The following is a 922,746-nucleotide window of genomic DNA, read 5'->3' as shown; positions in this document are numbered from 1 at the left end:
AAAACAAGAATTAGTAGAAGTTGTTGAATTCCTAAAAGATCCAAAACGATTTACCAAACTTGGTGCGCGTATTCCTGCAGGTGTTCTTTTAGAGGGACCTCCGGGAACAGGTAAGACCTTACTTGCTAAGGCGGTTGCCGGAGAAGCAGGCGTTCCATTCTTTAGTATTTCAGGTTCTGATTTTGTAGAAATGTTTGTCGGAGTTGGTGCAAGTCGCGTTCGTTCTCTTTTTGAGGATGCAAAAAAAGCAGCGCCGGCCATCATCTTTATCGATGAAATTGATGCTGTTGGTCGCCAACGTGGTGTCGGCCTTGGTGGAGGAAATGATGAACGTGAACAAACCTTGAACCAACTCTTGATTGAGATGGATGGTTTTGAGGGAAATGAAGGGATCATTGTTATCGCTGCGACGAACCGTTCAGATGTTCTAGATCCAGCTCTTCTCCGTCCAGGACGTTTTGATAGAAAAGTCTTAGTTGGTCGCCCTGATGTTAAAGGTCGTGAAGCAATCTTGAAAGTTCACGCTAAAAATAAACCTCTGGCAGACGATGTTGATTTGAAACTAGTTGCCCAACAAACACCAGGTTTTGTGGGAGCCGACTTAGAAAATGTTCTAAACGAAGCAGCCTTAGTTGCTGCTCGTCGCAACAAATCAATCATTGATGCTTCAGATATTGATGAGGCAGAGGACAGAGTGATTGCTGGACCATCTAAGAAAGATAAAACAGTATCACAAAGAGAACGTGAATTAGTTGCTTATCACGAGGCTGGACATACCATTGTTGGTTTAGTACTGTCAAATGCCCGTGTTGTTCATAAAGTTACCATTGTACCACGTGGACGTGCAGGTGGTTACATGATTGCACTTCCTAAAGAGGATCAAATGCTTCTATCTAAAGAAGACATGAAAGAGCAATTGGCAGGTTTGATGGGTGGTCGTGTAGCTGAAGAGATTATCTTTAATGTCCAAACGACAGGAGCTTCAAATGACTTTGAACAAGCCACACAGATGGCCCGTGCAATGGTCACTGAATACGGTATGAGTGAAAAACTTGGCCCAGTTCAATACGAAGGTAATCATGCTATGTTTGGTGCACAAAGTCATCAGAAATCAATTTCAGAACAAACAGCCTATGAGATTGATGAGGAAGTTCGTTCATTATTAAATGAGGCACGAAACAAAGCTGCTGAAATTATCCAATCAAATCGTGAAACCCACAAACTGATTGCAGAAGCATTGTTGAAATACGAAACATTGGATAGTACTCAAATTAAATCTCTTTACGAAACAGGTAAAATGCCTGAGACCGTAGAAGAGGAATCCCATGCACTATCTTATGATGAAGTAAAATCAAAAATGAGTGAAGAAAAATAAATTTAGAGAGGTTCAACCTCTCTTTTTATGTTCTAATGTGACGGCTACCGAGCAGATGCCCTGATAGTCGACCCTCCTCGTACAGGCTTAGATGATAAGCTACTGGAAACCATACTGACCTATGTTCCAGAAAAAATGGTCTATGTATCCTGCAATGTTTCAACCTTGGCACGAGATTTAGTTAAACTAGTAAAAGTCTATGATCTCCAGTATATCCAGTCGGTAGATATGTTTCCTCACACTGCACGAACAGAAGCAGTAGTTAAGTTAGTGAAGAAAAGAAAAAATTAACTTCACTGAAAAAAGTCCTTGACAAAGGTAAAAAAGTAGGTATAATAGAAAGAGTTGAAAAGCTCAAGGTCCGTTGGTCAAGGGGTTAAGACACCGCCTTTTCACGGCGGTAACACGGGTTCGAATCCCGTACGGACTATGGGTGTATTGTGGTTAAAAAAACTTGAAAAAAGTTTAAAAAATCTGTTGACAGAGACAGATGGCTGTGATATACTAATATAGTTGTCGCTTGAGAGAGAATGAGTGACAAAGACCTTTGAAAACTGAACAAGACGAACCAATGTGCAGGGCACTATAACTGATGTTATAGTACTGAACAATGAAAAACAATAAATCTGTCAGTGACAGAAATGAGTGAGAACTCAAACTTTTAATGAGAGTTTGATCCTGGCTCAGGACGAACGCTGGCGGCGTGCCTAATACATGCAAGTAGAACGCTGAAGCTTGGTGCTTGCACCGAGCGGATGAGTTGCGAACGGGTGAGTAACGCGTAGGTAACCTGCCTGGTAGCGGGGGATAACTATTGGAAACGATAGCTAATACCGCATAAGAGTAGATGTTGCATGACATTTACTTAAAAGGTGCAATTGCATCACTACCAGATGGACCTGCGTTGTATTAGCTAGTTGGTGAGGTAACGGCTCACCAAGGCAACGATACATAGCCGACCTGAGAGGGTGATCGGCCACACTGGGACTGAGACACGGCCCAGACTCCTACGGGAGGCAGCAGTAGGGAATCTTCGGCAATGGACGGAAGTCTGACCGAGCAACGCCGCGTGAGTGAAGAAGGTTTTCGGATCGTAAAGCTCTGTTGTAAGAGAAGAACGAGTGTGAGAGTGGAAAGTTCACACTGTGACGGTATCTTACCAGAAAGGGACGGCTAACTACGTGCCAGCAGCCGCGGTAATACGTAGGTCCCGAGCGTTGTCCGGATTTATTGGGCGTAAAGCGAGCGCAGGCGGTTAGATAAGTCTGAAGTTAAAGGCTGTGGCTTAACCATAGTACGCTTTGGAAACTGTTTAACTTGAGTGCAAGAGGGGAGAGTGGAATTCCATGTGTAGCGGTGAAATGCGTAGATATATGGAGGAACACCGGTGGCGAAAGCGGCTCTCTGGCTTGTAACTGACGCTGAGGCTCGAAAGCGTGGGGAGCAAACAGGATTAGATACCCTGGTAGTCCACGCCGTAAACGATGAGTGCTAGGTGTTAGACCCTTTCCGGGGTTTAGTGCCGCAGCTAACGCATTAAGCACTCCGCCTGGGGAGTACGACCGCAAGGTTGAAACTCAAAGGAATTGACGGGGGCCCGCACAAGCGGTGGAGCATGTGGTTTAATTCGAAGCAACGCGAAGAACCTTACCAGGTCTTGACATCCCTCTGACCGCTCTAGAGATAGAGTTTTCCTTCGGGACAGAGGTGACAGGTGGTGCATGGTTGTCGTCAGCTCGTGTCGTGAGATGTTGGGTTAAGTCCCGCAACGAGCGCAACCCCTATTGTTAGTTGCCATCATTCAGTTGGGCACTCTAGCGAGACTGCCGGTAATAAACCGGAGGAAGGTGGGGATGACGTCAAATCATCATGCCCCTTATGACCTGGGCTACACACGTGCTACAATGGCTGGTACAACGAGTCGCAAGCCGGTGACGGCAAGCTAATCTCTTAAAGCCAGTCTCAGTTCGGATTGTAGGCTGCAACTCGCCTACATGAAGTCGGAATCGCTAGTAATCGCGGATCAGCACGCCGCGGTGAATACGTTCCCGGGCCTTGTACACACCGCCCGTCACACCACGAGAGTTTGTAACACCCGAAGTCGGTGAGGTAACCATTTGGAGCCAGCCGCCTAAGGTGGGATAGATGATTGGGGTGAAGTCGTAACAAGGTAGCCGTATCGGAAGGTGCGGCTGGATCACCTCCTTTCTAAGGATAAGGAACTGCACATTGGTCTTGTTTAGTCTTGAGAGGTCTTGTGGGGCCTTAGCTCAGCTGGGAGAGCGCCTGCTTTGCACGCAGGAGGTCAGCGGTTCGATCCCGCTAGGCTCCATTGGTGAGAGATCACCAAGTAATGCACATTGAAAATTGAATATCTATATCAAATAGTAACAAGAAAATAAACCGAAACGCTGTAGTATTAAAAGAGTTTATGACTGAAAGGTCAAAAAATAAGGTTAAGTTAATAAGGGCGCACGGTGGATGCCTTGGCACTAGGAGCCGAAGAAGGACGTGACAAACGACGATATGCCTTGGGTAGCTGTAAGTAAGCGATGATCCAGGGATTTCCGAATGGGGGAACCCAACAGGTACTACCTGTTACCCGCATCTGTTAAGGATGTGAGGAGGAAGACGCAGTGAACTGAAACATCTAAGTAGCTGCAGGAAGAGAAAGCAAAAGCGATTGCCTTAGTAGCGGCGAGCGAAACGGCAGGAGGGCAAACCGAAGAGTTTACTCTTCGGGGTTGTAGGACTGCAATATGGACTCAAAGATTATAGAAGAATGATTTGGGAAGATCAGCCAAAGAGAGTAATAGCCTCGTATTTAAAATAGTCTTTGTACCTAGCAGTATCCTGAGTACGGCGGGACACGAGAAATCCCGTCGGAATCTGGGAGGACCATCTCCCAACCCTAAATACTCCCTAGTGACCGATAGTGAACCAGTACCGTGAGGGAAAGGTGAAAAGCACCCCGGGAGGGGAGTGAAATAGAACCTGAAACCGTGTGCCTACAACAAGTTCGAGCCCGTTAATGGGTGAGAGCGTGCCTTTTGTAGAATGAACCGGCGAGTTACGATATGATGCGAGGTTAAGTTGAAGAGACGGAGCCGCAGGGAAACCGAGTCTGAATAGGGCGCCTTAGTATCATGTCGTAGACCCGAAACCATGTGACCTACCCATGAGCAGGTTGAAGGTGCGGTAAGACGCACTGGAGGACCGAACCAGGGCACGTTGAAAAGTGCTTGGATGACTTGTGGGTAGCGGAGAAATTCCAAACGAACTTGGAGATAGCTGGTTCTCTCCGAAATAGCTTTAGGGCTAGCGTCGACATCAAGATTCTTGGAGGTAGAGCACTGTTTGGGTGAGGGGTCCATCCCGGATTACCAATCTCAGATAAACTCCGAATGCCAATGAATTATGGTCGGCAGTCAGACTGCGAGTGCTAAGATCCGTAGTCGAAAGGGAAACAGCCCAGACCACCAGCTAAGGTCCCAAAATAATTGTTAAGTGGAAAAGGATGTGGGGTTGCACAGACAACTAGGATGTTAGCTTAGAAGCAGCTATTCATTCAAAGAGTGCGTAATAGCTCACTAGTCGAGTGACCCTGCGCCGAAAATGTACCGGGGCTAAAACAATTTACCGAAGCTGTGGATACCTTTATAGGTATGGTAGGAGAGCGTTCTATGTGTGAAGAAGGTATACCGTGAGGAGTGCTGGAACGCATAGAAGTGAGAATGCCGGTATGAGTAGCGAAAGACAGGTGAGAATCCTGTCCACCGTAAGACTAAGGTTTCCAGGGGAAGGCTCGTCCGCCCTGGGTTAGTCGGGACCTAAGGAGAGACCGAAAGGTGTATCCGATGGACAACAGGTTGATATTCCTGTACTAGAGTATGTAGTGATGGAGGGACGCAGTAGGCTAACTAAAGCAGACGAATGGAAGTGTCTGTCTAAGCAGTGAGGTGTGATATGAGTCAAATGCTTATATCTATAACATTGAGCTGTGATGGGGAGCGAAGTTTAGTAGCGAAGTTAGTGACGTCACACTGCCAAGAAAAGCTTCTAGCGTTTAAACATACTCTACCCGTACCGCAAACCGACACAGGTAGTCGAGGCGAGTAGCCTCAGGTGAGCGAGAGAACTCTCGTTAAGGAACTCGGCAAAATGACCCCGTAACTTCGGGAGAAGGGGTGCTGACTTTAGGTCAGCCGCAGTGAATAGGCCCAAGCAACTGTTTATCAAAAACACAGCTCTCTGCTAAATCGTAAGATGATGTATAGGGGGTGACGCCTGCCCGGTGCTGGAAGGTTAAGAGGAGTGCTTAGGAGTAATCCGAAGGTATGAATTGAAGCCCCAGTAAACGGCGGCCGTAACTATAACGGTCCTAAGGTAGCGAAATTCCTTGTCGGGTAAGTTCCGACCCGCACGAAAGGCGTAATGATTTGGGCACTGTCTCAACGAGAGACTCGGTGAAATTTTAGTACCTGTGAAGATGCAGGTTACCCGCGACAGGACGGAAAGACCCCATGGAGCTTTACTGCAGTTTGATATTGAGTGTCTGTACCACATGTACAGGATAGGTAGGAGTCTATGAGATCGGGACGCCAGTTTCGAAGGAGACGTTGTTGGGATACTACCCTTGTGTTATGGCCACTCTAACCCGGATAGGTTATCCCTATCGGAGACAGTGTCTGACGGGCAGTTTGACTGGGGCGGTCGCCTCCTAAAAGGTAACGGAGGCGCCCAAAGGTTCCCTCAGAATGGTTGGAAATCATTCGCAGAGTGTAAAGGTATAAGGGAGCTTGACTGCGAGAGCTACAACTCGAGCAGGGACGAAAGTCGGGCTTAGTGATCCGGTGGTTCCGTATGGAAGGGCCATCGCTCAACGGATAAAAGCTACCCTGGGGATAACAGGCTTATCTCCCCCAAGAGTTCACATCGACGGGGAGGTTTGGCACCTCGATGTCGGCTCGTCGCATCCTGGGGCTGTAGTCGGTCCCAAGGGTTGGGCTGTTCGCCCATTAAAGCGGCACGCGAGCTGGGTTCAGAACGTCGTGAGACAGTTCGGTCCCTATCCGTCGCGGGCGTAGGAAATTTGAGAGGATCTGCTCCTAGTACGAGAGGACCAGAGTGGACTTACCGCTGGTGTACCAGTTGTCTTGCCAAAGGCATCGCTGGGTAGCTATGTAGGGAAGGGATAAACGCTGAAAGCATCTAAGTGTGAAACCCACCTCAAGATGAGATTTCCCATGATTTTATATCAGTAAGAGCCCTGAGAGATGATCAGGTAGATAGGTTAGAAGTGGAAGTGTGGCGACACATGTAGCGGACTAATACTAATAGCTCGAGGACTTATCCAAAGTAACTGAGAATACGAAGTGTGAGGTTTTCTTGAGATTTGATAGATATTCAATTTTGAGTAGGTATTACTCAGAGTTAAGTGACGATAGCCTAGGAGATACACCTGTACCCATGCCGAACACAGTAGTTAAGCCCTAGAACGCCGGAAGTAGTTGGGGGTTGCCCCCTGTGAGATATGGAAGTCGCTTAGCTTTTATCCGCCATAGCTCAGTTGGTAGTAGCGCATGACTGTTAATCATGATGTCGTAGGTTCGAGTCCTACTGGCGGAGTATAAATCGAAACGTTCAACTGAGCGTTTTTTTATTTATAAATATAGTGGACTGTTGAAATTTCAAATTTTAATTTTTAAATCTGTAATTACCTCTTTATTTTATTTATAGTTCGTTTAGCTTTAAATTCTTCTTTTATAGGATTTGAAGCTTTTTTAGTTCCTTTTTTTGTTAGACTAGTGTTACTAATAAGAAAGGGAATTTGTATATGCTTCAGAAATTTTATGATCGAGCATTTGTCTTTTTGAAACTAGTTGAACAAGAATATGCCTCTTTAGGCCAGAGTTGTTCAGAGTGGGAATCACTTCATCTCCGTTTTTTACTATATTACTTAATCCGATTTAAAATTAAAAGTGATAGGGACTTTTCTCTATATCACTTTAGAACAGCTTATCGTCTATATCTAGAGAAATTACTGCAAGGTGGTACAACTCTCATCCAATAGGAAGTATCTATATCATAATTACGAACGATTGTTGTGGATATGTTTTAAAAAATATAGAATTAGCTTATAATCAAAGGTTTTTATATTTAGAAATGAAAGAATTTCCAAATCTTTTCTACTGTTTCTTCTTGATAAAATAGTGTTTTTTTCTTATAATAAATTGTAAGATATAATTGTGGGTGAAATTCCTGCCATGTATATGAGAAAGGACGAGCTCCTAGTAGCTCAGACGAATTTTATTATGACTTCAGTTGTTGTTGTAGGTACCCAGTGGGGTGATGAAGGTAAAGGGAAAATTACAGATTTTCTTTCTGCTAATGCAGAGGTAATTGCTCGTTATCAAGGTGGTGATAATGCTGGTCACACGATTGTGATCGATGGTAAGAAATTTAAGTTGCACTTGATTCCATCTGGAATTTTCTTTCCTGAAAAAATCTCTGTTATTGGGAATGGGATGGTCGTGAATCCAAAATCCCTTGTGAAAGAGTTGACTTATCTTCATGAGGAAGGTGTGACAACTGATAACTTGCGTATTTCTGATCGTGCGCATGTTATTTTGCCTTATCACATTGAGTTGGATCGCTTGCAGGAAGAAGCTAAGGGTGACAATAAGATTGGTACTACAATCAAGGGAATCGGTCCAGCATATATGGACAAGGCTGCTCGTGTTGGAATTCGTATTGCAGATCTTTTGGATAAGGATATTTTCCGTGAACGTTTGGAACGCAATCTTGCGGAGAAGAATCGTTTGTTTGAAAAATTATATGATAGTACCCCTATTTCAGTTGACGATATTTTTGAAGAATACTATGAGTATGGTCAACAAATCAAGCAATACGTGACAGATACATCCGTTATCTTGAATGATGCGCTTGATAATGGCAAACGTGTGCTGTTTGAAGGTGCGCAAGGTGTTATGCTAGATATTGACCAAGGTACGTATCCATTTGTTACATCGTCAAACCCTGTCGCTGGTGGTGTGACAATTGGGTCTGGTGTTGGTCCAAGTAAGATTGACAAGGTTGTAGGTGTCTGTAAAGCTTACACAAGTCGTGTAGGAGACGGACCTTTCCCAACTGAATTATTTGATGAAGTGGGAAATCGCATCCGTGAAGTAGGTCATGAATACGGTACAACAACTGGCCGTCCACGTCGTGTGGGTTGGTTTGACTCAGTTGTGATGCGTCACAGCCGCCGTGTATCTGGGATTACCAATCTTTCATTGAACTCTATAGATGTTTTGAGTGGTTTGGATACTGTGAAAATCTGTGTCGCCTATGATCTTGATGGTCAACGTATTGATTACTATCCTGCTAGTCTTGAGCAGTTGAAACGTTGTAAGCCAATCTACGAGGAATTGCCAGGTTGGTCAGAAGACATCACTGGAGTCCGTAATTTGGAAGACCTTCCTGAGAATGCACGTAACTATGTTCGTCGTGTAAGCGAGTTGGTTGGTGTTCGTATCTCAACTTTCTCAGTAGGACCTGGTCGTGAACAAACTAATATTTTAGAAAGTGTTTGGTCATAGGAGATTTTTAAGATTAGTTTAAGACAGGTTGGGTATACTATAGACAGTTACAAGAAGACCTCCTAACTTGTTGTAACAAATATCCTAAACTTTTCTTTTTCATAATAATCTCCCTATTAAGTCACCGCATTCGGTGGCTTTTTTTGTGTTGAGAATCATGATATAATAATAAAATCGATAAGTAGGAAAAGAGAAGAACGATGAATTATACAGTTGAAGAAAAAGAAGCCTTTATGAGAGAGGCTTTGAGAGAGGCTGAGATTGCCTTAGAACACGATGAAATTCCAATTGGTTGTGTGATTGTCAAGGATGGAGAAATCATTGGTAGGGGGCATAATGCGCGCGAGGAGTTGCAACGGGCGGTCATGCATGCAGAAATCATGGCTATAGAGAATGCGAATGTGAGTGAAGAGAGTTGGCGACTGCTTGATTGTACGCTTTTTGTGACCATTGAGCCTTGTGTTATGTGTAGTGGTGCGATTGGGCTTGCCCGTATTCCAAACGTAGTTTACGGGGCTAAAAACCAGAAATTTGGTGCAGCTGGGAGCTTGTACGACATTTTGACAGATGAGCGTCTCAATCATCGTGTAGAGGTGGAAACGGGAATTTTGGAAGATGATTGTGCAGCGATTATGCAGGACTTTTTCCGAAATCGACGGAAAAAATAATTTCTCTTTAAAAACAGAGGGGAATGTGGTATAATGAATAGTGGAGCAACAGTTCTGCGTGAAGCGGGTCAGGGGAGGAATCCAGCAGCCCTAAGCGATGTGAATTGTGTGCTCTTTTTTCGTGCTTTTTTCGAATAAATAAGATAAAATAGCCTAGAATAAATGATTATAGAAAAGAGAAAAATATGAAAATTCGTGGTTTTGAATTGGTTTCGAGTTTTACAGACGAAAATTTGTTACCGAAGCGAGAGACAGCTCACGCAGCTGGTTACGACTTAAAGGTTGCGGAACGCACTGTGATTGCTCCAGGAGAGATTGTCTTGGTTCCGACAGGGGTTAAGGCTTATATGCAGCCGACAGAAGTGCTCTATCTCTATGACCGTTCATCAAACCCTCGCAAGAAGGGCTTGGTCTTGATTAACTCAGTTGGGGTCATTGATGGGGATTATTATGGAAATCCTGGGAACGAAGGCCATATCTTTGCGCAGATGAAAAACATTACTGAACAGGAAGTCGTCCTCGAAGTTGGAGAACGTGTGGTCCAGGCTGTCTTTGCACCATTTTTAATCGTAGATGGAGATGAGGCAGACGGCGTGCGAACTGGTGGATTTGGGTCAACTGGGAAATAGAGGAATAAAATGGCAGACTATTTATTAGTTGTAGACATGCAGTCAGATTACGTTGCTGTAGGAAAAGCATATCATGAAGAACTGACTGCAGCTGTAAATGACAAAATTGCTGCTTATCCCAGTGACCGAGTTATCTATATTCTCAATCGTTTTTTCTGGGAGAGAAAAGATAGAAAGAAGAAATTTGCGACCGGCTTGCTGCTTGTATCTTCTCGTATCTTTGAGAAGCGTCGGGCTTCTTGCTTTACTAATCCAGATTTAAAAGATTTTTTAGAGGGAAACGGTGCTAAAAGCATAGAGTTTATAGGGGTAGATGGCAATGGCTGTGTCAAGGCTTCCGTTTTGGCAGCTGTCAAGGAGAATTATCAGGTTTCCGTCGATTTGTCTGCTGTCGGAGTTGTCAACCAGAAGAAATTTCAAAATACATTGTATAAGTGGCGCTCTATAGGAGTCGCAGTAGAAGGAGAATCATCATAGCTAAAAAAAAATCAACTTTTATTTGTCAAAATTGTGCTTATAACTCACCCAAATATCTAGGGCGTTGTCCAAACTGTGGGTCTTGGTCTTCTTTTGTCGAGGAAGTTGAGGTTGCTGAGGTCAAGAATGCGCGTGTGTCCTTGACAGGTGAAAAAACCAAGCCTATGAAACTGGCTGAGGTGACTTCCATCAATGTCAATCGAACCAAGACGGAGATGGAGGAATTCAACCGTGTGCTTGGAGGCGGAGTGGTACCAGGGAGTCTCGTCCTTATCGGTGGGGATCCAGGAATCGGGAAATCAACCCTTCTCCTACAAGTTTCAACCCAGCTGTCTCAAGTGGGTACGGTTCTCTATGTCAGTGGGGAGGAGTCTGCCCAGCAGATTAAGTTACGGGCAGAGCGCTTGGGTGATATTGATAGTGAGTTTTATCTCTATGCAGAGACCAATATGCAGAGTGTTCGATCTGAGGTGGAGCGCATCCAACCAGATTTTCTCATCATCGACTCTATCCAGACGATTATGTCTCCTGAGATTTCAGGGGTGCAGGGGTCTGTGTCTCAGGTGCGTGAAGTAACGGCTGAACTCATGCAGCTGGCGAAGACTAATAACATTGCCATCTTTATCGTAGGGCATGTGACCAAGGAAGGGACCTTGGCGGGTCCGCGTATGTTGGAGCATATGGTAGATACAGTGCTTTACTTTGAAGGGGAACGTCACCATACCTTTCGTATCTTGAGAGCAGTCAAAAACCGTTTTGGTTCCACTAATGAGATTGGCATCTTTGAGATGCAGTCGGGTGGATTGGTTGAGGTGCTCAATCCGAGTCAAGTTTTCCTAGAGGAGCGTTTGGATGGAGCGACTGGCTCATCAATTGTGGTGACCATGGAAGGGACCCGTCCGATTTTGGCGGAGGTTCAGGCTTTGGTAACACCAACCATGTTTGGAAATGCTAAACGTACGACGACTGGACTTGATTTCAATCGTGCAAGTCTGATTATGGCTGTTTTGGAAAAACGAGCAGGGCTTCTCTTGCAAAACCAGGATGCCTATCTCAAATCTGCTGGTGGTGTAAAATTGGATGAGCCTGCCATTGACTTGGCTGTTGCAGTGGCTATTGCCTCTAGTTACAAGGACAAGCCTACCAATCCTCAGGAATGTTTTGTGGGTGAACTGGGCTTGACCGGAGAAATTCGGCGCGTGAATCGCATCGAACAACGCATCAATGAAGCGGAAAAATTGGGCTTTACCAAGATTTATGTACCCAAGAATTCCTTGACAGGAATCACTCCACCCAAGGAAATTGAAGTCATTGGTGTGACGACTATTCAGGAAGTTTTGAAAAAGGTCTTTGCATAATCCGTGACAAATCCTCTTAAAAATGATAAGATAGGAGAAATATTTGATTATCAAATTTTTGAGGAGGGAATCGTGTCGTATTTTGAACAGTTTATGCAAGCCAATCAGGCTTATGTTGCCCTACATGGGCAGTTAAATCTGCCACTTAAACCCAAAACCAGAGTAGCTATCGTGACCTGTATGGACTCACGTCTACACGTTGCGCAAGCTCTAGGTTTGGCCCTTGGGGATGCTCATATCTTGCGGAATGCGGGTGGTCGAGTAACTGAGGACATGATTCGTTCACTGGTGATTTCCCAGCAACAAATGGGGACAAGAGAAATCGTGGTGCTTCACCATACAGACTGTGGAGCTCAAACCTTTCAAAATGAAAGTTTTCATGAACATTTGAAACACGAGCTCGGAGTTGATGTGTCTGGTCAAGACTTTTTACCATTTCAGGATGTGGAAGAGAGCGTGAGAGAGGATATGCAATTGCTTCGAGAATCTCCACTGATTCCTGATGATGTGGTTATTTCAGGTGCTGTCTATGATGTGGATACAGGAAGTATGAGAGAAGTATACTAACTTTATCTCGAAAAAATCTCATCCTAGCATAAAATCGATTGTTAAAATGTAGGATTTTTAGTTTTAATATAGCTAATATAAAATAGTAAAAAACAAGGGTATAAATGTTTGCCCTTGTTTTATTTTTGATTGAAAAATAAAGGAAAAAGCGCTACAATGGTAAATGGAAAATGTTGTGTGAAAAACAAGTGATACATAAATACCGGAGGAAATCATGTCTTTTTCTGATTTAAAGCTGTTTGCCCTTTCTTCAAATAGAGAATTGGCAGAGCGTGTGGCGCAAGAGATTGGGATAGAGTTGGGGAAATCGACTGTTCGTCAATTTTCAGATGGGGAGATTCAGGTCAATATCGAAGAATCAATCCGTGGAAAACACGTCTTTATCCTACAATCAACGAGCTCACCTGTAAATGACAATCTGCTCGAAATTTTGATCATGGTAGATGCCTTGAAGCGGGCTAGTGCAGAATCCGTCAACGTTGTTATGCCTTACTATGGTTACGCACGTCAGGATAGAAAAGCGAGAGCGCGTGAGCCAATCACTGCAAAACTTGTGGCAAATATGCTAGAAGTGGCTGGTGTGGATCGTTTGTTGACGATTGACTTGCACGCTGCGCAGATTCAGGGATTCTTTGATATTCCTGTGGATCACTTGATGGGCGCTCCATTGATTGCGGACTACTTTGAACGTCGTGGAATGGTTGGGCAAGACTATGTTGTTGTCAGTCCAGACCATGGTGGTGTGACTCGTGCTCGTAAATTGGCAGAGTTTTTGAAAACTCCGATTGCAATTATTGACAAACGTCGTAGCGTGGACAAGATGAATACCAGTGAAGTGATGAACATCATCGGTAAGGTAGAAGGCAAGACTTGTATCTTGATTGACGATATGATTGATACCGCTGGAACAATCTGCCATGCGGCGGATGCACTTGCTGAAGCAGGCGCAGTTGCGGTCTATGCAAGCTGTACACACCCAGTTCTTTCGGGGCCAGCTATGGACAATATCCAAAAATCAGCTATTGAAAAATTGGTTGTTTTGGATACCATCTACTTGCCAGAAGATCGTTTGATTGATAAGATTGAGCAAATTTCGATTGCTCATCTCTTAGGTGATGCTATTATCCGTATCCACGAAAAACGTCCTCTTTCTCCATTATTTAGTATCGAGAAAAAAATCTAAACTTTCACTTGAATAAACGAATTTCCTGGCAAGCTTTTTCTCTTGCTAGGAATTTTTTTGTAGTCAAAATCTGCAAGCCTTTTCAAAATATGCTATACTGAGAAAAAAGGAGGATTTCTATGAGCCAAGAATTTATCAATCCAAGTGATGGTGTGGTACGTCAGTATCTTGCAACCAGTAAAACGTTAGCGGTAGTAGGCTTGTCCGATCGTGAAGAAACAACTAGCAATCGAGTGACTAAGGAAATGCAGGCTCGAGGCTATAAAATCATTCCAGTTAATCCCAAGGTTGCAGGTGGTGAAATTTTGGGAGAAAAGGCTTATGCAAGCCTAGCTGAGATTCCTTTTCCTGTCGATATTGTCAATGTTTACCGTCGTAGTGAGTTTTTGCCCGATGTGGCGCGTGATTTTCTCAAAGCTGATGCTAAGATTTTCTGGGCACAACTGGGACTTGAAAGCCTAGAAGCAGAAGAAATCTTGCGTGCTGGAGGATGCGACGACATCGTAATGAATCGCTGTATCAAGAGAGAGCACACACGCTTAATTCTTGAACAATAAAAGGTAGCCATGGGCTACCTTTTGTCTTAGAAAATACCAATCAATGCCTGCATGCCTAGGCTGGTTAAGATGATGGCAATCCAGCAAAGGGCACCAAGAAGAATGGACTTGCCGCTGGATTTGATCAATCCAATGAGATTGGTTTTGAGACCGATAGCGCTCATGGCCATGACGATAAGGAATTTGGAGAGTTGCTTAAGAGGGGTAAAGATACTACCGGACACACCGAGAGAGGTAAGGAGAGTCGTTAAGAGAGAAGCCAAGATAAAGTAAAGGATAAAAAGTGGGAAGACTTTTTTTAGTTGGAAACCCTGGCTATTTTTTTGTTGGCGACTTTGCCAGAAGGAGAGAAAGAGCGTGATAGGAATAATGGCAAGGGTGCGTGTGAGTTTAACAATAGTTGCAGACTCAAGGGTATTGGTCTGATAAAGACTGTCCCATGCGCTGGCTGTGGCCGTTACAGAAGAAGTATCATTGACCGCAGTTCCTGCAAAGAGGGCGAAGCCTTCATTTGATAGATGAAGCCAGGTTCCTAGAGTTGGAAAGATGAGTGCCGCTAAGACATTGAAGAAAAAGATAACGGAAATGGCTTGGGCAACTTCTTTTTCCTTGGCATGGATAACGGGTGCTGTCGCAGCAATGGCAGAACCTCCACAGATCGAAGAACCCACTCCAATCAAGGTAGCCAGTTTAGTATTCAAAGCAAAAAAGCGCTGGAAGAGGTAGGCTACAATCAAGGAAATCGAAATGGTGGAGAGGATAACAGGGAGCGAAGATTGCCCGACTGCGAATACTTGCGAGATATTGAGACCAAAACCGAGCAAAATAACGGCATATTGAAGTAATTTCTTGGAACTAAATGTCAAGCCGGCATCCAGTTGTTTATAGGCTGATAGAAAAGGGTGAAGGAGCATCCCCGCAAAAATCGCAAAGACAGGTGCTCCCACGACAGGAAAGAATCCTCCTAGGTACCAGGATATGAAAGAAATGAGAAGGCAGGCCAAGATTCCTGCCCCATTTTTTGATAAAAATGACATATAAACCTCCGAAAATAAGCACTTTTTATTATAAGCTTATCCATCAGAAAAGTAAAATAGAAAACAGAAAGGATTAACTCAAAATGTAATTTTGCGGTCAGGGAGCTTTTGTAGTATAATAGTACTATGTTCTGTAAGTAAGGGGGTATCTATGGACTTAACCAAGCGCTTTAATAAACAATTAGATAAGATTCAAGTGTCCTTGATTCGTCAGTTTGATCAGGCCATTTCAGAGATCCCTGGAGTTCTGCGTTTGACCTTGGGAGAGCCTGACTTTACAACGCCAGATCATGTCAAGGAGGCGGCCAAGCGAGCGATTGACCAGAACCAGTCCTACTATACAGGGATGAGCGGTTTACTGACCTTGCGCCAGGCAGCTAGTGATTTTGTAAAAGAAAAATACCAGTTGGACTACAATCCTGAAAATGAAATCTTGGTTACTATCGGAGCGACAGAGGCTTTATCTGCTACTTTGACAGCTATCTTAGAAGAAGGAGACAAGGTACTCTTGCCAGCTCCTGCCTATCCAGGCTATGAGCCGATTGTCAACCTAGTTGGGGCAGAGATTGTCGAGATTGATACAACTGAAAATGGTTTTGTCTTGACTCCTGAAATGTTGGAAAAGGCAATTTTGGAGCAGGGAGATAAGCTTAAGGCAGTCATTCTCAACTATCCAGCCAATCCAACTGGAATTACCTATAGTCGAGAGCAGTTGGAAGCCTTGGCAGACGTTTTAGGCAAGTATGAAATTTTCGTTGTTTGTGATGAGGTCTATTCAGAATTGACCTATACAGGGGAAAATCATGTATCATTGGGAACTATGCTGAGAGATCAAGCTATTATTATCAATGGCTTATCTAAGTCCCATGCCATGACTGGTTGGCGTTTAGGCTTTATCTTTGCTCCTGCAGCTTTCACAGCTCAGTTAATCAAGAGTCACCAATATTTGGTTACTGCGGCAAACACCATGGCCCAACATGCTGCAGTAGAAGCCTTGACCGCTGGTAAAAACGACGCAGAGCCTATGAAGAAGGAATACATCCAGCGTCGAGATTATATCATCGAAAAGATGACTGCTCTTGGTTTTGAGATTATCAAACCAGACGGTGCCTTCTATATCTTTGCTAAGATTCCAGCAGGTTACAATCAAGACTCCTTTGCTTTTCTCAAGGATTTTGCCCAGAAGAAGGCTGTTGCCTTTATCCCTGGTGCTGCCTTTGGGCGTTACGGAGAAGGCTATGTTCGCATTTCTTATGCAGCCAGCATGGAAACAATCAGGGAGGCCATGAAACGACTTGAGGAGTACATGAGAGAAGCATGATCCAGTCTATAACGAGTCAAGGTCTCGTACTCTACAATCGTAACTTTCGGGAGGATGATAAGCTCGTCAAAATCTTCACCGAGCAGGCTGGGAAGCGCATGTTTTTCGTCAAACACGCTGGCCAGTCCAAACTAGCTCCTGTTATTCAGCCCTTGGTGTTGGCACGATTTCTCTTGCGAATCAATGATGACGGCCTTAGCTACATCGAGGACTACCATGAGGTGATGACCTTTCCCAAGATTAATAGTGATCTCTTTGTCATGGCCTATGCAACCTATGTGGCTGCCCTTGCAGATGCTAGTTTGCAGGATAATCAGCAGGATGCTCCCTTGTTTGCTTTCTTGAGGAAGACTCTGGAGTTGATGGAAGCAGGGATAGATTATCAGGTTTTAACCAATATTTTTGAAATTCAAATCTTGACTCGATTTGGAATCAGCCTTAATTTTAATGAGTGTGTCTTTTGCCATCGGGTCGGTCAGGCCTTTGACTTTTCTTTCAAATATGGAGCCTGCCTCTGCCCAGAGCATTATCATGAGGATGAGAGACGTTGTCATCTAAATCCCAATATCCCTTATCTGCTCAATCAATTTCAAGCCATTGATTTTGAAACCTTGGAGACCATTTCGCTTAAGGCCGAAATCAAGCAAGAGTTACGCCAATTTATGGATCAACTCTACGAAGAGTACGTTGGGATTCACCTAAAATCAAAGAAATTTATTGATTCCCTAGCGGACTGGGGACAATTACTAAAAGAGGAAGATAAATGAAAAAAATTGCAGTAGATGCTATGGGGGGCGATTACGCACCTCAAGCCATCGTTGAGGGTGTCAACCAAGCCCTTGCTGACTTTTCAGATATTGAGATTCAACTCTACGGAGATGAAAGCAAGATCAAGCAATATCTAACGGCGACAGAGCGTGTCAGCATTATCCATACGGATGAGAAAATTAACTCAGACGATGAGCCGACAAAAGCTATCCGTAAGAAGAAAAATGCCAGCATGGTATTGGCAGCTAAGGCTGTTAAAGAGGGAGAAGCAGACGCTGTCCTCTCTGCTGGTAACACAGGTGCCTTGTTGGCTGCAGGATTCTTCATTGTGGGTCGTATCAAAAATATCGATCGTCCAGGACTCATGTCTACCTTACCGACCATTGATGGAAAAGGGTTTGATATGCTAGATCTCGGTGCCAATGCGGAAAATACAGCCCATCATCTGCACCAATACGCTGTCCTAGGTTCCTTCTATGCGAAAAATGTTCGTGGAATTTCGAAACCACGTATTGGTTTGCTCAACAATGGAACAGAAAGCAGCAAGGGAGATCCGCTTCGAAAGGAAACATACGACTTGTTAGTAGCTGATGAAAGTTTGAACTTTGTCGGAAATGTGGAAGCGCGTGATCTGATGAATGGCGTTGTGGATGTTGTCGTAACTGATGGTTTCACGGGAAACGCTGTTCTAAAATCCATCGAAGGTACAGCTTTGGGAATCATGGGCTTACTTAAAAATGCTATTACGGGTGGTGGCCTTCGAGCGAAGCTAGGTGCTCTACTTCTTAAGGATAGTCTTAAGGGGTTGAAGACACAGCTCAACTATTCAGATGTTGGAGGAGCAGTCTTGTTTGGTGTCAAGGCGCCAGTTGTAAAAACTCATGGCTCAAGTGATGCCAATGCTGTGTACAGTACGATTCGTCAGATTCGTACCATGCTAGAAACAGACGTAGTTGCTCAAACTGCGCGTGAATTTTCAGGAGAATAAAAAAGATGACAGAAAAAGAAATTTTTGACCGTATTGTAACCATTATCCAAGAGAGACAGGGAGAAGACTTTGCCGTAACAGAAGCCTTAAGTTTGAAAGACGATCTAGATGCGGACTCAGTGGATTTGATGGAGTTTGTCTTGACACTAGAAGACGAATTTGGTATCGAAATCACTGATGAGGAAATCGATCAACTTCAAAGTGTAGCGGATGTAGTAGCGATTATTAAAGATAAAAAATAGCCAAAAGCAACATGCAAGTCATGTTGTTTTTTTATTTGCAGAAAAAGGGAAACTTTTAGTAGAAATTGCGAATAAAGAGATGAGAAAGAAAAAGGAGGAACGTTTATGTATGTGACCGGTTTTTATCCGTGGTTCATTAAGTGGTTTTTAAAATAAAAATGAATGAATTGTTCGTTTTCTAATTGTTTTTCGAATAAATAGGTAAGGAAAAAGGAAGGAGAGAAGAAAATGATTTCAGTAATTTACCCAATCTGGTTTTTAAAATGGTTTAAAGCCTAGAAACCGTAAACTAAAAATAAAGGAGAAAACAAATGACAAACTTTGACAACATGGAACAGAACTTTGTAGCTCTTACGGAAGAAGAGTTGACGGATGTGAATGGGGGAGCATGGCCGATTGTAGCTTGGGTGATTGCTAATCCTGTGACAGCAGCTAAAATTGCTGGTGGAATTACTGCAGCAGGAATTGCAGGTTATAATTATGTGACGGGTAGATGGTAATAGAAGGAGGAGATGATATGGAAAAATCTATTTTAAAATTTGAAACAATGATTGATACGGACTTGCAGGAAATTCAAGGGGGAGCCTTTCCCCTTCTTATCCCTGTGGCAGTTGGTTTTGTAAAAGGTTTTGTATATACAGGTGGAGCTATTTTAACAACTCGAGCACTCTTTTCAGGTAAATAGGAGTCTGCTATGAAAAAAATCTTATTAGGATTTGCTGAGGGGTATTTTGTCGTATCGATTATTCTTTATATCGCAACGTATTTGATTATGAAAAATCCGATCAATACTCTGTTTTATCCAGAAACCTATCCAATTCTGCTTGGTCTGTTTTATCTAGGATACAAGTACAAAACAAAAGAAAGTACGAGTGGGAATTGATGGACCATCAGATTGGAGTTTGAGATGAAAGTTGTTCAATTACTAGGAAAAGCTTGGCTAGAGACCACTGTATTATTTAGCTCGATAGCTTATCTAATTATTAGAATCGTAGCTGATGTAAACAAAATAAATCTACCTACATGGTTTGAATCTTTTGATATACCTACGATCTCCTTGTTTTTAGTGGTATTTATTTTACTGTATCGGGGCCAAGGAGAAAGAAAAGGAGAATAGAATGATTAGGATTGTAAAATATTTTCTACTATATTATTTTCCTATTTTTAATGAATATTTTCATCTTTACGATTCTAGCAACTCTTGGATTTCAGCTAACAATGAGTGAAAGTAGTTATCTGGTGCCACCCGCGTTTGCGTTTATCGTTTTATACGCCATTCACAAAAGAAGTGGGAAAGGCAAGAAATCTGTGTAATTGAATATTCTAGGCAGGACTCTTGTTCTGCCTATTTTCTTTGGTAAAAGTGCTGTTCAGGTGAGGATATTGTTTTTTCAGAAATAATTCCCTTATTTCGTCCTTGTTTGGTTAAAATAATCTTATAAATTTTTAAAGAGATTATTAGAAAAAGGAGAAGGATATGAAATTTAGGAAAAGGCACTATCGTCCCCAGGTGGATCAGATGGATTGTGGCGTGGCTTCCTTGGCTATGATCTTTGGTTACTACGGTAGTTATTACTCCTTGGCTCATCTAAGAGAACTAGCTAAGACGACCATGGATGGGACGACGGCTTTGGGCTTGGTCAAGGTGGCACAGGAAATTGGTTTTGAAACGCGAGCTATCAAGGCGGATATGACGCTCTTTGATCTGCCAGATTTGACCTTTCCTTTTGTGGCTCATGTGCTCAAGGAAGGGAAATTGCTCCACTATTATGTGGTGATAGGTCAGGATAAAAAGCACATTCATATCGCTGATCCGGATCCTGGTGTCAAGCTGACTAAGATTTCCCGTGAGCGATTTGCGCAAGAATGGACAGGAGTCAGTCTCTTTATGGCTCCGTCTCCAAACTATAAACCCCACAGGGAGAAAAAACAAGGACTCTTATCCTTCTTGCCAATCTTGTTCAAACAGCGGGGCTTGATTGCTAATATCGTTTTGGCAACACTTTTGGTAACCCTGATCAATATCGTGGGCTCCTACTATCTGCAGTCCATCATTGATAGTTACGTACCAGACCAGATGCGTTCGACCTTGGGCATCATCTCAATAGGACTAGTCATCGTCTATATTCTCCAGCAGATTTTGTCTTATGCGCAGGAATACCTCTTACTTGTTCTGGGTCAACGGTTGTCCATCGATGTGATTTTGTCCTACATCAAGCATGTTTTTCATCTGCCGATGTCCTTTTTCGCGACACGCAGGACAGGAGAAATCGTGTCTCGTTTCACGGATGCTAACAGTATCATTGACGCGCTAGCTTCGACCATTCTGTCGATTTTCCTAGATGTGTCGACGATTTTGATTATCTCGCTTGTCTTGTTTTCACAAAATATGACGCTCTTTTTCATTAGTCTACTTGCGCTTCCTATCTATACAGTGATTATCTTTGCCTTTATGAAGCCGTTTGAAAAGATGAATCGGGATACCATGGAAGCTAATGCGGTTCTGTCTTCTTCTATTATCGAGGACATCAACGGTATTGAGACTGTTAAATCTTTGACCAGTGAAAGTCAGCGTTACCAAAAGATTGACAAGGAATTTGTAGCTTATCTGAAAAAATCCTTTGCCTATAGTCGGGCAGAAAGTCAGCAAAAGGCTCTGAAAAAAGTTGCCCAGCTCCTGCTCAATGTTGCCGTTCTCTGGCTGGGAGCTATTCTTGTCATGGATGGAAAAATGAGTTTGGGCCAGCTGATTACCTATAATACTTTGCTTGTTTACTTTACCAATCCTTTGGAAAATATCATTAACCTACAAACCAAACTTCAGACAGCGCAGGTTGCCAATAATCGTCTGAACGAGGTTTATCTAGTAGCTTCGGAGTTTGAGGAGAAGAAAACGGTAGAAGATTTGAGCATGATGAAGGGAGAGATGACCTTCAAGCAGGTTCACTACAAGTATGGCTATGGTCGTGACGTCTTGTCGGATATCAATTTGACCATTCCACAAGGGTCTAAGATAGCTTTTGTGGGGATTTCAGGTTCGGGTAAGACCACCTTAGCCAAAATGATGGTTAATTTTTACGACCCAAGTCAGGGAGAGATTAGTCTGGGTGGTGTCAATCTTAATCAGATTGACAAAAAGGCTTTGCGTCAGTATATCAACTACCTGCCTCAACAGCCCTATGTCTTTAACGGAACGATTTTGGAGAATCTTCTCCTTGGAGCCAAGGAGGGGACGACTCAGGAAGATATCTTACGAGCAGTCGAGTTGGCAGAGATTCGGGAGGATATTGAGCGCATGCCTCTGAATTATCAGACAGAATTGACTTCGGATGGGGCTGGAATTTCAGGTGGGCAACGGCAGAGAATCGCTCTGGCGCGTGCTCTCTTGACGGATGCACCTGTCTTGATCTTGGACGAGGCGACCAGCAGTCTGGATATCTTGACAGAGAAGCGGATCGTGGATAATCTCATGACACTAGACAAGACCCTTATTTTCATCGCCCACCGCTTGACCATCGCTGAGCGGACAGAGAAGGTTGTTGTCTTGGATCAGGGCAAGATTGTCGAAGAAGGCACCCCTGCAGACTTGCTTGCACAGGATGGCTTTTATGCCCATTTGGTGAATAGCTAGAAAGAGGAGAAGATGAAATCAGAATTTTTAGAAAGTGCGGAGTTTTATAATCGTCGTTACCATAATTTTTCCAGTCGGGTGATTTTACCTATGTCACTTCTGCTCATGTTTTTACTGGGATTTGCAGTTTTTGCAGAGAAAGAGATTAGTTTGTCTACCAGAGCGACTGTCGAACCTAGTCGGATCATTGCCAATATCCAGTCGACTAGCAATCAACGCATTGTGGCAAATTATCTGGAAGAAAACAAACTAGTCAAGCAGGGGGAACTCCTCGTTCAGTACCAGCAAGGTGCGGAAGCTGTCCAGGTTGAGGCATATGCCAGTCAATTGGAGATGTTAAAGGATCAAAAAAAGCAGTTGGGGTATTTGCAATCCAGTTTGAAAGAGGGGAGTGATCAATTTCCAGAGGCGGATAAGTTTGGTTATCAGGAGATGTTTCGAGACTATCTCAGCCAAGCTAGTAGTCTTAGGAGTAATGTTTCTCAGCAAAATGCCAGCATCTCCTCTCAAAATGCGGCAGCAAGTCAGAGCCAGGCCGAGATTGGCAATCTTATCAGTCAAACAGAGGATAAAATTCGAGACTATAAAACAGCAAAGTCAGCGATTGAAAAGGGAGATCAACTGGATAGTCAGAATCCAGCCTACTCTTTTTATCAGACCTATAAAAATCAAGGTGAAGAAGATCCGCAAGCTAAATCGCAGGTTATTGCGCAAGTGGATGCACAAATTGCTCAGCTAGAGTCCAGTCTAGCTACGTATCGTGTACAGTATGCGGGTTCTGGAGCTCAACAGGCTCATGCAACGGGACTGGATAGTCAACTGGAATCGCTCAAATCTCAGCACTTAGTCAAAGTCGGTCAGGAATTAACTCTTTTGGATCAGAAAATTTTGGAGGCGGAATCGGGTAAGAAGGTACAGGGAGGTCTCCTAGATAAAGGGAAGATTACAGCAAGTGAGGATGGGGTGCTTCACCTCAATCCTGAGACTAGTGATTCTACCATGGTCGCAGAAGGAACCCTGCTAGCCCAACTCTACCCATCCTTGGAAAAAGAAGGGAAAACCAAACTCACAGCTTATCTCAGTTCAAAAGATGTTGCTAGAGTCAAGATTGGGGACTCTGTTCGTTATACTACGACTAATGATGCGAAGAATCAAATTTTCCTGGATTCTACGATTACAAGTATCGATGCGACAGCTACAAAGACTGAAAAAGGGAATTTCTTTAAAATTGAGGCGGAGACCCATCTGACTTCTGAGCAGGCTGAAAAACTTCGCTATGGTTTAGAAGGCCGCCTGCAGATGATTACGGGAAAGAAAAGCTATCTCCGTTATTTTTGGGATCAATTTTTGAATAAAGGGTAATATTCGTGTTTTTCAGAGGATAAATGATTTTAAAACTGTAAGAAGAGCTTATCTTGCAGTTTTTCTTTACGCTTAAAATAGGAAAACGTTATTTATTCGTAAAAACCTTGAATTTTCCATGCTTTTGTGGTAGAATGTGCTCAAGTAAAACGAAAGGCGAACTTTAAAATGTCAAAACAACTGATCTATTCGGGAAAAGCCAAGGATATCTATACAACTGAGGATGAAAATCTCATTATTTCAACTTACAAGGACCAAGCAACTGCCTTCAACGGTGTCAAGAAGGAGCAGATTGCGGGCAAGGGAGTGTTAAATAATCAGATTTCATCTTTTATTTTTGAGAAATTAAATGCGGCTGGTGTAGCGACTCATTTTGTGGAGAAACTTTCAGACACGGAACAACTCAATAAAAAGGTGGAGATTATTCCTTTGGAAGTTGTGCTCCGCAACTACACGGCTGGTTCCTTTTCAAAACGTTTTGGCGTAGAAGAAGGTATCGCATTTGAGACTCCAATTGTCGAATTTTACTATAAAAATGACGATTTGGATGATCCTTTTATCAATGATGAGCATGTGAAATTCCTAAAAATTGCGGATGACCAGCAGATTGCTTACTTGAAGGAAGAGACGCGTCGTATCAATGAGCTTTTGAAAGCTTGGTTTGCTGAGATTGGCCTTAAATTGATTGACTTTAAGCTAGAGTTCGGTTTTGACAAGGATGGCAAGATTATCTTGGCAGACGAGTTTTCACCAGATAACTGCCGTTTGTGGGATGCAGATGGCAACCACATGGACAAGGATGTTTTTCGTAGGGGATTGGGAGAACTAACCGACGTTTATGAGATTGTCTGGGAGAAATTGCAGGAATTGAAATAATCTGTTTGCAAGACTCTCAAGTTCGTTTGGTAATATTGCAAGAGCTGAAATAAAGGAATAAGAATTGATGGATAAACGTATTTTTGTTGAGAAAAAGGCTGATTTTCAGGTTAAATCAGAGAGTTTGGTAAGGGAGCTCCAGCACAACTTGGGACTGTCAACTTTGAAAAGTATTCGCATTGTGCAAGTTTATGATGTCTTAGATTTGGCAGAGGACTTGTTTGCACCTGCGGAAAAACACATCTTCTCTGAGCAGGTAACAGACCATGTCTTGGATGAATCAGCCGTGCAGGCGGACCTTGCTAACTATGCTTTCTTTGCCATTGAAAGCCTGCCAGGACAGTTTGACCAGCGTGCAGCTTCTTCACAGGAAGCCTTGCTTTTACTGGGAAGTTCAAGTGATGTAACAGTCAACACAGCCCAGCTTTACTTGGTCAATAAGGATATTGATGCGACTGAGTTGGAAGCAGTCAAGAACTACTTGCTCAACCCAGTTGATTCTCGTTTCAAGGACATCACGACAGGGATTGCCAAGCAGGAATTTTCAGAGTCGGACAAGACCATTCCTAAATTGACTTTCTTTGAAAGTTATACGGCAGAAGACTTTGCTCGCTACAAGGCCGAGCAAGGGATGGCAATGGAAGTGGATGATTTGCTCTTTATCCAAGACTATTTCAAGTCAATCGGGCGCGTGCCAACTGAGACAGAGCTCAAGGTTTTGGACACTTACTGGTCTGACCACTGCCGTCACACGACTTTTGAGACAGAGTTGAAACAGATTGATTTCTCAGCTTCTAAATTCCAAAAGCAATTGCAAGCGACTTATGACAAGTATATTGCCATGCGTGAGGAACTAGGTCGGTCTGAAAAGCCACAAACCTTGATGGATATGGCGACTATTTTCGGTCGTTATGAGCGTGCTAATGGTCGTTTGGACGATATGGAAGTGTCTGACGAAATCAATGCCTGCTCGGTTGAAATCGAAGTGGATGTTGATGGTGTCAAGGAACCTTGGCTCCTTATGTTCAAAAACGAAACCCACAACCACCCAACGGAAATTGAACCATTTGGTGGCGCGGCTACTTGTATCGGTGGCGCCATTCGTGACCCGTTGTCAGGGCGTTCCTACGTTTACCAAGCTATGCGTATCTCAGGTGCTGGTGACATTACAGCGCCGATTTCAGAAACGCGCGCTGGGAAATTGCCACAACAAGTCATTTCGAAAACAGCGGCTCATGGTTATTCTTCGTATGGTAACCAAATTGGTCTGGCGACGACTTACGTTCGTGAATACTTCCACCCAGGTTTTGTAGCCAAACGCATGGAGCTTGGTGCCGTTGTTGGTGCTGCTCCTAAGGGCAATGTAGTCCGTGAGAAACCGGAAGCGGGAGATGTCATTATCCTGCTCGGTGGCAAGACTGGACGTGATGGTGTCGGTGGTGCGACAGGTTCTTCTAAGGTTCAAACAGTTGAGTCTGTAGAGACTGCTGGAGCTGAGGTTCAAAAAGGGAATGCCATCGAAGAACGCAAGATCCAACGCCTTTTCCGTAATGGCGATGTCACTCGTCTCATCAAGAAGTCCAATGACTTTGGAGCAGGTGGTGTCTGTGTGGCTATCGGTGAATTGGCAGATGGTCTTGAAATTGACCTTAACAAGGTTCCTCTTAAATACCAAGGTTTGAACGGTACAGAAATTGCCATTTCTGAATCTCAAGAACGGATGGCAGTTGTGGTGCGTCCTCAAGACGTAGCTGCCTTCGTTGCGGAATGTAATAAAGAAAATATTGATGCTGTTGTTGTGGCAACAGTGACTGAAAAACCAAATCTTGTCATGCACTGGAATGGTGAAACGATTGTCGACTTGGAACGCCGTTTCCTTGATACAAACGGTGTGCGTGTAGTCGTTGATGCCAAGGTTGTGGACAAGGATGTCAAACTCCCAGAAGAACGCACAACAAGTGCTGACACACTTGAAGCAGATACCCTTGCGGTTCTGTCTGATCTCAACCATGCGAGTCAAAAAGGTTTACAAACTATCTTTGACTGCTCGGTCGGTCGTTCAACGGTCAATCACCCACTTGGTGGTCGCTACCAACTCACACCAACTGAGGCATCTGTGCAGAAATTGCCAGTTCAACACGGTGTGACTCACACTGCGTCTGTCATGGCGCAAGGATTCAATCCATACGTGGCAGAATGGTCTCCATATCATGGCGCTGTCTATGCGGTTATCGAAGCGACTGCTCGTCTGGTTGCTGCTGGTGCAAACTGGTCTAAGGCTCGCTTCTCTTACCAAGAGTATTTCGAGCGGATGGACAAACAAGCTGAGCGTTTCGGTCAGCCAGTAGCAGCTCTCCTAGGCTCTATCGAAGCACAAATCCAGCTTGGTTTGCCATCTATCGGTGGTAAGGACTCCATGTCTGGTACTTTTGAAGAATTGACTGTACCGCCAACCTTGGTTGCCTTTGGAGTGACAACAGCAGATAGCCGTAAGGTGCTCTCTCCTGAGTTCAAGACTGCTGGTGAAAATATCTACTACATCCCAGGTCAAGCTCTTTCTGCAGAGATTGATTTTGACTTGATTAAGTCTAATTTTGCCAAGTTTGAAGGCATTCAAAAGGCTCACAAAGTAACATCTGCATCAGCTGTTAAATACGGAGGTGTCCTTGAAAGCTTGGCACTTGCTACCTTTGGGAACCATATTGGTGCAGAGGTGACCTTGCCTGAACTTGAAATAGCCTTGACAGCTCAATTAGGCGGATTTGTCTTCACATCTCCTGAAGAAATCGCTGGAGTGAAGAAAATCGGTCAAACAAGCGCAGACTTTACACTCGTTGTCAACGGTGTGAAGTTAGATGGACAGAAACTTGACAGTGCCTTCCAAGGGAAACTGGAAGAAGTTTACCCCACTGAATTTGCCCAAGCTAAAGAATTGGAAGAAGTGCCAGCTGTCGCTTCTGACGCAGTCATCAAAGCCAAGGAAACTATTGAAAAACCGGTGGTTTACATCCCAGTATTCCCAGGAACCAACTCAGAATATGACTCAGTTAAGGCCTTTGAAAAAGAAGGTGCAGAGGTTAACTTGGTGCCATTCGTGACCTTGAATGAAGAGGCTATTGTCAAGTCAGTTGAAACTATGGTTGACAATATCGGCAAGGCTAATATCCTTTTCTTCGCGGGTGGTTTCTCAGCTGCGGATGAGCCGGATGGATCAGCTAAGTTTATCGTCAACATCCTGCTCAATGAAAAAGTGCGTGTAGCTATTGATAGCTTTATCGCTCGTGGTGGCTTGATTATCGGTATCTGTAATGGGTTCCAGGCCTTGGTCAAATCAGGTCTTCTTCCATACGGGAACTTCGAGGATGCTAACAGTACTAGCCCAACCCTCTTCTACAATGATGCCAACCAGCACGTGGCTAAGATGGTGGAAACTCGAATTGCCAATACCAACTCGCCATGGTTGGCTGGAGTGCAAGTGGGCGATATCCATGCCATCCCAGTATCGCACGGTGAAGGGAAGTTTGTTGTGACGGCCGAGGAATTTGCGGAGCTCCGCGACAATGGCCAAATCTTTAGCCAATACGTTGACTTTGACGGCAAACCAAGTATGGATTCTAAGTACAATCCGAATGGTTCTGTAAATGCCATCGAAGGAATTACCAGCAAGAATGGTCAAATCATCGGTAAGATGGGACACTCAGAACGTTATGAAGACGGTCTTTTCCAAAACATCCCAGGAAATAAAGACCAGCACCTGTTTGCGTCGGCTGTACGTTATTTCACAGGGAAATAAAAGGTATAAAAAATGACATACGAAGTAAAATCTCTTAATGAAGAATGTGGTGTATTTGGTATCTGGGGCCACCCAGATGCTGCCAAATTGACCTATTTTGGACTCCATAGTCTTCAGCACCGTGGTCAGGAGGGGGCAGGAATCCTCTCCAATGACCATGGACAATTGAAGCGTCATCGTGATATGGGGCTTTTATCAGAAGTTTTCAAAAATCCTGCTAATTTGGATAAATTGACAGGGACTGGAGCGATTGGACACGTGCGCTATGCGACTGCGGGAGAAGCTTCTGTAGACAATATCCAACCTTTCCTTTTCCGCTTTCACGATATGCAGTTTGGTTTGGCTCATAATGGGAATCTGACCAATGCTGAATCGCTCAAGCAAGAATTGGAACAAAGAGGGGCAATCTTTAGCTCGACTTCTGATTCAGAAATCTTGGCTCACTTGATTCGCCGTAGCCACAATCCAAACCTGATGGGTAAAATTAAGGAAGCGCTCAGTCTTGTTAAAGGTGGTTTTGCTTATCTCTTGATGTTTGAGGACAAGTTGATTGCTGCGCTTGATCCTAATGGCTTCCGTCCACTTTCTATTGGGAAAATGGCAAACGGAGCGGTGGTGGTTTCGTCAGAAACCTGTGCTTTTGAAGTTATTGGTGCTGAGTGGATTCGCGATGTAAAACCAGGAGAGATTGTAATCTTAGATGACAATGGGATTCAGTACGATAGCTATACGAATGATACCCAGTTGGCGATTTGCTCTATGGAGTATATTTATTTTGCTCGTCCTGACTCTAATATCCATGGTGTCAACGTCCATACGGCTCGCAAACGTATGGGAGCCCAATTAGCGCGTGAATTCAAGCACGAAGCGGATATCGTCGTCGGTGTGCCAAATTCATCACTCAGCGCAGCTATGGGATTTGCAGAAGAATCTGGTCTGCCAAATGAAATGGGTCTCATCAAAAACCAATACACGCAACGCACCTTTATCCAACCGACTCAAGAATTGCGGGAGCAAGGAGTGCGGATGAAACTGTCTGCTGTTTCGGGCGTTGTCAAAGGCAAACGTGTGGTCATGATTGATGATTCCATTGTTCGTGGGACGACCTCTCGCCGTATCGTTCAGCTTTTGAAAGAAGCAGGTGCGTCTGAGGTTCACGTTGCCATTGGTAGTCCAGCGCTGGCTTATCCATGTTTCTACGGGATTGATATCCAGACGCGTCAGGAGTTGATTGCGGCCAATCATACGGTCGAAGAAACTCGCCAAATCATTGGTGCGGATAGCCTGACCTATCTTTCGATTGATGGCTTGATTGATTCGATTGGTATTGAAACAGATGCGCCGAATGGTGGTCTCTGTGTCGCTTACTTTGACGGCGATTATCCAACACCTCTTTATGACTATGAGGAAGACTATCGTAGAAGTTTGGAAGAAAAGACCAGTTTTTACAAATAGGCGGATGAAGGCTCTCCATTAAAGGAAAGGAAGAGGAAAAAAGATGACAAATAAAAATGCTTATGCTCCACGTCTCGCTACTGACTAAAAGCTAAAGCATTTGTCAGTAGACGCTTTGCCCTATGGGACCAAAGCTAGAGCCCTGACTAGTATTTTTAGATAAAATAATTGTTTATCTAAAAATACGTCGCAATCTTCTCAAAGAAAAGGAAAAATAAAATGGCAAATAAAAATGCGTACGCCCAGTCGGGTGTAGATGTTGAAGCGGGTTATGAAGTTGTTGAGCGGATCAAAAAGCACGTGGCTCGCACGGAGCGTGCGGGTGTCATGGGAGCTCTTGGTGGTTTCGGTGGCATGTTTGACCTCTCAAAAACAGGTGTCAAAGAGCCCGTCTTGATCTCAGGGACTGATGGTGTCGGAACCAAGCTCATGCTGGCCATCAAATACGACAAGCACGATACCATCGGTCAGGACTGTGTGGCCATGTGTGTCAATGATATCATCGCTGCAGGTGCGGAGCCTCTTTACTTCCTTGACTATGTGGCGACAGGGAAGAATGAACCAGCTAAACTAGAACAAGTGGTTGCTGGTGTGGCAGAAGGTTGTGTGCAGGCAGGCGCTGCTCTCATCGGTGGGGAAACGGCTGAAATGCCTGGTATGTATGGCGAAGATGACTACGACTTGGCTGGTTTTGCAGTCGGTGTGGCTGAAAAATCTCAAATCATTGACGGTTCAAAAGTGGCAGAAGGTGATGTTCTTCTCGGACTTGCGTCAAGTGGGATTCACTCAAATGGTTACTCACTTGTCCGTCGTGTCTTTGCCGACTATACAGGTGAGGAAGTCTTGCCAGAATTGGAAGGCAAGAAACTCAAGGAGGTCCTTCTTGAGCCGACTCGTATCTATGTCAAGGCTGTCTTGCCACTCATCAAGGAAGAGTTGGTCAATGGAATTGCCCACATCACAGGTGGTGGATTTATCGAAAATGTCCCTCGCATGTTTGCAGCTGACTTGGCTGCAGAGATTGAGGAAAGCAAAGTTCCAGTCCTCCCGATTTTCAAAGCCCTTGAAAAATACGGTGAAATTAAGCATGAAGAAATGTTTGAAATCTTCAATATGGGTGTGGGACTCATGCTGGCAGTTAGCCCTGAAAATGTAGGTCGTGTCAAGGAATTGTTGGATGAACCAGTCTATGAAATTGGTCGCATCGTCAAGAAAGAAAACGAAAGTGTCATCATCAAATGAAAAAAATAGCGGTTTTTGCATCTGGTAATGGCTCAAATTTTCAGGTGATTGCCGAAGAATTTCCGGTGGAGTTTGTCTTTTCAGACCATCGTGATGCCTATGTGCTGGAACGTGCAGACAAGCTCGGCGTCCTGTCCTATGCTTTTGAACTCAAGGAGTTTGAGAACAAGGCGGACTACGAAGCAGCTCTTGTCGAGCTCTTGGAAGAACACCAGATTGACTTGGTTTGTCTCGCAGGCTATATGAAAATCGTTGGGCCAACTTTGCTCGCTGCTTACGAGGGTCGGATCATTAACATTCATCCAGCCTACCTACCAGAATTTCCAGGCGCTCATGGTATTGAGGACGCTTGGAATGCTGGTGTTGCTGAGAGTGGCGTCACCATTCACTGGGTGGACTCAGGTGTGGACACAGGCAAGGTCATCAAACAAGTCCGTGTTCCACGTCTAGCTGATGATACCATCGAAAGCTTTGAAGCTCGGATTCATGAGGCAGAGTACAAGTTGTATCCAGAGGTTATTAGAGAATTGTTGGATAAGTAAATGAAAGGAAATAACATGACTAAACGCGCCTTAATCAGCGTCTCAGACAAAGCGGGCATTGTTGAATTTGCCCAAGAACTCAAAAAACTTGGTTGGGATATCATCTCGACAGGTGGGACAAAGGTTGCCCTTGATAATGCTGGGGTGGAGACCATTGCGATCGACGATGTGACTGGCTTCCCAGAAATGATGGACGGTCGCGTCAAGACTCTTCATCCAAATATCCACGGTGGTCTCCTTGCTCGTCGTGACCTTGATAGCCACCTTGAGGCAGCTAAGGACAACAAAATTGAGTTGATCGACCTTGTCGTAGTCAACCTTTACCCATTCAAGGAAACGATCCTCAAACCAGACGTGACGTACGCTGACGCAGTTGAAAACATCGATATCGGTGGGCCATCTATGCTTCGTTCAGCAGCTAAAAACCATGCCAGCGTGACAGTTGTGGTAGACCCTGCTGATTACGCTATTGTTCTTGAAGAATTATCAGCAAATAGTGAAACTACTTATGAAACTCGCCAACGTTTGGCGGCCAAGGTTTTCCGTCACACAGCAGCTTATGACGCCTTGATTGCAGAGTATTTCACAGCTCAAGTGGGTGAAGCAAAACCAGAAAAGCTCACTTTGACCTATGACCTCAAGCAACCAATGCGTTATGGGGAAAATCCTCAGCAGGATGCGGACTTCTACCAAAAAGTTTTGCCGACAGACTACTCAATTGCATCAGCGAAACAGCTCAACGGTAAGGAATTGTCCTTCAACAATATCCGCGACGCTGATGCGGCCATTCGTATTATTCGTGATTTCAAAGACCGTCCAACCGTTGTGGCTTTGAAACACATGAACCCATGTGGAATTGGTCAAGCTGACGACATTGAGACTGCTTGGGATTATGCTTATGAGTCTGACCCAGTGTCTATCTTTGGTGGAATTGTCGTCCTTAACCGTGAGATGGATGCTGCGACAGCTGAGAAGATGCACGGCATTTTCCTTGAAATCATCATTGCACCGAGCTATACGGATGAAGCGCTAGCCATTTTGACCAACAAAAAGAAAAACTTGCGTATCCTTGCCTTGCCATTTGATGCCCAAGACGCTAGCGAGGTGGAAGCAGAATACACAGGTGTAGTAGGTGGACTTCTGGTGCAAAACCAAGACGTAGTCAAAGAAAGCCCAGCTGACTGGCAAGTGGTGACCAAACGTCAGCCAACTGAGACAGAAGCGACTGCCCTTGAATTTGCTTGGAAAGCTATCAAGTATGTCAAATCAAACGGTATCATCATCACCAACGACCACATGACACTTGGTGTTGGCCCTGGCCAAACCAACCGTGTGGCTTCGGTCCGTATTGCTATTGACCAAGCTAAAGATCGTCTGGACGGTGCTGTTCTTGCTTCAGATGCCTTCTTCCCATTTGCGGATAACGTGGAAGAAATCGCTAAAGCAGGTATCAAAGCCATCATCCAACCAGGTGGATCCGTCCGTGACCAAGAATCTATTGAAGCAGCGGACAAATATGGCTTGACCATGATTTTCACAGGCGTGAGACATTTTAGACATTAAGAACGTAAAGGAAAGAAAACAGTTTCTTTCCTTTTTTGCGTAAAAATGCAGAGCGAAACAAGATTATAACGAACGTTTGTGGTATAATATTAGTAAATAATTCGCAAAAGAGGTTGAGAAATGAAACTGCTTGTTGTCGGTTCGGGTGGTCGTGAACATGCCATTGCTAAGAAGTTGCTGGAGTCTAACGGTGTTGAAAAGGTCTTTGTAGCTCCTGGGAATGACGGGATGACTCTGGATGGTTTGGAATTGGTAAATATCTCTATTTCCGAACATTCTAAATTGATTGAGTTTGCAAAAGCCAACGATATTGCTTGGAGCTTTATCGGGCCAGATGATGCCCTTGCGGCTGGTATCGTGGATGACTTTAATAAAGCTGGTCTCAAAGCTTTTGGTCCGACAAGATTAGCAGCGGAGCTGGAGTGGTCCAAGGATTTTGCTAAGGAAATCATGGTCAAATATGACGTTCCGACAGCAGCCTATGGCACATTCTCAGATTTTGAGGAAGCTAAGGTCTATATCGAAAAGCAGGGTGCGCCTATCGTGGTCAAGGCGGATGGTTTGGCCCTTGGAAAAGGTGTCGTTGTTGCGGAAACGGTTGAGCAAGCGGTCGAAGCCGCTCACGAGATGCTTTTGGACAATAAATTTGGTGACTCAGGTGCGCGTGTGGTCATCGAGGAGTTTCTTGAAGGTGAGGAATTTTCACTCTTTGCCTTTGTTAATGGCGACAAGTTCTACATCATGCCAACAGCCCAGGATCACAAACGTGCCTATGATGGCGACAAGGGGCCTAACACGGGTGGTATGGGTGCCTATGCGCCAGTTCCTCACTTGCCAGAGAGCGTGGTTGCCACAGCGGTTGACACCATTGTAAAGCCAGTCCTCGAAGGGATGATTAAAGAAGGGCGTCCTTATCTGGGAGTTCTTTACGCAGGTCTTATCTTGACAGCTGATGGCCCTAAGGTCATCGAGTTTAACGCTCGCTTCGGAGATCCTGAAACTCAGATTATCCTACCTCGTTTGACATCTGATTTTGCACAAAATATTACGGATATCCTCGATGGCAAGGAGCCAAATATCACATGGACGGACAAGGGTGTGACTCTGGGTGTGGTTGTCGCATCAAACGGCTACCCGCTAGACTATGAAAAAGGTGTTGAATTGCCAGCAAAAACCGAGGGCGACATCATCACTTACTATGCCGGAGCTAAGTTTTCGGAAAATAGTAGAGCACTGCTCTCAAACGGTGGACGTGTCTACATGCTAGTTACCACAGCAGACAATGTCAAAGAAGCCCAAAGTACCATCTACCAAGAGCTCGCCCAACAAAAAACAGAAGGCCTCTTTTACCGAACAGATATCGGAAGCAAGGCAATTAAGTAACGATATAAGAATAACGCGACGAAGTCGCCAAATACGATAATGGTTGCATAACTTGCGAGCATTAGCGAGCAATAAAATAACAATCACCGCCATTGTGAAAGAACAATTGGATTATAAGCTAATCGTTTAGGGAAATCGGAAGACCTTGGGCTTCCGATTTAGGCATGAGACACCTTTGGTGGCCGCTGCCGTCCCTCACAACCTAAGGTGATTGTTGAAAGGAAGACAAAGGAGAAAAAATGAAACCAGTAATTTCCATCATCATGGGCTCAAAATCCGACTGGGCAACCATGCAAAAAACAGCAGAAGTTCTAGACCGCTTCGGTGTAGCTTACGAAAAGAAAGTTGTCTCTGCCCACCGTACACCAGACCTCATGTTCAGACATGCAGAAGAAGCCCGCAGTCGCGGCATAAAGGTCATCATCGCAGGTGCTGGTGGTGCCGCGCATTTGCCAGGAATGGTCGCAGCCAAAACAACCCTTCCTGTCATCGGTGTACCTGTCAAATCGCGCGCTCTTAGTGGCGTGGATTCGCTCTACTCTATCGTACAGATGCCAGGTGGCGTGCCTGTTGCGACGATGGCTATCGGTGAAGCAGGAGCGACAAATGCGGCCCTCTTTGCCCTCCGTCTCCTTTCAGTAGAAGATCAGGCTATCGCAATAGCGTTAGCAGATTATGCAGGAGAGCAAGGAAAAATCGCAGAGGAGTCTACCAATGAGCTCATCTAAAACAATCGGAATTATCGGTGGTGGTCAGCTGGGGCAGATGATGGCCATTTCTGCTATCTACATGGGACACAAGGTTATCGCGCTGGATCCTGTGGCGGATTGCCCAGCCTCTCGCGTGGCGGAGATCATCGTGGCACCTTATAACGATGTGGGCGCCTTGCGTCAGTTGGCTGAGCGATGCGATGTCCTCACCTATGAGTTTGAAAATGTCGATGCTGATGGTTTGGATGCGGTTATCAAGGAAGGTCAGCTCCCTCAAGGGACAGATCTGCTCCGCATTTCCCAAAATCGTATTTTTGAAAAGAACTTCCTCTCAAACAAGGCTCAAGTCACTGTGGCACCTTACAAGGTTGTGACTTCAAGCCAAGACTTGGCAGACATCGACCTATCGAAAAACTATGTCCTCAAGACCGCGACTGGTGGTTACGATGGGCATGGACAAAAGATTATTCGCTCGGAAGCAGATTTGGAAGAAGCCTATGCGCTGGCTGATTCTGCAGACTGTGTCTTGGAAGAATTTGTCAACTTTGACCTTGAGATTTCTGTCATTGTATCAGGGAATGGCAAGGAAGTTACGGTTTTCCCAGTTCAGGAAAATATCCATCGCAACAATATCCTGTCCAAGACCATCGTGCCAGCCCGCATTTCAGAAAGTCTAGCTGAAAAAGCCAAAGCTATGGCTGTGCGAATCGCAGAACAGCTTAATCTGTCTGGAACTCTTTGTGTGGAAATGTTTGCGACAGCTGACGACATCATTGTCAATGAAATTGCCCCACGTCCACACAACTCTGGACATTACTCTATCGAAGCCTGCGACTTTTCTCAGTTTGATACCCATATTCTCGGCGTTTTCGGAGCACCACTGCCAGCTATCAAACTGCATGCTCCAGCTGTTATGCTCAATGTCCTCGGCCAGCATGTCGAGGGTGCTGAAAAGTATGTCGCAGAAAATCCAAGCGCCCACCTCCACCTGTATGGTAAAATAGAAGCGAAGCACAACCGCAAGATGGGGCATGTGACTTTGTTTAGTGATGTGCCGGATAGTGTGGTTGAGTTTGGGGAGGGGATTGATTTTTGAAATGACAGAAGAATTTGATGAATTGCTAGATGATGAAATAACGACCGTAACACTGACTTATACGGACGATTTGGTTGTTCCAGAGATTTCGGATAGAGAGGGGATTCATATTTTAGAGAGAGCTGGCAATCAGCTAGTCTTAGAATATTCTTGTTCCGTGAAGGAAGTTAAGGATTATCTGAGTAGTTACGGCCTGCCTAGACATCCCGAGAGAATTTCATTTGAATTTTCTATACATGAAGACTCAGAAAATGATAATCTTTAAAGTTAAATGGAGACCAGTTTATGATTCAAATCATCGTAAACGCTTTTGTGGAGGAAGGAAAAGAAATCGCCGTTGTGGAAGTGCTCTTTGCCAGTGCCGACCATGAAAAAGTAAAAGCCAATATCAGGAATTAAAGATTCAATATCCAAACAATTATCTGGCTATCTATGATTCGCCATTGGATACAGATCTAAGTAGCTTACCACACTATCCGTCGGTTGTGACAAGCAAGGAGGAGTTTAATTAGTCTATGAAAACCATCGGTCTGATTGGTGGTATGAGTTGGGAAAGCACCACATCTTACTACCAAATCATCAACAAAACCATCAAAAAAGAGCTGGGTGGCTTGCATTCAGCCAAGATTCTACTTTATAGTGTTGATTTTGCAGAGATTGAGCATTATCAGGCAGTTGGAGACTGGGAGAAAAGCGGTCAACTTTTGACAGATATTGCTAAGCGCTTGGAGCAAGCTGGTGCGGATTTCATCGTTATTTGTACCAACACTATGCACAAGGTTGCTCCGCAGATACAAGAAAAGATTACGATTCCAATCTTGCATATTGCGCAGGCAACTGCGCAGGCCTTGTTGGCTGACGGTATTCAAAAAGTCGGCCTCCTAGGGACCAAGTACACCATGACTCAAGATTTTTACAAGGAGAAATTAATAGAGTCTGGGTTAGAAGTGCTGATTCCAGACCAAGCTGGTATTACAGAGGTTAATCGGATTATTTATGATGAGCTCTGCCTAGGGGACATCAAAGAAAGCTCAAAGCAGACTTATCTTACCGTTATAGATGATTTGAAAAAAGCAGGCGCTGAAGCTGTTATCTTGGGGTGTACCGAGATTGGTCTCCTCGTCAAGCAATCCGACACCGACCTGCCTCTCTATGACACAACAGTGATTCATGCAGAGAAAGCGGCGGAGTGGGCGGTTAATAAAAGATTATAGAAGACAAGTGCAATCGTAAGGTAGGGCGTGTGACAGTGTTGAGTTTTGGGAAAGAATTGATTTTTAGGAGTTGAAGTAATAAAAGTGGAGAAAGTTATGGATTTATTATTGATAGATAATTCAAATATTTTTATTGAAGTAAAAAATCTTGTAGGCCAAGATGGAAGATTTGATTATGATAAATTTGTAAGGAATTATACAAACTTTAAAAATCAGAAAAAGATTTTAGTTGGATCTACGCCTCCGAAGAGTGATGAGTTTTGGTCAACTATGAGGAGTAAAGGTTTTGATGTATATACTTATGAGCGTAAACAAAATGGAGAAAAAGCAGTTGATTCAAAAATAATTGCCAAAGGTGTGTCATTTATTGTTCAACAAAACCATTCTGCAACAGTGAATCTTTTAAGTGGAGATTTTGACATGTTTCCTCTTATTGAAGAAGCTTTGGAGAAGAATTGGAGAGTTAATTTATGGTCTTGGAAAGATAGTTTAAGTAATGAGTACTTGGATATTAAGGAAATCGCAATTAAATATCTTGATGATGTAGCAGAAGATTTAATTTATTTTAATCGTGATATTGATGGATATTATGAAAAAGAATATTTAAAAGAAAGAGAGATTCGTCTTGCAAGGGAAAAACAGGAGCGAGAATTTAACCAGACTAAGCAGGACGCTAAAAATCAAATCTCTGGTCTATGTTACGTAGATAAAAATATCTATTTGGAGCGAATTGACACATTAGTTGATTTTGAAAGAATTTCAGAAATTAAGAAGATTGTTTCTGTTGCTCAATCGGAAGATTTAAAACTGAAAAACGAAGCAATCGAAAAAGAAGCTGAACAGAGACGGCAGAAAGAAGAGCAGAAAAAACTTGATAAAGAAGCTAAAAAACAAAAAATTAAAGAATTTATAAAAGAAAATCAGGGCAGGATTGTAACGGGAGTTGTCACATTTGCTGGATTTATTGCCTATACTATTAATAAAATAAAAAAATAATATGTCTTTATATATAACTATATCAGGAGATACAAAGCATATAGAATGAAAAGGTTACTATGATATAACTCATTGTTAATGCATTTGTTGAAAAAGATAAGACTGGGGCAGTCGTCGAAGTATTGTATGCTAGTAGCAATCACGAAAAGGTGAAGCTAAGTATGAAGAGCTAGTTGCACAATATCCTAAAAACTATTTAGCCATCTATGATCTACCGTTAGATACGTATTTGACCACACTAGATCACTACCCATCTGTATGAATTGGAAAAGAAGAATTTGAGGAGAAAACAGATTATGAGACTTAAGCAAATGAAAATTAAAAATTTTCGCGGTTATAAAGATGAAACAATTGTTGATTTTGATAATTTGACAGCTTTTATAGGTAAGAATGATGCAGGGAAATCAACAATTTTAGAAGCATTAGAAATCTTTTTTAATAACAAATTAGTTGTTTGTGAGAGAGATGATTTATCTGTTGGATCGGATTCAGATTCTATTTTTATAACATGTATTTTTGATGAATTACCAGATGAGATAGTAGTTGATGCTTCTTCTAAAACAAGCTTGGAAGATGAAAATCTTTTGAATTCGAATGGTGATTTGGAAATTAAAAAAACTTTCAAATGTTCATCTGCAAAACCAAAACCGGAGACGAAAATTATTTGTAATCATCCTATAGATGATAACTACAATGATCTGTTATTGTTAAAACAAGCTGATCTAAAAAAGCGTGCGGTTGATTTAGGTATTGATGAGGATAAATACGATAAAAGAAGTAATGTCTCTATTCGACAGGCGATTTTATCTTCTAAAAGTGATTTAATAATTAAAGAGGTTGAATTAGAAGTTACAAAAGAGGATGCAAAAAAAGTATATGGAGTAATTGAGACTTTTTTACCAATTTATGCTTTGTTTCAATCAGATCGAAGTAGCTCAGATTCAGATAAAGAAATTGCGGATCCTATGTCTGTTGCGGTATCTCAAGCATTACAAGAGTTGCAAACTGAGATTAATAAAATAAAAAGTGAAGTTCAACGGAAAGCAATTGAAACTGCAGGACGTACATTAGCTAAGTTGCAAGAGATGGATGAGGATTTGGCTGCTTCTCTAATTCCAGAGTTTAAATCAGAGCCTAAGTTTGATTCGCTTTTTAAATTATCAATAAAATCGGATGATGATATATCTATCAATAAAAGAGGAAGTGGAGTTCGTCGTTTAATTCTCCTAAATTTCTTTCGGGCAGAGGCAGAAAGAAAATTATCAGAAGCAGAGAGGAATAAGAGCATAATTTATGCTTTTGAAGAACCAGAGACTTCTCAACACCCATCGCATCAAAAATTACTCATAGAAGCTTTTCTAGAGTTAGCATCCAAGGAAAATACTCAAATAATTTTAACAACCCATACTCCAGCTCTAGGTGGACTATTACCAACTGCTAGTCTTCGATTAGTAGAAAAATCGGATAAGTCACAAGTTAGTAGTGGAGGTGATGAGGTTTTACAAAAAATCACAGAAACTTTAGGTGTTTTACCGGATCCAATTTCAAAAGAAACAAAGGCATTAATTTTAATAGAAGGTAAAACAGATATAATTTTCTTTAATCATTTATGCAAGGTTTTAAAAGAAAGTGGAGAAATAGACAGGACTTTTCAGGAGGCAAATATCGCACTAGTACCTACTGGTGGTTGTGATAATTTAAAATCTTGGATTACAATGAGGACTGTAGATCAGTTTGGTCTTCCTTTTGGAATATTTTTAGATTCAGATAGAATTTCTCCCGCCAATCGAACAAAAAATACTTCTACCGTTGAAAAGAATAGAAAACATGGAAGAACTGCATTTTGTACTCGAAAACGTGAGGCTGAAAATTATCTTCATCCAGATATCTTTGATGGGCACGTAAATATAACTGATTATAACGATGTGAAAGAGGAGGTTAAGAATTTTAATCAAACTAATGAAAATAAGGTTTTACAAAATAACTGGCCAAAGATGACAGTAGACCAAATTCATGAACAAGAAAAATATATAGATGAAGACGGTATAGAACATTTTGAATTAACAGAAATTGTCAAAGAGTTTTTATCTTTAGTTGAGTAATAAGGGGAAAAGGTTATGAATTTATGGTTAATACAGGAAAATCATTAGAGGATTATGCCCAGTATGTATATTCTCGCTTACTAGAATTGAATGATTATGAAAATACATTAGTATCAACAAAAGTAACCATTAAAGGTCAGAGTGGAGCAACTAATGAATTTGATGTTTACTATCAATTCACACATTTAAATATAGAGTGTAGAGTAGCTATAGAATGTAAAGATTGGAAAAATAAAGTGTCAATAAAGGAAATACGTGATTTTTCTACAAAGCTACAAGATGTTGGATTGGGTAATATAATTGGAATAATGATTTCAAAGGTTGGTTTTCAAGAAGGAACAAAAATTTTTGCAGAATCAAACGGTATTAAATTGATGACGGTTGACGAACTGCCGACAATAGTAGACATAGTGTCTAGAACAATTAAAAAAGGATTCTTGCCTGATGAGAAAGTACAGGGGGAACCCTTTTGGATGTTGATGGAACAACGTAATGGAGAAGTTACAGGATCGTTTTATCAATATCCAAATATACAAGATTCACATGTAACATTACCGTTATTTTATTCAAAAAAGATGGCTCAATATTATTATGACAATGTACCTGACAAAGAGAATTATTGTATACGTGGAGTTTCTAATTTCCAATTGAGAAGCCTTATTAGGTTAGCTGAACTACAATCTTTACAATTTATATTATTTCCTTTCCCGTATTCTTTAGATGGTGTAGATTTAAATGAATTCCCTGGAATTATCGTATCTTCTGACGTTATAAAGAATGATTACTTATGATCTTAAATTAAGGAGAAAAACAACATGATCAACCGATACTCTCGCCCTGAGATGGCGAATATTTGGAGTGAAGAAAATAAATACCGTGCTTGGCTTGAGGTGGAAATCTTGGCTGATGAGGCATGGGCTGAGTTGGGAGAAATCCCTAAGGAAGATGTGGCTTTGATTCGCGAAAAAGCGGACTTTGACATTGACCGTATTTTGGAGATTGAGCAGGAGACTCGCCACGATGTGGTGGCTTTCACACGTGCAGTTTCTGAGACGCTTGGTGAAGAGCGCAAGTGGGTCCACTATGGTTTGACCTCTACCGACGTGGTGGATACTGCCTATGGTTACCTTTATAAGCAAGCCAATGACATCATCCGTTGTGACCTTGAAAACTTCACCAATATCATCGCTGACAAGGCTAAGGAACACAAGTTCACCATCATGATGGGGCGTACCCACGGTGTGCACGCTGAGCCGACAACTTTTGGTCTGAAATTGGCAACTTGGTACAGCGAAATGAAACGTAACATTGAGCGTTTCGAACATGCGGCTGCTGGTGTGGAAGCTGGTAAGATTTCTGGTGCGGTTGGTAACTTTGCCAACATTCCACCATTTGTAGAGCAATACGTCTGCGACAAGCTTGGTATCCGTGCTCAAGAAATCTCTACACAGGTCCTTCCTCGTGACCTTCATGCTGAGTACTTTGCAGTTCTTGCTAGCATCGCGACTTCCATCGAGCGCATGGCGACTGAGATCCGTGGTCTGCAAAAATCTGAACAACGTGAAGTAGAAGAATTCTTTGCCAAGGGGCAAAAAGGTTCTTCAGCAATGCCTCACAAACGCAACCCTATCGGTTCTGAAAACATGACAGGTCTTGCGCGTGTTATCCGTGGTCATATGGTGACAGCTTATGAGAATGTTGCTCTCTGGCACGAGCGTGATATTTCCCACTCATCAGCTGAGCGTATCATCACACCAGATACGACCATTTTGATCGACTACATGCTCAACCGTTTTGGAAATATCGTCAAAAACTTGACGGTCTTCCCAGAAAACATGATCCGCAACATGAACTCTACGTTTGGTCTGATCTTTAGCCAACGTGCTATGTTGACCTTGATTGAAAAAGGCATGACGCGTGAACAAGCCTACGACTTGGTGCAACCAAAAACAGCCCACTCTTGGGACAACCAAGTAGACTTCAAACCGCTTCTCGAAGCAGATCCAGAAGTGACATCACGCCTCACTCAAGAGGAGATCGATGAAATCTTCAACCCTGCATACTACACCAAACGAGTGGATGATATCTTTGAACGTATCGGACTTGGTGACTAATCATAAAATAAAAAAGCGAGATTCAATCTCGCTTTTTCGTATTCTCTTAGAAGAATCTTAGTCTTCTTTTCTCTTAGTCAGTCCGTAGGCTGCTAGAGTCGCCATGAGGCCTGCTGCGACCAAGCCTGCAGAATCTTGACTTCCTGTTGCAGGGAGTTGTTTTTCATCTGCTTTGGCAGTAGTTGGTGCAGTTTGCTCAGCTTTCTCAACGGCAGTGCCGACTTCAACAACTTGAGTGACCGTTTCCTGTGTTACCACGCTATTGACAAGCGTTCTTTCTTCTTTTCCATCAGCAGTAGTGCTTACAGAGTAGAAGGCAGTACGGTGGCCGTTAGCCCCTTTAGTAACAACTTGCGTTTGTCCTTTTGGTAATTGAGGATTTTCACGTGTCACAGTAGTGAATGGAATTTCTTCCTCTTGGATATCCAGTCTTGGTTTTGTTTCTGCGGCTGGAGCAAGACCGTGTTCGTCTCCTACATGGGTTACAAGGGTTCCGACTTCAATAACTTGGGTCACTGCTTCTTGAGTCACAAGGCTATCTACAAGAGTTTTCACTTCCTTACCGTCAGCACTAGTGCTCACAGAGTAGTAATGACTGCGACGACCGTTAGCGCCTTTAGTAACGACTTGAGTCTTCCCTTTGAGCAAGAGTGGATTTTCACGTGTTACGGTAGTGAACGGAATCTCTTCCTCTTGGATGTCCAGTCTTGGTTTTGCCTCTACGGCTGGAGCAAGACCGTGTTCATCTCCTTTGTGAGTAATAGGGGCGCCGATTTCAACCACTTGGGTCACAGGTTCTTTGGTTACTTGGCTATCTAGAACCGTTTCTGTTTGTTTCCCATTTTCAGTAAGGACAGAGATGTAATGAGTGCGTTCGCCCTCTACACCTGGTGTGATGATTTTTTCCTGACCAGCTGGGAGATTCGGATTTTCCTTCTTGATAACTTCAAATGGAATCTTTTCTGTTCTTGTGATGAGTTCCGGTTTGGTTTCAACATTGGCAGCTAGTTCATTTTCATCGAGGCTTCCTGAGTGGGTTGCTGCTGGTTTAAGGCCTAGGCGGGCTGCTTTGAGTTTGGCTACGAGAGCGTCTAACTCGGCTTGTTTGTTACGGTTGAGGTTGTAGTTGAGAGCTTCTTTAGCTGCATTTAAGGCGTCCAAGCTTTCCTTGCTGTATCCATCCAAGCTTGCAGGGATTTGAGCAAGTTCCTCACGGAGAGCATTGTAGTCAGCGCGGAAGTAGTCTTTGTTATTGTCTGCAAAGGCAGTCATGAGTTCAAAAATTTCTTCTTCCTTGTACTCAGCACTTGGTCTGTCTGCCCAGATAGCAAGCATGCTTCCGACGGTTGGAAGGTCTACCTCAGGATATTTGGTAGATGCAAGCTGGTTAAATGGTGTTTTTTTAGTATTTTCAATTGCTTTTTTGAGGAAACCACCACCATCTTCAGGTTTCTGGCCGAGAATGTAGTACCAGTCTCCGTTGGTGTTAAGGAATTTGTAGCCTTTGCTTGCCAGGTACTGAGGAGATGCAAGGTTGTAACCCCACCATCCCTTAGACCAGTAAGAGATGATGACATCCTTGTCAAACTCAACATCATCCTTGTCCTCGTAGTAGAAACCATCGTTGAAGGCCATTGGTTGAAGGCCTCTTTCTTTGGCCATGGCAGCAAGGGTGTTAGAGTACTCAGCAAACTTGCCATAGAGTCCATACCATTTGAGGTAATACCAGCCTTGCGCATTGGTAGCATCATTGGCATATTCGTCTGTACCGTAGTTGAAGATCTTAGTTTTGCCTGCAAAGAAGTCCATGTACTTGCCGATGAGGGCTTTGACAAAGTTCATCGCCTCTTCGTTTTCAAGGTCCATGGTTGTTTTAGAAACCTTGTCAAAGTTGGCTTGAGGATTCTTGATTCCAAGTTTTTCCATAGCGACGAGCATGGCATCCATGTGACCTGGGCTGTCGATTGCTGGGATGAGTCCGAGGCCTTTTGATTTTGCGTACTCGATCAATTCAGTGATTTCAGCTTGACTAAGAGTAGTTCCGTTTGGATCATCGTAGTAAGTTTTTGTTCCTTCGATGATGGCCTTCTTGACATCATCGCTTGCATAAGTTTTGCCATTAGCTGTGATGGTCATGTCATCAAGGAGGAAGCGAAGTCCATCGTTTCCTAGGAGAAGATGCACATCAGAGTAGCCGAGCTCGCTCGCTTTGTCTACGATACGTTTGAGTTGGTCGAGCGTGAAGTACTTACGTCCGGCATCGATGGAGATTACCTTGTTCTTGGCAAGTTTTTCAACTTCACGTTTCGCGTCTTCTTCTTTTTGAGCTTCTGGTGTGAAGGTCAAATTGCTTACAGCTTCTTGGAGTTTTGCGATTGCTTGGTCAATGGTATCTTGTTGGGCACGGCTGAGGTTGCTATCAAGTGAGCGAATGGCTTTTTCAGCTTCTTTTACAGCTGCGACACTTTCTGCAGTATAGCGGTTAAGGTCTGTTGGTACTTCTTTCAGAGCTTGCTCAGCAGACTCATAGTCAGCTGCGAAGTATTCAGCATTGGCATTTGCGAAGCTACGCATGAGTTTGAAGAGGCGTGATGGTGAATAGCGTGCAGATGGGGTATCCGCCCAAGCAGCTACCATACCCCCGATGAACGGGATAGTAGCCCCATCAGATTTTGGTACAGAAGTGATTGGAGTGTTCTTGATACCATTGAGTCCTTGGTCGAGGTTGTACCAGCCTTGACCATCGGCATTTCGTCCGAGGACGTAGTACCAAGCATCATTGGTATTAAGGATTTGGTGGCCTTTTTCAACTAAAAGTTTAGAAGAAGCGACGTCGTATCCGCCCCATCCACCAGTCCACATAGAAACGATGATGTCTTTGTCAAAGGTTCCAAAGCTAGTGTCGCTATTATAGTAGATACCATCGTTAAAGGCCATTGGTTTGAGGCCGTGAGATTTGACGATGCGAGCAAGGTCGTTGGCGTAGGCGATAAATTTATCATAACCCTTGTCAGGGAATCCATCTTCTGGATACCATTTATAGGCTTGAAGAACGCTCCAGCCTTTGGCGTTTGTAGCATCATTGGCGTACTCATCCAGTCCGATATTGAAGATGTCAGATTTGCCAGCGAAGTAAGTAGCATACTTTTCGATCAGAGCTTTGGTAAATGCAACCGCTTCTTTGTTATCAAGGTCAACGGTACGAGCAGATTCCTTGCCAAAGTAGTTGAAGTTCGGTTTTTGGATACCTAGTTCTTTCATGGCATGCAAAATCGCATCCATGTGACCAGGGCTGTTTACAGTTGGGATGAGGCCAATACCTTTATTTTTAGCATAGTTGATCAAGTCCGTCATCTGACTTTCTGTCAAATGGTTGCCGTTTGGATCCTTGTAGTAGGCATCGGTTCCGTTTTCAAGTGCACGTTTGACATCGTCGCTTGCATAGGTTTTGCCATTGGCTTTGATCGTCATGTCGTCCAACATAAAACGCATGCCGTCATTTCCAACTAGTAGATGAAGATCAGTATAACCGTAGTGTTTGGCTTTGTCGATGATTTCTTTGAGTTGGTCTGGAGAGAAGTACTTACGTCCAGCGTCGATTGAGATCATTTTTCGTTTTGCCAGTTTTTCATTTACCTGAGCTGCACGTTCCGTGCTAGGAGTGGCTACTGCAGGTGTGACGGCTTCATTTTTCTTTTCTGAAGGAGTACTTTCGGCAGGAGTTTCAGCTGGGGCAGGACTCTCTTTCTCGGCAGTAGGAGTTGGAGTAGCATTTTCTGTCACAACTGGTGCGCTTGACTCTTCTGTTTTTGGAGTAACTGTTCGAGGAACCTCCTGGTCTTCTTTGACCTCCTCTTTTACAGGTTTGTCAGCCTTTTCTTCCAGTTTTTCTGGAACCTTGGAGTCTACAGCTTCTTTGACTGCTTGTGGACTCTCCTGAATCGTTTGGACAGTTTCTTCAGCTGTTGGAGCGGGAGTAATTCCGTCGGCAGATACGACTTGGGCGCTAAAAGCAAATCCTATAAGTACAGAAGCCGCCCCAACCGCGTATTTACGGATGGAGAAGCGCTGTTTCTTTTCTAGTTTCATGACAAAACCTCCTTGTTATTATCATATATGATAGCGTTTACATAAAACCAATTTTATTTTATTATCTAAGGAGTAAAATGTCAAGTGGGTTTATATAAGAACTATAATAAATAGAGGAAATCATAAGATTTAGGAGAAATTTGCTAATGAGGGATAAAACAGAGGAAAAACCAAATGAAAATTTAACTTGTTTTTAGTAAAAATGCTACTAATTAAATAAGAGTCCTTTATAGCGTTTTCACAACTTTTTTCTCGTGCTATAATGAATATAGAAAAAGCCTGAGCTAGGCTCAGGCTTTTTCTTAATGACCTCGGTTACATGAGATGAATTTGATTTTGTAGTAGTCTGCTCGCTTATAAGTTTCACTATAGGCAAGGACTTGGCCAGTGGCCTCAAGTTTTGTAGTCTTTGTTTGGAAGACAGTTGGGAATTGTGTATCGATTCCGAGTACAGAAGCAGCATGCTCTGGTGTTGGGAATGCGATTTCGTTGATTTCCTCAAAATGTTCATCACTCATGTGAATGCGGTAATCCAATTTGAAACGTGTATAGATAGAGCTATAATAATCAAGATTTGGATAGTTGGCATTGATGTATTGCTCAGGAATATAAGATGTGTGGTAGATGTATGTCACGTCGTTTGTCTGACGAATACGTTCAATCTTATAGTAGAATTGATCTCCACGTAGTCCAAGTTTATCTAAATATTCAAGTTTGTTTCCGCGCTCGATAGAAAGGACAGTAACTTTATCGTCTTTTGTTTCAAAGATTTCGACATCTGAAAACTCAACGAGTTTGTGCTTGCGGGCACGTGAAACGAAAGTACCTTTACCTTGTTGGCGGACAATGTAGCCGTCTTTAGCAAGGTCGTTCAAGGCACGAACAACTGTGATTGAACTCACATCGTACATCGCGATCAATTCGGCTTCTGTATAAAATTTATCTCCACTTGCAAATTGACCAGAGATGATTTTATTTTTTAATTCATCTTTAATATATTGGTATTTAGGAATAGCCATAAATTTCACCTCGATTCTCTTTCTCCAATTTTGATTTTACCACAAATATAGAGAAAAGAGTAGTATTAAGGTCAAAAAATTAAAATAATAGACTAAAAATGTTATTTTACATGTAAAAAAATTCATTTGATGTTCTTGTGAATTATCATACATAAAAAGATCGTTTTCATGCTATTTTTAGATAATTTCGGTAAACGGTAAGTAAAAAAATAGAAAAATTTTAAATAATTTTCTAAAACCTATTGACAAATGCAAAAGATTTGATTATAGTTAATATTATAATAAATGAAAGCGCAAACTTAATTCGTCAGAGGTAATAACATGACCAGATTTAAAATTGAGGACGATTTCTATTTAGACGGAAAACCGTTCAAGATTTTGTCCGGCGCCATTCATTATTTTAGGATTCCAGCAGAGGATTGGTATCATTCTCTCTATAACTTAAAGGCGCTTGGCTTTAATACAGTCGAGACCTATGTGGCTTGGAATTTACACGAACCTGTTGAAGGGGAGTTTGATTTTGAAGGTGCCAGAAATTTGGAGAGATTTCTTCAAATTGCACAAGATCTAGGTCTCTATGCCATTGTACGCCCGTCTCCATTTATCTGTGCGGAATGGGAATTTGGTGGCTTGCCGGCTTGGCTCTTGACAAAGGACATGCGAATTCGCTCGTCCGACCCGGCCTACATCGAGGCTGTTGCTCGCTATTATGACCAATTATTGCCAAGGCTTGTGCCTCGCTTGTTGGATAATGGTGGAAACATTCTTATGATGCAAGTCGAAAATGAATATGGCTCTTATGGAGAAGATAAGTCTTATCTACGAGCAATTCGGAAATTGATGGAAGACCGAGGGATTGATTGCCCACTCTTTACTTCAGATGGCCCATGGAGGGCTACTCTGAAAGCCGGAACCTTGATCGAAGACGATCTCTTTGTGACAGGAAACTTCGGTTCTAAAGCTCCGTACAACTTTTCACAGATGCAGGAATTCTTTGATGAGCATGGCAAGAAATGGCCCCTCATGTGTATGGAATTCTGGGATGGTTGGTTCAACCGTTGGAAAGAACCCATCATCACTCGTGATCCTAAAGAATTGGCAGAAGCTGTTCGAGAGGTATTGGAGCAAGGCTCTATCAACCTTTACATGTTCCATGGTGGTACAAACTTTGGTTTCATGAATGGTTGCTCGGCTCGAGGAACTCTGGATTTGCCGCAAGTCACATCTTACGACTATGATGCCCTTCTCGATGAAGAAGGAAATCCAACTGCTAAATACTTAGCAGTCAAGAAGATGATGGCAACCCACTTCCCAGAGTATCCACAGTTGGAACCACTCTATAAGGAAAGCATGGAGATAGGGTCCATTCCATTGGTCGAAAAAGTTTCCTTGTTTGAAACCCTGGATAATCTCTCTAGTCCTACTGAAAGCCTCTATCCAAAAGCGATGGAAGAACTTGGTCAAAGTTATGGCTACCTTCTCTACCGCACTGAGGCAAGTTGGGATGCAGAAGAGGAACGTCTCCGTATCATCGATGGACGTGACCGAGCTCAACTCTTTGTAGATGGTCAATGGATTGCTACTCAATACCAGACAGAGATTGGTGAAGATATCTACTGTCAGGGCAACCGAGAAGGCTTTTCAGAGATTGACATCTTGATTGAAAATATGGGGCGTGTCAACTACGGACATAAGTTCTTGGCAGATACGCAACGTAAAGGAATTCGTACAGGTGTCTGCAAGGATCTACATTTCTTACTGAATTGGAAACAATATCCACTGCCACTGGATAATCCTGAGAAAATTGATTTTTCAAAAGGATGGACAGAAGGACAACCAGCCTTTTACGCTTTCGACTTTACTGTTGAAGAGCCGAAGGATACCTACTTAGACTTGTCTGAGTTTGGTAAGGGAGTTGCCTTTGTCAACGGGCGTCACTTAGGACGTTTCTGGAACGTCGGCCCGACCCTCTCACTTTATATCCCTCATAGTTATCTCAAGGAAGGTGCTAACCGCATCATCATCTTTGAAACTGAGGGCGAATATAAAGAAGAGATTCATTTAACTCGTAAACCTACACTAAAACACATAAAGGGGGAAAACTTATGACAATTGTAGGATGCCGTATTGATGGACGTTTGATCCACGGTCAAGTAGCCAATCTTTGGGCTGGAAAACTAAATGTTTCACGCATTATGGTTGTAGACGACGAAGTTGTTAACAACGATATTGAAAAGAGTGGTTTGAAACTTGCGACACCACCAGGTGTGAAACTCAGTATCTTGCCAGTTGAGAAAGCAGCAGCAAATATCCTTGCTGGTAAATACGATAGCCAACGTCTCTTTATCGTTGCACGTAAACCAGACCGTTTCCTTGGTTTGGTCGAAGCAGGTGTACCGCTTGAAACACTCAACGTCGGCAATATGTCTCAAACACCAGAAACTCGCTCTATCACACGTTCTATCAATGTGGTAGACAAGGATGTGGAAGATTTCCACAAACTAGCAGAAAAAGGTGTGAAACTCACTGCTCAAATGGTTCCAAATGATCCAGTTTCAGACTTTTTGAGCTTATTAAAATAGGAAAAAATTTTTAGGAGGTCATTGTTATGATACAATGGTGGCAAATTTTACTTCTCACTTTGTACTCAGCTTATCAAATCTGTGATGAGTTGACAATCGTTTCATCTGCAGGTTCCCCTGTATTCGCTGGTTTCATTACCGGTTTGATCATGGGAGATGTGACAACTGGTTTGTTTATCGGTGGTAGCTTGCAGTTGTTCGTTCTCGGGGTTGGTACCTTCGGTGGTGCTTCTCGTATCGACGCAACTTCTGGTGCGGTTCTTGCAACAGCATTCTCTATCTCTCAAGGTATTGATACAGATCTTGCGATTACAACAATCGCTGTACCAGTAGCAGCACTTTTGACATACTTCGACGTTCTTGGACGTATGACAACTACTTTCTTTGCACACCGTATTGATGCTGCGATCGAACGCTTTGACTACAAAGGTATCGAACGCAACTACCTACTTGGTGCGCTTCCATGGGCTCTTTCACGTGCCCTTCCAGTATTCTTCGCTCTTGCTTTTGGTGGTGCTTTCGTACAATCAGTAGTAGACCTTGTTAAAGAATACCAATGGGTTGCAGACGGTTTGACACTTGCAGGTCGTATGCTTCCAGGTCTTGGATTCGCTATCTTGCTTCGTTACCTTCCAGTTAAACGTAACCTTCACTACCTTGCTATGGGATTTGGTTTGACAGCTATGTTGACTGTTCTTTACTCAAACGTACAAAGTCTTGGTGGAGCAGTTGCTGGTATCATTAGCACTCTTCCTGCTGAAGTTGCTGAAAAAATTGGCTTTGTTAACAACTTCAAAGGATTGTCTATGATCGGTATCTCTATCGTGGGTATCTTCCTTGCAGTTGTTCACTTCAAGAACAGCCAAAAAGTTGCTGTAGCAGCACCTTCTACACCATCAGAAAGTGGGGAAATTGAAGATGACGAATTCTAATTACAAATTAACAAAAGAAGATTTTAATCAAATTAACAAACGTAGCTTGTTCACTTTCCAATTGGGATGGAACTACGAACGTATGCAAGCATCAGGTTACCTATACATGATCTTGCCACAATTGCGTAAAATGTATGGAGATGGAACTCCTGAGTTGAAAGAAATGATGAAAGTTCATACTCAATTCTTCAACACTTCACCATTCTTCCACACAATCATCGCTGGTTTTGACCTTGCCATGGAAGAAAAAGATGGCGTTGTCTCTAAAGATGCGGTTAACGGTATCAAGACAGGTTTGATGGGACCATTCGCTCCTCTTGGAGATACTATCTTTGGTTCACTTGTACCTGCTATCATGGGATCTATCGCTGCAACAATGGCTATCGCTGGTCAACCTTGGGGTATCTTCCTTTGGATTGCAGTTGCAGTAGCGTATGACATCTTCCGTTGGAAACAGTTGGAATTTGCCTACAAAGAAGGGGTTAACCTTATCAACAACATGCAAAGTACTTTGACAGCTTTGATTGATGCTGCATCTGTACTTGGTGTCTTCATGATGGGTGCTCTTGTAGCGACAATGATCAACTTTGAGATTTCTTACAAATTGCCAATCGGTGAAAAGATGATTGACTTCCAAGACATCTTGAACTCAATCTTCCCACGTTTGCTTCCAGCAATCTTTACTGCCTTTATCTTCTGGTTGCTTGGTAAGAAAGGTATGAACTCTACTAAAGCGATCGGTATCATTATCGTTCTTGCAGTAGGTCTTTCATTCATCGGTAAATTCTTGCTTGGAATGGGCGCATAATTTATGAGTAAATCATTAATTTTGGTGAGTCATGGTCGTTTCTGTGAAGAACTTAAAGGTAGCACAGAAATGATCATGGGTCCACAGGACAACATTCATACAGTGGCCCTTCTTCCAGAAGATGGTCCAGAAGAATTTACTGCAAAATTTGAAGCTGCTATCGAAGGATTGGATGATTTCCTAGTCTTTGCGGACCTTCTCGGTGGTACACCATGTAACGTGGTAAGCCGTTTGATCATGGAAGGTCGCGACATTGAACTCTACGCAGGGATGAATCTTCCAATGGTGATTGAATTTATCAATGCCAGCCTTACAGGTGCAGATGCGGACTACAAGAGCCGTGCTGCAGAAAGCATTGTGAAAGTCAATGATTTGTTAGCGGGCTTTGATGATGACGAAGATGAATAAGATGTGACTTAGGGCATCTTATATAGAATATACATGGGAATGGGAGTCAATCCCATTCCCATATTTTCAATAGGAATGAAACAACAATAGATTAGAGGAACTCTATGCTAAATTACACAAAAGAAGAATTACTTGAACTGGGTGCAGAAATCACGACTCGTGAGATCTACCAACAGCCTGATGTATGGAAAGAAGCTTTTGAAGCCTATCAAGCAAAACGTGAAGAAATTGCAGCCTTCCTACAAGGGATTGCGGATAAACATGACTATATCAAGGTCATCTTGACGGGTGCTGGTACTTCTGCTTATGTGGGAGATACCTTGGTACCATACTTTAAGGAAGTCTATGACGAACGCAAATGGAATTTCAATGCTATTGCGACAACTGATATTGTTGCCAATCCAGAAACTTATTTGAAAAAAGATGTGGCGACTGTCCTTGTTTCCTTTGCTCGTAGTGGGAATTCACCTGAAAGTGTGGCGACGGTTGATTTGGCTAAGGCCTTGGTGGATGACCTCTATCAAGTGACCATTACATGTGCTGCAGAAGGGAAATTGGCACTTCAAGCCCATGGCGATGACCACAATCTCTTACTCTTGCAACCAGCTGCTTCCAATGACGCTGGATTTGCCATGACTTCTAGTTTTACGTCTATGATGCTAACAGCTCTCTTGGTCTTTGATCCTACAGAATTTGCTGTGAAAACTGAACGTTTTGAAGTTGTTTCTAGCCTTGCTCGTAAGATTCTAGACAATGCAGCAGATGTTAAAGAGCTTGTTGACCTCGACTTTAACCGTGTTATCTACCTGGGTGCAGGTCCTTTCTTTGGCCTTGCTCATGAAGCTCAGCTCAAGATTTTGGAATTAACAGCTGGTCAAGTGGCAACTATGTATGAAAGCCCAGTCGGTTTCCGTCACGGTCCAAAATCATTGATCAACGAAGATACCGTTGTTTTGGTCTTTGGTACAACGACAGACTACACTCGCAAGTACGACTTGGACTTGGTTCGTGAAGTTGCTGGTGATCACATTGCTCGTCGTGTTGTGCTTTTGAGTGATCAAGCCTTTGGTCTTGAAAATGTCAAAGAAGTGGCCCTTGGTTGTGGCGGTGTCTTGAACGATATTTACCGTGTCTTCCCTTACATCGTTTATGCCCAACTCTTTGCCCTATTGACTTCACTCAAGGTAGAAAATAAACCAGATACACCATCTCCTACAGGTACCGTAAACCGTGTGGTACAAGGTGTGATCATTCATGACTATCAAAAATAAGGAAGTGTCTATGAGTAAATTACAATTAAGTCCCAATAAAGTAGCTTGCTTGCAAAAACTCTCTGACGAGAACGGCATTATCTCAGCTCTTGCCTTTGACCAACGTGGTGCTTTGAAACGCCTCATGGCTCAATACCAAACAGAAGAACCAACAGTGGCTCAAATGGAAGAACTCAAGGTTTTGGTTGCAGATGAATTGACAAAATACGCATCCTCTATGCTTCTCGACCCTGAGTATGGTCTCCCAGCTACAAAAGCGCTTGCTCCAAATGCTGGTCTTCTCCTTGCTTATGAAAAAACAGGATACGACACAACAAGCACCAAACGCTTGCCAGACTGCTTGGATGTTTGGTCTGCCAAACGCATCAAAGAACAAGGTGCAGATGCTGTCAAATTTTTGCTTTACTATGATGTAGACAGCGCTGACGAACTCAATCAACAAAAACAAGCCTACATCGAACGCATTGGTTCTGAATGCGTGGCAGAAGACATTCCATTCTTCCTTGAAATCCTCGCTTACGATGAAAAAATCGCTGATGCAGGTTCTGCAGAATACGCAAAAGTGAAACCACACAAGGTTATCGGTGCTATGAAGGTCTTCTCAGACCCACGCTTCAACATCGATGTCTTGAAAGTGGAAGTTCCAGTCAACGTCAAATACGTTGAAGGCTTTGGCGATGGTGAAATCGTGCATACTCGTGAAGAAGCAGCAGCCTTCTTCAAAGCACAAGATGAAGCAACAAATCTTCCATACATCTACTTGAGTGCAGGTGTATCAGCTAAACTCTTCCAAGAAACACTTGTCTTTGCCCACGAATCAGGCGCAAACTTCAATGGTGTTCTTTGTGGCCGTGCTACATGGGCTGGATCAGTTGAAGCTTACATCAAAGATGGTGAAACAGCAGCTCGCGAATGGCTTCGCACAACAGGTTTTGAGAACATTGACGAACTCAACAAGGTTCTTCAAACAACAGCGACTTCATGGACTGAACGTGTAGAAGCATAAAACAAGTATAGAAGAACCCCCTTTTGTTAAGAAGATACTTAAGGTTTTCTGACAAAGGATTCTGAAAATAAAAACTACAACCATAGATGGTGCATACACTCTCTATGGTTTGTTTACTTAAGAGAAATGAGTCAAAGGAGAGAAGAATGAAAGCATACACAGAACGTGTATTTGGAAATCATGAGGGCAAGGATGTCTTGGCCTATCGCTTTGAGACTGACAGTGGCTACCAACTAGAAATCATGACCTATGGTGCGACCATCTTGCGCTATGTCACACCTGACAAGGCTGGAAACTTTGCCAATGTGATTTTGGGTTTTGATGATTTTGATAGCTATGTAGGTAATAGTCCCAAGCATGGAGCAAGTGTAGGTCCTGTAGCGGGCCGTATTGCAGGTGCGACATTTGAGCTCAATGGTCAGACCTATAATCTTGAAGTCAACAATGCTAGCAACTGTAACCACAGTGGTTCAACAGGTTGGGATGCGAGCTTGTTTGAATTGGTAGAAGTGAGCGACCATGGCTTGACCCTCTACACAGAGCGTACAGACGGGACAGGAGGATTTCCTGGTAATCTTAAGATTTGGATTAGCTACTACTTGGAAGAAACTGGTGCCTACGAAGTCAGCTACAAGGTAACGACAGATCAAGATACGCTTGTCAATCCAACTAATCACAGCTACTTCAACTTGTCTGGCGATTTCACGCAGACAATTGATCGCCATGTCTTCCAGCTAAATACGGAGGGCATTTACCCAATCGCTCCGGACGGTGTGCCATCAAAGACTCCAGATGCTACTCGTGATGTGGTTAAACACATCTACAATGGAGCTTTGTTGAAGGACATCTTTGCAGAGGAAGATGAGCAAATCCAGTTGGTATCTGGTTTGGATCACCCATTTGCCCTTCCTGTAGGCCATGACAATGCGGGTTTCCTTTATGACCAAAACTCAGGTCGTTTCCTACTTTTCAAGACAGAGGCCCCTTGCTTTGTGGTCTACACAGCAAACTTTGTGGATGAGAGTGTCATCATAGGGGGCCAGCCAATGGTACAGCACAATGGAATTGCCCTTGAAGCGCAAGCTTTACCAGATGCCATTCACAGTGACCTCAAAGACCAAGTCATTCTCAAAGCAGGGGAAACTTTCACCAGCAAAACTCGCTACGAGCTTGTTGTAAAATAAAAAGAAGAGCTGGTTCCCAGCTCTTTTGAGTTGTCTTCGTTGACATTTTATCTCAATAGTGTATAATCGATGTAATTAACAAAGTTACAACAAAAGGAGACACCTTATGACTTATGCATACCAAAGCCACATTTACCTAGCAGAGGCTGTTTTAAATGTCAAGGATTTAACGAATCAAACGGCTTTTTATCACCAGATTATCGGTTTGGAGATTTTGTCTCAAACGGAGACAGAAGCGATTTTGGGACTTGGTCGAAAAGCCTTGGTTCACTTGATTGCGACAGAAAAGGCTGGCGAAGTAAGGGAGCATTATGGACTCTACCATTTGGCGATTTTGTTGCCGACACGAAAAGCCTTGGCAGATGTCTTGAAACACCTAAGTGACTTGCGGATTCCTCTGGTCGGGGGTGCAGATCATGGATACAGTGAGGCTATTTATCTAGAGGATTTGGAAGGAAATGGCATTGAACTTTACCGTGATAAGCCAGTTTCGTCATGGGATATTCGAGAAGACGGCCGCATTATCGGTGTGACTGAGGCTCTTGCGGCACAGGACATTTATGAGCTAGGGGAAAAGGTGGATCCCTTTATCCTAGCTGAAGGGACGAGAATGGGGCATATCCATCTATCGGTGAAGGATAGTCGTGCGGCGAGCCAGTTTTATCAAAAGGTGTTAGGACTAGAGGATAAATTTAGCATTCCTAGTGCTAGTTGGATAGCGGCTGGTCAGTACCATCACCACCTGGCTGTCAACGAATGGGCTGGAAAAGGGCTAGCTCCGCGTGAGCAAGGCTTGCCAGGCTTGGCCTACTACGTCCTTGAGGTCGAAAGCAAGGAAGAACTCCTGAACATCGTTCAGCAAGCACAAGAGCTAGAAGCACCGATCGAATGGCTAAATTCGAGTGAACTGGATCTTGTAGACCCAGATGGGATTGTGACTCGCATTCGCTTGGCACGATGAAACGAGGAAAACACATTATTTATTTTAGAGACATAGGAAAAGGCGGACAAGCTCGCATTCTGTTTTTAGAATGCGGACTTGTCCGCTTTTTTATGAAATGACGAATCCTTTCTTGTCTTTAGCAATGGTATCTGCCGGGGATATTTTCCCTTTTCTGGGGGGTTCATGCTATAATACTAATAAACTTTTCTTTCTCTAGGAAGGAAAATGCTAAAAATCAGCTAGAATGCTGGCAATCGTCGTCACGATGCTTTTAAGAGAAAGTAGAACTTTGTTTGAACATCCGTATTGAGTTTAGGAGACGGGAAATAAGATGGACACAAGTGTAAAAAATTTAATCAGTATGGGCCCTCTGGAGGACTCTTTTATCTATTATGATTTGGGGAATCAAGTATTCTACAGTGCAAAACAAGGCATGAATTATTCAGCTATTGCAGCCCCTATTGCAATCTATTCCTTGCAACGGCTGTCAAAGTTGCTCAACCAAACCTTTGGAGATGTCTCATCCCCTCTTAATCTAATCTTCTTTATCTTGATGTCGCTGTTTTTAGTTTTTGGGACCATTCTCCTTGCCAAGTCTACCCGACGTAACATGAAGACAGATAGATTTAGAAAAGTCCGGCTGACAAAAGCCAATATCAAAACACTTAGGAGAAAATCAAGGGCGTTGACAGTAGTTGGCTACATTTTTGTTTTAATAACGATTTTTTCAGCCTATCGTTATCTGGCTGTTCCTGATTTTCAATTTTTAATTATGTACATGTTAGGGATTGGTATTCTTACATATATAGTTTATGATTTTCGGATGAAAACGCGCAAACGACTGTTCAAGGAGCTGATGGAGACATTACAGGACGGTAGCCGAGGGAAAGAGGGAGAAATGTAAGATGAGAAAAATCATTTATATAGGCCAAGGATGCCAGCAATCCGTCTACTATAACACAAAGACGAGAGAGGCTTTAGCGGCAGAATCTAGCGCCTCGTCAGAAACCGACGGTGCCATCAGTTCAAAGAAATCCAAGTGGCCTTGGGTTGTCTTCTTTATTTTCTTGCTAGTTGCTATCATCAGCATTTGGATTCGTTCCTTGATAGCACCCTTTAGATTGAGTGAGTGGATGGCACCTATCCATCTAGCCGCTATCCTTTTCGTTTTTATCGGAAGTATTTATGGATTTGAAAAACTTTTTTACAGTGGGGCTAAGTCGCTTGTCCCAGCAAGTGAAGAGCAGTTTAAAGAAGCAGTTGAAAGTAGTAAATTTTGGAGGAAGTCACCAGATAAGGAACCAACAGTCGATAAAATCATCTTGTATCTATTTGTTATCCTCGTTCTTCTATTCGTTTTTGTTATTGTTGTGTTCTTTGCCATACCTGGGACCTTCATTCCTTACTATGAGCATGAATGGTTTGAACCGTCCATGTTCATGGTACCCATCGGAGCAACAATCGTCCCAATTAGTGTCGTACTGCTCTTATTCCAAAACAATCCAATCCGCTGGCTCTTAGCTGTACGAAAATACAAGCAGGGGAAAGTGATATTTGGGGAGAAGAAGAACTAGAAACACGAGAGAAACGCTATTACCATTAACAGTGGTTGGTGATGTTTTATCAACAACCTATGATAAAATTGAAGTTTCTGATTATAGTGATTGGTGGAAACCGTGGTGATTTTATATGAGAAAAATAATTTTTATAGGACAGAGCGGTGATAAGGCCGTTTACTATAACACGCGAACAAAAGAGGCTCTCGTAGCCGATAAGAGTGCCCTCTTAAATACAGAAGGAGCTAGGAGATCGAATAGGGGGATTGCTCCTTTAATTGCTATATTCTCTTTGTTAGGTTTACTCGGAGGATTTGTTGCAATACCAATTTTCTCAGGCCTTCGTTATAATAGTGGGATGGTTCCTATTTTTATTCTTTGTCTTTCCTTTATCCTATTTGGATTTATATGGATGATGGAAGTCGCCTTATATAAAGGAGTGAAACGAGTCCAAGGAGCAACAAAGAAAGAGTTTAAAGAAGCAGTTTATTCAAATTTGTTCTGGGAAAATTTTAGTGAGAAAAAAGCGACGTTTGCGAAAATGTTGGCTTTTATGATTGTCATGCTACTAGTTTTTATGACTACTATAGTAATATTTGCTGCTGCAATTCCGGGCACTATTGACTCATTCAATAAGCAAGAGGCATTTGATATACAAATCTTTTTCTCGCCTTTAGCAGGTCTCTTTCCTGCCTTGTTGTACCTTTTCTTATTCCAAAACAACCCTATCCGCTGGTTCTTAGCTGTGCGAAAATATGAACAGGGGAAAGTGATATTTAATGAAGAAATAGAAAAGAGAGGATGATAATGTCACAAGAGAGATATTTGCAGATCAAAAAAGAGCATCAAGTTCGTAAGTTTGTGGGGCGTTTCCTCTTCATTCTTCTCGCTATACTCGATGTTCTACTGGTATCAAGTCATTCCAATTATGTCCCGCTTATAACGGTGGCTATGGTAACGATTGTGCCTTTTAATCATTTTCTACTTGGTCCTCTTAGGAGACAGAAAAAAGCCATAGAAAAAGAGCATCCAGAATGGAAAATACTCAGTACAAAGGGAGTAAAGGTTCCCTCGGCTGAAGCCAATAAAAGAACCTTGGCTGGCATTGGGATCTTGATGGCCTTGCTGCTGTCTTTTGGGCTATTCTATAAACCTGTGAAACAGCCGAACGACCAAGTAAACAAGCCGCCTAAGGTTGATTCTAAAACGCCTGAAACGTCCAAGCCTTCTGAGTCTGAGTCGTCCAGTTCCTCTATGATCAAAGAATCCAGTTCCTCAGAGTCGAAATCCTCGTCTTCGACTGAACAAAGTTCTAAAACCGAAAGTTCAGGAACAAAACCGTCAAAAAGTGAGTCCAATAATCCTTATTACCAGATTCCAGGACTTACTGACGAACAGGTGAGAGATATCATATCGAAATCTGTAAAAGATTTGAGAGAAAAACAGTCAAAAGAAAAATCCGAAGAGTAGACTCGAGAGCTTCAATGTCCTTCTGGACGAGTTCGTTTTGGGATTTTACCGTATTAAATAACAGGAGGAGTTCATATGAATAAAGAAGTGATTGGTTTGATAGTTGGGACAATCGTCATCTTCCTATCTTTTGTATTTGTGTGTGGGACCTTTCTTTTCCTCTATCTTCGGGATCAGAAGTTGGTCCGCCTTGCCAAGTCATCCGTACAGGGAACGGTTATCGGCTATAGCCGTTTTCGTGAGGGGTATCCACCTATCGTCGAATACACGGTGGATGGGATTGCTTATAAGAAAACCTTGCAGTATTTTATGTTCAAAACGGTCACAATTCCGTGGGGGACTACTAAATTTTTAAAGGACTATACAAGAGAAGATATGCTGGCCCCTTCGATCACTCGCTACAGCAACTCCTTTGTTTCCTTCAAACGCTTGATGCAGACCCATTTCCCCCTTCATTCGGAGCTGACAGTCTGGTATGATCCAGACAAGCCGACCAGGGCCTATGTCGAACGTTACAGCGGAATGGACAAGTTTTACAAGTGGTTTGGTATCGGATTTGGGCTGGCTCTAGTTATAGTCTATGGGATAGTGATCCTAGCCTTTTTGTCCAATTTGTCCAAGATATACGCATAAAGGTCAGTTGGTTGAAAGGAAACGTGACTTCCCATCGAGCTTCAAGGAGGACAGAGTTTCTTTTCCATTTCCATGCTTATCAATCTTTTCTATCTGATACAGAGGAGAGGTTGCCTCCTACAAATACAGACAGGAAGTGAATTTTGACAAAGCCCCTTATTCGAGATATAATGAAGAAAAAGTGACCAAGGATAAATTAATGACAAACTCAAAGTATATCACACGCCTGAAACGTTCAGAGGGCCAGTTGCGTGGGATTCAAAAGATGATTGAAGAAGATCGTGACTGCGCAGATATTGTTACGCAGTTGACAGCAGTGAAATCTAGCGTTGAGCGCGTGATTGAGATGATCATTACTGAAAATCTCACTGACTGCATCAACCAACCACTAGACGACCCCGAGGCTCAAAAGGAACGCCTAGAAAAGGCCATCCGATACCTGATTAAACGGAAATAAACTAATTTGCTATTGATAAACAATGCAGACAAAGGTATTTAAGTTTGTTTCGACAAAAAATCATGTCGGACAAATGGATGAGTTCCCCCAATACCAATGAGAAAACCTCTTTTTAGATACCATCAATTTGCTTCGTTTTATAGAAGCGACGGGTTACGAGCCCTATATCAGTGGGTTGCAGAAATGAAAAAACCGATTAAGTTCCTTAGTCGGTTTTTTGCTTATTCTACTTGACCGGGCCAAGCATTCATACCACCTTCTACATTGATAACGGTGATGCCTTGGGCGCTTAGAAATTCACAAGCAGATGCGGAACGGACTCCACCTTGACAGATGACATGATATTCCTGGTCAGGTTTGAGTTCTTTGTAACCTTGCTCCAAGGTACTTAAAGGCAGATTTTTGGCACCTGGTGCATGTCCTGCTTGGAATTCGTGCACTTCACGTACATCGATAAGGTTTAGATTTTCATTTAGGTATTTTTCATAAAAGTCAGCCATGCTGATACTCGTTTCCATATTCGACTCCTTCTGGATTAGCCATTTTATATAGTGAATAAGCGTCGTCAAGGTTTTGGACGGTAAATCCTACCGCTCGAGGCTACGCTCTGTGATATAGCTGCGCAAAACACTGTGGCAGCTAAGGATGTAGGTTTGGTTCTTGTCCGGCTCATCCAAGCTCTCCCCTAGTTCATTTAGGGGTTATGGATGGTATCGACTTTGGGTCGCCCACCTGAAATTCGCCACTTATCCGTACATCTAGGAATTTTTTGCCCTTATTCAGATTGTCTCCGAGCGGACACCATTGGATATTGTCGCTTAGACCTTCGATAAGGTTCAAGGCTGCGCAGCCAATTATTTTATGCTTCTAGATGACCTTACCTGTCCAAGCGCTCATACCGCCTCGGACATTTATGACATCATAGCCTTTTTTCTTAAGCTTTTTCGCAGCTAGTTTGCTTCGCACACCAGAATGACAAATGACATAAAGTGTTTCTTTTGTCGCTGGTGTATAAGATCCGATTTCGGATAGAGGGACATTCTTGGCATTTTTGATATGACCTCTATGGAATTCCGTAGGCGTCCGAACATCCAGTAGCTGAATCGGTTCTCTGAGTTTAGCTTCTAACTCGCTGGTCGAAATACTGTCAATTTTTGTAAATAATAAGTGAAACATAGGCACCTCCAAATATACCCTTACGGGGTATATTAAACCATGAAGTCAAGCTTTTGTCAAGTAAGTTGTTTTGAGTTGGGATGGGGAATGGTTTCGAGAGTCTAGAAAGCAGGCTATTTTTGACCTTTCAAAGGCTTTTTGATATGATGGGTCCAAAGTAAGTATGAGGTGATAAGATGACCAGTGAATACCAGAAAATGATAGCAGGGGAGCCTTACCGTCCGTCGGATCCTGAATTACAGACCTTGGCGCAGGCTTCTCGCCAAAAACAGTCTGCCTTTAACCGAGAAGAAGATCCCTTGAAGGGAGCGGATATTATCAAGACCTGGTTTGGTTCAACCGGGGAAAATCTCTATGTCAATCCACGCTTGGTGGTCGATTATGGAGTCAATATCCATCTAGGGGAAAATTTTTATTCTAATTGGAACTTGACCATGCTGGATGTTTGTCCGATTCGCATCGGGAACAACGCCATGATTGGTCCCAACTGTCAGTTTTTAACCCCACTCCATCCACTGGATCCGGATGAACGCAATTCAGGGGTCGAATACGGCAAGCCCATCACCATCGGAGACAATTTCTGGGCTGGTGGTGGCGTCATTGTCCTTCCTGGAGTGACACTGGGCAATAACGTCGTCGCTGGAGCAGGGGCCGTGATTACCAAGTCCTTTGGAGACAATGTTGTCCTAGCTGGCAATCCTGCGCGTGTTATCAAGGAAATACCAGTAAAAGAAAACTAAAAAGAACAGCTTGGGCTGTTCTTTTTATGAGCTTTAGTCTTATAGATTTTTCTTCTTTTTGGCTTTCTTGGTCAAGGAAACATCGCACTGAGAAATCTTGCTTGTCAGGTAGCTTGTCAGTTGGAAGTCGTCTACTTGAGGATGGAGATCGACTTCGTAGACGGTTTGCAAGGATTCACCAGCATTGCTGGTATCTACTGAAATAAGGTCAGACTCGGTACAAAATTGATCCAGCGCGACCTGGATAGTATCCAGGCGGTCTTCTTTATTGGGAAGTGTGATGGTTAAGAGTCTACGACGTTGGTGATTGCTCTTGCTCTGTTGTTTTTCCAAAAGGAGCCAAATGCCTAGGATAAAGACCGTGAAGAGAACTGCTAAGAGAAGGTAGCCTGTCCCTGCCGCCAGACCGATAATCATGGCTAGAAAGATAGCGATTAGCTCTCGAGAGCCACTCGTGGCAGAACGGAAACGAATGAGACTGAAGGTCCCTGCCACTGCAATCGACGTTCCGAGACTGCCATTGACGAGGAAGATGACCAGCGTCATTAAACAAGGTAAAAGGGTCAAACTGATGACAAATTCCCGTGTGTAAAGAGTCCGTTGCTTGTAGGCCCAGCTGAGTGCTAGTCCTAGAAAAAGGCTGACGACGAGGGCGAGCAGGAGTTGGAGGGGGTCAGCAGTGGCGGTTGCGTCGTTGAAAATAGAGTTAAAAAGGTTAGACATAAGCGTTACCTACACTTTCTCCGATGGGTTGTGGGGCATAGGCCAGTCCTTGTGATTTATGGTAGGCGCAGGAGTATTTTGAGAATCTTTGCTCTACCAGACCATATTTATCAAGGATATCCTGTAGCCATTGCGGTTTGTCACCAGGCGCTTTGATTTCCATGATGATCAGGTCGTCTTCTAAGAGAGGCAGGCCTTCCTTGTCTACAAATAGGCTGACATTTTCATCTCGATAGGTCAGGTTTTGGTCAAGAGTGACACGAATTTTCTGGTAGGGGAATCCTGGTATTTTCTTTTTTTCTTTTAGTGAAAAACGGTCATAAGAGATATAGATACGCGGTTTGAGAGCCTCGCTGTAGCGTTGGCGTAGCTTTTGCACCTCTGCTACCAGAAAGCTATCTTTGATCAGGTCTCCTCCCCAACCCTTGGTGATGAGTTGGGTGATGGTATCTGACTGGGATAGGACGCGGTGCTTGTGACCGATACCGGCTTCGTCTTTGGACTTGATTTCTAGAAAGACGGGGCTGTCAGCGCTTGGCCGTGCGAGATAGGTCCGCATACGGATTTTTTCCTTCTTTTGCTGATCCTGCAAGGAGTCTTGGATGAGCTGAAAATCTTCTGTGTCAAAGTAGATATTGGAAATGGTCGAAGTCGGATAGTCGTCCTCGACGAGGTAGTCTTTCAAATCTTCTATTAAATCCTGTAAGTCTGTTTTAGAAACCATATACTTGGTTTCGATCCGTTCAAAGCTTGTTTCTAGGGGTTTCATAAGCAATTTCTCCTTTAGATAAATCATAGATTAAACAAGGTAAACTTGCTTGGAACAAGTCTAGAGGACATTTCTAAAAGTTTTATTAAGCGAAACTTAACTGAAACTGAATTTAAGGAAACTTTCAGAAAAGTTTTAGTTTTGTTTCAGGAATCTTCTGTAGACTGTCAAGCTATATCATACGAAGGAGAGGAAAAAGTATGAAATCAAAAAAATGGACCCTACTCGCAACGAGTTTAACGGCAATGGTGCTGATGGCAGCATGTTCCCAGTCAACAACTACATCCAATACCAATGCAACGACAAATAGTGCAACAACGACTGCAACAAAGACAAACCAATCATCCTATTTTACAGAGAAGGACAATGATACCTCTTATGATGAAAGTACAGCTTCTAAGATTGAGTTATCTGGCTCATCAGCAAACGTCTCTGGAGATGGGGTGACAGTCTCTGAATCAACCGTGACCATCACAAAATCTGGGACCTATGTGATTTCAGGTCAGTCTGACGGAGTGCAGATCAAGATCGAGGCAGATAAGTCTGCAGATGTTCATCTAGTCCTAAAAGGTGCGACCATGACCAATACCAATGCAGCGATATCTGCGACATCAGCTGGTCATGTCTACTTGACTCTAGCAGAGGGAACTACCAACAGTCTCTCTGACTCAAGCTCTAACAGCGATGAAAAGGCTGACGCAGCTCTCTTTTCTAAGGTGGATTTGACCATTAACGGGAAAGGAACTCTCAATGTAGATGGCAAGAAGAACAATGGTATCAAGGCCAATGACACTCTCCACATCACGGGTGGAATCTATAACATCACAGCAGTTGGCGATGCCTTTAATGTCAATGATGAACTCAACATCACTGGTACGACCATGACTATCGATGCCAAGGAAGATGGCGTAAAGGTGGACAATGACGAGGATACTTCAGTCGGAACCATGTACCTATCCAACAACAACATCACCGTCACAGCAGGAGATGATGGCATCCACGCTTCTGGAGACCTGGTTATCGATAGTGGTACCTACACCGTCAAGAATTCGGCAGAAGGACTTGAAGGTAAGTCAATCACTATCAACGGTGGGGACATTAGCATCTATTCGACAGATGATGGAGTCAACGCAGCTAATAAAAACGCCCAACAGAGTGAAATCTTCTTCACCATGAACGGTGGGAACCTGACAGTAGAAGTCGGTCAAGGAGATACAGATCCAATCGACTCGAACGGCAATATCACAGTCACAGGTGGAAGCATTAAAATGACTGGTCAAACAGGTTTTGACTTTGATGGAACTGCGACCTACACAGGTGGAGATATCTATCTCAACGGTGAAAAACAAACGGAAATTGTCAACTCTATGCCTGGTGGCGGAGGACCAAATGGAGGCCCTCAAGGCGAAGGTCCAGCCCCTGGCGGACAAGGATAAAAAGAATCTCCTTTCTCGAAAGAGAAGGGAGAGTTTTTGTGCTTGAGAGATGGATTGTAGCTAAAATAACTTCCAATCAGGACTTGAGAACTTCTTGGTTCGGGTTATATAAAAATGCGTGAAATGGATTTCCATTGCTAAGGTTATTAGAGTTGCGATAGCAATGACGATGGTTGGATTGGCTGAGAAAAGTAGAGGAAGAATAGGCCTTTAAAAAGTGGGCAGGAAAGACCATTTCGGAGTATAGAGAGGAAGTTCAAAAACATTTTTAGAAATAAGACATGTGCATTATAAACATCAGATACGAATCTGGTGTTTTATTTTTTTAAAGAATTTAACTCTTTCTCTTGACAAGTGAGTGATTACTCACTACAATAGGTTTATATTTAGCAAGTGAGTAATCACTCACCAAGGAGGAAGTAAATGAAAACATTACTACATTTACAAGATTTAGTAAAATCTTTTGACCATCAAATAGTTCTGAATCATGTCAGCTTTGAATTGCAGCCAGGAGAAATTATAGGCTTAATTGGTCCGTCTGGTGCTGGTAAATCAACTATGATTAAGACTACGTTAGGAATGGAAAAGGCTGATGGAGGCGTAGCTTTAGTGTTAAATCACACTATGCCCAATCGCTATATTTTAGGAGATATTGGCTATATGGCCCAATCAGATGCTTTATACGAGACCTTGTCAGGCCAAGAAAATCTGGAATTTTTTGGTCAGCTAAAGGGGCTTTCTAAAAAAGACCTGAAGGCGGAAATTGCTTATATAGCTCAAGTAGTAGATCTGACAGACTACTTAAACAAGGCGGTATCTGGTTATTCTGGAGGAATGAAACGGCGTTTGTCACTGGCTATCGCGCTTTTAGGAAATCCTCAACTCTTGATTTTGGACGAACCGACAGTTGGAATCGACCCTTCTCTTCGAAAGAAAATCTGGAAAGAATTATTCGCGCTTAGAGACAATGGGGTTGGGATATTAGTTACTACCCATGTTATGGATGAAGCAGAGTTGACGGATAAGGTCGGCTTATTATTAGGCGGAAAAATCATTGCTTTTGATACACCGCAACACTTAAAAGAAAGTTATCAAGTTTCAAGTATTGAAGAAGTATTTTTAAAAGCAGAAGGTGAGTAAAATGAGAACAATAGCGATTGCAAAAAAGGTCATCAAAGAATTACTTCGTGACAAACGAACTCTAGCCCTGATGTTTATAGCACCTGTTTTTATCATGTGGTTGATGAACCTCATGTTTTCAGCTAGTACAACCGTGAATGTCAAGTTGGCAACACAGGATCTACCAACTGGTTTGGTAACGAAAATGGATGAGCTCGATCATGTGGACGTCGAGACTTATCAAGACTTAGATCAAGCCAAAGAAGCGCTAGCAAATGAAAAAGTCGATGCTGTGATTTCTTATAAAAACGGTGAGTACCAGGTCGACTACGCAAACACAGACGCCTCCAAAACCTCTATGATACGACAAGTGTTACGAACGAGTATCGCCAGTGAAGGCACCGATCAGTTAGTATCTCGTGTTAAACAAGCTTTTCCACAATTGGACTCGGACGCAAAAACACCAGAAATCAAGGAGTCTTACCAGTATGGAGATGAAAATACAAGCTTCTTTACCAGTATGATTCCGGTTTTGATAGGTTTTGTAGTTTTCTTCTTTGTCTTTTTGATTTCAGGTATGGCGCTTTTGAAAGAGCGCACCAGTGGAACACTAGAACGTTTGTTAGCAACACCAGTGAAACGATCTGAAATTGTCTATGGCTATATGTTGTCTTACGGTATTATTGCGATTTTTCAAACGGCAGTTGTCGTTTTAGCAGCAATTTGGCTACTAGATGTAGAAGTTGTAGGAAGTATTTTAAATGTTATAATAGTTAATGTGGTACTGGCTCTTGTAGCACTAGCTTTTGGAATTCTCTTGTCTACTCTAGCAAAATCAGAATTCCAAATGATGCAATTTATTCCTCTCGTGATTATGCCCCAACTTTTTTTCTCAGGAATTATTCCATTGTCATCCATGGGAGAATGGGCTCCAACTGTGGGGAAATTTTTGCCATTAACCTATTCTGGTGATGCAATAAGCCAGATTATTCTTTACGGGCACAATCTTGGTGATATTTTGTCAAATCTTGGTGTTTTAATGATTTTCTTGATCATTTTAACAATTCTCAATATTGTTGGATTGCGTCGTTATCGTAAAGTTTAGAAATAAACATAAATAATGCTAAAAAGGTGTGAAGATTAGATGGATAAGACTGTTTTTGAATCGTTTGAAGATTACTTAGAAGAAGCGAATTACCCTCAAGGAAAGAAAAAAATCATGCAGGCAGCAGTGGATCTCATATCAACCAGGAGTTACCATGGGACCTCAACTCTTCACATAGCTGAGCGTGCTGGACTAAGCCAGGCAACTTTGTTTAAGTATTTTAAGACGAAGGATGATTTACTGACGGCTATTTTACATCCTGTAGTCCCAGGCATTTTCGGTAGTTTTTTTGAGGAACTCTTAGCTTTTGAAACGACAGAAGAGAGGGTTCGTTATCTCGTCCATGATCGTATGAGCTATCTCAAAAAAAATCGTGCTTTGATGAAAATCATTCTGCAGGAGAGTTTTTCAAATAAAAAACTAAAAAATGAACAGATTTTTATCTGGAATGCTATTCAAGATAAACTGCGAGTACTTCATAAGGAATTGCTAGCAGATCCACGTGTAAATCCAGAGTTAACGAGTCCTCAAATGGTTCGTATTTGTGTTGGCCCGTTGTTGGCTTACTTCGCTCAGCTTTATATCGTTAGTGACAACGGAGAAATAAAGGAAGAAGATCTAGACTTATTAGAAAAACAGATTTTAGGTGGTTTGTGGAAATAGAGTAGGCCTAGACAAATAGAGGCTAGATTCTATTGGTTTGGCTTCTTGTACAAGATAATATAAAAGGGTATACATTACCTGATGCAGATTTGTGCTTTTTTATTATTGAATTTGGTATTTTGGTGATAGTCCTCAATCACTTTGCCAAAACAGAAACCGACTTCTCCAGCGGTGCAACGATTTCTCAGGTGTATGGAAGAGGAGATTTCTGGCTTGCTAAAGACAACTCCTTGACACTCCGTCAGTTTTTGATACAATAGTACAAAATTAGAGGAGGTGGGCGATGATTCAGAAGCATGCGATTCCCATTTTAGAGTTTGATGATAACCCCCAAGCGGTCCTTATGCCAACACATGAGGGGTTAGACTTGAAGTTGCCAAAGAAGTGTATCTATGCATTTTTGGAGGAGGAGATTGACCGCTATGCTCAGGAAGTAGGGGCGGACTGTGTTGGTGAGTTCGTTTCTGCCACCAAAACCTATCCAGTATATGTCATCAACTACAAGGACGAGGAGATCTGTCTAGCCCAGGCGCCCGTGGGCTCTGCCCCAGCGGCCCAGTTTATGGATTGGTTGATTGGCTATGGTGTGGAGCAAATCATTTCCACTGGTACTTGTGGAGTCCTAGCCGATATAGAGGAAAATGCCTTTCTCGTCCCTGTTCGCGCTCTGCGAGATGAGGGGACCAGCTACCACTATGCAGCGCCTTCTCGTTATATGGAGATGCAGCTTGAGGCTATCTCTGCCATTGAGCAAGTCTTGGAACAAAGAGGCATTCCTTACGAGGAGGTCATGACCTGGACGACAGATGGTTTTTATCGAGAGACAGCTGAAAAGGTTGCCTATCGCAAGGAAGAAGGCTGTGCAGTTGTGGAGATGGAGTGCTCGGCTCTTGCGGCAGTAGCCCAACTACGTGGGGTTGTCTGGGGGGAATTGCTCTTTACCGCAGATTCCTTAGCAGATTTAGAGAACTACGACAGTCGCGACTGGGGCTCAGAAGCTTTTGATAAGGCACTCGAACTCTGTCTTGCCATTGTGCACCACATGTGAGTGTTCTGACTGTTTTTATGGTAGAATGTAGTTATGTTATTCAAATCTTTTTTGGAAAAAATCAAGACGATACTGGGACGCTTGTCGCCAGCCCGTCGCATCTTTTTAAGTTTTGCCCTAGTGATCTTCTTAGGTTCGCTTCTTTTAAGTCTCCCCTTTGTGCAAGCAGGAACGTCACAAGCGACCTACTTTGACCATCTCTTTACAACTGTGTCCATGGTCTGTGTGACAGGGCTCTTCACCCAGCCGGTGGCCTCTACTTACAATATCTGGGGCCAGTTGATCTGCATGATCTTGATCCAGATCGGTGGTTTGGGGCTCATGACCTTTATCGGAATCTTTTATATCCAAGGCAAGCAAAAGCTCAGTCTTCGTGGTCGTGAGACCATTCAAGAAAGTTTCAGTTATGGGGAAACTCAGTCTCTAAAGGACTTTATCCGCTCGATCTTTCTGACGACTTTTCTGGTGGAAGGGATTGGTGCCTTTCTCTTGAGTTTCCGCTTTATTCCTGAGTTTGGCTGGGGGCGAGGGATTTTAACCTCTATCTTTTTGGCCATTTCAGCTTTCTGTAATGCTGGATTTGATAATTTTGGAAGTACGAGTTTGCTAGCCTTTCAAACGGACCCCTTGATCAATCTAGTCATTGCAGGTTTGATTATCACGGGTGGGCTAGGATTTATGGTCTGGTTTGATTTAGCGACCCAGTTTGGAAAAAAGAAAAAACGCCACCTGCGTTTCCATACCAAGTTAGTTCTCTTTTTAACGGTAGGAATTTTACTCTTTGGAACCGTATCGACTCTCTTAATTGAGTGGAACAATCCTGGGACGATTGGAAATCTCAGCGCTCCAGAGAAACTACTGGTTAGTTTCTTCCAGACCGTCAGCATGAGAACGGCAGGATTTGCTTCCATTGACTACACCCAGGCTCGACCAGTTACCTTACTGATATACATCTTGCAGATGTTTCTGGGAGGGGCACCTGGAGGGACAGCAGGGGGGCTCAAGATTACGACCTTCTTTGTCTTGTTGGTCTTTGCTCGTAGCGAATTGTTGGGCTTGCCCCATGCCAATGTAGCTCGGAGGACCATTGAACCCCGAACCGTGCAAAAATCTTTCAGTGTCTTTATTATCTTCTTGCTGACCTTCTTGCTGGGCTTGATCTTACTAGGGATAACAGCAGAGGGAAATCCGCGTTTTATTTACCTCATGTTTGAGACCATTTCAGCCCTTGCGACAGTTGGGGTGACGGCAAATTTAACGCCGGAGCTAGGCAAGTTAGCTCTCAGCATCGTGATGTTGCTGATGTTTATCGGCCGTATTGGTCCCTTGACACTACTGGTCAGTGTAGCGGAATACCAGCCAGACAAGAAAGATACGATTCACTATATGAAAGCAGATATCACTATCGGATAAGAAAGGAAGAACGATGTCAGATCGGACAATTGGAATTTTAGGCTTGGGAATTTTTGGGAGCAGTGTTTTGGCTGCCCTAGCCAAGCATGACATGAATATCATTGCTATTGATGACCACGAGGAGCGCATTAATCAATTTGAACCTGTGCTGGCGCGTGGAGTAGTTGGAGATATCACGGATGAAGAACTCCTTCTATCAGCGGGGATTGACACCTGTGATACCGTAGTTGTCGCAACAGGGGAAAATCTGGAGTCCAGTGTTCTAGCGGTTATGCACTGCAAGAGTCTAGGAGTGCCGACCGTCATTGCCAAGGTAAAAAGTCATACAGCTAAAAAGGTTCTAGAAAAAATTGGTGCGGACGCAGTCATCTCGCCAGAGTTTGAAATGGGGCGCTCATTAGCACAGACCATCCTCTTTCATAACAGCGTGGATGTCTTTCAGCTGGACAAGAATGTTTCGATTGTCGAGATGAAAATCCCCCAATCATGGGTAGGTAAAAGCCTCAGTCAGTTGGATTTACGTGGGCGATACAACCTCAATGTACTTGGTTTTCGTTCCTACGAAAATGCTCCTCTGGATGTCCAATTCGGACCCAATGACCTCTTGCAGGCAGATTCCTATATCATGGCAGTCATTAATAACCAACATTTGGACACCCTAGCTGAACTGAGTGAGTAAGAGAGGAAGGGTACTCTCTTTTCCAATAATTAACGAGTCAATATAAGTATTTTATAAGAGGGATTTAAGAAAAATTTTAACTTTTTCTTAATCCTTTTTAATTTTAGGAGATTATACTAGAGTCATCAAAAAAAAGAAAGCTCTAAGGAGAATCCTATGAAATTTAATCCAAATCAGAGATATACTCGTTGGTCTATTCGCCGTCTCAGTGTCGGTGTTGCTTCAGTTGTTGTGGCCAGTGGCTTCTTTGTCCTAGTTGGTCAACCAAGTTCTGCGCGTGCTGATGTCGTCAATCCGACTCCTGCCCAAGTCGTACCAGGCGCTGCTTCGGTGAGTGAAAAGAGCGACTTACCAGCAGAGGTTCTCAAAAAAGCAGTCGATGTAGCTCTTCCTTCAGAACAGTCTATTCCAACACCTAAAGCAAGTGTGGATACGACAAGCTCTTCAGAAAAAGCGGACGAAACTGCTAAAGAGCTAGTAGCAGCACCAAAAGAAGAAGTGCAAGCACAATCTGACTCTAAGAAACAAACAGAAGATGCAGTTAAACCTGTGGAAAGTTCTGAGTCTACAGTTTCTGGACAAGACCGTGAAGCCAGTGAAGCACAACCAGCGACCACTCCAGCTGAAGTGCAAAAAGGTGTGGCTGACAACACCAAAGATACAGTAGACGTCCCAGCTAGCTACCTTGACAAAGCCAATTTCCCAGGACCATTTACAGCCGGTGTTAACCAAGTCATTCCATACGAAGCTTTTGGTGGCGATGGCATGTTGACTCGCCTGATTTTGAAAGCATCAGACAAAGCCCCATGGTCAGACAACGGAACGGCTAAAAATCCAGCTCTCCCACCAGTAGAGAAATTGGGCAAAGGTCTTTACTTCTACGAAGTAGACTTGGCAGGCACCCAAGGAAAATCTGACAAAGACTTGCTTGACCTCTTGAAACAAAATGGTACGCAAAGCTATAAAGCTACTATCAAGGTGTACGGTGCAAAAGACGGCAAGCCTGACTTAACTAATCTGGTAGCGACTAAAGATTTGACTGTTAATTTGAATGGTTTGACCACACCAAATCAGGTTAAAGACTCTGTTGCTAATAACATCAAAAATAGCATTGATGTTCCAGCTAGCTACCTTGAAAAAGCAAATGTTCCAGGTCCATTCTTGGCCGGTGTCAATCAAGTTATTCCATACGAAGCTTTTGGTGGAGATGGCATGTTGACTCGCCTCTTGTTAAAAGCTTCAGACAAAGCCCCATGGTCAGACAACGGAACGGCTAAAAATCCTGCTCTATTGCCGCTTGAAGGCTTGGCTAAAGGCCAATATTTCTACGAAGTGGATTTGAATGGCAATACGGTTGGCAAAGATGGTCAGGCCTTGCTTGAGCAACTTCGAGCTAACGGAACACATACATACCTAGCTACTGTTAAAGTCTATGGTGCTAAAGATGGCAAACCTGATTTGACCAATCTGATTGCTACTCGTCAAGTAACGATTCAGCTTCGTGGAAAAGAAATGGCGACAATACCATCTCAACAAGGTCAGATGAATACGAAACCTTCTGAAACAGGCTCTACAGGTACGACTGAGGGTATGATGGGTACAAATCACCATATGTCAGATATGAAGGTCGATCAACCAGCTTCTAGCCCAATGGCTAATATGATGAAAAAAGATGATAAAGCGATGCTACCAAATACTGGGGAAGCTAAAACAGCTACAGCTGGCCTTGGTATCTTTGGTCTAGCCTTGGCAGGTCTTGTTGGACTTTTAGGTTTGACAACTAAACGAGAAGATTAAGATTCAAATCACTTAAACATTAGAGAAAATAGTGTTATACTAAAGCAAGTATAACACTGTTTTTATCGAAGGAGTGTCAGATGAAAAAGACAATTTTGCTGGTTGATGATGAGATAGATATCCTAGATATTCAAAACCGCTATCTTATACAGGCAGGTTACGACGTTTTGGTCGCCCATGATGGTAAGGAGGGGTTAGAGCTTTTCAGAAAAAAATCTATCGACCTTATTATCACAGATATCATGATGCCCAATATGGATGGGTATGATTTTATTAGTGAAGTTCAGTATATCGCTCCGGATCAACCCTTCCTCTTTACAACTGCTAAGACAAGCGAACAGGATAAGATTTATGGATTAAGTTTGGGGGCAGATGATTTTATAGTCAAACCCTTTAGCCCACGCGAATTGGTTTTAAGAGTGAATAATATCTTGCGTCGCCTTAGCCGTGGAGGAGAGACAGAACAGATCGAGTTTGGTGACTTGGTAATCAACCATGTGACTCATGAAGTTCGCATTGGGGAGCAACCTTTGGAATTGACAGTAAAATCCTTTGAACTTCTATGGATATTGGCCAGCAATCCTGAGAGAGTCTTTTCAAAGACGGAACTTTACGAGAAGGTATGGCAAGAGGACTATGTGGATGATACCAATACACTCAATGTTCATATTCATGCTTTGAGGCAAGAGTTGACTAAGTATACAAATTCAAATGCTCCTGCTATCAAAACTGTCTGGGGTTTGGGCTATAAGATGGAAAAACCAAGAGGTAGAAAATGAAATTAAAAAACTATATTCTAGTGGGGTATCTAGTGTCGACTCTACTAACGATTTTGGTCGTTTTCTGGGCAGTCCAACGAATGTTGATCGAGAAAAGTGAAGTTTACTTTCTAGTTGGAATGACCTTGATTGCTAGTTTCATTGGCGCTGCAGTGAGTATCTTTCTTCTGTCGCCTGTTTTTTCTTCTCTGAAACATTTGAAAAAACAAGCTCAGGATATAGCAAGCAAGGATTTCAGCACAGAAATCGAAACCAAAGGACCATTAGAATTTCAAGAGCTGGGTCAGGCTTTTAATGACATGTCCCACAATTTGCAAGCCACCTTTCAATCACTTGATGAGAGCGAGCAAGAAAAGAGAATGATGATTGCGCAGCTCTCTCACGATATTAAAACTCCCATTACCTCTATTCAGGTTACTGTGGAGGGAATTCTAGATGGGGTGATTAAGGAAGAGGAGCGGCTCCACTACTTAGCCACGATTGGTCGGCAAACTGAGCGTCTAAACAAGCTAGTGGAGGAATTGGATGTTTTGACTCTCAATACACAACCTCAAGACACTGATACTGAAGAAGTCGAAGAGGTCTTTTTAGACCAGCTGCTGATTGAGTCAATGAGTGAATTCCAACTCCAGATTGAACAAGAGGAGCGGGATGTTTACATTCAAGTATCACCTGAGTCAGCGAAAATCAAGAGCCATTCTGACAAACTTTCTCGCATTCTAGTCAATTTGTTAAACAATGCCTTTAAATATTCAGAACCAGGAACCAGAATCGAGGTTCTTGCCCAATTAACAGAACAAGAGCTGACAATCAGTGTGAAAGACGAGGGTCAGGGGATCCTTCCTGAAGATTTGGAAAAGATTTTTAAACGACTTTATCGTGTAGAAACTTCGCGCAATATGAAGACAGGTGGACATGGCTTAGGTCTTGCGATTGCACGAGAACTAGCTCATCAGCTTGGTGGCGAAATCACAGCAGAAAGTCAATATGGCTTAGGAAGCAAGTTTACATTCTGTCTCAATTTGAAATAAAACCGTAAAATCCCTTTACATATCTAGCTTTTCATGGTATAATAGCCTTTGTGTGAAATAGCAGCAGGAAAGCATGAAGCTCGTCAACAGGTGTCTTATGACAAGTAACCTTGGCTGTTTAGGCGAAGGGCATCTGCACGAATCAGGGCTTTCTAAGTGACTATTTCCGCCAAATATTATTTATATCAGGAGGACATACATATGTCACGTTATACAGGACCATCTTGGAAACAAGCTCGTCGCCTTGGCCTTTCACTTACAGGTACAGGTAAAGAATTGGCACGTCGTAACTACGTACCAGGACAACACGGACCAAACAACCGTTCTAAATTGTCAGAATACGGTTTGCAATTGGCTGAAAAACAAAAACTTCGTTTCACTTACGGTGTAGGTGAAAAACAATTCCGTAACTTGTTCGTACAAGCTACAAAAATCAAAGGCGGAATCCTAGGTTTCAACTTCATGCTTCTTTTGGAACGTCGTTTGGATAACGTTGTTTACCGTCTTGGTCTTGCGACTACTCGTCGTCAAGCTCGTCAATTCGTAAACCACGGTCACATCCTTGTTGACGGAAAACGCGTTGATATCCCATCATACCGTGTAACTCCAGGTCAAGTAATCTCAGTTCGTGAAAAATCATTGAAAGTTCCAGCAATCCTTGAAGCAGTAGAAGCTACTCTTGGACGTCCAGCATTCGTATCATTCGATGCTGAAAAATTGGAAGGTTCATTGACTCGCTTGCCAGAACGCGACGAAATCAACCCAGAAATCAACGAAGCACTTGTCGTTGAATTCTACAACAAGATGCTTTAATTTTAAGAAATATCTTACAGAAAGCCTACAACAGTGGGCTTTTTGCTTTGTCTTAAAAGGTTGATTTCTGGGTTTGCTTAGATATTTGCTAGATTGATTTCATTGCTGCTTCAAAGAATGAGACGGCTTTTTTTGCGTTCTCTTTTGAGAGGTAAAAAGAAGCGTGACCCTCCCACAGCTATAGAGCTTTTAGGCGGGAAAACCACACTTCTTTCTTGAATTAATTTTACATCATTTTGACTTAAAAAACAAATAGAGGCGTCCCACCTCCTACCGCAGAAAGATCTGTTTCAAGGGGAGATGGAAAACCTCTATTCGTTAATTTAATTATAGCCTAAAAAACTTTTAAATACAAGGCTATTGAGATAGTAAGGGGGAAAAAAGAAGTAACCATCATTCCGACCACATAGTAGACAGGGGGGAACAAGATTACTTCCTTTATTTACTTAAGTATACAACATTTTTACAAGAAAGCAAAGTAGCAGGTTAGTCTAATGGGGTGCTTGTTGTACTTTAGCAAGTAAGGTGTGCTATAATGCTTTTAACAGGAACTAAAAGCCATTAGTAAATAACTAATATTGGGTCATATTGTTCCGATGTTAGAGAGAAGGAACTTAATGAAATTATGGGAATATGTTGATAAAAATGTTCGCCTTATTTTAGAAGATGGGACCTCCATCAAGGGTAGGGTGGTTGATTGGTTTGACGGTTATGATTTAGATGGTCCTGACGAAATAGTTATAGGTGATCGCTCATATCCTGAAGATATTATCAAGAAAATCAAAATTATTAGTGCTTAGTTCAACCTAGGCGATTTTATCGACTAACTATAAAAAGTATAAGAACTATCGAAAAAATAGCAGAGAGGAAAATAAATGAGTAAACAGCTTTGGAAGTATCTTCGATCAAGGGTTCAGATAGTCACTAATTGCGATAAGATAATCAAGGGACGTGTCATAGACTTTGTTGACGAAATGGACAATGATGAGCAAGATGAAATCACTATTCTCATTGCTAATCCTAGTCCAGATGAAGCTACTGAAATTTCTCTCTTTGAGAGTGAGATTGTCTCGATTAAAACAATCTCATAGGACTTAGAACAATCTAGGTGCTTTTACCTGCCTTATTTGAAAGAAAACACTATGGAAAAGGATTTAGTTTATATGGCAATATTAGATGATTTACAAGAGTTATATGACAATGGTTGGGATGCCTCTTTTGATTATAATGGTCAAGTATGTGGGATTTTTCCTAATTCTGTTCATGATATTGTAGTGGTGATTGGAGATAAGGAATACCAGGTATCATCATTCATTGATCTGATTTCTCTAAAAATTGACGATAACACTTTAGTAGAAATTATGGATGGAATTGAAGTGCAGTATTATTAAAATAAAAATCATCTTTGATGAATGAACTGCACCCCAAAAATTAGATTTTGTCTGTTAAATTTTTGGAACGTAGCTCAATATGCTACAACGTTCTTATTAGGAGGGGAAGGGTAATGGGTTATAGTCAACAAGTATTAGACATGCTCCAGCAAACAGTCAGTGGTCAGATTGATAATTTTTGGGATTTTTCCTTTACGTTTAACGCTCTTTTTGGAGAAGATGCGGAATTTTCCGAGGCTTGGGATAATGAAAACTCTGAAATGTTTGACGCTCTCAATGACTTTGAGTTGATGATATTTTTAGAGGAACATGATCCAAGCGACAAACAAGGTTTTATCGATTTCTTAACACCTTACTACGAAAAAGCAAAGCAATTAGCCAATATTGAAAGGAATATTTAAATGACACTCTGGAAATTTAACCGTACAGATGTAATTATCACGTTAAAAAATGGCGCGGTAGTTAGAGGATTTGTAGAAGACTATTGTGACGCCTCTGACAATGACGAGGAGATTGACTCCTTGCTGGTAGATGTTGATGGAACTCTTTATGAATATTTTGAAGATGAAATCGTCAGCATCATAGAAAGCTAGTAGTGGGAATAGAATCTAAGGAAAAAATCTTGTTTGTTGAGATTGTTTTAGTTGGGATGGTCCTATATGAAAAAGGATGAAATTAAAAAATATTTAGACAAAGATCTTGAATTTAATTATAATAGCCGAGGTGCTTGCTTTTTATCGAGTATATGTGTAGTTGGTTATGATTATGAAGGTCAGCAGTTTGATACAATTGATGAAGCTATGGAAGCTAAAGTATTTGACGGGAAAAGCTTAGTAGATATATGGGATGAAGTTTTTCCACAAGTTTTTTAAAATGAAAAGCACCTTTGATGAACTGCACCCCAAAAGTTAGATTTTTTCTGTCTAACTTTTGGGGTGCAGTTCAAATGTATGAGATATTTTTAGTTTTGATTTAATTTCGATATTTTTCCGGAAAATACTTATTTTTCGGAAAGTCAAGATTTTGTTATTATTTATGATATACTGGTACCGTAATTATATCCTTACAGAGGTTAAGTAAGGGTTTCAGTACACGTCAATAGATGTCAAAATATTGATTTTAAGCGATTTTTGATTTTTGGAAACTCATTATATCGCACTACAAATCAATAAAAACTCTACCTTTTACTCTACCTTTTTTAGATAAATATATCATCTGGATATTGAAGTTAAGCCCTGCTATCATTTCGATGGCAGGGCTTTTTAATGTTTGGGACACTACCTTCTTATCTATATTTTGATGGAGCTGAAGTTGACATCTACAAAGTTTAATGTTAAAATACATTCAAAAATATATTTGAATGAGGTGCTTTATGGTTCAAAATGTTGTTACTTCAATAATCCTGTATTCTGGGACAGCCGTAGACTTACTTATTATCCTAATGTTATTTTTTGCCAAAAGAAAAAGCAGAAAAGACATCATTAACATCTATTTAGGACAATTTCTAGGCTCTGTTAGTCTAATATTGCTAAGTTTACTTTTTGCATTTGTCTTAAATTATATTCCTAGTAAAGAGATTTTAGGTTTGCTCGGTTTGATTCCAATTTTCCTAGGACTCAAAGTTTTGCTTTTAGGAGATTCTGATGGAGAAGCTATTGCAAAAGATGGTTTGCGCAAAGATAATAAAAACCTGATTTTTCTAGTCGCTATGATTACTTTTGCAAGTTGTGGTGCTGACAATATTGGTGTTTTTGTCCCATATTTTATTACCTTAAATTTAGCGAATTTGATAGTGGCTTTACTTACCTTTCTAGTCATGATTTATCTCTTGGTTTTTTCTGCCCAAAAATTGGCACAAGTCCCTTCTGTTGGAGAAACTTTGGAAAAATATAGCAGATGGTTTATTGCCGTTGTTTATTTAGGACTGGGGATGTATATCCTGATTGAAAACAACAGCTTTAACATGCTAAGGACTGTGTTCGGCTAGGAGAAAAAATTATGAAAAAAGATAGTATCTGCCAAGTGAATATTATAAATCAGCAAAATGTTACAACCGCAACGAACTACCTTGAAAAGGAAAAAGTCCAAAAATCACTTCGTATTTTATCAAAGTTTACCGATAATAAACAGATAAATATCATCTTTTATCTCCTTGCTGTTGAAGAACTCTGTGTCTGTGATATAGCCTGTTTACTAAATCTCAGTATGGCATCTGCCTCCCACCATCTTCGTAAACTAGCCAATCAAAACATCTTGGATACTAGAAGAGAGGGGAAAATTATATATTATTTTATAAAAGATGAGGAAATCAAAGACTTTTTTAATCAACTAGGATAACAACTATTTTTACTACTTTATCATGATTATATATAGGACTTATCTATGAAATTTTTTGATAAAAATTACTCACATGAAAGACTACTCGTAGCAAATCTTTAAGAAAAAAGTATAATTTAAAGCAAAGCGACCTAGGTAATGCAGGTCAAGTTAGCCAAGTTTAAAAGGGAGAAATCTGAAAGAAAATGTATCTTTGATAGTAGTCATTTATTGTGAAATATGATATATTTATTGATTAGATGGATGAATATTTCTAAAGTTAAATAAAATATGACAGATACATGCTTTTTAGTGTATCTTGTTTGTACTCAAAATATGAAGTGACTATCCAATATTTAAGATTAATAAATATTATACGATGAGATAGAATACTACAAAATGAAAGGCAACGTAATCTGATGAAGAAAGATAGATTAATTGCATTGACAGATGCTGTTCTAGCAATTATTATGACCATTTTGATTTTAGAGTTAGAAAAACCAACGACACCAAGTCTTCAAGCTTTTTGGGATTTACGGCAAAATTTCTTTGCTTATTTTCTTTCCTTTTTCTGGTTGGGATCGTTATGGATGGCACTAAACACATTATGGGAAAAGGTTGAGAAAATTTCCTCAGAAATTATTTGGTGGAATTTGTTTCTACTCTTGGAGCGGCAGGAGTTCTCTTTGGAGAATTTCATGCCATCCAAGATACCAGTCTGAATGATGTGGTGGACCGGATCTATATAAATGTCAAGGATTTACCGTTTCAGTCCTTGGGAGCTTTAGCTAATATCCTGTCTGATGTTAAGAAGGGACTGATTCAAGACAGTCATATCTGGTCTTTCTTCCAGTCATTTTTCAAACAATATCAGTTGATAATCAGCTTAAATCAGATCTATCAGTTTGTCTATCTTTCTCTGATGGAGATCATGTCCTATCTTCACTTTGATTATTGGAAAAAAACGGCTCGGTCAGGAGCTAGTATGAATAAGGAGAACAAATGAAACGTTTAAAAATGTTATGGCATATTATGCAGGTTACGGGTTTTACTCGGTTTGCTCTGAGTTTTGTGACCTTTGTTTTTGGGTCAGGAGGCGTGCTTTTCCTAGTTGAACCTGCTATCACAAATTACGGAGACGGTCTTTGGTATGCTTTTGTGACTTCGACGACTGTCGGCTACGGGGATCTCCTAGCTGTGACCTTGATTGGAAGGATTACCAGTGTCTTCTTGACGATTTATGGGCTCATATTTTTTGGCTGTTTATCAGCTGTTATTTTTAATTATTATACCAATTTAAATAAGGAAAGAGGAGAGGACAAATGACTGCCAATTATTCAACACGGGAATACCGTGAGAAATTATACGATGACCTTCATGTTCGATTGAGAGATACAGCGATTTTGATGTGTGCAATTTTTATTGCCTCTATCGGACTAAATATGAATTCAACAGCTGTCATTATAGGAGCCATGTTGATTTCACCTCTCATGACACCGATTGTTGGACTGGGATTCGGTTTAGCTATTTTTGATACGCGTTTAATCAAGCAATCTCTAGAGGTTTTATTGACTCAAGTGTTGGTCAGTTTGCTTGTCTCGACTCTGTATTTCTGGATTTCTCCCTTGTCTTATGCAAGTAGCGAGTTGATTGCACGAACCTCTCCAACCATTTGGGATGTCCTCATTGCTATTGCTGGTGGGATTGCTGGTGTGATCGGTTCAAGGAAAAAAGAAGCAAACAATATCGTGCCAGGAGTAGCCATTGCTACAGCTCTGATGCCGCCTATCTGTACTGCTGGCTATGGTTTAGCTAATGGGAATGTACGATTTTTATTGGGGGCTCTCTATCTTTTCTTGATCAACTGTGTCTTTATCATGCTAGCCAACATTGTTGGAACAAGAATTTTGATGAGAAAATCTCCTTTAACTTCATTTAAAGAGCTGAGCATTAAAATGAGAATTGGCTTGATATCTTTGATTGTATTGTTGATTCTTCCAGCTAGCTATTCGGCAGTTACTCTGACAATAGAACAAGCGCGCAAAGAAGGGATCAAACAGTTTGTAGGAAAAGAGTTCGCCAATTATACGGTTATTAATCAAGTCTACAAGTCAAGTAACAATGAATTGGTCTTGACGGTTGTTGGAGATCCGATTTCAGAAGAAGAATTAGAAACACTCCACCAAAAACAAGCCTCTTACGGTATTCAATCTGTTCAATTGAAAGTGAATCAAGTTCAGAACTCGCCAACATTAGATAGTGAAGCGACCAAGGAATTTTATGAAAACATTGACAAGTATATTGATCAAAAACTCTCTGAAAAAGATTCACAAAACGATCTCGTAAAAGAAAATGAAGCAGACAAGGATTGAGGACAATGAACTGAATCGGTTTTTACGCCGTGTTTTTCTTGTATCTTCCTCTTTCTTACTTATAGCAGGTTGTTTTTGCTTGAATAAGAAATAAATTAGAAGTTCTATCATCTAAGAAAAATGATGAAAAAAATCATTTAACTAATGGTGTGAACGTTTAGTGTTTATCAGCTCCATTCTCTGTAATTTTGGGGGTAAAATCCACACCATTTAGATAAAATTAGTTGAATTTGATTGGAAAAACGCTTTTATAAAAGCGGAGAAAAGTCTTGATATTACGCTGTTTTTAGTCCAACTGAAATTCATACTTTCCAAACCAGGTCTTAAGAAAAAAGGTAGAGAAAAAGGTAGAGTTTGGATTGAAATACAGTGCAATATATCGCATTTGGCAAAAAGAAAAAACGCTTTAAATCAGCGTTTTTCTTATGTATTGATTCGTATTGAACCCCTACTTAACTTCTGTAAACACTACGTGCTTGCGAAGTTTTGGTGAGTATTTCTTCAATTGAAGACGGTCTGGAGTGTTACGTTTGTTTTTAGAAGTAAGGTACAAGCGTTCACCAGATTCTTTGTGTTCAAGTGTAATATTTACGCGCATGGTATCTCCCTTCTATTATTCAGCTGATGCAGCTTTAGCGATTTTACGTCCTTTGTAGTATCCTTTAAGTGATACGCGGTGAGAACGTGAGTAATCTCCAGTAGTTTCGTCAAAGTTTACAGATGGAGCTGTTACTTTGTAGTGTGTACGACGTTTGTTTTTCTTCGCTTTTGAGGTGCGACGTGCAGGTACTGCCATTTTCTTTTCTCCTTTAGGTATTTAAATTCGATTCAATCTAGTGATTTTCATCAACCATACTAGGATAACACATTTTTTTTGTAAAGTAAAGTTACTTGACAAAAAAAGATAAAAAAATTAGAAGCTAGTAATCGAAATTTTCTGAAAATTCAAGAATTTTATTCTGTTCTTCATGCGGAAATTGTGCTATAATGGTAAAAACTGAAATGGGAGGGAACAAATGACAGAATTAGATACACGTCACCGCAGTAGCGTTTATGACAGTATGGTGAAATCACCAAACCGTGCCATGCTTCGTGCCACTGGAATGACAGATAAGGACTTTGAAACACCGATTGTGGGAGTGATTTCAACTTGGGCGGAAAATACACCATGTAACATTCACTTGCATGATTTTGGGAAATTGGCTAAAGAAGGTGTCAAATCTGCGGGCGCTTGGCCTGTTCAGTTTGGAACCATTACCGTAGCAGACGGGATCGCCATGGGAACGCCTGGTATGCGTTTCTCTCTAACATCTCGTGACATCATCGCGGACTCTATTGAGGCTGCGATGGGTGGTCACAACGTGGATGCCTTTGTCGCTATCGGTGGCTGTGACAAGAACATGCCTGGTTCTATGATTGCCATTGCCAATATGGATATTCCAGCTATTTTCGCCTATGGTGGTACTATTGCACCGGGAAATCTTGATGGCAAAGACATTGACTTGGTTTCTGTCTTTGAGGGTATCGGAAAATGGAACCATGGTGACATGACAGCTGAGGACGTGAAACGTCTCGAATGTAATGCCTGCCCTGGCCCTGGTGGCTGTGGTGGTATGTATACAGCTAATACCATGGCAACTGCTATCGAAGTTCTCGGTATGAGTTTGCCAGGATCTTCATCTCATCCAGCTGAATCAGCTGACAAGAAAGAAGATATCGAAGCAGCAGGACGTGCTGTTGTCAAGATGCTGGAGCTTGGTCTCAAACCATCAGATATCTTGACTCGTGAAGCTTTTGAAGATGCCATCACTGTAACTATGGCTCTCGGTGGTTCTACAAATGCCACTCTTCACTTGCTTGCCATTGCCCATGCGGCTAATGTTGACTTGTCACTTGAGGACTTCAATACGATCCAAGAGCGCGTGCCTCACTTGGCTGACTTGAAACCATCTGGTCAGTATGTCTTTCAAGACCTCTACGAAGTCGGTGGTGTCCCTGCGGTTATGAAATACCTCTTGGCAAATGGTTTCCTTCATGGCGACCGCATCACATGTACTGGTAAGACAGTCGCTGAAAACTTGGCTGACTTTGCAGACCTTACACCAGGCCAAAAAGTCATTATGCCACTTGAAAATCCAAAACGTGCAGACGGTCCGCTTATCATCTTGAATGGGAACCTTGCCCCTGATGGTGCGGTTGCTAAAGTATCAGGTGTGAAAGTGCGTCGCCACGTTGGACCAGCTAAGGTCTTTGACTCAGAAGAAGATGCTATCCAGGCTGTTCTGACAGATGAAATCGTTGATGGCGATGTAGTTGTTGTCCGTTTCGTTGGGCCTAAGGGTGGTCCTGGTATGCCTGAGATGCTATCCCTTTCATCCATGATCGTTGGTAAAGGTCAAGGAGACAAGGTTGCCCTCTTGACGGATGGACGCTTCTCTGGTGGTACTTATGGTCTGGTTGTCGGACATATCGCTCCTGAAGCTCAGGATGGTGGACCGATTGCTTACCTCCGTACAGGTGATATCGTTACGGTTGACCAAGATACCAAAGAAATTTCCATGGCCGTATCAGAAGAAGAACTTGAAAAACGCAAGGCAGAAACAACATTGCCACCTCTTTACAGCCGTGGTGTTCTCGGTAAATATGCCCATATCGTATCATCTGCTTCACGCGGAGCCGTGACAGACTTCTGGAATATGGACAAGTCAGGTAAAAAGTAAACTCAAAAAGCAAGCCAAAAATGGGATTTTATTCTTTAAAAGAATAACGGCATAATCGGATTGATTTCCGGCTATGCCGTTTTCCCTTTTGTATTAGGTATATGGACTTCCCTAATGTAGTTCAAATGAATAATAGTTTGCTTTTTGTTCTTGTTCCAGGAACCTTTTTTATTTTCATATCCACTATTTTCGCAACGAAAGTGCGGATGATCTCAGTAGTCTGATCCATGATGTCTATGAAGTTATGCACAATATCAAAAATTAATTCACGTTCAACTGTTGCTCTTGGCAGGTAGTGATAAAAGTTTTGAGTTCAGTCTTACGACTTTCAGGTTGATTCGGTTCTTTTTCAGCTAATTTTGTAAGCAACATTATCTATATAGAGTCATTCTATATGAATATCAAGCTTTTAAATTCCTGCATCCATCAACATGAGCTCCTGTGGCAGTTTTTCGTACAGCGTCTATTCCTCCTTTCCGAGGACCATCTTGCTATTTCCCTCTATAAGATGGGCTTGATAAAACAAAAAATCTGACGTTTTTTGAAAAAAGATTTAGAAAATGAGAAATCCTACTGAATACATTTATCAGTAGTTTTTTGTTTTTAGCCATTTTTAGTAGTTATTAGTAATAAAACACTATATATTGTAATAAAGCTAATTGTTTTTTAGACTAATCTATGATAAAATGATTAGAAATTAAGGAGGTACCCGATGAACAACGAAGAAAAATGGGCATCAATGGAGGAACTTTGTAAGCATCTTGGTCTAAGCAGAGATACTGTAAAAAAGATGATTCACACGCAGAATCTTCCTGCCTATAAAATAGAAAGAAAATGGAAATTTAAGATTAGCGAAGTTGATTCGTGGATTCGAAAAAACAATCGAATTACCGATGCAGAATAACGAGGTATTCAATATGATAAAAACAATTGATTTATTTGCAGGTGCAGGAGGATTAAGTCTTGGATTTCTTATGACCGGAAAATATCAGATTGTTGCTGCTGCGGAAATTAATAAAAATGCACGAGAAACTTATAAGACTAACATTACAAAAGATAATGATAACTTTGAATTTATAGAAAATGTTATTGATTATGATTTTTCAACCCTAAACTCAAGATTTGAAAACTCAATTGATGTTGTAATAGGCGGACCTCCTTGTCAAGGATTTTCAAATGCTAATAGGCAAAAAAATCATTTGATTAGCATGAATAACAGCTTAGTTAAAGAATACTTCAGAGCTATCCGACAAATTCGTCCGAAAGCTTTTGTTATGGAAAATGTTAGCATGCTTGAGTCAGAAACCCACAGATTTTATGAATCCCGCAAAGATAACGATGAAATAGACTCACTTATCGCAAATGGATATGATATCCCAAAAAGAATGGATACATTAGTACTATCAAAAGTTTCGTTTGATGGTATAGATATGTGTAGACTACCTGAGTCCGACTTGAGAGAAATATTTATTCCGAAACAGTTAACACATCTTTTATCTGTATTGCAAAAAAATATCAATAATCCAAGAAGACTGCCAAACTTTCTTTTAAAAAATAAAGCTACAATTGAAAAACTAATTAATTCATATATCTGTAGCGAAGATTTTGCTAATTCAACAGCAAAGCAACAAATAATATCAAAATTAGAAACAATAAAATGTGAGTTAGAGAATAGCCGTCCTGAAAAAGCATCTGAGGAATTGGACTACATAGTCGGTTTACAAAAGCTGATAAAGTCCATTTCAGAAATAACCGAAAACGAATTAATTGGGAATTATGAATATTCCGCTGAAGATGGTTTGCGTTTTATAGTTAATTCATATTCTGTTATTGATTATATTAATGCGATTCTTGGAGACGAATATATTCAAAAAGGTAATGTATTTAATGCCAAATGGTTTGGTGTCCCACAGGAACGTCGAAGGTATATAGTTGTAGGAATAAGACGCGATATATACATAGACAAAGATATTGATTTGATTTTGCCAAATGAAACTATAGCCAATAAAATTCCTACTGTAGGTGAGGCAATTTTAGATCTTTCGAATTATGAGGTTGGCTATAAACTACACTATACTCCAATCCCTTATGTAGAAAAAAAAGGTATAAGTAGCTATGCTCGCTCTATGCGCAAGGGTAGTAAGAGTGTTAAAAACCATATAACAACGAAAAGCACAGATAAAGCATTAGAGCGTTTCAAGAAAATTAAACAAGGAAAGAATTTCCACAGTCTTGGTATTGAAGATAAGGATACATATTCAAAACCCGAAAGGACACAGAACACAATATATTTGAGGCTTGACCCAAATAAACCTAGTGGAACAGTGGTAAATGTTCGTAAATCCATGTGGATACATCCAATACTGGATAGAGCAATAACTGTCAGAGAAGCAGCAAGACTTCAGTCTTTCCCTGATTCCTTCGAGTTTATTGGCACTAAAGATTCCCAATATCAGCAAGTTGGAAACGCCGTGCCACCACTATTAGCCAAAGGAATTGCAGATTTAATCTTTAAATATTTACAATAATTAAACAATAATAAAAAATACCGCGATTTTCACTGAATATTTCGTGGTATTTTTTTTATTATTTGCTTTCGTAATAATTATTAATAAATATATTTGTAATATATTTAGAATATATTGCAAATATTGTTGACTATATAAAATATAAATGATATACTTTAGGTAACATACGAAAAATGGAGGTTCCCATTATGGGCAAAAAACAGGAAACTAAACGTGAGAAGTTTATTAGGCTTGCTGAAGCACGTACTAACAAAATAATTGATATGCTACAACTTCTTGGTAACTGCTCGAATTTAAGCACATATGATTACACTCAACAAGATGTTGATAAAATATTTGCTGCAATCGAATCCGAAGTTCGTGAAACTAAGAAAAAATTCAACAAATCAGAGAGCAAAAAAGGTTCTCGTTTTACATTAGATTAAGGAGGAACTTCCATGGTTTTTACTTCAATACCACAAAATTACAGAAATAATGTAGACTGGATCCTAGGCGCATACACTGATGCAGGTGTAACCTTCCCGAATGGTTTTCAAAAGGATGCGATTCAGAATGCTGTTGGTGCAAGACCAACAAAAAATTGGAAAAATTGGAGATGTGATATTTCTTTAATTGAAAATGACCGGGGCAGATATGTTGTCGTCGAGGACTCTGGAACCGTGGGTTTGACTGGAAATAATACTCCCGCTGAACAGATTAATGAACTGATGGCAGAAGGTAAAGTTCTACCTCCAGAGGAACGGCTTTCGCGTTTCACCTCAATGTTTAATTCCGGTGGTAATACTACTGGAGGTGGCCTTTTTGGTGCTGGTAAGAGTGTTTACTCTGTTGCTTCTAAAACCTATACTTATTATTATGATTCACTCCGTGAAGATGGAATGTATGTATCAAATGTCAATAAAGGTGGCCAAGTTAATTCTATCGCTTATGAAGGATCTGAAGCCAAAAAATATATTAAAGAGAACACAGGTTTAGACGAGAAGAAAACCGTTGGTACTCGAATCATAATTGAAAAACCAAAAGACGAATTGGTTGAATCCATAACAAGTGGAGAACTCGTTCCACTTATCCAAGAGTCCTGGTGGTTAATTATTGAGCGTTTGCCAGCAGGCTCTGCTATTACTGTAAATAATGTTCCTATTACAGTTCCTGATGATATTAAAAAAACACGACGAGCGTATGAATTGCAAAAACCAGAAAGTTATTCTCAGGGGTATAAAGTCAAGCACTTCGGATTATATGTCTTCGAAGATGGCGGAAATATATGGTCTGGACTCTCTTATTATCGCAAGGGAATGAAAATTGGCGAGATTGACATCAAGGATATTCCTAAAGATGTTGAAGGAAAATTTTGGGGATATGTAGAGGTAGATGAGCTTTGGGAAGATGAACTCTCTGATATTGAGGATAAGGTTCATTTCGGTGTGAGTAAGGGAAAGAAACATACTAATACTTATCAGAATTTGAAGAACTACTGCAATAATAAATTCCACGAAAACATGGTTAAATGGGGATTCATAAAGGATAATAAGACTGAAGATAAAAAACTTAATGATGAATTGCAATCAATCGCAGAAGAACTTCAAGATCTATTTGATAACCTTGAATTTGAAAATCTTGGCACAGGTCCACAAAAGCCTGATTTTGATGTTCGTTGGCAAGATATTCGCTATCCTGTGGCAGAGACAGAAAAAGTTACATCCGGTGATGAAATTGCTTTTTCTGTTAGAATAAAGAATTCCTATACAACAGACAAGAAATTTGATTATAAAATTTTAGTGGTCGACCCTGAAAACCGTTCGGTTCTACATCAGATTGATGCCGGAGAGATAACAGTAAAAGCAAACACAGTACATCGTATGGATAAAATCCATACGGTTACGAAAAAGAATTCAAAGCAATATGCAGAAAATCGTATTGTTCTATCTGTTAAGGTTATTGGTAGTGGTAAAGAAAAGACAAAAGTTCTTCCGTATTTCTTTGACATAGATAAGCCAGATACCTCTCGTGAAACTGTTGGCTTGACACTGCATGAATGTTTGTTCCCTGTCCAAGGCAGTCGTCGTGTAAATTTTGGTGAAGCTGTTCGTAAAGTATGCTGGAAGATTGAGAATAAGCGAAATCACACATTAAATTATCGTTTGAATGTAAGCATCCACAAAGCAAATGCAAGTGATAAAACATGTCCTAAAATAGTTGACGTACTGTCACTTACAGGTATAATTCCTCCATTCGAAGATCAGATTACCCCTTATTTAGATGAGATTGTCTTTGATAAAGACACATACGAACCTTATCTTTCCGAAGGCACATTGGAACTTCGGGCAAGACTGATAGCAAATGAAGACGATCCAATCTATGAAAAGGGCGATAAAATAACTTCTTATCATTTTAAAATTTTCCTAAATATGGATGAAAAGAATGGAAAGAGAGAGTCGTTTAGGATCGAACTTTCCAAATCAAAAAATAATTTTGAGCGCTCGTGGCGAACTCCGGGAAATGATAGAAAAATCACTATAAATATTGAACATCCAGCATACAATAGTGTGGCTGATTATCCGGATTTTCGACATGATTATCTTCGCGAACAAATGTTGAAACAGTATGTTCTGCTCTATCTAGATGAAGGTAAATATGATATATTTGGAGATGGGTTTATTGGTCTTGAGCCACAAGAAGCTGCTGATAAAGTACTTCAGAAAGTGGAAAGTGTTTATTATGAAAGTCTTAAATAAGGGGAGTTTTTATGAAACACGTGGTATCATTGGATAAAGATGGTAATCTAGTATATAAGGGTCTACTTACCGCAAAAGAAATTGCCACTATAGATGAGATTAAAAATGCACTTGAACAAGAAATCCCTCAAATTGAAGCAGATCTAGAGGAGGTATATGGTAAAAGTGTGTTGTACAAATACAATCTGGGTAAATTTCTGGGAGAATTACTAACTAAATATAATATATCTGCTTCTGAACGCAAACAATTTTGGGATGAAATCAAAACATTTGCTACGAAAGAAAATCGTCGCAGAGATGAAAGTAAGAATGCTGAAACCCGTAGTTTCTATGGTCAGTGCTATAGATTGTCGCAATTTGATCAAGAAGTAGTAGAAAAACTTTCTTGGCGCCAATGGCAAGATATTCTTGATAGAGTTCTCAATAGAGAAGATGAAAGAATATTTGAGTGGATTAGAAATAAAAAAGAGAAAATCCGTGAAGATGACTGGCGTGAATTTGAAAAAGGCTTACACCTATATTTGAAAAGCAAGGATACATCGGTTTTTACGAATGATGAGCTGTTTGAAATATACGAATCGATTCTAAATATGAGTCAATATTGGCGTATTGCTTTTGATAAGTTCAAAAAAGATTTTCCCGACAGTGCAAAAATTAAATCCAAAGGACGTAGATCGAAGAAATATCAATCGACTTGTTTCCAACTTAAACGAGAACTACACAAGCCTCTCGATGACAGTATATTTGAAAAAGCATTTGAATTGGCAATGAGATAAATAACAACACAGACCATGCAGGAGCCAAAACTCTTGCATGGCCTTTACTTTATTACTCTTCGATCGTTAGCAGTGTCCTCGGTAAATACGCCCATATCGTATCATCCGCTTCTCGTGGAGCCGTGACAGACTTCTGGAATATGGACAAGTCAGGTAAAAAATAAACTCAAAAAGCAAGCCATCCTCGGCTTGCTTCTTTTTATCTTCAAAAGTGATTTGCCTCATTAACGAGGTGGCAGTCCAAGGGCAATACGGCCGTAGCGACTGATTCGTGTGATCTTCCAGGCAGGCGACCAGGTAACTTCAACCTTGACGTCCTCGATACCTTCGATTTGTTTTAGACCTGCCACGATTTCGATAGGCAGGCTTTCGGCGCAATCGCAGGCAGTGTCGGTAAAGGTCATGACAATCTTACAGAGACCTGTTTCATCCAGATTGATTTCATAAATCAAGCCCAGATTGTAAACATCCAATTCCACATCTGTATCAAAAACCTTCTCTAGTTTTTCGATAATTTGGTCTTGTAAGGCCAAAGCGCGGTCATTGATTTTGATATCGTCTCTCATAACAGTCCCTCCACGTGATAAATATCCTCTATTTTCTCATAATTCTGACAATTTGGCAAGTTTTTGATGAATTTTCTGAAAAGACTCTCTTGAGATTTTCTACTCTCACTGTTTTAATCCCTTTATTTATGGTAAAATAAGACTATTAAGTTTAAAGAGGATTCCCTATGAAATTACAAAAACCTAAAGGAACGCAGGATATTTTACCTGCTGAGTCTGCCAAGTGGCAGTACGTTGAGGGCTTTGCCCGTGAAATTTTCAAGCGCTATAACTATGCAGAAGTGCGCACGCCTATTTTTGAGCATTACGAGGTCATCAGTCGCTCTGTCGGAGATACGACCGATATCGTAACCAAGGAAATGTATGATTTTTATGACAAGGGTGACCGCCATATTACCCTTCGTCCAGAAGGAACTGCGCCTGTTGTCCGTTCCTATGTGGAAAATAAACTCTTTGCCCCAGAAGTGCAAAAGCCAAGTAAGTTCTACTATATGGGCCCTATGTTCCGTTATGAGCGTCCACAAGCAGGTCGTTTACGCCAGTTCCACCAGATTGGTGTCGAGTGCTTTGGCTCTAGTAATCCAGCTACCGATGTGGAAACCATCGCTATGGCGGCTCATTTCTTGAAAGAAATCGGCATCCAAGGTGTCAAATTGCACCTTAACACTCTCGGAAATCCTGAGAGCCGTGCTGCTTATCGTCAGGCCTTGATCGACTATTTGACACCGATCAAGGAGACCTTGTCTAAGGATAGCCAACGTCGTTTGGAGGAAAATCCTCTCCGTGTCTTGGACTCTAAGGAAAAAGAAGACAAGGTGGCAGTAGAGAATGCGCCGTCTATCTTGGACTTCCTTGATGAAGAAAGCCAAGCCCACTTTGATGCTGTGCGTCAGATGTTGGAAAATCTGGGTGTAGACTATATCATCGATACCAATATGGTGCGTGGTCTGGACTACTACAACCACACCATTTTCGAATTCATCACAGAGATTGAGGGTAATGACTTGACGGTCTGTGCGGGTGGTCGCTACGATGGTTTGGTTGCCTACTTTGGTGGCCCTGAAACTGCTGGATTTGGATTTGGGCTTGGTGTAGAGCGCCTGCTTCTCATCCTTGAAAAGCAAGGTGTGGCCCTCCCTATCGAAAACGCTCTAGATGTTTATATCGCAGTCTTGGGTGAAGGAGCAAATGTTAAGGCCTTGGAATTGGTACAAGCCCTTCGCCAACAAGGATTCAAAGCAGAGCGTGATTACCTTAACCGTAAACTCAAAGCTCAGTTCAAGTCCGCCGATGTCTTTGCGGCTAAGACTCTCATTACTCTAGGCGAGAGTGAAGTTGAAAGCGGACAAGTGACGGTCAAAAACAACCAAACTCGAGAAGAAGTTCAAGTGTCACTTGATGCTATCAATCAAAATTTCTCAGAAATCTTTGAAAAATTAGGCTTTTAATAGTAGAAAAACTGGTCAGGACCTTACTCCTGACTCTCTTTTTCCTAGGATCAACATTGCTTTTGCTTGCTTAAAAATATCTTTATAAAATCATTACTACCGGTTCTATTTTTGCAAGAGGAATTCGCTTATTATCCCTTTTAGTTGCGACTGTATTCCACATTTTTATCAAAATGATGTGAATAACAATGCTAAGTCTTCATTTCAAATAGGAGTCTTTTATGAAATTACTTAAAAATCTTGGCTGGTTTCTTCTAGCTATTCTATCCTTTTTCTTTGGCTATGGTCTGGTTCAGAGTATGGCTTTGTCAGCTCTTGGACTAGGGGCTTCAATCTTTGGAGTCTTACCACTTTATGTCGTCCTATCAGGGGCCTATGTTTATGGAGTTTACAGATGGTATCAGACAGAAAAGGTTAGCATCCAGACGACAGCTTTTAATCGTTATATCTGGTTGCCTACTCTGGTTTTGCTAGTGGCGATTACAGCCCAGTTCTTTTTGCCAGAAGATCCGTCAGTCAATCAACAAATCGTATCACAATTGACAGTTGCTCAGCCTGTATTTGGTTTCTTTATGGTGGTAGTCTTTGCTCCTCTGACGGAAGAACTCATCTTTAGAGGGATGCTGGCGCGCTATCTCTTTCCTAAGCAGAACAACAGCAAACAGACAGCTCTGTTTCTCCTCGTATCAAGTGTGCTTTTTGCCTTGATTCATTTTCCAGGGACTTTGCAACAGTTTTTAGTTTATGCTAGTCTGGGATTAAGTTTGGGTCTGGCTTATGTAAGCCGAAAAGGTCTTCTTTATAGTATTTCTCTCCACGCTTTGAATAATTTAATCGGCTTTTTGATGATACTCATGCTATAATAGAGTCAGGAGGTCACATGAAACGAGTAATTTTATTAGCAGTGATACAGGCGGTCGTTCTCTTCTTTATTATCGGGGGGCTTGCCTATGCCTTTAAAGGCGATTTCTTCTACAACAATCTAGCAGTGATTTTTGCACCTATTGCAGGAATCATGCGCTTTGCGACGGCCTATGCAACAGCGATTGTTCTGCCTAAAAAAGCGGCTGAAATCGCAGAAAAACGCAAAGAAGGTCAAGAATCAAAATAAGAAAATCCGATGGCGTCTTCATCGGATTTTTTGTCTGTTCGTTTTGATTTCTAAAGACAATCAAACTTTTCTGCTGATTTTCATGAAGAGCCTGCGCTTTTATGGTAAAATAGTAACAGAATAAAAGAGGAGAGAAACAATGAAACGTAGTATGTATGCTGGTCGTGTTCGTGAGGAACATATCGGACAAGAAATGACCTTGAAAGGATGGGTTGGCCGTCGTCGTGACTTGGGTGGTTTGATCTTTATCGACCTTCGTGACCGTGAAGGAATCATGCAGTTGGTTATCAACCCTGAAAAAGTCTCTGCAGAGGTCATGGCAACAGCTGAAAGTCTTCGTAGTGAGTTTGTCATCGAGGTGACTGGACAAGTCGCTGCGCGTGAGCAAGCTAATGATAAATTGCCGACTGGTGCAGTTGAGTTGAACGTGACAGCTTTGGCAGTGCTTAATACAGCCAAAACAACACCTTTTGAGATTAAAGATGGGATTGAGGCCAATGACGATACACGTTTGCGTTACCGTTACCTTGACCTTCGTCGTCCAGAAATGCTAGAAAACCTTAAGCTTCGTGCTAAGGTGACCCATTCTATCCGTAACTACTTGGATGAGTTGGAGTTTATTGATGTGGAAACACCATTCCTTTCTAAATCAACGCCAGAAGGGGCGCGTGACTATTTGGTACCATCTCGTGTCAATAAAGGGCATTTTTACGCTCTTCCTCAAAGTCCACAAATCACTAAGCAACTCTTGATGAATGCTGGTTTTGATCGTTACTATCAAATCGTTAAATGTTTCCGTGACGAGGACTTGCGTGGAGACCGCCAGCCTGAGTTTACCCAGGTCGACTTGGAAACGTCTTTCCTTACTGAGCAAGAAATCCAAGATATTACAGAAGGTTTGATTGCGCGCGTGATGAAAGAAACCAAAGGCATCGAAGTGACGCTTCCATTCCCTCGTATGAAATACGATGACGCTATGGCTCTTTACGGTTCTGACAAACCTGACACCCGTTTTGATATGTTGCTTCAGGACTTGACAGAAGTGGTCAAAGGTGTTGATTTCAAAGTCTTCTCAGAAGCACCTGCTGTGAAAGTCATTGTAGTCAAAGGAGCTGCGGACAACTACTCACGTAAAGACATCGACAAGATGACCGAAGTAGCTAAGCAGTATGGTGCTAAAGGTCTTGCTTGGGTCAAGGTGGTTGATGGAGAATTAAATGGACCAGTTGCCAAGTTCTTGACTGGTATCCAAGCAGAATTGACTGCAGCACTTGGTCTTGAAGATAAGGACTTGGTTCTATTTGTGGCAGATACGCTTGAGGTAGCCAATGCAACACTTGGTGCCCTTCGTGGACGTATTGCCAAAGAGCTGGGCTTGATTGATAATGATAAGTTCAACTTCCTTTGGGTGGTTGATTGGCCAATGTTTGAATGGTCTGAAGAAGAAGGTCGTTACATGAGCGCCCACCATCCATTCACTCTTCCACAGGAAGAAACAGCTCACGAATTAGAAGGTGATTTGGCTAAGGTTCGTGCCATTGCTTACGATATCGTCTTGAACGGTTATGAACTTGGTGGTGGTAGTCTTCGTATCAACCAAAAAGACCTTCAAGAACGCATGTTCAAGGCTCTTGGTTTCTCAGCTGAAGAAGCCAATGACCAGTTTGGCTTCCTTCTTGAAGCCATGGACTATGGTTTCCCACCCCACGGTGGCTTGGCTATCGGTCTTGACCGTTTTGTGATGCTCTTAGCAGGAGAAGAAAATATCCGTGAAGTCATTGCCTTTCCTAAGAACAACAAGGCAACCGACCCAATGACACAAGCTCCATCAACAGTCGCTCTCAAACAACTAGAGGAGCTCAGCTTACAAGTAGAAGAAGATGAAACAAGCAAAACGAATTAAGCGGTGGCGCTATTACCTGCGCCGCTTTGCTTATCAGATAAAAATCTTACGAGTTTTACAAAGTATCTCTCGGGAAAAATATGATGAGAAAGTATCGGCTTCTCTGGTTTATGGCTTTCTGTCAGCAGTAGCAGTCAATTTCTTTTTTCAACCAGGACACGTTTACTCCAGTGGCGCGACAGGTCTGGCACAGATTATCTCTGCCTTGAGTAATCACTGGTTTGGTTTTTATATTCCGATATCGCTAACCTTTTATGCTATCAATTTTCCGTTGATGATTTTGGCTTGGTATCAGATTGGGCATAAGTTTACAATCTTTACCTTCATCACAGTATCCATGAGTTCCCTCTTTATCCAGCTTGTGCCAGTTGTGACCTTGACAGAGGATCCCATCATCAATGCCCTTTTTGGGGGTGTTGTCATGGGCTTGGGGATTGGTTTTGCGCTCCGTAACAATATTTCTAGCGGAGGTACGGATATCGTCAGTCTGACCATTCGAAAGAAAACGGGTAAGAATGTCGGTAGTATTTCTTTCCTGGTAAATGGGACCATCATGCTGATAGCAGGTTTGACCTTTGGTTGGAAATACGCCCTCTACTCCATGATTACCATCTTTGTCTCCAGTCGTGTGACAGATGCGGTCTTTACAAAGCAAAAACGCATGCAGGCCATGATTGTGACCAATAATCCTGACAAGGTAATCGCAAAAATCCATAAAAAATTGCACCGCGGAGCAACCATGATCCACGATGCAGAAGGAACCTATAATCATGAGAGAAAAGCAGTCTTGATTACGGTTATCACGCGAGCAGAGTTTAATGATTTTAAACACATCATGAAACAGGTCGATCCGACAGCCTTTGTCTCTGTATCCGAAAATGTCCACATCCTAGGACGATTCGTAGAAACAGACAATTAATAATACTCAAAAGACCAGCCTTGAGGCTGGTCTTTATTTTTCGATAATTTTGTGTCCAATCAACTGGCGGTAACAAATCTGTTTATTGTTTTTGGCATCGTTAATAATCTGGAGAATGGTTTCAAAGGAAACGCGCCCGAGTTCTAAGCTATTGATATCCACATAGGCTGCCAAGTTCAGTTTAGGGTTGACCGAGTCAAAGCTGAGGACAGGGATATCCAGTTGGTGTTTTGCGATGTAATCACAGACCCCTGCAGCAAGAAGGCTATCAATAGTAATAATAGCATCAATATTTGGATCATGCTCGAAGAGAAGTTTACTAAAGCGATAACCATTATCTTCAAGAAATTCGGTCGCAAAGTAGGTCAGATTTGGATCAATAGGAAGTTGGTATCGTTTAAGAGCTAACTCATAACCCATTAGACGATCTTGTGTTACGAAAAGTTTTTTGGTTCCTCCGATAAAAGCAATTCGCTTGCATCCTTTTTTGATGAAATATTCTGTTGCATCAAAACCTGCCTGGACATTGTCATTATCGACGAGCGGAATGAAGGGAGATAGAGATTTACCTAAGATAAGGAAAGGAAATTGCTCATCTGCTACTAGCTTAACCAAAGGATCCTCTTCTTGGGCATAGAGGAAAATCAAACCATCTACACGCTTACCATAGACCATCTGGGAAATAGCTTTGAGCCGCTCTTTTGCATCTTTCCCCGTTGCAATCTGGATAGCATAGTGGTTCTCAGATGCCACTTGGGCGATCCCTCGTAGAACAGATGGGAAGAAAGGATTTTGGTAAAAGGCATCCGAGTCGTCAGGAAGCACCAGGCCGATAACTTGAGTATAGCTACTTACCAAGCTACGAGCATTGAGATTGGGGTGGTAGTTGAGCTCCTTCATCGCCTTGCGAACTCGTTTTTTGGTTTCATCACTAATCGTTGATTTGTTTTGAATAACGCGGGTAACAGTTGAAGGTGAGACACCTGCTGCCTTGGCCACGTCTTTAATCGTAACGGGCATAAAAATCTCCTATTTATGATAATCTGGATCACGGAAGTGTGTCTTGTAAAAAATGGTGACCAGATAAAGAACAAAAAGAATGTTTTGTACAGTGATAAGGGTTGCCATATTTTGGCCAAAAAGCCCCAAAATAAGCGTAATCAGAGTGGGTAATCCTAAACAGTTCAAGATAAAATGGTAGCACTCTTTAAAAGTCCTAAATGAAAAGAGGCGTGATTTTTTTGTGATATAAAGAAGAAGACTAGCTCCAAGAGAGACAATGAAGAAATTCAATCCAAAGAGGAAGCTAGCACCAAGAACGAGAAAGAGACTGATATAGACCCGGTTTTGTTGATACCAGTCTTTAGAAATGGCCTGGGTAAGATCTTCCTTACTCTGGAAACTCTCCGTTTGAATGGCGTGGTAGCGAATGCGGGTCAGTTCCTTGCTTTCTTTGCTGATGATGAGTTCTTCAGTATCAAAATGAAGTTGTAAGTCCTTTGGCAATTCCTTGTTTTGGCTTGGACCAATCAAAAGAGAAGGCTGCTGATTTTTAGTTCCAGAATAGCTCAGTTTCCCATCTACTATCTGCGCATTCTCTGACAAGTCCATGATCGCTTCATCTGTCAGGGGTGTGTAGACATTATCGATAAAGGTATCCAGTGGATAAGTCTCCTGGGAACTGTTTTGAATGGCAATCGGAACCATAGACAAGCTGATGAGGAAAATGCTAGTAAAGAGAAGCTGAAACCAGTTGAGTCCGAAACGTTTTGACAGGGGCTTACGAAATCCCCAGATACTAGTAAAATACGAGAATGGATATGGAAGCATAGGCATCTTTCTAAAAGTGTTTTCTATATGAGTATTATTATATAGAGAAATGTGCTTTATTTCAAGTCTAGGAGACAAATTGCTTGCTTCAAGAATAGTTTTATAGTCACAAGCTCTAATACTCAATGAAAATCAAAGAGCAAACTAGGAAGCTAGCCGCAGGTTGCTCAAAGCACAGCTTTGAGGTTGGAGATAAAGCTGACGTGGTTTGAAGAGATTTTCGAAGAGTATAAAATGAAAAAGGGTGGCGGGGGTATATTACCCCTTGTCGCCACCACTTGTAAGTCCTGAAACAAAGTTCTTTTGTAAGAAGAAGAAGAGAATACAGATTGGAAGGGCGATGAGGATAGCACCTGCTGAGAAGTAGGCAATCTTCAAGTTTTTCACATTGCTGACAAAGGTCTGTAGACCAACGGCAACTGTAAAGTATTCTTTCTCACGAAGCAAGAAACTAGAGAGGATATAGTCTCCGAAAGGTCCCATGAAGGCCCAGAGCGCTTGTACTGCAACCATTGGGCGAACGAGTGGGAGAACAATTTGCCAGAAGCGGCGGAAGTGTCCTGCACCATCTAGTTTTGCTGATTCATCAAGAGACATCGGTACGGTGTCAAAGTAACCTTTCATCAACCAAGCGTTCATTGGGATACCACCACCGACATATAGGAAGATGAGGAACCAGCTATGGTTAAGGGCATTCAACATAAGGGCCATAACGAAGAAGGCTGTCAAAGCGGCCATTGTTGGTACCATTTGGATGATCAAGAAGAAGACCAAACTTTGTTTACGAGCCAAGAAGTTGTAACGGCTGTAGGCATAACCAGCAAGTACGATGATACTTGTTTGAACAGCCATTGTAATCAAGGCGATAATCAAAGTGTTGAGGTACCAAGTGCCGTACAAGGTTTCAGTGAAGAGCCCTTGGAAGTTGGCAAAGCTAAAGTCGACGTTAGCATCTAGTTTAAAAGCTACGACGTTACCAGTCTTGAAGGCTGACATAATAGTAATCAAAAGTGGATAGATAATCACGATTGAAAGACCAATCAAGTAGAGGTAAGTGAGGGTTTGAGTCAGTCTACGTTTGAGTTTGATTGAGTTATTCATCTTAGACGTCCTCCATATCAAATGCGTGTAGTTTCTTGAATGCAATCATAGAGATAGAGATGACAATGATAGAGATGATCAAGGTAACAGCTGCCGCCATAGAGTATTGAGGAGATGTACCTGTTGTCAAACGATAAATCCATGAGATCAAGATATCAGTTGAACCGGCTCCACCACCAACGCTACCAGGACCTCCGCCGTTGAAGAGGTACATGATAGAGAAGTTGTTAAAGTTGAAGGTGTATTGGCTGATCAATGTTGGAGCTGCAACAGCCAAAATCATAGGGAAAGTGATGTTGCGGAATTTTTGCCAAGCATTGGCACCATCGATGTAAGCCGCTTCGTAGAGGTCGTTAGGAATCGACTGCAAGATACCCAAAGTCAAAACGTAGATGTATGGGAATCCTAGCCAACCTTGCATCATAATCAAGGCAATCTTCGTCCAAGTTGGGTCTGTTTTCCAAGGGATAAGAGCACCGTCAAGGAAAGGAAGAACCTTAGCCAAGATAGGCAATACTTGAGTGTTGATCGCTCCGACACTATCGTTAAACATGTTTGAGAATGTCAAGATAGTGATGAAGGCTGGAACAGCCCAAGGAAGAAGGAAAATAACACCAAAGATACGTTTTCCTTTGATAAATGGTTGGTTAGCAATGATAGCTGTGAAGATACCAATCACAATCTGCAAAGTAGAAGCAGACAAGGCCCAGATGATGGTCCAAGAAAGAACCGCACCGAAGGCTGAACGGAAGGTACTTAAGCTCCAGATGTTTGTAAAGTTCGTCAAGCCAACCCAGTCCAACAATTTGTTTGGTGGCAAGTGTTGGAAGTCATAGTTGGTAAAGGCAATCATCAAGGTTACGATAACTGGGAAGATAATCGCAAATGTCATTGCTACATACGATGGGATAATCAAAAGGTATGGGAATCCATTCTCATAAATACCTTTGATCATATCTTTAAAAGTCCGTGGGACAGGAATTCCATTGTTAATACGTTTTGCGATTGTATGTGCATCTTTAATATTTGAGAAATAAAAGAGCACATAAACGACTACAAAGATTAAATGGAAGGCACCACGAATCAGCATAAAGAGGGAATTATCACGACCTGGCTTGTCACCAAGAGTGATCAAATTGTGCAATTCAGGGGCTGCAAGTGCTAGGAAATAAAGAACAAATACGATAGTGACACCAAGGAAGATAAAACCTTTGGCCTTTTGTTTATTGTAAATCTGTCCTAACCCAGGAATCACTGAAAGCAAGGCTGCTTTGCTAGGTTGTTGGTTTTCCATGAATACTCCTTTCATAGGATACGAGATTGAAGTTTGTCTCCAATTACTAGATAGGCAACTGCAATCATTCGTAAATTTATAAAATCAAAGGGGGATCTGTATTCTCCCCCCTTGTAACGAATTCAATTATTCACCAAATTTTTGTTTGATTGTTTCTTTGATCAATGTTACAGCATCGTTAGCAGCTGTCTTAGCATCTTTTTTACCACTTACAGCGTCAAAGAGCATTGTTTTAGCTGGATCCCAAACTGCTGACATTTGAGAAATGTTTGGCATTGGTTGAGCGTTCTTGAACTGTTTGATAACAGCTGTTGTCAACTCATCGTTTTTACCTTCAGCGTATGAACGAGCTTCAGTGTTAGCTGGGATTTCGTTAGTTGCATCGTAGAATGCTTTTTGTTGTTCAGTTGAAACAAGGAAGTCTACAAATTTTTGTGCAGCTTCAAGGTTCTTAGTGCTTGATGGGATGATCCAAGCTTTACCACCACCGAATGGTGTGTATTCTTTACCATTTGGAAGAGTTGGAATAGTAGCAACACCGTAGTTTACTTTAGCATCTTTGAATGCTTGAGCTTTCCAAGGACCGTCGATGATAGCAGCTGTTTTACCTTCTTGGAATTGAGTTTGGATCAAGTTTGCAGCACCTTCAGTATCTTGCATACCTTTAGGCCATTTTTCGTACCAAGATTTAGCGTAGTTGATACCTGTGATAGAACCGTCGTTTGCAAGACCGATGTCTTTAGCGTCTTTACCGTTTTGTCCGAATACGTAACCACCGTTACCAGCAAGGAGTCCGTATGCGTAGTAGAAGTTTGTCCAGTCGGCTAGGAATGCAGTAGTTTTGCCATCTTCACCAGCGAAAGCGTATTTGCTGTCTTTAGCAAGTTCTTCTAATTCAGCAAAAGTTTTTGGAGCTTCTTTTAGCAAGTCTTTGTTGTAGTACATAACAAGTGACTCAATAACGGCAGGAGCACCGTAAACTTTACCGTCAGCAGCTGTTACAAGAGATTTAGTCTTATCATCTGTTTTAGCGCCGTCGCTCAAAGTAACTTCTGAAAGTTGTCCGTCAGTACCAAGGCTACCTACGCGGTCGTATGGTGCCATCATAACGTCAGCAGCTTGACCTGATTGGTTGTCAAGAGAAAGTTTGTCAAGTCCACCAAGTTGGTCACCTGATTTGATGTTAACTTTTGTACCTGATTCTTTTTCATAAGCTGCAGCAACTTTTTCAGCGTAGGCTTTGTATTGGTCTTCAACGTAGAAAGTGATTTCTTTTGCTTCAGATGAGCTAGTATCAGCTGCTTTATCAGCAGTTTTGCTTCCGCAAGCTACCAAAAGTAAGCTAGCAAGAGTAGCAGTTCCGAGCACAGCAGCGCTCTTCATGAATTTAGATGACATAGTGTATTCCTCCTAAAGAATAACAAAAATAATTTAATGAGAAAACGCAAACGTTTTCTTTTACGAACTTAGTATAGCACAAATAGAAAACGGTTGCAAGCGTTTTTAGGAAAATTTTTAAAAAAATTTTAAGGTTTCAAACATTTGTTAAAGCCCATATATAGGAAAGAACTTAAAATATTTGTTTTTTTTGAATTGAAAATATATTAGGAAAACGATTGCGTAAATTCGGCTCGGTTTTTCAGAAAATAGAGCAGATATTGGGAATGAATTATCTTAAATCAGAAAATCTTTAAAATTTTTTCGCTTATTTCATAAAATATCAGTGGCAACAAGTTTTGTTTGATTAAAATAATTCAAAAAAATTTTTTAAAAACGCTTGCATTTGTTTTTGAAATGCGTTATACTTAAATTAACGCAAACGTTTGCGCCTTAATTGCGCAACGTTTTATAACAAACACATGAGGTGCTATTATGAAAAAACGTCAAAGTGGTGTGTTGATGCACATCTCTTCTCTGCCAGGAGCATACGGGATTGGATCATTTGGCCAGACTGCTTATGATTTCGTTGATTTCTTGGTTCGTACGAAGCAACGTTACTGGCAAATCCTCCCTCTTGGGACAACAAGCTATGGAGATTCTCCATACCAATCATTCTCAGCCTTTGCTGGAAATACGCATTTTATCGACCTTGATATCTTGGTAGAGCAAGGCTTGTTGGAAGCTAGCGATCTCGAAGGTGTTGACTTTGGTAGCGATGCATCTGAAGTTGACTATGCGAAGATTTATTATGCACGTCGTCCGCTTTTAGAAAAAGCAGTCAAACGCTTCTTGGAAGTGGGTGATGTCAAAGATTTTGAGAAGTTTGCTAAAGACAACCAATCATGGCTCGAACTCTTCGCTGAGTATATGGCGATCAAAGAGCATTTTGACAATCTTGCTTGGACAGAATGGCCAGATGCAGATGCTCGTGCTCGTAAAGCTTCAGCACTTGAAAGCTACCGTGAGAAATTGGCAGACAAGTTGGTTTACCACCGTGTGACTCAATACTTCTTCTTCCAACAATGGTTGAAATTGAAAGCCTATGCTAACGATAACCACATCGAAATTGTTGGGGACATGCCTATCTACGTAGCGGAAGATTCAAGCGACATGTGGGCAAATCCACATCTCTTTAAGACAGATGCCAATGGTAAAGCAACTTGTATCGCAGGATGCCCACCAGATGAGTTTTCTGCCACTGGTCAGCTTTGGGGGAACCCAATCTATGACTGGGAAGCAATGGACAAAGACGGTTACAAATGGTGGATTGAACGTTTGCGCGAAAGCTTCAAGATCTACGATATCGTTCGTATTGACCACTTCCGCGGGTTCGAATCTTACTGGGAAATTCCTGCTGGTTCCGATACAGCAGCACCTGGTAAATGGGTGAAAGGTCCAGGCTACAAACTCTTCGCAGCCGTTAAGGAAGAGCTTGGTGAGCTAAACATCATCGCAGAAGACCTTGGTTTCATGACAGATGAAGTCATCGAGTTGCGTGAAAGCACTGGCTTCCCAGGGATGAAGATTCTTCAGTTTGCCTTCAACCCAGAAGACGAAAGTATCGATAGCCCACACTTGGCGCCTACCAACTCTGTTATGTACACAGGAACACACGATAATAATACGGTCCTTGGTTGGTATCGTAACGAGATCGATGATGCGACACGTGAGTACATGGCTCGCTACACGAACCGTAAAGAATACGAAACAGTGCCACACGCTATGCTTCGTACAGTCTTTTCATCAGTTAGCTTCATGGCTATTGCAACCATGCAAGACTTGCTAGAACTAGATGAGTCAGCTCGTATGAACTTCCCATCTACCCTTGGTGGAAACTGGTCTTGGCGTATGACTGAAGATCAATTGACACCAGCTGTTGAAGAAACTTTGCTTGACTTGACTACAATTTATCGCCGAATCAATGAAAATTTGGTAGAATTAAAGAAATAAGACATTATCAGGAGACACATAAACATGTTACCATTAAACGAATTTGTACAAAAACGTTACAATAAAACCATTGCAGAATGTAGCAATGAAGAGCTTTACCTTGCTCTTCTTAACTACAGCAAGCTTGCTAGCAGTCAAAAACCAGTCAACACTGGTAAGAAAAAAGTTTACTACATCTCAGCTGAGTTCTTGATTGGTAAACTCTTGTCAAACAACTTGATTAACCTCGGTCTTTATGACGATGTGAAAAAGGAACTTGCAGCTGCAGGTAAAGAGTTGATCGAAATTGAAGAAGTAGAATTGGAACCATCACTTGGTAACGGTGGTTTGGGACGTTTGGCAGCCTGCTTTATCGACTCAATCGCTACACTTGGTTTGAATGGTGACGGCGTTGGTTTGAACTACCACTTCGGTCTTTTCCAACAAGTTCTTAAAAACAACCAACAAGAAACAATTCCTAACGCTTGGTTGACAGAGCAAAACTGGTTGGTTCGCTCAAGCCGTAGCTACCAAGTGCCATTTGCACACTTCACATTGACATCGACTCTTTACGATATTGATGTACCTGGCTACAAGACAGCTACTAAAAACCGCTTGCGTTTGTTTGACTTGGATTCAGTTGATTCTTCTATCATCGAAGATGGTATCAACTTTGACAAGACAGATATCGCTCGCAACTTGACTCTCTTCCTTTACCCAGACGATAGCGACAAGCAAGGTGAATTGCTCCGTATCTTCCAACAATACTTCATGGTTTCAAACGGTGCGCAATTGATCATCGACGAAGCAATCGAAAAAGGAAGCAACTTGCATGACCTTGCAGACTACGCTGTTGTACAAATCAACGATACTCACCCATCAATGGTGATTCCTGAATTGATCCGTCTCTTGACTGCGCGAGGTATCGAGCTTGATGAAGCAATCTCAATCGTACGTAGCATGACTGCCTACACTAACCACACAATCCTTGCTGAAGCCCTTGAAAAATGGCCTCTTGAATTCTTGGAAGAAGTGGTTCCTCACTTGGTACCAATCATCAAAGAATTGGACCGTCGTGTGAAGGCAGAATACAAAGACCCAGCTGTTCAAATCATCGATGAGAGCGGACGTGTTCACATGGCTCACATGGATATCCACTACGGATACAGTGTAAACGGGGTTGCAGCTCTTCACACTGAAATCTTGAAGAACTCAGAGTTGAAAGCTTTCTACGACATCTACCCAGAAAAATTCAACAACAAAACAAACGGTATCACATTCCGTCGTTGGCTCATGCATGCTAACCCAAGCTTGTCTCACTACTTGGATGAGATTCTTGGACATGGTTGGCACCATGAAGCAGATGAGCTTGAAAAACTCTTGTCATACGAAGACAAGGCTGCTGTTAAAGAAAAATTGGAAAGCATCAAGGCTCACAACAAACGTAAATTGGCTCGTCACTTGAAAGAACACCAAGGTGTGGAAATCAATACAAACTCTATCTTTGACATCCAAATCAAACGTCTTCACGAGTACAAACGCCAACAAATGAACGCTTTGTATGTGATCCACAAATACCTTGATATCAAGGCTGGTAACATCCCTGCTCGTCCTATCACAGTATTCTTCGGTGGTAAAGCTGCTCCTGCCTACACAATCGCTCAAGACATCATTCACTTGATCCTTTGCTTGTCAGAAGTGATTGCTAACGACCCAGCTGTAGCTCCACACTTGCAAGTCGTAATGGTTGAAAACTACAACGTTACTGCAGCAAGCTTCTTGATCCCAGCATGTGACATCTCAGAACAAATCTCACTTGCTTCTAAAGAAGCTTCAGGTACTGGTAACATGAAATTCATGTTGAACGGAGCTTTGACTCTTGGTACTATGGACGGAGCTAACGTGGAAATCGCTGAATTGGTTGGCGACGAAAACATCTACATCTTCGGTGAAGATTCAGAAACTGTTATCGACCTTTACGCAAAAGCAGCTTACAAGTCAAGCGAATACTATGCTCGTGAAGCTATCAAACCATTGGTTGACTTCATCGTGAGCGATGCTGTTCTTGCAGTAGGTAAGAAAGAACGCTTGGAACGTCTTTACAACGAATTGATCAACAAAGACTGGTTCATGACTCTCCTTGACTTGGAAGACTACATCAAAGTCAAAGAGCAAATGCTTGCTGACTACGAAGACCGTGACGCATGGTTGGATAAAGTCATCGTTAACATTGCCAAAGCAGGATTCTTCTCATCTGACCGTACAATCGCTCAGTACAACGAAGATATCTGGCACTTGAACTAAGATTCATTACATCAGATTGTAAAACAAAACGCATCTATTTAAGGTGCGTTTTTTCATATTTAAACTAATTTACAGTGCTTTTCCGACCAGAATCTCTGCTTCGATGGTAATCTCGGTCAGTTGGCTCCAGTCAATCTTGGTCTGGTCAACATGAAAGAGAAGGGGCGTCATGCTGAGCAGGGCTTGGCGTTGATCTGCTGTGATGGGCTTGGTCAGGGAGGCTGTTTGGTGAGATTGGATGTTGAAGTGTTCCTGGAAATGTTCCTTGATATCTTGGTTGGAATAATCCTTCTTAGTCAGCTGGTCTTGCACCATTTGGCGGATTTCCTTGAGGTGATTTTCGGTTGGGATGACCTTGATCAAGATGCCGTCTTTTGATAATACTCTTTGAAATTCTCCGTAGTTGGCAGGCGAGAAGATATCAAGCAGGATATCCATGCTAGCATCTTTTATAGGAAGTCGAGCCAGGTCACCGACAAACCAATTGACTGCCCAGTTGGGTTCACTCTTAGCAGCGATTTGGACGGAATCTTTGGAAATATCAAAGGAATAGAAGATTTTATCAGAGTGACTTTCTTGGAGTTTACGAGAGTAGAAACCTTCGCCACAACCGATATCCAAGACTGTTTTTGCGGATGGATTAGTTGTTAGTAAGTCCGAGATACCTTCTAAAATAGCCTGATAAAAACCAGCTTCAAGAATTTGCTGGCGGTTTTGGAAGTTTTCCTTGTCGTAGTTGGCAGATTGCTTGATTTGCGGAGCCAAGTTGACATAGCCGAATTTTGCCAGATCAAAAGAATGGCGGTTGCTACACTTGAGGCTAGACTCTACCAAGGCCAGATTTTCTTGGCAGATAGGGCAGGAAAAGGCAGTCGCAGAAGCAAAACGCTGAAGTTTGGGTTTGAGGTTTGTATTCATAGTTTAAGTGTATCAAAAGAGGCAAATGAAAGCAACTTTAGAAATAAGTAGATGGGAGATTCAGTAGAAATAAAACTAATTCTCCAATTTATAGAATAAAATTGCTTTTATATCTAAATTTCTATATAATAATGATAAGGAGGAAATAAGTATGTTAAAAGAAGTATTAACCGTTGCAAAAGTTGCGAAAAAATCATCACTCTTTTTGGGTGGTGTCGCATTTGGTACCCTTGGTTTGAAAATCTTGGCAAGTAAGGAAGCTAAAAAAGGTTATTCTAAAGCTTTGGCTAAGGCTTACAAGTTGAAAGACGGGCTAGATGCATCTGTTTCTGTTGTGAAACAACATGGAGACGATGTCTTGCAAGATGCCAAATATTTGTACGAGCAAGAGAAAAAAGAAGAGCAATTAGATAGCCTTATAGGAGAATAATATGTCTTTTAAAGTGCTACATAGAGGATACCAACATATCCGACTATCATCTTCTTTTTCACTCACCTTGGATATTCAAGACTATCTTCGTTCCTTGGCGAGAGATGAAAAGGGGATTGAGTCTATCCAGTTTTACATGGATCAACAGCACTTTACTCTACGCATAAAAGAAGGCTTTTCTGTATTAGATAATGCAGAAGCCTTTTTAAAAAGAATTGATAAAGGGAAAGTTTCTGAGTTGATGACTCTTCCCATTCGTAGAGAAGAGAGTGCTTATTCTATTGTTTCAGGTGCAGCGATTAAGCGTGTACTTTTTCGTAGTTTTGTGCCGTATCCTATTCGCTATATATGGACTTGTTATCAGGCTTTGGGTTATATTAGAGAAGCCTATCAAACACTAGCGCGTAAGGAACTAACGATGGAAGTCTTGGACTGTTCGGCGATTTTATTGTCCTTGTTTATGAACCAATCCAAGACAGCTAGCAATATCATGTTTATGCTTGATTTGGGGAATCATTTAGATCAGTGGTCTTTGAAAAAAACTGCAACAGATTTAGAACAAAGCCTTCTTGCAAAAGAGAGCGACGTATTCTTAGTACAGGGCGATACGGTTGTTAGTATCAAGAGTTCCGATGTTCAAATAGGAGATGTCTTGGTCCTATCTCAAGGAAATGAAATTCTGTTTGATGGACAAGTAGTTTCAGGTTTAGGTATGGTCAACGAAAGTTCCTTGACGGGAGAGAGTTTTCCAGTTGAAAAAAGAGAGTCTGATTTGGTTTGTGCAAATACAGTATTAGAAACTGGAGAGTTACGCATTCGTGTAACCGATAATCAGATGAACAGCCGGATTTTACAACTGATTGAGTTAATGAAGAAATCTGAAGAAAACAAGAAAACGAAACAACGCTATTTCATCAAGATGGCGGATAAGGTCGTCAAATATAATTTCTTGGGGGCTGGGCTAACTTACCTATTAACAGGTTCTTTTTCTAAGGCTATTTCTTTCCTATTAGTCGATTTCTCCTGCGCTTTGAAAATCTCTACTCCTGTAGCTTATTTGACAGCTATCAAGGAGGGGTTGAACCGTGAAATGGTGATTAAGGATGGGGATGTTCTGGAGAAATATCTGGAAGTTGATACTTTCTTGTTTGATAAGACGGGAACAATCACAACTAGTTATCCTATAGTTGAAAAGGTGTTACCTTTTGGGGACTATAGTGAGGAAGATATTCTCAGAATCAGTGCCTGTCTTGAGGAACACATTTATCATCCTATTGCTAATGCCATCGTCAAGCAAGCTGAGATAGAGGGAATTGAACATGAGGAAATGCATGGGAAACTCCAATATATTGCAAGCAAGGGGATCAAATCTCATATAGATGGCCAACCAGTTCTTATTGGGAATTATGTCTTGATGCAGGATGAGCAGATTCATATCAGTTCAGAACAAAATGCTTTAATTGAAGAGTACAAGAGTCACTACAATCTCTTATTCTTGGCTTATCAGAATGAATTGATTGGAATGTTCTGCATTCATACTCCTTTGAGAAAAGAAGCAAAAGCAGCCTTGGAGAAACTTAAGGCACAAGGGAAAAAATTGATTCTGGCAACAGGGGACACCTTGGTTAGGACAGAGGAATTAGTCAAAGATTTGCCCTTTGATCAGGTCTATACAGACTTGAAACCTGATGGGAAATTTGAGTTAGTAGAGGAACTGCAGAAAGCAGGTCACACGATTTTGATGGTTGGAGATGGATTGAATGACTCAGCGGCTCTAACCCTATCAGATATCGGTGTGGTGATGAATGAGAGTGCAGATATTTCTAAGCAGATGAGCGATATCTTATTGTTAGATAATCGTTTGGATTTCTTCCAAGAGTTGGATTGGCTATCATCATCTTTGCAAACACTCATCAAGAAGAATATTCAAGATACCGTTGTCGTAAATAGTAGTTTGATTGGCTTTGGCTTGTTTAATTGGCTCAGTCCTTCAAACCTCTCTATCCTACATAATCTAACAACCTTACGCATAGTCCTGCGTAGCCTGTCTATTAAGGGATAGGTGGGGACTATTCACAGCAAAAAGGAGTTACCTTTCTCGAGGGTAACTCCTTTGTTTATAGGTAAATGTTTAACAATTTAGTAAGTCAACACAAAGTATTTCTTCTTCCCGCGGCGGATAACAGTGAGTTCGTTTTCTAACTTATCTGCGTCACTCAAGACATAGTCAAGGTCTTGGATACGGTCGCCGTTGACGTAGATAGCTCCGTTTTGGACGTCTTCACGGGCTTGGCGTTTTGAATTCACCACACCAGATGACACGAGGAGTTCCACGATATTGTGGTTTTCGTCTGCTTTTACTTGGTAGTTTGGCACTCCACGAAGTCCTTGTTTGAGTTCTTTGACAGAAAGGTTTTTGATGTTTCCAGCAAAGAGTTGCTCGGTGATGTTAAGGGCTTCTTTGTAAGCTTCTTCTCCGTGAACAAGAGTCACGACTTCACGAGCGAGGACCTTTTGTGCCAAGCGTTCGTGTGGAGCCGCTTCAAACTCTTTGCGGATGTCTTCAATCTCATCGAGTGACAAGAAGGTAAAGATTTTCAAGAAGCGAACAGCGTCAGCATCCATCACGTTCATCCAGAATTGGTACATTTCGTATGGAGAAGTCTTTTCAGGGTTAAGCCAAACTGCGTTTCCTTCTGACTTACCAAATTTCTTACCAGTTGCGTCTGTGATGAGTGGAACAGTGATCACGTGACCAGTCTTGTCAGCCTTACGACGAAGCAATTCGGTACCAGCTGTCATATTTCCCCACTGGTCAGAACCACCGATTTGCAGAGTAACATTGTAGTCTTGGTTAAGGACATAGAAGTCGTACCCTTGCATGATTTGGTAGGCAAACTCAGTGTAAGAAATCCCTGTCTCGATCCGTTTCTTCACAGATTCCTTACTCATCATGTAGTTGACAGTGAAGTATTTTCCGACGTCACGGAGGAAGTCAATGAAGCTGATACTGCCAAACCAGTCGTAGTTGTTGACCATGACAGCCTTATTTTCACCATTTTCAAAGTCAAGAAAACGAGAAAGTTGCCCTTGGATAGACTTGACCCAGCCCTCTACTGTGTCTTTTGTTTGGAGACTACGCTCAGCATCTTTGAAGGACGGATCTCCGATGAGACCTGTAGCACCGCCAACGAGCGCATATGGTTTATGACCTGCTAACTGCAAGCGACGACTGGTCAAGATTGCGACAAGGTGGCCGAGGTGAAGGCTGTCAGCAGTTGGATCGTAGCCAGTATAATAAGAAACTTGACCTTCTTCTAGGGCTTTACGCAAAGCTTCTTCATCAGTCGTTTGAAAAATCAAACCACGCTCTTTTAGCTCATCAAAAATGTGCATGTGTCTTTTCTCCTTTATAAAATATTGTTTCTACCTATTGTATCACAAACTCGGACAATAGCCTAGTGGAATAGGGAAGAAAGTGGCTATTTTATTGAAAGTTTCCCTTTTATGGTATAATAGAGAAAGCGAGGACATTCATGAAAGAAAGAATTAATGAATTAAAAACAAAAATGCTGCATTTTTTCCAGCAGCTAATGCAACGAATTGCAAAATGGAAGAAAAGACTAGCAAAAAAACTAGCTAATAAGAAAACCGGTAAAAAGGGGACCTCTTCTGACAAAGTTAGAAGGGCAGGGTCTATTTTTGCTAAGGTTTTGAGTGGGTTTAAAATAGTCTTTAATACTCTCTTTATCTTAGGCTTTATCGGTGGACTGTTTGGCGCTGGTGTGGCTATGGGTTATGGAGTCGCTCTATTTGACAAGGCCCAGGTACCTCAAGCAGAAGAGTTGGTCAAGCAAGTGAAGGATATTGCCTCTATTTCAGAAATCACTTATTCTGACGGCAGTACCATTGCCTCGATCGAGGGCGATTTATTGCGCACTTCAGTCGCTTCAGATGCTATCTCAGACAATCTTAAGAAAGCCATTGTTGCGACAGAGGACGAGCATTTCAATGAACACAAGGGAGTTGTGCCTAAGGCCGTTATTCGTGCGACTTTGGGAACCTTTGTCGGTCTGGGCTCGTCTAGTGGTGGTTCGACCTTGACCCAGCAGGTCATCAAGCAGCAAGTGGTGGGGGATGCTCCAACTCTAGCTCGTAAGGCTAAAGAGATTATTGATGCTCTAGCTTTAGAACGGGCCATGGGTAAGGATGAGATCTTGACAACCTACCTTAACATTGCTCCTTTTGGTCGCAATCATAAAGGTCAAAATATTGCAGGTGCCCAGCAGGCTGCAGAAGGAATCTTTGGGGTCAATGCTTCGGATTTAACGGTCCCTCAAGCTGCCTTTATCGCAGGGTTGCCACAGAGTCCAATCAGTTATTCTCCTTATGAATCTGATGGTAGTATGAAGAGTGATGAGGACATGGCTCTGGGAATCAAGCGTGCCAAGGATGTCCTCTACAACATGTACCGGACAGGGGCTCTAAGTCAGGAAGACTACGATAAGTACAAAGATTATGACTTTAAGAAAGATTTCCTACCATCCGGTAGTGTTAGTGGTACTTCGCGTGACTATCTCTACTATGCAACCTTGGCAGAAGCTACTGACCGCATGTACGACTACCTTGTCCAACGAGATAATGTTTCTGCGCAAGAATTAAAGAATGAGTCCATTCAGAAATCCTATCGTGATTTAGCCACTAAGGAAATTGAAAATGGTGGCTATAAGATTACGACAACTATCAATAAAAATGTTCATGCTGCGATGCAAAATGCGGTTGCGACCTACGGTTATCTGCTAGATGATTCGACAGGTCAGCCTGAGGTGGGGAATGTCCTCATGGACAACCAAACGGGAGCTATCCTTGGGTTTGTCGGTGGTCGTAATTATCAAGAAAATCAGAACAATCACGCTATCGATACCAAGCGTTCTCCAGCTTCAACCACAAAACCTATATTGGCCTATGGTATCGCTATTGACCAAGGTTTGATGGGGAGTGCAAGTATCTTATCAAACTATCCTACCAACTTCTCAAACGGGAACCCCATCATGTATGTCAATAGTCCTGGTACGGGAATGATGACATTGGGAGAAGCCCTTAACTACTCATGGAATATCCCAGCCTACTGGACGTATCGTACGCTTCGAGAGAAGGGTGTTGATGTCAAAGGCTATATGGAAAAAATGGGTTACGAAATCCCAGAATATGGGATTGAAAGTTTACCGATGGGTGGGGGGATTGACGTTACAGTTGCCCAGCATACCAACGGGTATCAAACTCTGGCCAACAATGGAGTTTACCATAAGAAACATATGATCGCGAAGATCGAGTCAACGGATGGCCGATTGGTATACGAGCACAAGGATGAGCCTGTCCAAGTTTATTCGAAAGCGACAGCAACCATTATGCAAAGTCTCCTTCGGGATGTTATCTCGTCTCGGATTACTTCAAGTTTCCAGACGGACTTGACGACTATCAATCCATCCCTAGCCCGTGCTGACTGGATCGGAAAAACTGGTACGACCAATGAAGATGAAAATATGTGGCTCATGCTTTCTACACCTCGATTGACTTTGGGTGGCTGGTTAGGTCACGATGACAACAGACCACTAGCCAAAGGAGCAGGCCACTACCGCAATGCCAACTATATGGCCCACTTGGTCAATGCTATCCAACAAGCTGAACCTGGAATATGGGGGAATGAGCGCTTTAATCTGGATCCAAGTGTGACCAAGTCACAAGTTCTTCGTTCTACAGGGCAAAAACCAGGCAAGGTTTCCATCAATGGGAAAGAAATAGAAGTTTCTGGATCAACAGTAACGAGCTACTGGGCGACTAAAGAAGGTGCCCCAGTGACCACCTATCGCTTTGCTATTGGAGGAAGCGATGCAGATTATCTGAACGCATGGAAGAATATTCTAGGAAGCATTCCAGCAGTGACTCCTCCAAGCTCAAGTTCAAGCAGTAGCTCTGGAAGTTCAAGTTCGAGTGGGAATACTCAAAGTGGTTCTACAGGACGTTCACGTCTATTTAATCGCTAAGAAAGAGTAGTAGCAAGGTTAGTAATTTCTCCTTGTTGCTACTTTTTTCTTTGTTGGTTTCGTGTTACAATAATAATATGAATCATTATCAGAAAAAGATTGTTAAGGGAACAGTATACTCGCTACTCTCAGGCCTAATCTGGGGGATTTGTGGGATTTTAGGAGAGTATTTTTTCACTCATTATCCAGTGTCTTCTGGATGGATTACTTCTATGCGGTTGCTTGTGGCGGGGAGTTTGGTTTTAGGTTTATCTGCTTTTCAGTTGCGTAGCCGCTTGTTGGACATCTGGCGTGATAAGAAAAATTATCTACCTTTTTTAGCCTATGCTATTCTAGGTATTTTTTCTGTGCAGTTTTTCTTTTATCTCTGCGTTGAGTATTCCAATGCGACGACGGCGACCATTTTGCAATTTATCAGCCCTGTTTTTATCCTGTTTTACAATCGAATCATTTACCAGAAGAAGGCTTCTATTACAGCTGTGTTCTATGTTTTGATTGCCATGCTAGGTGTTTTTTTGATGGCTACAAAAGGGGATTTGTCCCAGTTATCCATGACACCTTTGGCTCTAGTGACAGGTTTGCTCAGTGCAGTAGGGGTCATGTTTAATGTTATCCTTCCCCAACGCTTTGCACGGCGCTACGGATTTGTTCCGACTGTTGGTTGGGGGATGATTCTGGCAGGTCTCTTTAGTAATTTCCTCTACCCTATTTATCGGATAAGTTTTCAAGTGGATCTGGTAAGTGTGCTGATTTGTCTGACGATTGCCGTGTTTGGTACAGCTTTTGCCTTCTTCCTATCTATGAAGGCTGTGTCACTCGTTTCCCCGCTGGTTGTATCAGTGGTGAGTGCTAGCGAACCGCTCTCTTCAGCTTTATTAAGTGTTCTTTTTCTGGGAATGGTCATGGATGGTTTTTTGGCCTTAGCTATGGTGTTGATTATCGTTCCGATGATTTTTTTATCTGTAGAGGAAGCAAAACAAGCCCAGTAAAGATGATTATTTGATAGTTGAGGCTTCAAATTTGAAGCCTTTTTTGGTAGAATAGGTATCATTATAACGAACCAGGAGGCACCTATGACTGCTACAAAAATGAACGCTCAAGAAATTATCCAATTTATCGCCAATGCTGAAAAGAAAACCAGTGTCAAAGTAACCTTTGAAGGAGAACTTGCAACTGCTGTACCTAGCTCTGTTGTCAAACTAGGAAATGTTTTATTCGGAGACTGGAAGGATGTTGCTCCGCTTCTTGAAGGTTTGGTAGAAAATCAAGATTATGTTGTCGAGCAAGATGCTCGTAATTCTGCAGTTCCTTTGCTAGACAAACGTGCGATCAATGCTCGTATCGAGCCAGGTGCTATTATCCGTGACCAGGTTGAAATTGGTGACAATGCTGTTATCATGATGGGAGCTGTTGTCAATATCGGTGCTGAAATCGGTGCTGGAACCATGATTGACATGGGTGCCATCCTTGGAGGTCGTGCTATCGTTGGGAAAAACAGTCACGTTGGTGCAGGTGCAGTTTTGGCGGGTGTGATTGAGCCAGCTAGCGCTGAACCAGTCCGTGTCGGAGATAATGTTCTTATCGGTGCCAATGCAGTGGTGATCGAAGGGGTCCAAATCGGCAGTGGTTCAGTTGTTGCAGCAGGAGCTATTGTTACCCAAGATGTTCCAGAAAACGTGGTAGTGGCAGGTGTTCCAGCTCGTATCATCAAAGAAATTGATGCCCAAACCCAACAAAAAACAGCGCTAGAGGATGCGCTTCGTACCTTGTAAAAATAAAAAGAGGCGGATACTTCTTCCAGCCTCTTTCTTCTATCAAAAGGAGGATCGATAGATGTTAGATTTGATTCAGACTAGACGAGATTTACACCAGATTCCAGAGATTGGCTTGGAAGAGTTCAAGACTCAGGCTTATTTGCTGGATGTGATTGAGAAATTGACTACGGGCAAGGATTTTGTTCAAATTCGTATTTGGCGAACAGGGGTTTTGGTCTATTTGCAGGGAAGCCAGCCAAAGAAGACTATTGGCTGGCGAACAGATATTGATGGCCTGCCTATCGTCGAACAAACAGGACTGCCTTTCGCCTCTCAGCACCAAGGTCGCATGCATGCTTGTGGCCATGATTTTCATATGACTATTGCCTTAGGCTGTCTCGAACGCGCCCTGGAGGAACAACCCAAGAATAATTTGCTCTTTCTATTTCAGCCTGCTGAAGAAAATGAAGCTGGTGGCATGCTCATGTATGAGGACGGTGCTTTTGGAGACTGGCTACCAGACCAGTTTTATGGACTCCATGTTCGTCCGGATCTAAAGGTTGGACAGATTGCGACCAATACCCATACGCTCTTTGCAGGGACTTGTGAGGTGAAGATTCGTTTCAAAGGAAAAGGGGGACATGCAGCCTTTCCGCATGAAGCCAATGACGCCTTGGTGGCTGCTAGTTACTTTGTAACCCAAGTACAGTCAGTTGTCAGCCGCAATGTCAATCCCATCGAGGGAGCGGTGGTGACCTTTGGCCTTTTCCAAGCTGGAACAACCAATAATGTCATTACAGACACAGCCTTTTTGCATGGAACCATTCGCGCCTTGACTCAGGAAATGAGCCTCTTGGTACAAAAAAGAGTCAAGACAGTCGCAGAAGGGGTTGCAGCAGCCTTTGATATGGAAGTCGAAGTAGAACTCAAGCAAGGAGGCTACCTACCTGTTGAGAACAATCCAGCCTTGGCGCGTGAACTGATGGACTTTTTTGAAGAGAAAGATGGAATCGAGTTGATTGATATCGAGCCTGCTATGACAGGCGAGGACTTTGGTTATCTCCTTTCGAAGGTAGATGGCGTTATGTTCTGGCTAGGTATCGATAGTCCCTACGCTCTTCATCACCCTCAGATGAGTCCTAAGGAAGAAGCCATAGCCATTGGGGTAGATGCAGTCTCTAGTTTCTTAAAAAAGAAGGCAGCAGAGTAGAGGAATTGTCTATGAAAGCAGAACTACGCAAGAAAATTTTGCAAGAAATGAAGGCTTTATCTCAGGAGCAAAAACGGGCTATGGATCGAGCTTTAACCGAGCGTTTCTTACATCATCCCTTTTACCAAGAAGCTAAGAACATCGCAACCTATCTCTCTTTCCCTCATGAATTTCAAACGCAAGAACTGATTGAGCAGGCGCTGAAGGACGGCAAGAAGGTTTTGATACCCAAAACCTATCCCAAGGGGCGCATGGAGTTTGTGGTCTATCATCCGCAGCAGTTGGTAAAAACTTCCTTTGGTTTACTGGAACCGCAAGGAGACTTGGAAGTGGTGGAACTGTCTCAGATTGATTTGATTCATGTTCCAGGGCTAGCTTTTACGACAGAAGGCTATCGAATCGGATATGGTGGAGGATACTACGACCGCTATCTAGAACATTTTACTGGTCATACTTTGAGTACGGTTTATCCTTGTCAAATTCAGGAGTTTAACTTGGAAGACCATGATATTCCCGTCCAGGAGGTGCTAATCTATGAAGGAAATCTTTGATAAACGTTATCCTGTGACTAGTTTCTTCCTCCTAGTAACCGCATTGGTCTTTCTCTTGATGTTGGTTCTTACAGGTTTAAATTTTGAACGAGCAGATACCTTGCTTCAGTTTGGAGCCATGTATGGACCGATCATTCGCCTGTTCCCTGAGCAGATTTGGCGCCTTTTTTCGGCTATATTTGTGCATATTGGATGGGAGCATTTCATTGTCAATATGATTTCGCTCTACTTTCTTGGACGACAGGTTGAGGAGATTTTCGGCTCCAAGCAGTTCTTCCTTCTCTATCTCTTATCAGGAATGATGGGCAATCTCTTTGTGTTTGCATTTACACCGAAAGTTGTCGCAGCTGGAGCATCCACTTCTCTCTACGGGTTATTTGCTGCGATTATCGTCCTGCGTTACGCAACTCGCAACCCCTATATTCAGCAGTTGGGGCAATCCTATCTGACACTTTTCGTGATAAATATCATTGGAAGTGTTCTGATTCCAGGAATCAGCCTAGCAGGCCATATCGGAGGTGCAGTAGGCGGTGCCTTTCTAGCAGTCATCTTTCCAGTCAAATGGGAGAGAAGGATGTACAGTACCAGCCAGCGAATCGGAGCAACTGTACTTTTTATCGCACTAGCCATTTTCCTTTGCTATAAGGGAATGACCTATGTGTAGGGGGGATAGTTAAATGCGAGCACCGATTCGGTTGCTAATAAGTCATCTGCAAAGATGGCTTTTTTGTTGCAATCGTCAACAAAAAACAAAGCCCTTATTTAAGAGCTTTGTTTTTCTTCTATTCCCCCTCAGCTAACTCTTTCCCAAGTTGGATGAGGTAGTCTTTCAAGTCGTCTTTGACTTGTGGGTGTTTGAGAGCGTAGTCGATGGATGTTTTCATAAAGCCAAACTTATCTCCGACATCGTAACGAGCTCCTTTGAACTCACGAGCAAATACACGTTGTGTTTTATTGAGGGTATCGATTGCATCTGTCAGCTGAATTTCATTTCCTGCACCTGGAGCTTGATTTTCGAGGATTTGGAAAATTTCAGGAGTGAGGAGGTAGCGTCCAATAATAGCAAGGTCGCTAGGAGCATCCTCTGGCGCAGGTTTTTCAACGAAGGTTTCAACGCTGTAAAGACCGTCTTTCCCTTCTCCTTGCGGAGCAATAACCCCATAAGCAGATACTTCGTCATGAGGGACTGGCATAACAGCGATAGTGGACGCGTGTGTACGCTCGTAGTCATCCATGAGTTGTTTGGTAAGTGGAACAGCCTTTTCGTCCGTGATATCCATCAAGTCATCACCAAGCATAACGACAAAAGGTTCATTTCCGACGAAAGCTTTGGCTTGCAAGACAGCATCTCCGAGACCACGTGGATGTGTTTGACGGATAAAATGCAGGCGCATGCCGGTTGTCTCATCCACCAGCTTCAAAAGATCTGTTTTCCCTTTTTCTTTGAGGTTGTATTCCAATTCGAAGTTTGAGTCGAAGTGGTCCTCGATAGAACGTTTTGACTTACCAGTAACAACCAAGATATCTTCGATTCCAGACTTGAGGGCTTCTTCAACGATAAACTGGATAGTTGGCTTGTCTACGATTGGCAACATTTCCTTGGCCAAGGCCTTAGTTGCTGGGAGGAAGCGAGTTCCCAATCCAGCGGCTGGGATGACTGCTTTTCTGACTTTTTGTTTCATGATGTTCCTTTCTATAAAGGTCTATGACCATTCGTTTTCTGCTTTAAATTCATTGCTCATGATGTCAGTGATTGCTTCTTTGATATTGACACCTTCGTAGATAACTCGGTAAATAGCCTGTGTGATTGGCATGTAGACACCCAATTCCTTAGCCAGTTCGTAAGCTGCTCGAGTTGTTGAAATGCCTTCGATGACCATGCCCATGTTGGCTTCGATGTCTGCGAGGGATTCTCCACGACCGAGAGCATCACCTGCCCTCCAGTTACGAGAGTGGACAGATGTACCAGTTACAATCAAATCTCCAACTCCAGAAAGCCCGCTATAAGTCAGAGGGTTAGCTCCAAGAGCGACCCCTAGACGGGTGATTTCAGCCAAGCCACGGGCAATGATAGCCGCCTTGGCATTGTCGCCAAATCCTAGACCATGTAGTGCTCCAGCGCCAACTGCGATAATGTTTTTGAGAGCACCAGCGGTTTCAACTCCGATAACATCCGTATTAGTATAGAGACGGAAGTAGTGATTGCTAAAGAGATTTTGGACGTACTGGGCCGTTTCAAGGTCTTTAGAGGCTGCCGTGATCAAGGTAATATCCCGTACAATAGTTTCCTCAGCATGGCTAGGTCCTGAAACAACGACGACTTCACTACGGAGATCGACTGGAATTTCCTCTTCAAGAATAGTTGATAGACGTTTGTGGCTATCTGGTTCCAATCCTTTGGAGGCATGCATGATGACAACCTTGTGATTGAGCACCTTTGCTACTTGTTGGGCAACCAGTCTCGTTACTTTTGTTGGGACTACAAATAAAACAGCATCCACATCCTTTAGTGTTTCTTCTAAATCATGATAGGCTTTGATTTTTTCGTCGAGTAGGATATCTTTGAAGTAGCGTTTGTTTGTATGTTGGTTATTGATTTCATCAATTTGGTCAGAAATATTTCCCCAAATTCGAACCTCGTGTCCATTGTCGTTTAGGACCTGCGAAAGGGCAGTTCCCCAAGAACCAGGACCCAAGACAGCGATGGTTTGTTTCTTCATCTTTTCCTCCTTGTAAGAGTTCTTCCTTTCATTTTACCATAAAAAGCCTTTTCATGCATCACCTGTAGATGAGAGCGCACTAATTTATAATAAGGAGACTTCTTTGACAAGATGTCTCTTTTTTGCTAGAATAGCATCAATATGAACGAATGAGAAGGAGCTGACGCAGGATGTCGCTCCCTTAATCTATTTTATTAGGAGGAAATATGCTCATTAAAAAAATAAAAACCTATAAATGGCAGGCCTTGGCATCCTTAATGATGACAGGCTTGATGGTTGCGAGCTCGCTCTTGCAACCGCGCTATTTGCAAGAGGTGTTAGAGGCTTTGTTGGCCGGTCAACATGAGGCTATTTATAGTATTGGCGCTTGGTTGATAGGGGTAGCCCTAGTTGGTCTGGTTGCAGGTGGGGTCAATGTAACGCTTGCAGCCTATATTGCTCAAGGAGTGTCTTCGGACCTTCGTGAAGACGCTTTTCGCAAGATCCAGACCTTTTCTTATGCCAATATCGAGCAGTTTAATGCCGGCAACCTTGTCGTCCGAATGACCAATGATATCAACCAAATTCAGAATGTGGTGATGATGGCTTTTCAAATTCTCTTCCGTCTCCCTCTTCTCTTTATCGGTTCCTTTATCTTGGCGGTTCACACTCTTCCGTCACTTTGGTGGGTGATTGTCCTCATGGTGCTCCTAATCTTTGCACTAACAGCCATCATGATGGGGATGATGGGGCCACGATTTGCTAAGTTTCAAACCCTTCTTGAACGGATCAATGCTATCGCCAAAGAAAATCTACGTGGAGTGCGCGTGGTCAAATCCTTTGTACAAGAAAAAGCACAATTTGACAAATTTACCGATGTTTCTGATGAACTTCTCGGACAAAATCTTTATATCGGTTATGCCTTTTCAGTTATAGAACCTGTTATGATGCTAGTGGGCTATGGAGCGGTTTTCCTTTCAATCTGGTTAGTGGCCGGAATGGCGCAGTCAGATCCATCTGTAGTGGGTTCGATTGCTTCCTTTATCAATTATCTCAGCCAGATTATCTTTACTATTATCATGGTTGGCTTTTTAGGAAATTCTGTCAGTCGTGCCATGATTTCCTTGCGTCGTATCCGCGAGATTCTAGATACCGAGCCAGCGATGACCTTTAAAGATCTCCCAGACGAAGAGTTAGAAGGAAGTCTCTCTTTTGAAAATGTAACCTTTACCTATCCTAATGATGACGAACCTATGCTGAAGAATGTAACCTTTGATGTTGCGCCTGGTCAGATGGTCGGTGTGGTTGGGGCTACTGGAGCAGGGAAGTCCACCTTGGCTCAGTTAATACCACGACTGTTTGATCCACAAGAGGGATCTATCAAGATTGGTGGCAAGGATATTCGAGACGTCAGCGAGGGAACCTTGCGTAAAACAGTTTCCATCGTCTTGCAACGTGCTATACTCTTTAGTGGAACCATTGCAGATAATCTTCGTCAAGGAAAAGGCAATGCCAGCTTGTCAGAAATGGAACGTGCAGCACGGATTGCCCAGGCCAGCGAATTTATCGGGCGTATGGAAAACAAATTTGAGAGTCAGGTCGAAGAACGTGGCACTAACTTTTCTGGTGGACAAAAGCAGCGGATGTCCATTGCCCGTGGGATTGTCAGCAATCCCCGTATCCTGATTTTTGACGATTCGACTTCAGCCTTGGATGCCAAGTCAGAGAGACTCGTACAGGAAGCTTTGAACAAAGACCTGAAAGGAACGACAACCATTATCATCGCTCAAAAAATCAGTTCAGTCGTCCATGCAGACAAGATTTTAGTCTTGGATCAAGGGCGTTTGATTGGAGAAGGAAGGCATGCGGACTTGGTAGCTAGCAATGCCGTCTACCGCGAAATCTACGAAACACAAAAGGGAAAGGAGGAATAAAATGAAAACCGTTCGATTTTTCTGGAATTATTTTAAAGTTTACAAGTTCTCCTTTGTCATTGTGGTTCTGATGGTTGCAGTTGCGACGATTGCCCAAGCCCTCTTTCCAGTTTTTTCAGGTCAAGCAGTGACGGAGCTCGCTAACCTAGTTCTGGCTTATCAAAATGGAACTTCCGAACTAGCCTGGCAGAGTTTGTCAGCTCTGATGCTGAATCTAGCTCTGGTTGTTCTCGCCCTAGTGGTATCCAGTTTGATTTACATGACCTTGATGACCCGTGTGATTGCTGAGTCAACAAATGAGATGCGTAAGGGCCTCTTTGGCAAACTCTCTCGTTTGACGGTTTCTTTCTTTGACCGCCATCAGGATGGCGACATCCTTTCTCGCTTCACGAGTGACTTGGATAACATCCTTCAAGCCTTCAATGAAAGCCTAGTTCAGGTCATGAGCAATATTGCTCTTTACATCGGTTTGATTTTTGTCATGTTTTCAAGAAATGTGACGCTAGCCCTGATAACAGTAGCCAGCACCCCAGTGGCCTTTCTCATGTTGGTTTTCATCGTGAAGATGGCCCGCAAGTACACCAATCTCCAGCAAAAAGAGGTTGGGAAACTCAACGCCTACATGGATGAGAGTATTTCTGGACAGAAAGCTGTTATCGTACAAGGAATTCAAGACGACATCGTAGCAGGCTTTGTGGAGCAAAATGAGCGCGTGCGCAAGGCAACCTTTAAAGGGAGAATGTTCTCAGGCATCCTCTTTCCTGTTATGAATGGGATGAGCTTGGTCAATACGGCCATCGTTATTTTTGCAGGTTCTGCGGTCTTGCTGAACGATCCAAGTATCGAAACAACGACAGCCCTAGGTTTGATCGTCATGTTTACCCAATTTTCTCAGCAGTACTACCAGCCGATTATCCAGGTGGCTGCGAGTTGGGGGAGCCTCCAGTTGGCCTTTACTGGGGCGGATCGTATCCAAGAAATGTTCGATGCAGAAGAAGAGATTCGTCCGCAAAATGCGCCTGCCTTTACGGAATTGCGAGAAGGCGTTGAAATCAGTCACATTGATTTCTCTTATGTGCCAGACAAGCCGATTTTAAAAGATGTCAGCATTTCAGCTCCTAAGGGGCAGATGATAGCAGTTGTCGGTCCGACTGGTTCGGGAAAAACAACCATCATGAACCTCATCAATCGTTTCTACGATGTGGATGCAGGTAGCATTTCCTTTGATGGAAAAGACATCCGTGACTATGACTTGGATAGCCTGCGGAGCAAGGTCGGGATTGTCTTGCAGGATTCGGTCTTGTTTAGTGGGACAATCCGAGACAATATCCGCTTCGGTGTACCAGATGCCAGTCAGGAAATGGTCGAAGCAGCTGCCAAGGCAACTCATATTCATGACTACATTGAAAGCCTGCCTGATAAGTATGATACCCTTATTGATGATGAGCAGAATATCTTCTCGACTGGGCAGAAACAATTGATTTCCATCGCTCGGACCTTGATGACAGATCCTCAAGTCCTAATCTTAGATGAAGCGACTTCCAATGTCGATACCGTAACAGAAAGCAAGATTCAACATGCCATGGAGGCAGTTGTAGCAGGACGAACCAGTTTTGTCATTGCCCATCGTCTCAAGACCATCCTCAATGCCGATCAGATTATTGTCCTCAAAGATGGAGAGGTCATTGAACGTGGGAATCATCACGAGTTGCTCAAACTCGGCGGTTTCTACTCAGAACTCTATCATAATCAATTTGTATTTGAATAAGAAAAAAGTTGTCCTTTTGGGCAGCTTTTTCTTATCCATAAAAAATACTTATCACGGTCTTTTAAAAAACATATTAGACAGGAAAGGGTTGGAGTGATAAGATAAGACTGTCGCAAGAAAATCGAAAGGAGACACATCATGGCTAGAACGGTTGTAGGAGTTGCTGCAAATCTATGTCCTGTAGATGCAGAAGGGAAAAACATTCATTCATCTGTATCCTGTAAATTTGCAGAGAGCATTCGTCAAGTCGGAGGTCTTCCTTTAGTAATTCCTGTAGGGGATGAGTCCATTGTTCGCGATTATGTGGAAATGATTGACAAACTCATCTTGACAGGTGGGCAAAATGTCCATCCTCAGTTTTATGGAGAGAAAAAGACCATTGAGAGCGATGATTACAACCTTGTACGCGATGAGTTTGAACTAGCTCTCTTGAAAGAAGCCCTTCGTCAGAATAAACCAATTATGGCAATCTGTCGTGGTGTCCAGCTGGTCAATGTTGCTTTTGGCGGCACCCTCCACCAAGAAATTGAAGGTCACTGGCAAGGCTTGCCTTTTGGAACATCTCATTCTATTGAGACAGTAGAAGGAAGCGTGGTGGCTAAGTTGTTTGGCAAAGAAAGTCAAGTAAATTCAGTCCATCGTCAAAGCATCAAAGACCTGGCGCCTAATTTCCGTGTGACTGCTATTGATCCAAGAGATCAGACCATCGAAGCGATCGAGTCTGTCGACGAGCATCGTATCATCGGCTTGCAGTGGCACCCAGAGTTTCTGGTCAATGAAGAAGACGGCAATTTAGAACTCTTTGAGTATTTATTAAATGAATTGTAACGGTTAGAATCTCTAGCCGTTTTTATTCGTCCTTTCAGATTTTTTATATTTTAGCATTTTTACGCAAACGTTTGAATTGTGATAAAATTTGAGGAAATTCAGTATAAAAACTTGAAAAAATTGCTGGTAAGCGTTATGATAGTAAAGAAGAAATTATGGAGGATTATCATGTCACATATTAAATTTGATTATTCAAAAGTTTTAGACAAATTTGTTGCTCCACATGAAGTGGAATACATGCAAGCACAAGTAACAGCTGCAGACGAACTGATTCGTAAAGGAACTGGTGCTGGTAGCGACTTTTTGGGTTGGTTGGACCTTCCTGAAAACTACGACCGCGAAGAATTCGACCGCATCTTGAAAGCTGCTGAGCAAATCAAATCAGACAGCGATGTCTTGGTTGTAATTGGTATCGGTGGATCTTACCTTGGTGCCAAAGCAGCTATCGACTTCTTGAACCACCACTTTGCTAACTTGCAAACAAAAGAAGAACGCAAAGCTCCACAAATCCTTTACGCAGGAAACTCAATCTCATCTACTTACCTTGCTGACTTGGTAGAGTACGTAGCTGACAAAGACTTCTCAGTAAACGTGATTTCTAAATCAGGTACAACAACTGAACCAGCGATCGCTTTCCGTGTCTTCAAAGAACTCTTGGTTAAGAAATACGGACAAGAAGAAGCTAACAAACGTATCTACGCAACAACTGACCGCCAAAAAGGTGCTGTTAAGGTTGAAGCAGATGCCAACGGTTGGGAAACATTTGTGGTTCCAGATGATATCGGTGGACGCTTCTCAGTATTGACAGCAGTTGGATTGCTTCCAATCGCAGCATCAGGTGCAGACATCAAAGCTCTTATGGAAGGTGCGAACGCAGCTCGTAAAGACTATACTTCAGACAAACTTTCAGAAAATGAAGCTTACCAATACGCAGCAGTTCGTAACATCCTTTACCGTAAAGGTTACGCTACTGAAATCTTGGTAAACTACGAGCCATCACTTCAATACTTCTCAGAATGGTGGAAACAATTGGCTGGTGAGTCAGAAGGGAAAGACCAAAAAGGTATTTACCCAACTTCAGCAAACTTCTCAACTGACTTGCACTCATTGGGTCAATTTATCCAAGAAGGAACTCGTATCATGTTTGAAACAGTTGTCCGTGTGGACAAACCACGTAAGAACGTGATCATTCCTACTTTGGAAGAAGACCTTGACGGACTTGGTTACCTTCAAGGAAAAGACGTTGACTTTGTAAACAAAAAAGCAACTGACGGTGTTCTTCTTGCCCACACTGACGGTGATGTACCAAACATGTACGTCACCCTTCCAGAGCAAGATGCCTTCACTCTTGGTTACACGATCTACTTCTTCGAATTGGCAATTGCCCTTTCAGGTTACTTGAATGCCATCAACCCATTTGACCAACCAGGTGTTGAAGCCTACAAACGTAACATGTTTGCCCTTCTTGGAAAACCAGGATTTGAAGAATTGAGCAAAGAGCTTAACGCACGTCTATAATAGAAGAAAAGAGTGGCTTGTCCACTCTTTTTACTCTCTTTATTCGTAGACATTGGACTCAGGCGAGACTTGTGATATAATATAGAAAGCAAAAAGGCAGACGCCTAGAGACTTTATAGGAGAAACTATGTCAAAAGATATCCGCGTACGCTACGCACCAAGTCCAACAGGACTCCTACACATCGGAAATGCCCGTACAGCATTGTTTAACTACCTTTACGCACGCCATCATGGTGGAACTTTTATCATTCGTATCGAAGATACTGACCGTAAACGCCATGTCGAGGATGGTGAACGTTCACAGCTTGAAAATCTTCGCTGGTTGGGAATTGACTGGGATGAAAGTCCAGAAACTCATGAAAACTACCGCCAATCAGAGCGTTTGGAACTCTATCAAAGATACATCGACCAATTGCTAGCTGAAGGAAAAGCCTACAAATCGTACGTTACAGAAGAAGAGTTGGCAGCAGAGCGCGAACGCCAAGAAGAAGCTGGCGAAACACCACGCTACATCAATGAATATCTTGGCATGAGCGAAGAAGAAAAGGCGGCTTACATTGCAGAACGTGAAGCAGCCGGTATCATCCCAACTGTTCGTTTGGCTGTTAATGAATCTGGTATCTACAAATGGCATGATATGGTCAAAGATGATATCGAGTTTGAAGGTGGCAACATCGGCGGTGACTGGGTGATTCAGAAGAAAGATGGCTACCCAACTTACAACTTTGCCGTTGTCATCGATGATCATGACATGCAAATTTCCCATGTTATTCGCGGAGATGACCACATTGCCAACACCCCAAAACAGCTCATGGTTTATGAAGCGCTTGGTTGGGATGCACCTGAGTTCGGTCACATGACCTTGATTATCAACTCTGAAACTGGTAAGAAGTTATCTAAACGCGATACTAATACCCTTCAATTTATCGAAGACTACCGTAAGAAAGGGTACCTTCCAGAAGCAGTCTTTAACTTTATTGCCCTTCTTGGTTGGAATCCTGGTGGGGAAGATGAAATCTTCTCTCGTGAAGAACTCATCAAGCTCTTTGATGAAAATCGCCTCAGCAAGTCTCCAGCAGCCTTCGACCAGAAGAAACTAGACTGGATGAGTAACGACTACATCAAGAGAGCTGACTTAGCAACTATCTTTGAGATGGCAAAACCATTCCTAGAAGAAGCAGGACGTTTGACTGATAAGGCTGAAAAATTGGTGGAACTCTATAAACCACAAATGAAGTCAGTGGACGAAATCGTTCCATTGACAGACCTTTTCTTCTCAGATTTCCCAGAACTGACAGATGCTGAGCGCGAGGTCATGGCAGGAGAAACCGTTCCGGTTGTTCTAGAAGCCTTCAAAGCGAAACTAGAAGCAATGACAGATGAGGAGTTTGTGACAGAAAACATCTTCCCACAAATCAAAGCAGTCCAAAAAGAAACAGGTATTAAAGGTAAGAATCTATTTATGCCAATCCGTATCGCCGTTTCAGGTGAAATGCATGGACCAGAATTACCAGACACCATTTTCTTGCTCGGACGTGAAAAATCAATTCAGCATATTGAAAACATGCTGAAGCAGATTTCTAAATAAGTAGGAAAAATATAGGGATATGAGCTCATCCTTTCTTGGAGAGTAAGAGAAGGCCCTTTGAATTAAAAATCAAAAGAGTCAGATAGTCTGGCTCTTTTTGATTGTCTTCCAAGAATTTGTATAGGATGGAAAAAAGTTCTTGACAAAGGGAGAAAAGAAGGTATAATAGAAAGAGTCGAAAAGCTCAGGTCCGTTGGTCAAGGGGTTAAGACACCGCCTTTTCACGGCGGTAACACGGGTTCGAATCCCGTACGGACTATGGGTGTATTGTGGTTAAAAAAACTTGAAAAAAGTTTAAAAAATCTGTTGACAGAGACAGATGGCTGTGATATACTAATATAGTTGTCGCTTGAGAGAGAATGAGTGACAAAGACCTTTGAAAACTGAACAAGACGAACCAATGTGCAGGGCACTATAACTGATGTTATAGTACTGAACAATGAAAAACAATAAATCTGTCAGTGACAGAAATGAGTGAGAACTCAAACTTTTAATGAGAGTTTGATCCTGGCTCAGGACGAACGCTGGCGGCGTGCCTAATACATGCAAGTAGAACGCTGAAGCTTGGTGCTTGCACCGAGCGGATGAGTTGCGAACGGGTGAGTAACGCGTAGGTAACCTGCCTGGTAGCGGGGGATAACTATTGGAAACGATAGCTAATACCGCATAAGAGTAGATGTTGCATGACATTTACTTAAAAGGTGCAATTGCATCACTACCAGATGGACCTGCGTTGTATTAGCTAGTTGGTGAGGTAACGGCTCACCAAGGCAACGATACATAGCCGACCTGAGAGGGTGATCGGCCACACTGGGACTGAGACACGGCCCAGACTCCTACGGGAGGCAGCAGTAGGGAATCTTCGGCAATGGACGGAAGTCTGACCGAGCAACGCCGCGTGAGTGAAGAAGGTTTTCGGATCGTAAAGCTCTGTTGTAAGAGAAGAACGAGTGTGAGAGTGGAAAGTTCACACTGTGACGGTATCTTACCAGAAAGGGACGGCTAACTACGTGCCAGCAGCCGCGGTAATACGTAGGTCCCGAGCGTTGTCCGGATTTATTGGGCGTAAAGCGAGCGCAGGCGGTTAGATAAGTCTGAAGTTAAAGGCTGTGGCTTAACCATAGTACGCTTTGGAAACTGTTTAACTTGAGTGCAAGAGGGGAGAGTGGAATTCCATGTGTAGCGGTGAAATGCGTAGATATATGGAGGAACACCGGTGGCGAAAGCGGCTCTCTGGCTTGTAACTGACGCTGAGGCTCGAAAGCGTGGGGAGCAAACAGGATTAGATACCCTGGTAGTCCACGCCGTAAACGATGAGTGCTAGGTGTTAGACCCTTTCCGGGGTTTAGTGCCGCAGCTAACGCATTAAGCACTCCGCCTGGGGAGTACGACCGCAAGGTTGAAACTCAAAGGAATTGACGGGGGCCCGCACAAGCGGTGGAGCATGTGGTTTAATTCGAAGCAACGCGAAGAACCTTACCAGGTCTTGACATCCCTCTGACCGCTCTAGAGATAGAGTTTTCCTTCGGGACAGAGGTGACAGGTGGTGCATGGTTGTCGTCAGCTCGTGTCGTGAGATGTTGGGTTAAGTCCCGCAACGAGCGCAACCCCTATTGTTAGTTGCCATCATTCAGTTGGGCACTCTAGCGAGACTGCCGGTAATAAACCGGAGGAAGGTGGGGATGACGTCAAATCATCATGCCCCTTATGACCTGGGCTACACACGTGCTACAATGGCTGGTACAACGAGTCGCAAGCCGGTGACGGCAAGCTAATCTCTTAAAGCCAGTCTCAGTTCGGATTGTAGGCTGCAACTCGCCTACATGAAGTCGGAATCGCTAGTAATCGCGGATCAGCACGCCGCGGTGAATACGTTCCCGGGCCTTGTACACACCGCCCGTCACACCACGAGAGTTTGTAACACCCGAAGTCGGTGAGGTAACCATTTGGAGCCAGCCGCCTAAGGTGGGATAGATGATTGGGGTGAAGTCGTAACAAGGTAGCCGTATCGGAAGGTGCGGCTGGATCACCTCCTTTCTAAGGATAAGGAACTGCACATTGGTCTTGTTTAGTCTTGAGAGGTCTTGTGGGGCCTTAGCTCAGCTGGGAGAGCGCCTGCTTTGCACGCAGGAGGTCAGCGGTTCGATCCCGCTAGGCTCCATTGGTGAGAGATCACCAAGTAATGCACATTGAAAATTGAATATCTATATCAAATAGTAACAAGAAAATAAACCGAAACGCTGTAGTATTAAAAGAGTTTATGACTGAAAGGTCAAAAAATAAGGTTAAGTTAATAAGGGCGCACGGTGGATGCCTTGGCACTAGGAGCCGAAGAAGGACGTGACAAACGACGATATGCCTTGGGTAGCTGTAAGTAAGCGATGATCCAGGGATTTCCGAATGGGGGAACCCAACAGGTACTACCTGTTACCCGCATCTGTTAAGGATGTGAGGAGGAAGACGCAGTGAACTGAAACATCTAAGTAGCTGCAGGAAGAGAAAGCAAAAGCGATTGCCTTAGTAGCGGCGAGCGAAACGGCAGGAGGGCAAACCGAAGAGTTTACTCTTCGGGGTTGTAGGACTGCAATATGGACTCAAAGATTATAGAAGAATGATTTGGGAAGATCAGCCAAAGAGAGTAATAGCCTCGTATTTAAAATAGTCTTTGTACCTAGCAGTATCCTGAGTACGGCGGGACACGAGAAATCCCGTCGGAATCTGGGAGGACCATCTCCCAACCCTAAATACTCCCTAGTGACCGATAGTGAACCAGTACCGTGAGGGAAAGGTGAAAAGCACCCCGGGAGGGGAGTGAAATAGAACCTGAAACCGTGTGCCTACAACAAGTTCGAGCCCGTTAATGGGTGAGAGCGTGCCTTTTGTAGAATGAACCGGCGAGTTACGATATGATGCGAGGTTAAGTTGAAGAGACGGAGCCGCAGGGAAACCGAGTCTGAATAGGGCGCCTTAGTATCATGTCGTAGACCCGAAACCATGTGACCTACCCATGAGCAGGTTGAAGGTGCGGTAAGACGCACTGGAGGACCGAACCAGGGCACGTTGAAAAGTGCTTGGATGACTTGTGGGTAGCGGAGAAATTCCAAACGAACTTGGAGATAGCTGGTTCTCTCCGAAATAGCTTTAGGGCTAGCGTCGACATCAAGATTCTTGGAGGTAGAGCACTGTTTGGGTGAGGGGTCCATCCCGGATTACCAATCTCAGATAAACTCCGAATGCCAATGAATTATGGTCGGCAGTCAGACTGCGAGTGCTAAGATCCGTAGTCGAAAGGGAAACAGCCCAGACCACCAGCTAAGGTCCCAAAATAATTGTTAAGTGGAAAAGGATGTGGGGTTGCACAGACAACTAGGATGTTAGCTTAGAAGCAGCTATTCATTCAAAGAGTGCGTAATAGCTCACTAGTCGAGTGACCCTGCGCCGAAAATGTACCGGGGCTAAAACAATTTACCGAAGCTGTGGATACCTTTATAGGTATGGTAGGAGAGCGTTCTATGTGTGAAGAAGGTATACCGTGAGGAGTGCTGGAACGCATAGAAGTGAGAATGCCGGTATGAGTAGCGAAAGACAGGTGAGAATCCTGTCCACCGTAAGACTAAGGTTTCCAGGGGAAGGCTCGTCCGCCCTGGGTTAGTCGGGACCTAAGGAGAGACCGAAAGGTGTATCCGATGGACAACAGGTTGATATTCCTGTACTAGAGTATGTAGTGATGGAGGGACGCAGTAGGCTAACTAAAGCAGACGAATGGAAGTGTCTGTCTAAGCAGTGAGGTGTGATATGAGTCAAATGCTTATATCTATAACATTGAGCTGTGATGGGGAGCGAAGTTTAGTAGCGAAGTTAGTGACGTCACACTGCCAAGAAAAGCTTCTAGCGTTTAAACATACTCTACCCGTACCGCAAACCGACACAGGTAGTCGAGGCGAGTAGCCTCAGGTGAGCGAGAGAACTCTCGTTAAGGAACTCGGCAAAATGACCCCGTAACTTCGGGAGAAGGGGTGCTGACTTTAGGTCAGCCGCAGTGAATAGGCCCAAGCAACTGTTTATCAAAAACACAGCTCTCTGCTAAATCGTAAGATGATGTATAGGGGGTGACGCCTGCCCGGTGCTGGAAGGTTAAGAGGAGTGCTTAGGAGTAATCCGAAGGTATGAATTGAAGCCCCAGTAAACGGCGGCCGTAACTATAACGGTCCTAAGGTAGCGAAATTCCTTGTCGGGTAAGTTCCGACCCGCACGAAAGGCGTAATGATTTGGGCACTGTCTCAACGAGAGACTCGGTGAAATTTTAGTACCTGTGAAGATGCAGGTTACCCGCGACAGGACGGAAAGACCCCATGGAGCTTTACTGCAGTTTGATATTGAGTGTCTGTACCACATGTACAGGATAGGTAGGAGTCTATGAGATCGGGACGCCAGTTTCGAAGGAGACGTTGTTGGGATACTACCCTTGTGTTATGGCCACTCTAACCCGGATAGGTTATCCCTATCGGAGACAGTGTCTGACGGGCAGTTTGACTGGGGCGGTCGCCTCCTAAAAGGTAACGGAGGCGCCCAAAGGTTCCCTCAGAATGGTTGGAAATCATTCGCAGAGTGTAAAGGTATAAGGGAGCTTGACTGCGAGAGCTACAACTCGAGCAGGGACGAAAGTCGGGCTTAGTGATCCGGTGGTTCCGTATGGAAGGGCCATCGCTCAACGGATAAAAGCTACCCTGGGGATAACAGGCTTATCTCCCCCAAGAGTTCACATCGACGGGGAGGTTTGGCACCTCGATGTCGGCTCGTCGCATCCTGGGGCTGTAGTCGGTCCCAAGGGTTGGGCTGTTCGCCCATTAAAGCGGCACGCGAGCTGGGTTCAGAACGTCGTGAGACAGTTCGGTCCCTATCCGTCGCGGGCGTAGGAAATTTGAGAGGATCTGCTCCTAGTACGAGAGGACCAGAGTGGACTTACCGCTGGTGTACCAGTTGTCTTGCCAAAGGCATCGCTGGGTAGCTATGTAGGGAAGGGATAAACGCTGAAAGCATCTAAGTGTGAAACCCACCTCAAGATGAGATTTCCCATGATTTTATATCAGTAAGAGCCCTGAGAGATGATCAGGTAGATAGGTTAGAAGTGGAAGTGTGGCGACACATGTAGCGGACTAATACTAATAGCTCGAGGACTTATCCAAAGTAACTGAGAATACGAAGTGTGAGGTTTTCTTGGTATTTGATAGATATTCAATTTTGAGTAGGTATTACTCAGAGTTAAGTGACGATAGCCTAGGAGATACACCTGTACCCATGCCGAACACAGTAGTTAAGCCCTAGAACGCCGGAAGTAGTTGGGGGTTGCCCCCTGTGAGATATGGAAGTCGCTTAGCTCGAGGGAGTTTAGCTTAGTTGTAATTGAGAGGAAATCGAAATTACAATCGGCGGATGAGAGAAACAAAGTTTCTTACCGTTGGATGAGCTAGACTCCGCCCTTTGGGAGTTTAGCTCAGCTGGGAGAGCATCTGCCTTACAAGCAGAGGGTCAGCGGTTCGATCCCGTTAACTCCCATTTTAGCGGGTGTAGTTTAGTGGTAAAACTACAGCCTTCCAAGCTGTTGTCGCGAGTTCGATTCTCGTCACCCGCTTTGAACTTTGTTCAATTACCAAGTTTTTTAAACTTGGGCGCGTAGCTCAGGTGGTTAGAGCGCACGCCTGATAAGCGTGAGGTCGGTGGTTCGAGTCCACTCGTGCCCATTTATAAATATGGTCCGTTGGTCAAGGGGTTAAGACACCGCCTTTTCACGGCGGTAACACGGGTTCGAATCCCGTACGGACTATTTATTGGAGGATTACCCAAGTCCGGCTGAAGGGAACGGTCTTGAAAACCGTCAGGCGTGTAAAAGCGTGCGTGGGTTCGAATCCCACATCCTCCTTTTTATATTAACGCGGGATGGAGCAGCTCGGTAGCTCGTCGGGCTCATAACCCGAAGGTCGTAGGTTCAAATCCTGCTCCCGCAATTTGGCTCGGTAGCTCAGTTGGTAGAGCAATGGATTGAAGCTCCATGTGTCGGCGGTTCGATTCCGTCTCGCGCCATATTTTATTTATAACTTGGAAGGGTAGCGAAGAGGCTAAACGCGGCGGACTGTAAATCCGCTCCTTCGGGTTCGGGGGTTCGAATCCCTCCCCTTCCATTACTTTAGTTACGGGCATAGTTTAAAGGTAGAACTAAGGTCTCCAAAACCTTCAGTGTGGGTTCAATTCCTACTGCCCGTGTTAATATGATTATGGCGGGTGTGGTGAAGTGGTTAACACACCAGATTGTGGCTCTGGCATGCGTGGGTTCGATCCCCATCACTCGCCTATTTTATATTATTGGGGTATAGCCAAGCGGTAAGGCAAGGGACTTTGACTCCCTCATGCGTTGGTTCGAATCCAGCTACCCCAGTTACTATTTGCCGGCGTGGCGGAATTGGCAGACGCGCTGGACTCAAAATCCAGTGTCCGCAAGGACGTGCCGGTTCGACCCCGGCCGCCGGTATAGTAATAAAGACAAGGTTTTCGGACCTTGTTTTTTGTTTTGGTAAAGATTTTGATTAAGTACAGATAACTGATGAATCATCTTTTTCTTCTTATTCTAGTCATTTTTAGTGTATTTTTGGTATAATATTACTTATTCACAATTTATTTTGATTATGAAAGAGTTTGGTGATTAATGTCTCGGTCTGTTGAATTACTAAAGAAACGTTACTTAAAGAATATAAAAGAGCACCCAGATTTATTTATTGGGATTGAGTTAGAATATCCTATTGTAAATTTAGAGGGTAAAGCTACAGATGGTGAAGTTGTTAAGGATCTCTTTCGGTATTTACCATCAGTACTGGGCTTTACTATCGAAAAAGTGGATGATTTTGGGAATCCAATTCAGTTGCTTGATCCAGTCAGCCAAGATACGATCTTGTTTGAGGTTGCTTATACGACGATTGAGTTTGCATTCGGAAAGGCCGAATCTATCCAAGAGGTAGAAGAACGCCTTAACTTCTATATGGCTACGATTCAGAATAAATTGGGTGAAGCTAATCATGCTATTGTTGGCTGCGGCATTCATCCCAACTGGGATAAAAATGAGAATTGTTCAGTGGCTTATCCCCGCTATCAGATGTTGATGGCTTACTTGAACTTAAGTAGAAGTAAGACTAGTAGAGGTTTACATGATTTTCCTGAGTATGGTGCCTTTATCTGTGGAAGTCAGGTTCAACTAGACGTTTCAAGGTCCAACTACCTGCGTGTTATTAATGCTTTTACACAAATTGAAGCAGCTAAAGCCTTTTTATTTGCCAATTCTGAGTTTTCAGGTGCAGATTGGGATACCAAAATTTCGAGAGATATTTTTTGGGAAGAATCCATGCATGGTATCTATCCAGAGAATGTAGGTGTCAATACTAGATTATTTAAAGATGAGGATGATTTTTTTGACTATCTAAATCATTCTGCGATTTTTACTGCGGAGCGTGATGGGCAGACCTATTATTTTTATCCGATTCAGGCTAGGGACTATTTGGCTACACCTGAAATCCAAGCATTTACCCTTAATGGGGATGAGGTGTTAATTCACCCTCAGGAGGAAGATTTCCAAACTCATCGTAGTTACCAGTACCAAGACTTAACGACTCGAGGAACAGTTGAGTTTCGTAGTGTGTGTACTCAGCCGCTTGATAGGACCTTTGCTTCTGCTGCTTTTCACTTGGGCTTGTTGGTTCATTTAGACAAGCTTGAAGCTTACTTGCGAACTGCTCCATTTTTTACCACAGCTGGTCGTGATTATAAGCTTTTAAGACGACAATTTTCTAAAAAACAACTCACAGATGAAGAAGAAGCTGCGGTTCTCGAGTTTTCTAAAGATTTACTCACCCTAGCTGAGGAAGGACTGGAGAAAAGAGATAAGCAAGAAATGGTTTATTTAGAGCCTTTGAAGAAAGAATTGGGATTATAATTTCTCTTATAAAGGGAGAATTTTCTGAAAAATCGTGATATAATGGAAGAGACTATAGATAAAGGATAGAGATTCATGACATTAGTTTATCAATCAACGCGTGATGCCAATAATACAGTAACTGCCAGCCAAGCTATTTTGCAAGGATTGGCGACGGATGGTGGTTTGTTTACACCGCTTTCTTATCCAAAGGTTGATTTGGACTTTGACACATTAAAGGATGCTTCTTACCAAGAAGTGGCTAAATTAGTTTTATCAGCATTTTTAGATGACTTTACGGCTGAGGAGTTGGACTACTGTATCAACAATGCCTACGATAGCAAGTTTGATACTCCAGCTATTGCGCCATTGGTGAAACTGGATGGGCAATACAACTTGGAATTGTTCCATGGTTCAACGATTGCCTTTAAAGATATGGCCTTGTCTATCTTGCCGTACTTTATGACGACAGCCGCTAAAAAGCATGGTTTGGAGAACAAGATTGTCATTTTGACAGCGACATCTGGTGATACTGGGAAAGCTGCTATGGCAGGGTTTGCCGATGTGCCTGGAACTGAGATTATCGTCTTTTATCCAAAGGATGGTGTCAGCAAGGTGCAAGAGTTGCAAATGACTACTCAGACTGGCGACAATACTCATGTTATCGCTATTGATGGAAACTTTGATGATGCGCAAACAAATGTGAAGCACATGTTCAACGATGTAGCTCTTCGTGAAAAATTGGCAGCGAACAAGTTGCAATTTTCATCAGCTAACTCTATGAACATTGGTCGTTTGGTGCCACAGATTGTCTACTATGTTTATGCTTATGCTCAGTTGGTCAAGTCTGGTGAGATTGTAGCTGGTGATAAGGTCAACTTCACAGTACCAACAGGAAACTTTGGAAATATTTTGGCTGCCTTTTATGCTAAACAAATCGGTCTTCCAGTTGGCAAATTAATCTGTGCTTCAAATGACAACAATGTTTTGACAGACTTCTTCAAGACACGTGTTTACGATAAGAAACGTGAGTTTAAGGTAACAACTAGCCCATCTATGGATATCTTGGTATCTTCAAACTTGGAGCGTTTGATTTTCCATCTTTTGGGGAATGATGCGGTTAAGACTGCTGAACTCATGAATGCCTTGAGTACACAAGGACAATATGAATTGATAGACTTTGATGCAGCGATTTTGGAACTCTTTGCAGCTGAATATGCGACTGAGGAAGAAACAGCAGCAGAAATTAAACGTGTTTATCAAACAGATGCCTATATTGAGGATCCACATACGGCGGTTGCCTCAGCTGTTTATAGAAAATACCAAGCGGCTACTGGCGATGCGACTAAGACAGTGATTGCTTCAACAGCTAGTCCTTACAAGTTCCCAGTGGTGGCCGTAGAAGCGGTAACAGGAAAAGCAGGCTTGACTGACTTTGAAGCCTTGGCTCAATTGCATGACATTTCAGGAGTGGCAGTGCCACCAGCAGTGGATGGCCTTGAAACAGCTCCAGTTCGTCATAAAACAACAGTGGCAGCTGCTGACATGCAAGCAGCGGTTGAGGCTTATCTAGGACTTTAAGACAGAGGGAGTAAACTCGGTTGGGAAACCAACTGAGTTTCTTTTCATCAGGAGGAGAGATTGTTTAAGAAAAATAAAGTCATTCTTAATATTGCATTGCCAGCTATGGGTGAAAACTTTTTGCAGATGCTTATGGGCATGGTGGATAGTTACTTGGTCGCTCACTTGGGCTTAATCGCTATTTCAGGTGTTTCAGTGGCTGGCAATATTATCACCATTTACCAGGCCATTTTCATCGCTCTGGGAGCTGCTATCTCCAGTGTTATTTCAAAAAGTTTGGGGCAGAAAGATCAGTCCAAGTTGGCTTATCACGTGACAGAGGCTCTCAAGATAACCCTATTGCTGAGTGCACTTTTAGGCGCTTTATCGCTCTTTGCTGGGCAAGAGATGATAGGGCTCTTGGGAACTGAGCAGGATGTGGCCGAGAGTGGTGGACTCTACCTATCTTTGGTGGGTGGATCGATTGTTCTCTTGGGCTTGATGACGAGTTTGGGTGCCTTGATTCGTGCAACGCATAATCCGCGTCTACCCCTCTATGTTAGTTTTTTATCCAATGCCTTAAATATTCTTTTTTCAAGTCTAGCTATTTTTGTCCTTGATATGGGCATAGCGGGTGTTGCTTGGGGGACCATCTTGTCTCGCTTGGTTGGTTTTGTGATTTTGTGGTCGCAATTAAAGCTGCCCTTTGAGAAACCGACTTTTGGACTGGATAAAGACTTACTGACCTTGGCTTTGCCAGCGGCAGGGGAACGTCTCATGATGCGGGCTGGAGACGTCGTCATCATTGCCTTGGTCGTTTCTTTTGGAACGGAGGCAGTAGCGGGGAATGCAGTCGGAGAAGTCTTGACCCAGTTTAACTATATGCCTGCCTTTGGCGTCGCTACGGCAACGGTCATGCTGGTAGCTCGAGCAGTTGGAGAGGATAATTGGGAAAGAGTCGCTAGTTTGAGCAAACAAACCTTTTGGCTTTCCCTGCTTCTCATGTTGCCCTTAACTTTCAGTATCTATGCCTTAGGAACACCACTGACTCATCTCTATACGACCGATCCTGTAGCAGTCGAAGCGAGCGTTTTGGTGGCGCTGTTCTCTCTACTAGGAACCCCCATGGCGACAGGGACAGTTATTTATACGGCAGTTTGGCAGGGTTTGGGAAATGCTCGCCTCCCCTTTTATGCGACAAGTATTGGGATGTGGTGTATCCGTATAGGGACAGCTTATCTGATGGGTATTGTTCTTGGTTGGGGCTTGCCTGGTATTTGGGCAGGGACTCTCTTGGATAATGGTTTCCGTTGGTTATTTCTACGTTACCGTTACCAGCGTTATATGAGCTTGAAAGGATAGGAGATGCAAAAAACAGCTTTTATTTGGGATTTGGACGGGACTTTATTGGACTCATACGAAGCGATTTTGTCAGGGATTGAGGAGACCTTTGCTCAGTTTTCTATTCCTTATGATAAGGAGAAAGTGAGAGAGTTTATCCTCAAGTTTTCTGTGCAGGATTTGCTGGAGCAGGTGGCAGAAGAGAGAAATCTGGATGCGGAAGTGCTCAATCAGGTACGTGCCCAGAGCTTGTCTGAGAAAAATGCCCAGGTAGTTTTGATGCCAGGTGCGCGTGAAGTGCTAGCTTGGGCAGACCAAGCAGGGATTCAGCAGTTTGTCTATACTCATAAGGGGGACAATGCGCTTACCATTCTAAGAGACTTGGGTTTGGAATTTTATTTCACAGAGATTTTAACTAATCAGAGTGGTTTTGCACGCAAGCCCGGTCCAGAGGCGGCGACATATCTGCTAGACAAGTATCAGTTGGATCCTGATAACACCTATTATATAGGGGATCGGACTTTGGATGTGGAATTTGCCCAGAATAGTGGTCTTCAAAGCATTAACTTTTTAGAGTCATTTTATGAAGGGAATCAGAAGATTCAAGCACTAGCAGATATTCCTTATATTTTTGAGGATAAGTAACGAGAAGAGTGTGTCAGTTTTGTGACAGAAACCTAACAAACTATTTCAACTGATCGAGTTTGTTACAAGGAATGGTCAGTTCTGTTAAATAGGCCCGAGAGGGCTTTTTTTCTGCTTTTTTTGTGTTATGATAGACAGGTACTCATTTGAAAGGAATGTGAACGAATGAAGAAAAGAATTATCTTAGCCTCAACAGTAGCCTTGTCTTTTGCGCCAGCATTGGCAACTCAAGCGGAAGAAATTGCATGGACAGCACGTACCGTTGAGCAAATCCAAAATGACGTGACGAAAAACGAGAACAAAAACAGCTATACAGTTCAGTATGGTGATACCCTGAGCACGATTGCAGAAGCTTTGGGAGTTGATGTAACCGTTCTTGCTAATTTGAACAAAATCACCAATATGGACTTGATTTTCCCAGATACTGTCCTCACTACAACTGTCAATGAGGCAGAAGAGGTGACGGAAGTTGAAATCCAGACACCTCAAGCAGATTCTAGTGAAGAAGTGACGACTGCGACAGCTGATTTGACGACCAACCAAGTAACCGTCGATGAACAAACAGTTCAAGTAGAAGACCTTTCTCAACCAATTGAGGAAACTCCAACTGCAACAGAGAATGAAAAACCAGCAGAAGTAGCGCCAAGTTCAGAAGTTTCTGAGACAGGGACAGTTGCTGAAGAGACACCATCTACAGAAACACCTGTAGCTGAAGAAACAGCTGAAACGACTCCAGCGGAAGCACCAGTAGCAGAAACAACTCGCCCAGTTGAAGAAGCTCCACAAGTGGCGACTCCAGCTACCGAAGAAACGGCAGCAACAACTCCAGCAGAAGCACCAGTAGCAGCTGCGCCGGCAACTGAAACGCCTGCTGATACAACAGGAACAAGTGCAACAGAAGAAACAGCAGCATCAACAGCAACTTCTGACACTGCAACTTCGACTTATCAAGCAGAGCAAAGCCAAACTCCTTCAAGAACATATTCAGCTCCAGCAGCTCCTGACTATGCAGGACTTGCTGTAGCTAAGTCTGAGAATGCTGGTCTTCAACCACAAACTGCAGCCTTTAAAGAAGAAGTAGCCAACTTGTTTGGGATTACATCCTTTAGTGGCTACCGTCCTGGTGACAGTGGGGACCATGGTAAAGGTTTGGCCATCGACTTCATGGTTCCAGTGAGTTCAGCACTTGGTGATCAAATCGCGGAATATGCAGTCAAAAATATGGCTAGCCGTGGTATCAACTATATCATCTGGAAACAACGTTTCTACGCTCCATACGATAGTAAATATGGACCAGCCTACACGTGGAATCCAATGCCGGATCGTGGTAGTGTGACCGAAAACCACTATGACCACGTTCACGTATCAATGAACTAATCATTAAAATGGAAGTTGGGAACTAATTGAGTTCCCGCTTCTTTTTTTGTGTGATAGTTTCAGGGGAATGGGAAGATTATTCTGAAGCAAGGTGGGCCTGCTATTTTGACTCTGCTGAGTATGTTACTTTTGAAATAAGAAAACCAGCGTCCTGAACGACGCTGGTTTTTGTAGACTCTTATCCATTTCGACGTTTACGGGCTAGTAGGGCTCTGTAAAAGAAGATATGATTGTTTTGGATATAGGGAAGGATTGAAAAACTAGCAATTCCAAAAGTGAGCCAGTTGAGGAAGTACCAAGGGAGTAGTTGTAGGTCGAGGACAAAGCGCTGGAATTTGTAACCCTTCATCAAGAAACGGCTGGTTTTCAGGATTTGACGGGGTTTAGCCTGTCCTAAATCCAGAGTATCGCAGAGGAGGAATTCTACCTGCGAGTAGGCATAATATTGTGGAACGTAGAGGATGTTCCCTACAATCATCAAGATGAGACTCGCGAAAAAGTAGAGGCCAAAGGTCATAAGGAACTGCTCTGTTTCAAGGGATGAGAGGTCTAATTTTGGAAATTCAGGATGTAGGGCGACAAATCTCCGAGCTAAGAGATTGCTATAAAAGAGAAAATAAACGCCTACTAAGTTTGGAATGCTCCATAAAAAGAGGTAGAAACGTTTGAGGAGCAGAGTGAGGAAGGTTTGCGAGAAGCGCTCTTCAGCAAAGAGGGCCAGGCTTGATTTTACTGAGAGTTCTGTATCAGGATCCTTGAGGAGTCGGAGTGTCGCAAAAGCAGCACCTGCTAGAAAAATTGTGCTCAAAAAAGAAACCACTAGTGGGAAGAGATAGGCTTGGAGCACTTGTGCCAGCATGCTGAAAAAGGATTGCTCTAAAACACTTTCTTGGAGACGAGCCAAGGGGTTGAGAAAGCCTGATAAGATGACCAGTATGCTAGGTAAGAGATAGACGAGAAAGAGGCGGGGATTTTCAGCCTGAAACTGCCTCGTCTGCAGACGAATGGTTTTTAAATCAATTTTTGGGTATTTCATTCTCTCATTATACCATAGTTCGTGACAGTTCCTAGTTTTTTTGATAAAATCATACAGTATGCCTTTGGGCACAAAGTATGAACTGGGACTGTTTTTCCCAGCTTCGGAGGTAAAAAATGTCAGATTCACCAATCAAATACCGTTTGATTAAGAAAGAGAAACACACGGGAGCTCGTCTGGGAGAAATCATCACCCCGCACGGTACCTTCCCGACACCTATGTTTATGCCAGTTGGGACCCAAGCTACTGTCAAGACCCAGTCACCAGAGGAGTTGAAGGAGATGGGATCAGGGATTATCCTCTCTAATACCTATCATCTCTGGCTTCGCCCTGGAGATGAACTCATCGCACGCGCAGGTGGTCTCCACAAATTTATGAACTGGGACCAACCAATTTTGACAGATAGTGGTGGCTTCCAGGTTTATTCCCTAGCAGATAGCCGAAATATCACCGAAGAAGGAGTAACCTTTAAAAACCATCTCAATGGTTCCAAGATGTTCCTATCGCCAGAAAAGGCCATCTCTATTCAGAACAATTTAGGCTCAGACATCATGATGTCTTTTGATGAATGTCCTCAGTTTTACCAACCTTACGACTACGTTAAGAAATCCATCGAGCGTACTAGCCGTTGGGCCGAACGTGGCTTGAAGGCTCACCGTCGTCCACATGACCAAGGTTTGTTTGGAATTGTACAGGGGGCAGGATTTGAAGACCTTCGCCGTCAGTCAGCTCACGACCTTGTTAGCATGGACTTCCCTGGTTACTCTATCGGTGGTTTGGCAGTAGGAGAGACCCATGAAGAAATGAATGCAGTCTTGGACTTTACAACTCAACTGCTGCCTGAAAATAAACCTCGCTATTTGATGGGTGTGGGAGCGCCGGATAGCTTGATTGATGGGGTGATTCGTGGTGTGGATATGTTTGACTGTGTCTTGCCGACTCGTATCGCTCGTAACGGAACTTGTATGACCAGCCAAGGTCGTTTGGTTGTCAAAAATGCACAATTCGCTGAAGACTTTACGCCACTGGATCCTGAGTGTGATTGCTACACATGCAAGAACTACACACGCGCCTACCTTCGTCACCTGCTCAAGGCTGACGAAACCTTTGGTATCCGCTTGACTAGCTACCACAATCTCTACTTCTTGCTCAATCTGATGAAGCAAGTGCGTCAAGCCATCATGGATGATAATCTATTGGAATTCCGTGAGTATTTTGTGGAAAAATATGGCTACAACAAGTCAGGGCGCAATTTCTAAAGTGTAAAATTAGAATGCCAAAATCCTAAGTTTTCTCTTAGGATTTTTCCTATTTTTTTGATAGAATAGGGAGTATAATGGAATGGAAATTAGGCGGTGTTTTGCTTCCTAATTTAATGGAGAATAGACTCGTATGCGTATTAAATGGTTTTCCTTGATTAGGATTACAGGTTTACTTTTGGTGCTTTTGTACCACTTCTTTCAAACGATCTTTCCTGGAGGCTTCTTTGGGGTAGATGTCTTTTTCACTTTTTCAGGATTTTTGATCACCTCCCTCCTTTTAGAAGAATTTGGGAAGGCACGCCAGATTGACTTACTGGGCTTTTTTAAGAGACGGTTTTACCGCATCGTGCCACCTGTGGTGCTGATGGTTTTGGTGACCATGCCTTTTACTTTCTTGGTTCGTCAAGACTATGTTGCTGGAATTGGTGGCCAGATAGCTGGAGTTCTCGGTTTTATGACCAACTTCTACGAAATGTTAACAGGGGGTAGTTATGAATCCCAGTTCATTCCGCATCTCTTTGTTCACAACTGGAGCCTAGCTGTTGAGGTTCACTACTATATCCTTTGGGGCTTAGCGGTTTGGTTCTTATCGAAACGTTCAAAATCTAGTAGTCAATTGAGAGGGATGGTCTTTCTCCTTTCTGCTGGAGCTTTTATCATTAGCTTTTTCTCCATGTTTATTGGTAGTCTAATGGCGAGTTCCTATTCATCTGTCTACTTTTCAAGTTTGACCCATGTCTATCCCTTCTTTTTAGGAAGCATTTTGGCGACGGTTGTGGGGGTTCGTCAGACGAGCGATTTAGTCAAGCAGTTTGATCGGATGTGGGATATTCGTCAGAATCTACTGGTATTTGCTGCAGGTCTCTTGGTGTTAATGCTCTTGACTTTCTTTGTCAAGTTCACCTACCTGTTTGCGTACTTATTTGGTTTCTTGCTAGCAAGTTTAGCGGCAGTGACCATGATTTTTGCTGCGCGTGTCTTGCATGAGAAAACGCCTGAGATACAAGAACCTCGGATCATTACATTTTTAGCGGATACCAGCTATGCGGTTTATCTCTTCCACTGGCCTTTTTATATTATCTTTTCTCACTTGATGAGTAATCTGCCTGCTGTTATTCTGACGATCATCTTTTCTTATTTCTTTGCTATCCTATCCTTCTATATTATTGAGCCGTTGATTGCCGGTAAATCCAATCCTTTAATACGGAAGATTAGTCGATTACCTCATATTAAACCAATTAGTGCTGGTGCTGCTGGCATTCTTACCTTGATTACCTTGATTATCATAGCTGTGGCTCCTCAAGTTGGAGCTTTTGAGACAGACTTGATGGTCAATGGTTTCAAACAAGCCCAGACCAATATAGGACAAACAAAGACTCTTGCTGAACAAGCTGAACTGAGTCGTCTAGGAATTTCTGAGGGAACAAGCCTAATAGGAGATTCGGTAGCCTTGCGTGCCAATACAGCCTTACAAGAGGCACTTCCTGAAGCGAATATCAATGCCCAGGTTAGTCGAACGACCAAGCAAGCCAATGACATCATGCTCAATAACAGTCAGAACAAGGCGCTGCTAAAAACAGTCGTCATTGCAACGGGAGTCAACAATCCTGAAGGTTACAAGAATGATTTGGACAGCATCGTGAACAATCTACCGAAAGGACACCATCTGATACTGGTGACACCTTATGAGGGAGACAAGAGCAAGGACACTTACACATCAGTGGAGCAGTATGCGGCTTATGCACGGGAATTAGCTGAAAAGAATCCTTACGTGAGCATCGCTGACTGGAATAAGGTTGCTAAGGAACATCCTGAAATCTGGGCTGGAACCGACCAAGTCCACTTTGGAAATGATAGCAACATGATTGAAGAAGGTGCTAAACTTTACGCAGAGACGATTGCAGCTGCTGTAAAGGCTGCTCAAGAACTGCCTGTAAAATCAAAATAAAATTAAAGAGTTGGAAAAATCCAGCTCTTTTAAAATATCTCTAGAAAATAGGTCTATACCATTTACAAATGAAAAAGAAAGGTTTATAATGTAATTGACATAATAAATTCTAGAATCAATCTATCAAGGAGGTTATCATTATGCCTAATTATATTAAAGCGGATCAGTTTTTCTACCCACACGGAGTTCGTCGTGGCGGTTACTTGGAACTTGTGGATGGCAAGTTTGGCAAACATGTAGAACAGATTCCTGAAGGAGCTGAGGTGATTGACTATACAGGTTATAGCATTGCCCCAGGACTTGTGGATACCCACATTCATGGATTTGGCGGTGTGGATGTCATGGACAATAACATCGAAGGAACCCTTCATACCATGAGTGAAGGTCTACTTAGCACGGGTGTTACCAGCTTCTTGCCAACGACCTTGACTTCCTCTTACGAGCAGTTGCTTGCGGTAACTGAAAATATCGGCGCTCGTTACCAGGAAGCAAGTGGAGCCAAGATTCGTGGGATCTATTTTGAAGGACCTTATTTCACAGAGAAATACAAGGGAGCCCAAAACCCTGCTTATATGAAAGACCCCCGTATGGATGAGTTTCGTGCTTGGCAAAAAGCAGCAAATGGCCTGCTCAATAAAATTGCCCTTGCGCCAGAACGTGAAGGTGTAGAAGACTTTGTTCGTACAGTTACGGGTGAAGGAGTGACCGTTGCTCTTGGACACTCCAATGCGACTTTTGATGAAGCTAAAAAAGCAGTCGATGCTGGAGCGAGTGTTTGGGTACATGCCTACAATGGGATGCGTGGGTTGACTCACCGTGAGCTCGGTATGGTGGGAGCCATGTATGAATTGCCACATACTTACGCAGAGTTGATCTGTGACGGTCACCACGTAGATCCAAAGGCCTGTGATATTTTGCTCAAGCAAAAAGGAACTGAAAATATCGCCCTTATCACAGACTGTATGACAGCGGGTGGATTGGAAGACGGCGACTACATGTTGGGAGAATTCCCAGTAGTTGTTGCTAATGGAACTGCTCGCCTCAAATCGACAGGCAATTTGGCAGGTTCAATCCTCAAACTCAAAGATGGTTTGAAAAATGTGGTCGAATGGGGCATTGCGAATCCGCATGAAGCAGTCATGATGGCCAGCCTCAACCCAGCAAAATCTGTTCACATCGATGATGTCTGTGGTCAAATCCGTGAAGGTTATGACGCTGACTTTATCGTACTAGATAAAGATTTGGAATTGGTAGCAACCTACCTAGATGGTGTGAAACGTTATCAAGCCTAAGAAGATAAAAAATAGGGGTCAATAAAGGACTCCTATTTTTATTATCAGATGAAAATAATAGGATTAAAGAAATTGCTAATGGGGGAAACAAGCAAAATCCTTTTCTTGTATTAAAAAATTAGATATAATATACGATACAAAGGAAGTAGTAAGAATGTATCGTGTTATAGAAATGTATGGGGATTTTGAACCGTGGTGGTTCATAGAAGGTTGGGAAGAAGATGTCATCATGAGTCAATCTTTTGACAAGTATTATGATGCTCTAAAATATTATAAATCATGCTGGTTTGAGCTGGAAAAGAAGAATCCTCTTTATAAGAGTCGGAGTGATTTGATGACTATCTTTTGGGATCCTGCTGATAAACGCTGGTGTGATGAGTGCGATGAGTATTTGCAGCAGTACCATTCTTTGGCACTTTTACAGGATGAGCAAGTCATCCCCGATGAAAAGCTACGTCCAGGCTACGAAAAACAAACAGGTCAAGAAAAGCATCGTTCTTGCCGCATGAAATGGAGATAAAAAGTAACTTTTAAAAGTTGCTTTTTATTTTTTTCAATTTTTTGCGAATAGTTAGATAAGGAGGGCGGTATGGTACAAGAAATTGCACAGAAAATTATTGCTACTGCGAAAGCAAAGAAGGCTCAGGATATCTATTTCATTCCCAAGGAAAAGTCCTATGAGCTTCACATGCGGGTTGGAGACGCGCGGTGTCTCGTTGACTCCTATGAGTTTGATGTTTTAGCTGCTGTGATTAGTCATTTTAAGTTTGTAGCGGGTATGAATGTAGGGGAGAAGAGACGTAGTCAGCTGGGCTCTTGCGACTATCAGCATGGGGAGAAGGTGTCTTCTCTGCGTTTGTCTACCGTAGGAGATTATCGGGGACATGAGAGTTTGGTCATTCGTTTGTTGCACGACGAAGAGCAGGACCTGCATTTCTGGTTTCAGGATATGAATGAACTGGGTGAGCAGTACCGGCAACGGGGCCTCTACCTTTTTGCGGGTCCAGTTGGAAGTGGCAAGACGACCTTGATGCACGAATTAGCCAAGTCTCTGTTTATGGGGCAACAGGTTATGTCCATCGAAGATCCTGTCGAAATCAAGCAGGAAGACATGCTCCAGTTGCAGTTGAATGAAGCGATTGGCTTGACCTATGAAAATCTGATCAAACTGTCTCTCCGGCATCGTCCGGACCTCTTGATTATCGGTGAAATTCGTGACAGCGAGACAGCGCGTGCAGTGGTCAGAGCCAGTTTGACAGGGGCGACAGTCTTTTCAACCATTCATGCTAAGAGTATCCGAGGTGTTTATGAACGCCTTCTGGAGTTGGGGGTGACGGAGGAGGAATTAGCAGTTGTTCTGCAAGGAGTCTGCTACCAGAGATTAATCGGGGGAGGAGGAATCGTTGACTTTGCAAACAAAGACTATCAAGAACACCAGCCAACCAGGTGGAATGAACAGATTGACCAGCTTCTTAAAGATGGACATATCACAAGTCTTCAGGCCGAAACGGAAAAAATTAGCTACAGCTAAGCAGAAGAAAATCATCACCCTGTTTAACAATCTCTTCTCCAGTGGCTTTCATTTGGTGGATATTATTTCTTTCTTGGGAAGAAGTGCCCTGCTAGAAAAGGACTATGTGGCCCAGATGCACCAAGGCTTGGCTCAGGGGAAATCTTTCTCAGAGATGATGGACAGCTTGGGCTTTTCAAGTGCTATTGTGACCCAATTATCCCTAGCTGAAGTGCATGGAAATCTTCACCTGAGTCTGGGGAAGATAGAAGAATATCTGGATAATTTGTCCAAGGTCAAGAAAAAGTTAATCGAAGTGGCGACCTATCCTCTGATTTTGCTGGGATTTCTCCTGCTAATCATGCTGGGGTTGAGAAACTATCTACTTCCTCAACTGGACAGTAGCAATATCGCCACTCAAATCATCGGCAATCTGCCACAAATATTTCTGGGACTAGTGTTGGTTTGCTCTCTATCTTTGCTTTTAGCTCTCACTTTTTACAAAAGAAGTTCCAAGATGCGGGTCTTCTCGATGTTAGCGCGGATTCCCTTTCTAGGAATCTTTGTCCAGACTTATCTGACAGCTTATTATGCGCGTGAATGGGGCAATATGATTTCGCAGGGGATGGAGCTGATGCAGATTTTTCAGATCATGCAGGAACAAGGCTCACAGCTCTTTAACGAAATCGGTCAAGATTTGGCTCAAGCCCTGCAAAATGGCCGCGAATTTTCTCAAACCATAGCGACCTATCCTTTCTTTAAAAAGGAGTTGAGTCTCATCATCGAGTATGGGGAAGTCAAGTCCAAGCTGGGGAGTGAGTTGGAAATCTATGCTGAAAAAACTTGGGAAGCCTTTTTTACCCGAGTCAACCGCACCATGAATCTGGTGCAGCCACTGGTTTTTATCTTTGTGGCCCTGATTATCGTTTTACTTTATGCGGCAATGCTTATGCCCATGTATCAAAATATGGAGGTAAATTTTTAAAATGAAAAAACTCATGACAAATTTAAAAAAAGCCAAGGTTAAAGCTTTCACTTTGGTAGAAATGTTAGTGGTCTTGCTCATCATCAGCGTTCTTCTCTTGCTCTTTGTACCCAATTTGACCAAGCAAAAGGATGCCGTAGATGATAAAGGAAAAGCTGCTGTTGTCAAGGTCGTGGAAAGCCAGGCAGAACTTTATCGTTTGGATAAAAATGATGATGCCAGCCTCAGCAAATTACAAGCGGACGGTCGTATCACAGCTGAGCAAGCTAAAGCTTACAAAGACTACCATGCAAAACAAAAAACCAGTCAAACTGTTGCAGATTAAGGCCTTTACTATGCTTGAAAGTCTCTTAGTTTTGGGACTTGTGAGTATCCTTGCTTTGGGCTTGTCCGGTTCTGTCCAGTCCACTTTTGCAGCGGTAGAGGAGCAGATTTTCTTTATGGAGTTTGAAGAACTCTATCGGGAAACACAAAAACGCAGTCTAGCCAGTCAGCAAAAGACCAGCTTGAACTTAGATGGACAGACGATCAGTAATGGCAGTCAAAAGTTGACAGTTCCTAAAGGAATTCAGGCACCATCAGGACAAAGCATTATATTTGACCGAGCTGGGGGCAATTCGTCCCTGGCTAAGGTTGAATTTCAGACTAACAAAGGAGCGATTCGCTATCAATTATATCTAGGAAATGGAAAAATTAAACGCATTAAGGAAACTAAAAATTAAGGCAGTGATTTTACTGGAAGCGGTGGTTGCTCTAGCCGTTTTTGCCAGTATTGCGACCCTTCTTTTGGGACAAATTCAGAAAAATAGACAAGAAGAGGCAGAAATCTTGCAAAAGGAAGAAGTCTTGCGTGTGGCGAAGATGGCTCTGCAGACAGGTCAAAATCAGGTAAACATAAACGGAGTGGAGATTCAGGTGTTTTCTAGTGAAAAAGGAGTGGAGGTCTATCATGGTTCAGAGAAGTTACTCGACCTTAAAGAGCAGTAAGGTAAGAGCGTTCACTCTTTTAGAATCTCTGATTGCCCTTATCGTCATTAGCGGAGGCTTGCTCCTCTTCCAGGCTATGAGTCAGCTCCTCATTTCAGAAGTTCGTTACCAGAAGCAAAGCGAGCAAAAGGAGTGGCTCTTGTTTGTGGATCAACTGGAGGTAGAGTTAGAGCGTTCGCAGTTTGAAAAGGTAGAAGGCAATCGCCTCTACATGAAACAAGATGGTAAGGATATCTCTATAGGGAAGTCTAAATCGGATGATTTTCGGAAGACCGATACCAGCGGACGGGGCTACCAACCTATGGTTTATGGACTCAAATCAGCACAGATTACAGAGGAAAATCAATTGGTTCGCTTTCGTTTCCAATTTCAAAAGGGCTTAGAAAGGGAGTTCATCTATCGTGTGGAAAAAGCAAAAAGTTAAGGCAGGCGTTCTCTTATATGCAGTCACCATGGCAGCCATCTTTAGTCTGTTGTTGCAGTTTTATTTAAATCGGCAAGTCGCCCATCACAAAGACTTTGCCCTAAACAAAGAAAAGTTGATCGCTTTTGCCATGGCCAAGCGAAGTAAGGATAAGGCTGAGCAAGAAAGTGGAGAACGAGTCTTTAACTTAGGAAAAGTCAGATATCAAAATACGAAAACAGGTTTTACAACAAGTGTTCGTATGAATAAGGGCAACTATGAATTTCTCTTTCCTCCGATGAAAATCCAAGAAAAGAAAACGGATAAAAAGGAAGAGGTAGCGACTGATTCAAGCAATCAAGCAGGGAAGAAAAAATCAGAAGAAAAGCCTGAAAAGAAAGACAAATCCTAGTCAATTCAACTTCTTTGTGCTAAACTAAAAGCATGAAACACGATTTTAATCACAAAGCAGAAACTTTTGATTCGCCCAAAAATATCTTTCTTGCAAATTTGGTTTGTCAAGTAGTTGAAAAACAGATTGCTCTTCTATCAGACAAGGAAATATTGGACTTTGGTGGTGGGACGGGTCTATTAGCTTTGCCCCTGGCCAAGCAGGCCAAGTCGGTTACCCTTGTGGACATCTCGGAGAAAATGCTGGAGCAAGCCCGTTTGAAAGCAAAGGGACAAGAAATCAGGAATCTTCAACTCTTGGAGCAGGATTTACTGGCAAATCCCTTGGAACAGCAATTTGACATAATTGTTGTCAGTCGAGTTCTTCATCATATGCCTGATCTAGATGCGACTCTTGCCATGTTTCACTATCATCTTAGGGAGAATGGACAAGTTTTCATCGCTGATTTTGTCAAGACAGATACCAACCACCATGGTTTTGATTTAGCTGAACTGGAAACCAAGCTCGCCCAGTTTGGTTTTTCGAGCATTGGCAGTCAGATTCTCTATAGTGCTGAAGGTCTTTTCCTCGGAAATTACGCAGAACTCTTTTTAACTGTAGCCCAAAAATCACTTGCTCACTATGTACTGACCCCTAAAAGTTGGACAAATAATTATTGAAATGATTTAGTTCTGTACCGCACAGGGCTAAGTCCTTTTAGTTTGGCTTTGATTCGTTTGTTGTTGTAGTAATCAATGTAGTCCACAATAGCTTGTTCAAGGTCTTCTAAAGACCTAAATTGCTTCTCATAGCCGTATAACATTTCGGATTTCAAAATACCAAAGAAGGGCTCCATCATCCCATTGTATGGGCTGTTACCCTTGCGCGACATAGATGGCTGAATTCCTTTACTCTCTAGAAACCGATTATAAGAATCGTGTTGGTATTGCCAGCCTTGATTGCTATGGAGAATTGTATTTTCGTAATGCTCCTCTGTGAAGGCCTGTTCCAACATATTTTTCACCACTTGTTCTAAGTTTGGTGAAGTAGAAAGATTATAGGCGATAATTTCGCTGTTAAAGCCATCTAAAACGGGCGATAAATACAATTTCTGTGTGCTATTTGGAATGGCAAACTCTGTCACATCTGTACAGCATTTTTCCATTGGCCTCGATGCTTCAAACTGGCGTTGAATGAGATTCTCTGCTTTCTTGCCAATCTCTCCTTGGTAGGAAGAATACTTTCGTTTTCGACGAATTCGAGTTGCTAAATCAAGGATTTTCATCAGTCGTTGAACCTTCTTATGATTGACCGCATAACCACGATTTCTTAGTTCTAAGTGAATCCGACGATAACCATAATTTCCCTTATGTTCGGTATAAATGACCTGAATTTCGGTTTTAAGTTATTGATCCTTATCAACCCCATCCAGCCGCTTCAAGAAGTAAATCTAGTCGAAATCCTCCTGAAACCATTTCTCTAACTGTCTCTGCCTTTCTCACTCTAAGGCTTCGTCCCTTTCCTCAAACTCTTTTAACTTTTTAGGTAGGCCACCTCAGTCCGTAAGCGTTCATTCTCCTCCTGAAATCGCTCTAATTCTGTCATTTCTTCCCAAGTTTTCTTTCGTTTACGTCCCATTTTAGCTGGTATCCCTCTTGTTTTCTCAACAATAGTATACCCGTTTTTTTGTATTGTGCCAGCCAATTCGAAAGTAATCCACTACTTGGAAGAGCATAATCAAGACTAACACTTCTATGTGAACAACCTTCCAGCAGAACTTTATCTATCATTTCTTGTTTTAGTTCTGGAGAATAATAATGATTCTTCCCTTTTTTGACGATTTCTATTCCGTAACGATCAATCAATCGGACTAAGTGCTTAAGATTTGAAAGGTTCATTCCATATTTATCTGACAGTCGCTTGAAGCTGATTCCTTGTTTTCTTAGTTCATAGATTTGAACTTTATCTTCATAACTTAATTTCATAATAAAACACCCCAAAAGTTAGATTTTTTCTGTCTAACTTTTGGGGTGCAGTTCATACTTTTAGTCCTGCTTTTTATTCTAAATGTTCTACTGCATACTGAGCTTCTTCATCAGTAAATTTTTCAAATTCTGTTAACTGATTTTTTAATGCTTCATTTGATAAGCCAGCAGTTTTTTGATAACTTTTAGCTTTTTCAACTGCTTCTTTTTTCCAGTCAATACCAGCATTTTCAACTGCATATTTAGCTTCTTCTTCAGTAAATTTTTCAAATTCTGTCAACTGATTAACCATACCTTCTTTTGAAAGATGAGCTGTTTTGGAATAAGACTTAGCTTTTTCAACTGCCTCTTTTTTCCAATCAATACCAGCATTTTCAACTGCATATTGAACAGCATCTTCAGGGAATTTTTCAAATTCTGTCAACTGATTAACCATACCTTCTTTTGAAAGATGAGCTGTTTTAGAATAAGACTTAGCTTTCTTTAAAGCAGCCTTAAACTCAGAAGAAACATTTTGGTCTTCTGTAGTAGTTGATGAAGAAGTTTGTTCAGTTTTTGCTTCAGAAGCTTTTGAAGCTTCTTTTTTCTCAGTTTTTGATGAACAAGCAACCAAAGCAATCGAAGCTAAACCAACAAAAAGAATAGTTGTAATTTTTTTCATTTTTCTCTCTCTATCAGCTTTTAACGTGGTTCAGTTTTTTTGCACGTTCCTTTATATTTTAATATATTTTGTTAAAAAATGCAATCCTTAACATGTTCTATCCGCCTCTTTCTTAAATCCAAAAACATCTTTATCAAATTCTAGATCTGCAATTTTTAAAATTTCCCTCTATTTTTTGTATAACTGCCTCCAATTTGCGTTTATTCATACAAAAACACGCATTTTTGATGCTGAATGGAAAAAATAGGGGAATTTTGATAAGATAGGAATATGGATTTTGAAAAAATAGAACAAGCTTATACGTATTTACTAGAGAATGTCCAAATCATCCAAAGTGATTTGGCGACTAACTTTTATGATGCCTTGGTAGAGCAAAACAGCATTTATCTAGATGGCGAGACTGAGCAAAAGCAGGTCAAGGAGAACAATCAAGCCCTTAAGCGCTTAGCACTTCGCAAGGAAGAGTGGCTCAAGACCTACCAGTTTCTCTTGATGAAGGCAGGACAAACGGAGCCTTTACAGGCCAATCACCAGTTTACACCAGATGCCATTGCCCTCCTCTTGGTACTTGTTGTAGAAGAGTTGTTTGAACAAGAGGAAATTAGCATCCTCGAAATAGGTTCTGGTATGGGGATTTTGGGGGCTACTTTCTTGACTTCTCTTGCTAAAAAAGTAGATTACTTGGGAATTGAAGTGGATGACTTGCTGATTGATTTGGCAGCAAGTATGTCAGATGTGATTGGTTTACAGGCTGGTTTTGTTCAAGGAGATGCCGTTCGTCCGCAAATGCTTAAAGAAAGCGACGTGGTCATCAGCGACTTGCCTGTAGGCTATTACCCAGACGATGCCATCGCTTCTCGCTATCAAGTGGCTTCTAGTCAAGAGCATACCTATGCCCACCATTTGCTGATGGAACAAGGCCTCAAGTACCTTAAGTCAAATGGCTATGCTATTTTTCTAGCTCCGAGTGATTTATTGACCAGCCCTCAAAGTGACTTATTAAAAGGGTGGCTCAAAGACGAAGTGAGTCTGGCTGCTATCATCGCTCTGCCAGAGGATATTTTCTCAACTGCAAGCCAAGCTAAAAGTATTTTTGTCTTACAGAAGAAAAGAGACAAGGAAATAGAACCCTTTGTCTACCCTCTTACTAGCTTGCAAGATCCGTCAGTTTTGTTGACCTTTAAAGAAAATTTTCAAAATTGGAGCAAAGGTACTGAAATATAAAAGAGATTTTGTTATAATAGATGAAAACGCTTAAAAAGAGGTATCATCTTATGACAAAAACAATTGCAATCAATGCAGGAAGCTCAAGCTTGAAATGGCAACTTTATCAAATGCCTGAGGAAAAAGTTTTGGCTAAAGGCTTGATTGAACGTATTGGATTGAAAGATTCCATTTCAACAGTAAAATTTGACGGTCGTTCGGAGCAACAAATTCTTGATATTGAAGACCATACACAAGCCGTTAAAATTTTATTGGATGACTTGATTCGTTTTGACATTATCAAAGGGTACGACGAAATTACAGGTGTCGGCCATCGCGTCGTTGCAGGTGGTGAATATTTCAAGGAATCAACAGTTGTTGAGGGAGATGTGTTAGAAAAAGTTGAGGAATTGGGACTCTTGGCTCCCCTTCACAATCCAGCTAACGCAGCTGGAATTCGCGCATTTAAGGAATTGCTGCCAGATATTACCAGTGTTGTCGTATTTGATACCTCATTCCACACAACCATGCCAGAAAAGGCTTATCGCTACCCTCTACCAACTAAATACTACACAGACAACAAGGTTCGTAAATATGGTGCCCACGGGACAAGCCACCAGTTTGTCGCAGGAGAAGCAGCGAAACTTTTGGGCCGTCCTCTAGAAGATTTGAAATTGATTACCTGCCATATTGGTAACGGGGCTTCTATCACAGCTGTTAAGGGCGGGAAGTCTGTAGATACTTCTATGGGATTCACGCCACTTGGAGGAGTGATGATGGGAACTCGTACAGGAGATATTGACCCTGCTATCATCCCTTATCTCATGCAATATACAGAGGATTTCAATACCCCTGACGATATTAGTCGCGTTCTCAATCGTGAATCAGGGCTCATGGGAGTTTCTGGCCAGTCAAGCGATATGCGTGATGTGATTGCTGCCATGGAAGCAGGAGACCATGATGCGACTTTGGCTTATGAAATGTATGTCGATCGTATCCAAAAACATATCGGTCAATACCTTGCAGTCCTAAATGGGGCAGATGCTATTATCTTCACAGCAGGAATCGGTGAAAATGCTGCTTTGGTTCGTGAGGATGTCATTTCAGGTATCTCTTGGTTTGGTTGTGATGTGGATCCAGAAAAGAACGTCTTTGGCGTAACGGGAGACATCTCAACTGACGCAACGAAAATCCGTGTCTTGGTTATTCCAACAGATGAAGAATTGGTGATTGCACGCGATGTTGAGCGCTTGAAAAAATAAGTAAATACACGTAAAATTTGATTGTAAAAAGAAGTTGGGAAAGAGATTTTCCAGCTTTTTTTATGTAGAAAATGTCTAAAACCTTGCTGTTATTGGCTTTTTCAAAAAATATGGTATAATAGTAGTAATTTAATAGATGGAGTTGAGTTTTGAAGAAAAGCTTTCGTGTAAAAAGAGAGAAAGATTTTAAGGCGATTTTCAAGGACGGAACAAGTTTTGCCAATCGAAAATTTGTTGTCTACCAATTGGAAAACCAGCAAAACCATTTTCGAGTAGGACTGTCTGTCAGCAAAAAGCTGGGAAATGCAGTTACCAGAAATCAAATTAAGAGACGAATCCGACATATCATACAAAATGCAAAGGGGAGTCTGGTAGATCATGTCGATTTTGTTGTGATTGCTCGAAAAGGGGTGGAAACCTTGGAATATGTAGAGATGGAGAAAAACCTACTCCACGTATTAAAGTTATCAAAGATTTACCAGGAAGGAAATGGGAGTGAAAAAGAAACTACAGTTGACTAGTTTGTTGGGCTTGTCCTTGTTTATCATGACAGCCTGTGCAACAAATGGTACAGCTAGCGATATAACAGCAGATTCGACAGACTTTTGGAGCAAATTCGTCTATTTTTTTGCTGAAATTATCCGCTTTTTGTCCTTTGACATTAGTATCGGAGTGGGGATTATCCTCTTCACGATTTTGATCCGGACGATTTTATTGCCGGTCTTTCAGACACAGATGGTTGCCTCTAGAAAAATGCAAGAGGCTCAACCGCGCATCAAGGCTTTGCGAGAGCAATATCCGGGTCGTGATATGGAAAGCAGAACCAAGCTAGACCAGGAGATGCGCAAAGTTTATAAAGAGTTAGGAATCAAACATTCATCCTCTCTCTGGCCGATTTTAATACAAATGCCGGTTCTCTTGGCGCTCTTTCAAGCCTTGAGTCGAGTAGACTTTTTGAAAACAGGTCACTTTTTATGGATTAATTTGGGAGGAGTAGATACAAGTTTTGTCCTTCCGATTTTGGCGGCAGTCTTTACCTTCTTGAGTAGCTGGTTATCGAATAAAGCTTTGTCTGAAAAAAGTGGAGCTACGACAGGGATGATGTACGGGATGCCGGTACTGATCTTTATCTTTGCCATCTCTGCGCCTAGTGGAGTCGCCTTGTACTGGGCGGTATCCAATGCTTATCAAGTTTTGCAAACCTATTTCTTGAACAATCCTTTCAAGATTATTGCTGAAAGAGAAGCAGTGGCGCAAGCAGAAAAAGATTTAGAAGGCAAGAAGAGAAGAGCCTTGAAAAAAGCACAGAAAAAGAAAAAATAAGGAGGAATCTGATAATGGTATTATTTACAGGTTCAACGGTTGAAGAAGCAATCCAAAAAGGATTGAAAGAATTAGACATCCCAAGAATGAAGGCCCACATCAAGGTCGTTTCGAAAGAGAAAAAAGGATTCTTAGGCTTGTTTGGTAAGAAGCCGGCTCAAGTTGATATCGAAGCGATTAGTGAAACGACAGTGATCAAAGCCAATCAGCAGGCCATTAAAGGGGTTCCAAAAGAAGTCAATGAAAAAAATGAACCCGTGAAAACAGTAAGTGAAGCAACTGTTGATTTGGGGCATGTAGTTGAAGCAATTAAGAAAATTGAAGAAGAAGGTCAAGGTGTCTCTGAAGAGGTCAAGGCTGAAATCTTGAAAAATGAAAAGCACGCCAGCACGATTTTGGAAGAAACAGGCCATATTTCAATTTTAAATGATTTGGAACCAGAGGATACTACCGAGGAAGTGGACTCTGCTCCAGAAAAAGAAACTGAAACGCAGGAAGCAACAAGCCAATCTTTAGAAGATTTAGGCTTGAAAGTAGAACCAAGTTATGACATCGAACAAGTGGCAACTGAAGTAGCTAACTACGTTCAAACCATTGTAGATGATATGGATGTTGAAGGGACGATTTCAAGTGACTACAATCGCCGCACCATTAATCTTCAAATTGACACCAATGAACCAGGTCGTATTATTGGCTATCACGGAAAAGTTTTGAAGGCTCTTCAACTGTTAGCGCAAAATTACCTTTACAATCGCTATTCGAGAACGTTCTACATCACAATTAATGTAAATGATTATGTTGAACACCGTGCAGAAGTCTTGCAAACCTATGCTCAAAAATTGGCGACTCGCGTTTTAGAAGAAGGACGTAGCCAACAAACAGATCCAATGTCAAATAGCGAACGCAAGATTATCCATCGCATTATTTCGCGCATGGATGGCGTGACGAGTTACTCTGAAGGTGACGAGCCAAATCGCTATGTTGTCGTAGATGCAGAATAAGCAAAGCAAAATCAGGTTCGTCCTGATTTTTTGCTAGGAAAGGAAAGATTCAGATATGCTGAAAGTAGTTAGAGAATACCTATCATTTGCAGGAGTCCAGTACCGTAATCCTGATAAAGCTGGTGATGAAAGAGAAAAGATGTTGGACTTGCGGCAAAAAGGTCAAGAGGCTCGAAAGTCTTTTACAGAACTGGCTAAAACTTTTCAAGCAAGTCATCCAGAATGGAAACTGCAACAGACTAGTCAGTGGATGAACCAAGCACAACGCTTGCGGCCACATTTCTGGGCCTATCTACAGAGAGACGGACAAGTGGCAGAACCTATGTTGGCGCTGCGTTTGTATGGGGAAGGTTCAGATTTTGGGATTTCCTTAGAAGTTAGTTTCATCGAGCGCAAGAAAGATGAACAGACCTTAGACAAGCAAGTCAAGGTTTTAGAGCTTCCAGCGGTAGAAGAAATTTATTATCTAGTCTACTCAAATGGGGAAAGTCATAAGATGGAGGCTAATGAAGAAAATCGTCGTACTTTACGAGAGAAGCTGAGAAATCAGGAAGTTCGTAAAGTCTTAGTCAAGTCAGATGTTTCCTTCATTGAAAATCAGTCAGTAGAAGCGATATTGGAGAAGCTAGAAGACGCTTATACGCGCTTGCTCCCGTACTATGAAGTGACGAGGGGATAGACAAATCAAATGTGTTAGATGAACGCAAATTGTTTTATTGCTATTCTATGCATTTTTTCATATAATAGTAAAATAGGATGTGTGATTCATTAATCACCTCAAAGAGAAAGGAAATTCTATGTCAAATCTATCTGTTAATGCAATTCGTTTTCTAGGTATTGACGCCATCAACAAAGCAAACTCAGGTCACCCAGGGGTGGTTATGGGGGCTGCTCCTATGGCCTATAGCCTCTTTACAAAGCAACTTCGTATCAATCCAGCTCAACCAAACTGGATCAACCGCGATCGCTTTATTCTTTCAGCAGGACATGGTTCAATGCTTCTTTATGCCCTTCTTCACCTTTCTGGTTTTGAAGATGTTAGCATGGATGAAGTCAAGAACTTCCGCCAATGGGGTTCAAAAACACCAGGTCACCCAGAATTTGGCCATACTGCAGGGGTTGACGCTACAACTGGTCCTCTAGGACAAGGGATTTCTACTGCTACTGGTTTTGCCCAAGCAGAACGTTTCCTTGCAGCGAAGTATAACCGCGAAGGCTTCAATATCTTTGACCACTATACTTATGTGATCTGTGGCGACGGAGATTTAATGGAAGGTGTTTCAAGCGAGGCAGCTTCATACGCAGGTTTGCAAAAGCTCGACAAGTTGGTTGTTCTTTATGATTCAAATGACATTAACTTGGATGGTGAGACAAAAGATTCCTTCACAGAAAGTGTTCGTGACCGTTACAATGCCTACGGTTGGCACACAGCCTTGGTTGAAGATGGAACAGACCTTGAGGCTATTCATGCTGCTATCGAAACAGCTAAAGCTTCAGGAAAACCATCTTTGATTGAAGTGAAGACTGTTATTGGATACGGTTCTCCAAACAAACAAGGAACTAATGCTGTACATGGTGCTCCTCTTGGAGCAGATGAAACTGCCGCAACTCGTCAAGCCCTTGGTTGGGACTACGAACCATTTGAAATTCCAGCTGAAGTTTATGCTGATTTCAAAGAAAATGTTGCAGATCGTGGCGCATCAGCTTATCAAGCTTGGACTAAATTAGTTGCTGACTATAAAGAGGCTCATCCAGAACTGGCTGCAGAAGTAGAAGCCATTATTGACGGCCGTGACCCAGTTGAGGTGACTCCAGCAGACTTCCCAGCCTTAGAAAATGGATTTTCTCAAGCAACTCGTAACTCGAGTCAGGATGCCTTGAATGTTGTAGCAGCTAAGCTACCAACCTTCCTAGGTGGATCAGCTGACCTTGCTCACTCAAACATGACTTATATCAAAACGGACGGACTTCAAGACGACGCTAATCGCTTGAACCGCAACATTCAGTTTGGTGTTCGTGAATTTGCAATGGGAACGATCTTGAACGGGATGGCTCTTCATGGTGGACTTCGTGTATACGGTGGTACTTTCTTTGTCTTCTCTGACTATGTGAAAGCAGCTGTCCGTTTGTCAGCCTTGCAAGGACTTCCTGTGACTTATGTCTTTACCCACGATTCGATCGCAGTTGGTGAAGATGGTCCAACTCACGAACCAGTTGAACACTTAGCAGGTCTGCGTGCTATGCCAAATCTCAATGTTTTCCGCCCAGCAGATGCGCGTGAAACTCAAGCGGCTTGGTACCTTGCTGTGACAAGCGAAAAAACACCAACTGCCCTTGTCTTGACACGTCAAAACTTGACTGTTGAAGAGGGAACAGACTTTGACAAAGTTGCGAAAGGTGCCTATGTTGTCTATGAAAATGCAGCTGACTTTGATACGATATTGATTGCAACAGGTTCAGAGGTGAATCTCGCTGTCGCAGCTGCCAAAGAATTGGCTAGTCAAGGCGCAAAAGTCCGTGTAGTCAGCATGCCATCTACAGATGTCTTTGACGCACAAGATGCAGCTTACAAGGAAGAAATCCTTCCAAATGCAGTCCGCCGTCGTGTTGCAGTCGAAATGGGTGCAACTCAAAACTGGTACAAATATGTTGGTCTTGATGGTGCAGTTCTCGGTATTGATACCTTTGGAGCATCTGCCCCAGCACCAAAAGTATTGGCAGAGTACGGATTTACAGTTGAAAATCTAGTCAAAGTCGTTCAAAACTTGAAATAATCGCAGAAAAATCAGAGTAAAAACTCTGATTTTTTTATTGCCATAAAACAAGGCACAACCTTGTAAAAGTAGCTGAAATTTGATATAGTAGTCCTATGTAAAATACAAAGGAGAAAACAATGGATCCAAATATTACTTTTTTAATCATGCTTGTAGGGATGATGGCCTTGATGTTCTTTATGCAACGTTCTCAAAAGAAACAAGCACAAAAGCGTATGGAAAGCTTGAACAAGCTTCAAAAAGGCTATGAAGTCATTACAATTGGTGGACTTTACGGAACAGTGGATGAAGTAGATACTGAAAAAGGAACAATCGTACTGGATGTAGATGGGGTCTACTTGACTTTTGAATTGGCTGCTATCAAGACCGTTTTGCCACTCAAAGAAGCTGTGACACCAGAAGGAACAGTTGTTGACGAAGGCGGAGCAATCGAAGAATAAAACGGGACCTGTCACTCCCGTTTTTCTATGAGATGAGAGGAAAAGGGATGAAAAAAATAGTATTTGTGTGCTTAGGAAATATTTGCCGTAGCCCCATGGCAGAGTTTGTGATGAAGTCCATGACGAGTGATTATCAAGTTGAGAGTCGTGCAACTTCGTCTTGGGAACATGGTAATCCGATTCATAAGGGAACGCAGGCGATTTTCCAGCAGTATCAGATCCCGTATGACAAAGATAAAACATCGCTTCAGATTGGCAGAGAAGACTTTGAATCGTTTGATTACGTTATCGGAATGGATGCTTCAAACGTTTCAGATCTGCGTCACATGTGTCCTCAGGAACTACAGTACAAGATCTACTCTTTTGCGGCTGAAAGTGTCCCAGATCCTTGGTATACAGGAGATTTTGAGGAAACCTATGCTCGTATTACAAGTGGATGTCAACGCTGGCTAGATCGATTAGAAAATGAGACTGACAATGGAAAAGCTTAAACAATTTTATGAGAAGTGTAGAGTTTACCTAACTCGTCCTAGGTTAGAACTCATTGCAGTTGTCGTAATGGTACTCTGTGCTCTTTCGGTATTTCTGCTAAATACGCCTAAAAAGGGTGTCCTGACACTTGATGGTGGAGCTCTTGTTTATGATGGCACCTTGGTACGAGGGAAAATGAATGGTCAAGGGACCCTGACCTTTGAAAACGGAGACCAATATACAGGTGATTTCAATAATGGAGCCTTTAACGGGAAAGGAACTTTCCAATCAAAAGATGGCTGGAAATACGAAGGTGATTTTGTAAACGGTCAGGCTGAAGGTCAAGGGAAGTTGACGACAGAGCAAGAAGTTGTTTATGAAGGAACCTTTAAACAAGGCGTTTTTCAACAAAAACAGTAGTCTCCAAGTTAGGAGACTATTTTCAAAATCTAAAAAGAAAACGCTTTCTACTTTTGAATTCGATAACTAACTCTCAACTAGAAAAACTTTGTGAAATAAAAAAATTTTCTCCATAATTTCACAATCGTCTAAGCAAAACTCTGTTGCGTAGCCATATTGAGAAAAAAATCACAATCTTAGAAAATTTCTTTGTGAAATGCTCATGAAACTGTTTACAAAGCATAAAAAAAGAGTTATAATAAATTTGTGAAAAAATTAACAAAGGATAAAATCCTTAAAGGCTATGGAGGATAATATGGCTGATAAAAAAACAGTAACACCAGAGGAAAAACAACTTGCTGCTGAAAAGCATGTCGATGGTCTCGTGAAAAAAGCCTTGGTTGCGCTTGATGAAATGCGCAAGTTGAACCAAGAGCAAGTTGACTACATCGTGGCAAAAGCTTCGGTTGCAGCACTTGACGCGCACGGTATCCTTGCACAACATGCAGTTGAAGAAACTGGTCGTGGAGTATTTGAAGACAAGGCAACAAAGAATCTATTTGCCTGTGAGCACGTAGTGAACAATATGCGTGGAGTTAAAACAGTTGGAGTTATCGAAGATGATCCAATTACAGGTTTGACAAAGATTGCGGAGCCTGTCGGTGTAATCTGTGGTGTCACTCCGACAACAAACCCAACTTCAACAGCGATTTTCAAATCCTTGATTGCTTTGAAAACACGTAACCCAATCGTTTTTGCCTTCCACCCATCTGCTCAAGAATCATCAGCTCACGCAGCACAAATCGTTCGTGATGCAGCTATTGCGGCTGGAGCACCTGAAAACTGTGTTCAATGGATTACAGAACCATCTATGGAAGCAACTGGAGCGCTTATGAACCACGAAGGTGTTGCAACTATCCTTGCAACTGGTGGTAATGCCATGGTTAAAGCTGCATACTCATGTGGAAAACCAGCTCTTGGGGTAGGTGCCGGAAACGTTCCTGCCTATGTAGAAAAATCTGCTGACCTTCGTCAAGCTGCTCATGATATTGTTATGTCTAAGTCATTTGATAATGGGATGGTCTGTGCATCAGAACAAGCCGTTATCATTGATAAAGAAGTATATGACGAATTTGTAGAAGAATTCAAATCATATCACACTTACTTTGTAAACAAAAAAGAAAAAGCCCTTCTTGAAGAATTCTGTTTCGGTGTAAAAGCTAATAGCAAAAACTGTGCAGGTGCTAAACTAAATGCAAACATCGTTGGTAAACCAGCAGCATGGATTGCTGAACAAGCAGGATTTAGCGTTCCAGAAGGAACAAACATCTTGGCTGCAGAATGTGCAGAAGTAGGACCGAAAGAACCATTGACTCGTGAGAAATTGTCACCAGTTATTGCTGTCCTAAAAGCTGAAGACACAGAAGATGGTCTTACAAAAGCTCGTCAAATGGTTGAGTTTAACGGACTTGGTCACTCAGCAGCTATCCATACAAAAGACGAAGAGCTTGCTAAACGCTTTGGTACAGAAATCAAAGCTATGCGTATTATCTGGAACTCTCCATCTACTTTCGGTGGTATCGGTGACGTATACAATGCCTTCATTCCATCATTGACACTTGGATGTGGTTCATATGGACACAACTCAGTCGGTGATAACGTGAGTGCGATCAACCTTCTAAACATCAAGAAAGTAGGGAAACGTAGAAATAATATGCAGTGGTTTAAAGTTCCTTCAAAAATTTACTTCGAACGCAATTCTATCCAATACCTTCAAACATGTGAAGATATTGAACGCGTTATGATTGTTACAGACAAATCGATCGAAAAACTTGGTTTTGTTCAACGCATTATTGACCAATTGAACAAACGCAGCAACCGTGTAACTGTCCAAGTCTTCTCAGACGTTGAACCAGACCCAGATATCACAACTGTAGAACGTGGTACTGAAGTAATGAGAGCATTTGAACCAGACACAATCATCGCTCTTGGTGGTGGTTCTCCAATGGATGCAGCGAAAGTAATGTGGCTCTTCTACGAACAACCACAAATCGACTTCCGTGACTTGGTTCAAAAATTCATGGACATCCGTAAACGTGCCTTCCGCTTCCCATCACTTGGTAAAAAAGCGAAATACATAGGTATTCCAACAACTTCAGGTACAGGTTCAGAAGTAACACCATTTGCCGTTATCTCTGATAAGAAAAACAATCGTAAATACCCATTGGCTGACTACTCATTGACACCAACTATTGCGATTGTTGACCCTGCTTTGGTTGAGTCAGTTCCAGACTTCATCGCTGCGGATACAGGTATGGACGTCTTGACTCACGCGACTGAAGCATACACTTCAAACTTCGCTAACGACTATACAGACGGTATCGCCCTTCAAACAATCAAACTTGTCTTTGAATGGTTGGAAAAATCTGTTAAGACAGCTGATCCAGAAGCTCGCGAAAAAATGCACAATGCATCTACAATGGCTGGTATGGCCTTTGCCAATGCCTTCCTTGGTATGAGCCACTCAATGGCCCACAAGATCGGTGCGGTTCACCATACTGTTCACGGACGTACAAACGCAATCTTGCTTCCATACGTTATCCGTTACAATGGTACTCGCCCATCTAAGACGACTACATGGCCTAAGTATAACTACTGGAAAGCTGACGAAAAATTCCAAGATATTGCTAGAATGCTTGGATTGCCTCACTCAACTCCAGAAGAAGCGGTTGAAGCTTATGCCAAAGCAGTTTACGATCTTGGTGAAGCAGTTGGAATCACAATGAACTTCAAAGGCTTTGGAATCGATGAAAAAGCTTGGAAAGACAGCTTGCATGAAATTGCCTTACTTGCTTATGAAGACCAATGTTCACCTGCTAACCCTCGCTTGCCAATGGTAGCTGACATGGAAGAAATCATGGCAGATGCTTACTATGGTTATGCAGAACGACCAGGACGTCGTAAATAATCGTTTATCAGCCTAGAGGCAGGAAATATCCTGTCTCTTTTTTGTAAACTCTGAAAGAGTTGAAATTGGAGTTTCACCTTGAAATAAAGAGAATATACAGATATTATAAAAGATTCTAGAGATATGCTTTGAAAATAAAAAAATGGATGAATAAAAAGGGGGAGAAAAAGTAGAAAAGGGGGAGAGAAAATCAACGCCCGTACTTGCAATTAAACTCAAATAGTTATATAATAGGTTTGTTGAAAGGTGATTTGTAGTGATTCAAGTTACTCTTTTCACAATAAAATTTTCATGATTTTCATAAGGAGGAAATCACTAATGGTAGTTAAAGTTGGTATTAACGGTTTCGGCCGTATCGGTCGTCTTGCTTTCCGCCGTATCCAAAACGTAGAAGGTGTTGAAGTTACTCGCATCAACGACCTTACAGATCCAGTTATGCTTGCACACTTGTTGAAATACGACACAACTCAAGGTCGTTTCGACGGTACTGTAGAAGTTAAAGAAGGTGGATTCGAAGTTAACGGTAAATTCGTTAAAGTTTCTGCTGAACGTGATCCAGAACAAATCGACTGGGCTACTGACGGTGTAGAAATCGTTCTTGAAGCAACTGGTTTCTTTGCTAAGAAAGATGCAGCTGAAAAACACCTTAAAGGTGGAGCTAAGAAAGTTGTTATCACTGCTCCTGGTGGAAACGACGTTAAAACAGTTGTATTTAACACTAACCACGATGTTCTTGACGGTACTGAAACAGTTATCTCAGGTGCTTCATGTACTACAAACTGCTTGGCTCCAATGGCTAAAGCTCTTCAAGACAACTTCGGTGTTGTAGAAGGATTGATGACTACTATCCATGCTTACACTGGTGACCAAATGATCCTTGACGGACCACACCGTGGTGGTGACCTTCGCCGTGCTCGCGCTGGTGCTGCAAACATCGTTCCTAACTCAACTGGTGCTGCTAAAGCTATCGGTCTTGTAATCCCAGAATTGAACGGTAAACTTGACGGATCTGCACAACGCGTTCCAACTCCAACTGGATCAGTTACTGAATTGGTAGCAGTTCTTGAAAAGAACGTTACTGTTGATGAAGTAAACGCAGCTATGAAAGCAGCTTCAAACGAATCATACGGTTACACAGAAGATCCAATCGTATCTTCAGATATCGTAGGTATGTCTTACGGTTCATTGTTTGACGCAACTCAAACTAAAGTTCTTGACGTTGATGGTAAACAATTGGTTAAAGTTGTATCATGGTACGACAACGAAATGTCATACACTGCACAACTTGTACGTACTCTTGAATACTTTGCAAAAATCGCTAAATAATTCTTGAGTCGATAAAAGCAAGGCCTTCCGGTCTTGCTTTTTCTATTTTTAGATAAAACAAAATGGATGATAGTGTCATCCATTTTGTTTTAATTCTGTTTCGAAAGTATCCGAGAGGGCAGTAAAACTCAATTGTTCTAAGGTGAGTGGATGGGTAAAGGAAAGTCGAAAGGCGTGGAGCATAAGCCGATTTGTCTTTGATTTACTATTATAGAGAGGATCGCCTAGGATAGGGTGCTTATGGTGAGAAAGGTGAACACGGATTTGATGCGTTCGACCGGTCTTTAGTTTGCAACGGACAAGGGTAGTCTGATTTGGAAATTGCTTTAGTCGGCTTACCTGGGTTTCGGCATGTTGCCCCTTTTTGGGATCTACCACTCGTTTTCTGCGATCGTGTCGATCACGACCAATTTTATCTCGGAAGATAAGTTCTTTGTTCCCCACTTGCCCCTTTACGAGTGCCCAGTACTCGCGAGCAATTTCCTTCTTCTCCAACAAACGATTGAGAATGGGTAGGATAAAAGGATTTTTAGCAAAAAGCACTAAACCGCTTGTTTCCATATCCAGGCGATGAACGACATAGCAGGTTTGACCAATGTAGGCAGAGACATGGTTGAGAAGGGCAATTTCATCAGGTTGATTTCCATGAGTTTTCATTCCCTCTGGCTTGTTAACGATAATGAGATGTTGGTCTTGATAAACCTCTTGAACGAGGTCTGGATTTCCCCAAAGGATTTCTTTTTTGGGATAATCTTCCTCGTCAAAAGTCAACTGGCAAACGTCTCCTGGTTTGACCATCTCGTTCCAGTGAACTTCTTTGTGGTTAATTAAGATGTTCTTTTTTGTTCTCAAGAAATGGCGGATCTTTCTAGGGATGAGGAGTTGTTCCTCTAGGAATTGTTTGACCGTCATTTGAGGCAAGGATTCGGGTAATGTAAATGTGAATTGCATACAGATATTGTAACAAAAAAAGCCCTATTTGGATAGGGAATAGCTAAATTCTTGAGTTCCTATGGTGAAGATGATAAAATAAACGCATGAAATTAGATAAATTATTTGAGAAGTTTCTTTCTCTCTTTAAAAAAGAAACGAGTGAATCAGCAGAGTCTGATTCTACTAGTATGCGTCGTTCTCGGAGCGATAGAAAAAAACTAGGCCATGTAGGTCCGATTCGGAAATTTTGGCGTCGTTACCATCTGACAAAAATCGTCATCATTTTAGGGTTAAGTGCAGGTTTGCTAGTAGGAACCTACCTATTTGCCATAGCCAAATCTACCAATGTTAATGATTTGCAAAATGCCTTGAAAACACGAACTCTGATTTTTGACCGCGAAGAAAAAGAGGCAGGCGCCCTATCAGGTCAAAAGGGAACCTATGTTGAACTGACAGATATCAGTAAAGACTTGCAGAATGCTGTCGTCGCGACAGAGGACCGTTCCTTTTATAAAAATGATGGGATTAACTACGGTCGTTTCTTTCTAGCCATCCTTACAGCGGGTCGTTCTGGAGGGGGGTCTACCATCACTCAACAGTTGGCGAAAAATGCCTATCTTTCTCAGGACCAAACCGTTGAACGGAAGGCCAAGGAGTTTTTCCTTGCCTTAGAGTTGACAAAGAAATACAGCAAGGAGCAAATCCTTACTATGTACCTCAATAACGCCTACTTTGGAAATGGGGTATGGGGTGTTGAAGATGCAAGTAAGAAATATTTCGGTGTATCAGCTTCACAGCTAACGCTTGATCAGGCGGCCACTCTAGCAGGGATGCTCAAGGGACCAGAATTGTATAATCCATTAAATTCTGTTGAAACTTCGACCAACCGTAGGGATACTGTTTTGCAAAATATGGTTGCAGCGGGCTATATTGATAAAAATCAAGAAACCGAAGCGGCTGGAGTAGATATGGCTTCTCAACTGCAAGATAAGTATGAAGGCAAAGTTTCGGATTATCGTTACCCGTCCTATTTTGATGCTGTTGTCAACGAAGCGGTTTCCAAGTACAATCTCACAGAAGAAGAGATTGTCAACAATGGCTATCGAATCTACACAGAGCTTGACCAAAACTACCAAGCAAACATGCAGGTTATTTATGAAAACACTGCGCTATTTCCAATAGCAGAAGACGGAACGCATGCCGAATCAGGTAGTGTTGCTCTAGAGCCTAAAACAGGTGGAGTGCGTGGAGTTGTTGGTCGTGTAGCTGGTGATGACAAACCAGGCTTTCGCAATTTCAACTATGCCACTCAGTCTAAGCGTAGCCCAGGCTCAACCATTAAACCTTTAGTCGTTTATACACCCGCAGTAGAAGCAGGATGGGCCTTGAACAAGCAACTGGATAATCATACGATGCAGTACAACAGTTATCAAGTAGATAACTATGCGGGTATTAAGACATCTCCAGAAGTACCTATGTATCAGGCCTTGGCGGAATCACTCAACCTGCCAGCTGTTGCGACTGTAAATGAATTAGGTATTGACAAAGCTTTTGACGCTGGGGAGAGATTTGGTCTGAATATGGAAAAAGTTGACCGAGTTCTTGGAGTTGCTCTTGGTGGAGGTGTGGAAACGAATCCTCTCCAGATGGCGCAAGCCTATGCAGCCTTTGCTAATGGAGGTTTGATGCCTGAAGCACATTTCATCACTCGTATTGAAAATGCCAGCGGCCAGATCATCAAGAGTCATAAAAACTCCCAAAAACGAGTGATTGATAAGTCGGTAGCCGATAAAATGACCAGCATGATGCTAGGAACATTTACCAATGGTACAGGAATTAGTTCGTCACCGGCAGATTATGTTATGGCTGGTAAAACAGGTACGACTGAAGCTGTTTTCAACCCAGAATATACAAGTGACCAGTGGGTGATCGGCTATACTCCGGATGTGGTAATCAGCCACTGGCTCGGTTTCCCAACAACAGATGAGAACCATTATCTAGCAGGTTCGACCTCCAATGGAGCAGCCCATGTCTTTAGAAGTATGGCTAATACCATTTTACCTTACACTACAGGTAGCACTTTTACAGTTGAGAATGCTTATAAACAAAATGGTATTGAACCAGAAAATACGAAAAAGCAGGTTGTTGAAAATGAGACAAACCAGTCTGAGGACCCAATAGGAGATATTCGTAGTCGTGCACAAAATCTTGTAGATGAAGCAGGTCGTGCGATTTCAGAAGCTAAAATAAAAGAAAAAGCCCAGACAATATGGGACTCAATCCTTAATCTATTTCGTTAAGAGGCTTGTCAAAGCCTAGGTTTCTTGTTATAATAGATAAGATGGAGGCGTTATGGCACTAAAAAAAGCAAGCCTAGCTTGTGCAGTTTGTGGTTCAAGGAATTATTCAATCAAAATTAGTGGGAACCCCAAGCCAACACGACTAGAAGTAAATAAATTTTGTAAACATTGTGGAAAATATACGACACATAGAGAAACGAGATAGGAGAGAACGATGGGCTTTATTAAGGATATTTTTAAACTTCTTAAAGAAACAACTTGGCCAACTCGCAAAGAAAGCTGGAGAGATTTTCGCTCTATTATGGAATACACAGCCTTCTTTGTGGTCATCATTTACATTTTTGACCAGTTGATTGTATCAGGTTTGATTCGATTTATTAACATTTTTTAGAAGAAAAGTGGAGAAGTTCTGCTAACTTTCTTCTATCATATGTATGAAAGGAAATATCATGGATAGTTTTGACAAGGGATGGTTTGTTCTACAAACTTATTCTGGCTATGAAAATAAGGTAAAAGAAAATCTATTGCAACGTGCGCAAACATATAACATGTTGGATAATATTCTACGTGTTGAGATTCCAACACAAACCGTGCAAGTTGAGAAAAATGGAAAGAAAAAGGAAGTTGAAGAGAATCGCTTTCCAGGTTATGTCCTTGTAGAAATGGTCATGACCGATGAAGCATGGTTCGTCGTTCGAAACACACCTAACGTAACAGGATTCGTCGGCTCACACGGTAACAGATCAAAACCAACTCCACTTTTGGAACAAGAAATCCGTGATATTCTGGTTTCAATGGGACAAACTGTTCAAGAGTTCGATATTGATGTTGAAGTTGGCCAGACAGTCCGCATCATTGATGGCGCTTTTGCAGACTACACAGGTAAAATTACTGAAATTGATAACAACAAAGTGAAGATGATTATCTCTATGTTTGGTAATGATACGATTGCAGAAGTGAATCTCAACCAAATTGCAGAATTATAACCCCAGAGAGGCTTTGCCTCTCTTTTTATGTGCCGTTGAGGGAGGAAGAAGTATAAAACAGAGGAAGTAGACCCATGGACTCGCGCATTTTGCTAAACTAAATGCAGAAAGGAGAGGTCTATGAATCTAAAAGACTTATATGAAGAAAGCAAGGGAATCGTCCATAAGTGTCGCAAAGATTATCATTTGCATCTGTGGGAGAAAGAGGACTGGGATCAGGAAGGCATGTTATGTCTGTATGAGCTGGTGAGTTGCAACCCAGAGTTACTAGAGGGGGAGCGCCATCGACTTTATGTCTGCTTTAAAACAAAGTTTAGAAATCGTATCCTAGATTACATCCGTAAACAGGAAAGCCACAAGCGCCGTTTTGACAAAGAACCCTATGAAGAGGTGAGTGAGATTAGCCATCGTCTAGGAGAGAAAGGACTCAGGCTGGACGATTATTATCTCTTTCACGAACTTCTAAAGAATTACAAATCAAAGCAGAGTATGGAAAAACAAGAATTAATAGACCGTCTAATGGGAGGAGAAGTCTTTAGAGGACGTAAAGCTCTCCTGAGAGAACTTTCCCTTATCTTTTCAGAATTTCGATAAAGAGGAAAAAAGTCCTTGACAAAGGCGGAAAAGTAGGTATAATAGAAAGAGTTGAAAAGCTCAAGGTCCGTTGGTCAAGGGGTTAAGACACCGCCTTTTCACGGCGGTAACACGGGTTCGAATCCCGTACGGACTATGGTATATTGTGGTTAGAAAAAACTTAGAAAAAAGTTTAAAAAACTTGTTGACAGAGAGAGCTAGCTGTGATATACTAATATAGTTGTCGCTCATGAGAGAAGTGAGAGACAAAGACCTTTGAAAACTGAACAAGACGAACCAATGTGCAGGGCACTATAACTGATGTTATAGTACTGAACAATGAAAAACAATAAATCTGTCAGTGACAGAAATGAGTGAGAACTCAAACTTTTAATGAGAGTTTGATCCTGGCTCAGGACGAACGCTGGCGGCGTGCCTAATACATGCAAGTAGAACGCTGAAGGAGGAGCTTGCTTCTCTGGATGAGTTGCGAACGGGTGAGTAACGCGTAGGTAACCTGCCTGGTAGCGGGGGATAACTATTGGAAACGATAGCTAATACCGCATAAGAGTAGATGTTGCATGACATTTACTTAAAAGGTGCAATTGCATCACTACCAGATGGACCTGCGTTGTATTAGCTAGTTGGTGAGGTAACGGCTCACCAAGGCAACGATACATAGCCGACCTGAGAGGGTGATCGGCCACACTGGGACTGAGACACGGCCCAGACTCCTACGGGAGGCAGCAGTAGGGAATCTTCGGCAATGGACGGAAGTCTGACCGAGCAACGCCGCGTGAGTGAAGAAGGTTTTCGGATCGTAAAGCTCTGTTGTAAGAGAAGAACGAGTGTGAGAGTGGAAAGTTCACACTGTGACGGTATCTTACCAGAAAGGGACGGCTAACTACGTGCCAGCAGCCGCGGTAATACGTAGGTCCCGAGCGTTGTCCGGATTTATTGGGCGTAAAGCGAGCGCAGGCGGTTAGATAAGTCTGAAGTTAAAGGCTGTGGCTTAACCATAGTACGCTTTGGAAACTGTTTAACTTGAGTGCAAGAGGGGAGAGTGGAATTCCATGTGTAGCGGTGAAATGCGTAGATATATGGAGGAACACCGGTGGCGAAAGCGGCTCTCTGGCTTGTAACTGACGCTGAGGCTCGAAAGCGTGGGGAGCAAACAGGATTAGATACCCTGGTAGTCCACGCCGTAAACGATGAGTGCTAGGTGTTAGACCCTTTCCGGGGTTTAGTGCCGCAGCTAACGCATTAAGCACTCCGCCTGGGGAGTACGACCGCAAGGTTGAAACTCAAAGGAATTGACGGGGGCCCGCACAAGCGGTGGAGCATGTGGTTTAATTCGAAGCAACGCGAAGAACCTTACCAGGTCTTGACATCCCTCTGACCGCTCTAGAGATAGAGTTTTCCTTCGGGACAGAGGTGACAGGTGGTGCATGGTTGTCGTCAGCTCGTGTCGTGAGATGTTGGGTTAAGTCCCGCAACGAGCGCAACCCCTATTGTTAGTTGCCATCATTCAGTTGGGCACTCTAGCGAGACTGCCGGTAATAAACCGGAGGAAGGTGGGGATGACGTCAAATCATCATGCCCCTTATGACCTGGGCTACACACGTGCTACAATGGCTGGTACAACGAGTCGCAAGCCGGTGACGGCAAGCTAATCTCTTAAAGCCAGTCTCAGTTCGGATTGTAGGCTGCAACTCGCCTACATGAAGTCGGAATCGCTAGTAATCGCGGATCAGCACGCCGCGGTGAATACGTTCCCGGGCCTTGTACACACCGCCCGTCACACCACGAGAGTTTGTAACACCCGAAGTCGGTGAGGTAACCATTTGGAGCCAGCCGCCTAAGGTGGGATAGATGATTGGGGTGAAGTCGTAACAAGGTAGCCGTATCGGAAGGTGCGGCTGGATCACCTCCTTTCTAAGGATAAGGAACTGCACATTGGTCTTGTTTAGTCTTGAGAGGTCTTGTGGGGCCTTAGCTCAGCTGGGAGAGCGCCTGCTTTGCACGCAGGAGGTCAGCGGTTCGATCCCGCTAGGCTCCATTGGTGAGAGATCACCAAGTAATGCACATTGAAAATTGAATATCTATATCAAATAGTAACAAGAAAATAAACCGAAACGCTGTAGTATTAAAAGAGTTTATGACTGAAAGGTCAAAAAATAAGGTTAAGTTAATAAGGGCGCACGGTGGATGCCTTGGCACTAGGAGCCGAAGAAGGACGTGACAAACGACGATATGCCTTGGGTAGCTGTAAGTAAGCGATGATCCAGGGATTTCCGAATGGGGGAACCCAACAGGTACTACCTGTTACCCGCATCTGTTAAGGATGTGAGGAGGAAGACGCAGTGAACTGAAACATCTAAGTAGCTGCAGGAAGAGAAAGCAAAAGCGATTGCCTTAGTAGCGGCGAGCGAAACGGCAGGAGGGCAAACCGAAGAGTTTACTCTTCGGGGTTGTAGGACTGCAATATGGACTCAAAGATTATAGAAGAATGATTTGGGAAGATCAGCCAAAGAGAGTAATAGCCTCGTATTTAAAATAGTCTTTGTACCTAGCAGTATCCTGAGTACGGCGGGACACGAGAAATCCCGTCGGAATCTGGGAGGACCATCTCCCAACCCTAAATACTCCCTAGTGACCGATAGTGAACCAGTACCGTGAGGGAAAGGTGAAAAGCACCCCGGGAGGGGAGTGAAATAGAACCTGAAACCGTGTGCCTACAACAAGTTCGAGCCCGTTAATGGGTGAGAGCGTGCCTTTTGTAGAATGAACCGGCGAGTTACGATATGATGCGAGGTTAAGTTGAAGAGACGGAGCCGCAGGGAAACCGAGTCTGAATAGGGCGCCTTAGTATCATGTCGTAGACCCGAAACCATGTGACCTACCCATGAGCAGGTTGAAGGTGCGGTAAGACGCACTGGAGGACCGAACCAGGGCACGTTGAAAAGTGCTTGGATGACTTGTGGGTAGCGGAGAAATTCCAAACGAACTTGGAGATAGCTGGTTCTCTCCGAAATAGCTTTAGGGCTAGCGTCGACATCAAGATTCTTGGAGGTAGAGCACTGTTTGGGTGAGGGGTCCATCCCGGATTACCAATCTCAGATAAACTCCGAATGCCAATGAATTATGGTCGGCAGTCAGACTGCGAGTGCTAAGATCCGTAGTCGAAAGGGAAACAGCCCAGACCACCAGCTAAGGTCCCAAAATAATTGTTAAGTGGAAAAGGATGTGGGGTTGCACAGACAACTAGGATGTTAGCTTAGAAGCAGCTATTCATTCAAAGAGTGCGTAATAGCTCACTAGTCGAGTGACCCTGCGCCGAAAATGTACCGGGGCTAAAACAATTTACCGAAGCTGTGGATACCTTTATAGGTATGGTAGGAGAGCGTTCTATGTGTGAAGAAGGTATACCGTGAGGAGTGCTGGAACGCATAGAAGTGAGAATGCCGGTATGAGTAGCGAAAGACAGGTGAGAATCCTGTCCACCGTAAGACTAAGGTTTCCAGGGGAAGGCTCGTCCGCCCTGGGTTAGTCGGGACCTAAGGAGAGACCGAAAGGTGTATCCGATGGACAACAGGTTGATATTCCTGTACTAGAGTATGTAGTGATGGAGGGACGCAGTAGGCTAACTAAAGCAGACGAATGGAAGTGTCTGTCTAAGCAGTGAGGTGTGATATGAGTCAAATGCTTATATCTATAACATTGAGCTGTGATGGGGAGCGAAGTTTAGTAGCGAAGTTAGTGACGTCACACTGCCAAGAAAAGCTTCTAGCGTTTAAACATACTCTACCCGTACCGCAAACCGACACAGGTAGTCGAGGCGAGTAGCCTCAGGTGAGCGAGAGAACTCTCGTTAAGGAACTCGGCAAAATGACCCCGTAACTTCGGGAGAAGGGGTGCTGACTTTAGGTCAGCCGCAGTGAATAGGCCCAAGCAACTGTTTATCAAAAACACAGCTCTCTGCTAAATCGTAAGATGATGTATAGGGGGTGACGCCTGCCCGGTGCTGGAAGGTTAAGAGGAGTGCTTAGGAGTAATCCGAAGGTATGAATTGAAGCCCCAGTAAACGGCGGCCGTAACTATAACGGTCCTAAGGTAGCGAAATTCCTTGTCGGGTAAGTTCCGACCCGCACGAAAGGCGTAATGATTTGGGCACTGTCTCAACGAGAGACTCGGTGAAATTTTAGTACCTGTGAAGATGCAGGTTACCCGCGACAGGACGGAAAGACCCCATGGAGCTTTACTGCAGTTTGATATTGAGTGTCTGTACCACATGTACAGGATAGGTAGGAGTCTATGAGATCGGGACGCCAGTTTCGAAGGAGACGTTGTTGGGATACTACCCTTGTGTTATGGCCACTCTAACCCGGATAGGTTATCCCTATCGGAGACAGTGTCTGACGGGCAGTTTGACTGGGGCGGTCGCCTCCTAAAAGGTAACGGAGGCGCCCAAAGGTTCCCTCAGAATGGTTGGAAATCATTCGCAGAGTGTAAAGGTATAAGGGAGCTTGACTGCGAGAGCTACAACTCGAGCAGGGACGAAAGTCGGGCTTAGTGATCCGGTGGTTCCGTATGGAAGGGCCATCGCTCAACGGATAAAAGCTACCCTGGGGATAACAGGCTTATCTCCCCCAAGAGTTCACATCGACGGGGAGGTTTGGCACCTCGATGTCGGCTCGTCGCATCCTGGGGCTGTAGTCGGTCCCAAGGGTTGGGCTGTTCGCCCATTAAAGCGGCACGCGAGCTGGGTTCAGAACGTCGTGAGACAGTTCGGTCCCTATCCGTCGCGGGCGTAGGAAATTTGAGAGGATCTGCTCCTAGTACGAGAGGACCAGAGTGGACTTACCGCTGGTGTACCAGTTGTCTTGCCAAAGGCATCGCTGGGTAGCTATGTAGGGAAGGGATAAACGCTGAAAGCATCTAAGTGTGAAACCCACCTCAAGATGAGATTTCCCATGATTTTATATCAGTAAGAGCCCTGAGAGATGATCAGGTAGATAGGTTAGAAGTGGAAGTGTGGCGACACATGTAGCGGACTAATACTAATAGCTCGAGGACTTATCCAAAGTAACTGAGAATACGAAGTGTGAGGTTTTCTTGGTATTTGATAGATATTCAATTTTGAGTAGGTATTACTCAGAGTTAAGTGACGATAGCCTAGGAGATACACCTGTACCCATGCCGAACACAGTAGTTAAGCCCTAGAACGCCGGAAGTAGTTGGGGGTTGCCCCCTGTGAGATATGGAAGTCGCTTAGCTCGAGGGAGTTTAGCTTAGTTGTAATTGAGAGGAAATCGAAATTACAATCGGCGGATGAGAGAAACAAAGTTTCTTACCGTTGGATGAGCTAGACTCCGCCCTTTGGGAGTTTAGCTCAGCTGGGAGAGCATCTGCCTTACAAGCAGAGGGTCAGCGGTTCGATCCCGTTAACTCCCATAGGTCCCGTAGTGTAGCGGTTATCACGTCGCCCTGTCACGGCGAAGATCGCGGGTTCGATTCCCGTCGGGACCGTTTAAGATAACGGAAGTTATTTTAGACTCGTTAGCTCAGTTGGTAGAGCAATTGACTTTTAATCAATGGGTCACTGGTTCGAGCCCAGTACGGGTCATATTTGCGGGTTTGGCGGAATTGGCAGACGCACCAGATTTAGGATCTGGCGCTTAACGGCGTGGGGGTTCAAGTCCCTTAACCCGCATAATAGAAAGTAGCCGGCTTAGCTCAGTTGGTAGAGCATCTGATTTGTAATCAGAGGGTCGCGTGTTCAAGTCATGTAGCCGGCATTTTTTTATATAGAATAAGAGGTCGATGCGAACGTAGTTCAGTGGTAGAACACCACCTTGCCAAGGTGGGGGTCGCGGGTTCGAATCCCGTCGTTCGCTTAGAGAGGCCGGGGTGGCGGAACTGGCAGACGCACAGGACTTAAAATCCTGCGATTGGTAACGATCGTACCGGTTCGATTCCGGTCCTCGGCATATAATGATGAGCACCCTTAGCTCAACTGGATAGAGTACCTGACTACGAATCAGGCGGTTAGAGGTTCGACTCCTCTAGGGTGCATTTTTTTATTTAACGCGGGAAGTAGCTCAGCTTGGTAGAGTACTTGGTTTGGGACCAAGGTGTCGCAGGTTCGAATCCTGTCTTCCCGATTGATTACGAGGATACTTAAAGGTATCTTTTTTTTATTTACGGAACAAATTTGTGTAAACTAGCAGTGCTTAAGGAATGGTACTAGTCATATATTTTCTTTAATTATGGTAAAATAGTAAGAGAATAATGTGAGGAAAATGAATGGCAAGTAAGTTTGAAATTTTAATGAATCAACTAGGAATCTCTGATCAATTGAGACGGGATCCTGCTCTTGTTGATGCCAGAATTGAGCGTGTTGTGGTTCATAAAATTAGTAAGATTTGGGAATTTCATTTTGTATTTTCTAATATTTTACCGATTGAAATCTTTTTGGAGTTAAAGAAAGGGCTTTGTGAAGAATTTTCTAAGACAGGGAATCGAGCTGTTTTTGAAATCAAGACTCTTTCTCAAGAATTCTCTAATGAACTCTTGCATGCCTACTATAGAGAGGCTTTTTCTGAAGGTCCATGTGCAAGTCAGGGGTTTAAATCTCTTTACCAGAATTTAAATGTTCGTGCGGAAGGAAATCAACTCATTATTGAAGGTTCAGAGGCGATTGATAAGGAGCACTTTAAGAAGAATCATCTTCCTAATTTGGCAAAGCAACTCGAAAAGTTTGGTTTTCCAGCTTTTGTATGCCAAATAGAAAAGAATGATGCTCTTACACAAGAGCAGGAGGAAGCCTTCCATACGGAGAATGAACAAATCGTTCAGGCTGCCAATGAGGAAGCGCTTCGAGCTATGGAGCAATTGGAACAAATGGCTCCTCCTCCAGTAGAAGAGAAGCCAGCCTTTGATTTTCAGGCTAAAAAGGCTATGGCCAAGCCTAAACTAGATAAGGCTGAAGTTACCCAGATGATTGACGTGACGACTGAGGAAAATCGTCTGGTCTTTGAAGGGGTCGTTTTTGATGTGGAACATAAAGTGACCAGAACTGGTCGCGTTTTGATCAACTTTAAAATGACAGACTACACTTCAAGTTTTTCAATGCAAAAATGGGTTAAGAATGAAGAAGAAGCTCAGAAGTTTGACATCATTAAGAAGAATTCTTGGCTCCGAGTTCGTGGTAATGTGGAGATGAATAACTTCACACGTGATTTGACCATGAACGTCCAGGATGTGCAGGAAGTTGTTCACTATGAGCGGAAGGATTTGATGCCAGAAGGTGAGCGTCGGGTTGAGTTTCATGCTCATACTAATATGTCGACTATGGATGCTCTACCAGAAGTAGAGGAGATCGTTGCGATAGCTGCTAAGTGGGGACACAAGGCGGTTGCCATCACGGACCATGGAAATGTTCAATCTTTCCCACACGGCTATAAGGCGGCCAAGAAAGCTGGAATCCAGCTGATCTATGGAATGGAAGCCAATATCGTGGAGGATCGTGTTCCAATCGTTTATAACGAAGTGGAGATGGACTTGTCAGAAGCGACCTATGTAGTTTTTGACGTGGAAACGACGGGACTTTCAGCTATCTATAATGATTTGATTCAGGTTGCGGCCTCTAAGATGTACAAGGGGAATGTTATTGCCGAATTTGATGAATTTATCAATCCTGGGCATCCCTTGTCCGCTTTTACTACTGAGTTGACTGGAATTACAGATGACCATGTTAAAAATGCCAAACCACTGGAACAAGTTTTGCAAGAATTCCAAGAATTTTGCAAGGATACAGTCTTAGTCGCCCACAATGCTACCTTTGATGTTGGCTTTATGAATGCTAACTATGATCGTCATGGTCTTCCTAAAATTAGCCAGCCAGTCATCGATACGCTGGAGTTTGCTAGAAATCTCTATCCTGAGTATAAACGTCATGGTTTGGGGCCTTTGACTAAGCGTTTTGGTGTAGCACTTGAACACCACCACATGGCCAACTACGATGCGGAAGCTACGGGTCGTTTGCTTTTCATCTTTATCAAAGAGGTAGCAGAAAAACATGGTGTGACTGATTTGGCTAGACTGAACATTGATTTGATTAGTCCAGACTCTTATAAAAAAGCTCGGATTAAACATGCGACAATTTATGTTAAGAATCAAGTAGGGTTGAAAAATATCTTTAAGTTGGTTTCTTTGTCTAACACCAAGTACTTTGAAGGAGTGCCACGGATTCCGAGAACGGTTCTAGATGCCCATCGGGAGGGCTTGATTTTGGGGTCGGCTTGCTCGGAGGGTGAAGTTTTTGACGCGGTTGTATCCCAAGGTGTGGATGCGGCGGTTGAGGTGGCCAAGTATTATGACTTTATCGAGGTCATGCCACCAGCTATCTATGCGCCATTGATTGCCAAAGAGCAGGTCAAGGATATGGAGGAACTTCAGACCATTATCAAGAGCTTGATAGAGGTTGGAGATCGTCTTGGCAAGCCTGTTCTGGCTACGGGAAATGTCCACTATATCGAACCAGAAGAAGAGATTTACCGTGAAATTATCGTCCGTAGTTTGGGACAAGGGGCTATGATTAACCGAACCATTGGTCATGGGGAACATGCCCAACCAGCTCCTCTTCCAAAGGCTCATTTTCGAACGACCAATGAGATGTTGGATGAATTTGCCTTCTTGGGTGAAGATTTAGCACGCAAACTAGTTATTGAAAACACTAATGTCTTGGCAGAAATCTTTGAACCTGTTGAGGTTGTTAAGGGTGACTTGTACACACCTTTCATTGACAAGGCGGAAGAAACGGTCGCCGAGCTGACCTACAAAAAAGCCTTTGAGATTTATGGAAATCCGCTGCCAGATATCGTTGATTTGCGGATTGAAAAAGAATTAACTTCCATTCTGGGGAATGGATTTGCCGTGATTTATCTGGCTTCGCAGATGCTGGTGCAACGTTCCAATGAACGGGGCTACTTGGTTGGTTCTCGTGGGTCTGTTGGGTCCAGTTTTGTTGCGACTATGATTGGGATTACGGAGGTTAATCCTCTCTCTCCACACTACGTCTGTGGTCAGTGTCAGTACAGCGAGTTTATCACGGATGGTTCTTACGGTTCAGGGTTTGATATGCCTAATAAGGACTGTCCAAAGTGTGGTCATAAACTCAGCAAAAATGGACAGGATATTCCTTTCGAGACCTTCCTTGGTTTTGATGGGGACAAGGTTCCCGATATTGACTTGAACTTCTCGGGAGAAGACCAGCCTAGCGCCCACTTGGATGTACGTGATATCTTTGGTGAAGAATATGCCTTCCGTGCAGGAACGGTTGGTACAGTTGCTGCTAAGACTGCTTATGGATTTGTCAAGGGCTATGAGAGAGACTATGGGAAGTTTTATCGTGATGCAGAGGTGGAACGTCTTGCCCAAGGTGCTGCCGGTGTCAAGCGGACTACAGGACAACACCCAGGAGGAATCGTTGTTATTCCGAACTACATGGATGTCTACGACTTTACGCCTGTTCAGTATCCAGCGGATGACGTGACGGCTGAATGGCAGACGACTCACTTTAACTTCCATGATATCGATGAGAATGTCCTCAAACTCGATGTACTGGGGCATGATGATCCGACCATGATTCGAAAATTGCAGGACTTGTCTGGTATTGACCCTAATGAAATTCCTATGGATGATGAAGGTGTCATGGCCCTCTTTTCTGGAACTGATGTACTAGGGGTAACACCTGAGCAAATCGGAACGCCGACGGGCATGCTGGGAATCCCAGAGTTTGGAACAAACTTTGTACGTGGGATGGTAGACGAAACGCATCCGACGACCTTTGCGGAATTGCTTCAGTTGTCTGGATTATCCCACGGTACCGATGTGTGGTTGGGAAATGCCCAGGATTTGATCAAGCAAGGAATTGCGGACCTATCGACTGTTATCGGTTGTCGGGACGACATCATGGTTTACCTCATGCATGCGGGTCTCGAGCCTAAGATGGCCTTTACCATCATGGAACGGGTACGTAAGGGCTTGTGGTTGAAGATTTCAGAAGAGGAGCGAAATGGCTATATCGAAGCCATGAAGGCCAATAAGGTGCCAGAGTGGTATATCGAGTCCTGTGGAAAAATCAAGTATATGTTCCCTAAAGCCCATGCGGCAGCCTACGTTATGATGGCCTTGCGCGTAGCCTACTTCAAGGTTCACCATCCCATTTATTACTACTGTGCTTACTTTTCAATCCGCGCTAAGGCTTTTGATATCAAGACCATGGGTGCGGGCTTGGACGCCATCAAGCGCAGAATGGAAGAAATCGCTGAAAAACGGAAGAACAATGAAGCCTCTAATGTGGAAATTGACCTCTATACCACTCTTGAGATTGTCAATGAGATGTGGGAACGTGGCTTTAAGTTTGGCAAGTTAGACCTCTATCGTAGTGATGCGACTGAATTCATCATTGACGGAGACACTCTTATCCCACCATTTGTAGCAATGGATGGTCTGGGAGAGAACGTTGCTAAGCAGTTGGTGCGTGCGCGTGAAGAGGGTGAGTTCCTCTCTAAGACAGAACTGCGCAAGCGTGGTGGACTTTCATCAACCTTGGTTGAAAAGATGGATGAAATGGGGATTCTCGGCAATATGCCAGAGGACAACCAGTTGAGTTTGTTTGATGATTTGTTTTAAAAAATTGCTTATTTTGATCAAGTGGACAAAAAATGTCCACTTGATTTGTTATAATTCTCTTAAAAATAAAAGAAAAGAGAGTATAATATGGTGAATCAAGAAATTTTAAATTCTAATGTGTCAATTGAAGAGGAAATTTATAATTTTGAAAAAGGCTTGAAAGATGATGGGAGTGATTGGACCGGATTTCCACAAATAGACTTAAAAGAAGATTCTCAATGTATTTACATTTGCGGTATTTCAGAGACTGACAGATGGCATTTGTTTTATACGTTAACTAAAATAAAACCTGCTACTCCAATAGCATCACTTGCATATTATCGAGTGAGAGATAATTTGATTTTTTCTAAACATAGTCAATGGATAAAAATGCAAATGGAGTATACAGAGTATGATTTGATTTTTCTGGATGGAGTTCAATTCTTGGGAGAGGCTGATCAAAGGGTACAGGAATACTGGATGCAGCAATTCAAAGAGAATAAGAAAAGAAGCAAACTCTTCATTGTATATTCAGACTGCTTACCCGAAGACTTAAAAAATATGGCTGAATCCGTAGTTGAGTTCTTCGAATCTGGCATAGTGGTACAGTTGAAATCATCTAAGGGCTAGTTTATTTTGCTTTAATCGTTTTGAATATAAAGTGCTAGTTAGACTATAGAAGTGATAAAAATGTACTGGAAATAATATTGTTTGAATAATATGTAGAAGGAAATTGCAAATGAATGATCAAGAGAGATTACTAACAATCTTTTTACGCTTACAGTTTGGGACTCCGTTAGGAAAAAAGCAATTAGCCCAGGAATTTGAGGTTAGTGAAAAGACGATACAGAGAGATTTTTCGCTCCTTCGTGATATTTTATCCAGTCATCCCGATTTTAATGGAGACCTGCTTTATAGTCGTAAAACGAATAAGTATAGCCTATCAAGTAAGTCAGTTTTTAATAAAAAGGATATACTTGTTATTTCAAAGATTTTATTGGAAAATCGAGCATTGAATCGGCCAGAAATTGATAGCTTACTAAAAAATTTACTGATTTTAATTCCTCGTGATGACCAGAAAGAAATTGAGCAAATCATTGGTAGTGAAAAGCTTAATTATGCTCCCTTAACGGATCAGCAAGATAGAATAGAGAAAATTTGGAATTTATCGGAGTCTATTCTACATGAACAGGTCTTAGACATTATCTATCAAAAACCTTATTCGGAGTCTTCTAAGAAGCAGACGGTTTTGCCTGTATCTCTTTACTATGATAGTCATTATTTTTATCTGGTTGTTTATCAGTTAAAACACGCTACTTATATTACTTTAAGAGTAGACCGTATCCAATCATGGTCTCTTAGTGGTATAGAGAAACCCTCTATTTCTTATCGAGATAAATTTAGAGATGGTGATATTCGTAACGAGAGAGTTGATGCTTTTATCGGGAAGAAAATCAGTATTGAGATTGGGTATTTGTATGATCCTACTATTGTGATGGATCAATTTCCAAATGCAAAAATAGTTGGGAAAAATGGTTCCTGGACTCATTTTAAGTTTAAAAGTCAGTATACACCGGGTCTTAAACGCTGGTTACTGGGACAAGGGGAAGCAGTTACTGTTTTGTCTCCTCGGATTTTAGTAGAGGATATGAAGCGAACGGTTCAAGAAATGATAGATAAATATAAATGAGGATAAAATGACTATTCAATTTACTTCTAAAAAGGTTGGAGAACTATTGAAAAAAGGGAATTTGCGGATTCCTTCTTATCAAAGACCATATAAATGGAACAGAAAACATATCCGTAATCTTTTTTATGATTTACGAGATGCTATGGGGAAAAAGGAATATCAGATTGGTTCCGTTATCCTGCATAAGAATGATGGACACTTAGATATTGTCGATGGACAGCAACGGCTAATTTCAATTTCTTTGTTTCTTCATTCGTTAGATGACTTAGAGAATTATAAGGGTGCTAATCAACTGTTGAGTGCTGAAGAATTTGGAGAGCTATCTTGCTATCATGCGAGTGAAAATTATAATGAGTGGAAAAATTTAACTCAATTAGTTGGCGAAAATGAGGCAAAAGACATTTGCAACTTTTTATTAGAGAATTGTGCTGTCTCTGTGATTACTATGCCCCAAGAACGATTATCAGAGGCCTTTCAGCTATTTGATTCTCAGAATAATCGTGGAAAATCTTTAGAACCTCATGATTTGCTCAAGGCCTATCATCTTCGCAAGCAAGATTCCGAAGATGAAAGAATTGTTGAAAAGTGGGAGCAATTTGTAGAGGATAAAGAGTTAAGTCTCAAAGAGTTGTTTGATAAACATCTTTTTCGTATGAGACGTTGGTCGCGAGGAGAGACAGGATTAACAAACAAGCGTTATGGCTCTTATCTCCGTTTTACAGAGGATTTTATTGACGACTTTAAAGGCGTTGATTTGAATCAGAACTTTCCATACCTAGAATTGTATCGTCATATTGAAAAACTCCCTATGTCAATTACTATGCCAATAATTGATGGAAGTAAATTTTTTGAGTATATTGAATCTTCTCATGAAACTATTAAAGTTCATAAAAATTTTTTAAATAAAAAGTTTGGAGTCTCTAATGAGTTAGAGGAAGAAGAACAAAATTTAGCTTACCCAGAAGGTATGTTAAACATTTACAATAGCTCAAAGGGTCGCTATCTCAAGTGTCACAATATATTCCTAAATATTTGCTCGCTTTTCGCAGATAGATTTGGAAAAGAGGAGCTATCAAAGGAGATAGTAGAGACCTTGTTTATTTGGTCTTACTACCCTCGAGTTAAATCTAAAGCCATATATGATGCGACGGTTGGGAACTATGCTGCTGGTGGAAGGTTTAGACAAAAAGAGGTTCAAAAGCTATTTCAACTTTTATCTCATGCCGTCACTCCGAATGATTTCATGATAAAGATAGATAGAGAGTTATTTGAAAATTATACTGTGGACAAGATTATAGAAGAGGAAAAAGATAAATGGTAGAAACGCATATAAGCTTATCTGTTAATCGTCTGTTAAATGAAGATACCTATGCTATTCCTCTTTATCAGAGAAATTTTGCCTGGACTTATGATGAAATTGAGCAGTTATTGAACGACGTAGCAGATGCTTTTCAAGAAAATAGAGACAATTACTATATTGGAACATTAGTCGTTAATAAAGAGAATGACATTTTCAAAATCATAGATGGGCAACAACGGACAACAGCCCTTAATTTGATTGCCTTAGCTTTGAAGCATGAGTTTGGTTTTGATCTATTGAAAGCTGTCAATCTTACCTTTCCAGCTAGGAAGAAATCAAATGAGAATATTCAAAAACTATTTACTAAGGAAAAAATCTCTGAGGACGATGAAAATGAATTAACTAGAGGTTACGGACATGCTAAAGACGCATTGAAAAAAGTGCTAGAGGAGCGTCACCTTAATCCTCAGTCTTTCGTTGATTATCTTTTTGATAAAGTTATTATTTTTCGGAGTATACTTTCTGAAGATTTAGACTTAAATCTTTATTTCGAACGTTTCAACTCTCGTGGAGAACAACTAGAGGCTCATGAGATCCTTAAGGCGCAAATGATGGCCAAGTTTGGTGCAGATCAAGAAATGGCACAAAAATTTGCAAGAATTTGGGATGCCTGTGCGGAATTTGATAAGCCGGTATCAAGTCAATTTAAGATGCGACGGAAGAGAGCAGATGATTTTCAAGAACGCGAACGTATTTTTGGATGGCATTTTACAAATTACTCATTTCATAATATTTATGATGATATTGATTTTTATCAAAATGAAAGAAGAAAGTTATCAGATATATTAGGAAAAAAGATAAATGAAAAAAATATAGAAGTAGAAAAAGATTTTGGTGATTATACCCAAGTTATCGATTTTCCAACCTTCCTACTCCATGTATTGGCAATTTGGGAAGGTAAGGATACCAATGAGGTTCAGTTAGACGACAAGAAACTTTTAGCCCTATTTGATATAAAAAATAAAAATAAGACTTGGATTATTGAATTCAGTGAATTTCTTCTTAAAATAAAACATATTTTTGATAATTACATCGTTAGAAATTCAAATATGGATTCTTCAAGCAGAAATAAGGATGAATGGTTTTTGCAGAAGGGAACTTATTATGAATATCAACCTAATGGAAAAGCGAAAGAGCATTACATAGTTGAAGAACGCTTTACTAAGAATACATTTTCAGATTCGGAAATTAACAAAAACATTATCCTCCTTCAATCTATGTTTGCTGTGACCTTTACTGCTAATCGTGATAGTCGTTGGTTATATGAGATTTTTCAATTTCTCTTCAGACATATTGAAGAACTAAATGATCAAGAATTTGGTGCTCATTTTAAAGAATTTCTTGAAAAAATGGCAGTGACGTATGCAGAAGAAAGACTGTTTACTGAGGATAGAAGAATTAAGAAATATGGTGCAATTCCTGTTTATGCTTTTAACTTTGTAGATTATGTTTTATGGAAAAATCGTGAAGAATTAAAGAAAGCATACGATGTTAAGTTTGAAGATTTCAAATTTACATATCGTCGTTCTATAGAGCATTGGTTTCCACAACATCCAAATAGTGATGAAAGAGTTGAAAAAATTGATGATAAATTTTTGCACTCCTTTGGGAATCTCTGTATCATTACAGATAGTCAAAATTCGAAGTTTGGAAATTTAGTTCCAAGTGCAAAATATAAACAGTGGGAAGGAATTTTCAATCGCCAGAGTTTAAAATTACAGATGATGGCAGATGTAACGGTAAAGAATGATAAATGGGGTATTTGTGAGATTCAATTTATGGAAAAAGAAGTGGAAAGATATGTACACGACTTTTGTGATAGTTAAATAAAAACAAGCTTTAATGAGCTTGTTTTTTAAAATGCTAATATATGTGATATACTAGTAATGGGGGACATTTGATGAAACTAAGAATTTTTGCGGAAGATAAACCTGCTGAAAAGATTTTTGACTATCAGCTAGAGCTGGCAGATGAAACAATTATTCTATCGACAGCGCTCTTGTCTGGTGCCATTGCTTTAGCAGGATTATTTTCTGCTTTGAAGGAAAAATAACAAAAGAAAAGGAAGAATAGAATGGTTTTACCAAATTTTAAAGAAAATCTAGAAAAATATGCGAAATTGTTGGTTGCGAATGGAATTAACGTGCAACCTGGTCACACCTTGGCTCTTTCTATCGATGTGGAGCAACGTGAGTTGGCGCATTTGATCGTGAAAGAAGCTTATGCCTTGGGTGCTCATGAGGTTATTGTTCAGTGGACAGATGATATCATCAACCGTGAGAAATTCCTCCACGCGCCGATAGAGCGTCTGAACAATGTGCCAGAATACAAGATTGCTGAGATGAACTACCTCTTGGAAAACAAGGCTAGCCGTCTCGGTGTCCGTTCTTCTGACCCAGGTGCCTTGAACGGAGTGGATGCTGACAAGCTTTCAGCTTCTGCCAAAGCTATGGGACTTGCGATGAAGCCAATGCGTATCGCAACGCAATCCAACAAGGTTAGCTGGACTGTAGCAGCTGCAGCAGGGCTTGAGTGGGCTAAGAAGGTTTTTCCAAATGCTGCGAGCGATGAAGAAGCAGTGGACCTCCTTTGGGATCAGATCTTCAAAACTTGCCGTGTCTACGAAGAAGATCCTGTTAAAGCTTGGGAAGAGCATGCTGCTATCCTTAAGAGCAAGGCAGAAATGCTCAATAAAGAACAATTCTCAGCCCTTCACTACACAGCGCCAGGGACAGATTTGACACTTGGCTTGCCTAAGAATCACGTTTGGGAATCAGCTGGCGCTATCAATGCACAGGGCGAAGAATTCTTACCAAATATGCCGACAGAAGAAGTCTTTACGGCTCCTGACTTCCGTCGTGCAGAGGGCTATGTAACCTCTACAAAACCACTTAGCTACAACGGAAATATCATCGAAGGCATTAAAGTAACTTTCAAGGATGGTCAAATCGTAGACATTACTGCTGAAAAGGGTGATCAGGTCATGAAGGACCTTGTCTTTGAAAATGCGGGTGCGCGTGCCTTGGGTGAATGTGCCTTGGTACCAGATCCAAGTCCAATTTCTCAGTCAGGCATTACCTTCTTTAACACGCTTTTCGATGAGAATGCTTCAAACCACTTGGCTATCGGTGCAGCCTATGCGACCAGCGTTGTTGGTGGAGCGGAGATGAGCGAAGAAGAGCTTGAAGCTGCGGGACTGAACCGTTCAGATGTTCACGTGGACTTTATGATTGGTTCGAATCAAATGGATATCGATGGTATCCGTGAGGATGGAACACGCGTACCACTCTTCCGCAATGGAGACTGGGCAATTTAAGGAGAAGCTATGCTTGGAAGTATGTTTGTTGGTCTCCTAGTAGGACTCTTGGCAGGTGCTTTAACCAATCGCGGAGAAAGCATGGGATGCTTTGGGAAAATGTTTCTCGGCTGGATTGGTGCTTCTTTGGGGCACCTGCTCTTTGGAACTTGGGGTCCAAATCTAGCGGGGATAGCTATTGTTCCAGCTGTTTTAGGTGCTATGGTTGTCTTAGCTATTTTCTGGAGACGAGGAAGTTAATTTCTTAAATCTGATACTCAATGAAAATCAAAGAGTAAACTAGGAAACTAGCCGCAGGCTGCTCAAAGCACTGCTTTGCGGTTATAGATAGAACTGACGAAGTCAGCTCAAAACACTGTTTTGAGGTTGCAGATGGAAGTTGACGCGGTTTGAAGAGATTTTTGAAGAGTATGAAAAGAAAAGGAGGTTGGTCATTGTACCAGCCTCCTTTTGAGTATGATATAATAGTTTTATGAGATTAGATAAATTTTTAGTTGCATGCGCTGTGGGAAGTCGGACGGAGGTCAAAAACTTGCTCAAGGCTGGACGCGTGACGGTCAATGGCAAGAAAGAAAAATCAGCAAAATTGCAAATAAATGAAGAAAAAGACGAAATTCGCTTTGATGGTCAAGTGCTAGAGTACGAGGAGTTTGTCTACTACATGATGAACAAGCCCCAAGGAGTCATTTCAGCGACTGAGGATTCTAAACACAGAACAGTGTTGGACTTGTTGGATGATATTGCTCGGACCAAGGAAGTTTTTCCAGTAGGACGTTTGGATATCGATACGCATGGTCTTTTGCTCTTGACCAATGATGGTCAGCTGGCTCATGCCCTTCTATCGCCCAAGCGTCATGTGGATAAAACTTACTTGGCTCAAGTCAAGGGAATCATGACCCAAGAAGATGTGGAAACATTTGGCAAGGGTATTCCACTTAAGGACTTTACCTGCCAGCCGGCAAAACTGGAGATTTTGTCGGTGGATTCAGATAAGGATGAGAGCCAGGTTCGGGTGACCATTGCTGAAGGGAAGTTTCATCAGGTCAAACGCATGGTAGCCTACTGTGGCAAGGAAGTGGTGGACCTACAACGTTTGACGATGGGAACTTTAGTCTTGGATGAGAACTTAGAACAAGGAGAATGGCGTCGCCTGACCAAGGAGGAGTTAGAGGAGCTCTTTGCTAGTATTGCTTAGTTTGGATTATGTTAGAAAAGGTGAGGAGAATGTCCTTGCCTTTTATGTTTTTCAGTTGCTTCCTTTGTGAAAAGAGTTATAATAGACAGTAGAATAAAAGGAGGAATCTATGAACGCGATTCAAGAATCATTTACGGATAATTTATTTGCTAACTATGAAGCAAATGTAAAATACCAAGCTATCGAAAATGCTGCAAGCCATAACGGAATTTTTGCAGCCCTAGAACGTCGTCAAAGCCATGTTGACAACACACCTGTTTTCTCGCTTGATTTGACCAAGGACAAGGTTACTAACCAAAAAGCCTCTGGTCGTTGCTGGATGTTTGCAGCTCTCAACACCTTCCGCCACAAACTTATCTCTCAATACAAGCTCGAAAACTTTGAACTGTCACAAGCCCACACCTTCTTCTGGGACAAGTATGAGAAATCAAACTGGTTCTTGGAGCAAGTGATTGCGACTGCAGACCAAGAATTGACGAGCCGCAAGGTTAGCTTCCTACTCCAAACACCCCAACAAGACGGCGGTCAGTGGGATATGGTCGTGTCCCTCTTTGAGAAATACGGTGTCGTTCCCAAGTCTATTTATCCTGAGTCTGTTTCATCTAGCAGCAGCCGTGAGCTCAATGCCATCCTTAATAAATTGCTTCGCCAAGATGCCCAAATCTTACGTGACTTGCTCGCTTCTGGTGCAGACCAAGTGACTGTTCAAGCTAAGAAAGAAGACCTCTTGCAAGAAATCTTTAACTTCCTTGCTATGTCACTAGGACTTCCACCACGTAAATTTGACTTTGCTTATCGTGATAAGGATGACAATTACCAAAGTGAAAAAGGAATCACACCACAGGAATTTTACAAGAAATATGTCAATCTTCCTCTAGAAGATTATGTTTCTGTTATCAACGCACCAACTGCTGACAAGCCTTACGGCAAATCTTACACAGTTGAGATGTTGGGGAATGTGGTTGGTAGCCGTGCAGTTCGCTACATCAACGTTCCAATGGAGCGCTTGAAAGAATTGGCGATTGTCCAAATGCAAACAGGAGAAACTGTTTGGTTTGGTTCAGATGTCGGCCAGCTCAGCAACCGCAAAGCTGGAATTCTTGCAACAGATGTTTATGATTTTGAATCAAGCATGGACATTCAACTCACTCAAGACAAAGCTGGACGTTTGGACTACAGCGAAAGCTTGATGACCCACGCCATGGTCTTGACAGGTGTGGACTTGGACGAAAATGGTAAGTCAACCAAGTGGAAGGTTGAAAACTCATGGGGAGACAAGGTCGGTACAGATGGTTACTTCGTCGCCTCAGACGCTTGGATGGATGAATACACCTATCAAATCGTTGTCCGTAAAGAATTGCTGACAGCAGAAGAACAAGCTGCCTATGAAGCAGAACCAATCGTACTTGCACCATGGGATCCAATGGGTGCCTTGGCAGAATAAAGCTATAGAAAAGAGGTTAGGGGAATCCTAGCCTCTTTTTAAGTTCTTCTTAAAGTGGGGATAGATGATGCTTGACAAGTAAGTCTTTCTTAGTTTGAGTCTTTAAGTGACAGAGGAAAGGATATGTGTTATTATAGTAGTACAAAAGGATATCGGAGTAGAAATGAAGTATTTAAGTAGCCAAGACATCAAGGATCGTCAACGAAATATCAGTGACATTAAACCTTATAAAACAACCAAGGAAATCGTCGTTTCAAATATCTTTACCTTCTTTAATGCCATGAACTTGGCTCTGGCAGTTCTGGTAGCCACAACCTTGCGATTTGAAAATATGCTCTTTTTAGGTGTGATTGCTATCAATACAGCCATCGGGATTTTCCAAGAAGTGCGTTCAAAAAATGCCTTAGAAAAGCTAAGTTTGCTTGGTAAAAGTAAGTACAAGGTCAATCGAGATGGTCAAACGATTGAGATTGATCCAGAGGACATCGTTCTGGGTGAGTACCTGTATCTCAATCTGGGTGATCAGGTGCCTGTCGATGCAGAAGTGCTTGAAGGAAATATTGAAGTGGATGAGTCTTTGCTGACTGGTGAGAGTGATTCGGTCTTTAAAACGGTTGGTGACCAGCTGATGAGCGGAAGCAATGTCGTCAGCGGTACTTGTCTGGTTACGGCAACGGCGGTCGGACCCGATAGTTATATCAACAAACTCGCAAAATCCAGCAAGGAATTCAAAAAATACCCTTCTCAACTACGCGATTACATGGATAAGATTTTAAAAATCGTCTCGATCTTGCTGGTGCCAGTTGCCATTCTGCTCTATGTCAGAGGTTTTAGTCTAGGACGGTCTTATGTTGAAATTGTCTTGGGAAGTTCAGGTGCCTTGGTCGGCATGATTCCAGAGGGCTTGATTCTCTTGGTTAGCGTCTCCCTAGCGGTAGCAGCCATGAAGTTGGCTAAAAAGAAGGTTCTGGTGCAGGAACTATACTGTGTAGAGACCTTGGCGCGTGTAGATGTTCTTTGTTTTGATAAGACAGGAACCATCACGACTGGTAGTATGAAGGTCCAAGAAATAGATGATAAGCTAGCGGAGAAACTATCTTCTTATCTAGCTTATTTTGAGGATGAAAATGCAACCTCGCGAGCTCTGAAGACTTACTTAACCTGTGAGAAAAAGTGGGAAGTTCAAGAAGTCGGTGCCTTTTCAAGTAAAAACAAGTATTCCTTTGTCCAAGTAAAAGAGGGTGGGACCTATTTCTTCGGTGCTTATGAATTTCTAGGCTTTACCCAGCCGATGGATGCCTACTATGAGCATCTGAAACAGCAAGGTTTTCGAATCTTGACACTTGCCCATAGTAAGGACCACATCATGAGTCCAGCCAATATGGAACTACTAGGGCACGTCGTTTTGTCAGATGAGATTAAGGACAATACCAAGGAAACCTTTGACTATTTCGAATCTCAAGGTGTTGAAGTGAAGATTATCAGTGGTGATAATCATGTGGCTGTATATGGGGTGGCTCGTAAGGCAGGTTTTAAGGAAGAAGCGCGGGCGATTGACATGACCAAGGTGAGCGATGATGACTTTGAAAGAGTGGTCTTGGAACACGATATCTTTGGTCGGGTGACACCTGAACAGAAGCAAAAGATGGTATCTATTTTGCAAAATGCTGGTAAAACAGTTGCCATGAGCGGTGATGGAGTCAACGATGTTCTAGCTCTCAAAAAAGCAGACATCAGTTTTGCTATGAATGGTGCTACTAGCGCAGCCAAAAGTGTATCCAATATTGTTTTTCTCACAGATGACTTTGCAGTATTTTATGATATCTTGATGGAAGGACGCCGTGTCATCAACAACATCCAAAAGGTAGCCTCTCTTTTTCTAACAAAGACCTTCTTCTCCATCGTTTTTGCCATTTTGAGTGTGATCTTTGGTTTGGAATTTGCCTTTATCCCCATTCAGTTTACAATCATTTCAGCCATTACGATTGGGATTCCATCTTTCTTCCTAACTTTTGAGTCCAATAAAGAAAAGGTCAGCACACATTTTATGCGAGATATTTTGACCAATGCTGCGATTGGTGGTGGCATTCTAGTCGCTAGTGTACTCTTGACGAACTTCCTTATCACTGTCCCAGGTCAGGTCAAATTTATTTGCTTCCTACTTGCTTTGTTCAATGGTCTGTGTCTAGTTGCCAAGGTCAGTCTGCCATTTAATCGATACAAACTAGTCTTGCTCGTACTTTTGAGCCTTGCAGCCCTTGTTGGAGTGCTTGCCAATACCTTTATCCTGCAAGGAGCGTATGTGCCTTTAGAAACCATCCAAGTCGTCTATGTAGCCATCCTAGCAGTGGTGATTGGAGGCTTGCATTATCTGACTAGAAGAAAAAATTGATACACAAAAAGAATCAGGTAATAAACCTGATTCTTTTTTTATCTATATTCTCGATAGCTTGGATTACATGATACCGAAGAAACGAGCTGCGATACCTACTGCAAAGAGAGCAAGGATGATTGCGATTGGTGATACTTTTTTCTTAAGCAACCACATGCAAAGGAAAGTAAGGAGAAGTCCCATCAATCCTGGAATCAATGAGTCCAACTGACCTTGAAGTGTTTGTGGTTGAACGCTATCCAAGCTCATACCACTAAGTGCTTGGCCGAGGATTCCCTTCAATTCTCCACCTGTAACAGCACCTTCTGGGAAGTTGATGTAGGCACCTTCTGACAGTTGTTTACCTGGAAGGTTGATAGTGAAGTTGATGGATACCCAACGTTGTACAAGAACGGCAAGGATGAACATACCAAGGATTGAAGCTCCTTTAGTGATGTCTTTCAAGATACCACCTGACATGTCTTTAGTGATTTCAGATCCAGCCTTGTAACCAAACTCTTGTGTGTACCAAAGGAAAGACATACGGATTGCATTCCATCCAAAGAAGAAGAGAAGTGGTCCAACGATATTACCAGTTGCAGCAAGTGAAGCACCAAGAGCACCAAGGATAGGACGAACTGTAAACCAGAAGACTGGGTCACCGATACCAGCAAGAGGTCCCATCATACCAATCTTAACACCTTGGATAGCAGCGTCATCGATTTCAGTACCGTTAGCGCGTTCTTCTTCAAGTGCAAGAGTAACCCCCATGATTGGAGCAGCTACGTATGGGTGAGTGTTGAAGAATTCAAGGTGACGCTCAAGAGCAGCTGCTTGGTCTTCTTTTTTAGTGTAAAGTTTCTTGATAGCTGGGATCAAAGAGTAAGCCCAACCCAAGTTTTGCATACGTTCGTAGTTCCATGAACCTTGAAGGAATTGTGAACGCCACCAAACTTTTTGGCGATCTGATTTTGATAATTGAATTTTTTCAGCCATGATTGTTCCCCTTTCTAGTAGTCTTCTAGGATATCACCGATTGGATCGTTAGAAGTTGCAGCTCCTCCGCCACCGTTTCCACCTTGTTTAGAAAGGTTGAGGTAGATGAAGGCAAGCGCAACACCGATGACACCAAGGGCAATCAAAGTCAATTGAGAAATTGCTGCAAGAGCAAAACCGATAGCGAAGAATGGCCATACTTCACGAGTTGCCATCATGTTGATAACCATAGCGTAACCAACGGCAACGACCATAGCACCACCGACAGCCATACCACCGTTCAACCAGTCTGGCATCAAACCAAGAGCATCTTGAACGGCAGAAGCAGGGATAGCGATAAGGAAGGCAGCAGGGATTGCAATACGAAGACCTTGAAGAAGAAGTGCAACAAAGTGAGCACGTTCAACAGCCGCAATATTTCCTTCTTTAGCAGCAGCGTCAGCAGTGTGAACCAAGGCAACTGAGATTGTACGAACAATCATAGTCAAGAAAAGTCCAGCTACGGCAAGAGGAATAGCTGTTGCTGTTGCAACGGCGATACCTTCAGTAGTAAAGTTACCACCTTTGATCAAGATGATTGCTGCAGCAACAGATGCAAGAGCAGCGTCAGGAGCTACGGCAGCTCCGATGTTTGCCCAACCAAGGGCGATCATTTGAAGAGATCCACCAAGCATAACACCTGCTTCGAGGTTACCAGTTGCAAGTCCGATAAGGGTACATGCGACGATTGGTTGATGGAATTGGAATTGGTCGAGGATACCTTCAAGACCTGCAAGGAAGGCAACAACTACAACCAAGATAGCAGAAATGATTGAAATATCTGACATGGTTTTATTCCTTTTCTATTTAGTTTTAATAAAGTATTTAATCCTGTTTTCAAAAATGATAGAAACAGATTAACATTATTGAACATTTGCTTTCTTAATCAAGTCAAACAAATCTTTTTTCGTGTCGTTTGGTACTTTACGTACGTCAAATTCAACACCGAGGTCACGCAATTTTTCAAAGGTTACAACGTCTTCTTTGTCCATAGACAAAACGTTGTTAATCATTGTTTTACCTGTTGAGTGAGCCATAGAACCAACGTTAAGGGTCTTGATTGGCACGCCACCTTCGATAGCACGAAGTGCATCTTGTGGAGTTTCAAACAAGATAAGGGCATGAGTTTCTCCGAAACGTGGGTCTTTTGCAACGTCGATCAATTTCTGGATTGGGACAACGTTGGCTTTTACTCCATTAGGAGCTGCTTGTTTGATCAATTCTTTACGCAACTCGTCGTTTGCAACGTTGTCTGAAGCAACGATGATACGATCTGCTTTTGAATCTGGAGTCCAAGCAGTGGCAACCTGACCGTGAAGGAGACGAGTGTCTAGACGAGCAAGGTTGATTTTCAGTTTACCGTCACCGATAACTGTTCCTTCTGGAATAGCAGCTTGTGAAACTGGAGCAGCTGCAGCAGTTGCAACTTCCTCAACTGGGTTAAGCTCTTCTGGAAGAGCCTTGATGCCATCTTTGGCTTCTTTAATGATATTCGCAGCGACTTTATCCACACCTGCATTCGCGTCCATAAGGCGCTCTGTGTAGGCTTGGATCAACATCGGCAAGTTCAGTCCTGTGATGATGGCAAACTTACGTTCTGGATTTTCTCCCATTACGCGGCTAGCTTGGTTGAATGGAGATCCACTCCAAAGGTCAGCCAATACTAGAACCTCATCTTCTGCGTCAAATGCAGCCACAGCGTTGTTGAATTTAGCGTAAAGGTCATCTGGACCTTCATTTGGCATAAAGGTTACAACTTGAACCTTTTCTTGTTCACCAAAGATCATAGATCCTGACTGATGAATACCCGCAGCAAATTCGCCGTGGCTCGCAATAATGATTCCGATACTCATTATTGTCATTCCTCCTTATAAAATGTTTGACTGTATGTTTAAGAAAACTTTAAGCCTAACTTTAAGTATAAACCGTTTTCATATAAAAATCAACTACTTTTTCTAAAAAGATGTAAAAGTTTTCATAGAATGACTTTTTAAAAATATTAATATATCAATAATTTTGAGAGATAAATGAAAATGGTAATAGAAAATTTAATATAAAAATACAGAAAACGAGGTGTTTTTGTGAAAACGGAATGAAAACAAAAAGGAAAGATTGCAGGGTCGCAATCTTTCCTTTTATAAGAATAAATTTTGTAAAGCGTGGGCCACTCCGTCTTCTTCGTTGGACAGAGGAAGTTGTTCGTCTGCATATGGAAGAAGAGCAGGATTGGCGTTTTTCATAGCATATCCCTTGCCTGCAAATGCCAACATTTCAGTGTCATTATGCTCATCACCAAAGGCGATTAAGTCTTTTTTATCACGATTCATCACATTGAGCAAGTACTCTAGAGCAAAGGCCTTGTTTACACCCTTGGGAGTACACTCGAGGATGTTGAGGGGACCGCCCCATGTATTGATAGCTAGTTGGTGCTGATAAAAACGATTCATTTCATTCGCTAAAGCGTATTTGTCTTCAGCCCTTGTTTGCAAGAGAATGCAGTTGGGATCTTTGGTTACTCGTTCGGGTTTGAATTGATTTTCCGGCCGGAAGTTCTCTACGCCAAATAGTTTAGGATCCGCAATCTCTTCATTCGGAGTCGTGATATAGAATTTTTTTCGATATTCTCCTGCAATAAAATCAGCCTGGATGTCCTCCGTGCGCTTGACCATGTCTAGGAGGTATTTTTTGTCCAAGGTCAAGCACTTTTCATGCGCCCAAGCCTGTCCTGGTAGATGGGTAAGGGAGCCGTTAAAGTTAATCATGGGAGTATGCAATTCTAGCTCACGGTAGAAGTCTTTTGCCATACGATACGGACGACCTGTCGTGATGATGACATGGTGTCCTTTTTCTGAAATTTTTTTGATTGTCTCTTTGGTGAAATCGGAGAGCTTGCTTTCACTATTCAGCAGGGTTCCGTCCAAATCGACTGCGATAATTTTTTTAGTCATATAAACCTTCCTAGTCGTTTCCAGATAAGATGTCTTCTATTATATCAAAAAGAAGGAAGAAAAGCAGACAAGAACAAAAACTACAGTTGCTTTGATTTATTAAATAAATCAAACAAACATATTGAAAAGGTGAATGATAAATGATATAATACTGATATTGTTCGTAAAAAACAAAAGGAGATTAAAGATGGACAAACTATTTAAACTAAAAGAGCACGGGACAGATGTCCGTACAGAGGTGCTTGCTGGTTTAACAACATTCTTTGCAATGAGTTATATTCTCTTTGTAAACCCTCAAATGCTTTCCCAAACGGGTATGCCTGTTCAAGGTGTGTTCTTGGCAACGATTATCGGTTCTGTAGTCGGTACCTTGATGATGGCTTTCTATGCTAATTTGCCCTACGCACAAGCACCAGGTATGGGACTAAATGCCTTCTTCACATTTACAGTTGTATTTGGGATGGGCTATACTTGGAAAGAAGCTCTTGGTATGGTCTTCATTTGTGGAATTATTTCACTGATTATTACCCTGACAAATGTTCGTAAAATGATCATCGAATCTATTCCAACAACACTTCGTTCAGCTATTTCGGCTGGTATTGGTGTTTTCCTTGCCTATGTTGGAATTAAGAATGCTGGTCTCTTGAAATTCTCAATCGATCCAGGTACTTATACGGTAGCAGGTGAAGGAGCGGACAAGGCTCAAGCTGCACTTACTGCAAACTCAGCAGCTGTTCCAGGATTGGTAGACTTCAATACTCCAGCAGTATTGGTGGCTCTTGCTGGTTTGGCTATTACCATCTTCTTTGTTGTTAAAGGCATCAAAGGTGGAATTATTCTTTCTATTTTAACAACGACTGTGCTTGCCATTGCTGTTGGTGTTGTCAAATTATCAGGGATTGACTTTGCTAGCAACAATCTTTCAGCAGCGGTTAATGATTTAGGAACTTTGTTTGGTGCTGCTCTTGGTTCAGAAGGTTTAGGATCTTTGATTTCAAACACTTCGCGTTTACCAGAAACCTTGATGGCTATTCTTGCCTTCTCACTAACGGATATTTTTGATACAATCGGTACTCTTATCGGTACTGGTGAAAAAGTTGGTATTGTTGCGACAAGTGGGGAAAACCATGAGTCCGCTAAATTGGACAAGGCTCTATACTCTGACTTGGTGGCAACTTCGGTAGGTGCCATTGCAGGTACTTCAAACGTTACGACCTATGTTGAGTCTGCGGCGGGTATCGGTGCTGGTGGACGTACTGGTTTGACAGCCCTAGTGGTTGCGATCTGTTTTGCTCTATCTAGCTTCTTTAGCCCACTTCTAGCGATTGTTCCGACAGCTGCAACAGCACCAATTTTGATCATCGTCGGAATCATGATGCTTTCTAACTTGAAAAATATCCCTTGGGATGATATGGCTGAAGCGGTTCCTGCCTTCTTCACATCTATCTTTATGGGATTCAGCTACTCTATCACACAAGGGATTGCTGTTGGTTTCTTGACATATACCTTGACAAAAGTTGTCAAAGGTCAAGCCAAGGATGTGCACGTGATGATTTGGATTTTGGATGCCTTGTTTATCCTTAACTATATCAGTATGGCGCTATAAATGGTATAATAGAAAAAGGGGAGTCTCCCCTTTTTCTTATAAGGAGGTACATCATGAAAGATAAGACGATTTGGCAAGAGGTTTTAAACAGAGGGAAATGGGTGATCATCCTTTTGGTAGCTTTTGTTCTATCTCAATTTCCCATAGGACTTGCTTTGTTTTTAGCAAACAAACAGTTTCCGATTTTACAGTCAGGGCTCTTAGTAGGTGCTCTATCCATAGTCGTTTTGATTGTATTCATTATTGGTGCACGAAAAACACAACTTGCTACTTTTAATCTATCCTTTTTTAAGGCAAAAGACTTGGCTCGCTTGGTACTGAGTTATCTGGTGATTTTTGCGACAAATCTCTTGGGTTCACTACTGCTTCGACTAACAAATGAGGCAACAACCAGTAACCAATCAATACTGAATGGTTTGGTTCAGAATAGTTCCTTGATTTCAACTTTCTTCCTACTAGTCTTGATTGCGCCGATTTGTGAAGAAATTTTGTGTCGTGGGATTATTCCAAAAAAGATCTTCCGCGGAAAAGAAAAACTAGGTTTTATTGTTGGTGCAATCGTCTTTGCCTTGCTTCATATGCCAACCAATCTACCTTCTGTGATTATTTATGGAGGAATGTCAACGGTTTTGACTTGGACAGCCTATAAGACTGAGCGTTTGGAGATGTCCATTTTGCTTCATATGATTCTCAATGGTATTGCATTTTGTTTGTTGGCCTTATTGGTATTGATTAGTAGAAATCTAGGTCTATCATTCTAAACCATTAGCCGCTTGGAAAAGATGAATACTAGCGTGTTCATCTTTTTCTTTTTATGGTAAAATAGAAAGATAATATGGTGAAAAACCTTGAGGGAGTGACCGATATGTCAAGTAAAGCTAATCATGCAAAAACAGCTATTTGTGGAATTATCAATGTGACGCCAGATTCCTTTTCAGATGGTGGTCAGTTTTTTGCTCTTGAGCAGGCACTCCAGCAGGCTCGTAAATTGATAGCAGAAGGAGCGAGCATGCTAGATATCGGTGGAGAATCAACTCGGCCGGCAACTCGGCCGGGCAGTAGCTATGTTGGGATAGAAGAGGAAATCCAGCGTGTTGTTCCAGTGATTAAAGCTATCCGTGAGGAAAGTGATGTTCTCATTTCCATCGATACTTGGAAAAGTCAGGTGGCAGAGACTGCTTTGGCTGCTGGTGCCAATCTGGTCAATGATATCACTGGTCTCATGGGAGATGAGAAAATGGCGGATGTGGTTGCTAAGGCTGGAGCGAAAGTGGTTATCATGTTTAATCCAGTCATGGCTCGACCTCAGCACCCTAGTTCGCTCATATTTCCTCATTTTGGTTTTGGGCAAGCTTTTACAGAGGAAGAGTTAGCTGACTTTGAAAAAATGCCAATCGAAGACTTGATGGAGGCTTTCTTTGAACGTGCTCTAGCGAGAGCGAACCAAGCTGGGATAGCAAGAGAAAACATTTTGCTGGATCCAGGAATTGGCTTTGGTCTGACTAAGAAAGAAAATCTGCTTCTTCTACGGGATCTGGATAAACTCCATCAGAAAGGCTATCCGATCTTTCTTGGAGTTTCGCGCAAGCGGTTTGTCATTAATATCCTAGAAGAAAATGGCTTTGAAGTTAATCCTGAGACCGAACTTGGTTTCCGCAATCGGGACACAGCTTCGGCTCATGTAACCAGTATCGCTGCGAGACAGGGTGTGGAAGTGGTGCGCGTGCACGATGTAGCCAGTCACAGGATGGCGGTTGAAATTGCGTCAGCCATTCGTTTGGCAGATGATGCAGAAAATCTAGATTTAAAACAATATAAATAAGATGAACGAAATTCAAAACAATCAGTGGATTGCCCACTACCGGACGGACCAACCGCATTTTGGTTTGGAACGAATGGTGGAACTCCTAGCTCTGCGAGGCAATCCCCATCTCAAACTTAAGGTCATCCATATCGGCGGGACCAATGGTAAGGGGTCTACCATTGCTTTTTTGAAAAAGATGCTGGAAAAGCTAGGTCTAAGAGTTGGTGTGTTCAGCTCGCCCTATCTCATTCATTATACGGATCAGATTAGCATCAATGGGGAATCTATTCCCGAGGCTAGGCTAGAAGCCCTCATGGCAGACTATCAGTCTTTGCTTGAAGGGGAATCTGCTGACAATTTGCAGGGAACAACCGAGTTTGAGATTATCACAGCTCTAGCTTATGATTACTTTGCCTCAGAGCAAGTAGATGTGGCCATCATGGAAGTGGGCATGGGTGGTCTTTTGGATAGTACCAATGTCTGCCAGCCGATTTTAACAGGAATTACGACCATTGGACTGGATCATGTAGCCCTACTTGGTGACACCTTGGAAGCTATAGCAGAGCAGAAGGCTGGTATTATCAAACAAGGTATTCCCTTGGTGACAGGTCATATTGTTCCTGAAGCCTTGACTGTGATAGACTCTATTGCAGAAGCTAAAAATGCGCCTAGACTTGCCTATGGAAAAGATTATCAGGTTCGTCATCAAGAAAGCGTGGTGACAGGCGAAATCTTTGATTATACCAGTTCTGTCAGACAAGGTCGCTTTCAAACAGGTCTGCTTGGTTTACACCAGATAGAGAATGCGGGGATGGCGCTTGCTCTCTTAGACACTTATTGTCAGGAGACTGGGCGAGAATTAGCAAGTAATGACTTGGTTGCTCAAGCTTTGAAAGAGACCAGATGGCCAGGGCGTTTGGAGGTCGTGTCTAGCGACCCCTTGCTGCTTTTGGATGGGGCCCATAATCCCCATGCTATCAAGGCTTTACTAGCAACCTTACAAGAACGCTTTGCGGATTATCATAAGGAAATCCTCTTTACCTGCATCAAAACCAAGGCCTTGGATGATATGCTGGACTTGCTAGGGGAAATGCCAGATACCGAGCTTACCCTGACACATTTTGATGATAGTCGGGCGACGGATGAAAGTGTGCTGAAAGAGACAGCCAAGTCTAGAAATCTCAATTACCAAAGTTGGCAGGATTTTCTAGAGCAGAAATTGACAGATAAAAATGAAGAGAAACAAACAGTTAGGATTGTCACAGGTTCCTTGTATTTCTTGAGCCAAGTGAGAGCCTATCTGATGGAGAGGAAGAACGAGAATGGATACACAAAAGATTGAAACGGCTGTAAAAATGATTATTGAGGCTGTTGGTGAGGACGCTAACCGCGAGGGCTTGCAGGAAACACCTGCTCGTGTAGCCCGTATGTACCAAGAGATTTTTTCAGGTCTTGGCCAAACTGCTGAGGAACACCTGTCAAAATCCTTTGAGATTATTGATGATAATATGGTAGTGGAGAAGGATATCTTTTTCCACACTATGTGTGAGCACCACTTTTTGCCCTTTTATGGGAGGGCGCACATTGCCTATATTCCAGATGGTCGGGTGGCAGGCCTGTCTAAGCTAGCCCGTACGGTTGAAGTTTATTCTAAAAAACCACAGATTCAAGAACGGCTGAATATCGAAGTGGCCGATGCCTTGATGGACTATCTGGGGGCTAAGGGAGCCTTTGTTGTCATTGAGGCCGAGCATATGTGTATGAGCATGCGTGGTGTCAGAAAACCAGGTACTGCGACTTTGACAACAGTCGCTCGTGGTCTATTTGAAACAGATAAAGACCTCCGAGACCAGGCTTATCGTTTAATGGGACTATAATACCCTTCGAAAATCAAATTCAAACCACGTCAGCTTCTATCTGCAACCTCAAAACAGTGTTTTGAGCAGCCTGCGGCTAGCTTCCTAGTTTGCACTTTGATTTTCATTGAGTATAAAAAGAATCCGCTTTGGGCGGATTTTTCTAGAAAGGACTAGTTATGGATCAACTGCAGATTAAAGATTTGGAAATTTTTGCCTATCATGGTCTTTTCCCTAGTGAGAAGGAATTGGGGCAGAAGTTTGTTATTTCCGCAAGCTTATCCTATGATATGACCAAGGCGGCGACAGACTTGGATTTAACAGCTTCTGTCCATTACGGAGAATTGTGTCAGCAGTGGACGACTTGGTTTCAGGAAAGCACTGAGGATTTGATTGAAACGGTAGCCTACAAACTAGTAGAGCGTACCTTTGAGACCTATCCTCTGGTCCAAGAAATTGAACTGGAACTCAAAAAACCTTGGGCTCCAGTCCACTTGCCACTTGATACCTGCTCGGTAACCATCCACCGTCGCAAGCAACGTGCCTTTATCGCCCTAGGAAGCAATATGGGCGATAAGGAAGCCAACTTGGAACAAGCTATCGACAAACTGCGAGCTCGCGGCATCCATATTCTCAAAGAATCCAGTGTTTTGACGACGGAGCCTTGGGGTGGTGTGGAACAAGATAGCTTTGCCAATCAGGTGATTGAAGTAGAAACCTGGCTTCCAGCATCAGTCTTATTAGAGACCTTGTTAGCAATTGAGTCCGAGATGGGACGGGTTCGAGAGGTGCATTGGGGACCGCGTTTGATTGATTTGGACCTGCTTTTTGTGGAGGATCAGGTCATTTATACAGACGACCTCATCTTGCCTCATCCTTATATAGCAGAGCGCCTCTTTGTCCTTGAACCGTTAGCGGAAATAGCTCCCCATTTTATCCATCCAATCTTAAAACAACCAATTCGATACTTGGTTGACCAGTTGGAGCAAGGAAATGCCTAAACTTTCCGAGACCTATAGCAAGTGGAAGAGTATCGGGGAGGGACTACTTGCTATTGTTTTAGGGCTTCTCTTGATTCGATTTGGACAAGTTATTCCGCGAATGGGATACCAGTTGCTGATGGGCTATTTTTCCTTGTCAGCAGTTTGGCACTTGTTGACTCGCTGGTTTCAGGATAAAAAACGTCGGGAAAATATCTTTGTAACCTTGGGCAAGCTGGTGGTTGCGGCTCTTGTATTTGACTCTATCATCTTGCAAGACCTCGCCCTCTATCTCCTGGTTTTTATCATTGCGAGCTATCAGCTGTTTACGGGCATCATTAGCCTTGTGACTTGGTCTCTCTATCAAAAAAATGCCATTCATCCTCGGCTCCATCATCTCTTCGATGCTGTATGGATGATAGGATTCGGTCTTTATAGCATCTCTCCTTTTCACGATGCAGCGAATTTTGAATTGCTCTTGCTTGGGTTTTACTTGCTCATGCTAGGAGCCAGTAGCCTCCGGGACGGTTTCTTTTTTGAAAGGATAGAAAACAATCCCAAGCTAAAACGACGAATGCGAATGACTTTGCCGATCTTTGTGACGGCTTTGATCCCTATCAGCACCTTGCGCAAATTGAATGAGTGGCTGTCAAATCATGAAAGTCAAGAAGGGGAAGTTCATTCAGAAAGAAAAAACGATCAGGTAGTTGATCTAGAAATTTTTATTCATACCTCAGAAACATCCTTCTTCCTCGCTATGGGACATGTGGATATTTGTTATCAAGGGAAGGTTATTTCCTATGGTTCGTATGATCCCCACTCGGAGCGTTTGTTCGGCATGGTTGGAGATGGTGTTTTGTTTAAGGCCAATCGGGAAAAATACATCGAGCTCTGTAAGAGGGAAAGTCAGAAGACCTTGTTTGCTTATGGTCTGAGTTTGACGGACCAACAGAAAGCAGCCATCCAAGCTCGTCTAGAGGAGATAGAAGACCTGTTAATTCCTTGGGAACCAAGTTCACAGTTGATGAAAAGAAGAGAGGGCGAGGTAAAGCATACCTACTCCTACCAACTGAAACAAGAAGCAGATGCGACCCTCTATAAATTCAGTTCATCCGAGTTTAAGACCTACTTTGTTCTCAGTACCAATTGTGTTTTGCTGGCAGACTCTATCGTGGGAAAAGCTGGGACTGATATATTGAGTCCCCAAGGTTTCATTGTGCCAGGGACTTATCAGGATTACCTTGACTTAGAGTATACAAAACCAAATGGTCTAGTTGTCAGTCGCTCTATTTATTAGAAAAAGAAAACTCTAGTTCCTCAGCAGTTTGTGCCAAGAAGCTAGAGTTTTTAAAATAGGTCATTTTCTTCTGGAAGGAGGATGGTTTCTCTGCCGTCCAAGTCTAAAATAAGGACCCTAGGAGGGTAAAGCGGATCGAAAGGATGATTGAAATCAAAATCGATGCTAGTCGGAAGGTGCTGGCTAGAAAAATGGAAGGTGATGGTCCCCTTATTGTTGAGCAGTTGAAACTCAAGCTCTTCTTCTAATTCAAAGACATTTTTTAGGAAATGATCGATAATATACCATAAAGAGTCAATGACATCGTCAGGTAGGCTGGTCACGACACCAAAACTAGCGGAACGTCTCTGTGTATTTGTAAAAGCCATGTTTTCATCCCCCTTTTATTTTCCTTATCATACAGCAAAATGTCTTAAAAATCAAGAAATCGTAATTGCTTTTTCAAAATGGGAATAAACTGTGAAATTTTTTCAAAGTTTCTCTAAAAAATACTTGAAAGTGTTTACAATAAGTGATAAAATGGAGTAAGTAGATGCGTGAAAGCGAAATTTTCATTATAGAAAGGAAACGGAATGAACACAGATGATACAGTAACGATTTATGACGTCGCCCGTGAAGCAGGAGTTTCAATGGCAACAGTTAGCCGTGTCGTTAATGGCAACAAGAATGTTAAAGAGAACACTCGAAAAAAAGTCCTAGAAGTGATTGATCGCTTGGACTATCGTCCAAATGCGGTAGCACGTGGTTTGGCTAGCAAGAAAACAACGACAGTCGGAGTTGTGATTCCTAACATTACCAATGGTTATTTCTCAACACTTGCTAAGGGGATTGACGACATTGCTGAAATGTACAAGTATAACATTGTCCTAGCAAATAGTGATGAGGATGATGAAAAGGAAGTTTCAGTGGTTAACACTCTCTTTTCAAAACAAGTCGATGGGATTATCTTTATGGGCTATCACTTGACTGAAAAGATTCGTTCAGAATTCTCTCGTTCACGGACACCGGTTGTTCTTGCCGGTACTGTGGATGTAGAACACCAACTTCCAAGTGTGAATATTGACTACAAACAAGCAACGATTGATGCCGTGAGCTACCTTCTCAAAGAAAACGAGAAAATTGCTTTTGTGAGTGGACCACTCGTCGATGATATCAATGGCAAGGTTCGTTTGATTGGTTACAAGGAAGCCTTGAAAAAAGCTGGACATTCTTATAGCGAGGGATTGGTCTTTGAATCAAAATACAGCTATGATGATGGTTATGCCTTGGCAGAACGCTTGATTTCATCACAAGCTACAGCCGCAGTTGTAACAGGCGATGAATTGGCAGCAGGTGTCCTAAATGGTTTGGCTGACCACGGTGTGTCTGTACCAGAAGAGTTTGAAATCATTACGACAGATGACTCTCAGATTGCACGATTCACTCGTCCAAACTTGACTACTATTGCCCAACCTCTTTATGACTTAGGTGCTATCAGCATGCGTATGTTGACTAAGATTATGCATAAGGAAGAATTGGAAGAACGTGAAGTTCTCTTACCTCATGGTTTGACAGAACGCCGCTCTACACGAAAACGTAAATAGAAAAAATCAGGAAATCGTGAGATTTCCTGATTTGCTTTCTAGAGAAGAGGATTAGCCTTCCATATAGTCTTTTAAGGCTTGTCCTTTTAATCCAGCATTAAGGGCAATTAATAATTTGAGGCGAGCTTTTTGAGCGTTGAGTTCTTTGACAAAGAGAACGCCAGACTCTTGCAATTGAACCCCCCCACCTTGGTAGGCATAAACAGGTTCAGCAATGCCATTAAAACAACGTGAGACCAAGGCGACTGGGATTCCTTTTTGGAGGAGATTTTCCAACTTTTGAGCTGTTTCTTTGGGAACATTGCCTGCTCCAAAAGCCTGAATGACTAAGCCATCCAGCTGTTCCAAGTCTAACATATCGATCAGCTCGTCTGTCATACCGGCATAGGCTGAGATGATGGGAACTAGACCTTGAATATGCTCAAGATCAAAGCGGACACGAGGTTCAGCCGTTTTAAAGTAGAGGATTTCTTGCTTCATGATGAGGCCAAGTGGTCCATGTGTTGGGGTTTGAAAGGTGCTGACGTTGGTCGTATGAGTTTTGGTAACATACTTTGCTGCATGAATCTCGTCGTTCATGACGACCAGCACACCCTTGTCGGCTGCTTTATCATCGCTGGCAACTCGTAAAGCGCTCAGATAGTTATAAACACCGTCGCTACCAAGTTCGTTTGAACTACGCATGGCCCCGGTTAGAACGATGGGGATGGGCGGGATTTTCATGGTATCAAGGAAGTAGGCTGTTTCTTCTAAGGTATCTGTACCATGTGTGATGACAACTCCATCGTAGTTATCAGCTTCCTCTTTAATCTTATGATAGAGTGCAAGCATATGCTTGGGTTTGATATGAGGGCTTGGCAGATTAAAAAAGTCTAGGGCATGAACCTCAATCCCTTCAAGCGGATTGGAAACATGGTTCATGGGATTGTCCTGGCTAGTTACAACGGCACCAGTGGCATCTGCTTGCATGGAAATAGTCCCACCTGTATGTAAAACAAGGATTTTCTTAGGCATGATTTAGTCACTCTTTCTGAAATGTGGTATAATCATTGTAACACAAAAGGGGAGAATGGGACAGGATGGAAGTCAAGGCTGTTTTTTTTGATATCGATGGAACGCTAGTCAACGATCGCAAGAGTGTTTTGAAATCCACTAAGGACGCGATTAAGATTGTCAAAGAGCAAGGAGTGCTTGTTGGAGTAGCGACAGGACGAGGGCCGTTTTTTGTCAAGGAATTGATGGAAGACTTGGACCTAGACTTTGCGGTGACCTACAATGGCCAATACATTTTTAATAAAGAAAAGGTGCTCTTTGCGAGTCCGATTGCTAAGTCAAGCCTGCGTCAACTGATTGCTTACGCTAAAAAGGAGCGTAAAGAAATCGCTCTTGGAACCGAGCACGCCGTTGTTGGTTCGAAAATTATGTCATTTGGTCTCGGCTCCTTTTCCCAACTGGTTAGTCGTTTTATTCCGACTGTTCTGACAAGAACCGTTAGCCGTTCCTTTAATCGAATGGTTAGCAAGGCAGTTCCTCAAAAGGAAGACGACCTGCTTAACTTGATTAATCAACCCATTTATCAAGTTTTGATGCTGATGACGCCAGAAGAATCTGAGAAGGCAGCAAGTGATTTTGACGACTTGAAATTAACTCGAAGCAATCCTTTTGCAGCAGATATCATCAACCAAGGAAATTCCAAATTAGAAGGCATTCGCCGAGTCGGGAAAGAATATGGCTTTGATCTCAACCAAGTCATGGCCTTTGGTGATTCAGACAACGATCTGGAAATGTTGGCGGGTGTTGGTATGTCGGTTGCTATGGGGAATGGCAGTAGCAGTGTTAAAGAAGTTGCTAAGCATATTACGGCAAGTAATCAACAAGATGGTATCCACAAGGCGCTCGAGCACTTTGGTGTTTTGGCTTCAGAAAAAGTGTTTGTCAGTCGAGACTACCACTTTAATAAGGTCAAGACCTTCCACCACATGATGGATGAACGAACTCAAGAAGAGCCACAGGCATGGGATGCTGAAGGTGCAACCCACCGCGCAGATTTTAAAATTGAAGAATTAGTAGAGTTTGTTCGCGCAGCAAGTTCTTCGGAGGAAGAATTCCAAGACTCCCTTGCAAGCATGCGTGAGGCACTTGATAAGGCGGCAGAGAAAGTGGCGAAAAAGACACCTGCTAAGCAAAATTTGGTCGGTCAAGTGGATGCTTTGATTGACACACTGTATTTTACATACGGTAGTTTTGTTTTGATGGGAGTAGACCCAGAACGCATTTTTGATATTGTCCATGAAGCAAATATGGGGAAGGTTTTCCCTGATGGGAAAGCTCATTTTGATCCAGTTACACACAAGATTTTAAAACCAGAAGACTGGGAAGAAAAATATGCTCCAGAACCTGCCATTCGACAGGAACTACAACGTCAGTTTAAAGCTTATGAGCGACATAAAGAAAGAAAAAATAAAAAATAAGAGAAAATTCTTTTCCCTGGATGAAAAATTCGGGGATTTTTTGAGCTGAAAAACCGAACAATTTTATATATATCACTAATTATTATTAGCATATTTATACTAGAAAAAGAAAAGAAAAAAATGAAAAGATAGTGAAAATAAAGCAACAGGAAATTATATTTCTTACAAAGAATAGTTAAAAAGCTAGATATATTACTGATATATCTAGCTTTTCTTTTAAAAAACATCAAAAAAAGACAAGTCAAATTATTTGATATTTGAAAGTTTATGTGTTAGAATAAATTCAGAAAGCGAATAAATATAAAATCCTCATGCTACTACAATATGCTCTTTTTTAAGGCAGAAAGTCAACTTGTTTATTTCAGGCCTGTTAACAAGTTGATGTGAGGAGTTCACTCTAGCTTTGAGGTTTAGTTATAAAATTGTGCACAATTGCTTTCCAAATTTTTATTATTTTAATTTTCAAGTTTAAAAATTAAAGAATTAAGAGGTTGAAATGAAGAAAAAATATACCTATTTGACAGCTTCTGTTTTAACAGCTGTAACAATGCTTCCAACTTTTGCACCAAGTGAAGCTCACGCTGCTTACAATTGGAATGGAAATAATAGCTACTATACAAGAACTAGCCGTCGTTCAAGCAATCGTACTTCTAACCGTACTACTGCAAATCGTAGCCGTACATCAAACTATACTGTAAGAAGTTACAGCTACAATAGTTATTACCCAAGCTATAACTATGGCTACAATAGCTACTACCCAAGCTATAACTATGGATATGGTAGCTATTACCCAAGTTACAACTACGGTTACAATAATTGGAATAACTACTATGGCTATGGCAACAGTAGCAACTACTATGGTTATAACTATTGGAATAATTACAACAACCTTGCTAGCGATGAAAACTATATTTACTGGAATGGCAATCACTACTACCGTATGAACGATGGTAGCTTCCGTATTTATCGTAACGGTCAGTGGAAACCTTTGACAAACAATAGTAATAACAACTCATCTACTAACAACTTGGAAAACGATCCTCACTATCGTTACGAAAATGGGTACCATTACTATGTATTGGACAATGGTGATTATTACTACTACCAAAATGGTAAGTGGGTATTGGTGAAAGATTCTGCTGATACAACACTAGCACAACCGGCAACACCTGCTGAACCAAAACCAGAACAACCAACAACTCCGGTTGAGCCAGCACAACCAAGTCAACCTGAAGTTCCTGCTCCAACACCAGCAGAACCAGAGACTCCAACACCAGCACCTAGTGATAAACCTGAAGAGCCGACAACACCAACTGAGCCACAACCAGCACAACCAGCACAACCAGCAACTCCAAGTGTTGACCTACCAGAAAATCCACCAATTAATGGTGCTGATAGTGAATTTGATCCATTCAAGCCATCAACAGAAACGCCAGTAGAACCAAAACCAGCAACACCAGCAACTCCAGCTATCCCAACAACGCCAGGTTTAGTAACGACTGATGAACCAAGTGAAAACCAAATCCCTGATTATGTTGAAAAACCAGCTGAAGGATTGGAACACTTGGCTTGGGCACCAAATGGACACACTCCAAAATTGGTTTACCCACCAGGTAAACCAGGTGATGAAGTCCTCAAGAATGATAAAAACTACTACTTCGACGGTAGTGCACATTACTACTATGTACCATCTAACTCAGAGCGTACAGGTTACTCAGCATACTGGAAGTGGCTTGGAGGAAAATGGAAACTTCAAGGGATGACTGATCCAAACGATCCAGCTCGTGATCCAAAACTTCACGAAAACACTGCTGATGACGAGTACATGTACAGTGACAAGAACTCAAGCGTGAAACTTTACTCAACTAACTTGGTAACAACTGCTAAAGCAGGTCAAGCATTGCCATTCAAGAATGTTGAAGAGTTCAAAAACTATGTTATCGAAAAAATGAATCCTAAGTTCCTTGATAACTCTGGTTGGGATGCTAAAGTTGAGTGGGAAATCGAAGATCCAGAAATCTTTGAGAAGACTAAAGAAAACCCATACGCTAAGGACTATGTCTTGATTGCAAATCTCAAGAGTGGTGTCGAAGACAAGAAATACAGTGATGTAGAATTTGGTTATGTGAAGTTTGTTTACCGTGTTGAAGCAACAAACGATACAAACTATGACTATGTTTCAAAAGCGAAAGAAGCTTTCGCTAAAATCAATGAGACTCGTAAAGCTCAAGGATTGAAAGAATTGACTTGGTCTGAAGACATTTATCAAAATCAAGCACTTCCAAAAGTAAATGAAATCTCACGTCAATACGATAGCTCAGGCTTTGTTGGACGTCGTGATGAAGATGCAGCTGTTGTCGTTAAGAAATGGGCAAACAGTGGTTTGAGAGACTTGCTTCTCGATCCAAATGTCACTGAAGGAGCTGTAGCAGCAGTAGTTGATGGAAACGGTGTATACTACTGGGCATACAGTTACAAATAATTCAATCTTTTGAGATTGACTACTTTCTAAATAAGATAGAGGCTTTAAACAATTGTTTAAAGCCTTTTTGTGACCCAATCAGGACAAACAAAAAGGAGCCAGAGGCTCCCTTTTTTAATGATTACAATGTTTTTTCACTTTCTCTCACGACCAGTAAATCGACTTTTGCATGGCGAAGAATATACTCAGATGAAGAGCCAACCAAGAGGCGTTCAAAGGCATTAAGCCCTGTTGCACCAACGAGAATCAGGTCAACATTTTCTGCGTCTGGAATAGTGCGGGCAAGGAGAGTTTTTGGATTTCCCATTTCGATGACGATGTGAATATCGGTCACACCAGCATCTCTTGCGCGCTTTTCGTACTCCTTCATCAGACTTTCAGCATCGACTTGGAGTTCTTCGTAAACTTCAGCATCAAAGGTAGACACGCTTTGAAGAGCGCGTGTGTCGATAACATGGGCAATGGTGAGCTTGGATTCGTTGCGTAGAGCAGTGTAAACACCTTTGACGAAAGCCAAATCCGCTTCTTTAGAACCATCAATTGCGACCATAACATTTTGGTAACGTTGTGCCATAATGAAACCTCCTGAAATTTTCTTACTGTTATTGTAACCCTTTTCACTAAAGAAGTAAAGTAAAAATCATATTTAAATAAATATTATTGGAGATTCAATTTGGTGGAGATATGTTAAAATAAAAGAAAACGAGCTAGTAGGAAAGACAGCGAGGGGATGAGAAAGTATGAAAGATTTTGTTCAAGCTTCTAAAAAAATAAGTTTTTTTATCATGGAATTATCCTTGCGTCACTTGTAGGTGAAGTAGTGATGCTTTGGCAGCTGGAAAGAGTCGTGCCCGTTCTCTATCCAGGATTTGTTGGTTTTCTTCTCGTTCACTTAGTCTACCACATCATTTTATTTGTGATTGCAAAGAGAAGTGGTCGCTTGGACTATCTGGTCACGTGGGGGCTCTTTCTCATGTTTAATCTTTTGTATGATTCCTTTTTAGCGCTGATCTTTCTAGGTATGTCTTTTGGTATGTGAGAAAATACTTCTGTATTCTAGTTGTTTAGATGGTGAGAACTTAGTCGTTGTGAGTTTTTTTCTTTGCTTGCTCATTTCAGGAAACTTGTCGCAATCCCTTTCTAGTGGTATAATGTTACTATCTCGATGAATTGAGGAAACAAGATGAAAGAATATAACAAGTCTAGTAAGTTAGAGCATGTTGCTTATGATATCCGTGGCCCTGTTTTGGAAGAAGCTATGCGGATGCGAGCAAACGGAGAAAAGATTTTACGTCTGAATACAGGGAATCCAGCAGAATTTGGCTTTACAGCGCCAGATGAGGTCATTCATGACTTGATTATGAATGCGCGTGATAGTGAAGGATATTCTGACTCCAAAGGGATTTTCTCAGCCCGCAAGGCCATCATGCAGTATTGCCAACTGAAGAAATTCCCTAATGTAGACATTGATGATATCTACCTTGGAAATGGTGTCAGTGAGCTGATTGTTATGTCCATGCAAGGACTTTTGGATAATGGCGATGAGGTCTTGGTGCCTATGCCAGACTATCCTCTCTGGACAGCCGCTGTCAGCCTAGCTGGGGGAAATGCTGTTCACTATATCTGTGATGAAGCTGCAGAGTGGTACCCTGATATTGACGATATTAAGTCAAAAATTACTTCCAATACCAAGGCAATCGTCCTTATCAATCCGAACAACCCAACTGGAGCCCTTTATCCTAAGGAACTCTTGTTGGAGATTATTGAGATTGCCCGTCAAAACGATTTGATCATTTTTGCGGATGAAATTTATGATCGCATGGTGATGGATGGGCATGTGCATACGCCTGTGGCAAGCTTGGCACCAGATGTTTTCTGTGTCAGCATGAATGGTTTGTCAAAATCTCACCGTATCGCTGGTTTCCGTGTAGGATGGATGGTCTTGTCTGGTCCTAAGCACCATGTCAAGGGCTATATCGAAGGTCTCAATATGCTGTCCAATATGCGTCTTTGCTCTAACGTTTTGGCCCAGCAAGTCGTACAAACTTCACTAGGTGGGCACCAGTCAGTGGATGAATTGCTCCTTCCTGGTGGACGGATCTATGAGCAAAGAAACTTCATTTACAATGCTATTCAAGATATCCCAGGTTTGTCTGCGGTCAAGCCGAAGGCAGGTCTTTATATCTTCCCTAAAATTGACCGCAATATGTACCGCATCGATGATGATGAACAGTTCGTTCTTGATTTCTTGAAGCAGGAAAAGGTTCTCTTGGTTCATGGTCGTGGTTTTAACTGGAAGGAACCAGACCATTTCCGTATCGTTTACCTTCCTCGTGTGGACGAATTGGCGCAAATCCAAGAAAAGATGACACGTTTCTTGAGTCAGTATCGTAGATAAGGCTTTCATAGGGAAAAGCAGGAAACATTTACTTAGAGCTATTGACAAATAGGTAAGAATCAGATAGAATAGTAAAGTATGTTTAGTAACTGATCACTTTATAGCCGGCTAAACGAATACAAAATCTATGAGGAGGTATTCATCGTGAAACGTACTTATCAACCAAGTAAACTTCGTCGTGCGCGCAAACACGGATTCCGTAACCGTATGTCAACTAAAAACGGTCGTCGCGTATTGGCAGCTCGTCGTCGTAAAGGACGCAAAGTTTTGGCTGCTTAATCCAAACGAATTCAACAAAGAAGTCAGTAGGAACTCGAGTCTACTGGCTTTTCTTTTGATTTCAAAGAGTGCATTGTCCACGAAATCGGTCATTTCAGATGAAACTCATGGAGGGCTCATTTAAAGGTCACATACAAAAAAACTCAAAACCAGAAATAAGTTACTGATTTTGAGTTTTTGTTTATTCTTTTAAGTGATAAGAGTAGCTAGCGACAACGACGTCTTCGTGCCATCTGAGAGCGTATTTTAGTTTGAGGCTCATTTGATTGTGCAGGATATTTTGCCAAGGCTTGTTAGGGATAAACTGTGGGACAAGGACTGTAACAGTGTAGTTTTTTTGCTTAGCTTCTTGGGCGATTCGTTTGACATACTTAACGCTAGGGGTGATGATGTCGCGGTAGCTAGTATTGATATTCTTCAGAGTGATATTTGGGAAGTAATCGGCAAATTCCTGAAGAATTTCTTGGTCTTTTTCTGCCGTTTCTTTAGTAGAAATGTGCATGGCTAACACTTCGTCACCGATACTTTGAGCGTAGTTAATGGCTCCGACACTTACTCGAGTAACATTTCCTACTAGGACAAGAACCAGATTGCCATCGTAGGTACGTTTTTCAATTCCTTCGTAGAGTCGTAGCTGTTTTGCCACTTTTTGGTAATGGCTGTGAATGGACAAAAAGAGGAAAGTTAAAACTAGGATAATTGGAAAGAAAGGCCAGATATCACCCAGTCTGAAGAGGAGTAAAATGAGGACAATAGCATAACAAATGATGGCCCCAAGGATATTAGCAAAGGCAGGTTTTAAGAAGTTTGCTCCTTTTTCCTTTTTCCAATGACGAATCATCCCAGTCTGAGAAAGGGCAAAGGGAACGAAGACCCCGATAGTATAAAGAGGAATCAAGCGTTCAGTATTCCCATTAAAAATGAGAAGAAGGATCATAGCTCCAAAGGCCAGAGTTAAGATACCGTTGGAGTAGCCAAGGCGATCCCCTTTTTCCATAAAGAGATGGGGCATGTACTTGTTTTTAGCCATATTGTATGCCAGCATAGGGAAGGCTGAAAAGCCAGTATTTGCAGCTACAGCTAGAATTAAGGCTGTCGAGAACTGGAAGAGATAGTAGCTAGCATGACCAAAGAATGAATCACCAAGAATGCCCTTGGCCATTTGCGAGAGGATGGTTTCTCCATTTTGAGGAGTGATGCCCATCCAGTAGTTTAGGAAGGTAATGCCTGCAAAAAGGAATCCTAAAATGAGGGACATGATGGTCAAGGTCTGAGCAGCATTCTTTTCTTTCGGAGTTTTGAAAAATGGTACCGCATTTGAAATAGCCTCAACCCCTGTCAGAGAGGCAGAGCCACTGGTAAAGGCTCTTAATAGGAGAACGATGGAAAGGCTCGGAACGGTTTGCCCAATGGTTGAAGTCGCCTGATAGTTTAGGGAACCTGTAAATAGTTGAAAGAACCCATAAAGCAAGAGAAAGACGGTACTGAAGATAAAGAGGTAGACGGGAATCATCAGAGAGCTGGCAGATTCTTTCAATCCTCTTAAATTCAAGAGCATGAGCAGGCAGACTAGGAAAATAGAGATATGAAGATTATAGGGATGGAGGGCAGGGATGGCTGCTGTAATAGCATCAGCTCCAGACGCAACGGATACGGCTACTGTCAGCATATAGTCAACAAGGAGACTGCCTCCTGCAATCAAGCCCAGTTCAGGGGAAAGATTTTCCCGAGTGACCATATAAGCTCCTCCACCTTGAGGATAGGCATGAATGATCTGACGATAAGAAATGGTCAAACTAGCGAGCAGTAAGAGGACAAAAATACCAATAGGGAGGCTCCACCAAATAGCGAGAGGAGACAGACTGACTAATACGAGAATGACTTGTTCGGGCCCATAGGCAATAGAAGACAGGGCATCACTGGATAACATTGCAAGTGCCTGCATTTTTCCCAACAATCCCCCTTCGCCGTCTGTGAGAGACTTGAGTGGTCGACCGATAAAGGTATATTTTAATTTTCTAAACATTTTCTTTTCCTTTGCTGAAAATTTCAATAAGTGTTATTATACTGCTTTGAAAAAGAGCAGTCAAGGGAGAATGATTGGTATTAGAATATTTTTACAAGCCGAGGGATGCTATTTTTGGTATAATAATGGAAGAAAATGAGGTTAGAAGAGATGATTTTTGATACGCACACACATTTAAATGTGGAAGAATTTACAGGCCGTGAGGCAGAAGAAATCGCCTTGGCTGCTGAGATGGGTGTGACGCGGATGAATATTGTTGGTTTTGACAAGCCAACCATTGAACGGGCCCTAGAGTTGGCAGATGGGTATGAGCAACTCTACGCAACTATTGGCTGGCATCCGACTGAAGCAGGGACATACACAGATGAGGTCGAAGCTTACTTGCTGGAAAAACTAAAACATCCAAAAGTTGTTGCCTTGGGGGAGATTGGTCTGGACTATCACTGGATGACAGCATCTAAGGAAGTACAGGAGCAGGTTTTTCGCCGTCAGATTCAGCTGTCCAAGGACTTGGATTTACCTTTTGTGGTCCATACCCGCGATGCGCTGGAAGATACTTATAAGATTATCAAGAGTGAGGGCGTCGGCCCTCGTGGTGGCATCATGCATTCATTTTCAGGTTCTCTGGAGTGGGCTGAGAAGTTTGTCGAGCTTGGTATGACGATTTCCTTCTCAGGAGTGGTGACTTTCAAGAAGGCGACAGATGTTCAGGAAGCAGCTAAAGAGTTACCTTTGGATAAGATTTTGGTAGAGACAGATGCCCCTTACTTGGCACCAGTTCCTAAACGTGGCCGTGAAAACAAAACAGCCTATACTCGCTATGTGATAGACTTTATTGCGGATTTGCGTGGGATGACGACTGAGGAGTTAGCCGCAGTAACAACTGCAAATGCAGAGCGTATTTTTGGATTGGAAAAACAATCATGAAAGAAAAAATTTCCCAAGTCATCGTAGTCGAAGGACGGGATGATACGGCCAATCTCAAACGTTACTTTGATGTAGAGACCTATGAAACACGAGGTTCTGCAATAAATGACCAGGATATAGAGCGGATTCAGCGCCTGCATGAACTGCATGGAGTCATTGTCTTTACAGATCCAGATTTTAATGGGGAGCGGATTCGTCGCATGATTATGACGGCCATTCCAACAGTACAGCATGCCTTTCTCAAGCGAGATGAGGCTGTTCCCGAATCTAAGTCCAAGGGACGTTCTCTGGGAATCGAACACGCCAGCTATGAAGATCTAAAAACAGCGCTGACTCAGGTGACAGAGCAATTTGAAAACGAGAACGAGTTTGACATCAGTCGTGGTGACTTGATTCGCCTAGGTTTCTTGGCGGGAGCAGACAGTCGTAGGCGCCGAGAGTATCTAGGCGAACAGCTCCGCATCGGCTATTCCAATGGAAAACAGCTGCTCAAGCGGTTGGAGTTGTTTGGAGTGACCTTGGCAGAAGTGGAAGAGGTGATAGCTAAGTATTCAGTCCAAGGGAGTCAGAAATGAAAAGAGTGATTATTACAGGTGGCAATAGTGGCATTGGTTATCAGGTTGCTAAACAGTTGGCTGAAAAAGGCTGGTCGGTAACTCTCTTTTGTAGACGGGAAGAAGCTGCGGAGCAAGCTTGTGAGGAAATTCGTCGACAGACAGGAAATCCACATGTAGATTATATCTTGGTTGATCTATCTGATATGAAGAGTGTCAGGGAAGCAGCGGAACAGTATATTCAAAAAGAAGACTTTCTAGACGTTCTAATTAACAATGCAGCTGACTTTGATTTGTCAGTTAAAAAGCCCATCCTGACTAAGGATGGTTTAGAAAAGCAATTTGCGACCAATGTTGCCGCCCCTTTCTTGCTTTCTATCTTGTTGAAAGGTTTGTTAGAAAAGTCTGAGAGTGGTCGGATTATTAATATTTCTTCTCAAGGGCTGATACTCTATCCTTTCATGAAACTTGATTTTGAAAATTTATCTGGTCAAAAACATTACAGTCCTGCTAAGACCTATTATCAAAATAAACTGGCCTTGTTGATGTTGTCACTTTATATGCGAGAACATTGGGAAGGTATCAAGGTTCAGGCAATCCGTGTGACCAATGTCAAAGTAGATATGCGTCGCTACAATCACCTCAGCGCTTTTATGAAAAATCTGTATAAAATTAAGTCAAAACTTTCGATTAGTCCTGAAGAAATGGCCAAAGTTTATACAGCTTTATCTACAGAAGATCGCTATGAAGGATTTTTGTATGACGAGAAATGCAAGGAAGTAAAAGCAAATGCACCTGCTTACGAAGAAGAGGAGCAAGAAAAACTCTATTCTTTGCTTGAGCACCTGACTTTCTCAAGAGACAATCCATAAAGGATGAGAAAAATAAATTTCATGGACTGCTTCAATAGTGGAAAGAAATTCAGATATTTAACTCTGTTTGGAGTGACCTTGGCCGAAGTGGAAGAAGTGATGGAAAGTTATGATAATAGCTAAGCACTCCCAAAATACCAGGGGAATGTGTTACAATAGAGGTAGTAACTATAGAAAAGAGAATAGATGAGAATTGCAGATTATAGCGTGACCAAGGCAGTGCTGGAGCGTCACGGTTTTACATTTAAAAAGTCCTTCGGGCAAAATTTCCTGACGGATACCAATATTCTTCAAAAGATCGTGGATACGGCTGAAATTGATAACCAGGTTAATGTCATTGAAATTGGGCCAGGAATTGGTGCTTTGACGGAGTTTTTGGCTGAGCGTGCGGCAGAGATTATGGCCTTTGAGATTGACCACCGTTTGGTACCGATTTTGGCAGATACTTTACGTGATTTTGACAATGTTACCGTAGTCAACGAGGACATTCTCAAAGTTGACTTGGCCCAGCATATCCAGAATTTCAAAAATCCTGACCTGCCCATTAAGGTGGTAGCCAACTTGCCTTACTACATTACGACGCCTATTCTCATGCACTTGATTGAAAGTGGCATTCCTTTTAGCGAGTTTGTGGTTATGATGCAAAAAGAAGTGGCAGATCGCATCTCAGCCCAACCCAACACCAAGGCTTACGGTAGTTTGTCGATTGCTGTCCAGTATTATATGACAGCTAAGGTTGCCTTCATCGTGCCTCGTACGGTCTTTGTGCCAGCCCCAAACGTGGACTCAGCCATTTTAAAAATGGTGCGCCGTCCAGAGCCTGCTGTAGCAGTGGAAGATGAGAACTTCTTCTTTAAGGTTTCCAAGGCTAGTTTCACTCATCGCCGCAAGACCTTGTGGAATAACCTGACAGGCTACTTTGGCAAGACTGATGAAGTCAAGGAAAAGTTGACCAAGGCTTTGGATCAGGCAGGCTTGTCTCCATCTGTGCGTGGGGAAGCACTTAGCTTGGAAGAATTTGCTAGCCTTTCAGATGCGCTTAAAGGACAAGGACTCTAAGATGCAGGGACAAATCATTAAAGCCTTGGCAGGCTTCTATTATGTGGAGAGTGAGGACCAAGTCTATCAGACACGTGCGCGCGGGAATTTTCGTAAAAAAGGCCACACGCCCTATGTTGGGGATTGGGTAGATTTTTCTGCAGAGGAAAATTCCGAAGGTTATATCCTCAAGATTCATGAACGGGAAAACAGTCTCGTCCGTCCGCCTATTGTCAATATTGACCAAGCTGTGGTGATCATGTCCGTCAAGGAACCTGATTTTAACAGCAATTTGCTGGATCGGTTCTTGGTTCTTCTGGAACACAAGGGCATTCATCCCATCGTCTATATTTCCAAAATGGATTTGCTGGAAGATAGCGAAGAATTAAGTTTTTATCAACAAACCTATCGTGCCATTGGTTATGACTTTGTGACCAGTAAGGAGGAACTCCTGCCTTTGTTGACAGGAAAAGTGACGGTCTTTATGGGGCAGACAGGTGTTGGAAAATCAACACTCCTTAATAAAATCGCACCAGACCTCAATCTTGAAACAGGAGAAATCTCAGACAGTCTGGGTCGCGGTCGCCATACTACTCGAGCTGTTAGTTTTTACAATCTCAATGGGGGTAAAATCGCGGACACACCAGGCTTTTCATCACTGGATTATGAAGTGTCAACGGCTGAAGACCTCAATCAGGCCTTTCCAGAGATTGCTAGTGTCAGTCGGGGCTGTAAATTCCGTACTTGTACCCATACCCATGAGCCGTCCTGTGCCGTCAAGCCAGCAGTAGAGGAAGGTATCATTGCCAGCTTCCGTTTTGACAATTACCTGCAATTCCTCAGTGAGATTGAAAATCGCAGAGAAACCTATAAAAAAGTCAGCAAAAAAATTCCAAAATAAGGAGAAACCGATGTCTCAATACAAGATTGCTCCGTCAATTCTGGCAGCAGATTATGCCAACTTTGAACGTGAAATCAAACACCTAGAAGCAACTGGGGCAGAATATGCCCATATCGATATCATGGATGGTCACTTTGTACCTCAGATCAGCTTTGGTGCAGGTGTGGTTGAAGCTCTTCGTCCCCATAGCAAGATGGTCTTTGACTGCCACTTGATGGTGGCTAATCCTGAGCACCATTTAGAGGACTTTGCGCGTGCAGGTGCAGATATCATCAGCATTCATGTCGAAGCAACGCCTCATATCCATGGTGCTCTTCAAAAGATTCGTTCTCTAGGTGTCAAGCCTTCTGTTGTCGTTAACCCTGGTACACCGGTTGAAGCTATCAAACACGTACTTCACCTAGTGGACCAAGTCCTCGTCATGACGGTTAACCCTGGCTTTGGCGGACAAGCTTTTCTGCCTGAAACCATGGATAAGGTTCGTGAGTTAGTTACCCTCCGTGAGGAAAAAGGCTTGAATTTTGAGATCGAAGTCGATGGTGGGATTGATGATCAAACCATTGCTCAAGCTAAAGAAGCTGGTGCGACCGTTTTTGTAGCAGGGTCTTATGTCTTTAAGGGAGATGTCAATGAACGAGTGCAAACGCTCAGAAAACAACTGGACTAGGGTTGCTGTTTTTGCAGGTGGAGACCGTGGCCATTATCGGACGGATTTTGATTGCTTTGTCGGTGTGGATCGCGGCTCGCTCTGGGTCTTGGAAGAAGACTTGCCTCTGGCTCTAGCAGTTGGGGATTTTGATTCGGTGACTGCAGACGAACGTCAGTTGATTCAAAAACGTGCCCAACATTTTGTTCAAGCCCAGCCAGAAAAGGATGATACGGATCTGGAACTAGCACTTTTAACGATTTTTGAAAAAAATCCTCAAGCCCAAGTGACCATTTTTGGGGCTTTGGGTGGTCGGATTGACCATATGCTGGCCAATGTTTTTCTGCCTAGCAATCCCAAGTTGGCACCCTATATGCGCCAGATAGCGATTGAGGATGGGCAAAACTTGCTTAGCTATTGTCCAGAAGGGACCAGTCAGCTTGAACCGCGTTCAGACTATGACTATCTAGCCTTTATGCCCGTGAGGGATAGTCAGTTGGCCATTATCGGTGCCAAGTACGAATTGACTGAGGAAAATTTTTTCTTTAAAAAAGTGTACGCTTCTAACGAATATATAGATAGGGAAGTTTCGGTGACTTGCCCAGATGGCTATGTAGTCGTACTGCATAGCAAGGACAGGAGATAGGATGGAGATTTTACTTGTTATTTTACTAGTTGCTAATCTTCTTGGGCTCTTTCTCATTTGGCAGAGGCAGGATAAGCAAGACAAATATCTAGTCAAGAGTTTGGAGGAACAGGCAGACAATCTTTCAGATCAATTAGATTACCGCTTTGAACAAGCCAGACAGTCTAGTCAGCTTGACCAAAAAAATCTTGAAGTGGCTGTCAGCGACCGCTTGCAGGAAGTACGAATGGAATTGCATCAAGGCTTGACTCAAGTCCGTCAAGAAATGACAGATAATCTCTTGCAAACCAGAGACAAGACTGACCAACGTCTCCAAGCTTTGCAGGAATCAAATGAGCAACGTTTGGAACAAATGCGTCAAACTGTCGAGGAAAAGTTAGAAAAGACCTTGCAGACACGCTTGCAGGCTTCCTTCGAGACAGTTTCCAAACAACTGGAGTCTGTCAATCGTGGCCTGGGAGAAATGCAGACAGTTGCCCGCGATGTTGGCGCACTCAACAAAGTTCTCTCTGGGACCAAGACGCGAGGGATTCTAGGAGAATTGCAACTGGGGCAAATCATCGAAGACATCATGACACCAGCCCAGTACGAACGAGAATTTGCAACGGTTGAGAACTCTAGCGAGCGAGTGGAGTATGCCATCAAGTTACCTGGACAGGGGGACCAGGAATATGTCTATTTACCGATTGACTCCAAGTTTCCACTGGCGGATTATTACCGCTTAGAAGAAGCTTATGAAGCAGGCGATAAGGACGAAATCGAACGTTGTCGTAAGTCACTTTTAGCTAGCGTCAAGCGCTTTGCCAAGGATATCAAGAGCAAGTATCTGGCGCCGCCTCGAACGACCAATTTTGGAGTCTTGTTTGTTCCAACAGAAGGACTTTACTCAGAAATCGTCCGCAATCCTGTCTTCTTTGATGATTTGAGACGGGAGGAGCAGATTATTGTTGCTGGTCCAAGTACCCTATCAGCCCTGCTTAACTCTCTATCAGTTGGCTTCAAAACTCTCAATATCCAAAAGAGTGCAGATCATATCAGCAAGACTCTTGCTAGCGTTAAGACTGAGTTTGGCAAGTTCGGGGGGATTTTGGTTAAGGCACAAAAACATCTTCAACATGCCTCTGGCAATATTGATGAATTATTAAACCGTCGTACCACAGCTATCGAGCGGACGCTCCGTCACATTGAGTTATCAGAAGGTGAGCCTGCGCTTGATCTACTCCATTTCCAAGAAGATGAGGAAGAATATGAAGATTAGTCACATGAAAAAAGATGAGCTGTTTGAAGGTTTTTACCTGATTAAGTCAGCTGACCTAAGACAGACGCGTGCTGGGAAAAACTACCTAGCCTTTACCTTCCAAGACGATAGCGGCGAGATTGAGGGGAAACTATGGGATGCCCAACCTCATAACGTTGAGGCCTTTACCGCTGGGAAGGTGGTCCACATGCAGGGACGTCGAGAAGTGTACAATAATACTCCTCAAGTCAATCAAATTACTCTCCGCTTGCCTCAGCCTGGGGAACCCAATGATCCAGCTGACTTCAAGGTCAAGTCACCAGTTGATGTCAAGGAAATCCGTGACTACATGTCGCAAATGATTTTCAAGATTGAAAATCCTGTCTGGCAGCGTATCGTTCGTAGTCTCTACACCAAGTATGATAAGGAATTCTACTCCTATCCGGCTGCCAAGACCAACCACCACGCCTTTGAAACGGGTTTGGCCTATCATACAGCAACCATGGTGCGCTTAGCAGATGCCATTAGTGAGATCTATCCTCAGCTCAACAAGAGCCTCCTCTATGCCGGGATTATGCTGCATGATTTGGCTAAGGTTATTGAGTTGACGGGACCAGACCAGACGGAGTATACAGTACGAGGCAATCTCCTTGGACATATCGCCCTTATCGATAGCGAAATCACTAAGACAGTCATGGAACTGGGCATCGATGATACTAGAGAAGAAGTGGTGCTACTGCGCCATGTCATTCTCAGTCATCATGGTCTCCTAGAGTATGGTAGTCCTGTCCGTCCACGCATTATGGAGGCAGAGATTATTCATATGATCGATAATCTCGATGCCAGCATGATGATGATGACAACAGCTCTTGCTTTGGTGGATAAAGGAGAAATGACCAACAAAATCTTCGCCATGGACAATCGTTCCTTCTATAAACCAGATTTAGATTAATAAATTAAGAAAAACGAGCATTTTTTACACAATAATGTTCGTTTTTTTATGTGAATATGGTATAATGGATAAAATATCAAAATTAAATGGAATGGTAAATAAAAATGAAATTAAGAAGAAGTGATCGGATGGTTGTCATTTCCAACTATTTGATTAATAATCCATACAAACTAACCAGTCTCAACACCTTTGCAGAAAAGTACGAATCTGCTAAATCCTCTATCTCAGAGGATATCGTGATTATCAAGCGTGCCTTTGAGGAAATCGAAATCGGCCATATTCAGACTGTGACTGGAGCAGGTGGTGGCGTTATCTTTACACCATCAATTTCGAGTCATGAAGCCAAAGAAATGATCGCAGACTTGCGTGACAAACTTTCAGAAAGCGACCGTATCTTGCCAGGTGGCTACATTTACCTGTCTGATTTGCTTAGTACGCCTGCCATTTTGAAAAATATTGGGCGTATCATTGCCAAGAGCTTTATGGACCAAAAAATCGATGCCGTTATGACAGTAGCAACAAAAGGTGTGCCACTCGCAAATGCAGTTGCCAATGTCCTCAACGTTCCATTTGTCATTGTGCGTCGTGACTTGAAAATTACCGAAGGTTCAACGGTCAGCGTCAACTATGTTTCAGGTTCCAGTGGTGACCGCATTGAGAAAATGTTCCTTTCAAAACGCAGTCTCAAGGCAGGCAGTCGTGTCTTGATTGTGGATGACTTCTTGAAAGGCGGCGGAACTGTCAACGGGATGATTAGTCTCTTGCGTGAATTCGATTCTGAACTAGCTGGTGTCGCAGTCTTTGCAGACAATGCCCAAGAAGAACGTGAAAAGCAGTTTGATTACAAGTCACTCTTGAAGGTTACCAATATTGATGTTAAGAACCAATCCATTGATGTTGAGATTGGAAATATCTTTGACGAAGACAAATAAGAGATAGAACTAAAGGTTGGAACGATTGTCCCAGCCTTTCTTTGCAAACAGAATAGAAGGACGCCTATGAAAACACCATTTATCAGCCGTGAAGATTTAGAAACAATTGTTGCAGAGTTCCCGACTCCCTTTCACTTGTATGATGAGAAGGGGATTCGTGAAAAAGCAAGAGCAGTCAACCAGGCCTTTTCCTGGAATAAGGGCTTTAAAGAATATTTTGCCGTCAAGGCCACTCCAACCCCAGCCATCTTGAAAATCCTCCAAGAGGAAGGTTGTGGTGTGGACTGTTCTAGTTACGTGGAGCTCTTGATGAGCCATAAACTGGATTTCCCCGGTTCTGAAATCATGTTCTCTTCTAACAATACCCCAGACCAAGAGTACGCTTATGCGCGTGAATTAGGTGCGACCATTAACTTGGATGCCTTTGAAGATATTGAACATCTGGAGCGAGCGGCAGGCATTCCAGAAATCATCTCTTGTCGTTACAATCCTGGCGGTGTTTTTGAACTGGGAACAGATATTATGGACAATCCTGGAGAAGCCAAGTTTGGCATGACCAAGGATCAGCTTTTTGAAGCCTTTGCGGTTTTGAAGGAAAAAGGAGCCAAGACATTTGGGATTCACTCTTTCCTAGCATCCAATACCGTCACCCATCTCTACTACCCAGAGTTGGCGCGTCAGCTTTTTGAATTAGCCGTTGAAATTAAGGAAAAGTTGGGTATTTCGCTAGACTTTATCAATCTTTCCGGCGGTATTGGTGTCAACTATCACCCAGACCAGGAGCCAAATGACATCGCTGTGATTGGTGAAGGAGTGCGTAAGGTTTATGAAGAAGTTCTTACACCAGCAGGACTTGGTCAGGTTAAGATTTTCACCGAATTGGGCCGCTTTATGTTAGCCCCTCACGGAGCTCTCGTCACAAGAGTCACTCATAAGAAAAAAACCTATCGTACCTATCTGGGTGTGGATGCATCAGCAGTCAACCTCATGCGTCCAGCCATGTATGGAGCCTACCACCATATCACCAATCTGACCCATCCAGATGGACCTATTGAGGTGGTAGATGTGGTTGGTTCACTCTGTGAAAACAATGATAAATTTGCAGTGAATCGCGAGCTACCTCATACAGAAATCGGTGATTTGCTAGTGATTCATGATACAGGTGCACATGGATTCTCCATGGGTTACCAGTACAATGCCAAACTACGCTCGGCAGAAATCCTCTATACCGAAGAAGGAAAAGCCCGCCAAATCCGCCGTGCAGAGCGCCCTGAGGACTATTTTGCAACCTTGTATGGTTTTGATTTTGAATCGGATCATTAAAAGAAATTGAAAATGAAAGTGAAAAACAGATTGCTTTCTAAAAAATAGACAAAAAACCTTGTTTTTCACCTTACTCGTGATATAATAAAACTATAAAACGGTTTCAAGGAAGGTGACGATATGTCTGAAGAAACAATTGACTATGGACAAGTGACAGGAATGGTGCATTCGACAGAGAGTTTTGGGGCGGTAGATGGCCCTGGGATTCGGTTTATTGTCTTTTTGCAGGGCTGTCACATGCGTTGCCAGTACTGTCATAACCCCGACACATGGGCTATGGAGACCAATAAATCACGCGAACGGACAGTAGACGATGTCTTGACAGAAGCCCTTCGATACCGTGGTTTCTGGGGAGACAAGGGAGGAATCACTGTTAGTGGTGGAGAAGCCCTCTTACAGATTGATTTCCTAATTGCCCTCTTTACCAAGGCCAAGGAAAAAGGAATCCACTGTACCTTGGATACCTGTGCCCTTCCGTTCCGTAATAAACCACGTTATCTCGAAAAGTTTAATAAACTCATGGCAGTGACAGACTTGGTTCTCCTGGATATCAAGGAAATCAACGAAGAACAGCATAAGATTGTTACAAGCCAAACTAATAAAAACATCTTGGCCTGTGCCCAGTACCTATCAGATATCGGGAAGCCTGTTTGGATTCGTCACGTGCTGGTTCCGGGATTGACAGACAGAGATGACGACTTGATCGAACTCGGTAAATTCGTTAAAACCCTCAAAAATGTTGACAAGTTTGAAATCTTGCCTTATCACACCATGGGTGAGTTCAAGTGGCGTGAACTTGGAATTCCTTATTCGCTTGAAGGGGTCAAACCTCCAACAGCAGATCGTGTCAAGAATGCCAAGGAATTGATGGATACAGAAAGTTACCAAGACTACATGAAACGTGTTCATGGATAAAAAAAGAAGCCCGATGGAGACATCGGGCTTTTGTGATGCATAAAAAGCCTAGCATTTCAGCTAAGCTTTTTTTCTTATTTTCTAGAATGTTGTTTACCAGCATTGCGTTTTTTATGTTTCTTATTAGTCATAATCGCAGTTGCTTGGTTTGGAGTGACATCTTTGCGTCCGCCTCCAGTTGAAAATGAACTTGCTTTTGGTGGATTTTTGGCAAATTCTTCACGAACTTTTTTGCGAAGTTTTGGACGAACAACATAGTTAACGATGAACTGTTGGAGAATCATCATGAAACCACCGACAACCCAGTAAAGCGTCACACTGGCTGGTGCGAAGAGGGAGAAGACGACAATCATGAGTGGACTCACGTAAATCATTCTTTTTAGTTGATCTCTTTGCATCTCGTCTTCTACTCCATGAAGTGAGAGGAGTGATTGGAGATAGTAGAGGATACCAGCGAAAGCGACAAGGAGCAGACTTGGTGAACCAAGATCGATACCCAAGAAGGTAGAGCTAGCTACTCCATCAGTGTATTGGGCTGCAAAGTAGATAGCAGAGAAGAAAGGCATTTGAATGAGGATAGGGAAACATCCTACACCACCGAACATGCTGATGCCGTGTTCTTTCTGAGCTGCAAAGAGAGCTTGTTGGGCTTCTAATTTTTCTTCTTGAGTTGTTGCCTCTTTAAGGCGTGTTTGATGTGGCTCAAGGACATGTTTGAGGGCATTCATCTTTTCAGAGTGAAGCGTTGCCTTCCATGATTGGTAGATACCAAGTGGCAAGATAATCAAGCGCACGATAATGGTTACGATAATGATAGCCACACCAAAGCCTAGACCTTTATCAGTAGCGAAGTATTTGATGGCTTCAGCCATAGGTGCTCCGATGGTATTCCAAATCAATCCTGTAGGTTGTCCTGTTGCTTTGTCTACTTGGACACAGCCTGTCAAGACGAGTAGCATAGCCACTCCCATAGCAGAGAGGGCAAAACGTTTAATAGATTTCAATGTTTTCATTCCTTCTTTAAAAATTGTACCTTTCTATTCTACTGTTTTTTTGTAAAATATACAATAGTTCTGGAGACCTAATTTGCGACTTTGAAGTCCGAATAGGATGAAAAGTTGCTCATTTGTACATCTAGATAGGTAACTTTTGAAAAAGGTGTCGGACCTTTTCGGATTTCTTGGATAAATTTTGCCATAGTGGCAGAGGAGTCTGCCTGAGCAAGAATTTCCACTGTGCCATCGTCGTTATTCCAGACACGACCAGTGATGCCACCGATTTCAAGAGCTAAAGTAACAACACCCCAACGAAAACCAACACCCTGCACCCTGCCTTGGGCAATCATTCTAACCTTTTGCATACCAAACCCCTTTGATTGTGTTATAATATTTCTATGACTATTATAACCTCAAAAGCCAATTCTGTGGTAAAAAATGCCAAGAAATTACATCAAAAAAAATATCGAAAGTCTGCTTATTTGATTGAAGGCTGGCACTTATTCGAAGAAGCTGTTCAAGCAGGAGTGACGATTGAAAAGGTCTTTGCCCTAGAAAGTTACCGAGATCAGCTAGTTGCTTTTCCTCAAACTATTTGGGTTTCAGAGGAGATTTTGCTAGATTTGGCAGATACGCAAACTCCTCAAGGCATTGTTGCAGTGATTCAAAAAGAAGAAGTGGGACTGCCTGATCTCCATCAGGGCAAGTATCTATTTTTAGAGGATGTTCAAGATCCTGGTAATGTGGGCACCATGATTCGGACGGCGGATGCGGCAGGTTTTACAGGGGTTATTGTTTCAGACAAGTCAGCAGATATATACAGTCTCAAGACCCTGCGTTCCATGCAAGGAAGTCATTTTCATTTGCCTATCTATCGTCTGCCTCTTGCCACCTTTGTAGAGGAGGCAAAGAAGAGCGATTTGCCCATTCTGGCAACGACCTTATCGAGAGAGTCAAAGGATTATCGTGAACTTTCTTCACTAGAGAACTTTGCTTTAGTCATGGGAAATGAAGGACAGGGGATTAGTTCTGTCATGGCTGAGAGTGCTGATCAGCTGGTTCATATTGGCATGAAAGGTCGAGCAGAAAGTCTCAACGTGGCAGTTGCAGCAGGTATATTGATGTTTTATTTCAGCTAATTTATAAAATCTTTGTTATAATCAAGACATATTTATAGAAAAAGGAGAATCAGAATGAATCAAACGATTATTCAAGAACGTTCAGGTCTCAATCAATTTTACGCTAAGGTTTATGCCTTTGTGGGACTTGGGATTGGTCTATCAGCTCTCGTGTCAGCTTTGATGTTGACAGTCTTTCAGTCCCAATTGGTCTACTTTTTAATGCATGGCCGTCTCTGGTTGATGATTGCAACTTTCGCAGAACTTGCTCTAGTCTTTGTTGCAAGTAGCATGGCTGCAAAAAATAGCCCAGCAGCTCTCCCAGTATTTTTAGTTTATTCTGTTTTAAATGGTTTTACCCTTAGCTTTGTCGTAGCTTTCTATACGCCGGGAACAGTTTTGTCAGCCTTTGTATCCAGTGCCCTACTCTTCTTTGTCATGGCGGCAATCGGAATTTTCACCAAGAAAGATTTGAGTGGAATAGGCCGAGCTTTGATGGCAGCGCTTGTTGGTCTCATCATTGCCATGGTTGTGAATCTATTTTTAGCCAATAGTTTCTTTGACTACATGATTAGTATTGCCATGGTCTTGGTTTTCTCAGGTTTGATTGCTTGGGACAACCAAAAGATTCGCTATGTTTATGAGCAGTCACGAGGACAAGTAGCGACAGGATGGGTCATCTCAATGGCGCTCAGCATCTATCTAGACTTTATCAACCTCTTCCTTAGCATCTTACGTATCTTTGGTCGAAACGATTAATGAATGACAGAGTCAGTGTTCAAAAGAGCACTGACTTTTTCTTATTTACTCTTTTCTTTTCTTGGAAATAGGTGTATAATGCTTTTAACTAATTTTTGAGGAGCTGTTTATGAAGAAAAGTTTTATTCATCAACAAGAAGAAATTTCCTTTGTCAAAAACACTTTTACCCAGTATTTGAAAGATAAGTTAGAAGTTGTTGAAGTTCAAGGTCCTATCTTGAGCAAGGTCGGGGATGGGATGCAGGACAACCTGTCAGGTGTCGAAAATCCAGTATCTGTCAAGGTTTTGCAGATTCCAGATGAAACCTATGAAGTCGTTCACTCACTGGCCAAATGGAAACGCCACACCTTAGCCCGTTTTGGTTTCGGTGAAGGTGAAGGTCTGTTTGTTCACATGAAGGCCCTTCGTCCAGACGAAGATTCGCTCGACGCGACCCACTCAGTTTATGTGGACCAGTGGGACTGGGAGAAGGTTATCCCAAATGGTCAACGCAATATCGCCTATCTCAAAGAAACTGTTGAGAAGATTTACAAGGCTATTCGTCTGACAGAGCTAGCCGTAGAAGCCCGCTACGATATCGAATCCATCTTGCCAAAACAAATCACCTTCATTCACACAGAAGAGTTGGTGGAACGCTATCCAGATTTAACACCGAAAGAGCGTGAAAATGCGATCTGTAAAGAGTTTGGTGCAGTCTTCTTGATTGGTATTGGTGGAGAGTTGCCTGACGGAAAACCTCATGACGGCCGTGCACCTGACTACGATGACTGGACTACAGAGTCTGAGAATGGCTACAAGGGACTAAATGGAGATATCCTAGTATGGAACGAATCTCTTGGCTGTGCCTTTGAGCTTTCCTCAATGGGGATTCGGGTAGATGAAGACACCCTTCGTCGCCAAGTGGCCCTTACAGGAGACGAAGATCGTCTGGAGTTGGAATGGCATAAAGCCCTGCTCAACGGCCTTTTCCCATTGACAATCGGTGGAGGGATTGGACAGTCTCGGATGGCCATGTTCCTTCTTCGTAAGAAACACATCGGAGAGGTTCAGACTAGTGTTTGGCCGCAAGAAGTCCGCGACACTTATGAAAATATCTTGTAGAAAATCGAACCGTAAGGTTCGGTTTTCTTTCTCTTTTTTCCCATAATTTGGTATAATAAACGGTATGAAAATCGTATCAGGAATCTATGGAGGGCGTCCTCTCAAGACGCTAGAAGGCAAGACGACGAGGCCGACATCTGATAAGGTGAGAGGAGCTATCTTTAACATGATAGGTCCCTATTTTGAGGGTGGTCGTGTCTTGGATCTCTATGCTGGCAGTGGCGGTCTGTCTATTGAAGCTGTGTCAAGAGGGATGTCCAGTGCTGTCTTAGTGGAACGGGAGCGAAAGGCACAAGCTATCATCGCTGAAAATATCCAGATGACCAAGGAAGTTTCCAAATTTCAGCTCTTAAAGATGGAGGCTGAACGGGCCTTGGAGCAAGTGAATGGTCCCTTTGACCTGGTTTTTTTAGACCCTCCCTATGCCAAGGAACAAATCGTTGCAGATATCGAGAAAATGGCAGAAAGAAACCTTTTCTCCGAAGAGGTCATGGTTGTCTGTGAAACCGATAAGTCTGTAGAACTTCCAGAAGAAATCGCCTGCTTAGGCATCTGGAAGGAAAAAATATATGGGATTAGTAAGGTGACGGTCTATGTCAGATAAAATTGGATTATTTACAGGTTCATTTGATCCGATGACAAATGGACATCTGGATATCATTGAACGTGCCAGCAAACTCTTTGATAAGCTCTATGTCGGGGTGTTCTACAATCCCCACAAACAAGGCTTTCTCCCTGTTGAAAACCGTAAACGAGCAGTCGAAAAAGCGGTGGCGCATTTAGATAATGTAGAGGTGCTGGCTTCTCATGACCAACTAGTCGTCGATGTTGCAAAAAGACTGGGTGCTAAGACCCTTGTCCGTGGCTTGCGAAATACCACCGACTTGCAATATGAGTCTAGTTTTGATTACTACAATCATCAACTGGCTCCAGAAATCGAAACCATTTACCTATATAGCCGCCCAGAGCATCTTTATATCAGCTCTTCGGCCGTGAGAGAACTTCTGAAGTTTGGTCAGGAGATTCAGCAATATGTCCCAAATAGTGTTGTGGAGGAATTAGAACATGAAGAAAAAAACTAGATGGCCCTTATATGTCATCCTAGCACTAATATTGACGTTTTTAGCCTTTGTAGTACCTTTACCATACTACATAGAAGTTCCAGGTGGAGCGGAAGATATTCGTCGCGTTTTGAAAGTCAATGAAACAGAAGACACAGAAGCAGGAGCTTACCAGTTTGTAACAGTCGGTATTCGACACGCAACCCTATCGCATCTTGTCTATGCTTGGTTAACGCCTTTCACAGATATTAGAAGTGCCAAGGAGACTACGGGTGGCTCTACTGATGCAGAGTTTATGCGGATCAATCAGTTCTACATGCAAACTTCTCAAAACATGGCCAAGTATCAAGGATTGAAGACGGCTGGGAAAGATATTGAACTCAAGTATCTGGGAGTTTATGTCTTGACCGTGACGGACAATTCAACTTTTAAGGGCATTCTGAACATTGCAGATACCGTGACGGCTGTTAATGACAAAACATTTGACAGTTCAAAAGACTTGGTCGACTATGTCAACTCTCAACAATTAGGAGATACGGTCAAGGTAACCTATGAAGAAGACGGAAAAGTCAAGTCTGCAGAAGGTAAAATTATCACTCTCGAAAACGGAAAAAACGGGATTGGAATTGGTTTGATTGACCGTACGGAAGTGACCAGTGACGTTCCAATTCGCTTTTCAACAGCTGGTATCGGCGGCCCAAGTGCCGGTCTCATGTTTAGTCTCGCTATTTATACCCAGATAGCAGATCCAGGACTTCGTAATGGCCGCATCGTTGCGGGAACGGGAACTATTGATCGCGATGGAAATGTTGGCGACATCGGTGGAATTGATAAAAAAGTAGTTGCAGCCTCTCGTCAGGGAGCCAACATCTTTTTTGCTCCTGACAATCCAGTCACCGAGGAAGCAAAAAAAGCAGATCCCAATGCGAAAAGCAACTATGAAACAGCCCTAGAAGCTGCTAAAACGATCAAAACAGAGATGAAAATCGTTCCCGTTAAGACTTTGCAGGATGCAATTGATTACCTTAAAAACAATCCCTAATTCGTAGAAAAATTGAAAACTAGCGCGCAAGCGGATAAGATGGTATAATAGTCAAATGGTTCAATTATTATTCACTCTAAGTAGTCATATACTCTTTATTTATTTGAGTTTTTACCTTTTGAAGGATCTTGTGAGATGGGAAAAGGTTTTAAAAGTGACCGGTACTAACACAAAAAAAGTTCGTTTGTTGGTAGGCTTCTTTAGTATTGTGATGGGCTACATCTTGAGTTCATTCTTTATCAGTTTGTACCAACTGTGGCAAGAAGCACTTAGAGGACTATTATAAAATCAAAAGTAAAGGAAACAACTATGGAAAAAATTGTGGTTCAAGGCGGAGATAATCGTCTGGTCGGGAGTGTGACGATCGAGGGAGCAAAGAATGCAGTCTTGCCCTTGTTGGCAGCGACTATTCTAGCAAGCAAGGGTAAGACAGTCTTGCAGAATGTCCCAATCTTGTCAGATGTTTTCACCATGAATCAAGTAGTTCGTGGTTTGAATGCCAAGGTGGACTTTGATGAGGAAGCACATATTGTCGAGGTTGATGCGACTGGTGATATCACGGAGGAAGCTCCATACAAGTATGTCAGCAAGATGCGTGCATCGATCGTCGTCTTGGGACCAATCCTTGCTCGTGTAGGCCATGCCAAGGTATCCATGCCAGGGGGATGTACCATCGGGAGTCGTCCCATCGACCTCCACCTCAAAGGTTTGGAAGCTATGGGAGCTAAGATTACCCAGACAGCTGGTTACATCGAAGCCAAGGCAGAACGCCTGCATGGCGCTCATATCTACATGGACTTTCCAAGTGTCGGTGCAACACAAAACCTGATGATGGCAGCGACTCTAGCTGATGGTGTGACGGTCATTGAAAATGCTGCGCGTGAGCCGGAAATTGTTGACCTCGCTATCCTTCTTAATGAAATGGGAGCCAAGGTCAAGGGAGCTGGTACTGAAACAATCACAGTAACTGGTGTCGAGGAACTCCATGGTACGACTCACAGTGTTGTACAGGATCGTATCGAAGCAGGAACCTTTATGGTAGCGGCAGCTATGACTGGTGGAGATGTCCTCGTTCGTGATGCAGTCTGGGAACACAATCGCCCCTTGATTTCAAAACTCCTTGAAATGGGCGTTGAAGTGACAGAGGAATCAGAAGGCATTCGTATTCGTTCTCAACTTGAAAATCTCAAGGCTGTTCATGTAAAAACCTTACCACATCCAGGATTCCCAACAGATATGCAGGCGCAATTTACAGCTCTGATGACAGTCGCAAAAGGGGAATCCACCATGGTGGAAACAGTGTTTGAGAATCGCTTCCAACACTTAGAGGAAATGCGCCGTATGGGCTTGCACTCAGAGATTATCCGTGACACAGCTCGTATTGTTGGGGGACAGGCTTTACAGGGGGCAGAAGTTCTATCAACGGACCTTCGTGCCAGTGCGGCCTTGATTCTGACAGGTTTAGTAGCGCAAGGGGAGACAGTTGTTGGTAAATTAGTCCACCTTGATAGAGGTTACTACCGTTTCCATGAGAAATTGGCTCAGCTAGGAGCGAAGATTCAGCGAATCGAGGCAAATGATGAAGAAGAATAAAAACTTACGCTATGTACTCCGTCGTTTACTGTTGATTTTTATCGTACTATTGCTAGGCTTTCTGGCTTTAGGAATCGGCTTGATGGTTGGCTATGGTATCCTAGGAAAGGGACAGGATCCATGGGCTATCTTGTCTCCAGCAAAGTGGCAGGAATTGATTAGCAAATTTACAGGAAATTAGGCTGGGAGACCAGTCTTTTTCTAAAGAAATAAGGAGAAAAATGGATAAAAAAACAAGACAAGCTCTGATAGGGTTACTTATATTCTTACTCTTGGCTGCTGGAAGCTACTATATCAAGCAGATGCAGACAGCGCCAAACACCCCTAGAACCAAGGTTAGTCAGAAAAAACAAGCTTCAGAAGCTCCCAGTCAGGAGCTGGCTGAAAGTGTCTTAACTGAGTTAATCAAAAACCAAATCAAGGGGGGGCTTGAGTGGAATGGAGCAGGAGCCTTTATTGTCAATGGCAATAAAACCAATCTAGATGCCAAGGTTTCTAGCAAACCCTATGCGGATAATAAAACAAAGACAGTGGGAAAAGAAACAGTTCCAACGGTTGCCAATGCCATCTTATCCAAAGCGACTCGGCAGTATAAAAATCGTGAAGAGACTGGAAATGGCTCCACCTCTTGGACGCCACCAGGATGGCATCAGGTCAAGAATCTAAAGGGGTCCTATACACATGCAGTTGATAGAGGACACCTGCTGGGTTATGCTTTGATAGGTGGTTTGGATGGTTTTGATGCCTCTACCAGCAATCCCAAGAATATTGCAGTTCAGACAGCTTGGGCTAACCAAGCGCAGGCTGAGGATTCGACAGGTCAGAACTACTATGAGAGTTTGGTCAGAAAAGCCTTGGACCAAAACAAGAGGGTCCGTTATCGCGTGACGCTCCACTATGCGACAAATGAGGACCTAGTTCCATCCGCTTCACAAATCGAAGCCAAGTCTTCAGATGGCGAATTGGAATTCAATGTCCTAATCCCCAATGTTCAAAAGGGAATCCAGCTTGATTACCGAACAGGGCAAGTAACAGTGACGGACTAGAAACAATAGATACTATAAAAACAGCTCCTTTGTCTTTTAGAGGCAGGGGAGCTGTTGTTTAAATGAAAAATAATGTGAATCCTGAGAGATTTTATGATATAATGAAACACAAGATACTATTTTAGGAGAAGGACTATGGAAGACCCGAGCAGTCAGAATTTGTTGCTACAGTTTGTATTGTTATTTATCTTGACCTTGTTAAATGCTTTTTTCTCAGCCACTGAAATGGCAATGGTGTCACTAAACCGTTCCCGAGTTGAGCAAAAAGCAGAAGAGGGAGACAAACGTTACGTCCGTTTGTTAAAGGTACTTGAAAATCCTAACCACTTTTTATCAACCATTCAAGTCGGTATCACCTTGATCACGATCTTGTCAGGGGCAAAATTGGCAGATACACTTGGACAAGTAATTGCCTCTTGGATGGGGAATGGAGAAACAACTTATGCCATTGCAAGTTTCCTCTCTTTGGCATTCTTGACCTACATCTCTATTGTTTTTGGTGAACTCTATCCTAAACGGATTGCCCTTAATCTAAAAGATGCCTTAGCCATTCGCTCTGTTCCGATTATCATTGGGCTTGGGAAGATTGTCAGTCCCTTTGTCTGGTTGTTATCTGCTTCAACCAATCTCTTGAGTCGTTTAACGCCAATGACCTTTGATGATGCGGATGAAAAAATGACTCGAGATGAAATTGAGTACATGTTGACCAAAAGTGAGGAGACTTTGGATGCAGACGAAATCGAGATGTTACAAGGGATCTTCTCTCTAGATGAGCTGATGGCGAGAGAAGTCATGGTTCCTCGGACAGATGCCTTTATGGTGGATATTCAGGATGATAGTCAAACCATTATCCAAAGTATTTTAAAACAAAACTTTTCCCGTATCCCAGTTTATGATGGGGATAAGGACAATGTGATTGGTTTGATTCATACCAAGCGTTTGCTAAACGCTGCCTATGCAGATGGCTTTGAAAATATTGTCTGGAAGAAGATCTTACAAGATCCACTCTTTGTTCCTGAAACCATTTTTGTGGATGACTTGCTAAAAGAATTGCGAAATACCCAAAGACAAATGGCCATTTTGCTCGATGAATATGGTGGTATGGCTGGTTTGGTAACTCTGGAAGATCTTTTAGAAGAGATTGTCGGTGAGATTGATGACGAGACCGATAGGGCAGAAATCGAAGTCCATCAAATCGGTGAGGACACCTATATTGCACAGGGAACCATGAATCTTAACGACTTCAATAACTACTTTGGTGTCGAACTAGAAAGCGATGATGTGGATACCATCGCCGGTTATTATTTGACGGGTGTTGGTACGATTCCAACCACTGAGAAAATCAGTTACCAACTGGTCAGTCAAAACAAGCAAGTCGTCCTGACCAACGATAAGGTGAAAAATGGACGTGTTACCAAGGTAAAAGTTCAAATCACAGAACTAGAACCTGAAGAAGAAACAGAATAAAGCAGTGACTTGAGTCACTGCTTTTTGTAAATCTAGATGGTAGGTTCAGTTATCCCACTTATTAGGAATAATAAAAAAGCCCGGTTTTACGAGCTTTTCATTTGGTTAATTCCTGTTAATTCAGGTACTGAAAGGCGGTAGACGGATTTGAACCGACGATCAAGCTTTTGCAGAGCCGTGCCTTACCACTTGGCTATACCGCCTCAACGTTTATTATTATACCTTGAAAATCATTTCTCGTCAATAGTTTCTTATTCTAAAATCCAATTTAGGAAAACAGATGATGATCGAAGAAGTGAGAAAAAGCTTGTAAAAATCCCGTTCTAAAGAGGGTTGGACTAGAAAGTATTTCTTGCAGAAACAAACAAAGAATGCAAGAATTTTGACAAATAGAAGTTTTTTGAGGAAATGCGCCTAAATATTCTGAAAATTCGTTTACTTTTTAAAAAATATATGTTATAATTTCCAATAAGCCTAAATTTTTCAAGAGGAGTTAAAAACATGAAAAAAAGTAGAGTATTTGTTGCAGCAGGAGTTGCTTTATTAGCAGCAGGAGTACTAGCTGCTTGCGGTTCTTCAAAATCATCTGATTCAACAGCGCCAAAAAATTATGGCTATGTTTATTCAGCTGACCCAGAAACTTTGGATTACCTCATTTCAGGGAAACAAAGTACTAAGATTGCCACTTCAAATGGTATCGATGGACTCTTCACAAACGACAAGTATGGGAATCTAGTCCCTGCAGTTGCAGAAGACTGGTCAGTTTCAAAAGACGGTTTGACTTATACCTACAAGATTCGTAAAGGAGTCAAATGGTTCACATCTGACGGAGAAGAGTATGCTGAAGTGACAGCCAAAGACTTTGTAAATGGTTTGAAACACGCAGCTGATAAAAAATCAGAAGCAATTTACCTAGCAGAAAATTCTGTTAAAGGATTGTCTGATTATTTAGCAGGTAATACAAAAGACTTTTCTTCAGTAGGTGTAAAGGCAGTTGATGATTATACTCTTGAGTATACTTTGAACCAACCAGAACCATACTGGAACTCTAAGATGGCCTACGCAATCTTCTGGCCATTGAACGAAGAATTTGAAAAATCAAAAGGATCTGACTTTGCTAAAGCGACTGACCCTACATCATTGCTTTACAATGGACCATTCTTGCTGAAAGGTTTGACTGCTAAGTCATCTATCGAGTTCGCTAAGAATGAAAACTACTGGGATAAAGATAATGTTCATATTGATAAAGTAACCCTTGCTTACTATGATGGTTCAGACCAAGAGTCAATTGAACGTAACTTTACAAGTGGAGCTTATAGCTATGCCCGTCTTTACCCAACAAGTTCAAACTACTCTAAAGTAGAAGAAACCTACAAGGAAAATATCTTCTACACCCCATCAGGACCTGGTATTGGTGGTTTGGGTGTGAATATTGACCGCCAAGGTTACAAATACACTTCTAAGACAACTGATGAAGAGAAGACTTCTACTAAGAAAGCCCTCCTTAACAAGGACTTCCGTCAAGCCTTGAACTTTGCCTTTGACCGTACGTCTTACTCAGCTCAAGTAAATGGTAAAGAAGGTGCTCCTCGTGCCGTTCGTAACCTCTTTGTAAAACCTGACTTTGTCTCTGCAGGTGAAAAAACTTTCGGTGACTTGGTAACTGAAAAGATGGCTGCTTACGGTGATGAGTGGAAGAATGTAAACTTTGCGGATGGTCAAGATGGACTCTTCAACGCCGATAAAGCCAAAGCTGAATTTGCCAAAGCCAAAACAGCATTGGAAGCAGAAGGTGTAAAATTCCCTATCCATTTGGATGTTCCAGTAGACCAAACAGCTAAAAACTATATCGCACGTATTCAATCCTTCAAACAATCCGTTGAAACAGTGCTTGGAGAAGGCAATGTAGTCATCGATATCCAACAAGTTTCTAAAGATGAGTTTACTAATATTACCTACTATGCGGCGAATGCAGCAGCAGAAGACTGGGATCTCTCAGGTGCCGTTGGATGGAACCCTGACTATGAAGATCCATCAACTTACCTTGATATCTTGAAGACAACGAATGCTGAACAAACAAAAACATACATGGGTTACGAAGGTGCGGATAATGCTGCAGCAGCTCAAGTTGGTTTGAAAGAATACGATAAGCTAGTTGATGAAGCTGCTAAAGAAACAAGCGACTTGAATGTTCGTTATGAAAAATACGCAGCTGCTCAAGCTTGGTTGACAGATAGCTCACTCATCTTGCCAGCTATGTCATCAACTGGTGCTGCACCATTCATTTCTCGTGTTGTGCCATTCTCTGCATCATATAGCCAATCTGGAGACAAAGGCTCAGATGTATACTTCAAGTATATTCAGTTACAAGACAAGGTTGTAACCAAAGCTGACTATGAACAAGCTCGTGAAAAATGGCTCAAAGAGAAAAAAGAATCAAACGAAAAAGTTCAAAAAGAATTGGCTAATCACGTTAAATAAATAACTCTCAAGAGAACTTTCTCTCCATGAGGAGAAGGTTCTTTTGGGATTTTAAAAGGAAACGATATGAAGAAATATATTTTTATGCGTGTATTGCGTTCATTGTTGTCTATTTTCTTGGTGACAACCTTGACCTACACAATTATCTATACGATGGTTCCTCGAAAATTGATTTTCAAGCAGGATACCAACTATAACAAGATTGCAACGACGCCGGACAAGCGGGATAATTATGAAAATACCGTTTATGAACGGATGGGCTATATCGAGTACTACGATACCAAAGAGTTGCAAGAAAGAGCGAGCACGATGGATTCGTCTGTAACAGTGGATGCCAATGATACCAATAAGGCAATCTACGAAAAATACATCAACCAACTAGGAAATGGTTGGACACTCGGTGTGTTCTCAGAAAGTGGTCAATTCTATGCTACGCGTGAAATTCCAATTTTTGAACGTGTTTTCAAATTCTATGCCAACTTGATTGATATTGATCATCCAAACAAGATCCAGGACCCTGAAAATCCAAACTTGGAACGCTATCTTCGTTTTGAAAATGACCCTGCTATCGGTTGGTCATTGGTTGGCTCAGGTACAAAACATAAATACCTTTTGTATTTCAACAATCAATTTCCATTTGTACACCAAAACTTTGTGAACATTAACTTGGGTGACTCTTACCCAACTTATGCAAACACACCAGTGCTTCAAGTTATCACACAAGGTCAGGGACAAACTAAGACATCAGAAGTTCAATTCCCTACAGGTAAAAAGACTTCATCTGTAGATATCTACTCTCGTACCTACAAATCTCCAAGTCAAGCAGATGCGCGTGAGGTAGCCAACTATGGTAAGGATGATCCATATACAGCTACAGAAAGCAATTACCAATACCCATCAATGATTGCAAGCTCAGCGGTTGCTGGTTTGATTGGTTTGATTATTTCGTATGCGATTGCGATTCCACTTGGATCTGCTATGGCTCGCCACAAGAATACTTGGATTGATAGCTTCTCGACAGGTGCTCTAACCTTCTTGCTTGCCCTTCCAACGATTGCCTTGGTTTATATCGTGCGCTTGATTGGATCATCTATCGGTCTGCCAGATTCATTTCCTATCTTGGGAGCAGGGGACTGGCGTTCATATGTCTTGCCAGCAGTCATTCTAGGTTTGCTGGGTGCACCAAGTACAGCTATCTGGATTCGTCGTTACATGATCGACTTGCAATCTCAGGACTTCGTACGTTTTGCTCGTGCCAAAGGTTTGTCTGAAAAAGAAATTTCAAATAAACACATCTTTAAAAATGCCATGGTTCCTTTGGTTTCAGGTATTCCTGGTGCCGTAATCGGAGTTATCGGTGGTGCAACATTGACAGAAACGGTCTTCGCTTTCCCAGGTATGGGTAAAATGTTGATTGACTCTGTTAAGGCATCAAACAACTCAATGGTAGTTGGTCTTGTCTTCATCTTCACATGTATTTCTATCTTCTCACTCTTTGTAGGTGATATCTGGATGACCATGCTTGACCCACGTATTAAATTGACAGAGAAAGGAGGCAAATAATGTCAACAATCGATAAAGAAAAATTTCAGTTCGTAAAACGTGACGATTTTGCCTCTGAAACAATTGATGCTCCTGCCTATTCATACTGGGGTTCTGTATTTAGACAATTTCTAAAGAAAAAATCAACCGTCTTTATGCTAGGAATTTTGGTTGCTATTATCTTGATGAGCTTTATTTACCCAATGTTCTCAGATTTTGACTTCAACGATGTAAGTAAGGTCAATGACTTCTCTGCTCGTTTTATCAAGCCCAATGCTGAACATTGGTTTGGTACAGATAGCAATGGTAAATCCTTGTTTGACGGGGTTTGGTTTGGTGCGCGTAACTCTATCCTCATCTCTGTAATTGCAACTTTTATCAACCTTGTAATTGGGGTTATTGTTGGTGGAATTTGGGGAATTTCAAAATCCGTTGACCGTGTCATGATGGAAGTTTATAACATTATTTCAAACATTCCATCTCTCTTGATTGTCATTGTCTTGACTTACTCAATCGGTGCTGGTTTCTGGAATTTGATTTTTGCAATGAGTGTGACAACTTGGATTGGGATTGCTTATATGATTCGTATCCAAATCATGCGTTACCGTGACTTGGAATACAACCTTGCTTCTCAAACACTTGGAACACCAACCTTTAAAATCATTGTTAAAAACATCATGCCACAATTGGTATCTGTTATTGTTTCTACAATGACCTTGATGTTGCCAAGCTTCATCTCTTATGAAGCCTTCCTTTCCTTCTTTGGATTGGGATTGCCTGTAACAGTGCCAAGTTTGGGACGTTTGATCTCAGATTACTCACAAAACGTTACGACCAACGCTTACTTGTTCTGGATTCCGTTGACAACCTTGATCTTGGTATCCCTATCTCTTTTCGTTGTTGGTCAAAACCTAGCGGATGCTAGTGATCCACGTACACATAGATAGGAGTAGACATGATAAAAGGAAAAGATGTAATTTTGACTGCTCGTGATATTGTCGTGGAATTTGACGTTCGTGACAAAGTTCTAACGGCTATCCGAGGAGTTTCTCTAGACTTGATTGAAGGAGAAGTTCTTGCCTTGGTAGGTGAGTCTGGTTCTGGTAAATCTGTTTTAACAAAAACCTTTACAGGGATGTTAGAAGACAATGGACGTATTGCCCAAGGAAGCATCGACTATCGTGGACAAGACTTGACTGCTCTTACTTCTAACAAGGAATGGGAGAAAATTCGTGGTGCTAAAATTGCGACTATCTTCCAAGACCCTATGACAAGTTTGGACCCAATCAATACAATCGGTAGCCAAATCACTGAAGTTATCGTTAAACACCAAGGGAAAACAGCTAAGGAAGCCAAAGAGATGGCAATCGACTATATGAACAAGGTCGGAATCCCAGATGCTGAAAAACGTTTTGAAGAGTATCCTTTCCAATATTCTGGAGGGATGCGCCAACGTATCGTTATTGCGATTGCCCTTGCCTGTCGTCCAGATATCTTAATCTGTGACGAGCCGACAACGGCCCTTGATGTAACCATTCAAGCCCAAATCATTGATTTGCTTAAAACTTTACAAAATGAGTACCACTTTACCATTATCTTTATCACCCACGACCTTGGTGTGGTAGCAAGTATTGCCGATAAGGTAGCGGTTATGTATGCTGGTGAAATTGTAGAATACGGAACTGTTGAGGAAGTTTTCTACGACCCACGTCATCCATATACTTGGAGTCTCTTGTCTAGCTTGCCTCAGCTTGCTGACGATAAAGGGGAATTGTACTCTATCCCTGGAACACCACCGTCTCTTTATACTGAGTTGAAAGGTGATGCCTTTGCCCTTCGTTCAGATTATGCGATGCAAATTGACTTTGAACAAAAAGCACCTCAGTTTTCAGTTAGTGATACCCACTGGGCTAAGACTTGGTTGCTTCATGAGAATGCTCCTAAAGTTGAAAAACCTGAGGTCATCGCAGACTTGCATGACAAGATACGTGATAAAATGGGCTTTGCTCATCTAGAAGACTAGGAGGAAGGAAATGTCTGAAAAATTAGTAGAAATTAAAGATTTAGAAATTTCCTTCGGTGAAGGAAGTAAGAAGTTTGTTGCGGTTAAAAACGCCAACTTCTTTATCAACAAGGGAGAAACTTTCTCTCTTGTAGGTGAGTCTGGTAGTGGGAAAACAACGATTGGTCGTGCTATTATTGGTCTAAATAATACCAGTAAAGGTGAAATCATCTTTGATGGTCATAAGATCAATGGAAAAAAATCTCATAAGGAATCCTCAGACTTGATCCGTCGTATCCAGATGATTTTCCAAGACCCTGCAGCCAGCTTGAATGAACGTGCGACGGTTGACTATATCATCTCTGAAGGTCTTTACAACTATCACTTGTTTAAAGATGAAGAAGATCGTAAAGAAAAAGTTCAAAAGATGATTCATGAAGTTGGACTTTTGAAAGAACACTTGACCCGTTACCCACACGAGTTTTCTGGTGGGCAACGTCAGCGTATCGGGATTGCCCGTGCTCTTGTGATGGAGCCTGATTTCGTTATTGCGGATGAGCCAATTTCTGCCTTGGACGTATCTGTTCGTGCGCAAGTTTTGAACTTGCTCAAGAAGTTCCAAAAAGAGTTGGGCTTGACTTATCTCTTTATCGCGCATGACTTGTCAGTTGTTCGCTTTATCTCAGATCGTATCGCAGTTATCTATAAGGGAGTTATCGTCGAAGTGGCGGAGACAGAGGAGTTGTTTAACAATCCTGTCCACCCATATACTCAGGCGCTTCTATCTGCGGTACCGATTCCAGATCCAATCTTAGAACGCAAGAAAGTCTTGAAAGTTTACGACCCTGACCAACATGACTATGAGACAGACAAGCCGTCTATGGTGGAAATTCGTCCAGGTCACTATGTTTGGGCTAACCAAGCGGAAGTTGCTCGATACAAAGAAGCTCTTAAAAAATAAACAGACTAGGAGAGGACCGAAAGGTCTTCTCATTTTTAATAGAAAAATTCCCCTTCTACTAGCTTGTAAAAGGGGAAATGTATTATAATTAGCGTTTAGACCAAGTGCGTTTCATAAAGAGTAGCAAAATTGGGTATATCTCTAAGCGACCTGCAATCATTGCAAAGGAGAGGAGGATTTTAGAGATGGGACTAAAGATGGCAAAACTCGAGGTTGTACCTAGAATAGGTCCGATATTGTTAAAACAGCTGAAGACCGCACTGGTCACGACTAGAAAATCATTGCTATCAAGACTGACGATAAAGATGAGAGAGAGAATAATCATCATATAGATAGCAAAATATTTAAGAATTTTGTGCTGGGTATCCTTATCAATCACAGTTTTATTGACGTGTAGAGTCAAAACACGGTGAGGGGATAAAGTGGACAAAATCTGATTTTTTGCGATTTTAGAGAGGATAAGTCCTCTGATCACCTTAAGACCACCTGCAGTTGAGCCAGCTGATCCACCGATTCCCATGAGGAAGAGGAGGATAAATTGGGAGAAGAGGGGCCAGTTGGTAATATCTCCGTAACCAAAACCTGTTGTTGTGATGATATTGGAAACTTGGAAGAAGGCCATTTCAACACTTTTAGAGACCCCTTGGTAGAGGTGGAGTGTATTAAGAGTAATCAAGCCTGTAGAAACTAGGACAATGATGCTATATGCTCGTAGTTCTTCATCTCCAAAGAAAGCCTTAACCCGACGGAGCATGAGGTAGTAGTAGAGATTGAAGTTAACCCCAAAAACCAGAACTCCGATACTAACTAGATAGGTGATGAGTGAGCTACCGTAGTGGGCAATTCCGTCGTTATAGACGGTAAATCCCCCAGTTCCTGCAGTTCCCATAGCGATGACAAAACTATCATAGAGAGGCATGCCTGCTAGATAGTAGATAACCACAAAAAGGGAGAAGAGAGCCAGATAAAGCAGATAGAGGATCTGAGCAGTGTTTTTTAGCTTGGATACGACCTTGCCAAAGACAGGACCAGGGACCTCAGCCTTCATCACCTCCAAGTGACTATTCTTGGCATTGTCCATAATGGCAAGTGCAAAGACGAGTACCCCCATCCCTCCGATCAAGTGGGTGAAACTTCGCCAGAAGAGGAGGGAACGAGTGAGAACGGAAACATCGTTCAGAATAGTAGCACCAGTCGTCGTAAATCCAGAACTGATTTCAAAGAAGGCATCGATGACGCTTGGGATTTGTCCTGAAAAGACAAAGGGGAGGCCGCCAAAGAAAGACCATAGAATCCAACAGAGGGCAACAATTAAGACCCCTTCCTTGGCATAAATCCGTTGGTTTTTCGGTTTCCGTAAAATGCCTAGACCACCGAGAAGGACTAAAATTCCAATCGTAGAAAAGAGAGCGATAAATACTTGACTGGATTCTTGGTAATAGATCGCTACACTAACAGGGACTAGGAGAAGAACAGCCTCAATCAAGAGAAGCTTTGAGAGGAGGTAACGAATCATACTTTTATTCATTTTTTACCTCTCAATCAAATCATAAATTTTGGTGATATTTGGCAATAAGGTCGTCACGAGTAACTTGTCTCCCACCTCAAGCATATCCTCTCCAGTAGGGAAGATTGTTTTTCCTTTTCGGATAATGGCTGCGATGAGAACCCCTTTTTTCAATTTCAACTGTGATAGAGGTTTGGCAGTCATTTTATTAGCTTCCTTGATTTGGAATTGGAGAGTTTCAATTTGACCATTTGCGAGATGGTGCATGGCTTGAAGATCTGAATACTGAGCGTTTACTCGACCACGGATAAAGTGCATAATGGTATCCACTGCGATGCTTTTTGGTGTGATGATACTCGAAAAATCAGGCGCGTGGATAATCTCTAGAAGGCTTGTTCGGTTTACCTTGGTGATATTCTTATGGACGCCAACACGGTCAAGAAACATAGAAGTGATGATATTTTCCTCATCAACTCCAGTCAAGGTCGCGACTGCATCATAGTGGGGAGCACTTTCTTCCAGTAAAATGTCTTTTGCAGTTCCATCTCCTTGGACAATATAGAGATTGGGGAACTTTTCACTGAAGAAACGAGCTCTTTCAGGATTGATTTCGATGACCTTGGTATCAATGCGACTGTCTTTTAAAATGCCGAGTAGATAATAAGCAATCTTTCCAGCTCCGACGATAAGCAAGCTTTTCACTGCACGAGATTTGAAATAGTTATGGAAAAGCATCATATCTACACGATTTCCCGTAACAAAAATCCTATCCTTGTCTTGGATAATAACATCACCGCTTGGAATCATCAGTTGATGATCTCTCTCCATAGCACAGACGATAACATTACCAAACTTTTTACGGAAGTCTGAGATTGGCATTTGACAAAGACCGCTAGAATCCTTGACAACAAACTCCATGAGACTGACCCGCCCTCCAGCAAATCGTTCGACAGAGAGGGCGTTAGGGAAATCAATGATATTTGAGATAGCACGCGCTGCTAGGAGTTCTGGATTAACAATAAGTGAAAATCCAAGAATATTTTTCTCTTTAAAATAGGCATTGGAGTATTCAGGATTTCGTACCCGAACGATGGTTTCTTTAGCGCCCATTTTTTTAGCAAGTACCGCTGAAATCATATTCACTTCATCGTGTTCGGTTAGAGCAATAAAGATATCGCACTCTTGAACACTGGCTTGCTCCAAGATGGCAAAGTCAGCCCCATTTCCAAGGAGACCTATGATATCATAGCGACTGACAATGTGATTGAGGACAGCCTCATCTTGTTCGATGAGGACAACGTCATGGTTTTCTGCAACCAGTGAACGACAGAGGGCGAAACCAACTTTCCCTCCACCAACAAGGACAATTTTCATATAAAAAACCTACTTTTTCATGATGTAACTATCATACCCTTTTTTAGCAAAAAATGCACTTGCTAAGGCGATTTTTAAGGGAAGAAAGACCTTTTCACGTTTTGAAGATACATTTGTTTAACTTCTATGACGATGTTTCCGATTTGAAGTGATTTGGCTCTTTTACTATACCTTTTCAGAAAGGGGATGACCAAACATGAAAATATCATTAAAAAAAGTAAAAAAATCAAGTCGTTTCTATTGACAATGATTCTGAAAGTGTTATACTAAGGAAGTAGTTTCGCTGATTTACTTCAAACCTGTTGTGAGGTAAGTTAACGATGCCTTAACCACGCTGTTTGCTGAGCTTGACTCCGGGCAGTGTGGCTATTTTTTTGCAATGATAAAAGGAAGCCAGTCATGACAAATCACATTGTATTATTTGAACCTCAGATTCCACAAAATACAGGTAACATTGCGCGTACTTGCGCTGCGACCAATTCTCCCCTTCACATCATCAAACCGATGGGATTTCCGATTGATGACCGCAAGATGAAGCGAGCTGGTTTGGATTATTGGGATAAGTTAGAGATTCATTTTTATGATAACTTGGCAGACTTTATGTCTCAGATGAAAGGACAAGTCTATCTGATTTCGAAATTTGCAGAAAAGGTCTATTCTGAGGCGAATTTGGCAAGTGGTGAAGATCAGTATTTTCTCTTCGGACGTGAGGATAAGGGGTTGCCAGAGGACTTTATGCGAGAACATCCTGAGAAAGCCCTCCGTATTCCTATGAATGATGAACATGTCCGTAGCCTCAATGTTTCTAATACCGTCTGCATGATTGTATATGAGGCTCTTCGTCAGCAGAATTTTGCAGGTCTTGAGCTTGTTCACACCTATGAAGCAGATAAATTGAAATAATCAAAATGCTTGCACTTGCAAGCGTTTTTTGTTATGATAAAGGGGTCTTCAGGGCTGGGTGAGATTCCCGACCGGCGGTGACTTTAACTAGCTATTTTGGCTTACTCTTCGTTGTCTTGTCTCGATATACTTAAGTATTATCTTCGACTGCGACGCCTAGATTAATCCAAAAAAATCTTAGTTAAAGAAGTCCGCGAGCGCAAGCTGATGTGGTGCGATTCCACAACCGACAGTATAGTCTGGATGGGAGAAGACGAAAGAATGGCTTTGTCTGTTCGGATGAGTTTATAGATGAATTGCAACCGCTTGCTCAACAGAGTGAGAGGGAACTTTTGGGATATAAAAAGTGAGAATAGATAGAGGAATCCTTTCCAACTTCTTCTGATTTTATAGAAAATTGGAGGAACCTGTTATGACAAACACACGTCGACTTTCGACCATTGCGATTTTATCAGCCATTTCATTTGTGCTGATGTACTTTGACTTTCCGCTCTTGCCAGCGGCGACCTTCCTCAAGATCGAGTTTAGTATCTTGCCAGTCCTTTTGGGTTTGGTGGTGATGGATTTGCCAGCTGCTTTAGGCATTCTCTTGCTTCGCTCACTCTTGAAGTTGCTTCTGAATAGCCAAGGAGTGAATACCTACATTGGCTTGCCAATGAATATCGTAGCCTTGGGAGTTTTTGTTATCGTCTTTGGTTTGATTTGGAAAAAGGAACGCAGCACCCTTCGTTTCCTACTGGCATCTCTGGCGGGAACTATTGGATTGACTGCTGCCATGTTGGTTCTCAACTATGTCTATGCGGTTCCTTTATACGCGCAGTTTGCCAACTTTGATATTAGAGAAATTATAGGACTTTCTAACTACTTGATGACCATGGTTTTACCTTTTAACCTGATTGAAGGTTTAATCTTTGCTGTTTCATTCTGGTTGTTATACGTCCTCTTGAAACCAACCTTAAAACATTATGAGAGATAAACAAACATTTTTAATGAAGGGCAGTTTTGCCCTTTTACTTTTCGTCCTTCTTGGCTATATGGTTAAGTTCTATCCTGAAACGCTGGTCGGTTTTGATCAACCGCTTCAGACTGCCCTTCGTGGGGACTTGCCAGATTATTTAACGGTTCTGTTCCGTGCCCTTACGCATTTGATTGATATCCCAGTGATTATCACCTGGGTTGCCATCGCAGCCTTTATCTTTTATCGTAAGCAGTGGAAGATAGAAAGCTACTTCATGGCGGGTAATCTAGCCTTAGCCGGTCTTTTAATCGTGACCTTTAAAAACATCTATCAGCGCCCACGGCCAGCTATCTTACATCTAGTAGAGGAGAAGGGATTTTCTTTTCCAAGTGGCCATTCTCTGGCAGTGACACTGATGGTAGGTACTCTGATTGTCATTCTCAGTCAACGAATTAAAGATCCAGTCTGGAGAAAAATCGTACAAATCGTGCTAGGTCTCTACCTAGTCAGTGTCCTGGTGTCAAGAGTCTATCTGGGAGTTCACTATCCATCAGATGTCCTTGCCAGTCTCTGTGTAGGCTTGGGATTCCTGTTTATCGAATTTCCCTTCTATGACAAACTTCGCTTCCAATGGCGATTTAAAGGCAAGCAGAAGTGAGTATCAAATTCCTTTGAGGAGAAAGAAATGAAAGTCAGCATAAAAGCTCTCCATCCGACTCAACTATACTTATCAGAAAAGAAACTAGAAGGCATCCAGACACTTTATCAATCGGCAGAAATAATCAATGTTGCTCCAATCAGTATTCTTGCGTTCGGAGATTGCTTGTTGATTACAGATGGGCATCACAGGGCTTATCAGGCTTTATTGCTAGGTCAAGATACGATTTCTGCTGAGTGGGATAGAGATGGTGGCGATGAACTGTATTATCTCTATGCGCAAGCTTGCGAGGAAAGAAAGATTTACTCTGTTCTGGATTTAAAAAATCATATCTTACCTCAAGATGAGTATGAAGCAAAATGGTATAACTGGTGTGATGGTTTTAATCAGGCAGCAACTCTCTTATTTGAAAAGGGAAGCAGATGAAACAGATTTTACAAATAGATAATGCACTGCGTCTTGTTCCTTACTATAAGGTCAATCATTGTGAGGAAGCTTTTGCTTGGTATCAGGATGTGAACTTGGTTTACCTCGTAGATGGTGTGAAGAGTCCTTACAGTCCAGCGACCTTGGAAGCTATGTATTCCTATTTGGATCAGCACGGTGAGCTTTTTTGGATTGAAGTCAAGGAGAAGGGAGAATGGTTTCCAATTGGGGATGTTACACTATCTCAGGATAATCTCCCCATTGTGATTGGGGATTCCGCTTACCAACATCGAGGAGTTGGAAAAAAGATTCTAAGTACTTTGATTGAATTGGCTCGAGTAAAAGGATGGAAAGAATTGAGAGTCAAGGAAATCTACACCTACAATCATGCTTCTAGGAGGTGTTTCAAGTCGCTTGGATTTGTGGAAAATGGAGAAACAGAAAAAGGAACGAGTTTTATATTGAAATTAGTCTAATCTAACTTGTTTTTTAACTAAAAATCTGATAAACTATGTAGTAATCGAATAGAAATCCGCAAGACTAGTAGCCCAAGGGAAGTATATCAGGGAGGAGAGCCGTGACTGCAAGCTCTCTATATGAAAGCTGGGTGAATTCACTTGCGCATGGATTTAGAAATGAAGGTCTGACTTGTCAGATGAAAACGGATGGTACCGCGTGTCAACGCTCCGAGTGGAGTTTTTGGCATGTGGTTTTCTTTTTATCTACGAGCGACTGATGGAGGAATTATGTCAACTATTGAAGAACAATTAAAAGCGCTTCGCGAAGAAACGCTGGCTAGCTTGAAGCAGATTTCTGCTGAAAATGAAAAAGAGATGCAAGACTTGCGTGTCTCTGTCCTCGGCAAAAAGGGTTCGCTTACTGAAATCCTTAAAGGGATGAAAGATGTTTCTGCTGAGATGCGTCCAATCATTGGGAAACACGTCAATGAAGCTCGTGATATCTTGACTGCAGCCTTTGAAGAAACAGCTAAGCTTTTGGAAGAAAAGAAAGTCGCGGCTCAACTTGCTAGCGAGAGCATCGATGTGACACTTCCAGGTCGTCCAGTTGCGACTGGTCACCGTCACGTTTTGACACAAACCAGTGAGGAAATCGAAGATATTTTCATCGGGATGGGTTACCAAGTCGTGGATGGTTTTGAAGTTGAAAAAGACTACTACAACTTTGAGCGTATGAACCTTCCAAAAGACCACCCAGCTCGCGATATGCAGGACACTTTCTATATCACAGAAGAAATCTTGCTCCGTACTCACACGTCTCCAGTTCAGGCGCGTGCTATGGATGCTCATGATTTTTCGAAGGGGCCTTTGAAAATGATCTCACCAGGACGTGTGTTCCGTCGTGACACAGACGATGCGACCCACAGTCACCAATTCCACCAAATCGAAGGCTTGGTTGTTGGGAAAAACATCTCTATGGCAGATCTTCAAGGAACCCTTCAGTTGATTGTGCAAAAAATGTTTGGTGAAGAGCGCCAAATTCGTTTGCGTCCATCGTATTTCCCATTCACAGAGCCATCTGTTGAGGTGGATGTTTCTTGCTTCAAGTGTGGTGGAGAAGGCTGTAACGTATGTAAGAAAACAGGTTGGATTGAGATTATGGGGGCCGGTATGGTTCACCCACGTGTCCTTGAAATGAGTGGAATCGATGCGACTGTTTACTCTGGCTTTGCCTTTGGTCTTGGACAAGAGCGTGTCGCTATGCTCCGTAACGGAATCAACGATATCCGTGGGTTCTACCAAGGAGATGTCCGCTTCTCAGAACAGTTTAAATAAGATTGAAACCTGAAACATAGTCCTATACAGTCGCTCACATTTCAAATAGTAAAAAAAGAAACGACTGACTCGAAGAAAAAGAAAGGAATTGAAAAGGTCCCGCTTGGTGGGATCTTACAATCAGAATTATGCTTGTATCTTATAAATGGTTAAAAGAATTGGTGGACATTGATGTGCCATCACAAGAGTTGGCTGAGAAAATGTCAACTACAGGGATCGAGGTCGAAGGTGTCGAATCACCAGCTGCTGGTCTCTCAAAAATTGTCGTCGGTGAGGTCTTGTCTTGCGAAGATGTGCCAGAAACACACTTGCATGTTTGTCAAGTTAACGTTGGCGAAGAAGAAGCCCGTCAGATCGTTTGTGGTGCCCCAAATGTGCGTGCTGGGATCAAGGTCATGGTAGCTCTTCCAGGAGCTCGTATCGCTGACAACTACAAAATCAAAAAAGGGAAAATCCGTGGCTTGGAGTCACTTGGAATGATCTGTTCACTTGGTGAATTGGGAATTTCTGACTCGGTTGTACCGAAGGAATTCGCAGATGGAATCCAAATCTTGCCAGAAGATGCTATTCCTGGAGATGAAGTTTTCTCTTACCTAGACTTGGATGACGAAATCATCGAACTTTCCATCACGCCAAACCGTGCAGACGCTCTATCTATGCGTGGAGTAGCGCACGAAGTGGCAGCCATCTATGACAAGGCAGTTAGCTTTAAAGAATTCAGTTTAACAGAAACAAATGAAGCTGCAGCAGAGGCCCTCTCTGTAGGCATTGAAACAGATAAGGCGCCTTACTATGCAGCCCGTATCTTGGACAATGTGACCATCGCACCAAGTCCACAATGGTTGCAAAACCTCCTCATGAACGAAGGCATCCGTCCGATTAACAATGTCGTAGACGTAACCAACTACATCCTGCTCTACTTTGGTCAACCGATGCATGCCTTTGACTTGGATACCTTTGAAGGAAGCGAGATTCGTGTGCGTGAAGCGTGTGCTGGTGAAAAATTAGTGACCTTGGACGGTGAAGAACGTGAACTTGCAGAAACTGACTTAGTCATCACTGTCGCAGACAAGCCAGTAGCCCTTGCAGGTGTCATGGGTGGTCAAGAAACCGAAATCTCTGAAAATTCTAATCGTGTTGTCCTTGAAGCTGCTGTTTTCAATGGCAAATCCATCCGCAAGACTAGCGGACGCCTCAACCTTCGTTCTGAGTCGTCTTCTCGCTTTGAAAAAGGCATTAATGTGGCAACTGTTAACGAAGCCCTTGATGCGGCAGCGAGCATGATTGCTGATCTTGCAGGTGCGACGGTGCGTAAGGGCATCGTTTCAGCAGGAGCGCTTGATACTTCTGATGTAGAAGTTTCTTCAACCCTTGCAGACGTTAACCGCGTCCTTGGTACGGAGCTTTCCTATGCTGATGTGGAAGATGTCTTCCGTCGTCTTGGCTTTGGCCTTTCTGGCAATGCAGAATCATTTACAGTCAGCGTACCCCGTCGTCGTTGGGATATCACTATCGAAGCGGACCTCTTTGAAGAAATCGCTCGTATCTATGGTTATGATCGCTTGCCAACCAGTCTTCCAAAAGACGATGGTACAGCTGGTGAATTGACTGCGACACAAAAATTGCGTCGTCAAGTTCGTACGATCGCTGAAGGAGCTGGTTTGACAGAAATCATCACCTACGCTCTGACAACTCCTGAAAAAGCAGTTGAGTTTACAGCTCAACCAAGTAACCTTACAGAACTCATGTGGCCAATGACAGTGGACCGTTCTGTCCTCCGTCAAAATATGGTCTCAGGTATCCTTGATACGGTGGCCTATAACGTGGCTCGTAAGAACAAAAACTTGGCTCTTTACGAGATTGGAAAAGTCTTTGAACAAACAGGCAATCCAAAAGAAGAACTTCCAAACGAAATCAACAGTTTTGCCTTTGCCTTAACCGGCTTGGTTGCAGAAAAAGATTTCCAAACGGCAGCAGTTCCAGTTGATTTCTTCTATGCTAAGGGAATCCTTGAAGCCCTCTTTGCTCGTTTGGGACTTGCAGTGACTTATACAGCAACAGCTGAGATTGCTAGCCTTCACCCAGGACGTACAGCCGTGATTTCGCTCGGTGACCAAGTTCTTGGTTTCCTTGGCCAAGTGCATCCAGTCACTGCTAAGGCTTATGATATTCCAGAAACATATGTAGCGGAGCTCAACCTTTCAGCCATTGAAGCTGCCCTTCAACCAGCTACTCCATTTGTGGAAATCACAAAATTCCCAGCAGTCAGCCGTGACGTGGCCCTACTTCTCAAGGCAGAAGTCACTCACCAAGAAGTTGTAGACGCTATCCAAGCTGCCGGCGTGAAACGATTGACAGATATCAAACTCTTTGACGTCTTCTCAGGTGAAAAACTGGGAGTTGGCATGAAGTCAATGGCCTATAGCTTGACCTTCCAAAATCCAGAAGACAGCTTAACGGACGAAGAAGTCGCACGCTATATGGAAAAAATCCAAGCATCATTGGAAGAAAAAGTGAATGCAGAAGTACGTTAACTCATCAATCCATCCTTCGGGGTGGATTTTTAGTTTCAAAAGGACAGTTCAGAATAGAAAAGCGATAGTTGAGGAGGAAGCCATCTCAGAAAGTCTTTAATGAGTTATACTAAAGCTATCGCTGAAGCACTTAAAATTTATTAGAGATAGGATACTTTTGCTACTTATAATCCGATAAAATGGACATAAATCGTTGTAAAGGCTATCAAAAAGGAGTATAATAAGTGCAACATATCTCGGAGGTGGAAAATGTTAGAAGTAAGAAATCTAGAGAAAAGTTTCGGTCCCAAGCAAGTCTTGTTTGGTGTCGATTTTCAGGCAAGTCCAGGAAGGATTCTGGGCTTGGTCGGGAAGAATGGTGCTGGGAAAACAACGATTTTCCACAGTATGTTGAAATTTTTAGAGTATCAAGGAGAGATTAGTCTGGATGGGCAGGAGATTCGTCAGGAAACCTATGCACGGATTGGTTATCTGCCTGAGGAACGCAGTCTCATGCCCAAGTTGACAGTCCTTGAGCAAGTTCGTTACTTGGCGACTTTAAAAGGCATGGATGCTAAAGAAGTCAAGGAAAAACTCCCTCAATGGATGGAAAAATTGGAAGTGAAGGGGAAATTGACCGACAAAATCAAGAGTCTCTCAAAAGGGAATCAGCAGAAAATCCAACTGATTATTACTCTAATCCATGAACCAGACTTGATTATTCTGGATGAGCCTTTTAGTGGACTGGATCCAGTCAATACTGAGTTGCTCAAGCAGGTCATCTTGAAAGAGAAAGAGCGCGGTGCAATCATTATCTTTTCTGACCATGTCATGACCAACGTTGAGGAACTTTGCGATGATATCCTGATGATTCGTGACGGGCGTGTGGTCTTGCATGGACCAGTTCAGGATGTCCGTAATCAATATGGGAAAACACGTCTCTTTGTTTCAAGTGAACAAAGCAAGGAAGAATTGGAAAAACTTCCTCACGTCAAACAGGTGAGCTTGACCAAGCAAGGCAGTTGGAAATTGATCCTCGATGATGAGAGCGCTGGAAGGGAACTCTTCCCAATCCTCACTCAAGGTCAATATATTGCGACCTTTGACCAACAAGCTCCAACAATCGATGAAATCTTTAAACTAGAATCAGGGGTGAAAGTATGAGAAATATGTGGGTTGTAATGAAGGAAACCTATCTTCGACATGTCAAGTCGTGGAGTTTCTTCTTTATGGTGATTTCGCCGTTCCTCTTTTTAGCCTTATCTGTAGGAATCGGCTTTCTCCAAGGGTCTTCTATGGCCAAGAATAGCAAGATAGCAGTAGTAACAACTGTGCCATCTGTGGAAGAAGGGCTCAAGGGTACCAATGGTATCAACTTTGATTACAAGGATGAAGCCAGTGCCCAGGCTGCTATCAAGGATGAGAAAATCAAGGGTTACCTAACCATTGACCAAGAGGACAGCGTCCTCAAGGCCGTCTATCACGGTGAAACTTCTCTTGAAACAGGCATCAAACTAGCAGTAACCAATAAGCTAAACGAACTGCAATACCAACTCAATCGTTCGGCAGCCAATTTGTCTCAAGAACAGGAAAAACGCCTGAGTCAAACCGTTGACTTTACTGAGAAAATTGATGAATCTAAGGAAAACAAAAAAATTGTTCAAACCATTGCGGCCGCAGGGCTTGGTTTCTTCCTTTATATGATTTTGATTACCTATGCTAGTGTCACTGCTCAGGAAGTAGCTAGCGAGAAAGGAACCAAAATCATGGAGGTGGTCTTCTCTAGTATCCGAGCTAGTCATTATTTCTACGCTCGCATGCTGGCTCTGCTTCTTGTGATTTTGACTCATATTGGCATTTACGTCGTGGGTGGGCTGGCTGCTATTCTGCTCTTTAAAGATATCCCTATCTTGGCACAATCTGGAATTTTAAATCATCTTGGAGAGGCTTTCTCGCTCAATACCTTATTGTTTATCTTGGTTAGTCTCTTTATGTACGTTGTTTTAGCAGCATTTCTAGGCTCTATGGTTTCTCGCCCTGAGGATTCAGGAAAGGCCTTGTCGCCATTGATGATCTTGATTATAGCAGGATTTGTCGGTGTGACCTCTCTGGGTGCTGCTGGGGACAATTTAGTTCTGAAAATTGGTTCCTATATTCCTTTCATCTCGACCTTCTTTATGCCGTTTAGAGCTATAAATGGGTATGCCAGTGGTTTAGAAGCTTGGATTTCGCTTGCCATAACGGTTGTTTTTGCAGTCACTGCAACAGCCTTTATCGGACGCATGTATGCTAGTCTAGTCCTTCAAACAGATGATTTGGGAATCTGGAAAACCTTTAAACGTGCCTTAGCTTACAAATAGCAATAGAAACCTCGTTTTCACGAGGTTTTTGTGATATTTTAAAGGTCAAATTGGGAAAATTATTTTTCATATCTATTGACTTTTAGTAGTGAAATTTGGTATGATAGTAGACGGTATTGTTTACCCCATTTGTAAGGCCCCGGAACCTTTCAAATACCCCGCGGACCGGAACATCCGCCCTGTAAACAAAAACGATATTCATATAGGAGAAATCATGAACAAAACTACATTCATGGCTAAACCAGGCCAAGTAGAACGCAAATGGTACGTTGTTGACGCAACTGATGTACCTCTTGGACGCCTTTCAGCAGTTGTTGCTAGCGTACTTCGCGGAAAAAACAAACCAACATTCACACCACACACTGATACAGGTGACTTCGTAATCGTTATCAATGCTGAAAAAGTTAAATTGACTGGTAAAAAAGCAACTGATAAGATCTACTACACTCACTCAAACCACCCAGGTGGATTGAAACAAATCTCTGCTGGTGAACTTCGTTCTAAAAATGCAGTACGTTTGATCGAAAAATCAGTTAAAGGTATGCTTCCACACAATACTCTTGGCCGCGCTCAAGGTATGAAATTGAAAGTATTCGTTGGAGCTGAGCACACTCACGCTGCACAACAACCAGAAGTTCTTGATATTTCAGGACTTATCTAAGGAAAGGAACAATAAAGTATGTCACAAGCACAATATGCAGGTACTGGACGTCGTAAAAACGCTGTTGCACGCGTTCGCCTTGTTCCAGGAACTGGTAAAATCACTGTTAACAAAAAAGATGTTGAAGAGTACATCCCACACGCTGACCTTCGTCTTGTAATCAACCAACCATTCGCAGTTACTTCAACTGTAGGTTCATACGACGTTTTCGTTAACGTTGTAGGTGGTGGATACGCTGGTCAATCAGGAGCTATCCGTCATGGTATCGCTCGTGCCCTTCTTCAAGTAGACCCAGACTTCCGCGATTCATTGAAACGCGCAGGACTTCTTACACGTGACTCACGTAAAGTTGAACGTAAGAAACCAGGTCTTAAGAAAGCTCGTAAAGCATCACAATTCTCAAAACGTTAATCAATACGATACTATCAACGTTTCAAAGCACTCAAGAGTTTACCTCATGGGTGCTTTTTTTATGTTTTTTGAAAAAGTTCACCTCAAAGTTTACCTTATTTTCACCTTATTGTTTTAGAGACTTTAAGGCAAATTCACCGACTGCCATAGGGACTACATTAGAAGTATTTACATAAATCTGTGTTGTAACTGTGTCACTATGTGTTAGAGCTTCGGAAATAGCTTCTAAACTCATTCCTGCTTGTTTAGCAAGTGTTGCTCCCGTATGCCGTAGTTTGTGTGGCGTAGCGTGTGTAAGCTCTGGGTGTCGCTTTTCGATAGTTTTCATCTTGTTGTTAAGATAGTCAGCATGTAAAGGTTTATTGATATTTCCTCTAGTATCTATATAAGTGAAGATGAATTGTTCTGAATTGCTGATGATACCAAACTTTGCCAGTTCATATTTTTGTTGTTTTTTCCATAAAGTCAGGAGTTGAAGCAAGTCGCTAGAAATAGAAAAGATAGTTTTCTTATTTCCCTTAGTAGATTTTACTTGTCCATATCTATCTAAAGCTTGAATTAGCCGAATCTGTGATTTTGAAAAGTCGATATGTTTCCATTGAAGAGCATAGGTTTCAGATTTTCTATCGCCTAAGAAAAAAGTAAGATAAAATAGGACATAATCTTTAAGGGTTATTTTATCATTGTCTAAATCTTCTTGAAATGCTGAGAACCATTCTTGGAGTTGTTCATGAGTTAGATATAAATCTTCCTCTCTCTTTGACTCTGCAAGTTGAATCTTTTTAGTGGCCTTTATTCTTCTTAATATTTTTGCAACTTTATTAGCTTCTATATATTCAAGTTCTTCTGCCCAGTCAAAAATGGAAATCACATAGCTACGTAAAGATTTGAAGTTCGCATATTCATTAGCCTTAGATGTCATTAGATTTAGGATAACTTGCTTATTTTGATTTAGAAACTGTATCGTATAATTTCCAAGAAGTGGTAGGATATGTTTTTCAAAACAGGTTTTGGTATTTGCAACTGTTGACCTACTTGGTGGTTTAGAAGTAGATGTAGTTTGTCCTTCTTTATAAGATTCCCACCAGATATTGTTATAGAAGTCTGAGAAAAGAATATCTCCTTTTACTAGTCCTGAAAATTCATTATCCTCTATTTGATTTAATTTAGTAAGCAAGTCTATCTCAGCTTGCCTTGCCTCCTTTCTTGTTTTAAATCGCTTATCGTAATAGTTGCTATTAACGATACCAAGTGGCATTCGTGCTTCTATTGGGATATAGATTTTTAAGCGAAAAGTACCGTTCTTTGTCTTACTGATAGGCATGATATCCTCCTTGTGTATCGAACCAGAAAATATCATGACTATTATAAAACAAAAATATAGATATTTCTAGTTTTGTGAGTAAAGCCAAGAATTAATGGCTTCTTTATTAAATCGTATAGTCTTACCTATTTTTATTGCAGGCAGTCCTTTCTTGATCCAACTATCTAGAGTATTGTTTGAGATGCCTAGATAGTGGCAAGCCTGCTGTTTGTTTAAAAAAGGGCTTTCAAGGTTACTATGGTGCAGCTTCTTTTCAATTTCTTTTGTGATAAGTTCAGCAAGTAGGAGCTGAATTTGTTGAACTTGTTCATCTGGTAGAATTACTTGCATCTGTTCCTCCAATGTATGGTATAATAGAGGTATCAAGAGATACCCTACTTACTTTTCTTGATTATCTGCAACCTCGTCCTCGCTCGCTAAAGTTTCGGATGGGGTTTTTATTTTGTTATAATCCCAGTGCTCCCATTTATTATATAGTCCAACTGTAGATACTAACATGGATAGCAATTCTTCTTTACTTGCCGCTTCGTTATCAGGTGTGAAATCGTATGATAGTGATGTCGTTTGGTCAGTGCCTGGAATTTTCACAACTCTGTTTATAGTTCGTTTAGGTTGTGATTCATGGAAAGTAATGTTATCATTATTTCCCCTTAAGGTTACTAGATGAGCGATTCTTCTAATGTATTGTGATAAATCTTCGTTAGTGTTTCCTTTAGCATGGTAGAAGAAAGTCAAAGGATGTTTAGAACTTGTGATTATAATGACTTTAGAAGCACCTAATCTATTTTGATAACGTGCTGAGATAGGACTAATATTATAGGGGTCTAATAGTTTCAGCCAGTCCGAAGCGGTTAAGCTATCTCCTCGAACATCATCAAGTAGTAGGATTTCTTCTCCGTTTACTTCATCAAACATGTTAGTGCCTGCGGTCAAGACTGATTGCCAGTTTTGATCATTCAGTTTTGCTAACTGAATAAGACTTTTAGTCAGTGTTCTTGCAAATTTTGTCTTTCCTAGGCCTGAAAGTCCAAAAATAAAGAAAATTGTCTTCTTGAACTTCTTGTTTTCCAGTTCATGCTGTGTCATAGTTCCTTTAATTTCCCCAATTGTTCGAAAAACCTCGTTTACTTTACTTTTATGAACTGCATAAAGCATGTGATAGTCTTTATTCAGAAGCATTTCCTTTTTGGTGATGTTTCCGTTAAGAATGTTATCGATAAGTAAGTCAATATCTTTGTAGGTTTGTTTTACCTCTTTTTTGGCTTTTCCTTTAAGCCAGCTTAGATGTCTTTCGTGATAAACTTTTAAGTAGTCTTTGCCTGTTAGAGAAATTACTTCATCAGGGCTGTATTGATACTTATCTTTATCTTTGGCATGAATTAAGTAAGCTAACAAGTTATCGTAGCCATACCTTCCAGACTTCGCTTTTTCTAGATATTCAGGTTTTAGTCCGATTTGTACAGCAAAATCAGTTAGTGTTGCACCTTTCTCAAACTTGAGTAAAGCGTGAATATGTGGCTTTTTTAGCTTGGTAGTTGTTGTTCTAGTTACACTGTCAAAACCGATGGAGGTATCCTTGTCGTGTTTTATTGCGTATGCCTCGGAAACAGTTGCTATTTCACCAACTCTTCTGACAATTTCCTCAAGAATTTTTTCAACATTTGCAGATTTAATGAGTTCTTCATCCCAACCATTTTTCCAATATTTAGGATCAAAGTATTGTGTAATTGCTACAGAAGTCAAAAGTGCTTCTTTTTTCTTTGTTGCCATGTATAATTAACCTTTCTTTTTTAACTATTCTTTAATTATTCTTTTAACTATTCTAGTGTTAGACCGTTGACAAGCCCAGTCTAACACGCGTAAAGAATAGTTAGAGTTAAAATCTTAGATGTTTCTTGCCTACCGCAGGTTTGCACCTCAGAGGGTTAGGATTGGTAAAATGAACAAGCACTTCGGCTTGCCAATCCTAACCCTCTGAGGCACTTTCATTTGGTGGCTGATACTGCTCGAGCATCTTCTTAAGTACTTTGTTCATTTTAGTAAAATCACGAACATTCCGAACTTGAACTTTTATAGGTTGACTGCCGTTCATTTCTTGATACCAACCATAACGGTTTGGAAGAGCTTCTAGCTTTTGTCCAGGTTTTATGTCAAAAATACTACTTGAGATTGCTGATCTAGATGCCATATTTCCTAAACCTAGAACAGCTCCAAATTGATTTCTGAGATTTGTATCAATACCGTCTTGTGCTAGTAAATCTTGGGAAACCAAACAACAGAAAATAGAGCGACTTCGGCCACTGAGGATGATAGACTTAAGCATCTTTTGAATTTTACTTTTCTGTTTTCCTTCGAGCGAACTCATGAGTACTGTAACTTCTTCAATAAGTAGGATAAGTGGTGTTCTTTTTCTGGTTTTATTTTCTTGCCGGTACATCATTTCATTATAGGTAAGCTCAATTGCCTTATGAGCTTGCCAGCCTAGAAATACGTTAGGACTATCTTCAAATTCTAGCCAGTCTTCCTGTTTGATTTCAGAAACGACAAGCATTGGTAATGCTCTTTTTTTCTGTGAGCAGTAATAAATACGTCAATGACAACCAACTTGGCGATCACTGATTTTCCCGAACCTACATTACCAAGTATCAAGAAATTAATGATAGAACTAGGAACCTCCCAACCTAGTTTTCCACCACCTACTTTTAATAATGGTCTAGTATCTACCATAAATCTAAGTCCTCATCAAATTTCTCTTCTTGAACAACCTCTGAAGCTCTTGCCATACGATTGTATGTTGCCTCTTCAATTGTTTTGACATCAAATTTAGCAACCCAACCAGCACCAACATTCATTTCTATGTGCATATAGTCAAGAGCAAATTCATTTGTGTATTTAGCCAACACACCCATGAAATACTCTTCAAGCTCTTTTTGAGAGTTTGTGTCAAGATTATTAGCGAGATAGACCCAAACATCTACACCGCTAGTAGTAGCAGGATTTATAGTTTTTAACTGTAAATCTTGAGATAAGTTTTGATTGAGATGATTGACTACGTTTTGTAAGATAGTAGCTTTTCGAGCTTGTAATTGTTCATCAGCTTTCTTCTTCAACAACCAAAGAATGACATCTCGGATCAATGTGGTTATAATCTTAACTTGCTTGCCTGTTAACAAAAGACATTGTTCCCATAGATTTTCATTTTTCTTAACAACCTCATCTGACAAAATGAGAAACTGTCTTTTTAGAGAGATGCACAGAACATTCACACTTTGCCATAGGAACAGTACAATAAAAAGATAGGATAGTATTTTCATTAGCATATGTTTTATCTCCTTTTTATAGTGAGTAGTTATCATCTAAACAATGCAGATGATAACTCACTATTTTTATCACTTATTTTAATGAAATATCAGCAAGCTCAGCTACAAGAGCGATGCCGACTGGCTGTTTCAACTTGTCAAGAACAAATGACAAGTCATACTTGTTAAGTACGATGTCAGCGTTTATCAAACTATCTAGATTCTCGTTTTGATAGTTCTTCAGCTTGACTTTGAATGTTGGACAGTAAGCCTCTTTATTTATGCTAGAGAACTGTTCATAGAGTTCGACATCTACGCATATTAGTGAAGCCCATAGCCGTTGATTTTCTTGACCTTCATTGATGATTCCGTTATTGGTATCAACTACTTTGATTTCTGCTGGGATATCAACAGAAGTTGATAAAGCATCTAAGAATGCTCTTGCGCTATCGTAGTTTCCTAATGTTGATTTATTTGTTTTTGCCATCGTGTTATCCTTTCTGACAAAAAGTGCGTGGTCAGACTTTTTAGAATGCTGACAAGTAATTTTAATCTTTGATGATAACAAGTTATCAAATGTTATCAATTTAACTCAAATAGTACATTTTTCATCACCCCGATCTTTTAATTTCACTTACTATATCGCAAGGGGATTCCTTCAGCTACGTCATTTTAATATTAAAAATTGAATTATCTCAAAAATACGCCATTGTATAAATATTATAGTATAGGTAGTCAAAAATTTACGCCAGTGGATATATATTATAGTATGATGTTGTTCTAAATTTTCGTCAGACTCTTCTTATTTTGCTCAGGTAGTTAGACCTCTTCGCTGGGATACCTATTTTTTAGGTTGTTTTGATTATTCATTTTCGGTAGGGGGGAAAGAATTTACGCGAGGGTCTTAGAAATTTTTAACCATACGAAGAACATTCGGTTTTTATTTACAGGAGAATAAAATAAAACCAAGTCATTTTTTTTGTGACTTGGTTTATGTTTCTATTTCGTCAATAAGCTGTATCATTAGCTTGAGAACTCGTTCTTATTTAATAGGTGTTAGTTCCTTAATTTTATATATTAGCTGATTTATTAAAGGATTGCTTTCTGTTACGGATATATCGAAAAAAGTCTCTATATCTGTATCAAGTGCATCCATAATTTTTTGTAATGTTTTTATTTTTATATTAGGCTCAAGATTTTCTAGTTTGTACGTGTATTTTAATGGTAGGTCCGCCAGCTCCTCTAGTTGCTGTTGAGTCAAATTTTTTTGAAGTCTCAGTAATCGGATTCTCTTACCTAGATAAGATTGTAGATTTGTTTTTGTCATATCAGTATCCCTTAAATCCTATCATACTCAATTTTATAGTCTTAAAAAACTACTATAAAAGAGAAATGCTATATAAAATAGTTTTAAAACACTATAATATGTAATAAAATAGGACTATAAAACTATCAAAAGGAGATTTATACGATGGAATTACAAAAAGATTACGGCAAGAAATTGCGCACAGGCGCAGTTATTTCAACGCTTGCAATCTCGGCTCTAGGGGTATCTACTACTGTATCGGCTAGTGAGACTGAAGTAGCGGTTAATGAGCCAGCAACTAGGGTAGTTGCTCAGGACGAGGTTAAACCTAAAGTTCCTAGTCAAGCGGATGTTGACAAGGCTAAAGCTGAATTGGATAAGGCTAATCAGGATGTAGCTAAGCAAAAAGAAGTAGTTGCATCTACTGAAGCAAACATTGCAGATGCTGAAAAGACTATCGCTGACACTACTAAAAAGGTAGAAGAAGCTAAGACTGTTACACCTGAAAAGGTAGCTGAGGCTAAGGCAGATGCTGACAAGAAAGCCAGTGAGCTTGCGACTGCTGAAAAGGCTGTAGCTGATGCTGATAAGTCTGTATCTGCAACTGCTGAAAAGGTTGAAGACCAAACTAAGGTAGTATCTAATGCTGAAAAGACTGCTACAGATGCTTCTAACAAGGTAGCTGAGGCTCAGAATAAAGTAGATTCTCTTTCATCTACTACTGATATTCGTACACTAGACAGAGAAGCTTATGGTCTTACTGTAAAAGTTAGGGTTGATGAGAGAAAGGTAGATGAGGCTCAGAAAAAACTTGACGAAGGTAAAAAGGCTGTTGCAGACAAAGAACAGGCTATAAAAGACACCCAAGACAAGATATCTTCTGCAGAAAAAGAGTTTAAACAAGCTACTACAAACCTCAATGTTGCTAAGGCTAACCAATCTCAAAAAGAAGAAGCAGTTAAGAAAGCTAAGGCTGAACTTGAAGTTGTAAAACAAGGTACTACTAGAACAAAAACGGTTAGTGATGAAGAGTACCGACTAATTCAAAAAGATGGGGTAACTCCTTATAAAGTAGGTTATGCGCCAGCTCTTTCGCAAGACTATATCGATGCAATTAAGGCTCTTGCAAATGGTACAGGTACTGTAGATGCAGTTCGTAAGGCAGCTCTTAAAACTCCGTATTCAGACGAAGAAACTGGGTTAGGTGCTAGTTCACTTCGTGATTTTAACTCTACAGGTAGCTATTCTACAGACGGAATCAATCAAATTCCTTATGGTTCAGAAGATAAAGACGCAACTGAGATTGTTGACTACCAACATCTAACTAATGAGCAACGAATCCAGTTGGCTTACTATGCAGCTTCAATTATCAATGACTTGCGTGCTAAAGTTGGTACTGAGCCTCTTAAAGTAACTGAAAGTGCACTTAAGTTAGCTGAATCTTTCAATAACTATGCCAATGCTTTCCCAACTAGTAAGGGTGGTGCTTTTACTGAGCACAACACTAAGAGCGTAGCAGAAAAATTGGAGCTTGCTAAAAAAGAAACTGAAGTAGGTACTCCATCTCTTGCAATTCGTTCCACTATGGTACCAGATTTCCTTGGTTTAGGTAAAGACATCACAACTATGGCTCATATCAAGCAGGTTATGTATCAGGGTATCGTCGATGCACTTATGGGAACTACTGAAAACTCTATTGGTAATTCACGTTACAGTAGTGCAATGGCTCTCCTTGGCTTAACTAATGCTGGAAAAACAGCTATTGGTGTAGGTATTGGTCGTACAGGAAGCTACACAACCAAAGGGTATGAAACTTCAATCACCTTATCAGTTCCTCAAGAAACTACCTCAACTACAACCAAAGTAGATGAAAAGGCTCTTGAAAAAGCTCAAAAAGCATACGTCAATGCCTATGCAGAACTCAAAGACGCTGAAAATGGGGTATATCTTGCTAAGACTAGGTATGGTAAAGCTGACGATGAACTTTATTTTGCTCGCAAACACTTGTCCGATATCCAATTGAACAAGATTGACGTTCCAGCTCTTGAAAAGGCTCTTGAAGACGCCAAAACTCAGTTGGCTGAAGACAAAAAAGCCCTAAAAACTGCTGAAGAAGTTCTTGAACTAGCTAAAACAAACGCTATTGACAAGGCTAAGTCTCTTGCAGAGGCTAAAAAGGCTCTTGCAACTGCCAAAGCTGAAAAAGCCTCAGCAGACAAGGCTCTTGAAACTGCCAAAGGTGAATTGGAAGTTCTTACTAAGGCTCATGATGTAGCAGTCTTGGCTCGTAAGTCAGCTGGTGAGGACCTTGCTCGCAAACGTGAAGCGTCTAAAGAGGCTACTGATACCTATACAGTGCTTGAACTTGCCCTTACTAAGCGTGATGAAGTTCTTAAGGCTTTGGACAAAGAGCTTACTGATACTAAATCCAAGCTTGGGGTACTTCGTGCTGAGTTGAAAACTGCTAAGGAAGAGTTGGCTCGTCTTGAGGGTATTGCTGAAGTTAAGGCTCGTGGTTATGAAAACTTTAAGCAACTCAAAGCTGAACACGACGCATACCTTGCAGAACAACAACGCTTGCAAGCTTTGAAAGACAAAGAAGATGCAATCCGTAAAGCAGGTGGTCAACCTAAGGAAGTTACTGACGCAACTGGTAAAGTTGTTGATGTTGTGGATGCGAAGGCTAAGGATAAAGCAGTAGTTGCGACAGTAGGAACTAAAGACGATAAAACATATCAAGCTCCTGCACAAGCTACAAATGCTCAAGCTACAAATGCAAAAGCAGAACCTAAGAAACAACTTCCAAATACAGGAACAAAGGATTCAGGGCTTTTAGCATTGCTTGGAGCAAGTGTTGGACTCCTCGCTTTAGCAGGAAAACGAAAATATAATAGATAAAAAGAAAGAGAGCGGAGGCTCTCTTTTCTATGGTGTTGTTCTAATATGTATAAATTTTATATAAGGGAAACTTTTGATATTCTGGTTCGATTTTATCTTATTTTGAATGAAAATTTACCTTATTTTGATGAAGTTGATTGAAATTAGCTGAAATTTCATCTTTTAAAAACTCGATAAAACGTTGATTTTAAAGCATTTTAAAATTATATGAAATAAGTGATGCCCCAGCCAGGTCTTAAGAAAGCTCGTAAAGCATCACAATTTAGTAAACGTTAATTCGAGAGAATTACTATACTTACAGAGAGCACCTTTCGAGGTGTTCTTTTTTAGATTTTCATACTAAATTGGTGCAATTGACACAGTTGTTGCGACTTTAGTCGCTTACAAATGTGGCTGCAATCTGACAAAGTCAGTTGCCTCAAAACGTTAATCAATACGATACTATCAACGTTTCAAAGCACTTCATGGTTCAAACCATGGGGTGTTTTTTTTGATGATTTTTAGCATAATTCACACTATTGTTTCTTTGCATTCAACTCAAATTCTTCTGGTCAAATTATTAACAAATCTTCAAGATGAGGGATTGGTGAAATAGGCTGTTTGAGGCTTTTATGCTATACTAGTTTTAATGACAATCTTCTATTTCTAAAGCAACAATAGATCCGTAATTTGTTTTTAATTACGGAGTTTTGGATTGTAAGAGGGAGATGATATATCTGAAGGAGCATCAATATGAAAAAACATACCTTGCTTTGGCTAGTTTTAGCTCTTGTAGTATTTGGAGGCGGAGCATGGATGGCGAAAGAAACAAATTTATTTCTGAGCCCGCGAGCTAAGCAGTTGGCATATCTGAAGGAGCATGAAGAGGATATGGCGAACTTTATAAAGTCTAGAAATCCTAAAGTCGAAAGTGTCCAATTTGATTGGGATAGTATGGAAGTCGAAGTTATAGGAAACGGCACCCCTCAAGGCGGAGGATATATTTTAATATTAGATGGTAAAGTAAATAATAATGAAAAGACGGAATTTACAATAGGATTTCCTCTAGAATATAATAGAAATAGTATTCCTAATAGTAAGAAAATTTCTGAAATGCAACCGATAAGAGTTTTGAAAGATAATATATGGGAGATTTTTGACTAACAGTAACCTAAAACCTTTGATAGTTTCTACTCAAATTTAATATCACTCATTCCCCACTGACTTAGAATACTTGCTAAAAGTATTTTTTTTTACATTCATGATATAATATACTTAGATTCCGCTATATAGGAGGAAAGAGATGAAAAAACGTACTTTACTTTGGCTAATTTTAGCACTTGTAATTTTTGGAGGCGGAGCATGGATGGCACAGAAAACAAATTTATTTGGAGGGATAACTCTAAGCCCGCGAGCCAAGCAGTTGGCTTATTTAAAGGAGCATGAAGAGGAGATTAAGGATTTTGTGAAATCTCAAAATCCAAAGATAGAATCTGTTCAGATGGATTGGAATAGTTTAACTGTTGAACAGATAGGGAATGGAACTCCACAGGGGGGAGGTTATAATCTATCAGTGAAGGGTTCTTTTAATCATATAAAGGATTCTGACTTTACAATAGATTTTCGATTAAAAAATAAAAATGATGTGCCTTCAATAGATAGGATTGGTATGTATAATCAGCCTAGAGTGTTAAAAAATGGAGGTTGGGACAAGTATGACGGATAATAATCTAAAACATTATAACAACTTTTATGATAGCTTAATCCCTCCCTCATTCCCCACTGACTCCGAATACTTGCTAAAAGTATTTTTTACATTCATGATATAATATGCTTAGATTCCACTATATAGGAGGAAAGAGATGAAAAAACGTACTTTACTTTGGCTAGTTTTAGCACTTGTAGTATTTGGAGGAGGAGCATGGATGGCACAGAAAACAAATCTATTTGGAGGAGTATTTCTTAGTCCGCGAGCCAAGCAGTTGGCTTATTTAAAGGAGCATGAAGAGGAGATTAAGGATTTTGTAAAATCTCAAAATCCAAAGATAGAATCTGTTCAAATAAATTGGCATGAAACTATGTGGGAAAAAGTTGGAAATGGAACCCCACAAGGTGGAGGGGAAGTTGTGAGTGTATTTGGTGAATTTAACAATCTAAAAGAATCAGACTGGAATGTCCTAATAGAAATTAAAGAAGGAAAAGTTGATTTGGAAAGCATGGGTATCAGCAATGGTATAAGATTAGGAGGTAAACTTCTTGACTAATAGCAACTTAAAAAATTTTGATAATTTTTACTTAAATTTAACAGCACTCATTCCCTATTGACTTACAATGCTTGCTAAAAGTATTTTTTTTTACATTCATGATATAATATACTTAGATTCCGCTATATAGGAGGAGAGAGATGAAAAAACGTACCTTGCTTTGGCTAGTTTTAGCCCTTGTAGTATTTGGAGGAGGCGCATGGATGGCACAGGAAACAAATCTATTTGGAGGAGTATTTCTTAGTCCGCGAGCCAAGCAGTTGGCATATCTGAAGGAGCATGAAGAGGAGATGGCGAACTTCATAAAGTCTAGAAATCCTAAAGTCGAAAGTGTCCAGTTTGATTGGGATAGTATGGAAGTTGGTCAGATAGGAAATGGAACTCCTCAAGGAGGCGGTTATATGCTAACATTTAAAGGGCGTATAAACAATATAAAGGAAAGCAGTTTTACTCTTGGATTTCCTTTGGATAATAACAGGTACTCCTTGCCTAACCTTGAGAGGATTTCTGAAATGCAACCCATAAGAATTTTACGAGATGGTGGATGGTTTATATATGAGTAATAGCAATTTAAAAAATTTTGATAATTTTTATGCAGATTTGGCGCAGTCGGCATATGCTAATCGCCCTAATAATTTTCCGCCTTTAAATAATTCAAAAACTTTTCAAGATTTTAACTTTTCTGAAGATATAGTTTTTGACGGTGAAATCACACCCGGAGGTAAGAACCTTCCTCATAATGGTAGAGTCTACTTGCAACCAGATCCTGAGTTGCGAGATACTTATAAAGTCACATCGATACCAGTTCCTGATGCGAATGGGATGAGGCAGGATGTTCATCACAAACGTTATCAAAAAGGATTGTTAACTGATGATGAAGCTGGTTTCAGTGCCTACTACTTAACGGATACGCCAACCTTGACTAATGATACCAAGAAAACCTATATGGCTATCCGCGGAAGTGATGCCATCAGTAAAGAAAATTGGAACGACTGGGTTGACAACGATGCTAAGTTCGCTCTCAATCATATCCATACGCCGCAAGCCAAGTTAGCGACAGTAGGAATGAAAACGAAGATTGCAGAGATGACTGAAAAAGCTCCGCAAGCTACGATGGACATCACAGGTCACTCCTTAGGAACCATTGTCTCTGCGCAAGGGGTAGCTGGCCTCAGTGATGAAGAACTGGAGAAAATCGGCAAAGTGGTCCTCTTTGACGGCCCGGACACGACAAAGAGTTTAAAGAAAATGGGACTCAGTGATGAGAAAATCAAAAAGATCAGCGAAAAAATCGAGTACTATGTCAATCCATTTGATGTCGTGGGGATGCTCAATCGTGAGCATACCATCACCAAATTACCGGGGGACTCCGATGAACCTCTTAAGAAACCCGTCGGTAAAGTCAATGTCCTCGTCCCCTTGCATTATACCCAGATTACTGATCCGGAAAGTTCCCATGACTTTGGTGTTTTCCAATCGGATGGGAAGGGAAATTTATTGACTGCTTCAGAGGATTTTCACCCAGAATTGCTCAGGGCAGGTGAAAAGCTGGCTCGACTGATAGCGACAACCTTGGATTCCCTCCGGGCTTTAGGAGTCGATGAAAATGTAGCCTCAAATGTTTTAAATTCCATTATGAGAGGTGAGTTTAAAATAAAGGCAGCTATTGGTTATTCAGTTTACGAGAATTTTACAACTGAATATAGCAAGATCGTCGAAGAAGCTCGTAAAGAATCGATAAAATGGGATAGAGAAGCTATTCCTCGTTATCAGGAACAACTGAGAAATGGCAATCTTACAGGAGAAAAGAGGATTTTGGTTCGAGCTCAGTTGCTTCAGACAGCAGCCCAGTTGGCAAATTTTGACATGGAAGACAAAGTTAAATCTGTGAAAACCTTACTTTCAGATGCTAAGGAAGATATTCAAAACATGATAAAAGAAACAAGACAGACAGCCTTTGACATGGTTGGATATTTGTCAAGTTCAGAAGTTACAAATCTACTTTCTGGTTTTGACACAACAAGCTTTTGGGATGAAGGCGTTGCAAGTGACACGAAGACAGCAGCAACATCCTTCCTGACACAAATCGAGCAACTAGGGGAGAGCTTGGTTAAAGCTAGTGGTTCCTTTGAAACCATAGATACAAATAGTGCTGAAGATTTTAACAATCTATTGGCGGATGTAAAACAAACATGGAGGGAAAAAAATGTTAGTCTTAACGGATGAGGATACTTTAATTACAAGAGAGCAACTCGACAGAGGCTTCAAAGAAAGAATGAAGGAACAAGAACGCCAAGCAGTCAGGGCCTTAGTAACTGCAAAAGAACTGTCAATCCTTGCTAAAGGAGTGGAGTTAGCTAAAAAGTTGCAAGAAGCAGCTTCAGATATGCAAGAGTACGCTTCTAAGACTTATGTAAACAATATTAAGGGTGGATTTGAGGGCAAGGCCGCTGATGCTGCCGAAACTTACTTGACCCAGACCATGCAAACCCCTGCTTTACAAAGTCCGATCAAGAACTAGGAGAAAACTTGTGATGGATAAAAAGCAACTTCAGAAACTAGAGGATGAGCATAATCGTAAATTACGAAACTTAGAGCGTTTGGAGATGGATTTGGATGATGATTTCCACAAGTTTAGTAGGGAGACGGATAATCTCCTAGAGGCGCTTTCCTATGCATGCAGAGACAGTAGTTTTGCTGAAATTCAACCATATATCTTGGAGATAGAGAACAATTTGGATAACTATCATCAACTTTACAAGAGTCGTATAGAGAATGTGCTGGAAGCTCGCCATCAAGAGAATAAAAACTTTTATAGAAAGTTAGAAGAAAAGAACGTTTAACAAATATACCTTATCAAAGAAGGATGATATGAGTTTGTTATTATAGATAAAAAAAGAAGTAATTATACAAGAAAAGTAGATAATTTAATCCTTCTTACTAGTTTTTAGATGGAAATAGCTCTTATTTTTTTATAAATAGAATAAAAAATGAATTTTAAACTTGCAATTGAGGCAAATTGTTGATATAATGAGGGAGTAAATTAATATAAAGGAGTTTCACATGGCTTTAATTCAATTAACAACAGAAGAATTGCGCACCTCTGCTCAAAAGTACACTCAAGGTTCTGAGGAAGTAAGACAAGTACTTCGTACATTGACTCAAGAGCAAAATACTATCCGAGACAACTGGAAAGGTGCTGCTTTTGAGAGCTTTGATCGCCAATTCACAGAATTGTCTCCAAAAATTGAAGAATTTGCAACTTTGCTTGATGAAATCAATGCACAGTTGAATAAAGTTGCTGAAATTGTTGAGCAAAACGACCAAGATCTTGCATCACAAATTTAATTTGTTATATAAGTGGCTTTAGGAGGGCGAGAGCCTTCCTATTTTTTATGACGGAGAAGATTTAAAGTAATATGAGGAAGAATAGAATTTTTAAATATATAGGAAGTAGTTTGTTAGCATTAGGATTGCTTGCATTGATTATTTTTTTGAATCTATCTGTTCAAAAAAATACAACGATTAGCAATGAAAATAATGCAAAGGCTAATCAGCAGACAAAATTAAATGTAGCTATCGTAAATGAAGATAAGCCTGTCTACGTAGATACAAAAGAATACAATCTAGGTGCTAGTTATGTAAAAAATATCGAGCGTGATAATTCACAAAATTGGTCTGTTGTCCCTCGTGGAGCAGCTGATTCTGGGTTAGAAAGTGGGAAATACCAACTCGTTTTAACAATTCCTAGTGACTTTTCTGAAAAAATACTCGATATTAACAGCATCAATGTTGATAAGACAACCATCAATTATAAGGTGAATGCGCAAGGAAATTTGCAAGTAGAAAATGATGCAAATAAACTAGCGAAAGATATTGTTTCTGATTTGAATGGTCAGTTAGTTGACATGTATATGGCTAGTATTTTGAACAACCTTTATACAGCACAAAAGAATGTTCAAGCTAGCTCACAGATACAAGCAACCAATATCGGAAACTATCGTACGAATTTATATAATACAGCTATCAACTCTAAAAATCTTTTCCCAACTCTCTATAGTATGTCTAGTTCCTCTGTTGACGCCAACACTGCTTTAAAGACAGGTTTGGAGGGCTACTCACAGATTTTTGGTCGTTTTGATGTTTCGCAGATTGCCTATGGCGAGAAGTTTGGAACTCTACTTAAGAATAGAGTAGATGAGAAGAAAAATCATGCGGATGTTATCACTGGGCTCATTTCTCAGAGTCGGGAAGACGTTAAGGGACAAATTGAAACCTATAAGGAATTAATTAAAGCTCAAGGTAGTCTGACTGCGAATATAGATGGAACACCAGCATCCACTGATGGAACGTCACCAGAAGTTGAGGCTTACTATAAAAAAGTAGCAGAAAGCATCAGCACAGAGATTGGTAGCTTACAGAAAAATCTAACAGATGAAAGAACCAAGTTTGAAAATCATAAAAATGATATTCATAACTTTATTGATGAGAAATTAGCCACTTACTATGGAACAAGTGAGAAGAGCAAAATCACTCTTGATCGATTTTTGGATAAAGCTGCAAACAAGGATTTAGAGAAGGTTGAGGAATCTCTAAAAGAGCAGCTGGCTTCTGCAATCTCAGAATTACCCAAAGAAGACTTTAGTGGAAAAGAATTTAGTGGTTTTGGTATGACACCAATCACAATTCCTTCTGTAAACTATACAGATTTAAAAACGATTAAAGAGCCAAGCGACGAGATTTCTTTGACGGACTTGAAGAATCTGGAACATCTGGCAATCACGAGTACGAGTGCTGTTGGACGAACAGGAACAAAGGCTAAGGTATCATGGAAGGCTGGAACAGGAGTGACGGTTCATTCGGTCACTTATGATGGCACACCAGTTGAGTTTGGTCAAGAAATTGATTTGAAGACGGGTGGGACTTTCAAAGTAGCCTATAGTGTTGCAGAGGCAGCTCCGACTCCAACTACAAGTTCAACGGGGGCTTCAAGCCCAACTCCAAAAGCGGAGCCAAAGACTGTTGATATTTCCTTGAATGATGTTCAAGCAGTCAGTGCTCCGATAGATGTCTTAGCCGTTCAGCAAGCAGCAGTGACTTATGGACAAAAGGTTCAGAAAATAGCTTCTGACTACCAAAAGGTGGAAGCACTCAGACAAGCATACAATACTGTCAAAGAGTTACGAAATAGTGATGTAACAGATGCTTTATCAAATATTTGGCTTGAAGCTATTAGTTCAAACCTGAAGAAGTATGAAGACAGTCTGACTGCACCTGCTAGCGATACAGATACAGAGGGTACTAAAGAGAAAGTAGATAAAGCCTTGTCAAAACTGACTACTCTCAAGCCTGTTCTAGAAAAAAATGTGAAGGATGTTTTGACTACCAACCAAGAATTGAATACAAAAATCAATGAACAGTTAGAGTTGTACAAGAAGTTGGAAGAAAATCTAAAGGATTTGGTTGAGAAGCAAGGGAAAGGCAATGATGCTTTTGAAGAGACTAATAATCAATTGGCTACCCTAAATTCGGATTATGCAGCTCTCTTGTCAGAAACTACGGGTGTGAAGGAATCTTCTCAAAGTAATGTCAAAGCTGCAGAGTCTGTGAATGAGACTTTAGGTAATTTCAATCGTGAATTGTCAAACGCTCAAACAAGTACTGAAAAGTTGTCACAAGATGCTGACTCCTTGATGACGCAGTTTAACGAAGAATTAACTAACAATGGAAACTTTGTAGAATCCTTTGTGAAGGTTCTGAATAATGCCTATCAAAATGGGGTACCAAATGAAGTGTTGTTGAACTTCTTATCCAACCCTGTTACCCAAAATGCTACTTCAGTGAAAGCGACTGTCAATGTTTACCGTCCATTTACATGGATTTTACTATTGGAGATTGTTAGTCTCTTTACAGCCTATCTGTTTGCAACTCAAAACGTTATTCGCAAAGTCAAAGATAAGTTCAAACTTGATAAGTTACATGATACAGACTTGATGACGGTAACCATCCTATCTGCTTTAAGTATCGTTGTCGGATTGGTAGTTGGTGTTGTATCAAGTGTTCAGCTACAGGTTGGTCGTGAATATCAACCATCTTGGGTTCTATTAATTGTTTTAGCCGCATTTGTACTGATTCAAGGACAATATCTATTGCTTAAACATTTCCGAGTGATTGGTATGGGACTCTCCTTCTTTATGATGATTAGCTTTGTCTACCTATCAAATGCTATTGGGACAACAGCAAGTCTAACTGGTTTCCCAGCATTTATCAAAAATCTCAATGCGTTATCAATATTAGAAGGTTTGCTTTCAGGATACTTTGATGGACATCCAGCAGCAATTATCGCTTTTGTTGCAACGATTGTTGTCATAGCTGTTTTACTTGTTATAAATATTTTTATCAGAGAAAGTAGTTTGTGGTTTCAAGCAAACCAAGCTGAGAAAGAATAGAAAATAGAAATATGAAGAAAATCATTCTTTTCCTTCTTACCTTAGTAACATGTGCAGCAGTCTCTGGGGCTGCTGCAGATGATTTGAAGGATAATAGTCTGCAGATTGATGATTCCCGACTTGAAAAGAAAGAGGGATTGAAATTTGGTCTACAGTCTGAACAAACCAAGGAGCTTTTTAATGAAGCAACTCAAAAGAGGTTGCAGGACATGCAACAGCATCAAGAGGAACAGTTGATCACAGAAAGGGGCCAACTGTTTTCTGCTATACAGAGACCAGTGAAAAAATCTTCTGAAGAACAGTTGTTTCAGCCCAATGCTCAAAAAACAATTAAATTTCAAACAAATATAGGCCATGTAGAAAAAGGTGGTCTGAATGACTTTCTTCCAGAGATATTCTATGTGGTGTTGATTTTCTTGCTTTTTGGAGCAACGGCAGTAATGAGTTATCGTGTGATGGTAGAAGGGATGGACTAAGTTTTTAACTAGTCTGTCTAAATAACTTAGAAAAGGATAAACCAGGCATAGGAGGCGTGTAAAAGGTGGAGCAACATATCAATATTACCCTACGTTTGAGAGAAAGAGATGTGGATATTCGCATCCCACGGCGAATTGAAGTGCGCCGGCTGGTGCGAGAAGTGGATACGATTTTTAATCCAGGTATCAAGCGAAAAAAATATCAATTAAGAATTGTCAATAAAGGTTTGTTGATTGATGAAGGGAAACATCTGTCTGATTATCCTATGACGACAGGAGATTTAGTAGAAATTGAGGAGATATAGGTGGCTGAAGAAAAATTTGAATTTGGTGGACAGTCGTTTGTCTATGAAAAAAATGAAACAAACTGGGAATTAAAACTCAAACGTTCAGATGTTGCGAGTCAAGATTTACGGGAACTCTTACTATTGGATTTGCATCATCCATTCTTTTTGGAGCAATCGATGGTGTCTGATGAGGATAGCGTCACCTTCTCCTATCAAGTCGAAGCTCATGGACTGACTTATGAGGAAATAAAGGAACGCACCATTTCGGAAAGAATCCGTTTGGCCCTAAACGTTTTTCGTCTAGAGGGCGCCTTGGAGTTACCTGTGACTTTCCTTTTGCACCCAGTAAATCTCTTTATTACCAAGGATGCTCAGGCTAAGATTGCTTATCGTGGAATTCCTGGTCTGATGGTTCCTCAATCCATATCCTCAGAAGATTTTTTACGCCAGGCCAAATGTTTTACAGTAACACTATTTAGCGATTTGGATTTCATGGATCTTTATAATGGTTCCTTGGAATTAGAGACCTTGCCAGACTTCTTAAATGACCTATGTCAGGCAGATGATATAGAGGCTGCAGTAGCTGTTTTGGAGAAGTACTACACGGAGAAGGCTGCGAAAGAACGGGCAGATTTGGTCTTGGTTCCAAGTAGACGCCATCGTGTCTTTAAATTGGCAACGATTTGGTTAACAGCCAGCGTTGTCTTGTTGATCGTTCCACTGATCTATCTGATTTTTGTGCAAAATCCTTTCAAAGAAAAGATGTTGCAGGCAGATACTGCCTTTATTAAAGTTGATTATAGTGGTGTTATTACAGAATTAGAGAGAATTGATCCAGCTAGCTTGCCGAATACGCAAAAGTATGAGTTGGCTTACTCTTATATTCAGGGGTTGGAATTTTCTTCTGAACAAAAGAAAGTCATCTTGAACAACGTAACACTCAAGTCAGATGAGCTTTATTTGACTTACTGGATCCAGGTTGGGCGCAATCGTTTTGAAGAGGCTCTTGATATTGCGAAACGGATTAACGACAGTGACTTGATTCTCTACGCTTTGACTCAGGAAATTAAGCAGGTTCGAGAAGATGGTAACTTGTCAGGAAAAGACCGTGAAAGTAAGTTGAATACTTTGGAAAGCGAGTATAAGAAATACTGGGATAGTCGAAGTGAGCTACTAACGAGTGAATCGAGCTCCAATGCTTCTACAACTCCTAACCCTCAAGACAAGGCTTCTGAAAGCAAACCGTCATCTGAGAAGAAACCTGTTCCAAGTAGTTCCTCTAGCAATTAAAGTAGACCAAGGAGAGAAATTATGAAAAAACAAATCATTTTCTACAGCCAAGGTCTGCGTTATGAAGTAGAACTGGGTGCAGATAAGACGGTCTTGGTCGGGGCGACTGAAAAGGCCCAAGTCTACCTTTCTCAACAGGAAAGACCGATTCAGATCAAGGTCGATGGTGACGAGGTCTTTTATCAGTACGACGATGAAGCGGGACTTTTGAAAGATGGTCTGCGTTTGGGTGAGGTCGTCTTTTATCTCCGAGAAGGGGAGCCAAGGGTTTATGACCTTTTGGATTTATCAGAGTTTCAGATTGGCTCTCAAAGAGGTGCGTTGATCACCCTAGATGAAGATGTTGAACTCTTACTTCAAAAATCCCAAAATCAATGGAAGCTAACTCGACTAAAAGGCGCATTTTATCGAAACAATCATCTGGAACAAATGGACCAGCAATTGATTGGTTTTGGAGATGAGTTGAGTCTAGGGGCGGTGACGATCAAGTTCTATCCTGATGAAGTATGGGTCCAGGGTCCTGCCCAAGTTGGGCCACAACTGACTCTGAGAGAACCATCTCGATATGGTTTTTATGAAGATTATCCAGATTATCATCGTTCTCCACGGATCATCTATCGTGGTAGCGAGGATAAAATCTTGATCAATCCCCCAGGCCAGGAGCCGGTTAAGCCGAGTGATGAACTGTTAAAGCTGATCGTTCCTCCTTTGATGATGGTCGGAGTAACCGTCTTGATCACCCTGATTCAACCTCGAGGGATCTATATTCTTGCGACAGTAGGGATGTCCATAACCACAATGATTTTTTCTATCCGTGGTTTTATCAAAAATCGTAAAAAGTACAAGGCTGATAAGAAGGAACGGGTCGATCTCTATCGTCTTTACCTGAAAGATAAGGTCAAGGAATTGACTCGTCTGGAACGAGAACAAAAAGAAGGGATGCATTATCATTTTCCAACGATTTTAGAATTGACGGATTTGGTTGAGAGTTACAATCACCGAATTTACGAAAAGACTCCCTTGCATTTTGACTTTTTATACTATCGTTTGGGACTCGGGAAAATGCCGACTAGCTATGACTTGAAATACGGTCAACAGGAGCGTAGCGGTAAGAAGGATGCTCTAGAAGAAGAGGGTTACGCTCTCTATAGTCGTCACAAAAAAATCCCAGATATGCCAATCCCGGCAAACCTCAGCCATGGACCGGTGGGGTATATTGGACCTAGAAATCTCGTCCTAGAGCAACTGCAGCTTTTGGTGATGCAGCTAGCGACTTTCCATTCTTATCATGATGTGCAGTTTATTACAATCTTACCTGAAGAGGAAAAAGAGCAATGGTCTTGGATGCGTTGGCTACCTCATGCTAAACTACAAGAACTCAATGTTCGCGGTTTTGTCTACAATCAACGAACACGGGACCAAGTTCTGAATAGTTTGAACCAAATCTTGAAACTACGCCGTAGTCAAAAGGAAGAAGCATCCCACAAGGAGAGCACCCTCTTCCATCCTCATTACGTGGTTTTGGTGACCGATGAGAAGCTGATTTTGGATCATATCATCATGGAGTTCTTTACCGAAGATCCAACGGAATTAGGCTGTTCTCTCATCTTTGTAGAGGATGTCATGAGTTCCTTGTCTGAGAACATCCAGACAGTGATCAATATCAAGGACCGTAATACCGGCCAACTGGTCATGGAAGAAGGAGTTTTGAAAGAGACGGACTTCCGTTTGGACCATTTCCCAGCTGATTATGACAAGGAGCGGATCGCCCGTACCTTGGCTCCGCTCAATCACCTCCAAAACCTGAAGAGTTCGATCCCAGATTCTGTGACCTTTATGGAAATGTATGGGGCGGAGACCTTTGAGGATTTGCAGGTATCGAGCCGTTGGAAAAAGAACGCACCTTACAAGAGTTTGGCTGTGCCAATTGGTCTGCGCGGTCAGGATGACCTGGTTCAGCTCAATCTGCATGAAAAAGCCCATGGACCTCATGGTTTGATCGCAGGAACGACTGGTTCAGGGAAGTCCGAAACCATCCAATCCTATATCCTATCCCTCGCTGTCAACTTCCACCCTCATGATGTGGCTTTCTTGCTGATTGACTATAAGGGTGGTGGGATGGCCAATCTCTTTAAAAATCTTCCCCATCTCTTGGGGACGATTACCAACTTGGATGGTGCCCAATCTATGCGGGCTCTGGCTTCGATCAATGCGGAGATCCATCGTCGTGAACGACTCTTTGGAGAGTTCGAAGTCAACCATATCAATCAATACCAGAAGAAATTTAAAAACGGAGAAGCGACAGAACCGCTCCCTCACCTCTTTCTCATCTCAGATGAGTTCGCAGAGCTCAAGGTCAACCAGCCAGACTTTATCAAGGAGCTGGTATCCATCGCGCGTGTCGGACGTTCCCTCGGGGTCCACTTGATCCTAGCTACTCAGAAACCATCTGGTGTGGTGGATGACCAGATCTGGTCTAACTCACGCTTCAAGATCGCCCTTAAGGTGGCAGACCGTTCGGACTCCAATGAAATGCTTCATACACCGGACGCGGCCGAGATCACCCAGACAGGACGTGCCTATCTACAGGTCGGGAATAACGAAGTCTATGAGCTCTTCCAGTCAGCCTGGTCAGGGGCAGATTACCAGCCGGACAAGGACGACATGGGGATCGAGGACCATACTATCTACCTGATCAATGAATTGGGACAATATGAGATCTTGAATGAAGACCTCTCTGGCTTAGAAGATGTGGATGAGATCAAGGAAGTTCCGACAGAGTTAGATGCGATAGTGCACCATATCCAGCTCTTGTGTGAAGAACAAGAGATTCCTCCAGTACCACAGCCATGGTTGCCACCGCTCAAAGAGCGAATCACGCTAGAGGAACTGGAAGAAGTGCAACCGACAGTAGCCTGGACACAAGAGAAACCACTCTCTGTCCTCTTGGGGATGGCGGATATCCCGCAGGCCCAGAAGCAGGAAGCTGTCTCTATCAATCTCTCCAAGGATGGTCATATCCTCCTTTACGGAAGTCCGGGTACAGGAAAGACTACCTTCCTTCAGACTGCTGGTATGGACTTGGCTCGCAAATTCAGTCCAAAGGCCCTTACCATGTACTTGATGGACTTTGGTACCAATGGTTTGGCTCCATTGTCCAAGCTTCCACAGGTGGCGGATACCATGCTTCTGGACCAAACAGAGAAGATCTCTAAGTTTGTACGAATCATGGAGAGAGAACTCAACCGTCGTAAGAAACTCCTTGCGGACTATGGTGTTGGGACTCTAGACCTCTACCGTCAAGCCAGTGGTCAGGAAGAGCCGGCTATTGTCATCCTCTTAGATAGCTATGAAGCCTTCAAGGAAGAAGCCTATGAGGCGGAACTCTTCAAGCTCTTGGTGCGCATCTCCCGTGAAGGTCTCAGCATCGGGGTTCACCTCTTGGTGACAGCCGGACGTCAGACCAACCTTCGTGCACAACTTTACTCAAACTTCAAGCACCAGTTGAGCCTGCCACAAAATGAGGCGGGTGAAGTGCGGGCCATCGTGGGCTCTACGCCACTCGCTATGACTATGGAAGACATCAAGGGCCGTGCCCTTATGAAGCGGGAAGAAGTGGATGTGATCCAGCTGGCACTCCCAGTTTATGGAGCTAATGATACCCAAGTCCTCAACAACCTACGTCAGGAAGTGGCTTCCCTCCAAGAAGCCTGGACAGGACAACGCCCAAGTGCCATCCCGATGGTACCAGAGGAGTTGACAGAGAAAGACTTCTATAGCCGAGCAAGCGTGCAGACTGCCTATGAACACGGCCTCGTGCCATTAGGACTTGACTTGGAGACAGTTGAGCCCGTTACTTGGAACCTGGCTAAAGGCAATCTTCTCTACCTAACAGATAAAGAAGAGCAGATGACAGCCTTGGTGAAACACATTGCCAAAGGGAAACAGAAAGTCATCGTCTTGGCACCGAAATTTTCTAAACTCAATCTTGAGAGATTTGGACAAGAAGTCGTTTATGAGAATGAGATACAAAACATCGAAAAAAGGCTAGAGTTTCTTGAATCGGAACTTCATAAGCGAAATCAAGAGGGATTAAAGGAACATGTAGTTACCATCGTTCTTTATAATATCACGGAAATAATTGGGAATTTGACACCTGTGGCACAAAAGAGACTAGAGTTTATCTTTAAACAAGGTTTACTAGCAGGCTTTGCTTCAATTGTTATTACGAACCAAAGTATTTCTCGTAATATTGAGGCTCCGTTGCGCCTAGCAAAAGGTTTTAAACAAGCTTTGATTAGCATGAGGCTCAATGACCAAAACGTTGTACCCGTCGCAAAGAAACCTCTAAGAGAGACTATGTTAGAAAATCAAGTTCATTATTTTGTTTGTGAGAGTACATACATTAAGATCAAGGCATTGATGCGCTAAACGCTTGATAAAAGGCGCAATCACAAATCAATATTGAACATTATAATCGCGGAGTAAAGAAAGATGAAAAAAATAAAAATAATTTTATGGTTAATGATAGGAGGAGTTATACTTATGACAGCATCGTTATTAAATGGATGTAGTTTGGGTGGTGAAACCATTCCCAAAAACAGGACAAAGGAGCAGTACGAATTCGAAAAAACGTTTGAGCCCATGTTTAAGTTTTTAGAACAAGAAAAAAAAGATTTTACTGGACTAAAGTCATACACTAGTGATGTTTATATAAAAAATCAAGCTGAAGTCAAAAAGTACGAAGTGGACTTAGATATTAATCAAGCTGACATTAAAGGTGATTACACAATAACACTTGGCGAGGATAAAGAAACTGTTCCAGTTACTTATTCTAATGGTAAACTAAATTATGAGTCTGAGATAAATCCTTTATTTGATGAGGAAATTTTAAATTTAATGGTTTCAAGAAATTATTTCGCCTCCTTAGATGTGGAAAAAACATTTAAGAGCGCAGAAACTGAATTGAGTGATATTATTTACCAGTCAGAAAATCAATCTGAGTTATATAAAAAAATAGTGGAAAAGTATAATCTTCCTTCTGACACAAAACTTTCAGTTAGTCTTGGATATGCTTACTATGACAGATACGATATCCTACTAAGTTTAGAATCTAAAGAAAAATTGGTTCAAATCAGTGCTGCATTTTATTTAGTGAAAGGAAAGTAAATTTATGAATTCAATCGAGAAAAGTAATAGGCGAGTGGAAGTGTCCGCTAAAATTTCAGATTATGTTTATGAATATGAAAAAGATTATACTTTTCGGAATCCTCAAAATCCACTTAAAACTACTGAAAAGCTCATAGAAGAATCTTATGGAGATTCTGTAAAAATCGTAGACAAAATGTATGATAAAGATTCGGGTGTTGCAGCGATTGCTGTCTATGATGATGTGACAAAGGAGACCTATATCTCATACGCTGGAACCAACATGGAGGCTGATGGTCATAAGGATATAATTGTAGATGCAGCGATTGGATTAAATGATACTTTGTACCTGAAAGAAAAGAATAAACCAGCACTTGATTTCTATGATAGAGTAGAAGCGAGTGGCCGTTATATTAGCACAACTACTGGTCACTCTTACGGAGTGTTTCAGAGCGGGAGAGTGGCATTAGAAAGACAAGTTCCTTATAATATTGGCTATCAAGGAGCACCTCAGTCAGTAAATGGGAAGACTGCCCAAGAGATGGTCATGGATGGCGACTCTACTATACTAAAAGCGTTTAACTTGTTAGATAAATTAATACACTCTGAGGCTGACGGTAATGCGATTATAGGACCATATTGGAAGTATCTCTCTCGTTTAAAGGCTACCTCTCCTGAGGAAGTTAAAGCTGCTAAAGAAGAGGCAAAGCGAATTGAAGAGTTGAAAAAAAATTATAAAGGATCCTCTGTGACATTTTCTACAACTCGAGATTTTTTAACGAATCTTGTCTGGGCTCAAGATGGAAAGGAGATTTCTTTTGGAGGACAGGCGCTGGATAATAGCACATACGAAACACTATTGGATAATAATACTTCAACATTGTTGAATATTTTAGGAATTACAAGGGAAACCAAGTATCCTGAAAATGTTGTTGCAATCGATTTACCAATTGAACACAGCATGACCAAATACAGAGAAAGTGCTGAAGCTATGCAATATACGAAGCAAGTAGTTCTGGAACAGTTATTTGCAGTTGATATAGATGGTGATGGTTCATTAGATTTTGCAGTGACTCCAGAGAATACAACAACTCGAGATTTGTTGAAAAAGTATGGTGACTCAAAAGAAATTCGCTTAGATACAACATCTATGAACATTTTGATTACAAATCTGAAAGCCAGTTTAGGACATGCGGAAGAGTTGTTAGAAGTAGTTAAGCGTACAAGCCAGACAAATGAGAATGTTATGAATAATTTGTCGAGTCGTACAAACAATCTCAAAGAAGCTGTCTTCCAACATTTGCAATCGATTAGTTTGATTGAAGCTATAAAAAAGATAGATAAATCATTCAGTGATTATGATGATATGAAAGGAACTTTTGACACTCTCAAAGCCTATAATCCCTACGACTTCTCTAGAAACTTCGATTGGTTAGGTTTTAGTGGATTAAATGACTATTTTGATAGTGAAGGGAATAGTTTTGATCATGGAGCGATTACATCAAAATTAAATAGTATGAAGTCTAATAGTGATTCAATTCTTCTCGACATTGAAGTACATAAAATGACTTCAAAAGGAAAATCTGAAGGAAATCTATGGGCTAAGTCAAATACATCTACTTACTTGGGTGTAAGAGGTGCAGAACTAGTCAATTCATTCGAGGAAATGATTGAGAAAAGTACGAAAGGTTTAGAGAAGCGTTCGCATTTTGGAGATGGGATTCCACAAGCTGTTAATGAAATTTTAAAAGTGCTGGAACAAAACATTCAGACAATCATTTCTTGCATTTCCTATACTATTTCTGTAGCAGAAATTATTAAAACGGCTTTAGAGGAAACCGATAGGGGACTGGCTAGAAATATTGACAGTCTAGATTTTAGCTCGGTTCCAAATGTCAATACAAGTGTTTCCCAGGATTATAATACCTACTTAGAAGAAAGTGGAATATTTGATGATCGTGATGTCATTAGTGCTTTTGATGATCAGATAGATGTGAGGGCTGAGGATTTAGCTAATAAAATGTCAACGGCATTTAGTAATTACCTAGATAGTGCAAAAGGATATATTGAGCAGACAAATAAAGTTATCAACACTTCAAAGGATAATCTACAAGAACTTATTAATGATTTCCCTACTGAAATTTATTACAAGAATAAATTTGATGATAAGGACGATAAAAAGTTTTATGGAATTGTGGAGACTCAGATTTCAGTATCTGGTACAATTCGAACAGCTGCTTCAGAGATTGATGTTTTGGATATAGATTTGACCACAGCAGCTACAACAATAAATCTAGTTGTGTCAATGTTGGGCGGTTTCAAGCCTGCGTTCAGGAATGGGATGGAGGATGCATTTTATGGAGCAACTGAATTGAAAGGTGTTGTTCGTGCTCAAAAGGCAGTTGGTGCAGTTGTGAAGTCTTTGCAGATTCGGTTTACAAATTTCAAGAGTGATTTAGATAGTCTGGCATCGGGTTCTGCGGTACAGGCGTTGGGATATAAACTTGGAGACATGACAAATCTTATGGGTAATGTTAGTCATGTGATTGATGACTGTTTTGGTGATGATTAAAAGTTAATTTTGATTATATCATCAAACAGGAATGTTATATTTTTCAAAATATTCAACAAAATAAATGGGAAGTGAACCCCACTTCTGCAGGATTTTATTGACCACCTGAATTATTTTCAGGTGGTTTTCTTTCATTATTCCGTACAGTGTTCAGTTTTTCTTATAATATATCTCTTATGGTATAATGAGTTAAAGTCTTTTCCTCATCTCAGATGAGTTCGCAGAGCTCAAGGTTAACCAGCCAGACTTTATCAAGGAGCTGGTATCCATCGCTCGGGTCGGGCGTTCCCTCGGGGTCCACTTGATCCTAGCTACTCAGAAACCATCTGGTGTGGTGGATGACCAGATCTGGTCTAACTCGCGCTTCAAGATCGCCCTTAAGGTGGCGGATCGTTCGGACTCCAATGAAATGCTTCATACACCGGACGCGGCCGAGATCACCCAGACGGGACGTGCCTATCTACAGGTCGGGAATAACGAAGTCTATGAGCTCTTCCAGTCAGCCTGGTCAGGGGCGGATTACCAGCCGGACAAGGATGATATGGGGATCGAGGACCATACTATCTACTTGATCAATGAATTGGGCCAATATGAAATCTTGAATGAAGACCTATCAGGCTTAGAAGATGTGGATGAGATCAAGGAAGTGCCGACAGAGTTGGATGCGATAGTGCACCATATCCAGCTCTTGTGTGAGGAACAAGAGATTCCTCCAGTGCCACAGCCATGGCTGCCACCGCTCAAAGAGCGAATCGCACTAGACGAACTGGAAGAAGTGCAACCGACAGTAGCCTGGGGACAAGAGAAACCACTCTCTGTCCTCTTGGGGATGGCGGATATTCCGCAGGCCCAGAAGCAGGAAGCTGTCTCTATCAATCTTTCAAAGGATGGTCATATCCTCCTCTACGGAAGTCCGGGTACAGGAAAGACAACCTTCCTGCAAACCGCAGCCATGGACTTGGCAAGAAAGTACAGTCCAAAGGCCCTTACCATGTACTTGATGGACTTTGGTACCAATGGCTTGGCTCCATTGTCTAAGCTACCACAGGTGGCGGATACCATGCTTCTGGACCAAACGGAGAAGATCTCTAAGTTTGTACGAATCATGGAGAAAGAACTCAACCGTCGTAAGAAACTCCTTGCGGACTATGGTGTTGGGACTTTAGACCTCTACCGTCAGGCCAGTGGTCAGGAAGAGCCGGCTATTGTCATCCTCTTAGATAGCTATGAGGCCTTCAAGGAAGAAGCCTATGAGGCGGAACTCTTCAAGCTCTTGGTGCGTATCTCTCGTGAAGGTCTCAGTATCGGGGTTCACCTCTTGGTGACAGCTGGTCGCCAGACCAACCTTCGTGCTCAACTCTACTCGAACTTCAAGCACCAGTTGAGCCTACCACAGAATGAGGCAGGTGAAGTGCGAGCTATCGTGGGCTCTACACCACTTGCTATGACTATGGAAGATATCAAGGGACGGGCTCTCATGAAACGTGAAGAAGTGGATGTCATCCAGCTGGCACTCCCGGTTTATGGAGCCAATGACACCCAAGTCCTCAATAACCTGCGCCAAGCAGTCGCTTCCCTCCAAGAAGCCTGGACCGGACAGCGCCCAAGTGCCATCCCGATGGTGCCAGAGGAGTTGACGATGGATGTATTTCTCAATCTGCCTACAACTCAAGAAGCGATTCAAAACCATGAATTACCAATTGGTCTGGAGTTTGAGGAAGTACAAACAACAAGTTTACCGATTGACAGGTTTAAGCACTTACTTGTCTTGTCAGACAAGGATACTGCTATGAACGCTGCGACAAATCATATAATCAAATTGCTTCTACATTTATTTGATAAGGAAGTTATTACGATTTTCGATCCTATTGATGAATATCGTTCAGTTTCAGATAGGGTTGAGCATTACATAGGAAGTGGTATGTCTTACCGATCTATACTTGATTCTTTGAAAGAACAGGTTCTTATTGCTAGAAAACAGCGTAGAATGTTAGAACATTTTGTTGTTATAACAGATGTTGGGCAATTTGTGACGGAAAGTAATATTGAACCAAATGAACTTGCACTGTTGATGGAAGAAGGACAGAGAGTAGGTCTGCATTTAATCTTTGCTACTCACAAATCGTATCTATCGGGTTATACAGACATACCTAAATACATGAAAACTCAATTAGATACTGCTATCATAGCAATGAAGATGTCTGAGCAATCAATCTATACTCGTTCTACTACAGGACGTGAAGAACCGTTGCTAGATGATCAAATTTATCTTCATTATCAAAATGTTCAAACAAAATTGAAAATTACAAAACAATAGGAAAAAGAGGTAATAAGTAGATGACCCAAGAAGAATACCTGCGGATAAAAAAAGAATATAAAATTCGCTTAGGATTAGTGATACTTCTCTTTACTATATTTGCAATACTAGGCATAGTACTCATTTTTAACCTTTCTAGATTTATCCCACTTGCAGCAACAGCTATGGGAACAGTTGTGCCTTTTAATCACTTTCTGCTAGTTCCGCTATGGGAACAAAAAAAAGAGATAGAAAAAGAGCATCCTGAATGGAAAGAGCTTAGCACTAGTGGTGTCAAAATTCCCTCATCAGAATCCAGTAAAAGAACTTTAGCAGCTATTGGAACTATATTGGCCTTATTCTTCTCTTTTGCGATGCTCTACAGACCAGTTAAAGTGAATAAGCCAATACCTAGTGTTGAAGAAATCAATAAGATACCAAAATTGGACCGCAAAACACCTAAAACATCAAGCTCTTCTAGTTCTGAAAGAGCTAACTCCTCAGATTCAGGAGCGTCGTCTTCTACTGAAGAGAGCACTAAGGCAGAAAGTTCAGGAACGGAATCTTCAAAAGAAGAGACACATAACTATGATTTCCATCTTCCCGGAGTTGATGATGAGGAATTGCGTAGAGTCATTGATAGATCCAAAAAAGATTTTAGCGAGAATCATGCTAAGGAACAGTCTACGGAAGATACGGAGGATAAAAATGAGTGATGCGAGTTTAAGAGCGCAAATTGATAGTGATAAAGCCCAAAAAGAAAAGTACAAGAGAGTACGAAATTCTATCCAATCACATGGTTTGGATTCAGATGTTGACCTTAGTCGTTTTGAAGGCTATGTTGAACTTTGTGATAAAACTATTACGAAAATCGATAGTAATGAGGGATATCATTATCTTTCAACCTTAAAGTCAAAATTAGAATCTGATAAAAAGACACTTAAGGAGTACATTGACTTTGTCAAGGATGCGAACTCGTCCTTCAAAGATTTATATGCAACTCTTGGGGAAAAAATATCAGATTTAGATAGTGCCATAGCTAGTAATAGAGCAGCATATAATAAAGGGAAACCATGGTGGGAACAACTTTGGTGGTAAAAGGAGGTGTCTATGGATACAAATATTAATACTATTGATAGTAGTTATGCAAGTGATGTAGTAACATATGATGATAGTCAGATTGACACAGTTATCAATGAATTGAATGAAATCGTGAATCTTCTTTCTAGTATAGATACTGAGATATCTGGTTTGGACTCAAATGATACGGAATGGAAGGGAGAAAGCAAGAATCAATACTTAGACCTAAAGCTATTTCTAAAATCCTATCATTCTGACTATGGAAAGAGTGTAGAAGAACTTAGGAAAGTGGTATCAGGTTTAAAAACATTACTCGGTTCTATCTCCACTTCAAATGTCATAAAGGAGATTGATAACGCATGATATTTACATTAGAAGCCTTATACACACTACATATATTTAATGATTACTCAGATGATTTGGCATTCCTTCCACTTCCAACTGCTATTGAAGGGAATGAAAATAGAAAAGACAACCTTTTGTGGGTCATTGAGAAAGGTTTTGAAGATTTAAAGGAGATGGGGCTTATCGTTGATAATCGGCCTACAGAGGAATGTGTTCAATATGGAGCGTATTTGAAGGAGTATCACGAAGCTAACTATCATTGTCAGATTGATCACCTCCTATCCTATGCGCCTGGAGTGGATGAATTCAAACGAATGGCTGTTATTATCATGGAAGTCGGTGACAATCAATTTCAACTAGACCGAGCAGGTAGTGCTGTTTTCCTAGCCTTTTTGATGGAGATGCACCCTGTCTTACAAGAAGTTGATGATACTATCAAAGATTATATTCATTCGCAATGGGAAGAGGAAGCATTTATGCGCTTGATAGTCCACCATGGGAATGAAGAGGCCCTTCGTATCCGAATCAATGAGTTTTCCAAAGATACACAAGACATTATCTATCTAACAAGTGATCATCATTTATATGAATATGATGTATCGAAGCAAATGCGCCGTTCGATTGATAGTGAACAGCTAAAAACACAACTAATAAAAAAATTGAAAGTGAGGATGTGATATGGGGGTAGATTTCAAACTCGTTTTAAATGATCAAGAACAACTCATTTACCACTGTCTTAATATAGTCACACTTACGAATCAAGTTTCGACCAAGATTCAACATGTCATTTCAACACTTCCCGACCTATCCTCTGAGGGAGCCTATCATGATTTGATCAGTAACAGTAAGACGAATGGGGGTCTAGGTTCGTATTATCTGAAAGCACAGGAGTTTGAGACACTCAGCGAGGTGCTCTATAGACATGCGCAAAATACTTATAATCAAATGGTAAATACAGATAAAGTTTTAGCTACATCGATTGCCAACTTTTTGTTAGAAGAACCAACCACAAGTGCCGAAGATAAAGAAGCCATTAGAAAAGACCCCAAAGGCTCAGTTGAACAAATCATGCGAAACCGTCAAGCAGATGCAAAAGAAAGTGGGGCCCAATGACGAAGTATTATAGTAATAAACCCGACTTTCCCGGTGATCCAGCCTATCCTCTGATTTCGTCCAGTAGTTATTTCAAGTCAATGAGTGATATCATGGATGATATCGAAGCGGCGGGTAAGGTTGTAACAGACGAGGGAGTTGAAGATCTCTATGTTCAAAATGGGGAAGCTTCATTAGGGACGACCAAAGACAGTGCTATTTTCGACAAATCAATGAAGCGTATTTATAGCATGTTAACGAGTGCCAAGAAGATTCATTCAGACATCATGCAGAATATAGATAGCAAGTTCACCAAGGGGATGGATGCGGCCTTCGTGACATTAAATGATGTTAATGGAGCCAATAAACCCTATAAGAGCAAGTATACGAAACAAACAGTGCCAAAGAAAGTCTTAGCCGGATATAAGGCTGACGGTACTTCTGTCTATATTGACACCACCGAACAGAAGTCCTATACTCTGTCAGAAATCCTAGATGGCAAGGCAAGTCCCATTCAAGCCGCTAAGGATGTCTATGATGATCGTATAAAAGCTGTCAAGGAAATGATGGCTAAAAAGGATCAGCTATCCGATGAGCAAATCAAGGCCTTGGAAGGCAAAAGTGCCGAGGAAATTGTAGCTGTTCGCTATCCTGGGCAACTACCAGACTATCAGAGACTCAAAGCCAGTCGCTACTACGAAGAAAATAAGGAAAGTCTTCAGTATGTGGATATGGCCCTCAAAGTTGTAGCCTTTTTAGGTATGGCAGGAGGGGCAATCTTAGCTCCTGCGACAGGAGGGACCTCGCTAACAGTCAGCTATGCTAGTATGGCCTACTTAGCGGCTGATAGTGCTTATTCGGCCTTTAATGGCCATACGATGATTACCGGAAATCAGTTATCGACAGAGGATCGAGTATGGGCTGGTATTGATGCGGCAGTCACTCTTGTGAGTATGGGTTCGGTAGGTTATCTGGCCAAACTGGCTAAGAGTGGGAAGAACGGCTCTACGCTATTGAAAGGTCTAGCAACGGCGGGGAAACATGCGGATGATGTAAACGATGTTTCCAAGGTGATCTACTCCTTTGCGACCGGTCAAGATCCGAACGCAGCGCTTCAGAACTTAGTGCTTGGTCAAGTGATGGGTATGGGGATGCACTCGGCAGGGAATTATATTGGTAAGAAGTTTGGTGCACCGGCCGTAGATCTACCAGGCGCTAAAGCATCTCATCTGGATGTCCCACTTCAAGGCAAGCAAATACCCAAGCTGGACCCAGCTAATGTACGTTTGAGTAGTAGACCAGACCTGCATCTGAAAGCCAGCCCAGCTGATGGGACCCTCGCCAAGCTGAAAACCCATCCAACAGTTAGAGCGGATTTGCCGAAGGTTAAGCAAGTATCAGGCGACAGTGCAACTAAGGCTATTGGCGGAGTCAAGCCAAGTGATGTGGATGTACCGAAGGTGAAGGGAACAGCGAATCCATCACCAAGTCAATCAGAAACTCGAGCAATCATTGATCAAAAATTAAAAGAGTATGGTGTTTCTTGGGATGAGTTTAATAGGCTAAGGAATACTCATGTGACAAAAATGACACAGTCTGAATATGATATGATGATTGATATTCGTAATACAATTCCGTATCCAAAGAATTCAACAGTCATGCAAAAGATTATGCCTATCGATGCTGAAGTATGGCTATTTAATAAGAAGGAAAAAGCAACAGCAGGTGGCTTTGTGGCCAGACGTTCGGATGTGAAAAATATTACTAATATCAGAGAAGCTGTAGAAGGTTTGCGATTGGACTATGAAGGATCTCCATTTGTTGAAACTATGATTGATGCAAATGGTAATAGAGTTGCAGTACGTGATCAGAATGGTAATTTAGTTCTTAAAACCGATGCCTACCTTCGTTTAGAGTACACGACTGATGAGACGGGCTATATTCAAATTCCATATGGAGATATGGATGGGAATTCAATCGATGCCGATGGTAATATTATAATGAATCAATCTACAGGTGAGCCTAATAAAGTAATAGACCCTGCTAGTGGAAATGGCTTCATAAAATCAGATTCAGATGAGTTTTTGGTTCCAGAATATATTCATTCAGATAAAAGTAGACTCAAAGAAGGCTCTAAATTGTATCTAAATGTTGGAGGAGAGGAAGTCTTGGTTGGTAGAGTAAATAAAGATGGTATAATGGAATATGTGGAGGGTTAGTATGCGTAAAGAATATCTAGTTTACCAAAATAAAGTATACTCTAATTTTGTGAATTATATAAATGACTATATCCTTCTTTCAGAAGATCCGGCAATGTTGAAAGAAGGATATTTCCCCTATAGTTCCTATATAGATGGTGAAGGAGAAGGTCTATATGGGAAGCTTGTGCCTTATAGTGAGGTTAGTCAGAGGTATTCGGTTTATGATCGTGTTTTGTATAAAGAACATGAATTTACAATTGCTGGTTACAAGCATGGGGATGATGATTTTACAGCACCCGATTCTTATGTGCGACTATTGGTTTTTGATAAAGAATTTCTAATTGAAAACAATTTATATGATGATGCGGAATTATTGGATGATAAATATGGCCAGACCATGTATGCATCAGGAAAAATCCCTGTCAGCGAAGTAACGATTCTACGTCGTAGAAAGGATTTGCCAGTAGACCGAAGGAGAAAAATATGAAATCAGTTAATTTTACAATAAAAAGCAACCAATCACTAAGAATTGGTGAGGTGCTTCAAGCAGAACTTTTTGAATGTTACAGCGTTTCCGCTAAGGATGCAGGATTAAAGCCATCTGCAGACTCTCTTATTTCGGATTTCCATTCTGTTCAGTTTGGGGTTAAAGAGAAGTCTAGTTTAGGGTTCCGTCTATCTTTTGATCGTCAAGCCTATCAGGTATCTGTCCCAGATTTGGCGACAGCTTCTGATTGGACTGGGGCCTTGATGTTCTTGAAAACCTTGCTCATTCTCTTAGATGTAACTGTATGTGAACATGATGGTGTGGAGTATAATAAAGATTCTATTCTAGAATTTCATTTCACAGATATTTTCTTATCAGCTCTTTCAGAATTGACTAAGGAAGTAAAAGTCCATCCTATAGTAGAAGTTATGGGAGTGAAACGTCCTATTTACATCAATGAACTCTACCTAGGGCAGATTATCCATGTGCCGGACGAGCAACTCTTAAATAGCTATGACCAGCGTTTGCGCTTTACCCAACAGCTAAATGCTTATTACTCTGAGCAGCAAGTTTTTAAAGTAGAGCAAAATGGAGAGGACATCATTATCCCTATCAATTATCTAAATAGTGAAGGACGAACAATCTTACCGGCTCAACCAGAGCTAGAACCTCAATATTTACAAGAGTATCGAGGAAGTAAGGTTGCAGTTGCACGACTATTTATCATGACAGCCGATGGGGAAAAACTAGCCGAGGTTCCTTATCGACAGTTCTTAGAGTCGTTGACTGAGGGCATCTATATGCTAGATGCCAAATACGTTCTTGTAGACCCAATTTCTCCTGAAATGTTGCAGAAGTTATCACAAAACTAACATTCTAAGAAACTGATTCGTCTGTTCAAGATTGAAAAGTTACCATCTGATAGTTTTTTTCAGGTGGTTTTCTCTTTCCTTAAGTTCCCCATTTTATTATTTCTGTATTTATTTTATGCTATAATAAGACAAAGTTTTAATATCATCATTCAACAATAGACTGAGTAAATACCTAGAAATAGGCAGAATAAATCAATGGAGTAACTAAATGCAGACATACAACCTCAAAAATAAAGAAAATTATAAACACTTTGTCAAACATTATCTAGAAGTGATGAGAGAAGGAAAAGAAGCTGAAGCTTTTCTTGGAGAGGACGTTAGGTATCGTTTTCAACAACGAAACTCAATGATAACAGAATACACTGATATTCAGGTGCTGCTGGAATATTGTTTATTCCCTCTATATATAGAAGGTGATAAGGATATAGCGAGAAGAACTTTTGAAATCTTGAAGGATTTTAGCTTATCGATTGACTTAGTCAAATTAGATAAGGTAACGGATTATATTTCTATGCAAGGTAGTCGTTTAAGAAGATATACAAGCCTTCCCTTTGTTATTGAAGCAGATGAATTAGTAAGAAATATTATCGAAAGTACTTCCCACCTATTAGGTGAGCAGAAACGTACTGATGAAAATGGTCTTATTTAGGTTATGTAAATGGCGTAGGTGCAGGAGGAAACTGATTTGATGAAGAATCTATTAACAAAAAAACGTGCTTTTCAATTTGTCTTAGCTAGCCTAATTCTTATCCCATTTATTATAGTAGGTACTGTTGGGTTACAACAATTATTTAAAGAACCTGAAAAAGTCGAATATTCTATTGAAGAATACCATTCTGTAAAGGAAAACGTATATTTTTTCGGGAATCAACGAAAATTCGTCTTATTAAATACCGATTCCAATGTGAGACCTGGGGGTGGTGTCTATCTTTATACAACCGAGCGGAAAGTGATGACAAACAAAGGCGGAGTTGATTTGACCGATAGAAAAAACAGGCCCAAATCAGATTATTGGAAGATTCGTCTTTATGACTATAGAACAGAAGATTTAGCCGATAAAGAAGTGGACCTAAACAAAGTAGTCGCAGACTATGATGCTAGTTTTTTCCCGATTGATTTCAAGATTTTTACCTATCGTGATAATCCTAAAAGCACCATCAATATAGAAGTCAAAGATAATCAAAGTGATATGAAAACCTTAGTTTTAAACATTGATAGTGGAAAAGTAGAAGGAGAGTATCAAGAGCGTTCAGATATCTATGAAGCGGGTCCTTACTATTTTTATACGACACTGGATCAGTATGCAGAAGATAAGGGGTATTTAGTAGGTCGGATCATTAAAAGTTCTTTGCATTTTAAAGAGGAGGGCAAGGTTATTGATACCAACATCAACCTCTTTGAGGAATATCCTGAAATTGAGAAAAAAATAACTGAAGGAGATTGGATTCTTACTCCTCAAGAAGAATACGTGACCCTAGAGGAATGGTATGACAAAGTGTTACACTGGATGGCTCCTAAGGGAGAAGAGAAACTGACGATTTATGGTATAGATACTAAGGGTCAGGTTTCTGATACCCCGCTCCCGACTTATGCAGAATATCAAGCCTGGGTTCAAAAACAACGATCAGAAGGGAATATAAATGAAACGAATTGATCCTGAGAGAATAAAGAGTATAAAAGCGAGTATCAACGCATCTACTAATGAAATACCAGATGACATTCGCTCGCTGATTGATGCGCCAGTGACAGGTAATTTTGAAGACTGTGTTAAGCGAACCAAAACAACAATGGAGAGCTTAGTAACAACGGTTGATTCGCTGGATCAGTATTTAGATAGTGTAGCAGATGCTTTTGCGGCAACAGAAGCTGCTTTAGTTGCCGCAATTGATGGAGGTATCTATATTAAAGCTCCTGAGTCACGAGCGGAGCGTAGAGAACGATATATCCAAGGCGGAAAAGATTCCAAGGAACGTCATAATCGTAGGAAAATGGTTGAAATCGCAGAGAGTCAATACAAAGATTTTCCATAACTATCTGAACTCACCTGAATTTAATTCAGGTGAGTTTTTCTATTATAAGTTTCGTATGATATAATTAAATACGAATAATATTAAGGAGTTAGAAATGAAAATAGGAAAAGGAATTAATTGGATTTTGAATAGAAAGGTGAAAAAATGAAGAAGCTGTTTGTTATAATTTTATTGTTAATACTTGGAGGTTGCTCTAATGGGATTAAAGATAAAGAGGCTAATAAAAATGAGACGATTGTCAAGGAGGAGAAAAAATTAAAATTTGTAGTAGCACCACAATATGAAGGTAAAACGTCGGAATTAATAGAGTTTGGAAAGAAATTAATTGAAGAACATCCTGAGGTAGGTAATCAAGGAGAAGTTACTCTATACTATTCTGGTAGTACATATACATTTAATGAGCAGGAGTATGCAGTATTTATGATATTAAACAAGACGGATACTGACATTAATCATGATGCTAAATTTAAAATTAGTTGGAGTTATGCGGGACAGCAAATCTACCAAAATGAATTAGTTGAATACAAGATTTCTGAAAGCGGGGAGCTGCCTACACAATCTGCAACAATTTTTTTACTTCCTTTAACAACTGAACAGAAATCGATTGCTACAAAGATTGTAGATGAAAGAAAAATGAACCTAAGTATTTCAGATATTCAAATGAAGTAGGAGAACTATATGTCAGATTTAAAGCTTTATTTTTTGTTGCTATTTGGAGTTTTATTACTCTGTTCATCTGTACTTTTCTTTTTCCGTTATTTTTACAAAAGAGAACTAAGAATTAAAAATTTATCTACTGCATGTGTTGAGGGAGTTGTAGTAGGATACAAGTATTCAAAACCAGCAGGTCCTCCAATTGTTGAATATAAAGTTGATGGGCGGACTTATCAAAGAAATCTGGACTACCATAGAGTTATTCTCATATCAGTTCCTTGGAAGAGTGTACAAGCCACTTCTAGGTCGGAGTTATTAGCTCAAAAGATAACAATTTATAGAAATTCTGTCGTTTCTGTTACACGTGTTTTGGAAGATGCTTTTCCAAAGGGCTCAAAGATGACTGTTTGGTATAACCCTGCTTGTCCCAAAGAGTCCTTTGTTGAGAGATACAGTGGTATGGAAGTGGTGTATAAGCGTCAAGTATGGATATGTATGGCAACATTAATTTTAGCACCCATCTTGTTGACAATGGTATTTCTATTGAATGAATTTTATAAATAGTAAATTTAAGAGGAGGAATTATGTCAAACGCTAGTCAACAAGCTGCAATTCAATCGCAGATTAGTTCAGCTCAATCAAAAAAAGAAGGTTACTTAGAAGAGGCAAAAAAAGTCAAGGAAATATATGACGAATTAAGGAAAATTAAAAGTGAATTTGTTAAGCAGAAAAAAGCTGTAGCTTCTAAAAAAGATGAATATGATGAATCTTGGACTGGAAATTTGCATGATACGAAATTTGTTACACCCGCAGGTAATCTGATTTCATATTTTGATTCTAGTATTAAGGCCATGGACGAAAATATTGATGAGTTACTCATAAAAATTAATGAGTATGAGAATAAAGCTTTGGAGATGGATGGACTTATTGGTCAGCTAGGAATATTGTTAAACAATATAAGTGGTTGGATTGAAAGTTTCTTCAACTAACTGCAAAATTTCATTAATCACCTGAATTTATTTCAGGTGGTTTTCTTTTGTATTTCTCATCTTCTCACAGTATGGTTCATGTGGTATAATGAGACAAGGGTTGCTCCTCGTTTCAGACGAGTTTATGGATTTCAGGATAAGTTAGTAGGTGAGAAGAGTATTTCTGTCAGCCTCCTATACACCTGTTAACAGCTATCCACGATAAAAGGAGATTGTAGCTTGGTTTTATTAGTATTAGGGATTTTGGTTTTGCTCATTCTAATCTTAAAAAGGAAACAGAAAACTGCTAAAAAATCTGAAGGAAAGGCCAAGAAAAGAAATTGGCTATTAATAGGTTGCTTATCCATAGTGATTCCAATGGTAATCTTCACAGTGTTCAGTCCTATTCTTTCTCTAATGGATATGTGGGGGCTATTTGCCCATGCAAGTCGAACTGAGATTGAGCAAGCTGTGCATCGTTCTTATCAAAATTACGGTCTTACAGGACAGTTTGAGTTAGAAAAATACGAGAAAAACTATACAAGTGTGGGAGGATTTATAATCCATGGTACCTATAGTGAAAATATAGCTGGAAAAACCTATCAGGTTAAAACTCGATTTAAATACTATACTCGCTTTTCGAAAAGTGAAACATATGGAAAGACAGATGCAGAGGTTGATTACAAAAATGGTAAAAAAATTTATGATGTTTTTCCAGAATTAGCCTATTTAGGGATTGAGGTTAGTCCAGGCACCAGCGAATTTTTAAAAACACTGGACAGTTCAATCAAAGATCCTAAACTGCCTGATTTGAAGTATCAAGGTATTGATTTTGAATTTAATAACCAATCTGATAATATCTATCTTTATAATGAAATATTAGAGGAAAATCAAAGCAAGGGTCAAGCTCTGCAAGGAATGTACCCAATGGATGCTCAATATCTTTTCCAAAAAGAGATTTTTATACCGACATTTGAATTTCAATATTTCGTTTCAAAAGAAAAAAGAGATCTCTTGTATGATGACTATCTTAAAGAGCTTGAAGCGCTCATGAAGGAATTTTTTGCCAACCAACCCCTACCAAGAGGTCTTTATGCTGTAAAGATTGCTAAGTATAAAGAGGATAAACTTGTCAGTGATAGTGGTGTATACTATGTGAGGATAGATAATCGGCAAGTTGTAAAGCTGTTGCAAAAATTAGAGTAGGAGTTGTTAGGGCTAGGTCAGTTTTTTGTTCATAATTTCCAGTTGTGTCTGTTAAAATTTGATTTTCCCAGTGGACAATCGTCCACTTTTTTTATATAATAAAACTAAACCGAATTGGTTGAGTTTTAGAGGTGTAAGCTCAATCGTCGATTTGTTTTTCTAAGAGAGATATTCTCAATAAAACATCACACTAGGGGGTGAATCATGTACCAACCAGAAAAACTCAAGGCTCGGAGAAAAGAGTTAAAATTGACACAGAAGGAAATTGCAGAGGAATTAGGGATTAGTTTTCAGGCTTACTCGGCTTGGGAACGTGGGATTAAGGAACCATCCCAGGAGAAGGTTGCTCAGCTAGAGAACATTTTAAAGGTAGCAAAAGGCTATTTTACTCAGATCGAGATTGTTCGTCTCTACAATAGCCTCTCCAAGCAAGGGAAGGACAAGGTTGTGCTCTATGCTCGCAACTTAGCTCAAGAGGAACAAACTCAGAAGGTGACGACCATGCCAGAGCGCCTCTACGAGTATCGTGTCTATGAACGCATGTCAGCAGGGATCGGGGCTTCGGTCTATGATGACCAGAATTTTGATACGGTTTACTTTAACGAGGAGTTGGCCCATGATTTTGCATCTTGGGTATCTGGGGACTCTATGGAACCTAAATATCAAAATGGTTCGGTGGCTCTGATTCGGGAGACAGGATTTGACTATGATGGGGCAGTTTATGCAGTAGTTTGTAACAACCAGACCTATATTAAACGGGTCTATCGGGAGGAAGATGGCTTGCGTCTGGTATCGATCAATCCAAAATACAAGGACATTTTCATCTCCTATGAGGAAGATCCTCGGATTGTAGGGATTATTGTTGGGAACTTTGTGCCGATGGAGGGTTAGCCTATGGGCTACTTTGATTATTCCAGAGAGCCCAAAAGTGACATTGCCTTTGTCGATATGAAATCTTTTTATGCCAGTGTTGAGTGTGTGAAAAGAGGCTTGCATCCGCTGAAGACCTCGCTTTGTGTCATGAGTCGCGCGGATAATTCTACTGGTCTTATCCTAGCTTCCTCTCCCATGTTCAAGAAGATTTTTGGTAAGTCCAATGTTGGCCGGGCCTATGATCTGCCTTTTGATATCAAAACGCGCAAATTTTCCTATTACAATGCTCGAAAGCAAGGCTTGCCTACTGACTCAGACTATGTTCGCTACATCGAAGATTGGGCTCAAGTGACTTTGATTGTGCCTCCTAGGATGGATGAGTACATAGCGGTCAATATGGAAATCCAGCGAATCTTTCAAAACTATGGTAGCCCGGAGGATATTTATCCCTACTCTATCGATGAGGGCTTTATCGATCTGACTAGTTCGCTCAACTACTTCATCCCAGACAAGAGTCTCTCTCGCAGAGACAAGCTGGATATGCTTTCTGCTCGTATACAGAGGGATATTTGGAGGCAGACAGGGATCTACTCTACAGTGGGTATGTCCAATGCCAATCCCTTACTGGCCAAGTTGGCTCTGGATAATGAGGCCAAGCACACTCCGACCATGAGGGCCAACTGGTCTTACCAGGATGTGGAAGAGAAGGTTTGGGCCATTCCCAAGATGACGGACTTTTGGGGGATTGGCAGGCGGATGGAGAAACGCTTGCATACTCTGGGGATTTTTTCCATCAGAGAATTGGCCACCAGTAATCCAGACCAGCTACAGAAAGCTCTCGGTCAGGCTGGCCTGCGTTTGTGGTTTCATGCTAACGGGATTGATGAGAGCAATGTTCATAAGCCCTATAAAGCCAAGTCTCAAGGGTTGGGGAATTCTCAAATCTTGCCGAGAGATTACGTGAAGCTACGGGATATCGAAATTATTCTCCGAGAAATGGCGGAGCAGGTAGCTATTAGGCTGAGAAGGGCGGGCAAGAAAACAACCCTTGTCTCTATCTATGTCGGTTTCTCTAAACAGGAGGTTAGGCCGTCTATTCATACACAAATGAAGGTCGAACCGACTAATAATACAGCTGTTTTAACAGACCACGTTTTGAAGTTATTTCATAATAAATACACTTCTGGAGCGGTCAGAAGTGTCGGAGTCAACTATTCAGGATTTGTGGACGAGTCCTTTGGCTTGATCTCCCTCTTTGATGATGTTGACAAGTTAGAAAAAGAAGAAAGGCTCCAGACGGCTATTGATGCCATTCGGGAACAATTTGGTTTTACCTCCCTCTTAAAGGCCAATGCACTGGAAGAAGCCTCTAGGAGTCTTGCCAGAAGCAAGCTGATTGGGGGGCATTCTGCTGGAGGATTAGATGGACTAAAATGATTGATCGTTCTTATTTACCCTTTCCATCTGCGCGTGACTATCAAGATCCAGGGATGCAGAAGTGGATGGGCTTTTTCCTCTCAGAGCATACTAGTTCACTTGGTGAAGAAAAAAATCGGGTTGCTTTTTCGACAGATTTGAATTCCGTTGAGAAGTTACTCTTGCTTTCGCAGCTGTATGTCGGGCAACTAAAGGGATACTTTGTGGTCAAGGAAAAGAAGCAGAAAACCACAATCATCGGCGAGGTGAGTGAATTATCACCTCAAACTCTATCTATTAGGACAAGTGAGGGCTACAGGCTGATAGAGATTGTAGATGTCCTCGAAATTCGACTGTGGGAGGAGGGAGTGTATGACTAGAAAAGAGTTGTATGAAAACAAACTGCAGATGGATTATTTTTCAGATAGTTATATCCGCTTTGAAGAGGATTTTCAAAAATACTCTGCTATGAATGTTCCCTTGACTTTTTTGATCGATGACATCCTACGCACTATGGCGATGAATCAGAAGAACTACTTTGTTTTAAACAAGGAAAATGCCAAGGATGGGCGGGAGCATCGCTTTTGTTTTAGGGTGGTGACGGAAAAAGAGTCTCCTAGAAATCGAACCTATGCATACGCTGGACTCAAAAATAGTAGTCAGTGACTAGGTGTGGAAGAAGGAAGTTTGATTTAGGAAAGATGGCTTGTGAGCGTCAGAAAATCTCATGGTATTGGAATTCGAAACACCATCTTTTATCTGTGGAGTTCTTGCAGAAACTTATGATGGTAATTCTGATGAGATAAGAAAAGGGCCACTCTCTTTTTTTGGATGAGCGTTTATTTGAAAACGTGGTTGGATTTGAGAACAGCTATCTTCAATGATCATTTTACTTTATAGAGTCATACCCAAACATCCATGTATATTTGTGGATGTTTTTTAATTTTACAGATAGAAAAAGAGAAGACCAAATGGTCTTCTCAACGGGGGAACTGAGTCATTAGAAAGAATCAATCAAAGAGGGTTATTAGTCTTTGAAATTCTTTTGGAAGATGAGGAGAGACAAGATAGAAGTAATGGCTGCCAAGAAGAGGAAGGCACTTGCTTCTTGTTCCCCAGTTGCAGGGAGTAGTCTTTCCTTGTCTTCTTTGACTGTAGCTGTAACAGGAGCTTTTTCATCTTTTGCTGATGAGTTATCTGTTACGGCTGGCGCAGGTTTTTCAGTCTCTCTTGGTAGAACATACTCAGGAAGAGTCACAACTGGTGGCGCTTCTGTTCCAACTGAGCTTTGTTTGCTACCTACCTCAATCACTCGATCTTGAGCTGGAGTTGCTTCTGTTTGGAGAACCTTGCGATTGTCACCGTCCACTTCAACATACTCGACTAAGAGACCGTCTTTTCCTTCTGATAGAACTTGCTCTTTTCCTTTGTCTAATTGTGGGTTTTCGCGACGAATCGTCTTGAACGGTACGATCTTATTGACGATTTCCAAGCTTGGAAGTGTAAAGACAAGGTCTTTAACCCCTTCTTCAGGACTTGAAGAAGTAATTGGTTTTTCTGGTTGAGCTGGAGTTTCCGGTTGAGTCGGTTTCTCAGGTTGAGCAGGTTTTTCCGGTTGAGTCGGTTTTTCCGGTTGAGCAGGTTTTTCCGGTTGCGCCGGTTTCTCAGGTTGAGTCGGCTTTTCAGGCTGAGCAGGTTTTTCCGGTTGCGCTGGTTTTTCAGGTTGAGCAGGTTTTTCCGGTTGAACTGGATTCTCAGGTTGAGTTGGTTTTTCCGGTTGCGCCGGTTTTTCCGGTTGAACTGGCTTTTCAGGCTGAGCCGGAGTTTCAGGCTGAGCCGGTTGTTCAGGTTGAGCAGGTTTCTCAGGTTGAGCCGGTTTTTCAGGCTGAGCCGGTTTTTCTGGTTGAACTGGATTCTCAGGTTGAGTTGGTTGTTCCGGTTGCGCTGGCTTTTCAGGCTGAGCCGGTTTTTCCGGTTGAACTGGATTCTCAGGTTGAGTCGGCTTTTCAGGCTGAGCTGGAGTTTCCGGTTGAGTCGGTTTCTCAGGCTGAGCCGGAGTTTCCGGTTGAGTTGGTTTTTCAGGCTGAGCTGGTTTCTCAGGTTGAGCAGGTTTCTCAGGCTGAGCCGCTTCGAGTTTGTTGATTTGTTCGAGAGCAGTTTCTAGCGCTTGATTGACTGCTTCCTGAGTTTTAGCTTCTTGGATGGCAGCAATGGCTTGGTCAGCAATTTCTAATAATTTCTTCTTAGCTTCCTTGTTGGATCCAAGCTCAGCGACTTTTTTCTCGATAGCTTTTGTCAAGCTGTCCATAGCCTTATCATACTCAATTTCCGGTTGTTTTGGTTCAGCTGGTTGCTCAGGTTTAGAAGGTTCTTCAGGCTGTTCAGGTTGATCTGGAGTCGGTTCCTCTTGGCCTCTTTGATAGTTCTCGTCCTTGGACAGGATATCTTGTAAGGCGCTGACAGTCAACATGACTTCTTGAACATCCACAGCTTCGGTACTGAGTTGGTTTCTCAATTTTTCTAGATTTGCTTGGAAAGCTTGACGTGCAGTAGCCGTATTTTTCAAACCTGCTGGATCAAAGTTTGACAGATCGTCTTTCCATTTAGAGATAGACTGGATGATATCTGCCTTACTGTAGAGTTCACTGCCTTCGCCACGAGTGATGAATTGGTCTACCTGGATACCAATATTTCGAGACAAATCGTTTCGATCAGGATCGAGTTGAAGAGTGACTGCGTGCAAGTTTTCGTCCAGACCTTTTAGGCTAACCAGAGTTTGATTGCCTTGGCGTTGGGCAGCGTGACCACTAAAGTATTTCTTACCGTCAATAGTTGAAGCATTTCCCATGCCATCTTGGTAAGGAACTTCTTTGCCATCTAGGAAGACTTTGTAGATACCATGATTTGGATCAACATAGCCCTTGATATCAAGTCCAGTACCGTAGAAGTAGGCTGTGACAGTTGTCTTTTTCTTTTGTTCATCAGTTAAGCGACCAAAGGAAGCCCAAGACTCTGTCTTTTGGTATTTATCTGCGGAATTGGTTTCATGGTTCCAGCCAGGACTGTAATCCAACTGACTAGCTTGGTCATCATAGCTTGTTTGATCCTTGATCAGCAATTCGGCTTTCATTACTTGGATGGTTGCATCGGTAGCAAAACCGAGCAAGGCACCATCAGAAACAGAAGTGAGCTTGGCTTTGAAGTCAAAGACAGAGTCGGCCTGTTCTGTAAAGTCAATCGTTGGGATGGTCACAGTCTTTTCTGTTTCTCCATCTTCAAAAGTCACATCTTGAGTTGTATCTTGGTAAACTTTACCGTGAACCCCAGTTCCAGGTTCTGTGATGAAGCGCACAGTAGCAGCCCCCTTGCTTCCACCAACACGTTTAATCTTAACAGTGACGGGTTTTCCTTTTTCGACTTCATAGTTGGTAGACTCAAGTTCAAACATCCCTTTACTATCATTGTTTAGGGTGTAGATTCCTTCTGTAGCAATTGGTTCGCCTGTTTTATTAACAAGGGTAATAGTGTGTTGGCCTGGAGCTAAATCGCCTGTCTCAAAGACTTTTTGGCTGCGTTTACGGCTAGTGTTCTTAGTTTGCACATCCGCAACTTTTTGGCCATCAACGTAGACGGACATTTCTCCATGACCTGGGTCGACTGTAGAGACGACATAGGCCTTGGTTCCTGTGAAGGTATAGCTGACTTTGGCATCTTTTTGATTGGTCCACATAGAAGTGCCACGCACACCTTCAGATTCATTGTACCAAGTTGTTCCGGCTGTATCCGCTGTTGTATTTGAGTGGTATTCAAGTCCAAGAGGGTAGCCATCTGTCTTTTCAATGCTGCTTGGTGTCTTGTAGACTGAGAAGTTGGTTAAGATTGGGGTTGCTTGAGCACCGGTGATGGTTACACGGATTTTTTGTGCTTCTACAGGCTTGCCTTGAATCAAGCGACGGTAACCAACGGTCGAACCTTCACCATATGTCACCCAGCGTCCGTTGATTTCGACTTCAATCTTGAAACCTGAGATACGTTGACCTTTGGCGATATCTTCCTTGAGTTCAACGACGTCAAATCGTCTCTTTTGCCCCAAATCGACTGTAAAGCTACCGGTTGTGGCATCATTTGAGAGCGCCCAGCTGGTGTCATCTGTACCGTCTGTGAGGTGACTTTCCTTGTAAAGGTGGTTTTGACGAGTAGAACTTGCTGTTACAGTCGCACCTTTGGCAAAGTCAGTTGCGTACATTTGGTCTAGGGTTGCTTTGAATTCCTTCAAGCGAGCCACATCCGCATCTGCAAATTTTCCTTCTTTATTTGGTGGAATATTGAGAAGGAGTGGGGTTCCACGACCAACAGACTTGAAGTAGATGTCCATCAATTCTTTGAGTGATTTCGGCTGTTGGTTGTCATGATAGAACCAGCCCGAGCGGATCGAAACATCAGCTTCCCCTACAGAGTACATATCACCATCAGGGTCACCATGGTTGAGGTATTCGTTTTTCACATCGTCTGTGATGTTGGCCCGTTTAACTTTATGCCAGACAGGGTCGCCTGCGATTCCCCGTTCATTTCCGATCCAGCGAACGCTTGTCGGCTGAGCAGAGAAGATGGCGATATCTCCTTCGGCTTCTTTGATGTATTTGAACCATTCATCAAAGGTATAGGTTACTTTTTGGGCACCGCTACCACGTGCACCGTCCATCCAAACTTCGATAAATTTCCCTTTGTTACCGTATTTCGGATTACCAAGGATTTCTTTCAGCTGGTTGAGATAGTATTGGTTGTATTCTTTTTCGGTTGCGACATGGTATTTAGGATGGTTGGCATCCCATGGGGATAGGTAAACACCCATGTTCATGTCGTACTTGCTAGCAGACTTGGAAACTTCTTCGAGAAGGTCACCCTTACCATCTTTCCATGGGCTAGCAGCTACGGTATGGTTGGTGTACTTAGATGGATAAGCAACGAATCCGTCGTGGTGTTTAACAACCATAATGGTTCGTTTGAAGCCCGTTTCCTTCAGAGTGCGAATCCACTGGTCAGTATCCAAGTTGGTTGGATTGAAGTATCGAGGGTCTTCTTTCCCATTTCCCCATTCAGAATTGGTATAAGTGTTCATTCCGTAGTGGATGAAGGCTGCCAATTCTTCCTTGTGGTAATCGAGTTGAGCCTTGCTTGGAAGAGGTCCATGATTGCCAATCTCAGTTTCTTTATCTTCTGGATGAGCAACTGGAGGAGTCGGAGTTGTTGGATTGGCTGTATCAGCGATTGGTTCGTATTCAAAGACGATTTCATTCACCCCTTTTTGCTGGATCCTTGCTTCCAAGCTAGCCTTGACTGGACGGTAGCCAGCAATGTCTTTTGCATGGAAGGTGTTGACAAAGGAAACCTCATACTCTTGACCGTCATTGTTATCAACTGTCGCTTCCGCTAGTTCAGTAGTGGTTCCTTTTTGACGGTAGTAAACTTTGAAAGAGCCTTTGTTGACTTTATAGACAACCTTGATGACACGTGTACCGGCAGGCGCTTTGCTGACAACATTGTGATCTTCAGCCCATGTATCTTTTAGCTGTTTATTGACCGCTACGCCATCAATGGACACAATTTCATATTTGTCTTTATTCTTCTGATAGAAGTCCGTCTTCTCAATTTCTTTTTTGAAATTATAGTCAAATGGAGAATCAACAGCTGTCTGTTCGATAAAAGTATCATTATCTTTGACAGGATTTCCTTCTTCGTCTTCGTGTTGGATAACCACACGTCCGTATTCAACTCCCTTGGTCAAGGTAGCAATCCCATCTTGGTTGAAGGAATATTCGTTGCTTCCGATAACAGCTGTTTCGTTCCGAAGCATACGCCCCTCATCGGTAAAGTAGTAACGATTTCCGTTATCTCCTTGGTACCACCCTTTCACACCATATTTGGCAATCATGTCCTTAACCCATTTCAGTTGTTCAGGTGAAAGGACGAGTCCGCCACCAAAGCGATCCTTTTCAGGAACACCATTGTCAACGGTTCCGTGTTGGTGAACACCGAGAACTTTTCCTTGGCTATCGACAATCCCGCCACCAGACAAACCAGATACAGAAGTGGTTTGGTAGGTGATACCGGTTGTTCCCTTATCATCATAGGACTCAACAGATCGGATAGTCCCGTCAGCCTTGTAAAGTTGGCCAGCTAGGATAGGCTGTTTCAGCTCTTTTGAGCTTGAGTCAGTTGGGTAGCCAATCGTACTGATGGCTTCTCCCGGCTGATGTTTTTTGTGCTCCGCTAAAGGCGCAAAGGTTGCTGCTTTGTTTGGACTAGCAATCGGAAGAGGAATAGGAGCTTCTACAAGAGCAAGGTCGTTCTTATAGCCTTTTCCAAACTCCTTCTTGTTCCAGAAATGGATGTCCTTTTCTCTGAATAAAACCGTAGTTCCAGAAGATGGAAGTGAATTTTTCTTTTCGCTGTTTGAACCAACGTTATAGTAGAACTGGGCAGATTTTCCACCACGAATGTGACCTTCGCCAGTTTCTTTATTGGCCTCTAGGAAGTTATGAGCAACGGTAAGAATCAAATTAGGTGCAACAAAGATACCAGATCCTGAAACGAGGTAACGTTGCTCCCCTGCATTGTAAGTGCTGTAAACCATAGTGGCAGCAGTAGCAGGTTGCCCCTCGTAGTTGATGTGTTTGAGGTCTTGTCCACCATTAATGATGGCACGGTTTCCGTTCTCAGCTTCTTTTGGTGCTTCTTCTTTATCCTTTAGAATGCTCTTGGTTTCTACTTTTGGACTAGCTTTCTTGTCAACGATAGTTGTCGTGTCGAGTTCTTTGACAGGTGTGTCTGGATAGGCACGGTCCTGAATTTCTTCAGGGAGCAAATCAGCACTGCTGGTATCGGCAGCAGGTGTTTCTTGTTTTTCGGTCTCTACTCGGCCTTCTTTTTTGACTGGTTCAGCCTTGGTCTCTTCTATATCTGCGACTTGTTTCATTTGCTGATCTAAATTGGATGTTGTGGCAGGAGACGTTTCGTCTGCACGCACGGTTCCAGAAGCAAAAAATGCCAGTCCCACGATAACAGACGCCACACCTACAGTCAACTTCCGAATGCTAAATGTTTGCCCTTTTTCAAAAAGGTATCGATTCATAATATACTCCTAGTTTTTAGAAAGGCAGTCAGCTACTGCCCAAGCCCAAGTCTGACTTGGTTACAACTTGATTTAATGAAAAAACTCTCTGATAATTTGTAAGCCACCTTACCTCCTGTTTATAAAGCGCTTTCATTTTAAGGTAAAAAAATTTAAAAGGTCATTTCTCCCTTAAAATGACTGAAAACTTTTAATATAACAAATATACTAAATTAATGAAAGAATTGCAATAGCAAAAAGCAAAAAAATAAATATAAATTAAAGAAAATCAGTTACTTTTTAAAGAAAAAACGCATCCTTTCAGGGCTCAAACTAAATGAAAGGATACGTTTTGAAAAGAAATTAGAGTATTTTTTTGAGAGACTCTTGGATGGTTTGGGGGTCTGTTTTGGAAGAGAAGCGCTCAAGGACTTGCCCATCTCGACCAATGAGAAACTTAGCAAAATTCCATTCGATTCGTTTTCCTAGCGGGCCAGACTTCTGGTCTTTTAGCCAAACATAAAGAGGATCTGCCTCCTTGCCGTTGACCTTGATCTTGGCAAAGCGAGGAAAAGTAGTCTGATAGTGTAGGCTGCAGAAACTATTGATTTCCTCTGCGCTGCCGGGTGCTTGTCCCATAAACTGATTGCAAGGGAAATCTAGGATTTCAAAGCCCTGATCTTGATAGCGTTCATAGAGTTCTTGAAGTCCCTGGTACTGGGGCGTTAACCCACATCCGGTAGCAGTGTTGACAATCAAGAGCATCTTACCACGATAGCTTTCAAGTGATGTTTCTTGATCATCTTGGTTCAAGACTGAGAAATCGTATAATGAGGTCATTGATTTATTTTCTCCTTAGGATTGCGATTGTTAGGAGTTTTTTCCTCCTGTAGTGATAGAAATGCATTAACCATAGTTCCAAAGATAGCAGCAATACTCAAACCAAATACCAGTAAAGGGATAAGGATATCTGTTTGAAAAAGTTTTTCTAAAAAAATAGAAAGAGGAATTTGTTGGACATAGAGTTTATGGAAACATAGCAAAGTAAATAAACCAATTAGAATACCGAAAAATACACCCCAACTACGAAGGTTGATTTGGCTTTTGCTGTAGCTTTTGTGATGGATTTCGGACGGGTCATCCTTGTCTAAATGTAAGTTGCGAACTGCTAGTCTCGCCCTAGATGAGAGGACGAAGATAAGTCCAAAATAGAGGTAGGGCATGGCATCTCGAACCAACTCTATGAAGCGTCCAAATAGGAGATAGAACAAGAAGAGTAGGAGGGAGGAGTAAATGATTTGGATCAAGAAACGGGCACAAGCCTTGTAAATCATCTCTTGACGGCATTCATCAAAAGGCCCTTGTATGTGAAAGAATAGTTTGAGTAAGCGAGTGGTGAAATCTTCTTTTTTCATGGGAGTAACCTCCTAAATGAGCGATTTTTGATTGATTTCTTTAAAGAGTTGATAGAGAGTATAGAAGTAAACCAAACTAAAAATGATACAGATTATTAGAAATACCAGGTATCTCCAATCCATAGGATTTGTTAAAAGTTGTGGAAAGGATACGAGGATAAAACAGAGAAATGCGTTTAGAAGACGTATTTTTTTTGATTGGATTTTCTGGAATCTCTGTCCCTTGTTCAATACAGGAAGGAATAAAAGAAAGATAATCAAGAAAGGATGCTCAATATGTCCAGAAAGTAGGAAAAAGGTAACAAAGATACTGATAAAAACATGACTGATCAGTAGTCTAGCTAGTGATTGCATAAGACACCTCCTAGTCGTCTTCATGGTCTTTCTTGGCCTTTTGAATGCGAAGAGAGACGATAATTTGCATCATCAGTCCAAAAAAGAACGCTCCCAGTATAGTTTTTAAAAGATGTTTTGAATTCAGAAGAGAACTGATGAAATTTGTATTTTCACTTGTTAGAGTATCGATGAATGGCATTATAAAAAATATCGCTATGCCATAGATCAGACCGGCTCTTAGACCAGGAAAATGTAGCTGTTTGCTTTCTTTTTGACTCAGCATTTCGGGATCAATGGCTGTGATGCCTGTTTTCTTGGTTTGGGAGACCACATAGAGGGCAGCTACCATCGAAATACCAAACACCACGAGAGGATAGCCGATAGCGACAATTTGCGGGTATTTATAGGCAAGAACGAGCGGGATAAGATTGCCAAATGTCATCAGATAAAAGAGAACGATAAAGACCTGATTCCCGATACGATCGGCCTCGCGCCGTTTGTGTTCGTCAAGGGGGCCAGAAATGCCGTATGTGCGTTTGATGAGTTTTTCAGTGAGAGTTTCTTTTTTCATTTGTTTGCTCCTTTTTTAAAAATCGTCTTCCCAAAAGAGGCTATTGAGGTCAGTTTGGAGGCTGCGGGCGAGGTTGAGACAGAGTTCTAGGGTTGGATTGTACTTGTCATTTTCAATCATGTTGATGGTCTGTCTCGAGACACCGATATCTTTGGCGAGCTCGAGCTGAGAAATGCCCAGTTCCTTGCGGAATTCTTTCACACGATTCATAGGGTCTCCTTTCTGATATGTCGTATATATTTGACTATATTATATTCTTTTGGGGATGGGATGTCAAGTATATATGACATATTTTTGAGAATTTTTTTCGAAGAAACTTAGCCTTGTCTGACAAGTGCAAGCTGGTCAGATTTGTGGTAAAATAGATAAGATATGACAAAAGAATTTCATCATGTAACGGTCTTGCTTCATGAAACGATTGATATGCTTGACGTAAAACCTGACGGTATCTACGTTGATGCGACTTTGGGCGGAGCAGGCCATAGCGAATATTTATTAAGTAAATTGAGCGAAAAAGGACATCTCTATGCCTTTGACCAGGATCAGAATGCTATTGACAATGCGCAAAAACGGTTGGCACCCTATATCGAAAAGGGGATGGTAACCTTTATCAAGGATAACTTCCGTCATTTGCAGGCACGTTTGCAGGAGGCTGGTGTCCAGGAAATTGATGGAATTTGTTATGACTTGGGAGTGTCCAGTCCTCAGCTAGATCAGCGTGAACGTGGCTTTTCTTATAAAAAGGATGCGCCACTGGATATGCGGATGAATCAGGAAGCTAGTCTGACGGCCTATGAGGTGGTCAATCATTATGACTATCATGACTTGGTTCGGATCTTTTTCAAGTATGGTGAGGATAAGTTTTCTAAACAGATAGCTCGTAAGATTGAGCAAGCGCGTGAGGTGAAACCCATTGAGACAACGACGGAGTTGGCAGAGATTATCAAGTCAGCCAAGCCTGCCAAGGAGCTCAAGAAAAAGGGGCACCCTGCCAAGCAGATTTTTCAGGCTATCCGAATCGAAGTCAATGATGAGCTGGGCGCTGCAGATGAATCTATCCAGCAGGCCATGGACATGCTGGCTTTGGATGGTAGAATCTCGGTCATTACCTTCCATTCTCTGGAAGATCGCTTGACCAAGCAATTATTCAAAGAAGCTTCAACAGTGGAAGTTCCCAAAGGCTTGCCCTTCATTCCAGATGACCTTAAGCCTAAGATGGAATTGGTATCCCGCAAGCCAATCTTGCCAAGTGCCGAAGAGCTAGAAGCCAACAATCGTTCGCATTCAGCCAAGTTGCGCGTGGCCAGAAAAATTCATAAGTAAGAGGAAAAACATGGCAGAAAGAATCGAAAAAACAAGCCAGTTATTGCAAACGAAGTTCAAAGGTTTTTCACGTGTGGAAAAGGCCTTCTATGTTTCGATTGCTGCAACAATGATTATCCTGGCAATTAGCGTTGTGTTTATGCAGACCAAGCTACTACAAGTTCAGAATGAATTGACCAAGGTCAATGCTCAAATCGAAGAAAAGAAAATCGAGCTAGACGATGCCAAGCAAGAGGTCAATGAATTGATTCGTTCAGAACGTTTGAAAGAGATTGCAAACTCCAAGGATTTGCAGCTGAATAACGAAAATATCCGAGCAACGGAGTAAGAAATGAAACAGTGGAAAGAAAAAATCATCCGTTATGCCGTTCGTAACCGTAAATCTCCAGAAGAAAACCGCCGAAGAGTAGGGAAAAGCCTGAGTTTATTGGCTGTCATACTCTTCGCTGTCTTTTTGGTCAACTTTGCGGTCATTATCGGAACGGGTAGTAAATTTGGGAAGGATTTGGTTCAAGAGGCCAAAAAGGTTCACCAAACAACCAAGACGATTCCTGCAAAACGAGGGACTATATACGATCGTAATGGAACGCCTATTGCAGAGGATGCTACTTCTTATAATATATATGCGGTTATTGACAAGAACTACAAGTCAGCAACAGGCAAAATTCTCTATGTAGAAGATTCTCAATTTAATAAGGTAGCTGAAATTTTCCATAAGTATCTGGATATGGAGGAGTCTTATGTCAAAGAACAGCTTTCTCAGCCAGATCTAAAACAGGTATCTTTTGGAGCTAAGGGAAATGGGATCACCTATGCCAATATGATGGCTATTAAAAATGACCTCAAAACTGCTGGCGTTGAGGGAGTTGACTTTACAACTAGCCCTAACCGTAGTTATCCCAATGGACAGTTTGCTTCTTCCTTTATCGGTTTAGCGCAACTCCATGAAAATGAGGATGGCACCAAACGTTTGATTGGGACATCTGGACTGGAGAGTTCCTTAAATAGCATTCTGGCGGGTACAGATGGGATCATTACCTATGAGAAGGATCGTCTGGGAAATATTGTTCCGGGTACGGAGCAGGCTTCCCAACACATGGTAGATGGAAAGGATGTGTACACAACCCTTTCTAGTCCCTTACAATCCTTTATGGAAACCCAGATGGATGCCTTCCAGGAAAAAGTAAAAGGCAAGTATATGACGGCTACCTTGATTAGCGCTAAAACAGGGGAAATCCTGGCTACGACCCAACGGCCGACCTTCAATGCCGATACCAAGGATGGCATCACAAAAGACTTTGTCTGGCGTGATATCCTCTATCAAAGTAACTATGAGCCAGGATCGACCATGAAGGTGATGATGTTGGCTTCGGCTATTGACAACAATACCTTCCCTGGTGGCGAATACTTTAACAGTAGTGAATTGAAAATAGCTGATGCGACCATTCGAGACTGGGACGTCAATGCAGGTTTGACGAGTGGTGGCACCATGACCTTCTCCCAAGGTTTTGCCCTCTCAAGTAATGTCGGAATGACCTTGCTTGAACAAAAAATGGGAGATGCTACTTGGTTGGATTATCTCAATCGCTTTAAGTTTGGGGTGCCGACGCGTTTTGGTCTGACTGATGAGTATTCAGGTCAATTGCCTGCAGATAATATTGTCGATATTGCCATGAGTGCATTTGGTCAGGGGATTTCTGTAACGCAGACCCAGATGCTACGTGCTTTTACAGCTATTGCCAACGATGGGGTTATGTTGGAGCCGAAATTTATCAGTGCCCTCTATGATCCAAATGACCAGTCTGTTCGTAAGTCTCAAAAGGAAATTGTCGGAAATCCTGTGTCAAAAGTAGCAGCGTCCTCTACTCGGGAGCACATGGTCATGGTCGGAACAGATCCTGTCTACGGTACCATGTACAACCACAGCACAGGAAAGCCAAATGTCAATGTTCCGGGACAGAATGTTGCCCTGAAATCAGGGACTGCTCAGATTGCCGATGAGAAGAATGGGGGCTATCTGACAGGTGAAACCAACTATATCTTCTCAGTTGTGTCGATGCATCCTGCAGAAAATCCTGACTTTATCCTCTATGTAACGGTGCAACAGCCAGAGCATTATTCGGGTGTTCAGCTTGGGGAGTTTGCCAACCCAATCCTTGAGCGAGCTTCTGCCATGAAAGAATCCCTCAATCTTCAGTCAACTGCCAAGAGCTTGGATCAGGTCAGCAAGACGACAAGCTATGCTATGCCAGCTACCAAGGACTTTACTCCGGGTGACCTAGCAGAGGAATTGCGTCGTAACCTGGTCCAACCAATTGTTATCGGAACAGGAACCAAGATTAAGGATCTCTCGGTTTCTGAAGGAGATAATTTGGAAGCCAATCAGCAGATCTTGATTTTGTCTGATAAGGTCGAAGAAATGCCTGATATGTATGGCTGGACAGATGAAAATGTGCAAACATTGGCCAAATGGCTCAATATAGAAGTCGAGTGGGAAGGTAGCGGTAAGACAGTCAAGAAACAAAGTGTCCGTGCCAATACGGCCCTCAAAGACCTTAAAAAAATGAAAATAACTTTAGGAGATTAAGATGATTAGTTCCATTAGTGCTGGAGTTCTAGCCTTTCTATTGACCTTGATAGGTATTCCAGCCTTTATCCGATTTTATCGAAAAGCACAGATTACGGGACAGCAGATGCACGAGGATGTCAAGCAACACCAAGCTAAAGCTGGGACTCCAACCATGGGAGGTCTTGTCTTCCTGATCGTTGCAGTAGTTGTGAGCTTTCTTATTGCTCTCTTTACCCAACAATTGACCAACAATGTCGGCATGATTTTGTTTATCTTGGTGTTGTATGGTTTGGTAGGTTTTCTGGATGATTTCCTCAAGGTCTTTCGTAAGATCAACGAAGGCTTGAATCCTAAGCAAAAGCTTGCTCTCCAGCTCCTTGGAGGAGTGATTTTCTACCTCTTTTATGAGCGTGGTGGCGATATGCTTTCAGTTTTTGGCTACCAAGTTCATTTGGGTTTTTTCTATATTTTCTTTGCCCTTTTCTGGCTAGTTGGTTTTTCCAATGCGGTGAATCTGACTGACGGGATTGATGGCTTAGCGAGTATTTCCGTGGTGATTAGCTTATCGGCCTACGGTGTGATTGCTTATATGCAAAATCAATTGGATATTCTTCTTGTGATTCTTGCCATGATTGGTGGTTTGCTAGGTTTCTTCGTCTTTAACCACAAACCTGCCAAGGTCTTCATGGGAGATGTAGGAAGTTTGGCTCTTGGTGGGATGCTAGCAGCAATCTCTATGGCCCTCCACCAAGAATGGACCCTTTTGTTGATTGGGATTATCTATGTCTTTGAGACAAGCTCTGTTATGATGCAGGTTACCTACTTCAAACTTAGTGGTGGAAAGCGTATTTTCCGTATGACGCCTGTTCATCACCATTTTGAACTTGGAGGATTCTCAGGTAAGGGCAATCCTTGGAGCGAGTGGAAGGTTGACTTCTTCTTTTGGGGAGTTGGGCTTCTAGCAAGTCTCTTGACCTTAGCCTTTTTATACCTGCTGTAAAAATAACCTTTGATAAAAAAATAAAACAGGATGAAGAACAACTTCATCCTGTTTTTGTGTGCTTAAAGGTTAGTTGGAGTCATCCTTTCTTCCTTTTAACATAAAAGTGGCTGTAAGGGCTAGGCTGAGGCCTGCTAAGAAGAGGAGTGGGTTGGATGCTTCTCCTGTTGCTGGCAGCTCTTCTTTAGGAGAATGATTTCCAGCTTTTGCAAGGCTAGGACTAGTTGAAGGTTGTTCAGCCTCGTGTGCCAAGGTTTCTGCATCTGAAGTACTTGGTTTTTCATCTGTACTAGGGGCTGTTCCAGCAGCTTGATAGACGACAGCATAGGTACTGAAATGACTAGTGATGAATTCTGCCTTTCCTTCTCGAACATCGAAATCAAGGGCTTGCAACTCCTTGGTCGGAGTAATATAATAGACCTTTTCTACGCTAGCTGAAATAGGCAAGCGAACCAAGACAGAGCCTTTTGGCTGCAAGCTATGATCTGTTGGATTTTTAAGTTGTAGGTCGTAAGCATCATAGGTCTTGCCAAAGAGTTCCTGAGCTAGGACACGTCGGCTAGAGATATGAGAAATTCCTTCTAGGTCACTGACTCCACCAATAATTTCCACTCCAGTTTCCTTATCTTTTAAGACTCGAACTGGATAATCAGGAAGAGTAAGGGTTGGAGCGGCCTGATCTCCCTGAGTTCCGAAAGGCTCGGTGTACTCAGGTTTTTCAACAGTAGGGGCTTCCTCTTTCCCTGCCGTTCCGATAGGTTCGGTGTATTCAGGCTTTTCTACAGTAGGAGACTCTTCTTGCCCCGCCGTTCCGATAGGTTCGGTGTATTCAGGCTTTTCTACAGTGGGTGGCACTTCTTGCCCTGCAGTCCCGATAGGTTTAGTGTATTCAGGAATTTCAACAGTAGGAGCTGGTTCCTCTCCCTTGCTTGTAGTTGGTTGCTTCTCATCAACTTTCTTTTCATCCTTTTTAGTAAAGACGGCTACGATAGGGCTGCTTGTGGTATTTCCTTGAATGGTATAAGCTTCAATGGCATTTCCAGCTTTGCGATTGGTTTCGTCAGGGATTGGGATTTGAACTTGATTGTCTTGGATTGATAGGATAGTCTGATCCCCACTGGTAACCAGATGCGTTTCATCCACCTTACGCAAAACTAGAGGATCTTTGACTCCTGGGAAGGTCACTGCGATGGCTTCCCAATCTCCAGCTGGTAGGCTTAAGGAAATGGTTTTGTCATTTTCCTTAAGAGGCGCAATGCTCGGGCTATCTATACCAACAGCAGGAGCTTTGATGATATCAAAGGAGTCTAGAGAGATTTTCTTGCGACCTTCTGGCGAATCTGGATCAACTTGTAATGTCAGGGTATGCGGACCGTCAGTGAGATTTGTAAATTCGCCAATAAAAGCTCTCTTTTCAGTTGCACCTGAAGTGTAGAAGTCTAGACTTGGCATTTCTTTGCCATCTAGTGTAACACGTGCTCGTCCAAGAGCGAGGCTCTTTAAGCCAAAGATACGAATACCCGTCCCTGTAAAGGAAATAGTTGCCTGAGCTTCTGAAGCTGCACTAGAGTCGCTGTTGTTAATATCAGCGTATTTTTCCGTACCTCCGTAGAGTTCAGGGTCAGACCAGTCCTTAAACTGGGCACCATACTGGATGCGCGAATCGCGATCATCTATTTTTTCAATCGTATTGCCTGTTCCTGCTAGGATCTTGAAGTAGTCTAATGAAATTTTCGAGCGCTCACTACCACGTCCTTTGTGCTCACGTTTAACACTAAGAGTCAATGTGTGAGGTCCGTCAGATAGTCCTGCGAAGCGACCAATGAGACTACCTTTTTCAGTTGCTCCAGCAGTATGGAAGTCAAGCTCCCCGACTTCTTTGCCATCAATTTTAGCAGTGGCAAGACCTAGTTCAGACGATTTCAGTCCATAGATTTCGATACCAACGCCAGTGAAAGGAATGGTAGCAGTGAGATCTTCGTCTGTGTAGTCTCCTTTTGAAAGGTCAGCAAATTTCTCTGTTCCTCCAAATAATTCTGAGTCTGCCCAGTTTCCAAAGGCAGCTCCGTACTGGATGCGGCTATCTCGGTCGTCCATCAACTCGCTATAGGTTTCGACAGTGGCCTGTTCAGAAACTTGTGTGGAAACTTCGCCCAGCATCGCCTTGACGGTATAAGTATAGGCGAGTTGAGGATTTAGTGATCGGTCGATAAAGTGGGTTTGATTGGTTACAAATTCTCTAGTTGCAGAGGTTTGGCCAGATTCGTCTTTTACTTGTCTTTGGATGACATAGTGGGTAGCGCCTTCTACTTGGTTGAAGGTGAGTTCGGCAGTGACTCCATTTTGTCGAACGGCTGTCAGGCTGGTTACACGACCAGGAAAATGTTCAAAGGTAATGACGTCACCTTTTTGCGTTGCAAGCTGGATACGATTATCTTTAAGGATCGTTGCCTTGACTGGTTTGCCATTGACCATGATTTGGCTAGCTTCGATATTTGGATAATCTACAACCAGGTCTCCACCGACATTTGAAAGGAAGGACAAGCTTTGCAAGTTCTTATCTTTCCATTTCATGCTGACTTCAAAGTTACCACGGGCAACTAATCCAGAAACTTGACCGTCTTTCCAAGCATCAGGAAGGGCTGGCAATGGTGCAATATAGCCAGTGTGTGATTGAAGGAGCATTTCTGCCATCCCACTGGTTGCTCCGAAGTTGCCATCGATTTGGAAAGGCGCGTGGGTATCCCAAAGGTTTTCTAGGGTTGAATACTTGAGCTGTTCAGCGAGTAAGCGATGGGCACGGTTACCGTCCAGCAGACGAGCCCAGAGGTTGATTTTATTGGCCTTAGACCAACCAGTACCACCATCTCCACGGTGGTTGAGGGTTGCACGCGCAGCCTCTAGGTATTCAGCTTGGTCCTTGCTAAAGAGCGTACCTGGGAAGAGACCAACTAGATGGGAAACGTGGCGGTGTTGATTTTCAATCCCTTCATTGGTGAATTGGGGACTGTCCTCCTCGTACCATTCCTTGATGCGTCCCTCTTTGTTGATGTGAAGTGGTTTGAGTTTGTCAAATTTAGCCTTAATCTCTGTAACTAAGTCTTGGTCGACATTCAGATGTCTAGCGACTTCCATGTAGTCGTGGAATAGCTGCCAGACTAGCGATTGGTCAAAGGTGTTTCCGATAGTGATGGTTCCGTGTTCTGGTGAGTAGGATGGAGAAGACACCCAACGGTCACTGGCCTGGTCATAGTGCAAGAAGGAATTCCAGAACTTAGCTGTTTCCTTGAGCATTGGATAAATCTTTTCTTTGAGATAGGTCTCATCCTTGGTGAATTTATAGTAGTCATAGACATTCTGCATCATCCAAGCGTTGGCTGCTGGAGACCAACCCCAATAGTAATTCCAACCTGGAGTAGTCCAGCCAAATGGTGTCGCCTGGGTGTGGACCAGCCAACCATTTTCTTGTCCGTCTTTGGATTCGATACCAGCATATTCTTTGGCAGCAATACGACCATAGTAGCGCATGTCGTCAATGTAATTGATCATTGGCTTGGCTGTTTCAGCCAGGTTGTTCATGTAGGCTGGCCAATAGTTCATTTGCAAATTGACATTGAGGTGGTAGTCAGCGTTCCAAGGTGGATTGTCTACAGCATTCCAGACTCCTTGTAGGTTGGCAGGAAGGGCATCTGTCCGATCACGAGACGAACTGATGAGTAGATATCGGCCGTATTGGAAGAAGAGTTCTTCCAATTTTTGCCCTTTTTCTGGGTTATAGCCTTGAAGGGCCTCTTTAGTCGTTTGAGCAGTCTTGTTTCCGCCTAGATTTAGTTTAACGCGGTTAAAGAGACTTTGATAGTCCTTGATATGGGCCTTTTTAAGTGTTTCGTAGTCTTTGGCCTTAGCTGCTTCGACAATACCTTTAACTGTTTTTTCGAGGTCAATGTCTTTTCGATAGTTGGTTTTTGGATTCTGAGCAAAGTTAGTCTTAGCACTGAGATAGAGGGTCGCATAACTTGCGCCTGTAACGGTTAGTGTCTCATTCTGAACAGTAACTGTTCCATCCGTTTTAATTCCTAAATAGGATGCAAATTGGAGGCCGTTATCTTTAACAGTTCCCTTTAGAAGGATTCCGTTTGCATCTGTAGTGACATGACCATTCTTATAGTTGGAATATTCCCAAGAGTAGTTGCCATTAGCAAGCAAGTCTTCTGTCAAACTGTTCCAAAGGGTAAAGTCAAGTGTCTTGTTTCCTTTTTTGGTCAAGTGGGTCACAGTGACATCATCAGGATAGCTGGAGAAGGTTTCGCGTTTGAAGGTCGTCCCATCTTGGGTGTAAGAAGTGGTCGTAGTGGCTTCTGTGATATCCAGATTACGGTGATAATCAGTTACAGTATCTAGTCCTTTCTTCTGGTTATTAAAGACCATGAAGATATCACCAAAGGCTAGGTAACGTCCATACTGGGTGTTGTTTGGTCCAACTAGATTTTGTTCAGCTAGCTGTTTTGCTTTTTGGCGGTCACCAGCTTCGAGGGCTTTACGTATCTCTGCTAAGACCTTGTAGCGATCCTTGTAGTTTCCTCCGTTATAGTCGGTGCTATCGGGTTGTGGTCCTCCTGACCAGAGGGTCTTTTCGTTGTACTGGATTCTCTCTTCCCCAATGAGTCCGAAAACCTTGGCTCCCATTTCTCCATTTCCGACAGGGAGGGCTTGTTTTTCCCATCCATCATAGGAGGGAGCTGTTGGCTGATCGTAGTTGAGTTGATAGTTTTCTTGCTTTGTCACCGGCTGATCTGCTTTTTCAGGTTCCTTATTTTCTTTAGCTTCTACAATGGCTTCTTCACTAGCTTGACTATTTGTCGTCTGAGTCTTCTCAGCTGGCTTGCTTTCGGAAACTACTGGACTTTCGGCTAGAGACGGATTTGTAGTTTCAGTGGCTTCAGCTGCTTTGGGCTCACTATCAGGCTTAGTGATAGCTTCGACAGAGGTTGCTTCAGTTTGCTTAACCTCAACACTGTCTGCGGCTACAGTGTGGTTGACTAGAAAAACAGCCCCCAGCAAAACAGAAGCAGTCCCAACCGTTAGTTTGCGGATGCTATAGCGACAGGATTTCTCCCAAAATCTTTTGTCCATAGAAATCTCCTTTAGTATTTGGAACCGTTTACATTTTGTAAGACAAATCCCTATATTTTTGTTTCTATTTACCTCCCATTCTACTGGTCATCTAGCATTTGTCAAGAGGTTTTTGGTGAAAAACATATTTGATATTGCTTTTTCTTAAAATAGTAGAAGAAAGAGAGGAAAGGGTGGAATTATTCGTAATTTCATAGTTCAATCTGATTGTAAGACTAGCTTAGAATTGGCTTAACCCTCTCTTGAAAGCGTAAAACAAACTAGTCAGGAAAGTCACTTTATGGTATAATATAGAAGACTCAAAAAGAAACAGGAGAAAAAGAATGGATTTACTTTTAGCAATTATCTTGATTGTGCTAGCTTTTCTAGGAGGAGCTCTTGGAGGGATGTACTTGGTTCGTAAGCAAATCGAAAAAGAATTTGCGGACAACCCACGTTTGAACGCTGAGGCAGTTCGTGCTCTTTTGAGCGCAAATGGTCAAAAACCAAGCGAAGCCAAGGTACAACAAGTTTACCACCAAATCATCCGCCAACAAAAAGCAGCCCTTGCTAACAATAAAAAGAAATAAATAGGAAAAGTCTGGGATGAAAGTTCCAGACTTCTCACTATGTTCAATAGTTCTCAAGGATAAGACTTTTTCCTTGCATTCTATTGATATTTGATTATGATTAAGAGAGAGGCAGTTTCCATTCTATCAAGCTGTCTATCCGTTCATTTAGGACGAGTAATTATGATGAACTATCAATCAGAAAAAAGACTAGAAAGAAGACTGTATGGATAATCGACCGATTGGTTTTTTGGATTCGGGTGTCGGGGGCTTGACTGTTGTTCGTGAGCTCATGCGCCAGCTTCCCCATGAAGAAATCGTCTATATTGGAGATTCGGCACGGGCGCCTTATGGTCCTCGTCCTGCTGAGCAAATTCGTGAATATACTTGGCAGTTGGTCAACTTTCTCTTGACCAAGGATGTCAAGATGATTGTCATTGCTTGTAATACTGCGACTGCGGTCGTCTGGGAAGAAATCAAGGCTCAACTAGACATTCCCGTCCTAGGTGTGATTTTGCCAGGAGCTTCGGCAGCCATCAAGTCCAGTCAAGGCGGGAAAATCGGAGTGATTGGAACTCCCATGACGGTACAATCAGACATCTATCGTCAGAAAATTCATGATTTGGATCCAGACTTACAGGTGGAAAGTTTGGCCTGTCCCAAGTTTGCCCCCTTGGTTGAATCTGGTGCCTTATCAACTAGTGTAACCAAGAAAGTGGTTTATGAAACCCTGCGTCCCTTGGTCGGCAAGGTGGATAGCTTGATTCTGGGTTGTACCCATTATCCGCTCCTTCGCCCCATCATCCAAAATGTCATGGGACCAGATGTAAAACTCATCGATAGTGGAGCAGAGTGTGTACGGGATATCTCGGTTTTGCTTAACTATTTTGAAATCAATCGTAGCCGAGATGCTAACCCGCTTCAGCACCGATTTTACACAACAGCCAGCAGCCAAAGTTTTGCTCAAATTGGAGCAGAATGGCTGGAAAAAGAGATTCATGTGGAGCATGTAACATTATGACAAATAAAATTTATGAATACAAGGACGACCAGGACTGGTATGTCGGTGTCTGGGACGTCTATGGAGGCATCTACAGTCTCATCAAAGATCCGCTTGATCTTGATTTTATGGATTTGGCGCGGATTTTTCGTGATGAGGAAAATGGCTTTCCAATTACGATAACGGTGATGCGCTGGTCTTCTAACTTCCGTCTGCTCTCTTTTATCGTCGAGATTTTAAATGCAGAAGCAGGACGTAACTTGGAAGTCATCCAACGTCAGGGAGCCCTACTCTTGGTAGAAAATGGGCAACTTCTGCATATAGAATTGCCTAAAGAAGGGGTCAATGTTCAAGACTTCTTTGAAACTAGCAAGGTTAGAGAAACCTTGTTGATTGCGACTCGAAACGAAGGCAAGACCAAGGAATTCCGAGCTATCTTTGACAAACTAGGCTATGATGTGGAAAATCTCAATGACTATCCTGACCTGCCTGAAGTAGCAGAAACAGGCATGACCTTTGAAGAAAATGCTAGACTTAAGGCCGAAACCATTTCCCAATTAACAGGCAAGATGGTTCTAGCAGATGACTCAGGTCTCAAAGTCGATGTCCTCGGCGGTTTACCAGGAGTCTGGTCAGCCCGTTTCGCAGGTGTGGGAGCTACTGACCGAGAAAACAATGCCAAACTCTTGCACGAATTGGCCATGGTCTTTGAACTCAAGGACCGCTCAGCTCAATTCCATACAACCCTAGTCGTAGCTAGTCCAAACAAGGAAAGCTTGGTTGTTGAAGCTGACTGGCCAGGATACATTAACTTTGAACCCAAGGGTGAAAATGGCTTTGGTTATGATCCCCTCTTCCTTGTAGGAGAGACAGGTAAATCCTCAGCAGAGCTAACCCTGGAAGAAAAAAATAGCCAATCCCACCGTGCCTTAGCCGTTAAGAAACTTTTGGAGGTATTTCCATCATGGCAAAGCAAACCATCATTGTAATGAGTGATTCCCACGGAGATAGCTTGATTGTGGAAGAAATCCGTGACCGCTATCTGGGGAAAGTCGATGCCATTTTTCACGATGGTGACTCTGAACTCCGTCCTGATTCTCCGCTCTGGGAGGGCATCCATGTCGTCAAAGGCAACATGGACTTTTATGCGAGCTATCCAGAACGTTTGGTGACTCAACTTGGTCCGACCAAGATCATCCAGACTCACGGACATTTGTTTGATATCAATTTCAACTTTCATAAGTTGGACTACTGGGCTCAGGAAGAAGAAGCAGATATCTGTCTCTATGGCCACTTACATGTGCCAAGTGCTTGGATGGAAGGAAAGACGCTCTTTTTAAATCCAGGCTCCATCAGCCAACCACGAGGGACTATCAGAGAATGTCTCTATGCTCGAGTGGAGATTGATGACAGCTATTTTAAAGTAGACTTTTTGACACGTGACCATGAGGTTTATCCAGGCTTGTCCAAGGAGTTTGCTCGATGATTGCCAAGGAATTTGAAGCATTTTTATTGGAGCAGGAAGAGACTTTTCTTACCCCTGCTGAGAATCTAGCAGCCTTGATTGATACCCATAACGCTGACCATGCAATTTTGGTGCTGAGCCAAATCACCTATACCCGTATCCCAGTTGTGACCTTTGACAAACGCTTTGTCGGAACCATTGGGCTGAGAGACATTTTGGCTTATCAAATGGAGCAAGGTTTGACGGATGAGCAGATGGCAACGACAGACATCGTCAATATGACCAAGACAGATGTGGCAGTCGTCGCTCCAGACTATAACATCACTGAAGTCCTCCATAAACTGGTGGATGAACCTTTCTTGCCAGTGGTAGATGATGAAGGAATTTTTCAAGGAATCATCACGCGCAAGTCCATCCTAAAGGCCGTTAATGCCCTCTTACATGACTTTAGTAAGGAATATGAGATTCGATGCAAATGAGAGATAGCATTTCAGACTTTTTAGAGGGAAAGCAGGGTTTGTCTGCCAATTCTAAGCAATCCTATAAGTATGATCTGGAGCAATTTTTAGACATTGTAGGTGAGCGGATCTCTGAGACTAGTCTCAAGATTTACCAAGGCCAGCTGGCCAATCTAAAAATCAGTGCCCAGAAGCGAAAACTTTCGGCCTGTAACCAATTTCTCTACTTTCTCTATCAAATAGGAGAGGTGGACAGTTTTTACCGTCTGGAATTAACCAAACAAGCTGAAAAGAAAACTGAAAAACCAGAGATTCTAGACCTAGACTCTTTTTGGCAGGAAAGTAATTATCCAGAAGGACGCTTGCTGGCGCTTCTTATCTTGGAAATAGGGCTCTTGCCAAGCGAGATTTTAGCCCTTAAGGTTGCAGATATCAATCTTGATTTTCAGGTGTTGCGAATTAACAAGGCTTCCCAACAGAGGATTGTCACCGTACCCACGACCTTGATTCCAGAGCTAGAACCCTTGATGGGACAGACCTATCTCTTTGAAAGGGGAGGGAAAGCCTATTCTCGTCAGTGGGCCTTTCGTCAGCTGGAGTCCTTTGTCAAGGAGAAAGGTTTCCCAGCCTTATCAGCCCAAGCCTTGCGGGAACAGTTCATTCTAAGACAAATAGAAAACAAGGTCGATTTGTACGAAATTGCAAAAAAATTAGGATTAAAAACAGTTCTGACCTTAGAAAAATATAGATAATGGATATTAAATTAAAAGATTTTGAAGGGCCGCTGGACTTGCTCTTGCACCTAGTCTCAAAGTATCAGATGGATATTTACGATGTGCCCATTACGGAAGTCATCGAACAGTATCTAGCCTATGTCTCAACTCTACAGGCTATGCGTCTGGAAGTGACGGGTGAGTATATGGTCATGGCCAGTCAGCTCATGCTGATAAAGAGCCGCAAACTTCTTCCAAAGGTGGCAGAAGTGGCTGATTTGGAGGATGACCTGGAGCAGGATCTCCTCTCCCAAATCGAAGAATACCGCAAGTTCAAGCTCTTGGGTGAGCACTTGGAGGCTAAGCACCAAGATCGGGCCCAGTACTATTCCAAAGCGCCGACAGAGTTGATCTACGAAGATGCGGAGCTTGTGCATGATAGGACGACCATTGACCTCTTTTTGGCTTTTTCAAATATCCTAGCCAAGAAAGAAGAGGAGTTCGCTCAGAATCACACGACTATCTTGCGGGATGAGTATAAGATTGAGGACATGATGGGCATTGTAAAAGAGTCCTTGACTGGACGAGACCAGTTGCGTTTGCAGGATTTGTTCAAGGAAGCCCAGAATGTCCAAGAGATCATTACCCTCTTTTTGGCGACCTTAGAGTTAATCAAAACCCAGGAACTGATCCTCGTTCAAGAGGAGAGTTTCGGAGATATCTATCTCATGGAAAAGAAGGAAGAAAGTCAAGTTGCCCAAAGCTAGACTTGATAGAGAGGAAAGATGAGTACTTTAGCAGAAATAGAAGCGCTCTTGTTTGTAGCAGGTGAAGATGGGATTCGAGTCCGTCAGTTGGCTGAACTCCTCTCACTTCCCCCGACAGGCATCCAGCAGAGTTTAGAAAAATTAGCCCAAAAGTATGAAAAAGACCAGGATTCGAGCTTGTCCCTGATTGAGACAGCGGGAGCATACAGATTGGTGACCAAGCCTCAATTTGCAGCGATTTTGAAGGAATACTCCAAGGCGCCCATTAACCAGAGTCTGTCTCGGGCTGGCCTTGAGACCTTGTCCATCATTGCCTACAAGCAGCCGATTACCCGAATTGAAATTGATGCTATCCGTGGGGTCAATTCGAGTGGAGCTTTGGCAAAGTTGCAGGCATTTGATTTGATACGAGAAGACGGGAAAAAAGAAGTGTTGGGTCGCCCTAACCTCTATGTGACTACGGATTATTTCCTAGATTACATGGGGATCAATCATTTGGAAGAACTGCCAGTGATTGATGAGCTTGAGATTCAAGCCCAAGAAAGCCAATTATTTGGTGAAAGGATAGAAGAAGATGAGAATCAATAAATATATTGCCCACGCAGGTGTGGCCAGTAGGAGAAAAGCAGAAGAGTTGATCAAGCAAGGCTTGGTGACGGTCAACGGCCAAGTGGTGCGTGAACTCGCAACGACCATCAAGTCTGGTGACAAGGTCGAAGTTGAAGGTCAACCTATCTACAACGAAGAAAAGGTCTACTATCTGCTTAACAAACCACGCGGTGTGATTTCCAGTGTGACAGATGACAAGGGTCGCAAGACGGTTGTGGATCTCTTGCCCAATGTCAAAGAACGTATTTACCCAGTTGGACGTTTGGACTGGGATACATCCGGTGTCTTGATTTTGACCAATGATGGGGATTTTACGGATGAAATGATTCACCCTCGTAATGAGATTGACAAGGTTTATGTCGCGCGTGTTAAAGGTGTGGCCAATAAGGATAATCTCCGCCCTTTGACGCGTGGAGTGGAGATTGAGGGCAAGAAAACCAAGCCAGCTGTCTATGAGATTCTCAAAGTGGATCCAGTAAAAAATCGCTCAGTAGTGCAGTTGACCATCCATGAAGGACGTAACCATCAGGTTAAAAAGATGTTTGAAGCTGTCGGCCTCCAAGTGGACAAGTTGTCACGGACACGTTTTGGACACCTAGACTTGACAGGCCTTCGTCCGGGAGAATCTCGTCGCCTTAACAAAAAAGAAATCAGCCAACTACACACCATGGCTGTAACCAAGAAATAATGAAACGAATCTTAATAGCGCCAGTACGCTTTTACCAACGTTTTATCTCACCAGCCTTTCCACCCTCTTGTCGTTTTGAGCCTACTTGTTCCAACTACATGATTCAAGCTATTGAAAAACATGGCTTCAAGGGTGTCTTGATGGGCTTGGCTCGGATTTTGCGTTGTCATCCTTGGTCGAAAATAGGCAAAGATCCTGTGCCAGACCACTTTTCACTCAAACGAAATCATAAACAAAAAGAATCAGCCTGATTCTTTTTGTTTACTCTAGAAAGGAAGTTGGAAGATTAAGATTTCCACTATCCTTCTCCTATAAAAAGTGGTAAAATGGAGGACAGAAAGAAGGAACTGATATGACAACATTATTTTCAAAAATCAAAGAAGTAACAGAAATCCCTGCAATCTCAGGTCATGAGGCACCTGTCCGGACCTATCTTCGTGAAAAGTTGACACCGCATGTGGACGAAGTGGTGACAGATGGATTGGGTGGTATTTTTGGTATCAAACATTCAGAAGCTGCCGATGCACCCCGTGTTTTGGTCGCTTCTCATATGGATGAAGTTGGTTTTATGGTCAGCGAGATTAAGCCAGATGGGACCTTCCGTGTCGTTGAAATCGGTGGTTGGAATCCAATGGTAGTCAGCAGCCAACGCTTTAAACTCTTTACTCGTGATGGTCGTGAAATTCCTGTGATTTCAGGTTCTGTTCCGCCACATTTGACACGTGGAACAGGTGGCCCAACCATGCCAGCTATCTCTGATATCATTTTTGATGGTGGGTTTGCGGATAAGGCTGAAGCAGAAAGTTTTGGCATCCGTCCAGGTGACACCATTGTCCCTGATAGTTCCGCTATCTTGACAGCCAATGAAAAAAATATCATCTCAAAAGCTTGGGACAATCGCTACGGTGTCCTCATGGTAAGCGAGCTAGCTGAAGCTTTATCAGGTCAAAAACTCGGAAATGAACTCTATCTTGGCTCTAACGTCCAAGAAGAGGTTGGTCTCCGTGGGGCTCATACTTCCACAACTAAGTTTGACCCAGAAGTCTTTCTGGCAGTTGACTGTTCACCTGCTGGTGATGTTTATGGTGGCCAAGGTAAGATTGGGGACGGAACCTTGATTCGCTTCTACGATCCAGGTCACTTGCTTCTCCCAGGTATGAAGGATTTCCTTTTGACAACGGCTGAAGAAGCTGGTATCAAGTATCAATACTACTGTGGAAAAGGCGGAACGGATGCTGGAGCAGCTCACCTGAAAAATGGAGGTGTTCCATCTACAACTATCGGTGTCTGCGCTCGTTATATCCATTCTCACCAAACTCTCTACGCGATGGATGACTTCCTAGAAGCTCAAGCTTTCTTGCAAGCCTTGGTGAAAAAATTGGACCGCTCAACGGTTAATTTGATTAAAAATTATTAAACATAAGGGAGGTGGTCAGGATGGCAGAACCAAACCTAGAAAGCCTTATAAAAGATCTCTATAACCATGCCCGTCAGGGCTTGAGTGAAGATTTAGTTGCTGCTCTCCTAGAGACTGCTAAAAAACTACCTACTACAAATGAGCAATTACTAGCAGTGCGACTCTCAGGACTGGTCACTCGTGAATTGCTCATCAATCCCAAACACCCGGCACCTGAATTGATCAACTTGGCGCGCTTTATCAAAAGAGAAGAAGCCAAGTATAGAGGCACTGCAGTTTCTGCTATCATGTTTGGAGAGCTATTTAAAATGCTTTGATTCCATTGTGAATCAAAGCATTTTTTTTACGTTAGAAAAAATATTCTTGACTAGGAGACAAAAAACCACCTAAATTAAGGTGGATTCTTACCAATTAAATTTGTTCAGCGATGACCTTTTCAGCAAGGTTCATGGCGTGGTCAGATACACGAGTGTAGTGGGAAATGATGTCGATAAAGTTGACTCCGGCTTGTGTAGAACACTCACCCTTGTTAAGGCGTTTGATGTGGGTCTTTCTGAGAACGCGTTCCATATTGTTGATTTCTTTATGGCGTTCAATCAGACTCTGAGCTTTTTCAATATCATTGTTTTCCACACTATCAAGGGCATCCTTGATGAACTCAGTGGTAGCGTGATAAATCTCAGCTAGCTCTTTCAAAGCGGCCTCAGAGAACTGAACATTCTTGCGTTGGAGATAGTCTGTTAGGTTGATTAACCCTTCTGCGTGGTCTCCAATCCGTTCCAAATCACGTGATGAGTCAAGAATATTGGTTAAAATTTCACTTTCCTTTTGACTCAAGGATTCGCTTGAGAGTCTGATGAGGTAACGAGTGAGTTTTTCATCGATGGTGTTGATGGCTTCCTCTGTCTTGTGCCCTTTTTCAGCTACCTTTTCATCCAAACTGATGATATAGGTATAAGAAAGGTCAAAAGCTTTGGCTGCATAGTTCCCTAAGTGCAAAAGTTCTTTTTTAGCATTTCCTAGAGCGATAGAAGGCGCCTGTTTGATGAGTTGTTCATCCAAGTAGAGAGCCTCGTATTTAACAACTTCATCTTCACCAGGAATGATCTTGGTCACAAGGTAAGCTAAGGCACCGATGAATGGGAACTGGATAATGGTATTTGTAATATTAAAGGTCCCGTGTGCAAAGGCGATGGTCATTTCTGGAGCTAGATTGAGTGCAGATTCAAACCATTGAATCAAGCCAGTGAAAGGAACAAGGAGGACAATACAGATAACCGTACCAATCACGTTAAAGGCAACGTGGGCACCAGCAACACGTTTGGCAGCGATATTGGCTCCAAGAGAAGCAATGATGGCTGTAATGGTCGTTCCGATATTATCACCAAACAAGACCGGTAGAGCACCTTGCAGGTCAATCAAACCACTTGCGTATAAGTTCTGTAAGATACCGATAGTTGCGGATGAAGCTTGAATGAGTAGGGTCAGTCCAGTTCCGACAAAGACACCTAGAATAGGACTCTTACTTAGTTCAACCATGTAGTCTCTAAAGACTTGCAGGTCTTTTAGGGGTTCCATTGCACCGCTCATAAGATTGAGAGCGAAGAAGATACCTCCTACACCAAAGATAATCCGTCCGATGTTATTGATGGAGCGATTCTTGGTGAAGAAGAGACAAACCGCTCCGATAAAGAGCATAGGTAAGGCGTAATCTCCTAGCTTAAAACCGATGATAAAGGATGTAACGGTGGTTCCAATATTGGCACCCATGACAATACCGATAGCCTGACGCAAGGTCAAAAGTCCTGCACTGACAAGTCCCACTGTAATGACTGTAACACCAGAACTTGATTGAATCAGCGCCGTCATACCGATACCAACCAGCACACCGAAGAAGGGATTGCTAGTATATTTGTCAATGTAAAAACGAAGGCGATCTCCAGCAGCTTGTTGCAAACCGTCTCCCATGGTCTTGATACTATATAAAAATAGTCCCAGACCACCTAAAAAGTGAAATAAAATTTCCTGCCAATTAATGGACATTTCTTTTTCCTCCGAAAAATAATAACGGAATTTCTCCTATTCTATTTTAAAGGATAAAAGTAAATCTCACAAGTGTTTAGCTGAAATTTCCATAAGAAACAAGAACTTTCTTTTAAAATGAGAGATAGTTTCCCTTTAAGATAGATGATTTATAGGATTGTGTCCAAATTTTACTGATTATTATCCTAGTTATAGTTTTTATGTTAAATAGATTGACATCGCTTTCATATAGGATAAAATGAAGATGATCCTGTTCTGGTGGTGTACACTGAGAACAGTTACTTTTTATCAAAAAGTGAAGCGCTTACTTTATATTTTATTAGGAGGATAAGATGAAAAATCTATTTTTTGAAAAACGTTGCCGTTACAGTATTCGTAAGCTGTCAATCGGGGCTTGTTCCTTGATAATTGGTTCAGCTTTATTTGCGAGCCCAGCTCTTGCGGAACAGGTTGGTGTTCCTGAAACAGCTGCAAATACGAGCGCCCAAGCTACAAGTGCGAGTGAAACCGCTAATCCAGACACTGCAGCTATCGAAAAACAATTAGAGGAAACTGAAAACAAAGTAGCTGAGCAACCAATTTCAGAAAACACTCCAGCAATAACGGATCTGGTTAATGAAAAAGAAGAAGCGAAGCCAGCTCTGACAGATAAAACTGAAAAACCTGCTCAACCAACTGAAAAAGAAGAAGTCAAACCAGCGGAAGCTCCTCAAGTGACTGAGAAGAAAGCCGACAAACCGACTCTAGCAGACGTTCCTAAAAATGAAGAAAAGAGTCTCCGACCAAAAGAAATCAAATTTGATACTTGGGAGGATTTGTTGAAATGGGAACCGGGTGCGCGTGAGGATGATCCCATTAACCGTTCATCAGTTGAACTCGCCAAGCGCCATAGAGGCCAGTTGGTTAATGAAAAAGCAAGCAGAAGAGCCAAGGTTCAAGCTCTAGCAAATACCAACTCAAAAGCTAAAGACCACGCTTCTGTCGGTGGTGAGGAATTCAAGGCCTACGCTTTTGATTACTGGCAATACTTGGATTCAATGGTCTTCTGGGAAGGTCTAGTTCCAACTCCAGATGTCATTGATGCCGGTCACCGCAACGGAGTTCCCGTTTATGGAACACTCTTTTTCAACTGGTCAAATAGCATTGCCGACCAAGAGAAATTTGCAGCTGCCTTGAAACAAGATGCAGATGGCACCTTCCCTATCGCACGGAAACTTGTCGATCTTGCTAAGTACTATGGATTTGATGGATATTTCATTAATCAGGAAACAACGGGGGAATTGGTAGCACCTCTTGGTGAAAAAATGCGCCAATTCATGCTCTATACAAAAGAATATGCAGCTAAGGTCAACCACCCAATCAAGTATGCTTGGTACGATGCCATGACCTACAAATATGGTCGTTACCACGAAGATGGTCTAGGTGATTACAACTACCAGTTCATGCAAAAAGAAGGAGACAAAGTCCCTGCAGATCAATTTTTTGCCAATTTCAACTGGAACAAGGAAAAGAATGACCACTCCGTAGAGATGGCAAAATGGCTAGAACGTAGCCAGTATGATGTCTTTGCAGGCTTGGAATTGCAACAAGGTGGCTCTTATAAGACCAAAGTCAAATGGGATGCCCTCTTAGATGAAAAAGGCAAGTTGCGTTTGTCACTTGGACTTTTTGCACCAGATACGATTACCAGTCTAGGAAAAACAGGCGAAGACTACCACAAGAACGAAGATATCTTCTTCACAGGCTACCAAGGAGATCCAACGGCTCAAAAACCAGCTGACAAAGAGTGGTATGGGATTGCCAATTTAGTTGCTGACCGCACACCAGCAGTTGGCCGAACCTTCACGACCTCTTTTAATACAGGCCATGGTAGAAAGTGGTTTGTAGACGGTAAAGTTTCTAAGGATTCTGAGTGGAACTACCGTTCGGTTTCAGGTGTCTTGCCAACATGGCGCTGGTGGCAGACTTCAACGGGGGAAAAACTTCGTGCAGAATATGACTTTACAGATGCCTATAATGGAGGTAACTCCCTTAAATTCTCAGGTGATGTAGCTGGTAAGACGGACCAGGATGTGAATTTGTATTCTACCAAACTAGAAGTAACTGAAAACACCAAACTTCGGGTTGCCCACAAGGGAGGAAAAGGCTCTAAAGTTTATATGGCCTTCTCTACGACTCCAGACTACAAATTTGAGGATGCAGCTGCATGGAAAGAACTGACTCTCTCTGATGACTGGAAGAATGAAGAATTTGACCTTAGCTCACTAGCTGGAAAAACCATCTATGCAGTCAAACTCTTCTTCGAGCATGAAGGTTCTGTAAAAGATTACCAGTTCAACCTAGGACAATTAACTATCTCGGACAATCACCAAGCGCCACAAGCACCTACAGGTCTCTCAGTAGTGAAACAATCTCTTAAGAATGCTCAAGAAGCTGAAGCAGTGGTTCAGTTTGCGGGTAACCAAGATGCAGATTTCTATGAAGTCTACGAAAAAGATGGGGATAACTGGCGTTTGTTGACAGGATCATCTGCTTCCACTATCTACTTGCCAAAAGTTAGCCGCTCTGCTAATGCGACTGGTAGGACTCAGGAATTGAAAGTCGTTGCGGTTGGTAAAAATGGACTTCGTTCTGAAGCAGCGACGGCATTCTTTAACTGGGGGATGACAGTTCAGGATACGACCCTCCCAAGACCTTTGGCTGAAAATATTGTTCCAGGGGCAACAGTTATCGGTAGCACTTTCCCAAATACTGAAGGTGGAGAAGGCATCGAAGGTATGTTGAACGGTACCATTACTAGCTTGTCAGATAAGTGGTCTTCAGCTCAGTTGAGCGGTAGTGTGGATATTCGCTTGACCAAGCCACGTACCGTTGTTAGATGGGTCATGGATCATGCGGGAGCTGGTGGAGAATCCGTAAACGACGGTTTGATGAATACCAAGGACTTTGATCTTTACTACAAGGATACAGACGGTGAGTGGAAACTAGCCAAGGAAGTCCGTGGCAATAAAGCGCACGTGACAGATATCACTCTTGACAAACCAATTACTGCTCAAGACTGGCGCCTAAAAGTTATCACTTCAGATAATGGGACACCTTGGAAAGCCATTCGCATCTATAACTGGAAGATGTACGAAACACTAGATACAGAAAGTCAAAATATTCCAATGGCTAAGGTAGCTGCCCGTTCACTTGGAAACCATCAAGTTCAACTAGGCTTCTCTGATGTTCCAGCGGGTGCAACTATCACCGTTTACGACAAGGCAGATTCACAAACACCGATTGCAACTTTGAAGTCTGAAACTGGAGGCGACTTGGCAACAGCACCATTGGGCTTTGACAAGCAACCAACTCTCCTCTACTATCGTACCCAACTACCTGGAAAAGAAATCAGTAACACCTTGGCAGTAGCGATTCCGCAGGATGAGAGAAAAATTGTTGCAGTTAGTCTTGAAAAAGGGCCTAAGAAGACAGTTTATAAAGAGGGAGAAAAACTGGACCTTAGAGGCGGCACTCTCCGTGTTCAATACGAAGAGGGACAAGCCGATGAGCTGATCAACCTTACTCATTCAGGTGTGACAGTATCTGGCTACAACGCTCATCAAAAAGGGGAACAAAAGCTCACAGTTAGCTATCTTGGACTTCCAGTAAGCGGTGACTTGAAGGTACAAGTGACTGGTCAAGATGAAGGAAAACCAAAGGAAGTAGCAGGTCTGTACATTACTCAGAAACCGAAAACGGACTATCTAGTAGGAGAGCAACTGGATCTTGCAGAAGGGCGCTTCGGCATTCTCTATGATGATGAGACAGAAGAAAGCCATGCCTTCACGGATCAAGGTGTTGAAATTACGGGCTACGATGCTCAAAAGACTGGTCGTCAGACCTTGACCCTTCATTACAAGGGACACACAGCTGAGTTTGACGTCTTGGTTTCTCCAAAAGCAGCTGTCAACGACGAGTACCTCAAACAAGAAATTACTGCTGCCCAAGGCCGTCAGTCAACCCTTGCCTACACCTTCTCAAGCGAGGACAAACAAGCAGCACTAGTAGAGAAGCTCAATGCAGCGAAAGCTGTAGCAGAAAACCATAATGCTAGCCAAGAAGAAGTCAACCAGGCTTTGAATGAGTTGAAACAAGCAGGGACAGACTTGGATGGAAATCAACGTTATCAGACTGCTAGAGAAGAATTGGAAGGTTTGCTCGAATCCCTTCGTGAAAAAGATTCTCAAGCTGAGTTGATTGCCCAAGCAGAAACTTTGTTGGCTTCAGAGATGCCAACTCCACAAGATTTTGCGGAAATGAAAGAAAAGCTAAATAAGAAACTAGCTCCTGCAGAAGAAAGTCACCATGTTGGTAGCATGGATCCTAATGAAGTGGCCCCAACAGTTGAAGCCCTCCCTGAACTAGTTGTTGAAACTGAAACAACAGCCTTTGAACGTCAAGAGCGACCAAATGTGGATCTTCTGAAAGGTCAACGTCAACTTGTCCAAAAAGGAGTTGAAGGTCAAGTCCGCCACTTTGTAGAAGTAGATAGCCAAGGCAAACGCACTCTTCGTTCGACTGAGGTAGTCAAGGAAGCAATCCCAGAAATCACCGAAGTTGGAACAAAAGTTCTATCAAGCAACCAACCAGCTGAAGGTGTGAAAGATTTAGTTCTAGAAACTCCGAAACTGGAAGTTGAAGAGGGAACAGTTTCCTTCGAACGTCAAGAACGACCAAATGCAGCCCTTCTCAAAGGCAAACGCCAGCTAGTTCAAGCAGGCGTTGAAGGCCAAGTTCGTCGCTTTGTAGAAGTTGATGCTCAGGGCAAACGCACCCTTCATTCTACTGAGGTTCTCAAGGAAGCTCTTCCAGAAATTGTCGAAGTAGGAACGAAAGAAGAGCAAGTCTCACAAACAAGAGATCAAGCTCTTTCAGCAGCACCAGCAAAAATTGAAGAAGTAAGTAAAGAGCTTCCAAATACGGGAGCGACAAGAGATGCTAGTCTAGTAGCGCTGGGACTCCTCGGACTAATGAGTGGCTACGGCTTGCTTGCTGGAAAGAAGAGAGAAGACTAATCAGATTTACGAATCTTGGATTTTCTCATAAAAATAAAAAACAAGGTTTGACTGTAGATTAGTCAGGCCTTGTTTTTAGTTTTGAAATTGAAGAGTAAATTTGAAGCTAGATTTTTGTTATTCAATTCCTTGGATAAATTTTTGGAAACGATAGGTGTCGAAATAAATATTGGATGCAACTAATTTATCAAATTCATCGAATTTCAGAAATTCTGCGACATCCAGTTCAAGTTCTTTTCCTTGAGGAGAATGTAGACGGTAGCGATTTAAAGCTGAGACTGCTCGACCATCAACAAGTAATTGCTTCACTTCAAGATGCTGGCTCAAAGCATAGAATTGGCCTGCACCTTGCAAATAAATATCACGTCCTTGTCGAATTTTTATACTATCGCACATGCCATAGTCAAAGTTTTCAGCTACGAAATCTTCCCAGCCTCCCTCATTTACTGCCGTAAAATAGCTTTCTGCAAGTGTTTTTGTATCCATTTGGAACCTCCTGTAAAATAATTGGGCTATGATGAATATCACGAAATATTTTGCCCACTTAAGAGTATACAAAAGGAAATATGACTACAGGTTGTCATATTGCTGAAGATTTTTTTTGAGAGTACTGACCAGTAGATTTTGTAAGTGACTTGGAGATACGACCTTTACTTGATAACCAAAGCTTAAGAGTAAATCAAAAAATGCAGGAGTTAAAGCTCTGAATGCTTGAACTTTTATTATTTCGTCCTCGACTCTGATTTCTTCTTCCGTGAAGTGATCGTAGATTTTTGGGAGTGCAAATCTTGTAAAAACTAGTTCGATTTCTTCTCTTTGCCCCTCCACTTTATTTTTGGGGGGATTTAAAAAAAGCTCTAACTTTTCTTGAGATAAACGTGGATAATCGAATGGTTTATCTTTTATCTCCACTAGTTCTAGTTCACGAATTCGAGTTAATTTAAAAATACGAAAATCTAATTTTTCTAAGCAGTAACCGATAACATACCAAGCATTCAGTTTATAGATCAATCTGTATGGAATAACCGTTCGCTGACTTTTCTCTTGCTTTTTCGAATAGTAAGAAAAAGAAATCATCTGTTCAGTTTGTATCGCTTCCTCAATGTCTAGTAAATAATTTGTATTAAGAGTCCAGGAACTGAGATCAAAGTAAAAAGGACTGTTTGCTCTTGCAATATCTTGAGAAGAAAGCTTGTGTTCGATACTGTCAAGACTTGAATGACCAACGATTTTACTAACATTTTGGCTCATATTAATGATAAACTGTCTCTCTTCCTCAGTGAAAAAGTTCCTGTCTATCTTATAGTCGCTTGGTATATAGAAACCTCCCTTATCTCCGCGTTCCGAATAGATTGGGATCCCCGCTAAACTGAGTGTATCCATGTCCCTATATACAGTTCGAGTAGATATTTCAAACCTCTCTGCAATCTCTTTAGCTGTTATCCTCTTCTTATTTAAAAGAGACAGTAGAATATAGATTAGTCTTTCTAATTTCATGATAGCAATTCCCCTTCTTTTAATCTCAAATAGCACAAACTGAAGAAACTATTTTAGTTATATTGTATAATAAGAAACCTAGCAATTCAAAAAGAAGGACTGTAGAGTTTAGAATATTAAAGGATTAAAATCTTAGAAAGAGAATAGTATAGAAGTAATTAGGCAGATCAATCAAGAAATTTGCCTAAATTATTCCAACCGAATTATGTAAAGATTGCTCTTTTCCGGACTGCAATCCTAGGTTTTTAGGTTAATAGATAGAAGAAAGAACTAGAAAAGTTTAGGGTTTTTCTATCTCTTTTGCGGATTTTGTGATATAATTAACACGTATAAAAAAAGAAGGAGTCATATCTAATGGCAAAATTGACTGTTAAAGACGTTGACTTGAAAGGGAAAAAAGTTCTCGTTCGTGTTGACTTCAACGTACCTGTTAAAGATGGCGTGATTACCAATGACAACCGTATCACTGCAGCTCTTCCAACTATCAAGTACATCCTTGAACAAGGTGGACGTGCAATCCTCTTCTCTCACCTTGGACGTGTAAAAGAAGAAGCAGACAAAGAAGGTAAATCACTTGCTCCTGTAGCTGCTGACTTGGCTACTAAATTGGGACAAGAAGTTAAATTTATCCCAGGTGTTACACGTGGTGCTGAATTGGAAGCCGCTGTTAACGCTCTTGAAGATGGACAAGTTCTCTTGGTTGAAAACACTCGTTTCGAAGATGTTGATGGCAAGAAAGAATCTAAAAACGATCCTGAGCTTGGTAAATACTGGGCATCACTTGGAGACGGTATCTTCGTAAACGATGCATTTGGTACAGCTCACCGTGCACACGCATCTAACGTTGGTATCTCAGCAAACGTTGAAAAAGCAGTTGCTGGATTCCTTCTTGAAAACGAGATTGCTTACATCCAAGAAGCAGTTGAAGCTCCAGAACGTCCATTCGTAGCGATTCTTGGTGGTTCAAAAGTTTCAGACAAGATTGGTGTTATCGAAAACTTGCTTGAAAAAGCTGATAAAGTGCTTATCGGTGGTGGGATGACTTACACATTCTACAAAGCTCAAGGTATCGAAATCGGTAACTCACTTGTAGAAGAAGACAAATTGGATGTTGCGAAAGCTCTTCTTGAAAAAGCAAACGGCAAATTGATCTTGCCAGTTGACTCAAAAGAAGCAAACGCATTTGCTGACTACACTGAAGTGAAAGACACTGAAGGTGAAGCAGTAGACCCAGGTTTCCTTGGTTTGGATATCGGTCCAAAATCTATCGCTAAATTTGACGAAGCTTTGACTGGTGCCAAAACAGTTGTATGGAACGGACCTATGGGTGTATTTGAAAACCCTGACTTCCAAGCTGGTACAATCGGTGTCATGGACGCTATCGTGAAACAACCTGGTGTTAAATCAATCATCGGTGGTGGTGACTCAGCTGCTGCAGCCATCAACCTTGGCCGTGCAGACAAGTTCTCATGGATCTCTACTGGTGGTGGAGCATCAATGGAACTCCTTGAAGGTAAAGTATTGCCAGGACTTGCAGCTTTGACTGAAAAATAAATAGTTTAACTAAAGGAAGATGGTGTGACCATCTTCTTTTTAATTTAATTTATAAATAGGTGGAATTTTTCTATAAATAAAAAAAGAGTAAATATTTGCATCCTGCCTTGTAAAGTGCTAGTATAAAAAGTAACGACTAAATTTAGATAAGGAAAAGGATTATAATGAAAAATAAAAAAGAAGTCTATGGATTTCGTAAAAGCAAAGTTGCGAAAACGTTGTGTGGTGCTGTTTTAGGAACTGCTTTGATTGCTTTTGCAGACAAAGGAGTATTTGCTGATGAAGTTACAGAGACAACTAGTACAAGTACAGTTGAGGTAGCTACTACAGGGAACCCAGCCACAAATCTACCTGAAGCTCAGGGTGAAATGAGCCAAGTTGCCAAAGAAAGCCAAGCTAAGGCTGGTTCTAAAGACTCAGCTTTGCCAGTAGAAGTATCATCAGCTGATTTGGATAAAGCAGTTGCTGATGCAAAATCTGCAGGAGTTAAGGTGGTTCAAGATGGAACAAAAGACAAAGGAACAGCTACAACTGCTACAGAAAATGCTCAAAAACAAGATGAAATTAAAAGCGACTATGCTAAACAGTCTGAAGAAGTAAAGACAACGACTGAAGCATATAAAAAGGAAGTCGCAGCTCATCAGGCTGAAACAGATAAAATCAATGCTGAAAACAAAGCTACTGAAGATAAGTATCAAGAAGATTTGAAAGCTCATCAAGCTGAGGTTGAAAAAATCAACACTGCTAATGCGACAGCAAAGGCAGAATATGAAGCGAAGCTAGCTCAATATCAAAAAGACTTAGCAGCTGTTCAAAAAGCTAATGAAGACAGTCAGCTTGATTATCAAAACAAGCTTTCAGCTTACCAAGCAGAATTGGCGCGTGTTCAAAAAGCAAATGCTGAAGCTAAAGCAGCTTATGAAAAAGCAGTAAAGGAAAATACTGCTAAAAATGGTGCACTCCAAGCTGAAAATAAAGCTATTAAGCAACGCAATGCAACAGCCAAAGCCAACTATGACGCTGCCATGAAGCAGTATGAAGCAGATCTTGCGGCTATTAAAAAAGCTAAGGAAGATAATGATGCTGATTACCAAGCCAAATTAGCAGCTTACCAAGCAGAGCTGGCACGTGTTCAAAAGGCAAATGCTGATGCTAAAGCAGCTTATGAGAAGGCTGTTGAAGAAAACACAGCTAAAAATACAGCCATTCAAGCTGAAAATGAAGCCATTAAGCAACGTAATGAGACGGCTAAAGCGACTTATGAAGCAGCGTTGAAGCAATATGAAGCAGATTTGGCAGCAGTAAAGAAAGCCAACGAAGACAGTGAAGCTGACTACCAAGCTAAGCTAGCTGAATACCAGACAGAACTAGCCCGCGTTCAAAAGGCAAATGCTGATGCTAAAGCAGCTTATGAGAAGGCCGTTGAAGACAACAAGGCAAAAAATGCAACGCTCCAAGCTGAAAACGAAGAAATCAAGCAACGGAATGCCGCAGCTAAAACTGACTATGAAGCCAAATTAGCTAAATATGAAGCAGATCTTGCCAAATATAAGAAAGAGTTGGCTGAGTATCCGGCTAAGTTGAAGGCTTATGAAGATGAGCAGGCCCAAATTAAGGCAGCACTTGTAGAACTTGAAAAGAAAAAAGATCAAGATGGTTACTTGTCTAAGCCATCTGCTCAGAGCTTGGTTTATGATTTAGAACCGAATGCTCAACTTGACCTCAAAACAGAAGGAAAACTTCTTACAGCAGCAGCTGTTGATGAAGCCTTTAAGAAAGACACAGACCAGTATGGTAAAAAGAATCTTCAGTTAGACAACCTGAATGTCAAGAATTTGGAAAACGGTGCTACTACTTCTTCAGTAGAATTGTATGGGAACATCAATAACAAATCTGACTGGACCACCAATGTAGGGAATAAAACTGAAGTTAAATGGGGATCTGTTCTTCTAGAACGTGGTCAAAGCGTAACAGCGACTTATACCAACCTTCAAAATTCCTACTACAACGGTAAAAAGATTTCGAAGATTGTTTACAAATATACTGTAGATCCTTCTTCTCAATTTAAAAATCCTAGTGGGAAAGTTTGGTTGGGAATCTTTACTGACCCTACTCTAGGAGTCTTTGCTTCAGCCTATACGGGTCAAGTAGAAAAAGATACTTCGCTTTTCATTAAAAATGAATTCACCTTCTATGATGAAAATGATCAGCCAATTAATTTTGATAACGCCCTTCTTTCTGTAGCCTCACTTAACCGTGAGCACAACTCTATTGAAATGGCCAAGGATTATAGTGGTAAGTTTGTTAAAATCTCTGGCTCATCCATCGGTGAAAAGAATGGCATGATTTATGCTACTGAAACCTTGAACTTTAAACAAGGCGAAGGTGGATCTCGTTGGACCATGTATAAAAATAGTCAACCTGGTTCTGGTTGGGATTCCTCTGATGCACCAAACTCTTGGTATGGTGCAGGAGCTATTAGAATGTCAGGCCCTAATAATTACATTACGGTTGGTGCAACGTCTGCTACTAATGTGATGCCTGTAGCGGAAATGCCTCAAGTACCTAGAAGAGATAATACCGAAGGTAAAAGACCAAACATTTGGTACTCACTCAATGGTAAGATTCGTGCGGTTAACGTTCCGAAAATTACTAAGGAAAAACCAACTCCACCAGTAGCGCCAACTGAACCACAAGCTCCTACTTATGAAGTGGAAAAACCATTGGAGCCAGCACCAGTAGTACCAACATATGAAAATGAGCCAACTCCGCCAGTTAAGACTCCAGATCAACCGGAGCCGTCAAAACCGGAAGAGCCAACATATGAGACAGAGAAACCATTGGAACCAGCACCAGTAGCACCAACATATGAAAATGAGCCAACACCACCGGTAAAAACTCCAGATCAACCGGAGCCGTCAAAACCGGAAGAGCCAACATATGAAACAGAGAAACCATTGGAACCAGCACCAGTAGCACCAAGCTATGAAAATGAGCCAACTCCACCGGTAAAAACTCCAGATCAACCAGAGCCATCAAAACCAGAAGAGCCAAATTATGATCCATTGCCAACTCCGCCGGTAGCACCAACTCCTAAGCAGTTGCCAACACCACCAGCGGTGCCAACAGTTCACTTCCATTACAATCGTCTTTTTGCACAACCTCAGATTAATAAAGAAATTAAAAATGAGGATGGAGTAGATATCGATCGTACTCTAGTTGCTAAGCAGTCTGTAGTGAAGTTTGAGTTGAAAACAGAAGCTTTAACTGCAGGGCGTCCAAGAACAACTTCATTTGTATTGGTAGATCCACTTCCAACTGGCTATCAGTTTGATTTGGAAGCAACCAAGGCTGCAAGCAAAGGTTTTGAAACAAGCTATGACAAAGCTAGTCACACTGTAACCTTTAAGGCTACTGAGGAGACATTGGCAACATACAATGCTGATTTAACTAAACCTGTTGAAACTCTTTATCCAACGGTTGTTGGTCGTGTCTTGAATGATGGGGCAACTTATACAAATAACTTTACATTGACAGTCAACGACGCCTACGGTGTTAAGTCAAACATTGTTCGTGTAACGACTCCAGGTAAACCAAATGATCCTGACAATCCAAATAACAACTACATCAAGCCTTTGAAAGTTAACAAGAACAAGCAAGGTGTGAATATTGATGGCAAAGAAGTTCTAGCTGGTTCAACGAACTACTATGAACTCACATGGGATTTGGACCAATACAAGGGAGATAAATCTTCTAAAGAAGCGATTCAAAATGGTTTCTACTATGTGGATGATTATCCAGAAGAAGCCTTAACCCTTCAACCAGAATTGGTTAAGATCCGTGATCTAGAGGGCAATCTTGTATCAGGTATCAGTGTTCAACAGTTTGATAGTTTAGAAGCTGCGCCTAAGAAGGTTCAAGATCTGTTGAAGAAAGCAAACATCACTGTTAAAGGTGCTTTCCAACTCTTCTCAGCTGATAATCCAGCCGAATTCTACAAGAACTATGTAGCAGCAGGAAAATCATTGCTAATCACAGATCCGATGACAGTTAAACCTGAATTTGGTCAAACGGGTGGTAAGTATGAAAACAAAGCTTACCAAATTGATTTTGGAAATGGTTATGCTACAGAAGTAGTTGTCAACAACGTACCGAAAATCACACCGAAAAAAGATGTGACAATCAGTATGGATCCAAGTAGTGACAATATCGATGGTCAAACCATTCCGTTGAACCAGTACTTCAATTATCGTTTAATCGGTGGTTTGATTCCACAAAATCATTCTGAGGACTTGAATGACTATAGTTTTGTAGATGATTATGACCAAAAAGGTGATCAATACACTGGAAACTATAAAGTTCTTGCCAAGGTTGATATCCGATTGAAAGACGGTCGTGTTATTAAGGCAGGGACAGACTTAACAGCTGAAACACAGGTTGAACATAATCAAGATAAGGGAATGATTACAATTCGCTTCAAGGAAGAATTCCTTCAAGAGATTCAGTTGGATTCTCCATTCCAGGCTGAGACTTATATTCAAATGAAACGAATTGCTGTCGGAACCTTTGAAAATACCTATGTAAATACTGTGAACAAAGTTGCTTATGCTTCAAATACAGTTCGCACGACAACGCCAGAACCTAAGAAACCAGAGGAGCCAACAACTCCTACTCCAAATCCGAAAGGGAATCCTACTCTACCTCAAACAGGTACAAATGATTCAAGCTACATGCCATATCTTGGTCTAGCAGCTTTAGTAGGAGTTTTAGGACTTGGTCAGTTGAAACGGAAAGAAGATGAAAGCAAGTAAGCTCTAAAAGTTAAATAGAAAAGAGGAACTCTGTTTCCTCTTTTTTGGCTCGTTGTCAACTGTAGTGGGTTGAAGAAAAGCTAAGCTCGAGAAAGGACAAATTTCGTCCTTTCTTTTTTGATATTCAGAGCGACGAAAATTCGCTTCTTGAAGTTTTCAAAGTTCCGAAAACCAAAGGCATTGCGTTTGATAAGTTTGATGAGATTATTAGTCGCTTCCAATTTTGCGTTGGAATAGGATAACTGAAGGACATTGACGATTTTCCCTTTGTCCTTTAGAAATGTTTTAAAGACAGTCTGAAAAAGAGAATGAACCTTCTTTATATTGTTTTCAAAGAGTCCGAAAAATTTCTCTGGTTCCTTATTCTGAAAGTGAAAAAGCAAGAGTTGATGGAGATGATAGTGGTGTTTCAAGTCTTCTGAATAGCTCAAAAGCTTGTCTAGGATTTCTTTATTGGTTAAGTGCATACGAAAAGTAGGGCGATAAAAACGCTTATCACTGAGTTTACGACTATCCTGTTGAATGAGTTTCCAGTAGCGCTTGATAGCTTGTGTTCTGCCCTCAAGAACAGTGATGATATTGAGCTTTTCAAAATCTTGCGCAATAAAACTCATCTTTCCCTTAGTGAAGGTATACTCGTCCCAGGACATAATCTCAGGCAGACGAGAAAAATCATGCTTAAAACGGAAGTCATTGAGTTTGCGAATGACAGTTGAAGTTGAAATAGACAGCTGATGGGCAATGCCAGTCATAGAAGTCTTTTCAATTAGCTTCTGGGCAATCTTTTGGTTGATGATACGAGGGATTTGGTGATTTTTCTTGACTATAGGAGTCTCAGAGACCATCATTTTAGAGCACTGATAGCACTTAAAACGGCGTTTTTTAAGGAGAATTCTAGTAGGCATACCAGTCGTTTCAAGGTAAGGGATTTTAGAAGGTTTTTGAAAGTCATATTTCTTCATTTGGCTTCCGCAATCAGGACAAAGTGGAGCATCATAATACATTTTAGCGATGATTTCCTTGTGGGTATCCTTACTGATGATGTCTATAATTTGGATATTAGGGTCTTTGATATCGAGTAGTTTTGTGATAAAATGTAATTGTTCCATATGGCTCTTTCTAATGATGGTTTGGTTGCTTTTCATTATAGGTCATATGAGACTTTTTTTCTACAACAAAATAGGCTCCATAATATCTATAGGGGATTTACCCACTACAAATATTATAGAGCCAAAATAAATAGTTTAACTAAAAGAAGATGGTGTGACCATCTTCTTTTTAATTTATAAATAGGTGAAATTTTTCTATAAATAAAAAGAAAAAAGAGTAAATATTTGTATCTTGCCTTGTAAAGTGTTAATATAAGAAGTAACGACTAAATTTAGATAAGGAAATGACTTATAATGAAAAATAGAAAAGAAGTCTATGGATTTCGTAAAAGCAAGGTTGCAAAAACTTTGTGTGGCGCTGTTTTAGGGACTGCTTTGATTGCTTTTGCAGATCAGGCAGTTTTTGCTGATGAAGTAAAAGAGACAACAAGCACAAGTGCGGTTGAAGTTACAAGTACCGGGAACCCAGCTACAAATCTACCTGAAGCTCAGGGTGAAATGAGTCAAGTTGCCAAAGAAAGCCAAGCTAAGGCTGGTTCTAAAGACTCAGCTTTACCAGTAGAAGTATCATCAGCTGATTTGGATAAAGCAGTTGCTGATGCAAAATCTGCAGGAGTTAAGGTAGTTCAAGATGAAACAAAAGACAAAGGAACAGCCACAACTGCTACAGAGAATGCTCAAAAACAAGATGAGATTAAAAGCGACTATGCTAAACAGGCTGAAGAAGTAAAGAAAACAACTGAAGCATATAAAAAGGAAGTCGCAGCTCATCAGGCTGAAACAGATAAAATCAATGCTGAAAACAAAGCAGCGGATGACAAGTATCAAAAAGATCTAAAAAGTCATCAAGAAGAAGTTGGAAAAATCAACACTGCCAATGCAACAGCTAAAGCAGAGTATGAGGCTAAGCTAGCACAATATCAAAAAGATTTAGCAACTGTCAAAAAAGCAAATGAAGATAGTCAACAGGATTATCAAAATAAACTTTCAGCTTACCAGACAGAATTAGCTCGAGTACAAAAAGCTAATGCTGAAGCTAAAGAGGCTTATGATAAAGCAGTAAAAGAAAACACAGCTAAAAACGAAGCGCTTAAAGCTGAAAATGAAGCCATTAAACAGCGTAATGAAACTGCAAAAGCGAATTATGAAGCAGCGATGAAGCAGTATGAAGCGGATCTTGCAGCTATTAAGAAAGCTAAAGAAGATAATGATGCTGATTATCAAGCTAAATTAGCAGCTTATCAGACAGAATTGGCACGTGTTCAAAAGGCTAATTCTGATGCAAAAGCAGCCTATGAAAAAGCTGTTGAAGAAAACACAGCTAAAAATACAGCCATTCAAGCTGAAAATGAGGCGATTAAGCAACGTAACGCCACTGCAAAATCGACTTATGACGCAGCGGTGAAGAAATACGAAGCAGATTTGGCGGCAGTTAAGCGAGCAAATGCTACCAATGAAGCAGACTACCAAGCTAAGCTAGCCGAATACCAGACGGAATTAGCTCGCGTTCAAAAAGCTAATGCCGATGCAAAAGCAACTTACGAGAAGGCAGTTGAAGACAACAAGGCAAAAAATGCAGCGCTCCAAGCTGAAAATGACGAAATCAAGCAACGCAATGCCGCCGCAAAAGCTGAATACGAAGCTAAAGTTGCTAAATATGAAGCAGATCTTGCCAAATATAAGAAAGAGTTCGCAGCTTATACTGCAGCACTCGCAGAAGCGGAGAGTAAAAAGAAACAAGATGGTTATCTTTCAGAACCAAGATCACAATCGTTGAACTTTAAATCAGAACCAAATGCAATACGAACAATTGATTCATCTGTACATCAATATGGGCAGCAGGAATTGGATGCTTTGGTAAAATCATGGGGGATTTCGCCAACAAATCCTGATAGGAAAAAATCTACAGCATATTCATATTTCAATGCAATCAATTCGAATAACACTTATGCAAAGCTTGTATTAGAAAAGGATAAACCAGTCGATGTTACCTATACTGGTCTAAAAAATTCAAGTTTTAATGGTAAGAAAATTTCAAAAGTAGTTTACACTTACACATTAAAAGAAACAGGTTTTAACGATGGAACCAAAATGACTATGTTTGCCTCGAGTGATCCAACTGTGACAGCATGGTATAATGATTATTTTACTTCTACAAACATTAATGTAAAAGTCAAGTTTTATGATGAAGAAGGTCAACTTATGAATCTCACAGGAGGATTAGTTAATTTTTCATCTCTAAATAGAGGTAACGGTAGTGGGGCAATTGATAAAGATGCAATTGAAAGTGTTAGAAACTTTAACGGTCGATATATTCCAATTTCTGGTTCATCTATCAAGATTCATGAAAATAACTCTGCTTATGCAGATTCATCAAATGCAGAAAAATCGCTAGGCGCTCGTTGGAATACATCGGAATGGGATACAACCTCTAGTCCAAATAATTGGTACGGAGCTATTGTCGGTGAAATAACTCAATCGGAGATTAGCTTTAATATGGCTTCTTCTAAAAGTGGAAATATTTGGTTTGCTTTCAATTCAAACATTAATGCAATTGGGGTTCCGACGAAACCTGTTGCACCAACAGCTCCAACTCAACCAATGTATGAGACAGAGAAACCATTGGAACCAGCTCCAGTAGCACCAAACTACGAAAATGAGCCAACTCCACCGGTAAAAACTCCAGATCAACCGGAGCCGTCAAAACCGGAAGAGCCAACATATGAGACAGAGAAGCCATTGGAGCCAGCACCAGTAGCACCAAACTACGAAAATGAGCCAACTCCACCGGTAAAAACTCCAGATCAACCGGAGCCATCAAAACCAGAAGAGCCAACATATGAGACAGAGAAACCATTGGAACCAGCTCCAGTAGCACCAAGCTATGAAAATGAGCCAACTCCACCGGTAAAAACTCCAGATCAACCAGAGCCATCAAAACCAGAAGAGCCAAACTATGATCCATTGCCAACTCCGCCGGTAGCACCAACTCCTAAGCAGTTGCCAACACCACCAGCGGTGCCAACAGTTCACTTCCATTACAATCGTCTATTTGCACAACCTCAGATTAATAAAGAAATTAAAAATGAGGATGGAGTAGATATCGATCGTACTCTCGTTGCTAAGCAGTCTGTAGTGAAGTTTGAGTTGAAAACAGAAGCGTTGACAGCTGGTCGTCCAAAAACAACTTCGTTTGTATTGGTAGATCCACTTCCAACTGGCTATCAGTTTGATTTGGAAACAACCAAGGCTGCAAGCAAAGGTTTTGAAACAAGCTATGATAAAGCTAGTCACACTGTAACCTTTAAGGCTACTGAGGAGACCTTGGCTGCTTTCAATGCAGATTTGACAAAGTCCTTTGAGACTCTATATCCAACTGTTGTTGGTCGTGTCTTGAATGATGGGGCGACTTATACGAATAACTTTACATTGACAGTCAACGACGCCTACGGTGTCAAGTCAAACATTGTTCGTGTAACGACTCCAGGTAAACCAAATGATCCTGACAATCCAAATAACAACTACATCAAGCCTTTGAAAGTTAACAAGAACAAGCAAGGTGTGAATATTGATGGCAAAGAAGTTCTAGCTGGTTCAACGAACTACTATGAACTCACATGGGATTTGGACCAATACAAGGGAGATAAATCTTCTAAAGAAGCGATTCAAAATGGTTTCTACTATGTGGATGATTATCCAGAAGAAGCCTTAACCCTTCAACCAGAATTGGTTAAGATTCGTGATCTAGAGGGCAATCTTGTACCAGGTGTCAGTGTTCAACAATTTGATAGTTTAGAAGCTGCGCCTAAGAAGGTTCAAGATCTGTTGAAGAAAGCAAACATCACTGTTAAAGGTGCTTTCCAACTCTTCTCAGCTGATAATCCAGCTGAATTCTACAAGAACTATGTAGCAGCAGGAAAATCATTGCTAATCACAGATCCGATGACAGTTAAACCTGAATTTGGTCAAACGGGTGGTAAGTATGAAAACAAAGCCTACCAAATTGATTTTGGAAATGGCTATGCTACAGAAGTAGTTGTCAACAACGTACCGAAAATCACACCGAAAAAAGATGTGACAATCAGTATGGATCCAAGCAGTGACAATATTGATGGCCAAACAATTCCGTTGAACCAGTTCTTCAATTATCGTTTAATCGGTGGTTTGATTCCACAAAATCATTCTGAGGACTTGAATGACTATAGTTTTGTAGATGATTATGACCAAAAAGGTGATCAATACACTGGAAACTATAAAGTTCTTGCCAAGGTTGATATCCGATTGAAAGACGGTCGTGTTATTAAGGCAGGGACAGACTTAACAGCTGAAACACAGGTTGAACATAATCAAGATAAGGGAATGATTACAATTCGCTTCAAGGAAGAATTCCTTCAAGAGATTCAGTTGGATTCTCCATTCCAGGCTGAGACTTATATTCAAATGAAACGAATTGCTGTCGGAACCTTTGAAAATACCTATGTAAATACTGTGAACAAAGTTGCTTATGCTTCAAATACAGTTCGCACGACAACGCCAGAACCTAAGAAACCAGAGGAGCCAACAACTCCTACTCCAAATCCAAAAGGGAATCCTACTCTACCTCAAACAGGTACAAATGATTCAAGCTACATGCCATATCTTGGTCTAGCAGCTTTAGTAGGAGTTTTAGGACTTGGTCAGTTGAAACGGAAAGAAGATGAAAGCAACTAAGCTCTGAATTTAAATAGAAAAGAGGAACTCTGTTTCCTCTTTTTTGTACCCCTAAATTAAAAACGCTTCCTATTGATTTTCACTCATAAAATCAACTAATTTATGTTAAAATGGTAGTAGAAAGTTGAGATTATGAGTTATTTTAAAAAATATAAATTTGATAAGTCACAGTTCAAGCTTGGTATGCGAACCTTCAAAACAGGGATTGCCGTATTTATAGTTCTCTTGATTTTTGGTTTTTTTGGCTGGAAGGGGCTTCAAATCGGAGCATTGACAGCAGTCTTCAGTTTACGAGAGAGCTTTGATAAGAGCGTCCATTTTGGAACTTCGCGTATCTTAGGAAATAGTATTGGCGGTTTTTACGCCCTTGTCTTTTTCCTCTTAAACACTTTATTTCATGGAGCCTTTTGGGTAACTTTACTAGTTGTTCCGATTTGCACCATGTTAACCATTATGACAAATGTCGCCATGAACAACAAGGCAGGAGTTATCGGTGGTGTAGCGGCTATGTTGATCATTACCCTATCAATACCGAGCGGAGAAACATTTTTGTACGTGTTTGCACGTGTATTTGAAACATTTATGGGAGTTTTTGTCGCAATCCTTGTAAATTATGATATTGAGCAACTGAAACTCTTTTGGGAGAAAAAAAGAAAATAATGTTACATTTTATGACATTATTCGTTGACGTATGTCTTTTTTTAGACTATAATAGACAGGAAGAAGGAAATTGTAAATGAAGGAAAGAGAATTTCGCCGAAATATGGCTGTTTTTCCTATCGGCAGTGTTATGAAATTGACCGATCTCTCAGCGCGTCAGATTCGTTATTATGAAGATCAAGAGTTGATCAAACCTGATCGAAACGAAGGGAACCGTCGCATGTATTCGTTGAATGACATGGATCGTCTGCTTGAAATCAAAGATTATATCTCTGAAGGTCATAATATTGCTGCGATTAAGAAAAAATATGCTGAACGCGAGGCGAAGTCCAAGAAAGCCGTGAGTCAGACGGAAGTGCGTCGCGCACTTCACAATGAACTCCTCCAGCAGGGGCGCTTTGCTTCAGTACGGTCACCCTTTGGTCGCGGTTAGGCAATCGCAAGTAGTCATATATATTAAGGAGAAAACCCATGCCAATCACAGCTGCAGATATTCGTCGTGAAGTCAAGGAAAAAAATGTTACCTTTATTCGTCTCATGTTTTCAGATATCCTGGGGACGATGAAAAACGTCGAAATTCCTGCTACAGATGAACAGTTAGATAAGGTCTTGTCAAATAAAGCCATGTTTGATGGATCTTCTATTGAAGGTTTTGTACGTATTAATGAGTCAGATATGTACTTGTACCCAGACTTGGATACATGGACAGTCTTCCCTTGGGGAGATGAAAATGGAAGTGTTGCAGGTTTGATCTGTGATGTCTATACAACAGAAGGCGAACCCTTTGCAGGTGACCCACGTGGTAATCTGAAGCGTGCACTTCGTCATATGGAAGAAGTAGGATTCAAATCCTTCAACCTTGGTCCAGAGCCAGAATTCTTCCTATTTAAGTTGGATGAAAATGGCGACCCAACACTTGAAGTGAATGACAAGGGTGGCTACTTTGATTTGGCGCCTACTGACCTTGCGGACAATACACGTCGTGAAATCGTGAATGTCTTGACCAAAATGGGATTTGAAGTAGAAGCGAGTCACCACGAGGTTGCGGTTGGACAACATGAAATTGACTTCAAGTATGATGAAGTCCTTCGTGCCTGTGACAAGATTCAAATCTTTAAGCTCGTAGTAAAAACCATTGCTCGTAAACACGGTTTGTACGCAACCTTTATGGCAAAACCAAAATTTGGTATTGCTGGATCAGGTATGCACTGTAATATGTCCTTGTTTGATGCAGAAGGAAACAATGCCTTCTTTGATCCAAATGATCCAAAAGGAATGCAGTTGTCTGAAACGGCCTACCATTTCCTTGGCGGTTTGATCAAACATGCTTACAACTATACTGCCATCATGAACCCAACGGTTAACTCATACAAACGTTTGGTTCCAGGTTATGAAGCGCCTGTTTACATTGCTTGGGCTGGTCGTAACCGTTCGCCACTTGTGCGCGTGCCGGCTTCACGTGGTATGGGAACTCGTCTTGAGTTGCGTTCAGTGGACCCAATGGCAAACCCATACATCGCTATGGCGGTTCTTTTGGAAGTTGGTTTGCATGGTATTGAAAACAAAATCGAAGCACCAGCTCCTATCGAAGAGAATATCTACATCATGACAGCAGAAGAGCGTAAGGAAGCTGGAATCACTGATCTTCCATCAACTCTTCACAACGCTTTGAAAGCTTTGACTGAGGATGACGTGGTCAAGGCAGCCCTAGGTGAACACATCTACACTAGCTTCCTTGAAGCGAAACGTATCGAGTGGGCCAGCTATGCAACCTTTGTTTCACAATGGGAAGTTGATAATTATCTTGATTTGTATTAAGAACATAAAAAAGATTATCTAATTGGATAATCTTTTTTATTTTTGCAATGTTATAAAAGTATTTTGATGCAAATTTTAGTATAGGTAATATAGGCAATTCATATTTCTTGCCTTGCTTACAATTATGCATCGGAAACGGGAATATTCTGACAAATCTCAGAAAACGAAATCAAGTTTATGATTAGAAAAACTTTACAATGATGGTATTTAATGGGATTTTCTACTTTTTAAAAAAATTTACTATCTGACAACTTATTACTTGTATAAATGAATAGTAAATGTTAAAATATCATTTGAAATGAATGAGTCGCAGTTTTTGTTTGATTGTATTAATATGTTATTTGCTAAAGACTTATTCGTTGTATTTTACTATTATAGGAAAGGAGATGTTATGCAAAAAGACAAGTGGTGGCTACCATTTTTAGCGGTGGGTGTCATCATAGGTTTAGCGGTGGGTTTGCTTTATTACACCAGACCCACTAAGGATGGAGATATAGGTTCATCGTCAGTTTCGCAATCAACTTCTAGTGATAAGAACAATACGGCTTTGAGTTTAAAAGGCCAACAACTTCCAGAATTTAAAATGACCTCTCAAGATGGAAAATTGATTGCTATCTCGGAACTGTATGATAAACCTATGTTAGTTGTCGAATGGGCTAGTTGGTGTCCGCATTGCCAGAAACAACTACCCATTGTTCAGCAGATGTATGAAAAGTATGGAGATCAAATTCATTTTGTTCTTCTGAATATGAACGAACCAGGAAAAGAAACAAAGGAAACTGCTGATCAGTATATCAAAGAAAAAGGATATACTTTCCCCTATTATTATGACGAAGATCAGTCCGCAGCCGATCTTTTACAGGTTCAAACCATACCAAGTATGTATCTTGTGACAAAACAGCAACAGGTAAAGAATGTATTAGTAAATCATACCACTGCTGAAAATTTCTCGAAAGAGTTACAAGAATTGCTAAACTAACATACATTCATTTCGGGAAAAAGGAGGAAGAAGAAATCACAATAGGATTTCAGAGAAAATTATGAGAGATTTCATTAAAAAGGTCTCCATTCTGTTTACGATTCTGTTTCTCTCTGTGCCATTAGGATTAGCTAGTTTACGTTTCGGTCGTGGTGCGGCTGATGAAACTGAGGTAATTCGAGTAGGAGATAATACGGAAATTATCCAGAATGGATGTTATCGTAAGATAAAGAAATCGGAGAAGACGCAATGGACAGTTCCACGTAAACCAATTGACTTGGTTATCCTGCAGGATGCCAGTGGATCATTTAGAAAAACGATTCCTAGTGTTAAGAATGCTTTGAAGCGTTTGACAACATATGTGAGTCCAGAACAATACAATGAGAACGATCCTCATCTAGTTAAGACTGGCGACTCTCGGACAACTGACCGCGTTTTCGTAGCTTCTTACCAAGGTTTGGATCAGGTGCGTTACTTTAATAATAACGATTTCAGTGGCAATCCTACAGATACATTTACCGATCCGAATACAACTGGTAAACACTATACCTATGGGAATAGCGGTTTAACAAGCGATCAAAATGAAATTCATAAATTCATTGATAATATTGCAGTTGATGGTGGAACTCCAACTGTTCCAGCCATTCAAGATACGATCGCTCAGTACAACAGTGTCAAAGGGAATATGGAAAACGGTCGTAAGACAGTCTTCCTCCTGGTAACGGATGGAGTAGCCAATGGTTACCGTCTGCCAGGGTCTAACACAGTTGTAATGGATAAGAGCTATACAAGAACGTGGGATATCCATAGTGCTTGGGGAGTAGATAGCTATCCAGAAGCAGCTCAAGATATTACTGGTCGTGCCAATGAGTTGAGAGATGCAGGTAACCAGCTGAAAGCAGCGGTTGGTTCAGAAGGTTCTGTGGTTGTAGGTTTCTGGGAACGTGTTGATAATTTCACTGAACCATATTATCAATATGGTCCAGCTTATCTAAATGGTTTCGGTAACACTATTAATATTGGGGACAACCGTTCAGTTCAAGGAATCTTCCATGATGCTCTTCAATCGATGGCTTCACCAGACAAGGTTGTAAACGGAAAGAACGTTTCCTTCTATGTTAATGAACAAAGCGATATCGATAAGTTCTCAAATCGAATTTTAGAATCGGTAGCTGCAGCGTTGATCAAGGAAGACATCAAGGGTGAGTTCACTGTTACACCTGGATATAAGGTTGATGCTGTTCGAATCAATGGTAAAACAGTTGTTGAAAAAGTCACAGATCCATCAAAACAAATTCGTGGTCGAATCAATCAAGAAGGTGACAATGTCACAATCTATGTACCCGATAGTGTCTTCAACCCTGGAGATAACAATTTTGACTATGATTTGAGTAAGGAGGCTCGTGCTCCTGAAACGAATGAAGAGGATGAAGTTGATCCGCCAGCTGATTACACACCAACGAATGAAACAATTACAGTCCCTGAATTGACTGGTGTCTTCAAGACAGGTGAATTTACAACCCGTAAGATTGGTGGACGTAATGAAGAAGTTGAAGTTCAAAAACTCGAGTACTGTTACCCAAGTGTCACGAAGAGAATTACCGACGCAGATAAGAGTAATGACTTGGGAGAAATTGATGACCCGCTTGGTTTGACAAAGAAAAAAGCCTATTCTGCACAATTGTCAGACAAGGCAGAGGAGTTCACCTATACTCTTGATTACAACTTCAATAACGTAGCCTACGAATTTGAAAAGAACGTCATGTTGACAGACCCACTTGACTACCGTTTGGAAGTGGTTGAAAGTTCAGCTACTGGACCAAATGGAGAAAAATGGACCACTCGTGTAGTTAGTCAAGATGATTCAGAAGGCAACCCTCAAAGTGTCGTGGTTGCGGATGTTCCTGCTAAAGGATCCAACTATAATTACTTGGTATTGAAGAAAGCTCAAATGACCATTAAGGTTCGTTTGAAAGAACAATACCGCAATAATCAATCAAGTAAAGAATTCATGGCTCTCCTTCAGGAAAGTAATGGATTTGGTCTCCTAAACCAAGGGAACATCATGTGGAATGGTGATGACAATCAACCAAACCAAGATGCGCATGCCAAGACAGATACCAAACCAAGTACCATTCGCCGTTCAAATCCAGTTTACGTGAAACCTCCAGTTGTAACAGAAATTACGAAGAAGGTTAATGACAAAGAACATGAAGATTTGAAAGCAGAAGAGGAACTCTTTGAGTACAAGGTGACTGCTCCATGGCCAGGTATTGCGGACAACTTTACGCTGACAGATACAGTTGTTCCAGAGTTAGAAGTTCAAGCAGATAGTTTGAATGTAAAACTCGGTGGAAAAGATAACGCTGATTTGAAAGGTGCGACAACCGTTTCAGGTCAAACCGTTTCGTTGACACTAGACAAAACTAATCTTGAAAAAATCACTCGTAAAGTGAATCGCCGTAAGGTGAAAGACATTCAATATGTAGAATTAACCTTTAAGGCGAAAATCCGTAAAGGTGCTGATCTTTCTAAATACAAGAAAGATGGTCAAGTAAAAGTACCAAATACAGCGGATGTGATCTTGAACGATGTGAAACAAACATCTAACGAAGTAACGGTTACACCACCAAAACCAAAAGAACCTTCTATTAATAAGAAGATTAATGAGAACTTGGATAGCTTCCAAACGTTTGATGGGCAACCATACAACTACAACATTACAACAGCAGTACCAAGTGATGTTGCCAATTACAAGAAATTTGTGATTCGTGATACACTGGATGCTAATTTGGAACTTGCAGGCGACGTAAGTATTAAAGGTTCTGCAGCGGCCCTCTTTGATATCCACACCAATGGCCAAGAGATTACGGCAACGGTGAAGGATGGTCAGTTTGGTGAACTTGCAAAATACTCAACTGTTGAACTAGTCATTCCTGCAAAAGTTAAAAATGGTGTGACAGGTACAACCATTGAAAACAAGGCTTCTATTTCCTTTACAAATGAGAATAATGTAGAGAAAGAAGTTGAATCGAAACCTGTCACCGTAACGCCACCTCCTGTAACGAAGAAGATCAATGAAACCCTTGATCACTTAGATATCGCGACAGGTCAAGCGTATAACTACAACATTAAGACAAAACTTCCAACAGATATTACAGATTACAAGAAATTTGTGATTACAGATACACTTGAAGGAGATTTGTCAGTTATCAATGAAACTTCAAGCAAACCAGTTATCAAAGGAGCAGCTGCAGCCTTCTTCGATGTAACAGTTGAGGGTCAAACCGTGACTGCAACGATGAAGGACTTTGCGAAGGCTACAGACCTTGCTAGTCAAGAAGTGGAATTGATTATTCCGGCTAAGATTAATGATGGAGTGACGCGTATCAACATTCCAAATACTGCGAAGTTCAGCTTCACAGATAAGAACGATCATAGCGGAGAAAAAGAAACGAAACCTGTCACCGTAACCCCTCCATCAGAACCAGGTGTTGATAAGAAAATCAACGAAACACTGACAGAGGCAACAATCGGTGCGGAAACCGACTTTACTTATAATATTAAAGCGAAATTGCCAAATGATATTACAACGTACAAGTCCTTCGTTGTAACGGATACCTTGGATGAGAACTTGACTCCAGGTCAAGCTGAAATCAAGGGAGCTGCAGCGAAATTCTTCGATGTAACAGTTCAAGGTCAAACCGTGACTGCAACGATGAAAGATTTTGCGAATGCGGGTGACTACGGTAACCAAGAAGTAGAGCTCGTGATTCATGCCAAAGTGAAGAAAGGCTCAACTGTTCCATCTATTGAGAACAAAGCTAAGATTACTTACACCAACAAGAATGACCAACAAGGTGAGAAAGAAACCAAGCCGGTCACTGTTACACCACCACCAATCACGAAGAAGGTGAATGGTCAGGAACACGCAGATCTTGGTAAGTTATCAGAAATCTTTACTTATACGATTGACTCAACGGTTCCACATGTGGCAGATACCTTCACCATTTCAGATGATATCGTCAAAGAATTGGCATTTGAAGGAGAAGCAACGGTCACTGTTGATGGCCAAGCTGTTCAAGACCTCACTGTAACAACAGAAGGTCAACGTTTGACGGTCACATTTGGTAAAGAGCAAGTGAAACAATATGCTGGTAAAGCTGTACAAGTTTCATTCAATGCCAAGATTAAAGACGGCATCACTTTCGATGCTCTCTTGACTGCTTATCCAAATGAAGCAAAAGACAAGCCAGTAGTACCAAATACTGCTAGCTACATCATTAATGACAATCCAGATTCTAAGAAAGAATCAAAACCAGTCACTGTCACTCCACCGCCAACAACAACTCCAGAGCTTAAGAAGGAAGTAAACGGAGCAGAACGTTACGATCTTGCAAAACGTAATGAAGAATTTACTTATACTTTGAAAACAACAATGCCTGCCAATGCAACTGTGTTTGAGATGGCAGACGAGTTGAAAGAAGTTCTAGAATTTGTTGGTGAGAATGCTTCAGCTACTGTTAAACTTGATGGTGAGGATGCAGGATCTAAGGCGACAGTAACAATTTCTGGCCAAGTGATCAAAGTTGCCTTTACAGAAGCTTCTGTAAAAGCAGATGCTGGTAAGTCTATTGAAGTGAATTTCAAGGCTAAGATTAGAGATAATGCAAACTTGTCTGCTTATGTAACCAAAGATGGTAAGACTGAAATTCCAAACAAGGCTTCTTACGACATCGATCACAATCCGAAATATCACAAGGACTCTAACGAAGTCCCAGTAACGCCTCCAACACCAGAAGAGCCAGAAATCAAGAAAGATGTGAACGGCAAAGAAGCTGAAACTCTTGACAAACGCGATCAAGTCTTCACTTACAACGTGAAAACAACAGTAGCGCAAGATGCGACAGCCTTCGCGGTAACGGATACACTAGTAGACGTTCTTGAATTCGCAGGAACTTCAAGTGCTAAATTGAATGGTCAAGCGCTTGAGGCTAGCCAAATCAAGGTAGAAGGTCAAACCATTACCTTGACGCTTACAGAAGAACAAGCTAAAACAAGTGCTGGTCAAGTTGTTGAATTAACATTCGACGCGAAGATCAAAGCCGGCGCGAACTTGTCTGCTTACCTATCAGAAGATAAGACTGTGAAAGTTCCTAACAAGGCAGCTTACAAGGCAGATCTTCCAAACAAGCCAGGCTTTACGAAAGACTCTAATGAAGTCCCAGTAACGCCACCAACACCAGAAGAGCCAGAAATCAAGAAAGATGTGAACGGCAAAGAAGCTGAAACTCTTGACAAACGTGACCAAGTCTTCACTTACAACGTGAAAACAACAGTAGCGCAAGATGCGACAGCCTTCTCAGTCACAGATACACTAGTAGACGTTCTTGAATTTGCAGGAACTTCAAGTGCTAAATTGAATGGTCAAGCTCTTGACGCTAGCCAAATCAAGGTAGAAGGTCAAACCATTACCTTGACGCTTACAGAAGAACAAGTCAAAGCCAATGGCGGTCAAGCAGTTGAATTAACATTCGACGCGAAGATAAAAGCTGGTGCGAACTTGTCAGCGTATGTGAAGGAAGACGGTCGTACACAGATTCCGAATAAGGCTTCTTATGACGCAAGCTTCCCGCACAAACCAGGACTGCACAAGGACTCTAACGAAGTCCCAGTAACGCCACCAACACCAGAAGTGCCAGAAATCAAGAAAGATGTGAACGGCAAAGAAGCTGAAACTCTTGACAAACGTGACCAAGTCTTCACTTACAACGTGAAAACAACAGTAGCGCAAGATGCGACAGCCTTCTCAGTCACAGATACACTAGTAGACGTTCTTGAATTCGCAGGAACTTCAAGTGCTAAATTGAATGGTCAAGCTCTTGAGGCTAGCCAAATCAAGGTAGAAGGTCAAACCATTACCTTGACGCTTACAGAAGACCAAGTGAAAGCCAATGGCGGTCAAGCAGTTGAATTAACATTCGACGCGAAGATCAAAGCTGGCGCTAACTTGTCTGCATATGTGAAGGAAGACGGCCGTACACAGATTCCGAATAAGGCTTCTTACGACGCAAGCTTCCCACACAAACCAGGTGTGCACAAGGACTCTAACGAAGTCCCAGTAACACCTCCAACACCAGAAGAGCCAGAAATCAAGAAAGATGTGAACGGCAAGGCAGAAGCAACCCTCGCAAAACGTGATGAAGTCTTCACATACAATGTGAAAACAAGTGTAGCGCAAGATGCGACAGCCTTCAGCGTAACCGATAAGATCGAAGATGTTCTTGAGTTCTCAGGTAAATCAAGTGCGACCTTGAATGGTCAAGCTCTTGATGCAAGCCAAATCAAGGTAGAAGGTCAAACGATTACCTTGACCCTTACAGAAGAACAAGTGAAAGCAAATGGCGGTCAAGCAGTTGAATTAACATTCGACGCGAAGATCAAAGCTGGCGCGAACTTGTCCGCATATGTGAAGGAAGACGGCCGTACACAGATTCCGAATAAGGCTTCTTATGACGCAAGCTTCCCACATAAACCAGGTGTGCACAAGGACTCTAACGAAGTCCCAGTAACACCTCCAACACCAGAAGAGCCAGAAATCAAGAAAGATGTGAACGGTAAGGCAGAAGAAACCCTCGCAAAACGTGATGAAGTCTTCACATACAATGTGAAAACAAGTGTAGCGCAAGATGCGACAGCCTTCGCGGTAACGGATACACTAGTGGATGTTCTTGAGTTCGCAGGAACTTCAAGTGCTAAATTGAATGGTCAAGCTCTTGACGCTAGCCAAATCAAGGTAGAAGGTCAAACCATTACCTTGACTCTTACAGAAGAACAAGCTAAAACAAGTGCTGGTCAAGTTGTTGAATTAACATTCGACGCGAAGATCAAAGCCGGCGCGAACTTGTCTGCTTACCTATCAGAAGATAAGACTGTGAAAGTTCCTAACAAGGCAGCTTACAAGGCAGATCTTCCAAACAAGCCAGGCTTTACGAAAGACTCTAATGAAGTCCCAGTAACGCCACCAACACCAGAAGAGCCAGAAATCAAGAAAGATGTGAACGGCAAAGAAGCTGAAACTCTTGACAAACGTGACCAAGTCTTCACTTACAACGTGAAAACAACAGTAGCGCAAGATGCGACAGCCTTCTCAGTCACAGATACACTAGTAGACGTTCTTGAATTTGCAGGAACTTCAAGTGCTAAATTGAATGGTCAAGCTCTTGACGCTAGCCAAATCAAGGTAGAAGGTCAAACCATTACCTTGACGCTTACAGAAGAACAAGTCAAAGCCAATGGCGGTCAAGCAGTTGAATTAACATTCGACGCTAAGATCAAAGCCGGCGCGAACTTGTCTGCTTACCTATCAGAAGATAAGACTGTGAAAGTTCCTAACAAGGCAGCTTACAAGGCAGATCTTCCAAACAAACCAGGCTTTACGAAAGACTCTAATGAAGTCCCAGTAACGCCACCAACACCAGAAGAACCAGAAATCAAGAAAGATGTGAACGGCAAAGAAGCTGAAACTCTTGACAAACGTGACCAAGTCTTCACTTACAACGTGAAAACAACAGTAGCGCAAGATGCGACAGCCTTCGCGGTAACGGATACACTAGTGGATGTTCTTGAGTTCGCAGGAACTTCAAGTGCTAAATTGAATGGTCAAGCTCTTGACGCTAGCCAAATCAAGGTAGAAGGTCAAACCATTACCTTGACTCTTACAGAAGAACAAGCTAAAACAAGTGCTGGTCAAGTTGTTGAATTAACTTTCGACGCTAAGATCAAAGCGGGTGCTAACTTGTCTGATTATGTAACAGAAGATAAGTCAATCAAGGTTCCGAACAAGGCAGCTTACAAGGTGGATCTTCCAAACAAACCAGGCTTCACTAAGGATTCTAACATAGTTCCAGTAACTCCACCGACTCCAGAAGAGCCAGAAATCAAGAAAGATGTCAACACGAAAGCTGAGGAAACCCTCGCTGATCGTGATCAAGTCTTCACCTACAACGTGAAAACAAGTGTTCCAACAGATGCGACAGCCTTCAGTGTAAGTGATACACTTGAATCTGTTCTTGATTATGCAGGTTCAGCAAACGCGAGCTTGAATGGTCAAGCGCTTGAGGCTAGCCAAATCAAGGTAGACGGTCAAACCATTACCTTGACACTTACAAAAGAGCAAGTGAAAGCAAATGGTGGTCAAGCAGTTGAATTGAGCTTCACTGCGAAGATTAAAGCGGGAGCTGATTTGACTCCATATCTAACAGATCGTGGATTCACTGTTCCAAATACAGCTTCTTATGACGCGAAGTTCCCACACAAACCAGGGCTACACAAAGATTCGAATAAAGTTCCGGTAATCGTTCCAAAAGAACCAGAACCAGAAATTTCTAAGAAGATTAATCGTACCTTGGACCACTTGGATGTGGAATACGACGCACCATACATGTATAATGTCAATACAACTTTGCCAAAAGATATTGATAAGTACAAAGAGTTCACAGTCACAGATACACTCGAACCGGTCTTGGCAATCGCTGATACGCCAGTAGCCTATGTGGATGGTCGTGATGCAAATGGTGCCCTTGAAACAAGTGTTAAGGGAAATACAGTCACTGTGAAAGTGAAAGATTTCGCTCGATTGAAAGGTTTCAAAGAAATCCAATTGTATATTCCAGCTAAACTCAAAGCGAATAGCGATTTGAAAGCTTATAAGGACCAATTGGTACCAAACAAAGCAACTGTCAACTTCAAGGATGCGAATGGTCAATCTGGCAGCAAGGAAACAAAACCAGTAACGGTGAAACCGCGTGACCCAGAAAAACCAACAGATCCAACACCAGGTGAACCTGCTAAGACAGTTGGGCCAGAAGATGGATCTAAACCTGATAAAGACTACCACTTACCAAACGCTTTAGATACCTTCCGCTTCGATATCACTACACCGGTTCCAACAGATCCAGTAGATGAAAACGGAAATGCTAAGAAGGATCAATATGGTCGTCTTATCAAGACAGACTTGACTAGCTTTACGATCACTGATAAAATCGATTCAGTCTTGAAAGTCAACAAAGACCGTATCGCTCTTAAAGTTGAAAATGCTCAGTTTGACAAGATCAAAGCAACTCTTCAAGCTCAACTTGAACAGTCTGAGAAAGAACTCAAAGCTTTGACAGGCAAGTCAACAGAAGAGACTTCAACAGAGACAGGTAAGAAGGAAGAACTCAAGGCAGCGGAAGCTAAAGTAGCTGAATTGAAAGCGAAGTTGGAAGCAGCTAAGGCAGCGCAGCCAGCTAAACCAGCTGAAACTACAACTCCAGCAACAGCTGCTGAAGAAACAACTCCAGCTACATCTGATTCTTCTGCATCAGAAGATAAGAAACCTGCAACTAGCGAGCCAAGTCAAGATCTTGCAAGCTTGGAAGCAGAGTTGAAAGCAGCTGAAGAAAACTTGGCTAAACTTCAAGCACCAGCTGAAAAAGAATCAGAATTGGCACCAGCTGATAAGAAACAACAACAAGAGAAACTTGAAAATGAAATCAAGAAACTAAAAGAAGCTCAAACCAAGCTTCAAGCAGCTATTGATAAATTGTCTAAAGTTTCAAATGACCGCGGTGAATTAGTAGGTAAAGATTTAGAAGCAATTGCTACTGTTACTTACGATGAAACTAGCAATGTTGTGACTTTTGAAATCAGCGATAAGGATGTTCTTGAAGCCTTGAAGGGAAGTACCGTACGTCTTGTACTTTACACTAACTTCAAAGAAGGAACAGATTTTACAAAATTCACTGGTGGTGTACCAAATACAGCTGAAGTAAGCTTTAACCATAATCCAAAGCCAAAAACTACCAACAAAGTTGTGGTGTTCCCACCAACACCACCAACACCAGAAAAACCACAAACTCCGCCACCAGGTGGAACCGTTCCTCCAGCAGAACCTAAGAAAACATTGCCAAATACAGGTTCTGAAGGATCTTCAATCTTTGGAGTACTTGCAGCCCTAGCTCTAGGACTTGCTGGACTTCTATTTTGGAAGCGTAAAGCTGAACGTTAGTATCATATAGTAAGAGGAGAGTAGAAAATTTTACTCTTCTCCTTACTGTATATTGAAAGTGTTAAGGAAAGAATAATGAGTAGAAAAAAATTATTAAAGTTAGGAATTTCTATACTTGCTTTAAATGCACTTGGAGTAGCAACTTATCATGTAGCTCCCGACTTGTATCAAATTCCAACAGTGCATGCGGAAGAGACACCAGCGGAAGATGAAGAAATTCCAGATGGCCAAGAGCGAAGTATTGCAAATACTTTCAAAAGAATGCTTGATAGTATAGAATCTTCAATTAAGGATTTTACAAATAGTCCAGATGAGGATAATAAAGAACTCCTAGAGGGTGATGTAGAAGAAGCAAAGAATTTTTTTGAGACTGCAAAGAAGGCAATGAAGAGTCCAGAAGGTCAAAAAAGTTTTGCGGCGCTTGAAGCTCGCTACAATTCTTTAAAAGCTAAGGCTGAGGCACTTCTCACTGGGGGAGATTTAAAAGAAGAACATCAAGAAGTCACAACTACTGAGGAGATTCCTTACCCATCTCGGACAGAAAACAATGCAGACCTCGCTGAAGGTACTCGAAAGGTAAAACAAGCGGGAGAAAAAGGTCAGAAGAAAGTTGTTTGGGATGTTACTTTGGTAAATGGCGTTGAGAAAAAACGTGATAGAAAGAACCAAACAGTAATTAAAGAACCAGTAGAAGAAATCATCGAAGTTGGAACTAAGAAAACAGGTGTTGAAACCAAAGAAACAGTGACTGTGGAGGAAAAAGTTGCTTTCAAAGAAGAAACGAAAGTAGATCCAGCACTGGATAAAGGTCAAACGCGTGTTGAAGAAGGTGAAGAAGGTATCGATGAAGTCACTTATGAAGTGACAAAAGTGGATGGTGTTGAAAAATCTCGTAAAGAAGTTTCACGCAAGACTAAGAAAGCTGCAAAAAACAAGGTTACCTATACAGGTGCGAAAGCAGTTGTAACTACTAAGGAAGTAACTAAAACTGAAGAAGTTGCCTTTCAGACTCGTGAGGTTGAAAATGCACTCTTAGCTGAAGGTGTTCGCCGAGTGAAAACAGCTGGCCAAAAAGGTGTTCGTACGATTGTTGAAACTGTCACTTACACAGACGGAGTAGAAACAGGTCGTGTTGAGAAATCCAACACAATCACCACTCCAGCAGTAGATGAGATCGTTGAAGTAGGAACTAAGAAATTAGTAGCTCCAGTAGTTACAACGAAGGAAGAAACAAAGACAGAAGAAGTTGCCTTCCAAACTAAGGAAGTCACAAATTCTGAACTTCCAGAAGGAACTCGTGTAGTAAAAGCTGCTGGTAAGAAGGGTGTTCGTACCATTGTTGAAACTGTCACTTACACAGACGGCGTTGAAACAGGTCGTGTTGAGAAATCCAACACAATCACCACTCCAGCAGTAGATGAGATCGTTGAAGTAGGAACTAAGAAATTAGTAGCTCCAGTAGTTACAACGAAGGAAGAAACAAAGATAGAAGAAGTTGCCTTCCAAACTAAGGAAGTCACAAATTCTGAACTTCCAGAAGGAACTCGTGTAGTAAAAGCTGCTGGTAAGAAGGGTGTTCGCACCATTGTTTACACAGTTACCTACACAGACGGCGTTGAAACAGGCCGCGAGGTGAAATCAAATACAATCACTACTCCAGCAGTAGACGAAGTTGTCGAAGTTGGAACTAAGAAAGCAGCGGTTGTAACGACTAAGGAAGAGACTAAGACAGAAGAAGTTGCTTTCCAAACTAAGGAAGTAACAAATCCAGATCTTCCAGAAGGAAGTCGTCAAGTGAAGACAGCTGGTAAGAAAGGTGTTCGCACCATTGTTTATACAGTGACTTACACAGATGGCGTTGAAACAGGTCGAGTTGAGAAATCAAACACAATCACTACTCCAGCAGTAGACGAGATTGTCGAAATTGGAACTAAGAAAGTAGTAGCCCCAGTTGTAACGACTAAGGAAGAAACCAAGACAGAAGAAGTTGCTTTCCAAGTCAAAGAAGTGCAGAACGCAGACCTTCCAGAAGGCAGTCGTCAAGTGAAAGCTGCTGGTAAGAAGGGTGTTCGCACCATTGTTTATACAGTGACTTACACAGATGGCGTTGAAACAGGTCGTGTTGAGAAATCAAACACAATCACTACTCCAGCAGTAGATGAGATTGTTGAAGTTGGAACTAAGAAAGTAGCTTCTACAACAACCAACGGTAATAAGAATGATACTGCAACAACAGGGAACCAATCTGGAAGCACTAAGAAAGAAGAAACTGCAAGCCAAGATAAGAAAGTTCTACCAAGCACAGGTACAGCTTCTACCAGTCTTCTTTCAATGATTGGTTTATTTATCGCCGGTCTAGTCGGCTTTGTCGTTCGTAAGAAAGACTAAGGCTCTCTAATTGTACAAAAGCATCTTTGTACGAGAAATACTAAAAAGAACCCAGAATTTATTCTTGGGTTCTTTTTTATAAAAAATTAAATATATTAATGTTTATGTGTAGTTTGAGTACGTTATGAAACTCATGGAGTGATAATAGGTTCAACAATAAAACAGCTATTTACATAGTGTAAACGCCTGTTCTGAAACTTTGATATTTTAATTATTCTCACCGAAAATTGACAATCTGGAAATACAAAAAAGTAAATATTTTTTTATATCTGCTTTCAATTTCCCTTTCTTTGTGTTAGAATGAGATGAATATTTCTTTTGAAATGATCAAATAATCATTTTTAGTTTTGGAGGTACATTATGAAATGGAAATATCGCATGAGAATGCCTTTTTCTACTATTTTCAGTAGAAAAAAACAGGCTTTTCTCGGACTAGTCGTTTTACTTTTTTCTATTTTTCTTCTTCCGCTTCAATCTTATGCGGCTTTAGAAGAAATAAAAAATGGAACGGATATCTCAACCTTGGATATTCGTAAGTTTAATTTGAACATCAACAATTTTAGTGTTTTATCTAAATCACAGGCTGTTGATCAGTTTCATTTATCGAATCCCCACTATGAATATCTCTGGGGTGGTGCCTATCCAGGCGAGATGGAGAACTTTACTCTTAAAGTAGATAAAAGTAAAAAGCAGGATCAAGTTTTTGAAAATCCTCTTTCTCTAAAATTCACAAATATTGGGACAGTTAATGGTAAGCAAGTAGATGCTTACTTAAAATTCAATAAGGTAACTCTTCACTATCTAAACACTGCTCAAGCAGAGTCTGAAATGAATAGTACTCAAAAATCTACTGTTGAATTTTTCTCAATTTCTGAATTATGGGAAAGTAGTGCTTTTGAAATTGGTAATGTTCCTTACGTAGATGCGAATCATGACTACATCATGAATAAAGCATTTTGGATTGATGCTGATGTAACAGCCGAGTTGAGTTATGCAGATGGTTCAGAGACAGATTTGAAGTTGGTCATGAAACCAACGGATATCGATGCAATGGATGCAAACAACTTGAAGGAAACCTTCTATATTAAAGGTTATCAAAATGATGTTAATCTTCGTCTGATGAACAATGCCAATGTTTTGAAACAGGAAGACCAAGGAGAACGAACTGCTTGGATTGCGACTCAGATTACAAGTGGTAGCTATTCTGAGAACAATATCTCTGGTTTCGCCCTTCGATCGAATAGTAATAGGATGAATTTTGCTTATTCATCAACAGAGGTTGCTTCGGCCGTCTTTGGTCTATATGTTGAAAAACTTGATCCGAGCCCTGTTCTAGAAGTTGATCCTACAGAGATTCCAGCTAAAGAGGGGCAGGATGTAACTTATAAGGCTACCTTTAAAATTCCGGTTCCAGGTAAAGATCTTTTAGCAGCGCCTTCATCTATCGAAATGGTTCAGAATTTTGATGAGCGCCTTGATTATCAAGGACTTAAAGTGGAATCAGGTGGAGTGACTCTACAGGAAGGGCGTGATTATACTATTGAAAAGAATGGTCAAACTGTTACTGTTAAAATGACACCTGAATACATAAAAGCAAATTCTTCTGCTGAAATCATTGTAACTTATAATACTACTACAAACAAAAAAGTGGAAGAAAAGGGACCTGAAAAAATTAACAACACTGTAACCTTGCATGTTGATAACTTATCAGCTCCTTCTAATCAGGTGAGCACTGCTCTTCTTTACGAAAAACACCATGAATTTGTCAGTGGAACGCCAGGTAAAGAGTTGCCACAAGAAGTGAAAGATTTGCTTCCAGCAACAGAAAAGAACTTGTCTAATGGTAGTCAAGCGACTCCGACTCAACCAAGCCAAACAGAAGTGAAGACGTCAGAAGGTACATGGAGCTTTAAGTCCTATGACAAGACTTCAGAAACCATCAATGGAGCGGACGCACACTTTGTCGGTACTTGGGAATTCACCCCAGCTCCAACTTACAAGGCAACACACGAATTTGTCAGTGGAACTCCAGGTAAAGAACTTCCGCAAGAAGTGAAAACCTTGCTTCCAGCAGACCAAACAGACTTGAAGGATGGAAGCCAAGCGACTCCAACGCAACCAAGTCAAACAGAAGTGAAGACGTCAGAAGGCACATGGAGCTTCAAGTCCTATGACAAGGCATCAGAAACCATCAATGGAGCGGATGCCCACTTTGTCGGTACTTGGGAATTCACCCCAGCACCAACTTACAAGGCAACACATGAATTTGTAAGCGGAACGCCAGGAAAAGAACTTCCACAAGAAGTGAAAACCTTGCTTCCGTCAGACCAAACAGACTTGAAAGACGGTAGTCAAGCGACTCCGACTCAACCAAGCCAAACAGAAGTGAAGACGTCAGAAGGTACATGGAGCTTTAAGTCCTATGACAAGACTTCAGAAACCATCAATGGAGCGGACGCACACTTTGTCGGTACTTGGGAATTCACCCCAGCTCCAACTTACAAGGCAACACACGAATTTGTCAGTGGAACTCCAGGTAAAGAACTTCCGCAAGAAGTGAAAACCTTGCTTCCAGCAGACCAAACAAACTTGAAAGATGGCAGCCAAGCAACACCAACACAACCAAGTCAAACAGAAGTGAAGACGGCAGAAGGTACGTGGAGCTTCAAGTCCTATGACAAGGCATCAGAAACCATCAATGGAGCGGATGCCCACTTTGTCGGTACTTGGGAATTCACCCCAGCACCAACTTACAAGGCAACACATGAATTTGTAAGCGGAACGCCAGGAAAAGAACTTCCACAAGAAGTGAAAACCTTGCTTCCGTCAGACCAAACAGACTTGAAAGACGGTAGTCAAGCGACTCCGACTCAACCAAGCCAAACAGAAGTGAAGACGTCAGAAGGTACATGGAGCTTTAAGTCCTATGACAAGACTTCAGAAACCATCAATGGAGCGGACGCACACTTTGTCGGTACTTGGGAATTCACCCCAGCTCCAACTTACAAGGCAACACACGAATTTGTCAGTGGAACTCCAGGTAAAGAACTTCCGCAAGAAGTGAAAACCTTGCTTCCAGCAGACCAAACAAACTTGAAAGATGGCAGCCAAGCAACACCAACACAACCAAGTCAAACAGAAGTGAAGACGGCAGAAGGTACGTGGAGCTTCAAGTCCTATGACAAGGCATCAGAAACCATCAATGGAGCGGATGCCCACTTTATCGGTACTTGGGAATTTACCCCAGCACCAACTTACAAGGCAACACATGAATTTGTCAGCGGAACGTCAGGAAAAGAACTTCCGCAAGAAGTGAAATCCTTGCTTCCATCAGACCAAACAGAATTGAAAGACGGTAGTCAAGCGACTCCGACTCAACCAAGTCAAACAGAAGTGAAGACCGCAGAAGGTACATGGAGCTTCAAGTCCTATGACAAAGCATCAGAAACCATCAATGGAGCGGATGCCCACTTCGTCGGTACCTGGGAATTCACTCCAGCGCCAACAGTGACTCATAAGGCAACTCACGAATTTGTCAGCGGAACTCCGGGTAAAGAGCTTCCACAAGAAGTGAAGGCCCTTCTTCCAGCAGACCAAACAAACTTGAAAGATGGCAGCCAAGCAACACCAACACAACCAAGTCAAACAGAAGTGAAGACGGCAGAAGGTACGTGGAGCTTCAAGTCCTATGACAAGGCATCAGAAACCATCAATGGAGCGGATGCCCACTTTATCGGTACTTGGGAATTTACCCCAGCACCAACAGTGACTCATAAAGCAGTTCACGAGTTTGTCAGCGGAACTCCAGGTAAAGAACTTCCACAAGAAGTGAAAACCTTGCTTCCAGCAGATCAAACAGACTTGAAGGACGGCAGCCAAGCAACACCAACACAACCAAGTCAAACAGAAGTTAAGACCTCGGAAGGTACATGGAGCTTCAAGTCCTATGACAAGACTTCAGAGACTGTCAACGGTTCAGATGTTAAGTTTGTAGGGACATGGGAATTTACAGCAAGCCCAGTTCCAACACTGACTCATAAAGCAGTTCACGAGTTTGTCAGCGGAACTCCAGGTAAAGAACTTCCACAAGAAGTGAAAGCCTTGCTTCCAGCAGACCAAACAGACTTGAAAGACGGTAGCCAAGCGATTCCGACGCAACCAAGTCAAACAGAAGTTAAGACAGCAGAAGGCACATGGAGCTTCAAGTCCTACGATAAGACATCGGAAACAATTAATGGATCAGATGTTAAGTTTATAGGGACATGGGAATTTACAGCAACTCCAGTTCCAACAGTGACTCATAAAGCAGTTCACGAGTTTGTCAGCGGAACTCCAGGTAAAGAACTTCCACAAGAAGTGAAATCTCTTCTTCCGGCAGACCAAACAAACTTGAAAGATGGCAGTCAAGCAACGCCAACGCAACCAAGTCAAACAGAAGTTAAGACAGCAGAAGGTACCTGGAGCTTCAAGTCCTACGATAAAACATCGGAAACAATTAATGGATCAGATGTTAAGTTTATAGGTACATGGGAATTTACAGCAACTCCAGTTCCAACAGTGACTCATAAAGCAGTTCACGAGTTTGTTAGCGGAACTCCAGGCAAAGAACTTCCACAAGAAGTGAAAGCCTTGCTTCCAGCAGACCAAACAAACTTGAAAGATGGCAGTCAAGCAACGCCAACGCAACCAAGTCAAACAGAGGTTAAGACAGCAGAAGGCACATGGAGCTTCAAGTCTTATGACAAGACATCTGAAATCATCAATGGAGCAGACGCACACTTCGTAGGCACCTGGGAATTCACTCCGGCCCCAATTAAAGATTCTGGAAATAATAGTCAACCAGAAGAAGGAAGTAGTCAAAAGCAGAACTTGTTACCAAACACGGGTTCAGCAGTATCTGGTCTTCTTTCAATCATTGGTCTTGCCTTTGCAAGCCTAGCCGCTTTTATCCTTCGCAAGAAAGATTAAGCTACTCTTAGGAAATAACAAAATGACTTCTTAATTCCTGAGCCTAAGAAGAGAGAACGAGAAATCGTTCTCTCTTTTTCGTTTTATACACTTGTTTAATTTCTTATCTAATCTATGGTTTTTCAGACTTAAAAGGAAATGCCAAGTATATGAGAAGTAAGATTCTAGGTCTTCAGACTGATTTTTAGCACTCTTGGCAAAAGAGTGCTAAATTTTTGAGTTTTTGTCTTGACATTCTCTTCTAAGGGTGTATAATAGAATCATGAATTAGCACTTGGATGTATCGAGTGCTAATCGATTGGACGGAGAGGAGTGATGAGATGGTTACAGAGCGTCAGCAGGATATTTTAAATCTGATTATTGACATCTTTACCAAAACGCACGAACCTGTCGGATCCAAGGCGCTACAAGAGTCTATTAATTCTAGTAGTGCTACCATTCGTAATGACATGGCAGCTCTAGAGAAGCAGGGTTTGCTTGAGAAGGCTCATACCTCAAGCGGTCGGATGCCAAGTGTTGCTGGTTTTCAGTACTATGTGAAACACTCACTGGATTTTGACCGACTGGCTGAAAATGAGGTATATGAGATTGTCAAAGCCTTTGATCAGGAATTCTTCAAATTGGAGGATATTCTGCAAGAGGCTGCTAATCTACTGACAGACCTGAGCGGCTGTACAGTAGTGGCGCTGGATGTTGAGCCGAGCAGGCAACGGTTGACAGCCTTTGATATCGTTGTTTTGGGACAACATACCGCCTTGGCAGTATTTACCCTAGACGAGTCCCGAACGGTTACCAGTCAATTTCTGATTCCAAGGAACTTCTTGCAGGAAGATTTGCTGAAACTGAAAAGCATCATTCAGGAACGTTTCCTCAGTCACACTGTTCTGGACATTCATTACAAGATTCGGACGGAGATTCCGCAGATTATCCAGCGTTACTTTACAACAACGGACAATGTCATGGATCTCTTTGAACACATTTTTAAAGAAATGTTCAACGAAAACATTGTGGTGTCGGGCAAAGTCAATCTCTTGAATTTTGCCAATCTAGCAGCCTATCAGTTCTTTGACCAACCGCAAAAAGTGGCTCTGGAGATTCGTGAGGGTCTGCATGAAGATCAAATGCAAAATGTCCGTGTTGCGGACAGTCAGGAATCCTGTCTAGCTGACTTGGCGGTGATTAGTAGCAAGTTCCTTATTCCTTATCGAGGTTTTGGAATTTTGGCGATTATCGGTCCAGTCAACCTGGATTACCAGCAATTGGTCAACCAAGTCAATGTGGTCAATCGTGTTTTGACGATGAAGTTGACAGATTTTTATCGCTACCTCAGCAGCAATCATTACGAAGTAAATTAATTTTGAAATCAATAAAGGAGGCGAAAATGGCCCAAGATAAAAAAAACGAAGAAATGAAAGAAGAGGAAGTTGTGGAAACAACTGAAGAAACAACTCCTGAGAAGTCTGAGTTGGACTTGGCAAATGAACGTGCGGATGAGTTCGAAAACAAATACCTTCGCGCTCATGCAGAAATGCAAAATATCCAACGCCGTGCCAACGAAGAGCGTCAAAACTTGCAACGTTATCGTAGCCAAGACCTGGCAAAAGCAATCTTACCATCGCTCGACAACTTAGAACGTGCACTAGCCGTTGAAGGTTTGACAGACGATGTCAAAAAAGGATTGGAGATGGTGCAAGAGAGCTTAATTCACGCTTTGAAAGAAGAAGGAATCGAAGAAATCGCAGCTGACGGTGAATTTGACCATAACTACCATATGGCCATCCAAACTCTCCCAGCAGACGATGAACACCCAGCAGATACCATCGCCCAAGTCTTCCAAAAAGGCTACAAACTCCATGACCGCATCCTACGCCCAGCCATGGTAGTAGTTTATAACTAGGCTAGAGAACTTAAAAACCTGTCCGAAACGACAATAAACTATGAAAGAAAGATAAGAAACGGTTCGGCTTTACCAATAGTGAGCGTAGCGAACCAAAGGCGATACTCTTCGCCGTGGCGATATTTTCGCAAACTTTGAGACCTGAGGCTCAAAGTTTAGTCAAAGAGATTGACGAAGTCAAGCTCTGACGGCGTCGCCACTTAAGAAGAGTATCAAAAAGAAAAAAGAATATAAAATTTAAGGAGAAAAACACATGTCTAAAATTATCGGTATTGACTTAGGTACAACAAACTCAGCAGTTGCAGTTCTTGAAGGAACTGAAAGCAAAATCATCGCAAACCCAGAAGGTAACCGTACAACTCCATCTGTAGTATCATTCAAAAACGGAGAAATCATCGTTGGTGATGCTGCAAAACGTCAAGCAGTAACAAACCCAGATACTGTTATCTCTATCAAATCTAAGATGGGAACTTCTGAAAAAGTTTCTGCAAATGGAAAAGAATACACTCCACAAGAAATCTCAGCTATGATTCTTCAATACTTGAAAGGTTACGCTGAAGAGTACCTTGGTGAAAAAGTAACCAAAGCAGTTATCACAGTTCCAGCTTACTTCAACGATGCTCAACGTCAAGCAACTAAAGACGCTGGTAAAATCGCTGGTCTTGAAGTAGAACGTATCGTCAACGAACCAACTGCAGCAGCTCTTGCTTACGGTTTGGACAAGACTGACAAAGAAGAAAAAATCTTGGTATTCGACCTTGGTGGTGGTACATTTGACGTATCTATCCTTGAATTGGGTGACGGTGTCTTCGATGTATTGTCAACTGCAGGGGACAACAAACTCGGTGGTGACGACTTTGACCAAAAAATTATCGATCACTTAGTAGCAGAATTCAAGAAAGAAAACGGTATTGACTTGTCTACTGACAAGATGGCAATGCAACGTTTGAAAGATGCGGCTGAAAAAGCTAAGAAAGACCTTTCTGGTGTAACTTCAACACAAATCAGCTTGCCATTCATCACTGCAGGTGAGGCTGGACCTCTTCACTTGGAAATGACTTTGACTCGTGCGAAATTTGATGATTTGACTCGTGACCTTGTAGAACGTACAAAAGTTCCAGTTCGTCAAGCCCTTTCAGATGCAGGTTTGAGCTTGTCAGAAATCGACGAAGTCATCCTCGTTGGTGGTTCAACTCGTATCCCAGCCGTTGTAGAAGCTGTGAAAGCTGAAACTGGTAAAGAACCAAACAAATCAGTGAACCCTGACGAAGTGGTTGCTATGGGTGCGGCCATCCAAGGTGGTGTGATTACTGGTGATGTGAAAGACGTTGTCCTTCTTGATGTAACGCCATTGTCACTTGGTATCGAAACAATGGGTGGCGTCTTCACAAAACTTATCGATCGCAACACTACGATTCCAACATCTAAATCACAAGTCTTCTCAACTGCAGCAGACAACCAACCAGCCGTTGATATCCACGTTCTTCAAGGTGAACGCCCAATGGCAGCAGATAACAAGACTCTTGGACGCTTCCAATTGACAGATATTCCAGCTGCACCTCGTGGTATTCCACAAATCGAAGTAACATTTGACATCGATAAGAACGGTATCGTATCTGTTAAGGCCAAAGATCTTGGAACTCAAAAAGAACAAACCATTGTTATCCAATCTAACTCAGGTTTGACAGACGAAGAAATCGACCGCATGATGAAGGATGCTGAAGCGAATGCTGAAGCAGATAAAAAACGTAAAGAAGAAGTAGACCTTCGTAACGAAGTAGACCAAGCTATCTTTGCGACTGAAAAGACAATCAAAGAAACTGAAGGCAAAGGCTTCGATGCAGAACGTGATGCTGCACAAGCTGCCCTTGATGAGCTTAAGAAAGCCCAAGAAGACAACAACTTGGACGAAATGAAAGCAAAACTTGAAGCTTTGAACGAAAAAGCTCAAGGACTTGCTGTTAAACTTTACGAACAAGCCGCAGCAGCACAACAAGCTCAAGCAGGAGCAGAAGGCGCACAAGCAACAGGAAACGCAGGCGATGACGTCGTAGACGGAGAGTTTACGGAAAAATAAGATGCAAAGCCCGTAAAAACCTCACAGTGAAAATAGGAAATCTGACGCAGAAACTTTAGTTTCTAGGAAGATTTGTCTTTTTCACCAAGAGGTTAGGGCGTGCTCGATTTAGCATTACTAGTTTGATTTTTAAAACTTGAACGTCGTAATGATAGGAAGAAATCCAGAGGTTGCAACCCAGCCTCTGTTTTTCGGTAAAAAGGGATGGAACCTGATTTGTTTGGGTTTTGTCTCATCAATATAAAAGAAAGGAATTGAACCCGACCTAAATTCTCGGAAAAAAGAGAAATCTGTCTAGGAGCATCGCTCCAGCGTCAGATTTCCTATTTTTCAGTCGAATTTTACGGTCTTGGTATCTTGTATGAACAATACTGAATTTTATGATCGTCTGGGGGTGTCGAAAAACGCTTCGGCAGACGAGATCAAAAAGGCTTATCGTAAGCTTTCGAAAAAATATCACCCAGATATCAACAAGGAGCCTGGCGCTGAGGAAAAATACAAGGAAGTTCAAGAAGCCTATGAGACTTTGAGTGACGACCAAAAACGTGCAGCCTACGACCAGTATGGTGCTGCGGGTGCCAACGGTGGCTTTGGTGGTGCTGGTGGCTTTGGTGGTGCTGGTGGTTTTGGTGGCTTTGACGGAGCAGGTGGCTTCGGTGGTTTTGAAGATATCTTCTCAAGTTTTTTCGGAGGAGGAGGAGCTTCACGCAATCCAAACGCTCCTCGTCAAGGGGATGACCTCCAGTATCGTGTGAACTTAACCTTTGAAGAAGCTATCTTCGGAACGGAAAAAGAAGTTAAATACAATCGTGAAGCCAGCTGTCGTACATGTAATGGCTCTGGTGCTAAGCCAGGGACAAGTCCAGTCACTTGTGGACGCTGTCATGGTGCTGGTGTCATTAACGTCGATACGCAGACTCCTCTTGGTATGATGCGTCGCCAAGTAACCTGTGATGTCTGTCATGGTCGCGGAAAAGAAATCAAAGATCCATGTACAACTTGTCACGGAACAGGGCATGAAAAACAAGCTCATAGCGTACATGTAAAAATCCCTGCTGGTGTGGAAACAGGCCAACAAATCCGCCTCGCTGGTCAAGGTGAAGCAGGCTTTAACGGTGGACCTTACGGGGACTTGTACGTGGTGGTTTCTGTTGAAGCCAGTGATAAATTTGAACGTGAAGGAACAACTATTTTCTACAAGTTAAATCTTAATATCGTCCAAGCTACTCTTGGAGATACTGTGGAAATTCCAACTGTTCATGGAGATGTTGAATTGGTTATCCCAGAAGGAACTCAGACTGGCAAGAAATTCCGCCTACGTGGCAAGGGAGCACCGAGCCTTCGTGGTGGTGCTGTTGGTGACCAATACGTTACAGTCAATGTCGTGACTCCGACAGGTTTGAACGACCGCCAAAAAGCAGCGCTTAAAGAGTTCGCAGCTGCAGGTGACTTGAAAGTCAATCCGAAGAAAAAAGGCTTCTTTGACCATATAAAAGATGCCTTTGAAGGAGAATAAAGTAAAAAGAGCCGATTGGCTCTTTTTTTGTATAATCTTGGGAAATTTAGCATCGAGCAATCATTCTCCAATTAGTCTACTATTTATACTTTTGAGTGAGCAAGCCAGCAGTATCCATCTCCTGAATGAGTTGCTTGAATTCCTCTTCCTTTCCAGGCTTAACGGTGACGGTGTCAATGCGCTTAATCGCCGAATTATCCTGAATATCTACTAAGGTCAAAGCTTTTTCATAGAATGCAATTCCCTTTTTAAGACTTTCTTGATCATTCCAAAAGAGAAGTGAGTAATTAGGGTTAAATTTCTTTCCTTTTTCTTGGAAATACTTCTCGCCCTCCTCCTTTAAAAATTGTATTAAACCGTGATTGAACAAGTTGTCCCCTACTTTATAGTAGGAAATCTCTCCTGTCTGGAGGACATAGACTTCGAGTCGGTTTTTGGTGAGTTTTGGACTTTCTTTTAGGACGGGGTGGCTATTGATGACATCATCAGAGAAAGTAACATAAAAATGTAAGCCTCCACCCTCAAATTGATACCTTCCATTTGATTCTACTTTCTTAGGAGGCATGTCAAGAGAGATAAAGATTTGTTTTAAGGCTTCATTCCCCTCACGGATGTCACTCGGTGAAGCCTTGAAAAGATTGGCCACTAGTAGAAATGCTAGGGCTGCAAGCAGGCAGAGGCAGCCGCAAGGGATCGCGATGACCTTCGCTAGAACTTTTACAAACTGTTTCATTTTCATTGCCTCCTTTTTCTGTTCAAATCTAGTAACCCAAAATGGATTTAAGGAAAGTTGGAGGCTTTCTTATACTTGTTTTTCTTCTTGGAGGATCGCCATTCTGGTTTGGAAATCTTTTTCTAAAACTTTGAATTTGTAGGTTAAATCTTTTTGGTATTCCTTGATAAGGGCTTTTTGTTGGTCGATGATTTGTAGGCTGTTTTGGATGATATCCAAATCATCCTTGATAGCTTGGACGCGGTCAGTTGTATCTAGCACTTCATCCTGAATGGCTTGGCGATTTTTTACGACAAAATAACTTCCAGCAGCAGCTCCTGCGAATAGCAGTAGATTTGATAGTTTCATGGCATCTCCTTAAGCGTTTTTAATGGTTTCAGCGACTTGGGCAAGTTTGTCAAAGTCAGGTTCGTGGGCGATAAAGTCAATCTTGAGGTCATCTTCTGCACCGTAGCGAGGTACGAGGTGTACATGGGTATGAAAGACCGTTTGACCAGCGATTTCCTCGCAGTTGGCAATGATATTCATGCCAACAGCCTTGGTAGCCTTCATGACTTTTTGAGCCACTGTTGGTACTTGGGCAAAGAGTTGGCTGGCGCTGGTAGCGTCCATCTCTAAAAGATTGCGATAGTGCTCTTTGGGTACAATGAGGGTGTGCCCAGGCGTTACTTGAGAGATATCAAGAAAGGCAAGAACCTGCTCATCTTCGTATACTTTTGAAGCAGGAATTTCCCCTGCGATGATCTTACAAAAAATGCAATCTGACATAAAATCCACCTCTACTGTATTGAATTTTGATATAATATAGCTACATTATACCAGATTCGGAGAAAATATGTTAGAAATTAAAAACCTGACAGGAGGCTATGTTCACGTCCCTGTCTTGAAAGATGTGTCCTTTACCGTTGAAAGTGGGCAGTTGGTCGGTTTGATTGGGCTCAACGGTGCTGGGAAATCAACGACAATCAATGAGATTATTGGTCTGTTGACACCTTACAGTGGGGAAATCAAGATTAACGGTCTCACCCTGCGAGAAGATGCGACCAACTATCGCAAGCAGATTGGCTATATCCCAGAAACGCCTAGTCTGTATGAGGAATTGACCCTCAGAGAGCATATCGAGACGGTTGCCATGGCCTATGGTATTGAGCAAAAAGTGGCTTTTGAGCGAGTAGAATCTTTGTTAAAAATGTTTCGTTTGGATCAAAAATTAGACTGGTTCCCAGTGCATTTTTCCAAAGGGATGAAGCAGAAGGTCATGATTATCTGTGCCTTTGTCGTAGATCCGAGTCTTTTCATCGTTGATGAGCCTTTCCTTGGGCTCGATCCTTTGGCCATTTCTGACTTGATCCAGCTTTTGGAAGTGGAAAAGCAAAAAGGCAAGTCCATTCTCATGAGTACCCACGTGCTAGACTCAGCGGAAAAGATGTGTGATGCCTTTGTCATTCTCCACAAGGGGGAGGTGCGGGCTCAGGGGAACCTCCAGCAACTGCGGGATGCTTTTGCCATGCCTGAAGCGAGTTTGAATGATATTTACTTGGCTCTGACCAAAGAGGAGGAGCTATGAAAGACTTGTTTTTAAAGAGAAAGCAGGCTTTTCGTAAGGAGTGTCTTGGTTATCTGCGTTATGTTCTAAATGACCATTTTGTCTTGTTCCTGCTAGTTCTCATCGGTTTTCTAGCTTACCAGTACAGTCAACTCCTGCAAGATTTTCCTGAAAATCATTGGCCTATCCTCTTGTTTTTGGGGATTGTCTCTGCCTTGCTTTTAGCTTGGGGAGGAATCGCGACCTACATGGAAGGACCGGATAAACTCTTTCTCTTAGTCAGTGAAGAGGAGGTCAAGTTGTACCTCAAAGGGCAGACGTCGCGTTCATTGGTTTTCTGGACAATTGTTCAAACCCTCTTTTTACTCTTGTTTGCACCCTTGTTTTTAGCCATGGGCTATGGCTTGCCAGTCTTTCTTGCCTATGTGCTTTTATTAGGAGCTGGGAAATACTTCCTCTTTCGCCAAAAAGCCAGTAAATTTTATACTGAGACTGGGCTTGCCTGGGACTACGTTATCACCCAAGAAAGCAAGCGCAAGCAAGTCTTGCTTCGTTTCTTTGCTCTCTTTACTCAGGTCAAGGGCGTTTCAAATAGTGTCAAGCGTCGCGCTTATCTGGATTTCCTCCTAAAGACTGTTCAAAAGGTGCCTGGGAAGATCTGGCAAAATCTCTATCTTCGTTCGTATCTGCGAAATGGAGACCTCTTTGCTCTCAGTCTTCGCCTCTTGCTCCTATCCTTGTTAGCTGTGATTTTTATCGAGCAGTCTTGGATTGCGACGGCAGTGGTTGTTCTATTTAATTACCTCATGCTCTTCCAGTTGTTGGCTCTCTATCGTGCTTTTGACTACCAGTATTTGACCCAGCTCTTTCCTTTAGAAAAGGGTGAAAAAGAGAAGGGACTACAGGAAGTTATCCGAGGATTGACAGGTTTTGTTTTAATGGTTCAACTGATAGTTGGTTTGATTACCCTCCAAGAAAAACTAGCCCTTCTAGCCCTGCTTGGAGCTGGACTGGTTTTACAAGTCTTGTATTTGCCTTATCAGGTAAAACGTCAGATGCAGGATTAATCTTACTTATAGGACACTAAAAAAGAAGTTGAGTTCAGTCTGTCTCAGCTTCTTTTATTTTCTACAAGATAATAGTTGGTCCGTAGAGACTTAGCTTGGTTTTGACTTGGTCAAAGTGGAAACGGTCATAGGCCCGCCAAGCGGCGCGAGTAGGAGCATCTGGATTGAGAGCGCTGAGACCCAGGAGAAGACTGGAAGTCTGGTAAAATTTTTCCAGCTCAATCAAGAATCGATTATCCACTGTCTCAGTTTTAGAGAGAAAGTCAAGGATATTGTTCAGCTGCTCCTGAAAGCGGACATCGTCAGCTGTTGCCTGTTTGCAGACTTGGTAGGCTTTGTTTAAGTCAGTAATCAAAGTATGAGCTCTTTTAATAGGGTCTGTATCTGTCATGAGAATGCCTCCTTTGTGATGGTTCTAAAGCTGTTTCAAGTGATTGTCTTTCTATAATCATAGCTTATCACTTTTAATTCTTTTTTTATCTTCAAATCTTTAATTGTCATTGAAATTTCCTGAATGGTTATTGCAGGATTTTATGATAAAATAATTGTAAGATTATCATAGCCATTTTGCGAATGATTCGACACTTTAGGAATTTTTGAGAACCGTTTAGGATTTGGTGAAAAATAGTTTCTAGATTTATGCTATCCTCTTTTTAGGAGGTTTTATCCATGAACTACATTATCATCCAAAAAGAGAAAGAAATTTTCAAATTAAACATAGAGGATATCTACTATATCCAAACGCATCCAAGCAAAGCCCATACCGTGCAGATTGTTACAGAAAACGCTAGCTTTGATCTATTTCAAAATTTAAGCAATCTTGAGAAACAATATGGAGAAACCTTGACGAGATGTCATCGAAATTGTCTGGTTAACCTTGAACGGCTAAAATCCATGGATATCCAATCAAAGACTCTTTTTCTTGGAGAAGAAGGTCGATATGCTGTTCAGTATGCCAGACGTCGCTATAGAGATATTCGCCAAAGATGGTTGAAACAAGGAGAGTAAGAAGATGAGAATATTTGTTTTAGAAGATGATTTCTCCCAACAAGCTAGGATTGAAACGACGATTGAGAAACTCTTGAAAGAACATCATATCATTCCCAGCTCTTTTGAAGTCTTTGGCAAGCCAGACCAACTTCTGGCAGAGATGCATGAGAAGGGAGCACATCAGCTATTCTTTTTGGACATTGAGATTCGAAATGAGGAGATGAAAGGCCTAGAAGTGGCAAGAAAGATTCGGGATCGAGATCCTTATGCCCTGATCGTCTTTGTGACGACTCACTCGGAGTTTATGCCCCTGTCCTTTCGCTACCAAGTGTCTGCTTTGGACTACATTGATAAGTCCTTGTCGGCAGAGGAGTTTGAGTCTCGTATCGAGACAGCTCTTCTCTATGCCGATAGTCAAGACAGCAAAAGCCTGGCGGAAGATTGCTTTTACTTTAAATCAAAATTTGCTCAATTCCAGTATCCTTTTAAAGAGGTTTACTATCTCGAAACGTCTCCTAGAGCCCATCGTGTTATTCTCTATACCAAGACGGATAGGCTGGAATTTACGGCGAGTCTAGAGGAGGTTCTCAAGCAGGAGCCTCGTCTCTTGCAGTGTCATCGTTCTTTTCTCATCAATCCTGCAAATGTGGTGCATTTGGATAAGAAAGAAAAACTGCTTTTCTTTCCCAATGGTGGAAGTTGTCTAATCGCGCGTTATAAGGTTAGGGAAGTTTCTGAGGCTATCAATAATTTGCATTGAGCTAGGAGAATTTATGAATATTGCTTGGATATTATTGTATACACTTATTACTAATGGGCTAGAAATTGTCATTTTCTTTAAGGTAGATGGAATTGATCTTACTTTCGAGAGGATTTTTAAGGCCTTTCTTCTGAAATTTCTCCTAGGGGCCATTTTTGCGACTTTTCAATTTTTAGCTGTGAGTGAATATTTGTCATATTTTATAGAACCTTTGTTTGGCATAGGGTTATCTTTCTTATTGTTAAGAGGGCTTCCTAAAAAACTCCTTTTCTTTTATGGTCTCTTTCCAATGATATTGGTGAATCTCTTTTATAGAGGTGTTTCTTATTTTGTTCTTCCATTTTTGGGACAAGGGCAAGTATATGACAGTTATTCATTTATTTGGTTATGTATAATGATTTTCAATTTCTTCATTTCTCTAGTCTTTTTGAAATGGTTGGACTATGATTTTACTAGTTTGAGAAGGGAGATTCTAGATAAAGGTTTTCAAAAGTCCTTGACTAAAATTAACTGGATAATGGGAACCTACTATCTAGTTATGGAAACTCTGTCTTTCTTTGAATATGAACAAAGCATTCAATCAAAGACTGTTCGCCATCTGATCCTAGTGTTTTACATGCTCTTTTTTATGGGGGTTATCAAGAAGCTGGATACCTATTTGAAGGAAAAACTTCAGGAGAAACTGAACCAAGAACAGGCCCTGCGCTATAGAGATATGGAACGGTATAGTCGGCATATAGAGGAGCTTTATAAGGAAGTTCGGAGCTTTCGTCATGATTATGCCAACCTCTTGACCAGCTTAAGCCTAGGCATTGAAGAGGAGGATATGGAGCAGATAAAAGAGATCTACGACTCCGTCTTGAAGGATTCTAGTGAAAAATTGCAGTACAACAAATATGACCTTGGTAGATTGGTGAATATTCGGGATCGTGCCCTCAAAAGTCTCCTCGCAGGAAAATTTATAAAAGCCAGAGAAAAGGATATTGTCTTTAATGTCGAAGTTCCTGAGGAGATTCAAGTTGAGGGGATGAGTCTACTTGATTTTCTAACCATTGTGTCTATCCTTTGTGACAATGCTATTGAAGCTAGTGAAGAGGCCAGTCAACCTCATGTTTCAATCGCCCTTTTTAAAAATGGGGCACAGGAGACCTTTATCATTGAAAACTCCATCAAAGAAGAGGACATAGATGTTTCTGAAATCTTCTCTTTTGGAGTTAGTTCTAAAGGGGAGGAGAGAGGAGTTGGTCTTTATACCGTTGTGAAGATAGTGGAAAGTTATCCCAATGCTAGTCTCAATACTATCTGTCAAGATCAAGTCTTTCGTCAGATACTTACTATGATGTATACAGAATGATGAAAATAAGACCGAGAGTTCTTGTATCTCGATCTTATTTTTTTATAGTTGTATTGGCTGATGAAGTCCTTGTGTGATGTTATGAGAATATCTATTAACGCTATATAAGAAATTTTCCCACCATCCTCCACCTGTAATCTGGTTGAGTTCAGTAGTTGTTAGTTCTTGAAATGAAGTTAGGTTTTGATTCTTATCCATGTTATGATTCTCCTTTTTGATAAGATAATAAATAGTTCTAGAGTGTTATCTGAAAATTAATCAGAATGTGTTAAAATTTTATCTTTGAAATAATCAAAATATGTTTTCTTTGCAGTTACACTAGTGACTCGACCTTGTAGGCCATATTGGATGAGTTTACTGTTCTCACCAGATAGTTTTACAAGAGCGGTTAATTTAAAGAGATTTCCTTGCTCTGTTCTGGTAGGGGTTTGATCAATGCTCTGAAGTTGGCCGATGATGGTAATGCCGTGTTTTCCAATCTTCTCAAGCTTTAATCTTACAGTTTGTCCTTTATCTAGTAAGGGGAGATAGTCAGATGATACGTAGTAAGTGATTAGTACTTCTCTTGTATCTGTGATGACAGGAAATATTTGAGCAATTTCTGTACCAGTTGGAATTCTATTTTTACCTTCAAATTCGCTGTTCAGATGAACGATACCTTTACTTGGAGCGGTTAAGGTATTGTTTTCCAAGCGCTGTGTCGCTTGATCTAGTTGTACTTTTAATTCTGTTAATTGATTCTCCACGGTTAGTTGTTGCTGAGAAGCTGTCTGTAAAAACTGAGTGCGAAGTACTTCAATTTTGGTTGCTAAACTATTATCATAAGTTGCTACACTTCCGATACCAGCTTGCTGAATTTTGAGACTTGCGATAGATGATTCAAGATTTGCAATACTTTGATTGATTTGAGATAAAAATGGCTCATCTGCAGTTTCTTGTGTTTGTTCTTGAGAGGCTACAAGATAACGATTCAAAATTGACTGGTGTGGATTGCCAGTCGGTAAGCGTGCTCTTTTGTTTATGATAGCATCTCTCAGCTCCTGGTATTCTCCAATTTGTTGTTGAACTCTTGTGATTTCTTGTTCAATAGCTGATGAACTGCTATTGGCAAGGTTGGCTTGATTTGCAACCTCAGTGTTAGTCTTTGAGATACCTAGTTCAATATCATGAGCTTGTTTAGTAAAATTCATAAAGGTATTATAGTAGCCAAATTCATCCTCACCAGAAAAAAGATCGGTATTTTTTTCTAAGCTTTGTTTCAAAATTCCAAGTCCTTCTTTTTGCTTCTCAAGTCTTTGTAACTGAGTTTCTAAGGCAGTTTTCTGACTTTCTTCCATTGTTTCAGAGTATTTGATGAGTAAGTCACCTTTTTCAACTACTTGATTTGCCACTAAATGATTAGCTAAGATAGTATTATCACTGGTTGACTGAATGGATGCAATGACACTTGTAGGAGTGACTTCTCCTTGCGATGTAACAGTAATCTCTTTTGTAGCAACAAGGGAGAAAATCACGATGAAAGTAAACAGTAATGAAAGTGGTATGATCAATACTGTCGCATAATTATGGTAACGTCTCTGATAAAACTCGACGCTTCTAAAAAGATTAGGATTCATAACATTCTCCTTATTTGTTGAATAGATGATGGTAGAAGCCTTGCGCCTGTATTAACTCTTGATGACTACCAACTTCAATGATTTTCCCTTGGTCAAGAACAATGACACGGTTAGTCCGTTCGGCTATACTGAGACGATGGGCTACAAAGAGAATGGTTTTATCAGTTAGGGACATAAGATTATCTATAACCTTTTTCTCAGTCAAAACATCGAGAGCACTAGTAGCTTCATCTAGTATTAAAACAGGAGATTTAGTTAAAAGAGCACGAGCGAGGGCTATTCGTTGCTTTTGTCCTCCTGATAGACCAGCTCCATCAGAGAGCTGAGTTTGATAGCCCATAGGCATTCTTTCAATATCTTGACGGATTTCAGCTAATTCGCAAGCTTTTAGAATATCTTCTTGGCTAATCATACTATTACCGCCCAAGGTTAAGTTTTCCAAGATAGAGCCATTAAAGATATAGGCTTGTTGGGGCAGGTAATTAATATGACGTCGCAAGATTTTTTTATCAATATTTTTAATATCCTGATGATTGATGGTAATCTGTCCTTTGTAAGGGTCAAAGAAATTGACAATCATTTTGGCTAGAGTTGTTTTACCAGAACCACTAACTCCAACCAGGCTAACCTTATCACCTTCTTTAATTGTTAGATTGATATCTGTTAAGGTATCTCGTCCAAAACCATACTTATAAGAAAGGTCATCAAATTCAATATCGCCCATCAAAAAATGTGAATGAACAGAGTTTTCTTGAACTTGAAATTCAGATTCAACTAGATAGACTTCGTTCAAACGGTTATTAGCGACCTTCGCAGATTGGAGTTTGGTTTGGAGGTTGATAATATTTTCCATAGGAGTTGTAAAGTAAGAAAGAAGTGTGTTAAAGGTAATCAGCTGACCGATAGAAATTTTACTAGACATAACTAATTGAGCCCCAAACCATAGGATAAAGATATTAAGAACTAACTTTGTTCCTTGTTTTAAATTAGTTTGTAAAATAGAATATTTAGTAAGTTTAAAGGATTTTTCCAAATAATCGACAAATTCGCTGTCTATATTTTGATAGCGATTTTCTTCACTCGTGAGCGACTTTATAGTTTCAATCCCGTTGATATCTTCGATAATAGCAGAGCTAACCATAGAATTACTTTGCATGACATCATGGTTCATTTTTTCGAAAGGCTTCATAAAAGAAAAGATGATGAACATGTATATAGGAATGGAAATAAGAGAAAGAAGGAAGAGATTAGGGTTTTGTGCCAGTAAGACGCCCCCTACAAGAATCAGAATAGAAACATCCAGAAAAAGAGAAAGAATGGTAGAAGCCAAGGCATCTATAATAGAGTTAGCATCTGTGAACCGTGAAATGATTTCTCCTGTACGACGTGTCGCAAAGAAAGACATAGGAAGTTCAAAAATATGGCGAATATAGGATAAAATCACATCAATACTTAATCTCTGACTCAGAACAGTTAGGAGATAATCTCTGGAGAAGCTCATGGCTTGTTGGAGGATATAGGTGATAATTAGACCAATTGAGATAATTCCTAAAGTTGATTTCATCTGATTTGGGATGTATTCATCTAAGATTCCTTGGAGATAATAAGAACCACCGATATTGATAATAGTGACTAATAAGCTTGAGAGAACAATGTAAGCAATGAGAGATTTTTGTTTGAAAATCAGAGGTAGGAAGCTCAGTAGACCATTCTTTTTATCTTTATGGGGTTGATAGCTGGGTTTGGGAGCTAGAAAAATAGCTACTCCAGTCCATTCAGAGAAAAAGCGTTCTTTTGACATTTTGGTGATTTTTACAGAAGGATCAGGATCACCAATAATCAGATAGTCTTTCTTTGTTTGATAGACAACATAGTAATGTTGGAGTTTTCCTTCTTTGTTAACGTGAACAATAAATGGATAGGGGACATCACTCATGTCAAAGAGAGTTTTATCTGCTTGAACAGGTCTTGTTTCAAAACCCATTTCATTTGCGGCTTTTACAATGCCAAGAGCAGTCGTTCCTTCTTTATTGGTCTTTGCAAGTTCTCTCAAGTGAGCTAGAGAAAAATCTGAACCATAGAATTTGGCAATCGAGGCTAAGGCAGCGACACCACAGTCTCTAGCATCTATTTGAGGAACAAATGTACGTTTATAAGAAGTCATTGGCAATTCCTTTCATATAATATGATGAGTTTATTATGCCATAATAATAAGTTCATATTTTATGAAATCTTGAATTGTCATTGAAACTTCCTGAATGGTAAAAAATGATTAGAAATTATCTTTTTTTTAAAAATTTAGAGGTGGTTTCAAATGAAAAGCTAATTCAAGACGTTTCGATGACAATTCAAGATTTGGACGAAAAACTTTAACAAACAATGATATACTAAACTTGTCAAAGTTGCAACAGGACAAAGATTAGAAATAAAATGGAGGTATTCATCATGGATACAAAAATGATGGAACAATTTGAGATTATGGATACTGATATGCTTGCTTGCGTTGAAGGTGGCGGTTGGATAAAATGTGGACTAGGTGTAGTTGGAGGTGCATTGACTGGAGGAGTTGATGGTGGTGCTGTGGGAACTGTAACGCTACCTTTCTTTGGTACTGTATCTGGGGCTGCTGCTGGTTTTTGGGGTGGAGCGGCAACTGGAGCTGCTACATTCTGTTAGAAATCACTCTTCATTGATAAGATGAACTTACTTGAAATGGAGTAAATAATTATGGATAAGAAAAAAATAGTTTCAACTATAGTATTTATAGTATTTCTTATAGTGTCAGTGGCTAATTTTTTTAGAGACTTAACCCAATTATTGTTCATTTTAAATATTATTGGTCTGTCTTGTTTTTTAGTGTTAACATACGTTAACATAAAAGAGATGCTCTCAAATAGAAGTAAATGATGATTTGGTTAGTCCTAGAACCAATCAACTCATGTTCATCGGCTTGACAAGCTTTATGTCTATTATTTGTTTGTATAGGGGTATCACAGCAGGAGAATTCTATCAACAATTAATTGCCTACATTGGTGCTATTCTCTGCTTGCTTATCATGCTTCTGCTCATTTGGGGATTGAAGTATTATAAAAAGTAGAAGCTAATGAAGTATAAAAGGGTAAGTGTTTTCGAAACACTTACCTTTTATAATAAAGTTTTTGCAATTCAAGACGTTTCGATGACAATTCAAGATTTGGATGAAAAATTTTAAAAAACAATGCTATACTAAACTTGTCAAGGTTGCAACGAGACAAAAATTAAAAATAAAAAAGGGAGTATTTGTCATGGATACAAAAATGATGTCACAATTTTCTGTTATGGATAATGAAATGCTTGCGAAAGTTGAAGGAGGTTTCGGAGGTTGGGGAGATATGATTTCTGGTTTATTGGGTGGGCTAGCACCTTCTCCAACTTTGGATCAATTAAATGGTAAGTGGCCTATTATACATTTTTCAAAACCATGTGGTCCATATGGTATAGGGGGAACTCCAAACTCATGTAATGGTATTTAAAAAGGATTGAAGCTATGAAGGCAAAATATGGGAATCAAATTGTTGATGTTTGGGAAATTGGTCAAGCAACTCCTAAACCAAGTTGGGTAGAGGAAGCTTTTCAAAAAAATTATATGGTTTGGTTGGATAATCATGTGCGCATTCTAATGGCAGGTCTCAACACTTCTCTCGCAACGAATATCAAGTTTGGTCTAGTTGGAACAGTTGGAGGAGGATTCGCTGGTTATGGAATGTATGTTCTTGGTTATCCAGGTGATTATATAGATATCACCAATCATAGAGTTGTTTCTGCTAAAACATTTCACAAAAGTTATCAAATTTTAGAAAATGATTAGATATCATTTAATTGTAATGGAGAAAGCAATGAAAAAAATATTTTAAAAAAAAACGGACCATCTTTCTTGCGAGATTGTTCCTAGGTCAGTTGCCCTTACTTGTCTCTACTTATCTATTTCTATCTCGTCAGTTTTTAAATTTTTCCTTGGTTTTCCAATTTCTTTTAGTGGTTATTAACTTAGCTTCTATTTTTGTTACTGTTTATCTCACTAGGGGAATGAGGATAAGAGGGTTTGAAGATGATGATTTGGTTAGTCCTAGAACCAATCAACTCATGTTCACCGGCTTGATAGGATTGATGTCTATTATTTGTTTGTATAGAAGTATCACAGCAACAGAATCCTATCAGCAATTAATTGTCTACATTGGCGCTATTCTCTGCTTGATTATCATGCTTCTGCTCATTTGGGGCTTGAAGTATTATAAAAAGTAGAAGCTAATGAAGTATAAAAGGGTAAGTGTTTTCGAAATACTTACCTTTTATAATAAAGTTTTTGCAATTCAAGACGTTTTGATGACCATTTAAGATTTAGATGAATTTGTAATCTTAAATAAGGTAAGATAAAGATAACAAATGTAAAGGAGTATTCTTATGAAGAAACAAAATATAAAATCGCTATTACTTGTGCCACTTGTATTTGCATCTATTACTACGGGTGTTGTATATGCAGAAGAGCAGACTACTTCTTCCTCTATACAGACTAATGATAGTTCTCTTGTGGCACCAGATTTGCCATCGACTAAGGAAAAGGTGGAGAATAAACCTTCTATTGTAACCCCAGAAGAGTATGAACAGAATGTTGAGAACTTTAAAAAGATAGATATTGAAGCTGTTCGTCAATATTTTACAGAGGATCAATTGGAACATACTATTTATTTTGGTAGAAAAACTTGCTCTCATTGTCGTCAATTTTCTCCTGAATTGAAAGAATTTAATAACTTGATTGAAAAGAAGTTAGAGTATTATGATTTGGATGGTAAGGATTTTGATGGGGAAGCGAGAGAGTTTCTATTTAAAAAAGTCGGTATTCCAGGAACACCAACAATTTTGTATTTAAGAAATGGACGTCCGATATCTGGATGGGTTGGTGGGGGAGCGACTGCACAACAGGTTTATGATTATATGTACTCGAGAAACTCACCTAAGCAAACGGAAATAATAGCATCGTCCGAGGAAACAGTAACTGAAAATGTGCATGATGAGAAAACCAGAAATGACAGCATGAGTACTAGTGATAAAGTTGTAAGTGAAAGCAAAGTTATGAGTGATGAAAAAAGAACCGAAATGAAAATATCCAATGATAATCCCAATTCTAATAGTGAAAATAGTGGGAAAGTGGAGAGTATAAACTCAACTTCCAAAGCTAAAACTACTCAATCTGGCGATTTAGCAATGTTAGACAATAAGAATCAATTGGAAACTCTCAAACCTATTTTTGATGCTGCTCAAGAAAATAAAACTCCTTTAACCGATGTTAAGGGAAGCCAATCTATTACTTCGAATGAAAAATTATTACCGAAAACAGGAGAGGAAGAAAGTTACCAACTGATTCGGCTAGCTGTCGCGTTTCTTATGGCTTCTATAATGATTAAAGTGAAACAAAAAATTCATAAATAAAAATAGATGGTAAACAGGTGCAATGATATTATTTGTTTGTAATAACATATGGCTAGAATTTGCCTATAGACAAGAGTGAAAGGGCAAGCATGTTTTTAATGCTTGCTTTTTAAATTTTTTAACAATTCAAGACGTTTCGATGGCAATTCAAGATTTGGATGAAAAAAATTAATAAACGATGATATACTAAACTTGTCAAAGTTGCAACAAGACAAAAATTAAAATTAAGATTAAAATGGAGGTATTCGTTATGGATACAAAAATGATAGGACAATTTCATGAAATGGATATAACTATGTTATCCAGTATTGAAGGAGGCAAGAATAATTGGCAAACTAATGTCTTAGAAGGTGGTGGTGCAGCTTTTGGTGGCTGGGGCTTAGGAACAGCCATTTGTGCTGCGAGTGGTGTTGGAGCGCCATTTATGGGAGCATGTGGATACATAGGAGCTAAATTTGGTGTGGCTCTTTGGGCAGGAGTAACAGGTGCAACGGGTGGATTTTGATAAAAGGAGATTTGTATGAATACTTATTATAATGTAGATGAAACAATGCTAAGTGAGATTTATGGAGGTAATTCCGGAGGAGCGGCTGTAGTTGCTGCTTTAGGTTGTGCAGCGGGTGGAGTGAAATATGGGAAGTTTCTAGGACCATGGGGCGCTGCAATAGGAGGAATTGGAGGAGCATTGATTTGTGGATATTTAGCCTATAGTGCTACATCATAAAAATGGAAGATATATTTTATGAAAGCTGTATTCTATATAATTCTCTTCGCTTTCCAAACATATCTTATTTATCTATCTATAAGTACCTCTGATAAAAAACAAAAGACTATTGAATTAACATCATTGAATTGTTTTGTCATATTATTTCTAATCTATGATAAATTATTTTTTCTCTTCATTGCCTATGTTTTTTTGATAATTTTTATATTAAACTTGTTCCGTAACTGAAAAGTTATATACGATATGAATACAAAAATGATGGAACAATTTAAGATTATGGATACTGATATGCTGGCTAGCATTGAGGGAGGAACTGATTGAGGAACAGTAGGAAAAGGAACTGTCTATGGAGCAGGTATCGGAGTTGCTATGTGTACGGTAGGAGGGCTCCTTACTAGTGGTTCAGCATGGACTATGACTGCTGGCTGTGCTTGGGCTGGAGCTAAACTTGGTGGTGCTTTTACTGCAATTGCTGATAATATTTGGCCATAGAAGGGAGTAGAAATTATGTTTGATTACAAAATAGTAGACAATCAAGAATTAAGTAATATTTCTGGAGGTGGATTGGGAGGAGATGTAGTTGTAGGAGCCTTGTCGGGTGCATTTCAGGCAGGACAATCTTGTATCGCTGGAGGCCCTCAAGCTTACTTGATTTGCGCAACAGGGGGCGCTATAGTAGGTGGCATTATAGCTTTTGGATTGAGACCCCCAAAATAGTTTTAAAAAGGAATGGGTGTTGATATGTTAAATGAAACTATAATTCAGCTTATACTCATTGCAATTTGTTGTGTGTACATTATTTTTAACACCAAGGCTGATAAAAACCCAAAGAGAGGATATCGTACAGCTTTGTACCTTTTCGTTATGGCTGGTATTATATCCTATATTATGAATTATCTGAACTGGTTAGATTTTTTCTTACTGATAACTCCGATAATGTGTCTATTTAAATTTGAAGATAAATGGAGTTAGCAACATTTGACACTTCAATAGGTTATTAACTATCCTTTGGCTCATTGTCAACTGTAGTGAGTTGAAGAAAAGCTAAGATCGAGAAAGGACGAATTTCGTCCTTTCTTTTTTGAGTAAGACGGGCATGTCGTGTATTTGATGTGTAAGTCCTCCGTGTGCACCCGCTACCGATGAATTCAATAGCGATTCTCAAGCCTGACTATCGTGAGGTAGCGGGGAGAAGAAGGCATAGCGAAATCGTGGCTTAAAGAACAGGAATGTTATAGTAAGACACGTTTAGAGGATAAAGTGGCTTCACACTCTAAAGCACAAATAGGTATACTGATGGAAGAGTTAATCTATAGAGGATTACTTCAACACGCCTTTTTTAAACATTCGCGATTTGGCCTTGATTTGCTCCTTCCTTCCATTTTATTTGCACTTCCTCATTTTTCAAGCCTACCTAGTTTGTTAGATATTTCCGTCTTTGCAACATTTGGAATCATCCTTGCCGGTTTGACCCGCTATACCAAGAGCATTTATCCATCTTATGCGGTGCATGTTATCAATAATATTGTCGCGACATCACCATTTTTGCTGACTTTTTTACACAGGATATTTAGCTAAAAATAGTGGAGTAAAAATAATTATCGATTCTAAGAAGAGACTGGGACAAAAGTCTAATCTTAAATATAAAAAGCGAACAAAATCAGTTATCTAACACTCAGAATTCTGTCTTGTTAGCTTTTTTGTCTAATCTATCGATTTTAAAAATTTATAATATAGAATTCCTAAAATCAAAATCTTTTTGTCCCAGTCTCTTCTTATTAGTTGATTGGGAAGATTGTGCTCTTTGAGTAATTCAAGATGTTTCGATGACAATTCAAGATTTGGATGAAAAAAATTAATAAACGATGATATACTAAACTTGTCAAAGTTGTAACAAGACAAAAATTAAAAATAAAAAAGGAGTATTTGTCATGGATACAAAAATGTTGTCACAATTTGAAATTATGGATACTGAGATGCTTGATCATATAGAGGGTGGAGATGTATCTGATATTTATAGAGGGTATGCTTATCAGGGAAGTCCATTTGGTTCTTACCCTTCTATATTAAAAAATTCAGGTCCTTTTCCAGTAAGTGGGTACTGCCCGCGTGGTTATCGTGACCTTGGTTATATAGGAGCAGGTTTTCATTTATGTGGAATATAGGCTGAAATATGAGAAATGAGGAAGAATTTCTATGAAAAAGTATCAGCTTCTATTCAAAACAAGTGCAATTTTATCCTACCTATTTTTCGTATTTGGTCTTTCTCAGCTGACGCTTATCGTCCAAAACTATTGGCAATTTTCTTCTCAGATAGGCAATTTATTCTGGATTCAAAATATCTTGAGTTTACTTTTTATTGGAGTCATGATTGTGGTTCTTGTTAAGACAGGCCATGGTTATCTCTTTCGCATTCCAAGAAAAAAATGGCTTTGGTATTCGATTTTGACAGTATTAGTGGTAGTGTTCCAGATCTCTTTTAACGTTCAGACAGCTAAACATGTTCAGTCAACTGCGGAAGGTTGGGCTGTATTGATTGGTTATAGTGGGACTAACTTTGCAGAGCTAGGTATTTATATAGCCCTGTTCTTTCTGGTTCCACTGATGGAAGAGTTAATCTATAGAGGATTACTGCAACACGCTTTCTTTAAGCATTCGCGATTTGGTCTTGATTTGCTTCTTCCTTCTATTTTATTTGCTCTCCCTCATTTTTCAAGCCTGCCTAGTCTGTTAGATATCTTCGTCTTTGCAACAGTTGGAATCATCTTTGCTGGTTTGACCCGCTATACCAAGAGCATTTATCCATCCTATGCGGTGCATGTTATCAATAATATCGTAGCGACATTACCATTTTTGCTGACTTTTTTACATAGGGTCTTAGGGTGAAAAAACCAAAAGGCTTGCTTTTTAGCTATAGAGGAGGTTATCATGTATAAACACTTATTTTTTTTAGATTCAAAAACTTTAGACTGGTTGACACCTTATATTCTAGTCTTGGCTTCTGATACTATTGCCTTTAGTGTTTTTGTGCTAACCTTTGTATCTGTTGTGGTCTTTTCTTTCCTAAATCCCATGCTAGCTTTCATGTCTATATTCTTAGGAGCTGGCTATGTGGTCGGATTTTGGTTACTAAAATGGTTTGTTTTGGAAAGACTAGAGCTAAAGGATGACGTGTAGGGAAGTCTGTTTGGTGGGGAGGATAGTTTTATGGCCATTTTTAATAAATGTCATGCCTTGTTTTTGGGATTTTTAGTCTTTGCAATCGTTGGTGCAGCGGGATATTCCGTCAATCAAGGAGATTATTTTCAACACCAGTACACATTCATTGTTGTAAAGACTCTCTTGCTTTTCCTTAGTTTTGGCTATGCGAGATGGTTTGATATGATTTCTTTGGGGATTTTAAGCAAGAAACAACTCTTGCTGTTCATTGGAATCTTTCTTCTTACGGTGCTGGTAAATATAGGCTATCATGCTTTTTTCTCAGTTGCTTCTGGTGCCTCGGCTCAACACCTTGAGGAAACGAGTAAAGGACTTCCGCTTTCCTTTATTGTAAGTGTTACAGTTTTGGGACCAATCCAGGAGGAACTCATGTTCAGAGGACTTCTTCAGGGGGCTATATTTGAAAATTCTTGGTTAGGGCTTGTACTGACTTCCTCTCTCTTTTCTTTCATGCATGAACCTTATGATGTGCCTTCGTTTTTCTATTATCTACTTGGGGGCTTATTGCTGGGCTTTGCTTACAAAAAGAGCCAAAATTTGTGGGTTTCTACTCTAGTCCACATGTCTTACAACAGTTTGCCACTTTTAACTTATTTCTAAAAATCATGAAAAGGTAAGCAGAAGACGGTGCTTGCCTTCTTTAAGCTATAATGATAGCTTGAGCCAATTGAGATGCTTTTCTTTGAGAATCAGGTGTGGAGCGGTTGACGAATAGATCAAAAACTAGTAGAATAGTAGGGAAACTTTATACGGAGGAAAGAAATGGACTTGGGTGATAATGAGCTAACGCTGACCCCGATACCTGGGAAGAGTGGCAAAGCTTATATGGGAAGCTACCCTGATGGGAAGCGCGTCTTTGTAAAAATGAACACCTCTCCAATCCTACCTGGCCTAGCCAGAGAACAAATCGCTCCTCAATTATTATGGACTCGTCGTTTGCCAGATGGCAGTGATATGTGTGCTCAGGAATGGCTGACGGGCAAAATCTTGACCCCTTACGACATGAATCGCAAGCAGATTATCAATATCTTGAACCGCCTCCACCGCTCGCGTCCCTTGATGAAGCAGTTGAGCCGTTTGGGCTATACCATGGAAACACCAGTTGATTTGCTACGTTCTTGGCAACAAGGAGTACCAGAAATCTTGAAGCAGAATCACTATTTGAACAGTGTGATTGCGGAGCTAGGTAAGACGGTTCCAGGTTTTAGAGAAGACCATGCAACGATTGTGCATGGGGATCTTCGCCATAGTAATTGGATTGAGACAGAGAGTGGACTCGTTTATCTAGTGGATTGGGATTCGGTTCGTCTGACGGATCGTATGTTTGATGTGGCGCATTTGCTATGCCACTACATTCCAGATTATCAGTGGCGTCAATGGTTGAGAGACTACGGCTATAAGTACAATCAGACAGTGTTAGATAAATTGTATTGGTATGGTCAGTATTCTTACTTGAACCAGATTGCCAAATACTGTGAAAATCAAGATTTAGACAATGTAAACCGGGAGATTTATGCCTTGCGCGTCTTCCGTGATAAGTATGGAAAGAAGAGATGAGAGTTAGAAATCGTAAAGGGGCGACAGAATTACTAGAGGCTAATCCCCAGTATGTGGTCCTCAATCCCTTGGAAGCTAAAGGGAAATGGCGAGACTTGTTTGGAAATGATCATCCGGTTCATGTTGAAGTTGGAAGTGGCAAAGGGGCCTTCGTATCAGGAATGGCCAAACAAAACCCTGACATCAACTATATCGGGATTGATATCCAAAAGTCGGTATTGAGTTATGCCTTGGACAAGGTTCTTGAAGTTGGAGTGCCCAACATCAAGTTGCTGTGGGTAGATGGTTCAGATCTGACCGACTACTTTGAAGACGGTGAGATTGATCGTTTGTACCTAAACTTTTCAGATCCCTGGCCTAAAAAACGCCATGAAAAACGTCGTTTGACTTACAAGAGTTTCTTGGACACCTTCAAGCGCATCTTGCCTGAGAATGGGGAAATCCATTTCAAGACGGATAACCGTGGCTTGTTTGAGTACAGCTTGGTGAGTTTTTCTCAGTATGGGATGAAACTCAATGGTGTTTGGTTGGACTTACATGCCAGTGATTTTGAAGGCAATGTTATGACAGAGTATGAGCAAAAATTCTCCAGCAAGGGTCAAGTAATCTACCGAGTTGAAGCAGAATTTCAAAAAATAGCTTGAAAACTAGTCGTTTGAGTGCTAATGCTTTACATAAATTGACAAACGTGCTATACTGATAGTAAGAATATAAGAAAGAGAGGCGGGGAAATATCTTCGCCTCTTGCTTATGAGGAGGTGGACGCAATCGCAACAATCGTAGAATTAGTCAGAGAAGTTGTAGAACCTGTCATCCAAGCGCCTTTCGAGCTCGTGGATATCGAGTATGGAAAGATTGGCAGTGACATGATTCTTAGTATTTTTGTAGATAAACCCGAAGGAATTACCTTGAACGACACGGCAGACCTGACAGAAATCATCAGTCCTGTCCTAGATACCATCAAGCCTGATCCCTTCCCAGAACAATATTTCCTAGAAATCACCAGTCCAGGCTTGGAACGTCCTTTGAAAACCAAGGATGCTGTCGCTGGAGCAGTTGGGAAATACATCCATGTCGGGCTCTACCAAGCCATCGATAAGCAAAAAGTCTTTGAAGGAACCTTGCTGTCCTTTGAAGAGGACGAGTTGACTATGGAGTATATGGACAAGACACGTAAGAAAACCGTCCAAATTCCATACAGTTTAGTATCAAAAGCACGTTTAGCAGTAAAACTATAGAAAAGAAAGGATATCTTTTGAGGATTCAAAAGTAAAAAGAACATGAGTAAAGAAATGCTAGAGGCCTTCCGCATTTTGGAAGAAGACAAGGGAATCAAAAAAGAAGACATCATCGACGCAGTAGTAGAGTCGCTTCGTTCCGCTTATCGCAGACGCTATGGTCAATCAGACAGCGTAGCTATTGACTTCAATGAAAAAACAGGAGACTTTACAGTTTATACTGTCCGTGAAGTTGTTGATGAAGTATTTGATAGCCGTTTGGAAATCAGCTTGAAAGATGCCCTTGCCATTAATTCAGCCTATGAGCTTGGTGACAAAATCAAGTTTGAAGAAGCACCAGCTGAGTTTGGTCGTGTAGCAGCCCAATCTGCCAAACAAACCATCATGGAAAAAATGCGCAAGCAAACACGTGCCATCACCTACAATACTTATAAAGAACATGAACAAGAAATCATGTCTGGTACAGTAGAACGATTTGACAACCGCTTTATTTACGTCAACCTTGGCAGCATCGAAGCCCAATTGTCAAAACAAGACCAAATCCCTGGAGAAGTTTTTGCTTCCCATGACCGTATCGAAGTCTACGTTTACAAGGTTGAAGACAATCCTCGTGGTGTCAACGTCTTTGTTAGCCGTAGCCATCCAGAAATGATCAAACGTTTGATGGAGCAAGAAATTCCAGAAGTCTACGATGGAACTGTTGAAATCATGAGCGTAGCCCGCGAAGCTGGTGACCGTACGAAAGTTGCCGTTCGTAGCCACAATCCAAACGTGGACGCTATCGGGACAATCGTTGGACGTGGTGGTGCCAATATCAAGAAAATCACCAGTAAATTCCACCCAGCTCGTTACGATGCCAAGAGTGACCGCATGATTCCTGTTGAAGAAAACATCGACGTTATCGAGTGGGTAGCAGATCCAGCTGAGTTTATCTACAATGCTATCGCACCTGCAGAGGTTGACCAAGTTATCTTTGATGAAAATGACAGCAAACGTGCCTTGGTCGTTGTACCTGATAACAAGCTTTCTCTTGCGATCGGTCGTCGTGGACAAAACGTTCGCTTGGCAGCTCATTTGACGGGTTACCGTATCGATATCAAGTCTGCCAGCGAGTTTGAAGCTATGGAAGAAGCAGGTCAAGTGGATTACGCAGCTGCGGACGAATTGACAGAAGAATAAAAGCTGCTAGAGGAGGGAAAGATGAAAACAAGAAAAATCCCTTTGCGCAAGTCTGTTGTATCCAACGAAGTGATTGACAAGCGTGATTTGCTCCGCATTGTCAAGAACAAAGAAGGACAGGTCTTTATCGATCCGACAGGCAAGGCCAATGGCCGTGGCGCTTATATCAAGCTAGACAATGCAGAAGCCCTAGAGGCAAAAAAGAAGAAAGTCTTTAACCGCAGCTTTAACATGGAAGTGGAAGAAAGCTTTTATGACGAGTTGATCGCCTATGTTGATCACAAAGTGAAAAGAAGAGAGTTAGGACTTGAATAAGCAAAAGATAAGTAATCTCTTGGGACTTGCTCAACGAGCAGGCCGGATCATATCAGGTGAGGAATTGGTGGTCAAGGCCATCCAAGATCAGAAAGCCAAGCTAGTCTTTCTAGCACAGGATGCTGGTCCCAATCTGACCAAGAAGATTCAAGATAAAAGTGACTATTATCAAGTAGAAGTTATAACCGTGTTTTCAACACTGGAATTAAGCATAGCAGTCGGAAAATCGCGAAAGGTTTTGGCTGTGACAGATGCTGGATTTACAAAGAAAATGAGGTCTCTTATGGAATAGAAGAGGAGGACATGATTTGTCTAAGAAAAGATTGTACGAAATCGCAAAAGAACTTGGAAAAGAAAGTAAAGAAGTTGTAGCGCGTGCAAAAGAGTTGGGCTTGGATGTGAAAAGCCACTCATCGAGCGTGGAAGCTGCTGCTGCTGAGCAAATCGCAGCTAGCTTTAAACCTGCACCTGCTCCTAAGGCAGAAGCAAAACCTGCAGCACCAAAAGCAAGTGTAGAAAAGAAAGCTGAAAAGCCTGCATCATCTAAACCAGCTGCCGCAAAGGAAGAAAGAAAATCAGCTACACCTGCAGCTCCTAAGGAAGAAAAAGTAGTGGCCGCAAGACCACAGAGTCGAAACTTCAAGGCGGAGCGTGAGGCGCGTGCCAAAGAGCAGGCAGAGCGACGCAAACAAAACAAGGGCAACAACCGTGACCAACAACAAAACGGCAACCGTCAGAAAAATGACGGCCGTAATGGTGGTAAACCTGGTCAAGGGAACCGCGACAATCGCCGATTCAACGACCAAGGGAAAAAACCACAAGGTCAAGGGAATCGTGGCAATGATCGCCGTCAGCAACAAGACTTCCAGCCAAAACAAGCTGGACCACGTGTTGACTTTAAAGCCCGTGCAGCAGCCCTAAAAGCAGAGCAAAATGCAGAGTACGCACGCTCAAGCGAGGAGCGCTTCAAACAATCGCAAGCTGCCAAAGAAGCCTTGGCTCAAGCTAACAAACGCAAGGAGCCAGAGGAAATCTTTGAAGAAGCTGCTAAGCTAGCTGAACAAACGCAGCCAGCAGTAACAGTAGCTCCTGTAGTGAAAGAAGCGCCAGTGGATACACGTCGTAAAAAACAAGCTCGACCAGACAAAGAACGTGATGATTATGATCACGAAGAAGATGGTCCTAGAAAACAACAAAAGAATCGAAGTAGTCAGAATCAAGTGAGAAATCAAAGAAATAGTAACTGGAATAACAACAAGAAAAATAAAAAAGGGAACAAGCAAAACAACCGTAACCAGACTCCAAAACCTGTTACAGAGCGTAAGTTCCATGAATTGCCAACAGAATTTGAGTATACAGATGGTATGACTGTTGCGGAAATCGCAAAACGTATCAAACGTGAACCAGCTGAAATCGTTAAGAAACTCTTTATGATGGGTGTCATGGCTACACAAAACCAATCCTTGGATGGGGAAACCATCGAACTCCTCATGGTGGATTACGGTATCGAAGCCAAACAAAAGGTTGAAGTGGATAATGCCGACATCGAACGTTTCTTTGTCGAAGATGGCTATCTTAACGAAGATGAATTGGTTGAGCGTCCACCAGTTGTAACCATCATGGGACACGTTGACCATGGTAAGACAACCCTCTTGGATACCCTTCGTAACTCTCGTGTAGCGACAGGTGAAGCAGGTGGTATCACGCAGCATATCGGTGCTTACCAAATCGTGGAAAATGGCAAGAAGATTACCTTCCTTGATACACCAGGACACGCGGCCTTTACTTCTATGCGTGCGCGTGGTGCATCTGTTACCGATATTACTATCTTGGTTGTAGCGGCCGACGACGGGGTTATGCCTCAGACTATTGAAGCCATCAACCACTCAAAAGCAGCGAACGTTCCAATTATCGTAGCCATCAATAAGATTGATAAACCAGGTGCCAACCCAGAACGCGTTATCGGTGAATTGGCAGAGCATGGGGTTATGTCAACAGCTTGGGGTGGAGATTCTGAATTTGTTGAAATCTCAGCTAAATTCAACCAAAATATCGAAGAATTGTTGGAAACAGTCCTTCTTGTAGCTGAAATCCAAGAACTCAAGGCAGACCCAACAGTGCGTGCGATCGGTACGGTTATCGAAGCGCGCTTGGATAAAGGAAAAGGTGCGGTCGCAACCCTTCTTGTCCAACAAGGTACCTTGAATGTCCAAGACCCAATCGTTGTCGGAAATACCTTCGGTCGTGTCCGTGCTATGACCAATGACCTTGGTCGTCGTGTTAAGGTTGCAGGTCCATCAACACCAGTTTCTATTACTGGTTTGAATGAAGCGCCAATGGCGGGTGACCACTTTGCGGTTTACGAAGATGAAAAATCTGCGCGTGCAGCAGGTGAAGAACGTGCCAAACGTGCCCTTATGAAACAACGTCAAGCTACCCAACGTGTCAGCCTTGAAAACCTCTTTGATACACTTAAAGCTGGTGAGCTTAAGTCAGTTAACGTTATCATCAAGGCCGACGTACAAGGTTCTGTTGAAGCCCTTTCTGCCTCGCTTCAAAAGATCGATGTGGAAGGTGTCAAAGTTACCATCGTCCACTCGGCAGTCGGTGCTATCAACGAATCTGACGTGACCCTTGCGGAAGCTTCAAATGCCTTTATCGTTGGTTTCAACGTACGCCCTACACCACAAGCGCGTCAACAAGCTGAAGCTGACGATGTAGAAATCCGTCTCCACAGCATTATCTATAAGGTTATCGAAGAGATGGAAGAAGCCATGAAAGGGATGCTTGATCCTGAATTCGAAGAAAAAGTTATCGGTGAAGCAGTTATCCGTGAAACCTTTAAGGTATCTAAAGTCGGAACTATCGGTGGATTCATGGTTATCAACGGTAAGGTTACCCGTGATTCTAAAGTCCGTGTTATCCGTGACGGTGTCGTAATCTATGATGGCGAACTCGCCAGCTTGAAACACTACAAAGACGACGTCAAAGAAGTTACAAACGGTCGTGAAGGTGGATTGATGATTGATGGCTACAATGATATCAAGACTGATGATGTGATTGAGGCCTATGTCATGGAAGAAATCAAACGATAATAGAGAAACGATAGCTCATTTGACTCGTTGTCAACAGCGCCTTGATGAACCCTTAGTTCTATCTAAGGCTTGTTTCCTAGATTCAAATGGCTCTAGTTCCTCTATCTAATAGAAATAGCTAGGTCTGCTGGCCTAGCTTTTGGTTCAAAGTAGAGAAAGGAATATCATGGCAAATCATTTCCGTACGGATCGTGTGGGCATGGAAATCAAGCGTGAAGTCAATGAGATTTTGCAAAAGAAAGTCCGTGATCCGCGTGTCCAAGGTGTGACCATCACAGATGTTCAGATGCTGGGGGATTTGTCTGTTGCCAAGGTTTACTACACCATTTTGAGTAACCTTGCTTCGGATAACCAAAAAGCTCAAATCGGGCTTGAAAAAGCAACTGGTACCATCAAACGTGAACTTGGTCGCAATTTGAAATTGTACAAAATCCCAGATTTAACCTTCGTCAAAGACGAATCCATTGAATATGGAAACAAGATTGACGAAATGTTACGCAATCTGGATAAGAAATAAGAAAGGGGGGCAACCCTCTTTTTTGTTACTTTAAACATGATGATAGATTAATTAGCTGCCCTTCTTAAAAGTCGGTTAAAAAAATGTATAAATCTATAATAGTATGATATGATAAAGCTTAACTTGAATATAAAATGGAGATATAGATGGCTAAACAAGATATAGCTATAAAAGTTTTACAACAAGTTGTAAAGCTTCCTGTCGTGAAAGTAAATAGAGAAAAATTTTTAGTGGAGAAGTTCTCTAAAGAATTAGATAAGAAGGATATTGCCAAATTGTTAGAACAAGGTCCTCCTTCATTATTACCCCAAGAAACCTTAGATAGGGTAGCTAGGTCCTGCATAAAGGATAATGTTTTACGTGCAAGTGGAACATCTGTTCTAGCAGGTCTACCTGGAGGCCTTGCCATGGCAATCACCATTCCGACAGATGTAGCCCAGTTTTACGCTTTTTCGTTAAAACTAGCTCAGGAGCTAGGGTATATTTACGGATTTGATGATCTCTGGGCATCGCGCAATGAGTTAAGTGAAGATGCTAAAAACACACTTCTACTGTATCTCGGTGTGATGCTGGGAGTAAATGGCGCAGGTGCCCTGCTTCGATCAGGCGGTGTGACAGTAGCCAAGCAAGTCATAAAAGTAGTGAACAAGAAAGCCTTGACAAAAACTCTTTGGTATCCAATTTTAGAAAAAGTTTTGAAAATTTTTGGTGTCAATCTGACAAAAGGAGGCCTAGCTAAAGGGATGGGAAAAGTGATCCCTATCCTAGGTGGAGTCATTTCTGGTGGCTTAACCTTTGCGACCATGAAACCGATGGGAGAAAGATTGCAACAGGAATTGTCCAAGCTAGTCAACTACAATGAAGTGCAATATCAAAGAGACATTGATACTATCCGAAAAGAGGTCGAAATCATCGAAGGAGAGTAATATGGGATTCATTAAAATTCTAGCCAAGACTTACGGGAATTACTTTTTTGTGATGCAAAGCGTCAAAGTCCTGAAGAACATGAAAAAAGATGACAATGCTCTAGTAGGTTTCGGGAAAGTACTGCTTGCTGACAAGCTGATGGATGTAGCCCAGTGGCTCGCAAAACCAGATGATAAGGAATAACTTGAAATGAAAGAAACTAGCAGGAATTCCACTGCTAGTTTTTTAATCTCTTCCCATATGGTATAATATAAGCAGTAAAATCATTTTATACTCTTCGAAAATCTCTTCAAACCACGTCAGCTTCACCTTGCCGTACTTAAGTACAGCCTGCGGCTAGCTTCCTAGTTTGCTCTTTGATTTTCATTGAGTATTAGAACATACAATGGAGGTCGTCATGGACAATATCATCGATGTGTCAATACCCGTTGCAGAAGTGGTAGACAAGCACCCAGAAGTTTTGGAAATCCTAGTGGAGCTCGGTTTTAAACCACTTGCTAATCCCTTGATGCGCAATACAGTCGGTCGCAAAGTATCGCTTAAGCAGGGTTCTAAACTTGAAGGAACGCCTATGGACAAGATTGTCCGCACGCTAGAAGCGAACGGCTATGAAGTGATTGGATTAGACTAATGGCAGATGAACGGATTCATATCCTACGGGATATTTTGTTAGAATTGCACAATGGTGCCTCTCCTGAGTCAGTTCAGGAGCGTTTTGATGCGACCTTTACGGGTGTTTCAGCCATCGAGATTTCCCTCATGGAGCACGAGCTGATGAACTCAGACTCAGGTGTCACCTTTGAAGATGTCATGGAGCTCTGTGATGTCCATGCCAATCTTTTTAAAAACGCTGTTAAGGGCGTCGAAGTAGAGGACACCGAACACCCTGGCCATCCAGTTCGCGTCTTCAAGGATGAAAATCTGGCTCTCCGTGCAGCTTTGATTCGCATTCGGAGACTGTTGGATACCTATGAGTCTATGGAAGATGAGGAAATGCTGGCAGAGATGCGCAAGGGCTTGGTCCGTCAAATGGGGCTGTTGGGGCAATTTGACATCCATTATCAGCGCAAGGAAGAGCTCTTTTTTCCCATCATGGAGCGCTATGGTCACGATTCACCTCCTAAAGTTATGTGGGGGGTGGATGACCAGATTAGGGAACTCTTTCAAACAGCTCTAACGACGGCTAAGGCACTACCAGAAGTGTCGATTAACACTGTAAAGGAAGCTTTTGAAGCTTTTGCGACAGAGTTTGAAAGTATGATTTTCAAGGAAGAGTCCATCCTCCTCATGATTCTTCTTGAGTCCTTCACTCAGGATGATTGGATTCAGATTGCGGAGGAGAGCGATGCCTACGGCTATGCCATCATCCGTCCGTCAGAGAAATGGGTGCCAGAACGTCAGAGTTTCGTTGAGGAAAAAAGTGCAGAAGAGCCCGTACAACTAGACACGGCTGAAGGTCAAGTTCAGCAAGTTATCGATACACCAGAAGGACAGTTCACCATTACCTTTACCCCTAAGGAAAAGGAAGCAGTGTTGGATCGTCATAGTCAACAGGCTTTTGGAAATGGCTATCTCTCCGTCGAGCAGGCTAACCTCATCCTCAATCATCTCCCTATGGAGATTACCTTTGTCAATAAAGACGATATTTTCCAGTATTACAATGACAATGCGCCAGCTGATGAGATGATTTTCAAACGGACGCCGTCCCAAGTCGGGCGCAATGTCGAACTTTGCCATCCGCCTAAGTATTTGGACAAGGTAAAGACCATCATGAAGGGGCTTCGTGAAGGAGTCAAGGACAAGTATGAAATGTGGTTCAAGTCTGAGTCGCGAGGCAAGTTTGTCCACATCACCTACGCTGCGGTACACGATGAAAACGGAGAATTTCAAGGCGTGTTGGAGTATGTTCAGGATATTCAGCCCTACCGAGAGATTGATACGGACTATTTCCGTGGATTAGAATAAGGAGAATCAATGAGTTACGAACAGGAATTTATGAAGGAATTTGAAGCTTGGGTCAATACCCAGATCATGATCAACGACATGGCACACAAGGAAAGTCAAAAAGTCTACGAAGAAGACCAAGACGAGCGTGCCAAAGATGCCATGATTCGCTACGAAAGTCGCTTGGATGCTTATCAGTTTTTGCTTGGTAAGTTTGAAAATTTCAAGGCGGGCAAGGGATTTCATGATCTGCCAGAGGGATTGTTTGGCGAACGGAATTACTAATCATTGCAAATCAAAAAGTGCGTATGAACGCACTTTTTCTATTTATACGTGATGCGTGTGTTTGGTAATCCATTGTTCCATTTTGATATGCAACCAGAATGAATAGATGCCCAAGGTGATGATGGTGAGCAAGAACCACTTGATCCAGTTCCCGAATAATTGAGAACCAGTTCCGTCAAAATAAAGGCGACGTCCATCGATGACAGTATGCTTAACCTTCCAGTTTTGCATCATGCAAACTGCCCAAGGCGTAGCGATTCCAACAGTAAAGCCCATGATAAGCATGGCTAGGATAGCATGTCCAACGTAGCTCAAAAGACCGCCGTCAAAGTAACTTTCGTTATTCATATCGTTCTCCTTATCAGCTTTTTACGTGAATCAGTCTTGCACATTACTGCATATTTTATCAAGAAGTCGAATCATTGTCAAATTAGATTGAAAGAGAAAACGGCTAGATTTTTAAGGGGAATCTTATTTCCTTTCTTGATTTTTTCCAAAAATCTTGATAGAATATCTTTATTAAATCCTTGTCAGAGCAGGGATTTTTTATTGAAAGGATTTTATCATGTCAAAGAAACTCCAACGTAAAAAACAATTGCGAAATAGCCTTCGTCGCTCAGGTGCATTTTCAAGTACGGTGACCAAAGTTGTCGAAGAGACCAAGAAAGTTGTGAAACATGCAGAAAAATCTGCCAGCCAAGCAGGAAAAGTTGTCTCTAAAAAAGTGGAACAAGCAGTAGAAGCGACTAAAGAGCAAGCTCAAAAAGTAGCCAATTCAGTAGAAGATTTCGCAGCTACTTTGGGTGGCCTCTCAGTAGATCGTGCTAAGACTTTCTATGATGAAGGCATCAAGTCGGCTGCTGACTTTAAAAACTGGACTGAAAAAGAACTCCTTGCCTTGAAAGGAATCGGTCCAGCTACCATTAAGAAATTAAAAGAACACGGCATCAGTTTCAAGTAATTTTTCTTGTCCCTTGCATTTCCGTCAAAAACTTGCTACAATAAAGCCATTAGAGGTGTTTTGAATCCCACATTTTACAGAAAGTGGCGGTGCTGAGAAGTCCACAAATGTGTCAAAACTGGTTGCTGATGGATAAAAAATGAAATAATATTGTCTTTTTGTTTTAAAGACGAGAGTTGCGGGCTCTGCCCGAAATTGGGTGGTACCGCGGATAAACACATTCGTCCCTGTCATGTAGATGGCAGGGGCGATTTTTTGTAGAAAGCGAGGTAGAAGGATGACAAGAGCAGAGTTGCCAGAACGTTTAGAAACCGAACGGCTAGTCTTACGAGTCCGTACCGTGGCTGATGTTGTGGATATCTTTGACTATGCCAGTAGGCCAGAAGTTTCCTACCCAGCAGGCTTTCCGCCCGTCAAGAGCTTGGAAGATGAGATTTATTATCTGGAGCATATTCTGCCCGAGCGTAATGAAAAGAACAATCTCCCAGCGGGCTATGGAATTGTCGCTAAAGGAACCGATAAGGTCATAGGCTCTGTTGATTTCCCTCGTCGTCACGAGGATGATGTCTTGGAGATTGGCTATATCTTACATCCAGACTATTGGGGTTTAGGTTATATTCCAGAGGCGGCACGTGCCTTGATTGACCTAGCTTTTAAAGAACTTGCTCTTCACAAGATTGAACTGACTTGCTTTGGGTATAACCTTCAAAGTCAACGAGTTGCAGAGAAACTTGGCTTTACCCTCGAAGCTCGCATCCGAGATCGTAAAGATGCCCAAGGCAATCGCTGTGATGATTTGAGATACGGCTTGCTGAGGAGTGAGTGGGAGAGTTTTTAATGAGTAAGATATATTCTTGTTTTTATATGCTTTAAGGGAGACATGATGAGAAGTAGTCATAATCAAATATTAGATGCTTGGATTACAGTAGAACAATTATCAGAAGGGAATATTGAAAAAAGTGATTCTAAGTATAAGATTTTTCAAGGTGATGATTATCAATCAATATTAAAAGATTTTTTTAAACGTCAAAAATTAAAATCCAGTTCAGGGATTGCTGTTTATTGTGGAATTTTCCCTTTTCGAAAAATTATTGAAGTGTTAAGAGGCAAATACAATTTAAAGGCGACGGAGGAAGAATTGGGAAGAGCTTCTTATAAATTTACTTTTGCTCTATACTTTGATAAAGATTTGAAGTTCTTAGCTGATAAGTTTTTTTTAACCATGAGTGGGCAAATTTTCAAAAATGGGGAATTGCCTAAAGATTTCTTAATAGCAGAAAATGAGCTTCGAGAACAATTAGGTCAGGAGTTTCTTGATGGAGAGTTCAACGAAGTTTTTAGTAAACTTCTCAAAAAGTATGAGATTTCACCAAGTGATTGCAGATATTATTTTGTTAAGAATTTTGATGACGAAATAAATTTACATTCATTTTTTCTAAAGGATTTGAAATATGCAAAATCAATTTATAATGAAAATCTCAATAGTTATTTGTCAGGATTCGATTCTGTAAGGGTCAATTTGGACAGCAATAAAGAATCATCTTATTTTAATCCCAAAGATTTAGAAACAATACTTGAACCGAAAAATTATCCATTAGGAAGATTTCCTAGTAACCCTAGATATGCTCTTTCTATGATGCAACAAGTAGCTGTAAATCTAGCTTCAAATGCGGATGAGGAGGTGAGAAGTGTCAATGGACCTCCGGGGACTGGTAAAACGACACTTTTAAAAGACATTTTTGCAGATTTAGTAACGGAACAGGCTAGAATTATTAGTGAATTATCGGCTCCTAAACTTAAAGGGAATCTAGTTTATCATGACAATCCTTATCTTATTGCAAAATTACCAAAAGAAATTGCAGATAAAGGAATCGTAGTTGCAAGTTCTAACAATGGAGCTGTTAAAAATATTGTTAATGAATTACCCCAAAGAAAAGAAATCTATCAGAAATCAAATTGGTTAGATGAATTAAAGAAAATTAATTATTTTGCTGAAATCAGTAATGATTTATTGTTAGAAGATGAAGATGTTTCTAACGACAAAAAACATTGGGGATTATTTTCGATAGAAGGTGGAAAAAAACAGAATAGAGACCGTCTGCAAAATGTTTTAAAAGCAATACGACAAGAATTGAATTCGGATAAATTTCAATCGAATCCATCAGTATACGAAGAGTTTAAAATTCAATATCAGAAGCTGTTTGATAAAAGAGAAAAGATGCAAGAGAAAGCGGATAAGATTCGATTTTATGTAAGATCGAAAAATGCTTACCAGCAGTTTGAGGTAGAGTTTCATCAGGATGATGCTCAAAGACGTTCAGAACTATCTAAAATACGGGATAAATATACTCAATTAGAAAATAGTAAAAAGAAAATAGAAACTGAGCTGTCTGAACGCGAGCATCTTATTTCTGTGTCAAATGTTAACAAACAGATTGCAGTACAAGATATTGAGTCAATTAAATTAAATGCTCCACGCTTCTTATGGTTTAAAAGACTTTTCACACCATCGAAATTAGATACTTATTTAATGAGATTGAATCAAGCAAATGAAAGTCTAAAAGCAGAAATGAAGAAGATATATGATGAAAGCCAATATTGCTACAGTTTGCAAAAAGAGATTGAAAAGTATGAATTTGAATTAAATCAACTGAGTCAAAGACAACAGAAGTATAATGAATGGAAATCTAAACAAGAGGATGAATTAATTCGCCATCAGGAAAAGTGTTTAAAATTACAATCTGAACTTGCTACATGTACAGTTAATAAGTTGAATTTTTCCGTTCCGTATGAAGAGCTGCAAGTATCAAATTTTTGGTTTGATGATGCCTATCGAGAAGAGCAGAGTCGTTTGTTTATTAAAGCACTTGCAGTTAGGAAACAATTTATATATGACAATCAAAAGCATTTTGAAAAAGCGTTATGGATTTGGGAGAAACCTCAAAACTATTCAATGAGAGATAATGCTAGTGATTTATATAAAACTTCATGGGATTGGATTAATTTCACTGTTCCAGTTATTAGTACAACTTTTGCAAGCTTTAATTCCATGTTTTGGTGTTTGCCTGAAAATAGTATCGGTAATGTATTTATTGATGAAGCTGGTCAGGCATTACCTCAAGCAAGTGTGGGGGCTATTTTTAGAAGTAAGCATATTATGGCTGTTGGGGATCCTTCTCAAATACAACCAGTACAGACTATGGATAAAAATATTTTAGGATTTTTAGCACAGCATCACAAGATAGCCTCTAAATATCTTGTATCATCAACGCAAGAATTGATGGATTCTGCTAGTAGATATGGTTTTAAAAAACAAGATGGGACATGGATAGGACTTCCTCTCTGGGTTCATCGTCGTTCTAGTGATCCGATGTTCAGTATTTCCAATAAAATTTCTTATGATAATTTAATGGTTCAAGGAAAGGAAGAAGCTCGAGGTATGGGAGAATGGTTTGACGTTGGTGGAGATGCTAAGGATAAATTTGTTCCTGAGCAAGCTGATTATTTGAAAGAAGAGTTGCAGAAAAGATATGAGGAATTTGATGATATTTATGTCATTACTCCTTTTAAAAATGTATCGGTTCAACTAGCAAAAGAACTAGATAAAATCGGTTTCACAAAGCGGGAAAATGGAAAACCTATAAATGTAGGGACGGTACATACTTTCCAAGGAAAAGAAAATAAGATTGTATATTTTGTGCTTGGAGCAGATAATATGAGTGAGGGGGCTGCTCGCTGGGCTGTCTCTGAGCCCAATATTTTAAACGTTGCAGCGACTAGAGCTAAAGAAGAGTTTTATATTATTGGGAATAAATCTCTTTACAAAGCCACACAGAGCCCTATTATAAGAGATACTATTGACATTTTAGATGCTTATCAAAGTAGCTTAGAAATTAACTAGAAAGGACACACACATGTCTAAAGAACTTTCACCTAAATACAATCCAGCCGAGGTTGAGGCTGGTCGTTATCAAAAATGGCTTGATGCGGATGTTTTCAAGCCTTCAGGCGATCAAAAGGCTAAGCCTTATTCGATCGTCATTCCACCACCAAACGTAACTGGGAAACTCCACCTTGGTCACGCTTGGGACACTACTCTTCAGGATATCATCATCCGTCAAAAACGAATGCAAGGTTTTGACACCCTTTGGCTTCCTGGTATGGACCACGCTGGTATTGCCACTCAAGCTAAGGTTGAGGAGCGCTTGCGTGGTGAAGGCATTTCCCGTTATGACCTTGGTCGTGAAAAATTCCTCGAGAAAGTCTGGGAATGGAAAGACGAATATGCCACTACCATCAAGGAACAATGGGGCAAGATGGGGCTCTCTGTAGACTACTCTCGTGAGCGTTTCACCCTTGATGAAGGTTTGTCAAAAGCGGTTCGCAAGGTCTTTGTGGACCTTTATAAGAAAGGCTGGATCTTCCGTGGTGAGTTTATTATCAACTGGGACCCAGCAGCTCGCACAGCCCTTTCGGATATTGAAGTGATCCACAAGGATGTCGAAGGTGCCTTCTACCACATGAACTACATGCTAGAAGACGGCTCACGCGCCCTTGAAGTGGCGACAACTCGTCCGGAGACTATGTTTGGGGACGTTGCCGTTGCGGTCAATCCAGAAGACCCACGCTACAAGGACTTGATCGGTAAAAACGTCGTCCTTCCAATCGCTAATAAATTGATCCCAATCGTTGGAGATGAGCACGCAGATCCTGAGTTTGGTACTGGTGTTGTAAAAATCACACCTGCTCACGATCCAAACGACTTCTTGGTTGGTCAACGTCATAACTTGCCACAAGTCAACGTTATGAACGACGATGGAACCATGAATGACTTGGCCTTCGAATTTGCAGGCATGGACCGTTTCGAAGCTCGTAAGGCAGTCGTGGCTAAGTTGGAAGAAATCGGTGCCCTCGTTAAAATCGAAAAACGTGTCCACAGTGTTGGTCACTCAGAGCGTACAGGTGTTGTGGTTGAGCCACGCTTGTCTACTCAATGGTTCGTCAAGATGGACCAATTGGCTAAGAATGCCATTGCCAACCAAGACACAGAGGACAAGGTAGAATTCTACCCACCTCGTTTCAACGATACCTTCCTTCAATGGATGGAAAATGTTCACGACTGGGTTATCTCTCGTCAGCTCTGGTGGGGTCACCAAATCCCTGCTTGGTACAATGCTGAGGGTGAAATATATGTCGGCGAAGAAGCTCCAGAAGGTGACGGTTGGACTCAGGACGAAGACGTCTTGGATACGTGGTTCAGTTCGGCTCTTTGGCCATTCTCTACCATGGGCTGGCCGGATGTCGACTCAGAAGACTTTAAACGTTATTATCCAACATCAACTTTGGTGACTGGTTATGATATTATTCCGTTCTGGGTGTCTCGGATGATTTTCCAAGGTTTGGAATTTACTGGCAAGTCGCCATTCAAAAATGCCTTGATTCATGGTCTCATTCGTGATGAGCAAGGACGCAAGATGTCGAAATCTCTCGGTAACGGGATTGATCCAATGGATGTTATTGATAAGTACGGAACAGATAGCCTTCGTTGGTTCCTTTCAAACGGTTCTGCCCCTGGTCAAGACGTGCGCTTTTCTTACGAGAAAATGGATGCTTCATGGAACTTCATTAACAAGATCTGGAACATCTCTCGCTACATCCTCATGAACAATGAAGGTTTGACCCTTGAGCAAGCAACTGCTAATGTGGAAAAAGTTGTTAACAAGGAAGCTGGAAATGTCACTGACCGCTGGATTCTCCACAACCTCAATGAAACTATCGGAAAAGTCACTGAAAACTTTGATAAGTTTGAGTTTGGTGTAGCTGGGCACATCCTCTATAACTTCATCTGGGATGAATTTGCGGACTGGTACGTTGAATTGACCAAGGAAGTCCTTTACAGCGATAATGAAGAAGAGAAAGTCATCACACGTTCTGTTCTCCTTTATACTTTGGACAAGATTCTTCGTCTCCTTCACCCAATCATGCCTTTCGTGACAGAGGAAATCTTTGGACAAATCTCAGAGGGCTCTATCGTCACAGCGGAATACCCAACTGTCAACCCAGCCTTTGAAGACCTTGCTGCCCACACAGGTGTCGAAAGCCTCAAAGACTTGATCCGCGCCGTTCGTAATGCGCGTGCGGAAGTAAACGTTTCACCAAGCAAGCCAATCACAATCCTTGTTAAGACAAGCGATAGCAACTTGGAAGCCTTCTTTAACAGCAATGTCAACTACATCAAACGCTTCACAAATCCAGAACACTTGGAAATCGCGTCAACCATCCCTGCACCTGAACTGGCTATGTCAAGCGTCATCACAGGAGCAGAAATCTACCTGCCTCTTGCAGATCTCCTCAATGTCGAAGAAGAACTAGCTCGTCTCGACAAGGAACTCGCTAAATGGCAAAAAGAACTGGATATGGTCGGTAAAAAGCTCTCTAACGAGCGCTTCGTAGCCAATGCCAAACCAGAAGTCGTCCAAAAAGAACGCGACAAACAAGCCGACTATCAAGCGAAATACGACGCGACCGTCGCACGTATTGATGAGATGAAGAAGTTGGTGAAATAAACACAGAAACACGGTGGCATGCCGTGTTTTTTTGTTATAATAGTGTTAAATATACATTAAAGGAGAGGTAGATTTATGCCTTATGAAATAGGTGGAAGAGCAGATAAATTAGGTAATAAATATGAGTTCAATTGGATTGTTTTGAAATTTATTGATATTATAGCTGAAAAAATAGATGCTATAAAAATTGAACCAATTGGTCCCGAAGCTGATCGTGTGGATGTTTTAGTAAAATATAGAAATGGGAGTAAGGAGGCACAGCAATGCAAAGGAAGAAATGCTAGTAAAGAAACTTGGTCTCTTGCGGATTTAAATCAAAGAGGAATTCTTAATAGTTGGAGGAGACATTTAGAAAGGGATCCACAAGTAAAGGTTTCATTAGTTAGTCCACTACCGTTTACAAGTTTCTCCGATTTGATTTATAGGGCTAAAACCAATGATGATGATCAGTATTTCATTGAATATCAGGTTCAGACATCTCCAGTAGTTAGTAGCTTGTTGAACGATTATATTAAATATTTAGGATTTTCTAAGGAGAAAGACATTCGAAAAATTATAAATTTTTTAAGTAGAACTGTGATTAGACAAGAGCCATATCCAGAAAATGAAGAATTTATTAAAGATAAGGTTAGTCAATATTTTATTGGTGATGCTGCTAGCATAAAGTCAAAATTCATTAATTTAATTTTACAAGGTGAAATTTATGGAAGATGGTTTTCATTTCAGGATTTGGAGAAATTTATTAAAAATGAGAAAATTGAATTCAGAAATTTAGCACGTGATGATAGGATAATACCTAGAATAAATATTTTAAATGATGAGTATAAAAATAGCTTTAAAACATTGGATTCCGGTCTAAAAATTCGCACACAATTTGATGAATGTAAGAAATATATTCAAGAAGGAAAATCAATTATCATTCACGGGAAAGCTGGGAATGGTAAAAGTGGTTTAACAGAAAATATTATTGATTGGTGTAATAAAAGTAATATTTTACACTTAGATTTAAAACTAGATTGTTATATTCCTGAGGGTACAGCACAAGGATGGGGGGAGAAATTAGGATTTCCTGCTAGCATCAGTTATTGTTTGAACGCTTTTTCTAAAGAGGATAATGCTGTTCTTATATTAGATCAACTAGATGCATTAAGATGGACAGCAAAAAATTCTAAAAGTTCACTTACGACTTGTTTGGAGTTGATTCGAGAGATACAGAACCTCAATTCGGAAAGAGAAAATAAAATCTCAATTATTTTTGTTTGCAGAACTTATGATTTAGAAAATGATGACGGAATTAAGGCGTTATTTGAAAATAAATCGAAAGATGAAACTGAATCTTGGCATAAAGTTGAAGTTAATGAATTATTGGAAAATGAGGTTGAGGAAATTTTAGGAAGTAAATACCATAGCTTTCCAAATAAATTAAAACAGTTACTAAGAACTCCTAGCAATCTCTATATATGGGAACAAATTAATAACAAAGAGGAGTACTATCAAATAACAAGTACATATAATCTAGTAGATAAATGGTGGAGAGATTTATTAGAGAAGTGTCACGATGCTAGCCTCATTGAAGATAATCTGAGTGATTTAAAAGAAAAATTTGTAAAACTATTTACGGATACAGGTGAAACTGTATTTAGCAAGAGAAGACTACTGGGTAATGAGAGGGCTTTGCGTTATCTAACCAGTCAAGGGATGCTAACAGAACGTTCCAACAAAGTTTCTTTTGTTCATCAGTCATTCCTAGACTGTTTTGTTGCAGAGCGAATGATTCTTGATTACTATACTAATTCTGATGTAAACGACATTCTTGGAAATAAAACACAACAGAATCCAACAAGACGTTATCAATTTCAGATTTTTCTTCAATCATTATTAGAGGAATCAGAAAAAGATTTTTTAAATTTTGGGACTAGATTAATAAAGAGTGATAATGTCAGGTTTAATTTCAAATATGTTTTCTTTGAAATCTTAGGAAGTATTCAAGAACCATCTAAAAAGATTTTAAATTATATAGCAGAGCTGATTCAAGAAACAGAGTATAGAAATCATTTGTGTCAAACGGTAATTAGTAGTCGTCAATTATATGTGAATTTTTTAGTGGAAGAGGGTATTTTAAAAAAGTGGTTAGATGAGAATAGAATATTAGTAATTAATTTAATAAGTAGTATCTCTCCAAATTACACAACTGAAAGTATTAAATTTATCAAATTATCTATAGCAAATTCTGATGATAAAAATGAGTGGCGGGGCTGTTTCTTTAATGATTATCATAATGATTCAGAAGAATTTTTTAAGGTAAGATTGCATTATTGGAAATCTTATCTAAAAGAACCAGATTTGTTTGACGACTTCTATAAAAATATAAACGCATATACAATTAAGATTATATGTTTATTTCTTGACAAATTTCAAGGCTCTGATAATAGTAATAGATTTTATAGTGAATCAAAGGAATTCGACGAAGATTCGCATAATTACATAGATAAAAATTGTATACAAATCGTCAAAATATTATTGCCTTATCTTAAAAAGTATTCCGAGAATAATTCTACTAAATACAATCCAACCCTGAAAGAACGCGATAGATTACAAAGATATTACCTTCATTTATTAAATGAAACCAATAAATGTCTAATTTCGAAATATCCTGAGATTTTTTTTGAAATTTATAGTAGTTATATGGGAAATGGTGATTATCTCTATAATGAAGTTATTTTAGATGCAATGTATCACTTGCCTACGAATTATTTTAATACTTGTGTTGAATATTTACTGGCTGATTTTGATAAAACACTCTTTGAAAAATCTCAAGGCCATTCAAGCAAATTATTTTTAGCCAAACGGTTGATTTCAAAAGTTTCACAGAGCTGTTCGTTAGAAATGTATAATAAACTTGAAGAACAAATTATTCATTATGTTTCACCTGAGGCTAAACAAAGACTAGCAAGAAGAATTGAAAGAAATAAATCTCAAGATGATTACAGGGTTTATTGGTCATTTTGGGGAAGTTTACAATTTGAATTACTATCAGTTTTACCGAAAGAAAGGATAAGTAAAGAAGCTATCGAATTATTAAAGGTATTAGAACGATCTAATAGTTTTTCTGATTCTTTTTATGACCCACACTGTGGAAGTGTAGTTTCTCCATTACAAGGTAAGAATATTTCTGCTAAATCTTGGAGAAATATTCTCATCAGCCCAAAAGGTGAGACAAAATGTAGATGGAATAGTGAGAGAAACATATTTATTGAGTCTTCTCCTAGAGAATTGGCTACTGATTTTAGAAGTACTGTTTCTAAAAATCCTAAAGAGTACGTTTCTTTATTTTTAAACTTATCGTCTAATCATAAAATCAATGAACATTATATAGATGGTCTACTGGGGGGGATTGTAGACTTAGAAAAAATTCCAGATACTATTTTAAGTGATCTTGAATTCATACTATTAAATTTTGTAAATGAAAATAATTGGGAGAATCTTTATTATTTTTTCCGAGTCATAGAGAAACACGCAAACATAGAATGGTCCGAGAAAGTTTTGGAAAGGCTTAATTATTATCTTAAGAAAACTGATTTAGATGCTCTTGATAAATTTAACGAGAATCAAACTATGGAAAATTATTTACAACAGTCATACTCAAATTTAAGAGGTCATGGAATACATGCTTTAACAAAACTAATAGAAAATTCACCAACAAACATTTCGTACTTCAAAAATACTATCATTTCACTTGCTAATGATAAGACTGATTACATACGCTTAAATGCTATTTTTCTTCTGTATATAATTTTGGATTTAGATAAGGATTTTGCTAGAGAGTTATTTAGAGGGATTTTTACGGATGAAAAGATGTTAGCTCATTGGCATAGTAACTACATTTTGTATAGACTATACGAAGATGAGAAAGAACAAATTCAATGTCTATTGCAGTTAGCTTTTGATTCAAAAGATACATTACTTGTAAAAAATGCTTCATGCCTGATTACAGAAATTTACTTAAATAAAGGAGATATGGAATCAACTGTATATAGTGGAAGTGGACTTCAAGTAGAAGGTATTTGTCAGATGGCTATTAATTATTTAAAGGAAAAGAACCATGAAGACAAATCAAAGAAGATTATACTGAGTTATTTAGGTAAGAATGTTACAAATTTAGAAAACATTTTACCACAACTATTCAGGGATGATTTATTAGATATTAAAGAAGATAAGGATTTAATATTTAATCTACTAACTTCTGAATATAGAGATAAATTATATTATTTTTTTTTAGAATCTCTTGAAAAACAAGAATCAATTTCAGAATATGAAAACATCATTTTTGAAACAGTATGCAATATTGTGAGTAAAACTAATAAATTGAAATTAGAACCATATTATTATAGACGAATAGAAGAATATCTTTCTAGATTGATGATGCAACTTTACGATAAACATATGGGGGACGATATTGCTGATAGGTGTTTAGATATTATTGATCAAATGTTTGAAAATGAGCTCGGCAGCTCACGAACTCTGATTGAAGAATTGATGAATAAATAACAAAATTTTATAAGAAATTGATTGTAAGAGATTGAATTATTATGAGTCTTAGAAAGAATTAGTTAAACATAATGTAATGTATTCTTTTCAAGAGTTAGTCTTTTTACATATAAAAGCTAAAGTAAAAGATATAGATTTCTCTCCCTTAACCTTTGACTATTCCGCAAAATTATCGTACAATAAAGAGTACATGATAAAATGAGGTCAGAGTCTGTTTGCTCTGGCGATAGTAGTAAAAATGAGGAGAAACGCTTTGGAATTAGAAGTATTTGCTGGGCAAGAAAAAAGTGAACTATCTATGATTGAGGTAGCGCGTGCTATCTTGGAACTTCGTGGTCGCGATCATGAGATGCATTTTAGCGATCTTGTAAACGAAATTCAAAACTACCTTGGAACATCAAACAGCGATATCCGCGAAGCTTTGCCTTTGTTCTACACAGAGTTGAACTTTGACGGTAGCTTCATCTCACTTGGAGACAACAAATGGGGGCTTCGTTCATGGTATGGTGTGGACGAGATTGACGAAGAAATCATCGCTCTTGAAGAAAATGACGACGATGAAGTAGCACCAAAAGCTAAGAAGAAACGTGTCAATGCCTTCATGGATGGTGATTCAGATGCTATTGACTACAATGCAGATGATCCAGAAGACGAAGACGCATACGAAGCAGATCCAGCTCTTTCATACGATGATGAAAATCCAGATGATGAGAAAAATGAAGTGGAAGCTTACGATGCAGAAATCAACGAAATTGCTCCTGATGACTTGGGTGAAGACGTGGATCTCAACGAAGAAGACGATGAGTTTTCTGACGATGACGCTGAAACGAGTGAAGAAGAGTAAAAGACTTCACAGAGGAGATCGTAAGATCTCCTTTTTTATTCCTTGAGCAGGTCATCCGTTTGAATGCGGATCTTTAATTTGTTTTCTGAAAGTAATCTTCTCATTTTCATGTTTTACCAATTCGGGTTGACAAATGTTCTGCTTTAAGGTATTATATTGTTCGGGCACCTCTTTTAGAGGTCGGGGCTCCCTAGTTACTAGGGAGCTATTTTTATTTTTTCAGGAAGTTTTTCTTGAAAAGTCGTGATTCATAAGGATCTTGTTTTCTATCTCCCCTCGTAGTTAACAAGGCCTTGAGCATTTTAGAAAGAGGAATCTATGTCTACGAAATATATTTTTGTAACTGGTGGTGTAGTATCGTCTATTGGGAAAGGGATTGTGGCAGCAAGTCTGGGCCGTCTCTTGAAAAATCGTGGTCTAAAAGTAACCATTCAAAAGTTTGACCCTTATATCAATATCGATCCTGGAACTATGAGTCCTTACCAGCACGGGGAAGTTTTTGTGACAGATGACGGAGCTGAGACAGATTTGGACTTGGGGCACTATGAACGTTTCATCGATATCAATCTTAACAAATATTCCAACGTGACAACTGGTAAAATTTACAGTGAAGTTCTTCGTAAGGAACGCCGTGGAGAATACCTTGGGGTAACTGTTCAAGTCATTCCTCATATCACAGATGCTTTGAAAGAAAAAATCAAGCGTGCCGCTCTAACGACTGACTCTGATGTCATTATCACAGAGGTTGGTGGAACCGTTGGAGATATCGAATCCTTGCCATTCCTAGAGGCCCTCCGTCAGATGAAGGCAGATGTGGGGGCAGATAACGTCATGTACATCCATACAACCTTGCTTCCATATCTCAAGGCTGCTGGTGAGATGAAGACCAAACCGACTCAGCATTCTGTAAAAGAATTGCGTGGTTTGGGAATTCAGCCAAATATGTTGGTTATTCGTACGGAGAAACCAGCTGGTCAGGGAATTAAAAATAAACTAGCTCAGTTTTGTGACGTGGCTCCAGAAGCTGTTATCGAGTCTTTGGATGTTGAACACCTTTACCAAATTCCATTGAACTTGCAGGCACAAGGCATGGACCAAATTGTTTGTGACCATTTGAAATTAGACGCACCAGCAGCGGATATGACAGAGTGGTCAGCTATGGTGGACAAGGTCATGAACCTGAAAAAACAAGTTAAGATTTCCCTCGTTGGTAAGTATGTGGAGTTGCAAGATGCCTACATCTCTGTGGTCGAAGCCTTGAAACACTCTGGTTATGCCAACGACGCAGAAGTGAAGATTAATTGGGTCAATGCCAATGATGTGACAGCAGAAAATGTGGCAGAGCTCTTGTCGGATGCGGACGGAATCATCGTACCAGGAGGTTTTGGCCAACGTGGTACGGAAGGGAAAATCCAAGCCATCCGTTATGCGCGTGAAAATGATGTTCCAATGTTGGGTGTCTGCTTGGGAATGCAGTTGACTTGTATCGAGTTTGCTCGTCACGTTTTAGGGCTTGAAGGTGCCAATTCTGCAGAACTTGCACCAGATACAAAATACCCTATCATTGATATCATGCGTGACCAGGTTGATATTGAGGATATGGGAGGAACCCTTCGTTTGGGACTTTACCCATCTAAGTTGAAACGTGGCTCTAAGGCAGCGGCTGCTTATCATAATCAAGAAGTGGTGCAACGCCGTCACCGTCACCGTTATGAGTTTAACAACGCCTTTCGTGAACAGTTTGAGGCAGCAGGTTTTGTCTTTTCAGGAGTTTCACCTGATAATCGTTTGGTCGAAATTGTGGAAATTCCTGAGAATAAATTCTTTGTGGCTTGTCAGTATCACCCTGAACTTTCCAGCCGTCCAAATCGTCCAGAAGAACTCTACACTACCTTTGTCACTGCAGCGGTTGAAAATAGTAACTAGTTATCTTCTAATCTCTGAGAATAATCTCAGAGTTTTTTTAATTGCCTTGCTCCTATACGTCTTCCCTATTTGTCCTAGAGCCCTTTTTGTGTTACAATGAATGGTATGAAAGCTAAGAAATTATGGATGACTGGCTTGACTGTGGCTGGTCTAAGTGCCCTTGCTTTGGGGGCTAAAAAAGCAGCAGATAATCACAAGCTCATGAAGACTCAGGAAGAGTTGACCGCTATCGTGCGCGAACTTTTCTCAGATATGGGTGAGATTGCGACTCTCTATGTTCAAGTCTACGAAAGTAGCCTTGAGCGACTTGTCGGAGGAGTCATTTTCGAGGATGGCCGTCATTATACCTTTGTCTATGAAAATGAAGATCTGGTCTATGAGGAGGGAGTTTTATGATTACTCCCAATAGTATAGAAGAACTAGCAGGTTTTGTCGAGCAGGATGGCAAGAAGGTCTTTCTTTTTGTGGCGGACTGGTGTGGCGATTGTCGTTATATCTATCCATCCTTGCCAGAGATTGAGGAGACCAATCCAGAGTTCACCTTTATTCGAGTGGACCGTGACCAGTACATGGATCTAGCCAAACTCTGGGTTGTGTACGGGATTCCTAGCCTTGTTGTGCTAGAAAAGGACAAGGAAATCGGCCGATTTGTCAATCGCGACCGTAAAAGCAAGCAACAAATTAACGACTTTTTAGCAGAACTGAAATAGGAGAAAAGGAAAGAATGATTTTTACATATAATAAAGAGCATGTTGGCGATGTCCTTATGATCATCGTGAAAAACAGCGGAGATGCCAAACTGGACGTGGAGCGCAAAGGCAAAGTAGCCCGTGTTTTCCTCAAAGAAAATGGAGAAACAGTGGCTTGGAATATTTTCGAAGTTTCAAGTTTGTTTGAAATTGCAGAGCGCGGTCAAGTCTTGTTGACAGATGAGCAAGTCGCTCGTTTAAACCAAGAGTTGCAGACGGAAGGATTTACAGAAGAAATTGTCAATGACAAAGAACCTAAGTTTGTTGTCGGTGAGATTATCGAGATGGTAGCTCACCCAGATAGTGACCACCTCAACATCTGCCAAGTGGCCGTTGCAAGTGACAAGACAGTGCAAATCGTTGCAGGGGCTCCCAATGCGCGTGTTGGGTTGAAAACAATTGTAGCTCTTCCTGGAGCGATGATGCCAAAAGGTAATCTCATTTTTCCAGGCGAACTTCGTGGTGAAAAGAGTTTTGGTATGATGTGCAGCCCTCGTGAACTTGCCTTGCCAAATGCTCCGCAAAAACGTGGGGTTATTGAATTATCAGAAGACCAAGTTGTTGGAACTCCATTTGACCCAGCTAAACACTGGACGGCCTAGGAAATTGTCGGTATTTGATATACCAGATAGAGGGGGATAAGATGGCGAAAAATGTAGTGATTACAGGAGCGACCTCAGGAATCGGTGAAGCGATTGCGCGTGCTTATCTGGAGCAGGGGGAGAATGTCGTTCTAACAGGGCGACGGACAGACAGACTAGAGGCCCTCAAGTCAGAGTTTGCAGAAACGTTTCCAAATCAAACAGTTTGGACCTTTCCACTGGATGTCACGGATATGACCATGGTGAAGACTGTCTGCTCCGATATTTTGGAAACGATAGGTCAGATTGATATCTTGGTCAATAACGCTGGACTAGCTCTTGGCTTGGCTCCCTATCAAGACTATGAAGAGTTGGATATGCTGACCATGTTAGATACCAATGTCAAGGGGTTGATGGCAGTCACTCGCTGTTTCTTGCCTTCTATGGTAAAAGTCAATCAGGGGCATATTATCAATATGGGATCGACCGCAGGAATTTATGCCTATGCTGGGGCAGCAGTTTATTCAGCTACCAAGGCAGCAGTTAAGACTTTTTCAGATGGCCTGCGAATTGATACCATCGCAACGGATATCAAGGTGACCACCATTCAGCCAGGGATTGTCGAAACAGATTTCTCTACAGTTCGTTTCCACGGTGACAAAGAGCGTGCTGCAACCGTCTATCAGGGAATTGAGGCCCTGCAAGCTCAGGATATTGCAGATGCAGTGGTCTATGTGACCAGTCAGCCTCGTCGTGTGCAGATTACAGATATGACCATTATGGCCAATCAACAGGCGACAGGTTTCATGGTGCATAAAAAATAAAAAATTTCTTCGAAAAGTTACAAATTTCTGTAACTTTTTTTGATTCCCTGCGAATAGATAAGTAGGAGGAAGAAAATATGTATAATAAAGTTATCATGATCGGGCGCTTGACGTCTACACCAGAATTGCACAAAACCAACAACGACAAGTCAGTGGCGCGAGCAACGATCGCTGTGAACCGTCGTTACAAAGACCAAAACGGGGAACGTGAAGCTGACTTTGTCAATCTTGTTCTTTGGGGGAAATTGGCTGAAACCTTGGCAAGCTACGCAACTAAAGGTAGTCTTATCTCTGTGGATGGAGAACTTCGTACCCGTCGCTTTGAGAAAAATGGCCAGATGAACTATGTGACTGAAGTCCTTGCCACAGGATTCCAACTTTTGGAAAGCCGCGCCCAACGTGCTATGCGTGAAAATAACGCAGGACAGGATTTGGCAGATTTGGTCTTGGAAGAGGAAGAATTGCCATTTTAATACTCTTCGAAAATCTCTTCAAACCATGTCAGCTTCACCTTGCCGTGGGTATAGGTAACTGACTTGGTCAGTCTTATCTACAACCTCAAAACAGTGCTTTGAGCAACCTGCGGCTAGCTTCCTAGTTTGATCTTTGATTTTCATTGAGTATAAACATTGAAAAGTCTGAGTTGGTCTCAGGCTTTTTATCTTGCCAAAGTCAGACTTTTTTCTTGACTATTTCTGACCAAGTGATACAATAGAACTATGAATTAGCACTCATATATAAAGAGTGCTAATAATATGTAGTTTATCATGGAGGAAAACAGATGTTGAAACCATTAGGAGACCGTGTGGTCTTGAAAATCGAAGAAAAAGAACAAACTGTTGGAGGCTTTGTCCTTGCAGGCTCAGCCCAAGAAAAAACAAAAACAGCCCAAGTTGTAGCTACTGGACAAGGTGTTCGTACCTTGAATGGTGACTTGGTTGCTCCAAGCGTTAAGCCTGGAGACCGTGTCTTAGTTGAAGCTCATGCAGGTATTGATGTCAAAGATGGCGATGAAAAGTACATCATCGTTGGCGAAGCTAACATTTTGGCTATCATTGAAGAATAGAAGGAGAAAGTAAGTATGTCAAAAGAAATTAAATTTTCATCTGATGCTCGTTCAGCGATGGTCCGTGGTGTCGATATCCTAGCAGACACTGTTAAAGTAACCTTAGGACCAAAAGGTCGGAATGTCGTTCTTGAAAAATCATTTGGTTCACCATTGATTACCAATGATGGTGTTACTATTGCCAAAGAAATTGAATTAGAAGACCATTTTGAAAATATGGGTGCCAAATTGGTATCAGAAGTAGCTTCAAAGACCAATGATATCGCAGGTGACGGAACGACAACTGCAACAGTCTTGACTCAAGCTATCGTCCGCGAAGGAATCAAAAACGTCACTGCAGGTGCCAATCCAATCGGCATTCGTCGAGGGATTGAAGCAGCGGTTGCCGCAGCTGTAGAAGCCTTGAAAAACAATGCCATCCCTGTTGCCAATAAAGAAGCCATCGCTCAGGTTGCCGCTGTATCTTCTCGTTCTGAAAAAGTCGGCGAATACATCTCTGAAGCTATGGAAAAAGTTGGTAAAGACGGTGTTATCACCATTGAAGAGTCACGTGGTATGGAAACAGAACTTGAAGTCGTAGAAGGAATGCAGTTTGACCGTGGTTATCTATCACAGTACATGGTGACAGATAGCGAAAAAATGGTGGCGGACCTTGAAAATCCATACATTTTGATTACTGATAAGAAGATTTCCAATATTCAAGAAATCTTGCCACTTCTAGAAAGCATTCTCCAAAGCAATCGTCCACTCTTGATTATTGCGGATGATGTAGATGGTGAAGCTCTTCCGACTCTTGTATTGAACAAGATTCGTGGAACCTTCAATGTCGTAGCTGTTAAAGCACCTGGCTTTGGTGACCGTCGTAAGGCTATGATAGAAGACATCGCTATCTTGACAGGCGGAACAGTCATCACAGAAGATCTTGGTCTTGAGTTGAAAGACGCTACTATTGAGGCGCTTGGTCAAGCTGCTAGAGTAACTGTGGACAAAGATAGCACTGTTATCGTAGAAGGTGCTGGAAATCCTGAAGCTATTTCTCACCGTGTTGCAGTTATCAAGTCTCAAATTGAAACTACAACATCTGAATTTGACCGCGAAAAATTGCAAGAACGCTTGGCAAAATTGTCAGGTGGTGTCGCAGTGATCAAGGTCGGTGCTGCAACTGAAACTGAGTTGAAAGAAATGAAACTCCGCATTGAAGATGCCCTTAACGCTACTCGTGCAGCCGTGGAAGAAGGAATCGTTGCAGGTGGTGGAACAGCTCTTGTAAATGTCATCCCAGCTGTTGCTGATTTGGAATTGACAGGAGATGAAGCGACAGGACGCAATATTGTTCTCCGTGCCTTAGAAGAACCAGTTCGTCAAATCGCCCACAATGCAGGATTCGAAGGTTCTATTGTTATTGACCGTTTGAAGAATGCTGAAGTTGGCACAGGCTTCAACGCAGCAACAGGCGAGTGGGTCAACATGATTGAAGAGGGAATCATTGACCCAGTTAAGGTTAGTCGTTCTGCCCTTCAAAATGCAGCATCTGTAGCCAGCTTGATTTTGACTACAGAAGCAGTCGTAGCCAATAAACCAGAACCAGTAGCCCCAGCTCCAGCAATGGATCCAAGCATGATGGGCGGGATGATGTAAAAGCAACTTATAAAAACCATAAAAGGAGGGAACATAATCCCTCCTTTTATGGTTTTCTCTTCTAAAATTGATTTGAGCTCTCCTAACTTATATGATAAAATAAGACTAGAAAAAGGAGAAGAACATGATTGATGTAGAAGAAATTCTGAGCAAGATGAATCCCAATCAGAAGATTAATTATGACCGTGTTATGCAAAAAATGGTTCAAGTTTGGGAGAAAAATGAGCAACGTCCCACTATTCTCATGCATGTTTGCTGTGCTCCTTGTAGTACCTACACCCTAGAATACCTGACCAAATACGCGGATGTGACCATCTATTTTGCCAATTCCAATATCCATCCCAAGGCAGAATACCACAAGCGAGCTTACGTCACCAAGAAATTTGTCAGTGATTTCAATGAGCGAACAGGCAATACAGTCCAGTACCTAGAAGCTCCCTATGAACCCAATGAATACCGGAAGTTAGTCAGAGGACTGGAAGAAGAACCTGAAGGTGGTGACCGTTGCAAGGTTTGTTTTGACTACCGTCTGGATAAAACAGCACAGGTAGCTATGGACTTGGGCTTTGACTACTTTGGTTCAGCTTTGACCATCAGTCCTCATAAGAATTCTCAAACCATCAACAGCATCGGAATTGATGTGCAAAAGATTTACACCACCCACTATCTTCCAAGTGATTTCAAGAAAAATCAAGGCTACAAGCGCTCGGTGGAGATGTGCGAGGAGTATGATATCTATCGTCAATGTTATTGTGGATGCGTCTATGCAGCTCAAGCCCAGAACATTGACCTTGTTCAGATTAAGAAGGATGCCACGGCTTTCCTGTTAGATAAGGATGTTGAAAAAGACTATTCTCATATCAAGTTTACTGTCACTAAATTAGATATATAGCAATTAACCCAGCTTCCAGGCTGGGTTTTTCAAATAAAAAACCAGGGCTCTCACCCCGGTTTGACAACTTTACCGATTCTTTAGTTCTATGTAGCGTTTGTACCAAATGTTGACATAGGCCTCTGAGAAAGGACCGCGTCCATTGTTGATCCAATCAACAAGGATTTTAACATGTTCTTTCAAAATATAGTCTAAATCATCAGAATACTTCATTTTGCGTTTATGGCGCTCATACTCTTCAACGTCCAAGAGACGCTTTTCACCATCAGTGAAAACCTTGACATCCAAATCATAATCAATGTATTTCAGGGCTTCCTCATCTAGATAGTAGGGGCTGGCCATATTGCAATAGTAGGAAATCCCATTATCACGAATCATGGCAATGATATTAAACCAATATTTTTTGTGAAAGTAAACAATAGCCGGTTCTCGAGTCACCCAACGACGACCGTCACTTTCGGTAACAAGTGTGTGGTCGTTGACGCCAATAATAGCGTTCTCTGTTGTTTTTAGTACCATGGTGTCCCGCCAAGTACGGTGAAGACTCCCATCATGCTTATAACTTTGAATTGTAATAAAGTCGCCTTCTTTTGGAAGTTTCATAACTAACCAACTTTCTACAATTTATAAGTTTATCATCTACTATTATATCATAAATTGGTCTAATTTTTTTGAATTTTACCTGAAAATGTTAAAGATATTCTCTGAGAGCGCTCGCTATATCCGAAAAATCATAGCCTTTTCGAGCTAAAACTTGGGTTAAACGCTGTTTAAGTTCGTATCCTTCATACTTTCGAGCATATTTAGAATATTGTTTATCCAGTTCTTTAAAAATGAGCTCTTGAGTCGTTTCTTGATCAACTTGACTATCCAAGTCGTCAAAGGCATTCTTAGCATCAGAATAGGAGAAGCCTTTGTTCGTCAAGTTTTGGATAATCTTATCTTGCAAGGCACGAGCGGGAAGCTTTCCCGTGTATTTTTTTAGAAGTTTCTCCGCCACACGTTGAGCAACCTCCGAAAAATCAAAATCCTTTAAAACATCTTCAATAGTTGCTTTGGCAATCCCTTTTTGAGACAGTTTTTGAGCTAGCACATAGGGTCCCTTATCTCCAGAAAGTTGATTTGCATTGATGATAGAATAGGCATACTGACGATCATTAATCCAGTTATCTTCTTTAAGATTAGCGATAACTTGACTAGTGATTGTTTCATCAATATCATACTTTTTCAGATACTCTCTCACTTCCTTTTCGGTTCGAGCTTTAAATGATAGATGGTAGAGGGCGAGATTCTTACCATAAGAAAACTGAGCAAAGCCCTGAATCTCGGTCAATTCTTCAGTGCTAACCACCTTATCTTTAGACAACATAAAACGGACAATGGTATCTTCCGTGATATAAGAGGTTTGCTGTCCATCTAACTCCATCAAGTAGAGACGTTTTTTCTTTTCAAGTTTTGTGATTTTCATAGTTCTATTATACCCTAAAATGTGATAAGATAGGGGTATGAATCTGAAAGTCAAACAAAAAATACCTTTAAAAATCAAGCGGATGGGTATCAATGGTGAGGGAATCGGTTTCTACCAGAAAACCCTCGTTTTTGTGCCTGGCGCCCTCAAAGGAGAAGACATCTATTGTCAGATTACTTCTGTTAAACGTAACTTTGTTGAAGCCAAATTACTAAAGGTTAATAAGAAGTCGAAATTTCGGGTCGTGCCAGCTTGTACGATTTATAATGAATGTGGTGGTTGCCAAATCATGCACCTCCACTATGATAAACAGTTAGAGTTCAAAACAGATTTGCTCCACCAAGCCCTGAAAAAATTTGCCCCTGCGGGATATGAAAACTATGAAATCCGTCCAACTATCGGAATGCAGGAACCAAAGTACTACCGTGCTAAGCTTCAATTCCAGACTCGGAAATTTAAAAATCAGGTCAAGGCAGGTTTGTATGCGCAAAACTCTCATTATCTCGTAGAGTTGAAAGACTGTTTGGTGCAAGATAAGGAAACCCAAGTAATAGCGAATCGCCTAGCTGAACTTCTTACTTACCACCAAATTCCAATTACAGATGAGAGAAAAACGTTAGGCGTTCGTACTATCATGGTACGAAGAGCAAGAAAAACGGGGCAAGTTCAAATAATCATTGTTACGAATCGTCAGCTTAATTTAACCCAGCTAGTAAAAGACTTAGTTAAAGATTTTCCAGAAGTCGTCACAGTTGCAGTCAATACAAATACAGCGAAAACAAGTGAAATCTATGGTGAAAAGACGGAAATTATCTGGGGCCAAGAGAGCATTCAAGAAGGAGTACTCGACTATGAGTTTTCTCTCTCGCCCCGAGCTTTTTATCAACTTAATCCGGAGCAGACAGAAATTCTCTATAGTGAAGCAATTAAGGCTCTGGATGTCAGCAAAGAAGACCATCTAATCGATGCTTATTGTGGTGTTGGTACGATTGGATTTGCCTTCGCAAAGAAGGTCAAGAGTCTCAGAGGAATGGATATTATTCCGGAAGCCATAGAAGATGCCAAGAGAAATGCTCAAAAAATGGGGTTTGACAATACCCATTACGAAGCGGGAACAGCTGAAGAGATTATTCCACGCTGGTATAAAGAAGGCTACCGAGCAGATGCCTTGATAGTCGATCCTCCTCGTACAGGCTTAGATGATAAGTTACTGGATACCATTCTGACCTATGTCCCAGAAAAAATGGTCTATGTATCCTGCAATGTTTCAACCTTGGCACGAGATTTAGTTAAACTAGTAAAAGTCTATGACCTCCAGTATATCCAGTCGGTCGATATGTTTCCCCACACTGCACGGACAGAAGCAGTGGTTAAGTTAGTGAAGAAAAGAAAAAATTAAATTCACTTAAAAAAGTTCTTGACAAAGGTAAAAAAGTAGGTATAATAGAAAGAGTTGAAAAGCTCAAGGTCCGTTGGTCAAGGGGTTAAGACACCGCCTTTTCACGGCGGTAACACGGGTTCGAATCCCGTACGGACTATGGGTGTATTGTGGTTAAAAAAACTTGAAAAAAGTTTAAAAAATCTGTTGACAGAGACAGATGGCTGTGATATACTAATATAGTTGTCGCTTGAGAGAGAATGAGTGACAAAGACCTTTGAAAACTGAACAAGACGAACCAATGTGCAGGGCACTATAACTGATGTTATAGTACTGAACAATGAAAAACAATAAATCTGTCAGTGACAGAAATGAGTGAGAACTCAAACTTTTAATGAGAGTTTGATCCTGGCTCAGGACGAACGCTGGCGGCGTGCCTAATACATGCAAGTAGAACGCTGAAGCTTGGTGCTTGCACCGAGCGGATGAGTTGCGAACGGGTGAGTAACGCGTAGGTAACCTGCCTGGTAGCGGGGGATAACTATTGGAAACGATAGCTAATACCGCATAAGAGTAGATGTTGCATGACATTTACTTAAAAGGTGCAATTGCATCACTACCAGATGGACCTGCGTTGTATTAGCTAGTTGGTGAGGTAACGGCTCACCAAGGCAACGATACATAGCCGACCTGAGAGGGTGATCGGCCACACTGGGACTGAGACACGGCCCAGACTCCTACGGGAGGCAGCAGTAGGGAATCTTCGGCAATGGACGGAAGTCTGACCGAGCAACGCCGCGTGAGTGAAGAAGGTTTTCGGATCGTAAAGCTCTGTTGTAAGAGAAGAACGAGTGTGAGAGTGGAAAGTTCACACTGTGACGGTATCTTACCAGAAAGGGACGGCTAACTACGTGCCAGCAGCCGCGGTAATACGTAGGTCCCGAGCGTTGTCCGGATTTATTGGGCGTAAAGCGAGCGCAGGCGGTTAGATAAGTCTGAAGTTAAAGGCTGTGGCTTAACCATAGTACGCTTTGGAAACTGTTTAACTTGAGTGCAAGAGGGGAGAGTGGAATTCCATGTGTAGCGGTGAAATGCGTAGATATATGGAGGAACACCGGTGGCGAAAGCGGCTCTCTGGCTTGTAACTGACGCTGAGGCTCGAAAGCGTGGGGAGCAAACAGGATTAGATACCCTGGTAGTCCACGCCGTAAACGATGAGTGCTAGGTGTTAGACCCTTTCCGGGGTTTAGTGCCGCAGCTAACGCATTAAGCACTCCGCCTGGGGAGTACGACCGCAAGGTTGAAACTCAAAGGAATTGACGGGGGCCCGCACAAGCGGTGGAGCATGTGGTTTAATTCGAAGCAACGCGAAGAACCTTACCAGGTCTTGACATCCCTCTGACCGCTCTAGAGATAGAGTTTTCCTTCGGGACAGAGGTGACAGGTGGTGCATGGTTGTCGTCAGCTCGTGTCGTGAGATGTTGGGTTAAGTCCCGCAACGAGCGCAACCCCTATTGTTAGTTGCCATCATTCAGTTGGGCACTCTAGCGAGACTGCCGGTAATAAACCGGAGGAAGGTGGGGATGACGTCAAATCATCATGCCCCTTATGACCTGGGCTACACACGTGCTACAATGGCTGGTACAACGAGTCGCAAGCCGGTGACGGCAAGCTAATCTCTTAAAGCCAGTCTCAGTTCGGATTGTAGGCTGCAACTCGCCTACATGAAGTCGGAATCGCTAGTAATCGCGGATCAGCACGCCGCGGTGAATACGTTCCCGGGCCTTGTACACACCGCCCGTCACACCACGAGAGTTTGTAACACCCGAAGTCGGTGAGGTAACCATTTGGAGCCAGCCGCCTAAGGTGGGATAGATGATTGGGGTGAAGTCGTAACAAGGTAGCCGTATCGGAAGGTGCGGCTGGATCACCTCCTTTCTAAGGATAAGGAACTGCACATTGGTCTTGTTTAGTCTTGAGAGGTCTTGTGGGGCCTTAGCTCAGCTGGGAGAGCGCCTGCTTTGCACGCAGGAGGTCAGCGGTTCGATCCCGCTAGGCTCCATTGGTGAGAGATCACCAAGTAATGCACATTGAAAATTGAATATCTATATCAAATAGTAACAAGAAAATAAACCGAAACGCTGTAGTATTAAAAGAGTTTATGACTGAAAGGTCAAAAAATAAGGTTAAGTTAATAAGGGCGCACGGTGGATGCCTTGGCACTAGGAGCCGAAGAAGGACGTGACAAACGACGATATGCCTTGGGTAGCTGTAAGTAAGCGATGATCCAGGGATTTCCGAATGGGGGAACCCAACAGGTACTACCTGTTACCCGCATCTGTTAAGGATGTGAGGAGGAAGACGCAGTGAACTGAAACATCTAAGTAGCTGCAGGAAGAGAAAGCAAAAGCGATTGCCTTAGTAGCGGCGAGCGAAACGGCAGGAGGGCAAACCGAAGAGTTTACTCTTCGGGGTTGTAGGACTGCAATATGGACTCAAAGATTATAGAAGAATGATTTGGGAAGATCAGCCAAAGAGAGTAATAGCCTCGTATTTAAAATAGTCTTTGTACCTAGCAGTATCCTGAGTACGGCGGGACACGAGAAATCCCGTCGGAATCTGGGAGGACCATCTCCCAACCCTAAATACTCCCTAGTGACCGATAGTGAACCAGTACCGTGAGGGAAAGGTGAAAAGCACCCCGGGAGGGGAGTGAAATAGAACCTGAAACCGTGTGCCTACAACAAGTTCGAGCCCGTTAATGGGTGAGAGCGTGCCTTTTGTAGAATGAACCGGCGAGTTACGATATGATGCGAGGTTAAGTTGAAGAGACGGAGCCGCAGGGAAACCGAGTCTGAATAGGGCGCCTTAGTATCATGTCGTAGACCCGAAACCATGTGACCTACCCATGAGCAGGTTGAAGGTGCGGTAAGACGCACTGGAGGACCGAACCAGGGCACGTTGAAAAGTGCTTGGATGACTTGTGGGTAGCGGAGAAATTCCAAACGAACTTGGAGATAGCTGGTTCTCTCCGAAATAGCTTTAGGGCTAGCGTCGACATCAAGATTCTTGGAGGTAGAGCACTGTTTGGGTGAGGGGTCCATCCCGGATTACCAATCTCAGATAAACTCCGAATGCCAATGAATTATGGTCGGCAGTCAGACTGCGAGTGCTAAGATCCGTAGTCGAAAGGGAAACAGCCCAGACCACCAGCTAAGGTCCCAAAATAATTGTTAAGTGGAAAAGGATGTGGGGTTGCACAGACAACTAGGATGTTAGCTTAGAAGCAGCTATTCATTCAAAGAGTGCGTAATAGCTCACTAGTCGAGTGACCCTGCGCCGAAAATGTACCGGGGCTAAAACAATTTACCGAAGCTGTGGATACCTTTATAGGTATGGTAGGAGAGCGTTCTATGTGTGAAGAAGGTATACCGTGAGGAGTGCTGGAACGCATAGAAGTGAGAATGCCGGTATGAGTAGCGAAAGACAGGTGAGAATCCTGTCCACCGTAAGACTAAGGTTTCCAGGGGAAGGCTCGTCCGCCCTGGGTTAGTCGGGACCTAAGGAGAGACCGAAAGGTGTATCCGATGGACAACAGGTTGATATTCCTGTACTAGAGTATGTAGTGATGGAGGGACGCAGTAGGCTAACTAAAGCAGACGAATGGAAGTGTCTGTCTAAGCAGTGAGGTGTGATATGAGTCAAATGCTTATATCTATAACATTGAGCTGTGATGGGGAGCGAAGTTTAGTAGCGAAGTTAGTGACGTCACACTGCCAAGAAAAGCTTCTAGCGTTTAAACATACTCTACCCGTACCGCAAACCGACACAGGTAGTCGAGGCGAGTAGCCTCAGGTGAGCGAGAGAACTCTCGTTAAGGAACTCGGCAAAATGACCCCGTAACTTCGGGAGAAGGGGTGCTGACTTTAGGTCAGCCGCAGTGAATAGGCCCAAGCAACTGTTTATCAAAAACACAGCTCTCTGCTAAATCGTAAGATGATGTATAGGGGGTGACGCCTGCCCGGTGCTGGAAGGTTAAGAGGAGTGCTTAGGAGTAATCCGAAGGTATGAATTGAAGCCCCAGTAAACGGCGGCCGTAACTATAACGGTCCTAAGGTAGCGAAATTCCTTGTCGGGTAAGTTCCGACCCGCACGAAAGGCGTAATGATTTGGGCACTGTCTCAACGAGAGACTCGGTGAAATTTTAGTACCTGTGAAGATGCAGGTTACCCGCGACAGGACGGAAAGACCCCATGGAGCTTTACTGCAGTTTGATATTGAGTGTCTGTACCACATGTACAGGATAGGTAGGAGTCTATGAGATCGGGACGCCAGTTTCGAAGGAGACGTTGTTGGGATACTACCCTTGTGTTATGGCCACTCTAACCCGGATAGGTTATCCCTATCGGAGACAGTGTCTGACGGGCAGTTTGACTGGGGCGGTCGCCTCCTAAAAGGTAACGGAGGCGCCCAAAGGTTCCCTCAGAATGGTTGGAAATCATTCGCAGAGTGTAAAGGTATAAGGGAGCTTGACTGCGAGAGCTACAACTCGAGCAGGGACGAAAGTCGGGCTTAGTGATCCGGTGGTTCCGTATGGAAGGGCCATCGCTCAACGGATAAAAGCTACCCTGGGGATAACAGGCTTATCTCCCCCAAGAGTTCACATCGACGGGGAGGTTTGGCACCTCGATGTCGGCTCGTCGCATCCTGGGGCTGTAGTCGGTCCCAAGGGTTGGGCTGTTCGCCCATTAAAGCGGCACGCGAGCTGGGTTCAGAACGTCGTGAGACAGTTCGGTCCCTATCCGTCGCGGGCGTAGGAAATTTGAGAGGATCTGCTCCTAGTACGAGAGGACCAGAGTGGACTTACCGCTGGTGTACCAGTTGTCTTGCCAAAGGCATCGCTGGGTAGCTATGTAGGGAAGGGATAAACGCTGAAAGCATCTAAGTGTGAAACCCACCTCAAGATGAGATTTCCCATGATTTTATATCAGTAAGAGCCCTGAGAGATGATCAGGTAGATAGGTTAGAAGTGGAAGTGTGGCGACACATGTAGCGGACTAATACTAATAGCTCGAGGACTTATCCAAAGTAACTGAGAATACGAAGTGTGAGGTTTTCTTGGTATTTGATAGATATTCAATTTTGAGTAGGTATTACTCAGAGTTAAGTGACGATAGCCTAGGAGATACACCTGTACCCATGCCGAACACAGTAGTTAAGCCCTAGAACGCCGGAAGTAGTTGGGGGTTGCCCCCTGTGAGATATGGAAGTCGCTTAGCTCGAGGGAGTTTAGCTTAGTTGTAATTGAGAGGAAATCGAAATTACAATCGGCGGATGAGAGAAACAAAGTTTCTTACCGTTGGATGAGCTAGACTCCGCCCTTTGGGAGTTTAGCTCAGCTGGGAGAGCATCTGCCTTACAAGCAGAGGGTCAGCGGTTCGATCCCGTTAACTCCCATAGGTCCCGTAGTGTAGCGGTTATCACGTCGCCCTGTCACGGCGAAGATCGCGGGTTCGATTCCCGTCGGGACCGTTTAAGATAACGGAAGTTATTTTAGACTCGTTAGCTCAGTTGGTAGAGCAATTGACTTTTAATCAATGGGTCACTGGTTCGAGCCCAGTACGGGTCATATTTGCGGGTTTGGCGGAATTGGCAGACGCACCAGATTTAGGATCTGGCGCTTAACGGCGTGGGGGTTCAAGTCCCTTAACCCGCATAATAGAAAGTAGCCGGCTTAGCTCAGTTGGTAGAGCATCTGATTTGTAATCAGAGGGTCGCGTGTTCAAGTCATGTAGCCGGCATTTTTTTATATAGAATAAGAGGTCGATGCGAACGTAGTTCAGTGGTAGAACACCACCTTGCCAAGGTGGGGGTCGCGGGTTCGAATCCCGTCGTTCGCTTAGAGAGGCCGGGGTGGCGGAACTGGCAGACGCACAGGACTTAAAATCCTGCGATTGGTAACGATCGTACCGGTTCGATTCCGGTCCTCGGCATATAATGATGAGCACCCTTAGCTCAACTGGATAGAGTACCTGACTACGAATCAGGCGGTTAGAGGTTCGACTCCTCTAGGGTGCATTTTTTTATTTAACGCGGGAAGTAGCTCAGCTTGGTAGAGTACTTGGTTTGGGACCAAGGTGTCGCAGGTTCGAATCCTGTCTTCCCGATTGATGGCGGTGTAGCTCAGCTGGCTAGAGCGTCCGGTTCATACCCGGGAGGTCGGGGGTTCGATCCCCTTCGCCGCTATAATGATCTTGTTGGACCTTTAGCTCAGCTGGTTAGAGCTCTCGGCTCATAACCGAGTGGTCGTAGGTTCAAGTCCTACAAGGTCCATTGAAAAATGGAGGATTACCCAAGTCCGGCTGAAGGGAACGGTCTTGAAAACCGTCAGGCGTGTAAAAGCGTGCGTGGGTTCGAATCCCACATCCTCCTTTCATATTAACGCGGGATGGAGCAGCTCGGTAGCTCGTCGGGCTCATAACCCGAAGGTCGTAGGTTCAAATCCTGCTCCCGCAATTTTGGCTCGGTAGCTCAGTTGGTAGAGCAATGGATTGAAGCTCCATGTGTCGGCGGTTCGATTCCGTCTCGCGCCATATTTAATCTTCTATGCGGGTGTAGTTTAGTGGTAAAACTACAGCCTTCCAAGCTGTTGTCGCGAGTTCGATTCTCGTCACCCGCTTTGAACTTTGTTCAAATACCAAGTTTTTAACTTGGGCGCGTAGCTCAGGTGGTTAGAGCGCACGCCTGATAAGCGTGAGGTCGGTGGTTCGAGTCCACTCGTGCCCATTAATAGGAGAATTACTCAAGAGGCTGAAGAGGACGGTTTGCTAAATCGTTAGGTCGGGTAACTGGCGCGGGGGTTCGAATCCCCCATTCTCCGTAATTTAAGAGTGTTAACTCTTTTTTTGTTGCTTTTTAAAGATAAGTTTTCCCCCTCTTAGTCTATAAGAGGGGGATTTTTAATTACCAACTTGTTAGGGAAATCTCTCCACTATTTAGCCAAATGTTTTTTTTGTCTTCTAGTTCAACTTGAAGTTGACCGGTGTTTGAGATGTCTTTTGCCATTCCCTTTTCATTTTGTCCATTTCGCTGGAAGGTGATTTCCTTTCCCAGTACGATTGATCTCGCTTTATAGAAATAGAATAGCTCGTCTGGATCCGTATTGTAGAAACAATTCCATATTTCGCTGATGAGCTCATTACGACTAATTGGTGCAGGTGGCATAAATAGACTACCTGCTTTTTCTTTTAGTTCTTCTGGAAAGTCTTCTATAGAAAAATTTATACCAAGTCCGATAATGACATCTGTAACTAAGCCTGTCTCAACTGATGTCATTGCTTCGGTGAGGATACCTGCTATTTTTTTATTTTTAAAGTAGATGTCATTTACCCATTTGATATCTACTTCTATCATAGTTAGATTTTTAATGGCTTTGTAGACTGCTGCGGCAACAAGGAGTGTATAGGATGGAAGTTTTTCATAGGGAAGATTGGGTTGAATATGCAGAGACATATAGATCCCACCCTGAGCTGGGGAATAGTAGGGACGCTGAAAGCGACCACGACCTGCTGTTTGACAGGTTGAAAGATAGAGTGTATTTCCTTTGTTTCCAGCTTCGATCCCTTCTTTTGCATCTGTTTGTGTTGATTTGGTCTCAGGTTTGTAGCGAATGGTTAAGTTGGTTTTCTCCTGAATCAAATCAGGCAATATCAGATCGCCTTGAATAAGCTTGTATCCTCTATTTTTGATACTGTCAATTTCTAGGCCTTCTTGTTGAAGACGTTGGATCGCTTTCCATATGGATGTACGGCTTAAATTCAGTTCTTCTCCGATTTTTTCTCCGCTGACATAGTCGTTTTCTTTGGTTAGTATTTGGTAGACTAGTTGGTGTGATTTCATTGATTTTCCTTTTTAACTGTCGTTCAATAGTTGTTATTTTAATCTTTCTTATATTCTACCATAGCTTTTACTTTTTTAGAAGTTTACTTCTTTTTCACCAGCGACAATTTCCTTTTAATGCTTATTATGACAGAGTGCATATATTTGTATTCCTACTTAAAAGTTTTTTCATTTTGATAGCGTGTTCATTATTCCCAAATGGCGGAAAAAATGGTAAAATTAAAAGATAGTTTAGCATTTATCTTCTGGAGAAATCCAGAACAGAAAGGATCCGTTTTGAAATCAATTGGATTACTGGATAAGATAAGAGGGCTTTCGAGAAAAGATTTCTTTTTGTATTTGATGATCATAAGTATCTTTTTACCTTTTTATTTGTTCTTAGCACTCTTTGCTTTATATTTGATAGGTTTACTTGTTACTGGGGAGATGAAGGGAATTATCAAAGGATTGGCCAAACATCCTGTACTTCTCTTTTTTATTGCTTACAGTAGTATCATTTCCATCGTCGCCAAGAACTGGCTTGGTCTAGCAGCATCTTTCCTGATGCTCCTATTTCTTATTTTCTTTAGTTTTTACCAGAAGCGTCTGACGCATGCTTTCTTTCGACTGATACTCCAGACGGTTTTGTTTGGTAGTGTTGTCTCTGCCGCTTTTGCTACTTTGGAGCATTTCCAAATTGTAAAGAAATTTAACTATGCCTTTCTTTCACCAAATATGCAAGTATGGCACCAAAACCGTGCCGAGGTGACCTTCTTTAATCCTAACTACTATGGGATTATCTGTTGCTTCTGTATCATGATAGCTTTTTACCTCTTTACGACGACAAAGCTAAGATGGTTAAAAATCTTTTGTGTGCTAGCAGGTTTTGTAAATCTTTTTGGTTTAAATTTCACGCAAAATCGAACAGCCTTCCCTGCTATTATAGCGGGTGCCATCATTTATCTCTTTACAACCATTAAAAACTGGCGTGCCTTCTGGCTCAGTATTGGTGTTTTTGGGATTGGCCTTTGTTTCCTCTTTTCAAGTGACTTGGGTGTTCGCATGGGAACGCTAGATTCTTCAATGGAAGAGCGAGTTTCGATATGGAATGCTGGTATGGCTTTGTTTAAGCAAAATCCGATTTGGGGTGAAGGTCCATTGACCTATATGAATTCTTATCCTAGAATCCATGCTCCTTATCACGAACACGCGCATAGTCTTTACATCGATACTATTTTAAGTTATGGTTTAATTGGAACCATTCTCCTATCCATTTCTTCGGTTATCCCGGTTCACATGATGATGGATATGAGTCAGGAGTCTGGCAAACGACCAATTATTGGACTCTACCTTTCCTTCCTAACGGTGGTAGCTGTGCATGGCATCTTTGACCTGGCCCTCTTCTGGATTCAGTCAGGCTTCATCTTCTTGCTGGTTATGTGTAGCCTACCGTTGGAACATCGTACCTTGGTGTCCGAAATGACAGATTAAGTTAATAAATAGTGAAGATCTTCTACTTTAGGTAGGAGGTCTTTTTTTGTTTGGTGGAAATTATTTCTAAGACGAAATAATTGACAGATGGAATGATAAGTATTACAATGAAATATAATTCTATATAGAAATAAATTGGAGAGGTCATGAAATATTGTCATTTGGTAGCCCATCATATTCGTTTGTTGAATGGGCGGATTTTTCAAAAGTTACTGAGACAAGACCCTGACTCTCTTTATCGGAGTGAGCAGGGAAAGATTTTAGCGGTTTTATGGAATAGTAAGACGGGCTGTGCAACTGCGACAGATATTGCGCTTGCGACTGGGCTTGCTAATAATACGTTGACGACTATGATAAAAAAGTTAGAGGAGCAAAATCTTATAACTGTCAGTCCGTGTGGAGAAGATAAGCGTAAGAAGTATTTAGTTTTAACAGAGTTGGGCAAGTCCCAGAAAGAAGTTGGGCAACGTGTCAGTCAGAGATTGGATACTATCTGTTACAAAGGATTTTCAGAGGAAGAAATTCGTCAGTTTGAAGGTTTTCAAGAAAGAATTTTGGCTAATCTGAAAGAGAAGGAAAATGAGGTTTAGAGTGGGGTAAATTAGTTATTAAAAGGTTGGTAACTTGACCAACCGAGGAAAATTTTAAATTGAGGACAAAGAATGATTGAATACAAAAATGTAGCGCTACGCTATACAGAAAAAGATGTTTTGAGAGATGTCAATTTACAGATTGAGAATGGGGAGTTCATGGTTTTAGTTGGGCCTTCTGGGTCTGGTAAGACGACCATGATCAAGATGATTAACCGTCTTTTGGAACCAACTGATGGAAATATATACATGGATGGTAAGCGCATCAAAGACTATGATGAGCGTGAGCTTCGTCTTTCTACTGGTTATGTTTTACAGGCCATTGCTCTGTTTCCCAATCTAACGGTTGCGGAAAATATTGCCCTCATTCCGGAGATGAAGGGCTGGACTAAGGAAGACATTGCGAAGAAAACAGAAGAGCTTTTGGCTAAAGTTGGTTTACCAGTGGCTGAGTATGGGCATCGTTTACCTAATGAATTATCTGGTGGAGAACAGCAACGGGTCGGTATTGTTCGTGCTATGATTGGTCAGCCTAAGATTCTCCTCATGGATGAGCCCTTTTCAGCCTTGGATGCTATTTCGAGAAAACAGTTGCAGGTTCTGACGAAAGAATTGCATAAAGAGTTTGGAATGACAACGATTTTTGTGACCCATGATACGGATGAAGCTTTGAAATTGGCGGACCGTATTGCTGTCTTGCAGGACGGAGAGATTTGTCAGGTGGCGAATCCCGAGACCATTTTAAAGGCTCCTGCAACAGACTTTGTAGCAGACTTGTTTGGAGGTAGTGTTCATGACTAATTTGATATCAACTTTTCAGGAGCGTTTTAGTGATTGGGTAACAGCTCTATCTCAACATTTGCAGTTGTCACTTTTGACCTTGTTACTAGCTATTTTTATTGCTATTCCCTTGGCTGTTTATCTTCGCTATCATGAGAAGTTGGCGGACTGGGTCTTGCAGATTGCAGGGATTTTCCAGACTATCCCGTCTCTGGCCTTGTTGGGACTCTTTATTCCCTTGATGGGAATTGGGACCTTGCCTGCTTTGACAGCACTAGTGATTTATGCGATTTTCCCAATTTTGCAAAATACCATCACTGGGCTAAAGGGAATTGATCCAAGTCTACAAGAGGCTGGGATTGCCTTTGGGATGACTAGATGGGAGCGTCTCAAGAAGTTTGAAATTCCACTTGCCATGCCTGTTATGATGTCTGGGATTCGGACGGCAGCGGTCTTGATCATTGGTACGGCGACCTTGGCTGCCTTGATTGGTGCAGGGGGACTGGGTTCCTTTATCCTTTTGGGAATTGACCGCAATAATACCAGTCTGATTTTGATTGGGGCCCTTTCTTCTGCAGTGCTGGCTATTGCCTTTAACTTCCTGCTAAAAGTGATGGAAAAAGCAAAATTGCGGACGATTTTCTCTGGTTTTGCCTTGGTGACCATATTGCTTGGTCTGTCTTATAGTCCAGCCCTCTTGGCTCAAAAAGAGAAAGAAAACTTGGTGATTGCTGGGAAATTGGGTCCAGAACCAGAAATTTTGGCCAATATGTATAAGCTGCTGATTGAAGAAAATACCAGTATGACTGCGACTGTTAAACCGAATTTTGGGAAAACAAGTTTCCTCTATGAAGCTCTGAAAAAAGGGGATATTGATATCTATCCTGAATTTACTGGTACGGTGACTGAAAGTTTGCTTCAGCCATCACCCAAGGTAGGTCATGAGCCAGATCAGGTTTATCAGGTGGCGCGTGATGGCATTGCCAAACAGGATCATCTGGCCTATCTAAAACCTATGTCTTATCAAAATACCTACGCTGTAGCTGTTCCGAAAAAAATTGCTCAAGAATATGGCTTGAAGACCATTTCGGACTTGAAAAAAGTGGAAGGGCAGCTGAAGGCCGGTTTTACTCTCGAGTTTAATGATCGTGAGGATGGAAATAAGGGCTTGCAATCAATGTATGGTCTCAATCTCAACGTAGCGACCATGGAGCCAGCTCTTCGCTATCAGGCAATTCAGTCAGGCGATATTCAAATCACAGATGCCTATTCGACAGATGCAGAATTGGCGCGTTATGATTTGCAGATCTTGGAAGATGACAAGCAACTCTTCCCACCTTATCAAGGGGCCCCACTCATGAAAGAAGCTCTTCTCAAGAAACATCCTGAGTTGGAGCCAGTTCTCAATAAACTAGCAGGTAAAATCACGGAAAGCCAGATGAGCCAGCTCAACTACCAAGTCGGTGTTGAAGGCAAGTCAGCAGAACAAGTAGCCAAGGAGTTTCTACAAGAACAAGGATTGTTGAAGAAATAGCTTGAAAATGCTAAACTCAACTTTGCTAAACGACCATATAGAAAAATGCTCAGGCAATCTTGTCTGGGCTTTTTTAGTGTCAGAATTAATGATTTTCATTTTTAAATGGAAAATAAGAGGAAATTTTCAGGATTTTCAAAATTTTACTGTAAATACACTTGACTATTCAGAAATTAGTTGTATAATGAGTTGTGAACTACTTAACAAATAAGGATTTCCAGCTCATGTCGACTAAGGATGGAAATCTTGTGTATAGACAGTTCAGTAGATATATAATAGAGCGTTGCGTCCGAAAGTCTATCCAGACACAGCTCTTTAAAAACAAAAGGAGAAAATATGACGACTTATTTGTAAACAAAACTCAAGAATATCAAAATTACTCTTGGTGAAATGTCTGGCGGTTACCGCCGTATGGTTGCTGCTATGGCTGATTTAGGATTTTCAGGAACTATGAAGGCTATCTGGAATGACCTCTTTGCCAATCGTAGTTTTTCCCAGTGGCTTTACCTGCTAGTTTTAGGAAGTTTTCCAATCTGGCTTGAGTTGATTTATGAACACCGCATTGTTGACTGGGTTGGGATGATTTGTAGCCTGACTGGAATTATCTGTGTCATCTTTGTATCAGAAGGTCGAGCAAGTAATTACCTTTTTGGTTTGATTAACTCTGTCATTTACCTTATCTTGGCTTTGCAGAAAGGCTTCTATGGTGAGGTTTTAACAACTCTCTATTTTACAATTATGCAGCCAATTGGTCTCTTGGTTTGGATTTATCAAGCCCAGTTTAAGAAAGAACAACAAGAGTTTGTCGCACGTAAACTAGACGGCAAGGGTTGGACAAAGTATCTTTCTATTAGTGTTCTTTGGTGGTTGGCCTTTGGGGTTATTTATCAGTCTATCGGAGCTAATCGTCCCTATCGTGATTCTATCACTGATGCGACCAATGGTGTAGGGCAAATCCTCATGACAGCTGTTTACCGTGAACAGTGGATATTCTGGGCTGCTACTACTGTCTTTTCAATCTATCTCTGGTGGGGAGAAAGCCTGCAAATCCAAGGAAAATACCTGATTTACTTGATCAATAGTCTAGTTGGGTGGTATCAGTGGAGCAAGGCAGCAAAAAGCGCTTAAAAAGTAAAAAAGGATCATCTGATCCTTTTTGTGTTAGAGCAAAATGAATAATACCGTAATGACAATAGCACTCGTTATACGAACGATGTGGTGCGAGATATGTTGCTTTTCTTTCTGTTGGCCGTTCCAGTAGGCTCCATAGCAGACGATACTCGAACCCACAATCCATAGAAGAATGGTTGCAACTGGAACGAAGTAAAAGATGGCTAGAGCCAGAGATGTGAGGCAACTGCCAACCAAGATGCACGTGTTTCCCAGACTGTAGTTCTTTTGTTTCATGGCTGAAAAAGCAGCAGCAAGGTGAAGCAATGAGAAGGCGAGAGCTAGTACAATTGTTAGTATTCCTAGAATCATCGAAGTTAACATAGTTGGTTCCTTTCTGAGTTTCAGGCTTAGTTATCAAGTGGAGTTGTAGAGGTCATCTCTATTACATCAAGGTAAAATTTCACCACTTGGTTTTCGGTATAAGATTTTCCTTTTTTTAGCCACCAAGTTAGGGTCTCGATAAAGTTCGTTACAACAAAATGCTGGAGGTAGGAGTCCGGAATGTTTGGATAGGCTTCTTGCAAGTCATCCGCCACCATGGGATAAACGTGGTGTTTGAGTTCCCTGTGTAGTTGGCGGAGGAAGTAGTCGTTTTTGGAAAAAAGGAGACTGGTGACATGGTCCTGGTTTTTCTGAAAATGTAAAAAGATATGTGCGAGGTAGTCCTCGGTAGTCAAGTGTCCTTCCCTTTCAAAGAGATGATGAAAGAGGTAGCGACAGAGCTCATCTAAAAGGAGTTCCTTACTCTCGTAGTGACAGTAAAAAGTGGAGCGCCCAACATCTGCTAGGTCAATGATATCCTGAACAGTAGTGGCATCATAGCCCTTGTCGTTCAAAAGTTGTAAAAAAGCTTGGTAGATGGCTTTTTTCGTCTTGCTGACTCGACGGTCTCTTTTTGTCATATAGACACTAGTGACAAACTGTTCAGAACTGAACAGGACTGACAGTTTGCTTCTATCCTTTCTTTGGATTTTATTAGATAATACAAATGAAAGAAGTATGTATATACCCATTATACCAAAGGAGGGAGAGAAATGAGTTCTAAAACATCTATCTGGTTAGCTTTTTTCTTAAATTTAAGCTATGCGATTGTTGAGTTTATCGCAGGAGGAATCTTTGGTTCGAGTGCAGTTCTTGCTGATTCTGTTCATGACTTGGGAGATGCTATAGCCATTGGCATATCTGCCCTTTTAGAAACGATTTCCAATCGTGAAGAAGATAGACAGTACACCTTGGGTTACAAACGTTTTAGTCTTTTAGGGGCCATGCTAACGGCTGTGATTCTTATGATAGGGTCTGTCCTAGTGATTTTGGAAAATGTCACAAAGATCGCTCACCCGCAACCCGTTAATGAGGAAGGGATTCTCTGGCTGGGAATCATTGCGGTAGCTATCAATGTGCTAGCTAGTCTGGTAGTTCGTAAGGGAAAAACAAAGAATGAATCTATTCTTAGCTTGCATTTTTTGGAAGATACTCTTGGTTGGTTGGCTGTCATTCTAATGGCGATTATTCTTCGATTTACGGACTGGTATATCCTCGATCCGCTTTTATCTCTGGTCATTTCCATCTTTATTCTGTCGAAAGCCATTCCACGCTTTTGGAGTGCACTAAAAATTTTCCTAGATGCTGTGCCAGAAGGGGTCGAGACAAGTGATTTGGAGAAAGATTTAGAGGCTCTACCCAATGTCAAAAGTGTTAATCAACTTAGCATTTGGTCCATGGATGGTCTAGAGAATAATGCTATTGTTCACATTTGTATCAAGGACTGGGAACAGATGATGGAAACCAAAGAAGTAGTGCGTCAATTTTTAGAAGAAAGAGGCGTGCAGAATATCACTATTGAAGTAGATAGCAGTCAAAGCAATCATGCGCAACATAGACGGAGAGTGAGAGAGTTAGAGCAGAAGCATGGGCATCATCATTAGAAAAACGATCTCGCTAGAGGTCGTTTTGTTATCTTATTCATTCCTCGTACTCTCTCTCAGAGTCAGTCTGGTTCCCAGCATGGTCAGGCTAGGGATTTTGCGACCGTGGAGAACTTCCTTGTTAAGAATATCCATACCTGCTCGACCCATTTCTTCGGTATAGACGGTAATGCTAGAAAGAGGAGGATAGACCTGCTTGGTCAGGCTAGTGTCGTTGAAAGAAATGAGGCTGACGCGGTCTGGTAGGCTGATTCCAGCTTCTTGTAGGGCACGAAGGGCACCGATGGCTAAACTATCGCTGGCAGCGAAAAAGGCTGGTGGGAGTTGTTCTCCCAGCTTGTGAATGGCCTCCTTCATCAAGTCATAGCCAGACTGGGCAGTAAAGCTCCCCTGAAAGATCAGTTCTTCATGGTAGATACAATTTGCTTGGGTAATGTCTTTGAAATTCTCTAGCCGCTTATCCTGGATAATTTCTTCCTGGTCGGTTGTTTCCTCAAGGCCTGTGAGAATTCCGATACGGTTCATACCCTGACTGAGGAAATGGTCTACAACTTGTTTCACAGCAGTGTAAAAGTCAGTGATAATACAGGTATGACCTAATGAGAGGGTATCACTGTCTATAAAGACTAAAGGTTTTTGGTATTCTTCAAAGGCAGCAATCTGAGCTCGGCTAAATTTTCCGATGCAGAGAATGCCAATCACTTCCTCGCTGAGGGTAAAAGGATGATCATTAAAATAGCGCAGGATATCATAGTCCAACTCTTGGGCTCTTTTTTCTATGCCTAGGCGAATCTGATAGTAGTAGAGATCGTCCAACTCCCCTTGTTCGCTGACCCATTGGATAATGGCAATCTTTTGCTTGGGTTTGTGGGATTCGCCTGTCTTGAGGTGCTTAGTATAGCCCAGCTCTTCCGCGACGGTTAAAATACGGTGTCTGGTTTCTTCTGTAACAGATAGACTCTGGTCGCGATTGAGGACACGAGATACGGTCGCGATAGAGACAGAGGCTAGCTGTGCAATGTCTTTTAAGGTAGCCATAAATCCTCCTCCTTTTAGGTTAGTATATCATATTTTTCTTCTTTTTACCGATAGTTTAGTAAAAGTTTAGTAAAAAGGATTGACCTTGGCAAATGCCTTGGATACAATAGAAGAAAACGATTACACGTTAAGGTGACTTAACGGACAGTCAAAGGAGAATTTATATGACACAACATCTTACTGCTGAAGCCCTTCGCAAAGACTTTCTTGCCGTTTTTGGTCAAGAAGCAGACCAAACTTTCTTTTCACCAGGTCGTATCAATCTGATTGGTGAACACACAGACTACAACGGTGGGCACGTTTTTCCAGCGGCTATTTCCTTGGGAACCTATGGAGCGGCTCGCAAGCGTGACGACCAAGTCTTGCGTTTCTACTCGGCCAACTTTGAGGACAAGGGTATCATCGAAGTGCCTCTTGCTGACCTCAAATTTGAAAAAGAGCACAGCTGGACCAACTATCCAAAAGGGGTTCTTCATTTCTTGCAAGAAGCTGGGCATGTGATTGACAAAGGGTTTGATTTTTATGTCTTTGGGAATATCCCAAATGGTGCAGGATTGTCATCATCAGCATCCTTGGAACTTTTGACAGGGGTCGTGGCAGAGCATCTCTTTGATTTAAAACTAGACCGTTTGGATTTGGTTAAAATCGGAAAACAAACAGAAAATAACTTTATCGGAGTGAATTCTGGTATTATGGACCAGTTTGCTATTGGTATGGGTGCTGACCAACGTGCCATTTACCTGGATACCAATACGTTAGAATATGACTTGGTGCCACTTGATTTGAAGGACAATGTTGTTGTTATCATGAACACCAACAAACGCCGTGAACTAGCGGACTCTAAATACAATGAACGTCGTGCTGAGTGTGAAAAAGCTGTGGAAGAATTGCAAGCTGCCTTGGATATTCAGACCTTGGGTGAATTGGACGAGTGGGCCTTTGATCAATATAGCTACCTGATCAAAGACGAAAATCGTTTAAAACGTGCTCGCCATGCTGTGCTTGAAAACCAACGTACCCTTAAAGCTCAAGCAGCCCTTCAAGCAGGTGATTTGGAAACATTTGGTCGCTTGATGAATGCATCTCACGTTTCTTTGGAGCATGACTATGAAGTAACTGGCTTGGAATTGGATACCCTTGTTCACACTGCTTGGGCCCAGGAAGGTGTTCTGGGTGCTCGTATGACAGGGGCAGGATTTGGTGGCTGTGCCATTGCCTTGGTGCAAAAAGATGCTGTTGAGGCTTTTAAAGGAGCTGTTGGCAAGCACTACGAGGAAGTCGTTGGATATGCTCCAAGCTTCTATATCGCTGAAGTTGCAGGTGGCACTCGCGTCCTTGACTAGTCAAAAGGAGGCTTTATGGTGACCTTAGTAGATAAATTTGTAACACATGTCATTTCTGAAAGTTCATTTGAGGAAATGGATCGAATCTACCTGACCAATCGTGTTTTGGCACTAGTGGGCGATTGTGTTTTGGAAATTGAGACGGATCTGGATAAAGTGATTGACCTCAAGGACCAGCTGGTCGAGGAAGCCGTTCGATTAGAAACGATTGAGGATAGTCAGACTGCGCGTGAAATCCTCGGTACTGAACTGATGGACTTGGTAACGCCTTGTCCAAGTCAGGTCAATCGGGACTTTTGGACCACCTACGCCCAATCTCCTGAGCAAGCGATAGCGGACTTTTACCAACTTAGCCAGAAAAATGACTACATCAAACTCAAGGCCATTGCTAAAAATATTGCTTATCGTGTGCCGTCTGATTACGGAGAACTGGAAATCACGATTAATCTCTCTAAGCCTGAAAAGGATCCTAAGGAGATTGCTGCGGCTAAGTTTGTGCAAGCTAGCAATTATCCTCAGTGTCAGCTTTGTTTAGAGAATGAGGGCTTCCATGGTCGAGTCAACCACCCAGCTCGCAGCAACCACCGAATTATTCGTTTTGAAATGGCAGGGGAGGAGTGGGGCTTCCAGTATTCGCCCTATGCTTATTTTAATGAGCACTGTATTTTCTTAGATGGACAGCATCGTCCCATGGCGATTAGTCGTCAGAGCTTTGAGCGTTTGTTGGCTATCGTAGAGCAGTTTCCAGGCTATTTTGCAGGGTCTAATGCGGACCTGCCAATCGTAGGTGGTTCTATCCTAACCCATGACCACTATCAAGGAGGCCGTCACGTGTTTCCTATGGAATTGGCTCCCTTACAAAAGACTTTTCGATTTGCTGCATTTGAGCAGGTAAAGGCTGGGATTGTCAAGTGGCCTATGTCAGTGTTGCGTTTGGCTTCGGATTCCAAAGAGGATTTGATCAACTTGGCTGATAAGATTTTGCAGGAATGGCGCCAGTATTCAGATCCTAGTGTGCAGATTTTAGCAGAGACAGGCGGGATACCGCATCACACTATCACACCGATTGCGCGTAAGCGTGATGGACAGTTTGAGTTGGACTTGGTCTTGCGGGACAATCTGACATCGCCAGAGCATCCGGATGGCATCTATCATCCTCACAAGGATGTCCAACATATCAAGAAGGAAAATATCGGCTTGATTGAGGTCATGGGCTTGGCTATCCTGCCGCCACGTTTGAAAGCAGAAGTGGAACAGGTTGCTAGCTATCTTGTGGGAGATGATGATATAGTTGCCGACTATCATCAAGAATGGGCAGACCAGCTCAAAGCCCAACATCCGGACCTAGCAGATAAAGAAAAAGCCCTTGAAATCGTCAAGGACTCTGTGGGTGCTATTTTTGCACGTGTTTTGGAGGATGCAGGAGTTTACAAGCAGACGGAACAAGGACAGGCAGCTTTTATGCGTTTTGTTGAGCAGGTCGGAATTTTGCCAGACTAGGAGCTTTCTCCTTGCACAGTCCTATAAAAAGTAGTATCATAGTGTCGTTTGAACTATCAGGAGGAAACGATGAAAGATTTTCATTTTGATGCTATATCTGCCTTTGAAAATTACGAAATTGAAAAAATGAGAGATGGTCATGTTGTGGTGACGACCAAAGTGGTGGACTCGTCGCTCAACTACTATAGCAATGCCCATGGTGGCTATCTCTTCACCCTTTGTGACCAGATTAGTGGTTTGGTGGTTATCTCGCTGGGGCTTGATGGAGTGACGCTCCAGTCCTCTATCAACTACCTCAAGGCAGGAAAACTCGACGACGTGTTGACCATTAAAGGAGAATGTGTCCATCATGGACGCACAACCTGTGTCGTGGATGTGGATATCACCAATCAAGAAGGCAGAAATGTCTGCAAAGCAACCTTTACCATGTTTGTCACAGGCCAGCGGTCAGAAGACAGACAGGTAAGGATATAGATAAACAAAAAAGAGGCTCACACCTCTTTTTCTTATTTCTTCTTCCTGTTTAATACTGCATTGAGAACAATGGCTAGTAAGCTGGCTACGACAATTCCGTTTGAGAAGAACATTTGGAAGGCTGTTGGCATGCTGACAAAGAGATTACTATTGTTGAGTCCGACACCTGCAGCGATGGAGACAGCTGCGATAAGGAAGTTGTGTTCATTGTTAGCAAAGTCAACGCGGGCGAGGATTTGCATCCCTTGAAGGGAAACAAAACCAAACATCACCAGCATGGCCCCTCCAAGGACAGGGCTTGGAATGATTTGGGCGAGGGCACCAAACTTAGGAAGGAGTCCAAGGAGGACTAGGAAACCAGCTGCGTAGTAGATTGGCAGGCGGGTCTTGATACCTGACAATTTAACCAACCCAACGTTTTGTGAAAATCCTGTGTAAGGGAAGGTGTTAAAGATTCCTCCGAGAAGGACAGCTAAACCTTCTGCACGATAACCGTTGCGCAGGCGCGTGCTGTCGATTGGATCTTTCGTGATATCAGACAAGGCCAGGTAAACACCAGTCGACTCAACCATAGACACCGTTGCGATGATACACATCATGACAATAGATGAGATTTCAAAGGTTGGCATCCCAAAGTAGAGAGGAGTTGGGACATGGACAAGCGGTGCTGCCGCAACAGGGGAGAAATCAACCAAGCCCATGGAAGCAGCAATAGCAGTTCCAACGACCAACCCAATCAAAATAGAGATAGACTTGATAAATCCTTTGGTAAAGATGTTGATCAAGAGGATAATCAGAACAGTGATAGCTGCAAGCAAAAGGCTTTGACCAGTTGGCTCTGGAACGTTATTTCCCATATTTCCAATAGCGACAGGGATCAAGGTTAAACCAATCGTGGTAATAACAGATCCTGTTACGATAGATGGGAAGAGATTGGCCACTTTTGAGAAGATGCCTGAAACAAGAACCACGTAAATCCCTGATGCGATAAGGGCACCAAACATAGCGCCACTACCATGGCTTTGCCCAATCATAATCAAGGGAGCGACTGATTGGAAAGCAACTCCGAGAACGACTGGTAGCCCAATTCCAAAGTATTTATTGAGTTGGAGTTGGAGGAAGGTGGCCACCCCACACATGAAGATATCTGTGGAGATTAGGTAGGTCAACTGCTCAGTTGAATAGCCAAGGGCTGTCGCAATCATGATAGGAACCAGGATGGATCCTGAGTACATGGCTAGTAAGTGCTGCAAGCCAAGAACGGCTGCTTGCGAGTGTTTTTCTTGAGTTTGCATTAGAGATCTGCCTCCTTAAATACGACTTGACCATTTTCAAAACGATCCAAACGAGCGAGTGATAGGACAGGATAGCCTGCTTTTTCAAGCAAATCACGGCCATCTTGGAAAGATTTTTCAATCACAATACCGATAGCTTCGACTGTTGCTCCAGCCTGTTCGATGATTTGAATCAAGCCTTTAGCAGCTTGGCCATTAGCAAGGAAGTCGTCGATAATCAAAACCTTGTCCTCTGGTGAGAGGAATTTTCCAGCGATAGAAACGGTGCTGGTTACCTGCTTGGTAAAGGAGTAAACTTCGGCAGTTAAGATTCCTTCGTTCATAGTGATGTTTTTAGCTTTTTTAGCGAAAATCATGGGAACGTTTAAGGCTTCAGCTGTAAAAACGGCTGGGGCAATACCTGACGCTTCAATGGTTACAACCTTGGTAATGCCAGCAGCAGCGAATTTTTCCGCAAAAACCTTACCAATTTCTCGCATCAAGCTAAAGTCAACTTGGTGGGTTAAAAAGGAATCCACCTTGAGGATATTATCACCCAAGATATGCCCATCCTTGAGGATGCGCTCTTCTAATAATTTCATAAGACCTCCTAAAGTCTAAAAGCTAATCCATTTGCTTGTTTATAGTTTCTAGCAAGAAATAGAAAAAGGACCTACTTAATCTCTAAGCAAGTCCCTCAAATAGGCATGGCAAAAAAGATCATCCCCTCAAGCTAACTTACTTATTGTTAGGTGTTCCGGCACCTTGTAGAAACGTCGTGCCAATTCACGACATAAACAAGTAAAACGATATTCAATTTTAAATAGGCTTGCGCCAATGTTTTTATTTTACAATAAATAACTTTAGAAATCAAATATTTTGTTAGCAAATAGATCATAAAAGCGAACGAATAAAAGGCTGCAACGCTAGAAAGTATTGTAGCCTTTTATTCTTCTATTCGCTAAATCTTAAAAAATAACCATCTGGATCCAAGACTGCAAATTCGTGAGGATAGATGTAGTGATCCCCAACACGAAATGTTCTCTTAGTCAAAGGACGATAAATAGGATAGTCAGCCTCCAGCAGTTTTTGGTGGAGCTGAGGGACATCTTCAATGCCAAAGGAAATATTGACACCGCGCCCGAAAGGATAGGTTAGTTGGGCTAATTCTTCTGTGCTGCCTTCTTCTAGCATAAGTTGGCAGTCTTCAAGCGAGAGGAAGAGAAATTTCTCCTCTGGACGCTCGTATTCGACAGAAAATCCCAGTAAGTCACAGTAGAAGTGGCGTGATTTTTCGATGTCAGATACTACAAATTCAGGAATGACAGCTTGATAGTCCATTCGTTTTCTCCTTAGAGCTCAATCTCCATGACAATGGGTGTATGGTCTTGGCGCGCACCGGAGTCAATCATATCAGACTTGGTTACCTTGTCAGCCACGCGGTTGCTGGTCAGCCAGTAGTCGATTCTCCAGCCTGTATTGTTGATTTTAGAAGTCTTGCTGCGTTGCGCCCACCAAGTATAACGCTCTGGGACATCACCGTGAATATGGCGGAAGGTATCGGTAAATCCAGTTGCCAAGAGGTTGGTAAATCCAGCACGTTCCTCGTCGGTAAATCCAGGTGAACGGCGATTGCTGGCAGGATTTGCAAGGTCGATTTCCTTGTGAGCTACGTTGTAGTCTCCAGTCGCAAGGACTGGTTTTTCTTTGTCTAGTTGAGCCAAATACTCAGCGTATTTGACGTCCCAGACTTGACGCTCTTCCAAGCGTTTGAGACCATCGCCAGCGTTTGGAGTGTATACTTGGGTCACGAAAAATGTATCAAATTCCAAGGTGATGATGCGGCCTTCCAAGTCCATGGTAGAAGGGGCACCGATTTCTGGGAAGCTAATCGCTGGTGTGAGTTCTTTCTTATAGAGGAACATGGTTCCAGCGTAGCCTTTGCGAGCAGGTTCTTGAGAGGAACGCCAAGTGTTTTCATAACCTGGGAAGAGTTCTTCTAAAATTTCCAAGTGTTTTTTTGTAGGCCCTTTTGCAGAAAGCTTGGTTTCCTGGATAGCGATAATATCAGCATTTTCGGCTACCAAGGTTTGTAGGACTTCTTGGGACAATTTTGCACGAGCTGAGTCGCTCGTTAGGGCTGCATTGAGGGAATCGATATTCCATGATATGAGTTTCATAAAGTTACCTTTTTCATTCAGATTACAGACTATATTATATCAAAAAAAGACGTATTTCCCCAACGTATGGTTTGAAAAATCACCCTCTTTCGTTTATAATGAAGAATGATTTTATGAAAGGGAGTGAAAATACATGAAATTCTATTCTTATGACTATGTCCTCAGCCAAATCGGTCAGCAAAATGGTATCATGATTGGTTTAGGGATTGTCCTATTAGCTGTGACAGGATTTTTAGCTTTCAAGGCTTATCATGATAAAAAGGGGACCAAATTTCGTGAGTTGGTCATGATTTCAGCTCTGACCTTATTAGCTCTCCTTTTGGTCAGCATCACGACTTATCAAAACAATCAAGTTTCTAATAATAAATTTCAAGCTTCACTTCATTTCATCGAGCTTGTTTCCAAAGAATTGGGAGTAGACAAGTCAGAAGTCTATGTCAATACTTCTGCCGACACTGATGGCGCACTTATCAAGGTAGGAGATCGTTATTATCGTGCCCTGAACGGCAGTGAGCCAGACAAGTACCTGTTAGAGAAAGTGAAATTGTATAAAACAGATGCAATTGAACTGGCGGAGGTGAACAAATGACACTCAATTATATGGAAATTTTAATCAAACTAGCCTTGGGTCTCTTTTCTCTGGTTTTCGTAATTAATGTGACAGGAAAGGGCAACCTAGCGCCTAACTCAGCAATAGATCAAATTCAGAACTATGTACTCGGGGGTATCATCGGAGGGGTGATTTACAATAGCGCCATTAGTATCCTTCAGTATGCAGTTATCCTGATTATGTGGACTATTCTGGTTTTAACTCTCAAATGGCTCAACAACAATGTTCACTTTGTGAAACGTTTGATTGATGGGAAGCCAACCCTGCTCATCAAAAATGGGAAGATTGATCCAGAAGCCTGCCGTTCGGTTGGTTTATCAGCAGCGGACGTAGCTCTTAAGCTCCGTAGCCAGGGAATTTTCCAAATGAAACAAGTCAAACGCGCTATGCAGGAGCAGAACGGTCAACTCATCGTAGTCCAAATGGGAGATGAGAATCCCAAGTATCCTGTTGTCACAGACGGTGTGATCCAAGTTGAAATTTTGGAGACCATTGGTCGAAGCGAAGAATGGCTGCTTGATAACCTCAGCAAACAAGGGTATGACAATGTGGCCAATATCTTTATCGCTGAGTATGACAAGGGTGTCGTCTCAGTCGTAACCTATGAATAAGAAAAACCTGAGGTCTTGTACTCTTCAAAAATCAAATTCAAACTGCGTCAACGTCGCCTTGTCGTATGTAGGTTACTGACTTCGTCAGTTCTATCTACAACCTCAAAGCAGTGCTTTGAGCAGCCTGCGGCTAGTTTCCTAGTTTGCTCTTTGATTTTCATTGAGTCTTGGCCTCAGGTTTCCATTTGCAATCAGAAAGGGATTTTATGTCCATTATTCAAAAACTCTGGTGGTTTTTCAAGTTAGAAAAGCGCCGTTATTTAGTCGGGATTGTGGCCTTGATCTTGGTTTCCGTCCTCAATCTCATTCCTCCTATGGTTATGGGGCGGGTGATTGATGCCATTACGTCGGGACAATTAACCCATCAGGACCTCCTTCTTAATCTATTTTATCTACTGCTGGCAGCCTTTGGGATGTACTATCTGCGCTATGTTTGGCGCATGTATATCCTTGGAACTTCCTACCGTCTGGGGCAGATTATTCGCTCTCGCTTGTTTGAGCATTTTACTAAAATGTCTCCAGCCTTTTATCAGACCTATCGGACGGGGGACTTGATGGCACACGCCACCAATGATATCAATGCCTTAACTCGTCTCGCAGGTGGAGGAGTCATGTCAGCAGTGGATGCTTCCATCACGGCGCTAGTAACCTTGATGACCATGCTTTTTAGCATCTCATGGCAAATGACCTTGGTTGCCATTCTACCCCTGCCTTTCATGGCCTATGCGACTAGTCGTCTAGGGAGAAAGACTCACAAGGCTTTTGGCGAATCACAGGCTGCCTTTTCCGAACTCAATAACAAGGTGCAGGAGTCTGTATCGGGTATTAAAGTGACCAAGTCTTTCGGTTATCAGTCTGATGAATTGGCATCTTTTCAGGAAGTAAATGAATTGACCTTCCAGAAGAATCTCCAAACCATGAAATACGACAGTCTCTTTGACCCCATGGTTTTCTTGTTTGTTGGTTCATCCTATGTTTTAACCCTCTTGGTCGGTTCCTTAATGGTGCAGGAGGGGCAGATTACAGTTGGGAATCTGGTCACCTTTATCAGTTATTTGGATATGTTGGTCTGGCCTCTTATGGCTATTGGTTTCCTCTTTAATATTACTCAGCGAGGAAAGGTTTCTTATCAGCGGATTGAGGATCTTTTATCTCAGGAATCACCTATAAAAGATCCTGAATGTCCTCTGGACAGTATCGAAAATGGACGTTTGGAGTACGCCATTGACAGCTTTGCCTTTGAAAATGAGGAGACACTGACGGATGTTCACTTTAGTCTGGAAAAAGGGCAAACCCTAGGCTTAGTCGGGCAGACAGGCTCTGGGAAAACGTCCTTGATTAACCTTCTCTTGCGAGAATACGATGTGGATAAGGGAGCTATTTATCTAAACGGTCATGATATTCGGGACTATCGTCTGACAGACCTTCGCAGTCTCATGGGATATATCCCTCAGGATCAGTTTCTCTTTGCGACCTCTATCTTAGACAATATCCGCTTCGGCAATCCTAACTTCCTCCTTTCAGCAGTTGAGGAAGCGACCAAGCTAGCACAAGTTTACCAAGATATTGTAGACATGCCTCAGGGATTTGATACAGTTATCGGTGAAAAAGGAGTCAGTCTTTCTGGTGGTCAAAAGCAGCGTCTGGCCATGAGTCGGGCTATGATTTTAGATCCTGATATCTTAATTCTAGATGATTCCTTGTCAGCCGTGGATGCCAAGACAGAGTATGCGATCATCGACAATCTCAAGGAGACGCGGAAGGATAAGACAACCATTATTACAGCCCATCGCCTCAGTGCAGTTGTCCATGCAGATCTGATTTTGGTTCTGCAAAATGGACAGATTATCGAACGGGGTACGCACGAAGACCTGCTAGCTCTAGATGGCTGGTATGCCCAAACCTACCAGTCTCAGCAGTTGGAAATGAAAGGAGAAGAAGATGCAGAATAAGCAAGAACAATGGGCTGTATTGACGCGCTTGATGTCCTATCTCAAGCCCTATGGCCTCCTGACCTTTTTGGCACTCAGTTTTCTCCTTGCGACTACGGTCATTAAAAGTGTCATTCCCCTTGTGGCTTCCCACTTTATAGACCAGTACCTCAGCAATCTCAATCAGTTTGCTATTACAGTTTTATTAGCCTACTATGGCCTCTATATCCTGCAAACTCTGGTCCAGTATGTTGGCAATCTTCTCTTTGCGAGGGTGTCCTACAGTATTGTCAGAGATATTCGTCGGGATGCCTTTGCCAATATGGAGAAACTGGGTATGTCTTATTTTGACAAGACGCCAGCAGGTTCCATCGTCTCTCGTTTGACCAATGACACCGAGACCATCAGTGATATGTTTTCGGGGATTTTATCCAGCTTTATTTCAGCAGTTTTCATCTTTCTGACAACTCTGTATACCATGTTGGTACTGGATTTTCGTTTGACAGGTTTAGTCTTGCTCTTTCTTCCCTTGATTTTCCTTTTGGTCAATCTCTATCGGAAAAGGTCAGTCAAGATTATCGAGAAAACCAGGAGTCTATTGTCGGATATCAATAGTAAGCTGGCAGAGAATATCGAGGGCATCAGGATTATTCAGGCCTTTAATCAAGAGAAGCGCCTGCAGGCAGAATTTGATGAAATCAACCAAGAACACTTGGTCTATGCCAACCGTTCTGTAGCCTTGGATGCCCTCTTTTTGCGCCCTGCTATGAGTTTACTGAAACTCCTAGGCTACGCCGTTTTGATGGCCTACTTTGGCTATCGTGGTCTTTCTATTGGGATAACAGCTGGAACCATGTATGCCTTTATCCAGTACATCAATCGCCTCTTTGACCCCTTGATTGAGGTGACGCAAAACTTTTCAACCCTTCAAACGTCCATGGTGTCTGCAGGTCGTGTCTTTGCCTTGATTGACGAGACGACCTATGAGCCTCTTCAAAAAGATGGGCAAGCCAAAGTCAAAGAAGGCAATATCCGTTTTGAACATGTGTGTTTCTCATATGATGGCAAACACCAGATCCTAGATGATATTTCCTTTTCGGTTAACAAGGGCGAAACCATTGCCTTTGTCGGTCATACAGGTTCCGGGAAATCTTCGATTATCAATGTCCTCATGCGCTTTTATGAATTTCAGTCAGGCCGAGTTCTCTTAGATGATGTGGATATTAGGAACTACAGTCAGGAAGAACTGAGAAAAAATATTGGTCTAGTTTTGCAGGATCCCTTCCTCTATCATGGGACTATCAAGTCCAATATCGCCATGTACCAAGATATCAGTGATAATCAAGTAAAGGACGCAGCTACCTTTGTGGATGCAGATTCCTTTATTCAGGAGCTTCCGCAGGGGTATGATGCACCTGTGTCCGAGCGTGGTTCGAGCTTTTCTACCGGCCAGCGCCAGCTTCTTGCCTTTGCTAGAACTGTTGCCAGTCAGCCTAAAATTTTGATTTTGGATGAAGCGACAGCCAATATTGACTCTGAAACAGAAAGTTTGGTTCAAGATTCCCTAGCTAAGATGAGACAGGGTCGGACGACCATTGCTATTGCTCATCGTCTTTCGACCATCCAAGACGCCAACTGCATTTATGTTTTGGACAAGGGGCGCATCATCGAGAGTGGAACCCATGAGGAACTCTTGGCCTTGGGAGGAACCTATCACAAGATGTATAGTTTGCAGGCAGGGGCTCTTACCTAAAGAAGAATTCCTCTAAATTACAGATTTCTTGCACCGCCTTTTCCATTTTGTGGTATAATGAAAAATGTTGACAAATAGTATAATAAAAACAAAGGAGAAACAGCATGCTGAAATGGGAAGACTTGCCCGTGGAAATGCAATCAAGCGAGGTTGAGTCTTACTACCAGCTTGTCTCTAAAAGGAAAGGTTCGCTGATCTTCAAGCGTTGTCTGGACTGGGTTCTGGCCTTGTTTTTGCTACTTTTGACTTCTCCCATCTTTCTTATCTTGAGCATTTGGATCAAGTTGGATAGCAAGGGACCTGTCATTTACAAGCAAGAGCGCGTGACCCAGTACAACCGTTCGTTCAAGATTTGGAAGTTCCGTACTATGGTAACGGATGCGGATAAAAAAGGAAGCCTGGTGACTTCTGCTAACGATAGTCGCATTACCAAGGTTGGAAATTTCATCCGCCGTGTGCGCTTGGACGAACTGCCTCAGTTGGTCAATGTCCTTAAAGGTGAGATGTCCTTTGTTGGAACAAGACCTGAGGTGCCACGTTACACCGAGCAGTATAGCCCTGAAATGATGGCGACCTTGCTCTTGCCAGCAGGAATCACCTCTCCAGCCAGCATCAACTACAAGGATGAGGATACTATCATCAGTCAAATGACGGAGAAAGGTCTGTCAGTTGACCAGGCTTATGTAGAGCATGTTCTTCCTGAAAAGATGCGCTATAATCTCGCCTATCTCCGAGAGTTTAGTTTCCTTGGAGACATTAAAATCATGTTTCAAACCGTGTTTGAAGTGCTAAAATAAAGTAGTCATGAGAAAATGAGTACAGATAAAAGGAGCAAATCAATGCCAAATTACAATATTCCATTTTCACCTCCCGATATTACCGAAGCTGAAATTGCTGAAGTAGCGGATACCCTGCGTTCTGGTTGGATCACAACAGGTCCGAAGACAAAAGAACTAGAGCGTCGCTTATCTCAATACACACAGACACCTAAGACTGTCTGCCTCAACTCTGCGACAGCCGCTCTTGAGTTGATTTTGCGAGTGCTTGAAGTGGGGCCTGGTGATGAAGTCATCGTTCCAGCTATGACCTACACAGCTTCATGTAGTGTCATCACACACGTAGGAGCAACACCCGTCATGGTGGATATCCAAGCAGATACGTTTGAGATGGACTATGACCTTCTTGAGCAAGCTATCACTGAGAAAACTAAGGTGATCATCCCAGTAGACCTTGCAGGGATTGTTTGCAACTATGACCGTTTGTTCCAAATTGTGGAGAAGAAACGCGATCTCTTTACTGCTTCAAGTAAGTGGCAAAAGGTTTTTAACCGTATTGTGCTTGTCTCTGATAGTGCCCATGCTTTGGGATCAACTTATAAAGGACACCCTGCGGGCTCTATCGCTGACTTTACTTCCTTCTCATTCCATGCCGTTAAAAACTTTACAACGGCTGAGGGAGGAAGTGCGACTTGGAAGGCCAATCCAGCGATTGACGACGAAGAAATGTACAAGGAATTCCAAATCCTTTCCCTTCATGGTCAGACTAAGGATGCTCTTGCTAAGATGCAATTGGGTTCATGGGAGTACGATATCGTAACACCAGCCTATAAGTGCAACATGACGGATATCATGGCTTCGATAGGTTTGGTACAATTGGATCGTTACCCTGGTTTGCTACAACGTCGTAAGGACATCGTGGATCGCTATAATCGTGGCTTTGCGGGTACTCGTATTCACCCACTGGCACACAAGACTGATACTGTCGAATCTTGTCGTCACCTCTACATCACCCATGTAGAAGGTGCTAGTCTAGAAGAGCGTAATCGTATTATCCAAGAATTGGCCAAAGCAGGAATTGCAAGTAATGTACACTACAAACCGCTTCCCCTCTTGACAGCCTATAAGAATCTTGGCTTTGATATGGCAGATTATCCAAGAGCCTATGCCTTCTTTGAAAATGAAATTACGCTCCCTCTTCATACAAGATTAAGCGATGAAGAAGTGGATTACATCGTTAAGACTTTGGTGAGAATCTCTGAAGAAATCCTCGGTTCTGGAAAAAAATCATAAAAAATCTTGACAAAGATAGAACAATAACATATAATATTCTCAATAAATCAGAAAAGTAGTTATTTTTGATCTTCAGGGAGCCTGTGGTGATTGTGAACAGGTGGTTGGAAGTAGTGAAAGTGGGCTGATTTAAAAAATGAATTTGAAACAATGAAAATTCGGTGCGCACACCTTATAGTGCAACTTGTTGTTAGACAAGGTAGAGATGTAAAGGGGGATAGTCCCTTTATAATTGAGGTGGCACCGCGTTACCAACGCCCTCACACGGAAGTAGATTCTGTGTGTGGGCTTTTTTCATATCTTGAAATCAATACTGAAAGAGGAAAAATTTTATGACAACTAAAGGTTATTTTGGACAATTTGGTGGTAGTTTTGTACCGGAGCCGATTCAGGCTTTGTTGGATGAGTTAGAAGTGACATTTGATAAATACAAGGATGATCCAGAATTTTTGGCAGAATTTCGCCATTACTTGAAGGATTACTCAGGTCGCGAAACACCACTCTATTTTGCGGAAAGTTTGACAGACCACCTAGGTGGAGCTAAGATTTATCTTAAACGTGAAGACCTTAACCACCTTGGTTCTCACAAACTCAACAACGTTTTAGGGCAAATTCTTCTTGCCAAACGTATGGGTAAAAAACGAGTGATCGCAGAAACAGGAGCTGGTCAACATGGTGTTGCGACAGCAGCTGCTGCAGCCAAGTTTGGTATGGCTTGTGATGTCTACATGGGTGCAGAAGATGTGGAGCGTCAACGTCTCAATGTTTTCCGTATGGAGATGATGGGAGCGACCGTTCACGCAGTTGAAACGGGGACACGAACTCTTAAGGATGCGGTTGATGCAGCCTTTGGAGCATGGATGAATGACCTTGAAGCCTTCTACGTTTTGGGATCTGCTGTGGGTCCTCACCCTTATCCTACTATTGTCCATGAGTTTCAAAAGGTCATCAGTGAAGAATCTCGCCGTCAAATCTTGGAAAAAGAAGGCCGTTTACCAGACTACGTCATTGCCTGTGTAGGTGGTGGTTCCAATGCCATCGGTGCTTTTTCACAGTATGTGGCTGATGAAGAAGTCAAATTGGTTGGGGTCGAAGCTGCCGGTCACGGACTTGACACAGACAAGCACGCAGCCACTATGACAAAAGGTAGTGTCGGAATTGTCGACGGTATGAAGACTTATGCAGTCTTTAAGGAAGATGGAGAGCTAGCGCCAGTTTACTCTATCTCAGCTGGTTTGGACTATCCAGGGGTTGGCCCAGAACACGCCTACTTTAAAGATTCAGGTCGCGTGGAATACGTAGCAGCGACAGATGAAGAAGCTGTTCAAGCCTTGCTCCTTCTCAGCAAGACTGAAGGGATTATCCCAGCGATTGAAAGTTCGCATGCCATCGCAGAAGCAGTTAAACGTGCACCGAAACTAAGTAAAGATGAGATTATCATCATCAATGTCTCTGGTCGTGGAGACAAGGACGTAGCTGCGATTGCAGACTACCTTGAAGCTAAAAAATAAGAGATGGAAAAATTACAGTACTTTCTTTCCCAGAGAGCTTGTGGTTGCTGGAAACAAGCAGAGAAAGCTGTAAGGTTGGGTCCATCTGAAACGAGAGAAGAAAACATAATTCTCAAGGGAGTGCCCTTTATCGCACAGCCTGTTATAGGAAAGTTCTGAGACAGGAATGAGAGATAGGAGAAATCCTATAATTGAGGTGGCACCGCGAATTTCGTCCTCACGCAAGTTATTTTGCGTGGGGATTTTTATATATTTATCGTAGATATGGTCACCAGTTTTAAACTATACTTCATCAATAGATAGATTTCTATAAAATATTTGTGAACGAAGTGAGCATTGAACCGCTATTTCCCGCTATAGTGGTATTCTAGAGAAGCAAAGATGCTTATCTAGAACGGAATTTTTGAGAGTAAAATAGTTTGGGGAACTATTTTAGCCTGAGCCTAGAAATGAATGAGCGAGGAGCTCGAAAATTAGGTCTTTCATTTCATGGATTTCTAAAATCATCCACTGGATAATTTTACCTCCCGTCCGCACTATTTAAGGGAAATAGAAAAAAGACAAAAAATTAAAAATAAGAAACTGAAAGGGAAATTACAATGGAACGAATCATTCATGGAGATGTCTTATCACCAATCTTGGCTTATATGCGCCTAAAGGGACAACACAAGGTGATCCTAGAGAGTATTCCGAGAGACAAGGAAACCGCTCGTTTTTCTATCCTAGCCTATAATCCTGTTTTTGAGATTCAGTTTGAAAATGGAGTCCTTTATCAAAATGGTCAAGTGATTGATCGAGATCCCTTGGATTACCTTTATGAAGTGACTCATAAGAGCCAGCACCATTCAGATCTCCCTTTTGGTGGGGGAGCTATCGGCTTTGTTGGTTACGATATGATTTCGCTCTATGAAGAAATCGGTCAAATCCCTGAAGATACCATTGGGACGCCAGACATGCATTTCTTTGTCTATGAGAGCTATATGGTCTTTGACCACAAGAAGGAAAAAATCCATGTCATTGAGGATGCTCTTTATAGCAAGCGTAGTCAAGAAGATTTGGAAAAAGCCTTGAACCAAGTGCTTGAGGAATTACGCAATCCTGCTCCAAATGAATTTGAAGACTTGGATCTATCTCCGCTAGACTTCAAACCGCACATCGCTTCTCAGAAGTTTGAGCAAATGGTCGAAACAGCTCGCGACTTGATTCGTAATGGTGATATGTTCCAATGCGTGCTCAGCCAGCGTTTCTCAGCAGAGGTTACTGGAAATCCATTTGACTTCTACAGAAATCTTCGCGTGACGAATCCTTCTAATTACCTCTATTTCTATGATTTTGGGGATTATCAAATCATCGGTGCTAGTCCTGAAAGTTTGGTTTCAGTTAAAAACGGCATCGTGACAACTAATCCGATTGCCGGTACACGGCCAAGAGGGGCTACGGATGAAGAGGACAAGGCCTTGGCGACAGACCTGCTTGCTGATGAGAAGGAAACAGCAGAACATCTGATGTTGGTAGACTTGGGGCGTAACGATATTGGCCGCATCTCTGAAACATCCAGTGTTCAAGTTACCAAGTATATGGAAGTGGAGCTCTTCCGCTATGTCATGCATTTAACCAGTGTTGTGAGAGGGCGTTTGCTTCCCGAACTCACTGCCATGGATGCCTTGAAAGCAACACTTCCAGCTGGAACAGTTTCAGGAGCACCAAAGATTCGGGCCATGAGACGGATCTATGAACTGGAAACAGAAAAACGGGGCTTATACGCAGGAGCAATCGGCTACTTGTCTGCGACGGGTGATATGGATTTGGCCATTGCCATCCGAACTATGATTCTTAAAAATCAAACAGCCTATGTGCAGGCTGGGGCAGGGATTGTCTACGACTCCATCGCCCAAAACGAATACCAAGAAACCATTAACAAAGCAAAATCTATGACTAGAATTGGAGAACTAAGACCATGATTTTATTGATTGACAACTATGATTCTTTTACCTATAACCTGGCACAGTACATTGGGAATTTTGCAGAAGTGCAGGTTTTGAGAAATGATGATCCCAAGCTGTATGAAGAAGCTGAAAAAGCAGATGGTCTGGTCTTTTCTCCTGGTCCTGGTTGGCCAGTTGATGCTGGAAAGATGGAAGACATGATTCGTGATTTTGCTGGCAAGAAGCCGATTCTAGGGATTTGTTTGGGACACCAAGCCATTGCAGAAGTCTTTGGTGGGAAGCTAGGTTTGGCTCCCAAAGTCATGCATGGGAAACAGAGTCATATCAGCTTTGAAGTGCCTTCTGTTCTCTATCAAGGCATTGAGGATGGCCGTCCGGTCATGCGTTACCACAGTATTTTGATTGAAAAAATGCCTGAAGACTTTGAAGTGACAGCTCGTTCGATTGATGACCAAGCCATTATGGGAATTCAACACAAAACCCTGCCGATTTATGGCTTCCAGTACCATCCAGAAAGTATCGGAACGCCAGATGGCTTGTCTTCTATTCGGAATTTTATCGAGAAGGTTGTAAAGTGAGGAAACTAGGATGAAAGAGATTATTGAAAAACTAGCAAAATTTGAAAATTTATCAGGTGTGGAAATGACGGATGTCATTGAGCGTATCGTAACTGGGCGTGTAACCGAAGCTCAGATTGCTTCTCTCCTTTTAGCCCTTAAGATGAAGGGGGAAACACCTGAAGAACGCACAGCTATTGCCCAAGTCATGAGAGGCCATGCCCAACACATTCCAACTGAAATTCATGATGCCATGGACAACTGCGGTACAGGTGGAGACAAGTCCTTCAGCTTTAACATTTCGACAACTGCAGCCTTTGTCTTGGCTGGTGGCGGCATTCATATGGCTAAGCACGGTAACCGTTCGATTTCTTCTAAATCGGGTTCGGCAGATGTCCTTCAAGCATTGGGCATCAATCTTGACCTCAAACCAGCTGAACTAGGTAAGGTTTTCGATAAAACTGGAATCGTCTTTCTCTTTGCTAAAAATATGCACCCAGCTATGAAGTACATCATGCCCGCTCGTTTGGAACTAGGAATTCCAACGATTATGAACTTGACTGGTCCACTGATTCATCCAATGGCCTTGGAAACACAGTTGCTTGGCATTAGTCGTCCAGAACTGCTAGAAAGTACCGCTCAGGTTTTGAAAAATATGGGTCGCAAACGTGCCATCGTGGTTGCTGGACCAGAAGGGTTGGATGAAGCTGGCTTGAACGGGACAACCAAGATTGCTCTTCTTGAAAATGGCGAAATCACCTTGTCAAGCTTCACTCCAGAGGATTTGGGGATGGAACGCTACGCTATCGAAGACATTCGAGGAGGAAATGCTCAGGAAAATGCAGAGATTTTGCTTAGCGTTCTTCAAAACGAACCAAGTCCATTCTTGGAAACGACAGTCTTGAATGCTGGCCTTGGTTTCTATGCCAATGGTAAGGTAGCTAGTATCAAGGAAGGAGTTGCCTTGGCTCGTCAAGTGATTGCTAGTGGCAAGGCCCTTGAAAAACTCAGACTGTTACAGGAGTACCAAAAATGAGTCAGGAATTTTTAGCACGAATTTTGGAGCAGAAGGCGCGTGAAGTCGAGCAGATGGAGCTGGAGGAAGTCCAGCCCTTGCGCCAGACTTATCGCTTGGCAGAATTTTTGAAGAATCACCAGAACCGTTTGCAGGTAATCGCTGAAGTCAAGAAGGCTAGCCCTAGTCTGGGAGATATCAATCTCAATGTGGATATTGTGCAACAGGCCCAGACTTATGAAGCAAATGGAGCAGTGATGATTTCGGTTTTGACAGATGAGGTTTTCTTTAAAGGGCATTTGGATTATTTACGTGAGATTTCCAGTCAGGTAAACATTCCAACGCTCAACAAGGACTTTATCATCGATGAAAAGCAAATCATCCGTGCTCGCAATGCCGGCGCGACAGTTATCCTGCTCATCGTGGCTGCTTTGTCAGAAGAACGCCTCAAGAAACTATATGACTACGCGACAGAGCTTGGTCTGGAAGTCTTGGTGGAGACTCACAATCTAGCTGAACTAGAAGTGGCCCATAGACTGGGTGCTCAGATTATTGGGGTTAACAACCGCAACTTGACTACCTTTGAGGTCGACTTGCAGACCAGTGTAGACTTGGCCCAGCACTTTGAGGAAGGTAACTATTACATTTCTGAATCTGCCATTTTAACAGGGCTGGATGCAGAACGAGTAGCACCATACTTTAACGGAATTTTGGTGGGAACAGCGCTCATGCAGGTAGAAGATGTAGCCCAGAGAATCAAGGAGTTGCAGATTGACAAAGGTTAAAATTTGTGGACTGTTGACCAAAGAAGCGGTAAAAACAGCTGTATCAGCAGGGGCAGACTACATCGGTTTTGTCTTTGCACCTAGTAAAAGACAGGTGACCTTGGAAGAGGCTACAGAGCTGGCAAAGCTCATTCCTGCAGATGTACAAAAGGTTGGCGTATTTGTTTCACCAAGTCGGGCTCAACTGCTAGAAGCGATTGACAAAGTTGGCTTGGACTTGGTACAAGTTCATGGTCAGGTAGCAGATGGTTTGTTTGAGGATTTGCCTTGTGCCAGCATTCAGGCTGTTCAAGTCGATGGAGAGGGTCATGTACCCAATTCTCAGGCAGACTATCTACTCTTTGATGCCCCTGTAGCAGGGAGTGGCCTGACCTTTGATTGGGGTCAACTGGATACGACAGGACTAGCGCAGCCCTTCTTTATCGCAGGTGGCCTTAATGAAGACAATGTAGTACAAGCAATTCAACACTTTACTCCCTATGCAGTAGATGTATCGAGCGGAGTGGAGACAGATGGACAAAAAGATCAGGAAAAGATTAGAAGATTTATAGAGAGGGTAAAGCATGGCATATCAAGAACCAAATAAAGATGGATTTTACGGAAAATTCGGCGGACGTTTCGTCCCAGAAACATTGATGACAGCAGTTTTGGAGTTGGAAAAAGCTTATCGTGAAAGTCAGGCGGACCCAAGTTTCCAAGAGGAATTAAACCAGCTCTTACGCCAGTATGTAGGACGTGAAACTCCCCTTTACTACGCAAAAAACTTGACCCAGCATATCGGCGGAGCCAAGATTTATCTTAAACGGGAAGACCTCAACCATACAGGGGCTCACAAGATTAATAATGCCTTGGGACAGGTTCTTCTCGCTAAACGCATGGGCAAAAAGAAAATCATCGCTGAAACTGGTGCTGGTCAGCACGGTGTGGCAACTGCAACAGCTGCGGCCCTCTTTAACATGGAATGTACCATCTATATGGGTGAGGAAGATGTCAAACGCCAAGCCCTTAATGTCTTTCGTATGGAGCTTTTGGGAGCTAAGGTTGAGGCCGTGACAGATGGTTCGCGCGTGCTCAAGGATGCGGTCAATGCAGCCCTCCGTTCATGGGTGGCAAATATCGACGATACCCACTATATCCTTGGTTCTGCCTTGGGGCCTCATCCTTTCCCAGAAATCGTTCGTGACTTCCAAAGTGTTATCGGACGCGAAGCCAAACAACAGTACCGTGAATTGACTGGGAAAGACTTGCCAGATGCTCTAGTAGCCTGTGTTGGTGGTGGTTCTAATGCTATCGGTCTCTTCCATCCATTTGTAGAAGATGAGTCAGTAGCCATGTATGGGGCTGAAGCGGCAGGACTTGGTGTGGATACGGAACACCACGCAGCTACCTTGACCAAGGGGCGTCCGGGTGTCCTTCACGGTTCCCTCATGGATGTGCTCCAAGATGCTCATGGTCATATTCTTGAAGCTTTCTCTATCTCAGCAGGTTTGGACTATCCTGGTATCGGTCCAGAACATTCTCACTACCACGATATCAAACGTGCCAGCTATGTCCCCGTGACAGACGAGGAAGCCTTGGAAGGATTCCAACTCTTGTCTCGTGTGGAAGGAATTATCCCTGCCTTAGAATCCAGTCACGCTATCGCTTTCGCAGTGAAATTGGCCAAAGAACTCGGACCAGAAAAGTCTATGATTGTCTGCTTATCTGGACGTGGTGACAAGGATGTCGTTCAAGTCAAAGACCGCTTGGAAGCAGACGCAGCAAAGAAGGGAGAAGCTCATGCCTAAGACTTTAACAGAAAAATTAAAGGCTATAAAAGCAGCAGGAAAAGGAATTTTCGTTCCCTATATCATGGCTGGGGACCATGAGAAAGGTTTGGATGGTCTCGCTGAAACAATCCACTTTTTAGAAGATTTGGGTGTTTCAGCTATTGAAGTGGGTATTCCCTTTTCAGACCCTGTTGCAGATGGACCTGTGATCGAAGAAGCAGGCTTGCGTAGTCTAGCTCACGGGACTTCTACCCAGGCTTTGGTTGAAACCTTGAAAACCATTCAAACAGAAGTTCCGCTTGTCATCATGACCTACTTCAACCCTCTCTTTCAGTACGGTGTGGAGAAATTTGTCAAAGATTTGGCAGATACAGCAGTTAAGGGCTTGATTATTCCAGACCTGCCTCATGAACATGCCAACTTTGTGGAGCCTTTTTTGGCAGATACAGACATTGCCTTGATTCCCCTAGTTAGTTTGACGACAGGACTCGACCGTCAAAAAGAGTTGATTGCAGGGGCAGAAGGCTTTGTCTATGCCGTTGCTATCAATGGAGTGACAGGGAAATCAGGCAATTACCGTGCAGACTTGGACAAGCACTTGGCACAATTGCATCAAGTAGCTGACATCCCAGTTTTGACAGGTTTTGGCGTATCTAGTCAAGCCGATGTCGAACGTTTTAATGCAGTGTCAGATGGTGTTATCGTTGGTTCGAAAATTGTAAAAGCTCTCCATGAAGGAGAGCCGATTCAGGACTTTATCAAACAAGCAGTAGCTTACCAAAAATAATCAAACAAACAGCAAGTAAGAGGAAAGGCACAAAAGGAAGTCTTTCCTTTTTCTTTTGAGGGTATAAGTTCATGAATGACAGTTGAATATTAGTTTGGGTATTGCTTATGAATGGTATCTATATAGTTGGTGAAATGTTTCAGGAAATGCTTAGGAGATATAACAGTGATGTATTTTCCAAAAGCAAGCAAGGTATTGTATCCCCAATCATTGTCGTTTAACGGATAAGTAATCTCGTAAATATCGCTATTAATAGGTTTTATGGCATTATAGCCTAAGAGTTCTACAAATCGATCAAGAACAATTTTCTGGACATGCAGGATGACAGGTACTTTGTTTTCGTTCATCCAAGCACCACCATCATAGGGAAGTGGTGTAAAATGTCTTTTTGAAAAAGTATCGGAGAGAGTAAGTTTACTAATTCTAGCAACTTTAAAAACAGAAAAACGCGCTTTATCAGTATCGTAGGCATCCATATACCAACTTCGGTCCTTATAGACAATACGGTAAGGCTCACAATTTTTTTGACTCACCAGTCCTTGTGAATTAATATAGGAAAATTTTATTTTTACTCTACCTCTGATAGCTTCCAATAACTTAAAAATCAAAGTTCGTATTTCCAAGTTCCCTTGAGATAGAGATAAATCAATTTCGAAATCAGAGTATGTATTGGTAGCATTTAATTTCAATATAGCATTGAAAGTAGAGGCATCTTCCAATACTTGATAACGGCTTTTTAAACCAGATTCGATCGAAAGCCTTTCGGATTGGGTCAGGGGAGGTTTATCAGTTTGGAAGTCTTCCATAAGAAAAATGCCTCCATTTTTTCCTTTCATTACATAGAGAGGAATGCCTGCAAGAGATAAATCATCAATATCTCTCATAATAGTTCGTGTGCTGACTTTAAAAAGTTCTGATAATTCTTTAGCTGTTGTTTTTCGTTTATTTACTAAATGAGAAATAATCCCCATTTGACGGTCAATTTTCATAATTTTCTCCTTAAATATGACAGATAGTTGTCATATTACCTTTGTTATGATTATACCATAAAGAAAGGAGTTCATATAATGAAACATCAAACTAAACCATCGTTTACCTTAGTTGGCAAGAGTATTTTGATAGAAGGAACTACAGTTCATGAACATCACTATTCTAAAGAGAAAACGGCACTCTATACTCAGTTATTTAAAGAAGGAATGCTAGGAAAATTGATGCCCCATTCCATAGATAAAAGAGGCTATGCTTTGATAGTTCCTCATAAAGATGGTATACAATACTACGCAGGAGTTGCGGCAAATAATGCTGTGGCAGGTTACGAAAGCATTCTTGTCCCAGAGAAAGATTATTTAGTAAGCTCAGCCAGTGGTGATAAATCAAGACTCTTGTTTGATAAATTGGAGGATAACTTTTTTGAGGGAGAATATAGTTCGCTTTACAATGATGGAATTATCTTAGAAATACTTTTAAACGGTAATCCCATGGATGCAGAAGTTGAGCTTTGGGTTCCCAATTCAACAAACTAATAAGAACTGATAGAAAATTATTATAGTTGCAGCAAGTAAGAGGAAAGGCACGAAAGGAAGTCTTTCCTTTTTCTTTTGCAGGAGAAAGGCCAGAATGCCTGCCGCAGAAGCGAACTGAATCAAGATGAGTAATTCTGTCACACTAAAAACGAGAGCACAAGAAGCCAGAAAGAGAAAATCCCCTGCGCCCATGCGGATATCGATAAAATGAGCCAAAATTCCAAGGATAAGAAAGAAGACCATAACCAGATTCCAGCCAGAGCAGGCCATGAGGATTAGGTGGAAAGTTAGCCAAACCATTAAGGGATATTCCTGATGGCGAAAGTCGTAGATGCCCAAGGTCAAGCCAGCAGTGATTAGGATGACTTGGCCCAAGGAAATCCAGCCCCAAGACCAAGCTAGAAAGAGGATTCCTAATCCTAGTTCAAAGAGGGCATACCAGAACGGATAGCGAATCTTGCAGTAGCGACAGCGAAAGCGATTAAATACCTGCGAGAGGATAGGAATCAAATCCAACGGACGCAAGCGAGTCTGACAGGAATTACAGTGACTAGCTGGTCGGATAATGGATTGCTCAGGAAAACGGTCAATGACCAAACCCAAGAAGGAAGCGAGAATGCTCCCGACAAGAAAAAAATAAAGATCAATCATACTTATCTATTCGTAAAAAATAGAAGAAGTAGTATAATAAAGAAACATTGATAAGATGGTGAGGTCAAGATGACAATTCGTTTTGAAGAAAATGTGAGCATAGAAAATGCTCAGCTCGTATGCCAATGGTCCAACTCCCTTGGCAAATCCTTTCAAGAACAATGGATGGGAACAATGATTCCTTTTCCCTTAACAATTCAAATCTTGCAAGATTTGAAAGGAATCTTTTCAATCTTTGATGGACAAGAGTTTGTGGGGCTTATCCAGAAAATCAGGCTAGAAGACAGGAATCTTCATATCGGGAGATTTTTTATCAATCCCCAGAAACAGGGGCAGGGCTTAGGTAGCCAGGCTTTAAGGAAATTTGTTAGTTTGGCCTTTGAAAATGAAGACATAGACACTATTTCTCTAAATGTCTACGAGGCAAATCAAACAGCTTACAAGCTTTACCAAAAAGAAGGATTTGAAACCGTTCAAATGGTTGAAGTACCTATACGAAAATACATCATGAAAAAGGGCAGATAACAGTCAGGTGGGGCTAGAGTCCCAAGGATTTTTAAGGAAAAGGAAGTTCTCTTTCAAAGTTAGAAACAAGACTTCTATGATTTCTTAGATAGAGGAGATAAAAATGTCGAGACCTAGAAAAATACGAATCTTGCTCGCTTCTGTACTTGCCTTAGTTGTTGGTATCACTCTTTATTTTCAGTATCAAAGCTACCAAGAACGGTTCCAATTAAAGACCTCCTTTGAAGAAAAGGACACTATAGCCGTCTTAAAACATTTAACGACGTCAGGAAAATATGCGTCTGACATGCGGAAAGCAGGCTATATTGTTCCTCCCGACGGTGCCATCCGCTTGGATGGAGGAATTGACTCCATAGGGATAAAAGGAGACATCGATTTGAAAATGTCGAATCCTGGCAGGGATGAAGTCTCGGTTTTATTTGCAACAATGGTAAATGAGGAAAAAATAAATGCCTACTATATTTTAGATAATCAGTTATTGCTAAAACGTAGTTACTATTCTCATATCAGTAATCAAAATAAAGAAAGTGTGACGATATCTCAAGCAGAAGAAGAACGCCTATTAAAGATTGTTCGAAAAGAGTTGAAAGCTTTTCTAGATAAGATGTATCAGACTTTATATGGTTGATGTTACCAGTGAGAAGTGGATGCGAGACTCTGTTTAGGCTGTCAATGATGATGAGAAAGGGGGCACAAGAATGTTTACAGAATTGCTCTTTATTGTCTCTTTACTGTTACTTTTACGTTTGTTTAAAAGTAGGCGCTCACGAATGATTATAGGAGTCTTGTATAGTTTGCTGCTAGTTTGGTTTGTCCTTTCCGTTTTGAACTATGGCAAATACACTCTTCAACCAGGTCAATCCGTCAGCTTAAGAGTAAATCCCAGAACACAAGATTTGGAATACTATTCACTCTTCATCTTGAAGAAAAAGGATTCAAGTAAAATTAAATTAACTGGCTCTAGTGTTTGGAGTGAGAGTAATGGTGATGTTTACTATGAAGTAGAGGGACAAAAAATTATAAAAAGCCATGGTTTCGACAAGGAGGATGAAGAACTTCCAAACAACCAAGCAGATATTTATTTAGAAAAAGATGGAGTTGTTGTGAGTTACCAAGGTGAAAAAGTGTTTGATGCCACCAATAACAAGCCCTACACGATAACCATTACCAATGTAGACAACCAACTAGCCCAATTTGAGGCTCAGGTGGTGGATAAATAAGCCAGTCTAGTAGTGTGCAAGCTTTTAAAATTTGTTTCAATTCAATAAAAACATACTATTTTAAGTAAGCAAAAAAGCCCTGAAACCAAGGCTTTTCCTGTTGACACTAGCTTTTAGCGAAAATTGGGAAGCGTGTTTAGAATCCGATCTACAAAAAAAGAGGACATTTACGGTCCTCTTTTTGACTACTATAATGAAAAGGTCAATTAACGTTTAGCCTTATTTTTCGTCTTTGTGAAGCATGTTTTTCACACCTTCAATAGCGCCTTCGACAGCGTCTTTAGCATCTTCAGCAACTTCTTTTACTTTAGAAACAACTTTTTCAGCTGTTCCTTCTTTTTCCATTTTTTCATCGCCGATCATTTTGCCGACACCTTCTTTAATGGAACCTTTTGCTTGGTTTAATTTTTCTTCTGTTGACATGATTCTGCCTCCTTTAAATTGATTGATTTTGACAAGATAAATTAGTGTACGCGAGCATTTTCTTTTGTTTCGCCTTTAACGGCTTCAACACCTTCGCCTACTTTTTCTTGAACAGCAGCAACACCTGAACCGATACCAGATTTCACTTTTTCAAATTGTTCTGAAGCAAATTCTCCTGTTGAAGAAGCCACGTCAGTTACTCGGTCTTGGAGGCTAACTGAATCTGCTTCATGCTGTTCCTTCGTTTTGATATCAACAACATTCACATTGACTTCAACAACTTCTAGATCAGTCATTTTTGTAACTTGTGATACGACAACATCTTTGATTTCTTTGTACAAAGCAGGGACATTCTTTTGGTATTCAACAACAATGTTCAAGTCAACTGCAACTTGCTCTTTCCCAACTTCAACATTGACACCATGAGTGACATTATCAGTATTGATAATTTTTTCTGTTAGATTAGAGAAGAATCCTCCATCCACATCCAAAAGTCCAGGTACTTTTTCAAGTGAAAGACCAATGATTTTTTGGATTACTTTATCTTCATAAGTGAGTTCCCCTTTAACATTTTGAGAAACAACAGCAACATCTTTTTTTTCTACATTTTTATCTACGTTTGACATACGAGACTCCTTTATTTATTTAAATATTTTTCCTTAACATAGTATCCTGCAAATGCTCCTAGGACTCCACAAATTAGTACAAATAGTGTTTTGAAAAAGCCAAAGGATAAGATAAAGCAAGCGAGAATGACACCTACTAGACCTGCAATAATTGGATACTGATATTTTTTAAACCATTCCATTTTTTACTTCCTTACTTTACACGACTAACAGTCTTTTTGGTCGTTTTTGGAGGTTCAAATTCTTTCACTTTAACTTCAAGTTTTACCTCACGTTCAATACCAAAGAACTGCTTTAATCCATGAGTTATTTCATTCTGAATGACAAGACATCGTTTTGAGATGTTGTCCGAAGGAAGAATTTTGCCCTCAACATAAACGAAACATTTATTTTTGCGGCTATTTACATGGACTGTTGGTTCTTTGATCAACTGATGATCAATGACCAAACATCGAACAAAGCCTTCGATAGCTGAATTTTTTAGTTTTAATGTATCTTCTTGAGTCTCTAATTGAATCTCTAAATACTGTTTAGGATAGAAGAGTATTACTAGCATTGAAATTAACACTAAAACAGATAGGACAAGTGTCCCCCAAAAGACATATCTAGCAATCAGAAATTCAGCGTAGAGTTCTCTCCAACTGAATAAGTGGATATCTAAATCACTGACCTGATGATAATCTATGAGAATAGGAAGGAAAATAGCCAAGATTAAAATACAGAAAATAAGTAACAATATTTTCTTTGATTTTGACATATTAAATCCTTTCAAATGAAAAGCTTTAAACCATAATTTTACCCGTCTACAGTATTCAAAATTATGGCTTATCACTTTTAATTTCTTATTAGGTAATGCTTATTTTTTACCAAATAGAAATGAAACGACTGCAACAACAATCACTGCACCTACGATTGACGGAATAATAGCCATTCCAGCCAATGAAGGTCCCCAGCTTCCTAGAAGTGATTGCCCTACAGATGAACCGATAAGACCTGCAAAGATATTTGCAATCAATCCCATTGAACCACCTTTTTTAGTGATTGCACCTGCGATGAGACCAATAAGACCTCCTACAATAATGGACCACAACATAGTGTATCCTCCTTTTCTATTTCTAAATCAAAGAATCAATTTCTTTGATTACACTAATTATATAGTATTTCAATTTGGAAAGATAATAGTTCGTCTTAAAAACCGTACTGTAAACATGTACTATAGATACAGATAAATAAGAAAAGCTTGATTCTACGGAGTTTCTAGGTGATGAAGCAAGTCTTTTCATAGCAAGCAAAAGTCGTTGTAAGAGGATAAATACACTCTATGTGGTATAATTGCATGAAGATTGAAAGACAATCAATTAGTTTATTATAAAGAAAGAAAAGTTATACATGAGAGATTTATTATCGAAAAAAAGTCACAGACAATTAGAATTATTAGAATTACTATTTGAAAACAAACGCTGGTTTCATATTTCAGAACTAGCAGAATTATTGCACTGCACAGAACGTTCTGTAAAAGATGACTTGTCCCATGTCAGATCTTCTTTTCCTGACTTGATATTTCATTCCTCAACAAATGGCATCCGTATCATAAATACTGATGATAGTGATATTGAGATGGTCTATCATCATTTTTTTAAGCATTCAACTCACTTTTCAATTTTAGAATTTATCTTCTTTAATGAAGGATGTGATGCTGATAGTATTTGCAAAGAGTTTTATATCAGTTCTTCCTCTCTTTACCGTATCATCCGTCATATTAATAAAATTATTAAGAAGCAATATCGTTTTGAAATTAGCCTCAATCCAGTTCGAATCACTGGTAATGAAATCGATATCCGTTACTTTTTTGCCCAGTATTTTTCAGAGAAATATTATTTCCTTGAATGGCCCTTTGAAGATTTTTCGGTAGAACCTTTATGTAAGCTGTTGGCACTGGTCTATAAAGAAACTGCATTTCCAGTCAATTTCGCCACTCAACGAATGTTAAAGTTACTCCTCGTAACAAATTTATACCGAATAAAGTTTGGTCATTTCTTGGAAGTTGAGAAAAATTCTTTTAACAATCAATTGTTGGAATCTTTCATGCAGGCAGAAGAAATCGAAGAGATTGTAGCGAGCTTTGATTCTGAATATCATATCTCTCTGAATAAAGAAGTGATAGGTCAACTGTTTGTATCCTATTTTCAAAAAATGTTTTTCATAGATGAAGAAGTATTTCTCAACCATGCAAAAACAGACAGCTATGTAAAAAAATCGTATCAGTTATTGGGAGATCTAGTAGATCAGGTATCAAGAGAGTATAATCTCCAAGTAGACAATAGAGATAATCTGATTTGGCATCTGCATAATACAGCACATCTGCACCGACAGGAACTATCTACAGAGTTTATCCTATTTGATCAAAAAGGCAATACAATCAAAAACTTTCAAAATATTTTCCCTCGTTTTGTTTCAGAGGTGAAGGAAGGAATTGAACATTATCTAGAGGCTTTGGAAATGGATTATAATTCAATGAAAGTTAATCATTTGTCTTATACTTTTATCACCCATAGTAAACACTTAGTGTTAAACCTTTTACAAAATCAACCTAAATTAAAGGTTTTGGTCATGAGCAATTTTGATCAGTATCATGCAAAATCAGTAGCAGAGACACTTTCTTACTATTGCAGCAACAATTTTGAACTGGAGGTCTGGAGTGAATTAGAGTTATCCCTTGATTCTCTAAAAGAATCACCTTACGACATCATTATTTCTAATTTTATTATTCCGCCTATTGAAAATAAGAGACTGATCTATTCCAATAATGTCAATACAGTCGCACTCATCTCTTTGCTTAACGCAATGATGTTTATTCGATTAGACGAGTAACTAAGAATAACAAAAAAACGCTATGTAGCGTTTTTTTGTTATGAGAAAATAATTTCATCTATACTAGACTCAGAATATCCTAAAAATCTTGTCATTTCTTAGTTCAGAACAAACAAAAAAGCCCTGAAACCAAGGCTTTTTCCTGTTGATTTAGATGCCCCCTGCATGAATTTGTAAGAACTTTTCATATTGAAAATAAACAAAAATGTTGAAATATAGCTGATTTTAGGGAAATACTTTTAGGTATTTTCAATGTCAGGATTTAAAAATGGGGCAAAAGTGGGGCAAAAACAAATTAACGAAAAAAATATCGAGTTCGTGCATCAAGTAAATGATAAATTGCAAGAATAAGTGCAACATTTACTCGAACTCATCCTCTAGAGCTTCACCAGCAGTTCTGTAAGCTAAACATTTTCGTGGTCGGTGATTGATATCATATAAAGCCTTGGTTCCCAAAGCTTTTTAATCTTATAAACTCATTAAAACAACTCCCAGTAAGGTGTGGAATATTTTTTATTCTGTGTCATATAAAAATAAATAAAATGAATGGCTATAGCTAGAGCTAAAATGGTTGTTATACTCACTACTATTATAGGATTAGAAGCAAAGATTAAAGAGAGAATCAAGGCAGCCAGATAGAGTGTCGCTTGGACACAGTAGTAACTTTTCGAATAGCGAAGATAGTGTTTGTTATGGGGCCCATTTACTAGGACAGCAGCTTGAAAGAGGCCAAATCCGATATAAGAGAAGCTGGTTGCAAAGAGACGATTAGCTTCAGGATTCAGAAGAAAACTCATCGAAACGGTCATCATAAGAAGTCCAATGAAAATAGGATAGTGACTGTAAATTAGAAATAGTCCCTTTTGATTAGATTTTTCATCAATAGCATGGTCGAATTGACCAAAATAAAACAAGAACAGAGAAATCATAATAATGAAATAAAGAACCGAATAAATCGAGAAATTCTCGATTGTAAAGAAGTTAGCTAGCTCCGTAATCATCTCTCCAAACGTAATAATGACAAGAAGGGAGATGCGCTCGATTAAATGGGGGAGATTTACCTGGTAATGCTTATCTTTATTAAGCAAGATACTTGGCATAATAAATGTTAGCAGAATACTAGCAAATAAGATATAGACTCTAAGGTAAATAGGAAGAAGAGCTGCTAGATAGAATCCTAAACTTCCTAGACCTGTTATCCATAGAAAACCTTTGATACTTTCCCGATTAGCATCATCGGTTGATTTTCTAAAAAATTCAACCAAATATTGAAAAAATAAGGTAAGGGTTAATGTACCAATAGCCCAACAGAGATAATGAAAATATTGTTGCCAATCAGGTCCAATCATATTGGCTATAAAGAGTAAAATTCCCATTTTGATAAACATGATTACTATGTTAAATAAAGAGTTCTTTCCATAGCGATTGGTATAATCGGTTTGAATCATCCAGGAATCGATGAGAAACAAAGTAGCAATGAAAAAATCAAGGAAAGAATTCCAAGTCAAAATACCGTTATGAAGATGGTCGATTAAAGTAGTTACTTTTGAAATTGCAAAAACAAAAACTAAGTCATAAAAAAGTTCTGAAAATTCTACACGTTTATGTTTAATAAGAGTTGTCATCTTAAGACCTTTCTATTTTAGAAGTACAATTTATTATAACTGAAAATGGTAAAAAAAAAAGGAGATGCTTAAATAACTTCATGTGACGCGAATGAACTGCGCCACAAAAGTTAGGTTTTTTCTGTCTAACTTTTGGGGTGCAGTTCAGAAGGGGTGTTTTTTCTATCGTTTTTTAGTGCTAAGACTACACAAAAAAGCCTTGATTCCAAGGCTTTTTCCTGTTGTATTTAGATGCCCCCTACAGGGATTTGGAAAGGACTTTCATATTGAGAGCAATTAAAAATATTGAAATATAAGTGATTTTAGGTATTTTCAATGTCATGATTTAAAAATGGGACAAAAGTGGGGCAAAAACCATACAGATTCTAAACTGTATGGTTCTTTTTTTATCTAACCAAGAAAGGTTAAAACTTATTAAAACAAATGCAATCAACTGTTGAAAACTTTTTAGTCCGTGTAATATAAAAACAAGTAAAAAGTTGAACTATAGGGAATATTGTGTCATAATAGGTAATAGATGAATAATTAATAGATTGGAAATAATGCTTTCTTACCTTAACAAGTTGAATTGGTTATACATTTTTTCGTCGCAATTGTGTCTATCTCTCGAGTTTAGCTAGTTTTTATAAGCTCTGGTTTCTAATCAATATAACAAATTTTAGAAGTGCATAAGACAAGATGGTGACATTACTACAGTCATTTCTAGTCACCATATGTTGCTGGCACAGGCTGTTTGTAGTGTTGGCTATTTACTAGTCAGTTTAATCGGAGTGTTTAATTTTTATTGTTGAAAGGTTTTTATATGGCGAAAATTCTATCTTTAGGTCTGACAGGTAAGAAATTACTTGCTCAGGGGTTCTTGTTTGTTCTGCTAGGTCTCATCTTGATGGTCACGGGGACTTGGTTGCCAGTAACAGTTATTCGCCTGGTTCTGTTTTTAGCTTGGATAGCAACGGTCGTAGATTTGCTATTAAGAGTTTTCAAAAAAAGCCAGTCAACGGATACCTTGGGAGTTGCACTGGTTAAATTGTTAGTGCTGGGATATTTGCTAGGTTCTAATCTTGCGACTGATATACCGATTTATGTTCTGGCTCTTGTGATTGGAGTTTATCAGATTTTTCATGCTACTATCAATCTTGTCACCTATCTTCTCTACCGCAAAAACAAAATTCGACCTCGTTTTCGTCTCTTACTAGATGGACTCGTACTAGTTTTTCTTGGTGGGACTAGTCTTTTGTCCTCTACAGGAAATTCTGTCTTTCAACTCTTTGTTTTAGGGGCTTATTTTTTCCTTTATGGTCTGTCCAATATCCGTGACGGTTTCTTATTTGAAGGGGAAATTGGGAAAAACCATCTCAAACGTCGTATTAGAATTAGCTTACCTATTGTCCTAGCCGCTCTCATCCCTGCAAGAACTTTAGCAAAAGTTAACAAATTTATGCTGGAAAATGCTGATGAGGAAGAAGATATCCATCTTGGAATAGTGAAGTCTGGTAAGACAGCAGAGCTAGAAATTTTTGTTCATACAGCTGAGACCTCTCTGTTTTCGGCAATTGGTCATGTGGATATCTGCTATCAAGGCCGTGTTATTTCTTATGGCAACTATGATCCGTCTTCTGAGACCTTATTTGGCATGGTAGGAGATGGTGTCTTATATTTCTGTGATCGTGACAAGTACATTGACCTATGTAAACGTGAGAGTCAAAAAACGCTTTTTGGTTATGGGATAGATTTGACGCCTGAAATGGAAAAAGCAGTTCAGAAAAAGTTGGCTGAATTGAAACAACTGACGATTCCATGGGAGCCAAGTGCAGATAAAATCATGACAGGTGATGGTAAGGAAGACTACACCTACGCTTATAAAATCAGACATGAGACAGATGGGGAACTTTATAAATTTATCAAATCTAAGTTTAAATCCTACTTTGTCTTATCTACAAACTGTGTGCTCTTGGCTGATACCATAGTCGGTCAGGCTGGCACCGATATCCTCTCACCCAAAGGATTTATCGCTCCAGGAACTTACCAAGCCTACCTTAATCGAGAGTTTGAAAAACCAAATAGTATAGTCGTATCTAAACATGTTTATTAAGGAAAATTTATGAACTTAGTAAAAAAATACACCCCGTTAATACTTTTTATAGGGCTGGTTGCTCTTGTAATTCTGAATGCATCGAGCTTTATATCAGGAGCAATCTCTCTCTTTGATGTAATATCAACCTTGATTTATGGTGCTGTTATTGCTTTTGTGCTTAATGTTCCTATGAAAAAAATTGAACAGTACTTAGTTAAATTGAAGGTAAAGGCAGAGTTGCGTCGTCCGATTGCCATGGTACTTGTTTTCCTAGCTCTTATCTTAATCGTGATTGCTCTTTTGGTTTTGGTGCTGCCAACCCTAGCCCAGACTATTAGTCAGCTGGGAACAGTCCTTTCAACAGTCCTTACTCAACTTGGGAAATTGCTAGGCAGCTCGGAATTTGTAACCAAAGACATGTTGTCAACTATCGTATCAGGCATACAGGGACAATCTAGTTCTATTAGCCAAGCTTTGATAGGTTTTTTATCAGGTCTGACTAGTAATATCGGCAATATTTTTTCAAGTTTGATGAATGCCTTTTTGATTATAGTCTTCACCTTTTTATTTTTATCCAGTAAGGAACATTTGGCAGCGATGACGAGTCGACTTCTAAAAGTTTTTCTTCCAGAGAAGGTGGTGATAAAGTTGACTTACATTGGACAAGTAGCACTAGAGACTTATGACCAATTTTTGATGAGTCAGCTGATTGAAGCAGTTATCATAGGAGTTATGATAGCGGTTGGTTACAGCGTGTTTGGGATACCCTATGGAGTAATGACAGGTATCTTTGCAGGAGTGCTATCGTTCATTCCTTATGTAGGGCCTATGATTGCTTGTGTTGTGGGAGCGATTTTTATCTTCACAGTGAGTCCTACTCAAGCCTTACTTTCTCTTCTTCTATATCAAGTTATACAGCTGATTGAAGGAAACCTTATTTATCCTAGAGTTGTAGGTCAGTCTATTGGTTTGCCAGCTATTTTCACGCTTGCGGCTGCTAGTATTGGAGGGAATCTTTTCGGACTACTTGGAATGATATTCTTTACCCCCGTATTTGCTGTTATCTATCGACTGGTTAAAGAATTTGTCGTTGCAAAGGAAAATCAGGTAGATTAAGAAAAACTAAATTTAATAAGATATACTGAGAAGAGAGTGAGAGATTCTCTTCTCTTTTATTTTTAAATACTTTTCTACAAAAAGCTATTAGACGTTAAAAAAAGCCTTGGTTTCAAGGCTTATTTCTGTTGATTTAGATGTGCCCCCTGCAGGGCTCGAACCTGCGCCCCATAGCTTAAGAGTCTACTGCTCTACCAACTGAGCTAAGGAGGCAACAGAAAAAGCTGAGAATGTAACTTCCCAGCTATTTTAATATGCCCAAAATGGCAGCTAGATTATTTACGAAAGGCATCAAGGATATAGGTGAAACCAACAATTAAAAATGCAAAGGCAACGACATAAACGACAAAGACACTTGTAGCTACTGGATTGAACAAAATCACTAGACCTAGTAAAAATGCAAGCAACGCTATCCACATGATATGGTTGCCAATAATAGGGAAAATCAATCCCAGACGATTGCCTTTAAAGAAAGCTATAATGGCTTCTACAATTAACCAAATTCCTAAAATAGTTGGAATGACAACTGGCAGCGTCACAAAGCCATAGGCAACGAGGTAAAGAGCTAAGAGAAGATTAACAATCCCTTGGAAAAGATGAGCTGGTGAGCGAAGCTCTTTTGGTACAGAGAAATAGCCTAAAATAGCTGCTATAGAAGAAACCAGTAAACCAAATGCAATCCACCAGCTGTAAGCAACAAGATTAGCTACTGGGTTTGTAAATAGGAAAAGTCCTAAAAGGACAAAAACAACTCCTGCAAGGAATAGCAGTAAACGATTAGAAAATTTCATTTCAATACCCCCTATATAGTATAGTATAGTATAGTTTGATAATAAAAATATTATACACCTTTTTAGAGGAAATGTCAATAAACAAAATGGAAAATTTGGAAGTTTCAGTTTTTATCATTTTGAAAATAAAAAGAGAAGATAAAATTTGTCTTCTCTACATGAAAATATTGTATGGCATCAAAGCAAAAGTAACTGGCTTTACACTATTTGTTAAGATGTAATTTGATTCAAAAAGAAAAGATAGATTTAAAAGTGGGGCAAATGATGGAGCAAATCAGTTATAGACAAGCAAAAAAGCCTTGATTATCAAGGCTTTTCCTGTTGTATTTAGATGCCCCCTACAGGGATCGAACCTGTGACCCACGGATTAAGAGTCCGCTGCTCTGCCAGCTGAGCTAAGGAGGCAAAGAAAAAAGCTGTATTGGTGCCGAAACTTCACGGTTTGTATTGAACCCGCGCAATTAAGCAGGTGGGCAACTCGCTCTAACTGAAGCTGTTTCCGTGTGAGACGGCCTACATGCTGTTAGAAGACTTTTGTTTCCCTAATAATACAAAAAATAGTCGGTCAACACTTAAGTGTGAAGTCGTACACCACAGCGTTTCTATGTTTATATGATACCACTTTTTCAAAAAAAATCAAGAGGTAAGTGCAATTTTTTGAAAAGGATTTCAGATTTTTCGTAAACGGTCGATGGCTTCCTTTCTTTGAGCCAAAGCCCGTTCATATTTACCAGTATCTTCTGCTTGGAAATAGTGATGATTGCGAATTTTTTCTGGCAGATAGTCTTGCTTGACCCAATTTCCAGGATAGTTGTGTGGATAGAGATAGTCTTGGGCATTCCCCAGTTCCTTGCTTCCACTGTAGTGCCCATCACGCAGGTGTCGCGGAATAGGCAAGTGCCCTGATGTTTTGAGGTCAGCAAGTGCCTTGTCCATAGCCACGTATGCTGAGTTGGATTTTGGAGAAAGGGCCAAATCAATGACGACATTGGCAATGAGAATGCGGGCTTCTGGGAAACCAATCCTTTGTGCAGCACCCAGAGCAGTCACGGTGTGAATCTGGGCTTCAGGATTGGCCAAACCGATATCTTCATAAGCGATAACAGTCAAACGACGAGCGAGACTTGGCAAATCACCAGCCTCAATCAAGCGGGCAGCATAGTGAAGACTGGCATCAACATCTGAGCCACGGATAGACTTTTGCAGGGCAGAGAGGACATCGTAGTGCCCGTCTCCATCCTTGTCCATAGTAATATAGCTTCGCTGGAGGCTATTTTCCATAATATCAAGCGTGATATGGCGGATGCCCTTGTCATTTTCAGGGGTAGAGAGAACAGCCAAATCTAGTGAATTAAAGGCAGAACGAAGGTCTCCATTAGTAGAGGTTGCGATGAAATCCAGCGCATCCTCATCTAGCTCAACTGGGAAGTCAAAACCACGCTCAGGGTCAGTTAGAGCGATTTGAATCGCCTCTTTGACGTCTTGATTGGACAAGGGTTCTAATTCAAAAATCTGAACACGGCTACGAATGGCAGGAGTGACAGAAAAGAAGGGATTTTCAGTCGTTGCGCCAATCATGACAACCAGACCACTTTCCAAGAGTGGCAGAAGAAAGTCTTGCTTTGTTTTATCCAGACGATGAATCTCGTCCAGTAACAGGACTAATCCTCCAGAAAATTTAGCTTCTTCAGCGATTTCTTGGAGACGTTTTTTACTATCAACAGTGGCATTGAAGGTCCGAAAGGCATACTTGGTCGTTCCAGCGATGGCTGAAGCGATACTGGTTTTTCCGATACCCGGAGGTCCGTAGAGAATCATGGAGGACAGGCGGTTGGTCTCCACCATGCGACGGATGATTTTTCCTGGGCCGACCAGATGTTCCTGACCGATGACCTGGTCAATGGTTTTTGGGCGCATGCGAAGCGCGAGATTGTCAGGCATAGCAGTCCTTTCTAACATGGATTTTCTGATGTATATGTGGTAAGATGGTAGTATCTATTTTAGCATAATTCCGAGTAATCGGGGCGATTTAAGAGTCGCATAGAAAGAGGACAAAATGGCAACATACGGATTTTTAGATGTTTTAGAGGAAGAATTGGAGAAGAACTTTCCTTTTGATTATGAGATTAGTTGGGACAAGCGCAACCACGCGGTTGAAGTGAGTTTTCTTTTGGAAGCACAAAACGCTGCAGGTGTGGAGATGGTGGACGAGGACGGAGAGGTGTCATCAGACGATATCCTCTTTGAGGAAGCAGTTCTTTTCTACAATCCTGCCAAGTCAACAGTCAATGAGGAAGACTATTTGACAGTTATCCCTTATCTGCCGAAGAAAGGATTTTCTCGTGAATTTTTAAACTATTTTGCTCTTTTCCTCAAAGACACTGCAGAGGTTGGGCTGGATGCACTCATGGACTTTTTGGAAGACCCAGAAGCAGAAGAATTCGTCATGGAATGGAACCAAGAAGTCTTTGAAGAAGGAAAAGTTGGCTTGGAGGAAGGGGAGTTTTATCCTTACCCGAGGTACTAGAGACTAGGGGAGAAAGTATATGAAGAAAGTAGGCTTGTCTTTTATTTCTGGTCTGTCCTTTGTTTTTTTGATGCTGGGATTTGTTTTTGGGACGATTGCCTTTAAAGAGCTAGGTTTCTCGTTAGTCTTTATTCCAGGCTATCTATTTACTTTTCTCAGCATTTATATGATATTTATCCTTCATGAGCTGGGGCACGCATTTTGTGGTTACCTGACAGGCTATCGCCTGGTGGCTTTTGGATTGGGAAACTTTCTTTTGACCAAAAAGTCAGGCAAGTTTCATCTGAGTCGAACAGCCGTTCTGAAAAATGTTGGTGCTCAGTATATTGGATTGAAAGAAGATGAAAGCGATCAAAGAATCATCCTGATGCTTGCAGGAGGCTTGATAGTTCATCTTGTCTTGATTTTATTGGCGCTATTGTATGGATTTTTGACAGCTAACTGGTATTTTGCAGCTACTTGGATTTGTCTAAATCTATCTTTTCTTCTCATCAATGCTAAGCCGGTTGGGATTACCGATGGAGCGAAAATCTGGGAATTGCTACAACAGCCTGAAAATAGGAAATACGCCTACTCGGTGTTGAGACATTCTGCCCAGACCTTGCTAGCTCCTCAAGAATATGATTTGAAAGACTTTATCATGCCTGTTGATGAGGATGCGATAGGGAGTTTTGCAGAAAGTATTCTGATTTTTCAGGGACTAGTTTTCATATTCGATGGTCAGATAGAGACTGCCAAAAAACACTTTCAGTCTTTATTAGATAAAACAGACAATCCGATGTCTCAAACTCTTTCCCAATTATACCTTCTCCAAATTGCCTTGCTTGAAAGGGATCATGAGAAAGCAGAGGAATATGCAAGTAATCGAGGAGTCAAGTCCTTCTTATCTCTAAAAATGGCAGACACGCAGATAATGCAAGCCTGGTATCAATTTCTGGTAAAGAAAGATATGAATCAGACTGACAAGGCTATAAAAATTGCTAGACAAAACATGGTGACCAGCCGTTTGGTGCGGGATGAGAAACGTTATTATGAAAACTGGTTAGCAGAGTTGGAGAAAGAAATCCATGAAGAAAACTCTGTTGTAAGCTGACAAGCTAGGTTTGTTTCAATCGGCTTGATTGCTTGATATAAATGAGAAGGGGATCTAACTGGTGTTTCTGAAGAGGGTTTGAAGTCTAGAAAAGAGGGAAAAATGTTTCATATATTCAAGCAGCTATTTAGGAAAATAAGCCCAAACTCGCAAGAGTATGGGATTTCTCTACCACGCAATCGATTTGAAAATTTAGATTTTGAGAGAGTGTTGAAGTGTGAAAGCCGCCGATTTTTTAATGAAGGGGGACTTTATGACGAGAGCGCAAAAATCATGGAACTTGAGTTTTCTGAAGGCTTTGGAGAATTTGAGTTTTTGATTTACTTTAAGACTGGTGAAGAGAAACAGTTTGAGCAGTTGATAGCTTCTTTAAACGACTTTGATAATGCCATCCAGTCCAGTTTGGAAAGGGAGTTTCAAAACTCCATTCCTCAGAACAAGAAAAAGTTGAACAATAGTCGAGAGAGGCGAGAGAAATTTTTTTATTTTCATCCATGGATACTGAGTTGCGAGGAGGCTCCACCTAGTCTTCGCTATGTTGCAGATAATGTAAACGATGAGTTTACGGTTTATTTTAGTAAGAATCAGGGGAGATGGCAGGCATACTGGGATCTAGATTGTCAAAAATTGATTCAAGAATAGCTAAGTAGAATGCTAGCATAGAGCAGTTTGTTATCATAGGAAGAGACTTAATCATGGAATTATTGAATAAAAGAATTAATTTCACAGGCTGTAAAATTGCCCTCTTTTGTGGTGATAAGCTCTTAACTATCTTACGTGATGACAAATCAAACATTCCATACCCTAATACCTGGGAATTGCCAGGTGGTGGCCGTGAGGGTGATGAAAGTCCTTTTGAGTGCGCGGCGCGTGAAGTTTTTGAAGAACTGGGGATACATTTGACTGAAGATTGTTTGCTTTGGAGTAAGGTTTACCCAAGTATGCTTTTTGAGGGAAAGGAATCCGTCTTTCTGGTTGGTAAGTTAAGGCAGGAACAGTTTGATAGTATCGTTTTTGGTGATGAAGGACAGGGCTATAAACTGATGAGCATTGATGAGTTTCTTAGCTCAGATAAGGTTGTACCCCAGTTGCAGGATAGAGTGAGGGATTATTTGGAGAGAGACTATGATTAAACTTGTCCGAGCAGGAGCAGAAGATTTAGAAACCGTAATTGCAATTCAAAGGGCTAGCTTTAAGGCTGTCTATGAGAAATATCAAGATGAGTATGATCCCTATCTAGAGGATCGTGAACGAATCAAGTGGAAATTGGTTGAGCGTCCCAATAGTTATTACTACTTTTTGAAAGAAAAGGATGAAAATATCGGATTTTTACGAGTTCAGACCAATGAGGAATTGACGGAGGCTTGGTTGGGAACGGCAGCGATTTTGCCCCAGGATCAAGGAAAAGGTTATGGTTCTGAGGGATTGAGATTACTGGAAAAGGAATTTCCAACGATTAAACAGTGGGATTTGTGTACGGTATTACAGGATGCGGGCATGGTCGCTTTTTATGAAAAAAATGGCTACCGTCAAACCCATATCGAGCCTGAAAAAGAAGGTATGGATATGGTTTACATGAAAAAATTGATTGACAAATAGAAAGGATGGTTCGGTTACATTTCTAAACTGAACCCGCCCTAAACACTGTGCCAAAAAGATAAACTTCTCTTAGACACAAGTGTCTTCAGAGAATTTCCTATTTTGGCTTTGTGTTTTACGGGCTTGGTATCTTAAATATGGAAACATGGCAAGAGTTAAAAGTTACGGTTAAGCGTGAGGGAGAGGAGCTGGTCTCTAACCTTCTAATTGAGCTGGGAGCGCAAGGTGTTGCGATTGAAGACAGTATGGACTATGTGGGAAATGTGGATCGATTTGGTGAGATATTCCCTGAAGTCGAGCAGCAAGAAGAAATCGTGGTGACAGCCTACTATCCTGATACGGTTGATGTAGCAGTGGTTGAGGCAGATTTGCAGGCTCGCTTGGCAGACTTGACGGATTTTATGGATTTGGGAGAAGTCAAGATGGGGACGACTGCCTTGGCTGAGGAAGACTGGGCAGACAACTGGAAGAAATATTACGAGCCAGCCCGCATTACTCATGACTTGACCATCGTACCGTCCTGGACGGACTATAAGGCGACTGCAGGAGAAAAGATTATCAAGCTAGATCCTGGTATGGCCTTCGGGACAGGAACCCATCCGACGACCAAGATGAGTCTCTTTGCCTTGGAGCAGGTCCTTCGTGGCGGAGAGACAGTAATCGATGTGGGAACTGGTTCAGGTGTCCTTTCTATCGCTAGCTCACTACTAGGAGCTAAGGAAATTTTCGCATATGATCTTGATGATGTGGCGGTTCGGGTTGCTCAGGAAAATATTGAGCTCAATCCAGGCATGGAAAATATCCATGTAGCGGCAGGTGATTTGCTCAAGGGGGTGGAGATTGAAGCAGATGTCATTGTAGCCAATATCTTAGCGGATATTCTCATTCATCTGACAGAGGATGCTTATCGCTTGGTCAAGGATGAAGGCTACCTCATCATGAGTGGCATTATCAAGGACAAGTGGGACATGGTGCGCGAGTCAGCTGAGTCAGCTGGATTTTTCCTTGAAACCCACATGATTCAAGGGGAATGGAATGCCTGTGTCTTTAAGAAAACTAAGGATATTTCAGGTGTGATTGGAGGCTAGCATGCAGCAGTATTTTGTCAAAGGCAGTGCAATCTCTCCTGTCACTATTGAGGACAAGGAAACCAGCAAGCATATGTTTCAGGTCATGCGCTTGAAAGAAGATGATGAGGTGACCTTGGTCTTTGATGATGGCGTCAAGCGCTTGGCGCGCGTGTTGGATGTGGAGAATCGTCAGTTTGAGTTAGTCCAAGAGTTAGCTGACAATGTGGAACTGCCCGTTCAAGTCACCATCGCATCAGGCTTTCCCAAGGGAGACAAGCTGGAGTTTATCACTCAAAAAGTGACGGAACTGGGTGCCAGCCAAATCTGGGCCTTTCCAGCAGACTGGTCGGTCGCAAAGTGGGATGGTAAGAAGTTGGGCAAGAAAGCCGAAAAACTAGAAAAAATTGCCCTTGGAGCAGCAGAACAAAGCAAGCGTAATATTGTACCAAGTATCCAGCTTTTTGAGAAAAAAGCAGATTTTCTAGCTCAGTTTGACCAGTTTGACTCAATTGTGGTGGCTTATGAAGAATCAGCAAAAGAAGGAGAAACCGCTGCGCTCTTACAAGCAGTCACTGGCCTTGAAAAAGGAGCCAAATTGCTCTTTATTTTTGGCCCAGAAGGCGGTCTCTCACCAGTAGAAATTGAAAGTTTTGAAGCTAAAGGAGCAGTCTTGGCAGGGCTTGGTCCTCGCATCTTGCGAGCAGAAACAGCACCACTTTACGCCTTATCTGCTCTTAGTGTTTTAGTAGAATTAGAGAAATAAGAGGAAGAAAATGGAACAAAAACACCGTTCAGAATTTCCAGAGAAGGAACTTTGGGATTTAACCGCCCTTTACCAAGACCGTGAGGATTTCTTGCGAGCAATCGAGAAAACGCGCGAAGATATCAACCACTTTAGCCGTGACTACAAGGGGAATCTTCATACGTTTGAGGAGTTTGAAAAGGCCTTTGCTGAATTGGAACAAATCTACATTCAGATGAGTCATATTGGCAATTACGCCTTTATGCCTCAGACGACAGACTATAGCAATGAAGAATTTGCCAATATTGCCCAGGCTGGGATGGAATTTGAAACTGATGCTAGTGTAGCCTTGACCTTCTTTGACGACGCCTTGGTGGCAGCAGACGAGGAAGTCTTGGACCGTTTGGGTGAACTGCCCCACTTGACGGCAGCCATTCGTCAAGCTAAAATCAAAAAAGCCCACTATCTAGGGGCTGATGTGGAGAAAGCTTTGACCAATCTCGGTGAAGTTTTCTACAGTCCACAGGACATTTATACTAAGATGCGAGCTGGGGACTTTGAAATGGCTGACTTTGAAGCCCATGGCAAAACCTACAAAAACAGCTTTGTGACCTATGAGAATTTCTACCAAAACCACGAGGACGCAGAGGTGCGTGAAAAATCCTTCCGTTCTTTCTCAGAAGGACTTCGTAAGCACCAGAATACAGCTGCAGCAGCCTATCTAGCTCAGGTTAAGTCTGAAAAACTATTGGCAGATATGAAGGGCTATGACTCCGTCTTTGATTATCTCCTAGCTGAGCAAGAAGTGGACCGTGCTATGTTTGATCGCCAGATTGACCTCATCATGAAGGACTTTGCGCCAGTCGCTCAGAGATACCTCAAGCATGTTGCCAAGGTCAATGGTCTTGAAAAGATGACCTTTGCTGACTGGAAATTGGACTTGGACAGTGCCCTCAATCCTGAAGTGACTATTGACGACGCCTATGATTTGGTCATGAAGTCAGTAGAACCTTTGGGACAAGAATATTGTCAGGAAGTTGCGCGCTATCAAGAAGAACGCTGGGTGGACTTTGCTGCTAATAGTGGCAAGGATTCTGGTGGGTATGCGGCGGATCCGTATCGCGTGCACCCTTATGTCCTCATGAGCTGGACAGGCCGTTTGAGCGATGTCTATACCTTGATTCATGAAATTGGTCATTCTGGTCAATTCATCTTTTCAGATAATCACCAAAGTTACTTCAACGCCCACATGTCAACCTACTATGTTGAGGCCCCATCAACCTTCAATGAATTGCTTCTCAGTGATTACTTGGAACACCAGTCTGACGATCCGCGTCAAAAACGTTTTGCTCTTGCCCACCGCTTGACAGACACCTACTTCCATAATTTCATCACCCACCTCTTGGAAGCAGCCTTCCAGCGTAAGGTATATACATTGATTGAGGAAGGGGAGACCTTTGGAGCAAGCAAGCTCAACAGCATTATGAAGGAAGTCTTGACAGATTTCTGGGGAGATGCTATTGAAATTGACGACGATGCGGCACTCACTTGGATGCGCCAAGCTCACTATTACATGGGCTTGTATAGCTACACCTACTCTGCTGGCCTTGTCATCTCAACAGCTGGTTACCTTCATCTGAAACATTCAGAAACCGGAGCTGAAGATTGGCTCAATCTCCTTAAGTCAGGTGGTAGTAAGACACCGCTTGAGTCAGCCATGATTATCGGAGCGGATATTTCAACAGATAAACCACTCCGTGATACGATTCAGTTTCTGTCTGATACAGTTGACCAGATTATCGCCTACAGTGCGGAGTTGGGAGAGTAAGGGTATCCAGTGTCGGATTTAAGACGGTTTATCGATAAGATGAATACACAAAAATCACCTGTTTGAGGTGATTTTTTTATGCTTTAAAGATTTATTCAAATTTTCCTTTATTGGCCTCGTTTGAAGCCTTCATGCTAATTTGTAAAAGGTTGGCGAGATTTTCATTATCAAGGCTAGCTTCACCATTATTATCCACTTTTATGGCAAGGTAATGGGTGTTACGATCAAAATAATCCATGCCCTCTAGGTCTACGTAGTTGTCAGCTTTAAAATCAAGCGCCGCTAATTGATAAACAAATCGAATATTTAGAGCTTTAGCATAGTCTGTTTCAAGAACCTTTTGTTGTTCTTCCACCAGTCCTTGAAAGAAGTCTTGGAAGTTATCATGATAAGTAGCCTTGACTTCGTATTGGTAGGTATCTACAGATGGGGACATAAATTTCAAATAAACCATGTCGCCCTCCACCTTATAGTCCTCAAGAGTATAGGCACCTGCTTTTCCTAATGCATTGGTGTTGACCTTGAAAAACATAGGTGCATAAATTTTGAGAGGATATTTTTCTCCTTTATATTCAAAGACGGTATCATTTGAAAAATTCGGACGGATTTTAGTTAACTCAGGGACTAAATATTCGTTCCAAATCTTATCAAATAACTCTTCTTGATTGCTAGCACCCGCTGATTTCACAACTAGGTCAAGATTTTCTTGATTGACAAAGACAGCATCCACTAATTTGAGGGCTGTTTGAACCTTAGGATCCGAAATTTCTTTTTTCTTTTTTTCAAGATTCTCAGCCGCCTCTTTCGTGCGATCTAAAGTTTTATTAAATTGACTGCCACTGTTTGTTTCAACAAAGGTTCTCTCATAGTTGGTAGGTTCAACTTTGGCATTCCAGTCAAATGAAGCAGCAGGACCAGTTACATCTTTCTTATGGTAGGTTGTTGTCTCTGTATTTGTAGTACCTTCTGTATTGCTTGTAGCAGTGGTTGATGGTTTAGATGAACAGCCGACGAGGCCAAATGCTAAAATTGTAGCAGTGGTTAGAAAATAAACCCTAAACTTTTTTCCCATGGTAGTCTCCTTTTCCAATAACATTTATTGTATATTATCAATTATACCATTCTCTTCATTCTTTTGCATGAATTACTAGAAAAGGTATGATTGAGGGCTGTATTCTTTTAAGCAAGTATTTGAAAGCTTCTGACATTTTTGAAGGATAAGCAGAAAAAGAGTTTCATCATTTTCTCTTGTAGTAGTCTTTTTTAGAATTCTAATGGGCTTTCTACAAAAACTTTCCAGTCAATTTTCTTGAAACCCTTTCCTTCTTTTGATAGACTAATACATAGTTTAAAAAAAGGAGACTTATCATGAAAAAATTTGTTGCTGAATTAATCGGTACATTTATGCTTGTGTTCATTGGAACAGGAGCTGTTGTTTTTGGAAATGGTCTTAATGGCCTTGGACACCTTGGAATTGCTTTTGCCTTTGGTTTGGCAATTGTAGTTGCAGCTTACTCAATCGGAACTGTTTCAGGTGCTCACTTGAACCCAGCGGTTTCGATCGCTATGTTTGTAAACAAACGTTTGTCATCTTCAGAACTTGTAAACTACATCCTTGGACAAGTAGTTGGAGCTTTCCTTGCGTCAGCTGCAGTATTCTTCCTCTTGTCTAACTCAGGCATGTCAACTGCAAGTCTTGGTGAAAATGCCTTGGCAAACGGTGTCACTGTCTTTGGTGGTTTCTTGTTTGAAGTTATCGCAACTTTCTTGTTTGTCCTAGTTATCATGACTGTAACATCAGCAAGCAAAGGCAATGGCGCAATCGCTGGTTTGGTGATTGGTTTGTCATTAACAGCCTTGATCCTTGTAGGCTTGAACATCACTGGACTTTCAGTAAACCCAGCTCGTAGCTTGGCACCTGCTGTCTTGGTAGGTGGCGCAGCCCTTCAACAAGTATGGATTTTCATCCTTGCCCCAATCGTTGGTGGCGTTCTTGCAGCACTTGTTGCGAAAAATTTCCTTGGAACAGAAGAATAATTGAAACTCAAAAAGCCTTGCTCCTCAGTTTGAGGAACAGGGCTTTTTCGTATATGTTTAACGGTTGTCAATTTTCTCTGGATAAAGGTCGTGCTGGAAGAGGCGTTGTTCTGCCAAACCTTCATACTTGCTTCCAGGTCTACCGTAGTTGTAGTAGGGGTCGATTGAGATGCCACCGCGCGGAGTGAATTTTCCCCATACCTCCAAATAGCGAGGGTTTAGTAGATTGACCAAGTCTTTCCCGATGGTGTTGATACAGTTTTCGTGAAAATCCCCATGGTTTCGATAGCTAAAGAGGTAGAGTTTGAGGGATTTTGACTCGACGCAGAGCTTGTCAGGAATGTAGGAAATATAAATCGTCGCAAAGTCTGGCTGAGCAGTGATTGGGCAAAGGGAGGTAAATTCAGGACAGTTGAATTTGATGAAATAATCATTTTCCACATGACGATTGTCAAAAGATTCGAGAACTTCTGGTTGATAGTCAAAAATGTAGTTGGTTTCTTTGTTGCCCAGTAGGCTTAGGTTTTTCATTTCTTCTTGTTGTGACATGTTTTTTTCTTTCTAATCTTAAACACCACGTTGGTTATCGTAGAGGAGGGTATGAAGTTGGGGAAGGACGCGGACATTGCCCCAGCTGTCGTCAGCAGCGACACGTTCCCAGAGTTCTTTGAGACGGTCTAGTTGGTCTTGGACAATATTGCCTGTAGCCTTGGGCTCAGGATTTCCAGCCGATAAGAAGAGGACATCTGGTTGATAGCGTTCTTGAATGCCTTTGGCAAAGGCTAGATCTGCATCATCAAAGACAGGGATTTTAAAGGTGACCTTGTCTGGATCTAGTTGGGAAACAATGAAGTCCAAGGTCTCGAAGTTGACTTCCATCTTGGATGAAGGAGGTTTGGGACTTAAAGTGACTTGGTCGATATCTTTTAACCAATTTTGCCAGCGGGACCCTTGGGTCTCAACAGCCAGAGTGACACCGCGTTCCTTGAGCTTGGTGACGAGTTCAGCCATGTTGGCTGCTAGGATAGCAGGATTTCCCCCAGACAGGGTTACATAGTCGTAGCTTCCTAATTTATCTAAGGCAGCAATGACTTCATCAGCTGTCATACGAGTAGGTTTTTCAGAACCATCCCAAGTAAAGGAAGAGTCGCACCAGTCGCAATGGTAGTCGCAACCAGCAGTGCGGACAAACATGGTTTTCTGCCCGATAGCACGACCTTCACCTTGAAAGGTTGGCCCAAAAATTTCCAGAACAGGTAGTTTGAGGACACGTTCTCTAGTCATCTAGCCACTCCCGTCTAAACTCCGCAAATGCAGTCGGAGTTTCATAGAGGCGAACGTATTCCAAACGGAGACTGCGTTCGTCTGGCAACTCTTGACTCATGGTTTGGAAAATCCAGTAAACCATATTTTCAGCAGTCGTGTTCATATAAGGCAGGGTTTCATTGAGATAGCGATGATCCAAGTGGGGTTCTAAGTAGTCCTTGTAGATCGCTTTAATATCTCCAAAGTCATAGGTCATGCCCCGTTCATCTAAAAATCCACTGACAGCGATTTGCAAATGATAGGTGTGGCCGTGCAGGGATTTGCATTTTCCCTCATAGTGAAAGAGGTGGTGGGCAGCGTCGAAAGTGAATTCTTTTGAAACTAAGGTTCTGTGAGGATTGTAGACGAGAGACTCCCCAGTTTCCTGTTTGATTTCTTTAGGTGCGAAAAACATTAGCCCTCTCCCTTCTGTGAAAGATAAACATCTAAACCATGCTGACGTAGGTGGCAGGCTGGACAATCTCCACAGCCACTTCCGATAATCCCATTGTAGCAGGTTAAGGTCTTCTCACGAACGTAGTCAAAGGCACCAAGTTGGTCGGCTAACTCCCAAGTTTCAGCCTTGTCTAGCCACATGAGAGGTGTTTGGATAACAAAGTCATAATCCATGGCAAGGTTGAGAGTAACATTAAGGGATTTGATAAAGACATCACGGCAGTCAGGGTAGCCTGAGAAGTCTGTCTCGCAGACACCTGTCACGATATCATTAATACCTCGTTGCTTGGCAAGAACTGCTGCAAAGGATAGAAAGAGGTGGTTGCGACCGTCAACAAAAGTATTGGGAACCTCTCCCTCTTTTTGCTCAATCTCCAGATCAGAGGTCAAGGCATTTTCAGTGATTTGCCCCAGCAGAGACATATCTAAGATGTGATGACGAATGCCTTGTTCCTTAGCGATTTCTTGGGCAACTTGAATTTCGAGATGATGGCGTTGGCCGTAAGCAAAGGTGACAGCTTCGACTGTTTCATAGTGTTCTTTAGCCCAAAAGAGGCAGGTTGTGGAATCTTGACCGCCACTAAAGACGACCAAGGCTGATTGACGTTTCATAGTACTCCTTCCAAAATGGGAAATGTTCAGAGCACGCAAAAAGCTCCCATGAGGGAGCTAAAAAATACCAAGTAGAGGTTTTTTTTAGCGATGGCATGTCCCAAACATCGTAATATTCTACCTACAGTCTAGCATATTTTTTGAAAAATGGCAAAGGGCAGGAAAAAAGAGACCAAATAAAGTACTTGGTCTCTCGTGTGATTAGCTCAATTCAGCAACGATGGCCTTGATTTGTTCTGCAGTATGAACACCTGCAACTTGTTTCACCACTTGGCCGTCTTTTTTGAAGAGAAGGGTTGGGATAGACATGATTCCAAAGGCACGAGCTGTGTTTGGATTTTCATCAACATCCATTTTAACAATTTTCAAGACATCTTCTGAAAGTTCTTCAGACAATTTATCCAAGATTGGACCTTGCATACGACATGGACCACACCAAGTTGCCCAGAAGTCTACCAAGACCAAACCGTCTTTTGTTTCTTGTTCGAATGTTGCATCTGTAATTGCTTTTGCCATTGTATTTCTCCTTTTTTAGTTATATTGGCTTAAATCTTGTTTCATGAGATAGAAGAAGACATCTCCATAAGTCCCATGGTAGTCCAAGTCATGACCGTTGTAAGTTAATTTTTGGACAGGGTAGTAGTCTGCGACGCCGATGAGGCAGGCATGTTGAGAACGTTCAAAGTCTTGGTAAGACTCGAAAGTCATGGTCCTCTCTTGCTTGCTGGCGTCTAGATAAGTAATTTCGATCATATAAAACTCCTTTGTTCGATCTTGACTTTATTGTACTCCTTGAAAAGAGGAATGTCAAGAAAAATGATTGCGCACGCAACTTTTTTAAAAAATCTGATTATGAAATGAAATCAAGACTCGTCTCCAGTCTTTCTTCGACAGCCTTTTGCAGGTAAGCTAAGGTTGTCTGTCCCTCGTCAGTCAGGCAGATAAAGCTAGCCCGTCTATCCTGATCGCAACATCTGCGACTAAGCAAACCACAGTTTTTCTCTTCCAGGCGAGCCACCATTCGAGAAACAGCGCTCGGACTGAGATGGAGTTTATCGGGCAGGTCAATCTGTCGTAAAGATTTTTCATCGGCTAGGTCCAGATAGTAGAGTAGGTAAAACTCTTTCAAGGTCAACCTTTGTTCGCTCTGCTGGGCAATAGTTTCTTCCAACAAGGCTTCCATTTCCTTTTGACGGCGGTTGTAGTCAAACCACTTTTCCAAATAGGTCATTGCTTTCTCCTTTCTTTTCAAAGTAAAGTCACAAAGTCATTACTGACTGTCTCTACAACACAAGATGATTGCGCATGCAATGATTATACTACTTTTAACTAATCCTTGCAAGAGAGAAGAATTGCGATATTTCCTTGAAATTTTCTGAAAAAAGAGTAAACTGGTATGCAAGAAGTCTATTTCGTGGAGTTTAGGATGAAATTATATGTTCAATTAATGATTCTCTTTGTGATTTCTCTAATCGGTGAGGGAATCTCCAGTTTCTTTCATCTGCCCATCCCAGGCAGTATTATCGGTTTGATTATTCTCTTTCTAGCCTTACAGTTCAAGTGGCTAAGGATCAGGCATGTCAATATGGTTGGGAATTTTCTGCTGGCCAATATGACCATTCTCTTTTTGCCGCCAGCAGTGGGAATCATGGAGAAGTTTGATGTGATTGCTCCTTATCTTTTGCCTATCGTCTTGATTGTCTTTTTTGCAGCTGTCATTAACATTGTCCTCATAGCTCTAGTGGTTCAGTTTATCAAGAGACGATTTGAGGGAGATTATGAGAAAGGAGATGCCAAATGAGCGAATTTGTTTCCAATCCTCTATTTGGGATTGCATTATCTATCCTAGCCTATCTAGTAGGAATGCTGATTTACAGACGTTTTCCCCATCCATTGACAACGCCCCTGCTTTTGTCAGCCATTTTTATCATTATTTTCCTTAAGGCGACGGGTATTTCTTATCAAGATTATTACCAAGGTGGGGTTTATCTGAACAACTTGATTGTCCCATCGACCGTGGCTTTAGGGATTCCGCTTTATAAGAGTTTTCACCTGATGAAGCATCATGCTCGGAGTATTCTCTTTGGTAGTCTGTTAGCAGTAGTTGTCAATACTTGTTTCACTGCCATAGTAGCGAAAATATTTGGCATGGACTTTTTCCTAGCCATTTCTCTCTTTCCCAAGTCAGTGACAACCGCCATGGCAGTGGGAATCACAGAAAAATTGCAAGGATTAACAACTGTAACCTTGGTCGTCGTAGTGGCAACTGGGATTCTAACTAGTGTAATCGGACCAACCCTTTTGAAATGGTTGAAGATCGATGACCCAGTGGCTGTGGGACTTTCTCTTGGAGGAACAGGTCATGCTGTCGGAACGGGAACCGCCTTTCGATACGGATCGGTAGCAGGAGCCATGGGTGGCTTGGCTATCGGTGTCACTGGTATTCTCTACGTCTTTGTCAGCCCCATCGTAGCCAGTTTGATATTGAGTTAATAAGCAAGGAATTTAAGTTCCTTGCTTTTTCGAATCGTATGTTATAGGTTTTTACTTTCCCAATTTGTAAAATTAAGCTAGACAGAAGCAGATTCTTAGTAAAAAATCACTTCTCTCACTTTCTTGCCGTATTTATAGACAATATACATAAATAACCAAAAAACACCTAGGACTATTTTAAAATCCTAGATGTTTTTCCTGATGTGCTAAGAAATATTTTACGCAAATACAGATAATAAAGGCCAAGCAATCCTAAAACAACCAAATCAACGAAAAATTGCCAACCAAAAACCTGAATGCGATTCCTAAAAAGACTGGTCAATAGAATCAGCAGAGCATCTCCCCAGAAAGCAAGACCAGCCAAAGTAAGGGCTAATTTTCTTCTGAAAAAATAGAAAATCGGACTCAAGGTAGCAGCTAACAAATGGCTAAACCACACAATTACAAAGACAACAGGATAATGGCTAAAGTAAACCATAATAGCTGAATTATAATGTTCTGCAAAATAAGTCTGGTTACGCGTCATTACCATGACAAAATCATAGCAGCCTATCAAATTCAAGAAAAATATAAACACTGCAAAGCTAAGACCAAAACCAGTAATTTTTTTCATTTCATTAACCCCATTTCTTCAAAAGCTTGAATAAAAAAATCGCTCTTCAACAAGGCCAAGCCTTGATTGACATCACCTAAAACCATAAGGTTGTCGTCTTTTTGGATGTTAAAAATTTTTCTCGCTCGTGCAGGAATGACGATTTGTCCCTTTTCACCAACAGTTACCGTTCCAAAAATATACTTCCCTTCTTTGGCTTTAGTAGCAAAAGGAGAGACATCCCCATTAACCAACTCATCTAAGCTGATATCAAAAATTTCTGCCAAACGACTTGAAGAAATAATATCCGGTAAACTGTCGCCCAATTCCCACTTACTGAGAGTCTGACGAGATACGCCTACTTTTTCAGCTAATTTTTCCTGAGAATAACCTGACTTTTTCCTTAGCAGAGCAATCGTTTCACTAATCATACTTTTCCTACCTCTTTTCCTGAACTCATTATAGAGCCTTCTTGTCCAACTTTCAAGCATCTTTTATTGGCAAAACGAGAGTTTTTTGTTAAAAATCATAGCAAAAAAGAAGCCCGTCTGATCTCTAGTACAAATACTAGAACTTTTTATATTCCTAATTCAATTTTTTTAACACCCAATTTGTAAAATTAATCTAGACAGAAAAAGCCATCTATGTTAGGCTCAGATAAACTACCACATTTGTCTGAAAGGAACCAACATAAATGACCTATACTCATCTTACCACAAACGAGCTTGTAATGATAGAGGCTTACTATCAAGAAAACATAAAAGTTTCAGATATTGTGACTTCACTTGGCAGATCAAAACAGACAATCTACAATGTCATCAACTATCTGAAAGAGGGGCACTCTGCTTATGATTACTATAACCGATATAAAATCAATAAGAAACGCTGTGGCAGGAATAAAACCAGTCTTACGCAATCAGAAAAAGATTTTATCCAAACTCTTTTAGAACAAAATTGGAGTCTTGATGTTATTAAAGGAACTTATTCAATTTTTTAATCTAGTTAGAAAATGAGATAAAGAAAAGGATAGCCTCTCAGTGATGAGATGTTATCCTTTTTTTGACGTTTAAACTATTGCAAATTAACCTTGTTTTTCAAGATATAGTAGGTTCCGAGATAGTAGATAGCTGATAAAAAGAGATCGCGCAAGATTTCTGTACTAATCATCATGTTAAGGTCATTGTCAACTCTTAAGAAGAAAGTGATATAACCAATAACGATTGAAATAACGATATAGGCTAGAATCCCCATAGCTGTTCGATACTCGTTAAAGAGTTGTCCGATAGAGATGGAGAGGTAAATGGATAAAATCCATGCGATTGAACCGACAAATAGTGATAGGGCATACAGCCAGCCGTAGCTGAGGTAAGGGGAGATGAAGTTATAGAGGGCAGTGAAGTCTTTTTCTATTGGTGTTAAGAAGATGATGATCAATATACTCAAGATAAAGACAATATAGCTTAAGATGGACCAGACAAGACCGCCTAAAAGTTTTGCGGTGATGATTTGGTGCTCAGAGACAGGCAAGGTCAAGGTCAAGTACCCTTGGCGGTCATAAACACTGCCTTTAAATCTTCGGATGATTAAAAAGATTGTTGCAATCCAAAGAGTGACGCTGAGTCCTCCAAAGACTAGTACTAAAAAGAAGATGAAATAAGCAGCATTGTTAGGATTGTAACTCTGGCTAAGACTGTTAATAAAAGCTCCAATCAAAACTGAAATTGCAAGTACCGCACCGTAGAGTGCCAGATACCATTTATTGACATTTTTAAATTCATAACGAACTAGATTCCAAAACATAATAATCTCCTTTGCTTAGGCTTTAAATTCCTGGCGGAAGAGCTGGTCAATTGATTCACCTGACTCGTAACGAATATCATCAACATTTCCTTGGCGGACGACTTTTCCGTCTTTGAGGAAGATGATCTCATCCAAGATTGGTTCAATATCTGAAATCAAGTGGGTTGAAATCAGTACCGTAGAGGTTGGGGAATAGTTGTTGATGATGGTATTGAGGATATAATCACGGGCAGCTGGATCCACGCCTCCGATTGGTTCATCGAGGACATAAAGACGAGCTTCGCGGCTCATGACCAAAATCAGTTGTACCTTTTCCTTATTCCCTTTTGATAGTTTCTTGAGGCGACTATTCTCATCAATACCAAGATCAGCTAGCAAGTGTTGGGCTCTTTCGAGATTGAAATCCTGATAGAAGGTTTTAAAATAGGTTAGAGCATCCTTGACCTTCATCTCTTCATTGAGATAAGTTGTGTCAGGAAGGTAAGAGACAATCGCCTTTGTAGCAGGACTTGGATCCAATCCGTTAATGAGAACACGTCCTTTATCAGGCTGAAGAAGGCCATTGATCAGTTTGATTAAGGTCGTTTTTCCAGATCCATTTGGGCCGAGGAGACCAACAATTTTTCCAGCCGAAATCTCAAGAGAGATATTGTCAAGTGCCGCAGTTGCTCCATATGATTTTGTTACATTTTCAAGTGCTAGTAGTGTCATAGTCTTAAACTCCTTTAATATAGTCGCTTAATACATTTGGCAGTTCTTCTTTTTTGTAGCCAAATTGAAGCATGCAAGAGACGAATTGTTGTAGCTGCTCCTCGGAAAGTTGTTTGCGGGACTGAAGGATGAGGTCCAAATCCTCGGTGACAAATCGACCAGTTGTCCGCTTGCTGTATACAAATCCTTCACGTTCGAGGTCAGACAAGGCGCGCTGAATGGTATTAGGATTGACCCCAGCCTCGCTCGCCAAATCTCTCACGGTAGGGAGCTGTTGGTTGGGTTCCAGCTCATGGGAAACAATCTGTAGTTTGATTTTTTCCATAATCTGTAAATAAATCGGTTTTGTATTATCAAATGACCAGGACATCATAGTCTCCTTTCTTTGTCTTTCTTGTTCTAATTAAATAATACAATAAAACAAAAAAACTTGTCAAGTAAAAATAAGAATTGTTTTGGGAATTGCTCAAAAAATGGTATAATGAAAAGAAAACGACAAGGAGGGAAATGCATGCGTTGTCCAAAATGTGGGGCTACCAAGTCTAGTGTTGTTGATAGTCGACAAGCCGAAGAAGGAAATACCATCCGCCGAAGACGCGAGTGCGACGAGTGTCAGCATCGTTTTACAACCTATGAACGAGTAGAAGAAAGAACGCTGGTTGTCGTCAAAAAAGACGGTACGCGAGAGCAGTTTTCGAGAGATAAAATCTTTAATGGGATTATCCGCTCAGCCCAGAAACGTCCTGTTTCAAGTGATGAAATCGGCATGGTGGTCAATCGCATCGAGCAAAAACTCCGTAGTCGCAGTGAGAATGAGATCCAAAGTGAATATATTGGTTCTTTAGTCATGGAAGAATTGGCGGAGCTGGATGAGATTACCTATGTTCGTTTTGCCAGTGTTTATCGTAGCTTTAAGGATGTGAGTGAGTTGGAGAGTCTGCTCCAGCAAATCACCCAGTCCTCTAAAAAGAAAAAGGAAAAATAGATGAAGCCAAATGACCGTTTTTCTTTTATAAAGAATAATCGGGTGTCGCAAGATACCTCTTCTCTGGTGCAGTGCTACCTCCCGATTATCGGTCAGGAGGCACTGAGCCTCTATCTATATACCATTACCTTTTGGGATGGTGGGCAAAAGGAGCATCTCTTTTCCCACATCCTCAATCACTTAAACTTCGGCATGCCGACCTTGCTCCAATCCTTTAAAGTCTTATCTGCCTTGGATTTGTTGACCCTTTATCAGAAGGGGGAAACTTATGAATTGCAGCTTCATTCTCCCCTCTCCAGTCAAGAATTTCTAAGCCATTCTGTCTATAGCAGATTATTAGAGAAAAAGATTGGGGATACAGCTGTTTCTGCTATGAAGCAGGCTCCAAATGAGGGAGAAGCACTCTCTGTTTCTTTGAGCCAAGTCTTTCCAACCCTGACCGAAGAAGTGACCCCAAGCGAGTCTAAAAGCAAGTTAAAAAATGATTTTGACTTGGAACATTTCCAGCGGCTGATGGCTCGAGATGGCTTGCGTTTTGAAGACGAGCAGGCGGATGTTTTGGAATTATTCGCCATCGCAGATGAAAAAAAATGGACCTGGTTTGAAACCTATCAATTAGCTAAGGCGACAGCGGTGGCTCAGGTTATTTCAGTCAAACGCATGCGTGAAAAGATATCGCAAAAGCAGGTTTCTTCTGACTTTAGCCCCAAAGAAATGACCATTATCAGGGAAGCCAAAAATAAAACTCCCCTGCATTTTTTAGCTGAAATCAAGCAAACGCGTAAGGGGAACATCACCCAAAGTGAAAGAGAACTCCTTCATCAGATGGCGTCTTTAGGCTTGTTGGATGAAGTCATCAATATCGTCTTGCTTCTAACCTTTAACAAGGTTGATTCGGCCAATGTCAATGAGAAATATGCCATGAAGGTCGCCAATGACTATGCTTATCAAAAAATTCGGACAGCAGAAGAGGCTGTGCTTCGGATTCGAGAGCGTCAGCAAAAAGGCCAGGAAGACCAGAAATCGAAAACTAGCTCGACTAAGAGCAATGTTCCCAAGTGGAGTAATCCCGAATACAAGAATCAAACCAGTGAGGAAACTCGTCTGGAATTAGAACGCAAAAAACAAGAAATGTTAGCCCGATTAGAAGGAGGAGGAGACTAGATGGAAAGTGTTGGTGATGTAATCAAACGTCAGACAAGTCGTTTTCAGTATCAGGACTTGGTCCAGCAGATCATGAAGGACCCCGATGTAGCGGCTTTTATCCAGAAAGAATCCCTCAGCCCAGAGGAGTTGAATCGTAGCGTCTCCAAGTTCAACCAATATATCACAGAACGGGATAAGTTTCTTCGTGGGGATGCGGACTATATAGCGCGTGGCTACAAGCCTATCTTGGTTATGAATCACGGATATGCGGATGTGTCTTATGAAGAAACACCAGAACTAATCGCGGCTGAAAAAGAGGCGGCAATCAAGAATCGTCTCAAGTTGATCAATCTACCAGCAAGCCTTAAGAAAGCGAAGTTGGCTCAGATTGACCTGGATGATCTAGGACGTTTACCGATTTTTGAGAGACTCTATTCCTTTGTTGACCTTTACCCTAGTATCCGAAAAGGCCTCTATCTTTACGGAGATTTTGGTGTTGGTAAGAGTTTTATGATGGCAGCCTTAGCTCATGACCTATCTGAAAAACGTGGGGCATCAACGACCATTCTCCATTATCCAAGTTTTGTCATTGATGTGAAAAATGCCATCGGTGAAGGATCTGTGAAGACCTTGGTGGATGACATCAAGTTAGCAGAGGTCCTGGTCTTGGATGATATTGGTGCAGAGCAGTCGACACCTTGGGTACGTGATGAGATTCTCCAAGTCATTCTTCAGTACCGCATGCAGGAAGATTTGCCAACCTTCTTTACTTCCAACTTTAATTTCCAAGATTTGGAAAAACATTTTGCCAAAGGAAAGAATGGAAATGACGAGACTTGGGAAGCTAGACGGGTCATGGAACGAATCCGTTATTTGGCTGAGGAGACAAGACTAGAAGGAGAAAACCGCCGATGACAGAAACCATTAAACTGATGAAAGCTCACACTTCAGTTCGTCGCTTTAAGGAGCAAGAGATTCCTCAAGTAGACTTGGACGAGATTTTGACTGCTGGACAAATGGCGTCATCTTGGAAAAATTTCCAATCCTACTCTGTGATTCTTGTGCGCAGTCAAGAGAAGAAAGATGCTCTTTATGAATTAGTTCCCCAGGAAGCCATTCGCCAGTCAGCAGCCTTTTTGCTTTTTGTCGGTGACTTGAATCGAGCGGAAAAGGGAGCAATCCTTCATACGGATATTTTCCAACCTCAAGGAGTGGAAGGTCTCCTTATCACGTCTGTGGACGCGGCTCTTGCGGGGCAAAATACCTTGCTTGCAGCGGAGAGTCTGGGATATGGTGGTGTGATTATCGGTTTGGTCCGTTACAAGTCAGAAGAAGTGGCAGTGCTCTTTAACCTGCCTGACTATACCTACCCTGTTTTTGGGATTGCCCTTGGCGTGCCAGATCAACAACACGATGTCAAACCAAGACTGCCTTTGAACCAAGTGGTATTTGAAGAAGAATACCAAAAACAGCCAGTTAAAGCGATTTTGGACTATGACCAAGTACAGGCAGACTATGCTGGTGCGCGTGCGACAACCTCTTGGAGTCAACGTTTGGCAGAGCAGTTTGGTCAAGCCGAACCTAGTTCAACTCGGAAGAATCTAGAACAGAAAAAGTTATTGTAGAAAGTGAGAAAACATGGCCTTACCAACTATTGCCATTGTGGGACGTCCCAATGTTGGGAAATCAACCCTATTTAATCGGATCGCTGGTGAGCGGATCTCAATCGTAGAAGATGTCGAGGGTGTGACACGTGACCGTATCTATGCAACGGGTGAGTGGCTCAATCGTTCCTTTAGTATGATTGATACTGGAGGGATTGACGACGTCGATGCTCCCTTCATGGAGCAAATCAAGCACCAGGCAGAAATCGCTATGGAAGAAGCGGATGTCATCGTTTTTGTGGTGTCTGGTAAAGAAGGGATTACAGATGCGGACGAGTACGTAGCTCGCAAACTCTATAAAACCCATAAACCTGTTATCCTTGCCGTTAACAAGGTTGACAACCCAGAAATGCGAAATGATATTTTTGATTTCTATGCGCTAGGATTGGGCGAACCGCTGCCAATTTCGTCTGTCCACGGTATCGGTACGGGTGATGTGCTGGATGCCATTGTGGAAAATCTACCACACGAAGTTGAAGAAGAAAATCCAGACGTGATTAAATTTAGCTTGATTGGCCGTCCTAACGTTGGAAAATCAAGTTTGATTAACGCTATTTTGGGAGAAGACCGCGTGATTGCTAGTCCAGTAGCTGGAACAACGCGCGATGCCATTGATACTCATTTTACAGATACGGATGGACAAGAGTTTACCATGATTGATACAGCTGGTATGCGTAAGTCTGGTAAAGTCTATGAAAATACGGAGAAATACTCTGTCATGCGTGCCATGCGTGCTATTGACCGTTCTGACGTGGTCTTGATGGTCCTCAATGCCGAAGAAGGTATTCGCGAGTACGACAAGCGTATCGCAGGTTTTGCCCACGAAGCCGGTAAAGGGATGATTATCGTGGTCAACAAGTGGGATACCCTTGAGAAAGACAACCACACCATGAAGAAATGGGAAGAGGATATCCGTGAGCAGTTCCAATATCTGCCTTATGCGCCGATTGTCTTTGTATCCGCTCTTACCAAGCAACGTCTCCACAAATTGCCTGAGATGATCAAGCAAATCAGTGAAAGCCAAAACACACGGATTCCATCAGCTGTCTTGAATGATGTCATTATGGATGCCATTGCTATCAACCCAACACCGACAGACAAAGGCAAGCGCCTCAAGATTTTCTACGCAACCCAAGTGGCAACCAAGCCACCAACCTTTGTCATCTTTGTCAATGAAGAAGAACTCATGCACTTCTCTTACTTACGTTTCTTGGAAAATCAAATCCGCAAGGCTTTTGTCTTTGAAGGAACACCAATTCACTTGATTGCAAGAAAACGCAAGTAAACCTTGCTTGTTTTCCTATAAGAATAAATTGAAAGAAGACTTCATAGTCTTCTTTTTTCTATACTAAAAGGGGAGAAAAGAACCTGCCAAATTGGAGGAGAATCTGTCATCAAAATTCAATCATTCTCCTATCTTTTGTAATCTATTTGTAATGAAAATGCACTTTCTTTGTAAAAATCAAAATGCTATAATTCCTTAAATCAATTTTCCTTTATCAGGGAGGTTATTATGAAAAAAAGCAGATTATTTAAACATAGTTTGTTGGTTCGCTTGCTTGGGTTGCTGATGGTCTTTCTCTTCTTGTCAGCATTCACAGCACCTGAAAAACCTGAGTACGGGATCTATGACCCGGATCATTATTTAACGGATGAGACTATAAGTCAGATTCGGGAATTGAATAATGTCAATAGTAAAAAATCAGAAAAATTCCAGATGGGTGTTTACGTTGTGAAAAGCTTAGATGGAGAAACAATCGAGACTGTAGCCAATGAAACAGCTAGAGCTTGGAAGATTGGCTACTCGGGAGACAATCACGGTGTCTTGATTGTGGTAGCAGTCCAAGATAGAAAATCACGGATTGAAACCAGTAATAATGTGGCCAGTAAGATCACTGACTATCAGACTCACAGGTTCTTGACAACAGCACGTCCTTACTTTAAAAATGGTGATTATAACAAGGGTGTTCTCTCAATAGTCAATAATCTCAACTACATGTTCTATAGTGGATCGAGTACGACTGCTTCAAGTTCTAAAAGTAGTTACGACTATACTACCAACTCTAGTCGCTTAAGGGAACTGGAAAGGTATGCTGGTGAGAGGAGTTCTTCACGACGTCATCGAAAAAGCAGTTCGAGTGACGGAGTTATCGGATTTGGAATTCTCATTTACTTCATCGTGATGATTATCGGATTTATATCTGGAGGTCGTGGTGGTGGTTCACATGGCGATGATTCTGGCGGTGGCTGGTGGGGTAGTGACTCATCAGATTCAGGATCTTCTTGGTCTGACTCAGGCTCCGACTCATCTGGAGGCTGGGACGGCGGTGGCTTTGATGGCGGTGGTTCGTCTGATGACTGGTGAGTGATCATATATTGCTCAAACCGATTTCTCCATACAGTAAGGTGATTCCTTTGCAACAGTTCACTCCTTAATTAAAAATAAAAACAAAGTTTGGGAAATTGATTTAAAATCTGAGTATTTTCTCAGAAAAGTTGATAAAAGAAAGTGTTAAGGTTTTGATATGAAACAAAATAAAGTAATTCTCTCAATAGTGGCGATCTTTTTTGGACTACTAGTTCTGGGAAGTTGTTCCGCAGTGACGACCTATAATGGTCTGGTTGGTGAACAGACTAAAGTGGAGCAGGCTCAGGCCGATGTCTCGACAGCCCTCCAACGTCGTTCGGACTTGATTGGTAACTTGGTGGAGTCCGTTAAAGGACAAATGAATCATGAAACCGAAGTCTTTACCAAGATTGCTGATGCTAGAGCTAAAATCGGTAGTAGCTCAGTAACTTCGGAAGAAAACCAAAAGGCTCAGGGAGAATTGAGCTCTGCTCTTTCCCGCTTGATTTCCTTGACGGAGAATTATCCAGAACTCAAGAGCAATCAAAATGTTGAGCAACTAATGGTCGAACTTTCAGGCAGTGAAAATCGTATCTTTGTAGCACGTAAGGATTATAATAAAGTCGCAGCCGAGTACAATCAAAAGTTGAGAAGTTTTCCAACTGTGCTTTTTGCGAATATGATGAACTTTAAAGAAGCTGAAACCTTTAAAGAAACAGAAGAAGCCAAGACAGTTCCTAAGGTCGATTTTGGAACATCTTCATCAAGTCAATAAAGTGAATCAGCCTATGAATAAAGGAATTTCTCTAGTATGACTAGTGATTTCAAACTCAAACCTGGAAAGCTTTTTCCAGGTTTTTTTGGTATAATAAAAGGGAAGAGACAGTGACTCAAATGGAGGTTTGCTATGGAGAAAACAAAAGCCTTTCTTGAAGCGCACTACAAGAGATATATTCTTACGATTTGCCTTCTCTGGTTCCTCATGTTTTTCCTTCCTTGGGATTGGCAAATAGGAGGAGTTTCAGTATATTATTTCGTTATGAAAAAACTCTTTGTGGTTTTTGGAGTTTTATCCATCCTATACTCCGTGCTGATTAAAAAAATCAGTCTTCTCATCTTTGGCATCATCTTTTGCTTGGCCTTCTGGATCAATCTCTTTTGGTATTTTGGGATATTGCCTATATTCTTGGGAAATTAAACATTAAAAAATGAAGGACTAGACTAGCTTCTAGTCCTTTTTTCTTCCTTATTAAAATAGTTGGAGATATGAAAATAATTTTGTTGACGGACTGTCTGTATGATATAATAAGTCCCGTAAAATGAAGATTAAGGGATTTGAAAAATGGCTAAAAAAGTAAAAGATTATTATGACTTGGCTTATGCTAGGGATTTGAGTCGACGGTTGCAAGAAGCGTCCCCTGCATTTGATGAGCGAAAGTTTAGGTTGTTGGTAGAAAAAGACTTGGAAGAGTTGGAGTTTAGCCAGCGTCAAGAACTCTTGGCTAAAAGTATCAAAGATTGCCTTCCCCTATCTTATGAGGACTCTCTCAAGGTTTTTGAGAAAATTTTGGGTCCCGAGTTGGAGGGTGGTTTAGGTATGTTCTCAGAAGGATATTGGCTTTGGCCAATCGGAAAATATGTAGAGCTATATGGGGACAAGGAATTTGAATTGAGCGCGGCCTTTAGTAAGGAACTAACCAAGCGATTTACTGGAGAATTTTCTATGAGACCTTTGCTGGCTCGCTATCCTAAGGCTACAATGGCTTTGCTGTTAGAATGGAGTCGGGATGAAAATTTGCGCGTTCGTAGACTTGCCAGCGAATGTATGCGTATCCGTCTGCCTTGGGCTAAGAAACAAACCGTGGTATTGGATTATTTTGAGGATTTCACCACTATTCTGACCAATCTAAAGGATGATAGAGACAAGTCCATTCAAAAAAGTGTAGCTAATAATTTAAATGATTTATACAAGGAAGATCCTGATAAGTTTGAAAGGATTCTTCAAACTTGGCAAAAGAAGGAGCTAAGTCCAAGTTGTGCTTGGATCATCAAGCATGCATCTCGAACAAAAAACAAAAAGGTAGCCACAGAAGATTGATGCAAAAAAAACTGAATTTCAGCTGGCCTTTTCCGTTGTAAATTAAGGATTCTTTCTTGAAAAATAATGGTAAATATGCTAAAATTAAAAGAACATTCTAAAATATTCAGAATAAAAAGTAAGGAAAATCATGGCTAATATTTTAAAAACGATTATTGAAAATGATAAAGGAGAACTTCGTCGTCTGGAAAAGATGGCTGATAAGGTTCTTAACTATGAGAGCCAAATGGCTGCAATGTCAGACGAAGAACTAAAAGCGAAAACTGACGAATTTAAAGAGCGGTACAATAAGGGTGAATCACTTGATTCATTGCTATATGAGGCTTTTGCAGTAGTTCGTGAAGCTGCAAAACGTGTCCTTGGGCTCTTCCCTTATAAGGTTCAGGTCATGGGTGGGATTGTTCTTCACCATGGTGACGTTCCAGAGATGCGTACGGGTGAAGGGAAGACCTTGACAGCGACTATGCCAGTGTACCTCAATGCCCTTGCAGGTAAAGGGGTTCACGTAGTTACAGTCAACGAATACCTAACAGAACGTGACGCGACTGAAATGGGTGAATTGTACTCATGGCTCGGTCTGTCAGTAGGGATTAACTTGGCAGCAAAATCTCCAATGGAGAAAAAAGAAGCTTATCTTTGTGATATTACCTACTCAACCAACTCAGAGATTGGTTTCGACTACCTTCGTGATAACATGGTCGTTCGTGCAGAAAACATGGTGCAACGTCCACTCAATTATGCCTTGGTCGATGAGGTTGACTCAATTTTGATCGACGAAGCCCGTACACCATTGATCGTTTCAGGTGCCAACGCAGTTGAAACAAGCCAACTCTACCATATGGCGGACCACTTCGTGAAATCCTTGGACAAGGATGACTATATCATTGACGTTCAGTCTAAGACGATCGGTTTGTCAGACTCTGGTATTGACAAGGCAGAGAGCTACTTCAAACTAGAAAATCTCTACGACATTGAAAATGTAGCTCTTACTCACTTTATCGACAATGCCCTCCGTGCCAACTATATCATGATTCTCGATATCGACTATGTGGTTAGTGAAGAGCAGGAAATCTTGATTGTCGACCAATTTACAGGTCGTACCATGGAAGGTCGTCGTTACTCTGATGGTTTGCACCAAGCGATTGAAGCAAAAGAAGGTGTGCCAATCCAAGATGAGACTAAGACTTCAGCTTCTATTACCTACCAAAACCTCTTCCGTATGTATAAGAAATTGGCAGGTATGACAGGTACTGGTAAAACAGAAGAAGAAGAATTCCGCGAAATTTACAACATTCGTGTTATCCCAATCCCAACCAACCGTCCAATTCAACGTATCGACCACTCAGACCTTCTCTATGCAAGTCTTGATGCGAAATTTAAGGCTGTAGTTGAAGATGTAAAAGCTCGTTACCAAAAAGGTCAGCCGGTCTTGGTAGGTACAGTTGCCGTTGAAACGAGTGACTTCCTTTCTAAGAAATTGGTAGCAGCAGGTGTTCCTCACGAAGTCTTGAATGCGAAGAACCACTACAGAGAAGCGCAAATCATCATGAACGCTGGTCAACGTGGTGCCGTTACCATCGCAACCAACATGGCCGGTCGTGGTACCGACATCAAGCTTGGTGAAGGGGTTCGTGAACTTGGTGGACTTTGTGTTATCGGTACAGAACGTCACGAAAGTCGCCGTATTGATAACCAGCTTCGTGGACGTTCTGGGCGTCAAGGAGACCCAGGTGAGTCACAATTCTACTTGTCTCTTGAAGATGATTTGATGAAACGTTTCGGTTCAGAACGTTTGAAAGGTGTCTTTGAACGACTCAACATGTCTGACGAAGCCATCGAATCTCGCATGTTAACGCGTCAAGTTGAAGCAGCTCAAAAACGTGTCGAAGGAAACAACTACGACACTCGTAAACAAGTCCTTCAATACGATGACGTTATGCGAGAACAACGTGAGATTATCTATGCGCAACGTTATGATGTCATTACTGCAGACCGTGACTTGGCACCAGAAATCCATGCTATGATTCGTCGTACAATTGGACGTATCGTGGATGCACATGCACGTTCTAAGGAAGATGAAAAATTGGAAGCAATCTTGAACTTTGCTAAGTATAACTTGCTTCCAGAAGATTCAATTAGCCGTTCAGATCTTGCAGGTCTGTCAGACCAAGCTATCAAAGATGAACTTTTCCAACGTGCCTTGAAAGTCTATGATAGCCAAGTTGCTAAGCTTCGTGACGAAGATGCAGTGAAAGAATTCCAAAAAGTCTTGATTCTACGTGTTGTAGACAACAAGTGGACAGACCATATTGATGCTCTTGACCAGTTGCGAAATGCTGTTGGTCTTCGTGGATATGCCCAAAACAACCCTGTTGTAGAATATCAAGCAGAAGGTTTCCGCATGTTTAACGACATGATTGGATCGATTGAATTCGATGTAACGCGCTTGATGATGAAAGCACAAATCCATGAACAAGAACGTCCGCAAACTGAACACAATATCAGTACAACTGCGACTCGTAATATCGCAGCGCAGCAGGCAAATCTTCCAGAAGATTTGGACTTGAGCCAAATCGGACGAAATGACCAATGCCCATGTGGATCTGGTAAGAAATTCAAGAACTGTCATGGTAAGAGACAATAATATGAGATAAGATACAGGCGGATACCTGGTAAAAATCATTTTTTGCTTGGTGTCCGTTTGCTTTATAAGGAGATGAATCATGGTGTTTAAAGCTAAAAGTCCTAAAATTAACATTGAAGAAGTTCGCGCCTTGTCTAAATTAGAGGGAGCGGCTCTTGCGAGAAAAAATCAACGTGATCAGGAATTGGAAGCCATCATCCGTGGGGAAGACCAGCGTATTCTCTTGGTGATTGGACCATGTTCATCTGATAATGAAGAGGCGGTTCTCGAGTATGCCAAGCGTCTATCTGCTTTGCAAGAAGAGGTCAAAGACCGTATTTTTATGGTCATGCGTGTCTATACAGCTAAACCTCGTACCAATGGGGATGGCTATAAGGGCTTGATTCATCAACCAAATGCGACAGAAGCTCCTAGTTTGATTAATGGAATCAAGGCTGTTCGCCAGCTCCACTACCGTGTGATTACCGAGACGGGAATGACAACAGCGGATGAGATGCTTTATCCTGAAAATCTTCCGCTGGTGGATGATTTGATTTCTTATATGGCTGTTGGAGCTCGTTCTGTAGAGGATCAACAGCACCGTTTTGTAGCGAGTGGAGCAGATTTTTCAACAGGATTTAAAAATCCCACATCTGGAAATCTCAATGTTATGTTTAACGGGATTTACGCAGCGCAAAATAAACAGAGTTTCCTCTTCCTCGGTAAAGAGGTGGAAACAACAGGGAATCCATTGTCCCACGCCATTCTTCGCGGTGCCTTGAATGAATACGGGAAAAATATTCCTAACTACTACTATGACAATTTGATGGATACTATTGCCCAGTATGAAAAGATGGGCTTGGAAAATCCATTTATCATCATCGATACCAATCATGACAATTCAGGTAAGCAATATATGGATCAAATCCGTATCGTTCGTCAGACCTTGATCAACCGTGACTGGAATGAGAAGATCAAAAAATATGTTCGTGGTTTTATGATTGAGTCCTATCTAGAAGATGGACGTCAAAATGAACCAGAAGTTTTTGGTAAGTCCATTACAGATCCGTGTCTCGGATGGGACAACACAGAAGCACTTGTTCGCGAAATTTACCAAACGCTAGGAGAGTAAGATGGCATTTATCGAAAAAGGTCAAGAAATTGATATTGAAGCAATCAAGGCTGCGACCCAGTTGTCACCTGAAGCCTTGCGAAAGAAAGAAGCCCGCGATAGAGAGTTGGCAGCCATCATCTCGGGTGAGGACGACCGAATCCTTTTGGTGATGGGACCTTGCTCTTCAGACAATGAGGAAGCAGTGCTTGAATATGCTCGTCGCTTAGCAGACTTGCAGAAAAAAGTTGCAGATAAAATCTTTATCGTGATGCGTGTCTATACGGCTAAACCTCGTACTAATGGAGATGGCTATAAAGGCATGATTCATCAACCAAATACCAGCGAAGCGCCTAGTCTCATCAATGGTTTGCAGGCTGTTCGTCAGCTTCACTATCGTGTGATTACGGAGACGGGATTGACAACAGCTGATGAGATGCTTTATCCGTCAAATCTCGTTTTGGTTGATGACCTGGTCAGCTACCATGCTGTAGGGGCTCGTTCAGTGGAAGACCAAGAACACCGCTTTGTAGCGTCTGGTATTGATGCTCCGGTTGGGATGAAAAATCCAACATCTGGGAACCTTGGGGTCATGTTTAATGCCATCTATGCGGCTCAAAACAAGCAAACCTTCCTTTACCATGGCCAAGAAGTGGAAACTTCAGGAAATCCTTTGGCCCACGTTATCCTTCGTGGTGCCATGAACGAATATGGTAAAAATGAACCCAATTTCTACTATGAAACCCTCTTAAATGCCATCAATCGCTATGAGACTATGGGACTTGAAAATCCCTTCATTATCATCGATACCAATCATGACAATTCAGGCAAGCAGTATATGGAACAAGTTCGCATTGTTCGTCAAGCCTTGCTGAATCGTGACTGGAATGAAAAGATTAAAAAGACGGTTCGAGGCTTTATGATCGAATCTTACCTAGCAGACGGTCGCCAAAACCAACCAGAGGTCTTTGGCTGCTCCATAACTGACCCTTGTCTAGGTTGGGAAAATACAGTAGCCTTGGTAGAAGAAATTTATACCACCTTAACAAAATAAGTGAAAAGGATGGAGTTGGGGGAATCTCAGCTCCTTTTATGAGTATGATAGTTGGACACGGAATTGACATCGAAGAATTGGCTTCGATAGAAAACGCAGTTACACGACGTGAGGGCTTTGCTAAACGCGTGCTGACCCCTAAAGAATTGGAGCGTTTTACCAGTCTCAAAGGGCGCAGACAGATCGAATACTTGGCAGGTCGCTGGTCAGCTAAGGAGGCCTTTTCCAAGGCTATGGGAACTGGTATTGGCAAACTGACCTTTCAGGATTTGGAAGTTTTGAACAATGAACGAGGCGCGCCTTATTTTAGTCAGGCACCATTTTCAGGAAAGATTTGGCTATCTATCAGCCATACAGATCAGTTTGTGACAGCCAGTGTCATTTTGGAGGAAAATCATGAAAGCTAGTCCACATAGACCAACCAAGGCTCTGATATTTCTGGGAGCTATTCGACAAAATATTCAGCAAATGGGGGCTCATATCCCTGAAGGAACGCTCAAGTGGGCAGTGGTCAAGGCCAATGCCTATGGTCATGGGGCTGTTGCCGTTGCCAAGGCTATTCAAGATGATGTTGATGGATTTTGTGTTTCCAATATTGATGAAGCCATCGAACTTCGTCAGGCTGGACTTAGCAAGAAAATCCTCATCTTAGGAGTTTCTGAACTAGAAGCTGTTGCTCTAGCTAAAGGATACGACATCACCTTGACAGTGGCTGGGCTGGAGTGGATTCAAACGCTCTTAGACAAGGAAGCAGATTTGACTGGCTTGACTGTCCACCTCAAGATTGACTCAGGGATGGGACGAATTGGTTTCCGAGATTCCAGTGAGGCTGAGCAGGCTCAAACCTTGCTCCAACAACACGGTGCTCGTGTTGAGGGGATTTTTACCCACTTTGCTACTGCAGATGAAGAATCAGATGCCTATTTTATTGCCCAGTTAGAATGCTTTAAAGCTATTTTGGCAAGTATGAAGGAAGTTCCAGAACTGGTTCATGCCAGTAACTCGGCAACGACCCTCTGGCATGCAGAGACTATTTTCAATGCAGTCCGTATGGGAGATGCCATGTATGGTCTCAATCCAAGTGGAGAGGTCTTGGACTTACCCTATGATTTGACACCAGCCTTGACCTTGGAGTCTGCCCTAGTTCATGTCAAGACAGTTCCAGCTGGAGCTTGCATGGGCTATGGAGCCACCTATCAAGCGGATAGTGAGCAAGTCATTGCGACGGTGCCAATCGGTTATGCGGATGGTTGGACACGAGACATGCAAAATTTCTCTGTCTTGGTAGAGGGACAAGCTTGCCCAATCGTCGGTCGGGTTTCTATGGACCAAATTACCATTCGTTTGCCTAAGGTTTACCCGCTAGGAACAAAAGTAACCTTAATTGGCTCCAACGGTGACAAGAAAATCACAGCTACTCAGGTAGCGACCTACCGTGGAACCATTAACTATGAGGTGGTTTGCCTCCTCAGCGACCGCATTCCGAGAGAATATTATTAAAAAAGAAAGGAGTGGAGCATGAATCTACATCAACCCTTGCATGTCTTGCCTGGTGTGGGACCAAAGTCAGCAGAGAAATACGCTAAACTAGGAATTGAAAACTTACAAGACCTCTTGCTCTACTTTCCTTTCCGTTATGAAGATTTCAAGACCAAGCAGGTCCTAGAGCTGGAAGATGGTGAAAAGGCTGTTCTATCTGGTCAAGTCGTGACTCCTGCCAGTGTCCAGTATTATGGTTTTAAGCGTAATCGCCTGCGCTTTAGCCTCAAGCAGGGAGAAGTCGTTTTTGCGGTTAATTTCTTTAACCAGCCTTATCTAGCAGATAAGATAGAATTGGGAGCAACGCTTGCCATTTTTGGAAAATGGGACCGTGCCAAGGCCAGTCTGACTGGGATGAAGGTTCTAGCTCAGGTGGAAGATGACCTCCAACCTGTCTATCGTCTGGCTCAAGGAATCAGTCAGGCAGGACTGGTCAAGGTTATCAAGACAGCCTTTGATCAAGGGTTGGACCTCTTAATAGAGGAAAATCTTCCCCAGTCTTTACTTGATAAATACAAACTCATGTCCCGTTGTCAGGCAGTTCGTGCTATGCATTTTCCAAAGGATTTGGCAGAATATAAGCAGGCCCTTCGCCGTATCAAGTTTGAGGAACTCTTTTATTTTCAGATGCAGTTGCAGACACTCAAGTCTGAAAATAGAGTTCAAGGAAGCGGTCTGGTTCTGAATTGGTCTAAGGAAAAGGTGACAGCTACTAAAGAAAATCTGCCTTTTGCTCTGACCTCAGCTCAGGAAAAGAGTTTGCAGGAAATTTTGACCGACATGAAGTCCGACCACCACATGAATCGTCTCCTGCAAGGGGATGTGGGGAGCGGAAAAACGGTGGTTGCTGGTTTGGCCATGTTTGCGGCGGTGACGGCTGGCTACCAGGCAGCTCTCATGGTGCCAACAGAAATCCTTGCGGAGCAACACTTTGAGAGTTTACAGAACCTTTTTCCAGACTTGAAACTGGCTCTCTTGACAGGTTCCTTAAAAGCTGCAGAGAAAAGAGAAGTTTTAGAGACCATTGCCAAGGGTGAGGCCGACCTTATTATCGGAACCCATGCTTTGATACAAGATGGGGTGGATTATGCTCGTCTTGGATTGATTATCATTGATGAGCAGCACCGTTTTGGTGTGGGCCAAAGGCGTATTTTACGGGAAAAAGGGGACAATCCTGACGTTCTCATGATGACGGCGACGCCCATTCCACGAACCTTGGCTATCACAGCCTTTGGCGATATGGATGTTTCTATTATTGACCAGATGCCAGTAGGGCGGAAGCCTATTGTAACTCGCTGGATTAAGCATGAGCAGCTACCTCAGGTCTTGACTTGGTTAGAGGGGGAAATCCAAAAAGGTTCGCAAGCCTATGTCATCTCTCCCTTGATTGAAGAATCTGAAGCTCTGGATTTGAAAAATGCCATTGCCTTATCTGAGGAGTTGACAGCTCATTTTGCAGGTAAGGCCGAAGTGGCTCTGCTACATGGTAAGATGAAGAGTGACGAAAAAGACCAGATTATGCAGGAGTTCAAAGAGAGAAAAACGGATATTCTGGTTTCGACGACGGTTATCGAGGTTGGGGTCAATGTTCCCAATGCGACCGTCATGATTATCATGGATGCCGATCGGTTCGGTCTCAGCCAGCTTCACCAGCTCAGAGGTCGTGTTGGTCGGGGAGACAAGCAGTCTTATGCTGTTCTTGTGGCTAATCCCAAGACGGACTCTGGGAAGGACCGCATGTGCATCATGACAGAAACCAACAATGGATTTGTCCTTGCGGAGGAAGATTTGAAAATGCGTGGATCGGGTGAAATTTTTGGAACCAGACAGTCAGGACTTCCAGAGTTTCAAGTGGCTGATATTATCGAAGACTTTCCTATTTTGGAAGAAGCCAGAAAGGTTGCCAGCTACATTAGTTCGATAGAAGGTTGGCAAGAGGATCCAGAATGGCGCATGATTGCTCTCCATCTAGAAAAGAAAGAACATCTAGATTAATACTCTTCGAAAATCTCTTCAAACCACGTCAACGTCGCCTTGCCGTAGGTATGGTTACTGACTTCGTCAGTTCTATCTGCAACCTCAAAACCGTGTTTTGAGCTGACTTCGTCAGTTCTATCCACAACCTCAAAACCGTGTTTTGAGCAACCTGCGGCTAGTTTCCTAGTTTGCTCTTTGATTTTCATTGAGTATAAGCCTTTTCTAAGAAATCTATAAGCTAGCTTTTAGGTTTGGATCTTATACTAGAGTCATCAAAAAGAAACGAGGACTCTCACATGACTATTAAAGTAACCTACCAAAAGAAATTCCAAACCGTCAAACTAGAGAAAGGAGCTAGCACCTATTGATACACAGAGAGCGGAAACGCTCTTTTTATTTTTAAAACTACTTTCAGACGATAGGTTTGAGGAAAGAGAATCTAAAATCACTTTCTATTTAGAATTCTTTCTTGCATTGCTTTCCTAGATATGCTAGAGTTATGATAGCGATTACAAAACTAAAGGAGCATGCTATGAAAAATCCAGCTTTATTAGAAGAAATCAAGACTTATAGAGGGCGAGATGAAGTTCCAGAAGATTTTGATGCTTTCTGGGATGAGGAAGTCAAAAAAGTTTCATCTCTTCCAGCCTACCAGTTGGAGGAAAGAGATTTCCATATTCCCCAAGTCAAGTGCTATGAGCTAACCTTTGAGGGAACCAATGAAGGTAAGGTCTATGCACGGGTCGTCCTTCCAAAAAGTGAGGAGAAAGTTCCCCTAATTTTCCATTTTCACGGTTATATGGGACGTGGCTGGGACTGGACCGACATGCTGGCCTTCACCGTGGCTGGTTACGGGGTTGTTTCCATGGACGTTCGTGGCCAATCAGGCTATTCGCAAGACGGCTTGCGCTCTCCACTAGGAAATACGGTGAAGGGACATATCATCCGTGGTGCTGTGGAAGGTCGGGAACATCTCTTTTATAAGGATGTCTATCTGGATATTTACCAGTTGATCGAAATTGTTGCTAGTCTGCCACAGGTAGATGAGGAAAGACTTTCTAGCTATGGTGCCTCACAAGGAGGAGCTTTAGCTCTGGTTGCAGCAGCGCTCAATCCTCGGATTCAGCGAACAGTTGCCATCTATCCCTTCTTGTCCGACTTTAGACGAGTGCTTGAGATTGGCAATACCAGTGAAGCCTATGACGAACTTTTCCGTTATTTCAAGTTCCACGATCCCTTCCATGAAACAGAGGAGGAAATCATGGCGACTCTTGCCTATATCGATGTGAAGAATCTTGCCCATCGTATCAAAGGAGAGGTCAAGATGATTACGGGCTTGGATGACGATGTTTGCTATCCTATTACCCAGTTTGCGATTTACAACCGTCTGACTTGCGACAAGGCCTATCGCATCATGCCAGAGTATGCTCACGAAGCCATGAATGTTTTTGTCAATGACCAAGTCTATAACTGGCTCTGTGGTAGTGAGATTTCTTTTTCTTATGTAAAAAAATAATTTTGAGAGGGCAGAAGCTCTCTTTTTTATGTCCAAAACCTGAAAGTACTTTTAGAAAATTTAAAATATTAAAATATTCTTAAAAGTAAAATCTATTCTGTGGGAACACAGATATAAATATAAGACTTTATTGTATAATAAAGGAAAAGTCACTTGTGAAAGGAGGAAGAAGGCTGCTGGGTGATTAAAAACTCGGGCTCAGCAGAAAATGGGAGAGGATTGGGAGCTCTCATTAAGTTGGATACTTTCTTGTAAAACTTGTCTCTTGAGAGACAATAAAAATTTTTAAAGAAAAAGAAAGCGCTTTATTTTATGAAAAATGAAAGGACAAACATGAATTACAAATCTTTAGATCGGAAACAGCGATACGGAATTCGAAAATTTGCAGTTGGGGCGGCATCTGTAGTGATTGGTACAGTAGTATTTGGAGCAAATCCAGTCTTAGCTCAAGAGCAAGCCAATGCAGCAGGGGCCAATACAGAAACTGTCGAACCTAGTCAAGGTTTATCAGAATTGCCAAAAGAAGTGTCCTCGGGAGATCTTGCTCATTTGGATAAGGATTTGGCTGGTAAATTGGCAGCAGCTCAAGACAACGGCGTTGAGGTGGACCAAGATCATTTGAAAAAAAATGAGAGTGCAGAATCAGAAACTCCATCCTCTACGGGAACCCCTGCAGAAGAAGCAAATAAGGAAGAGGAATCAGAGGATCAGGGTGCTATTCCTCGTGACTATTACTCAAGAGATTTAAAAAATGCTAATCCTGTCCTTGAAAAAGAAGATGTTGAAACCAATGCGGCAAATGGTCAGAGAGTCGATTTATCAAGTGAACTAGACAAACTAAAGCAACTAAAAAATGCTACAGTTCACATGGAGTTCAAACCAGATGCATCAGCTCCACGCTTTTACAATCTCTTCTCTGTATCCAGTGACACCAAGGAAAATGAGTACTTTACTATGTCGGTCCTTGATAATACAGCTCTTATTGAAGGGCGTGGCGCTAACGGGGAACAGTTCTATGATAAGTATACAGATGCTCCTTTGAAAGTTCGCCCAGGACAATGGAATTCCGTGACCTTTACTGTCGAACAACCGACAGCGGAGTTACCTCATGGTCGAGTTCGTCTCTATGTGAACGGTGTCTTATCTCGAACAAGTCTAAAATCTGGGAACTTCATCAAAGATATGCCAGATGTTAATCAAGCTCAACTTGGAGCAACCAAACGGGGCAAGAAAACAGTTTGGTCCTCAAATCTACAAGTCCGAAACCTAACCGTTTATGATCGTGCTTTAAGCCCAGATGAAGTTCAAACACGAAGTCAATTATTTGAAAGAGGTGAATTGGAACAGAAACTACCAGAAGGTGCGAAAATCTCTGAGAAAGAAGACGTCTTTGAAGGTGGTAGGAACAATCAACCAAATAAAGATGGTATCAAGAGCTATCGTATCCCAGCTCTTCTCAAGACAGATAAAGGAACGCTGATTGCAGGTGCAGATGAACGCCGTCTCCATTCGAGTGACTGGGGTGATATCGGCATGGTCATTAGACGCAGTGAAGATAATGGAAAAACATGGGGAGACCGAATCGTAATCTCAAATCCTCGTGACAATGAGCACGCTAAACATGCAGAATGGCCATCTCCAGTTAATATTGATATGGCCTTGGTGCAAGACCCTGAAACAAAGAGAATTTTTGCAATTTACGACATGTTCCTTGAAAGTAAGGCAGTATTTTCATTGCCGGGGCAAGCTCCGAAAGCTTATGAACAAGTGGGAGATAAAGTTTATCAAGTTTTATATAAGCAAGGAGAATCAGGTCGCTATACGATTCGAGAAAACGGAGAGGTTTTCGACCCTCAAAATAGAAAGACAGATTATCGTGTTGTCGTTGACCCTAAAAAACCAGCCTACAGCGATAAGGGAGATTTGTATAAAGGGAATGAGCTAATCGGAAATATTTATTTTGAATATAGCGAAAAGAATATTTTTAGAGTTTCCAATACCAACTACCTATGGATGTCCTACAGTGATGACGATGGGAAGACTTGGTCTGCACCAAAAGATATTACTCATGGGATTCGGAAAGATTGGATGCACTTCCTAGGAACTGGACCTGGTACTGGCATTGCCTTGCGTACAGGGCCTCATAAGGGAAGACTGGTGATTCCAGTTTATACAACAAACAACGTTTCCTACCTAAGTGGTTCTCAATCATCTCGTGTAATTTATTCAGATGATCATGGAGAAACATGGCAAGCAGGGGAAGCAGTTAATGATAACCGCCCAGTAGGCAACCAAACCATTCACTCTTCAACCATGAATAATCCAGGTGCCCAAAATACGGAGTCAACTGTTGTTCAGTTGAATAATGGGGATCTCAAGCTCTTTATGCGTGGGTTGACTGGTGATCTTCAGGTTGCGACCAGTCATGATGGGGGAGCAACGTGGGATAAGGAAATCAAACGTTATCCTCAAGTAAAAGACGTTTATGTTCAAATGTCCGCTATTCACACCATGCATGAAGGAAAGGAATACATTCTACTCAGCAATGCTGGTGGTCCTGGACGCAACAATGGTTTGGTTCACCTGGCTCGTGTTGAGGAGAATGGTGAGTTGACATGGCTGAAACACAATCCTATACAAAGTGGTAAGTTTGCATACAACTCGCTCCAAGAACTCGGAAATGGCGAATATGGTTTGCTTTATGAGCATGCGGATGGCAATCAAAACGATTATACTTTATCCTATAAGAAATTCAACTGGGATTTCTTAAGCAAAGACAGAATATCTCCTAAAGAAGCAAAAGTAAAATATGCTATTCAAAAATGGCCAGGTATTATAGCCATGGAGTTCGATTCGGAAGTATTGGTCAACAAGGCTCCGACCCTTCAATTGGCAAATGGCAAGACAGCAACCTTCATGACCCAATACGATACAAAAACTCTCCTATTCACAATAGATCCAGAGGATATGGGTCAAAGAATTACAGGTCTAGCTGAGGGTGCAATTGAAAGCATGCACAATTTACCAGTTTCTTTAGCTGGCTCTAAACTAAGCGATGGTATTAATGGCAGTGAAGCTGCTATCCATGAGGTTCCAGAGTTCACAGGTGGTGTTAATGCAGAAGAAGCAGCGGTTCATGAAGTTCCGGAGTATACAGGTCCAATGGCAACAGTAGGTGAAGAACCAGCTCCTACAGTAGAAAAACCAGAATTCACTGGTGGTGTCAATGCTGAGGAAGCCCCAGTGGCAGAGATGCCAGAGTACACCGGTCCATTATCAACAGTAGGAGAAGAAGCAGCGCCAACGGTTGAAAAGCCTGAATTTACAGGTGGTGTCAACGCTGTTGAGGCAGCAGTCCATGAACTTCCAGAGTTCAAGGGTGGTGTCAATGCAGTTCTAGCAGCCTCAAACGAGCTTCCGGAATATAGAGGAGGTGCTAACTTTGTCTTGGCAGCTTCAAATGATCTACCAGAGTACATAGGTGGCGTCAATGGTGCTGAGGCGGCAGTCCATGAACTTCCAGAGTATAAGGGAGACACCAATTTAGTATTGGCGGCAGCAGACAACAAACTGTCTCTAGGCCAAGATGTGACCTATCAAGCGCCAGCAGCTAAACAAGATGAACTTCCGAATACGGGAAGTAAGGAAACAAACTCACTGATTTCCCTTGGTCTTGCAGGTGTTCTTTTATCCTTGTTTGCATTTGGCAAGAAGAGAAAAGAATAATAAGCAAAAGTATTTGAATAAGTCTCAGAAGAGATAGCAGGTTTTTCAGCCTGCTATCTTTCTTTATTAAATTCAGCTTGCTTCGAAATCATAAGAAGTCTGAAACTACTTTCAGGATAGTCTGTTCTATAAAATAGTTTTGAAACTGAAATCTATTCTACTACAAGCTATTGAAAGCGCTTAACAAATGATATATAATAAGCCCATAAGAACAAGAAAGGGAGGAAAGAGGATGCCACAGATCAGCAAAGAAGCCTTGATTGAACAAATCAAAGATGGAATCATTGTCTCTTGCCAGGCACTTCCTCACGAACCGCTTTATACAGAAGCGGGAGGAGTCATTCCCTTGCTAGTCAAAGCGGCTGAGCAAGGTGGAGCAGTCGGTATCCGAGCAAACAGTGTTCGCGATATCAAGGAGATTAAGGAGGTTACGAAACTCCCGATTATCGGGATTATCAAACGTGACTATCCGCCACAGGAGCCTTTCATTACAGCTACGATGAGAGAAGTTGATGAACTGGCTGAACTAGACATCGAGGTCATTGCTCTGGATTGTACCAAACGCGAACGTTACGACGGTTTGGAAATTCAGGACTTTATCCGACAAGTCAAAGAAAAATATCCGCATCAACTCTTAATGGCTGATACTAGCACGTTTGAAGAGGGTATAGCAGCAGTTGAAGCAGGAATTGATTTTGTTGGAACAACCCTATCAGGTTACACCTCTTATAGTCCGAAAGTGGATGGTCCAGACTTTGAACTAATCAAAAAACTTTGTGAAGCAGGAGTGGATGTCATCGCTGAAGGGAAAATTCATACACCAGAACAAGCCAAACAAATCCTTGAGTATGGGGTGCGAGGTATCGTTGTTGGTGGAGCTATCACTAGACCAAAAGAGATTACGGAACGCTTTGTTGCCGGTCTCAAATAACACAATCTCAAAACAGAGGAGAGTGGTTGATGCGTCGGACAAAATGAAAACGTATACAAATATAAACTTGCTCATTATCCAATATGGATACGCTTATCAATTAGGAGAATACAAATGAAATTTAGAAAACTAGCTTGTACAGTACTTGCGGGTGCTGCGATTCTTGGCCTTGCGGCTTGTGGTAACTCTGGTGGAAGTAAAGATGCTGGAAGCTCTAGTAGCGATAGCGGGAAAACAGAAATCACTTGGTGGGCATTCCCAGTCTTCACACAAGAAAAAACTGGTGACGGTGTTGGAACTTATGAAAAATCAATCATCGAAGCTTTTGAAAAAGCAAATCCAGATGTAAAAGTGAAATTGGAAACCATCGACTTCAAGTCAGGTCCTGAAAAGATCACAACAGCCATCGAAGCAGGGACAGCGCCAGACGTACTCTTTGACGCACCAGGACGTATCATCCAGTACGGTAAAAACGGTAAATTGGCTGAGTTGAACGACCTCTTCACAGACGAATTCGTCAAAGATGTCAACAACGAAAACATCGTACAAGCAAGTAAGGCTGGAGACAAAGCTTACATGTATCCAATCAGTTCAGCTCCATTCTACATGGCTATGAACAAGAAAATGTTGGAAGATGCTGGAGTTGCAAACCTTGTAAAAGAAGGTTGGACAACTGATGACTTTGAAAAAGTTTTGAAAGCGCTTAAAGATAAAGGCTACACACCAGGTTCATTGTTCAGTTCTGGTCAAGGGGGAGACCAAGGAACACGTGCCTTCGTTGCAAACCTTTATGGCGGTTCTGTAACAGACAAAGACGTAACCAAATATACAACAGACGATCCTAAATTCGTCAAAGGTCTTGAAAAAGCGGCTAGCTGGATTAAAGACGGTTTGTTGAACAATGGTTCACAATTTGACGGTGGAGCAGACATCCAAAACTTTGCCAACGGTCAAACTTCATACACAATCCTTTGGGCACCAGCTCAAAACGGTATCCAAGCGAAACTCTTGGAAGCAAGTAAGGTAGAAGTGGTAGAAGTACCATTCCCATCAGACTCTGGTAAACCATCTCTTGAATACCTTGTAAACGGATTTGCAGTATTTAATAACAAAGACGATAAGAAAGTCGCAGCTGCTAAGAAATTCGTTCAATTCATCGCAGATGACAAAGAATGGGGTCCTAAAGACGTAGTTCGTACAGGTGCCTTCCCAGTTCGTACTTCATTTGGCAAACTTTATGAAGACAAACGTATGGAAACAATCAGTGGCTGGACTAAATACTACTCACCATACTACAACACTATCGATGGATTTGCTGAAATGAGAACACTTTGGTTCCCAATGTTGCAATCTGTATCAAATGGTGACGAAAAACCAGCGGATGCTTTGAAAGCCTTCACTGAAAAAGCTAACGAAACCATCAAAAAAGCTACAAAACAATAAGCACTAAGTCAGATTGATTCCCCCCTTTTCCCTGTGCACTACGGTGTAAGAAAAGGGGGACTTTTGTTTGAAATGGTAGGAACTGTCACGAAATTAAAATGAAGTTCTTACATAAGCGAATCTTAAAAAATTTCATTTTGGTTTTAAAACAGTTCAAGAAAATCAAAAACTATTCTATTTGAAAGAGAGGTGCCGACTGTGAAAGTCAATAAAATTCGTATGCGGGAAACAGTGATTTCCTACGCTTTCCTAGCACCAGTGTTATTCTTCTTTGTCATCTTTGTCTTGGCTCCTATGATTATGGGATTCATTACAAGTTTCTTTAACTACTCCATGACTAAATTTGAGTTTGTGGGCTTGGACAACTACATTCGCATGTTTAAAGACCCTGTCTTTGTGAAGTCTTTGATCAATACCGTTATCCTGGTTATTGGATCTGTTCCGATTGTGGTTCTCTTCTCGCTCTTTGTAGCATCTCAAACCTATCATCAAAATGCCATTGCCCGTTCTTTCTATCGTTTCGTCTTCTTCCTTCCTGTAGTTACAGGTAGTGTTGCCGTAACGGTTGTATGGAAATGGATCTATGACCCACTATCAGGGATTCTAAACTTTGTCCTTAAGTCAAGCCACATCATCAGCCAAAACATTTCTTGGCTGGGTGACAAAAACTGGGCTTTGCTAGCGATTATGATTATCCTTTTGACAACATCTGTTGGTCAACCGATTATCCTTTATATCGCTGCTATGGGGAATATTGACAACTCACTTGTTGAAGCAGCGCGTGTTGACGGTGCGACTGAATTTCAAGTCTTCTGGAAAATCAAATGGCCTAGCCTTCTTCCAACAACTCTTTACATCGCGATCATCACAACCATCAACTCATTCCAATGTTTCGCCTTGATTCAGTTGTTGACTTCTGGTGGTCCAAACTATTCAACAAGTACCTTGATGTACTATCTTTACGAAAAAGCCTTCCAATTGACAGAGTACGGCTATGCAAATACCATCGGTGTCTTCTTGGCAGTGATGATTGCCATTGTCAGCTTTGCTCAATTCAAGATCCTCGGAAACGACGTAGAATACTAAAGAAAGGAGACAGTTATGCAACCTACACAAAAGAAACCCTTAACAGCTTTCACTGTTATTTCAACGATTATCTTGCTCTTGTTGACCGTACTGTTCATCTTTCCATTCTACTGGATCTTGACAGGGGCCTTCAAATCACAGCCTGATACCATTATGATTCCGCCACAGTGGTTCCCTAAAATGCCAACCATGGAGAACTTCCAACAACTCATGGTGCAAAACCCTGCTATGCAGTGGATGTGGAACTCTGTATTTATCTCACTGGTAACCATGTTCTTAGTCTGTGCAACCTCTTCTCTAGCAGGTTATGTCTTGGCTAAGAAACGTTTCTATGGTCAACGCATCCTCTTTGCAGTCTTTATCGCTGCCATGGCGCTTCCAAAACAAGTTGTCCTTGTACCATTGGTACGTATCGTCAACTTCATGGGAATTCACGATACTCTTTGGGCAGTTATACTGCCTTTGATCGGATGGCCATTTGGGGTCTTCCTCATGAAACAGTTCAGTGAAAACATCCCGACAGAATTGCTTGAATCAGCTAAAATCGACGGTTGTGGTGAGATTCGTACCTTCTGGAGCGTAGCCTTCCCTATCGTGAAACCAGGATTTGCAGCTCTTGCGATCTTTACCTTCATCAATACTTGGAACGACTACTTTATGCAGTTGGTTATGTTGACTTCACGTCAAAACTTGACTATCTCACTCGGGGTTGCGACCATGCAGGCCGAAATGGCAACCAACTATGGTTTGATCATGGCGGGTGCAGCTCTTGCAGCCGTACCAATCGTAACCGTCTTCCTTGTCTTCCAAAAATCCTTCACTCAGGGTATTACTATGGGAGCGGTCAAAGGTTAAGAAAAGTAAATTAGTGTATCAAGATTGCAGAAGTGGTCTTGACATGCCATGGAAATATAGAGTTATAAGTGTCTACAAAATGGAGAGTATGCAGTTACTTTGTGAAGTTTTGTCAGACACTTATAAACTTAAGAATAAACTCTTTTCATGATACTAGTTAGAGTAGGTTCGTTTTATGGTAACTATTTTCCGCTTTAGTGGTATCTAAGATAAGAATCTTACGCTTATCTTAGACGGAATTTTTGAGACTGACGATGAAAGAGCAAAAGGCTCAAAAATTAGGAATGAAATTCCGAAGGAATTTGCTTCCGTCCGCACTGTTACAGGGAAATAGAGAAAGGATAATTCGAAACTGAAAAATAGTAACTATCAGAAACGAAGGAAACAGTATGATTTTTGACGATTTGAAAAACATCACCTTTTACAAGGGAATCCATCCCAATCTAGACAAGGCTATCGACTATCTCTACCAGCACCGTAAGGATTCTTTCGAACTCGGTAAGTATGAGATTGACGGGGACAATGTCTTTCTAGTTGTTCAGGAAAATGTCCTCAATCAAGCTGAAAATGATCAGTTTGAGCACCATAAGAACTATGCAGACTTGCACTTGCTGGTAGAAGGACATGAATATTCGAGCTACGGTTCACGTATCAAAGACGAAGCAGTAGCATTCGACGGAGCGAGCGACATTGGCTTTGTCCATTGTCATGAAAAATACCCACTCTTGTTGGGCTATCACAATTTTGCGATTTTCTTCCCAGGAGAACCGCATCAGCCAAATGGCTATGCAGGTATGGAAGAGAAGGTTCGCAAATATCTCTTTAAAATTTTGATTGATTAAAAGAATCAGGAGGAGCAAACATGGCACAAAAAGGAGTAAGCCTTATCAAGGCGGCATTTGATACAGATAATTTTCTCATGCGTTTCAGTGAGAAGGTCTTGGATATTGTGACAGTCAATCTTCTTTTTGTCGTCTCTTGTTTGCCCATCGTGACGATTGGAGTGGCGAAAATCAGCCTTTATGAGACCATGTTTGAGATTAAGAGAAGCAGACGGGTACCAGTCTTTAGAACTTATCTAAGAGCTTTCAAGCAAAATCTGAAACTGGGGCTTCAGTTAGGTCTGTTAGAGTTGGGCATTGTGTCATTAAGCCTTCTAGACCTCTATCTCTTCTGGGGTCAGACAGCTTTGCCTTTCCAGATTGTGAAAGCTATTTGTTTGGGGATTCTCATCTTCCTCACTCTGGTGATGCTGGCTAGTTATCCCATTGCTGCGCGCTATGATTTGTCTTGGAAAGAAGTGTTGCAAAAAGGGCTTATCCTAGCAAGTTTTAACTTTCCATGGTTCTTCCTCATGTTAGCCACTCTCTTTCTCATTGTGATGGTTCTTTATCTATCCGCCTTCACTCTCCTTTTGGGTGGGTCAGCCTTTATCCTCTTTGGTTTTGGTTTGCTAGTCTTTCTCCAAGCAGGTTTGATGGAGAAAATCTTCGCCAAATACCAGTAGGATGGCTTGTTTCTGAAACTACTTTCAATCGTTACAGTTTCTAAAATACAAGTAGAAACTAAAATCTAAGTGTATACAAGATATTGAAAGCGATTTTCACAAGGTGTATACTAAACTTGTAAAAATAGAACTGCTCTCAGCAGAAAAAAAGAAATCTTAGGAGAAAATCTATGTCAGATTTGAAAAAATACGAAGGTGTCATTCCAGCCTTCTACGCATGTTATGATGATCAAGGAGAAGTCAGTCCAGAGCGTACGCGCGACTTGGTCCAATACTTCATTGATAAGGGAGTTCAAGGTCTCTATGTCAACGGTTCTTCTGGTGAATGTATCTACCAAAGTGTGGCAGACCGCAAGTTGATTTTGGAAGAAGTCATGGCAGTTGCCAAAGGAAAATTGACTATCATTGCTCACGTTGCTTGCAATAATACAAAGGATAGTATGGAACTTGCTCGCCACGCAGAAAGCTTGGGAGTAGATGCCATTGCAACGATTCCGCCGATTTACTTCCGCTTGCCAGAATACTCAGTTGCCAAATACTGGAACGATATCAGTGCTGCAGCTCCAAACACAGACTACGTGATTTACAATATTCCTCAATTGGCAGGTGTTGCTTTGACTCCAAGCCTTTACACTGAAATGTTGAAGAATCCTCGTGTTATCGGTGTTAAGAACTCTTCTATGCCAGTTCAAGATATCCAAACCTTTGTCAGCCTTGGTGGAGAAGACCACATCGTATTCAATGGTCCAGATGAACAGTTCCTAGGTGGACGCCTCATGGGTGCCAAAGCTGGTATTGGTGGTACTTACGGTGCGATGCCAGAACTCTTCTTGAAACTCAATGAGTTGATTGCTGAGAAAGACTTGGAAACAGCGCGTGAATTGCAATACGCTATCAATGCAATCATTGGCAAGCTCACTTCTGCACATGGAAATATGTACGGTGTGATCAAAGAAGTCTTGAAGATCAATGAAGGACTTAACATTGGATCAGTTCGTTCACCATTGACGCCAGTGACTGAAGAAGATCGACCAGTTGTAGAAGCAGCTGCAGCCTTGATTCGTGAAACCAAGGAGCGCTTCCTCTAATTCATAAGGAGGTATTTATGACACACTACGTTGCAATTGATATCGGTGGAACCAACATCAAATATGGTTTGATTGACCAAGAAGGCCAACTTGTTGAATCGCATGAAATGCCAACCGAGGCGCATAAGGGTGGACCTCATATCTTACAAAAGACAAAAGATATCGTAGCCAGCTATTTAGAAAAAGGCCCAGTAGCAGGTGTTGCCATTTCTTCTGCAGGAATGGTGGATCCAGATAAGGGTGAGATTTTCTATGCTGGTCCTCAGATTCCCAACTATGCAGGAACCCAGTTCAAGAAGGAAATCGAGACGAGTTTTGCGATTCCTTGTGAGATTGAAAATGATGTCAACTGTGCAGGTCTGGCTGAGGCAGTATCTGGTTCAGGCAAGGGAGCGAGTGTCACACTTTGCTTGACCATTGGAACAGGTATCGGTGGTTGCTTGATTATGGATGGGAAGGTTTTCCATGGATTTAGCAATTCGGCCTGCGAAGTCGGTTACATGCACATGCAGGATGGAGCTTTTCAGGATCTTGCTTCTACGACAGCCTTGGTAGAATATGTAGCAACAGCTCATGGCGATCCAGTTGATCAGTGGAATGGCCGACGCATTTTCAAGGAAGCTACTGAAGGAAACAAGATTTGTATGGCTGGTATTGACCGCATGGTAGACTATTTAGGAAAAGGTCTGGCAAATATTTGCTACGTTGCCAATCCAGAAGTGCTCATTCTCGGTGGCGGGATCATGGGGCAAGAGGCTATCCTCAAACCGAAGATCCGCACAGCCTTGAAGGCGGCCTTGGTGCCAAGCCTAGCTGAAAAAACACGATTGGAATTTGCCCATCACCAAAACACAGCAGGAATGTTGGGAGCCTATTATCATTTCAAAACAAAACAATCCTAGTTTGGAACTATAGAATTAAGAAAAACACTTAATCACTACTTGAGTGAAAACTGTTTTGCTTAATTCTTTTTTTATTGAAAAATTTAAGCCAAAGGAGGTAATCGTGAGAAACTAGGAGAAAATAAGCATCTTGTATGAAAGGTTGAAGCGAGAGCAATTCTATCATCCATTAAATTGATATTTAGCTTGAGTAAATGGAAAAATGATATAATGAGATGGACGAAAAATTGACAAATTAGAATTTGTAGAGGTGAAAAAATGTAATGGCAACCTATTCACCTGAAATCGAAATACTATAAAATTACGAGGAGATTGTAAGATGAGTAATTATATAAAATTAAATGAAGATAGATGGAATAATGTAAAAAATGCCTATACTGAGCCATTGACACATGAAGAATTGGAAGAAGCTAGAAAAGTCCCGATTTCAGTTGCATTAACGATTGGGAAAAAAGTTCCCAAAGAATGGTTTGAAAAAGCCAACGGGAAAAAGATATTAGGCTTAGCTTGTGGTGGTGGACAGCAAGGACCAGTTTTTGCTCTAAAAGGTTATGATGTCACCATTATGGATTTTTCGAAATCACAATTAGAAAGAGATGAGTTGGTTGCTAAAAGAGAAGGTTTAAAAATCAATACTGTTCAAAGCGATATGACAAAACCATTTCCATTTGAAAATGAAACTTTTGATATTGTTTTTAATCCGGTTTCAAATGTATACATAGAAGATTTAGATAACATGTATAAAGAAGCCTCTCGCGTATTGAAAAAGGGCGGTTTGTTAATGGTTGGATTTATGAATCCTTGGATTTACATGTATGATGCTGACACTGTATGGGATAAACCCGATGAGGAATTACTGTTAAAGTTTTCACTCCCTTTTAATTCAAGAGAGCTTGAAGAGGAAGGCAAAATCATCATCAATTCAGAATATGGATATGAATTTAGCCATACCTTAGAAAGTCAGATTAGAGGACAACTGAAAAATGGTCTCGCTATGATAGATTTTTATGAATCATGTGATAAAAGAAATAGATTATCACGTTATGGAAATGACTATATAGCTACACTTTGCATTAAACTATAAACTTATAGAACGTACTTCTGGAGAATAGCTCGTTTTATTTTATGATTAGAATTTGCCCATCACCAAAATACCGCAGGAATGCTGGGCGCCTATTATCATTTCAAAACAAAACAATCCTAGTTTGGCTCAACCAAACTAGGATTTTCTAACGCGTTTTTGTCTACGATAGCCGTTGAGCTTTTTATTTTCCCAATAGCTGTTAAAGATTTTTTCCTTGCTCTCGCGATTGATTTCTAAAAAGTAGGCATAAATCAAATCTATTAAAATGAGCATAGGGAGTTGAGCGGAAATACGCTGGATGTAAGAAGATTGACTATGACTTGCGACAAGGACCGTTTCGGTGTAGGCCTGACTGTTTTTGTTTGGAGCGCTGGTAAAGAGGATAGTCTTGGCACCCATTTCCTTGGCATCCAACAAACTATCGAGGACGGATTGGGTAGTGCCTGATAGGGAAAAACCAAGTACCAGACAGTTTTCATCCATGATACTGGTCGTCCATGCAAAGCCATCCCGATCGGTCAAAGCTTCACAGACCACACCTAATCGCATAAAACGGAGTTTCATCTCACGGGCAATCAGACCAGAACTTCCCGTTCCAAAAAAGTAAACTCGTTCTGCGTCATCGATTAATTGGGCAACTCGTTCCAGTTGTTCTTCGTCGATCAAATCCTGTGTTTGTTCTCGCATGATACTGTAGCTTCGTAAAACACGTTTGGTCAAAGGACTGTGTTTGTGCGAATGAGTGTCCGGTTTACTAGCCTGATGCTGGTATTGAAAGACGAACTCTCGGTAGCCTGTAAAACCACACTTTTTGGCAAAGCGGGTCAAGGCTGCTTGGGAGATATGTAATTTCTGGGTAACTTGCTGAGAAGAGAGATCATCTTGGATCGTTTCAGCTTGTAAAAAATAGCGAGCGATTTCTTGCTCGAGCTCGGTTAATTCTTCAAAATGGAGATCGATTATGGTTGCGATATCTGGCTTGTTCATGAGGCTCCTTTTTATGAGTCAAAGTCTTAAAAGTTAACGCTTTCCTAACTATTACTATCATTATATCATAGAAAATAGGATAACCAAATAAAAAGGCATTTTCAGTTAAAAGTCAAAAAATGCTTCGACTTTTCCAAGAGTTTCTCCGTAAAATATGGTACAATGAAATGTACTGAACATCACCTGTTTGCTCTATTATTTTATATGTAAATAAAGGTGAAAATCGGAAATTTTTCTAGAAAAGAGTCTTAGTTGTATGAGAAAATTTAATAGCCATTCGATTCCTATTCGGCTTAATTTACTGTTTGCCATTGTTATCCTGTTGTTTATGGCCATTATTGGTCGATTGTTATACATGCAGGTGCTCAATAAAGATTTCTATGAAACAAAATTGGCCTCAGCCAGCCAAACAAGGGTAACAACCAGTTCAGCTCGTGGACAGATCTATGATGCGGCAGGGAAACCCTTGGTAGAAAACACTGTCAAGCAGGTTGTTTCTTTCACACGAAACAATAAAATGACAGCAGCTGAATTGAAGGAAACAGCCAAGAAACTTCTCACATATGTGAATGTGACCTCCCCTAATCTGACAGACCGTCAGATTGCAGACTACTACTTGGCGGACCAGGACGTTTACAAAAAAACAGTCGAATCCTTGCCAAGTGATAAACGCCTAGATTCAGATGGGAACCGCTTATCTGAAGCGACTCTCTACAATAATGCGGTTGAAAGTATTGACGTGAGTCAACTCAATTATACAGATGACCAGAAAAAGGAAATCTATCTCTTTAGTCAGCTCAATGCCGTTGAAAATTTTGCGACGGGTACCATTTCTACGGATGCCTTAGATGATACCCAAGTTGCTCTCGTTGCATCAGCGTCCAAGGAATTACCAGGTATCAGTATTTCAACCTCATGGGATAGAAAAGTCCTAGATACTTCTTTATCGACAATCGTCGGTAGTGTATCAAGTGAAAAATCAGGTCTTCCAGCAGAGGAAGTCGATGCCTATCTTAAAAAAGGGTATTCTCTCAATGACCGAGTGGGAACTTCCTATCTTGAAAAGCAATATGAAGATGTTCTTCAAGGGAAACGCTCCGTCAAAGAAATCCACCTCGACAAACACGGAAATATGGAAAGTGTGGAAAATGTCGAAGAAGGAAGCAAAGGAAACAACATCAAGTTAACGGTTGACCTAGCTTTCCAGAATGGTGTGGACGACCTACTCAAGAGCTACTTCAACTCAGAGTTGGGTAACGGTGGAGCCAAATACTCTGAAGGAGTCTACGCTGTAGCCCTCAATCCTAAAACCGGTGCAGTTCTAGCGATGTCGGGTGTCAAGCATGATGTCGAATCCGGTGAATTAAGTTCAGATTCGCTTGGAACGATAACCAATGTCTTTGTACCAGGATCTGTCGTTAAGGCGGCAACCCTTAGCTCTGGTTGGGAAAATGGGGTCTTGTCAGGAAATCAAACCCTGACAGATCAACCAATCGTCTTCCAAGGTTCTGCTCCGATCAATTCCTGGTATACCCCTTATTACGGTTCTTTCCCGATTACAGCCGTTGAGGCCTTGGAGTATTCATCCAATACCTACATGGTCCAGACAGCTCTTGGCATCATGGGGCAAACTTATCAGCCGAATATGACAGTAGGAACCAACAATCTTGAATCTGCCATGGGAAAACTTCGTTCAACCTTTGGTGAATATGGTTTGGGCGTGTCAACAGGGATCGATTTACCAGATGAGTCAACAGGCTTTATTCCTAAAGACTACGATTTGGCCAACTATCTAAATAATGCCTTTGGGCAGTTTGATAACTACACACCGATGCAGTTAGCTCAGTATGTAGCAACGATTGCCAATAATGGTGTCCGCTTAGCTCCTCATATCGTGGAAGGAGTCTACGACAACAACGAACAAGGCGGTCTAGGAGAACTCATTAAGCAAAATGACAGCACGGAAATGAATAAGATTAATATTTCTGAGTCTGACATGTCTATCTTGCAACAAGGATTTTACCAAGTATCGCACGGGACAAGTGCTCTTACGACAGGTCGTGCCTTTTCAAATGGGGCAGCAGTCTCCATCAGCGGAAAAACCGGTACAGCCGAAAGTTACGTCAATGGCGGCCAAAATTCCGACAATACCAACGCCGTAGCCTATGCGCCAACCGATAATCCGCAGATTGCAGTCGCAGTTGTTTTCCCGCATAATACGAATCTAACTAATGGTGTCGGACCTTCGATTGCTCGCGACATTATCAATCTATACAACCAACACCATCCAATGAACTAGAAAGGAAGCCATGCTTTACCCAACACCTATAGCTAAGCTGATTGACAGTTATTCTAAACTTCCGGGTATCGGGATTAAGACAGCAACTCGACTGGCCTTTTATACCATTGGGATGTCGGATGATGACGTCAATGAATTTGCAAAAAATCTTCTTGCAGCCAAGCGTGAATTGACCTATTGCTCTATTTGTGGACGCTTGACCGATGATGATCCTTGTTCTATCTGTACCGATCCTAGCCGTGACCAGTCTACGATTCTGGTTCTGGAGGATAGCCGAGATGTTGCTGCTATGGAAAACATCCAAGAATACCACGGACTTTACCATGTTTTACACGGTTTGATATCCCCTATGAATGGAATTAGCCCAGATGACATAAACCTCAAAAGTCTCATGACTCGTCTCATGGATAGCGAAGTTTCAGAGGTTATCGTAGCCACCAATGCAACAGCAGATGGTGAGGCGACCTCCATGTATATCTCTCGACTTCTCAAACCAGCTGGTATCAAGGTCACTCGTCTAGCACGAGGTTTAGCCGTGGGAGCAGATATCGAGTATGCAGACGAAGTCACACTCTTACGAGCCATTGAAAATCGGACAGAGTTGTAGGAGTAGACAAATTTACGAACTTCAATTCATTTAGTTAAAAACCAAGGAGACCGAATTTGATGTTAACGGTCTCTTTTTATCTCTCTGAAATTCTAGTACCATGTTCAAGTTTCAAAAAAGAAGCAAATATGATATACTAAAGAACGAGTATTCTATTAGAATTAGGACAAGCAATATGAAACAAACAATTATTCTTTTATACGGTGGGCGTAGTGCAGAGCGTGAAGTCTCTGTCCTTTCAGCTGAAAGTGTGATGCGTGCGGTCAACTACGACCGTTTCACAGTCAAGACTTTCTTCATCAGCCAGTCAGGTGACTTTATCAAAACACAGGAATTTAGCCAGACTCCAGGTCAAGAGGATCGTCTCATGACCAATGCGACTATTGACTGGGATAAGAAAATAGCGCCAAGTGCCATCTACGAAGAAGGCGCAGTGGTCTTTCCAGTTCTTCATGGTCCGATGGGAGAAGATGGCTCTGTTCAAGGATTCCTTGAAGTTTTGAAAATGCCTTATGTCGGTTGCAATATCTTGTCATCAAGTCTTGCCATGGATAAAATCACGACCAAGCGTGTGTTAGAATCTGTCGGGATCGCTCAAGTTCCTTATGTGGCCATTGTCGAAGGAGATGATGTGACTTCTAAAATCGCTGAAGTTGAAGAAAAACTGACTTATCCAGTCTTCACGAAGCCGTCAAACATGGGTTCCAGTGTCGGTATTTCTAAGTCTGAAAACCAAGAAGAACTCCGCCAAGCTCTAGAACTTGCCTTCCAATATGACAGCCGTGTCTTGGTAGAGCAAGGGGTAAATGCCCGTGAAATCGAGGTTGGTCTCTTGGGCAACTACGAAGTGAAGAGCACGCTTCCTGGTGAAGTGGTCAAGGATGTTGCCTTTTATGACTACGATGCCAAATATATCGATAACAAGATTACCATGGACATCCCAGCCAAGATTAGTGATGATGTAGTAGCTGTCATGCGTCATAATGCAGAAACAGCCTTCCGTGCAATCGGTGGCCTCGGTCTGTCTCGTTGTGATTTCTTCTATACCGATAAGGGCGAGATTTTCCTAAATGAGCTCAATACCATGCCAGGTTTTACCCAGTGGTCTATGTATCCACTGCTTTGGGACAATATGGGGTTCAGCTACCCAGAACTAATCGAGCATTTGGTTGACCTTGCTAAGGAAAGCTTTGACAAGCGCGAAGCGCATTTGCTATAAAAATGAAAGAAGGGGTAGAAGTCAGAACGATCACTGCATGGTGACTAGAGTTCTTGGACTTCAACCCTTTTTAAAGGAGTAGAAATGAAATTAACAATCCATGAAGTGGCCCAAGTTGTAGGAGCTAAAAATGACGTTAGTCTTTTTGCGGACGTTCAGTTAGAAAAGGCTGAGTTTGACAGTCGTTTGATTGGGACAGGTGATTTGTTTGTGCCACTTAAAGGTGCGCGTGACGGTCACGACTTTATCGAAACAGCTTTTGAAAATGGTGCAGTAGTAACCTTGTCTGAGAAAGAGGTTGCAAATCATCCCTACATTCTAGTAGACGACGTTTTGACTGCCTTTCAAACCCTTGCAGCCTACTATCTTGAAAAAACGGCAGTTGATGTCTTTGCAGTAACGGGTTCAAATGGCAAGACGACGACCAAGGATATGTTGGCGCATTTACTGTCAACAACCTACAAGACCTACAAAACGCAAGGCAATTACAATAACGAGATTGGTCTTCCCTATACGGTTCTCCATATGCCTGAGGAGACTGAAAAGTTGGTCTTGGAGATGGGGCAGGATCACTTGGGAGATATCCATCTCTTGTCTGAATTAGCTCATCCAAAAACAGCCATTGTGACCTTGGTTGGAGAGGCTCATTTGGCCTTTTTCAAAGACCGTTCGGAGATTGCTAAAGGGAAGATGCAAATTGCTGATGGTATGGCACCAGGTTCTTTGCTTTTGGCACCAGCTGACCCGATTGTAGAGGACTACTTGCCTACAGATAAAAAAGTGGTCCGTTTTGGGCCAGGAGCTGAGTTAGAAATCACGGACTTGATTGAGCGCAAGGATAGTCTGACCTTTAAGGCCAATTTCTTGGAGCAAGCCCTCGATTTGCCAGTGACAGGTAAGTACAATGCCACCAATGCTATGATTGCTGCTTATGTGGCTCTTCAAGAAGGAGTGTCAGAGGAGCAAATTCATCAGGCCTTTCAGAACCTAGAATTGACCCGCAATCGTACTGAGTGGAAGAAAGCAGCCAATGGAGCAGATATTCTGTCTGACGTATACAATGCTAATCCAACAGCTATGAAGTTGATTTTGGAGACATTCTCTGCCATCCCAGCCAACGAAGGAGGCAAGAAAATCGCTGTCTTGGCAGACATGAAGGAACTCGGAGACCAGTCTGTCCAACTCCATAACCAGATGATTTTGAGCCTATCGCCAGATGTGGTGGATACCGTGATTTTCTATGGAGAAGACATTGCCGAATTAAGCCAACTTGCTAGTCAAATGTTCCCAATCGGCCACGTTTATTACTTCAAAAAAACAGCCGACGAGGACCAATTTGAAGACCTAGTAAAGCAAGTCAAGGAAAGTCTCGGTGCGAATGATCAAATCCTGCTCAAAGGCTCTAACTCCATGAATCTAGCCAGGTTGGTAGAAAGTTTAGAAAATGAATGCAAGTGATTTTGCCAAGTATCTGCAAAGAATGATTGCCATTACAGATACTGGATTAACCTTTACAAAAGATCCTTTTGACCGCGAGCGTTACGAAGACTTGCGAAGCCTTTTATCTGAAATGTTGAATCAGGTATCAGACCTCGATGCAGAAGAAGTGGCAGAAGTCTTGAAACCAACGTCCGCTTATGCAACTCCTCTGATGGACGTCCGTGCTTGGATTGTTGAGGATGAAAAAGTCTGTTTAGTTAGAGGAAAAGGGGAGGATAGTTGGGCTTTGCCAGGTGGTTTTGGTGAAGTCGGCTACTCTCCAACCGAAAATATTCTCAAAGAAATTGAAGAAGAAACCGGTTTTACAGCAAAAGCTGAAAGGTTACTTGCAGTTTTTGATACCAATCGTTTCCAACTACAGAGCAAACAATATGCAAAGTTTGTCTTTGAATGCCAACTTCTTGATGGACAATTTCAAGAGAATCAAGAAATTGCTGAGCTTCAATTTTTTGCCATTGACCAATTGCCAGTTTTATCTGAAAAACGCATCACCAAGGAGCAAATGGAGATTCTTTGGCAAGTTTATAAAGGACAAAGAGACCAATATGTTGATTAGTTTATGCTAGAGAAGTTGACAAATCAAAAAAGGGTATCTACAAGGTGCATTTCTGCAATACAAATGATATAATAGGTTGCGAATTTAAGACTCAAGTATTCTATGCATGGCATAGAATCAAGTTTTTTCAAAAAATTTAAAAGCTGGGGGGAGTGAATTTTTTTTACTGCCTCTAGCTAGATGAACGAGGAATAGAATATGAATTTGTGGGATAAATTATTTACCACACAGATATCAGAACCGCCCCAGTTTGAACTTCACTGGTACATTGGTTTGTTATGTTTATTGGCTCTTACTTTTTATGCTTCTTATCGTTTTCGCGACAAAGTTGCTTACCAGCGTTTTATTCAGATTCTTCAGTCTGTTCAACTGATTGTTCTGTATAGCTGGTATTGGGGGAATCTCATGCCTCTGTCAGAAAGTTTGCCCTTCTATCATTGCCGTATCGCCATGTTTGTGATGCTCTTAATTCCAGGGACATCCAAGTACAAACAGTACTTTGCCCTTTTAGGAACTTTTGGAGCAACAGCAGCACTGGCTTACCCACTCTTTGATCCCTACCCATTTCCACACGTGACCATTTTGTCCTTCATTATCGGACATGTTGCCCTTTTAGGAAATGCGCTCCTATACTTGTTTAGAAACTATCAACCTTCCCTTCTCGATTTGAAGAATGTGGTGGTGATTACCTTCGCCTTAAATGGCTTGATATGGGTTGTCAACTTAGTTGTAGGTGGAGATTATGGATTTTTAAACAAACCACCACTTGTTGGAAGCTTCGGCCAGCCCTTAAATTATCTCATTGTTTCGACTGTTATCGTGATAGCAATTCGCTTAACAGGGAAATTAGTAGAAAATTTTTTACAACAAAAATCGGAAGAATTTATTCAAGAGAAGATCTAAAATGATCTTCTCTTTTTTGGATTTTTAAGAAACAAAAAAGAAATTGTGAACGTTAACTTCAAATAATCTCTTAGAAGAAGAATTTTTCTAGAATTTTCTCAAAAAACATGCAGGAATTTTATCAAAAACTAAGCACGATTGGATTTTTTGTGTTATAATATTCTTTGAATAGCTATGCCCAAACATAGTTATTAAATAGAAGTGAGAAACTTGGAAGACAGAGAGGATGCGATGTAATGACTAGAGATGGTTTTTTTACAGGCTTAGATATCGGAACTAGCTCGATTAAAGTGCTAGTAGCTGAGCATAGAGATGGCGAAGTAAATGTAATTGGTGTTAGCAATGCCAAAAGTAAAGGTGTAAAAGACGGAATTATTGTTGATATTGAAGCAGCTGCTTCAGCGATCAAATCCGCAATCACACAGGCAGAAGAGAAAGCTGGTATTTCTATTAAGTCTGTTAACGTTGGCCTTCCAGCAAACCTCTTGCAGGTTGAACCAACACAAGGAATGATTCCTGTAACTTCAGATACCAAAGAAATCACAGATCAAGATGTTGAAAATGTTGTCAAATCAGCTTTGACAAAGAGCATGACTCCTGACCGTGAAGTGATTACCTTTATTCCAGAAGAATTCATCGTGGATGGATTCCAAGGCATCCGTGACCCTCGTGGTATGATGGGTGTCCGCTTGGAAATGCGTGGTCTGCTTTACACAGGTCCTCGTACGATTCTACACAATCTTCGCAAGACGGTTGAGCGTGTAGGTATTCATGTTGATAACGTGATTATTTCACCTTTGGCAATCGTGAACTCCGTTCTCAATGAAGGTGAACGTGAATTTGGTGCGACTGTCATTGACATGGGTGGAGGTCAGACTACTGTAGCGACTATTCGCAACCAAGAATTGCAGTTCACTAACATCTACCAAGAAGGTGGAGATTACGTTACTAAAGACATTTCTAAAGTCTTGAAAACATCTCAAAAAATTGCAGAAAGTTTGAAACTGAACTATGGTGAAGCTTACGTTCCACTTGCAAGTAACGAAACTTTCCAAGTTGAAGTAATTGGTGAAGTAGAACCTGTTGAAGTAACCGAAAGCTACTTGGCAGAAATTATCTCAGCACGCATCAAACATATCTTTGACCAAATCAAACAAGAGTTGGAAAGAAGACACTTGTTAGATTTGCCAGGAGGTATCGTCCTTATCGGTGGAAATGCAATTTTGCCAGGAATTGTTGAATTAGCCCAAGAAGTATTTGGTGTTCGCGTAAAACTTTATGTACCAAATCAAGTTGGAATTCGCAACCCTGCATTTGCGCACGTGATTAGCTTGTCTGAGTTTGCTGGTAAATTGACTGAAGTCAATCTTCTTGCTCAAAAAGCAGTTAAAGGAGATGAATTCCTTCGTCAAAAACCAATCAACTTTGGCATTCCAAATCAACGTTTGAATCCAGTAACGCAACCAAGTCCAGCACAAACAGCTCCAGCTGAAACTGTGCAGGAAACTCCAGTTGCTCCCAAGGAAGAATTCCAAGCAAGTTCTCAAAGTAAACCGAAGTTAACAGAACGTTTCCGTGGTTTGATCGGAAGCATGTTTGATGAATAAAAGAGGATAAGAAATTATGACATTTTCATTTGATACAGCAGCAGCTCAAGGCGCAGTTATTAAGGTAATTGGTGTCGGTGGTGGTGGTGGTAACGCCATCAACCGCATGGTTGACGAAGGTGTTGCTGGTGTAGAATTTATCGCAGCCAACACTGATGTACAAGCCCTTAGCAGTACGAAAGCAGAAACAGTTATCCAACTTGGTCCTAAATTGACTCGTGGTTTGGGTGCTGGAGGTCGTCCAGAAGTTGGACGTAAAGCTGCAGAAGAAAGTGAAGAAGCTTTGACGGAAGCTATCACTGGAGCGGACATGGTCTTTATCACTGCAGGTATGGGTGGTGGATCTGGTACAGGTGCAGCCCCTGTTATTGCACGTATCGCTAAAGATCTTGGTGCTCTTACAGTTGGTGTTGTGACACGTCCTTTCGGATTTGAAGGAAGCAAACGTGGTCAGTACGCTGTAGAAGGAATCAACGAACTTCGCGAGCATGTTGATACTTTGTTGATTATCTCTAACAACAACTTGCTTGAAATCGTTGATAAGAAAACGCCACTTCTTGAAGCTCTTAGCGAAGCAGATAACGTTCTTCGCCAAGGTGTTCAAGGGATTACTGACTTGATCACGAACCCAGGATTGATTAACCTTGACTTTGCTGACGTGAAAACTGTAATGGCCAACAAAGGGAATGCTCTTATGGGTATCGGTATCGGTAGTGGTGAAGAACGCGTTGTTGAAGCGGCTCGTAAAGCAATTTACTCTCCACTTCTTGAAACAACAATCGATGGTGCAGAGGATGTCATCGTCAACGTTACTGGTGGTCTTGATTTGACCTTGATTGAAGCAGAAGAAGCTTCAGAAATTGTCAACCAAGCAGCTGGCCAAGGTGTAAACATCTGGCTTGGAACATCAATTGACGAAAGCATGAAGGATGAAATCCGTGTTACTGTTGTAGCGACAGGTGTTCGTCAAGAGCGAGTGGAAAAAGTAGTTGGAGCTCGTAACAACCAACCAGTTGGACGTCCATCAACTAAAGCTCCACAAGCGCACACATTTGACCGTCAATTCGACTTGGAAGAGACAGCAGAAATGCCTAAATCAAGCCCACGTCGTTTTGAAACAAACCAAGCCTCTGCTTTTGGAGACTGGGACTTGCGTCGTGAGTCAATTGTTCGCCAAACAGATCCAGTTGTTTCACCAGTAGAACGCTTCGAAACACCAGTTTCACAAGATGAAGATGAATTGGATACACCTCCATTCTTCAAAAATCGTTAATCAATGAATTTGAAAAAAAATACTGAATTAGTTTTTCAGCAAATAGCTGATGCTAGTCAAGAAGCCAACCGTGCTCTAGATGCTGTTTCAGTAATCGCAGTGACAAAGTATGTAGATGTACAAACAGCGGAAGCCTTGCTTCCGCTTGGTGTCCGTCATATAGGTGAAAATCGAGTCGATAAATTTTTAGAAAAATATCAGGCCTTGAAAGATTACCCAGTTACTTGGCATTTAATAGGAACACTACAGAGACGGAAAGTGAAAGAAGTAATCCCATATGTGGATTACTTTCATGCTTTAGATTCCCTTAAGTTAGCCCAGGAAATTCAAAAGAGAACAGATCATGTTATCAAGTGTTTCTTGCAGGTCAATATTTCTGGAGAAGAAAGCAAGCATGGGTTTTCAAAAGAAGGATTGCTAGAACTTTTGCCAGAATTGGCTAAGTTAGATCAGATTGAGTATGTTGGTTTAATGACCATGGCTCCTTTTGAGGCAGACAGTGATGAATTGAAAGAAATTTTCAAGGATACGCAGGCTCTGCAAGCAGAAATTAGAGAAAAACAAATCCCTAATATACCGATGACAGAGCTAAGCATGGGAATGAGTCGTGATTTTAAAGAAGCGATTCAGTTCGGCTCAACCTTTGTTCGAATTGGTACAGCATTTTTTAAATAGGAGAGAGCTATGTCTTTAAAAGATAGATTCGATAAATTTATAGATTATTTTACAGAAGACGGAGAAGAAACGACTAACTACCAGACTCAACAAGAGGAAACAGTTAGCCCAGCCATCTCATCTTCTAAAGAATTACCAGCACCTGCTCAGTCAGGATCAGCAAAAGATGCAAATATTACTCGTCTTCATGCGCGACAGCAAGAATTGGCAATGCAAAGCCATCGTTCAGATGAGAAAGTGACAATTGACGTTCGCTATCCAAGAAAATATGAAGATGCAACTGAGATTGTAGATTTGTTGGCTGGAAATGAAAGTATTTTGATTGATTTCCAATATATGACAGAGGTTCAAGCCCGTCGTTGCCTTGATTACTTGGACGGAGCCCGCCATGTCTTAGCTGGGAATATGAAAAAAGTTGCGAGTACGATGTATCTATTGACGCCTGTCAACGTTATCGTGAATATTGAAGATATCAAACTTCCAGATGAATCACAAAGCGCTGAGTTTGGTTTTGATATTAAACGAAATAGAGCAAGATAATGATTTTCTTAATCCGTTTAATCCAAAATGCGGTTAGCATTTATTCCATCATTCTCGTTGCATTTGCTCTTCTTTCATGGTTTCCAAATGCCTATGAAAGCCAACTAGGTCGCTTAGTTATCAGACTTGCTCGCCCAGTTATTGAGCCACTTCGTAAGCTCAATCTACAATTTGCTGGTCTTGATTTTACAGTTTGGGCAGCGCTGATTTTGATTCAGTTTGTTGGAAATCTCTTAACACGACTAGTCCTATTACTATGACAGTAAATCGAGCCATTTATCAGCATTTTTCCCAAGATGATATTCCCTTTATTGATAAGGGATTAGAGTGGATCAAGCGGGTAGAAGATACATATGCACCGGTACTTACTCCTTTTATCAATCCCCATCAGGAACAGATCTTAAGGGTGCTAGCTGGGACATATGGACTGGGTTGCCAAAGTAGTGGTGATTTTCTTCCGACAGAGTCGGTTCGAGTTCTTCTCTATCCAGATTACTTTGAACCGGAGATATCAGACTTTGAAATGGCCTTGTTGGAAATTTGCTATCCGAGTAAGTTTGAACAACTGAGTCATGGAAAAATATTGGGAACAATCATCAACCAACTAGGAATTGACCGTAAATTATTTGGTGATATCTTGGTAGATGAAAAGAGAGCACAGATTTTTGTCAATCGTGATTTCATTCCTCTTTTTCAGGATGGAATAAGAAAGATTGGCAGACTTCCTGTATCGCTGGAGGAACGTCCTTTTACCGATAGGATTTTGTCTAAAATTGATTATAGAGAACGAGAAATTTTAGTTTCGAGTTTTCGATTGGATGCCCTCTTATCAAGTGCCTTGAAATTATCTAGAAATCAAACTAGTCAACTGATTGAGAAAAAATCTGTCCAGGTGAACTATCATCTGGTTGAAAAAAGTGATTACCAGGTCGCAGTTGGAGATTTGATCAGTGTGAGAAAGTTTGGTCGTTTGAAAGTTGTCAAAGACAATGGTCAGACCAAAAAGGATAAGAAAAAACTAATAGTCCGGCTACTTTTAAGCAAGTGAGAAAAAATATGTCGATTACACCACAAGAAATAAGTGATAAAGCTTTCTCAAGAACATTCAGAGGCTACAATCAGGAAGAAGTTGACCTCTTTCTAGATAAGATTTACTTTGAATTAGAGAAGATGATTCGATACAAAGATGAAACTGAACTCTATATCAAAAAACTAGAAGAACGTCTTTCCTATTATACGAATGATATTCCTAAGAGAACAGTAACAAGCGAGCAAGAACCAGAAGCAATTAATGATTCTATTTTTTATTAAGTAAGTGAGGAAAAGTATGCCAATTACATCGTTAGAAATTAAAGATAAAACCTTTGGTACAAGATTTAGAGGTTTTGATCCAGAAGAAGTAGATGAATTTCTGGATATCGTTGTTCGTGACTACGAAGACTTGGTTCGTAGCAATCACGATAAAGAGACACACATCAAGAGTTTGGAAGAACGTTTGTCTTACTTTGATGAGATGAAGGATTCCTTGAGTCAGTCAGTTTTGATTGCTCAAGATACTGCAGAGCGTGTTAAACAAGCTGCTCAAGAACGTTCAAACAATATTATTCAACAAGCTGAACAAGATGCTCAGCGTTTGCTTGAAGAAGCGAAATACAAGGCAAATGAAATTCTCCGTCAGGCTACAGATAATGCGAAGAGAGTGGCTGTTGAGACAGAAGAGTTGAAGAACAAGAGCCGTGTATTCCATCAACGCCTCAAGTCTACGATTGAAAGTCAGTTAGCAATTGTTGAGTCATCTGATTGGGAAGATATTCTTCGCCCAACAGCTACTTACCTTCAGACAAGTGATGAAGCCTTTAAAGAAGTGGTGGGTGAAGTTCTTGGTGAAACTGTATCTTTACAACCAGAGGAAGAACCTATTGATATGACTCGTCAATTCACACCAGAAGAGGTTGCTGAATTACAAGCTCGTATCGAGGCTGGCAACAAAGAATTAGCTGAGTTTGAAGCTCAACAAAATCAACAGACAGAAGAAAGTGACCAGCATGAAGAGTCAGTTGAAGTAGAAGCTACTGCAACAACTGAGGACGATGCAAACAAAGAATCTGTTCTTATCCTATAAAAAAATGTGAGAACAAGATCCAACCAACTATATTTTCAGCGAGCGGGAGATGGTGAGAGTCCTGCAATCCCTAGTGGTTAGATTATCCTCTCAAGCAATCCAGTCCGAAAACAGTAAGACTAGACGTCCCCCACGTTACGGGAAAAGAGGAAAAGAGACCCTGTCTTTTTTCGAACAAAGGTGGTACCACGATTTTCGTCCTTTTTGCGAATCGTGGTTTTTATTTTGTCATTTTAAATTAAAGGAGTAACAATGAAACTTAAAGAAACCCTCAATCTAGGGAAAACAGACTTTCCTATGCGTGCTGGTCTTCCAACCAAAGAACCAGTTTGGCAAAAAGAATGGGAAGAAGCAAAACTTTACCAACGTCGTCAAGAATTGAACCAAGGAAAACCACATTTCACCTTGCATGATGGACCTCCGTATGCAAACGGAAATATCCACGTTGGACATGCCATGAACAAGATTTCTAAAGATATTATTGTTCGTTCTAAGTCTATGTCTGGATTTTACGCTCCTTACATCCCAGGTTGGGATACTCATGGTCTGCCAATCGAACAAGTCTTGGCAAAACAGGGTGTTAAACGCAAAGAAATGGACTTGGTTGAGTACTTGAAACTTTGCCGCGAGTACGCTCTTTCTCAAGTTGATAAACAACGTGAAGACTTTAAACGTTTGGGTGTTTCTGGTGACTGGGAAAATCCTTATGTGACTTTGACTCCAGACTATGAAGCAGCTCAGATCCGTGTCTTTGGTGAGATGGCTAAAAAAGGCTATATCTACCGTGGTGCCAAGCCAGTTTACTGGTCATGGTCTTCTGAGTCAGCCCTTGCTGAAGCGGAAATTGAGTACCATGACTTGCTTTCAACTTCCCTTTACTATGCTAACCGCGTCAAAGACGGAAAAGGTGTTCTAGATACGGATACTTATATTGTCGTATGGACCACTACACCATTTACTATCACAGCATCTCGTGGTTTGACAGTTGGAGCAGATATTGATTATGTATTGGTACAACCAGCTGGTGAATCTCGTAAGTTTGTCGTTGCTTCAGAATTGTTGAATAGCTTGTCTGAGAAATTTGGTTGGGCTGATGTTCAGGTCTTGGCAACCTACCGTGGTCAAGAATTGAATCACATCGTAACAGTCCACCCATGGGATACGGCTGTAGATGAGTTGGTAATCCTTGGTGACCACGTTACGACTGACTCTGGTACTGGTATTGTCCATACAGCCCCTGGTTTTGGTGAGGACGACTACAATGTCGGTGTTGCCAACGGCCTTGAAGTTGCTGTAACAGTTAACGAACGCGGTATTATGATGGAAAATGCTGGTCCTGAATTTGCGGGTCAGTTCTATGACAAGGTTGTGCCGACTGTTATCGAAAAACTGGGTGATTTGCTCCTTGCTCAAGAAGAAATTTCTCACTCATACCCATTTGACTGGCGTACGAAAAAACCGATCATCTGGCGTGCTGTTCCACAGTGGTTTGCTTCTGTGTCTAAATTCCGCCAAGAAATCTTGGATGAAATTGAAAAAGTGAAGTTCCACTCAGAATGGGGGAAAGTTCGTCTTTACAATATGATTCGTGACCGTGGCGACTGGGTTATCTCTCGTCAACGTGCTTGGGGTGTTCCGCTTCCAATCTTCTACGCAGAAGATGGTACAGCTATCATGACAGCTGAAACGATTGAACATGTAGCTCAACTCTTTGAGGAACACGGTTCTATCATCTGGTGGGAACGTGATGCTAAGGACCTCTTGCCAGAAGGATTTACTCATCCAGGTTCACCAAATGGCGAGTTCAAGAAAGAAACAGATATCATGGACGTATGGTTTGACTCAGGTTCATCATGGAATGGAGTAGTGGTCAACCGTCCAGAACTCAAATATCCAGCAGATCTTTACCTTGAAGGTTCTGACCAGTACCGTGGTTGGTTCAACTCATCACTTATCACATCTGTTGCTAACCATGGCGTTGCTCCCTACAAACAAATCTTGTCACAAGGATTTGCCCTTGATGGTAAAGGTGAGAAGATGTCTAAATCTCTTGGGAATACCATTGCTCCAAGTGATGTTGAAAAACAATTTGGTGCGGAAATCTTGCGTCTCTGGGTAACAAGTGTGGACTCAAGCAATGACGTGCGTATCTCTATGGATATCTTGAGCCAAGTCTCTGAAACTTACCGTAAGATCCGTAACACTCTTCGTTTCTTGATTGCCAACACATCTGACTTTAACCCAGCTCAAGACGCAGTAGCTTACGATGAGCTTCGTTCTGTTGACAAGTACATGACCATCCGCTTTAACCAGCTTGTGAAAACGATTCGTGATGCTTATGCCAACTTTGAATTCTTGACAATCTACAAGGCCTTGGTGAACTTCATCAACGTTGATTTGTCAGCCTTCTACCTTGACTTCGCTAAAGACGTTGTTTACATCGAAGGTGCCAAATCACTCGAACGCCGTCAAATGCAGACTGTGTTCTATGACATTCTTGTGAAAATCACCAAACTCTTGACACCAATCCTTCCGCACACAGCAGAGGAAATCTGGTCATATCTTGAGTTTGAAGCTGAAGACTTCGTTCAATTGTCTGAATTACCAGAAGCTCAAACTTTTGCCAACCAAGAAGAAATCTTGGATACATGGTCAGCCTTCATGGATTTCCGTGGACAAGCTCAAAAAGCCTTGGAAGAAGCGCGTAATGCAAAAGTAATCGGTAAATCACTCGAAGCCCACTTGACAGTTTATCCAAATGAAGTGGTGAAAACTCTTCTTGGAGCAGTGGATAGCAATGTGGCTCAACTCTTGATCGTGTCAGAATTGACCATCGCTGAAGGTACAGCCCCAGAAGGTGCCGTTAGCTTCGAAGATGTAACCTTTACAGTTAAACGCGCTGCAGGTGAAGTCTGTGACCGTTGCCGTCGTATCGATCCAACTACTGCAGAACGTAGCTACCATGCAGTTATCTGTGACCACTGTGCAAGTATTGTAGAAGAAAACTTTGCAGACGCTGTCGCAGAAGGATTTGAAGCGAAATAATCAGATTAGAAATATGTCTTCTCATAGTTTAAGATGAGAGGAAAGGTAAAAGAGAGAAAGTCATTTCTCTCTTTTTTGCTGGAAAAAGTTTAGGACAAAGGGGGTAAATCTAACATTTTTAGGAAGAGTTTTAAGTTGATTTTTGAGATTTTTTTAAAAGAGGAGTCGTTTTTCGGTACTTTTAAAAAGCATGTGTTGCTTCTAAAAATCGCGACAAATAATTTGAATAATCAAGTGAAATCAGGTAGAATAGAAAGGATTGAATAATATATTGAAAAGGAAATCTTTAGAATGACACATCAGTTTTATGGAGAAAAACGACAGCGCTTTTCTTTCCGGAAGTTGTCCGTTGGGCTCGTTTCGGCGACTATTGGAAGCTTCTTTTTGAGTGGGCAAATAACTGGGGACTTGACTTCTGTAAAGGCAGCAGAAATTCAAAGTCAGCAGTCTGCTCAGGTCAAATACCACTACGTAGTGGAGTCTGAATTGACGGAGGCAGAGAAGAGTGCCTTGATCAGGGAGATTCCAAAGTATGTTGAGGATGCTTCAGAGACCTATTACTTAGTTTATCGTCCGACTACTCAAGGGGATTCATCTGGAGTATTGCCTAAGACAGGTCACTCCGGTCTTTGGGAATCAACTTTTACAGCGATGGGTCTTGCATTACTAGTGCTTGTAGTTGTTAGAGGCAGGAACGGGAAGAGGTATTTATCTTCTATCTTGTTGGTAACTGGAATGGGATCCATACTGCTATCTCCAACAGTCTTAGCAGTGACGAATATCGAACTTGCGGCATATAATCAAAGTCTTAACTTGGGTCTTGGAGATGCACTTCCAGCGCCATTGAAAATTGACGGTTACGACTATATCGGTTATCTAAAGAATGAAGAACAAAATGATAGTCATTTAGCTCATTCTGCTCTGAAGGAAAATCCGACACTTGACTGGGAGAAAGAGAAGGGAAGTGAACTTAAACCGAGTGAAACAAATCTTGATATGAAAGAGATTGTTTCAGATAAGGGGGATGCTTTAACTGAGGGAGGAAGAGAAGCTATAGCTGCTAAGGAGAGAGAGTCTGCTCGTCTAAGCACCGTTTATGACTTGCCAGAACTAAAAATTAGTGAGCAGGAGTCAGTTCAAGAACTTCCTTATCAGACAAAATACCAATATTCCGATGAATTGGCTCAAGGGCAATCAAAAGTCATACAATCAGGTGTTCGAGGTCAACGTACAGTAGTGACTCGTCATTTTCGTAAGGATCAAGAAATCGTAAAAAGCGAAATGATTTCTGATCAAGTGACGGTTGAACCTGTTTCTGAAATTATTTTAGTTGGAACAGCTCCAGCTAACTCGATACCAAAAGAAACTCCAGTTCACGAAGTTCCGGAATTGGCAGAATATGGCACAAGTCCTGAGACAGCGCCAGTTCACGAAGTTCCAGAATTGACAGAATATGGCACAACTCCTGAAACAGCACCAGTTCGTGAGACTCCAGAACTGACAGAATATGGTACAAGTCCTGAGACAGCGCCAGTTCACGAAGTTCCAGAATTGACGGAATATGGCACAAGTCCAGAAACAGCGCCAGTTCACGAAGTTCCAGAATTGGCAGAGTATGGCACTAGTCCCGAGACAACTCCAGTTCAAGAGATTCCAGAATTGACAGAATATGGCACAAGTCCAGAAACAGCGCCTGTTCACGAAGTTCCAGAATTGGCAGAGTATGGCACCAGTCCCGAGACATCACCAGTTCAAGAGATTCCTGAATTGACGGAATATGGCACAGCTCCTGAAACAGCGCCTGTTCACGAAGTTCCGGAATTGGCAGAATATGGCACCAGTCCCGAGACATCACCAGTTCAAGAGATTCCAGAACTGACGGAATATGGTACAACTCCTGAAACAGCGCCTGTTCAAGAGAACTCTGAGTTGGAATTGACTACAAATGATGAGGTTAGAATAGAAAAGATTGATTTTTCTATTGACGAGCAATATACAGATGAGATTCCAGAAGGAAGTCGTCAAATCGTAACTCCGGGAGTCCAAGGTGAGCGGACCATCAAGACTCGTGTCTACAGTTCCAACGGTCAAGAGGTTGACCGCCAAGAGTTGTCTAACGAGGAAACACTAGCCCCTGTAACGCAAATCGTCAAAGTCGGCACAGCTAAGCCAACCATGGTGCCGAGCGAGGCGCCAAAAGCAGACGCTCTGCCAGAGTATCCACTGACATATACCGACGAAATTCGCGTTGAGAAAATAGCCTTCAACATCGAGGAGCAATATACGGATGAGCTAGTTCAAGATGCTCGTCAAATCACAACTCCGGGTGTTCAAGGCGAACGTACCATTAAGACTCGTGTCTATAGTTCCAACGGTCAGGAAATCGATCGCCAAGAATTGTCTAATGAGGAAACCCTAGCTCCCGTAACTCAAATTGTCAAGGTCGGTACGGCTAAGCCAACTATGGTACCGAATGAAGCACCGAAAGCAGACGCTCTGCCAGAGTATCCACTGACTTATACAGATGAAACGCGCGTAGAGAAAATAGCCTTCAACATTGAGGAGCAACATACGGACGAATTGGTTCGAGATGCCCGCCAAATCACAACTCCGGGAGTCCAAGGTGAGCGGACCATCAAGACTCGTGTCTACAGTTCCAATGGTCAAGAGGTTGACCGCCAAGAGTTGTCTAACGAGGAAACTCTGGCTCCTGTCACACAAATCGTCAAAGTCGGTACGGCTAAACCAAACATGGTACCAAACAATGCGCCGAAAGTGGACGCTCTGCCTGAGTATCCACTAACTTATACTGACGAAACGCGCGTTGAAAAAATCAACTTTAACATTCGTGAAGAAGAAACGGACGAATTGGTCCAAGATGCGCGCCAAATCGCAACTCCGGGAGTCCAAGGTGAACGAACTATCAAGACTCGAGTCTACAGTTCCAATGGTCAAGTTGTTGACCGTCAAGAATTATCTAACGAAGAAACTCTGGCTCCTGTAACACAAATCGTCAAAGTCGGCACGGCTAAACCAAGCATGGTACCAAGTGATGCACCGAAAGCAGATGCTTTACCAGAGTATTCGCTGACATATACAGATGAAACCCGCGTAGAGAAAATAGCCTTCAATATCGAGGAGCAATATACGGATGAGCTTGTTCAAGATGCTCGTCAAATCGCCACTCCAGGAGTCCAAGGTGAACGGACCATCAAGACCCGTGTCTACAGTTCCAATGGTCAAGAGGTTGACCGCCAAGAGTTGTCTAACGAGGAAACTCTGGCTCCTGTCACACAAATCGTCAAAGTCGGTACGGCTAAACCAAACATGGTACCAAACAATGCGCCGAAAGCGGACGCTTTGCCTGAGTATCCGTTGACTTATACTGACGAAACGCGCGTTGAAAAAATCAACTTTAACATTCGTGAAGAAGAAACGGATGAATTGGTTCGTGATACCCGCCAAATCGCGACTCCGGGTGTCCAAGGCGAACGAACTATCAAGACTCGAGTCTACAGTTCCAACGGTCAAGTTGTCGATCGCCAAGAGTTATCTAATGAAGAAACCCTAGCTCCCATAACGCAAATCGTCAAAGTCGGTACGGCTAAACCAACTATGGTACCGAACGATTCACCGAAAGTAGAGGCTCTGCCAGAATATCCACTGACTTATGCCGATGAAACGCGCGTAGAGAAAATAGCCTTTAATATCGAAGAGCAATATACGGATGAGCTTGTTCAAGATGCCCGCCAAATCACAACTCCGGGTGTCCAAGGCGAACGAACTATCAAGACTCGTGTCTACAGTTCTAACGGTCAAGAGGTTGACCGCCAAGAATTATCCAATGAGGAAACTCTGGCTCCTGTCACACAAATCGTCAAGGTCGGCACGGCTAAACCAAACATGGTGCCAAATGAAGCACCGAAAGCGGAAGCTCTACCAGAGTATCCACTAACTTATACCGACGAAACTCGGGTTGAGAAAATTAACTTCACAATTCGTGAAGAAGAAACTGATGAGCTTGTTCAAGATGCTCGTCAAATCACAACTCCAGGAGTCCAAGGCGAACGTACCATTAAGACTCGAGTCTACAGTTCTAACGGTCAAGAGGTTGACCGCCAAGAGTTGTCCAACGAGGAAACTCTGGCTCCCGTAACGCAAGTGGTCAAGATCGGTACGGCTAAACCAAACATGGTACCGAACGATCCACCGCAAGCAGACGCTTTACCAGAGTATTCGCTGACATATATAGATGAAACCCGCGTAGAGAAAATAGCCTTCAATATCGAGGAGCAATATACCGATGAGCTTGTTCAAGATGCGCGCCAAATCGCAACACCAGGTGTTGAGGGAGAGCGCACGATTAAGACTCGTATCTACAGTTCTAACGGTCAAGAGGTTGACCGCCAAGAGTTGTCTAATGAGGAAACCCTAGCTCCTGTAACGCAAATTGTCAAAGTCGGAACAGCTAAACCAAATATGGTACCAAGTGATGCACCGAAAGCAGATGCTTTACCAGAGTATCCGTTGACTTATACCGACGAAACGCGCGTTGAAAAAATCAACTTTAACATTCGTGAAGAAGAAACCGATGAGCTTGTTCGAGATGCTCGTCAAATCGCCACTCCAGGAGTCCAAGGCGAACGAACTATTAAGACTCGCGTCTACAGTTCTAACGGTCAAGAGGTTGACCGCCAAGAATTGTCCAATGAGGAAACTCTAGCTCCCGTAACGCAAGTGGTCAAGGTCGGCACGGCTAAGCCAAACATGGTACCGAACGATCCACCGAAAGCAGACGCTTTAGAAGAGTTCGATTTAATTTCACTGCATAATCTCTTGGCAGAAGCGGATCAGATTAAAGCTCAGGCCCGTTATTTCAACGATAGTCAGAGTCATCAAGCTAACTATGATGCTGCTTTGACGGCAGGTCAAACGATTCTGAGTCAATCCCAAGCCAGCCAATCAGAAGTCAATCAACTGGTGGAACAAATCAATCAAGCCAAGGCTCAATTAAGTGGTCCTGAAGTTGTTAAAACAGCTCTTCAGACTGAGTACGATTTAAATCCAAGAGTTAAAACTTCGGTTAAATATAAGAATGCGGATTCAGAAAAGCAGACAGCTTATACTGACGAATTGACCAAGGCAGAGGGAGTTTTGAACAATCAAACTGCTACACAAGTACAGGTCAATCAAGTTCTTGCTAGCCTGACAGCAGCCAAAGAAGCTCTAAATGGAGTGCCTAAAGTCAAGCCGACTGTTTCCATTCTAAGTCTGACTGAGAATGCTGATGATAAGTCGGTGACGGTCCAATATAGATTGGAAGACCAGACCCAGTCCTTCCGTTCAGCGACTGCAGAATTGTACCAGGGAGACCAGCTGATTCGCACCCTTCCAATTACCAACTTCGCTGGCAGCTTGAAAATTGGCGACCTAGACTACTACACAGGCTACACTCTAAAAACCAAGTTGACTTATGAACTGGATAATGGCAGCTTTACTGAGTTTGAAACAGACAGTCGTAACTTTGAGCTAGAATACAAGAAGATTGCCTTCCGTGATATTGATTCCGTTGAGTTTTATCATAAAGAAAATGACCAATACAAGCGCTTTGTATCGATGAGCTCTATGCCTACGGATCTGTCTACCTACTTCGTCAAAATCAAGTCAAGCGAATCCAAGGAAATTCTCCTACCAGTTCACAGCATTTCTGAAGCAGAGAAAGATGGCAAGGCGGTTTATAAGGTTAATGTAACCCTTCCTGAACTCGTCCAAGAAAGTGAAGCGGGCTACAAGTCTGGGCACGACTTCTACATCAGTAAGGCAGTCCCTAGTCAGCAAAATGTCTACACTAGCTTTGCTGGATTGGTAGACGCTATGAAGCGAAATATGGCAGGAAACTATGTGTTGGGAGCTGATTTGGATGCGAGCGAGGTCAACCTAGCTCCTGCGGATTATGTCTACCTCAAAGGGAACTTCACCGGTAGTCTGACAGGTAGTCATAATGGTAAGCAATACGCGATTTACAATCTAGCCAAACCTTTATTTGAAAATCTCAAGAGTGGGTCTACCATTTCCAATATAGACTTTAAAAATGTGAATATCGTGGGTACCTATGACTCGGCTGCGCTGGCACGCAATGCGGAAAATGCTCGAATCACAGATGTTTCTGTTCAGGGGAAAGTATCGGTAGTAGGCAACGCTTCTAACGTAGCGGGTCTAGTAGTTAATGGAACCAATACGCAAATTACCAATAGTTCCTTTACTGGTACCATCCTATCTAACAATCAACACATCAAAGCTTATAACGTAGGTGGTTTGGTTGCAAGCCTTAAAGGAGAAGAATCTCTTCTTAGCCAAAGTAAAGCAGATGTAACGATTATTAGTGGTGCTCGATCAAATGAACAACGTATTGGTGGTTTGGTTGGACGTCTAGAAAACAATGCTCGAATCACCAAATCTTATGTGACAGGAAAATTATATAATTCAACCACTAACGGTCAAATCGGTGGAGTGGTCGGCTCGAACTACTTCAATGGTTTAGTTGATAATGTTATCAGTAATGTTAGCGGTACAAATGTTTACAGTATTTCTGGGGATCAGGGATACAAAAACGACCGCATTACGCAAGCCTATAAAGTTGCCAAAAGTGAAACCTTGAAAAACGATCAGTTTATTACTTCTACTATTACTCAAGAAGAAATGGAAGAAAAACTGACTGCTATGGACATCACGACTAGCCTAGATGACACGAATCTAAATATGCGTTTTGTCGACTATGGTGAAGTAAACAATGCTCAATTTGACCGCGGATATTCTTACGCAAATATGGAGAAACTGCTTCCTTTCTACAATAAAGAAACCATTGTTTCGTTTGCTAACAAGATTCCGAAAGAGCATAAGTTGAACAAGGAGTACCTACTGGATGTTGTTCCGATGAAGGGTGACCAGATTATCACTGATATCCATAGCAATAAAACTGCAATCAATCGTTTGATGCTGCACTACATGGACAATACCATTGACTATCTAGAAATATCTTATCAGGGAGATTTCGTCAACCAGGGTATTGCTGAGTATAGGATGAAGGGATTAGACCTTCTTTATACTCCAGAAGCCTTCGTATCAGATTATACTAGCATTCTAAATCAAGTGTTGCCAGAGTTAAACAAGGTAGTTCTTGATTCGCCAGCTATGCGTACAGCTCTCGGAGTAGCCGCAGATACTTCTTTGGATGAACTATACTTAGACACTGCATTTACGCAAGTGAAAAGTAAGCTATCAGGTGAGCTTCGCAAAGTGCTGGCTATGGATAAGGCTATCAATACTGAAGGAGAAGTAGTTAAGGATTATCTTGTTAAGAAGATTCTTGCTGATAAAGAAGCTTTCCTATTGGGTCTGACTTACCTTAACCGTTGGTACAATATCAACTATGATACCTTTAATGTTAAGGACCTATCGGCTTACAAGATGGATTTCTACGGTAAAAATGACGTTTCGGTTCTTGATACAATCATTGCTTTAGGGAAATCAGGACTTGAGAATCTCAAGGCTAAGAACAACTATACAGCATATGATAATTCGCTCTCTGAAGCAACTGGCAAGCGAGGACTCTTCAATTACCTTGAAGGCTACCGTCAGCTCTTCCTACCATACAAGACCAATAATGAATGGCTCAAAACCAATACAAAAGCCTACATCGTTGAGGCTAAGTCCGATGTAGCAGAGGCTAGACAGCTTCAGGATGCAGCCGAGGGCAAGAGCAAGTACTCTGTCGGTGTTTATGACAAGATTACAGCAGATAATTGGGAACACAAGGGCATGCTCCTACCACTCTTGACCATGACTGAAAAAGGTGTCTATGCTATCTCTAATATGTCTACCCTCTCTATGGGGGCTTATGATCGCTATCGTCTGGATGCTAATAACAGAGTGCGCACAGACGCAGAACTAGTTGAATATGTCGAAGACCGTGTTAGAAAGTCAGCTGAATGGCAACGTGATCACTATGATTTCTGGTATAAGATTCTCAGTCCAGAAAGCAAGGACAAGCTCTTCCGTTCTGTTCTGGTTTATGATGGATTCTCATTGGTTGACAAGAATGGTCAAAAATACTGGGCTCCAGCTAATGATAAAAAATCTCTAGCTATGCAGGAGTTCTTCGGACCTGCTGGCAAGTGGTATCCAAGCAAGGGCTATAATGCCTATGCTACGGGTAGTGTAACCCACTTTGATGCTGCTAAATTGTTGGAAGACTATGGTAACTCAGTTTACACGCATGAGATGACCCATAACTCTGACGGTGCTATTTACTTTGAAGGATATGGTCGTCGTGAGGGACTAGGTGCGGAACTCTATGCTCGCGGACTCTTGCAGTCTTCGCCAAGCCCAGATGAACCAACTATTACGCTCAATACTCTCTTCAAGGTGGACAAGGATTCTAAGACACGTATGCATACCTATAATTTCAAGGAACGTGTTCAAAATGCAGCAGACCTTCAACACTATGTCCATGGTATGTTTGACATGATCTACACCTTGGATTATCTAGAAGGTACCTCTATGCTGAAGCAGAGTGATGATGCGAAACTTCAGTGGTTCAGAAAGATGGAGAATTACTATATTACAGATAAGTATGGTAAGGAGACTCATGCTGGTAACCAGACGAGAAGCTTCACTGCTGAAGAAATCAAGCAATTAAAGACCTTTAACTCTCTCATTGAAAATGATGTGATCACTCGTCGGGAGAATAAGGAAAGTGGGAAATATGGTCGAAATGGCTACCTCAGTCTCAGCCTCTTCTCACCAATTTACTCAGCCTTGAGCAATCCAAATGGAGCGCCAGGTGACGTTATGTTCCGTCGCACAGCCTATGAATTACTGGCAGCCAAGGGCTATCATGACGGATTTGTCCCTTATGTTTCTGGTCAGTACTCTCAGGAAGCCTTCGATGAAGGGATGAAAACGTGGGATGGATGGTCTGGAAGAGATGTCGGTCTCGTGACAGACCAGAAAGTCTTGGAAAATGTATTTAAAGGTGAATACACCTCTTGGGCAGCCTTCAAGAAGGCCATGTACAAGGAGCGGATTGATCAGCTGACCAAGCTGAAGCCAATTACCATTGAGTACGAGCTTAAAAATCCAAACAGTACCAAGAAAGTAACCATTCGTTCTTATGCAGAGATGCAGCAGTTGATGGACGCAGCCGTGGCAGAGGATGTACGCAACATTACCAATGCTACTAGCCGTGTCGAAGCTAGCTGGGTTAACCTGCTCAAGAAGAAGATTTACAATGCTTATCTTCGTGAGACAGACGACTTCAGGCAGTCTATTTTCAAGAAATAAGGAAACGATTCTGTTTGATTAAAATTTGAAAAATTCCTAGGTTTAAGGCTACCTAGGAATTTTTCTGTGGTTTCTCCATGATCTTGTTTGTGCATTCAATACCTGATTAGATAAGGATTTTGAAAGCGTAAATGAACTGAAAAGATTAGCAGTTTTTTGTGGCTATTATTTATAGCAAATAAATTGAATAATCTAGTAAATTTCGGTAGAATAGAGGGGATTCAAATCATGATGAAGGAAAGATTAGAAATGAAAAGAAGTTATTTAGGAGAAAAGCACCAACGTTTTTCATTGAGAAAAGTTTCGGTTGGTTTAGTTTCTGCTTTGGTAGGGGTTTTCTACCTTTTTAGTGGAGGAGGTTCTCTTGCAAGTGTAGCAGCCAGTGAACAGACGCCATCCGTCACAAAACAGATTCACTATAAGTATGTGACAGAAAGTGAGCTCACGGACCAAGAAAAGCAATTGGTAGTCAAAGAATTGCCACAGTTTGCTGAGGAAACAGATGATACTTACTATTTGATTTATCGTCCGACGAGACAGCTGCCTGCAACTGGTCACAGCCAACTCATTAGCTCAATTGCAGCAGGGGCAGGCATTGTGCTACTGGTCGTAGCGATTAAACTGGGCAGAGATGATCGCAAGAAACTTGCTTCATTCATGCTTTTGACCAGTCTAGGAAGTCAGCTGATTGCGCCAACTTCCTTGGCTTTGACAAATCAAATGCTGGCAGACTATAATCAGGAATTGACTGTACAGGTCGGGGAAACATTGCAATCCCCACTTACGATTGAAGGCTACCAATATGTAGGGTATTTGAAATCTCAAAAAGAAGTAAACTCTCCAGTTGATGGCAAGAAAGAGTTGAATCATTCGGCTCCTATTGATACTCCAGTCCAAACTTCGAACGGAAGCCAAGCGCAGGAAGAGTATCGTTCTCAGAAACCAAGTGATGCTCCTGTATTTGAACAACCAGAGTTAAAGGTTGATAGTAAAGATACCAGTCGTACAGAGATTATTCCTTTCCAAGTGGTGGAAGTAGAGGCGGATGATTTGCCGCAAGGTCAAACTGAGGTGATTCAGGCAGGGAAAAATGGTAGTCGTACCATCGTGACCCGCAGCTACTTTTTAAATGGTCAGGTGATCCATACAGAGGAGGTTTCCAATCAGGTAACGACTGAGCCGACTTCTGAGATTAGAAAAGTCGGAAGCAAGATCCCTTCTCCTACAAAACCAAGCCCAGGGGAGTCCGTTAGCGAGAAACCAACAGACGCTCCAATAAATGAAGTTCCAAGCTTAAACGTTGAAGAAAAAGATGTTACCACAACAGTGGCTGAACCCTACACTCGAGAACGAGTAGAGAGTGATAGCTTGCCAGTTGGCCAAATCAAGATAACTCAAGCTGGTCAAGATGGCGTGCGTACAATCGTCACCCGTCAGTACATGGTAGATGGAAAAGTAGAGAGAAGCCAGGAACTCTCTAACGAAGTGACGACTCCAGCGGTCTCAGAAATCGTAACAGTTGGAACAGGCCCTGTTAGCGAGAAACCAACAGACGCTCCTGTAAATGAAGTTCCAAGTCTAGAGGTTGAGGAAAAGGATGTTACTACGACGGTAGCAGAACCCTACACTCGAGAACGAGTAGAGAGTGATAGCTTACCAGTTGGCCAGACCAAGATAACCCAAGCTGGTCAAGATGGCGTCCGTACGATTGTCACCCGTCAGTACATAGTAGATGGCAAAGTAGAGAGAAGCCAGGAAATCTCCAACGAAGTGACGACTCCAGCGGTCTCAGAGATCGTAACGGTCGGAACAGCTCCTGTTAGCGAGAAACCAACAGACGCTCCTGTAAATGAAGTTCCAAGCTTAAACGTTGAAGAAAAGGACGTTACCACAACAGTGGCCGAACCCTATCCAACTAAGGAAGTGGAAAGTGCAGACCTGCCTTTGGGGCAAAGGGAAGTTAGCCAAGCTGGTCAAGAGGGCGTCCGTACGATTGTGACTCGTCAGTATTTAGTAGATGGAAAAGTCGAAAATACAGAGGAAATCTCTAACACTATCACAAAAGAAGCAGTTCCTCAGATTATCAAAGTCGGTACAAAACCAATTTCTACAAATGTGGATCACGCTCCTGTGGAACCAGAAAAAGGAACTCTCGACCTCGAACCCTTACACCAATTAGTGGAGGAGGCCGATAGCATTCAGAAAACGCATCAGTATTTCAATGATACCACTGCAGATCAAGAGTCTTATAAACAGGCAGTCGCAAATGCCCAAGCTCTCTTTGAGGCATCTCATGCTAGTCAAGAACAGGTTGATTCTTTGAAAAAAGCCCTTGAAACTGCTAAGAATAATTTAGACGGCCAACCTGTTGATAAGAAAACTCTTGGAGTTGAATTTGACATGAAGGATGTGACTCAGTCTACAGTTGCTTACCAGTATGCTGATGAACAAACCAAACTCCGCTATCGCCGTGCTCTAGATCAGGCCAAGCTCGTTTTGGACAATCCTTTCGCCAATCAAGCCTTGGTCGATCAAGTTCGGACGGATCTCGAGGCCGCTCGTCAAGCTCTGGATGGTGTCAAGAGAAAACCAACCCTCTCTCTAGTCCGTGTCGAGAAGGAAGAAGACAAACGCCAAGTTTCTCTTAGCTATCACTTGACGGATGCTACAGCTAGCTATCAATCAGCCAAAGTGCAGCTATACAAGGGTGAAACGTTAATTAAGGAAGTCGACCTTGTGGATCTCACTCAAAAATTGACGCTTGATGACTTGGACTACTATACTCCTTATACCCTCAAAACTGTCATGAAATATGACCTGGGTCAAGGGGAACAAACTAGTATAGAGGATCAACGTCCAGTTCAGCTAGATTATAAGAAGGTTGAAATCAAAGATATTGATCGTATCGAACTGTACGGTAAAGATGGTAGTCGCTACCGACGTTACCTATCCCTGTCGGAAGTGCCGTCTGATTTGGACAACTACTATGTCCGCATTCAGTCAGACAAGTTCAAGGATATGCTCTTACCTGTTACTAAGATTACAGATAAGGGCAATGCCTATTCCGTAACGGTATCAGCTAATCAGCTCGTCGAGGGAGAAGGGGATCATTATCGTCCAGATTACTCTTTTGAACTGCCGAAAACGCCTCTTAGTCAAGAAGGTGTCTATACGTCCTTCAAAGCGCTCGTAGAGGCCATGAAGTCAAACCCGACTGGAAACTTCACATTAGGAGCGGATGTTTCAGCAGATGAACTCCAGTTGGAACAGTCTGCGACAAGCTATGTACCAGAAGAATTTTCAGGTAGCCTAACTAGCCGAGTGGATGGCAAAGATTATACCATCTACAACTTGGCAAAACCACTCTTTGCAACCTTGAAAAATGCCACCATCCAGCAACTGACCTTGAAATCGACTGCAGTTACAGGCAAGGATTCTATAGGGGCCTTGGCTAGCAACGCTCAGAACGCAACGATTACGGATGTTTCTGTAAGTGGTAGTCTATCTGGGAACAAGCATATCGGTGGACTCGTAGGAGTTGCCCAAAACACAAAACTAACCAATGTTGCCTTTAAAGGATCCATCACCAGCACCCAAGATGGAGGGCAGGAGTACAATATTGGTGGCCTGGTCGGTAATTTCCACGGCAACCAATCACTGGCGCAGAAGAGTCAGGCAGATGTATCTATCCAAGTAACGGGTAGAAACGGAGACCAGCGTGTTGGAGGCTTGATTGGTCGCTTGCAAAATGGAGCTAGATTAGAAACTTCTTATGTGAGTGGTTCTATCCAGAATGGAGGTCATTCTGGCCAAGTCGGTGGAGCAATCGGGTCTACTTGGAACAATGGACAGGTCCGAAATGTCTTGACCAGTGTCAAGGTTCAAAATGGTCATGCGATGACAGGAGATCCCTATCCTGAGGCTTCTGTTCGGGACTCTTATGTTCTTGAAGGAACTACAGCAAATCGAAAAGATGAGCGTTTTGTCCGTTCTATTTCAGAGGCCGATGCGCAAGCCAAACGTCAGTCCTTTAGAATCACTTCGAACTTGACGGACCAAGAGCCATTGCAGCAAGCTTACCAGCATCAAACAGACTATAGTCGAGTGAGGGGAGCTCAGGAGTCCAGAAAGCAAGCCTACGAAAATGTAGAAAAACTATTACCATTCTACAACAAAGACTTCATCGTTCATACAGCTAACCAATTAGCTGAAGATGATAAACTCAACAAAGTAGCCCTGCTAGATGTGGTTCCGATGAAAGATGAGACACTGATAACAGATGTCAACAGCCATAAGGGTGAAATCAATAGACTGATGTTGCATTATGCAGATAAGACGATCGCTTATCTTGATCTGACCTACAAGGGTGATTTTGCCAATGGCCAGATTGCAGAATATAGCATTGCTGATAAGAATTTACTCTATACGCCAGAAGTCTTCCTATCTGACTACCAGTCTATTAAAGAGAGTGTCTTGGATGAACTCAAATCTGTGACCTATGACTCGGCTGCAGTGCGTAAAGTATTAGGGATTGGTGAAACAGCTTCCTTAGATGATCTTTATCTGGAAAAAGCCTTTGAACAAATCAAAGCTGAACTAGGTCAGGAGCTCCTCAAGGTACTTTCAGTTGACAAGTCGATCAACACCCTAGGCCCTGCCGTAGCGGATGCGATTAGCCAAAAAATTCTGAAGAACAAAGAGGCCTTCATGCTTGGTCTGACCTATCTCAACCGATGGTACAATGTCAACTATGGAACTTTCAATACCAAAGATCTTAATGCCTATAAGTTTGATTTCTTTGGCAATCAAGCAGCTTCGACACTGGATACTATCATCGCTCTCGGGAACTCTGGAATGGGCAATCTTCGAGCCCAAAACAACTTCAATGCCTACCGACAATCTCTAGCCAAGGAAAAAGGCAAAGGAGACCTCTTTGCTTACTTAGAAAGTCTGCGTGAACTCTTCTTGCCACACAAAACCAACAGTGAATGGTTCAAGGAAAATACTAAGGCTTATATCGTAGAGGCTCGTTCAAGTCTGCCAGAAATTCAGGCTAAGCAAGACAATGCAGATCGTAAGAGTAAGTATACAATCAAGGTCTACGACAGACTGACTCAGGGAGATTGGGGCTTCAAGCAAATGGTCCTCCAACTTCTGACCTTACCTGAAAGAGATGTCTATATCATCAGCAATATGTCGACCATTGCCTTTGGTAGCTTTGGAGGCTACAGGAAAGAAGGTGGCAGAGTTCTCTCAGGTGAGGAACTCCATCGACACGTTGAAAAACTTGTGGATCAATCAGCTGAATGGCAACGAAACCACTATGACATGTGGTACAACATTCTAAGTCCAAACAGGAAAGACACTCTATTCAGACGGGTGATCGTTACAGACGGTTTCTTTCTTTATAATGATAAAGGCCAGCAATATTGGGCTCCGCGTAATGATAAGACCTCAGTTGCTATGTACAATTTCTTTGGCCCTGCTGGCAAATATCACGGAGACAATGGACTAGGAGCCTTTGCCAATGGTTATGAAGTCTTCTACGTCTATGACCAGATGCTGGGAGCTTCTGGAACCATGGTCTATACCCATGAAATGACCCACAACTCGGATGGTTCTATCTATTTTGAAGGACATGGTCGTCGTGAGGGTGAAGGACCTGAGAGTTTTGCTACAGGAATGTTAGAGTCTGTAACCAATGTTAGCGAAAAAGGTCTCGTGCTCAATAGCTTCTATCAGGGAGATAAAGATTCGACCACACGTTACCATACCTATGATCCTGTTGCCCGATTCTCCTCAGCAGATGCTCTTCGCGACTACATGCATGGAGTCTTTGATGTACTGAACCTTCTGGATTATGTAGAAGGGGATATTGTTACTGGAGTTCTAACTGATCAACAGAAAATGAAATGGTACCGTAAGGCTGAAAATTATAAATTTGAGAATACGTCTTATGGTAAACAAGCTCACGCTGATGATCGAATTGTCCCTATAACTGCCGAAGAAGCAGCCAAACTAAAATCTGTCGATGCTCTGGTTGACCATAATATCATTGGTCGTCGCGATGGTTGGGATACAGCTAGCTTTGGACGAAATGGCTACTATGTCATCAATATGTTTGCTTCCTTCTATGCAGCTCTGGACAATCCAACTGGTGCACCTGGTGGGCTTATGTTCCGCCGTAGAGCCTATGAATTGCTCGGAGACAAAGGTTACCAGCAAGGATTTGTCCCATATGTATCTGGTCAATACGCTGGCCAAGCCCTCAAAGAAGGAAACAAGACCTACTCAATCTGGAACAGAGGAGATGTCGGAGTAGTTGGAGATGATCTGATCCTTAAAAATCTCTACGGTAGTCAGTATGAATCATGGAAGGATTTGAAGAAAGCTATGCTAAATGAGCGATACAACAAGGCTCAAAACTTCCTTCGCCCCATCACTATCGAGTTTGAAGCAGGAAAATTAGATAGCAAACGACAAATTACGATTTCTTCTTATGAGGAATTACAAGATTATATGTACTTAGCAGTACTAGCGGATGCCTCAGCTAAGAACATTGATCGTGCCTTATCAGACAGTTCCAAGAGTAGCGTCGCCCAACTCAAGTATCGTATTTTCAACGCTTATCTACGTGCCACAGATGATTTCAGACAGTCTATCTTTGAAAGATAAGCTTTTTGCAAAGATAGATACGGAAAAAGAAGATCCAAGTGATCTTCTTTTTTTAGGTGAATGGCTTGCTCAGTGGAGAAGACGAATGAATTTACAAACAAATTGATACATGACAGAGTTCTTAGTCTAAATGTCTGGAGAGAAATTTGAAATCATTCACCATCTAGTATACTCATTTTGAAATTTCTTTTGTTTTTCATGAAAATGTGATAAAATGATAGTTGTAAAAATTTTTTAAGGAGATTCGGATGAAAACAAAAACACTTGCTCGCGTAAATGCGATTTTTGGTCTTATTTCAGGTATCGTCTTGCTGTTGGCACCTCTTGTTATGTTTATGATAGCTGTTGGGGCTGCTGCGGCGACGGAGGACTCTGATGCAACAGTTGGTATATTGACGATTTTTTCAATCATTTTGGCATTGGTAAAAATTGCTGTCTTGGTTTTAGGAATTGTGTCTATTGTATATTACAAGGACGATAAGCGTGTGACTCCTGCACCGTCTGTTTTGTTTATCGTGGGTGGTTCTGTTGGATTGATCCCATTCTTGGGATGGGTAGGAGGAATTCTGACAATCATTGGTGGATCCCTCTATTTTGGACTTTTGAAAAAATTCGAGATTCAAGAATAATGACTTTTTGTTAGGAATATTTTCAAATAAGAGAAGGCGATTAGCCTTCTTTTTTTGTCATCAACGACAGATAAATTTTACAGGATAAATAAGCTTTAACATTCGTGAAATCTAAAGCATTTATTTGAGACAAGGAAGTATTTTTATAGTATAATGGTGGATGTGAAATACCTATATCAAAATATAATACTAGTTATTTTCTTGATAGAGGTTGAAAAGTTGAGAGGATATAGAATGAAAAAGATTTTTGGAGAGAAGCAGCATCGTTTCTCCTTACGAAAATTAGCAATTGGACTTGTGTCAGCTTCGATTTCAAGCCTATTTTTTGTGTCCGTTGCGAGTAGTGGGACCGTATTTGCTCAAGAAAATGCAGCTGTTCACTACAAATATGTGACGGAAACGGAGCTGAGTGGGCAAGAAAAGGACTTGATTGTCAAGGATATTCCGAAAATTGCTGAAGATAGTGAGAGTACCTATTATCTAGTCTACCGTATGGATGAGAAAGCTCAGCTAGGTCAGTTGCCCAATACAGGTGGGCAGAATAGCCTTACTAGCGTTTTATCAGGTGGAGTTCTGGCTTCGATTGGTTTCCTTATTTTTGTCGTATCGAAAAAGAAAGGCAAAAAGAAGGCTCTCTTGAAAGTTGTCTTGATAACAGGGATGGGCAGTGGTTTGGCTTCTTCAGTTCAGGCTATTGAAAATCAACTTTTGCTCCAGTACAATCAGGAATACCAATTATCCCAAGGAGATAGTCTGCCTTTGCCACGTGCCTTATCAGGTTATACTTATCTAGGCTATATTAAGCAAGACAAAGAGATTAATCAGCAAGAAACTGCTGCTAGGGATCAGAAACTTGACTATACTGTTCAACCTCATTTCCAAGCAAACGAAGGTGGACAAAGGGCAGGAGATGAGCAGAAAGCTCCATCTCCTACACTCCCTGCTGAAAAACCAATCCCTTCTCAAGATTCATCCGATCTAAAACCGTCTGGTCTTGCTAGTGTGGATCCTCAGGATGAAGTCTTGGCTGGTCGCGTGAATAAACCAGAGCTCCTATACAAGGACCAAGAAATTGTAACCAAACTAGATGTTTCAGAAGTGGTGCAGGAAAATCCAGAACTAACTGAGGGAACCATCCATGTCAAACAAGAAGGTCGTGCTGGGAAGAAGGTCGAACTCGTTCGCATTTTCACTGTTGAAAACCAAGAAATTTCTAGGGAAGTTCTCTCAACTAAAGTAGAAGAAGCTTTGCCACGTATAGTAGAGAAAGGGACTAAGAAGGCAGTAGCTGCAAGTGAAGCACCTCAGTCTGCAAAAAAGGGAGAGCCTGAGACGCAGGCTCCATTACCAGAATATACAGGCGAGCAAGCGGGAGCGTTTGTAGCCCCAGAGACAGCTGAAAGACCAGAATATACAGGTACCCAAGCAGGAGCAGTCGTTGAACCCGAGCAAGTCGCTCCATTGCCTGAGTATCAGGGAACTCTAGCTGGTGCCATCGTTGAGCCGGAAAAAGTTGAGCCAGAGGTTGGGGGTGTCCAGTCAGGGGATTTGGTGGAACCAGAAACGACTGAGAAACCAGCCTATACAGGCGAGCAGTCTGGAGCAATCGTAGAACCTGAACAAGTGACGCCAACACCAGAGTATACAGGAACTCAAGCTGGAGCGATTGTTGACCCTGAGATAGCTGAAAAACCAGAATATACAGATACTCAATCAGGTGCGATTGTGGAACCTGAGACTCAATCTTCCTTACCAGAATATACAGGAACTCAAGCAGGAGCCATCGTTGAACCGGAACAAGTCGCTCCTCTTCCAGAATATACTGGCAATACCGAGCAAGTAAAACCGGAAACTCCGACAGAAAAACCAAAAGAAAAAGATCCAGAGAAGACGCTTGAGCTAAGAAACGTTTCGGATCTGGAGTTGTATAGTCAGACCAATGGCACTTACAAACAACACGTTTCTTTAGACGGTGTTCCAAGTAATCCAGACACTTACTTTGTCAAGGTTAAATCTTCGTCATTTAAAGATGTCTATCTACCAGTCGCTTCAATAACGGCTGAAACGAAAGATGGTCAGACAGTTTATAAAATTACAGCCAAGGCCGAGAAACTCCAGCAAGAGCTAGAAAATAAATATGCTGACAATTTCACCTTCTACCTAGCTAAGAAGGCTAGAGAGGAAACGACAACCTTTACTTCCTTTAGCAACCTGGTCAATGCTATCAAGCAGAATCTCTCTGGAACCTATCATTTAGCAGCTAGCTTGAACGCCAACGAAGTAGAGTTGGGACCTGATGAAAGATCCTATATCAAAGGCACCTTTACTGGTCAGTTGATCGGTGAAAAAGATGGCAAGCAGTATGCTATTTATAACTTGAAAAAGCCTCTATTTGAAACCTTGAGTGGCGCTAAAGTAGAAAAATTAAGTCTGAAAAATGTCTCCATTTCAGGGAAAGATGATATTGGTTCACTGGCCTATGAAGCCCAGAATGGCACAAAGATTCAGCAAGTTCACGTCGATGGTGTTCTGGCTGGTGAACGTGGTATCGGTGGTTTGCTGGCTAAGGCGGACCAATCAAGCATCACAGAGAGCAGTTTCAAGGGAAGAATTATCAACACTTATGAAACGACTGCTGCCTACAATATCGGTGGTCTGGTCGGTCATTTGACAGGAAACAGGGCTTTGCTGACGAAGTCAAAAGCGACAGTAGCCATTTCATCCAACACAAATAGTTCAGATCAGACTGTGGGTGGTCTTGCAGGTCTAGTAGACCGAGATGCGAAAATCCAGCATAGCTATGCTGAGGGGGATATCAACAATGTCAAACACTTTGGTAGAGTTGCGGGAGTAGCAGGCTATTTGTGGGACCGAACTTCTAATCTAGAAAAGCATGCTGGAAGTTTGACCAATGTCCTCAGCGATGTCAATGTAACCAACGGAAATGCCATCACTGGTTACCACTATAATGATATGAAGGTGAAGGACACATTCAGCAGCAAGGCCAACAGAGTCTACAATGTCACCTTGGTCAAGGATGAGGTCGTCAGCAAGGAATCCTTTGAAGAAAGAGGAACAATGCTAGATGCTTCCCAAATTGAAAGCAAAAAAGCAGTCATCAATCCTCTCACTCTACCAACAGTGGAGCCCCTCTCAACAAGTGGCAAGAAGGACAGTGACTTTTCTAAGGTGGCCCATTATCAAGCTAAGCGCGCCTTGGCTTATAAGAATATTGAAAAATTACTACCTTTCTACAACAAGGCAACCATCGTCAAATACGGAAATCTGGTCAATGAGAACAGTCTTTTGTATCAAAAAGAAGTCTTGTCAGTAGTTATGATGAAGGATAACCAAGTCATCACAGACATTGTTTCAAACAAACAGACTGCAAACAAACTCTTGCTGCACTACAAGGACCATTCATCTGAGAAAATCGATCTCAAGTACCAGGCTGATTTTGCCAAATTAGCGGAATATAGTCTAGGAAATACGGGTCTTCTCTATACACCAAACCAATTCTTGTATGACCAAAGCTCTATCATCAAACAAGTCTTACCTGAATTGCAGCAGGTGGACTACCATTCAGAAGGCATCAGAAAGACGCTCGGTATTTCTCCAAACGTCAAGCAAACTGAGCTCTATCTAGAGGACCAGTTCGCCAAAACCAAGGAACATCTGGAAGACAGTTTGAAGAAACTCTTGTCAGCGGACGCTGGACTGGCTGGTGACAACCAAGTTACCAAGGGCTATCTTGTAGATAAAATCAAACGCAATAAGGAAGCCTTGCTACTTGGTTTGACATATCTGGAACGTTGGTATAACTTCAGCTACGGTCAAGTAAACGTCAAAGACCTGGTTCTGTACCACCTGGACTTCTTTGGTAAGGGAAATGCTTCACCACTAGATACTCTGATTGAGTTGGGTAAATCTGGTTTTAACAATCTTCTAGCTAAGAACAACGTTGATACTTATTCTATTAGTTTAGCCAGCCAGCATGGAACGACAGATTTGTTTAGTACACTGGAACATTACCGAAAAGTCTTTCTACCAGAGAAAAGCAACAATGACTGGTTTAAATCAGAGACTAAGGCTTACATCGTCGAAGAAAAATCCACTATCGAAGAGGTGAAAACTAAGCAAGGACTAGCTGGCACCAAATATTCTATCGGTGTTTATGATCGCATCACGAGTGCCACTTGGAAATACCGCAATATGGTCTTGCCTCTCCTAACCTTGCCAGAGAAATCAGTATTTGTCATCTCAACTATGTCTAGTTTAGGATTTGGAGCCTATGATCGCTACCGCAATAGCGAGCATAAAGCGGGCAAGGCTCTCAATGATTTTGTAGAAGAAAATGCACGTGAAACAGCCAAACGTCAGCGTGATCACTACGATTATTGGTATCGCATTTTAGATAATGAGGGACGTGAAAAACTCTATCGTACGATTCTCCTTTATGATGCCTATAAGTTTGGTGATGACACAACCTCTGGAAAAGCTACAGTGGAGGCTAAGTTTGATAGCTCCAATCCAGCCATGAAGAATTTCTTTGGCCCAGTTGGTAATAAGGTAGTGCACAATCAGCATGGAGCCTACGCAACAGGAGATGGCGTCTACTATATGTCTTACCGTATGCTAGACAAGGATGGAGCCATTACGTATACCCATGAAATGACCCATGATTCGGATCAGGATATCTACCTTGGTGGCTATGGTCGAAGAAGTGGCTTGGGACCAGAGTTCTTTGCAAAAGGTTTATTGCAAGCCCCTGACCAACCAAGTGACGCAACCATTACCATCAACTCCATCTTGAAACACTCAACATCAGATAGTACAGAAGGATCTCGTCTGCAAGTCTTGGATCCGACAGAAAGATTCCAAAATGCAGCAGATCTTCAAAACTATGTTCACAACATGTTTGACCTCATCTACATGCTGGAATATCTCGAAGGCCAGTCAATCGTTAAGAAACTGAATGTTTACCAGAAAATGGCGGCTCTCAGAAAAATTGAGAACAAGTATGTGAAAGATCCAGCAGATGGAAATGAGGTTTATGCCACTAACGTAGTCAAAGAATTGACAGCAGAAGAGGCCCAAAAATTGACCAGCTTTGAGAGTTTGATTGACCATAACATCTTGTCAGCTCGTGAGTACCAGTCTGGCGACTATGAACGAAATGGCTACTATACCATTAAACTCTTTGCCCCAATCTATTCAGCTCTCAGCAGTGAGAAAGGCACGCCAGGGGACCTTATGGGACGTCGGATCGCTTACGAACTTCTGGCTGCCAAAGGCTTTAAGGATGGAATGGTACCTTATATCTCAAATCAATACGAAGAAGCTGCCAAACAAAAAGGTAAAACTATCAATCTCTATGGTAAAGAACGCGGATTGGTGACAGATGATCTTGTACTGGACAAGGTATTTGAAGGCAAGTATTCATCTTGGGCTGCCTTTAAGAAAGCCATGTATAAAGAACGTGTGGATCAGTTTGGAAACTTGAAGCAGGTGACCTTTAAAGATCCGACAAAACCATGGCCAAGTTATGCGACAAAGACCATCAATAGTGTGACTGAATTGCAAGCCCTCATGGACCAAGCTGTGCTACAGGATGCAGTGGCTCCTCGTTGGAGTGACTATAAGCCAGAGATTGACAGTGCAGTTCATAAGTTGAAGAGAGCAATCTTTAAGGCTTATCTTGACCAAACAAAAGACTTCAGAACCTCTATTTTTAAGAAATAAGGGTTGGAAAATGAAAAGGGAGGATCGACAGATCTTCTCTTTTGATGTTTGGCTGTCTGACAGCTGGTAGGCGATTTGTTTGTGTCTGAGAAGGTCTTTTGTTTCTAAGGCAAATATGGTAGAATGATAGCTACGAGAGAAGGAGGTTTTTATGGAGAGAGATAGATTGGTTCGGCTCAACTGGAAACTGGGTATGGTGGCAGGAATAACTTTACTTTTGGGGCCTGTCCTACGATTTTTGCTATCCTATAGTGGGGCCCTCATCTATAAAGATCCTTCAAAGATGCTGGTCGTCACGGTTGCCTTTTCCTTGCTCCTGACATTTTTTAAAATTCTGGTAATCGCATTAGGTACTTTTATGCTAATCTATTTCGAAGAAGATCAACAACTTCGAAAGTTGCCTTCTATTTTATATATCATTGGTGGCGTGATGGGATTTCTTTCAGCGACCGAGTGGATAGGAGGATTTCTAATCATTAAAGGAGCTGTTTCTTTTGCTAAATTTTTGAAAGAAGTCCGTGGACTTGTCTGATAATTTAGTGAAACAATCCGTTGGAGGGTTGTTTTTTTCATTTAAAGAATGATCTGGCGAAAGAATATGTTAGCAAAATGCTTTTTTTATAAGAAAACATGATGTAATACAACTTGAAAAAATAAAAGGAGAATATTATGAAACAATCTTTCATTACATCGTATTTAACGTTCTATTTAAAAGCTTCCATTGCTTTAGAGGGAGTCTTTATAAAAACTTCTAGCTCTAATACTATTTTAAAAGTTATTTCACTGGGTTCTCAAAATAAAACAATTCCTGTTGATCATGTTGCAAGTGTAGATAGTTCATTTCGTCTTGATTTCAAATCATTTGCTTGGGGTATAATTTTCGCTCTTATTGGCCTTTCAATGATGCAAAATTCATTTATCGGAGGATTGATATTAGCGGCTTATGGTGTATTAACAGTACTAAGTGCTTTTCAAACTCTACTAGTTTTGCATCTTACTTCTGGTGGAACACATGTTGTCAGTGTGGTAGTATTTGAAAAAGCTAATCTTGAAAATTGCAAAGAAACAATTGAAGGTCTCATTCATAATCGTTACAATGATACTAATGTAACTTAGAATACTGATCGTTTAATTGATGCTTTAAATAACAAATAATTGCAATTGTTTCTTGATTGAATATCGCGAATTAATAATGACTAGATGAGAGGACACTGTTCTCTCTTTTTAATTGATTTTAACTAGCTTTTTTGTGAAAAATTGTGTAAAATAGAATAGATAAACGAGGGAAACCTCGAAAAATAAAAGGAGAATCCATCTAATGGTAAAATTGGTTTTTGCTCGCCACGGTGAGTCTGAATGGAACAAAGCTAACCTTTTCACTGGTTGGGCTGATGTTGATTTGTCTGAAAAAGGTACACAACAAGCGATTGACGCTGGTAAATTGATCAAAGAAGCTGGTATCGAATTTGACCAAGCTTACACTTCAGTATTGAAACGTGCGATCAAAACAACAAACTTGGCTCTTGAAGCGGCTGACCAATTGTGGGTTCCAGTTGAAAAATCATGGCGCTTGAACGAACGTCACTACGGTGGTTTGACTGGTAAAAATAAAGCTGAAGCTGCTGAACAATTTGGTGATGAGCAAGTTCACATCTGGCGTCGTTCATACGATGTATTGCCTCCAAACATGGATCGTGATGATGAGCACTCAGCTCACACTGACCGTCGTTACGCTTCACTTGACGACTCAGTTATTCCAGATGCTGAAAACTTGAAAGTGACTTTGGAACGTGCCCTTCCATTCTGGGAAGACAAAATCGCTCCAGCACTTAAAGATGGTAAAAACGTATTCGTAGGAGCTCACGGTAACTCAATCCGTGCCCTTGTAAAACACATCAAACGCTTGTCAGACGACGAAATTATGGACGTGGAAATCCCTAACTTCCCACCATTGGTATTCGAATTTGACGAAAAATTGAACGTCGTTTCTGAATACTACCTTGGAAAATAATCTATAAACAGAAAGCCTAGGATTCCTAGGCTTTTTTGTATCTAAGTTTAAAAAAGGGCAATTTAGCTAATTGAAAAAGTATAAAATGAGAGGATAGAGATTATGCTGTAGCAGGTTGTATGAATTAATCTTCTTTTGATGCGTAGCTCCAGTATTCGTAGTTATAGGTTGATAAAATCATATCCGTGATTTCTTCTGGTTCTTCTTGAGCTCCCCCAGCAATCCAAAGAGAAATAATTCCTTCAATACTTGATAAGAAGATTTCCAAAGCGTATTTGTGAGGAATTTGGAAGTTTTCTGATAAGAAATGACGAGTCTTTTCTTTTTGATTTTCAGTTAGAATAATGCTACTTAGAAATTCACGAATTGCACCACGAAAGTCTATGTAATGACTTTGGGACAAGGCGTTGATAAGGCGTTCGTTCGAACGTAATATATAAAAGTTGGCTAACATAAACTTTCTAGGCGATTCTCTTTCTTTTTCTAAAAAAATGTAGAGCTGGGAAATAATTTCACTTTTAAAACTGTCAATCATTTGATATTTATCTTCATAGTGTAGATAGAAAGTTCCCCTATTAATCCCTGCGCGTTTGCAGAGCTTACTAATTGATATATTTTCAAATTTCTCCTCTGATAGCAACTGAATCAAAGCTTCCTTGATGTCTTCCTTAGTAGTAGTTTTTCGTTTCTGAACCATTTTTTCTTCCTTTTTCTTAAATCAACACTTTGTTGATTTTTGATTATTGCTTTTTGATTTAGCCCATTATATAATATTTGTGATTTAGAATCAACATATTGTTGATTTAAGGAAACGAGCTTTGAAAAGGAGATGAATGATATGGCTTATATTGAAATGAAACACAGCTACAAGCGTTACCAGGTTGGAGATACGGAGATTGTGGCTAATCGTGATGTGAATTTTGAAATTGAAAAAGGGGAGTTGGTCATTATCCTTGGTGCTTCAGGTGCTGGAAAATCAACCATTCTCAATCTCCTAGGAGGTATGGATACCAATGATGAGGGGGAGATTTGGATTGATGGTGTTAATATCGCTGACTACAATTCCCACCAACGAACAAACTATCGTCGAGATGATGTGGGCTTTGTTTTTCAGTTTTACAATCTAGTCTCCAATCTGACAGCCAAGGAAAATGTGGAATTGGCCTCAGAAATTGTGACAGATGCCTTGGATCCTGAGCAGGTCTTGACAGACGTAGGTCTGGCTCATCGCCTCAATAACTTTCCAGCCCAGCTTTCTGGAGGGGAGCAACAGCGAGTGTCCATTGCACGCGCTGTAGCCAAGAATCCCAAAATCCTCCTTTGTGATGAACCGACAGGTGCCTTGGATTATCAGACAGGGAAGCAAGTCTTGAAAATTCTCCAAGACATGTCTCGTCAAAAAGGAGCGACGGTGATTATCGTGACCCACAATGGCGCGCTAGCCCCTATTGCAGATCGCGTGATTCATATGCGTGATGCCACGGTTAAGAGTGTGACGATTAATGAGAATCCACAGGATATCGATATATTGGAGTATTAGCATGAAAAAAACATATCGGAAAGACCTATTTCAGTCAGTGACGACTTCAAAGGGACGCTTTGTTTCTATCTTGACCTTGATGATGCTGGGTTCTTTAGCCCTAGTAGGTCTTAAAGTAGCCAGTCCAAACATGGAACGCACGGCAGGGGATTATCTCCGTAAAGCCAATACCCTGGATCTGGCCGTAATAGCTGATTATGGGTTGGACAAAGAAGACCAAGACGAACTAAAGACCCTTCAAGGAGCAAGTGTTGAGTTTGGCTATATGGCAGACCTAACCGTTGAAAATGGTGAGGAAGCAGTTCGACTTTATTCCAAACCAGAGAGCATTTCAACCTTTCAAGTGACAGAAGGGCGACTGCCAGAAGCTGATGAGGAAATTGCCCTAGCCGACTTCTGGAAAGACCGCTATCAGATTGGGCAGACCATTACCTTTACTAAGAAAGAAGAAAAGTCCATCGTAAAATCCCAAACTTTTACAATTACTGGATTTGTTCAGTCGGGTGAGATGCTTTCTAAAGAAGATTTAGGAAGTGCTAGTAGTGGAAATGGTAACTTGACTGGCTATGGAGTAATTTTACCCAGTCAGTTTGACTCAGATGTTTATAGTATTGCGCGTGTGCGCTATAACGATTTAAAAAATCTGGATACTTTTTCATCAGACTATAAGACCAAACGAGCCCAACATCAGGAAGAGTTGCAAGACTTACTTGCTGATAATGGTCAAAAAAGATTGGCAAGTATCAAATCAAATGGGCAAAAGAGCTTGGAAGAGGGCAAAGAACAGCTCCAAACTGCTGAAAGCAACCTTGAAAATGGCAAGAGTCAGTTAGAGCAGGCCGAAAGTCGCTTGAAAACGCAAGAAGAACAAGCGACCGCTTTACCAGAACCGCAAAAGAGTCAAATCGAGGGACAGCTGACAAAAGCTAAGGAAGAACTGGCGACAAAAAAAGAAAAACTGGCTCAGACAGAGAGTGATCTAACTAAGGAAAAAGAGAAGCTTGAACAGCGTCAGAAAGAGCTTGATGAACTGGCAGAGCCGAAATACCACGTATACAATCGCCAAACCATGCCAGGTGGTCAAGGCTACCTCATGTACAGCAATGCATCATCAAGCATTCGTTCAGTCGGAAATATCTTCCCAGTGGTGCTATATATGGTCGCTGCAATGGTGACCTTTACAACGATGACTCGCTTTGTAGATGAAGAACGCACCAATGCAGGTATTTTCAAGGCCTTGGGTTACCGCAACCGAGATATTGTTGCCAAGTTTGTCCTCTATGGTTTTCTTGCAGGAACTGTGGGAACCATTATAGGAACACTTCTTGGACATTATCTTCTTGCAGGGGTGATTTCAGATGTTATAACAGCTGGGATGGTTGTTGGAAAAAGTCACGAGTATTTCTATTGGTCTTATAGTATCCTTGCCCTAGCCTTGAGTTGGGTATCTAGTGTTTTGCCGGCTTATCTGGTGGCGCGAAGGGAGTTGCACGATGAAGCAGCCCAACTCTTACTTCCCAAACCTCCCGTTAAGGGATCAAAGATTTTGCTGGAACGACTGAGCTTTATTTGGAGTCGTTTGAGTTTTACTCATAAGGTTACGGCAAGAAATATCTTTCGTTATAAGCAACGGATGCTGATGACCATTTTTGGAGTTGTAGGTTCAGTTGCTCTCTTATTTGCTGGTCTTGGTATTCAGTCATCTGTGGGAGGAGTTTCCGAACGCCAATTTGAACAAATCCAGCAATACCAGATGATTGTAGCAGAAAAGAGCAGTGCAACGGAGCAAGAAAAAGCAGATCTGGAAAGTGCCTTGCAAGCTGAATCGATCCACGCTTATCAAAAGATTTACTCTAAATCCATTGAAAAAGATTTCAAAGGAAAAGCAGGACTTCAAACCATCACCATGATGGTTACTAGTGGAGAAGACTTCAATCCCTTTATCACATTAGAGGAAAATGGGCGAGAGTTGCAGGTCACTAATGGAGCGGTCGTGAGTCAAAAATTAGCCCAATTAGCAAGTGTTACGGTTGGAGACAAGCTGGAGCTTGACGGGAAGGAAATCAAGGTTGCGGCTATTTCTGAAAACTATGTTGGACACTTTGTTTATCTAAACCGTGCGACTTACGAACAAGTCTATGGAACCAGTCCGCAAGACAATACCTACCTAGTAAAATTAAAAGACCCAACACCTTCCAATACGGAGAAAGAAGCGGCTACTTTCATGGGAAAAGCTGCTGTTTCTGGGGTCGTCCAAAATGCAACGGCTATCCATCTCTTTGAATCTGTAGCCAATTCTCTCAATAAAACCATGGCAATCCTTGTCCTTGTTTCCGTCTTACTAGCCATTGTCATTCTTTACAATCTCACCAATATCAATGTGGAAGAACGTATCCGTGAACTTTCCACTATTAAGGTTCTTGGTTTCCATAATAAAGAAGTGACTCTCTATATCTACCGCGAGACTATGGTGCTGTCCCTTGTGGGAATTGCTCTCGGTTTGGTAGCCGGCCACTATTTACATCAATTTTTGATTCAAATGATTTCACCGGCCACCATACTTTTTTATCCTCAGGTCAGCTGGGAAGTCTATGCTCTTCCAATCGTCGCAGCGACTGTAATCTTAGCCTTATTAGGCCTATTTGTTAATCACCGCTTGAGAAAAGTGGATATGCTCGAAGCCTTGAAATCAGTAGAGTAATTCAAGGTTTTAAACAGTAAATCAGTTGACAAAGTCTCTGCTTCTTGGTAGAATAAGAACTGTCGTAAAGACAAATAACTTCTTCTTGGTTACAGGCATGCCAACCTGTCACTCGGATGAAGCCAAATAAAAAGGAGAAACATCATGGCAATCTCAAAAGAGAAAAAAAATGAAATCATCGCACAATATGCACGTCACGAAGGTGATACAGGTTCAGTAGAGGTTCAAGTTGCTGTCCTTACTTGGGAAATCAACCACCTTAACGAACACATCAAACAACACAAAAAAGACCACGCTACTTACCGTGGATTGATGAAGAAAATCGGTCGCCGTCGTAACTTGCTTGCATACTTGCGTAAAAACGACGTTAACCGTTACCGTGAGTTAATCAACTCTCTTGGACTTCGTCGCTAATCTTGCGTCTAAAACGTTTCTATACTTCGTTGGCTTCAGCTCGATGTACCATTAGTACAATCTTCGCCTCGTCGCCTAGTCTATAAACGTTTTATCCAGCAAGAATTATGATGCTAAGGGCTCCAAAAATCCGTATGAAAATAGGGAAAGGAAACAGTGTTCGATGAACACAAGGAGTTTCATCTTTTTCACTAGGATTTTAGCCCGAGCTCAAATCAGCTCTCTGACTTCAGAGAGCTTTTTTATTGAGGTTTTATCGGTCACAATTTTGGAGACTACAAAAACTTATGATCATCTCATAAATCTGTGGCGCGTGTTTTATCGGTCATAATTTTGGAGACTACAAAAACCTCAAATGGTATCAGCTAATGACACCATGAAGGTGCGCAGTTACTCGGCTTTTCAAGCCGAGTAACTGTCTGCAAGCCCCCTCGGAGAGCCCACACTTTACGAAGTAAAGTATAGTATGTTATACTTTACATGGAAGTAGTCACCGAATTCCAGTTAGAAATTACTTTGTAACTACGTTTTGAGGAGGAGTAAAATGCTTTCCTACGTTCGACATTACCCACTAGCGATAGCTAAATTAATGTGTCTGTGCTCTCCTAAAATCTACTGATTTATTACTGACTAATACAGGAGGTTTTTATGGGACAGACAATCATATCTGCTATTGGTGTTTATATTTCCACCAGTATCGATTATTTAATTATTTTAATTATTTTATTTGCACAGCTATCACAGAATAAACAGAAATGGCATATTTATGCGGGGCAATATCTAGGAACAGGCTTACTTGTAGGGGCGAGTTTAGTTGCTGCTTATGTCGTTAATTTCGTGCCTGAAGAATGGATGGTTGGATTGCTTGGTTTAATCCCTATCTATTTAGGGATTCGCTTTGCAATTGTTGGAGAAGGTGAGGAAGAAGAGGAAGAAATTATTGAAAGATTAGAACAAAGCAAGGCAAATCAACTGTTTTGGACAGTTACATTGCTGACAATTGCGTCTGGCGGAGATAATTTAGGTATCTATATACCTTATTTTGCTTCGTTAGATTGGTCACAGACCCTCGTGGCGTTGCTTGTGTTTGTAATCGGCATAATTATCTTTTGCGAGATTAGTCGGATGTTATCCTCTATTCCGTTAATATTCGAGACAATTGAAAAATACGAGCGAATCATTGTGCCCATAGTATTCATTCTACTTGGACTATACATCATGTATGAAAATGGCACGATAGAGACTTTTCTGATCGTGTAGATTTTTTTGTTTCACTAGGATTTTAGCCCGAGCTCAAATCAAGCTCTCTGATATTCAGAGAGCTTTTTTACTTTTGTCACCCTACCTCGATATACTCAAGTATAATCTTTGGTTACGGTTCCTAGCACTGTAAGGTAAAATAAACCAGATCATCTCCCTTCGGGGAGATTTTTTGTTTCACTAGGATTCTGGCTCTAGTTCAAATCAGCTCTCTGTTATCAGAGGGATTTTTCTATATATGTCCCTATCCTTGTTCATTTAATAGAAATATGGTATACTTTTTATGAGAATTTTCTAAATTTTTAATTTTGTATAAGGAGGTTTTCATGCTTTCCAAATTTTCTGGAAGCCGACAAGATTTGCAATTTGTGTTGTTTTTGGTTATTTTGCTAAGCGTTTTAGGAATTTCTCTCTTTCTAGCTGTTTCTATGGGGTCTGTTGCGATTGATCTAGGAGATACCTATCGGATCATTTTGAGCAGATTGGGATTTCCTCTTGAGATAGGAGAGGTTTCCAAGTCCACTCTTGCCATTGTATGGAACATGAGATTCCCCCGAGTATTGTTAGGTCTGATAGTAGGGGCTGGTCTTTCTATGTGTGGTAGCGTGATGCAGTCTACAGTGAACAATCCCATCGCAGAGCCCTATGTCTTAGGAATTTCTGCGGGTGCAACTCTAGGGGCAACTTTGAGCATCATTCTTGGTTTAAAATTGGTGATTAGCCTTGGAGCTTTCCTTGGAGCTATTTTGGCAACAATCGCTGTCCTTATCATTGCCTCTATGCAGGGAAGGATGACGACTTCTAGTCTGATCTTATCAGGAACGGTGGTCAATGCTCTCTTTCTAGCTTTTTCCAATTTTATTATCTCAGTTGGCGCTAATGCTGACAGTGTGATGACCATTAAGTTTTGGACCATGGGTTCGCTTGCTGGGACTACTTGGTCTGACTTAGTCCTGCCAACTATAGTAGTAGGATTGGCCTTTCTATTTTTCGCTACCCAGTATCGTGTTTTTAATGCGATGATGATGGGAGATGAGGCTGCTTTAACTTTGGGGATTCCCTTACGCTTTTATTGGTATCTTTATGTGACTATGGTGGCTGTTCTGACAGCAGTCTTAGTAGCAACTTGTGGGATTATTGGATTTGTTGGTTTGATTACTCCTCACTTAGCTCGAGGGTTAGTAGGAACGAATTACAGGAGACTTTTTCCCGTTGCGACCTTACTGGGTGCACTCTTTGTCGTCTGGGCAGATGTACTCTCTCGTGTCATCATTCCAAATGCTGAGCTGCCGATTGGTATTTTCACAGCCTTAGTAGGTGCTCCCTTCTTTATCTACATTGTTGGAGGTAGGCGAAGGGAGGTGAGGGCCTGATATGGACTTGATTTGTCAGGATGTCCACTTTGAACTAGGAGAGAAAAAAATCCTCAAAGGAGTTTCTCTTAAGGTTGAGGGGCATCAATTTCACACGATACTAGGGCCAAATGGAAGTGGAAAAACCAGCCTGCTTAAACTCCTCTATCGTCAGGAAAAGGCGGACAAAGGTTTGATAAGCCTAGATGGAAAGCCACTGGAGCATTGGTCACTCAAAGAAACAGCCAAGCAAATGGCAGTTGTAACCCAGTTTAATCAATTGCAGTTTGATTGTACAGTTGAGGAAATCGTCTTGCTGGGAAGAACTCCCCACCTCTCTTTTTTACAGAAGGAAAAGGAAAGAGATTATGCCCTTGTTCAAGATGCTCTCGTCAAGGTGGATATGCTTGAGAAGAAAACTCGTCTCTATTCGTCCCTGTCAGGGGGAGAGAAACAACGAGTCTTATTAGCCCGCGCCTTGGCGCAAGAACCGACTCTCTTGCTCCTGGACGAACCAACCAATCACCTGGATATCAAGTATCAGCTAGACTTGTTGGCCATTGTGAAGAATCTCAAGGTCAATGTTTTAGCTGTCCTACATGACATTCAACTTGCTTGTCGCTATTCGGATTATCTCTATCTGATGAAAGAGGGAGAAATCCTTTACCAAGGGACTCCAAAGGAGACCATCACCCCAGAGTCATTGCAAACTGTATATGGAGTTCAAAGTCAGGTTACTTGGACCGAGGATCAGCAAGCTATGATTCACTATTTATAAGAAAGAAAAGGAAAACAAGATGAAAAAAACACTAAGCATTTTACTAGTAACAGTAGCTACCCTAACTATGGCAGCTTGTGGCAACACTACCACTGAAAAGGCTACCACACAATCTAGCGCAGAAACAAGTCAAAAGGCGAGCACAGAGACAACTTATCCACTAACGGTCAAAACCTATGACGCTAAAGGGAACGAAGTCGAACAAGTTTTTGAGAAGGCACCTGAAAAAGTTATCACCAACAATCTGTCAACCACTGAAATCTTATTGGAGTTAGGCTTGAAGGATAAAATTGCTGGCATGCTCAACCCTGATAATGCTGTGACGGACAAATACAAGGACGCGATTGCGACGATTCCTCAAATTGGGGACAAAAAAACAGTCTCACAAGAGACAGTCCTTTCTTATGAGCCAGACGCTGTGATGGGTCGAAACATGATGTTTTCTGAAAAATCCTTGGGGACAGTTAGCACTTGGAATGAAAATAAAATCCCAGTCTATACACAAAAAGCATCTCTTTCAACGATTCAGCAAGATTTGGGAAATATCGTAGAAGATGTCAAAAATCTTGGAATGATTTTTAATGTGCAGGACAAGGCCAATGAATACGCAGCCCAATTACAAGCTAAAATTGATGCTGTTAAGAAAGCAAACCCAGCAAGCCAAGGTGAAAAGAAAAAGGCTTTGATTATGGTTGCTTATAACGACGAAACCTTCGGTGCTTACAAGTCTGCTTTGCAAGAGAGCTTGTTGAATCAACTTGGTTATACAAACGTTGCAACGGGAACATCAGGCTTGACCTTGGAAAATCTCGTGTCAATGGATCCTGAGTTGATTATCTATGTGACCAGCGACCGCAATAAAAAATTGGATGCTAACGCAGTAGAGTTGATGAAGGCAAATGAAGTTTTAGAAAATGTTCCTGCAATTAAGAATCAAAAAATCATGACCATCTCTTACGATGAGTTGATGGACTATGGTCCAGCAGTGATTGATTCCCTTGAGAAAATCAATGACTTTATCAATAAATAATGAGTTTGATTGGGAAGGGATCCAAGTCAAGGTCAGCCTTCCTTCGACCTATGATTCCAATCAAACCTATCCAGCGATTCTCTTGAATGATGGAAACTTGGATTTCCTATCTTCCCTTTCAGAATCTGTGATTTTAGTGGGCTTGACCTCTAAAAATCGCCTAGACGCATACACTCCCTGGAAGGCAGCTGCTCTGAGAGAGGAGGCTCCAGATTTTGGTGGTCAGGCAAATGCCTATCATGGTCATTTATTTGGAGGTCTTTTAGACAAGTTGCAGTCGCTTTATCGCCTGGACAAAAATCGCCTTGCCTATGGGGGTTACTCACTAGGTGGTTTGACAGCAGTATACAGTCTTTTCCATTTTGACAAGGTCTCCTGTATCTTTTCTATCTGTGGTTCCTTTTGGTATCCTGATTTTACGACTTATTGCAGGGAAGAAAAGGTGAAAAATTTGGACTGTTTACTGTATTTACAGAATGGTCAAACAGAAGGAGCCCATCATACCAATCGCTTGGCTCAAGCAACAGTCTATGCTGAGCAGATCCATACCAGTCTTCAGAAACGCTATCCAATTGGTCAGTTTGTCTTTGACCCTTATGGGCATCATGAGCAAGTGACTGAACGATTCCTAGCCTTTTCCAGCTGGTTGGCCCAAGAATGGGGAATCAAATAAAAGAAATATCCCTTGGTAAAAGCCAAGGGATAATTGTATTTTTTAACCAAGAGACTCTCTCTTCTTATCTGGATTCCAGATAAAGCTTGCGATGAAGGTAAAGAGAATCGTTAGGATACCAACAAGCACTGCAAGGATAAGGGCAGGGATGCGGACAAACCACCAGAGTGGGTTTGGTTTTTTATCATTGTGCCATTGCTTGGTTTCTTCGTCCAAACGTTGGAATTCTGCTTGGATACGGTCTGCAACCATTTCAATCCCTTCATCATTCATTTTCTTGATGTCTGAGATATCGATTGGATTTCCAAAGTTCATGTCGACACGTTCACGGCTAATCAAGCCTTTCAAGGTCATGGGACCTGTGTAGGTGACAGGCATGATACGGACCTTAGCCATTTTGGCAATCAGAGCAACTCCGCCTTTGACATCTGTCGAGTGGCGACTACCACTAGGAAACATGATAAGGGAACGGTCGCTTTTTTTGAGGACATTGATAGGGTATTTGATAGCAGAGGCGCTAGGATTTTCCCGGTCGATAGGAAAGGCCCCACACATACGGATCCACCAGCCAAATATGCGGTTGTTAAACAGCTCTTTTTTGGCCATAAAGATGAATTGTTTTGGTTTGGTCGCAAAAGCCATGTAAACTGGATCCCACCAGGTACGATGAGGTGCGACCAGGATATAGTTTTCATCTTTACTAGGAATTTTATCAGTATTGTGGTAGTGAGCATTGCCATTGATGGACCACAAGATCAGCATGACTAGTCCACGCAAATAAGTATAAAACATGAGATCTCCTTCGATTGTATTGCTTTTATTATTATACCTTATCAAAAGACTGCTGGCAAACTTTTTCAGTTATCAGCCAACAGTTTTAGATTGGATTAGAATTCTTTTAAAAAAAATGATATGATAGAATTTATGGATAAAAATAAGATTATGGGATTAACCCAAAGAGAAGTCAAGGAAAGACAGGCTCAAGGTTTGGTCAATGACTTTACCGCTTCAGCCAGTACCAGTACTTGGCAAATCATCAAACGAAATGTTTTTACACTTTTTAACGCATTAAACTTTGTTATTGCCCTAGCGCTTGCCTTTGTGCAGGCTTGGAGCAATCTGGTCTTCTTTGCCGTTATTTGCTTTAACGCTTTTTCTGGAATTGTGACCGAACTACGGGCCAAACACATGGTGGACAAGCTCAATCTCATGACCAAGGAAAAGGTCAAAACCATCCGTGAGGGTCAGGAAATTGCCATCAATCCAGAAGAATTGGTTCTAGGAGATGTGATTCGTCTGTCGGCTGGGGAGCAGATTCCTAGTGATGCACGGGTTTTAGAAGGCTTTGCGGAAGTCAATGAAGCTATGTTGACGGGTGAGAGTGATTTGGTGCAAAAAGAAGTGGATGTCTTGCTTTTATCAGGGAGTTTCCTAGCCAGTGGCGCAGTTTTGGCTCAAGTCCACCATGTCGGGGCAGAAAACTATGCTGCCAAACTCATGCTGGAAGCTAAGACAGTGAAACCAATCAACTCCCGTATCATGAAATCGCTAGACAAGCTAGCTGGTTTTACTGGGAAAATTATCATTCCCTTTGGTCTAGCTCTCTTGTTAGAAGCCTTGATGTTAAAAGGCTTGCCCCTCAAGTCATCCGTTGTAAATTCGTCAACAGCCCTTTTGGGAATGTTGCCTAAGGGAATCGCCCTTTTGACCATTACTTCGCTCTTGACTGCGGTGATTAAGCTGGGCTTGAAAAAGGTCTTGGTGCAGGAGATGTACTCTGTCGAGACCTTGGCGCGCGTGGATATGCTCTGTCTGGACAAAACGGGCACCATCACCCAAGGAAAGATGCAGGTGGAGGCGGTTCTTCCTCTGACGGAAACTTATGATGATGAGGCTATTACTAACATTCTGACCAGCTACATAGCTCATAGTGAGGATAAAAATCCAACAGCCCAAGCCATTCGCCAGCGTTTCCAAGGTCAGGTTTCCTATCCTATGCTTTCGAATCTTCCTTTCTCAAGCGACCGTAAGTGGGGAGCTATGGAGTTGGAAGATTTGGGAACTGTTTTCTTAGGAGCGCCCGAGATGTTGTTGGACAATGAAGTCCCTGAAGCCAGAGAGGCTCTAGAGAGAGGTTCACGTGTCTTGGTATTAGCCCTTAGTCAGGAAAAACTAGACCACCACAAACCACAGAAACCATCTGATATTCAGGCCCTGGCCTTGCTGGAAATCTTGGATCCGATTCGAGAAGGAGCAGCTGAGACACTAGACTATCTTCGTTCCCAGGAAGTAGGCCTCAAGATTATCTCTGGTGATAATCCAGTCACGGTTTCCAGCATTGCCCAAAAGGCTGGTTTTGCAGACTATCACAGCTATGTAGATTGCTCAAAAATCACGGATGAGGAATTGATTGCCATGGCTGAAGAGACAGCTATTTTCGGTCGTGTTTCCCCTCATCAAAAGAAACTCATCATCCAAACGCTGAAAAAAGCAGGGCATACAACGGCCATGACAGGGGACGGAGTCAATGATATTCTGGCTCTTCGTGAAGCAGACTGTTCGATTGTAATGGCAGAAGGAGATCCGGCAACACGTCAGATTGCCAATCTGGTTCTCTTGAACTCAGACTTTAATGATGTTCCTGAGATTCTCTTTGAAGGTCGTCGTGTGGTCAATAACATTGCCCATATTGCACCGATTTTCTTGATAAAGACCATCTATTCCTTCTTGCTTGCAGTCATCTGTATCGCCAGTGCTCTTCTAGGACGGTCTGAGTGGATTTTGATTTTCCCCTTCATTCCGATTCAGATTACCATGATTGACCAGTTCGTGGAAGGTTTCCCACCATTCGTCCTGACTTTTGAGAGAAATATCAAGCCTGTTGAGCCTAACTTCCTCAGAAGATCCATGCTTCGTGCCCTACCAAGTGCCCTCATGGTCGTCTTCAGCGTTCTCTTTGTGAAAATATTTGGCGCGAGTCAGGGTTGGTCAGAGTTAGAAATCTCAACCCTACTTTATTATCTCCTTGGGTCTATCGGTTTCTTATCCGTATTTAGAGCCTGCATGCCATTTACCCTCTGGCGTGTGCTCTTGATTGTCTGGTCGGTAGGTGGCTTCCTGGCTACGGCTCTTTTCCCGAGAATCCAAAAGCTGCTTGAAATTTCGACCTTAACAGGACAAACATTGCCTGTCTATGGGGCCATGATGTTGGTCTTTACCGTGATTTTCATTCTAACTAGTCGTTACCAATCCAGAAAATAAAGAAAGACTGCAATCTGTGGATTGCGGTCTTTTTAGGTGCAAGATTGCTAGCTGATACTCAATGAAAATCAAAGAGCAAACTAGGAAACTAGCCGCAGGCTGTACTTGAGTACGGCAAGGCGACGTTGACGCGGTTTGAATTTGATTTTTGAAGAGTATGAAATGTGGTATAATAAGAGGTAACAGAGTTTTGGAAAGTGAGAGAAGATGATTTCAAAGAGATTAGAATTGGTGGCGTCCTTTGTGCCCCAAGGTGCTGTGTTACTAGATGTGGGGAGTGACCATGCTTATCTGCCTATCGAGTTGGTCGAGAGAGGGCAAATTGAAGGTGCCATTGCAGGCGAAGTGGTGGTTGGTCCCTACCAGTCTGCGGTCAAAAATGTAGAGGCTCACGGTCTAAAGGAGAAAATCCAAGTCCGTTTAGCCAATGGTTTGGCATCTTTTGAAGAATCTGATCAAGTATCGGTCATCACTATTGCTGGTATGGGCGGGCGCTTGATTGCAACGATCCTAGAAGAAGGCTTGGACAAGCTTGCGAATGTAGAACGTTTAATCCTCCAGCCCAATAATCGTGAAGACGACTTGCGCATCTGGCTACAAGACCACGGTTTTCAAATCGTAGCAGAAAGCATCCTAGAAGAGGCTAGCAAGTTTTATGAAATTCTAGTTGTGGAAGCAGGACAAATGAAGCTATCAACCAGTGACCTTCGCTTTGGACTTTTCTTGTCCAAAGAAGTCAGCTCAGTCTTTATCAAAAAATGGCAAAAAGAAGCTACTAAGCTAGAGTTCGCTCTTAGCCAAATCCCAGAAAAAAATCTGGAGGAACGTCAAGTTCTAGTAGATAAAATTCAAGCCATCAAGGAGGTGCTCCATGTTAGCAAGTGAAGTAATTAACGCATATGAAGCCTTTTGCCCTCAGGAATTTTCAATGGAGGGAGATAGCCGTGGCCTGCAAATTGGAACTTTGGACAAGGATATCCAAAGGGTCATGGTTGCCCTTGATATTCGTGAAGAGACGGTGGCAGAGGCTATTGAAAAGGGTGTGGATTTGATTATCGTCAAGCACGCGCCAATTTTCCGTCCCATCAAGGACTTGGTAGCCAGCCGTCCGCAAAATCAGATTTACATCGACCTTATCAAGCATGACATCGCCGTTTATATCAGTCACACCAATATTGACATCGTTGAGAATGGTCTCAATGACTGGTTCTGCCAGATGCTAGGCATTGAGGAGACGACTTATCTCCAGGAAACAGGTCCAGAACGTGGGATTGGGCGTATTGGTGACATTCAACCACAGACTTTTGGAGCATTTGCTCAGCATATCAAGCAAGTCTTTGGTCTAGATAGCCTTCGAATGGTGCATTATCAAGAGAGTGATTTGCAGAAGCCTATTTCAAGAGTGGCCATCTGTGGCGGTAGTGGTCAATCTTTCTATAAGGATGCTTTAGCTAAGGGGGCAGATGTCTACATTACTGGTGACATCTACTACCACACTGCCCAGGATATGTTGTCTGATGGCCTGTTGGCATTGGATCCAGGTCACTATATAGAAGTGCTTTTTGTGGAAAGAGTCGCAGCACTTCTTACTCAATGGAAGGAAGAGAAAGGCTGGGACATTGATATTTTACCTAGTCAAGCATCGACCAATCCTTTCCACCATATCTAGTTAGAAAGTGAAGACAATGAAAAAAGTTGCCATTATTGGAGCAGGGATTGTAGGGGCAACTGCTGCCTACTACCTTTCTAAAGAAAGTGACCTAGAGGTGACCGTTTTTGACCATGGACAAGGTCAGGCTACCAAAGCAGCAGCGGGAATTATCAGTCCTTGGTTTTCCAAACGCCGTAATAAAGCCTGGTACAAGATGGCGCGCTTGGGAGCTGACTTTTATGTGGATTTGTTGGCTGATTTAGAAAAGTCTGGTCAGGAAATCGACTTTTACCAACGCTCAGGAGTTTTTCTCTTGAAAAAGGATGAATCCAAACTAGAAGAACTTTATGAACTAGCCCTCCAGCGTAGAGAAGAATCTCCCTTGATAGGCCAGTTAGATGTTCTGAATCAAGCATCTGCCGATGAATTATTCCCTGGTTTGCAGGGATTCGACCGCCTGCTCTATGCTTCTGGTGGAGCGAGAGTAGATGGTCACCTCTTAGTAACTCGTTTGCTAGAAGCCAGTCAAGTCAAGCTGGTCAAAGAAAAAGTGAGTCTGACACCTTTAGCATCCGGCTATCAGATTGGTGAAGACTTGTTTGATCAGGTTATTTTAGCGACGGGAGCTTGGTTGGGTGACATTTTGGAGCTTTTAGGGTATGAGGTAGATGTTCGTCCCCAAAAGGGACAGCTCCGAGATTATCAACTCTCCGAAGACCTAGCATCTTACCCTGTTGTCATGCCGGAAGGAGAGTGGGATTTGATCCCTTTTGCAGGTGGGAAATTGTCTTTAGGAGCTACCCATGAAAACGACATGGGATTTGACTTGACGGTGGATGAAACCTTGCTCCAGCAAATGGAGGATGCGGCCTTGCCTCACTATCCAGCCTTGGCAGGAGCGAAATCATCGGGTGAGCGTGTGGGAATTCGTGCTTACACCAGTGATTTCTCGCCTTTCTTTGGGGAAGTACCTGGCTTAGCAGGTGTCTATGCGGCTAGTGGCCTAGGTTCATCAGGCCTCACAACTGGGCCTATCATTGGTTACCACTTAGCTCAACTGATCCAAGACAAGGAATTGACCTTGGACCCAGTAAACTATCCAATTGCAAACTATGTCAAACGAGTAAAAAGCGAATGATACTCAATGAAAATTAAAGAGCAAGCTAGGAAGCTAGCCACAGGCTGCTCAAAGCACTGTTTTGAGGCTGTGGATAGAGCTGATGAAGTCAGCTCAAAACACTGTTTTGAGGTTGTGGATAGAACTGACGAAGTCAGTAACCATACCAACCCACGGCAAGGCGAAGCTAACGTGGCTTGAAGAGATTTTCGAAGAGTATAAGCATTTTACTGAAATTTTAGCAGATAGTTTAGGATGTCAAATGACATTCCCTATCAAAAATGATAAAATAAGAAAAAATAATCCGAGAATCGAGGAAAAAAGATGCAAGAAAAGATTTTGGTAACTGGCGGTGCCGGATTTATCGGAACCCACACTGTTATTGAATTGATCCAAGCAGGTCATCAAGTCGTTGTGGTGGATAATCTTGTCAATAGCAATCGTAAGAGTTTAGAAGTTGTTGAAAGAATCACAGGTGTTGAAATCCCTTTCTATGAGGCAGATATCCGTGACACGGATACCCTCAGAGATATTTTCAAGCAGGAAGAGCCGACTGGCGTCATTCACTTTGCTGGTTTGAAGGCTGTTGGTGAATCAACACGTATCCCTCTTGCCTACTATGACAATAATATCGCTGGAACTGTCAGCCTTTTGAAAGCCATGGAAGAAAACAACTGTAAGAACATCATCTTCAGTTCTTCGGCGACAGTTTACGGAGATCCTCATACAGTGCCAATCCTAGAAGATTTCCCACTTTCAGTGACCAATCCATATGGCCGTACCAAGCTCATGCTAGAGGAAATTTTGACCGATATCTACAAGGCAGACTCAGAATGGAACGTGGTCTTGCTTCGTTACTTCAACCCAATCGGAGCGCATGAAAGTGGAGACCTAGGAGAAAATCCAAATGGAATTCCAAACAATCTCTTACCTTATGTTGCGCAAGTAGCAGTTGGTAAACTAGAGCAAGTGCAAGTGTTTGGAGATGATTACGATACGGAAGATGGGACTGGTGTTCGTGACTATATCCACGTTGTAGATCTAGCCAAAGGTCACGTTGCAGCTCTACAAAAGATCCAAAAAGGTTCAGGCCTTAACATTTACAACCTTGGAACAGGTAAAGGCTATTCAGTTCTTGAAATTATCCAAAACATGGAAAAAGCGGTGGGACGTCCTATTCCATACCGCATCGTAGAACGCCGCCCAGGTGATATTGCTGCCTGCTACTCAGACCCTGCAAAAGCCAAAGCAGAACTGGGCTGGGAAGCAGAACTCGACATCACCCAAATGTGTGAAGACGCATGGCGTTGGCAAAGCAAGCATCCAAATGGATTTGAAGACTAAGATGATGATTTCAATCATTGTCCCTTGTTTAAACGAAGAGGAAGTACTTCCTCTTTTTTATCAGTCTGTGGAAGCTCTGCTTCCTGACTTGGGAGCAGAGATCGAGTATGTCTTTGTGGATGACGGGTCTAGCGATGGAACCTTAGACTTGCTAAAGGCCTATCGGATGCAAAATCCTGCGGTACATTACATTTCTTTCTCGCGAAATTTTGGGAAAGAAGCAGCTCTGTATGCAGGCTTACAGCATGCAACTGGAGACCTGGTGGTCGTGATGGATGCAGACCTTCAGGATCCTCCTAGTATGCTACTTGAGATGAAAGCCTTACTAGACCAAAATGCAGACTTGGACTGTGTTGGGACACGGAGAACTAGTCGGGAGGGAGAACCCTTTTTCCGTAGTCTCTGTGCGAACCTCTTTTACCGCCTCATGCAAAAAATTAGCCCAGTAGCCTTGCCCTCAGGTGTCCGTGATTTTCGCATGATGAGAAGGTCTGTAGTAGATGCTATTTTAACCCTGACCGAATCCAATCGTTTTTCTAAAGGACTCTTTGCCTGGGTGGGTTTTAAAACGCACTATCTGGACTATCCAAACGTTGAACGACAGGCTGGCAAGACCAGTTGGAGTTTTAGACAACTCTTTTTCTACTCGATTGAAGGGATTCTTAACTTTTCAGATTTTCCCTTGAGTATAGCCTTTGTAGCGGGACTCCTATCTTGTTTTCTTTCTTTTGTGATGACTGTTTTTGTAGTGTTTCGGACTCTTATTCTGGGAAATCCGACATCTGGTTGGACGTCTTTGATGGCTGTCATTCTCTTTCTTGGAGGGATTCAACTCCTGACGATTGGGATTCTCGGTAAGTATATTAGTAAGATTTATCTAGAGACCAAAAAAAGACCACTCTATCTCGTCAAAGAAAAAAGTGACCTTTCTATTATTGAAGGAAAAAAATAACCAAAAAAGACTATAATTTTACCTAGAAATATGCTAAACTAATAAGTGTGGGAAAAATGAGAAAAAATCAATAACATTCATTCCCTGCTTCCTACGATGGATCTTTTAGAAGTGCACGTGTAGGACAATTTTTGATGGCCTCCAGAACATCGCTGGTCTCAGCGATTTCTCTTTGCAATTCAACTGGATCATCGTAAAATCGAACGATTCCATTATCATGGTAATCAAAGAGTTCAGAATAAGTTTGGCAAAGCCCGCAGGCGATGCACCGTTCGGGTATAAGTGTGACTTTCATATTTATATTGTAATAAGAAAATGTAAAAAAAACAAGGAGTAAGGTATGGAAAAAGAACCGTGGCAAGAAGATATTTACGAAAACAATGAGGAAGAAACAAGATCAGAGCGTCGACACCGGAAACAAAAAGGGAAAGGCGTTGTTGCGAATCGTGTCTTGACGGTTCTAGCCAGCCTCTTCTTTGTAATCGTTGTAGCGATGGTAGTTGTATTGATTTACCTATCAACCGGAGGAAGCAATCGTACTTCATCTTTGAAGGACTTCTATGATGCATCGTCTCCTTCTACAAGTGCAAGTTCTAAAGTGGAAGCATCATCATCTTCAAGTAGCAAGGTAGAGGAAACAGCTTCTTCTGAATCAACACCTTCAGAGAGCAGTTCGGAAGAACATACAGAGGGTGAAGGAACACTTACAGTACAGCCTGGAGAGGGAGAAGCAGCTCTTGCTCAACGTGCAGGGATTTCCATTGCCCAGCTAGAAGCCCTAAATCCTTCTCATATGTCATCTGGATCTTGGTTTGCCAACCCAGGTGATGTGATTAAGACAAGATAGGAGTCGGTCATGAAGACAATTCAAATTGCTATCGATGGTCCAGCTTCGAGTGGTAAGAGTACGGTCGCAAAGATTGTCGCTAAGGATTTTGGTTATACTTATCTCGATACAGGTGCTATGTACCGTGCTGCGACTTATATAGCGCTCAAACACCAGTTGAATGCAGGAAATGTAGACCAACTTCTTGAGCTTCTTAACCAACACCCCATTAGTTTTGGACGTTCAGAAACTGGTGAGCAACTTGTTTTTGTAGGAGACGTTGATATTACCCATCCGATTCGTGAAAATGAAGTGACCAACAAGGTTTCAAGCATCGCTGCCATTCCTGAGGTGCGTGAGAAACTGGTTTCGCTCCAGCAAGAGATTGCTCAGCAAGGTGGTATCGTCATGGATGGGCGTGATATCGGGACAGTTGTTTTACCACAAGCTGAACTCAAGATTTTCCTAGTGGCTTCTGTTGAAGAAAGAGCAGAGCGTCGTTACAAGGAAAATATTGCCAAAGGCATTGAGACAGATTTGGAAACGTTGAAAGAAGAGATTGCTGCGCGTGACTACAAGGACAGTCATCGTGAAACCTCACCTCTCAAACAGGCTGAGGATGCAGTTTACCTTGACACAACTGGACTAAGTATCCAAGAAGTGGTTGAAAAAATCGAATCAGAAGCAAAAAAATATATGTCCTAAGGGCGAGAGGAGCAGGCTGAATGAAGCCTGCTCCTTTTCTCTCTTTTGCGCGCGTTTCAAAACAGCCTTTTTGGGAGAATTTTGATAAAATAGTAGTATCAATAAAAAGGATGAAAGCATGACAAAGAAAATCGTAGCCATTTGGGCTCAAGATGAAAAGGGTGTGATCGGGAAAGAGGATCGTTTGCCTTGGCATTTGCCAGCAGAGTTAAAACATTTTAAAGAAACAACCTTGAATCATGCCATTTTAATGGGCCGTGTAACCTTTGATGGAATAGGACGACGTTTGCTTCCAGGACGTGAGACCTTGATTTTGACGCGCAATCCTGAAGAGTCAATTGAAGGTGCTCTGGTTTTCCAAAATGTTGAGGATGTTTTAGACTGGTATCATCATCAGGCTAAGAATCTCTATATCCTTGGTGGCAAGCAGATTTTTCAGCTTTTTGAACCTTATCTCGATGAGATTATTGTGACACAAATTCATGCTCAAGTTGAAGGGGATACCTATTTCCCAGAAGATTTTGACTTGACTGCTTTTGAGACTGTTGCAAGCAAATCTTATTCCAAAGATGAGAAAAATGTCTATGATTTTACCATCGAATACCGAGATAGAAAGGAAGTCTAATGGAGCGCAGTATATTTGGATTTTTTACAGCTTTTTTGTGTGTGATCTGTATTTTGACTGGAGCACAGGCTTTTCGTAAGAAGCGCTATGGACTGTCTGCCTTACTCTGGTTGAATGCTTTTACCAATCTGGTCAACAGTGTCCACGCTTTTTATATGACCTTATTTTAGATAGAATGATAAATTAGAATGGAAGGAAATCATGCCTACAAATAGGAAAAATGATATGATGGTTTATTGCTCATTTTGTGGCAAAAGCCAAGAAGAAGTAAAGAAAATAATCGCTGGGAACAACGCCTTTATCTGTAATGAATGTGTGGAGTTGGCCCAGGAAATCATTCGGGAGGAGTTGGCTGAGGAAGTCTTGGCAGACTTGTCTGAAGTACCAAAACCAATCGAACTCCTCAATATCTTAAACCACTATGTGATTGGTCAGGATCGTGCCAAACGTGCCTTGGCAGTGGCTGTATACAATCACTATAAACGCATCAATTTCCATGATACGCGTGAAGAGTCAGAAGATGTGGATTTGCAGAAGTCAAATATCCTGATGATTGGTCCAACTGGTTCAGGGAAAACTTTCTTGGCTCAGACTTTGGCTAAGAGCTTGAATGTGCCTTTTGCTATTGCAGATGCGACAGCTCTGACTGAGGCTGGGTATGTGGGTGAGGACGTGGAAAATATCCTCCTCAAACTTTTGCAGGCTGCTGACTTTAACATCGAACGTGCAGAACGTGGGATTATCTACGTAGATGAAATTGACAAAATTGCCAAGAAGAGCGAGAACGTGTCTATCACACGTGATGTTTCGGGTGAAGGAGTGCAACAAGCCCTTCTTAAAATCATCGAAGGAACTGTAGCCAGCGTACCGCCTCAAGGTGGACGCAAACATCCGCAACAAGAGATGATTCAGGTGGATACTAAAAATATCCTCTTTATCGTGGGTGGTGCTTTTGATGGCATCGAAGAAATCGTTAAACAACGTCTGGGAGAAAAAGTTATCGGTTTTGGACAAAACAACAAAGCGATTGACGAAAACAGCTCTTACATGCAAGAAATCATCGCAGAAGACATTCAAAAATTCGGTATTATCCCTGAGTTGATTGGACGCTTACCTGTCTTTGCAGCTCTTGAGCAATTGACGGTCGATGATTTGGTTCGCATCTTGAAGGAGCCAAGAAATGCCTTGGTGAAACAATACCAAACCTTACTTTCTTATGATGATGTTGAGTTGGAATTTGACGATGAAGCCCTTCAAGAAATCGCCAATAAAGCCATCGAACGCAAGACAGGGGCGCGTGGTCTTCGCTCCATCATCGAAGAAACCATGCTAGATGTTATGTTTGAAGTGCCAAGTCAAGAAAATGTGAAATTGGTCCGCATCACGAAAGAAGCTGTCGATGGAACGGAAAAACCAATCCTAGAAACAGCCTAGAGGTGACTATGGAAATCAATACACATAATGCTGAAATCCTGCTCAGTGCGGCCAATAAGTCTCATTATCCGCAGGATGAACTGCCAGAGATTGCCCTTGCAGGGCGTTCAAATGTTGGCAAGTCTAGCTTTATCAACACCATGCTCAACCGCAAAAATCTCGCTCGTACATCGGGGAAACCTGGGAAGACCCAGTTACTCAACTTTTTCAACATTGATGACAAGATGCGCTTTGTGGATGTGCCTGGTTATGGCTATGCCCGTGTTTCCAAAAAGGAGCGTGAAAAGTGGGGGCGCATGATTGAGGAGTACCTGACGACTAGGGAAAATCTCCGTGCGGTTGTCAGTCTGGTGGATCTCCGTCACGACCCGTCAGCAGATGATGTGCAGATGTACGAATTTCTCAAGTATTATGAGATTCCGGTTATCATCGTTGCGACCAAGGCAGACAAGATTCCTCGTGGTAAGTGGAATAAGCACGAATCAGCAATCAGAAAGAAATTAAACTTTGACCCCAGTGACGACTTCATCCTCTTTTCATCTGTCAGCAAGGCAGGGATGGATCAGGCTTGGGACGCAATATTAGAAAAATTGTGAGGGAAAGAAATGGCAAAAACAATTCATACAGACAAAGCTCCAAAAGCAATCGGACCTTATGTTCAAGGGAAAATCGTTGGCAATCTTTTGTTTGCTAGCGGTCAAGTTCCCCTATCTCCTGAAACTGGAGAAATTGTAGGAGAAACGATCCAAGAACAGACAGAACAAGTTTTGAAAAACATTGCTGCTATTTTGGCTGAAGCAGGAACAGACTTTGACCATGTTGTCAAAACAACTTGTTTCTTGAGCGATATGAATGACTTTGTTCCTTTTAACGAGGTTTACCAGACTGCCTTTAAAGAGGAATTTCCAGCTCGTTCAGCTGTAGAGGTTGCACGTCTTCCTCGTGATGTAAAAGTCGAAATTGAAGTGATCGCAGAGATTGGATAAGCTAGTTGAAGTTTGGCTCTGCCAAACTTTTTTTGATATAAGGAGAGATAGATGACAAAGAAACAACTTCACCTGGTGATTGTGACAGGTATGAGTGGTGCAGGGAAAACAGTAGCCATTCAGTCCTTCGAGGATTTGGGATATTTCACTATTGACAATATGCCACCAGCCCTCTTGCCAAAGTTTTTGCAGTTGGTAGAGACCAAGGATGATGACCACAAACTGGCCTTGGTTGTGGACATGCGTAGCCGTTCCTTCTTCTCAGAGATTCAGGCCGTTTTGGATGAATTGGAAAACCAAGATGATTTGGACTTCAAAATCCTCTTTTTAGACGCAGCAGATAAGGAATTGGTAGCCCGTTACAAGGAAACCAGACGGAGTCACCCACTTGCTGCAGATGGTCGAATTTTAGATGGCATTAAGCTGGAACGTGAACTTTTGGCACCTTTGAAAAACATGAGCCAAAATGTGGTGGATACGACAGAACTCACCCCACGTGAACTTCGTAAAACCATTGCTGAGCAATTTTCAGACCAAGAACAAGCCCAGTCTTTCCGTATCGAGGTCATGTCTTTTGGATTCAAGTATGGTATTCCTATCGATGCAGACTTGGTCTTTGATGTCCGTTTTTTGCCAAATCCATACTACCTTCCGGAACTCCGCAATCAGACAGGTGAGGATCAAGCAGTTTATGACTATGTGATGAATCATGAAGAGTCTGAAAGTTTCTATCAGCACTTACTCGCTTTGATTGAACCCATTTTGCCAAGTTACAAAAAAGAAGGCAAGTCCGTTTTGACCATTGCAGTGGGATGTACAGGTGGACAGCACCGTAGTGTTGCCTTTGCCAAGCGAATCGCAGAGGACCTAGCTAAAAACTGGCCTGTCAATGAAAGCCATCGTGACAAAGACCGAAGAAAGGAAACGGTAAACCGTTCATGAGAAAACCTAAAATAACGGTGATTGGTGGAGGAACTGGTATCCCCGTCATTTTGAAAAGTTTGCGGGAAAAGGATGTTGAGATTGCAGCCATCGTAACAGTCGCCGATGATGGTGGATCTTCTGGTGAGCTAAGAAAGAATATCCAACAACTGACACCGCCTGGAGATCTTCGTAATGTTTTGGTGGCCATGTCGGATATGCCCAAGTTTTATGAGAAGGTTTTTCAGTACCGATTCTCAGAAGAGGCTGGCGCTTTTGCTGGTCATCCCCTAGGGAATCTCATCATCGCAGGCCTTTCTGAAATGCAGGGATCTACTTACAATGCCATGCAGCTACTAAGTCTCTTTTTCCACACAACAGGAAAAATCTACCCCTCAAGCGATCAGCCTTTGACACTGCATGCAGTCTTTAGAGACGGTTCTGAGGTGGCAGGTGAGAGCCACATTGCAGATCATCCAGGCATGATCGACCATGTCTATGTGACCAATACCTTGGATGATGAAACACCCCAAGCCAGCCGTCGAGTAGTCAATACCATTCTCGAGAGTGACATGATTGTCTTGGGGCCTGGTTCCCTCTTTACATCGATTTTGCCCAATATTGTCATCGAGGAGATTGGACAGGCACTCTTGGAGACCAAGGCGGAGATCGCCTATGTCTGCAATATCATGACCCAGCGTGGGGAAACAGAGCACTTTTCAGACAGTGACCACGTGGAAGTCCTCCATCGACACTTAGGTCGGCCATTTATTGATACGGTCTTGGTTAATATCGAAAAGGTTCCTAGAGAATACATGGATACCAACCGTTTTGATGAATATTTGGTTCAGGTAGAGCATGATTTTGCTGGTCTTTGCAAGCAGGTCCCTCGTGTGATTTCATCCAACTTCCTTCGTTTGGAAAATGGAGGAGCCTTCCATGATGGCGATTTGATTGTAGATGAATTGATGCGCATTATACAGGTGAGAAAATGAGTTTTACAGTTGCAGTAAAAGAGGAAATTCTTGGTCAACACCATCTCAGTCGTTATGAACTATCGGCCATTATCAAGATGTCTGGCAGTATCGGTCTATCTAGTTCGGGCTTGACCTTGTCCGTCGTAACTGAAAATGCTAAGTTAGCTCGGCACCTTTATGAGTCCTTTCTCCATTTTTATGAGATCAAGTCAGAAATTCGTCACCATCAGAGAAGCAATCTTCGCAAGAATCGTGTCTATACGGTCTATACAGATGAGAGGGTGCAGGAGCTTTTAGCTGATTTGCGACTTGCGGATTCCTTCTTTGGTTTGGAGACGGGTATTGATCCCGATATCTTAGCAGATGAAGAGGCTGGTCGTGCTTACTTATGTGGGGCCTTTCTGGCAAATGGTAGCATCCGAGATCCTGAGTCTGGCAAGTACCAGTTGGAGATCAGTTCCGTTTATCTGGACCACGCCCAAGGACTAGCCTCTCTCCTCCAGCAATTTTTACTGGATGCCAAGGTTATTGAGCGAAAGAAAGGTGCAGTTACCTATCTCCAGCGTGCAGAGGACATCATGGATTTCTTGATCGTGATTGGGGCTATGCAGGCGCGTGATAACTTTGAGCGCGTCAAGATTTTGCGTGAAACTCGTAACGATCTCAATCGAGCCAATAATGCCGAGACAGCTAATATCGCTCGGACAGTTTCTGCCAGCATAAAGACTATCAATAATATCAGTAAAATCAAAGATAGAATGGGTTTGGAAAATTTACCAGTGGATTTGCAGGAGGTGGCTCGCTTACGGATCCAGCACCCAGACTACTCTATCCAGCAGTTGGCGGATAGCCTGAGCAATCCCCTGACCAAAAGTGGTGTCAACCACAGACTCAGAAAAATAAACAAGATTGCAGATGAACTATAAAACCACGAATCGTTGATCCGTGGTTCTTTTATTATAAACTGGTCGAGTGTTTGGGTTGTACTTTTTGGTCAGGGTCAATGTAGTTAATGGCATTGTTAACAGCTGTTGGAGCTTCACCCAGTCCTGTCGCAATCAAATCAATCTTACCTTCATAGTAGCAGCAGTCGCCGATAGCATAGATACCTGCTTGGCTGGATTCTTGTTTGCTATTGACGATAATCTTGTGACGGTTGAGGTCCAGCCCCCAATTTTTAAGATTACCGACAGAGGACTTGAAGCCGTAGTTGACAAAGAGGTGGTCTACTTTGATAGTTTCGGTTTCATCTGATTTGACTTTGGTGATTTCTAGTTTGTCGAGTGTTTTTCCATCTCCGATAAGTTGGCTAGGGACGAACGGTGTCTTGATGGTCACAGATGATTCTTGCAAGGCTTGCACACTGTGTTCCAAGGCGCGGAAATTATCTCTGCGGTGAACAAGGGTAGTTGGGGAAATCTTTTCAAAAGCCAGAGCCCAGTCTACTGCTGAGTCCCCACCACCAAGGATGGTCACTTTCTTACCAGCGTATTGCTGGATATTGGCAACGTGGTAGTGGATATTTTCATAGTTTTCGACGCCATCTAATTCGAGCGGACGAGGTTTAAAGGCACCACCACCCATGGCAATGATGACTGTTTTGGTCAGGTGGCTGCCCTTGTTGGTTGTGATGGTAAAACCTTGATCTTGTTTCTCTATTTCAAGAACAGTTTCGTTGAGGTGAACAGGTGTGTCAAAGCCATCTAGCTGCTCAAGTAAACGCTTGGTTAACTCTTCTCCAGTTAAGTTTGAAAAACCTGGCACATCAAGGATTTGCTTTTCAGGGTAGAGGATGGCAGGCTGACCACCGAGCTGGGGAAGAGAGTCGATGATTTGGACTTTGGCTTGGCGTAGGTGAGCGTAAAAGGCAGCAAAGAGGCCGACAGGACCGCCACCTACAATGGTAATATCATAGAGTTGAGACATGATTTCTCCTTCGTTTTTTCTAGTCAGTTTATTTTATCATAATTTTGCTTAATTTAAAATGAAGTAGGATGGGGAAAAAATGAGCAGAAAATGGTATAATAGTACGGAAAGTGTTTTGACAGGGAGGAGGCCAGGGATGAATTTTCAACAATTATCCAATTTGCAATACTGGACGAGTTTGTTTTCAAGTCCTTGGACGATAGTCATCAATCTGATTGATATTTTGATTGTGACTTATATTTTGTATCATTTTACCAAAGCGATTGCAGGGACTAAAATCATGATCTTGGTTCGGGGAGTTTTGGTCTTTATTCTAGGTCAGATTCTGTCCAATATGATTGGCTTAACGACCATTTCATGGTTGATCAATCAGATTATCACCTACGGGGTTATCGCAGCGGTGGTTATCTTTTCGCCAGAGATTCGGACTGGTTTGGAGAGATTAGGTCGAGCTACTGATTTCTTCTACAATGCCCCTATTAGTGCAGAAGAGCAAATGGTTCGTGCCTTTGTCAAATCAGTCGAGTACATGAGTCCGCGTAAGATAGGTGCTCTGGTTGCTGTTCAGCGAGTGAGAACCTTGCAGGAATATATCTCTACTGGAATTCCTCTAGATGCGAAAATCTCATCCGAGTTATTGATTAATATCTTTATCCCTAATACTCCCTTGCATGATGGTGCTGTCATTATCAAGGAAGACCGGATTGCCGTCACTTCAGCCTATCTACCCCTGACCGAAGATACCGGGATTTCCAAGGAGTTTGGAACGCGTCACAGGGCGGCGATTGGTTTGTCGGAAGTGTCAGATGCTCTTACCTTTGTGGTTTCGGAAGAAACGGGTGGAATCTCAATCACCTATAATGGAGTCTTTAAGCATGATTTGACCTTGGAAGAGTTTGAATCGGAGTTAAGAAGAATCTTACTTCCAAAATCAGAGAAAAAGCAAGGTCTGAAAGAGCGCTTGCTAGGAGGATTGAAACATGAGAAAAAATAGTCTATACATCATTTCTTCCTTCTTTTTCGCCTGCATTCTCTTTATCTATGCAACATTGACAAACTATCAGAATAGCAACAGTGCCAGACAGGTGCGGACGGAGACTTATACAAACACAGTTCTTAATGTCCCAATTGATATTCAGTATGACAGTGATCAGTATTTTATCAGTGGTTTTACATCTGAGGTGACGGTCTTTCTAACAGGGTCAAACAGAGTTGCTTTAGCGAGTGAGATGCAGGAAAGTACCCGCAAATTTAAGGTGACGGCTGATCTTTCTGATGCTAGTGTAGGAACCATCGAAGTTCCTCTGACTATTGAAAATTTACCGAGTGGTTTGACGGCTGTTGCAACTCCGCAAAAGATAACAGTCAAGGTTGGTAAAAAAGCAAAACGAGACAATGTCATTGTTGTGCCGGAGATTGATCCTAGTCAGATTGATTCTCGCGTGAAAATCGATACCGTTACTGTATCAGATGAAAAAGTAACGGTTATTAGTGACGAGGAGACTCTCTCCAAAGTAGATCGTGTCATTGCCATCTTACCGACGAGTGAACGGATAACTAGAAACTACTCGTCCTCTGTTCCTCTACAAGCAGTCGATAAAAATGGAAATGTCTTACCAAGCGTCATTATGCCATTTGACACTACAATGAAAATTACAACCAAAACAGTATCGTCTAGCTCGAGTTCTTCGTCAACGACCTCATCAACAGGATCCTCGACTAGCAGCTCGTCTTCAACGAGTTCAGAAATAAAACCAGACTCGTCTAAACAAGAATAAATAAAAAAGTAGAAAAGGATGATTAACAAAATGGGTAAATATTTTGGGACCGATGGAGTCCGTGGAGAAGCAAACGTAGAACTGACGCCAGAATTGGCCTTTAAATTGGGACGTTTTGGTGGTTATGTTCTTAGTCAACATGAAACGGAAGCCCCTAAAGTCTTTGTAGGACGTGATACACGTATCTCAGGAGAAATGCTAGAATCTGCCTTGGTGGCAGGTCTTCTATCAGTAGGAATTCACGTCTACAAACTCGGTGTCCTTGCAACACCAGCAGTAGCTTACTTGGTTAAAACTGAGGGAGCTAGTGCGGGTGTCATGATTTCTGCGAGTCACAACCCAGCCCTTGATAATGGAATTAAGTTCTTTGGTGGGGATGGCTTCAAACTTGATGATGAAAAAGAAGCAGAAATCGAAGCCTTGTTGGACGCTGCCGAAGACGCACTTCCTCGTCCGAGTGCAGAGGGCTTGGGAACCTTGGTGGACTATCCAGAAGGCTTACGTAAGTATGAAGGATACCTTGTTTCAACTGGAACTCCTCTTGAGGGAATGAAAGTTGCGTTGGATACAGCCAACGGTGCAGCAGCTACGAGTGCTCGTCAGATTTTCGCTGATTTGGGTGCTCAACTGACTGTTATTGGGGAGACACCAGATGGTCTGAATATCAACTTGAATGTGGGTTCTACACATCCAGAAGCTCTTCAAGAAGTGGTCAAAGAAAGCCAGTCAGCTATTGGTTTGGCCTTTGACGGAGATAGTGACCGTTTGATTGCTGTTGATGAAAATGGTGACATCGTCGATGGTGATAAGATCATGTACATCATCGGAAAATATCTTTCTGAAAAAGGCCAGTTGGCTCAAAACACCATCGTGACAACCGTTATGTCTAACCTTGGCTTCCATAAGGCCTTGGAGAGTGCCGGTATTAACAAGGCAGTGACTGCTGTTGGTGACCGCTATGTCGTTGAAGAAATGAGAAAATCAGGCTACAATCTTGGTGGTGAACAGTCTGGTCACGTTATCTTAATGGATTACAATACAACTGGTGATGGTCAATTATCAGCTGTCCAATTGACTAAAATCATGAAAGAAACAGGCAAGAGCTTGTCTCAACTGGCATCAGAAGTGACGATTTACCCACAAAAACTGGTCAATATCCGAGTGAAAAATGCCATGAAAGAAAAGGCTATGGAAGTACCAGCCATCAAGACAATCATCGAAAAGATGGAAGAAGAAATGGCAGGGAACGGTCGTATCCTTGTCCGCCCAAGTGGAACAGAACCCCTCTTGCGTGTCATGGCAGAAGCCCCAACAACAGAAGAAGTTAACTACTACGTAGATACGATTGCTGCTGTTGTTAAAGATGAAATTGGAATTGACTAAAGCCTAGAAAACTAGATGAAATGATAAAAATGTGGTACAATTGCATAGTAAATTGTAGCAATGGGAGAGAAAAATGAATCTTAAACGAGAACAAGAATTTGTTAGCCAGTATCACTTTGATGCTCGTAACTTTGAATGGGAAAATGAAAATGGAGCTCCTGAAACCAAGGTAGACGTGAACTTTCAGTTACTCCAACATGACCAAGAAAACCAAGTGACTTCTTTAGTCGTTATCTTGAGCTTTATGATTGTCTTTGACAAATTTGTCATCAGCGGAACAATTTCCCAAGTGAACCATGTGGAAGGTCGTATTGTCAACGAACCAAGCGAATTTAACCAAGAAGAAGTCGAAACCTTGGCACGTCCATGTTTGAACATGCTCAATCGTTTGACGTATGAAGTAACAGAAATCGCCTTGGATCTTCCAGGGATCAATTTGGAGTTTTAGTCATGAAATTAGCTGTCATTACAGATTCTTCAGCCTATTTAGAGGAGAAGACGCTGCAAAGAGAGAATCTATTTATCTTGGATATTCCTGTCAATATTGATGGGGAAGAGTATGTCGAAGGTGTCAATCTGACTGCTGAGGAATTTTATCAAAAAATGGCTCAGTCTGGAGAATTGCCTAAAACTAGTCAACCAAGTATTGCCAAATTGGATGAGATTCTAAGTTCCTTGAAAGATGAAGGCTATACCCATGTCTTGGGACTCTTTCTTTCGTCAGGAATTTCAGGCTTTTATCAGAACATCCAATACATGTTGGATGAATATGATGGCTTGACCATTGCCTTTCCAGATACCCATATCACAAGTTCCCCTCTAGGATTTATGGTGGAGAGTGCCTTTGAATGGGCAGAACAAGGCGATGATTTTGCTCAGATTCAGGAGAAATTAGCTCTTCAAATTGCTGATAATTCAGCCTTTATCATAGTAGATGACCTCGATCACTTGGTTAAAGGAGGACGTTTGTCAAATGGGGCAGCCATCTTAGGGAATCTCCTCAGTATCAAGCCTATTCTTTACTTTAATGACCAAGGAGTGATTGAAGTTTACGAAAAAGTTCGTACAGAAAAGAAAGCAATCAAACGTTTGGTGGAAATCATCAAGGAGTTGACAAAAGATGGGGACTACCGTATAACAGTCATTCATGGGAACGCTCCTCAAAAGGCAGCGGATTTACGTCAGCTTTTGATGGAGAGTGGTGTGACTGCTGAAATTCCAATTGAAACCTTTGGTAGTGTTATTGGGACCCACCTTGGAGAAGGTAGTATCGCCTTGAGCTATACACCAATCGTCTAAATTGTTCTTACAGGCTTTGTATCTTAGCAATTGAACACGGCCTACCTGCCTCTTGAAAAAAGATGCCTGTCTTGCCTTTCGTAGAAAGTCAGCGCCATTCCCTATTTTTCATGGGCAGCTAACGTCCTTTGTATCTTAGTCAGGAGTAGAGATGAGTATTCGAGTAATTATTGCCGGTTTTAAGGGAAAGATGGGCCAAGCTGCTTGTCAGATGGTCTTGTCAGATCCAGACTTGGACTTGGTCGCAGTTTTGGATCCTTTTGAGTCTGAGTCAGAGTGGCAGGGGATTCCTGTCTTTAATGATAAGGCTGACTTGGCTGGTTTTGAAGCGGATGTCTGGGTGGATTTTACTACACCAGCCGTTGCTTACGAAAATACGCGTTTTGCCCTTGAAAATGGCTTTGCTCCTGTCGTAGGAACAACTGGATTCACTAGTGAAGAAATTGCAGAATTAAAAGCATTTTCCCGTGAACAAGATTTGGGTGGCTTGATTGCCCCTAACTTTGCCTTGGGGGCTGTCTTGCTTATGCAATTTGCGACGCAGGCTGCCAAATATTTCCCCAATGTGGAGATTATCGAGCTCCATCATGACAAGAAAAAAGATGCTCCGAGCGGAACAGCCATTAAAACGGCTGAGTTGATGGCGGAAGTGCGAGAGTCTATCCAACAAGGTGCGCCTGATGAGGAAGAATTGATTGCAGGTGCCCGTGGTGCTGATTTTGATGGCATGCGGATCCACTCAGTTCGTTTGCCAGGCTTAGTAGCTCATCAAGAAGTTATCTTTGGCAATCAGGGAGAAGGGTTGACCCTTCGTCATGACTCCTATGATCGCAGCTCCTTCATGACAGGGGTCAATTTGGGAATAAAAGAAGTTGTCAAGCGTCATGAGCTTGTCTATGGATTAGAACACTTATTATGAGATTAACGCAAATGCCTTCTGAATTTCAGAAGGCTTTACCAGTATTAGAAAAAATTAAAGAAGCAGGCTTTGAGGCCTATTTTGTTGGGGGCTCTGTTCGAGATGCCCTCCTCCATCGTCCCATCCATGATGTGGACATCGCAACTTCTTCCTACCCAGAGGAGACCAAGCAGATTTTTCCACGAACAGCTGATATCGGAATCGAGCACGGAACTGTCTTGGTTTTAGAAGGGGACGAGGAGTATGAGGTAACCACCTTTAGGACCGAAGATGTCTATGTGGACTATCGCAGACCCAGTGCGGTTTCCTTTGTGCGTTCGCTAGAAGAGGACCTCAAGCGCCGTGATTTCACGGTTAATGCCTTTGCTTTGGATGAGACAGGCGAAATCATTGACTTATTTCATGGTTTAGAAGATTTGAAAAACCAAGTCTTGCGAGCAGTTGGAGTAGCTAGTGAGCGTTTTAACGAAGATGCTCTGCGAATTATGCGAGGTTTCCGTTTTCAGTCCAGTCTCGGTTTTAAACTTGAGTCAGAAACTTTTGAAGCGATGAAGACTTTGACTCCGCTCTTGGAGAAAATTTCTGTGGAGCGCACCTTCGTTGAGTTTGATAAACTATTGCTGGCACCTTTTTGGCGAGTTGGTCTGTCTTCCATGATTGAAAGTCAAGCTTATGACTATCTTCCAGATATGGCAGGAAGCCAAGACAAGCTCAACAGACTGTTTGATTTGGAGACTGATTTCACTTTTGAATCTTCTGAACAAGCTTGGGCAGCTCTATTGTGGGCTTTGGAGATTAAAGATGCACAGCCATTTTTGAAATATTGGAAGACCTCACGCCAGTTTGCCAAGCAGGTTCAGGATTTGCTGACTATTTTGACTTTGCGAGAAGAAGGAGAGCTGAGCAAGCGCGATTGTTACCGCTTTGATTTGGATTCCCTTCTACAAGCCGAAAGTCTTCGTCAGGCTCAAGGGAAAGAAGTCAACCCACAAGCCATCAAAGAAACTTACCAGAGTTTGACCATTCATGACAAGAAAGAAATTCAGATTAACGGTGGAATTTTGATTAAGGAATATGGTTACCAGCCAGGACCAGACTTGGGAGAGATTTTAACAGAGATTGAGTTTGCCATTGTCGATGGAGAATTGGAAAATGATCGTCAAGCCATCCATGCTTACCTGAGGGAGAAAAAATGAGTGATTTTATCGTTGAAAAACTAAGCAAATCCGTTGGAGACAAGACCGTTTTTAAGGATATTTCTTTTATCATCCATGACTTGGATAGAATAGGTCTAATAGGTGTCAATGGAACGGGTAAGACCACCCTTTTAGACGTCCTTTCTGGCGTTTCTGGCTTTGATGGGGATGTCAGTCCCTTTTCGGCAAAGAATGACTATAAGATTGGCTACTTGACCCAGGATCCTGATTTTGATGATAGCAAGACGGTCTTGGATACGGTTCTCTCTAGCGACCTCAAGGAAATCCAGTTGATTCGTGAGTATGAGTTAATCATGCTCAACTACAGTGAGGACAAGCAGGCTCGTTTGGAACGGGTCATGGCAGAGATGGATTCTCTCCAAGCCTGGGAAATTGAAAGCCAGGTCAAGACGGTCCTCAGCAAGCTAGGTATTCAGAACTTGTCGACTCCAGTTGGTGAATTGTCAGGAGGTCTAAGAAGACGTATCCAGTTGGCGCAAGTTCTCCTAGGAAACCACGATCTCTTGCTTCTGGACGAGCCGACCAACCACCTGGACATTGCGACCATTGAGTGGCTGACCCTCTTTTTGAAAAATTCTAAGAAGACAGTTCTCTTTATCACCCACGATCGTTATTTCCTAGATGCACTATCAACACGGATTTTCGAGTTGGACCGAGCAGGCTTGACCGAGTATCAGGGGAATTATCAGGACTATGTTCGCCTAAAAGCGGAACAAGATGAGCGTGATGCAGCACTTCTCCACAAAAAGGAACAACTCTATAAGCAAGAATTAGCCTGGATGCGTAGACAACCGCAGGCCCGTGCGACCAAGCAACAGGCCCGTATCAATCGTTTCCACGATTTGAAAAAAGAAGTTTCAGGTGGCGTTGCTGATACAGACTTGACCATGAACTTTGAAACCAGTCGTATTGGGAAAAAAGTCATCGAGTTTCAGAATGTTTCCTTCGCCTATGAAAACAAGCCCATTTTGCAAGATTTTAATCTATTGGTGCAAGCCAAAGACCGTATCGGAATTGTTGGGGACAACGGTGTCGGGAAGTCAACTCTTCTCAACCTCATCGCAGGAAGTCTTGTGCCGACTAAAGGTCAAGTTATCATCGGTGAGACGGTTCGCATTGCCTATTTCTCTCAACAAATCGAAGGCTTAGACGAGAGCAAGCGCGTTATCAATTACCTGCAGGAAGTAGCAGAAGAGATTAAGACCAGTGGTGGTTCTACGACTTCCATTGCAGAGTTGCTGGAGCAGTTTCTCTTCCCACGTTCGACGCATGGAACCTTGATTGAGAAATTGTCAGGTGGAGAGAAAAAACGCCTTTATCTTCTCAAATTGCTCTTGGAAAAACCCAATGTTCTTCTTTTGGACGAGCCGACCAATGACCTAGATATTGCAACTTTGACAGTTTTGGAGAATTTCTTGCAGGGCTTTGCGGGTCCTGTCTTGACAGTTAGCCACGACCGTTATTTCCTAGATAAGGTAGCGACCAAGATTCTCGCCTTTGAGAATGGCAGCATCCGTACTTTCTTTGGTCATTATACCGACTACCTTGATGAAAAAGCTTTTGAAACTGATATGGCCAATCAAGTGCAAAAGGCAGAAAAGGAGAAAGTGGTCAAGGTCCGTGAAGACAAGAAACGCATGACCTACCAAGAAAAGCAGGAGTGGGCAAGCATTGAAGGGGATATTGAAGCCTTGGAAAATCGTATTGCTGCTATTGAAGAAGAAATGCAGGCAAATGGCTCTGACTTTGGCAAACTGGCGACGCTTCAAAAAGAGCTAGACGAGAAAAACGAAGAACTTCTTGAAAAATACGAACGCTATGAATATTTAAGTGAGTTGGCATGATGGAAGAAAAAGTCATTAAACGTAGTCCCAAGAAAATCATTTGGAATGCCTTGTTTGGCCTAGCTTCGGTGTTTTTCTTCTTGTTACCTCTCTCTTATCTCCATTTGTATTCGCAAAAGGGAACCAGACTTCATACGATAAGTCTGTTATTAATACTGCTTGTCCTCTTTTGTGCAGGAGTAGTCGTTTATCAGACATACAGGTTGTTAAGCTCCGATAAGGAATATTTGAAATGTACTGTCGAGGGGTTTTACTACAAACAAAATCCAAAGAAACCTAGTCATTTCTATGCTTGGGCAGATGTAGAGGACTTTTCCTTCTCTCGGATTCGAGGGAAGTATAGGGATTCTTATCGGATTGAAGTCTATTTTAAAAACAAGGAAAATGTGAAATCCCAATCCTTTCTAACACTGCTGAAGAGAAGGATTCTCCCTTTTTATCCGTCAGCAGATTTGATCATCCCTATCTTTCTGCTAGATGTAGGACTTCCTGAAAGGGTCTACGAGACCATGAAGTACTATGAAAGAGAATGGCGCATCGAACAAAATCGTCAAGCAAGAAAAAAGGCAAAACAAGCTTCGAAAAGCAAATCTTCCAAACCGTCATAGTCTGTCTTTGCTTAAAGTAGAATAATCAAAAAGGCCCTATCCACTGGATAGGGTCACTGTTTGTCTTCTTTTTTAGTTTCCTGATGGAAGATGTTTTGCCAAGTCTCATGGCGACGCCAGATACTGGTATGGACGATGCCATCTAGCTCATAGCAAATGAGCTTGGTTTTCTGACTAATGGAAGTGATTTGAATATCCTTAATAGCAGCTTTAAGTTCTTTTTCGGCTTGATAAGCGACTTTATCCATCTGCTCTCCATCTTGACGGATATAGAGAAAGTCCTCAGCAAGGAGTTCTTCTAGCTGATTTCCTTGGTCAATCAATTGCTCACGCATGAGCAGTTTTTTATAGACATTGTCTAAAATCTCGTCCTCAGGTATGGGAGCTGGCTCGATATGGACATCGGTATCAAAGACTCCAAAACGCTCTTCCAGCATGGATTCGACCTGGTCCGCAATTTCGTGACTCTCATAGACTGATAAGTCGGGATTCATTTCTAAGGTGATATCAAGGTAGATATTGCTACCGTAGGTACGCCCTCTTTGGGACTTGACCTTACTAATCTTTGGAATCTCCATGATGGCCTTTTGGTAGTCCTCTAGCAGACGGTCATCAAAACCATCTGAAAGACTGAAGGAAGACTCGATAAAGATATCATAGGCTGTTTTTAAGATAAAGAAGGTGATGATGATAGCGACCAATTTATCCACGATAGGGTAATTGAAACTGCTGGCTAGGATAGCAATGGTCGTCCCAAGCGAGGTGACAGCATCGGAAAGATTGTCCTTAGCAGCTGCCTTGAGAGCCTTGGATTTGGATTTCTTACTGAGGCGTGTGTTATAGAGATAAACAGCAAACATGACCGCTGCTGAAATGATTCCTAGAATCGCTCCCAAAGGATCAATAGGTGTTTGTTCCCGACTAAGGATTTTCTGAATGGTGTCCCGAAGCACATCAAAACCAACATAGAACATGATGATGGAAGTAATCAAGCTAGCCAAATCTTCAATCTTCCAGTGACCAAAGCGATGGTCACGGTCTGCAGGTTGGCGGGCCATCCGAATCCCAATCAAGAGAGCAACGTTTCCAATGATGTCCGATACGTTGTTGAAACCATCTGCCACCAAACTGGAAGAATGCAGGAGGTGGCCAGTTGCCAATTTTGCAGCAGACAAGAGGAGGTAGGTCGAAATGCTGATAATGGCTCCGCGCTCTGCCAATTTGAGATTTGACATGGATTGGTTCATCGGGCTTCCTTTCTAGTCATATAGTATTCTACCATTATACTGGTTTTCAAGGGAAAATTCAAATTTAGTCTTGTTTCATCTGATTTAAACCCTTGAAAATTGTTCAAATTTTGATATAATAGTACTACTCAAGGGAGTAGCTGGCAGAAACCTGTGATAGTGTCGTCATTCCGAATTGTATACTGAAAAGTATGTTTTCCGGCACTATCTTAAACAGCGAGACTTGTTATGATTAACAGGTCTCTTTTTGTTTGTCATAAAACTAAAAGAGAACTTGTTTTGCACACAATGTCAAGGAGGAGACACATGTCAAAAGAACAAAAACGCCAAGCGTTTTACACTCAAAGTCCTGAAGAGGTCTTGAAGTCAGTTGAAGCAACTGAGCAAGGTCTTTCGTCAAGCGAAGCGCAGAAACGTCTAGCTGAATATGGACGCAATGAACTGGAAGAGGGTGAGAAAAAATCTCTCCTAGTCAAGTTTATCGAGCAATTTAAGGATTTGATGATTATCATCCTAGTTGCTGCGGCTATCTTGTCCGTCATAACTTCTGGTGGGGAAGATATCGCAGATGCCATCATTATCCTAGCCGTGGTTATCATCAACGCTGCCTTTGGTGTTTACCAAGAAGGAAAAGCAGAAGAAGCCATCGAAGCCCTCAAGTCTATGTCTAGTCCAGCTGCTCGCGTTATTCGTGATGGGCACATGGCTGAGATTGATTCCAAAGAATTGGTACCAGGTGATATCGTTGCCCTTGAAGCTGGTGATGTAGTGCCAGCAGACCTACGTTTGCTAGAAGCTAATTCTCTTAAAATTGAAGAAGCAGCCTTGACAGGTGAGTCTGTTCCAGTCGAAAAAGACTTGACTGTCGAGCTCTCTGCAGATGCTGGTATTGGTGACCGTGTCAATATGGCCTTCCAAAACTCAAATGTGACTTATGGTCGTGGTCTTGGTGTTGTTGTCAATACAGGTATGTACACTGAAGTGGGTCATATCGCTGGCATGCTCCAAGATGCGGATGAGACGGATACACCACTTAAACAAAACTTGAACAACCTTTCTAAGGTTTTGACCTATGCGATTTTGGTTATTGCCCTTGTTACTTTTGTAGTTGGAGTCTTCATTCAAGGTAAAAATCCACTTGGTGAGTTGATGACCTCTGTTGCGCTTGCTGTTGCAGCCATTCCAGAAGGACTTCCTGCTATCGTGACGATCGTTCTTGCCCTTGGTACTCAAGTTTTGGCCAAACGAAACTCTATCGTTCGTAAGTTGCCAGCAGTAGAAACACTTGGTTCAACAGAAATCATCGCTTCTGATAAGACTGGTACGCTTACCATGAACAAGATGACAGTCGAAAAAGTCTTCTACGACGCAGTCCTACATGACTCAGCTGATGATATTGAACTTGGCTTGGACATGCCCCTACTTCGTTCGGTTGTCTTGGCCAATGATACCAAGATTGATGCTGAAGGTAACCTGATCGGGGATCCAACGGAAACAGCCTTCATCCAGTATGCCTTGGACAAGGGCTACGATGTTAAAGGATTTTTAGAGAAATATCCTCGTGTAGCTGAATTGCCGTTTGACTCAGATCGTAAACTCATGTCAACGGTTCATCCATTGCCAGATGGTAAATTCCTCGTGGCAGTCAAGGGGGCTCCAGATCAACTTTTGAAACGCTGTGTTGCTCGTGATAAAGCTGGAGATGTTGCTCCGATTGATGAGAAAGTCACTGAATTAATCCATACAAATAACTCGGAAATGGCTCACCAAGCCTTGCGTGTCCTTGCAGGTGCTTATAAGACTATCGACAGTATTCCAGAAAATCTTACTTCTGAAGAGCTTGAAAACAACTTGATCTTTACTGGATTGATTGGAATGATTGACCCTGAACGTGCCGAAGCAGCAGAAGCTGTTCGTGTCGCTAAGGAAGCGGGAATCCGTCCAATCATGATCACTGGTGACCACCAAGACACAGCAGAAGCTATTGCCAAACGTTTGGGAATTATCGACGAAAATGACTCGGAAGACCATGTTTTGACTGGTGCTGAGCTTAACGAACTTTCTGATGAAGAATTTGAAAAAGTCGTTGGTCAATACTCTGTCTACGCGCGTGTATCTCCAGAACACAAGGTTCGTATCGTCAAGGCTTGGCAAAAACAAGGTAAGGTTGTTGCTATGACAGGTGACGGTGTTAATGATGCGCCAGCTCTGAAAACAGCCGATATCGGTATCGGTATGGGAATCACTGGTACAGAGGTTTCTAAGGGGGCTTCTGACATGATTCTTGCAGATGATAACTTTGCGACCATTATCGTCGCAGTTGAAGAAGGACGCAAGGTCTTCTCAAACATTCAAAAGACTATTCAGTACTTACTTTCTGCCAATACTGCTGAAGTATTAACTATCTTCTTATCAACCTTGTTTGGTTGGGACGTCTTGCAGCCAGTTCATCTTTTGTGGATCAACTTGGTAACCGATACCTTCCCAGCTATCGCTCTTGGTGTTGAACCTGCTGAGCCAGGTGTTATGACCCACAAACCTCGTGGACATAAGTCAAGCTTCTTCTCAGGTGGTGTTTTGAGTTCTATCATCTATCAAGGTGTACTCCAAGCAGCTATTGTTATGAGTGTTTATGGACTTGCAATTGCTTACCCAGTTCATGTGGGTGACAATCATGCCATTCATGCGGATGCCCTTACTATGGCCTTTGCAACCCTTGGTTTGATTCAACTATTCCATGCCTACAATGTCAAGTCTGTTTACCAATCCATCTTGACAGTTGGCCCATTCAAGTCTAAGACCTTTAACTGGTCCATCTTGGTATCCTTCATCCTTCTGATGGCGACCATCGTTGTAGAACCACTTGAAGGTATCTTCCACGTAACCAAACTAGACTTGTCACAATGGGCTATTGTTCTAGCTGGAAGCTTCTCAATGATACTTATCGTCGAAATCGTCAAGTTTGTTCAACGTAAACTTGGTCTTGATAAGAACGCGATTTAAAAAGAAAGTCATCTTCGGATGGCTTTTTTTGCATTTGAGGGAAAGGACTAGAAGTTGCCCCCTTTTGTGCTATAATAAAGTAAAGATGTAAGGAGCGTAAGAGAATGGAAAAGAAAATTGTCCGAGATGTCTTATTCTTGTCGCAGGTCTCGAAACCTGCAAGTCAGGAAGACCTTTATCTGGCTAAGGATTTGCAGGATACCCTGCTGGCTAATCGCGAGACCTGTGTCGGTCTAGCGGCCAATATGATTGGTGTGCAGAAGCGTGTCATTATCTTTAATCTTGGCTTGGTTCCCATGGTTATGTTTAATCCCGTTCTCCTTTCCTACATAGGACCTTACGAGACAGAGGAAGGGTGTTTGTCCTTGACTGGGGTGCGATCAACAACTCGTTATGAAACGATTATGGTTTCCTATCGAGATAGTAAGTGGCAGGAACAGACCATTACGTTAACAGGTTTTCCAGCTCAGATCTGCCAACATGAACTGGATCATTTGGAAGGACGGATTATTTAGGAGGAATTCAGATGAAACGCATACTATTTGAACTTGTTTTTATCGCAACGACCTGGTATATATTTTTACCACCCTTCAATCTGACTAGTTGGGAATTCATCTTCTTTCTCTGTGGGCATTTGGTGGTGATGGGGATTTTGTTTAGTTTCCGCAAGGATACCAATCTCCTCAAAACTGTTCACCTACGCCATGGCAAGGCTACCAAAGATCTCAATCTAGAAGGATTCCTTTTTACCAAACTTAGTAGAGGATTGTTTCTGACTGCAGCTATCATTTTTGCCCTTGCTGGTCTGGTAAGCCTAGTAACCTCTAGCTTTTTCCAAGCAAAAAGTTATGCTAATGTAGTGTCTATCACAGAAAAAGATTTTAAAGATTTTCCTAAGAGTGATACCAGTAAGGTTCCAATCCTAGATCGGAGCACTGCAGAGAAGATTGGAGATCGTTATCTAGGCTCTCTGACGGATAAGGTCTCCCAGTACGTAGCAGCAGATACTTATACCCAGCTGACGGTTGATGGCAAACCTTATCGAGTAACTCCTTTGGAGTATGCCGACCCGATCAAATGGTTTAATAATCAGTCCAAGGGAATTGGCGAGTATATCAAGGTTGATATGGTGACAGGAAATGCGGAATTGGTGGATTTAAAAACGCCAATGAAGTATTCAGACTCCGAGTATTTTAACCGAGACGTCAAACGTCATCTTCGGATCAAGTACCCAACCAAGATTTTTAAAACGCCCTCCTTTGAGGTGGATGATGAAGGCAATCCTTTCTATGTAGCAACCGTTTATCAAAAGCAGTTTGGTCTAGGAGTTCCTCGCCCTTCGTCTGTTATTATCTTAGACGCCACCAATGGAGAAACCAAGGAATACAGCTTGGATGAAGTACCAGAATGGGTGGATCGTGTCTATCCAGCAGAAGAAACCATCCAGCAAATCAACTATAACGGCAAGTATAAAGACGGCTTCTGGAATGCCTTGATTTCTAAGAAAAACGTTACCCAAACGACCGAGGGCTATAACTATCTTTCTATCGGAAATGACATTTATCTCTACACTGGGGTGACTTCAGCCAACGCTGACGAAAGTAATCTAGGATTTATCCTTGAAAATATGCGCACTGGTGAAATCACCAAGTACAATCTAGCTTCAGCAACCGAAGAATCAGCCCGTGCTTCCGCAGAAGGAGCAGTGCAGGAAAAAGCCTATAAGGCGACCTTCCCTATCCTTGTCAATCTCAATGACAAACCGCTCTACATCATGGGATTGAAGGACAATGCAGGTTTGGTCAAGGAGTATGCTTTGGTTGATGCAGTAGAGTACCAAAACGTCATCGTAGCAGCTACAGTAGATGAACTCCTCAGCAAATATGCCAATAAAAACGACCTCGAGCTGGATAATGAAACGGTAGAAAACATCAAGGGAGTGGTTTCAGACCTTAAATCAGCTGTTATCAAGGGTGACACCGTCTACTTCTTCAAAGTTGATGGCAAGATTTATAAAGTCAAGGCTTCCGTGTCAGACGACCTTCCTTACCTTGAAAATGGCCAATCCTTTGAAGGTCAAGTTGGAAAAGATAATTATCTCAAGACCTTTAAAGTACAATAATACTCTTCAAAAATCAAATTCAAACTACGTCAGCGTCGCCTTGCCGTACTCAAGTACTGCCTGCGGCTAGCTTCCTAGTTTGCTCTTTGATTTTCATTGAGTATAAAAATAGGTTTTCTCAGTTCAAGGAGAAAAAAGATAAATTCTTATCTATCTTAACAAGCTTAGCTGGCACAGCCCTTGTTCTCGTGGCTATCTGGTTAGAATGGCCAAAATAAACAGAGAAACCTCGGTGTGAACCGAGGTTTTTAAGATGAAATTCTTGGTCGTGATTGAAAAATATGCTACACTAACAATATGAAAATTTTAATCCCAACAGCAAAAGAAATGAACACAAACCATCCTTGTATCGAAGCGCTTCCCTTGAGGGAAGAAAGTCAGGCAGTTCTTGACTCACTGGCGCACTACTCAGCTAGTGAATTAGAGACTTTTTATAAGGTATCTGCCGAGAAAGCAGAAGAAGAGTACAGCCATATTCAAGCTCTAAAAGATCGAAGGGCTAAGCATTATCCAGCCTTGAAACTCTTTGACGGTCTCATGTATCGCCACATCAAACGAGATGGGTTAACCGAGGCTGAACAAACCTATCTTGAAAATCATGTCCTGATTACCTCGGCTTTATACGGTGTTGTCCCTGCCTTATCTCCCATGGCTCCTCACCGTTTGGACTTCTTGATGAAGTTAAAAGTGGCTAGAAAAACCCTAAAGACTCATTGGAAATCAGCCTATGATGAGGCACTTCAGGACGAGGACTTGATATTCTCACTCCTATCATCAGAGTTTGAAACCGTATTTTCGAAGGAAATTAGAGAAAAGATGGTGACCTTCAAATTTATGGAGGACAAGGCAGGCCAGTTGAAAATCCACTCAACCATTTCAAAAAAAGCCCGTGGTGCCTTTTTGACCGCCTTGATAGAGGGGCAAATCCATACAGTCGAACAAGCTCGCAAGCTCAGTTTTGCAGGCTTTGACTACCGACCTGATTTATCAAATGATTTAGAACTCGTCTTTGTGAAACAAGCATAAAACCAGCTCATTCGAGCTGGTTTTTGCTAGATTAGTTGATGGCTACAAGAAGGTCGTCCGCTTGTTTTGCAAGTGATGAAGCAGTTGCTTCTTCTAACACCAATTTTCCGTCTGCCCAAGCAGAGTCATTGACACGAGCAGCTGTAAAATCACCAACGACTTGTGTACGGATAAATGGCAAGAGGTCTTTGTAAATAGCAAAGAGTTGATCGTGACCAGCATTGGCTACAGATGAGACAGTAACAAACTTGTCTTGGAGGGCAGAAGCACCACGTGTATCAGACAAGTCAATGGCGCGAGAGAGCCAGTCAAGCAAGTTTTTCACTGTTCCAGGGATAGAGAAGTTGTAGACTGGAGAGAAGATCCAGATAGCATCCGCAGCAAGGACTGCTTCACGAGCAGCAGCTACAGCTGGATGAGTTGGAACTTCCAAATCTTGGCTGAAGAGAGGAACAGCTGAGTAATCAAGATAGCTAACTTCTGCTTTTCCAGCAAGTGCTTTTTCAGCTTCGAGGGCCATTTGGTGGTTGAAAGAACCTTGGCGTAGTGAACCGACGATAAATAATACTTTTTTAGACATGATGTGTCTCCTTTAGTTTAAAATTCAAAGAGCGAACTCTTTTGTTACCATCCATGTTACAACAAATGATACTAATTAGCAATAATTTTGCTCACAAATTTTTAAATTTTTTTAAAATCTGGATTAAGTCTTCCTTTTCGCCATCTTCCAAGATGCTGAGTGCTTCTACGATAGAATCGATATGGTCAGGAAGAACCTCCTCGATTTTTCTGCGTCCTGCAGGTGTTAATTTCAGGAAAAAGGAGCGACGATCCTTGGGGTCGCAAGTTCTAGAAATCCATCCATCTCGAACCATATTTCGAATGACAACAGTCATGTTTCCAGAAGTGGCCAACATTTTTTCAATCAAATCCTGAATGCGTAGTTCCCCCTTGCTATAGAGGGTTTCCAAAACTGAAAATTGGGTGGGTGTTAGCCCGTGTTCTTTAGCAGCCTTGGCTTCATATGGTTTAAAAGTTCGTATGGCTTTATTGAGGACGATAGCCGTTTTTAAGTCTAGTTGATTATCGGAAATTTTCTCTTTCAAATATTGTTTCATAAGGCTATTTTATCAATAATGAGAGAGAAAAACAAGAACTTATATTTTATAGGAAAAGAATCTTAGAATGTTCCCGTCTTCACTTGTAATAAAGAAGGAGAGATGGTAAAATAGACGAGTGAAACTAAGACAGAAAAAAGCAAAAAACAAGCTACTTTTACAGTATGGAATCGGCATTGCTCTGGTAGTACTAGTCATGACCACTTCCTTCCTTTATCTGATATCACTCAGCATGAAACCCTATCAAGATGCTAGAGTTGAGGGAGAAAAACTAGCCAAGCAGTATGCAGAATTGGAAAAGGCAGATCAGGTTGATTTTTATAATGGACTAGAAGGTTATTACAGCGTTTTAGGACATAATAAAAAGCAAGAGGCCATTGCCGTACTGATTGAAAAGAATGACCACAAGATTTATGTTTATCAGCTTGATAAAGGGATTTCTCAAGACAAGGCAGCGACGATTTCGAGGGAAAAAGGAGCTAGCGACATTGACAAGATTACTTTTGGTCGCTATCAGGACAAGCCGATTTGGGAAGTTAAGTCAGGAAAACAGTACTATCTGGTTGACTTTGAAACAGGAGCAGTGATCCAATAAGGAGGGCATATGAAACTATCCAAACGTGTACTAGAAATGGAAGAAAGCATCACTCTAGCTAGTGATGCAAGAGCCAAAGCATTAAAAGCTCAGGGAAAGGATGTTCTTTTCTTAACCTTGGGACAGCCTGATTTTCATACTCCTGAAAACATTCAGGATGCAGCGGTAGAAGCGATTCGAGATGGACGAGCTTCCTTTTATACAGTTGCTTCAGGCCTACCAGAGTTAAAAGCGGCGGTTAATACCTATTTTGAACGCTATTATGGGTATTCTGTTGCAGCCAACGAGGTTACCTTTGCCACTGGTGCTAAGTTCTCTCTCTACACCTTCTTTATGGCTGTGGTCAATCCAGGTGATGAAGTCATTATCCCTACACCATACTGGGTCAGCTATGGAGACCAGGTCAAAATGGCAGAAGGAGTGCCAGTCTTTGTCCAGGCAAAGGAAGACAATCACTTTAAAGTAACAGTAGAGCAGCTAGAAGCAGCGCGAACAGATAAGACCAAGATCTTAGTTCTCAATTCACCATCGAATCCGACCGGTATGATTTACTCTCGTGAGGAACTCTTGGCTATCGGAAATTGGGCTGTTGCGCATGATGTCCTTATCTTAGCAGATGATATTTATGGTCGTTTGGTTTATAACGGGAACGAATTTGTTCCAATTTCTAGTCTGTCAGAAGCCATTCGCAAGCAAACCATCGTGATTAACGGTGTATCTAAGGCCTATGCCATGACTGGTTGGCGGGTAGGTTATGCAGTAGGAAATCCTGAAATTATTGCTGCCATGAGCAAGCTAACAGGACAAACAACCTCCAACCTGACTGCTGTATCACAATATGCTACCATTGAAGCCTTAACTGGGCCACAAGACTCTGTCGAAACCATGCGCCAAGCATTTGAGGAACGCCTTAATACCATCTATCCTCTCTTGTGCCAAGTGCCAGGATTTGAAGTAGTCAAACCCCAAGGTGCCTTCTATCTTTTCCCAAATGTTAAAAAAGCGATGGAAATGAAGGGTTATACCGATGTGACAGAGTTTGCAACGGCTATTCTCGAAGAAGTCGGTCTGGCCTTGATTACAGGAGCAGGGTTTGGTGCGCCTGAAAATGTTCGTCTCAGCTATGCCACAGACTTGGATACCTTGAAAGAAGCTATTCGTCGTTTGCACCAGTTTATGGAAAAATAAAACTTAGAATCTTCGCCTTTTTAGCGAAGATTTTTTGTAACGAAAATCTCGCGATTTTTATCTAGTAGAACCTAGCTATCACAGTCTATTTATGGTAAAATAGTGGGTAATGATGTCTTCGGACAAGTTAAACGAAAAAAGGAAGATAGATTATGACAAAACGTGTAACAATTATTGATGTAAAAGACTACGTTGGTCAAGAAGTGACCATCGGAGCCTGGGTTGCCAATAAATCAGGAAAAGGGAAAATTGCCTTCTTGCAATTGCGTGATGGAACAGCCTTCTTCCAAGGTGTAGCCTTTAAACCAAACTTTGTAGAAAAATTTGGTGAAGAGGTAGGTCTTGAAAAATTTGAAACGATCAAACACTTGAGTCAAGAAACTTCTGTTTATGTGACAGGAATTGTCAAAGAAGACGAACGTTCTAAGTTTGGCTATGAGTTGGATATTACAGACATCGAAGTGATCGGTGAATCTCAAGACTACCCAATCACACCAAAAGAACACGGAACAGACTTCTTGATGGACAACCGTCACTTGTGGCTCCGCTCTCGTAAGCAAGTAGCAGTGATGCAAATCCGTAACGCTATCATCTATGCAACTTATGAGTTTTTCGACAAGAACGGCTTCATGAAATTTGATAGCCCAATTCTTTCAGGAAACGCGGCTGAAGATTCAACAGAACTCTTTGAAACAGACTACTTTGGAACACCAGCCTACTTGAGTCAATCAGGTCAGCTTTACCTAGAAGCAGGGGCTATGGCTCTTGGTCGTGTCTTTGACTTTGGTCCAGTATTCCGTGCTGAAAAATCAAAAACACGCCGTCACTTGACTGAGTTCTGGATGATGGATGCGGAGTACTCTTACTTGACACATGATGAGTCACTTGACTTGCAAGAAGCTTACGTAAAAGCCCTTCTTCAAGGTGTTCTTGACCGTGCACTTCAAGCCTTGGAAACCTTGGAACGTGATACAGAGCTCTTGAAACGCTACATTGCAGAGCCATTCAAACGCATCACTTACGATCAAGCCATTGACCTTTTGCAAGAGCATGAAAATGATGAAGATGCTGACTACGAGCATCTTGAGCATGGCGATGACTTTGGTTCACCACACGAAACATGGATTTCAAACCACTTTGGTGTGCCAACATTTGTTATGAACTACCCAGCAGCCATCAAGGCCTTCTACATGAAACCAGTTCCTGGAAATCCAGAGCGCGTGCTTTGTGCAGATTTGCTCGCACCAGAAGGATATGGAGAAATCATCGGTGGTTCTATGCGTGAGGAAGACTACGATGCTCTTGTTGCTAAAATGGAAGAACTTGGAATGGATCGTACAGAGTATGAATTTTACCTTGACCTTCGTAAATATGGTACAGTACCACATGGTGGATTTGGTATCGGTATTGAACGTATGGTCACTTTCGCAGCAGGTACAAAACACATCCGTGAAGCTATTCCATTCCCACGTATGTTGCACCGTATCAAACCATAAACTAGTAAAAAGAAGATAATTTCATCTTCTTTTTTCACTTTTATCTTGCTATCTGTCAGTTTTTCTAGTATAATGGTTTATTGTGAGCGAACCTCACTTACCCCTTGCAAAGACTGGGGGTCATTAGACCAAAAGGAGGAACATATCAATGGCTAAATACGAAATTCTTTATATCATTCGTCCAAACATTGAAGAAGAAGCGAAAAACGCTTTGGTAGCACGTTTTGACTCTATCTTGACTGACAACGGTGCAACTGTTGTTGAATCAAAAGATTGGGAAAAACGTCGTCTTGCATACGAAATCCAAGATTTCCGTGAAGGACTTTACCACATCGTTAACGTTGAAGCAAACGATGACGTAGCTCTTAAAGAGTTTGACCGTCTTTCAAAAATCAACACTGACATTCTTCGTCACATGATCGTCAAACTTGACGCGTAAGAAGGTAGATTATGATTAACAATGTTGTACTTGTAGGGCGTATGACGCGTGACGCTGAGTTGCGTTATACCCCATCAAATGTAGCAGTTGCGACTTTTACTCTTGCAGTAAACCGTACATTTAAGAGTCAAAATGGCGAACGTGAGGCTGATTTTATCAATGTCGTTATGTGGCGCCAACAAGCTGAAAATCTTGCTAACTGGGCTAAAAAAGGCTCTCTTATCGGGATCACAGGTCGTATTCAGACTCGAAGTTACGATAACCAGCAAGGACAACGTGTTTACGTAACAGAAGTCGTGGCGGATAATTTCCAAATGTTGGAAAGCCGCGGAGTGCGTGAAGGACATTCAGGTGGAGCTTATTCCGCACCAACTGCTGGTCAATCAGCACCTGCAAACCCAGTACCAGACTTTTCACGTTCTGAAAATCCATTTGGAGCAACAAATCCATTGGACATTTCAGATGATGATTTACCATTCTAATGGACAATTAATACTATAAAGGAGAAAAAACATGGCTCAACAACGTCGTGGCGGATTCAAACGCCGTAAAAAAGTTGATTACATCGCAGCAAACAAAATTGAATATGTTGATTACAAAGATACTGAGCTTCTTAGCCGTTTTGTTTCAGAACGTGGGAAAATCCTTCCTCGTCGTGTAACAGGAACTTCAGCTAAAAACCAACGTAAAGTAACAACAGCTATCAAACGCGCTCGCGTAATGGCTTTGATGCCTTTCGTAAACGAAGATTAAAAAAGAGGTCCACTGGACCTCTTTTTCATGAGCTTGAAAACAAGAAAGCGAATTAAGACCCGGGTGGGTCTTTTTTACGAGCTTTGAAACGAGGGAGCGAGTTGGGTCCAGTGGACCTCTTTTCATGAGCTTGAAAACAAGAAAGCGAATTAAGACCCGGGTGGGTCTTTTTTTCACGAGCTTTGAAACGAGAGAGCGAGTTGGGTCCGGGTAGACCTCTTTTTCATGAGTTTGAAAATAAGAAAGCGAATTAAGATTCTTACTGTGAACAATCAAAAGCATATATTTCTGGGCCTAGTAGGATTCTATTTTTAGTTTGCTAGGTCTTTCTTTTTATCTCTATTATCGTGCTATAATAGTGGAAGAAGGCTTTTAAGGAGTACCTTATGGAAACAACGTGTCTGATTAGAAAAATGCAAACATCTGATGTTAAAGAACTATCCCAAGGTTTTATCAATCAAGGTTGGCCGGGTAGAGAAGAAATTTTGGCTAGGTATTTTCTTGAACAAGAATGTGGGGAGAGAGAAGTCTTAGTTGCAGAGGTTGAGGGTGCTTTAGTGGGTTATATCACAATTTTGCCCTGCGCTAAGCAGGGGCCTTTTGCAGAAATCTATCCAGAACTCTCAGATTTCAATGTCTTTGAACCTTTTCAAAATCAAGGTATTGGAAATCTCTTGCTGGAAGAAGCAGAAAAACGAGTTAGGCTCACATCGGATAAGGTGACCCTTGGTGTTGGGCTCCATTCAGGGTATGGACCTGCCCAGAGATTGTACATCAAACGAGGCTATATTCCAGATGGGACGGGTGTTTGGTATCAGAACCATCAACCGGGCATGAATGCGGTTTGTGAAGATATCGGAGAATTGGTTTTGTATCTGTCGAAAAATTTGTTTTAAGACAGATTTTATAAGGTTTAAATTTTAAATATAGTAAACAACAATCACAGTCCCTTTTTCATTCGAAAAAGGGATTTTTTGTTTGAAATTGTTTGATTTATTCCTCAAAGTGATAAAATATAATTGTTTGAAATGTCAAGATAAAAATAAATATCGAAAAAAACATATAAGGTTTAGTTTTTTTAAATACGAATTCTTTTGAAAGGTCTTAAAATTTCCTAAAATAAGGCTTTTTAAAGGTTGTAAATAATATTGTTACAAAAAGGTTACAAATTGTTAAAATTAAATTAAATGCAATAATATAATTTGGAAAAAATTTGACATATAAATTAATTGACGGTAAAATAATTAAGATAATCAAATTAATTGATTTGCGCAATAATTCGATATAAAGATTAATCTGATGTGTCAAATTTTATTATAGTAGAAGGATAGCATAATGAAGAAACTGAAAGTGATGGTTGTTTTTGGGACACGACCAGAAGCTATTAAAATGGCCCCTTTAGTGTTAGAATTGCAAAAACATAGTGACAGCATTGAGACGATCACAGTTGTGACAGCTCAGCATCGCCAAATGCTAGATCAAGTTCTTGAAACTTTTAGCATTGAGCCACATTATGACCTGGATATTATGGGGAAAAATCAATCCCTTTTAGATATTACTGGAAAAATTTTAGAAAAGTTTGATCCAGTTGTTAAGCAAGAACTTCCAGATATGGTTCTTGTTCATGGAGATACAACAACAACTTTTGCAGCAAGTTTAGTTGCTTTCTATAATCAGGTACGTATCGGCCACGTTGAAGCCGGGCTAAGGACCTTTGATAAGTATTCTCCTTTCCCAGAAGAAATGAATCGTCAGATGACTGATAACCTTGCGGATCTTTATTTTGCTCCAACTAGTGAGAGTAAAGAAAATCTCCTCAAGGAAAATCACCCTGAGTCTGCTATTGTCATTACGGGGAATACAGCCATTGATGCCTTGAAACTAACCGTTCAATCGGATTACTATCATGAAGTTCTAGATCAATTGGATCCAGATAAGAAACTTGTATTGGTAACCATGCACCGTCGTGAGAATCAAGGTCAACCAATGAGAAATGTCTTTACAGCTTTACGTGAGATGGTTGATCTTCATCAGGAAATTGAGGTTGTTTATCCTGTTCACCTCAGTCCTGCCGTGCAAGAAGCAGCAAACGATATCTTAGCTGGTCACGATCGTATTCACTTGATTGAGCCTTTAGATGTACTTGATTTTCATAATTTGGCTTCAAGAAGCTATTTTATCATGACTGACTCTGGAGGTGTTCAGGAAGAGGCACCTTCTCTCGGCAAACCTGTCCTTGTCCTTCGTGACACGACGGAACGTCCAGAAGGAGTAAGAGCAGGTACGTTGAAGCTAGTTGGTACGTATCCAGTACGTGTGAAAGAAGCAATGGCAGCACTCTTAACAGATGAAACTCTTTATAGACAAATGTCTCAGGCACCAAATCCTTATGGAGATGGAAGAGCTTCTGAACGAATCGTACAATCCATTCAACAGTACTTTGGGGCAGCGACTTCTGTATCTGAATTCAAAGGGGGGAAATAAGATAAAATGAAAAATTGGAGTCAATTTAAAAACTGGCTTATGGCTTTGCTTGCTTGTGAGGTCATTCTTTTGGTGCTTTGTTTTTTGTATGCTCGAGCAATCATTTTAGAACAAATCTTGTTTTTGGCTTTAGCCTTGTTTGCCGTGTTGGTATTATCTGACCTTTTGCTTACTTGGACCCTTATCTTAGCATTTGGTTTTGGACTTATCGTTTTGGTTGCGGGTGTGGTTTACATCCCAATCATGCAACTGATCTTCTTATTAATCAGTTTTCCTCTTTTGATTGGGATTCTACTTAAGGTTCGTTATTATTTCTTCAAGGTGGCCTCAAAGGTCCAAGAACAGGAAGACGCAGCTCGAGCAGATTACCAAGCTATGGTCACTGAACAAAGTGATGTTACGGTTCAATCTTTATTGATTCATTGGGCACATGAAGATTTGTTCTTCCAGATTAAACCAAAAGAACATAACCAGATGCTCAGTCGTATTCAAGAGGGAATTGCTCAGGAATTGAGTTACAATGATAAGCTCTATTACGTTTCGGATGGTAATTTTCTCGTTCTATCGAGTACTAACCAACATTCTTTGAAGGAACTTTATTTGAATGGTTTGCAGGAGAAACTGAGCAGTTTAGTTTTTCATGGAGAAGATGGCAATCAAGGAATTCAGTTCCAAACAGGCTATTTGGTGATTAACTCTGATAATAAAGATAAATACCAAGACTACGCGGATGTCGCCAGTCATCTCAAACGTCAACTAGAGACAGATGTAATTGTAGAATATTAGGAGGGAAACATGACTTTAACCGAACTATTTTTTGGTATTGCTTTGGCACTCAGTCTCGCCTTTGGCATTTGTTTTATCATACTATTTATTGCATACAATATTCTTTACCATCGAGTGAACAAAAATTTTAAGGCGGTGAATCATGATTAGTCAAATGGTAATGATTTTTACCTTGCTTACAATTTGGATTTCTCTAGCTTGGGGCTTGGTAATTCTCTTTTCGGCAGTACACTTTTGGTTTAAACACAGTGATTTTCGTGTAGACACTTCGCCGCTACCTTATTATCCTAAGGTCACCATTGTTGTTCCTGCTCATAATGAGGATGTGGTTATTGCCCAAACGGCAAAAGCTATCTTGGATATGAATTATCCTCACGATCGTGTGGAATTGCTCTTATTTGCGGATAACTGTTCGGATAACACTTATGCTGAATGCTTGTCTGTACAAGCCATGCCAGAATATGCTGAAAGAAATCTAACCATTATAGACCGTACTGGTACGGGAGGAAAAGCGGGCGTTCTAAACGATGCTTTGGAGATGGCAACAGGCGAATACATCTGTGTTTATGATGCGGATGCTATGCCTGAAAAGAACGCCCTTTATTTCCTTGTCAAAGAAGTGATGAAGGACCCAGAACGCCACGTGGCATCTTTTGGCCGCAACAAGACTCGAAACGCCAACCAAAATTTCTTGACTCGTTGTATCAACCAAGAGATCGTTGTTACTCAGCGCGTGCACCACGTTGGGATGTGGCATCTCTTTAAAATTGGGCGTATCCCAGGAACCAACTTTATCATTCAAACCGACTTTGTAAAGAGTATCGGTGGTTGGAAAAATGGTGCCTTAACTGAGGATACCGATATTTCCTTCAAAATCATGCAGAGTGGTAAATTGATTGCCCTTGCCTATAATTCAGAGGCTTTCCAACAAGAACCTGAGACCTTAAAGAGTTACTATATGCAGCGGAAACGTTGGGCGAAAGGAAATTATGAAGTTGTTCTCTCGAACTTTAAGCATTTATTTGGCAGAGCAAACTGGCGCGTTAAACTAGAAGTCTTTAACTATTCTTGTGTTTTCTTTTGGTTTAACTTTGCTATTGTTCTTTCGGATTTGATTTTCCTAGCGAATGTGCTAGCGATCTGTCTTAATCTTTTCTTCCCAGATGTCAGGGTTCCATTTGCTTTTGATGCGGACAATATCTACATCGCCCAGCTCATGCTCTTTAACTGGATTCTCATGATTGGTCTCTATTTGATGCAAATTATGACAGCATTGGCAAGTCAATTTGGACAAGCGACAACTAAACAAATCTGGTTAGCCCTGGCAGCCTATTTCTCTTATGCACAGATGTTTATCGTTGTATCCGTTGATTCCATTTCTTCAATCGTGCTGGATAAAGTACTCCGACGAAAAGAAACCAAGTGGGTTAAAACCAAACGATTTGCAGGATAGGAGGTTCTATGAAAACGAATAAATTAAAATATGTCTGGTTTGTGCTCATCCTTTCTATCTTTTGTTTAGCCTTGTTTTTAGCAAGAGGAAGGAGTAAAGTCGAGATGCGTAATCGAATTTACAGCCAATGGAGCCAACAGTTCCTTGTTACAAAAGGTGATCAGTCTTATGTTCGTACGACAAATGATTCTGAGGAAACGACAGTTCTATCAGAAGCCCAAAGTTACGGCATGCTCATAACGGTTTTAGCAGCCCAAAAAGGGCAAGCAAGTCAAGCAGATTTTGAGAGTCTTTATCGCTATTATCAAAATCATCGTATCGAGGGAACGCAGTTGATGTCTTGGAAGCAAGTGATCACAAATGGTAGTGAAACGGTTGAGAAGCAGAACGCAACTGATGGGGATCTCTACATCGCTTATTCTTTGATTGAAGCTGCCAAGCAGTGGCCAGATAAGGCGCAGGAATACCAAGCGCAAGCTAAAAAAATCTTGGATGATATCCTTAAGTACAACTACAATGAAGAGACAGGTGTTTTAACAGTAGGAAACTGGGCAAACAAGGATTCTGATTATTATTACTTGATGCGGACGTCTGATACTCTTCCTCACTATTTCCAATCTTTCTATGACCTGACTGGAAACAAACAGTGGTTAGATGTTAAGGATAAGATGCTTGGGCAATTGGAGCAAATCAGTTCTCATTCTGATACGGGTCTCTTGCCAGACTTTATCTGGGCTGAGAAGTCTGAGGCACGTCTTGTTGATGCCAACACTATCGAATCTCAATACGATGGAGCGTATTCTTATAACGCTTGTCGTTTGCCTTATCACCTGTCACAGAGCCAGGATGAAAGAAGCCAAAAACTCGTTCAAAAGATGATGGATTTCTTTATGAAAGAGCAACGCATTTATGCTGGATATGACTTGAATGGATCTGCCCTCAATCAATACCAGGCAGGTAGTTTCTTGGCACCGATTACCTATGCATCTGACAAGGGAGAAGGTTATCTAAAACTTCTTCAGCAAAATAAATACATTTTCACACAAGATTTACCTTTGGACAACTACTATGATGCAACGATGATTACCATGATTGCTCTAGAGATGTTCTAGGATGAAAAGAGAGGGCTAGTTTTACTGGCTCTCTTTTTGATAGGATTTTCATCTTTTTTCAAAAAGGGAATTTCATCAGCTTTATGGTATAATGGAAAGAGTGATAAAAAAGAGGTAGAGAGATGGATGCAAAATTAAAATACAAGGCAAAGAAGATTAGAATTGTCTTTTTTGATATTGATGATACCTTGCGTACGTCAAAGACGGGCTTTATTCCAGCTACAATTCCCACTGTTTTTAAGCAGTTGCGAGAGAAAGGGATTTTAACAGGTATCGCCTCTGGGCGAGGTATTTTCGGTGTTGTTCCAGAGATTCGTGAGCTCAAACCGGACTTTTTTGTAACCCTAAATGGGGCCTATATAGAAGATAAAAAAGGTCAGGTCATTTATCAACATCAGATTGACAAGTCAGATGTTGTGGAGTACATTTCTTGGACGAAGGAAGAGGGAATTGAGTACGGCCTGGTTGGTAGTCATGACGCCAAACTCTCCACGCGAACAGAACTGATCAGTGAAGCTATTGATCCGATTTATCCAAACTTGGATGTGGATCCTAACTTCCATGAAAAAGCAGATATTTACCAGATGTGGACCTTTGAGGATAAAGGGGATGACTTGCACCTACCAGAGTCTTTATCGGATAAACTTCGCATGGTGCGTTGGCATGAACATTCATCTGATATCGTGCCGATTTCAGGATCCAAAGCAACTGGTGTAGCCAAGGTTGTAGAACATCTAGGCTTGAAACCAGAGAATGTCATGGTCTTTGGGGATGGTCTCAATGACTTGGAACTCTTTGATTATGCTGGAATCAGTATTGCTATGGGAATTTCTCATGATAAAATCAAAGAAAAAGCAGATTATATTACAAAAACAGTAGAAGAAGATGGCATTTTTGATGCCTTAGAAGGATTTGGTATGGTAGAAAAAGAATTGCATTTCCCACAAGTAGACATTGAAACAGTAGAAGGTCCGCTAGCGACCATTAAAACAAATCACGGAGACTTGCGTATCAAGCTCTTCCCTGAACATGCTCCCAAAACAGTAGCAAACTTTGTTGCTCTGTCAAAAGACGGTTACTATGATGGTGTCATTTTCCACCGAATTATCAAGGACTTTATGATCCAAGGTGGAGACCCAACTGGTACTGGTATGGGGGGCGAGTCAATCTACGGTGACTCTTTTGAAGATGAATTTTCTGAAGAACTCTATAATATCCGTGGTGCCCTTTCTATGGCCAATGCGGGCCCAAATACCAATGGTAGCCAGTTCTTTATCGTGCAAAACCAACACTTGCCGTACTCTAAGAAAGAGATTGCGCGTGGTGGCTGGCCTGAACCGATCGCTGAGATTTATGCAGAACAAGGTGGAACTCCTCACCTTGACCGTCGTCATACTGTTTTCGGGCAGTTGCTAGATGCTGAATCTTTTGCGGTCTTGGATGCCATTGCAGCTGTTGAGACTGGTGCAATGGACAAACCAGTTGAAGATGTAGTAATTGAAACGATTGAAATTGAGGACTAGAATGAAAATTGGTGATAAGCTGACTGGGCGTATTACAGGAATTCAGCCCTACGGTGCCTTTGTTGAGTTAGAGACAGGGGTGACAGGGCTGATTCACATCTCGGAGATTCGGACGGGATTTATTGAAAATATCTATGACATTTTAAAAATTGGTGATGAAGTCCAAGTTCAGGTGGTGGATTTTGACGAATACACTGGGAAGGCTAGTCTTTCTATCCGTACCTTGGAAGAGGAAAAACATCAATTGCCAAGACGGAGACGTTTTTCAAATGATCGGATCAAGCACGGTTTTGCACCACTTGGGCGAATGATGCCTGTTTGGACGCGTGAGGCACTAGAGTATTTAAAGAAGAAGCCATAAATACGATTATTTAAATCGTTTGTAATATTAACATCATTTGTTATAATAAAAGTATGAAAGAAGAACAATTATTAAAACCAGGAGAGCGAATCAATCAGCTCTTTTCGACAGATATCAAAATCATCCAAAATAGAGAGGTGTTTAGCTATTCGGTGGATAGTGTTCTTTTATCACGCTTTCCTCGCTTCCCTAAACGGGGTTTAATTGTGGACTTTTGTGCTGGAAATGGTGCAGTGGGACTTTTTGCTAGTTCACGTACTCAGGCGCGGATAATATCTGTAGAGATTCAGGAGCGCTTGGCGGATATGGCAGAGCGTTCGGTTCAGTTGAATGGCTTGGAAGAGCAGATGCAGGTCATCTGTGATGATTTGAAAAATATGCCTGCCCACATTCAGGGAAGTAAGGTGGATATGATTTTGTGCAATCCGCCTTATTTTAAGGTGGATCCGCATTCCAATCTGAACGAGAGTGAACATTACCTTCTGGCCAGACACGAAATTACGACTAACCTAAAAGAAATTTGCCGTAGTGCTCAGAGTATTCTCAAGTCTAATGGCCGTTTGGCCATGGTTCATCGTCCAGATCGGCTCTTGGATATCTTAGACATGCTTCAACGCCATAATTTAGCACCCAAGCGCCTGCAATTTGTCTATCCTAAACGTGAGAAGGAGGCTAATATGCTCTTAATCGAAGCTATCAAGGATGGATCGACCAGTGGCTTTAAGGTCTTGCCACCACTCATCGTTCACAATGATGATGGTTCTTATACACCAGAAATTCAAGAGATTTACTATGGATCATAAGGCCTATATGTATGTGGTGGAGTGTCGCGACGGTTCTTACTATACGGGCTATACAACGGATGTGAAGAGGCGCCTTGCCGTTCATAATAGTGGTAAGGGAGCCAAGTATACCCGAGCTCGCTTGCCAGTCAAACTCATCTATGTAGAGGGTTTTGCCAGTAAGGAAGAAGCCATGTCTGCCGAGGCTCTCCTCAAACGAAAGAAACGTCCTCAGAAAGAACGATTTTTATCTGAAAATCAAGAGAAAAATCTAGTCAACCATATTGATGTCTAAGGAGGAGTCTTTTGGCTCCTCTTACTTTTGTCAAAAGAGGAAAAAAGTGCTACAATAAGATGAATAAATTTAAAGAGGTATTATCATGTCTAAGATTCTAGTATTTGGTCACCAAAATCCAGACTCAGATGCCATCGGGTCATCTGTAGCCTTTGCTTACCTTGCAAAAGAGGCTTATGGATTGGACACAGAAGCAGTAGCACTTGGAACTCCTAATGAAGAAACAGCCTTCGTTTTGAACTATTTTGGTGTAGAAGCACCACGCGTCATCACATCTGCTAAAGCAGAAGGTGCAGAGCAAGTCATCTTGACTGACCACAATGAATTCCAACAGTCAGTGTCAGATATCGCTGAAGTAGAAGTTTACGGAGTTGTGGATCACCACCGTGTGGCTAATTTTGAAACTGCCAGCCCACTTTACATGCGTTTGGAACCAGTTGGATCAGCGTCTTCTATCGTTTATCGCATGTTCAAAGAGCATGGTGTAGCTGTTCCTAAAGAAATCGCAGGTTTGATGCTTTCAGGTTTGATTTCAGATACTCTTCTTTTGAAATCACCAACAACTCACCCATCTGATAAAGTCATTGCTCCTGAATTGGCAGAATTAGCTGGTGTCAACTTGGAAGAGTACGGTTTGGCTATGCTGAAAGCTGGTACAAACTTGGCTAGTAAATCTGCTGAAGAATTGATTGACATCGATGCTAAGACATTTGAACTCAACGGAAATAAGGTTCGTGTTGCTCAGGTTAACACAGTTGATATTGCTGAAGTCTTGGAACGCCAAGCTGAAATCGAAGCAGCAATGCAAGCTGCCAATACAGCAAACGGCTACTCTGACTTTGTTTTGATGATTACAGACATCGTCAACTCAAACTCAGAAATCCTTGCTCTTGGATCAAACATGGACAAGGTCGAAGCAGCTTTCAACTTCAAACTTGAAAACAACCACGCTTTCCTTCCAGGTGCTGTTTCACGTAAGAAACAAGTGGTGCCTCAGTTGACAGAAAGCTTTAATGGGTAATTCTTAAGGAATATTTGGAACTGTTAATTTGACTATTTATAGAAGGTGATAGCATGATGCGATTGATTGAAGGACTGCACTTTTTGGTTGAAGTTGTCGCAATTCTTGGTCTTTTCTCCGTGTCTGTGATACAAATTTCTTGGCTAGAAAAATTCCTATTTTTCCTTCTAGCAGTTCTATTAATCTTATTTTGGGCACGATATATGGCACCAAAATCTCCACATGCTTTTAAAAAATGGCATCGCCTCGTTGCTGAGACATCGATTTTTATTTTAGTTAGTGGTAGTTTTTGGCATTTGTATGGATTGCAAATAGGAATCCTATACTTAGCTCTGTCTTTTGGAAGTTTGGGTCTGCTTTATTATTTTCAGCTAGAGTGATTCTTATAATATATTTAATGAATTATTTAAATGGTAATTATTTGACTGGAGATTGACACGAGAAAACAGTGTTTTCCATATAGCTAAAGGGGTTTCGGCTCCTTTTTTTCTAGGAGAGAAAGATGTTAGAAAATGGTGATTTGATTTTTGTGAAGGACCTTTCAGATATGGGGCAGGCCATCCTGGCTTCTACCGGTAACTATAGTCATGTAGCCATTTTTTTGGACGGTTTCATCTACCATGCTAGTGGGCAAGCTGGTGTCATTTGTCAAGAACCAGCTGATTTTTTTGAACCAACTCATCTCTACGATCTTTATGTCTATCCAGAGCTGGAAGCTGACTTGGTAAAGGAGAGAGCTAGCAAACATTTGGGTGCACCCTATAATGCCTCTTTTTATCCGGATGGGAATGGCTTTTATTGCTCCCAGTATATCGCTGAAATCCTACCGATTTTTGAAACTATTCCCATGAAATTTGGTGATGGGGAGCAGGAGATTAGTGATTTTTGGAGGGAATATTACAGGAAACTCAAATTTCCTGTGCCTCTGAATCAGCCAGGGACCAATCCTAGTCAACTAGCAGCATCCCCTCTTTTAGAATGTAAAGAAAGGAATCTTCATGATTCAGATTTTTAATCCCTCTCGTTTGACTCGGCAGCCATTTTTTATAGATTTGGTGGACTATCTGGACCAGCATGACGATGTGATCCTTCGAGAAATCAAGGCCCAGTTTCCAGATGTAGCAGTTGATAAACTCATGGAAGAGTATATTAAGGCCGGTTTGATCCGAAGGGACAACAAACGCTATTTTCTCAATCTCTCTTTTCTAGAATCGATAGACAATCTAACCCTTGACCAAGAAATTTTTATCAGAGAGGACAGTCCAGTTTATCATGCTCTGTTAGAGAAGACTTTTGAGACAGAATTGCGCAATCAAACCAATGCTGCCATTTTAGTCGAATCTACAGATTTTGCTAGAGAAAAGATGACCCTGTCTAATTATTTCTACAAGGTCAAGAATCAATATCCTTTGACAGAAAAGCAGCAGGAACTCTATGCCATTTTGGGAGATGTCAATCCTGAGTATGCCCTCAAGTATATGACGACCTTTTTACTGAAGTTTCTCAAAAAAGACCAGCTGATACAGAAACGCCGTGATATCTTCGTTGAGAGTCTAGTCGTCTTGGGCTATGTTGTGCAAAACGAAGAAGGGAAGTATGAGTTGGCTGTTGACTTTGACAAGGAACGATTGACTTTCTATTTACCTTAATTGCTTCATTTTGAGCAGATTGTTTGACTTTGCTAAAGAATAAGCATAAACTAAATGTAAGCGATAACCATTATCGTATTAAAACAAAAGGAGACAGAGCTATGTCACTTGAAAATAAATTGGAACAAGCAACTGGTGCTATCAAAGAAGGATTTGGTAAAGTTACTGGCGATAGCAAAACTGAAGCAGAAGGTGCTGTAGAAAAAACAGTTGCCAAAGCAAAAGAAGTTGTTGAAGATGCTAAAGGTGCTGTAGAAGGTGCCGTTGAAGGTCTTAAAAACTCATTTAAGAAAGAAGACTAAAAAATCAAGGGAAAACTTCCCTTGATTTTTTGATTTTATAGGTAACGTTCTGCGACAGCTGCGTCACCAGGGTAGGATTCTTTCACTCCATTGACGATTTGGTAGCGATCAGCACCCTTACCCGCAATAATCACGGCATCTAGTTCTTGATTTGTGATGGCCATCGCTGCCTTGATGGCTTGTTCGCGATCGGCAATCTTTTCAACAGGATGACTGATATAGCTGCTGATTTCTTCCGCAATCACCATTGGATCTTCATAGTTGGGGTCATCAGCTGTGAGAAAGACTTGAATCTCAGGATGTTGATTGAGGAGGAGACCAAAGTCTTTGCGACGACTCTCCCCCTTGTTTCCAGTCGAACCGAGAACCAGAGCGATTTTTCCAGTTTGATGAGTTTCAACTACATTGATGAGTTTTTTTAGACTGTCCCCGTTGTGGGCATAGTCGATGAAGACTTTAGCACCATTTTTCTGTGTGAGGACTTCCATACGTCCAGGAACTCGGGTTGCAGCGATTCCTTTTTTGATGTCCTCTAGACTAGCACCTAGACGAAGGCAGGCAAGTCCAGCAGCGACTGCATTTTCTTGATTAAAGTGGCCGATGAGTAGGATATCATAATCACCAGCGAGTTTACCTGTAGCTGAAAAGCTAAAGGCTTTGGAATTCTCGATTTGGTTGCTCGACTGACTACCGTAGAAATCATGCTCTTGATGTTCAACTTGCTCTTTCAAGACAGAAAAGTGGTCCATGTCGCTGTTAATGACAACTGCTCGGCTATTTTTCATCAAGAGACGTTTATGGTAGAAGTAATCTTCAAAAGTCGGATGCTCAATTGGTCCGATATGGTCAGGAGTGATGTTAAGAAAGACTCCTACATCAAAGGTCAGACCATAGACTCGATGGACTAGATAGGCTTGACTAGAGACTTCCATTACGAGATGGGTTCTACCATTTTTAACAGCCTGAGCCATCATGTCGAAAAGATCGATATTTTCAGGTGTTGAAAAGGAAGATTTAAAGAAAGTCTTGCCATCTAGAGTTGTGTTCATAGTTGACAAAAGGGCTGTTGGGTAGCGTTGAGATAGGATGTTGTATGCAAAGTAAGCTGCTGTTGTTTTTCCTTTTGTCCCTGTGAAAGCGAGAATTTTGAGTTTCTCTTGGGGATTACCATAAAATTCCATAGCAATCAAACTCATGGCTTTTTTGATATCGTTCACAACGATGACGGGGATACCGACTTCATAGTCCTTTTCTGCGACATACCAAGCTAAACCTTGACTTATAGCAGAAATGAGGTATTCTTTTTTAAATGCAGCGCCTTTTGCAAAAAATAGAGTATTTTCTTTGGTTGTTCGGCTATCGTAACTGATGTTGTCAAAAATAACATCGCTGTAGTTGTAGTGGTAATGTCCTTGGTCGATAATCTCACGGAAGAGACCATCATTTTTTAAAATGTCTAATATAGTTTCAATCTTTATCATACTTTCTATTGTAAACCGAAAGTCTGAATTTTACAAGTAACAAGGAAAAGTTTATAATGGAAGATAAGGAACTTTTCCTAGTTATCAAAATTGAATGAGGAAGCTATGTCTAACGAAAACAATCACCAGCAAGCCCAGATGTTGCGAGGGACTGCTTGGCTAACAGCTAGTAACTTTATTAGTCGCCTCCTTGGTGCTATCTATATTATTCCCTGGTATATCTGGATGGGGACTTATGCCGCTAAGGCAAATGGACTCTTTACTATGGGTTATAATATTTATGCTTGGTTCTTGCTGATTTCAACAGCGGGTATCCCAGTTGCGGTCGCAAAACAAGTGGCTAAATACAATACCATGCGGGAAGAAGAGCACAGCTTTGCCTTGATTCGGAGTTTCCTAGGCTTTATGACTGGCTTGGGACTGGTCTTTGCCTTGGTCTTGTATCTCTTTTCTCCCTGGTTAGCAGATTTGTCAGGTGTGGGGAAAGACCTGATTCCCATCATGCATAGCTTGGCTTGGGCAGTCTTGATTTTCCCATCTATGAGTGTCATCAGAGGATTCTTCCAAGGGATGAATAACCTGAAACCCTATGCTATGAGTCAAATCGCCGAGCAGGTAATCCGTGTTATCTGGATGTTGATGGCAACCTTCTTCATTATGAAGATGGGTTCTGGTGACTACTTATCAGCCGTTACCCAATCGACCTTTGCGGCCTTTGTGGGGATGGTGGCAAGTTTTGCAGTCTTGATTTATTTCCTTGCCCAAGAAGGTTTGCTTAAAAGAGTTTTTGAAACACGGGATAAGATCAATAGTAAGCGACTCTTAGTCGATACCATCAAGGAAGCCATTCCCTTTATCCTGACAGGATCAGCCATTCAACTCTTCCAAATCTTAGACCAGATGACCTTTATCAATAGTATGAAGTGGTTTACTAACTACAGCAATGAAGACTTGGTTGTCATGTTTTCTTATTTCTCAGCCAATCCTAATAAAATTACTATGATTTTAATCTCTGTGGGAGTTTCAATCGGGAGTGTCGGCTTGCCGCTGTTGACGGAAAACTATGTAAAAGGCGACTTGCAGGCGGCGGCTCGCCTAGTCCAAGATAGCCTTACCATGCTCTTCTTATTTCTACTGCCTGCAACGGTTGGAGTGGTCATGGTAGGGGAGCCTCTTTATACAGTTTTTTACGGTAAGCCAGATAGTCTGGCCATGGGCTTATTTGTCTTTGCAGTTTTGCAGTCTACTATCCTAGGATTGTATATGGTCTTGTCTCCTATGCTTCAGGCCATGTTCCGAAACCGCAAGGCAGTTCTTTACTTCATCTATGGTTCCATTGCTAAGATCGTCTTGCAATTGCCAACCATAGCTATTTTCCACAGCTACGGTCCTTTGATTTCAACGACTATCGGCTTGATTATTCCAAATGTCTTGATGTACCGAGACATCTGCCAGGTAACAGGTGCTCGTCGAAAGATTATATTGAAGCGAACCATCTTGATTACCATCTTGACCCTTGTCATGTTTATCCTAGTTGGCTTCTTGCAGTGGCTACTCGGTTTTGTCTTCCAACCAAGTGGACGTTTCTGGAGTTTCCTTTATGTGGCTCTCATCGGAGGGCTTGGAGGAGGTCTTTATGGTTTGATGAGCCTACGGACACGACTCTTAGACAAGATAATCGGCAAAGCTCAAGCAGACCGGCTACGTACACGATTGAAAATATCGTAAAAAGATTTATAAATAAAAGTAATGAATTTAACCTTTCTTTAACAGAAAGGTTTTTATACTACATTTTTCTTAAAAAAAGAGAACTTTTTCTAAAATCAAGAGCAAAAAATATGTTTTTTTAAGTTTTTCTTTAGAAATTACTTGACTAAATAAAACTAAAGCTGTATAATAAGACAAAACTTTTAAACAGGAGGTTCTGGAAATGAAAAAGTCTAAGGCCAAGTATCTGACACTTGCAAGTGTCGTGTTAAGCGCTGGTATTCTACTGAGCGCATGTGGAAATTCAAGTAGCGCTTCTAAAACATATAACTATGTTTATTCGAGCGATCCATCTAGTTTGAACTATCTTGCAGAAAACCGTGCAACAACCAATGACATCGTGACCAATTTGGTGGATGGGTTGATGGAAAATGACCAATACGGTAACTATGTTCCATCGTTGGCAGAGGATTGGACTGTTTCTCAGGACGGTTTGACCTATACTTACAAATTGCGTAAGGATGCAAAATGGTATACTTATGAGGGTGAAGAATACGCCCCTGTAACGGCCCAAGACTTTGTGACAGGTTTGAAATATGCTGCTGATAAAAAATCCGAAGCCTTGTACCTGGTTCAAGACTCGGTAGCAGGTTTGGATGACTATATCAACGGGAAAACAACTGACTTTTCAACTGTCGGTGTTAAGGCGATTGACGACCAAACGGTTCAGTACACTTTGACACGTCCAGAATCTTATTGGAATTCTAAAACAACTTCAACCATTCTCTTCCCTGTCAATGCAGATTTCTTAAAATCAAAAGGGGATGACTTTGGTAAGGTAGACCCTTCTAGTATTTTGTACAATGGACCTTTCTTGATGAAATCGTTTGTTTCAAAATCTGTTATCGAATTCAAGAAAAATCCCAACTACTGGGATGAAAAAAATGTCTTTGTGGATGATGTGAAATTGGCCTATTATGATGGTAGTGACCAAGATGCACTAGCACGTAACTTTGTAGAAGGAGTCTATAGCTACGCGCGTCTCTATCCAAATAGCTCAAGCTTTGAAGGCATTAAAGAGAAGAACAAGGATAACATCATCTATAGTATGCAAAATGCAACTTCTTATTACTTGAACTTCAACTTGGACAGAAAATCTTATAACTTCACTTCTAAATCCTCAGATATCGAAAAGAAATCAACCCAAGAAGCAGTTCTGAATAAAAACTTCCGTCAAGCCTTCAACTATGCTTATAACCGTACAGCCTATGGAGCACAATCTCAAGGGGAGGACGGAGCAACAAAGATTATTCGTAACTTGGTTGTACCTCCAACATTTGTAAGTATCAACGGAAAAGACTTTGGCGATGTTGTTTCAGAAAAGATGGTCAACTATGGCCAAGAATGGCAAGGAATCAACTTTGCAGATGCGCAAGATCCATACTACAATCCTGACAAGGCTAAAGCTAAATTTGCAGAAGCTAAGAAAGAATTGGAAGCTAAGGGTGTGCAATTCCCAATCCACTTGGACGTATCAGTCGACCAATCAGCTAAAAAAGGTGTACTTGAAGCAAGCTCTTTGAAACAATCCATCGAATCTGTTCTAGGAGCTGAGAATGTGGTTATCGATATCCAACAGCTATCAACAGATGACTTTGACAACTCTAGCTATCTAGCTCAAACTGCAGCTCAAAAAGACTTTGATATCTATAATGGCGGTTGGAGTGCGGACTACTTGGATCCATCAAGTTATCTTGATATCTTAAATGTCAATAACGGTGGTATGTTGCAAAACATTGGTCTAGAACCAGGTGAGGTCAATGACAAGGCTAAGGCAGTTGGTCTGGATACTTACACTCAAATGTTAGAAGAAGCGAACAAGGAGCAAGATCCAGCAAAACGTTATGAAAAATATGCTGAAATTCAAGCTTGGCTCGTTGATAGCGCCCTTGCAATTCCAAACGTTTCTCAGGGTGGAACACCGACCTTGAGAAAGACAGTTCCATTCTCATCACCATTCTCACAAGCTGGAAATAAGGGTGTCGAATCATACAAGTATCTCAAGTTGCAAGATAAGACTGTAACGGCTGATGAGTATGAAAAAGCTAAAGAAAAATGGCTGAAAGAAAAAGAAGAATCAAATAAAAAAGCCCAAGAAGAACTGGCAAAACACGTTAAATAACCAGTCTATTCAACAGGAAAAACGATAGTTTCTCAAGGAACTATCGTTTTTATATAGTTTGAAACTATAACTAGCTCTTGAAAACAAGAAAATGAGTTAGTGAAAATAAGTGGTACAATAGTTACTATAGATTTGGAGGTATTGTATGAGCAAAGAACTACACATCAACACAATTTTGGCCCAGGCTGGGATCAAGTCAGATGAGGCTACAGGTGCCTTGGTAACACCGCTTCATTTTTCAACCACTTATCAGCATCCAGAGTTCGGTCAGTCTACGGGTTTTGACTATACCCGTACTAAAAACCCAACTCGCAGTAAGGCGGAGGAGGTTTTGGCTGCAATCGAATCAGCGGACTATGCCCTAGCAACGAGCTCAGGTATGGCTGCGATTGTACTGGCCTTTAGTGTTTTTCCAGTAGGGAGTAAAGTCTTGGCTGTGCGCGATCTGTATGGGGGTTCTTTCCGTTGGTTCAACCAAGTGGAGCAAGAAGGCCGCTTCCATTTTACCTATGCTAATACAGAAGAAGAGTTGATTGCTGAGTTAGAGAAAGATGTGGATGTTCTCTATATCGAAACGCCAACCAATCCCTTGATGTTAGAATTTGATATTGCCAAACTAGCCAAACTAGCTCATGCCAAGGGTGCCAAGGTAGTGGTGGACAATACCTTCTACAGTCCGATTTACCAACGTCCGATTGAAGACGGCGCGGATATCGTTCTTCATTCAGCCACCAAGTACTTAGCAGGGCACAACGATGTCTTGGCTGGGGTGGTTGTGACTAATAGTTTAGAACTATATGAACAACTGTTCTACAATCTAAATACGACTGGTGCGGTCTTGTCACCATTTGATAGTTATCAGTTGATTCGTGGTCTCAAAACCCTGCCTCTTCGTATGGAGCGTTCTACAGCCAATGCCCAAGAAGTGGTTGCCTTTTTGAAGGATTCACCTGCTGTCAAGGAAGTGCTCTATACTGGACGTGGGGGTATGATTTCCTTTAAAGTAGTGGATGAAAAACGTATTCCTCATATTTTAAATAGCTTGAAGGTCTTCTCATTTGCAGAAAGTTTGGGTGGGGTAGAGAGTCTGATCACCTATCCGACAACTCAGACTCATGCGGATATTCCAGCAGAAGTGCGCCATTCCTATGGCTTAACAGATGACCTCTTGCGTTTGTCTATTGGGATTGAGGATGCTAGAGATTTGATTGCGGACTTGCACCAAGCTTTGGAAGGATAAGATAGATATGGGAAAATATGATTTTACAAGCCTGCCCAATCGTTTTGGGCACCATACCTATAAATGGAAAGAAGCGGAAGCTGATCGCGAAGTTCTACCAGCCTGGATAGCAGATATGGACTTTGTGGTTTTGCCTGAGGTTCGACGAGCTGTACAAGCCTACGCAGATCAGTTGGTCTATGGCTATACTTATGCTAGTGATGATTTGATTGAGTCGGTTCAGGACTGGGAAGCCAGTCAACACGGCTATCACTTTGACAAGGATGCCCTCGTCTTTATTGAGGGAGTGGTACCGGCCATCTCAACAGCCATTCAAGCCTTTACAAAAGAGGGAGAGGCTGTTCTGATTAACACACCGGTCTATCCTCCTTTTGCCCGCAGTGTCAAACTGAACAATCGCAGATTGATTACCAATTCTTTGGTGGAAAAGGATGGGCTGTTTGAGATTGACTTTGACCAGTTGGAGAAGGAAATGGTGGAAGAGGATGTCAAACTCTATATTCTTTGCAATCCTCACAATCCTGGTGGTCGTGTTTGGGAAAAGGAAGTGTTAGAAAAGATTGGACATCTCTGCCAAAAACACGGTGTTTTGCTTGTTTCAGATGAGATTCACCAAGATTTGGCCCTCTTTGGTCACAAACACCAGTCTTTTAATACCGTTAATCCAGACTTTAAAAACTTTGCTCTTGTTTTGAGCAGTGCTACCAAGACCTTTAATATTGCTGGGACCAAGAATTCCTATGCAGTTATTGAAAATCCAAAGCTTCGTGTTTCTTTCCAAAAACGCCAGTTGGCCAATAACCAACATGAAATCTCAGGCTTGGGTTATTTGGCGACAGAAGCCGCCTACCGTTATGGTAAGGACTGGTTAGGAGAACTAAAAGAAGTTATCGAGGACCACATTAACTATGTAGTGGATATTTTGGGCAACGAAACCAAGATTAAGGTCATGAAACCACAAGGTACCTACTTGATCTGGCTTGATTTTTCAGCCTATGATCTAACGGATGACCGCTTGCAAGAGCTTTTGAAGAATGAAGCCAAGGTTATCTTGAACCGAGGTTTGGACTTTGGGGAGGAGGGAACTCTTCATGCCCGCCTCAATGTAGCCATGCCGAAGTCAGTACTGGAAGAGGTTTGCCAACGCATCGTGACCACTTTTGCTACACTTTAAAAATCCAGCCTTCTAGAAGAAAAGTCTTCCTGGAAGGCTATTTTCGTAGGGGAAAATGTGGTATAATGAAAAGATAAGATAAAGGGGTAACTATGGCTAAATTGATTCCTGGAAAGTTGCGCATGGAGGGGGTTACACTCTATGAAACGGGCAAGATTGAGATTATCAAGGAAAAAGGGAATCGCCTCTATACTCGTGTGGCGGGAGAAGACTTGCGCTACAGTTTAGAGGATGATCTGGTTTTTTGTGCTTGCGATTTTTTCCAAAAAAGAGGTTACTGTGTTCACCTCGCAGCGCTCGAGCATTATCTGAAAAATGATGAAGAAGGCCAGGTGATTTTACAAGCCTTAGAAAAAGGACATGAAGAGCAAGAAGAGGTCGAAACCAAGGTTAGTTTTGGCGGTAGTTTTTTGGAGCGGATCCAACCTCAGAAGCGAGAAAAAATCTACACTTTGTCGGCTCAAGGTCAGGTAGAAGCTGGAACCAATCGCCTCCTTTGGACACTCCGAATCGGTTTAGTTGATAGTCAAAAATATTATGTCATCCGTGATATTCCTCTCTTTTTGAAGGTCTTAGTCCATCGAAAGCCATATATGATTGGGAAACACTATGAAAACGACTTGTCTTGGGATGCTTTTGATACAGCTAGTCAAGAAGTTCTTACTTTTTTATGTGGCTTGATTGAGGAGGGACTGAGTCAAGAGCTCTTTTTCCCCAATCAAGGTCGTCACCTCTTTTTCCCTCTGCCCTTTTTTGAGCAGGGAGTGGAGTTGCTGATGAACTTGGAGGATTTTCATTTCGAACACCAGATTACTAGTTATGAAAATCTTCTCTTTCATGATTTAGATCCAGATGCAAACCTTTTCTCTTTTTCCGTGAAGGAGTATCCCGATTATTTTGAGATGGAAATTTCTGAGACTGAGCGAATCAACATATTCTATGGGGGAGTGGTTCTCTTTCGTAAGGGGAATCTTTATCTCTTAAACCCTAAACAAATCAGCCTCCTAAAGGAAATCAAGGAGCTTCCTCAGGAGGAGAGAGGGAGAAAATGCCTCCAGTTTGACAACAGTGATCGTGATCGCCTAGCCACCTGTTTGCCTTTGTTTGGACAGCTGGGCACAGTTTCTGCTCCTGAGCGCTTGCAAATCAGACCCTTTTCACCAATCTTTTACTTTGATAGGGAGGATGACGGCCGCATCCGCTTGAATATCCAGTTTGACTATGGAGATGTTAAGGTGACTAGTCGCCAACAGCTGGAACAATTACCATTTTCAAGCGATGCCGTCTTGGAAAACCAACTATTTCAAGTCTGTTTAGGGGCTGGTTTTGAGGCTGATTTTCAGTCTTGGAGACAGGCTTTGAAGCCAGAGGCAGTTTATTCTTTCTTTCACCATACGATTCCAGCTTTTGAGAAATTGGGCCAGGTTTTCTTGTCTGATGAGATGAATCAGCTCTACAGCGTCCAAGCTCCTCAGGTTCAGATTGAGTCCAAGGGAGGACTGTTGGAGATTCAGTTTGATTTCCAAGGGATTGCCCAGGAAGAGATTGATCAAGCTCTCAAAGCACTGAGTAGCAATCAGGATTTCTATATCAGTTCTTCTGACCAAGTATATTTTTTTGATGAGGAAACCAAGCAGATTCGTCAAAATTTGCAGGAACTGGGGGTTGAGCTAAAAGATGGTTCTTTCAAAGCGCGAAAATCTCTGGCTTATAGCCTTTCTCAGCTTTTTGAAGGTCGAGATCGGATCTCCTTCTCGGAAGTATTTCAGCATTTAGCTCATGATTTGACCCATCCAGAGGATTTTCCTTTGGGAGATATACGGGTGCAGGCGAGTTTGAGAGACTATCAGGAAAAGGGAGTCCGTTGGCTCCAGATGCTTCACCACTATGGCTTTGGTGGCATCCTAGCCGATGATATGGGACTGGGAAAAACACTGCAAACTATTGCTTTTTTGACTAGTCAGGTGACCGAAGATAGTCGAGTCTTAATTTTAGCGCCGTCAGGTTTGATCTACAATTGGGCAGATGAATTCAGGAAATTTGCCGCACAGTTGGATTTGGCTGTCGTTCATGGTTTGAAAGCGAATCGAGAAGCGATTCTTTCTGAAAATCACCAAATCTATGTAACTAGCTATGCAACCTTTCGTCAAGACAGCGAGCTTTATCAAGAGATGGCTTTTGATTTTCTCTTCTTAGATGAAGCCCAGGTCATGAAAAATGCCCAGACCAAGATTGCTCAGAGTTTGCGCCAGTTTGTGGTGCCGGCAGTCTTTGCTTTGTCAGGTACGCCTATCGAAAACCATTTAGGAGAGTTGTGGTCCATCTTTCAAATTGTGCTTCCGGGGCTCTTGCCAAGTAAAAAGGAGTTTATGAAATTACCGGCTGACCGAGTCGCGCAGTTTATCAAACCCTTCGTCATGAGGCGTAAGAAAGAAGAAGTTCTTACAGAACTGCCTGATTTGATTGAAGTCGTCTATAAAAATGAACTGGAAGATCAGCAGAAGGCCATCTATCTCGCCCAGTTGCAACAGATGCGAGACCGCCTAGCGCAAGTGACAGATCAAGAATTCCAAAGAAGTCGGGTAGAAATCTTATCTGGCCTCATGCGATTGCGCCAGATCTGCGATACGCCAGCTCTCTTCATGGACGATTACCAGGGAGCTAGTGGTAAATTGGATAGTCTCCGAGATTTATTGCTACAAGTGGCTGATGGTGGGCATCGGGTCTTGATTTTCTCCCAGTTCAAAGGAATGTTGGAAAAAATCGAGCAAGAACTCCCAGACTTGGGCTTGACCTCCTTCAAAATCACAGGTTCAACTCCTGCTCATGACAGACAGGAGATGACCAAGGCCTTTAACCAAGGAGAAAGAGATGCCTTTCTCATCTCCCTTAAGGCGGGTGGTGTTGGTCTCAATCTAACGGGAGCTGATACGGTTATTTTAGTTGACCTTTGGTGGAATCCCGCTGTCGAAGCCCAGGCTATCGGACGAGCCCACCGCATGGGGCAGGAGCAGATGGTCGAAGTCTATCGTTTGATTACCAAGGGAACCATTGAAGAAAAGATCCAAGAACTTCAAGAACAAAAGAAACATTTGGTTTCCCAGGTTTTAGATGGTACGGAGTCGCGTGCGAGTCTCAGTCTGGCAGAAATTCGTGAAATTTTGGGAATTTCTGAAGCCAGCACTTGAAAAATCAAGACAATACGCTATAATGAAGTGTTGAAAGGAAATACAAAATGAAACAAGATCGATTTCCATTGGTGTCAGATGACGAGATCATGCTGACCAAAATGCCAGTCATGGACTTGTACGATGAGTCAGACTTTATTAGCAATATCAAAGGTGATTACCGCGATAAGAACTATTTGGAATGGTCTCCTATCAATGAGGAAGAAACCGTAGTTTCTCCAGTGGTTAATAAGGAGTCAAAGCCAAGTCCAGAACCTAAAAAAGTTGAAAAAACGTATGCTGAATTGGCTCGAGAAGAGGCGCGTGCGGACTTAAAGAAGAAACGTTCAGCCAAGTATTTGACTCAGGATGTTAGTCATACTAGACGACACAATGGTTCAACACTTGTTCGTCAAGGAAACCAACCAACAGCGCCATTTCAAAAGGAAAATCCTGGTGAGTTTGCCAAATTTAGTAAAAACTTGAGCCAGTCCCACTATATTTTAGCTGAAGAAGTTGGACAAGTAGCGACTCCGAGTCTAGAAAATCAAGCTGGAAAAGCTAAAAAGAACAACTATGATTTTCTGAAGAAGAGCCAGATTTATAATAAAAAGAATAAGCAAACAGAACAGGAACGTCAGGTTGCCCAAGAGTTGAATCTGACAAGAATTACTGAGTAGGGGAGAAAAGCATGTCAAAAACATATCATTTTATTGGAATCAAGGGATCAGGGATGAGTGCCCTAGCCTTGATGTTGCACCAAATGGGACACAAGGTTCAAGGTTCAGATGTTGAAAAATATTACTTTACTCAACGTGGACTAGAGCAGGCAGGGATTGCGATTCTTCCTTTTGATGAAAAGAACTTACAAGGTGATGTGGAGATTATCGCGGGGAATGCCTTCCGTCCAGATAACAATGTTGAAATCGCCTATGCGGATCAAAATGGTATCAGCTACAAACGTTACCATGAATTCCTAGGTAGCTTTATGCGCGACTTTGTCAGCATGGGAGTGGCAGGAGCTCATGGAAAAACTTCAACAACAGGTATGTTGTCACACGTCTTGTCTCACATCACAGATACCAGCTTCTTGATTGGTGACGGGACAGGTCGCGGCTCAGCAAATGCCAAATATTTTGTCTTTGAATCAGACGAATATGAGCGTCACTTCATGCCTTACCACCCAGAATACTCTATCATCACCAACATTGACTTTGACCATCCAGACTACTTTACAAGTCTAGAGGATGTTTTCAATGCCTTTAACGACTATGCCAAACAAATTACTAAAGGTTTGTTTGTATACGGTGAGGATGCTGAGTTGCGTAAAATCACAGCCAATGCGCCAATCTATTACTATGGTTTTGAAGCTGAGGGCAATGACTTTGTAGCTAGCGATCTTCTTCGTTCTACGACTGGTTCAACATTCACCGTTCATTTCCGTGGTCAAGAGTTGGGTCAATTCCACATTCCAACCTTTGGTCGTCACAATATTATGAATGCGACAGCTGTTATTGGTCTTCTTTACACAGCTGGTTTTGATTTGAACTTGGTCCGTGAACACTTGAAAACCTTTGCAGGTGTTAAGCGTCGTTTCACTGAGAAAATTGTCAATGATACAGTGATTATTGATGACTTTGCCCACCATCCAACAGAAATCATTGCGACCTTGGATGCGGCTCGTCAAAAATACCCAAGCAAGGAAATCGTGGCAATCTTCCAACCACATACTTTTACAAGAACCATTGCCTTGTTGGACGAATTTGCCCATGCTTTGAATCAAGCAGACGCCGTCTACCTAGCGCAAATCTATGGATCAGCTCGTGAGGTGGACCATGGTGATGTCAAAGTAGAAGACTTAGCCAATAAAATTAACAAGAAACACCAGGTTATCACTGTTGAAAATGTTTCTCCACTCCTAGACCATGATAATGCTGTTTACGTCTTTATGGGTGCTGGAGATATCCAAACCTATGAATATTCATTTGAACGTCTCTTGTCTAACTTGACAAGCAATGTCCAATAAGGAAAACAGATGGAAATTCCAATCACTATAAGGCAAGCTACCCTATCAGATTTAGAAGAAATGTTGGCGATTGAAGAAGCCAATCCTTCATCAGAAGAGACACTTAGCCACCAATCCTTAGAAGAGAGTATCCGCAAGACTGCGGGTACCTTTCTTGTAGCTGGGGATGAAAATCAGCTCGTGGGCTATGTTTTGGGAGAAGCTCAGTCTCTTCATCCCAAATGGATAGAAGTAAAATCCTTGACTATTCATCCTGACCATTGGGGACAGGGGCTGGGAACTCTTCTTCTTGCAGCCTTGAAACAGGTGACAGTCGAACTAGATTATCAAGGTATTCTTTTGCAGAGTCCTGATGAACTACTATCATATTTTGAAATGAATGGCTTTGTTGAAGAAGAAGTGACCGAGAGTCATTATGGCAGTGGCTCTGAATGGTATCTGATTTGGGGAAATCCCTTTTATCAGGAGGAAATATGAAAATCAGACAAGCAAGATTTTCGGATTTAGATCGGATTATAGAGATAGAGCTGGAGAATTTTTCACTGGAGGAAGCCATTCCTCGTTCGGTCTTTGAGGCCCATTTGCAGGAAATTCAGACCAGTTTTCTGGTAGCTGAAAAAGAGGGGAATATTCTTGGTTATATCGAAGGTCCAGTCGTCCCACACCGCCATCTACATGATCAGTCATTTACAGAAGAAATAAAAGACTATAGCCATCAACCTGGAGGTTATATTTCTGTGACTTGCCTATCTATTGCCAAGGAAGCACAAGCTTTGGGAGTGGGGAAAAGACTATTAAGGGCTTTGAAAGAAGTCGCTTTAGAACATGAGCGAGAGGGCATTAATCTGACGTGTCATGATTACCTTATCGCCTATTATGAAAAGCACGGCTTTGTTAATGAAGGAATATCCCAGTCAAACTTTGCTGGGGAAACATGGTATGATATGGTCTGGCAGCCTGAAAATCAATAAAACTAGCTAGGGAATGCCCTAGTTGGTTGCTTTTCTACGACTTTTAAGATATAATATTATGGATTGTCAACAAGGAGGTAATGCTTTTGACTGAAAAATCAAGAGAAGAAGAAAAATTAAGCTTTAAAGAGCAGATTCTACGTGATTTAGAAAGAGTAAAAGAACAAGATAGAAGAGAGAAAGAAGTAGAGATTCCAAATCTGACGGCTTCATCATCTCAAGCTAGTTCAGCAACTCCTTCAGATCTTGAACCAGAAACATCAACAGAAGAGTTGATGGCTGATTCCCTGTCTGTTGTCGATAAAATTCTAAAGAATGCACCAAGTGTTCCTCCACTTTCAAGTGCTAGAACTGATGAAACGGATGACCAAGAAGAGAAAGAGATTAGACAGCCAATCATCGACAAGATTGAAGTTGTAGAATCTGAAGAACCTCTAGTAGAGCCGATTCATCTGGCTGAAGAACCTGTAGTGGAACCCGTTCAACCTAAGGTAGAACCAGTTGAGCTTAAACCCGAAGAAAAAGAATTTAACGATACTCCGACTAAGGTTGCCGTAACCTATAAAACAGAAGACAAGAAAGAGGAAATCACCCTAGGGATGCCTGAAAGAGTAGAGCCTGTTTCTACAGAATCTAGCAGTGGATTAGCTGATGCTCCGCGTCGTAGTCGTCGTCAAGGTGCAACATCAACTAAGAAAAAGAAAAAATCAAAAGCCAAAGGTTGCCTAGTAACAGTTCTAGTTCTCCTAGTACTCGTTGCAGTCGGTGGTTACTTTGGTTATGGTTACGTTCAAGATTCTTTGAAACCTGTTGATGCGAGCTCTAAGGACTATGTAACGGTTCAAATCCCAGACGGAGCAAACGTTCAAGAAATTGGAAGCACCTTGGAAAAATCTGGTTTGGTTAAACATGGACTGATCTTTAGCCTTTATGCTAAATACTATAGCCATGCTAACTTGAAGTCAGGTTATTACAACTTGAAGAAGAGTATGAGTACGGATGAGTTGATTCAAGAATTGCAAAAAGGTGGGACTCCTGAAGCTCAGGCACCTGTTCTTGCAAACTTGACCATTCCAGAAGGCTATACATTAGAGCAAATCGCTCAAACAGTAGGACAACTTCAAGGTGAATTTAAAGAACCTCTTACTGCGGATGCTTTCTTGGCAAAAGTTCAAGATGAGACCTTTATCTCACAATTAGTAGCCAAGTATCCAAACCTACTTGGAAGTCTTCCAACAAAAGACAGTGGCGTTCGTTATCGTCTTGAAGGCTACCTTTTCCCAGCAACCTATACGATCAAAGACAGCACAACTGTTGAAAGTTTGATTGATGAGATGGTAGCTGCTATGGACAAGGCTATGTCACCATACTACGCTACGATCAAAGAAAAGAATCTGACAGTTAATGAATTGCTCAGCATTGCTTCTCTTGTCGAAAAAGAAGGTGCTAAGACCGAAGACCGCAAGAAAATCGCAGGTGTCTTCTATAACCGCTTGAATGTCGGTATGCCACTTCAAAGTAATATCGCTATCCTATATGCTCAAGGAAAACTTGGTCAAAAGATTAGTTTAGCAGATGACGCTGGAATTGATACAACGATTGATTCACCATACAATGTTTACACACACCTTGGCCTCATGCCTGGACCGGTTGATAGCCCAAGTTCGGATGCGATTGAAGCAAGTGTAAACCAGACAAAGAGTGAGTACTTGTACTTTGTAGCCAATGTTGAAGACGGTAAAGTATACTTTGCAACAACAAAAGAAGAACATGATCAAAACGTTGCAGAGCATATCAATAGCAAGTTACCTCAAGCAAGTAGTTCAAACTAAAATTATGTGGTTTTCCACATAATTTTGTTTTAAAAAAGAAATAGAAAAGAAAGTTAAAAAAATGGCAGAAAAAACTTACCCAATGACCCTTGAAGAAAAGGAAAAACTAGAAAAAGAATTAGAGGAGTTGAAACTCGTTCGACGTCCCGAAGTCGTAGAGCGTATCAAGATTGCTCGTTCCTATGGAGACCTTTCAGAAAATAGTGAGTATGAAGCAGCGAAAGATGAACAAGCTTTTGTTGAAGGACAAATTTCAAGTCTAGAAACAAAAATTCGCTATGCTGAAATTGTTAATAGCGATGCAGTTGCCCAAGATGAGGTAGCAATCGGTAAAACAGTAACAATCCAAGAAGTCGGTGAAGACGAAGAAGAGGTCTACATCATCGTCGGTTCTGCAGGTGCAGATGCTTTTGCTGGTAAAGTATCAAATGAAAGTCCGATTGGCCGTGCTCTAATTGGCAAGAAGACTGGCGATACTGCAACGATTGAAACACCAGTTGGTAGCTATGATGTCAAAATCTTAAAGGTTGAGAAAACAGCCTAAATAGGATGAAAAAGGAGTAGTGAAGGTTTTGCCTTGCTCAACTCCTTTTTGGTTTTTTGGATAAATAGGAGACTATATGAGTTCAAATAAGAAGAAAAATAAAATGGAGCGTGGTTTAACCAATCGCCATGTTCAGGTGATGGCCATTGCGGGAACAATCGGAACCGGACTTTTCCTAGGTGCTGGTCGCTCTATCAGCCTTACTGGACCTTCTATCATTCTGATTTATATGATCACAGGAGCCTTTATGTTTTTGATGATGAGGGCTGTTGGGGAGATGCTGTATCAGGATCCAGAACAGCATACCTTTATCAACTTTATCACCCGTCATTTGGGGAAAGGCTGGGGATATTTCTCAGTTTGGTCTTATTGGCTGTCAGTTGTCTTTATCGGTATGGCAGAAATCACTGCCATCTCAGACTATGTCCGCTTCTGGTTCCCTACCTGGCCTAGCTGGCTGATTCAGCTTGTCTTTTTAACGATTTTGGCTTTGGTCAATCTGATTGCGGTTAAGCTCTTTGGAGAAGTCGAGTTTTGGTTTGCTATGGTCAAGATTGTGGCGATTTTAGCCATGATTGCCACTGGGGTCTTTATGGTTTTGACAGGCTTTAAGACACCGCATGGTGTTGCAAGTTTGGCAAATATCAGCGACCAGTTCTCTCTTTTTCCAAACGGAGTTATGAACTTTGTCATGGCCTTTCAAATGGTATTTTTTGCCTATCTGATGATTGAGTTTATCGGGGTGACAACTTCTGAAACAAAGAACCCTCGTCAGGTCTTGCCCAAAGCTGTTAAGGAAATTCCTCTCAGAATTATCTTCTTCTACGGGGGAGCTCTCATTGCGATTATGGCCATTATTCCTTGGTCTTATCTTAATTCTTCAGATTCTCCATTTGTAACGGTCTTTGAACTGGCAGGGATCAAGTGGGCGGCGGCTCTAATCAACTTTGTTGTCTTGACCTCAGCAGCGTCTGCTCTTAACTCAACTCTCTACTCAACAGGGAGACACTTATATCAGATTGCCCATGATTCGCCCAATCGTTTCTTAAAGGCCATCAAGGTCGATACCCTTTCTCGCCACAATGTACCTCAAAATGCCATCATCGCCTCAGCGATCTTGATTGCTCTGGCTGCCTTTATCAACGTGCTACCAGGTGTTTCAGATGCCTTTGCTTTGATCACCGCATCCTCATCAGGTGTTTACATCGCGATTTATATCTTGATTATGGTGGCCCATCTCAAATACCGTAAGTCACAAGACTTCATGGCTGATGGCTACCTCATGCCTCAGTATCGCTTGCTTAATCCCCTAACCATTCTCTTTTTTGTCTTTGTTTTCGTGACTCTCTTTTTGCAAGAGTCTACCTTCATGGGGGCAGTTGGTTCTGCCATCTGGATCCTTGTTTTTGGGATTTATAGTCAGTGGAAATTTAGAAAATAAATCATGAACTCATCAACTCTGTTTGGTGAGTTTTTCTAGTTTGACAGTCCATCGAAATAAGACTATAATCAAGCTGTAGTAGTTTATTAGGAGGTTTGGATGCACGTTAGATTGGAAAATAAGGAATCGCTTAAAGCGCAAGAAATAGGGGATTTGATTCGTGCTTATAATCGTTCTAAAAGAGAAGAGGCTGAAAGCGAGCCACTGAACCTTTATGTTGAAGACGAAAAGGGCAATCTCATGGCGGGCTTAGTAGCTGAGACTTTCGGAAATTGGTTGGAAATCGAATATTTATTTGTGAAAGAGGAATTGAGGGGACAAGGAATTGGTTCAAAACTATTGGAGCGAGCAGAAAATGAAGCCAAGAATCGAAACTGTCGTTTTTCTTTCGTGAATACTTACCAGTTTCAAGCGCCAGATTTTTATCTAAGCCATGGCTACAAGGAAGTCTTTACCTTGCAAGACTATCCCTACACAGGGCAAAGATACTATTACCAAAAGGATTTGTGATCTAGACTTCTTTCCTTTGAAGAGGAACTTAGCTAAGTATCAAAAAAAGAACGAATACTCTTTATCATGTAAGATGGTAGAGAGTTTTTTGTTAATAAAATCTTACAAAATGACATTTATATATTGCATTAAGTTAGATATATGGTATAATATATTTAAAAAGAAGCGCAACTTTTTAAAAATGTGAAGGAGGATGCTAGTGGCTAAAAACTTAAAATTAAAATTAGCTCGTGTGGAGCTTGATTTAACACAAGGGGATTTGGCAGAGGCTGTAGGTGTTACTAGGCAGACTATAGGTTTGATTGAAGCTGGGAAATACAATCCTAGTCTCTCCCTTTGCCAGTCCATTTGCAGATGTTTAGGCAAAACTTTAGATCAATTATTTTGGGAGGAAGAAGATGAAAAATAGATTTTTTTATTATCAATTATTAGACGAAAGAGAAGAACAACTGATTAACAAAGCTGGGACAGAGTCTTTTAATGTGTTTATCGGGCTCATTCTGCTAAGCTATCTGGTGGCTGTATTATCACCTGCTCTTTTTAATCCTAATATTCTTCTGGTTACCCTTCTTTTAGGAATTTTCTTCTTTTTCAATCGTACACGACAACTTGGAGTGACCTACTATAGTCGTTTTCATTTTACGATTGGAGGGTGTTTGCTGGTGACTCTCGCTATTACGACTCTCTTGATGTTGGAGAATTATCAATTCAATATCGAAATTTATCAGCACAATCCTTTGAACGTTAAATATTTGTCTGCTTGGGCCATCACTTATCTGATCTACCTTCCTTGGGTTTTTATCGGCAATCTTGGCCTTAAAAGTTATGGCGAATGGGCTCAAAAAAAGTTTGAGCAAGATATGGATGAACTGGAGAATGGAGAATAGCTTGTTAGCTTTTTATCAATCTCAGTAAAATGTGTTATAATAGTACTAATTTATCGGATGGTGTGAAAGTGGTAGAATACATTCATACCTTTGTAAAGTAGGAAGAAGGAAAACAGATGTATCCAGATGATAGTTTGACATTGCACACGGACTTGTACCAGATTAACATGATGCAAGTTTACTTTGACCAAGGAATTCACAATAAGAAGGCGGTTTTTGAGGTTTACTTCCGCCAGCAACCTTTTCAGAACGGCTATGCGGTTTTTGCTGGTTTGGAAAGAATTGTACATTATCTTGAAGATTTGCGCTTTTCAGATAGCGATATTGACTACTTGGAGTCGCTTGGCTATCATGGAGAATTCTTGGACTACCTACGAAATCTCAAGTTAGAATTAACAGTTCGTTCCGCTCAGGAAGGGGACTTGGTTTTTGCTAATGAGCCGATTGTACAGGTTGAAGGCCCTCTTGCCCAATGCCAGTTGGTCGAAACGGCTCTTTTAAACATCGTTAACTTTCAAACCTTGATAGCGACCAAGGCAGCACGTATTCGTTCAGTCATTGAAGATGAGCCCTTGATGGAATTCGGGACACGTCGTGCGCAAGAAATGGATGCGGCTATCTGGGGAACACGCGCAGCCGTGATTGGTGGAGCCAACGGGACTAGCAATGTGCGAGCAGGGAAGCTCTTTGGAATTCCCGTACTAGGAACTCACGCCCATGCCTTGGTACAGGTTTATGGAAACGACTATAAGGCCTTTAAGGCCTATGCATCAACCCATCGTGATTGTGTCTTTCTAGTAGATACTTATGATACGCTTCGAATCGGTGTGCCAGCTGCTATTCAGGTAGCGCGTGAGTTGGGTGATAAGATTAATTTTAAAGGCGTTCGTATCGACTCAGGGGATATAGCCTATATTTCCAAGAAAGTTCGCCAACAGTTAGATGAGGCTGGATATCCAGATGCCAAAATTTACGCTTCCAATGACCTCGATGAAAATACCATCCTTAACCTCAAAATGCAACACGCTAAGATTGACGTTTGGGGGGTGGGTACCAAGCTGATTACGGCCTATGACCAGCCAGCCCTTGGAGCGGTTTATAAGATTGTAGCTATCGAAGATGAAACTGGTAAGATGCGCAATACCATCAAGCTTTCAAGCAATGCTGAAAAAGTATCGACCCCAGGTAAGAAGCAAGTATGGCGCATTACTAGTCGTGAAAAAGGTAAGTCAGAAGGTGACTACATCACCTATGACGGTGTGGATGTTGCCAGCATGACAGAAATCAAAATGTTCCATCCGACCTATACTTACATCAAAAAGACCGTTCGTAATTTTGATGCCGTTCCTCTCTTGGTGGAAATTTTCAAAGAAGGAACATTAGTTTACAACTTGCCTAGTTTAACTGAGATTCAAGCCTATGCTCGTAAGGAATTTGACAAGCTTTGGGATGAGTATAAACGGGTACTCAATCCGCAACACTATCCAGTGGACTTGGCGCGTGATATTTGGCAGGACAAAATGGACTTGATTGACAAGATGCGCAAAGAAGCCCTTGGTGAAGGAGAAGAAGAATGAGTTTGCAAGAGGTCATTATCCAGCAACTAGGTGTCAAACCAGTGATTGACGCCCAAGAGGAAATTCGTCGTTCCATTGACTTTTTAAAGAGATACTTGAAAAAATATCCTTTCCTTAAAACCTTTGTACTAGGGATTTCTGGGGGTCAGGACTCAACCTTGGCAGGGCGCTTGGCGCAATTAGCTATGGAAGAAATGCGAGCAGAGACAGGAGATGACAGCTACCAATTTATTTCTGTCCGCCTGCCATATGGAGTGCAAGCTGATGAAGCAGATGCTCAAAAAGCTCTTGCTTTCATCCAGCCAGATGTCAGCTTGGTTGTGAATATCAAGGAATCAGCTGATGCTATGACAGCTGCAGTCGAAGCGACAGGAAGTCCTGTTTCAGACTTTAACAAGGGAAATATCAAGGCTCGTAGTCGTATGATTGCCCAATATGCCCTTGCGGGTGCCCATAGCGGAGCGGTCATTGGAACAGACCATGCTGCGGAAAATATCACAGGCTTTTTTACCAAGTTTGGTGACGGTGGTGCAGATATTCTCCCTCTTTACCGCCTCAATAAACGCCAAGGGAAACAACTCTTGAAGGAACTTGGTGCAGACTCAGCTCTTTATGAAAAAATCCCAACAGCAGACCTAGAAGAAGACAAACCTGGACTTGCTGACGAAGTTGCACTTGGAGTCACTTACAATGAAATTGATGATTACCTTGAAGGCAAAACAATCAGCCCAGAAGCTCAAGCGACTATCGAAAACTGGTGGTACAAAGGCCAACACAAACGCCACCTACCAATCACCGTATTTGATGACTTTTGGGAGTGAGACAGAAATCGGTAACTCGAAGAGTTCGATTTCGTTGTCTCACCCCCGCAACGATGACTAGGTTTGAAAAAGCTTGGTAAAGCGCATTTCAAACCAGACAGCGACTGCGTCAAGTAACTAGATGAAAAACTTGTTTTCTAGCTGTTACTGAGTATAGTCTTTTTACCCTGAGCCTAGAAATGAGAAAGCGAGGAAGGTCCGGGGGACCTTTTTAGCCCGAGTCTAGAAACAGGAAAACGAGGCAGATTCGGTAACTCGAAGAGTTCGATTTTCCTTGTCTCACCCCCGCAACGATGACTAGGTTTGAAGAAGCTTGGTAAAGTGCATTTCAAACCAGACAGCGACTGCGTCAAGTAACTAGATGAAAAACTTGTTTTCTAGCTGTTACTGAGTATAGTCTTTTTATCTTGAGCCTTAAGCTTAGAAAGCGAGGTAACATTATGAAAGCAATCGGTACGCAAATATTACAGACAGAACGTTTAATTTTGAGAAGATTTGTGGAGAGTGATGCAGAAGCCATGTTTCAAAATTGGGCTTCGTCTGCTGAGAATCTGACCTATGTCACCTGGGATCCTCATCCTGATGTTGAAGCGACTCGGAACTCGATTCGAAATTGGGTTGCATCCTATACTAATCCCAACTATTACAAATGGGCCATTTGTCTCAAAGAGAACCCAGAGCATGTGATAGGAGATATCAGCATCATTGAAATGCACGAGGAAGATTTAAGTTGTGAAATTGGGTATGTTTTAGGAAAAAACTTTTGGGGCCGAGGTATGATGACAGAGGCCTTGAAAGCTGTGTTAGATTTTTGTTTTACTCAAGCAGGCTTTCAAAAAGTCAGAGCTCGTTACGCTAGTCTCAATCTAGCTTCAGGCCGTGTTATGGAAAAAGCGGGAATGTCTTATCTAAAAACCATTGCCAATGGTGTGGAGAGAAAAGACTACGTTGCGGACCTTATTTATTACCAGATAAGTAGGGAGGACAGGTGATTCTCTTTTCTGTTTCTACCAAAGTCAGACCTTGTCTGGCTTTTTTTGTGCCAGATTTCTAAATAAGCTGATTAAATTCCTATTTTTCCCTATCATTGTCCCTGTTTTTTCTGGAGTTTTGGGGATATAATAGACCTATCAAATCAAAGAATGGAGGAAGGCAATGGACAATGTAATCTTTTTTATTAGTGTTTTTCTTGCTGGAATTCTTTCCTTCTTTTCTCCTTGTATTTTACCCTTGTTGCCAGTCTATGCAGGAGTCTTATTGGATGATAAGAATGATGCTCAGGCTTCTAGTGGAAAATTTTCAATCTCACTTGTTAGTTTATTGCGAACTTTGGCCTTTATAGCGGGGATTTCTTTTATCTTTATCTTACTGGGTTATGGAGCTGGTTTTTTAGGCAATTTGCTGTATGCTTCCTGGTTTCAGTATGTGACAGGTGCGATTATCATTCTCTTGGGCTTACACCAGATGGAAGTCCTACATTTGCAGGGGCTTTACAAGGAAAGAAGGCTACAATTAAAGAGACAGGGGCAAAAGGGTAACGGCTATAGTCAGGCATTTTTACTGGGGTTGACCTTTAGTTTTGCTTGGACGCCATGTGTGGGGCCAGTTCTGGGCTCTGTTTTGGCCTTGGCGGCTTCAGGTGGTTCAGGAGCTTTGCAGGGTGCTGGTCTCATGTTGGTTTTCACGCTGGGTTTGGCGCTACCATTTTTGGTTCTAGCTCTTGCTTCCAGTTATGTTTTGAAACATTTCCGAAAACTCCATCCTTATCTCGGAACCCTCAAAAAAGTAGGTGGTTTCCTCATTATCGTGATGGGAATCTTGGTGCTTTTGGGAAATGCTTCCATTTTGACTACATTATTTGAATAGAGAGGAAAAAGAAATGAAAAAATGGCAAACATGTCTCCTTGGAGTAGGCTCAATCTGTTGTTTGGCAGCCTGTTCGGCTAAAAACATGTCAGACGAGTCTACTATGAAGGAGCAATCCAAAACAGAACAAGTTAGTTCACAAACTGCGACTAAAGGTCAGGAAGTCGCTGATTTTGAATTGACAGGTGTAGATGGCAAGACCTATCGTTTATCTGATTACAAGGGCAAGAAAGTTTATCTCAAATTCTGGGCTTCTTGGTGTTCCATCTGTCTAGCCAGCCTTCCAGATACGGACGAAATCGCTAAGGATGCTGGTGATGACTATGTAGTTTTGACAGTGGTCTCTCCTGGTCATAAGGGGGAGCAATCTGAAGCGGACTTTAAGAATTGGTACAAGGGCTTGGATTATAAAAATTTTCCAGTTCTAATTGATCCATCAGGCAAACTTTTGGAAAGTTATGGTGTCCGTTCCTACCCGACTCAAGCCTTTATAGACAAGGAAGGCAAGCTGGTCAAAACACAACCAGGTTTTATGGATAAGGATATGATTTTAAAAGAATTGAAAGAAATGGGGTAGAGAAAGGCTATGAATGATAAAGTAAAACTTTTTGTCTTGGCAGGGGTTATTCTCCTAGCCATAACCGGTTTCTATTTTCTATTGATGCGAAATGCAGGGCAGACAGATAGCTCGCAAATTGAGAAAGCATCCGTTAGCCAAGGAGGAAAAACAGTGAAAAAAACAGAAATTAGTAAAGACGCAGACTTGCACGAAATTTATCTAGCTGGAGGTTGTTTCTGGGGAGTGGAGGAATACTTCTCACGCGTGCCTGGAGTGACAGATGCCGTTTCAGGCTATGCGAACGGTAGAGGGGAAACAACCAAGTACGAATTGATCAATCAAACAGGACATGCGGAGACTGTCCATGTCACCTATGATGCTAATCAAATTTCCCTCAAGGAAATCCTGCTTCATTACTTCCGCATCATTAATCCAACCAGCAAAAATAAACAAGGAAATGATGTGGGGACCCAGTATCGTACTGGCGTTTATTACACAGATGAAAAGGATTTGGAGGTAATCAACCAAGTCTTTGATGAGGTGGCTAAGAAATACGACCAACCTCTGGCAGTTGAAAAGGAAAACTCGAAGAATTTTGTGGTGGCGGAGGATTATCACCAAGACTACCTCAAGAAAAATCCAAATGGCTACTGTCATATCAATGTTAATCAGGCTGCCTACCCTGTCATCGATGCCAGTAAATATCCTAAACCAAGCGATGAAGAATTGAAAAAGACCTTGTCACCTGAGGAGTATGCAGTTACCCAGAAAAATCAAACAGAACGAGCTTTTTCAAACCGCTATTGGGATAAATTTGAATCTGGTATCTATGTGGATGTAGCTACTGGTGAACCCCTCTTTTCATCAAAGGACAAGTTTGAGTCTGGTTGTGGCTGGCCTAGTTTCACCCAACCCATCAGCCCAGATGTTGCTACCTACAAGGAAGATAAGTCTTACAATATGACGCGCATGGAAGTGAGAAGTCGAGTTGGAGATTCTCACCTTGGCCATGTCTTTACAGATGGGCCTCAGGACAAGGGTGGCTTGCGCTACTGTATCAATAGTCTTTCTATCCGATTTATTCCCAAAGACCAAATGGCAGAAAAAGGCTATGCCTATTTACTAGATTATGTTGATTAAGAAGTCTTTCCTAAGCAGTTAGAGGAGAATTTTGCTATACTGATACTAGTAAGTGGTAAAGGAGCAGAGCATGACCTACACAATCTTAATCGTAGAAGATGAGTATCTGGTAAGACAAGGCTTGACCAAGCTGGTCAATGTAGCAGCCTACGATATGGAAATCATCGGTCAGGCTGAAAATGGAAGGCAGGCTTGGGACTTAATTCAAAAGCAGGTGCCAGATATCATTTTAACCGATATCAACATGCCTCAGCTGAATGGAATCCAGTTGGCCAGTCTGGTACGAGAAACCTATCCTCAGGTGCATCTGGTATTTTTGACAGGTTACGATGATTTTAATTATGCCTTGTCTGCTGTCAAACTCGGTGTAGATGATTACCTGCTCAAACCCTTTTCTCGTCAGGATATTGAGGAAATGTTGGGGAAAATCAAGCAAAAACTAGACAAGGAAGAAAAAGAAGAGCAGTTACAAGATTTATTAACCGATAAGTTTGAGGGAAATATTGCTCAGAAAATCCAGTCCCATCTAGCTGACAGTCAGTTTAGTTTGAAGTCTTTGGCCAGTGACCTAGGTTTTAGTCCGACTTATCTGAGTTCCTTAATTAAGAAAGAGTTGGGCTTGCCTTTTCAGGATTATCTGGTGAGAGAGCGTGTCAAACAGGCCAAGCTCTTGCTTCTGACCACAGATTTAAAGATTTATGAGATAGCCGAAAAGGTTGGTTTTGAAGATATGAACTACTTTACCCAGCGTTTTAAACAGATTGCAGGTGTGACACCTCGTCAGTTTAAGAAGGGGGAAGGCCGATGAAGCGTTCTTCTCTTTTAGTCAGAATGGTTATTTCCATCTTTCTGGTCTTTCTCATTCTCCTAGCTCTGGTTGGGACTTTCTACTATCAATCTAGTTCATCAGCTATTGAGGCCACTATTGAGGGCAATAGCCAAACGACCATTAGCCAAACTAGCCACTTTATTCAGTCTTATATCAAAAAATTAGAAACCACCTCTACCAGTTTGACCCAGCAGAAGGATATCCTAACCTATGCTGAGAATCCTAACCAAGTCCAAGCCAAGGGAATCAGAGATCTGTTTTTGACTATCTTAAAGGCAGATCAGGACTTGAAAACGGTGGTACTGGTATCCAAATCCGGTCAGGTCATTTCCACTGATGACAGTGTGCAGATGAAAACTTCCTCTGATATGATGGCTGAGGATTGGTACCAAAAGGCTATTCATCAGGGAGCTAAGCCAGTTTTGACACCAGCTCGTAAATCAGACAGTCAGTGGGTCATTTCTGTTACTCAGGAACTTGTTGATGCAGAGGGGGGCAATCTTGGCGTGCTTCGTTTGGATATTTCCTACGAAACTCTGGAAGCCTATCTTAACCAACTCCAGTTGGGTCAGCAGGGTTTTGCCTTTATCATCAATGAAAAGCATGAATTTGTCTACCATCCTAAACGTACTGTCTATAGCTCAGCGAGTGAAATGGAGGCCATGAAACCCTACATCGAGACGGGGCAGGGCTATACGCTGGATCATCAATCCTACGTCAGTCAGGAACAGATTGCAGGGACTGATTGGACGGTTATAGGCGTGTCTTCGCTGGAGAAGCTAGACCAGGTTCGGAGTCAACTCATGTGGACCTTGCTTGCTGCTAGTGCCTTATCTCTTCTTGCCTGTCTCTGCTTGGTGTGGTTCAGTCTCAAACGCTGGATTGCGCCTTTGAAGGACCTGAGAGAAACCATGCTGAAAATTGCTTCTGGTACACAAAATCTTCGTGCTAAAGAAGCTGGTGCCTATGAACTGAGAGAAGTGACTCGCCAGTTCAATGCCATGTTGGATCAGATTGATCAGTTGATGGAAGATGTGCGCAGGCAGGAAGAAGCGACCCGGCAGTATGAACTTCAAGCACTGTCGAGCCAGATTAACCCCCATTTCCTCTATAATACTTTAGACACTATCATCTGGATGGCTGAGTTTCAGGATAGTCAGCGAGTGGTTCAGGTGACCAAGTCCTTGGCAACCTATTTCCGCTTGGCGCTCAATCAAGGAAAGGATTTGATTTCTCTTTCTGATGAAATCAATCATGTTCGCCAGTACCTCTTTATCCAGAAACAACGCTATGGTGATAAGCTGGAGTATGAGATTGATGAAAATCCTGACTTTGGTAACCTAGTCTTACCCAAGTTGGTGTTGCAACCTCTTGTAGAAAATGCTCTTTACCATGGTATTAAGGAGAAGGAAGGTCAGGGCCATATTAAAGTTTCTGTTCAGAGACAGGATATAGGGGTTGTCATCCGCATTGAGGATGATGGTGTTGGTTTCCAAGCTACTAGCGATAGTAGTCAAAGTCAGCTCAAACGTGGAGGAGTTGGCCTTCAAAATGTCAACCAACGACTCAAACTTCATTTTGGAGACAATTACCAGATGAAGATCAATTCTGCACCCGAAAAAGGGACGACAGTTGAAATATGCATTAATAAAATAGTAATTAGCTAACTCCCAGTCTATTCTGGGAGTTTTGCTTTTAAAAATCAGAATGATTAGTTGGCCTTGATAAAATCAGTAAAAAAAGATATGATAGAGAGTGACAAAAGAGGTATCAAGTATGAAGGAAAAAGACATTCAAAGAGCAACAAGCCAGATTGTAGAAGATGTAATAGAAAAGGCTAATTTGAGGCAAGGAGCTATCTTTGTTTTGGGCCTTTCTTCTAGTGAGGTAATGGGTGGTCAGATTGGTAAGGAATCCAGTCAAGAAATTGGGGAAGTCATTGTGAAGACTATTCTAGATATCCTAGAGGAAAAAGGGATTCATCTAGCCGTTCAAGGTTGTGAACATGTCAATCGGGCCCTCGTTGTGGAACGTCAGGTTGCAGAGCAGTTTGGCCTGGAAATTGTTAGTGTCCTTCCGACACTTCATGCAGGAGGTTCAGGTCAGTTGGCAGCTTTCAAGTTTATGCGGGATCCAGTTGAGGTTGAATTTATCAAGGCCCATGCTGGATTAGATATCGGAGATACCGCAATTGGCATGCATGTCAAGCATGTTCAGGTTCCGATTCGCCCTCTTTTGAGAGAGATTGGGCACGCCCACGTAACGGCTCTAGCTAGTCGTCCCAAATTAATCGGAGGTGCGCGTGCGCAGTATCCACAAGATTCTATCAGAAAGTCATGAAATTCTTCTGTAGTAACAGAAGAAAAGCAAAAGACAGAGGAAAAATGGTATAGATACCATGACTTCCTCTGTTCTTTTTTGTTGAATTCTTGTGCAAAGTGCTCCAAATAAGACCAGTATTTACAAGAAGAAGGGGTACTATCTGATGGAGAATTGCCAAAAAGTAGAAAAAAACAAGGTAGAGAATTTTTTTCGTTATAGAAATCAGTAAACAAAGCTGGATTTAGCTGTTCTAGGTCGGCTTTTTTGTGCTATACTTAAGATATGCATAGAAAAACAGTGATTGATTTTAGAGCTTTGGGGGAGAGATACACTTTTACCCAGCCGATTAAAGAGTTAAAAACGAGAGATTTATCAGAAGTGGCGGATTTGCTAGCACAAGTGGAAAGCTACCAAGAGCAAGGCTATTATGTGGTGGGCTACGTTAGTTACGAGGCTGCACCTGCATTTGAGGAGAAATTAGCAGTTCATAAAGCTCCTTTACTGGGCGAGTATCTGCTATATTTTACAGTTCATGATAGGGTAGAAACATCGCCTATTCCTCTGACTTATGAGGAAGTAGATCTGCCTTCAAAGTGGCAAGAAGTAACATCTGCGACAGACTATGAAAAGGCGATTGCTCAGATTCACCATCATTTGCGTCAGGGGGATACCTACCAGGTCAACTACACTGTCCAACTCAAGCAAGACCTAAGTGCCAATCCCTTTGCCATCTACAATCGCATGGTGGTAGAACAGGAGGCGGGCTACAATGCCTATGTTGAACATGACGAGATGGCGGTGATTTCCATGAGCCCAGAGCTCTTTTTTGAGCAAAATGACCGTGAATTAACGACTCGCCCAATGAAAGGAACAACCCAGCGGGGAGTGACTGACCAAGAAGACCTTGCCCAAGCTAGCTGGCTAGAACAGGATCCTAAAAATCGCTCTGAAAATATGATGATTGTGGATCTTTTGCGCAACGATATGAACCGTATTTCTGAGGTGGGGAGTGAGCACGTGGAGCGTCTTTGCCAAGTGGAACAGTATTCAACCGTTTGGCAGATGACGTCGACCATCAAGAGTCAGTTGCGACCGGATGTGGACCTAGTTGAAATCTTCCGTTCGCTCTTTCCATGTGGATCCATCACAGGAGCTCCCAAAATTGCGACCATGGAAATTATTAAGGACTTGGAGCCCCAACCACGCGGAGTCTACTGCGGAACGATTGGTCTCTTACTTCCAAATGGACGACGGATTTTCAATGTCGCCATTCGGACCATTCAACTGCATCAAGGGAAAGCCATCTATGGAGTTGGAGGCGGGATTACTTGGGATAGCACCTGGGAATCTGAATACCGAGAGGTTCATCAAAAGGCGGCTGTACTCTATCGTAAACAAGCACGTTTCCAATTGATTACAACTGGGAAAATCAGCCAGAAAAACTTGTTATTTGAAGAACAACATCTGGAAAGACTGACAAAGGCTAGTCGATATTTTGCCTATCCTTTTAATCCGGAAGAACTGAGACAAAAGATAGAGAAAGAGTGCCAAGTTTGTGATGCTAATCAAGACTACCGCTTGCGAATCATCCTCAGCAAATCTGGAGAGATAGAACTCAGTAGCCAAATCTTAACACCCCTTAGTCCAAGTTTCTGTCAGGCTCAACTTTGTCTGCAAGAAGCAGATTTGAATCAAGCGTTTACCTACTTTAAAACAACTAATAGACCACACTTAAGTCTAGGGGAACAGGAAATCATTTACCATAATGCAACAGGAGAACTACTTGAGACTTCTATTGGAAATCTGATCTTAAAAATTAATGGTAAACTCTATACACCACTTACCAGTCAAGGAATTTTGCCAGGAATCTATCGTCAGCATTTGCTAAAAACAGGACAGGTAGAGGAAAAAGTCTTGACTTTGGCAGACTTGAACCAAGCAGAAGCTATCTATGGCTGTAACGCAGTCAGAGGTTTGTATGAGTTGGAAGTGAATCCTAAATGATTCTTTAAATTTAAAAACAACATGATAAATATGTTAAATAATTTGAATTGTTGAATTAAGTTTGATAAAATAAAAAGAAAACGATGTCATTTTATGGGAGGAAATGATGAAAAAAACAGTTCTTTTTAAAGCTGGTCTAGCTAGCTTGTCTGCGTTGATGATGCTCGCTCAACCGACTTTTGCTAATGATACAATTCACTTTTCAAATTGTACAGAAGCGTGGGAAAATGGCTATTCTGATATCCATAGAGGAGAGCCTGGATATTCTTCAAGACTAGACAAAGATGGTGATGGAGTTGCCTGTGAACGCTCAAAAGCTCCTCGAGGTGTTTTTAAACCACGCCAATCTCATTCTCAATCTAGTCGAACAACTAGTGGTTGGGTGAATCGTGACGGTGCTTGGTATTACCTCAAATCCGACGGATCATACGTTACAAACAGCTGGCAAGGAAATTACTATCTCAAGTCAGATGGCAAGATGGCCAAAAATGAATGGCTTTATGACAACGTCTACCAAGGCTGGTATTACCTCAAATCAGATGGTACTTATGCAAAAAACAGCTGGCAAGGTGATTATTATCTCAAGTCCGATGGTAAGATGGCTAAAAGCGAGTGGATTTATGACGGAGTCTACCAAGGCTGGTATTACCTCAAATCCGACGGATCATATGCTAAGAACAGTTGGCAAGGAAATTACTATCTTAAGTCCGATGGTAAGATGGCTAAAAGCGAGTGGATTTATGATGGAGGCTACCAAGGCTGGTATTACCTCAAATCTGATGGATCATATGCTAAGAACAGTTGGCAAGGAAATTACTATCTCAAGTCCGATGGTAAGATGGCTAAAAGCGAGTGGATTTATGATGGAGGCTACCAAGGTTGGTATTATCTCAAATCTGACGGATCATATGCTAAAAGCAGTTGGCAAGGAAATTACTATCTCAAGTCCGATGGTAAGATGGCCAAGAATGAATGGGTTGATGGTGGACGTTACTTTGTAGGTTCTGATGGCTTATGGCAAAATCACTCAGTTAGCCAGTCCAGCTCTAACCAAACTAAAACAGACTATACAAATGCTCTTGAGAAAGCAAAAAATTACAATTCGTGGGCAAATATGTCTAAGAAGCGTTTGTACAAACAATTGACTTCTTAATATGGAGAAAAATTTTCAAATGATGCAGCTCAATATGCTATTGATCATCTAAAAGCTGATTATAAATATAATGCATTGTTTAATGCTAAGAACTATAGAAAATTATTTAATATGTCTAAATCTGGTCTTTTCAATCAATTGACCTCTTATATAGATGGCTTTACAGAAGAAGAAGCTAATTATGCAATTCAACATCTTGACGACTAATTATTTAGAATAACTATTTTAACACTGATTGACAAGTCAAGTGTAACAAAGTTGTTCCTCTAATTAAGAGAGTATCTTTAAAGCTGTTTGAGTGAGCTCAAACAGCTTTTTTTGCGGACTATAGCCAAGTTCAAAATAGAAGGTTCTCCTATTGTCTTTCCACTCAGAACAGAATGGATTTTCCAATTTCAAAAAGGGGTTGGAGTTTATAGGTGTGAACAAAGGCATCTATGCTATGTCCCGTTGGTTTCTCTCCCATTACTTCTGTAAATTCTTTCAGAAAGTCGTCCGATAAACGATCTAGTTTCAAATAATAGCTGGCTTCTCTAGCATACTGATAACGGTTATGGGTAGCATCTGCATAATGGTGTAGGTAATAGATATTCTGCCCATTGACCTATTTCACTTGTGTTATGGAACCACGATTCATTTTACGAGTAATAGTAGAGCAGTTTCCCCCAGTCTACGAGCAAACTCAGCAGGTTTGAGTCCTACGTTTAAATAAGCTTCAATTTCTAGTCGCTCAGCTTCAGATAAGTGCTTGTATGAGAATAATTAGTGGACATGTTCATCTTCCTTTATACTGTTTTTCGCAACTCCAGTATATCAGATGAACATGACTTTTGTGTTGCACTTCATTTTAAAATAGGGCTTTCATAGATAGTTATTATTTGAGTGTAAAAAAATAAAATATATGGTATACTAATAAGTATAAATCATTAAAAACAATGGAGATTTTTATGAAAAAATCAAAAAAAATTTTAGTAACCAGCTTAGCAACTGCAACACTGGGACTTATTGCATTATCAGATACAACTGGAGACTTTCCTTTTTCGGCTCAGCATGTTTCTGCTCAAGAAAAGGATGCATCTAAAAATGGTAAGGTTGTAAAAGAGAATACAACTTCGGCGTCAAATCAAGCTGAGAAATCAAAAACACCAGCGCAAAAACCTGCTGAGAAACCAAAAACACCAGCACCGAAACCAGAACCAAAACCAGAACCAAAACCAGCGCCGAAACCAGCGCCAAAGCCAGCACCAAAACCAGCACCAAAACCTGCTGAGAAACCTAAAAATACAAGTCCTAAAGAGGATAAGTCCAAATCTACAGCTCAGTCTGGTTGGGTAGGCTCATCGTACTATGAAAATGGTACTAAAGTTACTAATAAGTGGATTTTTGATAAAAAAGCTAATTCTTATTTCTATCTAAATGCTTCGGGAAACTATGTCCAAAATGCTTGGGTAGGCAATTACTATCTTAAATCAGATGGTAAGATGGCTAAAGCTGAGTGGATTTATGATAAAAACTATGGATCCTATTATTATCTAACCGCAGAAGGTAGCTACGCTCGAAACGCATGGGTAGGTAATTACTATCTCAAATCAAATGGGAAGAGAGCTAAAAATGAATGGATTTATGACAATAACTATGGGTCATACTATTATTTAACAGGAGAAGGCAGCTACGCTCGCAACACATGGGTAGGCAATTACTATCTAAAATCAGATGGTAAGATGGCTAAAGCTGAGTGGATTTATGACAAAAACTATGGATCCTATTATTATCTAACAGCAGAAGGCAGCTACGCTCGCAACAAATGGGTAGGAAATTACTATCTAAAATCAGATGGTAAGATGGCCAAAAATGAATGGGTAGATGGTGGTCGTTATTATGTAGGAGACGATGGTTTGTGGCAACCAAAACCAGCGCCAAAGCCAGCACCAAAACCAGCTGAGAAACCGAAAACGCCAGCACCAAAACCAGCTGAGAAACCGAAAACGCCAGCACCAAAACCAGCTGAGAAACCGAAAACGCCAGCACCAAAACCAGCTGAGAAACCGAAAACGCCAGCACAAAAACCTGCTGAGAAACCAAAAACACCAGCACCAAAACCGGCTGAAAAAACTAAAGAAACAACTCCTAAACAGGATAAATCACAATCTAAAGTTCAGTCTGGCTGGGTAGGAAATTACTACCTCAAATCAGATGGAAAGAGAGCTAAAAATGAATGGGTAGATGGTGGTCGTTATTATGTTGATTCTGATGGAAAAAAGGTTAAAAGTGACTGGATTTATGATAAAAACTATGGTTCATATTATTATCTAACAGCAGAAGGAAGCTCTGCTCGCAATAAATGGGTAGGAAATTATTACCTCAAATCAGATGGAAAGATGGCCAAGAATGAATGGGTAGATGGTGGCCGTTATTATGTTGAATCAGATGGTAAAATGGCTAGGGATAAATGGGTAGATGGTGGCCGTCACTATGTAGACTACGATGGTGTGCGGCAACCAAAACTAGATGGGAAGCAGTACAATGCTGCTTTAAATAAAGCGAAAAGCTATAATTCGGTTTTACATATGTCAAAAAAAGATCTCTATAACCAATTAACGTGGAATGGTTTTTCAAGTTCAGTAGCGCAGTATGCCATCGATCACTTGAATGCAGATTACAAAGCAAATGCCTTAATTACAGCAAGAGAATACCGAAAGAATAACCATTTATCAAAGACAGAGATTTATGAGTGGCTAACTTCTTCTTATGTTGGAAAATTTACAAAAGAAGAAGCAAACTATGCAATTCAAAAACTTAATCTACCATCAGAAGGCAGCCAAGCTCGCAATAAATGGGTAGGAAATTATTATTTCAAATCAGATGGAAAGATGGCCAAGAATGAATGGGTAGATGGTGGCCGTTACTATGTTGATTCTGAAGGCAAAATGGTAAGGGGCAAATGGGTAGATGGTGGCCGTTATTATGTTGAATCAGATGGTAAAATGGCTAGGGATAAATGGGTAGATGGTGGCCGTCACTATGTAGGATACGATGGTGTGCGGCAACCAAAACTAGATGGGAAGCAGTACAATGTTGCTTTAAATAGAGCGAAAAGCTATAATTCGGTTTTACATATGTCAAAAAAAGATCTCTATAACCAATTAACGTGGAATGGTTTTTCAAGTTCAGCAGCGCAGTATGCCATCGATCACTTGAATGCAGATTACAAAGCAAATGCCTTGATTACAGCAAGAAAATACCGAAAGAATAACCATTTATCAAAGACAGAGATTTATGAGTGGCTAACTTCTTCTTATGTTGGAAAATTTACAAAAGAAGAAGCAAACTATGCAATTCAACATTTAGGTGACTAATTTTTACAAATAGTGAAGCAAATGAGATGTTTTAATTTTGGCTTGTAGCCTGCAAACCTTTGCACAAATCTAATGATTTTGTTATACTATATCTGTAAGCATTTTCAATTAAAAAGGAGAAGACGATGAGTCAAAAGATTATTGGGATTGACCTTGGTGGGACATCTGTTAAGTTCGCAATTTTAACTCAAGAAGGAGAAATCCAAGAAAAATGGTCTATTAAGACCAATATTTTGGATGAGGGAAGCCATATCGTAGATAATATGATTGAGTCTATTCAGCATCGTTTGGACTTGCTTGGATTGTCAGCTACGGATTTCCGAGGTATTGGAATGGGATCACCGGGTGTGGTTGACCGTGAAAAAGGGACTGTTATCGGTGCATACAACCTCAACTGGAAAACCCTTCAACCGATTAAAGAAAAGATTGAAAAAGCCTTGGGCATTCCATTCTTCATCGATAATGATGCCAACGTAGCTGCTCTTGGTGAGCGCTGGATGGGGGCTGGTGATAATCAACCTGACGTTGTCTTTATGACACTGGGTACAGGTGTTGGTGGTGGTATCGTGGCAGAAGGCAAATTGCTTCACGGTGTTGCTGGTGCAGCAGGTGAGCTTGGCCACATCACTGTTGACTTTGACCAACCAATCGCATGTACCTGTGGTAAAAAAGGCTGTCTTGAGACAGTTGCTTCTGCAACAGGGATTGTCAACTTGACTCGTCGTTATGCAGATGAATACGAAGGCGATGCAGCTTTGAAACGCTTGATTGATGACGGAGAAGAAGTAACTGCTAAAACTGTCTTTGACCTTGCAAAAGAAGGGGACGACCTCGCCTTGATCGTTTACCGTAACTTCTCACGTTACTTGGGTATTGCGTGTGCTAATATCGGCTCAATCCTCAACCCTTCAACAATCGTTATCGGAGGTGGAGTATCAGCAGCGGGAGAATTTCTTCTACAAGGTGTTCAAAAGGTTTATGACGAAAACACCTTCCCACAAGTACGCACAACAACTAAATTGGCTCTTGCAACTCTAGGAAATGACGCTGGAGTTATCGGGGCAGCATCACTTGTATTGCAATAAGATCATAAAAGGAGAAAAACACTACTTTAAAGCCAGTGAATTTCCTCCTTTCTTTTTTTATGCTATACTAGTTAGGACAATAAATGAGGTGAGAGTAAATGACAAAAGCTGATACGATTTTTAAAGAGAATATTGAACGAATCCTCAAAGACGGTGTCTTTTCTGAGCAGGCACGTCCCAAGTATAAGGATGGGACCGTAGCCAACTCCAAGTACGTAACGGGTGCCTTTGCCGAGTATGACTTGGCTATGGGGGAATTTCCCATCACAACCTTGCGTCCCATTGCGATCAAATCCGCCATCAAGGAAGTACTCTGGATCTACCAAGATCAGTCTAATAGCTTAGATGTTCTCAATGACAAGTACAATGTTCACTACTGGAATGACTGGGAAGTGGGAGATACGGGAACCATCGGTGAACGCTATGGGGCAGTCGTTAAGAAACACGACATCATCAATAAGATACTTAAACAGTTGGAAGCCAACCCTTGGAATCGTCGCAATATCATCTCACTCTGGGATTACCAAGCTTTTGAGGAGACAGATGGTCTTCTTCCATGCGCCTTTCAGACCATGTTTGATGTCCGTCGGGTTGATGGGGACATCTATCTGGATGCGACCTTGACCCAGCGTTCGAATGATATGCTGGTGGCCCACCACATCAATGCTATGCAGTATGTGGCTCTTCAAATGATGATTGCCAAGCATTTCGGATGGAAGGTTGGGAAGTTTTTCTATTTTATCAACAACCTTCATATCTATGATAATCAGTTTGAACAAGCAGAGGAATTGCTCCGTCGTGAGTCGTCAAACTGCCAACCACGTTTGGTCTTGAATGTACCAGATAAGACTAATTTCTTTGACATCAAAGCCGAGGACTTTGAGTTGGTTGACTATGATCCGGTTAAGCCACAGCTGAAGTTTGATTTGGCTATTTAAGAAAAATGTAAATATCCTTCTATGACTAACACCTCATAAGTTAGACAGAAAAATCTAACTTATGAGGTGTTTTCTTATGTTGTAATTTATGAGGATAAAGTTCAAATTTATAATCTGCAAAAGCAGGCTTTTCGTCAACTGTAGTGGTCTAGCGAAAAGCCTTTTTAAGACAGGTATAGGAGTCATTGTGCTGACTATAGTTAAACTTTTTCGGACTAAGCATATCCTTCTGTCTGCTAGGACGAGTGTAAGGAGAGATAGGAGTGATGTCTTAATTCAGTAAGAACTTAAGTTTAATGGGAGTTTTGTAACTGGAATTCGCGATAATGTAAGAAAGTTTGATGTTTTCTATCTAGCTAAAGAGGGCAGGCAATACCTGACTGTTACGTACATTACCTGCCTCCAAACTATAAGCCTGCGCTCAGCAGTACTTATCGCTGAGCAGTCTAGGCAAAACTCTCCTTAGAAATTAAGATTATCCAACTCCGATAATAATAATTCCTTCTAGTAAAAAGAGTAGGAGTGGTAATATTTTTTGTTTTTTCATGTGTAATCCTCACTTTTGTTTTTTTTTATTATATGTTATTATTGGGGTGAATAAAATATATTCCCATATATGCGTGATGGAGGTTCAGAATGAAAAATTTTGGAGAAATTTTTAAAAAGTTTAGAGAATCAAGAGGATTGCGGTTAAAGGATCTCACGAAGGCTGGTATATCAACATCTCAGCTTTCACGTTTCGAAAAAGGAGAAACGGATTTAACCATTTCAAAGTTTATACATATTCTAAATGAAATTAACATGCCAATTGATGAATTTATGTATGCCGTTCATGATTTTCATCGTGATGAACTAAATGAACTATTAGCTCAGGTTAGGAAATGTGTAACGACTCGCGACATTGAAGGGATGAAGAGATTGTTGATATCTCAAATGGAAAATGAAGGAAAACGAGAGAAATTTCATCATATAAATACCATTTTAGTTAAAATTCGCCTTCAGGATTTATCGGGAGAAAAATACTATAATGAAACAGATTTGGATGATTTAACCGATTATCTATTTGGTGTTGAATATTGGGGATATTATGAATTGTTGATTTTCATGAATACTTTGGATGTTCTAAAACATGATGTTTTTATGGTTTTAGCAAGAGAAATGTCTAGACGATCAGATTTTTATAAAGAAATTCCTATTAATCGACGCCTGATTTCAACCATGTTGCTTAATGCTTATATTACCTGTATTGAAAAGAAAAAGTTTATGGATGCTTTGTATTTTGAAAAACAATTGAAACAATGCTTTTTTATCGAGACAGAAATTTATGAAAGACTCATTTTTCTCTATGCTCAAAACCTTTATCGCTATCAAAAAAACGGAAATAAGATTGCAATTATTGAAATGGAAAAATGTATTGGAGCAATAAAATTAGCAGGCAGTAACCACTTAGCAAAGATTTATGAAGGACATTTAAAAAAAGTTTTAGGGGAGGACAGTCGTCAAGCAGATATGGGAAAGAAATTTTGACTGAACTATTGAATGATATAATCATATCATCAAATAAAGGAGGACAATAAAATGGATAATCTCAAAATTATCGATTTGGAAGAATTACTAGCCAATAAATCAGCCTATGTTATTCATGATTGCGGCCCTAGTCATTCTTGTGGTGGAGGTCGGTAACGACTATCTTATTTTTATTGTGAGAGGGATTTTTATTCCCTCTCTATGTTATATAGGGGGAATAATTATGTTAAAAGCATTTATTACAGAATCCGATACTCTTTATTTTAATTCTGAAACCTTTACTTTATCAACTTCAATAGATGATTTGAATAATAATATCAAAAAAGAAAACGATTATAATATTTTAAAAAAAGTAGTAATCAATATTTCAAATAACTGTAATCTTTCATGTACATACTGCTATGCTGATGGTGGTAATTACGGAATGATGAATCAACTGATGAATATTGATACAGCAGATAAAATTATTGATCAGCTAGTCTCTCGCAGAATTCAATGTATAAAGAGATTAATCCTTTTTGGAGGCGAGCCGTTTTTAAATATTGATTTGTTTGTTTATATTATTGAAAAGCTATCTAAAAATATTGAGATTCAAAAAATTGAAACTGTGACAAATGGTACCATCCTAAATAAGAAAGTTGAAATGATGATTAACAATTATCATCCTTTTTTAACAGTTAGCCTTGATGGCCCACAATTGATTCACGATAAGTTAAGAGGCAAGGGAAGTCATAGACGAACATTGAATTTTATTCAGTATTTAAAAGAAATAGATTACGAAAATTTTGAAGTCGCTTCTACTTACACGCGGATGCATCAAATACTTGGATTTCAAAAAGGGGATATCTATAGATATTTTACTGATATGGGTGTTAGATTTAATATCAATAATGTATTTAGCAAAAATAAAATTCTAATAGTTAAAGAAATGGAAATGACTGAAGAAAATAGAAAAACATTTATCGATCAGTCATTCGAAGATATTATCAATAATAATGTTAAAAACTACATTAGCCCGATTGTTTATGATGTGCTACTTTCAATGATTTTTAAAAGTAAGATAGAATCGTTTTGTGATGATATTGATCCAGAAACAACAATAACATTTGATGTTGATGGATCAACTAAATCTTGCTTTAGATTTTGGGGGACCCATAGCAGTGATAAAGTTACACAATTCAATAATAAGGATAACTTTTCTAAGTGTAAAGATTGTTGGTGTAGAGGAATGTGCATGGAATGTGTCGCAAATATGATTGATGGCTATTCATCAATTATTTCTGAAGAAGGAAAATTTATTGAGTGTAAAAAACAAGATTTAATGGAATACTGTATTTATAAAATTATTGAATTGAGTAAGGATAAAGAGCGTTTAACAAAATTAGTTAACAATTTTGAAAGGTTCATTAGATATGCTTAAAAAGTTCATCACAAAAAAACATTTGGTGCTCTATTTTATTTTCATTGCTATTACGTGGTTAGAGGCTATCATCACACCAACCTTGGTATCGATGATTATAGCCAGTTTTGAGAAGAAGATTCTGGATGATTTATGGATAGCCCTTACTGTAGGTATAATTGGTAATTTATTTATTCTTATTGGATTGGCTGGGAAAAGGTATTATTATGCCAAGTTAGTAGCAGATTTCACTTGGATCATGAAATATAAATTGTTTGAGCATTTTCTATATAATAAAAATAGTAAAAAAGAGGATATCCTATCCAATCTTGAAAACGATGTCAAACAATTAGAAACGTCTTATCTCGAACCAGCAGTCATTATTATTTCCTCAGTTGGTTTTACAATAGTTTCCATTGTATATGCATTGACAACAAATTTTTGGTTGGGCTGGATATTTATCTTTTTTTACTCTATGCCTGTACTCTGTAGTGGTATAGGTAGTAAAAAATTAGCCCTTATTTCTGAGGAAAAAGCGACGTCGAATCAGGAGTACTTGTCTCAGACAACGAATATCATTGGTGGAGAGAGTGTGATTAAAAATTACGGTGCTATGGATTTCTTCTATTCTCTTTTCAGAAGAGCCTTGTCGAAGAGAATTGATCAGGACATTCGTTATGAACAACAACGTACGATTAATAATATTCTCATTAATAGTATTGACGCATTTTGTTCGGTAGTTCCCATCATTATCGGTGGTATAATGACTTATTATAATTATTTGTCAGGAGCTAGTTTTGTTGCAATTTATCTAGTATCTCATAACATAGGCTATCAATTCAATGAATTGTCATATTTTATCAATACCTATAAATCAAGCAAGCAGCTTAGGAATCGTTATGATTTTCTACTTCAAGATGCGATTATACAAACAGATGACCTGTCTTCAACATCACTTTTTCCTATCTTAGTTGATTGCGTCAGTTTAAGTTTTGAAGATAATATACTTTTTGAAAATCTATCATTTGAAATTAAAAAAGGAGAAAAAATTGCTCTAATAGGTGCAAGTGGTTGTGGTAAGTCAACCTTACTTAACCTCATCTATGGGCAACTATCTCCAGATTTGGGGAAGGTGACTTATGCTGGTCAGATCTTAAATCAAGAGCAAGTTGCCAAATCAGCTTCTTATATTTTACAAGATTCCTATATTTTTGATGGTTTATCACTTGAGGAGAATATTACCCTTGGAGAGTCGATGGATAATATAAAGATGGACCTGATTCTTAATCGAGTAAATCTAGAATTTTTAAAGGGACATCTTCTTTATGGAAATCATCTTTCTGGTGGGGAAAAGCAACGTATAGAAATCGCTCGCAGTTTGTATCATAATAGTGATCTGATTTTGGCAGACGAGGTTAAAGCCAATCTTGATAAAGTGAATTCAAAACAAATTTCAAATATCTTATTAACCCTTCCACAAACCTTGGTTGAGGTAATCCACCATTATGATGAGGAGACACTTGCACAATACGACAAAGTAATTAATTTGTCTCAGTGACAATCAATAAAAAGAGGAAAGTATGTCTCGTTCATTTGTAAAATTATTAGTACGCGAATTGTTTGCATTTGGATGACAGTTAACATCATTGTGTATATATACGTTATTACAAAATCTGATATTGTAAATTTAATAGATTCAATATTGCCTTTTTATGAATAATATAAGTAAAGAATAGTAGCAAACATATTTAATTTACACCTCAATCATGAAATTTTCTGTCTAACTTTCGTAATATAGATTCATACTTTATTTATCAATTCGATTTCTACTTTTTAATTATAAAGTATGGGTTAAAAGTCGTCGAAATCAAAAAACACATAGTATCAGTTTTTTGAATACCTGATACTATGTGTTTTATTGTGGAAATATTTATTGGGCATTCTCCTCAAATTAAGTTTATCCCCAACTTCTTTTGTTGCTTAATGTGATACGCGGCGGCGAGCTGCTTTTTTGCGGTTTTCTTCGATGAAAGCTGCTTTTTGCTCTTCTGGCTCAATCACTTTCTTTTTAATTGCGTATACTGCACCTGCAACGGCAGCGACAGTTCCTGCGACACCTGTTACAAGACCTTTAGCGAATCCTTTAGCCATGAGTCTTCCTCCTTTATCTTCCCGATCAGTCAGGCTCCTCAAGTGGTAGCATTTTTCTGACTGACCTTTTTGTGATATAATAATAGTAACGAAAAAATGGAAATTTTTCAAGGAAAAAAGATGAAAACAAAAATAATTGTGATTGTTGGACCGACTGCTGTTGGGAAGACAGCCCTTGCTATTGAAGTGGCCAAGCGCTTTGGTGGAGAGGTGGTCAGTGGTGACAGTCAGCAAGTATACAGAGGGTTGGATATTGGGACGGCCAAGGCTAGCTCAGAGGAGCAAGCTTCTGTTCCTCATCATTTGATTGATGTCAGAGAGGTGACCGAGTCTTACTCGGCTTTTGATTTTGTTTCAGAAGCTAAGAAGGCTATTGAGGATATTCAAAGCCGTGGCAAGTTAGCCATTATCGCTGGTGGAACTGGACTTTATATCCAGAGCTTGCTGGAAGGCTATCATCTAGGTGGGGAAACACCTCATGAGGAGATTGTAGCTTATCGGGCTAGTTTGGAGCCTTATTCAGATGAGGAATTAGTCCATTTGCTGGAGCAAGCAGGTCTTGAAATTCCCCAGTTTAATCGTCGTCGTGCCATGCGCGCCTTGGAGATTGCCCATTTTGGTCAGGATTTGAAAAATCAGGAAAGTCCTTATGAAGCTTTGATTATCTGCTTGGATGATGAACGCAGTCAGCTTTATGAACGTATCAACCGTCGAGTAGATCTGATGTTTGAGGCTGGACTTTTGGATGAGGCTAAGTGGCTCTTTGACCATTATCCAGATGTGCAGGCAGCCAAAGGCATTGGCTACAAGGAACTCTTTCCTTATTTCCGTGGGGAGCAAACTCTTGAGGAAGCCAGCGATAGTCTCAAACAGGCAACCCGCCGTTTTGCTAAGCGTCAGTTGACCTGGTTCCGTAATCGCATGCAGGTGACCTTTTATCAGATAGGAGAGCCTGGAGTTCAAAACCGCATTTTAAGCCAGATTGAGGAGTTTTTAAATGATTGAAACGGAGAAAAAAGAGGAACGTGTCCTACTCATCGGTGTGGAATTGCAGGGCATGGACAATTTTGACCTCTCCATGGAAGAATTGGCCAGTCTGGCTAAGACTGCTGGAGCAGTCGTAGTAGGTAGTTACAGGCAAAAACGTGAAAAATATGATTCCAAAACTTTTGTTGGCTCTGGTAAGTTGGAAGAGATTGCGCGGATGGTGGATGCAGAAGAAATTACCACAGTCATTGTCAATAACCGCTTAACTCCACGGCAAAATGTCAATCTAGAAGAAGTCTTAGGTGTCAAGGTCATTGACCGTATGCAGTTGATTTTGGATATCTTTGCTATGAGAGCTCGAAGCCATGAAGGTAAGCTACAAGTTCATCTTGCACAACTCAAGTATCTCTTGCCTCGCTTGGTTGGTCAAGGAATCATGCTCAGTCGTCAGGCTGGGGGAATTGGTTCCCGTGGACCTGGTGAAAGCCAGCTGGAACTGAATCGTCGTAGTGTTCGCAACCAAATCACAGACATTGAACGTCAGCTCAAGGTCGTTGAGAAAAATCGAGCAACAGTTAGAGAAAAGCGTCTGGAGTCAAGCACCTTTAAGATTGGTTTGATTGGTTACACCAATGCTGGGAAATCAACCATCATGAACACCTTAACCAGTAAGACCCAGTATGAAGCAGATGAATTATTTGCGACCCTGGATGCGACGACTAAGAGTATCCATCTTGGGGGCAATCTACAGGTTACCTTGACTGATACTGTTGGGTTTATCCAAGATTTGCCTACTGAGTTGGTGTCAAGTTTTAAGTCAACCTTGGAAGAAAGCAAGCATGTGGATCTTCTGGTTCATGTCATTGATGCCAGCAATCCTTATCACGAGGAGCATGAAAAAACGGTTCTTTCTATCATGAAAGACTTGGACATGGAGGATATTCCTCGCTTGACCCTTTATAATAAAGCGGATTTGCTGGAGGATTTCACACCTACTCAAACGCCTTATGCATTGATTTCTGCTAAGTCTAAAGATAGTCGAGAACAGTTGCAGGCTTTATTGCTAGATAAGATTAAGGAAATTTTTGAATCCTTTACTCTACGGGTGCCTTTTTCTAAGTCCTACAAGATTCATGATTTGGAAAGTGTAGCGATTTTGGAAGAACGTGATTATCAGGAGGATGGCGAAGTCATTACAGGCTACATTTCCGAGAAAAATAAATGGAGGTTAGAGGAATTTTATGACTGATATTAAAACCTTAGCTCTAAAGTATGGAGGCTATACAAGTCTGGATAAGGTTTATCTGGATCAACTTCTAGCTGGCAAAACAGAGCAAGAGCATTTGACTCTCATCACCCCTCCACCTAGTGTCGTCAATGCCTACTTTGCAGAACTCTACCAGAAAAAGAGTCCTGAAGCTGCGACGGATTATTTTGCAGAACTCAGTCAGGAACTGAATCTCTACAATGCTGAGCCAAGTTTCACCTTTGAAAATAAGCCTTTTATCCGTCTGAACCTGTCGGGTAAATCTTTTGGATTTTGCTATGAGAGTGAGGGACTGGGGCGGATTTTCTCAGAAGCTGAGGAAGTAATCACAGCTGACTTGCTTTTTGAAATTGCGCAAATTTTCCCCCATCAACTCGTCTTTGAAGAGTCTGGCAAGATTTACATGAAAGCTGTCGGAGATGAAGAAGTTGTTAGTGTGGAAAGTCTTACAGTTTTGACAGACCTGGAAACCTTAGCAGATGGTCGTAAGCGTCTCAAAGGTTACAGCCAAGAGGATTTACTACAAGAAGCTAGAGCTTTTTCTGGCAAGCTTTATTATCGCTCGGAAAACCGCACAGCTATGTTATATTTTGATTAATTAGAAAGTATCGAATGGATATTCAATTTTTAGGAACGGGGGCTGGTCAGCCCTCCAAAGCCCGCAACGTTTCAAGCCTCGCCCTCAAACTCTTGGACGAGATTAACGAAGTCTGGCTCTTTGACTGTGGTGAAGGAACGCAAAATCGCATTCTGGAAACTACGATTCGACCACGTAAGGTCAGCAAAATCTTTATTACCCACCTACATGGAGACCACATTTTTGGCTTGCCAGGTTTTCTTTCTAGCCGTGCCTTTCAGGCCAATGAAGAACAGACAGATTTGGAAATCTATGGACCGCAAGGAATCAAGTCATTTGTCTTAACCAGCCTACGTGTGTCAGGTTCACGCCTGCCCTATAAGATTCATTTTCATGAGTTCGACCAAGATTCTCTAGGGAAAATTCTTGAAACAGATAAATTCACGGTGTATGCGGAAGAGTTGGATCACACTATTTTCTGTGTGGGTTATCGTGTCATGCAAAAGGACCTTGAAGGAACCTTGGATGCTGAAAAGCTTAAGGCTGCTGGTGTCCCATTTGGCCCACTTTTTGGAAAGATCAAAAACGGTCAGGATGTTGTTCTCGAAGATGGGACTCAAATCAAGGCAGCAGACTATATCTCAGCTCCCCGTCCAGGTAAGATTATCACCATTCTGGGTGACACCCGTAAAACCAATGCTAGTGTGCGTTTAGCTGTCAATGCCGATGTCCTTGTCCATGAGTCGACTTATGGCAAGGGAGATGAAAAAATTGCTCGCAATCACGGTCACTCAACCAATATGCAGGCAGCACAAGTAGCAGCAGAAGCCAGTGCCAAGCGCCTCTTGCTCAATCATATCAGTGCTCGTTTCCTTTCAAAAGATATCAGCCAGCTTAAGAAAGATGCAGCTAGTATTTTTGAGAATGTCCATGTGGTTAAAGACTTGGAAGAAGTGGAAATTTAAGTGCCACAGAAAGGAAGAAATATGCGAACCATTCTCATTACAGGTGCTAGCGGTGGCTTAGCTCAAGAAATAGTCAAACTTTTGCCAGATGACCAACTCATTTTGCTAGGTAGAAATAAGGAAAAACTAGCCCAACTCTACGGAAACCATACCCATGTGGAATGGATTGAAATCGACATTACCGATGACTCGGCCCTAGAAACTCTGGTAGCTGACCTCTATCTCCGTTATGGTAAGATTGATGTCTTGATTAATAATGCTGGCTATGGAATTTTTGAAGAATTTGACCAGATTTCTGATCAAAACATTCACCAGATGTTCGAGGTCAATACCTTTGCTCTGATGAATCTGTCTCGTCGCATTGGGTGTCGAATGAAGGAAAGTCGAAAAGGCCATATCATCAATATCGTCAGCATGGCTGGCTTGATTGCAACAGCTAAGTCTAGCCTCTATTCAGCGACCAAGTTTGCGGCCATTGGTTTTTCAAATGCTCTTCGCCTTGAGCTCATGCCCTATGGTGTCTATGTGACAACTGTTAATCCAGGACCTATCCGTACAGGATTTTTTGACCAGGCAGACCCAGATGGGACCTACCTCAAATCGGTTGACCGCTTCCTACTGGAGCCAGATGCTGTCGCGCAAAAAATTGTTAAGGCCATCGGAAAAAACAAACGCGAGCTCAATCTCCCAGCCTTGTTAAATTTAGCCCATAAGTTTTATACCCTCTTTCCCAAGCTAGCTGATAAGTTGGCAGGAGAAACTTTTAATTATAAGTAAAAAAGCTATTCCTTTAAGGAATAGCTTTTTTGATTTAATTTCTTGAAAGAAGAGTGTTTTAAAGTTCAAAACCAAGCTTATTCGTGACTATTCATAGCTTTTAGGGTATAATACAAATAAAAGAGATTAAGAAGATACTTAGAGTATAATCTAGGTACAAAAAGATAGAATCATGGATACAGGAGAAAAAAATGGCAAAGAAAAGAGTTACCTTACCCAAGGACTTTAATGAACTACTAACTGATGGCAATATTGACCAATTAAAGGCCGTATATGATAAGTGTGAGTTAACTGCCCATGATGGTAGATATAGCTTAAGTACGGCTCTCCATTTCGGTGGTGTACCTGATGAACTGGTTATCTGGCTGGTAGAAAAGGGCTTAGATATCAATACCCCTGATTATTATGGAGCAACTCCTTTGTATCGTCAGGCAACCATGGGAAGAGATACTGTAAAACTATTGCTCGAATTGGGTGCAGACATTGAAAAAACCAATACTTATGGCAATACACCCTTGCATGTGGCTGCTGAGTTTTTTCATCCTAAGACCGTTGCACTTCTCATAGAAAAGGGAGCAAATGTTAACCCTAAAAATGATAGGGGACAGACCCCACTAGACTCCGTACTCACTGTCTGTCGAGGAATCTATATTGCCCAAACAGCTGAAATTGCCTCTATGCTGCTGGATGCAGGTGCTAAGAAAACATCTGCTATGAAAGAAAAGGTTGAAAATATTGGTAAGGATTTTGAATTTCATAGAGAAGGGATCAATCCCGACTATCTAGAAGCAGCAGATCAGGGTCTAGAAAAACTTTATACTTTGTTTAATGTCAAGCCAGTAGCCAAACGAATAACTCATGATGGAGTTTCTCCGATTCTTGTAAAAGAAGGTAGTTGGGAGGAGCAATATGAGGAACTATGGTCTTTCTTGATTCCTTCAAGTGGGGCAGCCAAAACTGTTCAGGGAGAAGTTATCCGTATACCAGGTCGAGTCCGAGATGAACTGGATCGCAATGGTGGGGTCAACTGGGACAGGGACTATAGAAGAATGCTTCAAGCTCTTCCCCAATACTTGTCTCTAGGAAGCTCTCTTTCAGAACAAGAATTGGAAGAGACTAAAGAGCTTATTGCTCAAGTTCATGGGAAAGATTTTGATGACGAGCCTCGTCTAGACCGTCTATGTCAGTTAGCTATTGATTGGATTAAGCAAAATCCTAACCCAATTGACTTAAAAGAACCAAGTTATAAGAGGTAAAAGGGATTTGAAGCTAGTTAGAATAAAGAAGTCATGGTGAAATGATGCAAGTAATTGACCAAGTTAAAAAAATAGAAACTTATATTTGTGAGTATTTTGAAGACTGGGATTTGGATGATCCTGTAGAGGAAGGATATCTGGAAGATTATCAGGACATTTCTGGTGCTTCCGAGGAAGAGCTTCAAGCCTTTGAGAAAATATTTGGTATTCGTCTACCTAGTGACTTCAAAGAGCTTTATAGCTACAAAAATGGGAGTAAATACCTCTCTATTTTACCTTGTGTAATTGATCAGAGAGATTTGACTTTTTCTCTCATGAGTCTACAGGAAATTGAGACTTGTAAAAAGTACTTTCAAAATAGAGATGCTCTGTTAACCGAATTTCCCGACTATTTTTCTAGTCAAGACCTAGAAAACATGCATGATCATAGAATTAAGCCTTATCTTTTTAATAAAAAATGGCTTCCTTTTGCTCAGTATTGTGACTCTTGTTATCTTATGCTGGATTTTGATCCAGACCAGGAGGGGCAGGAAGGGCAGATTATTTGCTATATCCATGATCCAGACCAGGTGATCTATGCGGCTAAAAGCCTTACAAATCTGATTGAAGGGATAATGGATGAGATCGTATAAACGGACAAATGTACCAAGTTCAAAATATAACAGATAACATTTGTTTAATCTTCCTGTACGACAGAGGATTAAAAGAACTTGCCCTTTGTCAGATTGACTAGGCTGTGAGGCTGAATTTGGGAGCTTTTTATTGATAGGTACTATTCTACAGTATCTATTTTGAGCTGTTTTCTTGTCAAATTTGACCAAGTATTGCAAATCGAATCTTAAAATAGTATACTAGTTCTATCGTTTATGAAAACGTTTGCGTTTTTGCTGCTGCTGATTATTTAGGAGACAATACATGGATTAACAGCCATTTATCATAGACCAGAATCAGAGTATGCTTATCTTTACAAAGAAGGTCAGCTACATATCTGAATTAGAACGAAGAAAAATGATGTCCAGAAGGTTATCTTACACTATGGAGATCCCTTTATTTTCATTGAGGATAAGTATGAAGCCAAGAAAGAAATGACCAAAGTAACCTCAGATGCTCTATTTGACTATTGGCAGGTTACGGTATCGGTTGATTTTGCACGGATTCAGTATCTCTTTGAGCTCCTTGATGAGGAAGGTCAGAGTGTTTTTTACGGTGATAAGGGTTGCGTAGAACATACTCAAGAAAACTTGGATGCTGATGGAAACGGCTTTAAGCTTCCTTATAATCACGAAATCGACGGATGTCAGGTTCCTAGTTGGGTTTCAAATACCGTTTGGTACCAGATTTTCCCAGAACGCTTTGCTAATGGAAATCCTCATTTGACGTCAGATGGTACCTACCTCAAGTCTGTTGACCGCTTTCTTTTAGAACCAGATGCAGTGGCTAGAAAGATTGTCAAAACCATAGGAAAAAACAAACGGGAACTCAATCTCCCAGTTTTGTTGAACCTAGCCCATAAGTTTTATACCCTCTTTCCCAAGTTAGCTGATAAGTTGGCAGGGGGAATCTTTAATTATAAAAAAAGTTCCTTACAAAAGGAACTTTTTTTATAATATTGAACTGAGTGTCAAAAAATGTTTGTTTTTGTTCTAAATCTACATTCACATTTTTTGAATCTTCTACAAATTTTAGAAAAAACAATCAAAAATATGATTTTTTGTGTTTAGGGTATTGAAATTTCCTATATTATTTTATAAAATAAGGATAAAAGGCTATGAAAAAGTAATGCGCTTACAAAGAAATGGAAGCGGTTACTAAAGGAGGATTTTATGGAAAAAGGCTTTTGGAATCGTAAAAGAGTATACAGTATTCGTAAGTTTGCTGTAGGAGCTTGCTCTGTCATGATTGGAACCTGTGCTGTTCTATTTGGAGGAAGTGTTGTTGGAGAATCACCAGTTTTTGCCGATGAAACTCCCATTGCGCACACTGTAGAACAAGCAAAAGAGGAAAGTCCAGCAGTGGAGGAAAAACAGGATCAAGCAGTAGTAGAGAATAACGAGGCTGTAAGTGTCGATCAAAGTCAAGCTGCTCAAATTGAAGCAAGCAAACAAGAGGTGAAAGAAGATGAACCTGTAGCTCCAAAAGAGGAGAAAGCATCTCTAAAACCTGAAGAAACAGCTCCAAAGGTAGAATCTCAAGCTTCAAGTCAAGAAAAGCCTGTCAAGGAAGATTTGAAAGCTGCAACAAATGAAGAAGTGAATCAAATGATTGAAGATAGAAAAGTGAATTTTAATCAAAATTGGCACTTTAAACTCAATGCGAACTCTAAAGAAGCTGTGAAACCAGATGCAGATGTTTCGTCATGGCAAAAATTGGATCTACCACACGACTGGAGTATCTTTAACGACTTTGACCATCAATCACCTGCCCAAAACGAAGGTGGACAGCTCAATGGTGGTGAAGCTTGGTATCGTAAGACCTTTAAACTTGATGAAAAAGACCTTAAGAAAAATGTTCGTGTGACCTTTGATGGGGTCTACATGGATTCTCAAGTCTATGTCAATGGCCAGTTAGTGGGACATTATCCAAACGGTTATAACCAGTTCTCATACGATATTACCAAATACCTTCACAAAGATGGTCGTGAGAATGTGATTGCTGTCCATGCAATTAACAAACAACCAAGTAGCCGTTGGTATTCAGGTAGCGGTATCTACCGTGATGTGACATTGCAAGTGACAGATAAGGTTCATGTTGAGAAAAATGGTACAACCATCTTAACACCAAAACTAGAACAACAGCAACATGGCAAGGTTGAAACGCATGTGACCAGCAAAATCGTCAATACAGACGATAAAGACCATGAACTTGTAGCAGAGTATCAAATCGTTGAACGTGGTGGTCAGGCTGTAACAGGCTTGGTTCGTACAGCGAGTCGTACCTTGAAAGCACATGAATCAACAAGTCTTGATGCTATTTTAGAAGTTGAACAACCAAAACTCTGGACAGTTTTAAATGACAAACCAGCCTTGTACGAATTGATTACGCGTGTTTACCGTGATGGTCAATTGGTGGATGCTAAGAAGGATCTGTTTGGTTACCGTTACTATCACTGGACGCCAAATGAAGGCTTCTCTTTGAATGGTGAACGCATTAAATTCCATGGTGTTTCCTTGCACCATGACCACGGAGCTCTTGGAGCAGAAGAAAACTATAAGGCAGAATACCGTCGTCTCAAACAAATGAAGGAGATGGGGGTCAACTCCATCCGTACAACCCACAACCCTGCTAGTGAGCAAACCTTGCAAATCGCTGCAGAACTTGGTTTGCTGGTTCAGGAAGAGGCCTTTGATACTTGGTATGGTGGTAAGAAACCTTATGACTACGGACGTTTCTTTGAAAAAGATGCCACTCACCCAGAAGCTCGAAAAGGTGAAAAATGGTCTGACTACGATCTTCGTACCATGGTCGAAAGAGGCAAAAACAACCCTGCTATCTTCATGTGGTCAATTGGTAATGAAATCGGTGAAGCTAATGGTGATGCCCACTCTCTAGCAACTGTTAAACGTTTGGTCAAAGTTATCAAGGATGTTGATAAGACTCGTTACGTTACCATGGGTGCAGATAAGTTCCGTTTCGGTAATGGTAGTGGTGGACATGAGAAAATTGCTGATGAACTGGATGCGGTTGGATTCAACTATTCTGAAGACAACTACAAGAAACTTCGTGCGAAACATCCAAACTGGTTGATTTACGGTTCTGAGACATCTTCAGCTACCCGTACACGTGGAAGTTACTATCGCCCTGAACAGGAATTGAAACATAGTAACGGACCTGAGCGTCATTACGAACAGTCCGATTATGGAAATGACCGTGTTGGTTGGGGTAAAACTGCAACCGCTTCATGGACTTTTGACCGTGACAATGCTGGTTACGCAGGACAATTTATCTGGACTGGTACAGACTATATCGGGGAGCCTACACCATGGCACAACCAAAACCATACACCAGTTAAGAGTTCTTACTTTGGTATTGTAGATACAGCGGGTATTCCAAAACATGACTTCTACCTCTACCAAAGCCAATGGGTTTCTGTCAAGAAGAAACCAATGGTTCATCTTCTTCCTCACTGGAACTGGGAAAATAGAGACTTGGCCTCTAAAGTAGAAGATGCACAAGGAAAGATTCCAGTTCGTGCTTATTCTAACGCTGCAAGTGTTGAATTGTTCTTGAACGGTCAATCTCTCGGAGTTAAGACCTTCAACAAAAAACAAACTAGCGATGGACGAACTTACCAAGAGGGTGCCAATGCCAAGGAACTCTACCTTGAGTGGAAGGTTGCTTACCAACCAGGTACTTTAGAAGCTGTAGCTCGCGATGAAACTGGTAAAGAAATTGCACGTGACAAGATTACCACTGCAGGTCAACCAGCAGGTGTTCGTCTCATCAAGGAAGAACACGCAATCGCTGCAGATGGAAAAGACTTGACTTACATCTACTACGAAATCGTAGACAGCCAAGGGAATGTAGTTCCAACTGCTAATAATCTGGTTCGCTTCCAATTGCATGGCCAAGGTCAATTGGTCGGTGTAGATAATGGGGAACAAGCCAGCCGTGAACGTTATAAGGCACAAGCAGATGGTTCTTGGATTCGCAGAGCCTTTAACGGTAAAGGGGTTGCCATTGTCAAATCAACTGAACAAGCAGGTAAATTCACCCTTACTGCCCACTCTGATCTCTTGAAATCTAGTCAAGTGACGGTCTTTACTGGTAAAAAAGAAGGTCAAGAAAAGACTGTTCTCGGAACAGAAGTACCAAAAGTACGTACTGTTATTGAGAAAGAGCCAAAAATGCCGAAGACAGTCGGTTTTATCTACAGTGATGGCAGTCGTGAAAAACGTCCAGTAACTTGGTCTTCAGTTGATGTGAGCCAAGCAGGAGTTGTGACTGTTAAAGGTATGGCAGACGGACGCGAAGTTGAGGCTCGTGTCGAAATTCTAGCAATTGCAAATGAGCTTCCAACTGTTAAGCGTGTTGCTCCAGGAACAGACTTGAGCGCTGTTGACAAATACGTTTCTATTGCTGTTACGGATGGAAGCGTCCAAGAATACGAAGTTGATAAGTGGGAGATTGCGGAAGCAGATAAAGCTAAACTGTCAGTTGCAGGATCACGTATTCCAATGACTGGCCAACTGGGTGGTGAGACTATTCACGCTACCCTTGTAGTAAAAGACGGTGATGTTGCAGCACCTGTAACACCAAATGTAACTGTAGGTGGCGAATCTGTCACTGGTCTTACTACTCAAAATCCAATGCAATATCGAACTCTTGCTTACGGTGCATCCTTGCCAGAAGTTGTAGCAAGTGCTGAAAATGCGGATGTTACTGTAGTCCAAGCAAGTGCAGCAAACGGCATGCGCGCAAGCATCTATGTTCAACCAAAAGATGGTGGCCCTCTTCAAACCTATGCAATTCAATTCCTTGAAGAAGCACCAAAAATTGACCACTTGAGCTTGCAAGTAGAGCAAGCTGACGGTCTTAAAGAAGACCAAACAGTGAAATTGTCTGTACTCGCTCACTATCAAGACGGAACACAAGCAGTTTTACCAGCTGATAAAGTAACCTTCTCTACAAGTGGTGAAGGGGAAGTCGCAGTTCGTAAAGGAATGCTTGAGTTACATAAGCCAGGAGCAGTCACTCTGAAAGCGGAATATGAGGGAGCTAAAGGCCAAGTTGAACTCACTATCCAGGCCAATACTGAGACGAAGGTTGCGCAATCTATCCGTCCAGTAAATGTAGTGACAGACTTGCATCAAGAACCTACTCTTCCAACAACAGTAACTGTTGAGTATGACAAAGGTTTCCCTAAAACTCATAAAGTCATTTGGCAAGCTATTCCGAAAGAAAAACTAGACTCCTATCAAACCTTTGAAGTTCTAGGTAAAGTTGAAGGAATTGACCTTGAGGCGCGTGCTAAAGTCTCTGTAGAAGGTATCGTTTCAGTTGAAGAAGTCAGTGTGACAACACCAATCGCAGAAGCGCCACAATTACCAGAAAGTGTTCGTACTTACGATTCAAATGGTCACGTTTCATCAGCTAAGGTTACTTGGGATACGATTCGTTCAGAGCAATACGCCAAGGAAGGTGTCTTTACAGTTAATGGTCGCCTAGAAGGTACGCAATTAACAACTAAACTTCATGTTCGCGTATCTGCTCAAACTGAGCAAGGAGCAAATATTTCTGACCAATGGACAGGTTCAGAATTGCCACTTGCCTTTGCTTCAGACTCAAATCCAAGCGATCCTGTTTCAAATGTCAACGATAAATTGATTTCCTTTAATGACCGACCAGCCAACCGTTGGACAAACTGGAATCGTACTAATCCAGAAGCTTCAGTCGGTGTCCTATTCGGAGATTCAGGTATCTTGAGCAAACGTTCTGTTGATAATCTAAGTGTCGGATTCCACGAAGACCACGGAGTTGGTGTACCTAAGTCTTATGTGATTGAGTATTATGTTGGTAAGACTGTTCCAACAGCTCCTAAAAATCCTAGCTTTGTAGGTGAGGAAAACCATGTCTTTAACGATCCTGCAAACTGGAAAGAGGTAAGCAATCTCAAAGCACCAGCTCAATTAAAAGCTGGAGAAATGAATCATTTCAGTTTTGATAAAGTTGATACCTATGCGGTTCGCATTCGTATGGTTCGACTTGATAGCAAGAAAGGAACATCTATCACAGAGGTACAAATCTTTGCGAAACAAGTCGCAGCAGCCAAACAAGGACAAACGAGAATCCAAGTTGACGGTAAAGACTTAGCAAACTTCAACCCTGATTTGACAGACTACTATCTTGAGTCTGTAGATGGAAAAGTTCCTACAGCAACAGCAAGTGTTAGCAACAATGGTCTTGCGACGGTTGTTCCAAGCGTTCGTGAAGGTGAGCCAGTTCGTGTCATCGCGAAAGCTGAAAATGGTGACATCTTAGGAGAATACCGTCTACATTTCACTAAGGACAAAGACTTACTTTCTCGTAAACCTCTTGCTGCGGTTAAACAAGCACGTTTGGTACAAGTAGGTCAACCACTTGAATTGCCAACTAAGGTTCCGGTTTACTTCACAGGTAAAGATGGCTATGAAACAAAAGACTTGGCAGTTGAATGGGAAGAAGTTCCAGCAGAAAATCTGACAAAAGCAGGTCAATTTACAGTTCGAGGTCGTGTCCTTGGTAGTGACCTCGTTGCGGAATTCTCTGTACGAGTGACAGACAAACTTGGTGAGGCTCTCTCAGAAAACCCTAACTATGATGAAAATAGTAACCAAGCCTTTGCCTCAGCAACTAATGATATTGACGACAGTTCTCATGACCGTGTTGACTATATCAATGATAGAGATCATTCTGAAAATCGTCGTTGGACAAACTGGTCTCCAACACCATCTTCTAATCCAGAAGTATCAGCGGGTGTGATCTTCCGTGAAAATGGTAAGATTGTAGAACGGACTGTTGCTCAAGCTAAACTTCACTTCTTTGCAGATAGTGGTACGGATGCACCATCTAAACTCGTATTGGAACGCTATGTCGGTCCAGAGTTTGAAGTGCCAACCTACTATTCAAACTACCAAGCCTACGACGCAGACCATCCATTCAACAATCCAGAAAATTGGGAAGCTGTTCCTTATCGTGCGGATAAAGACATTGAAGCCGGTGATGAAATTAACGTTACCTTTAAAGCTGTCAAAGCCAAAGCCATGAGATGGCGTATGGAGCGCAAAGCGGATAAGAAGGGTGTTGCGATAATTGAGATGACCTTCCTTGCTCCAAGCGAATTGCCTCAAGAAAGCACTCAATCGAAGATTCTTGTAGATGGAAAAGAACTTCCTGATTTCGATGAAAACCGCCAAGACTATCAAGTAACCTACAGCGGACAACGTCCAAAAGTTTCAGTTGAGGAAACAGACCAAGTGGCTTCAACAGTTGTAGATAGCGGGGACGATAGCCTTCCAGTACTTGTTCGTCTTGTTTCAGAAAGTGGAAAACAAGTCAAGGAATACCGTATCCAGTTGACCAAGGAAAAACCAGTTTCTGAGAAGACAGTTGCTGCTGTACAAGAAGAACTTCCAAAACTCGAATTTGTTGAAAACGATTTGGCCTATAAGACAGTTGAGAAAAAGGATTCAACGCTGTATCTAGGAGAAATTCGTGTAGAACAAGAAGGAAAAGTTGGTAAAGAACGTATCTTTACAGCGATTAATCCTGATGGAAGTAAAAAAGAAAAACTTCGGGAAGTGGTAGAGGCTCCGACAGACCGCATTGTCTTGGTCGGAACAAAACCAGGAACCTCTCTTCCAGAAGACGAAGTGAAGAACCTAGTCCTTAACAGACCAGAACTTGTAGTTGAAGAAGAAACCATCGACTTCAAGGTTCAGGAGCGTAAGACTGATAAGTTGTACCTAGGAGAAACTCGTGTTGTCCAAGAAGGTCAAAAAGGTATCCGTCTTCACTTGATTGAATTGGAAAATGGAAAACGTCAGCTTAAAGAAACTTACGATAAAGTCGCTGTTCAAGATCGTATAGTAGAAGTTGGTACTAAACCAGGAACTTCTCTTCCAGAAGATGAAGTGAAAAATCTCGTTCTTAATCTTCCAGAGCTTATCTCAGAAGAAGAAATCATTGATTTCAAAGTTCAGGAACAAAAGAATGACAAACTTCCAGCAGGTCAAACTCGCATCCTTCAAGAAGGAAGACAAGGTATCCGTGTTCACTTAATCGAAGTTGAAAATGGTAAGCGAACTGAAAAAGAAAGCTATGATAAAGTTATAGCTCAGGATCGCATCGTCGAAGTCGGTACAGCTGGTGAAACGACCAAACCAGTACCTCAAGAAGCAACAAAACCACAAGTATCAGAAAAAGCAGATACAAAAGAAATTGCTTCAAGTAAAGCTAATCAAGCTCAAAAAGAGCAGTTGCCAAATACAGGAAGTGCAGAAAGTCAAGCAGCTCTAGCAGCAGGCCTAGCTCTTCTCGGTTTGGGGGCAGGATTAGTCGCCACTAAAGGCAAAAAAGAAGATTAGAGTTTAGTATTTTTAGGCTGTAGAATGCCTTATAGCTTAAAAGAGGCTGAGACAAAAAGATTTTGATTTTAGGAATTCTTTATTATAAATTTTTAAATCGATAGATTAGACAAAAAAGCGAACAATACAGCACTCTGAGTGTCAGATAACTGATTTTGTTCGCTTTTTGTATTTAAGGTTAGATTTTTGTCTCAGTCTCTTTTTAAGTATAGGAGTAAAAGAAAAACCCGGTAATTAAATACAGGGTCAGTGATCATTTTACCATCATCAATTCGACAATCATAGCTATGTAGATAATCAGGGTAAGGAGAAAACCTGCTCTCCAGAAGAATTTGATAAATTTAGGGTAGTAAAAACTTCTTTTTTTGAGGAGGAAAAAGACAACTAGGAGGATTGCTAGGAGAGAAAGTGCGACACCAAGTCGCGGTAGAAAGTTGTGGGTAAAGGTTTTAGCAGTAATCAGATAGTACTCAAATACCAAAAGTGGAAAAGCTAGATCCGCGAAATTAAATCCTATTTTCCTAAGTCCGAAAAGCTTGGTGACAATAAAGCAAACAACCAAGGTTAAAATCAATAATAAAATAGATGCTATTTTCATTAAAATCATACCCATATTGTATCATAAAAAATCACTAAAGGAAACGAGAAACAGAGGATTTTATGGCAAAGGCAGGCTTTTGAGATTGTTAGTGATTTTTGTTATAATGAAAGTTATGAAATCTTATAATACCTTGAATGATTATTATCGAAAACTCTTTGGAGAAAAGACTTTTAAAGTTCCTATTGATGCGGGGTTTGACTGTCCTAATCGGGATGGAACTGTGGCTCATGGGGGCTGTACCTTTTGTACGGTTTCGGGTTCTGGAGATGCCATTGTAGCACCAGATGCCCCTATCCGTGAGCAATTTTATAAGGAAATCGACTTTATGCATCGCAAGTGGCCAGATGTTAAAAAGTATCTGGTTTATTTTCAAAACTTTACCAATACCCATGAAAAGGTGGAAGTGATTCGGGAGCGTTATGAACAAGCCATCAACGAACCTGGTGTAGTGGGAATCAATATCGGAACACGTCCAGACTGTTTACCCGATGAAACCATCGAATATTTGGCTGAGTTGTCAGAACGAATGCATGTGACGGTAGAATTGGGCTTGCAGACTACATATGAGACAACCTCTGACCTGATTAACCGTGCCCATTCTTATGAATTGTATGTTGAAACAGTAAAACGCTTGAGGAAATATCCCAAGATTGAGATTGTTTCCCATTTGATCAATGGTCTGCCCGGTGAGACTCATGAGATGATGATTGAAAATGTCCGCCGCTGTGTTACGGATAATGATATTCAAGGAATTAAACTGCACTTGCTCCATCTTATGACCAATACACGTATGCAAAGAGATTACCACGAAGGACGCTTGCAACTGATGAGTCAGGATGAGTATGTCAAGGTTATCTGTGACCAACTGGAAATCATTCCTAAGCATATCGTCATCCACCGAATCACGGGAGATGCGCCTAGAGATATGCTGATTGGTCCCATGTGGAGTCTCAATAAATGGGAAGTGCTAAATGCTATTGAAACTGAGATGCGCCGTCGTGGAAGTATGCAAGGCTGTAAAACAGGAGTTTAAAAATGAAAAGACCACTTGAGATGGCACATGAATTTTTGGCTGAAGTTGTGACAAAAAAGGATATCGTAGTGGATGCGACCATGGGGAATGGACATGACACGCTTTTTTTAGCCAAGCTAGCCAAGCAAGTCTATGCCTTTGATATTCAGGAGCAAGCTTTGGAGAAAACCCAAGACCGTTTAAATGAAGCTGGTTTAGAAAATGTCCAGTTGATTTTGCAAGGACATGAGACACTTGACCAGTTTGTGACAGAAGCTAAGGCAGGGATTTTTAATCTGGGTTATTTACCTTCTGCTGACAAATCCGTCATCACCAAACCTCAGACTACCATGGAAGCACTTGAAAAGCTCTGTCATTTGCTTGTCAAGGGTGGACGGATTGCCATTATGATTTATTATGGTCATGAGGGAGGAGACACCGAGAGGGATGCTGTGTTGGATTTTGTTAGCCAGTTGAACCAACAAGAGTATACAGCTGCCATTTATCGGACTCTCAACCAAGTTAACAATCCACCATTTTTAGTTATGATTGAAAAATTAGAAAGGTATAGACATGGATAAACAATACCTTCGTGAGAAATTAGAGGCCATGCGCCAAAATTTTGTCGAGTCAACGCAGCATGAGCGAGCGGTAGGAGTACTCGACGAAGAGCATATGAGTAAGAAAATGCTCAAAATCAAGAAAAAGTTAGTGGCTCTTGAAATGGAACGGTGCCAGAAAAAAATTGAGCACAAAGATTGTTCCAAGATTGATCAGAAAATCCAAGAGCAGAAGGAGATATTTGAATCTTGCTGTAAAAAAGACTAAGGAGGAATTGCGTGGAATTACTCATTTACCTGATTCTATTTTTATTTGTCTTAATTGTTTCCAGTACGACTAATAAACTCTTGCCTTTTTTGCCCCTTCCCCTAGTACAAATCCTTTTGGGAATTGGCATTGGTCTCTTTTTGCCAAATACTGACTTTCATCTCAATACCGAGCTGTTTTTGGCAGTTGTTATTGGTCCCCTACTCTTTCGTGAAGCTCAAGAAGCAGATATTACATCTGTTTTAAAACACTGGCGTATCATTGTTTATTTAATTTTTCCAGTGATTTTCATCTCTACCCTGAGTTTGGGATCCTTGGCTCATTTCCTTTGGATGACACTTCCTTTAGCTGCCTGCGTGGCTGTTGGGGCAGCGCTTGGTCCGACGGATTTAGTTGCTTTTGCTTCTCTGTCTGAGCGTTTTAGTTTCCCAAAGCGGGTATCCAATATCCTCAAAGGAGAAGGACTTTTAAATGATGCTTCTGGCTTGGTTGCCTTTCGGGTGGCTCTGGCTGCATGGACAACAGGCGCTTTTTCCCTCAGTCAGGCTGGAACTTCCCTAGCGCTTTCTATCCTTGGTGGTTTTGCGGTCGGTTTTGTGACGGCAATGATCAATCGTTTCCTACATACATTTTTACTGAGTGTGCGAGCGACGGATATAGCGAGTGAACTTTTACTTGAACTGAGTTTGCCTCTTATGACCTTTTTTATCGCCGAAGAAATACATGTTTCAGGGATTATCGCAGTTGTAGTTGCAGGGATTTTGAAGGCCAGTCGTTTCAAGAAAATTACACTCCTCGAAGCCCAAGTAGATACCGTTACTGATACTGTTTGGCATACCGTGACCTTTATGCTCAATGGTTCTGTCTTTGTCATTTTGGGAATGGAATTGGAAATGATAGCAGAACCTATCCTGACCAATCCCCTTTATAATCCCCTACTCTTATTGGTATCGGTTGTTTTACTGACACTTTTACTTTTTGCCATTCGCTTTGTCATGATTTATGGCTTCTATATTTGGAGAACTCGACGGCTTAAGAAAAATCTTCGTAATTACATGAAGGATATGTTTCTTTTGACCTTCTCTGGTGTAAAAGGAACAGTCTCTATTGCAACTATTCTTCTCATACCTAGTAATCTAGAGCAGGAGTATCCCCTCTTACTTTTCCTTGTAGCAGGTGTCACGCTATTAAGCTTTCTAACAGGTCTCTTAGTTCTTCCCCACCTTTCCGAGGAGCAAGAAAAAACCAAGGATTACCTCATGCACATTGCAATTTTAAATGAGGTCACAGGAGAGTTAGAAAAAGAATTGGAAGGGCATAAGAACAAACTACCCCTTTATGCGGCTATTGATAATTATCACGGTCGAATTGAAAACCTAATTCTTAGTCAAGAAAATAGAAGCGCCCAAGAGGACTGGGAGGCTTTAAAACTCCTCATCTTGAGTATCGAAAGCGATGGTTTGGAGCAGGCTTACGAGGAAGGGAAAATCGGTGAGCGTGGTTATCAAGTTTACCAACGCTATTTGAAAAATATGGAACAGAGCATCAATCGCAAGGTGGCTTCCCGCCTAACATATTACTTCCTTGTATCCCTCCGTATCTTGCGTTTTGTCCTGCATGAATTGCTGACCTTTGGCCAGACCTTCCGTAGTTGGAATGACAAGGAGCAACGTCGCCTTCGAGCCATTGATTATGATCAAATATCCGAACTTTATCTGGAGAATACGGAGTTGATTATCGAAAGTTTGGAAAACCTAAAAGGAATCTACAAGAGTAGTCTGATCAGCTTTATGCAGGAGTCTCGCTTGCGTGAAACAGCTATTATCGGTAGTGGGGCCTTTGTCGAACGTGTTATTACTCGTATCAAACCTAACAATATCGATGAAATGCTAAGAGGTTACTACCTAGAACGTAAGTTAATCTTTGAATACGAAGAGAAGAAATTGATTACGACCAAGTATGCCAAGAAATTACGGCAAAATGTCAACAATCTTGAAAATTATTCTCTAAAAGAAGCCGCAAATACCCTACCCTATGATATGATGGAATTAGTCAGAAGAAATTAGTTTAGAAAATCAAAGTGTATTAGGAGGATCGCAACATGAAAAAGTGGTGGAAAGAGCTGATGGAACGGCCCTTGTTGAAAGCTTTTTTACATTTTTATCAAGCTTCCGATAGTGAACTGACCAGTGTTGCGGTTGCCTACTATTGGTTGATTTCAATCTTTCCTTTGCTGATGATAGTGGTCAATATTTTGCCCTACTTTCAAATTCCGATTTCAAATTTTTTGCTCACCATCAAGGAATTTGTACCAGATACAGTCTATGATGTGGTCGCAAAGATTGTCCGAGAAGTCCTGACTCAACCATCGACTGGTTTGCTGAGTTTTGCAGTCTTATCTGCTCTTTGGACCTTCTCTAAATCGATGGATTTTCTCCAAAAGGCTTTTAATAAGGCATATGGAGTGGCCAAGAGCCGAGGAATTATCTCCCATCAATTGATGAGTTTACTCGTCAGCTTTGGCTTGCAAATTCTTTTTGCCTTAGCCTTATTTTTGAGTATGTTTGGACGTATGTTGCTCAACCTCCTCAAAACTTACTGGCAATCAGACAGTCCTTTCTTTGATTATCTACAGGACTTTACAGGCCCTTTGATTTATGCCTTGCTCTTTGCAATCTTGGTCATGCTCTACTATTTCCTTCCAAACGTTAGAGTCCCTCGTATTCGCTACGTTTTTCCTGGTAGTATCTTCGTTTTGCTGACTCTTGTCTTTCTGTTGAATATCTTTTCTGTCTATTTCAATAACTATGTCAATCATCTGGTCGATGTTCGATTCTTCAGTTCCATTATTGTGGTAGTCATGATGTTCTGGTTTATTCTCATCGCAAAGATTTTAATTATCGGAGCAGTTATCAATGCCAGTGTGCAGAGTTTGAAGGATCCAAAGTTTAGTATGGAATAATTAGAAAAATCCCTATTAGGTTTCCTAATAGGGATTTTCTTAATAGATAAACATAGCATCACCAAAGCTAAAGAAGCGGTAGTGTTCTTGGATGGCATGGTGGTAAGCATCTAGGACTAAGTCCCGACCAGCAAAGGCTGAAACTAGCATAACCAGAGTTGATTTTGGAAGGTGGAAGTTGGTTGAGAAGGCGTCTACAACCTTCCACTCGTAACCAGGTTTGATAAAGATATTGGTCCAGCCAGAATCTGCTTGGATTTGTCCGTCAAACTTAGAGCCGATGGTTTCCAGTGTGCGGATCGAAGTAGTTCCTACAGCGATGACACGGCCTCCATTTTCCTTGACTGAGCGAAGGGTGGCTGCTGCTTCATCAGAAAGTTGGTAGAACTCTGAGTGCATTTCATGTTCGTCCAGATTGTCAACAGAGACAGGTCTAAAGGTTCCGAGTCCGACATGGAGGGTCAAATAAACCAAATGGACACCCTTGGCTTGGATTTCTGCTAGCAGTTCTTTGGTGAAGTGGAGGCCAGCAGTCGGTGCAGCAGCAGAGCCACTTTCTTTAGCGTAGACCGTTTGATAACGTTCGCGATCATCCAGTTTTTCATGGATATAAGGCGGCAGTGGCATTTCACCCAGACTTTCCAAGACTTCTAGGAAAATTCCCTGGTATTCAAAGCGGACAATACGGCCTCCGTGGGTCAATTCTTCTGTAACGATAGCACTGAGACGACCATCTCCAAAGCTGACGCGAGTACCGACCTTGAGGCGTTTGGCAGGTTTAGCTAGGACCTCCCACTCATCACCAGCAGTATTTTTAAGAAGGAGAAGCTCCACATGGCCTCCAGTTTCTTCCTTTTGACCATAGAGGCGGGCTGGGAGAACACGGGTGTCGTTCATGACAAGGGCGTCACCTGGTTCCAACATATCAATAATAGAGTGGAAGTGTTTATCCTGAAATTCTCCCGTCTCACGATTGACGATGAGGAGTTTGGAGGCATCTCGCTTTTCAAGGGGTGTTTGAGCAATCAATTCCTCAGGTAAGTGGAAATCAAAATCAGCTGTATTCATTTTTTCATCATTCTTTCTAACTTCTAATCTTATCCATTATAACACGTTTCAAGTTTGGACGCTCTTTTTTTGGAAAATAAATCGTTTTCACTTGACAAAAATTGGTCTATACCATATAATAAATATAGATTAAAATGGAGGATGAAAAGATGAAAGTTATTAAAGTTGAAAACCAAATCGAAGGTGGAAAAGTAGCTTTTGAGATTTTGAAGGAAAAATTGGCCAATGGTGCTCAAACGTTAGGACTTGCGACAGGAAGTAGCCCGCTTGAATTTTACAAGGAAATCGTTGAGAGTGACCTTGATTTTTCAAATCTAACCAGTGTCAACCTTGATGAGTATGTAGGGCTTGATGGGGACAATCCGCAGTCTTACCGTTACTTCATGCAAGAAAACTTGTTCAACCAAAAACCATTTAAAGAAAGTTTCTTGCCTCGTGGGGTTAAGGACAATGCAGAAGCAGAAGTAGAACGCTACAATCAAATTTTGGCTGACCATCCAGTTGATTTGCAAATCTTGGGAATTGGTCGCAATGGACATATCGGCTTTAACGAGCCAGGAACTCCATTTGATAGCCAAACGCATCTAGTCGAACTTGACCAGTCTACCATCGAAGCCAATGCTCGCTTCTTTGACAAGATTGAAGATGTCCCAACCCAAGCCATTTCAATGGGAATTAAAAACATCTTGGATGCCAAGTCTATCCTTCTCTTTGCTTATGGTGAGTCAAAAGCAGAAGCCATTGCTGGAACAGTGTCAGGCCCAGTAACTGAAAGTCTACCAGCAAGTAGCCTACAAAACCACCCTGATGTGACCATCATTGCAGATGCAGAAGCGTTAAGCTTACTTGAAAAATAAATTTGCAACCACTTGCTCTTTGGAGTGAGTGGTTTTTATAGCTTTCATAAGTCAATAGAAGAAGTGGTATAATAGATTTGTAGAACAACTAGACCTAGTTAGGTTCAATTTTTACTATTTTATGATATACAAGAAGAGAATGAAAGTATGCTATTAGAAAATGATCTGATAAAAGACAATATACGAGCCGAAAACCAAAGTTTTCTCTATTATTTACATGAGGAAAATATATTTGATACGCAGTCGCTGGCTGATTTATGTCGCTACATAGAAAATCTTGATTCTATTAGTATAGATCAGATGAGGGATTTGCATTTTATTGAAAATCAAATTCTTCGTCATCTGGTATATCATTTTGATAGCAATGACTTGAGTAAGATTTCGAATCTTCCTGATGAATATTGGGAATATATTGAGCCTTTTGAACAAGCAGTAACAAAGTTGTACGATTTGATGTAAAAATTACTAGATTTGATAAAGTATAAGCAAGAAAGTCATTAATGGACTGAGAAATAGGATTAAATGTAGGTTTCCTCTTGACATTTATTCATTTTGCATGTAAAATAGAATAGATCTTGAACTTGAAGGGAGTGAAAAAAATGTCTAAAACAGTAGTACGTAAGAATGAATCTCTTGACGATGCACTTCGTCGTTTCAAACGTGCGGTTACTAAAGCTGGTACTCTTCAAGAAACACGCAAACGTGAATTCTATGAAAAACCTTCTGTAAAACGTAAACGTAAATCAGAAGCAGCTCGTAAACGTAAAAAATTCTAATTTGAAATGAAAGGCTAGACTTGTCTAGTCTTTTTATTTTTAAATAAATACTGTAAATCCTGCAAAAAAAGGAAACTTCCAACTACAATTTGATATAATAGTAAGGAGAACTCGATTGAAGGAGGAAATTATGTCGGTTTTAGTAAGAGAAGTAATTGAAAAGCTCAGACTAGATATTGTATATGGCGAAGGCGAATTGCTTGAAAAAGAAATCAACACAGCGGACATTACGAGACCTGGTCTTGAAATGACGGGCTATTTTGATTACTACACTCCAGAACGGATCCAACTTTTGGGGATGAAGGAGTGGTCCTATTTGGTTAGTATGCCTTCTCAAAACCGTTATCAAGTTTTGAAAAAAATGTTTCTGCCAGAAACACCAGCGGTCATCGTAGCTCGTGGTTTGGTAGTTCCAGAAGAAATGTTGAAGGCTGCTAGAGAATGTAAGATTGCGATTTTGACCAGTCGAACAGCAACCAGCCGTTTGTCTGGAGAGTTATCTAGTTATCTTGATTCCCGTTTAGCTAAACGTACCAGTGTACATGGTGTTTTGATGGATATCTATGGCATGGGAGTCTTGATCCAAGGGGATAGTGGTATCGGTAAGAGTGAGACAGGTCTAGAACTCGTGAAGCGTGGCCATCGTCTAGTAGCGGATGACCGTGTCGATATTTATTCTAAGGATGAGATGACTCTTTGGGGAGAACCAGCTGAAATTTTAAGGCATCTGCTTGAGATTCGTGGAGTTGGGATTATCGATGTTATGAGTCTCTATGGAGCAAGTGCTGTAAAAGATTCTTCACAAGTTCAACTAGCTGTCTATTTGGAAAATTACGATACCCATAAGACTTTTGACCGTCTAGGAAACAATGCAGAAGAATTAGAAGTTTCTGGTGTAGCTATTCCACGTATCCGCATCCCGGTAAAAACAGGACGCAATATCTCTGTTGTTATTGAGGCGGCAGCAATGAACTATCGTGCTAAGGAAATGGGCTTTGATGCGACACGTTTATTTGAAGAACGTTTGACAAATCTGATCGCTCAAAATGAGGTGAAACATGATTAATCCAGTTGCATTTGAAATCGGACCTTTTTCCATTCGTTGGTATGCCCTATGTATTGTGGCAGGCTTGGTCTTGGCAGTCTATCTTGCCATGAAAGAAGCTCCTAAAAAGAAGATTTTGTCAGATGACATTCTAGATTTCATCTTAATTGCCTTTCCTATTGCAATTTTAGGTGCCAGACTTTACTATGTACTCTTCCGCTTAGATTACTATCTTCAAAATCCAGGTGATGTGATCGCCATCTGGAATGGTGGTTTAGCCATTTATGGTGGTTTGATAGCTGGAGCTATTGTACTCTATATCTTTGCGGATAGAAAACTCATCAATACTTGGGACTTTTTAGATATTGCGGCGCCGAGCGTTCTGATTGCCCAAAGTTTAGGCCGCTGGGGAAATTTCTTTAACCAAGAAGCCTACGGTGCAGCAGTAGATAGTCTGGATTATTTGCCAGGCTTCATTCGTGACCAAATGTACATTGATGGTAGCTACCGTCAGCCGACCTTCTTATATGAGTCGGTTTGGAATCTGATTGGATTTGCTTTGATTCTGATTTTTAGACGAAAATTAAAGGGAATCAGACGTGGTCATATCACTGCTTTCTACTTGATTTGGTATGGCTTTGGTCGTATGATTATCGAAGGGATGCGGACAGACAGCCTCATGTTCTTTGGTTTGCGAGTTTCCCAATGGTTATCAGTTGTCCTTATCGGACTCGGTATTTTTATCATACTTTATCAAAATCGAAAGAAAGCCCCTTTCTATCATACTGAGGAGGAAAACTAAATGTTAGAAGTTGCTTATATTCTTGTTGCCATTGCTTTGATTGTTTGTTTAGTCTATCTGACGATTACCATTCAAAAAGCAGGTCGAATGATTGATGAGACGGAGAAAACTATCAAAACCTTGTCTTCAGATGTAGATGTTACTTTACATCATACCAATGAATTGTTGGTAAAAGTTAATGTCTTGGTTGACGATATCAATGTTAAGGTTGCGACGATTGATCCACTCTTTACGGCGGTGGCTGACTTGTCTGAGTCAGTATCTGACCTCAATAGCCAAGCGCGTGTCTTGAGCAAGAAAGCTTCATCAGCTGGATCAAAAACACTTAAGACGGGTGCTGGATTATCTGCACTCCGTGTTGCAAGTAAATTTTTCAAAAAATAAATAAGGAGAAATCTCATGGGAAAACTATCCTCTATCCTTTTAGGAACTGTTTCAGGTGCAGCTCTGGCCTTGTTCTTAACCAGTGACAAGGGCAAGCAAGTTTGCAGTCAAGCTCAAGATTTTCTAGATGATTTGAGAGAAGATCCAGAATATGCCAAAGAGCAAGTCTGTGAGAAACTGACAGAAGTGAAGGAACAGGCAACGGACTTTGTGCTGAAAACAAAAGAACAAGTAGAATCTGGTGAAATTACTTTTGACAGTGTCCTTGATCAAGCCAAAACATGTGCACGACAAGCGACAGAAGCATCAAAAGAAACCTTTAACAATCTCAAGGAGCAATGGCAAGAACAGTCAGCAACTCCAGATATCGTAGAAGACGAAGAAGAGATTATTATTGATATTACAGAAGAATAAAACATCACCATCTCTGGTTCTGGAGATGGTGATTTTTATCTGGAAACCAGTCTTTGTGGTATAATAAATACTATGCAGAAAAAACCAACGTCAGCCTATGTGCATATTCCCTTTTGCACACAGATTTGTTATTATTGTGACTTTTCAAAAGTTTTTATCAAGAATCAACCAGTAGATAGTTATTTGGAGCATCTGCTAGAAGAGTTTCGTTCTTATGATATCCAAAAATTGCGAACTCTCTACATTGGAGGTGGGACGCCAACGGCTTTGTCAGCTCCGCAATTAGAAGTGCTTCTGGATGGCTTGAATAAAAACTTGGACTTGTCGGTCTTAGAAGAATTAACCATTGAAGCCAATCCAGGAGATTTGGACGAGGATAAGATTGCGGTTTTGAAACAGTCGCCAGTCAATCGTGTCTCTCTAGGTGTGCAGACCTTTGATGACAAAATGCTGAAAAAGATTGGGCGTAGTCATTTGGAGAAGGATATTTATGAAAATATCGACCGTCTTAAATTGGCTGGTTTTGACAATATCTCCATTGACTTGATTTATGCTCTACCCGGTCAAACTATGGCTCAGGTCAAGGACAATGTAGCTAAGGCTATCTCGCTTGACATTCCTCATATGAGCCTTTATAGCTTGATTTTGGAAAACCATACGGTCTTTATGAACCGTATGCGTCGAGGGAAATTGCCCCTGCCTAAGGAGGAGCTAGAAGCTGAAATGTTTGAATACATCATTACAGAGCTTGAGCGAGCTGGTTTTGAGCATTATGAGATTTCCAATTTCTCTAAGCCTGGCTTTGAAAGTCGTCACAATCTCATGTACTGGGACAATGCTGAATATTATGGTATCGGTGCGGGTGCGTCAGGTTATGTGAACGGGGTACGTTATAAAAACCACGGTCCTATCCGCCACTATCTCAATGCGGTAGAGGCAGGAAATGCTCGGATAACAGAAGAACACCTGAGTCAAAAGGAGCAGATGGAAGAAGAAATGTTTTTGGGACTCCGCAAGAAATCTGGGGTTTCCATGGCGCGATTTGAGGAAAAATTTGGACGGTCCTTTGATGAACTATATGGAAAAATCATCAGAGACTTGGTTCAACAAGGTCTTATGCAGATTGATGGTGATCGCGTCCGAATGACAAAGAGGGGTCTCTTCCTGGGAGACACTGTAGCAGAACGATTTATTTTGGAGTAGAACAATGGGCTTAACTTATCAGATGAAAATGAAAATTCCTTTTGATATGGCGGACATGAACGGTCATATCAAGCTGCCAGATGTGATTTTGCTGTCCCTGCAAGTATCAGGTATGCAATCGATTGAGCTGGGAGTCAGTGACAAGGACGTCTTGGAACGCTACAATCTGGTCTGGATTATCACAGATTATGAGATTGACGTGGTACGTTTGCCTCGCTTTGCTGAGGAGATTACGATTGAAACGGAAGCCTTGAGCTACAATCGTCTCTTTTGCTATCGTCGCTTCACTCTCTACGATGAAGCAGGTCAAGAAATGATTCGCATGATGGCAACCTTTGTTCTCATGGATCGCGATAGTCGAAAAGTTCATGGAGTCGAGCCTGAGATTGTTGCGCCTTACCAGTCAGAATTTGATAAAAAACTGATCCGTGGGCCGAAGTATGCAAATCTAGAAGATCCTATCAGTAAAGACTACCATGTTCGTTTTTACGATTTGGATATGAATGGTCATGTCAATAATAGTAAATACCTAGATTGGATTTTTGAGGTCATGGGGGCCGATTTTCTAACCAACTATATTCCAAAGAAAATCAATCTCAAGTATGTCAAAGAAGTGCGGCCAGGTGGCATGATTGCCTCAGCTTATGAACTCAAGGGACTAGAAAGCAAGCATCAGATTATCAGTGATGGTGAGATCAATGCCCAAGCTATGATTACTTGGCAAGAAATAAAAAAGGACTAAAGAGAGATGACATATAAAGGTTATTTAATTGATTTAGACGGAACCATTTACAAGGGAAAAGACCGGATTCCGGCGGGTGAGGCTTTTGTCCATGAGTTACAAAAAAGAGAAATTCCCTATCTCTTTGTGACCAATAATACAACTCGTACTCCTGAGAGTGTTCAAGAGATGTTGGCTCAGAATTTTAATATCAACACGCCTCTATCAACTGTCTACACGGCAACTTTGGCAACCATCGACTATATGAATGACTTGGGACTGGAAAAGACGGTCTATGTCATCGGAGAAGCAGGACTCAAGGATGCCATTCAGGCAGCTGGTTATGTCGAAGACAAGGAAAACCCAGCCTATGTGGTAGTTGGACTGGACTGGCAAGTCGACTATGAAAAATTTGCGACAGCAACTCTAGCCATTCAAAAGGGTGCCCACTTTATCGGAACCAATCCAGACCTCAATATCCCGACGGAACGTGGTCTCTTGCCAGGAGCTGGTTCACTGGTAACCCTGCTTGAAGTGGCAACACGGGTCAAACCGGTTTATATCGGAAAGCCGAATGCCATCATCATGGACAAGGCGGTTGAGCACTTGGGTTTGAAAAGAGAAGAATTGCTTATGGTTGGGGACAACTACCTGACAGATATCCGAGCAGGGATTGACAATGGTATTCCAACGCTCTTGGTGACGACAGGTTTTACCAAGGCAGAAGAAGTAGCGGACCTGCCAATCGCACCAACTCATGTGGTGTCTAGCCTTGCGGAGTGGAATTTTGATGAGAACTAAACTGACTTTTTGGGGAAGTATGCTCTTTCTCCTTTCCATTTCTATTCTCTTAACCATTTATCTGGCATGGATTTTCTATCCCATGGAGATTCAGTGGCTGAACTTAGCGGATCGAGTCTATCTAAAGCCCGAAACCATTCAGTACAATTTTCATATCTTGATGAATTACCTGACCAATCCCTTTAGTCAGGTCTTAGAGATGCCAGATTTCCGTTCGTCAGCGGCTGGTTTACACCACTTTGCGGTGGTGAAGAATCTCTTCCACTTGGTTCAGCTGGTCACTTTGGTGACACTTCCAAGTTTCTATTTCTTTGTTAAAAAGATTGTCAAAAAAGGCTTTTTAGCACTATATCGTAAAAGTATCCTGACCCTAGTGCTATTGCCTCTCGCCATTGGGCTTGTAGGAGTGTTGATTGGGTTCGAGCAATTTTTTACGCTTTTCCATCAGATTCTCTTTTGGGGAGATGATACTTGGCTTTTTGATCCAGCAAAGGATCGAGTTATTCTGATTTTACCAGAGATTTTCTTTCTTCATGCCTTTGTACTTTTCTTTGTTTTGTATGAAGGAATATTCAGTTTCCTTCTTGTCAAAGCTTTAAGAAAATAGTAGATAACATTCTCTACTTTTAATAAATAATGAGAGAATCTAATCGCTTTCATTTTTATTGATAGGTTATCCTAAAGATAAATTTGTAAAGCCTTCAAATTCTATCAGAAAAAGCCTATTTTCTATGAAAAAATAGGCTTTTTTTCCCAAAATAGCTAGCCAAGCGCCTTATTTTTTTGTATAATAGAAACAGCAAAGTTTAGATAAAGAAGAGAAAAGCATGATTACACTATTTTTATCACCGAGCTGTACATCATGTCGTAAGGCAAAGGCCTGGTTAGAGACGCATAAAGTGCCCTTTCAAGAGCATAATATTATGACCAGTCCTTTAACAAGAAAAGAATTGCAACACATTCTTTCCTTGACCGAAAATGGTACTGATGACATCATTTCAACTCGTTCAAAAATTTTCCAAAAATTGGATATTGATGTAGAGAGTATTTCGGTATCGGAGTTGCTTCAGTTGATTGAGCAATATCCTAGTCTTTTGCGTCGTCCAATTATTATAGATACCAAACGCATGCAGATCGGTTTTAATGAAGATGAGATTCGTGCTTTTCTCCCTCGTAGTTACCGTAAACAAGAATTGAAAGAAGCAACATTGAGAGCTGGTATTGGATAGATGAACAAACAGTATAGTTACCCACTAGATTTGTCGTGGAGCACTGAAGAACTTGCTTCAGTGCTTTCTTTTTTTAATGATGTTGAAGCTGCTTATGAAGATAAGGTAGAAGCAAAAAAACTGTTAGATTCCTATAAGGAATTTAAGTCTGTTGTCCCGAGCAAAAGTGAAGAAAAGCGCCTAGGTCGCGAATTTGAGACGGCTAGCGGTTATTCCTTCTATCATGCAGTTCAATTAGCAAAAGAAAAAAGAGAAGGGAAGATTTCTCTTGGAAACTAAATTTGAATTTGCCAAACAGATTGTGCAGGAAGCTGCGGACTATATTTTGGCTCACATGAAAGAAGATTTGCAGGTTGAGCGCAAGTCTTCCCCTACTGACTTGGTGACACGTTTGGACAAGGAGGTCCAGGAACTCTTGGTTGATCGGATCAAGTCCACCTATCCTGAGGATTTGATTTGCGCGGAAGAGGGCTGTTTACGTGCTGCAGTCGGTCAAGGTTCTGTTTGGGTGATTGATCCCATTGACGGTACCAATAACTTTGTCGCCCAGCAGGAAGATTTTGCCGTTATGTTGGCTTATTTTGAGAATGGTGTGGGCAAATTTGGCATTATCTATGATGTCATGAAAGGCGATTGTTACTATGGTGGTGGTGCCTTTCCTCCTTGTCGCAATAATGAGCCCTTACCCCCTTTTAAAAAGAAGCCTCTTCAAGAATTTTTAGTTGCCGGTAACTCAGGTATGTTTGAAAGCAATGAGTGGGGTTTGGCAGATTTGGGCCGAGCAGCGTTGGGTGTCCGTGTATATGGCAGTGCGGCCATTAGTTTTGCCAAGGTTTTGTCTGGTCGTCTGTTGACTTATATTACCTACTTACAACCATGGGATTACGCTGCGGCCAGTATCTTAGGGGAAAGTCTGGGTTATCGTCTTCTTACGGTATCAGGTGAGCCCGCTGATTTTAAAACGCGTCAGCCTGTCATGATGGTGCCAATCGAGATGCAAGAGGAGATTCAGTCTTATATCTACGAAAGGAAAGAGAACTAAATGCAATTTCCAGAAGGATTTGTTGAAAAATATGAGGCGATACTAGAAGACGAGGCAAGAGACTTTCTTGCCTCTTTTAAACAAGAAGCAGTTTCGGCTTTTCGGGTCAATCCCTTAAAAGAAAGTCAGTTATCGTTTGCAGATGCTATTCCAAATACACTTTGGGGACATTATGGTAAGGTTTCTGGAAAGTCACCAGAGCACGCGACCGGTCTCGTGTATTCGCAAGAGCCTGCAGCCCAAATGGTAGCCCAGGTGGCTCAACCAATTCCTGGCATGAAGGTCTTGGACTTGGCGGCGGCTCCAGGTGGAAAATCCACTCAACTAGCAGCTTATCTGGCTAATCAAGGAGTCCTTGTCTCCAACGAAATTTCAAGCAAGCGTGCTAAAATTTTAGTGGAAAATATGGAGCGATTTGGAGCTACAAACGTTGTTGTGACTAATGAATCTGCTGACCGCTTGGCCAAGGTTTTTAAAGGTTACTTTGATGTGATTGTCCTTGATGCACCTTGCTCGGGTGAAGGGATGTTTCGTAAGCAGCCCGATGCCATGGATTATTGGAGTACCGATTATCCTAGCCAATGTGCTAGTCTTCAAAGAGAAATTTTAGAAGATGCAGTGACCATGCTTGCAGAAGGTGGCAGTTTGGTCTATTCTACCTGTACTTGGGCACCTGAAGAAAATGAAGAAATCGTCCACTGGTTACTGGATACTTATGATTTTGAACTGCTTCCAGTCGAGCATGTGAACGGTATGGTAGCAGGAATTAACCTTCCTGAAACGGCGCGGATGTATCCTCATCATTTCAAGGGAGAAGGCCAGTTTGTTGCCCACCTGCAGTTTAAGGGACAAAATCCCGCACCTAAATTCAAAGCTAGCAAAAGCAATCTCAGTCGGGAACAGCAGAACTTGTGGCATGATTTTGTTCAAAAATACTTGCGAGTCAATCTAACTGGTATCTTGCAAACTTTTGGAGACCAGCTCTATCTCTTGCCAGAGATGCTACCTAATCTAGGGAAACTCAAAATTGCCCGAAATGGGCTCCATCTGGGTACTTTTAAGAAGAAACGCTTCGAACCAAGCTTTGCTCTCGGATTAGCCTTGAAACCAAGCCAAGTAAAACAAAGTGTCGAAATCAATGATAAGGACTTTGTAAAATATGTGGCTGGGGAAACAGTTCAGCTAGCTGAAAGTCTACCAAATGGCTGGTATCAAGTTGTGGTTCAAGGAAACGGTCTGGGCTTTGCAAAAGTTACTGGAAATGTTTTAAAAAATTATTATCCAAAAGGCCTCAGATTCAAGTGAAAAAGCTAGTCAAAGAATCTATTCTATGTTATATTGGAAGTATGAGTTTTTTCTGATAGTCTTTCATTTTTACTTATATTATGTGATAAACCGACTGGTCCTCAAGGGGCTTCCAGTCTATAAATCGTAAACCAAATCTTATCATCACTGATTGTCATGATAGGAACTGAAAGAAATCAGAACATTCATCATTATGTTCAAGGAGAAAAATAGTGAAAAAAAGAAAAAAGCTCGTCCTATATCTTGCGACACTTTTGCTTGTAGGTTCTCTAGCCGGATGTGCAAGCTGGATTGATCGTGGAGAAACCATGACAGCCGTCGGTTCAACTGCCCTTCAGCCTCTGGTCGAAGCCGCAGCAGACGAATTTGGTTCAAGAAACATTGGAAAAACAGTCAACGTTCAAGGCGGTGGTTCGGGAACAGGACTTTCCCAAGTGCAGTCAGGAGCGGTAGATATTGGAAACTCTGACGTTTTTGCTGAGGAAAAAGATGGAATTGACGCTTCAGCGCTTGTGGACCATAAGGTTGCAGTAGCTGGTCTGGCAGTAATTGTGAACAAAGAAGTGACTGTTGAAAATCTGACAATTGAGCAACTTCGAAAAATCTTTACTGGTGAAGTGATTAACTGGAAAGAGGTTGGGGGTAAAGACTTAGCTATTTCGATCATCAACCGTGCAGCAAGTTCTGGTTCGCGAGCAACCTTTGACAATGTCGTAATGAATGGTCAGGCGGCTATGCAGAGCCAAGAACAGGATTCTAATGGAATGGTCAAGTCGATTGTCTCCCAAACTCCAGGAGCCATTTCTTATCTTGCCTTTGCCTATGTGGATGACTCAGTCAAGACCATGAAGCTCAATGGCTATGAGCCGACAACTGAAAATGTAACAACCAACAACTGGCCTTTGTGGTCTTATGAACACATGTATACCCTAGGTCAGCCAAATGAGTTGGCGACTGAATTTTTAAAATTCATCCTCTCAGACGAAGCCCAGACTGGAATTGTTAAGGGAATGGGCTATATTTCCATCAATGAAATGAAAGTCCAAAAAGATGCGTCAGGTACCGTTACAGCAGTAGAAGGAGGTCAATAATGAATCAAGAAGAATTATCTAAAAAATTGCTCTCTCCTTCAAAGAACTCTCGCCTTGAGAAGTTTGGTAAAGGATTGACCTTCGCCTGTCTTTCTTTAATTGTTATCATTGTGGCTATGATTTTGATTTTTGTAGCGCAGAAAGGTTTATCGACCTTCTTTGTCAATGGAGTGAACATCTTTGATTTCCTCTTTGGACAGACTTGGAATCCTTCAGGCAAACGATTTGGTGCCTTGCCAATGATTTTGGGTTCCTTTATTGTAACGATTTTGTCAGCCCTGATTGCAACTCCATTTGCCATTGGTGCTGCAGTCTTTATGACAGAAGTATCACCAAAAGGTGCTAAGATTTTGCAACCAGCCATTGAACTTCTCGTTGGGATTCCATCAGTTGTCTATGGATTTATCGGTTTGCAGGTTGTGGTTCCATTTGTTCGTAGTGTCTTTGGTGGAACTGGTTTTGGAATCTTGTCAGGGATTTTCGTTCTCTTTGTCATGATTTTGCCAACTGTAACCTTTATGACAACAGACAGCTTGCGTGCTGTGCCCCGTCACTACCGTGAAGCTAGTTTAGCTATGGGAGCGACTCGCTGGCAAACCATCTGGCGTGTGACCTTGAAAGCAGCGCGTTCAGGTATTTTTACAGCAGTGGTCTTTGGGATGGCACGTGCCTTTGGTGAAGCCCTTGCTATTCAGATGGTGGTCGGAAACTCAGCAGTTATCCCAACCTCGCTAACAACGCCAGCTGCGACTTTGACTTCTGTTTTGACTATGGGTATCGGAAATACCGTCATGGGTACAGTTGATAATAACGTACTCTGGTCACTGGCCTTGGTATTGCTCTTGATGAGTTTGGCCTTTAACAGTGTGATTAAATTGATTACGAAAGAAAGAGGAAAGAAAAACTATGCACGCTAAGAAATTAGATAAACTTGCAACAGCTGTCCTCTATACCATCTCGGGTATCATCGTGACCATTCTGGCGTCCTTGATTCTCTATATCCTAGTTCGTGGTTTACCTCACATCTCTTGGTCCTTCTTGACTGGGAAATCTTCTTCCTATCAAGCAGGCGGAGGTATCGGGATTCAGCTTTATAATTCCTTCTTCCTTTTGGTCATTACCTTGGTTATTTCTGTTCCTTTATCCATGGGAGCGGGGATTTTCCTTGCTGAATATGCCAAAAAGGGTCCTGTGACCAATTTTATCCGTACCTGTATCGAAATTTTGTCTTCTCTACCGTCGGTCGTTGTGGGTCTCTTTGGTTACTTAATCTTTGTAGTCCAGTTTGAGTATGGATTTTCCATTATTTCTGGTGCCTTGGCCTTGACGGTCTTTAACCTGCCTCAGATGACTCGAAATGTTGAAGACAGTTTGAGACACGTTCACCATACCCAACGTGAGGCTGGTCTGGCCCTCGGAATTTCTCGTTGGGAGACTGTGGTCCATGTCGTCATTCCAGAAGCCCTACCAGGTATTGTAACAGGTGTTGTCTTGGCATCTGGCCGTATCTTTGGTGAGGCTGCCGCTCTGATTTATACGGCGGGACAGTCTGCACCAGCCCTAGACTGGTCTAACTGGAATATCCTCAGTGTTACCAGCCCTATCTCAATCTTCCGTCAAGCAGAAACCTTGGCTGTCCACATCTGGAAGGTCAACAGTGAAGGAACCATTCCTGATGCTACCATTGTATCTGCTGGTTCTGCCGCCGTGCTCCTCATCTTTATCTTGATTTTTAACTTTGGAGCACGCAAACTCGGAAGCTATTTACACAAGAAATTAACCGCTGCCTAAAGGAGAAGCCATGTCAAAATATAACTGGGATGAAAAGCATATCATCACCTTCCCTGAAGAAAAAGTGGCCCTCTCTACCAAGGATTTACATGTTTACTATGGTAAAAATGAATCCATCAAGGGCATCGATATGCAATTTGAAAAAAATAAAATTACAGCCTTGATTGGTCCTTCTGGATCAGGGAAATCTACTTATCTTCGCAGTCTCAATCGGATGAATGATACTATTGATATCGCTAAGGTGACAGGGCAAATCCTTTACCAAGGTATTGATGTCAATCGTCCTGAAATCAATGTCTATGAGATGCGCAAGCATATCGGAATGGTCTTTCAACGTCCAAATCCATTTGCCAAGTCTATTTACCGCAACATCACTTTTGCTCATGAACGTGCAGGTGTTAAGGACAAGAAAGTTCTTGATGAAATTGTGGAAACTTCTCTCCGTCAAGCTGCCCTTTGGGACCAGGTCAAAGATGACCTTCACAAATCAGCCTTGATGCTTTCTGGTGGTCAGCAGCAACGTCTCTGTATCGCTCGCGCCATCTCTGTCAAGCCAGATATTCTCTTGATGGATGAGCCAGCGTCAGCCTTGGATCCGATTGCGACAGCCCAACTGGAAGAAACCATGCTGGAGTTGAAGAAAGACTTTACCATCATCATCGTTACCCACAGTATGCAACAGGCTGCCCGTGCGAGTGACTATACTGGATTTTTCTACTTGGGTGATTTGATTGAGTATGATAAGACGTCCAATATTTTCCAAAATGCCAAGCTACAGTCAACCAATGACTATGTAACGGGACACTTTGGTTAGAAAGGAAACAGCATGACAGAACCGATTTTGCAGGTTAAAGACCTGTCCGTTTATTACAACAAAAAGAAGGCCTTGAATAGTGTTTCCCTTTCTTTCCAACCCAAGGAAATAACCGCCCTCATTGGTCCATCAGGTTCAGGGAAGTCAACTCTTCTCAAGGCCATCAACCGGATGGGAGATTTAAACCCTGAGGTGACAACAACGGGGACAGTAATTTACAATGGTCACAATATCTACAGCCCCCGTACCGACACGGTTGAATTGCGTAAGGAAATCGGCATGGTTTTTCAACAACCCAATCCCTTCCCTATGTCTATCTACGAAAATGTTGTTTACGGACTACGTATCAATGGGGTCAAGGATAAACAAGTCCTTGATGAAGCAGTAGAAAAAGCCTTGCAACGTGCTTCTATCTGGGATGAAGTCAAGGATCGTTTGCATGATTCGGCTATTGGTCTCTCAGGAGGTCAACAGCAACGTGTCTGTGTTGCTCGTGTTTTGGCAACCAGCCCTAAAATTATCCTCTTGGACGAACCAACTTCAGCCTTGGATCCTATCTCGGCTGGTAAGATTGAGGAAACCTTGTATGGTCTAAAGGATAAATACACCATGCTCTTGGTAACTCGTTCCATGCAGCAGGCCTCTCGTATCTCTGATAAAACTGGCTTTTTCCTAGATGGGGATTTAATCGAGTTTAACGATACGAAGAAGATGTTCCTCAACCCACAAAACAAGGAAACAGAAGATTATATTACAGGAAAATTTGGATAAGGAGTTGAATGATGTTACGATCTCAATTTGAAGAAGATTTAGAGAAATTGCACAACCAGTTCTACGCAATGGGACAAGAAGTGCTTTCGCAGATCAATCGTACAGTGCGCGCCTTTGTCACGCACGACCGTGATTTGGCAAAAGAAGTCATTGAAGACGATGCAGAAGTAAATGAATACGAAGTGAAGTTGGAAAAGAAATCATTTGAAATGATTGCTCTTCAACAACCTGTTTCACAAGACCTTCGTACTGTCTTGACAGTTCTCAAGGCCGTATCCGATTTGGAACGCATGGGAGACCATGCAGTGTCTATCGCTGAAGCGACTATTCGTATGAAAGGGGAGCAACGTATCCCTGCCGTTGAGGAAGAAATCAAAAAGATGGGACGCGATGTGAAGAACTTTGTCGAAGCAGCTCTAGATCTTTATCTGAACGGTTCTGTGGATCAAGCATATGAAGTGGCGGCGATGGACGAAAAAATCAACCATTACTTTGATAGCATCCGTGATTTAGCTACAGAGGAAATCAAGAAAAATCCTGAAGCCATTGTTACAGGCCGTGATTACTTCCAGGTCATTTCCTTCTTGGAACGTATCGGAGACTACGCAAAAAATATCTGTGAATGGGTTGTTTACTTTGAAACAGGTAAGATTGTTGAATTATAAAGTATTCAAATGATAAAATGATTGTGAAAGCTTACTTTTTAATAGTAAGCTTTCGTTGTATTGATGTTTTTTTATCAGAGGTGAGTAATGGACTACATACAGAATATAAGAAAAAAAGTTGGGAAAGATAAAATTATTTTAAATTTCACCTGTGGAATATTAAATCAATCAGGAAAAATATTATTACAAAAACGAGCAGATAAAGGAACGTGGGGATTACCAGGTGGTGCTATTGAATTAGGTGAATCGGCTTTAGAAGCTTTAGTGCGAGAGTTTTATGAAGAAACGGGAATCGAAGTGAGAGCGGAAAAACTCTTAAATGTTTATACTAAATATTCAGATAGTTATCCGAATGGTGATGAGGCTCAAGTTCTTACAATTTTGTATTTAGTTTCATCTGAAACTTTTATTTCTACAAATTCTTTTTCAAGTGATGAAACTTTAGAATTAGGATTTTTTGATCATAGGGACGTACAAAATATTGCAATTGTAAACCAGCAACATCAAGATATGATAAATGATTTTTTTGAAAATAAGTTCCCAATAGACAGATAAACTAATCGCTGAATTTCTATTTTTTGTAACTATATTTTATGAAAATGCAAGAAAAACGTTGACAAGTAGTTTCAAATGAGTTATAATTATTCAGAAATAACAGAAAGGATGTTTATTTATGAAATTCAAGAAATGGATATTAGTTGTGTGTAGCATGCTAGCCAGCATGATTTTAGTAGCTTGTCAATCCAGTACGGATAGTTCCCAGTCTGCTGTGGATGCTATCAAACAAAAAGGGAAGCTAGTTGTTGCGACCAGCCCAGACTATGCGCCATTTGAATTCCAAGCCTTGGTTGATGGTAAAAACCAAGTGGTTGGTGCAGATATTGATATGGCTCAAGCGATTGCGGATGAACTTGGAGTTAAACTTGAAATCTCTAGTATGAGTTTTGACAATGTCTTGACCAGTCTTCAAACTGGAAAGGCTGACTTGGCTATTGCAGGAATTAGTGCCACTGATGAGAGAAAGGAAGTCTTTGATTTTTCAATTCCTTACTATGAAAACAAGATGAGTTTCTTGGTTAGAAAAGCCGATTTAGACAAGTACAAGGATCTTTCAAGTCTCGCAAGTGCCAATATCGCAGCTCAAAAGGGAACTGTTCCAGAAACCATGGTCAAGGAACAATTGCCAAATGCTCAATTGACATCCTTGACCAATATGGGTGAAGCAGTCAATGAATTGCAGGCTGGAAAAGTGGATGCTGTTCATATGGATGAACCAGTGGCTCTTAGTTACGCAGGTAAAAACTCAGACCTTGTTGTTGCATCTGTTAACTTGACGATGAAAGATGGCGAAGCCAATGCCGTAGCTATCAAGAAGAATCAATCAGACTTGAAATCAGTAGTCGATAAGGTTATCCAAAAACTGAAAGATGACGGAACCTATCAAACTTATCTTGAAAAAGCAGCGAAACTAACAGAAGTTGAACAATAAAAAGAAAGCAGAGTTGGACTTTAATCCAATTCTGCTTTTATGTATTCTAATAGCTCTTCTAGATTTTCAAGAGTGACTTTGGCAAACTGATAAGGACAGGCGTCCAAATAAGCCTTCTCAAAAAAGTCTAATTTGAGTGAGCTGTGTTTCAAACTGGCAATCTTAGGATAGTGTCTCAAATCAAGGAGAAGGCCATCATGTAGAGGATAGTGGGGTAAGGAACAGGTGTTTTCTTCAAGCACTTTCTTTATCTGAGCCTGATAGTTCTCTTGAAGGGTCAATCGAGCTAGACGATTTTTTTCAAATAACTGGCTATCGATATAAAGAGAAAGAGCCTTTTGCATGATGAGATTGCTGTCATAGTCCAGGATATTTTTGTAGGAAACAAAGGCCTCTTTTAGGGCATTTGGGAGAATGAGAGCGGTAATACGAAGGGCTGGAAAGAGACTTGTTGAGAAGGATTTGATATAAATGACCCGATTCTCAGTATCCAGATAGTGGAAGGTTTGCCCTTTTTTAGGGTCTAAATCTCCTAGATAGTCATCCTCTACGATATATACACCATACTGATTTGCTAGATCCAGAATGGCTCTTTTTTCCTGATCAGAATAGGAATGACCTAGGGGATAGTGGAAGCGAGGAATGGTATAGAAAAACTTGATTTTCCCAGATTTGAACTGTTCTTCTAGTTCGTCAAGGTCAATCCCATCGATTCGGCGTTCAATGGTCTGGTAGGCTAATCCCTGAGCGACCAAGAGGCGGTTCATCCGGTGGTAAGTCGGCTGTTCAACCAAAATCTCAGCTCCCTCGCTCGGAAAGTTAATCTGAGAAAGGATAAAGAGAGCTTGCTGGGTGCCAGATGTTAGAACCAGTTGGTCGGGTTTGCAGTAGAGGGCTTGGTCAAAGAGGAGTTGATGGACAGATTGTCTCAGTTCCTCAAGGCCTTCTTGGTTGTCATAGTAGTTGAAGAGGTAGTTTTCTCTTCCAATCAGTGTTTCATTGATGCAGAGTCTGAAATCGTCATAAGCACTGGCGTGTTCGTCAGTGACTTCGATTTCCAAGTCTTGGTGCTGTCCCTGTTCTAGAACATAGTAGCCACTTTGGGGTTTGGCATAGAGGTATTGTTCATGGCGCAATTCTAGTAGGGCTCGTTGGATAGTGTCCTTGCTACAGTGGAAGTCTTGGCTCAATTGTCGGATAGAGGGAAGCCGGCTACCAGTTGGGAATTTTCCTGATTCGATCCCCTTTTTTAGAAAGGAAACGACTGCTTGGTATTTACTTTCTTTCTTCATTCCAGACCTCCGTTGATTTTGTTACATTGTACCTTTTTTTTGCCTCCTTTGCAATGGGAAAAGCATTTCTCCCTTTCACAACTAGGAGCAAATGTGGTATACTTAGAAAGTATAATGATTCATTGAAAAGAAGATAAGAAAGAGAATGGATAGAAAAGTGCAGGAACCGGTTAAATTATTTCAATACAATACTCTAGGTGCCCTAATGGCAGGTCTCTATGGCGGAACCATGACAGTGGGAGAATTGCTAGAACATGGTGATCTTGGTTTGGGAACCCTTGATTCGATTGATGGGGAGTTGATTGTCCTTGATGGCAAGGCTTATCAAGCCAAGGGGTCTGGTCAAACACCTGAAATCGTTGAAGTGGCAGCGGATGCCCTTATTCCCTATGCAGCAGTGGTTCCTCATCAGGCAGAAGTGATTTTTCGTCAGCGCTTTGAGATGACGGATAAGGAATTGGAAAAACGAATTGAGTCCTACTATGATGGGGAAAATCTTTTTCGTTCCATCAAGATTCATGGCGAATTTTCACAAATGCACGTGCGGATGATTCCTAAATCCACACCTGATACCAAGTTTGCTGATGTAGCGACTCACCAACCTGAATATAGCCGTGAAAATGTATCGGGAACCATTGTTGGATTTTGGACACCGGAGATTTTCCATGGGGTGAGTGTTGCAGGCTACCATTTGCATTTTATCTCAGATGATTTGACCTTTGGTGGGCATGTGATGGACTTTGTTATCAAAGAAGGAATGATTGAGGTTGGGGCAGTCGACCAGTTGGACCAACGTTTTCCAGTCCAAGATCGCCAGTATTTATTTGCCAAATTTAACGTTGACGAGATGAAGAAAGATATTGATAAGTCAGAATAGGAGAAAAAGATGACAGTACATATTATCCTTACCATGATCGCTTTGGTTCTCATTCTAGTAAGTGGGACTTGGTATGCCAAAAAACGGTTTAAAATCTCTCTTGCAGTGATGGGCTTGGGGGCAATCGCATTTTTTGTTTCTTCTCAAGTGTTAGAGAAGATGGTTCACCTTCTGATACTCCATCCGCAAAAAGATGGAACCATTCCGCTTATGCAGGAGCAGCCTTTCTTATACGTCCTTTATGGGATCGCTATGGCAGCCCTCTTTGAAGAGACGGCTCGTCTTATCTTTTTTAAATGGTTGGAGAAAAAGAGAAAGCTAGAAGATCGAGATGCTTTGGCCTATGGTTTGGGACATGGGGGCTTGGAGATGCTCTATCTCGGAATGGGAAGCTTGATCAGTCTTTTGATTCTCTTTTCACTCATCCAGTCTTCAAATACTGATGTAGCCAATCTTCTTCCAAAGTCTACACTCGAAACGGTTCAGTCTCTTTCTGTATGGCAGGTTTATTTACTAGGAGTTGAACGTGTGCTTGCTCTGGTTCTACAAATTGGTCTTTCCATCTGGGTATATCAAAGTGTCCGTCAAAAGAAATGGATCTACCTCCTTGCTGCCTATGGTTTGCATGCCTTGTTTGACTTGGCTCCAGCCTTATCTCAAGTGGGATGGATTGCAAATCCGCTTCTAGTTGAGTTTATTCTTCTCGTAGAACTTCTAGCCTTTATCTGGCTAACCAAATCTACATTTTGGAAAAAATCATAAAAAGAGGGGCGACCTCTTTTTTTATGTAAAGATAAAACAAGCTCTTTTTATGGTCGTCAAATGTCTCTAAAAATGGTATAATGGAATGAATTTTGAAAAAGGAAGAGTGACATGTCAGTAAAAGAAAAAATGCTTGAAATCCTAGAAGGAATCGATATTCGTTTTAAGGAACCCTTGAAGACCTATACCTATACAAAGGTAGGAGGTCGAGCGGATTATCTTGTTTTGCCACGCAATCGCTATGAGATGGCCCGTGTCGTTCAATTTGCCAATCAAGAGAATATTCCCTGGATGGTGCTAGGAAATGCTAGTAATATCATCGTTCGTGAAGGTGGAATCCGTGGTTTTGTCATCTTGTGTGATAAGCTTAATAACGTTTCGGTTGATGGCTATACCATCGAAGCAGAAGCAGGAGCGAACTTGATCGAAACAACACGAATTGCTCTTCGTCATAGTTTGACTGGTTTCGAGTTTGCTTGTGGGATTCCTGGAAGCATCGGTGGAGCTGTCTTTATGAATGCGGGTGCCTATGGAGGAGAGATTGCTCATATCTTGCAGTCTTGTCAAGTTTTGACCAAGGAAGGGGAAATCGAGACCTTGTCAGTCAAGGACTTGGCTTTTGGTTACCGCCATTCAGCTATTCAGGATTCTGGGGCTGTTGTTTTGTCAGCTAAATTTGCCCTATCTCCAGGGAATCATCAGGTTATCAAGCAAGAAATGGACCGCTTGACGCACCTACGTGAACTCAAACAACCATTAGAATACCCGTCTTGTGGTTCAGTCTTTAAGCGTCCAGTTGGGCATTTTGCAGGTCAGTTGATTTCAGAGGCTGGCTTGAAAGGCTATCGTATCGGTGGTGTGGAAGTATCTGAAAAACACGCAGGTTTCATGATCAATGTTGCTGACGGAACGGCCAAAGACTACGAGGACTTGATCCAATCTGTTATTGAAAAAGTCAAGGAACACTCAGGTGTCACTCTTGAAAGAGAAGTCCGAATCTTGGGCGAGAAGGAATAAGGTTGGGGTTGAAAAATTGCTGCTATAACCATTGTAAAGGGGGTGAAAGCCTATCGTGAGTGAAGATGTATGTAGGCAGTTTAATCTCCTACACGAGGTAGTAGCGGCCTGACAGAGCCCTGATCTGTTAATTTATGAAAAAGAAGGAATTTATGACAATTGAAAAAACCAATTATTGAATTCAAAAACGTCTCTAAAGTTTTTGAAGACAGCAACACCAAGGTTCTCAAAGACATTAACTTTGAGTTGGAAGAAGGGAAATTTTACACTCTTTTGGGCGCATCTGGTTCAGGAAAATCAACCATCCTGAACATCATTGCAGGTTTACTGGATGCGACGACAGGGGATATTTTACTGGATGGGGTGCGGATCAACGATATCCCAACTAATAAACGAGATGTCCATACGGTCTTCCAATCCTATGCCTTGTTTCCACATATGAATGTGTTTGAAAATGTTGCCTTTCCACTCCGCTTGCGTAAAATCGACAAGAAAGAAATCGAACAACGCGTAGCGGAAGTTCTCAAGATGGTTCAGTTGGAAGGTTACGAGAAGCGTTCCATTCGTAAACTCTCTGGAGGACAACGTCAGCGTGTGGCCATTGCCCGTGCCATCATCAACCAACCCCGTGTGGTTTTGTTGGATGAGCCCTTGTCAGCGCTGGACTTGAAATTGCGAACAGACATGCAGTATGAACTGCGTGAACTGCAACAACGATTGGGGATTACCTTTGTCTTTGTCACTCACGATCAGGAAGAAGCTCTCGCCATGAGTGACTGGATTTTCGTTATGAATGATGGTGAGATTGTTCAGTCTGGAACACCAGTGGACATCTACGATGAGCCAATCAACCACTTTGTTGCCACCTTTATCGGCGAGTCCAACATCTTGCCTGGTACTATGATTGAGGACTACTTGGTCGAGTTTAACGGCAAACGCTTTGAAGCGGTCGACGGGGGGATGAAGCCAAATGAGCCTGTCGAGATTGTCATTCGTCCAGAGGATTTGCGCATTACCCTACCTGAAGAAGGCAAGCTCCAAGTTAAAGTTGATACCCAGCTTTTCCGTGGGGTTCATTACGAGATTATCGCCTATGACGAGCTTGGAAATGAATGGATGATCCACTCGACTCGTAAGGCCATTGTGGGTGAGGAAATTGGTCTGGACTTTGAACCAGAAGATATCCACATCATGCGTCTCAACGAAACTGAAGAAGAGTTCGATGCTCGTATCGAAGAGTACGTAGAAATCGAAGAGCAAGAAGCAGGTCTGATTAACGCGATCGAGGAGGAAAGAGATGAAGAAAACAACCTCTAAACTCTTTGTAGTGCCCTACATGCTTTGGATAGCCCTCTTTGTTCTCGCACCCTTGGTCTTGATTTTCGGTCAATCCTTTTTCAACATTGAAGGCCAGTTTAGTTTAGAAAATTATAAATCCTACTTTGCGTCACAAAACTTGACCTATCTTAAAATGAGTTTCAACTCTGTGCTCTATGCTGGAATTGTGACCTTGGTAACACTTTTCATCAGCTATCCAACAGCCCTCTTTTTGACCCGTCTCAAGCACCGTCAACTCTGGCTCATGCTGATTATCCTGCCAACCTGGATCAATTTGCTCCTCAAGGCCTATGCCTTTATCGGGATTTTTGGTCAAAATGGCTCTATTAACCAATTTTTGGAATTCATCGGAATCGGTTCGCAGCAGTTGCTCTTTACGGACTTCTCCTTTATCTTTGTCGCAAGCTACATTGAGCTTCCCTTTATGATTTTGCCGATTTTCAATGTCTTGGATGATATGGATAACAATCTCATCAATGCCAGCTATGACCTCGGTGCGACCAAGTGGGAAACTTTCCGCCATGTCATCTTCCCTTTATCGATGAACGGGGTGAGAAGTGGTGTCCAATCAGTCTTTATCCCTAGTTTGAGTCTCTTCATGCTGACACGTTTGATTGGTGGGAACCGTGTTATCACGCTGGGAACGGCTATTGAGCAGAACTTTCTAACCAATGACAACTACGGTATGGGTTCTACCATTGGTGTGATCCTCATCCTGACCATGTTCATCACCATGTGGGTGACCAAGGAAAGGAGAGAACGATGAAAAAATTTGCGAATCTCTACCTAGCCTTTGTCTTTATCGTCCTTTATTTGCCAATTTTTTACTTGATTGGCTATGCATTTAATGCTGGCGATGATATGAATAGCTTTACAGGCTTTAGCTTGAGCCATTTTAAAACCATGTTTGGTGATGGTCGCCTCATGTTGATCCTCACCCAAACCTTTTTCTTGGCCTTTCTAGCTGCCTTGATTGCGACCATTATCGGGACTTTCGGTGCTATCTATATCTACCAGTCTCGTAAGAAATACCAAGAAGCCTTTCTATCACTCAATAATATCCTCATGGTTGCGCCTGACGTTATGATTGGTGCTAGCTTCTTGATTCTTTTTACCCAGCTTAAGTTTTCACTTGGCTTTTTGACGGTTCTATCTAGTCACGTGGCCTTTTCCATCCCTATCGTGGTCTTGATGGTTTTGCCTCGTCTCAAGGAGATGAATGATGACATGATTCATGCGGCCTATGACTTGGGTGCCAGCCAGTTTCAGATGTTTAAGGAAATCATGCTACCGTACCTGACTCCGTCTATCATTGCAGGTTATTTCATGGCCTTCACCTATTCGCTGGATGATTTTGCCGTGACCTTCTTTGTGACGGGAAATGGCTTTTCAACCCTGTCAGTCGAGATTTACTCTCGTGCTCGTAAGGGAATTTCGCTAGAAATCAATGCCCTCTCTGCCCTTGTCTTTCTCTTTAGTATTATCCTAGTTGTTGGCTATTACTTTATCTCACGTGAGAAGGAGGAGCAAGCATGAAAAAACTCTATTCATTTTTAGCAGGAATTGCAGCAATTATCCTTGTCTTATGGGGGATTGCGACTCATCTAGACAGTAAAATCAATAGCCGAGATAGTCAGAAATTGGTTATCTACAACTGGGGGGACTATATCGATCCAGAACTCTTGGAGAAATTCACAGAAGAAACAGGAATCCAAGTCCAGTACGAGACCTTTGACTCCAACGAGGCCATGTATACCAAGATCAAGCAGGGTGGAACGACCTACGACATTGCCATCCCAAGTGAGTACATGATCAACAAGATGAAGGACGAAGACCTCTTAGTTCCTCTTGATTATTCAAAAATTGAAGGAATCGAGAATATCGGACCAGAGTTCCTCAACCAGTCATTTGACCCGGGCAATAAATTCTCCATCCCGTACTTCTGGGGGACCTTGGGAATTGTCTACAATGAAACCATGGTAGAGGAGGCGCCTGAGCATTGGGATGACCTCTGGAAACCAGAATACAAGGATTCCATCATGCTCTTTGATGGGGCGCGTGAGGTGCTGGGACTCGGGCTTAACTCACTCGGTTACAGTCTCAACTCCAAGGATCCTCAGCAGCTGGAAGAGACAGTGGATAAGCTCTACAAACTGACTCCAAATATCAAGGCCATTGTGGCGGACGAGATGAAGGGTTACATGATTCAGAACAACGCTGCTATCGGTGTGACTTTCTCTGGGGAAGCTAGGCAGATGTTGGAGAAAAATCCTAACCTCAAGTATGTCGTTCCGACTGAGGCCAGCAATCTCTGGTTTGATAACATGGTCATTCCAAAAACCGTGAAAAACCAAGATGCGGCCTATGCCTTTATCAACTTTATGTTGAAACCCGAAAATGCTCTGAAAAATGCGGAGTATGTGGGCTATTCAACCCCAAACCTACCAGCCAAGGAAATGCTCCCAGAGGAGACTCGTGAGGACAAATCCTTCTATCCAGACGCTGATACCATGAAACATCTAGAAGTTTATGAGAAATTTGACCATAAATGGACAGGAAAATATAGCGACCTCTTCCTACAGTTTAAAATGTATCGGAAGTAGGAGATAAACGTAATAAAACGAATCAGTTAAGCTGGTTCGTTTTTTTAATAGAAGTTAACTTTTACAGCCTTATCTTTTTCTATTCGAGTTGCTTATTTGCTTGCCTAGTAGTATACTAAGTTTATACGAATAGAAAGCGGTAACAAAGATGAAAATATCTACTTTTTTCAAAAAAAGTTATTGGCCAACCTTTTTGATTGTTCAACAAACAGCTATACTAATCCATTTAAAGGATGGCTTGGATAGACAATACCTAACAACGGATTCCATATATTTGGTGATAGGGTACTTTATATTTGTAAATATTTTCGAAGCTATCTTTAGCAATTCAAAACTTTGGGATAAAAGTTGGGATAAAAAGAGTGATAGCAGTAAGAAAAAATATATTCTGAAAAAGTAATCTGAGATGTAGGGAATGGGTCTGATTCAATGGAGATGATTCCCAGTTGACGCAGAACTCAAAAAACGATATAATAAGAAAGTTGAGAATTGATTTTCAGTTGTCTTAGTCCAGAGAATTGGCGGTGCTGCAAGCCATCTAAGCTAGGAAGTCATGCTACTCAATCAGACAATTGCATAAGAATAAGAGAATGACAAGTTCATTGAATGAAGGTGGTACCGCGGTTTTTCGCCCTTCGTGATATGGACTTGTCTTTTGATTTTTGGAGGTGTTTATGAAGACATTTCTTGTCAAACAAAAGTTTCGTCTTGGAGGCGAACGTTTTGATATCAAGGATGACAGAGGAGTAGTGAACTATCAAGTGGAGGGATCTTTCTTCCAAATTCCTAAGACCTTTACCATCTATGACGCCTATGGTGAGCAAGTCAGTGAGATTAGTAAAGAATTTTTCACCTTGCTTCCTCGCTTTACTATTCAGCTACGAAACGGTTCCAATTTCGTTATTCGTAAGAAGTTGACCTTCTTTCGAGATAAGTATGAGTTTGACAATCTGGGGCTTCGTATCGAGGGCAATATCTGGGATTTGAATTTCAAATTGCTGGATGATCGTGACCAAGTGATTGCCGAGATTCGGAAAGAGATTTTCCATTTGACCTCAACTTACACCGTAACCGTCTATGAAGACTCTTATGCAGACCTAGTCATTTCCCTCTGTGTCGCGATTGACTATGTGGAGATGCTGGAAAGCCAATCAAATTAAACAAGTAAATAAGGAGATATTATGAAACAACTATCTAGTGCTCAAGTACGCCAAATGTGGCTAGATTTCTGGGCAAGCAAAGGTCACTCTGTAGAACCATCAGTCAGCTTGGTTCCTGTAAATGACCCAACTCTTTTGTGGATTAACTCTGGGGTAGCAACCCTTAAGAAATACTTTGACGGAACCATTATCCCTGAAAATCCACGTATCACCAATGCGCAAAAAGCTATCCGTACCAACGACATCGAAAATGTTGGAAAAACGGCTCGCCACCATACCATGTTTGAAATGTTGGGGAACTTCTCTATCGGGGATTACTTCCGTGATGAAGCTATCACTTGGGCTTATGAGCTTTTGACAAGCCCAGAATGGTTTGATTTTCCTGCTGAAAAACTCTACATGACCTACTATCCAGATGATAAAGATTCTTACAACCGCTGGATTGAAGTGGGAGTGGATCCAAGTCACTTGATTCCAATCGAGGACAACTTCTGGGAAATCGGTGCAGGACCTTCTGGTCCTGATACAGAGATTTTCTTTGACCGTGGAGAAGCATTTGACCCAGAAAATATCGGTCTTCGCCTGCTTGCAGAGGATATCGAAAACGACCGTTACATCGAAATCTGGAACATCGTTTTGTCACAATTTAACGCAGACCCTTCTGTTCCTCGTAGCGAGTACAAGGAATTGCCACACAAGAACATTGATACGGGTGCTGGTTTGGAGCGTTTGGTGGCGGTGATCCAAGGAGCTAAGACAAACTTTGAAACTGACCTCTTCATGCCGATCATTCGTGAAGTTGAGAAATTGTCTGGGAAGGTTTACGATCAAGATGGCGACAACATGAGCTTTAAGGTCATCGCTGACCACATCCGTTCCCTTTCATTTGCCATCGGTGATGGAGCTCTTCCAGGAAATGAAGGCCGTGGTTATGTCCTTCGTCGTTTGCTCCGTCGTGCTTCTATGCACGGTCAAAAATTGGGCATCAACGAGCCTTTCCTTTACAAGCTCGTTCCAACTGTTGGAAAGATTATGGAAAGCTACTACCCAGAAGTGCTTGAAAAACGTGACTTTATCGAGAAAATCGTCAAGAGCGAAGAAGAGTCATTTGCCCGTACCCTTCATTCAGGTCAACACTTTGCAGAAACCATTGTAGCTGATTTGAAAGCGAAAGGTCAAAGCATTATCGCGGGGCAAGATGTCTTCAAACTCTACGACACTTACGGATTCCCAGTGGAGTTGACAGAAGAAATCGCTGAAGAAGCTGGTATGACTGTCGACCGTGAAGGTTTTGAAGCAGCCATGAAAGAACAGCAAGATCGTGCGCGTGCGTCAGCTGTCAAAGGCGGATCTATGGGGATGCAAAATGAAACCCTCCAAAACATTACAGTGGAAAGTGTCTTCAACTACAATGCCAGTCAATTGCCTTCTAAGTTGGTGGCTATCGTAGCTGACAATGCTGAAGTTGAAGCTGTTTCAGAAGGAACTGCCTCTCTTATCTTTGCGGAAACACCATTCTACGCTGAAATGGGTGGACAGGTAGCTGACCATGGTCAAATCTTGGATGCTGCAGGAAACCTTGTAGCTACAGTGACAGATGTTCAAAAAGCACCAAATGGACAACCACTCCATACGGTTGAAGTCCATTCTCCACTTAATTTGAATGCAGAATATACTTTGGCAATTGATACTGACCGTCGCCTTCGTGTCATGAAAAACCACACAGCAACTCACTTGCTCCATGCAGCCCTTCACAATATCCTTGGAAACCATGCAACACAAGCAGGATCCCTTAACGAAGTCGAATTCCTTCGCTTTGACTTCACACACTTCCAAGCAGTAACTCCTGAAGAATTGCGCGCCATTGAACAACAGGTCAATGAGAAAATCTGGGAAGCTATCGCAGTTAAGACTGTTGAGACAGACATTGATACGGCCAAGGAAATGGGAGCTATGGCCCTCTTTGGTGAAAAATATGGTAAAGCAGTTCGTGTTGTAACCATTGGTGACTACTCAATCGAGCTTTGTGGTGGTACCCACTTAGCCAACACTTCTGAGATAGGTCTCTTCAAGATTATCAAAGAAGAAGGGATCGGATCAGGAACTCGTCGTATCTTGGCAGTGACTGGTAAGGAAGCCTTTGAAGCCTACCGTGAGCAAGAAGACGCTCTTAAAGCCATTGCAGCTACTTTGAAAGCACCTCAACTCAAGGAAGTACCTCACAAAGTTGAAGGTCTTCAAGAGCAACTCCGTCAACTCCAAAAAGAAAATGCAGAATTGAAGGAAAAAGCTGCAGCAGCTGCTGCAGGTGATGTCTTCAAGGATGCGAGGGAGGTCAACGGCCACCGTTACATTGCTAGCCAAGTTTCTGTATCAGATGCAGGTGCCCTTCGTACCTTTGCAGATAACTGGAAACAAAAAGACTACTCTGACCTTCTTGTCTTAGTCGCAGCAATCGGTGACAAGGTCAACATCCTTGTTGCAAGCAAGATAAAAGACATCCACGCTGGTAACTTGGTTAAAGAATTGGCTCCAATCGTCGATGGACGTGGTGGTGGTAAACCAGACATGGCTATGGCAGGAGGAAGCAACCAAGCTAAGATTCAGGACTTGCTGGATGCCGTAGCAGGTAAATTGTAAGACAATAAAGATCTATCCATTAGGGTAGGTCTTTTCTGCATACATAAAAAAGCCAAATCCTAGTGGACTTGGCTTAGTTTTTTAGATCGTATTAACTGCCCAGACACTGACTGAACCCGCTGCTACTGGAAATTCTCCATAACCTTCAGCATTGATAGTGACTTGTGCTGGATGATTTTCAAGGAGGTCAACAAAGGTTTGGTCAGCCCATTCTTGCCCGACAAACATAGACTTGCTGTTTTCTTGGTCGTTTGAGATAAGGACTGCAAGCGGTGATTGATGTTCAGCGCCTGAACGAACCCATCCGATGCAGTTGATATCGTCAAAGTAGTCTGTTTGCTCTCCATAGGCCAAATCTTTTCGGATGGCTAGGAGACGGTCAAGAACTTCTCTGAAATCTTGTTGAGCAAATTGCCCTGAAATGCCATAATAATCTCCGTAAAAGATACATGGAAGCCCATCTTGACGTAATAGAATAAGGGCATAGGCTGCTGGTTTAAACCATTCTTCAACAGTCGATTCGAGGGCCTGTCCTCGTTGGGTATCGTGGTTGTCTACAAAGGTCACAGCCTTATCGGGTTTTAGTTCAACCAAGCTATCTGTGAAAATGTTACGAAGGTCGTAACTTGCTCCAGCATGGCTAGCTTCAAAGAGGTTCTGGTGGAGGCGAACATCGACAAGGTCAAAACGTTCTTCTATTTTCTCGAGATAGTCTAGATTGGCTTCCTTGTCTGGGTTCCAAAATTCCCCAAAAACATAGAAATCTTGACCGTATTTTTCCTTCATATCACGAATGAAATTGCCCATAAAGAAGGAGTCGATGTGCTTAACGGCATCCAAACGGAAACCAGCTACACCAGTCGTTTCCATGAACCAGTCAGCCCAGTCATAGATGTTTTGGATGACTTCAGGGTGCTTAAAGTCTAGGTCGGCATACATGAGGTAGTCGTAGTTACCGTTTTCGTTATCGACCAATTCCTCGTTGGCCCAACCTTTATTGTCTCCTTGGATCAGGTAAATACCAGACTTACGGCGTTTGGCATCGTAGTCTGTACCTGTAAAGTGGTACCAGTGCCAGTGGAAGTCATTGTAGGTATCTTGGCGACCATCGAAAGTAAAGTGAGTCCAGCCATTGATAGTAAAGGGCTCGCTTAATTGAACGGTACGGTCCTCAGGGTCCACTTCAATAACCTGAAAGGCTTCCATATGATCGGCAGCAGCCTTGTGATTGAGCACCACATCGGCCATAGGTTGAATTCCCTGCGCCTTTAGGGCTTGAATGGCTTGAAGATAATCTTCTTTAAACCCATACTTGGTACGGACAGTCCCTTTTTGGTGAAATTCACCTAGGTCAAAAAGATCGTAAACACCATAGCCGACATCTTTTTCGTTGGTTGCCTTGAAGGCAGGTGGCATCCAGACATGGCTGATGCCAAGGTTTGCTAGGTGCTCTGCGTCATTTGTCAGTCGCGTCCAGTGTTGGCCGTCGTGAGGCAGATACCATTCAAAGTATTGCATAAGTGTCTGATTTTGCATTGTTTTTCCTCTTGCTTATCAATGTTGTGTTTTATTCTACCATAAAGTTTAGAACTAGGCAAACGTTTGCGCAAGATTCTATACTCATTTCTGAAATTGTCTATTTTTAGCGAATAAAATCTCTATTTCCATCACAAGGGAGAGGATGTTTTGCTGAAAAAGTAAATGGCATATACTTATTTGAACAAAAATGACACTCAGTAAACTAAAGTACATATGGTTAAACGGTTTCTTTTTTGAGAATTGTCACAAAATTTGCTATAATAGTAGCTATGAATAGAATTAGGGTCAGCAGACGTGTTGAAAAAAAGCTAGCTAAGGGTCTAGTTCTTTTGGAAGCAAGTGATTTAACAGATATTGAACTGACGGATCAGGCAGTAGAAGTTCTTAGTCAAGACGGGAAGTTTTTAGGGAGCGCCTATCTTTCTCAACAGAATAAAGGAATCGGTTGGTTCATCAGCAAGGAAAAGGTTCGTTTCAATCAAGCCTTTTTTGAAATCCTGTTTCGTAAGGCCAAGGAAGCTAGAAAGCCTTATTATCAAGATGACTTGACCACTGCCTTTCGCCTTTTTAACCAAGAGGGGGATGGTTTTGGGGGTCTGACTGTTGATCTCTATGGAGATTATGCTGTTTTTTCTTGGTACAACTCCTTTGTTTACCAGATTCGTGAGCTGATTGTAAAGGCTTTTAAGGAAGTTTTTCCTGAGGTCTTGGGTGCTTATGAAAAGATTCGTTCTAAAGGTCTAGACTACGAGTCTGCCTATGTTTATGGTGAGGAAGCGCCAGATTACTTTACTGTTCTTGAGAATGGCGTGCTCTATCAAGTCTTTATGAATGATGGCTTGATGACCGGGATTTTCCTAGACCAGCATGAGGTTCGTGGGAGTCTGGTTGACGGTCTAGCCATGGGCAAATCCTTGCTCAATATGTTTTCCTATACGGCGGCCTTTTCAGTTGCTGCAGCTATGGGAGGTACGAGTGAGACAACTTCTGTCGACTTGGCCAAACGGTCTAGAGAGCTGTCAGAAGCTCATTTTCAGGCAAATGGACTCAGCATGGACAATCATCGTTTTATCGTCATGGATGTTTTTGAGTACTTCAAGTATGCCAAGCGAAAAGGCTTGACCTATGATGTGATTGTGCTTGATCCGCCGAGCTTTGCCCGCAATAAAAAACAAACATTCTCTGTAGCTAAGGACTATCACAAGTTGATTTCCCAGAGTCTAGAGATTTTAAATCCGGGAGGCATTATCATTGCCAGTACCAATGCTGCCAATGTTTCCCGCCAGAAATTTACAGAACAAATTGATAAAGGTTTTGCAGGAAGAAAATATCAAATTTTAAACCAATATGGTCTTCCAGCAGACTTTGCCTATAATAAAAAAGATGAAAGCAGTAATTACCTCAAGGTGATTAGTATGAAGGTTAGTAGATGAAATTAATCGTTTCAGTGATGCCAAGAAGTTTAGAAGAAGCGCAAGAACTGGATGCTACTAGGTATGAAGATGCCGATATCATTGAGTGGCGTGCGGACTTTCTTACAAAGGACGCTATTTTACAGGTAGCACCCGCTATCTTTGAGAAATTTGCAGGACGCGAACTTGTCTTTACCCTTCGGACTCGCGCTGAGGGAGGAGAAATCGAACTTTCCTCAGAAGAGTATGTTCAAATCATCAAGGAAGTTACTCAGCTCTATCAGCCGGATTATGTAGATTTTGAGTATTTCAGCTACAAGGATGTTTTTGAGGAAATGTTGGATTTTCCAAATCTTGTTTTGAGTTACCATAATTTCCAGGAGACACCTGAAAACATGATGGAAATTTTGTCTGAGTTGACCAGTCTCTCTCCGAAAGTGGTCAAGGTATCAGTTATGGCCCATACGGAGCAGGATGTTTTAGACCTGATGAACTACACTCGAGGATTTAAGACACTCAACCCTGAGCAAGAGTACGTGACCATTTCCATGGGGAAAATGGGCAAGGTATCACGTATTACTTCAGATGTGACGGGTTCAAGTTGGTCATTTGCTAGTCTGGATGAAGCGAGTGCCCCAGGTCAGATTTCGCTATCAAACATGAAGAAAATCAGGGAGATTTTGGATGAAGCTTGATGGCTATACGCGTTTAGCTGCAGTTGTTGCCAATCCCATTAAACACTCTATTTCACCCTTTATTCACAATAGGGCCTTTGAGGCGACAGCTATTAATGGTGCCTATGTAGCTTGGGAGATTGAAGCGGGTGATTTGGCAGAAACAGTCGCCAATATTCGCCGTTACCAGATGTTTGGCATCAACCTGTCTATGCCTTACAAGGAGCAAGTGATTCCTTATCTGGATGAGTTGAGTGATGAGGCTCGTTTGATTGGGGCGGTCAATACTGTTGTCAATCATAATGGCACTTTAATTGGATATAATACAGATGGCAAGGGATTCTTTAAGAGCTTGCCTTCTTTTACAATCTCGGATAAGAAAATGACCATTCTGGGAGCAGGTGGTGCAGCCAAGTCCATTTTGGCTCAGGCTATTTTGGATGGCGCTAGTCAGATTTCAGTCTTTGTTCGTTCAGTTTCCATGGAAAAAACAAGACCTTACCTAGACAAGTTGCAGAACCAAACAGGATTTAAAGTGGACTTGTATGCTTTAGAAGATATTTCTGAGCTGCAAGAAAAGATTGCCAAGTCGGACCTGCTCGTCAATGCGACCAGTGTAGGGATGGATGGCCAGTCGTCGCCAGTTCCAGAAAGTATCAATTTGCCAGAGGCTCTCTTGGTCGCAGATATCATTTACCAACCCTTTGAGACGCCATTTTTGAAATGGGCTAGAAGTCAGGGCAATCCAGCAATCAATGGCCTTGGAATGTTGCTCTATCAAGCTGCTGAAGCTTTTCAACTGTGGACAGGTAAAGAAATGCCGACAGACGAGATTTGGCAGTCCTTGTCAGAAAAATACCAATAATGAAAAGGAGACCCTACTATGAAAATCAGAATCGATATTCCGCATCATCCTTATGATATTCAGATTGAAAAAGGTTGTCTAGCTCAGGCTGGTCAATGGTTGCGAGAACTCTGGCAACCTCAAAAAGTGGTTATTGTAACCGACAACCATGTAGCTTCTCTCTATGCAGAGAAGGTTAAACTCAGCCTAGAAGATGCTGATTTTCAGGTAGCTGTTTTTGACTTTTTAGAAGGCGAAGAACGAAAAAATTTAACGACTGTTCAGAAAGTCTATGAATTTTTAGTCAAGCAAGGTCTGACTCGTAGCGATGGGATCGTGGCTCTTGGTGGTGGTGTCGTTGGGGACCTGGCTGGTTTTGTGGCCTCTACCTATATGCGGGGCATTCACTTTGTTCAGATTCCGACTAGTTTGACTGCCCAGGTTGATTCTTCTATCGGTGGAAAGACAGGTGTCAATACTCCTTTTGCTAAGAATATGGTGGGAACTTTTGCCCAACCAGATGGGGTTCTGATTGATCCGCTTGTCCTTGAAACTCTTGGGAAAAGAGAGCTGATTGAAGGGATGGGTGAGGTTATCAAGTACGGTTTGATTGAGGATCCAGAACTGTGGGCTCTCTTAACGGAGCTAGATGGTTCTGTAGAGAGCATTCTGGAACATGCAGAGACTTTGATTGAACATTCTTGTCAAGTTAAGCGCAAGATGGTAGTTGAGGATGAGTTGGATAATGGTGTTCGCCTTTACCTCAATTTTGGGCACACTATTGGTCATGCCATTGAAGCAACGGCTGGTTATGGAAAGGTCATGCATGGAGAAGCTGTGGCCATGGGAATGGTGCAGATTTCAAAGGTTGCTGAGGAAAAAGGCCTTATGCCAGCTGGCATAACTCAGTCCATTACAGCTATGTGTCAGAAATTTGGCTTGCCAGTTGATTATGAAAACTGGGATGTTGACAAGCTTTATCAGGCTTTGACTCATGACAAGAAGGCACGTGGCAACACCTTGAAATTGGTCTTGGTACCAGAGCTTGGTTCAGCGACCATTCACCCAGTTTCTCTGGAAGAGATGAAAGACTACTTGGTAAAATAAGGAGAACGAATGAGATATTTAACTGCAGGAGAATCACACGGTCCCCGTTTGACGGCAATTATTGAAGGAATTCCAGCGGGCCTTCCTTTAACAGTAGAGGACATCAATGAGGACCTTAAACGCCGTCAGGGTGGCTACGGTCGTGGTGGTCGTATGAAGATTGAGAGTGACCAGGTTATCTTTACTTCGGGCGTTCGTCACGGGAAGACGACAGGGGCTCCTATTACCATGGATGTTATCAATAAGGACCACCAGAAATGGCTGGATATCATGTCTGCTGAGGACATTGAAGACCGACTTAAAAGCAAGCGGAAAATCACTCATCCTCGTCCAGGACATGCCGATTTGGTTGGGGGCATCAAGTACCGTTTTGACGATTTGCGAAATTCTTTGGAGCGTTCATCAGCTCGTGAAACAACCATGCGAGTAGCAGTTGGAGCAGTAGCCAAACGTCTCTTAGCTGAACTGGATATGGAGATTGCCAATCATGTCGTGGTCTTTGGTGGCAAGGAAATCGATGTACCTGAAAATCTGACAGTGGCTGAGATTAAGGAACGAGCTGCCCAGTCTGAAGTTTCTATTGTCAACAAAGAACGAGAACAGGAAATCAAGGACTATATTGACAAAATCAAACGTGACGGTGATACCATTGGTGGGGTTGTGGAGACAGTCGTCGGAGGCGTACCAGTTGGTCTTGGTTCCTATGTCCAATGGGACAGAAAATTAGATGCGCGATTGGCCCAAGCAGTTGTTTCTATCAATGCCTTTAAAGGGGTGGAATTTGGTCTCGGCTTTGAAGCTGGTTACCGAAAAGGCAGCCAAGTTATGGATGAAATTCTCTGGTCTAAAGAAGACGGATATACTCGTCGTACCAATAATCTAGGTGGTTTCGAAGGTGGTATGACCAACGGGCAACCCATCGTTGTTCGAGGTGTCATGAAACCCATTCCCACTCTTTATAAACCACTTATGAGTGTGGATATCGAGACTCACGAATCTTACAAGGCAACTGTGGAAAGAAGTGATCCGACCGCTCTTCCAGCAGCAGGTGTGGTCATGGAAGCTGTTGTGGCAACGGTTCTGGCGCAGGAAATTCTTGAAAAATTCTCATCAGATAATCTTGAGGAATTAAAAGAGGCAGTTGACAAGCACCGAGACTATACAAAGAACTATTAAGGAGTCTTTATGGCAAAAACCATCTATATCGCAGGTCTCGGTTTGATTGGTGCTTCGATGGCGCTCGGTATCAAGCGTGATCATCCGGATTATGAAATTTTAGGTTATAATCGCAGTCAGGCTTCGAGAGACATTGCCTTGGAGCGAGGAATGATAGACCGTGCAACGGATGATTTTGCCAGTTTTGCTCCTCTGGCTGATGTCATCATTCTGACCTTGCCAATCAAGCAGACCATTGCATTTATCCAGGAGTTGGCAACTATAGACTTGAAAGAAGGCGTCATTATCTCAGATGCTGGTTCGACCAAGTCAGCCATTGTGGAAGCAGCTGAGCAGTATTTGGCTGGTAAGCCTGTTCGCTTTGTTGGGGCCCATCCAATGGCTGGTAGCCACAAGACAGGAGCTGCATCTGCTGATGTTAATCTCTTTGAAAATGCCTACTATATCTTTACTCCATCGAGTTTGACCACTCCAGAAACTCTTTCAGAAATGAAGGACCTACTTTCTGGTCTCCATGCTCGCTTCATTGAAATTGATGCTAAGGAGCACGATCGAGTAACTTCACAGATTAGCCATTTTCCCCATATCTTGGCATCAGGTCTCATGGAGCAGACAGCTGTCTATGCTCAAGAACATGAGATGACAAGGCGCTTTGCGGCGGGTGGTTTTCGAGATATGACACGGATTGCAGAGAGTGAACCAGGTATGTGGACCTCTATTCTCTTGTCCAATCGCGAGACCATCCTAGAGCGGATTGAGGATTTCAAGGAGCGCCTAGATGAGATTGGTCAGGCTATTAGCAGGGGGGAAGAAGAGCATATTTGGAACTTTTTCAACCAAGCGCGTGAGCAACGTCAGGCCATGGAAATCCATAAGCGTGGTGGTGTGGATAGCTCTTACGACCTCTATGTTGACGTTCCCGATGAAGAAGATGTTATCTTGCGGATTTTGGAATTGCTACGTGGTACTTCCTTGGTCAATATCCACATTAATGAAGAAAACCGTGAGGATGTTCACGGGATTCTCCAAATTTCCTTTAAAAATGCTCAGGATCTGGAACGAGCTGAGCGCTTAATTTCAGAAAATACGGACTACACAGTCGTCATCAAATAAGGAGAAAATCATGTCAAATATTTACGATAGTGCAAATGAACTCAGTCGCGGTCTTCGCGAATTACCAGAATACAAGGCGGTCAAGGCGGCAAAAGATGCCATTCAAGCAGATGAACAAGCCAGCAAGATTTTTGCAGATTACCTTGCCTTCCAGCAAGAAATCCAAGTCATGGCGCAAACGGGACAAATGCCAGACGCCTCTTTCCAAGAAAGGATGCAGTCTTTCAGTAAGCAAATCCAAGAGAACGCTCTTTTGTCAGATTTCTTTACCAAACAGCAACAATTGTCCATTTACCTTTCAGACATTGAAAAAATTGTCTTTGAGCCTGTTTCAGAATTGTTGAAATAGTATTTTATCTGTATAAAAGCCAGAAATTTCAGGAATTTCTGGCTTTTTTGTGATAAAATAAGAAAAAGTATTGCAAGTATGAGGTCAACTATGAAACTAAAAACAAACATTCGCCACTTACATGGCAGTATCCGAGTTCCAGGTGACAAGTCTATCAGTCACCGTTCGATTATTTTTGGAAGTTTGGCTGAGGGAGAAACCAAGGTATATGATATTTTGCGTGGAGAGGATGTACTTTCAACCATGCAGGTTTTTCGTGACCTTGGTGTTGAAATTGAGGACAAAGATGGGGTTATTACCATTAAAGGTGTTGGAATGGATGGCTTAAAAGCTCCGCAAAATGCCTTGGATATGGGTAATTCTGGCACCTCGATTCGCCTGATTTCAGGTGTCCTTGCTGGTGCGGATTTTGAAGTAGAGATGTTTGGAGATGATAGTCTTTCTAAACGTCCTATGGATCGTGTGACGATTCCACTGAAAAAAATGGGCGTTAGCATTTCAGGGCAAACAGAGCGAGACCTGCCCCCTCTTCACTTAAAAGGGATGAAAAACCTAACACCTATTCACTATGAGTTGCCAATCGCCTCTGCGCAAGTCAAGTCTGCCTTGATATTTGCAGCCTTGCAGGCTCAGGGGGAGTCCGTTATTATCGAGAAAGAATGTACTCGTAACCACACCGAAGATATGTTGCAACAATTTGGTGGCCATTTAAGTGTGGATGGTAAGAAAATCACAGTTCAAGGACCACAAAGACTGACCGGACAAAAGGTAGTTGTTCCAGGAGATATTTCCAGTGCAGCCTTTTGGTTGGTCGCAGGTTTGATTGTTCCAAACTCTCGTGTAGTGCTGCAGAATGTGGGCATCAATGAAACTCGTACTGGTATTATTGATGTCATTCGCGCCATGGGTGGAAAACTAGAAATAACTGAAATCGATCCAGTCGCTAAATCAGCAACCCTGACTGTCGAATCTTCAGACCTGAAAGGAACAGAGATTGGTGGAGCTTTGATTCCACGCTTGATTGATGAATTGCCCATTATTGCCCTTTTAGCGACACAAGCACAAGGTGTAACGGTCATTAAGGATGCTGAGGAACTCAAGGTAAAGGAGACAGACCGCATTCAAGTGGTGGCTGATGCCTTAAATAGCATGGGAGCGGACATCACCCCCACAGCAGATGGGATGATTATCAAAGGGAAATCAGCCCTTCATGGCGCTAGAGTCAATACGTTTGGTGACCATCGAATTGGAATGATGACAGCCATTGCAGCCCTCTTGGTTGCGGATGGAGAAGTGGAACTTGACCGTGCTGAAGCCATCAACACTAGCTATCCTAGCTTCTTTGATGATTTGGAGAGCATGACTCATGGCTAAGGTATTACTTGGATTTATGGGGGCAGGCAAGTCGACAATCGCTAGAGGCTTGGACCCAGACTATATCGATATGGATGCCTTAATCGAGGAACATTTGGGCATGTCCATTGCGGATTTCTTCGCTGAAAAAGGAGAAGTGGCCTTTCGTCAAGTAGAGTCAGAAGCTCTAGCTGACTTACTAAAAACGGACCGAGTTGTGTCAACTGGCGGAGGAGTCGTCATTTCTCAGAGAAATCGTGACTTGCTCAAAACCAATCCTGATAACATCTACCTAAAAGCCGATTTTGAAACCCTCTACCAACGCATCGCAGCTGATAAGGACAATCAGCGCCCCATTTTTTTAAATAATAGCAAGGAAGAACTGGTAGCTATTTTCCAAGAAAGACAAGCTTGGTATGAGGAAGTAGCCAGTCGGGTTTTGGATGTGACCAAGTTAAGTCCAGAGGAAATTATAGAGGAACTGAGATGAAAATTGCCTATCTAGGTCCCAAGGGATCTTTTTCGCATCATGTTGTGCAGACAGCATTTCCCAAAGAGAAATTGCAGGCTTTTGCCAATATCACAGATGTTATCAAGGCTTATGAGCAAGACTTGGTGGATTATTCTGTGGTACCTGTTGAAAACTCCATTGAAGGTAGTGTCCATGAAAGTTTGGATTATCTTTTTCATCAAGCTCGCATCCAAGCAGTTGCAGAAATCGTCCAGCCCATTCACCAGCAGTTGATGGTGGTTCCAGGTCACTCAAAAATTGAAAAGATCTTTTCTCATCCTCAGGCTCTGGCTCAAGGAAAGAGGTTCATAGAGGAGCATTATCCAGAAGCCCAGCTTGAAGTGACGGCAAGCACAGCCTATGCAGCTCGCTTTGTCTCAGAACATCCAGATCAGCCTTATGCAGCTATTGCTCCTAAAAGTTCAGCTGAAGAATATGGCTTGGAATTGATTGCAGAGGATATTCAGGAAATGGAAGCCAATTTCACACGTTTTTGGGTGTTAGGGGCAGAGATACCGAAGATTCCTTTGAACTCACAAGCTGAAAAAATGAGTTTGGCCTTGACCTTACCAGACAACCTACCTGGTGCTCTTTACAAGGCACTTTCGACCTTTGCTTGGAGAGGGATTGACTTAACAAAGATTGAAAGTCGCCCCCTTAAAACAGCCTTGGGAGAATACTTTTTCATTATCGATGTAGACTATAGTGACAAAGAACTGGTTCATTTTGCAAGACAAGAACTAGAAGCTATTGGAATCCAGCATAAGATTCTGGGGACCTACCCGATTTTTACCATAACTGATTTAGAAAAGGAGAGTCAATGAGCAAAGAAAATCCTTTAAGTCATCACGAGCAGTTACGTTATGACTATCTCTTCAAAAATATTCATTACCTCAACGACCGTGAACGGAGGGAGTTTGATTATCTGCAACAGAAAATGGCAGGTCCCAAGTCTGAAGTTCACCATTTCCACCAAGAAGAAACTTGGGGTAGAGATATTGATCTTCCGACTTATGGCAGTAGAAGCCGGTCTAAGAAACGTGAAAAGGTAGCTCCTCAACCTAAAGTCAAAAAGAAAAAGAGAAGAATTCGCTTCAAACGAATACTGACTTGGTTCTTGCTGTTGATTACCTGTGTGCTTGTAGGGATGATTTTTATGTTTCTTCGAGGGTTCCAGTCAGCAGCCAATCCAACAAATAAGCCAGCTGACGCCAAGGCAGCTCAAGTAGAGGTCTTTAACGGTCAGGATACCAAAGATGGTGTGAATATTTTAGTCATGGGGACAGATGGCCGTATCGGTCAAAATAGTGCGGAGACTCGTACCGACACGATCATGGTACTGAATGTCAGTGGATCGGATAAGAAGATCAAACTAGTCAGCTTTATGCGTGACAACTTAGTTTATATCGACGGGTACAGTAAGATTGTAAATGGCCAGAAACAAACGGATAACAAACTAAATGTTGCTTATGAACTTGGGGAACAAGAAGGGCAAAAGGGGGCTGAAATGGTCCGCAAGGTTCTAAAAGACAACTTTGATTTGGATATTAAGTACTATGCTCTAGTTGACTTCCAAGCCTTTGCAACAGCTATTGATACCCTCTTCCCTGACGGAGTAACGATTGATGCTCAATTCTCAACATTGAATGGTCAACCTCTGACAGAAGCCACAGTCGGAGATGACCTTCATGCAACAGAGACAGAGTCCCCAACTCAAACTATCAAAGTTGGAAAACAGCAGATGAATGGCTCCACCTTGCTGAACTATGCTCGCTTCCGTGATGATGATGAGGGAGACTATGGCCGTACCAAACGTCAGCAACAAGTCATGTCAGCTGTTCTTGAGCAAATCAAAGATCCAACCAAGCTCTTTACGGGGTCAGAGGCACTTGGAAAAGTCTTTGGCATGACATCAACAAATCTACCATATAGCTTCTTGTTGACCAATGGCTTATCTGTCCTAGAAGGTGCTCAAAATGGCATTGAAAGACTCACCGTCCCAGAACTTGGTGACTGGGTAGACGCTTATGATATCTATGGTGGACAAGGACTTCTAGTTGATCAAAATAAATATCAGACCAAACTCGCCCAAATGGGAATGAGATAGAATACTATAAAAAAATCAAAGTTTGAATCACAAGTGAAAAAGTGGTTTAGGCTTTGATTTTTCTTAGTATCTGATGGATTTTTAGGGCTTTTTTATGGTATAATAAAACGATATAACTCGTTATTGGACAGAAGAGGAGAGACATGAGTGATTTGAAAGCGATTCAGGCTCGTAGTCTGGAAATGGCTGAATATTTCGTTGCATTTTGTAAAAAACATGATTTGTTGTGCTATCTCTGTGGTGGAGGAGCCATTGGTGCCCTACGTAACAAAGGTTTCATTCCTTGGGATGATGATTTGGACTTTTTCATGCCACGTAAGGACTATGAAAAATTAGCAGAACTGTGGCCACGTTATGCAGACGAGCGTTATTTCTTGTCAAAGAGTAACAAAGATTTTGTAGACCGTAACCTTTTTATTACCATTCGTGACAAGGAAACCACTTGTATCAAGCCTTATCAGAAGGATTTGGATTTGCCACACGGTTTGGCCTTGGATGTTTTACCTTTGGATTATTATCCTAAAAATCTAGCTGAGCGTAAGAAACAGGTTCGTTGGGCCTTGATTTATTCACTCTTTTGCGCCCAAACTGTCCCAGAAAAGCATGGTGCCATCATGAAATGGGGAAGTCGCATCTTACTCGGCCTGACTCCAAAATCTCTACGTTATCGCATTTGGAAAAAAGCTGAAAAAGAAATGACCAAGTATGGTCTGGCTGAGAGCGATGGAATTACGGAATTATGCTCAGGTCCCGGATACATGCGAAACAAATACCCAATCGCATCCTTTGAAGACAATCTTTTCTTGCCATTTGAAGGAACAGAGATGCCTATCCCAGTTGGCTACGATGCCTATCTCAGCACTGCTTTTGGGGATTATATGACACCGCCACCAGCGGACAAGCAAGTACCGCATCATGACGCCATTATAGCAGACATGGACAAGAGCTACACAGAGTACAAGGGAGAATACGGAGCATGATGGGAAAAAAAATAAGCATTATCGTTCCAGTCTACAATGTAGAAGCCTATCTGGAGCGATGTGTGGAGTCGATTCTTCAACAGACTTATACCCATTTTGAGTTAATCCTAATCAATGATGGTTCTACTGATTCTAGTGGACAGATCTGTGATCACTTAGCATCTCAGTATGAGAATATCAAGGTTTATCATATCGAAAATGCTGGTGTTTCAAATGCTAGAAATATGGGAATTCAGCTAGCGACGGGTTCTTGGGTTACCTTTATTGATAGCGATGATTTCGTTACCCAAGATTACCTAGCTACTTTAGCAAGTGCAGTTGAAGGGTTGAATGTAGGCTTTGTTATTGCTCCTCTGCACCATATCAAAAACGGCATTGTAACTGATATACCTCCACATTCAGGAAAAACAGAACTCTGGTCAACAGAAGAAACCATGAAGGAACTACTGATGACTACCAGAACGTCATTTTTTCCAGTTGCAAAACTGTTTAAGAGAGACCTGCTAGCGTATGAAAAGTTTAATACCAACTATCACCTAGCTGAAGATGCTCTATTTTTAACTGAATTGCTACTAAAGACAAGATGCAGTTGCGTATTTATTGACAAACCTGTTTATTATTATGATCATCGTGAGGGAAGTGCAACAACATCTGTTAATCGATATGTATTTGACACGATAGAAGTTTATCAGCAAATAATTGCTCAAGTTTCACAAGCCTTCCCTAATTTAAAATACGAATTAATAAATAGAGAATGTTGGTCGTACATCACAGTTTACGATAAAATTATCTTTACTTCACGTGAAGAGTATCAAAAGGAGAAAGCCGAGCTGAGGACTTGGATTGTTCAGCACCGACGCGAAATATGGAAAGATGCTTATTTCACCACTTTTCGCAAGGTAGCTATCCTTTCACTTGTCATTTCTCCATGGCTATATAAGAAAATTGTTGGATTAAAAAACTAATATCATGAGAAGGAGTTGAAAATGAATTTTTCAAAAATGGATGAATACTTTGAAAAATCAAAACTATGGATTGCGTATCTATTTGTTTTCATTTCGATTTTAAGTATGAGTTCACTGGTTTATAAGATAGCAAATCCCCTCTACAAGGGATTATCAGCGATTGTAGTGCTTTATATTTGCTATACCTTATTGTTTAAGTGGAAAGAAATCACAGCAGATCGCAAATTTCTATCCTTATTTGGACTCTTAGCTGGAAGTCATCTGCTATCAGCTGTTTTCAATCGCTCTGGACATCTGATTGGAAATGTGATTGAAATTCTCTTCATGGTAACCTATGTTTTATTATTTACCATGTTACAATCAGGGCAACTTAAAAAATTATTTGACTGGATTGCCTATACGGTTCAAATTGTATCTTTTTCTTCAGCAATTTTTGCGTTTGGTTTATTGATAAGTAGAGTCCTCATCCTATTTAAGATTGGTGAACAATCTTATTACTATGGTGTCATGAACGGCCGTCTGTGGGGGATTGTCAATCCAAATGCTAGTGCGATATTTTCATACATTAGCATTATTTTGGCTATGTATTTGATCCATAAAGGAAGTAAATATTCTGTTTATCTTAAACTGAATAATGTGATTCAATTCGTTTACTTCGCTACCATGCAAAGTCGAGGAGCCTTACTTTCTTTACTTCTCATGATTGGACTCTATAGTTTCTTTGCTACTAGAGGAAGTATCGTTAAACGATTCCTCACTTTTATAATTGCTGGTTTGCTGATTACTGCAACTAATATTGGATTAAGCTATGTAACTTCAATCTATATCTCATCTGAAACAGCGACTGTCTTAGATTTAAACAAAGGACAATCCTATGCTGAGACAGATTCGTCTGTTACTAAGAAGAACGGTGAGCTCCATCTGATTGAAACAACACCAAGTGGTAGAACCTATATCTGGAAAAATGCCATCAAGATGGGAAGTGCCAAACCAATTTTTGGTTATGGTGTACGAAATGTTCCAGATTACTACACAGAATATTTCAGTAAATTTGAGATTCAAAACTCCCTTATCGGTGGGAATTTCCATAACATTTTTGTGACCATATTTGTCAGTTCGGGAGTTCTAGGTTTGGTATCCTTCCTTCTTGTACTGGCTTATGTCATCAAGCGCTTTTTAACGTATTTGATTGTTTCCAAGAAACATACTGATAAATTGATCATGATCCTTTTCTTTGGTATCTTGTTTGGTCAATTATTTGAAAGTCAGATTATGTATTCAACCAACTTTATTAATATCATCTTCTGGCTAGCGATTGGCTATGGACTCGTAGTCTGCAAACGCGATGAAGGAGTTCGGTACCAAGAAGTAACAGATGTCAATGAAATTCAACAGATGGAACTTGGAATCATGGAGTATATTCATGAAGTTTGTCAGAAAATTGGGGTTAAGTATTTCTTAGCATATGGAAGTCTAATTGGTGCTGTTCGCCATCAAGGATTTATCCCTTGGGATGATGACATGGATATCTGCATGTTACGAGAAGATTATGAAAAGTTGCAAGACTACCTTATCGCTAACCCTGATGAACGTTACGAGGTCATGTCTTATAAAAATAATCTCAACTATGTCTATCCCTTCATGAAAGTGCAGGATAACCATACTTACTTGCTGGAAGAAGATGTTCGCATTGATTCGAATATGGGAATCTATGTCGATATTTTCCCTGTAGATGGCTACGAGGATGACGTAGAATTTAAAAACAAGATGACGAAACTGATAAAGAAACGTCAATTGAGTTGCTACACCTTTAAAGGCATTACTAATACGAAAAGTGTACTGAATTCACTGCTACGTTATGTGTCAGTTATTATTTTCTATTTCACCAATACGAACAAATACGTTGCCCAGATTGAAGAGCTTGCAAAATCCCGTAAAGTCTCAGATTATGAGCAAGTGGATTATCTTATCTACAAGGATATGAACAAACCAGTGTGGAGACGTGAATGGTTGGAACAAGTTACTACTGGAACATTTGAAGGTAAGGAATTTACCATTCCGAAAAATTATCATGAAATTTTGACCTCAGACTACGGAGACTATATGCAATTGCCGCCGGTTGAACAAAGAGTATCTCATCATGATTTTAAATTATGGAAGATTGTTAAAAGGTCTAAATGACGGGATTGGGATTAAGAAACGTTTAAAAATATAGTCAAATTTAGGAGAATAGAACCTATGTCTGAAAGAACTTTAACTCTTGAAGAAATCAAGCAAGTAGAATTGGATATTTTAAAGTATCTACATGATCTTTGTGAACAACATCAAATCAAATACTTTATTGATTTTGGAACCTTACTAGGAGCTGTACGCCATAAAGGATTTATCCCTTGGGATGATGATACAGATATTTCCTTGGCGCGTGATGAATTTGAAAAACTGTACAAGGTTTTACAAAATGAAAATCATCCCTACTATAAATTGATTTCATTCAGAGAAACAAAGGGATATCCATACAGTTATATGAGAGTCTATGATGTAAGGACTCGTCGAGATGCTAACCTCGTAGACCCAACGGTCGTATTGGGAACTTGCGTTGACATTTTTCCATATGATGGTGTCGTCACAGAGGAAAGTGACCGTAAAAAAATGAAGCTCTACAAATATTTCATTCGCCTTTCTTCTTTGAATTTTAAAGGGATCAAGTCTGAGAATGGTGGACTAAAAAACCTCCCTCGTTATATGGGATCAGCTATTTTCCGCTTAACTTCCCCACAGCTATGGAATCAAAAATTAGAGAGCCTTGCTTTAAAGTATAGTGTAGATCAAGCAACAGATCTTACTTGTACTATCTATGACCCTTATTATCCAAATGGTATAAAAAAAGAATGGCTCTATGATTTGATTGATATGCCTTATGAAAACATTGTGCTCAAGGTTCCGAGAAAATACCATGAAATACTTGTCTACGAATTTGGAGAAAACTATATGACTCCACCACCTATTGAGCAACAAGTCCCAGGAGGGGATAAAAATTATTGGATTGATTAGATTTTTAAAAGTTGCTTAATGTTAAGATAAAGGAGTTTTCAAGGTGAAAAATAAATGGTTATTAAAATCAGTCAGCTATAGTGTTCTCGCATTCTTTCTATTACTGATTCAGTTATCGCAAGGAGTAGATGCAGATACCATCTCTGCAGGTTCGGGCAATCGTATCCATTTCATAAATACTAAAGCAAAATCTGGGAGTGATGCCATCCTTCTGGAAAGCAATGGTCACTATGCTTTGATTGATATGGGTGAAGACTATGACTTCCCTGATGGGAGTGACCCACGCTATCCAAGCCGCTGGGGAATTTCCATGAGAAATTATCAAGTATTGGAGGATCGATTGATTCGCCACTTGGATCAAATAGGTGTAAAAAAATTAGATTTTATTATAGGAACTCATGTTCATAGTGACCATATTGGTGGAGCAGACGAAATACTCAATCGATATCAGGTCGGTAAGTTTTATTTGAAAAAATATTCAGATGATCGGATCACAGCAAACTGGGGACTATGGGATAATCTTTTCAATTATGATAATGCTTTGAGAGCAGCTCAAAAACGAGGAGTTACTCTTATCCAGAATATTTCAGATGAGGATAGCCACCTAAAATTAGGTGATATGGATATTCAACTCTACAACTATAAGAATGAATATGATGCTGACGGGAATCTGAAAAAAGTTCGAGATGATAACTCCAACTCCATTGTTTCAGTAGTGACTGTGGCAGGAAAGAGAATCTATCTTGGTGGAGATTTGGATAATGCCGAGGGAGCAGAAGATAAGTTAGGTCCAGTTATCGGCAAGGTTGATATGATGAAATGGAACCACCATTATGATGCGACAATTTCAAATACGATTAATTTCCTTGAAAACTTATCACCAAAAATGATTATTCAGACAACTGGTGGAGATATTAATGTTGCTTCAACCAGAGAATACCTTCAGAAGAAAAATATTCAGGTTCTTCATGCTGCTAGCCAAACTCAAGACGCTACCGTTTTTGATATTAGCGATAAAGGATTTGCTAATGTTTCAAATACCTTCCCTAATATCCCTGTAGTTGACGAAAAATGGTATCAAGAAGATGGTTATTGGAAATATCGTTTGACTGACGGAGAAATGGCTATCGGCTGGAGAGAGATTGGCGGAGCCACTTATTTCTTTAATGGAAAAGGACAAATGCAAGCAGGTCGCTGGCTTCACCTTAACGACGACTGGGGAGAAAATGCCAAAGGGAATGATTACTATCTGAACCAAAATGGTAAAATGCAAACTGGTGGTTGGTTCAAACTAGATGACTCTTGGTATTATATCCAATCAAATGGTGCTAGACGATTTAGCGAGCTCTCTGAAATTGGAGGGAAAAAGTATCTCTTTGCGGCAGATGGCAAGATGCTAACAGGACATCAAGTTTATAATGGCAAGAAGATGTTCTTTAGCGAAAGTGGTGCACTCCAAACAGCAGGTAAGCCTTCAACATGGCAAAAGATTGATTCAAATTGGTATTTCTATGATGAGGATGGGCTAAAGACCATCGGTAAAAAGAATATCAATGGAAGCACATACTACTTTAATCAAGAAGGTATCATGCAAACTGGCTGGGTCTTTGTTGATGGTCACTGGAACTATTTTGCAAGTTCTGGAGCTATGAAAACCGGCTGGGTCAAGGATCAGGAAACATGGTATTATCTGGATAAAGATGGCATCATGTTAACTGGTAGACAAGATATAAATGGTGTTCGTTACTATTTGAATGCTAGTGGTGCCATGCAGACTGGCTGGAAGTGGCAAGACAATAGCTGGTACTTCTATACGAACTCAGGAGCTATGAAAACTGGTTGGTTGAAAGATAAAGAATCATGGTATTATTTGGATCCAGAAACAGGTATCATGGCTGTAGGATCTAAAGAGATTGACGGTAAGAACTATTTCTTCAGCTCTGCAGGTACTATGCAAGTTGGATGGCAGTGGTCAAATGATTCTTGGCATTACTACGCTACGTCGGGAGCACTCCAAACTGGTTGGTTGAAAGATGGTGATGTCTGGTATTATCTTGAAGGTAAGGAAGGCGTTATGTTAGTCGGCCTCCATCAAGTAGATGGTAAGCAATATTACTTTAGCAAATCTGGAGCCATGCAAACTGGCTGGAAATGGTTTGATAATCATTATCGTTACTTTGAATCAAGTGGAGCTATGAAAACTGGTTGGATAAAAGACAAAGGCGTCTGGTATTATCTAAATCCTGAAGATGGCATCATGTTGGTTGGCCTTCATAAAGTAAATGGTAATCATTATTACTTTGATGAATCAGGAGCTATGCAGACAGGTTGGAAACAGCATGATGGTAATTGGTACTATTTCCAAGCTGATGGTTCTTTGTTGAAGAACGCAACAACACCTGATGGTTACAAAGTAAACGAAGAAGGTATCTGGAAACAGGCTGTTGATGCTGTAAATAGCGATGCAGTCAAGCCAGAACAGAAACAAGAAGCTAATTCCTCTATTGTTGAACAACCTAAACAAGATTTAAATCTAGAAGCCAACGCTTCTGAAAAGAAAGAAAAAGAATAAAGACGAAATCCCCTACTGGCAACTAATTTATCAGTAGGGGATTTTTTTAATTTCGTTTTAATTTAGCAAGTACAAGGTTCAGTGCATAGTGGAGTGTTTTGTCTTTGGTAATAAAGAGAGTCAAGAGGTAATAGATACCACAAGTTGCTACGGTAGACAGAACCATGAGAATCATATTGAAGTTTACTGTGTAAGAATTGATTTGGAAAATCATCTTGAAAATATAGAAGATTGGGATAAAACCAAGGGATATAATGCTATAACGTGTTAAGGTTATAAAAATTTCTTTTAAACTAATCAGTTGGTGTTTCTTGATAAAATGAATTTCAAGTAAAACAACGATAGTTTCTGCGATAATGGTCGTAGCGATGTAATACTCAGGTGCAAAAATATTATTGAAATACAAGATGCTATTTAATAGTATATTGGCACCACCACCAAGGAAGTAGAAGGCAGTTAAGCGATTTTCATGGTCATTGATAAAGATAATCTGTTTACCAAGAATCAATTCAATAGCCCAGATGATGGTACGAAAAGCGAAGACGCTAGTTACGATACCCGCTTCAAGATATTTTTCAGAAGAATAAATAACAGTTGCGTACCGTCCCAATATCATAATCCCGATACTAGTTGGAACCATAAGGAAATAGAATAAGGATGCCGCTTGATTCACGAGATAATTATAGGACTTGTAATCCTTTTTACCGAGATAGTAGCCAAGGCGTGGAATACTGACGTTGATAGCTCCACTCAAGACACTGGCAATCAACATGACGATACTATAGGCAATTGTATAATAAGAAATGTAGTTTTCATCTGGTCCCTTGGTGATAAACATTCTATCTAGCAAGGTATAAAGCATATTAGCGTTTGCTAAGAGAAGCATAGTGAAGAGCGGTTTAGAAGCTTTAGCTAATTCGACGAAACCAATCTTAACAAAAGAAACTTCTCTCTTAATCCAAAGAAAACTGAGCAGGTAGTTGAGGACAGTGGTCGCTGTCATAACGATAGCATAAGGAACAATATCATCTGCCGTTTTAACGAAGGCGAAGATAGCGACCAGCATGGTAATTCGAATAATTAATGTTTTATAGAGGATGAAGGCATAGTTTTCATAAGCCTCGTTCATCCATTCGATATTGAGAAATTGGAAGAGTGCTTGAGCCCCTAGGATGTAATAGAGGACTTTCAGATTCTCAATGCTGGTGTCAAAGAAGATAATGAGGAAGTAGATACCTGTCGTCAGGAGAGAGGTGAAAACCGAGATATAAAACAACTTAGAAAAGACGTAGTTGATTTTATTCTTGTCATCCTTGACCTTACTGATAGCTCGAATCCCGTAGTTGTATATTCCAAAGGCAGCTAGTGGAATAACGAAACTTGCCCATGTATTGGCCGTATTGAAATAACCGTAATTAGATTTGCTGAGAATCCGCGTCAGATAAGGATTGGTTATCAGTGGAAAAACGATATTGAGAATATTGACCAGCAAGCTGGCCAAGGCATTTACTTTTATATTTTTCATTGAACTTTCTTTCTTAAATCTAAAATCATATCTAGTATTATATCACATTCTCGCTTCATTCTTTTGATAAAATCGTAAAAATCTAGTATAATAGATAGACTGAAAGTATGAGGTTACTAGATATGAAGATGAAACAAATTAGTGATACAACACTGAAAATCACAATGACTTTAGATGATTTGATGGACCGAGGAATGGAGATTGCAGACTTTCTCGTTCCTCAGGAAAAAACTGAAGAGTTTTTCTATGCTATTTTAGATGAGTTAGAGATGCCAGACAATTTCTTGGATAGTGGCATGCTGAGTTTCCGCGTGACGCCAAAACCTGATAAGGTGGACGTCTTTGTGACCAAGTCCAAGATTGACCAGAATCTGGATTTTGAAGATTTGGCGGATCTACCAGACATGGAAGAATTAGCCCAAATGTCGCCGGATGAATTTCTCAAAACCTTGGAAAAGAGCATTGCAGATAAAACCAAGGACGATATTGAGGCCATCCAATCTCTAGAGCAGGTCGAAGCAAAGGAAGAAGAGCAAGAGCAGGCAGACAAGGAGACTGAGAGTAAGAAAGAACCTTATATCTACTATATCCTGCGCTTTGTAAGCCTTGCTGACTTAGTTGCTTTTGCAAAGACGGTTAACTACCAGATGGAAACCTCTGAACTCTATAAGATGAATGGACACTATTATTTGACAATCTTAGTCGATGTAGAAAATCATCCAAGTCCATATCCAGCCTGGCTCTTGGCTCGTATGCGTGAGTTTGCAGACGACAGTGACATCAGTCGTTCAGTCTTGCAAGAGTATGGGCAAATCTTGATCAATCACGATGCAGTTCTCGGTCTGCAAAAGATTCGTTCATAATTTTTAAAATCAATTTTCATTTATCAAGAAAGACGAATCATGGGATTCGTTTTTTCTTTATCAGACTGAAATAGTGATTTACTATAATAGGAATTTTCATAAAATTCTGTTATAATGGCTATATCAGAAAATTTCTAGGAGACAAACATGACAGTTAAAATTGCTTTACTTGGATTTGGTACCGTTGCAAGTGGCGTGCCATTCCTCCTAAAGGAAAATGGAGAAAAAATCGTTCAGTCAGCTCATTCAGAGATTGAAGTAGCCAAGGTATTGGTTAAGAATGAAGATGAAAAGAACCGCTTGCTTGCAGCAGGAAATGACTTTAACTTCGTAACCAATGTAGATGATATTTTATCAGACAAGGACATTACTATCGTAGTGGAATTGATGGGGCGTATCGAACCAGCTAAGACCTTTATCACTCGTGCCTTAGAAGCTGGGAAACACGTTGTTACTGCTAACAAGGACCTTTTGGCTGTTCATGGTGCAGAATTGTTAGAAATCGCTAAAGAGCATAATGTAGCACTTTACTATGAAGCAGCAGTAGCTGGTGGGATTCCAATTCTTCGTACTTTGGCAAATTCGTTGGCTTCTGATAAAATCACGCGCGTTCTTGGCGTCGTTAACGGGACTTCTAACTTCATGATGACCAAGATGGTCGAAGAAGGCTGGTCTTATGATGATGCTCTTGCGGAAGCACAAAGACTAGGATTTGCAGAAAGCGACCCTACAAATGACGTAGATGGGATTGACGCAGCCTACAAGATGGTGATTTTGAGCCAGTTTGCTTTTGGTATGAAGGTTGCCTTTGACGATGTAGCCCACAAGGGAATCCGCAACATCACACCAGAAGATGTAGCTGTAGCCCAAGACCTTGGCTATGTAGTGAAATTGGTTGGTTCTATCGAGGAAACTCCTTCAGGTATTGCTGCAGAAGTGACTCCAACCTTCCTACCTAAAGCGCACCCGCTTGCTAGTGTGAATGGGGTAATGAACGCAGTCTTTGTGGAGTCTATCGGCATCGGTGAATCGATGTACTACGGACCAGGTGCGGGTCAAAAACCAACTGCAACAAGTGTTGTAGCGGACATTGTCCGTATCGTTCGTCGCTTGAATGATGGTACCATTGGTAAAGACTTCAACGAATACAGCCGTGACTTGGTCTTGGCTAATCCAGAAGATGTCAAAGCTAATTACTACTTCTCAATCTTGGCTCCAGACTCAAAAGGTCAGGTCTTGAAACTAGCTGAAATCTTTAATGCTCAAGATATTTCCTTCAAGCAAATCCTCCAAGATGGCAAAGAGGGTGACAAGGCGCGTGTAGTGATTATCACTCATAAGATTAATAAAGCGCAGCTTGAGAATGTTTCAGCTGAGTTGGCCAAAGCTTCAGAATTTGACCTCTTGAATACCTTCAAGGTGTTAGGAGAATAGGATGAAGATTATTGTACCAGCAACCAGTGCCAATATTGGGCCAGGTTTTGATTCGGTCGGTGTAGCTGTAACCAAGTATCTTCAAATTGAGGTCTGTGAAGAACGGGATGAGTGGTTGATTGAACACCAGATTGGCAAATGGATTCCCCATGACGAGCGTAATCTTTTGCTTAAGATTGCCTTGCAAATTGCGCCTGACTTGCAACCGAGACGCTTGAAAATGACCAGTGATGTTCCCTTGGCGCGTGGTTTGGGTTCTTCTAGCTCGGTTATCGTTGCTGGAATTGAACTGGCTAACCAACTGGGCAATCTCAACTTATCTAACCACGACAAATTGCAGTTGGCTACCAAGATTGAAGGACATCCTGACAATGTAGCTCCAGCAATTTACGGCAATCTCGTTATTGCAAGTTCTGTTGAAGGAAATGTTTCAGCGATTGTGGCTGCTTTCCCAGAGTGTGGTTTTCTAGCTTATATTCCCAACTATGAATTGCGCACTCGAGACAGCCGCGGTGTCTTGCCTAAGAAATTGTCCTACAAGGAAGCTGTTGCAGCTAGTTCTATCGCCAATGTGGCCGTTGCAGCCTTGTTAGCAGGAGATATGGTGACAGCTGGTCAAGCAATCGAGGGGGACCTCTTCCACGAGCGTTATCGTCAAAGTCTGGTCCGTGAATTTGCGACGATTAAGCAAGTAGCCAAAGAGAATGGTGCCTATGCAACCTATCTCTCTGGTGCCGGACCGACAGTTATGGTCTTGGCTTCTCATGACAAGATGCCAGCGATTAAGGCAGAATTGCAAAAGCAGTCTTTCAAAGGCAAACTGCATGATTTGAAAGTTGATACCAAAGGTGTCCGTGTCGAAGCAAACTAAAGAATAGAAGATAGGATGGGGAAACTCTCGACCAGAGGCCTTCCTATCCTTTTTTTGAAAAGAAGTTTATACTCAATGAAAATCAAAGAGCAAACTAGGAAGCTAGCCGCAGGTTGCTCAAAACATGGTTTTGAGGTTGCAGATGTAAGCTGACGTGGTTTGAAGATATTTTCGAAGAGTATTAGTTAAAAACTTGATAAAGGAGAAATAAAGATGGCAGAAATTTATCTAGCAGGTGGTTGTTTTTGGGGTTTAGAGGAATATTTTTCCCGAATTTCGGGAGTGCTAGCTACCAGTGTCGGCTACGCTAATGGCCAAGTCGAAACAACCAATTACCAGCTGCTCAAGGAAACAGACCATGCAGAGACTGTTCAAGTGATTTATGATGAGAAGGCAGTGTCACTTAGAGAAATTTTACTTTATTATTTCCGTGTTATTGATCCCTTGTCTATTAACCAACAAGGGAATGACCGTGGTCGCCAATATCGAACGGGGATCTATTATCAGGATGAAGCAGACTTGCCAGCTATCTACACAGTGGTGCAGGAGCAGGAGCGTATGCTGGGTCGAAAGATTGCAGTAGAAGTGGAGAAACTTCGCCACTACATTTTAGCAGAAGACTACCATCAAGACTATCTCAAGAAAAATCCTTCCGGTTACTGTCATATCGATGTGACCGATGCTGAGAAGCCATTGATTGACGCATCTAACTATGAAAAACCTAGTCAAGAAGTGTTAAAGGAAAGCTTAACTGAAGAGTCTTATCGTGTTACGCAAGAAGCTGCTACAGAGGCTCCATTTAGCAATGCCTACGACCAAAGCTTTGAAGAGGGGATTTATGTAGACATCACGACGGGTGAACCGCTTTTTTTCGCTAAGGATAAGTTTGCTTCAGGTTGTGGTTGGCCAAGTTTTAGCCGTCCGATTTCTAAGGAGTTGATTCACTATTACAAGGACCTGAGCCATGGAATGGAGCGAATCGAGGTTCGTTCTCGGTCAGGAAATGCTCACTTGGGTCATGTTTTCACAGATGGACCTCGGGAGTTAGGTGGCCTGCGTTACTGTATTAATTCTGCATCCTTGCGCTTTGTAGCCAAGGATGAGATGGAAAAAGCAGGATATGGCTATCTATTACCTTACTTAAACAAATAAAACTGAGGGTGGGGCTTCCCACTTTCTTCATTTCCAGAATAAGAATAGAAGGGATTTATGAAACACTTACTATCTTACTTCAAACCCTACATCAAAGAGTCGATTCTAGCACCCTTGTTCAAGCTGCTAGAAGCAGTTTTTGAGCTCCTGGTTCCCATGGTGATTGCAGGGATTGTTGACCAGTCCTTGCCCCAGAGAGATCAAGGGCATCTCTGGATACAGATTGGCCTGCTCCTTATCTTTGCAGTGATTGGCGTTTTAGTAGCCTTGATTGCTCAATTTTATTCAGCAAAGGCAGCGGTAGGTTTTGCCAAGGAATTGACGAACGACCTCTATCGTCATATTCTTTCTTTACCTAAGGACAGCAGAGACCGTTTGACAACTTCTAGCTTGGTGACTCGCTTGACTTCAGATACCTACCAGATTCAGACTGGTATCAATCAATTCCTGCGCCTCTTTTTGAGAGCGCCTATTATCGTTTTTGGGGCTATTTTTATGGCCTATCGCATCTCGGCTGAGCTGACTTTCTGGTTCTTAGTTATGGTTGTCATTTTGACGATTGTCATTGTCGGGTTATCTAGACTTGTCAATCCTCTCTACAGTAGTCTGAGAAAAAAAACGGACCAGCTGGTTCAGGAAACGCGTCAGCAATTGCAAGGGATGCGAGTTATTCGTGCTTTTGACCAGGAAAAACGAGAGTTACAGATTTTTCAAACCCTTAACCAAGTTTATGCTAGATTGCAAGAAAAGACAGGTTTCTGGTCAAGTTTGTTAACACCTCTGACCTATCTGATTGTCAATGGAACTCTTCTCGTCATCATCTGGCAGGGCTATATTTCAATTCAAGGAGGTTTACTCAGTCAAGGTGCCCTGATTGCTCTTATCAACTACCTCTTGCAAATCTTGGTGGAATTGGTTAAGCTCGCCATGCTGATCAATTCCCTCAACCAGTCCTATATCTCAGCCAAGCGAATTGAGGAAGTTTTTACCGAAGCTCCAGAAGATATTTTTTCAGAATTAGAACAAAAACAAGCTACCAGCGATAATGTTTTACAAGTCCAAGAATTAACCTTTACCTATCCTGATGCGGCCCAGCCTTCTCTGAGAAACATTTCCTTTAATATGAAGCAAGGGCAGATCCTTGGTATCATCGGGGGAACTGGTTCAGGTAAATCAAGCTTGGTGCAAGTCTTACTTGGTCTTTATCCAGCAGATAAGGGAAGCATTGACATTTATAGAGATGGATGTAGTCCTCTTAATCTTGAGCAGTGGCGGTCTTGGATTGCCTATGTACCCCAAAAGGTCGAACTCTTTAAGGGAACTATTCGTTCCAACTTGACTCTAGGTTTCAATCGAGAAGTATCTGACCAGGAATTATGGCAGGCCTTGGAGATTGCGCAAGCTAAGGATTTTGTCAGTGAAAAGGAAGGACTTTTGGATGCCCTAGTTGAGGCAGGAGGACGAAATTTCTCAGGTGGACAAAAACAAAGGCTATCTATTGCCCGAGCAGTCTTGCGACAAGCTCCATTTCTCATCCTAGATGATGCGACCTCGGCCCTCGACACCATCACTGAGTCCAAGCTCTTGAAAGCAATTCGAGAAAACTTACCTAACACGAGCTTAATCTTGATTTCTCAACGGACTTCGACACTTCAGATGGCTGACCAGATTCTCCTCTTGGAAAAAGGTGAGCTCCTAGCTGTTGGCAAGCACGAGGACTTGATGAAAACTAGCCAAGTCTATCGCGAAATCAACGCATCTCAAAATGGAAAGGAGGACTAGCATGAGACGACAAACCGCAAACCAGACGCTCAAACGTTTGGCCATAGATTTAGCAAGCCATCCCTTCCTCCTTTTCCTAGCCTTTCTAGGAACGATTGCCCAAGTTGGCTTATCAATTTACCTACCTATTCTGATTGGACAGGTCATTGACCAAGTTCTAGTGGCTGGTTCTTCACCAGTTTTTTGGCAGATTTTTATCCAGATGATCTTGGTGGTCATAGGAAATACTCTGGTACAATGGGCCAATCCTCTTCTTTATAATCGTCTAATCTTCTCTTATACCAAAGACTTGCGAGAGCGAATCATTCATAAGCTCCATCGTTTACCGATTGCTTTTGTGGATCGGCAGGGTAGTGGAGAGATGGTCAGTCGTGTGACCACAGACATAGAACAGTTGGCAGCTGGCTTGACCATGATTTTCAATCAATTTTTCATTGGTGTTTTGATGATTTTGGTTAGTATTCTAGCCATGCTCCAAATTCACCTTCTCATGACCCTCTTGGTCTTGCTGTTGACGCCCCTGTCCATGGTGATTTCACGCTTTATTGCCAAACGGTCCTATCATCTCTTTCAGAAGCAAACAGAGACCAGGGGGATTCAGACTCAGTTGATTGAAGAGTCGCTTAGCCAGCAGACCATTATCCAGTCCTTCAATGCTCAAACAGAGTTTATCCAAAGACTGCACGAGGCGAATGCCAACTATGCAGGCTATTCTCAGTCAGCCATCTTTTATTCATCAACGGTTAATCCTTCAACTCGCTTTGTCAATGCGCTCATTTATGCCCTTCTTGCTGGAGTGGGAGCCTATCGTATCATGATGGGTTCAACCTTGACCATTGGGCGTTTAGTGACTTTTTTGAACTATGTCCAACAGTATACCAAGCCCTTTAACGATATTTCTTCAGTGCTAGCTGAGTTGCAAAGTGCTCTCGCTTGCGCAGAGCGTGTCTATGCTGTCTTAGAAAGTCCTGAGGTTGCTGAAACAGGTAAGGAAGTCTTGACCAGTGACCAAGTCAAGGGAGCTATTTCCTTTAAACATGTTTCTTTTGGCTACCATCCTGAAAGGATCTTGATTAAGGACTTATCCATCGATATCCCAGCTGGTAGCAAGGTAGCCATCGTTGGTCCGACAGGTGCTGGTAAGTCAACTCTTATCAATCTCCTCATGCGTTTTTATCCTATTAATTCAGGAGATATCTTGTTAGACGGTCGTTCTATTTACGATTATACCCGAGCATCATTGAGACAGCAGTTTGGCATGGTGCTCCAAGAAACCTGGCTCAAGCAAGGGACCATTCATGACAATATTGCCTTTGGAAATCCTGAAGCCAGTCGGGAACAAGTGATTGCTGCTGCAAAGGCAGCCAATGCAGACTTTTTCATCCAACAGTTACCACAGGGATACGATACCAAGTTGGAAAATGCAGGAGAATCCCTCTCCGTTGGGCAAGCCCAGCTCTTGACCATCGCCCGAGTCTTTCTAGCTATTCCAAAGATTCTTATCTTAGACGAAGCGACTTCCTCCATCGATACACGGACAGAGGTGCTAGTACAGGATGCCTTTGCCAAACTCATGAAGGGGCGCACAAGCTTTATTATTGCTCACCGTTTGTCAACCATTCAGGATGCGGATTTGATTCTTGTCTTGGTAGATGGTGACATTGTGGAGCATGGTAACCATCATGACCTCATGGCTAGAAAGGGCAAGTATTACCAAATGCAAAAAGCTGCGGCTTTTAGCTCTGAATAATCCTTTCTATTTTGAAATCTTATGGACAAAAAAAGTTGCCTTCGGGTGACTTTTTTGTTACAATAGCTAGAAAAATTATTCACTGTATATTGTCTTATAGAAAAGGAGCCTATAATGAAAGTATATCAGCATGTAAATATCGTGACTTGTGACCAAGATTTCCATGTTTATTTGGATGGTATCTTAGCCGTTAAGGACTCTCAAATCATCTATGTCGGTCAAGAGAAACCAGAGATTTTAGAGCAAGCTGAGCAGATTATAGACTATCAGGGAGCCTGGATCATGCCTGGTTTGGTTAATTGCCATACCCATTCTGCTATGACAGGTTTGCGAGGGATTCGGGATGACAGCAACCTCCATGAATGGCTCAATGACTATATCTGGCCGGCAGAAGCAGGATTTACTCCCGACATGACTACCAAGGCAGTCAAAGAAGCTCTGACAGAGATGCTCCAGTCAGGGACAACAACCTTCAACGATATGTATAATCCCAATGGTGTGGATATTGAGCAAATTTATCAGGCAGTCAAGGCATCTAAGATGCGTTGTTATTTCTCACCGACCCTCTTTTCTTCAGAGGCAGAAACAACTGCTGAGACCATAAGCAGAACACGTGCCATCATAGAGGAAATCTTAGAATATGAAAACCCAAATTTCAAGGTTATGGTAGCTCCTCATTCTCCATATAGCTGTAGTAGAGACTTGCTGGAAGCGAGCTTAGATATGGCAAAAGAGCTGGACATTCCTATCCATATCCATGTGGCGGAGACTAAGGAGGAATCAGGAATTATCCTCAAACGATACGGCAAACGCCCCCTCGCCTTTCTAGAAGAACTGGGTTACTTAGATCATCCGTCTGTCTTTGCTCATGGGGTCGAATTAAACGAGAGAGAAATTGAACGTTTGGCAACTTCTCATGTGGCTATCGCCCATAATCCTATTAGTAACCTCAAACTGGCCTCAGGGATAGCTCCAATCATCCAACTGCAAAAAGCAGGAGTAGCAGTCGGAATTGCGACAGACTCGGTTGCTTCCAATAACAATCTTGATATGTTTGAGGAAGGACGGACCGCAGCCCTTCTTCAGAAAATGAAGAGTGGAGATGCCAGCCAATTCCCTATCGAGGCAGCCCTTAAGGCACTGACGATCGAAGGAGCTAAGGTTCTAGGAATGGAAAAGCAGATAGGAAGCCTAGAAGTCGGCAAACAGGCAGATTTTCTGGTCATTCAACCACAAGGAAAAATCCATCTTCAACCTCAGGAAAATATACTCTCTCACCTGGTTTATGCTGTCAAATCCAGTGATGTCGATGATGTTTATATCGCTGGAGAACAGGTGGTTAAGCAAGGCAAAGTTTTGACAGTAGAGATTTAAAAAAATTTAAAAAAAGTTTGCAAAAATCTTGCATTCTTTTTTTGTCTATGCTATACTTATATACGGTTTGAAAAAACTGCCTAAGACAGTAGGGGAGCTCGACTCATAAAGATCCTACCGAGGACAAAACGTATCATGTAAAAAGAAGCGTATTGTACTTTCGTGTCTAGGTTTGGGCGCGTTTTTCTTTTGGAAAAATTCCCCAAGCAAAATAATTACGGAGGTGAACACACTAATGAGTGAAGCAATTATTGCTAAGAAAGCGGAACTAGTTGACGTAGTAGCTGAGAAAATGAAAGCTGCTGCATCAATCGTCGTTGTAGACGCTCGTGGTTTGACAGTTGAACAAGATACAGTTCTTCGTCGTGAGCTTCGTGGAAGCGAAGTTGAGTATAAAGTAATTAAAAACTCAATCTTACGTCGTGCAGCTGAAAAAGCTGGTCTTGAAGATCTTGCATCTGTTTTTGTTGGACCATCTGCAGTAGCATTTTCTAACGAAGATGTTATCGCACCAGCGAAAATCTTGAACGATTTTGCTAAAAACGCTGAAGCACTTGAAATCAAAGGTGGTGCAATCGAAGGCGCTGTCGCATCTAAAGAAGAAATCGTTGCTCTTGCAACTCTTCCAAACCGCGAAGGACTTCTTTCTATGCTCCTTTCTGTACTTCAAGCGCCAGTGCGCAACGTTGCTCTTGCAGTCAAAGCGGTTGCAGACAACAAAGAAGACGCAGCTTAATCTTAAGCTACGCAGCGTAGCCTAGCTACGGAAAAACGATTATAAAATTAAAAACTTATTTGGAGGAAATAACAATGGCATTGAACATTGAAAACATTATTGCTGAAATTAAAGAAGCTTCAATCCTTGAATTGAACGACCTTGTAAAAGCTATCGAAGAAGAATTTGGTGTAACTGCAGCTGCTCCTGTAGCTGTTGCTGCAGCTGGTGCTGCTGACGCTGGTGCTGCTAAAGACTCATTTGACGTTGAGTTGACAGCTGCTGGTGACAAAAAAGTTGGCGTTATCAAAGTTGTACGTGAAATCACTGGTCTTGGACTTAAAGAAGCTAAAGAACTTGTTGATGGTGCACCAGGTGTCATCAAAGAAGGCGTTCCAACTGCAGAAGCTGAAGAAATCAAAGCTAAATTGGAAGAAGCTGGAGCTTCAGTTACTCTTAAATAATAGAGCAACTACATTAGTAGCTTAAAAACATGATTAAACCGCTATTCTTAGGAGTAGCGGTTTTTTCTTTTGGTTCAAGAAGGGGCAAAAAAGGGGCGAACTAATTATATAGTTTATCTAGGAGACAAACAAGTTTTGAATAATAGGCTTTCCATAAAAAATGATACAAGTTTTTACCCTTCAGGATTTATTTTTTTCTAGTATCATCATTCCTATGAACAGTAGAAAAGTAAGTTTTTAATTTATTGATACTCCGGATATTATAATCTCAGTATTAAAGAACTTTATTGAAGGTAATTTTCGAACGGTTTGAGGTAATTTCAATGAAATTTTAATAGATATTTCAATTTTCTTCTTGACTCTGATCTTAGGTAAGGGATTATACTAATAATAGATAAGAAAGGAGATTACCATGCAAATCAATATGATTCGTTCAGATAAAGTTTACCAAGAGATGCTCGAGCTTCCTTTAGAAAAAAGAGAAGGTTGCTTTCGAGCTAAAATATTAGCACCTTTTGCAACCAAATACCAAACGCAACACATTCCTTTAAAAGCAAAGTACCCTGGAGGATTTGATGCTCTATTCCTACTTGGCTTTATGAATCTGTTGCCCGCAACTCTCTCGGGAAAGGATAGACCGGCTATTGATGCCCTGAGCTCTGATCAACTCTGGCAAGACTGCCAGGATACCATTAAAAGAAGTATTGGCCTTTTTGAACAGGCTGGCTATGACTTAGATGTTGAGGATTACCATTTTACTATTTTATTGGGCAATCCAGAAAAGCCTATGCTACAGCTCAATAAGGGTTATAGCGGAGATGGCGGAATCCCAGGCTACCTCATGCTTAGTCTGCTACCAAATGACTATACTTTACCACGTGTGCAGGCTGCGTTGGCCCATGAGTGTAATCACAATGTCCGTTTCCAATTTGTCAAATGGAATCAGCAGACGACATTAGCAGACTGGGTAGTCAGTGAGGGATTGGCAGAGTCTTTTGCAGCTGAGCTTTATGGCAAAGATCTAATCGGATCTTGGGTTACTTCAACCAGTCCAGAGCAGTTAGAAGAGATTAAGCCCATCATCTCAAGTCAGCTTCAGCTAACAGGGATGGCGGAAATGGCACCATATCTCTACGGTGATGAAATAGCTAAGATACAGGGTCAGATACCAGTTGGAATGCCTTATGCTGCGGGCTATGCTTATGGTTATCATCTGATACAAGCTTATCTGAAAAAGACTGGCAAGAGCATTATTGAGGCTACTGTGACATCAACGGAAGAGATTCTAGAGGCGACGAAAGACTTTTGGAAATGACACTTTTGCTTGCAAATCTGCCAGAGTTTGATATAATGTAGGTAATTTTTGGAGGTGACTATATGCACTATAAAAGAGTTGAATTAAAAGTCGCAAATCAGGGTATCCATGAGCGCAAGATTTTTCAAGGTGTTAAGATTTTCAGTCGTAGCAAGCTGTCCAAAGATCAGAAAAGCATTCTAACACAGAAGCTTTACCTGACACCGAAGCAAAACATTGTTTACTATCAACGGACAGATATCAACTATGACCAGAACTGGTATCATCATAAGGACTATTATGAATTAGCTTATGGTCAGATGGATAGAGAGACGGTTTTTAAGGTTTGCCAAGATTTTGACGACCTGACTCCTTTTATAGAGGATGAGCTGCTGGAGAAGCTAAAAGAAAAGCGGTCAGCAGGCAAATTTTTTGAAAAATTAGATATATAAAAATCCGACTGCTTTCATAAGCAGTCGGATTTCTCTAATTTATAGTTTGATAATTTTTCATAAGGGAAAATAGATCTATTTTTATCATGAACAGCTAACTTAGTTAGAAGTTTTGGAAACAGTATAGTTGAAATCTATGAAGAATAAGCGTATAATCAGAGAAAAATGATTGAGTGCTCACTCAATATATAGATAAACAAAGGAGTTCATGAAATGGTTGTTCAAGCAATACAGTATGGTCGTTTCGGTGATGAAGAAGTGCTAGATTTGGTGAACATTAAATCTGATGTTTTGGAAGTGAATCAAGTTAGGGTAGAAGTTTATGCAGTTGGTTTAAATCCTATTGATTATAAGACTTTTGAGGGGGCAAAGCCACTTCGTTTTCTATCTTTTATGACGAAACTAAGAAAGCCAAGTCGTTGGTTTGAGTCAAAATCATCTCTCTTTCCAAGAGGTGTTGGTCGGGATTTTGCTGGAGTTATCACAGAAATTGGTGAAGGAGTAAGTCGGTTTGCAGTAGGGGACAAGGTTTTTGGAACAATGATCAGTGACCCTGGATTGGGGACCAAGAGGGGAGCTTTGGCAACAGAAGTTTGTGTCAATGAATCAGAAATTGTGTTGAAACCAGAGATGATTGATATGAACCATGCATCTACTATGGGTGTAGCCTCTCTAACAGTGGGAGGTGCTTTTAGAAAGATTGAGCTAAACTCTAAAGATGTTGTAGTTATTTCAGCAGCAGCAGGTGGTATTGGAAGTATCGCAGTACAGTATGCAGTTGCTAAGGGTGCGACAGTTATTGGAATTGCAAGTAAGAAAAATTCAGATTATCTGAAGTCCTTAGGTGCCATACCAGTAGCTTACGAAGAGAACATCCAGAATGCTCTTCTATCAGCAAGTACAAAGCCAATTACAAAATTCTTGGATTGCTATGGAAGTGATTATGTTAAATTGGCTTTCAGTTTGGGGTTGAAGGGCACGGCTATTGGAACGCTAGTACCTTCACCATATGTTATGATAAAAGGAGCTCAGTTCACGGGTCCTAGACATTCAACATATGATGATTTTAAAGTTCTAGCGGAAATGGTCTCAGATGGGAAGGTTCTGCTGAATATTGATCAGATTTATGATTTTTCTCTAAAGTCAGTTAGAGAGGCATATCGTAGTCTGAAGTCGGGACACACTCGAGGTAAGAAAGTTGTAAAAGTAAGAGAGTAGCAGAGAGGTGCTAGCAATGGAAAGTTTAGAACAAAAGTACGCTCAGACATTAGAAAATAGCAACTTGAGTTTAAAACAACGTCAAGTGTTATTATCAAGTCTAAAGTTATTTTCAGAAATTGGTTTTGAGAATACAACAGCAAGCCTTATTGCTAAGGAGGCTGGAGTTTCAGAAGGGACAGTTTTTAGTTACTTTAAAACTAAGGAAGGCATCTTAGAAGCTATTCTGTCAACTTTTCTCGAACAGGTTATTCCAGATGTGATTGCTGATTTTTCTGAGAAGAAATTTACAGCAAACCAAGAGAGTTTTCCAGTGTTTTTGAGAAGCATTGTTCGAGATAGACTAGTTTTCATTCAGGAGAATCAAATGCAAGTTAAAATTCTCTTGAGTCGTTCTTTTATTGATAAAACTATTTCTGAGCAGTTAGGGAATGTTATTGTTCACTCTATCATTAAGTCAATTAGTCCAGTTCTGAATCAGTTTAAAGAAAATGGTGTTATTCGAGATTGGTCAAATGAAAGAATGGTTCGTTATATTCTAGCCTTGAGTCTTTCTTATGTTATTCCAATGATGTTGAATGATAAGGAAGATGTGAACATAGATGAAGCAGTAAACGAAATTGTTGAATGCCTGTCTTTTGCCTTAGTAGAAGTAAAGTGAATTTTGATTTTTAAGCTTACTATTAAAAATAGTGAGCTTTTTTAAAACCAATATAAAAATCCCCAATCAGAGTGATTGAGGATTGAAAAATAAATTGAAACAATACCTTTACTATCATAGCATTGGCTACATTAGTATACTGCCATCTATTCATCTGATAAGAGGGATTTTATCATCCAGATATTCATAGCTGGGTGGCCGGCGGCGTTAGAAAGTGGTTGTTGCAGTGATCTGAAACCATAGTGTTGATAGATGGCCACAGCCGTAGCCAGTTCAGTAGAGGTTTCTAGATAAAGCTGTTCATAACCAGCTAGACGGGCTTCCTGGAATATCCGCTTTATCAACCTGCTGGAATAACCTTTGCCACGGCTATTCTTAGTGACGTACAGTTTTTGTAATTCAGCAATCTTATCAGACACAGGTGCAAAGCCACCACAGCCAACCAGCTGTCCTTCATCTTCCAGAACAAAGTAAGCTGCTCTCTCTTGCTGTTGATAATAGTCGGCCAAATGATCTAGATGAGAATCAAAGTAGACAGTTCCTGGTTTGTCAAGCCCGAATTCTTCTAGGCTGGCTCGAATGAGCTGCGCTACAGCTGAATTGTCTCTCACTTCCATTGGCCGTAAGTTCATCATTTGTCCTCCAATAGGATGTATCGACTAATTAAACAATACCTTGTGCAATCATAGCGTTTGCTACGTTTTCGAAGGCAGCGATATTTGCTCCTGCAAGGTAGTCAGTACCAAGACCGTATGTTTCAGCAGTTGTTTTAGCTGTATTGAAGATGTTTGTCATGATGTCTTTGAGGCGTCCATCAACTTCTTCACGGGTCCATGAAAGGCGAAGGCTGTTTTGGCTCATTTCAAGCGCTGATACAGCTACACCACCAGCGTTGGCAGCTTTGGCAGGACCGTAAAGGATTCCGTTTTCTTTGTAGACTTTAATCGCATCAAGGTCACTAGGCATGTTAGCACCTTCAGATACACAGATAACGCCTTGAGCAACCAAACGTTTAGCTGCTTCACCGTTGATTTCGTTTTGAGTCGCACATGGAAGAGCGATGTCGTAGTTACCAGCGTAAGTCCATACAGAACCTTCATGGTAAGTAGCAGTTGCTTTCTCAGCTGCATACTCAGTCAAACGAGCACGGCGTTTTTCTTTAACATCAACCAAAAGATCGAAGTCAATACCATTTTCGTCGATGACATAACCATTTGAGTCAGATACAGAGATAACAGTAGCGCCAAGTTCAGTTGCTTTTTGAAGAGCGTATTGAGCTACGTTACCAGAACCTGAAATAACCACTTTCTTACCAGTAAAACTGTTACCATTAGCTTTGAGCATTTCTTCAGTGTAGTAAACCAAACCATAACCAGTTGCTTCTGGACGAATCAAGCTACCACCAAATCCAAGAGGTTTACCAGTCAAGACACCCGCATCAAATTGGTTAAGACGTTTGTATTGTCCGTATAGGTAACCAATTTCACGTCCACCAACACCGATATCACCAGCAGGTACGTCAAGAGATGGTCCGATGTATTTTTGCAATTCTGTCATAAAGCTTTGGCAGAAGCGCATCACTTCAGCATCAGTCTTACCTTTAGGATCGAAGTCTGATCCCCCTTTACCTCCACCGATTGGAAGTCCAGTCAAGACGTTTTTAAAGATTTGTTCGAAACCGAGGAATTTCAAGATCCCTTGGTTTACAGTTGGGTGGAAACGAAGTCCGCCTTTATATGGTCCAACAGCTGAGTTGAATTGAACACGGTAACCACGGTTGACTTGGACTTTACCTTCACGGTCAACCCAAGGAACACGGAAAGAAATCACGCGCTCAGGCTCAGTGATGCGTGCCAAGATGTTTTCTTCGATATACTCGGGATGTTTTTCAAATACAGGTTCCAAAGTGCTGAAGAATTCTTCAACCGCCTGGAGAAATTCAGCCTCATGCCCGTTACGAGCTTTCACAGTTGCAAACACGCTTTGGATATAGTCTTTAGCAGATGTCATATCGTTCTCCTTTTGTTGTTATATTTTATTACATGAGCCATTATAGCAGAATTTTTTTTGAGTGTAAAGAAAAAAACAGAAATTTTCTAAAAATTCTTTCAATTTACAAAACCGAACGTTTTATATAGAAATTAGTTTCTCAAAGAGAAAATCTTAAAGTATGGTATAATATTAGAAATAAAAGGAATCTGGAGGATCAGAATCATGGTATCAACGAAAACACAAATAGCTGGCTTTGAGTTTGACAATTGCTTGATGAATGCGGCGGGTGTGGCTTGTATGACGATAGAAGAGCTTGAAGGAGTCAAAAACTCAGCGGCGGGTACTTTTGTTACGAAGACTGCGACCTTGGACTTTCGTCAGGGCAATCCTGAGCCACGATACCAGAATGTTCCACTTGGTTCTATCAACTCCATGGGCTTACCAAATAATGGCTTAGACTACTATTTGAACTATCTTTTGGACTTGCAGGAAAAAGAGCCAAACCGAACTTTCTTCCTATCTCTAGTTGGCATGTCTCCAGAAGAAACACATACCATCTTGAAAAAAGTGCAAGAGAGTGAATTCAAAGGACTGACAGAGCTTAATCTCTCTTGTCCAAATGTTCCAGGAAAACCTCAGATTGCTTATGATTTTGAGACAACAGATTGTATCTTGGCAGAAGTATTTGCCTACTTTACCAAACCTCTTGGAATCAAATTGCCACCTTATTTTGATATTGTTCACTTTGATCAAGCGGCAGCTATTTTCAACAAATACCCGCTCAAGTTTGTTAACTGTGTTAACTCTATCGGAAACGGCCTTTATATAGAAGACGAGTCGGTCGTGATTCGTCCTAAGAATGGTTTTGGTGGAATTGGTGGAGAGTATATCAAACCGACCGCTCTAGCGAATGTGCACGCCTTTTACCAACGTTTAAATCCCCAAATCCAAATTATCGGAACGGGTGGCGTTTTAACGGGGCGTGATGCCTTTGAACATATCCTCTGCGGTGCGAGTATGGTGCAAGTAGGGACCACTCTTCACAAAGAAGGTATCAGTGCTTTTGAACGCATTACCAATGAACTGAAAGCTATTATGGCGGAAAAAGGGTACGAAAACCTAGAAGATTTCCGTGGGAAATTGCGCTATATTGACTAAATGAAATAGAAAATCAAGAAGAAAGGAGAGAAGATGCTAGCCATAGAAGAGAGTCAAAACTTGTCTTTATCTAACTTATCTAGCCTGACCTTATTTACAGGTTCGGACCAAGGTCAGTTTGAAGTTATGAAGGATCAGGTCCTGAAACAGATCGGCTATGATCCAGCCGACCTCAATTTTGCCTACTTTGACATGAAAGAAGTAGCCTATAAGGATTTAGAGCTGGAGCTGGTCAGTCTCCCTTTCTTTGCAGATGAGAAAATCGTGATATTAGACCATTTTCTCGATATTACAACAGCCAAGAAACGGTTTTTAACAGATGATGAACTTAAGTCATTTGAGGAATACCTTGACAATCCTTCACCGACAACCAAGTTATTAATTTTTTCAGAAGGAAAACTGGATAGCAAGAGACGATTGGTCAAACTGCTCAAGCGTGACGCGACAGTATTTGATGCTATCGAGGCTAAGGAACAAGAACTTCGCCAATATTTCCAAAAATGGAGTCAGAAACAAGGTCTGCAGTTTGCGGAAAAGTCTTTTGAAAATCTATTCATCAAGTCTGGTTTTCAGTTTAGCGAAATCCAGAAGAATCTCCTCTTTTTACAATCTTATAAGTCAGATGGCCTGATTGAGGAAAAGGACATTGTTGAAGCTATTCCAAAGACTTTACAAGACAATATTTTTGATTTGACTCAGTTTATTTTAGCTAAGAAGATTGATCAGGCCCGTGACTTAGTTAGAGACTTGACTCTGCAAGGGGAAGACGAAATCAAACTCATAGCTGTCATGTTAGGACAGTTCCGAACCTTTATCCAAGTGAAAATCTTATCAGATGCTGGTCAGACGGAATCGCAGATTGTAAGCAGTCTGGGGACTTATTTGGGGCGCAATCCTAATCCTTATCAAATCAAGTTTGCATTGAGAGATTCGAGAGGGATTTCCTTGGCTTTTCTCAAGCGAGCGATTTCTTATTTGATTGAAACAGACTACCAGATTAAGACAGGTGTCTATGAAAAAAGTTACTTGTTTGAAAAGGCACTCTTGCAGATTGCGACAGAGGCAAATTGAGCAAAAAACTTGAAAAAAGAGGATGATTGCGTTATCATTTTCATATAGAAAGAAAAAGAGGTATTACAGATGGCTATTATCTTACCAGACCTTCCATACGCATACGACGCTTTGGAACCATACATCGATGCAGAAACAATGCACTTGCACCATGACAAACACCACCAAACATACGTAAACAACGCAAATGCAGCTCTTGAAAAACACCCTGAAATTGGGGAAGACCTTGAAGCCTTGCTTGCAGATGTTGAATCTATCCCTGCTGATATCCGTCAAGCACTTATCAACAATGGTGGTGGACACTTGAACCACGCTCTTTTCTGGGAATTGATGACTCCTGAGAAAACAGCTCCTTCAGCAGAACTTGCAGCAGCAATCGATGCAACATTTGGTTCATTTGAAGAGTTCCAAGCAGCCTTTACAGCAGCAGCTACAACTCGCTTCGGTTCTGGATGGGCTTGGTTGGTTGTCAACAAAGAAGGAAAACTTGAAGTAACTTCAACAGCAAACCAAGACACACCAATCTCAGAAGGTAAAAAACCAATCTTGGGCTTGGACGTTTGGGAACATGCTTACTACGTGAAATACCGCAACGTGCGTCCTGACTACATCAAAGCTTTCTTCTCAGTCATCAACTGGAACAAAGTAGATGAGCTTTACGCAGCAGCAAAATAAAAAATAGGAAGGGAAGAATCAATCTTCTCTTTTTAAGGTTATAAAGCAGAAGTCTGACAAAATCGTCAGACTTTTTTCATTTTCAGGATATTCGTGCCAACTTGTAGAAAATATGGTAAAATAGAGTGTTAAGTAATCGTGGAAAAGGAAGACTATGCGTAAAGAAATTGCACCTGAATTATACAACTATAACAAGTTTCCTGGCCTAGAATTTCATGTGAATGGGGATAAGGTTGAGACTGAAGGGATTGCTTTTACCTTGGTTGAAAATATCAAGGATGCTTTTGATGTGACCGTCTTTAATCAGCGCTTTTCAGAAGTGTTGACCAAGTTTGATTATGTCGTGGGGGACTGGAGCAATGAACAGCTTCGCCTACGCGGTTTTTACAAAGACGATCGAACAGAGGAAAAAATTGAAAAAATCAGTCGCTTACAGGATTATCTTTTGGAGTACTGTAGTTATGGTTGTGCCTATTTTGTCCTAGAAAATCAAGCACCGAAGCGTGCGTCATTTGACAAGAAATCGCGTAAAAAGGAAGAGGAAAACCTTCCTAGAAGAGGCAAGAAACCTTCGCAAAACAAGAGAAAACCAAATGCGGATAAGCGAAATAGACGTCGTCATAAGGACCAAAAGTCTCAGAAAGAGGACAAGGGACAGCGCCATTTTGTCATTCGTCAGAAATAGATAGAGAATAAGGAGAAGAGATGAAACCTTCTATTTATAGTTTAACACGTCAAACCATGCAAGAATGGGTATTAGAACAAGGAGAAAAGAAATTCCGAGCAGATCAAATCTGGGAATGGCTTTACCGTAAACGTGTCCAGTCATTTGAAGAAATGACCAACCTTTCTAAGGATTTAATTGCCAAGCTCAATGACCAGTTTGTGGTCAATCCTTTGAAACAAAGGATTGTACAAGAGTCAGCTGACGGTACTGTTAAGTATCTTTTCGAGTTGCCAGATGGCATGTTGATTGAGACAGTACTCATGCGTCAACACTACGGTTTGTCAGTCTGTGTGACCACTCAGGTTGGCTGTAATATTGGTTGTACCTTCTGTGCATCAGGCTTGATTAAGAAGCAACGTGACCTTAATAACGGGGAAATCGTAGCGCAGATCATGTTGGTTCAGAAATACTTTGATGAACGTGGTCAGGACGAACGTGTCAGCCATATCGTTGTTATGGGAATTGGTGAACCATTTGATAATTACAACAATGTTTTGAATTTTGTCCGTACCATCAATGATGACAAGGGAATGGCTATCGGTGCTCGTCACATCACTGTTTCAACCTCAGGTTTGGCCCATAAAATTCGTGACTTTGCTAATGAAGGTGTACAGGTCAATCTGGCTGTTTCCCTTCACGCACCAAACAATGAATTGCGTTCAAGCATCATGAAGATTAACCGTGCCTTTCCGATTGAAAAACTTTTCGCAGCTATTGAGTACTATATCGAAACAACCAATCGTCGTGTAACTTTTGAATACATCATGCTCAATGAAGTCAACGATGGTGTAGAACAAGCCTTGGAATTGTCTGAATTGCTCAAAAACATCAAAAAATTGTCTTATGTAAACTTGATTCCTTATAACCCAGTTAGTGAACATGACCAATATAGCCGTAGCCCTAAAGAACGCGTGATGGCCTTCTATGATACCCTCAAGAAAAAAGGGATTAACTGTGTTGTCCGTCAGGAACATGGTACAGATATTGATGCAGCTTGTGGACAATTGCGCTCCAATACAATGAAACGTGACCGCCAGAAGGCAGTCGCAGCGGTAAATCCATAAAATGACTAAAAAAAGAGAATTAATCTTAAGATTGGGAGTGGCTGTTTACAGCCTATGCATTGTCTGTTTTTGTTTTACTCCCCAGCCTCAACTTCCTACAGGAGTGGAAACTCCAGGTATTCAAACTTTTGGACGCCTGGTTTTTCTTTTAACTCCCTTAAACTCCCTTTGGAATCTGGGTGAAGTGACTAGTTTGGGACAAGTCCTTTGGATCTTTTTGCAGAATATTTTAAATGTCTTCTTGCTCTTCCCTCTGGTCTTTCAACTGATCTATCTCTGTCCAAACTTGCGGCAAACCAAAAAAATCCTCCTTCTCAGTTTTCTACTGAGCCTGGGAATTGAGTGTACGCAACTGGTCTTAGACTTTTTCTTTGATTTTAATCGCGTCTTTGAGATTGATGATTTGTGGACCAATACCCTGGGAGGCTATCTGGCTTGGGTCCTCTATAAAGGACTGCATAAAAACAAGATAAGGAATTAGAATGAGTATTTTAGAAGTTAAAAATTTGAGTCACGGTTTTGGTGACCGTGCAATTTTTGAAGATGTGTCCTTCCGTCTCCTCAAGGGAGAGCATATCGGTCTAGTTGGTGCTAACGGTGAAGGGAAATCAACCTTTATGAGCATTGTGACTGGTAAGATGTTGCCAGACGAAGGAAAGGTGGAGTGGTCTAAATATGTGACTGCTGGCTATCTGGACCAGCACGCTGTACTAAAAGAAGGCCAAACCGTGCGTGATGTTTTGCGGACAGCCTTTGATGAGCTTTTTAAAGCAGAAGCTCGTATCAATGACCTCTATATGGAAATGGCAGAAGAAGGAGCAGATATCGACGCGCTGATGGAAGAAGTTGGGGAGCTCCAAGATCGTTTGGAGAGTCGTGATTTTTATACTTTAGATGCCAAGATTGATGAAGTGGCGCGTGCCCTCGGTGTCATGGACTATGGTATGGATACGGATGTAACCTCTTTGTCAGGTGGACAAAGAACCAAGGTGCTTTTAGCCAAACTCCTCCTTGAAAAGCCAGATATCTTGCTCTTGGACGAGCCAACCAACTACTTGGATGCCGAACACATTGACTGGCTCAAGCGTTATCTCCAAAACTATGAGAATGCCTTTGTCCTTATTTCGCATGATATTCCTTTCCTGAATGATGTTATCAATATCGTATATCACGTTGAAAACCAACAATTGACTCGTTACTCTGGAGACTACTACCAGTTCCAAGAAGTCTATGCCATGAAGAAATCTCAGCTGGAGGCGGCCTATGAACGTCAACAGAAAGAGATTGCAGACCTCAAGGATTTCGTGGCTCGAAACAAAGCGCGTGTTGCAACGCGTAATATGGCCATGTCCCGTCAAAAGAAACTCGATAAGATGGACATCATCGAACTTCAAAGTGAGAAGCCAAAACCATCCTTTGATTTCAAACCAGCTCGTACGCCTGGGCGCTTTATCTTCCAAGCCAAGGACTTACAGATTGGTTATGACCGTCCACTTACCAAACCCTTAAACCTCACCTTTGAACGCAATCAAAAGGTTGCCATTATTGGGGCAAATGGTATTGGGAAAACAACTCTCTTGAAGTCTCTCTTGGGCATTATTCCACCAATCGCTGGAGAAGTTGAACGTGGCGACTACCTTGAACTTGGTTACTTTGAACAAGAAGTAGAAGGGGGCAATCGTCAAACTCCTCTCGAAGCAGTTTGGAATGCCTTTCCTGCCCTTAACCAAGCAGAAGTTCGTGCAGCCCTTGCCCGCTGTGGTTTGACAACCAAGCACATCGAAAGTCAAATTCAGGTCTTGTCAGGTGGGGAACAGGCCAAGGTGCGTTTCTGTCTCTTGATGAACCGTGAAAACAACGTCTTAGTACTGGACGAGCCGACCAACCACTTGGATGTAGATGCCAAGGATGAACTCAAACGCGCTCTCAAAGAATACAAGGGATCGATTCTTATGGTTTGTCACGAACCAGACTTTTATGAAGGCTGGATGGACCAAATCTGGGACTTTAACAAGCTAACTTAAAAGCAGTAAAAAAGCCAAGTCGAAATGACTTGGCTTTTTTGACTAGTAATTTAAATAGTTTTCAATTTCAGATTTCTCAATTTCTTTACCGTAGTGGCAAATCGGACAAGAAACGAAGTAACTTTTACCATAAGGGAAAAGTGGAATCCAGTAGAAGGTGAATTTGCGCCCAGTTTCTATGATCTCCCAAGTGTCGACATTGTTACAGTGACCACATTCGATCGCAGTTTGCGTATGTCCCAAGTCTTTCTGATAACCTTTAGAACCCCAAAATAAAATCATGTCATCGTCTCCTTATCTGTTGATGGCTTATTTTTTACTGAAGTCGTAGTCTTTCACCACTTCGATACTATCAATGGTGATAGCAGATGTTGGTTTGTCTTTCTCATCTTTTTCAGCCTTGGCAATTTTGTCAACAATATCCATGCCCTCGATGACTTGACCAAAGACAGGGTGTTTACCGTCTAGACTTGGATTTCCACCTTCTTTATAGGCTTCGATGATTTTCTTTGGATACTTGCTGGTAGGGAGTTTAGCTGAAATATCTGTTGAGTTTTGGTTGATGAAGAACTGGCTACCGTTGGTGTTTGGTTGACCAGTATTAGCCATAGCAAGGGCTCCTCGGATATTGTATAGGTAAGGAGAGATTTCATTTTTGAAACCAGTTCCCTTATCCTTCGTTTTATCCTTATCATGCCAGATAGATTGGCCCCCTGTACCATCTCCCTTAGGATCTCCAGTTTGGACCATAAAGCCATCAATGACACGGTGGAAGGTGATGCCGTTATAATAGCCTTCCTTAGCGTGAGTGAGGAAGTTTTCAACTGCTAGTGGTGCTAGTTTTGGAAAGAGTTTGATGCGGATATCGCCTTGATTTGTGTGTAAAATGACCTCAGCTTCGTCTTCAGCAACTTCCTTAGAAAGTTGAGGGAAGTTGGCATTGTCATTGGTCAATGCGTCATTCAAATCTTTGGCAGCCTGAGCAGCTGCTTTTGAGCTTTCTTCAGCTGAGATGCTGGAGTCGACATATTCATCACCACGGAGACCACGTTGGATACTAGTACATCCAGCAAGGGCTACCGTTGATAGTAAAAGAAGGGTTGCTAGTTTTTTCATTGTTAACCTCTCAAAAATTCATTTCTACCATTGTACCTTAAAAGGAGTTTGATTTCAAATGTAAAAGATTTTACTAAAAATTTTTAGTAGTTAAAAAAATAAAACTCTGTCAAGTTTTTTTCTTGACACCTGTCAGAAATCTGCTATAATAGAACATGTGCTAAATAGCTCAGCTATTTCACCGAAATAAAAAATAAGAAAAGAGACATTAAAAAAATGGCAGTTAAAATCCGTTTGACTCGTATGGGTTCTAAGAAAAAACCTTTCTACCGTATCAACGTAGCAGACTCACGTTCACCACGTGACGGACGTTTCATCGAAACAGTTGGTACTTACAACCCACTTGTTGCTGAAAACCAAGTAACTTTGAAAGAAGACCGCGTTCTTGCATGGTTGGCTGATGGAGCTCAACCTTCAGATACAGTTCGCAACATCCTTTCAAAAGAAGGCGTATTGAAAAAATTCCACGATTCTAAATTCTCAAAATAAGTTTAAAGTAGGTTGACAGATGGATACGATTGAAAATCTCATTATTGCGATTGTGAAACCTTTGATTTCACAACCTGATGCCTTAACTATCAAGATTGAAGACACACCAGAGTTTTTGGAGTATCACTTGGATCTTGACCAAAGCGATGTCGGTCGTGTTATCGGTCGTAAGGGTCGCACTATCTCAGCGATAAGAACGATTGTCTACTCTGTCCCAACTGAAGACAAAAAAGTAAGAATCGTTATCGATGAAAAATAAAAAAGCGGGACAGATGTCTCGCTTTTTTGTGAGGAGGAGAAGATGAAGGATTTAACCTTTAGACAATTACAAGCTTACTTACTCGAACATTACCAGCAATCTCGAACTGATGAAGGCCTCTTTATCAAGCTAGTGGAGGAAGTCGGAGAAGTAGCCGAGGTCTTGAATGGGCGCTCTGGTCGAAAAGAGGGTGTCCAGGACTCAAATGAGGAACTAGCCAAAGAACTGGCAGATATTATTCACTACACGGTCGCTATTGCGGCTATCAACGACATTGACCTAACCAAAACCATTTTTGACAAAGATAAAAAAGCAGCCATTAAGTATCAGCACAAACAAGATTTGGAAGAATTTTTGGATAACTTCCAAGAGAACTAGGAGTAATCTCTTTTCACTAATATGAAAGGTTTCTCCTAGCTTACGCTAGCTAGTAAGAAAGAATAGTGAAAGCAATGAAACCAGAGGATTATGCATGGAATGAGTTTGAACGAACTGCCTATAAGACTAAAATGAATCACCTACCCAGTCCTTACAAAGTTGCCATTTGGGATGACTCTGAGAAAAGATTGGAGCTAGAACAAATACTGGATAGACTTCCTCAGAAAGAACTAGCTCGATGGGCATTAGAGAACTCGCAAGATTTCTTATCTTTAATTGATATCGGTGATGAAGGTGAGAAAAATAAAATAATTCGGCAAACTTATGAGGCTTTTGATGCACGATTGAGAAATGAGTTCTCACCTCATGAGTTGAGAAAAGCAGGTTTCGCAGCAAATCTCCTCTCTAAAAATGCCCAAAATCAAATCGCTAAGTACGCTGCCAGAGTCTTTGTACAAGCTATTTCAACAGCCCATATGAGAGGACACGCCATCGTTTCCGCGGATTATGCTATCAAAGTAAGGAATCTCCAAGAGGCAGACAAGCTAGAACTTGTAAGAAAAGAACGAGAAAAGCAGATCAGACTGGCTGAATCCTTTTTAGCTAATGTAATAGATAAACGGTGAAAGAAGGAATAAAATACCAATCCTAGAAATAGCATCTAGGATTTTACTATGCTAAAATGGATAGACAGTCTCAAAGAATTCTAGTCAATTAATCTTGAGAATAGCTATTTTTAAAGGGAGTAACATTCTATGAACGAGAAAACAAAAGCTTACCTAGCAGCCTTATCCTTTTCAGCAATCATTGGATTTTCTTTTTTATTTACAAAGATTGCTTTAGGCTATGCCAGTCCTCTCACCAACTTAGCGCATCGCTATACAATCGCTGCTCTGGTATTGGTCATCCTTCATCAAACCAAACTTATCAAAGTGAGTTTAAGTAGAAAAGATATTTTTTCTATTCTTCCTATGAGTCTTTTCTATCCACTTCTCTTTTTTATTTTTCAATCTTTTGCCTTACAGTATATATCGTCTTCTGAAGCGGGAATTTTACAAGCTCTTGTCCCAATTTTTACACTCCTTTTAGCATCGGTTTTTCTCAAGGAGAAGACAAGTTTGCTACAAAAGTTCTTTTTACTTTTATCCGTAGCAGGAGTAGTTTTCATCTTCCTTAGTAAAGGAGCAAACTTTAGCACTGAAACTGCTAGCTTGGGCTTTCTCTTGATGTTGGGATCTGTTCTCGCCAATGCGATAAACAATATCCTCAGCAAGGCTAAAGGAGGTCGCTATCGGGCTATGGATATGACAGTTGTTGTGATATTTGTTGGCTTCGTCACCTTTAATTCGCTGAGTCTGACCTCTCACTATCTAGAGGGGAACATATTAGCTTACTTTGCGCCACTTGGACAGGTACCCTATCTGCTTTCCATCCTCTATTTGGGAATTTTAGCATCTATCGTGACTGGTAGTCTTTCTATCTATGCTATCGTTCGCCTCGGCGCATCAACCGTCAGTGTCTTTGGCAATCTTGGAACAGTTTTGACCATTCTAGCCGGAGCCCTTATCCTCCACGAACCGATTTATAGCTACCATGTGATTGGAGCTACTTTGATTATTGCTGGAATCTTAGGCATGAATCTGATGAGAAAAAAGTAAAGATTGCTTAGCAGTCTTTTTCTTTATCTAAATAATGCAGAAAATTCAAAATTTTTAATGAAATCAAGTTTAGAAAACTATGATTTTAATATAGCATGATAAAATAGATACAAAGAATGATATCAGGATAAAGAGGAGCGAATGTAGAAATGAAGCCAAATGATATTGCTGAAGCTATTGCTTTTTATAACAGAGAACACGAGATGTTGAAACGTCATCTTATAGCAGTCGTAGATTGTGATTTGGTTGTTTATCATCGTCCTGGAAGCGCAAGTAAAGGGCATATTATTTTTTATCATGGAGCTTGTGGACGCAGTCAGATGTGGGCTCACCAGTATGATGCTTTTGATGGATTTGACCTTTACTTTGTAAATGTTAGAGGGCAGGGTGAATCACCTATGAAAGTTGGGCTACCCGACTTGGAAGGCGCTATTCAAGATGTAGATGCCATTTTGTCCTATTTTAAGCTGGATAAGGTGATATTGGTTGGTCATTCTTGGGGAGGAAATCCACTTCAAGAGTATACCTATCGCCATCCAGAAAGAGTCCTAGCCTTGGTCATGGTAGATAGTTGGGGACAGCATCGTTACCTATCAGATAAAGAAAGAGGTCGAATCAAATATAGTTCTCTTATGTACAAAACGATTCCTTGGAAGGTGATTGCTGATAAGAACTCAAAAATGTGTACTGATAACCCTATCACAAGAGAATTGGTCAAGACGGCCATTATAGAAACTGGGCGAGATGTTTTCTTGAATCTTGGAATCACAGGTTTCTTGGCAGTCCACGAGATAGAAGGATATAAAGGAAATCCTCCCATGCTATTAGTAAGAGGAGAAAATGATTTCCCCAAACACCTAAAAATAATCTATGATGGTATCATTGCTCTAAATCCCAATGCGCGTCAAGTAACGATTTCAGACAGCAAACACCAACCGATGAATGACCACCCTAAAGAGTTTAATCAGATAGTTGGTGATTTTTTTGAAGAAGTAGTAGCCTTGTAAGATAGGACCTATCCAACTTGTGAAAATCCCTGGAACGTGATAAAATAAAGGATAGAAATAGATACAGGAGACAAGATGAACTACTTTAATGTTGGAAAAATCGTCAATACGCAGGGTCTACAGGGTGAGATGCGAGTCTTGTCTGTGACGGATTTTGCTGAAGAACGGTTTAAAAAAGGGGCAGAGCTAGCTTTATTTGATGAAAAAGACCAGTTTGTCCAAACAGTGATCATCGCCAGCCACCGCAAGCATAAGAACTTTGACATTATCAAATTCAAAGACATGTACCATATCAATGCGATTGAAAAGTACAAGGGTTACAGTCTCAAGGTTGCTGAAGAAGACCTAAATGACTTAGACGATGGAGAATTCTACTATCACGAGATTATCGGTTTGGATGTTTACGAGGGTGACAACTTGATTGGAACTATCAAGGAAATCCTACAACCAGGGGCCAATGATGTCTGGGTGGTCAAGCGAAAAGGTAAGCGAGATTTGCTTTTGCCTTACATTCCGCCAGTAGTTCTCAATGTTGATATTCCAAACAAGCGGGTCGAAGTGGAAATCTTAGAAGGACTAGATGATGAAGATTGATATTTTAACCCTCTTTCCAGAGATGTTTTCTCCGCTGGAACACTCGATTGTTGGGAAGGCTCGAGAAAAAGGGCTCTTGGATATCCAGTATCATAATTTCAGAGAATACGCTGAAAAGGCCCGTCACGTCGACGATGAACCATATGGAGGCGGTCAGGGGATGTTGCTCCGAGCCCAACCTATTTTCGATGCCTTTGATGCAATTAAAAAGAAAAATCCCCGTGTCATTCTTCTTGATCCTGCTGGAAAACAGTTCGATCAAGCTTACGCTGAGGATTTGGCTCAGGAAGAGGAACTGATCTTTATCTGTGGTCACTATGAAGGGTATGACGAGCGTATCAAGACCTTGGTAACCGATGAAATTTCCCTAGGAGACTATGTTTTGACTGGAGGAGAATTGGCAGCCATGACCATGATCGATGCGACCGTGCGCTTGATACCAGAAGTAATTGGTAAGGAGTCTAGTCACCAGGATGATAGCTTCTCTTCGGGACTTCTCGAATATCCTCAGTACACTCGCCCTTATGACTATCGTGGCATGGTAGTACCAGATGTGCTTATGAGTGGACACCATGAAAAGATTCGCCAGTGGCGGCTGTATGAGAGTCTAAAGAAGACCTACGAGCGCAGACCTGACCTGCTAGAAAACTATCAACTGACAGCCGAAGAAGAAAAGATGCTGGCTGAAATCAAAGAAAACAAAGAATAAAGGAGAACCTTATGCAAGTAATCAAACGTAATGGAGAAATTGCTGAATTTGATCCAGATAAAATTTACCAAGCTGTCCTAAAAGCAGCTCAAACAGTTTATGTTTTGACTGATGACCTACGTCAAAACTTAGCTCAAGTTACTAAAAAAGTCGTTTTGGACTTGGAAGAAGCAAAAGTAGAACGTGCTACTATCAGCATGATCCAATCAATGGTAGAGCACCGCTTACTTGGAGCTGGTTACATCACAATTGCAGAACACTATATCTCTTATCGTTTGCAACGCGATTTGGAGAGAAGTGGATATGGTGACCATATCGCAGTTCATCTTCATTTTGAACAAATCCGTTAAGAAAAAGAGTGGGATGCAAAGAACATCTCACTCTTTCTTAAATAGACTTTTCTGAGCTTTTTGTACAGTTGAGGGAACGAAACGAAGTCGCTTAATGTCACTGATACGAATGATTCGAGTTACGTTTTTTGAAAAATTTTTGACGATAATTTGTTGGCGATTAGCATCGTGTTTGACAATATCACCCGTAAAACTTGTCTCAGCAAGTATGACATGAACAGCCGTCTTTTTCTGGATGGCTTGTTCAATCATAGCAGTGAGGGAGTTGTCCTCGATTTGAGGATGATCATCATTCCCATTGAGAAAACCATGTAGTTTATCTAGAACTAGTTTGAATGTCTGTCTCATAGAATCCTCCCTTCTTATATATCCACATTATATAAAATTTTCCTAAAAACCACAAGATTTTTACGAATAGACTATAGAAAGCATATCACATAAAGGAGTTAAAATGGCAGAATTTACATTTGAGATCGAAGAACACTTGCTCACCTTGTCTGAAAATGACAAAGGATGGACAAAAGAACTAAATCGCGTTAGCTTTAATGGAGCACCAGCAAAGTTTGATATTCGTTCTTGGAGTCCTGACCATACTAAAATGGGCAAAGGAATCACGCTTTCCAATGAAGAATTTCAGGTAATGGTCGATGCCTTTAAAGGGGGACAATAAAAAGAATCTTGAGTGCAACTCAAGATTCTTTTTTTAGGACACAATATAGTCACAGAGAGAAGTCTTAGACAATTGAATGAAAGTCTCTCTATACTCTTCAGGTGGAATTGGATTATCTTTACGAATCCAGATTTCAATGAAAGAGATGGCCATGGTCGTAATGATATAAGCGATGTCTTCTTTATTAAAATTATATTTCAGTTGGTAATTGACATTCTTTAGTACCCACTCTGAGTATATTCCACGCAGAAATTCCTTCCAACATGGGTCGACTTGTGTGGTATACAAGGTGCTAATAACTTCCCTTTTTTCGTATATGAGAGGAAGTATATGGTCTGCTAAAAAGCTGATAGGATCTCCATCATTGCTAGGGCAGTACTTATTAAAGACGTTAAAAATGTGCTGATTGGTCTCTTCGTGAATGTATTCGATAATATCTTCAAAGTTGTTAAAATGCTTTTGATAAATCGCTTGTCGTGAAATACCAGCTTCAGCAGCAATTTCAGTCATTGTAAAGGAACTACGTTGAGGATTTTTCTTAGCTAGTGTGATGAGAGCTTTAATGATTAGCTCACGAGTATTCTTTGCCATAGAATTACCTTTCTGTTTATAATTATTTATAATCATTTTTGTTTTAAAAGAAATCAAAATAATCAAGTTAATATAAATAATCAATGAACATTAAATTTTCTGAATCTTTTAGGTAGCTCTATTGTATCACAAATGATTTATAAAATATAGCCCAATCATTGAAAATGCGTTTTCTGAAAAGTATACAATTGCTAAGCATCCAAAATCAATGGAAGCATATTTGGTTTGAATCAATTAGAATACTTTTCTACTTTGCATATCGTGAATAGCTGTAATTTGAAGAATAAAACGATTAATATTCATACTGGTATAAGAATAGTCAAGTAGCTAAATAGTGTACAGTTGATTCTTAGAAAGGAAATAGTCCAGAACAATGGTTCTGGACTATTCTTTTATTTTGAAAAATATGGAAGACTTTTCAATCTTTCGAGTAGGGGACGACTAATGAAACTAATGGCAATAATCTTACCAAGATCAGGAAGGATAAAGGGAAGGACGCCAACAGCGAGTGCTTCTTCAAGTGGCATACCAGCTAGGAAGTGGAGGCTGAGAATACCTCCTACAAAGACGAGAGAATCACCCAAGAGATTGGCTAGGAAAATGCGAATGTAGCCACTGTTTTGATGAATGAGATAAGATGTAAGTCCTGCATAGACAAGGTCGAACCAAAGATAGCCTGAACTTGGACCGACTAAAACGTGAAATCCAGCGCCTCCCCCTGCAAAGACAGGTAGACCAATGGCACCCAGCAGGAGGTAGAGAGCTACAGATAAAACAGCTTCTCTGGGTCTAAAAACAGTAGCAATCAGACCGATCGCAAAGTTTTGCAGAGTGAAAGGTACAGGACCGATAGGGAGACTGATTTGTGCTAATACGGCGATGAGAGCAGCACCGATAGCAGGAATAGCATAGATATGAGCTTTTTTCAAAACTGTTAACCTCTTTTCAAAATTATAGTAACTATTATACTAATTCAGAAAGAAAAGTCAACCTATTTTTTGAATAAAGGTAACAATTTTGTAACAGCCGATTATGCAAGTAAAAAGAGACCTCAAGAGGTCTCTTGCGATAATTAGCGCATGGTCACAAATTCTTCTGAGGCAGTTGGGTGGATAGCTACTGTAGCATCAAAGTCCGCCTTGGTTGCTCCCATCTTGATAGCGACTGCAAATCCTTGAATCATCTCATCCACTCCGTATCCTAGTCCGTGAAGGCCAACAACTTTTTCGTCTGCACCGGCAGTGATGAGTTTGAAGCGAGATTCTTGACGATGGCTTGTAACGGCAGAGTACATAGATGCAAAGCTTGACTTGTAGACTTTGATGTTATCTTGGCCGTATTCTTTGATAGCTTGATCCTCGGTCAAACCGACGGTTCCGATAGCAGGATGGGAGAAGACAACAGTAGGGATAGTCGTGTAGTCCATCTTGGCATTTGTTTTTCCATTAAAGAGACGTTCAGATAGGGTACGTCCTGCCTTGATGGCTACGGGGGTAAGTTCTTTCTCACCAGTAACATCTCCAAGAGCATAGATGCCATCTACAACTGTATTTTGATACTCATCCACTTGGATAAATCCACGTTGGTTGAGTGTAACGCCAGCCTTTTCTAACTCCAGACCATCTACATTTGGACGGCGCCCAGTAGCCCAGATAACTTGGCTGGCAGTGTGACTAGAACCGTCTTCGAAATAAATGGTAATACCTTGCTCCGTTTCTTCGAGCTTGACGGGTACCTTATGTGTGTGCAAAGGTAGACCTGTTTTTTCCATTTCATTGACAAGTCCTTCAACGATGTAGCTGTCAAAACCACGCAAGGGACGATCACGACGGACAAACAAATCCGTTTTTACTCCTAGTGCGTGGAGAACACCTGCTAATTCAACGGCGATATAGCCAGCTCCAAGAATCGCAACGGAGTCAGGAAGCTGCTCCCAAGCAAAGACATCGTCTGAGCTACCACCGAGTTCAGCTCCAGGAATAGTTGGGATGCTTGGACGAGCGCCAGTCGCAATCACGATATGTTTGGCACGAATCAATTCACCATTAACGATGACTGTGTGGGAATCAACGAAATGAGCACGACCTTCAATCAAATCAACACCGTTGCGCTTGAAACTTCCATCATAAGACGAGCGAGCACGATCGATGTAGGCTTCACGGTTTTGACGAAGCTTAGCAAAATCAAATTGAACATCTGAACTTGTAAAACCATAGTCAGGGCCGTAGTGGTGGAAGCTTTCAGCGATTTGCGCTCCATACCACATGATTTTCTTAGGAACACAGCCGACATTGACGCAGGTTCCACCTAATTTTTTCTCTTCGATAACAGCAGCTTTAGCACCGTGTTCACCAGCTCGGTTCATAGTGGCAATGCCGCCGCTTCCTCCACCGATGGCGATGATATCATATTCTCTCATAGAAAACTCCTTATAGCTTTGATAGTCATATTCTATCGTTTTTATTTTTTGAATGCAAAAATCTGCTACGGTAAAAAAATTATAAAAAGGCTTGCCAAATTCAAAAAGATATTGTATTATATATCTAGCACAATAATCCAACAAACGAATACCGAACGAAATAATGATCCTGAATTGTCATTGTTTCTCTCTGAACGATCATTGTTTAGGTCTCGTATTTCTGATATAATGGTTTTTGTAAGGCAAAAAAATAAAGGAGCTTGAAAATGAAAAGAAATAAAAAGGCAAAAAAATGGCAATTATATACAGCAATTGGTGTTGCCAGTGCTATTGTTATCGGTGCTGCGGGGATTTTGATTTTTAGACAACCCTCCCAGTCAGCAGTCAAGGAGGAAACCTCTCATATCGTTACTGCTAAGGAAGGTTCGGTTGCTTCATCGGTTCTCTTGTCAGGTACGGTTACAGCAAAAAATGAACAATACGTTTATTTTGATGCTAGTAAGGGAGATTTAGATGAAATTCTCGTTTCGGTTGGAGACAAGGTCGAAGAAGGGCAAGCTTTGGTCAAATACAGCAGTGCAGATGCTCAAGCTGCCTATGATGCAGCCGATCGTGCAGTTGCAAAGGCAGACCGTCATATCGAGGAGTTAAACAAAGCTCGTGAGAATGCATCAGCTACACCAGTTTCACCACAGGTTCCAACAGAAGCTGGACTCCCAGAACAAGCGCAAGCAGCGACTTCTTCAGTATCTTCTATTGATTCTCAAATCAGTGATGCCAAGGATAACCGTGCAGATGCTGTTGCTCAACTCAACAAGGCTCAAGCTCAGCTAGATGCTGCAACTGTCCTGAGTACACTGGAAGGGACTGTAGTTGAAGTTAATCGTAATGTTTCCAAATCGCCAACAGGTAATAGCCAAGTGGTAGTACATGTCGTAAGTAATGAAAACTTGCAGGTCAAAGGGGAGTTGTCTGAATACAACCTTGCTAACCTTTCTGTAGGCCAAGAAGTTACCTTTACTTCGAAGGTTTACCAAGATAAGAGCTGGACAGGAAAAATCAGCTATATTTCTGATTATCCTAAAAACAATGGAGAAGCAGCAAATGCAGCCCTTGGAGGAAATACTGGATCTAAGTACCCTTATACTGTTGATGTGACTAGCGATATCGGTGAGTTGAAACAAGGCTTCTCTGTCAGTGTGGAAGTCAAAAACAAGAGTAAGGCCATCCTTGTTCCTTTGACAAGTGTTGTTACCGAAAATGACAAAAACTATGTCTGGATCGTTGACGACCAGAAAAAAGCGAAGAAGGTAGAAGTTACTTTGGGGAATGCGGACGCAGACAACCAAGAAATTACTTCAGGTTTGACAGACGGTGCCAAGGTCATCAGTAATCCAACATCTTCCTTGGAAGAAGGAAAAGAGGTGAAGGCTGATGAAGAAACTAATTAGTCTCAAAAATATCTGCAGGAGTTACCGAAATGGTGACCAAGAACTGCAGGTCCTTAAAAATATCAATCTAGAAGTTCATGAAGGTGAGTTTGTTGCCATTATGGGACCTTCTGGTTCTGGTAAGTCTACGTTGATGAATACCATCGGAATGTTGGATACACCAACCAGTGGAGAGTACTACCTTGAAGGGCAAGAAGTGGCAGGCCTGGGAGAGAAACAACTGGCCAAGGTCCGCAATCAGCAAATCGGCTTTGTCTTTCAGCAGTTCTTTCTCTTGTCCAAGCTCAATGCACTTCAAAACGTCGAATTGCCCTTGATTTACGCTGGTGTTTCGGCTTCAAAACGTCGAAAATTGGCTGAGGAATTTCTGGAAAAGGTTGAGTTGACGGAGCGCAGTCATCATTTGCCTTCTGAGTTATCAGGTGGTCAAAAGCAGCGTGTAGCGATTGCCCGTGCCTTGGTAAATAATCCCTCTATCATCCTAGCAGACGAACCCACAGGAGCCTTGGATACCAAGACAGGAAATCAAATCATGCAGCTGTTGGTGGAGTTAAACAAGGAAGGGAAAACCATTATCATGGTCACGCATGAGCCTGAGATTGCTGCCTATGCCAAACGCCGAATTGTCATTCGTGATGGTGTCATCTCGTCTGACAGTGCTCAGGTAGAAAAGGAGGAAAACTAAGATGCAGAATCTGAAATTTGCCTTTTCATCCATCATGGCCCACAAGATGCGCTCCTTCCTTACCATGATTGGGATTATCATCGGAGTTTCGTCTGTCGTTGTCATCATGGCTCTTGGCGACTCTATGTCTCGTCAGGTCAATAAAAACATGACCAAATCGCAGAAGGATATCCATGTCTTTTTCTCTCCTATCAAGAGCAAGGATGGCTCCTTTACTCAGCGTCAGTCAGCTTTGACAGTCAGTGGGAAAGAAGAGGATGTTCATGTTGAACCGCCAAAACCACTAGAGTCTTGGGTCAAGGAGGCTGCTAAACTCAAAGGAGTAGACAGTTACTATGTCACTAACTCGACCAACGTCACCCTGTCTTATAAGGATAAGAAGGTTGAACGAGCGACTTTGACTGGTGGAAATAGCACCTACATGAACGCAGTTGAAAATGAAATCGTTGCGGGTAGAAGTCTAAGACCGCAAGACTACAAGGAATTTGCTAGTGTGATTTTGCTGGACGAAGAACTAGCCAAGAGTTTGTTTGATAGTCCAGAAGCTGCGGTTAATCAAGTCATCTCTGTCAATGAATTTAGTTACCGTGTGATTGGCGTTTATACAAGCAATGAAGCCAAAACTGCTAAAGCCTTTGGGATTGGTGGTCTTCCAATTACGACCAATATCTCTCTCGCAGCCAATTTTAATACTGATGAAATCTCGAACATCGTCTTTCGTGTCAATGATACTAGTCTAACGCAGACCTTGGGTCCAGAGTTGGCTCGAAAACTGACTGAGATTGCAGGTCTTCAGCAAGGGGAGTACCAAGTTGCGGACGCCACTGCCGCCTTCCAAGAGGTACAACAACTATTTGGTTTTATGACCACTGTTATCAGTGCCATCGCAGGAATCTCTCTCTTTGTCGGGGGAACTGGTGTTATGAATATCATGCTGGTTTCGGTGACAGAACGTACGCGTGAGATTGGTTTGCGTAAGGCTCTCGGAGCTACACGGGCTAATATCTTGGTCCAGTTTTTGATTGAGTCTATGATCTTGACCTTGCTAGGTGGTGTCATCGGTCTTGGGATTGCTGCTGGAATGACCATGTTAGCTGGAGTATTGCTTCAAAACATGATTGCAGGTATTGAAGTTGGGGTTTCCCTCCCAATCGCTCTCTTTAGCTTGGCTGTGTCAGCAAGTGTTGGGATGATCTTCGGAGTCTTGCCGGCCAATAAAGCCTCTAAGCTCGATCCAATCGAAGCCCTTCGTTATGAATAAGATATAGAACAGGAGAAACAAGATGGACATTTGTCTGTCTTGTTTTTGTATGGATTTTCCTATCGAAAATCACCGAAAATATGATATAATGAAGTGTTAGAAAAACAGGTTTCATTAGCCTGGAAAGGAAAAATTATGTCTGAAAAGAATTTTTATATTACAACACCGATTTACTATCCATCTGGTAAACTTCATATCGGTTCTGCCTACACAACCATCGCTTGTGATGTCCTAGCTCGCTACAAACGCCTCATGGGCTACGATGTCTTTTATCTAACAGGTCTTGACGAGCATGGTCAAAAAATCCAGCAAAAAGCGGAAGAAGCTGGCATCACACCTCAAGCTTATGTTGACGGCATGGCGGTTGGCGTCAAAGAACTCTGGCAATTACTTGATATCTCGTACGATAAATTTATCCGTACGACGGATGACTACCATGAAAAAGTAGTGGCGCAAGTCTTTGAACGTTTACTTGCTCAAGATGACATCTACCTAGGTGAATATTCTGGTTGGTATTCAGTTTCAGATGAAGAATTCTTTACAGAAAGTCAGCTTGCGGAAGTTTTCCGTGATGAAGCTGGAAATGTAACGGGCGGTATTGCTCCATCAGGTCACGAAGTGGAATGGGTTTCTGAAGAGTCTTACTTCCTTCGCCTCAGCAAATACCAAGACCGTTTGGTTGAATTTTTCAAATCGCACCCTGACTTTATCACTCCAGATGGCCGTCTCAATGAAATGTTGAAAAACTTCATTGAGCCAGGTTTAGAAGATTTGGCAGTTTCTCGTACAACTTTTACCTGGGGCGTGCCAGTCCCATCAAATCCAAAACACGTTGTCTATGTTTGGATTGATGCCCTTCTTAACTATGCGACTGCTCTTGGTTACGGGCAAGACGATCATGCTAACTACGACAAGTTCTGGAATGGAACGGTCTTCCACATGGTAGGGAAAGACATCCTTCGTTTCCACTCTATCTACTGGCCAATTCTTCTCATGATGTTGGATATGAAATTGCCTGACCGCTTGATTGCCCACGGTTGGTTCGTCATGAAAGACGGCAAGATGTCTAAGTCTAAAGGGAATGTCGTTTACCCTGAAATGCTAGTAGAACGTTATGGACTGGATCCACTTCGTTACTACCTCATGCGTAGCCTTCCAGTCGGTTCAGATGGAACCTTCACTCCAGAAGACTATGTCGGCCGTATCAACTATGAATTGGCCAATGACCTTGGAAACCTCCTTAACCGTACGGTTTCCATGATCAACAAGTATTTTGATGGGCAAATCCCTGCCTATGTAGAGGGTGTAACAGAGTTTGACCATGCTCTTGCACAAGTAGCAGAGCAATCTATCACTGACTACCATACTCACATGGAAGCAGTTGACTACCCACGTGCCCTTGAAGCAGTCTGGACACTTATCTCACGTACCAACAAATACATCGATGAGACAGCCCCATGGGTCTTGGCTAAGGATGAAGAGCACCGTGACCAATTGGCAAGTGTCATGAGCCACTTGGCAGCCAGCCTTCGTGTTGTAGCTCACATGATTGAGCCCTTTATGATGGAAACTAGTCGCGCTGTATTGGCACAACTTGGTCTAGCAGAAGTTTCTAGCCTAGAAAACTTGAGCTTGGCTGATTTCCCTTCAGGTGTAACAGTAGTTGCCAAAGGAACACCAATCTTCCCACGTCTCGACATGGAAGAAGAGATTGCCTATATCAAGGAACAAATGGAAGGCAACAAACCAGCCGTCGAAAAAGAATGGAATCCAGATGAAGTTGAACTCAAACTCAACAAGGATGAAATCAAGTTCGAAGACTTTGACAAGGTTGAGATCCGAGTCGCAGAAGTCAAAGAAGTCTCTAAAGTGGAAGGTTCTGATAAGTTGCTCCAATTCCGCCTCGATGCTGGTGATGGCGAAGACCGTCAAATCCTCTCAGGAATTGCCAAATACTATCCAAATGAGCAAGAATTGGTCGGCAAGAAGGTCCACATCGTTGCCAACCTCAAACCACGCAAGATGATGAAAAAATATGTCAGCCAAGGGATGATCCTCTCAGCTGAACATGATGGACAATTAACCCTTCTCACAGTTGATCCAGCTGTACCAAATGGAAGTGTGATTGGGTAAAAGCAAAAAACCAACGTTATACACGTTGGTTTTTCTTGTTATGCGCGAGATTTTCTAAGAAGTGGTCCATCTCCTTTTGAGACCGGAGGACAATTACTTTCTCTGGATAGGTTTCTTGAACCCGTTGATAGCGTTCTTTAGCAGTTTTGGTCCGCCCATCCCAGAGAATCCATCTGATAAATTCCCAGTCAAAGCGTTCAGGGCAACCTGCAGCCATACTTTCTCTGACCTTGCCTCGGTATGTGAGATACCGTTTAAAGGCTCGAAAGAGACAAGTCCATGGTGAAAAATTGAGAAAGATGATTTTGTCAGCTTCCAGCATTCTTTCTTCATAGCAACACCAAGAGTAGTTACCATCAATGACCCAAGCTTCATGCTTTGTGAGAAAGTTTTTCATCTCGCCCAACATCCATTCGCGGTCACTGTCTTGCCAACCAGGTTGAAATTGGAGTGTGTCCATATGCAGTTTGGGGATAGAGTAGTAGTTTGATAACGTTTCAGCTAGAGTTGACTTGCCGGCTCCAGAATATCCTATGATTGCGATTTTCATTTTCTACCTTTTCTGATTAGAGGACAAAAAAACAGCCTCTATGGACTGTTTCTTATTTAGCAAGTTTAGCTGAAAGACGAGCTTTATCGCGGCTTGCTTTGTTTTTATGAATCAAACCTTTAGTTTCTGCTTTGTCGATAGCTGAGCTAGCAGCACGGAAAAGTTCTTCAGAAGGGTTTGCTTCGAAAGCTTTGATAGCAGTACGCATAGCTGATTTTTGAGCTGAGTTTTTTTCGTTTTGTTTAACGTTCAATTCAGCGCGTTTGATAGCTGATTTAATGTTTGCCAATGTTCTTACCTCCATATTTACTAACTATACTATTATATCTGAAAACTTAGGTTTTGACAAGGGGAAATTATTTTTTTAGGTAAATTTCATCGATTTCATGGTTTTTGGTCTTGTGGAGAATGACCTCGGCGCGATTCCTTGTCGGTTCGATATAGTTTTGTAGATTTGTGAGATTAATGCTGGTCCAAACCTGGTGAGCAAATGCTTCAACTTCTCCAATTGGCATTTGAGTAAAACGGTGGTAGTAGCTGTTGGAATCATTTTGGGCAAAGCTGAGCAGCTTTAAGAAACGATCCAGATACCAGCTTTCAATGTCCTCGACAGCAGCATCCACATAGATGGAGAAATCAAAGAAATCAGTAATGTAAAGGCGCTCATTTTGAGGGTTTTGAAAGACATTGATGCCTTCGACAATGACAAAATCAGCAGCTTTGACACGTTGTTTCTCTCCAGGAACGATGTCATACACTTCATGAGAATAGACAGGAATATCGACATCTTGCCCATTCTTTAGGCGGTCAAGAAAATTCAGCAAGGTTTCCATATCATAACTTTCAGGAAAACCTTTGCGATTTAAGATATCTTGGTCAATCAAGGTTTGATTGGGATAGAGAAAACCGTCAGTTGTCACCAATTCTACAGTAGCATCCGGGAGAGTACGTGATAAAAGAATCTGAAGTAAGCGACTAGTAGTTGATTTTCCCACAGCAACACTACCAGAAACCCCAATGATAAAAGGCTGAGATTTACTTTCGCGTTGGAGAAAAATTCCTTTTGAAAAGGCCAAATCATCCTTGGTGCGCTTGTAAATATGGATAAGATGAACTAGGGGAAGATAGACATCTGTTACGTCCTGTAGACTAATCTGGTCATTGAAACTCTTGATGGATTCTAACTCTTCCTCTGTCAAGGGAGGGGTTGTTTTGCGATGCAATGATTGCCAAGTCTGGCGACTGATTTTTTCAAAATGTAAAAATTCGTTGGTCATTTGTTTTCCCCTAGATATTTTGTTTATCATACCATAAAAAGCTAAAAAGATAAAGCGGTTTCTTGATGGTAGTAAGTCAATATCGTATAATAGAGGTAGATGGAGGTTGAATAATTTAATGATGAGATAGGGAATGGTTTCTGAAGACTTATCAGTTATTAAAAGTGAGCTTTTTGGTTCACAATTTATTGGAGGTGTGTCATGAAAATCTTAAAACGTTATATATTGGAACTCTGTTTTATTTTAAGTTTTGCACTACCTTTTATAAGGGGAGCGAATGCGGATAATGGTAGACGCTTTGTAGAAACCTATTACGGTTTTACTTTTTTGATGGAACATGCCATTGTAACAGTTGTCTTTATCTGTTCGCTCTTGATTGCTTGGCTACTAAAAAAACGGTGGATGAAATGGCTTGCTGCTGGTAGTTATCTATTTTTGATTTTGTGGATTGCTACAGAAGGATATCTATTCCGTATGTCACTAGAAGATTTGATACGACTTTGGACAAGTTTGGAAATCTTGACACAAACTTATCAGTTGGGTTTTTATCTAAACATCATATTGGGAATCTTGTTGATAATAAAGTATTTTAAGGTTAAGAAATAGTAATAAAAATGCGCCCGATTGCAGACGAACTGTTTTTTCCTGACTATGATAATTTGTAGTTCCCGATAGATTGTAATGTATTTCTAATAATTGAAAGAGATTGAAGAAAAGGTTTTTTGACTAGGATTCTTCAGTCTTTTTCATTTGATCATCACTTTGTAAACGATTTACAATTCAAGCCAAATTATGGTAAAATAGTTTTATGAGTAAAATGTATTATGCAGAAAATCCTGATGCTGCTCACGACATTCATGAGTTGAGAGTGGAGTTGTTGGGAGAAAACATGACCTTTTTGACGGATGCGGGTGTTTTCAGCAAGAAAATGGTTGACTTTGGGAGTCAGCTCTTGCTTAAGTGCCTAGAGGTCAATGAAGGAGAGAAGGTCCTTGATGTGGGTTGTGGTTATGGGCCATTGGGTTTGTCGTTAGCCAAGGCTTATGGAGCTCAGGTAACCATGGTCGATATCAATAATCGTGCCTTGGACCTAGCGCGACAAAATGCTGAACGTAATAAAGTAGAAGCAACGATTTTCCAATCCAATATCTATGAACAAGTTGAAGGGAAGTTTGACCATGTTATTTCCAATCCGCCGATTCGAGCGGGCAAACAGGTTGTTCATGAGATTATCGAAAAGAGCAGAGATTTCTTGAAAGACGGAGGAGATTTAACCATCGTCATTCAGAAAAAACAAGGGGCTCCAAGTGCTAGAAATAAGATGGAAGACGTTTTTGGAAGTTGTGAAATTGTAAAGAAAGATAAGGGATATTATATCCTTAGAAGTGTGAAAGAATGAGAGCAGTTGATTTAATCCAAAAGAAACGAGATGGTCAAGAACTGACTACGGCTGAAATCAAATGGTTGGTAGAAGGCTATGTGGCTGGAACTGTTCCAGATTATCAAATGTCTGCTTTTGCTATGGCTGTTTATTTTAAAGGAATGACCACACGTGAGATTTCTGATCTGACGATGAATATGGTTAAAACAGGTCAGGAGTTTGATTTGTCAGCTATTGATGGGGTTAAAGTTGACAAGCATTCGACTGGTGGTGTAGGTGATAAGGTGACCTTGATTTTGGCTCCCCTTGTTGCGAGTTTCGGCGTGCCTGTTGCTAAGATGAGTGGTCGAGGTCTCGGCCATACTGGTGGGACAATTGATAAATTGGAATCCATTAAGGGCTACCAAGTCGAGCGAAGTCAAGAGGATTTCATTCGTCAGGTACAGGACATTGGTGTATCTGTCATTGGGCAGTCAGATCAGCTGGTTAAAGCAGATAAACTTCTCTATGCCCTCCGAGATGTGACCGCAACTGTCGACACGATTCCTTTGATTGCGAGTTCGGTGATGAGCAAGAAAATTGCTGCAGGAGCGGATGCCATTTTGCTAGATGTAACGGTCGGTGAGGGTGCCTTTATGAAGACGGTTGATGAGGCACGCGAATTGGCTCAAACCATGGTGGATCTTGGTAAGGCAGTTGGTCGAAAGACGGTAGCAGTTATTACCGATATGAGCCAACCCTTGGGACGAGCCATTGGCAATCGTCTCGAAATCCTTGAGGCAATCGAGATTCTTCAAGGAAAAGGTCGAGAAGATATTAGTCACTTTATCTGCGAGTTAGCTCAGATTATGCTTGGATTGGCTGATGTTGAGAAAACGATCGAGGAAATCCGTCAACACCTGGAAAATGGCCAAGCACTGGCTAAGTTTGAAGAAATGGTAACAGCACAAGGCGGTGATTTAGAAGATCTTTATCGCCCCGTCAAAGTTGCCCATGTGGTGGAAATTCCAGCTCAAGATACGGGTGTTATTTCAGCTCTTCCTGCAATGGAATTTGGCCTCTATGCCATGAGACTAGGAGCTGGTCGTGCAATCAAGTCTGATGACTTGGACTATGAAACAGGGATTGTTTTTGAGAAGAAGGTTGGAGACTCCGTTCAAAAAGGGGAAATTGTTGCAAAAGTTTATACAAATGGAAAAATTTCTTCTGAACTAGTTACAGAATTTCAAAAATATGTTAAAATAAATGATGGAGTGCAAAGTTTACGAGAAATTATAGAAATTATCTCATAAAACCAGGGAGAATCCGAATATGAAGTTAAATAAATATATTGATCATACGCTTTTAAAGCAAGATGCAAGCCAAGAACAAATTGATTGTTTGCTATCTGAAGCGCGTGAGTATGACTTTGCCAGCGTTTGTGTTAATCCCACATGGGTGAAACATGCGAAAACAGGGCTTGAAGGCTCAGATGTAAAAGTTTGTACAGTAGTAGGTTTTCCTTTGGGAGCAACAACTTCAGCTGTGAAAGCTTTTGAAACAAAAGAAGCTGTCCAAAATGGTGCAGATGAGATTGATATGGTTATCAATGTCGGTGCTCTCAAATCAGGCAATCTGGATTTAGTTGAATCGGACATCCGTGCTGTCGTAGAAGCAAGTGGTGACAAGTTGGTGAAGGTCATTATTGAAGCTTGCTTGTTGACAGACGATGAAAAGGTTGTGGCTTGCCAATTATCCCAGAAAGCAGGCGCTGACTTTGTCAAAACATCAACTGGATTTTCAACTGGTGGTGCCACTATTGAGGATGTTCAGTTGATGCGTAAAACAGTCGGACCAGATATGGGAGTTAAGGCAGCTGGTGGAGCTCGTTCATATGCGGATGCTGTCGCTTTTGTGGAAGCAGGTGCTACTCGTATTGGAACATCCGCTGGTGTAGCAATCTTAAAAGGAGAATTGGCTGATGGCGACTACTGAGTTAATTGAACTAGCAATTGAAACCAGCAAGAATGCCTACGTGCCCTATTCTCACTTTCCTATCGGAGCTGTTTTAGTAGCCAAGGATGGTAGTATTTATACAGGTGTGAACATCGAGAATGCTAGTTATCCCTTGACTAACTGTGGGGAACGTACAGCTATCTTCAAGGCAGTCTCTGAGGGGAAACGGGAATTTTCAGAATTGATTGTCTACGGACAAACTGAAAAACCCATCTCGCCATGTGGTGCTTGCCGCCAGGTCATGGTTGAATTTTTTGAACAAGATCTAAAAGTGACTTTAGTCGCTAAAGATAAATCGACGGTCGAGATGACGGTCGGGGAGTTACTTCCATACTCATTTACAGACTTAAATTAGTCTGGGCCGCTCTTGTAGTGGCTGTGGTCCTTGTGGCCAACCAATCCATACTTGCAACATCGTTGCACATCTTATTTAGGAGGTTCAGTAATGAACAAGAAACAATGGCTAGGCCTTGGTCTAGTTGCAGTAGCAGCAGTTGGACTTGCTGCATGTGGTAACCGCTCTTCTCGTAACGCAGCTTCATCTTCATCAGAAATGAAGACCAAAGCAGCAATCGTAACAGATACTGGTGGTGTTGATGATAAATCATTTAACCAATCAGCTTGGGAAGGTTTGCAAGACTGGGGTAAAGAACACAATCTTTCTAAAGATAAAGGTTACACTTACTTCCAATCAACAAGCGAAGCAGACTATGCTAACAACTTGCAACAAGCGGCTGGAAGTTACAACCTGATCTTCGGTGTTGGTTTTGCCCTTCACAATGCAGTTGAGGAAGCAGCAAAAGACCACTCTGACCTAAACTATGTCTTGATTGATGATGTGATTGAAGGTCAAAATAATGTTGCGAGCGTAAGATTTGCGGATAACGAAGCAGCTTACCTTGCTGGTGTTGCAGCAGCGAAAACTACGAAAACAAAACAAGTTGGTTTTGTAGGTGGTATCGAATCTGAAGTTATTTCACGTTTTGCAGCTGGATTCAAAGCTGGTGTTGAGTCAGTAGACCCATCTATCAAAGTCCAAGTTGACTACGCTGGTTCATTTGGTGATGCTGCCAAAGGTAAAACAATTGCAGCAGCTCAATACGCTGCCGGTGCAGACGTTGTCTACCAAGCAGCTGGTGGTACAGGTGCTGGTGTCTTTGCTGAAGCAAAATCATTGAACGAAAACAAAAATGAAAACGAAAAAGTTTGGGTTATCGGTGTAGACCGTGACCAAGCAGCAGAAGGTAAATACACTTCTAAAGATGGTAAAGAATCTAACTTTGTTCTTGTATCTACATTGAAACAAGTTGGTACAACTGTAAAAGATATTGCCAACAAAACAGAAAAAGGTGAATTCCCTGGTGGACAAGTGATTGTTTACTCATTGAAAGATAAAGGGGTTGAGCTAGCAGTAACAAACCTTTCAGAAGAAGGTAAAAAAGCTGTTGAAGATGCAAAAGCTAAAATCCTTGACGGAAGCGTAAAAGTTCCTGAAAAATAATGGATAAAAGTCATTTCTTAGGAAGCGGCCATTGGTCGCTTCTTTAAGAATTGAGGCAATTTTTGTCTCAATAGAGCTTGTTAATGTGATTAGCAGGTTTTATTGAAATAAAATAAACCTCTGAAAGGAAGAGCATATGGCACACGAAAATGTCATTGAGATGCGGGATATTACCAAGGTGTTTGGTGAATTTGTAGCAAACGACAAAATCAACTTGCAACTGCGAAAAGGTGAAATCCATGCACTTTTAGGAGAAAATGGAGCGGGTAAATCCACTCTGATGAATATGCTGGCAGGACTTCTTGAACCAACGAGTGGTGAAATTGTGGTGAATGGTCAGGTTGTAAAACTAGACTCACCATCTAAAGCCGCTGGTCTTGGAATTGGGATGGTTCACCAACATTTCATGTTGGTTGAAGCTTTTACAGTAGCTGAGAATATCATTTTAGGGAGTGAAATCACTAAAAATGGTGTTCTAGATATAGCTGGTGCTACTAAAGAAATCAAGGCTCTTTCTGAACGTTATGGTTTGGCAGTGGATCCAGCTGCTAAGGTGGCGGATATTTCCGTTGGTGCCCAACAACGTGTAGAGATCTTGAAAACACTCTATCGTGGTGCTGATATCCTTATCTTTGACGAACCTACAGCCGTATTGACTCCTTCAGAGATTGATGAGTTGATGGCAATCATGAAAAACCTTGTCAAAGAAGGGAAGTCTATCATTTTGATTACCCATAAACTGGATGAGATTCGTGCGGTATCCAATCGAGTCACGGTTATCCGTCGTGGGAAATCAATCCAGACAGTTGAAATCGCAGGGGCAACAAATGCGGACTTGGCAGAAATGATGGTTGGACGCTCAGTCTCCTTTAAAACGGAAAAACAGGCACCACAACCCAAAGAAGTGGTCTTGTCTATCAAAGACTTGGTTGTCAATGAAAACCGCGGTGTACCAGCTGTGAAGAATCTTTCTTTGGATGTTCGTGCTGGTGAGATTGTCGGTATTGCAGGTATTGATGGCAATGGTCAATCTGAACTCATTCAAGCCATTACAGGTCTTCGTAAGATTGAGTCAGGTAGCGTTGAATTAAAAGGCAAATCAATTGTGGGAATGCATCCTCGACAAATTACAGAACTAAGCGTGGGGCACGTTCCTGAGGATCGTCACCGGGATGGCTTGATTTTGGAGATGATGATTTCAGAAAATATTGCTCTTCAAACCTACTACAAAGAACCACTCAGCAAGAATGGTATCTTGAACTATGCCAATATCACTTCACATGCCAAGAAATTGATGGAAGAATTTGACGTCCGTGCGGCAAGCGAATTTGTTCCAGCAGCAGCTCTTTCAGGAGGAAATCAACAAAAAGCGATTATCGCTCGTGAGATTGATCGTGATCCTGATCTCCTTATCGTCAGCCAACCAACTCGTGGTTTGGATGTCGGTGCCATTGAATATATCCACAAACGTTTGATTGAAGAGCGTGATAACGGTAAGGCTGTCCTTGTTGTCAGCTTTGAATTGGATGAGATTTTAAATGTCTCAGACCGAATTGCTGTTATTCACGATGGTAAGATTCAAGGTATTGTATCGCCAGAAACGACTAACAAACAAGAACTTGGTGTCTTGATGGCAGGTGGAAACTTGGGAAAGGAGAAGAGTGATGTCTAAAAAGTTACAACAAATTTCGGTTCCCTTGATTTCCGTATTCTTAGGAATCTTGCTCGGAGCCATTGTCATGTGGATCTTCGGATATGATGCTATCTGGGGCTATGAGGAGTTGTTCTATACAGCTTTTGGTAGCCTCCGTGGGATTGGAGAAATTTTCCGTGCCATGGGTCCTCTTGTCTTGATAGGTCTAGGTTTCGCAGTTGCCAGTCGAGCAGGTTTCTTTAACGTTGGACTTCCTGGTCAAGCACTTGCAGGCTGGATTCTCAGTGGTTGGTTTGCCTTGTCAAATCCAGACATGCCTCGTCTCGTTTTGATTCCATTGACAGTGATCATTGCTTTGATCGCAGGTGGAATTGTTGGAGCAATTCCAGGTATCCTCAGAGCCTATCTCGGTACGTCAGAGGTCATTGTGACCATCATGATGAACTACATTGTATTGTATGTGGGAAATGCCTTTATTCATGCCTTTCCTAAAGATATTATGCAAAGTACAGACTCAACGATTCGTGTTAGTGCCAACGCTACATACCAGACCCCATGGTTATCAGAGTTGACTGGAAATTCTCGTATGAATATCGGAATCTTCTTTGCAATCATTGCTGTTGGCGTGATTTGGTTCTTGCTCAAGAAAACGACTCTCGGTTTTGAAATTCGCGCAGTTGGTCTCAATCCCCACGCTTCAGAGTACGCTGGTATTTCAGCAAAACGTACAATCATTCTATCAATGATTATCTCTGGTGCTTTGGCTGGTCTTGGTGGAGCTGTCGAAGGTCTTGGAACCTTCCAAAACGTTTACGTTCAGGGATCATCATTAGCTATCGGATTTAACGGGATGGCAGTTAGTTTGCTTGCTGGAAATTCACCAATTGGAATTCTCTTTGCAGCCTTCTTATTTGGAGTTTTGCAAGTAGGAGCACCGGGGATGAACGCAGCACAAGTTCCGTCTGAGCTTGTTAGCATTGTAACAGCGTCTATTATCTTCTTTGTCAGCGTTCACTATATTATCGAACGCTTTGTCAAACCTAAAAAACAAGTTAAAGGAGGTAAGTAAGGATGTCTATTACAACATTACTCACCCTCTTGGTCTCTTCTATGCTGATTTACTCAGCACCACTTATTTTTACGAGTATCGGAGGCGTTTTCTCTGAACGTGCTGGTGTTGTCAATGTCGGTCTTGAAGGAATTATGGTTATGGGGGCCTTTTCTGGGGTTGTCTTTAACCTTGAGTTTGCAGAACAACTTGGAGCAGCTACTCCTTGGATTTCCTTGTTAGTTGCTGGTATCGTGGGAGCTATTTTCTCCCTCATCCATGCAGTCGCTACAGTTCATTTCCGTGCGGACCATGTTGTCAGTGGTACAGTATTGAACTTGATGGCGCCTGCCCTAGCGGTTTTCTTGGTTAAAGTTCTTTATAACAAAGGACAAACGGATAACTTAAGCCAAACTTTTGGACGTTTTGATTTCCCAGTTTTGGCTGATATCCCAGTGATTGGAGATATCTTCTTCAAGTCAACCAGTCTACTAGGTTATATCGCGATTGCCTTCTCTTTCCTTGCTTGGTTTATCCTCTTCAAGACCCGCTTTGGTCTTCGTCTTCGCTCTGTCGGTGAACACCCTCAAGCAGCGGATACCTTGGGGATCAATGTCTACAAAATGAGATATCTTGGGGTTGTTATTTCAGGTTTCCTTGGTGGAATTGGGGGAGCGATTTATGCTCAATCCATTTCAGTTAACTTCTCAGTGACAACTATTGTCGGTCCTGGATTTATCGCTCTTGCGGCAATGATCTTTGGTAAATGGAACCCAATCGGTGCTATGCTTTCTAGTCTCTTCTTCGGACTTTCACAAAGTTTGGCAGTTATCGGTTCTCAATTACCTTTCCTACAAGGAGTGCCAGCGGTTTACCTTCAAATCGCCCCTTATGTCTTGACCATCCTTGTCTTGGCAGCCTTCTTTGGAAAAGCAGTTGCACCTAAGGCAGACGGTATCAACTACATCAAGTCAAAATAAGCATACAAAAAAACGTCAGTTTCAAACTGGCGTTTTATTTTTTTGGATTTTGATGGGTTAGGTTCAATCCCCAAGGGACAAGATTTTCAGTTTTATTTTTGATACGTGTGATATTATCCTTGTGACGAATGATAATCAAGCTAGCAAGTGCTAGGATAATCAAAATGAAGAGAGGGTCATAGCTGTTTAGGATAAAACCAAATAGTGGAAATAGGAGAACTCCGATAACGGCTGCGATAGAAGCAGTAACGCTAGACAGTGAAATCATACTACCTAGATAGAGGCTTCCAAAGAATACGATTGCTAGATAGAGACAGAAGGCAGGCGCAAATCCGAAAACAACTCCAGCGCTAGTTGCGACAGCCTTGCCCCCCTTAAATCCTGCAAAGATAGGGAAAGTATGTCCAATCACAGCCAAAAGTCCAAATACAAGAGGTGATGCACCTTGTAGGTGGAAAAGAATAGGAAGGAGAGTGGCCAAGGTTCCTTTAAAGAAGTCAATCACAAAGGTTGCCATACCCGCTTTCTTACCTAAAATTCGGAAAGTATTGGTTGTTCCGGTGTTTCCAGAGCCGTGTTCACGCAGATTTGTTTGAAAGAAGATTTGTCCAATCCAAAGACCAGACGGAATCGAACCTAGCAAATAAGCTAAAATTAATAATACAAATGTCATCATAGAACTATTATACCATGAAACGGTATAGAAAGTCAGAGAATATCCTGTGAAATTGTGACAGCTGAAAGGGAAAAGCTTTGCAAAATCGCTAGAAAACCTGTAAAATAGAAAAGATGAACAAATAGGAGGTTCCTTGTGTCAAAAAAGGAAATCAATATTAATAACTACAATGATGACGCCATTCAGGTGCTAGAAGGGTTGGATGCGGTCCGTAAACGTCCGGGGATGTATATTGGCTCGACTGACGGTGCTGGTCTCCATCACCTAGTCTGGGAAATTGTGGACAATGCAGTCGATGAAGCCTTGTCTGGATTTGGTGACCGCATTGATGTGACTATCAATAAAGACGGCAGTCTAACCGTTCAAGACCATGGTCGAGGGATGCCGACAGGGATGCACGCCATGGGAATTCCAACTGTTGAAGTTATCTTTACCATTCTCCATGCTGGGGGAAAATTCGGACAAGGTGGTTACAAGACTTCTGGTGGTCTTCACGGAGTTGGTTCTTCTGTAGTCAACGCCCTCTCTAGTTGGCTGGAAGTGGAAATTACGCGTGATGGTGCAGTCTACAAGCAACGTTTTGAAAATGGTGGGAAGCCCGTAACAACTCTTGAAAAGGTTGGAACAGCACCTAAGTCTAAGACAGGTACTAAAGTTACCTTTATGCCGGATGCTAGTATCTTTTCTACGACAGATTTCAAGTACAATACCATTTCAGAGCGTCTTAATGAGTCAGCCTTTCTCTTAAAAAATGTAACCTTGTCATTAACAGACAAACGAACAGATGAATCTATCGAATTCCATTATGAGAACGGGGTACAAGACTTTGTTTCTTACCTCAATGAAGACAAGGAAACCTTGACGCCAGTCCTATACTTTGAAGGCGAAGACAATAGTTTCCAAGTGGAAGTTGCCCTCCAGTACAATGATGGTTTTTCAGATAATATTCTATCCTTTGTCAATAACGTTCGCACGAAAGATGGTGGAACGCATGAGACAGGACTTAAGTCTGCCATTACCAAGGTTATGAATGACTACGCTCGTAAAACGGGACTTCTCAAGGAAAAAGATAAAAACCTTGAGGGTTCAGATTATCGTGAGGGACTTGCAGCCGTTCTTTCTATCCTAGTTCCTGAAGAACACCTCCAGTTTGAAGGTCAGACCAAGGATAAACTAGGGAGTCCTCTGGCTCGTCCTGTTGTAGATGGAATTGTGGCTGATAAGTTGACCTTCTTCCTCATGGAAAATGGAGAACTAGCTTCTAATCTCATTCGCAAGGCTATCAAGGCCCGTGATGCTCGTGAAGCAGCACGTAAGGCGCGTGATGAGAGCCGAAATGGCAAGAAGAATAAGAAAGACAAGGGCTTGCTTTCTGGTAAATTAACGCCAGCCCAGTCTAAAAATCCAGCTAAGAATGAACTCTATCTAGTCGAGGGTGACTCTGCCGGTGGTTCTGCCAAACAAGGTCGTGACCGCAAGTTCCAGGCTATCTTACCTCTTCGTGGTAAGGTGATTAATACAGCCAAGGCTAAGATGGCGGATATCCTCAAAAATGAAGAAATTAATACCATGATTTATACCATTGGTGCGGGTGTGGGTGCAGACTTCTCCATTGAAGATGCCAACTATGACAAGATCATTATCATGACCGATGCGGACACCGATGGTGCCCATATCCAGACCTTGCTCTTGACATTTTTCTATCGTTACATGCGTCCGCTAGTTGAGGCAGGCCATGTCTATATTGCCCTTCCGCCTCTTTACAAGATGTCCAAAGGCAAAGGCAAGAAAGAAGAAGTAGCTTATGCTTGGACAGACGGAGAACTAGAAGAACTCCGCAAACAGTTTGGTAAAGGCGCAACCCTCCAACGCTACAAGGGACTTGGTGAAATGAACGCAGATCAGCTCTGGGAAACAACCATGAATCCAGAAACCCGCACTCTTATCCGTGTCACCATCGAAGACCTAGCACGCGCTGAACGTCGCGTCAATGTCCTCATGGGAGACAAGGTTGAACCACGCCGTAAATGGATTGAAGATAATGTTAAGTTTACGCTGGAGGAAGCGACAGTGTTTTAAGGAGTATGAATAATGGATAGTTCCGGACATTCGATTTTTGGAAGTTATTTGGGTTTGATTTTCTTAGTTTCTTTACCCTCGGCTATTCTTGCATTCTACATCAATAGTCGAAAAAAAAGTTTCCAAGGATTATATGCACCGATTGTATTTACTTTATTTATGATCTTGATGCTTTTATTTAATATGGATTCCTCAGAATCCAGTGCTTTAGTAGCGACTGCTATTATGCTGTTTATTGGTTTTCCTTTGATAGCAGGAGCCTTAGTCTACACACTTATTCGATTGTGTTACGTCTATCCGGAGAAACGGTGGAAGGCTTTTTTGATTTTCCTATCCTATGTTTTAGGCCCCCTATCTGTAGGTATTCTGGGATGGTATGTGGTAAATTTAGTTCAGATCCATCTGTTGACATTCTTGGTAATGATTTTGATGATTCTAGTTTCCTATCTTCCTCCTCTCTATCTCCATTACACCAAACGAAATCAGTAAGACACAGAATACTTTTTGGTAGGGAATAGTGATTAATTGCTTAGATTATGTAAGAGATGGCAAATGGTTTACGATATATAATGAAAAACAATTTCAAACAGCTCTAAGTGATGAAGGAGAGAAATATGAGAACAGAACCCTAAATGCTTGGACTGATTTTAGGAACAGTTAAAACTTTAAAAGTTGACGCTGATAAGAACTCAAGTATCTCCTCTTCAATAATCTGACGGATGACCTCACTCAAGCCCGTTTTTTTCAGGGGGTGGATGCTTCATATTATTACGAAGGGTATAAACTTTACCATACAGGGGAGTTGTAAAGTTCAAGTAAAGGCGACGATCATCTTTTGCATGTAAACAATCGCTAAAACTATTGGAGGTGCTGGATTGATTACGTTATTAATGATGCCTTTTTTCCTTGTTCTCTTGGCCATTTTTGGAATTATATATGATTTAATGAACAATAAAGGTAGAAAAGAGTGTTTTCGTACAGTATCTTTGTTTATATTGAACATCCTCACTATTGGTATCTGTCTATTAGATCTACCAATGGAAAGTAAACCATACTCAGGAATAGGGTTTATCTTATTTTATGCACTTGCCTTCACACCTTTGATGATTGTTTTTTCACTATATACTCTCTATCGGATTGGAAAACATTATAGGTTTTTTAAGAGTAAGTTTGCTATAACACTTCGATTCAATGCTATTTTACTTTTCCTTCTTTCATTAGTAAATACTTTTGTATTATGGAGAAGCTTTCAAATATATCATAGAAACGATATGAATTTGTTATATTTTATTTTAATCGTTTTGGGGATTTGTTCAACTATCCAATTGATCGTAGGAGAGCTTGAGAAGAAAAGAATACGAGGCATCCAAAAACAAGAGGAGCAAGACGGCAATGAAAAATAATTCTATAAAAGATATGTGCAGACAACATAGAAGTGAAGCGCAAATGCTGAGATTAATTTTACAAACCGCAAAAAGTCTAAAAGTCGAGGCTGTCGCCATGTCCGGTTCACGAACTGATACAAAAGCACCAAAAGATGAGTTTCAAGATTATGATGTTGTTTATGTCGTGGACGACTTAGATAATCTAACGAGTAATCTTGCTTGGTTGGACCAGTTTGGAACACGTATCATTGAGCAGCATAATGTTCTAGGTAACCGTCGACTTTATCTCATGCTCTTTGAAGATGGAAATCGGATTGATTTGACCCTCTGTCCTACGGAATATATTCAAGAGTGGGTGGATAGTGAAGCTGATTATACAGTTTTGAAAGATGAGAAAGGCTTGTTTGTGCCCTATTCTCCAAATCCTCAACGTTACTGGACAAACCCAGCTAGTGCGATTGATTTTCAAAAAGCCTGCAATGAATTTTGGTGGGTGTCAGCTTACGTGGTCAAAGGAATCTGTCGCAAGCAAGTCATCTATGCTACTGACCATCTCTATGGGATTTGTCAGCAAGAACTCTTGAAGGTCGTGGCTTGGCAAGTTGCAGCTGATAAGGGGACGATTGATATTGGTAAGAACTATAAATATCTCTTTAACTATCTACCTGCTGAGAAAGAGAAACAATTCTCGAACCTACTTGATTTCTCAAGTTTAGAAAAACTCACTCAGTCTTTATTTGCTACCATGGAACTTTTCCATCAAGAGGCTCATTTCCTTGCTCAAAAAGAGGGATTTGACTATGATATGGAAGTAGCTGAGAAGATGATTGAGTATGCTGAGGAGAGACTTTCAAATCACTAACTAAATGAAGTATATAATTTAAAAGATTAAACTACAGAAAAGATAGTTTAGTTATATATAGTAACTGAACACGGGACTAATTTCTGTAAATTATCCCTTATTCTATAAAAACCACTCTATATTCTTTGAAAGGAGTTGAACACGCCCTAAATACTGTGTGAAAAAGATAAATTCTCTTGTGAGCATCGCTCACTGCAAGAGTTTCCTATTTTCACTTTGCATTTTACGGGCTTAGTATCCTATGTCTAACATTCAAAACATGTCCCTTGAGGATATCATGGGAGAGCGCTTTGGTCGCTACTCCAAATACATCATTCAAGACCGGGCTTTGCCAGATATTCGCGATGGCTTGAAACCGGTTCAGCGTCGTATTCTTTATTCGATGAATAAGGATGGCAATACTTTTGACAAGAGCTACCGTAAGTCTGCCAAGTCTGTCGGTAACATCATGGGGAATTTTCACCCACACGGGGATTATTCTATCTATGATGCCATGGTTCGTATGTCACAGGACTGGAAAAATCGTGAGATTCTAGTCGAAATGCACGGTAATAACGGTTCTATGGACGGAGATCCACCGGCGGCTATGCGTTATACCGAGGCGCGTTTGTCTGAGATTGCTGGTTATCTTCTTCAAGATATCGAAAAGAAGACAGTTCCCTTTGCTTGGAACTTTGACGATACCGAGAAAGAACCAACTGTCTTACCAGCAGCATTTCCAAACCTCTTGGTTAATGGTTCGACTGGTATTTCGGCTGGATATGCCACAGATATTCCACCACATAATTTGGCAGAGGTTATTGATGCGACGGTTTACATGATTGACCACCCAACAGCCAAGGTGGACAAACTCATGGAATTCTTGCCTGGGCCAGACTTCCCTACAGGAGCTATCATCCAAGGGCGTGACGAAATAAAGAAGGCTTATGAAACTGGGAAAGGGCGCGTGGTTGTTCGTTCTAAGACGGAGATTGAAAAGCTAAAAGGCGGTAAGGAGCAAATCGTTATCACTGAGATTCCTTATGAAATCAATAAAGCCAATCTGGTCAAGAAAATCGATGATGTTCGTGTCAATAACAAAGTAGCGGGGATTGCTGAGGTTCGTGATGAGTCTGACCGTGACGGTCTTCGCATTGCTATCGAACTCAAGAAAGACGCTAATACCGAGCTTGTTCTCAACTATCTTTTCAAATACACCGACTTACAAATCAATTACAACTTTAACATGGTAGCGATTGATAATTTCACTCCTCGTCAGGTCGGAATTGTCCCAATTTTGTCTAGCTATATCGCCCACCGTCGTGAAGTGATTCTGGCGCGTTCCCGCTTTGACAAGGAAAAGGCTGAGAAGCGTCTCCATATCGTCGAAGGTTTGATTCGCGTGATTTCGATTTTGGATGAAGTCATTGCCCTTATCCGAGCTTCTGAGAACAAGGCTGACGCTAAGGAAAACCTCAAGGTCAGCTATGAGTTTACTGAAGAGCAGGCTGAAGCTATCGTGACCTTACAACTTTACCGTTTGACCAATACAGACGTGGTTGTCTTGCAGGAAGAAGAAGCAGAATTGCGTGAAAAGATTGCTATGCTTGCGGCTATCATCGGTGATGAACGTACCATGTACAATCTTATGAAGAAAGAACTTCGTGAGGTCAAGAAGAAATTTGCGACACCACGTTTGAGTACTTTAGAAGACACTGCGAAAGCAATCGAGATTGATACAGCTAGTTTGATTGCCGAGGAAGATACCTATGTCAGCGTGACTAAGGCAGGCTATATCAAGCGTACCAGTCCACGTTCCTTTGCAGCATCCACTCTGGAAGAAATTGGCAAACGTGATGATGATCGTCTGATCTTTGTGCAAGCTGCCAAGACAACCCAGCACCTCTTGATGTTCACAACTCTTGGAAATGTCATCTACAGACCAATCCATGAGTTAGCAGATATTCGCTGGAAGGACATCGGAGAGCACCTGAGCCAGACCATTACAAACTTTGAAACTAACGAAGAAATCCTTTATGTAGAAGTAGTGGATCAGTTTGAGGATGCGACAACCTACTTTGCTGCAACTCGTCTTGGTCAAATCAAACGTGTAGAACGCAAAGAATTCTCTCCATGGCGGACCTACAAGTCGAAGTCTGTCAAGTATGCTAAGCTCAAAGACGAGACAGACCAAATTGTAGCAGTGGCTCCGATTAAACTAGATGATGTTCTTTTGATTAGTCAAAACGGTTATGCCCTTCGTTTCAATATCGAAGAGGTTCCGGTTGTTGGTGCCAAGGCGGCAGGTGTCAAGGCTATGAACCTGAAAGTAGATGATGCACTTCAGGCTGCCTTTATCTGTAACACTTCATCCTTCTACCTCTTGACCCAACGTGGTAGCTTGAAACGTGTTTCCATTGAGGAAATTCCAGCGACCAGCCGTGCTAAACGAGGCCTACAAGTCTTGCGTGAGTTGAAAAACAAACCGCACCGAGTCTTCTTGACTGGAGCAGTTGCAGAGCAAGGTTTCGTTGGTGATCTCTTTAGTACAGAAGTAGAAGAAAACGTCCAAACGCTGCTTGTCCAATCTAACAAGGGAACAATCTATGAAAGCCGATTGCAAGACCTCAACTTGTCAGAACGTACTAGCAATGGAAGCTTTATTTCAGACACGATTTCAGATGAAGAAGTTTTCGATGCTTACCTCAAAGAAGTCTTTAAAGAGGATAAAGCGAGTTCGTAAAAAGAATCAGTCCAGAGGGCTGATTTCTTTTGTGTTGAAAAAATTTTCAGAAAATTACAAATAATACTTGAAATTTTACTAGAAAAGTGTAGAATAGAACACATAGTTTGAATAGTATAAAGGAGAAAAACATGACAGTTGCAATTGATTGGGAAAACCTTGGATTTGCTTATATGAAATTACCTTACCGTTATATCGCTCACTACAAAAATGGTCAATGGGATCAAGGAGAATTGACAGAGGATGCAACCTTGCATATTTCAGAGTCTTCTCCAAGTCTCCACTATGGACAGCAAGCATTTGAGGGATTGAAAGCCTATCGTACCAAGGATGACGGTGTTCAACTGTTCCGTCCTGATGAAAATGCTAAGCGTTTGCAACGCACCTGCGACCGTCTTTTGATGCCACAAGTTCCGACAGAAATGTTTGTAGAAGCTTGTAAAGCAGTTGTGCGTGCAAATGAAGAATACGTCCCACCATATGGAACAGGTGGAACCCTTTATCTTCGTCCACTGTTGATTGGTGTTGGGGATATTATTGGGGTTAAACCAGCAGAAGAGTATATTTTCACCATCTTTGCTATGCCAGTTGGAAATTACTTTAAAGGTGGTTTAGTTCCAACAAACTTCTTGATTCAGGATGAATACGACCGTGCAGCTCCAAATGGTACTGGAGCAGCTAAGGTAGGTGGGAACTATGCTGCTAGCCTCCTCCCAGGTAAAATGGCCAAGTCGCGCCAATTTTCAGATGTTATCTACCTAGATCCATCTACACATACAAAGATTGAAGAAGTCGGATCAGCCAACTTCTTTGGAATTACAGAGAACAACGAATTTGTAACGCCATTAAGCCCATCTATCTTACCATCTATTACCAAGTACTCATTGCTTTACTTGGCTGAACACCGCTTGGGCTTGACTCCGATTGAAGGCGATGTTCCAATTGATAATTTGGAGCGTTTTGTAGAGGCAGGTGCTTGTGGAACAGCAGCGGTTATTTCGCCAATTGGAGGCATCCAACATGGCGATGATTTCCATGTTTTCTATAGTGAAACAGAAGTAGGTCCTGTGACACGTAAACTCTATGATGAATTGACTGGTATCCAATTTGGTGATGTAGATGCACCTGAAGGATGGATTGTCAAAGTGGACTAAAAGACATGAAGTAAAGAAGAGCTCCATAGCAGTTGTAATAGCTGAAATGGAGTTTTTTCTTGCTAGTTTTAGCTTTTTCTTGTACAATAGAAAAAGTGAAAAGAGGTACAGTATGAGTAAAAAAGATAAGAAAATTGAAATCCAATTAACGGATGCAAAAGTGACTGTTGGAAAAGACAGCTATGAAGGATACGTTTTGACGATCGGGAAAAAGGTTATTGGGGAAATTGCCGAATTAGATAACCAATTTGCCATCATAAAGAATGGAAATGTCGATAGTTTTTATAAAAAACTTGAAAAAGCTGTGGAAATTTTGATTGAAAACTATAATTTGACAAAATAATACTTGTTTTATTGAAAATTTCATGATATAATAGTTCTCGTTAAACATTGGAGAGATAGCGAAGAGGCTAAACGCGGCGGACTGTAAATCCGCTCCTTCGGGTTCGGGGGTTCGAATCCCTCTCTCTCCATTTATCAATGGGGTATAGCCAAGCGGTAAGGCAAGGGACTTTGACTCCCTCATGCGTTGGTTCGAATCCAGCTACCCCAGTTCTTAGGTAATAAATTCAAGATAAAAAGAAAAATATCTTAGGGTATTTTATTTTTATAATTGAAAGACGTGAACGATATGAACATGTCTTTGCGGGTGCTTAGGAAAAAAATTATAAGTATGTCAAGTTTTTGAAAAAACTTGATTGTTGGAGGATTTTTTAGATGAACGAATTTGAAGATTTGCTAAATAGCGTTAGCCAAGTTGAGCCTGGTGATGTTGTTAGTGCTGAAGTATTGACAGTTGATGCGACTCAAGCTAACGTTGCAATCTCTGGGACTGGTGTTGAAGGTGTCTTGACTCTTCGCGAATTGACAAACGATCGCGATGCAGATATCAATGACTTTGTGAAAGTAGGAGAAGTATTGGATGTTCTTGTACTTCGTCAAGTAGTTGGTAAAGATACTGATACAGTTACATACCTTGTATCTAAAAAACGCCTTGAAGCTCGCAAAGCATGGGACAAACTTGTAGGACGCGAAGAAGAAGTTGTTACTGTTAAAGGAACTCGTGCCGTTAAAGGTGGACTTTCAGTAGAATTTGAAGGTGTTCGTGGATTTATCCCAGCTTCAATGTTGGATACTCGTTTCGTACGTAACACTGAGCGTTTCGTAGGTCAAGAATTTGATGCTAAAATCAAGGAAGTTGATCCTAAAGAAAACCGCTTCATCCTTTCACGTCGTGAAGTTGTTGAAGCAGCTACTGCAGCGGCTCGTGCTGAAGTATTCGGTAAATTGGCTGTTGGTGATGTCGTAACTGGTAAAGTTGCTCGTATCACTAGCTTTGGTGCTTTCATCGACCTTGGTGGTGTTGATGGATTGGTTCACTTGACTGAATTGTCACACGAACGTAACGTATCACCTAAATCAGTTGTAACTGTTGGTGAAGAAATTGAAGTGAAGATCCTTGATCTTAACGAAGAAGAAGGACGCGTATCACTTTCACTTAAAGCAACAACACCTGGACCATGGGATGGCGTTGAGCAAAAATTGGCTAAAGGTGATGTAGTAGAAGGAACAGTTAAACGTTTGACTGACTTCGGTGCATTTGTTGAAGTATTGCCAGGTATCGATGGACTTGTTCACGTATCACAAATTTCACACAAACGTATCGAAAATCCAAAAGAAGCTCTTACTGTTGGTCAAGAAGTTACTGTTAAAGTCCTTGATGTTAACGCTGACGCAGAACGTGTATCACTTTCTATCAAAGCTCTTGAAGAGCGTCCAGCTCAAGAAGAAGGACAAAAAGAAGAAAAACGTGCTGCTCGTCCACGTCGTCCAAAACGTCAAGAAAAACGTGATTTCGAACTTCCAGAAACACAAACAGGATTCTCAATGGCTGACTTGTTCGGTGATATCGAACTTTAATCAAATTGATAATCACAAAATCCTTTGTTTAAAACAAGGGATTTTTCTTTTGTCTCTTTCTCATTTTTGATATAATAGTTCTATGTTAGATTCAGAAAAACAATCACAATATCAATTGTTAAATGAGGAACTCTCTTATTTACTTGAAGGTGAGAGTAATGTTCTTGCCAATCTTTCGAATGCTAGTGCCCTCCTAAAATCTCGCTTTCCCAATACTGTATTTGCAGGATTTTATCTGTTTGATGGTAGCGAGTTGGTTTTAGGACCTTTTCAGGGTGGGGTTTCTTGCATTCGCATCCCGCTTGGAAAAGGCGTGTGTGGAGAAGCTGCTGCGTTTCAAGAGACTGTTTTGGTTGGCGATGTGAGCACCTATCCAAACTACATTTCTTGTGATAGTATGGCCAAGAGTGAAATCGTGGTTCCCATGCTCAAGAATGGTCGATTGCTGGGTGTCTTAGACTTGGATTCTTCACTTATTGATGATTACAATGCCATTGACCGTGATTACTTGGAACAATTTGTCGCTATTTTGCTTGATAAGACAGAATGGGACTTTACGATGTTTGAGGAGAAAGCCTAATGTATCAAGCACTTTATCGAAAATATAGAAGCCAGACTTTTTCACAACTGGTAGGTCAAGAGGTTGTGGCTAAAACCCTAAAACAAGCAGTTGAGCAGGAAAAGATTAGTCACGCTTATCTTTTCTCGGGCCCTCGTGGAACTGGGAAAACCAGTGTAGCCAAGATTTTTGCCAAGGCTATGAACTGTCCAAACCAGGTAGACGGAGAACCATGTAATAACTGTTATATCTGTCAGGCAGTGACAGAAGGTAGCCTAGAAGATGTTATCGAAATGGATGCGGCTTCGAATAACGGAGTCGATGAGATCCGTGAAATTCGTGATAAATCTACTTACGCTCCTAGTTTAGCACGGTATAAGGTCTATATCATAGACGAGGTTCATATGTTGTCTACAGGAGCTTTTAATGCGCTTTTGAAGACCCTTGAAGAACCAACTCAGAATGTTGTCTTTATCTTGGCGACCACCGAATTGCACAAAATTCCAGCAACTATTTTATCGCGTGTCCAACGTTTTGAGTTTAAATCGATTCGAACTCAAGATATCACGGCACATATTCATCATATTTTAGAAAAAGAAAATATTAGTTCTGAACCAGAGGCTGTGGAAATCATTGCTAGACGGGCTGAAGGTGGGATGCGGGATGCCTTGTCTATTCTGGACCAAGCCTTGAGTTTGACGCAAGGGAATGCTTTAACGACAGCTATTTCTGAGGAGATTACAGGCACTATTAGTCTATCAGCTCTAGATGACTATGTGGCCGCTTTGGCCCAACAGGATGTCCCCAAAGCACTCGATTCTTTGAATCTTTTGTTTGAAAATGGCAAGAGCATGACTCGTTTTGTGACGGATCTCTTGCAGTATTTGCGGGATCTACTGGTTGTTCAGACAGGTGGTGAAAATACTCATCATAGTCCAGTTTTTATGGACAATCTAGCTCTTTCTCAGGAAAGTCTCTTTGAAATGATTCGAATAGCGACTGTGAGCTTGGCAGATATGAAAGCTAGTCTACAACCTAAGATTTATGCTGAGATGATGACCATTCGTTTAGCGGAGATTAAGCCTGAATCTGCGGTTTCGGGAACTGTTGAAAGTGAAATTTCTGCACTGAGACAGGAAGTCGCCCGTCTTAAACAAGAACTTGCCAATGTTGAAACAGCTCCTAAACAAGTGGCGCCAGTCCCTAGCCGTCCAGCCACTTCCAAGACAGTCTATCGAGTAGACCGTAATAAGGTTCAGGCTATCCTACAAGAAGCTGTTGAAAATCCTGAATTGGCACGGCAAAACTTGATTAGACTCCAGAATGCATGGGGAGAAGTGATTGAAAGCTTAGCTGGTCCTGATAAGGCTCTTCTTGTTGGTTCTCAACCAGTTGCAGCCAACGAACACCATGCAATTTTAGCTTTTGAGTCTAATTTCAATGCAGGGCAAACCATGAAACGGGATAACCTCAATACCATGTTTGGCAATATTCTCAGCCAGGCGGCTGGATTTTCACCTGAAATCCTGGCAATTTCCCTAGAGGAATGGAAAGAGGTTCGTGCAGCATTTTCAGCTAAAAACAAGTCTTCTCAGGCAGATCAAGAGGTAGAAGAAGAAAGCCTAATTCCAGAGGGATTTGAATTTCTGGCTGATAAAGTCATGGTCGAAGAAGACTAAAAGTGGATTTCATGGTACAATAATCCTATGACTAGACAACAATTTATCGTGATAGCACTATTTACTGCTGCTGAGACTTATTTTTTCAATGAAGCTTGGATGACGGGTCGCTATTTCATGGCAGCCTTTTGGGCCATTCTACTTTTTCGAAATTTTAGGTTAAGTTATGTAATGGGGAAAATAGTAGATGCTATTGATCAGCACCTAAACCGCAAGGATTAGTCACTAGCTTCTAAACAAAATCAAAGCCTTTTAGGCTTTTTTTTGTTATACTAGTAGAGTATATTTATGGACCTTTTCTTTTATTTTTAGAGAAATGTAAGTGATTTCTTTAAGGATAAAGGAAGTAGGCCAGAAAAAGAAAGGAACTATCATGTCAGTATTAGAGATCAAAGATCTTCACGTTGAGATTGAAGGAAAAGAAATTTTGAAAGGGGTCAATCTGACTCTGAAAACAGGAGAAATCGCAGCTATCATGGGACCAAATGGTACTGGTAAATCGACTCTTTCTGCAGCTATCATGGGAAACCCTAACTATGAGGTTACTAAAGGGGAGGTCTTGTTTGATGGTGTAAATATCCTTGAGTTGGAAGTAGACGAGCGTGCGCGTATGGGACTTTTCCTGGCTATGCAATACCCATCTGAAATCCCTGGAATTACCAACGCAGAGTTTCTTCGTGCAGCCATGAATGCTGGTAAAGAAGATGATGAAAAGATTTCAGTTCGTGAGTTCATCACTAAACTAGACGAGAAAATGGAATTGCTCAACATGAAAGAAGAAATGGCAGAGCGTTACCTCAACGAAGGTTTCTCAGGTGGTGAGAAAAAACGTAATGAAATTCTTCAACTCTTGATGTTGGAACCAACTTTTGCTCTCTTGGATGAGATTGACTCAGGTCTTGATATTGACGCCCTTAAAGTTGTGTCTAAAGGTGTCAATGCAATGCGTGGTGAAGGCTTTGGTGCTATGATTATCACTCACTACCAACGTCTCTTGAACTACATCACACCAGACGTGGTCCACGTGATGATGGAAGGTCGTGTTGTCCTTTCTGGTGGTCCAGAATTGGCTGCACGCTTGGAACGTGAAGGATACGCGAAACTAGCTGAAGAACTTGGCTATGACTACAAGGAAGAATTGTAATTCCCTCGTATCTTTTAGGAGAAGTAAATGACTAAAGAGAATATTAAACTTTTTTCAGAAATGCACGCTGAACCAAGCTGGTTGGCTGACCTCCGTCAAAAAGCTTTTGATAAGATTGAGAGTTTAGAATTACCAGTTATTGAGCGTGTCAAATTTCACCGTTGGAATCTGGGAGATGGAACCATCACAGAAAGTGAACCTTCAGCAAATGTTCCTGACTTCACGGCTCTAGATAATCACTTGAAGTTGGTGCAAGTAGGAACGCAGACTGTTTTTGAACAAACTCCAGTTGAATTGGCTGAACAAGGAGTAGTCTTTACAGACTTTCACTCAGCTTTAGAAGAAATTCCAGAACTTATCGAGGAATTCTTCATGTCATCTGTTAAGTATGACGATGACAAGTTGGCAGCTTACCATACAGCTTACTTTAACAGTGGTGCTGTTCTCTACATTCCTGATAACGTTGAGATTACAGAGCCAATTGAAGGAATTTTCTACCAAGACAGTGATAGCGATGTGCCATTTAACAAGCATATTATGATTATCGCTGGTAAAAATTCTAAGATTAGTTATCTTGAACGTCTAGAGTCACGAGGTGAAGGTAGTGCCAAGGCAACTGCTAATATCACGGTTGAAGTGATTGCTCGTTCAGGTGCGCAAGTGAAATTTGCAGCGATTGACCGTTTAGGTGAAAATGTCACTGCCTATATTAGCCGTCGTGGTAAACTAGGCAACGATGCAAGCATTGACTGGGCAATCGGTGTCATGAACGAAGGAAATGTTGTTGCTGATTTTGATAGCGATTTGATTGGAAATGGTAGCCATGCTGACCTTAAAGTCGTAGCTCTTTCAAGTGGCCGTCAGGTTCAAGGGATTGATACTCGAGTGACTAACTATGGTTGCAACTCTATCGGAAATATCCTCCAACATGGGGTTATCCTTGAAAAAGCAACCTTGACCTTCAACGGTATCGGCCACATCATCAAGGGGGCTAAGGGAGCAGATGCGCAACAAGAGAGTCGTGTTCTTATGCTTTCAGATCAGGCTCGTTCAGATGCCAACCCAATTCTTTTGATTGATGAAAATGACGTAACTGCAGGTCACGCGGCTTCTATCGGTCAGGTGGATCCAGAAGATATGTACTACCTCATGAGCCGTGGCTTGGATAAGGCGACTGCTGAGCGTTTGGTTGTTCGTGGTTTCCTTGGCTCCGTAATTGTTGAGATTCCAGTCAAAGAAGTTCGTGACGAAATGATTGCAACTATCGAAGAAAAATTGTCAAAACGCTAAGGGGAAGCCTATGTTAGATGTAGAAGCGATTCGCAAGGATTTTCCAATTTTGGACCAGATTGTCAACGATGAACCTCTGGTCTATCTGGACAATGCTGCGACGACACAAAAACCACTAGCAGTTCTTGAAACGATTAACCGCTACTATGAGCAGGACAATGCCAATGTTCACCGTGGTGTTCATACCTTGGCGGAGCGAGCAACAGCTTCTTATGAAGCTGCTCGTGAAACCATTCGTAAGTTTATCAATGCAGGCTCTACAAAGGAAGTTCTCTTTACCAGAGGAACGACAACCAGTCTTAACTGGGTGGCACGCTTTGCTGAGGAGATTTTGACTGAGGGAGACCAGGTCTTGATTTCTGTCATGGAACACCATTCTAATATCATTCCATGGCAGGAAGCTTGTCGCAAGACTGGGGCAGAGCTTGTCTATGTCTATCTCAAGGATGGAGCTCTGGATATGGATGACTTGCGCGCTAAATTGACGGACAAGGTCAAGTTTGTTTCGCTAGCTCATGCCTCTAATGTCCTTGGTGTGGTCAATCCGATCAAGGAAATCACGAAATTGGCCCACCAAGTTGGAGCTATCATGGTAGTGGATGGTGCTCAATCTACGCCTCATATGAAGATTGATGTCCAGGACTTGGATGTGGACTTCTTCGCCTTTTCAGGTCACAAGATGGCTGGTCCGACTGGCATCGGTGTGCTTTACGGTAAAGAAAAGTATCTGGAACAAATGTCTCCAGTTGAATTTGGCGGTGAGATGATTGATTTCGTCTATGAGCAATCTGCTAGTTGGAAGGAATTGCCTTGGAAATTTGAGGCTGGAACGCCAAATATGGCAGGTGCTATCGGACTTGCTGCAGCAGTTGATTATCTGGAAAAGATTGGTATGGATGCCATTGAAGCTCATGAACAGGAATTGATTGCATACGTCTATCCAAAATTGCAATCCATTGAAGGATTGACCATTTATGGTTCGCAGGACTTGGCTCAACGTTCAGGTGTCATTGCCTTTAACCTAGGTGATCTTCATCCTCATGATCTTGCTACAGCTTTAGATTATGAAGGAGTGGCTGTTCGAGCAGGTCATCATTGCGCTCAACCTTTGCTTCAGTATTTGGATGTCCCAGCAACAGCTCGCGCAAGTTTTTATATCTACAATACCAAGGCAGATTGCGACAAGTTGGTCGATGCCCTACAAAAGACAAAGGAGTTTTTCAATGGCACTTTCTAAACTAGATAGCCTTTATATGGCAGTGGTGGCAGACCATTCGAAAAATCCACATCACCAAGGGAAGCTGGAAGATGCTGAGCAAATCAGCCTCAATAATCCAACCTGTGGGGATGTTATCAACCTCTCTGTCAAGTTTGATGCAGAGGACCGTTTGGAAGATATTGCTTTTCTAAATTCAGGATGCACGATTTCAACTGCTTCTGCTAGTATGATGACAGATGCTGTTTTGGGCAAGACCAAACAAGAAATTTTAGAACTTGCAACTATTTTTTCTGAAATGGTTCAAGGGCAAAAAGATGAGCGTCAAGACCAACTCGGGGATGGTGCCTTCTTGTCAGGTGTTGCCAAATTCCCACAACGGATTAAGTGTGCAACTCTAGCTTGGAATGCCCTTAAGAAAACAATTGAAGATAAAGAAAAACAGTAAGACAAGTTTCTTTTGTCTTACGAATCAGTAGAAATGAAGAATGAAAGAAAGGATATTATGGCTGAAGAAAGAGTAGAACCAAAACCAATTGACCTTGGTGAATATAAATTTGGTTTCCATGACGATGTAGAGCCTGTCCTATCGACAGGAAAAGGATTGAATGAAGAAGTCATTCGCGAATTATCAGCTGCTAAGGGAGAACCTGAGTGGATGTTAGAATTCCGTTTGAAGTCTTATGAAACCTTCAAAAAAATGCCTATGCAAACCTGGGGAGCAGACTTGTCAGAGATTGACTTTGATGACTTGATCTATTACCAAAAACCATCTGATAAACCAGCCCGTTCTTGGGATGATGTACCTGAAAAGATTAAAGAAACCTTTGAACGTATCGGTATTCCAGAAGCTGAACGTGCTTATCTAGCAGGTGCTTCTGCCCAGTACGAGTCAGAAGTGGTTTACCACAACATGAAGGAAGAGTTCCAGAAATTGGGGATTATCTTTACAGATACGGATTCTGCCCTCAAGGAATACCCAGACTTGTTTAAACAATACTTTGCGAAGTTGGTACCACCGACTGATAACAAGTTGGCGGCCCTCAACTCAGCAGTATGGTCGGGTGGAACCTTTATCTACGTGCCAAAAGGTGTCAAGGTAGATATTCCACTTCAAACCTATTTCCGTATCAATAACGAAAATACAGGTCAGTTCGAACGTACCTTGATTATCGTTGATGAGGGAGCAAGTGTCCACTATGTAGAAGGATGTACAGCACCAACATATTCAAGTAATAGCCTGCACGCTGCTATTGTAGAAATTTTCGCTTTGGACGGAGCTTATATGCGTTATACTACTATCCAAAACTGGTCAGATAACGTTTATAACTTGGTAACGAAACGTGCCAAAGCCTTGAAAGATGCGACTGTTGAGTGGATTGATGGAAACTTGGGTGCCAAAACAACCATGAAATACCCATCTGTTTACCTAGATGGAGAAGGGGCCCGTGGTACTATGCTCTCTATCGCCTTTGCTAATGCTGGTCAACACCAAGATACTGGTGCCAAGATGATCCACAACGCACCGCATACAAGCTCGTCTATCGTTTCTAAATCCATCGCTAAAGGCGGAGGGAAGGTTGACTACCGTGGACAAGTAACCTTTAACAAGAACTCTAAGAAATCTGTTTCTCACATCGAGTGTGATACCATTATCATGGATGACTTATCAGCTTCAGATACCATTCCATTTAATGAAATCCACAACTCGCAAGTTGCATTAGAGCACGAAGCCAAGGTATCTAAGATTTCAGAAGAACAACTCTACTACCTCATGAGCCGTGGTTTGTCAGAATCTGAAGCTACCGAGATGATTGTCATGGGATTTGTGGAACCCTTCACAAAAGAACTTCCAATGGAATATGCAGTTGAGCTGAACCGCTTGATTAGCTATGAAATGGAAGGGTCAGTCGGATAAAACCCAAAAGGAGAAGCAAATGGGATTTTTAAAGCGTTTATTTGGAACGATTGAAAAAGTGAATAAGGGAGAAGCCCCGATTGAAGAGTTGGATCAGGCATTTGTTTTTGATCTTGAAGCAGAAGCTGATGATTATTGGCGACAAATGGAACAAAACCTCTTGATAAACGCTGTAAAAGCTGCTGGCGGTCCTGAGGCAGTAGAACGTGCATTTGTTCTTGCTAATTTTAAGGAAAATCAAGAAACCTTTGAGCTCTTTTATCAGGTAAATGGTCAACTTCTTTCATGGAGAGAGATGGATGCGACAGTTGTTGATAAAATCAGCAATCAACTCCTTCCGCAAGCGGCAGAAGTAGCGCGTGCAGTAAATGAAAATTATGAAGAGGCAAATGTACCAGTAATCCAGTACGCTATGCTTCAATTTGAAACTGCAACCATGGCTTGGTTTGGTCGGAAGCTGACAACAGCTTCTCCAGAAGCACAACTGACTTTTGAAGAATTGGTATCTGGTTGGCGCGCTATTCTGGAACAAGAAGTTCCACATCGTCCTTTAGATAGTGACCGTCCGTTCCCTTACTTTGAAGTTTAAAAAATCCCAAATCCCCAAAAACTTTCAATGGGGTATACTGTTGAGCTTAATCGCTTGATGAGTAACTAATTGAAAGAATTACTGGGTAAAAATGCAAATTCTGAACAGGAATCCTTTCTGTTCAGAATTTTTTTAAAAAAGAACCTAATAAATATTCACAAAAATACTTTTATATGGTAAAATAAAACAATTACATTTAGTGGAGATGAAGTATGAATATTTTTAGAACCAAGGATGTTAGTCTGAGACAGACAGAGATGCATCGCCATTTGAAATTGTGGGATTTGATTCTTCTAGGGATTGGTGCTATGGTGGGGACGGGGATTTTCACCATTACAGGAACAGCAGCGGCTACCCTAGCTGGTCCATCACTAGTGATTTCCATTGTGATTTCTGCCCTGTGTGTTTCTCTATCAGCCCTCTTTTTTGCAGAATTTGCCTCTCGTGTTCCTGCAACTGGTGGTGCTTATAGTTACCTCTATGCGATTCTAGGAGAATTGCCAGCCTGGATTGCTGGCTGGCTGACCATCATGGAATTCATGACGGCTGTTTCAGGTGTGGCGTCTGGCTGGGCAGCTTACTTTAAGGGATTGCTTAGTAATTATGGTATCTCGATGCCGCAAGCCTTGAATGGAACCTTTAACCCTGAACAAGGAACCTATATCGATCTTCTGCCTATTTTAGTACTTACCTTGGTAACGGGATTGGTTTTATTAAATTCTAAGGCAGCTTTGAGATTTAATTCGCTTTTAGTGGTCTTGAAATTCTCAGCTCTCGCCTTATTTATCCTAGTTGGTATTTGGTACATCAAGCCTGAAAATTGGACGAATTTTGCTCCATTTGGTTTTGGTCAACTATATGGTGGAAGTACTGGGATTATGGCGGGCGCATCTTTGATGTTCTTTGGTTTTCTCGGATTTGAGTCTATTTCCATGGCAGTTGATGAAATTCAAAGCCCGCAAAAAAATATTCCTCGCGGAATTGTCCTTTCTCTGACAATCGTCACCATTCTCTATGCTTTGGTAACCTTAGTATTGACAGGGATTGTTCACTACAGTAAACTCAATGTGGACGATGCAGTAGCATTTTCATTACGGAGTATTGGTATCGGCTGGGCAGCAAATTATGTTTCGCTTGTAGCCATTTTAACCCTGATAACCGTATGTATCTCTATGACTTATGCTTTATCTCGGATGATTTATAGCTTAGCGCGTGATGGACTTTTACCTCAAAGTTTCAAACAATTAAGCAAGACTAGTCGCGTTCCTAAAAATGCGACCCTTTTAACAGGAGTTGCTTCAGCTATTGCTGCAGGAGTGTTTCCTCTAGCCAGTATTGCATCCTTCTTAAATATTTGTACGCTAGCTTATCTGATTTTGCTAGCCTACGGAATAATAAAACTCAGAAAGGATAAGGGCATGCCAAAAGAGGGAGAGTTTAAAACTCCTTTGGTACCACTCTTGCCAATTCTTTCCATCCTTATCTGTGTTTCCTTTATGCTTCAATATAGTCTAGATACCTGGATTGCCTTTGGCATTGCTCTTTTAGTTGGTCTAGTCATTTACTTTACTTACGGGTTCCGCCATTCAACCCTCGCAGAAGAAGAATAAAAGCTGGGAATTCCCAGCTTTTTTAATCTTTCACATAAGTAAATCCTTCACCCAGAATTTCATGAGCCTCAGTGATGGTGATAAAGGCTTGAGGGTCGATTTTGTGAATCATATCTTTCATTTTAACGATTTCGTTCCGACCGACGATACAGTAGATAATTTTTAAATCCTTTTTGCTGTAGTAGCCTTGACCAGATATAAAGGTAACGCCACGTCCGAGTTCATCGTTAATCTCTTTGGCCAATTGATCAGGATATTGGGTAATAATCATAAATCCTTTACCAGCATAACCTCCTTCGCCGATCAAGTCGATAACACGAGCGATGATAAAGTCAAATAAGAGGGTATAGGTAACGAGACGAAGATCCTGGAAGATAATCAAAATCAACATCAGGATGAAAAAGTCAATCCCAAAGAGTAATTTACCAATCGAAATATTGGTGTATTTGTTGAGGATACGGGCAACGATGTCAGAGCCACCAGTGGTTCCACCAGCATTAAAGATAATTCCTAAACCAACCCCCAGTAAGACTCCTGAGACTAAAGCGACAATGATGAGATCCCCTTGCAAGTCGATGTGCAAAGGAATGCGCTCAAAGATTGCTAGCCAAACGGAAAGTGAAATAGATCCTAGAAGGCTGGAGTATAGGGTCTTAGGTCCAAATATCTTCCAAGCCAGGATAAATAAAGGGATATTAATTAAGAGGTTCATCAATGAGACAGGAATCTTAAAAAGATAGTAGGTAATCAAGGTAATACCTGTCGCCCCTCCCTCAAATAAATGATAAGGAACAACAAAGTAAGTAAGACCGAAGGCATAGATAGCGGCTCCAAGAATAATGGTGATAATCGGTTGAAGTTTTCGAATCATGGCTGTTCCTCACTTTTCTATAGATAGATTATACCAAAAATTCAGTTCTTTTCATCGGATCACTTATGATTTTTTATCATTTTTTTGATATAATAAAGGAGAAAATCCCAATCCTATCGAGAAGAATAGAAAGATTGAATTATGACACAAGTAAAAATTGTAACGGACTCTTCTGTTACTATCGAACCAGAAGTAGTTAAAGAATTAAATATCACCGTTGTCCCTCTATCAGTTATGATTGATAGTGTGCTTTATTCGGATGCAGATTTGAAAGAGGGAGAATTTCTTCATCTTATGCAACAAAGTAAGAATCTGCCTAAAACAAGTCAACCACCTGTTGGAGTGTTTGCTGAGGTCTTTGAAGAGCTAGGTAAAGATGGTAGTCAAATTATCGCCATTCACATGTCCCATGCCTTATCTGGAACTGTGGAAGCTGCTCGCCAAGGGGCAAGTCTTTCAACTGCTGATGTAACGGTTATTGATAGTTCCTTTACAGATCAAGCATTGAAGTTCCAAGTTGTTGAAGCCGCAAAACTTGCTAAAGAAGGTAAAGACTTAGAAGCAATCTTAGCTCATGTAGAGGATGTAAAAAATCATACAGAACTTTATATCGGTGTTTCGACGCTAGAAAACTTAGTTAAGGGTGGTCGTATTGGACGTGTGACAGGATTACTAAGCTCACTCTTGAATATTCGTGTAGTAATGCAGATGAAAAACCACGAACTCCAACCAATAGTCAAAGGACGTGGAGCGAAAACTTTCAAAAAGTGGCTTGAGGAATTAACCGAGACTCTTTCTCAAAAATCAGTTGCAGAGATTGGAATTTCCTATGCTGGAACGAACGAATGGGCGAATGAGATGAAGGCATTATTGCAACCTTATGTTGAGAAGCCAATCTCTGTATTGGAAACTGGCTCTATTATTCAAACTCATACTGGAGAGAATGCTTGGGCGATTCTAATTCGCTACAATTCCTAAAAAAATAGAGAAAAAATGGTCAAAATAGTGTTTTTGACTTGACCTATAGTCGATTTTAGGATATGATTATATTTGTTAATTAGAAATTATTTGGAGGATTTGTTAACATGGCAAACAAACAAGATTTGATCGCTAAAGTAGCAGAAGCTACAGAATTGACTAAGAAAGATTCAGCAGCAGCAGTTGATGCTGTATTTGCAGCAGTAACTGAATACCTTGCTGCTGGTGAAAAAGTTCAATTGATCGGTTTCGGTAACTTTGAAGTTCGTGAGCGTGCTGCACGTAAAGGTCGCAACCCTCAAACTGGTAAAGAAATCAAAATCGCAGCTTCTAAAGTTCCAGCATTCAAAGCTGGTAAAGCTCTTAAAGACGCTGTTAAATAATGAATTTTCAAAAAGCCTATTGTATCAAGCTTCATTGCTTGGTCGATAGGCTTTTTTTGTTGCTTTGGGGTATTTTTGGGGCAAAAAGAAAAAGGTTCCCACGGATGAGAACCTTCTTTTCATTAGTTTTTAGAAGCTGCTTGGAATTCAGGGTTTTTCCATGCTTCGTCAATGATAGCTTGCAATTCTTTAGCAGATGCTTGCATTTTTTGAGTTTCAGCATCGTTCAATGGGATGTTTACTGGACGAACGATACCGTGTGCACCAACAACAGCTGGTTGACCGATAAAGACGTTTTTAACACCGTATTGACCTTCTTGGAAGACTGAAAGTGGAAGTACTGCATTTTCGTCATCAAGGATTGCTTTTGTGATACGAGCAAGTGCTACAGCGATACCGTAGTAGGTAGCTCCTTTTTTGTTGATGATTGTGTAGGCAGCGTCACGAACACCTTCGAACAATTCAATCAATTCAGCTTCTTGAACGTTTTGAGTGTCTTTAAGGAATTCTTCAAGGTTTACACCAGCGATGTTAGCGTGTGACCAAACCGCAAATTCAGAATCTCCGTGTTCACCCATGATGTAGGCGTGAACTGAACGAGCATCAACATCCAATTTTTCAGCAAGTGCTTGACGGAAACGTGCTGAATCAAGTGAAGTACCTGAACCGATAACACGTTCTTTAGGGAATCCAGAGAATTTCCAAGTTGAGTAAGTCAAAACGTCAACTGGGTTAGCTGCAACAAGGAAGATACCATCGAAACCTGATTCAACAACTTGTGTTACGATTGATTTGTTGATAGCCAAGTTTTTACCTACAAGGTCAAGACGAGTTTCACCTGGTTTTTGAGGAGCACCTGCAGTGATAACAACAAGGTCAGCGTCTGCACAGTCAGAGTATTGAGCAGCGTAGATTTTTTTAGGTGAAGTGAAGGCAAGGGCGTGGCTAAGGTCAAGCGCATCACCTACAGCTTTTTCGTGTAATTGAGGAATTTCGATAATTCCAAGCTCTTGTGCAATTCCTTGGTTAACAAGTGCGAAAGCGTAAGATGAACCTACGGCACCGTCACCAACAAGGATCACTTTTTTGTGTTGTTTAGTTGAAGTCATTATCTAAACATCTCCTTCATTTTTTTTAGGGGAATCCCCAGACACTTTCATTCTATCACTTTTAAAAAGCTTTGTCACGAATATTCTATTCGGTTATCGATGTAAACGTTTTAGCGATTTCCAAAGGCTGAAATGAAGGACAAATTATGGTATAATATATCTAATTACTAATAGTGAAATGAGGCATTTATGAATGCAGGATAGAAATTTAGTGAATGTCAATCTGACAAAGGAGATGAAGACCAGCTTTATCGACTACGCCATGAGCGTTATCGTCGCGCGGGCCCTTCCTGATGTTCGAGATGGCTTAAAACCTGTTCACCGTCGTATTCTTTATGGAATGAATGAACTAGGTGTTACACCAGACAAACCTCATAAAAAATCAGCCCGTATTACAGGGGATGTTATGGGTAAATACCACCCACACGGAGATTCCTCTATTTACGAAGCCATGGTTCGTATGGCTCAGTGGTGGAGCTACCGTTACATGCTTGTTGATGGGCATGGAAACTTTGGTTCTATGGATGGGGACGGTGCTGCCGCGCAGCGGTACACTGAGGCACGTATGAGCAAGATTGCTCTTGAAATGCTTCGTGATATCAACAAAAATACAGTTGATTTCGTAGACAACTACGATGCTAACGAACGTGAACCCTTGGTTTTGCCTGCTCGTTTTCCAAACCTTTTGGTCAATGGAGCAACGGGTATCGCTGTTGGGATGGCAACCAATATTCCACCTCACAACTTGGGTGAAACCATTGATGCAGTGAAGTTGGTCATGGACAATCCTGAAGTGACGACTAAGGACTTGATGGAAGTCTTGCCTGGTCCAGATTTTCCGACTGGCGCTCTTGTCATGGGGAAATCAGGGATTCATAAGGCTTATGAGACTGGTAAAGGTTCCATTGTCCTTCGTTCTCGTACAGAGATTGAAACCACTAAGACGGGTCGTGAGCGCATCGTTGTAACGGAATTCCCTTATATGGTTAATAAAACCAAGGTACATGAGCATATTGTTCGCTTGGTTCAGGAAAAACGAATTGAGGGCATTACAGCCGTACGTGATGAGTCCAACCGTGAAGGCGTCCGCTTTGTAATCGAGGTTAAACGCGACGCGTCTGCCAACGTTATCCTTAACAACCTCTTCAAGATGACCCAGATGCAAACCAACTTTGGTTTCAACATGCTCGCGATTCAAAATGGCGTGCCAAAAATCTTGTCCCTTCGTCAAATTTTGGATGCTTATATCGAGCACCAAAAAGAAGTGGTTGTGCGCCGTACTCGTTTTGACAAGGAAAAGGCAGAGGCGCGTGCGCACATCTTAGAAGGTCTTTTAATTGCACTTGACCATATCGACGAAGTGATTCGTATTATCCGTGCAAGTGAAACAGATGCGGAAGCGCAAGCTGAGTTGATGAGCAAGTTCAAGCTTTCTGAACGTCAAAGTCAAGCTATCCTTGATATGCGTCTTCGTCGTTTGACAGGATTGGAACGTGATAAGATTCAGTCTGAATATGATGAATTGATTGCCTTGATTGCAGATTTGGCTGATATTCTTGCCAAACCCGAGCGCGTGGCGCAAATCATCAAAGAGGAATTGGACGAAGTCAAACGCAAGTTTGGTGACAAGCGTCGTACGGAGTTGATGATCGGAGAAGTCTTAACTCTTGAAGATGAAGATTTGATTGAAGAAACGGATGTCTTGATTACCCTATCTAACAAGGGCTATATCAAACGTTTGGACCAAGGTGAGTTCACCGCACAAAAACGTGGTGGCCGTGGAGTTCAAGGTACGGGAGTTAAGGATGATGACTTTGTGCGTGAGTTGGTTTCAACCAGCACCCATGATCATCTGCTCTTCTTTACCAATAAAGGACGCGTATATCGACTAAAAGGTTATGAAATCCCTGAATACGGTCGTACTGCTAAGGGCTTGCCAGTTGTCAATCTATTGAAGTTGGACGAAGGTGAGAGCATTCAGACCATCATCAACGTTGAGTCTGAACGTAGTGATGACGCCTATCTCTTCTTTACAACTCGTCACGGTATTGTGAAGAGAACCAGTGTTAAAGAGTTTGCTAACATCCGTCAAAATGGACTGAAAGCCTTGAATCTCAAGGATGAGGATGAGTTGATCAATGTCTTGCTAACAGAAGAAGATACGGATATTATCATTGGTACCAAGTTTGGTTATGCTGTTCGCTTTAATCAATCAGCTGTTCGTGGCATGAGCCGTATCGCGACTGGTGTTCGAGGAGTCAATCTTCGTGAAGGAGATACAGTAGTTGGTGCTAGTGTGATTACAAACCAAGACGAAGTTCTTATCATCACTGAAAAAGGTTATGGTAAACGTACTCTTGCTACTGAATATCCAACTAAAGGCCGTGGTGGTAAAGGGATGAAGACTGCCAATGTTGCTGAGAAGAATGGTCCTCTGGCAGGTCTCCTCACTGTTAAGGGGGATGAAGACTTGATGATTATCACAGATACAGGTGTCATGATCCGTACGAATGTTGCCAATATTTCACAAACGGGACGCTCAACTATGGGAGTTAAGGTGATGCGTCTAGATCAAGATGCTAAGATTGTAACCTTTACAACGGTTGCTGCGGCAGAAAAAGAAGAAGTTGGGACTGAAATTGAAACAGAAGGTGAAGCATAATGTCTCATAAAAAAACGAAAAATAAAAAGAGTAAGAAAAATAAGCGCAGAAATCTATTTATCAATATTTTAGCGGGTTTCTTAATTCTTCTTTCCTTAGCCTTGATTTTTAATTCAAAGATTCGCGATATCTTTTTGGTATGGAATACCAATAAATACCAAGTCAATCAAGTCACTAAGGAAAATATAGATGAAAACCTAAAATCCGAGGGAAATTTTGATTTTGACTCTGTTAAGTCTATTTCATCTGAAGCTGTATTGGCTTCACAATGGGATGCTCAGAAACTTCCTGTTATTGGAGGTATCGCTATTCCTGAGGTGGAGATTAACCTCCCTATTTTCAAAGGGTTGGATAATGTAAACTTGTTCTACGGAGCAGGGACCATGAAACCAGACCAAAAAATGGGAGAAGGCAACTATTCTCTAGCCAGTCACCATATCTTTACTGCTGAAAATGCCAGTCAAATGCTCTTCTCACCTTTGGTCAATGCCAAAGCAGGTATGAAAATTTACCTGACGGATAAGGATAAAGTTTATACTTATGAGATTACAGAAGTTAAACGTGTTACACCAGACCGTGTAGATGAAATCGAAGATCGTGATGGCGTAAAAGAGATTACTTTGGTTACCTGTGTTGATTATAATGCGACTGAGCGTATAATCGTCAAAGGAATCTTTAAAGAATCAAAGGCTTATTCTGAGACTTCTGAGGATATTTTGAAGGCCTTTAATCAACCGTATAGACAACGTTATTAAGAATGAATGAACCAGTGAAGTGCTATTTCACTGGTTTTTATGTCAACAAAATAGGATTAAAATAGTTCTTATGAAAAAGGACAGGAAGGCTTAGGATAAAGATTTTTAAGATAAATATTTTAGAATTTTACAGAAAACGCTTTCTAGAAAACAAGAATTATGTTATAATTATCACAAATAAAAGTTTAGGAGTTTTTTATGGTCTCTTCAGAATTTATTTCAAAGATTGAATTTGCTTGCAAGAAGAAAGAAAGTCTTTATAGCCAAAGTAAGTTTAAGTATGCGATTCGTTCCATGTTTGCAGGTGCCTTTTTAACATTTAGTACGGCTGCCGGTGCAGTTGGGGCTGACTTGATTAATAAGATCGCTCCAGGTAGTGGACGTTTCCTCTTCCCATTCGTTTTTGCTTGGGGATTGGCCTACATTGTTTTCTTGAATGCTGAGCTGGTAACTTCAAATATGATGTTTTTGACAGCAGGTAGTTTCTTGAAAAAAATTTCATGGAGAAAAACAGCTGAGATTTTACTTTACTGTACCTTGTTCAACCTTATCGGAGCTTTGATAGCAGGTTGGGGCTTTGCCCACTCAGCAGCCTATGCAAATCTGACACATGATAGCTTCATTTCAGGGGTTGTCGAGATGAAGTTAGGCCGTTCCAATGAGCTTGTCTTACTTGAAGGTATTTTAGCCAATATCTTTGTAAACATCGCCATTCTTTCATTTGTTTTGGTGAAAGACGGTGGGGCCAAACTTTGGCTTGTTTTGTCAGCAATTTACATGTTTGTATTCTTAACAAACGAACACATTGCTGCGAACTTTGCTTCTTTTGCGATTGTTAAGTTCAGTGTTGCAGCAGATTCAATTGCTAATTTTGACATACCTAATATTCTTCGTCACTGGGGTGTAACCTTTGTCGGAAACTTTATCGGAGGAGGCCTCTTGATGGGCTTGCCATACGCTTTCCTCAACAAAAACGAAGATACTTATGTAGATTAAAAAACGGGCACGAATTAATCGTGCTTTTTTGTTTGATGTGTAAGACTAGTCATAGTTGTTCCTTATATCAAAATATAGAAAAACGGTATTGGAAAAGACTAGCTCAAGATGATACAATATCCCTAATGAAGCTATTTGGAGGTCGTCATATGACTCGTGATTTTAAATTTGAAACCCTACAATTACATGCTGGGCAAGTAGTTGATCCAGCAACTAAGTCTCGTGCAGTACCGATTTATCAAACAACATCCTTCGTTTTTGATGACACGCAAGAAGGTGCCGATTTGTTTGCCTTGAGAAAACCAGGGAACATTTATACTCGTATCACAAACCCTACAACAGCAGCCTTTGAGGAAAGAATTGCTGCTCTTGAAGGTGGTGTTGGAGCGCTTGCGACAGCATCAGGTATGGCTGCTGTAACCTACACTATTTTGGCGCTTGCTCACGCAGGTGACCATGTGGTGGCTGCGTCAACTATTTACGGTGGGACCTTCAACCTCTTGAAAGAAACCCTTCCTCGTTATGGGATCACAACTACCTTTGTGGATGTGGATAATTTGGAAGAAGTAGAAGCAGCTATCAATGACAATACCAAGCTTGTCTTGATTGAAACCTTGGGGAATCCCTTGATTAACATTCCTGACTTGGAAAAATTGGCTGAGATTGCTCATAAACACCAGATTCCTCTCGTTTCGGACAATACTTTTGCCACACCATATTTGATTAACGTCTTCTCTCACGGTGTAGATATTGCCATTCACTCAGCAACTAAGTTTATTGGTGGACATGGTACGACTATTGGAGGAGTGATTGTCGATAGTGGTCGTTTTGACTGGGCAGCTTCAGGGAAGTTCCCTCAATTTGTTGAGGAAGACCCAAGTTACCATAACTTGAGCTATACTCGTGATGTGGGTGCAGCAGCCTTTATTATCGCTGTTCGTGTTCAATTGCTCCGTGATACAGGTGCTGCCTTGTCGCCATTTAATGCCTTTCTCTTGCTTCAAGGGCTTGAAACTCTCTCTCTTCGTGTGGAACGTCACGTGCAAAATGCAGAGAAAATTGTTGATTTCCTTGTAAATCATCCTAAGGTAGAGAAGGTAAATTATCCAAAACTAGCTGACAGTCCATATCATGCCTTGGCTGAGAAATATTTGCCAAAAGGTGTTGGTTCAATCTTTACCTTCCATGTTAAAGGCGGAGAGGCAGAAGCTCGCAAGGTGATTGATAATTTGGAAATCTTCTCTGACCTTGCAAACGTGGCAGATGCCAAATCTCTTGTTGTCCATCCTGCGACAACCACCCACGGTCAGTTGTCAGAAAAAGACCTAGAAGCAGCAGGTGTCACACCAAACCAAATCCGCTTGTCTATCGGACTTGAAAATGTAGAGGATTTGATTGAAGATTTGCGTTTGGCCTTGGAAAAAATTTAAAGTAACTGATATAAACAGTGGGTTTCGACTCACTGTTTTTGATTTTCCCTCAGGCATGATATAATGGTTACAGAAGTCTAGAAAGAGGAAAGTTATGAACGAAATTAAATGTCCCAACTGTGGGGAAGTCTTTACAGTAAATGAGAGTCAGTATGCCGAACTCTTATCCCAAGTGAGAACGGCTGAGTTTGATAAGGAACTGCACGATCGAATGAAGCAGGAGCTGGCCTTAGCTGAGCAAAAGGCCATGAATGAGCAACAGTCTAAACTGGCTCAGAAGGATCAAGAAATTGTGCAATTACAGAGTCAAATCCAAAACTTTGATACAGAGAAAGAACTGGCTAAGAAAGAGGTTGAACAAACCAGTCATCAGGCTTTATTGGCAAAGGACAAGGAAGTACAGGACTTGGAAAACCAATTGGCTACCTTGCGTTTAGAACATGAAAATCAACTGCAAAAGACCCTTTCTAACCTTGAAAAAGAGCGCGATCAGGTCAAAAACCAGCTCCTTTTACAAGAAAAGGAAAATGAGTTATCTCTAGCTTCCCTCAAGCAAAATTACGAAGCCCAGCTCAAGGCGGCTAGTGAACAGGTCGAGTTCTATAAGAATTTCAAAGCCCAACAATCCACAAAAGCTATCGGGGAAAGTTTGGAACAGTATGCAGAGAGTGAGTTTAACAAGGTTCGTAGTTTTGCCTTTCCAAATGCCTACTTTGAGAAGGATAACAAGGTTTCTGCGCGAGGATCTAAGGGGGACTTTATCTTCCGTGATTTTGATGAAAATGGTCTAGAATTCATTTCCATCATGTTTGAAATGAAAAACGAAGCGGATGGGACGGAGAAGAAGCATAAGAATGCAGATTTTTACAAGGAATTGGACAAGGACCGTCGGGAAAAGAACTGCGAGTATGCGGTTTTAGTGACCATGCTTGAGGCAGATAATGACTACTTTAACACTGGGATTGTGGACGTCAGTCATGAGTATGAAAAGATGTATGTGGTTCGTCCTCAATTCTTTATTCAGTTGATTGGGCTCTTGCGTAATGCAGCGCTTAATTCTCTAAAATACAAGCAGGAGTTGGCCTTGGTTCGCGAGCAAAATATCGATATTACGCATTTTGAGGAAGATTTGGATGCCTTTAAACTAGCTTTTGCCAAGAACTACAACTCTGCTTCGACCAACTTTGGCAAAGCTATTGATGAAATCGACAAGGCCATCAAACGCATGGAAGAGGTCAAGAAGTTCCTAACCACATCCGAAAACCAACTCCGCCTCGCAAACAATAAGTTGGAAGATGTTTCGGTTAAAAAATTGACCCGAAAAAATCCAACTATGAAAGCGAAGTTCGAAGCGCTGAAGGGAGAGTGAGAAAGCAAATAATGTTTTACTTTTCGAAAAATAAGGTTCTTCAGCTGGATCAGAAAAGCATGGATTATGTAACCTTTGGTAAAGGAAAGAAGTCTCTCGTTATCATACCAGGGTTGGGGGATGGATTACAGACGGTTAAAGGCATGGCTCAGATGTTAGCTTTAACTTACCGAGAATTTGCCAAGGTTTATAAAGTTTATGTTTTTAGTCGCATCAATAAGTTGCCAGAAAATTATACAACACGAAATATGGCTGCTGATGTAGCGGATGCAATGGATGCCTTAGGACTAAAAAGTTCTGCTGTTATGGGGATTTCCCAAGGCGGTATGATTGCTCAATGGCTAGCTGTAGATTTTCCAGAAAAAGTTGACAGATTGATTTTAGCTGTTACAACTCCAAAACTTGGTGATCTTGGTAGAGAGCGGATTAGTCGCTGGCTTGACCTTAGTCAAACAGGGACTTATAAAGAACTAATGTTTGATATTGCTAGTCACTCTTACACAACTAAATCCTTTGGAAGGTTTAAATACCTTTATCAAATAATGGGAATCTTTGGTCGCATTAAAGATAAACAACGTATTGCTATTCAGACTGTATCTTGTTTGAAACATGATAGCCTAACTGTTTTGGAAAAAATCAACTGTCCTACGCTAATCATTGGAGCGGAAAAAGATGATGTTCTAGGCATAGAAGCTTCGGTTGAATTGCATCAGCATGTTAAAAATAGCCAGCTCACTATTTTGCCAGAGTGCGGCCATGCACTTTATGAGCAGAATAAGGATTTCCAAAAGAGAGTTTTAGTATTTTTAGAAAGTTAATGAATGAACGGTATTATCAACTTAAAAAAAGAAGCGGGGATGACCTCGCATGATGCGGTTTTTAAGCTGCGTAAGATTTTGGGAACCAAAAAGATTGGTCATGGTGGGACCTTGGATCCGGATGTGGTGGGTGTTTTGCCGATTGCGGTTGGCAAGGCGACTCGCATGGTCGAATTTATGCAGGATGAGGGCAAGGTCTATGAGGGGGAGATTACTCTGGGCTATTCAACGACGACCGAGGATGCTAGTGGGGAAGTGGTCGCAGAGACCCTTGTTTTGTCGCCCTTGGATGAAAAGCTTGTCGATGAATCGATTGCAAGTCTGACTGGGTCTATTACTCAGATTCCGCCTATGTATTCGGCTGTTAAGGTCAATGGTCGCAAGCTCTATGAGTATGCGCGTGCTGGTCAGGAAGTAGAGCGTCCAGAACGCCTGGTAACCATTTATCAATTTGAGCGGACAAGTCCGATTTCTTATGAGGGTCATCTTGCACGCTTTACTTTTCGTGTAAAATGCAGTAAAGGGACTTACATCCGTACCTTATCAGTTGACTTGGGAGAGAAGCTTGGTTATGCGGCCCATATGTCCCATCTGACTCGAACCAGTGCTGCAGGTTTACAACTAGAAGATGCTCTTACCTTGGACGAAATTGCTGCAAAAGTGGAGACTGGTCAGTTGGACTTTCTCCATCCTCTAGAGATTGGAACGGGGGATCTTGTTAAAGTTACCCTAACTCCAGAACAAGCTACAGAAGTGCGCTTTGGTCGTTTTATTGAGCTTGATCAGTCAGATAAGGAATTAGCTGCCTTTGAAGGAGATACATTGCTAGCCATTCTAGAAAAACGAGACAATTTCTACAAACCAAGGAAGGTTTTGGGCTAGTCTAACTGGAGTGTGGGGATGGATTTGTTTCCCCTAGACTATCCAAATCAGACTATAAATTTTGCAAAAAATGTGATAGAATAGACCACGGATAAAAAAACGGAGGATAGCATGCAAAATAGACCAATCATTATCGGAGTGACAGGTGGTTCTGGTGGTGGTAAAACCAGTGTTTCTAGGGCCATTTTATCGCACTTTCCTGATGAAAAGATTTCCATGATTGAGCACGATTCATACTACAAGGATCAGTCTCACTTGACCTTTGAAGAGCGTGTCAAAACCAACTACGACCATCCATTTGCCTTTGATACAGACTTGATGATCGAGCAGATTAAGGAATTGTTGGCAGGACGTCCGGTGGACATTCCAACTTATGACTATACAGAGCATACGCGGAGTAGCAAGACCTATCGTCAGGAGCCTCAGGATGTCTTTATCGTTGAGGGGATTCTGGTCTTGGAGGACAAGCGTCTGCGCGATTTGATGGATATCAAGATTTTTGTGGATACAGATGATGATGTGCGTATTATTCGTCGTATCAAGCGTGATATGGAGGAGCGTGGCCGTAGTCTAGACAGCGTTATTGAGCAGTATTTGGGCGTGGTCAAACCCATGTACCACCAGTTTATCGAGCCGACCAAGCGTTATGCCGATATCGTCATTCCTGAGGGAGTCAGCAATACCGTTGCTATAGACCTTTTGACGACAAAAATTGCAAAGATTTTGGAAGAAGCACGAAACAGTAAATAATTAGATGAGGAGGCCTTGCCTCCTTTTTCTATTTTTCCTTTAGTTTCAGTAGGAAAAAGGTGATTTTTAAGCATGTTTTTGGTATAATAATACCCATGGAAAAGCAAGAAAATGAATAGTAGGTGGAGATGGAAAAGTATTTATCGGTAACAACTTTGACCAAGTATCTGAAAATGAAATTCGATAAAGACCCTTACTTGGAACGGGTCTATTTAACTGGTCAAGTTTCCAACTTTCGTAAACGACCTACTCACCAATATTTCTCCTTGAAAGATGACCATGCAGTTATTCAAGCAACCATCTGGTCAGGGATTTATCAAAAATTAGGTTTCGACCTGGAAGAAGGAATGAAGATCAATGTAATTGGGCGTGTGCAGGTCTATGAACCAAGCGGTAGCTACTCTATCATCATTGAAAAAGCTGAACCTGATGGGGTTGGGGCGCTAGCGATTCAGTTTGAACAACTTAAGAAAAAATTGACGGAAGAAGGTCTATTTCAAGAGAGATTCAAGCAACCTCTTCCCCAGTTTGCTAAGCGAATCGGTGTGGTAACCAGTCGCAGTGGAGCTGTTATTCGAGATATTATCACAACCGTCAGTAGACGTTTTCCTGGTGTCGATATCCTTCTCTATCCAACCAAGGTGCAAGGAGATGGAGCTGCTGAGGAAATAGCTCGGAATATTGCGCGTGCCAATCAACGTGAGGACCTAGATGTCCTCATCATTGGTCGTGGTGGGGGTTCCATCGAGGATCTCTGGGCTTTTAACGAAGAGATCGTGGTACGGGCTATTTTTGAATCTCGTTTGCCAGTTATTTCTAGTGTTGGGCATGAGACGGATGTGACCTTGGCAGACTTTGTGGCCGATCGTCGTGCTGCGACGCCAACAGCTGCGGCTGAATTGGCAACGCCTGTGACCAAGTTGGATCTTTTGACCCATTTGCAAAATCAGGAAAAACGGATGGCAACAGCAGTCCGAAATGTCCTATCTAAGAAACAAGAAGCTTTGAAAAAATGCAGTCAGTCAGTCATCTTTAGACAGCCAGAGCGCTTGTACGATGGATATTTGCAACGGTTGGATCAACTGCAACTGCGATTAAAACAAAGTTTGCGAACACGGATTTCTGATAGCAAACATTTAGTCCAAGCAAGGACACACCAATTGGTGCAATTATCACCTGTTCCCAAAATCCAACGCTATCAGGATCGGCTTGCTCAGTTGGACAAGCTCCTCCGTAGCCAAATAGCTCTGGTTTATGATGCCAAGGTTGCTGAGGTCAAGCGACTCTCGGAAGCTCTTCTGATGCTGGATACGAGCCGAATTGTGGCGCGTGGCTATGCTATTGTCAAAAAAGAAGAGTCCGTTGTGGATTCGGTTGAGAGTTTGAAGAAAAATGACCAAGTGACGCTTTTAATGCGAGATGGTCAAGTAGAATTAGAGGTTAAAGATGTCAAAACAAAAGAAATTTGAGGATAATCTAGCAGAACTTGAGTCCATTGTCCAAAGTTTAGAAAATGGCGAAATCGCTCTAGAAGATGCGATTGCGGCCTTTCAAAAGGGCATGGTTTTGTCAAAAGAGCTCCAAGCGACGCTGGACAAGGCTGAAAAGACCTTGGTCAAGGTCATGCAAGAAGACGGAACAGAAAGTGATTTTGAATGAAGAAGCAAGAAAAATTAGCTCTTGTTGAGTCGGCTTTGGAAAATTTTTATGGAGACCAGCAGTTTGCCTCTAGTTTGCGAGAGTCCGTTCTTTATTCCATTCATGCTGGTGGCAAGAGAATTCGGCCTTTTCTCTTGTTAGAAGTTCTGGAAGCCTTGCAAGTCGCTATTAGACCAGCGCATGCACAGGTAGCTGCGGCCTTGGAAATGATTCATACAGGGAGCTTGATTCACGATGATCTTCCTGCCATGGATGATGATGATTACCGTCGGGGACGCTTGACCAATCACAAGAAATTTGGCGAAGCAATGGCAATATTGGCAGGAGATGCCTTGTTCCTAGATCCCTATGCCTTGATCGCGCAGGCAGATTTGCCAAGTCGGATTAAGGTGAATTTGATTGCCAACTTATCCCTTGCTTCAGGTAGTCTAGGCATGGTGGCAGGTCAGGTTTTAGATATGGAAGGCGAACACCAGCATTTGTCTTTGGAAGAACTCCAGACCATTCATGCCAATAAAACTGGAAAATTACTAGCCTATCCTTTCCAAGCCGCCGCTATCATAGCTGAATTAGAACCAGAAATCCAAGTAAAACTGAAAACTGTGGGTGAATTGATTGGGCTTGCCTTTCAAGTTCGAGATGATGTACTGGATGTGACAGCTAGTTTTGAGGAAATCGGCAAGACACCGCAAAAGGATTTACAGGCAGAAAAGTCGACCTATCCAGCCTTGTTGGGCTTGGAAAAGGCCATTGCCTTTTGTAACCAAACTCTGAATCAAGCCGAGGCTAAATTAGAAGAAATTGCCCAGCAGGTTCCCTTTGAAACAGCACCGATTGTGAAAGTAGTAGAAAGTTTGAGAATCAATGGCTAAGGAAAGAGTGGATGTACTAGCTTATAAACAGGGCTTGTTTGAAACGCGAGAACAGGCTAAACGCGGTGTCATGGCTGGTCTAGTTGTAGCAGTCCTCAATGGGGAGCGTTTTGACAAGCCAGGAGAGAAAATCCCAGATGACACTGATCTAAAACTCAAGGGTGAAAAACTCAAGTATGTTAGCCGTGGTGGTTTGAAATTAGAAAAAGCCTTGCAGGTCTTTGGGTTGTCAGTTGATGGAGCGACCACGATTGATATCGGTGCTTCCACTGGAGGATTTACTGACGTCATGTTGCAAAATGGTGCTGAGTTAGTCTTTGCAGTCGATGTTGGTACCAATCAGTTGGCTTGGAAATTACGTCAAGACCCACGGGTTGTCAGCATGGAGCAGTTCAATTTCCGCTATGCTGAAAAGACTGATTTTGAGCAGGAACCGAGCTTTGCCAGTATTGATGTGAGTTTCATTTCCCTCAGTCTGATTTTACCTGCCTTGCACCGTGTCTTGGCTGATCAAGGTCAGGTCGTGGCTCTGGTTAAGCCCCAGTTTGAAGCAGGTCGTGAGCAGATTGGAAAGAATGGAATCATTCGCGATGCCAAGGTTCATCAACATGTCCTTGAATCTGTCACTGCTATGGCAGTTGAACAAGGTTTTTCAGTGTTTGGATTAGACTATTCACCAATCCAAGGTGGACATGGAAACATCGAATTTTTGGCATATTTGAAAAAGGAAGATGGAGCAAGTAACCAAGTTGCTCCTGAAATAGAAAAAGTTGTAGAGAGAGCACATAGAGAATTTAAAGATGAATAAAAAAGAGAGACTTGAAAAAATTAGAAGATTTGTTACAGATTATCAAATTGGGACTCAGGAAGAAATCGTTGAGCACTTAAAGGAAGCAGGTATTTCTGCTACGCAAGCCACTGTCTCAAGGGACATCAAGGAGCTTGGGATTGTTAAAATTCCTTTGAAGAACAACACCTATATCTATGAGTTGCCAAAATCAGTCGTCAAAAGTTTGCAGTTGGCTGAGGACAATATTGTGAGTTCTGAGTTAATGGGAAATATGATCAATCTTGCTGTCATTCCTGGAAATACTATTTTTGTGAAGAGTCAGTTGGTTGAAGCATTTTCTGAACAGATTTTTAGCTGTCTAGCTGATGATGATTCTATCTTAATTGTAGCTAGAACAGCAGAGGCAGCTGAGGAAATTGTTGAACAAGTCAAAAAATGGTAGGTCAGTATGTTACTTGAAATTTCGATAAAAAACTTTGCCATTATTGAGGCGATTTCACTCAATTTTGAAAAGGGTATGACTGTTTTGACCGGAGAAACGGGTGCTGGAAAGTCTATCATTATCGACGCTATGAATCTCATGTTGGGGGCTCGTGCAACGACAGATGTTATTCGTCACGGTGCGCCAAAGGCAGAGATTGAGGGACTTTTTTCGGTTGAAAATAGTCGCCTTTTACAGGAACTTTTTGATGAGCAAGGTTTAGAATTGGGGGATGAGATTATCATCCGTCGGGAGATTTTGCAAAATGGTCGTAGTGTTAGTCGCGTGAATGGTCAGATGGTCAATCTTTCTGTCTTGCGTTCTATTGGGCAACACCTTGTGGATATCCATGGTCAGCATGACCAAGAGGAGTTAATGCGTCCTCAACTGCACATCCAGATGTTGGATGAGTTTGGTGATGCTGCTTTCTTGGACTTGAAGGAGACCTATCAAACGAGCTTTGATGCCTATCGCAAAATGCGCAAGCAGGTTTTGGAAGTCAAGAAAAACCAACAGGAACACAAGGCTCGTATTGAGATGTTGGAATTTCAAATGGCAGAGATTGATGCAGCGAACTTGCAGGCTGGTGAAGACTTGGCTCTCAACCAAGAACGAGATAAGCTTCTCAATCATAAAAATATTGCGGATACGCTAACTAATGCCTATAGCATGTTGGACAATGAGGAATTCTCCAGTCTTGCTAATGTCCGTTCAGCCATGAATGACATGGAAAGTGTCGAAGAGTATGACCCTGAATACCGTGAAATTTCAAGTTCTCTGTCTGAGACCTACTATGTTTTAGAAGATATTACCAAGCGTTTGGAAGATATTATTGAGGACTTGGATTTTGATGGCAATCGTCTCATGCAGGTTGAAAATCGCCTAGATCTTCTGAATACGATTACACGCAAGTACGGTGGAACTGTGGACGATGTTTTGCTTTATTTTGCCAAGATTACGGAAGAGTACAATCTCTTGACTGGAAATAATCTTTCTTCCGAAGATATGGAAGCAGAACTCAAGAAATTGGAAGTTAATCTTGTTAATTTGGCAGGTCAGCTTGCATCTGCTCGCCATGATTTGGCCCAGCAGCTTGAGGCAGAGATTAAACAAGAACTGCAAGATCTCTATATGGAGAAGGCTCAATTTCAAGTTCGCTTTAGTAAGAGCAAGTTCAGCCGTGAAGGAAATGAAGCAGTTGAGTTTTACATTTCAACCAACCCTGGTGAAGACTTTAAACCTTTGGTCAAGGTGGCGTCTGGAGGAGAACTGTCTCGCCTCATGCTAGCTATTAAATCCGCCTTTTCTCGTAAAGAAGGCAAGACTAGTATTGTCTTTGATGAGGTGGATACGGGAGTTTCAGGTCGTGTGGCCCAAGCCATTGCGCAAAAGATTCATAAGATTGGTCAGCATGGTCAGGTTCTTGCTATTTCTCACCTTCCACAAGTGATTGCCATCGCGGATTATCAATTCTTTATTGAGAAGATTAGCGATGAGCACTCAACGGTGTCGACGGTTCGCCTTTTGACTTTAGAAGAGCGAGTAGAGGAAGTAGCTAAGATGTTGGCTGGGGAAAATGTAACCGAAGCTGCCCTTACCCAAGCCAGAGAATTATTGCAAACGAGGATGAAATAAATGACAGACTATTATGTAATTGGAGATGTTCACGGAAAGGCAGGTATGCTAGAAGATCTGCTCAAGACCTGGGATGGTCAAACTCAGTTGCTCTTTCTAGGGGATTTGATTGACCGAGGTGAAGACAGTCGCCGTGTTCTAGAGATGGTCAAAGACTTGGTCGACAATCAAGGAGCTATTTGTTTATCAGGTAACCATGAGTATATGTTTCTGACTTGGCTTGATGACCCAGAAGAAAGCTATGACCATTATCGTCGCAATGGTGGTGATACAACCATTAACTCAATTTTAGGTCGTCCCTTGGATGCACCAGTTGATGGCGTAGAAGATGCCAAGCGTGTTGCGACTGAAGCGGCAGACTTGGTCGAATTTATTCGTCAAATGCCATTTGTGGTAGAGACAGACAAATATATCTTTGTTCACGCAGGTATTGATTTGACCTTGGATGATTGGCATGAAACGACTGATTACAAGAAAGTCTGGCTCAGAAAGCCATTCCACGAAGCCGAAAATCATACTGGGAAAATCATTGTCTTTGGGCATACACCAGTTTATGGTTTGCTAAAGCAAGACCGAGGTACTGCTGAGCTTTGGATAACAGAGGATGGCAAGATTGGCATGGATGGAGGAGCTGTCTATGGTGGTGTCTTGCATGGGATTGTCTTTACTGACCAAGGAATGACAGAACACCACTTTATCGAGAATGATGGTTTTGTTGCCGAAGATTAGTACTCCTAGCAGGGTATGGTCTTGTCAAAATGTTAAAAACAATTTATAATTAATAGATACCCTGAAAGGAAGAGCATCATGAACTTAGAAGATTTGAAAAAACGACAGGAGAAAATCCGAAACTTCTCTATTATCGCCCATATTGACCACGGGAAATCAACGCTAGCAGACCGCATTTTGGAAAAGACGGAGACCGTTTCTAGTCGTGAAATGCAGGCCCAGCTTTTGGATAGTATGGATCTTGAACGTGAACGTGGGATTACCATTAAGTTGAATGCCATTGAGCTCAATTACACTGCAAAAGATGGCGAAACCTATATTTTCCACTTGATTGACACGCCAGGGCACGTGGACTTTACCTATGAAGTGTCGCGTTCTCTAGCTGCCTGTGAGGGAGCTATTTTGGTGGTCGATGCAGCCCAAGGGATTGAGGCGCAGACGCTTGCCAACGTTTATCTAGCCTTGGACAATGATTTGGAAATTCTGCCCGTCATTAACAAGATTGACCTACCAGCTGCGGATCCAGAGCGTGTGCGTATAGAGATTGAGGAAGTCATTGGACTAGATGCCAGTGAAGCAGTCTTAGCTTCTGCCAAAGCTGGTATTGGTATTGAAGAAATACTCGAACAAATCGTAGAGAAAGTGCCAGCTCCAACTGGTGATGTTTCAGCTCCATTAAAAGCCTTGATTTTCGACTCAGTTTATGATGCTTATCGTGGGGTTATCCTCCAAGTTCGTGTCATGGACGGAGTGGTTAAACCTGGCGATAAGATTCAGCTTATGAGCAATGGAAAGACCTTTGATGTGACGGAGGTCGGTATTTTCACGCCGAAAGCAGTTGGTCGTGATTTTCTTGCGACTGGTGACGTTGGTTATATTGCGGCTTCTATCAAAACGGTTCAAGATACCCGTGTGGGTGATACAGTGACCCTAGCAAGCAATCCTGCAGCAGAACCACTAGACGGCTACAAGCAGATGAATCCTATGGTCTTTGCAGGTCTTTATCCAATTGAGTCAAACAAGTACAATGACCTTCGTGAAGCCCTTGAAAAATTGCAGCTCAACGATGCTAGCTTGCAGTTTGAACCAGAAACATCTCAGGCGCTTGGATTTGGTTTCCGTTGTGGATTCCTTGGACTTCTCCATATGGATGTTATTCAAGAGCGTTTAGAACGTGAGTTCAATATTGACCTCATCATGACAGCTCCGTCTGTTATTTACAAGGTTAACCAAACTGACGGTGAATCTATGGATGTGTCTAACCCCTCTGAATTTCCAGATCCAACCAAGATTGCGACTATTGAAGAACCGTATGTCAAGGCGCAAATCATGGTACCGCAGGAGTTTGTCGGAGCAGTGATGGAACTGGCTCAGCGCAAGCGTGGGGATTTTGTGACCATGGACTATATTGATGATAATCGTGTCAATGTTATCTATCAAATTCCACTTGCTGAAATCGTCTTTGACTTTTTTGATAAGCTCAAGTCTTCGACACGTGGTTATGCAAGCTTTGACTACGAATTGTCAGAGTATCGCCCATCTAAACTGGTCAAAATGGATATTCTTCTCAATGGAGACAAGGTGGATGCCCTCAGCTTTATCGTTCACAAGGATTTTGCCTACGAACGTGGGAAACTCATCGTGGATAAGCTCAAGAAAATCATCCCTCGTCAACAATTTGAGGTGCCGATTCAAGCAGCTATTGGGCACAAAATCGTGGCTCGTACTGATATCAAGGCCCTTCGTAAGAACGTACTTGCCAAGTGTTACGGTGGTGACGTTTCTCGTAAACGCAAACTCCTTGAAAAACAAAAAGCTGGTAAGAAACGCATGAAAGCTATCGGATCAGTAGAAGTCCCACAAGAAGCCTTCCTTAGCGTCTTGAGCATGGATGAAGAATAGAAATAAAAAAACTCTTGAAGATTTTTCAAGAGTTTTTGCTTTAAATGAGAGTGATAAAATCGGAAGCTAACAGAATCGATTAGGTTAGAATTTGACAGAAGTCCTTATTTTTCTTATAATGCAGATGGAAAGGTGGTAGGATGAAAAAATTATTAATTTTAGGTACTGTAGTTACTGTTAGTGCTTTTTTAGCTTCATGCTCCAATAAATCGCAAACAGCAACCGAAGAAAGTTCGACTGCGGTTGTTAGTTCTTCAAGCAGTCAGGAAACGAGTAGCACTAGTTCTGCTGTTTCTGAAGCGAAAAAGGAAGAGACGCAAATCATCGGTTCGAATGAATATGGATTTGTCAAGGTACCCAAATCATGGGTTCGATTCCATGAAGTAGAAGGTGGAAATGATATACAGTATTGTGATGGAACAGATATCAACATTGTTACGCTGAATACCTTTAAGGCTGAGCAGTTTAATATCAGCCAAGAAGAATATGCTAAACTGGATGTTGTGACTGTCTCATCTAGTATTTTAACTTCCAAAGAACAAAGCTCTGATTTCAGTAAGGTCTGGGGTTCCAAATCGACCATTGGAGGTTATGAAGCCTATGTTGTCAATGCAATTGCTAAGTCAGGAAAATACCTCGTTACCTGGGTTTTCCGATCAAATGATGGTAAAATTCGCTATGTTTCACTTGAAGGGGATGGGGAAACTTTAAAAACAATCTTACCGATGGTTGAAAGTAGCTGGTCAATTACTAAATCTGAATAAATGAAAAAAAGAAGATCCTTGGTCTTCTTTTTATTTTTTTTACGAATAGATAGATGAGTAGAAAAAGAAATGGAGTTGTATATGAAGATCACAAACTATGAGATTTACAAATTGAGAAAAGCTGGGCTGACCAATCAACAAATTTTAACTGTTCTTGAATACGACGAGACTGTAGATCAGGAGCTCTTGCTAGGTGATATTGCAGAAATATCTGGATGTCGTAATCCTGCTGTCTTTATGGAACGCTATTTCCAGATAGATGATGCACAGTTGGAGAAGGAGTTTCAGAAATTTCCATCCTTCTCGATTCTTGATGACTGTTATCCTTGGGATCTGAGTGAGATTTATGATGCTCCAGCGCTCTTGTTTTATAAAGGAAATCTAGACTTATTGAAATTTCCAAAGGTTGCTGTTGTAGGGAGTCGTTCTTGTTCGAGCCAAGGAGCTAAGTCAGTCCAGAAAATTATCCAAGGTTTGGAAAACGAGTTAATTGTGGTCAGTGGTTTAGCCAAAGGGATTGATACGGCTGCCCATATGGCTGCACTCCAGAATGGAGGAAGAACGATTGCTGTCATTGGAACAGGATTGGATGTTTTTTATCCCCGATACAATAAACGTTTGCAGGAACACATTGGAAATCACCATTTGATACTTAGCGAATACGGACCAGGTGAGGAACCCTTGAAATTTCACTTTCCAGCTCGTAATCGCATCATTGCTGGACTGTGCCGTGGTGTGATTGTAGCAGAGGCAAGGATGCGTTCGGGTAGTCTTATTACTTGTGAGCGAGCTATGGAGGAAGGGCGTGATGTTTTTGCCATTCCAGGAAATATTTTAGATGGCCATTCAGATGGCTGTCACCACTTGATCCAAGAGGGAGCAAAGCTGATTAGCAGTGGTCAAGATGTGCTGGCTGAGTTTGAATTTTAAGGAGAAATTTGTTCACTCAGATAAACTTTTCTTCTATATATAGGACTTAGGTCTTGACAGCTATAGAAAAATGGTTTACACTTTATAAAGTTTATTACTTTGAAAAGGTGTGATAGTGTGGCTACGGCAACAAAGAAGAAAAAATCAACAGTTAAAAAAAATCTAGTCATCGTGGAGTCGCCTGCTAAGGCTAAAACGATTGAGAAATATCTAGGCAGAAATTATAAGGTTTTAGCCAGTGTCGGGCATATCCGTGATTTGAAGAAATCCAGTATGTCAGTCGACATTGAAAATAACTATGAACCGCAGTATATCAATATCCGAGGCAAAGGCCCTCTCATCAATGATCTGAAAAAAGAAGCCAAAAAGGCCAATAAAGTCTTTCTGGCGAGTGACCCGGACCGTGAAGGAGAAGCAATTTCTTGGCATTTGGCCCACATTCTCAACTTGGATGAGAATGATGCCAACCGTGTAGTCTTTAATGAAATCACCAAGGACGCAGTAAAAAATGCCTTTAAAGAACCTCGCAAGATTGACATGGACTTGGTCGACGCCCAACAAGCTCGTCGTGTCTTAGACCGCTTGGTAGGGTATTCGATTTCGCCTATTTTGTGGAAAAAGGTCAAGAAGGGCTTATCAGCAGGACGCGTGCAGTCTGTTGCCCTTAAACTCATCATTGACCGTGAAAATGAAATCAATGCCTTCCAACCAGAAGAATACTGGACAATTGATGGTGTCTTTAAGAAGGGAACCAAGCAATTTCAGGCTTCTTTCTATGGTATGAATGGCAAAAAGATGAAATTGACCACTAATGAAGAAGTCAAAGAAGTCCTGTCCCATTTGACTAGCAAAGATTTCACAGTAGACCAGGTAGATAAGAAAGAACGCAAACGTAATGCGCCCCTGCCTTATACGACTTCAACCATGCAAATGGATGCGGCTAACAAAATTAATTTCCGTACTCGAAAGACCATGATGGTGGCTCAACAGCTCTATGAAGGGATCAATATCGGATCAGGTGTGCAAGGTTTGATTACCTATATGCGTACAGACTCGACTCGTATCAGTCCTGTGGCTCAGAATGAAGCGGCAAGCTACATTAACGACCGTTTTGGTAGCAAGTATTCCAAGCATGGTAGCAAGGTCAAGAATGCCTCAGGTGCTCAAGATGCCCACGAAGCCATTCGTCCATCTAGCGTCTTTAACACACCAGAAAGCATCGCTAAGTACTTGGACAAAGACCAGCTTAAGCTCTATACCCTTATCTGGAACCGTTTTGTGGCTAGCCAGATGACAGCTGCTATCTTTGATACCATGGCTGTTAAGCTCTCTCAAAATGGGGTTCAGTTTGCGGCGAATGGAAGCCAAGTTAAGTTTGATGGGTATCTTGCTATTTATAATGACTCTGACAAGAACAAAATGTTGCCAGATATGGCTGTTGGAGATGTGGTCAAACAGGTCAATAGCAAGCCAGAACAACATTTCACCCAACCGCCAGCTCGCTATTCGGAAGCAACTCTTATCAAGACCTTGGAAGAAAATGGGGTTGGACGTCCGTCAACCTATGCTCCGACCATTGAAACTATCCAAAAACGTTACTACGTTCGTCTGGCTGCTAAACGTTTTGAACCGACAGAACTGGGAGAAATTGTCAATAAACTCATTGTTGAATATTTCCCAGATATCGTAAATGTGACCTTCACAGCTGAGATGGAAGGAAAACTGGATGATGTCGAGGTTGGAAAAGAGCAGTGGCAACGGGTCATTGACGCCTTTTACAAACCATTCTCTAAAGAAGTAGCCAAGGCAGAAGCTGAAATGGAAAAAATCCAGATCAAGGATGAGCCAGCTGGATTTGACTGTGAGGTTTGTGGCAGTCCGATGGTGATTAAGCTAGGACGTTTTGGTAAATTCTATGCTTGCAGCAACTTCCCAGACTGCCGTCACACACAAGCAATTGTCAAAGAGATTGGAGTCGAGTGTCCAAGCTGTCATCAAGGACAAATCATCGAACGCAAAACCAAGCGCAATCGTATCTTCTATGGTTGCAATCGCTATCCAGAATGTGAGTTTACTTCCTGGGACAAACCAATTGGCCGTGACTGTCCAAAATGCGGACACTTCCTAGTGGAGAAAAAAGTCCGTGGTGGTGGTAAGCAGGTTGTATGTAGTAATGGCGACTACGAAGAAGAGAAAATTAAATAAAATGCAGAGTCCTGAAAATAAATTTCAGGCTCTTTTTACTTGAAGCTTGACAAATTTCCTCACTTTGTGGGAAACTAGTAGAAGATTATTTCAATTAGGAGAAGACATGCGTATTATTTACCTAAGTATTGGTTTTATTTCTTTAGCCTTGGCTCTTGTTGGGGTTGTCTTGCCCCTCTTGCCAACAACACCCTTCCTTTTGCTATCAATTGCTTGCTTTTCCAAGTCTTCAAAGAGATTTGAAGACTGGCTTTATCATACAAAGCTTTATCAGACTTATGTAGCGGACTTTCGGGAAACCAAGTCAATCGCGCGTGAACGAAAGAAAAAAATTATCGTATCTATCTATATCTTGATGGGGATTTCTATTTATTTTGCCCCTCTTTTACCAGTCAAAATCGGTCTGGGAGCCCTGACTATCTTTATTACCTACTATCTCTTTAAAGTCATTCCTGACAAAGAATAGATAAAAATAGTAGTTATTTGCCTTGATAAAAATGAAAGCATATTTAAAATAATATGATATAATAAATTTAAAGAAAACATCAAGGAGAATCAAATGATTTACGAATTTTGTGCTGAAAATGTGACCTTGCTTGAAAAAGCGATGCAGGCTGGAGCTCGTCGAATCGAACTTTGTGACAATCTAGCAGTGGGTGGAACAACACCTAGCTATGGAGTGACCAAGGCGGCGGTTGAACTGGCAGCTAACTACGACACCACCATCATGACCATGATTCGTCCCCGTGGTGGCGACTTTGTCTATACTGATCTTGAAATAGCGATCATGCTAGAAGACATTCGTTTGACTACTCAGGCTGGAAGTCAAGGGGTTGTATTTGGGGCATTAACTGCTGATAAGAAGTTGGATAAGCCTAATCTTGAGAAGCTGATTACCGCATCTAAAGGAATGGAAATTGTCTTTCACATGGCCTTTGATGAATTAAGTGATGAAGACCAGTTGGAAGCCATTGACTGGCTCAGCCAAGCCGGAGTCACTCGTATCTTAACTCGTGCTGGAGTTTCTGAGGACTCGCTAGACAAACGTTTTGCTCACTATCACAGAATTTTGGAACATGCAAAAGGTAAAATTGAAATCTTACCAGGTGGAGGAATTGACTTGGACAACCGTCAAACCTTTATCGACCAACTTGGTGTGACTCAATTGCACGGTACCAAGGTTGTCTTTTAAAAAATAGAAAGGAACTGCTAGCTTTGGGTAGCAGTTTTCACTTATGTTTGAAATTTTTAAATCCTATCAGTTTAATCAAGAAAAAGTTCGTGCCTTCGGTTTTATAGAAAATGAGGGAGTCTGGTCCTACAGTTTCCAGATTTTGGATGGAGACTTTGTCATGATTGTGTCCATCACTACAGATAATGTGAGTTTTCAAGTTTTTGATCAGGAGACTGGTGACCTTTATCCTCAAGTCCATATGGAAAGCATGAGAGGGACTTTTGTTGGAAGTGTCCGTGAGGCTTGTTTGGAGATTCTCTATCAGATTCGGAAGGCTTGTTTTGATGTGCAGGATTTTATCTGTCCTCAGACTAAGCGCATCATGGCTCAAGTTCAGGAAAAGTATGGTAATCAGTTGGAGTATCTGTGGGAAAAATCGCCTGATACAGCTGTATTGCGCCATGAAGGCAATCAAAAGTGGTATGCTGTTTTAATGAGAATTCCTTGGGATAGGCTAGATAAGGGGAGAGAAGGGCTAGTCGAAGCAGTTAATATCAAACACGACCAAGTAGCTGACTTGCTTTCACAAAAGGGTATTTATCCAGCTTTTCATATGAATAAACGCTACTGGCTTAGTCTGGCGCTTGATGATAGTTTGCAAGATGAAGAAGTGATAGAACTCATCGAAAGAAGTTGGAACTTGACTGTGAAAAATTAAAGAAAGTTACTTGATTTTTCAAATACTTTCAATTAGCAAAATATTCTTTACTGAAGAAATTTTCAGAAAATAATGGATTTTTTCTTGACAAGTGTTTTTAGCTATGCTAAAATACTAAACAAGATATCAAACGAAGGAGAAAGTCAAACATGAAAACAGCTAAGTTTAATCAATTTGCTTTGTTGTTGAGGTACTCGGGCTAGTGCAAAAGCATTAGTCCTGTTTGGCTTACCAAGCGGGAGTAAATCAACATCTCGCTTGGGCTTCTAAGCGAGATGTTTTTTTAAAACCACATTTGGAAAAGGGGAAATCTTATGCGTAAAGTTGAATTTTTTGATACAAGCCTTCGTGATGGGGAACAAACACCTGGTGTTAACTTTTCAATAAAGGAAAAAGTTTCCATTGCAAGACAGCTAGAGAAATGGGGAATTTCTGTAATTGAAGCTGGTTTTCCGGCTGCTAGTCCAGATTCATTTATAGCCGTTCAAGAAATTGCTAGAGCCATGAAAAAAACAGCAGTGACAGGATTAGCTCGTTCTGTAAAATCTGATATTGATGCTTGTTATGAGGCGCTTAAGGATGCCAAGTATCCACAAATTCATGTCTTTATCGCTACCAGTCCGATTCACCGCAAGTATAAGCTCAATAAAAGCAAGGAAGAGATTTTAGAAGCTATCAAGGAACATGTTTCTTATGCTCGTTCTAAGTTTGAAATCGTCGAATTCTCTCCTGAAGATGCGACTAGAACAGAGTTGGATTTCCTCTTGCAAGTCGTTCAAACAGCGGTCGATGCAGGTGCATCTTATATCAATATCCCTGACACAGTTGGCTTTACGACTCCAGAAGAGTTTGCACGTATCTTTGATCACTTGACTGAAAATATTAAATCAAATCATAAAGTTGTCTTTGGTGTCCACTGTCACGATGATCTCGGTATGGCAACTGCAAATACTTTGATAGCAATTAAACACGGTGCTGGACGTGTCCAGGGAACTATTAATGGTATCGGTGAACGCGCAGGTAATGTTGCTCTTGAAGAAGTAGCTGTTGCTTTGAAGATTCGTGAGGATTTCTTCCAAGCAACTAGTGATATTGTTTTGGATGAAACAATGAATACGTCTGAAATGGTTTCTCGCTTCTCTGGTATTCCAGTTCCTAAAAACAAGGCTGTGGTTGGTGGTAATGCCTTCTCCCACGAGTCTGGTATTCACCAAGATGGAGTCCTTAAAAATCCTCTCACTTATGAGATTATCACACCTGAATTGGTCGGGGTTAAGAGTAATAGTCTTCCGCTTGGTAAATTGTCTGGTCGCCATGCCTTTGTTGAAAAACTAAGAGAACTGGCCCTAGATTATACAGAAGAGGATATCAAACCACTCTTTGCTAAGTTCAAGGCGTTGGCAGATAAGAAACAAGAAATCACAGATGCAGATATTCGAGCTCTGGTCGCTGGTACCATGGTTGAAAACCCAGAAGGCTTCCACTTTGATGATTTACAACTTCAAACTCATGCAGATAATGACATTGAAGCTCTCGTTAGCCTAGCAAATATGGATGGTGAGAAAGTCGAATTCAATGCAACAGGGCAAGGCTCTGTTGAAGCAATCTTTAACGCTATCGATAAGTTCTTTAACCAATCTGTCCGCTTGGTGTCCTATACTATTGACGCGGTAACAGATGGAATCGATGCCCAAGCTCGGGTTTTGGTCACTGTTGAAAACAGAGATACAGAAACTATCTTTAACGCAGCAGGTCTTGACTTCGATGTATTGAAGGCTTCGGCTATTGCCTATATCAATGCCAATACTTTTGTTCAAAAAGAGAATGCAGGTGAGATGGGGCATAGCGTTTCCTACCGAGACATGCCTAGTGTGTAAAGGAGAAGGCTATGACAAAGAAAATAGTAGCACTAGCAGGGGATGGAATCGGTCCAGAAATCATGGAAGCTGGTTTAACGGTTCTGGAAGCTCTAGCTTCAAAAACAGGCTTTGACTATGAAATAAATAGACGCCCCTTTGGAGGTGCAGGTATTGATGCTACAGGGCATCCCTTACCTGATGAAACCCTCAAGGCATGTAGAGAAGCAGATGCTATTCTCCTAGCGGCTATCGGTAGTCCCCAGTATGATGGAGCAGTGGTTCGCCCTGAACAAGGCTTGCTGGCTCTTCGTAAGGAACTCAATCTCTATGCCAATATTCGCCCTGTAAAAATCTTTGATAGTCTTAAGCATTTATCACCTCTCAAACCGGAACGAATTGCTGGTGTAGACTTTGTCGTGGTGCGTGAGTTGACAGGTGGTATCTACTTTGGGGATCATATCCTTGAAGAGCGAAAAGCGCGTGATATCAACGACTACAGCTACGAAGAAGTAGAGCGGATTATTCGCAAGGCATTTGAAATTGCAAGAAGTCGCAGAAAACTCGTTACCAGTATCGATAAGCAAAATGTTCTAGCGACATCAAAACTCTGGCGGATAGTAGCTGAGGAAGTTGCGCAGGATTTTCCAGATGTGACCTTGGAACACCAGTTGGTGGACTCAGCTGCCATGCTCATGATTACCAATCCTGCTAAGTTTGATGTCATCGTAACGGAGAATCTTTTCGGAGATATCTTATCTGATGAATCAAGCGTTCTATCTGGCACGCTTGGAGTCATGCCATCAGCTAGTCATTCTGAAAAAGGTCCAAGTCTTTATGAACCTATTCATGGTTCGGCACCTGATATTGCAGGTCAAGGAATTGCCAATCCTATTTCCATGATTTTATCTGTTGCTATGATGTTGAGAGATAGCTTTGGACGTTATGAGGATGCAGAGCGTATTGAGCGTGCTGTTGAAGCTAGTTTAGCGGCTGGCATTTTAACAAGAGATATTGGAGGACAGGCTTCGACCAAGGAAATGACAGAAGCCATCATTGAAAGATTATGAAGATAAATGAAGGAATCACGCTTGCCCTCTTGATTTGGAATTTGCTGATTTTCTTGATTTATGGCATTGACAAATCCAAGGCAAGAAGAGGTGCTTGGCGCGTCCCAGAGAAAATCTTACTCATTTTAGCCTTTACTTTTGGTGGTTTTGGTGCCTGGTTGGCAGGAATCATCTTTCACCACAAGACTAGAAAATGGTATTTTAAAACAGTTTGGTTTCTCGGGATGGTGACCACACTAGTAGCCTTATATTTTATTTGGAGGTAATGGATGGCAGGAAAATCGATTTTTGATAAATTATGGGACCGTCATGTCATCACAGGAGAAGAAGGGCAGCCCCAACTCATGTATGTGGACCAGCACTATATTCATGAAGTGACTAGTCCCCAAGCTTTTCAAGGATTACGAGATGCAGGCCGCAGATTGAGACGACCAGACTTGACATTTGGGACCTTTGACCACAATGTACCAACGGTCAACATCTATGATATTCGAGATGTCATTTCTAAGGCCCAAATTGATAAGCTTGCTGAAAATGTTGAGGAGTTTGGGATTGAACATGCTGCCCATGGTTCTGAAAAGCAGGGCATCGTTCACATGGTAGGTCCAGAGACAGGACGGACGCAACCAGGAAAATTCATCGTTTGTGGAGACAGTCATACAGCTACTCACGGAGCTTTCGGAGCTATCGCCTTTGGAATTGGGACCAGTGAGGTCGAGCATGTCTTTGCTACCCAGACCCTTTGGCAGGTCAAACCCAAGAAAATGCTGATAGAATTCACTGGTGTTCCTCAAAAAGGAGTTTATTCTAAGGATTACATTCTCGCCTTAATTGCCAAGTATGGCGTTGCTTGTGGTGTAGGATATGTGGTCGAATATCGTGGACAAGCGATTGATGCACTGACCATGGAAGAGAGAATGACTATCTGCAATATGTCCATCGAGTTTGGTTCTAAGATGGGAATTATGAATCCAGATCAGACCACCTATGACTATCTCAAGGGACGGGAATGTGTTCCAGAGGACTTTGAGGAGGCGGTTGCCGACTGGAAAAACCTAGTTAGCGATGAGGATGCTGTTTATGATAAAGTTATCCGGATGGATGTTTCAGACTTAGCTCCTATGGTAACCTGGGGAACCAATCCTGCTATGGGCGTCGACTTTGACAGTAGCTTCCCAGAAATTAAGGATATGAATGATGAACGAGCTTATCATTACATGAACTTGGAGCCTGGTCAAAAGCCAGCGGACATTGAACTAGGCTATATCTTTATCGGGTCTTGTACCAATGCTCGGCTCAGTGACTTACAGCTGGCTGCGCGATTTGTTAAAGGGAAGAAAATTGCTCCCAATCTAACAGCAATCGTAGTACCAGGCTCTCGTCCTGTGAAACGAGCTGCTGAGAAGTTGGGCTTGGATAAGGTTTTCTTAGATGCTGGCTTTGAATGGAGAGACCCTGGTTGCTCAATGTGCCTAGGGATGAATCCGGACAAAGTCCCTGATGGGGTCCATTGTGCCTCAACTAGTAACCGCAATTTTGAAGATAGACAGGGATTTGGTGCTAAGACCCATCTCTGCAGTCCAGCCATGGCAGCGGCAGCAGCTATCGCAGGGCGTTTCGTAGATGTTCGGCAAATGCCAGAGGCCCAGTAAGGAGAGGATATGGAGAAATTTACAGTTTATACGGGAACGACCGTTCCTCTCATGAACGATAACATAGACACCGACCAAATACTCCCCAAGCAGTTTCTCAAGTTAATTGATAAGAAAGGCTTTGGTAAGTATCTCATGTATGCTTGGCGTTATCTGGACGATAACTATACTGAGGATCCAGACTTTGTTTTTAACCGACCAGAATACCGTAAAGCCAGTATCCTCATCTCAGGGGATAACTTTGGGGCTGGTTCTTCGAGGGAACACGCAGCTTGGGCTCTAGCTGACTATGGTTTTAAGGTCGTGATTGCAGGATCTTTCGGGGACATTCATTACAATAATGAACTCAATAATGGCATGTTACCAATTGTTCAGCCTAGGGAGGTTAGAGAGAAACTAGCCCAACTCAAACCGACAGATCAGGTAACTGTGGACTTGGAACAACAAAAAATCATCTCACCAGTTGGAGAATTCACTTTCGAAATAGATAGCGAGTGGAAACACAAGCTTTTAAATGGTTTGGATGATATCGGAATTACTTTGCAGTATGAAGACTTGATTGCTACCTATGAAAAACAACGACCAGCCTACTGGCAGGATTAGAAAAATAGAAAAGGAAATATAGAACTATGACAAAACACATTCAATGGAACGGAACACTTTCTCAAGAAGGCTATGACATTTTAAAAGGTGAGGGCGGATGCATTGTATGCCCTACAAAAGTTGGTTACATTATCATGACGAGCGATAAGGCAGGTCTTGAACGCAAATTTGAAGCCAAAGAGCGTAACCGTAACAAACCAGGTGTTGTACTTTGTGGTAGCATGGACGAGCTACGCGCTTTAGCACAACTCAACCCAGAAATTGAAGCCTTCTACCAAAAACATTGGGACGAAGACATTCTCCTCGGTTGTATCCTTCCATGGAAACTAGAAGCCTTTGAGAAATTGAAAGCATACGGTGATGGTCGTGAAGAACTCATGACAGACGTTCGTGGTACTAGCTGTTTTGTCATCAAGTTTGGTAAAGCTGGTGAACAGTTGGCTGCTAAACTTTGGCAAGAAGGTAAAATGGTCTATGCCTCATCTGCAAACCCATCTGGAAAAGGAAATCGCGGTAAGGTGGAAGGTATCGGAGAACGGATCGAAGGAGCAGTGGACCTTGTCATCGAGGCAGATGACTATGTGGCTTCCATCCAACCGGACAAAACGATTGAAACGCGCTACGAGCAAGGTGTGATGGTTTCTATGGTCGATAAGGACGGAAAACTCATCCCAGAACAAGGAGGAGCCCGTTCAACTTCACCAGCACCAGTTGTGATCCGCAAAGGGCTTGACATTGATAAAATCATGATGCACCTGTCAGATACCTTTAACTCATGGGACTACCGTCAGGGTGAGTATTATTAAGATAAAAAAGAAGTCTAGTGTTAAGAGACATTGAAGCTCCTAACGCTGGGCTTTTTCTTTAGAAATTCTTTTCTTTTTTAAATAGATATGATATTCTAGGAGTGGACTGTGGTTAGAAGATAATTTAGCAAAAGTCAAATGAATTATCATTAAATATTGTGTTTTGAAATGGAAAAATTTTATGGAGAATATAGTGAACTTTTGGTTAATTGCGATTCCTACGCATAAAGGTATATGGGATGATTTTATAAAAAATAATAAACTTTCTATTGATTTTTCAAATTATAATATTTCAGATTTATTTAAATATAACAATTATCGGGAGCTTCCTGCTGGGGATAAACAAAAGAAGTTTATATGGCAATTTGCACATAAAATTAAAGTTGGCGATATTGTGATAGCTAAGAAAGGAATATCAAAATTTTATGGAATCGGAAAAGTAATTAAATCCTACTATTATGAATCATCAAAAGAAAAGTTCAACCATTCTATTGGTGTAGAATGGTTGAAAATTGGTGAATGGAACATGGGTAATAACACAAACAGACATACAGTGTATTGGGATAGAAATTCAGAACGTATCAATTTATATAAATCCATTCTAAATGGTACATACAGAAAAAATATAGAGAAAGTTGTTATGAATAAAAATATTAACGATTATTTAGATAAATTAAAAAAATCCAAAAACCTCATCCTCCGTGGTGCTCCTGGCACAGGAAAAACTTATCTTGCTAAAGAAGTTGCCAAAGAATTAACGAATGGCAACGAAGACCAAATCGACTTTGTACAATTTCACCCATCTTATGACTATACGGATTTTGTGGAGGGTTTAAGACCAGTATCAAATGGGGATGGAGCTATTGAGTTTAAATTGCAAGATGGTATTTTTAAGCAGTTTTGCCAGAAGGCTAAAGAAGCTCAGAAGACTGGAGGTCAAGATAATTTTGATGAAGCTTGGGCTAAGCTAACGGATGCTATCAATGAAAAGCAAGGACAATACTTCTTCCCTCGTAGTTCTGTTCCAGCTAGTTTAAATAGCCAAGGGAATGTGAAGTTTGATTCTCCTGTTGCTACCAAAGAAAAAGTGTATCTTTTGTACAAGGGTGAAGATACTAATTTAAAGTACGAAACTTATCAAAACATTGTTTTGGATCACATGAAAGAAAGTTATGGATTATGTGATTATGTATCTCCAACGATTGACACAGACAAGAAATTCGTCTTCATCATCGATGAAATCAACCGTGGGGAGATTTCTAAGATTTTTGGTGAACTCTTTTTCTCTATCGACCCTGGCTATCGTGGTGAAGAGGGATGTGTTTCTACTCAGTATGCTAATTTACATGAAACTGATGAGAAATTTTATATCCCTGAAAATGTCTATATTATCGGAACTATGAATGATATTGACCGTTCAGTGGACACCTTTGATTTTGCTATGCGTCGTCGTTTCCGTTTTGTTGAAGTTACTGCTGAAAGCCAACTATACATACTTGATGAAAAACTAGGTGAATATGCTGAAGAAGCTAAAACTCGACTAAGGAATTTGAATGTTGCTATCGAAAATGTTCAGGAGCTAAACAGTCATTATCATATCGGACCAAGTTATTTCCTTAAGTTGAAGGATGTGGATTTTGACTATGAGTTACTCTGGTCTGATTACCTCAAACCTCTATTGGAAGATTACTTACGTGGTTCTTATGAGGAGGCCGAAACTCTGGATACATTGAAAAAAGCATTTGATCTGACAAATAACGAGCAAACAAATCAGCAAGAGACTGGTGATAATGATGCGGATAACTGATAATCATTATAAAATTGCTAGAGAAGATTTTGTCGCAGAATTTCCCAAACTAAGTCAAGCCCTTCTTGATAGAACACTGGATAACCTTTCTATAGAGGACAGTATCTTTATTTTCCCAAATGATTTAAAGAATTCTTCTGACTTAGAAAGGGATCAAAAAATCTTTGAAACGTTCAATCAGGAAATTAAGACTGGGAATGTGATTGGTTTTCTGGGCTGTGGTCAGGAAAGATTAACGATTTCCTCTCGTTTTTCTGATGAATATAATGACCACTTTTTGCATTATCTTTTACAAAAGGTTCTCAATATCAATCTGACTAGTTTAGATGTCGGTCTATCTCCTGAAGATAAACTCTATCAACTCTTGGTTTACCTCTTTCCCAAGTATCTGCAAGCTGCTCTCAGAAAAGGTCTTTATAAGGAATACCAGCGATTTTTCCATAACGATAGTCATGTAAAGGGGGTACTAGATGTTGGAAATCATCTGAAAAAAAATCTCCCTTTTATGGGAAATATTGCCTATACTACTAGGGAATTTACCTATGATAATCCACTCATGCAGTTGATTCGGCATACGATTGAGTACATAAAGATTCAAAAAAGTTTTGGAGCACTACTCGATAGTAATCGTGAAAATATGGCAGAAATCGTGCGAGTAACCCAATCTTATAAACTCGCTGATCGTGCTAAGATTATCAGAATGAATAAAACGAAATCCATCCGACACGCATACTTCAGAGAGTACAGAAAGTTGCAAGAGCTTTGCCTGATGATTCTAAATAGAGAGAAGCATGGGTTAGGATATCAAGAGCAAAAAATCCATGGTATTCTCTTTGATGTTGCCTGGCTTTGGGAAGAGTATGTTCATACCTTGTTGCCAAAAGGTTTCATTCATCCACGAAATAAAGATAAGACGAACGGAATTTCAGTATTTTCTGTTGGGAAACGAAAGGTATATCCAGATTTTTATGACAGAGAACGAAAGATAGTTCTAGATGCAAAATATAAAAAACTGGAGTTCACTGAAAAAGGAATTAACCGCGAGGACTTGTTCCAGCTGATTTCCTATTCTTATATTTTAAAAGCTGAGAAAGCTGGACTGATTTTCCCTAGTATGGAGCAGTCAGTAAATAGTGAAATAGGAAAACTAGCTGGCTATGGAGTTCAATTGAAGAAGTGGTCTATCCAAATCCCTCAGAATGCCTCATCCTATAGTGCATTTTGTAAAATGATGGAAAACTCCGCAGAAATTTTTAAAGCGATTATTGATGAAGAAGTGGGGAGAAAATAATCTCTTCACTTTTTTGATATTTATATAAGCAATTCCCGAACAATATTCTTTTATAAATGAAACTATTTGACAAAAACTGTACTTTTGTTTATAATAAATTAAGGAAACGTTGCAAAAGGCGTAGGGATGCGCAAGCATAGGTAGGTCATTACAAAAGAAACGAGACATCGATATGTTAAATGAATTTCCAATTTTTGATTACGAAGATATTCAGTTGATCCCAAACAAATGTGTCATTAAAAGCCGTGCAGAAGCAGACACGAGTGTCACACTTGGAAATCACACTTTCAAACTACCTGTTGTTCCAGCCAATATGCAGACGATTTTGGATGAGAATGTTGCAGAGCAACTGGCTAAAGGCGGATACTTCTACATTATGCACCGTTTTGATGAAGCGGGGCGCATTCCTTTTATCAAACGCATGCACGACCAAGGCCTCATTGCTTCCATTTCTGTCGGTGTCAAGGATTACGAGTATGATTTTGTTAGCCAACTCAAGGCTGATGCTCCTGAGTATATCACGATTGATATTGCTCATGGTCATGCGGATAGCGTGATTTCTATGATTCAACACATCAAGAAAGAATTGCCAGATACTTTTGTCATTGCTGGCAATGTGGGGACACCAGAAGCTGTTCGTGAATTGGAAAATGCCGGTGCGGATGCTACTAAGGTTGGAATCGGTCCTGGTAAGGTTTGTATCACCAAAGTCAAGACTGGTTTTGGTACAGGTGGCTGGCAATTGGCTGCCCTACGTTGGTGTGCTAAGGCTGCGCGTAAACCAATCATTGCTGATGGTGGGATTCGTACTCATGGTGATATAGCCAAGTCTATCCGTTTCGGTGCCAGCATGGTCATGATCGGTTCCCTATTTGCAGGACATATCGAAAGCCCAGGGAAAACGATCGAAGTTGATGGGGAACAGTTCAAAGAATACTATGGTTCAGCTTCACAGTATCAAAAAGGCGCTTACAAAAATGTGGAAGGCAAACGCATCTTACTGCCTGCTAAAGGACATTTGCAAGACACCCTTACTGAGATGGAGCAGGACTTGCAAAGTGCTATTTCCTACGCAGGTGGACGCAAGGTTGCTGACCTCAAACACGTTGATTATGTTATCGTGAAAAACTCTATCTGGAATGGGGATGCATCCCACTAATGGATGGATAGTCCACCCATAAAAAACTTGTTATTAGAGCAAATTTCTGTTATAATAAGACAAGTTTCCACCCTTAGTGTAATGGATATCACGTAAGATTCCGGTTCTTGAGATGGGGGTTCGATTCCCTCAGGGTGGATGTAAATAGCCTAAGAAAGCCTTAAATAAGGCTTTTTTCTTTATACTGTCCCTAAAATTGAAAATTGTCTTCTAAAAAATGCTCAAATCCCCTCTAGTCCCGTTTTAAAGTGACTCAGGGGGCTTTTTTTGATATAATAAAAGGGACTGTTATCAGTTAGAAAGAGGTTGGTATGAAAGAATTACAAACTGTACTAAAGAAGCGTTTTGCAATCGAATTTGCAGATAAAAAGCTACTAGAAACTGCCTTTACTCATACGAGTTATGCTAATGAGCACCGCCTCTTAAAAATTTCACACAATGAGCGCTTGGAATTTTTAGGAGACGCTGTTCTGCAATTATTGATTTCAGAATATCTGTATAAAAAATATCCCAAGAAACCAGAGGGAGATTTGTCTAAACTCCGTGCTATGATTGTCCGTGAGGAGAGTTTGGCTGGTTTTGCGCGTGATTGCCAGTTTGATCAGTTTATCAAGCTAGGAAAAGGAGAAGAAAAGTCTGGTGGGCGCAACCGTGACACCATTCTTGGAGATGCCTTTGAAGCCTTTTTGGGAGCATTGCTTTTGGACAAGGATGTTGCTAGAGTAAAAGAGTTCATCTATCAGGTCATGATTCCCAAGGTTGAAGCAGGTGACTTTGAAATGATTAAGGATTACAAGACGCACCTTCAAGAGTTACTCCAGGTCAATGGAGATGTGGATATTCGCTACCAGGTGACCTCTGAAACGGGACCTGCTCATGATAAGGTTTTTGATGTAGAAGTTCTGGTTGAGGGCAAGAGTATCGGAAAAGGTCAAGGCCGTTCTAAAAAATTGGCAGAACAAGAGGCCGCCAAAAATGCAGTTGAGAAAGGGCTGGATTCATGTATTTAAAGGAGATTGAGATTCAGGGATTCAAGTCCTTTGCTGACAAGACCAAGGTCGTCTTTGACCAAGGTGTGACAGCTGTCGTTGGGCCCAATGGTTCTGGGAAATCAAACATCACAGAAAGTCTGCGATGGGCCTTGGGAGAGTCCAGTGTCAAGAGTCTTCGTGGTGGCAAGATGCCTGACGTTATCTTTGCTGGGACTGAAAGTCGTAAACCGCTCAATTATGCCTCTGTTATCGTGACCTTGGACAATGAAGATGGCTTTATCAAGGATGCGGGGCAAGTTATTAAGGTAGAACGCCATATCTATCGTAGTGGTGATAGCGAGTATCGGATTGATGGCAAAAAAGTTCGCTTGCGTGATGTGCACGACCTTTTCTTGGATACAGGTTTGGGACGGGATTCATTCTCTATCATTTCTCAAGGGAAGGTTGAGGAAATTTTTAACTCCAAGCCCGAAGAACGCCGAGCTATTTTTGAAGAAGCTGCTGGGGTTTTAAAATACAAGACTCGTCGAAAAGAAACAGAAAGCAAACTGCAACAAACTCAAGACAATCTCGACCGCTTAGAAGACATTATCTTCGAGTTGGATAATCAAATCAAGCCCCTTGCAAAACAAGCTGAAAATGCTCGTAAGTTTCTTAACTTGGATGGTCAACGCAAGGCGATTTACTTGGATGTACTGGTTGCTCAAATCAAGGAAAATAAGGCCGAACTAGAGCTGACAGAAGAAGAGCTAACGCAAGTTCAGGAACTCTTGACCAGTTATTACCAAAAACGTGAAGAGTTAGAATGGGAAAATCAAACTCTTAAAAAGAAACGCCAGGATCTCCAAGCTGAAATGGCCAAGGATCAAGGAAGTTTGATGGATTTGACCAGTCTAATCAGTGACTTAGAGCGAAAACTAGCCCTATCAAAACTGGAATCCGAGCAAGTTGCCCTTAATCAACAAGAAGCACAAGCCCGTTTGACGACTTTGGAAGATAAGAGACAGGCTCTAAGTAAGGAAAAGGCTGAAAAAGAAGGGAATTTGGAACAGTTAGAGGAAAGTCTAGCTGAAAACAACAAGGAACTCAATCGTTTAGAAGCGGAGTTGTTGGCATTTTCAGATGATCCTGACCAAATGATTGAGCTCTTGCGTGAACGTTTTGTGGCTCTTTTACAAGAAGAAGCGGATGTCTCAAACCAGTTGACCCGCATCGAGAATGAACTAGAGAACAGCCGTCAGTTATCTCAAAAACAAGCAGATCAACTTGAGAAACTGAAAGAACAACTGGCTACAGCTAAAGAGAAGGCCAGTCAACAACAGGCTGAGCTTGAAACTGCCAAGGAGAAAGTTCAGAAATTATTGGCTGACTACCAAGCTAGTGCCAAGGAACAAGAGGAGCAGAAAGTTTCTTACCAAGCCCAGCAGAGCCAACTCTTTGATTGTCTAGACAGTCTCAAAAACAAGCAGGCTAGAGCCCAGAGTTTGAAAAACATCCTAAGAAATCATAGTAATTTTTATGCGGGTGTTAAGAGTGTTCTTCAAGAAAAAGCCCGTCTTGGTGGGATCATTGGTGCAGTCAGTGAACATTTGACCTTTGATGTGCATTATCAAACTGCCCTAGAGATTGCGCTTGGAGCTAGCAGTCAGCATATCATCGTAGAAGATGAAAATGCGGCAACCAAGGCGATTGATTTCCTCAAACGTAACAGAGCTGGTCGTGCAACCTTTCTTCCACTGACGACTATCAAGGCTCGTACGATTTCTAGTCAGAATCAAGATGCTATCGCAGCAAGTCCAGGCTTCCTTGGTATGGCTGATGAGTTGGTGTCGTTTGACAAGAGATTAGAAGCCATTTTTAAGAATTTGCTAGCTACGACGGCTATCTTTGACACCGTAGAACATGCGCGTACGGCAGCTCGCCAAGTTCGTTATCAGGTTCGCATGGTGACGCTTGATGGTACCGAATTGCGTACAGGTGGTTCCTACGCGGGTGGTGCTAATCGTCAAAACAATAGTATTTTCATCAAGCCAGAGCTGGAGCAATTACAAAAAGAAATTGCTGAAGAAGAAGCTAGTTTGCGATCAGAAGAAGAAAGTTTGAAGATATTGCAAGATGAGATGGCGGTATTGGCAGAAAGATTAGAAGCCATCAAATCTCAGGGTGAGCAAGCTCGTATTCAGGAGCAAGGTTTGTACCTCGCTTATCAACAAACCAATCAGCAGGTCGAAGAACTGGAAACGCTTTGGAAACTTCAAGAAGAGGAATTAAATCGCCTATCTGAAGGAGATTGGCAAGCGGACAAGGAAAAATGCCAAGAGCGCCTTGCAACTATCGCCAGTGAAAAGCAAAATCTGGAAGCTGAGATTGAAGAGATTAAGTCTAACAAAAACGCTATTCAAGAACGTTATCAAAACTTGCAGGAACAAGTAGCGCAAGCACGCTTGCTTAAGTCAGAACTGCAAGGACAAAAGCGGTATGAAGTGACTGATATTGAACGACTAAGTAAGGAATTGGATAATCTGGATCTCGAACAAGAGGAAATTCAGCGCCTTCTCCAAGAAAAGGTTGATAATCTTGAGAAAGTGGATACGGATTTGCTAAGTCAGCAGGTGGAAGAGGCCAAAACTCAGAAAGCCAATCTTCAACAAGGTCTGATTCGCAAGCAGTTTGAATTGGATGATATCGAGGGTCAACTGGATGATATTGCCAGCCATTTGGATCAGGCTCGCCAGCAGAACGAAGAGTGGATTCGCAAACAAACACGTGCTGAAGCCAAGAAAGAAAAGGTCAGCGAACGCTTGCGCTATCTACAAGCTCAATTAACTGACCAGTACCAGATCAGCTACACTGAGGCTCTAGAAAAAGCGCATGAGTTGGAAGACCTCAATCTGGCAGAGCAAGAGGTTAAGGATCTTGAGAAGGCTATTCGCTCACTCGGTCCAGTCAATTTGGATGCTATTGAACAGTACGAAGAAGTCCACAATCGTTTGGATTTCCTAAATAGCCAACGAGATGATATTTTGTCTGCGAAAAACTTGCTTCTTGAGACCATCACAGAGATGAATGATGAGGTTAAGGAACGCTTTAAATCAACCTTTGAGGCTATTCGTGAGTCCTTTAAAGTGACCTTTAAACAGATGTTTGGCGGTGGTCAGGCAGACTTGATATTGACTGAGGGTGATCTTTTAACAGCTGGTGTGGAGATTTCTGTTCAACCACCAGGTAAGAAAATCCAATCTCTCAACCTTATGAGTGGTGGGGAAAAAGCCCTATCAGCTCTGGCTCTGCTCTTCTCAATCATCCGAGTTAAGACCATTCCTTTCGTCATCTTGGACGAGGTAGAAGCGGCGCTGGACGAAGCCAATGTTAAACGTTTTGGGGATTACCTCAACCGCTTTGATAAGGATAGTCAGTTTATCGTCGTGACCCACCGTAAGGGAACGATGGCGGCAGCGGATTCTATCTATGGAGTTACCATGCAAGAATCAGGTGTGTCTAAGATTGTTTCGGTTAAGTTAAAAGATTTAGAAGAAACAGTAGACTAGTTACTAAATGATAGCATCTCTTAGGAGGTGCTATTTTTAAAACTAAAGTGCTACATTTTCTCTTAAGGTCAGTTCAGGCGCAAAAAACGACATTTGGGATTTCCTCTTAGCGAAAAGACTTTCTCTATGATATAATAGTTTCATGATTACAACAGTACCTATTAAGAACGAAAAAGATATTGCAGTACCAGGTAATACAGTCCTTGTACTAGGTTATTTTGATGGCATCCACAAGGGGCATCAGAAACTCTTTGAAGTGGCCAGTAAGGCTTCAATGAAGGACTATCTGCCAGTTGTCGTGATGACCTTTACAGAGTCGCCAAAACTTGCCTTACAACCTTACCAACCTGAACTCATGCTTCACATCGTCAATCATGAGGAACGAGAGCACAAGATGAAGTGGCACGGAGTAGAGGCTCTTTTCCTACTTGACTTTAGTAGCAAATTTGCTAGTCTAACGGGTCAAGAATTCTTTGATACCTATGTTCGAGCTTTAAAACCAGCGATTATTGTAGCAGGATTTGACTATACCTTTGGCTCAGATAAGAAAACTGCGGATGACCTGAAGGACTATTTTGATGGAGAGATCATCATTGTTCCTCCAGTTGAGGATGAAAAGGGCAAGATTAGTTCTACACGGATTCGTCAGGCAATTCTTGATGGAGATGTAAAGGAAGTCAAGCATCTGCTCGGCACTCCGCTCCCATCTCGTGGAATGGTCGTTCATGGAAATGCTCGTGGGCGGACTATTGGTTATCCAACAGCCAATCTGGTCCTAAGAGACCGAACTTACATGCCAGCGGACGGTGTTTACGTAGTCGATATCGAAGTGCAACGTCAGAGATATCGTGGCATGGCAAGTGTTGGGAAAAATGTTACTTTCGATGGAGAAGAACCACGTTTTGAAGTCAATATTTTCGACTTTTCAGACGATATTTACGGTGAGACAGTCATGGTCTACTGGCTGGACCGTGTTCGCGATATGGTCAAATTTGACTCCATAGAAGAACTCGTAGACCAACTCCAGAAAGACGAAGAGATTGCTCGGAACTGGAAGGATGGAGAGTAGAAGAGTTAAAAAAGTGAACCATATTATGGGTTTGCTTTTTTATTTTTGAAAGAAATTTTTATAGAGAGAAACATAATTGAAGCTTGATTGAAAATCTGTTAAAATAGTGATATTCATAACTTTAAAAATCAAAGAAAAGAGACTAATATGATTACAGGCGAATTCAATATTCCAAGTGGTGAAATTATCTTTACTCCTGAAGAATTGGATCATCAGGTCTCTTATGTATCTGATGATGCCTTTAACTTGAAATTGGATACAATTTTTGATGAATACGACGATGTTTTCAAAGCTTTGTTGGAAAGATGACAGTCTATTTAACAGAAAAGCAAATTGAAAAAAATGATAAGCTATTCTAAATGGGTTTCTGAACATTCTGTCAGAGAAAAGAACAAAAAGTAAGCTAGTTTGTTAGATTGAAATGAGTATAAGAAAAAAATGAAGAGACAATATTGGAATTCTGTAATACAGAAATTCTGATATTGTCTCTTTTTATTGAAACACGCGATAGACATAAGGATTTTCTGGTTTGTCTACTTTTGTGAAACTCTCAACCTCTAGTGTTGGGAGTTTTTGTTTGAGCTCTTTATGGTAGTGGAGAGTCAGGGTTCCGCTAGCGGTGATCCAAGTATTGTCAGGATACTGGCGTGAGTTCCCCTTTGTCAAGAGTCCATATACACCAGAATCGGCGATACAGTGGATGATTCCAAAGCGAAAGAGGAACTGGCTATCTGGATGGCTAGGATCGTTATAGACAAAGCCTGTAAATTCGATTTTCTTTCCTTCAAACTCTTGAGGGTAGTCATAGAGAACTTCCATGACCTCCATATAGTTTTCATCAGTGATTTGAATGGTTGGTTGGGTGAGGTATTTGTCAGCTGTAGACCTCATTTCCTTTTCATAAGCAGATTTGGAAAAATAGGTGCTGGTATCGGGTTTGAGGTATTGACTGGATGTTCCTTCGCTTGCCTGAATAGCAGTATCGATTCCCTCAGCAAGTGGGAAATGGTATCCCTTAGCAGACACGGTTCTCGAGTCCAAACTTACTGTCGGAAAGGCAACCCCAATCAACAGAGGTAGTGACAGTAACAGGAGGCTGATTCGTCTAGCTCGACGACTTTCTAAATGGCTGCGAGAGTTGATTTTCTTGATCCAGATATAGAATTGGACCAGAGCCAATAGAAGAGAAAGGAGCATGGAAATATAGACTAGATAGGAATAGTGGAGGTTAATGTAGTGACTGAGCTTGCCAGAAAGCTGCAGATACAGAGTTAGGGCAAAATAACCCAGTAAAATGAAAAATCGCATCATAGCAACACTCCAAACATGTAAGAATAAAGCAAGACAAGCACTGTCACAATACCCATAAATTGCCAGATGAAGCGCACTTTGAGATAGTGTTTCATCATGAGGAGATTTTTGATATCAAGCATGGGGCCTATGATCAGAAAGGCAAGGACTGGCGCTAGGCCGAAGCTCGAGAGGAGAGAAGCTCCGATAAAGGCGTCCGCCTCGCTACAAAGAGAGAGGAGAAAGGCTAGAAACATGAGCAAGAGAATCGCAAGGACTGGACTTGCACTGATAGAGGTCAAGATCCGAGTCGGGACATAGACCTGCACGATAGCCGCAAAGAGACAGCCAAAGACCAAGTAACGCCCCATATCGAAAAACTCATCAATAGCTTGTATAAAGATCTGAAACACTTTTCTAGCGGGACCCAAGTGTGAAAAGTCATGTTCATGGCAAGCGATAGGATTCTCTTTTTGAATGGGTTCCTTCCAGAAAAATCCTAGGAAAATCCCCAGAATCAAAGCAATCACAATAGCTCCCAGAGCTCGCAAGAAGGCAAGTTTTATTGAATTGCCAAAGGCAGAATATGTGGCGAAAAGAACGATAGGATTGATGATGGGAGCAGTCACCAGAAAAGGAACCGCTGTGTAGCTGGGCACTTTCTTTTCCAGAAAACGATTGATAATCGGAACGATACCACATTCGCAAGAAGGAAAGAGAAAGCCAATGAAGGTACCAAAAAAGATCCTCCCCCAACGATTGCGAGGGAGAAACTCATAAACTTTATCAGGTGTGATATAGACCTCAATCAATCCCGAAATGAGACTCCCAATCAAGACAAAAGGAAGGGCTTCAATCATGATGGAGAGAAAAATAGCTCCCGCTTGTAATACACTAGGAGGAAGAGATTGGAAAATCGTCATCTATTTTTTCTTCTCAACTTTTTCTTTTTTATCTTTGTCATCTGGAAAAGTGACTTGTGTTAAGTCAGGAAGTTTTGCGAATTCTTCAAACATCTTGTCCAAGTCATCCGTTTTTGTAAATTTAACAGCCATGGGCCTACCTCTTTTCTACATTCTACCTCTATTATACTATTATTTTGTGGAAAAGGGATTATTTTGATAATCAAAGAGGTAAAAAAGGGTAGGGCGAAACAAGGGCTGTTCCTTATGGTATAATAGGTATATGGATAAAAAATATGAAAAAATCTCCCAAGATTTGGGTGTAACCTTAAAGCAAATCGATACCGTTCTAAGTTTGACCGCTGAAGGAGCGACAATTCCCTTTATCGCCCGTTATCGCAAGGACATGACTGGTAGTCTGGATGAGGTAGCGATTAAGGCCATTATTGATCTGGATAAAAGTCTGACAAATCTCAACGATCGTAAAGAAGCTGTCTTAGCTAAGATTCAAGAACAAGGCAAACTAACCAAGGAATTGGAAGCAGCTATTTTGGCAGCTGAAAAATTAGCAGACGTAGAAGAACTCTACCTTCCTTATAAGGAGAAACGTCGTACCAAGGCAACCATTGCCCGTGAAGCTGGACTCTTTCCTCTTGCTCGCTTGATTTTGCAGGATGTAGCTGACTTGGAGAAAGAAGCTGAGAAGTTTGTCTGTGAAGGATTTGCGACTGGTCAAGAAGCCTTGGCTGGTGCGGTTGATATCTTGGTCGAAGCCTTATCCGAAGATGTCAATCTACGTGCTATGACCTATCAGGAAGTGTTGAGACACTCTAAAATCACTTCGCAAGTCAAGGGTGAAAATCTCGATGAAAAACAAGTTTTTCAGATTTATTATGATTTTTCAGAGACAGTTGGCAACATGCAGGGCTATCGTACCTTGGCTCTCAACCGTGGGGAAAAATTAGGTATTTTGAAGGTTGGCTTTGAACATGCGACGGACCGTATCTTATCTTTCTTTGGTGCTCGTTTTAAAGTCAAAAATGCCTATATAGATGAAGTTGTCCAACAGTCAGTTAAGAAAAAGGTATTGCCTGCTATTGAGCGACGCATTCGGACAGAGTTGACTGAGAAAGCGGAAGAAGGGGCTATCCAACTCTTTTCTGACAATCTGCGCAATCTCCTCTTGGTTGCTCCGCTGAAAGGGCGCGTGGTTCTAGGATTTGACCCAGCCTTTCGTACAGGTGCCAAGCTAGCTGTCGTTGATGCAACAGGGAAAATGCTGACGACTCAAGTCATTTATCCAGTAAAACCAGCCTCCGATCGTCAAATCGAAGAAGCCAAGCGAGACTTAGCCGACTTGATCGGTCAGTATGGCGTGGAAATTATTGCCATCGGAAATGGAACGGCCAGTCGTGAAAGTGAAGCCTTTGTGGCGGAAGTTCTGAAAGATTTTCCAGAAGTCAGCTATGTTATCGTCAATGAAAGTGGCGCTTCTGTCTATTCTGCTAGTGAACTAGCTCGTCAGGAGTTTCCAGACTTGACCGTTGAAAAACGCTCTGCTATCTCGATCGCTCGACGTTTGCAAGATCCCCTTGCTGAATTGGTCAAAATTGATCCCAAGTCAATCGGTGTCGGTCAATACCAGCACGATGTCAGTCAGAAGAAACTGTCTGAGAGTCTGGACTTTGTCGTAGATACGGTGGTTAACCAAGTCGGTGTCAATGTCAATACAGCCAGCCCAGCTCTTCTTTCCCACGTAGCTGGACTCAATAAAACCATTTCTGAAAATATCGTCAAATACCGTGAGGAAGAAGGAAAAATCACTTCACGTTCTCAAATCAAGAAGGTTCCTCGTCTAGGTGCCAAAGCCTTTGAGCAAGCTGCAGGTTTCCTCCGTATTCCTGAAAGTAGCAATATCCTTGATAATACAGGAGTTCATCCAGAGAACTATGCTGCGGTTAAGGAGCTTTTCAAACGCTTGGATATCAAGGAGTTGAATGAAGAAGCACAAAATAAGCTTAAGTCCCTTTCAGTTAAGGAGATGGCGCAAGAACTAGATCTTGGCCCAGAAACCCTTAAAGATATTATTGCCGACCTTCTCAAACCAGGTCGAGATTTCCGTGATTCTTTTGATGCACCTGTACTCCGTCAAGATGTCTTGGATATCAAGGATTTAAAAGTCGGCCAGAAACTGGAAGGTGTGGTGCGGAATGTCGTTGACTTCGGTGCCTTCGTTGATATCGGGATTCACGAGGACGGCTTGATTCATATTTCCCATATGAGTCGTAAATTTATCAAACATCCCAGCCAAGTGGTGTCAGTTGGAGATTTGGTAACGGTTTGGGTTAAAAAAATCGATACTGAACGTGAAAAAGTTAATCTGTCGCTCTTAGCTCCAAATGAAACTGACTGAGTACGTTCAGTTTGTTTCCCTCGAAGACTTTGGTAGACCTTTTACCCACCAAGTCCAGTGGAATTCTCGTCTGCGAACGACAGGTGGACGATTTTTCCCCAAGGATGGGCACTTGGACTTTAATCCCAAGGTTTATCAGGAACTAGGTTTGGAAGTCTTTCGCAAAATCGTACGCCATGAACTCTGTCACTATCACCTTTATTTTCAGAAAAAGGGTTATCGACATAAGGACCGAGATTTTAAGAAACTTTTGAAGGAAGTTGATGGGCTACGCTTTGTCCCACCTTTGAGAGCCCAAAGTAGTTACCTAGTCTATCAGTGTCAATCCTGCCAGCAAACTTATCAGCGCAAGCGTAGGATTGATACCAAGCGCTATCGTTGTGGCGTCTGCCGTGGCAAACTCGTCATCTTAAATCGGCCTAAGGACTGATGTTTGTGAACCTGTTTCATGCTATACTACTTGTAAGAATACCGAAAGAGGAAACAATCATGAATACAAAATTTTATAAAATGAGACGAAATCGTATGGTGTCAGGAGTTTTAGCTGGGCTATCAGACAAGTGGAATTTTGATGTAACCCTAGTCCGCTTTCTCTTCGCCATTTTTACCGTAGCAAATTTTGGAATTGGTGTGATAATCTACATCATCCTTGCCTCTATCCTGCCAACTAAGGAAGAAATCGATGCCGAAATGTACGGAACAGGACCACGCAAACGTAAGGAAGCCCAAGCCATTGAAGACAATGATGGCTGGTTTTGGTGAGTCAGTTTTGAAAATAGTTTATAGACATTTTCCTTATTTCTCAAAGTCATCAGAAAAAGAAGTGAACCTTTACCCTTGCATTAGCAAGGGTTTTCTTCTTGCCTTTCTTTTATGGTAAAATGTTGATAGCGAAATTGCTTGATATTCTTCAATCTTACAAAAATGTAAGATTAAAGTCTCTTTTGTAAGGTTAGGTTATGGCAGGCTGTCTTTTTTTGCGATAAACTAGACTCATAAAGAACAAAGGAGTAAAACCATGAAAAGAATTTTACAAAAGAAAAGAAGAAAACCAAGTCAAAAAGATATCGAGCGTGTTCAACTCGGATGCGCTATGATGCAAGCACAGTTTCAAATGATGGGATATTAAGAAGGAGAAAATCATGACACTTTTAGATGTAAAACACGTTCAAAAAATCTATAAAACACGTTTCCAAGGCAACCAAGTTGAGGCCCTCAAAGATATTCACTTTACCGTAGAGAAGGGTGACTATGTTGCCATCATGGGTGAGTCTGGTTCAGGAAAGTCAACCCTGCTCAACATCCTAGCTATGCTGGATAAACCGACTCGCGGGCAGGTTTACCTGAATGGAACCGACACAGCCACTATTAAGAATTCACAGGCTTCGAGTTTCCGTCGTGAGAAGTTGGGATTTGTCTTCCAAGACTTTAACCTGTTAGATACCCTGTCTGTTAAGGACAATATCTTGCTTCCGCTAGTTTTATCTCGAAAACCCATTACGGAGATGATGAAAAAATTGGTAGTAACCGCTGAAAATTTGGGTATCAACCAATTGCAAGAGAAGTACCCTTTCGAGATCTCTGGTGGTCAAAAACAGCGGGTAGCAGTAGCACGCGCCATCATCACAGAACCTGAAATTCTCCTTGCGGATGAGCCAACAGGAGCCCTTGATTCCAAGTCATCTGCAGCCTTACTCGATGTATTTGATGAAATCAATGAACGCGGTCAAACTATTCTCATGGTAACCCACTCAACGGCAGCAGCCAGCAGGGCCAAGCGCGTTCTCTTTATCAAAGACGGCATTCTTTACAACCAAATCTACCGTGGAGATAAGACAGAGCGTCAGATGTTCCAAGAAATCTCTGATACTTTGACTGTTATGGCAAGCGAGGTGAATTAGTATGTTTCGATTGACCAATAAGTTAGCGGTTTCGAACTTAATCAAAAACCGCAAACTCTACTATCCCTTTGCTTTAGCTGTTCTCTTGGCTGTGACCATCAGCTATCTATTTTATTCATTAACTTTTAATCCTAAAATGGTAGAAATGCGTGGTGGATCTTCTATTCAATTTACCCTACAACTAGGTCTTATCGTAGTGACACTTGCCTCTGCCATTATCGTGCTTTATGCCAATAGTTTTGTCATGAAGAACCGCTCCAAGGAGCTGGGTGTATATGGTATGCTGGGGCTTGAAAAGCGCCATTTGATCAGTATGGTTTTTAAGGAGCTTCTTATTTTTGGTTCCTTAACCTTGACAGCTGGTCTCGGTCTAGGAGCTCTCTTTGATAAGCTAATCTTTGCCCTTCTTCTGAAGTTGATGAAAATGAAAGTAGAGCTCGTTTCGACTTTCCAACCAATTGTCTTTATCCTAGTTCTCATCGTCTTTGGAGTTATCTTCCTAGGTCTAATTTTTATCAATGCCTTTCGCATCGCACGCATGAATGCCCTTCAGCTCTCTCGTGAAAAAGCCAGTGGTGAGAAAAAAGGACGTTTCTTAGGTGTCCAAACCATTCTAGGTCTGATTAGTTTGGGAGCAGGTTACTACCTAGCAGTAACAGTCGAAAACCCACTTTCTGCTGTTCTGATTTTCTTTGTGGCAGTCTTACTGGTAATCTTTGGTACCTATCTCTTGTTCAATGCAGGGATTACAGTATTCCTACAAATCTTGAAGAAAAACAAGCGTTACTATTACCAACCCAACAACATGATTTCCGTATCCAACCTCATCTTCCGTATGAAGAAAAATGCGGTGGGTCTTGCAACGATTGCTATTCTCTCAACCATGGTCTTGGTAACCATGTCAGCAGCAACCAGTATCTTTAAGGGCTCTGAAACTTTCAAGAAATTCATGAATCCACATGATTTTGGAATTACAGGGCGAAATGTTGAAAAAGAAGATTTAGATAAACTTTTGAGTCAGTTTGCTAGTGATAAGGGATTAACGGTTACAAAGAAAGAAGTCCTTACATACAGTAACTTTGGTGTAGCAAACCAAGAAGGTACGAAATTAACAATTTTTGAGAAAGGTCAAAATCGTGTCCAACCTAAAACCATTTTCATGGTCTTTGACCAAAAAGACTATGAAAACATGACTGGTAAAAAACTCTCCCTTTCAGGCAATGAAGTTGGGTTGTTTACCAAGAATAAGGAACTTCAAGGACAGAAAGAACTCACTTTAAATAATCAGACCTACACAGTTAAAGAAGAAATTAAAACTGATTTCATTCTGGGACATGTGCCAAATCAGTATAACATTCTCACATCTGACTACAATTATCTTGTTGTTCCTAATCTGCAGGCCTTTATTGATCAATATCCGGATTCCTCTCTCTTCGATCAACTTTATGCTGGTATGAATGTAACAGCTAGTGAGGAAGAACAGATCAAACTTGCTGACGACTTTACAAAATCACTTGATAACTTCAATAGAGAATTAAGTAAAGAAGGAAGTTATGTTTACGGAAGCAATCTGGCTGATAGCAGTGCACAGATGAGTGCTTTCTTTGGTGGGGTCTTCTTTATTGGTGTTTTCCTCTCCATTATCTTTATGGTCGGAACTATTCTGGTCATCTACTACAAACAAATCTCTGAGGGCTATGAAGACCGTGAACGTTTTATCATTTTGCAAAAGGTTGGACTCGATCAAAAACAAATCAAGCAAACCATCAACAAACAGGTCCTAACTGTTTTCTTCCTTCCATTGCTCTTTGCCTTCCTACACCTTGCCTTTGCCTATCATATGCTTAGCCTCATCCTAAAAGTCATTGGGGTCCTAGATGCGACCATGATGTTGACCGTCACATTGTCCATCTGTGCTATCTTCCTCATCGTCTATGTCTTAATCTTTATGATTACCTCAAGAAGTTATCGCAAGATTGTGCAAATGTAAAAAAGATACCTCGATATTCATCGAGGTATTTCTTTATCTTAAATGCTGAAGAGTTGTCCAAACAGGTAAGTCACTCCCATGGTGAGAAGTCCGATACAGAGGTTACGGATCATAGCAGTTTTCGTAGGTGCCTTGCCTAGTTTAGCACTGGTATAGCCAGTGACGAGAAGGGAAAGGGCCACGATAAAGACAGTAGCAGGAATACGATAGTCACTTGGAAAGACGGTGATCGAAAGCATAGGAGGAAGACTTCCCAGTACAAAGGCGATAAAGCTAGAGATAGCAGCATGCCAAGGATTGGTAAATTCTTCGTACTCGATACCGTATTTTTCCTCAACCAAGGCTTTGAGTGGATTCTTTAAAAAGGCCTTGTTGGTCAAAAGTTGGGCGGACGTTTCACACTCACCATTTTGAAGGTAAGCAGCGTAGAGGGATTGTTTTGCAGATTCGATGTCCTTATCCAATAGCAACTGTTCTCTAGCAACAGCGGCTTCTTCCGTGTCTTTCTGAGTGGATACAGAGACATATTCGCCACCTGCCATAGAAAAAGCACCAGCGAGGATAGCTGCCAATCCTGATAAAAAGATAATCCAGATATTGCTCGTCGCACTGGCAACACCGATAACGACTCCAGCGATGGAAATAATCCCGTCATTGGCACCGAGAACACCTGCACGCAGGATATTGAGACGTCCTGCAAAGTTTGCATCAATTTCATGTTTCATTTCTGTCATAGTCATCTCCTTTCTCTCCATTATAGAGAAAAGAGTAGGGGAAAACAATCTTTTTAAACTATCTGAAAAAAGTTCTACGATTCTAATTTTTAAGCGCTTTTCTACTTTACTGAAAAAGACCTACTATCCAGTAGTCAATCCTACTGTACTAGTCCTTTTTCAGTTTATCTATGGTATAATAGAAGATAGATTTATCAATTGGAGTATGAAGGATTTTATGATTAAACTTGTAGCAACCGATATGGATGGAACCTTTCTAGACGGAGAGGGTCGGTTTGATATGGAACGTCTCAAAAACTTGCTTGTTTCTTACAAAGAAAAGGGGATTTATTTTGCTGTGGCCTCGGGTCGCGGTATCTTGTCCCTGAAAAAGTTGTTTGCGGATGTGCGTGATGAAGTGATTTTTATAGCTGAAAATGGCAGCTACGTTGAGTTTCATGGGGAGAATATGTACGAGGCTACTATGTATCGGGACTTTTACTTGAGTACTTTTGAAGCTTTAAAGAAATCACCCTATTTTGATGAAAGAAAAATGCTCTTGACTGGGAAAAAAGCTTGTTATGTTTTGGATACAGTGGATGAGACCTATCTGATGTTTAGCCGTCACTACAATGAAAATATTCAAAAAGTAGCGAGTTTGGAAGATATCACGGATGAGATTTTTAAATTCACTACTAACTTTACTGAAGAAACGATAGAAGTTGGTGAGGCCTGGGTCAACGAAAATGTTCCTGGTGTGAAAGCCATGACAACAGGTTTTGAATCCATCGATATTGTCTTGGACTACGTTGATAAAGGAGTGGCCATTGTTGAGTTGGCAAAAAAACTGGGTCTGACCATGGATCAGGTTATGGCGTTTGGCGATAATCTCAATGACCTTCACATGATGCAGGTTGTCGGCCACCCAATCGCTCCTGAAAATGCGCGACCAGAGATTTTAGAATTAGCAGAGACAGTGATTGGCCACCATAAGGACCAATCAGTGATGACTTATATGGAGGGCTTATAATGGCAGATATTAAATTGATTGCACTGGATTTGGACGGTACTTTGCTGACAACGGATAAAAAGCTGACAGATCGTACCAAGGAGGTCCTCAAAGCTGCGCGTGACCGTGGCATCAAGGTCGTTCTGACAACGGGACGTCCTCTGAAAGCTATGGATTTCTTTCTCCATGAGCTAGGGACTGACGGTCAGGAGGATGAGTACACCATCACCTTTAATGGTGGTCTGGTACAGAAAAATACTGGAGAGATTCTCGATAAAACCGTCTTTTCAATCGATGATGTGGCACGTTTGTACGAGGAAACTGAAAAACTCGGACTTCCGTTAGATGCTATTTCAGAAGGAACCGTCTATCAAATCCAGTCGGACCAAGAAAGTCTCTATGCTAAGTTCAACCCAGCCTTGACTTTCGTACCTGTCGCTTTTGAGGATCTATCTAGTCAGATGACGTATAACAAATGTGTGACTGCCTTTGCCCAAGAACCTTTGGATACAGCGATTCAACAGATTTCTTCTGAATTGTTTGACCAATATGAGATCTTCAAATCGCGTGAACTCTTATTGGAATGGTCACCGAAAAATGTCCACAAGGCAACAGGTTTAGCGAAATTAATTAAACACTTAGGAATCGACCAAAGTCAAGTCATTGCTTGTGGGGACGAGGCCAATGACCTTTCCATGATTGAGTGGGCAGGTCTGGGAGTTGCCATGCAAAATGCAGTTCCAGCAGTTAAGGCAGTTGCCAATGTCATTACCCCAATGACCAACGACGAGGAAGCCGTTGCCTGGGCTATCGAAGAATACGTGCTAAAGGAGAACTAGAATATGGGATTATTTGACCGTCTATTCGGAAAAAAAGAAGAGCCGAAAATCGAAGATATCGTAAAAGAAGCTCTGGAAAATCTTGATTTGTCAGAAGAGGTTGAAGAAAACCAAACTTCAGTCGAAGAAACTTCTCAGGAAGAGACAGCAAGAGACAAAGTGGAAGAAACACCTGCTCAAGAAGAAACCCCTCAGATCTTGACAGAAGAAGTTATTGAACCAGAAGCAGTTGAGGAAACGGTTCAAGAAGAGGTTGATGAGACAGAGCAAGGCCAAGAACCTGAAGAATTTTTCGAAGAAGAGAGCCAAGAATCTCTAGAAACTGGAGAAGAGCTAGGGGCTGAAGACGTAGGAGAAGAAAGTCACCAGTCTGAAGAAACGGTTCAGGAAAAATATGACCGCAGTCTCAAAAAGACGCGTACCGGATTCGGTGCTCGTTTGAATGCCTTCTTTGCCAACTTCCGTTCTGTCGATGAAGAATTCTTCGAAGAATTGGAAGAACTGCTCATCATGAGCGACGTCGGTGTGCAAGTCGCTTCAAACTTAACAGAAGAACTACGCTATGAAGCCAAACTCGAAAATGCTAAGAAGCCTGATGCGCTCCGTCGTGTCATTATCGAGAAATTGGTTGAACTCTATGAGAAGGATGGCAACTACGATGAACAAATCCATTTCCAAGATGGTTTGACAGTCATGCTCTTTGTTGGTGTTAATGGTGTTGGGAAGACAACTTCTATTGGGAAATTGGCTCATCGATATAAACAAGCTGGCAAGAAAGTCATGTTGGTTGCGGCAGATACCTTCCGTGCGGGTGCTGTAGCTCAGCTAGCTGAATGGGGTCGACGTGTGGATGTTCCTGTTGTGACGGGGCCTGAAAAGGCTGATCCAGCAAGTGTGGTCTTTGATGGTATGGAACGCGCCGTAGCCGAAGGGATTGATATTCTCATGATTGATACAGCAGGGCGTCTGCAAAACAAGGACAACCTTATGGCCGAGTTGGAAAAGATTGGTCGTATTATTAAACGTGTCGTTCCAGAGGCACCTCATGAAACCTTCCTGGCACTCGATGCTTCAACTGGACAGAACGCCTTGGTACAAGCTAAGGAATTTTCTAAGATAACACCATTGACTGGAATTGTTTTGACAAAAATTGACGGAACTGCTCGCGGTGGTGTCGTTCTGGCTATCCGAGAAGAACTTAATATCCCTGTAAAATTGATTGGTTTTGGTGAAAAAATCGATGATATCGGGGAATTTAACTCAGAAAACTTTATGAAAGGTCTCTTAGAGGGCTTGATTTAATACAAAATAAATATCCTACAAGTCATCTTGCAGGATATTTTTGCTATTCTAAACGGCCATCTTCACGATAGGCGATATCTGGTTGCCAAGTCCATTTTGCTCCATACTTCTCAAGTAAGTCAAAGCTTGCTTGTGGTCCCATGCTTCCAGACTTGTAGTCGTGGAGCGGAACTCCATTTTGAGCCCAGAGCTCTTCGATACGGTCAATCAATTTCCAAGAAGCGCTCACCTCATCCCAGTGGCTAAAGTTGGTAGAATTGTTGTTCAAGACATCGTAGATTAGCTTTTCGTATGGATCTGGTGAAGCCCCAGTAGCGGTAGCATCTGTACGATAATCTAAAGAGCTTGGCGCCAGGTTAAATTCTTCACCGACTTGCTTCCCATTTAGGCTGAGAGAGAATCCTTCAGTTGGTTGGATATAGATGGTCAAAATGTTTGGAGCAAGTGGTTCTCCGAAGATAGAGTCCATTTGCTTAAAGACGATATTGACATGAGTCCCTTTTTCAGTCAGGCGTTTCCCTGTACGGAAGAAGAAGGGAACACCACGGAAACGATCGCTGTCTACAAAGAAGGCACCAGATGCAAAGGTTTCTGTTGTAGATTCTGGGTCGACATTTGGTTCGCTTCGATAGGAAATGTATTTCATGCCATCGATTTTACCAGAGCGATATTGACCACGGATAAACTGTTCTTTCAGTTCTTCCTCAGTTGGATGATAGAGGTTTTTAAAGACCTTTATCTTTTCAGCACGAATCTCATCTTTTGTAAAACTAGCTGGTTTGTCCATGGCTAGAAGAGAGAGGAGTTGGAGAGTATGGTTTTGCACCATATCACGAAGGGCACCAGATTGATCATAGTAGCCACCGCGTTCTTCAACACCCAAGCGTTCCGCAAAGGTAATCTGTACATTATCAATGTGCTCACGGTTCCAAACATTCTCAAAGATCATGTTGGCAAAACGAACAGCAAAGATACTCTGAATCATCTCTTTACCTAAGTAATGGTCGATACGGTAGATTTGCTCCTCATCAAAGGCAGCAAGGAGATCTTCATTGAGTTTGCTCGCTGTTTCGTAGTCTGTGCCAAATGGTTTCTCAACGATCAAGCGCTCAAAACCTTTGCCATCAACAATGTTTTCAGATTTGAGGTGCTTGGCGATAGTTCCAAAGAACTGGGGTGCCATGGACAAGAAGAAGAGTTTATTGTGTTCAGCTTGGTATTTTTCGTTGAGCTCAGCTTGTAATTGACGCAAGGCAATGTAATGTTCCGTATCATTCACATCATGGCTTTGATAGTAGAAGTGGCTAGCGAATTCTTGGGCTTGCTCGGTACTATCTGCCAAATCAAGGATGGATTCGACAACTACAGATTCAAAATATTCCTTACTCCAAGGTCTACGAGCTGTTCCAATAACAGCAAAATGCTCAGAGAGATTGCCTGATTTATAGAGTCTGAAAAGGGAAGGGTAGAGTTTGCGTTTAGCTAAATCTCCACTCGCACCGAAAATTGTAACAATAACCTTTGATGACATCTAGCTACCTAATTTCTATATTTTTTCCTAGTTGGACTAGGGATGAGATTTCCTCATTATCATAGTTTTTATTTTATCATAATTTTCAAAAAAAACAAAAAATCCAATACGCAATTAAAAACTGTAAGGAGAGCCTTACAGTTTTGTTTTATACATTTAAGACCTTGTCCAAGAACTCTTTTAGACGACGGTGTTGTGGGTTATCGAAGATTTGATCTGGAGTTCCATCTTCCAGGAATTCACCATCAGCCGTAAAGATAACACGGTTAGCCACCTGACGAGCAAATCCCATCTCATGGGTTACGATAATCATGGTCATACCTTGCTCTGCCAATTCCTTCATAACATTCAGTACATCTCCAACCATCTCAGGGTCCAGAGCGGAAGTTGGCTCATCAAAGAGCATGATATCAGGATTCATGGCAAGTCCACGAGCGATAGCTACACGCTGTTTTTGACCACCTGATAGGCTATCTGGGTTAGCATTAGCTTTGTCTGCAAGACCGACTTTCTCCAGCAACTCCATCCCCAATTTCTCAGCTTCTTCTTTGGTCATTCGTTTGTGTTCAATAGGTGCAAAAGTGATATTTTCTAGGACTGACATGTGAGGGAAGAGGTTGAAATGTTGGAAGACCATTCCCACGTTTTCACGAACATGGTCGACATTGGTTGATTTTTCAGTCAGATCATAACCATTTACTGTGATGTGGCCACTCGTTACCTCCTCGAGGAGGTTAAGGCTACGGAGGAAGGTCGATTTACCAGAACCAGAAGGACCGATGATACAAACAACATCTCCTTCATAAAACTTAGTAGTAATACCTTTTAAAACTTCGTCTTTTCCATAATACTTATGCAAATCATTTACATCAATTTTTAGTTTTGCCATTAACGAATCCTCTTTTCTAAGCGTTTCGCTAGTCTAGTCAAAAGCGTGATAATTACAAGATAGAAGATAGCAAGGATTGCATACATCTTGAAACTTTGGTAGTTACGGGCAATGATGATCTTACCAGTTTGGAAGAGTTCAACCAAACCGATAGCAGAGACGATGGTTGTATCTTTAAGAGCGATAACGAATTGGTTGACAAAGTTTGGCAACATCAATTTAGTCGCTTGTGGCAAGATTATCTTACGCATGGTTTTTCCATAAGAGATACCAAGACTGCGACTGGCCTCCATTTGCCCAACTGGAACAGCTTGAATCCCACCACGAACAATTTCAGCGATATAAGCAGCTGCATTGAGTGAGAGGGCGATAGTACCAGCTACAAAGTCATTGATTGGACTTTGTTGGCCTGTAATCGACTCGATGAAGTTTGGAATACCCCAGAAGATGAAGGCTGCAAGAATCATCAATGGAATTCCTCGAATAACATCAACGAAAATCTCAGAGATTAGACGAAGAGATTTGTATGGACTAACGCTAAACATACCGAAGATAATCCCGATGACAATGGCAATTGCAAATGAAATAAGCGCTAGAGCAAGAGTGATTCCAAGTCCACTAAGAAGTTGTTTGTAGTTGTTTTGAAGCAAGCCCCAGATAGTAGTTTCGTCAACCGTACTTGTAGAGTTAGTTGAAGTTTCGCTAGCTAGATACTTGTCAAGAATCTTTTGGAATTCTCCGTTAGCTTTGAGGTTCGCAAGTCCATTATTGAACATCTGGATCAATTCAGGGTTTGTTCCTTTTTTAACCGCAAAGGCGGTTTCACCGATTGGAGTTCCAGCGATTGGTGTTTTCAATTTTTGACCTTGGCTGATAGAATATTTGAGAACAGGCTCGTCATCCATCACGGCATCGATAGATCCAGTGTTCAGACTGTCATACATAGATGCGCCATCTGCAAAGGTTTTAATCTTATAACCGTATTTACTTTGGTTCTCAGTAAGGAACGTTTGAGAAGCAGTTCCGTTTTTAACACCGACAGTTTTATCCTTGAGGTCTTCATAAGAAGCAATCGTGCTTGATTCTTTCACACCGAGAATCGTATTTGCTGTGTAGTAGGATTCTGAGAAGTCAAAGGTTTCCTTACGAGCATCTGTTACAGACATACCAGCAATGATACCATCTGCTTGTCCTGCTTGTACAGCACTAATGGCTGCGTCAAATCCTGGGTTGGTAATTTCAATTTCAAAACCTTGGTCTTTAGCAATGGCCTTGATAAGGTCCATATCAATACCAGTGTATTGATTGCTTGAATTTTGAAAGACGAATGGGGCGAAAGATGAGTCGCTGGCAATAATGTACTTGCTCTTCACTGGAGTAGCTTTTTGTCCAGCAGCAGTAGTTGTCGTTGGGGTTGCCGTAGTTGTAGAAGCTGTCCATTTTTGGATGATTTGCTCCAAGCTACCATCCTTCTTCATTTGTGCTAGAGCTTCGTTAAACTCGGTAACCAAGTGTTCATACTTGCTACCTTTCTTGACACCAAAGGCAAAGCTTCCAACAGCCTCACCATCCATATTGATGCTGAGATCTTGTCCTTGGTTAATCGCATACTCAATAACAGGTTTGTCATCCATGATGGCATTTACAGCACCAGCACTTAGACTGTTATTCATCAAATCACCTGTATCAAAGGTTTTAATAGAGAAACCGTATTTATTTTTGATACTTTCGAGGAAACGTTGAGCGGCAGTTCCGTTCTTAACTCCAACTGTTTTTCCGCTAAGTTCCTCATATTTGGTGATTTTATTTGCCTTTGTCGTAGCAATGACAACTTTTGTATCATAATAAGTATCAGACATGGTAAAGACATTTTCACGTTCTTTTGTTTTTGTCATACCTGCCATAATAGCATCTGCTTGACCTGATTGCACTGCATTTACAGCTGCATCAAAGCCAGGATAAGACATTTGGATGTTCCATCCTTTGATTTCTGCGACTTTATTGATAATATCAACATCAATCCCTTTATAGGTTTGATCTGAATCTTTAAACTCAAAAGGTGCGTAAGCTGTATCAGACACAATCTTAACAGTATCAGCTTTTGCCATACCTAGTGAGAAAATGGGAAATAAAATGAGCAAACATGCTAGTATTTTTTTCTTCATTTTTAGTCTCCTTTTCCGAATATTTTCCCATTATATCAGAAAATGAATGAAAAGGCAAATTTTATGAATTTTATGTAAGAAAATATAACATAGAATCCTTGCTCTTATCAACTTAGAGAAGAGTCTGAAAAGTAAATTTATGGTAAAATAGAAGGATAGAAAAATGCAGATGAGGCAATCATGATTAATCGAATTACAGATAATAAATTTAAACTAGTATCAAAATATGAACCTTCAGGAGATCAACCCCAAGCGATTGAGCAGTTGGTTGACAATATCGAGGGTGGAGAGAAAGCTCAGATTCTGATGGGGGCGACGGGTACAGGGAAGACCTATACCATGAGTCAGGTCATTTCCAAAGTCAATAAACCAACTTTGGTCATTGCCCATAACAAAACCCTAGCTGGTCAGCTCTATGGGGAGTTCAAGGAATTTTTCCCTGAAAATGCTGTTGAGTATTTCGTGTCTTACTATGATTATTACCAACCTGAGGCCTATGTACCTTCAAGCGATACCTATATAGAGAAGGATAGCTCGGTTAATGATGAGATTGACAAGCTCCGTCACTCAGCGACTTCAGCACTTCTGGAGCGCAATGATGTCATTGTTGTGGCTTCAGTCTCTTGTATCTATGGTTTGGGTTCTCCAAAGGAATATTCTGATAGTGTTGTTAGTCTTCGTCCAGGGCTTGAGATTTCTCGTGATAAACTCTTGAATGACTTGGTCGATATTCAGTTTGAACGTAACGATATTGATTTCCAACGGGGAAGATTTCGTGTTCGTGGGGATGTGGTGGAGATTTTCCCAGCTTCCCGTGATGAACACGCTTTTCGAGTAGAGTTTTTCGGGGATGAGATTGACCGTATCCGTGAAGTTGAGGCTTTGACAGGTCAGGTATTGGGAGAAGTGGATCATTTGGCGATTTTCCCAGCCACTCACTTTGTGACCAATGATGACCACATGGAGGTTGCTATTGCCAAGATTCAAGCAGAGTTGGAGGAGCAGTTAGCTGTCTTTGAGAAGGAAGGCAAGCTACTAGAAGCCCAGCGTTTGAAACAGCGGACAGAGTATGATATTGAGATGTTACGTGAGATGGGTTATACAAATGGGGTTGAGAACTACTCTCGTCACATGGATGGTCGTAGTGAAGGAGAGCCTCCTTATACGCTTCTCGACTTTTTCCCAGATGATTTCTTGATCATGATTGATGAAAGTCACATGACCATGGGGCAAATCAAGGGCATGTATAATGGAGACCGTTCTCGTAAGGAAATGCTAGTTAATTATGGTTTCCGTTTGCCGTCTGCCTTGGACAATCGCCCTCTCCGTCGTGAGGAGTTTGAGAGTCACGTTCATCAGATTGTATATGTTTCAGCGACACCAGGTGACTATGAAAATGAACAGACCGAGACAGTGATTGAGCAAATCATTCGTCCGACAGGACTTCTAGATCCTGAAGTGGAAGTTCGTCCAACTATGGGACAGATTGATGACCTCCTAGGTGAAATCAATGCCCGTGTTGAAAAGAATGAACGGACCTTTATCACCACTTTGACTAAGAAAATGGCTGAAGACTTAACCGACTACTTCAAGGAAATGGGCATCAAGGTTAAGTACATGCACTCGGACATTAAGACCTTGGAGCGGACGGAGATTATCCGTGACCTACGTTTGGGTGTTTTTGATGTTTTGGTCGGAATCAACCTGCTCCGCGAAGGGATTGACGTTCCTGAGGTAAGCTTGGTTGCTATTCTAGATGCTGACAAGGAAGGTTTCCTTCGTAACGAACGTGGCCTCATCCAGACCATTGGCCGTGCTGCCCGTAATAGCGAAGGGCATGTAATCATGTATGCGGACACGATGACTCAGTCTATGCAACGTGCCATCGATGAAACGGCTCGCCGTCGGAAAATCCAGATGGCTTATAATGAAGAGCATGGTATCGTACCTCAAACCATTAAGAAAGAAATCCGTGACCTGATTGCTGTGACCAAGGCAGTTTCTAAGGAAGAGGACAAGGAAGTCGATATCAATAGCCTCAACAAACAAGAACGCAAAGAACTCGTCAAGAAACTGGAAAAACAAATGCAAGAAGCCGTCGAAGTGCTTGACTTTGAACTGGCAGCTCAGATACGCGATATGATGTTGGAAGTCAAGGCGTTGGGGTAGTGAAGGAGAAAACGAATGAAAATTTTAGTCATCAATGGACATCATGACAAGGGAAGTTTCTGTCAAGAAATTTTTCAAACGATTGTAGAAAATATTGACTCAAATCATCATGAGCTTGAATCTATTAACCTAAATGAGATAGATTTTGATCCTGTATTACGTTATGGTTATCGAAAACGGATGGAAGAGGACCCCTTCATACTTCGCTCTCAGGAATTAATTCAGTGGGCAGATCATTTCATTTTTGTTTATCCAATTTGGTGGAGTAGTATGCCTAGTTTATTGAAGGGTTGGATTGATCGTGTTTTCACGCCAGGAATTGCGTACTCTGCCAATAATCAAGGAAGTTTTATTTTAAACTACTTAAGGGGTCAGCAGTTTAAAAAGTTACTAAAAGGAAAAACAGCTAGTATTTACGCAACATCCATGGCACCAACATGGTGGTACAAAGTATTTTCAGGTCCTATCAATATCCCAGACAGTTATGGAATATCAGTATTAAAGAATGCTGTCCTAAATCACTGCGGTATTAAAACAAAGAAAGTTTCAATTTTGGGTGAGTTAGGGCGTGAGGTGAATACAAATTCTACAAGACAAAAATATCTACAAAAAGTAGCTGATGAAGTCAAGGCGTTGGATTAGGAAAAAGTATGGTTTATTTAAGAAAACTAAATGAAGAAGATTTGGTGTCTTTGTGGGAAATTGCTTATTCACAATCTAATCCAATTTGGAAGCAGTATGATGCTCCCTATTATGACGATTATCAGCATTTTCCTAATTTTCAAGAATTTAAACTACAAAAATCAGAATCTACTCTAAACAACTCAAATCGCCTTGGTATTTTTGTTGATGATAAATTAGTTGGGACTGTTTCGCGCTACTGGGTATGTAAACAAACAAGATGGATGGAATTGGGGATTTGTATTTATGATAACAAATTTTGGAACTCTGGCATTGGAAAAGCTGCTATGCTACAATGGATAGATCGGACATTTAAGGATTACTTGGTGTTGGAGCATCTTGGTTTGACAACTTGGTCAGGAAATCTTGGTATGGTAAAACTTGCTGAAAAATTAAGAATGAAAAAAGAAGCTCATATTCCAAAAGTTCGTTATTACCAAGGCAAATATTTTGATAGTATTAAATATGGTATTCTGAGAGAAGAATGGAGTAAAATAAATGAACCTAACTATCAAACAAATGGAAACTCCTGAAGAGATAGAAGGTAAATCCTTCGTTCATTGGCAAACGTGGAGAGAGGCTTATGATGATCTTTTACCTGCAGAATTTCAGGAGACGATGACATTAGAAAGATGTCGATTCTTTAGTCAAAAATATCCTAAAAATACATTGATTGCGATAGATGGCATGAAGGTAGTTGGTTTTATCAGTTATGGAAACTTTCGTGATGAGACTCTTCAAGCTGGTGAAATTATTGCCTTATATGTTTTAAAAGACTATTATGGAAAAGGTATTGCTCAGAAGTTAATGAAGGAAGCTCTGTCTACTCTTGAACAGTTCTCTGAAATATTTTTATGGGTATTAAAAGGGAATAAGCGAGCCATTGCATTCTATCAAAAAATGGGTTTTACTTTTGATGGGCAAGAAAAAATACTTGACCTTGGAAAACCTATCACTGAAATTAGAATGGTACGTAAGAAATCCTCAAAATCTGAGACTTAAATACTGGTAGAATTGCGATTTTGTTTTCAGATTACTCAATGAACAAAAAATCACGTTTTAGCAGATATTTTAAATAGAAAGAAGTTATTATGAATTTGAAAGAGACGAAGTATAAGAAGTCATCAGGGTTAGATTCTGTTCGTTTTTGGTTACAAGGGCATCGATTTGTCAAATTTATGCTTGATATTGTCTTTTATATCATCTTGTTCCTAGTTATAGAATTTACAACATCACAGAACAAAAGCATTCCAGCTGATTTTCGGTACAGAGAGCTTTTATTTCCCTTGCAATTGAATCTTTTTATTTTGGGTAATAGGTTCTATGCTCTCTTTTTGTCAGTGAAAACTGAAAAAGAAAGGACCCTTAAAAGATTTTGTGAACCCTTTATTTATATCAATATCCTTAGCTTCATTTTTCAACTGATTGGCGTGAGAAAAAGAGGAAGAGTTGTTCTGTCACCTTTGTTTTCACTGGAGTCATCCTATATCTGGTTTCCTATTGTTGTCTACCTTCTAGTCTTGATGTTAACTCTGGCAATCTTCTTTCTCTCTAAAGGTTCAAAAAAAGGAGTAGATGAAAATGAAGATGAGTAGGCAAATGAAGTATAAGACAAACGAAAAGTCTTCTTGGACTAAGAGGATTTTTCTTTGGATGGAAAGGCACAGAAGGATTGCTCAACTTTTGGATACGAGTGTATTATTTGGATCTATGTTTGTATCATTTCTTGCCGCCTCTTACATTAGTTATCTATTACCGAGCATGAACTATCTTTCCCCCTTAAGCTTCAATCTTATCCTTCTGATCTTATCAACCTATTTCCTTGTCTTTCGTTTTAGTAGTGATAAACTTCAGAAATGGCGTTACTTTTCATGGGGATTTATTGGGTTCAATGGTCTTCTTTTTCCCTTTCATCTCTTGGTAGGTCTGAATTGGCTAGGACGTCGTAAGTCAACGAATTTCCCTCCTATAATTTCTATGGATCCAGCCTATGTCTGGGTTCCTATTGTAAGTTATCTATTTTTCTTTTTCTTGGGGCTGGGAATTCTGCTTTTGATTATACGGATAGAAAAGAGAAGAAGGAGGCGTAAATGGAACGAAAGACTAAGAGACAAAAGAAGATCAAACAACAGAACAGACAAATGAGAAAAATCCAGAAAAAGTATTCTTTGGTAGCTCACGTCCAATTGTGGCAGGAAAGACATTCAAAGATTGCTTCTTTTATGGATGGTGGTATAATATTATTATCTATTTTTGGTATCATGTATGTATTGTTCGGGACGTCACTTATCCCGAAACCATATCAAGAAATGTCCTATGTCTTGCCAATTATTATGAATTTTGTCTTTTTGGTTCACACACTTTATCAAGGTATTTTTAGAGATGGTTTTAGCAATAAGGCTTCAGTACAAGGATTTTTAAAAACTTTTCTATACATAAATGGACCTATTTTTCTCCTCCACTTAATTGTTGGGGTGAAAGGGAGAAATGTTAAAATAATTCCTTCCTTATTATCTGTTGATTATCGCTACATCTGGCTTCCAATTACTACCTGTCTAATCTTTTTCATCATTCCAGCGATATTAATGGTCATTTTGAAATATAAGGACAAAAAGAGGAATAATCATGACAAAAGAAAATCTAAGTAAGTTATTTTCATTTAAAACACTCTATTTGGCTTTGCTAGCTTTTGTGATCCTTCATTTGATCTTGTTGGTTTTTGGCCTATCCTTTACGCCAATTTTGTGGAATAGTTGGTTTTTCATTCTTTGTTTGACTGTCTTAATCCATCCCTGGAGAATCTTTTATAGAATAAGAGATTTTCAATGGTACCACCTTATTTTTCAATTTTTTAGTGGATTGGTGGCACTTTATCTTTGGTTTATGGCCTTCTTTGTTTTGTCAATTATCCCAAATCCAGCCATTCCCATCAATATTGACTATCATATGCAAGATAAAGAAATCATCATTGTTCGAGGTTTTATAGTCCATAGTACCTATGAACATCATGAATTGATCAATCCCTTTATCATGAAGTCAGAAGTAAAATACAACGAAGATACATTTTAATAACTTAGAAAGCGAGCAAGTCCATGTCTCGAGCACAATCAACCATTTTAACCAACATCTGTCTAATCGAAGATTTAGAAAATAAGCGAGTAGTCATGCAATACCGCTCTCCTGAAAACAATCGCTGGTCTGGCTATGCCTTTCCAGGAGGACATGTTGAGAATGGCGAGTCCTTTGTCGAGTCTGTCATTCGTGAGATTTATGAAGAAACTGGTCTAACGATTCAGAATCCCCAACTGGTTGGTATTAAAAATTGGCCCTTAGACACAGGTGGGCGCTACATCGTCGTTTGCTATAAGGCGACAGAGTTTACTGGAAGTCTCCAATCCTCAAAAGAAGGAGAAGTTTCTTGGGTAGAAAAAGACCAGATTCCAAACTTGGAACTGGCCTATGATATGTTGCCTCTGATGGAAATGATGGAAGCACCTGACAAGTCAGAGTTCTTCTATCGCCACCGTACAGAGGACGGCTGGGAGAAAGAAATTTTCTAGTCTTTTACTAAATAACCCAACTGATCCAAGGCCTCCTCGATATAGTGGAGGTCTTGTTGTGTCTCGGCTTCAACAAGGTGGTAATGAATGCCATCTGTCAATTCAGAAAGGGGTCTAAAGTCTGAATTCTCGACTTGTTCTAGAAAGTGCTGGACATCTCGACGGCAAGTGAGTTTGAGTAGGGTTTCAATTTCTCCATAAACGGGATGATCGATTAAGATATTTTGAACGCGTCCGCCATTGTCTACAATAGCTAGTAGTTCCTGACCGATTTCTTCCAGTTCATGTTTCACTTTAAAGAGTTTGTGCACGTAGGGGCTGGCATCATTTTCTTTGTAGATATAGCCACGATTGGTGGATAGGATAGGAGCTCCATCTGCTCGGAGAATAGCGATGTCCTGTACAATGACCTGGCGCGTAACATGGAAGTGTTCAGCCAAGGTTTGACCATTGAGAGCTTTTGGCGCCTCTTTTAACAGTTTGAGAAGAGCTTGTTTGCGATCCTTTGTCATAGTTTTTCCTTTTAGCGACGTTTTCGAAGCACTTTATAGACAGCTAGTGCTAATGTATAGTCTACCATACTATGGACGATTGTGCCAAAACCAACTAGGACAAAGAGAACATAAAACATATTTTCAACATTTGTCCCTGAAGTAGCATAGAAGATAATACAAGCTATTACTTCAGCGATAGCATGAACAACACCCAAAACAAAGTTAAAAATCCAAGATGTCTTTGGTTTATCCAAGGTTTCAGGGAATTTCTTTAAGTACAAAGCTCCCAAAGTACCAAAAACAATGTGAGAGAAGGCACGAAGTACAATAACAGGAGGATAGCCAGCCATCAGGAAACCAAGACTAGAAGCAATAATCACAAAAGCAGCCATCAAAGGAGAAAGAAACATGGCGATAAAGATGGGGATATGACTTCCCAAGGTGTAAGAAGCCGGTGGGATAACGATTTTAAAAGGCATAATGATTGGAATCAAAATCGCTATTGCAGTGAGTAGGGCAGTCATAGTCATAAACTGCGTTTTTTTCCGTATATCCATAAGAACCTCCATTTATCTGTATATACACAAGTATAGTACAATAAATCACCAATCAAGTCAAGAAGTATTATTGATTTTTCAGGAAAATTTGGTTAAAATGTGGTAAAGAATAATAGGAACTGAGGAGAAATTGTGATGATACTTTTTGTTTACCTAATCGTGGTAATCGTGATGATGTCAAAACAGAAAAGTGAAGGGAAAGTAGTCTCAGGTTGGACTCGCTTCCTAGTTTATAGTTTATTGGTCCTTTCGCTACTCTCTCTATTAGCAAGCAGTCTGGCTGTTTCACTCTTTAGCCTTCCTTTATTAGGTTTTCTTTTGATGGCAGCAATACTCGAAATTGCTTATTTCGTCAGATTGGTGATTGCATTTGGTTTGGTTTTTCTATCACTAACCCTATATTTGGATAGTCAGAAAAGTCAGCAACCTACACCTCTTTCGTATCAACTCCTGCGCTTTGCCTTTCACATTCTATTGATGTTTCTCATGTTTTAAATGCTAAAACTCCACCTTCAGGATGAAAGTGGAGTTGTTTTTTTATTTCTTAAGGGTTTCTAGACGTGGGACAATCGCTACAGTTAGGATAGCTGAGATAATCAATTCAGCGATTGAGTTTGTAGAGATGACAGTTGCTAGGAGTTTTTGGATATTGCCATCGAAGACATTTCCAAAAAGGAAGAAGATTCCCCCAAGGACAAAGACGGTGTTGGTAAGTGAACCGAGAGCACCAGCAAAGATGAGACCTGTTCTGTTTTTTAATAATTTATAAACCAAGTAAGGTGTCAGCCCAATCAAAACGCGAGGGACAATAGCGATAATCGCAGAGTAAATGTTTCCGTTCGGTACGAATGGTGAGAAGAGGTAGCTGGTTGGAAGGATGGTAATCGTATTTACCGTTAAGCTCAATAGTCCCATAAGAAAACCAAGTGTAACCCCAACCCGAGGACCATAGATGATACTAGCAATAATGACTGGAATATGAACGATAGTAGGTTTAATTGGGAATGGGAAAAGGTTAAATAGGATAGAACTCAAAAAGTGGATAACGAGCATAACTGCAAAAAAGATAGCAATTGGGGCAATGTTAGAGCGTTTGTTCATCGAGGGTTTCCTTTATTCTTTCTAATATAGTATTCAGGTCAGCTAGGGCGCCTTTGCCGTGATCGCCACAGGCTAGTAGAGATTCTTTTGGAGAGATGATCTGATAACCATAGGTCTTTAATGTTTTTAGATTAGCCTGAGTTGCCGGATGGTCATACATCTTTGTATTCATGGCTGGTGCGACTAACTTTTTGACGTGGTCTGGCAAGGCAAGTGCTGTACTTGTCACCATGTTGTCAGCAAATCCGTGTGCTAGTTTGGCAATGGTATTAGCAGTAGCAGGAACAACAATAAAAAGGTCAGTCCTTTTGCCTAGTTCGATATGATTGACTTGATCAGGAGCTGGTTCCTTCATGACATCAAGGTGGACAGGATTTTGAGAGAGGACCTGTAGTGTCAACGGTTGGATAAACTCTCTCGCTGCCTCAGTCATTAAGACAGTGACCTGATGGCCTTGTTTCTTCAAGGAACTGACTAGGTCAGCTGCTTTATAGGAGGCAATGGAACCTGTTACTGCGATGAGAATATTTGCCATGGCTTTCCTTTCTATGAATCGTATGCTTGAATTTTTTCAAGGAGGAGGTTTGCTATTTCCTCTTTGGTTTGAACGGTTTGGAGTTCCTCTTTCTCAACAAAGATTGCGCGATGCTGATTTGCTGAAATTTGAGTCAGGTCATTTGCAATGATTAAGTCTGCTTGGTTCTTGATAAGACTCTTTCGTGCGATCTCAATGAGATAATCCTCAGAGACATCAACCAGCAATTTAAACCCAATCAGATGAATGGCAGGATTCCATTCCTTGACTAGAGAGATGATTTTGGGTGTTTTTTTCAGGAATAAGATCTGAACCTCATCAGTTGAAGAAATCTTAGCTTCTATATTTTGCTTGTCTAATAATTCTTCCAGATTAGAGCTCGTCTTAACTTCATCTAGTCCCGTCATATAAACAGGAGTGTAGTCAGAAACTGCCATCGAATGAATCAAGACCTGATAATCTTGAACACACTTTTTCATCTCTAAAAGAAGATCATTCGTATTTTTGATTTCTAGAATGGTTAGATGGCGATGAGGTTCTGGCTTAAGAGCACTAGGAGTAGTAATCAGACAAATCTCATGACCAGCAGCAAGTAGGGTTTCGGTAATAATTTTCCCCAAGCGACCAGTCGAGTGATTCGTGATAGAGCGGACGCTATCGATTGCTTCACTTGTGCCGCCTGACGTAACTAAAATTTTCATAGGACTATTGTACACAAAAATAAACAGTAAGTAAAATGAAAGCGATAAATTTTTGGAAAAACGAAGCTACACTATAGTTTATAACTATAAAGCCATATAAAATTTTCAAAAGAGCCCTAAAAATCTTTAAAACAATGATATTTACGAACGTTTAGAGAGTTTATGGATGTTAAAAATCTTGTTTTGTGATATAATGAATTATCACATTAGAGGTTAGAGGAGTTTTGAATGAAAACAGATATTGAAATCGCACAGAGTATTGAGTTGAAACCAATCGTTGATGTTGTTGAGAAACTTGGTATTTCTTACGACGATTTGGAATTGTACGGGAAGTATAAGGCTAAACTCAGCTTTGATAAAATTCGTGCAGTTGAGAGCAATCCAGTTGGGAAATTAATCTTGGTTACTGCCATCAATCCAACTCCAGCAGGTGAAGGAAAATCAACTATTACCATTGGTCTTGCGGATGCCTTGAACAAGATTGGCAAAAAAACCATGATTGCTATCCGCGAACCATCTCTTGGTCCAGTCATGGGGATTAAGGGTGGTGCAGCTGGTGGTGGTTACGCCCAAGTGCTTCCAATGGAGGACATCAACCTTCACTTTACCGGGGATATGCATGCCATTACAACAGCCAACAATGCTCTTTCAGCCTTGATTGACAATCACTTGCACCAAGGAAATGAGCTGGGAATCGACCAACGTCGTATTCTCTGGAAACGTGTAGTGGACTTGAACGACCGCGCCCTTCGTCATGTAACCGTTGGACTTGGTGGTCCTCTAAACAGTATTCCTCGTGAGGATGGTTTTGATATTACAGTTGCTTCAGAAATCATGGCCATTCTTTGCTTGGCAACGGACATCGAGGACTTGAAACGTCGTTTGGCGAATATCGTTATTGGCTATCGCTATGACCGTACACCAGTTACTGTTGGTGATTTACAGATTGAGGGAGCATTAGCATTGATTTTGAAAGATGCTATCAAACCGAACTTGGTTCAGACAATTTACGGTACACCTGCCTTTGTACACGGTGGTCCATTTGCCAATATCGCTCATGGATGTAACTCTGTTTTGGCAACAAGCACAGCCCTTCACTTGGCTGATTATACTGTTACTGAAGCTGGTTTTGGTGCGGACCTTGGTGCTGAGAAATTCCTTGACATTAAGACACCAAACTTGCCAGCATCTCCAGATGCTGTTGTCATCGTCGCAACTCTCCGTGCCCTTAAGATGAATGGTGGTGTAGCTAAGGACGCTCTTACAGAGGAAAATGTAGAAGCAGTTCGTGCAGGTTTTGCTAACTTGAAACGCCACGTTGAGAACATCCGTAAGTTCGGTATTCCAGCAGTTGTAGCTATCAATGAATTTGTTTCTGATACAGAGGCTGAAATCGCAGCCTTGAAGGAACTTTGTGCCTCAATCGATGTACCAGTAGAATTGGCTAGTGTCTGGGCTGATGGCGCAGAAGGTGGTGTAACACTTGCCGAAACACTTGTCAAGACAATCTCTGAAAATCCAGCCAACTACACTCGTCTTTATGACAATGACCTTTCTGTCCAAGAAAAGATTGAAAAGATTGTTACTGAAATCTATCGTGGTAGCAAAGTGAACTTTGAGAAGAAAGCTCAAACACAAATCGCTCAAATCGTTCAAAACGGATGGGACAAATTGCCAATCTGTATGGCTAAAACTCAGTACAGTTTCTCAGACAATCCAAATGCACTTGGAGCACCAGAAAACTTTGAAATTACCATTCGTGAATTGGTACCAAAATTAGGGGCAGGCTTTATTGTTGCCCTAACTGGTGATGTCATGACCATGCCAGGCCTTCCAAAACGACCAGCCGCTCTTAATATGGATGTTGAAAGCGACGGAACTGTTCTAGGATTGTTCTAATAGTTTAATTGAATTAAAATGAGTTTGGAAATAATATCCAAGCTCATTTTTTTATCTAGCTTTAAGGAGTTGTCTTCAGCTGATAATAGAGTTACTTTCTAGACGCAATCAGTCTAGGTAAAGATATTTTCCTCGATTTCTGATATAATAGAAACATTGACTTCAAGAGTAAGGAAGAGAAAATGAACGCATTATTGAATGGAATGAATGACCGTCAGGCTGAGGCAGTGCAAACGACAGAAGGGCCCTTATTAATCATGGCTGGTGCTGGTTCTGGGAAGACTCGTGTTTTAACTCACAGAATCGCCTACTTGATTGATGAAAAGATGGTCAATCCTTGGAATATTTTGGCCATTACCTTTACCAATAAGGCGGCGCGTGAGATGAAGGAGCGTGCCTATGGCCTCAATCCAGCTACTCAGGACTGTTTGATTGCGACCTTTCACTCCATGTGTGTTCGTATCCTACGTCGCGATGCGGATCATATTGGCTACAATCGGAATTTCACTATTGTAGATCCTGGTGAGCAACGAACTCTCATGAAACGCATTCTCAAGCAGTTAAACTTGGATCCAAAAAAATGGAATGAACGAACCATTTTGGGAACCATTTCCAATGCTAAGAATGACTTGATTGATGATGTGGCTTATGCTGCTCAGGCTGGTGATATGTATACGCAAATCGTGGCCCAGTGTTATACAGCTTATCAAAAGGAGCTTCGTCAGTCTGAGTCCGTTGACTTTGATGATTTGATTATGCTGACCCTGCGTCTCTTTGATCAAAATCCTGACGTCTTGACTTACTATCAGCAGAAGTTCCAGTACATTCATGTTGATGAGTACCAAGATACCAACCATGCCCAGTATCAATTGGTCAAACTCTTGGCTTCACGCTTTAAAAATATCTGCGTAGTCGGTGATGCTGACCAGTCTATTTACGGTTGGCGTGGGGCTGATATGCAGAATATCTTGGATTTTGAGAAAGATTATCCTCAAGCCAAGGTAGTTTTGCTAGAGGAAAATTACCGTTCAACCAAAACCATTCTCCAAGCAGCCAATGACGTCATCAAAAACAATAAAAACCGTCGCCCCAAGAATCTCTGGACCCAGAATGCCGATGGGGAGCAAATCGTTTATTATCGCGCAAATGACGAACAGGATGAGGCTGTTTTTGTAGCCAAAACCATTGATGAACTTGGTCGTAGTCAAAACTTCCTCCACAAGGATTTTGCAGTTCTTTATCGGACTAATGCGCAATCCCGTACTATTGAGGAAGCACTGCTTAAGTCCAATATTCCTTATACTATGGTCGGAGGGACCAAGTTCTACAGCCGTAAGGAAATCCGTGATATTATCGCCTACCTTAATCTTATTGCTAATTTAAGTGACAATATCAGTTTTGAGCGCATTATTAACGAACCAAAACGTGGAATTGGCCCAGGAACCGTTGAGAAAATCCGTGATTTTGCGAATATGCAAGAGATGTCTATGCTGGATGCTTCAGCTAATATTATGTTGTCTGGCATCAAAGGAAAAGCAGCACAGTCAATTTGGGACTTTGCCAATATGATCTTGGATTTGCGAGAAAAACTGGATCAATTAACTATCACCGAGCTGGTGGAGGCTGTTCTAGAAAAAACAGGTTATGTCGATATTCTTAATGCTCAGGCAACCTTGGAAAGCAAGGCGCGGGTTGAAAATATCGAAGAGTTCCTATCTGTTACCAAGAACTTTGATGACAATCCTGATAGTCAAGAAGAAGAAACAGGTTTGGATAAACTCAGTCATTTCTTGAATGACTTAGCCTTGATTGCAGATACGGATACAGGCAGTCAGGAGACATCAGAAGTGACCTTGATGACCCTCCATGCAGCTAAGGGACTTGAGTTCCCAGTTGTCTTTATCATTGGGATGGAGGAAAATGTCTTTCCCCTTAGCCGTGCAGCAGAAGATCCGGATGAACTGGAAGAGGAACGTCGTTTGGCCTATGTAGGTATCACGCGCGCGGAGAAAATCCTCTATCTGACCAATGCCAACTCTCGATTACTGTTTGGGAAGACCAACTATAACCGTCCAACACGTTTCATCAATGAAATCAGTTCGGACTTGCTTGAGTATCAGGGCTTGGCTCGACCAGCCAATACTAGCTTTAAGGCTTCTTATAGCAGTGGCGGAGTGGCCTTTGGTCAAGGTATGAGCTTAGCCCAGGCCCTTCAAGAACGGAAACGCAATGCCGCACCAAGCTCTATCCAGTCTAGTGGTCTCCCATTTGGTCAGTTTGCAGCCGGAAATAAAAAAGATTCAAGCGATACCAACTGGTCTATTGGGGATATTGCTCTCCACAAGAAGTGGGGAGAGGGAACTGTTCTGGAAGTCTCTGGTAGCGGTGATACTCAGGAGTTGAAAATCAATTTCCCAGAAGTGGGGCTGAAAAAACTCTTAGCCAGTGTAGCCCCAATTGAGAAAAAAATCTAATTTTCTATCCTTCTCACGAATAATAAAGTGAGGAGGATTTTTATGTACAGTATTTCATTCCAAGAAGATTCACTCTTGCCTAGAGAAAGACTGGTTAAAGAAGGAGTAGAGGCACTGAGCAATCAAGAATTGCTAGCAATTCTACTCAGAACCGGAACGCGTACGGCCAATGTTTTTGAAATTTCCCAGAAAGTCTTAAACAGTTTGACTAGTCTAACTGATTTGAAAAAAATGACCCTGCAGGAATTGCAGAGTCTGTCTGGCATTGGACGGATTAAGGCCATTGAACTACAAGCAGTGATTGAACTGGGACATCGCATTCACAAACATGAAACCCTTGAGATGGAAAGTATTCTCAGTAGTCAAAAGCTAGCCAAGAAAATGCAACAGGAACTTGGCGATAAAAAACAAGAGCACCTAGTGGCGCTCTATCTCAATACTCAAAATCAAATCATTCATCAGCAAACTATTTTTATCGGATCTGCGACACGCAGCATTGCTGAACCGAGGGAAATTCTTCACTATGCCCTCAAGCATATGGCTACCTCAGTGATTCTCGTTCACAATCATCCATCTGGTGCAGTATCTCCTAGTCGAAATGATGATCATGTCACTAAACTAGTCAAGGAAGCCTGCGAACTGATGGGAATTGTGTTTCTGGATCATCTAATTGTCTCTCACTCGGATTACTTTAGTTACCGTGAAAAGACGGATCTGATTTAAGATTACACATGATCTTACTCAATCACTTTTAAAACATAGGAATCTACTTCTGCCATATTGATAACAGGAAGAGGTTTTATCGTGGGTACAAGTAAATTTTCTTGAACGATAAAGTTGATAATCGCATTGAAATCTTCGATTTTATAATATCTTTTTTTATGAATGAGAATATCTCTGTAAAAGTAAAGACTTGAATGAAATTTACTTTTTAGTTTAGCATCTCCCTTTTTACAAAATCGTTTTGCCTTTTTAGACATTTCTTTCAGCTGTTTTTCTTTTTCTTTTTGAGATAGTTTATCGAAATTCTCTTTATTCTTAGAAAAAGATTGGTAACTTTCCGCTGTTAAAAGTCTATAGAGATTAGAAAGATGAAAGCAAACCCTTATTTCTTTTTCATTGTTTGATAAGAAAAGATTAGCTTCCTTTTCCTTATAAGATATGAAAACATTAGCTTCTATATCTCTCAAAATCTCATGAGTAGAAGGTATTTTAATTTCATTCATGATTAATAACCTATTTATAAGTCCTAGAGTTCGTTAACAACATAGTCAAATAGCGTTTTATCTTTGGGACGATTTTCAAAGAGAAATTCTGGATGCCATTGGACACCAAGATAAGGAAAGCCGTCCGTAGTTGTCACAGCCTCAATGATTCCATCTTTAGGATCATGTGCTACAACCTTAAGATTTGAGGCTAGATCTTTAATGCTCTGGTGGTGGAAGGAGTTGATGTGAGAGATTTCTCCATAGATTTCTCGGAGAATCGTATTAGGTTCCGTTACGAGGCGTTGGGTAGTATATTCGGCTGAACAGTCCTGCCAATGATCCTCGATATCTTGGTGTAGCGTGCCTCCCATGGCGACATTGAAAAGTTGAGTACCCCGACAAACAGAGAAAATTGGTTTCTTTTGCTTAATCGCTTCTTTGATAAGTGCTAGTTCAAAAATATCTCTTTGAAGATGGTAGTCATCACTATCAATAGCCTTTGGTTCACCATAGTATTTTGGATCAACATTTTGCCCACCCGTTAGGATGAGCTTATCAATGATACTGATGTAATAGGCAGCCATTTCTTGATCACCAATTGGTAGGATGATTGGAATTCCGCCAGCGTCCTTGACTCCTTCAACAAAGCCTTTTGCTGCATAGCTCATCATGATGTCATCATCTGGATGAGCTTTTTCATTTCCTGTAATCCCAATAACTGGTTTTTTCATAAATGCTTTCGCTTTCTAATCCTCTTTACGCATAAAATAGAGGAGGGTTTGGAGTTCACTTGTCAAATCGACATACTGAACAACCACATCTTTTGGGAGGTGAAGGTGAACAGGGGAAAAGCTGAGAATACCTTTTATACCAGCATCGACCAAAAGATTGGCAACTTCTTGTGATTTAACACTTGGAACTGTTAGGATAGCAGTTTTGACATCTGCTTCTTTGATTTTTTCTTTAATCTGTGAGATACCATAGATTGGAATTCCATCAGGTGTTTGGCTTCCAACTTCTGGATGGTCATCTAGGTCAAAGGCCATGATAATTTTCATCTTGTTACGCTCGTGGAAGCGGTAGTGGAGAAGGGCATGGCCCATATTTCCAATCCCAACCAACATAACATTTGTAATGGAGTTATCATTTAGGAGGTCAGCAAAAAAATTCATCAATTTTTTGACATCGTAACCAAAACCTCGACGACCTAGTTCACCAAAATAGGAAAAATCCCGACGAACGGTCGCAGAATCGATACCGATAGCCTCTGCAATTTGCTTGGAGTTGGCACGTTCGATTTTTTCTGCATGAAATCGCTTGAAAATTCGGTAGTAAAGAGAGAGTCTTTTTGCTGTTGCTTTTGGAATAGCAGACTGTTTATCTTTCACAAAATCACAACCTTTCTATTCTTCTATTTTATAGAAACATTGTGAAAAAATCAACAAAAACAAGAAAAAACTAAGAAATTTCTTAGTTTTTATCTGAAAAATGAGCTTGTGATAGAAAACGGTAGAGATCGCCAACCAATCCTTGATAAATCACCTTATCATTCAGCGTTAAGGAGCTGATTAGGAGAGTATCAGGTAGGGTCACACAGCCAGATAGAGATAACATGAGCTCTTCGTAATCCTTATATTCAAGTATACGTTCTACGTGATAGTTATCTTGATAGGTAAGTCGATACATAGTCAATTATCTTTTTTCTTTAGTGAAGATACCGCGTTCTACAAGGCTGTCCATGAGGAAGTAGAATTTTTCTTGATGAATGTGGTGGTCTTCTGATTTAAAGATATTGACCAAACGAAGACCAGACTTGTCAGTGATATTGAGTTTAGCACCTGTAAGGTCTTTATTGATGATGATTTTTAGGTTGAAGCCTTCACCGCTGTTAGGCACTTTCTCAAGCAAACGAGTCAGTTCGAAGTTTCCAACTTTTGTTTCAAAGAAAGTATTATCTTTCAGTGTGAACTTTTTGACAGTTGGGCTAAGTGTATAGTCGTAGCGGCAGTTTTGTAGTTTAATGGTTTTTTCGAATGCCATTAGATTAATCTCCAATAATATTTTTTAAGGTTTGTGCGAGTTGTTTCAGTTCTTCTTCGGTATTAAGAGGAGAGAGACTGATACGGACAGATTCTTTCAAACGAGGCGAATCGGGCCCATAAAAAGCTTCAAGCACATGACTGGTTTGCACAATACCAGCAGTACAAGCCGAACCGGTAGAAATTGAAATTCCTTCAAGATCTAACCGTAGTAAGAGCAAATCATTTTTTTGACCAGGAAAGCCAATGTTGACAACATAAGGTAGTTGGTGGTTGCTTTCATTGAGATAGTAGTCTAAATCAGCAATTTCTTCTAAAAAAGTAGCTTTGAGTGCGCTTAGTTTTTGGTAATGCTCAACTTGGTCATTTAAATCCTCTTTGAGAGCAACGACCATACCTACAATAGCAGCGAGATTTTCTGTTCCAGCCCGTTTCTTTAGTTCTTGGTCTCCACCGTGAAGGTAGGAATCAAAGTCCGCGGAAGAGGCATAAAGAAAGCCAACTCCTTTTGGCCCATGGAATTTGTGGGCAGAAGCACTGAGGAAATCAATTCCTAACTCCTCTGGATGGATAGGAATTTTCCCAATAGCTTGAACAGCATCTACATGATATGCAGAAGGATGATCTTTTAAAATACGTCCAATCTCAGCGATAGGTAAGAGACTTCCTGTTTCATTATTAGCATACATGGTGGAAACGAGAATGGTATCGTCACGTAAGGCTTCTTGAATTTGCTGAGCAGTTATTTCTTGATTTACTGGTTGGATGATGGTCGCTTCAAAACCAAAATGTTGAACCAGATAATCGATAGTTTCAAGCACAGAATGGTGTTCAATAGCTGTCGTGATGATATGTTTTCCACGATTTTGATGACGGAGACAATAGCCAATAATGGCTGTATTGTTACTTTCTGTACCACCAGACGTAAAAAAGATATGTTGAGGTTTGGTTCCTAGTAAGTGAGCTAAGTCTTGACGAGCCTCTCGCAAGAGTTTGCCAGCCTGCCGACCATGGCCATGAATACTAGAAGGATTACCATGAGTTTCTTGCATGACCTTGGTCATTTCAGAAATAGCTACTGCTGACATAGGAGTCGTAGCAGCATTGTCCAAATAAATCAAAGAATCACCTTATTTCTTTTTGTTGTAAGCAAAGAGTGGGCTGACTGGTTTTCTTTCGTGAATGCGGACGATAGCATCACCAATTAATTCGCTAGCAGTAATGTAACATACATTTTCTGGAGTTCTTTCTTTGGTTGCTACAGAGTCCGTTACAAGGATTTCTTTAATGTTAGTTGCGTCTAGAAGGTCTGCTGCACCTTCAACAAATAAACCGTGACTAGATACCGCATAGATTTCAGTTGCCCCTTCGCGTTCAACGATTTTTGCTGCTTCAGAGAAAGTACGACCAGTATTTAGGATGTCGTCAATCAAGATAGCTTTCTTGCCTTCAACATCCCCAATGATATAGCCTTCGTTACGATCAGAATCGTCTTGGGCGTAGTCAATGATAGCGATAGGAGCATCAAGGTATTCAGCCAAACTACGAGCACGTTTAACACCAGAGTTCTTTGGACTAACAACAACAACATCAGAGCCAAGAAGTCCTTTATCACAGTAGTGCTTAGCAAATAGAGGAACAGTATAAAGATTATCTACAGGAATATCAAAGAAACCTTGGACTTGAACAGCGTGGAGGTCCAGCGTTAGAACACGGCTTACACCAGCTTTGACAAGCATATTGGCAACCAGTTTCGCAGTGAGGGGTTCACGAGAAGAAGCGATACGATCCTGACGCGCATAACCAAAGTAAGGAAGGACAACGTTGATACTATGAGCACTTGCACGTACACAAGCATCAACCATGATCAACAACTCCATCAAGTGGTTGCTAACAGGGTAGCTGGTTGACTGGATGATGTAGACATCGTAACCACGGACACTTTCTTCAATGTTGACCTGGATTTCGCCGTCAGAAAATTGTCGAGAGGATAACTTCCCGAGAGGTACACCAACTGTATCCGCAATCTTTTGAGCGATTTCATGGTTAGAGTTTAGGGTGAAAAGTTTCATGTTGTTTCTATCTGACATTATAGACCGTCCTCTGTAAACTTTGCGAATCTCCTTTGAGAAAGTTCTGTTTTTCAAAGCAAGATTCTTTTATTTTTATCTTTTCTATTCTACCAAAAAAAGGAGATTATTTCAGCTTTTTTTCATGCTTTTAATAAAACGAATTAATTTTGAAGGAGCTTTCTGGTAAGTTATGTGATTTTCATCTAAAAATTGCTGAAAATCGACTTTTCCTTGTTCAAAATTAGTGACTTCAAGTTCCAGTTCGTAGTCGGTTTGACCAAAGTAATGGCTTTGGTCTAAGGCCATCAAACCGATAGCGGTTTCCATTTCGTAACGAATCGTTTCAAGACAACCTAGAATAAGCCAGTCATGACTTTCAATACCAATCTCAGTAAGTTTCTCCAGAACCATCCCTTGAGGTAGGATCTGTTTTTCTAAATAATATTCAGCTTCTGGAAGAGTCATTTTTTGATTGTATTCCATATTTCCAATAGTTTGAGGAACTTTCAAGGTTAATTCAGCGCAATCTGAAAGGGCGCGAATGCGCATGGCAACCTTTTTTTCGCGCAACTGGAAATCTGGCGTGTCAATGTAGTAGTTTTTTTGGTGAATAGGAGATATATGGGCAAACTGTTTTTTTAAATGATTGTAGTCATCTTTTTTCAGTAGTGTTTTCAGTTCAATTTCTAATTGTTTCATTTTTCTAACCTTTTCTTTATCTTTGAAAGCGGATTTATGGTATAATGTACAATGTATTTATTGTATAAGATTGTAGTGAAAAAATCAAAAATTTTTAACAGCACAATCTCATACTAAAAGGGAGAAAATATGACCATAGAATGGGAAGAATTTTTAGATCCTTACATTCAAGCTGTTGGTGAATTGAAGATTAAACTTCGTGGGATTCGAAAACAGTACCGTAAGCAAAACAAGCATTCTCCGATTGAGTTTGTAACTGGTCGGGTAAAACCGATTGAGAGTATCAAAGAAAAAATGGCTCGTCGAGGAATTACTTATGCAACTCTGGAAAATGACTTGCAAGATATCGCAGGGCTACGTGTCATGGTTCAGTTTGTTGATGACGTGGAAGAAGTTGTTGCAATTCTACGTAAACGTCACGATATGAGAGTCGTTCAGGAACGAGATTATATCAACCATCGTAAGGCGTCGGGTTATCGTTCTTATCATGTTGTTGTCGAATATACTGTAGATACGATAAATGGGGCTAAGACCATTCTCGCCGAGATTCAAATTCGGACCTTGGCTATGAACTTTTGGGCTACCATTGAGCATTCGCTCAATTATAAGTACCAGGGGGACTTTCCAGAGGAAATAAAAGAAAGATTGGAAATCACTGCCAAAATTGCTCATCAACTAGATGAAGAAATGGGCAAGATTCGAGATGACATTCAGGAAGCTCAGGCACTCTTTGATCCTTTGAGTAGAAAACTAAACGACGGTGTAGGAAATAGTGACGATACAGATGAAGAATACAGGTAAGCGAGTTGACCTCATAGCTAATAGAAAGCCGCAGAGTCAGAAAGTTTTACATAAACTGAGGGAAAAACTCAAAAAACAGCATTTTATAATCAATGATACAAATCCCGATATCGTCATTTCGATTGGTGGAGATGGGATGCTTTTGTCTGCTTTTCACAAGTACGAGAATCAGTTAGACAAGGTTCGATTTGTAGGTGTACATACAGGACACTTGGGATTTTACACGGATTACCGTGACTTTGAGTTGGACCAGTTGGTTACCAATCTCCAACTGGATTCTGGAGCCAAAGTTTCTTATCCAGTCCTGAATGTCAAAGTGACTCTTGAAAATGGTGATGTAAAAACCTTCCGTGCTCTAAATGAAGCGAGCATCCGTCGGTCAGACCGCACCATGGTTGCAGATATCATCATTAACCACGTTCCATTCGAGCGCTTTCGTGGAGATGGTGTGACTGTCTCAACGCCAACAGGGAGCACTGCCTATAACAAATCCTTGGGAGGAGCAGTTTTGCATCCTACCATTGAAGCCTTGCAGTTGACGGAAATAGCAAGTCTTAACAACCGAGTCTATCGTACTCTGGGATCATCGATCATTATTCCCAAAAAAGATAAAATTGAACTTCTGCCAACACGCAATGATTACCACACGATATCAGTCGATAACAGCGTCTATTCCTTCCGTAATATCGAACGGATTGAGTATCAAATCGACCATCACAAGATTCACTTCGTAGCGACTCCAAGCCACACTAGCTTCTGGAATCGTGTTAAAGATGCCTTCATCGGCGAGGTGGATGAATGAGGTTCGAATTTATCGCAGATGACCACGTCAAAGTCAAAACTTTCCTCAAGAAACATGAGGTTTCCAAGGGACTTTTGGCTAAGATTAAGTTTCGAGGCGGGGCTATACGGGTCAATGGCAAACCACAAAATGCGACTTATCTCTTAGATATTGGAGACAAGGTAACTATTGACATTCCAGCAGAGGAAGGATTTGAGAGCCTTGAAGCTATTGATCGACCACTCGATATCTTGTATGAGGATGACCATTTTCTGGTTTTGAATAAGCCTTATGGAGTAGCATCCATCCCCAGTGTCAATCATTCCAATACCATTGCCAATTTTATCAAGGGCTACTATGTTAAACAGGAATATGAAAATCAGCAAGTTCACATCGTGACTAGGCTTGATAGAGATACTTCTGGTTTGATGCTTTTTGCCAAGCACGGTTATGCTCATGCACGTTTAGACAAGCAACTGCAACGAAAGTCTATCGAGAAACGTTACTTTGCTTTAGTTAAAGGAGATGGGGTCTTGGAGCCACAGGGGGAGATTATTGCCCCGATTGCGCGTGATGTGGACTCCATTATCACAAGACGGGTTGCCAAAGGTGGGAAATACGCTCATACGTCTTACAAAGTTGTCGCGTCTTATGGAGATATTCACCTAGTCGATATTCGTCTTCATACTGGGAGAACTCATCAGATACGAGTGCATTTTTCTCATATCGGTTTTCCTCTTTTAGGAGACGATCTCTATGGAGGAAGTTTAGACGACGGTATTCAGCGCCAGGCCTTGCATTGTCATTATTTATCTTTTTATCATCCCTTTCTAGAGCAAGATTTGCAACTAGAAAGCCCCTTACCGGATGATTTCAGCAATCTTATTACTCAGTTATCAACTAATACTCTTTAAAAACAATTTGGAGTATAATTTATTTTCTTAAAGGAGAAAACTCATGGAAGTTTTTGAAAATCTCAAAGCCAACCTAGTTGGCAAAAATGCTCGTATTGTTCTCCCTGAAGGGGAAGAACCTCGTATTCTTCAGGCAACCAAACGCTTGGTAAAAGAAACAGAAGTCGTTCCTGTTTTGCTTGGGAACCCAGAAAAAATCAAAATTTATCTTGAAATCGAAGGGGTTATGGACGGTTATGAAGTCATTGACCCTCAACATTATCCTCAATTTGAAGAAATGGTTGCTGCTTTAGTAGAGCGTCGTAAGGGCAAAATGACTGAAGAAGAAGCGCGCAAAGTTTTGGTTGAAGACGTCAACTACTTTGGTGTGATGCTAGTCTACTTGGGTTTGGTTGACGGTATGGTATCTGGTGCGATTCACTCAACTGCCTCAACAGTTCGCCCAGCCCTACAAATCATTAAAACTCGTCCAAACGTAACGCGTACTTCAGGTGCCTTCCTTATGGTACGTGGTACGGAACGTTACCTATTTGGAGACTGTGCCATTAATATCAATCCAGATGCAGAAGCTTTGGCCGAAATTGCGATCAATTCAGCAATCACAGCTAAGATGTTTGGTATTGAACCTAAAATTGCTATGCTAAGCTATTCTACTAAAGGCTCAGGTTTTGGTGAAAGTGTTGACAAGGTAGTGGAAGCTACAAAAATTGCTCACGACTTGCGTCCTGATCTTGAGATTGATGGTGAGTTGCAATTTGATGCGGCCTTCCACCCTGAAACTGCAGCATTGAAAGCTCCAGGAAGTAACGTTGCTGGGCAAGCAACTGTCTTTATCTTCCCTGGTATCGAAGCGGGGAATATTGGCTATAAGATTGCAGAACGTCTTGGTGGCTTCGCGGCTGTAGGTCCTGTATTGCAAGGTTTGAACAAGCCAGTTAACGACCTTTCTCGTGGATGTAATGCAGACGATGTGTACAAGTTGACCCTTATCACAGCGGCACAAGCAGTTCATCAATAAGATTTAGTCCTCTTTCCCATGGGAAGAGGCTTTTTAGTACTGAGAAAAGGACAGTTAGAAGCTTCTATGTTATACTAGATATATGTTAGATTTGAAAGAATACGGTATCGTCATGTGGCCGGAGGAGAAGATCATTTCTTTCCGTGAAAAACTCCTCAATTGGTATGATGAAAACAAGCGAGATTTGCCTTGGCGGAGAAGTAAAAATCCTTATCACATCTGGGTATCTGAAATCATGCTTCAGCAGACCAGAGTGGATACAGTTATTCCCTACTACGAACGATTCTTGGACTGTTTTCCAACAGTAGAAAGTTTGGCGAATGCGCCTGAAGAGCGTCTGTTGAAGGCTTGGGAGGGATTGGGCTATTATTCTCGAGTACGCAATATGCAGACTGCAGCCCAGCAGATTATGGCTGACTTTGGTGGTCAATTTCCAAACACCTATGAAGGAATTTCTAGTTTAAAAGGGATTGGCCCTTATACTGCGGGAGCTATTTCCAGTATCGCTTTTAATTTGCCTGAGCCAGCGGTCGATGGCAATGTCATGCGAGTTTTGGCACGTTTGTTTGAGGTTAATCATGATATCGGAGTTCCCAGCAATCGAAAGATTTTCCAAGCTATGATGGAAATCTTGATTGATCCGAAACGACCAGGTGATTTTAACCAAGCTCTGATGGATTTAGGTTCTGACATAGAGGCACCAGTTAACCCTCGACCAGAAGAAAGCCCTGTTAAGGAATTTAGCGCAGCCTATCAGAATGGGACCATGGATGTATATCCGATTAAAGAACCCAAGAAAAAGCCTCTCCCAATTTATCTCAAGGCTTTGGTTGTACGCAATGACCGTGGTCAATATCTACTTGAGAAAAATGAAAGCGAAAAACTGCTAGCTGGATTTTGGCATTTCCCCTTGATTGAAGTTGATGATTTCTCAAGTGATGACGATCAGCTAGATCTCTTTTCTCAAGTCACAGAGGAAAGCAGAGCATTTGGACCAAGTCCTCAAGAAAACTTTGAGCAGGATTATGATTTAGAAGTGAATTGGTCCCAGCAAGTATTTGACCAGGTAAAGCATGTATTTAGTCATCGGAAATGGCATATTCAAATCCAAGCTGGCCAGGTGACAGAAACAAAGCAGTTTTCGGACAGAGAAATTCGTTGGGTTTCTCCTCAGGAGTTTTCTGATTATCCACTTGCGAAACCTCAACAAAAAATTTGGCAGGCTTATAAAACAACTTTTGAAGATAAAGGCCTATAGTAGCCATTTGTACCTTCTTTGCATTTTTTTGTTATAATAGATAGAGAAAAGGTGATAAAATGAAAAAAATATTAATTGTAGATGATGAGAAACCAATCTCAGATATTATTAAGTTTAATATGGCCAAAGAAGGCTACGAAGTTGTAACAGCCTTCAACGGTCGTGAGGCAATCGAGCTATTTGAAGCTGAGCAACCCGACATTATTATCCTAGACTTGATGCTACCTGAAATTGATGGTTTAGAAGTAGCCAAAGCCATTCGCAAGACCAGTAGTGTTCCTATCATTATGCTCTCAGCTAAGGATAGCGAGTTTGACAAGGTTATCGGTTTGGAACTAGGGGCAGATGATTATGTCACAAAGCCCTTCTCAAATCGTGAATTGCAGGCGCGTGTCAAGGCTTTACTTCGCCGTACCGACTTGGTTTCAGTTGATAGTCAAGAGTCTGATGAGAAGAAATCCCAGCCACTTCAGATTGGCGATTTGGAAATTGTTCCAGACGCTTACGTGGCCAAAAAATACGGTGAGGAATTAGATTTGACCCACCGTGAGTTTGAGCTCTTATATCACTTGGCTTCCCATATTGGACAAGTGATTACGCGTGAACACTTGCTTGAGACTGTTTGGGGTTATGATTATTTTGGTGATGTTCGTACAGTGGACGTGACCATCAGACGTTTGCGTGAAAAAATTGAAGATACTCCAAGCCGTCCAGAGTATATCCTCACCCGTCGTGGTGTTGGCTACTATATGAGAAATAATGATTGAAGATATTAGACAAACTATTCTGACCAGTGATTTTATCTTTATCTTGATTTTACTTGGCTTTATCTTGGTGGTGACCTTGCTGTTACTGGAAAATCGTCGGGATAATATCCGTCTGAAGGAGATAAATCAAAAGGTTAAGGACTTGATTGCAGGTGATTATTCTCAAGTTTTGGACTTACAAGGCAGTACAGAAATCACCAATATTAGCAATAACCTCAATGATTTGTCAGAAGTTATTCGTTTGACCCAAGAAAATCTGGAACAAGAGAGTAAAAGACTGCATAGTATTCTTTCTTACATGACAGATGGAGTGCTTGCGACCAATCGCCGTGGTCAAATTACCATGATTAATGACATGGCTAAGAAACAATTAGGTGTGCAGAAAGAAGATGTCCTTAACAAAAGCATTTTAGAATTGCTTAAGATAGAGGATGATTATGAACTGCGTGACCTGATTACACAGATTCCTGAGTTGATGATTGATTCCCAAGATGTGAATGGTGAATACCTGAGTCTTCGTGTACGTTTCGCTCTGGTTCGCCGTGAGTCTGGATTCATCTCTGGTTTGGTTGCTGTTTTACATGATACGACCGAGCAGGAGAAGGAAGAGCGTGAGCGAAGACTCTTTGTTTCGAACGTGAGTCACGAGTTGCGAACTCCTTTGACCAGTGTTAAATCTTATCTTGAAGCCTTGGACGAGGGAGCTCTGTATGATCCTGTTGCCCCTGATTTTATCAAGGTTTCACTCGATGAAACCAACCGTATGATGCGGATGGTAACAGATCTCTTGCATCTCTCTCGTATTGATAATGCGTCCACTCAGTTGGATGTGGAGTTGATTAACTTTACAGCTTTTATCACCTTTATTCTCAACCGCTTTGATAAGATGAGAAGTCAGGATGACGAGAAAAAATATGAACTTGTTAGAGATTACCCAATCAATTCTGTTTGGATCGAGATTGATACCGATAAAATGACTCAGGTGATTGATAATATTCTTAACAATGCCATCAAGTATTCACCAGATGGTGGGAAAATCACTGTCAGCATGAAGACCACAGATGACCAGATGATTTTATCCATCAAAGACCAAGGTCTAGGTATTCCAAAGCAAGATTTGCCGAAGATCTTTGACCGCTTCTACCGTGTGGATCGTGCAAGAAGCCGGGCTCAAGGTGGAACTGGTCTAGGTCTGGCCATTGCAAAAGAAATCATCAAACAACACAATGGCTTTATATGGGCCAAAAGTGAATACGGTAAGGGCTCAACCTTTACCATCGTGCTCCCTTATGATAAGGATGCCGTAAAAGAAGAAATATGGGAGGACGAAATAGAAGACTAGAATGAGTGAAAAAGGCTTTAAATACAGTATTTTAGCATCAGGATCCAGTGGAAATTCCTTTTATCTGGAAACCCCAAAAAAGAAAATCCTAATAGATGCGGGCTTGTCTGGTAAAAAAATTACTAGCCTGCTAGCTGAAATCAATCGCAAACCTGAAGATCTGGATGCGATTCTGATTACGCATGAGCATTCAGACCATATCCACGGAGTCGGTGTCTTGGCTCGCAAATATGGTATGGATCTTTACGCCAATGAAAAGACTTGGCAGGCTATGGAGAATAGTAAGTATCTTGGCAAGGTAGACTCTTCGCAAAAGCATATCTTTGAAATGGGTAAAACCAAAACCTTTGGTGATATCGACATTGAGAGTTTTGGTGTGAGCCATGATGCGGCAGCACCACAGTTTTACCGATTTATGAAAGATGACAAGAGCTTCGTCATGCTGACCGATACAGGTTATGTTAGTGATAGAATGGCAGGAATTGTCGAGAATGCGGACGGTTACCTCATCGAGTCCAACCACGATGTGGAGATTTTGCGAGCAGGATCTTACGCTTGGCGTCTCAAACAACGAATCCTATCAGATCTCGGTCACCTTTCTAACGAAGACGGTGCTGAGGCCATGATTCGTGCAATGGGAAATCGGACTAAGAAAATTTATCTTGGTCACTTGTCCAAAGAGAACAATATCAAGGAGCTGGCTCATATGACTATGGTCAACCAGCTAGCGCAAGCTGATCTGGGAGTCGGAGTAGACTTTAAAGTTTATGATACCTCACCAGACACTGCAACACCATTGACAGACATATAAAAAAGAAGGCGAGTGCCTTCTTTTGTTTTGTACTTTATCAGGGTTTTAGTGTGATATAATGATTAAAAAAATTAAAGGAGTAGCAGTTTGAAGAGAAAATGGTTATTAAAGGATTACTATGACACAACGATTATCATACTTGCATTGATATCCGTTGTCCTTGTCTTGCTTGGATTTTCTGAGATGATTGATTTGGATAATCCACCCTACAGTATTATTGATTTACTGATTTGGTTTGTTTTTGTGGTAGATTATGGTTGGCGGTTCTTTTCAAGTAAAGAAAAATGGAGATTTATACTTGAAAATATCTTCGACTTGCTAGCTATCCTTCCTTTGAATGCTATTTTTACAGTATTTCGATTAGGGCGTATCTTCCGCTTAGCAAGGCTGACAAAATTACTGAAACTAACTCGTCTTTTAAGAGTCGTTGGATTGACTGGCAAGTTGAAAAAAAAAATTGGAAAACTCTTACGAACAAATGGTTTACTGTATATTTTCTATCTCAATTCTTTTATTGTACTGGTAGGGAGTTCAATTTTATCTGTTGTTGAAGAAAAATCCTTTTCAGATAGTCTTTGGTGGGCGCTTGTAACGGTGACGACTGTTGGTTATGGAGATATTGTTCCTGCGTCGATTTTTGGGAAGTGGTTAGCTGTTTTACTAATGCTTGTTGGTATTGGCACAATAGGGATGTTAACGAGTGCCTTGACAAACTTTTTTGTAAAGGATAATCCAGATGAGCAGATAAAGCTTGATAAACTCCAAGACGAATTAATAGCTCAAAGGATATTACTAGAAAAACAATCTGTAAAGATTGATGAACTGCATAGAATGATACAAGACTTGCTTGAAAAAAATAATTTAGACCATAAAAAAACCACTCGATGAGTGGTTTTTTTTACAATCCAGCAAAGTCCTTGATTTCTTGTGCGGACATGGAAGAGTCGCAACGGACATTGATTTGGCCATCTGCAATGTGAACAAATCCTGGTACGGTTGGAATTCCATAACGTGAGCGGAATTCTTGCAATTCATTGAGTTGGCTTGGTTCTTCACTGTTGATGAAGTAGATGTGGGCTTTAGTTTCAGCTACGACACCTGCCAATGTGCCAGCAAATTTACGGCAGTAAGGGCAAGTTTTACGGCCAATAAAGAAGGTTGCTGTTTCTTTATTATCGAGTGCTTCTTGTGCACGCGCAACTGTAGTGACTTCAAGGTCTTTAATGTTTTCTAAAAATTGTTCCATGAGATTACCTCGCTTTCATTGATAAGTCTAGTATGCCATAAAGTTTCTAAAAATGCTTAGATTTGATACGAAAAAAAGATGAGATTGGTTGGTCTCATCTTTTATAATTTCTTATTTAACAAACGCATTGATTTCTGCTTCGATGTTGGCAATCTTAGCTTGTGAATCTTCGTTGCTTTCACCCACAACGGCAATGTAGAACTTGATTTTTGGTTCTGTACCTGAAGGGCGAACTGCAATCCAAGAACCATCCGCAAGAGTGTATTTCAAAACATCACTTGGAGGAGTTGTCAAGTTTGTAACAGTACCGTCAGCAGCAGTAGCAGTTTGAGCCTTGAAGTCTTCTACGACAGTGATAGCTGTTGCGTTCCATTCTTTTGGAGCATTGTTACGGAACTTAGCCATAATCGATTTGATTTGTTCAGCACCATCAACACCAGAAAGGGTAACAGAGATGGTCTTTTCAGCGTAGTAGCCGTATTCTTTGTAGATTTCTTCGATACCGTCAGCAAGTGTCAAACCACGTGAACGGTAGTAGGCAGCAAGCTCAGCAACGACAAGAACGGCTTGGATGGCGTCTTTATCACGTACGAATGGTTTGATCAAGTAACCGAAGCTTTCTTCAAATCCCATCATGTAAGTGTGATTGTGTTTTTCTTCGAATTCTTGGATTTTTTCAGCGATAAATTTGAAACCTGTCAAAACGTTGAACATAGTTGCGCCGTAGCTTTCAGCAATCTTCGTTACCAAGTCAGTTGATACGATAGATTTACATAGGGCTGCATTTTCAGGAAGAGTTCCAGCATTTTTGTGGGCTTCCAAGATGTATTTAGCCATGATAGCGCCGATTTGGTTACCTGAAAGGTTGAGGTAGCTTCCATCTTTTTGAAGAACTTCAACACCAACACGGTCAGCGTCAGGGTCAGTTGCAACAAGCACATCTGCACCAACTTGACGACCAAGTTCTTCAGCAAGTGCGAAGGCTGCTTGGCTTTCTGGGTTTGGAGATTTTACAGTTGAGAAGTCAGGATCAGCAGTTGCTTGTGCTTCAACAACTTGAACAGAGTCAAATCCTGCTTGAGCAAGAGCACGACGAGCCAACATTTCACCCGTACCATGAAGTGGTGTGTAGACAATCTTCATGTCTTTACCGAATTCTTCAATCAAGGTTGGATTGATGTTTACGTCTTTAACTTCTTTAAGATATTCAACATCGACAGCTTCGCCAATGACTTCAATCAAACCAGAAGCTTTTTCTGCTTCGACATCAGCAACTTCCACAGCGAATGGATTTTCGATTGCACGAATGTAAGTTGTCAAAGCATCTGCATCATGTGGAGGCATTTGCCCACCGTCTTCACCATAAACCTTGTAACCGTTAAATGGAGCAGGATTGTGACTGGCAGTAATCATGATACCTGCGAAACAGTTGAGGTGACGAACAGCAAATGACAGTTCTGGAGTTGGACGAAGGCTTTCAAATACGTAAGATTTGATACCGTGTTTAGCAAGAACTGCAGCAGATTCAAAGGCAAACTCAGGTGAGAAGTGACGGCTATCGTAGGCAATTGCCACACCACGTTCTTTTTCATTTCCACCTTTTGATTCAATCAAACGAGCCAAACCTTCGGTAGCTTGACGAACAACGTAGATGTTGATGCGGTTTGTACCAGCACCAATCAAACCACGCATACCAGCAGTACCAAATTCAAGATTGGTATAAAAGGCATCTTCCTTAGTTTTTTCGTCCATATTTTCCAAATCTTGACGAAGGTAGTCTGGAAGGTCAGCAAAATCGACCCATTTTAGATAATTTTCTTGGTAAGTCATAGAGTGTCTCCTTTGTTTATTGCTTTAATCGCTTTCATTATATCACGATTTGACATTTTAGTAAAACGTTAGCATAACTTAAAATGTAGGAAATTTACTTATGCACTTTAGCGGGAAAATGGTGAGTACTGTGCTTACTTATACTAACTTAGGGATGAAAACCAATTATCCAATTTTTTAAAATATTAAAAGTTATAGTATTTTTGTGGGATTTTAAATAAAATAAATCGTAAATATTGTTATATTCTATTCTTTTTATAAAGAATCCTTTAATGTATCAAATGAACGTATAGAAAAATTTAAGTTAAAACTCTATAAATTTAAGATATTTTGAAAATATTTGGTTTCTGTTTTGATTTTTATTCTGCGTATGGTAAAATATAGTAAATCATTAAAGGAGAATCCATTATGAAAAAAATTCTTAAGCATTCTGCCTTGCTTTTATCAGCTTTAGCACTGGTTGCCTGTGGAGCTCAAAAAAAAGCAAGCGACAATGGTACAGCTTCAAACTCTAATTTTGAGGTTTCTGTAAAAGACGGTATGTATGTATTGCCTAAAGATGAGGATTCATCATCAACATACCTTGCACTTCAAGTCGAAATCAAGAACAATCGTGATAAACAGTTTAGTTTTACTAGCCAAGATATCACGCTATACAATGAAAAGGATGAAAAATTACAACCAATTCAAGTTTATGAAAGCGACAGTAAAACTAAATTTATGTCATATGGTGACAGTCTTTCTAAAGGAAAGAGCGTTGCTGGTTATGTAGTGTATGAAGTCGATAAGAATGCTAAGTATGAACTTCACTTTGCACCTAGCTTTTACGATGACATCAAAGAAAATTCTAAAAAGAATAACGATGTAGCAATCAAGGTGGATCCAAGTCAGTATGAAGACAATATTGATGAAGCGAAAGATGTAATGAAAAAATATGTCGATGCTGTTTACCTTAATGGGGAAAGCTCTGGTGGTGGAACGAACCTAAGTGCTACTGACAAAAAGTCGCAAGTTGTAGCACTTGCTGATGATAAAAAATCTTCTGATAATAGTGCTGAATTCACAAACGATGCGAAAGCTGATAAAGAAGAGTTTATCAAGAAATTTACAGAGTCATTCGGAAAAGGTTTCTATAACTACAAACCATCTGATTCAGAACTTAGAACATTCGCAGATGCCTACATCAAAGCAAATGCTAAGAGAGCAAAAGTTGATTACAAGGTGAAGACATACTTGCCTGATTATGCTGTTGTTTATGTTAGACCAGAAACAATCGACTTGGATAACTTGAATGTTTATGAATTGAGCCGTAAATTCTACGAAGAAAACAAAGGTAAATATAGCAACTACTCTGAAGCTATGAAAGCTGGTGAAAAATACATTTTAGAAAATGCACCGAGTCAATTTGATTCAACTCCTCTAGACACTAGTGATAACATGAAGAAAGAGGGTTATGAAATTAAAATGACCAAGAAAGATGGAAAATGGACCATCGATACCTCTTCTAAAAACTATGAATTGAAAGATATGGCTCGCACATTCCGTGGAGGCATTGGATACTAAGATGAAAGGTTCGAGTTTATGACTCGAACTTTTTTCATTGCAATTGTGCAAAAGAGAAAAAGATAGTAAAATAGATGTATGATTATTTTACAAGCTAATAAAATTGAACGTTCTTTTGCAGGAGAGGTTCTTTTTGATAATATCAACCTGCAAGTTGATGAACGAGACCGGATTGCCCTCGTTGGGAAAAATGGGGCAGGTAAGTCCACTCTTTTGAAGATTTTGGTTGGGGAAGAGGAGCCGACCAGTGGAGAAATCAATAAGAAAAAAGATGTTTCTCTGTCTTACCTAGCCCAAGATAGCCGTTTTGAGTCTGAAAATACCATTTATGATGAAATGCTTCACGTCTTTGATGACTTGCGTCGGACTGAGAAGCAACTTCGTCAGATGGAACTGGAGATGGGTGAAAAGTCTGGTGAAGATCTGGATAAACTGATGGCGGATTATGATCGTTTATCAGAGAACTTCCGTCAGGCTGGTGGCTTTACCTACGAAGCTGATATCCGTGCTATCTTAAATGGATTCAAGTTTGACGAGTCTATGTGGCAGATGAAAATTGACGAGCTTTCTGGTGGCCAAAATACTCGTCTGGCACTGGCTAAAATGCTCCTTGAAAAGCCCAATCTCTTGGTCTTGGACGAACCAACCAACCACTTGGATATTGAAACCATAGCCTGGCTAGAGAATTACTTAGTGAACTATAGCGGTGCCCTCATTATTGTCAGCCACGACCGTTACTTTTTGGACAAGGTTGCGACTGTTACACTGGATTTGACCAAGCATTCCTTAGATCGTTATGTAGGCAATTACTCTCGCTTTGTTGAGTTAAAGGAGCAAAAGCTAGCTACAGAGGCAAAAAACTATGAAAAGCAACAGAAGGAAATCGCGGCTCTAGAAGACTTTGTCAATCGCAATCTAGTCCGAGCTTCAACGACTAAACGTGCTCAATCTCGCCGTAAACAACTAGAAAAAATGGAGCGTTTGGACAAACCTGAAACTAGTAAGAAATCAGCCAATATAACCTTCCAGTCTGAAAAAACATCAGGTAATATCGTTTTAACCGTTGAAAATGCGGCCATTGGCTATGATGGGGAAATATTGTCAGAGCCTATCAACCTTGACCTCCGTAAGATGAATGCTGTTGCCATCGTAGGACCAAATGGTATTGGCAAATCAACCTTTATCAAGTCTATTGTGGACCAGATTCCTTTTATCAAGGGAGAGAAGCGTTTTGGTGCCAATGTTGAGGTTGGATACTATGATCAGACTCAAAGTAAGCTAACACCAAGTAATACTGTTCTGGATGAACTTTGGAATGATTTTAAACTGACACCAGAAGTTGAGATCCGCAACCGCCTTGGTGCCTTCCTCTTCTCTGGTGATGATGTTAAAAAGTCAGTCGGAATGCTGTCTGGTGGTGAACGAGCTCGTCTGTTGCTTGCCAAACTTTCAATGGAAAACAACAATTTCTTGATTTTGGACGAGCCGACCAACCACTTGGATATTGATAGCAAGGAAGTCTTGGAAAATGCCTTGATTGACTTTGATGGAACCCTTCTTTTTGTGAGCCACGACCGTTACTTTATTAATCGTGTAGCCACTCATGTACTGGAATTGTCTGAGAGTGGTTCAACCCTCTACCTTGGAGATTATGACTACTATGTTGATAAGAAAGCAGAAGTAGAAGTGAGTCAAGCTGAGGAACTTTTAACTAGCAATCAGGCAAAAGAAGCAAGTTCAGTTAATGACTACCAGGCCCAGAAAGAAAGTCAAAAAGAAGTTCGCAAACTCATGCGACAAATCGAGAGTTTGGAAGCTGAAATTGAAGAGTTAGAAACTCAAAGTCAAGCCATTTCTGAACAAATGCTGGAAACCAACGATGCTGAAAAGCTCATGGAATTGCAGACTGAACTGGACAAAATTAACCATCGTCAGGAAGAAGCAATGCTTGAGTGGGAAGAATTATCAGAGCAGGTGTAAGAAATGGAACATCTTGGAAAAGTATTTCGTGAATTTCGAACCAGTGGGAACTACTCTTTAAAGGAAGCAGCGGGCGATTCTTGCTCGACCTCTCAGTTATCTCGCTTTGAGCTTGGTGAGTCTGATTTAGCAGTTTCCCGTTTCTTTGAGATTTTGGATAATATTCATGTGACTATTGAAAATTTCATGGACAAGGCTAGGGATTTTCAAAATCATGAACATGTTGCCTTGATGGCACAGATTATTCCGCTTTACTACTCAAATGATATTGCAGGTTTTCAAAAGCTTCAAAGAGAACAACTTGAAAAGGCTAAGAGTTCGACCAATCCCCTCTATTTTAAGCTGAATTGGATTCTGCTACAAGGACTGATTTGTCAAAGAGATGCTTATTACACGATGAGGCAGAGTGATTTGGAAAAGGTAGCAGATTATCTTTTTCAAACAGAAGAATGGACTATGTATGAGTTGATTCTTTTCGGAAATCTCTATACTTTCTACAATGTGGACTATGTGGCTCGAATTGGCAGAGAAGTGATGGAGAGGGAAGACTACTACAAGGAAATTGGTCGGCATCGAAAACTTGTTTTGATTTTAGCTCTTAACTGTTACCAGCATTGTTTGGAAAATCGATCCTTTGCGGATGCGGACTATTTTGAGGGCTATGTGGAGAAGTTAATTGGAAATGGTATCAAGCTTTATGAGCGCAATATCTTCCATTATCTCAAAGGTTTCGCCCTCTACCAGAGAGACTTGAAAGAAGAGGGTTGTAGTCAGATGCGGGAGGCCATGCATATTTTTGCTGTGCTTGGACTTCCAGAGCAAGTGGCTTACTATCAGGAACATTATGAAAAATTTGTAAATCCTTAAATTTCCCAAATAAGGGAAAAATAAAGAGACTCCTTTCAGTTTTGATACAATAGTTTCAAAATTTGAGAGGGGTTTTTTATATGAATCGACATGCAATCCAGTTGATTAGTCGTGGTGCTATTAATAAGATAGGAAATATGCTCTATGATTATGGAAACAGTGTTTGGTTGGCATCAATGGGGACGATAGGACAGACTGTTCTTGGGATTTATCAGATTTCTGAACTCGTCACATCGATTCTGGTCAATCCCTTTGGCGGAGTGATTTCAGATCGCTTTTCGCGTCGCAAAATTTTGATGACGACAGACTTGGTTTGTGGTATTCTCTGTTTAGCTATTTCTTTCATCAGAAATGATAGCTTGATGATTGCTGCCTTGATTTTTGCCAATATTGTTCAGGCGGTTGCCTTTGCATTTTCTCGTACAGCCAATAAAGCCATTATAACTGAGGTTGTAGAGAAAGACGAGATTGTGACCTATAATGCTCGCTTAGAGCTCGTTTTGCAGGTTGTAGGTGTTAGCTCCCCTGTACTTTCTTTCCTCGTTTTACAATTTGCCAGTCTCCATATGACGCTCGTTTTAGATGCCATTAGTTTTTTCATCGCATTTACCTTAGTAGCTTTTCTACCCAAAAAAGAGGCTAAGGAACAAGTGAAAAGGACTCTCAGCTGGAAAAATATTTTTGCTGATATGAAAGAAGGGATTCGCTATATTTGGCGCCAGCAAGAAATTTTTTTTCTTTTGTTAGTCGCTTCCAGTGTTAATTTCTTTTTTGCAGCTTTTGAATTCCTCCTCCCTTTTTCAGAACGGCTTTACGGGGTAGAAGGAGCTTATGCAACTATTTTGACTATGGGCGCTATTGGTTCCATTATTGGAGCTCTTCTAGCTAGCAAAATAAAGGCAGGTGTTTATAATCTTTTGATTCTATTGGCCTTGACTGGAGTTGGAGTTTTTATGATGGGATTACCACTGCCAACTTTTCTTTCCTTTTCTGGAAATTTAGTTTGTGAACTGTTTATGACGATATTTAATATTCACTTTTTTACTCAGGTTCAAACCAAGGTTGAGGGGGAATACTTGGGGAGAGTCCTAAGCACTATTTTTACCTTAGCCATCCTATTTATGCCGATTGCAAAAGGCTTTATGACGGTGCTACCAAGTGTCCATCTCTCTTCTTTTCTGATAATTGGAAGCGGGGTTATTGTCCTGTCTTGTTTCTCCCTCATTTACGTGCGAAGTCATTTTAAAAAAGAGTTATAATTTCTTTTTTTTTAGAAAATATTTCACTACGAATCATTTTTCCGTCCTTCTCTATTGTGAGGAGGGCTTGCTTTGTGGTAAAATGGGATTATGAATGAAAGAATGAATGAGTTAGTTGCCTTACTTAACCGCTATGCGACCGAGTACTATACGAGTGACAATCCCTCGGTGTCAGATAGCGAGTATGATCGTCTCTACCGAGAGTTGGTCGAATTGGAAGCTGCCTATCCAGATCAAGTTTTAGCGGACAGTCCGACCCATCGTGTTGGTGGTAAGGTTTTAGATGGTTTTGAAAAATACAGTCATCAGTATCCTCTATACAGTTTGCAGGATGCTTTTTCACGTGAAGAGTTAGAAGCTTTTGATGCGCGTGTGCGAAAAGAATTACCCCAACCGACCTATATTTGCGAGCTGAAAATCGATGGTTTGTCTATCTCGCTTACGTATGAAAAAGGGATTTTGGTTGTTGGTGCCACACGTGGGGATGGGTCTATTGGAGAAAATATCACCGAAAACCTCAAGCGCGTCAAGGACATTCCTTTGACCTTGCCCGAAGAACTAGATATCACCGTTCGTGGAGAGTGTTACATGCCACGCGCTTCCTTTGATCAGGTCAACCAAGCCCGCCAAGAAAATGGGGAGCCTGAATTTGCCAATCCTCGTAATGCAGCAGCTGGGACCCTTCGTCAGTTGGATACGGCGGTAGTTGCCAAGCGCAATCTTGCCACTTTCCTTTATCAAGAAGCCAGTCCTTCAACTCGCGATAGCCAAGAGAAAGTCTTGAAGCATCTTGAACAGCTTGGTTTTGTAGTTAATCCAAAGCGAATCCTTGCTAAAACTATAGATGAGATATGGGATTTTATCCAAGAAGTAGGACAAGAACGGGAGAAACTACCTTACGATATTGATGGAGTGGTCATCAAGGTCAATGACCTAGCAGGTCAAGAAGAGCTTGGCTTTACCGTTAAAGCGCCCAAGTGGGCAGTTGCTTACAAGTTCCCTGCTGAGGAAAAAGAAGCCCAACTCCTTTCAGTTGACTGGACAGTCGGGCGTACTGGAGTTGTTACGCCAACTGCAAACCTAACACCTGTTCAGCTTGCTGGGACAACTGTTAGCCGTGCAACACTGCACAATGTAGATTATATTGCTGAAAAAGATATCCGCAAAGACGATACGGTTATCGTTTATAAGGCTGGAGATATCATCCCTGCTGTTTTGCGTGTGGTAGAGTCCAAGCGTGTTTCTGAAGAAAAACTAGATATCCCAACAAACTGTCCAAGTTGTGACTCTGACTTGTTGCACTTTGAAGATGAAGTGGCTCTTCGTTGTATCAATCCTCGTTGTCCTGCTCAAATCATGGAAGGTTTGATTCACTTTGCCTCTCGAGACGCCATGAATATTACAGGACTTGGTCCATCTATTGTTGAAAAGCTTTTTGCTGCCAATTTAGTCAAGGATGTGGCAGATATTTACCGTTTGAAAGAAGATGATTTTCTCCTTTTAGAAGGTGTCAAGGAAAAGTCTGCTTCTAAACTGTATCAGGCCATTCAAGCATCCAAGGAAAACTCTGCTGAAAAGCTCTTGTTTGGTCTGGGAATTCGCCATGTCGGAAGCAAGGCTAGCCAACTCTTGCTCCAACATTTCCACTCTATTGAAAATCTAGCCCAAGCTGATCCTGAGCAAGTAGCAAGTATTGAAAGCTTGGGTAGTGTGATTGCTCAAAGTCTTCAGACTTTTTTTGCTACAGAAGGGTCGAAGATTCTCTTAGATGAGTTGAAAGATGCTGGAGTTAATCTGGACTACAAAGGGCAGACAGTAGTAGCAGATGCAGCCTTGTCAGGTTTGACAGTTGTATTAACAGGAAAATTGGAACGTCTCACGCGCTCAGAAGCCAAAAGCAAACTTGAAAGTCTGGGTGCCAAAGTCACAGGCAGTGTTTCCAAGAAAACGAATCTTGTAGTAGCAGGAGCAGATGCAGGAAGCAAGCTCCAAAAAGCACAAGAACTTGGTATCGAAGTTCGAGATGAAGCTTGGCTAGAAAGTTTGTAAAGAATAGTTGAAAACTAGATGTTAGATAGTCTGAAACTATCTCTCCTGATGTATTTTTATATCTATTAATGCTATTCTCTATTGTGCTGAAATTCCCGCTAAATTCTTCAGCACCACATAAAAAAATTAAAATTGAAATTAGGAATTAGGAAAAGAAATGTATAGATACCCAGTAGTCATCCATTTTCACCGAAAAAATGGGGATTATGATGCTTGTTCATTCAGTAGAAAACAGGCAGATGTTAAAGAAAATTTGTATTATGAAAATGACTATTTTGGAGCAAAATTCTCCTTTACAGTTACAAGTGCAGAAAGGCTCGATACTCTGACCTTTTCTGTCGAAATAGATGGAAAGACAAAAGATTATCTCCTACGGTTTAACTATTATCCACTGTTGACTGAGGTTTGGATTTTGGATGGTGATGAGACGGTTTATTATTCTGAAAATCCAGCCATTGCAAGTTCTTGCTATAAAGATCGAAACCCGTTTGCTTTTGATAAAGCCTTTCACAGTGAAAGTTTTGATCACCATTGGGGATACCAAGGAGAGTTGGGGTATAGTATCTCTGACTACCAGACAAGCTTTAAACTCTGGGCTCCAACCGCTACAGCTGTACAGGTGGTTGTCTATGAAAATACCAGCAACGATGCTCCGATTTGGAAAACCTATAATCTAGAGCGTGGGAATAGCTATTCATATAGTCATAAGTACAATACCATTGGTGTTTGGAGTGTAGACCTGGATGAAAATCTTGCAGGTAAAGCTTATCAGTATCAGATTGAATTTCCGCACCATCAGACTTTGACACGAGATCCTTACACTATTGCTACAAGCCCTGACGGGAAACGTTCCGTCATTCTCTCTCAGCAAGATAGACAGGTAGAAGGATTTAAAGTCAAGCATGGGACAGACGCTCCTTGGCGTTTGGAAAACCCATGTAAAGCGGTTATCTGTGAGATGCACATTCGTGATTTTACAAAATCGCCAACATCTGGAGTTCCAGAAAATCTTCGAGGGACCTTCCTTGGTGCTGCCCAGACAGGAACGACCAACCAATTCGACCAAGCAACCGCCTTTGACTATATCAAAGAACTCGGCTGTAATTATGTTCAGCTCCAACCAATCTTTGATCGCCATAAGGAATACGACGAGGACGGAAATGTAACCTATAACTGGGGTTATGATCCTCAAAACTACAATGCCCCAGAACCAAGTTTCTCTAGTAACCCAGATGATCCTGGACAGGTTATTCGAGACCTCAAGACCATGATTCAGGCATATCACGATGCAGGAATCGGTGTCATTATGGATGTCGTTTATAACCATACCTTCTCAACGGTCGATGCACCTTTCCAAACAACTGTTCCTGATTATTACTATCGTATGAATCCAGATGGAACCTTTCAAAACGGAACAGGTGTTGGAAATGAAACCGCAAGCGAACACGAAATGTACCGTAAGTACATGATTGACTCACTCCTTTATTGGGTGAAAGAATACAATATTGACGGTTTCCGTTTTGACTTGATGGGAATTCACGATGTCAAAACCATGCAGGCAATTCGTTGGGCACTTGATGAAGTTGATCCACGTATTATCACCTATGGAGAAGGTTGGGATATGGGGATCGGTCTTGCGCCTTATGATAAGGCCAAGAAGGACAATGCCTACCAGATGCCAAATATTGGATTCTTCAATGATGATCAGCGTGATGCCATCAAAGGAGGAGAAGTTTATGGCTCAATCAAGGCAGGATTTGTTAGTGGTGCAGCTACAGAACCGATTGTAGCCAAAGCTATTCTTGGTAGCCGAGAGTTGGGCTCATATCTTAGTCCAAACCAAGTTCTTAACTATGTGGAAGCCCATGATAATTACAACTTGCATGATTTGTTAGTAACCCTTCATCCAGATTACAGTTCAGATAAGATTATGCGTCAGGTTGAGACAGCAACAGCGATGAGCGTTCTTATGCAAGGGATGTCCTTTATAGAGTTGGGTCAAGAATTTGGCCGCACCAAACTCCTTGCTACTGGAGAAAATGGTGAGCTGACTCCGGCAGATAGAGAACGCGCCATGAATAGTTATAATGCTCCAGATAGTGTCAACCAGGTCAACTGGGATTTAATCAATGAGAGACAAGAGAGCATTGAATTTATCCGTCAGATTATTCGTCTAAAAACACAAACGCGTGCTTTCTCTTATCCTACATATGAAGAAGTTTATCGTCATGTCTTCGTCCATACAGCTGCTGAAAATAGTGGGTGGATTGTTTACGAAATTCACGGTGCTGCAGAGCATTTATTGGTGGTATTTAATGCCAAGGGAACCTCCTTCTACTTTGAAAATGCAGGAAATCTTGAAATGCTTGTGTCCAACAGTCGTTCTCAAGAGTCTAATGTGATTGATGATATCAGCGTTGCAGTCTTGAAGGTACTTTCATAGTAAATACTACAAAAAGGTTTAGTTAACTCTAGACCTTTTTTATTTTTATTGAAAAACCAATATCTAATAGGAATAAATTTCAAATAATTTGAAGAATCAAGTTTGTGAAAAAAATATCAATATTTTCCAAAAAGGGGTTGTAATTTTCTGAAAATTTGATAAAATAAGTTTTAATCATTTTCAGGAGGAAGAGAATTTGACACATTATCAGAATTTAGTGAATGGAAAATGGAAATCATCAGAGAATGAAATTGCCATCTATTCTCCCATCAATCAAGAAAAGTTGGGTACAGTACCTGCTATGAGTCAGGCTGAAGTAGATGAGGCGATGAAAGCAGCGCGTGCAGCTCTCCCAGCATGGCGTGATTTAGCACCCGTTGAGCGTGCAGCCTATTTGCATAAGACAGCAGACATTTTGGAACGTGACAAAGAAAAAATTGGTACCATTCTTGCTAAAGAGGTTGCAAAAGGGATTAAAGCAGCCATTGGAGAAGTAGTACGTACAGCAGAATTGATTCGTTTTGCTGCCGAGGAAGGTCTCCGTATCACTGGACAAGCAATGGAAGGTGGCGGTTTTGAAGCTGCAAGTAAAAATAAACTAGCCGTTGTCCGTCGTGAACCAGTTGGTGTCGTTTTAGCTATTGCACCATTTAACTATCCAGTCAACCTTTCTGGATCTAAGATTGCTCCGGCTTTGATTGCAGGAAATGTCGTTATGTTCAAACCCCCAACACAAGGATCTATTTCTGGCCTCTTGCTAGCTAAAGCATTTGACGAAGCAGGAATCCCAGCAGGTGTCTTTAACACCATCACTGGACGTGGTTCTGAAATCGGAGACTACATCATCGAACACAAGGAAGTGAACTTCATTAACTTTACAGGTTCAACACCGATTGGTGAGCGTATTGGTCGTTTAGCTGGTATGCGCCCGATTATGCTTGAACTTGGTGGGAAAGATGCAGCAATTGTCTTAGAAGATGCAGATTTAGAAAATGCAGCTAAGCAAATCGTAGGTGGTGCCTTTAGCTACTCTGGTCAGCGTTGTACCGCTATCAAACGTGTTTTGGTTGTGGAAAGCGTAGCAGACAGATTGGCAGAATTGCTCCAAGCTGAAGCTGCTAAGCTAACAGTCGGTGATCCATTTGACAATACAGATATCACGCCAGTTATTGATAATGCTTCAGCTGATTTCATCTGGGGATTGATTGAAGATGCTCAGGAAAAAGGAGCCAAAGCGCTCAGCCCAATCAAACGTGAGAATAATCTCATTTGGCCAGGACTTTTTGATTATGTCACAAGAGATATGAAATTAGCCTGGGAAGAACCATTTGGACCTGTTCTCCCAATTATTCGAGTTGCAGATGCCAATGAAGCACTTGAAATTGCTAATGAATCAGAATTCGGTCTTCAATCTTCAGTCTTTACAAATGACTTTAAGAAGGCGTTTGAAATTGCTGAAAAACTTGAAGTTGGTACCGTTCATATTAATAATAAAACACAACGTGGACCAGATAATTTCCCATTCCTTGGTGTAAAAGGTTCTGGTGCAGGAGTACAAGGAATTAAATATAGTATCGAAGCGATGACAAATGTTAAATCCATTGTTTTTGATGTGAAATAATTTATAAAATCAGGAAAACGACTTCCTGATTTTATTTTTTTCAAAAAAATGCAGTTTAAAATTGATAAAAAACGAATATTCTGGTATTATAATAAAAAAATATATGGAAATTGTTTCGTGTTCTATTTTCTGGATATCTTTTTTAAAATGCTAGGTAATTTTTTGAAGGCTTTCATAAAAAAATATGATTTCCTTCGTAAATTACTTGAAAGTTATCTTAAAAGAGTGTATAATAGAATTATAGAAAACGCTTACAAAAGAAAGGGGATTGAATGAATAATCAAGAAGCATTAAGAACCTTTACTACAGGTGAGAACTTTCACCTCCAGCATTATTTAGGAGCGCATAGAGAGGAGAAAAACGGAGAAATAGGCTATACCTTTAGGGTTTGGGCCCCGAATGCACAAGCAGTTCATCTAGTTGGTGATTTTACCGATTGGGTTGAGAATCAGATTCCTATGGTTCGTAATGAAGCAGGTGTTTGGGAAGTCTTTACGAGTCAAGCCCAGGAAGGTCAGATTTATAAATATCATATCACGCGTGCAAATGGTCACCAGATTATGAAGATCGATCCTTTGGCAGTTTATTTTGAAGCTAGACCGGGTACAGGAGCTGTTTTGACCAATATCCGTGAAAAGAAATGGAAAGATGGCCTTTGGCTAGCACGTCGCAAACGTCTGGGATTTTTCGAGAGACCAGTTAATATATATGAAGCCCATGCAGGATCTTGGAAGAGAAATCCAGATGGTAGTCCCTATACTTTTTCGCAACTGAAAGACGAGTTGATTCCATACTTAGTTGAGATGAACTATACACATATTGAGTTCATGCCTTTAATGGCTCACCCACTTGGATTGAGCTGGGGCTATCAACTTATGGGTTACTTTGCTTTTGAACATTCCTATGGTACACCTGAGGAATTCCAAGATTTCGTTGAAGAGTGTCATATAAATAATATCGGTGTTATCGTCGACTGGGTTCCGGGTCATTTCACTATTAATGATGATGCATTAGCATATTATGACGGTACACCAACTTTTGAATACCAAGACCACAACAAGGCTCATAACTATGGTTGGGGTGCACTGAATTTTGACCTCGGGAAAAATGAGGTCCAGTCTTTCCTGATCTCAAGTATTAAATTTTGGATTGATTTTTACCACTTAGATGGTATTCGGGTCGATGCAGTGAGCAATATGCTGTATCTAGATTATGATAATGCTCCTTGGACTCCAAACAAAGACGGTGGAAACCTTAACTACGAGGGTTATTATTTCCTTCAACGTTTGAACACCGTTATCAAGCTTGCTCATCCAGATATCATGATGATTGCAGAAGAAAGTTCATCAGCAACAAAGATTACTGGCATGAAAGAAATGGGCGGCCTTGGGTTTGACTATAAATGGAATATGGGCTGGATGAATGACATTCTCCGTTTCTACGAGGAAGATCCGATTTATCGCAAGTATGACTTTAATCTTGTGACTTTCAGCTTTATGTATGTTTTCAATGAAAACTATCTCCTGCCTTTCTCACATGATGAAGTAGTTCATGGTAAGAAGAGTATGATGCATAAGATGTGGGGAGATCGCTACAATCAGTTCGCTGGTCTGCGCAACCTCTACACCTATCAAATTTGTCATCCAGGCAAGAAACTCTTGTTCATGGGTAGTGAGTACGGGCAATTCCTCGAGTGGAAGTCTGAAGAGCAGTTAGAATGGTCTAATCTAGAAGATCCGATGAATGCCAAGATGAAGCATTTCACTTCACAACTGAATCAATTCTATAAAGAGCATCGTTGTCTTTGGGAAATTGATACTAGTTATGATGGTATCGAGATTATCGATGCTGATAATAGAGATCAGAGTGTCCTTTCCTTTATTCGTAAGGGCAAGAAGGACGAAATGTTAGTCTGTGTCTTTAATATGGCACCAGTTGAACGTAAGGACTTTACGATTGGTTTACCTGTTGCAGGTATTTACGAAGAAGTTTGGAATACAGAACTAGAAGAATGGGGAGGTGTGTGGAAAGAGCACAATCAAACAGTTCAGACTCAAGAAGGCTTATGGAAAGATTATGAGCAGACTTTGACCTTTACCCTGCCTGCTATGGGGGCAAGCATCTGGAAGATCAAGCGTCGTTTGAAACCAACCAAGAAAAAAGAATAATGGACTGATGATTATAATTTTTTAGATTTTAAAAACGGATTTACTTGTATTGGACTTGAAACACAAGAGAAATGGATTTCCTATTATTTTTATAAAAAGTTTGACTTCCGACCTTCTTTCGATTTTAACGTTCACATGTCTTTATAAAGGAGTAGAAAATGAAGAATGAAATGCTAGCTTTGATCCTTGCGGGTGGGCAAGGAACTCGTCTCGGAAAACTCACTCAAAGCATTGCCAAACCGGCAGTGCAATTCGGTGGGCGCTACCGTATCATTGACTTTGCTCTTTCCAACTGTGCAAACTCTGGAATCCATAATGTTGGTGTGATTACGCAGTACCAACCTCTTGCTTTGAATAACCATATTGGAAATGGTTCTAGCTGGGGATTGGATGGTATCAATTCAGGTGTCTCTATTTTACAACCTTATTCAGCCAGCGAAGGAAACCGTTGGTTTGAAGGGACTAGTCACGCTATCTACCAAAACATTGACTACATCGACAGTGTTAATCCTGAGTATGTTTTGATTCTTTCTGGTGACCACATCTACAAGATGGACTACGATGATATGCTTCAGTCCCATAAGGATAACAATGCCAGTTTGACAGTAGCTGTCCTAGACGTACCTCTCAAAGAAGCTAGCCGTTTCGGTATCATGAATACAGATGCCAATAACCGTATCGTTGAATTCGAAGAAAAACCTGCGCAACCTAAGTCTACAAAGGCTTCGATGGGGATTTATATTTTTGACTGGAAACGACTTCGCAATATGCTTGTTGCTGCTGAAAAGAGCAATGTGGATATGTCAGACTTTGGGAAGAACGTTATCCCTAACTATCTCGAGTCTGGTGAAAGTGTCTATGCTTATGAATTTAATGGCTACTGGAAAGATGTTGGTACGATTGAGTCACTTTGGGAAGCTAATATGGAGTACATTTCGCCAGAAAATGCCTTGGATAGCCGCAATCGTCAGTGGAAAATTTACTCTAGAAACTTGATTTCACCACCAAACTACTTTGGTGCGCATGCACACGTTGAAGATTCATTGGTCGTGGATGGCTGTTTTGTAGATGGAACTGTAAAACGTTCGATTCTTTCAACAGAAGCACAAGTACGTGAAGGCGCTGAGGTCGTTGATTCTGTCATCATGAGCGGAGCTATTATTGGCCATGGCGCAAAGATTACTCGTGCTATCATTGGTGAGGGTGCCATTATTGCTGACGGCGTAGAGATTGACGGAACGGACGAAGTACAAGTAGTAGGATACAATGAAGTAGTGGGGGTAGCAACAGATGAAGATTGATAAATATTCAGCCATTTTAGGAAACACAGTTGGTTTTCATGATATGTCAACGTTAACAGAACACCGTCCGGTGGCTAGCTTGCCTTTCGGTGGGAAATACCGTTTGATTGACTTCCCCCTTTCCAGTCTTGCAAATGCAGGTGTTCGTAGTATCTTTGGTATTTTCCAACAAGATAATATCAGCTCAGTTTTCGACCATATCCGTTCAGGTCGTGAGTGGGGCTTGTCAACCCTTCTAAGTCACTACTATCTAGGAATTTACAATACTCGTGTTGAAAGCAGTACAGTTGGAAAAGAGTATTACCAACAGCTTCTCACCTACTTGAGACGTTCAGGTTCAAACCAAACCGTTTCGATTAACTGCGATGTGCTGGTGAATATTGACTTGAATCAAGTCTTCCACCTACACAATACAACAAATGGTCCGATCACAGTTGTATATAAGAAACTTCCGAAGAAAGACATTTCAGATGTGAATGCTATCTTAGAAATTGATGAAACTGACCATGTTCGTTCGCACAAACTCTTTGATAACAAATCTACGGATGAACTCTTCAACATGTCTACAGATATCTTTGTTGTGGATACTCCTTGGTTGATTGAACGACTTGAAGAAGAAGCTCAGAAAGAATATCCTGAAAAGTTACGCTATGTTCTTCGTGATTTAGCTGCAAAAGAAGGAGCTTTTGCTTACGAATACACAGGCTACTTAGCGAACATTCATTCTGTTCAGTCCTATTATCAAGCAAACATCGATATGCTTGAATCTAAAAAATTCTACTCTCTTTTCTCACCAAATCAAAAGATTTATACAAAAGTTAAGAATGAAGAACCAACCTACTATGCGAATACTTCAAAAGTAAGAAGTTCTCAGTTTGCTTCTGGTAGTATCATTGAGGGTGAAGTAGTTCAGTCAGTCCTATCTCGTAACATTTATGTTCACAAAGATAGTGTGGTGAAGGACAGCATTCTATTCCCTCGAGTTGTGATTGGTCAAGGTGCCCAAGTTGAATATGCCATCCTAGACAAAGGAGTTGAAGTTGCGGACGGTGTTGTCATTCGAGGCACAGCAGAACATCCAGTTGTAGTTAAGAAGGGTGAAACAGTAACAGAGGACATTTATTCATGAAAATTTTATTTGTAGCGGCAGAAGGAGCACCCTTTTCAAAAACAGGTGGTTTGGGCGATGTCATTGGTGCACTTCCCAAATCACTTGTAAAAGCGGGGCACGAAGTTGCAGTTTTCTTACCTTATTATGATATGGTAGAAGCTAAGTTCGGTGACCAGATAGAGGATGTTCTTCACTTTGAAGTTAGTGTAGGATGGCGTAGACAGTACTGTGGTATTAAGAAGACGGTTTTGAATGGCGTAACCTTCTACTTCATTGATAATCAGTATTATTTCTTCCGTGGTCATGTGTATGGTGATTTTGACGACGGTGAACGCTTCGCCTTTTTCCAACTGGCTGCTCTTGAAGCCATGGAACGCATCGGCTTTATCCCTGACCTTCTCCATATTCATGATTACCACACAGCCATGATTCCCTTCTTGTTAAAAGAAAAGTACCATTGGATTCAGGCATATCAAGGTATCAGAACCGTTTTAACCATTCACAATTTGGAATTCCAAGGTCAATTTTCTGAAGGAATGTTGTGGGATTTGTTCGGTGTTGGGTTTGAACGCTATGCTGATGGCACCCTTCGCTGGAATGATTGTCTCAATTGGATGAAAGCTGGTATTCTCTACGCGGATCGTGTCTCAACCGTTTCCCCTAGCTATGCGCACGAGATTATGACCAGTCAGTTTGGTTGCGGTTTGGATCAGATTCTTCGGATGGAGTCAGGTAAGGTTTCAGGTATAGTTAATGGTATTGACGCAGATCTTTATAATCCTCAAACAGACCCACTTTTAGACTATCATTTTGATAAGGAAGATTTGTCTGGAAAAGCTCAAAACAAAGCAAAATTGCAAGAGAGAGTTGGGTTACCAGTGCGAGCAGATGTTCCTCTAGTTGGGATTGTCTCTCGATTGACACGCCAAAAAGGTTTTGATGTTGTGGTAGAAAGCTTGCATCGTTTCTTACAGGAGGACGTTCAAATAGTCCTTTTAGGAACAGGAGATCCTGCTTTTGAACATTCCTTCTCCTGGTTTGCGCAAGTCTATCCAGACAAGCTATCAGCAAATATCACTTTTGATGTCAAACTTGCTCAAGAAATCTACGCAGCTTGTGACCTCTTCCTCATGCCAAGTCGTTTTGAGCCATGTGGTTTGTCTCAAATGATGGCGATGCGCTATGGAACTCTACCACTGGTTCATGAAGTGGGTGGCTTGCGTGACACTGTTCAATCCTTCAATCCGATAGAAGGAACTGGAACTGGATTTAGCTTTGATAATTTAACACCATACTGGCTTAACTGGAGTTTCCAAACAGCCTTGGATGTTTATAAGTACCAGCCGGAAGTTTGGAGAAATCTACAAAAACAAGCTATGGAATGTGATTTCTCATGGGATACAGCCTGCAAATCTTACCTGGACTTGTACCATAGTTTAGTCAACTAATAGATAAAATCGTATGATTCTTTCATACGATTTTTGGGCTGTTTAGAAAGGAAAGCTTATGTCTCAAGAAAAAGGCTTGTGTGTCATGGACGTTGACGGCACCCTGATAGCAGAAGAGGTGATTGATCTTTTAGGAAAAGAAGCAGGTTGCGAAGAAGAAATATCGCAGATCACAAGCCAGGCAATGCGAGGTGAACTGGACTTTGAAAGGAGTTTACGAGCGAGAGTGGCTTTGTTAGAAGGTCTTCCGATTTCAGTCTTTGATACTGTTTTCAAATCCATTCATCTGTCTAAGAATGCTCAAGAATTTATCTCCATACTTCAAAAGAAGGGTATTCTAGTCGGTCTAGTGTCTGGTGGATTTGCACCAATAGTTAAGAGATTAGCAAAATCCCTTGGTATTTCCTATCTCTCCGCC

838 protein-coding genes, 53 tRNA genes, 12 rRNA genes, 1 other RNA gene, 12 pseudogenes, 2 riboswitches and 1 other annotated feature (2 of these 919 running past the window's edge) are annotated in these 922,746 nt (G+C 41.6%); of the genes and pseudogenes, 764 read left to right on the top strand and 152 right to left on the bottom strand.

Annotated elements, in window-relative coordinates:
* The 18 genes from ftsH to P8P68_RS06980 form a co-directional block, all read left to right on the top strand.
* Positions 1 to 1,375, top strand: the 3' portion of a protein-coding gene (ftsH, locus tag P8P68_RS07065; protein ID WP_084937447.1) for an ATP-dependent zinc metalloprotease FtsH. Its footprint begins 584 nt before the window's first position; 1,375 of the gene's 1,959 nt are visible here — the last part of the coding sequence; its start codon lies off the left edge, out of view; it ends in the stop codon at positions 1,373 to 1,375.
* Positions 1,376 to 1,435: 60 nt separating this feature from the next.
* Positions 1,436 to 1,666, top strand: coding sequence for a tRNA (uracil-5-)-methyltransferase (locus tag P8P68_RS07060; protein ID WP_084937446.1), 231 nt, complete (start codon positions 1,436 to 1,438; stop codon positions 1,664 to 1,666).
* Between the two features lie 67 nt (positions 1,667 to 1,733).
* Positions 1,734 to 1,805 (top strand) — tRNA-Glu (locus P8P68_RS07055).
* Positions 1,806 to 2,035: 230 nt separating this feature from the next.
* Positions 2,036 to 3,583 (top strand): 16S ribosomal RNA (locus P8P68_RS07050).
* 51 nt (positions 3,584 to 3,634) lie between these two features.
* A tRNA-Ala gene (locus tag P8P68_RS07045) sits at positions 3,635 to 3,707 on the top strand.
* Between the two features lie 122 nt (positions 3,708 to 3,829).
* Positions 3,830 to 6,732: ribosomal RNA gene (locus P8P68_RS07040) — 23S ribosomal RNA — on the top strand.
* Between the two features lie 76 nt (positions 6,733 to 6,808).
* Positions 6,809 to 6,924 (top strand): 5S ribosomal RNA (gene rrf / locus P8P68_RS07035).
* The 16S, 23S and 5S rRNA genes sit together here with 3 tRNA genes alongside, the layout of an rRNA operon.
* 5 nt (positions 6,925 to 6,929) lie before the next feature.
* Positions 6,930 to 7,003 (top strand) — tRNA-Asn (locus P8P68_RS07030).
* A 208-nt stretch (positions 7,004 to 7,211) separates the two neighbouring features.
* Complete coding sequence (gene comW / locus P8P68_RS07025) at positions 7,212 to 7,448, top strand: sigma(X)-activator ComW (RefSeq protein ID WP_000939513.1); 237 nt, start codon at positions 7,212 to 7,214, stop codon at positions 7,446 to 7,448.
* Positions 7,449 to 7,689: 241 nt separating this feature from the next.
* Positions 7,690 to 8,976: an adenylosuccinate synthase gene (locus tag P8P68_RS07020; RefSeq protein WP_125398133.1), complete on the top strand. Its 1,287-nt coding sequence runs from the start codon at positions 7,690 to 7,692 to the stop codon at positions 8,974 to 8,976.
* Positions 8,977 to 9,176: 200 nt separating this feature from the next.
* A complete protein-coding gene (gene tadA, locus P8P68_RS07015) occupies positions 9,177 to 9,644 on the top strand; it encodes a tRNA adenosine(34) deaminase TadA (protein WP_001110101.1) in 468 nt (155 codons plus the stop codon).
* 32 nt (positions 9,645 to 9,676) lie between these two features.
* Positions 9,677 to 9,775: signal recognition particle sRNA small type (ffs, locus tag P8P68_RS07010), an RNA gene on the top strand.
* Between the two features lie 54 nt (positions 9,776 to 9,829).
* Positions 9,830 to 10,273: a dUTP diphosphatase gene (locus tag P8P68_RS07005; protein ID WP_070837624.1), complete on the top strand. Its 444-nt coding sequence runs from the start codon at positions 9,830 to 9,832 to the stop codon at positions 10,271 to 10,273.
* 9 nt (positions 10,274 to 10,282) lie between these two features.
* On the top strand, positions 10,283 to 10,750 hold the full coding sequence (locus P8P68_RS07000) for an isochorismatase family cysteine hydrolase (RefSeq protein WP_000796429.1): 468 nt from the start codon (positions 10,283 to 10,285) through the stop codon (positions 10,748 to 10,750).
* A gap of 20 nt (positions 10,751 to 10,770) precedes the next feature.
* Entirely contained in the window at positions 10,771 to 12,108 is a 1,338-nt protein-coding gene (gene radA, locus P8P68_RS06995) for a DNA repair protein RadA (protein WP_278276307.1), read from the top strand.
* A gap of 72 nt (positions 12,109 to 12,180) precedes the next feature.
* Positions 12,181 to 12,675, top strand: a complete 495-nt coding sequence (locus tag P8P68_RS06990; protein ID WP_009013771.1) for a carbonic anhydrase — start codon at positions 12,181 to 12,183, stop codon at positions 12,673 to 12,675.
* Between the two features lie 214 nt (positions 12,676 to 12,889).
* Positions 12,890 to 13,858 (top strand): ribose-phosphate diphosphokinase, encoded by a 969-nt coding sequence (locus P8P68_RS06985; protein WP_000010171.1) that lies wholly within the window; start codon positions 12,890 to 12,892, stop codon positions 13,856 to 13,858.
* A gap of 119 nt (positions 13,859 to 13,977) precedes the next feature.
* Complete coding sequence (locus P8P68_RS06980) at positions 13,978 to 14,415, top strand: CoA-binding protein (RefSeq protein ID WP_000076506.1); 438 nt, start codon at positions 13,978 to 13,980, stop codon at positions 14,413 to 14,415.
* Positions 14,416 to 14,441: 26 nt separating this feature from the next.
* Here P8P68_RS06980 and P8P68_RS06975 read toward each other — a convergent pair whose 3' ends face one another.
* Positions 14,442 to 15,452 (bottom strand): YeiH family protein, encoded by a 1,011-nt coding sequence (locus tag P8P68_RS06975; protein ID WP_000009129.1) that lies wholly within the window; start codon positions 15,450 to 15,452, stop codon positions 14,442 to 14,444.
* A 151-nt stretch (positions 15,453 to 15,603) separates the two neighbouring features.
* On the opposite strand from P8P68_RS06975, the gene P8P68_RS06970 reads away from it, so the two are divergent.
* The 28 genes and pseudogenes from P8P68_RS06970 to purB all read left to right on the top strand — a co-directional run bounded on the left by P8P68_RS06970 (position 15,604) and on the right by purB (position 42,850).
* Complete coding sequence (locus P8P68_RS06970; RefSeq protein ID WP_049479245.1) at positions 15,604 to 16,773, top strand: pyridoxal phosphate-dependent aminotransferase; 1,170 nt, start codon at positions 15,604 to 15,606, stop codon at positions 16,771 to 16,773.
* Positions 16,770 to 17,540, top strand: coding sequence for a DNA repair protein RecO (gene recO, locus P8P68_RS06965; protein ID WP_049478102.1), 771 nt, complete (start codon positions 16,770 to 16,772; stop codon positions 17,538 to 17,540). Before P8P68_RS06970 ends, recO begins: the two co-directional genes overlap by 4 nt.
* Positions 17,537 to 18,529, top strand: a complete 993-nt coding sequence (gene plsX / locus P8P68_RS06960) for a phosphate acyltransferase PlsX (RefSeq protein WP_278275807.1) — start codon at positions 17,537 to 17,539, stop codon at positions 18,527 to 18,529. Before recO ends, plsX begins: the two co-directional genes overlap by 4 nt.
* A gap of 5 nt (positions 18,530 to 18,534) precedes the next feature.
* A complete protein-coding gene (locus tag P8P68_RS06955) occupies positions 18,535 to 18,771 on the top strand; it encodes an acyl carrier protein (RefSeq protein ID WP_000136435.1) in 237 nt (78 codons plus the stop codon).
* A gap of 311 nt (positions 18,772 to 19,082) precedes the next feature.
* Positions 19,083 to 19,271: a class IIb bacteriocin, lactobin A/cerein 7B family gene (locus P8P68_RS06950; RefSeq protein WP_049501355.1), complete on the top strand. Its 189-nt coding sequence runs from the start codon at positions 19,083 to 19,085 to the stop codon at positions 19,269 to 19,271.
* 17 nt (positions 19,272 to 19,288) lie between these two features.
* Positions 19,289 to 19,456 (top strand): bacteriocin, encoded by a 168-nt coding sequence (locus P8P68_RS06945; protein WP_278275806.1) that lies wholly within the window; start codon positions 19,289 to 19,291, stop codon positions 19,454 to 19,456.
* A 9-nt stretch (positions 19,457 to 19,465) separates the two neighbouring features.
* The gene (locus tag P8P68_RS06940; RefSeq protein WP_000722236.1) at positions 19,466 to 19,654 is read left to right on the top strand and encodes a hypothetical protein; all 189 of its coding nucleotides are present in this window, start codon (positions 19,466 to 19,468) and stop codon (positions 19,652 to 19,654) included.
* 24 nt (positions 19,655 to 19,678) lie between these two features.
* The gene (locus tag P8P68_RS06935) at positions 19,679 to 19,888 is read left to right on the top strand and encodes a bacteriocin immunity protein (RefSeq protein WP_070696356.1); all 210 of its coding nucleotides are present in this window, start codon (positions 19,679 to 19,681) and stop codon (positions 19,886 to 19,888) included.
* Between the two features lies 1 nt (position 19,889).
* Positions 19,890 to 20,085, top strand: a pseudogene (locus P8P68_RS06930) (hypothetical protein).
* 163 nt (positions 20,086 to 20,248) lie between these two features.
* Positions 20,249 to 22,402, top strand: coding sequence for a peptide cleavage/export ABC transporter ComA (gene comA, locus P8P68_RS06925; protein WP_278275805.1), 2,154 nt, complete (start codon positions 20,249 to 20,251; stop codon positions 22,400 to 22,402).
* Between the two features lie 12 nt (positions 22,403 to 22,414).
* The gene (comB, locus tag P8P68_RS06920; RefSeq protein ID WP_278275804.1) at positions 22,415 to 23,764 is read left to right on the top strand and encodes a competence pheromone export protein ComB; all 1,350 of its coding nucleotides are present in this window, start codon (positions 22,415 to 22,417) and stop codon (positions 23,762 to 23,764) included.
* Positions 23,765 to 23,932: 168 nt separating this feature from the next.
* Complete coding sequence (purC, locus tag P8P68_RS06915; RefSeq protein WP_000043285.1) at positions 23,933 to 24,640, top strand: phosphoribosylaminoimidazolesuccinocarboxamide synthase; 708 nt, start codon at positions 23,933 to 23,935, stop codon at positions 24,638 to 24,640.
* Positions 24,641 to 24,707: 67 nt separating this feature from the next.
* A complete protein-coding gene (locus tag P8P68_RS06910; protein WP_278275803.1) occupies positions 24,708 to 28,433 on the top strand; it encodes a phosphoribosylformylglycinamidine synthase in 3,726 nt (1,241 codons plus the stop codon).
* Positions 28,434 to 28,445: 12 nt separating this feature from the next.
* On the top strand, positions 28,446 to 29,888 hold the full coding sequence (gene purF / locus P8P68_RS06905) for an amidophosphoribosyltransferase (RefSeq protein WP_278275802.1): 1,443 nt from the start codon (positions 28,446 to 28,448) through the stop codon (positions 29,886 to 29,888).
* A gap of 219 nt (positions 29,889 to 30,107) precedes the next feature.
* Positions 30,108 to 31,130: a phosphoribosylformylglycinamidine cyclo-ligase gene (gene purM / locus P8P68_RS06900; protein ID WP_254728363.1), complete on the top strand. Its 1,023-nt coding sequence runs from the start codon at positions 30,108 to 30,110 to the stop codon at positions 31,128 to 31,130.
* The gene (gene purN, locus P8P68_RS06895; RefSeq protein WP_000717479.1) at positions 31,127 to 31,672 is read left to right on the top strand and encodes a phosphoribosylglycinamide formyltransferase; all 546 of its coding nucleotides are present in this window, start codon (positions 31,127 to 31,129) and stop codon (positions 31,670 to 31,672) included. Before purM ends, purN begins: the two co-directional genes overlap by 4 nt.
* A gap of 15 nt (positions 31,673 to 31,687) precedes the next feature.
* Positions 31,688 to 33,235 (top strand): bifunctional phosphoribosylaminoimidazolecarboxamide formyltransferase/IMP cyclohydrolase, encoded by a 1,548-nt coding sequence (gene purH, locus P8P68_RS06890; protein WP_278275801.1) that lies wholly within the window; start codon positions 31,688 to 31,690, stop codon positions 33,233 to 33,235.
* Positions 33,236 to 33,355: 120 nt separating this feature from the next.
* Positions 33,356 to 34,618 (top strand): phosphoribosylamine--glycine ligase, encoded by a 1,263-nt coding sequence (gene purD / locus P8P68_RS06885; RefSeq protein ID WP_278275800.1) that lies wholly within the window; start codon positions 33,356 to 33,358, stop codon positions 34,616 to 34,618.
* Between the two features lie 239 nt (positions 34,619 to 34,857).
* Positions 34,858 to 35,346, top strand: a complete 489-nt coding sequence (purE, locus tag P8P68_RS06880; RefSeq protein WP_049520500.1) for a 5-(carboxyamino)imidazole ribonucleotide mutase — start codon at positions 34,858 to 34,860, stop codon at positions 35,344 to 35,346.
* Positions 35,333 to 36,424: a 5-(carboxyamino)imidazole ribonucleotide synthase gene (gene purK, locus P8P68_RS06875; protein WP_049520501.1), complete on the top strand. Its 1,092-nt coding sequence runs from the start codon at positions 35,333 to 35,335 to the stop codon at positions 36,422 to 36,424. The genes purE and purK overlap by 14 nt, the downstream gene beginning before the upstream one ends.
* Before the next feature lies 1 nt (position 36,425).
* Entirely contained in the window at positions 36,426 to 36,689 is a 264-nt protein-coding gene (locus P8P68_RS06870; RefSeq protein WP_044020032.1) for a hypothetical protein, read from the top strand.
* A gap of 20 nt (positions 36,690 to 36,709) precedes the next feature.
* A pseudogene (locus tag P8P68_RS06865) lies at positions 36,710 to 36,936 on the top strand (phosphoribosylaminoimidazole carboxylase).
* A gap of 3 nt (positions 36,937 to 36,939) precedes the next feature.
* Positions 36,940 to 37,638, top strand: coding sequence for an aspartate/glutamate racemase family protein (locus tag P8P68_RS06860; protein ID WP_049520503.1), 699 nt, complete (start codon positions 36,940 to 36,942; stop codon positions 37,636 to 37,638).
* 96 nt (positions 37,639 to 37,734) lie between these two features.
* On the top strand, positions 37,735 to 38,634 hold the full coding sequence (locus P8P68_RS06855) for an NYN domain-containing protein (protein ID WP_084881615.1): 900 nt from the start codon (positions 37,735 to 37,737) through the stop codon (positions 38,632 to 38,634).
* A 71-nt stretch (positions 38,635 to 38,705) separates the two neighbouring features.
* Positions 38,706 to 38,896, top strand: a pseudogene (locus P8P68_RS06850) (phosphoribosylaminoimidazole carboxylase).
* Positions 38,897 to 38,930: 34 nt separating this feature from the next.
* Positions 38,931 to 40,736: an AAA family ATPase gene (locus tag P8P68_RS06845; RefSeq protein WP_084881616.1), complete on the top strand. Its 1,806-nt coding sequence runs from the start codon at positions 38,931 to 38,933 to the stop codon at positions 40,734 to 40,736.
* Between the two features lie 23 nt (positions 40,737 to 40,759).
* Positions 40,760 to 41,527 (top strand): restriction endonuclease, encoded by a 768-nt coding sequence (locus P8P68_RS06840; RefSeq protein ID WP_084881617.1) that lies wholly within the window; start codon positions 40,760 to 40,762, stop codon positions 41,525 to 41,527.
* 24 nt (positions 41,528 to 41,551) lie between these two features.
* Positions 41,552 to 42,850 (top strand): adenylosuccinate lyase, encoded by a 1,299-nt coding sequence (gene purB / locus P8P68_RS06835; protein WP_084859328.1) that lies wholly within the window; start codon positions 41,552 to 41,554, stop codon positions 42,848 to 42,850.
* A 57-nt stretch (positions 42,851 to 42,907) separates the two neighbouring features.
* Here purB and strH read toward each other — a convergent pair whose 3' ends face one another.
* Positions 42,908 to 46,939: an LPXTG-anchored beta-N-acetylhexosaminidase StrH gene (gene strH / locus P8P68_RS06830; RefSeq protein WP_049520506.1), complete on the bottom strand. Its 4,032-nt coding sequence runs from the start codon at positions 46,937 to 46,939 to the stop codon at positions 42,908 to 42,910.
* 302 nt (positions 46,940 to 47,241) lie between these two features.
* Complete coding sequence (locus tag P8P68_RS06825) at positions 47,242 to 47,958, bottom strand: GntR family transcriptional regulator (RefSeq protein ID WP_001007181.1); 717 nt, start codon at positions 47,956 to 47,958, stop codon at positions 47,242 to 47,244.
* A 321-nt stretch (positions 47,959 to 48,279) separates the two neighbouring features.
* Between P8P68_RS06825 and P8P68_RS06820 the strand changes: the two genes are divergently transcribed.
* From P8P68_RS06820 to P8P68_RS06750, 15 genes are all read left to right on the top strand, one after another.
* Positions 48,280 to 50,067, top strand: coding sequence for a beta-galactosidase family protein (locus P8P68_RS06820; RefSeq protein ID WP_000196619.1), 1,788 nt, complete (start codon positions 48,280 to 48,282; stop codon positions 50,065 to 50,067).
* On the top strand, positions 50,064 to 50,540 hold the full coding sequence (locus P8P68_RS06815) for a PTS system mannose/fructose/N-acetylgalactosamine-transporter subunit IIB (protein ID WP_000156968.1): 477 nt from the start codon (positions 50,064 to 50,066) through the stop codon (positions 50,538 to 50,540). Before P8P68_RS06820 ends, P8P68_RS06815 begins: the two co-directional genes overlap by 4 nt.
* 26 nt (positions 50,541 to 50,566) lie before the next feature.
* Positions 50,567 to 51,472, top strand: coding sequence for a PTS mannose/fructose/sorbose/N-acetylgalactosamine transporter subunit IIC (locus tag P8P68_RS06810; protein WP_049520507.1), 906 nt, complete (start codon positions 50,567 to 50,569; stop codon positions 51,470 to 51,472).
* Positions 51,459 to 52,280 carry a PTS system mannose/fructose/sorbose family transporter subunit IID gene (locus P8P68_RS06805; protein ID WP_049520508.1) on the top strand — a complete coding sequence of 274 codons (822 nt, stop codon included), beginning with the start codon at positions 51,459 to 51,461 and terminating at the stop codon, positions 52,278 to 52,280. The genes P8P68_RS06810 and P8P68_RS06805 overlap by 14 nt, the downstream gene beginning before the upstream one ends.
* 3 nt (positions 52,281 to 52,283) lie before the next feature.
* Entirely contained in the window at positions 52,284 to 52,688 is a 405-nt protein-coding gene (locus tag P8P68_RS06800; protein ID WP_080702733.1) for a PTS sugar transporter subunit IIA, read from the top strand.
* A 104-nt stretch (positions 52,689 to 52,792) separates the two neighbouring features.
* Entirely contained in the window at positions 52,793 to 53,959 is a 1,167-nt protein-coding gene (locus tag P8P68_RS06795) for an SIS domain-containing protein (protein ID WP_084972045.1), read from the top strand.
* 10 nt (positions 53,960 to 53,969) lie between these two features.
* Positions 53,970 to 54,965, top strand: coding sequence for a tagatose-bisphosphate aldolase (gene lacD, locus P8P68_RS06790; RefSeq protein WP_278275799.1), 996 nt, complete (start codon positions 53,970 to 53,972; stop codon positions 54,963 to 54,965).
* Between the two features lie 146 nt (positions 54,966 to 55,111).
* Positions 55,112 to 56,149 carry an aldose epimerase family protein gene (locus P8P68_RS06785; RefSeq protein WP_061587431.1) on the top strand — a complete coding sequence of 346 codons (1,038 nt, stop codon included), beginning with the start codon at positions 55,112 to 55,114 and terminating at the stop codon, positions 56,147 to 56,149.
* Positions 56,150 to 56,255: 106 nt separating this feature from the next.
* Positions 56,256 to 57,110, top strand: coding sequence for a VOC family protein (locus P8P68_RS06780; protein WP_000220443.1), 855 nt, complete (start codon positions 56,256 to 56,258; stop codon positions 57,108 to 57,110).
* A 313-nt stretch (positions 57,111 to 57,423) separates the two neighbouring features.
* Positions 57,424 to 57,996 (top strand): hypothetical protein, encoded by a 573-nt coding sequence (locus tag P8P68_RS06775; protein WP_278275798.1) that lies wholly within the window; start codon positions 57,424 to 57,426, stop codon positions 57,994 to 57,996.
* A 1-nt stretch (position 57,997) separates the two neighbouring features.
* Positions 57,998 to 58,666: a hypothetical protein gene (locus tag P8P68_RS06770; protein ID WP_278275797.1), complete on the top strand. Its 669-nt coding sequence runs from the start codon at positions 57,998 to 58,000 to the stop codon at positions 58,664 to 58,666.
* A 115-nt stretch (positions 58,667 to 58,781) separates the two neighbouring features.
* Positions 58,782 to 59,453, top strand: a complete 672-nt coding sequence (locus P8P68_RS06765) for a hypothetical protein (protein WP_001226099.1) — start codon at positions 58,782 to 58,784, stop codon at positions 59,451 to 59,453.
* Positions 59,454 to 59,455: 2 nt separating this feature from the next.
* Positions 59,456 to 60,118 carry a hypothetical protein gene (locus tag P8P68_RS06760; RefSeq protein ID WP_278275796.1) on the top strand — a complete coding sequence of 221 codons (663 nt, stop codon included), beginning with the start codon at positions 59,456 to 59,458 and terminating at the stop codon, positions 60,116 to 60,118.
* Positions 60,119 to 60,193: 75 nt separating this feature from the next.
* The gene (locus tag P8P68_RS06755) at positions 60,194 to 60,751 is read left to right on the top strand and encodes a DUF3592 domain-containing protein (RefSeq protein ID WP_278275795.1); all 558 of its coding nucleotides are present in this window, start codon (positions 60,194 to 60,196) and stop codon (positions 60,749 to 60,751) included.
* Between the two features lie 199 nt (positions 60,752 to 60,950).
* On the top strand, positions 60,951 to 61,208 hold the full coding sequence (locus P8P68_RS06750; protein ID WP_002880547.1) for a metal-sensitive transcriptional regulator: 258 nt from the start codon (positions 60,951 to 60,953) through the stop codon (positions 61,206 to 61,208).
* Between the two features lie 221 nt (positions 61,209 to 61,429).
* On the opposite strand, the gene P8P68_RS06745 is transcribed toward P8P68_RS06750, so the two are convergent.
* From P8P68_RS06745 to P8P68_RS06740, 3 genes and pseudogenes are all read right to left on the bottom strand, one after another.
* Positions 61,430 to 61,726, bottom strand: coding sequence for a rhodanese-like domain-containing protein (locus P8P68_RS06745; protein ID WP_278275794.1), 297 nt, complete (start codon positions 61,724 to 61,726; stop codon positions 61,430 to 61,432).
* A pseudogene (locus P8P68_RS09495) lies at positions 61,701 to 62,066 on the bottom strand (rhodanese-like domain-containing protein); the annotation flags it as partial. The pseudogene P8P68_RS09495 and the gene P8P68_RS06745, both read right to left, overlap by 26 nt.
* 9 nt (positions 62,067 to 62,075) lie before the next feature.
* Positions 62,076 to 62,384: a rhodanese-like domain-containing protein gene (locus P8P68_RS06740; RefSeq protein WP_000468875.1), complete on the bottom strand. Its 309-nt coding sequence runs from the start codon at positions 62,382 to 62,384 to the stop codon at positions 62,076 to 62,078.
* A gap of 176 nt (positions 62,385 to 62,560) precedes the next feature.
* Here P8P68_RS06740 and P8P68_RS06735 point away from each other — a divergent pair, with 176 nt between their 5' ends.
* Positions 62,561 to 63,124 carry a sugar O-acetyltransferase gene (locus tag P8P68_RS06735; protein WP_278275793.1) on the top strand — a complete coding sequence of 188 codons (564 nt, stop codon included), beginning with the start codon at positions 62,561 to 62,563 and terminating at the stop codon, positions 63,122 to 63,124.
* 39 nt (positions 63,125 to 63,163) lie between these two features.
* On the opposite strand, the gene P8P68_RS06730 is transcribed toward P8P68_RS06735, so the two are convergent.
* Together P8P68_RS06730 and P8P68_RS06725 are read right to left on the bottom strand one after the other, a co-directional pair.
* Positions 63,164 to 63,847, bottom strand: a complete 684-nt coding sequence (locus P8P68_RS06730; RefSeq protein WP_247943098.1) for a DUF4956 domain-containing protein — start codon at positions 63,845 to 63,847, stop codon at positions 63,164 to 63,166.
* Entirely contained in the window at positions 63,840 to 64,616 is a 777-nt protein-coding gene (locus P8P68_RS06725) for a polyphosphate polymerase domain-containing protein (RefSeq protein ID WP_278275792.1), read from the bottom strand. The genes P8P68_RS06730 and P8P68_RS06725 overlap by 8 nt, the downstream gene beginning before the upstream one ends.
* A gap of 200 nt (positions 64,617 to 64,816) precedes the next feature.
* Here P8P68_RS06725 and P8P68_RS06720 point away from each other — a divergent pair, with 200 nt between their 5' ends.
* The 17 genes from P8P68_RS06720 (at position 64,817) to P8P68_RS06640 (ending at position 78,762) form a co-directional block, all read left to right on the top strand.
* Positions 64,817 to 66,052 (top strand): carbohydrate-binding domain-containing protein, encoded by a 1,236-nt coding sequence (locus P8P68_RS06720; RefSeq protein WP_278275791.1) that lies wholly within the window; start codon positions 64,817 to 64,819, stop codon positions 66,050 to 66,052.
* Positions 66,053 to 66,475: 423 nt separating this feature from the next.
* Positions 66,476 to 67,192, top strand: a complete 717-nt coding sequence (locus P8P68_RS06715) for an ABC transporter ATP-binding protein (RefSeq protein WP_000854376.1) — start codon at positions 66,476 to 66,478, stop codon at positions 67,190 to 67,192.
* 1 nt (position 67,193) lies between these two features.
* Positions 67,194 to 68,276 carry an ABC transporter permease gene (locus tag P8P68_RS06710; protein WP_278275790.1) on the top strand — a complete coding sequence of 361 codons (1,083 nt, stop codon included), beginning with the start codon at positions 67,194 to 67,196 and terminating at the stop codon, positions 68,274 to 68,276.
* 39 nt (positions 68,277 to 68,315) lie between these two features.
* Positions 68,316 to 68,939: a TetR/AcrR family transcriptional regulator gene (locus P8P68_RS06705; protein ID WP_033629180.1), complete on the top strand. Its 624-nt coding sequence runs from the start codon at positions 68,316 to 68,318 to the stop codon at positions 68,937 to 68,939.
* A 283-nt stretch (positions 68,940 to 69,222) separates the two neighbouring features.
* Positions 69,223 to 69,987 carry a nucleoside phosphorylase gene (locus P8P68_RS06700; RefSeq protein WP_101800290.1) on the top strand — a complete coding sequence of 255 codons (765 nt, stop codon included), beginning with the start codon at positions 69,223 to 69,225 and terminating at the stop codon, positions 69,985 to 69,987.
* Between the two features lie 33 nt (positions 69,988 to 70,020).
* A complete protein-coding gene (locus P8P68_RS06695; RefSeq protein WP_217971014.1) occupies positions 70,021 to 71,400 on the top strand; it encodes a potassium transporter TrkG in 1,380 nt (459 codons plus the stop codon).
* A gap of 13 nt (positions 71,401 to 71,413) precedes the next feature.
* Positions 71,414 to 72,079, top strand: a complete 666-nt coding sequence (locus P8P68_RS06690) for a TrkA family potassium uptake protein (RefSeq protein WP_278275789.1) — start codon at positions 71,414 to 71,416, stop codon at positions 72,077 to 72,079.
* A gap of 156 nt (positions 72,080 to 72,235) precedes the next feature.
* Entirely contained in the window at positions 72,236 to 73,876 is a 1,641-nt protein-coding gene (locus tag P8P68_RS06685; protein WP_278275788.1) for a fibronectin-binding SSURE repeat-containing protein, read from the top strand.
* An 80-nt stretch (positions 73,877 to 73,956) separates the two neighbouring features.
* Positions 73,957 to 74,655 carry a response regulator transcription factor gene (locus tag P8P68_RS06680; protein ID WP_125384924.1) on the top strand — a complete coding sequence of 233 codons (699 nt, stop codon included), beginning with the start codon at positions 73,957 to 73,959 and terminating at the stop codon, positions 74,653 to 74,655.
* Positions 74,652 to 75,686 (top strand): HAMP domain-containing sensor histidine kinase, encoded by a 1,035-nt coding sequence (locus P8P68_RS06675; RefSeq protein ID WP_125384923.1) that lies wholly within the window; start codon positions 74,652 to 74,654, stop codon positions 75,684 to 75,686. The genes P8P68_RS06680 and P8P68_RS06675 overlap by 4 nt, the downstream gene beginning before the upstream one ends.
* Positions 75,687 to 75,887: 201 nt before the next feature.
* A complete protein-coding gene (rpsD, locus tag P8P68_RS06670) occupies positions 75,888 to 76,499 on the top strand; it encodes a 30S ribosomal protein S4 (RefSeq protein ID WP_000092756.1) in 612 nt (203 codons plus the stop codon).
* Between the two features lie 617 nt (positions 76,500 to 77,116).
* Positions 77,117 to 77,299 carry a hypothetical protein gene (locus P8P68_RS06665; protein ID WP_000780387.1) on the top strand — a complete coding sequence of 61 codons (183 nt, stop codon included), beginning with the start codon at positions 77,117 to 77,119 and terminating at the stop codon, positions 77,297 to 77,299.
* A 75-nt stretch (positions 77,300 to 77,374) separates the two neighbouring features.
* On the top strand, positions 77,375 to 77,590 hold the full coding sequence (locus P8P68_RS06660; RefSeq protein WP_000043341.1) for a hypothetical protein: 216 nt from the start codon (positions 77,375 to 77,377) through the stop codon (positions 77,588 to 77,590).
* A gap of 72 nt (positions 77,591 to 77,662) precedes the next feature.
* Positions 77,663 to 77,890: a hypothetical protein gene (locus P8P68_RS06655; RefSeq protein ID WP_009013763.1), complete on the top strand. Its 228-nt coding sequence runs from the start codon at positions 77,663 to 77,665 to the stop codon at positions 77,888 to 77,890.
* 113 nt (positions 77,891 to 78,003) lie between these two features.
* Positions 78,004 to 78,291 (top strand): hypothetical protein, encoded by a 288-nt coding sequence (locus P8P68_RS06650; protein WP_000542381.1) that lies wholly within the window; start codon positions 78,004 to 78,006, stop codon positions 78,289 to 78,291.
* Positions 78,292 to 78,483: a hypothetical protein gene (locus P8P68_RS06645; RefSeq protein WP_000177340.1), complete on the top strand. Its 192-nt coding sequence runs from the start codon at positions 78,292 to 78,294 to the stop codon at positions 78,481 to 78,483.
* Positions 78,484 to 78,549: 66 nt separating this feature from the next.
* A complete protein-coding gene (locus tag P8P68_RS06640; RefSeq protein WP_000710706.1) occupies positions 78,550 to 78,762 on the top strand; it encodes a hypothetical protein in 213 nt (70 codons plus the stop codon).
* Positions 78,763 to 79,048: 286 nt separating this feature from the next.
* Here the strand turns inward: P8P68_RS06640 and P8P68_RS09490 are convergent, their stop codons facing one another.
* Positions 79,049 to 79,234 carry a hypothetical protein gene (locus P8P68_RS09490; RefSeq protein WP_009013804.1) on the bottom strand — a complete coding sequence of 62 codons (186 nt, stop codon included), beginning with the start codon at positions 79,232 to 79,234 and terminating at the stop codon, positions 79,049 to 79,051.
* Positions 79,235 to 79,262: 28 nt separating this feature from the next.
* Here P8P68_RS09490 and P8P68_RS06635 point away from each other — a divergent pair, with 28 nt between their 5' ends.
* From P8P68_RS06635 to P8P68_RS06610, 6 genes and pseudogenes are all read left to right on the top strand, one after another.
* Positions 79,263 to 79,877 carry a CadD family cadmium resistance transporter gene (locus P8P68_RS06635; RefSeq protein WP_000250556.1) on the top strand — a complete coding sequence of 205 codons (615 nt, stop codon included), beginning with the start codon at positions 79,263 to 79,265 and terminating at the stop codon, positions 79,875 to 79,877.
* A gap of 11 nt (positions 79,878 to 79,888) precedes the next feature.
* The gene (cadX, locus tag P8P68_RS06630) at positions 79,889 to 80,227 is read left to right on the top strand and encodes a Cd(II)/Zn(II)-sensing metalloregulatory transcriptional regulator CadX (protein ID WP_000711083.1); all 339 of its coding nucleotides are present in this window, start codon (positions 79,889 to 79,891) and stop codon (positions 80,225 to 80,227) included.
* Positions 80,228 to 80,625: 398 nt separating this feature from the next.
* Positions 80,626 to 80,871 (top strand): annotated as a pseudogene (locus tag P8P68_RS06625) (TMEM175 family protein); the annotation flags it as partial.
* A complete protein-coding gene (locus tag P8P68_RS06620) occupies positions 80,853 to 81,212 on the top strand; it encodes a hypothetical protein (protein ID WP_231088896.1) in 360 nt (119 codons plus the stop codon). The pseudogene P8P68_RS06625 and the gene P8P68_RS06620, both read left to right, overlap by 19 nt.
* The gene (locus tag P8P68_RS06615; protein WP_000825751.1) at positions 81,209 to 81,532 is read left to right on the top strand and encodes a potassium channel family protein; all 324 of its coding nucleotides are present in this window, start codon (positions 81,209 to 81,211) and stop codon (positions 81,530 to 81,532) included. Before P8P68_RS06620 ends, P8P68_RS06615 begins: the two co-directional genes overlap by 4 nt.
* Positions 81,529 to 82,578: a DUF389 domain-containing protein gene (locus P8P68_RS06610; RefSeq protein ID WP_000126416.1), complete on the top strand. Its 1,050-nt coding sequence runs from the start codon at positions 81,529 to 81,531 to the stop codon at positions 82,576 to 82,578. The genes P8P68_RS06615 and P8P68_RS06610 overlap by 4 nt, the downstream gene beginning before the upstream one ends.
* A gap of 448 nt (positions 82,579 to 83,026) precedes the next feature.
* Here P8P68_RS06610 and rpmG (P8P68_RS06605) read toward each other — a convergent pair whose 3' ends face one another.
* Entirely contained in the window at positions 83,027 to 83,176 is a 150-nt protein-coding gene (gene rpmG / locus P8P68_RS06605; RefSeq protein ID WP_001265622.1) for a 50S ribosomal protein L33, read from the bottom strand.
* Between the two features lie 15 nt (positions 83,177 to 83,191).
* Positions 83,192 to 83,374 (bottom strand): 50S ribosomal protein L32, encoded by a 183-nt coding sequence (gene rpmF, locus P8P68_RS06600; protein ID WP_000290417.1) that lies wholly within the window; start codon positions 83,372 to 83,374, stop codon positions 83,192 to 83,194.
* Between the two features lie 220 nt (positions 83,375 to 83,594).
* On the opposite strand from rpmF, the gene ilvD reads away from it, so the two are divergent.
* The 6 genes from ilvD (at position 83,595) to P8P68_RS06570 (ending at position 91,337) form a co-directional block, all read left to right on the top strand.
* Complete coding sequence (ilvD, locus tag P8P68_RS06595; RefSeq protein WP_000137380.1) at positions 83,595 to 85,298, top strand: dihydroxy-acid dehydratase; 1,704 nt, start codon at positions 83,595 to 83,597, stop codon at positions 85,296 to 85,298.
* Positions 85,299 to 86,010: 712 nt separating this feature from the next.
* On the top strand, positions 86,011 to 86,202 hold the full coding sequence (locus P8P68_RS06590) for a helix-turn-helix domain-containing protein (protein WP_070567145.1): 192 nt from the start codon (positions 86,011 to 86,013) through the stop codon (positions 86,200 to 86,202).
* Between the two features lie 13 nt (positions 86,203 to 86,215).
* Complete coding sequence (locus P8P68_RS06585) at positions 86,216 to 87,826, top strand: DNA cytosine methyltransferase (protein WP_070567196.1); 1,611 nt, start codon at positions 86,216 to 86,218, stop codon at positions 87,824 to 87,826.
* A 188-nt stretch (positions 87,827 to 88,014) separates the two neighbouring features.
* Positions 88,015 to 88,251, top strand: a complete 237-nt coding sequence (locus P8P68_RS06580; protein ID WP_070567148.1) for a hypothetical protein — start codon at positions 88,015 to 88,017, stop codon at positions 88,249 to 88,251.
* Between the two features lie 12 nt (positions 88,252 to 88,263).
* On the top strand, positions 88,264 to 90,561 hold the full coding sequence (locus tag P8P68_RS06575; RefSeq protein WP_070567151.1) for a hypothetical protein: 2,298 nt from the start codon (positions 88,264 to 88,266) through the stop codon (positions 90,559 to 90,561).
* An 11-nt stretch (positions 90,562 to 90,572) separates the two neighbouring features.
* On the top strand, positions 90,573 to 91,337 hold the full coding sequence (locus P8P68_RS06570) for an ATP-dependent helicase (protein WP_070567162.1): 765 nt from the start codon (positions 90,573 to 90,575) through the stop codon (positions 91,335 to 91,337).
* 224 nt (positions 91,338 to 91,561) lie between these two features.
* On the opposite strand, the gene P8P68_RS06565 is transcribed toward P8P68_RS06570, so the two are convergent.
* The gene (locus P8P68_RS06565; protein WP_001204052.1) at positions 91,562 to 91,903 is read right to left on the bottom strand and encodes a metal-sulfur cluster assembly factor; all 342 of its coding nucleotides are present in this window, start codon (positions 91,901 to 91,903) and stop codon (positions 91,562 to 91,564) included.
* Between the two features lie 167 nt (positions 91,904 to 92,070).
* Here P8P68_RS06565 and hisS point away from each other — a divergent pair, with 167 nt between their 5' ends.
* The 5 genes from hisS to P8P68_RS06540 all read left to right on the top strand — a co-directional run bounded on the left by hisS (position 92,071) and on the right by P8P68_RS06540 (position 97,284).
* Positions 92,071 to 93,351: a histidine--tRNA ligase gene (hisS, locus tag P8P68_RS06560; protein WP_049520515.1), complete on the top strand. Its 1,281-nt coding sequence runs from the start codon at positions 92,071 to 92,073 to the stop codon at positions 93,349 to 93,351.
* Between the two features lie 221 nt (positions 93,352 to 93,572).
* Positions 93,573 to 94,214, top strand: coding sequence for a type II CAAX endopeptidase family protein (locus tag P8P68_RS06555; protein ID WP_278275787.1), 642 nt, complete (start codon positions 93,573 to 93,575; stop codon positions 94,212 to 94,214).
* Positions 94,215 to 94,231: 17 nt separating this feature from the next.
* Entirely contained in the window at positions 94,232 to 94,462 is a 231-nt protein-coding gene (locus P8P68_RS06550) for a hypothetical protein (protein ID WP_096405856.1), read from the top strand.
* 139 nt (positions 94,463 to 94,601) lie between these two features.
* Entirely contained in the window at positions 94,602 to 96,365 is a 1,764-nt protein-coding gene (gene aspS / locus P8P68_RS06545) for an aspartate--tRNA ligase (RefSeq protein WP_278275786.1), read from the top strand.
* Positions 96,343 to 97,284, top strand: coding sequence for a YitT family protein (locus P8P68_RS06540; protein ID WP_000806299.1), 942 nt, complete (start codon positions 96,343 to 96,345; stop codon positions 97,282 to 97,284). Before aspS ends, P8P68_RS06540 begins: the two co-directional genes overlap by 23 nt.
* Before the next feature lie 33 nt (positions 97,285 to 97,317).
* Here P8P68_RS06540 and P8P68_RS06535 read toward each other — a convergent pair whose 3' ends face one another.
* The 5 genes from P8P68_RS06535 to P8P68_RS06515 form a co-directional block, all read right to left on the bottom strand.
* Positions 97,318 to 98,304, bottom strand: a complete 987-nt coding sequence (locus tag P8P68_RS06535) for a LacI family DNA-binding transcriptional regulator (protein WP_278275785.1) — start codon at positions 98,302 to 98,304, stop codon at positions 97,318 to 97,320.
* Between the two features lie 9 nt (positions 98,305 to 98,313).
* On the bottom strand, positions 98,314 to 99,114 hold the full coding sequence (locus P8P68_RS06530; RefSeq protein ID WP_278275784.1) for a DUF1189 domain-containing protein: 801 nt from the start codon (positions 99,112 to 99,114) through the stop codon (positions 98,314 to 98,316).
* Positions 99,115 to 99,372: 258 nt separating this feature from the next.
* Positions 99,373 to 100,215: a sugar ABC transporter permease gene (locus P8P68_RS06525; RefSeq protein WP_001065654.1), complete on the bottom strand. Its 843-nt coding sequence runs from the start codon at positions 100,213 to 100,215 to the stop codon at positions 99,373 to 99,375.
* Between the two features lies 1 nt (position 100,216).
* Complete coding sequence (locus P8P68_RS06520; RefSeq protein ID WP_000431414.1) at positions 100,217 to 101,509, bottom strand: sugar ABC transporter permease; 1,293 nt, start codon at positions 101,507 to 101,509, stop codon at positions 100,217 to 100,219.
* Between the two features lie 126 nt (positions 101,510 to 101,635).
* Entirely contained in the window at positions 101,636 to 102,907 is a 1,272-nt protein-coding gene (locus tag P8P68_RS06515; RefSeq protein WP_049478972.1) for an extracellular solute-binding protein, read from the bottom strand.
* A 474-nt stretch (positions 102,908 to 103,381) separates the two neighbouring features.
* On the opposite strand from P8P68_RS06515, the gene malQ reads away from it, so the two are divergent.
* Positions 103,382 to 104,899 (top strand): 4-alpha-glucanotransferase, encoded by a 1,518-nt coding sequence (gene malQ / locus P8P68_RS06510; RefSeq protein WP_049519144.1) that lies wholly within the window; start codon positions 103,382 to 103,384, stop codon positions 104,897 to 104,899.
* 24 nt (positions 104,900 to 104,923) lie between these two features.
* Positions 104,924 to 107,182 (top strand): glycogen/starch/alpha-glucan family phosphorylase, encoded by a 2,259-nt coding sequence (glgP, locus tag P8P68_RS06505; protein WP_278275783.1) that lies wholly within the window; start codon positions 104,924 to 104,926, stop codon positions 107,180 to 107,182.
* Between the two features lie 69 nt (positions 107,183 to 107,251).
* Here glgP and P8P68_RS06500 read toward each other — a convergent pair whose 3' ends face one another.
* Positions 107,252 to 108,100: a putative RNA methyltransferase gene (locus P8P68_RS06500; RefSeq protein ID WP_042901964.1), complete on the bottom strand. Its 849-nt coding sequence runs from the start codon at positions 108,098 to 108,100 to the stop codon at positions 107,252 to 107,254.
* Between the two features lie 151 nt (positions 108,101 to 108,251).
* Here P8P68_RS06500 and P8P68_RS06495 point away from each other — a divergent pair, with 151 nt between their 5' ends.
* A complete protein-coding gene (locus tag P8P68_RS06495; protein ID WP_000910910.1) occupies positions 108,252 to 108,530 on the top strand; it encodes a DUF6110 family protein in 279 nt (92 codons plus the stop codon).
* 1 nt (position 108,531) lies between these two features.
* A complete protein-coding gene (locus P8P68_RS06490; RefSeq protein WP_000008775.1) occupies positions 108,532 to 110,592 on the top strand; it encodes a heavy metal translocating P-type ATPase in 2,061 nt (686 codons plus the stop codon).
* 77 nt (positions 110,593 to 110,669) lie between these two features.
* Here the strand turns inward: P8P68_RS06490 and tyrS are convergent, their stop codons facing one another.
* The gene (gene tyrS, locus P8P68_RS06485; RefSeq protein ID WP_044020095.1) at positions 110,670 to 111,926 is read right to left on the bottom strand and encodes a tyrosine--tRNA ligase; all 1,257 of its coding nucleotides are present in this window, start codon (positions 111,924 to 111,926) and stop codon (positions 110,670 to 110,672) included.
* Positions 111,927 to 112,066: 140 nt separating this feature from the next.
* Between tyrS and pbp1b the strand changes: the two genes are divergently transcribed.
* The 6 genes from pbp1b (at position 112,067) to P8P68_RS06455 (ending at position 118,753) form a co-directional block, all read left to right on the top strand.
* Entirely contained in the window at positions 112,067 to 114,574 is a 2,508-nt protein-coding gene (gene pbp1b / locus P8P68_RS06480; RefSeq protein WP_278275782.1) for a penicillin-binding protein PBP1B, read from the top strand.
* Between the two features lie 77 nt (positions 114,575 to 114,651).
* Positions 114,652 to 115,563 carry an EamA family transporter gene (locus P8P68_RS06475; protein WP_008284424.1) on the top strand — a complete coding sequence of 304 codons (912 nt, stop codon included), beginning with the start codon at positions 114,652 to 114,654 and terminating at the stop codon, positions 115,561 to 115,563.
* Between the two features lie 84 nt (positions 115,564 to 115,647).
* Entirely contained in the window at positions 115,648 to 116,346 is a 699-nt protein-coding gene (dapD, locus tag P8P68_RS06470; protein WP_000127448.1) for a 2,3,4,5-tetrahydropyridine-2,6-dicarboxylate N-acetyltransferase, read from the top strand.
* A 61-nt stretch (positions 116,347 to 116,407) separates the two neighbouring features.
* A complete protein-coding gene (locus P8P68_RS06465; RefSeq protein ID WP_000885096.1) occupies positions 116,408 to 117,538 on the top strand; it encodes an N-acetyldiaminopimelate deacetylase in 1,131 nt (376 codons plus the stop codon).
* 11 nt (positions 117,539 to 117,549) lie between these two features.
* Positions 117,550 to 118,089, top strand: a complete 540-nt coding sequence (locus P8P68_RS06460; RefSeq protein WP_000642760.1) for a 5-formyltetrahydrofolate cyclo-ligase — start codon at positions 117,550 to 117,552, stop codon at positions 118,087 to 118,089.
* Positions 118,073 to 118,753 (top strand): rhomboid family intramembrane serine protease, encoded by a 681-nt coding sequence (locus P8P68_RS06455; protein ID WP_000658477.1) that lies wholly within the window; start codon positions 118,073 to 118,075, stop codon positions 118,751 to 118,753. The genes P8P68_RS06460 and P8P68_RS06455 overlap by 17 nt, the downstream gene beginning before the upstream one ends.
* A 118-nt stretch (positions 118,754 to 118,871) precedes the next feature.
* Here the strand turns inward: P8P68_RS06455 and galU are convergent, their stop codons facing one another.
* Both galU and P8P68_RS06445 read right to left on the bottom strand, forming a co-directional pair.
* The gene (gene galU, locus P8P68_RS06450; RefSeq protein ID WP_000811022.1) at positions 118,872 to 119,771 is read right to left on the bottom strand and encodes a UTP--glucose-1-phosphate uridylyltransferase GalU; all 900 of its coding nucleotides are present in this window, start codon (positions 119,769 to 119,771) and stop codon (positions 118,872 to 118,874) included.
* 21 nt (positions 119,772 to 119,792) lie between these two features.
* On the bottom strand, positions 119,793 to 120,809 hold the full coding sequence (locus P8P68_RS06445; RefSeq protein ID WP_278275781.1) for an NAD(P)H-dependent glycerol-3-phosphate dehydrogenase: 1,017 nt from the start codon (positions 120,807 to 120,809) through the stop codon (positions 119,793 to 119,795).
* A 206-nt stretch (positions 120,810 to 121,015) separates the two neighbouring features.
* Between P8P68_RS06445 and P8P68_RS06440 the strand changes: the two genes are divergently transcribed.
* The 27 genes from P8P68_RS06440 to P8P68_RS06310 all read left to right on the top strand — a co-directional run bounded on the left by P8P68_RS06440 (position 121,016) and on the right by P8P68_RS06310 (position 141,304).
* Complete coding sequence (locus P8P68_RS06440) at positions 121,016 to 122,722, top strand: ABC transporter ATP-binding protein (RefSeq protein ID WP_278275780.1); 1,707 nt, start codon at positions 121,016 to 121,018, stop codon at positions 122,720 to 122,722.
* A gap of 1 nt (position 122,723) precedes the next feature.
* Positions 122,724 to 124,490: an ABC transporter ATP-binding protein gene (locus P8P68_RS06435; protein ID WP_000859993.1), complete on the top strand. Its 1,767-nt coding sequence runs from the start codon at positions 122,724 to 122,726 to the stop codon at positions 124,488 to 124,490.
* Positions 124,491 to 124,628: 138 nt separating this feature from the next.
* Positions 124,629 to 125,318 (top strand): gamma-glutamyl-gamma-aminobutyrate hydrolase family protein, encoded by a 690-nt coding sequence (locus tag P8P68_RS06430; RefSeq protein WP_033629221.1) that lies wholly within the window; start codon positions 124,629 to 124,631, stop codon positions 125,316 to 125,318.
* 168 nt (positions 125,319 to 125,486) lie between these two features.
* Complete coding sequence (locus P8P68_RS06425) at positions 125,487 to 126,836, top strand: glucose-6-phosphate isomerase (protein ID WP_000018248.1); 1,350 nt, start codon at positions 125,487 to 125,489, stop codon at positions 126,834 to 126,836.
* A 127-nt stretch (positions 126,837 to 126,963) separates the two neighbouring features.
* A complete protein-coding gene (gene gltX, locus P8P68_RS06420; protein ID WP_000031047.1) occupies positions 126,964 to 128,424 on the top strand; it encodes a glutamate--tRNA ligase in 1,461 nt (486 codons plus the stop codon).
* Between the two features lie 187 nt (positions 128,425 to 128,611).
* Positions 128,612 to 128,683 (top strand) — tRNA-Glu (locus P8P68_RS06415).
* Positions 128,684 to 128,913: 230 nt separating this feature from the next.
* Positions 128,914 to 130,461, top strand: a 16S ribosomal RNA gene (locus P8P68_RS06410).
* A gap of 51 nt (positions 130,462 to 130,512) precedes the next feature.
* Positions 130,513 to 130,585 (top strand) — tRNA-Ala (locus tag P8P68_RS06405).
* A 122-nt stretch (positions 130,586 to 130,707) separates the two neighbouring features.
* Positions 130,708 to 133,610: ribosomal RNA gene (locus P8P68_RS06400) — 23S ribosomal RNA — on the top strand.
* A 76-nt stretch (positions 133,611 to 133,686) separates the two neighbouring features.
* A 5S ribosomal RNA gene (gene rrf, locus P8P68_RS06395) occupies positions 133,687 to 133,802 on the top strand.
* Positions 133,803 to 133,907: 105 nt separating this feature from the next.
* Positions 133,908 to 133,980: transfer RNA gene (locus P8P68_RS06390), tRNA-Val, on the top strand.
* A 5-nt stretch (positions 133,981 to 133,985) separates the two neighbouring features.
* Positions 133,986 to 134,056: transfer RNA gene (locus tag P8P68_RS06385), tRNA-Gly, on the top strand.
* A 35-nt stretch (positions 134,057 to 134,091) separates the two neighbouring features.
* Positions 134,092 to 134,165: transfer RNA gene (locus P8P68_RS06380), tRNA-Ile, on the top strand.
* A gap of 11 nt (positions 134,166 to 134,176) precedes the next feature.
* Positions 134,177 to 134,248 (top strand) — tRNA-Glu (locus P8P68_RS06375).
* A gap of 6 nt (positions 134,249 to 134,254) precedes the next feature.
* Positions 134,255 to 134,344, top strand: a tRNA-Ser gene (locus P8P68_RS06370).
* A gap of 11 nt (positions 134,345 to 134,355) precedes the next feature.
* A tRNA-Met gene (locus P8P68_RS06365) sits at positions 134,356 to 134,429 on the top strand.
* Between the two features lie 3 nt (positions 134,430 to 134,432).
* Positions 134,433 to 134,505: transfer RNA gene (locus tag P8P68_RS06360), tRNA-Phe, on the top strand.
* Between the two features lie 17 nt (positions 134,506 to 134,522).
* Positions 134,523 to 134,603: transfer RNA gene (locus P8P68_RS06355), tRNA-Tyr, on the top strand.
* A gap of 11 nt (positions 134,604 to 134,614) precedes the next feature.
* Positions 134,615 to 134,685: transfer RNA gene (locus P8P68_RS06350), tRNA-Trp, on the top strand.
* A gap of 14 nt (positions 134,686 to 134,699) precedes the next feature.
* Positions 134,700 to 134,772 (top strand) — tRNA-His (locus P8P68_RS06345).
* A 13-nt stretch (positions 134,773 to 134,785) separates the two neighbouring features.
* A tRNA-Gln gene (locus tag P8P68_RS06340) sits at positions 134,786 to 134,857 on the top strand.
* Between the two features lie 9 nt (positions 134,858 to 134,866).
* Positions 134,867 to 134,950 (top strand) — tRNA-Leu (locus P8P68_RS06335).
* A 174-nt stretch (positions 134,951 to 135,124) separates the two neighbouring features.
* Positions 135,125 to 136,402 (top strand): gamma-glutamylcysteine synthetase, encoded by a 1,278-nt coding sequence (locus tag P8P68_RS06330; RefSeq protein WP_278275779.1) that lies wholly within the window; start codon positions 135,125 to 135,127, stop codon positions 136,400 to 136,402.
* Between the two features lie 75 nt (positions 136,403 to 136,477).
* Entirely contained in the window at positions 136,478 to 137,962 is a 1,485-nt protein-coding gene (gene thrC / locus P8P68_RS06325; protein WP_000177122.1) for a threonine synthase, read from the top strand.
* Positions 137,963 to 138,022: 60 nt separating this feature from the next.
* Positions 138,023 to 139,303: an MATE family efflux transporter gene (locus P8P68_RS06320; RefSeq protein ID WP_278275778.1), complete on the top strand. Its 1,281-nt coding sequence runs from the start codon at positions 138,023 to 138,025 to the stop codon at positions 139,301 to 139,303.
* A 3-nt stretch (positions 139,304 to 139,306) separates the two neighbouring features.
* Positions 139,307 to 139,927, top strand: a complete 621-nt coding sequence (locus tag P8P68_RS06315; RefSeq protein WP_001172833.1) for an HAD family hydrolase — start codon at positions 139,307 to 139,309, stop codon at positions 139,925 to 139,927.
* A 165-nt stretch (positions 139,928 to 140,092) separates the two neighbouring features.
* The gene (locus tag P8P68_RS06310; protein WP_000745991.1) at positions 140,093 to 141,304 is read left to right on the top strand and encodes a LysM domain-containing protein; all 1,212 of its coding nucleotides are present in this window, start codon (positions 140,093 to 140,095) and stop codon (positions 141,302 to 141,304) included.
* 178 nt (positions 141,305 to 141,482) lie between these two features.
* Here P8P68_RS06310 and P8P68_RS06305 read toward each other — a convergent pair whose 3' ends face one another.
* The gene (locus tag P8P68_RS06305; protein ID WP_000876914.1) at positions 141,483 to 142,340 is read right to left on the bottom strand and encodes a DUF975 family protein; all 858 of its coding nucleotides are present in this window, start codon (positions 142,338 to 142,340) and stop codon (positions 141,483 to 141,485) included.
* Positions 142,341 to 142,456: 116 nt separating this feature from the next.
* Between P8P68_RS06305 and tgt the strand changes: the two genes are divergently transcribed.
* The 12 genes from tgt (at position 142,457) to P8P68_RS06245 (ending at position 151,798) form a co-directional block, all read left to right on the top strand.
* Entirely contained in the window at positions 142,457 to 143,599 is a 1,143-nt protein-coding gene (tgt, locus tag P8P68_RS06300; protein ID WP_001285237.1) for a tRNA guanosine(34) transglycosylase Tgt, read from the top strand.
* 133 nt (positions 143,600 to 143,732) lie between these two features.
* Positions 143,733 to 145,550, top strand: a complete 1,818-nt coding sequence (locus tag P8P68_RS06295) for an acyltransferase family protein (protein ID WP_278275777.1) — start codon at positions 143,733 to 143,735, stop codon at positions 145,548 to 145,550.
* A gap of 140 nt (positions 145,551 to 145,690) precedes the next feature.
* Entirely contained in the window at positions 145,691 to 146,842 is a 1,152-nt protein-coding gene (gene nagA / locus P8P68_RS06290) for an N-acetylglucosamine-6-phosphate deacetylase (RefSeq protein WP_001134447.1), read from the top strand.
* A 154-nt stretch (positions 146,843 to 146,996) separates the two neighbouring features.
* The gene (locus tag P8P68_RS06285; RefSeq protein ID WP_000286396.1) at positions 146,997 to 147,362 is read left to right on the top strand and encodes a DUF1033 family protein; all 366 of its coding nucleotides are present in this window, start codon (positions 146,997 to 146,999) and stop codon (positions 147,360 to 147,362) included.
* 69 nt (positions 147,363 to 147,431) lie between these two features.
* Positions 147,432 to 148,373 carry a competence type IV pilus ATPase ComGA gene (gene comGA, locus P8P68_RS06280; RefSeq protein WP_000249575.1) on the top strand — a complete coding sequence of 314 codons (942 nt, stop codon included), beginning with the start codon at positions 147,432 to 147,434 and terminating at the stop codon, positions 148,371 to 148,373.
* Positions 148,321 to 149,337, top strand: a complete 1,017-nt coding sequence (gene comGB, locus P8P68_RS06275; RefSeq protein ID WP_000355379.1) for a competence type IV pilus assembly protein ComGB — start codon at positions 148,321 to 148,323, stop codon at positions 149,335 to 149,337. The genes comGA and comGB overlap by 53 nt, the downstream gene beginning before the upstream one ends.
* Before the next feature lies 1 nt (position 149,338).
* Complete coding sequence (comGC, locus tag P8P68_RS06270) at positions 149,339 to 149,662, top strand: competence type IV pilus major pilin ComGC (protein WP_000735798.1); 324 nt, start codon at positions 149,339 to 149,341, stop codon at positions 149,660 to 149,662.
* Positions 149,625 to 150,059 (top strand): competence type IV pilus minor pilin ComGD, encoded by a 435-nt coding sequence (comGD, locus tag P8P68_RS06265; protein ID WP_049519116.1) that lies wholly within the window; start codon positions 149,625 to 149,627, stop codon positions 150,057 to 150,059. The genes comGC and comGD overlap by 38 nt, the downstream gene beginning before the upstream one ends.
* Positions 150,022 to 150,324, top strand: coding sequence for a competence type IV pilus minor pilin ComGE (gene comGE / locus P8P68_RS06260; RefSeq protein WP_000413367.1), 303 nt, complete (start codon positions 150,022 to 150,024; stop codon positions 150,322 to 150,324). Before comGD ends, comGE begins: the two co-directional genes overlap by 38 nt.
* Complete coding sequence (gene comGF / locus P8P68_RS06255) at positions 150,287 to 150,748, top strand: competence type IV pilus minor pilin ComGF (protein ID WP_049490202.1); 462 nt, start codon at positions 150,287 to 150,289, stop codon at positions 150,746 to 150,748. The genes comGE and comGF overlap by 38 nt, the downstream gene beginning before the upstream one ends.
* Positions 150,726 to 151,139 carry a competence type IV pilus minor pilin ComGG gene (comGG, locus tag P8P68_RS06250; RefSeq protein ID WP_049490203.1) on the top strand — a complete coding sequence of 138 codons (414 nt, stop codon included), beginning with the start codon at positions 150,726 to 150,728 and terminating at the stop codon, positions 151,137 to 151,139. Before comGF ends, comGG begins: the two co-directional genes overlap by 23 nt.
* Before the next feature lie 32 nt (positions 151,140 to 151,171).
* Positions 151,172 to 151,798 (top strand): class I SAM-dependent methyltransferase, encoded by a 627-nt coding sequence (locus tag P8P68_RS06245; RefSeq protein ID WP_278275776.1) that lies wholly within the window; start codon positions 151,172 to 151,174, stop codon positions 151,796 to 151,798.
* Here the strand turns inward: P8P68_RS06245 and P8P68_RS06240 are convergent.
* Positions 151,792 to 153,103, bottom strand: a pseudogene (locus P8P68_RS06240) (IS3 family transposase). The gene P8P68_RS06245 and the pseudogene P8P68_RS06240 overlap by 7 nt on opposite strands.
* A 73-nt stretch (positions 153,104 to 153,176) precedes the next feature.
* Positions 153,177 to 153,764 carry an Ltp family lipoprotein gene (locus P8P68_RS06235; protein WP_084851076.1) on the bottom strand — a complete coding sequence of 196 codons (588 nt, stop codon included), beginning with the start codon at positions 153,762 to 153,764 and terminating at the stop codon, positions 153,177 to 153,179.
* A 270-nt stretch (positions 153,765 to 154,034) separates the two neighbouring features.
* Here P8P68_RS06235 and P8P68_RS06230 point away from each other — a divergent pair, with 270 nt between their 5' ends.
* From P8P68_RS06230 to gap, 12 genes are all read left to right on the top strand, one after another.
* The gene (locus P8P68_RS06230) at positions 154,035 to 154,988 is read left to right on the top strand and encodes a class I SAM-dependent methyltransferase (RefSeq protein ID WP_278275775.1); all 954 of its coding nucleotides are present in this window, start codon (positions 154,035 to 154,037) and stop codon (positions 154,986 to 154,988) included.
* 50 nt (positions 154,989 to 155,038) lie between these two features.
* Positions 155,039 to 156,229, top strand: a complete 1,191-nt coding sequence (locus P8P68_RS06225; protein WP_278275774.1) for an acetate kinase — start codon at positions 155,039 to 155,041, stop codon at positions 156,227 to 156,229.
* A gap of 149 nt (positions 156,230 to 156,378) precedes the next feature.
* On the top strand, positions 156,379 to 156,750 hold the full coding sequence (gene rnpA, locus P8P68_RS06220) for a ribonuclease P protein component (protein WP_084879949.1): 372 nt from the start codon (positions 156,379 to 156,381) through the stop codon (positions 156,748 to 156,750).
* The gene (locus tag P8P68_RS06215) at positions 156,725 to 157,552 is read left to right on the top strand and encodes a membrane protein insertase YidC (protein WP_162837252.1); all 828 of its coding nucleotides are present in this window, start codon (positions 156,725 to 156,727) and stop codon (positions 157,550 to 157,552) included. Before rnpA ends, P8P68_RS06215 begins: the two co-directional genes overlap by 26 nt.
* A gap of 14 nt (positions 157,553 to 157,566) precedes the next feature.
* Positions 157,567 to 158,553, top strand: coding sequence for an RNA-binding cell elongation regulator Jag/EloR (jag, locus tag P8P68_RS06210; RefSeq protein ID WP_049478136.1), 987 nt, complete (start codon positions 157,567 to 157,569; stop codon positions 158,551 to 158,553).
* A gap of 55 nt (positions 158,554 to 158,608) precedes the next feature.
* Positions 158,609 to 159,232, top strand: coding sequence for a hypothetical protein (locus tag P8P68_RS06205; RefSeq protein WP_049478137.1), 624 nt, complete (start codon positions 158,609 to 158,611; stop codon positions 159,230 to 159,232).
* 118 nt (positions 159,233 to 159,350) lie between these two features.
* The gene (gene tkt / locus P8P68_RS06200; RefSeq protein WP_084879951.1) at positions 159,351 to 161,327 is read left to right on the top strand and encodes a transketolase; all 1,977 of its coding nucleotides are present in this window, start codon (positions 159,351 to 159,353) and stop codon (positions 161,325 to 161,327) included.
* Positions 161,328 to 161,446: 119 nt separating this feature from the next.
* On the top strand, positions 161,447 to 161,767 hold the full coding sequence (gene yajC, locus P8P68_RS06195) for a preprotein translocase subunit YajC (protein ID WP_076984827.1): 321 nt from the start codon (positions 161,447 to 161,449) through the stop codon (positions 161,765 to 161,767).
* Positions 161,768 to 161,814: 47 nt separating this feature from the next.
* Positions 161,815 to 162,258, top strand: coding sequence for a low molecular weight protein-tyrosine-phosphatase (locus tag P8P68_RS06190; RefSeq protein WP_278275773.1), 444 nt, complete (start codon positions 161,815 to 161,817; stop codon positions 162,256 to 162,258).
* Entirely contained in the window at positions 162,245 to 162,658 is a 414-nt protein-coding gene (locus P8P68_RS06185) for an MORN repeat-containing protein (protein WP_061853373.1), read from the top strand. Before P8P68_RS06190 ends, P8P68_RS06185 begins: the two co-directional genes overlap by 14 nt.
* 295 nt (positions 162,659 to 162,953) lie before the next feature.
* Complete coding sequence (gene adhE, locus P8P68_RS06180) at positions 162,954 to 165,605, top strand: bifunctional acetaldehyde-CoA/alcohol dehydrogenase (RefSeq protein ID WP_278275772.1); 2,652 nt, start codon at positions 162,954 to 162,956, stop codon at positions 165,603 to 165,605.
* A gap of 318 nt (positions 165,606 to 165,923) precedes the next feature.
* Positions 165,924 to 166,931, top strand: a complete 1,008-nt coding sequence (gap, locus tag P8P68_RS06175) for a type I glyceraldehyde-3-phosphate dehydrogenase (RefSeq protein ID WP_000260682.1) — start codon at positions 165,924 to 165,926, stop codon at positions 166,929 to 166,931.
* A 75-nt stretch (positions 166,932 to 167,006) separates the two neighbouring features.
* Here the strand turns inward: gap and P8P68_RS06170 are convergent, their stop codons facing one another.
* Positions 167,007 to 167,882 (bottom strand): RluA family pseudouridine synthase, encoded by an 876-nt coding sequence (locus tag P8P68_RS06170; protein WP_001160826.1) that lies wholly within the window; start codon positions 167,880 to 167,882, stop codon positions 167,007 to 167,009.
* 86 nt (positions 167,883 to 167,968) lie between these two features.
* Here P8P68_RS06170 and pbp2a point away from each other — a divergent pair, with 86 nt between their 5' ends.
* The 30 genes from pbp2a to P8P68_RS06020 all read left to right on the top strand — a co-directional run bounded on the left by pbp2a (position 167,969) and on the right by P8P68_RS06020 (position 193,797).
* On the top strand, positions 167,969 to 170,164 hold the full coding sequence (gene pbp2a, locus P8P68_RS06165; RefSeq protein ID WP_000762641.1) for a penicillin-binding protein PBP2A: 2,196 nt from the start codon (positions 167,969 to 167,971) through the stop codon (positions 170,162 to 170,164).
* Between the two features lie 52 nt (positions 170,165 to 170,216).
* Entirely contained in the window at positions 170,217 to 170,369 is a 153-nt protein-coding gene (rpmG, locus tag P8P68_RS06160; RefSeq protein ID WP_001809375.1) for a 50S ribosomal protein L33, read from the top strand.
* A gap of 9 nt (positions 170,370 to 170,378) precedes the next feature.
* Positions 170,379 to 170,555 carry a preprotein translocase subunit SecE gene (secE, locus tag P8P68_RS06155; RefSeq protein ID WP_000505776.1) on the top strand — a complete coding sequence of 59 codons (177 nt, stop codon included), beginning with the start codon at positions 170,379 to 170,381 and terminating at the stop codon, positions 170,553 to 170,555.
* 58 nt (positions 170,556 to 170,613) lie between these two features.
* The gene (nusG, locus tag P8P68_RS06150) at positions 170,614 to 171,150 is read left to right on the top strand and encodes a transcription termination/antitermination protein NusG (RefSeq protein ID WP_000376732.1); all 537 of its coding nucleotides are present in this window, start codon (positions 170,614 to 170,616) and stop codon (positions 171,148 to 171,150) included.
* A 120-nt stretch (positions 171,151 to 171,270) separates the two neighbouring features.
* Complete coding sequence (locus P8P68_RS06145; protein ID WP_001049305.1) at positions 171,271 to 171,744, top strand: hypothetical protein; 474 nt, start codon at positions 171,271 to 171,273, stop codon at positions 171,742 to 171,744.
* A gap of 64 nt (positions 171,745 to 171,808) precedes the next feature.
* A tRNA-Glu gene (locus P8P68_RS06140) sits at positions 171,809 to 171,880 on the top strand.
* Between the two features lie 232 nt (positions 171,881 to 172,112).
* A 16S ribosomal RNA gene (locus P8P68_RS06135) occupies positions 172,113 to 173,658 on the top strand.
* A gap of 51 nt (positions 173,659 to 173,709) precedes the next feature.
* Positions 173,710 to 173,782 (top strand) — tRNA-Ala (locus P8P68_RS06130).
* Positions 173,783 to 173,904: 122 nt separating this feature from the next.
* Positions 173,905 to 176,807, top strand: a 23S ribosomal RNA gene (locus P8P68_RS06125).
* Positions 176,808 to 176,883: 76 nt separating this feature from the next.
* A 5S ribosomal RNA gene (gene rrf / locus P8P68_RS06120) occupies positions 176,884 to 176,999 on the top strand.
* A 105-nt stretch (positions 177,000 to 177,104) separates the two neighbouring features.
* Positions 177,105 to 177,177 (top strand) — tRNA-Val (locus P8P68_RS06115).
* A gap of 2 nt (positions 177,178 to 177,179) precedes the next feature.
* Positions 177,180 to 177,252: transfer RNA gene (locus P8P68_RS06110), tRNA-Asp, on the top strand.
* A 24-nt stretch (positions 177,253 to 177,276) separates the two neighbouring features.
* A tRNA-Lys gene (locus P8P68_RS06105) sits at positions 177,277 to 177,349 on the top strand.
* 5 nt (positions 177,350 to 177,354) lie between these two features.
* Positions 177,355 to 177,436, top strand: a tRNA-Leu gene (locus tag P8P68_RS06100).
* 12 nt (positions 177,437 to 177,448) lie between these two features.
* Positions 177,449 to 177,521: transfer RNA gene (locus tag P8P68_RS06095), tRNA-Thr, on the top strand.
* A 27-nt stretch (positions 177,522 to 177,548) separates the two neighbouring features.
* Positions 177,549 to 177,620: transfer RNA gene (locus P8P68_RS06090), tRNA-Gly, on the top strand.
* Between the two features lie 7 nt (positions 177,621 to 177,627).
* Positions 177,628 to 177,713: transfer RNA gene (locus P8P68_RS06085), tRNA-Leu, on the top strand.
* A gap of 11 nt (positions 177,714 to 177,724) precedes the next feature.
* A tRNA-Arg gene (locus tag P8P68_RS06080) sits at positions 177,725 to 177,798 on the top strand.
* Positions 177,799 to 177,813: 15 nt separating this feature from the next.
* Positions 177,814 to 177,887, top strand: a tRNA-Pro gene (locus P8P68_RS06075).
* Positions 177,888 to 178,029: 142 nt separating this feature from the next.
* Positions 178,030 to 182,421 carry a PolC-type DNA polymerase III gene (locus P8P68_RS06070; RefSeq protein ID WP_278275771.1) on the top strand — a complete coding sequence of 1,464 codons (4,392 nt, stop codon included), beginning with the start codon at positions 178,030 to 178,032 and terminating at the stop codon, positions 182,419 to 182,421.
* Between the two features lie 87 nt (positions 182,422 to 182,508).
* On the top strand, positions 182,509 to 183,030 hold the full coding sequence (locus P8P68_RS06065) for a DnaA/Hda family protein (protein ID WP_000247995.1): 522 nt from the start codon (positions 182,509 to 182,511) through the stop codon (positions 183,028 to 183,030).
* A 109-nt stretch (positions 183,031 to 183,139) separates the two neighbouring features.
* Positions 183,140 to 184,090 (top strand): WYL domain-containing protein, encoded by a 951-nt coding sequence (locus P8P68_RS06060; RefSeq protein WP_000999609.1) that lies wholly within the window; start codon positions 183,140 to 183,142, stop codon positions 184,088 to 184,090.
* 7 nt (positions 184,091 to 184,097) lie between these two features.
* Complete coding sequence (locus P8P68_RS06055) at positions 184,098 to 185,411, top strand: DUF262 domain-containing protein (protein ID WP_000155167.1); 1,314 nt, start codon at positions 184,098 to 184,100, stop codon at positions 185,409 to 185,411.
* Positions 185,405 to 187,276 (top strand): DUF262 domain-containing protein, encoded by a 1,872-nt coding sequence (locus P8P68_RS06050; RefSeq protein WP_000230428.1) that lies wholly within the window; start codon positions 185,405 to 185,407, stop codon positions 187,274 to 187,276. Before P8P68_RS06055 ends, P8P68_RS06050 begins: the two co-directional genes overlap by 7 nt.
* A 74-nt stretch (positions 187,277 to 187,350) precedes the next feature.
* Complete coding sequence (locus tag P8P68_RS06045) at positions 187,351 to 187,503, top strand: hypothetical protein (RefSeq protein ID WP_000776613.1); 153 nt, start codon at positions 187,351 to 187,353, stop codon at positions 187,501 to 187,503.
* Between the two features lie 21 nt (positions 187,504 to 187,524).
* Positions 187,525 to 188,766 carry an aminopeptidase gene (locus P8P68_RS06040; protein ID WP_000243907.1) on the top strand — a complete coding sequence of 414 codons (1,242 nt, stop codon included), beginning with the start codon at positions 187,525 to 187,527 and terminating at the stop codon, positions 188,764 to 188,766.
* A gap of 9 nt (positions 188,767 to 188,775) precedes the next feature.
* A complete protein-coding gene (locus P8P68_RS06035) occupies positions 188,776 to 189,006 on the top strand; it encodes a GlsB/YeaQ/YmgE family stress response membrane protein (protein ID WP_000901578.1) in 231 nt (76 codons plus the stop codon).
* A 232-nt stretch (positions 189,007 to 189,238) separates the two neighbouring features.
* Positions 189,239 to 189,961 (top strand): pseudouridine synthase, encoded by a 723-nt coding sequence (locus P8P68_RS06030; protein ID WP_278275770.1) that lies wholly within the window; start codon positions 189,239 to 189,241, stop codon positions 189,959 to 189,961.
* Positions 189,962 to 190,070: 109 nt separating this feature from the next.
* Positions 190,071 to 191,405, top strand: a complete 1,335-nt coding sequence (gene pepC / locus P8P68_RS06025) for an aminopeptidase C (RefSeq protein WP_250315712.1) — start codon at positions 190,071 to 190,073, stop codon at positions 191,403 to 191,405.
* Between the two features lie 163 nt (positions 191,406 to 191,568).
* On the top strand, positions 191,569 to 193,797 hold the full coding sequence (locus P8P68_RS06020; RefSeq protein ID WP_278275769.1) for an HAD-IC family P-type ATPase: 2,229 nt from the start codon (positions 191,569 to 191,571) through the stop codon (positions 193,795 to 193,797).
* A 63-nt stretch (positions 193,798 to 193,860) separates the two neighbouring features.
* On the opposite strand, the gene P8P68_RS06015 is transcribed toward P8P68_RS06020, so the two are convergent.
* The 4 genes from P8P68_RS06015 to P8P68_RS06000 form a co-directional block, all read right to left on the bottom strand.
* On the bottom strand, positions 193,861 to 194,772 hold the full coding sequence (locus P8P68_RS06015) for a PTS system mannose/fructose/sorbose family transporter subunit IID (RefSeq protein WP_084944911.1): 912 nt from the start codon (positions 194,770 to 194,772) through the stop codon (positions 193,861 to 193,863).
* A gap of 14 nt (positions 194,773 to 194,786) precedes the next feature.
* Positions 194,787 to 195,599, bottom strand: coding sequence for a PTS mannose/fructose/sorbose transporter subunit IIC (locus tag P8P68_RS06010; protein ID WP_278275768.1), 813 nt, complete (start codon positions 195,597 to 195,599; stop codon positions 194,787 to 194,789).
* A 75-nt stretch (positions 195,600 to 195,674) separates the two neighbouring features.
* Complete coding sequence (locus tag P8P68_RS06005) at positions 195,675 to 196,664, bottom strand: PTS sugar transporter subunit IIB (RefSeq protein ID WP_084944909.1); 990 nt, start codon at positions 196,662 to 196,664, stop codon at positions 195,675 to 195,677.
* 282 nt (positions 196,665 to 196,946) lie between these two features.
* A complete protein-coding gene (locus P8P68_RS06000; protein WP_278275767.1) occupies positions 196,947 to 197,759 on the bottom strand; it encodes a Cof-type HAD-IIB family hydrolase in 813 nt (270 codons plus the stop codon).
* 187 nt (positions 197,760 to 197,946) lie between these two features.
* Here P8P68_RS06000 and P8P68_RS05995 point away from each other — a divergent pair, with 187 nt between their 5' ends.
* The 7 genes from P8P68_RS05995 (at position 197,947) to P8P68_RS05965 (ending at position 205,302) form a co-directional block, all read left to right on the top strand.
* On the top strand, positions 197,947 to 199,365 hold the full coding sequence (locus P8P68_RS05995; protein WP_000359241.1) for an NCS2 family permease: 1,419 nt from the start codon (positions 197,947 to 197,949) through the stop codon (positions 199,363 to 199,365).
* A gap of 53 nt (positions 199,366 to 199,418) precedes the next feature.
* Positions 199,419 to 200,126, top strand: coding sequence for a type II CAAX endopeptidase family protein (locus tag P8P68_RS05990; protein ID WP_000653640.1), 708 nt, complete (start codon positions 199,419 to 199,421; stop codon positions 200,124 to 200,126).
* A 74-nt stretch (positions 200,127 to 200,200) separates the two neighbouring features.
* Positions 200,201 to 201,187, top strand: coding sequence for a dihydropteroate synthase (folP, locus tag P8P68_RS05985; RefSeq protein ID WP_278275766.1), 987 nt, complete (start codon positions 200,201 to 200,203; stop codon positions 201,185 to 201,187).
* 1 nt (position 201,188) lies between these two features.
* Positions 201,189 to 202,511 carry a folylpolyglutamate synthase/dihydrofolate synthase family protein gene (locus P8P68_RS05980; RefSeq protein WP_278275765.1) on the top strand — a complete coding sequence of 441 codons (1,323 nt, stop codon included), beginning with the start codon at positions 201,189 to 201,191 and terminating at the stop codon, positions 202,509 to 202,511.
* A complete protein-coding gene (folE, locus tag P8P68_RS05975; protein ID WP_000380931.1) occupies positions 202,492 to 203,046 on the top strand; it encodes a GTP cyclohydrolase I FolE in 555 nt (184 codons plus the stop codon). The genes P8P68_RS05980 and folE overlap by 20 nt, the downstream gene beginning before the upstream one ends.
* A gap of 158 nt (positions 203,047 to 203,204) precedes the next feature.
* Positions 203,205 to 204,026 carry a 2-amino-4-hydroxy-6-hydroxymethyldihydropteridine diphosphokinase gene (gene folK / locus P8P68_RS05970; RefSeq protein ID WP_278275764.1) on the top strand — a complete coding sequence of 274 codons (822 nt, stop codon included), beginning with the start codon at positions 203,205 to 203,207 and terminating at the stop codon, positions 204,024 to 204,026.
* The gene (locus P8P68_RS05965) at positions 204,019 to 205,302 is read left to right on the top strand and encodes a DUF308 domain-containing protein (protein ID WP_278275763.1); all 1,284 of its coding nucleotides are present in this window, start codon (positions 204,019 to 204,021) and stop codon (positions 205,300 to 205,302) included. Before folK ends, P8P68_RS05965 begins: the two co-directional genes overlap by 8 nt.
* Positions 205,303 to 205,352: 50 nt before the next feature.
* Here P8P68_RS05965 and P8P68_RS05960 read toward each other — a convergent pair whose 3' ends face one another.
* The gene (locus tag P8P68_RS05960) at positions 205,353 to 205,670 is read right to left on the bottom strand and encodes a DUF960 domain-containing protein (protein WP_000886044.1); all 318 of its coding nucleotides are present in this window, start codon (positions 205,668 to 205,670) and stop codon (positions 205,353 to 205,355) included.
* 204 nt (positions 205,671 to 205,874) lie between these two features.
* Between P8P68_RS05960 and ccpA the strand changes: the two genes are divergently transcribed.
* Positions 205,875 to 206,885 carry a catabolite control protein A gene (ccpA, locus tag P8P68_RS05955; RefSeq protein WP_001090635.1) on the top strand — a complete coding sequence of 337 codons (1,011 nt, stop codon included), beginning with the start codon at positions 205,875 to 205,877 and terminating at the stop codon, positions 206,883 to 206,885.
* Between the two features lie 51 nt (positions 206,886 to 206,936).
* On the opposite strand, the gene P8P68_RS05950 is transcribed toward ccpA, so the two are convergent.
* Complete coding sequence (locus tag P8P68_RS05950; protein ID WP_001124799.1) at positions 206,937 to 207,899, bottom strand: asparaginase; 963 nt, start codon at positions 207,897 to 207,899, stop codon at positions 206,937 to 206,939.
* A gap of 65 nt (positions 207,900 to 207,964) precedes the next feature.
* Between P8P68_RS05950 and P8P68_RS05945 the strand changes: the two genes are divergently transcribed.
* Complete coding sequence (locus tag P8P68_RS05945) at positions 207,965 to 209,356, top strand: Cof-type HAD-IIB family hydrolase (RefSeq protein WP_000453118.1); 1,392 nt, start codon at positions 207,965 to 207,967, stop codon at positions 209,354 to 209,356.
* 496 nt (positions 209,357 to 209,852) lie between these two features.
* Positions 209,853 to 211,838, top strand: a complete 1,986-nt coding sequence (locus P8P68_RS05940) for a CAP domain-containing protein (RefSeq protein ID WP_278275762.1) — start codon at positions 209,853 to 209,855, stop codon at positions 211,836 to 211,838.
* Positions 211,839 to 211,959: 121 nt separating this feature from the next.
* Here P8P68_RS05940 and P8P68_RS05935 read toward each other — a convergent pair whose 3' ends face one another.
* Positions 211,960 to 212,412 carry a universal stress protein gene (locus P8P68_RS05935; RefSeq protein ID WP_000079162.1) on the bottom strand — a complete coding sequence of 151 codons (453 nt, stop codon included), beginning with the start codon at positions 212,410 to 212,412 and terminating at the stop codon, positions 211,960 to 211,962.
* A 216-nt stretch (positions 212,413 to 212,628) separates the two neighbouring features.
* Between P8P68_RS05935 and P8P68_RS05930 the strand changes: the two genes are divergently transcribed.
* From P8P68_RS05930 to rpmH, 3 genes are all read left to right on the top strand, one after another.
* Positions 212,629 to 212,877 carry a hypothetical protein gene (locus P8P68_RS05930; protein ID WP_347566594.1) on the top strand — a complete coding sequence of 83 codons (249 nt, stop codon included), beginning with the start codon at positions 212,629 to 212,631 and terminating at the stop codon, positions 212,875 to 212,877.
* Between the two features lie 144 nt (positions 212,878 to 213,021).
* Positions 213,022 to 214,236 (top strand): pyridoxal phosphate-dependent aminotransferase, encoded by a 1,215-nt coding sequence (locus tag P8P68_RS05925; RefSeq protein WP_000666454.1) that lies wholly within the window; start codon positions 213,022 to 213,024, stop codon positions 214,234 to 214,236.
* Positions 214,237 to 214,380: 144 nt separating this feature from the next.
* The gene (gene rpmH, locus P8P68_RS05920) at positions 214,381 to 214,515 is read left to right on the top strand and encodes a 50S ribosomal protein L34 (RefSeq protein ID WP_000831905.1); all 135 of its coding nucleotides are present in this window, start codon (positions 214,381 to 214,383) and stop codon (positions 214,513 to 214,515) included.
* 181 nt (positions 214,516 to 214,696) lie between these two features.
* On the opposite strand, the gene P8P68_RS05915 is transcribed toward rpmH, so the two are convergent.
* Positions 214,697 to 216,541, bottom strand: coding sequence for an APC family permease (locus tag P8P68_RS05915; RefSeq protein WP_000488831.1), 1,845 nt, complete (start codon positions 216,539 to 216,541; stop codon positions 214,697 to 214,699).
* A gap of 150 nt (positions 216,542 to 216,691) precedes the next feature.
* Between P8P68_RS05915 and P8P68_RS05910 the strand changes: the two genes are divergently transcribed.
* The 12 genes from P8P68_RS05910 to pflA all read left to right on the top strand — a co-directional run bounded on the left by P8P68_RS05910 (position 216,692) and on the right by pflA (position 227,484).
* A complete protein-coding gene (locus P8P68_RS05910) occupies positions 216,692 to 217,468 on the top strand; it encodes a TatD family hydrolase (RefSeq protein WP_000575652.1) in 777 nt (258 codons plus the stop codon).
* The gene (gene rnmV, locus P8P68_RS05905; protein WP_000659978.1) at positions 217,465 to 218,043 is read left to right on the top strand and encodes a ribonuclease M5; all 579 of its coding nucleotides are present in this window, start codon (positions 217,465 to 217,467) and stop codon (positions 218,041 to 218,043) included. Before P8P68_RS05910 ends, rnmV begins: the two co-directional genes overlap by 4 nt.
* Positions 218,040 to 218,894: an SDR family NAD(P)-dependent oxidoreductase gene (locus P8P68_RS05900; RefSeq protein ID WP_000832168.1), complete on the top strand. Its 855-nt coding sequence runs from the start codon at positions 218,040 to 218,042 to the stop codon at positions 218,892 to 218,894. The genes rnmV and P8P68_RS05900 overlap by 4 nt, the downstream gene beginning before the upstream one ends.
* A gap of 186 nt (positions 218,895 to 219,080) precedes the next feature.
* Positions 219,081 to 219,953, top strand: a complete 873-nt coding sequence (rsmA, locus tag P8P68_RS05895; RefSeq protein ID WP_001216884.1) for a 16S rRNA (adenine(1518)-N(6)/adenine(1519)-N(6))-dimethyltransferase RsmA — start codon at positions 219,081 to 219,083, stop codon at positions 219,951 to 219,953.
* Between the two features lies 1 nt (position 219,954).
* A complete protein-coding gene (gene rsgA, locus P8P68_RS05890; RefSeq protein WP_278276306.1) occupies positions 219,955 to 220,833 on the top strand; it encodes a ribosome small subunit-dependent GTPase A in 879 nt (292 codons plus the stop codon).
* A 10-nt stretch (positions 220,834 to 220,843) separates the two neighbouring features.
* A complete protein-coding gene (gene rpe, locus P8P68_RS05885) occupies positions 220,844 to 221,500 on the top strand; it encodes a ribulose-phosphate 3-epimerase (RefSeq protein WP_278275760.1) in 657 nt (218 codons plus the stop codon).
* Positions 221,463 to 222,125 (top strand): thiamine diphosphokinase, encoded by a 663-nt coding sequence (locus tag P8P68_RS05880; protein ID WP_278275759.1) that lies wholly within the window; start codon positions 221,463 to 221,465, stop codon positions 222,123 to 222,125. The genes rpe and P8P68_RS05880 overlap by 38 nt, the downstream gene beginning before the upstream one ends.
* Before the next feature lies 1 nt (position 222,126).
* Positions 222,127 to 223,383 carry a DNA recombination protein RmuC gene (locus tag P8P68_RS05875; protein ID WP_278275758.1) on the top strand — a complete coding sequence of 419 codons (1,257 nt, stop codon included), beginning with the start codon at positions 222,127 to 222,129 and terminating at the stop codon, positions 223,381 to 223,383.
* Complete coding sequence (locus tag P8P68_RS05870; RefSeq protein WP_268702916.1) at positions 223,373 to 224,314, top strand: 3'-5' exoribonuclease YhaM family protein; 942 nt, start codon at positions 223,373 to 223,375, stop codon at positions 224,312 to 224,314. The genes P8P68_RS05875 and P8P68_RS05870 overlap by 11 nt, the downstream gene beginning before the upstream one ends.
* 104 nt (positions 224,315 to 224,418) lie before the next feature.
* Positions 224,419 to 225,246 carry a pur operon repressor gene (gene purR, locus P8P68_RS05865; RefSeq protein ID WP_002874197.1) on the top strand — a complete coding sequence of 276 codons (828 nt, stop codon included), beginning with the start codon at positions 224,419 to 224,421 and terminating at the stop codon, positions 225,244 to 225,246.
* Between the two features lie 66 nt (positions 225,247 to 225,312).
* On the top strand, positions 225,313 to 226,569 hold the full coding sequence (locus P8P68_RS05860) for a diaminopimelate decarboxylase (RefSeq protein WP_278275757.1): 1,257 nt from the start codon (positions 225,313 to 225,315) through the stop codon (positions 226,567 to 226,569).
* Between the two features lie 120 nt (positions 226,570 to 226,689).
* On the top strand, positions 226,690 to 227,484 hold the full coding sequence (gene pflA / locus P8P68_RS05855) for a pyruvate formate-lyase-activating protein (RefSeq protein ID WP_001288280.1): 795 nt from the start codon (positions 226,690 to 226,692) through the stop codon (positions 227,482 to 227,484).
* Between the two features lie 74 nt (positions 227,485 to 227,558).
* Here the strand turns inward: pflA and yidC are convergent, their stop codons facing one another.
* Together yidC and P8P68_RS05845 are read right to left on the bottom strand one after the other, a co-directional pair.
* A complete protein-coding gene (gene yidC / locus P8P68_RS05850; protein WP_049479479.1) occupies positions 227,559 to 228,488 on the bottom strand; it encodes a membrane protein insertase YidC in 930 nt (309 codons plus the stop codon).
* Between the two features lie 77 nt (positions 228,489 to 228,565).
* Positions 228,566 to 228,844, bottom strand: a complete 279-nt coding sequence (locus P8P68_RS05845) for an acylphosphatase (protein WP_001174609.1) — start codon at positions 228,842 to 228,844, stop codon at positions 228,566 to 228,568.
* 33 nt (positions 228,845 to 228,877) lie between these two features.
* On the opposite strand from P8P68_RS05845, the gene P8P68_RS05840 reads away from it, so the two are divergent.
* The 11 genes from P8P68_RS05840 (at position 228,878) to P8P68_RS05790 (ending at position 237,667) form a co-directional block, all read left to right on the top strand.
* The gene (locus P8P68_RS05840; protein ID WP_278275756.1) at positions 228,878 to 229,618 is read left to right on the top strand and encodes an RNA methyltransferase; all 741 of its coding nucleotides are present in this window, start codon (positions 228,878 to 228,880) and stop codon (positions 229,616 to 229,618) included.
* A 54-nt stretch (positions 229,619 to 229,672) separates the two neighbouring features.
* Complete coding sequence (locus P8P68_RS05835; RefSeq protein ID WP_125389242.1) at positions 229,673 to 230,356, top strand: Bax inhibitor-1/YccA family protein; 684 nt, start codon at positions 229,673 to 229,675, stop codon at positions 230,354 to 230,356.
* 109 nt (positions 230,357 to 230,465) lie between these two features.
* Entirely contained in the window at positions 230,466 to 231,458 is a 993-nt protein-coding gene (gene asnA / locus P8P68_RS05830; protein WP_000747998.1) for an aspartate--ammonia ligase, read from the top strand.
* A gap of 64 nt (positions 231,459 to 231,522) precedes the next feature.
* The gene (rsmD, locus tag P8P68_RS05825) at positions 231,523 to 232,062 is read left to right on the top strand and encodes a 16S rRNA (guanine(966)-N(2))-methyltransferase RsmD (RefSeq protein ID WP_278275755.1); all 540 of its coding nucleotides are present in this window, start codon (positions 231,523 to 231,525) and stop codon (positions 232,060 to 232,062) included.
* Positions 232,052 to 232,540: a pantetheine-phosphate adenylyltransferase gene (gene coaD, locus P8P68_RS05820; protein WP_001280710.1), complete on the top strand. Its 489-nt coding sequence runs from the start codon at positions 232,052 to 232,054 to the stop codon at positions 232,538 to 232,540. The genes rsmD and coaD overlap by 11 nt, the downstream gene beginning before the upstream one ends.
* The gene (locus P8P68_RS05815) at positions 232,524 to 233,561 is read left to right on the top strand and encodes a SepM family pheromone-processing serine protease (protein WP_000730765.1); all 1,038 of its coding nucleotides are present in this window, start codon (positions 232,524 to 232,526) and stop codon (positions 233,559 to 233,561) included. The genes coaD and P8P68_RS05815 overlap by 17 nt, the downstream gene beginning before the upstream one ends.
* Positions 233,562 to 233,616: 55 nt before the next feature.
* Entirely contained in the window at positions 233,617 to 233,847 is a 231-nt protein-coding gene (locus P8P68_RS05810; protein ID WP_009013716.1) for a DUF1146 family protein, read from the top strand.
* Positions 233,848 to 233,870: 23 nt separating this feature from the next.
* On the top strand, positions 233,871 to 235,154 hold the full coding sequence (murA, locus tag P8P68_RS05805; RefSeq protein ID WP_278275754.1) for a UDP-N-acetylglucosamine 1-carboxyvinyltransferase: 1,284 nt from the start codon (positions 233,871 to 233,873) through the stop codon (positions 235,152 to 235,154).
* Positions 235,141 to 235,335: a DNA-directed RNA polymerase subunit beta gene (locus P8P68_RS05800; protein ID WP_000739701.1), complete on the top strand. Its 195-nt coding sequence runs from the start codon at positions 235,141 to 235,143 to the stop codon at positions 235,333 to 235,335. The genes murA and P8P68_RS05800 overlap by 14 nt, the downstream gene beginning before the upstream one ends.
* Positions 235,336 to 235,375: 40 nt before the next feature.
* Entirely contained in the window at positions 235,376 to 236,200 is an 825-nt protein-coding gene (locus tag P8P68_RS05795; RefSeq protein WP_000358998.1) for a DNA/RNA non-specific endonuclease, read from the top strand.
* Between the two features lie 135 nt (positions 236,201 to 236,335).
* Positions 236,336 to 237,667, top strand: coding sequence for a hemolysin family protein (locus P8P68_RS05790; protein WP_070696073.1), 1,332 nt, complete (start codon positions 236,336 to 236,338; stop codon positions 237,665 to 237,667).
* Positions 237,668 to 237,799: 132 nt separating this feature from the next.
* Here the strand turns inward: P8P68_RS05790 and P8P68_RS05785 are convergent.
* A tRNA-Cys gene (locus tag P8P68_RS05785) sits at positions 237,800 to 237,870 on the bottom strand.
* 298 nt (positions 237,871 to 238,168) lie between these two features.
* On the opposite strand from P8P68_RS05785, the gene P8P68_RS05780 reads away from it, so the two are divergent.
* From P8P68_RS05780 to P8P68_RS05760, 5 genes are all read left to right on the top strand, one after another.
* Positions 238,169 to 240,148, top strand: coding sequence for a peptide ABC transporter substrate-binding protein (locus tag P8P68_RS05780; protein WP_070696075.1), 1,980 nt, complete (start codon positions 238,169 to 238,171; stop codon positions 240,146 to 240,148).
* A gap of 66 nt (positions 240,149 to 240,214) precedes the next feature.
* Entirely contained in the window at positions 240,215 to 241,711 is a 1,497-nt protein-coding gene (locus P8P68_RS05775; protein ID WP_049520606.1) for an ABC transporter permease, read from the top strand.
* Entirely contained in the window at positions 241,711 to 242,637 is a 927-nt protein-coding gene (gene oppC / locus P8P68_RS05770) for an oligopeptide ABC transporter permease OppC (protein WP_000103692.1), read from the top strand. Before P8P68_RS05775 ends, oppC begins: the two co-directional genes overlap by 1 nt.
* An 8-nt stretch (positions 242,638 to 242,645) precedes the next feature.
* The gene (locus P8P68_RS05765; protein ID WP_247931572.1) at positions 242,646 to 243,713 is read left to right on the top strand and encodes an ABC transporter ATP-binding protein; all 1,068 of its coding nucleotides are present in this window, start codon (positions 242,646 to 242,648) and stop codon (positions 243,711 to 243,713) included.
* 10 nt (positions 243,714 to 243,723) lie between these two features.
* Complete coding sequence (locus tag P8P68_RS05760; protein WP_001291311.1) at positions 243,724 to 244,653, top strand: ATP-binding cassette domain-containing protein; 930 nt, start codon at positions 243,724 to 243,726, stop codon at positions 244,651 to 244,653.
* A gap of 88 nt (positions 244,654 to 244,741) precedes the next feature.
* Here the strand turns inward: P8P68_RS05760 and P8P68_RS05755 are convergent, their stop codons facing one another.
* Positions 244,742 to 246,181 (bottom strand): TrkH family potassium uptake protein, encoded by a 1,440-nt coding sequence (locus P8P68_RS05755; RefSeq protein ID WP_247931571.1) that lies wholly within the window; start codon positions 246,179 to 246,181, stop codon positions 244,742 to 244,744.
* Positions 246,182 to 246,184: 3 nt separating this feature from the next.
* A complete protein-coding gene (trkA, locus tag P8P68_RS05750) occupies positions 246,185 to 247,534 on the bottom strand; it encodes a Trk system potassium transporter TrkA (protein ID WP_139658308.1) in 1,350 nt (449 codons plus the stop codon).
* Positions 247,535 to 247,933: 399 nt separating this feature from the next.
* Here trkA and P8P68_RS05745 point away from each other — a divergent pair, with 399 nt between their 5' ends.
* From P8P68_RS05745 to rpsI, 11 genes and pseudogenes are all read left to right on the top strand, one after another.
* Entirely contained in the window at positions 247,934 to 248,437 is a 504-nt protein-coding gene (locus P8P68_RS05745; protein WP_061409743.1) for a tRNA (cytidine(34)-2'-O)-methyltransferase, read from the top strand.
* A gap of 40 nt (positions 248,438 to 248,477) precedes the next feature.
* Positions 248,478 to 248,696: riboswitch (FMN riboswitch) on the top strand.
* A gap of 153 nt (positions 248,697 to 248,849) precedes the next feature.
* Positions 248,850 to 249,413 (top strand): ECF transporter S component, encoded by a 564-nt coding sequence (locus tag P8P68_RS05740; RefSeq protein WP_000185840.1) that lies wholly within the window; start codon positions 248,850 to 248,852, stop codon positions 249,411 to 249,413.
* Entirely contained in the window at positions 249,403 to 250,053 is a 651-nt protein-coding gene (locus tag P8P68_RS05735; protein WP_278275753.1) for a phosphatase PAP2 family protein, read from the top strand. Before P8P68_RS05740 ends, P8P68_RS05735 begins: the two co-directional genes overlap by 11 nt.
* Before the next feature lie 27 nt (positions 250,054 to 250,080).
* Positions 250,081 to 250,501: pseudogene (locus P8P68_RS05730) on the top strand (chromosome partitioning protein ParB).
* Between the two features lie 4 nt (positions 250,502 to 250,505).
* On the top strand, positions 250,506 to 250,955 hold the full coding sequence (locus tag P8P68_RS05725; protein WP_247931604.1) for a GNAT family N-acetyltransferase: 450 nt from the start codon (positions 250,506 to 250,508) through the stop codon (positions 250,953 to 250,955).
* 270 nt (positions 250,956 to 251,225) lie between these two features.
* Positions 251,226 to 252,272: a phenylalanine--tRNA ligase subunit alpha gene (gene pheS / locus P8P68_RS05720; RefSeq protein ID WP_247931567.1), complete on the top strand. Its 1,047-nt coding sequence runs from the start codon at positions 251,226 to 251,228 to the stop codon at positions 252,270 to 252,272.
* A gap of 128 nt (positions 252,273 to 252,400) precedes the next feature.
* Positions 252,401 to 254,806, top strand: a complete 2,406-nt coding sequence (gene pheT, locus P8P68_RS05715; protein WP_278275752.1) for a phenylalanine--tRNA ligase subunit beta — start codon at positions 252,401 to 252,403, stop codon at positions 254,804 to 254,806.
* Positions 254,807 to 255,055: 249 nt separating this feature from the next.
* Positions 255,056 to 255,949 carry an ABC transporter ATP-binding protein gene (locus P8P68_RS05710; RefSeq protein WP_278275751.1) on the top strand — a complete coding sequence of 298 codons (894 nt, stop codon included), beginning with the start codon at positions 255,056 to 255,058 and terminating at the stop codon, positions 255,947 to 255,949.
* Positions 255,946 to 257,145, top strand: a complete 1,200-nt coding sequence (locus P8P68_RS05705; protein WP_278275750.1) for an ABC transporter permease — start codon at positions 255,946 to 255,948, stop codon at positions 257,143 to 257,145. Before P8P68_RS05710 ends, P8P68_RS05705 begins: the two co-directional genes overlap by 4 nt.
* 214 nt (positions 257,146 to 257,359) lie before the next feature.
* Entirely contained in the window at positions 257,360 to 257,806 is a 447-nt protein-coding gene (gene rplM / locus P8P68_RS05700) for a 50S ribosomal protein L13 (protein WP_001044624.1), read from the top strand.
* Between the two features lie 18 nt (positions 257,807 to 257,824).
* Positions 257,825 to 258,217 carry a 30S ribosomal protein S9 gene (rpsI, locus tag P8P68_RS05695; RefSeq protein WP_000075973.1) on the top strand — a complete coding sequence of 131 codons (393 nt, stop codon included), beginning with the start codon at positions 257,825 to 257,827 and terminating at the stop codon, positions 258,215 to 258,217.
* A 106-nt stretch (positions 258,218 to 258,323) separates the two neighbouring features.
* Here the strand turns inward: rpsI and P8P68_RS05690 are convergent, their stop codons facing one another.
* The 7 genes from P8P68_RS05690 to P8P68_RS05660 form a co-directional block, all read right to left on the bottom strand.
* On the bottom strand, positions 258,324 to 259,541 hold the full coding sequence (locus P8P68_RS05690) for a site-specific integrase (protein ID WP_042768254.1): 1,218 nt from the start codon (positions 259,539 to 259,541) through the stop codon (positions 258,324 to 258,326).
* Between the two features lie 66 nt (positions 259,542 to 259,607).
* A complete protein-coding gene (locus P8P68_RS05685) occupies positions 259,608 to 259,871 on the bottom strand; it encodes a helix-turn-helix domain-containing protein (protein ID WP_001196074.1) in 264 nt (87 codons plus the stop codon).
* Positions 259,872 to 259,919: 48 nt separating this feature from the next.
* Positions 259,920 to 261,311 carry a Rep family protein gene (locus P8P68_RS05680; protein ID WP_000201649.1) on the bottom strand — a complete coding sequence of 464 codons (1,392 nt, stop codon included), beginning with the start codon at positions 261,309 to 261,311 and terminating at the stop codon, positions 259,920 to 259,922.
* Positions 261,312 to 261,507: 196 nt separating this feature from the next.
* A complete protein-coding gene (locus tag P8P68_RS05675; RefSeq protein WP_000962052.1) occupies positions 261,508 to 262,092 on the bottom strand; it encodes a hypothetical protein in 585 nt (194 codons plus the stop codon).
* Positions 262,093 to 262,261: 169 nt separating this feature from the next.
* A complete protein-coding gene (locus P8P68_RS05670; RefSeq protein ID WP_000928766.1) occupies positions 262,262 to 262,861 on the bottom strand; it encodes a hypothetical protein in 600 nt (199 codons plus the stop codon).
* 73 nt (positions 262,862 to 262,934) lie between these two features.
* Positions 262,935 to 263,327 carry a hypothetical protein gene (locus tag P8P68_RS05665; RefSeq protein WP_278275749.1) on the bottom strand — a complete coding sequence of 131 codons (393 nt, stop codon included), beginning with the start codon at positions 263,325 to 263,327 and terminating at the stop codon, positions 262,935 to 262,937.
* 555 nt (positions 263,328 to 263,882) lie between these two features.
* The gene (locus tag P8P68_RS05660) at positions 263,883 to 264,167 is read right to left on the bottom strand and encodes a helix-turn-helix transcriptional regulator (RefSeq protein WP_278275748.1); all 285 of its coding nucleotides are present in this window, start codon (positions 264,165 to 264,167) and stop codon (positions 263,883 to 263,885) included.
* Between the two features lie 144 nt (positions 264,168 to 264,311).
* Here P8P68_RS05660 and P8P68_RS05655 point away from each other — a divergent pair, with 144 nt between their 5' ends.
* The 36 genes and pseudogenes from P8P68_RS05655 (at position 264,312) to P8P68_RS05480 (ending at position 301,695) form a co-directional block, all read left to right on the top strand.
* Entirely contained in the window at positions 264,312 to 267,044 is a 2,733-nt protein-coding gene (locus P8P68_RS05655) for an SEC10/PgrA surface exclusion domain-containing protein (RefSeq protein ID WP_000422855.1), read from the top strand.
* A gap of 732 nt (positions 267,045 to 267,776) precedes the next feature.
* On the top strand, positions 267,777 to 268,187 hold the full coding sequence (locus P8P68_RS05650) for a hypothetical protein (RefSeq protein ID WP_000716679.1): 411 nt from the start codon (positions 267,777 to 267,779) through the stop codon (positions 268,185 to 268,187).
* 139 nt (positions 268,188 to 268,326) lie between these two features.
* The gene (locus tag P8P68_RS05645) at positions 268,327 to 268,749 is read left to right on the top strand and encodes a hypothetical protein (RefSeq protein WP_000747461.1); all 423 of its coding nucleotides are present in this window, start codon (positions 268,327 to 268,329) and stop codon (positions 268,747 to 268,749) included.
* Between the two features lie 136 nt (positions 268,750 to 268,885).
* Positions 268,886 to 269,287, top strand: a complete 402-nt coding sequence (locus P8P68_RS05640; protein ID WP_278275747.1) for a hypothetical protein — start codon at positions 268,886 to 268,888, stop codon at positions 269,285 to 269,287.
* A gap of 140 nt (positions 269,288 to 269,427) precedes the next feature.
* Positions 269,428 to 269,850: a hypothetical protein gene (locus tag P8P68_RS05635; RefSeq protein WP_042903174.1), complete on the top strand. Its 423-nt coding sequence runs from the start codon at positions 269,428 to 269,430 to the stop codon at positions 269,848 to 269,850.
* A complete protein-coding gene (locus tag P8P68_RS05630; protein ID WP_042903196.1) occupies positions 269,843 to 271,513 on the top strand; it encodes a cutinase family protein in 1,671 nt (556 codons plus the stop codon). Before P8P68_RS05635 ends, P8P68_RS05630 begins: the two co-directional genes overlap by 8 nt.
* The gene (locus P8P68_RS05625; protein WP_042903175.1) at positions 271,494 to 271,808 is read left to right on the top strand and encodes a hypothetical protein; all 315 of its coding nucleotides are present in this window, start codon (positions 271,494 to 271,496) and stop codon (positions 271,806 to 271,808) included. The genes P8P68_RS05630 and P8P68_RS05625 overlap by 20 nt, the downstream gene beginning before the upstream one ends.
* Positions 271,809 to 271,821: 13 nt before the next feature.
* A complete protein-coding gene (locus P8P68_RS05620; protein ID WP_278275746.1) occupies positions 271,822 to 272,130 on the top strand; it encodes a hypothetical protein in 309 nt (102 codons plus the stop codon).
* 220 nt (positions 272,131 to 272,350) lie between these two features.
* On the top strand, positions 272,351 to 272,635 hold the full coding sequence (locus tag P8P68_RS05615) for a WXG100 family type VII secretion target (protein WP_001173991.1): 285 nt from the start codon (positions 272,351 to 272,353) through the stop codon (positions 272,633 to 272,635).
* A gap of 71 nt (positions 272,636 to 272,706) precedes the next feature.
* Positions 272,707 to 275,736: a type VII secretion protein EsaA gene (gene esaA / locus P8P68_RS05610; RefSeq protein WP_044141678.1), complete on the top strand. Its 3,030-nt coding sequence runs from the start codon at positions 272,707 to 272,709 to the stop codon at positions 275,734 to 275,736.
* An 11-nt stretch (positions 275,737 to 275,747) separates the two neighbouring features.
* Entirely contained in the window at positions 275,748 to 276,212 is a 465-nt protein-coding gene (essA, locus tag P8P68_RS05605; protein ID WP_000720508.1) for a type VII secretion protein EssA, read from the top strand.
* Positions 276,213 to 276,277: 65 nt separating this feature from the next.
* Complete coding sequence (locus P8P68_RS05600; RefSeq protein ID WP_000434883.1) at positions 276,278 to 276,517, top strand: EsaB/YukD family protein; 240 nt, start codon at positions 276,278 to 276,280, stop codon at positions 276,515 to 276,517.
* A complete protein-coding gene (gene essB, locus P8P68_RS05595; RefSeq protein ID WP_000796947.1) occupies positions 276,518 to 277,789 on the top strand; it encodes a type VII secretion protein EssB in 1,272 nt (423 codons plus the stop codon).
* Between the two features lie 21 nt (positions 277,790 to 277,810).
* Positions 277,811 to 282,220, top strand: coding sequence for a type VII secretion protein EssC (gene essC, locus P8P68_RS05590; protein WP_278275745.1), 4,410 nt, complete (start codon positions 277,811 to 277,813; stop codon positions 282,218 to 282,220).
* 63 nt (positions 282,221 to 282,283) lie between these two features.
* A complete protein-coding gene (locus P8P68_RS05585; RefSeq protein ID WP_278275744.1) occupies positions 282,284 to 282,958 on the top strand; it encodes a hypothetical protein in 675 nt (224 codons plus the stop codon).
* 4 nt (positions 282,959 to 282,962) lie between these two features.
* A complete protein-coding gene (locus P8P68_RS05580) occupies positions 282,963 to 285,509 on the top strand; it encodes a hypothetical protein (protein WP_278275743.1) in 2,547 nt (848 codons plus the stop codon).
* A gap of 196 nt (positions 285,510 to 285,705) precedes the next feature.
* Positions 285,706 to 287,826: pseudogene (gene essC / locus P8P68_RS05575) on the top strand (type VII secretion protein EssC); the annotation flags it as partial.
* A gap of 20 nt (positions 287,827 to 287,846) precedes the next feature.
* On the top strand, positions 287,847 to 288,521 hold the full coding sequence (locus P8P68_RS05570) for a hypothetical protein (RefSeq protein WP_101800322.1): 675 nt from the start codon (positions 287,847 to 287,849) through the stop codon (positions 288,519 to 288,521).
* A complete protein-coding gene (locus tag P8P68_RS05565) occupies positions 288,514 to 288,903 on the top strand; it encodes a hypothetical protein (protein ID WP_042903182.1) in 390 nt (129 codons plus the stop codon). The genes P8P68_RS05570 and P8P68_RS05565 overlap by 8 nt, the downstream gene beginning before the upstream one ends.
* Positions 288,904 to 288,915: 12 nt before the next feature.
* Complete coding sequence (locus P8P68_RS05560; RefSeq protein ID WP_070800580.1) at positions 288,916 to 289,248, top strand: hypothetical protein; 333 nt, start codon at positions 288,916 to 288,918, stop codon at positions 289,246 to 289,248.
* Entirely contained in the window at positions 289,245 to 289,907 is a 663-nt protein-coding gene (locus tag P8P68_RS05555; protein ID WP_101800321.1) for a hypothetical protein, read from the top strand. Before P8P68_RS05560 ends, P8P68_RS05555 begins: the two co-directional genes overlap by 4 nt.
* 1 nt (position 289,908) lies before the next feature.
* Positions 289,909 to 290,343 (top strand): hypothetical protein, encoded by a 435-nt coding sequence (locus P8P68_RS05550; RefSeq protein WP_070800582.1) that lies wholly within the window; start codon positions 289,909 to 289,911, stop codon positions 290,341 to 290,343.
* On the top strand, positions 290,340 to 292,541 hold the full coding sequence (locus tag P8P68_RS05545; protein ID WP_278275742.1) for a hypothetical protein: 2,202 nt from the start codon (positions 290,340 to 290,342) through the stop codon (positions 292,539 to 292,541). Before P8P68_RS05550 ends, P8P68_RS05545 begins: the two co-directional genes overlap by 4 nt.
* Position 292,542: 1 nt before the next feature.
* Positions 292,543 to 293,010, top strand: a complete 468-nt coding sequence (locus P8P68_RS05540) for a hypothetical protein (protein ID WP_070800530.1) — start codon at positions 292,543 to 292,545, stop codon at positions 293,008 to 293,010.
* Positions 293,007 to 293,882 carry a DUF4299 family protein gene (locus P8P68_RS05535; RefSeq protein WP_049550020.1) on the top strand — a complete coding sequence of 292 codons (876 nt, stop codon included), beginning with the start codon at positions 293,007 to 293,009 and terminating at the stop codon, positions 293,880 to 293,882. Before P8P68_RS05540 ends, P8P68_RS05535 begins: the two co-directional genes overlap by 4 nt.
* A gap of 208 nt (positions 293,883 to 294,090) precedes the next feature.
* Positions 294,091 to 294,531 carry an NAD glycohydrolase toxin immunity factor gene (ifs, locus tag P8P68_RS05530; protein WP_247955388.1) on the top strand — a complete coding sequence of 147 codons (441 nt, stop codon included), beginning with the start codon at positions 294,091 to 294,093 and terminating at the stop codon, positions 294,529 to 294,531.
* Positions 294,532 to 294,570: 39 nt separating this feature from the next.
* Complete coding sequence (locus tag P8P68_RS05525; RefSeq protein WP_247955387.1) at positions 294,571 to 295,536, top strand: hypothetical protein; 966 nt, start codon at positions 294,571 to 294,573, stop codon at positions 295,534 to 295,536.
* On the top strand, positions 295,523 to 295,912 hold the full coding sequence (locus P8P68_RS05520; RefSeq protein ID WP_247955386.1) for a hypothetical protein: 390 nt from the start codon (positions 295,523 to 295,525) through the stop codon (positions 295,910 to 295,912). Before P8P68_RS05525 ends, P8P68_RS05520 begins: the two co-directional genes overlap by 14 nt.
* 144 nt (positions 295,913 to 296,056) lie before the next feature.
* A complete protein-coding gene (locus P8P68_RS05515; protein WP_084944058.1) occupies positions 296,057 to 296,581 on the top strand; it encodes a hypothetical protein in 525 nt (174 codons plus the stop codon).
* A gap of 9 nt (positions 296,582 to 296,590) precedes the next feature.
* Positions 296,591 to 297,130, top strand: a complete 540-nt coding sequence (locus tag P8P68_RS05510; RefSeq protein ID WP_001281572.1) for a DUF3592 domain-containing protein — start codon at positions 296,591 to 296,593, stop codon at positions 297,128 to 297,130.
* 20 nt (positions 297,131 to 297,150) lie between these two features.
* Complete coding sequence (locus P8P68_RS05505; RefSeq protein WP_247955385.1) at positions 297,151 to 297,555, top strand: DUF5082 family protein; 405 nt, start codon at positions 297,151 to 297,153, stop codon at positions 297,553 to 297,555.
* A gap of 219 nt (positions 297,556 to 297,774) precedes the next feature.
* Entirely contained in the window at positions 297,775 to 298,740 is a 966-nt protein-coding gene (locus P8P68_RS05500) for a hypothetical protein (RefSeq protein WP_278275741.1), read from the top strand.
* A gap of 204 nt (positions 298,741 to 298,944) precedes the next feature.
* On the top strand, positions 298,945 to 299,631 hold the full coding sequence (locus tag P8P68_RS05495) for an XRE family transcriptional regulator (RefSeq protein ID WP_278275740.1): 687 nt from the start codon (positions 298,945 to 298,947) through the stop codon (positions 299,629 to 299,631).
* A gap of 3 nt (positions 299,632 to 299,634) precedes the next feature.
* Positions 299,635 to 301,050, top strand: coding sequence for a Y-family DNA polymerase (locus P8P68_RS05490; protein WP_000540281.1), 1,416 nt, complete (start codon positions 299,635 to 299,637; stop codon positions 301,048 to 301,050).
* Positions 301,047 to 301,409, top strand: a complete 363-nt coding sequence (locus P8P68_RS05485; protein ID WP_278275739.1) for a hypothetical protein — start codon at positions 301,047 to 301,049, stop codon at positions 301,407 to 301,409. The genes P8P68_RS05490 and P8P68_RS05485 overlap by 4 nt, the downstream gene beginning before the upstream one ends.
* Positions 301,402 to 301,695 carry a DUF5960 family protein gene (locus tag P8P68_RS05480; protein WP_278275738.1) on the top strand — a complete coding sequence of 98 codons (294 nt, stop codon included), beginning with the start codon at positions 301,402 to 301,404 and terminating at the stop codon, positions 301,693 to 301,695. Before P8P68_RS05485 ends, P8P68_RS05480 begins: the two co-directional genes overlap by 8 nt.
* Positions 301,696 to 302,056: 361 nt before the next feature.
* Here P8P68_RS05480 and P8P68_RS05475 read toward each other — a convergent pair whose 3' ends face one another.
* The 6 genes from P8P68_RS05475 to P8P68_RS05450 form a co-directional block, all read right to left on the bottom strand.
* Positions 302,057 to 308,161, bottom strand: a complete 6,105-nt coding sequence (locus P8P68_RS05475) for an alpha-L-fucosidase (RefSeq protein ID WP_278275737.1) — start codon at positions 308,159 to 308,161, stop codon at positions 302,057 to 302,059.
* 342 nt (positions 308,162 to 308,503) lie between these two features.
* Positions 308,504 to 308,980, bottom strand: a complete 477-nt coding sequence (locus tag P8P68_RS05470) for a glutathione peroxidase (RefSeq protein WP_000203035.1) — start codon at positions 308,978 to 308,980, stop codon at positions 308,504 to 308,506.
* Positions 308,977 to 309,555, bottom strand: coding sequence for a DUF3278 domain-containing protein (locus P8P68_RS05465; protein ID WP_278275736.1), 579 nt, complete (start codon positions 309,553 to 309,555; stop codon positions 308,977 to 308,979). The genes P8P68_RS05470 and P8P68_RS05465 overlap by 4 nt, the downstream gene beginning before the upstream one ends.
* Before the next feature lie 12 nt (positions 309,556 to 309,567).
* Positions 309,568 to 309,909, bottom strand: coding sequence for a hypothetical protein (locus tag P8P68_RS05460; RefSeq protein ID WP_278275735.1), 342 nt, complete (start codon positions 309,907 to 309,909; stop codon positions 309,568 to 309,570).
* A gap of 10 nt (positions 309,910 to 309,919) precedes the next feature.
* A complete protein-coding gene (locus P8P68_RS05455) occupies positions 309,920 to 310,462 on the bottom strand; it encodes a DUF3278 domain-containing protein (protein ID WP_278275734.1) in 543 nt (180 codons plus the stop codon).
* 15 nt (positions 310,463 to 310,477) lie between these two features.
* A complete protein-coding gene (locus P8P68_RS05450) occupies positions 310,478 to 310,672 on the bottom strand; it encodes a helix-turn-helix transcriptional regulator (RefSeq protein ID WP_001082470.1) in 195 nt (64 codons plus the stop codon).
* A gap of 162 nt (positions 310,673 to 310,834) precedes the next feature.
* Between P8P68_RS05450 and rsmH the strand changes: the two genes are divergently transcribed.
* Genes rsmH through mraY form a run of 4 tightly spaced genes read left to right on the top strand, consistent with a single transcriptional unit; the run spans position 310,835 to position 315,354 of the window.
* Entirely contained in the window at positions 310,835 to 311,785 is a 951-nt protein-coding gene (gene rsmH, locus P8P68_RS05445) for a 16S rRNA (cytosine(1402)-N(4))-methyltransferase RsmH (RefSeq protein ID WP_000159388.1), read from the top strand.
* Positions 311,786 to 311,795: 10 nt separating this feature from the next.
* Complete coding sequence (ftsL, locus tag P8P68_RS05440) at positions 311,796 to 312,113, top strand: cell division protein FtsL (RefSeq protein ID WP_278275733.1); 318 nt, start codon at positions 311,796 to 311,798, stop codon at positions 312,111 to 312,113.
* Between the two features lie 3 nt (positions 312,114 to 312,116).
* A complete protein-coding gene (pbp2X, locus tag P8P68_RS05435) occupies positions 312,117 to 314,372 on the top strand; it encodes a penicillin-binding protein PBP2X (RefSeq protein ID WP_278275732.1) in 2,256 nt (751 codons plus the stop codon).
* Between the two features lies 1 nt (position 314,373).
* The gene (gene mraY, locus P8P68_RS05430; RefSeq protein ID WP_278275731.1) at positions 314,374 to 315,354 is read left to right on the top strand and encodes a phospho-N-acetylmuramoyl-pentapeptide-transferase; all 981 of its coding nucleotides are present in this window, start codon (positions 314,374 to 314,376) and stop codon (positions 315,352 to 315,354) included.
* Positions 315,355 to 315,423: 69 nt separating this feature from the next.
* Here mraY and P8P68_RS05425 read toward each other — a convergent pair whose 3' ends face one another.
* On the bottom strand, positions 315,424 to 320,487 hold the full coding sequence (locus P8P68_RS05425) for an SIALI-17 repeat-containing surface protein (RefSeq protein WP_278275730.1): 5,064 nt from the start codon (positions 320,485 to 320,487) through the stop codon (positions 315,424 to 315,426).
* Positions 320,488 to 320,810: 323 nt separating this feature from the next.
* Here P8P68_RS05425 and P8P68_RS05420 point away from each other — a divergent pair, with 323 nt between their 5' ends.
* From P8P68_RS05420 to P8P68_RS05365, 12 genes are all read left to right on the top strand, one after another.
* Entirely contained in the window at positions 320,811 to 321,056 is a 246-nt protein-coding gene (locus P8P68_RS05420; RefSeq protein WP_000364980.1) for a YneF family protein, read from the top strand.
* A gap of 205 nt (positions 321,057 to 321,261) precedes the next feature.
* Positions 321,262 to 322,056, top strand: a complete 795-nt coding sequence (gene racE / locus P8P68_RS05415; protein WP_084877437.1) for a glutamate racemase — start codon at positions 321,262 to 321,264, stop codon at positions 322,054 to 322,056.
* Positions 322,053 to 323,024, top strand: a complete 972-nt coding sequence (locus tag P8P68_RS05410; protein WP_278275729.1) for a nucleoside-triphosphate diphosphatase — start codon at positions 322,053 to 322,055, stop codon at positions 323,022 to 323,024. The genes racE and P8P68_RS05410 overlap by 4 nt, the downstream gene beginning before the upstream one ends.
* Positions 323,000 to 323,521 (top strand): metallophosphoesterase, encoded by a 522-nt coding sequence (locus tag P8P68_RS05405; RefSeq protein WP_278275728.1) that lies wholly within the window; start codon positions 323,000 to 323,002, stop codon positions 323,519 to 323,521. The genes P8P68_RS05410 and P8P68_RS05405 overlap by 25 nt, the downstream gene beginning before the upstream one ends.
* On the top strand, positions 323,518 to 323,979 hold the full coding sequence (cbpB, locus tag P8P68_RS05400; protein WP_000560696.1) for a cyclic-di-AMP-binding protein CbpB: 462 nt from the start codon (positions 323,518 to 323,520) through the stop codon (positions 323,977 to 323,979). Before P8P68_RS05405 ends, cbpB begins: the two co-directional genes overlap by 4 nt.
* Positions 323,976 to 324,710, top strand: a complete 735-nt coding sequence (gene xerD, locus P8P68_RS05395) for a site-specific tyrosine recombinase XerD (protein ID WP_278275727.1) — start codon at positions 323,976 to 323,978, stop codon at positions 324,708 to 324,710. Before cbpB ends, xerD begins: the two co-directional genes overlap by 4 nt.
* Positions 324,710 to 325,438, top strand: coding sequence for a segregation/condensation protein A (locus P8P68_RS05390; protein WP_278275726.1), 729 nt, complete (start codon positions 324,710 to 324,712; stop codon positions 325,436 to 325,438). Before xerD ends, P8P68_RS05390 begins: the two co-directional genes overlap by 1 nt.
* A gap of 18 nt (positions 325,439 to 325,456) precedes the next feature.
* Complete coding sequence (gene scpB, locus P8P68_RS05385) at positions 325,457 to 326,026, top strand: SMC-Scp complex subunit ScpB (protein ID WP_278275725.1); 570 nt, start codon at positions 325,457 to 325,459, stop codon at positions 326,024 to 326,026.
* Positions 326,013 to 326,735 carry a pseudouridine synthase gene (locus tag P8P68_RS05380; protein ID WP_278275724.1) on the top strand — a complete coding sequence of 241 codons (723 nt, stop codon included), beginning with the start codon at positions 326,013 to 326,015 and terminating at the stop codon, positions 326,733 to 326,735. The genes scpB and P8P68_RS05380 overlap by 14 nt, the downstream gene beginning before the upstream one ends.
* A complete protein-coding gene (gene yidD / locus P8P68_RS05375) occupies positions 326,735 to 326,986 on the top strand; it encodes a membrane protein insertion efficiency factor YidD (RefSeq protein ID WP_000821620.1) in 252 nt (83 codons plus the stop codon). The genes P8P68_RS05380 and yidD overlap by 1 nt, the downstream gene beginning before the upstream one ends.
* Positions 326,987 to 327,087: 101 nt before the next feature.
* On the top strand, positions 327,088 to 328,152 hold the full coding sequence (gene pepA / locus P8P68_RS05370; RefSeq protein ID WP_084944033.1) for a glutamyl aminopeptidase: 1,065 nt from the start codon (positions 327,088 to 327,090) through the stop codon (positions 328,150 to 328,152).
* A gap of 20 nt (positions 328,153 to 328,172) precedes the next feature.
* Positions 328,173 to 328,469, top strand: a complete 297-nt coding sequence (locus P8P68_RS05365) for an enterocin immunity protein (protein WP_033583388.1) — start codon at positions 328,173 to 328,175, stop codon at positions 328,467 to 328,469.
* A gap of 94 nt (positions 328,470 to 328,563) precedes the next feature.
* Here the strand turns inward: P8P68_RS05365 and P8P68_RS05360 are convergent, their stop codons facing one another.
* A complete protein-coding gene (locus P8P68_RS05360) occupies positions 328,564 to 330,195 on the bottom strand; it encodes a Na/Pi cotransporter family protein (protein WP_084944032.1) in 1,632 nt (543 codons plus the stop codon).
* A 332-nt stretch (positions 330,196 to 330,527) separates the two neighbouring features.
* Between P8P68_RS05360 and P8P68_RS05355 the strand changes: the two genes are divergently transcribed.
* The gene (locus tag P8P68_RS05355) at positions 330,528 to 335,252 is read left to right on the top strand and encodes a bacterial Ig-like domain-containing protein (RefSeq protein ID WP_278275723.1); all 4,725 of its coding nucleotides are present in this window, start codon (positions 330,528 to 330,530) and stop codon (positions 335,250 to 335,252) included.
* Between the two features lie 117 nt (positions 335,253 to 335,369).
* On the opposite strand, the gene P8P68_RS05350 is transcribed toward P8P68_RS05355, so the two are convergent.
* Complete coding sequence (locus P8P68_RS05350) at positions 335,370 to 335,738, bottom strand: hypothetical protein (RefSeq protein WP_084848923.1); 369 nt, start codon at positions 335,736 to 335,738, stop codon at positions 335,370 to 335,372.
* Between the two features lie 84 nt (positions 335,739 to 335,822).
* Complete coding sequence (locus P8P68_RS05345; protein ID WP_049489966.1) at positions 335,823 to 336,749, bottom strand: YafY family protein; 927 nt, start codon at positions 336,747 to 336,749, stop codon at positions 335,823 to 335,825.
* Positions 336,750 to 337,103: 354 nt separating this feature from the next.
* On the opposite strand from P8P68_RS05345, the gene P8P68_RS05340 reads away from it, so the two are divergent.
* Both P8P68_RS05340 and P8P68_RS05335 read left to right on the top strand, forming a co-directional pair.
* A complete protein-coding gene (locus P8P68_RS05340) occupies positions 337,104 to 338,303 on the top strand; it encodes a phosphoglycerate kinase (RefSeq protein WP_001096776.1) in 1,200 nt (399 codons plus the stop codon).
* A 164-nt stretch (positions 338,304 to 338,467) separates the two neighbouring features.
* Positions 338,468 to 343,114, top strand: a complete 4,647-nt coding sequence (locus tag P8P68_RS05335; RefSeq protein ID WP_278275722.1) for an antigen I/II family LPXTG-anchored adhesin — start codon at positions 338,468 to 338,470, stop codon at positions 343,112 to 343,114.
* Positions 343,115 to 343,194: 80 nt separating this feature from the next.
* On the opposite strand, the gene P8P68_RS05330 is transcribed toward P8P68_RS05335, so the two are convergent.
* On the bottom strand, positions 343,195 to 344,223 hold the full coding sequence (locus P8P68_RS05330) for an ISL3 family transposase (RefSeq protein WP_070837076.1): 1,029 nt from the start codon (positions 344,221 to 344,223) through the stop codon (positions 343,195 to 343,197).
* Between the two features lie 294 nt (positions 344,224 to 344,517).
* On the opposite strand from P8P68_RS05330, the gene P8P68_RS05325 reads away from it, so the two are divergent.
* The 12 genes from P8P68_RS05325 (at position 344,518) to dnaJ (ending at position 375,287) form a co-directional block, all read left to right on the top strand.
* Complete coding sequence (locus P8P68_RS05325) at positions 344,518 to 348,933, top strand: antigen I/II family LPXTG-anchored adhesin (protein ID WP_278275721.1); 4,416 nt, start codon at positions 344,518 to 344,520, stop codon at positions 348,931 to 348,933.
* 132 nt (positions 348,934 to 349,065) lie between these two features.
* Positions 349,066 to 349,593: an aromatic acid exporter family protein gene (locus P8P68_RS05320; protein WP_000119887.1), complete on the top strand. Its 528-nt coding sequence runs from the start codon at positions 349,066 to 349,068 to the stop codon at positions 349,591 to 349,593.
* 76 nt (positions 349,594 to 349,669) lie between these two features.
* Positions 349,670 to 350,026 (top strand): transcriptional repressor GlnR, encoded by a 357-nt coding sequence (glnR, locus tag P8P68_RS05315; RefSeq protein WP_000664333.1) that lies wholly within the window; start codon positions 349,670 to 349,672, stop codon positions 350,024 to 350,026.
* A gap of 38 nt (positions 350,027 to 350,064) precedes the next feature.
* Positions 350,065 to 351,411 carry a type I glutamate--ammonia ligase gene (glnA, locus tag P8P68_RS05310; RefSeq protein WP_001122883.1) on the top strand — a complete coding sequence of 449 codons (1,347 nt, stop codon included), beginning with the start codon at positions 350,065 to 350,067 and terminating at the stop codon, positions 351,409 to 351,411.
* Between the two features lie 391 nt (positions 351,412 to 351,802).
* Positions 351,803 to 352,390: a TlpA disulfide reductase family protein gene (locus P8P68_RS05305; RefSeq protein ID WP_001168152.1), complete on the top strand. Its 588-nt coding sequence runs from the start codon at positions 351,803 to 351,805 to the stop codon at positions 352,388 to 352,390.
* Positions 352,391 to 352,451: 61 nt separating this feature from the next.
* The gene (locus P8P68_RS05300) at positions 352,452 to 362,441 is read left to right on the top strand and encodes an isopeptide-forming domain-containing fimbrial protein (protein ID WP_278275720.1); all 9,990 of its coding nucleotides are present in this window, start codon (positions 352,452 to 352,454) and stop codon (positions 362,439 to 362,441) included.
* 75 nt (positions 362,442 to 362,516) lie between these two features.
* Positions 362,517 to 364,829 (top strand): G5 domain-containing protein, encoded by a 2,313-nt coding sequence (locus P8P68_RS05295; protein WP_278275719.1) that lies wholly within the window; start codon positions 362,517 to 362,519, stop codon positions 364,827 to 364,829.
* 360 nt (positions 364,830 to 365,189) lie between these two features.
* Positions 365,190 to 369,797, top strand: coding sequence for an LPXTG-anchored SHIRT domain periscope protein (locus P8P68_RS05290; protein ID WP_278275718.1), 4,608 nt, complete (start codon positions 365,190 to 365,192; stop codon positions 369,795 to 369,797).
* A gap of 320 nt (positions 369,798 to 370,117) precedes the next feature.
* Positions 370,118 to 371,152, top strand: coding sequence for a heat-inducible transcriptional repressor HrcA (gene hrcA, locus P8P68_RS05285; RefSeq protein WP_247924448.1), 1,035 nt, complete (start codon positions 370,118 to 370,120; stop codon positions 371,150 to 371,152).
* 26 nt (positions 371,153 to 371,178) lie between these two features.
* Positions 371,179 to 371,694, top strand: a complete 516-nt coding sequence (gene grpE / locus P8P68_RS05280) for a nucleotide exchange factor GrpE (protein WP_000046057.1) — start codon at positions 371,179 to 371,181, stop codon at positions 371,692 to 371,694.
* Positions 371,695 to 371,947: 253 nt separating this feature from the next.
* Entirely contained in the window at positions 371,948 to 373,771 is a 1,824-nt protein-coding gene (gene dnaK, locus P8P68_RS05275; RefSeq protein WP_042902036.1) for a molecular chaperone DnaK, read from the top strand.
* A 361-nt stretch (positions 373,772 to 374,132) separates the two neighbouring features.
* Positions 374,133 to 375,287, top strand: coding sequence for a molecular chaperone DnaJ (dnaJ, locus tag P8P68_RS05270; RefSeq protein ID WP_278275717.1), 1,155 nt, complete (start codon positions 374,133 to 374,135; stop codon positions 375,285 to 375,287).
* Positions 375,288 to 375,366: 79 nt separating this feature from the next.
* Here dnaJ and P8P68_RS05265 read toward each other — a convergent pair whose 3' ends face one another.
* The 3 genes from P8P68_RS05265 to P8P68_RS05255 form a co-directional block, all read right to left on the bottom strand.
* Positions 375,367 to 376,020, bottom strand: a complete 654-nt coding sequence (locus P8P68_RS05265; RefSeq protein ID WP_278275716.1) for a hypothetical protein — start codon at positions 376,018 to 376,020, stop codon at positions 375,367 to 375,369.
* 69 nt (positions 376,021 to 376,089) lie between these two features.
* Positions 376,090 to 376,368 (bottom strand): hypothetical protein, encoded by a 279-nt coding sequence (locus tag P8P68_RS05260; RefSeq protein ID WP_125384973.1) that lies wholly within the window; start codon positions 376,366 to 376,368, stop codon positions 376,090 to 376,092.
* A 9-nt stretch (positions 376,369 to 376,377) separates the two neighbouring features.
* Positions 376,378 to 376,788, bottom strand: coding sequence for an HIT family protein (locus P8P68_RS05255; protein WP_125384974.1), 411 nt, complete (start codon positions 376,786 to 376,788; stop codon positions 376,378 to 376,380).
* Between the two features lie 67 nt (positions 376,789 to 376,855).
* Between P8P68_RS05255 and P8P68_RS05250 the strand changes: the two genes are divergently transcribed.
* The gene (locus P8P68_RS05250; protein WP_101800368.1) at positions 376,856 to 377,587 is read left to right on the top strand and encodes an ABC transporter ATP-binding protein; all 732 of its coding nucleotides are present in this window, start codon (positions 376,856 to 376,858) and stop codon (positions 377,585 to 377,587) included.
* The gene (locus P8P68_RS05245) at positions 377,584 to 378,633 is read left to right on the top strand and encodes an ABC transporter permease (RefSeq protein WP_278275715.1); all 1,050 of its coding nucleotides are present in this window, start codon (positions 377,584 to 377,586) and stop codon (positions 378,631 to 378,633) included. The genes P8P68_RS05250 and P8P68_RS05245 overlap by 4 nt, the downstream gene beginning before the upstream one ends.
* Before the next feature lie 61 nt (positions 378,634 to 378,694).
* Here the strand turns inward: P8P68_RS05245 and P8P68_RS05240 are convergent, their stop codons facing one another.
* Positions 378,695 to 379,024: a helicase BlpT gene (locus P8P68_RS05240; protein ID WP_084940459.1), complete on the bottom strand. Its 330-nt coding sequence runs from the start codon at positions 379,022 to 379,024 to the stop codon at positions 378,695 to 378,697.
* A gap of 278 nt (positions 379,025 to 379,302) precedes the next feature.
* Here P8P68_RS05240 and P8P68_RS05235 point away from each other — a divergent pair, with 278 nt between their 5' ends.
* Genes P8P68_RS05235 through P8P68_RS05225 form a run of 3 tightly spaced genes read left to right on the top strand, consistent with a single transcriptional unit; the run spans position 379,303 to position 381,737 of the window.
* Complete coding sequence (locus tag P8P68_RS05235) at positions 379,303 to 379,641, top strand: LytTR family transcriptional regulator DNA-binding domain-containing protein (protein WP_247924444.1); 339 nt, start codon at positions 379,303 to 379,305, stop codon at positions 379,639 to 379,641.
* 4 nt (positions 379,642 to 379,645) lie between these two features.
* On the top strand, positions 379,646 to 380,383 hold the full coding sequence (locus P8P68_RS05230; protein ID WP_070800389.1) for a LytTR family DNA-binding domain-containing protein: 738 nt from the start codon (positions 379,646 to 379,648) through the stop codon (positions 380,381 to 380,383).
* Between the two features lie 13 nt (positions 380,384 to 380,396).
* Positions 380,397 to 381,737, top strand: a complete 1,341-nt coding sequence (locus P8P68_RS05225; RefSeq protein WP_221161141.1) for a sensor histidine kinase — start codon at positions 380,397 to 380,399, stop codon at positions 381,735 to 381,737.
* 42 nt (positions 381,738 to 381,779) lie between these two features.
* Here P8P68_RS05225 and blpC read toward each other — a convergent pair whose 3' ends face one another.
* The 3 genes from blpC to blpA are packed head-to-tail and all read right to left on the bottom strand — an operon-like array spanning position 381,780 to position 385,517.
* Complete coding sequence (gene blpC / locus P8P68_RS05220) at positions 381,780 to 381,935, bottom strand: quorum-sensing system pheromone BlpC (RefSeq protein ID WP_000360258.1); 156 nt, start codon at positions 381,933 to 381,935, stop codon at positions 381,780 to 381,782.
* A gap of 56 nt (positions 381,936 to 381,991) precedes the next feature.
* Positions 381,992 to 383,353 (bottom strand): bacteriocin secretion accessory protein, encoded by a 1,362-nt coding sequence (locus P8P68_RS05215; RefSeq protein WP_278275714.1) that lies wholly within the window; start codon positions 383,351 to 383,353, stop codon positions 381,992 to 381,994.
* Positions 383,354 to 383,363: 10 nt separating this feature from the next.
* Complete coding sequence (blpA, locus tag P8P68_RS05210; RefSeq protein ID WP_070800392.1) at positions 383,364 to 385,517, bottom strand: peptide cleavage/export ABC transporter BlpA; 2,154 nt, start codon at positions 385,515 to 385,517, stop codon at positions 383,364 to 383,366.
* A gap of 281 nt (positions 385,518 to 385,798) precedes the next feature.
* Here blpA and P8P68_RS05205 point away from each other — a divergent pair, with 281 nt between their 5' ends.
* From P8P68_RS05205 to P8P68_RS05075, 27 genes and pseudogenes are all read left to right on the top strand, one after another.
* Positions 385,799 to 386,029, top strand: a complete 231-nt coding sequence (locus P8P68_RS05205) for a bacteriocin class II family protein (protein WP_247924443.1) — start codon at positions 385,799 to 385,801, stop codon at positions 386,027 to 386,029.
* Positions 386,030 to 386,637: 608 nt separating this feature from the next.
* Complete coding sequence (locus P8P68_RS05200; RefSeq protein WP_247924455.1) at positions 386,638 to 386,865, top strand: bacteriocin class II family protein; 228 nt, start codon at positions 386,638 to 386,640, stop codon at positions 386,863 to 386,865.
* A gap of 14 nt (positions 386,866 to 386,879) precedes the next feature.
* Positions 386,880 to 387,200 (top strand): hypothetical protein, encoded by a 321-nt coding sequence (locus P8P68_RS05195; RefSeq protein ID WP_000645118.1) that lies wholly within the window; start codon positions 386,880 to 386,882, stop codon positions 387,198 to 387,200.
* Positions 387,201 to 387,259: 59 nt separating this feature from the next.
* Positions 387,260 to 387,634: an immunity protein gene (locus P8P68_RS05190; protein WP_125384985.1), complete on the top strand. Its 375-nt coding sequence runs from the start codon at positions 387,260 to 387,262 to the stop codon at positions 387,632 to 387,634.
* Between the two features lie 159 nt (positions 387,635 to 387,793).
* Positions 387,794 to 388,819 (top strand): thioredoxin domain-containing protein, encoded by a 1,026-nt coding sequence (locus P8P68_RS05185; protein ID WP_070800394.1) that lies wholly within the window; start codon positions 387,794 to 387,796, stop codon positions 388,817 to 388,819.
* 250 nt (positions 388,820 to 389,069) lie between these two features.
* Positions 389,070 to 389,324, top strand: a complete 255-nt coding sequence (blpM, locus tag P8P68_RS05180; protein ID WP_000379951.1) for a two-peptide bacteriocin subunit BlpM — start codon at positions 389,070 to 389,072, stop codon at positions 389,322 to 389,324.
* Positions 389,325 to 389,339: 15 nt separating this feature from the next.
* Positions 389,340 to 389,543: a Blp family class II bacteriocin gene (locus tag P8P68_RS05175; protein ID WP_001099737.1), complete on the top strand. Its 204-nt coding sequence runs from the start codon at positions 389,340 to 389,342 to the stop codon at positions 389,541 to 389,543.
* Positions 389,544 to 389,786: 243 nt separating this feature from the next.
* A pseudogene (locus tag P8P68_RS05170) lies at positions 389,787 to 390,035 on the top strand (Blp family class II bacteriocin).
* Between the two features lie 15 nt (positions 390,036 to 390,050).
* A complete protein-coding gene (locus tag P8P68_RS05165; RefSeq protein ID WP_049537864.1) occupies positions 390,051 to 390,260 on the top strand; it encodes a Blp family class II bacteriocin in 210 nt (69 codons plus the stop codon).
* Positions 390,261 to 390,836: 576 nt separating this feature from the next.
* Positions 390,837 to 391,121 (top strand): annotated as a pseudogene (locus P8P68_RS05160) (CPBP family intramembrane glutamic endopeptidase); the annotation flags it as partial.
* A gap of 353 nt (positions 391,122 to 391,474) precedes the next feature.
* Entirely contained in the window at positions 391,475 to 391,708 is a 234-nt protein-coding gene (locus P8P68_RS05155) for a ComC/BlpC family leader-containing pheromone/bacteriocin (RefSeq protein WP_000379953.1), read from the top strand.
* A gap of 31 nt (positions 391,709 to 391,739) precedes the next feature.
* A complete protein-coding gene (locus P8P68_RS05150; RefSeq protein ID WP_247917016.1) occupies positions 391,740 to 392,429 on the top strand; it encodes a CPBP family intramembrane glutamic endopeptidase in 690 nt (229 codons plus the stop codon).
* Positions 392,430 to 392,471: 42 nt separating this feature from the next.
* Positions 392,472 to 392,720, top strand: a complete 249-nt coding sequence (blpZ, locus tag P8P68_RS05145; RefSeq protein ID WP_278275713.1) for an immunity protein BlpZ — start codon at positions 392,472 to 392,474, stop codon at positions 392,718 to 392,720.
* A 30-nt stretch (positions 392,721 to 392,750) separates the two neighbouring features.
* Positions 392,751 to 393,362: a type II CAAX endopeptidase family protein gene (locus tag P8P68_RS05140; protein WP_278275712.1), complete on the top strand. Its 612-nt coding sequence runs from the start codon at positions 392,751 to 392,753 to the stop codon at positions 393,360 to 393,362.
* Between the two features lie 162 nt (positions 393,363 to 393,524).
* The gene (locus P8P68_RS05135) at positions 393,525 to 394,319 is read left to right on the top strand and encodes a phosphotransferase family protein (RefSeq protein WP_278275711.1); all 795 of its coding nucleotides are present in this window, start codon (positions 393,525 to 393,527) and stop codon (positions 394,317 to 394,319) included.
* The gene (trmB, locus tag P8P68_RS05130) at positions 394,316 to 394,963 is read left to right on the top strand and encodes a tRNA (guanosine(46)-N7)-methyltransferase TrmB (protein WP_278275710.1); all 648 of its coding nucleotides are present in this window, start codon (positions 394,316 to 394,318) and stop codon (positions 394,961 to 394,963) included. Before P8P68_RS05135 ends, trmB begins: the two co-directional genes overlap by 4 nt.
* A gap of 114 nt (positions 394,964 to 395,077) precedes the next feature.
* Complete coding sequence (gene rimP / locus P8P68_RS05125) at positions 395,078 to 395,557, top strand: ribosome maturation factor RimP (protein ID WP_000338692.1); 480 nt, start codon at positions 395,078 to 395,080, stop codon at positions 395,555 to 395,557.
* A 42-nt stretch (positions 395,558 to 395,599) separates the two neighbouring features.
* A complete protein-coding gene (nusA, locus tag P8P68_RS05120) occupies positions 395,600 to 396,736 on the top strand; it encodes a transcription termination factor NusA (RefSeq protein WP_000032278.1) in 1,137 nt (378 codons plus the stop codon).
* Positions 396,737 to 396,757: 21 nt separating this feature from the next.
* Positions 396,758 to 397,051: a YlxR family protein gene (locus P8P68_RS05115; RefSeq protein ID WP_000857560.1), complete on the top strand. Its 294-nt coding sequence runs from the start codon at positions 396,758 to 396,760 to the stop codon at positions 397,049 to 397,051.
* Positions 397,044 to 397,343, top strand: a complete 300-nt coding sequence (locus tag P8P68_RS05110) for a YlxQ-related RNA-binding protein (protein WP_001041399.1) — start codon at positions 397,044 to 397,046, stop codon at positions 397,341 to 397,343. The genes P8P68_RS05115 and P8P68_RS05110 overlap by 8 nt, the downstream gene beginning before the upstream one ends.
* Before the next feature lie 16 nt (positions 397,344 to 397,359).
* On the top strand, positions 397,360 to 400,146 hold the full coding sequence (infB, locus tag P8P68_RS05105; RefSeq protein WP_278275709.1) for a translation initiation factor IF-2: 2,787 nt from the start codon (positions 397,360 to 397,362) through the stop codon (positions 400,144 to 400,146).
* Positions 400,147 to 400,312: 166 nt separating this feature from the next.
* Entirely contained in the window at positions 400,313 to 400,663 is a 351-nt protein-coding gene (rbfA, locus tag P8P68_RS05100; protein WP_278275708.1) for a 30S ribosome-binding factor RbfA, read from the top strand.
* A 146-nt stretch (positions 400,664 to 400,809) separates the two neighbouring features.
* Positions 400,810 to 401,589, top strand: coding sequence for a hypothetical protein (locus P8P68_RS05095; protein WP_278275707.1), 780 nt, complete (start codon positions 400,810 to 400,812; stop codon positions 401,587 to 401,589).
* Between the two features lies 1 nt (position 401,590).
* On the top strand, positions 401,591 to 401,773 hold the full coding sequence (locus P8P68_RS05090) for a hypothetical protein (RefSeq protein ID WP_000505781.1): 183 nt from the start codon (positions 401,591 to 401,593) through the stop codon (positions 401,771 to 401,773).
* 214 nt (positions 401,774 to 401,987) lie between these two features.
* Positions 401,988 to 402,221, top strand: a complete 234-nt coding sequence (locus P8P68_RS05085; protein WP_000368739.1) for a DUF1858 domain-containing protein — start codon at positions 401,988 to 401,990, stop codon at positions 402,219 to 402,221.
* Positions 402,221 to 403,555, top strand: a complete 1,335-nt coding sequence (locus P8P68_RS05080) for a DUF438 domain-containing protein (RefSeq protein WP_278275706.1) — start codon at positions 402,221 to 402,223, stop codon at positions 403,553 to 403,555. Before P8P68_RS05085 ends, P8P68_RS05080 begins: the two co-directional genes overlap by 1 nt.
* Positions 403,556 to 403,564: 9 nt before the next feature.
* The gene (locus P8P68_RS05075) at positions 403,565 to 403,819 is read left to right on the top strand and encodes a DUF1912 family protein (protein ID WP_000119707.1); all 255 of its coding nucleotides are present in this window, start codon (positions 403,565 to 403,567) and stop codon (positions 403,817 to 403,819) included.
* A gap of 42 nt (positions 403,820 to 403,861) precedes the next feature.
* Here P8P68_RS05075 and P8P68_RS05070 read toward each other — a convergent pair whose 3' ends face one another.
* The gene (locus P8P68_RS05070) at positions 403,862 to 404,167 is read right to left on the bottom strand and encodes a DUF898 family protein (protein WP_001058555.1); all 306 of its coding nucleotides are present in this window, start codon (positions 404,165 to 404,167) and stop codon (positions 403,862 to 403,864) included.
* A 217-nt stretch (positions 404,168 to 404,384) separates the two neighbouring features.
* Here P8P68_RS05070 and P8P68_RS05065 point away from each other — a divergent pair, with 217 nt between their 5' ends.
* The 15 genes from P8P68_RS05065 to P8P68_RS04995 all read left to right on the top strand — a co-directional run bounded on the left by P8P68_RS05065 (position 404,385) and on the right by P8P68_RS04995 (position 424,414).
* Positions 404,385 to 404,780 carry a helix-hairpin-helix domain-containing protein gene (locus tag P8P68_RS05065; protein WP_000038702.1) on the top strand — a complete coding sequence of 132 codons (396 nt, stop codon included), beginning with the start codon at positions 404,385 to 404,387 and terminating at the stop codon, positions 404,778 to 404,780.
* Between the two features lie 277 nt (positions 404,781 to 405,057).
* The gene (locus P8P68_RS05060) at positions 405,058 to 405,618 is read left to right on the top strand and encodes a GNAT family protein (RefSeq protein WP_070683792.1); all 561 of its coding nucleotides are present in this window, start codon (positions 405,058 to 405,060) and stop codon (positions 405,616 to 405,618) included.
* 45 nt (positions 405,619 to 405,663) lie between these two features.
* A complete protein-coding gene (locus tag P8P68_RS05055; protein WP_278275705.1) occupies positions 405,664 to 408,681 on the top strand; it encodes an AAA domain-containing protein in 3,018 nt (1,005 codons plus the stop codon).
* 13 nt (positions 408,682 to 408,694) lie between these two features.
* Positions 408,695 to 411,346, top strand: a complete 2,652-nt coding sequence (locus tag P8P68_RS05050; RefSeq protein WP_278275704.1) for a valine--tRNA ligase — start codon at positions 408,695 to 408,697, stop codon at positions 411,344 to 411,346.
* Between the two features lie 75 nt (positions 411,347 to 411,421).
* Positions 411,422 to 415,894 (top strand): hypothetical protein, encoded by a 4,473-nt coding sequence (locus P8P68_RS05045; RefSeq protein WP_278275703.1) that lies wholly within the window; start codon positions 411,422 to 411,424, stop codon positions 415,892 to 415,894.
* A 253-nt stretch (positions 415,895 to 416,147) separates the two neighbouring features.
* On the top strand, positions 416,148 to 416,738 hold the full coding sequence (gene rpoE / locus P8P68_RS05040; RefSeq protein WP_000418407.1) for a DNA-directed RNA polymerase subunit delta: 591 nt from the start codon (positions 416,148 to 416,150) through the stop codon (positions 416,736 to 416,738).
* Between the two features lie 318 nt (positions 416,739 to 417,056).
* Positions 417,057 to 418,664: a CTP synthase gene (locus P8P68_RS05035; protein WP_278275702.1), complete on the top strand. Its 1,608-nt coding sequence runs from the start codon at positions 417,057 to 417,059 to the stop codon at positions 418,662 to 418,664.
* A 96-nt stretch (positions 418,665 to 418,760) separates the two neighbouring features.
* Positions 418,761 to 419,060: a DUF4651 domain-containing protein gene (locus P8P68_RS05030; protein WP_278275701.1), complete on the top strand. Its 300-nt coding sequence runs from the start codon at positions 418,761 to 418,763 to the stop codon at positions 419,058 to 419,060.
* Positions 419,057 to 419,374, top strand: coding sequence for a thioredoxin family protein (locus P8P68_RS05025; RefSeq protein WP_278275700.1), 318 nt, complete (start codon positions 419,057 to 419,059; stop codon positions 419,372 to 419,374). Before P8P68_RS05030 ends, P8P68_RS05025 begins: the two co-directional genes overlap by 4 nt.
* A 14-nt stretch (positions 419,375 to 419,388) precedes the next feature.
* Entirely contained in the window at positions 419,389 to 420,015 is a 627-nt protein-coding gene (gene ytpR / locus P8P68_RS05020; RefSeq protein ID WP_278275699.1) for a YtpR family tRNA-binding protein, read from the top strand.
* A 41-nt stretch (positions 420,016 to 420,056) separates the two neighbouring features.
* Complete coding sequence (locus P8P68_RS05015; protein WP_278275698.1) at positions 420,057 to 420,818, top strand: SDR family NAD(P)-dependent oxidoreductase; 762 nt, start codon at positions 420,057 to 420,059, stop codon at positions 420,816 to 420,818.
* Between the two features lie 77 nt (positions 420,819 to 420,895).
* Positions 420,896 to 421,291, top strand: a complete 396-nt coding sequence (locus P8P68_RS05010; RefSeq protein ID WP_000282459.1) for a single-stranded DNA-binding protein — start codon at positions 420,896 to 420,898, stop codon at positions 421,289 to 421,291.
* A gap of 308 nt (positions 421,292 to 421,599) precedes the next feature.
* Positions 421,600 to 421,884, top strand: a complete 285-nt coding sequence (groES, locus tag P8P68_RS05005) for a co-chaperone GroES (protein ID WP_000917326.1) — start codon at positions 421,600 to 421,602, stop codon at positions 421,882 to 421,884.
* Positions 421,885 to 421,899: 15 nt separating this feature from the next.
* Positions 421,900 to 423,522, top strand: a complete 1,623-nt coding sequence (gene groL, locus P8P68_RS05000; protein WP_278275697.1) for a chaperonin GroEL — start codon at positions 421,900 to 421,902, stop codon at positions 423,520 to 423,522.
* 124 nt (positions 423,523 to 423,646) lie between these two features.
* On the top strand, positions 423,647 to 424,414 hold the full coding sequence (locus tag P8P68_RS04995) for an epoxyqueuosine reductase QueH (protein ID WP_000567566.1): 768 nt from the start codon (positions 423,647 to 423,649) through the stop codon (positions 424,412 to 424,414).
* Positions 424,415 to 424,483: 69 nt separating this feature from the next.
* Here the strand turns inward: P8P68_RS04995 and P8P68_RS04990 are convergent, their stop codons facing one another.
* Together P8P68_RS04990 and recX are read right to left on the bottom strand one after the other, a co-directional pair.
* Entirely contained in the window at positions 424,484 to 425,017 is a 534-nt protein-coding gene (locus P8P68_RS04990; protein ID WP_000775318.1) for a DUF402 domain-containing protein, read from the bottom strand.
* A gap of 88 nt (positions 425,018 to 425,105) precedes the next feature.
* The gene (gene recX / locus P8P68_RS04985) at positions 425,106 to 425,882 is read right to left on the bottom strand and encodes a recombination regulator RecX (RefSeq protein WP_248026848.1); all 777 of its coding nucleotides are present in this window, start codon (positions 425,880 to 425,882) and stop codon (positions 425,106 to 425,108) included.
* 37 nt (positions 425,883 to 425,919) lie between these two features.
* Here recX and rlmD point away from each other — a divergent pair, with 37 nt between their 5' ends.
* The 23 genes from rlmD to P8P68_RS04870 all read left to right on the top strand — a co-directional run bounded on the left by rlmD (position 425,920) and on the right by P8P68_RS04870 (position 434,140).
* Entirely contained in the window at positions 425,920 to 427,281 is a 1,362-nt protein-coding gene (gene rlmD, locus P8P68_RS04980; RefSeq protein WP_278275696.1) for a 23S rRNA (uracil(1939)-C(5))-methyltransferase RlmD, read from the top strand.
* Between the two features lie 67 nt (positions 427,282 to 427,348).
* Positions 427,349 to 427,420 (top strand) — tRNA-Glu (locus tag P8P68_RS04975).
* A 230-nt stretch (positions 427,421 to 427,650) separates the two neighbouring features.
* Positions 427,651 to 429,198, top strand: a 16S ribosomal RNA gene (locus P8P68_RS04970).
* 51 nt (positions 429,199 to 429,249) lie between these two features.
* A tRNA-Ala gene (locus P8P68_RS04965) sits at positions 429,250 to 429,322 on the top strand.
* A gap of 122 nt (positions 429,323 to 429,444) precedes the next feature.
* Positions 429,445 to 432,347: ribosomal RNA gene (locus P8P68_RS04960) — 23S ribosomal RNA — on the top strand.
* Between the two features lie 76 nt (positions 432,348 to 432,423).
* A 5S ribosomal RNA gene (gene rrf, locus P8P68_RS04955) occupies positions 432,424 to 432,539 on the top strand.
* A 105-nt stretch (positions 432,540 to 432,644) separates the two neighbouring features.
* Positions 432,645 to 432,717 (top strand) — tRNA-Val (locus tag P8P68_RS04950).
* Positions 432,718 to 432,719: 2 nt separating this feature from the next.
* Positions 432,720 to 432,792: transfer RNA gene (locus tag P8P68_RS04945), tRNA-Asp, on the top strand.
* 24 nt (positions 432,793 to 432,816) lie between these two features.
* A tRNA-Lys gene (locus P8P68_RS04940) sits at positions 432,817 to 432,889 on the top strand.
* 5 nt (positions 432,890 to 432,894) lie between these two features.
* Positions 432,895 to 432,976: transfer RNA gene (locus tag P8P68_RS04935), tRNA-Leu, on the top strand.
* 12 nt (positions 432,977 to 432,988) lie between these two features.
* Positions 432,989 to 433,061: transfer RNA gene (locus P8P68_RS04930), tRNA-Thr, on the top strand.
* Between the two features lie 27 nt (positions 433,062 to 433,088).
* Positions 433,089 to 433,160 (top strand) — tRNA-Gly (locus P8P68_RS04925).
* Positions 433,161 to 433,167: 7 nt separating this feature from the next.
* Positions 433,168 to 433,253 (top strand) — tRNA-Leu (locus P8P68_RS04920).
* 11 nt (positions 433,254 to 433,264) lie between these two features.
* A tRNA-Arg gene (locus tag P8P68_RS04915) sits at positions 433,265 to 433,338 on the top strand.
* 15 nt (positions 433,339 to 433,353) lie between these two features.
* A tRNA-Pro gene (locus P8P68_RS04910) sits at positions 433,354 to 433,427 on the top strand.
* Positions 433,428 to 433,432: 5 nt separating this feature from the next.
* Positions 433,433 to 433,506 (top strand) — tRNA-Met (locus P8P68_RS04905).
* Positions 433,507 to 433,519: 13 nt separating this feature from the next.
* A tRNA-Ile gene (locus P8P68_RS04900) sits at positions 433,520 to 433,593 on the top strand.
* 9 nt (positions 433,594 to 433,602) lie between these two features.
* Positions 433,603 to 433,692: transfer RNA gene (locus P8P68_RS04895), tRNA-Ser, on the top strand.
* 10 nt (positions 433,693 to 433,702) lie between these two features.
* Positions 433,703 to 433,776 (top strand) — tRNA-Met (locus P8P68_RS04890).
* A gap of 4 nt (positions 433,777 to 433,780) precedes the next feature.
* Positions 433,781 to 433,853, top strand: a tRNA-Phe gene (locus tag P8P68_RS04885).
* Positions 433,854 to 433,868: 15 nt separating this feature from the next.
* Positions 433,869 to 433,939 (top strand) — tRNA-Gly (locus P8P68_RS04880).
* 33 nt (positions 433,940 to 433,972) lie between these two features.
* Positions 433,973 to 434,046: transfer RNA gene (locus tag P8P68_RS04875), tRNA-Ile, on the top strand.
* A gap of 6 nt (positions 434,047 to 434,052) precedes the next feature.
* A tRNA-Ser gene (locus P8P68_RS04870) sits at positions 434,053 to 434,140 on the top strand.
* Between the two features lie 83 nt (positions 434,141 to 434,223).
* On the opposite strand, the gene birA is transcribed toward P8P68_RS04870, so the two are convergent.
* Complete coding sequence (gene birA / locus P8P68_RS04865) at positions 434,224 to 435,159, bottom strand: bifunctional biotin--[acetyl-CoA-carboxylase] ligase/biotin operon repressor BirA (RefSeq protein ID WP_278275695.1); 936 nt, start codon at positions 435,157 to 435,159, stop codon at positions 434,224 to 434,226.
* A 276-nt stretch (positions 435,160 to 435,435) separates the two neighbouring features.
* Between birA and P8P68_RS04860 the strand changes: the two genes are divergently transcribed.
* The 5 genes from P8P68_RS04860 (at position 435,436) to pnuC (ending at position 440,661) form a co-directional block, all read left to right on the top strand.
* Positions 435,436 to 436,629: an O-antigen ligase gene (locus tag P8P68_RS04860; protein ID WP_278276305.1), complete on the top strand. Its 1,194-nt coding sequence runs from the start codon at positions 435,436 to 435,438 to the stop codon at positions 436,627 to 436,629.
* 146 nt (positions 436,630 to 436,775) lie between these two features.
* Complete coding sequence (locus P8P68_RS04855; RefSeq protein ID WP_000872569.1) at positions 436,776 to 437,219, top strand: MarR family transcriptional regulator; 444 nt, start codon at positions 436,776 to 436,778, stop codon at positions 437,217 to 437,219.
* A gap of 72 nt (positions 437,220 to 437,291) precedes the next feature.
* Positions 437,292 to 438,020, top strand: a complete 729-nt coding sequence (locus P8P68_RS04850) for an ABC transporter ATP-binding protein (protein WP_084859528.1) — start codon at positions 437,292 to 437,294, stop codon at positions 438,018 to 438,020.
* Complete coding sequence (locus tag P8P68_RS04845; RefSeq protein WP_278275694.1) at positions 438,013 to 439,533, top strand: ABC transporter permease/substrate-binding protein; 1,521 nt, start codon at positions 438,013 to 438,015, stop codon at positions 439,531 to 439,533. The genes P8P68_RS04850 and P8P68_RS04845 overlap by 8 nt, the downstream gene beginning before the upstream one ends.
* 390 nt (positions 439,534 to 439,923) lie before the next feature.
* Positions 439,924 to 440,661, top strand: coding sequence for a nicotinamide riboside transporter PnuC (gene pnuC, locus P8P68_RS04840; protein ID WP_278275693.1), 738 nt, complete (start codon positions 439,924 to 439,926; stop codon positions 440,659 to 440,661).
* Positions 440,662 to 440,694: 33 nt separating this feature from the next.
* Here the strand turns inward: pnuC and P8P68_RS04835 are convergent, their stop codons facing one another.
* A complete protein-coding gene (locus P8P68_RS04835; RefSeq protein ID WP_242747299.1) occupies positions 440,695 to 441,027 on the bottom strand; it encodes a glucuronide permease in 333 nt (110 codons plus the stop codon).
* 26 nt (positions 441,028 to 441,053) lie between these two features.
* Positions 441,054 to 441,608, bottom strand: coding sequence for a TetR/AcrR family transcriptional regulator (locus tag P8P68_RS04830; protein WP_000166618.1), 555 nt, complete (start codon positions 441,606 to 441,608; stop codon positions 441,054 to 441,056).
* Between the two features lie 132 nt (positions 441,609 to 441,740).
* Here P8P68_RS04830 and P8P68_RS04825 point away from each other — a divergent pair, with 132 nt between their 5' ends.
* Positions 441,741 to 442,631, top strand: coding sequence for a cation diffusion facilitator family transporter (locus tag P8P68_RS04825; protein WP_278275692.1), 891 nt, complete (start codon positions 441,741 to 441,743; stop codon positions 442,629 to 442,631).
* Positions 442,632 to 442,664: 33 nt separating this feature from the next.
* Here P8P68_RS04825 and galR read toward each other — a convergent pair whose 3' ends face one another.
* Entirely contained in the window at positions 442,665 to 443,669 is a 1,005-nt protein-coding gene (gene galR, locus P8P68_RS04820; RefSeq protein ID WP_278275691.1) for a DNA-binding transcriptional regulator GalR, read from the bottom strand.
* 164 nt (positions 443,670 to 443,833) lie between these two features.
* On the opposite strand from galR, the gene P8P68_RS04815 reads away from it, so the two are divergent.
* The 3 genes from P8P68_RS04815 (at position 443,834) to P8P68_RS04805 (ending at position 446,986) form a co-directional block, all read left to right on the top strand.
* A complete protein-coding gene (locus P8P68_RS04815) occupies positions 443,834 to 445,012 on the top strand; it encodes a galactokinase (protein ID WP_278275690.1) in 1,179 nt (392 codons plus the stop codon).
* A gap of 18 nt (positions 445,013 to 445,030) precedes the next feature.
* On the top strand, positions 445,031 to 446,512 hold the full coding sequence (locus tag P8P68_RS04810) for a UDP-glucose--hexose-1-phosphate uridylyltransferase (protein WP_278276304.1): 1,482 nt from the start codon (positions 445,031 to 445,033) through the stop codon (positions 446,510 to 446,512).
* 69 nt (positions 446,513 to 446,581) lie between these two features.
* Positions 446,582 to 446,986: a PaaI family thioesterase gene (locus P8P68_RS04805; RefSeq protein WP_000651202.1), complete on the top strand. Its 405-nt coding sequence runs from the start codon at positions 446,582 to 446,584 to the stop codon at positions 446,984 to 446,986.
* Between the two features lie 32 nt (positions 446,987 to 447,018).
* On the opposite strand, the gene P8P68_RS04800 is transcribed toward P8P68_RS04805, so the two are convergent.
* From P8P68_RS04800 to P8P68_RS04785, 4 genes are all read right to left on the bottom strand, one after another.
* Complete coding sequence (locus tag P8P68_RS04800; protein WP_173219643.1) at positions 447,019 to 448,281, bottom strand: nucleobase:cation symporter-2 family protein; 1,263 nt, start codon at positions 448,279 to 448,281, stop codon at positions 447,019 to 447,021.
* Positions 448,281 to 448,862, bottom strand: coding sequence for a xanthine phosphoribosyltransferase (locus P8P68_RS04795; RefSeq protein ID WP_000770403.1), 582 nt, complete (start codon positions 448,860 to 448,862; stop codon positions 448,281 to 448,283). The genes P8P68_RS04800 and P8P68_RS04795 overlap by 1 nt, the downstream gene beginning before the upstream one ends.
* A 123-nt stretch (positions 448,863 to 448,985) precedes the next feature.
* Positions 448,986 to 449,081, bottom strand: a riboswitch (purine riboswitch).
* 133 nt (positions 449,082 to 449,214) lie between these two features.
* Entirely contained in the window at positions 449,215 to 449,601 is a 387-nt protein-coding gene (locus tag P8P68_RS04790) for a VOC family protein (protein ID WP_175828048.1), read from the bottom strand.
* An 11-nt stretch (positions 449,602 to 449,612) separates the two neighbouring features.
* The gene (locus P8P68_RS04785) at positions 449,613 to 450,440 is read right to left on the bottom strand and encodes an exodeoxyribonuclease III (protein ID WP_278275689.1); all 828 of its coding nucleotides are present in this window, start codon (positions 450,438 to 450,440) and stop codon (positions 449,613 to 449,615) included.
* Between the two features lie 133 nt (positions 450,441 to 450,573).
* Here P8P68_RS04785 and P8P68_RS04780 point away from each other — a divergent pair, with 133 nt between their 5' ends.
* The 14 genes from P8P68_RS04780 (at position 450,574) to trpA (ending at position 465,784) form a co-directional block, all read left to right on the top strand.
* The gene (locus P8P68_RS04780; RefSeq protein WP_278275688.1) at positions 450,574 to 451,029 is read left to right on the top strand and encodes a DUF3290 family protein; all 456 of its coding nucleotides are present in this window, start codon (positions 450,574 to 450,576) and stop codon (positions 451,027 to 451,029) included.
* Entirely contained in the window at positions 451,026 to 451,661 is a 636-nt protein-coding gene (locus P8P68_RS04775) for a DUF421 domain-containing protein (protein ID WP_220107137.1), read from the top strand. Before P8P68_RS04780 ends, P8P68_RS04775 begins: the two co-directional genes overlap by 4 nt.
* A gap of 206 nt (positions 451,662 to 451,867) precedes the next feature.
* Positions 451,868 to 453,613: an ABC transporter transmembrane domain-containing protein gene (locus tag P8P68_RS04770; protein WP_278275687.1), complete on the top strand. Its 1,746-nt coding sequence runs from the start codon at positions 451,868 to 451,870 to the stop codon at positions 453,611 to 453,613.
* A complete protein-coding gene (locus P8P68_RS04765; RefSeq protein ID WP_278275686.1) occupies positions 453,603 to 455,345 on the top strand; it encodes an ABC transporter ATP-binding protein in 1,743 nt (580 codons plus the stop codon). Before P8P68_RS04770 ends, P8P68_RS04765 begins: the two co-directional genes overlap by 11 nt.
* Positions 455,346 to 455,449: 104 nt before the next feature.
* Entirely contained in the window at positions 455,450 to 456,142 is a 693-nt protein-coding gene (locus P8P68_RS04760) for a sugar transferase (RefSeq protein WP_084849251.1), read from the top strand.
* Positions 456,143 to 456,184: 42 nt separating this feature from the next.
* Positions 456,185 to 457,414 carry a DegT/DnrJ/EryC1/StrS aminotransferase family protein gene (locus tag P8P68_RS04755; protein ID WP_278276288.1) on the top strand — a complete coding sequence of 410 codons (1,230 nt, stop codon included), beginning with the start codon at positions 456,185 to 456,187 and terminating at the stop codon, positions 457,412 to 457,414.
* A gap of 332 nt (positions 457,415 to 457,746) precedes the next feature.
* Positions 457,747 to 458,925, top strand: coding sequence for a tryptophan synthase subunit beta (gene trpB / locus P8P68_RS04750; protein ID WP_045592556.1), 1,179 nt, complete (start codon positions 457,747 to 457,749; stop codon positions 458,923 to 458,925).
* 599 nt (positions 458,926 to 459,524) lie between these two features.
* Positions 459,525 to 460,886, top strand: coding sequence for an anthranilate synthase component I (gene trpE / locus P8P68_RS04745; protein ID WP_278276287.1), 1,362 nt, complete (start codon positions 459,525 to 459,527; stop codon positions 460,884 to 460,886).
* Positions 460,883 to 461,449: an aminodeoxychorismate/anthranilate synthase component II gene (locus tag P8P68_RS04740; protein WP_000601903.1), complete on the top strand. Its 567-nt coding sequence runs from the start codon at positions 460,883 to 460,885 to the stop codon at positions 461,447 to 461,449. Before trpE ends, P8P68_RS04740 begins: the two co-directional genes overlap by 4 nt.
* A gap of 10 nt (positions 461,450 to 461,459) precedes the next feature.
* Positions 461,460 to 462,464, top strand: coding sequence for an anthranilate phosphoribosyltransferase (trpD, locus tag P8P68_RS04735; RefSeq protein WP_000658690.1), 1,005 nt, complete (start codon positions 461,460 to 461,462; stop codon positions 462,462 to 462,464).
* Entirely contained in the window at positions 462,461 to 463,228 is a 768-nt protein-coding gene (trpC, locus tag P8P68_RS04730; RefSeq protein ID WP_278276286.1) for an indole-3-glycerol phosphate synthase TrpC, read from the top strand. The genes trpD and trpC overlap by 4 nt, the downstream gene beginning before the upstream one ends.
* Positions 463,215 to 463,814, top strand: coding sequence for a phosphoribosylanthranilate isomerase (locus tag P8P68_RS04725; protein WP_000169865.1), 600 nt, complete (start codon positions 463,215 to 463,217; stop codon positions 463,812 to 463,814). The genes trpC and P8P68_RS04725 overlap by 14 nt, the downstream gene beginning before the upstream one ends.
* Complete coding sequence (trpB, locus tag P8P68_RS04720) at positions 463,792 to 465,015, top strand: tryptophan synthase subunit beta (protein ID WP_278276285.1); 1,224 nt, start codon at positions 463,792 to 463,794, stop codon at positions 465,013 to 465,015. The genes P8P68_RS04725 and trpB (P8P68_RS04720) overlap by 23 nt, the downstream gene beginning before the upstream one ends.
* Positions 465,008 to 465,784, top strand: a complete 777-nt coding sequence (gene trpA / locus P8P68_RS04715) for a tryptophan synthase subunit alpha (protein ID WP_278276284.1) — start codon at positions 465,008 to 465,010, stop codon at positions 465,782 to 465,784. The genes trpB (P8P68_RS04720) and trpA overlap by 8 nt, the downstream gene beginning before the upstream one ends.
* Before the next feature lie 89 nt (positions 465,785 to 465,873).
* Here trpA and P8P68_RS04710 read toward each other — a convergent pair whose 3' ends face one another.
* A complete protein-coding gene (locus P8P68_RS04710; protein ID WP_278276283.1) occupies positions 465,874 to 466,773 on the bottom strand; it encodes a YafY family protein in 900 nt (299 codons plus the stop codon).
* A gap of 78 nt (positions 466,774 to 466,851) precedes the next feature.
* On the opposite strand from P8P68_RS04710, the gene P8P68_RS04705 reads away from it, so the two are divergent.
* Entirely contained in the window at positions 466,852 to 467,307 is a 456-nt protein-coding gene (locus tag P8P68_RS04705; protein ID WP_142349700.1) for an effector binding domain-containing protein, read from the top strand.
* On the opposite strand, the gene P8P68_RS04700 is transcribed toward P8P68_RS04705, so the two are convergent.
* Complete coding sequence (locus P8P68_RS04700; RefSeq protein ID WP_278276282.1) at positions 467,296 to 467,958, bottom strand: A24 family peptidase; 663 nt, start codon at positions 467,956 to 467,958, stop codon at positions 467,296 to 467,298. The two genes, P8P68_RS04705 and P8P68_RS04700, sit on opposite strands and share 12 nt — an antisense overlap.
* Before the next feature lie 69 nt (positions 467,959 to 468,027).
* Here P8P68_RS04700 and P8P68_RS04695 point away from each other — a divergent pair, with 69 nt between their 5' ends.
* From P8P68_RS04695 to P8P68_RS04685, 3 genes are all read left to right on the top strand, one after another.
* Positions 468,028 to 468,483, top strand: coding sequence for a GNAT family N-acetyltransferase (locus tag P8P68_RS04695; RefSeq protein WP_049519700.1), 456 nt, complete (start codon positions 468,028 to 468,030; stop codon positions 468,481 to 468,483).
* 103 nt (positions 468,484 to 468,586) lie between these two features.
* Positions 468,587 to 469,111 carry a thiol-disulfide isomerase gene (locus P8P68_RS04690; RefSeq protein ID WP_278276281.1) on the top strand — a complete coding sequence of 175 codons (525 nt, stop codon included), beginning with the start codon at positions 468,587 to 468,589 and terminating at the stop codon, positions 469,109 to 469,111.
* A gap of 70 nt (positions 469,112 to 469,181) precedes the next feature.
* Positions 469,182 to 469,703, top strand: coding sequence for a hypothetical protein (locus tag P8P68_RS04685; RefSeq protein WP_084944112.1), 522 nt, complete (start codon positions 469,182 to 469,184; stop codon positions 469,701 to 469,703).
* A 219-nt stretch (positions 469,704 to 469,922) separates the two neighbouring features.
* On the opposite strand, the gene P8P68_RS04680 is transcribed toward P8P68_RS04685, so the two are convergent.
* The 5 genes from P8P68_RS04680 to P8P68_RS04660 all read right to left on the bottom strand — a co-directional run bounded on the left by P8P68_RS04680 (position 469,923) and on the right by P8P68_RS04660 (position 471,845).
* Positions 469,923 to 470,126, bottom strand: coding sequence for a CsbD family protein (locus tag P8P68_RS04680; RefSeq protein WP_000102421.1), 204 nt, complete (start codon positions 470,124 to 470,126; stop codon positions 469,923 to 469,925).
* 41 nt (positions 470,127 to 470,167) lie between these two features.
* On the bottom strand, positions 470,168 to 470,752 hold the full coding sequence (locus P8P68_RS04675; protein ID WP_049489623.1) for an Asp23/Gls24 family envelope stress response protein: 585 nt from the start codon (positions 470,750 to 470,752) through the stop codon (positions 470,168 to 470,170).
* A gap of 11 nt (positions 470,753 to 470,763) precedes the next feature.
* Complete coding sequence (locus tag P8P68_RS04670) at positions 470,764 to 470,934, bottom strand: DUF2273 domain-containing protein (RefSeq protein WP_278276280.1); 171 nt, start codon at positions 470,932 to 470,934, stop codon at positions 470,764 to 470,766.
* A gap of 11 nt (positions 470,935 to 470,945) precedes the next feature.
* Entirely contained in the window at positions 470,946 to 471,509 is a 564-nt protein-coding gene (amaP, locus tag P8P68_RS04665; RefSeq protein ID WP_000045613.1) for an alkaline shock response membrane anchor protein AmaP, read from the bottom strand.
* Between the two features lie 99 nt (positions 471,510 to 471,608).
* Positions 471,609 to 471,845, bottom strand: coding sequence for a GlsB/YeaQ/YmgE family stress response membrane protein (locus tag P8P68_RS04660; RefSeq protein ID WP_000964741.1), 237 nt, complete (start codon positions 471,843 to 471,845; stop codon positions 471,609 to 471,611).
* A gap of 296 nt (positions 471,846 to 472,141) precedes the next feature.
* Between P8P68_RS04660 and P8P68_RS04655 the strand changes: the two genes are divergently transcribed.
* Positions 472,142 to 473,623, top strand: coding sequence for a M protein trans-acting positive regulator PRD domain-containing protein (locus tag P8P68_RS04655; protein WP_278276279.1), 1,482 nt, complete (start codon positions 472,142 to 472,144; stop codon positions 473,621 to 473,623).
* Between the two features lie 479 nt (positions 473,624 to 474,102).
* Here the strand turns inward: P8P68_RS04655 and P8P68_RS04650 are convergent, their stop codons facing one another.
* Complete coding sequence (locus P8P68_RS04650) at positions 474,103 to 475,248, bottom strand: low temperature requirement protein A (protein WP_278276278.1); 1,146 nt, start codon at positions 475,246 to 475,248, stop codon at positions 474,103 to 474,105.
* An 802-nt stretch (positions 475,249 to 476,050) separates the two neighbouring features.
* Here P8P68_RS04650 and P8P68_RS04645 point away from each other — a divergent pair.
* Complete coding sequence (locus P8P68_RS04645) at positions 476,051 to 477,340, top strand: DUF308 domain-containing protein (protein ID WP_278276277.1); 1,290 nt, start codon at positions 476,051 to 476,053, stop codon at positions 477,338 to 477,340.
* 9 nt (positions 477,341 to 477,349) lie between these two features.
* Entirely contained in the window at positions 477,350 to 478,438 is a 1,089-nt protein-coding gene (locus tag P8P68_RS04640; RefSeq protein WP_004193676.1) for an AI-2E family transporter, read from the top strand.
* A gap of 140 nt (positions 478,439 to 478,578) precedes the next feature.
* Here P8P68_RS04640 and P8P68_RS04635 read toward each other — a convergent pair.
* The 4 genes from P8P68_RS04635 to P8P68_RS04620 form a co-directional block, all read right to left on the bottom strand.
* Positions 478,579 to 478,651, bottom strand: a tRNA-Lys gene (locus P8P68_RS04635).
* 62 nt (positions 478,652 to 478,713) lie between these two features.
* On the bottom strand, positions 478,714 to 479,229 hold the full coding sequence (locus tag P8P68_RS04630) for a DUF308 domain-containing protein (RefSeq protein ID WP_000672739.1): 516 nt from the start codon (positions 479,227 to 479,229) through the stop codon (positions 478,714 to 478,716).
* A gap of 332 nt (positions 479,230 to 479,561) precedes the next feature.
* Positions 479,562 to 479,634: transfer RNA gene (locus tag P8P68_RS04625), tRNA-Lys, on the bottom strand.
* 264 nt (positions 479,635 to 479,898) lie between these two features.
* Complete coding sequence (locus P8P68_RS04620) at positions 479,899 to 481,170, bottom strand: replication-associated recombination protein A (protein ID WP_278276303.1); 1,272 nt, start codon at positions 481,168 to 481,170, stop codon at positions 479,899 to 479,901.
* Positions 481,171 to 481,285: 115 nt separating this feature from the next.
* On the opposite strand from P8P68_RS04620, the gene P8P68_RS04615 reads away from it, so the two are divergent.
* From P8P68_RS04615 to pepF, 8 genes are all read left to right on the top strand, one after another.
* Entirely contained in the window at positions 481,286 to 481,756 is a 471-nt protein-coding gene (locus P8P68_RS04615; RefSeq protein WP_278276276.1) for a DUF3013 family protein, read from the top strand.
* 19 nt (positions 481,757 to 481,775) lie between these two features.
* Positions 481,776 to 482,849: a site-2 protease family protein gene (locus P8P68_RS04610; protein WP_278276275.1), complete on the top strand. Its 1,074-nt coding sequence runs from the start codon at positions 481,776 to 481,778 to the stop codon at positions 482,847 to 482,849.
* A 102-nt stretch (positions 482,850 to 482,951) separates the two neighbouring features.
* Entirely contained in the window at positions 482,952 to 483,491 is a 540-nt protein-coding gene (locus tag P8P68_RS04605) for a hypothetical protein (RefSeq protein WP_278276274.1), read from the top strand.
* Between the two features lie 53 nt (positions 483,492 to 483,544).
* Positions 483,545 to 483,982 carry an NUDIX hydrolase gene (locus tag P8P68_RS04600; protein WP_278276273.1) on the top strand — a complete coding sequence of 146 codons (438 nt, stop codon included), beginning with the start codon at positions 483,545 to 483,547 and terminating at the stop codon, positions 483,980 to 483,982.
* Complete coding sequence (locus P8P68_RS04595; protein ID WP_278276272.1) at positions 483,975 to 484,448, top strand: GNAT family N-acetyltransferase; 474 nt, start codon at positions 483,975 to 483,977, stop codon at positions 484,446 to 484,448. The genes P8P68_RS04600 and P8P68_RS04595 overlap by 8 nt, the downstream gene beginning before the upstream one ends.
* Positions 484,449 to 484,585: 137 nt before the next feature.
* Positions 484,586 to 485,536 (top strand): 50S ribosomal protein L11 methyltransferase, encoded by a 951-nt coding sequence (gene prmA / locus P8P68_RS04590; protein WP_278276271.1) that lies wholly within the window; start codon positions 484,586 to 484,588, stop codon positions 485,534 to 485,536.
* A gap of 1 nt (position 485,537) precedes the next feature.
* Positions 485,538 to 486,281, top strand: a complete 744-nt coding sequence (locus P8P68_RS04585) for a 16S rRNA (uracil(1498)-N(3))-methyltransferase (protein WP_278276270.1) — start codon at positions 485,538 to 485,540, stop codon at positions 486,279 to 486,281.
* 10 nt (positions 486,282 to 486,291) lie between these two features.
* Positions 486,292 to 488,088 (top strand): oligoendopeptidase F, encoded by a 1,797-nt coding sequence (gene pepF / locus P8P68_RS04580; protein ID WP_278276269.1) that lies wholly within the window; start codon positions 486,292 to 486,294, stop codon positions 488,086 to 488,088.
* Positions 488,089 to 488,179: 91 nt separating this feature from the next.
* On the opposite strand, the gene P8P68_RS04575 is transcribed toward pepF, so the two are convergent.
* On the bottom strand, positions 488,180 to 489,160 hold the full coding sequence (locus tag P8P68_RS04575) for a hypothetical protein (protein ID WP_278276268.1): 981 nt from the start codon (positions 489,158 to 489,160) through the stop codon (positions 488,180 to 488,182).
* Between the two features lie 296 nt (positions 489,161 to 489,456).
* On the opposite strand from P8P68_RS04575, the gene P8P68_RS04570 reads away from it, so the two are divergent.
* Positions 489,457 to 490,125: an aquaporin gene (locus P8P68_RS04570; RefSeq protein WP_044020360.1), complete on the top strand. Its 669-nt coding sequence runs from the start codon at positions 489,457 to 489,459 to the stop codon at positions 490,123 to 490,125.
* A 57-nt stretch (positions 490,126 to 490,182) separates the two neighbouring features.
* Here P8P68_RS04570 and queF read toward each other — a convergent pair whose 3' ends face one another.
* From queF to P8P68_RS04535, 7 genes are all read right to left on the bottom strand, one after another.
* A complete protein-coding gene (gene queF / locus P8P68_RS04565; RefSeq protein ID WP_000082583.1) occupies positions 490,183 to 490,674 on the bottom strand; it encodes a preQ(1) synthase in 492 nt (163 codons plus the stop codon).
* A gap of 18 nt (positions 490,675 to 490,692) precedes the next feature.
* On the bottom strand, positions 490,693 to 491,409 hold the full coding sequence (gene queE, locus P8P68_RS04560; protein WP_278276267.1) for a 7-carboxy-7-deazaguanine synthase QueE: 717 nt from the start codon (positions 491,407 to 491,409) through the stop codon (positions 490,693 to 490,695).
* Positions 491,402 to 491,845, bottom strand: a complete 444-nt coding sequence (gene queD / locus P8P68_RS04555; protein WP_049478444.1) for a 6-carboxytetrahydropterin synthase QueD — start codon at positions 491,843 to 491,845, stop codon at positions 491,402 to 491,404. Before queD ends, queE begins: the two co-directional genes overlap by 8 nt.
* A complete protein-coding gene (gene queC, locus P8P68_RS04550) occupies positions 491,845 to 492,498 on the bottom strand; it encodes a 7-cyano-7-deazaguanine synthase QueC (protein ID WP_278276266.1) in 654 nt (217 codons plus the stop codon). The genes queD and queC overlap by 1 nt, the downstream gene beginning before the upstream one ends.
* A gap of 201 nt (positions 492,499 to 492,699) precedes the next feature.
* The gene (gene trxA / locus P8P68_RS04545; RefSeq protein WP_001029581.1) at positions 492,700 to 493,014 is read right to left on the bottom strand and encodes a thioredoxin; all 315 of its coding nucleotides are present in this window, start codon (positions 493,012 to 493,014) and stop codon (positions 492,700 to 492,702) included.
* 15 nt (positions 493,015 to 493,029) lie between these two features.
* Positions 493,030 to 493,251: a DUF4649 family protein gene (locus tag P8P68_RS04540; RefSeq protein ID WP_000570262.1), complete on the bottom strand. Its 222-nt coding sequence runs from the start codon at positions 493,249 to 493,251 to the stop codon at positions 493,030 to 493,032.
* Positions 493,252 to 493,348: 97 nt separating this feature from the next.
* The gene (locus tag P8P68_RS04535; protein ID WP_042768552.1) at positions 493,349 to 493,729 is read right to left on the bottom strand and encodes a MarR family transcriptional regulator; all 381 of its coding nucleotides are present in this window, start codon (positions 493,727 to 493,729) and stop codon (positions 493,349 to 493,351) included.
* Positions 493,730 to 493,924: 195 nt separating this feature from the next.
* Between P8P68_RS04535 and P8P68_RS04530 the strand changes: the two genes are divergently transcribed.
* Complete coding sequence (locus P8P68_RS04530) at positions 493,925 to 494,299, top strand: CidA/LrgA family protein (protein WP_084942970.1); 375 nt, start codon at positions 493,925 to 493,927, stop codon at positions 494,297 to 494,299.
* Entirely contained in the window at positions 494,296 to 494,991 is a 696-nt protein-coding gene (locus P8P68_RS04525; protein WP_042902664.1) for an LrgB family protein, read from the top strand. The genes P8P68_RS04530 and P8P68_RS04525 overlap by 4 nt, the downstream gene beginning before the upstream one ends.
* A 172-nt stretch (positions 494,992 to 495,163) precedes the next feature.
* Here the strand turns inward: P8P68_RS04525 and P8P68_RS04520 are convergent, their stop codons facing one another.
* Complete coding sequence (locus P8P68_RS04520) at positions 495,164 to 495,604, bottom strand: hypothetical protein (protein ID WP_000724381.1); 441 nt, start codon at positions 495,602 to 495,604, stop codon at positions 495,164 to 495,166.
* A complete protein-coding gene (locus P8P68_RS04515) occupies positions 495,601 to 496,014 on the bottom strand; it encodes a helix-turn-helix domain-containing protein (protein WP_000622651.1) in 414 nt (137 codons plus the stop codon). Before P8P68_RS04515 ends, P8P68_RS04520 begins: the two co-directional genes overlap by 4 nt.
* A 263-nt stretch (positions 496,015 to 496,277) precedes the next feature.
* Here P8P68_RS04515 and P8P68_RS04510 point away from each other — a divergent pair, with 263 nt between their 5' ends.
* Entirely contained in the window at positions 496,278 to 496,580 is a 303-nt protein-coding gene (locus tag P8P68_RS04510) for a helix-turn-helix domain containing protein (protein ID WP_000222599.1), read from the top strand.
* A 74-nt stretch (positions 496,581 to 496,654) separates the two neighbouring features.
* On the opposite strand, the gene P8P68_RS04505 is transcribed toward P8P68_RS04510, so the two are convergent.
* Genes P8P68_RS04505 through P8P68_RS04495 form a run of 3 tightly spaced genes read right to left on the bottom strand, consistent with a single transcriptional unit; the run spans position 496,655 to position 498,464 of the window.
* Positions 496,655 to 497,383 (bottom strand): hypothetical protein, encoded by a 729-nt coding sequence (locus P8P68_RS04505; RefSeq protein ID WP_065371348.1) that lies wholly within the window; start codon positions 497,381 to 497,383, stop codon positions 496,655 to 496,657.
* 15 nt (positions 497,384 to 497,398) lie between these two features.
* On the bottom strand, positions 497,399 to 498,094 hold the full coding sequence (locus P8P68_RS04500; RefSeq protein ID WP_000173186.1) for an ABC transporter ATP-binding protein: 696 nt from the start codon (positions 498,092 to 498,094) through the stop codon (positions 497,399 to 497,401).
* Positions 498,095 to 498,098: 4 nt separating this feature from the next.
* Positions 498,099 to 498,464, bottom strand: coding sequence for a GntR family transcriptional regulator (locus P8P68_RS04495; RefSeq protein WP_000119117.1), 366 nt, complete (start codon positions 498,462 to 498,464; stop codon positions 498,099 to 498,101).
* A gap of 141 nt (positions 498,465 to 498,605) precedes the next feature.
* Here P8P68_RS04495 and nrdR point away from each other — a divergent pair, with 141 nt between their 5' ends.
* From nrdR to recG, 15 genes are all read left to right on the top strand, one after another.
* On the top strand, positions 498,606 to 499,079 hold the full coding sequence (gene nrdR, locus P8P68_RS04490) for a transcriptional regulator NrdR (RefSeq protein WP_001203676.1): 474 nt from the start codon (positions 498,606 to 498,608) through the stop codon (positions 499,077 to 499,079).
* A complete protein-coding gene (locus P8P68_RS04485) occupies positions 499,080 to 500,243 on the top strand; it encodes a DnaD domain protein (RefSeq protein WP_278276265.1) in 1,164 nt (387 codons plus the stop codon).
* On the top strand, positions 500,244 to 501,140 hold the full coding sequence (gene dnaI / locus P8P68_RS04480; protein WP_000446489.1) for a primosomal protein DnaI: 897 nt from the start codon (positions 500,244 to 500,246) through the stop codon (positions 501,138 to 501,140).
* Positions 501,137 to 501,850: an NADPH-dependent oxidoreductase gene (locus tag P8P68_RS04475; protein ID WP_278276264.1), complete on the top strand. Its 714-nt coding sequence runs from the start codon at positions 501,137 to 501,139 to the stop codon at positions 501,848 to 501,850. Before dnaI ends, P8P68_RS04475 begins: the two co-directional genes overlap by 4 nt.
* Before the next feature lie 13 nt (positions 501,851 to 501,863).
* Positions 501,864 to 503,174 carry a ribosome biogenesis GTPase Der gene (gene der / locus P8P68_RS04470; RefSeq protein WP_001207688.1) on the top strand — a complete coding sequence of 437 codons (1,311 nt, stop codon included), beginning with the start codon at positions 501,864 to 501,866 and terminating at the stop codon, positions 503,172 to 503,174.
* Positions 503,175 to 503,402: 228 nt separating this feature from the next.
* Positions 503,403 to 504,254, top strand: coding sequence for a TPM domain-containing protein (locus P8P68_RS04465; RefSeq protein ID WP_278276263.1), 852 nt, complete (start codon positions 503,403 to 503,405; stop codon positions 504,252 to 504,254).
* Between the two features lie 160 nt (positions 504,255 to 504,414).
* A complete protein-coding gene (locus P8P68_RS04460; RefSeq protein ID WP_000812473.1) occupies positions 504,415 to 505,011 on the top strand; it encodes a LemA family protein in 597 nt (198 codons plus the stop codon).
* 132 nt (positions 505,012 to 505,143) lie between these two features.
* Entirely contained in the window at positions 505,144 to 505,434 is a 291-nt protein-coding gene (locus P8P68_RS04455; protein WP_000415957.1) for a hypothetical protein, read from the top strand.
* 144 nt (positions 505,435 to 505,578) lie between these two features.
* A complete protein-coding gene (locus P8P68_RS04450; protein ID WP_001085879.1) occupies positions 505,579 to 506,334 on the top strand; it encodes a DNA alkylation repair protein in 756 nt (251 codons plus the stop codon).
* 130 nt (positions 506,335 to 506,464) lie between these two features.
* Positions 506,465 to 508,978 carry a preprotein translocase subunit SecA gene (secA, locus tag P8P68_RS04445; protein WP_001284114.1) on the top strand — a complete coding sequence of 838 codons (2,514 nt, stop codon included), beginning with the start codon at positions 506,465 to 506,467 and terminating at the stop codon, positions 508,976 to 508,978.
* 79 nt (positions 508,979 to 509,057) lie between these two features.
* Positions 509,058 to 510,089 carry a 3-deoxy-7-phosphoheptulonate synthase gene (locus tag P8P68_RS04440; protein ID WP_000231306.1) on the top strand — a complete coding sequence of 344 codons (1,032 nt, stop codon included), beginning with the start codon at positions 509,058 to 509,060 and terminating at the stop codon, positions 510,087 to 510,089.
* 1 nt (position 510,090) lies between these two features.
* On the top strand, positions 510,091 to 511,122 hold the full coding sequence (locus P8P68_RS04435) for a 3-deoxy-7-phosphoheptulonate synthase (RefSeq protein ID WP_000864031.1): 1,032 nt from the start codon (positions 510,091 to 510,093) through the stop codon (positions 511,120 to 511,122).
* A gap of 44 nt (positions 511,123 to 511,166) precedes the next feature.
* Positions 511,167 to 511,529 (top strand): holo-ACP synthase, encoded by a 363-nt coding sequence (gene acpS, locus P8P68_RS04430; protein ID WP_008293557.1) that lies wholly within the window; start codon positions 511,167 to 511,169, stop codon positions 511,527 to 511,529.
* A complete protein-coding gene (gene alr / locus P8P68_RS04425; protein ID WP_000648052.1) occupies positions 511,519 to 512,622 on the top strand; it encodes an alanine racemase in 1,104 nt (367 codons plus the stop codon). Before acpS ends, alr begins: the two co-directional genes overlap by 11 nt.
* Before the next feature lie 18 nt (positions 512,623 to 512,640).
* On the top strand, positions 512,641 to 514,656 hold the full coding sequence (gene recG, locus P8P68_RS04420; protein WP_001048732.1) for an ATP-dependent DNA helicase RecG: 2,016 nt from the start codon (positions 512,641 to 512,643) through the stop codon (positions 514,654 to 514,656).
* Here the strand turns inward: recG and P8P68_RS04415 are convergent.
* A complete protein-coding gene (locus tag P8P68_RS04415) occupies positions 514,653 to 514,844 on the bottom strand; it encodes a hypothetical protein (protein ID WP_000693216.1) in 192 nt (63 codons plus the stop codon). The genes recG and P8P68_RS04415 overlap by 4 nt on opposite strands.
* 326 nt (positions 514,845 to 515,170) lie before the next feature.
* Here P8P68_RS04415 and P8P68_RS04410 point away from each other — a divergent pair, with 326 nt between their 5' ends.
* The 11 genes from P8P68_RS04410 to P8P68_RS04360 all read left to right on the top strand — a co-directional run bounded on the left by P8P68_RS04410 (position 515,171) and on the right by P8P68_RS04360 (position 528,776).
* Entirely contained in the window at positions 515,171 to 516,154 is a 984-nt protein-coding gene (locus P8P68_RS04410; RefSeq protein ID WP_000795107.1) for an acetylxylan esterase, read from the top strand.
* 333 nt (positions 516,155 to 516,487) lie between these two features.
* Positions 516,488 to 519,880: an SIALI-17 repeat-containing surface protein gene (locus P8P68_RS04405; RefSeq protein WP_025172610.1), complete on the top strand. Its 3,393-nt coding sequence runs from the start codon at positions 516,488 to 516,490 to the stop codon at positions 519,878 to 519,880.
* Positions 519,881 to 520,112: 232 nt separating this feature from the next.
* Positions 520,113 to 520,811 (top strand): N-acetylmannosamine-6-phosphate 2-epimerase, encoded by a 699-nt coding sequence (locus P8P68_RS04400; RefSeq protein ID WP_001135658.1) that lies wholly within the window; start codon positions 520,113 to 520,115, stop codon positions 520,809 to 520,811.
* Positions 520,812 to 520,925: 114 nt separating this feature from the next.
* A complete protein-coding gene (locus P8P68_RS04395; RefSeq protein ID WP_278276262.1) occupies positions 520,926 to 522,254 on the top strand; it encodes an ABC transporter substrate-binding protein in 1,329 nt (442 codons plus the stop codon).
* Positions 522,255 to 522,473: 219 nt separating this feature from the next.
* Positions 522,474 to 523,340, top strand: a complete 867-nt coding sequence (locus tag P8P68_RS04390; protein WP_161801140.1) for a sugar ABC transporter permease — start codon at positions 522,474 to 522,476, stop codon at positions 523,338 to 523,340.
* Between the two features lie 15 nt (positions 523,341 to 523,355).
* Positions 523,356 to 524,195, top strand: coding sequence for a carbohydrate ABC transporter permease (locus P8P68_RS04385; protein WP_001183243.1), 840 nt, complete (start codon positions 523,356 to 523,358; stop codon positions 524,193 to 524,195).
* Positions 524,196 to 524,584: 389 nt separating this feature from the next.
* On the top strand, positions 524,585 to 525,037 hold the full coding sequence (locus tag P8P68_RS04380; RefSeq protein ID WP_061852575.1) for a YhcH/YjgK/YiaL family protein: 453 nt from the start codon (positions 524,585 to 524,587) through the stop codon (positions 525,035 to 525,037).
* A gap of 20 nt (positions 525,038 to 525,057) precedes the next feature.
* Complete coding sequence (locus P8P68_RS04375) at positions 525,058 to 525,702, top strand: DUF624 domain-containing protein (RefSeq protein WP_278276261.1); 645 nt, start codon at positions 525,058 to 525,060, stop codon at positions 525,700 to 525,702.
* Between the two features lie 170 nt (positions 525,703 to 525,872).
* Positions 525,873 to 526,790, top strand: coding sequence for a dihydrodipicolinate synthase family protein (locus tag P8P68_RS04370; RefSeq protein WP_278276260.1), 918 nt, complete (start codon positions 525,873 to 525,875; stop codon positions 526,788 to 526,790).
* Positions 526,791 to 526,807: 17 nt separating this feature from the next.
* On the top strand, positions 526,808 to 527,692 hold the full coding sequence (locus P8P68_RS04365; protein ID WP_049478457.1) for an ROK family protein: 885 nt from the start codon (positions 526,808 to 526,810) through the stop codon (positions 527,690 to 527,692).
* Positions 527,693 to 528,011: 319 nt separating this feature from the next.
* A complete protein-coding gene (locus tag P8P68_RS04360) occupies positions 528,012 to 528,776 on the top strand; it encodes a class I SAM-dependent methyltransferase (protein WP_278276259.1) in 765 nt (254 codons plus the stop codon).
* Between the two features lie 135 nt (positions 528,777 to 528,911).
* On the opposite strand, the gene P8P68_RS04355 is transcribed toward P8P68_RS04360, so the two are convergent.
* Entirely contained in the window at positions 528,912 to 529,763 is an 852-nt protein-coding gene (locus tag P8P68_RS04355) for a MurR/RpiR family transcriptional regulator (protein WP_071851247.1), read from the bottom strand.
* A gap of 256 nt (positions 529,764 to 530,019) precedes the next feature.
* Between P8P68_RS04355 and pbp2b the strand changes: the two genes are divergently transcribed.
* The 22 genes from pbp2b to P8P68_RS04245 all read left to right on the top strand — a co-directional run bounded on the left by pbp2b (position 530,020) and on the right by P8P68_RS04245 (position 570,508).
* On the top strand, positions 530,020 to 532,062 hold the full coding sequence (gene pbp2b, locus P8P68_RS04350; RefSeq protein WP_278276258.1) for a penicillin-binding protein PBP2B: 2,043 nt from the start codon (positions 530,020 to 530,022) through the stop codon (positions 532,060 to 532,062).
* Between the two features lie 10 nt (positions 532,063 to 532,072).
* Complete coding sequence (recR, locus tag P8P68_RS04345) at positions 532,073 to 532,669, top strand: recombination mediator RecR (protein WP_000966747.1); 597 nt, start codon at positions 532,073 to 532,075, stop codon at positions 532,667 to 532,669.
* A 175-nt stretch (positions 532,670 to 532,844) separates the two neighbouring features.
* Positions 532,845 to 533,888 carry a D-alanine--D-alanine ligase gene (locus P8P68_RS04340; protein WP_278276257.1) on the top strand — a complete coding sequence of 348 codons (1,044 nt, stop codon included), beginning with the start codon at positions 532,845 to 532,847 and terminating at the stop codon, positions 533,886 to 533,888.
* 84 nt (positions 533,889 to 533,972) lie between these two features.
* Positions 533,973 to 535,346, top strand: coding sequence for a UDP-N-acetylmuramoyl-tripeptide--D-alanyl-D-alanine ligase (gene murF, locus P8P68_RS04335; protein WP_278276256.1), 1,374 nt, complete (start codon positions 533,973 to 533,975; stop codon positions 535,344 to 535,346).
* Entirely contained in the window at positions 535,333 to 535,944 is a 612-nt protein-coding gene (locus tag P8P68_RS04330; RefSeq protein WP_278276255.1) for an NUDIX hydrolase, read from the top strand. The genes murF and P8P68_RS04330 overlap by 14 nt, the downstream gene beginning before the upstream one ends.
* 198 nt (positions 535,945 to 536,142) lie before the next feature.
* Positions 536,143 to 536,847: a TIGR02206 family membrane protein gene (locus tag P8P68_RS04325; protein WP_001055269.1), complete on the top strand. Its 705-nt coding sequence runs from the start codon at positions 536,143 to 536,145 to the stop codon at positions 536,845 to 536,847.
* 236 nt (positions 536,848 to 537,083) lie between these two features.
* Positions 537,084 to 538,454 (top strand): cell division protein FtsA, encoded by a 1,371-nt coding sequence (gene ftsA / locus P8P68_RS04320; protein ID WP_042902687.1) that lies wholly within the window; start codon positions 537,084 to 537,086, stop codon positions 538,452 to 538,454.
* Positions 538,455 to 538,470: 16 nt separating this feature from the next.
* Positions 538,471 to 539,727 carry a cell division protein FtsZ gene (gene ftsZ / locus P8P68_RS04315; RefSeq protein ID WP_000144262.1) on the top strand — a complete coding sequence of 419 codons (1,257 nt, stop codon included), beginning with the start codon at positions 538,471 to 538,473 and terminating at the stop codon, positions 539,725 to 539,727.
* A 3-nt stretch (positions 539,728 to 539,730) separates the two neighbouring features.
* Positions 539,731 to 540,402, top strand: a complete 672-nt coding sequence (locus P8P68_RS04310) for a YggS family pyridoxal phosphate-dependent enzyme (protein WP_278276254.1) — start codon at positions 539,731 to 539,733, stop codon at positions 540,400 to 540,402.
* A 9-nt stretch (positions 540,403 to 540,411) separates the two neighbouring features.
* Positions 540,412 to 540,942: a cell division protein SepF gene (locus P8P68_RS04305; protein ID WP_000053366.1), complete on the top strand. Its 531-nt coding sequence runs from the start codon at positions 540,412 to 540,414 to the stop codon at positions 540,940 to 540,942.
* Complete coding sequence (locus P8P68_RS04300) at positions 540,942 to 541,202, top strand: YggT family protein (protein ID WP_000576501.1); 261 nt, start codon at positions 540,942 to 540,944, stop codon at positions 541,200 to 541,202. The genes P8P68_RS04305 and P8P68_RS04300 overlap by 1 nt, the downstream gene beginning before the upstream one ends.
* On the top strand, positions 541,199 to 541,990 hold the full coding sequence (locus P8P68_RS04295) for an RNA-binding protein (protein WP_000217810.1): 792 nt from the start codon (positions 541,199 to 541,201) through the stop codon (positions 541,988 to 541,990). Before P8P68_RS04300 ends, P8P68_RS04295 begins: the two co-directional genes overlap by 4 nt.
* An 8-nt stretch (positions 541,991 to 541,998) precedes the next feature.
* Entirely contained in the window at positions 541,999 to 542,253 is a 255-nt protein-coding gene (locus tag P8P68_RS04290; protein WP_000028989.1) for a DivIVA domain-containing protein, read from the top strand.
* Positions 542,254 to 542,269: 16 nt separating this feature from the next.
* Positions 542,270 to 543,064, top strand: coding sequence for a DivIVA domain-containing protein (locus tag P8P68_RS04285; protein WP_001123190.1), 795 nt, complete (start codon positions 542,270 to 542,272; stop codon positions 543,062 to 543,064).
* 252 nt (positions 543,065 to 543,316) lie between these two features.
* Entirely contained in the window at positions 543,317 to 546,109 is a 2,793-nt protein-coding gene (gene ileS, locus P8P68_RS04280; protein WP_278276253.1) for an isoleucine--tRNA ligase, read from the top strand.
* 291 nt (positions 546,110 to 546,400) lie between these two features.
* A complete protein-coding gene (locus P8P68_RS04275; protein ID WP_278276252.1) occupies positions 546,401 to 555,451 on the top strand; it encodes a ZmpA/ZmpB/ZmpC family metallo-endopeptidase in 9,051 nt (3,016 codons plus the stop codon).
* 249 nt (positions 555,452 to 555,700) lie between these two features.
* The gene (locus tag P8P68_RS04270; protein ID WP_278276251.1) at positions 555,701 to 562,126 is read left to right on the top strand and encodes a ZmpA/ZmpB/ZmpC family metallo-endopeptidase; all 6,426 of its coding nucleotides are present in this window, start codon (positions 555,701 to 555,703) and stop codon (positions 562,124 to 562,126) included.
* A gap of 248 nt (positions 562,127 to 562,374) precedes the next feature.
* Positions 562,375 to 562,755 carry a hypothetical protein gene (locus P8P68_RS04265; protein ID WP_000853147.1) on the top strand — a complete coding sequence of 127 codons (381 nt, stop codon included), beginning with the start codon at positions 562,375 to 562,377 and terminating at the stop codon, positions 562,753 to 562,755.
* 234 nt (positions 562,756 to 562,989) lie between these two features.
* Positions 562,990 to 568,497, top strand: a complete 5,508-nt coding sequence (locus P8P68_RS04260; RefSeq protein WP_278276250.1) for a ZmpA/ZmpB/ZmpC family metallo-endopeptidase — start codon at positions 562,990 to 562,992, stop codon at positions 568,495 to 568,497.
* Between the two features lie 151 nt (positions 568,498 to 568,648).
* Positions 568,649 to 569,029, top strand: coding sequence for a hypothetical protein (locus P8P68_RS04255; protein ID WP_278276249.1), 381 nt, complete (start codon positions 568,649 to 568,651; stop codon positions 569,027 to 569,029).
* A 137-nt stretch (positions 569,030 to 569,166) separates the two neighbouring features.
* Positions 569,167 to 569,613: a hypothetical protein gene (locus tag P8P68_RS04250; protein WP_278276248.1), complete on the top strand. Its 447-nt coding sequence runs from the start codon at positions 569,167 to 569,169 to the stop codon at positions 569,611 to 569,613.
* A 202-nt stretch (positions 569,614 to 569,815) separates the two neighbouring features.
* Positions 569,816 to 570,508 (top strand): phosphoglycerate mutase, encoded by a 693-nt coding sequence (locus tag P8P68_RS04245; protein ID WP_000240126.1) that lies wholly within the window; start codon positions 569,816 to 569,818, stop codon positions 570,506 to 570,508.
* Between the two features lie 124 nt (positions 570,509 to 570,632).
* On the opposite strand, the gene P8P68_RS04240 is transcribed toward P8P68_RS04245, so the two are convergent.
* Positions 570,633 to 571,205 (bottom strand): TetR/AcrR family transcriptional regulator, encoded by a 573-nt coding sequence (locus tag P8P68_RS04240; protein WP_278276247.1) that lies wholly within the window; start codon positions 571,203 to 571,205, stop codon positions 570,633 to 570,635.
* A gap of 141 nt (positions 571,206 to 571,346) precedes the next feature.
* On the opposite strand from P8P68_RS04240, the gene P8P68_RS04235 reads away from it, so the two are divergent.
* The 8 genes from P8P68_RS04235 to P8P68_RS04200 all read left to right on the top strand — a co-directional run bounded on the left by P8P68_RS04235 (position 571,347) and on the right by P8P68_RS04200 (position 580,256).
* Positions 571,347 to 572,048, top strand: coding sequence for an ABC transporter ATP-binding protein (locus P8P68_RS04235; RefSeq protein WP_278276246.1), 702 nt, complete (start codon positions 571,347 to 571,349; stop codon positions 572,046 to 572,048).
* Position 572,049: 1 nt separating this feature from the next.
* On the top strand, positions 572,050 to 574,749 hold the full coding sequence (locus P8P68_RS04230; protein WP_278276245.1) for an FtsX-like permease family protein: 2,700 nt from the start codon (positions 572,050 to 572,052) through the stop codon (positions 574,747 to 574,749).
* Between the two features lie 144 nt (positions 574,750 to 574,893).
* On the top strand, positions 574,894 to 575,163 hold the full coding sequence (gene rpsO, locus P8P68_RS04225) for a 30S ribosomal protein S15 (protein WP_001018251.1): 270 nt from the start codon (positions 574,894 to 574,896) through the stop codon (positions 575,161 to 575,163).
* A gap of 648 nt (positions 575,164 to 575,811) precedes the next feature.
* The gene (locus P8P68_RS04220; RefSeq protein WP_000531728.1) at positions 575,812 to 576,423 is read left to right on the top strand and encodes a CadD family cadmium resistance transporter; all 612 of its coding nucleotides are present in this window, start codon (positions 575,812 to 575,814) and stop codon (positions 576,421 to 576,423) included.
* A gap of 326 nt (positions 576,424 to 576,749) precedes the next feature.
* On the top strand, positions 576,750 to 577,796 hold the full coding sequence (locus P8P68_RS04215) for an iron ABC transporter permease (RefSeq protein ID WP_278276244.1): 1,047 nt from the start codon (positions 576,750 to 576,752) through the stop codon (positions 577,794 to 577,796).
* A gap of 1 nt (position 577,797) precedes the next feature.
* Positions 577,798 to 578,553, top strand: coding sequence for an ABC transporter ATP-binding protein (locus tag P8P68_RS04210; RefSeq protein WP_278276243.1), 756 nt, complete (start codon positions 577,798 to 577,800; stop codon positions 578,551 to 578,553).
* Between the two features lie 19 nt (positions 578,554 to 578,572).
* Positions 578,573 to 579,583, top strand: a complete 1,011-nt coding sequence (locus P8P68_RS04205; protein ID WP_278276242.1) for an ABC transporter substrate-binding protein — start codon at positions 578,573 to 578,575, stop codon at positions 579,581 to 579,583.
* Entirely contained in the window at positions 579,564 to 580,256 is a 693-nt protein-coding gene (locus P8P68_RS04200) for an alpha/beta hydrolase-fold protein (protein WP_278276241.1), read from the top strand. The genes P8P68_RS04205 and P8P68_RS04200 overlap by 20 nt, the downstream gene beginning before the upstream one ends.
* Before the next feature lie 42 nt (positions 580,257 to 580,298).
* Here the strand turns inward: P8P68_RS04200 and P8P68_RS04195 are convergent, their stop codons facing one another.
* Positions 580,299 to 581,048 (bottom strand): 1-acyl-sn-glycerol-3-phosphate acyltransferase, encoded by a 750-nt coding sequence (locus tag P8P68_RS04195; RefSeq protein WP_278276240.1) that lies wholly within the window; start codon positions 581,046 to 581,048, stop codon positions 580,299 to 580,301.
* A 132-nt stretch (positions 581,049 to 581,180) separates the two neighbouring features.
* Here P8P68_RS04195 and P8P68_RS04190 point away from each other — a divergent pair, with 132 nt between their 5' ends.
* The 7 genes from P8P68_RS04190 to P8P68_RS04160 all read left to right on the top strand — a co-directional run bounded on the left by P8P68_RS04190 (position 581,181) and on the right by P8P68_RS04160 (position 588,581).
* Positions 581,181 to 583,517, top strand: coding sequence for a cation-translocating P-type ATPase (locus P8P68_RS04190; RefSeq protein WP_278276302.1), 2,337 nt, complete (start codon positions 581,181 to 581,183; stop codon positions 583,515 to 583,517).
* Positions 583,518 to 583,724: 207 nt separating this feature from the next.
* A complete protein-coding gene (locus P8P68_RS04185; protein ID WP_278276239.1) occupies positions 583,725 to 584,402 on the top strand; it encodes a tRNA (adenine(22)-N(1))-methyltransferase TrmK in 678 nt (225 codons plus the stop codon).
* Positions 584,389 to 585,186: a Nif3-like dinuclear metal center hexameric protein gene (locus tag P8P68_RS04180; protein ID WP_000881141.1), complete on the top strand. Its 798-nt coding sequence runs from the start codon at positions 584,389 to 584,391 to the stop codon at positions 585,184 to 585,186. The genes P8P68_RS04185 and P8P68_RS04180 overlap by 14 nt, the downstream gene beginning before the upstream one ends.
* A gap of 16 nt (positions 585,187 to 585,202) precedes the next feature.
* Entirely contained in the window at positions 585,203 to 586,306 is a 1,104-nt protein-coding gene (locus P8P68_RS04175) for an FAD-dependent oxidoreductase (RefSeq protein ID WP_000754638.1), read from the top strand.
* Positions 586,307 to 586,388: 82 nt separating this feature from the next.
* Complete coding sequence (locus tag P8P68_RS04170) at positions 586,389 to 586,631, top strand: hypothetical protein (protein WP_278276238.1); 243 nt, start codon at positions 586,389 to 586,391, stop codon at positions 586,629 to 586,631.
* A complete protein-coding gene (gene galE, locus P8P68_RS04165) occupies positions 586,610 to 587,629 on the top strand; it encodes a UDP-glucose 4-epimerase GalE (protein ID WP_278276237.1) in 1,020 nt (339 codons plus the stop codon). Before P8P68_RS04170 ends, galE begins: the two co-directional genes overlap by 22 nt.
* 1 nt (position 587,630) lies before the next feature.
* The gene (locus tag P8P68_RS04160; protein ID WP_278276236.1) at positions 587,631 to 588,581 is read left to right on the top strand and encodes a glycosyltransferase family 2 protein; all 951 of its coding nucleotides are present in this window, start codon (positions 587,631 to 587,633) and stop codon (positions 588,579 to 588,581) included.
* Between the two features lie 91 nt (positions 588,582 to 588,672).
* Here P8P68_RS04160 and P8P68_RS04155 read toward each other — a convergent pair whose 3' ends face one another.
* Entirely contained in the window at positions 588,673 to 588,876 is a 204-nt protein-coding gene (locus tag P8P68_RS04155; protein ID WP_002874767.1) for a ferredoxin, read from the bottom strand.
* A gap of 45 nt (positions 588,877 to 588,921) precedes the next feature.
* Here P8P68_RS04155 and P8P68_RS04150 point away from each other — a divergent pair, with 45 nt between their 5' ends.
* From P8P68_RS04150 to whiA, 10 genes are all read left to right on the top strand, one after another.
* A complete protein-coding gene (locus P8P68_RS04150) occupies positions 588,922 to 589,428 on the top strand; it encodes an SAG1386/EF1546 family surface-associated protein (RefSeq protein WP_000410186.1) in 507 nt (168 codons plus the stop codon).
* A gap of 9 nt (positions 589,429 to 589,437) precedes the next feature.
* Positions 589,438 to 590,112 carry a (d)CMP kinase gene (gene cmk / locus P8P68_RS04145; RefSeq protein WP_000849413.1) on the top strand — a complete coding sequence of 225 codons (675 nt, stop codon included), beginning with the start codon at positions 589,438 to 589,440 and terminating at the stop codon, positions 590,110 to 590,112.
* A gap of 118 nt (positions 590,113 to 590,230) precedes the next feature.
* Entirely contained in the window at positions 590,231 to 590,737 is a 507-nt protein-coding gene (locus P8P68_RS04140) for a dihydrofolate reductase (RefSeq protein WP_278276235.1), read from the top strand.
* A complete protein-coding gene (locus P8P68_RS04135; protein ID WP_000442252.1) occupies positions 590,737 to 590,907 on the top strand; it encodes a hypothetical protein in 171 nt (56 codons plus the stop codon). The genes P8P68_RS04140 and P8P68_RS04135 overlap by 1 nt, the downstream gene beginning before the upstream one ends.
* Positions 590,908 to 590,938: 31 nt before the next feature.
* Positions 590,939 to 592,171, top strand: a complete 1,233-nt coding sequence (gene clpX / locus P8P68_RS04130) for an ATP-dependent Clp protease ATP-binding subunit ClpX (RefSeq protein ID WP_002874765.1) — start codon at positions 590,939 to 590,941, stop codon at positions 592,169 to 592,171.
* 8 nt (positions 592,172 to 592,179) lie between these two features.
* Positions 592,180 to 592,767 carry a ribosome biogenesis GTP-binding protein YihA/YsxC gene (yihA, locus tag P8P68_RS04125; protein ID WP_278276234.1) on the top strand — a complete coding sequence of 196 codons (588 nt, stop codon included), beginning with the start codon at positions 592,180 to 592,182 and terminating at the stop codon, positions 592,765 to 592,767.
* 9 nt (positions 592,768 to 592,776) lie between these two features.
* Positions 592,777 to 593,157: a RidA family protein gene (locus P8P68_RS04120; protein WP_001140417.1), complete on the top strand. Its 381-nt coding sequence runs from the start codon at positions 592,777 to 592,779 to the stop codon at positions 593,155 to 593,157.
* A 51-nt stretch (positions 593,158 to 593,208) separates the two neighbouring features.
* Complete coding sequence (gene rapZ, locus P8P68_RS04115; RefSeq protein WP_000163039.1) at positions 593,209 to 594,099, top strand: RNase adapter RapZ; 891 nt, start codon at positions 593,209 to 593,211, stop codon at positions 594,097 to 594,099.
* A complete protein-coding gene (locus P8P68_RS04110) occupies positions 594,096 to 595,073 on the top strand; it encodes a YvcK family protein (protein ID WP_278276233.1) in 978 nt (325 codons plus the stop codon). Before rapZ ends, P8P68_RS04110 begins: the two co-directional genes overlap by 4 nt.
* Positions 595,070 to 595,981: a DNA-binding protein WhiA gene (gene whiA, locus P8P68_RS04105; RefSeq protein WP_278276232.1), complete on the top strand. Its 912-nt coding sequence runs from the start codon at positions 595,070 to 595,072 to the stop codon at positions 595,979 to 595,981. The genes P8P68_RS04110 and whiA overlap by 4 nt, the downstream gene beginning before the upstream one ends.
* A gap of 31 nt (positions 595,982 to 596,012) precedes the next feature.
* Here the strand turns inward: whiA and P8P68_RS04100 are convergent, their stop codons facing one another.
* Entirely contained in the window at positions 596,013 to 596,981 is a 969-nt protein-coding gene (locus P8P68_RS04100; protein ID WP_278276231.1) for an NAD(P)/FAD-dependent oxidoreductase, read from the bottom strand.
* A 136-nt stretch (positions 596,982 to 597,117) separates the two neighbouring features.
* Here P8P68_RS04100 and cdaA point away from each other — a divergent pair, with 136 nt between their 5' ends.
* The 9 genes from cdaA (at position 597,118) to P8P68_RS04055 (ending at position 606,029) form a co-directional block, all read left to right on the top strand.
* Complete coding sequence (gene cdaA, locus P8P68_RS04095; protein ID WP_001011081.1) at positions 597,118 to 597,975, top strand: diadenylate cyclase CdaA; 858 nt, start codon at positions 597,118 to 597,120, stop codon at positions 597,973 to 597,975.
* Complete coding sequence (locus tag P8P68_RS04090) at positions 597,962 to 598,759, top strand: CdaR family protein (RefSeq protein ID WP_278276230.1); 798 nt, start codon at positions 597,962 to 597,964, stop codon at positions 598,757 to 598,759. The genes cdaA and P8P68_RS04090 overlap by 14 nt, the downstream gene beginning before the upstream one ends.
* A 30-nt stretch (positions 598,760 to 598,789) precedes the next feature.
* Complete coding sequence (gene glmM / locus P8P68_RS04085; protein WP_278276301.1) at positions 598,790 to 600,142, top strand: phosphoglucosamine mutase; 1,353 nt, start codon at positions 598,790 to 598,792, stop codon at positions 600,140 to 600,142.
* Between the two features lie 73 nt (positions 600,143 to 600,215).
* Positions 600,216 to 600,590: a DUF1149 family protein gene (locus P8P68_RS04080; protein ID WP_001050092.1), complete on the top strand. Its 375-nt coding sequence runs from the start codon at positions 600,216 to 600,218 to the stop codon at positions 600,588 to 600,590.
* A gap of 2 nt (positions 600,591 to 600,592) precedes the next feature.
* Positions 600,593 to 601,441 (top strand): DegV family protein, encoded by an 849-nt coding sequence (locus P8P68_RS04075; RefSeq protein WP_061420530.1) that lies wholly within the window; start codon positions 600,593 to 600,595, stop codon positions 601,439 to 601,441.
* Between the two features lie 151 nt (positions 601,442 to 601,592).
* Positions 601,593 to 602,360, top strand: coding sequence for a 4-hydroxy-tetrahydrodipicolinate reductase (dapB, locus tag P8P68_RS04070; protein WP_278276229.1), 768 nt, complete (start codon positions 601,593 to 601,595; stop codon positions 602,358 to 602,360).
* Positions 602,357 to 603,556, top strand: a complete 1,200-nt coding sequence (locus tag P8P68_RS04065; protein ID WP_278276228.1) for a CCA tRNA nucleotidyltransferase — start codon at positions 602,357 to 602,359, stop codon at positions 603,554 to 603,556. Before dapB ends, P8P68_RS04065 begins: the two co-directional genes overlap by 4 nt.
* Positions 603,553 to 605,421: an ABC-F family ATP-binding cassette domain-containing protein gene (locus tag P8P68_RS04060; protein ID WP_278276227.1), complete on the top strand. Its 1,869-nt coding sequence runs from the start codon at positions 603,553 to 603,555 to the stop codon at positions 605,419 to 605,421. The genes P8P68_RS04065 and P8P68_RS04060 overlap by 4 nt, the downstream gene beginning before the upstream one ends.
* The gene (locus tag P8P68_RS04055) at positions 605,418 to 606,029 is read left to right on the top strand and encodes a hypothetical protein (protein ID WP_278276226.1); all 612 of its coding nucleotides are present in this window, start codon (positions 605,418 to 605,420) and stop codon (positions 606,027 to 606,029) included. The genes P8P68_RS04060 and P8P68_RS04055 overlap by 4 nt, the downstream gene beginning before the upstream one ends.
* A gap of 53 nt (positions 606,030 to 606,082) precedes the next feature.
* Here the strand turns inward: P8P68_RS04055 and mntE are convergent, their stop codons facing one another.
* Positions 606,083 to 607,276, bottom strand: a complete 1,194-nt coding sequence (gene mntE, locus P8P68_RS04050; protein ID WP_223331652.1) for a CDF family manganese efflux transporter MntE — start codon at positions 607,274 to 607,276, stop codon at positions 606,083 to 606,085.
* Positions 607,277 to 607,582: 306 nt separating this feature from the next.
* On the opposite strand from mntE, the gene P8P68_RS04045 reads away from it, so the two are divergent.
* From P8P68_RS04045 to yaaA, 5 genes are all read left to right on the top strand, one after another.
* Positions 607,583 to 610,279, top strand: a complete 2,697-nt coding sequence (locus P8P68_RS04045; RefSeq protein ID WP_278276225.1) for a cation-translocating P-type ATPase — start codon at positions 607,583 to 607,585, stop codon at positions 610,277 to 610,279.
* Positions 610,280 to 610,383: 104 nt separating this feature from the next.
* Positions 610,384 to 610,794 carry a peptide deformylase gene (locus P8P68_RS04040; protein WP_278276224.1) on the top strand — a complete coding sequence of 137 codons (411 nt, stop codon included), beginning with the start codon at positions 610,384 to 610,386 and terminating at the stop codon, positions 610,792 to 610,794.
* An 11-nt stretch (positions 610,795 to 610,805) separates the two neighbouring features.
* The gene (locus P8P68_RS04035; protein ID WP_000821456.1) at positions 610,806 to 612,401 is read left to right on the top strand and encodes a hypothetical protein; all 1,596 of its coding nucleotides are present in this window, start codon (positions 610,806 to 610,808) and stop codon (positions 612,399 to 612,401) included.
* Positions 612,402 to 612,487: 86 nt separating this feature from the next.
* Complete coding sequence (locus P8P68_RS04030) at positions 612,488 to 612,619, top strand: DUF3953 domain-containing protein (protein WP_002879846.1); 132 nt, start codon at positions 612,488 to 612,490, stop codon at positions 612,617 to 612,619.
* 79 nt (positions 612,620 to 612,698) lie between these two features.
* Positions 612,699 to 613,427, top strand: a complete 729-nt coding sequence (gene yaaA, locus P8P68_RS04025) for a peroxide stress protein YaaA (protein ID WP_000697798.1) — start codon at positions 612,699 to 612,701, stop codon at positions 613,425 to 613,427.
* A 31-nt stretch (positions 613,428 to 613,458) separates the two neighbouring features.
* On the opposite strand, the gene P8P68_RS04020 is transcribed toward yaaA, so the two are convergent.
* Both P8P68_RS04020 and P8P68_RS04015 read right to left on the bottom strand, forming a co-directional pair.
* On the bottom strand, positions 613,459 to 614,007 hold the full coding sequence (locus P8P68_RS04020; protein ID WP_000039627.1) for an NADPH-dependent FMN reductase: 549 nt from the start codon (positions 614,005 to 614,007) through the stop codon (positions 613,459 to 613,461).
* Positions 614,008 to 614,098: 91 nt separating this feature from the next.
* On the bottom strand, positions 614,099 to 614,545 hold the full coding sequence (locus tag P8P68_RS04015; protein ID WP_000816316.1) for a MarR family transcriptional regulator: 447 nt from the start codon (positions 614,543 to 614,545) through the stop codon (positions 614,099 to 614,101).
* Between the two features lie 118 nt (positions 614,546 to 614,663).
* Here P8P68_RS04015 and P8P68_RS04010 point away from each other — a divergent pair, with 118 nt between their 5' ends.
* From P8P68_RS04010 to P8P68_RS03910, 21 genes are all read left to right on the top strand, one after another.
* Positions 614,664 to 615,140 carry a DUF5590 domain-containing protein gene (locus tag P8P68_RS04010; protein WP_000776857.1) on the top strand — a complete coding sequence of 159 codons (477 nt, stop codon included), beginning with the start codon at positions 614,664 to 614,666 and terminating at the stop codon, positions 615,138 to 615,140.
* A gap of 9 nt (positions 615,141 to 615,149) precedes the next feature.
* Entirely contained in the window at positions 615,150 to 616,328 is a 1,179-nt protein-coding gene (locus P8P68_RS04005) for a pyridoxal phosphate-dependent aminotransferase (protein ID WP_278276223.1), read from the top strand.
* A 149-nt stretch (positions 616,329 to 616,477) separates the two neighbouring features.
* Complete coding sequence (gene asnS / locus P8P68_RS04000) at positions 616,478 to 617,824, top strand: asparagine--tRNA ligase (protein WP_278276300.1); 1,347 nt, start codon at positions 616,478 to 616,480, stop codon at positions 617,822 to 617,824.
* Positions 617,825 to 617,972: 148 nt separating this feature from the next.
* Positions 617,973 to 618,263, top strand: coding sequence for a 30S ribosomal protein S6 (rpsF, locus tag P8P68_RS03995; RefSeq protein ID WP_278276222.1), 291 nt, complete (start codon positions 617,973 to 617,975; stop codon positions 618,261 to 618,263).
* 11 nt (positions 618,264 to 618,274) lie between these two features.
* Entirely contained in the window at positions 618,275 to 618,745 is a 471-nt protein-coding gene (gene ssbA / locus P8P68_RS03990) for a single-stranded DNA-binding protein SsbA (RefSeq protein ID WP_000609592.1), read from the top strand.
* Between the two features lie 31 nt (positions 618,746 to 618,776).
* On the top strand, positions 618,777 to 619,016 hold the full coding sequence (gene rpsR / locus P8P68_RS03985) for a 30S ribosomal protein S18 (protein ID WP_000068664.1): 240 nt from the start codon (positions 618,777 to 618,779) through the stop codon (positions 619,014 to 619,016).
* A gap of 386 nt (positions 619,017 to 619,402) precedes the next feature.
* On the top strand, positions 619,403 to 619,912 hold the full coding sequence (locus tag P8P68_RS03980; protein WP_278276221.1) for a GNAT family N-acetyltransferase: 510 nt from the start codon (positions 619,403 to 619,405) through the stop codon (positions 619,910 to 619,912).
* 439 nt (positions 619,913 to 620,351) lie between these two features.
* The gene (gene wecB, locus P8P68_RS03975) at positions 620,352 to 621,500 is read left to right on the top strand and encodes a UDP-N-acetylglucosamine 2-epimerase (non-hydrolyzing) (RefSeq protein ID WP_278276220.1); all 1,149 of its coding nucleotides are present in this window, start codon (positions 620,352 to 620,354) and stop codon (positions 621,498 to 621,500) included.
* Between the two features lie 6 nt (positions 621,501 to 621,506).
* A complete protein-coding gene (locus P8P68_RS03970) occupies positions 621,507 to 622,286 on the top strand; it encodes a hypothetical protein (protein WP_278276219.1) in 780 nt (259 codons plus the stop codon).
* 9 nt (positions 622,287 to 622,295) lie between these two features.
* The gene (locus tag P8P68_RS03965; RefSeq protein ID WP_000176306.1) at positions 622,296 to 622,436 is read left to right on the top strand and encodes a hypothetical protein; all 141 of its coding nucleotides are present in this window, start codon (positions 622,296 to 622,298) and stop codon (positions 622,434 to 622,436) included.
* Complete coding sequence (locus P8P68_RS03960; protein WP_278276218.1) at positions 622,429 to 623,739, top strand: glycosyltransferase; 1,311 nt, start codon at positions 622,429 to 622,431, stop codon at positions 623,737 to 623,739. Before P8P68_RS03965 ends, P8P68_RS03960 begins: the two co-directional genes overlap by 8 nt.
* Positions 623,740 to 623,747: 8 nt before the next feature.
* On the top strand, positions 623,748 to 624,851 hold the full coding sequence (locus tag P8P68_RS03955; protein ID WP_278276217.1) for a glycosyl hydrolase family 8: 1,104 nt from the start codon (positions 623,748 to 623,750) through the stop codon (positions 624,849 to 624,851).
* Positions 624,852 to 624,973: 122 nt separating this feature from the next.
* Positions 624,974 to 626,374 (top strand): bifunctional Cof-type HAD-IIB family hydrolase/peptidylprolyl isomerase, encoded by a 1,401-nt coding sequence (locus P8P68_RS03950; RefSeq protein ID WP_278276216.1) that lies wholly within the window; start codon positions 624,974 to 624,976, stop codon positions 626,372 to 626,374.
* Position 626,375: 1 nt separating this feature from the next.
* Positions 626,376 to 626,735, top strand: coding sequence for a S1 RNA-binding domain-containing protein (locus tag P8P68_RS03945; protein ID WP_000689620.1), 360 nt, complete (start codon positions 626,376 to 626,378; stop codon positions 626,733 to 626,735).
* 53 nt (positions 626,736 to 626,788) lie between these two features.
* Positions 626,789 to 627,538, top strand: a complete 750-nt coding sequence (locus P8P68_RS03940; RefSeq protein WP_000657018.1) for a tRNA1(Val) (adenine(37)-N6)-methyltransferase — start codon at positions 626,789 to 626,791, stop codon at positions 627,536 to 627,538.
* Positions 627,528 to 627,812 carry a GIY-YIG nuclease family protein gene (locus P8P68_RS03935; protein ID WP_000349631.1) on the top strand — a complete coding sequence of 95 codons (285 nt, stop codon included), beginning with the start codon at positions 627,528 to 627,530 and terminating at the stop codon, positions 627,810 to 627,812. The genes P8P68_RS03940 and P8P68_RS03935 overlap by 11 nt, the downstream gene beginning before the upstream one ends.
* An 85-nt stretch (positions 627,813 to 627,897) precedes the next feature.
* Positions 627,898 to 628,833 carry a manganese-dependent inorganic pyrophosphatase gene (locus tag P8P68_RS03930; RefSeq protein WP_049519060.1) on the top strand — a complete coding sequence of 312 codons (936 nt, stop codon included), beginning with the start codon at positions 627,898 to 627,900 and terminating at the stop codon, positions 628,831 to 628,833.
* 53 nt (positions 628,834 to 628,886) lie between these two features.
* Entirely contained in the window at positions 628,887 to 629,213 is a 327-nt protein-coding gene (locus tag P8P68_RS03925; RefSeq protein ID WP_278276215.1) for a DUF2568 domain-containing protein, read from the top strand.
* 122 nt (positions 629,214 to 629,335) lie between these two features.
* The gene (locus tag P8P68_RS03920) at positions 629,336 to 629,848 is read left to right on the top strand and encodes a YiiX/YebB-like N1pC/P60 family cysteine hydrolase (RefSeq protein WP_000892222.1); all 513 of its coding nucleotides are present in this window, start codon (positions 629,336 to 629,338) and stop codon (positions 629,846 to 629,848) included.
* Positions 629,832 to 630,482: a DUF1803 domain-containing protein gene (locus tag P8P68_RS03915; protein WP_000614484.1), complete on the top strand. Its 651-nt coding sequence runs from the start codon at positions 629,832 to 629,834 to the stop codon at positions 630,480 to 630,482. The genes P8P68_RS03920 and P8P68_RS03915 overlap by 17 nt, the downstream gene beginning before the upstream one ends.
* Before the next feature lie 101 nt (positions 630,483 to 630,583).
* A complete protein-coding gene (locus P8P68_RS03910; RefSeq protein WP_000051185.1) occupies positions 630,584 to 630,784 on the top strand; it encodes a CsbD family protein in 201 nt (66 codons plus the stop codon).
* A 35-nt stretch (positions 630,785 to 630,819) separates the two neighbouring features.
* Here the strand turns inward: P8P68_RS03910 and P8P68_RS03905 are convergent, their stop codons facing one another.
* Positions 630,820 to 632,265 (bottom strand): UDP-N-acetylmuramoyl-L-alanyl-D-glutamate--L-lysine ligase, encoded by a 1,446-nt coding sequence (locus tag P8P68_RS03905; protein ID WP_096406458.1) that lies wholly within the window; start codon positions 632,263 to 632,265, stop codon positions 630,820 to 630,822.
* A gap of 105 nt (positions 632,266 to 632,370) precedes the next feature.
* Between P8P68_RS03905 and P8P68_RS03900 the strand changes: the two genes are divergently transcribed.
* The 27 genes from P8P68_RS03900 (at position 632,371) to P8P68_RS03770 (ending at position 662,424) form a co-directional block, all read left to right on the top strand.
* Positions 632,371 to 633,993 (top strand): polysaccharide biosynthesis protein, encoded by a 1,623-nt coding sequence (locus tag P8P68_RS03900; RefSeq protein WP_278276214.1) that lies wholly within the window; start codon positions 632,371 to 632,373, stop codon positions 633,991 to 633,993.
* Positions 633,994 to 634,195: 202 nt separating this feature from the next.
* Entirely contained in the window at positions 634,196 to 636,154 is a 1,959-nt protein-coding gene (locus P8P68_RS03895; RefSeq protein WP_278276213.1) for a peptide ABC transporter substrate-binding protein, read from the top strand.
* A gap of 145 nt (positions 636,155 to 636,299) precedes the next feature.
* Positions 636,300 to 637,394, top strand: a complete 1,095-nt coding sequence (locus P8P68_RS03890) for a cystathionine gamma-synthase (RefSeq protein ID WP_278276212.1) — start codon at positions 636,300 to 636,302, stop codon at positions 637,392 to 637,394.
* 7 nt (positions 637,395 to 637,401) lie between these two features.
* Positions 637,402 to 638,568 (top strand): MalY/PatB family protein, encoded by a 1,167-nt coding sequence (locus P8P68_RS03885; protein WP_278276211.1) that lies wholly within the window; start codon positions 637,402 to 637,404, stop codon positions 638,566 to 638,568.
* 92 nt (positions 638,569 to 638,660) lie between these two features.
* A complete protein-coding gene (locus P8P68_RS03880; RefSeq protein WP_278276210.1) occupies positions 638,661 to 641,756 on the top strand; it encodes a DEAD/DEAH box helicase in 3,096 nt (1,031 codons plus the stop codon).
* 47 nt (positions 641,757 to 641,803) lie between these two features.
* A complete protein-coding gene (locus P8P68_RS03875; RefSeq protein ID WP_278276209.1) occupies positions 641,804 to 642,415 on the top strand; it encodes a cystathionine gamma-synthase in 612 nt (203 codons plus the stop codon).
* A gap of 11 nt (positions 642,416 to 642,426) precedes the next feature.
* On the top strand, positions 642,427 to 643,761 hold the full coding sequence (murC, locus tag P8P68_RS03870) for a UDP-N-acetylmuramate--L-alanine ligase (RefSeq protein ID WP_000048076.1): 1,335 nt from the start codon (positions 642,427 to 642,429) through the stop codon (positions 643,759 to 643,761).
* Positions 643,762 to 643,770: 9 nt separating this feature from the next.
* Positions 643,771 to 644,238, top strand: coding sequence for a GNAT family N-acetyltransferase (locus tag P8P68_RS03865; protein ID WP_000405313.1), 468 nt, complete (start codon positions 643,771 to 643,773; stop codon positions 644,236 to 644,238).
* Positions 644,235 to 644,732: an N-acetyltransferase gene (locus P8P68_RS03860; protein ID WP_000702417.1), complete on the top strand. Its 498-nt coding sequence runs from the start codon at positions 644,235 to 644,237 to the stop codon at positions 644,730 to 644,732. The genes P8P68_RS03865 and P8P68_RS03860 overlap by 4 nt, the downstream gene beginning before the upstream one ends.
* An 80-nt stretch (positions 644,733 to 644,812) precedes the next feature.
* Positions 644,813 to 646,564, top strand: a complete 1,752-nt coding sequence (mltG, locus tag P8P68_RS03855; RefSeq protein WP_278276208.1) for an endolytic transglycosylase MltG — start codon at positions 644,813 to 644,815, stop codon at positions 646,562 to 646,564.
* A 61-nt stretch (positions 646,565 to 646,625) separates the two neighbouring features.
* Positions 646,626 to 647,108 carry a transcription elongation factor GreA gene (gene greA, locus P8P68_RS03850; RefSeq protein WP_000818765.1) on the top strand — a complete coding sequence of 161 codons (483 nt, stop codon included), beginning with the start codon at positions 646,626 to 646,628 and terminating at the stop codon, positions 647,106 to 647,108.
* A 76-nt stretch (positions 647,109 to 647,184) separates the two neighbouring features.
* Positions 647,185 to 648,549 carry an amino acid permease gene (locus P8P68_RS03845; RefSeq protein ID WP_000097708.1) on the top strand — a complete coding sequence of 455 codons (1,365 nt, stop codon included), beginning with the start codon at positions 647,185 to 647,187 and terminating at the stop codon, positions 648,547 to 648,549.
* A 99-nt stretch (positions 648,550 to 648,648) separates the two neighbouring features.
* Complete coding sequence (locus tag P8P68_RS03840) at positions 648,649 to 649,059, top strand: GNAT family N-acetyltransferase (RefSeq protein WP_000558478.1); 411 nt, start codon at positions 648,649 to 648,651, stop codon at positions 649,057 to 649,059.
* Between the two features lie 199 nt (positions 649,060 to 649,258).
* Positions 649,259 to 649,468: a helix-turn-helix transcriptional regulator gene (locus P8P68_RS03835; protein WP_001107495.1), complete on the top strand. Its 210-nt coding sequence runs from the start codon at positions 649,259 to 649,261 to the stop codon at positions 649,466 to 649,468.
* Positions 649,458 to 649,946 carry a DUF6773 family protein gene (locus P8P68_RS03830; RefSeq protein ID WP_000797150.1) on the top strand — a complete coding sequence of 163 codons (489 nt, stop codon included), beginning with the start codon at positions 649,458 to 649,460 and terminating at the stop codon, positions 649,944 to 649,946. Before P8P68_RS03835 ends, P8P68_RS03830 begins: the two co-directional genes overlap by 11 nt.
* A gap of 116 nt (positions 649,947 to 650,062) precedes the next feature.
* Entirely contained in the window at positions 650,063 to 651,523 is a 1,461-nt protein-coding gene (locus P8P68_RS03825; protein WP_000283148.1) for a nicotinate phosphoribosyltransferase, read from the top strand.
* Positions 651,520 to 652,344 carry an ammonia-dependent NAD(+) synthetase gene (gene nadE, locus P8P68_RS03820; protein ID WP_000058070.1) on the top strand — a complete coding sequence of 275 codons (825 nt, stop codon included), beginning with the start codon at positions 651,520 to 651,522 and terminating at the stop codon, positions 652,342 to 652,344. Before P8P68_RS03825 ends, nadE begins: the two co-directional genes overlap by 4 nt.
* A 440-nt stretch (positions 652,345 to 652,784) precedes the next feature.
* Positions 652,785 to 653,336, top strand: coding sequence for a GNAT family N-acetyltransferase (locus tag P8P68_RS03815; protein WP_000643815.1), 552 nt, complete (start codon positions 652,785 to 652,787; stop codon positions 653,334 to 653,336).
* 163 nt (positions 653,337 to 653,499) lie between these two features.
* The gene (gene ccdA2 / locus P8P68_RS03810; protein ID WP_000370906.1) at positions 653,500 to 654,210 is read left to right on the top strand and encodes a thiol-disulfide oxidoreductase-associated membrane protein CcdA2; all 711 of its coding nucleotides are present in this window, start codon (positions 653,500 to 653,502) and stop codon (positions 654,208 to 654,210) included.
* A 13-nt stretch (positions 654,211 to 654,223) separates the two neighbouring features.
* On the top strand, positions 654,224 to 654,787 hold the full coding sequence (locus tag P8P68_RS03805) for a redoxin family protein (protein WP_000759256.1): 564 nt from the start codon (positions 654,224 to 654,226) through the stop codon (positions 654,785 to 654,787).
* Positions 654,788 to 654,796: 9 nt separating this feature from the next.
* Positions 654,797 to 655,909 (top strand): peptide-methionine (R)-S-oxide reductase MsrB, encoded by a 1,113-nt coding sequence (gene msrB, locus P8P68_RS03800; protein WP_000998580.1) that lies wholly within the window; start codon positions 654,797 to 654,799, stop codon positions 655,907 to 655,909.
* Between the two features lie 70 nt (positions 655,910 to 655,979).
* Positions 655,980 to 656,717 carry a response regulator transcription factor gene (locus P8P68_RS03795; RefSeq protein WP_278276207.1) on the top strand — a complete coding sequence of 246 codons (738 nt, stop codon included), beginning with the start codon at positions 655,980 to 655,982 and terminating at the stop codon, positions 656,715 to 656,717.
* On the top strand, positions 656,714 to 658,405 hold the full coding sequence (locus P8P68_RS03790) for a sensor histidine kinase (RefSeq protein WP_278276206.1): 1,692 nt from the start codon (positions 656,714 to 656,716) through the stop codon (positions 658,403 to 658,405). The genes P8P68_RS03795 and P8P68_RS03790 overlap by 4 nt, the downstream gene beginning before the upstream one ends.
* Before the next feature lie 109 nt (positions 658,406 to 658,514).
* On the top strand, positions 658,515 to 659,078 hold the full coding sequence (locus P8P68_RS03785; protein ID WP_000659502.1) for a TIGR01440 family protein: 564 nt from the start codon (positions 658,515 to 658,517) through the stop codon (positions 659,076 to 659,078).
* A gap of 264 nt (positions 659,079 to 659,342) precedes the next feature.
* The gene (gene pabB, locus P8P68_RS03780) at positions 659,343 to 661,064 is read left to right on the top strand and encodes an aminodeoxychorismate synthase component I (protein WP_278276205.1); all 1,722 of its coding nucleotides are present in this window, start codon (positions 659,343 to 659,345) and stop codon (positions 661,062 to 661,064) included.
* Between the two features lie 106 nt (positions 661,065 to 661,170).
* Positions 661,171 to 662,217, top strand: coding sequence for an excalibur calcium-binding domain-containing protein (locus tag P8P68_RS03775; RefSeq protein WP_278276204.1), 1,047 nt, complete (start codon positions 661,171 to 661,173; stop codon positions 662,215 to 662,217).
* A gap of 111 nt (positions 662,218 to 662,328) precedes the next feature.
* On the top strand, positions 662,329 to 662,424 hold the full coding sequence (locus P8P68_RS03770) for an Ltp family lipoprotein (protein WP_278276203.1): 96 nt from the start codon (positions 662,329 to 662,331) through the stop codon (positions 662,422 to 662,424).
* 125 nt (positions 662,425 to 662,549) lie between these two features.
* Here the strand turns inward: P8P68_RS03770 and P8P68_RS03765 are convergent.
* Positions 662,550 to 662,996 (bottom strand): annotated as a pseudogene (locus P8P68_RS03765) (helix-turn-helix domain-containing protein); the annotation flags it as partial.
* Between the two features lie 168 nt (positions 662,997 to 663,164).
* Between P8P68_RS03765 and P8P68_RS03760 the strand changes: the two are divergent.
* The 6 genes from P8P68_RS03760 (at position 663,165) to P8P68_RS03735 (ending at position 672,080) form a co-directional block, all read left to right on the top strand.
* Complete coding sequence (locus P8P68_RS03760) at positions 663,165 to 665,573, top strand: Ltp family lipoprotein (protein ID WP_278276202.1); 2,409 nt, start codon at positions 663,165 to 663,167, stop codon at positions 665,571 to 665,573.
* Between the two features lie 125 nt (positions 665,574 to 665,698).
* A complete protein-coding gene (locus P8P68_RS03755) occupies positions 665,699 to 666,658 on the top strand; it encodes an ROK family glucokinase (RefSeq protein ID WP_000078594.1) in 960 nt (319 codons plus the stop codon).
* A gap of 98 nt (positions 666,659 to 666,756) precedes the next feature.
* Positions 666,757 to 667,596, top strand: a complete 840-nt coding sequence (locus P8P68_RS03750; protein WP_000158622.1) for a thymidylate synthase — start codon at positions 666,757 to 666,759, stop codon at positions 667,594 to 667,596.
* A gap of 636 nt (positions 667,597 to 668,232) precedes the next feature.
* Entirely contained in the window at positions 668,233 to 669,123 is an 891-nt protein-coding gene (locus tag P8P68_RS03745; RefSeq protein ID WP_000787635.1) for an Rgg/GadR/MutR family transcriptional regulator, read from the top strand.
* A 223-nt stretch (positions 669,124 to 669,346) separates the two neighbouring features.
* The gene (locus P8P68_RS03740) at positions 669,347 to 670,543 is read left to right on the top strand and encodes a radical SAM protein (RefSeq protein WP_000909921.1); all 1,197 of its coding nucleotides are present in this window, start codon (positions 669,347 to 669,349) and stop codon (positions 670,541 to 670,543) included.
* Positions 670,536 to 672,080, top strand: coding sequence for an ABC transporter ATP-binding protein (locus P8P68_RS03735; protein WP_278276299.1), 1,545 nt, complete (start codon positions 670,536 to 670,538; stop codon positions 672,078 to 672,080). The genes P8P68_RS03740 and P8P68_RS03735 overlap by 8 nt, the downstream gene beginning before the upstream one ends.
* A 422-nt stretch (positions 672,081 to 672,502) precedes the next feature.
* Here the strand turns inward: P8P68_RS03735 and P8P68_RS03730 are convergent, their stop codons facing one another.
* Positions 672,503 to 672,673 carry a DUF3042 family protein gene (locus P8P68_RS03730; protein WP_001051782.1) on the bottom strand — a complete coding sequence of 57 codons (171 nt, stop codon included), beginning with the start codon at positions 672,671 to 672,673 and terminating at the stop codon, positions 672,503 to 672,505.
* A gap of 120 nt (positions 672,674 to 672,793) precedes the next feature.
* On the opposite strand from P8P68_RS03730, the gene miaA reads away from it, so the two are divergent.
* The 9 genes and pseudogenes from miaA to bgaA all read left to right on the top strand — a co-directional run bounded on the left by miaA (position 672,794) and on the right by bgaA (position 687,564).
* Positions 672,794 to 673,678, top strand: a complete 885-nt coding sequence (miaA, locus tag P8P68_RS03725; RefSeq protein ID WP_278276201.1) for a tRNA (adenosine(37)-N6)-dimethylallyltransferase MiaA — start codon at positions 672,794 to 672,796, stop codon at positions 673,676 to 673,678.
* Positions 673,671 to 674,909 carry a GTPase HflX gene (gene hflX / locus P8P68_RS03720; RefSeq protein ID WP_278276200.1) on the top strand — a complete coding sequence of 413 codons (1,239 nt, stop codon included), beginning with the start codon at positions 673,671 to 673,673 and terminating at the stop codon, positions 674,907 to 674,909. Before miaA ends, hflX begins: the two co-directional genes overlap by 8 nt.
* Positions 674,902 to 675,525, top strand: a complete 624-nt coding sequence (locus tag P8P68_RS03715) for a cystathionine beta-lyase (RefSeq protein ID WP_278276199.1) — start codon at positions 674,902 to 674,904, stop codon at positions 675,523 to 675,525. Before hflX ends, P8P68_RS03715 begins: the two co-directional genes overlap by 8 nt.
* Before the next feature lie 14 nt (positions 675,526 to 675,539).
* Positions 675,540 to 676,469, top strand: coding sequence for a ribonuclease Z (rnz, locus tag P8P68_RS03710; protein ID WP_278276198.1), 930 nt, complete (start codon positions 675,540 to 675,542; stop codon positions 676,467 to 676,469).
* 21 nt (positions 676,470 to 676,490) lie between these two features.
* On the top strand, positions 676,491 to 677,246 hold the full coding sequence (locus P8P68_RS03705; protein WP_278276197.1) for an SDR family oxidoreductase: 756 nt from the start codon (positions 676,491 to 676,493) through the stop codon (positions 677,244 to 677,246).
* Positions 677,247 to 677,437: 191 nt separating this feature from the next.
* Positions 677,438 to 678,502, top strand: coding sequence for an ankyrin repeat domain-containing protein (locus P8P68_RS03700; RefSeq protein WP_278276196.1), 1,065 nt, complete (start codon positions 677,438 to 677,440; stop codon positions 678,500 to 678,502).
* Between the two features lie 44 nt (positions 678,503 to 678,546).
* Positions 678,547 to 679,134 (top strand): SMI1/KNR4 family protein, encoded by a 588-nt coding sequence (locus P8P68_RS03695; RefSeq protein WP_278276298.1) that lies wholly within the window; start codon positions 678,547 to 678,549, stop codon positions 679,132 to 679,134.
* A 279-nt stretch (positions 679,135 to 679,413) separates the two neighbouring features.
* Positions 679,414 to 679,890: pseudogene (locus P8P68_RS03690) on the top strand (alpha amylase N-terminal ig-like domain-containing protein); the annotation flags it as partial.
* Between the two features lie 435 nt (positions 679,891 to 680,325).
* Positions 680,326 to 687,564 (top strand): LPXTG-anchored adhesin/beta-galactosidase BgaA, encoded by a 7,239-nt coding sequence (gene bgaA / locus P8P68_RS03685; RefSeq protein ID WP_278276195.1) that lies wholly within the window; start codon positions 680,326 to 680,328, stop codon positions 687,562 to 687,564.
* Positions 687,565 to 687,817: 253 nt separating this feature from the next.
* Here the strand turns inward: bgaA and P8P68_RS03680 are convergent, their stop codons facing one another.
* A complete protein-coding gene (locus tag P8P68_RS03680; RefSeq protein WP_278276194.1) occupies positions 687,818 to 688,177 on the bottom strand; it encodes a DUF3397 domain-containing protein in 360 nt (119 codons plus the stop codon).
* 91 nt (positions 688,178 to 688,268) lie between these two features.
* Here P8P68_RS03680 and P8P68_RS03675 point away from each other — a divergent pair, with 91 nt between their 5' ends.
* Genes P8P68_RS03675 through P8P68_RS03655 form a run of 5 tightly spaced genes read left to right on the top strand, consistent with a single transcriptional unit; the run spans position 688,269 to position 692,967 of the window.
* Positions 688,269 to 689,198: a TIGR01212 family radical SAM protein gene (locus P8P68_RS03675; protein WP_278276193.1), complete on the top strand. Its 930-nt coding sequence runs from the start codon at positions 688,269 to 688,271 to the stop codon at positions 689,196 to 689,198.
* Positions 689,199 to 689,200: 2 nt separating this feature from the next.
* Positions 689,201 to 689,758, top strand: a complete 558-nt coding sequence (locus P8P68_RS03670; protein WP_278276192.1) for a class I SAM-dependent methyltransferase — start codon at positions 689,201 to 689,203, stop codon at positions 689,756 to 689,758.
* Entirely contained in the window at positions 689,751 to 690,005 is a 255-nt protein-coding gene (locus tag P8P68_RS03665; protein WP_000361099.1) for a hypothetical protein, read from the top strand. The genes P8P68_RS03670 and P8P68_RS03665 overlap by 8 nt, the downstream gene beginning before the upstream one ends.
* Before the next feature lie 11 nt (positions 690,006 to 690,016).
* A complete protein-coding gene (locus tag P8P68_RS03660; RefSeq protein WP_278276191.1) occupies positions 690,017 to 692,071 on the top strand; it encodes a sodium:proton antiporter in 2,055 nt (684 codons plus the stop codon).
* A 35-nt stretch (positions 692,072 to 692,106) separates the two neighbouring features.
* The gene (locus P8P68_RS03655) at positions 692,107 to 692,967 is read left to right on the top strand and encodes a YihY/virulence factor BrkB family protein (protein WP_268705038.1); all 861 of its coding nucleotides are present in this window, start codon (positions 692,107 to 692,109) and stop codon (positions 692,965 to 692,967) included.
* 39 nt (positions 692,968 to 693,006) lie between these two features.
* Here the strand turns inward: P8P68_RS03655 and queA are convergent, their stop codons facing one another.
* Positions 693,007 to 694,035 carry a tRNA preQ1(34) S-adenosylmethionine ribosyltransferase-isomerase QueA gene (queA, locus tag P8P68_RS03650; RefSeq protein ID WP_278276190.1) on the bottom strand — a complete coding sequence of 343 codons (1,029 nt, stop codon included), beginning with the start codon at positions 694,033 to 694,035 and terminating at the stop codon, positions 693,007 to 693,009.
* A 149-nt stretch (positions 694,036 to 694,184) separates the two neighbouring features.
* Here queA and P8P68_RS03645 point away from each other — a divergent pair, with 149 nt between their 5' ends.
* From P8P68_RS03645 to P8P68_RS03535, 23 genes are all read left to right on the top strand, one after another.
* On the top strand, positions 694,185 to 694,892 hold the full coding sequence (locus P8P68_RS03645; RefSeq protein WP_000864592.1) for a glucosamine-6-phosphate deaminase: 708 nt from the start codon (positions 694,185 to 694,187) through the stop codon (positions 694,890 to 694,892).
* A 147-nt stretch (positions 694,893 to 695,039) separates the two neighbouring features.
* Positions 695,040 to 695,351: a hypothetical protein gene (locus tag P8P68_RS03640; protein WP_278276189.1), complete on the top strand. Its 312-nt coding sequence runs from the start codon at positions 695,040 to 695,042 to the stop codon at positions 695,349 to 695,351.
* Between the two features lie 140 nt (positions 695,352 to 695,491).
* Positions 695,492 to 695,668, top strand: coding sequence for a 30S ribosomal protein S21 (rpsU, locus tag P8P68_RS03635; protein ID WP_000048054.1), 177 nt, complete (start codon positions 695,492 to 695,494; stop codon positions 695,666 to 695,668).
* Between the two features lie 130 nt (positions 695,669 to 695,798).
* A complete protein-coding gene (gene hprK, locus P8P68_RS03630; protein ID WP_000115193.1) occupies positions 695,799 to 696,734 on the top strand; it encodes an HPr(Ser) kinase/phosphatase in 936 nt (311 codons plus the stop codon).
* Complete coding sequence (gene lgt / locus P8P68_RS03625) at positions 696,727 to 697,515, top strand: prolipoprotein diacylglyceryl transferase (protein WP_278276188.1); 789 nt, start codon at positions 696,727 to 696,729, stop codon at positions 697,513 to 697,515. Before hprK ends, lgt begins: the two co-directional genes overlap by 8 nt.
* Positions 697,516 to 697,899: a DUF948 domain-containing protein gene (locus P8P68_RS03620; protein ID WP_049538298.1), complete on the top strand. Its 384-nt coding sequence runs from the start codon at positions 697,516 to 697,518 to the stop codon at positions 697,897 to 697,899.
* A gap of 15 nt (positions 697,900 to 697,914) precedes the next feature.
* Complete coding sequence (locus P8P68_RS03615; protein WP_084937595.1) at positions 697,915 to 698,313, top strand: YtxH domain-containing protein; 399 nt, start codon at positions 697,915 to 697,917, stop codon at positions 698,311 to 698,313.
* A gap of 72 nt (positions 698,314 to 698,385) precedes the next feature.
* Positions 698,386 to 699,516 carry a radical SAM family heme chaperone HemW gene (gene hemW, locus P8P68_RS03610; RefSeq protein WP_278276187.1) on the top strand — a complete coding sequence of 377 codons (1,131 nt, stop codon included), beginning with the start codon at positions 698,386 to 698,388 and terminating at the stop codon, positions 699,514 to 699,516.
* Positions 699,517 to 699,520: 4 nt separating this feature from the next.
* Positions 699,521 to 700,258: an acyl-[acyl-carrier-protein] thioesterase gene (locus P8P68_RS03605; RefSeq protein ID WP_278276186.1), complete on the top strand. Its 738-nt coding sequence runs from the start codon at positions 699,521 to 699,523 to the stop codon at positions 700,256 to 700,258.
* A gap of 6 nt (positions 700,259 to 700,264) precedes the next feature.
* Entirely contained in the window at positions 700,265 to 701,038 is a 774-nt protein-coding gene (locus P8P68_RS03600; RefSeq protein ID WP_278276185.1) for a TIGR01457 family HAD-type hydrolase, read from the top strand.
* Entirely contained in the window at positions 701,028 to 701,645 is a 618-nt protein-coding gene (locus tag P8P68_RS03595) for a TIGR01906 family membrane protein (protein ID WP_278276184.1), read from the top strand. The genes P8P68_RS03600 and P8P68_RS03595 overlap by 11 nt, the downstream gene beginning before the upstream one ends.
* Positions 701,646 to 701,865: 220 nt before the next feature.
* The gene (locus tag P8P68_RS03590) at positions 701,866 to 702,267 is read left to right on the top strand and encodes a Spx/MgsR family RNA polymerase-binding regulatory protein (protein WP_000631261.1); all 402 of its coding nucleotides are present in this window, start codon (positions 701,866 to 701,868) and stop codon (positions 702,265 to 702,267) included.
* Positions 702,268 to 702,546 carry a UPF0223 family protein gene (locus tag P8P68_RS03585; protein WP_001041959.1) on the top strand — a complete coding sequence of 93 codons (279 nt, stop codon included), beginning with the start codon at positions 702,268 to 702,270 and terminating at the stop codon, positions 702,544 to 702,546.
* Positions 702,536 to 703,309 carry an inositol monophosphatase family protein gene (locus tag P8P68_RS03580; protein WP_268700026.1) on the top strand — a complete coding sequence of 258 codons (774 nt, stop codon included), beginning with the start codon at positions 702,536 to 702,538 and terminating at the stop codon, positions 703,307 to 703,309. The genes P8P68_RS03585 and P8P68_RS03580 overlap by 11 nt, the downstream gene beginning before the upstream one ends.
* The gene (locus tag P8P68_RS03575; RefSeq protein WP_278276183.1) at positions 703,310 to 704,614 is read left to right on the top strand and encodes an RsmF rRNA methyltransferase first C-terminal domain-containing protein; all 1,305 of its coding nucleotides are present in this window, start codon (positions 703,310 to 703,312) and stop codon (positions 704,612 to 704,614) included.
* Positions 704,615 to 704,826: 212 nt separating this feature from the next.
* The gene (locus P8P68_RS03570) at positions 704,827 to 705,705 is read left to right on the top strand and encodes a phosphate ABC transporter substrate-binding protein PstS (RefSeq protein ID WP_278276182.1); all 879 of its coding nucleotides are present in this window, start codon (positions 704,827 to 704,829) and stop codon (positions 705,703 to 705,705) included.
* Positions 705,705 to 706,622 carry a phosphate ABC transporter permease subunit PstC gene (gene pstC, locus P8P68_RS03565; protein WP_278276181.1) on the top strand — a complete coding sequence of 306 codons (918 nt, stop codon included), beginning with the start codon at positions 705,705 to 705,707 and terminating at the stop codon, positions 706,620 to 706,622. Before P8P68_RS03570 ends, pstC begins: the two co-directional genes overlap by 1 nt.
* Positions 706,612 to 707,496 carry a phosphate ABC transporter permease PstA gene (gene pstA / locus P8P68_RS03560; protein WP_268705052.1) on the top strand — a complete coding sequence of 295 codons (885 nt, stop codon included), beginning with the start codon at positions 706,612 to 706,614 and terminating at the stop codon, positions 707,494 to 707,496. The genes pstC and pstA overlap by 11 nt, the downstream gene beginning before the upstream one ends.
* A gap of 10 nt (positions 707,497 to 707,506) precedes the next feature.
* Positions 707,507 to 708,310: a phosphate ABC transporter ATP-binding protein PstB gene (gene pstB / locus P8P68_RS03555; RefSeq protein ID WP_000049847.1), complete on the top strand. Its 804-nt coding sequence runs from the start codon at positions 707,507 to 707,509 to the stop codon at positions 708,308 to 708,310.
* A gap of 12 nt (positions 708,311 to 708,322) precedes the next feature.
* On the top strand, positions 708,323 to 709,081 hold the full coding sequence (gene pstB / locus P8P68_RS03550; RefSeq protein ID WP_278276180.1) for a phosphate ABC transporter ATP-binding protein PstB: 759 nt from the start codon (positions 708,323 to 708,325) through the stop codon (positions 709,079 to 709,081).
* Between the two features lie 11 nt (positions 709,082 to 709,092).
* Complete coding sequence (phoU, locus tag P8P68_RS03545) at positions 709,093 to 709,746, top strand: phosphate signaling complex protein PhoU (RefSeq protein ID WP_278276179.1); 654 nt, start codon at positions 709,093 to 709,095, stop codon at positions 709,744 to 709,746.
* 87 nt (positions 709,747 to 709,833) lie between these two features.
* Positions 709,834 to 710,301, top strand: a complete 468-nt coding sequence (locus P8P68_RS03540) for an NUDIX domain-containing protein (RefSeq protein ID WP_096406588.1) — start codon at positions 709,834 to 709,836, stop codon at positions 710,299 to 710,301.
* 118 nt (positions 710,302 to 710,419) lie between these two features.
* Positions 710,420 to 711,235, top strand: coding sequence for an ABC transporter substrate-binding protein (locus tag P8P68_RS03535; protein WP_278276178.1), 816 nt, complete (start codon positions 710,420 to 710,422; stop codon positions 711,233 to 711,235).
* Positions 711,236 to 711,255: 20 nt separating this feature from the next.
* Here the strand turns inward: P8P68_RS03535 and P8P68_RS03530 are convergent, their stop codons facing one another.
* A complete protein-coding gene (locus P8P68_RS03530) occupies positions 711,256 to 712,527 on the bottom strand; it encodes a PLP-dependent aminotransferase family protein (protein ID WP_278276177.1) in 1,272 nt (423 codons plus the stop codon).
* Positions 712,528 to 712,672: 145 nt separating this feature from the next.
* On the opposite strand from P8P68_RS03530, the gene budA reads away from it, so the two are divergent.
* From budA to alaS, 10 genes are all read left to right on the top strand, one after another.
* Positions 712,673 to 713,404, top strand: coding sequence for an acetolactate decarboxylase (gene budA / locus P8P68_RS03525; protein WP_000375405.1), 732 nt, complete (start codon positions 712,673 to 712,675; stop codon positions 713,402 to 713,404).
* Positions 713,405 to 713,413: 9 nt separating this feature from the next.
* The gene (locus tag P8P68_RS03520) at positions 713,414 to 714,166 is read left to right on the top strand and encodes a YhfC family glutamic-type intramembrane protease (RefSeq protein ID WP_278276176.1); all 753 of its coding nucleotides are present in this window, start codon (positions 713,414 to 713,416) and stop codon (positions 714,164 to 714,166) included.
* Positions 714,167 to 714,277: 111 nt separating this feature from the next.
* Positions 714,278 to 715,183, top strand: coding sequence for a UDP-N-acetylmuramate dehydrogenase (gene murB / locus P8P68_RS03515; RefSeq protein WP_044020537.1), 906 nt, complete (start codon positions 714,278 to 714,280; stop codon positions 715,181 to 715,183).
* A gap of 159 nt (positions 715,184 to 715,342) precedes the next feature.
* Positions 715,343 to 716,500 carry an ABC transporter ATP-binding protein gene (locus tag P8P68_RS03510; protein WP_000742899.1) on the top strand — a complete coding sequence of 386 codons (1,158 nt, stop codon included), beginning with the start codon at positions 715,343 to 715,345 and terminating at the stop codon, positions 716,498 to 716,500.
* Complete coding sequence (locus tag P8P68_RS03505) at positions 716,481 to 717,287, top strand: ABC transporter permease (RefSeq protein WP_000754111.1); 807 nt, start codon at positions 716,481 to 716,483, stop codon at positions 717,285 to 717,287. The genes P8P68_RS03510 and P8P68_RS03505 overlap by 20 nt, the downstream gene beginning before the upstream one ends.
* Complete coding sequence (locus P8P68_RS03500) at positions 717,284 to 718,057, top strand: ABC transporter permease (RefSeq protein WP_042902113.1); 774 nt, start codon at positions 717,284 to 717,286, stop codon at positions 718,055 to 718,057. The genes P8P68_RS03505 and P8P68_RS03500 overlap by 4 nt, the downstream gene beginning before the upstream one ends.
* On the top strand, positions 718,054 to 719,124 hold the full coding sequence (locus P8P68_RS03495) for an ABC transporter substrate-binding protein (RefSeq protein ID WP_049490179.1): 1,071 nt from the start codon (positions 718,054 to 718,056) through the stop codon (positions 719,122 to 719,124). Before P8P68_RS03500 ends, P8P68_RS03495 begins: the two co-directional genes overlap by 4 nt.
* Positions 719,125 to 719,272: 148 nt before the next feature.
* Positions 719,273 to 719,524 (top strand): hypothetical protein, encoded by a 252-nt coding sequence (locus P8P68_RS03490; RefSeq protein ID WP_000704103.1) that lies wholly within the window; start codon positions 719,273 to 719,275, stop codon positions 719,522 to 719,524.
* A 274-nt stretch (positions 719,525 to 719,798) separates the two neighbouring features.
* Positions 719,799 to 720,284 carry an LURP-one-related family protein gene (locus P8P68_RS03485; RefSeq protein ID WP_000847084.1) on the top strand — a complete coding sequence of 162 codons (486 nt, stop codon included), beginning with the start codon at positions 719,799 to 719,801 and terminating at the stop codon, positions 720,282 to 720,284.
* Between the two features lie 21 nt (positions 720,285 to 720,305).
* Positions 720,306 to 722,924 (top strand): alanine--tRNA ligase, encoded by a 2,619-nt coding sequence (gene alaS / locus P8P68_RS03480; protein ID WP_278276175.1) that lies wholly within the window; start codon positions 720,306 to 720,308, stop codon positions 722,922 to 722,924.
* Positions 722,925 to 723,005: 81 nt separating this feature from the next.
* On the opposite strand, the gene P8P68_RS03475 is transcribed toward alaS, so the two are convergent.
* A complete protein-coding gene (locus P8P68_RS03475) occupies positions 723,006 to 724,460 on the bottom strand; it encodes an alpha-amylase (RefSeq protein ID WP_278276174.1) in 1,455 nt (484 codons plus the stop codon).
* Between the two features lie 272 nt (positions 724,461 to 724,732).
* Here P8P68_RS03475 and P8P68_RS03470 point away from each other — a divergent pair, with 272 nt between their 5' ends.
* The 16 genes from P8P68_RS03470 (at position 724,733) to P8P68_RS03395 (ending at position 742,677) form a co-directional block, all read left to right on the top strand.
* Positions 724,733 to 725,896 (top strand): class I SAM-dependent rRNA methyltransferase, encoded by a 1,164-nt coding sequence (locus tag P8P68_RS03470; protein ID WP_278276173.1) that lies wholly within the window; start codon positions 724,733 to 724,735, stop codon positions 725,894 to 725,896.
* Entirely contained in the window at positions 725,893 to 726,570 is a 678-nt protein-coding gene (gene aroD / locus P8P68_RS03465; RefSeq protein WP_000767778.1) for a type I 3-dehydroquinate dehydratase, read from the top strand. Before P8P68_RS03470 ends, aroD begins: the two co-directional genes overlap by 4 nt.
* The gene (locus P8P68_RS03460) at positions 726,560 to 727,414 is read left to right on the top strand and encodes a shikimate dehydrogenase (RefSeq protein ID WP_278276172.1); all 855 of its coding nucleotides are present in this window, start codon (positions 726,560 to 726,562) and stop codon (positions 727,412 to 727,414) included. The genes aroD and P8P68_RS03460 overlap by 11 nt, the downstream gene beginning before the upstream one ends.
* A gap of 18 nt (positions 727,415 to 727,432) precedes the next feature.
* The gene (gene aroB, locus P8P68_RS03455; RefSeq protein ID WP_084942693.1) at positions 727,433 to 728,500 is read left to right on the top strand and encodes a 3-dehydroquinate synthase; all 1,068 of its coding nucleotides are present in this window, start codon (positions 727,433 to 727,435) and stop codon (positions 728,498 to 728,500) included.
* Between the two features lie 9 nt (positions 728,501 to 728,509).
* Positions 728,510 to 729,676: a chorismate synthase gene (aroC, locus tag P8P68_RS03450; protein WP_084942695.1), complete on the top strand. Its 1,167-nt coding sequence runs from the start codon at positions 728,510 to 728,512 to the stop codon at positions 729,674 to 729,676.
* 9 nt (positions 729,677 to 729,685) lie between these two features.
* Positions 729,686 to 730,789, top strand: coding sequence for a prephenate dehydrogenase (locus P8P68_RS03445; protein ID WP_042902124.1), 1,104 nt, complete (start codon positions 729,686 to 729,688; stop codon positions 730,787 to 730,789).
* A 10-nt stretch (positions 730,790 to 730,799) separates the two neighbouring features.
* Entirely contained in the window at positions 730,800 to 731,138 is a 339-nt protein-coding gene (locus tag P8P68_RS03440; protein ID WP_042902125.1) for a YlbF/YmcA family competence regulator, read from the top strand.
* 90 nt (positions 731,139 to 731,228) lie between these two features.
* The gene (gene aroA, locus P8P68_RS03435) at positions 731,229 to 732,512 is read left to right on the top strand and encodes a 3-phosphoshikimate 1-carboxyvinyltransferase (RefSeq protein ID WP_278276171.1); all 1,284 of its coding nucleotides are present in this window, start codon (positions 731,229 to 731,231) and stop codon (positions 732,510 to 732,512) included.
* A complete protein-coding gene (locus P8P68_RS03430) occupies positions 732,505 to 732,981 on the top strand; it encodes a shikimate kinase (protein WP_278276170.1) in 477 nt (158 codons plus the stop codon). The genes aroA and P8P68_RS03430 overlap by 8 nt, the downstream gene beginning before the upstream one ends.
* Entirely contained in the window at positions 732,978 to 733,826 is an 849-nt protein-coding gene (gene pheA, locus P8P68_RS03425; RefSeq protein WP_278276169.1) for a prephenate dehydratase, read from the top strand. The genes P8P68_RS03430 and pheA overlap by 4 nt, the downstream gene beginning before the upstream one ends.
* Positions 733,823 to 735,109: an LCP family protein gene (locus P8P68_RS03420; protein WP_278276168.1), complete on the top strand. Its 1,287-nt coding sequence runs from the start codon at positions 733,823 to 733,825 to the stop codon at positions 735,107 to 735,109. The genes pheA and P8P68_RS03420 overlap by 4 nt, the downstream gene beginning before the upstream one ends.
* Before the next feature lie 143 nt (positions 735,110 to 735,252).
* Positions 735,253 to 736,089, top strand: coding sequence for a phosphorylcholine transferase LicD (locus tag P8P68_RS03415; RefSeq protein ID WP_278276167.1), 837 nt, complete (start codon positions 735,253 to 735,255; stop codon positions 736,087 to 736,089).
* On the top strand, positions 736,086 to 737,054 hold the full coding sequence (locus P8P68_RS03410) for a glycosyltransferase family 2 protein (protein WP_278276166.1): 969 nt from the start codon (positions 736,086 to 736,088) through the stop codon (positions 737,052 to 737,054). Before P8P68_RS03415 ends, P8P68_RS03410 begins: the two co-directional genes overlap by 4 nt.
* A 21-nt stretch (positions 737,055 to 737,075) precedes the next feature.
* Entirely contained in the window at positions 737,076 to 739,235 is a 2,160-nt protein-coding gene (locus P8P68_RS03405) for a LicD family protein (RefSeq protein WP_278276165.1), read from the top strand.
* Between the two features lie 57 nt (positions 739,236 to 739,292).
* On the top strand, positions 739,293 to 740,105 hold the full coding sequence (locus P8P68_RS03400) for a LicD family protein (protein ID WP_278276164.1): 813 nt from the start codon (positions 739,293 to 739,295) through the stop codon (positions 740,103 to 740,105).
* 43 nt (positions 740,106 to 740,148) lie between these two features.
* Positions 740,149 to 742,677 (top strand): MBL fold metallo-hydrolase, encoded by a 2,529-nt coding sequence (locus tag P8P68_RS03395; protein ID WP_278276163.1) that lies wholly within the window; start codon positions 740,149 to 740,151, stop codon positions 742,675 to 742,677.
* A gap of 46 nt (positions 742,678 to 742,723) precedes the next feature.
* On the opposite strand, the gene P8P68_RS03390 is transcribed toward P8P68_RS03395, so the two are convergent.
* On the bottom strand, positions 742,724 to 744,202 hold the full coding sequence (locus tag P8P68_RS03390; protein WP_061586872.1) for an oligosaccharide flippase family protein: 1,479 nt from the start codon (positions 744,200 to 744,202) through the stop codon (positions 742,724 to 742,726).
* A gap of 122 nt (positions 744,203 to 744,324) precedes the next feature.
* On the opposite strand from P8P68_RS03390, the gene mecA reads away from it, so the two are divergent.
* From mecA to P8P68_RS03325, 13 genes are all read left to right on the top strand, one after another.
* Positions 744,325 to 745,065 (top strand): adaptor protein MecA, encoded by a 741-nt coding sequence (gene mecA, locus P8P68_RS03385; protein WP_042902136.1) that lies wholly within the window; start codon positions 744,325 to 744,327, stop codon positions 745,063 to 745,065.
* Positions 745,066 to 745,212: 147 nt separating this feature from the next.
* Positions 745,213 to 746,499 (top strand): homoserine dehydrogenase, encoded by a 1,287-nt coding sequence (locus tag P8P68_RS03380; RefSeq protein WP_278276162.1) that lies wholly within the window; start codon positions 745,213 to 745,215, stop codon positions 746,497 to 746,499.
* A gap of 1 nt (position 746,500) precedes the next feature.
* Positions 746,501 to 747,370: a homoserine kinase gene (thrB, locus tag P8P68_RS03375; RefSeq protein WP_278276161.1), complete on the top strand. Its 870-nt coding sequence runs from the start codon at positions 746,501 to 746,503 to the stop codon at positions 747,368 to 747,370.
* Between the two features lie 213 nt (positions 747,371 to 747,583).
* A complete protein-coding gene (gene msrB, locus P8P68_RS03370) occupies positions 747,584 to 748,522 on the top strand; it encodes a peptide-methionine (R)-S-oxide reductase MsrB (protein ID WP_278276160.1) in 939 nt (312 codons plus the stop codon).
* A gap of 57 nt (positions 748,523 to 748,579) precedes the next feature.
* Complete coding sequence (locus P8P68_RS03365) at positions 748,580 to 750,304, top strand: ABC transporter ATP-binding protein (RefSeq protein ID WP_278276159.1); 1,725 nt, start codon at positions 748,580 to 748,582, stop codon at positions 750,302 to 750,304.
* 1 nt (position 750,305) lies between these two features.
* A complete protein-coding gene (locus P8P68_RS03360) occupies positions 750,306 to 752,054 on the top strand; it encodes an ABC transporter ATP-binding protein (protein ID WP_278276158.1) in 1,749 nt (582 codons plus the stop codon).
* 114 nt (positions 752,055 to 752,168) lie between these two features.
* Positions 752,169 to 753,428 carry a TRZ/ATZ family protein gene (locus P8P68_RS03355; protein WP_268702658.1) on the top strand — a complete coding sequence of 420 codons (1,260 nt, stop codon included), beginning with the start codon at positions 752,169 to 752,171 and terminating at the stop codon, positions 753,426 to 753,428.
* 61 nt (positions 753,429 to 753,489) lie between these two features.
* Positions 753,490 to 753,625: a sequence feature (ribosomal protein L10 leader region), on the top strand.
* Positions 753,626 to 753,663: 38 nt separating this feature from the next.
* Positions 753,664 to 754,164 (top strand): 50S ribosomal protein L10, encoded by a 501-nt coding sequence (gene rplJ, locus P8P68_RS03350; RefSeq protein WP_001287274.1) that lies wholly within the window; start codon positions 753,664 to 753,666, stop codon positions 754,162 to 754,164.
* 74 nt (positions 754,165 to 754,238) lie between these two features.
* Positions 754,239 to 754,607 (top strand): 50S ribosomal protein L7/L12, encoded by a 369-nt coding sequence (gene rplL, locus P8P68_RS03345; RefSeq protein WP_001196964.1) that lies wholly within the window; start codon positions 754,239 to 754,241, stop codon positions 754,605 to 754,607.
* A 412-nt stretch (positions 754,608 to 755,019) separates the two neighbouring features.
* Positions 755,020 to 755,922: a DUF2268 domain-containing protein gene (locus tag P8P68_RS03340; protein WP_109289514.1), complete on the top strand. Its 903-nt coding sequence runs from the start codon at positions 755,020 to 755,022 to the stop codon at positions 755,920 to 755,922.
* 62 nt (positions 755,923 to 755,984) lie between these two features.
* On the top strand, positions 755,985 to 756,353 hold the full coding sequence (locus P8P68_RS03335) for an EXLDI protein (RefSeq protein ID WP_278276157.1): 369 nt from the start codon (positions 755,985 to 755,987) through the stop codon (positions 756,351 to 756,353).
* Positions 756,354 to 756,566: 213 nt separating this feature from the next.
* Entirely contained in the window at positions 756,567 to 757,571 is a 1,005-nt protein-coding gene (locus P8P68_RS03330) for an NADP-dependent oxidoreductase (protein WP_278276156.1), read from the top strand.
* Positions 757,572 to 757,587: 16 nt separating this feature from the next.
* Positions 757,588 to 758,232 carry a TetR/AcrR family transcriptional regulator gene (locus tag P8P68_RS03325; protein ID WP_000444590.1) on the top strand — a complete coding sequence of 215 codons (645 nt, stop codon included), beginning with the start codon at positions 757,588 to 757,590 and terminating at the stop codon, positions 758,230 to 758,232.
* A gap of 146 nt (positions 758,233 to 758,378) precedes the next feature.
* On the opposite strand, the gene P8P68_RS03320 is transcribed toward P8P68_RS03325, so the two are convergent.
* Entirely contained in the window at positions 758,379 to 758,864 is a 486-nt protein-coding gene (locus P8P68_RS03320) for a GNAT family N-acetyltransferase (RefSeq protein WP_278276297.1), read from the bottom strand.
* 31 nt (positions 758,865 to 758,895) lie between these two features.
* The gene (gene gdhA / locus P8P68_RS03315) at positions 758,896 to 760,242 is read right to left on the bottom strand and encodes an NADP-specific glutamate dehydrogenase (protein ID WP_278276155.1); all 1,347 of its coding nucleotides are present in this window, start codon (positions 760,240 to 760,242) and stop codon (positions 758,896 to 758,898) included.
* A gap of 204 nt (positions 760,243 to 760,446) precedes the next feature.
* Here gdhA and P8P68_RS03310 point away from each other — a divergent pair, with 204 nt between their 5' ends.
* The 7 genes from P8P68_RS03310 to P8P68_RS03280 all read left to right on the top strand — a co-directional run bounded on the left by P8P68_RS03310 (position 760,447) and on the right by P8P68_RS03280 (position 766,943).
* Positions 760,447 to 761,382, top strand: coding sequence for a dihydroorotate oxidase (locus P8P68_RS03310; RefSeq protein ID WP_084944619.1), 936 nt, complete (start codon positions 760,447 to 760,449; stop codon positions 761,380 to 761,382).
* A gap of 33 nt (positions 761,383 to 761,415) precedes the next feature.
* The gene (gene holA, locus P8P68_RS03305; protein WP_278276154.1) at positions 761,416 to 762,453 is read left to right on the top strand and encodes a DNA polymerase III subunit delta; all 1,038 of its coding nucleotides are present in this window, start codon (positions 761,416 to 761,418) and stop codon (positions 762,451 to 762,453) included.
* Positions 762,454 to 762,522: 69 nt separating this feature from the next.
* On the top strand, positions 762,523 to 763,128 hold the full coding sequence (gene sodA / locus P8P68_RS03300) for a superoxide dismutase SodA (protein WP_000974733.1): 606 nt from the start codon (positions 762,523 to 762,525) through the stop codon (positions 763,126 to 763,128).
* 154 nt (positions 763,129 to 763,282) lie between these two features.
* Entirely contained in the window at positions 763,283 to 763,813 is a 531-nt protein-coding gene (locus P8P68_RS03295; RefSeq protein ID WP_278276153.1) for a YutD family protein, read from the top strand.
* Positions 763,814 to 763,833: 20 nt separating this feature from the next.
* Positions 763,834 to 764,919, top strand: coding sequence for a 23S rRNA (adenine(2503)-C(2))-methyltransferase RlmN (rlmN, locus tag P8P68_RS03290; protein WP_125391238.1), 1,086 nt, complete (start codon positions 763,834 to 763,836; stop codon positions 764,917 to 764,919).
* Between the two features lies 1 nt (position 764,920).
* Positions 764,921 to 765,400: a VanZ family protein gene (locus tag P8P68_RS03285; protein WP_125391239.1), complete on the top strand. Its 480-nt coding sequence runs from the start codon at positions 764,921 to 764,923 to the stop codon at positions 765,398 to 765,400.
* 1 nt (position 765,401) lies between these two features.
* Positions 765,402 to 766,943 (top strand): ABC-F family ATP-binding cassette domain-containing protein, encoded by a 1,542-nt coding sequence (locus P8P68_RS03280; protein ID WP_044020588.1) that lies wholly within the window; start codon positions 765,402 to 765,404, stop codon positions 766,941 to 766,943.
* 42 nt (positions 766,944 to 766,985) lie between these two features.
* Here P8P68_RS03280 and P8P68_RS03275 read toward each other — a convergent pair whose 3' ends face one another.
* Together P8P68_RS03275 and P8P68_RS03270 are read right to left on the bottom strand one after the other, a co-directional pair.
* Positions 766,986 to 767,225 carry a zinc-ribbon domain-containing protein gene (locus tag P8P68_RS03275; protein WP_278276152.1) on the bottom strand — a complete coding sequence of 80 codons (240 nt, stop codon included), beginning with the start codon at positions 767,223 to 767,225 and terminating at the stop codon, positions 766,986 to 766,988.
* Between the two features lie 27 nt (positions 767,226 to 767,252).
* The gene (locus tag P8P68_RS03270) at positions 767,253 to 768,059 is read right to left on the bottom strand and encodes a peptidylprolyl isomerase (protein WP_278276151.1); all 807 of its coding nucleotides are present in this window, start codon (positions 768,057 to 768,059) and stop codon (positions 767,253 to 767,255) included.
* A gap of 216 nt (positions 768,060 to 768,275) precedes the next feature.
* Between P8P68_RS03270 and rpsP the strand changes: the two genes are divergently transcribed.
* The 9 genes from rpsP (at position 768,276) to P8P68_RS03225 (ending at position 773,503) form a co-directional block, all read left to right on the top strand.
* Positions 768,276 to 768,548, top strand: coding sequence for a 30S ribosomal protein S16 (gene rpsP, locus P8P68_RS03265; protein ID WP_000268760.1), 273 nt, complete (start codon positions 768,276 to 768,278; stop codon positions 768,546 to 768,548).
* 19 nt (positions 768,549 to 768,567) lie between these two features.
* The gene (gene kphA / locus P8P68_RS03260; protein WP_000379617.1) at positions 768,568 to 768,807 is read left to right on the top strand and encodes an RNA-binding protein KphA; all 240 of its coding nucleotides are present in this window, start codon (positions 768,568 to 768,570) and stop codon (positions 768,805 to 768,807) included.
* Positions 768,808 to 768,849: 42 nt separating this feature from the next.
* A complete protein-coding gene (locus tag P8P68_RS03255) occupies positions 768,850 to 769,185 on the top strand; it encodes a MazG nucleotide pyrophosphohydrolase domain-containing protein (protein WP_278276150.1) in 336 nt (111 codons plus the stop codon).
* 74 nt (positions 769,186 to 769,259) lie between these two features.
* On the top strand, positions 769,260 to 769,811 hold the full coding sequence (locus tag P8P68_RS03250; RefSeq protein ID WP_000801504.1) for a putative immunity protein: 552 nt from the start codon (positions 769,260 to 769,262) through the stop codon (positions 769,809 to 769,811).
* 129 nt (positions 769,812 to 769,940) lie between these two features.
* Positions 769,941 to 770,843, top strand: a complete 903-nt coding sequence (locus tag P8P68_RS03245; protein ID WP_278276149.1) for a DMT family transporter — start codon at positions 769,941 to 769,943, stop codon at positions 770,841 to 770,843.
* Between the two features lie 149 nt (positions 770,844 to 770,992).
* Complete coding sequence (locus P8P68_RS03240; protein WP_278276148.1) at positions 770,993 to 771,850, top strand: alpha/beta hydrolase; 858 nt, start codon at positions 770,993 to 770,995, stop codon at positions 771,848 to 771,850.
* Positions 771,851 to 771,925: 75 nt separating this feature from the next.
* The gene (rimM, locus tag P8P68_RS03235) at positions 771,926 to 772,444 is read left to right on the top strand and encodes a ribosome maturation factor RimM (RefSeq protein WP_247917282.1); all 519 of its coding nucleotides are present in this window, start codon (positions 771,926 to 771,928) and stop codon (positions 772,442 to 772,444) included.
* A complete protein-coding gene (gene trmD, locus P8P68_RS03230) occupies positions 772,434 to 773,153 on the top strand; it encodes a tRNA (guanosine(37)-N1)-methyltransferase TrmD (RefSeq protein ID WP_278276296.1) in 720 nt (239 codons plus the stop codon). Before rimM ends, trmD begins: the two co-directional genes overlap by 11 nt.
* A gap of 11 nt (positions 773,154 to 773,164) precedes the next feature.
* Entirely contained in the window at positions 773,165 to 773,503 is a 339-nt protein-coding gene (locus P8P68_RS03225) for an ATP cone domain-containing protein (protein WP_001196045.1), read from the top strand.
* Positions 773,504 to 773,530: 27 nt separating this feature from the next.
* Here P8P68_RS03225 and P8P68_RS03220 read toward each other — a convergent pair whose 3' ends face one another.
* Positions 773,531 to 773,851, bottom strand: a complete 321-nt coding sequence (locus tag P8P68_RS03220; RefSeq protein WP_001250030.1) for a hypothetical protein — start codon at positions 773,849 to 773,851, stop codon at positions 773,531 to 773,533.
* Positions 773,852 to 773,954: 103 nt separating this feature from the next.
* On the opposite strand from P8P68_RS03220, the gene P8P68_RS03215 reads away from it, so the two are divergent.
* Positions 773,955 to 774,173, top strand: a complete 219-nt coding sequence (locus P8P68_RS03215) for a YdbC family protein (RefSeq protein WP_000807419.1) — start codon at positions 773,955 to 773,957, stop codon at positions 774,171 to 774,173.
* Positions 774,174 to 774,206: 33 nt separating this feature from the next.
* On the opposite strand, the gene P8P68_RS03210 is transcribed toward P8P68_RS03215, so the two are convergent.
* From P8P68_RS03210 to gor, 3 genes are all read right to left on the bottom strand, one after another.
* Positions 774,207 to 774,764, bottom strand: a complete 558-nt coding sequence (locus P8P68_RS03210; protein WP_278276147.1) for a TetR/AcrR family transcriptional regulator — start codon at positions 774,762 to 774,764, stop codon at positions 774,207 to 774,209.
* A 392-nt stretch (positions 774,765 to 775,156) separates the two neighbouring features.
* Complete coding sequence (locus tag P8P68_RS03205) at positions 775,157 to 775,693, bottom strand: biotin transporter BioY (protein WP_278276146.1); 537 nt, start codon at positions 775,691 to 775,693, stop codon at positions 775,157 to 775,159.
* 143 nt (positions 775,694 to 775,836) lie between these two features.
* Positions 775,837 to 777,183, bottom strand: a complete 1,347-nt coding sequence (gene gor, locus P8P68_RS03200; protein ID WP_278276145.1) for a glutathione-disulfide reductase — start codon at positions 777,181 to 777,183, stop codon at positions 775,837 to 775,839.
* Positions 777,184 to 777,449: 266 nt separating this feature from the next.
* Between gor and P8P68_RS03195 the strand changes: the two genes are divergently transcribed.
* From P8P68_RS03195 to metG, 4 genes are all read left to right on the top strand, one after another.
* On the top strand, positions 777,450 to 778,634 hold the full coding sequence (locus tag P8P68_RS03195; RefSeq protein WP_278276144.1) for an efflux RND transporter periplasmic adaptor subunit: 1,185 nt from the start codon (positions 777,450 to 777,452) through the stop codon (positions 778,632 to 778,634).
* A complete protein-coding gene (locus P8P68_RS03190; protein WP_278276143.1) occupies positions 778,618 to 779,319 on the top strand; it encodes an ABC transporter ATP-binding protein in 702 nt (233 codons plus the stop codon). Before P8P68_RS03195 ends, P8P68_RS03190 begins: the two co-directional genes overlap by 17 nt.
* Position 779,320: 1 nt before the next feature.
* On the top strand, positions 779,321 to 780,580 hold the full coding sequence (locus tag P8P68_RS03185; protein WP_033606364.1) for an ABC transporter permease: 1,260 nt from the start codon (positions 779,321 to 779,323) through the stop codon (positions 780,578 to 780,580).
* 135 nt (positions 780,581 to 780,715) lie between these two features.
* The gene (gene metG, locus P8P68_RS03180; RefSeq protein ID WP_278276142.1) at positions 780,716 to 782,713 is read left to right on the top strand and encodes a methionine--tRNA ligase; all 1,998 of its coding nucleotides are present in this window, start codon (positions 780,716 to 780,718) and stop codon (positions 782,711 to 782,713) included.
* A gap of 16 nt (positions 782,714 to 782,729) precedes the next feature.
* On the opposite strand, the gene P8P68_RS03175 is transcribed toward metG, so the two are convergent.
* From P8P68_RS03175 to coaA, 3 genes are all read right to left on the bottom strand, one after another.
* Entirely contained in the window at positions 782,730 to 783,263 is a 534-nt protein-coding gene (locus P8P68_RS03175) for a DNA topology modulation protein (RefSeq protein WP_247931017.1), read from the bottom strand.
* Between the two features lie 52 nt (positions 783,264 to 783,315).
* Positions 783,316 to 783,552, bottom strand: coding sequence for a 30S ribosomal protein S20 (gene rpsT, locus P8P68_RS03170; protein ID WP_001274000.1), 237 nt, complete (start codon positions 783,550 to 783,552; stop codon positions 783,316 to 783,318).
* Between the two features lie 67 nt (positions 783,553 to 783,619).
* On the bottom strand, positions 783,620 to 784,540 hold the full coding sequence (gene coaA, locus P8P68_RS03165) for a type I pantothenate kinase (RefSeq protein ID WP_061427578.1): 921 nt from the start codon (positions 784,538 to 784,540) through the stop codon (positions 783,620 to 783,622).
* Between the two features lie 201 nt (positions 784,541 to 784,741).
* Between coaA and P8P68_RS03160 the strand changes: the two genes are divergently transcribed.
* The 9 genes from P8P68_RS03160 (at position 784,742) to P8P68_RS03120 (ending at position 793,099) form a co-directional block, all read left to right on the top strand.
* The gene (locus tag P8P68_RS03160) at positions 784,742 to 785,146 is read left to right on the top strand and encodes a hypothetical protein (RefSeq protein WP_278276141.1); all 405 of its coding nucleotides are present in this window, start codon (positions 784,742 to 784,744) and stop codon (positions 785,144 to 785,146) included.
* A gap of 202 nt (positions 785,147 to 785,348) precedes the next feature.
* Positions 785,349 to 785,939 (top strand): class I SAM-dependent methyltransferase, encoded by a 591-nt coding sequence (locus tag P8P68_RS03155; protein ID WP_008293752.1) that lies wholly within the window; start codon positions 785,349 to 785,351, stop codon positions 785,937 to 785,939.
* Complete coding sequence (locus P8P68_RS03150; protein ID WP_001202985.1) at positions 785,936 to 787,213, top strand: pyrimidine-nucleoside phosphorylase; 1,278 nt, start codon at positions 785,936 to 785,938, stop codon at positions 787,211 to 787,213. The genes P8P68_RS03155 and P8P68_RS03150 overlap by 4 nt, the downstream gene beginning before the upstream one ends.
* Before the next feature lie 19 nt (positions 787,214 to 787,232).
* Positions 787,233 to 787,895 carry a deoxyribose-phosphate aldolase gene (gene deoC, locus P8P68_RS03145; protein ID WP_000773690.1) on the top strand — a complete coding sequence of 221 codons (663 nt, stop codon included), beginning with the start codon at positions 787,233 to 787,235 and terminating at the stop codon, positions 787,893 to 787,895.
* Complete coding sequence (locus P8P68_RS03140) at positions 787,882 to 788,271, top strand: cytidine deaminase (protein ID WP_000246104.1); 390 nt, start codon at positions 787,882 to 787,884, stop codon at positions 788,269 to 788,271. The genes deoC and P8P68_RS03140 overlap by 14 nt, the downstream gene beginning before the upstream one ends.
* A gap of 90 nt (positions 788,272 to 788,361) precedes the next feature.
* Positions 788,362 to 789,417 (top strand): BMP family protein, encoded by a 1,056-nt coding sequence (locus P8P68_RS03135; RefSeq protein WP_001036152.1) that lies wholly within the window; start codon positions 788,362 to 788,364, stop codon positions 789,415 to 789,417.
* Between the two features lie 136 nt (positions 789,418 to 789,553).
* Positions 789,554 to 791,089: an ABC transporter ATP-binding protein gene (locus P8P68_RS03130; RefSeq protein ID WP_000929832.1), complete on the top strand. Its 1,536-nt coding sequence runs from the start codon at positions 789,554 to 789,556 to the stop codon at positions 791,087 to 791,089.
* Positions 791,082 to 792,140 carry an ABC transporter permease gene (locus P8P68_RS03125; protein WP_000038684.1) on the top strand — a complete coding sequence of 353 codons (1,059 nt, stop codon included), beginning with the start codon at positions 791,082 to 791,084 and terminating at the stop codon, positions 792,138 to 792,140. The genes P8P68_RS03130 and P8P68_RS03125 overlap by 8 nt, the downstream gene beginning before the upstream one ends.
* Positions 792,141 to 792,142: 2 nt before the next feature.
* Positions 792,143 to 793,099: an ABC transporter permease gene (locus tag P8P68_RS03120; RefSeq protein ID WP_000029114.1), complete on the top strand. Its 957-nt coding sequence runs from the start codon at positions 792,143 to 792,145 to the stop codon at positions 793,097 to 793,099.
* A gap of 34 nt (positions 793,100 to 793,133) precedes the next feature.
* Here P8P68_RS03120 and plsY read toward each other — a convergent pair whose 3' ends face one another.
* Positions 793,134 to 793,775, bottom strand: a complete 642-nt coding sequence (plsY, locus tag P8P68_RS03115; protein ID WP_008289233.1) for a glycerol-3-phosphate 1-O-acyltransferase PlsY — start codon at positions 793,773 to 793,775, stop codon at positions 793,134 to 793,136.
* A 135-nt stretch (positions 793,776 to 793,910) separates the two neighbouring features.
* Here plsY and parE point away from each other — a divergent pair, with 135 nt between their 5' ends.
* From parE to P8P68_RS03015, 20 genes are all read left to right on the top strand, one after another.
* Entirely contained in the window at positions 793,911 to 795,854 is a 1,944-nt protein-coding gene (gene parE, locus P8P68_RS03110) for a DNA topoisomerase IV subunit B (RefSeq protein ID WP_000037269.1), read from the top strand.
* A gap of 12 nt (positions 795,855 to 795,866) precedes the next feature.
* Positions 795,867 to 796,343 carry a hypothetical protein gene (locus P8P68_RS03105; protein ID WP_000378451.1) on the top strand — a complete coding sequence of 159 codons (477 nt, stop codon included), beginning with the start codon at positions 795,867 to 795,869 and terminating at the stop codon, positions 796,341 to 796,343.
* A gap of 401 nt (positions 796,344 to 796,744) precedes the next feature.
* Entirely contained in the window at positions 796,745 to 797,257 is a 513-nt protein-coding gene (locus P8P68_RS03100) for a hypothetical protein (RefSeq protein WP_278276295.1), read from the top strand.
* Positions 797,247 to 798,101 carry an aminoglycoside 6-adenylyltransferase gene (locus tag P8P68_RS03095; protein WP_000794837.1) on the top strand — a complete coding sequence of 285 codons (855 nt, stop codon included), beginning with the start codon at positions 797,247 to 797,249 and terminating at the stop codon, positions 798,099 to 798,101. Before P8P68_RS03100 ends, P8P68_RS03095 begins: the two co-directional genes overlap by 11 nt.
* Before the next feature lie 241 nt (positions 798,102 to 798,342).
* Positions 798,343 to 800,823 (top strand): DNA topoisomerase IV subunit A, encoded by a 2,481-nt coding sequence (parC, locus tag P8P68_RS03090; protein ID WP_278276140.1) that lies wholly within the window; start codon positions 798,343 to 798,345, stop codon positions 800,821 to 800,823.
* 131 nt (positions 800,824 to 800,954) lie between these two features.
* Positions 800,955 to 801,977, top strand: a complete 1,023-nt coding sequence (locus P8P68_RS03085; RefSeq protein WP_278276139.1) for a branched-chain amino acid aminotransferase — start codon at positions 800,955 to 800,957, stop codon at positions 801,975 to 801,977.
* Positions 801,978 to 802,089: 112 nt separating this feature from the next.
* Positions 802,090 to 802,320, top strand: coding sequence for a DUF2969 domain-containing protein (locus P8P68_RS03080; RefSeq protein WP_000037105.1), 231 nt, complete (start codon positions 802,090 to 802,092; stop codon positions 802,318 to 802,320).
* Between the two features lie 49 nt (positions 802,321 to 802,369).
* Positions 802,370 to 802,450, top strand: a tRNA-Tyr gene (locus P8P68_RS03075).
* Between the two features lie 8 nt (positions 802,451 to 802,458).
* Positions 802,459 to 802,530, top strand: a tRNA-Gln gene (locus tag P8P68_RS03070).
* Positions 802,531 to 802,694: 164 nt separating this feature from the next.
* A complete protein-coding gene (gene rpsA, locus P8P68_RS03065) occupies positions 802,695 to 803,897 on the top strand; it encodes a 30S ribosomal protein S1 (RefSeq protein WP_001001617.1) in 1,203 nt (400 codons plus the stop codon).
* Positions 803,898 to 803,979: 82 nt separating this feature from the next.
* Complete coding sequence (locus P8P68_RS03060) at positions 803,980 to 804,477, top strand: GAF domain-containing protein (RefSeq protein ID WP_000887137.1); 498 nt, start codon at positions 803,980 to 803,982, stop codon at positions 804,475 to 804,477.
* Positions 804,477 to 806,135 carry a DNA polymerase III subunit gamma/tau gene (gene dnaX, locus P8P68_RS03055; RefSeq protein ID WP_000283848.1) on the top strand — a complete coding sequence of 553 codons (1,659 nt, stop codon included), beginning with the start codon at positions 804,477 to 804,479 and terminating at the stop codon, positions 806,133 to 806,135. Before P8P68_RS03060 ends, dnaX begins: the two co-directional genes overlap by 1 nt.
* A gap of 27 nt (positions 806,136 to 806,162) precedes the next feature.
* The gene (locus P8P68_RS03050; RefSeq protein ID WP_000198269.1) at positions 806,163 to 806,357 is read left to right on the top strand and encodes a DUF3272 family protein; all 195 of its coding nucleotides are present in this window, start codon (positions 806,163 to 806,165) and stop codon (positions 806,355 to 806,357) included.
* A 151-nt stretch (positions 806,358 to 806,508) separates the two neighbouring features.
* Positions 806,509 to 807,279: a Fe-S cluster assembly ATPase SufC gene (gene sufC / locus P8P68_RS03045; RefSeq protein ID WP_000114489.1), complete on the top strand. Its 771-nt coding sequence runs from the start codon at positions 806,509 to 806,511 to the stop codon at positions 807,277 to 807,279.
* A 27-nt stretch (positions 807,280 to 807,306) separates the two neighbouring features.
* Positions 807,307 to 808,569, top strand: coding sequence for a Fe-S cluster assembly protein SufD (gene sufD, locus P8P68_RS03040; protein ID WP_042768928.1), 1,263 nt, complete (start codon positions 807,307 to 807,309; stop codon positions 808,567 to 808,569).
* Positions 808,570 to 808,579: 10 nt separating this feature from the next.
* Complete coding sequence (locus tag P8P68_RS03035; RefSeq protein WP_000887701.1) at positions 808,580 to 809,806, top strand: cysteine desulfurase; 1,227 nt, start codon at positions 808,580 to 808,582, stop codon at positions 809,804 to 809,806.
* Positions 809,793 to 810,233 carry a Fe-S cluster assembly sulfur transfer protein SufU gene (sufU, locus tag P8P68_RS03030; protein ID WP_278276138.1) on the top strand — a complete coding sequence of 147 codons (441 nt, stop codon included), beginning with the start codon at positions 809,793 to 809,795 and terminating at the stop codon, positions 810,231 to 810,233. The genes P8P68_RS03035 and sufU overlap by 14 nt, the downstream gene beginning before the upstream one ends.
* Positions 810,234 to 810,290: 57 nt before the next feature.
* Positions 810,291 to 811,703 carry a Fe-S cluster assembly protein SufB gene (gene sufB, locus P8P68_RS03025; RefSeq protein WP_000797056.1) on the top strand — a complete coding sequence of 471 codons (1,413 nt, stop codon included), beginning with the start codon at positions 810,291 to 810,293 and terminating at the stop codon, positions 811,701 to 811,703.
* Between the two features lie 19 nt (positions 811,704 to 811,722).
* Entirely contained in the window at positions 811,723 to 812,292 is a 570-nt protein-coding gene (locus tag P8P68_RS03020) for a hypothetical protein (protein WP_070567549.1), read from the top strand.
* 212 nt (positions 812,293 to 812,504) lie between these two features.
* The gene (locus P8P68_RS03015; protein WP_278276137.1) at positions 812,505 to 813,902 is read left to right on the top strand and encodes an amino acid permease; all 1,398 of its coding nucleotides are present in this window, start codon (positions 812,505 to 812,507) and stop codon (positions 813,900 to 813,902) included.
* Between the two features lie 22 nt (positions 813,903 to 813,924).
* Here the strand turns inward: P8P68_RS03015 and P8P68_RS03010 are convergent, their stop codons facing one another.
* Complete coding sequence (locus tag P8P68_RS03010; protein WP_000619787.1) at positions 813,925 to 814,773, bottom strand: YitT family protein; 849 nt, start codon at positions 814,771 to 814,773, stop codon at positions 813,925 to 813,927.
* A 141-nt stretch (positions 814,774 to 814,914) separates the two neighbouring features.
* On the opposite strand from P8P68_RS03010, the gene P8P68_RS03005 reads away from it, so the two are divergent.
* Positions 814,915 to 815,751, top strand: coding sequence for a DegV family protein (locus tag P8P68_RS03005; RefSeq protein ID WP_247924182.1), 837 nt, complete (start codon positions 814,915 to 814,917; stop codon positions 815,749 to 815,751).
* Positions 815,752 to 815,858: 107 nt separating this feature from the next.
* Entirely contained in the window at positions 815,859 to 816,134 is a 276-nt protein-coding gene (locus P8P68_RS03000) for an HU family DNA-binding protein (RefSeq protein ID WP_001284636.1), read from the top strand.
* Between the two features lie 122 nt (positions 816,135 to 816,256).
* Here P8P68_RS03000 and P8P68_RS02995 read toward each other — a convergent pair whose 3' ends face one another.
* The gene (locus tag P8P68_RS02995) at positions 816,257 to 817,243 is read right to left on the bottom strand and encodes an L-lactate dehydrogenase (protein WP_000204722.1); all 987 of its coding nucleotides are present in this window, start codon (positions 817,241 to 817,243) and stop codon (positions 816,257 to 816,259) included.
* Positions 817,244 to 817,436: 193 nt separating this feature from the next.
* Here P8P68_RS02995 and gyrA point away from each other — a divergent pair, with 193 nt between their 5' ends.
* The 36 genes from gyrA (at position 817,437) to P8P68_RS02815 (ending at position 856,926) form a co-directional block, all read left to right on the top strand.
* The gene (gyrA, locus tag P8P68_RS02990) at positions 817,437 to 819,905 is read left to right on the top strand and encodes a DNA gyrase subunit A (RefSeq protein ID WP_001154049.1); all 2,469 of its coding nucleotides are present in this window, start codon (positions 817,437 to 817,439) and stop codon (positions 819,903 to 819,905) included.
* A complete protein-coding gene (locus P8P68_RS02985; protein WP_000018508.1) occupies positions 819,905 to 820,660 on the top strand; it encodes a class A sortase in 756 nt (251 codons plus the stop codon). The genes gyrA and P8P68_RS02985 overlap by 1 nt, the downstream gene beginning before the upstream one ends.
* 198 nt (positions 820,661 to 820,858) lie before the next feature.
* Entirely contained in the window at positions 820,859 to 821,656 is a 798-nt protein-coding gene (locus P8P68_RS02980) for a formate/nitrite transporter family protein (protein WP_000254787.1), read from the top strand.
* Between the two features lie 149 nt (positions 821,657 to 821,805).
* Positions 821,806 to 823,086: an O-acetylhomoserine aminocarboxypropyltransferase/cysteine synthase family protein gene (locus tag P8P68_RS02975; RefSeq protein ID WP_000196319.1), complete on the top strand. Its 1,281-nt coding sequence runs from the start codon at positions 821,806 to 821,808 to the stop codon at positions 823,084 to 823,086.
* 94 nt (positions 823,087 to 823,180) lie between these two features.
* Positions 823,181 to 824,455 carry a DUF2130 domain-containing protein gene (locus P8P68_RS02970; RefSeq protein WP_247955055.1) on the top strand — a complete coding sequence of 425 codons (1,275 nt, stop codon included), beginning with the start codon at positions 823,181 to 823,183 and terminating at the stop codon, positions 824,453 to 824,455.
* An 11-nt stretch (positions 824,456 to 824,466) separates the two neighbouring features.
* Positions 824,467 to 825,273, top strand: a complete 807-nt coding sequence (locus P8P68_RS02965) for an alpha/beta hydrolase (RefSeq protein WP_278276136.1) — start codon at positions 824,467 to 824,469, stop codon at positions 825,271 to 825,273.
* 3 nt (positions 825,274 to 825,276) lie between these two features.
* Positions 825,277 to 826,155 (top strand): tRNA pseudouridine(55) synthase TruB, encoded by an 879-nt coding sequence (gene truB, locus P8P68_RS02960; RefSeq protein ID WP_278276135.1) that lies wholly within the window; start codon positions 825,277 to 825,279, stop codon positions 826,153 to 826,155.
* Between the two features lie 111 nt (positions 826,156 to 826,266).
* Complete coding sequence (udk, locus tag P8P68_RS02955) at positions 826,267 to 826,905, top strand: uridine kinase (RefSeq protein ID WP_009730252.1); 639 nt, start codon at positions 826,267 to 826,269, stop codon at positions 826,903 to 826,905.
* 128 nt (positions 826,906 to 827,033) lie between these two features.
* Positions 827,034 to 828,374, top strand: coding sequence for an exodeoxyribonuclease VII large subunit (gene xseA, locus P8P68_RS02950; protein ID WP_084944568.1), 1,341 nt, complete (start codon positions 827,034 to 827,036; stop codon positions 828,372 to 828,374).
* Complete coding sequence (locus P8P68_RS02945) at positions 828,352 to 828,564, top strand: exodeoxyribonuclease VII small subunit (RefSeq protein WP_084944567.1); 213 nt, start codon at positions 828,352 to 828,354, stop codon at positions 828,562 to 828,564. Before xseA ends, P8P68_RS02945 begins: the two co-directional genes overlap by 23 nt.
* Positions 828,561 to 829,436 (top strand): polyprenyl synthetase family protein, encoded by an 876-nt coding sequence (locus P8P68_RS02940; RefSeq protein ID WP_278276134.1) that lies wholly within the window; start codon positions 828,561 to 828,563, stop codon positions 829,434 to 829,436. Before P8P68_RS02945 ends, P8P68_RS02940 begins: the two co-directional genes overlap by 4 nt.
* On the top strand, positions 829,429 to 830,244 hold the full coding sequence (locus P8P68_RS02935; RefSeq protein ID WP_001041047.1) for a TlyA family RNA methyltransferase: 816 nt from the start codon (positions 829,429 to 829,431) through the stop codon (positions 830,242 to 830,244). Before P8P68_RS02940 ends, P8P68_RS02935 begins: the two co-directional genes overlap by 8 nt.
* Positions 830,237 to 830,668: an arginine repressor gene (locus P8P68_RS02930; RefSeq protein WP_001034394.1), complete on the top strand. Its 432-nt coding sequence runs from the start codon at positions 830,237 to 830,239 to the stop codon at positions 830,666 to 830,668. The genes P8P68_RS02935 and P8P68_RS02930 overlap by 8 nt, the downstream gene beginning before the upstream one ends.
* 6 nt (positions 830,669 to 830,674) lie before the next feature.
* Positions 830,675 to 832,342, top strand: coding sequence for a DNA repair protein RecN (gene recN, locus P8P68_RS02925; RefSeq protein ID WP_278276133.1), 1,668 nt, complete (start codon positions 830,675 to 830,677; stop codon positions 832,340 to 832,342).
* On the top strand, positions 832,343 to 833,071 hold the full coding sequence (locus tag P8P68_RS02920; protein ID WP_000133346.1) for a metallophosphoesterase family protein: 729 nt from the start codon (positions 832,343 to 832,345) through the stop codon (positions 833,069 to 833,071).
* Positions 833,072 to 833,149: 78 nt separating this feature from the next.
* Positions 833,150 to 834,973 (top strand): translation elongation factor 4, encoded by a 1,824-nt coding sequence (gene lepA, locus P8P68_RS02915; RefSeq protein ID WP_278276132.1) that lies wholly within the window; start codon positions 833,150 to 833,152, stop codon positions 834,971 to 834,973.
* Positions 834,974 to 835,113: 140 nt separating this feature from the next.
* Positions 835,114 to 835,737, top strand: coding sequence for a hypothetical protein (locus tag P8P68_RS02910; protein ID WP_216732821.1), 624 nt, complete (start codon positions 835,114 to 835,116; stop codon positions 835,735 to 835,737).
* Between the two features lie 81 nt (positions 835,738 to 835,818).
* On the top strand, positions 835,819 to 836,667 hold the full coding sequence (gene dprA / locus P8P68_RS02905) for a DNA-processing protein DprA (protein WP_216732820.1): 849 nt from the start codon (positions 835,819 to 835,821) through the stop codon (positions 836,665 to 836,667).
* Between the two features lie 117 nt (positions 836,668 to 836,784).
* The gene (gene topA, locus P8P68_RS02900; protein ID WP_278276131.1) at positions 836,785 to 838,872 is read left to right on the top strand and encodes a type I DNA topoisomerase; all 2,088 of its coding nucleotides are present in this window, start codon (positions 836,785 to 836,787) and stop codon (positions 838,870 to 838,872) included.
* Between the two features lie 106 nt (positions 838,873 to 838,978).
* The gene (locus tag P8P68_RS02895) at positions 838,979 to 839,338 is read left to right on the top strand and encodes a YbaN family protein (RefSeq protein WP_001220359.1); all 360 of its coding nucleotides are present in this window, start codon (positions 838,979 to 838,981) and stop codon (positions 839,336 to 839,338) included.
* A 93-nt stretch (positions 839,339 to 839,431) separates the two neighbouring features.
* Positions 839,432 to 840,064, top strand: coding sequence for a copper homeostasis protein CutC (locus P8P68_RS02890; RefSeq protein ID WP_000638807.1), 633 nt, complete (start codon positions 839,432 to 839,434; stop codon positions 840,062 to 840,064).
* A gap of 43 nt (positions 840,065 to 840,107) precedes the next feature.
* Positions 840,108 to 840,764, top strand: coding sequence for an MmcQ/YjbR family DNA-binding protein (locus P8P68_RS02885; RefSeq protein ID WP_278276130.1), 657 nt, complete (start codon positions 840,108 to 840,110; stop codon positions 840,762 to 840,764).
* Between the two features lie 314 nt (positions 840,765 to 841,078).
* Positions 841,079 to 842,641: a 2-isopropylmalate synthase gene (locus tag P8P68_RS02880; RefSeq protein WP_278276129.1), complete on the top strand. Its 1,563-nt coding sequence runs from the start codon at positions 841,079 to 841,081 to the stop codon at positions 842,639 to 842,641.
* A gap of 11 nt (positions 842,642 to 842,652) precedes the next feature.
* Positions 842,653 to 843,690 (top strand): 3-isopropylmalate dehydrogenase, encoded by a 1,038-nt coding sequence (leuB, locus tag P8P68_RS02875; RefSeq protein ID WP_278276128.1) that lies wholly within the window; start codon positions 842,653 to 842,655, stop codon positions 843,688 to 843,690.
* Positions 843,687 to 843,956: a DUF1294 domain-containing protein gene (locus P8P68_RS02870; protein WP_278276127.1), complete on the top strand. Its 270-nt coding sequence runs from the start codon at positions 843,687 to 843,689 to the stop codon at positions 843,954 to 843,956. The genes leuB and P8P68_RS02870 overlap by 4 nt, the downstream gene beginning before the upstream one ends.
* Positions 843,957 to 843,959: 3 nt before the next feature.
* Positions 843,960 to 845,342: a 3-isopropylmalate dehydratase large subunit gene (gene leuC, locus P8P68_RS02865; RefSeq protein ID WP_278276126.1), complete on the top strand. Its 1,383-nt coding sequence runs from the start codon at positions 843,960 to 843,962 to the stop codon at positions 845,340 to 845,342.
* A gap of 9 nt (positions 845,343 to 845,351) precedes the next feature.
* Positions 845,352 to 845,945 (top strand): 3-isopropylmalate dehydratase small subunit, encoded by a 594-nt coding sequence (gene leuD / locus P8P68_RS02860; RefSeq protein WP_278276125.1) that lies wholly within the window; start codon positions 845,352 to 845,354, stop codon positions 845,943 to 845,945.
* Between the two features lie 26 nt (positions 845,946 to 845,971).
* Positions 845,972 to 846,751, top strand: a complete 780-nt coding sequence (locus tag P8P68_RS02855) for a Sua5/YciO/YrdC/YwlC family protein (RefSeq protein ID WP_278276124.1) — start codon at positions 845,972 to 845,974, stop codon at positions 846,749 to 846,751.
* A gap of 181 nt (positions 846,752 to 846,932) precedes the next feature.
* Positions 846,933 to 848,558, top strand: a complete 1,626-nt coding sequence (locus P8P68_RS02850; RefSeq protein ID WP_278276123.1) for an AAA family ATPase — start codon at positions 846,933 to 846,935, stop codon at positions 848,556 to 848,558.
* Positions 848,545 to 849,849, top strand: a complete 1,305-nt coding sequence (locus P8P68_RS02845; RefSeq protein WP_278276294.1) for an McrC family protein — start codon at positions 848,545 to 848,547, stop codon at positions 849,847 to 849,849. Before P8P68_RS02850 ends, P8P68_RS02845 begins: the two co-directional genes overlap by 14 nt.
* A 172-nt stretch (positions 849,850 to 850,021) precedes the next feature.
* The gene (locus P8P68_RS02840) at positions 850,022 to 851,008 is read left to right on the top strand and encodes a GMP reductase (RefSeq protein ID WP_000931163.1); all 987 of its coding nucleotides are present in this window, start codon (positions 850,022 to 850,024) and stop codon (positions 851,006 to 851,008) included.
* A gap of 67 nt (positions 851,009 to 851,075) precedes the next feature.
* A tRNA-Arg gene (locus P8P68_RS02835) sits at positions 851,076 to 851,147 on the top strand.
* A 172-nt stretch (positions 851,148 to 851,319) separates the two neighbouring features.
* Entirely contained in the window at positions 851,320 to 852,018 is a 699-nt protein-coding gene (rnc, locus tag P8P68_RS02830) for a ribonuclease III (RefSeq protein WP_070567509.1), read from the top strand.
* Positions 852,009 to 855,548 carry a chromosome segregation protein SMC gene (gene smc, locus P8P68_RS02825; RefSeq protein ID WP_278276122.1) on the top strand — a complete coding sequence of 1,180 codons (3,540 nt, stop codon included), beginning with the start codon at positions 852,009 to 852,011 and terminating at the stop codon, positions 855,546 to 855,548. Before rnc ends, smc begins: the two co-directional genes overlap by 10 nt.
* Before the next feature lie 142 nt (positions 855,549 to 855,690).
* On the top strand, positions 855,691 to 856,617 hold the full coding sequence (locus P8P68_RS02820; RefSeq protein ID WP_000633651.1) for a bifunctional riboflavin kinase/FAD synthetase: 927 nt from the start codon (positions 855,691 to 855,693) through the stop codon (positions 856,615 to 856,617).
* Between the two features lie 147 nt (positions 856,618 to 856,764).
* Positions 856,765 to 856,926, top strand: coding sequence for a hypothetical protein (locus tag P8P68_RS02815; RefSeq protein ID WP_000627735.1), 162 nt, complete (start codon positions 856,765 to 856,767; stop codon positions 856,924 to 856,926).
* 183 nt (positions 856,927 to 857,109) lie between these two features.
* Here P8P68_RS02815 and P8P68_RS02810 read toward each other — a convergent pair whose 3' ends face one another.
* Genes P8P68_RS02810 through P8P68_RS02800 form a run of 3 tightly spaced genes read right to left on the bottom strand, consistent with a single transcriptional unit; the run spans position 857,110 to position 858,962 of the window.
* Complete coding sequence (locus tag P8P68_RS02810; protein ID WP_278276121.1) at positions 857,110 to 857,928, bottom strand: TIGR03943 family protein; 819 nt, start codon at positions 857,926 to 857,928, stop codon at positions 857,110 to 857,112.
* Positions 857,925 to 858,830: a permease gene (locus P8P68_RS02805; protein ID WP_000151876.1), complete on the bottom strand. Its 906-nt coding sequence runs from the start codon at positions 858,828 to 858,830 to the stop codon at positions 857,925 to 857,927. Before P8P68_RS02805 ends, P8P68_RS02810 begins: the two co-directional genes overlap by 4 nt.
* Positions 858,831 to 858,962 (bottom strand): SPJ_0845 family protein, encoded by a 132-nt coding sequence (locus P8P68_RS02800; RefSeq protein ID WP_000268696.1) that lies wholly within the window; start codon positions 858,960 to 858,962, stop codon positions 858,831 to 858,833.
* Between the two features lie 130 nt (positions 858,963 to 859,092).
* Between P8P68_RS02800 and P8P68_RS02795 the strand changes: the two genes are divergently transcribed.
* The 5 genes from P8P68_RS02795 to P8P68_RS02775 all read left to right on the top strand — a co-directional run bounded on the left by P8P68_RS02795 (position 859,093) and on the right by P8P68_RS02775 (position 865,113).
* Complete coding sequence (locus P8P68_RS02795; RefSeq protein ID WP_278276120.1) at positions 859,093 to 861,222, top strand: Tex family protein; 2,130 nt, start codon at positions 859,093 to 859,095, stop codon at positions 861,220 to 861,222.
* Positions 861,209 to 861,652 (top strand): SprT family protein, encoded by a 444-nt coding sequence (locus P8P68_RS02790; protein ID WP_278276119.1) that lies wholly within the window; start codon positions 861,209 to 861,211, stop codon positions 861,650 to 861,652. Before P8P68_RS02795 ends, P8P68_RS02790 begins: the two co-directional genes overlap by 14 nt.
* A 59-nt stretch (positions 861,653 to 861,711) precedes the next feature.
* The gene (locus tag P8P68_RS02785; protein WP_001092796.1) at positions 861,712 to 861,984 is read left to right on the top strand and encodes a PspC domain-containing protein; all 273 of its coding nucleotides are present in this window, start codon (positions 861,712 to 861,714) and stop codon (positions 861,982 to 861,984) included.
* Between the two features lie 380 nt (positions 861,985 to 862,364).
* A complete protein-coding gene (locus tag P8P68_RS02780) occupies positions 862,365 to 863,123 on the top strand; it encodes an ABC transporter ATP-binding protein (protein ID WP_278276118.1) in 759 nt (252 codons plus the stop codon).
* 1 nt (position 863,124) lies between these two features.
* Entirely contained in the window at positions 863,125 to 865,113 is a 1,989-nt protein-coding gene (locus tag P8P68_RS02775) for an ABC transporter permease (protein ID WP_278276117.1), read from the top strand.
* Between the two features lie 38 nt (positions 865,114 to 865,151).
* Here the strand turns inward: P8P68_RS02775 and P8P68_RS02770 are convergent, their stop codons facing one another.
* A complete protein-coding gene (locus P8P68_RS02770; protein ID WP_278276116.1) occupies positions 865,152 to 865,847 on the bottom strand; it encodes a VIT family protein in 696 nt (231 codons plus the stop codon).
* A 217-nt stretch (positions 865,848 to 866,064) separates the two neighbouring features.
* On the opposite strand from P8P68_RS02770, the gene P8P68_RS02765 reads away from it, so the two are divergent.
* Genes P8P68_RS02765 through ftsY form a run of 3 tightly spaced genes read left to right on the top strand, consistent with a single transcriptional unit; the run spans position 866,065 to position 868,976 of the window.
* Entirely contained in the window at positions 866,065 to 866,856 is a 792-nt protein-coding gene (locus P8P68_RS02765) for an HAD family hydrolase (protein WP_278276115.1), read from the top strand.
* Positions 866,856 to 867,674 (top strand): Cof-type HAD-IIB family hydrolase, encoded by an 819-nt coding sequence (locus P8P68_RS02760; protein ID WP_000763426.1) that lies wholly within the window; start codon positions 866,856 to 866,858, stop codon positions 867,672 to 867,674. Before P8P68_RS02765 ends, P8P68_RS02760 begins: the two co-directional genes overlap by 1 nt.
* Positions 867,675 to 867,677: 3 nt before the next feature.
* Entirely contained in the window at positions 867,678 to 868,976 is a 1,299-nt protein-coding gene (gene ftsY / locus P8P68_RS02755) for a signal recognition particle-docking protein FtsY (protein ID WP_000522290.1), read from the top strand.
* A gap of 43 nt (positions 868,977 to 869,019) precedes the next feature.
* On the opposite strand, the gene zwf is transcribed toward ftsY, so the two are convergent.
* The 3 genes from zwf to P8P68_RS02740 all read right to left on the bottom strand — a co-directional run bounded on the left by zwf (position 869,020) and on the right by P8P68_RS02740 (position 873,561).
* Positions 869,020 to 870,507 (bottom strand): glucose-6-phosphate dehydrogenase, encoded by a 1,488-nt coding sequence (zwf, locus tag P8P68_RS02750; RefSeq protein ID WP_000096111.1) that lies wholly within the window; start codon positions 870,505 to 870,507, stop codon positions 869,020 to 869,022.
* Between the two features lie 148 nt (positions 870,508 to 870,655).
* On the bottom strand, positions 870,656 to 871,396 hold the full coding sequence (locus P8P68_RS02745; protein WP_001096331.1) for an amino acid ABC transporter ATP-binding protein: 741 nt from the start codon (positions 871,394 to 871,396) through the stop codon (positions 870,656 to 870,658).
* Positions 871,396 to 873,561, bottom strand: a complete 2,166-nt coding sequence (locus P8P68_RS02740; protein ID WP_278276114.1) for an ABC transporter substrate-binding protein/permease — start codon at positions 873,559 to 873,561, stop codon at positions 871,396 to 871,398. Before P8P68_RS02740 ends, P8P68_RS02745 begins: the two co-directional genes overlap by 1 nt.
* Positions 873,562 to 873,741: 180 nt before the next feature.
* Between P8P68_RS02740 and uvrB the strand changes: the two genes are divergently transcribed.
* The 8 genes from uvrB (at position 873,742) to P8P68_RS02700 (ending at position 879,971) form a co-directional block, all read left to right on the top strand.
* The gene (uvrB, locus tag P8P68_RS02735; protein WP_278276113.1) at positions 873,742 to 875,730 is read left to right on the top strand and encodes an excinuclease ABC subunit UvrB; all 1,989 of its coding nucleotides are present in this window, start codon (positions 873,742 to 873,744) and stop codon (positions 875,728 to 875,730) included.
* Positions 875,731 to 875,745: 15 nt separating this feature from the next.
* A complete protein-coding gene (locus tag P8P68_RS02730; protein ID WP_000699273.1) occupies positions 875,746 to 876,372 on the top strand; it encodes an NAD(P)H-dependent oxidoreductase in 627 nt (208 codons plus the stop codon).
* An 8-nt stretch (positions 876,373 to 876,380) separates the two neighbouring features.
* Entirely contained in the window at positions 876,381 to 876,944 is a 564-nt protein-coding gene (locus tag P8P68_RS02725) for a GNAT family protein (RefSeq protein WP_000262764.1), read from the top strand.
* Positions 876,910 to 877,413: a GNAT family N-acetyltransferase gene (locus P8P68_RS02720; protein WP_278276112.1), complete on the top strand. Its 504-nt coding sequence runs from the start codon at positions 876,910 to 876,912 to the stop codon at positions 877,411 to 877,413. Before P8P68_RS02725 ends, P8P68_RS02720 begins: the two co-directional genes overlap by 35 nt.
* An 89-nt stretch (positions 877,414 to 877,502) precedes the next feature.
* Positions 877,503 to 878,006: a hypothetical protein gene (locus tag P8P68_RS02715; protein ID WP_001049398.1), complete on the top strand. Its 504-nt coding sequence runs from the start codon at positions 877,503 to 877,505 to the stop codon at positions 878,004 to 878,006.
* Between the two features lie 495 nt (positions 878,007 to 878,501).
* Positions 878,502 to 879,059, top strand: a complete 558-nt coding sequence (locus tag P8P68_RS02710; RefSeq protein ID WP_278276111.1) for a hypothetical protein — start codon at positions 878,502 to 878,504, stop codon at positions 879,057 to 879,059.
* On the top strand, positions 879,037 to 879,480 hold the full coding sequence (locus P8P68_RS02705; protein WP_278276110.1) for a hypothetical protein: 444 nt from the start codon (positions 879,037 to 879,039) through the stop codon (positions 879,478 to 879,480). Before P8P68_RS02710 ends, P8P68_RS02705 begins: the two co-directional genes overlap by 23 nt.
* Positions 879,481 to 879,503: 23 nt before the next feature.
* Positions 879,504 to 879,971 carry an 8-oxo-dGTP diphosphatase gene (locus tag P8P68_RS02700; protein ID WP_278276109.1) on the top strand — a complete coding sequence of 156 codons (468 nt, stop codon included), beginning with the start codon at positions 879,504 to 879,506 and terminating at the stop codon, positions 879,969 to 879,971.
* Here the strand turns inward: P8P68_RS02700 and P8P68_RS02695 are convergent.
* Positions 879,968 to 880,483: a transcription repressor NadR gene (locus P8P68_RS02695; RefSeq protein ID WP_000159158.1), complete on the bottom strand. Its 516-nt coding sequence runs from the start codon at positions 880,481 to 880,483 to the stop codon at positions 879,968 to 879,970. The genes P8P68_RS02700 and P8P68_RS02695 overlap by 4 nt on opposite strands.
* An 11-nt stretch (positions 880,484 to 880,494) precedes the next feature.
* On the bottom strand, positions 880,495 to 881,022 hold the full coding sequence (locus tag P8P68_RS02690; RefSeq protein WP_000354645.1) for an ECF transporter S component: 528 nt from the start codon (positions 881,020 to 881,022) through the stop codon (positions 880,495 to 880,497).
* Positions 881,023 to 881,157: 135 nt separating this feature from the next.
* Between P8P68_RS02690 and P8P68_RS02685 the strand changes: the two genes are divergently transcribed.
* Positions 881,158 to 881,517, top strand: coding sequence for a hypothetical protein (locus P8P68_RS02685; RefSeq protein ID WP_278276108.1), 360 nt, complete (start codon positions 881,158 to 881,160; stop codon positions 881,515 to 881,517).
* Positions 881,518 to 881,559: 42 nt separating this feature from the next.
* Here the strand turns inward: P8P68_RS02685 and P8P68_RS02680 are convergent, their stop codons facing one another.
* The 3 genes from P8P68_RS02680 to coaB are packed head-to-tail and all read right to left on the bottom strand — an operon-like array spanning position 881,560 to position 883,359.
* A complete protein-coding gene (locus tag P8P68_RS02680; protein WP_278276107.1) occupies positions 881,560 to 882,123 on the bottom strand; it encodes an ECF transporter S component in 564 nt (187 codons plus the stop codon).
* Positions 882,107 to 882,658, bottom strand: a complete 552-nt coding sequence (gene coaC / locus P8P68_RS02675; protein WP_247940912.1) for a phosphopantothenoylcysteine decarboxylase — start codon at positions 882,656 to 882,658, stop codon at positions 882,107 to 882,109. The genes P8P68_RS02680 and coaC overlap by 17 nt, the downstream gene beginning before the upstream one ends.
* 11 nt (positions 882,659 to 882,669) lie before the next feature.
* The gene (gene coaB / locus P8P68_RS02670) at positions 882,670 to 883,359 is read right to left on the bottom strand and encodes a phosphopantothenate--cysteine ligase (RefSeq protein WP_042902219.1); all 690 of its coding nucleotides are present in this window, start codon (positions 883,357 to 883,359) and stop codon (positions 882,670 to 882,672) included.
* A gap of 228 nt (positions 883,360 to 883,587) precedes the next feature.
* Between coaB and P8P68_RS02665 the strand changes: the two genes are divergently transcribed.
* The 3 genes from P8P68_RS02665 to radC all read left to right on the top strand — a co-directional run bounded on the left by P8P68_RS02665 (position 883,588) and on the right by radC (position 888,455).
* A complete protein-coding gene (locus P8P68_RS02665) occupies positions 883,588 to 885,258 on the top strand; it encodes a formate--tetrahydrofolate ligase (RefSeq protein WP_000845267.1) in 1,671 nt (556 codons plus the stop codon).
* 182 nt (positions 885,259 to 885,440) lie between these two features.
* On the top strand, positions 885,441 to 887,732 hold the full coding sequence (gene pcrA, locus P8P68_RS02660) for a DNA helicase PcrA (protein ID WP_000992901.1): 2,292 nt from the start codon (positions 885,441 to 885,443) through the stop codon (positions 887,730 to 887,732).
* 42 nt (positions 887,733 to 887,774) lie between these two features.
* Positions 887,775 to 888,455, top strand: coding sequence for a DNA repair protein RadC (radC, locus tag P8P68_RS02655; protein WP_000286947.1), 681 nt, complete (start codon positions 887,775 to 887,777; stop codon positions 888,453 to 888,455).
* A gap of 14 nt (positions 888,456 to 888,469) precedes the next feature.
* Here radC and P8P68_RS02650 read toward each other — a convergent pair whose 3' ends face one another.
* From P8P68_RS02650 to P8P68_RS02615, 8 genes are all read right to left on the bottom strand, one after another.
* On the bottom strand, positions 888,470 to 888,958 hold the full coding sequence (locus tag P8P68_RS02650) for a hypothetical protein (protein WP_084857509.1): 489 nt from the start codon (positions 888,956 to 888,958) through the stop codon (positions 888,470 to 888,472).
* Between the two features lie 23 nt (positions 888,959 to 888,981).
* Positions 888,982 to 889,671 (bottom strand): gamma-glutamyl-gamma-aminobutyrate hydrolase family protein, encoded by a 690-nt coding sequence (locus P8P68_RS02645; protein WP_049505854.1) that lies wholly within the window; start codon positions 889,669 to 889,671, stop codon positions 888,982 to 888,984.
* 15 nt (positions 889,672 to 889,686) lie between these two features.
* Positions 889,687 to 890,328 carry a redox-sensing transcriptional repressor Rex gene (locus P8P68_RS02640; protein ID WP_000653409.1) on the bottom strand — a complete coding sequence of 214 codons (642 nt, stop codon included), beginning with the start codon at positions 890,326 to 890,328 and terminating at the stop codon, positions 889,687 to 889,689.
* Between the two features lie 82 nt (positions 890,329 to 890,410).
* On the bottom strand, positions 890,411 to 890,626 hold the full coding sequence (locus tag P8P68_RS02635) for a DUF4649 family protein (RefSeq protein ID WP_000286091.1): 216 nt from the start codon (positions 890,624 to 890,626) through the stop codon (positions 890,411 to 890,413).
* 6 nt (positions 890,627 to 890,632) lie between these two features.
* Positions 890,633 to 890,980 carry a DUF1831 domain-containing protein gene (locus P8P68_RS02630; RefSeq protein ID WP_045591263.1) on the bottom strand — a complete coding sequence of 116 codons (348 nt, stop codon included), beginning with the start codon at positions 890,978 to 890,980 and terminating at the stop codon, positions 890,633 to 890,635.
* Positions 890,981 to 890,984: 4 nt separating this feature from the next.
* A complete protein-coding gene (locus P8P68_RS02625) occupies positions 890,985 to 892,100 on the bottom strand; it encodes a cysteine desulfurase family protein (RefSeq protein ID WP_070800491.1) in 1,116 nt (371 codons plus the stop codon).
* Positions 892,101 to 892,109: 9 nt separating this feature from the next.
* Positions 892,110 to 893,069 carry a ribose-phosphate diphosphokinase gene (locus P8P68_RS02620; RefSeq protein WP_001283843.1) on the bottom strand — a complete coding sequence of 320 codons (960 nt, stop codon included), beginning with the start codon at positions 893,067 to 893,069 and terminating at the stop codon, positions 892,110 to 892,112.
* A 111-nt stretch (positions 893,070 to 893,180) separates the two neighbouring features.
* A complete protein-coding gene (locus P8P68_RS02615; protein WP_216732765.1) occupies positions 893,181 to 893,750 on the bottom strand; it encodes a CYTH domain-containing protein in 570 nt (189 codons plus the stop codon).
* A gap of 129 nt (positions 893,751 to 893,879) precedes the next feature.
* On the opposite strand from P8P68_RS02615, the gene P8P68_RS02610 reads away from it, so the two are divergent.
* The 9 genes from P8P68_RS02610 to P8P68_RS02570 all read left to right on the top strand — a co-directional run bounded on the left by P8P68_RS02610 (position 893,880) and on the right by P8P68_RS02570 (position 902,330).
* Positions 893,880 to 894,551: a GTP pyrophosphokinase family protein gene (locus tag P8P68_RS02610; RefSeq protein ID WP_000151560.1), complete on the top strand. Its 672-nt coding sequence runs from the start codon at positions 893,880 to 893,882 to the stop codon at positions 894,549 to 894,551.
* Positions 894,535 to 895,353 (top strand): NAD kinase, encoded by an 819-nt coding sequence (locus P8P68_RS02605; protein ID WP_268720823.1) that lies wholly within the window; start codon positions 894,535 to 894,537, stop codon positions 895,351 to 895,353. The genes P8P68_RS02610 and P8P68_RS02605 overlap by 17 nt, the downstream gene beginning before the upstream one ends.
* The gene (locus P8P68_RS02600) at positions 895,350 to 896,246 is read left to right on the top strand and encodes an RluA family pseudouridine synthase (RefSeq protein ID WP_278276106.1); all 897 of its coding nucleotides are present in this window, start codon (positions 895,350 to 895,352) and stop codon (positions 896,244 to 896,246) included. Before P8P68_RS02605 ends, P8P68_RS02600 begins: the two co-directional genes overlap by 4 nt.
* A 43-nt stretch (positions 896,247 to 896,289) precedes the next feature.
* A complete protein-coding gene (gene pta / locus P8P68_RS02595) occupies positions 896,290 to 897,264 on the top strand; it encodes a phosphate acetyltransferase (protein WP_216732762.1) in 975 nt (324 codons plus the stop codon).
* Between the two features lie 82 nt (positions 897,265 to 897,346).
* On the top strand, positions 897,347 to 898,522 hold the full coding sequence (gene mutY, locus P8P68_RS02590; protein ID WP_216732761.1) for an A/G-specific adenine glycosylase: 1,176 nt from the start codon (positions 897,347 to 897,349) through the stop codon (positions 898,520 to 898,522).
* Positions 898,523 to 898,581: 59 nt separating this feature from the next.
* Entirely contained in the window at positions 898,582 to 899,289 is a 708-nt protein-coding gene (yycF, locus tag P8P68_RS02585) for a response regulator YycF (RefSeq protein ID WP_000722057.1), read from the top strand.
* Positions 899,282 to 900,631 carry a cell wall metabolism sensor histidine kinase VicK gene (gene vicK / locus P8P68_RS02580; RefSeq protein WP_070800488.1) on the top strand — a complete coding sequence of 450 codons (1,350 nt, stop codon included), beginning with the start codon at positions 899,282 to 899,284 and terminating at the stop codon, positions 900,629 to 900,631. The genes yycF and vicK overlap by 8 nt, the downstream gene beginning before the upstream one ends.
* Position 900,632: 1 nt before the next feature.
* Positions 900,633 to 901,442 carry an MBL fold metallo-hydrolase gene (locus tag P8P68_RS02575; RefSeq protein ID WP_070838541.1) on the top strand — a complete coding sequence of 270 codons (810 nt, stop codon included), beginning with the start codon at positions 900,633 to 900,635 and terminating at the stop codon, positions 901,440 to 901,442.
* Between the two features lie 87 nt (positions 901,443 to 901,529).
* The gene (locus P8P68_RS02570) at positions 901,530 to 902,330 is read left to right on the top strand and encodes a potassium channel family protein (RefSeq protein WP_278276105.1); all 801 of its coding nucleotides are present in this window, start codon (positions 901,530 to 901,532) and stop codon (positions 902,328 to 902,330) included.
* 10 nt (positions 902,331 to 902,340) lie between these two features.
* Here the strand turns inward: P8P68_RS02570 and P8P68_RS02565 are convergent, their stop codons facing one another.
* Together P8P68_RS02565 and P8P68_RS02560 are read right to left on the bottom strand one after the other, a co-directional pair.
* Positions 902,341 to 902,688 (bottom strand): thioredoxin, encoded by a 348-nt coding sequence (locus tag P8P68_RS02565; protein WP_000434660.1) that lies wholly within the window; start codon positions 902,686 to 902,688, stop codon positions 902,341 to 902,343.
* A gap of 111 nt (positions 902,689 to 902,799) precedes the next feature.
* A complete protein-coding gene (locus tag P8P68_RS02560; protein ID WP_278276104.1) occupies positions 902,800 to 904,518 on the bottom strand; it encodes a phospho-sugar mutase in 1,719 nt (572 codons plus the stop codon).
* A 408-nt stretch (positions 904,519 to 904,926) separates the two neighbouring features.
* Between P8P68_RS02560 and P8P68_RS02555 the strand changes: the two genes are divergently transcribed.
* The 12 genes from P8P68_RS02555 to serB all read left to right on the top strand — a co-directional run.
* Positions 904,927 to 906,081 (top strand): DUF4352 domain-containing protein, encoded by a 1,155-nt coding sequence (locus P8P68_RS02555; protein ID WP_000722099.1) that lies wholly within the window; start codon positions 904,927 to 904,929, stop codon positions 906,079 to 906,081.
* 78 nt (positions 906,082 to 906,159) lie between these two features.
* Positions 906,160 to 908,061, top strand: coding sequence for an ABC-F family ATP-binding cassette domain-containing protein (locus tag P8P68_RS02550; protein ID WP_065371805.1), 1,902 nt, complete (start codon positions 906,160 to 906,162; stop codon positions 908,059 to 908,061).
* Positions 908,062 to 908,064: 3 nt separating this feature from the next.
* On the top strand, positions 908,065 to 908,928 hold the full coding sequence (locus tag P8P68_RS02545; RefSeq protein ID WP_049479328.1) for an XRE/MutR family transcriptional regulator: 864 nt from the start codon (positions 908,065 to 908,067) through the stop codon (positions 908,926 to 908,928).
* A gap of 80 nt (positions 908,929 to 909,008) precedes the next feature.
* Positions 909,009 to 910,187 (top strand): MFS transporter, encoded by a 1,179-nt coding sequence (locus P8P68_RS02540; protein WP_278276103.1) that lies wholly within the window; start codon positions 909,009 to 909,011, stop codon positions 910,185 to 910,187.
* Positions 910,188 to 910,277: 90 nt separating this feature from the next.
* Positions 910,278 to 912,236 (top strand): NAD-dependent DNA ligase LigA, encoded by a 1,959-nt coding sequence (gene ligA, locus P8P68_RS02535; RefSeq protein ID WP_278276102.1) that lies wholly within the window; start codon positions 910,278 to 910,280, stop codon positions 912,234 to 912,236.
* A gap of 157 nt (positions 912,237 to 912,393) precedes the next feature.
* Entirely contained in the window at positions 912,394 to 914,679 is a 2,286-nt protein-coding gene (pulA, locus tag P8P68_RS02530) for a type I pullulanase (protein ID WP_278276101.1), read from the top strand.
* Between the two features lie 196 nt (positions 914,680 to 914,875).
* Positions 914,876 to 916,300 carry an NADP-dependent glyceraldehyde-3-phosphate dehydrogenase gene (locus P8P68_RS02525; protein WP_278276100.1) on the top strand — a complete coding sequence of 475 codons (1,425 nt, stop codon included), beginning with the start codon at positions 914,876 to 914,878 and terminating at the stop codon, positions 916,298 to 916,300.
* 272 nt (positions 916,301 to 916,572) lie between these two features.
* Positions 916,573 to 918,468 carry a 1,4-alpha-glucan branching protein GlgB gene (glgB, locus tag P8P68_RS02520; RefSeq protein ID WP_001064530.1) on the top strand — a complete coding sequence of 632 codons (1,896 nt, stop codon included), beginning with the start codon at positions 916,573 to 916,575 and terminating at the stop codon, positions 918,466 to 918,468.
* A 158-nt stretch (positions 918,469 to 918,626) separates the two neighbouring features.
* Entirely contained in the window at positions 918,627 to 919,769 is a 1,143-nt protein-coding gene (locus P8P68_RS02515; RefSeq protein ID WP_000787250.1) for a glucose-1-phosphate adenylyltransferase, read from the top strand.
* Positions 919,759 to 920,898, top strand: a complete 1,140-nt coding sequence (glgD, locus tag P8P68_RS02510; protein WP_000687055.1) for a glucose-1-phosphate adenylyltransferase subunit GlgD — start codon at positions 919,759 to 919,761, stop codon at positions 920,896 to 920,898. Before P8P68_RS02515 ends, glgD begins: the two co-directional genes overlap by 11 nt.
* The gene (gene glgA, locus P8P68_RS02505; protein WP_278276099.1) at positions 920,895 to 922,328 is read left to right on the top strand and encodes a glycogen synthase GlgA; all 1,434 of its coding nucleotides are present in this window, start codon (positions 920,895 to 920,897) and stop codon (positions 922,326 to 922,328) included. The genes glgD and glgA overlap by 4 nt, the downstream gene beginning before the upstream one ends.
* A 58-nt stretch (positions 922,329 to 922,386) precedes the next feature.
* On the top strand, positions 922,387 to 922,746 hold the 5' portion of the coding sequence (gene serB, locus P8P68_RS02500) for a phosphoserine phosphatase SerB (protein ID WP_084944544.1). Its footprint extends 285 nt past the window's final position; 360 of the gene's 645 nt are visible here — the first part of the coding sequence; it begins with the start codon at positions 922,387 to 922,389; its stop codon lies beyond the right edge, outside the window.

This window comes from Streptococcus sp. D7B5 (genome assembly GCF_029691405.1).
Lineage (GTDB): Bacteria > Bacillota > Bacilli > Lactobacillales > Streptococcaceae > Streptococcus.
Note: the sequence above shows the minus strand (reverse complement) of the source record. Positions and strands in the feature narration are given on the sequence as shown.

Bases quoted from the DNA above. Each gene is read 5' to 3' on its own strand.
- comW (WP_000939513.1), top strand. From the start codon at position 7,212: ATGCTTCAGAAATTTTATGATCGAGCATTTGTCTTTTTGAAACTAGTT.
- P8P68_RS07020 (WP_125398133.1), top strand. From the start codon at position 7,690: ATGACTTCAGTTGTTGTTGTAGGTACCCAGTGGGGTGATGAAGGTAAA.
- tadA (WP_001110101.1), top strand. From the start codon at position 9,177: ATGAATTATACAGTTGAAGAAAAAGAAGCCTTTATGAGAGAGGCTTTG.
- P8P68_RS07005 (WP_070837624.1), top strand. From the start codon at position 9,830: ATGAAAATTCGTGGTTTTGAATTGGTTTCGAGTTTTACAGACGAAAAT.
- P8P68_RS07000 (WP_000796429.1), top strand. From the start codon at position 10,283: ATGGCAGACTATTTATTAGTTGTAGACATGCAGTCAGATTACGTTGCT.
- P8P68_RS06985 (WP_000010171.1), top strand. From the start codon at position 12,890: ATGTCTTTTTCTGATTTAAAGCTGTTTGCCCTTTCTTCAAATAGAGAA.
- P8P68_RS06980 (WP_000076506.1), top strand. From the start codon at position 13,978: ATGAGCCAAGAATTTATCAATCCAAGTGATGGTGTGGTACGTCAGTAT.
- P8P68_RS06975 (WP_000009129.1), bottom strand. From the start codon at position 15,452: ATGTCATTTTTATCAAAAAATGGGGCAGGAATCTTGGCCTGCCTTCTC.
- P8P68_RS06970 (WP_049479245.1), top strand. From the start codon at position 15,604: ATGGACTTAACCAAGCGCTTTAATAAACAATTAGATAAGATTCAAGTG.
- recO (WP_049478102.1), top strand. From the start codon at position 16,770: ATGATCCAGTCTATAACGAGTCAAGGTCTCGTACTCTACAATCGTAAC.
- plsX (WP_278275807.1), top strand. From the start codon at position 17,537: ATGAAAAAAATTGCAGTAGATGCTATGGGGGGCGATTACGCACCTCAA.
- P8P68_RS06955 (WP_000136435.1), top strand. From the start codon at position 18,535: ATGACAGAAAAAGAAATTTTTGACCGTATTGTAACCATTATCCAAGAG.
- P8P68_RS06950 (WP_049501355.1), top strand. From the start codon at position 19,083: ATGACAAACTTTGACAACATGGAACAGAACTTTGTAGCTCTTACGGAA.
- P8P68_RS06945 (WP_278275806.1), top strand. From the start codon at position 19,289: ATGGAAAAATCTATTTTAAAATTTGAAACAATGATTGATACGGACTTG.
- P8P68_RS06940 (WP_000722236.1), top strand. From the start codon at position 19,466: ATGAAAAAAATCTTATTAGGATTTGCTGAGGGGTATTTTGTCGTATCG.
- P8P68_RS06935 (WP_070696356.1), top strand. From the start codon at position 19,679: ATGAAAGTTGTTCAATTACTAGGAAAAGCTTGGCTAGAGACCACTGTA.
- comA (WP_278275805.1), top strand. From the start codon at position 20,249: ATGAAATTTAGGAAAAGGCACTATCGTCCCCAGGTGGATCAGATGGAT.
- comB (WP_278275804.1), top strand. From the start codon at position 22,415: ATGAAATCAGAATTTTTAGAAAGTGCGGAGTTTTATAATCGTCGTTAC.
- purC (WP_000043285.1), top strand. From the start codon at position 23,933: ATGTCAAAACAACTGATCTATTCGGGAAAAGCCAAGGATATCTATACA.
- P8P68_RS06910 (WP_278275803.1), top strand. From the start codon at position 24,708: ATGGATAAACGTATTTTTGTTGAGAAAAAGGCTGATTTTCAGGTTAAA.
- purF (WP_278275802.1), top strand. From the start codon at position 28,446: ATGACATACGAAGTAAAATCTCTTAATGAAGAATGTGGTGTATTTGGT.
- purM (WP_254728363.1), top strand. From the start codon at position 30,108: ATGGCAAATAAAAATGCGTACGCCCAGTCGGGTGTAGATGTTGAAGCG.
- purN (WP_000717479.1), top strand. From the start codon at position 31,127: ATGAAAAAAATAGCGGTTTTTGCATCTGGTAATGGCTCAAATTTTCAG.
- purH (WP_278275801.1), top strand. From the start codon at position 31,688: ATGACTAAACGCGCCTTAATCAGCGTCTCAGACAAAGCGGGCATTGTT.
- purD (WP_278275800.1), top strand. From the start codon at position 33,356: ATGAAACTGCTTGTTGTCGGTTCGGGTGGTCGTGAACATGCCATTGCT.
- purE (WP_049520500.1), top strand. From the start codon at position 34,858: ATGAAACCAGTAATTTCCATCATCATGGGCTCAAAATCCGACTGGGCA.
- purK (WP_049520501.1), top strand. From the start codon at position 35,333: ATGAGCTCATCTAAAACAATCGGAATTATCGGTGGTGGTCAGCTGGGG.
- P8P68_RS06870 (WP_044020032.1), top strand. From the start codon at position 36,426: ATGACAGAAGAATTTGATGAATTGCTAGATGATGAAATAACGACCGTA.
- P8P68_RS06860 (WP_049520503.1), top strand. From the start codon at position 36,940: ATGAAAACCATCGGTCTGATTGGTGGTATGAGTTGGGAAAGCACCACA.
- P8P68_RS06855 (WP_084881615.1), top strand. From the start codon at position 37,735: ATGGATTTATTATTGATAGATAATTCAAATATTTTTATTGAAGTAAAA.
- P8P68_RS06845 (WP_084881616.1), top strand. From the start codon at position 38,931: ATGAGACTTAAGCAAATGAAAATTAAAAATTTTCGCGGTTATAAAGAT.
- P8P68_RS06840 (WP_084881617.1), top strand. From the start codon at position 40,760: ATGGTTAATACAGGAAAATCATTAGAGGATTATGCCCAGTATGTATAT.
- purB (WP_084859328.1), top strand. From the start codon at position 41,552: ATGATCAACCGATACTCTCGCCCTGAGATGGCGAATATTTGGAGTGAA.
- strH (WP_049520506.1), bottom strand. From the start codon at position 46,939: ATGAAACTAGAAAAGAAACAGCGCTTCTCCATCCGTAAATACGCGGTT.
- P8P68_RS06825 (WP_001007181.1), bottom strand. From the start codon at position 47,958: ATGGCTATTCCTAAATACCAATATATTAAAGATGAATTAAAAAATAAA.
- P8P68_RS06820 (WP_000196619.1), top strand. From the start codon at position 48,280: ATGACCAGATTTAAAATTGAGGACGATTTCTATTTAGACGGAAAACCG.
- P8P68_RS06815 (WP_000156968.1), top strand. From the start codon at position 50,064: ATGACAATTGTAGGATGCCGTATTGATGGACGTTTGATCCACGGTCAA.
- P8P68_RS06810 (WP_049520507.1), top strand. From the start codon at position 50,567: ATGATACAATGGTGGCAAATTTTACTTCTCACTTTGTACTCAGCTTAT.
- P8P68_RS06805 (WP_049520508.1), top strand. From the start codon at position 51,459: ATGACGAATTCTAATTACAAATTAACAAAAGAAGATTTTAATCAAATT.
- P8P68_RS06800 (WP_080702733.1), top strand. From the start codon at position 52,284: ATGAGTAAATCATTAATTTTGGTGAGTCATGGTCGTTTCTGTGAAGAA.
- P8P68_RS06795 (WP_084972045.1), top strand. From the start codon at position 52,793: ATGCTAAATTACACAAAAGAAGAATTACTTGAACTGGGTGCAGAAATC.
- lacD (WP_278275799.1), top strand. From the start codon at position 53,970: ATGAGTAAATTACAATTAAGTCCCAATAAAGTAGCTTGCTTGCAAAAA.
- P8P68_RS06785 (WP_061587431.1), top strand. From the start codon at position 55,112: ATGAAAGCATACACAGAACGTGTATTTGGAAATCATGAGGGCAAGGAT.
- P8P68_RS06780 (WP_000220443.1), top strand. From the start codon at position 56,256: ATGACTTATGCATACCAAAGCCACATTTACCTAGCAGAGGCTGTTTTA.
- P8P68_RS06775 (WP_278275798.1), top strand. From the start codon at position 57,424: ATGGACACAAGTGTAAAAAATTTAATCAGTATGGGCCCTCTGGAGGAC.
- P8P68_RS06770 (WP_278275797.1), top strand. From the start codon at position 57,998: ATGAGAAAAATCATTTATATAGGCCAAGGATGCCAGCAATCCGTCTAC.
- P8P68_RS06765 (WP_001226099.1), top strand. From the start codon at position 58,782: ATGAGAAAAATAATTTTTATAGGACAGAGCGGTGATAAGGCCGTTTAC.
- P8P68_RS06760 (WP_278275796.1), top strand. From the start codon at position 59,456: ATGTCACAAGAGAGATATTTGCAGATCAAAAAAGAGCATCAAGTTCGT.
- P8P68_RS06755 (WP_278275795.1), top strand. From the start codon at position 60,194: ATGAATAAAGAAGTGATTGGTTTGATAGTTGGGACAATCGTCATCTTC.
- P8P68_RS06750 (WP_002880547.1), top strand. From the start codon at position 60,951: ATGACAAACTCAAAGTATATCACACGCCTGAAACGTTCAGAGGGCCAG.
- P8P68_RS06745 (WP_278275794.1), bottom strand. From the start codon at position 61,726: ATGGAAACGAGTATCAGCATGGCTGACTTTTATGAAAAATACCTAAAT.
- P8P68_RS06740 (WP_000468875.1), bottom strand. From the start codon at position 62,384: ATGTTTCACTTATTATTTACAAAAATTGACAGTATTTCGACCAGCGAG.
- P8P68_RS06735 (WP_278275793.1), top strand. From the start codon at position 62,561: ATGACCAGTGAATACCAGAAAATGATAGCAGGGGAGCCTTACCGTCCG.
- P8P68_RS06730 (WP_247943098.1), bottom strand. From the start codon at position 63,847: ATGTCTAACCTTTTTAACTCTATTTTCAACGACGCAACCGCCACTGCT.
- P8P68_RS06725 (WP_278275792.1), bottom strand. From the start codon at position 64,616: ATGAAACCCCTAGAAACAAGCTTTGAACGGATCGAAACCAAGTATATG.
- P8P68_RS06720 (WP_278275791.1), top strand. From the start codon at position 64,817: ATGAAATCAAAAAAATGGACCCTACTCGCAACGAGTTTAACGGCAATG.
- P8P68_RS06715 (WP_000854376.1), top strand. From the start codon at position 66,476: ATGAAAACATTACTACATTTACAAGATTTAGTAAAATCTTTTGACCAT.
- P8P68_RS06710 (WP_278275790.1), top strand. From the start codon at position 67,194: ATGAGAACAATAGCGATTGCAAAAAAGGTCATCAAAGAATTACTTCGT.
- P8P68_RS06705 (WP_033629180.1), top strand. From the start codon at position 68,316: ATGGATAAGACTGTTTTTGAATCGTTTGAAGATTACTTAGAAGAAGCG.
- P8P68_RS06700 (WP_101800290.1), top strand. From the start codon at position 69,223: ATGATTCAGAAGCATGCGATTCCCATTTTAGAGTTTGATGATAACCCC.
- P8P68_RS06695 (WP_217971014.1), top strand. From the start codon at position 70,021: ATGTTATTCAAATCTTTTTTGGAAAAAATCAAGACGATACTGGGACGC.
- P8P68_RS06690 (WP_278275789.1), top strand. From the start codon at position 71,414: ATGTCAGATCGGACAATTGGAATTTTAGGCTTGGGAATTTTTGGGAGC.
- P8P68_RS06685 (WP_278275788.1), top strand. From the start codon at position 72,236: ATGAAATTTAATCCAAATCAGAGATATACTCGTTGGTCTATTCGCCGT.
- P8P68_RS06680 (WP_125384924.1), top strand. From the start codon at position 73,957: ATGAAAAAGACAATTTTGCTGGTTGATGATGAGATAGATATCCTAGAT.
- P8P68_RS06675 (WP_125384923.1), top strand. From the start codon at position 74,652: ATGAAATTAAAAAACTATATTCTAGTGGGGTATCTAGTGTCGACTCTA.
- rpsD (WP_000092756.1), top strand. From the start codon at position 75,888: ATGTCACGTTATACAGGACCATCTTGGAAACAAGCTCGTCGCCTTGGC.
- P8P68_RS06665 (WP_000780387.1), top strand. From the start codon at position 77,117: ATGAAATTATGGGAATATGTTGATAAAAATGTTCGCCTTATTTTAGAA.
- P8P68_RS06660 (WP_000043341.1), top strand. From the start codon at position 77,375: ATGAGTAAACAGCTTTGGAAGTATCTTCGATCAAGGGTTCAGATAGTC.
- P8P68_RS06655 (WP_009013763.1), top strand. From the start codon at position 77,663: ATGGCAATATTAGATGATTTACAAGAGTTATATGACAATGGTTGGGAT.
- P8P68_RS06650 (WP_000542381.1), top strand. From the start codon at position 78,004: ATGGGTTATAGTCAACAAGTATTAGACATGCTCCAGCAAACAGTCAGT.
- P8P68_RS06645 (WP_000177340.1), top strand. From the start codon at position 78,292: ATGACACTCTGGAAATTTAACCGTACAGATGTAATTATCACGTTAAAA.
- P8P68_RS06640 (WP_000710706.1), top strand. From the start codon at position 78,550: ATGAAAAAGGATGAAATTAAAAAATATTTAGACAAAGATCTTGAATTT.
- P8P68_RS09490 (WP_009013804.1), bottom strand. From the start codon at position 79,234: ATGTATTTTAACATTAAACTTTGTAGATGTCAACTTCAGCTCCATCAA.
- P8P68_RS06635 (WP_000250556.1), top strand. From the start codon at position 79,263: ATGGTTCAAAATGTTGTTACTTCAATAATCCTGTATTCTGGGACAGCC.
- cadX (WP_000711083.1), top strand. From the start codon at position 79,889: ATGAAAAAAGATAGTATCTGCCAAGTGAATATTATAAATCAGCAAAAT.
- P8P68_RS06615 (WP_000825751.1), top strand. From the start codon at position 81,209: ATGAAACGTTTAAAAATGTTATGGCATATTATGCAGGTTACGGGTTTT.
- P8P68_RS06610 (WP_000126416.1), top strand. From the start codon at position 81,529: ATGACTGCCAATTATTCAACACGGGAATACCGTGAGAAATTATACGAT.
- rpmG (WP_001265622.1), bottom strand. From the start codon at position 83,176: ATGCGCGTAAATATTACACTTGAACACAAAGAATCTGGTGAACGCTTG.
- rpmF (WP_000290417.1), bottom strand. From the start codon at position 83,374: ATGGCAGTACCTGCACGTCGCACCTCAAAAGCGAAGAAAAACAAACGT.
- ilvD (WP_000137380.1), top strand. From the start codon at position 83,595: ATGACAGAATTAGATACACGTCACCGCAGTAGCGTTTATGACAGTATG.
- P8P68_RS06590 (WP_070567145.1), top strand. From the start codon at position 86,011: ATGAACAACGAAGAAAAATGGGCATCAATGGAGGAACTTTGTAAGCAT.
- P8P68_RS06585 (WP_070567196.1), top strand. From the start codon at position 86,216: ATGATAAAAACAATTGATTTATTTGCAGGTGCAGGAGGATTAAGTCTT.
- P8P68_RS06580 (WP_070567148.1), top strand. From the start codon at position 88,015: ATGGGCAAAAAACAGGAAACTAAACGTGAGAAGTTTATTAGGCTTGCT.
- P8P68_RS06575 (WP_070567151.1), top strand. From the start codon at position 88,264: ATGGTTTTTACTTCAATACCACAAAATTACAGAAATAATGTAGACTGG.
- P8P68_RS06570 (WP_070567162.1), top strand. From the start codon at position 90,573: ATGAAACACGTGGTATCATTGGATAAAGATGGTAATCTAGTATATAAG.
- P8P68_RS06565 (WP_001204052.1), bottom strand. From the start codon at position 91,903: ATGAGAGACGATATCAAAATCAATGACCGCGCTTTGGCCTTACAAGAC.
- hisS (WP_049520515.1), top strand. From the start codon at position 92,071: ATGAAATTACAAAAACCTAAAGGAACGCAGGATATTTTACCTGCTGAG.
- P8P68_RS06555 (WP_278275787.1), top strand. From the start codon at position 93,573: ATGAAATTACTTAAAAATCTTGGCTGGTTTCTTCTAGCTATTCTATCC.
- P8P68_RS06550 (WP_096405856.1), top strand. From the start codon at position 94,232: ATGAAACGAGTAATTTTATTAGCAGTGATACAGGCGGTCGTTCTCTTC.
- aspS (WP_278275786.1), top strand. From the start codon at position 94,602: ATGAAACGTAGTATGTATGCTGGTCGTGTTCGTGAGGAACATATCGGA.
- P8P68_RS06540 (WP_000806299.1), top strand. From the start codon at position 96,343: ATGAAACAAGCAAAACGAATTAAGCGGTGGCGCTATTACCTGCGCCGC.
- P8P68_RS06535 (WP_278275785.1), bottom strand. From the start codon at position 98,304: ATGCCCGTTACGATTAAAGACGTGGCCAAGGCAGCAGGTGTCTCACCT.
- P8P68_RS06530 (WP_278275784.1), bottom strand. From the start codon at position 99,114: ATGCTTCCATATCCATTCTCGTATTTTACTAGTATCTGGGGATTTCGT.
- P8P68_RS06525 (WP_001065654.1), bottom strand. From the start codon at position 100,215: ATGAATAACTCAATCAAACTCAAACGTAGACTGACTCAAACCCTCACT.
- P8P68_RS06520 (WP_000431414.1), bottom strand. From the start codon at position 101,509: ATGGAAAACCAACAACCTAGCAAAGCAGCCTTGCTTTCAGTGATTCCT.
- P8P68_RS06515 (WP_049478972.1), bottom strand. From the start codon at position 102,907: ATGTCATCTAAATTCATGAAGAGCGCTGCTGTGCTCGGAACTGCTACT.
- malQ (WP_049519144.1), top strand. From the start codon at position 103,382: ATGAAAAAACGTCAAAGTGGTGTGTTGATGCACATCTCTTCTCTGCCA.
- glgP (WP_278275783.1), top strand. From the start codon at position 104,924: ATGTTACCATTAAACGAATTTGTACAAAAACGTTACAATAAAACCATT.
- P8P68_RS06500 (WP_042901964.1), bottom strand. From the start codon at position 108,100: ATGAATACAAACCTCAAACCCAAACTTCAGCGTTTTGCTTCTGCGACT.
- P8P68_RS06495 (WP_000910910.1), top strand. From the start codon at position 108,252: ATGTTAAAAGAAGTATTAACCGTTGCAAAAGTTGCGAAAAAATCATCA.
- P8P68_RS06490 (WP_000008775.1), top strand. From the start codon at position 108,532: ATGTCTTTTAAAGTGCTACATAGAGGATACCAACATATCCGACTATCA.
- tyrS (WP_044020095.1), bottom strand. From the start codon at position 111,926: ATGCACATTTTTGATGAGCTAAAAGAGCGTGGTTTGATTTTTCAAACG.
- pbp1b (WP_278275782.1), top strand. From the start codon at position 112,067: ATGAAAGAAAGAATTAATGAATTAAAAACAAAAATGCTGCATTTTTTC.
- P8P68_RS06475 (WP_008284424.1), top strand. From the start codon at position 114,652: ATGAATCATTATCAGAAAAAGATTGTTAAGGGAACAGTATACTCGCTA.
- dapD (WP_000127448.1), top strand. From the start codon at position 115,648: ATGACTGCTACAAAAATGAACGCTCAAGAAATTATCCAATTTATCGCC.
- P8P68_RS06465 (WP_000885096.1), top strand. From the start codon at position 116,408: ATGTTAGATTTGATTCAGACTAGACGAGATTTACACCAGATTCCAGAG.
- P8P68_RS06460 (WP_000642760.1), top strand. From the start codon at position 117,550: ATGAAAGCAGAACTACGCAAGAAAATTTTGCAAGAAATGAAGGCTTTA.
- P8P68_RS06455 (WP_000658477.1), top strand. From the start codon at position 118,073: ATGAAGGAAATCTTTGATAAACGTTATCCTGTGACTAGTTTCTTCCTC.
- galU (WP_000811022.1), bottom strand. From the start codon at position 119,771: ATGAAACAAAAAGTCAGAAAAGCAGTCATCCCAGCCGCTGGATTGGGA.
- P8P68_RS06445 (WP_278275781.1), bottom strand. From the start codon at position 120,809: ATGAAGAAACAAACCATCGCTGTCTTGGGTCCTGGTTCTTGGGGAACT.
- P8P68_RS06440 (WP_278275780.1), top strand. From the start codon at position 121,016: ATGCTCATTAAAAAAATAAAAACCTATAAATGGCAGGCCTTGGCATCC.
- P8P68_RS06435 (WP_000859993.1), top strand. From the start codon at position 122,724: ATGAAAACCGTTCGATTTTTCTGGAATTATTTTAAAGTTTACAAGTTC.
- P8P68_RS06430 (WP_033629221.1), top strand. From the start codon at position 124,629: ATGGCTAGAACGGTTGTAGGAGTTGCTGCAAATCTATGTCCTGTAGAT.
- P8P68_RS06425 (WP_000018248.1), top strand. From the start codon at position 125,487: ATGTCACATATTAAATTTGATTATTCAAAAGTTTTAGACAAATTTGTT.
- gltX (WP_000031047.1), top strand. From the start codon at position 126,964: ATGTCAAAAGATATCCGCGTACGCTACGCACCAAGTCCAACAGGACTC.
- P8P68_RS06330 (WP_278275779.1), top strand. From the start codon at position 135,125: ATGTCTCGGTCTGTTGAATTACTAAAGAAACGTTACTTAAAGAATATA.
- thrC (WP_000177122.1), top strand. From the start codon at position 136,478: ATGACATTAGTTTATCAATCAACGCGTGATGCCAATAATACAGTAACT.
- P8P68_RS06315 (WP_001172833.1), top strand. From the start codon at position 139,307: ATGCAAAAAACAGCTTTTATTTGGGATTTGGACGGGACTTTATTGGAC.
- P8P68_RS06310 (WP_000745991.1), top strand. From the start codon at position 140,093: ATGAAGAAAAGAATTATCTTAGCCTCAACAGTAGCCTTGTCTTTTGCG.
- P8P68_RS06305 (WP_000876914.1), bottom strand. From the start codon at position 142,340: ATGAAATACCCAAAAATTGATTTAAAAACCATTCGTCTGCAGACGAGG.
- tgt (WP_001285237.1), top strand. From the start codon at position 142,457: ATGTCAGATTCACCAATCAAATACCGTTTGATTAAGAAAGAGAAACAC.
- P8P68_RS06295 (WP_278275777.1), top strand. From the start codon at position 143,733: ATGCGTATTAAATGGTTTTCCTTGATTAGGATTACAGGTTTACTTTTG.
- nagA (WP_001134447.1), top strand. From the start codon at position 145,691: ATGCCTAATTATATTAAAGCGGATCAGTTTTTCTACCCACACGGAGTT.
- P8P68_RS06285 (WP_000286396.1), top strand. From the start codon at position 146,997: ATGTATCGTGTTATAGAAATGTATGGGGATTTTGAACCGTGGTGGTTC.
- comGA (WP_000249575.1), top strand. From the start codon at position 147,432: ATGGTACAAGAAATTGCACAGAAAATTATTGCTACTGCGAAAGCAAAG.
- comGB (WP_000355379.1), top strand. From the start codon at position 148,321: ATGGACATATCACAAGTCTTCAGGCCGAAACGGAAAAAATTAGCTACA.
- comGC (WP_000735798.1), top strand. From the start codon at position 149,339: ATGAAAAAACTCATGACAAATTTAAAAAAAGCCAAGGTTAAAGCTTTC.
- comGD (WP_049519116.1), top strand. From the start codon at position 149,625: ATGCAAAACAAAAAACCAGTCAAACTGTTGCAGATTAAGGCCTTTACT.
- comGE (WP_000413367.1), top strand. From the start codon at position 150,022: ATGGAAAAATTAAACGCATTAAGGAAACTAAAAATTAAGGCAGTGATT.
- comGF (WP_049490202.1), top strand. From the start codon at position 150,287: ATGGTTCAGAGAAGTTACTCGACCTTAAAGAGCAGTAAGGTAAGAGCG.
- P8P68_RS06245 (WP_278275776.1), top strand. From the start codon at position 151,172: ATGAAACACGATTTTAATCACAAAGCAGAAACTTTTGATTCGCCCAAA.
- P8P68_RS06235 (WP_084851076.1), bottom strand. From the start codon at position 153,764: ATGAAAAAAATTACAACTATTCTTTTTGTTGGTTTAGCTTCGATTGCT.
- P8P68_RS06230 (WP_278275775.1), top strand. From the start codon at position 154,035: ATGGATTTTGAAAAAATAGAACAAGCTTATACGTATTTACTAGAGAAT.
- P8P68_RS06225 (WP_278275774.1), top strand. From the start codon at position 155,039: ATGACAAAAACAATTGCAATCAATGCAGGAAGCTCAAGCTTGAAATGG.
- jag (WP_049478136.1), top strand. From the start codon at position 157,567: ATGGTATTATTTACAGGTTCAACGGTTGAAGAAGCAATCCAAAAAGGA.
- P8P68_RS06205 (WP_049478137.1), top strand. From the start codon at position 158,609: ATGCTGAAAGTAGTTAGAGAATACCTATCATTTGCAGGAGTCCAGTAC.
- tkt (WP_084879951.1), top strand. From the start codon at position 159,351: ATGTCAAATCTATCTGTTAATGCAATTCGTTTTCTAGGTATTGACGCC.
- yajC (WP_076984827.1), top strand. From the start codon at position 161,447: ATGGATCCAAATATTACTTTTTTAATCATGCTTGTAGGGATGATGGCC.
- P8P68_RS06190 (WP_278275773.1), top strand. From the start codon at position 161,815: ATGAAAAAAATAGTATTTGTGTGCTTAGGAAATATTTGCCGTAGCCCC.
- P8P68_RS06185 (WP_061853373.1), top strand. From the start codon at position 162,245: ATGGAAAAGCTTAAACAATTTTATGAGAAGTGTAGAGTTTACCTAACT.
- adhE (WP_278275772.1), top strand. From the start codon at position 162,954: ATGGCTGATAAAAAAACAGTAACACCAGAGGAAAAACAACTTGCTGCT.
- gap (WP_000260682.1), top strand. From the start codon at position 165,924: ATGGTAGTTAAAGTTGGTATTAACGGTTTCGGCCGTATCGGTCGTCTT.
- P8P68_RS06170 (WP_001160826.1), bottom strand. From the start codon at position 167,882: ATGCAATTCACATTTACATTACCCGAATCCTTGCCTCAAATGACGGTC.
- pbp2a (WP_000762641.1), top strand. From the start codon at position 167,969: ATGAAATTAGATAAATTATTTGAGAAGTTTCTTTCTCTCTTTAAAAAA.
- rpmG (WP_001809375.1), top strand. From the start codon at position 170,217: ATGGCACTAAAAAAAGCAAGCCTAGCTTGTGCAGTTTGTGGTTCAAGG.
- secE (WP_000505776.1), top strand. From the start codon at position 170,379: ATGGGCTTTATTAAGGATATTTTTAAACTTCTTAAAGAAACAACTTGG.
- nusG (WP_000376732.1), top strand. From the start codon at position 170,614: ATGGATAGTTTTGACAAGGGATGGTTTGTTCTACAAACTTATTCTGGC.
- P8P68_RS06145 (WP_001049305.1), top strand. From the start codon at position 171,271: ATGAATCTAAAAGACTTATATGAAGAAAGCAAGGGAATCGTCCATAAG.
- P8P68_RS06070 (WP_278275771.1), top strand. From the start codon at position 178,030: ATGGCAAGTAAGTTTGAAATTTTAATGAATCAACTAGGAATCTCTGAT.
- P8P68_RS06065 (WP_000247995.1), top strand. From the start codon at position 182,509: ATGGTGAATCAAGAAATTTTAAATTCTAATGTGTCAATTGAAGAGGAA.
- P8P68_RS06060 (WP_000999609.1), top strand. From the start codon at position 183,140: ATGAATGATCAAGAGAGATTACTAACAATCTTTTTACGCTTACAGTTT.
- P8P68_RS06055 (WP_000155167.1), top strand. From the start codon at position 184,098: ATGACTATTCAATTTACTTCTAAAAAGGTTGGAGAACTATTGAAAAAA.
- P8P68_RS06050 (WP_000230428.1), top strand. From the start codon at position 185,405: ATGGTAGAAACGCATATAAGCTTATCTGTTAATCGTCTGTTAAATGAA.
- P8P68_RS06045 (WP_000776613.1), top strand. From the start codon at position 187,351: ATGAAACTAAGAATTTTTGCGGAAGATAAACCTGCTGAAAAGATTTTT.
- P8P68_RS06040 (WP_000243907.1), top strand. From the start codon at position 187,525: ATGGTTTTACCAAATTTTAAAGAAAATCTAGAAAAATATGCGAAATTG.
- P8P68_RS06035 (WP_000901578.1), top strand. From the start codon at position 188,776: ATGCTTGGAAGTATGTTTGTTGGTCTCCTAGTAGGACTCTTGGCAGGT.
- P8P68_RS06030 (WP_278275770.1), top strand. From the start codon at position 189,239: ATGAGATTAGATAAATTTTTAGTTGCATGCGCTGTGGGAAGTCGGACG.
- pepC (WP_250315712.1), top strand. From the start codon at position 190,071: ATGAACGCGATTCAAGAATCATTTACGGATAATTTATTTGCTAACTAT.
- P8P68_RS06020 (WP_278275769.1), top strand. From the start codon at position 191,569: ATGAAGTATTTAAGTAGCCAAGACATCAAGGATCGTCAACGAAATATC.
- P8P68_RS06015 (WP_084944911.1), bottom strand. From the start codon at position 194,772: ATGGCTGAAAAAATTCAATTATCAAAATCAGATCGCCAAAAAGTTTGG.
- P8P68_RS06010 (WP_278275768.1), bottom strand. From the start codon at position 195,599: ATGTCAGATATTTCAATCATTTCTGCTATCTTGGTTGTAGTTGTTGCC.
- P8P68_RS06005 (WP_084944909.1), bottom strand. From the start codon at position 196,664: ATGAGTATCGGAATCATTATTGCGAGCCACGGCGAATTTGCTGCGGGT.
- P8P68_RS06000 (WP_278275767.1), bottom strand. From the start codon at position 197,759: ATGACTAAAAAAATTATCGCAGTCGATTTGGACGGAACCCTGCTGAAT.
- P8P68_RS05995 (WP_000359241.1), top strand. From the start codon at position 197,947: ATGGACAAACTATTTAAACTAAAAGAGCACGGGACAGATGTCCGTACA.
- P8P68_RS05990 (WP_000653640.1), top strand. From the start codon at position 199,419: ATGAAAGATAAGACGATTTGGCAAGAGGTTTTAAACAGAGGGAAATGG.
- folP (WP_278275766.1), top strand. From the start codon at position 200,201: ATGGTGAAAAACCTTGAGGGAGTGACCGATATGTCAAGTAAAGCTAAT.
- P8P68_RS05980 (WP_278275765.1), top strand. From the start codon at position 201,189: ATGAACGAAATTCAAAACAATCAGTGGATTGCCCACTACCGGACGGAC.
- folE (WP_000380931.1), top strand. From the start codon at position 202,492: ATGGATACACAAAAGATTGAAACGGCTGTAAAAATGATTATTGAGGCT.
- folK (WP_278275764.1), top strand. From the start codon at position 203,205: ATGGATCAACTGCAGATTAAAGATTTGGAAATTTTTGCCTATCATGGT.
- P8P68_RS05965 (WP_278275763.1), top strand. From the start codon at position 204,019: ATGCCTAAACTTTCCGAGACCTATAGCAAGTGGAAGAGTATCGGGGAG.
- P8P68_RS05960 (WP_000886044.1), bottom strand. From the start codon at position 205,670: ATGGCTTTTACAAATACACAGAGACGTTCCGCTAGTTTTGGTGTCGTG.
- ccpA (WP_001090635.1), top strand. From the start codon at position 205,875: ATGAACACAGATGATACAGTAACGATTTATGACGTCGCCCGTGAAGCA.
- P8P68_RS05950 (WP_001124799.1), bottom strand. From the start codon at position 207,899: ATGCCTAAGAAAATCCTTGTTTTACATACAGGTGGGACTATTTCCATG.
- P8P68_RS05945 (WP_000453118.1), top strand. From the start codon at position 207,965: ATGGAAGTCAAGGCTGTTTTTTTTGATATCGATGGAACGCTAGTCAAC.
- P8P68_RS05940 (WP_278275762.1), top strand. From the start codon at position 209,853: ATGAAGAAAAAATATACCTATTTGACAGCTTCTGTTTTAACAGCTGTA.
- P8P68_RS05935 (WP_000079162.1), bottom strand. From the start codon at position 212,412: ATGGCACAACGTTACCAAAATGTTATGGTCGCAATTGATGGTTCTAAA.
- P8P68_RS05925 (WP_000666454.1), top strand. From the start codon at position 213,022: ATGAAAGAATATAACAAGTCTAGTAAGTTAGAGCATGTTGCTTATGAT.
- P8P68_RS05915 (WP_000488831.1), bottom strand. From the start codon at position 216,541: ATGTTTAGAAAATTAAAATATACCTTTATCGGTCGACCACTCAAGTCT.
- P8P68_RS05910 (WP_000575652.1), top strand. From the start codon at position 216,692: ATGATTTTTGATACGCACACACATTTAAATGTGGAAGAATTTACAGGC.
- rnmV (WP_000659978.1), top strand. From the start codon at position 217,465: ATGAAAGAAAAAATTTCCCAAGTCATCGTAGTCGAAGGACGGGATGAT.
- P8P68_RS05900 (WP_000832168.1), top strand. From the start codon at position 218,040: ATGAAAAGAGTGATTATTACAGGTGGCAATAGTGGCATTGGTTATCAG.
- rsmA (WP_001216884.1), top strand. From the start codon at position 219,081: ATGAGAATTGCAGATTATAGCGTGACCAAGGCAGTGCTGGAGCGTCAC.
- rsgA (WP_278276306.1), top strand. From the start codon at position 219,955: ATGCAGGGACAAATCATTAAAGCCTTGGCAGGCTTCTATTATGTGGAG.
- rpe (WP_278275760.1), top strand. From the start codon at position 220,844: ATGTCTCAATACAAGATTGCTCCGTCAATTCTGGCAGCAGATTATGCC.
- P8P68_RS05880 (WP_278275759.1), top strand. From the start codon at position 221,463: ATGAACGAGTGCAAACGCTCAGAAAACAACTGGACTAGGGTTGCTGTT.
- P8P68_RS05875 (WP_278275758.1), top strand. From the start codon at position 222,127: ATGGAGATTTTACTTGTTATTTTACTAGTTGCTAATCTTCTTGGGCTC.
- P8P68_RS05870 (WP_268702916.1), top strand. From the start codon at position 223,373: ATGAAGATTAGTCACATGAAAAAAGATGAGCTGTTTGAAGGTTTTTAC.
- purR (WP_002874197.1), top strand. From the start codon at position 224,419: ATGAAATTAAGAAGAAGTGATCGGATGGTTGTCATTTCCAACTATTTG.
- P8P68_RS05860 (WP_278275757.1), top strand. From the start codon at position 225,313: ATGAAAACACCATTTATCAGCCGTGAAGATTTAGAAACAATTGTTGCA.
- pflA (WP_001288280.1), top strand. From the start codon at position 226,690: ATGTCTGAAGAAACAATTGACTATGGACAAGTGACAGGAATGGTGCAT.
- P8P68_RS05845 (WP_001174609.1), bottom strand. From the start codon at position 228,844: ATGCAAAAGGTTAGAATGATTGCCCAAGGCAGGGTGCAGGGTGTTGGT.
- P8P68_RS05840 (WP_278275756.1), top strand. From the start codon at position 228,878: ATGACTATTATAACCTCAAAAGCCAATTCTGTGGTAAAAAATGCCAAG.
- P8P68_RS05835 (WP_125389242.1), top strand. From the start codon at position 229,673: ATGAATCAAACGATTATTCAAGAACGTTCAGGTCTCAATCAATTTTAC.
- asnA (WP_000747998.1), top strand. From the start codon at position 230,466: ATGAAGAAAAGTTTTATTCATCAACAAGAAGAAATTTCCTTTGTCAAA.
- rsmD (WP_278275755.1), top strand. From the start codon at position 231,523: ATGAAAATCGTATCAGGAATCTATGGAGGGCGTCCTCTCAAGACGCTA.
- coaD (WP_001280710.1), top strand. From the start codon at position 232,052: ATGTCAGATAAAATTGGATTATTTACAGGTTCATTTGATCCGATGACA.
- P8P68_RS05815 (WP_000730765.1), top strand. From the start codon at position 232,524: ATGAAGAAAAAAACTAGATGGCCCTTATATGTCATCCTAGCACTAATA.
- P8P68_RS05810 (WP_009013716.1), top strand. From the start codon at position 233,617: ATGGTTCAATTATTATTCACTCTAAGTAGTCATATACTCTTTATTTAT.
- murA (WP_278275754.1), top strand. From the start codon at position 233,871: ATGGAAAAAATTGTGGTTCAAGGCGGAGATAATCGTCTGGTCGGGAGT.
- P8P68_RS05800 (WP_000739701.1), top strand. From the start codon at position 235,141: ATGAAGAAGAATAAAAACTTACGCTATGTACTCCGTCGTTTACTGTTG.
- P8P68_RS05795 (WP_000358998.1), top strand. From the start codon at position 235,376: ATGGATAAAAAAACAAGACAAGCTCTGATAGGGTTACTTATATTCTTA.
- P8P68_RS05790 (WP_070696073.1), top strand. From the start codon at position 236,336: ATGGAAGACCCGAGCAGTCAGAATTTGTTGCTACAGTTTGTATTGTTA.
- P8P68_RS05780 (WP_070696075.1), top strand. From the start codon at position 238,169: ATGAAAAAAAGTAGAGTATTTGTTGCAGCAGGAGTTGCTTTATTAGCA.
- P8P68_RS05775 (WP_049520606.1), top strand. From the start codon at position 240,215: ATGAAGAAATATATTTTTATGCGTGTATTGCGTTCATTGTTGTCTATT.
- oppC (WP_000103692.1), top strand. From the start codon at position 241,711: ATGTCAACAATCGATAAAGAAAAATTTCAGTTCGTAAAACGTGACGAT.
- P8P68_RS05765 (WP_247931572.1), top strand. From the start codon at position 242,646: ATGATAAAAGGAAAAGATGTAATTTTGACTGCTCGTGATATTGTCGTG.
- P8P68_RS05760 (WP_001291311.1), top strand. From the start codon at position 243,724: ATGTCTGAAAAATTAGTAGAAATTAAAGATTTAGAAATTTCCTTCGGT.
- P8P68_RS05755 (WP_247931571.1), bottom strand. From the start codon at position 246,181: ATGAATAAAAGTATGATTCGTTACCTCCTCTCAAAGCTTCTCTTGATT.
- trkA (WP_139658308.1), bottom strand. From the start codon at position 247,534: ATGAAAATTGTCCTTGTTGGTGGAGGGAAAGTTGGTTTCGCCCTCTGT.
- P8P68_RS05745 (WP_061409743.1), top strand. From the start codon at position 247,934: ATGACAAATCACATTGTATTATTTGAACCTCAGATTCCACAAAATACA.
- P8P68_RS05740 (WP_000185840.1), top strand. From the start codon at position 248,850: ATGACAAACACACGTCGACTTTCGACCATTGCGATTTTATCAGCCATT.
- P8P68_RS05735 (WP_278275753.1), top strand. From the start codon at position 249,403: ATGAGAGATAAACAAACATTTTTAATGAAGGGCAGTTTTGCCCTTTTA.
- pheS (WP_247931567.1), top strand. From the start codon at position 251,226: ATGTCAACTATTGAAGAACAATTAAAAGCGCTTCGCGAAGAAACGCTG.
- pheT (WP_278275752.1), top strand. From the start codon at position 252,401: ATGCTTGTATCTTATAAATGGTTAAAAGAATTGGTGGACATTGATGTG.
- P8P68_RS05710 (WP_278275751.1), top strand. From the start codon at position 255,056: ATGTTAGAAGTAAGAAATCTAGAGAAAAGTTTCGGTCCCAAGCAAGTC.
- P8P68_RS05705 (WP_278275750.1), top strand. From the start codon at position 255,946: ATGAGAAATATGTGGGTTGTAATGAAGGAAACCTATCTTCGACATGTC.
- rplM (WP_001044624.1), top strand. From the start codon at position 257,360: ATGAACAAAACTACATTCATGGCTAAACCAGGCCAAGTAGAACGCAAA.
- rpsI (WP_000075973.1), top strand. From the start codon at position 257,825: ATGTCACAAGCACAATATGCAGGTACTGGACGTCGTAAAAACGCTGTT.
- P8P68_RS05690 (WP_042768254.1), bottom strand. From the start codon at position 259,541: ATGCCTATCAGTAAGACAAAGAACGGTACTTTTCGCTTAAAAATCTAT.
- P8P68_RS05685 (WP_001196074.1), bottom strand. From the start codon at position 259,871: ATGCAAGTAATTCTACCAGATGAACAAGTTCAACAAATTCAGCTCCTA.
- P8P68_RS05680 (WP_000201649.1), bottom strand. From the start codon at position 261,311: ATGGCAACAAAGAAAAAAGAAGCACTTTTGACTTCTGTAGCAATTACA.
- P8P68_RS05675 (WP_000962052.1), bottom strand. From the start codon at position 262,092: ATGCTTGTCGTTTCTGAAATCAAACAGGAAGACTGGCTAGAATTTGAA.
- P8P68_RS05670 (WP_000928766.1), bottom strand. From the start codon at position 262,861: ATGCTAATGAAAATACTATCCTATCTTTTTATTGTACTGTTCCTATGG.
- P8P68_RS05665 (WP_278275749.1), bottom strand. From the start codon at position 263,327: ATGGCAAAAACAAATAAATCAACATTAGGAAACTACGATAGCGCAAGA.
- P8P68_RS05660 (WP_278275748.1), bottom strand. From the start codon at position 264,167: ATGACAAAAACAAATCTACAATCTTATCTAGGTAAGAGAATCCGATTA.
- P8P68_RS05655 (WP_000422855.1), top strand. From the start codon at position 264,312: ATGGAATTACAAAAAGATTACGGCAAGAAATTGCGCACAGGCGCAGTT.
- P8P68_RS05650 (WP_000716679.1), top strand. From the start codon at position 267,777: ATGAAAAAACATACCTTGCTTTGGCTAGTTTTAGCTCTTGTAGTATTT.
- P8P68_RS05645 (WP_000747461.1), top strand. From the start codon at position 268,327: ATGAAAAAACGTACTTTACTTTGGCTAATTTTAGCACTTGTAATTTTT.
- P8P68_RS05640 (WP_278275747.1), top strand. From the start codon at position 268,886: ATGAAAAAACGTACTTTACTTTGGCTAGTTTTAGCACTTGTAGTATTT.
- P8P68_RS05635 (WP_042903174.1), top strand. From the start codon at position 269,428: ATGAAAAAACGTACCTTGCTTTGGCTAGTTTTAGCCCTTGTAGTATTT.
- P8P68_RS05630 (WP_042903196.1), top strand. From the start codon at position 269,843: ATGAGTAATAGCAATTTAAAAAATTTTGATAATTTTTATGCAGATTTG.
- P8P68_RS05625 (WP_042903175.1), top strand. From the start codon at position 271,494: ATGTTAGTCTTAACGGATGAGGATACTTTAATTACAAGAGAGCAACTC.
- P8P68_RS05620 (WP_278275746.1), top strand. From the start codon at position 271,822: ATGGATAAAAAGCAACTTCAGAAACTAGAGGATGAGCATAATCGTAAA.
- P8P68_RS05615 (WP_001173991.1), top strand. From the start codon at position 272,351: ATGGCTTTAATTCAATTAACAACAGAAGAATTGCGCACCTCTGCTCAA.
- esaA (WP_044141678.1), top strand. From the start codon at position 272,707: ATGAGGAAGAATAGAATTTTTAAATATATAGGAAGTAGTTTGTTAGCA.
- essA (WP_000720508.1), top strand. From the start codon at position 275,748: ATGAAGAAAATCATTCTTTTCCTTCTTACCTTAGTAACATGTGCAGCA.
- essC (WP_278275745.1), top strand. From the start codon at position 277,811: ATGAAAAAACAAATCATTTTCTACAGCCAAGGTCTGCGTTATGAAGTA.
- P8P68_RS05585 (WP_278275744.1), top strand. From the start codon at position 282,284: ATGAAAAAAATAAAAATAATTTTATGGTTAATGATAGGAGGAGTTATA.
- P8P68_RS05580 (WP_278275743.1), top strand. From the start codon at position 282,963: ATGAATTCAATCGAGAAAAGTAATAGGCGAGTGGAAGTGTCCGCTAAA.
- P8P68_RS05570 (WP_101800322.1), top strand. From the start codon at position 287,847: ATGACCCAAGAAGAATACCTGCGGATAAAAAAAGAATATAAAATTCGC.
- P8P68_RS05565 (WP_042903182.1), top strand. From the start codon at position 288,514: ATGAGTGATGCGAGTTTAAGAGCGCAAATTGATAGTGATAAAGCCCAA.
- P8P68_RS05560 (WP_070800580.1), top strand. From the start codon at position 288,916: ATGGATACAAATATTAATACTATTGATAGTAGTTATGCAAGTGATGTA.
- P8P68_RS05555 (WP_101800321.1), top strand. From the start codon at position 289,245: ATGATATTTACATTAGAAGCCTTATACACACTACATATATTTAATGAT.
- P8P68_RS05550 (WP_070800582.1), top strand. From the start codon at position 289,909: ATGGGGGTAGATTTCAAACTCGTTTTAAATGATCAAGAACAACTCATT.
- P8P68_RS05545 (WP_278275742.1), top strand. From the start codon at position 290,340: ATGACGAAGTATTATAGTAATAAACCCGACTTTCCCGGTGATCCAGCC.
- P8P68_RS05540 (WP_070800530.1), top strand. From the start codon at position 292,543: ATGCGTAAAGAATATCTAGTTTACCAAAATAAAGTATACTCTAATTTT.
- P8P68_RS05535 (WP_049550020.1), top strand. From the start codon at position 293,007: ATGAAATCAGTTAATTTTACAATAAAAAGCAACCAATCACTAAGAATT.
- ifs (WP_247955388.1), top strand. From the start codon at position 294,091: ATGCAGACATACAACCTCAAAAATAAAGAAAATTATAAACACTTTGTC.
- P8P68_RS05525 (WP_247955387.1), top strand. From the start codon at position 294,571: ATGAAGAATCTATTAACAAAAAAACGTGCTTTTCAATTTGTCTTAGCT.
- P8P68_RS05520 (WP_247955386.1), top strand. From the start codon at position 295,523: ATGAAACGAATTGATCCTGAGAGAATAAAGAGTATAAAAGCGAGTATC.
- P8P68_RS05515 (WP_084944058.1), top strand. From the start codon at position 296,057: ATGAAGAAGCTGTTTGTTATAATTTTATTGTTAATACTTGGAGGTTGC.
- P8P68_RS05510 (WP_001281572.1), top strand. From the start codon at position 296,591: ATGTCAGATTTAAAGCTTTATTTTTTGTTGCTATTTGGAGTTTTATTA.
- P8P68_RS05505 (WP_247955385.1), top strand. From the start codon at position 297,151: ATGTCAAACGCTAGTCAACAAGCTGCAATTCAATCGCAGATTAGTTCA.
- P8P68_RS05495 (WP_278275740.1), top strand. From the start codon at position 298,945: ATGTACCAACCAGAAAAACTCAAGGCTCGGAGAAAAGAGTTAAAATTG.
- P8P68_RS05490 (WP_000540281.1), top strand. From the start codon at position 299,635: ATGGGCTACTTTGATTATTCCAGAGAGCCCAAAAGTGACATTGCCTTT.
- P8P68_RS05485 (WP_278275739.1), top strand. From the start codon at position 301,047: ATGATTGATCGTTCTTATTTACCCTTTCCATCTGCGCGTGACTATCAA.
- P8P68_RS05480 (WP_278275738.1), top strand. From the start codon at position 301,402: ATGACTAGAAAAGAGTTGTATGAAAACAAACTGCAGATGGATTATTTT.
- P8P68_RS05475 (WP_278275737.1), bottom strand. From the start codon at position 308,161: ATGAATCGATACCTTTTTGAAAAAGGGCAAACATTTAGCATTCGGAAG.
- P8P68_RS05470 (WP_000203035.1), bottom strand. From the start codon at position 308,980: ATGACCTCATTATACGATTTCTCAGTCTTGAACCAAGATGATCAAGAA.
- P8P68_RS05465 (WP_278275736.1), bottom strand. From the start codon at position 309,555: ATGAAAAAAGAAGATTTCACCACTCGCTTACTCAAACTATTCTTTCAC.
- P8P68_RS05460 (WP_278275735.1), bottom strand. From the start codon at position 309,909: ATGCAATCACTAGCTAGACTACTGATCAGTCATGTTTTTATCAGTATC.
- P8P68_RS05455 (WP_278275734.1), bottom strand. From the start codon at position 310,462: ATGAAAAAAGAAACTCTCACTGAAAAACTCATCAAACGCACATACGGC.
- P8P68_RS05450 (WP_001082470.1), bottom strand. From the start codon at position 310,672: ATGAATCGTGTGAAAGAATTCCGCAAGGAACTGGGCATTTCTCAGCTC.
- rsmH (WP_000159388.1), top strand. From the start codon at position 310,835: ATGACAAAAGAATTTCATCATGTAACGGTCTTGCTTCATGAAACGATT.
- ftsL (WP_278275733.1), top strand. From the start codon at position 311,796: ATGGCAGAAAGAATCGAAAAAACAAGCCAGTTATTGCAAACGAAGTTC.
- pbp2X (WP_278275732.1), top strand. From the start codon at position 312,117: ATGAAACAGTGGAAAGAAAAAATCATCCGTTATGCCGTTCGTAACCGT.
- mraY (WP_278275731.1), top strand. From the start codon at position 314,374: ATGATTAGTTCCATTAGTGCTGGAGTTCTAGCCTTTCTATTGACCTTG.
- P8P68_RS05425 (WP_278275730.1), bottom strand. From the start codon at position 320,487: ATGGACAAAAGATTTTGGGAGAAATCCTGTCGCTATAGCATCCGCAAA.
- P8P68_RS05420 (WP_000364980.1), top strand. From the start codon at position 320,811: ATGGATTTACTTTTAGCAATTATCTTGATTGTGCTAGCTTTTCTAGGA.
- racE (WP_084877437.1), top strand. From the start codon at position 321,262: ATGGATAATCGACCGATTGGTTTTTTGGATTCGGGTGTCGGGGGCTTG.
- P8P68_RS05410 (WP_278275729.1), top strand. From the start codon at position 322,053: ATGACAAATAAAATTTATGAATACAAGGACGACCAGGACTGGTATGTC.
- P8P68_RS05405 (WP_278275728.1), top strand. From the start codon at position 323,000: ATGGCAAAGCAAACCATCATTGTAATGAGTGATTCCCACGGAGATAGC.
- cbpB (WP_000560696.1), top strand. From the start codon at position 323,518: ATGATTGCCAAGGAATTTGAAGCATTTTTATTGGAGCAGGAAGAGACT.
- xerD (WP_278275727.1), top strand. From the start codon at position 323,976: ATGAGAGATAGCATTTCAGACTTTTTAGAGGGAAAGCAGGGTTTGTCT.
- P8P68_RS05390 (WP_278275726.1), top strand. From the start codon at position 324,710: ATGGATATTAAATTAAAAGATTTTGAAGGGCCGCTGGACTTGCTCTTG.
- scpB (WP_278275725.1), top strand. From the start codon at position 325,457: ATGAGTACTTTAGCAGAAATAGAAGCGCTCTTGTTTGTAGCAGGTGAA.
- P8P68_RS05380 (WP_278275724.1), top strand. From the start codon at position 326,013: ATGAGAATCAATAAATATATTGCCCACGCAGGTGTGGCCAGTAGGAGA.
- yidD (WP_000821620.1), top strand. From the start codon at position 326,735: ATGAAACGAATCTTAATAGCGCCAGTACGCTTTTACCAACGTTTTATC.
- pepA (WP_084944033.1), top strand. From the start codon at position 327,088: ATGACAACATTATTTTCAAAAATCAAAGAAGTAACAGAAATCCCTGCA.
- P8P68_RS05365 (WP_033583388.1), top strand. From the start codon at position 328,173: ATGGCAGAACCAAACCTAGAAAGCCTTATAAAAGATCTCTATAACCAT.
- P8P68_RS05360 (WP_084944032.1), bottom strand. From the start codon at position 330,195: ATGTCCATTAATTGGCAGGAAATTTTATTTCACTTTTTAGGTGGTCTG.
- P8P68_RS05355 (WP_278275723.1), top strand. From the start codon at position 330,528: ATGAAAAATCTATTTTTTGAAAAACGTTGCCGTTACAGTATTCGTAAG.
- P8P68_RS05350 (WP_084848923.1), bottom strand. From the start codon at position 335,738: ATGGATACAAAAACACTTGCAGAAAGCTATTTTACGGCAGTAAATGAG.
- P8P68_RS05345 (WP_049489966.1), bottom strand. From the start codon at position 336,749: ATGAAATTAGAAAGACTAATCTATATTCTACTGTCTCTTTTAAATAAG.
- P8P68_RS05340 (WP_001096776.1), top strand. From the start codon at position 337,104: ATGGCAAAATTGACTGTTAAAGACGTTGACTTGAAAGGGAAAAAAGTT.
- P8P68_RS05335 (WP_278275722.1), top strand. From the start codon at position 338,468: ATGAAAAATAAAAAAGAAGTCTATGGATTTCGTAAAAGCAAAGTTGCG.
- P8P68_RS05330 (WP_070837076.1), bottom strand. From the start codon at position 344,223: ATGGAACAATTACATTTTATCACAAAACTACTCGATATCAAAGACCCT.
- P8P68_RS05325 (WP_278275721.1), top strand. From the start codon at position 344,518: ATGAAAAATAGAAAAGAAGTCTATGGATTTCGTAAAAGCAAGGTTGCA.
- P8P68_RS05320 (WP_000119887.1), top strand. From the start codon at position 349,066: ATGAGTTATTTTAAAAAATATAAATTTGATAAGTCACAGTTCAAGCTT.
- glnR (WP_000664333.1), top strand. From the start codon at position 349,670: ATGAAGGAAAGAGAATTTCGCCGAAATATGGCTGTTTTTCCTATCGGC.
- glnA (WP_001122883.1), top strand. From the start codon at position 350,065: ATGCCAATCACAGCTGCAGATATTCGTCGTGAAGTCAAGGAAAAAAAT.
- P8P68_RS05305 (WP_001168152.1), top strand. From the start codon at position 351,803: ATGCAAAAAGACAAGTGGTGGCTACCATTTTTAGCGGTGGGTGTCATC.
- P8P68_RS05300 (WP_278275720.1), top strand. From the start codon at position 352,452: ATGAGAGATTTCATTAAAAAGGTCTCCATTCTGTTTACGATTCTGTTT.
- P8P68_RS05295 (WP_278275719.1), top strand. From the start codon at position 362,517: ATGAGTAGAAAAAAATTATTAAAGTTAGGAATTTCTATACTTGCTTTA.
- P8P68_RS05290 (WP_278275718.1), top strand. From the start codon at position 365,190: ATGAAATGGAAATATCGCATGAGAATGCCTTTTTCTACTATTTTCAGT.
- hrcA (WP_247924448.1), top strand. From the start codon at position 370,118: ATGGTTACAGAGCGTCAGCAGGATATTTTAAATCTGATTATTGACATC.
- grpE (WP_000046057.1), top strand. From the start codon at position 371,179: ATGGCCCAAGATAAAAAAAACGAAGAAATGAAAGAAGAGGAAGTTGTG.
- dnaK (WP_042902036.1), top strand. From the start codon at position 371,948: ATGTCTAAAATTATCGGTATTGACTTAGGTACAACAAACTCAGCAGTT.
- dnaJ (WP_278275717.1), top strand. From the start codon at position 374,133: ATGAACAATACTGAATTTTATGATCGTCTGGGGGTGTCGAAAAACGCT.
- P8P68_RS05265 (WP_278275716.1), bottom strand. From the start codon at position 376,020: ATGAAACAGTTTGTAAAAGTTCTAGCGAAGGTCATCGCGATCCCTTGC.
- P8P68_RS05260 (WP_125384973.1), bottom strand. From the start codon at position 376,368: ATGAAACTATCAAATCTACTGCTATTCGCAGGAGCTGCTGCTGGAAGT.
- P8P68_RS05255 (WP_125384974.1), bottom strand. From the start codon at position 376,788: ATGTCAGATTGCATTTTTTGTAAGATCATCGCAGGGGAAATTCCTGCT.
- P8P68_RS05250 (WP_101800368.1), top strand. From the start codon at position 376,856: ATGTTAGAAATTAAAAACCTGACAGGAGGCTATGTTCACGTCCCTGTC.
- P8P68_RS05245 (WP_278275715.1), top strand. From the start codon at position 377,584: ATGAAAGACTTGTTTTTAAAGAGAAAGCAGGCTTTTCGTAAGGAGTGT.
- P8P68_RS05240 (WP_084940459.1), bottom strand. From the start codon at position 379,024: ATGACAGATACAGACCCTATTAAAAGAGCTCATACTTTGATTACTGAC.
- P8P68_RS05235 (WP_247924444.1), top strand. From the start codon at position 379,303: ATGAACTACATTATCATCCAAAAAGAGAAAGAAATTTTCAAATTAAAC.
- P8P68_RS05230 (WP_070800389.1), top strand. From the start codon at position 379,646: ATGAGAATATTTGTTTTAGAAGATGATTTCTCCCAACAAGCTAGGATT.
- P8P68_RS05225 (WP_221161141.1), top strand. From the start codon at position 380,397: ATGAATATTGCTTGGATATTATTGTATACACTTATTACTAATGGGCTA.
- blpC (WP_000360258.1), bottom strand. From the start codon at position 381,935: ATGGATAAGAATCAAAACCTAACTTCATTTCAAGAACTAACAACTACT.
- P8P68_RS05215 (WP_278275714.1), bottom strand. From the start codon at position 383,353: ATGAATCCTAATCTTTTTAGAAGCGTCGAGTTTTATCAGAGACGTTAC.
- blpA (WP_070800392.1), bottom strand. From the start codon at position 385,517: ATGACTTCTTATAAACGTACATTTGTTCCTCAAATAGATGCTAGAGAC.
- P8P68_RS05205 (WP_247924443.1), top strand. From the start codon at position 385,799: ATGGATACAAAAATGATGGAACAATTTGAGATTATGGATACTGATATG.
- P8P68_RS05200 (WP_247924455.1), top strand. From the start codon at position 386,638: ATGGATACAAAAATGATGTCACAATTTTCTGTTATGGATAATGAAATG.
- P8P68_RS05195 (WP_000645118.1), top strand. From the start codon at position 386,880: ATGAAGGCAAAATATGGGAATCAAATTGTTGATGTTTGGGAAATTGGT.
- P8P68_RS05185 (WP_070800394.1), top strand. From the start codon at position 387,794: ATGAAGAAACAAAATATAAAATCGCTATTACTTGTGCCACTTGTATTT.
- blpM (WP_000379951.1), top strand. From the start codon at position 389,070: ATGGATACAAAAATGATAGGACAATTTCATGAAATGGATATAACTATG.
- P8P68_RS05175 (WP_001099737.1), top strand. From the start codon at position 389,340: ATGAATACTTATTATAATGTAGATGAAACAATGCTAAGTGAGATTTAT.
- P8P68_RS05165 (WP_049537864.1), top strand. From the start codon at position 390,051: ATGTTTGATTACAAAATAGTAGACAATCAAGAATTAAGTAATATTTCT.
- P8P68_RS05155 (WP_000379953.1), top strand. From the start codon at position 391,475: ATGGATACAAAAATGTTGTCACAATTTGAAATTATGGATACTGAGATG.
- P8P68_RS05150 (WP_247917016.1), top strand. From the start codon at position 391,740: ATGAAAAAGTATCAGCTTCTATTCAAAACAAGTGCAATTTTATCCTAC.
- blpZ (WP_278275713.1), top strand. From the start codon at position 392,472: ATGTATAAACACTTATTTTTTTTAGATTCAAAAACTTTAGACTGGTTG.
- P8P68_RS05140 (WP_278275712.1), top strand. From the start codon at position 392,751: ATGGCCATTTTTAATAAATGTCATGCCTTGTTTTTGGGATTTTTAGTC.
- P8P68_RS05135 (WP_278275711.1), top strand. From the start codon at position 393,525: ATGGACTTGGGTGATAATGAGCTAACGCTGACCCCGATACCTGGGAAG.
- trmB (WP_278275710.1), top strand. From the start codon at position 394,316: ATGAGAGTTAGAAATCGTAAAGGGGCGACAGAATTACTAGAGGCTAAT.
- nusA (WP_000032278.1), top strand. From the start codon at position 395,600: ATGAGTAAAGAAATGCTAGAGGCCTTCCGCATTTTGGAAGAAGACAAG.
- P8P68_RS05115 (WP_000857560.1), top strand. From the start codon at position 396,758: ATGAAAACAAGAAAAATCCCTTTGCGCAAGTCTGTTGTATCCAACGAA.
- rbfA (WP_278275708.1), top strand. From the start codon at position 400,313: ATGGCAAATCATTTCCGTACGGATCGTGTGGGCATGGAAATCAAGCGT.
- P8P68_RS05095 (WP_278275707.1), top strand. From the start codon at position 400,810: ATGGCTAAACAAGATATAGCTATAAAAGTTTTACAACAAGTTGTAAAG.
- P8P68_RS05090 (WP_000505781.1), top strand. From the start codon at position 401,591: ATGGGATTCATTAAAATTCTAGCCAAGACTTACGGGAATTACTTTTTT.
- P8P68_RS05085 (WP_000368739.1), top strand. From the start codon at position 401,988: ATGGACAATATCATCGATGTGTCAATACCCGTTGCAGAAGTGGTAGAC.
- P8P68_RS05080 (WP_278275706.1), top strand. From the start codon at position 402,221: ATGGCAGATGAACGGATTCATATCCTACGGGATATTTTGTTAGAATTG.
- P8P68_RS05075 (WP_000119707.1), top strand. From the start codon at position 403,565: ATGAGTTACGAACAGGAATTTATGAAGGAATTTGAAGCTTGGGTCAAT.
- P8P68_RS05070 (WP_001058555.1), bottom strand. From the start codon at position 404,167: ATGAATAACGAAAGTTACTTTGACGGCGGTCTTTTGAGCTACGTTGGA.
- P8P68_RS05065 (WP_000038702.1), top strand. From the start codon at position 404,385: ATGTCAAAGAAACTCCAACGTAAAAAACAATTGCGAAATAGCCTTCGT.
- P8P68_RS05060 (WP_070683792.1), top strand. From the start codon at position 405,058: ATGACAAGAGCAGAGTTGCCAGAACGTTTAGAAACCGAACGGCTAGTC.
- P8P68_RS05055 (WP_278275705.1), top strand. From the start codon at position 405,664: ATGAGAAGTAGTCATAATCAAATATTAGATGCTTGGATTACAGTAGAA.
- P8P68_RS05050 (WP_278275704.1), top strand. From the start codon at position 408,695: ATGTCTAAAGAACTTTCACCTAAATACAATCCAGCCGAGGTTGAGGCT.
- P8P68_RS05045 (WP_278275703.1), top strand. From the start codon at position 411,422: ATGCCTTATGAAATAGGTGGAAGAGCAGATAAATTAGGTAATAAATAT.
- P8P68_RS05035 (WP_278275702.1), top strand. From the start codon at position 417,057: ATGTCTACGAAATATATTTTTGTAACTGGTGGTGTAGTATCGTCTATT.
- P8P68_RS05030 (WP_278275701.1), top strand. From the start codon at position 418,761: ATGAATGGTATGAAAGCTAAGAAATTATGGATGACTGGCTTGACTGTG.
- P8P68_RS05025 (WP_278275700.1), top strand. From the start codon at position 419,057: ATGATTACTCCCAATAGTATAGAAGAACTAGCAGGTTTTGTCGAGCAG.
- ytpR (WP_278275699.1), top strand. From the start codon at position 419,389: ATGATTTTTACATATAATAAAGAGCATGTTGGCGATGTCCTTATGATC.
- P8P68_RS05015 (WP_278275698.1), top strand. From the start codon at position 420,057: ATGGCGAAAAATGTAGTGATTACAGGAGCGACCTCAGGAATCGGTGAA.
- P8P68_RS05010 (WP_000282459.1), top strand. From the start codon at position 420,896: ATGTATAATAAAGTTATCATGATCGGGCGCTTGACGTCTACACCAGAA.
- groES (WP_000917326.1), top strand. From the start codon at position 421,600: ATGTTGAAACCATTAGGAGACCGTGTGGTCTTGAAAATCGAAGAAAAA.
- groL (WP_278275697.1), top strand. From the start codon at position 421,900: ATGTCAAAAGAAATTAAATTTTCATCTGATGCTCGTTCAGCGATGGTC.
- P8P68_RS04995 (WP_000567566.1), top strand. From the start codon at position 423,647: ATGATTGATGTAGAAGAAATTCTGAGCAAGATGAATCCCAATCAGAAG.
- P8P68_RS04990 (WP_000775318.1), bottom strand. From the start codon at position 425,017: ATGAAACTTCCAAAAGAAGGCGACTTTATTACAATTCAAAGTTATAAG.
- recX (WP_248026848.1), bottom strand. From the start codon at position 425,882: ATGAAAATCACAAAACTTGAAAAGAAAAAACGTCTCTACTTGATGGAG.
- rlmD (WP_278275696.1), top strand. From the start codon at position 425,920: ATGAATCTGAAAGTCAAACAAAAAATACCTTTAAAAATCAAGCGGATG.
- birA (WP_278275695.1), bottom strand. From the start codon at position 435,159: ATGAAATCACACCAACTAGTCTACCAAATACTAACCAAAGAAAACGAC.
- P8P68_RS04855 (WP_000872569.1), top strand. From the start codon at position 436,776: ATGAAATATTGTCATTTGGTAGCCCATCATATTCGTTTGTTGAATGGG.
- P8P68_RS04850 (WP_084859528.1), top strand. From the start codon at position 437,292: ATGATTGAATACAAAAATGTAGCGCTACGCTATACAGAAAAAGATGTT.
- P8P68_RS04845 (WP_278275694.1), top strand. From the start codon at position 438,013: ATGACTAATTTGATATCAACTTTTCAGGAGCGTTTTAGTGATTGGGTA.
- pnuC (WP_278275693.1), top strand. From the start codon at position 439,924: ATGTCTGGCGGTTACCGCCGTATGGTTGCTGCTATGGCTGATTTAGGA.
- P8P68_RS04835 (WP_242747299.1), bottom strand. From the start codon at position 441,027: ATGTTAACTTCGATGATTCTAGGAATACTAACAATTGTACTAGCTCTC.
- P8P68_RS04830 (WP_000166618.1), bottom strand. From the start codon at position 441,608: ATGACAAAAAGAGACCGTCGAGTCAGCAAGACGAAAAAAGCCATCTAC.
- P8P68_RS04825 (WP_278275692.1), top strand. From the start codon at position 441,741: ATGAGTTCTAAAACATCTATCTGGTTAGCTTTTTTCTTAAATTTAAGC.
- galR (WP_278275691.1), bottom strand. From the start codon at position 443,669: ATGGCTACCTTAAAAGACATTGCACAGCTAGCCTCTGTCTCTATCGCG.
- P8P68_RS04815 (WP_278275690.1), top strand. From the start codon at position 443,834: ATGACACAACATCTTACTGCTGAAGCCCTTCGCAAAGACTTTCTTGCC.
- P8P68_RS04805 (WP_000651202.1), top strand. From the start codon at position 446,582: ATGAAAGATTTTCATTTTGATGCTATATCTGCCTTTGAAAATTACGAA.
- P8P68_RS04800 (WP_173219643.1), bottom strand. From the start codon at position 448,281: ATGCAAACTCAAGAAAAACACTCGCAAGCAGCCGTTCTTGGCTTGCAG.
- P8P68_RS04795 (WP_000770403.1), bottom strand. From the start codon at position 448,862: ATGAAATTATTAGAAGAGCGCATCCTCAAGGATGGGCATATCTTGGGT.
- P8P68_RS04790 (WP_175828048.1), bottom strand. From the start codon at position 449,601: ATGGACTATCAAGCTGTCATTCCTGAATTTGTAGTATCTGACATCGAA.
- P8P68_RS04785 (WP_278275689.1), bottom strand. From the start codon at position 450,440: ATGAAACTCATATCATGGAATATCGATTCCCTCAATGCAGCCCTAACG.
- P8P68_RS04780 (WP_278275688.1), top strand. From the start codon at position 450,574: ATGAAATTCTATTCTTATGACTATGTCCTCAGCCAAATCGGTCAGCAA.
- P8P68_RS04775 (WP_220107137.1), top strand. From the start codon at position 451,026: ATGACACTCAATTATATGGAAATTTTAATCAAACTAGCCTTGGGTCTC.
- P8P68_RS04770 (WP_278275687.1), top strand. From the start codon at position 451,868: ATGTCCATTATTCAAAAACTCTGGTGGTTTTTCAAGTTAGAAAAGCGC.
- P8P68_RS04765 (WP_278275686.1), top strand. From the start codon at position 453,603: ATGCAGAATAAGCAAGAACAATGGGCTGTATTGACGCGCTTGATGTCC.
- P8P68_RS04760 (WP_084849251.1), top strand. From the start codon at position 455,450: ATGCTGAAATGGGAAGACTTGCCCGTGGAAATGCAATCAAGCGAGGTT.
- P8P68_RS04755 (WP_278276288.1), top strand. From the start codon at position 456,185: ATGCCAAATTACAATATTCCATTTTCACCTCCCGATATTACCGAAGCT.
- trpB (WP_045592556.1), top strand. From the start codon at position 457,747: ATGACAACTAAAGGTTATTTTGGACAATTTGGTGGTAGTTTTGTACCG.
- trpE (WP_278276287.1), top strand. From the start codon at position 459,525: ATGGAACGAATCATTCATGGAGATGTCTTATCACCAATCTTGGCTTAT.
- P8P68_RS04740 (WP_000601903.1), top strand. From the start codon at position 460,883: ATGATTTTATTGATTGACAACTATGATTCTTTTACCTATAACCTGGCA.
- trpD (WP_000658690.1), top strand. From the start codon at position 461,460: ATGAAAGAGATTATTGAAAAACTAGCAAAATTTGAAAATTTATCAGGT.
- trpC (WP_278276286.1), top strand. From the start codon at position 462,461: ATGAGTCAGGAATTTTTAGCACGAATTTTGGAGCAGAAGGCGCGTGAA.
- trpB (WP_278276285.1), top strand. From the start codon at position 463,792: ATGGCATATCAAGAACCAAATAAAGATGGATTTTACGGAAAATTCGGC.
- trpA (WP_278276284.1), top strand. From the start codon at position 465,008: ATGCCTAAGACTTTAACAGAAAAATTAAAGGCTATAAAAGCAGCAGGA.
- P8P68_RS04710 (WP_278276283.1), bottom strand. From the start codon at position 466,773: ATGAAAATTGACCGTCAAATGGGGATTATTTCTCATTTAGTAAATAAA.
- P8P68_RS04705 (WP_142349700.1), top strand. From the start codon at position 466,852: ATGAAACATCAAACTAAACCATCGTTTACCTTAGTTGGCAAGAGTATT.
- P8P68_RS04700 (WP_278276282.1), bottom strand. From the start codon at position 467,958: ATGATTGATCTTTATTTTTTTCTTGTCGGGAGCATTCTCGCTTCCTTC.
- P8P68_RS04695 (WP_049519700.1), top strand. From the start codon at position 468,028: ATGACAATTCGTTTTGAAGAAAATGTGAGCATAGAAAATGCTCAGCTC.
- P8P68_RS04690 (WP_278276281.1), top strand. From the start codon at position 468,587: ATGTCGAGACCTAGAAAAATACGAATCTTGCTCGCTTCTGTACTTGCC.
- P8P68_RS04685 (WP_084944112.1), top strand. From the start codon at position 469,182: ATGTTTACAGAATTGCTCTTTATTGTCTCTTTACTGTTACTTTTACGT.
- P8P68_RS04680 (WP_000102421.1), bottom strand. From the start codon at position 470,126: ATGTCAACAGAAGAAAAATTAAACCAAGCAAAAGGTTCCATTAAAGAA.
- P8P68_RS04675 (WP_049489623.1), bottom strand. From the start codon at position 470,752: ATGTCAAACGTAGATAAAAATGTAGAAAAAAAAGATGTTGCTGTTGTT.
- P8P68_RS04670 (WP_278276280.1), bottom strand. From the start codon at position 470,934: ATGGAATGGTTTAAAAAATATCAGTATCCAATTATTGCAGGTCTAGTA.
- amaP (WP_000045613.1), bottom strand. From the start codon at position 471,509: ATGTCAAAATCAAAGAAAATATTGTTACTTATTTTCTGTATTTTAATC.
- P8P68_RS04660 (WP_000964741.1), bottom strand. From the start codon at position 471,845: ATGTTGTGGTCCATTATTGTAGGAGGTCTTATTGGTCTCATCGCAGGT.
- P8P68_RS04655 (WP_278276279.1), top strand. From the start codon at position 472,142: ATGAGAGATTTATTATCGAAAAAAAGTCACAGACAATTAGAATTATTA.
- P8P68_RS04650 (WP_278276278.1), bottom strand. From the start codon at position 475,248: ATGACAACTCTTATTAAACATAAACGTGTAGAATTTTCAGAACTTTTT.
- P8P68_RS04645 (WP_278276277.1), top strand. From the start codon at position 476,051: ATGGCGAAAATTCTATCTTTAGGTCTGACAGGTAAGAAATTACTTGCT.
- P8P68_RS04640 (WP_004193676.1), top strand. From the start codon at position 477,350: ATGAACTTAGTAAAAAAATACACCCCGTTAATACTTTTTATAGGGCTG.
- P8P68_RS04630 (WP_000672739.1), bottom strand. From the start codon at position 479,229: ATGAAATTTTCTAATCGTTTACTGCTATTCCTTGCAGGAGTTGTTTTT.
- P8P68_RS04620 (WP_278276303.1), bottom strand. From the start codon at position 481,170: ATGCCTGACAATCTCGCGCTTCGCATGCGCCCAAAAACCATTGACCAG.
- P8P68_RS04615 (WP_278276276.1), top strand. From the start codon at position 481,286: ATGGCAACATACGGATTTTTAGATGTTTTAGAGGAAGAATTGGAGAAG.
- P8P68_RS04610 (WP_278276275.1), top strand. From the start codon at position 481,776: ATGAAGAAAGTAGGCTTGTCTTTTATTTCTGGTCTGTCCTTTGTTTTT.
- P8P68_RS04605 (WP_278276274.1), top strand. From the start codon at position 482,952: ATGTTTCATATATTCAAGCAGCTATTTAGGAAAATAAGCCCAAACTCG.
- P8P68_RS04600 (WP_278276273.1), top strand. From the start codon at position 483,545: ATGGAATTATTGAATAAAAGAATTAATTTCACAGGCTGTAAAATTGCC.
- P8P68_RS04595 (WP_278276272.1), top strand. From the start codon at position 483,975: ATGATTAAACTTGTCCGAGCAGGAGCAGAAGATTTAGAAACCGTAATT.
- prmA (WP_278276271.1), top strand. From the start codon at position 484,586: ATGGAAACATGGCAAGAGTTAAAAGTTACGGTTAAGCGTGAGGGAGAG.
- P8P68_RS04585 (WP_278276270.1), top strand. From the start codon at position 485,538: ATGCAGCAGTATTTTGTCAAAGGCAGTGCAATCTCTCCTGTCACTATT.
- pepF (WP_278276269.1), top strand. From the start codon at position 486,292: ATGGAACAAAAACACCGTTCAGAATTTCCAGAGAAGGAACTTTGGGAT.
- P8P68_RS04575 (WP_278276268.1), bottom strand. From the start codon at position 489,160: ATGGGAAAAAAGTTTAGGGTTTATTTTCTAACCACTGCTACAATTTTA.
- P8P68_RS04570 (WP_044020360.1), top strand. From the start codon at position 489,457: ATGAAAAAATTTGTTGCTGAATTAATCGGTACATTTATGCTTGTGTTC.
- queF (WP_000082583.1), bottom strand. From the start codon at position 490,674: ATGTCACAACAAGAAGAAATGAAAAACCTAAGCCTACTGGGCAACAAA.
- queE (WP_278276267.1), bottom strand. From the start codon at position 491,409: ATGACTAGAGAACGTGTCCTCAAACTACCTGTTCTGGAAATTTTTGGG.
- queD (WP_049478444.1), bottom strand. From the start codon at position 491,845: ATGTTTTTCGCACCTAAAGAAATCAAACAGGAAACTGGGGAGTCTCTC.
- queC (WP_278276266.1), bottom strand. From the start codon at position 492,498: ATGAAACGTCAATCAGCCTTGGTCGTCTTTAGTGGCGGTCAAGATTCC.
- trxA (WP_001029581.1), bottom strand. From the start codon at position 493,014: ATGGCAAAAGCAATTACAGATGCAACATTCGAACAAGAAACAAAAGAC.
- P8P68_RS04540 (WP_000570262.1), bottom strand. From the start codon at position 493,251: ATGATCGAAATTACTTATCTAGACGCCAGCAAGCAAGAGAGGACCATG.
- P8P68_RS04535 (WP_042768552.1), bottom strand. From the start codon at position 493,729: ATGACCTATTTGGAAAAGTGGTTTGACTACAACCGCCGTCAAAAGGAA.
- P8P68_RS04530 (WP_084942970.1), top strand. From the start codon at position 493,925: ATGAAATTATATGTTCAATTAATGATTCTCTTTGTGATTTCTCTAATC.
- P8P68_RS04525 (WP_042902664.1), top strand. From the start codon at position 494,296: ATGAGCGAATTTGTTTCCAATCCTCTATTTGGGATTGCATTATCTATC.
- P8P68_RS04520 (WP_000724381.1), bottom strand. From the start codon at position 495,604: ATGAAAAAAATTACTGGTTTTGGTCTTAGCTTTGCAGTGTTTATATTT.
- P8P68_RS04515 (WP_000622651.1), bottom strand. From the start codon at position 496,014: ATGATTAGTGAAACGATTGCTCTGCTAAGGAAAAAGTCAGGTTATTCT.
- P8P68_RS04510 (WP_000222599.1), top strand. From the start codon at position 496,278: ATGACCTATACTCATCTTACCACAAACGAGCTTGTAATGATAGAGGCT.
- P8P68_RS04505 (WP_065371348.1), bottom strand. From the start codon at position 497,383: ATGTTTTGGAATCTAGTTCGTTATGAATTTAAAAATGTCAATAAATGG.
- P8P68_RS04500 (WP_000173186.1), bottom strand. From the start codon at position 498,094: ATGACACTACTAGCACTTGAAAATGTAACAAAATCATATGGAGCAACT.
- P8P68_RS04495 (WP_000119117.1), bottom strand. From the start codon at position 498,464: ATGTCCTGGTCATTTGATAATACAAAACCGATTTATTTACAGATTATG.
- nrdR (WP_001203676.1), top strand. From the start codon at position 498,606: ATGCGTTGTCCAAAATGTGGGGCTACCAAGTCTAGTGTTGTTGATAGT.
- P8P68_RS04485 (WP_278276265.1), top strand. From the start codon at position 499,080: ATGAAGCCAAATGACCGTTTTTCTTTTATAAAGAATAATCGGGTGTCG.
- dnaI (WP_000446489.1), top strand. From the start codon at position 500,244: ATGGAAAGTGTTGGTGATGTAATCAAACGTCAGACAAGTCGTTTTCAG.
- P8P68_RS04475 (WP_278276264.1), top strand. From the start codon at position 501,137: ATGACAGAAACCATTAAACTGATGAAAGCTCACACTTCAGTTCGTCGC.
- der (WP_001207688.1), top strand. From the start codon at position 501,864: ATGGCCTTACCAACTATTGCCATTGTGGGACGTCCCAATGTTGGGAAA.
- P8P68_RS04465 (WP_278276263.1), top strand. From the start codon at position 503,403: ATGAAAAAAAGCAGATTATTTAAACATAGTTTGTTGGTTCGCTTGCTT.
- P8P68_RS04460 (WP_000812473.1), top strand. From the start codon at position 504,415: ATGAAACAAAATAAAGTAATTCTCTCAATAGTGGCGATCTTTTTTGGA.
- P8P68_RS04455 (WP_000415957.1), top strand. From the start codon at position 505,144: ATGGAGAAAACAAAAGCCTTTCTTGAAGCGCACTACAAGAGATATATT.
- P8P68_RS04450 (WP_001085879.1), top strand. From the start codon at position 505,579: ATGGCTAAAAAAGTAAAAGATTATTATGACTTGGCTTATGCTAGGGAT.
- secA (WP_001284114.1), top strand. From the start codon at position 506,465: ATGGCTAATATTTTAAAAACGATTATTGAAAATGATAAAGGAGAACTT.
- P8P68_RS04440 (WP_000231306.1), top strand. From the start codon at position 509,058: ATGGTGTTTAAAGCTAAAAGTCCTAAAATTAACATTGAAGAAGTTCGC.
- P8P68_RS04435 (WP_000864031.1), top strand. From the start codon at position 510,091: ATGGCATTTATCGAAAAAGGTCAAGAAATTGATATTGAAGCAATCAAG.
- acpS (WP_008293557.1), top strand. From the start codon at position 511,167: ATGATAGTTGGACACGGAATTGACATCGAAGAATTGGCTTCGATAGAA.
- alr (WP_000648052.1), top strand. From the start codon at position 511,519: ATGAAAGCTAGTCCACATAGACCAACCAAGGCTCTGATATTTCTGGGA.
- recG (WP_001048732.1), top strand. From the start codon at position 512,641: ATGAATCTACATCAACCCTTGCATGTCTTGCCTGGTGTGGGACCAAAG.
- P8P68_RS04415 (WP_000693216.1), bottom strand. From the start codon at position 514,844: ATGAAAATCAAAGAGCAAACTAGGAAACTAGCCGCAGGTTGCTCAAAA.
- P8P68_RS04410 (WP_000795107.1), top strand. From the start codon at position 515,171: ATGAAAAATCCAGCTTTATTAGAAGAAATCAAGACTTATAGAGGGCGA.
- P8P68_RS04405 (WP_025172610.1), top strand. From the start codon at position 516,488: ATGAATTACAAATCTTTAGATCGGAAACAGCGATACGGAATTCGAAAA.
- P8P68_RS04400 (WP_001135658.1), top strand. From the start codon at position 520,113: ATGCCACAGATCAGCAAAGAAGCCTTGATTGAACAAATCAAAGATGGA.
- P8P68_RS04395 (WP_278276262.1), top strand. From the start codon at position 520,926: ATGAAATTTAGAAAACTAGCTTGTACAGTACTTGCGGGTGCTGCGATT.
- P8P68_RS04390 (WP_161801140.1), top strand. From the start codon at position 522,474: ATGCGGGAAACAGTGATTTCCTACGCTTTCCTAGCACCAGTGTTATTC.
- P8P68_RS04385 (WP_001183243.1), top strand. From the start codon at position 523,356: ATGCAACCTACACAAAAGAAACCCTTAACAGCTTTCACTGTTATTTCA.
- P8P68_RS04380 (WP_061852575.1), top strand. From the start codon at position 524,585: ATGATTTTTGACGATTTGAAAAACATCACCTTTTACAAGGGAATCCAT.
- P8P68_RS04375 (WP_278276261.1), top strand. From the start codon at position 525,058: ATGGCACAAAAAGGAGTAAGCCTTATCAAGGCGGCATTTGATACAGAT.
- P8P68_RS04370 (WP_278276260.1), top strand. From the start codon at position 525,873: ATGTCAGATTTGAAAAAATACGAAGGTGTCATTCCAGCCTTCTACGCA.
- P8P68_RS04365 (WP_049478457.1), top strand. From the start codon at position 526,808: ATGACACACTACGTTGCAATTGATATCGGTGGAACCAACATCAAATAT.
- P8P68_RS04360 (WP_278276259.1), top strand. From the start codon at position 528,012: ATGAGTAATTATATAAAATTAAATGAAGATAGATGGAATAATGTAAAA.
- P8P68_RS04355 (WP_071851247.1), bottom strand. From the start codon at position 529,763: ATGAACAAGCCAGATATCGCAACCATAATCGATCTCCATTTTGAAGAA.
- pbp2b (WP_278276258.1), top strand. From the start codon at position 530,020: ATGAGAAAATTTAATAGCCATTCGATTCCTATTCGGCTTAATTTACTG.
- recR (WP_000966747.1), top strand. From the start codon at position 532,073: ATGCTTTACCCAACACCTATAGCTAAGCTGATTGACAGTTATTCTAAA.
- P8P68_RS04340 (WP_278276257.1), top strand. From the start codon at position 532,845: ATGAAACAAACAATTATTCTTTTATACGGTGGGCGTAGTGCAGAGCGT.
- murF (WP_278276256.1), top strand. From the start codon at position 533,973: ATGAAATTAACAATCCATGAAGTGGCCCAAGTTGTAGGAGCTAAAAAT.
- P8P68_RS04330 (WP_278276255.1), top strand. From the start codon at position 535,333: ATGAATGCAAGTGATTTTGCCAAGTATCTGCAAAGAATGATTGCCATT.
- P8P68_RS04325 (WP_001055269.1), top strand. From the start codon at position 536,143: ATGAATTTGTGGGATAAATTATTTACCACACAGATATCAGAACCGCCC.
- ftsA (WP_042902687.1), top strand. From the start codon at position 537,084: ATGACTAGAGATGGTTTTTTTACAGGCTTAGATATCGGAACTAGCTCG.
- ftsZ (WP_000144262.1), top strand. From the start codon at position 538,471: ATGACATTTTCATTTGATACAGCAGCAGCTCAAGGCGCAGTTATTAAG.
- P8P68_RS04310 (WP_278276254.1), top strand. From the start codon at position 539,731: ATGAATTTGAAAAAAAATACTGAATTAGTTTTTCAGCAAATAGCTGAT.
- P8P68_RS04305 (WP_000053366.1), top strand. From the start codon at position 540,412: ATGTCTTTAAAAGATAGATTCGATAAATTTATAGATTATTTTACAGAA.
- P8P68_RS04300 (WP_000576501.1), top strand. From the start codon at position 540,942: ATGATTTTCTTAATCCGTTTAATCCAAAATGCGGTTAGCATTTATTCC.
- P8P68_RS04295 (WP_000217810.1), top strand. From the start codon at position 541,199: ATGACAGTAAATCGAGCCATTTATCAGCATTTTTCCCAAGATGATATT.
- P8P68_RS04290 (WP_000028989.1), top strand. From the start codon at position 541,999: ATGTCGATTACACCACAAGAAATAAGTGATAAAGCTTTCTCAAGAACA.
- P8P68_RS04285 (WP_001123190.1), top strand. From the start codon at position 542,270: ATGCCAATTACATCGTTAGAAATTAAAGATAAAACCTTTGGTACAAGA.
- ileS (WP_278276253.1), top strand. From the start codon at position 543,317: ATGAAACTTAAAGAAACCCTCAATCTAGGGAAAACAGACTTTCCTATG.
- P8P68_RS04275 (WP_278276252.1), top strand. From the start codon at position 546,401: ATGACACATCAGTTTTATGGAGAAAAACGACAGCGCTTTTCTTTCCGG.
- P8P68_RS04270 (WP_278276251.1), top strand. From the start codon at position 555,701: ATGAAAAGAAGTTATTTAGGAGAAAAGCACCAACGTTTTTCATTGAGA.
- P8P68_RS04265 (WP_000853147.1), top strand. From the start codon at position 562,375: ATGAAAACAAAAACACTTGCTCGCGTAAATGCGATTTTTGGTCTTATT.
- P8P68_RS04260 (WP_278276250.1), top strand. From the start codon at position 562,990: ATGAAAAAGATTTTTGGAGAGAAGCAGCATCGTTTCTCCTTACGAAAA.
- P8P68_RS04255 (WP_278276249.1), top strand. From the start codon at position 568,649: ATGGAGAGAGATAGATTGGTTCGGCTCAACTGGAAACTGGGTATGGTG.
- P8P68_RS04250 (WP_278276248.1), top strand. From the start codon at position 569,167: ATGAAACAATCTTTCATTACATCGTATTTAACGTTCTATTTAAAAGCT.
- P8P68_RS04245 (WP_000240126.1), top strand. From the start codon at position 569,816: ATGGTAAAATTGGTTTTTGCTCGCCACGGTGAGTCTGAATGGAACAAA.
- P8P68_RS04240 (WP_278276247.1), bottom strand. From the start codon at position 571,205: ATGGTTCAGAAACGAAAAACTACTACTAAGGAAGACATCAAGGAAGCT.
- P8P68_RS04235 (WP_278276246.1), top strand. From the start codon at position 571,347: ATGGCTTATATTGAAATGAAACACAGCTACAAGCGTTACCAGGTTGGA.
- P8P68_RS04230 (WP_278276245.1), top strand. From the start codon at position 572,050: ATGAAAAAAACATATCGGAAAGACCTATTTCAGTCAGTGACGACTTCA.
- rpsO (WP_001018251.1), top strand. From the start codon at position 574,894: ATGGCAATCTCAAAAGAGAAAAAAAATGAAATCATCGCACAATATGCA.
- P8P68_RS04220 (WP_000531728.1), top strand. From the start codon at position 575,812: ATGGGACAGACAATCATATCTGCTATTGGTGTTTATATTTCCACCAGT.
- P8P68_RS04215 (WP_278276244.1), top strand. From the start codon at position 576,750: ATGCTTTCCAAATTTTCTGGAAGCCGACAAGATTTGCAATTTGTGTTG.
- P8P68_RS04210 (WP_278276243.1), top strand. From the start codon at position 577,798: ATGGACTTGATTTGTCAGGATGTCCACTTTGAACTAGGAGAGAAAAAA.
- P8P68_RS04205 (WP_278276242.1), top strand. From the start codon at position 578,573: ATGAAAAAAACACTAAGCATTTTACTAGTAACAGTAGCTACCCTAACT.
- P8P68_RS04200 (WP_278276241.1), top strand. From the start codon at position 579,564: ATGACTTTATCAATAAATAATGAGTTTGATTGGGAAGGGATCCAAGTC.
- P8P68_RS04195 (WP_278276240.1), bottom strand. From the start codon at position 581,048: ATGTTTTATACTTATTTGCGTGGACTAGTCATGCTGATCTTGTGGTCC.
- P8P68_RS04190 (WP_278276302.1), top strand. From the start codon at position 581,181: ATGGATAAAAATAAGATTATGGGATTAACCCAAAGAGAAGTCAAGGAA.
- P8P68_RS04185 (WP_278276239.1), top strand. From the start codon at position 583,725: ATGATTTCAAAGAGATTAGAATTGGTGGCGTCCTTTGTGCCCCAAGGT.
- P8P68_RS04180 (WP_000881141.1), top strand. From the start codon at position 584,389: ATGTTAGCAAGTGAAGTAATTAACGCATATGAAGCCTTTTGCCCTCAG.
- P8P68_RS04175 (WP_000754638.1), top strand. From the start codon at position 585,203: ATGAAAAAAGTTGCCATTATTGGAGCAGGGATTGTAGGGGCAACTGCT.
- P8P68_RS04170 (WP_278276238.1), top strand. From the start codon at position 586,389: ATGAAGTCAGCTCAAAACACTGTTTTGAGGTTGTGGATAGAACTGACG.
- galE (WP_278276237.1), top strand. From the start codon at position 586,610: ATGCAAGAAAAGATTTTGGTAACTGGCGGTGCCGGATTTATCGGAACC.
- P8P68_RS04160 (WP_278276236.1), top strand. From the start codon at position 587,631: ATGATGATTTCAATCATTGTCCCTTGTTTAAACGAAGAGGAAGTACTT.
- P8P68_RS04155 (WP_002874767.1), bottom strand. From the start codon at position 588,876: ATGAAAGTCACACTTATACCCGAACGGTGCATCGCCTGCGGGCTTTGC.
- P8P68_RS04150 (WP_000410186.1), top strand. From the start codon at position 588,922: ATGGAAAAAGAACCGTGGCAAGAAGATATTTACGAAAACAATGAGGAA.
- cmk (WP_000849413.1), top strand. From the start codon at position 589,438: ATGAAGACAATTCAAATTGCTATCGATGGTCCAGCTTCGAGTGGTAAG.
- P8P68_RS04140 (WP_278276235.1), top strand. From the start codon at position 590,231: ATGACAAAGAAAATCGTAGCCATTTGGGCTCAAGATGAAAAGGGTGTG.
- P8P68_RS04135 (WP_000442252.1), top strand. From the start codon at position 590,737: ATGGAGCGCAGTATATTTGGATTTTTTACAGCTTTTTTGTGTGTGATC.
- clpX (WP_002874765.1), top strand. From the start codon at position 590,939: ATGCCTACAAATAGGAAAAATGATATGATGGTTTATTGCTCATTTTGT.
- yihA (WP_278276234.1), top strand. From the start codon at position 592,180: ATGGAAATCAATACACATAATGCTGAAATCCTGCTCAGTGCGGCCAAT.
- P8P68_RS04120 (WP_001140417.1), top strand. From the start codon at position 592,777: ATGGCAAAAACAATTCATACAGACAAAGCTCCAAAAGCAATCGGACCT.
- rapZ (WP_000163039.1), top strand. From the start codon at position 593,209: ATGACAAAGAAACAACTTCACCTGGTGATTGTGACAGGTATGAGTGGT.
- P8P68_RS04110 (WP_278276233.1), top strand. From the start codon at position 594,096: ATGAGAAAACCTAAAATAACGGTGATTGGTGGAGGAACTGGTATCCCC.
- whiA (WP_278276232.1), top strand. From the start codon at position 595,070: ATGAGTTTTACAGTTGCAGTAAAAGAGGAAATTCTTGGTCAACACCAT.
- P8P68_RS04100 (WP_278276231.1), bottom strand. From the start codon at position 596,981: ATGTCTCAACTCTATGATATTACCATTGTAGGTGGCGGTCCTGTCGGC.
- cdaA (WP_001011081.1), top strand. From the start codon at position 597,118: ATGAATTTTCAACAATTATCCAATTTGCAATACTGGACGAGTTTGTTT.
- P8P68_RS04090 (WP_278276230.1), top strand. From the start codon at position 597,962: ATGAGAAAAAATAGTCTATACATCATTTCTTCCTTCTTTTTCGCCTGC.
- glmM (WP_278276301.1), top strand. From the start codon at position 598,790: ATGGGTAAATATTTTGGGACCGATGGAGTCCGTGGAGAAGCAAACGTA.
- P8P68_RS04080 (WP_001050092.1), top strand. From the start codon at position 600,216: ATGAATCTTAAACGAGAACAAGAATTTGTTAGCCAGTATCACTTTGAT.
- P8P68_RS04075 (WP_061420530.1), top strand. From the start codon at position 600,593: ATGAAATTAGCTGTCATTACAGATTCTTCAGCCTATTTAGAGGAGAAG.
- dapB (WP_278276229.1), top strand. From the start codon at position 601,593: ATGAGTATTCGAGTAATTATTGCCGGTTTTAAGGGAAAGATGGGCCAA.
- P8P68_RS04065 (WP_278276228.1), top strand. From the start codon at position 602,357: ATGAGATTAACGCAAATGCCTTCTGAATTTCAGAAGGCTTTACCAGTA.
- P8P68_RS04060 (WP_278276227.1), top strand. From the start codon at position 603,553: ATGAGTGATTTTATCGTTGAAAAACTAAGCAAATCCGTTGGAGACAAG.
- P8P68_RS04055 (WP_278276226.1), top strand. From the start codon at position 605,418: ATGATGGAAGAAAAAGTCATTAAACGTAGTCCCAAGAAAATCATTTGG.
- mntE (WP_223331652.1), bottom strand. From the start codon at position 607,276: ATGAACCAATCCATGTCAAATCTCAAATTGGCAGAGCGCGGAGCCATT.
- P8P68_RS04045 (WP_278276225.1), top strand. From the start codon at position 607,583: ATGTCAAAAGAACAAAAACGCCAAGCGTTTTACACTCAAAGTCCTGAA.
- P8P68_RS04040 (WP_278276224.1), top strand. From the start codon at position 610,384: ATGGAAAAGAAAATTGTCCGAGATGTCTTATTCTTGTCGCAGGTCTCG.
- P8P68_RS04035 (WP_000821456.1), top strand. From the start codon at position 610,806: ATGAAACGCATACTATTTGAACTTGTTTTTATCGCAACGACCTGGTAT.
- yaaA (WP_000697798.1), top strand. From the start codon at position 612,699: ATGAAAATTTTAATCCCAACAGCAAAAGAAATGAACACAAACCATCCT.
- P8P68_RS04020 (WP_000039627.1), bottom strand. From the start codon at position 614,007: ATGTCTAAAAAAGTATTATTTATCGTCGGTTCACTACGCCAAGGTTCT.
- P8P68_RS04015 (WP_000816316.1), bottom strand. From the start codon at position 614,545: ATGAAACAATATTTGAAAGAGAAAATTTCCGATAATCAACTAGACTTA.
- P8P68_RS04005 (WP_278276223.1), top strand. From the start codon at position 615,150: ATGAAACTATCCAAACGTGTACTAGAAATGGAAGAAAGCATCACTCTA.
- rpsF (WP_278276222.1), top strand. From the start codon at position 617,973: ATGGCTAAATACGAAATTCTTTATATCATTCGTCCAAACATTGAAGAA.
- ssbA (WP_000609592.1), top strand. From the start codon at position 618,275: ATGATTAACAATGTTGTACTTGTAGGGCGTATGACGCGTGACGCTGAG.
- rpsR (WP_000068664.1), top strand. From the start codon at position 618,777: ATGGCTCAACAACGTCGTGGCGGATTCAAACGCCGTAAAAAAGTTGAT.
- P8P68_RS03980 (WP_278276221.1), top strand. From the start codon at position 619,403: ATGGAAACAACGTGTCTGATTAGAAAAATGCAAACATCTGATGTTAAA.
- wecB (WP_278276220.1), top strand. From the start codon at position 620,352: ATGAAGAAACTGAAAGTGATGGTTGTTTTTGGGACACGACCAGAAGCT.
- P8P68_RS03970 (WP_278276219.1), top strand. From the start codon at position 621,507: ATGAAAAATTGGAGTCAATTTAAAAACTGGCTTATGGCTTTGCTTGCT.
- P8P68_RS03965 (WP_000176306.1), top strand. From the start codon at position 622,296: ATGACTTTAACCGAACTATTTTTTGGTATTGCTTTGGCACTCAGTCTC.
- P8P68_RS03960 (WP_278276218.1), top strand. From the start codon at position 622,429: ATGATTAGTCAAATGGTAATGATTTTTACCTTGCTTACAATTTGGATT.
- P8P68_RS03955 (WP_278276217.1), top strand. From the start codon at position 623,748: ATGAAAACGAATAAATTAAAATATGTCTGGTTTGTGCTCATCCTTTCT.
- P8P68_RS03950 (WP_278276216.1), top strand. From the start codon at position 624,974: ATGGATGCAAAATTAAAATACAAGGCAAAGAAGATTAGAATTGTCTTT.
- P8P68_RS03945 (WP_000689620.1), top strand. From the start codon at position 626,376: ATGAAAATTGGTGATAAGCTGACTGGGCGTATTACAGGAATTCAGCCC.
- P8P68_RS03940 (WP_000657018.1), top strand. From the start codon at position 626,789: ATGAAAGAAGAACAATTATTAAAACCAGGAGAGCGAATCAATCAGCTC.
- P8P68_RS03935 (WP_000349631.1), top strand. From the start codon at position 627,528: ATGGATCATAAGGCCTATATGTATGTGGTGGAGTGTCGCGACGGTTCT.
- P8P68_RS03930 (WP_049519060.1), top strand. From the start codon at position 627,898: ATGTCTAAGATTCTAGTATTTGGTCACCAAAATCCAGACTCAGATGCC.
- P8P68_RS03925 (WP_278276215.1), top strand. From the start codon at position 628,887: ATGATGCGATTGATTGAAGGACTGCACTTTTTGGTTGAAGTTGTCGCA.
- P8P68_RS03920 (WP_000892222.1), top strand. From the start codon at position 629,336: ATGTTAGAAAATGGTGATTTGATTTTTGTGAAGGACCTTTCAGATATG.
- P8P68_RS03915 (WP_000614484.1), top strand. From the start codon at position 629,832: ATGATTCAGATTTTTAATCCCTCTCGTTTGACTCGGCAGCCATTTTTT.
- P8P68_RS03910 (WP_000051185.1), top strand. From the start codon at position 630,584: ATGTCACTTGAAAATAAATTGGAACAAGCAACTGGTGCTATCAAAGAA.
- P8P68_RS03905 (WP_096406458.1), bottom strand. From the start codon at position 632,265: ATGATAAAGATTGAAACTATATTAGACATTTTAAAAAATGATGGTCTC.
- P8P68_RS03900 (WP_278276214.1), top strand. From the start codon at position 632,371: ATGTCTAACGAAAACAATCACCAGCAAGCCCAGATGTTGCGAGGGACT.
- P8P68_RS03895 (WP_278276213.1), top strand. From the start codon at position 634,196: ATGAAAAAGTCTAAGGCCAAGTATCTGACACTTGCAAGTGTCGTGTTA.
- P8P68_RS03890 (WP_278276212.1), top strand. From the start codon at position 636,300: ATGAGCAAAGAACTACACATCAACACAATTTTGGCCCAGGCTGGGATC.
- P8P68_RS03885 (WP_278276211.1), top strand. From the start codon at position 637,402: ATGGGAAAATATGATTTTACAAGCCTGCCCAATCGTTTTGGGCACCAT.
- P8P68_RS03880 (WP_278276210.1), top strand. From the start codon at position 638,661: ATGGCTAAATTGATTCCTGGAAAGTTGCGCATGGAGGGGGTTACACTC.
- P8P68_RS03875 (WP_278276209.1), top strand. From the start codon at position 641,804: ATGAAACAAGATCGATTTCCATTGGTGTCAGATGACGAGATCATGCTG.
- murC (WP_000048076.1), top strand. From the start codon at position 642,427: ATGTCAAAAACATATCATTTTATTGGAATCAAGGGATCAGGGATGAGT.
- P8P68_RS03865 (WP_000405313.1), top strand. From the start codon at position 643,771: ATGGAAATTCCAATCACTATAAGGCAAGCTACCCTATCAGATTTAGAA.
- P8P68_RS03860 (WP_000702417.1), top strand. From the start codon at position 644,235: ATGAAAATCAGACAAGCAAGATTTTCGGATTTAGATCGGATTATAGAG.
- mltG (WP_278276208.1), top strand. From the start codon at position 644,813: ATGCTTTTGACTGAAAAATCAAGAGAAGAAGAAAAATTAAGCTTTAAA.
- greA (WP_000818765.1), top strand. From the start codon at position 646,626: ATGGCAGAAAAAACTTACCCAATGACCCTTGAAGAAAAGGAAAAACTA.
- P8P68_RS03845 (WP_000097708.1), top strand. From the start codon at position 647,185: ATGAGTTCAAATAAGAAGAAAAATAAAATGGAGCGTGGTTTAACCAAT.
- P8P68_RS03840 (WP_000558478.1), top strand. From the start codon at position 648,649: ATGCACGTTAGATTGGAAAATAAGGAATCGCTTAAAGCGCAAGAAATA.
- P8P68_RS03830 (WP_000797150.1), top strand. From the start codon at position 649,458: ATGAAAAATAGATTTTTTTATTATCAATTATTAGACGAAAGAGAAGAA.
- P8P68_RS03825 (WP_000283148.1), top strand. From the start codon at position 650,063: ATGTATCCAGATGATAGTTTGACATTGCACACGGACTTGTACCAGATT.
- nadE (WP_000058070.1), top strand. From the start codon at position 651,520: ATGAGTTTGCAAGAGGTCATTATCCAGCAACTAGGTGTCAAACCAGTG.
- P8P68_RS03815 (WP_000643815.1), top strand. From the start codon at position 652,785: ATGAAAGCAATCGGTACGCAAATATTACAGACAGAACGTTTAATTTTG.
- ccdA2 (WP_000370906.1), top strand. From the start codon at position 653,500: ATGGACAATGTAATCTTTTTTATTAGTGTTTTTCTTGCTGGAATTCTT.
- P8P68_RS03805 (WP_000759256.1), top strand. From the start codon at position 654,224: ATGAAAAAATGGCAAACATGTCTCCTTGGAGTAGGCTCAATCTGTTGT.
- msrB (WP_000998580.1), top strand. From the start codon at position 654,797: ATGAATGATAAAGTAAAACTTTTTGTCTTGGCAGGGGTTATTCTCCTA.
- P8P68_RS03795 (WP_278276207.1), top strand. From the start codon at position 655,980: ATGACCTACACAATCTTAATCGTAGAAGATGAGTATCTGGTAAGACAA.
- P8P68_RS03790 (WP_278276206.1), top strand. From the start codon at position 656,714: ATGAAGCGTTCTTCTCTTTTAGTCAGAATGGTTATTTCCATCTTTCTG.
- P8P68_RS03785 (WP_000659502.1), top strand. From the start codon at position 658,515: ATGAAGGAAAAAGACATTCAAAGAGCAACAAGCCAGATTGTAGAAGAT.
- pabB (WP_278276205.1), top strand. From the start codon at position 659,343: ATGCATAGAAAAACAGTGATTGATTTTAGAGCTTTGGGGGAGAGATAC.
- P8P68_RS03775 (WP_278276204.1), top strand. From the start codon at position 661,171: ATGAAAAAAACAGTTCTTTTTAAAGCTGGTCTAGCTAGCTTGTCTGCG.
- P8P68_RS03770 (WP_278276203.1), top strand. From the start codon at position 662,329: ATGTCTAAATCTGGTCTTTTCAATCAATTGACCTCTTATATAGATGGC.
- P8P68_RS03760 (WP_278276202.1), top strand. From the start codon at position 663,165: ATGAAAAAATCAAAAAAAATTTTAGTAACCAGCTTAGCAACTGCAACA.
- P8P68_RS03755 (WP_000078594.1), top strand. From the start codon at position 665,699: ATGAGTCAAAAGATTATTGGGATTGACCTTGGTGGGACATCTGTTAAG.
- P8P68_RS03750 (WP_000158622.1), top strand. From the start codon at position 666,757: ATGACAAAAGCTGATACGATTTTTAAAGAGAATATTGAACGAATCCTC.
- P8P68_RS03745 (WP_000787635.1), top strand. From the start codon at position 668,233: ATGAAAAATTTTGGAGAAATTTTTAAAAAGTTTAGAGAATCAAGAGGA.
- P8P68_RS03740 (WP_000909921.1), top strand. From the start codon at position 669,347: ATGTTAAAAGCATTTATTACAGAATCCGATACTCTTTATTTTAATTCT.
- P8P68_RS03735 (WP_278276299.1), top strand. From the start codon at position 670,536: ATGCTTAAAAAGTTCATCACAAAAAAACATTTGGTGCTCTATTTTATT.
- P8P68_RS03730 (WP_001051782.1), bottom strand. From the start codon at position 672,673: ATGGCTAAAGGATTCGCTAAAGGTCTTGTAACAGGTGTCGCAGGAACT.
- miaA (WP_278276201.1), top strand. From the start codon at position 672,794: ATGAAAACAAAAATAATTGTGATTGTTGGACCGACTGCTGTTGGGAAG.
- hflX (WP_278276200.1), top strand. From the start codon at position 673,671: ATGATTGAAACGGAGAAAAAAGAGGAACGTGTCCTACTCATCGGTGTG.
- P8P68_RS03715 (WP_278276199.1), top strand. From the start codon at position 674,902: ATGACTGATATTAAAACCTTAGCTCTAAAGTATGGAGGCTATACAAGT.
- rnz (WP_278276198.1), top strand. From the start codon at position 675,540: ATGGATATTCAATTTTTAGGAACGGGGGCTGGTCAGCCCTCCAAAGCC.
- P8P68_RS03705 (WP_278276197.1), top strand. From the start codon at position 676,491: ATGCGAACCATTCTCATTACAGGTGCTAGCGGTGGCTTAGCTCAAGAA.
- P8P68_RS03700 (WP_278276196.1), top strand. From the start codon at position 677,438: ATGGCAAAGAAAAGAGTTACCTTACCCAAGGACTTTAATGAACTACTA.
- P8P68_RS03695 (WP_278276298.1), top strand. From the start codon at position 678,547: ATGCAAGTAATTGACCAAGTTAAAAAAATAGAAACTTATATTTGTGAG.
- bgaA (WP_278276195.1), top strand. From the start codon at position 680,326: ATGGAAAAAGGCTTTTGGAATCGTAAAAGAGTATACAGTATTCGTAAG.
- P8P68_RS03680 (WP_278276194.1), bottom strand. From the start codon at position 688,177: ATGGGTATGATTTTAATGAAAATAGCATCTATTTTATTATTGATTTTA.
- P8P68_RS03675 (WP_278276193.1), top strand. From the start codon at position 688,269: ATGAAAGTTATGAAATCTTATAATACCTTGAATGATTATTATCGAAAA.
- P8P68_RS03670 (WP_278276192.1), top strand. From the start codon at position 689,201: ATGAAAAGACCACTTGAGATGGCACATGAATTTTTGGCTGAAGTTGTG.
- P8P68_RS03665 (WP_000361099.1), top strand. From the start codon at position 689,751: ATGGATAAACAATACCTTCGTGAGAAATTAGAGGCCATGCGCCAAAAT.
- P8P68_RS03655 (WP_268705038.1), top strand. From the start codon at position 692,107: ATGAAAAAGTGGTGGAAAGAGCTGATGGAACGGCCCTTGTTGAAAGCT.
- queA (WP_278276190.1), bottom strand. From the start codon at position 694,035: ATGAATACAGCTGATTTTGATTTCCACTTACCTGAGGAATTGATTGCT.
- P8P68_RS03645 (WP_000864592.1), top strand. From the start codon at position 694,185: ATGAAAGTTATTAAAGTTGAAAACCAAATCGAAGGTGGAAAAGTAGCT.
- P8P68_RS03640 (WP_278276189.1), top strand. From the start codon at position 695,040: ATGCTATTAGAAAATGATCTGATAAAAGACAATATACGAGCCGAAAAC.
- rpsU (WP_000048054.1), top strand. From the start codon at position 695,492: ATGTCTAAAACAGTAGTACGTAAGAATGAATCTCTTGACGATGCACTT.
- hprK (WP_000115193.1), top strand. From the start codon at position 695,799: ATGTCGGTTTTAGTAAGAGAAGTAATTGAAAAGCTCAGACTAGATATT.
- lgt (WP_278276188.1), top strand. From the start codon at position 696,727: ATGATTAATCCAGTTGCATTTGAAATCGGACCTTTTTCCATTCGTTGG.
- P8P68_RS03620 (WP_049538298.1), top strand. From the start codon at position 697,516: ATGTTAGAAGTTGCTTATATTCTTGTTGCCATTGCTTTGATTGTTTGT.
- P8P68_RS03615 (WP_084937595.1), top strand. From the start codon at position 697,915: ATGGGAAAACTATCCTCTATCCTTTTAGGAACTGTTTCAGGTGCAGCT.
- hemW (WP_278276187.1), top strand. From the start codon at position 698,386: ATGCAGAAAAAACCAACGTCAGCCTATGTGCATATTCCCTTTTGCACA.
- P8P68_RS03605 (WP_278276186.1), top strand. From the start codon at position 699,521: ATGGGCTTAACTTATCAGATGAAAATGAAAATTCCTTTTGATATGGCG.
- P8P68_RS03600 (WP_278276185.1), top strand. From the start codon at position 700,265: ATGACATATAAAGGTTATTTAATTGATTTAGACGGAACCATTTACAAG.
- P8P68_RS03595 (WP_278276184.1), top strand. From the start codon at position 701,028: ATGAGAACTAAACTGACTTTTTGGGGAAGTATGCTCTTTCTCCTTTCC.
- P8P68_RS03590 (WP_000631261.1), top strand. From the start codon at position 701,866: ATGATTACACTATTTTTATCACCGAGCTGTACATCATGTCGTAAGGCA.
- P8P68_RS03585 (WP_001041959.1), top strand. From the start codon at position 702,268: ATGAACAAACAGTATAGTTACCCACTAGATTTGTCGTGGAGCACTGAA.
- P8P68_RS03575 (WP_278276183.1), top strand. From the start codon at position 703,310: ATGCAATTTCCAGAAGGATTTGTTGAAAAATATGAGGCGATACTAGAA.
- pstC (WP_278276181.1), top strand. From the start codon at position 705,705: ATGAATCAAGAAGAATTATCTAAAAAATTGCTCTCTCCTTCAAAGAAC.
- pstA (WP_268705052.1), top strand. From the start codon at position 706,612: ATGCACGCTAAGAAATTAGATAAACTTGCAACAGCTGTCCTCTATACC.
- pstB (WP_000049847.1), top strand. From the start codon at position 707,507: ATGTCAAAATATAACTGGGATGAAAAGCATATCATCACCTTCCCTGAA.
- pstB (WP_278276180.1), top strand. From the start codon at position 708,323: ATGACAGAACCGATTTTGCAGGTTAAAGACCTGTCCGTTTATTACAAC.
- phoU (WP_278276179.1), top strand. From the start codon at position 709,093: ATGTTACGATCTCAATTTGAAGAAGATTTAGAGAAATTGCACAACCAG.
- P8P68_RS03540 (WP_096406588.1), top strand. From the start codon at position 709,834: ATGGACTACATACAGAATATAAGAAAAAAAGTTGGGAAAGATAAAATT.
- P8P68_RS03535 (WP_278276178.1), top strand. From the start codon at position 710,420: ATGAAATTCAAGAAATGGATATTAGTTGTGTGTAGCATGCTAGCCAGC.
- P8P68_RS03530 (WP_278276177.1), bottom strand. From the start codon at position 712,527: ATGAAGAAAGAAAGTAAATACCAAGCAGTCGTTTCCTTTCTAAAAAAG.
- budA (WP_000375405.1), top strand. From the start codon at position 712,673: ATGGATAGAAAAGTGCAGGAACCGGTTAAATTATTTCAATACAATACT.
- P8P68_RS03520 (WP_278276176.1), top strand. From the start codon at position 713,414: ATGACAGTACATATTATCCTTACCATGATCGCTTTGGTTCTCATTCTA.
- murB (WP_044020537.1), top strand. From the start codon at position 714,278: ATGTCAGTAAAAGAAAAAATGCTTGAAATCCTAGAAGGAATCGATATT.
- P8P68_RS03505 (WP_000754111.1), top strand. From the start codon at position 716,481: ATGAAGAAAACAACCTCTAAACTCTTTGTAGTGCCCTACATGCTTTGG.
- P8P68_RS03500 (WP_042902113.1), top strand. From the start codon at position 717,284: ATGAAAAAATTTGCGAATCTCTACCTAGCCTTTGTCTTTATCGTCCTT.
- P8P68_RS03495 (WP_049490179.1), top strand. From the start codon at position 718,054: ATGAAAAAACTCTATTCATTTTTAGCAGGAATTGCAGCAATTATCCTT.
- P8P68_RS03490 (WP_000704103.1), top strand. From the start codon at position 719,273: ATGAAAATATCTACTTTTTTCAAAAAAAGTTATTGGCCAACCTTTTTG.
- P8P68_RS03485 (WP_000847084.1), top strand. From the start codon at position 719,799: ATGAAGACATTTCTTGTCAAACAAAAGTTTCGTCTTGGAGGCGAACGT.
- alaS (WP_278276175.1), top strand. From the start codon at position 720,306: ATGAAACAACTATCTAGTGCTCAAGTACGCCAAATGTGGCTAGATTTC.
- P8P68_RS03475 (WP_278276174.1), bottom strand. From the start codon at position 724,460: ATGCAAAATCAGACACTTATGCAATACTTTGAATGGTATCTGCCTCAC.
- P8P68_RS03470 (WP_278276173.1), top strand. From the start codon at position 724,733: ATGAATAGAATTAGGGTCAGCAGACGTGTTGAAAAAAAGCTAGCTAAG.
- aroD (WP_000767778.1), top strand. From the start codon at position 725,893: ATGAAATTAATCGTTTCAGTGATGCCAAGAAGTTTAGAAGAAGCGCAA.
- P8P68_RS03460 (WP_278276172.1), top strand. From the start codon at position 726,560: ATGAAGCTTGATGGCTATACGCGTTTAGCTGCAGTTGTTGCCAATCCC.
- aroB (WP_084942693.1), top strand. From the start codon at position 727,433: ATGAAAATCAGAATCGATATTCCGCATCATCCTTATGATATTCAGATT.
- aroC (WP_084942695.1), top strand. From the start codon at position 728,510: ATGAGATATTTAACTGCAGGAGAATCACACGGTCCCCGTTTGACGGCA.
- P8P68_RS03445 (WP_042902124.1), top strand. From the start codon at position 729,686: ATGGCAAAAACCATCTATATCGCAGGTCTCGGTTTGATTGGTGCTTCG.
- P8P68_RS03440 (WP_042902125.1), top strand. From the start codon at position 730,800: ATGTCAAATATTTACGATAGTGCAAATGAACTCAGTCGCGGTCTTCGC.
- aroA (WP_278276171.1), top strand. From the start codon at position 731,229: ATGAAACTAAAAACAAACATTCGCCACTTACATGGCAGTATCCGAGTT.
- P8P68_RS03430 (WP_278276170.1), top strand. From the start codon at position 732,505: ATGGCTAAGGTATTACTTGGATTTATGGGGGCAGGCAAGTCGACAATC.
- pheA (WP_278276169.1), top strand. From the start codon at position 732,978: ATGAAAATTGCCTATCTAGGTCCCAAGGGATCTTTTTCGCATCATGTT.
- P8P68_RS03420 (WP_278276168.1), top strand. From the start codon at position 733,823: ATGAGCAAAGAAAATCCTTTAAGTCATCACGAGCAGTTACGTTATGAC.
- P8P68_RS03415 (WP_278276167.1), top strand. From the start codon at position 735,253: ATGAGTGATTTGAAAGCGATTCAGGCTCGTAGTCTGGAAATGGCTGAA.
- P8P68_RS03410 (WP_278276166.1), top strand. From the start codon at position 736,086: ATGATGGGAAAAAAAATAAGCATTATCGTTCCAGTCTACAATGTAGAA.
- P8P68_RS03405 (WP_278276165.1), top strand. From the start codon at position 737,076: ATGAATTTTTCAAAAATGGATGAATACTTTGAAAAATCAAAACTATGG.
- P8P68_RS03400 (WP_278276164.1), top strand. From the start codon at position 739,293: ATGTCTGAAAGAACTTTAACTCTTGAAGAAATCAAGCAAGTAGAATTG.
- P8P68_RS03390 (WP_061586872.1), bottom strand. From the start codon at position 744,202: ATGAAAAATATAAAAGTAAATGCCTTGGCCAGCTTGCTGGTCAATATT.
- mecA (WP_042902136.1), top strand. From the start codon at position 744,325: ATGAAGATGAAACAAATTAGTGATACAACACTGAAAATCACAATGACT.
- P8P68_RS03380 (WP_278276162.1), top strand. From the start codon at position 745,213: ATGACAGTTAAAATTGCTTTACTTGGATTTGGTACCGTTGCAAGTGGC.
- thrB (WP_278276161.1), top strand. From the start codon at position 746,501: ATGAAGATTATTGTACCAGCAACCAGTGCCAATATTGGGCCAGGTTTT.
- msrB (WP_278276160.1), top strand. From the start codon at position 747,584: ATGGCAGAAATTTATCTAGCAGGTGGTTGTTTTTGGGGTTTAGAGGAA.
- P8P68_RS03365 (WP_278276159.1), top strand. From the start codon at position 748,580: ATGAAACACTTACTATCTTACTTCAAACCCTACATCAAAGAGTCGATT.
- P8P68_RS03360 (WP_278276158.1), top strand. From the start codon at position 750,306: ATGAGACGACAAACCGCAAACCAGACGCTCAAACGTTTGGCCATAGAT.
- P8P68_RS03355 (WP_268702658.1), top strand. From the start codon at position 752,169: ATGAAAGTATATCAGCATGTAAATATCGTGACTTGTGACCAAGATTTC.
- rplJ (WP_001287274.1), top strand. From the start codon at position 753,664: ATGAGTGAAGCAATTATTGCTAAGAAAGCGGAACTAGTTGACGTAGTA.
- rplL (WP_001196964.1), top strand. From the start codon at position 754,239: ATGGCATTGAACATTGAAAACATTATTGCTGAAATTAAAGAAGCTTCA.
- P8P68_RS03340 (WP_109289514.1), top strand. From the start codon at position 755,020: ATGCAAATCAATATGATTCGTTCAGATAAAGTTTACCAAGAGATGCTC.
- P8P68_RS03335 (WP_278276157.1), top strand. From the start codon at position 755,985: ATGCACTATAAAAGAGTTGAATTAAAAGTCGCAAATCAGGGTATCCAT.
- P8P68_RS03330 (WP_278276156.1), top strand. From the start codon at position 756,567: ATGGTTGTTCAAGCAATACAGTATGGTCGTTTCGGTGATGAAGAAGTG.
- P8P68_RS03325 (WP_000444590.1), top strand. From the start codon at position 757,588: ATGGAAAGTTTAGAACAAAAGTACGCTCAGACATTAGAAAATAGCAAC.
- P8P68_RS03320 (WP_278276297.1), bottom strand. From the start codon at position 758,864: ATGAACTTACGGCCAATGGAAGTGAGAGACAATTCAGCTGTAGCGCAG.
- gdhA (WP_278276155.1), bottom strand. From the start codon at position 760,242: ATGACATCTGCTAAAGACTATATCCAAAGCGTGTTTGCAACTGTGAAA.
- P8P68_RS03310 (WP_084944619.1), top strand. From the start codon at position 760,447: ATGGTATCAACGAAAACACAAATAGCTGGCTTTGAGTTTGACAATTGC.
- holA (WP_278276154.1), top strand. From the start codon at position 761,416: ATGCTAGCCATAGAAGAGAGTCAAAACTTGTCTTTATCTAACTTATCT.
- sodA (WP_000974733.1), top strand. From the start codon at position 762,523: ATGGCTATTATCTTACCAGACCTTCCATACGCATACGACGCTTTGGAA.
- P8P68_RS03295 (WP_278276153.1), top strand. From the start codon at position 763,283: ATGCGTAAAGAAATTGCACCTGAATTATACAACTATAACAAGTTTCCT.
- rlmN (WP_125391238.1), top strand. From the start codon at position 763,834: ATGAAACCTTCTATTTATAGTTTAACACGTCAAACCATGCAAGAATGG.
- P8P68_RS03285 (WP_125391239.1), top strand. From the start codon at position 764,921: ATGACTAAAAAAAGAGAATTAATCTTAAGATTGGGAGTGGCTGTTTAC.
- P8P68_RS03280 (WP_044020588.1), top strand. From the start codon at position 765,402: ATGAGTATTTTAGAAGTTAAAAATTTGAGTCACGGTTTTGGTGACCGT.
- P8P68_RS03275 (WP_278276152.1), bottom strand. From the start codon at position 767,225: ATGATTTTATTTTGGGGTTCTAAAGGTTATCAGAAAGACTTGGGACAT.
- P8P68_RS03270 (WP_278276151.1), bottom strand. From the start codon at position 768,059: ATGAAAAAACTAGCAACCCTTCTTTTACTATCAACGGTAGCCCTTGCT.
- rpsP (WP_000268760.1), top strand. From the start codon at position 768,276: ATGGCAGTTAAAATCCGTTTGACTCGTATGGGTTCTAAGAAAAAACCT.
- kphA (WP_000379617.1), top strand. From the start codon at position 768,568: ATGGATACGATTGAAAATCTCATTATTGCGATTGTGAAACCTTTGATT.
- P8P68_RS03255 (WP_278276150.1), top strand. From the start codon at position 768,850: ATGAAGGATTTAACCTTTAGACAATTACAAGCTTACTTACTCGAACAT.
- P8P68_RS03250 (WP_000801504.1), top strand. From the start codon at position 769,260: ATGAAACCAGAGGATTATGCATGGAATGAGTTTGAACGAACTGCCTAT.
- P8P68_RS03245 (WP_278276149.1), top strand. From the start codon at position 769,941: ATGAACGAGAAAACAAAAGCTTACCTAGCAGCCTTATCCTTTTCAGCA.
- P8P68_RS03240 (WP_278276148.1), top strand. From the start codon at position 770,993: ATGAAGCCAAATGATATTGCTGAAGCTATTGCTTTTTATAACAGAGAA.
- rimM (WP_247917282.1), top strand. From the start codon at position 771,926: ATGAACTACTTTAATGTTGGAAAAATCGTCAATACGCAGGGTCTACAG.
- trmD (WP_278276296.1), top strand. From the start codon at position 772,434: ATGAAGATTGATATTTTAACCCTCTTTCCAGAGATGTTTTCTCCGCTG.
- P8P68_RS03225 (WP_001196045.1), top strand. From the start codon at position 773,165: ATGCAAGTAATCAAACGTAATGGAGAAATTGCTGAATTTGATCCAGAT.
- P8P68_RS03220 (WP_001250030.1), bottom strand. From the start codon at position 773,851: ATGAGACAGACATTCAAACTAGTTCTAGATAAACTACATGGTTTTCTC.
- P8P68_RS03215 (WP_000807419.1), top strand. From the start codon at position 773,955: ATGGCAGAATTTACATTTGAGATCGAAGAACACTTGCTCACCTTGTCT.
- P8P68_RS03210 (WP_278276147.1), bottom strand. From the start codon at position 774,764: ATGGCAAAGAATACTCGTGAGCTAATCATTAAAGCTCTCATCACACTA.
- gor (WP_278276145.1), bottom strand. From the start codon at position 777,183: ATGAGAGAATATGATATCATCGCCATCGGTGGAGGAAGCGGCGGCATT.
- P8P68_RS03195 (WP_278276144.1), top strand. From the start codon at position 777,450: ATGAAAAGAAATAAAAAGGCAAAAAAATGGCAATTATATACAGCAATT.
- P8P68_RS03190 (WP_278276143.1), top strand. From the start codon at position 778,618: ATGAAGAAACTAATTAGTCTCAAAAATATCTGCAGGAGTTACCGAAAT.
- P8P68_RS03185 (WP_033606364.1), top strand. From the start codon at position 779,321: ATGCAGAATCTGAAATTTGCCTTTTCATCCATCATGGCCCACAAGATG.
- metG (WP_278276142.1), top strand. From the start codon at position 780,716: ATGTCTGAAAAGAATTTTTATATTACAACACCGATTTACTATCCATCT.
- P8P68_RS03175 (WP_247931017.1), bottom strand. From the start codon at position 783,263: ATGAAAATCGCAATCATAGGATATTCTGGAGCCGGCAAGTCAACTCTA.
- coaA (WP_061427578.1), bottom strand. From the start codon at position 784,540: ATGACCAACGAATTTTTACATTTTGAAAAAATCAGTCGCCAGACTTGG.
- P8P68_RS03160 (WP_278276141.1), top strand. From the start codon at position 784,742: ATGAAAATCTTAAAACGTTATATATTGGAACTCTGTTTTATTTTAAGT.
- P8P68_RS03155 (WP_008293752.1), top strand. From the start codon at position 785,349: ATGAGTAAAATGTATTATGCAGAAAATCCTGATGCTGCTCACGACATT.
- P8P68_RS03150 (WP_001202985.1), top strand. From the start codon at position 785,936: ATGAGAGCAGTTGATTTAATCCAAAAGAAACGAGATGGTCAAGAACTG.
- deoC (WP_000773690.1), top strand. From the start codon at position 787,233: ATGAAGTTAAATAAATATATTGATCATACGCTTTTAAAGCAAGATGCA.
- P8P68_RS03140 (WP_000246104.1), top strand. From the start codon at position 787,882: ATGGCGACTACTGAGTTAATTGAACTAGCAATTGAAACCAGCAAGAAT.
- P8P68_RS03135 (WP_001036152.1), top strand. From the start codon at position 788,362: ATGAACAAGAAACAATGGCTAGGCCTTGGTCTAGTTGCAGTAGCAGCA.
- P8P68_RS03130 (WP_000929832.1), top strand. From the start codon at position 789,554: ATGGCACACGAAAATGTCATTGAGATGCGGGATATTACCAAGGTGTTT.
- P8P68_RS03125 (WP_000038684.1), top strand. From the start codon at position 791,082: ATGTCTAAAAAGTTACAACAAATTTCGGTTCCCTTGATTTCCGTATTC.
- P8P68_RS03120 (WP_000029114.1), top strand. From the start codon at position 792,143: ATGTCTATTACAACATTACTCACCCTCTTGGTCTCTTCTATGCTGATT.
- plsY (WP_008289233.1), bottom strand. From the start codon at position 793,775: ATGATGACATTTGTATTATTAATTTTAGCTTATTTGCTAGGTTCGATT.
- P8P68_RS03105 (WP_000378451.1), top strand. From the start codon at position 795,867: ATGGATAGTTCCGGACATTCGATTTTTGGAAGTTATTTGGGTTTGATT.
- P8P68_RS03100 (WP_278276295.1), top strand. From the start codon at position 796,745: ATGATGCCTTTTTTCCTTGTTCTCTTGGCCATTTTTGGAATTATATAT.
- P8P68_RS03095 (WP_000794837.1), top strand. From the start codon at position 797,247: ATGAAAAATAATTCTATAAAAGATATGTGCAGACAACATAGAAGTGAA.
- parC (WP_278276140.1), top strand. From the start codon at position 798,343: ATGTCTAACATTCAAAACATGTCCCTTGAGGATATCATGGGAGAGCGC.
- P8P68_RS03085 (WP_278276139.1), top strand. From the start codon at position 800,955: ATGACAGTTGCAATTGATTGGGAAAACCTTGGATTTGCTTATATGAAA.
- P8P68_RS03080 (WP_000037105.1), top strand. From the start codon at position 802,090: ATGAGTAAAAAAGATAAGAAAATTGAAATCCAATTAACGGATGCAAAA.
- rpsA (WP_001001617.1), top strand. From the start codon at position 802,695: ATGAACGAATTTGAAGATTTGCTAAATAGCGTTAGCCAAGTTGAGCCT.
- P8P68_RS03060 (WP_000887137.1), top strand. From the start codon at position 803,980: ATGTTAGATTCAGAAAAACAATCACAATATCAATTGTTAAATGAGGAA.
- dnaX (WP_000283848.1), top strand. From the start codon at position 804,477: ATGTATCAAGCACTTTATCGAAAATATAGAAGCCAGACTTTTTCACAA.
- P8P68_RS03050 (WP_000198269.1), top strand. From the start codon at position 806,163: ATGACTAGACAACAATTTATCGTGATAGCACTATTTACTGCTGCTGAG.
- sufC (WP_000114489.1), top strand. From the start codon at position 806,509: ATGTCAGTATTAGAGATCAAAGATCTTCACGTTGAGATTGAAGGAAAA.
- sufD (WP_042768928.1), top strand. From the start codon at position 807,307: ATGACTAAAGAGAATATTAAACTTTTTTCAGAAATGCACGCTGAACCA.
- P8P68_RS03035 (WP_000887701.1), top strand. From the start codon at position 808,580: ATGTTAGATGTAGAAGCGATTCGCAAGGATTTTCCAATTTTGGACCAG.
- sufU (WP_278276138.1), top strand. From the start codon at position 809,793: ATGGCACTTTCTAAACTAGATAGCCTTTATATGGCAGTGGTGGCAGAC.
- sufB (WP_000797056.1), top strand. From the start codon at position 810,291: ATGGCTGAAGAAAGAGTAGAACCAAAACCAATTGACCTTGGTGAATAT.
- P8P68_RS03020 (WP_070567549.1), top strand. From the start codon at position 811,723: ATGGGATTTTTAAAGCGTTTATTTGGAACGATTGAAAAAGTGAATAAG.
- P8P68_RS03015 (WP_278276137.1), top strand. From the start codon at position 812,505: ATGAATATTTTTAGAACCAAGGATGTTAGTCTGAGACAGACAGAGATG.
- P8P68_RS03010 (WP_000619787.1), bottom strand. From the start codon at position 814,773: ATGATTCGAAAACTTCAACCGATTATCACCATTATTCTTGGAGCCGCT.
- P8P68_RS03005 (WP_247924182.1), top strand. From the start codon at position 814,915: ATGACACAAGTAAAAATTGTAACGGACTCTTCTGTTACTATCGAACCA.
- P8P68_RS03000 (WP_001284636.1), top strand. From the start codon at position 815,859: ATGGCAAACAAACAAGATTTGATCGCTAAAGTAGCAGAAGCTACAGAA.
- P8P68_RS02995 (WP_000204722.1), bottom strand. From the start codon at position 817,243: ATGACTTCAACTAAACAACACAAAAAAGTGATCCTTGTTGGTGACGGT.
- gyrA (WP_001154049.1), top strand. From the start codon at position 817,437: ATGCAGGATAGAAATTTAGTGAATGTCAATCTGACAAAGGAGATGAAG.
- P8P68_RS02985 (WP_000018508.1), top strand. From the start codon at position 819,905: ATGTCTCATAAAAAAACGAAAAATAAAAAGAGTAAGAAAAATAAGCGC.
- P8P68_RS02980 (WP_000254787.1), top strand. From the start codon at position 820,859: ATGGTCTCTTCAGAATTTATTTCAAAGATTGAATTTGCTTGCAAGAAG.
- P8P68_RS02975 (WP_000196319.1), top strand. From the start codon at position 821,806: ATGACTCGTGATTTTAAATTTGAAACCCTACAATTACATGCTGGGCAA.
- P8P68_RS02970 (WP_247955055.1), top strand. From the start codon at position 823,181: ATGAACGAAATTAAATGTCCCAACTGTGGGGAAGTCTTTACAGTAAAT.
- P8P68_RS02965 (WP_278276136.1), top strand. From the start codon at position 824,467: ATGTTTTACTTTTCGAAAAATAAGGTTCTTCAGCTGGATCAGAAAAGC.
- truB (WP_278276135.1), top strand. From the start codon at position 825,277: ATGAACGGTATTATCAACTTAAAAAAAGAAGCGGGGATGACCTCGCAT.
- udk (WP_009730252.1), top strand. From the start codon at position 826,267: ATGCAAAATAGACCAATCATTATCGGAGTGACAGGTGGTTCTGGTGGT.
- xseA (WP_084944568.1), top strand. From the start codon at position 827,034: ATGGAAAAGTATTTATCGGTAACAACTTTGACCAAGTATCTGAAAATG.
- P8P68_RS02945 (WP_084944567.1), top strand. From the start codon at position 828,352: ATGTCAAAACAAAAGAAATTTGAGGATAATCTAGCAGAACTTGAGTCC.
- P8P68_RS02940 (WP_278276134.1), top strand. From the start codon at position 828,561: ATGAAGAAGCAAGAAAAATTAGCTCTTGTTGAGTCGGCTTTGGAAAAT.
- P8P68_RS02935 (WP_001041047.1), top strand. From the start codon at position 829,429: ATGGCTAAGGAAAGAGTGGATGTACTAGCTTATAAACAGGGCTTGTTT.
- P8P68_RS02930 (WP_001034394.1), top strand. From the start codon at position 830,237: ATGAATAAAAAAGAGAGACTTGAAAAAATTAGAAGATTTGTTACAGAT.
- recN (WP_278276133.1), top strand. From the start codon at position 830,675: ATGTTACTTGAAATTTCGATAAAAAACTTTGCCATTATTGAGGCGATT.
- P8P68_RS02920 (WP_000133346.1), top strand. From the start codon at position 832,343: ATGACAGACTATTATGTAATTGGAGATGTTCACGGAAAGGCAGGTATG.
- lepA (WP_278276132.1), top strand. From the start codon at position 833,150: ATGAACTTAGAAGATTTGAAAAAACGACAGGAGAAAATCCGAAACTTC.
- P8P68_RS02910 (WP_216732821.1), top strand. From the start codon at position 835,114: ATGAAAAAATTATTAATTTTAGGTACTGTAGTTACTGTTAGTGCTTTT.
- dprA (WP_216732820.1), top strand. From the start codon at position 835,819: ATGAAGATCACAAACTATGAGATTTACAAATTGAGAAAAGCTGGGCTG.
- P8P68_RS02895 (WP_001220359.1), top strand. From the start codon at position 838,979: ATGCGTATTATTTACCTAAGTATTGGTTTTATTTCTTTAGCCTTGGCT.
- P8P68_RS02890 (WP_000638807.1), top strand. From the start codon at position 839,432: ATGATTTACGAATTTTGTGCTGAAAATGTGACCTTGCTTGAAAAAGCG.
- P8P68_RS02885 (WP_278276130.1), top strand. From the start codon at position 840,108: ATGTTTGAAATTTTTAAATCCTATCAGTTTAATCAAGAAAAAGTTCGT.
- P8P68_RS02880 (WP_278276129.1), top strand. From the start codon at position 841,079: ATGCGTAAAGTTGAATTTTTTGATACAAGCCTTCGTGATGGGGAACAA.
- leuB (WP_278276128.1), top strand. From the start codon at position 842,653: ATGACAAAGAAAATAGTAGCACTAGCAGGGGATGGAATCGGTCCAGAA.
- P8P68_RS02870 (WP_278276127.1), top strand. From the start codon at position 843,687: ATGAAGATAAATGAAGGAATCACGCTTGCCCTCTTGATTTGGAATTTG.
- leuC (WP_278276126.1), top strand. From the start codon at position 843,960: ATGGCAGGAAAATCGATTTTTGATAAATTATGGGACCGTCATGTCATC.
- leuD (WP_278276125.1), top strand. From the start codon at position 845,352: ATGGAGAAATTTACAGTTTATACGGGAACGACCGTTCCTCTCATGAAC.
- P8P68_RS02855 (WP_278276124.1), top strand. From the start codon at position 845,972: ATGACAAAACACATTCAATGGAACGGAACACTTTCTCAAGAAGGCTAT.
- P8P68_RS02850 (WP_278276123.1), top strand. From the start codon at position 846,933: ATGGAGAATATAGTGAACTTTTGGTTAATTGCGATTCCTACGCATAAA.
- P8P68_RS02845 (WP_278276294.1), top strand. From the start codon at position 848,545: ATGCGGATAACTGATAATCATTATAAAATTGCTAGAGAAGATTTTGTC.
- P8P68_RS02840 (WP_000931163.1), top strand. From the start codon at position 850,022: ATGTTAAATGAATTTCCAATTTTTGATTACGAAGATATTCAGTTGATC.
- rnc (WP_070567509.1), top strand. From the start codon at position 851,320: ATGAAAGAATTACAAACTGTACTAAAGAAGCGTTTTGCAATCGAATTT.
- smc (WP_278276122.1), top strand. From the start codon at position 852,009: ATGTATTTAAAGGAGATTGAGATTCAGGGATTCAAGTCCTTTGCTGAC.
- P8P68_RS02820 (WP_000633651.1), top strand. From the start codon at position 855,691: ATGATTACAACAGTACCTATTAAGAACGAAAAAGATATTGCAGTACCA.
- P8P68_RS02815 (WP_000627735.1), top strand. From the start codon at position 856,765: ATGATTACAGGCGAATTCAATATTCCAAGTGGTGAAATTATCTTTACT.
- P8P68_RS02810 (WP_278276121.1), bottom strand. From the start codon at position 857,928: ATGATGCGATTTTTCATTTTACTGGGTTATTTTGCCCTAACTCTGTAT.
- P8P68_RS02805 (WP_000151876.1), bottom strand. From the start codon at position 858,830: ATGACGATTTTCCAATCTCTTCCTCCTAGTGTATTACAAGCGGGAGCT.
- P8P68_RS02800 (WP_000268696.1), bottom strand. From the start codon at position 858,962: ATGGCTGTTAAATTTACAAAAACGGATGACTTGGACAAGATGTTTGAA.
- P8P68_RS02795 (WP_278276120.1), top strand. From the start codon at position 859,093: ATGGATAAAAAATATGAAAAAATCTCCCAAGATTTGGGTGTAACCTTA.
- P8P68_RS02790 (WP_278276119.1), top strand. From the start codon at position 861,209: ATGAAACTGACTGAGTACGTTCAGTTTGTTTCCCTCGAAGACTTTGGT.
- P8P68_RS02785 (WP_001092796.1), top strand. From the start codon at position 861,712: ATGAATACAAAATTTTATAAAATGAGACGAAATCGTATGGTGTCAGGA.
- P8P68_RS02780 (WP_278276118.1), top strand. From the start codon at position 862,365: ATGACACTTTTAGATGTAAAACACGTTCAAAAAATCTATAAAACACGT.
- P8P68_RS02775 (WP_278276117.1), top strand. From the start codon at position 863,125: ATGTTTCGATTGACCAATAAGTTAGCGGTTTCGAACTTAATCAAAAAC.
- P8P68_RS02770 (WP_278276116.1), bottom strand. From the start codon at position 865,847: ATGACAGAAATGAAACATGAAATTGATGCAAACTTTGCAGGACGTCTC.
- P8P68_RS02765 (WP_278276115.1), top strand. From the start codon at position 866,065: ATGATTAAACTTGTAGCAACCGATATGGATGGAACCTTTCTAGACGGA.
- P8P68_RS02760 (WP_000763426.1), top strand. From the start codon at position 866,856: ATGGCAGATATTAAATTGATTGCACTGGATTTGGACGGTACTTTGCTG.
- ftsY (WP_000522290.1), top strand. From the start codon at position 867,678: ATGGGATTATTTGACCGTCTATTCGGAAAAAAAGAAGAGCCGAAAATC.
- zwf (WP_000096111.1), bottom strand. From the start codon at position 870,507: ATGTCATCAAAGGTTATTGTTACAATTTTCGGTGCGAGTGGAGATTTA.
- P8P68_RS02745 (WP_001096331.1), bottom strand. From the start codon at position 871,396: ATGGCAAAACTAAAAATTGATGTAAATGATTTGCATAAGTATTATGGA.
- P8P68_RS02740 (WP_278276114.1), bottom strand. From the start codon at position 873,561: ATGAAGAAAAAAATACTAGCATGTTTGCTCATTTTATTTCCCATTTTC.
- uvrB (WP_278276113.1), top strand. From the start codon at position 873,742: ATGATTAATCGAATTACAGATAATAAATTTAAACTAGTATCAAAATAT.
- P8P68_RS02730 (WP_000699273.1), top strand. From the start codon at position 875,746: ATGAAAATTTTAGTCATCAATGGACATCATGACAAGGGAAGTTTCTGT.
- P8P68_RS02725 (WP_000262764.1), top strand. From the start codon at position 876,381: ATGGTTTATTTAAGAAAACTAAATGAAGAAGATTTGGTGTCTTTGTGG.
- P8P68_RS02720 (WP_278276112.1), top strand. From the start codon at position 876,910: ATGAACCTAACTATCAAACAAATGGAAACTCCTGAAGAGATAGAAGGT.
- P8P68_RS02715 (WP_001049398.1), top strand. From the start codon at position 877,503: ATGAATTTGAAAGAGACGAAGTATAAGAAGTCATCAGGGTTAGATTCT.
- P8P68_RS02710 (WP_278276111.1), top strand. From the start codon at position 878,502: ATGGAACGAAAGACTAAGAGACAAAAGAAGATCAAACAACAGAACAGA.
- P8P68_RS02705 (WP_278276110.1), top strand. From the start codon at position 879,037: ATGACAAAAGAAAATCTAAGTAAGTTATTTTCATTTAAAACACTCTAT.
- P8P68_RS02700 (WP_278276109.1), top strand. From the start codon at position 879,504: ATGTCTCGAGCACAATCAACCATTTTAACCAACATCTGTCTAATCGAA.
- P8P68_RS02695 (WP_000159158.1), bottom strand. From the start codon at position 880,483: ATGACAAAGGATCGCAAACAAGCTCTTCTCAAACTGTTAAAAGAGGCG.
- P8P68_RS02690 (WP_000354645.1), bottom strand. From the start codon at position 881,022: ATGGATATACGGAAAAAAACGCAGTTTATGACTATGACTGCCCTACTC.
- P8P68_RS02685 (WP_278276108.1), top strand. From the start codon at position 881,158: ATGATACTTTTTGTTTACCTAATCGTGGTAATCGTGATGATGTCAAAA.
- P8P68_RS02680 (WP_278276107.1), bottom strand. From the start codon at position 882,123: ATGAACAAACGCTCTAACATTGCCCCAATTGCTATCTTTTTTGCAGTT.
- coaC (WP_247940912.1), bottom strand. From the start codon at position 882,658: ATGGCAAATATTCTCATCGCAGTAACAGGTTCCATTGCCTCCTATAAA.
- coaB (WP_042902219.1), bottom strand. From the start codon at position 883,359: ATGAAAATTTTAGTTACGTCAGGCGGCACAAGTGAAGCAATCGATAGC.
- P8P68_RS02665 (WP_000845267.1), top strand. From the start codon at position 883,588: ATGAAAACAGATATTGAAATCGCACAGAGTATTGAGTTGAAACCAATC.
- pcrA (WP_000992901.1), top strand. From the start codon at position 885,441: ATGAACGCATTATTGAATGGAATGAATGACCGTCAGGCTGAGGCAGTG.
- radC (WP_000286947.1), top strand. From the start codon at position 887,775: ATGTACAGTATTTCATTCCAAGAAGATTCACTCTTGCCTAGAGAAAGA.
- P8P68_RS02650 (WP_084857509.1), bottom strand. From the start codon at position 888,958: ATGAATGAAATTAAAATACCTTCTACTCATGAGATTTTGAGAGATATA.
- P8P68_RS02645 (WP_049505854.1), bottom strand. From the start codon at position 889,671: ATGAAAAAACCAGTTATTGGGATTACAGGAAATGAAAAAGCTCATCCA.
- P8P68_RS02635 (WP_000286091.1), bottom strand. From the start codon at position 890,626: ATGTATCGACTTACCTATCAAGATAACTATCACGTAGAACGTATACTT.
- P8P68_RS02630 (WP_045591263.1), bottom strand. From the start codon at position 890,980: ATGGCATTCGAAAAAACCATTAAACTACAAAACTGCCGCTACGACTAT.
- P8P68_RS02620 (WP_001283843.1), bottom strand. From the start codon at position 893,069: ATGTCAGATAGAAACAACATGAAACTTTTCACCCTAAACTCTAACCAT.
- P8P68_RS02615 (WP_216732765.1), bottom strand. From the start codon at position 893,750: ATGAAACAATTAGAAATTGAACTGAAAACACTACTGAAAAAAGATGAC.
- P8P68_RS02610 (WP_000151560.1), top strand. From the start codon at position 893,880: ATGACCATAGAATGGGAAGAATTTTTAGATCCTTACATTCAAGCTGTT.
- P8P68_RS02605 (WP_268720823.1), top strand. From the start codon at position 894,535: ATGAAGAATACAGGTAAGCGAGTTGACCTCATAGCTAATAGAAAGCCG.
- P8P68_RS02600 (WP_278276106.1), top strand. From the start codon at position 895,350: ATGAGGTTCGAATTTATCGCAGATGACCACGTCAAAGTCAAAACTTTC.
- pta (WP_216732762.1), top strand. From the start codon at position 896,290: ATGGAAGTTTTTGAAAATCTCAAAGCCAACCTAGTTGGCAAAAATGCT.
- mutY (WP_216732761.1), top strand. From the start codon at position 897,347: ATGTTAGATTTGAAAGAATACGGTATCGTCATGTGGCCGGAGGAGAAG.
- yycF (WP_000722057.1), top strand. From the start codon at position 898,582: ATGAAAAAAATATTAATTGTAGATGATGAGAAACCAATCTCAGATATT.
- vicK (WP_070800488.1), top strand. From the start codon at position 899,282: ATGATTGAAGATATTAGACAAACTATTCTGACCAGTGATTTTATCTTT.
- P8P68_RS02575 (WP_070838541.1), top strand. From the start codon at position 900,633: ATGAGTGAAAAAGGCTTTAAATACAGTATTTTAGCATCAGGATCCAGT.
- P8P68_RS02565 (WP_000434660.1), bottom strand. From the start codon at position 902,688: ATGGAACAATTTTTAGAAAACATTAAAGACCTTGAAGTCACTACAGTT.
- P8P68_RS02560 (WP_278276104.1), bottom strand. From the start codon at position 904,518: ATGACTTACCAAGAAAATTATCTAAAATGGGTCGATTTTGCTGACCTT.
- P8P68_RS02555 (WP_000722099.1), top strand. From the start codon at position 904,927: ATGAAAAAAATTCTTAAGCATTCTGCCTTGCTTTTATCAGCTTTAGCA.
- P8P68_RS02550 (WP_065371805.1), top strand. From the start codon at position 906,160: ATGATTATTTTACAAGCTAATAAAATTGAACGTTCTTTTGCAGGAGAG.
- P8P68_RS02545 (WP_049479328.1), top strand. From the start codon at position 908,065: ATGGAACATCTTGGAAAAGTATTTCGTGAATTTCGAACCAGTGGGAAC.
- P8P68_RS02540 (WP_278276103.1), top strand. From the start codon at position 909,009: ATGAATCGACATGCAATCCAGTTGATTAGTCGTGGTGCTATTAATAAG.
- ligA (WP_278276102.1), top strand. From the start codon at position 910,278: ATGAATGAAAGAATGAATGAGTTAGTTGCCTTACTTAACCGCTATGCG.
- pulA (WP_278276101.1), top strand. From the start codon at position 912,394: ATGTATAGATACCCAGTAGTCATCCATTTTCACCGAAAAAATGGGGAT.
- glgB (WP_001064530.1), top strand. From the start codon at position 916,573: ATGAATAATCAAGAAGCATTAAGAACCTTTACTACAGGTGAGAACTTT.
- P8P68_RS02515 (WP_000787250.1), top strand. From the start codon at position 918,627: ATGAAGAATGAAATGCTAGCTTTGATCCTTGCGGGTGGGCAAGGAACT.
- glgD (WP_000687055.1), top strand. From the start codon at position 919,759: ATGAAGATTGATAAATATTCAGCCATTTTAGGAAACACAGTTGGTTTT.
- glgA (WP_278276099.1), top strand. From the start codon at position 920,895: ATGAAAATTTTATTTGTAGCGGCAGAAGGAGCACCCTTTTCAAAAACA.